Source organism: Streptomyces venezuelae (assembly GCF_008642335.1).
GTDB lineage: Bacteria > Actinomycetota > Actinomycetes > Streptomycetales > Streptomycetaceae > Streptomyces > Streptomyces venezuelae_F.
In genome coordinates, this window is sequence record NZ_CP029191.1 from 2,152,197 (window position 1) to 3,066,396 (window position 914,200).

Below are 914,200 nucleotides of genomic sequence, written 5' to 3' on the forward strand. Positions count from 1 at the left end.
CGGCGCGGGCGCGCACACCAACTTCTCCACCAAGGCGATGCGCGAGGGCTACGCCCCGATCATCACCGCCTGCGAGTCCCTCGGCGAGGGCTCCAAGCCGATGGACCACGTCAAGAACTACGGCGCGGGCATCGACGACCGCCTCACCGGTCTCCACGAGACCGCGCCCTGGGACGAGTACAAGTACGGCGTCTCCGACCGCGGCGCCTCGGTCCGCATCCCGTGGCAGGTCGAGGTGGAGCAGAAGGGCTACATCGAGGACCGCCGCCCCAACGCGAACGTCGACCCGTACGTCGTGACGCGGCTGCTCGTCGACACCTGCTGCACCGCGCTGGAGAAGGCCGGCCAGGTCTGATCCCCACCCGTCACTCAAGGGTCGCCCGTCGCTCACGGTGGGCGACCCTCTCTTCATCTGATTCAATGGAGCCATGGGCAGCCACCAGATCACCGCGACGGGTCGTCATGACCTCGAGCCTTTCTGGCCCTCCCGTCAGCACCACGACTTCGACCGGGTGTGTTGCCGCGCGACGAACGCGCGGGCCTTCTAAAGCCGTTCACCCGGCCTTCGCCTGACGCGCACGACGTACGTCTCGTTCTCGACGACTCCTTCTTCGCGCGAAAGAGCTGACTCCCCATGGCGAACTCCCGTTCCTTCTCTGCCTCCGCTCCCTCCACCCTCACCCCTCCCCCGGTGCCCGGCCGCGGCCGACTGCGAGCCGTCGCGCCCGACGAGGTGGTGCAGATCGCCGACTTCCTGCCGCCGGGCGCCACCTGGCTGCCCGCGCCGCAGCACACCCTGCCGACCCTGCCGGGCCAGCCGCCGATGGTCGGCTACCTCGTCCTCGTGCCGGCCGGCCAGGAGCCCGTCACCGCCGCCCCCGAACCCGTGCTGCCCGAGCCGCGGCAGGCACCCGCCCCCGGCCCCATCAGGATCGACGCCGTGCAGCGCGCCGCCGAGGTCGAAGGGCGCGTCCTCGACCTCACGTACCTGGAGTTCGAGCTCCTCGCCCACCTCGTCGCGCATCCCCACCGGGTGCACACCCGCGACCAGTTGGTGACGACGGTGTGGGGGTACGGCCACGTGGGCGACGGCCGCACCGTCGACGTGCACGTGGCGCGGCTGCGCCGCAAGCTGGGCGCCGAGCACCGCAGGACGATCCAGACGGTGCGCCGCGTCGGCTACAAGTACGCGCCGCCCACCGCCCGCTGAGCCGAGCTGCCCTTCGAGCTGCGGTTCCGCGCTCTGCCCCGAGCAGAACCCGGTTCACAGGACCGGGGTCGCCGGGGCAGAGTCACCGGCATGAGACTTCTGATGCTTGGCGGTACCGAGTTCGTGGGGCGTGCGGTCACCGAGGCGGCCCTGGCCAGGGGCTGGGACGTGACGGTCTTCCACCGCGGTCGCCACGCGGCGCCCGCGGGCACCCGTGCCGTGCACGGTGACCGCACCGCCGAGGGCGGCCTCGACGCGCTGGCCGACGGCGAGTGGGACGTGGTCGTCGACACCTGGTCGGCGGCGCCGCGGGCGGTGCGGGACGCGGCCCGGCTGCTCGCGGGGCGCGCGGGGCGGTACGTGTACGTCTCCAGCGGCTCCGTGTACCGCTACCCGGGCGAGGCGGGCTCCGACGAGGGCTTCCCCGTGGTGGACGGTGATCCGGACGCGGACGCGACGGCGTACGCGGAGGACAAGCGGGGCGGCGAGCTCGCCGCGGTCGCCGCGTTCGGGGAGGAGCGGACGGTGCTCGCGCGGGCCGGTCTCATCCTCGGTCCGTACGAGAACATCGGGCGGCTGCCGTGGTGGCTGAACCGGATGGCGCGCGGCGGTCCCGTCCTCGCCCCCGGGCCCCGGGACCTCGACATCCAGTACGTCGACGTGCGGGACCTCGCCGAGTGGGTCCTCGACGCGGCGGCCGACGGGCTGCACGGCGCGTACAACCTGGTCAGTCCCATGGGGCGGATCACGATGGGCGAGCTCCTCGACGCGTGCGCGGAGGTGGCGGGTCCGGAGGCGACGCTGCGGTGGACCGAGCCGCGGGTGGTGCTGGACGCCGGTATCGAGCAGTGGTCGGAGCTGCCGGTGTGGCTGGCGCCGGGCGAGCTGCACGACACGATGCACCGGACGTCGTCAGAGAAGGCGGTCGCGGCGGGGCTCAGGACCCGGCCCGTCGCCGAGACGGTCCGCGACACGTGGGAGTGGCTGCGGTCCGTCGGCGGGACGGCGCCGCAGCGGCCCGACCGGCCGGCCGTCGGGCTCGCCTCCGAGAAGGAGGCGAAGGCGCTCGGCCTGTGAGATGAACGGGGTGGTCCCCGGTGCGGACGGAGCCGCGCCGGGGACCACCTCGTACCGTACGAGCGTCAACGGGCGCTCGGGATGCGGGTGTTGTGCGAGTGGGTGCGCGGCCCCGCGGTCGGCTCCGCGTCCTCGTGGGAGATCTTCGGCAGCCACCGCAGGTAGCTCGGCGTGTGCCAGTTGCGTTCGCCCAGGAGGGTCATCAGGGACGGCAGCAGGATCATGCGGACCACCGTCGCGTCCAGCAGGACCGCCACGCCCAGGCCCACGCCCATCTGCTGCATGTCCTGCATGGACAGCGTGCCGAACACCGCGAAGACCGCCACCATGATCACGGCCGCGCCCGTGACGGCGCCCGCCGTGCGCATGATGCCCTCGCGGATCGCCGCGCGGTTGTCCATGCCCCGGTCGCGGGACTCGCGGATCCGGGAGACCACGAACACGTGGTAGTCCATGGAGAGCCCGAAGAGGACGACGAGGACGAACAGCGGCATCCAGTTCTCGATCGCGCCGACCTTCTCCGAACCTATGAGTTCCGCGCCCCAGCCGTACTGGAAGACGGCGGTCATGACGCCGTAGGCGGCGCCCACCGAAAGCAGGTTCAGCGCGATCGACGTCACCGCGATCACCACCGAGCGGAAGCTGAACAGCATCAGGAGGAACGTCACCGCGGTGATGAAGGCGAAGACCGGCACGATGCCCCTGCCGAGCTGGTCGCCGAAGTCCTCGGACGAGGCCAGGTCCCCGCCCACGTACGCGTCGACGTCCAGCCCGTCGAAGGCCGCCGGGACCGTGTCGTCCCGCAGCTCGTGCAGGGCCTTCTTCGCCTCGGCGTCCGTGCCGTCGCCCGGCAGCGGCACCGTGATCTCGGCGACGCCCGCCGCCTTGTGGACGGTGAGTTCGGCGCCGTCACCGGCCTTGCGGGTCAGCGAGTCGAGCGCGTCCCGGACGGGCTGCGCACCGATGTCGTCCGCCTTGACGACCACGCGGGCCGGGGCCGGGCCGCCCGGGAACTCGTCGGTGATCTCCTGGTACGCGACGGACAGCGGCGCGTCGGAGCCGAACTGCTTCTCCAGGCCGAGCTGTTCGGTCTTCATGCCGAGCGCGGGCGCGGCGAGGGCGAGCAGGAGGACCGCGGCGCCGACGGCGAAGAACTTCGGACGGGCCAGGACGGGGCGCAGCACCTTGCCGGCCAGGCCACCGCTCGCGTGCGCGCCCTTCTTGTACGAGCCCTTCTTGGCGCGGCGGTTCAGGAACGGGATGCGGCCGGCGTCGATCCGGTCGCCGAGCCCCGCGAGCAGTGCGGGCAGAACGGTGACCGAGCCGAGCATCGCCACGCACACCACGAGGATCGTGGCGACGGCGAAGCCCTTGAAGAGGAGCAGCCCGGACAGGAACATGCCCGCCATGGCGACCATCACGGTGAGGCCGGAGACGAGGACGGCGCGCCCGCTGGTCGCCGCGGCGATCCGCAGGGCCGTCTCCGCGTCCCGCCCCGCCGCGCGCTCGTCCCGCTCGCGGCGCAGGTAGAAGAGGCAGTAGTCGACGCCGACCGCGAGGCCCATCAGGAACATCACGGAGTACGTCGTCTCGAACAGGTGCAACTGGTGGCTGGCCAGCGAGAGCAGGCCGAACGCCGCCACGCACGCGGTGAGCGCGAGCCCGACCGGCAGCAGTGCGGCGACGACCGCGCCGAAGGCGATCAGGAGGATGCCGAGCGCGAGCGGCACCGCGGTGAACTCGGCCTTCTTCAGGTCGTCGGCGAGCAGGTCGGACAGCTCCTTCTCGGAGCTCGCGTCGCCGAACTGGTGCACGGAGATGCCGTGTCCTGCCCCGTCGTCCCGCGCCTTCGCCACGGCGTCGAGGACCGGCTCGACGTGGTCGACGGCGTCGTCCGACGCCCCCTTGATCTCAAACCGGAGCAGCGCTTCCTTGCCGTCCTCGGAGGGCAGCGGCGCCTTGAGGCCGCGTACCTCGCCGGTCGCGTCCAGGGCCTTCGACAGGTCGGCGGCCGCGTGCCGCCATCCGTCGGCGGTGTGCGCGCCGACCATGACGAGTTCGCCGGCCGGCTCGTCGACACCCGCGTCCTTCAGGATCTCGGCGGCGCGGCCCGAGTCGCCGACGCCCATCTCCTCGTCGGAGGCGGTCACCGTGCCGGTGGCCCCGCCGATGACCGTGGCCAGGACCACGAAGACCAGCCAGCCGAGGACGGCCGCCTTCCGGTGGTGTGCGCTCCACACACCGAGTCGTGCCGCGAGGTTCCGCCTCATTGGCGCTTCGCCCCCATCAAGTCTGCGTGAGTATGCGTCGGATAAGACGTGACTCACGCTAGAAATCGGGGGCCGTGCGCCCCAGCCGCCGAAGCCCCCTCTGCCCGAAGCACAGGGCGAGGCTCCGGGGTGTCGTCAGGTACACCCCGGCCCGGGTGGAGGGCCCAATGACTCGCCCTGCGGGCACCGACGAAGATGTGACCGTGCCGGACGCACGGAACGCGGCCGGACCCACGGTGTGACGAGAGGGATGGATGACCATGAAGAGGCTCAAGGACGCGGTGGTCGCGGGGGCGCGCGGCCTCTACCTCACGATCTTCGCGCTGGCGGGTTCGATCGTCCTCTTCGTGCTGTCCGTGCTGTCGATCGCGTTCATCCTGCTGGGCATCGGCGTCTTCACCACACCGGCGGTCCTCACGCTCCTGCGCGCCTACGCCAACACCTACCGGAGCCTGGCCGGATCGTGGTCGGACGTGCCCATCCCGCACGCCTACCGGCCCTTCCCGCCCGACCTGCGCTCCGGCGTCACCGGGCAGGTGGAGCGCTGCTCGCTGATGCTCAAGGACCCGGCGACCTGGCGCGACCTCCAGTGGCTCCTGGTCAACATGACCGTGGCGCCGGTCGTCGCGGTCCTCGCGCCCTCGCTCATCCTCTACATGCTGTACGGCTGGGTGCTCGCCGCCGGTGTGTGGGAGCCGATCTACGACGCGGGCGGCGGCGAGTGGTTCGCGTTCATCCACGTCACCTCGCAGGACACCGCCGACCAGGCGGCGCTGCTCGGCACCGGCTTCTTCATCCTCTCGCTCTTCGTCAACCCCGCCCTCGTACGCGGCCACTTCCTCCTCGCCCGCGCCTGCATCTCCCCCACCGCGAGGATGCGCGAGCGCGCACTGGCGCGGCGCGTGGACCGGCTGACCGAGACCCGGCACGACGCCGTCGACAACTCCGCCGCCGAGCTGCGCCGCATCGAGCGCGACCTGCACGACGGCGCGCAGGCCCGCCTGGTCGCCATGGGCATGGACCTCGGCACCATCGAGGCGATGATCGAGACCAACCCCGCCAAGGCCAAGGAGCTGATCGCCAAGGCCCGGCAGAACTCCGGCGAGGCCCTGACCGAGCTGCGCGACCTGGTCCGCGGCATCCACCCGCCGGTCCTCGCCGAACGCGGTCTCGGCGACGCGGTCAAGGCCCTCGCACTGCGCCTGCCGCTGCCCACGGAGGTCGACGTGGAGCTGCCGGGGCGTGCGGAGGCGCCGGTCGAGTCGGCCGCGTACTTCGCGGTGAGCGAGTCCCTGACCAACGCGATCAAGCACTCGGGCGCAGACCGCGTCTGGGTGGACATGCACCACGCCGACGGCATGCTGCGCATCGCCGTCACCGACAACGGCAAGGGCGGGGCGGTCACCGGTGCGGGCTCCGGGCTGAGCGGCATCGAACGCCGGCTCGGTACATTCGACGGCGTACTGGCCGTCAGCAGTCCCGCGGGCGGCCCGACCATGGTGACCATGGAGATCCCTTGCGTGTTGTCCTAGCCGAAGACCTCTTCCTGCTCCGTGACGGCCTGGTGCGGATGCTGGAGGCGTTCGACTTCGAGATCGCCGCCGCCGTGGAGAGCGGGCCCGAACTGACCAAGGCCCTGGAGGAGTTGCAGCCGGACGTCGCCGTCGTCGACGTCCGGCTTCCGCCGTCCCACACGGACGAGGGCCTGCAGTGCGCGCTCGCCGCGCGCCGGGCCCGCCCCGGACTGCCCGTCCTGGTCCTCTCGCAGCACGTGGAGCAGTTGTACGCGCGCGAGCTCCTCGCCGACGGGAACGGGGGCGTCGGCTATCTCCTCAAGGACCGGGTCTTCGACGCGGCGCAGTTCGTCGACGCCGTGCGGCGCGTCGCTGCGGGTGGCACCGCGATGGACCCGCAGGTCATCCAGCAGCTCCTGTCCCGGCGGTCCGCCGCCGACGAACCGCTCGGCGCGCTCACCCCGCGCGAGCGCGAGGTGCTCGAACTCATGGCGCAGGGACGGTCGAACGCGGCGATCGCGGCGCAGCTCGTCGTCACCGAGCGGGCCATCGCCAAGCACACGTCCAACATCTTCGGGAAGCTGGACCTGGCGGTCTCCGACGACGACAACCGCCGGGTCCTCGCCGTCCTCGCCTATCTGGACCAGGGGCGGTGAACGCGGCGGGTCGCTGATGCGTATGTAGCCCCATGGGACGTACCTCACGAAAACGATCAAGGCTGGCGCGGCGCGTGGTCGCCGCGTCCGCAGCGGTAATCATGGGCGGCGGCGGCCTGGTCGCCGTGAACGTCTACGCGAACGCCGAGGAGGGCTCGGATCAGCCCCCGCCGCAGAGTGCCGGGCAGCAACTGTCGACCATCAGCTGCCCGGACGTGGGCAATCAGCTGCCGGAGGTGCCGGATGCCGCGCGCGGCGAGGTGGACCGGCAGCTCGCGGATCTGGACAGCCAGATCACGGACGCGTACGGGCGGTTCGAGCAGACCCGGGACAAGGAGTCCCTGCTCGGGCCCCTGGAGGAGCAGCGCAGAAAGACCCTCGGCGGCATCTCCGACACCCTGGACCGCTCCGGCGCCCGCCCCGAGGGCCTCGACGGAATGGCGCCCTGCACGCTGCGCGCCGACGACCAGGAACAAGGCCAAGAACAGGAACAGGGCCAGGAACAGGAACAGAGCGCGTCCGCCAACGGTCCCGAAGCCGGGGACTTCGTCGAGATCCGGTCCGTCCGGCCCAACGTCGACCGCCCCCGCAACGGCCGCAACGCCTCGCGCGGCACCTTCACCACCCGGTGCGGCCGCAACGCGAACGGAAAGTTCAACCCGGACAACGTCATCGTCGCGCCCGGTGTGAGCAACGGCGCCCACCACATGCACGACTACGTGGGCAACCAGGCGACAGACGCCTTCTCCGATGACAACGACCTCGCGAACGGGCGGACCAGCTGCCGCGACCAGGGCGACAAGTCGACGTACTACTGGCCCGTCCTGCGGCTGCAGAACGGCCGGGACGAGGACGACGCGCAGGCCGACGGCGGCGGCAAGGACCAGAACGTCGGCGAGATCCAGACACCCGCTTCCGTCTCGCTGAAGTTCGCCGGGAACCCGGTGAGCAAGGTCGTCGCGATGCCACGCTTCCTGCGCATCATCACCGGTGACGCGAAGGCGTTCACCAACGGCGACGCCAACGCCAACGCGTCGTGGAGCTGCACCGGCTTCGAGAACCGGCAGCTGAAGGACAAGTACCCGATCTGCCCCGAGGGCAGCAAGGTCGTCCGTACGTTCAACTTCCAGAGCTGCTGGGACGGGCAGAACACCGACAGCGCCAACCACCGCACCCACGTCGCCTTCGCCGACCCGCGCACCGGCGCCTGCCCGCGCGGCTTCCGCGCCGTGCCGCAGCTGGTGCAGCGCATCGTGTACGACGTGCCGCCGGGGCCCGGCTTCGCCGTCGACTCGTTCCCCGAGCAGCTGCACAAGCCCGTCACCGACCACGGCGACTTCATCAACGTCTTCGACGAGCGGCTGATGCGCCGCGTCGCCAAGTGCATCAACTCCGGCCGGCGCTGCACCTGAGGACTCCGCCCCCGACGGTCCTCACCCCTCGTGGTGACCGTGGTGGTTCCCGCCGTGCCTCCCCGCGGCGTCCACCACGGTCCCGCCGAGGCGGTCGTGGAGCGCCGCGATGTCGTCGGCGGCGCCGACCGCCACCCAACTGCTGCCGCCGACGAGGTACGTACCGCCGTAGTCGTTCGCCTCGTCGAGCCATTCGGCCTGGCCACGGGCGTTTGTAAAGGTTACGAGCACGTAGCGCCGGGCACCGTTCTGACAGGTGGCCTGGCGCAGCTCCGCCGCGTCCGTCCGGACGTCCGGCCTGCACCCCGCCTCGGCCGCCAGCTGCTCAAGGCTGCCGCTCGCCGTGCGTGGTGTGCCGTCACCCCCCGAGCCGCATCCCATCACCATCATCAGGGCTCCCGCAGCCATGCCCGAAAGCGCGTACCGCGCCGCACCGACCGTCCTCATCGTCGTCCCACCAGCCTCTTCCGGCGAGTTCGACTCGCCTGTCTCGTATGCACCGTTGTTGGCGGTCGGCCGCCCGGATACCGTGCGCCGCAGCCTTCACCCCAGGGGGTACACATGTCCGAACCGTCCAGACGCACCGTGCTAGGCACCGCGGGGGCCCTCGGTCTCGGCGCCGCGGTCGGCGGCTTACCGCTGCCGGCCCACGCCGCCGACGGGCCCGCGGGTTCCGTCGCGGGCCCCGCCTTCGATACGGATTCCGCGCGCTCGGCGCTCAACAGACTCCTGCCGCATCACGCGGAACAGTTCCGGCTCAGACTCCTGCCCGCCCGCGGCCGCGAGGACCGCTTCGAGGTCACCGGCACGACCGGCCGGATCGAGGTGTCCGGCACGACGCCCGCCGTGCTGCTCACCGGCGTCCACTGGTACCTGAAGTACGTGTGCGGGGCCCACATCACCTGGAACGGCGACCAGCTCGACCTGCCGCGCAGGCTCCCCGCACCGGCACGGACCCTTGAGCGCAGCACCTCGCTCCCCCACCGGTTCGCCCTGAACGACACGAACGACGGGTACACCGCGCCCTACGCCGACTGGACGTACTGGGAGCGGATGATCGACGTCCTCGCGCTGCACGGGTGCAACGAAGTCCTCGTCATCGCGGGCGCCGAGGCGGTGTACCGGAAGGTGCTCACCGAGTTCGGCTACTCCGACGCCGAGGCCAGGGCGTGGCTGCCCGCGCCCTCGCACCAGCCCTGGTGGCTGCTGCAGAACCTCTCCGGGTACGGCGGGCCGCTCTCCGACCAACTCATCGCGGACCGGGTCGCGTTGGGGCGGCGCATCGTGCGGCGGCTGCGCGACCTCGGGATCGCGCCGGTCCTGCCCGGCTACTACGGCCATGTGCCCGACGGATTCGTCGAGCGCAACGGCGGGGACGCGCGCGTCGTCCCGCAGGGCGTCTGGCACGGGTTCAAGCGGCCCGACTGGCTCGACCCGCGGACCTCGGCGTTCGCGAAGGTCGCCGCCGCCTTCTACCGCCACCAGGAAGACCTCTTCGGCCCCGCCGACCTCTTCAAGATGGACCTGCTGCACGAGGGCGGCACCGCGGGCGACGTGCCCGTCCCGGCGGCGGCGCGCGGCGTGGAGGCGGCCCTGCGCAAGGCACGGCCGGACGCCACGTGGGTGATCCTCGGCTGGGAGGCCAACCCGCTGCCCGCGCTGCTCGACGCCGTCGACAAGAAGCGGATGCTGATCGTCGACGGCGTCTCCGACCGGTACGCGAAGGAGCCGGACCGGGAGAAGGACTGGGGCGGCACCCCGTACGCCTTCGGGACCATCCCCAACTTCGGCGGCCGCACGACGATCGGCGCCCGCACCCACCTGTGGAACGAGCGGTTCTTCGCCTGGCGCGACAAGGCGGGCAGCGCCCTGACCGGCACCGCGTTCATGCCCGAGGCCACGGACCGCGACCCCGCCGCCTTCGAGCTCTTCTCCGAGCTGGCGTGGACGAAGGCGCCGGTGGACCGGGCCGCCTGGTTCTCCTCGTACGCCGACTTCCGGTACGGCGGCCGTGACGCCGACGCGCGGTCCGCGTGGCGCACCCTGAACGCGACCGCCTACCAGCACACCGCCGTCGAACGCAGCGACCCGCACGACTCGCTCTTCGCCGCGCGCCCCGACCTCGCGGCGGCCCGCGCCGCCGAGTACGCGCCGCGCGCGCTCACCTACGACCCCGCACGGTTCGACGCCGCGCTCACCGGGCTCCTGGGCGTGGCCGGCTCGCTGCGGGACAGCGCCGCCTACCGCCACGACCTGGTCGACGTCGCCCGGCAGGCCCTCGCCCACCGCAGCCGCCAGCTCCTGCCGCAGCTGCGGACGGCGTACGAACGGGGGGACCAACGGACCTTCGGCACGCTCGCGGAGCTGTGGCTGCGGCTGATGCGGCTCTCGGACGAGGTGACGGGCACGCACACCGCGTTCCTCCTCGGCCCGTGGACCGCGGCCGCCCGCCGCATGGGGACGACCGAGGCGGAACGCGCCGAGTTCGAGCGGACCGCCAAGGTCCTGATCACCGTGTGGGGCGAGCGCGCCACGGCCGACCCGGGCCGGCTGCACGACTACGGCAACCGCGAATGGCACGGCCTCGTCGCCGACTTGTACCTGCCGCGCTGGCAGACGTGGCTCGACGAGCTGGCCGACGCCCTCGCGGCGGGGCGCGAACCGAAGCCGGTGGACTGGTTCGCGCTGGAGGAGAAATGGACGCGGGAGCGCAAGGACTATCCGCAGCGCCCGCAGGGAGCCTCCTCGTACCGCGTCGCCTCCCGCGTCCGCGACGTCCTGGCACGGGCGCCCTACCAGGGCAGCCTGGAGGTCACCGCCGACCCGCCCGCGATCCCGCCCGCCGGTCGCTCCCGCCTGACGGCGTCCTTCCGCAACGTCAACGGCCTCCGCGCAACGGGCCGCGTCGACTTCGCGTTGACGGGCATCGACGCGGAACCGACGGGACCCGTGTCCCTGCCACGCGTGCCTCCCGCGGGCACGGGGAAGGTCACGTGGCGGGCCGCCGCCCCGGACACCCCGCTGGACCGGCCGCTGCGCCCGCTGCCCTACGAGATCACGGTCCGGTACGGGCCCGCGGGCGAGCGCCGGGTGCGGGCCGTCCACGAGGGCGTGCTGTACGAGGCGGGCCCGGTCGACGACGCGTGGAGCTCGTACACGAACAACGCCGCGGTGTTCGGGCAGTTGGGAGAGCGGTACGCGATCGACGGGGGCGGCGCCGACCTGTGGAAGGGCACGGCGGAGTTCGGGACGCTGTACCGCAAGGAGGCGCTGCGCGACGGGGTGTCCGTGACGGTGCGGGTCGACCGGCAGGCGGACACGGGCCCGTGGGCCAGGGCGGGCCTCATCGCCCGCAACGCCCTCGCCACCCCGCTGTCCCGGGGCTTCGTCGACCTGGCCGTGACGCCGTCCAACGGAGTCGTCCTCTCCTACGACACGAACGGGGACGGCACGCTCGACACGTACAAACGCATCACGGGCCTCACGGCTCCGGTGCTGCTCCGGCTCTCCCGTGCCGGGGACTCCTTCACGGGCGCGTGCTCGACGGACGACGGCGCGACGTGGCGGACGGTGGCGACGGTCCCGGTGCCGGGCGCTGCGGCCGCGCAGGACGTGGGGCTGTTCATGAGCGCGACGAACGGGGGTGACGGGGCCCGCGGGACGGTGGAGTTCAGCGGGTGGAAGCTGGGGTAGCCCCGGAAAAGGGAGTGACGGGCGGGGCGGGCGGTGCCAGGCTGGGGACATGGACGCGGATTGGAAGAAGCGGGTCGCCGAGGCCTGGGAGACGCTGGACTCCTACGAGGAGGACAGGGCCGAGGAGTTCCGCGAGGTGATCGACGGGCTCGTCGCGGAGTTGCCGCCCGGGCATCCCGTCGGGCTCTTCGAGCGGGCCTGCGCCTTCGACTCCACCGGCCACTCGGACCGCGCCGTGCCCCTGTACCAGGAGGCCCTGGACCGCGGCCTGGACGGCTACCGCCGACGGCGCACGGCCGTCCAGCTCGCGAGTTCGCTCCGGAACGTGGGGCGGGCCGAGGAGGGCGTCGCCCTGCTCACCGCCGAACTGGAACGGCCCGGCGACGAGTTGGACGACGCCGTGCGCGCCTGTCTCGCGCTGTGCCTCGCCGGCCTCGGCAGGGAGAGAGAGGGCCTCGCCCTCGTACTGGAAGCCCTCGCCCCGCACCTCCCCCGCTACCAGCGCTCCATGGCCCATTACGCCCGCGCACTCGTGGCGGACACCCCGGCATGAGGTGACCATCCGACGATTCGCTCGTTTTGTTGAACGTGTCGTCGAATGTGCAGTCTCCGTCGAAGTCCCCGAAGTCCAGCCGCCCCACCCCGGTGGTCGACGTGGAGCAGGCCGAGGCCGCCCTCGTCGAGCACTACCCGCGGCTCGTCCGGCTCGCCTATCTGGTGCTGCCACCGAGCCTCGGCCGCAACCGCCGGGTCCTGACCGCCCACGCCCTCACCCAGCGCGCCCTGCCGCGCAGCCGCAGAACGGGCGAGGCCGCCGTCCCCGGCCAGCGGGGAGGAGGTGGCGGCCAGGCCGGTGAGGGCGGCAAGGCGCGGCCCCTCGGTGACCCCGCCTACGCGTACATGCGGCTCCAAGTGCTGTGCGGCGCCCTCGACGCCGGTCTCCCCCTGCGGTGGAACGCCTGGCCCAAGCGCGCCCAGCTGCCGCCGCTGCTGCCGCAGGTGCGCGGGCTGCGGCTCTTCCCGCGCTCGGGAGGCGCCGACGAACTCGCCCTGGACCAGCGTCTTTCCGACCTGTCGGGCGCCGCCCGCGCCGCCTACGTCCTGCGGGGCCTCGAAGCGCTGGACGACGCCGATGTGTGCGCCGTGCTCGCCGCCGCCGGCTGCGACGACCCCGAGGACGCCCTGGACGAGGCCGACGAGGTCGAGGCGCGGTACGACCTGCTCGCGTCGCCCGAGTTCGACCCCTGCTCCCTGCAGGCGCGGCCGACCGACCTGATGCGGCGCAGACAGCACATGAAGGCCGCGGGTGTCGCGGCCGCCGCCGTCCTGGTGTGCGGGGCGCTCCTCGGGCTGCCGGGCGACGGGTGGGGGCCGGACGGCGCCGCCGCGCCGCCCTACGCGCAGAACCCGGCCGGGCAAGCGGCTCTCGATCCCGGGCAGTTGACGACGGCGACCCCGCAGGCGTGGAAACGTTCCGCCCGGACCGACTTCTCCATGTGGCCCGCGCGCGGCGACCTCATCGGAGACAAGGGCCTGCTCCGGCGTGCCCTCGCCGTGTGGGCGCGCCCCGGCGAGTCCGTGCAGGTCTCCGCGACGCCGGGCACCGCGGCCGGGGCGCCGCCCGGACCCGCCCGGCTGCTCTACGCCGGAGAGGTCGACTCCGCGCGCGTGGTGCTGCTCTACGACGGACTGCGCATCGTGCGGTACGCCGAGCCGAAGGAGGGCACCGGCGGCGCGGCGCTCGACTTCGCCCGCGTGGACGGCGCGACCGGCACGGAGGCGAACGCCGTCGTCGTCGACCGCGCCGACGGCAACATCCGTTACCTCACCGCTCCGTGGATCAAGGCGGTCGGCGTGCAGGACCTGTTGAAGCCGGCCGCGAAGCCCGTCGCGCTGCGGCGCTCCGCCGACGGTGTCACCGACCCGTTCGCGGGCCCGGTGCAGACCGGCGCATGCACGTCGTGGAACGCGCTGCGGCTGCGCGACCACACCGGCGCCGTGCGGCTCACCACCGACCTCGGCGAGCTCGTCCCCGCCCACCTCACGGCGGGCCGCCCGCAGGCCCCGCGCGAGGCAGCGCCCGCGGAGTGGACGAAGTCCGCGTGCTCCCTCGCCACGGTCCGCTCGCACGGCGTCCGCTCCGTGAACGCGTGGACGTACGCCCGTCAGACCCTGCCCGAGGCCAACGGCACCGCCGACTGGGTCTGCACCCGCGCCGACACCTGGCGCGGCGAGGGCAGCCGCATCCTCGCCCAGTTCCAGACCGCCGACGGGCCCGTGGGCGCCGTCGCCGCCAAGGCCGAGGACACCCCCGCCTGCGGCAGCCGCGACCCGAAGGTCCTCGCGGGCGTCCTGTGGAAGTCACGGGCGGGCTCCTGGTACCTCCTGGGCGCGGGCAGCAAGAACGTCACGTCCATCACCGGGTCCGGCGGCGAGCGCACGGCGGGCAACGTCCTCGCCGTACGGACCGAGCGGACCGCGAAGGCGCGGCTCACCGGCGCGCTGGCCGACGGAACGAAGGTGAACACGCTCCGCTGACCGAACGCCGACCGAACTCACCCGCGCAGACCCCTGTACCCCCGAACTACCCATCAGTACATTGACGCCATGTCTAATACGCAGAGCCGGGCGCCCGAGCCCGTCGCGTCCGAGCACACAGCGCTCAAGGCACGCAACGTCTCCTTCTCCTGGGAGAGCACCCCGCTCCACTGGCTCCCGGACGACCCGTTCACCACGCACACCATCAACGTGCTGCACCTGCTGCTGCCCGCCGGCGAACGCTGGTTCGTGCACGTCTACAAGCAGGTCCTTCCGCTGATCCGCGACGAGCGGCTGCGCGAGGACGTCATCGGGTTCATCGGCCAGGAGGCCATGCACGCGCAGGCGCACGACGAGGTCCTGCCGCACCTCAAGGAGCAGGGCCTCGACCCGACGCCGTACACCGCGCAGGTCGACTGGCTCTTCGAGAAGCTGCTCGGCGACCGCACGCTGCCGCCCGGCAAGGCGCGCCGCTGGTGGCTGATGGAGCGCGTCGCGATCATCGCGGCCATCGAGCACTACACCGCGTTCCTCGGCAACTGGGTCCTCAACGCCGAGGAGCTGGACCGCAGGGGCGCCGACCCCACCATGCTCGACCTGCTGCGCTGGCACGGCGCGGAGGAGGTCGAGCACCGCTCCGTCGCCTTCGAGCTGTTCATGCACGTCGACGGCGGCTACCGGCGCCGGGCCAGGACGTGGGCGACCGCGTTCACCGCGCTCGTCTTCCTCTGGCAGCGCGGGGCGCGGTTCTTCATGGCGAACGACCCGACGCTCACCGACGGCCGGGCCACCTTCAAGGACTTCCACCGCAGCGGCAAGGCGGGGACCCTGCCGTCCACCGGCGACATGATCCGCTCCATCCCGCGCTACCTCAGCCGGGCCTACCACCCCTCGCAGGAGGGCAGCACCGAGCAGGCCGTCGCCTACCTCGCCTCCTCGCCCGCGGCCGTCGCCGCGCTCGCCGCCGAGAAGGGGACCGCCTGACATGCCCCGCATCCGCACCGTCGCCCTCGCCGCGGGCGCCGCGCTGCTCGCCCGGCGTGCCCTGCGCCGCCGCATCGCGGCCTCCCCGCTGTGGCCACTGCCCGCCCTGGAGGAGCCCGTCTCCGGGCAGCCGCGCTCCCGGGCGCTGCGGCTCCGCGTCGCCCGGCACGAGACGGTCGCCGAGGGCGTCGTCCAACTGCGCCTGGAAGGTGCCCGGTTGCCGGGCTGGGAGCCCGGCGCCCACCTCGACCTCGTGCTGCCTTCGGGGCTCGTGCGGCAGTACTCGCTCTGCGGCGATCCCGAGGACACCTCCTCGTACACCGTCGCGACCCGCCTGATCGCGGCGGAACAGGGCGGCAGGGGCGGCTCGCGCGAGGTGCACGAGCAGCTCCGCGAGGGCACCGTGGTCGAGGTGCGCGGGCCGCGCAACCGCTTCCCGCTGGCCGACGCGGCGTCGTACGTCTTCGTGGCGGGCGGCATCGGGATCACGCCGGTCCTGCCGATGCTGCGGGCCGTCGAGGCGGCGGGGGCGCCGTGGCGGCTGCTGTACGGCGGGCGGTCGCGGGCGTCGATGCCGTTCCTCGAAGAGGTGGAGAAGCTCGGCGGCGCCGGGCGCGGGCGCGTCACCGTGGTCGCCGAGGACGAGGACGGGCTGCCGGACCTCGCCGCCTTCCTCGACGGGACGCCGCCCGGCGCGGCCGTCCACGTGTGCGGCCCCGAAGCTCTGATGGACGCCGTCGCCGCCGCCCTGCCCGACGGCTGCTCCCTCCACCTGGAAAGGTTCACGCCACGCACGTCCACCGACGGCAACACCGCTTTCGAGGTGGAACTGCGGCGCAGCGGACGTACGGTGGCGGTCGCCGCGGACACCACGGTGCTCGCCGCGGTCCGCGCGGAGCTGCCCGACACTCCGTACAGCTGTCGGCAGGGCTTCTGCGGAACGTGCCAACAGCGCGTCGTGGAAGGGGAGATAGACCACCGCGACGAACTGCTCGGCGACGACGAGCGGGCCGACTCGATGCTCATCTGCGTCTCGCGGGCGCGCGGTGAACGGCTCGTCCTCGACATGTGAGGCGGGCGCCGGGAACGGACACGGACCGGCCGATAAAGGGGCCGGTTCCGCTCGGTAAGGTGTTCGCATGACAACCGGGGTGCGCCGCAGGATGGGTGTCGAGGAGCGGCGGCAGCAGTTGATCGGGGTCGCGCTCGACCTGTTCAGCAACCGCTCGCCCGACGACGTGTCCATCGACGAGATAGCAGCGGCCGCGGGCATCTCGCGTCCGCTGGTCTACCACTACTTCCCCGGCAAACTCAGCCTGTACGAGGCGGCGTTGCGCCGGGCGGCGGACGACCTGGCGGGGCGGTTCGTGGAGCCCCGCGAGGGCCCGCCGGGGGCGCGGCTGCTGCGGGTCATGGGCCGCTTCTTCGCCTTCGTCGACGACCACGGGCCCGGCTTCTCGGCGCTGATGCGGGGCGGCCCCGCGGTCGGCTCCTCGACGACGAACGCGCTGGTCGACTCGGTGCGCCAGGCCGCGTACGAGCAGGTGCTGTTCCAGCTCGACGTCACCGAGCCCTCCGCCAGGCTCGAACTCGTCGTGCGGTCCTGGATCTCCCTCGCCGAGTCGACGGCGCTGATCTGGCTGGACGGCCGGCGCATCCCGCGCGCGGAGCTCGAGCTCCAGCTGGTGCACGACTTCGCCGCCCTCGCCGCGGTGAGCGCCGCCTACGACGAGGGCATGGCGACGCTGCTGCGCGAGGTCCTCGCCTCCGAGCCACCGGACGGCCCCTTCGCCGAACTCCTGGAACGGCTTGCGACACTGACCGCATGACAGCACAACTGACCTGCCGCCGCGCGGACATGGACGACGCGACGACCTTGGCGGGCCTCTACGAAGACGTGGTCCGCCGGCTGCGGGACCATGGCATCGACCAGTGGAAGTCCGGCGCCAAGGACGAGCGGCACTTCGAGCGGGTGATCGACTCGGCGACGGCGGAGGTGTGGCTCGCGTACGACGGTTCCGGCCCCCTCGGCGCGTACGAGCTGTGGTGGTCCGACGAGCAGGCGTGGGGCGCGCAGCCGCCGGTCGCCGGGTACGTGCACCGGCTGATGGCGCGGCCCGGGGCGCCCGCGGGGACGGGCCGCGCGCTGCTGCGGGACGCCGAGCACCGGATCGCGGCGGCGGGCCGCGAGCTGAGCCGCCTGGACGTCATGGTGACGAGTCCCCGTCTGCGCACGTACTACGAAGAGGCCGGTTACGCGGTCGTCGGCGAACTCATGGACAAGCTCGCCGCGGACGGCACCCCGTACGGCGTGCTGCTGATGGAGAGGCCGCTCGGTCACGAAGGCCAGGGAGCCCAGGGAGGCCAGGGAGGCTAGGAAAGCCGGGGCAGGTTGTTGCCCGTGCGCACGCGCATGGCGAGGAGCGCGATGTCGTCCTCGCGGTTGTGGCCCAGGCAGTCGAGCAGGGTGTCGCAGAGAGCCGTGACGCCGAGGGGCGCTCCGGCCGCGACCGTGCGCAGGTGCTCCATGGATTCGGCGAGGTCGGTGCCGCGGGTCTCGATGAGTCCGTCGGTGACCATGAGGAGCCGGTCGGTGGGGCGCAGGACCGTCTCCGTGGGCGGCGGCCGGTCCAGGCCGAGGCCGAGCAGGGGGCCCTTCGCCGTGAGGTAGCCGGCGGTGCCGTCGTCGGTGACGACGAGGGGCGGGATGTGCCCGGCGTTGGCGACGCGGGTGCGGCCGGTGGCGGGGTCGACGAGGGCCAGGCAGAGGGTGGCGGTGACCTCGGGGTGGTAGCGCTGCAGCATGCTGTCGAGGCGCCCGGCGAGCGTGCGCGGGTCGGGGTCCTCGATGCAGTAGGCGCGCAGCGCGTGCCGGATCTCGACCATGACGGTGGCGGCGTCCAGGGAGTGGCCGACGACGTCGCCGATGCCGGTGAGGAGTCCCTGCGAGGTGGTGAGCGAGGCGTAGAAGTCGCCGCCGATCTCGGTGTCGCGGGAGGCGGGTTCGTAGCGGACGACGACTTCGGTGCCGGGGGTCTGCGGGACGTGCGCCGGCAGGAAGCTGCGCTGGAGGGTGAGGGCGATGTGGCGTTCCATCTCGTACATCAGCAGTCGTTCGGCGGCGACGGCGGTGGCGTGGGCGAGGCGCCCCACGAACCGTCCGGTGCCGGGGGCGGATCCTCGGTCGTACAGGGGTGTGGCGAGGCAGACGGGCGCGGACCCGTCGCGGGCGCGGGCGAGGGTGAGGCGGGCCCCGACGGGGCGTCCCGTGCCGTCGGACGCCTCGGCGGCGTGGAAGAATCCGGCGGGCCACACGGGTGCGGGCACGACGGTCTCGCGGACGCCGACCTGTCCGGCCATGCCGCGCTGGATCAGGCGGACCACGGTGTCGTGCGCGCCCTCGTCGGGCAGTGAGGCGGCGGTCCTGCGCCGGGACAGACTGCGGTGGAGTTCGCCGTCGTCGGCGATGACGAAGGCCGCCGCGGGTCCGTCGGTGAGGCGGGCCGTGCCGGCCGCGGCGGCCACGGCGAGTTCGCGGGGGCAGCGGGCGGACTGCACGTCGAGGATCGTCTCGGCGAGCCGGGTGAGGTGTCCTGCCTGCGCCTCGGCGTCGCTGCGGTGGCGCGCCCCGCGGGCCGCGGCCCGCACGACGGCCTGGATCTCCTCCGGTTCGGCGGGCACCGTCAGATAGGCCTCGCCGCCCGCGTCGAGACCCAGGCACCGGTCGGCCGGGGCTATCCGGGCGGCCGAGAAGTGCACGACGGGCAGGGCGGCGAACGGTGGTGTCTCCTTCAGCCTGCGGCACAGTTCGAAGCCGCTCATGTCGGGCAGGCCGACGTCGACGAGCGCCACGTCCGGCAGCTCGCCGGCGCGTCGGCGCACGTCGAGCTCGATGAGGGCCTCGCCCGCGCTGGCGGCGAGGACGACGCGGTGGCCGTCCCTGCGCAGGACCGCACCGAGTGCGTATCGGCTGGCGGCGACGTCGTCCACCACCAGGATCGTGCTGCCTGCCTTGGCGTTCACGCTCACACGGGGCCCCTTTGGGGCTGGTGGGGCAGACCCCCCGCGGGCCTGCCCGACCAAGTTATCGTCCCGCGGCGCGTGACGGGAGATGACGGCCCTCCTCCGACCGGGATCGGTGAAGATCCAGGAACTTTCCTCGTCGGCAAGGACCTTGGCGATAGAATCTCCGGCCCGCCCCCTGGCGCCGCCGCGCCCTCGTGACCTTCGTGTTCCGCCGGGCGTTCTCACCGGAGAAGCCGACCTCCGCACCCGTCCTGAGGGACTCCATGACCCAGAACGTCACCTCCGCGCCCGCCACCGAGTCCTCGCCCGCCGGGGAGTGGTGGCGCGACGCCGTCATCTACCAGGTCTATCCGCGCAGCTTCGCCGACGGGAACGGCGACGGCATGGGCGATCTGCCGGGCATCACGGCCCGTCTGCCCTACCTGCGCGACCTGGGCGTGGACGCCGTGTGGCTCTCCCCCTTCTACGCGTCGCCGCAGGCCGACGCCGGGTACGACGTGGCGGACTACCGCGCCGTCGACCCGATGTTCGGCACGCTCACCGACGCCGACGGGCTGATCGGCGAGGCGCACGCGCTCGGCCTGCGCGTCATCGTCGACATCGTGCCCAACCACTGCTCCGACCGGCACGAGTGGTTCGTGCGGGCCCTGCGCGAGGGCCCGGGCTCCGCGGCCCGCGCCCGCTTCCTGTTCCGCCCCGGCCGGGGCGCGGACGGCGAACTCCCGCCGAACGACTGGGAGTCCGTGTTCGGCGGCCCGGCGTGGACACGCGTCGAGGACGGGGAGTGGTACCTCCACCTGTTCGCGCCGGAGCAGCCCGACTTCGACTGGGAGCACCCGGACGTCCACGACGAGTTCCGGTCCGTCCTGCGGTTCTGGCTCGACCTGGGCGTCGACGGGTTCCGCATCGACGTCGCGCACGGTCTGGTCAAGGCGGCGGGCCTGCCGGACATCGGACACGCGGAGCAGGTCAAGCTGCTCGGCAAGCAGGCCGTGCCGTACTTCGACCAGGACGGTGTGCACGAGATCTACCGCGACTGGCGGAACATCCTCGACGAGTACGGGCGGGACGGCGGGGCGCGGCGGATCGCCGTCGCCGAGGCGTGGACGCCGACGGTCGAGCGCAGCGCCCGCTATCTGCGCCGTGACGAGCTGCACCAGGCGTTCAACTTCGAGTATCTGACGACGGGCTGGGACGCGGACGCGCTGCGCGGCGTCATCGACCGGTCGCTGGCCGCGATGAACGCCGTGGACGCGCCCGCCACATGGGTGCTCTCCAACCACGACGTCGTACGCCACGCGACGCGCTTCGCGGACGGCGACGAGGCGCGGGGGCTGCGCCGGGCGCGGGCGGCGACGCTGCTGATGCTGGCGCTGCCGGGCTCGGCCTACCTGTACCAGGGCGAGGAGCTGGGTCTTCCGGAGGTGACGGAGCTGCCGGACGAGGTGCGGCAGGACCCGGCGTTCTTCCGCGGGTCGGGGCAGGACGGCACGCGGGACGGCTGCCGGGTGCCGCTGCCGTGGTCCGGGGAGCGGGCGCCGTTCGGCTTCGGGCCGCGGGACGGCGGGCCGAGCTGGCTGCCGCAGCCGGAGGCCTGGAAGGACCTGTCGGTGGCCGCGCAGTCGGGCGATCCTGCGTCGACGCTGGAGTTCTACCGGCGGGCGCTCGCCGTGCGCCGCGCACATCCGGCGCTCGGCGCGGGCCGCGACATCACGTGGCTGCCGGCGCCGGACGGCGTGCTCGCGTTCCGCCGCACCACTTCCGCCGGTTCGTTCGTGTGCACGGTAAACCTCGCGGCGTCGCCGGTCGCGCTGCCGACGCCCGGCACGCCGCTCCTGGCCAGCGCGGAGATCGCGCCGGGCGCGGGGCGGACGGTGCTTCCGGCGGATTCGGCGGTCTGGTGGGCAGCCTGAGACGCGACCGGTACAGTCCAATCCTGTGACCGCACGGCTAGCCGACATCGCAGCCCAGGCGGGGGTCAGCGAAGCGACAGTCAGCCGCGTGCTCAACGGCAAGCCGGGCGTCGCCGCGGGCACCCGTCAGTCCGTGCTCGCCGCACTCGACGTGCTCGGCTACGAACGCCCGGTGCGGCTGCGCCGCCGCAGCGAGGGCCTGGTCGGGCTGATCACGCCGGAGCTGGAGAACCCGATATTCCCCGCGCTCGCGCAGGTCGTCGGGCAGGCCCTGACCCGGCAGGGGTATACGCCGGTGCTCGCCACGCAGACCCCCGGCGGTTCCACGGAGGACGAGCTCACCGAGATGCTGGTGGACCGCGGGGTAGCGGGGATCATCTTCGTCTCGGGGCTGCACGCGGACACCTCCGCCGACATGCACCGCTACGAACAGCTGCGGGCACAGGGCGTGCCCTTCGTCCTGGTGGACGGCCACTCGCCGCACGTGCGGGCGCCGTCCATCTCGCCGGACGACCGCGCGGCGATGCGTCTCGCGGTGACCCATCTGGTCTCCTTGGGTCATACACGCATCGGTCTGGCCCTCGGCCCGAAGCGGTTCGTGCCCGTCCAGCGGAAGATAGAGGGCTTCGTCCGTACGATGCGGGAGCAGCTGGACCTCTCCCCCGGCGCCGTCGAGTCGGAACTGATCCAGCACTCCCTGTACACCCTGGAGGGCGGTCAGGCCGCGGCCTCGGCGCTCCTGGACCGCGGCTGCACCGCCGTGGCATGTGCCAGCGACATGATGGCGCTGGGTGCGATACGGGAGGCGCGCCGACGCGGCCTGGAGGTGCCGGACGACGTCTCGGTGGTCGGTTTCGACGACTCCCCGCTGATCGCGTTCACCGATCCGCCGCTGACCACCGTGCGCAAGCCGGTGCCCGCCATGGGCCAGGCCGCGGTGCGCACGCTCCTGGAGGAGATCGGCGGCACCCCGGCGCCGCCCGGTGAATTCGTCTTCATGCCCGAACTGGTCGTTCGCGGTTCAACCGCCTCGGGTCCCGGGCGCCCCTAGGGCGACACAGGCCCTAGGGCCCCTGGGGTCACTTCAGGGTCACATCCTCCTTCCTGCGGCGTAGAGAATGCGGTCCGAACCCGACCAAGGGATGATCGGTCGAAGGGTGGGGATCTGGCAGACTCTGTCCCTATGGGTGAGACGACCGTGACGACACTCGAGGGCCGTGAAACGCCCGCCTCATCACCCATCGCGGACGAGAAGAACGGCCGCAATGGGCGGAACGCGCTGCGTCGTTTCCGTCGCCTCCGAACGCCCCGCCGGCCGCGTCTCTGGTTCGAGATCCTCCTCATCGGGCTCAGTTACTGGACGTATTCACTGATCCGCAACGCGGTGCCGGAGCAGAAGTCGCAGGCGCTGCGCAACGCGGACTGGATCTGGCGCGTCGAGCACGATCTGGGGATAGCGGTCGAGCGGAGCGTCAATCACGCCGTCGACTCGGTGACATGGCTCATCGTCGGCATGAACTACTACTACGCGACCCTGCATTTCGTCGTCACGCTCGGTGTGCTCGTCTGGCTTTTCCGCAAGCACCCGGGGCGGTACGCGGCGACGCGCCTCGTCCTCTTCGCGACGACGGCGGTCGCCCTGATCGGCTACTACTTCTACCCGCTGGCCCCGCCGCGCCTGATGAACGGCACCGACTTCATCGACACCGTGGTCGTCCACCACACGTGGGGCTCGATGGCCTCCGGCGACCTCAAGAACATGTCGAACCAGTACGCGGCGATGCCGTCGATGCACATCGGCTGGTCCCTGTGGTGCGGGCTCACGATCTTCGCCCTGGCGTCGGTGCCGTGGGCCAAGGTGCTCGGCCTGCTCTACCCCGTGGCGACGCTCGTCGTGATCGTGGCGACGGCCAACCACTTCTGGCTCGACGCGGTCGGCGGCATGATCTGCCTGGCCTTCGGCTTCGCGGTCGCGCGGCTCTGGTACGGCTCGATGCCGTACGCCCTGCCGCGCGACGTGGCCGCGCCGGACCGCCTGCCTACTTGAACGACTCGTCCCCGTCCCAGTTGACGTGGACGACCTCCGGGGCGAGGCCGTGGATGACGGCGCGGCCGACGTCCCTCTTGAAGCGCTCGATCAGGTCCTCGATGCCGCCGTGCGGGTACCTGGCGTCCAGCGCGCCGAGGAGGGTCTCGCTCGGTACGTCGACGGCGCGGGCGAGGATCTGGGTGTTCTCGGGGCGGTTGTTCCAGCCTCCGGCGTTGTTCCGGCCCACGTGGATCGACTCCTGGGCCGTGAGGCTGGACGCACCCGCCTCGTGGATCAGGTTCTGACCGGCCAGCGGGCGCGCCGTCAGGTGGAAGAGGGAGCCCCTGATCGACGCCGTGGACGCACCGGTCTTGCGGTCCCTGACCTCGCCGCCGGAGGTCAGCATCACATTGAGGTGGACGGCGAGACGGGCGGTGGTGCCGCCCGCGGTGACGGTCACCTCCACGGGCCGGGAGATGAGGTTGTTGCCGCCGTTGTTCCGGCACTCCGACCCGAACTGGAACCCGGCGAGCGTACGGTCCGAGCCGACGATGATGTCCAGGAGCTGGTTCCAGTCCACGCGGGGAGCCGCGGTCTGGGCGGCCGGGGCGCGCTGCACCGAGGCCCCGGCGTGGCCCGCGTGGTCGTGGTCGTGCGCGGCCGCCTCCGCGTGGGCCTCGGGCGCCGGGCCCGAGAGGACCCGGTGGGCGTTGGCCTCGGCCTCGCGCTCGAACCGGTCGGACGGGTCGGAGACCTTGAGGCCCGAGCCGTTGTCGGTGCCCGCGACCGGCCCCTGCCGCTGCTGGATGACGTGCGTCAGCTCGTGCGCGAGCGTGTGCCGGTCGGCGCCTCCGTCGCCGATGACGACGTGGTTGCCGGAGGTGTAGGCGCGGGCGCCGACCTCGGCGGCGGAGGCCTTCGCGGCGCTGTCGTCGTGGACGCGGACGTCGGAGAAGTCCGCGCCGAGCCGGGCCTCCATGTCCGTGCGGGTTCCCGTGTCGAGGGGGCGCCCGCCGCCGCGGAGCACGTCATGGACGGAGGACCGCTGCACCGCGCGGACGACGGCCGCGTTGCCCGCGCTGCGCTGCAGGGCCCGGATGTCCTGCGCGGTCATGCTGCCCTCCGCGCTCGACGGCGACGCGGCGCCACGGGCCGGTACGCGTCCGGCGCGCTCCCCGTCGGCGGGTCGGGCGGTTTCACGGGCACGCATGGGGCCTCCAGGCAGACGGACTCGAACTCTTCCTGAATACGCCATGGAGGGGACTTCGGGCCAGGTGCGCGGGGGCAGTGTTGGGCGGCTGATGGGGCAGCGCAGGGGGCGCCGGGTGTGCGCTCACGGGCGACCCGGGGTGCGGACACGCACGCGGTCAGTCCTATATTCATACAAACATTTCACGCGTGGCCCTGCCGCGCTGGACACGGGGTGGGACCGCAGTGAGCGAACGCGACGGCACCGGACCCGCCCGGGCCGGGTCCCGTACTGCCCGCAAGGCACGTACCAAGGCGCGGCGGCGCAAGCAGTTGGCCGTGATCGCGGCTGTGATCGGGCTGGGCGGCGTGGCCACCACGGGGGTCATCGCCCTGGGCGACTCCTCCGGGGACGGGGGCGGCTCCGGGCGCACCGCGTCCGCTTCCTCGGGCAGTGCGGCGCAGAAGGCGCGAGCGGCCAAGCGGGCGAAGAAGGGGGAGGAGAAGTGGGACGGCAAGGTGCGGGTCCTGGGGGACGGCTCCACCTCGTACGCCGGCCCGCAGCCGGGGCAGCTCAAGCCCAAGAAGCTCAAGCCCGGTGAGAAACCGCCGCAGTTCGTGGTCTTCTCCTGGGACGGCGCGCTGGAGGGCGACGACCGCCGCTTCTCCCACTTCCGCCAAGTGGCGCGGGAGAGCAAGGCTCACATGACGTTCTTCCTCACCGGGATCTACCTCCTGCCGGAGAGCAAGAAGTCGCTCTACCGTCCGCCGCAGCACAACGAGGGGGCGGCCGCCATCTCGTATCCGACCGTCCCGCACATCCAGACCACGCTGGAGCAGCTGCGCGGTGCCTGGAAGGACGGGCACGAGATCGGTTCGCACTTCAACGGGCACTTCTGCGGCCCCAAGGGCGGCGGCGACTGGAGTGTCGCGGAGTGGAAGAGCGAGATCGAGCAGACGTACGCGTTCATGAAGGAGTGGAAGACCAACACCGGGTTCACCGAGGAGAGCCCACTGCCCTTCGACCCGGACCGGGAAGTGGTCGGCGGCCGTGCGCCCTGCCTGGAGGGGCAGAAGAACCTCCTGGCCGCGGCCGAGCCGTTCGGCTGGCGCTACGACGCGAGTTCGTCGGGCGACTTCCAGATCTGGCCGTCCAAGGCCGGGGGCCTGTGGAATTTCCCGCTGCAGCTCCTGCCCCTGGAGGGCAAGGAGGTGCAGGTCCTCTCCATGGACTTCAACTTCCTCTATCACCAGTCCGGTGACAGCACCCAGGGCGACCCGGCGAAATTCCCGGCATGGGAGGCGCAAGTCTCCAGTTCGTACATGAACGGGTTCAACCGCGTCTACAACGGCAGCCGGGCGCCGATGTTCATCGGCAACCACTTCGAGGACTGGAACGGCGGCATCTACATGAACGCCGTCGAGGACGTGATGCGCAAGGTGTGTCCGCGCAAGGAGGTGCGCTGCGTGTCGTTCCGCGAGTTGGCCGACTGGCTCGATGTCCAGGACCCGAAGGTCCTGGACCGGCTGCGCCTGCTCGACCCGGCGCAGGCACCGAAGTGGAAGGCGCTCATCAGGTAGCGGGACGGGCGGGGACGCCCGGCTCAGGCCCTAGGTGAGCGCCTTGACGTAGCGGGTCCACAGGTCCACCGCCCGCCGGCTGGCGGGTGTGGTGGGGGCGTCGCCGCCAAGGCCCTTGAGCGACAGGGGCACCAGGTCCTTGAGCGACATGCGGTAGACGACCACGGCCGTGGTCTCGTCGCGGGTACCTCCCACGAACCAGCCCGCCGTGTTCGCGGTGGTCGTCCCGGTCTTGCCCACGGCGCCGAGGTGTGCCGCGCCCGCCGCCTTCGCCGACCCGTCGGTCATGGTGGCCCGCAGGGCGTCCGTGACCGCCCGGGCGGTCTTCTCCGACATCGCCCGCGCTGGTCGCGGTACGGCGAGCGGCACGGCGTCCCCGGCCCGGGTCACCGAGCTGACCGAGTAGGGGTCGGTGTGCATGCCGTGGGCGGCGAAGGTCTGGTAGGCGCCGGCCATCCGGATGGCGCTGGGCGTCGAGTTCTCCCCGAGCGCGAACACAGGGATACGTTCTCCCAGGCTGGAGGGGAGCAGCCCCGCCCGCAGGGCGTACTTCTCCACCCGGTCCAGGCCGACGTCGAGGCCGAGTTGGAGCAAGGGTGTGTTCACGGAGTCGGCGACGGCCCGGCGCAAGGTCACCTCGCCCCAGTCGCGGCCGCCTTCGTTGCGGCCCTTGACCACCTTGCCGCTGCGGTCCCAGTAGGGCCCTTCCGGCGTCTTCACGGCGATCTTGTCGTCGCCGTCGTAGACGCTGGCCGGGGAGACGGGGGTGCGGCCCCCCTCCCGGGTGCGCTTGACACCGTCCTCGAGCGCGGCGGCGTAGACGAAGGGGGTGAACGTCGAACCGGCCGGAATCGTGGTCGCGTTGGACTGGTTGAAGCCCTGTTTCAGGAAGTCGCGGCCGCCGTACACGGCGAGCAGCCGGCCGTCCGGAGCCACGCTCGCCGCGCCGATCTTGGCGTGCTGGTCGGTGTCGGGCCGCCGCTCGGCGTCGAAGTCCTTCTCGGCCCGGTGGACGGCGGCGGTCAGGGCCTTGGTGCGTTTGCGGTCGAAGGTCGTGCGGATCTGGTAGCCGCCCAAATCATAGTCTGCGGCGGTGATGTGCCCGGCTTTGATCGCGTGCCGCTTGGCCAGCTCCACCAGGTAGCCGGTCCGTGCGCCGGGAATGTCGCCGGAGCCCGACTTCGTGGGTTCGGGGAACTTCTTGTAGGTGGCCCGCTCGGCCTGGCTGAGGTGGCCGGTCGCCACCATGCGGTCCAGGATCCAGTTCCAGCGGTCGACGGCCCGCTCGCGGTTCTCCTTGCCGAGGGCCGGGTCGTAGAGTCCGGCGCCTTTGAGGAGAGAGGCCAGGAAGGCGCCTTCGCTGGGGTTGAGGCGCGAGACGTCCTTGCCGTAGTAGGCGTGCGAGGCGCGCTGGATGCCGTAGGTGCCCCGCCCGAACCAGCTCGTGTTCAGGTAGGCCTGGAAGATCTTGTCCTTGCTCGTGTGGTTGTCCAGCTTCACGGCGAGCAGGGCTTCGGTGAACTTCCGGGACAGGGTGCGGTCCTGGCTGAGGTAGACGTTCTTCACGTACTGCTGGGTGATGGTCGAGCCGCCCTGGGTCTCTCCCCCGGTGATCGCGGCGGTCGCCGCACGCAGGACACCGCTCGGTGAGACACCGGCATCGGAGTAGAAGCTCGCGTTCTCGGCCGCGAGGACGGCGCCCCGGACCTTCGGCGGCACCCTCTTCAGCGGTATCTCCTGCCTGATGACCCAGCCGGTGCGCGCCATGACGCTGCCGTCGGACCAGTAGTACACGTTGTCCTGTTGTGTGGCGAAGGAGTTGAGGTCGTCCGGTATGTCTGTGGTGGCGTACGCGATCGTGACGAAGCCGGTCAAGCCGAGCGCAAAGTACAGGAAAGCGCCCAGCCACTGGCGCCACGAAGGCAGCCACCGGCGCCAACCGCTGCGGCCCGGCCGGGGGTAGGCCGGACGCAGCCGGCGCAGTTGTCCGCGCGCCACGGCGAGGGCGCCGGGTATGCCACCCGTCGTGGTCCGCTGCCTGGACTTCCTGCGTCGGCCGGTCGCCGCGCGGCGTCCCCCCGGTGCCGCCCGCCGTCTCCCGCCGCCCTGGCCTGCGGCCATCTTGCGCCCACCCACCCCGTATGCCTCCTCTGTTGCGCTCTGGCGCTCACATTAGAGGCAGTTGGAGGCGTACGGCCGGGCCCGTGGGCCCTGGCTGCCTGGTCCGGGAGCTTCCGGGTTCCGCAAAAGAGGGGGGCAACGGCTCGGGAAGGGCCCGCACTTGTGTCAAGATTCCGTGCCCCTGTCGGGGAGATACGGCAACGGAAGAGGAAACGCAGTGATATCCATAGCGATACCCAAGAGATACAGATCCGCCGCCATCGCCGGTGTGACCGCGGCCGTGACGTCCGGCTGCCTGCTCGCGCCCACCGCGCACGCGGACGCCGGTGCCGTGCCCCGCAAGGCCGACCAGCGGACGCTCGCCACCTTCGCCCGCATCGCCGACGATGTCCTCTCCCGGCGCACCCAGGCCCTGGTGGAGGACCGCGCGGGGCGCGGCGGCCAGGACACCGGAGCGGTGACGCCGCGCATGTCCGGTCGGCTGCGGACGGACGAGGACGCCGCGCTGCGGTCGCTGCGCGCCCGCAAGTCGCGCCTCGCCCAGCTCGGCGAGGCCTACACGAAGGCGGACACCCGCGTCGTCGTGGACAGCGCCACGCTCACCGGCAGCACGGCGACCGTCCAGGTCACCGCGTCGTCGACGCTCACGTACAAGAAGGTGAGCGCGGGCGGGCCGCGCACCACCGCGTTCTCGACGCGGCAGGAGCTGAAGCTCGCGAACACGAAGGACGGGGGCTGGCAGCTGACCGCGATCACCTCGCGCAACAAGGGTCCTGTCGCGGTCGACGAACCCTCGGCGGCCCGGACGAACACCGTCGACGACGACGGCAACCAGTACCCGGACGGCACCCCGGCCTCCACCAAGTACCCCACCACGCCGATGCCCTCGGGCAAGACGACCGGTGCCTACGACTACTCCGCCATGGCGCAGTACGCGGAGAAGTACTGGCGCAGCTACAACCCGGCCTACCGCAAGTTCAACGGCGCCGGCGGCGACTGCACCAACTTCGTCAGCCAGGCGCTGAAGGCGGGCGGCTGGAAGCCCGTCCCCGGCTCCGCCTACGACTACCGGAACTGGTGGTACGAGAGCGCGGGCCAGAGCACCTCCTGGGTCGGGGTGAACGAATGGGCATGGTTCACGCTGTCCAACCGGCGGGCCCCGAACCTGGCGAGCGCCTACCAGTTGGACGTCGGCGACGTCCTGCAGGTGGACTTCGACAAGAACGGGTCCAAGGACCACACCATGCTGGTGACGTACCGCAACAGGCAGGGCATGCCGTACCTGACCTACCACTCCACCGACACCTACCGCAGGTCGCTCGCGAGCCTGATCGCGTCCTACCCCGACGCGCGCTACTTCGCGTACCGCACCTGACGGCGACAGGCTCTCAGGCCCCGTAGAACCGTTCCTCCACCACGGCCCGGGCCCTGCGCGTGATGCGCCGGTAGTCGTCCAGCATCTCGCCGACGTGGCCCGGGTCGTACCCCAGATACCGGGCGACGGCCGCCAGTTCGCGGCCGTCGGAGGGGAACGTGTCGCCGGCCCGGCCGCGCACCAGCATGACCGCGTTGCGGACGCGGGCCGCGAGGACCCACGCCTCGTCGAGGGTCGCCGCGTCCTGCGCCGGGATCAGCTCCGCGGCGCAGGCCGCGGCCAGGGCCTCACGGGTCCGGGTCGTGCGCAGTCCCGGTTCGGCCCAGCCGTGCTCCAGCTGGAGGAGCTGGACGGTCCACTCGACGTCGGAGAGGCCGCCGCGGCCCAGCTTCGCGTTGAGGGTGGGGTCGGCGCCGCGCGGCATGCGCTCCGCCTCCATGCGGGCCTTGAGGCGGCGGATCTCGCGGATCGCGTCCTCGCCGATACCCTCCGCCGGGTAGCGCAGCGGGTCGACGAGTTCGATGAAGGCGCGCCCGAGGTCCGCGTCGCCCGCGACCGGTTCGGCCCGCAGCAGCGCCTGGGACTCCCATACGAGGGACCAGCGGCGATAGTACGCCTCGTACGACCGAAGGGTGCGCACCAGCGGGCCGCTGCGGCCCTCCGGGCGCAGGTCGGCGTCGATGAGCAGCGGCGGGTCCGCGGAGGGCAGTTGCAGGAGCCTGCGCATCTCGGCGACGACCTTCGCCGCCGCCTTCGACGCTTCCTGTTCGTCGGCGCCCTCGCGCGGCTCGTGCACGAAGAGGACGTCGGCGTCCGAGCCGTAGCTCAGCTCGTGGCCGCCGAAGCGGCCCATGCCGATGACGGCGAAGCGGGTGGGGAGCGTGTCGCCCCAGCCTTCGCGGACGACGGCGCGCAGCGTGCCCGCGATGGTGGCTGCCGTCAGGTCCGACACGGCGTCGCCCACACGGTCCACGAGCGTGCCGGGGTCGGCCTCGGCGGGGCTGTCCTCCGTGCCGTACGAGCCGATGAGGTCGCCTGCGGCGGTGCGGAACATCTCGCGGCGCCGCACCCCGCGCGCCACGGTCACGGCCTGCTCGGCGCCGTCCGCGCGGCGCACCGCGGCCAGTATCTCCTGCTCCAGGTGGGCGCGGCCGCGCGGTTCCAGGCCGCCGGAGTCGCCGAGGATGGCGACGGCCTCGGGGGCGCGCAGCAGCAGGTCGGGGGCGAGGCGTCCGGCGGAAAGGACGCGGGCGAGGTTCTCCGCGGCGGCGCCCTCGTCCCGCAGCAGCCGCAGGTACCAGGGGGTCTTGCCGAGCGCGTCGGACACCTTGCGGAAGCCGAGGAGCCCCGCGTCGGGGTCGGCGGAGTCGGCGAACCAGCCGAGGAGTACCGGCAGCAGGGTGCGCTGGATGGCCGCCTTGCGGGTGACGCCGGAGGCCAGCGCCTCCAGGTGCCTGAGCGCCGCGCTGGGATCCGCGTAGCCGAGCGCCACGAGGCGTTCGCGGGCCGCCTCCAGGCTCAGCCGCGCCTCGCCGGGGGCGAGTTGCGCGACGGCGTCGAGCAGCGGGCGGTAGAAGAGCTTCTCGTGGAGCCTGCGCACCACGGAGGTGTGCCGTTTCCAGGCGCGGCCGAGCTCGGTGATCGGCTCGGTGCGCATGCCGAGGGAGCGGCCGATGCGCCGCAGGTCCGCGTCGTCCTCGGGCACGAGGTGGGTGCGGCGCAGTTTGTAGAGCTGAATGCGGTGTTCGAGGGAGCGCAGGAAGCGGTACGCGTCGTCGAGCTGAGCGGCGTCCACGCGCCCCACGTAGCCGCCCGCACCGAGCGCCTGGAGCGCGACGAGCGTCGAGCCGCTGCGCAGCGACCGGTCGCTGCGGCCGTGCACCAGCTGGAGCATCTGCACGGCGAACTCGACGTCGCGCAGTCCGCCGGGGCCGAGCTTCAGCTCCCGGTCGACCTCGCCCGCCGGGATGTTCTCGACGACCCTGCGCCGCATCTTCTGCACGTCGGGCACGAAGTTCTCGCGCTCGGCGGCCTGCCAGACGAGCGGGGCGAGCGCGTCGACGTACTCCTCGCCGAGCGCGAGGTCGCCCGCGACCGGGCGGGCCTTGAGCAGCGCCTGGAACTCCCAGGTCTTGGCCCAGCGCTGGTAGTACGCGAGGTGGCTGGAGAGCGTGCGGACCAGGGGGCCGTTCCTGCCCTCGGGGCGGAGGTTCGCGTCGACGGGCCAGATGGTGCCCTCGACGTTCGTGTCGGAGCAGATCCGCATCATGTGCGAGGCGAGGCGGGTCGCGGCCCGGATCGCCTTGTCCTCGTCGGTGCCCTCGGTGGCCTCGCCGACGAAGATGACGTCGACGTCGGACACGTAGTTCAGTTCGTGGCCGCCGCACTTGCCCATCGCGATCACCGCGAGCCTGCACTGCGCGGCATCGCCGGGCGCCGCGGCGCGGGCCTGGGCGAGCGCGGCCCGCAGCGTCGCCGTCGCGAGGTCCGCGAGCTCGGCCGCCGCCTCGGCGACGTCGGTCGTGCCGCACACGTCGCGGGCCGCGATGGAGAGCAGGCAGCGGCGGTAGGCGACGCGCAGCGACTCGGGGTCGGCGGCGTCGGCGAGGCCCCGCTCGAACTCCGCCACGCCGGGGTGCAGGTCCGCCGATTCGTAGGTGACGAGGGCGCGCCAGTCCAGGGGGTGCCTCGCGAGGTGGTCGGCGAGGGCCTCGGAGGCGCCGAGCACGCCGAGGAGCCGGTCGCGCAGGGGCTTGGCGGTGACGAGGGTGTCGAGCAGCTCGCGCCGCCCGAGGTCGTCGTCCTGCGCCTCCACGAGCCGGACCAGGCCGAGAAGGGCCAGGTCGGGGTCGGCGGTGGCGCCGAGCGCGTCCAGGAGCAGCGGGTCGTCGCGCACGGCGCTCAGCGCGGGGTCGTCGAGGAGCCGTTCCGCGGCGGACGGGTCGGTGAAGCCGTGCCGCAGCAGCCGTGTGAACGTACTGCTTCGTCGCCCTTGCGGCACCGTCATGCGAGCCTCCGTTCGATCACTCCTCGGCCCGAGCCTAAGGCCTCCCCGGCGAACCGGCGCCCGGCCACCCCGCGACACCCTGCGCGCGGCCGCTGACAGGCTCTCAACTCCCTGGTGTACTGCGGCGCATGGAATACACACTCGAAGTGATCCCGCTGCCCGTCAGTGACATCGACCGGGCGAAGGAGTTCTACAGCGACAAGCTGGGCTTCCACGTCGACATCGACACGGAGGTCATGCCGGGCATGCGCATCGTCCAGCTGACCCCGCCGGGGTCCGGCTGTTCCATCGCCCTTGCGGGCGACGCGCTCTGGGAGTCGATGGCGGGTCCGAGGCCGCCCGTCGGCTCCTACCAGGGCCTGCAGCTGTGCGTCGCCGACGCGAAGGCCGCGCACGCCGAGCTGGTCGCGCGCGGGCTCGACGTCTCCGAGCCGGTGCAGCACGCGCCGCAGGACGGCGGCACGTTCATGTACTTCTCGGACCCGGACGGCAACGGCTGGGCGATCCAGGAGTACCGGGTGCGGGCGACGACGCCGCTGCGCGAGGCGATCACCCCGCAGGACTGACGGCCAGGACCTGCGGCGCGATGTTCTTGATCATGGTGTTGGTCCAGCGCATCTGCCGCAGCGTCCGCGGATGACACTCCGATGCGAGGGCGAGCAGCGCCTCGTCGCGGGTGGCCTGCGCGGCCTGGGCGAGCATCTCCCAGTGCAGGGAGTTCTCGACGGCGGCGAGGTGGAGGGCGCTCAGGTCGCGCAGGAGGAGCAGGCCGGGGTTGTCCTCGTCGGGGGCGAGTCCCGGCGCGCGCGTGTCCTCACCGGCCTGCTCCTGCCCTGCCCCGGCCTCCGCCAGGCGCCGGGCGTGCTCCTGGGACCAGTGGGCCAGGTCCGTGGCGACGTGGCGGACCTCGTGGTCGGCGCGGTGCCGGTCGGCCGCGGCGAGCAGTTCGGCGGCCAGTCGGCACTCGCCTCCGCGGAGGGTGCGCAGGGTGAGGTCGATGCCGTTCATTCGGTGTCCTCGGTGACGTGGGCGGAAGGGCCGCCCGCCGTGTCCGGTACGGAGCCGTGGCGGGTCGGGGCGGACGCGGTGGTCGTGGGCGCGGGGGCGATCTCGCCGTGGGCGCGCTCGACGAGGTGCAGCGCGGCCGCGGCCGTCTTGAACAGGGGTTGTTTGGAGACGGGGTCCCAGTCGGTCACGGTCGTCTCGTTCGCGGCACGGCCGGGGACCTCGCCGTCCGGGCCGCTGCCCGCCTTGGTGTCCCAGTAGCCGTAGTGGAAGGGGACGAAGAGCAGCCCCGTGCGGATGCCGGTCACCCGCAGCCGCCCCCGCAGGGATCCGCGGGGTGTGCTGACCTCGACCAGGTCGCCCTCGTCGAGGCCGAGGGCGCCCGCGTCGGCGGCGGACACCTCCACCCAGACGTCGGGGGCGGCATCGTTGAGCTGGGGTGCGCGGCCCGTCTTGGTGCGGGTGTGGAAGTGGTAGAGGGTGCGGCCGGTGGTGAGCTGGAACGGGTACCGGTCGTCGGGCTCTTCGTGGGGCGGCAGGTAGGCGGCCGCCTTGATCATGGCCTTGCCTTCGGGGTTGGATGCGCGGTACTCGTCGGCGTCGGTCGCGGCCCCCGTCCGAAGGTCCTTGCCGTACGTCTCGCAGTCGTCGGGCCGCGCCCAGCTGATGCCGTCGGTGTAGAGGCGGTCCGTGCCGTCCGGGGCGCCGTCGTCGCACGGCCACTGGATGCCGCTGCCGCCGCGCAGCTTCGCGTAGGTGAGGCCGGTGTAGTCGCAGGGCCGCCCGGCGCTGCACCGCTTCCACGCCTCGAACGCGGATTCCGGGTCGTGCCAGGTGACGAGGGGTCCGCCGGCTTTGTCGCGGAAGTCCATGCGGGCGGCGTAGTCGAGGAAGATGGCGAGGTCGGGGCGGGCCTCGCCCGGGGGCTCGACGGCCTTGTCGGCCAGGTGGACGGTGCGGTCGGCGTTGGTGAAGGTACCGGTCTTCTCGCCCCAGGTCGCGGCGGGCAGGACGACATCGGCGAGCTGCGCGGTCTCGGTGAGGAACAGGTCCTGCGCGACGACGAAGAGGCGGTCCTGCCCGAGGATCGCGCGGACACGGGCGAGCTCCGGCAGGGAGACGGCGGGGTTGGTACCGCTGATCCAGAGCATGCGGATCGAGCCCTGCTCGGCGTAGCGGAACATCTGCAGGGCGTGGGTGGGCGGCGCGAAGTGCGGGATGGTCTCCGGTTCCACGTTCCAGACCCGTGCCAGGTCGGCGACGTGGTCGTCGTTCTGCCAGTTGCGGAATCCGGGCAGGTCACCGTTGGCGCCGCACTCGCGGGTGTTCTGGGCGGTGGGCTGCCCGTTCATCTGCAGGACGCCCGCGCCGGGCCGCCCGAGCATGCCGCGGATCAGGTGCAGGTTGTTGATCTGCACGGCGGCGGCGGTGGCCTGGTGGGACTGGTAGACGCCCTGGAGGACGGTGGACAGGAGCCGGTCGGCGGTGCCGAGGAGCTCGGCGGCCTCCTCGATGCGGGCGGCGGGCACGTCGCAGATCCCGGCGGCCCACGCGGGCGTGCACTCCGCCACCTCGGACGCCAGCTCGTCGAAGCCGACGGTGTGCGCCGCGAGGTAGTCGTGGTCGACGCGGTCGGTGCGGATGATCTCGTGCAGGAGCGCGTTGAGCAGGGCTACGTTGGTGCCGCCGCGCGGCGCCAGATGTACGGCGGCCTCGCGGGCGACGCGCGTGGGGCGCGGGTCGACGCAGAGCAGCCGGGGCGGATCGCCGCCCGCCAGCCGGTCCAGGATTCGCATCCACTGCACGGGCTGGGTCTCGGCGATGTTGTGCCCGAAGAGCGCGATCGTGTCGGCGTGGTCGACGTCGTCGTAGCTGCCGGGCTGTCCGTCACAGCCGAAGGACTCCTTCAGCGCCTCGGCGGCGGTGGCCGTGCACAGCCGGGTGTTGCCGTCCAGGTGGTTGGTGCCGATGCCGGCGCGGGCCAGGACGGCGAGGGTGTAGTACTCCTCCAGGTACAGCTGCCCGCTGGTGTAGAAGCCGAGCGAGCCGGGACCGCTCTCGGCGAGCAGTTCCCGCGACCGGTCCGCGATCCGCTCCATGGCGGTGTCCCAGGAGCACTCCACAAGACGTCCGTCCCGGCGGATCAACGGCCGGGTCAGCCGGTCGGACGACGCGTTCGCCTGCCACCCGAACAGGTCCTTGGGGCCGAGCCGCCCCCGGTTGACCCGGTCGACCGCCCGGCCGCGCACCCCCGCGATACGCCCGTCGACGACGGCGATGTCCATGGCGTCGCCGTCGGAGTGCAGGATCGAGGCGGCCTGTACCCAGTCCGTCACGGAGTCGGCGTCGATGCCGTCCGCGAGGAACGTGTCGACCCGGGAAGGCCAGGGCTCGTGCCGGTCGTACGGGGTACGGCTGCCCCACGGCCGTGCGATCCGGTCCACCGAAGCGTCCACGCCTGCCTCCTGCTCGGCCCACGGCACCGTGCCGTGCCACGCGATCACGCGGCACGGCACGGGTACCCGGCTTGTGCCCGGGCATATCGAGGGCGGAGGGACGCGCGGGACGACTTCACCCGGGTGCCGGGCGCGTCGCGCTGCGCTCTACAGCACCGGCAGGTTCTTGCGGAGCTCGAAGGCGGTGACCTCGGAGCGGTACTCCTCCCACTCCTGCTTCTTGTTGCGCAGGAAGAAGTCGTAGACGTGCTCGCCAAGGGTCTCGGCGACCAGTTCGGACTTCTCCATGAGCGCGATGGCCTCGCCCAGGTTCTGCGGGAGCGGCTCGATGCCCAGCGCGCGGCGCTCGGCGTCGCGGAGCGCCCACACGTCGTCGTCGGCGCCCGGCGGGAGTTCGTACCCCTCCTCGATGCCCTTGAGTCCGGCGGCGAGCAGTACCGCGTACGTCAGGTAGGGGTTGGCGCCCGAGTCGATCGAGCGGACCTCGACGCGCGCGGAGCCCGTCTTGCCGGGCTTGTACATCGGGACGCGGATCAGCGCGGAGCGGTTGTTGTGGCCCCAGCAGATGTACGAGGGTGCCTCGCCGCCCGCGCCCGCGGTGCGCTCGGAGCCGCCCCAGATGCGCTTGTACGAGTTCACCCACTGGTTGGTGACCGCGGAGATCTCCGCGGCGTGCCGCAGCAGGCCCGCGATGAAGGAGCGGCCGACCTTCGAGAGCTGGTACTCGGCGCCGGACTCGTAGAACGCGTTGCGGTCCCCCTCGAAGAGGGAGAGGTGCGTGTGCATGCCGGAGCCGGGGTGCTCGGAGAACGGTTTCGGCATGAAGGTGGCTTGCACCCCCTGTTCCAGCGCGACCTGCTTCATGACCAGGCGGAACGTCATGATGTTGTCGGCCGTGGAGAGCGCGTCGGCGTAGCGGAGGTCGATCTCCTGCTGGCCGGGGGCGCCCTCGTGGTGGCTGAACTCCACCGAGATGCCCATGGATTCGAGCATCGTGATGGCCTGGCGGCGGAAGTCCATGCCCACGTTCTGCGGGGTGTGGTCGAAGTAGCCGGAGTTGTCGGCGGGGGTGGGCCGCGAGCCGTCCAGCGGCTTGTCCTTCAGCAGGAAGAACTCGATCTCGGGGTGCGTGTAGAAGGTGAAGCCCAGGTCGGACGTCTTGGCGAGGGCGCGCTTGAGCACGTAGCGCGGGTCCGCGAAGGACGGGGAACCGTCGGGCATCAGGATGTCGCAGAACATGCGGGCCGTGCCGGGGGCCTCCGCGCGCCAGGGCAGCACCTGGAAGGTCGACGGGTCCGGCTTGGCGATCATGTCCGACTCGTACACCCGGGCGAAGCCCTCGATGGCCGAGCCGTCGAAGCCGATGCCCTCGTCGAAGGCCTGCTCCAGTTCGGCCGGGGCGACGGCCACCGACTTGAGGAAGCCGAGGACGTCCGTGAACCACAGGCGCACGAACCGGATGTCGCGCTCCTCCAACGTACGGAGCACGAATTCCTGCTGCTTGTTCATCTTCCGCTTCCACCCATCCTTGCTGGTCAGACCACCTGCATTCGCGCCCCGGGACACACCGGGCACACGAGCATCCCACTCCTTGGTTTCGTGTGCGTTGCGGGCCCCGTGCCGCGGCGTTCGAGCCGTTGTTCTTGCCGCTCTGTGCCCATAGTGCCTGCTGGACCCGCCGTCCGTAACGGCGGCGGGTCCCGACCCGTCGTCGGGCCGACCCCGCCGCTATCTCTTCACCGCCCACCCCGAGCTGCTCAGGGACCTCTTCAACCGCGGCAACCAGGCCGCGGGCACGCAGCGGCAGGCGCTTGCCGGCTCCATCGCCGCGTTCGCCACGCACCTGGTGGAGCACCCCGACGAGCGGCCCGACGTGATGCTGAACCGCATCGCCCACAAGCACGCGTCGCTCGGGGTGGCCCCCGACCAGTACGAGACGGTGCACCACCACCTCTCCGCCGCCATCGTCGAGGTGCTCGGCGACGCGGTCACCCCCGAGGTCGCCGCCGCGTGGGACGACGTCTACTGGCTCATGGCCGACGCCCTCATCGCGATCCAGGCAAACTGCTCCGTCGCGGCGGTCGGAGGACGGAGCCGGGAGGAGGCTCTGTGGTGTGGAGGCTCTCTGGTGTGGATGCTCTGTGGTGAGGATGCTCTGCGGTGAGGATGCTCTGCGGTACGGCCTGTAGTACGGCCCTTTCTCCGATTACGATCAGCGGACTCGTTCGTCGTCCCGTCCGTCCCTTTCCGCAGAAGGACACACCATGGGTTCCGCCAAGAACACGAGCAACGCTTCCCGCAAGGCCCGGATAGAGGAGATGCGCCGGGCCGAGCGCGCACGCGACCGCCGGGGCCGGGCCCTGACGATCACGGTCAGCGCGGTCGTCGTCGCGGCGCTCGGCGTGGGCGGCTACTTCCTCGTCTCCAAGGCCTCCGACGACTCCGACTCCGACTCGAAGAACAGTGCGCAGGACTGGCCGAAGTACAAGGTCTCGGCGGACGGCGAGAAGGTCTGGGGCAAGCTCGGCCGTACGCACGTCACGAAGACCGTGGACTATCCGATGACGCCGCCCGTGGGCGGGGACCACAATCAGGTCTGGATGAACTGCAACGGCGACGTCTACAAGAAGGAGATCCCGGAGATGAACGCCGTGCACTCCCTGGAGCACGGTGCCGTCTGGGTCACGTACAACGACAAGGCGAAGCCGGCGGACCTGAAGAAGCTGGAAGCGAAGGTGAAGGCCACGCCGTACTCGCTGATGAGTCCGGTGAAGGACCAGAAGGACCCCGTCATGCTGACCGCGTGGGCGCACCAGCGGACGGTGACGGGGGCGGACGACCCGAAGGTCAAGGAGTTCTTCTCCACGTACGTGCAGGGCAAGCAGACGCCGGAGCCGGGGGCGGCGTGCACGAGTGGGCTCGCGCAGTGAGTGGAGCGGGGTCGGTGGCGGGATCGGTGAGGTGGGGATCGGCGTGAGGCGGGGATCGGCGTGAGGTGGGGATCGGCGTGAGGCGGGGATCGGCATGAGGCGGCGTACCAACTGGATCGTCGGCGGGGTCGTGGCGGCGGTCGTCGCCGGGGGCGGGATCACCGCGGCGGTGGCCGCGACGGACTCCGACTCGGGTGGCTCGCCCGCGACTTCGTCCGCCGACGCGGGGTTCGCCCGCGACATGGCGGTCCACCACCAGCAGGCGGTGGAGATGTCGTACATCGTGCGGGACCGGACCAAGGACGAGGACGTACGGCGCCTCGCGTACGACATCGCCCAGACGCAGGCCAACCAGCGCGGGATGCTGCTCGGGTGGCTGGACCTGTGGGAGCTGCCGAAGGTGCCGGAGGGGGCGCCGATGGAGTGGATGGGCATGGGTGACATGCCGCCGGGCGAGGACGGTGCGCTGATGCCGGGGATGGCTACGGGGGCGGAGCTGAAGCGGTTGGGCGCGCTCGGCGGCAAGAAGGCGGAGATTTTTTACCTGCAGCTGATGATCCGGCATCACCGGGGTGGGGTGCATATGGCGCAGGGGTGCGTGGAGCGGTGCGAGGTGTCCGCGGAGCGGAGGCTGGCGCGGGGGATGGTGGAGTCGCAGGAGTCGGAGATCGAGCTGATGTCTTCCATGCTCAAGTCGCGCGGCGCGAAACCGTAGCTGGCGGGGCGCGTTGGGCGGGTTCGCCTTTGGCCCGTCTGTGGGTGCGGGGCCGCGGGGGTATGTGCGTACTCGCCATCCCTGCGCCCCGCCAGACGCTCCTGTTCGCCCCGGTCGGCTCGGTGCTCCGTGCGCACATACCCCCACGTCCCCTCCCGTCTCGCGAGCGCCTGCGGCCCGGTGGGGCCGAAGCGCCCGCCTTGACTCCACCGGCCGGCCACGTCCCACTCAAGTGGGCACAGCTCCCCCACCCACCCACCCGTCCCTACTCCCGCTGAACGTCGCGGGGTGAACGGGCGGGTGGGTGGGTGCGATCCGCCGCGGAGCGGCGGGGGTGGGGCTCCTGGCCGGGCAGGGCGGTGCGGGGCGACCACCCGCCCCGCTGGTCCGGGCCCAGGGGCCAGGTCACGCCAGGCGGCGTAGGTCCGACCGAAGAAGGCGGCCGCGCAGAGGGCGGCTCGTGACGTAGCGCTCGACCTCGCCCACCGCGTACTCCCCGAGCCTCCGCACCTCACTCCCCTGCGCCCCCGCGATGTGCGGGGTCACCAGCACGTTCGGCAGGGAAAGGAGCGCGTGCTCCGGAGGGAGCGGCTCCGGATCCGTGACGTCGAGGAACGCGTCGAGGCGTCCCGCCCCGCACTCCCGCACCAGCGCCTCCGTGTCGACCAACGAACCCCGAGCCGTGTTGATGACGACCCCGCCGTCGGGGATCAGTTTCAGCATGTCGCCGCTCAGGAGCCCCTCCGTCTCGGGGAGTTGCGGCGCGTGGACGGTGACGATGCTGCTGCGGGCGCAGAGCTCCGCCAACTCCACCAGTTCCACGCCGAGAGCCACCGCCTCCGCAGGAGCCACGTACGGGTCCGTGAGGAGAACGCGGCAGCCCGTGTCCGAGGACCGCAGCGCCGCGATCACCCGGCGCCCGATCCGCGACGCGCCGACGACGCCGATCGTGCGCGCGTCCGCGCCGGTGCGGTCGGTGAAGGACGGCCACCCGGAGGTGTAGGCGGCCGCCGCCGGCAGCGCACCCTTCGCCGCGAACGTGATCGCCGCGAGGGTGAACGCCACCACGGGGTCCGCGTTCGCGTCCGCTGCCGACGAGACCACGACGCCCCGGTCCCAGACCGCGTCGGTGACCATCGGCTTGACGGAGCCCGCCGCGTGGACGACCGCCCGCAGCCGGGGCGCGGAGGCAAGGATCTCCCCGGTCAGGGGTGGGCACTCCCAGCCGGTGACCAGGATCTCCGTGTCCGAAAGGACCGCCCGCGCCTCCGGTGTCGTCAGCGGCCCGGACAGCAGCAGCGGTGACAACGCCACGCTGCGGGCGAGCCGTTCGCGGAGGTCCGGTGCGAACACGCGGTCCGCGACCTCGACGCCCATGGCCAGGGCCGCGAACGGCGGCCCGTCCCCGCCCCGCTCCCGTCGATCCGCCCGCTCTGCCTGATCTGCCACGCGTGACCGTCCCTCGTAGTAACCGGTTACCAACCAGCGCCTGGAGGCTAGGACCAATCCGGGAGAGTGGTCAAGAGAGCACGAGGCGAGGGGGGTTGACCGGGCGAAGTAACCGCTTTAGATTCCGGGCACCTTATTCCGACGACGGAGGGGTTGCCGTGCCGACGGTGACGAAGGAACGGGCGGAAACCGAGGCGGTGAAGCCGCCCGGCAGCAGTAAGAGTGGGTCAAGTGGTGCGAAATCGGGGCGCGGTGAGCTGTGGAAACGGTTTCAGCGCACGCGTGTCCTGGTGCTGCTCATGGTGCCGGGCCTCGTGTACTTCCTGGTCTTCCACTACGGCGCCTTCGTCGCCAACGCGGTGGCCTTCAAGGAGTACGTCCCCTTCGACGGACTGTGGGCCAGCCCGTGGGTGGGCACGGAGAACTTCTCGCGGATGTTCGGCGACCCGGACTTCTGGCACGCGACGTGGAACACCCTCTTCATCGCCGTGCTGCAGCTCGTCTTCTTCTTCCCGGCGCCGCTCGGCCTCGCGCTGCTCCTGCACAGCCTGACGTCCGATCTGCTGCGTCGTTTCACGCAGTCCGTGATCTATCTGCCGCACTTCCTCTCGTGGGTCGTCGTGGTCGCGCTCTTCCAGCAAGTGCTCAGTGACACCGGGCTGTTGAACACCTTCCTGAGCGACTCGGGGCTGCACACCGTCGACATCATCGGCAACCCGGACGCGTACAAGCCGCTCGTCGTCATCGAGGTGATCTGGAAGGACGCCGGCTGGGGGACGATCATCTTCCTCGCCGCGCTGATGCAGGTCGACGAGCAGTTGTACGAGGCCTCGGCAATCGACGGGGCCGGCCCCTGGCGGCGGTTCTGGCACGTCACGCTGCCCAGCATCCGGCCCATCGTCATCCTGCTGTTGATCATGCGGCTGGGCGACATCCTCTCCGTCGGCTTCGAACAGATGCTGTTGCAGCGGCAGTCGGTGGGCCCCGAGGTCGGTGAGGTGCTCGACACCTTCGTCTTCTGGCAGGGCATCGTCGGGGGCGACACCGGCTATGCGGCGGCTGCGGGTCTGTTCAAGGGCGTCGTCGGTGCGGTGCTCGTCTTCACCGCCAACCGGATCGCCCATCGGCTCGGCGAGCAGGGGGTCTACAAGTGAGTACCGGTCACGTCACCAGGCCCGCCTGGATGGAGAAGCCGCGGGTCGCGACCAAGGTCGCCAAGGGCGTCGCGGTGGGCGTCGTTCTCGCGCTCGTGCTCATTCCGTTCCTCGTCATCGTCTCGACCTCCCTCGCCTCCAACCGCGAGGTCGTGGAGAACGGCGGCTGGGTGCTGTGGCCGAGCGATCCGAGCCTGCGCGCCTACCGGACGATCCTCGACGGCGGCATCGTCACCAAGGCGCTCGGCGTCAGCGTCGGCCTCACCGTCGTCGGCACGCTCTTCTCGCTCGCGTGCACCACCTTCCTCGCGTACGCGCTGGCCCGCCCCGGTGTCTTCGGCGGCAAGCCCGTGCTGCTGCTCATCCTGTTCACGTTTCTCTTCCCACCCGGCATGATTCCCGCGTTCCTGCTGGTCAAGGGCATGGGAATGATGGATACGTACGCCGCGCTCGTCGCGCCCGTGCTCATCAACGTCTTCAATCTGATCGTGCTGCGCGGCTTCTTCCAGGGGATTCCCGAGGAGCTGTACGAGGCGGCCAGGCTCGACGGCGCCGGGGACTGGCAGATCCTGTGGCGGATCGTGCTCCCGCTCTCCAAGGCGGCGCTCGCCGTGGTCTCCCTCTTCTACGCCGTGAGCTACTGGAACGCCTGGTTCCACGCCTCCATCTACATGGAGTCCGGCCACTGGCCGCTGTCGCAGGTGCTGCGCACATACGTCATCGGCGGCTCACAGATCGCCGACACCGGCCTGAGCGAGGCCGGCATGGTCTCCGCCCCGCAGACGACGCAGATGGCCGTCCTGGTGATCGCCACCGTGCCGATCCTGCTCGTCTACCCCTTCCTGCAGAAGTACTTCACCAAGGGCGTGCTCACCGGCGCCATCAAGAGCTGATACCTCACCTCGTCGTACAGAAGGGCTCCTTCACGTGTCCGGTTCCTCGATGTCGCGCCGTACCCTGCTCCGTTCCATGGCCGTCGGCGGCGCCGCCCTGGCCGCCCCCGCCGTCCTCACCGCCTGCTCCACCGATTCGAGCGGCGGCGGCAACGTCTCCAACGCCGGGAAGAAGGCGGCGCCCTGGCCGACGTACGCCCCGGCGAAGGGCCCCACGCCCGACCTCGCGCCGACCGCCGAGGGCGTGCAGCCCGGGTACACCAAGTACCCGGAGAAGCTGGTCCGTGCGACGGCCGAGAAGCCGGGCACCGGCAAGCAGAAGATCAAGGTCATGACGATCACGTACGGCACCCCGCCGAAGCCGGTCGGCCGCAACGAGTACTGGCAGGCCGTCAACGAGGCGCTGGGCGTCGAGGTCGAGTTCACCGTCGTGCCCGACGCGGACTTCCGCGCCAAGATGTCCACGCTCATGTCGGGCGACGACCTGCCCGACATGATCAACTTCGGTGGCGGGTACGTACTGCCGCGCGAGTCGCAGTTCGTGAAGGCGCGGTGCGCCGACCTGAGCGAGTACCTGTCCGGTGACGCCGTCAAGGACTATCCGAACCTCGCGAACATCCCCACGTACGCCTGGGAGGGCATGGGGCGCATCGCCGGGCGCATCTACGGGCTGCCGATCGAGCGGGCCAAGGTGCAGGGCGCGATGTTCATCAACCGGGAGGCGTTCGACGAGGCGGGGTACCGGCCGGGGATGTCCGCGCCCGACTTCCACGCGATGGCCGAGGAGGCCTCGCAGGGCAAGAAGTTCGCCCTCGGCGCCTCCACGGTGGGGTTCTACGGGTACCTGTACCACGCCATGTGGCACGGCGCGCCCAACCAGTGGCAGATCAAGGGCGGCAAGGCCACCGACATGTACGGGACCGACGCGTTCAAGGCGGCGCTGGAGTACATGGCGAAGCTGCGCGAGGCGGGCGCGTACAACCCGGACGCCACGTCGATCTCCCAGGTCGACCTGAAGACCCAGTTCTACAACGGGACCGTCCGCTCGATGACGGACGGCTGGGGCGCCGTCATCTCCAACGCGCAGGGCATCAAGGACGAGTTCACCCTCGATGTGGCCGAGCCCTACGCGGTCGACGGTGTGACACCCGTCTACCAGCAGAACCGCGGCTGTTTCGGCTACACCGTCGTCAAGAAGGCCTCCAAGGAGCGCGTCGAGCTGATGCTCCGCGTACTGAACTGGCTCGCCTCGCCGTTCGGCACGAAGGAGTACGAGCTGATGCACTACGGAGTGGAGGGCACCCACTTCAAGTACAACAAGGACGGCGATCCGGTCGCCACGGAGACCGGCCTCATCGACTCCAAGACCAACCTGCCCTTCCCGTACCTGATGGACGCCCCGCAGCCGCTGTACTTCCCCGGCTTCCCCGACCTCACGACTCGGCTGCACGCCTGGGAGAAGAAGGTCGTCCCGCTCCTCGTGCCCGACGACCACTGGGGGCTGATGTCGGAGACGTTCAACCGGCAGGGCGCCACGATGCAGCAGATCATCGAGGACGGCGTGACGGCCGTCGTCTCCGGCCGCAAGAAGCTCTCCGACTGGGACGGCATCCACCGGAAGTGGCAGTCGCAGGGCGGCAAGCGGGCCGCGGAGGAGTTCCTGAAGGAGTACGAGGCCGCGCACTGACCCACGAGTACGGGGACGGGATACGGTCGGCCGATGGGCAGGAGAGGGAGACACAGTGGGTGAGCGGGTCACCATCCGCGAGGTGGCCGCGCGCGCGGGCGTCTCGGTAGCGACCGTCTCGCGGGTCCTCGCGGGCAACTACCCGACGTCCACGGCGTCGCGCGCCAAGGTGCTGCGGGCGGTCAAGGATCTGGACTACGTCGCCAACGCGCACGCGCGCGCGTTGGCGGGCGCGGGACGCAAGACGATCGCGGTCCTCATGTTCGACGTGGTGGGCGCGTTCTACGCGCAGGTCGCGCAGGGCGTCGAGATGGAGGCCGCCCAGCACGGCAGGCTCACCCTGGTCGCGTCCACGGGCAGCGATCCGGCGCGTGAGCTGGCCCTGGTCCAGATGATGCGCGAGCAGGCCGCGGAAGCGGTGATGCTGGTGGGCGGTGTCGTGCAGGACGACGAGTACCGGCAGCGGATGGCGCGCTACGCCGAGGCGCTCGCGGCGGCGGGTTCCCGCCTCGTGCTGTGCGGGCGCCCCGCGCCGACGCCGGACGTGCCCGCGCTGGTCGTGGAGTACGACAACGAGGCGGGCGCCCACGCGGTGACCAGCCACCTGCTCGGCGCCGGGCACCGGCGGATCGCCCTGCTCGGCTACGAGCCGGGCAACACGACCGGCGAGGACCGTCTCGCCGGGTTCCTCCGGGCGCTGGACGACCACGGGGTGCCGCGCGGCGACGCGGTCCTGCACGGGACGGGCTTCGGGCAGAACCACGGCTACGAAGCGATGCGCGACCTCCTCCAAAAGGCTGACGGCAGGCCGGACTTCACGGCTGTCTTCGCGGGCGACGACCGGGCGGCGGCCGCGGCGATCATCGCGCTGCGGGAGTACGGGCTGCGGGTCCCCGAGGACATGTCGGTGGTCGGCTACAACGATGACCCGGTGGCGGGCGACATCACGCCCGGCCTGACGACGGTCCACATCCCCGCCGAGGAGATGGGCCGTACGGCGGTACGCCGCGCTCTGTCGGGCTCGGCGCGGGCGGGCCAGGAGCGCCATGTCCTGGGCACGCACATCGTCATCCGGGACAGTGTGCGGCGGGTCCGGGGGGACGGGGGCTAGCTCCTGCCGCAAGCACCGCGCGCGCGACCTCCCCGGGGCGGTCGCGCATCACCAGGTGGCCGGACGGGGCCGCCACGCCGAAGGCCGCGTCGAGGGCGTGGGCGAGTCGTCGCTGGCGGTCGAGCCAGCGGTGCGGGCCGCTGCCCGGGTGCGCGGCGAGTACGGTCACGGGGACGCCCCGCGGGAGAGGCAGGCGGCGTCGGAGCGCGGCGAGTTCGCGGGCCGCGTCGCCGTACGTCACGTACTCCATGAGCGCCGCCCGCCACACCCTGCTGCCTCCGTAGAGCCATGCCCACGGCGTCGGCGCCGTCAGGCGGCGCAGGGTCGGTCCCACCGCCCGCGGCAGTCCCGTCGCGCACAGCAGCGCGCCGCACGCGCGCGTGGCCGCCACCCGCACGCCGCGCGGCAGCAGTGTGCGCGGCCGTTCCTCCACGCTGGAGTCGACGAGCACGAGCCCCTCCGTGCGCTGCGGGTACAGCCGTGCGAACGCCTCCGCGTGGAATCCGGCGAGCGAGTGACCGACCACCGTCACCCGCGCCGTGCCGAGCCCCACCGCGTCCAGGACCCGCAGGATCCGCTCCGCCTCGCCCCGCACGGTGGGCGCCACGCGCGCGTGGCCGCTGAGTCCGAGGCCAGGCCGGTCGAACCGGACCACGGTCCGGTGTGGGGCGAGCAGCGCCGCCACCGGGTCCCAGTCGAACCAGCCGAGCCCGAGCCCGGCGCCGAGCACGCACACCGGTCCGGTGCCCGTCACCTCGACGTGGTGCGGCACGCCCTCGACTCGTACGAACCCGCCCTGTACGAACGTCGTCACTCCCGCCGCGCCTCCGCCGCCGCATCCCACGCGAGGACGACGAGCCACACCGCGATGAACAGCACCTGCAGCCGCTGCCCCATCCCGAGGCCCCACGTCCCGTGCCCGGCCTCGAACGCGGCGATGGACGCCAGGGTCCAGCCGGTGGCGGCCAGTTCGAGGACGACGAGGAACGGTCCCGTGCGCGCGAGCACGGGCCAGGACGCGGCACGGCGGCGGGCGGCGACGGTGAGGAGCACCATGCCGACCAGCGCCCCGGTGACGGCGAGGCTGCTGCTGACCGCGTGCGCGGAGTGCGTCCAGGGCACCTCGCCCGCCCGCACCCGCGCGGCGCAGCCGGGGTCGGCGGTCGCCGCGCAGCTCAGCGGCAGTCGTGAGTCGGCGACGGTGGCCGCGCCGAACAGCGCGAGTCCCGCCCAGCCGACCGCGGAGAGCCACGTCCGAGGCGTCGGTCGGACCGTGAGCGCCCACACCGCGCCCGCGAGGACGAGGAGCCCCGCGAAGAGGTCCACGGTGCGGAAGAACGTCCCGTACGGCTGGTCCTCGGCGGCGAGTTCGCTGACGTACGCCGTGCGGGGCGAGAGCCCGGTCGGCAGGAACACCTCGACCGACCAGGTGCTGTACGCGAGGGCGCCGGCCAGCAGGAGACCCGCGAGGACGAGGGGGGCGGCTGCCGTCGTGGGGGACGACATCGACGGGTGGTACACGCTATTTCGGCTCATGTGTTGCCCTTGTCGCCCTGTGGTCGGGGTGGATCCAGCCGGGTTTGCGGTACTTGAGGAAGGCGGCGGGTGCCAGGACGCCGAGCGCGAGCAGGCCGCCGCCGACGATCAGGAGGTAGCGCCACAGCGGGCCCTTGCCGAACTGGTCGGGCGGTACGAACCCGATGACGAGCGCGGCGAGCGAGGCGACGAATCCGACGGCCGCGACGACCTTCACGGCGGGGACCACGAAGCCGCGCGGCACCTCCGGCTGCGACGCCCGCAGCCGTACGACGGCCACGAACATCAGCAGGTACGCGATGAGGTAGATCTGCACGGTGATGACGGAGAACATCCAGTACGCGCTGGAGACGTCGTCACTGAAGGCGTACAGGACGCCGATCAGCGTGGTGACGACGCCCTGCGCGACCATGATGTTGCGCGGGACGCCCGCCTTGTTGAACTTCTGCAGGACCGGCGGCAGATAGCCCTCCTGCCGGGCGAGGGTGACCAGCCCCTTCGCGGGGCCGGCGAGCCAGGTGAGCATGCCGCCGAGCGCGGCCATGACGAGCATGATCCCGACGACCTTCGTCAGCCAGCCGACGTGGAAGTGGTCGAAGAACGCCTGGAAGGCCTGCATCAGGCCGGCGGTGAGGCTGAGCTGCTCCGACGGCATGACCCAGCTGATGGCCAGGGCCGGAAGGATGAAGATCAGCAGGACGAGGCCGGTGGCGAGGAAGATCGAGCGCGGGTACTCGGCGCGGGGGTGGCGCAGCGACGACACGTGGACGCCGTTCATCTCCATGCCCGCGTAGGAGAGGAAGTTGTTGACGATGAGGACCAGGCTGGCGAGGCCGGTCCACGGGGGCAGCCAGTGGTCGGGGCTCATGGGCGCGGCGGACGCGTTGCCCTCCCCCAGGAAGACGAGGCCGAGAACAACGAGGACGACACCGGGGACGAGGGTGCCGATGATCAGCCCCAGGGAGGAGAGCCCGGCGACCGTCTTGGTGCCCCGACAGGTCACCCAGACGCCTGTCCAGTAGATGACGACGATGACGATCGCTACGTAGGGGCCGTTTTCGGCGAGGCTCGGATGGATGACGTACGCGAACGTCGAGGCCACGTAGGCGAGCAGGCTCGGGTAGTACGCGATGGTCATGGCGAACTGGCACCACACGGCGACGAACCCCAGCGGCCTGCCCAGCGCCTCGCTCACCCACCGGTAGATGCCGCCCGACCACCCGGAGGCGAGCTCGGCGCCGACGAGGGCGGTGGGGAGCAGGAAGACGACGGCGGGCAGGAGGTAGAGGAAGACGGCGGCCAGTCCGTAGATGGCCATCGCCGGCGAGGGACGCAGACTGGCGACGGACGCGGTGGTCATCAGGGCGAGCGTCACCCAGGAGATGAACTGCCGCGGAATGGCGGGGTCCGGTTCCGGCAGGCTTCCCGCACGGGTTTGCCGCGGTTCGTCCGTGTTCGTCATGCGCTCATGATCGTCGGAGCGGCGGGGGCGCGCATGTCGCCGCATACCCGGCGGGGGTAAGGTCTGGCGCATGGCGAGGACGAGTCCGAGGGGCGGCGAGGGGCACGGGCGGCTGCTGCTGCTCGCGGCGCTGCTGCTCGGGATCGTGACGATGCATACGTTGGGGCATCCCTCGGGCGGTCACGGGGGTGGGCCCGAACCGGCCGCGATGCGGCACGCCGACGCCGGCACACCGGCCCAGCGCACGCTGGGCATGCTGCACCACGGGGCGGACGCGGCACCGCGGGAACGCGACGCGACCGCCGGCAGGCAGGCGACCACGCCGCACAACCGCGACGCGAGCACCCGCCCACAGGCCGCAGCCGTGCCGCGCGAACGCGGTACCGCCGCCAACCGGTCGGCCGCCGCACGCCGGGACGGCGTCGTGCCGCCCGAACACGATGCGGCCATCCGGCCGTCGGCCGCCATGCCGCGTGAACGCGGCACCACCGCCCGCCAGGCGTTGGCCCCAGCAGTGGACGGACGCGGGACCGCTGCCCACGAGTCGGCGGCCGCCGCGTCTCGGTCCGGCGTCGCCCGGGACCGCCGCGAGGTCGCCGCCCGTCAGGCGGGGGCGGCCGCCCCGCGCCCCGGCGCCGCCGCACACCAGCCTGTCCCCGGGCACGAGCGGGATGCCGCGCCCGCGTCCGGGCGGGTTGCCGATGCTCCGTCCGGATCGGGCAGCGGCATGGGCATGGGCACGGGCATGGATCCGCTGTCCGTGTGCCTTGCGGTGCTGGGCGCGTTCACGCTTCTCGTGCTCGTGCGGGCCGGGCTGCTGCGGCCGGGTGGGGTCGTCGACCGTTCGCGCGCGCCGGGACGGCTCCTGTACACGCTGCGGCCCAACCCGCCGCCGCCTCGCATACTCCTCTCCCGCCTGTCGGTGCTGCGCATTTAGGCCTGCGCACCGGCTGCTTCGTGCTGCCCGTCGAACGCGTGGGGTCCCGATGGGAGCCCGCGGGTGGCGAGCGGCGCGCCAGAAGCAGCAGACGCGTCCAGCCGCACGCACCACACGACGAGGTGTCACTCAGTCATGCGTAATGAATCAACTCCGCGCGTCCCCTCCCGGCGCGCCGTGCTCGGCGCCGCCGCCGCGGTCGCGGGGACGGGAATCCTGACGGCCTGTTCCGACGCGTCCCCGGAAGGCGTCGACCGTGAGAACGGGGCCTCCGGTCCCGCCGGATACGTGGACCCCGCGGGCGACGAGGTCGCGGCCGCCGAGAAGAAGCGCGGCCGGGGCGGTCGCACCCGTGAGGTCAAGCTGACGGCCACGCGGACCGGGCTCGACCTGGGCGGCCCCACGGTCCGGACGTGGGCGTACGGGGACGCGCTCCCCGGCAAGGAGGTCCGCGTCACCGCGGGCGACACCCTCGCCCTCACTCTCGCCAACCACCTCCCCCAGGCCACGTCCCTGCACTGGCACGGCATCGCCCTGCGCAACGACATGGACGGCGTCCCCGGCCTCACCCAGCAGGACATCAGGCCCGGAGCGGACTTCACCTACCGCTTCGCGGTGCCGCACCCCGGGACGTACTGGTTCCACCCCCACTCCGGAACCCAGCAGGACAGGGGCCTGTACGCACCGCTGATCGTGGAGGACCCGAAGGAGCCGTTGCAGTACGACAAGGAGTGGGTCGTCGTCCTCGACGACTGGGTCGACGGGGTGGACGGATCCACCCCGGACGGCGTGCTCGCGGAACTGGGCAAGGGCATGGCGGACCACGACATGGGCGGCGGGTCCGGGGGCGACGGCGGCGGCCACGGCGGACACGACATGTCGAACATGGGGAACATGTCCCACGCCTCCCTCCGGTCGGACGGCTCACCGGCCCCCGGCCCCTCCCGCATGATGATGGGCGCCAAGAGCGACCTGCTGGGCGGCGACGCGGGTGACGTCGCCTACCCGTACTACCTGGTCAACGGGCGTACGGCCAAGGCGCCTTCGCAGTTCCGAGCCCGTCCCGGCGACCGCATCCGCCTGCGCGTCATCAACGCCGGCGGCGACACCGCGTTCCGCGTCGCGCTCGGCGGCCACGAGATGACGGTGACGCACACCGACGGGTTCCCCGTGCGGCACGCGAAGACGGACGCGCTGCTCCTCGGCATGGGCGAGCGGTACGACGTACTGGTCACCGCCAAGGACGGCGTCTTCCCGCTGACCGCGCTGGCCGAGGGCAAGAAGGAGGCGGCGCTCGCGGTGCTGCGGACGGGCGGCGGGGCCCCGCCGACGGCGTCGACCCGCCCCGACGAGCTGAAGGGCCGCCTCCTGACGGCGGACAAGCTGCGCGCACACGGCTCCGTGGCGCTGCCCTCCCGCAGGCCGGACCGGACGATCAGGCTCCGGCTGACGGGCGGCATGGCCGAGTACGACTGGGCCTTCGACAAGAAGCCCTACACCCCCGGACAGCGTCACCCCGTCCGCGCGGGCGAGCGGGTCCGCCTGACGTTCGCCAACGCGACGTCGATGTGGCACCCCGTCCACCTCCACGGCCACACCTTCGCCCTGCCGGGCGCACCCGGCGGCGCCCGCAAGGACACGGCGATCGTCCTGCCGAACGGCACGCTGTCGGTGGACTTCGAGGCGGACAACCCGGGCCTGTGGATGATCCACTGCCACAACGTCTACCACGCGGAGGCGGGAATGATGACGGTGCTCGGTTACCGCGCCTGACGGGCAGCTCGGCCCCTCTCCTTCGGGAGAGGGGTTCTCCTCCAGGCGAGGGGTTCTCCTCCAGGGGAGGGGTTCTGCCGCCGCCACCCCCGCCCGACAGGCAATCGCGTCGTTTTGACGATTACACTGGGTTTGTGCCTCAACTACGCCTCGCTCTGAATCAGATCGACTCGACCGTCGGCGATCTCGCCGGGAACGCCGAGGCGGTCGTCCGTTGGACCCGGCACTCCGCCGAGCAGGGGGCGCATCTCGTCGCGTTTCCCGAGATGGTGCTGACCGGGTATCCCGTGGAGGACCTCGCCCTGCGTTCGTCCTTCGTCCAGGCCTCGCGGGACGCGCTGCGCGCGCTCGCCGTGCGGCTGAGGGACGAGGGGTTCGGGGAGCTGCCGGTCGTCGTCGGCTATCTCGACCGCACCGAGGAGGCCAAGCCCAAGTTCGGCCAGCCCGCGGGAGCCCCGCGCAACGCGGGCGCCGTGCTGTACCGCGGCGAGGCCGTCCTGACCTACTCCAAGCACCACCTCCCCAACTACGGCGTCTTCGACGAGTTCCGCTACTTCGTGCCGGGCGAGACGCTGCCCGTCGTACGCGTGCACGGCGTCGACGTCGCGCTCGCCATCTGCGAGGACCTCTGGCAGGACGGCGGCCGGGTGCCCGCGACCCGCAGCGCCGGGGCGGGACTGCTGCTCTCCATCAACGCCTCCCCGTACGAGCAGAACAAGGACGACCAGCGGCTGGAGCTCGTGCGCAAGCGCGCGCAGGAGGCCGGCTGCACCACCGCCTACCTCGCGATGATCGGCGGCCAGGACGAGCTGGTCTTCGACGGCGACTCGATCGTCGTCGACAAGGACGGCGAGGTCATCGCGCGGGCCCCGCAGTTCGCCGAGGGCTGCATCGTGCTCGACCTTGAGCTGCCGGCAGCCGCGCCCGTGCCGCCGTCCGGCGTCGTCGACGACGGGCTGCGCATCGAGCACGTGACGCTGTCGGAGGAGCCGGTTCCCGCGTACGACGGCGAGCTGACCGGCGGGTACGCCGAGCGGCTCGACGACGACGAGGAGGTGTACTCGGCGCTGGTCGTGGGCCTGCGCGCGTACGCCGCGAAGAACGGTTTCAGCAGCGTCCTCATCGGGCTCTCCGGCGGCATCGACTCCGCGCTCACCGCCGCCATCGCCTGCGACGCGCTCGGCGCGCAGAACGTGTACGGCGTCGCCATGCCGTCCCGCTACTCCTCGGAGCACTCCATCGGCGACGCGGAGGAGCTGGCGCGGCGCACCGGGCTCAACTTCCGGACCGTACCGATCGCGCCCATGTTCGACGCGTACATGGGCTCCCTCGGGCTCACCGGGCTCGCCGAGGAGAACCTCCAGTCGCGGCTGCGCGGCACGATGCTGATGGCGCTCTCCAACCAGGAGGGCCACATCGTGCTCGCGCCGGGCAACAAGTCCGAGTTGGCGGTCGGGTACTCGACGCTCTACGGAGACTCCGTCGGCGCGTACGGCCCCATCAAGGACGTCTACAAGACGGCGATCTTCCGGCTCGCCAAGTGGCGCAACCGCGCGGCCGAGGAGCGCGGGCAGACGCCGCCGATCCCCGAGAACTCCATCAGCAAGCCGCCGAGCGCCGAGCTGCGCCCGGACCAGGTCGACACGGACTCGCTCCCGGACTACCCGGTCCTCGACGCGATCCTCGAGCTCTACGTCGACCGGGACCAGGGCGCCGACACGATCGTGGCCGCGGGCTACGACCGTGAGCTCGTCACGAAGACGCTGCGGATGGTGGACACGGCGGAGTACAAGCGGCGGCAGTACCCGCCGGGGACGAAGATCTCGGCGAAGGGGTTCGGCAAGGACCGGCGGCTGCCGATCACCAATCGGTGGCGCGAGTCCGCCTCCGGCTGAGGGGGCGGGGTGTACTGAGCCGCCGCTGCGCGGCGGATTCCTCCCACCCGCCCACCCGTTTGCCCCGCACCTGATGGGGCTGTAGGGGCACGGGGGGGGTGGGAGGGGCGGTCAGTTGTAGGGGGATCGCCCGCGGGTGGGTGGCCCTCGGCCCTTAGTGGTGGGCCGGCTCGCGTTGGTCCGGGGACGACGAGGCCACCACACGCTCCGGCCCCGGCACCGGACCCCGTCGCAGGTCCACCGCGTACGCCAGGCCCGCGACCCCGAGGCCCAGGACCGCCAGGAGGGCGCCGGTCACCGCCGGAGACGTCGTGCCGAAGCCCGCCGCCAGCGCCAGGCCGCCGATCCACGCGCCGCCCGCGTTGGCGAGGTTGAACGCGCCCTGGTTGGCGGAGGAGGCCAGGGACGGTGCGGCCGCCGCCTTCTCCATGACCATGAGCTGCAGCGGCGAGCCCGTCGTGAACGCCGCCATGCCGAGCAGCGCGACGCCGACCGCCGCGCTCCACGCGGCGGTCATGAGCAGCGGGAAGAAGCCCAGGACCACGGCGAGCGAGATGAGCCCGCCGAAGAGCGTGCCGCGCAGGGAGACGTCCGCCAGGCGGCCGCCCAGGAGGTTGCCCGCGGTCGCGCCCACGCCGAACAGGGCGAGGAGGAGGGTGACGCTGGACTCGGCGTAGCCGGCCGTGTCGGTCAGCATCGGCGTGATGTAGCTGTACGCGGAGAACAGCGCGCCGAAGCCCGCGACGGTCGTGCCGAGCGCCAGCCAGACCGGGACGCTGCGCAGCGCCCGGAGCTCGCCGCGCAGTCCCGCCGCGTCGCCGTGGCCGTGGTCGGCGGGGACCAGGAGGGCGAGCGCGGCGATGGCCGCGAGCCCGATGGCGCTCACCGCGAGGAACGTGGCGCGCCAGCCCAGCTGCTGCCCCATGGCGGTGGCGACCGGCACGCCCACGATGTTGGCGACGGTCAGGCCGAGGAACATCAGGGAGACCGAGCGGGCCTTGCGCTCGGGGGCGACGAGTCCGGTGGCGACGACCGCGCCGACGCCGAAGAACGCGCCGTGCGGCAGTCCGCTGAGGAAGCGCGCGGCCATGAGCAGGTGGTAGTCGGGGGCGGCCGCCGACAGCGCGTTGCCGACGACGAACAGGACCATGAGGCCGATCAGGACGCGGCGGCGCGGGAGCTTCGCGGTGACGGCGGCGAGCAGCGGGGCTCCGATGACGACGCCGAGCGCGTACGCGGAGACGAGGTGTCCTGCGACGGGGATGGATATGTCCAGGTCGTCGGCGACGTTGGGCAGCAGGCCCATCATCACGAACTCGGTCGTGCCGATGCCGAAGGCACCCACGGCGAGGGCGAGCAGGGCCAGGGGCATGAAGAGGTACCTTCCACGGATGCGGGGGCAGTGGGGGGGATGGGGGGAATGGGGGGAATGGGGGGTGCGGGTTTACGGAGAACCCGTAAGTTTACTTGCGGAACAAAGCCGCGCCCGCCACGTATTCCGTCCCCACGTGCTCCGCCCCGTGCCCTACCGCGTCACGAGGAGAGGTCGACCCGCGCCGCGATCGGCAGGTGGTCGCTGCCCGTCTCCGGCAGCGTCCAGGAGGAGACCGGCTCGACGTCCTTGACCATGATCTGGTCGATGCGCGCCATCGGGAACGACGCGGGCCAGCTGAAGCCGAAGCCGTCGCCCGCCGCGCCCTGCGTGGACCGCAGCTGCGAGGTGACCGCGTTGAGCGCGCGGTCGTTCATCGTGCCGTTGAGGTCGCCGAGCAGGATGACCTTGCCGATCTTCTCGTCGGCGATGGCCTCGCCGAGGGCGTCGGCGCTGTTGTCGCGCTGGTTGGCGGTGAAGCCCGCGTCGAGCTTCACGCGCACCGACGGCAGGTGCGCGACGTGGACGGCGACCTCGCCCTTCGGCGTCGTCACGGTCGTGCGCATCGCGCGGACCCAGCCCAACTTGATGTCGACGGGCCGGGTGTCGGACAGCGGGTACTTGCTCCAGAGGCCGACGGTGCCCTTGACCGCGTGGTACTTGTACGTGTCGGCGAGCGCCTTCTCGTACACGGGCACGGCGGACGGGGTGAGCTCCTCCAGGGCGAGCACGTCCGCGCCGGAGGCGGCGACGTCCTTGGCGGTGCCCGTGGGGTCGGGGTTGTCCGCGTTCACGTTGTGCGTGGCGACGGTGAGGTCACCGCCGGTGCCCGACTTGCCCGTGATCAGGCCGCCGAACGAGTCGACCCAGATGATCACCGGGAGCAGCAGCGCGATCAGCGCGGTTGCGGACTTGCGGACCACCGCGACGACCAGCAGCACCGGGATGAAGAGGCCGAGCCAGGGCAGGAACGTCTCCGTCAGGGAGCCGAGGTTGCCCACGTTGTTGGGGATCTGCGCGTGGAACAGCATCACCAGCGCGAGGAAGACGGCGAGACCGGCCGTGACCAGGCCGCGCCGCCAGATGCCGGGGTCGCCCCGCCAGCCGTCGAGCAGGCGTCGGAAGCGGGCCCCCGGACGCTCGGGGCCCGAGCCGCCGCTGCCCGTCTCCGTCTTGTACGCCTGCGCCATGCTCTCGTCGCCTCACTGCTGCCGTGCACACCGTCTGTCCCGCCCAGGAAACCCTAGGCGATGATCCGGTGTCGTCCCTGCCGTCCACGACGGCCGTACAGGCACCAGGACGAACAGCGCGGCGCGAGGGGTTCCTGAACAGCGGCGGAGAGCTGCCGCTGTGACGAAATGCGCATAACCGTGGTGCACAGCGGGCTCTCAGCGTGGCGGGGGCCGCAGCCCCTCGAGGACCGCGTCGACGATCTGTTCGGCGAGGTGGTCGTCGAGCGGCGCGCCCGGCCGCAGGATCGTGCGCAGCAGCATGGGCCCGACGAAGAGGTCGTTGGCCATCTCCAGGTCGATGTCCGCGCGCAGTTCGCCGTCCTCGACGCCCCGCCGCAGCACGTCGAGGATGATGCGGCGGCGGGGCGCGACGACCGTCTCCTGGTATGCCTCGGCGAGCTTGGGCAGGGTCTTCATCTGGGCGAAGACGTTGTGCAGCAGGGCCGAGGAGCGCATGGTCAGGCCGCGGCGGCGCAGGCTCTCCAGGACGCAGACGAGGTCGTCGCGCATCGAGGTGCCGGGCCGTTCCAGGTCGGGCTCCTCGAAGGCGCGCAGGACGTCGACGAAGAGGGCTTCCTTGCCGTCCCAGCGCCGGTAGATGGTGGCCTTGCCGACGCCGGCGGTGCGGGCGATCCGCTCGATGGAGAGTTCGGTGAGGGAGACGCCGTCCTCCAGGAGCCGTACGACTCCTTCGATGATCGCCTGCTCGACGGCCTCGCTCCGGGGCCTCCCCCGGCCGCTCCTGGGAAGGGGCGTCACACCCAGGAGGTCACCGCCCTCCGCGACGCCGGTGCTGTCCGCGACGTCGCCGCCGTTCGTCACTCTCGCGCGCTTGTGGACCACGTCGTCCCTCCCTCTCTGCCCGCCGGGCGGCCGGGCCGGCCGCCCGGCCGATTCTCCCTCAGCGCCTGTCGGCACCCACCGGCTCGCCCGTCTCCTCGACCGGGCCCGCCTGCGGCGGCGTACGTCCCGGCAGGAAGAGGAAGACGACCAGCGCGCCGAGCACGGCGACGCCCGCTCCGCAGAGCGCGGTGACGTGCATGGCGTGCAGGAAGGAGTCGTTGGCCGCGGAGACCAGGGGCTCGCCCTTGGGGCCGAGCTTCGCGGCGACGCCGAGGGTCGCCTCGATGGACTCGCCCGCGGTGTGCCGCACCCCTTCGGGCAGCAGGGTCAGCTCGTCCTCGACTCCGTTGCGGTACGCCGTGGACAGCACGGAGCCGAGGACGGCGATGCCGAGGGCGCCGCCGACCTGCCGGAACGTGTTGCTGAGCGCGGACGCGGAGCCGGCCTTCTCGCGCGGCAGGGCCTGCATGATGACGACGCTGGTGGGCGTCATGATGTGCGCCATGCCGGTGCCCATCAGGAAGAAGACGACTTCCAGGAGCCAGATCGGCGTGTCGGCGTCGAGGAGGGTGAAGGCCGCGAGGGTCGCCGTCAGGAGGAGCAGTCCGCCCGTGCACACGGCCCGTACGCCGAAGCGGTCGACGACGAGACGGGCGCGCGGCGCGAAGATCAGCTGTGCCACGGCGAGCGGCAGCATCAGCAGACCGGTCTGCAGCGGCGAGTAGCCCCGCACGCTCTGGGTGTAGAAGACCGAGAAGAAGGTGACGCCCATCAGTGCGAAGAAGACGAGCGCGATGGCGCAGATCGCCGCGGAGAACACCCGGTTCTTGAAGTACGTGATGTCGATGGACGGGTGGTCGCTGCGCTTCTCGTACAGCACGAAGGCGACGAGCACGGCGAGGCCGGCGACGACGGTGCCGAGGACGGCCGGGTCGGTGAAGTCGGCGAGCTGGCCGCCCTTGATGATGCCGTAGACGAGGAGCACCAGACCGACGACGGAGAGAGCGACGCCGAAGAGGTCGATGCGGCCGGGCGCGGGGTCGCGGGAGTCGGGCACCAGCCAGACCATCAGCGCCAGGGCGATGATCACGATCGGTACGTTGATGAGGAAGACCGAGCCCCACCAGAAGTGGTCGAGGAGCACGCCGCCGGTGATGGGTCCGATGGCGATGGCGAGGCCGACGCCGCCCGCCCAGATGCCGATGGCCTTGGGCTGTTCGTCGCGTTCGAAGACGTTCATGAGGACGGCGAGGGTCGCCGGCATCACGAAGGCCGCGCCGAGGCCCATGACGGCCCGGAAGGCGATGAGCTGGAGCGGCGAGCCGGACATGGCGGCGAGCGCCGAGCCGATGCCGAAGACGACGAGGCCGCCGAGCAGGACCTTCTTGCGGCCGAGCCGGTCGCCGAGCAGACCCGCCGTGAAGAGGAGGCCGGCGAAGACGAGCGTGTAGGCGTTGATCGCCCACTCCAGCTCGCTCTGGGTGGCGCCGAGGCCGGTCGGTTCGGGGGTCGAGATCGTCTTGATGGCGACGTTCAGGATCGAGTTGTCGAGAACGACGATGAGCAGGCTGAGCATCAGCACCCCGAGGATCGCCCACCGGCGCCGGTGGACGGCTTCCGGTATGCGGGGCGGGGCGGGCATGGCAGGGGAGGACATGCCCACCAGCGTAGAACCATTTCGATACGAGACCGTCTCGTATTGGAAATCCTGGGGAATCCTTGCCGAACGGTAGAGCCGCGCTTTACCCGACGGCGTCACACAGCACCGCACTAGCCGCGGAGCGGTACGTGGTGTCACCATGAGGGGGATCCGGGGACGCCGTCAGGGCGCCTCGAGATGACAGAAGGAGCCGTTGCGATGACGCAGCTTTCGGCTGCCCAGATGAGCGCCGACGCCCCGCGGAACCCCGACAGCAGCAAGGCGCTGTACGGCGGCAAGGGCACCCGGCGCATCACTGTGCGCGACATCACCGCCGCCAAGGAGCGCGGCGAGAAGTGGCCCATGCTGACCGCCTACGACGCGATGACCGCGTCCGTCTTCGACGAGGCGGGCATCCCCGTCATGCTCGTCGGCGACTCGGCGGGCAACTGCCACCTCGGGTACGAGACGACCGTGCCCGTCACCCTCGACGAGATGACCATGCTGTCCGCCGCGGTCGTACGGGGCACGAACCGCGCCCTGATCGTCGGCGACCTGCCGTTCGGCTCGTACCAGGAGGGCCCCGTCCAGGCGCTCCGGTCGGCGACCCGGCTCGTCAAGGAGGCGGGCGTCGGCGCGGTCAAGCTGGAGGGCGGCGAACGCTCCCTGGCCCAGACCGAGTTGCTGGTGCAGTCCGGCATCCCCGTCATGTCCCACCTCGGCCTGACACCGCAGTCCGTGAACACCATGGGGTACCGCGTGCAGGGCCGCGGCGACGAGGCCGCCCACCGGCTCCTCAACGACGCCAAGGCCGCGCAGGACGCCGGCGCGTTCGCGGTCGTCCTGGAGCTGGTCCCCGCGGAGCTCGCGGCCGAGGTCACCCGCTCCCTGCACATCCCGACCGTCGGGATCGGGGCGGGCTCCGACTGCGACGCCCAAGTCCTCGTCTGGACGGACATGATGGGCCTGACCGGCGGAAAGATGCCGCGCTTCGTGAAGAAGTACGCGGAGCTGCGCGGCGCCATGGCCGGCGCGGCGAAGGCGTTCGCCGAGGACGTCGTCGGCGGCGCGTTCCCGGCACCCGAACACGCGGTCCACTGATGACCGCCTGAGTCCACCGCGGCACCACGGCAGCCCGCCGAACTTCCCCCGTCGGCGGGCTGCCGCTTTCCTGTCCGCGGGGCGTCGGGCGTCTGTCGGTCGGCTGTCGGCGGTTTGTCGGTGGCCTCTGACACCTTGGGGGCATGAAGCGAATCGACATGAACCCCGGCGGCGCAGGGAGCGCGGTCACCGTAAGGGGACTGGTCAAGCACTACGGCGAGACCAAAGCACTGGACGGCGTGGACCTCGACGTGCGCGAGGGCACCGTCCTCGGCGTCCTCGGGCCCAACGGCGCCGGCAAGACCACCCTCGTGCGCTGCCTCTCCACCCTCATCACCCCGGACGCGGGCTCCGCGCTGGTCGCCGGGTACGACGTGATGCGTCAGCCCCGCCAGCTCCGCCGCGTCATCGGTCTCACCGGGCAGTACGCGGCGGTGGACGAGAAGCTGTCGGGACGCGAGAACCTCTACATGATCGGGCGGCTGCTCGACCTGTCCCGCAAGGAGGCCAGGTCCCGCGCCGACGGCCTCCTTGAGCGGTTCTCGCTCACCGAGGCGGCCAAGCGCCCCGCGAGCACGTACTCCGGCGGTATGCGCCGCCGCCTCGACCTCGCCGCGTCGATGATCGGCAGCCCGTCCGTCCTCTACCTGGACGAGCCGACGACCGGCCTCGACCCCCGCACCCGCAACGAGGTGTGGGGCGAGGTCAAGCGGATGGTCGGCGACGGCGTGACCGTGCTGCTCACCACCCAGTACATGGAGGAGGCCGAGCAGCTGGCCTCCGAGCTGACGGTCATCGACCGCGGCAAGGTCATCGCCAACGGCGGCATCGACGAGCTGAAGGCGAAGGTCGGCGGCCGCACCCTGCGCGTCCGCCCGGCCGACCCGCTGGAGCTCGGCCCGCTCGCGAGCGCCCTCGACGACCTGGGCCTGACCGGCCTCGCCACCACCACGGTGGACGCCGAGTCCGGCACGGTCCTCGTCCCGATCCTCAGCGACGAGCAGCTGACCGCCGTCGTCGGCGCGGTCACCGCGCGCGGCATCACCATCGGCTCGATAGCCACCGAACTGCCCAGCCTGGACGAGGTGTTCCTGTCCATCACCGGCCAGAAGGCCAGTGCACCGCAGGACGCACGCCCCACGGAACTCGAGGAGGTCGCCGTATGAGCGCCACCACACTCACGGCCGCCCCCCTCAAGAAGGACGAGGCGGACGCCCACATCGGCCTGCGCGGCCACGTCCGGCACACCGGCGCGCTGGTCCGCCGCAATCTGCTGTGGATCCGGCAGGACCCGGAGTCGATGTTCGACGCGGTCCTGATGCCGATCGTCTTCACGCTCCTGTTCGTGTACGTCTTCGGCGGCTCCATCGGGCAGGCGCTCGGCGGCGGTCAGGACCAGTACGTGCAGTACGTGGTGCCCGGCATGATGGCGATGATGAGCATGAACATCGCCATGGCCGTCGGCACCGGCTTCAACCAGGACTTCCAGAACGGCATCATGGACCGCTTCCGGACCCTGCCGATCGGCCAGGGCTCGGTGCTCTTCGCCAAGATCGTGGTGGAGCTGATGCGGCTGCTCATCGCGACGACGATCATGATGATCGTCGGTGTCCTGGTGGGCTTCGACATCACGAACTGGGGCGGCCTGTTCGCCGCGGTCGGCCTCTCCGCCCTCTTCGGCACGTCCATCATGTGGATCTTCCTGGTCCTCGGCGTCTCCATGAAGAGCGCCCAGTCCGTGCAGGCGATGGGCTTCCTGGTCCTGATGCCGCTGCAGTTCGGCTCGTCGATCTTCGCGCCGACCCAGTCGATGCCGGGCTGGCTGCAGGGCTTCACCGACTACAACCCGCTGTCCGCCCTCGCGGACTCCGCGCGCGGCCTGATGGTCGGCGGGCCCGTGGCGCACGACCTGTGGGTGACGGTGGGCTGGTCCGTGGGGCTCACGGTGGTCATGGCGCCGATCGCGATCCACAAGTTCCGCACGAAGAACTGAGTCACCCGGTGGCCCAGGCGGTGCACAGGGCGGCGGCCTCCTCCAAGGAGAGGCCGCCGCCCCGCGCGTACGCCGCCTCGTACGGGCCGTCCCCGAGCGCGGCCCTGCACCGCTCCTCCGCGCCCTCGCGGATCTCCCGCTCCATCGTGTTCGCGAAGTGCCCCTGCGGCAGTGCGCCGTCGGCGACCGCGAGGAGCCGCGCGGCGTCGTGCGCGCGGCTCCTGTCCCCGTCCCGGCCGTCGTCGCCGCCCGCCGCCAGCGCCATGGAGACGATCGCCAGATGGACGGCCACCATGTGCGGGGCGACGATCCGCGACAGCGGGTCGAGGGCCTTCGCGAAGGCCTCGCACGCCCCCGTCAGACTCTCGGCGTGCCGCCCGTCCAGCGCGTCGAGCCACGCCCTGATGCCGAGCACGGAACTGTCGAAGACCGCGTACCCGATCCCGCTGAACTCCAGGCGAAGCAGCCGCAGTTGCTCGCGCGCCTCGTCGTGGCGGCGGCTGCGGCCGAGCGCGAGGGCGAGGAAGAGCCGGGCGGCGGGGACGGCGTCGCCCGTACGGTGCCGGCCCGGGTTGTCGAGGACCTCCCGCAGCAGCGCCTCGCCCCGCTCGAAGAGGTCCCGCCGCTCCGTCGAGTCCGTGAGGATGGAGCCGAGCCTGGCCTTGAGCAGCGCCACCTGGTTCTGCGCGTCGAGCCGCGCGGCGTACTCGACGGCGGCTTCGTAGTCCTCCGCGGCCGCCGCGAACTCGCCGCGCCGCTCCCGCGATTCACCGCGCGCTGCAAGCGCCTCGGCGATGCCCCACACGTCGCCGATCCGCCGGAACAGGTGCAGTGCCTCGTCCGCGTCGCGCAGGGCGTCGCCCGCCCAGTCGCTGCGGTTGGCGAGGATGTTGGCCCGCGTCTGGAGGGCGGCGGCGAGCTCCCACTCGTACCCGAACGCACGGCAGGCGGAGACCGTCTCGTCGAGGGTGACCCGCAGCGTCTCCATGCCGCCGCCGAGCAGCACGGCGAAGAACCAGAGGTTGCCGGGCGTCCGGCAGGTCTGCGGGAGCCCTGGCCGGTACGCGCGCCGGACGCCCTCCAGCCGCGTCGCCGCCTCCGGCGACTGCCAGTCCACCAGGTCCATCTCCATGCAGGAGACGAGGAGCAGATGCACCCCGCGACGGGCCTCCGCCAGGACCTCGGGGCGCATCGGCGGAGGCGCCTCCGTGCACGACTCGTACAGCGGCGGCGCCGGGTCGACGGGCGGGGCGAACGGGTCGGGGCCGAGGGCGGCGACGTCACGGGACCAGTTGCGGGTCTCCAGGCGCAGGCCGCGGATCTGCCAGAACCAGCACAGGGACAGGACGAGGCAGAGCGCCTCCTGCTCGTCCCGTGCGGCGACCGCGTGGCGCAGGGCGGTGCGCAGGTTCTCGTACTCGGCCTCCAGACGCTCCACGGCGGCGAGCTGCCCGCGGCCCCGGAGCTCGGGGTCGGTGGTCCGCGCGACCTCGCGGTAGTGCACGAGGTGCGCCCGCTCGGCGGCGGCCCTGTCGCCCGACTCGTCGAGCCGCTCCCCCGCGTACTCCGCGACGGTTTCGAGGAGCCGGTAGCGCATGCCGCCGTCGGAGAGCGGCGAGGGGGCGGCGACGACGAGGGACTTGTCGACGAGCGAGCCGAGCAGGTCGGCGACGTCGTGCGCGCTTCCGGGGGCCGCGCACACCTCCTCCGCCGCCGTCAGGTCGCAGCCGCCCGCGAAGACCGAGAGGCGCCGCAGGACCGTACGTTCGGCCTCGTCGAGGAGGTCCCAGGACCAGTCGACGACGGCCCGCAGCGTCTGCTGGCGGGGCAGGACCGTGCGGGCGCCGCTGGTGAGCAGCCGGAAACGGTCGTCGAGGCGGTCGGCGATCTGGCGCGGGGTGAGCATCCGCAGGCGGGCGGCGGCCAGTTCGATGGCGAGCGGCAGGCCGTCGAGGCGGCGGCAGATCTCGGCGGCGGCCGCCGGGTCCGCCTCGACGGTGAAGCCGGGCCGGGCGGCGGCGCCGCGCTCGGCGAACAGGCGCAGCGCGACGGGTTCGGGCAGCGGCTCGACGGGCCGCAGCAACTCGCCCGGTACGCCGAGGGGTTCACGGCTCGTGGCGAGGACCGTCACGCCGGGGCAGCGGGCGAGGAGTTCGTCGGCGAGGTGGGCGGCGGCCTCGACGACGTGCTCGCAGTTGTCGAGGACGATCAGCATGCGGCGCGTGTCGCAGTGCTCGACGAGCCGGGCGACGGGGTCCTTGCCGTGCCGCTCCGTCATGGCCCGTATCTCCTCGGCGCCGGCGCCGCGCAGCACGGTCTCGCGGGCGCCGAGTGCGGTGAGGACGGCGGCGGGGACGTCGGCGGGGTCCTCGACCGGGGCGAGCTCGGCCAGCCACGCGCCGTCGGGGAAGCCGCCCGCGACGGCCTCGGCGACCTCCTGCGACAGCCGTGTCTTGCCGGCGCCGCCGGGTCCGAGGAGCGTGACGAGCCGCGCGCCGCCGAGGTCGCTACGGATCGCGTCGATGTCGGCCTCGCGCCCGACGAAGGAGGTGAGACGGGCCCGGAGATTGCCGGGGGCGCGGTCGCGGGAAGGGGCGGGGCCGGGGGCGGCGGCGGGTGGCTCTCGCAGCAACTCTTCGTGCAGGGCGCGGAGTTCGGGGCCCGGGTCGGCGCCGAGCCGGTCCGCCATGGCGCGTCGTACTTCTTCGTACGCCGAGAGCGCCTGGGCCGTGCGGCCCGTGTCGCGGAGGGCGCGCAGCCGCAGGGCCTGCAGCGGTTCGTCCAGGGGGTACGTGTCGCAGAGCTCGGCGAGCTCGGGCAGGACCCGCTCGCCGTCCCCCAGGGCGAGGGCCGCGGTCATCCTGGCGCGGCGGGCGTCGAGGCGGCGGGCCTGCCAGCGGGCGGTGTCCGCGGTGCGTTCGGGGAGGTCGGCGAGGGGTTCGCCGGTCCACAGGGCGAGCGCGTCGTCCAGGGCCGCGGCCGCCTTCGCCGCGTCGCCGTCCGCGAGGGCGCGGGTGCCGTCGGCGACGAGTCGGTCGAAGCGGAAGACGTCGACGTCGTCGGGGTGGGCGCGGAGGCGGTAGCCGCCGTCCGCCGAGGCGACGGCGTCCGCGCCGAGCGCCCTGCGGAGCCGGGCCACGAGCGCCTGCAGCGCGCCGGTCGCGTCCGCGGGGGAGTCGTCGCCCGTCCATACGTCGGCGACGAGGGTGTGGGCGGGGACGAGGGTGCCGGGGCGGAGGGCGAGGGCGGTGAGGAGGGCGCGTAGGCGGGCGCCGCCGACGGGAACGGGGGTTCCGTCGGGGTGGGTGGCTCTGGTCGTCCCCAGCACGCGGTATCTCACCGGGCCATTCTCCCTGACCCCCGGTGGGGGCGTTTCGAGCCCGCCGCTTCGCGGCGGATCACTCCCACCCACCCACCCGTTCACCCCGCACCGTCCAGCGCGCGTAGGGGCCCCGCCCGCTTCGCGGCGGATCACTCCCACCCGCCCGCCCGTTTGCCCTGCGACGTCCAGTGGGAGTAGGAACGTTCCCTCACTCCACCTCCAGCTCCACCAGCACCCCCGTCTCCTCCCTTCGCAGCCTCTCCCCCGCCGCCGCCCTGCCCACGTGCTCGAACCGCTTCGGGCAGCTGTCCACCGGGCGGAGGCTGCGCTTGCCCGGGACCAGGTGCTCCTCCCGGTACGCCTGGCCGACCACCTGGATGCCGCGGACCACGCCCCTCGTGCGCGGCCACTTGCCGCCGTGCTGTTCCACCGTCAGGAGGCCCCTCAGGTGCAGGCGCGGAGGCCAGTCCCCGGAGCCCGTCCACGGCACCGTCACGCCACCCGCGCACACCACCGGGCCGCCGCCCGCCGACTCCACCGGGCCCTCGATCTCGGTGAGTTCCGCCGCCCACTCGCGTTCGGGCGCCGTCGTGTCGACGAGCAGCTGCCACGTCACCTCGTCGCCCACCGCGAACGGGTCCCCGCAGCACTCCAGCTGCCAGTCCTGGTACATCACGTTCCATACGGTCATGCGCCCAGCCTGCCCGGAACCCGGCGCGGCGTGCGAGACGTTTTCGGTACGGTCGGCACGCCCGGCCGACGCCGCCAGATCCCAGGAGCACCGCCCCATGACCACCGCCCCCATCCGCCGCACCGACCGGCGGATCAGCCCCGTCTTCCTGGGGATCGCCGCCGTCACGGCGGTCTCCGGCTGGGCCGCCTGGACCGGTTTCGCCGACAATCCCGGGCTCGCCGTCTTCCTCTTCGTGACGGCCGCCTGGATCGTCTCGCTCTGCCTGCACGAGTACGCGCACGCGCGCACCGCCCTGCACAGCGGTGACATCTCCATCGGCGCGAAGGGCTATCTGACCCTCAACCCGCTCAAGTACACGCACGCCCTGCTCAGCATCGTGCTGCCCGTACTGTTCGTGATCATGGGCGGCATCGGCCTGCCCGGCGGCGCCGTCTTCATCGAGCGTGGCCGCATCCGGGGCCGCTGGCGGCACAGCCTCATCTCGGCGGCGGGCCCGCTGACGAACGTGCTGTTCGCCGTCGTCTGCACGGCGCCGTTCTGGCTGGACGCCCTGGACGGCGTCCCGGACACGTTCTGCTACGCGCTGGGGTTCCTGGCCCTGCTCCAGGTGACCGCCGCGATCCTGAACTTCCTGCCCGTCCCCGGCCTGGACGGGTACGGCGTCATCGAACCGTGGCTGTCGCACAGGATCCGCCGCCAGGTGGAGCCGTTCGCGCCGTTCGGGCTGATCGCGGTCTTCGTCGTCCTTTGGATCCCGGAGGTCAACCGCGCCTTCTTCGACGCGATCGACGCGGTCCTGCGCTCCCTGGGCGTCACCGAGTGGGACACCTACTGGGGGCACGAGCTGTACCGCTTCTGGGAGGGGTCTCAGGAGATCCCTCCCAGGACGAGCTAGGGCGTCACGCCTGCGTCCGCCGCGCGTCCCGCTCCGCCTTGGCCCGCCGCAGGTAGAACCAGGCCATGTTCGACGAGAGCCCGGCGAGCAGCACCCACACGATGCCGAGCCAGCTGCCCTGCACGAAGGAGATCACGGCCGCGGCGACGGCGAGGGCGCAGACGACGAGGGCGTACACGGCGAGGCGGGGCATGGGGGTCGGCTCCTGTCGGGGGAAGCGTGCTGACGTACGCATCCAGTGTCCCCCATGGCCCGCCCCCGCCCCGCACCCGTCCCCGGACGCCGCAGGCCGTCGTCGCGGCTCCCTGTACGTCTATACGTCCGTGACGCGCAGGCCCGCGTGCGCCTTGTAGCGCCGGTTCACGGAGATCAGGTTGGCGACGAGCGACTCGACCTGGTGGGCATTGCGGAGGCGGCCCGCGAAGACGCCGCGCATGCCGGGGATACGGGCGGCGAGCGCCTGGATCGTGTCGGTGTCGGCGCGGCTCTCGCCGAGGACCATCACGTCCGTGTCGATCTCCTCGATCTCCGGGTCCTGGAGCAGCACGGCCGACAGGTGGTGGAAGGCGGCGGTGACGCGCGAGTCGGGGAGCAGCGCGGCGGCCTGCTCGGCGGCGCTGCCCTCCTCGGGCTTGAGGGCGTAGGCGCCCTTCTTGTCGAAGCCGAGCGGGTTCACGCAGTCGACGACGAGCTTGCCGCTCAGCTCCTCGCGGAGCCCTTCGAGGGTCTTGGCGTGGCCGTCCCACGGCACGGCGACGATCACGATGTCGCTGCGCCGCGCGCACTCCGCGTTGTCCGCGCCCTCGACGCCGTGCCCGAGCTCGTCGGCGGTGGCCCGCGCGCGTTCGGCGGCGCGGGAGCCGATGATCACCTTCTGGCCCGCGCGGGCGAGGCGGTAGGCGAGCCCCCGCCCCTGGTCGCCGGTGCCGCCGAGCACGCCGACGACGAGCCCGGACACGTCGGGCAGCTCCCAGGGGTCCTTGGCGGGGGCCTTCTGCACACTGTCGGTAGAGGTCATACAGCGACCTTACTCAGCCGTACGTCACGTCACTTCCGCGACCGGTATCCGGCGGAACGTGATCGTCTCGTACGCGCTGAAGTCACCGGTCTCGTAGAGCAGTCCGACCGTCGTGGCGTCGAGGCGGGTGAGGTCGGAGTAGGCCGCGGGGAGGCCGTCGACCGTATGGGCGACCTGCCAGGTCGTGCCGCCGTCCGTGGAGCGGCGCACGGTCATGAGCGCGCGGAAGCCCGGGTCGGCGGGGCCCGAGAAGAGGAGCACGTCGGGGTCGCGCAGCTGGAGGACACTGCCCTCGACGACGGGGCCGGTGAGGCCCGCCTGGGGGCGGAAGGGCCTGGCCAGGGTGCGGCCGCCGTCGTGGGAGTGGGCGTCGCCGCGGGTGCCGGGGGCCGGGGAGTCGTTGCGGGTGTTGAAGTAGACGCGGCCGTCGGGGAGTTCGGCGGCGGTGGTCTCGTTCACGTTGATGTAGCCGTTGGTGTTGTCGTCGATGTAGCCGATGCGCCAGGTCGCGCCGGCGTCGTCGCTGAGCAGGCAGTGCCCGCCGTTGTACTTCCCCTCGGTGCCGTCGTCCGCGCCGGAGGGCGGCAGGGAGTGGTTGGCGGGGACGAGCACCCGGCCCGTGCTGAGCTGCACGGCGTGCCCGGGTGTCGTGGCGTACCACCGCCAGTTCGCTCTCTTGACCTGCCCGGTGATCTCGCGGGGCGCGCTCCAGGTGAGGCCGTCGTCGTCGCTGTGCTGCACCCAGACGCGGCGTCCGGCCGCGGCGGAGACCTTCCCGCGCCGGATGGCGTCCTCGGTGGCCGCGGCGGCGTTCCTGACCTGGACGAGGAGGACGCGCCCGGTGTCGAGGACGACGGGGGCGGGGTTGCCCGCGAGGTCGGCGCCGTTCTTGCCGACGATCTGGAGCGGGCCCCAGGTGCGGCCGCCGTCGGCGGAGCGCTTGAGGACGATGTCGATGTTGCCGAAGTCCTCCTGGGAGCCGACGCGGCCCTCGCAGAAGGCAAGGACGGTACCGGCGGCGCTGGTGACGACGGCGGGGATGCGGAAGCTCGCGTATCCCTCGCGGCCCGCGCGGAAGGGAACAGATGTCTCAGCGGTCATCCCCCGCCCTTCCCCCGCGCGGGGGAATTCCGCGTGAACGCCCGGTGACGAGTGGCCCGTTGCCGGAGGATGCCACGCCATGGACGCCGTACGGGTCGCGCTGCTGCGCGAAGTGCTCGCCGGGACCGAGTGGCTCGGCGCCACCCGCCGCTTCGCGGGGACGCTGCGGACCTCCGTCGTGCCGCACGGCGGCGGGCTGCTGCTCGTGGGCACGGCGGCGTACGAGCCGTGGCACCTGGCCGCGCACCTCGTCGACGAGGCGGCCTGGTCGGGCACGCCGGAGCTGACCCCGACGCTCGTGCGGCACCGGGTCCTCGCCACGGACCCCGCGCACCTGTCGACGGGGCTCGGCCGCATCGAGGCGGCCCGGCGCGGCGAGACGCTGCTCGTCGTGGCGCCGGACGCGCCGGACACGGAACTGCTCACGCGGGTGCACGACGCGCGGCGGGCCGGCGCGACGGTGCTCGCGCTCGACTCCGGCGACCGGGACCTGGCCGCGCTCTCGCACGAGGTCCTCGCCGTGCCCGACACACCGGAGCTCGACCTCGACACGGTCCAGCACCTGGTGAGCGCGGCGGCCGGGGAGAACGCGCTGCCCGAGGCGCGGGGCCGCAGACGGCTGCGCGACCGGCTCTCCCGGCTCGCCGACCAGCTGACGTCGCCGCCGCCGACGCGCTGGTGAGCCCGGAGCGGGCGGAATTCAGTTGCTCACCGCACCGGTCTGCGCAGAGCATGACTCTTCGTGCCTCTCTCCGCGATACTGCCCGATCTCTCCCCCTGGCGCTCCACCCGCGACTTCCGGTTGCTGTGGGTGCAGGGGCTCGTCACCACGTTCGGCAGTTTCATGGCCCTGGTCGCCCTGCCGCTCCAGATCAAGGAGCTGACGGACTCACCGGTCGCGGTCGGCGCGATGGGCGCGGTCGAGCTGGTGCCGCTGATCGTCTTCGGGCTGTACGGCGGGGCGCTCGCCGACGCCGTGGACCGGCGCAAGGTGATCCTCCTGACCGAGGCGGGCCTCGGCCTCCTCGCCGCCGTCCTCCTGGTGAACGCGCTGCTGCCCGAGCCGCTGCTGTGGCCGCTCTACGTCGTGGCGGCCGGCGTCTCCGCGCTCGCCGGGCTGCAGCGGCCCGCCCTGGACTCCCTGATGGCGCGGATCGTGCCGCACGACCAGCTGACGGCGGCCGCCGCGCTGAACTCGCTGCGGTGGAACGTGGGCGCCATCGCCGCGCCGTCCCTCGCGGGCATCGTCGTCGCGTACGCGGGCCACGCCTCGGCGTACGGGATCACGGCCGTCTGCTTCGTGCTGTCTGTCGCGCTGTGCACCCGCCTCTCCCCCGCGCCCGCCGCGCACGACGCGGAGAAGCCGTCGCTGAAGGGGCTCGCGGAGGGCGCGCGCTACGCGTGGTCGCGTCCCGTGCTGCTCGGTACGTACGCGATCGACATGGCGGCGATGTTCTTCGCCTTCCCCAACACGATCTTCCCGTTCCTCGCGGACGACCTGGACGCGGAGTGGGCGCTCGGTCTGATGTACGCGGCCGGCGCGGTCGGCTCCCTCGTGTTCAGCCTCACCAGCGGATGGACGTCGCGGGTGCGGCGGCACGGGCTGCTCGTCGTGTTCGGCGCGGCGGGCTGGGGGCTCGCGATCACCGCGGCGGGCTGGCTCTCCAACATCTGGCTGGTGCTCGTCTGCCTCGCGTTCGCGGGCGCCGGGGACATGGCGAGCGGGCTCGGGCGCTCCACGATCTGGAACCAGACCATCCCGGACGAGCTGCGCGGGCGGCTCGCCGGGATCGAGGTCCTGTCGTACAGCGTGGGTCCGCAGCTCGGTCAGGTCCGCGCGGGCACGGCGGCGGGCTGGACCGGCACGCGGCCCGCGATCTGGTCGGGCGGCCTCGCCTGTCTGGCCTCGGTCGGCATCCTCGCGGCGGTGCTGCCGAAGCTCGTCTCGTACGACGCGACGACGGACCCGGACGCGCGGCGCCGCAGGGAACGGGGCGACACCGGGGTTACGGAGCCGGTGGCCCCGTAAGGGGCGCGGGGAACTGCGCGACCAGCCACCCCCGGCCCGCGGAGGCCCACCAGCCCCAGAAACCCCCTACGTGTCGCCGTCCCCTCCGCGCCCGGCGCCGTCATGCCACTTGGGATCGTTCTCCCACTCCAGATTCCGCTCCTGAGCGGTCTGCATCGCGTGTTCCGCCTCCTTGCGGGACGCGTAGGGCCCCATCCGGTCCTTGCCGGGACAGTCGGGACCCTCCTCGACCGTCCCGTGCTCCAGGCAGTAGAACCACTCGCCCGGCTTGCCGACTGTCCGCTTCTTGAACAGCGCCATGCCCCGCTCCTTCCGTCCCCGATCGGGTACCGCTCTCCGAGACCATGCTGCCCCACGACGGCTGGCTAGACTCGCTGGCATGTCTGGCCAGTCACTGCTCGTCCCGGGGGAGCTCTCTCCCCACCGTTCCGTCCCCGGCAACATCCGGCGCCCGGAGTACGTGGGGAAACCCGCGCCGACCCCGTACTCGGGACCCGAGGTGCAGACCCCCGAGACCATCGAGCTGATGCGTACCGCGGGGCGCATCGCCGCCCGCGCCATGGAAGAGGCCGCGAAGCACATCGCGCCGGGCGTGACCACCGATGAGCTGGACCGCGTCGCGCACGAGTACATGTGCGACCACGGGGCCTACCCCTCCACGCTCGGCTACCGCGGCTTCCCGAAGTCGCTGTGCAGCTCGGTCAACGAGGTCATCTGCCACGGCATCCCGGACTCGACCGTCCTGAACGACGGCGACATCATCAACCTCGACGTGACGGCCTACATCGGCGGCGTGCACGGCGACAACAACGCCACGTACCTCGTGGGCGACGTCGACGACGAGTCGAGGCTGCTCGTCGAGCGGACCAAGGAGTCCCTCAACCGCGCCATCAAGGCCGTCAAGCCCGGCCGCCAGATCAACATCATCGGCCGGGTCATCGAGTCGTACGCCAAGCGCTTCGGGTACGGCGTGGTGCGCGACTTCACCGGCCACGGCATCAACACGTCCTTCCACTCCGGCCTGATCGTCCCGCACTACGACAGCCCGCACGCCACGACCGTCATCCAGCCCGGCATGACGTTCACGATCGAGCCGATGCTGACGCTCGGCACGTACGAGTACGACATGTGGGAGGACGGCTGGACCGTCGTCACCAAGGACAGGAAGCGCACCGCTCAGTTCGAGCACACGCTGGTGGTGACGGACACGGGGGCGGAAATCCTCACACTGCCCTGAGCCTTGCGGGCGGGTAGCGTTTTTACCGACAGGATGTCGGGAACCAGTTGACTTAGGTAAGCCTAACTTGCATGATCTGCAGAGGGCGCACCGGTTCCCGCCATTCCGTCAGTCCTCGGCTCCCCTGGAGGCACCGCATGGTCACGCCGCACTCGCCGCTCACGCCCTTCTCGACGGTCATCCGTACCGCGTCCCACGAAGAGCACACCGAGGCGGAGACCTCGTCCTTCATGAGCGACCTCCTCGGCGGCAGGCTCGGCGTCGACGCGTACACGCGGTACACGGAGCAGCTGTGGTTCGTCTACCGCGCCCTCGAGGACGGCGCCGAGGCGCTGCGCGAGGACCCCGTCGCGGGGCCCTTCATACGGCCCGAGCTGGCCCGCGTCGTCGAACTGGAGCGCGACCTCGCGCACCTGCGGGGCGCGGACTGGCGCACGGGCCTCGCCCCGCTGCCCGCCACGGAGGCGTACGCGGCCCGCGTCGCGGAGTGCGCCCGCACTTGGCCCGGCGGTTACGTCGCCCACCACTACACGCGCTACCTGGGCGACCTCTCCGGCGGCCAGATCATCCGCGGCAGGGCCGAGCGCGCGTGGGGCTTCGACCGCAAGGGCGACGGCGTGCGGTTCTACGTCTTCGAGGGCATCTCCAACCCGGCCGCGTTCAAGCGGGGTTACCGCGAACTGCTCGACGGGATCGACGCGGTGGTCGCGGACGAGCTGGAGAGGAAGCGGATGGTCGACGAGTGCAAGTTCGCTTTCGCTTTGAATACGGCGGTGTTCCGTGAGCTGGGGGACGAGTTTCCGCTGAGCGCCTGAGCGGTGGGCGACTCGGGGGCTCTGCCCCCGGGCCCCTGCTCCTCAAACGCCGGAGGGGCTGAATTCCACGAGCCTTGCTCGTCCGCCCACCTCGATCACTTTCCCCGGGCCCGGTGCCGTCAGGAGTTGGGAGCCGCGGCCCTGCGTGATGTTGAGGGCGCGGCCCAGTTCGTGCGTGAGCAGGAGCGCCGCCGCGCCCGTCGCCTCGTCCTCGTCGATTCCGTCGTCCCGGCCGGGAAAGCCCCGTGCGCGCACCCGCCCCGCGGCCTCGTCCTGCCAGGCCCAGGCGTAGACCCACTCCCCCGGCGGCGGTACGTCGAGCGCGTCGACCTCGGCGGCCGTCCCGTACTGTCGCAGCGTCCTCGGTGGCGCCCACTCCGCGCGTGCCGTGATCCACGTGAACTCACCGTCCTGACGCGCCGTCACCACCCCTGCCGACGTGACCAGTTCGGGCAGGTCGAGGAGCCACGCCGCGCCGACGCAGGGGTGGCCCGCGAAAGGCAGCCGGAGGGTGGGCGTGTAGATGTCGATGACGCCGCGTTCCGGGTCGTCGACGAAGACCGTCTCGCTGAAGCCGAACTTCCGCGCCAGCGCCTGGCGGTCCTCGCGGGCAGGGGTGCGGGCCCCGTCGCGCACGACACCGAGTTCGTTGCCGTGCCGACCGTCGGGCCCGCAGAAGACGCGTACTACGTCGAGTGGTTCAGTCACCCGGGCATTCAAGCATCAGGGTCACACCGCTTCGGAACCCCGCCGCCGTCGCGCCGCGACCACCGCGCCCGCGCCCGCCGCCAGCGCCACGCCCGCCGCGCCGAGCAGCGCGGTGGAAGGGACGGAGGAGCCGGTGGCCGCGAGGGTGCCCGTGCCGCCGCCGACCGTGCCCCCGCCGCCGACCGAGCCGGAGCCCGTCGTGCCGGTGCCTGTCGTACCGGAACCTGTCGTGCCCGCGCCGCCCGTCTCTCCGTCGCCCGCCTTCGGGAGGGTCGCGCCCGCCTTGGCGGAGAGCGCGACCGTCACCGGGTCGAGCTTCTCGCCCGGCTGGTACGGGGAGCCCGTCGTGTCGTTGGCGAACTGCTTCGCGCCCGCCGCCGTGAGGGTCGCGGGCACCTTGGCGAGGTGCACGACGTCGTTCTTGGGCTTGTACGAGACGCCGGAGAGGTCGAGCGACGCGAACTTCACGTCGTTGTTCGTGCCCTTGGGCGTGGTGACGTCGGCGAGCAGCGTGCCCTTGGCGCCGTTCGCCCGCACCTTGAGGTCGCTGAACTTCATGTCGATGCCGTGCGCCTTGTACGTGAAGCGGACGCTGCCCTTGAAGGAGGCGTCGAGCTTCTTCCCTGCGGGATCCAGTTCCGCCGTGGCGTAAGGGAACTGGAAGCCGCTGGGAATCTTCTTCGCGCCGCCCGCGACGGCCGCCCCGCCGCCGGTGTCGATGTACTTGCGGAAGGACTCCTTCAGCCCCCAGGACAGCGAGCCGTCGACGACGCCCGCCGGGGTGGCGGGCTTGGTCGGCTTGGTGCGCTCTGGGCGCTCAGGGCGCTCGGAGGGCTTCGGGTGCTGGGGCGTCTCGGCGGGCTTCGACGGTTCGGCAGGCTTGGTGGGCTCGGTCGGCTTCTCGGGCACGGGTGCGCCCGGCGTCACCGTGAGCGTGGCCGGGTCGAGCTTCTCGCCCTTCTCGTACATGCCGTTGAACGCCTTGGCGCCCTTCTCGGTGAGCGTCGTCGGTATGTCCTTGAAGACCATCGCGCCGCCTTCGCCCCCGCCGGGGCGGACCGCGCTCAGGTCGAGCTCAGCGAAGTCGATGTCGTTCTGCACGGCGCCGTTGAGGGTCACGTCGGCCCGGATCGCGCCGGTCTTCCCCTTGGTGCGGACCTTGATGTCCGCGATGCCGATGTCGAACTTGTGCAGCGTGGACGTGAAGCGGACGCTGCCCTTGAAGGCGGTGTCGGTGGCGTGGGTGCCGGTGTCGTACGTCCCCTTGCCGCCGGAGAACGTGAACACCCCGTTGCCCGCGGCCTGCGTGGCGCCGCCCTCGGCCTCGATCTTGCCGTGGGCCATGCCCACGACGTACTTGCGGAAGGACTCCTTCAGGCCCCACTGGAGCGTGCCGTCCTTCAGCTCCAGCTTCGGCGGGGCGGGCTTCTCGGCACCGTTTGCGTCGGCGGCCAGCGCGGGCAGCGTCAGGACGCTCGCGCCGAGGGCCACGGCGGTCGCGACGGCTGCCGCGAGGGTCAGGGGACGACGGGTGGCGGCCATGATCAGGCTTCTCCTAGAGAGAGGGGGAGTGGGAGTGCCGGGAGGGGCAGCTGAGGGGTCAGGAGTCGTCCGAAGGGGACGCCGACGTGTCGGTCGACGCCCGCCTCTTGCGCACGACCCCGAAGGTGACCGCCGCGGCGAGCAGCACCGCGACGCCCGCGCCGACGCCGATGGGCACGGCGTTCGACGAGGAGCCGGCGGAGTCGGCGGTCTTCTCGGTCCTCGGCCGCGCCTGCTTCTCCGCGGCGGGTTCCGGCCGTGCGGACGAGCCGAGGTCCGGCAGCGCGGGGAGCTTCGTCTCCGTGTCGAGGGCGACGGCGAGCGACACGGGGTCCATCGCGGAGCCCGCCTTGTACATGCCGCCGAAGGCCTTGGCGCCCTCGGCGGTGAGCTTCGACGGCACCTCGGCGAGGGCGACGAGGCCGTCCTCCGGCTTCAACTCCTCCTCCGTCGCCGGGAAGGTGATGAGTGGGGCGTCCTTCAGGGTCGTGCCGCGGTGGCCCTCGCTGTCGACGTCCGCCGAGAGCGTGCCCCTGCCGTCCTTGACCTCGACGGTGATCCCGGCGAGCGTCAGGTCGAGGCCGTGGGCGCCGGTGAAGCGCACGGATCCGGCGAAGTCCGCGGCGAGGGTGTGCTTCTTCTCGTCGTACGTGCCCTCGCCCTTCGGGAAGCGGAAGAGCGCGCCGCCGTCCTGGGCGCCGGCGGACAGCTTCCACTCGCCCTTGGCGATGGGCCCGGTGACGTACTCGCGGAAGGTGCGGCGCACGCCCCAGTCGACGGCGGCGTTCTCGATGCGCCCCGCTTCCGGCTCCTTCTCGGCCTTCTCCTTCTCCTCGTCCTTCGCCTTGCCGTCCGAAGGGGCCTTTGCCGGCGCGGACTTCGCGACGAGGTCCGTCGACAGGCTCACCGGGTCGAGTGCGGTGCCCGCCGGGTAGTACCCGGCGAACGCCTTGGCGCCCTGTGACGTGAGCGTCGCCGGGAGGTTGTCGAGCGCGATCGGTCCTGTGCCGCCCTTCATGCCGATGCCCGAGACGTCGAGCGCGGCGAGCGGCACCTGCGGGGTCGAGGTGACCTTGCCGGTGCCCTTCTCCTTGCTGACCATGTCGGCGTAGAGCGTGCCGGTGCCGCGGGAGACCTTCACGGTGGGGCGGCTGATCGTGAGGTCGAGCTGGTACGAGCCGTCCTTCTTGTGGCCGGTGAAGCGCACCCCGCCCGAGAACCCGGCGCTGAACGTCCCGCTGTCCGGGTCGTACGAGCCCTTGGCCGAGTGGAAGCGGAACTGGCTGCCGCCGACCGTGGCGGCGCCCCCTCGCAGGGTCGAACCGCCTTGGGCGATGGGGCCGGTGACGTAGCTCTGGAAGGAGGACTTGATGCCCCAGTCGAGCCTGCCGCCCCGGACCGTGCGGTCGTCGGCGTGCGCGACGGCCGCCGGGAACAGGGCCGCGGCCTCCCGCGACATCACCGCCACCTTCGAGCAGGCGAAGAAGCTGCCCGTGGTGACGCGTGCGCACGACGTCTCGGCGGAGAGCGTGTTCTCGCTCGAACCGACCGTCGTCCTCGCCGACTCCACCACCGGACCCGCCGAGGCCGTCGACCAGATCCGCGACGCGGGCATCCCCCTCGTCGTGTTCGACCCGGCGAAGGGTCTCGACGACGTGAGTCCGCGCATCGAGGCGGTGGCGAAGGCCCTGGGCGTCGAGAAGGCGGGCGCCGAGCTGACCGCGCGCACCGAGCGGCGGATCGACGAGGTCCGCGAGGGCATTCCCGACGGGAACCGGGCGAAGAAGCCGCGGGTCGCCTTCCTCTATCTGCGCGGCACCGCCTCCGTGTATCTCCTCGGCGGCCGTGAGTCCGGGGCGAGTTCGCTCCTGGAGGCGGCGGGCGCGGTCGACGCGGGCAAGGAGTCCGGGCTGAGGAAGGACTTCACCGCGATCACCAGCGAGGCCCTCGCCAAGGCCGCGCCGGACGCGATCCTCGTGATGACGAAGGGCCTGGACTCGGTGGGCGGCGTCGACGGGCTCCTGAAGGTGCCGGGCGTCGCAGAGACCCCCGCGGGCCTGGACCGCCGTGTCGTCTCCGTCGAGGACGGCGTCCTCCTCAACTACGGGCCACGCACCGACCAGGTCCTGAAGTCCCTGGTGAAGCAGCTGTACGCGGACGGCACCGCGTCATGAGCCTCCTGACCCGGCCCGGACCCTGGAAGACCGCCCCGGCGGCGCCCGATGCATCCCCTCGGGCCCGCCGTCGCGCCGCCCTCCCCCTGACCGTCGGCCTCGTCGCCGCCCTCGTCGTCCTGTGCCTGCTCTCGGCCGGCATCGGCGCCTACGACATCCCGCTCGGCGACGTCCTCTCCTCCGTTCGGCACCGCATGGGGCTCGGCGGGTCCGCGCTCGACCGGGTCGGCGAGAGCGTGCTGTGGAACGTGCGGCTGCCGCGCGTCGTGCTCGCCCTCCTCGTCGGCGCCTCGCTGGGCTGCGCGGGCGCGCTGATGCAAGGTGTGTTCGGCAACCCGCTCGCCGAACCCGGCGTCATCGGGATCTCGTCGGGCGCCGCCGTCGGCGCCGTCGCCTCCATCGCGCTCGGCTTCTCCTTCTTCGGCAACTGGACCGTCACCGTCTGCGCGTTCGTCGCCGGGCTCGCGACCGTCCTGCTCGTGTACGCCATGTCGCGCGAGGGCGGCCGCACGGAAGTCGTCACACTGATCCTCACCGGCATCGCCGTGAACGCCTTCGCGGGCGCCCTCATCGGCCTGTGCGTCTTCTTCGCGGACAACGCGCAGATCAGCCAGATCACGTTCTGGCAGCTCGGCTCGCTGGCGCAGGCGACGTGGCCGAAGGTCCTCGCCGTGCTGCCGTGTGCGCTGCTCGGTCTCGCCGTCGCGCCGCTGTACTCCCGGAAGCTGGACCTCCTCGCGCTCGGCGAACGGCCCGCCAGGCACCTGGGCGTGGACGTGGAGCGGCTGCGGCTCGTCCTCGTCCTCGTGGTGGCGCTGCTGACCGCGGCGGCCGTGTCCGTCGCCGGGATCATCACCTTCGTCGGCCTCCTCGTCCCTCATCTGCTGAGGATGGCCGCGGGCCCCGGGCACCGCTTCCTCGTGCCCGGGAGCGCGCTCGGCGGTGCGCTGGTCCTCGTCGCGGCCGATCTGGCCGCGCGCACGGTGGCCGCGCCCGCCGAGCTGCCGCTCGGGGTGCTGACCGCGCTCTTCGGCAGCCCGTTCTTCTTCTGGCTGCTGCGCAGGACCCGTCGCAGGCAAGGGGGTTGGGCATGAACGGGCAGGTGGGCATGGTCGGGCAGGTGGGCATGATCGGGCAACTGGGCAGGAGGCTCTTCGCGGGCCGTGACCGGGAGCTGCCCGCGCGGGCCGCCCCGGGTGACGTCCTCGCCGAGGCCGAGGGGCTGAGGGTGCGGCTCGGCGGGCGCGAGGTGCTGGGCGGGGAGCCGGCCGGGGCTCGCGGCGGGGTGTCGCTCGCCGTCCGGGCGGGCGAGGTGCTCGCCCTCGTCGGGCCCAACGGTGCGGGAAAGTCGACCCTGTTGGCCGCGCTCGCCGCCGACCTGCCGCCCGCCGCAGGGGTCGTACGCGTCTGTGGCAGGCCCGCTGACGACTGGCCCGCCCCCGACCTCGCGCTGCGCAGGGCCGTGCTGCCGCAGTCCGCCGCGCTGTCCTTCCCCTTTCCCGTCGAGGACGTCGTCCGCATGGGCCGCGCGCCCTGGGCCGGGACCCGCGCCGCGGACGACGACGACCGGATCGTGCGCGAGGCGATGGCGGCGACCGAGGTGACGGAGTTCGCCGCGCGCCCCTTCTCCGCGCTCAGCGGCGGCGAGCGGGCGCGGGTCGCGCTGGCCCGCGTCCTCGCCCAGCGCGCCCCGCTGCTGCTACTCGACGAGCCGACCGCCGCCCTCGACCTGCGCCATCAGGAGCTGGTCCTGCGGATCTGCCGGGACCGGGCGGCGGCCGGCGACGCGGTCGTCGTGGTCCTGCACGACCTGGGGCTCGCGGCGGCGTACGCGGACCGGGTCGCGGTGCTGCGGGGCGGGACCGTCGCGGCGGAGGGCGCCCCCGGCGACGTATTCGGGGAAGCACTGCTCTCCGAGGTGTACCGGCAGCCCGTCGAGGTCTTCCCGCACCCGCGCACCGGCGCCCCCGTGGTGGCGCCGCTGCGGGGGCCGCACACCTCCGCTTGACCGTTGCTTTGCCTGGTCATGGGCCATCCATCAGGCAGCTGTGATCGAGCCGTGAGCGGTCGTGGAACGTGAGAGCTGAATCACGGAACGCGCGGGTATTACCGAGGTAAGGCTCAGTTAAGTTAGGTCCGCCTCGCCCGCCTGTGGCGGGGCCGGCGCCCGCCGTGAACCGTCTTGGAGCCACCTATGCGACCCGTGCGACCCGCCCGTGTCCCCGTCGTCACCGCCGTCGTCGCCGCGGCCGCCCTGACCGCCGTCACCGGCTGCACGGAGAAGAGCGACGCCAAGGGCGGCGGGGCGAACAGCGTCAGCGTGACCGCGTCCGACGACAAGTGCGAGGTCTCCAAGAAGGAGCTCTCCGCCGGACACGTCGAGCTGGCCATCGAGAACAAGGGCTCCAAGGTCACCGAGGTCTACCTCCTCTTCCCCGACGACCGCATCGTCAGCGAGCGCGAGAACATCGGCCCCGGCACCAAGCAGAAGCTCACCGCCGAGGTGAAGGCGGGCTCGTACGAGATCGCCTGCAAGCCGGGCATGAAGGGCGACGGCATCCGCCAGAAGGTCACCGTCACCGGCGGCGGCAAGACCGCGAAGCGCGACCCGCGCCTGGACAAGGCCGTCGCCGAGTACCGCGCCTACGCGCAGGCACAGGCCGACCAGACGCTGCCCGCGACGAAGACCTTCACGGACGCCGTGCGCAAGGGCGACCTGGACGCGGCGAAGAAGGCGTACGCCACCTCCCGCATCGGCTGGGAGCGCACCGAGCCCGTCGCCGAGTCCTTCGGCGACATCGACCCGAAGGTCGACGTGCGCGAGGACGGGCTCGAAGAGGGCCAGGACCTGGAGAAGGACTGGACGGGCTGGCACCGTCTGGAGCGCGCGCTGTGGAAGGACAAGAAGATCGGCAAGCGCGAGAAGGCGCTCGCCACGCAGCTCGACAAGGACCTCCTGGACTGGCAGAAGCGGGTCGGCAAGGCCGTCATCACGCCGACCTCGATGGCCAACGGCGCCAAGGAGCTCCTCGACGAGGTCGCCACCGGCAAGGTCACCGGCGAGGAGGAGCGCTACTCGCACACCGACCTCGTCGACTTCAAGGCCAACGTCGAGGGCGCCCAGAAGTCGTACGAGCTCCTGAAGCCGGTCGCCGCCGAGAACGACCCGGCCCTCACCAAAGAGCTCGACAAGCAGTTCGCGGCTCTGGACAAGCTCCTGGAGAAGCACCGCGAGGGCGGCGCGGGGTCCTACGCGTTCACCTCGTACGACAAGGTCGGCAAGGCGGACCGCAAGGAGCTGCACGACGGCGTCAACGCGCTGGCCGAGCCGCTGTCCAAGCTCGCCGCCGCCGTCGCCAAGTCCAAGTAGCGGCAAGGGGGAACCGATGGCTGAGTCCACCACCACGAGGCGTTCCGTGCTCGGCTGGGGCGGCGCCGGGCTGGCGCTCGGCGCGGCCGCGGCGGGCGGCGCCGTGGCGATGGCCCGCTCCGGCGACGACGTGGCGCCCGCCGCCGAGCCGGGGGCGGCCGTCGCCTTCCACGGCGCGCACCAGGCCGGCATCGCCACCGCCGTCCAGGACCGGCTGCACTTCGCGGCGTTCGACGTGAAGACGGCGGACCGGGAGGAGTTCGTGCAGCTCCTCAAGGACTGGACGCGGGCGGCGGCGCGGATGACCGCGGGCCACGCGGTCGGCGAGGGCGCGTACGGCGGGCTCGCCGAGGCGCCGCCGGACGACACCGGCGAGGCGCTCGGCCTCAGGCCGTCCCGGCTCACCCTGACGATCGGCTTCGGCCCGTCCCTGTTCGACAAGTTCGGGCTCGCCGACCGCCGCCCCGAGGCACTCGTCGACCTGCCGAAATTCCCCGGCGACAACCTCGACAAGGGCCGCAGCGGCGGCGACCTGTGCGTGCAGGCCTGCGCGGACGACCCGCAGGTCGCGGTGCACGCGATCCGCAACCTCGCCCGCATCGGCTTCGGCAAGGTGGCGGTGCGCTGGTCCCAGCTGGGCTTCGGCAAGACGTCGTCGACGACGCCGGACGCGCAGACGCCGCGCAACATGATGGGCTTCAAGGACGGCACGCGGAACATCTCCGGCACCGACGCCGCCGCGCTCGACCGGCACGTGTGGGTCGGCCCGAAGGACGGCACGGACTGGATGACGGGCGGCTCCTACCTGGTCGCCCGCCGCATCCGCATGAACATCGAGACGTGGGACCGGACCTCGCTGCAGGAGCAGGAGGACGTCTTCGGCCGCGACAAGGGCGAGGGCGCGCCGGTCGGCAGGGCCAAGGAGCGGGACGAGCCGTTCCTCAAGGCGATGAAGCCGGACGCGCACGTCCGCCTCGCCCACCCCGACACCAATGGCGGGGCGACGATCCTGCGCCGCGGCTACTCCTTCACGGACGGCACCGACGGCCTCGGCCGCCTGGACGCGGGCCTGTTCTTCCTCGCGTACCAGCGGGACGTCCGCAAGGGCTTCATCCCGGTGCAGCGCAGCCTGTCGCGCTCCGACGCGCTCAACGAGTACATCCAGCACGTGGGTTCCGCGGTCTTCGCGGTCCCGCCGGGCGTCCGCGACAAGGACGACTGGTGGGGCAGGGGCCTGTTCACCGGAAAGGCGTGAGCCGATGTTCGGCAACTATCTGATCGGCCTGCGCGAGGGCCTCGAAGCCAGTCTGGTCGTCTGCATCCTCATCGCCTACCTGGTGAAGACCGGGCGGCGGGACGCGCTCGTCCCCATCTGGGCGGGCATCGGCGTCGCGGTGGCGCTCGCGCTCGGCTTCGGCTGCGCGCTCACCTTCGGCTCGCAGGAGCTGACGTTCGAGGCGCAGGAGGCGCTCGGCGGCTCGCTGTCGATCGTCGCGGTGGGCCTGGTGACGTGGATGGTCTTCTGGATGCGGCGCACGGCACGGCACTTGAAGGCCGAGCTGCACGGCAAGCTGGACGCGGCCCTGCAGATGGGCACGGCCGCGCTGGTGGCGACGGCGTTCCTCGCGGTGGGCCGGGAGGGCCTGGAGACGGCGCTGTTCGTGTGGGCGTCGGTGCGCGCGTCGAGCGACGGTTCGCACGCCCCGCTGATCGGCGTGATCCTCGGGCTGCTCTCCGCGGTCGCGCTCGGCTGGCTGTTCTACCGGGGCGCGGTCCGCATCAACCTCGCGAAGTTCTTCACCTGGACCGGCGCGATGCTGGTCGTCGTGGCCGCGGGCGTCCTCGCGTACGGCGTGCACGATCTGCAGGAGGCCCGGTTCCTCGGCGGTCTGAGCGACAAGGCGTTCGACATCAGCGCGACGATCCCGCCGGACAGCTGGTACGGCACGCTCCTCAAGGGCGTCTTCAACTTCCAGCCCGACCCGACGGTGCTGCAGGTCGTGGTGTGGCTGCTGTACCTCGTCCCGACGCTGGCGTTCTTCTTCGCGCCGACGCGTTCCACTCCGCGGAAGGCCACGCCGGAGAGGGCAACAGTTCCGGAACAGGGTTGATCGGAACTCGTCAAGTCGCCAAGGGTTGTGCCTATGATCGGCGCGTTCATCAACCGATCAACGTACGGGGAAGCTCCATGCGTAACTCCCGGTTCGGGAAGAGCCTTGCCACGCTGACCGCGGTCACCGCGGTGGCGCTCGGCGCCTCGCTGATCACCGCTCCGACCGCCTCGGCGGTCGGCGGCAGCGCCTGCACCAAGAACGTCAAGAACCACAAGATGATGGTCATCAACGTGGGCGCCACCGCCCGCTCGGGCCCCGGCAACGGCTACAGCAAGGTCAAGCGCCTCGAGTGGTTCGACCAGGTCTACGTCCGCTGTTACACGGTGAAGCGCGGCACCCAGTGGTACTACGGCGACCTGCCCCGCACCAGCAAGCGCGGCTGGGTCGACGCGATGCTCCTCCAGGAGATCTGACCCGCACCACGCACCCCTTCCCGGGCCCGATAAGGTTCGGGCCCGGGAAGGGGCAGGTGAAGGAATTCCGATGAGCAACGTTCGCAGGGCCCGACGTCTGCGCGGGCCCGTCATGGCGTCGGCGGCGGTGACGGCACTCGCGCTCGCGGCGAGCGGATGCGTGACCGTCCACGGTGAGCGGGAGATCGTTCCCACGGCCACCAAACCGGAGGCGGAGCGCGCCCTCAAGGACTTCCTCAAGGCGTACAACGCGGCGGACAAGGCGTACGACCCGGCCCTCGACGCCCCCCGCATCACGGGGCCCCTCGGCGCCATCAACCAGGGCGGCCTGAAGTCGCGGCGCGTGCAGCACCCGGACGGCAACGCGGGGCACGTACCGCTCGAACTCTCCGACGTCACGTACTCGATCCCCAAGAAGGCCGGCTGGCCGCGCTGGTTCATGGCCGACACGAAGGCCAACCGCCGCTCGGACCTGCGCTGGCTGTGGGTGTTCACGAAGAGCGGCCCCGACCAGCTGTGGCGGGCCACCTATCTCAACCTCGTCTCGCCGCAGAAGATGCCGGAGCTGAAGAAGGACGAGGACGGCTGGGCCGTGCCGGTGGCGCCGACCGCGAAGGACCTCGCGATGGCCCCCATGGACCTCGGCGAGGAATACACGACGTACCTGAAGTCGGGCGGCGACGGCTTCGCGCCGGGCGATCACACGACGCGCTGGAAGGCGTTCCGCGAGCGCAACAGCAAGCGGGCCGGTCTCGCCGTGCAGTACGTCGACGAGCCCCGGAACGAGGGCGCGTTCGCGCCGCTGGGCCTGCGCACCGCGGACGGCGGCGCGCTGATGTTCTTCTCCACGCACCACTACGAGAAGCAGACCGCGTTCAAGGGCCTGAGCCCGAAGGTCGACGCGGACGCGAAGGCGCTGCTCAAGGGCACGGTGCGACAGAGCCTGATGCTGGAGCGGGTCTCCAACCAGGTGGTCGTCGACCCGAAGGGCGGCGGCAAGGTGGCGTTCCTGGGGCGCATCCAGGGCCTTACGGGCGCGAAGGGCGACTAGTCCCCTCGCCGGCCCTCAGCCCCTCGCCGGCCCTCAGCCCCGCAACGGCCAGGCCGCGATGTCCTCTTGGGGCTCTCCCGCGACCCTGGCGCACTCGTCGGTGAGCGTCGCGAGGAGCGTCAGTGGGTCGGGCAGCGGGTGCTCGGGGCCGCGCAGCCAGCGCACCTCCAGGTCACCGGGGAGCCGGGCGGGCGGCACCAGGACGTAGGAACCCCGGCAGTGCCAGCGCAGGCCCGGGTGCTCGTCCATCGTCTCGGGGTGGCAGTCCAGCTCGCAGGGCCACCACTCGTCCTCGTCCTCGGGGGTGCCGCGGGTCGCGGTGAAGAAGAGGAGCCTGCCGTGTCCGTTGCTGCCGCCCGACTCGGCGACGGGGCCGACGTCGATGCCGGCCGCGAGGAGCCGCTCCAGGGCTTCGAGGCCCGCGTCCAGCGGTACGTCGAGGACGTCGTGGACCATGCCGGTCGCGGTGATGAAGTTGGCCTGGGGCTGGTGGCGCGCCCACCGCTCGATCTGGCCGCGGTCGGTCGTGGACTGCGTCTGCCAGGCGAAGGAGACGGGGTGCCGGGCCGGGGTGGGGCAGCCGATGCGGTCGCAGGAACATCGGTACCCCGACGGATACGCGGCGGGCGCGAGGGGCAGCCCGGCCCCCGCGGCGGCGAGGAGCAGGTCCTCGCGGGCCCGGTCATCCGCCGACGTGTCCTTCGGACGCCGGCGGAGCCACTGGGAAATCCTGCTCCGCCCGCCGGACCGGCTGCCGAACTCCGCGCCCATCTAGCCCCTCACCTCGCCGTTGTGCCGAAAGCATGACCCCATGGTCGCACCATCCTGCGCCTACGGGGGCCGGAGCTCACATCCGGGGTCCGCGGGGGTGATGCCAGCCTGTGGGTGACATAGCGGTCTATTTCAGTGCAAGGAGTGATGTACCGGCCTACCGTGGGCGCCATGGTCATTAGGACTGTGCTGACGGGCCTCACGGCGCTCACCCTCACGGCACCGAACGGCTTCCTCGCCCCGATCGAGTGGGGCGGCGGACCCCTGACCGTGGAGGCGCTCCCCCGCGTCGTCTACACGGCGCACCGCGGCGGAGCCCTGGAGGTACCGGAGAACAGCATGTCGGGCCTCCTGGCGGCCTTCGAACGCGGCACGGCACAGGTCATCGACTTCGATACGCGGATACTGCGCGACGGCACGCTGGTGGTCATGCACGACGACACCGTGGACCGCACCACGTACACCTCGGGTTCGGTCCGCCGCATGGACCGGTGGGACTGGCTGGGCGTCCGGCTGCGGCCGGGGACGGAGCTGCCGGGCAGCTGGCGGCCCGAGCGGCCGCCGACGGTCGCGGAGGTCCTCGACCGGTTCGGCGGGAAGATCATGCTGATGCTGGAGGCCAAGGATCCCAAGAGCCTCGATCCGCTGGCCCGGCTGATCCGCTCGCGCAGGCTGACCCGCTCGGTGTTCGTGAACACCAACGACCCGGCGGTCGCCCGGCGCGCCCACCGGCTCGGGCTGCTCGCCCAGCTGTGGCGTTCCCGGCGGCAGATGCTCACCGACCGCCCGGAGGGGTGGGCGGCGTTCGTGGACGTCCTGGACGTGGACCACAAGGCGCGCGACGGCGATCTGCTGCGCGCGGTCAACTCGGGCATCCCCCGGGTGTGGGCGCACACGGTGACCAGGCCGAGGCAGCGGGACCGGGTGCTGTGGCTCGGCTGCAACGGCGTGATCACGGACGCCCCCGGTCTGCTCTCGCGCACGCCGGTCAAGAAGTACAAGCCGGTGAAGGTGGGCGGGCCCGCCAGGCGCTGAGTCAGGACGTCGCGGGGCGCGGGGCGATGCCGTAGAGGGCGTACTCCACGAGCTTGTCGGCGTAGTCGTGGGTGAGGGGGCCCGAGCGCATCAGCCAGCGCTGGGCGAGCGGGCTCGACCACAGTTCCAGGGCGATGCGCGGGTCGATGCCGGGGGCGACCTGGCCTGCCTCGCGGGCCTGCTCGACGCGGGTCACGTAGAGCTGGAGCTGCGGCTCCAGGAGCTTCTCGACGAATTCGGCGCCCAGCTCGGGGTTGAGCAGTCCCTCGGCGGCCAGCGCGCGGTAGGGGGCGTCGTACTTGGCGTCGTTGAACTCGTCGACGGTGGCCCGCAGCACGTACTTGAGGTCGGCCTCCAGGTCGCCCGTGTTCGGGATCTCCGTCTGGACGTCGGTCCGGCCCGCGCCCTCGCTCGCGGCGCGGGCGGCCTGTTCGCCGAGGTCGAGGAAGGCGTCGAGCAGGACGGCGCCCTTGGACGTCCACCAGCGGTAGATCGTCTGCTTGCCGACGCCGGCGCGGGCGGCGATGGCCTCGATCGTGAGCTTCGCGTAGCCGACCTCGGTGACGAGGGCGAGGGCGGCGTCGTAGATCGCGCGGCGCGAGCGTTCGCTGCGGCGCGTGGAGTCGGGAGCTGTCTTCTGGGCCATGCCTCGAATGTAGCAGCGGGCGAACCGAGACGTCCCGTCTTGACAAGACGTGTCGTCTCGCCGGGTGCCCGCGTCCGGCATGGCACGGATGGTGCGGTGACCATTTCGGCAACCACCCGTTCGGTGCACAGCGCGAAGGCTCCTCACACCGCACTATGGGCATCAACTGCCCCACCAAGGGCAGCACATGACCCTGCGGTACGTGAGGAGCCTTCTTTGTCCCGTAATCCTCGCTCTCCTCGGCGCGCCACACCCCGGCGCTATCTGATGTGCCCACCGGCACACTTCAAGGTCACCTACTCCATCAACCCCTGGATGGACCCCGCCAAACCGGTCGACGTCCCCCTCGCCATCGCCCAGTGGGAGGACCTGCGCGACCGCTACCGCTCGCTCGGCCACACCGTCGAGGAGCTCACCCCCCGGCCCGGCCTGCCGGACATGGTCTACGCGGCGAACGGCGCGACCGTCGTCGGGGGCCGCGTGCTCGGCGCCCGCTTCGCCTACGCCGAGCGCGAGCAGGAGGCCGCGGCCCACCTGGAGTGGTTCCGCGCCCACGGCTTCACCGAGATCCACGAACCCGTCCACATCAACGAGGGCGAGGGCGACTTCGCCGTCACCGCCTCCTACGTCCTGGCAGGACGCGGCTTCCGGGCCAGCCCGCTCTCCCACGGCGAGGCACAGGAGTGCTTCGGCCGCCCGGTCATCGGCCTCGACCTCGTCGACCCCCGCTACTACCACCTGGACACGGCGCTCGCCGTCCTGGACGACGCGGCGGACGAGGTCATGTACTACCCGCCGGCCTTCTCGCCCGGCAGCCGCGCGGTCCTGCGGCGGCTCTTCCCCGACGCGCTGATCGCCGAGGAGCCCGACGCCGTGGCGCTCGGGCTCAACGCCGTGTCCGACGGGCTCCACGTGCTGCTCCCGCAGGCCGCGGCGGGCCTCTTCCAGCCGCTGCGCGAGCGCGGCTACGAACCCGTCCCGATGGATCTGAGCGAACTGCTCAAGGGCGGCGGCAGCGTGAAGTGCTGCACGCAGGAGCTGCGGAGCTAGCCGGCCGCCCGTCAGCCCTTTCGCAGTTCGGCCGGGCAGAGCCGGCGCGGCTCGTCGTCGCCCTTCAGGCGGGCGTCGACGCAGCCGCCCGGCAGCCCGCCGTGCGCCTTTGTGCCGAAGTTGGCCGTGACGGTCAGCGTGCCCCCGCCGAACACCGTGCGCTGGACCGAATTCCCGGCGGTATCGGCGGTCAGGCGCTCGTACGAGGTGAGGGGCTCGATGCCCGCGGCCTCGTGCAGCGGCGCGAAGTACTTCTGGAGCGCGGCGAGTTCGGCGCCGTGCTTCTTCAGGGACGGGCCGTCGAGGACGTAGTTGAGGGGGGTGTTGTAGAGCATCGCGGTCAGCGCGCGGTCGGTCTTCTGGTCCGGCAGCTTCTCGTACGAGAGCTCCCAGCGCTCGGCGTTGACGAGCGAGCCGTGCAGCGCGGTCTCGTAGAGCGGCACGCGGTAGCGCGGGTCGTACATCGCCTTGGCGAGTTCGGCGGGCAATGCGACCGGCTTGAAGAAGACGCCGGGAGCGGTCTCCGGGTAGTAGCCGCCCCACTTCTCGCGGTCCTTCTGCAGCTTCCACAGGCCGTCGGCGACCGGGGTGCCCGCGCCGTGGTCGAAGGCGAGGGCCTGGTTCGCCCAGGCTCCGGCGGTCTCCGAGCCGAGGACGAGGCCGCCCTTCCCGTGCTCCGCGATGCGCTTCATCCGCGCGAGGCGGTTCGTGCGGTCCTTCGCCTTGGTCATGCGGTGACCCTCGGCGTGGTCGCGGAAGAGTTCGCCGGTGGCGTCCACGTCGAGGAAGTAGCTGTCGGCGCCGTTGGCGACCATGGAGCGGGTGCGGTCAGCGAGGTGGTGCTCGCGCGGCTCGGACTGCTCGAAGGCCTGGGAGCTGAGGTAGCAGCCGCGGCCGCCGAACCCGGTCTCGGGCTTGCCCTCGGCGTCCCGCACGCAGTAGTCGGGGTAGACGGTGCCCGGCCAGGCGGAGGTGGGGCTGTCGGCGCTCTTCGGGTCCTGGCCGTTGGCGAACGAGTCGTAGGGGCCGACGAGGTAGCCGGCCTTCTCGGCGGCGCTCACCGCGGCCTTGTCCATGGGGTCCGGTCCCGCGTCGTAGCCGAGCCACATCCGGTCGACGCCGAGCCTGCGCAACTGCCGCACGCCCTCCGCCTTGCGGGCGGTGCCCCAGGTGTAGGCGTGGAAGGCGCCGAGGAGTCTCTCCGTGGCGGGGTTCTTCGCGATCTTCCGCTTCAGGCTGCCGAGTCGGCCGCGCTCGGCGAGCCAGGAGCGGTAGTCGGCGGCGGGCGCCACGGGGTTGCCGTCGGTCAGGGCGAACGTGACGGTGTAGTCGCGGGTGCCCTCGCCGCGGTCGAAGGTGTGCCGCGCGGTGGTGCGCAGCCTTCCCTTGTCGGCGGTGAAGCCGAGGTCGGTGCCGATGTCGGTGGGGGTGAGGTAGCTGACTCCGGTGCGCTTCCCGGTGTGCTTGCCGAGGGTGTAGCCCCACAGGGGCAGGGTGAGCCCTTCGCTCATGTCGACGGTGCTGCCCGCGAGTTGCCCCTTCCCCTTCGTCCAGAAGGCGTCCTTGACGGGTATGTCCAGGCCTTCTCCGCGGGGCAGTTGGAGCGAGGTGGCGGTGGCGTCGGTGCCGGTGACGGGCCAGCTGACGTCGGTGTCGCGGTGCGCCTTCATGCTGAGGGAGAGGCGGCCGTGGTCGGTGCGCGCGGTGACGTCGATGCCGCGCCCGGGGTAGCTCCAGCGGGCCCGGCCCTCGCCGGTACGGGTCACGGGGCCCGGCTTGCCGAGGTCGGTGCCGGCGGCGTCGGAGAGGGTGAGGGCACGTCCTGAGCCGGTGCGGGCGCGGACGGCGAGCGTGGCGGTGTCGACGACCGCGGTGCCGCCGTCGAGGGAGAGTTCGACGTCGCGGCCGTGCGGCTCCTCCGCGCCCGCGGTGAAGGCGTAGGTCGTGGCGCCCGCAGCGGCGACAGCGAGGGCGATGGACAGGGCGAGGAAACGGGTCTCCGACCGCCTGCGGGCGTGGCCGGGAGAACTGCTCTTGTTGGGCATGGAGTAGTGGATAGTCGCCGCCTCTAAGAACCTCTTAAGAACGGGGACGGCTCGGCCGGGAGCAGGGGCGGTTCAGCCACCTGGCCGACTTCGTGCTAACAATACGAACGCAACATCGCACCACCACAACCAAAAAGTCGGGTCCCACCGGGGCCCAGGGGGAAGAAGAGGTATCAGCGCAGTGAACCGCATGCGCACGTCCGCCGCAGTTCTGGCCACCGCGGGGGCGCTCACCGCCGCTCAGCTGGGCCTGGCCGGGTCCGCTTCCGCGGCGTCCGGGCCGACCGTCAAATCCGCGCCGCGGGCCGTCGACGGCTGCCCGATCGACATCGTCTACCCGAAGCGCTTCTCGTACGACCGGTACGGGAACGTCACCAACGGTGGCCTGTACTTCGGCATCAAGAGCAAGACGACGAAGAGCATCAAGAAGGTCACCTTCACGGTGACCAACACGAAGAACGTCCGCTTCCGCACGGCGAAGCCGACGGGCGGCAAGATCACGCACCGCACGACGAAGACCGTCTCGGTCTACGACAAGACCTTCACGGGCAAGCAGAAGCTCGGCTTCAAGGTGCAGACGCGGCTGCTCAACACCCGTTCGTTCGGTGTGAAGTTCACCCTGCGCGGGTCCGGCTGGAACTGCGCGGTGAACCAGGGGACCTGGGGCCCCAGGTAGTTCACTCCGCGGACCGGGGCGGCCACGCGTCGCCCCAGTCCGCGTCGCGCGCCGCGCGGTAGAGGGGACCGTGGCGCTTGGTCACGGTCTTCCTGCGCAGCGCCTCGTCCGGTTCGCACAGGTCGAGGAGGACCTGACCCTTGCGGATCTGCGGGCGGCGCACGATGCGCGTGGGCGCGGGGTCCGGGTCGAAGCGGACCGCGGCGACGTAACTGAACTTCTCGTCCTCGTACGCCAGGGAGCCGCCCTTGACCTGGCGGTGCAGGGACGATCTGCTGACCCGCGCGGAGAAGTGGCACCAGTCCGTGCCGGGCTCGATGGGGCAGGCGGCGCTGTGCGGGCAGGGCGCGGCGACGCGGTAGCCCGCGGCGATGAGGCGGTCGCGTGCCTCGATGACGCGGTGGTAGCCGTCGGGGGTGCCGGGCTCGATGACGACGACGGCCTGTTCCGCCGCGTCGGCGGCGGCGTCGACGACGGATCGCCGGTCGGCTTCGGTGAGCTCGCCCAGCACATACGACACGGTGACGAGATCGGTGCTCTCCATCGCGAGCGCCGCTCCGATACGGGAGCGCTGCCACTGCACGCCGCGCAGCTGGGGCGCCGCGTCGGCCAGCTCCCGCCCGAGAGCGAGCGCGGGTTCGGCCCAGTCGAGCACGGTTACGGGCCGCTCCCCCGCCCAGGTCGCGGCGACGGCCCACGTGGCCGCGCCGGTCCCGCCGCCCACGTCCACGTGACTCCCGGGCGCCCACCCGTTCGGCGCCGCGTCCGCCAGCGCACCGAGCGCGCTCCGAACGGCTTCGAACGTCGCGGGCATCCGGTACGCCGCGTAGGCCGCGACATCCGCCCGGTCCCGCAGAATCGGCGCGTCGGTAGGGGTGCGCCCCCGGTAGTTGGCGATCAGCCGCTCGACGGCCTGGGCCGCCTGTCGCGGCGGAAGACCGTCCAGAAGCCCGGCGAGGGCGGCGCGCAGAATCTCGGCCGTGGAGGCGGCGGCCGTGGCGGGGGTGGGGACGTTCACCCGGTGATTCTACGGGCCGCGACGCGTCTGCCCGGCCCGGGCGGTCCAGCGACTGCGGCCCCGTCGTGGCCGCTCGCGCAGTTCCCCGCGCCCCTGAAATCCCCCCGGCACCGCCAAGGGGACGCGACGCGTCTGCCCGGCCCGGGCTGTTCGACAGGTGCGGACCCGTCGTGGCTGGTCGCGCAGTTCCCCGCGCCCCTAAAACGTCCCCGGCACCGCTGGCAGGGGCTGGTTGCTTGGGGGCGCGGGGGACTGCGCGAGCGGGCGGCGTCGGGCCGCAGACGCCGGCGCAGTTCAGGCGGGCAGACGAGCCCGCGTCACCGCCGCGGGCAAGCGCAGCGCTACCGCCCTCGCGCCGCGCGAGCAAGCCGCGTGGCCGCTGCCGCCCGCGGCGCGTTGTCCGGGGGCCGCCGGCGCGGGTGGACCGTGTTGGCGAGCAGAACCAAGAACGTGTCCGTCGACGGGTCGAGCACCAGCGACGTCCCCGTGAACCCCGTGTGGCCCGCCGCCCCCCGCCCCGCGAGCTCCCCCATGAACCACGGCTGGTCGATGCCGAACCCGAGGCCGGATCCCGCGAGCATCAGTTCGACGAAGTCGGGGCCGAGGATGCGGGCCCGGCCGTACGACCCGCCGCACAGCAGCGTGCGGCAGAGCACCGCCAGGTCCCGCGCCGTCGAGAAGAGCCCCGCGTGCCCGGCGACACCGCCGAGCGCCCACGCGTTCTCGTCGTGAACGGTGCCGCGCAGCATCCCGCGGTCGGCCTTCGCCCAGGGCTTGCGCTGGTCCTCCGTCGCCGCCGCGTCGGGGCGCGGCCCGAAGCCCGTGGCGGTCATGCCGAGCGGCCGGGTGATGCCCTCGCGGATGAGGTCGTCCAGGGGGCGGCGGGTGAGGCGCTCCAGGATGTGCTGGAGGAGCAGCATGTTCAGGTCGGAGTAGACGTAGTCGCCGGGGGCGGTGACAGGGGCCTCGGCGCGCAGCGCCGCGAGGCGTGCCGCGGAGTCGGGGCAGTCGTACAGCGGCAGCTCGGGCCGCAGCCCGGAGGTGTGGGTGAGCAGCTGGCGCACCGTGATGCGGTGCTGCGCCGCGGCCGTGAACTCGGGAACGTACGCCCCGACGAGCGCGTCGATGCCGAGCGTGCCGCGCTCCAGCTGCTGCACGGCGGCGACGGTCGTGAACAGTTTGGTGAGCGAGGCGAGGTCGAAGGGCGTGGTGGTGCGCATCGGGACCCGCCATTCGGGGGGCAGCTCGACGCCGCGGTCCGTCTCCGGGTCGTACGAGGCGTAGCGCACCGCCCACCCCGCCGCCTCCTCCGCCGCGATGACGGGCCCGCGGCCCACGAGGACGACGGCGCCCGCGCACCACGGTCTCGGCCCGCGCGTCAGGTCGGCCACCTCGGCGACGAGGCGGCCGATCTCGTCGGGGTCGAGGCCCGCGCGGTCCGGGGTGCCGGGGCGCAGGAGTCTGGGTGCGCTCAGTGGTCCGCCTCCGTCGCGTGCGTCGTGGGTCCGTGCTGCCAGGGGCGGCACAGTCCTACGAAGCATGCGATGGCTGCCAGCGCGCAGGCCAGCTGGACCACGGCCATCGGGACGGCCGTGTCCTCGCCCGCGATGCCGACGAGCGGCGAGGCGACGGCGCCGACGAGGAAGGAGGAGGTGCCGAGGAGTGCGGAGGCGGAGCCCGCGGCGTGCGGGGTGCGGATGAGGGCGAGGGACTGGGTGTTGGGCAGGGTGAGGCCCATCGACGACATGAGGACGAAGAGTCCGGCGGCGACGGGGAGCAGGCCGACGTCGCCGAAGACGCCGGTCGTCATGAGGAGGAGCGCGACCGCGGCGACGGTGACCATGGCGAGGCCGACGGCGAGGACCTTGTTGAGGCTGGTGCGGCCGACGAGGACCTTGCCGTTGATCTGGCCCGCGGCGATCAGTCCGACGGAGTTGACGCCGAAGAGGAGGCTGAAGGTCTGCGGGGACGCGCCGTAGATCTCCTGGATCACGAAGGGCGATGCGGAGATGTACGCGAAGAGTGCGGCGAACGCGAAGCCGCCCGCGATCATGTAGCCGGCGAAGACGCGGTCGGCGAGGAGCGACTTCATGGTGCGCAGCGCCTCGACGGTGCCGCCGCCGTGCCGCTTCTCGGGGGCGAGGGTCTCGGGGAGGCGGCGCCAGACCAGCAGGGTCAGGGCGGTACCGACGACCGTGAGGACGACGAAGATGCCGCGCCAGTCGGTGAAGCGGAGCACCTGGCCGCCGATGAGGGGCGCGGCGACGGGGGCGACGCCGGAGATCAGCATCAGGGTGGAGAAGAAGCGGGCCATGGCCACGCCGTCGTACAGGTCGCGGACGATCGCGCGGGCGATGACGATGCCGGCGGAGCCCGCGAGGCCCTGGAGCAGCCGGAAGCCGATGAGGAGCTCGGCGGTGGGTGCGAACGCGCAGGTCGCGGTGGCGATGACGTAGACGAGGAGGCCGATGAGGAGCGGGCGGCGGCGGCCCCACTTGTCGCTCATGGGGCCGACGACGAGCTGGCCGAGTGCCATGCCCATGAGGCAGGCGGTGAGAGTCAGCTGGACGGTCGCGGCCGGGGCGCTCAGGGCGTCGGTGACCTCCGGCAGCGCCGGCAGGTACATGTCCATGGAGAGCGCGGGGACGGCGGTGAGGCCGCCGAGCACGAGGGTGACCAGGGCTCCGGTACGGCGGAGGGCGGCGGGGCCGGATGGCTCCGCCGCCTTCGTTATCGCGTGGTCTTCGGTGGCCTGCCCGAGCTCAGGCATCGCGCCCCTCCCAGTCGCTGCGTTTCGCCTCTGCCGGCTTCTATCGTCGCAGCTGTGGGCGGGTGGTCCGGACCGCTTTCCGCTACGCCGGGTGCAGGCCCGGCTTCCCCGCCTCCGTCACGAAGGACGCCGCCGTGCTGATGGGGGCGCCCGGCTTGCTGATCTGGGGGACCGTCTTGAAGTCGGCGAGGGCGGAGTCGCGGTCGAGGGCGACGGTCACGTAGCCGCGGCGGCCGTTGTAGAACTTCATGTGCGGGTTGGCCTTCATGAGCGTCTCCCAGTTGGCCGGCTTGTCGGCGCCGTCCTTGCCGCTCGCGATGGAGGTGGCGACGATCTCCGTGCCGACGTTCTTCGAGGACGGGTCGTCGAAGTCGTCCTTGATGTCGAAGGCGTAGCCGACGTGGACGTCGCCGGTGAGGACCATGAGGTTGTCGATGCCCGCGGCCTCGGCGCCCGCGAGGACCCGGTTGCGGGAGGCGCGGTAGCCGTCCCAGGCGTCCATGGAGAGCTTGGCCTGCGCGTTGAGGTCCAGCCTGCGCTCGGAGAAGGCGACCTGCTGCGGGACGACGTTCCACAGGGCGTTCGAGCGCCGCCAGCCGTCGAGGAGCCAGCGCTCCTGGGTGGCGCCGGTGATGCTGCGCGCCGGGTCGTCCGACTCGGGGCCCGGGACGTGGGCCTTGTCGCCGTAGGCCTGGTCGGAGCGGTACTGGCGGGTGTCCAGGATGTCGAACTGGGCGAGGCGGCCCCAGGTGAGGCGCCGGTAGAGCTGCAGGTCGGGTCCGCTCGGCGTCTGCGCGCGGCGCAGCGGCTGGTTCTCCCAGTAGGCGCGGTAGGCGGCGGCGCGGCGGAGCAGGAACTCGGCCGGCGGGTCGTCGTTCTCGGAGATGTCGTCGGCGTAGTTGTTCTCGGTCTCGTGGTCGTCCCAGGTGACGACGAAGGGGTGCGCGGCGTGTGCGGCGCGCAGGTCGGGGTCGTGCTTGTAGAGGGCGTACCGCAGGCGGTAGTCCTCCAGGGTCTTCGTCTCCTTGTTGAAGTGTGCGGGCAGCGTGCGGTCGGTGTAGTTGCGGGCGCCGCCGGTCGCGTCGACCGCGTACTCGTAGAGGTAGTCGCCGAGGTGGAAGACGACGTCGACGTCGTCCTGGGCGAGGTGCTTGTAGGCGGTGAAGTAGCCGTCGTGGTACGCCTGGCAGGAGACGGCGGCGAGGGTGAGGCTCCCGGCGCGGCTGACTGCGGCGGGCGCGGTGCGGGTGCGGCCCGTCTCGCTGATCCAGCTGCCCGTCCTGAAGCGGAACCAGTAGGTGCGGCCCGGGAGCAGGTGTTCCGCCTCGACGTGCACGGTGTGGCTGAACTCGGGGTGCGCGGTGACCGTGCCCCGTCTGGCGACGCGGCGGAAGCGGGCGTCGTGGGCGATCTCCCACTGGACGGTGACGCGCCGGCGCGGGAGGCCGCCGCCGGGCTCGTAGGGGGCGGGGGCGAGTCGGGTCCAGAGCAGGACCGAGGTGGGCTGCGGGTCGCCCGAGGCGACACCGAGGGTGAAGGGGTTGTCCGCGATGCGGCGGGCGTCGAGCTCGGCCGCGCCCGCGACGCCCGCGGTGGGCAGGTTGGTCGCGAAGGCGAGCGCGGCGGCGGCGCCCGTGACGGTGAGGAAACGGCGGCGTCCCAGGTGCTGGGCGGCGGCCCGGATCTCGGATGCGTGCTGCTGGCCTGTGTTGGTCATGTGGCCCTCCCCTGACGATTGGTGTCAGGGGCATGGAAGTGGTGGGGGACGACGCGCGACTGTCGCGTACACAACACCCGTATGGCGGGCGGATGATGTCCGTGTGGACGCCCCTCCCGTACGCTGCGGGGCCATGAACGCTGAGCGAACTGACGCATCGAACGGGTCGGGGACCACCCCTTCCGGAGCCTCGTCCAAGGTCGCCGTGGTGACCGGCGCCGGGTCCGGAATCGGCCGTTCCGTCGCCCTCGAACTGCTCGCCGCGGGCTGGTCCGTCGCGCTCGCGGGCCGCCGCACGGAGACCCTGGAGGAGACGGCGGCCCTCGCGGCGGCCGCGTCGGGCGCACGGGACGACGCGGTTCTCCGCGTACGGACGGACGTCTCGCGCCCCGAGGACGTGACGGCCCTCTTCTCCCGCGTCGCCGCCGGATTCGGCCGTCTGGACCTCCTCTTCAACAACGCCGGCACGTTCGGCCCCGGCGGCGTCCCGGTCGAGGAACTCCCCTACGACGCCTGGCGCCACGTCGTCGACACCAACCTGAACGGCGCGTTCCTGTGCGCGCAGGCGGCGTTCCGCCAGATGAAGGAGCAGGACCCGCAGGGCGGCCGCATCATCAACAACGGCTCCATCTCGGCCCACGCCCCGCGCCCGAACTCGGTGGCGTACACGGCGACGAAGCACGCCCTGACCGGTCTGACGAAGTCACTCTCCCTGGACGGCAGGCCGTACCGCATCGCGGTCGGCCAGATCGACATCGGCAACGCCGCGACCGACATGACCGAACGCATGCAGTCCGGAATTCTCCAGGCGAACGGCCAGTTGGCGAGCGAGCCGGTGATGGACGTGACGGACGTGGCCCGCACGGTGCGGCACATGGCGGAACTGCCCCTGGAGGCGAACGTTCAGTTCGCGACGGTCCTCGCGACGAACATGCCGTACGTCGGCAGAGGCTGAGACGACGAGATCTCCACAAGTGGAATAGGAAGTACCGCATCAATCCGCGCCAGTGCTCCCCTTATGCTCAGTTCCTCTCCACGAGAACTTCACACTTGGAGCACTCCTTGCGCATACGCACCACGGCCCCCGCCGTCCTCGCCGCCGCCGCCCTTTCGGTCTCGCTGCTCGCCGCGTCCCCCGCGTCGGCGGCGACGGCGCGCCACCAGGGCGGGCTGCACCTCGGGACCATCCAGTACGACAGCCCGGGCCGGGACACCCGTTCGAACTCCTCGCTGAACGCGGAGTGGGTGAACATCCACAACAGCAGCCGCTCGGCGATTCAGCTCAAGGGCTACAAGCTGAAGGACGACACCGGCTACACGTACACCTTCGGCAGCTACAAGATCGGCGCCGGCAAGACCGTCAAGGTCCGCACCGGCAGGGGCTCCGACGCCTCCGGCGTGCGCTACTGGGGCCGCGGCAACTACGTCTGGAACAACACCGGCGACAAGGCCCGCCTGATCAAGCCGAGCGGCTCGCAGCTCGACTCCTGCAAGTGGACGCGGCAGGGTTCGGGCTCCATCAGCTGCCACTGACCCGGCTGCCACTGACCACCATCAGGGGGTGGGGGGAAGGGCGACCGCTCCGCGGCGAGGGCCCCGCGGTTGGGGCCGCGGGAACGAACCACGCCGCGGAACGGTCGCCCTGCGACAGAGACCGGGAACGGTCAGGCCTGTCCCGTCTCGAAGCGGGAGATCTTGCCGTCGTCGACGGTGAAGTACCACTTCGTCCGCATCTCGCCCCACGTGTCGTTGCGGTACGACGCCGTCAGCACGCGGCCGCCGTCCGACTCGGAATCGATGTCCATGTGGCCGTGGGACGAGAAGATCTCGCGCTCCGCCCAGTCGGCGACGTCCCGGTCGGTGCCGTCGTCCGCCATGGTCGCGCCGGGCGCGAGGAGGGCGTCGAAGGCGGCCCTGTCGTGGGAGTTCACCGCGGTCACGAAGGCGCGGACCGTGGGGTCTGCGAGCCGGTTCACCTGGATGCTCATGGGTTCACGGTCACACCGGGCGGCGTCCGTCGCCACCGCTGCCCCGCCGGACGGGCGTCACCCGTACGGCCCGTGGGGCCGGGTGCCCGCGGCCGGTCCGGTGGACGGTGGAGGCGGACGCGACCGCCACCCCGCCGAGGGGCCGAACCAGGAGTTCCCCATGACCACCTGCACGTGCCTGGACCGCCGTGACCTCGGACTGCTGCTGCTCCGCGCGGGCACCGGCGGGGTGCTCGCCGCACACGGCGCCCAGAAGCTGTTCGGCTGGTTCGGCGGCGGCGGTGTCGCGGGCACCGGCGCCTTCATGGAATCCATCGGGTACGCGCCGGGCCGCCTGAACGCCGTCGTCGCGGGCCTCTGCGAGGCGGGCGGCGGCGCGCTCCTCGCCCTCGGCCTCGCGACCCCGGCGGCGGGCTCCGCGGCGGCGGGCGCGATGGCGGGCGCGGCGGCCGTGCACGCGCCGAACGGCTTCTTCAGCCAGGGCGGCGGCTACGAGTACCCGGCGTTCCTCGGCATGGTCTCCGCGGCCCTCGCCGTCACGGGACCCGGCCGCTACTCCGCCGACCACGCGCTCGGCCACTCCCTCAACCGCGGCTGGATGGTCCCGGCCGCACTCGCGGGCACGGCGGTCGGAGTCCTCGCGACGATCGGCGCCAGGAACAAGAACGTCCGCGCGGCGGCGCGAGCCGACGAGCCCGCGGCGGACAACGACGAGACGGCGGCGCGGGGGGCGTAGCCCGCGGGTGCGTGGCGGCCGTCGCCCCCTTGTGCGAGGCACCGCAGGAGCGGTCCACGACGGGCGGCGGCCCTAAAACCGTTGCGCCGTGAGCCGGTTGCCGGGTTAGCGTCCCCGTTCATGACCACTGAGACCCCAGGCACCACCGAGACCGCCGGGCCCCCCGGCGACGGCGATCTGCCGCCGCGCCTCACCCGCCTCACCTTCCACGGCCCGCTCTCCGAAACCCGCGCACAGCGGATCGTCGAGCGCCTGGCCGCTTCCGCCCCGCGCACCGTGCTCGATCTGGGCTGCGGCTGGGGCGAGTTGCTGCTCCGCGTCCTGGCGGCCGCCCCCGACGCCACCGGCATCGGTGTCGACATCAAGGGCGAGGACCTGGACCGCGGCCGCGCCGCCGCGAAGGAGCGGGGGCTCGACAGCCGGGTCCTGTTCGTCGAGGAGACGGCCAAGGACACCGCCCGCGGTCCCGCCGACGTCGTGCTCTGCCTCGGCGCGAGCCAGGCGCTCAGTTCCGCCGCGCCCGCGCAGGCCACCGCGGAGGCGCTCCGCGCGCTGCGCGGCCTGGTCAACCCGGGCGGCCGTGTCGTACTCGGCGAGGGATTCTGGCAGCGCGAGCCCACCGCGCGGGAGCTCGCCGGGATGTGGCCGGACGCCGACGCCGGCGAGCACCTGTACCTGGGCGACCTCGTGGACGCGGCGATCGAGGCCGGATTCCGCCCGCTGTGGGTGGAGACGGCGAGCGCGGACGAGTGGGAGGAGTTCGAGTCGGGCTACCGCTCCGACGTCGAGGAGTGGCTGGCCACGCACCCCGACCACCCGGAGGCCGCCGCGACCCGCGCCCGCGTCGACGCCCAGCGCTCGTCCTGGCTCCACGGCTACCGCGGAGTGCTCGGCATCGCCTATCTGACCTTGGTGCCGGTGGGCTGACGCGCACCCGGCCCTACCGCCCGAACCACGCCTCCGCCAGCGCGTCCGGCGTCGGCTCCGGAGGCGCGGGCAGTTCCCGCAGGTACCAGGGCAGATTGCTGTACACGTGCAGCAGGGTGTACGCGAGGAGCACGCGCGGCTCGAACGTCCTGCCGTACGCCTTCATGAAGCGCGCGAGCAGGCCCGGTTCGGCGCGCGTGACGAAGAGGCCGACACCCACGAAGTCGTACGCGGGGTCGCCGATCATGGCGGGCTCGAAGTCGAGGAGCCCGGTGAGCCGCCAACCGTCGGCCGGGGCGACGGTCAGGTGCCGGCGCATGAACTCGGTGTGCAGCAGCGCCGGCCGTACGCTCCCCGCGTCGGGCAGCGGCACGGAGCCCAGGAAGGCGGGGATCTGCTCCAGCCAGGCCTCCGGCAGTCCGCACCGCCTCTGCCGGTCGACCGCTCCGGCCCGCTGCCGGTCCACGAACGCGCCCCAGTCGCCGGGTCCGAGGACGTCGGCGAGCGGCGCGGGGTCGAGGGCGTGGAGTGCGGCGAGCGCCTCGGCCGCGTCGGTGACGAGGCGTTCGCGGTCGGCGCGCGGGATGCGCGGCCAGGCAACGGCGAGGTCCTCGCCGGGCAGGCGGGACATCAGGACGTAGCGCCAGCCGTTGTCGTACGTTCCCTCGCCGTGCAGGCGGGGCGTGGGGACGGGGAGGCGGCCCTCCACATGACGCAGGACGCGGGCCTCGGTGACCGCGTCCCGCGCGTCCATACCGGGGAACAGCTTGAGGACGTGGGCGTCGCCGACCGCGTACACCGGCTGGGAGCCCGCCTGATAGCGGGTGAGACGCGCCCCGGCGAACCCGAGGCGGGCACAGAGGTCCTCGGCGCCGGGCCGCACGATCGTGTCGTCGGGGACCACGCGGTCCCACTCCTCGTCGGTGGTCACTTCGGGCAGCATGATCGGCACGGTAGGGGATACCGAAGTCGGGGCGGTACCGACTTTCGGCCGCTGTGCGGTGCCCCTCCCCCCTCCTAGCGTCCGACGTGCAGACGATCTACGGGCGGAACGCGGAACGGGGTTCACGAGATGCCGGGCACAGAGCGCGGAAACAGTCAGGTTCAGGGCAGGACCACACACCTGCGTCACCCGCGGAGCGACCTGCTCCTGCTCCTCATCGGAACACCGGTCCTCGGGCTGCTGCTCGGACTCGCGCTTCCACCATTCGCCCGCTGGGTCTCCGGGTCGCCCGTGCTGCCGTGGCGCGCCGGCATCGAGTTCCTGGGCAGGCTCGACGCGCCCTGGCAGCTCGGCCTCTTCGTGGCGGCCGGATTCGTGGTCGGCGTCCTCCTCGTCTTCACGGCGCTCGCGGAGGAGCTGAGCCTGAAGCTGACCGACGAGCGGGTCGAGGTCGGGCGGGACGGCCGGTCGCGGACCTTCGGGCGCGCCGACGTCTCGGCCGTGTTCCTCGACGGCAAACAGCTCGTCCTGCTCGGCGCGGACTCGGGCGAACTCGTCCGCGGGGCACACGCGTCGCGCGCCGCCGCGCTGGCCGACGCGTTCCGCGCGCACGGGTACCCGTGGCGGGACGCCGACCCGCACGCGTCGCTGTTCCACCGGTGGGTCCCCGGCACCCCGGACCTGCCCGCCGAGGTCCACGCGCTCCTCGCGGCGCGCAAGGCCGCGCTGCAGCGGAAGGCGCCGCGGGACGCCGGTGACCTCGGCGAGACGGTACGGGAGCTCGGTTACGTCGTACGCGACGAGGGGACGGACCAGTACTGGCGTCCCCTCGCCGGAGCGTGAGCTCAACCCTCGCCCCGCAGCGCCTCCCCCACCTCCCTCGCCAGGAGCCGCACGTACGCCGCGGTCCAGGCCTCGACCGTCGACCGGTCCCACAGGTCGGTCGAGTACTCCAGGTACCCGGACAGCACGTCGCCCGTCGGGATCAGCCCGAAGTTGAACTCGGAGCGCGCGCCCGGGACCGCGAGGTCCTCGACCGCCGTGGCCAGGCCCGGCAGCTCGATCTCCGTCTCCAGAGAGCTCTGGTACTGGAAGCCGAGCGGCAGCCGGTCCGGCACCTCCGTGCCCAGCGCCGCGCCCACGTCCGCCGCCACCGCGCGGAGCGGCGCGGCATGGTCGATGGCGCCGACCGCACTACGCGCCACCCGGTCCACGAGCGCGCCGAACGACGTGGCCGCGTCGCCCCGGACCCGGAGCGTGAAGGACGACACCGTGCAGGCGGCCAGCGCCTCGAACTCCCGCCGCTCGCGGTTGGCGTGGGAGATGCCGAGCACGACGTCCGGGCCCGCCTCCCCCACCTCCGCGACCAGCCGGCCGAACGCGGCCGCCGTCACCACGAACGGGGTCGTACGGTGCCGTCGGGCCAGCGCCTCCACGTCGGCGCGGGTCTCCTCGCCCACCGTGAACAGGACCACGTCGCCCGCGCCGCTCAGCTCGGCCGGGCGCGGCCGGTCCAACGGCAGCGGCATCCCGTAGGAGGCGCCCTGCAACTCCTGTGCCCAGTAGTCGATCAGGCGGTCCTTGTCCTGCGTACGGCTGTGCTCGCGCTGCCAGCGCGCGTACTCGCCGGGCTGCGGAAGGCTCTCGGCGGCCGGCAGGCCGTGCGGCGCCCCGGTGGCCTCGGTCCTGTACAGCGCCGCCAGTTCACGCAGCAGCAGACTGACCGACCAGCCGTCGCAGGCCGCGTGGTGCAGCACGAAGAGCAGCACCCAGCGGTCCCGGTCCACGCGCATCAGGCGCAGTACGGGGGCGAGTTCGGCCTCGATGTCGTAGGGGACGGCCGCCGTCCCGCCCGCGAGCCGTTCCGCCTCCTCGGCCGCGGCGTCCGCCGAGCCGAACCGCGCGAACAGGTCCTCCTCCGGCAGGTCCACGGGCCGCGCCGGCACCGCCTCCTGCCACCACTCCCCGTCGCCGTCCTGGACGAACCGCGTCCGCAACGCCTCGTGCCGGGCGACGAGTCGCGTGAACGCGGCACGCAGGGCCGGTACGTCGAGCGCTCCGGTCAGGGTGAGCCGCATCGCCACGTTGTAGATCTGCGGGCGGGGGTGGGTGCGGTGGCGGGTGAGGAAGGCGGACTGCTGGGCGGTGAGAGGGGCGCGGGCAGGCGTGTCGCCGCTCGCCGTGCTCCCTCCGTCCCCCGCCCCGGCGGGGGCCGTGCCCGCCAGGTGGGAGGCCATCGCCCGGAACGTGGGCTCCTCGTAGAAGCGCGCCACGGGGTACTCCGTGCCGAACTCCTCCCGCACGCCGTTGGCCAGCCGGATCGCCGTGAGGGAGTGGCCGCCGAGGTCGAAGAAGGACGCGTCCGGCGCGATCGCCGACACGTCGACGTCGAACTCCTGGGCCCAGAGCCGCCGGAGCCGCGCCTCGACGGCGCCGGACACGGGATTCACCGCCGCGACGGCGGCGTGCGGGGGCGCCCCCGGGTCCGTCACCATGCCGTTCGTCACGATGCCGTTCGTCACCAGGCCGTTCGTCACGATGCCGGGCGCGGGCAGGGCGGCGCGGTCCAGCTTGCCGTTGCCGGAGAGGGGCAGTGCGGGCAGGACGGCCCAGGCGCGGGGCACGAGGTGGTCGGGCAGCCGCGCGGCGAGGTCCGCGGTCAGCCGGTCGCAGAGCTCCTGCGCCGGTACGCCGGTGTCGCGTACGCCCTCCGCCACCACGTACGCCACGAGGCGGGCGTCGCCGTGGTGGTCGCGGCGGGCGAGGACGACGGCGTCGCGGACCCCGGCGAGACCGTTGAGCGCGCGGGACACCTCCTCGGGCTCGACGCGGTAGCCACGCACCTTCACCTGGTCGTCCGTACGGCCACGGAACTCCAGCGCGCCCTCGTCGTTCCAGCACACCAGGTCGCCGGTGCGGTACATCCGGCCGTCGGCGCCGTGGGGGTCACGGACGAAGCGTTCCGCGGTCAGCTCGGGCCGTCCCAGGTAGCCGGTGGCGACGCCGGGCCCGCCGACGTACAGCTCACCGACCTCCCCGGCGGGGACCTCACGGCCGTCCGCGCCGAGCACCCGGAGGGTGACGTTGTGGACGGGCCGGCCGATCGGGATCGGCAGGTCGGGCCCGTCCGGGGTGCGCGGTCCGACCGTCGCGGCCGTGCACAGCACGGTCACCTCGGTGGGCCCGTACACGTTGACCGTCTCGTACGGCACGCCGGGGCGCGGACGCGTCCGCAGTACGTCGCCGCCGAGCAGCAGGTGGCGCAGGGGCGGCTGTTGCGCGTCGGGCAGGGCGAGGATTCTCTCGCCGAGGGCGGTCGGCAGGATGGAGAAGGTGACGCGCCGGTCCGCGTACCAGCGGGCCAGCGCGGCGGGATCCTTGCGGACCGCCTCGTCGGCCACGACGACGGTGGCGCCCGCGGTCAGCGCGGGCCAGATCTCCAGCGCGGCGGCATCGAAGCCCTGGCTGCAGACGGCGGCACTCCGATCGTCCACGGTGAACCCGAACCGCTCGTGATGCCACTGACAGAGATCGACGACGGCCCGATGCGGAATGGCGACGCCCTTGGGGGTCCCGGTGCTGCCGGAGGTGTAGATGACGAAGCAGAGGGAGTCGGGGGTGGCGGGGGCGGGTGCCGGGGCGGGAGTGCCGGGCGTGGTCGCCCCGGAAGGCGTCGCGCCGGGCCGGTGCTCGGCGGTGCCACCGGACGCGGTCGCCGCCGTGCCGCGCCGGCCCTCGGCGCTGCCGCCAGGCCTGGGAGCGGACGGGCCGGAGGCCGTCGTCCCTCGTGACTCCCCCGGCACGCCTGCCGTGACGTCTATCAGGGCCGTTCCGGCCGGAGGCTCCGGCTGGCGGGCGTCCAGGGCCGCGTTTCGCCGCGTCACCAAAATCCGCGCCCCGCTCTCCGCGAGGATCGTCTCGGCGCGTGTCGTGCCCTGGGCCGGGTCCAGTGGGACGTAGCCGCGGCCCGCCTTGAGGGACGCGAGCATCGCGACGATCAGGTCGGTGCCGCGCGGCAGCCAGAGGGCGATCGGTGCGCAGGACTCCTCGACCGTACGGAACACCGTCGCGAGCCGTTCCGCCCGCTCCTCCAGTTCGCCGTACGTCAGCTCGTCCTCGCCGCTGATCACCGCCGTACGGCCGGGCGCCACCTGCGCCCACCGCGACGTCAGCGAGTCGACCGTGCTGCTCGTCCGCTGCCGGACCGGGCCGCGGCGCCACTCCCCGGGCACCGCCTCCGGGGCAGCGCCCACCGCCTCCGCGAGGACGTCCCTGAACGTCCCGAAGAGCGCGTCGACCGTCGCCTCGTCGAAGAGGTCCGTGTGGTACTCCAGGTGGCAGCGGATGCCGTCCGGCAGGTCGGTGAAGTAGACGCTGAGGTCGGTCAGCGCCTTGTCCGGGCCCGAGTCGAGCGGTGTCGCCCGCACCCCGGGCAGGTCGAAGAGGAACGGGTCCCCCGTCTCGAACTCGGCGAGGGTCTGGAAGACCGGCGTACGGTCGAGGGCGCGCGGCGGCGCCAGCTCCCGTACGACCGCCTCGAAGGGCACGTCCGCGTGGTCGTACGCGTCCAGGGCCACCCCGCGCACCCGGTCCAGGAGCGTGCCGAAGTCCGGGTTCCCCGAGAGGTCCAGGCGCAGCGCGAGCGTGTTGACGAAGAAGCCGACGACGTCCTCGTACTCGGGCTTGCGGTCGGACATCGGCGTGCCGATGACCAGATCGTCCTGGCCGGTGACCCGGTGCAGCGCGGCCGCGTACCCGGCGAGCAGGGTCATGAAGAGGGTGCTGCGGTGGGCGCGGCTGAACTCCCGTACACGCGCCGACAGTTCCGCGTCCAGCGTGCGGAACAGCGCTCGGCCGTTCGACGTCATCACCGCGGGCCTCGGCCGGTCGGCCGGCAGGTCCAGGACGGGCAGGTCGCCGTAGAGCGCCTTCTTCCAGTACGCCAGGTCCTCCGCCGCCTTCGGACCGCCGAGCGAGTCGAGCTGCTCGCGGACGTGGTCCGCGTACGTACGGGTGAGGGCCGGGAGGTCCGCCGGCCTGCCGCCCGGCAGGTGCGCGCGGTAGAGGGCGGACACGTCCCGGGCCAGCACGGCCGCCGACGCCGCGTCCATCACGATGTGGTGCAGCGACAGGACGAGGACGTGCCGCCGCTCGCCGAGCCGGACGAGGCGCGTGACGAACAGCGGGCCCCGCGCCAGGTCGAAGCGGCGCCCGCTCTCCTCCCGCAGCACGGCGGCGACGGCGTCCCCGCCCTCCCCCGTACCGTCGACGACCTCGAAGTCCACCTCGCCCGGCGGGAGCGTGAACTGGCGCGGCTCGCCCGCCACTTCACGGAAGACCGTGCGCAGCTGCCCGTGGCGCGCGGCGAGGTCGCCGAGCGCGGCACGCAGCGCCGGGACGTCCAGCGGGCCTTCGAGCTCGATGGCCTTCGTCTCGTTGTACGCGGTGCGGCCCGGCAGCATCCGCTCCAGGAACCAGACACGCTGCTGGCCGGGCGAGAGCGGCGCGCCGCGGTCGGCGGCCACCGGCACGGGTGCGCTCTCGTACGTGCCCCGCAACCCGTCGAAGTGCCGCAGCCCCTCCCGCAGCGCCCCGGGCTCCACGCCGAAGTCGACGAGCCCGACGATTTCGTCCGCGCCCGCCGCGCGCACCGCGTCCACGACCGGCCGCACGCTCTCGGGGCTGCCGATGAGGGCGCGCTGGTCGCAGTAGCGGTCGTAGGCGCGGCGGAAGACCACGTCCAGGTCGTCCTCGCTCATCGAGGACATGTCGATCTTCTGGCCCAGGCTGTTCGCCACGTTGCCGAACAGCGACAGGGACGAGCGCATGTACCGGGCCAGGGGGTCCCGTGCGACGGCGCGGGCCGCCGCGTGGTCGTCCGCGAGGTAGGTGTGCAGGAGCACGGCGACGTGCCCGGCGTCCGGGTCCAGGCCGCACTCGGCGCGCGTACGCCGGTAGAGCGCGACGTTGTCGCGGAGCTGCTCGACGCTCTGGGTCATGAGGTTGGTGACGATGCCGACGTCGTTGCGGGCCGCCAGCTCGTACGACGCGGGGTTGCCGACAACCGCCGTGTACATGGGCGGCGCGTCCTGCACGGGACGCGGGAAAAGCCGCAGGTCGCTCTCGCCGTTCCCGGTGGTCCGGCGCACCGGCTCGCCGCGCCACAACTTCCGTACCTCGGCGACCTGTTCGTACATCATCTCCTTGTGGGAGCCGAAGCGCTCCGGGAAGAAGACGAAGTCGTTGGCGTGCCAGCCGCTCGCGCAGCCGATGCCGATGCGGCCGTCGGAGAGGTTGTCGACCATCGACCACTCCTCGGCGACCCGGATCGGGTCGTGGAGCGGCAGCACGACGGAGCCCGCGTTGATGCGGATGCGGCCGGTCTCGCGGGCGAGCGCGGCGGCGAGGACGACGGGGTTCGGGAAGAGGCCGCCGAAGGAGTGGAAGTGCCGCTCGGGGATCCACAGGGAGTGGAAACCGTGGCGGTCGGCGAACCGGGCCGTCTCCAGGAGGTGGTCGTACTTCCCGTGCCGGGAGGCCGCCTCGTCGTCCTGCGGATAGTCGCCGAAGAAGTAGACGCCGAAGTCGAGGGGACGGGTGGACTGTTCCACCCGCTCCACCGTCACCTGCCGCTCCGCGGTCGTGGCGGCCGCACGGTTCCAGGCCATGGCCTTCGGCTTCGCGGCGGGAGCCGCCGCCACCGGCTTGGTCCCGAGCGGGAAGCCCGCCCCGCGCAGCTCCCGCAGCGAGTCCTTCACCGCGTCCACGATGAACTCGCAGTCTCCGTCGGTGTGTTCGGTGGAGAGGAAGAAGTTGCGCCACTCCCACACGTGCACGCCGCGCAGCATGAGGTGGTGGTAGAGGAGTTCCATGTCCGCGCGGTGCTCGAAGCGGAACATCGAGCCGAAGTGGCTCATGCTCAGCGCGTACCCCTCCGCCTCGAAGAAGGAGTTGAGCGTGGCGGCCAGTTCGTCCGTGCGGGCGTTCAGCCGCTCCTGGAGCCGCGGGCTGTGCTCCTTGAGGTGGGCGAGCACGGCGCGGGTGGCGACCATCGACACCGGGTGCTGGATGTACGTACCGCCGAAGAACGTGGTGTCGGCGGCCGGATAGCTGTCGTCCCCGTAGCTCCAGTGGCCGCCGTCGATGCCGTCCATGATGTCGGCGCGGCCCGCGATGGCGCCGATGGGGAAGCCGCCGCCGAGCAGTTTCCCGTACGTGGCGAGGTCGGGCGTGACCCCGTAGAGCTCCTGGGCACCGCGCGGCGCGGGGCGGAAGCCGGTCAGCATCTCGTCGAAGAGCAGCACGATGCCGTGCCGTCGGGTGAGCTCGCGCAGGCGGCGCACGAAGTCGGCGGGCCGGAGCGACGGGTGGCGGCTCTGCACGGGTTCGACGACGACCGCGGCGATGTCGGCGGCCTGCTGCTCGATGACGGCGAGGCTCTCCTCGCCGCCGTAGGGCAGGACGAGCAGGTCGGCGACGGCGTTGTGCGGGACGCCCGCGGACATCGGGACGGTCGTCAGGCCTTCGCCGCCGGTGCGCGGGGAGCGGCCGAGGACGTTGTCGTTGTGGCCGTGGTACGCGCCCTCGAACGTGATGATGCGGGAGCGTCCGGTGGCGGCGCGGGCGAGCCGGATGGCGGCGGAGTTCGCCTCCGTACCGGAGTTGGCGAAGGCGACGCGCTCCATGCCGGTCAGCTCGGCGAGCAGTTCGGCGGCCTCGCCGGTCTCGACGTTGCGCGGGCCCAGCTGGATGCCGCGTGAGAGGTGCTCGCGGACCGCCTCGGTGACGAAGGCGGGCTCGTGCCCGAAGAGCAGGACGCCGAAGCCCATGGTGATGTCGACGTACCGGTTGCCGTCGATGTCCTCCAGCCACGACCCGCGCGCCCGCCGCCCCGCGATGGGGTACAGCATCTCCTTCGTGCTGCTGCGGAAGCCGACCGCCGCCCTGCTGTCGGCCAGCACACGCCGGTAGCGCTGGGCGATGCTCTTCGACGTGGGCGTCTTCGCGGTGTAGCGGCGCACCAGGTCGTCGAGGTGGGCGCGCTGGGTGTCGGAGGCGTTGCCGCGGATCATGCCGGAGCCGCGGGCGACCTCCAGGCGCGGGCCGTGCTGGGCCGGCCGGGGCGCCGGGGACTCCGCCGTGGGCTCCGCCCCCTGCGGGGTGCCGCCCATCTGGCGGGCGATGCGCTGCGACAGTTCGGCCATCGCGGCGAGGTCCTGGTCGACGGCGGCGGATACGGTGTCCGCTCCCCCGGTCATCGGCCCGCCTGCGCGGTGAGCAGCTGGGAGAGCTGTCCCATCAGCTGGAGCTGCACCTGTGTGAGCTGCTGGAGCTGCCGCCGGAGCTCTTCGACCTCTTGACGGGTGGCGTACGCGTCGTGGGCGACCGGGCGCTTCGCAGTCTCCTCAACAGGGGCAGTCGCCTCAACAGGCGCTGGGGCTGGGGCCACCGCAGAGGCAGGGGCTGGAGCCACGGCAGGGGCCGGACCCGACTTGCCCGCGATGATGACCGCGAGCCCCCGTGCCGTCCCCGCCTCCTCGAAGAGCTCCCGCATCGACACCTTGACCCGGTGCTCCTCCTCCAACTCGCGCAGCACCCCGATCATCTGCAGCGAGTCCGCGCCGAGGTCGAAGAAGGACGCGTCCTCGGCTATCTCGCTGGTGTCGTAGCTGAGGTGCTTCGCGGTCACCTTGATGATGTGCTGGAGCACCCGCTCGACCGCTGCCTCGTCCTGTGCCACTTCCGCCCCATCCCTTGTCGGTTGTTCGCGTAGTACGGGTTGTTCGGGTTGTGCGGGCCGGGGGAGGTGGTTCTCCGGCCCCGTCCAGTAGTCCTTGTGCTGGAAGCGGTAACCGGGCAGCGGGATCCTCCGGCCGCCCGTCCCCGCCGTGAAGGTCCGCCAGTCGACCGGCGCCCCCGCCCGGTACAGTCCCGCGGCCGCGTCCCACAGCGGTGCGAGCCCCGCGCCGCGCCGCAGCGTCGGATGCGCCGTCCGGCCGGGGAGCGCATGGCGTGCGAGGCCGCTGAGCGTCGTGTGCGGCCCGATCTCCACCAGCGTGCCAACGTTGTCGTACGAGGCTTCCAGCTCCCCCAGTACGTCGGCGAACCGGACCGGCTCGCGCGCCTGACGTACGAAATAGTCGGCGTCAGGGACCCAACCAGGCGGCCGCGTACGCCCGTCGAGCCCGCTCACGAACGGCACGCGACTCTCCCGCCGTGCCAAGCGCCGCTCCGCCCCTTCGACGAGTTCGCGCAGCCCGTCGAGCGCCGGGTCCATGAGGGCCGTATGGAAGGCGTGCCGCACCGGGAGCCCGCGTGCGTGGATGCCTCGCTCGGCGAGGAGTTCCGTCAGGCGTGCCATGGCGGCCGCCGGGCCCGCGAGTACCTGGCTGTGCTCGCCGTTCGTGACGGCGAGCTCCACGCCGGGCACCTCGGCCGCCAGCTTCCGTGCCGTGTGCGTGTCGGTCGGGACGGCGACCATCGTGCCGGGCGCGCACCGCTCCCGCATGAGCCCGCCCCGCCCCGCGGTCAGCCGCAGCCCGTCCTCGACGCTCAGCACACCCGCCGCGTACAGCGCGCCGTACTCCCCCACGCTGTGCCCCGCCACGACGTCCGGCTCGATCCCGGCCTCCCGCCACAGGCGGACGAGCGCGCACTGCAGCGCGAAGAGGGCGGGCTGCGCCACCTCGGTGTCCAGGACCGGCTCCCCCGGGGCCTCGCTCCCGGTGTCCCCGAGCAGCGGGGCGAGGAGGCTGCCCCCGCCGGTGAGGTCGGCGAACTGCCGTTCGCAGGCATCCAGGACCTCACGTACGACGGCGAAGCGCCCGTACAGGGGACGGGCCGCGCCCCGGTGGAGGCTGCCCTGCCCCGTGAAGAGGAACCCGACACCACCCGCGCCGGCCGGCCGTGGCCGGAGCCCCGCGAGCCAGCCGTCCAGCGCCCCCGTCAGCGCCGCGACCGTGTCGCCGCGCACCGCGAGCCGGTGTCCGCGGTGGGAGCGGCCGAGCGCCAGCGTGGTCACGAGGTCGGCGTGGTGCGTGGCGGGGTGGGCGCGCAGGTGGTCGCGGAGAGCCGTGGCGTTGTCGGCGAGCGCCTTCTCCGTGTGGCCGGAGAGCACCAGGACGTCCGGGGAGAGCGGCTCGTCGGCCGCCGGCCGTGGCATGGGCTCGGGGGCCTCCTCCAGGACCACGTGGACGTTGGTGCCGCCGACCCCGAACGAGCTGACGCAGGCCCTGCGCGGCGCGTCGCCCGCGGGCCACGGGCATGCGGTTTCCGGGATGTAGAAGGGGCTCGCCGCGAGGTCCAGGGCGGGGTTGGGGCGGCGGAAGTTGGCCATCGGCGGGATGACGCGGTGCCGGAGCACCAGGAGCGCCTTGACCACGCTCGCGAGGCCCGAACACACGTCGAGGTGCCCGATGTTGGCCTTGACCGAGCCGAGGGCGCAGTAGCCCGTGCGGTCGGTGTCGGCGCGGAAGGCGGCCGTGGCGCCCTCGAACTCGATGGGGTCGCCCTTGAACGTGCCGGTGCCGTGCGTCTCCAGGTAGCCGACCGTGCCCGCGTCGACGCCCGCACGTTCCAGGGCGCGGCGGATCGCTCCGCGCTGTCCGTCGGCGCTCGGCGCGCTGAACGCCTTCTTGTCCGCGCCGTCGTTGTTGACGCCCCAGCCCCGGATGACGCCGTGGATGTGGTCCCCGTCCGCGAGGGCCCGGTCGAGGCGCTTGAGCACCAGCGCCACGACTCCCGTGCCGCCGACGGTCCCGTCCGCGTCGGCGTCGAAGGGGCGCAGGCGGCCGCTCTTGGAGAGGATGGACCCCTTGACGTACTGGTAGCCGATCACCTGCGGCACGTGGAGGGCGGTGGCTCCGGCGACGGCGATGTCGCACTCGCCGGTGACCACGGACTGCGCGGCGAGGTGGGCCGCGGTGAGCGAACTGGAGCACGCCGTCTGGACGTTGACGGCGGGCCCGGTCAGGCCGAGCCGGTAGGCGGCACGGTTGGCGGTGAAGTCGGTGAAGTTGCCGATGGTGACCTGGAGTCCGGCGACCCAGTCCGCGATGCCGCCCTGGAGGACGTTGTTCTGGAGGTACGTCTGGAGGGAGTAGAGGTGGTAGCCGGTGCTGGCGTACACCCCCACGTCACAGGCGCCCCCGCCCGGACCACCCGCGTACCCCGCGTCCTCCAGCGCGTGGTGCACGCACTCCAGGAACAGCCGCTGCTGCGGGTCGGTGATCCGCGCCTCGTGCGCGCTCATCCCGAAGAACGCGGCGTCGAAGCCCGCGATCCCGTCGAGGACCCCGCTCGCCCCGACGAACTCCTCGGCCCGGTACACCTCCTCGGGCACACCGGCCGCGGCGAGTTCGTCCTCGGTGAAGCGGCGGATGCGGTCGGCGCCGTCGTGGATCGTGCGCCAGAACTCCTCGGGGGTGTCGGCGCCGGGCAGCCGGAAGGACATGCCGATGACGGCGACGGTGGTCATCGGGGGGCCTCGCTCCGGCTCTCGCGCTCCGCGGGTTCACTGGGTGCACTGCCCTGCCGGTCCGGCGATTCCTGCGCCGCCCCCGGTAAGGGGCCGTCGGACGCCGCCCTGCGCCCCTGGCGCACCAGGACGACGAACATCCCGAAGCACAAGGCGATCGCCAACCCGTGCAGCAGACCCACGACGTGGAACGGCGAGAAGCGGTCCAGGAGCGCGCCGCTGACCAGCATGCCGAGGCCGAACCCGGTGTTCTCGACGGACGCGGAGAGCCCGAACAGCCTGCCGCGCTGCTCGTCGGGGGCGGCCTGCAGCCGGGTCACGTAGGCGATCTCGGTGAGCCCGTCGGCCATGCCCGCCACCAGGGCCGCCGCGACCGCCACGTACGTGGGCAGTCCGGCGAAGACCACGATGAACGCGGCGGACATCACGCACGCCCCGACCGCGAACGCCCGCTCCCCCGGTCCCTGCCGCCCGCCGCGCCCGGCCCACCGCCCGCACACCTGCTGCATGACGATGTTGCCGATGGCCCACGTCGCCCAGAACTGGCTGACGAACGTGGCCGGATGGGACGGGTCGAGGTCGCTGGAGTAGACCGGTAGGGCCACGTTGTGGGAGGACGAGCCGAGGCCGTCGGCGGCCCTGAGCGCGATCATCACGGCGAGGACGGGCGCGGCCCGCAGCAACAGCATCGCCCCGGCACCGCGCCGCCCGGAGTCCCCCTTGGAGTCGCCCGTCGAGCCGTCCTCCTCGGTCTGCGCCCGCGTACGGATCGGCAGGGAGAGCAGGACGCACGCGGAGACCGCGAAGGTGGCGGCGTCGAGGGAGATCGCGGCGACGTAACCCAGCTGCGCGACCACGACGCCCGCGGAGGCGAAACCGGCGATCATGGCGAGGGAACGCCCGGTCGCGAGCAGCGAGTTGGCGCGCAGCCGCAGGTCACCGCCGACGATCTCGGGGATGCTGCTGCGCAGCGCGACGCCCGAGAGCGTCGAGCAGAAGCCCGTCACGACGGCCAGTACGTACAGAAGCCCCGCACGTCCCCCGTCGGGCATGAGCAGCAGCGCTATCATGGCGGCGCACTGCGTGAGATCGGCGCCGACCATCAACCTCTTGCGGTCGTGTGCCGAGACCAGCCGCCCGCTCACGAAGCCGGAGACGACGCTGGTCAACAGCCGTACGGCCATGAAGAGTCCAGCGGCGAGAGCACTGTCGGTCACGTCATAGATGAAGACGTTGAGGGCGACCATGTTCAGGTAACTGCCGTACGCCGATATGCCGTTGCCCACGACGAGCAGGCGAAAGTGCCGCAAGCTTCCCCCCTGGTCCACGCGCCGGGCTGCCTTGAGAACGTGCACGGCTGCTCTCAGCCGAGGCCGCCTTCACATTCACCCGCGCCGAACCCCGCTCACAGTCCCTCGAATTGGGGACTTGACACCGCCCGTTGCGCTGAGTAACACCACGTTTCCCCTGGGTGTGCGGGGTTTCCTTTCTGTTTCTTCACAGGCGTGGTTAGATCACGTTGCGGCCACAGCCGTCGTACGTGTTGACAGTCCCTCCCGGAGGGAAGATGCCAGTAAGCAGCCGCCCGCCGAACCCGCCGGCGTTGTCCCACAGGGAGCGTCAGGTGCTGGCCCATATCGCGGCAGGCCTCTCCCACAAACAGATCGCCCGGCGCCTGGGCATCAGTGTGCACACCGTGAGCACGTACTTGCGGCGCATCCGCAGCAAGCGCACCGCGCCCACGGTGGCCCATCTGATCCACCTCAGCCACACGGAGGACTGCTGACCGCCCTCCGGTGAGGCCGGCCCCGGGGCCCGGGGTCAGCCCCCGCGCCGCACCCGCGCCGCCCTGCGGGCCTCCGCGAGCTTGCGCGCCTCGGCGGTCTTCCGCGAGGACGACTTGCCGCCCTTGCCGTCCTTCCCACCCGAGCCGCCGGAGCTCTCCTTCGTGCTGCCGAGGCCGCGGAAGGGCGCGTTGTGGTTCTTGGCGCGGCCCGCGGCGGTGCCGCCGTCGAGCGGGGTGCCGGAGGGAGCCTTCGCGCCGGTGATCCGACTCAGCTCGGCCTCGCCCGAGCGCACCTTGCTGGTCCTCGGCTCGATGCCGGCCTCGGCCAGCACCTGGACGGTCTCGCGCCGCTGGCCGGAGAGCACCAGGGTGACGACGCGGCCGGACTCGCCGGCGCGCGCGGTGCGGCCCGCGCGGTGCAGGTAGTCCTTGGGGTCGGTCGGCGGGTCCACGTTGACGACGAGGTCGAGGTCGTCGATGTGCAGGCCGCGGGCCGCGACGTTGGTCGCCACGAGGACGGTGACCTGGCCGCCCTTGAACTGCGCGAGGGTGCGGCTGCGCTGCGGCTGCGACTTGCCGCTGTGCAGGGCGGCGGCGTGCACCCCGCTGTCCCGCAGGTGCTTGGTGAGGCGGTCGACGGCGTGCTTGGTGTCGAGGAAGAGCAGGACACGGCCGTCCCGGGCGGCGATCTCGGTGACGACGGCGTACCGGTCGGGGCCGTGGACGACGAGGACGTGGTGGTCCATCGTCGTGACGGCGCCCGCGGACGGGTCGACGGAGTGGACGACGGGATCGTTCAGGTAGCCGCTGACGAGCTGGTCGACGTCGCGGTCCAGGGTGGCCGAGAACAGCATGCGCTGCCCGTCGGGGCGCACCTGGTCGAGGGCCTCGGTGACCTGCGGCAGGAAGCCCATGTCGCACATCTGGTCGGCCTCGTCGAGGACGGTGATCCGGACCTTGCCCAGTCGGCAGCCCCTGCGGTCGATGAGGTCGTGCAGGCGTCCGGGGGTGGCCACGACGACCTCGGCACCGTCGCGCAGCGCGGCGGCCTGGCGGGCGATCGAGATGCCGCCGACGACGGTGGCCATCCGCAGCCGCAGCGCCTCCGCGTACGGCGTGAGCGCCTCGGTGACCTGCTGCGCCAGCTCGCGGGTGGGCACGAGGACCAGCGCGAGGGGGTGCTTGGGCTCGGCGCGCCGTCCGGCGAGGCGGGCGAGCAGCGGCAGGCCGAAGGCGAGCGTCTTGCCGGAGCCGGTGCGGCCGCGGCCCAGGACGTCGCGCCCCGCGAGGGCGCTGGGCACCGTGGCGGCCTGGATCGGGAAGGGCTCGGTGACGCCGACTTCGTCGAGCTTCCGCAGCAGCGCGGCGGGCAGTCCGAGGTCGGCGAAGGAGGAGAGGGAGACGGCGGGCAGACCGGCGTCGGTGCCGGGGCGGTCGTCCTGGGGGGTCGGGGTCATGGCGAGCCTTCCGCATCGGGAGCGTACGCGCGTACCGAGGAAGGCCCGGCAGGCTGCGGCCCAGCGGGCGCGGGCCGGGGTGGTGCGCCGCTCCGGCGGGGCCGGGGCGGGTGGGGCAGACGAGTCGGGCTGTACGCCGGGTTCTGTACCGCGGGTCCTCGCGGACGTCGCGGTGACGGCCATCCATCTAGGGCCGGCATTGCTGCCGGCCTCGTGCGGTCTACCCGCGGACTCGGGCGGGCAGCCCTCGATCGTCCGCGCAGAAGCGCCTTTTCCTGAGAAGAGACGCTTCCTCTTGACCTTGCTCCAGGTGGGGTTTACCTAGCCGCCTGAGTCACCTCAGGCGCTGGTGGTCTCTTACACCACCGTTTCACCCTTACCGAGGGCCTTGCGGTCCCCGGCGGTCTGTTCTCTGTGGCACTGTCCCGCGGGTCACCCCGGGTGGCCGTTAGCCACCACCTTGCCCTGTGGAGCCCGGACGTTCCTCGGGAAGGGCCCCCGAAGGGGTCTTCACGCGGCCGCCCGCCCGGCTCGTCTGCCGTGCCGACCATGGTACCCGCCGGTCCTGCCGGGTCGGCGCCGCGGCCGCCCTCGCGGTCGCCGTCGCCAGGACCGATCCGGCGAGGATCAGGGCGAAGGCCGCCACGACGTCGCCCGTGAGCGGCTCGGAGAGGAACGTGACACCGGCCGCCACAGCGACGGCCGGGTTGACGTAGGTGAAGACGACCGCGCGGGTCGGTCCCGCCTCCCTGATCAGTTCGAGGAAGACGACGAAGGCCAGCGCCGTGCAGATGACGCCGAGGCCCGCGAGGGAGGCCAGGGTCGCGGTGTCGGGCACGGCGGCGGGCCGGGACGCCACGGCGGCGGGGGCGTAGACGAGCGCGGCCAGGGCGAGGCACGGGGCGATCAGCTGCAGGGTGGGGACGTCGCGGAGGTGCCGGGCCACGATCAGGGGGGCGATGGCGTACCCGAGGGCGGTGAGCATGACCTCCGTGAGGGACCAGGCGTCGCCGCCCGTCAGGTGGGGCACCGTGAGGACGGCGACGCCCGCGAGGCCGAGGCCGAGACCGGTGAGGCGGCGCGCGCCGAGGCGTTCCGTGTCGCCGAAGAAGCGGGCGAGGAGGGCGCCGATGATGGGGACAGCGGCGATGAGGAGTCCGGCCGTGGAGCTGGAGATACGGCGCTCCGCGTCGGTCAGCGTCCACCACGGGCCGAGGATCTCCACGCAGGCGAAGACGAGCATGGGGCGCCAGTGCGTCCTGAGCACGCCGGTGAGCCCGCCCTGCCGTACGGCGAACGGGAGCAGCAGTGCCGCGCCGAGCGCACAGCGCGTGAAGACGACGGTCGACGGCGACAGATCGCTGTCGACCGCCACTTTGATCATGAGATAGGGGATGCCCCACAGGACACCCATGAGGGAGAAGAGGAACCAGGCGCGTGCCGTCATGCGGGCAGTTTCGGCCGCGTCACCGTCCGGTGTCTTGAACGCTGTTGCGACGGACGCTGCCGCTGCGCACGCTGTTGCGGTACGCCGCCGGGGTCACCCCGAGGACCCGCCGGAACCAGCGCGTGAGGTGCGCCTGGTCGGCGAAGCCCACCAGCGGGGCCACCTCGGCGGGGCGCAGGCCCGCTTCCAGGTGGGCGCGGGCCAGGGTCACGCGGTGCTGGGCGAGCCAGGCGTAGGGCGGCATCCCCGTCGACGTACGGAAGGCGCGCAGGAGCTGGTAGCGGGAGAGACCCAGCGGGGCGGCGAGTTCGGTGAGGGTGGGCGGGGTCAGCAGTTCGTCGGCGAGCCGGCCGCGCACGGTGCGGGCGATGTGGTCGGCGCCGGGGACGCGGTCGTCGAGGGGGCGTGCGGTGCCGTGCCTGCGGGCGAGGGCGGCGAGCAGCCACGGGATCCGGGACTCGGCCTCCAGCGGGTCGGCGTGCGCGCTCAGTTCGGTGTGGGCGGCGCGCAGGGCGGCGGCGAGCTCCGGGTCGTCGACCACGGGGTCGCGGAAGTGGGGCGGAGCGACCGTTCCCTCGGTCAGGAGGAACGGCGCCGGATACATGGCGCGGTAGGAGTACCCGCCCGCGGAGGCCGGGCCGCCGGTGTGCACCTCACCGGGGGCGAGGACGACGATGGAGCCGGGCCCCACGTCGAGCCGCCCGCCCCGGTAGTCGATGACCTCGCAGCCGCCGACGCAGACGCCGACGGTGAACTCCTCGTGGAAGTGGGGCGCGTAGCGGTGCCGGTCGAAGCGGGCGGTGAGGAGGTCGAGGGGCGGGTTGCACGGGCCGAGCGGGGCGCGGGCCCAGACGGCCTGTTCGCGGGGTCGCCCGTTCGCCCCCGTGGTCCCATAACCCATGCGCTGCCCATCCCCCCGGTGTCGTCTCACCGGTCCAACACCCGCACACCCCTCTTCCATACCGCCCCGGGGTCGACGCCGTCCGGGAGGGCCCACCCCGCGATGCTTGACCTTGTCGCGGCGTCAACGTTTCTACTGGGCTCATGCGGATCGGAGAACTCGCCGGCCTTGTCGGGCGGGGCTGAAGATTTCAGTAGCGCAAGATTCTTTTCAGTGGGTTCTTCAGTGCCGCACTGAAGATTTCAGTGTGCTAACGCAGCGTGATGGCATCGCCCAGCGCAGCGGGATCCCACCCGTCCTCTCCTTACGTCTGGCGTGCAGCCAGTTCCACCACCGTCACGTCCGCAGGCGCCCCGACCCGAGTGGGCGGACCCCATACGCCCGCGCCGCGGGAGACGTACAGCTGGGTGTCGCCGTACCGCCCAAAGCCCGCGACCGTCGGGGTGAGGGCGTCCGCCCCTCAGCTTCACCCGACCGGTGCGCGTGCTTCATCAACCAGTAGATCCGGAGTCTTCAGCCGTCGGGCACTGCCGTCATACGCCTTTGAGGTCGTGAGGGTCACGTTTGTTGCCTTGGATCCGGATCATGATCACTGTGCGAGGCCGGTCATCCCCGGCGGGCCCGGGAACGGTACGAACGTGGACGCAGGCGGGAACGGAAGCCAGCCCCTTGGGTTTGTCAGTGAGATCAAGGACCACAAGGAAACTCAGGGGCGGGCCGTTTACCTAGTAAGAGATTGCTTGTTGAAGGAATGCTCTGGCGTAGGCGTCCCATGTGGGGGTTGCCCAATCTCGCTTGAGTTCCAGCGTGATCAGTTCATCGTGCGGACGCCAGGCGACATCAACGCGGCCGGCGCCGATGTTGCTGACCTCAAGTTCCACCCGCAGGCCCAAGCCTCGGAGATAGTCCCGCAGGTCTCTGCCTAGTTCCTTCTCATGGGGTTTGGGCTCGTCCTTCTTGAGGCGGCGGAGATACTTGCGCGCGTCGCCGCCGAACATTTGGGTCTCGTTGAGCCTCAAGTCTAAAAAGCGCAGGAGATATATGAGGATGCGGTCGATGTCAGCGGCGAACTGGTCTGCATAGCCGTATGGGCACTGCCGCCGCAGCTCATCGCGGGTAGCTCGGAAGGCAGTCGCGACTACGGGAATCTCGTCGACGGGCTCTCGCGCCTGGCGTGCCCGCCACATGTCGGCTAGGCAAGCAGTGATTTCGGGAGCTGTGATCAGAAAGGTCGACAGGCGGTCGGCATAGGCGGGAGGTAGGGGGAGCCCGGCAAGTACGCTTGCCGGGCTCTCAGATTTTGGGCCGGGGTCCTGCCTTCCGGCTGCCAAGGCTTCGCGGAGAGCTACAGCCTGTTCCCGCACAACCGGCGTCACGGGGTCTTGGTCGCTCCCCGACGAGGCCCCCAGCTCCACAAGCCACTCATCAAGTAGGGCCAGGCCGCTTTCGCGGGCGAGCAGTGTCTGCTCCACTCTTGGCGACAGCACGGCATGCAAACCGGGTGCGGAGACCGATGCCGCGGGCACGCCAATTGGTAGAGAACCGTCGCTGGGGGTGAGGAGATCGAGCGTACGGTGGGCTGTGTAGACGTCGACGAGACTGGTGACGACTGCTGCGGCATGCAGCCAGGAGCCCTCTCGATCGGCACGTTGGGCGCCGACAAGAGTGTCGAGGAGCCGTTGCCACGTAGCCAGGGTGTCCAGACGAGGAGTGCGCCACCCGGGTGGTAACCCAAAAAGGTTCAACCGGATGTCGAGGATGGCGTCTTGAAGCCGACGGACGGTGTCGTCTGGGACGGTGACGCCCGCCGCGTAGGCGAGGAGCGCGTCGAGAGCAGCGCCGAAAGCAACTGCATCCGGTCGTTCCTCCATGCAGGAAGCGTCACTCAGATACTCGCGGGCTCTGAGGAGCTGAGGCTGAGCCTGGTCCACAGTAGCGCTGGAAAAAGCTTGCCGTAGCGTGAGCATGCCGAGTTCGAAGGCTGCGTCGTCCGCAACGTCGTCGTGGTCGAGGACCTGCTCAAGTAGCGCGGTAATCTCCAAAGCTGGGAACTGCTCGGCGACCGCGCCGGCCACACGGACGGCTCGGGCAGCGAAGTCATCGTCGATTCGGGCCACTTCTCTGCGCATCCGACGCAACCGGTCCACGAGCCCATGGTGGCTGGCGATACCAGCCAACACCAGGCGGGCACATGATTCCAAGGCAATTCCGCCCAGCAGGTCCAGCCGGGTGCGGCTGATATCCAGCCAGGCATCGGCGAGATCCTCCCCGAGAACACGCACGGCTGCGGGGTGGGTGAGCAGGGCTGTGACGACATCCTCAAGAAGTAATGGGTCGTCAAGGACCGCGGCAGCGAGCAGGAAGTCCTGACCAGTGGGGCTGGCCAAGGTAGAGGCGTCATCGCAGACGATCGTCACTAGGGCCGGCAGATCGTCATGGTCGAGCAGTTCGTCACGAGCTTCCGTGAGGAGAACGGAACCGCCGAGGTCCGCCAGAGTAGGAGGAGGTGTGCCAGCGGTTCGGGCACGAGCTAGGAACCGCAGAGGATCTTCCGAGGGGCTAAGCACGATCGCTCCTCCTATCTGCTGTCGGGCCGATCCTGAGCATCGGACTCTAAGCCGCAAACCTCAAGTGGCCCTGCACGCTTGAGGGGCCGAACGCCCTCACCACAGGCGTTCCCCCGGCGGAGCAAGACGCAACTGTTTGTTAGGGATCAGGGAAGCCACGTCTTCGCCGCGGGCTGTGGCGATGATGACCTGCAGCTCAGGCGCCAGGTCGGTGAGTTTGACTAGGTCCGTCACCATCAGCCGCAGGTCCTTGCTGTCGACCTCCTCGGCTCCGGGAGAATCCACGATCAACAGTCCTGGGTGCCGACCCACTCCGCTGCGGATACCGTGCCTCAGCAAAGCTGTCGTGGTGACGATTTTGAGCCGTAGTTGCTCCCCCTCGGTCAGGGAGCCGTAGGAATGTCGCTGTCCGCCTTTCCAAACCGTGAGGGTGGCACCAGTGCCCAGTTCCACACGCTGCAGCATCTCCAGACCCAAAGCACGGCCCATGGTGACGATGTCTTGCTCAACGTCTCTCAGGACCTGCTTCAGCGCGGCGGTCCGCCGGGCGTGCGCGGCCTTCCCTGCGGCCTTGAGGATCGCGTCAGCTGCCTCCAACGGGGAGATGTCGACTGCCGCATCCAGGTGGGCGAAGCGGCCCGTCCGCTCAGCGACGGCCCCCTCCAAACGGGCCACGGCCAGTTCAGCAGCCCGACGCTCACCGATACCCGGGCTCCGCAGCGCAGCGTTGAGGGTCGCTTCTGCCTGGTCGACGGCAGCCGTCGCTGCCGACACTAGTGACTGAGCCGTGGCCAGATCGCTGGCGGCTTGTTCAACTTCCAGCTGCAGGCGCTCCAGCGCATCACGCAGAGTGTCCGGTGTCTCCTCCTCGGCCTTGCCAAGAGCGTCGTCGCCTTCAGCGGAGTCCGGTAACCGAGAGTCGCACAGCGAGCAGTGCCCTTCCTGCTCACGGGCCCACTGATCCTTCGTGACCTTGGTGTCACAGCGGGGGCAGATCGTCGGTGTCAGCGTGTGAAAGAAGGCTTGGGCCAGTGCAGCCTCCTGCGCCGTCTGCACCGCGTGGGCGAGGCTGTGCCGCTGTTCATCCAGCGTGTCGTGACGTAGGCGGGCCTCTACCAGTTGACGCTGCACCTCGCCGGCCGCCGTCGTGGTCTCAGCCAGCGTTCGGTAGGCGGCGCTCAGATCGGAGGCGGGCCTTCCCTCTTCTGGCAACACCTGCAGACGGGCGCGCTCAGCATCCAACTGTCTAGTCAGTTCGCCCAGTTGTGCACGCCGCGCCTCGGCGTCGGCCGCTGCTCTCTGTCGAGCAGCTGACAGTTGGGCAGCCACCACCTTCTGCGCCACTGATGCGGCAACCATCGTCGCCGCCCACGGCGCACCCAGGAACAACTCCAGCAAGCGGGTTGGAAGCGCATTCTTTGAGTCGTTGCCCAGCAGATGCCCCAGGCCCTTCCGATTGATGTACAGGCCGCTGGCGTAGGAAGGCCAGGACAGCTCTCCGGTTACCGGCAGGGCCTCCGCGTCTCCACGCGGCTTCTGCTGGATACGCAGGGGCTCCAGCCCAAGTCGGTCGAGCATGAAGCCATCCATCGACTCCTCGAACGCCTTCAGGCCGTCAAATTCGATTAGGACGGCACCAGTCTGCTTGGAAACTACTCGACCGATGGGAATTCCATTGGCGACGGCCATCTCGACCATGAGCAGCTCATCGTCCAACACGAACTCGGTGCGTACGCGGCGCAACCAGCTTCGCACATCGCGCTGCAATCCGGCTCGGCCGCGCAGGCACCACAGGACGATCTCGAGGATGCTGGACTTTCCAGCCTCGTTCTTTCCAGTGGAGGCCAGACACCACACCCCGGGCCCTGGTTCCCATTCGAAACGGAAGGGAATGGTGGCTGGGTCATCTTGATTACTGTCCGGAGCGGGCCGGGTGCCTTCGAATTCCACTGCCGTCACCAGAATCCGATGCGGCCGAGGAAGCGCCGTATGAGCCCTTACCCCGTGCTCGGCCAGCACTTCGCGCACGACCTCGACCGGCTGCCGCGACGCCTTCGTGATCTCCGCCAGCCACGCTTCGACCGGCCCCGTGGCGTCGCCTTCCACCGTTGCATCATTTTGATTCATGCCGCCAACCCCTCCTGTGCCAGTGCCACGTCGAGTCGCTCTCTGACTTTGGCGGTAATGCCCCCGATGATTCGGCCCTCGGGAGTGCTCGCATACTCCTCGTGTCCGTACTGAAGCGCCTTCAGCTGCCCCCCGGACATCCCCCGCGCTGCCATCAAAACGTAGCGGGCTTGCTGGTCGTACCAGGCCAGTTGAGGCTCTGTGGTTCGCAGCTCCTGTGCGCATGCGACCCCGGCGTCCAGCAGGTAGTAGTCGCGGCGCTGCACCCGCCCGTCGGACACCCGGCCTGCTCGCCGAATAGCGATTAGCTCTAGGTGTCGTAGCACGCTCAAGGCATTGTTCAACTGCTCGAACGCCCCATGCCGCCCCCGGAGCATGCGGTAGGTGTGCAGCTCCGGCTCCCGCTCCTCCAGCACCGTGCGCGCGTCGAGAAGAGAGTCGCTCGACAGGCGTCCCTCTTCCCACCCAGAGATGATCACGTTGGCGAGGTAGTCCGGGTTACGTATGAGGAAGTCGAGCTTCTGAAGCTTTCGCTCCGAATGGATCACTCTTACCGCCGTCAGCGGCACATCACTCTCGGTGCCACACGCGTCCCCTAATCGATCCAGGATAAAAAGCATGCGCACCGCTGTCTGTCCAGTAGTCGGAACAGCTATCCCGAACACCCCCCTACCTACACCACACGCCGACTCTGCTTCGCCAGCAGGTACATACGTGTAGTGACCATACCGGCGCGGTGTCGACTTGGGGAGAGATTCAACAAGGGCCAGATCCGAGGATGCAGCACCCTCTGAGACGAGTTCTTTGACTGGCCACTCCACGACGAACGAGCTCTTCCAGGGGTGCCCCTGCCTACCCGGACTGTGGACAGAGAGAACCGAACTCTCATGATCAGAACGCGGAGGTCATGCCAGCACGGCACTTCTTCCTTGAGAGAGCAATCTCGAAGCGGTCTGAGGAGGGGGCTCAGCGCTCACGGCTCACGGCTCCTATCCGTCTGCGGAACGTTGAACCGTAAGAATCGCCATCGTGTTGGCGGTCATCGGCGGGAAAGGTTCGGCCGTTCTCGTACAGTGAGCCTCTTCCATCCTGCCCAGGGCGACTGGGGGTTGGACGGGCCTGCGGCACGTCGAAGCTCCTGATAGCCGAGTTATCGACCAAGATCAACCGTCGTTCCAGGAGCTCCGTGTGCTTGTGTACCCGTCGGCCATCGATCTATCCACCGCGCATCTACGTCACCTGAGCCGGGTGCTGGCGGTACGACGCCGAGAGATTGGCAGTCGATGGCGGCGGCTAGCTCCCAGGCGTCAGGCCCTGCTTCCCCTGGACCATCTGCGGTGTGGCAACACGTATGCGCAGCTCGCGGCCGGGTTCGGCGCCGGGAATGCTACCGTGTACCGCAACGTCCGCGAGGCGATCGGCGTCCTGGCCGTGCTCGCGCCCCTCGCTCAACGAGGCGCTCGTGACAGCCCGTTCTAAGGCGTACGTGATCGTGGACGGCACCGTGCTGCCGATCGACCGGATCGCCGCCGACCAGCCCTACTGCTCCGGCAAGAAGCGGCATCACGGTATGAACGTTCAGGTGTTGACCGATCCGTTCGGCCGGCTGCTGTGGGCCTCGCCCGCACTGCCCGGCGCGACACACGACCTGACGGCGGCCCGCGAGAGCACGACATCGTCGACGCCCTCGCTGACGCCGGCCTCAAGTACTGAGCCGATACGGCGTATCAGGGCGCGGCCCGCAACGTCCGAGTCCCGTTTAAGGGGCGACGCCCCAATCGGTGGTAACGACGCCACAACACCACCCACGCCAAGATCCGTTGCGTTGGCGAGCAGGCCATGGCTAGGCTCAAGAGCTGGCGCCTGCTGGGCAAGTTGCGCTGCAGCACCAACCGCATCACCGCGATCGTCAGGGCCGTGCTCGCTCTGCATCTTGCGGCCGCTTCAGGATGAAAACACCTCACTGTACCTAACAAGACACATGTGCAACGGAGTTCGATGCGACGGGTGCCCCAGTCCAGTACCCAACTGCGAGGCAGACTTGGCTTGCCTGTGCGAGCGCAAGAAGCGTCACCACTAGAGGACCTGACCTTCGCGTAGACAGCTCGCCAACGACAGGATCATGGCAGCATGGCACACAAAGAAGCAGCACTGTAAACAGAGCAACTGGGGGGCCAGTGCGTGAGGTTGTCTACTTGTCCGAGGGAAAGCTGAATGAGTTCCTTCCGGAGCCTCGCCGCGCTCTCCCAACCGTCAAGCTGCACGCTGGAGTGTCCGTCGCCGGGATCAACGTCGAGACGCCCACGCCGGACAACGTGCGGGATCTACGGCGCCACCTGGAACGGGTGGAGAAGGAGATGAGTCTTCACACAGCCTGGTACACGGAACCGGATCTCACACCAGGTCGCTGGGTCCAGTTCGAGGCACCGCTCAACTGGTTCACACTCCGGGGCCGGTACCAAGATCTCGTGCTGTTCGTGGATCCGACCTCCGACTCAGCGTCGCCTCATGAGCCCGGTGCCGGCCGTCGACTGCTGCTGCACGGATCTGCCCGGCATCTGCTCGGTCGACCCCCTATCCAGGTCGACGGGCCAGAATTGACCGGCCTCGAGGGCAACGGCCACAGCGCTGGCAGACTCTTCGTCACTAACGCTGGCCATATCGTCAATGCGCTGACTCACGCTCACGACCCACTTGAAGAGGGTAGCGGAGCCCCCGAGGGGCCGTCCGTGCCCCCAACATCCCTGCGGCGCAGTGGCATCCGCGATCTCCTCGCGGCCGTGGACGCCGACAGCGGCGAAGTTAGCACCCACGCCTTGATGATCGGCTACGCCCGAGTTAGTGCACTACTACCTGAGACCGACACCGAGATGGGCTGCCTGGTGGCTAGCCCACTCATTGTGGAATACGCGAACTAGCCCAGTTTGACGGCGGTACCAACCTGGGCCGCGTGTCGCAAGACCACCCTGGAGGGAGGCCACCGTGGAAGATCGAAACGACACACCTCAGGACCTACCGGTGCAGGTACAGCAGGTACGTCAGGCACTGACCCACGAGTTCGCCAACCTCCTGGACCTGACCGACGTATCCAGCCGCTCTCAGGAACAGCAGGAGACGGTTTTCCTCAGTCGCGCGCTGGCCGCGAAGGCAGTGCAACTGGTCGCGGGATGCACGACAGTGGAGGCGGCAAACTCCGTCACTGATGGGGTCGATGATAACGGTATCGACGCCGTCATGGTCTCATCGGACACAGCTGAAATCTGGTTGACTCAGGCACGTTGGAGCAACAAGGGAAGAGCCAGCTTTGACAGCGCTTCCATATTGCAGCTGCTTCACGGCCTGAGGCGGCTTGTTAATCTTCGATACGACCGCTTTAATGCAAAGTTTGACCCGCTGATCGAACAACTCAATACGGCGCTCAAGGCGCCATCCTGCCGAATTCATTTGGTTCTCGCCGCCATGGGCGATACTGGACTTGCTGCTGGAAGTCGAGACCTCCTGGACGAGGAGGCATCAGACTTCAACGACGAACAAGAGTTGCTGGACTTTCGATTCCTCGGCGCCGCCGATTTTCATTCCGCGGCACGGCGGGGCGTGGTCCCTGAGTCAGTGTCGGTGACCGCCACGCTGTCCGACGGCTGGCACATGAACTCCACCCCTTACCAGACCTATCTCGGCACGGTGGGCGCAGACGAACTCGCTAATTGGTACGAGGAGCACGGTCGGCAGCTCTTCGACCAAAACGTTCGCTATCCATTGGGCTTGACCAATGTCAACCTCGCCGTCATCGAGAGTCTACTGAATAGCCCTCATGAGTTCTGGTACTTCAACAACGGCGTCACGGTGTTGTGCGACTCCGTACGAGCCCACTACTTTGCCAGACGCGCGATCGGCCAGCCCGCACGGCTAGAACTGGTCAATGCCCGAGTCGTCAACGGTGCCCAGTCAGTCGCTTCCATTCATCACGCCTACGGACGGGATCCCGAAGCGGTCATGGAAGCGCGCATCTCGCTCCGAGTCATCTGTTTGGACGGTGCCCCGGCCGACCTGGCTCAGCGGATCACGCAAGCCACCAATACGCAGAATCATGTCGAGCCACGAGATTTCGCCGCGCTCGACCCTCAGCAGCTGCTCATCCGTCAGGATTTCGCTGTGTCCCTCGGCAAGATATACGTACTCAAACGCGGTGAGCTCGAGCCTGCACCCGCCGCTGGATGCACCGTTGTCGAGGCGGCATTTGCTCTGGCCTGCGCCTACCCCGACGCTGCCGTGGTCGCCCGCCTCTGGCGGGACAGTAGCGTTTTGTGGAGCGATGGACCCCGCGGAATCTACACCCAGCTCTTCGGCAGCCCCCCGACTGCACTGCAGATCTGGCGGTCAGTCGGGCTCATGCGCGGAGTCCGCGATGCGCTAGCGACTCTTTCAGCTGGCCTTGAAGGCCGCGACCAGATGGTCGCCGATCGGGCTGATTTGCTCATCACCCACATCGCCTTCCAACTGATCGGTAACGATGGCATCGATGAACCAGGCGACGAGTGGGATGCCAGACAGCAGACAACGCTCAGGCGGACCGATGAGCTCCTGTTGGGGCTGATTGAAAAACTGGGCGCCGAGTATGGCCAGTTCGCGCTACTCGCACGCATCCTCCGCGATCAGGAGCGCTGCCGTCACCTGGCGTCGAGTGTGCTGGAGTCCCTGAAAAATGGTGGGGCCGCGCAGCTTCCACGCCCAGGAGGGCCAGCTCGCCGGCGACGCCCGAACGCCGTTCCCTTGCTGGTTCAATACGGCCGCCTCGAAGATGGGACGCAGTTGGTCTACCGACCGAACAGCGCCCCGGAACGTGAAGCACTTCACGAGTGGCTCAGTGAGGCCCCAGAGCGGTATCTGGCCTCCTGGGTCAACGACGACCGAAAGCCTCTGGTCTGGGCTGTAGACGGGCAGCGCTATTCGCCGACCGGTCTGGTGTTCCGAATTTGGGAGGAGGCCCACTGGGCCGAGCATCCCGCGGCAGTAGCCGGTACGAGAAACTGGTACGTGCCGGGCGAAGGCACACTAGCCAGCCTTGCAAGCAAGCTATTGGCCGATGAAGAAATAGCGAGTGACGGTCCTGGTGCGAAGTGACGCCCGCGTCCTCAATGAGCGCTACGAGATGCGCCAGCGAATCGGCGGCGGCGCCATGGGAGAAGTGTGGCTGGCATACGACTCCGAAGCGCGTCGCTCTGTTGCCGTCAAGTTGATTCATCGGGAGCTACTAGATTCGCACGCTCCAGAGGAGGCGATTCAGCGCTTCGAACGAGAGGCGGAGTTGCTCGCACGACTGCGGCACCCTGGCATCCCAGAATTCCTTGGCGCCCATCTGGGCCTCGGGGCAGACGACCCTTACCTCGTGATGGAGCTTGTTCTCGGGCAGGATCTGACGGAAATCGTCGGCGGCAGGGGCAGCCTGTCCGAGGACGAGGTGGTGTCCATCGCCGTTCAGATCTGCCATGTCCTCGAGTACACTCATGCAATTCCGGTTGTCCACCGGGACCTCAAGCCAGCGAACATCATGTTGACGGACTATCATCGAGTGGTGATTCTTGATTTTGGCGTAGCCAGGATGTTCAGGACGGACCACGCGCGATTGACCCAGCACGACAGGGTGCTAGGCACGGTTGCATATATGCCTCCTGAGCAGTGCGAAGGACGCGATGTCAATCCCCGTAGCGATCTGTACTCTCTTTCTTGCTTGCTGTACGAACTTCTAACAGGCGTTCCGCCATTCACTGGCAACGCCGCCAGAGTCATGTACCACCACCAGTACCATGCACCCATTTCGATCAGCGTGCTGCGCCCCGGGGTCAACCCGGCGCTGGAGTCCGTAATCATGGCTGGATTGGCGAAGCGGGCTATTGATCGGCCGGCGACAGCTCGCGAGTTTCGGGAACGAATTAGCTCACAGCCGTTGAAATCGGAGGATTCTGGCACTCCTCCCTCGAACCTTCCAATCCAAACCCCGAACGTGCACAGCCCGAGTCATGCTGTAGCCGAACCTCTTCCGCTACAGGTGCGGGTCGTGCAAGCCCAGGCGCTCTTCGACGAGGGCTTGATTGCACAGTCCATGCCGATGTTCGCCAGCCTCGTGCGAGAGTTGGAAGAACTCGGCTCGGAGCATGCCGCCGAAGCAGCGAAGTGCCGCTTCATCCATGCGCGATGTCAGGCGCACCTTGGACTTCAGCAAGATGCGCTGAAGGGCATGCAAACGCTCGCGGAACAACTGCGCCTGTGTAGTGCACCTGATGATCGACTTCTGCTTGAAGTTCGCTTCCAAATAGGGCAGTTACTGCTTGACTTGGGAGACCAACACGGTCTTAGCGAGTTCGCAGACGTCTACACGATCTTGACCGCGGCTGGTCGCGCAGGGGATGCACAGATGATCGCGGAGGTGCGTACGGCACTGGCCCGAGCCGCCTCGTTCGGCTAGTACTCCAGCCGTAGATCGTGATCTTCATGTCTGAGGCCCCTGCCGACAGCTTCCGCCAGGCCCGCTTGGTTACCTTCGCGGCCAGGGCGTCCGCGCGGAACTTCCCAGCACCGGTGGCCACTTCATGGGAGCACGCCACGGCAAGGACGTAGCCGACTCGCGCTCCTCCAGCGCCGCCTGCAGCTTCGGGTTGACGCCATAGACCTCGTCACCTACGACCCAGCCCACGCGGGGCCCGGCATCCAGGAACCGGCCGATCATGCGCGCGGCCAGCTCCGGCTCTGTCGCGAAGACGGTGTCCCATCCCATCCCATCCAGGACGTCATCACCGGCAATCTGGGGCTACGTTCTCGGCGGACTGGAAGCGTCGCGAAGCCGGTCGAGGACATCCGGGGCCAGTGCCTGAGAAATGAGCGCACCCAGCTGATCGCTTGCACGGAACAGATAGGACGGCGGGTTGCCGTCGAAATCCCGGAGGCTGGCCGGGCGTAGGACCGTAAAGGCGTGCCCCGCTGCCGCAGCTGTGTCGTCACTCGCAAGAACGGCGGCAATGACGCGGAGCACCGCAGCTGTGGTAACCGGGTCCCGCTCCATGCTGTATGTACTGGGAGAGGTCCGTCGCCAGGGGTACAGGAGTCCGGCATCGGTGGCGCGCCAGACGACGGGATGGGGATCGGCGTCATTCCACATCGACCCGCGCCCCTGCGTGGTGTAGCGCTCCCGCAGAGCGAGGTCAGGGCTGGTGAAGGCCTGCACGCGCAGCGGGTTGGGTTCGTTCAGCAGAATGCGCAAGGCCCGCAGGTCGTCATACCACTGCTGGTCCGTCGACGACGGTCCTTCGACCGCGATCCGGACCAGCCGCTGGTGGGTGTCGCGTACCAGCGGATCGGTCACGGGCGGTGTGGTGATCTCCCACAGAGGTCGACCGCAGCGCTTGCGCTTGGGGCGACGCTTGCCGGACACCCGGTCCTGCTCGTCGGCGAGCGGGATGAACCCCGGACAGCGGCCCGGCGCGTCCCCGCGCAGGACCGAGGGCGAGAAAGGGGAGCCGCAGTTGGGGCAGAAGGAGACGGTGTAGCAGTCGTGATCGGGACACATCACCGCCCACGACCGATACCACCACAGTGGCCAGCGGGTGGGCGGCTCCACGCACCGGGGGCAAAATGCCCATGTCTCTTCGGGCGCCTCGGGCATGTCGCTCAGTCGGTACGGTCTGCTTTCGCGTTCCTTGACGATACCGAGCAGTGTCATGGCACGGATGGCTTTGGGGTCCAGCCCTGTTGCGGCATGCAGCAATTTGGCTGACGCCAGGGGCAGTTCGGCGGTATGGCGGGCTAGGCGTGAGGCATGGGCGGTCTTCGGTTCCAGACCCAGCCGGTGCATGACCTCGGTGCGGTCCACTTCGTACACCGCGGCGAGGTGATCGACCCAACTGAACAGGGACTCGCCGGGCAGCGGCACGGGGACTACCGGGAGTCTGCGCAGCCGCCGGTGGCTCTCGGCCTGTGAAACAACCATCTATCAGTCGCCAGTTGGTTCTGCGGGTGTGTGCTGGAACAGCTCGTACGGCTCGACTCCCAGCGCGCGGGCCAGGGCCGGGATGCGGTCGACGGAGACGCTGTGGATCGCCGCCTCCACCTCCGCGTAGAACGAACGGTCCATCCCTGCGGCGGCCGCCACCGCGGTCTGGGTCAGTCCGGCACGCGTACGCAGAGCCCTCAACCGCCGCCCAAAGGCCAGCCGTTGAGCTGGGACGCCCGTACTGGAATCGCTGTTCGCCACGGACGGCACCGTAGTACAGTCCCCCGACTGTAGGAGATCTCCTACAAGCTCAGCTCGGGAGGGGGATGGGTGGACGGCACCTGGGACGTGCCACGCAGGCTTCCGGCGGTGTTGCTTCCGGTAGCGGGCGAGGCGTTCCCGTCCTGGCTCCACCGTGTGGCGGCTGACTGGCGGATCCCGCCGGGGCAGGCCGTGCAGTTGCTGGGCCTGGAGTGCACCCCGGGGTACCGGGTGCCACGGCCGACATGGTTCGGCGTCTCCCTCACACAGCGCAGCCTTCAGGGACTGACGGCGGCGACGGGGCTCGGCAAGCGGGCTCTGGACGCAATGCAGCTGTCGCGGTACGCGGATACCGCACTCGAGTTCTTCGGCCGTGAACTGCCCCACCAGCCACGGGAGGTGACCTCCCTCCGGCGCCCTCGCCAGGAGTGGGCGTTGACCACCTCCAGCCGTGCGTGTCCGCACTGCCTGGCCCTCACCCCGGTGTGGCCGGTGTGGTGGCGCCTGGGCATCGCGGCGGTATGCCCCGAGCACCGGGTCCTGCTGGTGGACGTGTGCAATCAGTGCAACAGGCGCCTCGGCTCCGGCTACACCGGTCGTCCGCGGGGCCTGACTGCTCGCCAGCCGACGCTCGACCTGGACCGGTGCAACAACCGGCGGCCCGCGGATCACGAAGGCAAGGCCGGGCTGTGCAGTCGACGCCTGTCCACGCTGGCGACCGTCGCCGTGTCGGCCGAACTTGCCGCACTGCAACAGCGGGTCCTGGACATCGCGGACGGCAGCCCGGCCCATCTGGCGGGCAGCACCGTGACACAGGCCGGGTTCTTCGCCGCACTGCGGTTCCTCACCGGCGTGGTCCGGCTGGTGGCGACCGCCGAGGAGACGGCGTCCTGTCCGGCGCTGCCCTCCACGGCGGCCGCGACGTTCACCGCCGATCAGCACGAGGGGCAGCGGGCCCCGGCGGGGCGCACGGGCAGCCGGCTGCAAGCCTGTCCGCCCAGCGCCGCGCACGCGGCAGCCGTCCTCGCGCTGAGCACACCGGTCCTCTTCGCCTCCGACCGGCGCACGTTCCAGGACCGGTTGACGATGTGGATGGACCGCGCCGCGGCGATCAGGCGTCTGCCGGGCGAGGGTGATCCTCTGCGGTCGCTGCCCCGCCCCGCCTGTCTGGAGCCGTTTCTGCACGCTGCGGGTGTCCTCGCCAGTCGCCCCCGGGCCGCGCCTTTGTTCACCGCGGACCACCTGCCGCATCTCGTCGACGCCGGCGACTACACGGATCTGATCGCCAAGCATCTGCCTCACACCGCCGAGATCGGCGGTCGCCGCCTGGCAGCGTTGGCGCTGGCCCGCCATGCCGGGGAGGCCAGTTGGCTGCACGCCGCCACCGCACTGGGCATGAACCCCGTCACGGCCGCACAGGTGACGAACACGCTCGAGCCGCGCATCAGTGACGTCAGTGCCTTCTGGAGTGACATCGAGCAGCTCGGCACAAGGATCGTCGAGCGCGGCCTGACCGACTACGCTGCCCGGCGCCGGGCTCTGTCCGATCTGACCATCCTGCCGCACACCATGCTCAGCTCGGTGTGCCAGCCGCTGGGATACAACGTCACGGTGCCGCGCCGCCGTCACAGTGCCGCGTGGATCTGGCGGCACTTCACCGGCGGCGATCTCCACGATGCCCCCGCCTACGCGACGGCTCTCTGGGCGCCTACCGCCATGGCGTACGTCCGGGAGAGCGGGCGGCGTTTCGCCACCTGGCTGCCCGTGCCCGTCGCCCGTACGCTGACCGCCTACGGCAACAGCCTGCTCGCCGACTCCGTCCCTCAGGGCGGTGCGGCATGAGCCCGAAACGCACCCAGACGCTGCGCCCGGCACGGCATACGGCCGAGCAGTTGTTCATCCACTTCTACGACGCCGACGGCGCCGAACGGCTCTTGCCTGCCGCGCAGGCGGCGGAGGTGCGGTTCGAGACCTGCATACCCGCCCGGGACATCCCCTCCTACGCCGGGCAGCAGCACACGCCGGGCTTCTACTGGGCGGCCAGCAGCGACACCGTCCTGGAGTACGAGAGCTTCCTGGAAGCCCGATGGATGAAGCTCCTCGACTTCGACGCCAAGGTCGCTCATTTCGCGGCCCAGCCGTTCATCTTCGAGGGCATCGACGCGGACGGGCCCTGGACCCACTACCCGGACCTGTTCGTGCGCCGTACCGACGGCTCGGTGCTGTTGCTGGACGTGAAGAACCCCGAGCAGATCGACAAGCCCAAAGTCCGGCACCAGGCCCGTCGCACCGCCACCGCCTGCCAACAGCTCGGCTGGGACTACCAGATGGTCGGTGAGCCGGACCCGCAGCTGTGGGCCACCGTCGAATGGCTCGCCGGTTACCGCCGGCCACTCAACGCCGCCGCGCCCCTCGCCCACATCCTGCTCTTTCGCGCCCAACACCCCGTCAGCGTCGGCGAACTGCTGTCGCTGTGGCCCGACCCGCAGGTCGAACGCGCCGTCACCTACCACCTCATGTGGCACCACCGCCTGCTGTTCGACCTCACCCACCCCCTACGCGATCACACCCGGGTGTGGGCCGCGCCCGCCTTGGAGCACGCCTGATGGACCAACGCCACCGCATCGCCGTCGCCGACTGGATCGAGTTCGAAGAAGAACAACACCAGGTCACCGGCATCACCGGCGCCCTGGTCCGGCTACGCTCGGCCTCCGGACACCACCAGACCATCATGCTCAGCAGGCTGCTCACCGATGCCACCTTCCATACCCGGACCGCGCAGATACCCGAGACCACGGACACCACGGTGGGACTCGACCCGGGCGGCGTCCTGGCGCTTCTGCCCAAAGACGTCCGCACAGCCGCCCTGGAACTGGAAGCCCATCTAAAAGAGGCCACTTCGGGCTACCAGTCGGGTGACCGGCTCGATGCTCAAGCAGGTGAACCCCGGCCCGAATATCAGCCCGCCCTCCCGCTCACCGCCCGCGTCGAGGCCAAGGCCGCCGAGTTGGGCCTGGCCCCCCGCCGTATCTGGCAACTCGTGGAGGAGTGGGAGGAAAACGGCCTGTGGGCACTAGTCGACCGGCGCAAGGCACGGCTGAAGAACCCGCTGCGCAACATCGACGAACGCGTCATCACCGCGATCCGCGAGCAGGCCGCCGCCGAACGCCACGACAGCTCCTCCAGTGTCTCTACGCGCTTTCGCCGCCGTACCCAGAACCGGCTGGACGAGGACCACGGGCCCGGCACGGTCCTCCTGCCCAAGGAGGACACCTTCCGCCGCGTCGTCAAACTGCTCCTCACCCGCAGCCCGTCCGACCCCGCCTACCAGCGGATCTCGGATGCCAACCAGCCCGACCGCACCTTCGGCAACGTCATCGCCCACCGGCCCGGTCAAGTCGTGATGCTCGACACCACCCCGTTGGACGTCCTGGCCTTCGACCCCGCGATGAACGACACCTACAACGTCGAACTCACCCTCGCGCTCGATGTCGCCACCCGCTCCATCCTCGCCTGGCGCCTGACTCCGCTCGGCACCAAGGCCATCGACATCGGCCTCCTGCTCGCCGACGTCATGACCCCCGAGCCCATGCGCGCCGACTGGGCCGACGCCCTGCGCTACCAGATGCTGCGCGTGCCCTTCGAGCGCCACCTCAGCGTGGACGAGCGTCTCGCCGAAGCCGCCGCGCGTCCCGTGATTTATCCCGAGACGCTCCTGTACGACCACGGCAAGCCCTACAAGTCCGACGTCGTTCAGCGCGCCTGCCGCAAGTGGAAGATCGACATGCAGGACGCGCGCAAGCTCAAGCCCACCGACAAGCCGCACGTCGAGCGGCTCTTCGGCACCATCCGCGAGCAGTTCTCCATGCACGTCGCCGGATACAAGGGCTTCAACGTCGCCCACCGCGGCAAGACCGTGGAACAGCAGGCCCGCTGGACTCTGGACGAGATCGCCGAGTTCTTCGCCGAATACGTCGTCGCCGTGTACCAGAACCAGCACCACACGGGTCTGCACCTGCAGGGCTTCCCCGACCTGAACATCTCGCCTAACGAGGCGTACGCCATGGCGCTCGGCTCGGCCGGCTTCGTCGACTGCCCGCGCGATCCGAACCTCTACTACGAGCTCCTGCCCATCGCCGACGGCGGCCGGGCCATCAACGCCTACGGCGTCGAACTCAACTATCTCGTCTACGACGCGCCGGTGCTCTACCAGTTCCGGCGGGCCAAGTCGCCCTACCCCAACGGGGCCTGGCCGATCCGCTACGACCCGCGTAACCTGCTGCACGCCTACTTCCACAACCCCCGCGACGACAAGTGGTACACGCTGCGCTGGACGAAGGCGCTCAGCGACCTGCAGGCCTTCACCGACATCACCCTGCGCGAGGCCAAGCGGCTCGTCACCCTGCGCGGCGGTGACCCGAAGGACGAGGACTATCAGCAGCAGATCGCCGACGCCCTGCGGGATCTGCAGAACCGCACGGACGCTCCCGAAACGTGGTCCAAGGCCGACCGTAAGCGCCGCACCCGTGATCGGCACCGCGCCGACGCCCAGGCCCAGGACGAAGCCCGTTCCCTGCCGGCCGTCCCCGTGCCACCGGCACCGGATTCCGCGCCACCCACCGTTGCGTCCCTGCACGCCGTCCCCGATCTTCCCGGCGAGGACGACGACTTCGACCCGCACAGCATCCAGCCGGCCGAGGTCTGGAACCCCCGCACCAGCCAGGAGAGCTGACCATGATGCCGCCGCTTCCCTCCGCCCCCGACGGCCCGCATGTCTCCGGGGACTTCAGCCACCCCGGCCTGTCGGAGCCGCGCACCAAGGAAGAATGGCGGCTCTACCTCGACTATCAACTCCCGCCCCGCCCGGTCCTGTTGCCGATCGAGGTCTACGAACAGCTCAGCTCTGCAGAACGCCACCTGCACAACCAAGCCCGCATGGCTCACCACAGCGCCCTGGTCATCGTCCGCACCAGCCAGATGAAGACCATCCACCACCAAATCCGGCGCCGGATGGTCACGAACGCCCACCAGCCCGCCGGCGCCCGCCGCGGCATCGTCCTCGACGGCCCCGCCACCCTCGGCAAGTCCACTCTGGTCAAAACCTTCGCCTACGACTTCGAGCATGCACTGCGGCACGACCATCCCGAACGCTTCACGCGGCAGTACACGGTGGAGAACCGGCTGATCGACTACACCCCCGTCGTCTACCTCAACATCCCCTCCCAGGCCACGCCGAAAGACCTGTCCGTCGCGCTCGCCCAGTACCTCGCCCAGCCCTACAGGTCCGGAGCGACCAAGAGCGACATCACCCGTCTCGTCCTGGAGAACATGCGGCTCGTCGGCGTCGAACTCGTGATCATCGACGACGCGCACTTCATGGACCTCTCCTTCAAGGAAGGAAAGGTCGTCAACGATCACCTCAAGTACATCGCCAACCACACCGCGGCGACCTTCATCTACACCGGCGTCGACCTCAAGCACTCGGGCCTGTTCCTCGAAGGCTCCGGCTCCGCCCGCGTCACCCAGACCGCCGGACGCAACACCCTCCTGCACATGACCCCCTACGCCATCAGAACCCGGGACGAAAAGGTCGATTGGACCTCTGTCATCGCCGCCATGGAAGAAGCACTCGTCCTGTACCGACACCAGCCAGGAACCCTCGCCGCAGAGTGGAAGTACTTGTACCGCCGCACCGGGGGCAACATCAGCTCGCTTGCGGAACTCATCCGTGAAGCAGCCGCCGACGCGGTCCTCACCGGCGCTGAGCGGATCGATCGCGAGGTCCTCGACAGCATCGCCATCAACGAGCACGCGCAGAGCACCTACGAAGCCAACTGGCAGGAAGACCCCGAACCCCCCGCTGGCAAAGACGGCCCCGAGGCCGCCGCCAGCTGAACCGCAAGGTCATGCCGGCACGCATCTGAGACGGCGAACTGTCGTACCGTGCCCTGTGCTCGATCTCCCCGCCGAAATGATCCGGCGCCTTCCCGTTGTCCCGCGACCGCTCCCTCGGGAATCGCTGCTCAGCTGGTTGGACCACATGGCCACGATGTACGACGTCTCACGCCAGGACATGGCGCGAGCGTGTGGCCTCCTGAGCCCCAGTGACAAGACGACGCGCATCGCGGACTCAGGTCCGATCTCGGTCACTTACGGCCTGAGTCACGCGGACGCCGCACGGGTGGAACAGGCCACGGGGCTTGCGGCGGCAGACCTGCAGTGCATGACCTGGCTGCGCTTCCTGGGCACGGCCGTGAAGTCCGAACTGGCTGATGCGGCCCCACGCGACCGCTTCGGCGTCATGAAGGCAAGCTGGATCGACCCGCGGGAGCTGAGATTCTGCCCGTCCTGCATTCAGGAGACGGACGGGCGCTGGTTCTTGGAGTGGTGCACTCCGTGGGCCTTCGCATGCCTGCGGCATGGCTGCTACCTGTTGAGCGAGTGCCCCACCTGCCACACAACCCTCCGCACCGGTGACGTCAAACTTGCGAACGGACGCTGCCGAGGAGTGGAAAGACACCGGCTGCTCGGCACCACCAGGCGGTGCGGCATCGAATACCAGACGATGCAGGCCCCTGCCCTGCAGGACGATTCACTTGCCGAACTGCAACTCGGCCTGGAACAACACCTTGCCCTGCCGCAGCCGACATCCGATCGGGGCAAGGGCGATCTCGCCGACCTCACGGCAATGGCCGAGTTCGCGTTGTACGTCGCCACCCCGGGACACCTGGACGGAGCCGATCCCGTCGTCCGACAGAGCTTTACCGAGTTCTGCGCCAGCACCTCACTCGGGAATTACCGCACCGTCCAGGGCAACCCGAGCCCGATGGTGCGGACTGCTGCCCTAAGGATCTCGTCGCAGATCGTCTTCAGCACCAACCCGTGGTCCTCGGCCCGGGAGATCGCGGACTTCGCCTCTCGCCCGCTACCCAGCCAGGTTCTCCCACTGCACCAGGCATGGCTCAAGCAGTGGCCCGGGGACACCACACGCCGTCTTGAGCGGATCGTACGATCGATGCGCATCGCAGCACCCTCAATACGCACGCCCGACAGGCGAGTTGTCCCGGGTCCTTGACCACCTTGTGACTACGTAGCGTTAGCCACCTCGGCGGGTGTAGCTCTGACCGAGTAGGAGACTGAAATCTTTTGTGCGGCAACTGTGACCTGGACCACCTCACGAAAGATTTCAGTGCCCAGGTCAAGCGACCGGCCACTGAAATCTTTCGTGCCGCCCGACAGGCCTGGTCGGCGTCACCACGCGTGCCATCAGGCACTACCACCACCAGGGCCTGCTGCCGGAGCCCGAGCGGCGGCCCAACGGCTACCGCGAGTACGGGCTGCGGCACGCCGTCGTCCTGGCCCGTGTCCGCCGCCTGACCGAGCTCGGCCTCGGCCTCGCCGAGGTGCGGGACGTACTGGCGGACGACGCGGGCCGCGAGCTCGCCGAGGTCCTCGGCGAACTGGACGCGGACCTCGCGCGGCAGGAGACCGCGATCCGCGAGCGCAGGGAACGGCTGCGGTCGCTGCTCGACGAGGCGGGGCGCGGACGCCTTTCGCCCGAGGGCCCGGTCTCCCCCGAACTGGCCGACTTCTTCAGCGAGATGGCGAGCTCGTCGCAGGGGCGGCCGGGCCCGGAGTCCGTGATGGCGGCGAAGGACCGCGAGTTCCTCGTCCTGCTCGACACCACCGCGTCACCGGAGGACCGCGACGCCTTCCTCGCCGCGATCCGCCCGGCCCTCGGGACGCCGGACGCGGTGGAGCGGGCGCACGAGGTGTACGCGCGGCTCGACGCGCTGGCCGACGCCGACCTCGCGGATCCGCATACGGACGCCGAGGTGGACGCGGCCGCACGGACCCTCGTCGACATGCTGCCGGACTCGCTCCTCGCGGAGATCGGGTCGGAGGGCGCGCTGGCGGTGGCGGAGGGCCGCGGGGTCCGTCACGACGGTTTCCTGGAGGCCTTCTTCGCCGACTTCGCGCCCGCGCAGGCGGAGGCGGTGCGCCGCGCGATGCGGATGCTCGCGGAGCGTGCCGCAGAGGAGGAGGCCAGACCATGAGTTCCCGAACGAGGCCCCACCGCTGGCCGGACCGGCTCAAGTCGGTCGCCCCGGCCCCCCTCCGGCATCTAGCCGGGCACGAACTGCGCGTACTGGTCAGCCTCGTGATGTGGGCGGCCCGGCGGCGGCACGGGGTGAACGCGGCGGCGGGGGAACGCGCCTTCGGGCACGCCCGCGGCCAGGCGGCGATCATGTACGGCCTGACGTTCGTCTGTGTCGTCGAGGCGTTCGGCATGGCGGTCCTGCTGCGCGACTACCCGACCGCCCACGCCGTGATGCTGTTCATCGACGTCTACAGCGTGATCCTGATGATCGGCATCCACGCGGCGTCCGTCACCCGCCCGCACGTGCTGTCGCCGGACGCGCTGCGGGTGCGCCAGGGCGCGCACCGGGACCTGCGGATACCACTTTCCCTGGTCGACGCCGTACGCGCCGAGCGGCTCTTCACGCACGAGCCCGCCGACGGCGTCCTTGCCCTGCCGGTCGCCTCGACGACGTCACTCACCCTGACCCTGATCGAACCCGTCACTGCGGTCGGCCTCCTGGGAAAGGGCCGCGAGGTGACGACGGTCCGACTGCAGGCGGATGAACCGGAGGCACTGTACGAGGCGCTGAGGCGACGCCTGGTCGCCCGTGCTTCTCCTTCTCAGGCGGGGGCGAACTGAACCTTCGCGGCTCCGGGGTCCGCCTGGGTGAGCCGGACCCGCAACCGCTCGCCCAGAGGCAGCCTGGACGAGCCGCCCTCGATCCGGGCCACGATCGCGGGCTCGGTCAACTGCACGGTGCCGACGGCCGGTTCGCCGTCCTTGACGTCCACCACGACCGCGTCGAACATCTCGCCGACCCGCCCCTGGAGCAGGGCGGCCTCGACGATGTCGACGCACTCCCGCTCCACGGTGTTGCCGCGCCGTGTGCCGTCCGCCATCTCCTTGGGCAGCTCGTCCAGGGCGGCGAGCGCCCACTCCGGAGGCGGTGCCTCCGCGCAGGCCGCGAGGCAGAGCTCGGCGGCGTAGCGGTCGACGAGGCGGCGCAGGGGGGCGGTGCAGTGGGCGTAGGGCGCGGCGACGGCGGCGTGCGTGGTGAGCTCGGGCAGGTGGCCGTCGCGGAACGCGGTGTAGCCCGCGCCGCGCAGCAGCGTCGTGCACTCCTGGAGGAAGGCGGCGTGGTGCGACGTGCGGGGGTCGAGGAAGCGTACGAGCTGCGCGTACGACATGTGGTGCGGCCAGTCGATGTGCAGCGCCTGCGCGGTACGGCGCAGGCGGCCCACGGCGCCGTCGGGTGCGGTGGGCAGCGTCCTCAGGATGCCGGCACCCGACGCGAGCATGAGCTCGGCGGCGGCCATGCCGGTGAGCAGGGAGATCTGGGCGTTCCAGCCGTCGGCGGGGAGCGGGGCGCGGAAGCCGAGCTCGTACGTTCCGTCGCGCTCGACGATCTCCTGCTCCGGCACGTCGAGGGAGATGCCGCCGCGCTCGACCTCCAGCTGTTCGCGCAGCCGGCCGATGTCCCGCAGCAGCGCGACGGGCTCCTCCGCGGTGCCGCCGTCGATGGCGGCCTGCACTCCTTCGTAGTCGAGCTTGGCGCGGCTGCGGACGAGGGCGCGCTGCACGTCGGTGCGTTCGGTGCGGCCGTCCCCGTCCAGGTCGAGCGTCCACAGCACGGCCGGGCAGGTCTGCCCCGGCAGGAGGCTGGCGGCGCCCTCGCTGAGGGCGGTGGGGTGCAGCGGGACCTTCTCGTCGGGGAAGTACAGGGTGGTGACGCGGCGGTGGGCCTCGGCGTCGAGGGGGCCGCCGGGGGTGACGTACGCGGCGACGTCCGCGATCGCGTACGACACGCGGTATCCGCCTCCGCCCCTGCGGGCCAGGTGCATCGCCTGGTCCAGGTCGACGGAGGTGGGCGGGTCGATGGTGAAGAGGGGGAGGTCCGTGGCGTCGTACTCCGGGAGCCTCGGGGACCCGGCGGCTCGGGCCGCCTCCGCGAGGACGTCGGCGGGGAACTCCTCGGGCACGTCGAGTCGCGTACGCAGGTCGCGCAGCGCGGCGCGCAGAGGGGCGTCTGCGGTTGCGGTCACGCGGTAGTGGCGGCGGGGCATGGGCTGAGGGTATCGGGACCGCACCCAACTTGTACGGTTTTGCCCCGGACGGGGGCGGGACACCAAGCCCGCCGCTTCGCGGCGGATAACTCCCACCCACCCGCCCGTTCACCCCGCGACGCCCTGTGCGGGTAGGAGCACCGATCCCGCCGCTTCGCGGCGGATGGTCCCCACCCGCCCGCCCGTTTGCCCCGCGACGTTCAGTGGGAGTAGGGGCCCGGCCCCCTGCTCTCCCCCCCCCCGGGCCGCAGCCGCTCGCGAGACGGGAGGGGACGTGGGGGTATGTGCGCACGGAGCACCGAGCACACCACCACGGCCGGAAATGTCGAGGCGCGGCGCAGGGATGGCGAGTACGCACATACCCCCGCGGCCCCGCACCCACAGGCAAGCAGCAGGCGCCCCCACGCCCCGTACCCTTTTTCGCAGAGGCCGCACCCCTCCCCCGTACCCCCCGAAGGAGTCCCACCGTGCTCGTCCTGCTGCCGCCGTCCGAAGGCAAGGCCCCCTCCGGCCGTGGTGCGCCGCTCAAGGCGGAAGAGCTGTCGCTGCCGGGGCTCACCCCCGCACGCCAGGCCGTCCTCGACGAGCTCGTCGAGTTGTGCGCCGCGGACGAGGAGAAGGCCCGCACCGTGCTCGGCCTCAGCGAAGGGCTGCGCGGCGAGGTCGCGAAGAACGCCGGACTGCGCACCGCAGGCGCCCGCCCCGCCGGCGAGATCTACACCGGCGTGCTCTACGACGCCCTCGACCTCGCCTCCCTCGACCCCGCCGCCAAGCGCCGCGCCACCCGCTCGCTCCTCGTCTTCTCCGGACTGTGGGGCGCCGTCGGCGTGAACGACAAGATCCCGTCGTACCGCTGCTCCATGGGCGTCAAGCTGCCCGGCCTGGGCGCGCTCGGCGCGTACTGGCGTACGCCGATGGCCTCCGTCATGCCCGAGGCCGCCGGCGACGGCCTCGTCCTGGACCTGCGGTCGTCCGCGTACGCCTCCGCCTGGAAGCCCAAGGGGGACGTCGCCGGACGGACGGCAACCGTTCGCGTGCTGCACGCGCAGGTCGACGAGGAGACCGGCGCGGAGAAGCGGTCCGTCGTGTCGCACTTCAACAAGGCGACGAAGGGCAGGATCGTCCGCTCCCTGCTGACCACGGGGGCCAGCCCCAAGGACCCGGCCGAGCTCGTCGAGGCGCTGCGCGACCTGGGGCACGTCGTAGAGGCGGAGGCGCCCGCCAGGGCGGGGAAGCCGTGGGCGCTGGATGTAGTGGTGCGCGAGATCCACTGAGGCCTGAACCACCTCCCACCCCACCAACCCCACCAACCCCACCAACCCCAACCCCACCGCCAGCCCGTTGCAACATGCGCAACGGGCTTTGCGCATGCTGCGCACCTAGGTGCAGGATGCCCCCATGACCTCCGACGCCGCTTCAACCCCCGCCCCCACCTCCGTCCTCGACCTCGCCCCCGTCCTCCCCGTGGTCGTCGTCTCGGACCTCGACGACGCCGTGCCGATGGCGCGCGCCCTCGTCGCGGGCGGGCTGCCCGCGATCGAGGTGACCCTGCGGACGCCCGTCGCGCTCGACGCGATCTCCGCCATCGCCGCGGAGGTCCCGGACGCGGTGGTGGGCGCAGGCACCGTCATCACCGCGCGGAACGTCGCCGAGTCCGTGGAGGCGGGCGCCCGGTTCCTCGTCAGCCCGGGCTGGACGGACACGCTGCTGGACGCGATGCAGGGTTCCGGCGTGCCGTTCCTGCCGGGCGTCTCGACGACCTCGGAGGTCGTGGCGCTGCTGGAACGCGGCGTGCGGGAGATGAAGTTCTTCCCGGCGGAGGCAGCCGGCGGCACCGCCTACCTGAAGTCGCTCGGCGCCCCGCTGCCGCAGGCCCGGTTCTGCCCGACGGGCGGCATCACCCCGGCCTCCGCGCCCTCGTACCTCGCGCTGAGGAACGTCGGCTGCGTGGGCGGCAGTTGGATGCTGCCCGCCGACGCGGTCGCCGCGAAGGACTGGGACCGCGTGGAGTCCCTGGCCCGCGAGGCGGCGAACCTGCGCTAGCGCGGCGGTCCCGCGCCGCCCCGGCGCGTCAGCGCAGGTGCGACGCGTCAGCGCAGGTGCGACGTGTCGTTGAGGAGGCGCAGCGACGCGTTGCCGTCGGCGTAGTACGCCACGGCCGACACCGACGCCGCCGAGAGCTCCATGCGGAACAGGGACTCCGGCGGGGCGCCGAGGGCGAGCCGTACCAGCGTCTTGATGGGCGTGACGTGCGTGACGAGCAGGACGGTGCGGCCCGCGTAGGCGCGGGTCAGACGGTCGCGTGCGGCCGACACGCGGCGGGTGACCTCGGCGAACGACTCGCCGCCCGGCGGCGCCGCGTCCGGCGATGCCAGCCAGGCGTTCAGCTCCTCCGGGTGACGCTCGCGCGCCTCCCCGAACGTCAGCCCTTCCCACGCCCCGAAGTCCGTCTCGCGCAGGCCGTCTTCGAGGTGTACGTCGAGTCCGAGGCGGGCGGCGACGGTGTGCGCGGTCTCCTGGCAGCGCTTGAGCGGCGAGGAGACGATCGCCTGGACCGTGCCGCGCGCGGCGAGCGCGGCGGCGACGCGTTCGGCCTGCTCACGCCCCACGGCCGAGAGGACGGGGTCGGAACCCCCGCTCCCGGAGAACCGCTTCTCGGGCGTCAACGCGGTCTCCCCGTGCCGCAACAGCACGAAGGTCGCGGGCGCACCGAGATCGGCGGGCGCTGCCCACCCGACCCGCGGAGCCCGCGTGGCGCTGCCCGGCCGACCGGCGGGGCTCGCATGGCCGCTTGCGGCGCTGCTGGCAGCCCGGGTGTCAGCAGGGCTGCTGGCGGCGCTGCTGGCGGCCCGGGTGTCGGCGCTCGCCGACATGGCGCCGCGTGGAGCGGCGGCGTCAGCGGCCGAGGCCGTGCCGGCCGGAGAGACGGCGTCGGCCGAAGCAGCCGCGTCCCGCGCAGCCCCCGCGGCGGGAGCAGGCTTGCGGGCGGAAGAGTCCACGCCAGTGGCTACGTCGTCGCTGCCCACGGCGCCGCCGTCACCCGCGGTCCCGTCGGCCCGTCCCGCCATCGCCGCCCGGGCCCGCGCCGCGCCCGCCGCCGCGTCGCCCGGCGGTCCGGCGGGCGGCTCGGCGGCCGCGCGGGCCGCCCGCGCGTCGAGTTCCGCTGTGGACGCCGACGGCGACCACGCCTCCCCCCGCTTGCCCGCGTCCATCGCCTCGTTGGCGAGCCGGTCCGCGTGCTTGTTCCGGTCGCGGGGGATCCACTCGTACGTCACCTGGGACGAGGGGAAGATGCGCGCGGCCTCCGCCGCCAGCGGCTTCATGTCGGGGTGCTTGATCTTCCAGCGGCCCGACATCTGCTCGACGACGAGCTTGGAGTCCATGCGCACGTGCACCGTCGCGGCGGGGTCGAGCTGGTGGGCCGCCTTGAGGCCGGCCACCAGGCCCTTGTACTCGGCGACGTTGTTCGTCGCGACGCCGATGTACTCCGCCGCCTCCATCAGGGTCTCCCCCGTGGCCGCGTCGATGACGACCGAGCCGTAGCCCGCGGGCCCCGGGTTGCCCCGGGAGCCGCCGTCGGCCTCGACGATGAACTCGCGCATGTCCAGGGGCCCTTACGTCCCTACAGGCCCGACTCGGACGTACGGACCAGGATGCGGCGGCAGTTCTCGCACCGCAGCACCGTGTCCGGGGACGCCGCCTTCACCTCGTTGACCTCGGTGATGTTGAGCTCCAGGCGGCAGCCCTCGCAGCGCCGCTGGTAGAGCTTGGCGGCGCCGACGCCGCCCTCCTTCTCGCGAAGCTTGTCGTACAGCTTGAGCAGGTCCGCCGGGACGGAACCCGCCACGACCTCGCGCTCCTTGCCGACGGTCGCGGTCTCGCCGTCGAGCTCCTCGAACGCGGCGTCGCGGCGCGCCGTCGCGTCGTCGATCTTCGCCTGGACCGACGAGACCCGGCCGGTGAGCTCGGTGACCCGCTCCTGCGCGGACTCGCGGCGCTCCATGACCTCCAGGACGACGTCCTCCAGGTCGCCCTGGCGCTTGGCGAGCGAGGCGATCTCCTTCTGGAGGTTCTCCAGGTCCTTCGGCGAGGTGACGGCGCCGGAGTCCAGGCGCTGCTGGTCGCGGACCGCGCGCTGGCGGACCTGGTCGACGTCCTGCTCCGCCTTGGTCTGCTCGCGGGCGCAGTCGCTCTCCTCGGTCGTCGCGGCGACGAGCAGGTCGCGCAGCTGCGTGAGGTCCTTGTTCAGCGACTCGATCTCGGCGTGCTCGGGCAGCGACTTCTTCTTGTGCGCGAGCTGCTGCAGGCGGGTGTCCAGGGCCTGGACGTCGAGCAGTCGGATCTGGTCGGCGGGCGCGGCGTTCAGTTGGGGGCTCCAGTTGAGTCGTGAGGTGCGGCCGCGTGGGCGGTCCAGGGGTCGGTGACCGTCTTCGAGACGTGGACGCGCAGTCCCCATCCGTGACGGTCGGAGATTTCGTCGAGCTGCGCGGCGGCCAGTTCGCACCACGGCCACTCGGTGGCCCAGTGCGCGGCGTCGAGCAGCGCGAGCGGAGTCCGCGCGCGGGCCTCGGAGACCGGGTGGTGGCGCAGGTCCGCGGTGAGGAAGGCGTCCACGCCCGCGGCGCGCACGTCGTCGAAGAGGCTGTCGCCGGAGCCGCCGCTGACCGCGACGGTCCGGATCAGCGCGTCGGGGTCGCCCGCGACGCGGATGCCCTGCGCGGTCGCGGGCAGCCGCTTCGCGGCGCGCCCGGCCAGCTCGGCGAGTGTCACGGGGTGGTCGAGCTCGCAGATCCTGCCGAGGCCCCGGCGGCCGTGCGGGTCGGCGGGGTCCGGCACGAGCGGACGTACGACACGGAGGTCGAGCGCGCCCGCGAGGGCGTCGGAGACGCCGGGGTCGGCGCGGTCGGCGTTGGTGTGCGCGACGTGCAGTGCGACGTCGTGCTTGATCAGGTCGTGGACGACCCGGCCCTTGAAGGTGGACGCCGCGACCGTCGTCGTACCCCGCAGGTAGAGGGGGTGGTGGGTGACCAGGAGCTGCGCTCCGAGCGCGACGGCCTCGTCGGCGATCTCCTGGACGGGATCGACGGCGAAGAGGACCCGGGAGACCTCCGCGTCGGGGTCTCCGCAGACCGTGCCGACCGCATCCCAGCTCTCGGCCAGATCGGCGGGCCACAGGGCGTCGAGCGCGGTGATGACTTCAGACAGACGGGGCACGGAGAAAGGCTACCTTCCCGCTGCGCTCGGCATGTCGTGCGTTACGTACCGCTACGTGGGCGCTACGGAAAGCCCCGACGTGGTCGGCGGAAGCGCTGCGCGAGCGGCCCCCAGTCTCCGTACCGCAGACGCGTCCGCTCAGCACTCAGCCGTGGCGTCTGCGGCTGCTCGCGAGCTGAGCGCGCAGTTCCCCGCGCCCCTGAGGAGGCGCCCTGACGGGCGCCACGCGTGCGTGCTCGGCCCGTGCACCGGCCGCAGACGCGTCCGCTCAGCACTCAGCGGTGGCGTCTGCGGCTGCTCGCGGGCCGAGCGCGCAGTTCCCCGCGCCCCTGGCGGGGCGCTCGCCCTGACAGGCCCCCACGGGGCACAGCACACCCGCCCCTGCCCTCTCAGGCGAATCAGGACATCGCCACCCTTCTGTGTGAAGCGGACGCCCGTCGGTGCCACGCCAGTGCGGGAAAAACTAGCTTCGGGGCCGGAGGTGACACTCACGATGACAGCGCCACCAGCACCGACGGCTCCCCCGGCGCCGCCGAAGCAGCCGCCACCACCGGTGCGAGCCCGTGTCCGGGTCAGCGCATCCGCCCGCACCGCGGGCTGCATCATCTCGGCGGACGGGGCGTACGCCGCGCGCCTCGCCCGCGCCGCCGGATCGCCGGACGCCTGGTACCCCGAACGCTGGACCCTCGGCTCCGCCGAGCCGTACGCCGTGCCGCTGCCCGGCAACCAACCCGAGGAACCGGGCACGGAAGTGCTCCCGATGGCCGACGGCCGCGTCCTCGTCCACCGTGTGGTGGGCGAGCGGCACGTCTTCACCCTGCTGTACCCGACGGGCCCCGACACGGGCGAGGTGCCGCTGGGTGCCGTCGAGTGCGGGGAGCTGAGCCTGCTGCCGCCCGCACCCGGCGGCACCCGCGCCTACGCCGTCGCGCCCGGCACACGCTCCTCGGACATCTGGCTCGTGGCGGGCGGGGCCTTCGGCCCCGAACACCTCGCCGCGGTGCCGGGCCGCTGCTCCGGCGGGGTCTGGCTGGACGGCACCGACCGCATGCTGGCCCTCGACCGCGAGTTGGACGGCCGCACGAAGACGGTCGCGGTGGATCTGGAGCGCGGCGGCGAGGTCTCCCCGCTGCTGCAGATCTCCGAGGACAGCGACGACCGGCTGCTGCTCGCCGACGCCGACAGCGGACTGCTGCTCATCCGCTCCGACGCGCCGGGCGACAGCCGCCTGGGCTGGGGCGTCCTCGGCGGTACGCGCCCGGTGCGCTTCCCGGAGAGCCTGCGCCTGCCCGACCTCGCCGTGACGCCGTTCGCGATCCAGCCGGGGCAGGTCCTGACGCCGGAGGCGTGCGGGGTCGCGCTGCGCATCGACGGTCCCGGCCCGGCGGATCCGGCGGGCGGGGGCAGTTGGCTGGGGGTTTGGCGGCCCGCCGCCCGGCAGGTCCATCAACTGGCCGCGCCCGCGGGATGGTTGACCGGCTCGGGGTGGTGGACGCGCGACGGCGAACTCTGCCTGCCGTACGCGACGGGGGCCGCGCCGTGCGGGGTGGCGCGGGTGACGGGTCCTGCGGCGCCCACGGTCGCGCCCCCGGCCGATCCTCCGGCCAACCCCTCGGCCGATCCCCCTGCCGATCCTCCGGCCAATCCCTCCGCCGATCCCCCTGCCGCCGGAGCGTCGCGGGACGGCGCCCCGCCCGCCTCTCCCCCACCTTCACCGGATCCCCCGAAACCCTCCGCGACACGCCCGGTCCCCTTGCAACAGGCACCCCTCGGCGGGCGGACGGCGGGCGGTTAGACTCGCCCGGCTGTACGAACGATCTTCTTTACGGGGTGAATGGCTTGACTACGACCGAGACCGTCACGGAGACACAGCAGAACACCGCTCCGACGATGTCGGCGACCGCGTCCACCGGCGCGCACGCCGGCGCGGGCAGGCACCGGGGACCGGTGTCCGAGCACGACGAGCAGGCGGCGCCGCGGGGGCGGCACCGCAGGCAGGACCAGCAGTCCTGACCGGGCTCGCCCGCCGCACCGCAGAAACGTCTCGCCCCTGTGCCGCCACGAGCGGCGCGGGGGCGAGACGCGTTCATGCCCGCTTGAGAGCCCGTGTCAGGCCCTCTTGAGACCCAGCACCTCCGCCGCCGCGAACGTCTCGTTCGGCGGGCGGTCCGCGTAGTACGGGGAGAGCGCCTCGTCCAGCTCGTCGAAGGTGAACGTCTCCTTCGCCGAGTCGAACCGCGCCGCCACCTTCGGCCGCTCGACGACAGCGACCATGCCGCCGTGGACCACCAGCAGCTGCCCGTTGACCCGTCCCGCCGCGGGCGAGGCCAGATACCCGACGAGCGGCGAGACGTGCTCGGGCGCCAGCGGGTCGAGCCTGCCGTCCGTCGGCTCCGCGAAGCCCGCGAAGACGTCCTCCGTCATCCGCGTACGGGCCCGGGGGCAGATCGCGTTCGCCGTCACCCCGTACTTGGCGAGCGCCAGCGCCGTCGACGTCGTCAGGCCGACGATGCCGCCCTTCGCCGCCGCGTAGTTCGGCTGACCCGCCGACCCGGCGAGGAAGGCCTCGGAGGAGGTGTTGACGATCCGGCCGTAGACCGGGCCGCCCGCCGCCTTGGAACGCTCGCGCCAGTGGGCCGCCGCGAAGTGGGTGGTGTTGAAGTGGCCCTTGAGGTGGACGTGGATGACCGAGTCCCACTCGGACTCGGTCATCGAGAAGATCATCCGGTCGCGGAGAATGCCCGCGTTGTTGACGAGGACGTCGAGTTTTCCGTAGGTGTCGATCGCCAGCTGGACGAGTTCGCGGGCCTGTTCGTGGTCCGCCACGTCGCCGGTGTGGGCGACGGCCCGGCCGCCCGCCGCGTTGATCTCGGCGGCGACCTCCTCGGCGGGCGCCGCGGACGCCTCGCCCGAGCCGTCGCGGCCCGGCTGTCCGAAGTCGTTGACGACGACGGCCGCGCCGAGCCGGGCGAGTTCGAGTGCTTCGGCGCGGCCGAGCCCGCGGCCCGCGCCGGTGACGATCGCGGACAGGCCCTCAAGTGGCAGTGACATCAAAGTCCTCTCAGATCTCGATGCAGGTGCGCAGGGATACGCCGGTCCGCATCTGGTCCAGGGCCTCGTTGACCTCGGCCAGCCGCACCCGGTGCGTGATCAGGCCCTCCAGGTCGATGCGGCCGGCCCGCCAGAGGGCGATGGCCCGCTCGTACGACGTGAGGACGTCGCCGCCGCCGTACATGGACGGCAGGATGCGCTTCTCGTCGAAGAAGAGCTCGAACATGTTGAACTGCAGCTGGTCGTCCATGGCTCCGGCGCCGACGACGCACATCGTGCCGCCGCGGCGCGTCGTCTCGTACGCCGTGCGGGCCGTGGCGGACTTGCCGACGACCTCGAAGACGTAGTCGAAGCCCTCGCCCGCGGTGATCCGCTGCTTGGCGTCGGCGAGCTCGTCGGGCGACACCGCCTCCGTCGCCCCGAACGCGAGCGCCGACTCCCTGCGCGATGCGACCGGGTCGACCGCCACGATCTGCGCCGCGCCCTTGAGGCGGGCGCCCTGGATGGCGGATATGCCGACGCCGCCGCAGCCGATGACGGCGACCGACGAACCAACCGCCACGTCCGCGGTGTTGATGGCGGCGCCGAGTCCCGTCGTGACACCGCAGCCGATGAGTGCCGCGATGTCGAAGGGCACGTCGTCGGGGATCGGCACGGCGCAGCCCGCGTCGACGACGACCTCCTCGGCGAAGGTGCCGGTGCCCGCGAAGCCGAAGACATCGCCGCCGGGGCGCTTGAAGTTGGGGGTGCCCGCGTTCATGAACCCGGCGAGACAGAGGTGGGTCTGCCCGCGTTTGCAGGCGGGGCAGGCGCCGCACGCGGGGAGCCAGCAGAGCAGGACCCGGTCGCCCTGGGAGAGTCCGGTCACGCCGTCGCCGACGTCGATGATCTCGCCGGCGCCCTCGTGGCCCGGGACGAAGGGGGCGGGCTGCGGGAGCACGCCGTTCATCGCCGAGAGGTCGGAGTGGCACAGTCCGGTGGCCCGGACGCGGATCTTGACCTTGCCGGGACCGAACCCCGCCGTCTCGATGTCGTCGAGGACCTCGAGCTTCTCCTGGCCTGTCTCGTGCAGTACGGCTGCGCGCATGGTGCGGCTCCTCTCGTACGGAGTGCGGAGATCGGAGTGAGGTGGTCGGGGCGGGGCCGGTGGGCGGGGCCGGGCCGGTCGGGGTCCGGGGTGGCTCAGACGTGTTCGACGACCGTGTCGGCGAGGACCGGCGCGTCGTCCCGTTCGGCCGCCGTGACCGTGGCCTGTACGCGGCCCTCGCCGCGCCACATGCGGATCCGCAGCGTCTCGCCGGGGAAGACGACACCGGTGAACCGGGTGCTGTAGCCGCGGACCCGCGACACGTCGCCGTCGAGCAGGGTGTCGACGACGGCCTTGAGCGTCATTCCGTAGGTGCACAGGCCGTGCAGGATCGGCCTGTCGAATCCGGCGAGCGCGGCGAACTCGGGGTCGGCGTGCAGCGGGTTCCAGTCGCCGGACAGGCGGTAGAGGAGGGCCTGGTCCTTGCGGACCGGGCGTTCGACCTCCAGGTCCGGGTCGCCCTCGGGCGCGGGAAGCCGGGTGGAGGGGCCGCGGTCGCCGCCGAACCCGCCCTCGCCGCGCACGAAGATCTGGGCATCGCTCGTCCACAACGGTCCCTCGTCGTCGGCGACTTCGGAGCGCAGGACGAGGATGGCGGCTTTCCCCTTGTCGTACACCGCGGCGACCCTGGACGTCGTCACCGCCTTGCCCGCGACCGGGATCGGGCGGTGCAGCGTGATGCTCTGGCCGCCGTGCAGGACGGCGGCGAGGTCCACCTCGATGCCGGGCGCGGAGAGCCCGCCGACGACGCCCATGCCCGCGCCCGCGACGGTGGCGAAGCTGGGCAGGACGTGCAGCCGCGACTCCAGGGTGTAGCGCAGCTCGGCCGGGTCCGTGGCGGGCAGTCCGGCGCCGAGGCCCAGGTGGTAGAGCTGGATGTCCTTGTGGTCCCAGGTGATCTCGGCGGACCGGGGCTCTGCGGCCACGGCCTTCTCGGCGTCGATGGGCATCGGGTGGCAGCTCCTTGGGCCGACGGGAGAAGACCTCGGTGCGACCGTCCGCACCGTCGGCCGCACCGAGGTCGCAACAGGGCCGGTTCTAGAACGCGTTCCAGTCCGGCGATCCCCATGTATAGCCGAGGGCACAGGACTTGTGAACCCTCCTGACGCTACGTCAGATCAGTGGCCGTATCGGACAGCACCCGGACAGCACCCGGGGAGCGGTGACATTTGTACCGGTCGGGTCCGTACGGCTGACTCTGCCGCCGGCCCGCCCCGGATTCGTAGCGTCATAGCCATGACGAAGACATCAGAGGGCGGGCCCGCGGTGGTGTTCGACGGCGCCGTGAAGACCTTCGGCGGCGTCCGTGCCGTGGCCGGCGTCGACCTGGAGATACGGCGGGGCGAGGCCGTCGCGCTGCTCGGCCGCAACGGCGCGGGCAAGTCCACCACGCTCTCCCTGCTGCTCGGCCGGCTGCCGGCGTTCGGTTCGTACGCTGTGGTCTCGTACCGGCGCGCCTCGCGGACCGCGTGAGACGAAGGAACCGGAGGGCGAGGAACGTGGATATGTCCCGGAGGAACAGGGTCAGCTGCCGGCTGCACGGGTGGCGGGACGCGCGCGCGGCCCGGAAGGGCGCCCGCGACGAGTGGCGGAGCGAGCGCCGGCGCGTCAAGGAGAACTGGCGGGAAGGCCGCAGGGCCGGGGACCGGATCGAGAACCTCGGCCCGCCGCCCAACGGGTTCTCGCTCCTGCCCTGGCTCCTCATGGGCCTGGGCGCCATCTCGCACCTCCTCCAGGGCGAGACCCCCAACCCCTGGATCGGCGCCCTCGGCGTCCTCCTCTTCAACTCCCTCTACGTCTTCATCGCCTTCCGCGCCTTCAACACGTACACACGCGAGGCTCGCGCGACCAGGATCGCGCTCGTCCTCCTCGGCCTGCTGACCGTCGCCCTCGCGACCGGGTACGGCGGCAACTGGCTCCTCTTCTTCCCGCTGCTCGGCCTGGCCGTCGGGGCCATCGTGCGCGGGCGCGGGCTCGGGCCCATCAGCCTGGTCCTGAGCGTGCTCGCGGGCGTCATCGGCGGATTCAGGGAGGGCTGGACCGGCCTGAACGTCGCGTATGGCACGTTCCTCTCCACCATGGTGACCGCCGCGATCCTCTCCCTCGCCGAGGCGGTGCGCGAACTCCGCGAGACCCGTGAGGAACTGGCCCGCACCGCGGTCGAGAAGGAACGCCTCCGCTTCTCCCGCGACCTGCACGACCTGCTCGGCCACACGCTCTCCGTGATCGTGGTGAAGGCGGAGGCCACGCGCCGCCTCGCCCCGCACGACCTGGACGCGGCGCTCGGCCAGGTCGCCGACATCGAGTCCGTCGGCCGGCAGGCGCTCACCGAGATCCGCGAGGCCGTCACGGGCTACCGCGAGGGCAGCCTCGCCACAGAGCTCGACCGCGCCCGCGACCTCCTCGAAGCCGCCGGCATCGGCACGGTCGTCCGCCAGTCGGGACCGCCCCTCGCCCCGCACACGGCGGCACTCCTCGGCTGGGTGGTCCGCGAGTCCGCCACCAACGTCGTACGCCACTCCGGCGCCATCCACTGCGAGATCGAGGTCACGGGCACGCCCGACGAGACCCGCCTCGTCATCACGGACGACGGACGCGGCGAGGGCTCGGGCCCGCCCGGCAGCGGCCTCAAGGGCCTGGCCGAACGCCTCGCCGCGGCGGGCGGCTCCCTCACCTCGGGCCCGGCCCCCCACTCCGGCTTCCGCGTCGCGGCGACCCTCCCCACCACGGAAGACACCCCGCTCCCGGAGAACCCGGCCACCTCCCCCGTCCACTGACGCCCGGTCATACTCGTCCCGTGGAAGAAATGCCGCGGGACCATCGCTCCGCCAAATCCGTGAGGCTCCTCCTCGCCGAGGACCAGGGCATGATGCGGGGCGCCCTCGCCTTACTGCTGGGCCTGGAGGCGGACATCGAGGTCGTCGCGCAGGTCGGCAGGGGGGACGAGATCGTCGACGCGGCGCTCAACGCCCGCCCGGACGTCGCGCTGCTCGACATCGAGTTGCCGGGACGCAGCGGTCTGGACGCCGCCGCCGACCTCCGCGAGGAGTGCCCCGACTGCCGGGTGCTGATCCTCACGACGTTCGGCAGGCCCGGGTATCTGCGGCGCGCCATGGAGGCGGGCGCGGTCGGGTTCCTGGTCAAGGACGGGCCCGTGGAGGAGCTCGCCGAGGCGGTCCGGCGGGCGCTGCGGGGCGAGACGGTGATCGACCCGGCGCTCGCCGCGGCCGCGCTCAGCGCCGGGCCCAGCCCGCTGACGGGCCGTGAGGCGGACGTCCTCAAGGCCTCCGTGGACGGCGCCACGGTCGCCGACATCGCGGGCACGCTGCACCTGTCGGAGTCGACCGTACGGAACTACCTGTCGGCGGCGATCGGCAAGACGGGGACGCGGAACCGGATGGAAGCGGTGCGGGAGGCCCGGCAGCAAGGGTGGCTGTGAGCCCCGGCCGCACGGGTGATTGCGCGCCGTCGGCGGGAAGGTGCGCGTGCCGAGGGCAAGGCGGTGTCAGTCCTGCACTGACACCTCCACGTGATCCCTTTTGTCGTCGTGGACACGGATCGACTCCAGCTTGCCCTTCGGGCCCGGCTCGCCCTCCTCCCTCGTGAACCAGAGGTAGGCCGAGCCCGCCGCCTTGTGGAGTTCGGGCTCGGACGTGCCGTCCTCGTACACATACGCGACGCGGGTCGCTCTCGGGCCCACGTGCCCGACAGTGACGGTCCTGCCCTTCACCTCGAACTCCACCGACGCGAAGCTCAACCCGTCGTCCCCGCCCGGCTCCTTGTCCTGGAGTCCAAAGGACGTGACCTTGTCCTTGCCGTCGGCCGTGACGACGACCGCGTACCAGGGGCGGTCGAAGTCCGGGACGGGGTCGGTCTTCCGCTCGTCCCAGACGCCCGCCGCGATCATCGCCACCTTCTGGCCGTGCGCCTCCTTGTCGTCACGCGGTGCGCCCCACACCTGCAGCTCCACGCGCGCCGACTCGTTGCCCGAGCCGTCCCGCACCTCCGTCAGCGGCGTGTACCGCGGGGTGTAGACGTGTCGGTCCTGCGCGGTGCCGTGCCGCGACGCCGCCTGTGTGCGGTCCCCGCCGTCCACCACGGCCAGCGCCAGCGATCCGGTCGAGGCGACGATCGTGGCGGCCGCCAGGGCACCGAGGGCCCAGCGGCGCGTCTTCCTGCGCCGGCCGCCGCGCAGCACCGCCTGGTACGGGGCCGTGCCGATCTCCACCCCGTCCGCCGCGTCCGCCAGGCGGTGGGCGATGTCTCCGTGCGCGTCCACGTCCGCGCCGAGGCGCGCCGGGTCCTGGTCCCTGGTCATTACTTCTCCCCTCGGCTTCCGACCTTCTCGGTCAGTGCGGGTATGGCACGCAGCTTGGCGATCCCTTTGGCGGCATTGCTCTTGACCGCGCCGACCGAGCAGCCCATGGCCTCGGCGGTCTGGGTCTCGCTCAGGTCCTCCCAGTACCGCAGGACGACCGCTTCGCGCTGGCGGGTGGGCAGTTGGGCGAGGGCGTGCAGCAGCGCCGCGCGGTCGTCCGCCTGCGCCATGCGGTCGCCGTGCTCGGGTCTGTCGAACACCGGGCCCGCGTCCTGCAGCGACAGGAACTCCTTGAGCTTGCGGCGGTGTTTGCGCGCATGGATGTTGATCATGATCCGGCGTACGTACGCATCCGGATCACCCGCCGTGCTCACCCTGCGCCACGACACGTAGGTCCGCTCCAGGGACGACTGCACCAGGTCCTCCGCGGCGTGCTGCTGCCCCGTGAGGAGAAACGCCGTCCGCATCAGATGCGGCCAGCGACTGGTGATGAATCCCTGGAAGTCGGTCTGCTCTCGCTCCCCCATGAATACCTCCTTGCACAGTGGAGTCCATGAGGGCCGCGAACCGTTGCCTCAGTCGGAGTCCTGACCCCGATTCCGGCGTCCCGGCATCCACACGAGCAGCACCACCACCCCCGCCAGCAGGATGAACGCGCTGGTCCTGAACGCCATCGCGTAGCCGTCGGTGAGCGCCTGCGGCGACGTCGAACCGTGCATCTGCGCGGCCGCCACCGTGGAGAGCACCGCGAGGCCGAGCGCGCCGCCCATCGTGCGTGAGGTGTTGACCAGGCCGGAGACGAGTCCCGCGTCGCCCGGCCGGGCGCCCGACGTGGCGAGCGAGGCCAGTGGGGTCGTCGCGAGGCCCGCGCCGAACATCATCACGAGGCCGGGCAGCAGGATCGCGGTGACGTACGCGCCGTCGACCGTCATCGTCGACTGCCATCCGAAGCCCACGGACGCCACGACGATGCCGAGCACGGAGACGTTCTTCGGCCCGAGCACCGGCATCAGGCGCGGCGCGAGCATCGAGCCGAGGACGACGGTCAGCGAGGACGGCATGAGGGCGAGGCCCGCCTTGAGCGGGGAGTACCCGAGGACGTTCTGGGTGTAGAGCGTCATGAACATCCACATGGCGAACATGCCGCCGCCGCACACGAACATCGCGGCGTTCGCGGCCGACACCGTCCGTACCTTGAACAGCTTCAGCGGCATCAGCGGCGCCTTCGTGCGCGACTCCACCACGAGGAAAGCGGCGAGCAGGGCGAGGCCCGCGGCGAGGGGAACGAGGGTCGCGGCCGCCGTCCAGCCCTTCTCCTCGGTCTGCACGATGCCGTACGCGAGGGTGGCGAGACCCGCCGTCACCAGGACCGCGCCCGGCACGTCCAGGCGCCGGGTCCTGTCGGCCTTGCTCTCGGTGAGCCAGGCGATGCCCGCGACGATCACCAGGGCGCCGACCGGCACGTTGATCAGGAGCACCCAGCGCCAGGAGAGCAGGTCGGTCAGGACGCCGCCGACCAGGCCGCCCGCCGCGCCGCCGCCCGCGCCGACCGCCGACCAGACGCCGATGGCCCGTGCCCGCGCCGGGCCCTCGGGCACGGCCGACGTGAGGATCGTCAGGGTCGAGGGGGCGAGGACCGCCGCGCCGAGACCCTGCACGGCGCGCGCCGCGAGGAGCTGCCACTCGGCCTGCGCGAGGCCGCCGCCCAGGGATGCGGCGGTGAACAGGCCGAGGCCGACGAGGAACATCCGCTTCCGCCCGAAGAGGTCTCCGGCGCGCCCGCCGAGCAGCATGAACCCGGCGAAGGCTATGGAGTACGCGTTGACGACCCACTGCAGGCCCACCGCGCTCATGCCGAGGTCGGACCGCATCGACGGCAGCGCGGTGTTCACCACGGACACGTCCAGGACGACGAGGAACTGGCCGGCGCACGCGGTGAGCAGGACGGCCCACACCGGGACGGCCCTCTTCCGCGGAGCCCGCGCGGCCCCGGAGGGGGGCGGGGCGGCGCCGGTGGGCGACGAGGGCGACGACGGCGACGAGGACGAGTAAGTGGTGGAGGGCGTCTGGACCATGACAGCCATCCTCTCAAGCGAAACTCGAGCGACGCATCGGAAATTCGCTCGACAGGACCTGGGCCCTCGGACCTAGGACCCAGGACCGCCCTCCCCACCCCGACGACCAGGCCCTACGGCCGCCGCAGCACCGTCACCACGGCCGCCCCGCCGAGCCCGATGTTGTGCGCGAGCCCCACCCGCGCCCCCTCGACCTGCCGGGCCGCCGCCTCCCCGCGCAGCTGCCACGTCAACTCCGCGACCTGCGCGATGCCCGTCGCGCCGAGCGGGTGGCCCTTGGAGATGAGGCCGCCGGAGGGGTTCACCACCCACCGTCCGCCGTACGTCGTCGCGCCGCTCTCGACCAGCTTTCCCGACTCGCCGGGCGCGCACATGCCCAGCGCCTCGTACGTCAGGAGTTCGTTGACGGAGAAGCAGTCGTGCAGCTCGACGACGTCCACGTCCTCGATGCCGAGTCCGGACGCCTCGTACACCTGGCGCGCCGCCGCCCGCGACATCGGCTGTCCGACGGCGTCGACGCAGGACCCGGAGTCGAAGGACTCGCCGGTGTCGGTGGTCATGGCCTGGGCGGCGATCTCGACCGCCTTCGACGCCAGCCCGTGCCGCTCCACGAACCGCTCCGAGACCACCACCGCCGCCGCCGAGCCGTCCGACGTCGGGGAGCACTGGAGTTTGGTGAGGGGGTGGTGGATGGTCCTGGCGGCGAGGATCTCGTCGACGGTGTACGCGTCCTGGAACTGCGCGTACGGGTTGTTCGTGGAGTGCCGGTGGTTCTTGGCGCCGACCGCGGCGAGCTGCGCCTCGGTCGTGCCGTACTTCTCCATGTGCTCGCGGGCCGCGTTGCCGAAGATCTGCGCGGTGGGCGGGGTCATCTCGAAGCCGTGGCGGGCGGCCATGATGCCGTAGTGCCGGGCCACGGGCGACGTCTTGAAGTCGCCCCCCTCGCTTCCCCCGCCCAGCGCTCCCCGCGTCATCTTCTCGAAGCCGAGCGCGAGCACGCAGTCGTTCAGGCCGCCCTCGACGAACTGGCGCGCCAGCATCAGGGCGGTCGAGCCGGTCGCGCAGTTGTTGTTGACGTTGTAGACGGGGACGCCCGTCAGGCCGAGTTCGTAGGCGGCGCGCTGGCCGGCCGTCGAGGCCTGGAAGCAGTAGCCGACGGGGACCTGCTCGACCTGGTCGTACGTGACTCCGGCGTCCTCAAGGGCCAGGGTGCCTGCCTCCTTCACCATGTCCCAGTACTGCCAGTCGCGCGTCTCGGGCTTCTCGAACTTCGTCATCCCGACGCCGACGATGTAGCTCTTCATGACGCTCGTACTCCTTCAGTGCGGAGGTCAGTCACGGGGCAGGCCGAGGATGCGCTCGGCGACGACATTGAGCTGGACCTGGGTCGTGCCGCCCGCGATCGTCAGGCAGCGCGACATCAGGAAGCCGTGCAGCGCCCGCTCCCCCGGGCCCTCGCGGACCGCGCCCGCCGTGCCGAGGAGTTCGAGGGCGAGCTCGGCGACTTTCTGCTGGTGCGGGGTCTGGACGAGCTTGCGTACGGAGGCACCCGCGCCCGGCTCCGCGCCCGCGACCTGCCGGATCGTCGTGCGCAGCCCGATGCAGGCGACGGCGTGCGCCTCCGCGGCGAGCGCTCCGATGCGCGCGCGGCAGGCGCCGTCGAGGTCACCGGCGCGCGCGATGAGGGCCTCCAGACCCGTGTCGAACGTCAACTGGTCCGCCATGTGGACGCGTTCGTTGCCGAGGGTGTGGCGGGCGACCTGCCAGCCGTCGTCGATCTCGCCGACGACCGCGTCGTCCGGCAGGAAGACGTCGTCGAAGTACACCTCGTTGAAGAGGGCGTCCCCGGTGATCTCCTTGAGGGGACGGACGTCGATGCCGCTCGCCGTCTTCATGTCGACGAGGAAGTACGTCAGGCCCTGGTGCTTGGGCGCCGACGGGTTCGTACGGGCGAGGAGGATGCCGTGGTCCGCCCACTGGGCCGCGCTCGTCCACACCTTCTGCCCGTTGACGCGCCACCCGCCGTCGACGCGCTCGGCCCGCGTGCGCAAGGACGCGAGGTCGGAGCCCGCTTCCGGTTCGCTGAAGAGCTGGCACCAGAGCAGCTCGCCGCGCAGGGTGGGGGCGAGGAAGCGGTCCCGCTGCGTCTCGGTGCCGTACGCGATGAGGGAGGGGATCACCCAGGTCGCGATGCCCAGATCGCTGAGCCTGACCCCGGCCGCCTGCAACTCCTCCTGGATGACGAGCTGGTGGACGGGGCCCGCGCCGAGGCCGTGCGGGGCGGGGAGGTGTGGGGCCGCGTAGCCGGTGGGGGCGAGGGCCTTGCGGGCCGCGGCCGGGTCGAGTCCGCGGGCGGGGGCGATCGCCTCGCGGGCCCGGATCCGGTGGTCGTACGTCTCCGCCTCCTCCCGGAGCTCCATGCGCAGCTCGCGGCGCGCACCGCCCTCCGCGAGCCGCACGGCGCGCAGCCGGTGCGCGTCCCCGGTCCCCAGCAGCTGTCGCGCGACGACGGCGCGGCGCAGATACAGGTGGGCGTCGTGCTCCCAGGTGAAGCCGATGCCGCCGAGGATCTGCACACAGTCCTTGGAGCAGGAGTACGCGGCGTCCAGGGCGGTGCCCGCGGCGAGCGCCGTGACCAGACCGCGCACGTCGGCGGAGATGTCGGACGCGGCCGACTCATCAGGCTCGTCCGCCGCGCGGGCCGCGTCCCACGCCAGGGCCCGCGCCTGCTCGACGCGGACCAGCATGTCGGCGCAGAGGTGCTTGACGCCCTGGAACCGTCCGATGGGCCGTCCGAACTGCTCGCGTACCTTGGCGTGTTCGGCGGCGGTGTGCAGGGCCCACGCGGCGGTGCCGCACGCGTCGGCGGCGAGCACGGCGGCGGCCAGATCTCGGACGGTCGCGGAGTCCACGGCGAGCACCCGGTCGGCGGGGACGTGGACGCCCCGGGCGCTCACTTCGGCGGTGGGCCGGGTGGGGTCGGCGCTCTCGTGGGTGCGTACGGTCAGCGCGGCGGCGTCGACGGCGAGCCGGAGCGGCCCCGATGCCGGTGCCCCCGCCGCCGCCAGAATCAGCAGATCCGCCTCCCCGCCGGAGAGCACGGGCGGCGCCACGCCGTCGAGGACGTACCCGCCGGGGACGGCGACGGCGGTCAGCGTGCCCGCGTCCAGGGCGACGGCACCGATCCGCTCGCCCCGTGCCAGCTCGGCGGCGAGTCCGTGCGCGCCCGCCCGGTGCAGCACCAGCGAGGCGAGGCAGCTCGCCGCGAACGGCCCGGGGAGCGCGGCCCGCGCCGCCTCTTCGAGGACCACGGCCAGGTCGAGGAGGTCGCCGCCCCCGCCCCCGTACTCCTCGGGCAGGTGGACGCCGAGCAGCCCCTGTTCCGCGAGTCCGTCCCAGTGAGCGGGGCGGCCGCCGCGGGGTGGTCCGTCCAGGAGCTTGCGCGTCTCCTCGGGCGGTGCGGCGCGCGCGATCCAGCCGCGTACCGCCGTCGCCAACTCCCCTTGTTCCCGCGTGATTCCGATCCCCATGGGCATCCTCGCCGGTAGCAGCTGCCGGGACGGCGACAGACTAGAACACGTTCCAATCTGACGGAAGGTCAGAAGCCGCGTCGCCCATCGGACCGGTCGCGGCCCGACTGATGACTCGGTTAACAAAGGGTCAAGAATTCCCCTCGTACGACATCCGTCGGAATAGTCGCCCGGGGAAACAGGTTCGGCTTACACATACGTGCCCGCTCCTGCCGTTCCGCTCCTGCCGAGCCCGACCTTCCGCCCCGGAGGCCCCAAGCAATGTCGATGTCGATGTCGACGAACCACCCACGCGGCATACGCGGGGTCGTCCCCGTGCTCGCCTTCTCCGGCATCGTCGTCGCGGTGATGCAGACCCTCCTCGTGCCGGTCATCAAGGACCTGCCCGAGCTGCTGAACACCTCGCCGTCCAACGCCACCTGGGTCATGACGGCGACCCTCCTCGCCGGCGCCGTCTCGACGCCGATCATGGGCCGCCTCGGCGACCTGTACGGCAAGCGGAAGATGCTGCTCAGCAGCCTCGCCGTGATGGTCGTCGGCTCGCTGGTCTGCGGCTTCACCGACGATCTCGTCGTGATGATCGTGGGCCGCGCGCTGCAGGGCTTCGCGATGGGCGCCATCCCGCTCGGCATCGGCCTGATGCGCGACGAGCTGCCCCGCGAGAAGCTCGGCTCGGCGATGGCCCTGATGAGCTCCTCCATCGGCGTCGGCGGCGGCCTCGCCCTGCCCGTCGCCGCGCTGATCGCCCAGCACGCCGACTGGCACGCCCTGTTCTTCGGCTCCGCGGGACTCGGCGTCGCCTCGATCCTGCTGACCCTCGTCTTCGTCCCCGAGAGCCCGGTCCGCGCCGAGGGCACCTTCGACGTGCTCGGCGCGCTCGGCCTCTCCGCCGGACTCGTCCTGTTCCTGCTGCCGATCACCAAGGGCAGCGACTGGGGCTGGGGCGACCCGACCACGCTCGGCCTCTTCGCCGCCGCGGCCGTCGTCCTCGTCCTGTGGGGCGTGATGGAGCTGCGCGTCAAGGCCCCGCTGGTCGACCTGCGCACCACCGCGCGCCGCTCGGTGCTCTTCACCAACCTCGCCTCGATCATGGTCGGCGTCGCCTTCTACGCCGTCTCGCTCGTCCTGCCCCAGCTGCTCCAGCTGCCGACGGCGACCGGGTACGGCCTCGGCCAGTCGATGGTGGTGGCGGGCCTGTGCGTGATGCCGCTCGGCCTGACGATGATGTTCACCGCGCCGGTGTACGCCCGCCTGTCGGCGAAGTACGGCCCGAAGGTCACCCTCATCCTCGGCATGCTGATCATCGCGATCGGTTACGGCGCCGGGCTCGGCCTGATGAGCGCCGCCTGGCAGACCATCGTCATCTCGGTGCTCCTCGGCGCGGGCATCGGCCTCGCCTACTCCTCGCTGCCCGCGCTCATCATCGGCTCGGTCGACCCGTCCGAGACCGGCGCGGCCAACGGCCTCAACACGCTGATGCGCTCGATCGGCACGTCGGTGTCCAGCGCCGTGATCGGCATGGTCCTCGCCAACACCGCCGACCACGTCGGGGGTGTCGCGGTGCCCACCCTGCACGGCTTCCGCCTGTCGTTCCTGATCGCGGGCGGCGCGGTCGCCATCGGTCTGCTCTTCGCGCTCATGCTGCCCTCCGCGCGCCGTCCGGCCCACACGCAGCTGCGGGCCAGCAGCGAGGAGGACGCGAACCTGGAGCGTGCCGTCCAGGTGCTCGCGGGCTTCCATGGGCAGGTGCGGGGCGCGGACGGCACGCCCGTCGCCCGCGCGAAGGTGACGCTGATCGACCGCAGCGGGCGGCAGGCGGGCGCGGCGCTGACGGACGACGGCGGGCGGTACGAGCTGGCCGTGCCCGGCGACGGTTCGTACGTCCTCGCCGTGCGGGCCACGGGTCACGGTCCGCTGGCGTCGGCGGCGGCCCACCCCGGCCAGGGCCGCCCGGTCGAGCTGGACCTGTCGCTGCCGGGCAGCAGCGACGTACCGGCCTGAGGCCCGGCACGCATCCCCGGAACACGGCACCCCCGTCACGCCCGTGGCGGGGGTGCCATGCATCATGGGCGGCCGTACCTACGCGCACACACCTGCCCCCACACGCGTACGACCTGGAGGAACCCATGGCTGCCGTCGCCGAGCCCGCGCCCGCGCCGATGCCCGAGCCGGACGTCCTCGCCGCCTTCGAGGCCGCCAAGGGCTTCATGCCGCGCGGCGAGGGGCTCGCGCTGTACGCGGCCGCGACGGAGGCCGCCGCGCTCGGCCTGCCGCTCCTGGAGGTCGGCACGTACTGCGGCCGCTCCACGATCCTGCTCGCCGACGCGGCCCGGCGGGCCGGGGTGAGCGCGATCACCGTCGACCACCACCGCGGCAGCGAGGAGCAGCAGCCCGGCTGGGAGTACCACGACCCGGAGACGGTGGACCCCGAGGTCGGCCTGATGGACACGCTGCCCACCTTCCGCCGCACCCTGCACAAGGCGGGTCTGGAGGAGCATGTGATCGCGATGGTCGGGCGCTCGCCGCAGGTGGCGAAGGCGTGGGGCGGCGCGCTCGGCCTGGTCTTCATCGACGGCGGCCACACGGACGAGCACGCCACGGCCGACTACGAGGGCTGGGCGCCGCACGTCGCCGAGGGCGGGCTGCTCGTCATCCACGACGTGTTCCCCGACCCGGTCGACATCATGACCGGACAGGCGCCGTACCGCGTCTACCTCAGGGCCCTGGAGTCCGGCGCGTTCACGGAGGTCGCGGTGGCGGACTCGCTGCGCGTGCTGCGGCGCACGGCGGCGGGGATCTGACCTCAACGGGAGCGACGGGTATCTGACCTCAACGGGAGCGGGGCGCCCGGCCTCGCGGATAGGCTCGCCCTCGTGTCGTACGTAGGTCCGGAATTCGATCCCTCCCAGCCGCCCCGGCGCAGCGTCCGCCGACCGCTGACGGTGGCCGTCGCCGCGCTGGTGCCGACCTGTCTGGCGGGCTACCTCGTCTACCAGGCGACCAGTGGGCCCGACGGGAACGAGCCCGCGAGATCGCTGCCTGCCTCGTCGAGCGCCTCCGCCGACCGGGACGCGCCGTCCGGCTCCTCCTCGCCCTCCTCTTCCGGAACCGGCCCCTCCGACAAGGCCAAGGAAAAGGACAAGAACGACAAGGACGGCAAGGGCGGGGACGCCGACGACAACGATTCGGCCACGAAGCCGTCCGGTGGCCGTCCCGCCGCCAACGGCCCCCTCAAGGGCAAGGTCGTCGTGATCGATCCCGGTCACAACCCCGGCAACTTCCGCCACCCGTCGGACATCAACCGGCAGGTGGACATCGGGACGAACCGCAAGGAGTGTGACACGACGGGCACCTCCACCAACCACGGCTACACCGAGGCGAACTTCACCCTGGACGTCTCGCGCAAGCTGCGGACGCTGCTCCAGAAGCAGGGCGCCACGGTCAAGTTCACGCAGGACGACGACCGGCCGTGGGGCCCGTGCGTCGACGAGCGCGCCCGGATCGGCAACAAGGCGCACGCCGACGCGGTGGTCTCCATCCACGCCGACGGTTCGGGCGCGGGCAACCGCGGCTATCACGTGATCATGCCGGGCAGGGTGCGGTCGGGTTCGGCCGACACCTCGGCGATCGTCGGACCCTCGAAGGAGCTCGGCGAGCGCATCGCCGGAAAGTTCGTGAGCGCGACGGGCAGCGCCCCCTCGAACTACATCGGCGGCGGCACGGGCCTCAACACCCGCACGGACCTCGGCGGCCTCAACCTCTCCACGGTCCCCAAGGTGTTCATCGAGTGCGGGAACATGCGGGACGCGAAGGACGAGGCCCTCCTCACGAGCCCCGCGTGGCGCCAGAAGGCGGCACAGGGGATTTCGGAGGGAATCGCGGGGTTCCTGCGGGAGTAGGGACGGAAGCGGAAGGTGAACGTCTTCGCCATGAAGCGTGGACGTCTTTATCCCGAGCAGACACCCCGCACGTCCGGACGATATTGTCCTCCCTACGATGAGGGGCCACCCCCGCGCTTCGCGCACCGCGACACGACCGCGACTACGGCGACAGCGACGCCTCCACTGACGAGACGACTGACGAAGGACCCTGAAGTGAATTTCCGCTCCCTCACTCGAGGCGACGGCGTGGTGATCGGAGCAGCGGTGTTGCTCTTCATCGCCTCGTTCCTCGACACCCTCGACATCGACGGCGCCCCCGATGACAAGCTGCCGAACGCCTGGGAAAACGGCAACCTGCTGCTGAGCGTGTACCTGCTCGGCATCATCGGTGCGGCCCTCATCGTCGTCGGCCGCGCTCTGCCGCAGCAGCGCAAGGTCGTGGGCCTCGACCTCGGTCAGCTCGGCGTGGCCTTCGCCATCGCCGCCGCGTGGAGCTCGCTCGGTGCGATCTTCGACACCGACCAGTCCTACAACTTCTTCTTCGACAGCTCGCTCGGCCGCGCAGAGACCCCGGACGCCGGTGTCGGCCTCATCCTCGGCCTGATCGCCGCCCTGGTGCTCGCCGCCGGCGCGGTCGCCGGGCTGATCGTTCCTGCGCTGAAGGCTCCGCTCATGGGCGGCCCGAAGCCGATGGCCCCGCAGCCCTACGGCGGTCAGCCGCAGGGTGGCTACGGCTACCCGGGCGCCGGTGCGGGTCAGCCGCAGCAGGGTGCCCCGTACGGCGGCCAGCCGGGTCAGCCGCAGGGCCAGTCCTTCGGTGGCCAGCCGCAGCCGCAGGCCGGGCAGACCCCGCCGCCCGCGCAGGGGCAGCCCGCCGGTGACTTCTCGCCGTTCTGGTTCGCCGTGCCGGTGCCGCGTCCGCTGTACGCGGAGGACGGCTCGCCGACGCCGATCGCCGAGCTGGCGCCGGGCACCTGGTACCTCGCCGTCGAGCAGCGCGGTCCCGGTCTGGTGGCCCAGACGCAGGACGGCCGTCGCGGCGTCCTTCAGGACACCACGGGGATCCAGCGCGGCTGATCCCACGCATCGCGGTACCGCGGCCCCTCGCCCTTCCGGGCGGGGGGCCGTTGTCGTACAGTCCCTGCCCTACGGACCCAACCTGACGCACCGTCAGCTCAGCAGGGAGGCAGGCCTATGCGGCTCGGGCTCGCACTCGGATACTGGGGGCGCGGCCCCGACCCCGGACACGTCGCCCTGGCACAGGAGGCCGAGCGGCTCGGCTACGACTCCGTGTGGACCGCCGAGGCCTGGGGCTCGGACGCCTTCACGCCGCTGACCTGGATCGCCGCGCGGACCTCGCGGATCAGGCTGGGCACGGCCGTGGCGCAGATGGCGGCACGCTCCCCCGTCACCACCGCCATGCACGCGCTCACCCTCGACCACCTCTCCGGCGGCCGGATGATGCTCGGCCTCGGGCTTTCGGGGCCGCAGGTGGTGGAGGGGTGGTACGGGCGGCCGTTCCCGGGGTCGCCGCTGACCGCGACACGCGAGTACGTCGACGTGATCCGGCAGGTCCTGCGCCGCGAGGGCCCCGTGGAGGTCGCGGGCCGCTTCCACTCCCACCCGTACACCGGCGAGGACGGCACCGGGCTCGGCAAGCCGCTCAAGCCGATCACCCATCCCCTCCGCGCCGACCTGCCGATCCTGCTCGGCGCCGAGGGTCCCAAGAACATCGCGCAGACGACGCGGATCGCGGACGGCTGGCTGCCGCTGTACTGGTCGCCGCTGCGGACGGACGTGTACGAGGCGTCGCTCGCCGACGTCCCCGAGGGGTTCCTCGTCGCCCCGATGGCGCGGGCCAAGGTGTGCGACGACGTCGCCGAGGGCCTGCTGCCCGTCAAGGCCATGCTCGGCTTCTACATCGGCGGGATGGGGCACGCGGCCCGCAACTTCCACGCGGACCTGATGGCGCGCATGGGGTACGAGGACGAGGCCCGGCACATCCAGGAGCTGTTCCTCGCGGGCCGCAGGGAGGAGGCGGTGCTCGCGGTGCCGGACGCCTTCGCCGACGAGATCTCGCTGGTCGGGCCGCGCGCGCGGATCGCGGAGCGCCTTGAGCTGTGGCGCAAGGGGCCGGTGACGGATCTGCTCGTGCTCGCGCCGGACCCGCACACGCTGCGGGTCCTGGCCGAGCTCAACGCGTAGGCAGTGGAGCGGACTCGGTCAGCCCTTGGCCAGCTCGCCCGCCGACGGCACCTTGTCCTTGACCTCCGCGCCCGCGCTGCTGCCCGCGCCCTTGATGTTCTTGATGATGTCGTCGAAGGAGTTCACCGCCGAGTCCGTGCCCTCGCCCTTGCGGAGCTTGGACGGCAGGTCCTTCAGGGCGTCGATGCCGGACGTCAGCGGGGCCACGGCCTTGGAGAGCGTGGGGTCACCCTTCGCGTTCTTCGTCGCGGCCTTCAGCCTGTTGTACGTGAACGCGCCCGCGAGACCCGCCTTGATCAGGGCGAACTTGCGGCCGCCCGCGCCCTTCTTGAACTTGCCCGCGCGGTACGGCTTCACGATCCACTGGTACGTCGCCCCGGCGGCCAGGCCCGCGTTGGCGACGAAGCGGGTCTTGGCGAACTTCTGCTTCTCGGCGCTGCTGCTGGTGGACGGCGCCGACGCGGCGGCGGTGTCCTCGCCGCTGTTGCCGCAGGCCGTCGCACCGGCCAGCAGGGTGCCGCAGAGCGTGAGGGAGACCGCGGCACGGCGGACGGGTACGGAGCTGGGCACGACAGGGCCTCCAGACGGGAGCTGAGCGGTCCGCGAGGGAACGCGGACCTCTCCCGCAGCCTCACCCCGGCACCCGCCCGCCGCCACCGGGATGCGCCCGTCCGGGTTTCAAGGGGGCGTTCCCAGGTATCCGGGCCTTATGTCTCCCACGCGGAACTCCCACAGCAGCACTGCGGCGCGAGTCATCGTCATCGTCGCCGACGTCATGGCCGCGATCCTCGGCCTGTGGATCCTGATGTACCTGCTGGACGCGAACCGCGCCAACGACCTCGTCCAGTTCATCCACGACGTGGCCCGCTGGCTGGCCGGCTGGTCCCACGACCTCTTCACGTTCGACGAGGACTGGGCGCGCGTCGTGGCGGGATACGGTCTCGCCGCGATCGTCTACCTCTTGGTGGGCCACGCCCTGGCCGGCCGTCTGCGCCGCTACTGAGGCGCCTCGGCTGCGCAGCAGTCCGGGTCCAGGCCCACCGGCAAACGGTCGCCCGAGAAGATCGCGCAGGTCGCCTCGTCGCCGCCGAGTGCCGCCACGGCCAGGAGGAGTGAGCCCGCCGTCCAGGTGGTGAGCTCCTCGGGCCAGACGGTCTCGTCGTCGAAGACGTAGCCCGTCCAGTACAGGCCCGACTCCGGGTCGCGCAGGTGCTGGATGGACTGGAGGATCTCCAGGGCGCGGTCGGACTCGCCTATCACCCAGAGCGCCAGGGCGAGTTCGGCGCTCTCGCCGCCGGTGACCCACGGGTTGGGCACCACGCAGCGCACCCCGAGGCCGGGCACGACGAAGCGGTCCCAGCCCTCCTCTATACGGGACTTGGCGGCCACTCCGGTCACCGCGCCGCCCAGGACGGGGTAGTACCAGTCCATCGAGTAGCGGCCCTTGTCGAGGAACCGCTCGGGGTGGCGGCGGATCGCGTGCGCGAGGGCGCCCGCCGCCAACTCCCAGTCGGGCTGCGGCTCTTCGCGCTGCTCGGCGATGGCGAGGGCACACCGCAGCGCCTGGTGGATCGAGGACGAGCCGGTGAGGAGCGCGTCGGTCACCGGCGTGCCGTCCGCCTCCCGCTTCCAGCCGATCTGCCCGCCGGGCTGCTGGAGCGCGAGCACGAACTCGACGGCGGCGACCACCGCGGGCCACATGCGGTCGAGGAACGCCTCGTCGCCGGTGGAGAGGTAGTGGTGCCAGACGCCGACGGCGAGGTACGCGCAGAAGTTGGTCTCGCGGCCGCGGTCGGTGACGTCGTCGGGGTCGCCGTCGGCGTACGCCGCGTACCAGGAGCCGTCCGGGTTCTGGTGGCGTACGAGCCAGTCGTAGGCCCGCTCGGCGGCCGCGTGCTCGCCCGCCGCGTCCAGCGCCATCGCGGCCTCGGTGTGGTCCCACGGGTCGAGGTGGTGGCCGCGGAACCACGGGATGGCGCCGTCCTCGCGCTGCACGGCGAGGATGCCGCGTACCGTCGCCATGGCCTGATCGGCCGTCAGGACGCCGGGCAGGACGAGGTGTTCGGTCCGCTCCGGGCTCGTCACTTGGCGGCCGCCGCGGCGTCGGCGTCGGCCGAGGCCTTCGGGAGGTGCGGCTTGGTCGCGTACGCCACGAAGCTCTTGCCGACGACGGGGTTGAGCAGCTGCTCGGCGACGCGCGTCGCGAGGGGCTTCTTCATGATGTCCCAGACGAGCAGCTTGTGGTACGCCCGTACGGGCAGCGCCTTGTCGTTGTCGACGCCGAACGCGCACTTCAGCCACCAGTACGGCGCGTGCAGCGCGTGCGCGTGGTGCGTGCCGTACGGCTTGAGGCCCGACTCCCGCATCTTCTCCAGGAGTTCGTCGGCCTTGTAGATGCGGATGTGGCCGCCCTCGACCTCGTGGTAGGCGTCGGAGAGGGCCCAGCAGACCTTCTCCGGGCCGTAGCGCGGGACCGTGAGCGCTATGCGGCCGCCCGGCTTGAGGACGCGCACCATCTCGGCGAGGACGCCCTTGTCGTCGGGGATGTGCTCCATGACCTCGGAGATGATGACGACGTCGAACGACGCGTCGGGGAAGGGCAGGTTGAGCGCGTCGCCCTCCATCGCGGTGGCCGTGGCGCCCGCCGGGGCCTCACCGGCCTCCTTCATCGCGGCGAACCACTTGGCGACCTCGCGGATTTCCTCGGCGTTCTGGTCGAGGGCCACGACCTGCGCGCCGCGCCGGTAGCACTCGAAGGCGTGCCGGCCCGCGCCGCAGCCGAGGTCGAGCACGCGGTCGCCTGCGGCGAGCGGGAAGCGGGTGAAGTCGACGGTCAGCACGTGGCCCTGCTTTCGTGGTGAGGTCCTGCAACTTCGGGGGCGGCCTCGGCCGCGGGAAGGGCGTGGCCGCGGGCGACCGCCCGAGCGGTGCCGCGTCGCGCGGAGCCTTCGATCGCCGCGCGGTACAGCTCCGCCGTCCCCTGCGCGGCGCGCGCCCAGGTGAACTTGGCGAGGACGCGTTCGCGGCCCGCCGCGCCGAGCCTGGCCCGCAGGTCGGCGTCGCCGAGCAGCCGGTTCAGGCCGTGCGCCAGCGCGCCCGCGTCGCCCGGCGGTACGGCGAGGCAGGTCTCCCCGTCGGGGCCCGCGACCTCCGGGATCGCGCCGCCGGTGGTGGCGAGGAGCGGCGTGCCGGTGGCCATCGCCTCGGCCGCCGGGAGCGAGAACCCCTCGTACAGCGAGGGGACGCAGGCGACCTGCGCCGAGCGGACGAGGTCGACGAGTTCGGCGTCGGTGATGCCCTTGACGAACTCGACGGCGCCTTCGAGGCCGTGCCGCTCGATGGCCTGGGCGACCGGGCCGTCCTCGGCGCGCTTGCCGACGACGACGAGGTGTGCGCCGGGGTGGTCGGCGCGGACCTTGGCGAGCGCCTCGACGAGGTGGACGAGGCCCTTGAGCGGCACGTCGGCGCTGGAGGTGGTGACGATGCGGCCGGGGACTTCGGGGACGGCGGGGTCCGGCGAGAAGAGGGTCGTGTCGGCGCCGATGTGGACGACCTCGATGCGGTCCGCGCGGACGCCGAGGTGGTCGACGATCTCCTGCCGGGACGTGCCGGAGACGGTGAGGACCGAGGGGAGGCGGCGCGCGACGCGCTTCTGCATGCGCGTGAACGCGTACCAGCGGCGGACGGAGGCGCGGCGCTTCCAGTCGGGCGCGGCGTCCAGCTCCAGCTGCCGGTCGACGGTGATGGGGTGGTGGATCGTGGTGACCAGGGGCGCGCCGAGGTCGCCGAGGAGGCCGTACCCGAGGGTCTGGTTGTCGTGCACGACGTCGAAGTCGCCGCGCCGGGCGCGCAGGTGGCGGCGGGCGCGGAGGCTGAAGGTGGCGGGCTCGGGGAAGCCGCCGGTCCACATGGTCGCCACTTCGAGGGCGTCGACCCAGTCGCGGTACTCGTCGCGCTTCGGGGTGCGGAAGGGGTCCGGCGAGCGGTAGAGGTCCAGGCTGGGGAGCTCGGTGAGCTTGAGGCCCGTCAGGTCCTCGCCCTCGTCGAGGACGGGGTAGGGCTGCGCGCCGATCACCTCGACGCTGTGGCCGAGCCGGGCGAGCTCGCGGGAGAGGTGGCGTACGTAGACGCCCTGTCCCCCGCAGAACGGGTTCCCCTTGTACGTGAGGAGCGCGATGCGCAACGGGCGCTCGCCGTCGGCGCCGGAGCCCTTTCGGGGGCGTGCCTCCATGGCCTCAGCGGTCACTCTCGGGCCCCCTTCTCCCTGCAGTTCTCCGCGAGGTTACGCCGGGACGGTAATCTAGAACAAGTTTCAGACTGGATCGCTGAATGATCGCTGGACGAGCTTTGAATCTACCGGCAGGTAGGCGAGCTGTAAGGCCCGGATCAGGTGATTCGCGCCACGACGGGCTCCCTGCCATGCTGTGCGATCTCGCGAGGCGTAGCGGAGGGGCATCGACATGACAGCGGAAGTCAAGGCGGCGAACCCTGCGGCGCCTGCCCTCACCGAGCGCCAGGAGGCGCGCCGCCGCCGCATCCTGCACGCCAGCGCGCAACTGGCCAGCCGTGGCGGCTTCGACGCGGTGCAGATGCGGGAGGTCGCCGAGGCGGCGGGCGTCGCGCTCGGCACGCTGTACCGGTACTTCCCCTCGAAGGTCCATCTGCTGGTGGCCACGATGCAGGACCAGCTGCAGCACATGCACACGACGATCCGGAAGCGTCCGCCGGCCGGCGAGACGCCCGCCGAGCGGGTCGCCGAGACGCTGATGAGGGCGTTCCGGGCGCTGCAGCGCGAACCGCATCTGGCGGACGCGATGGTGCGGGCGCTGACCTTCGCGGACCGCTCGGTGAGCCCCGAGGTCGACACGGTGTCGCGGCTGACGACGGCGATCATCCTGGACGCGATGGGGCTGGCGGAGACGCCGACCGCGCAGCAGCTGTCCGCGGTGCGGGTCATCGAGCACACCTGGCACTCGGCGCTGATCACCTGGCTGTCGGGCCGCGCCTCCATCGCCCAGGTGAAGATCGACATCGAGACGGTCTGCCGCCTCATCGACCTGACGGCGAAGCCCTCCGCATAGCTCGCCGGTCGACCCCTCTTTGTAACTCGCCGGTCGAGCCTTGGCCCTAGCTTGCCCGTCGAGCCTTGCCCATAGCCTCACAGCGGGGTTTTACACATAGCCTGTCGGCGCCCACGTGCCCATAAGCCGTCCGTCACCTGTCCGACGCACGGGGGGCGCACAACCGTATGGCAAATGCGCCCCTGCCCTTCCCCTTGGCCAGTTCTCTGCGTCACGACTGGGGTACTCACCGCTATGAATGTCAGCGTGCTTGAACGGAGCAACCGGAGCTGGGAGCTGGAGGGGCAGAGCGTGATCCGGGTTCTTCTCGTGCACGACGCCTGTCTGTTGCGAATGGCTCTGGCGGAGCAACTTGCCCGCGAGCCGGATCTGGAGGTGTTCCAAGCGCCGTGGTCCCATGCGCGCGGGCGGTACCGGAGCGTACGACCGGACTTAGGTGTGGTGGACCTCGATGACGAGGCCACCTACGCACATGCTCCGCTCGGCGATCTCACCGGGCCGTCCGCGATGGGGAGAGGGTGCCGGGTCCTCGTGCTCGCCACCGCCAACCGCCCCGGCCAGCTGCGGCGGGCCGCCGAGGCGGACGCGCTCGGCTATGTGAACAAGGCGAGCCCGCCGGAACGGCTGCTCACCGGGATCAGACAGGTGGCCGCGGGCCGGCGCTTCGTCGACGAGTCACTGGGCTTTGGGTTCCTCAAGGCGGCGCAGATGCCGCTCACCCGGCGCGAGCTGAGCGTGCTCTCACTCGCCGCCGGGGGCGCGTCGGTCGCCGAGATCGCCAACAGCCTCCATCTGTCCAACGGAACGGTGCGCAACTACATGGCCGCGATCACCCGGAAGACCGGGGCGCGCAACAGGATCGACGCCATACGGATCTCGCAGGGAGAGGGGTGGGTGTAGACCCCGATCGCCCGCTCCATTGAGGTCCCGGTAGAGAGGGGAACGTTCCATCAGCTCGTCGTGCCGGCCGCACAGGGCATGCGTCCCGTCCATCACCAGGACGCGGTCGGCACGGCGGGCCGAGCTGATGCGGTGGGCGATGACCACCAGCGTGCCGCCCGGCCGGGCGGCGAACGCGCGCTCGGCGCGCGACTCCGCGACCGGGTCGAGGTGACAGGTCGCCTCGTCGAGGATCACGAGGGGGGCGTACGACAGGTAGGCGCGGGTCAGCGCGATCAGCTGCCGCTCCCCCGCCGACAGTTCCGCCGGGACCAGTTCCGCGTCCGGGCCGCCGAGCCGCTCGACGAGCGGGGTCAGGCCGACGGCGTCGGCGGCGGCGAGCATCTCCGGCTCCGGGACGGGGTCCTCCCGCAGATAGCGCAGGTTGTCACGGAGCGTCCCGGTGAAGACGTACGCCTCCTGCGGGATGAGGACGCGCCGCCCGACGGCCGCCGTCCCGCGCACGGCATGCCCGTCGACGCGTACGTCGCCCGCGTCCGGTTCGAGCAGTCCGGCAACAATTCCGGCCAAAGTGGATTTGCCGATGCCACTGGGTCCGACGACCGCGAGGTGCTCGCCCCGCGCGACGGTGAGCTCCAGGTCCTTCAGGACGGGTTCGGCGTGGGGGCCGTAGGCGAAGGTGAGGGCGGAGAGACGGAGGGCGGGGGCGGGTGCCCGGCGTTCGGGGGCCTCGTCCTCGGGCGGCGCGGGATGCTCCGGCGCGTCCCAGATCAGCCTCCGCAGGACGATCGCCAGGCGGGAACCGCTCGCGCCCAGGCCGTGGACCAGGTTGTGGAGGGCGGGAAGCAGGGCCTGTGTGACATAGGCGAGGGCACCCACCAGCGCGCCCGGGGTCACCCCGTTGTCCAGGAGCCAGGGGCCAGTGGCGAGGAGCAGCACCAGTGGGAGCTGGCCGCCGATCGCCAGGGCCGCCGTGCGCAGGACGCCCCAGCGGGCGAGGGCGCCGGCCGCCGCGTACTCCGTGGCGACACCCCGGTCGAGGTCCTCGGCCACGTCCTGTTCCGCGCCCGCCGCGGCCACGTCCCGCAACCCCGGCGCCACGACCCCGAGTTGTCCCGCGAGCTCCTCGTCCGCGACCAGGAACTCCTCCTGCCTGCGGGCCAGCGGGCGCAGGGTCGCCACGAACAGGCCGATCCCGGCGAGCAGCGGCGGCGCGACCACCAGGAGCAGCAGCGGGTCCAGCGAGAACAGGCCGACCAGCGCGCCGACCGCCGTGAAGACGAAGGAGCGGGAGACCATCACCAGGCCCGCGAAGGTGTCCCTGGCGATCTCCACCTGCTGGGTGAGCCGCGACACGGCGCCGCCGTCCGCCTCCCGCAGCCCGCGCCCGACGACCTGCCGCACCAGGGAGTCCCGCAGCGGTTCCACCAGGTCGGCGACGGCGCGGTACACCTGCCCCGTGCCGTACGCGGCGACGAGCACGCCGAGCGCGGCCGCGCCGAGCCAGCCGAGGCCGACCGCCTCGTGCCCGTCGAGGAAGCCGTCGTCGAGCGCGTGCGCGAGGGCGTACCCGGTGAGGAACGTCTGCCCGGTCTCCAGGACCGACCAGAGCGCGAGCCGCAGCACGACCGGCCACCTGCGCCGCAGGAAGCGGACGCCCCTGCGGTACGGGCCCGGTCGCGTCGACGTGACCTCGGCGGACCGGTTCACGCTCCGAACACCTCCCGGTACTCCGCCCGTTGCCACAGCTCGGCATGCGGGCCCACTGCCCGGATCCGGCCCTCGTGCAGCCAGGCCACCGTGTCGGCGCGGGCCGCCGTCGCCGCCCGGTGGGCGATGATCAGGCGGCTGCGGTGCGGGGTATGGCGGAGCAGGGCCTCGGCGATGTGGTGCTCGGTGACCGTGTCCAGGCTCGACATCGCGTCGTCGAGGATGAGGAGCCGGCCGCCGCGTGCGAACGCCCGTGCCAGTCCGAGCCGTTGGGCCTCGCCTCCGGAGAGGGGCGCTTCGGCGCACGGGGTGGCGTAGCCGTCCGGGAGGCGGGTGATGAAGGGGTCGGCGCGGGCGGCGCGGGCCGCCTCGCGGACGCGTTCGGGTGCGGGGCGGGGGGAGCCGAAGCCGATCGTGCCCTCCAGGGTGCCGCCGAGCAGCGCGGGCCGCTCGAAGGCGTAGCCGACCTCGCGGCGCAGTTCCTCGCGGGTGAGCGAGTCCAGGGGGACGCCGTCGAGGCGTACGTCTCCTTCGTCGGGGTCGGCGAGGCGGCCCGCGAGGGCGGCGAGCAGGGACTTTCCGGCGCCGGACCGGCCGACGACGGCGACCGTGGCGCCCGCGGGGACCGTGAGGTCGACGCCGTCGAGCACGGTGCGCCCACCACGGCTCGCCCGTACCCCGCACAGCTCCAACAAGCCGCCTCCGGGCGGCAGGTGCGCCGCACCGTAAGCCGTCTCGGGTTCCGCGAGCACCTCTTCCAGGCGTCGCGCCGCGGCCCGCGCCCGCACCAGGCCGCCGAGCTGTCCGACGAGCATGCCGACGCCGGTGGCGAGCACCGCGTACCGGGACGCGGCCAGCAGGTCGCCGACGCTGATGCGCTCCTGGAGCACGAGGTGGCCCGCCACGGCGGCGACCGCGATCTGCAGCAGGGGGGCGACGGCGACGGCCTGTGCCTGGGAGCGGCCCTGGACGCGCCACATCCGGTGGCCCTGGCGGGAGAGTTCGGGCAGGGTCCGCAGGACCCGCGCCGCCTCCTTGTCCTCGGTGTGCGCGGCGGCGATGGTCCGCGCCCCGCCGATGGCCTCGCTGAGGCGGCCCGCGATGTCGCCCTGGACGTGCTGGTAGCGGGCCACGCAGTCGGAGGAGACGCGCACGAACGCGCGCAGCAGGAGGAAGAGGACGGGTGCCCCGGCGACGAACGCCACGGCGAGCCAGCCGTCGATGAGGGCGAGGGCGACCACGGCGCCGACGGGGGTGACCAGGGCGGCGAGGAGCGCGGCGGCGGTGGCGGGTGCGATGCCCGCGTGCGCCGCGTTGTCGATGAGGCGTGCGACGAGGTCGCCGGGGGCGAAGCGGGCGGTGGTGCGCGGTCCGACGCCGAGTACGTGGCGGACGACGCGGCCGCGCAGCCAGGCCGTGGTGCGGGCGTTGGTGGTGCCGGTGAGGACGCCGTCGAGGGCGTCGAGGAGTGCGCTCGTCGCGATCAGTGCGGCGCAGGCGAGGATCCAGCGGGTGGCGTCGGTGTCGCCGCGGCCGGTGAGGTGGCCGGTGAGGACGGCGTCCAGGGCGTGGCCGATGGCGAGCGGCAGGAGCAGGGCGGCGCCCGATCCCGCGACGGCGCAGAGGGCGAGGACGGTGCAGCGGGCGGCGCTGTACCGGGTCGCGGCGCCCAACAGGCGGTCGCGTGCGGCGGGCTGTTCGGGGCGGGTGGTGGTCGTCGCCATGCGGTACGCGTCTCCGTCGCAGGGGTGAGCCCGGGCGGGCCCCTGAGGGGGTGCCGCCCGGGCCTTCAAACGCCTAGCCGTTCAGCTGGGGGCAGACGTCAGAGACACAGCACGATGCTGGCGTCGCTCCAGCAGAGGAGGAGGCTGGCCACGCTGCCGCCGCCACCGCCGCCGCCACCGGTCATCTCGTCGGATTCCATGCTCTGCAGGTCGAGGAGTGCCATGAAACTAACCTCTCTCTTGGGGGAGTTGCTTTTCATGGGGTTGTGTCACGACCCCGCCGTGAGGCGGGACCGGCTCTGGGGCCGCCGCGGGGGCGGCAGGAAGGGGACGTGCGCTCCGTCGTCGCCGAGGGCGCCGGCGAGTGCGAGGAGGCAGCCCGCCGTCCCGGTGTGGAGGTCCATGGACAGCCGCAGCATCTGGTGTCCGGGGAAGGCCAGCTGGCCCGCGTACGACATGGCGAACCAGCCGAGCGCCCCGATCTGCTCCGCGACGTCCTCGGGCGTGATGCCCGGGGTGGTGGTGCGGTTGACGTGGGCGAGGAGTCCGGCGCGGCCCTGGAACAGGCCGGGCTGCACGCAGAAGCGTGAGCGCGCGGCGGCCAGGATGCCGGGGCGTGCCGCATCGAACGCCGCGTCGTCGCGGTGCGCCAGGTAGTCGTCGAGGACCATGCCGATGCCGACGCTGCCGTCGCCGAGGTAGGGCATGGTGCGCCAGCCCTCGTTGACGGCGAGGCTGCCGTCGCGTTCCTGGGCCACGCACTGGCCGAGGTCCGTGCGCAGGGCGTGGGCCGCCAGGTCGAGGAGGGCGGTGTCGCCGTTTCGCTCGTAGAGGCGCAGGAAGAGCAGTGCGGGTCCGGTGGCGCCGCGCAGCAGTCCGGCGCGGCGGCGTCCGCCCTTCCCGGCCGCTTCGGTGTCCGCGGTGAGGCGTTCACCGAGGATTTCGGCGGCGTGCAGGGCGTGCCGGGCCAGTTCGTCCTCGCCGGTGCTGTGGGCGAGGGCGTCGAGGGCGAGGCCGAGTCCGGCGAGGCCGCCGTGCAGGTCGGAGGGGAGCCGTTCCCACTTCTCCTGGAGGATCAGGTCGGTGAGGTCCAGGGCGCGGGTGCGGTGGCCCAGGCGGTCCAGTACGTGGGCGACGCCCGCGAGGCCGTCGTACAGGCCGAGGGGGGTGCCGCGCGGGGCGGGCTCCGTGTGCTTCAGGAGCCAGCGTTCGCCTTCCTCGTAGCGTTCGGCGCCGGTCTCGGCGAGGGCGTACAGCACGCCGGCCGCGCCGTGCGCGAGGCCGAGTCCGCCGCCGTCGGAGAACTGGGCGATGTCGCCGGGGAAGAGCCGGTCGTCGCGTTCGGGCGTGGCGGAGGCGAGGATGGCCTTGACCATCGAGTCGCGGCTGTACGGCCAGTCGGCGGGGTCGACCAGGGGTGCGGTCGCCCCGGCCGTGTGCCGGGTGGCGCCGGTCCGGCCGCGCGGCCCGTGTTCGATCTCGGCGACGGCCTCGGCGAGAAACTCCGCGGGCACGTCGGGGAATTCGGCGGCGATGACCTGGGCGAAGTGGGCTGCCTTGCCGCGGTCGATGGAGAGCAGTGACGTGATCGGCAGGAAGAGGGCGAGGCGCAGGCAGGCGAGTGCGTAGCGGTCGACGTCGGTGCCGGTGCGGTCGGGCGGCGCGAGGAACCCGGGGTGCGCGACGACCTGGCGGCCCCCGTCGCCCACGGCGGCCGCCGCCTCGAAGTCGAGGAGGGAGACGGACTGTTCGTCGGGCGCGACCATGATGTTGAAGAGGTGCAGGTCGTTGAAGACGACGCCCCGTTCGTGCACGGCGGTGACGGCGTCCTCGACGGCGCGGTGCATGCGCAGCGCCCAGGCCGTGTACTCGGCGATGGCTGCGGGGTCCGGCTCGCTCGTACAGAGCGGGTGCCGGTGGGCGAAGAACGAGTTGAGGGTGGCGCCTTCGAGGAAGTCCATGACGAGGAAGCGGTGGCCGTCCAGGAGGAACCAGTCGCGCACCTCGGGGGCGACGCCGAGTCCGGAGAGCTTCTCCAGGGCGGCCTTCTCGCGTTCGAGGCGGGTGACGGCGTCGGCGCCGTCGGAGGCGAGTCCGGCGTGCGGGCGGCCTTCCTTGAGGACGACCTTGCGGCCGTCGCGGGTGTCGGTACCCGCGTAGACACCGCCGCCGTTGGAGAAGTGCAGGGCCTTCTCGATGCGGTACGGCAGGTCGGTGACGGTCGTCGTGTTGCGGGCCGCGAGCGCCGGTTCGAGGAACGCGGGCAGGGTCACCCAGGCGGGAACCTTGAAGGCGGGGTCGCGCGGGTCGGGCACGAGCTGTCCGTCGGCGTTCTCGATGGCCGGCACCATCGTGCCCTTGCCGTTGTCGCACATGCGGCGGGTGAACGCGCCGTACCTGACGTACAGCGGGCCCTGGCGCCAGCGCAGGTCGGTGAGGATGTACGGGCCCTCGGTGCCCTCCAGGCGGTCGCCGAGGTCGTCGAGTATCTCCTGGAGCTGCGCCTCGTCCGCCGGGTAGACCGTGACGGCCTTGCCGCTGTGGTCGCGGCCCGCGTACTTGCTGTTGCGCAGGTGCAGGAGGTGCTTGCCCGGCACGAACTTGAACGGGATGCGGCGGGGCACGCAGTAGTCCCAGACGACCGAGGCGACGCGGTCCGCGTTCTCCAGGGTCGCGGAGACGTGGATCTTCCAGCCCTGCTGGGGCGAGGGCAGCGCGGCTCCTTCGTCGTCCACGGGGACGAGGGAGAGCCAGTCGCCGACGCGTCCGGAGCGCCATCCCTGGGGGACGGTCCTGCCTGCCACCAGGAACTCGGTGGCGCCCGCGGCGCCCTTGGACGACAGTCGGTCCGGGGTCTCGTAGAAATGCCTGTCGGCCAGACAGTAGACCTCGTACCGCTTGTCCATGGCGTCCCCTCTCCGCTCGGCGTGGCAGAGAGATTTCCAGGGTGCCGGGGGACGGAACAGTCACGACTGTCATCACATGGCCGTGCGGAACGCATGGGTAAAGTCACGTTCGCTCATGTTCGAGAGCACAGAGTATCCGCGGCCCGGACAAATGGCGACACCCGCGCCGTCATGAGGACGAACGGGGCGCGGGTGTCAACGAGTTGGAAACGTGTCCGGTCACTCGCCCAGGACGTGCCGGGTCACTCCTCCGGCGGGAACACGACCTCTCCGCCGTGGGCCAGCGTGATCGTGATCGCCTCGACCGGGCAGCCCTCCGCCGCTTCCAGGACCTTCTCGTTGGCGTCGGTCTCGGGGGCGGTGGGGTGCGACTGGCGTGCGGTGTCCAGCGCGAAGCCGCCGGGCGCGGTGAGCACGCACATCCCTGAGCCGATGCAGACGGACCGGTCGACCTCGACGTGCCAGCGGTCTCCCATCAGGCACCGCTCCCCTCATAGCCGTTGGGGAGGTGGATCATCTTGTGCTCGAAGTACTCGCCGTATCCCTCGGGGCCGAACTCGCGCCCCAGGCCGGAGTTCTTGTAGCCGCCGAAGGGGCCGAGCATGTCGAGGCTGAAGGTGTTCACGGAGTACGTACCGGTGCGCACCCGGCGCGCGATGTCGATGCCGCGCGCGGTGTCGGCGGTCCAGACGCTGCCGCTGAGCCCGTAGTCGGAGTCGTTGGCGATGCGTACCGCTTCGTCCTCGTCGCCGTAGGGCAGCAGGCAGATGACGGGGCCGAAGATCTCCTCGCGGGCGATGCGCATCGAGTTGTCGACGCCGCCGAAGAGGGTCGGCTCGACGTACCAGCCCCGGTCGAGTCCGGCGGGGCGGCCGCCGCCCGCGAGGATCTTGGCGCCTTCCTCCTGGCCGATGCGGATGTAGTCGAGGGAACGCTGCTGCTGCCGCTGGGCGACGAGGGGGCCGAGTTCGGTGGCGGGGTCGAGGGGGTCGCCGACCTTGAGGGCGCTCGCGGCGGCGGAGAAGGCCTCGGCGAACTCGTCGTAGCGGGTGCGGGGCACGAGGATGCGGGTCTGAGCCACACAGGCCTGGCCGTTGATCATCCAGGCGAACGGGGTGATGCCCGCGACCGCCGTGGCCGCGTCGGCGTCCGGCAGGACGACGGCGGCCGACTTGCCGCCGAGTTCGAGCGTCACGCGCGTGAGGTTGCGGGCGGCGACCTCCATGACGCGCTTGCCCGCGGCGACGGATCCGGTGAAGGACACCTTGTCGACGCCAGGGTGCCCGACGAGGTATTCGCTCACCTCGCGGTCGGCGCAGACGATGGACAGCACGCCCTCGGGCAGGCCCGCCTCGGCGGCGAGCTCGGCCAGTATGTAGGCGTCCAGGGGTGCTTCCGGGGACGTCTTGAGGATCACGGGGCAGCCGGCGAGCAGGGCGGGCGCCAGCTTGGCGGCCGCCGTGAACTGCGGGACGTTCCACGGTACGACGGCCGCGACGACGCCCACCGGTTCGCGCCGGACGAGCAGCTTGCCGAGGACACCGTCCCGCTGTTCCTCGTACGGGAAGTCGCGCGCGACGGTGATCGCCGCGTCCCACGCCATCATCGCGGCGAGGGCCTGCACCATCACGCTGGAGGTGTACGGGGTGCCGTTCTCGGTGCTGATGACGCGGGCGATCTCCTCGTGGCGCACCGCGAAGCCGTCCTTGATCTTCGTGATGACCTCGATGCGCTCGTCCGGGGTCATGCGCGGCCAGGGTCCGTGGTCGAAGGCCTCGCGGGCGGCGGCGACGGCGCGGTCGATGTCGGCGGGGGCCGCGTGCGGCACGCGGGCGAAGACCTCTCCGGTGTGCGGGGAGACGATGTCGATGACGTCCTTGCCGAGCGGGTCGACCAACTCCCCGCCGATGAACAGCTGTCCGTGTTCCACGAGCTCGGTCATGGCTGACTGCCTCCTGCGGAGCGGTTCCTGACACGGTTTCAGGATTGAAGAACTGATACCAGTTCTAGTTCGTGGAGTCCACGGACGGAAGGGGCAACACAGCCTCCAAGCGGTCGACTTGGGCGACTATTGGAACTAGTTCTAGTTATAGTGAGGGGCCCCGGCGAGGGTGACCGTCCCCCGTGAGGGCGACGGCCCCCGGCGAGGGGACCGGTGACGAGAGACGAGGCCCTCATGACCCCGCAGGTGACAGAGCCGCCGGTGACCGAGCACGGCGGCGGCGTCTGGAGCATCAAGGTCCCGATCCCCGACAACCCCCTCGGCTTCACCCTCGTCCACCTCCTGGACACCGACGCGGGTCCGGTCCTCGTCGACACCGGCTGGGACGACCCGGCGTCCTGGGACACCCTCGTCGCCGGACTCGCCGCGTGCGGCGTCGCGGTCGCCGACGTGCACGGCGTCGTCATCACCCACCACCACCCCGACCACCACGGCCTCTCCGGTCAGGTCCGCGACACCTCCGGGGCGTGGCTCGCCATGCACGACGCCGACGCGTCCGTGGTCCGCCGCACCCGCTCGAACCCGCCGGACCGCTGGTACGCGTACCTGGTGGACAAGCTCACGGCCGCCGGCGCGCCCGCCGACCACGTCGCCCCGCTGCTCCGGGCCCGCGACGAGGGCCGCCCCCGTACCCTCCCCGGCCTCGCCCCCGCCCTCCCCGACCGCTCCATCACCCCCGGCGAACTCCTCGCCCTGCCCGGCCGCCGCCTGCGCGCCATCTGGACCCCCGGCCACACGCCCGGCCATGTCTGCCTCCACCTGGAGGAGGAGCACCCGGCGGGCCTGCGCGGCAACGGCCGCCTCTTCTCCGGCGACCACCTGCTGCCCGGCATCAGCCCGCACATCGGCCTGTACGAGGACCCCGAGTCGGAGACGGTGACCGATCCCCTCGGCGACTACCTGGACTCCCTTGAGCGCGTCGCCCGCCTCGACCCCGCGGAGATCCTCCCCGCCCACCAGCGCGCGTTCACCGACGCGCCCGCCCGCGTCCGCGAGCTCCTGGCCCACCACGAGGAGCGCCTGACCGGCCTCCTCGCCCTGCTCGCCGAGCCCCTCACGCCCTGGCAGATCGCCGCCCGCATGGAGTGGAACCGGCCCTGGGACGAAATCCCCTACGGGTCGAGGACCATCGCCGTCTCGGAGGCCGAGGCGCATGTGCGGCGGCTGGTGAAACTGGGGCGCGCGGAGGCCGTGCCGGGGAGCGATCCGGTCACGTTCGTGGCGGTGTGACCCGAGAGGTGCGCGGACCGGCCGGTAGAGTGAGCGCGTCGTCCTCACGTCCGCCAAGGGGGAAGCCGGTGCGAATCCGGCGCTGACCCGCAGCCGTATCCGGGCCCAGACCTCAGGGGCCCGTAAGCCGGAATGCCCGGCGCGGAACGTGACCGGCTCGCTTCATCGGGCCCCCGATGAGCGGCACCGTCGAGGTATACGGAGCCGGAGCCGCCCGGTCGCCGTGCTCGCACGGTCCGTGCCGCCCCGCTCCCCGCAGGGAGAGGCAACCCGCCCCATCATGAACGTTCGTCGCAGCGCAGCGGTCCTGGCCGCCGCCGTCGCCGTCTTCGGCTCGGCCGCGGCACCGGCCGCCTTCGCGGACGACGCGAAGCCGTCGCCGTCGGCCGCCCTCCCCTCGGGCCTCTACGGCAAGACCGACCCGAAGTTCGACGGCGTCTTCCGCCAGTCGTACGCCCTGCTCGCCCAGGACACCGAGGGCGTGAAGCCCGCCGCGAAGGCCGTGGACTGGCTGACCGGCCAGCAGTGCGCGAGCGGCGGCTTCGCGGCGTACCGCGCGGACTCGTCCGAGCCGTGCAACTCCAAGACGGCGGTCGACAGCAACTCCACCGCGGCGGCCGTGCAGGCGCTCGCCGCGCTCGGCGGCCAGGACGAGACGGTCAAGAAGGGCGTCGACTGGCTGAAGTCCGTGCAGAACAAGGACGGCGGCTGGGGCTACAACCCGGGGCTGCCCTCCGACGCGAACTCCACGGGCATCGTCGTGGGCGCGCTCGTCGCCGCGGGCCGCAACCCCGCCGACGTGAAGTCCCAGGACGGCAAGTCCGCCTACGACGCGCTGCCGAAGCTCGCCATGGACTGCGGCAAGGACGGCGGCGCCTTCGGCCTCGCCGACATGAAGTCCGGCAAGCTCGCGCCGAACGCCGACGCCACCGCGGCCGGTGTGCTCGGCAGCCTCGGCAAGGGCCTCGTGGTCTCGGCCCCCAAGAAGTCCGAGGACGCCGCGCCCAAGTGCGCGAAGCCGGACACCGCCACGCAGGCCGCGAGCAACGGCGTCGGCTATCTGCTCGACACCCTCGGCAAGACCGACGACCACCTGATGTCGCTGATGCCCGGCGCCAAGGACCAGCCGGACTTCGGCAACACCGCCGACTCCGTGGTCGCCCTCGCCGCCGCCGGACAGGGCGAGCGGGCGAAGAAGTCCGCCGAGTGGCTCGCGGAGAACTCCGCGGACTGGGCGAAGCAGTCGGGCCCCGCCGCGTACTCCCAGCTGATCTTCGCGGCGCACGCGGCCGGTATGGACGCGCGCGACTTCGGCGGCGCCGACCTCGTCAAGCAGCTGAACGCCACGGGTCCGGCCCCTGAGACCTCCTCGAAGTCCCCGTCCGACGCGGACTCGGACGAGAAGAAGGACGACGACGGCGGCGTCAGCGTCTGGTGGATCATCGGCGTCGGCATGGTCGCGGGCATCGGCATCGGCTTCCTGTACAGCGGCAACCGCAAGAAGCAGCAGCCGTGACCGGGGGCCGTGCGCGGCGCGGGCGGCTCGCCGTCGGCGCGTTCCTCGCCGCGCTCCTGTGCGTCCTCGCCGCCGCGCCCGCCCAGGCCGCCGGTTACCGCTACTGGTCGTTCTGGGAGCGGGACGGCGCGCAGTGGACGTACGCCACCCAGGGCCCCGGCACCGCCCGCCCCGAGGACGGCGACGTCCAGGGGTTCCGCTTCTCGGTCTCCGACGACTCGAAGGACTCCGCGAAGCCGCGCGGTCCCGCCGACTTCGACGCGATCTGCGAGGACACCCCGGCGAAGGACGGCCGCAAGCGCGTGGGCCTCGTCGTCGACTTCGGCACGGCGGGCGACGCCCCCGGCGGGGAGACGCCGCCGAAGCGGCGGATCGCCTGCGCGCAGGTCGGCGAGGACGCCACCAGCGCGGAGGCCCTCGCCTCCGTCGCCAAGCCGCTGCGCTACGACAGCAAGGCGCTGCTGTGCGCGATCGACGGCTACCCGAAGACGGGCTGCGGCGAGCAGGTCGCCGGCGACGGAACGACCACGAAGGCACAGCCGGAGACGGAGCCGGGGACGGAGAAGGCGGACGGTGCGGGTGACGGCGCCGACGGCGGCCCCTCGGTCGGCCTGATCGCCGGGATCGCCGCCGTCGCACTGCTCGGCGGTGCCGGGATCTGGCAGGCCCGCCGCCGCCGCGGCTGACGCGCGGCTGCGTACGGACGACGAACACGACACGGACAGCACCATGACGGACCACGGCGGCGGCGCGCCCGCCCTCCTGCGGCGCCGCCTCGCCCCCGAGGCGCACCGCGGCAACGCGCTGCACCCGGGCGCGTGGTGGGTGTGGGCCATCGGCCTCGGCACGGCTGCGTCCCGCACGACCAATCCGCTGCTGCTCGGTCTGCTGATCGGCGTCGCGGGCTATGTGGTGGCGGCGCGGCGGACGTCGGCGCCGTGGGCGAAGTCGTACGGCGCGTTCGTGAAGCTGGGCCTGGTGGTCATCGCGATCCGCCTCCTCTTCGCGATCGTGCTCGGCTCGCCGATCCCCGGCACGCACGTCGTCGTGACGCTGCCGGAGGTGCCGCTGCCGGAGTGGGCGAGGGGCGTGCGGATCGGCGGGCGGGTGACGGCGGAGGGCCTGCTGTTCGCCCTCTACGACGGCATCCGCCTCGCGGGCCTGCTGATCTGCGTCGGCGCGGCGAACGCGCTGGCCAGTCCGGCGCGGCTGCTGAAGTCGCTGCCGGGTGCGCTGTACGAGGTCGGGGTGGCGGTCGTCGTGGCGATGGCGTTCGCGCCGAACCTGATCGTGGACGTCCAGCGTCTGCGCGCGGCACGGCGTCTGCGCGGCCGCCCCGACCGCGGCATCCGGGGCCTCCTCCAGGTCGGCCTTCCCGTCCTCGAAGGCGCGCTGGAGCGGTCGGTCGCGCTGGCCGCGGCGATGGACGCGCGCGGCTTCGGCCGCACGTCCCCCGTCCCGGCGGCGGTCCGCAGGGCGACGGCCATCCTGACCCTCGGCGGTCTCATGGGCGTCTGCGTGGGTACGTACGGTCTGCTGACCGCCCAGGGCACGTCCTACGGCCTGCCCGCCCTGGCCGTCGGGCTCGCCTCCGCACTGGCGGGCCTGCGCCTCGGCGGCCGCCGCTCGGTGCGCACGCGCTACCGCCCCGACCCGTGGGGCCCCCGGGCCTGGCTGGTCGCCGGGTCCGGGGTCGCGGTGGCGGCCCTGACGATCTGGGCGACGACGCACGACCCGGCGTCCCTCCACCCGGGAGTCGTCCCCCTGGTGGCTCCGACCCTGCCGCTGTGGCCCGCGGCGGCGGCGCTGATCGGCCTGCTCCCGGCGTTCGTGGCACCGGTGCCGCCGGACAACACCCGCCCCACCGCACCCGCGAACACACCGCTCCCCGAGCCTCCCCGGGCGCATCCGTCCGCCGCCGCCTGGCGTACGCGGCCGCCCACTGCCACTGCCGGGCCCCCGCCCCCGGCCCCCTCCCCCACTTCCTCCGAGGAGACCTCATGATCCGCTTCGAGGACGTCTCGGTGACCTACGACGGGGCGCCCGGGCCCACCGTCCGGGGCGTCGACCTCACCGTCCCCGAGGGTGAGCTCGTGTTGCTCGTCGGGCCGTCCGGGGTCGGGAAGTCGACGTTGCTCGGGACCGTCAGCGGGCTCGTGCCGCACTTCACCGGGGGCACCCTGCGCGGGCGCGTGACCGTGGCGGGGCGCGACACCCGTACGCACAAGCCGCGTGAGCTCGCCGACGTCGTCGGGACGGTGGGCCAGGACCCGCTCTCGCACTTCGTGACGGACACCGTCGAGGACGAGCTGGCGTACGGGATGGAGTCGCTGGGGCTCGCCCCGGACGTGATGCGGCGGCGCGTCGAGGAGACCCTCGACCTGCTCGGCCTCGCCGACCTGCGCGACCGGCCCATCGCCACCCTCTCCGGCGGCCAGCAGCAGCGCGTCGCCATCGGCTCGGTCCTCACCCCGCACCCCCGGGTCCTCGTCCTCGACGAGCCGACGTCGGCCCTCGACCCCGCCGCGGCCGAAGAGGTCCTCGCCGTGCTCCAGCGACTCGTGCACGACCTCGGTACGACCGTGCTGATGGCCGAGCACCGCCTGGAGCGGGTCGTGCAGTACGCGGACCAGGTGCTGCTGCTCGCCGCGCCGGGCGAGGCACCGGTACTCGGCGACCCGGCCGCGCTGATGGCCCGCTCCCCCGTCTACCCGCCGGTCGTCGCCCTCGGCCGCCTCGCGGGCTGGTCACCGCTGCCGCTGACGGTGCGGGACGCGCGACGCAGGGCGGACACGCTGAGGGCGCGCCTCGCGGACGCGAACCCACGAAGGGAGGCCGAGGGGCCCGATGGGCAGGACGCGGGCCGCCGGCGACCGAAGCGCCGCGAGACCCGCACGGCCCCGGCACCGCAGGAGATCGACTCGACCGCCGCCCAGCCGCGAAGCGACGTGCCGGGCGGCGGTCGGCGATGGTCACGGCCGCGCAAGGAACGTGCGGTGACTGCGCCGCGCGAGGCGGGCGCCGCCTTCGTCGAGCGGCTGGCCGTGCGACGGGGGCGCGTCGAGGCGTTGCGGCGTGTGGATCTCGTCGTCACCCCCGGCGAGACCGTCGCCCTGATGGGGCGCAACGGCGCCGGGAAGTCCACGCTCCTGTCCGCCCTCGTCGGCCTCCTCGAACCCGCGTCGGGCACCGTCCGCGTCGGCGGCGTCGTCCCCCACCGCACGCCGCCGCGGCAGCTGATCCGGCACGTCGGTCTGGTCCCGCAGGAACCGCGCGACCTGCTGTACGCGGACACCGTGGCCGCCGAGTGCGCGGCCGCCGACCACGACGCGGACGCGCCGCCCGGCACCTGCCGCGCCCTGGTGGACGAGCTGCTGCCGGGCATCGCTGACGACACGCACCCCCGCGACCTCTCCGAGGGCCAGCGGCTGACGCTCGCCCTGGCCATCGTCCTGACCACGCGCCCGCCGCTGCTGCTCCTGGACGAGCCGACCCGCGGCCTCGACTACGCGGCCAAGACCCGTCTCGTCGCCATCCTGCGCGGGCTCGCCGCCGAGGGGCACGCGATCCTGCTCGCCACGCACGACGTGGAGCTGGCCGCCGAGATCGCCCACCGCGTCGTGATCCTCGCGGACGGCGAGATCGTCGCGGACGGCCCGACCGAGCAGATCGTCGTCTCGTCGCCGTCCTTCGCGCCGCAGGTCACCAAGATCCTGGCGCCGCAGGAGTGGCTGACGGTCTCCGAGGTGCGCCGGGCCCTGGGCACGGGCGGGAGCGGGGGCGAGACCTCGTGACGGTTGTCCCCAAGGCCCGCCCACACGTCCGCCCCATCCGCCTCGGGCGCCGTTCCATCGCCGCGCTCGCCCTGGTCAGCGCCGTCGGCGTGGCCGCGTTCGGGTGGCCGCTGCTGGCCGCGGGCGACTCGGGGCTCAGCGAGCACGCGCAGGACGCGCCCTGGCTGTTCGCCGCGCTGCTTCCGCTGTTGCTCGCCGTCGTCGTGGCGACCATCGCGGACGTCGGGCTGGACGCGAAGGCCATCGCGATGCTCGGCGTGCTCGCCGCCGCGGGCGCCGCGCTGCGGCCGCTGGGCGCGGGGACGGCGGGCATCGAGCCGATGTTCTTCCTGATGGTGCTGAGCGGACGCGTGCTGGGGCCGGGCTTCGGGTTCGTGCTGGGGGCCGTGTCGATGTTCGCGTCGGCGCTCCTGACGGGCGGCGTGGGGCCGTGGATGCCGTTCCAGATGCTGTCGATGGGCTGGGTCTGCATGGGCGCGGGGCTGCTCCCCGGCCACGAGAGCCTGCGGGGGCGGGGCGAGCTGTGGCTGCTCGCGGGGTACGGGGCGGTGGCCTCCGTGCTGTACGGCACGGTGATGAACCTCCAGGGCTGGCCCTACCTCGGCGGCCTCGCCACCGGCGTCTCCTTCGTGCCGGGCGACCCCCTCGTGGAGAACCTGGGCCGGTTCGTCGCGTACTGCCTGGCGACCTCGCTGGGCTGGGACCTGCCGCGCGCGGTCGTCACCGTGCTGCTGAGCCTCGCGCTCGGCCCCGCCGTCCTGAAGGCGCTGCGCCGGGCCACACGCCGGGCCGCGTTCGAGGCGCCGGTCACATTCGAGGCGCCGGAGGCGTAGGGGGACCGACGCGTTCCGTTACATCCAGGGCGCTCCCGAGTGAGGCGGCCCACAGGACGTTGGTCCTCTACTAAGGAGGCCCGTAGATCACGTTCCTTGATGTGCATGCGTCAATCACCGCGCTGACCTGCGCATTGAGAGCCAGGTCACACGAAGGACATTCGTCTCGGATGCGACTTCCACTAGTAAATGGGGTCATTGCGGCGGCGTAACAGCCCTGCTTCTCTGGATGAGTCGCACGGCGCCGACAGCCCACCCGGGCCTCGGCGCCGCCGCATGTCCCCCGCACTTCCGTGTCGGACGGCGTGCACCGCGACAGCCCCGTTCCCCACCGGAAGGTCCTCTGTGTCCGCCTCGCTCATCCGCCGCATCGCTTCCCCGAAGAAGGCCATCACCGGCGGCCTCGTCGCCGCCGCCGCTACCGGCATGGTCTTCGCCGCGGCCCCGGCCCAGGCAGCCACCCCGACCACCGCGAAGGCCGCCGCCCCGGCCGCCGCTCCCGCCGCCGCCCCCGCGTCCGCCAAGGCGATCGCCAAGAAGAAGATCCCGGACCCGGCGCAGTTCGCCGCGTTCGACAAGATCGTCTCGCACGAGAGCGGCTGGAACCCGAGCGCCACGAACTCCTCCTCCGGCGCCTACGGTCTGGTCCAGGCCCTGCCCGCCTCGAAGATGGCGTCGGCGGGCTCGGACTGGAAGACCAACCCGGAGACCCAGATCGAGTGGGGTCTGAAGTACATGAACGACCGCTACGGCAGCCCCGTCGGCGCGTGGAACCACTGGCAGGCGAACGGCTGGTACTGAGCAGCCGGCGCGAACCGCCCCTGAGAACCGCCACGGAAAGAGGCGGCAACCCCCCGCGGGTTGCCGCCTCTTTCACGTACCGCCTACGCCTACGACCCCACCCGCGCGAACCACCGCGCGATCTTCGGTGCCGCCTTCCCCACCGACCGCATGTGCGGCACCGCGCCCTGGTCCAGGACCGGTGCCCGCACCCCGTGCGCGGCGAGGGTCGCCGCGCAGCTGCGGGCGTTCTGGATGGGTACGTCGGTGTCGCCGCGCGCGGCGTAGAGCCGTACCGGAGCCGCCGGCTTCCAGTCGCAGAAGCCGTCGTTCGCCGCCAGGGCCTCCTTCAGGCCGCCCGTCGGCCGCTGGACGCGTTCGTAGAAGGCGGGCGTGAGCAGTTCCTTCACCGTCTTGGGCAGCGCGGGCAGGACCTGCTCCTCGGTGTGCCCGCCGTCGAAGAGCCGCTCGATCCGGTCCGCGTAGGGCGCGCGGAACGCGTCCGAGGGGTCTTTGTAGATCGGGTGCAGGCGGTTCTGGGCGACCAGGAAGTACGAGAGGTAGAAGACGGCGCTGGTGTCGTTGACCCGGCCGTCGAAGAGGGCGGGCATCTCCTCGCCGGACAGGTCGTAGGGGCCGCTGACCGGCGCGACGGCCCGCAGGGTGAACCCGGCGAGTCCGCGGTCCGCCTCCCGCGCGAGGGCCATCGTCACCTGGCCGCCCTGCGAGAAGCCGGTGAGGTACAGGTCGCCCGAGAGGGTGCGCCCCTCGCGCCGGGCCGCGGTGCGCGAGGCGCGCAGCATGTCCTCGGAGGCGGTGACCGCCGAGCGCGCGTCCATGTACGGGTGGACGCCGGGGCCCTTGCCGAGCCCGAGGTAGTCCGGCGCCGCGACGGCCTTGCCCGCGGCGGCGTGGAGGTAGGGGCTGAGCCGCCCGGAGTCCTCGGCGACCGAGGGGGCGTAGTCGCGGTGGACCATCGTGCCGTGGGCGTCGGAGACGAGACCGAGGGCGCGATCCCGCGGGGTCTTGGGCAGCACGAACAGACCGGTGGCGGTGGTCGGGCGGCCCTGGGTGTCGACGGTGCGGTAGGTGAGGCGGTACGCCCGCACGCCGTACCGCACCGTCTCCGTGCCGAACTTGCCCTTCTTCAGGAAGGCGGCCACCTCGGCGCGGCTCAGGTCGGCGACCGGGGTGACGCGCAGGAGGGCGCCCCGGTCGGAGTGGTGCGCGACGGCGGGGCGGGTCCCGGCGTCCTCGGCGCCCTGTGCGGCGGGCGCGGCGGTGAGTCCGGCGAGGCCCGCGAGCATCAGCGCGGCGAGGGCGGCGCCCCCTCGGCGTACGGAACGGACGCGACGGGTCGTGGAGTCGGCGGTGTTCGTGCACTCGGCGTTCATGGGTACGACGTTACGAAGAGTCACCGCGCGGGCGACATCCGAGAACCCCCCGGCCACGAGGTGTACCTGACGCCACCCGCGTACGCCGCCTGGAGCTACGTCTACGGCTACAACTACACAGCTACAGCTACAACTACAACTACAGCTACAGCTACAGCTACAGCTACAGCTACAGCCGCTGGATGATCGTCCCCGTCGCCACCGCACCGCCCGCGCACATGGTGATGAGCGCGAACTCCTTGTCCCTGCGCTCCAGTTCGTGCAGGGCCGTGGTGATGAGCCGCGCCCCCGTCGCCCCCACCGGGTGCCCGAGGGCGATCGCGCCACCGTTCACGTTGACCTTCTCGAGGTCCTGGCCGAAGACCTGCGCCCAGCTCAACACCACCGAAGCGAAGGCTTCGTTGATCTCGACGATGTCGATGTCCTTCAGGGACATCCCCGCCTTGCCGAGCACGGCGCGCGTGGCGTCGACCGGCCCGTCGAGGTGGAAGTGCGGATCGGCGCCGACGAGGGCCTGCGCGACGATGCGCGCCCGCGGCTTCAGCTTGAGGGCGCGCGCCATCCGCTTGGACGCCCACATGAGGGCCGCCGCGCCGTCGGAGATCTGCGAGGAGTTGCCCGCGGTGTGCACGGCGGTCGGCATGACCGGCTTGAGGCGGGCGAGCCCCTCCATCGTGGTGTCGCGCAGCCCTTCGTCGCGGTCCACGAGCCGCCACATGCCCTGCCCGGCGGCCTGCTCCTCCTCCGTGGTGGGCACCTGCACGGCGAACGTCTCCCGTTTGAAGCGTTCCTCGGCCCAGGCGACGGCCGCCCGCTCCTGCGAGATGAGGCCGAGCGAGTCCACGTTCTCGCGGGTGAGGCCGCGTTTGCGGGCGATGCGCTCGGCGGCCTCGAACTGGTTGGGCAGGTCGACGTTCCACTCTTCGGGGAAGGGCTTGCCGGGTCCGTGCTTGGAACCGGAGCCGAGCGGTACGCGTGACATCGCCTCGACGCCGCAGCTGATGCCGACGTCGATGACGCCCGCCGCGACCATGTTGGCCACCATGTGGCTCGCCTGCTGGGAGGAGCCGCACTGGCAGTCGACGGTGGTCGCCGCGGTCTCGTACGGCAGCCCCATGGTGAGCCAGGCGGTGCGCGCCGGGTTCATGGACTGCTCCCCGGCGTGCGTCACCGTGCCGCCGACGATCTGCTCGACGCAGTCGGCGTGGATGCCGGTGCGGCCGAGGAGTTCGCGGTAGGTCTCACCGAGCAGATAGGCGGGGTGGAGATTGGCGAGCGCCCCTGAGCGCTTGCCGATGGGCGTGCGTACTGCTTCGACGATGACGGGTTCCGCGGCCATGGGCTCGTCCTCCCTCTCCACGTCCCGCGAGCCGTCCCGGCGGCTCGCGAGTGGAACTAGTACGCGTTCTAGTTCTGCCCTGCAGTCTGCTGAGCGCGACCGGGGTGCCGCAAGGGTCTTGCACGCATTGCGCGCAGGACCCGCACGCAACCGGACCCGCTCTGGGCCTTGCCTCTTGTAGAACCCGTTACTACCTTGCGAGCCAACCATCCTGATGGGCCGTCAGAAATACGAGTGACCCGACCGTCGGAAATCAGCCCACGCCTGGAGTTGCCGATGCCCTGTCCCGCGCTGCCCGACGGGTTCGACTTCACCGACCCCGACCTGCTCCAAGAACGCGTGCCCCTGCCGGAGTTCGCCCGGCTGCGGCAGACGGAACCGGTGCGCTGGATCGCCCAGCCGCCGCGGATATCCGGCTACGACGACGCGGGCTACTGGGCCGTCACACGGCACGAGGACGTCAAGTACGTCTCCACGCACCCGGAGTTGTACTCCTCCAACCTCAACACCGCGATCATCCGCTTCAACGAGACGATCACCCGGGACCAGATCGAGGTCCAGAAGATGATCATGCTCAACATGGACCCGCCCGAGCACACCCGGGTCCGCCAGATCGTGCAGCGCGGCTTCACCCCGCGCGCCATCCGCTCGCTGGAGGACGCGCTGCGCGCCCGCGCCGGGTCCATCGTCGAGACGGCCCTTGCGAACGCGGGCCCCGACGGGTCCTTCGACTTCGTCACGAACGTCGCATCCGAGCTGCCGCTGCAGGCCATCGCCGAGCTCATCGGCGTACCCCAGGCGGACCGCTCCAAGATCTTCGACTGGTCGAACAAGATGGCGGCGTACGACGACCCGGAGTACGCCATCACCGAGGAGGTCGGCGCCGAGGCCGCGATGGAGATCGTCTCCTACGCGATGAACCTCGCCGCCGCCCGCAAGGAGTGCCCCGCCAAGGACATCGTCAGCCAGCTGGTGGCCGCCGAGGACGAGGGCAACCTCTCCTCCGACGAGTTCGGCTTCTTCGTCATCCTGCTCGCCGTGGCCGGCAACGAGACCACCCGCAACGCCATCACCCACGGCATGCACGCCCTCCTGACCCACCCGGAGCAGTGGGAGCTCTACAAGCGCGAGCGCCCGGCGACCACGGCGGAGGAGATCGTGCGCTGGGCGACCCCCGTCGTCTCCTTCCAGCGCACCGCCACCCAGGACACGGAGCTCGGCGGCGCACGGATCAAGAAGGGCGACCGGGTCGGCGTCTTCTACTCCTCGGCCAACCACGACCCCGACGTGTTCGAATCACCGGAGAAGTTCGATGTCACCCGCGACCCCAACCCGCACCTCGGCTTCGGCGGCGGAGGCCCGCACTTCTGCCTCGGCAAGTCCCTCGCGGTCCTGGAGATCAACCTCATCTTCAACGCCATCGCCGACGCCATGCCGGACCTGCACCTCACCGGCGACCCGCGCAGACTCCGCTCGGCCTGGCTGAACGGCGTCAAGGAGCTCCGAGTCAGCACGCGGACGTGAGGCCTATCAGGTCAATTACGTTTACGAAACCAACGTTTCCGTTGCATCCGACGTCTGGGGAAGTGAACCTTGCCTTCCCCGGACTCGAACGGAAACGGTGGCCGTGGCCTCTGCCGACGTAACGCTCGCCCCGTCCGACCGCACGTCCTCGGGCCGGAACTCACCCTTCCGGCCCTTCTTCCGGCGCCACCGCGTTCCCCTCCTGGCCACGCTCCCCACCCTTCCCCTGTACGTCGTGTGGGCGGCGTTCCTCGCCACGGGCGGCGGCGATCTCGCGGCGCAGGAGGCGTGGGCGCGGTTCGCGTCGGAGCACGGCACGGCCGCGTACAACCTCTTCTGGTACGGCGGCATGCACACCGCCAACTACAGCCTCATCTCGCCGTACCTGATGGCGGCGCTCGGCGTGCGGACCGTCACGGTGCTCTCCGGTGTCGCGGGCGCCTGGCTGGTCGCCGCGCTGATCGCGCGCTCCGGGATCCGCAGGCCGCTGTGGCCCGCCGTGCTCGCGTCGCTCGCGGTGTGGTGCAACGTCGCATCGGGGCGTACGACCTTCGCGCTCGGCCTCGCCTTCGGCCTCGCGGCCTGCCTCGCGCTGGTGCGGCAGCGGCGCACGGTGGTCGCGGTGGTGTGCGCGGCGCTGGCCACGATGGGCTCCCCGGTGGCGGGGCTCTTCCTCGTCGTCGCGGGCGCGGGGTACTTCTTCGTACGCGACTGGGCGCGGTCGGCCGCGCTGATCCTGCCGCCGTTCCTGGTCGTCGGGGCGACCACGCTGCTCTTCCCGTTCACCGGCGAGCACCTGATGCCCTTCGACCGGATCTTCCCGCCCGTCCTGTTCAGCCTGGCGCTCATCGTCGCGGGCCCGCGCGAGTGGCGGGTGCTGCGGTGGGGCGCGGGCGTCTACGCGGCCGGGACCGTCCTGACGTATCTCATCCCCTCCCCCATCGGCACCAACGTCGAACGGCTCGCGGAGCTCGTGGGGCCCGCGCTGCTGCTCGCCGCGCTGCTCGTGCCGGGCCTCACCCGGGCCCGCAGGGTCGTCCTGACGGTGGCGCTCGTGCTGTCGTCGGCGTGGGTGACGCAGAAGACCCTCGACGACCTCGCGGTGTCGACGAAGGTCCCGAAGTGGGCGGTCGACACGCACGGCGTGGTGCGGGAGCTGGAGCGCCTGGAGGCCAACCGCACCCGCGTCGAGGTCGTCCCGACCCGCAACCACCGCGAGGCCACCGCGCTGGCCCCGTACGTGAACATGGCGCGCGGCTGGAACCGCCAGCTCGACATCGAGCGCGGGAGGCTCTTCTACGACGGTTCGTTCTCGGCCACCACCTACCGCGAGTGGCTCGACCGGTGGGCCGTCGGATACGTGGTGCTGCCCTCGGGCAAGCCGGACGGCTTCGCCGAGGACGAGGCGGCACTCGTGGCGAGCAGACCCACGTGGCTGAAGCCGGTGTGGAAGGACGAGCACTGGCAGATCTTCAAGGTGAAGGACCCGGTGCCGCTGGTCTCCGAGCCGGCGGCCGTCGTCCGCTCCACCGGGTCGAACGTGGTGGTGCGCGTGCCCAGGCGCGGCTCGGTGACGGTGCGGCTCGTGTACTCGCCGTGGCTCCGGGCGGAGGGGGCCTGCCTGAAGCCGCAGGGCGAGTTCACGCGCCTGTCGGTGCCCGCGCCCGGAACGTACGAGATCAGCTCGGGGTACGGCCCTTCGCGGAGCCGGTCCTCGACGTGCCGGTGACGGGGGTCGTGCCGGTGCCCGCCTTCTGTGGTTGCTGCCGCACCCGCGGCCCCGAAAGCACGTAGGTCAGGCCGAAGCCCGCGCCCACGACGGCCGCGCCGCCCACCGCGTCGAGGACCCAGTGGTTGCCGGTGCCGACGATCGCGCAGACCGTGAAGAACGGGTGCAGCAGGCCGAGCGCCTTCATCCACCGGCGCGGCGCGAGGACCACGACGACCAGACCGCACCACAGCGACCAGCCGAAGTGCAGCGAGGGCATCGCCGCGTACTGGTTGGTGAGCTCCGTCAGCGTGCCGTAGTCCGGCTGGGTGAAGTCCTGCACGCCGTGCACGGTGTCGATGAAGCCGAGCTCCGGCATCAGACGCGGCGGCGCGAGCGGATACGCCCAGAAGCCGATGAGCGCGAGGACCGTCGCGAAGCCGAGCGCGGAGCGCGCCCAGCGGTAGTCGGCGGGCCTGCGGATGTACAGGACGGCGAGGACGCTCAGCGGCACCAGGAAGTGGAACGACGTGTAGTAGAAGTCGAGGAAGTCCTCCAGCCGGCCGGTCCGCGCCGTCAGATGGTTGAACCAGTGCTCGACGTCGATGTGCAGGAACTGTTCGATCGCGTGGATCTGCGCGCCGTGCTGCTCGGCGTCGGCCCGGCCCCCGGAGATCGTGCCGCCGGTCGCCGCGAGCCTGACCTGCTGGTAGGCGGAGTAGCCGACGCGGATGAGGAGCAGTTCGAGCAGGAGGTTCGGGCGGGCGAGGACGCGCCGCCAGAACGGGACGAGCGGGATGCGGCTCCAGCGGGCGGGGACGGGTTCGGCGTACTCGGTGGGGATGGGCTCGCGGTACTGCGGGTGGGAGCGGGACAGGAACGGTACGGCGACGGCCGCGGCGAGCGCCGCGATCAGCACGATGTTGTCGCGGACCGGTTCGGTGACCGGCATGTTCGGCAGCATCATCTTGGCGGGCAGCGTCGACACGAGGATGACGGCCACCGGCCACACGTAGCGGTCGGACTGCCGCTTGCCGACCCGGCCGACCACGGCGAAGAGCACCCACAGGAGCTGGTGCTGCCAGGTGGTCGGCGACACCGCGACGGCGACGCAGCCGGTGATCGCGACGGCCAGGAGCAGCTGCCCGTCGCGCGCGTAGCGCACGGCGCGGCGCAGTCCGACGGCGATGACGGCCAGGCCGAGCACCACGAAGACGGCGATCTCCGGCGGGCCCTCGAGACCGGCACGGAGCAGCATGCCGTGCAGCGACTGGTTGGCGTTGGCGTCCGGGTCGGCGCCGAGGCCGGTGCCGGCCAGGTGGTGGATCCAGTACGTCGTCGAATCGCTCGGGATCACGGCCCAGACGAGCGCGGTGACGGCGGCGAAGGTGCCCCCGGTGGCGGCGGCCGCCTCCTTCCGGCCGGTGAACCAGAGCGGCACGGCGAAGAGCAGCATGGCGGGCTGCAGGGCGGCGGCGACACCGATGAGGACGCCGCAGCTCCGCTGCCCGCGGACCGCGAAGAGGCCGAGGAGGACGAGCAGGACCGGCAGGATGCTGGTCTGCCCGAGGTACAGGGTGTTGCGGACCGGCAGCGACAGGATGAGCAGGCTGACCGCGACCGGGGCGGCGAGCAGCGAGGTGCGGCGGGAGACGGGCTGCGGCAGGGCGCGGGCGGCGACCACGCCGAGCACGACGACGAGTCCGAGGGTGCCGAACGTCCACCCCCAGCCGAGGGCCTGTTCGCCCGCGCGGGTGAGGGGTTTGAGGACGAGCCCGGCGAACGGCGTGTCGGTGAACTTGTCCGCGTCGTAGAAGGACCCGTTCACGTGCAGGACGCCCTCGGGGCCGATCCACGTCTCCAGGTCCGTCAGGCGCTCGCCCTCGGGTGTCCGCAGGACGACGGCGATCTGCCGGATCGCGAGGACGGCGGCGAGCAGCCAGAGGAGGACTCGGGCCGCTCCCGCCCGCGGCCCGGGCCCGTCGGCCCGCCCCGCTCCCAAGACATCGCCCGGTCTCCTGCGCTCAACGTTCTGCACGCCCCGTCGGCCCTCCCGCCTGTGTCAGTCCTCGCCTCTGCCGTTCTGCCGTTCTGTCGTTCTGCCGTTCTGTCGTTCTGCCGTGAAGTTCTCGTCCCCGATATGAGGACGTCCGCCACCCCCATTTCACCTGGCGGCCACATCGCTTTCCATCACATTCGTCCGAAACACGGAGGCGCTTGTGAACTCCGTAAGCGTGCGGTTCCTGCCTCCGGCCGCGACAAAGATCACATGGCCGCATAACTGGCCCCACCTGGGGAAAAGCCGTTTGACCTGCATAGCAGCGGTTTTGCGGCACTGTGCGGCCGACCGGACACCGACCGTAATGACGCCGCTTGCCCCTATGGTCGCTTTTCGGGCCGCTCCGGGTGACCGGGTGCGGCCCCTGTCTTTGTCGTCGACCGAAAGCAGGCGAGCGAACCCTTGGCGAGCGCCACCCCCGTCGCACTACGGAAGCCCGAGCCGTCGGACGCACCCCTGCCCGAGGTCACTCCCGAGGTCACCGTCACGGACCCCGCGATGGTGAAGCGCGCGGTGAAGGCGGCCGCCCTCGGCAACGCGATGGAGTGGTTCGACTTCGGCGTCTACAGCTACATCGCCGTGACGCTCGGCAAGGTCTTCTTCCCCTCGGGCAACCCGACGGCGCAGCTGCTCTCCACGTTCGGCGCGTTCGCCGCGGCCTTCCTGATCCGGCCGCTCGGCGGCATGGTCTTCGGCCCGCTCGGCGACCGCGTCGGCCGCCAGAAGGTCCTCGCGCTCACCATGATCATGATGGCGGCGGGCACGTTCGCGATCGGCCTGATCCCGTCGTACGCGTCGATCGGCGTCTGGGCGCCGGTCCTGCTCCTGGCGGCCCGCCTCGTGCAGGGCTTCTCCACGGGCGGCGAGTACGCGGGCGCCTCGACCTTCATCGCCGAGTACGCGCCCGACAAGAAGCGGGGCTTTTTCGGCAGCTGGCTGGAGTTCGGCACGCTGGCGGGTTACATCGGCGGCGCGGGCCTGGTCACCCTGATGACGGCCCTGCTCTCCTCCGACGACCTGCTGTCCTGGGGCTGGCGCATCCCGTTCCTGATCGCGGGCCCGATGGGCCTCATCGGCCTCTACCTCCGCATGAAGCTGGAGGAGACCCCGGCGTTCGCCGCGGAACTCGAGAAAGCCCACCAGTCCGAGCAGACCCGCGCGAAGGTGCGGCTGCGCGACATGGTCACGGGCCAGTGGAAGGCCCTCCTCCTCTGCATGGGTCTGGTCCTCGTCTTCAACGTCACGGACTACATGTTGCTGTCGTACATGCCGAGCTACCTGACCAGTGAGCTCAAGTACGACGAGACGCACGGCCTCCTGGTCATCCTGGCCGTCATGGCGCTCATGATGTGCGCCCAGCCCTTCATGGGGGCGCTCACGGACCGGGTGGGCCGCCGTCCGGTCATCGCCGCGGGCTGCGCGGGCTTCTTCCTGTTCTCGGTCCCGGCACTCCTCCTGATCCGCAACGGGTCCCTGTGGGCGATCGCGCTGGGCCTCGGCGCGCTCGGCATGCTCCTGGTCTGCTTCACGGCCTCGATGCCGTCGGCCCTCCCGGCCCTCTTCCCCACGAAGGTCCGCTACGGCTCCCTCTCCATCGGCTTCAACATCTCCGTCTCCGTCTTCGGCGGCACGACACCGCTGGTCGTGACGGCGCTGATCGGCGCGACGGGCGACAAGATGATGCCCGCGTACTACATGATGGCGGCGGCGGTCATCGGCGGAATCGCCGTCTGGTACATGACGGAATCGGCCCGCAAGCCACTGCCGGGTTCGCCGCCGGCGGTGGAGACGCCCGCCGAGGCGCGAACGATGGCTCTACGCCCGACCGACTGACACCGCGCAGCCCGCGACGGCGAGCGGCCCGGACGTGGCTGAGGACCGGACTACTCAGGGGCGCGGGGAACTGCGCAATCTTTAAGGGGCGCGGGGAACTGCGCGATCAACCCCCACCGCCCCGCAGGGATCCCGCCCCCGCCGGCAAGGCGACCTGAGAAACTGACGGGACAGTCGCACAGTCCGACCACCGCTCAGCCGAAGGGACCCCCCGGCCACATGACCCAGGAACAGTGGGACTCCGTCGACGACTACTTCACCGACCTCCTCGCCCCCGCCGACGACGCCCTGACCGCCGCCCTGCGCGACAGCGACGCCGCCGGCCTGCCCCGCATCGCCGTCGCCCCGAACCAGGGCAAGCTGCTCCACCTCCTCGCCCAGATCCAGGGCGCCCGCCGCATCCTGGAGATCGGCACCCTCGGCGGCTACAGCACCATCTGGCTGGCCCGCGCCCTGCCCGCCGACGGCCGTCTCGTCACCCTCGAGTACAACCCCGCGCACGCCGACGTGGCCCGCGGCAACCTCGCCCGCGCCGGACTCGACAAGATCGTCGACGTCCGCGTCGGCGCCGCCCTGGACTCGCTCACCGTGCTCGGCGCCGAACACGCCGCGCACCCCGAGCCCTTCGACCTCGTCTTCATCGACGCCGACAAGGCCAACAACGCGCACTACCTGCGGTGGGCGGTCGAACTGACCCGCCCCGGCAGCCTGATCATCCTCGACAACGTCGTACGGGGCGGCGCGGTGGCCGACGCCGACGGCACCGACCCGGCGATCCTCGGCACCCGCTCCGCACTCGAACTCATCGCGGAGCACCCCAAGTTGACCGGCACGGCGGTACAGACGGTGGGCAGCAAGGGCTACGACGGCTTCGCCCTGGCCCGCGTACTCGCCTGACCCAGCACTGGCGGGTTACCCCCTCAACCCTCGTGGAAATACCCGACGTTCACGCTCCGCGGCCCGGACCGTTCCTGGATGACGATCTCGCCCGAGCCGCCCCGGGGCAACGGCGCGGCCCCTCCGTACGCGAGGGACCGCGCCGTACCACCGGACAGCAGCCGCACCTCGGAAGCCGGATCGGGGTTCGAACCGCGCAGCCAGCTCACGGACCACGCGCCGTCGGGCCCGCAGCGGAACTCCAGGTGCGTACGGGAGACGAACAGCCAGTCGTCGGGCGTCACCAGACGGCACACGTTCCTGTCCCGCCCGACCCGCAGCACCGCACCCGGCCGGCTCGGCGCCTCGGCCATCAGCATGCCCGCGGTGGCGCCCGCGTCCGCCTCGGACACCGAGGCCATGGTCAGTTCCAGCACGTAGGCACGCTCCTTCGACTCACCACGGCGCGCACGTGTCCGGCGGTTCTCGCGCTGCCGCATCCTATGGGCCGCCAAGCGGACTGAGGACCCCAGACCCAAGCCCGTGGACCGAGGCTACGCACAGCCCCCGTTTGGCGGCCCGATTCCGGGCAACTCGTTCCGGGGAACGGGTGTCGGGGCCCCTGCCGGGCCCCGCGCCCCAGGCCGATCCCCGAGCCGAAAAGGGCACCCACCCATGTCCACACTCATGATCATTCTGCTGATCGTGGCGGTCGTAGTCATCGCCGCCGCCGCGTTCGTCGTGCTGAACCGCAGGCAACAGGGTGCGGGCGGCAGGCGCGGACTGCAGCGCCGCTTCGGACCCGAGTACGACCGCGCGGTCGCCCGCCACGACGGCGACACCAAGGCCGCCGAGCGCGACCTCGGCGAGCGGGTGAAGCGCCACGGTTCCCTGCGTGTGCGGCCGCTGGACGCCGCCGCGCGTGAGCAGTACACGGCCCGCTGGACCGTCGCCCAGGAGCGCTTCGTCGACTCCCCGCGCGAGGCCGTGACCGAGGCGGACCGCCTCATCGCCGAGCTGGCCGGCGCCCGCGGCTTCCCCGACGCCGGGCACTACGAGGACCAGATCGACGCGCTCTCCGTCCACCACGCCCACCACGTCCACGGCTACCGCAAGGTGCACCGCGCGGCCCTCGGCACGACGGGCACCATGGGCACGGACCCCATGGGCACGGAGGCGACGGGTGTGGAGCGCACCGGCGGCGCCGGCACCGAGGAGATGCGCGCGGCGCTGCTCGAGGCGCGCGGGCTCTTCGAGGCGCTGGTGGCGGAGCACCGCTCCGACGCCGACGCGACGCCCACGACGTCCACGACGGGCCGGCACGACACCCGCAAGCACTCGACCGGCATCACCCACAAGGGGGTCCAGCATGGCTGACGTACATCCCGAAGGGACCGCTCTCTTCCCGATCGACGCGCGCGACAAGCTGACCCTGCGCCTCCAGAACGCCGTCAACGGTTTCGTCGACAGCCCCCGCGACGCGGTCGAGAACGCGGACCGCATCCTGGAGGAGGCGATAGCCGACCTCACCCACACGCTGACGGAGCGCCGAAACGCCCTGCGAACGACATGGCAGTCCCACGCGACGGAGGTCCCCCCGACCGCCCCCGACACCCCGGCGAGCCCCGCCGCCGGCACCGCCACCGGCACCACCCCCGCGGCAACACCCCCGGCAGGCGACACGGAGCAACTCCGCCTGGCCCTCCAGGACTACCGCGAGACAGCGGAACGCCTCCTGCGCCTGTGACGGCACCCCTGTCCACAGGCCCCCCGGACCGAGCCCCGGGGCCCCACCCGCCGGACCTCCGTGACATCCGGCCGCGGGGCCCCGGGGCTCACGCCGCTCCGACACCCCCGTACGGCAGGATGGCCGTATGAGCGTAGTCAAGATCAACGTCCTCACCGTCCCCGCCGACCAGCGCGAAACCCTCGAAAAGCGCTTCGCCTCCCGCGCCGGCGCCGTGGAGAACTCCGACGGCTTCGAGTGGTTCGAACTCCTCCGCCCCATCGAGGGCACCGACGACTACCTGGTCTACACGCGCTGGCGTGACGAGGAGTCGTTCCAGGCCTGGATGGAGGGCCCCATGAAGTCGGCCCACCAGGGCACCGGCGACCGCCCGAAGCCCGCCGCGAGCGGCTCCTCGGTCTGGTCCTTCGAGGTAGTCCAGCAGGCGGCGCCCAAGGGCGAGTAGCGCGCGACGCCGCGGGTGGTGGGACGGGTGCTTAATCCGTTGCGCGACCCCGTCCCCCTCCGCCCAGAATGCGCGTATGACCGATCCTGTCACCGTCGCCCCCGCCGCCGAATCCGCGATCTGGAGTGTCGCGGCCGAGGCGTATGACTCCGATGTCGCCCGTGCGCTCTGGCGTGCGTACTACACCGAGGTCAGCGATCGCTGGTATCTGCTGCACGAGGGGCGGGTCACGGATCCCGCGGAGCTGGAGCGGGAGATCGCCGCCGAGTCCGGGGGCGATCTCTCGGCGCCGGGCGGGGTGCTGTTGGTCGCGCGGTACGGCGGGGAGGCCGTCGGTACCGCCGGTGTGCGGATGCTCGATGCCTCGACCGCCGAGCTCAAGCGCGTGTTCGTACGCGAGGACATGCGCGGCAAGGGCGGCGCCGCCGTCCTCCTCGCCGCCGCCGAGGACGCGGCCCGGGCGTTGGGGGCCGGGCGTCTCATCCTCGACACCCGGACCGACCTCGTGGAGGCCCGTGCGCTGTACGCGCGGCACGGCTACGAGGAGACCGAGCCGTTGACCGAACGGCCGTACGCCGAGCACTGGTTCGCCAAGGTGCTTGGCTGACATCTGTCGGCGGCTCACGGCGTCACGCCGCGCGTACCACCGTCACGCCACGCGTACCACCGTCGCGCCGTCTCCCCGTGGCCGCTCCGACTCCGAGCCGCACAGTTCCGAGCTGAGCTCCTCGACCAGTCGGCCGAGGTCCGTGGGGCGGTCGGGGTGCCACCAGTCGCCGAGCAGCTCCGAGAGGGACTCCTCGCGCGCCTTGGCCAGCGTGGCCGCGACCTCGTGGCCCTGCGGGGTGAGCACCATCTCCAGGCCGCGTCGGCGCGCGAGGCGCCGTTCCTCGACCTGGCGGGCGGCCGCGGTGATGACGGTCAGCGGCACCGTGGTCCGCTGGGCCAGGACGCCCGGTTCGACGGAGCCGTGGCGGGCGATGCGCAGGAGCAGCCAGCTCGACGCGGGCAGCAGGTCGTGGCCGGCCCGCGCCGTGATCTTCTCGTAGATCGCGCGCCGGCCCTCGCGCGTCCCCAGCACCGAAAGGGCCCGCGCGCACTCGTCGTACGACGAACGTTCCACCGGATTGCTGGCCAGCGTCTGCGTCGGGTCGGGCGCCGTGACCGAGGCGCGCAGCTTGTCCTCGCGCAGGAACCAGGCGAGGACGAAGGCGGCGAAGGCGACCGGCGCCGCGTAGAGGAAGACGTCCGTGATCGACGAGGCGTAGGCGTGCAGGGCGCCGGGGCGCAGGTCTGCCGGGAGGCGTGCGATGCCGCGCGGGTCCGCCTTGAGGGTGCTCACGCTCAGCCCCTGCGGCAGTTGCTGCCCGGCGAGCGCGTCGGTCAGCTTGTCGCCGAGCCGGTTCGTGAAGATCGTGCCGAAGATCGCGACACCGAAGGACGCGCCGATGGAGCGGAAGAACGTCGCGCCGGACGTGGCGACGCCCAGGTCCTCGTAGCTGACGGCGTTCTGCACGATGAGGACGAGGACCTGCATGACGAGGCCGAGTCCCAGGCCGAAGACGAAGAAGAAGGCGCTCATCTCGGCGGTACCGCTGTTCTCGTCCAGCTGGTGGAGGAGGACCAGGCCGATCGTGGTGACGGCCGTGCCCGCGATCGGGAAGACCTTCCAGCGGCCCGTACGGCTGACGATCTGCCCGGACGCGGTGGTGGAAAGCAGCATGCCCGCCACCATCGGCAGCATGTGGACGCCCGACATCGTGGGCGTGACTCCCTGCACGACCTGGAGGAAGGTCGGCAGATACGTCATCGCCCCGAACATCGCGAAGCCCACGATGAAGCTGATCACCGCGGACAGCGTGAAGGTGCGGATCCGGAAGAGTTTGAGCGGCAGGACCGGTTCCGCGGCCCTGCGCTCCACCGCCACGAACACCGCGGCCAGCACCACGCCGAGCACCGCGAGCCCGATGATCTGCGCCGACCCCCATGCCCACGTGGTGCCGCCGAGCGACGCGACGAGGACGAGGCAGGTGGCCACGGAGGCGATGAGGAACGTGCCCAGGTAGTCGATGGTGTGCCGGGTGCCGCGCACCGGGATGTGCAGGGTCGTGGCGATGACGACGAGCGCGATGACGCCGATGGGCAGGTTGATGTAGAAGACCCAGCGCCAGCTGAGGTGCTCCGTGAAGAGTCCGCCGAGCAGCGGTCCCAGGACGCTGGTCGCGCCGAAGACCGCGCCGAACAGGCCCTGGTACTTGCCGCGTTCGCGCGGCGAGACGAGGTCGCCGACGATCGCCATCGACAGCACCATCAGACCGCCGCCGCCGAGTCCCTGCAGTGCGCGGAAGCCGATGAGCTGCGGCATGTTCTGCGCCATGCCGCACAGCGCCGAGCCGACCAGGAAGATCGCGATCGCGGTCTGGAACAGCTTCTTGCGGCCGTACTGGTCGCCGAGCTTGCCCCACAGCGGCGTCGCGGCCGTCGCGGCCAGCATGTACGCGGTGACGACCCACGACAAATGGTCCATGCCGCCGAGGTCACTGACGATCGTCGGCAGCGCGGTGGAGACGATCGTCTGGTCGAGCGCCGCGAGCAGCATGCCGAGGAGCAGCGCGCCGATGGAGATCAGTACGCCTCCGGGCGGATGCCCGTTGCCTGTGTGTACGGGGACAGGGCCGGGTCCCTCCCCGGTGGGGCGGGCGCTGACGTCCTGCGACATGGACACCTCCCGAGGGGTCCGCGTTCTCTTACCATCCTGGTCCGTGTCTCCCGTTATGGCCTGTTGAAGCGAGGCTCTGCATAATCCTTGGAGCTCCGGGGGCGGGCGGGACGACGGATGGCGGACGGCGGGACGGGACGGGACGTACGAGGGGAGGGGCGGGCGTGGCCGGTCAAGGAGACGGGGAGCGACCCACTGAGGCCGAAGCTGCGGCCGAAGGTGGCGGGGCGGGTGACGGCGTGGAGCGGGCGAGGGCCCGGTCCGCCGCCGGTGCGGCCGCCGCGGACTTCGATCCGCTGCGCATACGGCCGTACGTTTCGCTGCCCGACCCCGCCGGGTCGTCCTCCGAACGGCCCGAGGACGACGGCGTACGTTCCTTCGCCACGGAAGGGGACGCGCCCACCGGTGCCGGTACGGAGGCGGAGGCAGGCACGGGTACGGGCACGGTTAAGGGCACGGAAGCCCGTGCCGACCTCCACGGGAACGCCGACGCCGAACCGCACGAGAAGCGGAGCCTCCGCAAACGCCCCCTCGCCCTGCTCGCCCTCGCCGGTGCCGTCACGGCCGTGACCGCCGCCACCGTCTTCGCGGTCGGGCTGCTCTCCTCCGCCGCGGACGGGCCGACCCGGGACAGGGCGCTCCCGGACGACCTCACGTCGGCGTACGCGGACCCCACGAAGCCCGCGGTGCCCTCCGCGAACGCGCCCGCGTCGTCCTCGCGCACCCCTTCCGCCCCGCCGAGCGCCCGCTCCTCGCAGTCACCGTCGTCCACCCGCTCGTCGACGGCGCCCCCGTCCTCGTCCCCGCCCTCGTCCGGACCGCCGTCGACGGCACGGGCGTCGGGGTCGGTCGGGACGTCCGCGTCACCGCCGCGCGGGACGGCCGACGTCACGTTGCGGCAGGGAGACAAGGGAGCGCAGGTCAGGGAGTTGCAGGACAGGCTGGCGCAGCTGTACCTGTACGTGGGTGAGCGGGACGGCTCGTACACGTACGAGGTCACGGCCGCCGTACGTCGCTACCAGTGGGCCCGCGGCCTGAGGGACGACCCGCAGGGCGAGTACGGACGCGAGACGCGCCGCAGCCTGGAGTCGGAGACGACGGAACCCGGGTGACGGAACCCGGATGACGTAAGCCCGACCGACGGGGCGCCCGGAGCCTCCAAGCCTCGGCTCAGCCGAACGTGAGGCGTATCGACCCGTCGCCCGCGTCGGCGACACCCACCGTCGTCAGGTCCTCGACGTGCACCGTGGGACCGAACCGCCCCGCACGCGGGCCCACGCCCACGACGCGCATACCGGCCGCCTGCCCCGCCCGTATCCCCGCCTCGGAGTCCTCGAAGACGATGCAGTCGGCCGGGTCGAGGCCGAGCGCCGCCGCCCCCTTGAGGAACCCCTCGGGGTCGGGCTTGCTCGCGCCGACGCTCTCCGCGGTCACCCGGACGTCCGGCAGGGCGAGCCCGGCCGCGGCCATGCGGCCCGTGGAGAGCGGCACGTCGGCGGAGGTCACGAGCGCGTGCGGCAGGCGCAGGTCGGTCAGCGCCGCGAGGAACGCGGGGGCTCCCGGAACGGGGACGACGCCCTCCATGTCGGCGGTCTCGGCGGCGAGCATCTCGCGGTTCTCCGCGTAGTTCTCCTCCATGGGGCGCTCGGGCAGCAGCACCGCCATGGACGCGTAGCCCTGGCGCCCGTGGACGACCTTGATGACCTCGTCGAAGTCGAGGCCGTGCCGCGCGGACCAGCGCCGCCAGCAGCGTTCGACGACGGCGTCGGAGTTGACGAGGGTGCCGTCCATGTCGAGGAGGACGGCGCGGGCGGTCAGGACGGGTGCGACAAGGTCGGCGGTCGTGGCCGTGGCCGTCATTGAAGTGCTCCAGAGCGCAGGGGCGGCGGCGGAAGATCAAGGCGGCCCCGCCCGCCGGTCAGGGAGTACGGGCGGAGCCACTTTGTTCCTGCACGGTACAAAACGCGGGCGGCAAAAGCCAACGCCGCAGGTCACACCGGCCAAGGCGGCCCAAATGGGACGGCCTCAACTCGGCGCGCCCGCCCCACCCGGCACACCCGCGAACCCGCGTCCGACCGTCACCCGGCGATCGCCTCGTAAAGGCTCCACACCCCGAGCCCCAGCATCAGCAGCGCCGCGATCTTCGTGATGAGCGCCAGCGGCACCCGCTTCATCAGCGCCTTGCCGCCGACGATGCCGAGCCCGGCCACCGCCCACAGGGCGAGCACCGCGCCGAGCCCCACGGAGATCGGGTCGTCGTAGCGGGCGGCCAGGTTCGCGGTCATGATCTGCGTCAGATCACCGAACTCGGCGACGAGGATGAGCATGAAGCCCGCGCCGGACACCTTCCAGAAGCTCTGGTTCTCCGGCTGCTTGACCTCTTCGTCGTCGTCACCGCCCTTGAGCAGCAGCATCGCCGCACCGGCCAGGAAGAGGACGCCGGTCAGGGCGTGGACCAGTTGCTGCGGGAGCAGGGTCAGCACGCTGCCCGCCGCGACGGCGAGCACCACGTGGACGAGGAAGGCGGCGGCGACGCCGGCGAAGACGTAGGAGGCGCGGTAGCGCGTGCCGAGGACGAGACCGGCCAGTGCCGTCTTGTCCGGCAGCTCGGCCAGGAAGACGACGCCGAAGACGAGCGCCATCACGCTGAAGCTGATCAAGGGTTCCTCAATCGGTCGGGGCCGCCCCACCGAGAGTGTTCCACCGTTTCGCGTACGACACCTCGGCACGGCAGCGCACACGGACGCACACGGGTGTGGACGTCTGGACGTACACGGATGTGGACGTCACGACGTACGCGTCATGCGTACGCCTGCACTGCTTGCCGAAGGTCTCGCTGGCCTGCCCCACGGGGCCTGCCTCCGGGCGCCGGCTCAGACGAGCTGAGCAGTATGTCGACGGTCCGGCGAAGAGCTACTCCCCTTCTGCGCCATCCATCGTACGGGACGGCGCACGGGGTCGCGATCAGGGACTTCCGGCCCGCGCCGGAGTGACCTGGGTCACGCGACCGCGCTCGTTCGTACGGAAATGCAACTTCCGTCCCAGCCAATGCACTTGACGCCCCGCCAGAACCCTTGAAGTCGGCACCTCCTTGACGCGACCCTGTCACTAGACGCACATCCGTCCGTAACCCCGACCCGCGACTCTGGCCGCCCCACCGGTCAACCGCCCCCCACATCAAGGGAGTTCGCATGCCCGTTGTCTACGCGCGTCGAAGCACCGACCGCACCCGGCGCACCCGCCCCGCCTTCGCCGCCGCGGCCGTCGTCCTGGCCACCGCCGCCACCCTCCTCACCGGCACCTCCGCCCAGGCCGCTCCCCCGGCTCCGGTCAGCGCCGCCACCGCACGGACCTACCTCGGCGACCTCACCGTCAAGGCCGAGGGCTCCTCCGACGGCTACAGCCGCGACAAGTTCCCGCACTGGAAGACGCAGTCCGGCGCCTGCAACACGCGCGAGGTCGTCCTCAAGCGCGACGGCACGAACGTCCAGCAGGACTCCAGCTGCGCCGCCACCTCCGGCACCTGGAAGTCCGCCTACGACGGCGCGACCTGGACCGTCGCGTCCGACCTCGACATCGACCACGTCGTGCCGCTCTCCGAGGCGTGGAAGTCCGGCGCGAACAGCTGGACCACCGCGCAGCGCGAGGGCTTCGCCAACGACCTGACCCGGCCGCAGCTGATCGCCGTGACCGACAACGTGAACCAGGCCAAGGGCGACAAGGACCCGGCGGAGTGGCTGCCGCCCACCGCCTCGTACCACTGCTACTACGCCCGGATGTGGGTGGACGTGAAGCACCACTACAAGCTGAGCGTGAACACCGAGGAGAAGAGCAAGCTCTCCTCGATCCTCAGCGGCTGCTGAACCGTTCCCGCAACCGCCGGACGGGTTTCGCCACAACCGCCGAACCCGTTCTCGCGGAACCGGCCCGCCCCTCCCCGTCGTTCCGTACCGTACGGGGCGACGGAGGAGGGTGATCACCTGTGCCACGGCTGCGCCTGGGTCCACTGCTGAGGTACGTCGACGGTTCCACGGCGACCGTCTGGGTCGAGGCCGACCGGCCCTGCACCGCCGAGGTGCGGTGCGCGGACGGCTCGGGCGGCACGGCCCGGACCTTCCAGATCGCCGGCCATCACTACGCCCTCGTCCCGGTCACCGGACTGACACCGGGCACGGAGACGGCGTACGAGGTGCGGCTCGGCGCCGGCGCGGGGGCCGGGGCCGCCGTGTGGCCGCTGCCCGACTCGCCCTTCCCCGCGAGCACCATCCGCACGCCCGCGGAGCCCGGCGAGGGCGACCCGGAGCTTCGGGTCACGTTCGGCTCGTGCCGGTGGGCCGCCCCGCCGTCCGGCGAGCACGACCCCGTGGGGCCCGACGCGCTGGACACGCTCGCCGCCCGCATCGCCGCCGACCCGGCCGCCGAGCGCCCGGACGTCCTGCTGCTCCTGGGCGATCAGGTGTACGCGGACCAGACCTCCAAGGCCACCCAGCGCTGGCTCGCCGCCCGCCGCGATCTCACGGACCCCCCGGGCACGCAGGTCGCGGACTACGAGGAGTACACGCACCTCTATTACGAGTCCTGGCTGGACCCCGAGGTGCGCTGGCTCCTGTCGACCGTGCCCAGCAGCATGGTCTTCGACGATCACGACGTGATAGACGACTGGAACACCAGCGCGGCCTGGGTCGCGGAGATGCGGGCCACGCCCTGGTGGCGCGAGCGCATCCTGAGCGGCCTCATGTCGTACTGGGTCCACCAGCACCTCGGCAATCTGCCGCCCGACGAACTGGCGCGCGACAAGCTCTACGCCTCCGTGTGCGCGGCCCGCGACGGCACCGACGTGCTGCGCGCCTTCGCCGCGTCGGCCGACGCGGACGCGGGTGCCGCCCGCTGGAGCTACCGGCGGGACTTCGGGCGGGTCCGGCTGCTCATGGTGGACACCCGCGCGGCCCGCGTCCTCGCGGAGGACGAGCGCGCGATGCTCGACGCCGCCGAGGCGGAGTGGGTGCGCGAGCAGGCGCTCGCGGATCCGGGGACGTACGACCACCTCCTCATCGGCACCTCGCTGCCGTGGCTGCTCCCCCACCTCATCCATGACGCCGAGGGGTGGAACGCCGCGCTGTGCCGCGGTGCGCGCGGCGAGCGGTGGGCCCGGTTCGGGGAGAACCTGCGCCGGCGCTCGGACCTGGAGCACTGGGCCGCCTTCCCCGCCTCCTTCGAGGCGCTGACCGCGCTGATCGCGGAGGCCGGTTCGGGGCCGGGGGCGCCCGCGACGGTGTGCGTGCTCTCCGGCGACGTCCACCACGCCTACGTCGCCGAGCCGAGCTGGCCCGCGGGCGACGGGCCGGATGCCCGAGTGCTCCAGCTGACCTGCTCGCCGGTCCACAACTCCATCCCCAGATCGATCAGGCTCGGCTTCCGCTTCGGCTGGAGCCGAGTGGGGCGTCGCCTCGGACGGCGGTTCGCCCGGCACGCCGCGGTGTCGCAGGCGGGCATCGACTGGCACAGGACGGGCGGCCCCTGGTTCGGCAACCAGCTCATGACCCTGACGCTGCGCGGCCGTTCGGCGCGGCTGCGGCTGGATCAGGCGCGAGCGGTGCGGGGCGGGGGCGTACGACTCGAGACGGCGGAGGAGAGGCGGCTTTCGTGAATGCGTGAAGGGGCCGTGTCGCTGCGGCACGAGTCCCTTACACGTCCGGGGTTCGGCGGCGGGGGCACCGACGGCATGATGAGGCGGACCATCCGGTTCCAGCGTCCTCAATGCCCCGGGAGTCACGCTTTTGTCTACGTCTACGTCTCCGCCCGTACGTATACGTGCGCTCGCCCTCGTCGGCGCGGGCCCCCGCGGCACCAGCGTGCTCGAACGGCTCTGCGCGTCGGCGGCCGAGCTCCTCACGCCCGGCACGCACCTGACGGTCCACGTCGTCGACCCGGACCCGCCGGGCGCGGGCCGCGTCTGGCGTACAACGCAGCCCGCCGAGCTCCTGATGAACACGGTCGCCTCCCAGGTGACCCTCTTCACCGACGCGAGCGTCGACTGTTCGGGGCCGATACGCACGGGCCCGAGCCTGTACGAGTGGGCCGCCGAGGGGCGGGTGCCGGGGCTCGGGCCCGACGACTATCCGACCCGCGCCTGCTACGGCCGCTACCTGGAGTGGGTCTTCGCGGAGGCGGTGCGGCGGGCGCCCGGCACGGTGCGGGTCCGGGTGCACGCGGCGCGTGCCGTGCGCCTGGACGAGACGGCCGACGGCCTGCAGACCCTCGTACTGGACGACGGTCTCGAACTGTCCGGCCTCTCCGCGGTCGTCCTCGCGCAGGGCCATCTGCCGACGGCCGCGGGCCCGGAGCAGCGGCGCCTGACGGCCCATGTGGCCCGGCACGGCCTGCGCCACTTCCCGCCCGCCAACCCCGCCGACCTGGACCTGTCCGTGATCGCCCCCGGCGAGCGGGTCCTGCTGCGCGGCCTCGGTCTCAACTTCTTCGACCACATGGCGCTCCTGACGGAGGCCCGCGGCGGCCGGTACGCACGTACGCCCCACGGCACCCTGCGGTATGAGCCGTCGGGCCGCGAGCCGCGCCTGTACGCGGGGTCGCGGCGCGGCGTCCCGTACCAGGCACGCGGCGACAACGCGAAGGGCCCCTACGGCCGCCATGAGCCGGCCGTCCTCACCGCCGACGCGGTCGCCCGCTTCCGCAAGCGCGCGGACAGCGGCGACGCGCCCGACTTCCTCGCCGAGATATGGCCGCTGATCGCGAAGGAGGTGGAGACGGTCTATTACGTGGCGCTGCTGGAGGGTCGGGGCGGGCGTGACTTCCGGGAGCGTTTTCTCGCCGCCGAGCACGGGAGCCCCCAAGAGCGCCTCGTGCTGGACGAGTTCGGTGTGGACGGTGCCGACCGCTGGTCCTGGGGGCGGCTCTCCGCGCCGCATCCGCCCCTCCCCTTCGCCTCGCCGCGGGACCACCGCGCGTGGCTGCTCGGGCGGTTGCGCGAGGATGCCGCGCAGGCCGCGCTCGGCAACGTCGCGGGGCCGCTGAAGGCCGCGCTCGACGTGCTCCGCGACCTGCGCAACGAACTCCGCGGCGTCGTCGACCACGGGGGGCTCTCCGGGGTCTCGCGCCGCGACCACCTCGACCGCTGGTACACCCCGCTCAACGCCTTCCTCTCCATCGGCCCGCCGCGCCGCCGCATCGAGGAGATGGTGGCCCTGATCGAGGCGGGGGTCCTTGACGTGCTGGGACCGCGTCTGACGGTGCGGCCCGACGGTGGGTCCTTCCTCGCGCACTCCCCCGACGTGCCGGACTCGGCCGTCCGGGTCACCTCCCTCATCGAGGCCCGGCTGCCCGAGCCCGACCTGCGGCGCACCGGTGACGCCCTGCTGCGGCGCCTCCTCGCGGACGGCAGATGCCGGGCCCATGTGGTCGACGGGTATGAAACCGGAGGCCTGGACGTGTCGCCGCGGCCCTACCATCTGATCGACCGTCAAGGACGTCCCCATGGCCGCCTGTTCGCGTTCGGGGTGCCCACGGAAGGGGTCCACTGGGTGACCGCGGCCGGTGCGAGACCCGGCGTCGACTCGGTCACGCTGTCCGACGCCGACGCGGTGGCGCGGGCCGCCCTGCGTACGGCCGCCGGCACCGCCACGGCGCCGCCCGCCCCCGGCGCCGAGCCGAAGCGGAATCTCCGAATGACCGAATGTTGAACTTGCAAGCACTAATTAGGTTGCCCTAATCTTGGGCCTCCGCTCGGTTACCGTCCCCCAACCGAAGGAGTCCCCCACCATGACTGGACGTCTCAACAGCGCCCAGCCCTACGCCCTCGGCCTGTTCCGCATAGTGATCGGCCTGCTGTTCGCCTGCCACGGCGCCGCCTCGCTCTTCGGCGTCCTCGGCGGCGCCGCGGGCGGCGGCACGATCGACGCCGGCACGTGGCCCGGCTGGTACGCGGCCGTCATCCAGCTCGTCGGCGGCATCCTGGTCCTGCTGGGCCTCGGCACCCGCGCCGCCGCGTTCATCTCGTCCGGCTCGATGGCCTACGCCTACTTCAAGGTCCACCAGCCCGAGGCCCTGTGGCCCATGGAGAACGGCGGCGAGGCCGCCGCGATCTTCTGCTGGGCGATGCTGCTCTTCGTCTTCACCGGGTCCGGCGCGCTCGGCCTCGACCGGCTCTTCGCCGCGCGCGGCGAGAGCCGCGACAAGGAGGACGCGGACGCGAAGCGCACGCCGGTCGCGGCCTGACCGCGCGACGCGCTCCGGCACACCTGACGGCGCCCTTTTCCCCGATACGTACGGGGAGAAGGGCGCCGTCGCCGTACGTACCGCCCTGTGTCCCGGCCGCTTTCTTCAGGCCCCCCATGCCCCGCCCGACTTCTGGTCCTCGGACAGGGCCGCGAACGGCACCGTGAAGCACGCGGCCCGGTCACCGGCGCCGCCCGGCTCGTCGTGCAGCACGACGGAGGCCGCCTGGCCGGGCCTGAAGCCCCAGTCGTGCCGTGCGGTCGCCTTGCCGGAGCCGTTCGTTCCGGCGGTGAAGTCGAGCCACACCTCGTTCTTCGCGTTGACGTAGGCGGGGTCCTTCGAGGGCTGGACCGGGTCGACGCGGTGCTGGTAGTGCCCGCCCGCCGCCTCCGGTTTCGCCGCGCACGGCTTCTGGTGCACGTGCACGCCGTACGCGTGCCCCGCCTTCATCCCCTTGACCCGCAGCGTCACGGTCGTCCCGCCGCCCTCGACGCTGCGCTGCACGACCTCGATCCAGGACCCCGCGGGCACCAGAGCCGTGTCGTACGTCACCGCGGGTGACGGGATGAAGGCGGCGGGCGGCGCGAACCACGCCTCGGCCCTCGACCAGGCGGACCCGGCCGCCGCGTCGGCCGCGCCCGCGGGCACCGCCCCCGCAGGCACCGCGCCCGCGGCCAGCACCATCGCCGCCACCGCCACCGCACCCGCCGCCATCCGCGACCCTGCCACCGTTACCGTCGCCATCGCCCGCTCCGTCCCTCGCTCGTGCCGCGTCCTACTCGTTCGTACGGGACTTCGGGGCCGTACGCCGCATCGGGGGAGGCAGCCGGGTGAACGTGATGTAGGGAACATCTAAGCCCCAGTGGATCTCTGTGCCCCGCACGCCGCGTACGCTGTACAGCTGTCACCAAGGCCGCCCCTGCCGTTCTCCGCGACAACAGCGGCAACGCGCTGCCGATCGGGGAGTAACGGGGAGTTACGGTGCTTGAAGTTGTGGGGGCGTTGACCGGCAGTCCGTGGATCTACGCGGTCGTTGCCCTGTCCGTCCTGTTCGACGTCTTCGTGCCCGTCCTGCCGAGCGGGGTCATCGTCATCATGTCGGCGACCGCTGCCGCGGCGGCGGGGACGGGGGCGGCGGGGCAGGTCCCGCACGCCGTGCCCGACATCATGATGCTCATGCTCTGCGCGGCCACGGCATCCGTGCTCGGCGACATGGTCGCCTTCCGGCTCGCCTGGCGCGGCGGCGAACGGCTCGACCGCGCCATCGCCCGCTCCCGGCGCCTGACCACCGCGCAGGAACGCCTCGGCACGGCGCTCGCGCGGGGCGGCGGCGTCCTGGTCGTCATCGCCCGCTTCGCACCGGCCGGCCGTTCGATCGTCTCCCTCGGCGCGGGCGCGGCCCACCGCAAGGTCCGCGAGTTCCTGCCCTGGTCCGCCCTGGCGGGCGTGGCGTGGGCCGGCTACAGCGTCGCCCTCGGCTACTTCGGCGCGCAGTGGCTGGGCGCGACCTGGCTGGCGACGGGCGTCTCGCTGCTCGCCCTGTTCGCGGCGGGGGCGGGGGCGGCCTTCCTGGTCCGCCGCCCGAAGCCGACGACGACGCCGGGCTGACGGCACGCGCCGTACGCGTACGACACGCCTACGACGCCCGCGCCGCGCTCCCCCGTACCTCCAGCCCCGCCAGCAGCTCCGCCGTAGCCTGCGCCACCGCGTCCACCGCCTGGTCGAAGACCTCGCGGTTGTGGGCGGCGGGGGCGCGGAAGCCGGAGACCTTGCGTACGTACTGGAGCGCGGCCGCGCGGATCTCGTCCTCCGTGGCGTCCTCGGGGATCGCGGGCGGACGGAGCGTCTTGATGCTTCGGCACATGCCTCCAGCTTGCCACCGCGACTCGCCCCCGTCCCCGTACGCCCTCCACGAAGTCGGCTCGATCGTTCGCACGCTTCACTCGCACACGTAATTCGAACAGGAGTACCATTACGGCGTGCCTGCCACCCCAGCCCCCCATGACTTCCCGAGCGACCTCCTCGCCGGCCAGGAGGAACTGCACCAGGTCCGCTCCGCGCTCCTGGCGCTGCTCAAACGCCTGCCCTGGTCGGTCGAGCCCCACGACGGGTTCAGCGACTCCACCGGCTGGCGCAGAACGGAACGCCCCGCCTCCCCGGGGTGGAGCCCGGAAGAGCAGGCCGAGGTCGAGGAACTGCGCGCGAAAGAGCGGGAGTTGGCCGTTTTCGTGACGTGCCACACGTACTGGGAACAGGTCACGGGACCCGACAACGTTGCCGCGCGCGCTGCGCTGAAACACGCCCACGAGACGCCGGACGAGTCCGTCACTTCCTAGCCATTGACAGCCGCAGAAGGCGGGCGTTGACTCGCTATCAGCCACGCACGAGAGCCCCCTTCGAGCCACGGAGGTGCAGCCTTGAACGTCCTGATAGTCGTCGCGATCCTGGCCCTCGTGGGCCTGGGCTTCAGCCAGCCACTGCTCTGGCTCGCCGCGGCGGCACTCGCCTTCTACCTGGCGCGCTTCTACGAAGGCGGCTCCGCCGCCAAGAAGAGCGGTCCGGGCGGCGGCGCCGCGAGCAGCAGCGGAGGCATGGGTGGAGGCGGCGGCAGCGGAGGAGGAGGCGGCGGCTACCCCAAGACCTACCGCGACTACCGCATCCGCAAGGAGCGTCAGGAACGCTGGGACCGCAGGTACCGCAGAACGCACCCGGGATCCGGCCGCTGACCTGACCTCGCCACGAGACGACACGAAGGCCCCCCGCCTGAATCGGCGGGGGGCCTTCGGCACACCGGCACGGCATTCGCGCACTACGCGCGGTCTGCGCGGTCGGCACGTCGTCAGTGACGCGGGCCCTGCTTCCGGTCGCGCCAGCCCTCGCCCTTCGCGCCGCGCTCGCCCTTGGCGCGGTCGTACTCGATCTGCTCCTTGCGCACCGTGTCCGAGACCTCCTGCGTCTCGGTGACCCGCTCGGTCTCCAGGCGTACGCGCTCGACCGGCACGGACTCCTTGCGGACGACCGCCTTCTCGGCGTGCAGGGTCACCTCGGCCTCGGCCTCGCCGATGGTCGCGCGCGTGCCGTCGCCCTCACGGATGGGCTCGCGGACGACACGGACCTCCTCGTGCGAGAGCGGCACGGACGTCTTCACGTCCTCGGTGACGACGACCTTGCGCAGCCGCGCCTGGCCGACCACTTCCTCTTCCGTGCCGACGCGCAGCCGCTCCTCGGAGCGGATCATCTCGTCGGACTTGGTGTCGTCGCGGCCCGTCGAGCGGCTCGCGGCGCCCGCTCCGACCATGCCGGCACCCGCGCCCGCACCGGCCATGCCCTCGCGCATGCCCTCACGGCCACGCGTCCCGGCCGCCGGCGCACGGCCGGCCGCACCGCGGTTGGTCGCCTCGGGCCGGGTCAGCCCGTAGTGGGCGTAGAGCTCGTGCTCCTCGCCGGGGTCGATGTGCTGGTCGGCGTCGATGCGGGGAGCGTCCTTCACGGCTTCCTTGGTCGTCGCCACGTGCAGCTGGTCGTCCTGGCGGCGGGCCCCGGCGAGCGGGACGAAGCTCTGCTTCATGCCGAAGAGACCGGTCTTGACGGTGACCCACTCGGGGCGGCCGCTGCGGTCGTCGAGATAGACCTGCTCGACGCTGCCGATCTTCTCGCCGGTGCGGTCGTAGGCCGTCAGGCCCGTGAGCCCGTCGGGGTTGGTGAAGCCTTCGCCCTGCGTCATGGGTGATCACTCCCTCGGAGCGCGCGACGGGCGATGTCGTTACTCGCCACGGCAGACGCACGCTTCCCCTCCATCGCGCGCCGCGTCCCGGCACACCGCAACCAGGAAAGTGACGGAACGTACACGCAGCGCGCCGCGAAGGCCGCGCAGCGGCACGCCTGAGGCGATCGATGCGATCTGGCCCCTCCCCGTCCGGTTAGCCCATTCGGGGTAACGCGACGGAGCCCCCCACCACTGTGTGGTGAGGGGCTCCGTTGCTGTACTACCCGGTGGGCGCGGACGGTTTCGAACCGCCGACATCCTCCTTGTAAGGGAGGCGCTCTACCCCTGAGCTACGCGCCCGGGAACGAGTGGACAGCCTACCTTGCCGCAGGCAGTGCCCCGCAAACCCCTTTTGCGTCGCCGCCGGGAGGGCGGCGCGGGGGGCGGGCGTCCGGGGGTTAACCCCACCCCGGATTCTGCGGCCGCCCGGATTCTCCCGCCCCGGGCGGTTCCGTAGAGTCTGCCGGAGAGAGCAAGATCATTCCAGGGGGAGCCCGCCATGACCGTCGTCCGCGTCGCCCGCACCCGCCGTCCACGGGCTGCCCGCGCCCACCGCGCCCTCGCCGCCGTCGGCGGAACCGTGGCCGTCGTCCTGCTCGTCGGCGCGTGCGGGGCAGACGCCGACGACGACACGGAGCCGGAGCACCGGACGTTCGCGCTGGCGGGGAAGACGCTGACCGTCGAGTCCAGTGACTCGTCGCTCGAACTGGTCCCGGCGGGCCGGGGCGCCAAGGGGGTGAAGGTGACCCGCTGGTTCCACGGCGAGACCGTGCTCGGCGGCGACCCCAAGGTGACGTGGGAGATGGACGGCGACCGGCTCAAGCTCGGCATGTCGTGCTCCGGCATCATCGCCAACTGCTCGGCGAAGCACCGCGTGGAGGTGCCCCGCGGGGTCTCCGTGAACGTCGAGAACAAGGACGGCCGGGTCACGGCGAGCGGGTTCCGGGACGCGATGAAGGTGCGTACGAGGGACGGTTCCGTCACCGTCAAGGACGCAGGGGCCGCGCTCGACCTGCACAGTTCCGACGGGTCGATCACCGTCGACGGGGTCGAGGGGCGCCTCGACCTGCGCAGCTCCGACGGGTCCATCACCGCGCGCGGCGTGACCTCCCGGCACGTGGGCGTCGACGCCAAGGACGGGTCCGTACGGCTGGAGCTGGCCTCCGTGCCGGACCGCATCGAGACCCACAGCAAGGACGGCTCCGTCGACATCGCGGTGCCGGGGTCGGAGGACGGCGAACGCGTTCGGTACGACGTACGGACCGAGACCTCCGACAGCGCCGTCGACGTGTCGGTGCCCAAGGACGACAGCAGCCCCCACCACGTCTCCGTCCACAGCGCCGACGGCAAAGTCACGGTGCGCAGCGCGAACTAACGGGCCCGTGTATTCGTCTTCAACCGGTGGGAGAATGTGACACCGGGCAGGGCGGATGACAGCACGGGAGAGGGATAGTGACGGCGACACCTTCGCAGCCGTACACACCGGACAGAGCGGGGATCAGAGGCACGACGGGCACGGGTGAGGCAGAGGGGGCGACCGGGGTTTCCGCGGCTCGGGCTCCCCGTCCCTTCCGCGGGCGGGCGCGCCCCGGCCCGCTGCGTGACACCCTCGCCCTCGTCACCGCCGTCACCCTCTCCCTGCCGCTGCTCGCCCTGGCCGTCCCCGCCGCCTTCGCCGGCGGCGGCACCCGGCGCTGGTTCGGCGGCCGGAGCGAGAGTCTGCGGGCCGAGGCGCAGGCCGCGAAGGACGCCGCCGCGGCGGCCTTCTACGAACTGGACACCGCCCAACGCGACCTCCGCATCTCCATCGAGACGATCGTCGCCGTCGACTCCTCGCCCGCGGCCCAGCGCGCCGTCTCCGACTTCGAGGCGATCGGGCACCGCATCGACGAGGTCAGCCACCAGTACATCAGCGCGGTGGACGCCCACGACCTGGACCGGGACGACCTGGAATCCTCCGTCGCCGCCCGCGCGAGGACCGAGCTCACCGCCGCGAAGACGGAGCTGGGCAAGGCCAAGCAGGACCTGGAGCGCTTCCAGCAGGGCCTCGGGCCGCTCCTCGACAAGGCGGAGACGCAGCTCGCCCGGCTCGCCCCCGCGGTGGAGCGGGCCCGCCAGACGCTGCTCGCCGCGAGCAACGCCCTCGACTCCGTGCGCGCGGCCGGCCTGAAGGCCGACGACCTGGCCGCCCGCCTCGCGGCCCTCGGCCCCGAGCTGACCAAGCTCAACCAGGGCGCGGGCCGCCACGGCGTGCCGGAGACGCTGCAGCGCGCCGACCGCGTCCTGCGGGACGCCGAAGCCGTGCGCGCCGAGGCCGAGCGGCTGCCGGAGCGGGCCGCCGAGATCGACCGGCGCCTGGTCTCGCTGCGGACCCGCGCGCAAGCCCTCACGACCCGTACGGGCCAGGTCGACCCGGTCCTCAGCGAGCTGCGGCGCCGGTTCACCGCCGCGTGCTGGCAGGACCTGCAGCACGTCCCCGACCAGGCCGCGGAGAACGTGCGCCAGGCCGAGGCCAAGCTGAAGGAGGCCCAGCGGGCGCGCGACGAGCAGCGCTGGCCCGACGCGACCTCGCGGCTCTCCACGGTCCGGGCGCTCCTGAACACCACGGACGAGGCGGTCTCCGCGGCGGGCGACCGCCTCCAGCGGCTGAACGCGGTCTCCAAGGACCCGCAGCAGGAGATCGAGCGCACGCGCTTCGCGATCCGGGACGCGCAGCGCCTCGCGATGGCGGGCCGCCAGACGCCCGAGCAGCGGCACGCCCGCCCGCTCGACGAGTCCGTGGCCCGCCTGGACCGCGCGGTCGCGTCCCTGGAGGGCCGCCACCCCGACTACTGGCACTTCCTGACCGAGACCGAGGCGGTCCGCGCGACGGTGGCGCGTGTGGTCGCGCGGATACGGGAGGAGCGGGGGCAGGGCGCGTGACGGCGGCGGCCGGACCTCCACGCCCTGGGGGCGTCCCTCGGGTGCGGGTCCGTCGTGGTTGATCGCGCAGTTCCCCGCGCCCCTTAGCGGCGACCGAGGCCCCGCCCCCCGTTCCGCTGAGTCCCCGCGTCCCTCGGGGCGTCCCTCGGGTGCGGGTGCGTCGTGGTTGATCGCGCAGTTCCCCGCGCCCCTTGACGGCGACCAGCCCCGGCCCCCCGTTCCGCAGAGTCACCAAGCCCTTGACGGCGACTGACGCCCCGCCCCCGTTCCGCAGAGTCCCCGCGCCCCTCCGTTTCGCGTGGCACCCGGGTCACTTCGTTGCAAACGGCTGTGCGAATGTGGGGAGATGCTCGACTCTGCCCCGTCCTCCCCGTCCTTTGCCGCGGCTCTTCGGGCGCGGCGTCTCGTCGCCATCGTGCGCGGCTCCGATCCCGACGCCTCTTTCCGTACGGTCATGACGCTCGTGGAGTCCGGCATCCCGCTCGTCGAGGTCTCCCTCAGCGGCTCCGACGCGCTCGGCGTGCTGCGGCGGGCGCGGGCCGAGCTGGGCGCGGACGCGTGGCTCGGCGCCGGTACGGTCCTCACCGCCGACGACGCGCGCCGCGCGGCCGACGCGGGCGCCAACCTCATCGTCACGCCCGGTCTCGGCGCGGGTGTCGACGAGGCCGTACGCCTCGGCCTCCCGGTGCTCGGCGGCGTCCTCACGCCCACCGACGTCATCGCGGCCCGGGCCGCGGGCGTGACGGCGCTGAAGGTCTTCCCCGCGTCGGCGATGGGCGGCCCCACCTACCTCAAGGCGTTGCGCGCCCCCTTCCCGGACGTCCCGTTCGTGCCGGTCGGCGGCGTCGACGCGGTGGCCGCGGAGGCGTACCTGGAGCTGGGCGCGGTGGCGGTGGGCGTCGGCTCACCGCTGATCGGCGACGCGGCCGACGGCGGCGACCTGGACGAGTTGCGCGCGCGGGCGGCGGAGTTCGTACGAGTGGCGGAGGAGGCGACGGCCCGATGAGCACACCCCCCGACGCCTCCCGCGCCCCTCACTCCCCCTCTCCCGACGTTCTCACCCTCGGCGAGACCATGGTCGCCCTGCGCGGCAGCGGGCCCCTCAAGCTGGGCGGCTCCCTGGACGTCTCCGTCGCGGGCGCCGAGAGCAACGTCGCCATCGGCCTGTCGCGCCTCGGCCACACCGTCCGCTGGGCGGGGGCGGTCGGCGACGACGAGGCCGGCGAACTGGTGCTGCGCACGCTGCGCGCGGAGGGCGTCGACGTCGGCGCCGCGACGCGGGATCCGTCGGCGCCGACGGGGCTGCTCCTCTTCGAGCCCCGGCTGCCCGATGTGACCCGCGTGCACTACTACCGTGCGGGCTCGGCGGGTTCACGACTGACCCCCGCCGCGGTGGACGCGGCGTTCGCGGCGGGCGCGCCGCGCGTCCTGCACCTCACCGGCATCACCCCGGCCCTCGGCCCGTCGGCGGCGGAGGCGTGCCGACGTGCCCTGCGGCTCGCCCGCGACCACGGCACGCAGGTCTGCCTGGACGTGAACTTCCGCTCCCGCCTGTGGAGTGCGGAGCAGGCGTCGGCGGAGCTCCGCGGCTGGCTCCCCCATGTCGACGTACTCATCGCCTCCGACGACGAACTCCCCCTGTGCCTCCCGTCGTCCCCGTCCTCGGACACCGAGCCGGAGAAGACCCTCCTGGCCGAGGGAGTCCGCGAACTCGTGGTCAAGCTCGGCTCCCGGGGCGCCACCGTCCACACGGCGGACGACACGCTGCACTCCCCCGCACGGCAGGTCCACGCGGTGGACGCGGTGGGGGCGGGCGACGCGTTCGTGGCCGGCTACTTGTCGGCCCTGCTCGACGGCGCGGACGTGGCGACGCGCCTGGACCGCGCCATCACGACGGGCGCGTTCGCGGTGGCCTCCCGAGGCGACTGGGAGGGAGCCCCCACGAGACAGGAGCTCACGCTGCTGTCCGCGGCCCCGGGAACGGTGGTCCGCTGACGACGGAATCACGCCTACGGCACCCACTCGGACGGACCACCCAGCGACGCAGGCCAAGGCGAGCCACTCGGCGACGCAGGCCAAGGCGGACCACTCAGCGGCGCAAGCCAAGACGGACTACTCAGCAGCGCAGGCCAAGGTGGACTACTCAGGGGCGCGGGGAACTGCGCGACCAGCCACGACGGACCCGCAGCCGCACCCCCGGCTCACCGCCTCAGCCGCAGCACCCGCCCCCACAGCACCCGCCCCCGCCCCCGCCCGCCGCAGGCGAGGACGAGGAGGACGAGGAGGACGAGGAGGACGCCGACGCCGAGCCACCCACCGCCACCGTGGACAGAAGCTTCACCGTGTCCTCGTGCCCCGCAGGGCAGGACGCCGGCGCCCCCGACTCCGCCATCGGGCGCGACAGCTCGAACGTGTCACCACAGGACCGGCACCGGTATTCGTAACGAGGCATGGGCCCAGGCTACTGGGACCCCACCGCCGAGAGGAACGCCCCGGCGATCTTCTCCCCCGCCGCGATCCCCCGCTCCGTGAGCACCGTGAGGCCCGCCGCCGAGAACCCCGTGTCCGCGAGCTCCCCGTGCCCCGGCCGCCAGGAGCGGTCCGCCGCGAGGAGCAGGTCCGCGTCGAGGAGCGAGTCGCCCGCGGCGAGGATCTCCTCGGCCCCGGCCCGCCGCGCGACCTCCCGCACGGCCGCGCTCTTGGTGAGCGGCTTCGGTACGGCGTACAGCTTGCGGCCCTGGAGCGAGACCGTCCAGCCGCGCTCCTCCGCCCAGATGGCGAGCTCCTTGACCCACTCCTCGGGCAGCAGCGCCCGCTCGACGACGAGGTACGCGAAAAGGTCCTCCGCGACGCGTTCCTTGAGGAGCCACGCGGGGTCGGCGGTGCGCACGAGATGGGCGCGGACCTCGTCGAGCGTCGCGCACTCCGCGGCGAGGCGGCGCGCGACCACCGCCTGCCAGTCGGGGTCGGAGACGCCGTCGACGAGCAGGTGCCCGCCGTTGGCGCAGACCGCGAACTCCGGTGCGGGGCCGGGGAGATGGATGCGCCCGTACTGTGCGCGCGTACGCGTCGTGGTCGGCACGAAGACGGCCGTGCGGGCCAGCTCGTCGAGGAGCCCGGCGGCGGTCTCGGTGACGTACGACAGCGGCTTGCCCTCGTACACCTCGACGCAGAGGAGCCGCGGCGCCTGTGCGTCCGGCATGCTCAGGCCGAGCGCGGCCGTGGAGTAGATGAGGGTGCGGTCGAGGTCGCTGGCGACGATTCTGGTGACGGTCATCGGGACGCCACCGCCCTGCCGTCCGCGCCCGTCGCGCCGCGCGTGTACTGCGGGTGGATCAACCCGACGCAGGTGTACGGGAGTTCGTCGACCTCTTCCACCGGCACGCCCCGCTGCTCGGCGAGCAGGCGTACGTGGTCGAGGTCAGCGCCCGCGCCCTTGCGGGCCAGGATCTTCCAGGGGACGCGGCGCAGCAGCACGCGCGTCGTCTCGCCGACGCCCGGCTTGACGAGGTTCACGTCGTGGATGCCGTACTCCTCGCTGATCCGCTCGACGGCGGCCCAGCCCTCCCAGGTCGGCGCGCGGTCGGCCGAGAGCAGTTCCTTGACGCGTACGTCCACCGCGTCGGTGACCCCGTCGAAGCGCGCGGCGACCGCGTCGACGAAGTGCCCGGACACGTCGGCGTCGGCGAGCTCGCGGTAGAACTTGCCGCCGTGGAAGTCATCGGGGCCGACCAGGTCGGCGCGCAGGACGGTGCGTGAGATCAGCCCCGACACCGTGGAGTTGAGGCAGGCGGAGGGGATGAGGAAGTCCTCGCGGGTGCCGTAGGTGCGCACACACGAGCCGGGGTCGGCGAGCACGGCGATCTCGGGGTTGAAGCCGGTGGGGCCGCCCTCTTCCTCGAACTCCCTGATCGCATCCGCCAGTTCGCGGGTGATCGCGCCCTTGCCGGTCCAGCCGTCGACGAAGACGACGTCGGCCGGATCGTGGTGGGCGGCGAGCCAGCGCAGCGCGTTGGCGTCGATGCCGCGGCCGCGGACGATCGACACGGCGTAGTGCGGCAGGTCGAGACCGTGCCGGTGCGCGGCCCAGCGGCGCATCAGGACGCCGACGGGCGTGCCCGCGCGGGCCAGGGAGACCAGGACCGGGCGCGGGGACCGCTCCGCGAGCACGGTCTCGGTGACGGTTCCGACGGCCTGTGCGATGCGGGCGGCGGAGGTGTCGAGCGCGGCGCGGAACAGCTCCTGGTAGCGCTCGCTCGGCTGGTACTCGACGGGCAGCGACTCGGCGTAGTGCGCGCCACCGCTCTGTATCGCCTCCTCGCGTTCCTCCGTGGGCGCTTCGAGCGTCACGTCCGAGAGGTCCTGGAGCAGCCAGCCGACGTCTTCGGACGCGTACGAGGAGAAGGCGGGGCCACGGAGTGGCTCGGGAAGCATGCGGGACCTTTCAGGAACGTGCTCAGGGACGTACTCGGGCACGTACGACGGGATCACGGCCAGCAGGACGTGTCCGGTGTGCGCGGAGAGCTGGGCCAACAGCCCGTCCGGGGCGTGCAGTTCGGGCATGTCGGCGACCGAGTCCACGACCGCGACGATCGCGTCGAAGCCGGCACCCGCGACGTTGTAGGCGTACCGCGTGCCGGGCCCGTCGGCGGGCTCGTCGTGCGCGGGGAAGGCGAGGCGGGTGCGGATCGCGTAGCCGGGGTCGTCCACGGCGAGGACGGGCGACCGGGTCGTGGTGGAGAACCGCACCTCCGCGTCCGTACGCCGTTCCAGCTCGACGCCGAGCGCCAGCGGGGCGTACATCAGCTCTTCGAAGCCGAGGACGAGCACGCGGCGCGCGTCGGCGGGCAGCTCACGGGCGATCCGGTCCGCCATGCCGGGCAGCGCCGCGTCGAGGGCCGCGCGGTGCGCCGGCGTGAAGCCGTGCCGCCCGCCGTCGGGGACGCCCGCGGGCCAGTCGAGCTCGACGCGGTTGACGTGACCGCTCGGACCACGCTCCCCCCGGGGCTGCGGGACGGGCAGAGCGGCGGCGCCCTCCGGATCGTTCCCGGACCCGCCCTCGTACTCGGCGACCAGCGCCTGCCCCTTCTCCAGGACGCCGTCGGGCAGCCGGACCGTGCCGGACGCGGCCGCGACGAGGTCGACGTGCGCGCCGATCTCGCGGGCGAAGCCGTCGAGCCGCCCCTGGTCCTCGGGCGAGCGCATGTCGACGAGCGCCACGATGACGTACCGCTCGCGCGGGAAGCGCTCGTGGAGGGCGCGCACCGTGTTCAGGACGGTGTTGCCGGTCGAGAACTCGTCGTCGACGAGGACGAGTGGGCCGTCCCCGGCGAGCAGCCGGGGGTCCTCGGGCAGCAGCAGGTGGGATGTGGCGTGCGAGTGGGACTCCTCGAAGCCGCCCGCGCGCTGGACGCCCTCGACGGGGCGCCGGGTGGAGTGCAGGTAGGGGGCGAGGGCGACGCCGTCGGCGACGGCGTGGCCGAGGCCCGTCGCCGTCTCCGCGTAGCCGAGGACGACGGCGCGTCCGGCCTCCTCGTCGCCGAGCAGGTTCCGCACCCGGACGCCGAGGTCGTGCCCGGCCGCGTACACGACCGACGGGAGCTGCGGGACGTGCTTGCCCAGGACGTTGGAGACCAGGAGGTGGGCCCGCTTGGGGTTGCGGCGCAGGGCGAGGCCGAGCATGCCGCGCAGCGCGTCGTCGCCGTCGAGGCCGACGCCGAGCCGCTCGGCGACCCAGCTCCCCGACCACACCGGCGCTTGCGGCGCCACGTTCTCGCTGTCGTTCTCGTGCTGCGATATGTGCGTCATGTTCCTCTTGTTCATCAGCCGGGCAGCCCCGCCGCCAGCAGTTCCACGAAGCCGACGTCCTGCCTGGCGACGCCGAAGACCTCGGCGCGGCGCAGGGTCCGCTCGGCCCAGGCGCGGTGCGGCTTCACCTCGTTCATCTTGTTCGTGTACGAGGAGCGCAGGACCCCGCCGCCGTCCCGCTCGGGGCGCAGGATGTCCTCGGCGTCGCTGAACTCCTCGTGGCTGACCACGGAGAGCGCGTGCACGGGCAGTACGTGCGAGGGGTGGATGCAGGTCTTGCCGAGCAGGCCGTTGGCGCGGTCGAGCTCGATCTCGCGGAGCAGTCCGTCCATGTCGTGCTCGATGAGGGCCTGGCGGAGCGCGTCGGCGCGGCTCTCCAGGAAGGGGCTGCGGCGCAGCTGCGGCTTGAACATCCGCTCCTGCACGCGGAAGTACTCCCAGACCGGTCCGGTGACGGTGAAGCCGGTGCCGTCGGCCCTGCCGAGGACGTTGACGACGTCGGCGATGACGGAGGCGACGATCTGCACGTCGTACGCGGTCATGTCCGGCGGCCTGCGCAGTCCGTACGCGGAGCAGAAGTCGGTGACGCCGAGGCGCAGCGCGAGGATCCGGTCGCGGTACTTGTCGACGGTGCGGGCTATGCCGGAGAGGGTCTCGGCGCGGCTCTCCAGGTGCAGCAGCTCGGGCGACTCCAGGACGGGCATGGCGAAGAGCCGTCGCGCCGGTCCGTCGGAGCCGTCAGGACCGCCGGATCCCGCCGGAAGCTCCGCCTCCGCGGCCACGAGCGCCTCCAGGAACGGAACGCCACGCTCCTCGGTGAACTTGGGCAGCACGAATCCGGACAGCAGCCGGACGCTCGGGCCGAGCCTGCGGACCAGGTCGGGTATCTGCTCGGCGGCGCGGACCCTGATGAAGAGCAGGGGCGGTTCGACGCCCCGCTCCGCCAGGTCGGCGAACTGCCGGACCAGGTTCTCCTCGGCGCCGGCGACCTCGCCGTCGTCGATGGAGTCCTCCAGGCAGACCACCATGGAGACCACGCCGCGCGCGGCCTGCTTCAGGATGTCCTCGGCGAGCCGGGGGCGGGTGGCCGGGCTGTAGAGCGTGGCACCCAGGGCGGGCGCGAGCAGGTGGGGCGGGGAGTCCGCGGTGAAGGCACACGGCTCCCGGTGGAAGAGGCGGTGCCGCACCTCTGGGGCGATATGCCCGAAATGACGCATGTGATTCCCTGCTATCGCCTGTTTCGTCGACGTGGGCCGTTCTGATGTGGCCGGTAATAGTACGTAGAGACGGGTGCCGGGGGTTCCCTCCGGGCATGAACTTCAGGTAACCCGGCCATGTCACACATGCTCACCACACAACCGTCGCACGCTCGCACCACCCGCAGGTCAGGAGCATGGTGACGCGGCCGGGACCTTGGGCCCCCCGCGTTGTCCCACCTCTGCGGGGGAAGGCAGGATGACCACATGACGCACGCGATGTTGAAGGGGTCGAACGTCCCTCTCGAAGCCTCGGCCGTCCGCGCCGTGCTGCGCTGGACCCCCGGACAGGGCGTCCCCGACGTCGACGCGTCGGCGCTGCTGCTCGGCGGCGACGGCCGGGTGCGCTCGGACGAGGACTTCGTCTTCTACAACCAGCCGCGCCACCCGGCGGGCAAGGTCTGGCGGCTCGGCAAGAAGCGGACCGCCGAGGGCCTGACGGACACGATCCAGACGGACCTGGCGGGCATGGACCCGGCCGTGAGCCGCGTGCTCCTCGCCGCGTCGGCGGAGGGCATCGCCTTCGAGCACGTCCCCGCGCTGCGGATCCTGCTGTACGACGCCACCGTCCCCGACGGCGAGCCGCTCGCCCACTTCGACATCACCCCGCAGACCGGCGAGGAGACCGCGCTGATCTGCGGCGAGCTCTACCGCCGCGGTGAGGGCTGGAAGTTCCGCGCGCTCGGCGAGGGGTACTCCAACGGCCTGGAGGGCCTCGCCTCGGACTTCGGCATCTCCGTGGACGACTCGGACTCCGCGGCCCCGGAGCCACCGCCCTCCACCTCCTTCCCGCTGCCGCCCCAGCAGCCCATGCCGCAGCACCAGCCCGCCCCGCAGTCGCCGCCGCAGCCCTCGTACGGCTATCCGCCCGAGCCGCCCCGGCACCCGGCGCCCCAGCCCTCCTACGGCTATCCGCCGGCCGCGCCCACCCAGCCGACCCCGATCGTGCAGCCGGCCCCGGTCGCCCAGCCGTCGTACGGCTATCCGCAGCCGGTGACCCCGATGCCGGACCCGAACTTCCGGCTGCCTCCGCAGGGGCCGCAGTTCCTGTCCCGCTGAGCCCGGCGACGGGGCCCGCACGGGGTCAGCCGACCTTGCTCTTGTAGCCGCGGCCCCACTGGAGCCCCCAGCCGTACAGCCGGTCGAGCTCGGCCTGGAAGCCGTAGACGAACTTGACCTCGCGGCGCACGATCAGCTCGTCCTTGACGTTCTCGATGGAGACGACCGCGCACGAGCGGGCCTGCGGCTGCCGTTCGTCCAGGTCGATCTCGATCCGGGGGCCGTTGCTGGGGTAGAGCGTCACCTTCGCGTGGGTGCGGTCGAAGGCAGGCGTCTGGTCGTAGATGTAGACGAAGATCAGCAGCCGCTTGATCGACTCGCGGTGGTCGAGGTTCACGTACAGCGTCTCGCCCGAGCCCGACCCGAACCGGTCGTCGCCGCTGCCCTTCACATACGGCGGGGAGTTGAGGCTGCCGAAGAAGTTGCCCAGCGGCTGCACCACGCCCTTGTCGCCGTCGGCCAGCTCGTAGAGGCAGCCCAGGTCGAGGTCGACGTTGACCATGCTCTGCGTGTGCGCCTGGACCGGCTCGGGCCGGAACAGCTGGAAGGGGTGCCGCAGCAGCCCGCCGCCGCGCGGCTTGCCGATCAGATCGGACGTCCGCATCTGCCAGGACAGGTTGACGCGGAGGTTGCCCGTGGCCGCGCCCTGCTTGGAGAGCGAGACCGTCGGGTGCCGCTTGGTCAGTTCGATGGAGTTGGTGGCGGCGCTGCCCGATTCATAGTCCGTCGAACGCCCACGCCACAGACCGTCCCAGAAGGACATTCCGCCCCCAAGTGCCCTTGTTCCCCTACTGATACCGACACGAATACCGACACGAATACCGACGGGGCGGCCATGAGGACATCTCCTCGACGGCCGCCCCGCACAGAGCGTTCCTCACCCCGGCCGCCGTCACACTCCGGGAACCGGAATCGGACAGCTCGGTGAGGGAATCGGTCAGTCTCAGACGCCCGAGGAGACCTCCGCCTTGTCTCCGGAACTCCCTTGCCCCTCGGCCGCCGCGAGCCGCTTGTTCCTGATCACCGACGAGATGAAGGACCAGGCGATCAGGATGACGCCGACGGATCCGGTGATGACCTCGTGGATCTCGTACTGGATCGTGACCAGGAGGATCACCGCGAGGGCACCGATCGCGTAGTGCGCGCCGTGCTCCAGGTACACGTAGTCGTCGAGGGTGCCCTGGCGGACCAGGTAGACCGTGAGGGACCGGACGTACATGGCACCGATACCGAGGCCGAGGGCCATCAGCACGATGTCGTTGGTGACGGCGAAGGCGCCGATGACGCCGTCGAAGGAGAAGGACGCGTCCAGGACCTCGAGGTAGAGGAACATGAAGAACGCGGCCTTGCCGGCCAGGACGACGGCAGGAACCTTCTTGCCCGACTTCGCGGCCGCTTCCTCCTGCTCGTGCTCGCGCTCCTCCTCTTCCTCGAGCTTGTTCTCGAAGTACCCGGAGAGGCCGCCGACCACGAGATACGTGATCAGACCCGCGATGCCCGAGATGAGGACCGTCTGCGCCTTGTCCACATGCATGCCGCCGTGCTGGTGGGCGTGGGTGGCGACGGTCATGGCGGAGACCAGGAGCACGACGAGCGCGATGCAGACCGACAGCATGTCGACCTTGCCGAGCTTGGCGAGCGGACGCTCCAGCCAGCCCAGCCACTTGATGTCCCGGTCCTCGAAGATGAAGTCGAGGAAGATCATCAGCAGGAACATGCCACCGAAGGCGGCGATCGACGGGTGCGCGTCGGTGACCAGCTGCTGGTACTGGTCCTTGTCGTTGAGCGCGAGACGGACGGCCTCGATCGGGCCGATCTTGGCGCTGATGGCCACGATGACGACGGGGAAGACCAGCCGCATGCCGAAGACCGCGATCAGCACACCGACGGTGAGGAAGATCTTCTGCCAGAAGGCATTCATCTTCTTCAGGATTCCGGCGTTGACCACCGCGTTGTCGAAGGACAGCGAGATCTCGAGGACGGACAGGATCGCCACGACGCCGAAGCCTGTCCACCCCCCGTAGAACACCGCGGCGACCAGGCCGAGCGCGGTCACCGCGAACGACCAGCCGAAGGTTTTCAGAAGCACTGGCTACCCAATCGTGTATGTACGGGCTCCCGTGTAGCGGTCTCCCCCGCGCCGGTCCCCTGCTTTACGAAACGTTGACCCCGAAGTCTAGAGCGATACCACGCAGACCCGACGCGTACCCCTGCCCGACTGCACGGAACTTCCACTCGCCCCCGTACCGGTACACCTCGCCGAAGATCATCGCCGTCTCCGACGACGCGTCCTCACTGAGGTCGTAGCGGGCCAGTTCCTGGCCGTCCGCCTGGTTCACGACGCGGATGAACGCGTTGCTGACCTGGCCGAACGTCTGGCCCCTGTTGTCCGCGTCATGGATCGAGACCGGGAAGATGATCTTGTCGCAGTTCTCCGGGACCTTGGAGAGGTCGATCAGGAGCGACTCGTCGTCACCGTCACCCTCACCCGTGAGGTTGTCGCCCGTGTGTTCGACGGAGCCGTCGGGGCTCTGCAGGTTGTTGTAGAAGACGAACCACTCGTCGCCGAGGACACGGCCCGCGTTGCACAGCAGCGCGCTGGCGTCGAGGTCGAAGGGGGCGCCGGTGGTGGAGCGCGCGTCCCAGCCCAGGCCGACGAGGATCTGGGTGAGGTTCGGTGCGGCCTTGGAGAGGGAGACATTGCCTCCCTTGGCGAGCGTGACGCCCATGGTGAAGTCCTCCCCGTGGTGACGGAAATCCCCGGACAGCGGTGACGCGCACGGGGTGGTGAGCACGTCCGGCGCCGCACCTCGAAACTGTGCGGCGCCGGACGGAGAGCGCTGGGGCGTGCTCGGCTCAGACGTTGACGCCGAAGTCCTGCGCGATGCCGCGCAGACCCGAGGCGTAGCCCTGGCCGACCGCGCGGAACTTCCACTCGGCGCCGTGGCGGTACAGCTCGCCGAAGACCATGGCGGTCTCCGTCGAGGCGTCCTCGGAGAGGTCGTACCGCGCGATCTCCGCGCCGCCCGCCTGGTTCACGACGCGGATGAACGCGTTGCGCACCTGGCCGAACGACTGCTGACGGTTCTCGGCGTCGTAGATCGAGACCGGGAAGACGATCTTCTCGACGTCGGCGGGGACCGCGGCCAGGTCGACCTTGATCGCCTCGTCGTCGCCCTCGCCCTCACCGGTGGTGTTGTCACCGGTGTGCTCGACGGAGCCGTCGGGGCTCTTCAGGTTGTTGAAGAAGACGAAGTTCTGGTCACTGCTGACCTTGCCCTCCGCGTTCGTCAGGATCGCGCTTGCGTCGAGGTCGAAGTCCGTACCGGTGGTGGTGCGGACGTCCCAGCCGAGGCCGACCAGAACCGCGGTCAGGCCCGGCGCCTCCTTGCTCAGCGATACGTTGCCGCCCTTGCTGAGGCTGACTCCCACGAGTCCTCCCAATTGGTGTCCAGGGGCGGGGAGCCCCAAGCGTTGCGTTGCCATCGGATCAACGTGTGGATCCTAGTGACCGGTTCCCGGCCGCGAGCGAAAACAGGGCTCGCTCAGAGCGTTTCGAGCGCCTCGACGTACTCGTTCAGGTCACGCGCGTCGGGCAGGTCGTTGACTACGGTCCAGCGCACCACGCCCTCCTTGTCGATGATGAAGGTGCCGCGCACCGCGCAGCCCTTCTCCTCGTCGAAGACGCCGTACGCCCGCGAGACCTCACCGTGCGGCCAGAAGTCGGAGACCAGCGGGTACTCCAGGCCCTCCTGCTCGGCGAAGACGCGCAGCGTGTGGATGGAGTCGTTGGAGACCGCGAGCAGCTGGGTGTCGTCGTTGACGAACTTCGGGAGCTCGTCGCGGAGCGCGCAGAGCTCGCCGGTGCACACGCCGGTAAAGGCGAACGGGTAGAACAGCAGCACCACGTTCTTCTCGCCGCGGAAGTCGGACAGCTTCACGGTCCGGCCGTGGTTGTCCTTCAGCTCGAAATCCGGGGCCTTGGTGCCGGCCGCGATTCCATCGAGCGCCATGTGTACGCATCCCTTCGACGGGGCCCATTCGAGTGGGGCTGTTCGGGTGACCCCACCCTACGTCCGCGCGTTCCCCGCGGCCCGTACCCCACGCATGCGCGAGGCTCCCCGCCGACCAGCAGGTCGGCGAGGAGCCTCACCAGCACTCGTTCCGGCGGAGCGCTATCGCTTCTTGGCGGCGCCCTTCGGCGTGTTGAGCCGGCTGCCGCTCCAGTCCTTGCCGGCGTTGACGCTCTTGGTCGCCGACAGTCCGGCGGTGGTGGCCGCCTCGCCGATCTCGCTCGGCTCGACGTAACCGTCACGACCGGTCTTCGGAGTCAGCAGCAGGATCGAGCCGCCTTCCTCCATGTACGCGATGGCATCCACCAGCGCATCAGTCAGGTCCCCGTCGTCCTCACGGAACCAGAGCACCACGGCGTCGGCCACGTCGTCGTACTCCTCGTCGACGAGCTCTGTGCCTGTGGCCTGCTCGATGGCCTCGCGGAGCTCCTGGTCGACGTCGTCGTCGTAGCCGATCTCCTGGACCACCTGGTCGGGCTGGAAACCAAGCCTTACGGCAAGGTTCGTCTCCGCGTGGTCCGCGGTCGCGCTCACGGATTGCCTCCTGATCATGTTTTTGGGAATGCCTGTCAGCCACGCGCGTGCGCGGGGCGTTGGCCGTAGTCCACACGGGCGGGACGGATCGCGCAAGTACCCGGCCGCCGAGACCGCCGAAACGGTGACGTTCCCGACCGTGTCGCCGCAACTGTCGCCACATCCGTACGAGACCGAACGGCTCTGCGAAGCGGTTAGGCAGGATGGGCGTATCGTTGCGATTTGGGCCGAGCCTACCCCAGGGGCGGCCGACCGGGCGTCTCGGTTACCTCTCAGTAGACATGACGTTTGCGTCCGCGAGGTACACGATGGGGAGCGGTGCACGGCCAGGCATGACCCAGGCGAAAGCCCCAACAGCGAAGGAACAGCGTGGCTTCCGGATCCGATCGCAACCCGATCATCATTGGCGGCCTGCCGAGTCAGGTCCCGGACTTCGATCCCGAAGAGACCCAGGAGTGGCTCGACTCCCTCGATGCCGCGGTCGACGAACGCGGCCGTGAGCGGGCCAGGTACCTGATGCTCCGGCTGATCGAGCGCGCGCGGGAGAAGCGCGTCGCCGTGCCGGAGATGCGCAGTACGGACTACGTCAACACGATCGCCACCAAGGACGAACCGTTCTTCCCGGGCAACGAGGAAATCGAACGCAAGGTCCTGAACGCCACCCGCTGGAACGCCGCGGTGATGGTCTCCCGCGCCCAGCGCCCCGGCATCGGCGTCGGCGGCCACATCGCCACCTTCGCCTCCTCCGCCTCGCTCTACGACGTGGGCTTCAACCACTTCTTCCGCGGCAAGGACGAGGGCGACGGCGGCGACCAGATCTTCTTCCAGGGGCACGCGTCCCCCGGGATCTACGCCCGCGCCTTCCTCCTCGACCGGCTCTCCGAGGAGCAGCTCGACGCGTTCCGCCAGGAGAAGTCGAAGGCCCCGAACGGTCTGTCGTCCTACCCCCACCCGCGCCTCATGCCGGACTTCTGGGAGTTCCCGACCGTCTCGATGGGCCTCGGCCCGCTCGGCGCGATCTTCCAGGCCCGCATGAACCGCTACATGGAGGCGCGCGGCATCGCCGACACCTCCAAGTCGCACGTGTGGGCCTACCTCGGCGACGGCGAGATGGACGAGCCCGAGTCGCTCGGCCAGCTCTCCATCGCCGCCCGTGAGGGCCTGGACAACCTGACCTTCGTCGTCAACTGCAACCTGCAGCGCCTCGACGGCCCGGTGCGCGGCAACGGCAAGATCATCCAGGAGCTGGAGTCGCAGTTCCGCGGCGCCGGCTGGAACGTCATCAAGCTGGTCTGGGACCGCAGCTGGGACCCGCTGCTCGCGCAGGACCGCGACGGCGTCCTGGTCAACCGGCTCAACACCACGCCCGACGGCCAGTTCCAGACGTACGCGACCGAGACCGGTTCGTACATCCGCGAGCACTTCTTCGGCGACGACCACCGGCTGCGCGCCATGGTCGAGAACATGACCGACGAGCAGATCCTGCACCTGGGCCGCGGCGGTCACGACCACAAGAAGGTCTACGCGGCGTACGCGGCGGCGAAGGCCCACAAGGGCCAGCCGACGGTGATCCTCGCGCAGACGGTCAAGGGCTGGACCCTCGGCCCGAACTTCGAGGGCCGCAACGCCACGCACCAGATGAAGAAGCTCACGGTCGACGACCTCAAGGGCTTCCGCGACCGGCTGCACATCCCGATCACGGACAAGCAGCTGGAGGGCGGCGCCCCGCCGTACTACCACCCGGGCCGCGACTCCGAAGAGATCCAGTACATGCACGACCGCCGCAAGAGCCTGGGCGGTTACGTCCCGACCCGCGTCGTGCGCTCCAAGCCCCTCCAGCTCCCCGAGGACAAGGCGTACGCGGCCGCGAAGAAGGGCTCGGGCCAGCAGTCGATCGCCACCACCATGGCGTTCGTCCGCATCCTCAAGGACCTCATGCGGGACAAGGAGATCGGCAAGCGTTTCGTGCTGATCGCCCCTGATGAGTACCGCACCTTCGGCATGGACGCGTTCTTCCCGAGCGCGAAGATCTACAACCCGCTCGGCCAGCAGTACGAGGCGGTGGACCGCGAACTCCTCCTCGCGTACAAGGAGTCGCCGACGGGCCAGATGCTGCACGACGGCATCTCCGAGGCGGGCTGCACGGCGTCCCTGATCGCCGCAGGTTCGGCCTACGCGACGCACGGCGAGCCGCTCATCCCCGTCTACGTCTTCTACTCGATGTTCGGTTTCCAGCGCACCGGCGACCAGTTCTGGCAGATGGCCGACCAGCTCGCGCGCGGTTTCGTCCTCGGCGCGACCGCCGGACGCACGACGCTGACCGGTGAGGGCCTGCAGCACGCGGACGGCCACTCGCAGCTGCTCGCCTCCACGAACCCGGGCTGCGTCGCCTACGACCCGGCGTTCGGCTACGAGATCGCGCACATCGTCAAGGACGGCCTGCGCCGGATGTACGGCCCTGACAGTGAGGACGTCTTCTACTACCTCACCGTCTACAACGAGCCGATCCAGCACCCGGCCGAGCCCGCCGACGTGGACGTCGACGGCATCCTCAAGGGCATCTACCGCTTCAAGTCCGGTGAGCAGGGCGCCATCCCCGCGCAGATCCTCGCGTCCGGCGTCGCGGTGCCGTGGGCGGTCGAGGCGCAGCAGATCCTGGCCTCGGAGTGGAACGTCAAGGCGGACGTCTGGTCGGCGACCTCCTGGAACGAGCTGCGCCGCGAGGCGGTGGACGTGGAGCGCCACAACCTCCTGCACCCGGAGGAGGAGCAGCGCGTCCCGTACGTGACGCGGAAGCTGTCCGGCGCCGAGGGCCCGTTCGTGGCCGTCTCGGACTGGATGCGGAGCGTCCCGGACCAGATCTCCCGCTGGGTGCCCGGCACGTACCAGTCGCTCGGCGCGGACGGCTTCGGCTTCGCGGACACGCGCGGTGCGGCCCGCCGTTACTTCCACATCGACGCGCAGTCGATCGTGGTCGGCGTGCTGACCGAGCTGGCGCGCGAGGGCAAGGTGGACCGCTCGGTCCTGAAGCAGGCGGTCGACCGCTACCAGCTTCTGGACGTCGCGGCGGCCGACCCGGGCGCGGCGGGCGGCGACGCGTAGGCAGTACGGCGCGCCCGGCAGGGCGGAGAAGCGAGCCGGAGGGCGGCGGGATCGGTTCCCGTCGCCCTCCGGCTTTCCCGCTTGCGTCTGCGGGCCCGTCAGGACGTGCGGTGCGTCGCGCGATCCGGCCGGTTCCGCGACCCCGTACGGCCGCGTGAGCCGGGGAGCTTGCGCGTGGTGCGTCCGGGGCCCGCCACGGTCCGGGTACCCGCCTTCAGCTCTCCCAGACCTTGAAGGCCCGGATGCGGTACGGCGATTCGGGTGCCCAGGTGCCGCCGCCCGGGTACGTGTCGAACTCGCCGGTCTCCGCGCACTCCGCCGACTGGTACGTGGTGACGGGCCGTCCCGTGCGGTTGGCGAGGGCTTCCGCGCTGCCCCCCTCCGGCAGCGCGGTGCAGCTCTCGATGTCGATGTCCGACAGCTCGTACACCTGGCGGGCGCCCTTGAACTGCGCCTTCTGCCAGAGACAGAGCTCCCCCGGGCCGCAGGCGCGCAGCGTCGGCGGGGCGGCCGCTCCGGCGTGTGCGGGTGTGAGGATGACGGCGGCGAGTGCGGCTGCCGTGACGGTCGCGGGCATGGTCGTACGCATGTGCTGAACCCCCGTGTGAAGCGGATCTTCTGACTGCTCGGTTCTTCTGACTGCACTGTGGACCCGCTCGCCGGTGCGCCGGAAGGGGTACGGACGCCGCCCACCCTGATAGGCGAAAGCCCCCCAGGATGTCCCTGAGGGGCTTTCCCTGATCCCGGGGGGCTCAGATGTGGCCGACTCCCGCGCCCGCCTCCGCGTTGTCGCCGCGCTTGGTCAGGAACGCGACGAACACCGCGACCACGGCGACGCCGGTGGCGACCAGGCAGGCCATGCCCATGCCCGACATGAAGGTGTCGTGCGCGACGGTGGTGATCTGGTCGGCGACGGACGGCGGAGCCTTCGGCGGCACCGGCGCCACGCCGACCTGGACGGCCTCCGCCGCCTTGTCGAGCTGGGCCTCGCTCAGCGGCGGGAGCTTCGCGTCGGCCCAGTTCTCGGGCAGGTCGCTGTCGACCTTCGAGGCCATGACGGCGCCGAGGACGGCCGTGCCGAGGCTGCCGCCGATCTGCATCGCGGCCTGCTGGAGGCCGCCCGCGACACCGGAGAGCTCCATCGGCGCGTTGCCGACGATGACCTCGGTGGCGCCGACCATGACGGGGGCGAGGCCGAGGCCGAGGAGGGCGAACCAGATCGACATGAGGCCGCTGCCGGTGCCGGCCTCCAGCGTGGACATGCCGTACATCGCGATGGCCGTGCAGAGCATGCCGCCCGCCAGCGGGATGCGCGGGCCCATCTTGGTGATCATGGCGCCCGCGAGCGGCGAGCCGATGATCATCATGCCGGTGAGCGGCAGCAGGTGCAGACCGCTGTCGACAGGGCTCATCCCGTGCACGTTCTGCAGGTAGAAGGTGACGAAGAACAGTCCGCCCATGAACGCGATGGCCATGAGCACCATCAGGACCACGCCCGCGGACAGCGGCACGGAGCGGAACAGCGCCAGCGGGATGAGCGGCTCCTCGACCTTCGACTCCCAGACCGCGAAGAGCGCGAAGCTCACCACGGAGGCGCCGATGAAGGTCCAGGTCATGCCCGCACCCCAGCCCCACTCGGGGGCCTTGATGAGCGCCCAGACGAGGCAGAACATGGCCGCCGAGAGCAGCGCGATGCCGACGACGTCGAAGGACTTCGGCGCGTTCTCCGCGCGGTGGTCCTTGAGGATGACGATGCCGAGCACCAGGGCGATGATGCCGACCGGCACGTTGATGAAGAAGACGGACTGCCAGCTGACGTGCTGGACCAGGAGGCCGCCGAGGATCGGGCCGCCTGCCGTGGACGCGCCGATGACCATGCCCCAGATGCCGATGGCCATGTTGAGCTTCTCGGCCGGGAACGTGGCCCTGAGGAGGCCGAGCGCGGCGGGCATCAGCAGGGCTCCGAAGAGTCCCTGGAGCACGCGGAAGGTGACCACGAAAGCGATGCTGTCCGAGAGGCCGATGGCTCCGGAGGCGGCGGCGAAGCCGACCACGCCGATCAGGAACGTCTGCCGGTGGCCGAAGCGGTCGCCGAGCTTGCCCGCGGTGATCAGTGCGACGGCGAGCGCGAGGAAGTAGCCGTTGGTGATCCACTGGACGTCCGCGAAGGTGGCGCCGAGATCCTTCTGGATGGCCGGGTTCGCTATCGCCACGATGGTGCCGTCGAGGGCGACCATCATCACGCCGATCGCCACGGCGAACAGCGTCAGCCAGGGGTGGCCACGGAGCCCCTTGGCCGGGGCCGGAACGGGTGCGGGCTCCGGCGCCTTGTCCGCCTTGTCGACGGTGATCTGACTAGTCATACGGGGAGGCTAGTGACAGCGACTGACAGTTGACAAACCATTTCACAAGTCGGTAACTGTCACGTAGCTCACAGGTATGGTGAACTGGGAAAACGCGACGAGAACGCGACAAAGACGCGAGGGAGAGGGCCACGGTGTGAAGACGACCCGGCCGGCGCCAGGACTGCGCGAGCTCAAGAAGCAGCGCACCCGGGACACCCTCCTGCGCGTGGCACTCGAACTCTTCACGACCAAGGGGTACGAGGAGACGACCGTCGACGAGATCGTCGAAGCGGTCGACGTCTCGCAGCGCACCTTCTTCCGCTACTTCGCCAACAAGCAGGAAGCCGCCTTCGCCGTCCAGGAGATGATCGAGGCGCGCTTCGTCCAGGCCGTGCGCGACCGCCCCGCCCACGAGGCCCCGCTGGAGGCGCTGCGCGGCGCCGTCCTCGGCACCTGGGAAGCGATGGGACAGTCCATCGAGGAGGTCGTCCCCGTCGAACTCCACATGCGCACCTATCAGATGATCGAGTCGACGCCCACCCTGCTCGCCGTCCATCTGCGCCGCTCCATCGAGACCGAGGACGAGGTCGCCCGCGTGATCGCCGAGCGCGAGGGGCTCGACCTGGAGACCGACCCGCGGCCGCGCGTGGCGGTCGCCGCGTTCAGCGGGGTCATGCGGATCACGGGCCGCCAGTGGGGCGCGGGCGAGGACACGAGCCCGGAGTCCATCCGCGCGCTGACGGAGCGGTACCTCGACCACCTGGGGCCCGCACTGGCGGAGGGCTGGCGCACCCCGCACGGAGCGTGACCCGGTGGCGCGGATGCGCCCGCCATGCCTCAATTCACCCTTCAGAAACGTGATCTGCACCACGCGATGCACGGTAAACATCACGGTTCTCCTAGGGTGTTCCGTAGTGACTTCCTTCGACTCCTCCCCTCAACTCAACGCATGGCGCGCGCTGCTCGCGCTTGCCGTCGTGTTCGTCATGCTGGCGACCACCGGCTGGACCGCCGTGCGCCACAACAAGGGCGACGCGTCGCCCCTGCAAGCCGCGCTCTCCGCCTGGGAGCGGGGAAGCATCGATGGGCGCCCGCTGCCCGACGCCGATGCCCCCGCGGGCCGGCTCGCCCGCTTCTTCGCCTCCCTCGACGGACACCAGCGCGACCGGCTCGCCGGCCGCTACCCGCTCGCGGTCGGCAACATGAACGGCGCGCCCGCCACGCTCCGCTACCGTGCGAACCACATCGCGCTGGGTCAGGCCCGCAAGGTGGAGCGTGCGCGCATGCACGACAAGCGCCTCTCCCCGCTGGGCCAGCAGGAGGCCGAGCGCAGGATGAAGCGGTTCGGCGTGATGATGCGCCCGGGACGCCAGGTCCTCGCCTTCGACCCCATGGGCTCCGGACGCATGGCGGAGGTCTTCGGAGATATAGACAAGGCGCGCCGTGTCTCCGTCGTCGTGCCCGGTGTCGACACCAACGTGCTCACCTTCGAGCGGACGTTCCGCAAGTACTCGGCACCGGTGGGCATGGCGAAGTCGCTCTACCGCGAGGAGCGCGCGGTCAGCCCCCGCGCGCGTACCGCCGTGATCGCCTGGGCCGACTACACCGCGCCCGTCGGCATCGGCGTGGACGCGGCCACCGCCATGCGCGCCGAGGACGGGGCCACCCGCCTCGAAGCGATGGTGCGCGGTCTGCCCGGTCGTACGCCGGTCGCGCTGTACTGCCACAGCTACGGCTCCGTGGTGTGCGGTGTGGCCGCGCGGGACCTGCCCTCGCGGGTCACGGACATCGCGGTGGCGGGCAGCCCCGGCATGCGGGCCGACTCGGCGTCCCAGCTGGACACGGGCGCCCGGATCTGGGCGACCCGGGACGGCGACGACTGGATCCAGGACGTTCCGAACATGGAGTTCGGCGGGCTCGGCCACGGCGCCGACCCGGTGGCCGAGGGCTTCGGCGCGCGCGTGTTCTCCGCGGCGGGCGCCCGGGGGCACACCGGCTATTTCGAGCCGGGCACGGAGAGCCTGCGGAACTTCGCGGAAATCGGGACTGGTTCGTACCACGCGGTGCGGTGCGCGAGCGGGGACGGTGCCTGCCGGAAGGGTATTTCCGGCGGGGCAGCGGCCTGACGCGCGTAGAAATCGATGAAACAGCGGCCCGCCGCGGGAGGGACGGAGGAGCGCGTGCCGCCTACGATGAGCCGCATGGGTGATGTTCTGGCCGGATTTCATGCCGCCTGGGAGTTCGAGTCCGACTCTGTGCTCATCCGCTTCGAACGGGGAATCCGCACGCCGAAGCTCTTCCAGGCGCTCGGCGAACGGCGCGTCCCCCTCGATGCGATCTCGGCGGTGACGCTCTCCCCCGGCAAACGCGGGACCGTGGTCCTGCATGCCGTCCCGAGACCGGGCGCCGATCCTCTGATGGAGGCCGCGGCGGGTCAGCTCAAGGAGAGCTGCGACCCGTACCGCCTGGTGCTGCCCGCGGAGCGGGAGACGCTCGCCGAGTACTACGCGGACGAGCTGCGGGCGCAGCTCCGGCCGGACGACGGCGAGAGCGCGGACCGCTTCCTGGTGGCGCCGCCCGAGGCGCCGCTGCAGTTCAAGGCGTACGACGGGAAGGCGTCCTTCGACGGGAAGCTGGTGTCGTTCCGCTGGTTCTGGACCGGCGCGTCCTCGGCGAAGTGGAAGGCCGGTGACCAGAGCTTCCCGGTCACCGACCTGAGCGGCATCGAGTGGCGCTCCCCCGAGGTGTTCGAGGGTCATCTGCGGCTGCTGCGGCGCGAGACGCCGGTGGCGCAGCCCGCACAGGCCGACCAGGACCCGGCGGCCGTCGTCTTCGGCCTCGGGTACGGCCCGGTCCACGAATCGCTGCCGTTCGCCGCGTCGGTCCTCGCGGCGGTGCGGGCGTCGGGCCCGGCGCCGAACTCCGACGGCCCGGGCGCCGTCGCCGCCGCCGTGACGCCCGCCGTGCGGCGCGACCCCGCGGACATCGCGGAGCGCATCCGGCACCTGGGCGAGCTGCATCAGGCGGGTCTGCTCACGGACGACGAGTTCACGATGAAGAAGACCGAGCTCCTCGCCGAGCTGTGAGCCACCCGGTACGGACTACTCGCGTCCCGCCGACGTGAAGGTCATGTCGGCGTAGCGGTCGCCCGCGACGCCCGCGGCGATCGGTTCGAGGGCGGCGAGGTCGTTCTCGGTGAGGGTGATGCGGGTGGCCGCGGTGTTCTCCTCGACCCGGGTGGCCTTGCGGGTGCCGGGGATCGGGACGACGGGCAGGCCGTGGACGTCCGCCTGCTGCTGGACCCAGGCGAGCGCGACCTGGCCGGGGCTGGCTCCGTGCGCCTCGGCGACGGAGCGCACGGGGGCCAGGAGGGCGGCGTTGGCGGTGGCGTTGTCCCCGGTGAAGCGGGGCTGCTGGCGCCGGAAGTCGTCCTCGCCGAGCTCCTTGTCGGCGCTGACGAACGAGCCGGTGAGGAAGCCGCGGCCGAGCGGGGAGTACGGCACGAGGGCCACGCCGAGCTCGGCGGCGGCGGGGACCACGCCGCGCTCGATGTCGCGGCTGAACAGCGACCACTCCGACTGCACGGCGGCGACGGGGTGGACGGCGTGCGCGGCGCGCAGCTCGCCGCCGGTGACCTCGCTCAGGCCGATGTGCTTGACCTTGCCCGCGGCGACGAGCTCCGCGAGCACGCCGACGGTCTCCTCGATCGGCACGTTCGGGTCGCGGCGGTGCATGTAGTAGAGGTCGATGACGTCCGTGCCGAGGCGGCGCAGGCTCGCGTCGACGCTGGCGCGGATGTACGCGGGGCTGTTGTCGATGCGCCGCTTCGTCGGCTCCGCCGGGTCGATGCCCAGGGCGAACTTGGTGGCGATGACGATCTCGTCGCGGTGCGCCTTGACGAAGGGGGCGAGGAACTCCTCGTTCTCACCCGCGCCGTAGACGTCGGCGGTGTCGTAGAGGGTGACGCCGAGCTCCAGTGCGCGGTCCAGGGTGGCGCGGGCCTGGTCGGTGTCCGTGGGGCCGTAGGCGAAGCTCATGCCCATGCAGCCGAGACCCTGGACGCCGACCTCGGGGCCGCCCGTGCCGAGCCGCACCTTCGCTATTGCCTTGTCCGTCATCAGTCAGGGCCTTTCCGACGCCCTGCGGGCGCACGCATAGTTGTCGATCTTGTGGTCGAGGACGGCGAGGGTGTCCTGCAGCTCCGCGATGCGGGCGCGGACGTCGCGCCGGGTCTGCTCCAGGAGTTCCTGGCGCTGGGGGAAGGTGTGCTCCCCTTCGCGCACCAGCTCCGCGTACCGGACCATGTCCGCCACGGGCATCCCGGTCAGACGCAGCTTGCCGACGAAGGACAGCCAGTTCAGGTCGCGGTCGCTGTAGCGGCGCTGGCCCGTGTGGGAGCGGTCGATGTGCGGCATCAGGCCGATCCGCTCGTACCAGCGCAGGGTGTAGGCGGAGAGGCCGGTGCGGTCGACGACTTCACTGATCGTGTAGTGGTCCTGCCCGTCCGGTTTCGCCTGGGTCCTGGTCTCCGTCACCGTCATGACCCACACGCTAGAACCTTGGAGTGCACTCCAAGCAAGCGGATCCGACGGAAATCCGGGAGACGTCTCAGCCCCTGGTCAGTACGGTCCCCCGCATGAGTCTCGTACGCCGTGCCACGCCGGAAGACGCCGAGGAACTGCTCAGACTGAGGCAGGTGATGATCGACTCCGTCTTCGCCGGGCGCTCCGGCGCCGTGGGCGCCGACGCGTCCGACACGAGCTGGCACGCCGAGTCCCTGCCGACCGTACGGCGTCGGCTCGCCGAGCCCGAGGGGGACTTCGCGGCGTTCGTCGTCGATCATCCGGAGCGCCCCGGCGGGCTCGCCGCGCTGGCCGTCGGCACGCTCGACTACCGGATCGGGCGCGCGGGCAACCCGCAGGGCCTGACCGGCTCGGTCTTCAGCGTCGCCACCGACCCGGACCAGCGGCGCAGGGGGTACGCGCGAGCGGCCATGGAGGTGCTGCTCGACTGGTTCCGCGAGCGCGGGGCGCGCAGCGTGGACCTCAACGCGTCGGCGGAGGCAGAACCGCTGTACGCCTCCCTCGGCTTCGTCCGCAAGCCCGACCCCTCGATGCGGCTCAACCTGTGAGCGCCTTAGGCTCGGACGCATGCAGAGCCTCGTATTGATCGAGAACTGGCCGGTCCCCACCGCTGCCGCCGCCGTCGTCCGGGCGGACGGCACCGTCGTGGGGGCGCACGGCCCCACGGACCGGCGGTTCGCGCTCGCCTCGGTCACCAAGCCCCTCGCGGCGTACGCGGCGCTCGTCGCGTACGAGGAGGGGGCGATCGAGCTCGACGAGCCCGCCGGGCCCGAGGGGTCGACGGTGCGGCACCTGCTCGCGCACACCAGTGGCCTCGCGTTCGACGAGCACCGGGTGACGTCGGCGCCGGGGACACGGCGGCTGTACTCGAACGCGGGGTTCGAGGTGCTCGGCGATCACATCGCCAAGGCGACCGACATCCCCTTCGTGGAGTACCTGCGGCAGGCGGTCCTGGAGCCGCTGGGGATGACGTCCACCGCGCTGGAGGGCGACCTCTCGCCCGCCAAGGACGGCGTGTCGACGGTCGACGACCTGGTGCGGTTCGCGGCCGAGGTGCAGGCCCCGCAGCTCCTGGACGCGCGGACCGTGGCGGCGGCGATGACCGTGACGTACCCCGGCCTGAAGGGCGTCCTGCCCGGGTACGGGCACCAGAACCCCAACGACTGGGGGCTCGGCTTCGAGATCAGGGACTCCAAGTCGCCCCACTGGACGGGGAGTTCGTCCTCGCCTCGGACCTTCGGACACTTCGGACAGGCCGGTACGTTCCTGTGGATCGACCCCGACGCGCAGGCGGCCTGCGTCGCGCTCACCGACCGGCCCTTCGGGCCGTGGGCCGCCGAGGTGTGGCCCCCGTTCACCGACGCGGTGCTCGCCGACCTCCGCGGCTAGGCACACGAGCACCACGGTCAGGCGGCGCTCGTCATCTCCCAGATCAGTACCTCGGCCCCGCCCTGGGCCTCCCCTTCGAGGTCCGGCTCGGCGCTGATCCGCGCCGAGTCGCCCGGTTCCAGCAGGTCACCCGCGAGGGACAGCCTGCCGCGCACCACGTGGACGTACACGAACGGCGCCTCCGGTATCGCGAGGCGCTCGCCCGCCGCGGGCCGCCGCACGTGCAGGAGCGCCCCCGCGTCCGGCACCGCGTACGGCGTCGAGTCGGCGATCCCGCGCACCACCTCGTAGGACGGTTCGCCGCCCGGGGCGAGCGGGGCCAGCCACATCTGGACGAAGACCAGCGGGTCGGGGCCGTCGTTGCGCTCCACGTGGCGGACGCCGCCCGCGGCCGAGAGGTGCTGGACGTCGCCGGGGCGGACCAGGGACGCGTGGCCCGCCGAGTCGCGGTGGGTGAGCTCGCCCTCGACGACCCAGGTCACGATCTCCGTGTGGCTGTGCGGATGCTCGTCGAAGCCCGCGCCGGGCGCCAGGCGCTCTTCGTTGCAGGCCAGGACCGCGCCGAAGCGGAGGTTGTCGGGGTCGTAGTGGGAACCGAAGGAGAAGGCGTGGCAGGACTCGATGCCGGCCGCGGTCTCCCCGCCGCGGTACCGGTCGCCGGAGCGCCGTACATCAATCACGCCCCCCACGGTAGGACAGGTCCAGGCCCCTGCACCGCATGTCCCCGCCCCGATAAGGCAGTCTTGTCCCCGTGCCCGAACCTTCAGCGAACGCAGCCCCTCAGGACGCCCGACGGTCCGCCCACGCCCATGCCGCGACCCTGAAGCGCCTGGAGAAGTCGTCCGGGAGCCTCGCGGCGCAGGCCATCGCGCGCATGGACGAGACGCTGTCCTGGTACCGGGCGATGCCGCCGGAGAACCGCTCCTGGATCGGCCTGGTCGCCCAGGCCGGTATCGCCGCGTTCACCGAGTGGTTCCGGCACCCGGACGCCCCCCAGGCCATCTCCACCGACGTCTTCGGCACCGCCCCGCGCGAGCTGACCAGGGCGATCACCCTGCGCCAGACCGTGGAGATGGTGCGTACGACGATCGAGGTCATGGAGTCGGCGATCGACGAGGTCGCCGCGCCGGGCGACGAGTCGGTGCTGCGGGAGGCCCTCCTCGTCTACGCCCGCGAGATCGCCTTCGCCACCGCGCAGGTGTACGCGCAGGCCGCCGAGGCACGCGGTGCCTGGGACGCCCGGCTCGAATCGCTCGTCGTGAACGCGGTCCTCTCCGGCGAGGCCGACGAGGGCGCCGTCTCGCGCGCCGCGGCCCTCGGCTGGAACTCGCCCGAACACGTCTGCGTGGTCCTCGGCACCGCCCCCGACGGCGACAGCGAGCTCACCGTGGAGGCCATCCGCCGCGCCGCCCGGCACGCGAAACTGCAGGTCCTGACGGGTGTGCTCGGGGACCGCCTGGTCGTCATCGCGGGCGGCAACGACAATCCGCTGCACGTCGCGAAGTCCCTGATCGGCCCGTACGCCGCCGGTCCCGTGGTGGCCGGGCCCATCGTCCCCGACCTGCTCGCCGCCACCCGCTCCGCGCAGGCCGCGGCCGCCGGACTCAAGGCCTCCGCCGCCTGGCAGGACGCCCCGCGGCCCGTCCTCGCGGACGATCTGCTGCCCGAACGCGCGATCGCGGGGGATCCGGCGGCGCGCGAGCAGTTGGTGGAGGAGATCTACAGACCACTGGAGGAAGCGGGCTCGGCGCTCCTGGAGACGCTCAGCGTCTATCTGGAACAAGCCAGCAGCCTCGAAGGCGCGGCCAGAATGCTCTTCGTCCACCCCAACACCGTGCGCTACCGGCTCCGACGTGTGACTGACGTCACCGGCTGGTCACCTTCCGACGTCCGCTCGGCTTTCACGCTGCGGATCGCGCTGATCCTGGGGCGGCTGGCCGACGGCGATCCTCAGTCGTAGGGTTTGTCGGCGGGTTTGTCGGCCTCCTACAAATCCCCCAGCGGTTCTTCGTCCCTGTCCCCACGGGCGGGTCCCACCGTCCACAAGAGAGAGTGTAAGAGTGCTCGTACTCGTCGCTCCCGGCCAAGGCGCTCAGACGCCCGGCTTCCTGACCCCCTGGCTCGACCTCCCCGGTGCTGCCGACCGCATCACCGCCTGGTCGGACGCCATCGGGCTCGACCTCGCCCACTACGGCACCCAGGCCGACGCGGACGCGATCCGCGACACGGCCGTGGCCCAGCCGCTGCTCGTGGCCGCCGGTCTGCTCTCCGCCGCGGCACTCGGTGACATCACGCCGGGCGCCGTCGCCGGACACAGCGTCGGCGAGATCACGGCCGCCGCGTACGCCGGAGTGCTCGGCGAGGACGACGCGCTGCGCCTCGTGCGCAAGCGCGGGCTCGCGATGGCCGACGCCGCCGCCGTCACGGAGACCGGCATGGCCGCCCTCCTCGGCGGCGACCCCGAGGTCACCGTCCCGCACCTGGAGAAGCTCGGGCTGACCCCGGCGAACGTGAACGGCGCAGGCCAGATCGTTGCCGCAGGCACCCTGGAGCAGCTCGCGGCGCTGCAGGAGGACAAGCCCGAGGGCGTCCGCAAGGTCGTCGCCCTCAAGGTCGCGGGCGCGTTCCACACCGAGCACATGGCGCCCGCGGTCGCCGCGCTGGAGGAGGCCGCCAAGGACCTCCCCGTCGCCGACCCGCGCTTCACCTACGTCTCGAACCGCGACGGCAAGGCGGTCGCCACCGGTACCGACGTGATCTCCCGCCTGGTCGGGCAGGTCGCCAACCCGGTCCGCTGGGACCTGTGCATGGAGACCTTCCAGGAGCTCGGCGTGACCGCGCTGATCGAGGTGTGCCCCGGCGGCACGCTGACCGGTCTGGCCAAGCGCGCCCTCAAGGGCGTCCAGACCCTCGCGGTGAAGACCCCCGATGACCTCGACGCGGCCCGCGCGCTCGTCGCCGAGCATTCCTGAGCCGACGACAGACAAGGAGCCGTAGCGCATGTCGAAGATCAAGGCCGCACAAGGCCATCCGTACGCGCGGATCATGGGCGTCGGCGGCTACCGTCCCACCCGGGTCGTGCCGAACGAGGTCATCCTCGAGACGATCGACTCGTCCGACGAGTGGATCCGCTCCCGCTCCGGCATCGCGACCCGCCACTGGGCCTCCGACGAGGAGACCGTGGCCGCGATGTCCGTGGAGGCCGCGGGCAAGGCGATCGCCGACGCCGGCATCACGCCCGAGCAGGTCGGAGCCGTCATCGTCTCCACCGTCTCGCACTTCAAGCAGACCCCGGCCATCGCGACCGAGATCGCGGACAAGGTCGGCGCGGGCAAGCCCGCCGCGTTCGACATCTCCGCGGGCTGCGCCGGCTTCGGCTACGGCCTCACCCTCGCCAAGGGCATGGTCGTCGACGGTTCCGCCGAGTACGTCCTGGTGATCGGCGTGGAGCGGCTGAGCGACCTCACCGACCTGCACGACCGTGCGACGGCGTTCCTCTTCGGTGACGGCGCGGGCGCCGTGATCGTGGGCCCCTCCAAGGAGCCGCGGATCGGTCCGACGGTGTGGGGCTCGGAGGGCGACAAGGCCGAGACGATCAAGCAGACCGAGGCGTGGGACGTGTACCGCAACGGTGGCGCCCCCGCCAAGTACCCTGCCATTACCCAGGAGGGCCAGGCGGTCTTCCGCTGGGCCGTGTTCGAGATGGCGAAGGTCGCCCAGCAGGCGCTGGACGCGGCCGGAATCACCGCGGACGACCTGGATGTCTTCATTCCGCACCAGGCCAACGAGCGGATCATCGACTCGATGGTGAAGACTCTGAAACTGCCGGAACACGTCACGGTCGCCCGTGATGTGCGCACCACCGGTAACACCTCGGCCGCCTCGATCCCGCTCGCGATGGAGCGGCTCCTGGCGACCGGCGAGGCGAAGAGCGGCGACACCGCCCTCGTCATCGGCTTCGGGGCGGGTCTCGTCTACGCAGCCACGGTCGTTACCCTCCCCTAGGCATCACGTCCGGATCACCTGGTCCGGGCGCTGCAACCAACCTGCCGCTGCCGCGGCGGGCGCCACACCCTCTGGATACATAAGAAGGAGCGCCAACATGGCCGCCACTCAGGAAGAGATCGTCGCCGGTCTCGCGGAGATCGTCAACGAGATCGCCGGCATCCCGGTCGAGGACGTCCAGCTGGACAAGTCCTTCACCGACGACCTGGACGTCGACTCGCTGTCCATGGTCGAGGTCGTCGTCGCCGCCGAAGAGCGCTTCGACGTGAAGATCCCGGACGACGACGTCAAGAACCTCAAGACGGTCGGCGACGCGACCAAGTACATCCTCGAGCACCAGAGCTGACCCAGCTCGTGCTCTGTCGCCACCCGGCGGTGGCGCCGCTGATCCCCTCAACACCGTGGAGAATTTTCCTGTGAACTCGACCAATCACACCGTGGTCGTCACCGGTATCGGCGCAACCACACCGCTGGGTGGCGACGCAGCGTCGACGTGGGAGGGCCTGCTCGCGGGCCGCTCCGGCGTCAGCACGCTGGAGCAGGACTGGGCAGCCGAGCTGCCCGTCCGCATCGCCGGCCAGATCGCCGTGGAGCCGGGCGAGGTCATCCCCCGCCCGCAGGCCCGGAAGCTGGACCGGTCGGCGCAGTTCGCGCTGATCGCGGCCAAGGAGGCCTGGGCGGACGCCGGTTTCACCGCCAAGGCGGGCGAGGACTCCGCCGTGGACCCGCACCGTCTCGGTGCGGTCATCGCCTCCGGCATCGGCGGCGTGACCACGCTTCTCGACCAGTACGACGTGCTGAAGGAGAAGGGCGTACGCCGCGTCTCCCCGCACACCGTGCCGATGCTGATGCCCAACTCCCCGGCGGCCAACGTCGGCATCGAGCTGGGCGCCATGTCGGGCGTCCACACCCCGGTGTCGGCCTGCGCCTCGGGCGCGGAGGCCATCGGCTACGCGATCGAGATGATCCGCACCGGCCGCGCCGACGTCGTCGTCGCGGGCGGCACGGAGGCGGCGATCCACCCGCTGCCGATCGTCGCGTTCGGCAACATGATGGCGATGTCGAAGAACAACGACGACCCGCAGGGCGCCTCGCGTCCCTACGACGCCGACCGCAACGGCTTCGTGCTCGGCGAGGGCGCCGGCGTGATCGTCCTGGAGTCCGAGGAGCACGCCAAGGCCCGCGGCGCGAAGATCTACGCGGAGGCCGTCGGCCAGGGCATCTCGGCCGACGCGCACCACATCACGCAGCCCGAGCCGTCCGGCAACGGCATCGCCGCGGCGCTGCAGAACCTGCTCGACTCGACCGACCTCAAGCCCGCCGAGATCGTGCACGTGAACGCGCACGCGACCTCGACGCCGCAGGGTGACGTCGCGGAGATCAAGGCGCTGCGCAAGGCGTTCGGCGACGACGTGGACCACATGGCGATCGCCAGCACCAAGTCGATGACGGGTCACCTGCTCGGTGGCGCCGGCGGCGTGGAGACCGTGGCGACGGTCCTCGCGCTGAAGCACCGGATGGCCCCGCCGACGATCAACATCGAGAACCTCGACCCGGAGGTCGACGCGGACATCATCCGCAACGAGGCCCGCGCGCTGCCCGAGGGCAGGATCGCGGCGCTGAACGACTCGTTCGGCTTCGGCGGTCACAACGTCGTCCTGGCGTTCCGGACCGTCTGACCTCGCTCGTAGTACGTACGCGAAGGGCCCCCACCACCTGGTGGGGGCCCTTCGCGCGTCTCAGACCACTTGGTGGAGCCACCGCACGGGTGCGCCCTCGCCCGCGTATCTGAAGGGTTCGAGTTCGTCGTCCCAGGGCTTGCCGAGGAGCTTGGCGAGTTCCGCCTCCAGGTCGCTCTCGCCGCGCTGCGAGCGGGCCAGCGCGGCGCGGAGCCGGTCCTCGGGGATCAGGATGTCGCCGTGCATTCCGGTGACGGCGTGGTAGATGCCGAGCTCGGGCGTGGCGCTGTACCGCTCGCCCTCGGCGCCGGCGCAGGGTTCCGCCGTGACCTCGAAGCGCAGCAGATCCCAGCCGCGCAGGGCGGAGGCGAGCTTGGAGGCGGTGCCCACCGAGCCCTGCCAGGAGAATTCGGATCTCCAGGTGCCCGGCGCGGCGGGCTGCCTGATCCAGTCGAGGCTCACACGCGCGCCGAGCACGCCCGCGACGGCCCACTCGACGTGTGGGCACAGCGCGCGCGGAGCGGAGTGCACGTACAGAACTCCACGTGTCGTCACCGGGACCTCCAGTGTGGGTCGAGGTTCGCCTTCCCCAGCGGCCTCGCGCCCGTGCCGAGCAGTTTTCCCAAATACTAGATAAACCTGGGAAAAGGGGACAGATGTGACGTGATGTAATTTAGCGGAACCACTAGAGCGAGGCGCCACCGGGTGGATCACCCGCCCTGTCGCTGCCGTGACAGCAGGGGCCCGGCGGCTATGGGCCCGAGGCTACCGTGCGGCGGCGCAAGGAGTGTGACGTACCGTCGGTCCGAAGGCCAGGAAACTCCGACCTTTCACCCGGCGGGGCGCAACCCCGGGCACGCGCACCACGTCACGTTGAACGACCGAGGGGAGCAGGGGATGCGGAACCGCAGGCGCCGGTCGCGCGCCGTCGTCGCCCTCGCGACGGCGGCTCTGCTCTGCGGCGGGGCGCTGACCGCGTGCGACGCGCAGGGCGGGAACTCGGGGGCGCCGGGCGGCTCGTCCGCGCCCCGCAAGCCGTCGCCGAAACCCACCCCCGCGTGGGACACCTCGCCTCGCTCGCTGGCCGCGGTCGGCGACTCCATCACGCGCGGCTTCGACGCGTGCTCGGTGCTGTCCGACTGCCCCGAGGCGTCCTGGGCGACCGGCACGGACACCGAGGTCGACAGCCTGGCGACGCGACTGCTCGGGAAGGGGCGGGCCGCGTCGCACAGTTGGAACCACGCGAAGACCGGCGCCCGTATGGCGGATCTGACCGGGCAGGTCGAGCGGGCCGCCGCGGACCGTCCCGAGCTGGTGACGGTGATGACGGGCGCCAACGACGCGTGCCGTCCGACGGCCGCCTCGATGACGCCGGTCGGCGAGTTCCGCGCCGACTTCGAGGAGGCGCTGCGCACACTGCGCCGCGAGCTGCCGAAGGCGCAGGTGTACGTGGCGTCGGTGCCGGACCTGAAGCGGCTCTGGTCGCAGGGGCGGACGAACCCGCTGGGCAAGCAGGTGTGGAAGCTGGGCATCTGCGCCTCCATGCTGGCCGACCCCGACGACCTGGACGCCGCGGCGACGCGGCGGCGCGCGTCGGTGCAGGACCGCGTGGTCGCGTACAACAAGGTCCTCGAAGACGTGTGCGACAAGGACCGGCGCTGCCGTTACGACGGCGGGGCGGTCTTCGACTACCGCTTCGACGGCGACCAGTTGAGCCACTGGGACTGGTTCCACCCCAGCAAGAACGGCCAGGCGCGGCTCGCGGAGATCGCATACCGGCAGGTGACGTCGCGGAAGCCGGTGGCGTAGGCCTCCTCAGGCGATGAGCGTCTCGGTCAGGCGGAGGTCGGCCACGGAGCGGCCGACCTGCACTTCGTACGTACCGCTGCGGTACGCCCAGGAGTCGGCGCTCTCGTCCCACGTCTCGAAGGCGCGGCGCGGGAGTTCCACGGTCACTTCGGCGGTCTCGCCGGGTGCCGCCTCGGCGCCCGCGAAGCCGGCGAGCCGGCGGGCGGGGCGGTCGGGGTCGTCCGTGGCCGGGGCCAGGTAGACCTGGACGACCTCGCGGCCCGCGCGGTCCCCGGTGTTGCGGACGCGGACGGTGGCCGTCGTGCCCTCGACGATGAGTGACTCGTACGTCCAGTCGGTGTAGCCGAGGCCGTGCCCGAAGGCGTAGGAGGGGGTGGCGCCCGCCTTCTCCCAGGCGCGGTAGCCGATGAACACGCCCTCGGTGTAGGCCAGTTCGCCGCCGTCGGGGGTGACTCCGGTGACCGGGGCGGCGGACAGATCGCCCCAGGTGGTGGGGAGGCGGCCGCCGGGCTCCTCGGTGCCGAGCAGGACGTCGGCGAGGGCGGCGCCGCCCTCCTGGCCCGGGAACCAGCCGAGCAGGACGGCGGCGACGTCGTCGCGCCACGGAAGTTCCACCGGGGAGCCGGAGTTGACGACGACCACGGTCCTCGGGTTGGCGGCGGCCACGGCGCGGACCAGGTCGTCCTGGCGGCCCGGCAGCTTCAGGTCGCGGCGGTCGAAGCCCTCGGACTCGACGCGTTCCGTGGTGCCGACGACCACGACGGCGGTGTCGGCGGCGCGTGCGGCCTCGACGGCCTCGGCGATCAGCTCGTCGGGGTCGCGGCGCGGGCCGAGGTGGACGAGGGAGAACACGACGCCGGGCAGCGGCGCCGCGGACCTGTCGCCGAGCGGGTGGCGCAGGGAGATCTCGACGGGTTCGCCCGCGGTGAGGCGCACCCGGCCGCGTTCGACGGGCGAGCCGAAGAACGCCTCGAAGGGGTCGGAGGCGGGGCCCATCTCCTGGACGCCGTCGTACAGGGTCTCGCCGCCGACGGTGAGGGTGAAGGCGCCGAGGCCGCTCGTGCCGAAGACGTGCTCGCCGCTCTCGCGCGGGGTGAAGGTGCCGACGACGTCGACGCGCGAGAGCGTCTCGTGGGTGACGCCTTCGGGCAGGTCGTCGCCGATCCACTGGACGTGGCCGGAGGGGAGGCCGCCCTCGCCGATGACGGTGCCGTCGGCGTCGCGGCAGACGGCACGGAGTGCGAACCCCTGCTCCGCCGCGGCGAGTTCGTCGCTGGGGTCGGCGCCGACGGCGTAGGTGAGCGCGCCGTCGGGCAGGGCGGCGGTCAGGCCGTCGAGCGGGGAGACGACGCGGGCGGGGAAGACGGTGGCCGAGCCGCCGCCGAGGATGCGGGCGTCGCGGGCGGCGGCGCCGATGAGGGCGACGGTGCCCGCGCGCGCACCGCTGCCGTCGGGGCTCAGCGGGAGGGTCCGGTGCTCGTTGCGCACGAGGACGAAGGCGCGGCGGGCCATCTCGCGGGCCAGGGCCTCGCCGTCGATCTCGGCCGGAAGGTCGTCCGGGGCGACGACCGGCTCGGCGCCTTCGAGGATGCCGACGCGGGCGGCGAGGCGCAGGACGTTGCGGACGGCCGCGTCGACGGTCTCCTCGGCGACCTCGCCCGCGCGGACTGCGGCGGCGAGCGGCTCTCCGTACACGGTCTTCGGGCCCGGCATGGCGACGTCGAGGCCGCCCTCGATGCCGCCGGTCGTGGAGCGGGCGGCCATCCAATCGGAGACGTTGCAGCCGTCGAAGCCCCACTCGCCGCGCAGGACGTCCTCGACGAGGTGCCGGTGCTCGGTCATGGTCACGCCGTTGACCTGGTTGTACGCGGTCATGATGCCCCACGGCCGGGCGTTGGCGACGATCGCCTCGAAGGGCGCGAGGTACAGCTCGCGCAGGGCGCGCGGGGGCACCTTGTTGTCGACGGTGAAGCGGTCGGTCTCGGCGTCGTTGGCGACGAAGTGCTTGACGGTCGTGCCGACGCCGCCGGACTGCACGCCGCGTACGTAGCCGGTGCCGATGACGCCGGTCAGATACGGGTCCTCGCTGTACGCCTCGAAGTGCCGGCCGCCGAGCGGGGAGCGGTGGAGGTTGACGGTCGGGGCGAGGAGGACGTGCACGCCCTTGCGGCGGGCCTCCTGGGCGAGCAGGGCGCCCGCGCGGCGGGCCAGGTCCTGGTCCCAGGCGGCGGCGAGCGCGGTCGGGGAGGGCAGTGCGACGGACGGGTCGTCGGCGGTCCAGCGGGTGCCGCGCACGCCGATCGGGCCGTCGGACATCACGAGGGACCGGAGGCCGATCTCGGGCAGGGCGTGCAGAGCCCACATGGTGCGGCCACCGAGGAGGCGGGCCTTGGCGTCGAGGTCGAGCTTGCGGAGGGCGCCCTCGACGACGGCTTCGCGTGCCCGGTCCTGCTCGTCGGGCCTGGTCGTGTCCGCCATGGCGGTGCCTCCTCGTGTCGCGCCTCGGTCTCGGTCCGTCCGTCTCGTACCTCCATCGTGCATCTGATACCTGTAGAGGGGTAGGTTTCGTTATCTTGTCGTTACAACAGGTCTACGGAAGGGATGCGGGCCATGGCGGCCAGGGCCAGGAGCGAGGAGCGACGCGCGGAGATCCTGCGCGCGGCGTTCGAGGTGATCGCCGAGCGCGGCTACCGGGGCGCGAGCCTCGGGGCGGTCGCCGAGCGCGTGGGGCTCACCCAGCAGGGCCTGCTGCACTACTTCCCCACCAAGGAGGCGCTGCTGGTCGCCGTCCTGGAGGCGCGCGACCAGTGGGACGCGGTGCCGCGCGGCGAGTGGCGCCTGGACCTGCTCGGCTCGCTGGTGGAGTACAACGCGATGCGCCCGGGCATCGTGCAGACGTTCTCCGCGCTGCTCGGCGAGAGCGTCACGGACGGGCATCCGGCCCGCGCGTTCTTCACCACTCGTTACGGGGCGGTGCGCGAGAACTTCGCGGCGGTGCTGCGCGCCGAGTACGGCGACCGGCTGCCGGGCGGCCTCACTCCGGAGGCGGCGGCGCCGCTGATGGTGGCGGTGATGGACGGGTTGCAGTACCAGTGGCTGCTCGCCCCCGACGAGGTGGACATGCCGGGGGCGTTCCGGGACTTCTTGCGGCTACTGGGCGGCGGTGGCGCCGCCGAGGGCGGCGACGACCTCGACCTCGACCAGCGCGCGCGGCGGGACGAGCCGTGAGACGGCGACGGTGGTGCTGGTGGGCGGGGTCGCGGTGAGGAACTCCTTGCGTACGGCGGCGTAGTCGGCGAAGCCGTCCATGTCGGTGAGGTACGTACGGATGTTGATGATGTCGTCGAGCCCGGCGCCGTGCGCGGCGAGCAGCGCCTTCAGCGCCTCGAAGACGCCGCGGGACTGTGCGGCCATGTCGTCCCCCTCGCCGCACTGCCCGGACACGTACAACAGGACTCCCCCGTCGGCGTGTTCGACGCGGGCGACCTGCGAGTAGGGGCCGAAGGGCTGCGGGGCGTCGGCGGGATTGTCGATGGATATCCGCATGTTCTCTCTGCTCTCCTCAGCTGTCGCGACGGATGTGGGTGACGGCGCGGGAGACGTCTTCGTGGACGACGTCGGGGTCGGCGGCGGCTGCTTGGAAGTGCCGCAACACGGCTTCCATGGCGGGCAGTTCGGTCGTCCGTGTCGCGAGGGAGACATCCTTGACGGCGAGATCGCTGCCGAAGTGCACGTCGGTCGCGAAGGCGCGGGCGACGGCGCCGGAGAGCGGGCCCGCGGCGAGGGCGTCCCTGGCCGTTGCCTCGTCCAGGCCGAGCGCGTCCGCGAGCTTCATCGCCTCCGCGACGAGGGCGACGCCTCCGATGACGGCCGTGTTGACGACGAGCTTGAGCGCGGCGCCCGAGCCGAGGGGGCCGGTGCGGGTGACGGGCCCGAAGCGGGCGAGCACGTGCTCCACGCCCGCGGCGTCACCGCCCGCCAGGATGCCGAGCCGTCCGGCGGCGGCCTTGTCCGTGCTGCCCATGACGGGGGCGTCGACGAGGGTCACCCCGTCCGGCACGCGCCCCGCCAGTTCCTTGACGGTGTCCGGCCCGACGGTCGACATCTCCACCCAGTACGTGCCGGGGCGCAGCGCCGGGAGGATGGCGTCGGCGATCTCGCGTACGGCGTCGGGTCCGGCGAGCATGGTGATGACGACGTCGGCTTCGCGGACGGCGTCGGCGGGGTCGGTGGCAACGGTGGCGCCCTCGGCGGCGAGGGCCTCGGCCTTCGCGGGGGTCCGGTTCCAGACGGTCAACGCTGCTTCTGCTGGCAGCAGTTGACGCGCCATCGGCTCGCCCATGTGCCCCAGACCGAGGAATGCGATCTTTTCCATGGCTCCGACGCTAGGCCCGCCCGCGTGATGCGACAAGCGAATGTCTAGCATGCGCTCCATGCCGAACCCGCATGCCGTACGGCCCTCCCCCGATGGGGAGTCCGCGCCACCCGACCTGTCCACCGTCTGGCTCCGGACCTTTCTGGACGTGGCCCGGCACGGATCGTTCACGGTGGCGGCGCGGGAGCTGGGCTGGACACAGTCCGCCGTGTCGCGGCAGATCGCCGCGCTGGAGGCGGCGCTCGGCGGGGTGCCGCTCTTCGACCGGCTGCCGCGCGGCGTACGGCCGACGGCGCAGGGCCGGGCCCTGCTGCCGCACGCGGAGGAGGTCGTGGCCCGACTGCGCGGCATGGCACGGGAGTTGAGCGCGCTGCGGGACGCGGCGGGCGGGCTGCTGCGGGTCGGGGCGTTCGCGACGGCCGACGCGGGGCTCGTGCCGAGGGCGATCGCCGGGTTCCGCACCCGGCACCCCGGGGTGACGCTGACGCGTGAGGAGGGCCTGACGCCCGCGCTCCTGTCCCGCGTCGCGGAGGGCGGGCTCGACGTGGCGGTGGTGTCGACGACGGGCGGCGCGCTGGCCGGCCCGGGCGCGGCGTACGAGCTGCACCATCTGCTCGACGAGAGGCTGTACGTCGCGCTGCCCGCCGGACACGCACTGGCGGCCGAACCCGAGCTGCCGCTCCGTCGGCTGGCGGGGGAGGACTGGATCTCCGGCAGCCCGCGCGTCGAGGGTTCCCTGCTGGAACCGGCGTCGGGCCACGGCTTCCGCCCGCACGTCGCACACGTCGTCGCGGAGTGGACGGCGAAACAGGGGTACGTGGCGGCAGGACTCGGCGTGGCCCTCGTCCCCGCGCTGGCGGCGGAGGGCGTGCGACCGGACATCACGCTGGTGCCGGTACGGGCCGAGGACGTACCGCCGCGTGCGGTGTACGCGGCGACGGCACGCGGACGGGTGCCGGCGCCTGCGGTACGGCCGTTTCTGGGGGCGCTTCGGGGGGCGGCGCGAAGGCTTGGGCCGCGCGAGGGTTAAGGCCTGTCCACGCGGTCGGGGGCGGGTTCAGCAGAGATATTCACGGTTCCGGCCCAATGGGAGCGGTTACGGTCTGGTGGCTGGTGTCCGGTGTGTCTCGGGTCGGTCCGGGGTGCTGACGAAGGAGCGTCGTGGGTACGGGGAAGATGCACGCTGACGAGGTCGACATCGACGAGGCGTTGGTGCGACGGCTGGTCGAGGGGCAGTTTCCGGCCTGGGGCGGGCTTTCCGTGGAGCGCGTGGACTCCGCCGGGACGTCCAACGTCATGTTCCGGCTCGGCGCGGACATGGTGGTGCGGCTGCCTCGGCTGTCCGGCTCCGCCGAGGACGTCGAGCGGGAGCACCGGTGGCTGCGCGTGCTGGCGGCGGTGCTCCCCGTTCCCGTACCGGCGCCGCTCGGTATGGGTGCGCCTGGCGAGGGCTATCCGTACCCGTGGTCCGTCTTCCGGTGGCTCGACGGCGACACACCGGTCGCGGGGCGGCCGCTCGCCGAACCGGAGCTGTTCGCCAAGGACATGGCGGGATTCATCACCTCCCTCCGTGCGGTCGACACGACCGGTGCCCCCGCCTCCTACCGTGGCTACCCGTTGGCGTCACGCGACGCCTCCACCCGCGAGGTCATCGCCGGGCTGCGCGGCATCGTCGACGTCGACGCCGTCACCGGGGTGTGGGACGCCGCCATGCGTGCCGCTCCGTGGCAGGGTCCCGGTGTCTGGGTGCACGGGGACCTGCAGCCGGGGAACGTACTGGTCCACGAGGGGCGGCTCGGCGCCGTCATCGACTTCGAGTGCATGGGCACGGGCGACCCCGCCGTCGACCTGATCTCCGCGTGGTACCTGATGGATGACGCGGCCCGGCCGGTCTTCCGTGCCGCCCTCGGTCCGGCCGTCGACGACGCCCTGTGGGAGCGGGGGCGGGGCTGGGCCCTCACGATCGCCCTCAATGAACTCTCGTACTACCGGGAGACGAACCCGGTGATGGCCGATACGGCTCGGGTCGTCATCGGGCGGCTCACGGCGCCGTCAGGGGCTCAGCAGTAGGTGGGCCGCGAGACCTGTGATCAGCGCGCTCGACGTCAGCGCCGTGGCCAGGCGGCCCTTGCGGCTCGTCAGGACGCGGCCCAGCAAGGCGCCGCCGCCCGCCAGGAGCAGTTGCCAGCTCGCGGACGCCGCGAAGGCGGCGAGGGCGAACGCCGCTTGTTCCGCGTGCGTCAGCGAATCCGTGGCCGGGCTGCCGAGGACGAGGGCCGCGAAGTAGAGGACGGTGGCGGGGTTCAGGAGGGTGAGGCCGAGGAGGGCGGCGTAGGCGCGGGTGGGGCTGAGGGGGGTGCGGGTGCGGGTGTTGACGGTGGCGGTGTCGCGGGCTTTGTACTCGCGGAGTGCCGTCAGTGTGCCTCGTGCGGCCATCGCGACCAGCACGAGGACCGAGGCCCGGCGCAGAGGGGTCATGGCCGGCTCCAGCGCGTCCGTGAGTGAGGCGCCGCCCGCTGCGGCGACGAGGGCGTAGAGGCCGTCGGCCGTTGCCACGCCGAGTGCGGCGCAGGCGCCGGTTCTCCAGGTCGTGCGGGCGGTGAGGGCCACGAGGTACGTTCCTACGCCGCCCACGGGCATCGCGATGCCGTAGCCGGCCAGGAGGCCCGCGATCAGGATCGCGCTCATGTGGGGAGCCTTGCGGGGGCGGGGGGTTGGCGGCAACCGGATTTGTCCCGTAGGGGGCGGGGGCGCCTAGCCCGCCGCTTCGCGGCGGATCACTCCCACCCACCCACCCGTTCACCCCGCGACGTCCAGCGGGGGTAGGGGCGGGGTGGGACGACATGCCCGCGACGTCCTGCGGGGGTAGGGGCCCGGGGGGGGCAGATGCCGGTAGCGGGGCAGCGGGAGTTGGGGGAGCTACGTTCTCAAGGTCTCCGCGTACCCCCTCAGCAACCCCCGCGCCCCCTCCCCCGTCTGGTGACCCACCAGAACCTGTGACGTCAAGCCCTCCGTCAAGGCCAGCAGCACCCTCGCCTCCGACTGCGCGTCAAGGCCCGGGCGCAGCTCCCCCGTCGAGCCGCCGTACTCCAGGAGCCAGACCAGGAGTTCGTGGAGCTTCGCGTACGTGTCGCGCAGGACCTTCGCCAGGTCGTCGCTCACCGCCGCGTGCGCCACGAACGCGCCCCAGACCTGCGCCTCCGTCCTGTCCTCCGGCTCCAGCAGCGCCAGCGCCGACAGGGTCTGGTCCAGCAGGGTCACCGCCGACTCCGGCGTGCCCGACGCCTCGATGCGGGATCTCGCCCGCTCGCCGATGCGGTCCGAGATGCCCTCAAGGGCGAACAGGAGCATCTCGTCCTTCGTGCGGAAGCAGCGCTGCACCGCCCCCATCGACACCCCGGCCTCGGCGGCCACGTCCCGCAGGCTGACCGCCTCCATGCCGGAGCGGGCGATCAGGTGGCAGACCGCCCGGGAGATGCGGATCCGGCGGTCCTCGTAGTCGACCTGCTTGGGCATGCGGGGAGCACCTTTCCTTTTCGATGCGGTTGCATCATATCGGAGCCCCGTGCATTATCTGATGCGACCGCATCGGAAAAACGAACGGAACGGGCACCAGCACATGACTGCGCAGACCAAGAAGTCCTCCGCCGGACTCCTCGCCCTCTTCGGGGCGATCCTCGTCGTACAGGGATTCGGCTCCGCGATCACGGAGGCCGGATGGGACACCTCGTTCGGCGTCTCCGCCGTGCTGCGGGAGGCCGGCGCGCCCGCCTGGGTGGACCTCGTCGTCGGAGCCGTCGGCTGCGCGCTGCTCGCCGCCGCGGCCCGCGCCCGCAGCCTGCGCGGCGCACCGTAGCGCTCACCCCGCCCGCCCCGCGATACTTCCGCCACCTCATCCGTCACGGAAGGACTCGCGTGCTCTCACGACTTGGCGCCCTCGGCGTCGCCGCCCTGCTCGCCGGGGTCGCCGTCCCGGCCTCCGCCTCCGCCGCCCCCGCCGGACGGCCCGCAGCCCCCACCACCGAGGAAGCCCGGCTCGACCGCGCCGCCCCGCAGGAGATATTGCGGAAGAGCGGATTCGACTCCGTGGCGCCGGAGTTCTCCGAGGCCCTGAAGAACGCCCGCTCCTACGACCACGCGCGGCGCCTCGTCGTACGCGAAGGTCAGACCCTGTGGCAGCGCGCCGTCGACCGGGCCCAGGGGAAGCAGCGGACCGGCATCAGCGCGGACGACGACCGGCCGTTGTACTGGGCGCGGCTCGGGATGACGCGCGAGCTGCGGCAGTGGGAGCCGGATCGGTTCACCCTCACCACGGAACGGCGGGCGCGGCTCATGGGGGCACTGGAGCGCTCCTCCCGGGGGCAGGACTCCGTCGACCATCGCCCCGGCAAGCGCGGGCACGGGCACGTCAAGCGCATCCTCGTCACCGGGTTCGATCCCTTCACCCTCGACCGCGACGTCCGCATCAGCAATCCGTCCGGCGCCGCCGCCCTCGCCCTCGACGGGACGACCATCCGGACCGCCGACGGGCCCGCCCGCGTCGAAGCCGTCGTCTTTCCCGTCCGGTGGGACGACTTCGCCGACGGCGCCGTGGAGCGGGCGCTGCGCCCGTACCTGCCCCGCGTCGACCTCTTCACCACCATCAGTCAGGGCCGCGTCGGCCGGTTCGACGTCGAGCGGACCAACGGCGCCTGGCGCGGCGGCTTCGGCGACAACGAGAACCTGTCGCGGACCGGGATCGTGCCGGTGAGCGATCCCGGCTCCCAGCCTCAGTGGACGTCGACGACCCTCCCGTACAAGGAGATCGTGGCCGCGAAGACCGGGCGTTTCCCGGTGTACGACAACACGTCGGTGACGGAGATACCGGCGGGCGGCAGCGCGCCCGTGGTCCGGCCCGACGGGCCGACCGAGGGGTCGACGGCCCGTGCGGGCGGCGGCGGGGACTACCTCTCCAACGAGATCGCCTACCGCGCGACCCTGCTCCGCGACCGGCTCGGCCTGCACGACCGGCTGCCCGGCGGCCATGTCCACACGCCGGTGCTCCAGTTCGGCGCTGGCAACACCGACCCGGCGACGGGCGACGTCACCGACCCCGAGTTCGTACGGAACCGGCTCGACATCATCGACCAGGTGCGGGGGATCCTCCGAGTCGCGGCATCGTCCTGAGCGGCTGCCTCGTTCAAAGGCGGCGGCGCTGAGCGCCGGCCACGGTCGCCCGTGAGCCGTCGCCGCTCCCGGTGCCCTCGTCGTTCTCGCCCATCAGATCCCGCGCCATCAGCGTCGCTCCCGCGACCGCGCCCGGCATCAGGAACACCGCGACGAACGGCACCAGGAAGGCGACGGCGAGCGGCGTGCCGAAGCCCCAGGCGAGCGTCTTGCGGGCGCGGAGCATGGCGAGGCGCTCCCGGAGTTCCACGCCCCTGCGCTGCAGGGCCACCGCCGTGAGCTCCTCCACCAGGAAGAAGCCCGTCACGCAGAAACCGATCACCGGGACGACGGTCTGGCCGACGACGGGGATGAAGCCGAGGGCGAAGAGCAGCACGCCCCAGACCAGCGCGCGCACCACGATGCGCAGGCTGTCGCGTGCGGAGATCCACAGGTCGCGCCAGAGCGGCAGGCCCGACTCGGGGGCGTGGCCGCCCTCGGAGATGTCGACCTGCTCGGACAGCGACTCGTAGAAGGGTTCGCCGATGAGCAGGGTCACCGCGGTGAAGGTGAGGACGGACAGCAGCAGCGCGAGGGCGAAGAGGAGCGCCGTCAGGAAGCCGCGGAAGACGCCCTGCCAGGGCGAGGACCAGTCGTCGGCGAACGGCGTGGCCCAGCCGACGAGGTCGCCGCCCCACAGGGCGAGCGAGACGAGCGCCGCCGCGTAGAGGACGAGCGTGATGAGGCCGGGCAGCAGCCCCCATCCGTACTGCTTGCCGTGCTGGGCGACCCAGCGCTGCCCCTTCATCAAGTAGCCGAAGCCCACACCCAGATCGCGCATGCGGCACACCTTAGCCGCAGGTCAGGGCCCACCAGTAACGCCCTCTTGTTGAACGAGAGTTGAACCGGTAGACCTCGCGTACCGATCTTCCGGAGGTACGTATGGCACGTATGGGGATATCCCGCCTGTCCAGACCCGTTCCGCTCACCGTGACCGCCGCGGTCGGCGCGCTGGTCCTCACCGCGCTCGCGCCGGGCAGCGCGACCGCCGACCCGACGCCGCGTCCGGTCACCCGCGAGGGGTCGCCGCTCGGCGCCGACCGGGCCGCCAGGGCTCCGGAAGCCGCCGCGGAACGCGCCCTCGGCGATGCGTCGTCCCCCGCACCGGGGCTCGGCGGTGACAGCGGCCGCGGGTACCCGCGTGAGCGCAAGCTCGACGTTCCCCCGGTCGACCCTGCCGACAAGTCGATAAAACTGGGGCTGACGCCGTACCACGGCATAGCCCCGAAGCTGAACGCCCTGCAGCGCGTCGGCGACCGCGTGAGCGTGGAGATCGCGGGCCGTTCCGCGGGCGGTCACCAGCTCTACCTCGTGACCGTCACCGCCCCCGAGTCCGCGCGCGAGACGGCGCGGCAGACGCGGATGCGGGAGCGGATCGAGAACGACCCCGCCGGGGCCGCGAAGGACCGGGCGATCAAGTCCTCGTACAAGACGCCCGTCTTCATCAACAACAACATCCACGGCAACGAGTGGGAGGGCACCGACGCGGCCCTGAAGCTCATCGAGAAGCTGGCGAAGGCCGAGGACAAGGGCAGCCGGGAGCTGCTGTCGCGCAACCGGCTCTACTTCAACATCACCACCAACCCCGACGGCCGTATCGCGGGCACCCGCGCCAACGCCAACGGCTTCGACCTGAACCGCGACTTCATCACCGCGTCGCAGCCCGAGGCCCGCGCGGTCCGGCGGATCGCCGTCGACAAGCAGCCCGCGGTCATGATCGACCTGCACGGATACGTCAACGGCACACTGATCGAGCCGACCACTCCCCCGCACGGCGAGAACTACGAGTACGACCTCTTCCTCAAGAACTCCTACGCCAACGCCCTCGGCATGGAGGCCGCCATCAAGGGCCTCGGCTACACGGAGGAGAAGGACGGCGTGCTGCCGCCCGTCATCCCCTTCCGCGACCAGCAGGAGGGCTGGGACGACTGGCCGCCGATCTTCACGCCGCAGTACATGCCGTTCCACGGCGCCGTCGCGACGCACACCATCGAGTTCCCGATGCAGGTGAACAACAAGGAGTACGAGTCGCAGCCGGTCGCCGAGCTGCGCCGCAGAGCCGCCATCAACGTGGACATCGCGGGCGCCGCCATGCGTGCCACCCTCGACTACACCGACCGTCACCGCACCTCGGTGATCGCCGACCAGATCGAGGTCTTCCGGCGAGGCGCGACCGGCGCCGAGCAGGTGCCGGTGTCGGAGGAGACCGTGCCGGGGGTGCCGGGGATCGGCCCCGAGGACGTGTACACGACCACGTTCCCGCGCGCGTACGTCATTCCGGCGGGCGGTGACCGTCAGCGGTCGGCGGCGGCCGCGGCGCGGCTCGTGGACCATCTGGTCGCCAACGACGTGCGCGTGGAGCGGGCGAGCCACGGCTTCCGGCTCGGCGAACGGACGTACCCGAAGGGCTCGTACGTCGTCGACATGCACCAGCCGAAGCGGGGCCTCGCCAACGTGATGCTGGCCGACGGGCGGGACATCAGCGACAAGGTGTCGACGATGTACGACATCTCGGGGTGGAGCCTCGGACGGCTGTGGGGCGCGAGCGTGGACTCCGTGGAGCGCGGGGACCTGCGCGGCGTGCACGGCCGTACGGTGCGTGCCGCGTCCCGCGTCGGGTACGTGGCGCCGCACGGGAACCTGCGGCTGCGCCTCGACGACCCGCGGGAGATCGCCGCCCTGAACTCCCTTCTGGGCAAGGGTGTTTCCGTACGTCGCGACCGTGACGGGAGCGTCGTCCTGCCGTCGTCCGCGCGCCGGGCCGCGGCCGCCGCCGCGAAGACGTACGACGTCGCGTTCGACGCCACGAAGGCGAAGGGCGGTGCGGCCCTGCACCGGACGCGCGTCGCCGCGGCCGTCACGCCGGGCGAGCTGTTCGCGCTGCGGGAGATGAACTTCGACGTGGTGCCCGTGTCGACGGACGTGCTCAACTCCGGCTTCGACTGGAAGAAGGCGGACGCGCTCTTCGTGTCCGCCGGGCTCGACCGGAGCAAGCTGACCGCGGCGGCCAGGGCCGGGCTCGACCGGTTCCTCGCCGGGGGCGGCGGCCTGGTCGGACGGGGCGGGACCGGCGCCGCGCTCAACGCCGACGCCGGGCTGCTCGCCGTGAAGGCCGTCGGCGGCAACGGCGACGCGAACGGCGTGGTCCGCGTGGTGAACGCGGGCGGCACGGTCACGGGCGGGGCGCCGGACCACAGCTTCGTCTACTCCCCTTCGTGGTTCACGGATCTCGGACCCGGGGTGCGCGTCGAGCAGAAGTACGGCACCGGCAACCCGCTGGTCTCCGGGCACTGGCGGGCCATGGAGGACGGCTCGGGCGGCCCCGCGGACGCGGCGGGTCGGGCCTCGGTCGTCAGCGGGTCCGCGGGCGGCACGGACGTGGTGCTCTTCGGTACGGAGCCGCTCTTCCGCGACCATCCGAAGGGGGCGTTCCCGCAGGTCGGCAGGGCGCTGCTGAGCGTCGGCCGGTAAAGGGGGTGCGGGCCGGGGTGCGACGGCTGATCATGTCACTGTCACGCTGACCGTCAGAACGTCGCGCCCCTGGAGGTTCCGCCGCCATGACCCGTGAGATCCGAGTGCAGGGCACGGTCGCCGACGGGTACGAGGCGGTGCGCGAGGAGTTCACCGCCGTACTCGCGAACGAGCTGCCCGCGTACGAGGGTCAGCTGGTCGCCCACGTGCGGGGGCGCCGGGTCGTCGACCTGTGGGTGGGCCCGGACGTCACCGCCGGGAGTCTGTACGGCGTCTTCTCGTCGACCAAGGGCGCCGCCCACCTCGTCGTGGCCCTGCTCGTGCAGGACGGGGTCCTCGACCTGGACCGCGCGGTGGCCGCGTACTGGCCGGAGTTCGCCGCCGAGGGCAAGGGCGCGGTGACCCTGCGGGAGCTGCTCGCGCATCGGGCGGGTGTCGCGGGCGCCGACGCCGGTTTCGCGCCCGAAGAGCTCGCCGACGACCGCGCCATCGCCGCGCGCCTCGCCGCCCAACGCCCGTTGTGGCGCCCGGGGAGCGCCTTCGGCTATCACGCCTTCTCCATCGGGGCCCTCGCCGGAGAGGTCGTGTTCCGCGCCACCGGGCGGACCCTGCGGGAGGTGTACGAGGAGCGCGTGCGCGCCCCGTACGAGCTGGACTTCTTCCTCGGGCTGCCCGAGGAGCACGAGAAGCGGTTCCGTTCCGTGCAGCCGATGGCGCCCACGCCCGAGCAGACGGCCCTGCTCGCCGCGGAGCCCGCCCAGCCGCACACCTTCAACGCGCTCGCCTTCAACCGCCACGCCCCCGAGCCCACCGACCTGGAGTCGGCGCCCAACTCCCGGCCCCTGCGCGCCGGGGGGAACGCCTCGTTCGGCGGGGTGGCGTCCGCGCGGGGCCTCGCGGGGATGTACGCGGCGGCGGTCACGGGCGTCGACGGCCGGGAGCCGCTGCTCACGGCGGCCACGGTCGCCGCGTTCGGGCAGGTCCAGTCCGTCGGGCACGATCTGGTCGCGGGCGCCTTCAAGGCCTTCGCGGTCGGCTTCCAGGCGCCGTCGGTGGCCGTGTACCCGTTCCTGGGCGCGGGCACGATCGGGCACAGCGGCGCGGCCGGCTCGCAGGCGTTCGCCGACCCGCGCGGCGGCCTCGCCTACGGCTACACGCGGCGCCGGTTCGCCTACCCGGGCGGCCCGGCCGTCGAGAACGAGCGGCTGGTCAGGGCCATCCATGAGGCGGCGCTCGCGGCGGGCTGAGCCGCGCACGCGTGAGGGCAGCCCCACCGCACGCGTGAGGGCCGCCCCCCGGGTGGGGTGCGGCCCTCACGGACGTACGGCCTGCGGTCAGGCGGCCGAGACCTCGACCTTGATGTTGCCGCGCGTGGCGTTCGAGTACGGGCACACCTGGTGTGCCTTCTCGACCAGCGACTGCGCGGTGGCCGCGTCCACGTTCGGGATGGAGGCGGTGATGGCGACCTCCAGGCCGAAGCCGCCGGCCTCGTTCTGGCCGATGCCGACCTTGGCGGTCACGGTCGAGCCGGAGATGTCGGCGTTCTCCTTGCGGGCGACGACGCCGAGGGCGCCCTGGAAGCAGGCGCTGTAGCCGGCGGCGAAGAGCTGCTCCGGGTTGGTGCCGGCGCCGCTGCCGCCCATCTCCTTCGGCGGGTTCACGACGACGTCGAGCTTGCCGTCGTCGCTGGCGACACGGCCGTCGCGGCCGTTCTCCGCGGTGGCCACGGCGGTGTACTTGACGTCGATCTTCTGGATGGACATAACTGCTCTTTCCTCCTGAGATGTGACGTGGTGCGCGCCCACAACCACGATTTGCGGAATCAGGTTATCGGATGCCGGAAATCACGCGAGCGAGACGATCATCTTTCCGGTGTTCTCGCCGCGCAGCATGCCGAGGAAGGCCTCCACGCCGTTCTCCACGCCCTCGACGACCGTCTCGCGGTACTTGAGCTCGCCGGAGCGGATCCAGCCGCCGACCTCGCGCACGAACTCGGGCTGCAGCGCCGCGTGGTCCTGCACGAGCATGCCCTGCAGGCGCAGCCGCTTGCCGATGACCAGGGCGAGGTTGCGCGGGGCGGGCGTCGGCTCGGTGTCGTTGTAGCCCGCGATCATGCCGCAGATGGTGACGCGGCCGTGCACGTTGAGGCGGCTGATCGCGGCCTCCAGGTGCTCGCCGCCCACGTTGTCGAAGTAGACGTCGATGCCGTCGGGGGCCGCCTCCTTGAGCTGCTCGGCGACGGACTTGTCGTCCTTGTAGTTGAAGGCCGCGTCGAAGCCGTACTCCTCGACGAGGAGCTTCACCTTGTCGTCCGAGCCGGCCGAGCCGACCACGCGCGAGGCGCCCTTCAGCTTGGCGATCTGGCCGACCTGGCCGCCGACCGCACCGGCCGCGCCGGAGACGAAGACGGCGTCGCCCTCCTTGAAGGAGGCCACTTCGAGCAGCCCGGCGTACGCGGTCAGGCCCGTCATGCCGAGCACGCCGAGGTAGGCGGAGAGCGGCGCGGCCTCCGGGTCGACCTTGGTGGCGTGCTGGGCGGGCACGGAGGCGTACTCGCGCCAGCCCGCGAAGTGCAGGACGTGGTCGCCCACGGCGAAACCCTCGGCGTTCGACGCGACGACCTCGCCGACCGCGCCGCCCTCCATGGGGCGGTCGAGCTGGAACGGCGGCACGTACGACTTCACGTCGTTCATCCGGCCCCGCATGTACGGGTCGACGGAGAAGTACAGGTTGCGCACGAGGACGCGGCCCTCGGCCGGGGCCTCCACGGGAACCTCGCGCAGCGCGAAGTCCTCCGGGACCGGCCAGCCGGACGGGCGCCGCACGAGGTGCCACTCGCGGCTGACGGAGGGAAGCTGCTGCTCGGGGGTGACGGTCATGGGGGCGTCCTCCTACTGCGGATCAGCGTCAAGAAAAATACTTGAGGTTGTAAAACAACCATGCTCCTGAATATTTCATGATGTCAAGTAAGTGGGTAACCTGGTGAGCATGGACACCAGTGGCTCCGGCGACCGCGTACCTCGCGACCGCTCTCCCCACACCGATCCGCTGACACTCGAAGTCGTCGAGCTCATCGGCACGGTCGTGGCGCGGTACCACGGGGAGTACGAGGAAGCGGCCGCCGGGCACGCGCTGACCGGGGCCCAGGCACGCGTCCTCGGGCTGCTCTCCCTCGAACCTATGCCCATGCGCCGCATCGCGCAGAAGCTGAAGTGCGAGCCGTCGAACATCACGGGCATCGTCGACCGCCTGGCGGCGCGCGGGCTCGTCGAGCGGCGCCCCGACGCGGCCGACCGCCGCGTCAAGCTGGCGGCGCCCACGGCGGAGGGCGCGCGGGTCGCCCGGAGCCTGCGGGAGTCGCTGGACTTCGCGCGCGAGCCGCTTGCGGAGCTGTCACGCGAGGAGCGGCTCGTACTGCGGGGGCTGCTGCGGAGGATGGCGGGTCAGGAGATCTGACAGGAGATCCGACTTCGTCCGGTGGTTACGTGCACCACCACAGGAAGCGGTCGCACGTCTCCGTGGGCTCGGGCTCCGGCGGGCGCGTCGGCTTCGGGTCGTCCGCGGGCGGTGGGGACGTCGGGTCGGGTGTGTCCGGGGTGCCGCCCTGCGGCGGGGGCGCGGTGGAGGTGGGCGTGCCGGGGCCGTCGTCGCCCTCGCCGGAGTCGGGGCCCGGCGTCTGTCCGCCCTCGCCGGAGCCGTCGTCCGCGTCCCGCCCCTTTTTGCCCTTTCCGTCCTTCCCGTCCCGCCCTTCGGCGTCCTTGGACTCGTCCGCGCTCGGACGGGACGACGTGGCCGCCGCGTCCTCGGCCGTCGTGCCGCCGGGAACCCTCCCGTCCGCGCCCGGCGACGCCGAGGGGGACGGGTCCGCGGTGCCGCCGTCCGGCGCGGAGGCCGCCCGGTCGCCGGAGCCGCCCTCCGTGCCCAGCTCGGCGAGGCTCAGGCCGCCCGCCGCGAGCGCGAGGCCCGCGGTCGCGAAGAGGATCTTGCGGCGTCTGCGCCGGTGCGCCCTGCGGGTGCGCTCCTTGCGGCGCCCGCGGCCGCGGGTGCGCGGGGACGACTCCTCGTACGCGCCGTCGTCGGCGTCGGGCTCCTCGTGCGACGCGGCGACGGACTGCGCGTACTCCCGGCAGGCTTCGGCCGGGGTTCCGCACCCCGGGCAGGCGAGGGCGCCGTTGAGGTGCCTGCGGCACGGGTGGCAGTAGTCCATGAGGCATGGAGGCTAAGTGCCGTGCCGGTGACAGCGGAACCCGCCGCTGTGAAAGTTGTGTGCGGAATCGAGCAGTCCGGCCCATTCCGGGCGCCGGCCTGCTCACGCCCTTCCCAATTGTCCCCTCAACCTGCGGGCCCGCAGCACCAGTTCCAGCTCGAAGCGCCGGTCCGGGTCGTCCACCTCGTCGCCCCAGAGCTCCCTTATCTGTCGCAGGCGGTAGCGGACCGTCTGGGGGTGTACGCCGAGCCGGGCCGCCACCTCGGGGGCGCCGCCGCGGGTCTCCAGCCAGGCCAGCAGGGTCTCGGCGAGGCGGCGGCCGTGGGCGGGGCCGCAGTGCTCCAGGGGCGCCAGACAGCGGCGGGCCAGGTCCTCGATCAGCTCCTCGGGCTGGAGCAGCACCAGCGCCTCGGTGTGCTCCGTGCAGTGCAGGACCTCGCCGGAGGGCAGCAGTCCGCGCTCCATGAGGCGCACCGCCGCCTCCGCCCAGCGCAGCGACTTCGCGGCATCGGCGAGCGGCACGGGCGGGCCGATGGCGCCGGACCAGCCGGTCATGGCGCGGCGCAGGAGTTCGGGGCGGCCCGCCGCGTCGGGGTCGGGCACGACCATGCGGGGCTGCTCGGCCTCCATGTCGAGCAGGACGCCCTCGCCGACGGCGGGCGCGACGGCCTCCCGCGCCGGGCGCAGCAGGACGCCGACGGCGACGCGTTCGGGCAGCTGCCAGCCGACGCGGGCGGCGCGCTCGCCGAGGCCGTTGCCGAGGGCCGCGGCGCCGGAGCCGGAGCCGGTGCTCTGTCCTGAGCCGTACGACGTCCCCGGCGCGCTGTCGGAGCGCCGGTCGGAGAGCAGCAGTTCCATCAACTTGCGCTGCAGGCGCAGCCGTTCGCCCGCCTCGCGGGCCGCCGCCTCCGCGTAGCCGCGCACGGACTGGTCGACGAGGCCGTCCAGATACTCGAAGCCGGACTCGGCGAGTTCGTACATGGCCGGCGGCGGGATCTCGATCTGCTGGCCGATCTCGGCGAGGCGGCGCCAGGCGAGGCGTACGCCCAGGCGGTAGATGGCCTGGAGCGAGTCGAGGCTGCGGCCGTGCAGGCCCTCGCCGCGGCCGAACTCCTGGAAGACCTCCAGGTGGTAGCGGGGGCGGCCCTCCTGTGACGCCAGTTGCTGGACGAAGCCCTCCAGGGCGCGGCGGATGCCGATCAGCGCCATCGGCTCGCCCGAGTCGTCGAGGACGACGGGCAGGCCGGGGTACTCGGCGCGGATCTCGCGCAGGATGTCCTGGGCGAGCGCGGGCACCTCCTCCAGGGCGAGCGCGGCGAACTCCCGCACCTGCCGGGGCGGTACGTCGCGCCACGCGGAGCGGAAGGGGGCGCGGTCCTGCGGGGTGCGGTCGTCCGGAACGCGGTCGTCCGGGAACGCGTCGTCAGCCGTCAGGTCGTCGGACGCCTGGGCGTGGGTCGCGGCCACGGTCGCTCACTGCCCCTGAGCCGGGGCCTCGTAATGCACGAGTGGTGTGTTGGGCTGGTCCGGCGTGGCGTCGAGGAGCGCGACGATGCCGAGCCCCGCGCCCACGGCGAGGAGCGCCCCGGCGGCGACGGTGAGTGAAGCGGCGAGCAGTCGGTGCATTGCGAGGGTCAGCCTCTCTGTCGGAGGTCGTCCCCACCCAGGTCGCACAGCCCCGTGCCGGCCCCGCCCGGCAAGTCCTCAGTCTCTGCAACGCATTGACACTACGTCAAGAGTCCGCCTACGGTTCCCGGCCCATACGGCTCGGTAAGAGCCTGTGTCATGACCCCGCCCGGGTGGTCATGACACAGGCTCTGACACTCTCCCGCCCTCAGCCCAGGAGTGACCCCATGCGCCGCACCGCCTCCCCTCTCTCGCTGATCCTTCTCGGGCTCGGCGCGTTTCTTCTGGTTCTGGCTCCGATGCTGGCCTGGTACGTCGAGCCACGCGCGAAACGCACGCCCGTGGATGTCGACATCACGACCGTCTTCAAAGGCAAGGGAAGCTATTTCGACACCGAGAAGATCAAGACGGTCCACGACAAGAACCTCACCATCACCCGTCAGGTGCGCGGCGACGTGGCCGACAGCGAGGACAGCGGGCGCGCGGTCTGGGACGTGTCCACGTCGGTGGATCCGGACAAATCCCTGCCCGCGGCCGACCCGCACGACTCGCTCCAGTGGACGCTGGAGCGCTGGGTCACCGACCGGAAGACGAACGCGCCGGTGCACTGCTGCGGCGAGGAGCCGTACTTCGAGGGCGAGGCGTACCTGAAGTTCCCCTTCGACGTGGAGAAGCGGTCCTACACCTGGTGGGACAACACGCTGGGCGCGACCGTGCCGCTCACGTACCGCGGCACGAAGAAGATCCAGGGGTACGAGGGATACAAGTTCACGGCGAAGGTGAAGCCCACCAAGACGGGCACGCGCCAGGTGCCGGGACGGATGGTGGGACAGCCGAAGAAGAGCCAGGTCATCGCCGACGAGTACTACGCCAACCACGGCATCGAGCTCGTCGCGGACCAGCGCACCGGCCGGATCATCTACGCCGCGATCGGCCCCCGCAAGACGCTGCGCGCGCCGGGGTCGGAGAAGGACGCGACGGTGCTGCTCGACAGCGACCGGATCGCGTTCACGCCGGCCACGCAGAAGGCTCAGGTGAAGCTCGCGGACGACGACAGCAGTCGGCTTGAACTGGTCGGTGAGACGCTGCCGCTCGGTGCGTACGTGCTGGGCGGGGTACTCGCCGTGGCGGGCATCGTGCTCGTCGTACGCGGGCGTCAGGACGACGGGGCGAACGGTCCCGGGCGGCGCGGGAACGGAGCGGAGCCGGACAGTCCGGATCCGGACACGTCACCGACCGCCCTGCAGCCCAGCACGATGTGATGAGACGTCAGCTGTTGAAAGCGCAGAAATTGTCACTTCGGTGAGTAGCCGCGCGGTACGGGTCGGCGAAAACTATCCACCCCCACCCGCGCACAGCCCCCGCACCACCGCACCACCCCGCATGAGGCACCACCCCGCAGAACCCAGCAGGACCGTTCCGCCCGACCGGACCCCCCACAGTTCCGCACCCTGAGACGAGTTGGAGCACGCATGCCCCAGCACGTACCGTCCTCGCTGCGCGCGGCCACCCCACGCCGCGCGGAGCGCATTCCGGCGCTTCCCCCACAGCCGCGCCGGATCGTCTTCCTCGCCCACCGCGACCTCGGCAACCCAGCCGCGGGCGGCTCCGAACTCCTCGTCGACCGGCTCGCCGACGGCCTCAGCAAACAGGGCCACCAGGTCACCTTGCTGTGCGGCGGGCCCGCCGCGTACCGCGACTACCGAGTCGTGTCCGCCGGCGGCGACCTCGGCCACTACCTGCGGGCCCGCACCGCGTTCACCCGACAGGTCGGCGACTGCGACCTGCTCGTCGAGGTCTGCAACGGCATGCCGTACCTGGCGCCGCTGTGGCACCGCGGGCCCACCCTGTGCCTCGTCAACCACGTCCACACCGACCTGTGGGGGATGCGCTTCCAGGGCGCGCTCGCCCCCGCCGCCCGGATCGGCCGCAGACTCGAACACTGGGCGCTCTCGGGCGCCCAGCGCGGGAACCTCCTCGTGGCCGTCTCGCCGTCGACGGCCACGGCGCTGCGCGCGATCGGCGTCGACCGCGACCGCATCCGCATCGTGCACAACGGTGTGGAGGAGCCGGGCCCGCTGCACGCCCGCTCCGACGAACCGCTGTTCCTGGCGATGGGGCGGCTCGTCGAGTACAAGCGGATCGATCTGCTGTTACGCCTGTGGGAGCGCGTCAGACCCGTCACGGGCGGCCGGCTCGTGATCGTGGGCGACGGCCCCGAGCGGCAACGGCTCGAACAACTCGCCGGTCCCGGCGTGGAGTTCAAGGGTCATGTCTCCGAGGCGGAGAAGCACCGGCTGCTCTGTGAGGCGTGGATGCTGCTGCATCCGTCGGCCGTGGAGGGCTGGGGGCTCGTCATCACCGAGGCGGCGACCCGTTCGACGCCCTCGATCGGCTTCGACGTGCCGGGCGTACGCGACTCCGTGGAGGACGGCGTGACCGGTCTCCTCGCCCGGGGCGAGAGCTCCTTCGCCGCCGCCTGGTGCACCCTCGCGCTCAGCGCCGAGCGCCGCAGGGCCCTCGGCAAGGCCGCAGGGGAGCGGGCCGCCCAGTTCCGCTGGGGCAACACGGTGCGGCAGTTCCAGGCGGTGGCGGCCGAAGCGGTCGCCGCACACCAGGTGTCCCAAGGGCGGCCCGGCTCCCAGGACCAGGCGCCCCAAGGACCCCCGACTCCCCAGAGGTCTGCGTGAAGGACCCTTCGCTGCGCCGCTCCGCCACCCTCTTCCGGGCCTTCCTGCGCGAGCAGCAGGAGCCCGAGCGGTGCTACACGCTCCTCGCCCGCGACGCAGCCGACCAGGTCGAGGCGTACGGACCGGTGAAGGACCGCGTCGTCGTCGACATCGGCGGCGGGGGCGGATACTTCACGGAGGAGTTCCGGAGGCGCGGCGCGCAGTCCTTCCTCTTCGAGCCCGACCCCGCCGAGCTGGGGCCCAAGCCGCCGGAGGGCGCGGTCGTCGCCGACGGCTATCTGCTGCCGCTCGCGGACGGCGTCGCCGACGTCACGTTCTCCTCGAACGTCCTGGAGCACGTCGACGACCCGCAGACGTTCCTCAGCGAGATGGTCCGGGTCACCAGGCCCGGCGGGCTGATCTACGTCTCGTTCACCAACTGGCTCTCCCCCTGGGGCGGTCACGAGTGGGCGCCCTGGCACTACCTGGGCGCCGAACGGGCCCGGGCCCGCTACGAACGACGTACCGGCAAGGCCGCGAAGCACACGCTCGGCGAGAACCTCTTCGTCCACCACGTCGGGGCGACGCTGCGCCAGGTGCGCGGCCGCGACGACGTGGAGATCGTGTCGGCGCGCTCCCGCTACTGGCCCTTCCTGGCCGGGGCGATCACCAAGGTGCCGGGTGTGCGCGAGGTCGCGACCTGGAATCTCCTCCTCATCCTCAGGCGGTGTCCATGACCACGGTCCAGGCCCCACCCCCGGCGGCCGCAAGACCCACGACCGCTGCCCCTGAACCCTCGCGGGGGCCGCGCTCGCGGCGCTGGCTTCTGGGGTTCTGGGCCGTGGTGTTCGTTGCGTTCCTGGCGGTGAAGCCGGGGCGGATGACGTTCGACACCAAGCTCGGTGTCGCCGTCGACCCCTGGCAGTTCCTCTCCGACCTGGGGCAGCTCTGGCACGACAGGGGCGGCTTCGGCGGGATCCAGGACCAGTACGTCGGGTACGCCTTCCCGATGCTGCCGTTCTACGGCCTGGCCGACCTCGTGCAGCTGCCGGTCTGGCTGGCGGAGCGGCTCTGGTTCTCGCTGATCGTCGCCGTCGCGTTCTGGGGGGCACTGCGGCTCGCCGAGCGCCTGGGCATCGGCAGCCGCCACAGCCGGCTCCTCGGCGCGGTCGTGTACGCGCTGTGGCCGACGTTCACCGTGGTCATCGGCTCGACGTCGGCGGCCGCGCTGCCCGGCGCGTTCCTGCCGTGGGTGCTGCTGCCGCTGGCCGACGACCGGTTCAGCGCACGCATCGCGGCGTGCCGGTCGGCGCTGGTCATCCCGTTCATGGGCGGGGTGAACGCGGCGGCGACACTCGCCTCGCTGCTGCCCGCGGGCCTGTATCTGCTGTCCCGCCCGAACGGCCCGCGCAAGCGGAAGCTGATCACGTGGTGGGTGCCGGGCGTCGTCCTGGCCACCGCGTGGTGGGTCGTACCGCTCCTGATGCTCGGCATCTACGGCGAGAACTTCCTGCCGTTCGTCGAGGACTCGGCGACCACGACCGGCACGATGTCGGCGACCGAGGCGCTGCGCGGCGCCGGCAACTGGGTGGCGTATCTGCACTTCGGCGAGGCCTGGCTGCCCGCGGGATGGACGGTCGCGACGGCCGTCCTGACCATCGTCTGCTCGGCGCTCGCCGCGGCGCTCGGCCTCGCGGGCCTGGCGCGGCGCGACCTTCCGGAGCGGCGCTGGCTGGTCCTCACGGTCCTCTCCGTCGTCCTCGTCACCCTCGCCGGGTACGGCGGCGCGTTCGGCGCCCCCTTCCACGGCACGGTCCAGTCGTGGCTGGACGGCGGGCTCGTCCCCTTCCGCAACATCTACAAGTTCCAGACGGGGCTCGCGCTCGCGCTGGTCTTCGGTCTGATGCACCTGGTGGGCGTGGCCGCGCAGGCGCGCGGGGCCCGGCGGGTGCGCGGCAGGCGGTACGCGCCGCTGATCGCGGCGGTCCTGGTCCTGCCCGGTCTGGCCCTGCCCTACGTCAACGGCTCGATCCTCCAGCCGGGTTCGTTCAAGAAGCTGCCCACGTACTGGCAGACGACGGCCGACTGGCTGGAGAAGTACTCGCCGGACTCACGCGCCCTCGTCGTGCCCGCGACCGCGCACGGCATCTACACCTGGGGCTCCCCCATCGACCAGCCCCTCGACGTGCTCGCCGACTCGCGCTGGGCGCAGCGCGACTACGTGCCGTTCGGCGCCCCCGGCAACCGGCGCGCGATGGACGCCGTCGAGCAGGCGCTGATGACCGGCGCGGAGGTGCCCGGCCTGCGCGACTACGTGACGCGGGCCGGCCTGTACTACGTCGTCGTGCGCAACGACCTCGACCCGGACCAGGTCGGCAACGTGCCCACCGCGACGGTCAAGCGCACCCTGGAGGAGTCCGGCTTCCGGCGCGTCACCGGCTTCGGCCCGCAGACCACCGGCGGCATCATCCCGAACGACACCCCGGTCCAGGTGGAGGGCCTCTACCCGCGCCAGCGCGCGGTCGAGATCTACGCCCCCGCGGAGGGAACCGAGCGCCCCGGCCAGGCCGGCCTGAAGCCGGTGTCGAACACGGCGGTCGTCAGCGGCGGCCCGGAGTCCCTCCTGCCGCTCTCCGCCGACCCGTCGATGCGCGACCGCCCCACCGTCCTGACCGGCGACAACCACCCGGGCATCGGAGCGCCCGCCCTGCAGGCGGTCGGTGACGGCATGCGCCGCGCCGACACCCGCTTCGGCCTGGTCAACTCCAACACCTCGTACACGTACGGGCGCGACGAGCGGAACGCGGTCGACGCGCTGCAGAACCCGGACGAGAAGCCGCACCAGATCCTGCCGAGCAAGGGCATCGAGCACCAGACGACGTCGGAGCTGCGGGGCGCCAAGTCGGTGTCGGCGTCCAGCTACGGCAACTGGCTCTTCCACCTCCCGCAGTACGACCCGGCGAACGCCTTCGACGAGAACCCGGCCACGGCCTGGGCGGAGGGCAACGCCGGTTCGGCGGACGGCGAGTGGATCAAGGCCGAGTTCAACGCGAAGGTCGACGTGCCGTCATCCTTCCGCGTCACCCCGCTGCCGCAGAACGGCACACGGGCAGCCCCCACCCGGATCAGAGTGGAGACGGAGCAGGGCAGCATCACCAGCCCCCTCCAGCCCAACGGACAGCCGCAGCGCGTCAGGGCCAAGCCCGGCTCCACGGACTTCGTGAAGATCACGATCCTGGACACCCAGGTGGCGACCCCCGGCCTGACAGGCGCGGGCTTCTCGGAGATAACGATCCCCGAGGTCCGGATCACCCGTCTCCTCCAACTCCCCACGGACGCGGAGAAGTCCACGGACGCGAAGGCCACCACGTACTCGCTGCACCGCACGTCCGACCCGGGCGCCTTCTCACAGGTGGACACGGAGTCGGGGCTGCACCGCCGCTTCACGACGACGGCGGAGGGCGCGTACGACGTGAAGGCGAGCGCGGTGGCCGTGCCGGGCCGTGAACTCGACGAGCTGCTCTACAAGGTGGCGCCCGAGCAGGAGCAGCAGATCATCGCGACGGCCGACTCCACCGCGAAGCTCGGCAGCGGTCTGTCGCCGCGCAACCTCACCGACGGAGACCTGACGACGGCGTGGGTGGCGGGCAGCGACAACCGCCCCGTCATCCACCTCAAGTGGCCGGGCAAACAGCCGGTCGGCGAGATCGTGCTGCCCGCGGCGGGCGGCCTGTCCACACGGCCGGTAAAGATCGAGATCAGCTCGCCGGACGGCGCGGCGACCGCGGGTGTCGACGAGAACGGCAACGCCCGCTTCGCGCCGATCACCACCGACGAGATGGACATCACGATCACGGAGACCGCGCCGCTGACGGTCCACAACCCGGTGGCGGACGAGGACCTGCAGCTGCCGGTGGGCCTCACCGAGGTGTACGTCCCCGCGCTGGACAAGTACCGCACGAAGCAGCCCGACCCGAAGGACCGCTTCTCCCTTCCCTGCGGCCAAGGGCCGGTGCTCTCGATCGACGGCGAGCTGTACGAGACGAGCGCGAAGGGCAGGGTCCGGGACCTCACCGACCGGCGCCCCGTAGAGATCACGCTCTGCCAGGAGGGCAACGAGTCGTCCGCCGTCCGCCTCGGCGCGGGGGCGCACAGCCTGGAGACGGGTGACGCGGGCCCGCTGGCCGTCATGGACGCGTCCCTGACCATCGGCACACCGGCATCACTCGACACCACGGCCCGCGAGCTGAAGGTCAAGGACTGGCTGGGCGACCGCCGCGAGCTGACGGTGGGCTCGGGCGCGGCCTCGTACCTCACGACGTACGAGAACGTGAACGACGGCTGGAAGGCGACGCTGAACGGCAAGGAGCTGACCAGCGTCCGGCTGGACGGCTGGCAGCAGGGCTGGCTGGTGCCGAACGGCGAGGGCGGCACGGTCAAGCTGACCTACGAGCCGTCACAGATCTACGAGATCGGCCTGATCCTCGCGGGCATCGGCGTCCTGGCCCTGCTGGCGCTGGCCCTCATCCGCCGCCGCGACCCCAACACGGACGGTCCGTCCCCCGCGCCGCCCGCCCCGGGCATCGTCCTGGGCACGGTGGCGCTCACGCTGGTGGCAGCGGTGATCGCGGGACCGTTCGCACTCCTGGTCCCCGCCCTCGCCCTCCTGGCCTGGTGGCGCCACGCACTGCTGGTGCCGATCGCGTTCGTCGCCATGACGGCCGCGGGCATAACGGCGGCGACAGGCGCGGGCGAGCCGATCACTTCCGACGAGGGCGCGTTCGGCCACACGGCCCAACTCCTGGCCCTCATAGCCCTGTTCGCAGCGCTGGTGACGGCAAAGGAGACGCACCCCCGCGCCGTACGAACACCCAAGCACGCCCCGGACACGGCAGGCGACACCCCACCCCCGCTGCCCCACCGCAAACGCGCGGGGGACGACGCACCGGAGGCGGCCGCCGGCCCGACGGTCTCGGCCCGCGGCCCGGCATCGGCCCAACCGGACCCCGCCCCGCCCGGCCGGACGATGCGCATCCCCCGCCGCAGGCGCCCGTCCACGGAAGGCACTCAGCGATGACCGCACTGGAACACCCGGCACGGCGCGCGGAAGGACCCGGGCGACCGCCCGCGCGCGTGCCGTTCCCCGTCGTCGACGAGGTCTCACGGCACTGCCTCCAGGAGGAGGAGCCGGAGACCGTGCACATCGAGGTGCACCTGCCGGGCACCCCCGACCCGGACCGCCTCAGGTCCGCCTTCACCGAGGCCCTCCGCCGCCACCCGCGCATCCTGATGCGGGAGGCTAGGGGCCCCTGGTACCGCCGCCGCTACGAGTGGGAACTCACCCACACCCCGGACCTCGAGGTAGTAACCTTCCCGCCCCCGGAACCGGACGCCCTGAAACGAGCCCGGGAACGAGCCCTGGCCGAGGCCCCGCCCCTCACCTCCTCACCGCCGATCCGCCTGGAGGTAGTAGCAGCCGCGCCCCCACCGGCGGAGAGCCGCGGGACGGACCCGAGGGGACGCACCGGTATGTCCGCCCGGAGCACGGAGACGAAGACGTCCGGGGCGGAGGGGCCGACAGAGCCGCAGGGATGGCGAGGACGGACATACCGGGGCGGCCCCGCCCCGGAGAGAACAGAGCGCACCCCCGACCAGGGAAGCGTCCTCTTCCTCACGATCAACCACACGGCCCTGGACGGCCCGGCCTGCCTACGCGTCCTGGCCACCGCCGCAGAGCTGTACGGCGGCAAGGACAATTCCCCGGCGGCACCCCCCACCAGACCCCCCGCCGCACCACAGCCAACGGAGCACCCCCCGACCGAAACACCCTCGGGCTGGGCACCCCCCGCCCGGGTGGCGAAGGGAAGGCCCGAGCCCTCCCCCGGCAACGGGATGCTCGTGGCGGAGCTGCCCGTACCGAAGCGCCCCAAGGGCTCCCCGTTCACCGTCAACGACCAGCTCATGGTCGCCACAGCGCTGATGATCGCGCACTGGAACCATGAACACGGCGCCCGCCCACGCCCGTTCCGCATCACGATGCCGGTGGACGACCGCCCGCGGGACGCGACGATGCCGATAGGCAACGGCACGAGACTGGTGGAAGTCCCCTTCTCGGCCGAAGAGTTGGCCTCCCGGGACTGGACCCCTGAGGCAACCCGAGACCTCCTGCGCCGCACCTCCGAGAGAACCCGGGCCCTCAAGGCACTCTCCCGCCCGCAACTGGGCCACGGCGCCACCCTCCTGACCGCCCCCGTCCTGCCCGTGACCCTCCGCGCCGCCGTCACCCGCGGCCTGCGCAGGGCCGCCGCGCCCTGGACGTCGACGACGCTCCTGAGCAACATCGGCCGCGTGCCCTACGCCCTGGACTTCGGCGACGCGGGCCGCGCCCACGCCGTCTGGTTCTCCGCACCCGCCCGCCTCCCACGAGGCCTCACCGTGACCACGGCGTCGACGGCGGGCCGCCTGCACCTCGCGCTGCGCTGGTCGAAGACGCTGCTGAGCCACGGCGACGGCGCCCACCTGCGCGACCTGTTCGAGCACTACCTCCACGCGACGGAACACACCGAACCCCACGACCGGGGGCCCAAGTGACCACCACCACCCAGCGCCCCAGGGGCCTCCGGGACTTCTACGAGAACCCGGCCGTCCCCGTGGCATCGGGCGACGCCCGCTCCATCCGCCAGGCCCGCATCCTCGCCACCGCACTGGGCCCCGCCACCACCCGTACCGCCACGGTCCTGGACATCGGCTGCGGCGACGGAACGGCGGCGGCGACCGCGGCACCGCTGCTGGCCGGGCACCGCGTGGTCGGCGTGGACTGGTCGCAGGACGCGTTGAAGCGCGCGCACGCGAGACTGCCGTACGTCGTACGCGGCGAACTGTCCGACGGCGGGCTGCCGTTCGCCGACGGAGCGGCCGACGCCGTGCTGTTCAGCGAGGTGATCGAGCACCTCGTGGACCCGGACAGCGCGCTGGACGAACTGAGAAGAGTGCTGCGCCCCGGCGGGCACCTGATGCTGTCCACCCCGAACCTGGCCGCCTGGTACAACCGAGGCCTGCTCCTCGCCGGCGTACAGCCCGTGTTCTCGGAGGTGAGCCTGCGTGGCATCCACGGCCGCCCCGGCAAGGAGGTCGTGGGCCACCTGCGGCTGTACACGGCGCGCGCGCTGCGCGAGTTCGTCGCCGCGTCCGGCTTCGAGGTCGTACGCCTGTCGGGGGCACCGTTCCACGGCGTGCCGCGCCCGCTGCGCGCCCTGGACCGACTGGCCTGCGCCGTGCCGAGCGCCGCGTCGATCCTCCTGCTGCACGCCCGAAGGACCTGACCATGTGGTGGGGCGTGGCCGCGGCACTGATCGCGAACCTGCTCTACAGCACGGGATTCGTCCTGGAGAAGAGGGCGCTGACGGCGATGCCGTCGGTGAGCGTCCGCAGCCCCGCGCGGCTCCTGCGACAGGTGCTCGGCAGCCCACTCTGGATAGGCGGCTCGCTGGCCCTGGCGGCAGGCTTCGGCGCGCAGCTCGCCGTGTACCGCACGCTGCCGATCGCCGCGGCGCAGGGCATCTTCGTGTCGGGCCTGGTGCTCCTCCTGTTGCTCTCCTCCGTCCTGCTCGGCGAACGCACCTCGGGCCGCGAGCGGTACGCGGTCGCGGGCATCCTGATCGCACTGCTCATGGTGGTCCTCTCGCTCAGCGAGGACAACGACACGGTGGGCCACGGCGCGCCCGTGCCGCTGATCCTCACGGTGTGCCTACCGTCGCTCGCGGCGGGCGTCTGGCTGTACGGCTCCGCGGAGCGCCGTGCCAAGCACCGGCACCGGATGCCGACGGCGGGCGTCGAGTACGGCGTCGCGGTGGGGCTCCTGTACGGGGTGAGTTCGCTCGCCATCAAGGGCGTGTCCAGCTACCTGACGACGGAGGACATCGGCGGCGCGGTCGGCGACCTGCTGCGCTCGCCCTACCCCTATCTGCTGCTCTTCACCGGCGCGTTCGGCCTGATCATGTCGCAGGCGGCCCTGCAGCGCTGCCGGGCGTCCCTCATCGTCCCCGTGTGCACGACGGTGACGTCGCTGTTCACGGCGGTGCTCGGGACGCTGGCGTTCGGCGAGGCGCTGCCGCACGAGCCGGTGCGCCTCGCGCTGCGCATCGCGGGCACGGTCCTCGCCGTGTCCGTCCTCCTCGCCATGCCGAAGCACGACGCGACGGCTCCCCCGCCCTCGACCGCTCCCAAGGAGTTGACCAGCGGATGAACCCCGAAGACCCGCTGCTGAAGATCCTCGCGTGCCCGCTGGACAAGGGCCCGCTGCACCTGCTCGCCGCCGAGGAGCCCCTCGTACCGGAGGAGTCGCTGTACAACCCGCGGCTGCGGCGCCGCTATCCGGTGCTCGACGGCATACCGCAGCTGCTGCCCTCCTCCGGCGAGCAGGTCCCGGAGGAGGAGCACGAGCAGCTGCTCAAGCGCATGTCCCCGTGACGGAAACGTCCCCAGCGACGAGAACGTCCCCTGTGACGAGAGGGTCCGCATGACTTTCGCCGCCCGCGTGGCGCCCTATGTCCCCGACCGTCTGGTCGCCTCCCTGGCCCGGTTCGTCTATCCGCGCTTCGAGCCGGAGCTGGGCCGGCTGGCCGACCTCTGCCCGCCGGGCTGCGGCACCGCGGTGGACGTCGGCGGCTGGTACGGCCCGTGGTCGCACCGGCTCGCCCCGCGCGCGCACCGCGTGGTGACCGTCGAGCCGGTGCCGCACCTGGCGCGGCTCCTCGCCGCCAGTACGCCCCGCAACGTACGGGTGATCCAGGGCGCGGCGACGGACCGGCCCGGCACGGCACGGCTCTGGCTGCCGCGCGGCGACCGCGGGGAGAGAGGCGTGTCGTCCCTGGTCCGCCGGGACATCCACGACGTGGCCGTGGACGTGCCGTGCCTGACCCTGGACGGCCTGGGCCTGCGGGACGTGCACTTCGTCAAGATCGACGTGGACGGCAACGAGCTGCGGGTCCTGCACGGCGCGCGCGAGCTGATCGCCCGCGACCGTCCGGCGATCTTCCTGGAGCTGGAGGCGCGGATCCAGCCGACCGCCCCGATCGTGGAGTTCCTGACCGGCGGGCACGGCTACCGGGGCTGGGTGCTGCCGCACGACAGCTGGGTGCCGCTCGACGCGTTCGACCTGGAGGCGCACCAGTCCGGCACGTCGTACGTCGTGTCGCAGGGCCTGCTGCGCCGCGTCCTCACGCCCCGGCACCCCCGCTACGTCAACTCGGTCCTGTTCCTCCCCGACGGGCACCGCCCGGGAGCGCTCGCGGTGCGCGACGATGGGGTGCATGCCCGCTAGCGCTTCCCCCGCCCCCGGCCCGTTCACCGCGCTGGACTTCCAGCTGGTCCTGCTGCGCCGGATGGCCGACCACAACGCCGACCTGGTGGAGCGCGCACGGCACGCGCTGGGTGCCTCCGTCGCGGAGATGCGGGAGGCCAACCGCCGCTGGCAGGCGATGACCCGGTCGTCGCGGTCGCGGGGCGCGGTCTCCCGTTACCGCTCGGTCCTCGGCCCGCCCGAGGCGACGGTCCGCCGCCGGATCGGCGACCTGGAGTGCGAGGCGCTGCTGTGGCCGGTGCCGCTCTGGCCCGACCTGCGCTTCGAGGTGCTGCGCGCGCCGAACGGGGCGGTGTGGAATGAGTGGCTGGTGCGCGCGCCGGGTGAGCCCGCCCCCGAGCTGCGCACGCTCGACGACCTCACGCCCTGGTCGTGCACGGTCGACGAGGCAGCGCGCGCGTTCGCGCCGGCGCGCCCCATGGAGGGGACGGCGCCGACGCGGTGGGGCCTCGCGTTCGAGGCGGTGGACGGGGCCGGTGAACGGCGGCACTGCGTGGCCGAGTTCACCTGGGGGCTGCTGCAGCGGGTGGCGGTCAGGGAGGCCGGGTGACCCGCGGCGCTCAGAGGACGAAGACGCTCGCGGCCGTCTCCGTCCGGTACGTCTCGCCGGGATATACGAGCCACTCGACCGAGCCGGTGCAGTCGGGTCCGGAGTGGACCTCGACGATGGCGTCGGTGTTGTTGGTGATCGAGGCCGGGAACCAGTCGAAGCCGTAGCAGCCGCTCGGATCCACGTAGTCCTGGCCGTTGACGTTGAGGATTCCTTGCGCCGCGTACGCCGAGTTCGGTACGGCGAGGGCGAGTGCCGCGGCGGCTGCCAGCGCTCCGAGGGCCCTGATCGGCCCGGCCATCGCGGTCATGCGTCGTCGATTCACGTTCATGTCGCGCAGCGTAGCGGGTCGGACACTCAACGTGCCGCTTGCCATGGGGGCAAAAGCCGGACCCCGGTCTTGTTCGCCGCCTCCAACATCTGCTTATGATTCAGCGGTGTTCGATTCGCGGCACATCAAGACGTTCCACGAGGTGGTCCGGGCCGGTTCGTACTCGGCGGCCGCCCGTTCCCTCGGCTATACCCAGCCGGCGATAACCCAGCAGATGAAGGCCCTCGAACGGTCCGTGGGAACCCCGCTGTTCACCCGCGTCGGCCGCCGCATGCGCCTGACGGAGGCCGGTGAGGCGCTGTCGCGGCACGCGGGGATCATCCTGGACGACATCTCCGCCGCCCAGCAGCAGATGAACGCGATCACGCGGCTGCGCTCGGGACGGGTGCGGGTCTGCGCGTTCCCCAGCGCCAACGCGACCCTCATCCCGGAGGCCCTGGCGCGACTCTCCTCGGGCCACCCGGGCGTGCGCGTGGAGCTCCTGGAGGACGAGCCGCCCGAGTCGCTGCGGCGCGTGGTGCGCGGCGAGTGCGACATCACGCTGGCCTTCACGTATCCCGGTCTGCACGACGAGGTGCCCGAGGAGCTGGCGGAGATCCCGCTCATGGAGGACCAGCTGACCGTGCTGCTGCCGTCGGGGCACCGCATGGCACGCCAGCGCTCGGTCAAACTCGCCGAGCTGGCGGACGAGCGGTGGATCGCGGGCTGTCCGCGCTGCCGCGCGAACTTCCTGCACGAGTGCGCCGAGCTGGGCTTCGCGCCCGAGATCGCGTTCACCACCGACGACAACCTGGTGGTGCAGAGCCTGGTCGCGGAGGGGCTCGGCATCGCGATGATGCCGGGTCTCGTCCTGAACTTCCTCTGCCACCGCAAGGTGACGGGCCGCGCCCTCGACCCGGCGTCGCGGCGCCAGGTGTCGGCGTACGTCCTCAAGGACCATCTGCGCATTCCGGCCACCGCGCTGGTGCTCGACGAGCTGAAGACGGTCGCCGCCAACCGCGTCGGCTGCTGATCACCACACCTGCCTCACCCTTCACACCCATAAGCGGAAGTTGGGGGGTTGCCAAAAGACTGTCGTTGGACGTGATGGATCGGGCGGCGCGACGCTGCCGGTATGAGCACTCCGACCGCGTACCGGGCCGCCCGGACCACAGAGCGCCTCGACACCCTCGTCGCCGACGTGCGCGAGGCCGTGGGGCGCGGCCTGCCCCCCGACCTGACCGCGTACCTGGTCGGCGAACGGCTCGCCCCCCACCTCGGCTCCGCCGACCTGCTCACCGACGAACAGCGCGAGGGCGACCCCGAGCGGTACCGCCAGCACGTCCTGCACGCCGAGCACGACGGCAGCTTCTCCATCGTGGCGCTGGTCTGGCTGCCCGGGCAGCGGACCTCCGTCCACGACCACGTGTCGTGGTGCGTGACGGGCGTGCACGAGGGCGAGGAGCAGGAGCGGCGCTACCGCCTGGTGCCCGCCGCGGGCCCCGGCGGCGCGGCCCGCCTCGTCGCGACGGAGGACGTCGTCAACCCGCGGGGATCGGTGTGCGGTTTCGCGCCGCCCGGCGACATCCACCGGGTGTGGAACGCCTGCGGCACGCTCGCGATATCGATTCACGTCTACGGCGCGGACATAGCGCGCCTGGGCAGCAGCGTCCGCCGCGTGTACGAACTCCCGGCCGACCGGTAATGGCGCTGCTCGGGGAACGCACCGGAAGGTCGGGCGGCAGGCCCGGCCCACTCGCCCCCGCCGCGCCCCCGCGGCGCGCTCCGGGGAAGCTGCCGGGCCTTGCGCTCGCGACGGCCGGCGTCGCCGTCGCCTGGGCGGTGCACCACTTCGTACCCGGTGTGCCGATGCTCACGGCGGCCGTGGTCCTCGGCATCGCGGCGGCCCATGTGCCGGGCGCGGCGCACGCGTTCGTACGCGGTCCGGGCAAGGCCGGTCTGACGTTCGCGGGCAAGCGGCTGATGCGGGTCGGCGTCGCGCTGCTCGGTCTGAAGCTGAGCCTGGACGACGTGCTGGGGCTCGGCTGGGCGTCGGTGGGCATGGTGCTCTGCGTGGTCGCGGTGACCTTCCTCGGCACGTGGTGGCTGGGCCGCCGGATGGGGCTGCGCGGCAACCAGCCGCTGCTGATCGCCACCGGCTACTCGATCTGCGGCGCCTCCGCGATCGGCGCGGTCAGCGAGGTGTCCGGGAGCGACGAGCGGGACACGGCCACCTCGGTGGCGCTCGTGACCCTGTGCGGCACGCTCGCCATCGCCGTACTGCCGCTGCTGCAGCACCCGTTGGGGCTCAGCGACGCCGAGTTCGGGCGCTGGGTCGGGGCGAGCGTGCACGACGTCGGCCAGGTCGTGGCGACGGCGCAGACCGCGGGTGCGGGGGCGCTGGGCGACGCCGTCCTGGTCAAGCTGATGCGGGTCGCGCTGCTCGCGCCGCTCGTCGCGGCGGTGGCCCTCTCGGTACGGGCGCGCCGGCAGGGACGCGGCTCGGCCGAGGGGGCGGCCGGGACCCGGCGGCCGCCGCTGGTGCCGCTCTTCGTCGTCGGCTTCCTCGCCATGGTGGCGCTGCGCACGACCGGGTGGCTGCCCGGCGGTGCGATCGACGCGGCGGGAACGGCGCAGGAACTCCTGCTCGCCGCCGCCCTGTTCGGCCTGGGCAGCGCGGTCGACCTTCCGTCGCTGACGCGCACGGGCGGCCGGGTCGCGGCGCTCGGCCTGGTCTCGTGGGGCGTGATCGCGGGGATCTCGTACGTGGGTGTGGTGCTGACGTACTGAGGGGCACACCTGGCGCGACCCGAACAACCGATGCGAACGACTGGGCAGTTGTTCCCTGGAACAGGTGATCGTCGCGCCAGGAATTGCGCGGGGCGCACGTGATTGACGATGCTTACGGTGCGCGAGCGACGAACTGCAGAACGTCACCGCGACCCCCGGCCCATGTCCCATACAAGGCCGGGGAGTCGGACCCGGATCCAGGTCCCGAGCATCCCTGAAAGTCCCACAAGGAGAAGCACCACCATGAACCTCATCACGGACATCGTCGCCGGTCTCGCCCACTTCCTGGGCTGGCTCGTCTGACGTCACCCGCACCGATCCGCAGCGACGCCGTCTCCCCCGTCCCAGGGGAGGCGGCGTCGCCGTATGTCGCGTCTGCCCCCTCATCGGCGTAAGACTCTCCTGAGACCCTCCTGACACCCGGTGCAGATGACGACAACGAGGAGTACGACACGTGGATCCCCTCTTCCCGGCCCTGGACACCGCGCGCGGCGAGGCCCTCCGGTTCGGTGACCGCTCCCTGACCTACCCCGAACTGGCAGCGGTCGCCGCCTCCTTGGCCATGAGGCTGCGTGACACCGGCAGGGTCGCCGTGTGGGCGACGCCGGCCCTGGAGACGGCGGTGGGCGTGGTCGCTGCGCTGCTCGCGGGCGTACCGGCCGTACCGCTCAATCCGAAGTCGGGCGACTCCGAGCTCACGCACATCGTGCGCGACAGCGCCCCGACGCTGGTGCTCACCGAGCCGGGCACGGAACTCCCGCCCGCGCTGGCGTCCTTGGACCGCCACGACATCGACGTACAGGACGGAGGCACGACCCGGCCCGCCCCCGCCCTTCCCGAACCGCCTCCGGAGTCCCCCGCCCTGATCGTCTACACCTCCGGCACCACGGGCCCGCCCAAGGGCGCCGTCCTCCCGCGCCGCGCGATCGCCGCCACCCTGGACGCGCTGGAGGACGCCTGGCAGTGGACCGGCGACGACGTCCTCGTGCACGGCCTGCCCCTCTTCCACGTGCACGGCCTGATCCTCGGCACGCTGGGCCCGCTGCGCCGGGGCGGCTCCGTGCGGCACCTGGGCCGGTTCGGCACCGAAGGCGTCACGCGCGAGCTGGGCTCCGGGGCGACGATGCTGTTCGGGGTGCCGACGATGTACCACCGGATCGCCGAGGCCCTGCCGGACGACCCAGAGCTCGCGAAGGCCCTCGCCGGGGCGCGTCTGCTCGTGTCCGGCTCGGCGGCGCTCCCGGTCCACGACCACGAGCGCATCGCCGCCGCCACGGGCCGCCGCGTCATCGAGCGGTACGGCATGACGGAGACCCTCATGAACACCAGCGTCCGCGCCGACGGCGAGCCGCGCGCGGGCGCGGTCGGCGTGCCGCTGCCCGGCGTCGAGCTGCGCCTGGTGGACGAGGCGGGCGATGAGGTGGCGGCGGACGACCCGGAGGCGGTCGGCGAGATCCAGGTACGCGGCCCGAACCTGTTCACGGAGTACCTGAACCGCCCGGACGCGACCGCGGCGGCCTTCGCGCCGGGCGGCTGGTTCCGCACCGGCGACATGGCGGTGCGGGACCCCGACGGGTACGTGCGCATCGTCGGCCGCAAGGCCACCGACCTCATCAAGAGCGGCGGCTACAAGATCGGCGCGGGCGAGATCGAGAACGCGCTCCTCGCCCACGAGGGGGTACGGGAAGCCGCGGTCACCGGCGAACCGGACCCCGACCTGGGCGAACGCATCGTGGCCTGGGTGGTCCCCGCCCAGGCGGACGCCCCGCCGTCCCTGACGGACCTGGCGGACCACGTGGCCTCCGCCCTGGCCCCGCACAAGCGCCCACGGGTGGTGCGCTACCTGGAGTCCCTGCCGCGCAACGACATGGGAAAGATCATGAAGCGGTCACTGACACAGCAGTAGTCCCCGTCCGGGGCCCGGGGAGCGGGGCCCGGGCCCCGGAGAGGACTACCGCATGACTACCGCACCCCCACCGCCCGGACGATCTCCTGGGAAACGACCCCGCCCCGGTCGTCGCCCGCCGAGGCCCGCAGCGACACGGACCGGGCGTCGCGGGGCACCTTCACCTCGCCCTCCCAGGCGGCCTTCCTCCCCTCCCGCTCCAGCCGCACGTCCCGCCAGGTCTTCCCTTCGTCGTACGACACGGAGAGCCCGCCGCCCCCGATGGTGCCCGTGTCCGCCGCCCCCTTCACGTACTCGGCGAAGATCCCGACGTCGACGGTCCGGCCGCCCCGCACCGTGCCCGCGAGGTCCGTGTCGACGTCGAAGCCGAGGTTGAGCAGCGGCAGGAACGTCTTCCTGTCCGCGGGGGTCTCCTTCGACCTGAAGGTCCACTCGGCGTGGCCCCTGGTCGCGAGCTGCCAGCGCTCGGGGTCCAGCGTCGTGTCGGTGACGACCTTGTACGTGTGCTCGGCGGGGTCCGCGTCCCACACGTACACGCCGGAGCTCTTGCGCCGGTCGGCGCTCACGCCGTCCACGAAGACCTCGCTGACCTGCGTCATCGACTCCTCGTTCCAGACGTCGCCGAAGCCGGTGTGGTCGGGCCCCGAGTCGCCCCAGCCCGGCACGTTGAAGGCGAGGTCGTTGCCGCTGCGCGTCTGGCCCCAGCCGAGCCCGGTGCCGAGCCAGGGGTGCAGGACCGGCTTGAACCAGTCGAGGCCGGTGCGCCTGCCGCCCTTGTAGGCGACCAGGCCGCTGCGCTCCTCCAGCGCGCCGGGCCCGGTGGACACCGACTCGTGCCACAGCTGTCCCCGCCCCATGGAGACGTACTCCGTGCGCTCGGCAGGCAGGTCGATCCTCTCCTGGAAGCCGAAGCCGATGGGGAAGGTGTCGGTGACGGAGTAGCGGTACTCGCCCCCGGCCGCGGGCTTCACGGCGTGGAACTTGCTGTCCAGCGTGGCGAGTTCACGTGCGGAGGGCTCGTACGTGAGATCCCTCTTCGGGATGCCCCCTTCGTGCCCTTCCGAAAGGTCGTACACATAGGGGGTATTGCGAGTCCCGACACTCTCGACCCGCTTGTTCCCCTTCGCCGCCGCGACGAGCCGGGCCCCGTCGGCGGCGTCGACCGTGGCGACCTGCAGCGGCCGTTCGCCGTTGTCGTCCGTACCGAACCAGGCGTTGAGGCGCCCCGGCCGGTCGTCGGTCACGAAGAGCGCCCGCGCGCCCGCGTCCTGCGCGGCCTGCCCCAGCCGCGCCGGGGTGACCGCGTCCGTACGGCGCACGACGACGGCCTTGCCCCGCACGTCCTTGCCCTCGTACGCGGCCGGCGTGCCGTCACCGGCATCGACGAGCGCCCACTTCTCCCGCCCCTCGGCGATCGTCCCGCCGGGCTGGGCGACGGCCTCGCGCAGGCCCTTCACGTCCACGAGGGGCTTGCCGAGCCGCCACACGGTGCGGTACTCGAAGCTGCCGTCGGTGACCTTCGCGGTGGGCGCCGCGAAGACGCTGTCGTACTTCACGGGCACCTGGACGGCGCCCATGAGGTCGACGCCGCCAGCCTTGCGGTCGTACTCCATGAGCAGCTGCCGGGTCTCGGTGCGCCGGTCCACGTCGGCCTTGATCTCGCGCAGCTTGCGCCCGTCCAGAGTGATGGCGCGGTCCCGGTCGAGGCGGATCTGCGGATCGGCGAGGAAGCCGAGACCCAGGGAGTCCTTCCCGTGGCTGCCGCGCACGTCGAGGAAGGTCGACAGGGCGTACGTGCCGGGCTTCAGGCGCAGCTTCAGGGTGCCGGAGTCGTCGACGGCGGCGGGGAACGGCTCGGTGCCTTCCGTGAGTTGCTGCACGACGAGGTCGGCGGGGGACGCGGCACCGTCGCGGTCCTTGACGTGGACGGTGAGGGTGTACCGCTCCTCTTCCTTGACCAGCCCGAACGCGGTGCGCGCGACCTCCTTGCCGCCCGCGCTCGCGACGACGGCGCCACTGGTGTTCCCGACGGGTGCCTTCGCGCCGTGACCGGTGACGGTGGTCGACGCGGTGCCGTGGGCGGGAACGGTGAGGGTCGAGTCGGCGAGCGCGACGACGCCGTCGGCGGCACCGCGAGCGGAAAGGCTCAACTCAACAGCGTCATCACTCGCGTTGCGATAGGTGAGGACCCTCTCGACCGGCTCGTTCTCCTCATAGGGCCAGCCGTAGAAGCCGAGGTCGGCGCTGCCGGTGGCGGTGACGCGGGAGTCGACGGCGTCGGGCACGCTGACCCGACCGGAGCCCAGTTCATAGGCCGACGCTTCCACCTCTCTCGAACTGGACATCAGGGCATCCTTGAGCTGCGCGCCGGTCCAGTCGGGGTGCCGTTCGGCGAGGAGGGCGGCGACGCCCGCGACGTGCGGCGTCGCCATCGACGTACCGCTCATCTCGGTGTAGAAGCCCTCGCCCGCGGTGAGCCCGGAGCGGGCGGCGAGGATGTCGACGCCGGGCGCCGACAGGTCGGGCTTCAGCGCGTGGTCGCCGACGCGCGGACCCTGGCTCGTGAAGTACGCGGCCTCGTCGGCGGAGTCGACGGCGCCGACGGTGAGCGCGGAGTCGGCGGCGCCGGGCGAGCCGATGGAGGAGGGGGCGCCCGCGTTGCCCGCGGCGACGACGAAGAGAGCGCCGGTCTCCTTGCTGAGGGCGTTGACGGCGGCGGCCATCGGGTCGGTCCCGTCGCTCGGCTCCGACGAGCCGAGGCTCATGGAGACGACCTTGGCGTCGACGTCCCTGGCCGCCCACTCCATACCCGCGATGATCTCCGACTCACTGCCGAACCCCTCGTCGCTGAGTACCTTGCCGACGGCGAGGGAGGCGCCGGGCGCGACACCCTTCTCCCTGCCGTCGTCGGAGGCGGCGCCGCTGCCGCCGACGGTGGAAGCGACATGCGTACCGTGCCCGTTGCGGTCGGCGACCTCCTCACCCGGTATGAAACTCTTGCTCTCCCCGACACGCCCCTTCAGATCCGGGTGCTCACCGTCGACCCCGGTGTCGAGGACGGCGACCTTGACGCCCTTGCCCGTGAGCCCGGCGTCCCAGGCCTTGGGCGTGCCGATCTGCTCGTTGCTCCGCGCCATGTCGGCTTCGACGCGCCCGTCGAGCCACACCTTGTCGATGCGGGAGGACTTGGCGCGGAGGGCCTGCCAGAGGGCGCCGGGACGCTCGGCGCGGACGGCGACGCCGCCGACGCTCTCAAGCGAGCGCACCTTCTCGACCCCACGGGGCATGGGGTGGACCCCCCGCGCCCCCTTTCCGTCGTACGTGACGATGAGGGGCAGCTCGGCGCCGGCCCCGCCCCGGTCCGCGAGCCCCTGCCGGATCAGCCCGGTCACGTCGAAGAGCCGCTCGTCGAGGACGCCGGAGCGCAGGTACGGCCGCGCCTCGTCCGGCACGACGGTGACGTGCCCGTCGACCACCTGACTGCGCACGGCCCCCTCCGGTCCGTGCGTTCCGTCGGGCCGGTCGACGGTGACGGCCTGTCGGCCGCCGGGGAGCGGGGTGACGGTGACCTTGTCCCCGGTGATCAGGGTGACGGTGTGGGCGGCCGGGGGCGTGGCCGTGGCCTCGGGGGCGGCGCCGGGCGCGTCACCGGGAACGGCCACGGCACCCTGCCCACCGGGAAGCAGGGCGAACGCGAGACCGACGGCGGCCACGAGCGCGGCTCTGCGCCGCACGGGGGCTCTGGTCATGGGGCTGCCTCTCTTCGTCTCTTCGTCGGACCCGGGCGGGGCGGAGCGGGGGGTGGTGCCCGAGTGCTGCGAAGAGTGTCAGGAGGCGTGTGGCGCACGGGAGTTGGCGGGGGTGGCGGGAATCCGCCAGGGGGACAATCCGCCAGGGGGCGGCACCTGCCGCTCGCGGGCCGTGCCGTCGGCCGCTGCGTCGGTCCGCTCACGGACACATGAATGAAATCCCGTCAGATCGGCGAGTACGCACCTTTTCGGCAGCAACCCCTCCGGGTCCACTGGAACCACCGCTCCGCCCCCGTACCGCCTGCGACGCCCCCAACACCACCCGTGCGGCGGCACCCCGCCCGGCTCAGTCCAGCGCGCGGGCCGTGCCCGGCCGCCGCACGATGCGAGACAGGACCGTCGTCCGACGGTCCGTACGGTCTGCGCTCTCGGGAGGATCTGCCATGACCGTCAGTCTGGAGCAGTTGCGCCGCTGCCACATCGCCGTCGACCTGGGAGCCGCGAGGACCCGCGTGTACGTGAAGGGGGCGGGACTCGTCGTCGACCAGCCGAGCGCCGCCGCCGTCAACACGCGCACCGGCGCGCTCATCGCGGTCGGCCAGTTCGCCGAGCAGATGACGGGGCGTACGCCCGGCTACATCCGGGTGGTGCGCCCCGTCTCCGGCGGCACCGTCGTCGACATCGAGATGGCCCAGCGCATGCTGCGCAACCTGATCGGCGAGAAGCTCCGCCGTACGCTGCGCCGCAAGCCCCGGCTGCGCGCCGCCGCCTGCACGCCGCACGACGCGGACCCGCTGGCCCAGCGCGCGGCCGTCGAGACGATGGTCGGGCTCGGGGCGCGCCGCGTGGAACTGGTCGACACGCTCATCGCGGCGGCCGTCGGCTGCGGGCTGCCCGTGGAGCGCCCCGAGGCGACGATGATCCTCGTCTGCGGCGCCGCCACGACGCAGGTCGCGGTCCTCTCCCTCGGCTCGATCGTGACCGCGGAACGCATCCCCGTCGGCGGCGAGGCCATCGACAACGCGATCGTGCAGCACCTGCGCCACCACCACGAACTGATGCTGCCCTCCCAGTCCGTACGCCCCCTCCAGCTCGCGCTGCGCGGCAACGGCCTCACGCCGCAGGGCCCGGAGTCGACGGAGATCCACGGCAGGGACGTCGCGACGGGCCTGGCCCGCTCCGTCCAGGTCGACACGGCCGCCGTCCGCGACGCCATCCACACCCCGCTCACCGCCGTGCTCGACGGCATCGGCAAGGTGCTGCGCGACTGCCCGCCCGATCTGGTGGCCGACCTCGCGGACCGCGGAATCATGATGGTCGGCGGCAGCGCGCTGCTGCCCGGCCTCGACCAGATGCTGCGGGACGCGACCGGAATGCCCGTACATATCGCGGAACGGCCTGATGTATGCGCAGTACTGGGACTCGGTGCGATGCTTGAGGGCAAGATCCAACCATTGGCGCTGGCACCCCTGTCCGGCTGAACGGCCGGCGCGTGCCCTCACCCCGACCATGGAGTACGTCGTACGTGACCGAGATGCCCGATGACGATGGCGCAGACGAAGGCGGAGGCGGCGGCAGCGGCAGCGGCAGCGGCGGAGAAGCAGCGGACGCGCCGCAGCCCTCGATGCAGCCGATCCTCGAGGCGGTCCTCAGCGTCGGCACGGACCTCGAACTCCAGGCGACCCTGCAGCACATCGTGGACAGCGCGGCCCGGCTGACCGGGGCGGGGCTCGGCACGCTCGGCGTCGACGCCCCCGGCCACGGGGGCCCGGCCGAACTGTTCGTGGCGGGCGGTCCCGCGCGCCACCCCGACGGCGTGCCGTGCGTACGCCCGACCTCGGACGGCACGGTCATCGACGTACCGATCCACGTCCACGACGAGCCGTTCGGCACGCTGCTGCTCGCCGAGAAGGAGGGGGGCGGCCCCTTCACCGACGAGGACCGTCAACTCCTCCGGGTCCTGGCGAGCCAGGCGGGCATCGCCATCGGCAACGCCCGCCTGTTCGAGGCGGCCCGCCAGAGGGAGCGCTGGATCGAGGGCGCGGCGGCGGTCACCACGGCCCTGCTCACCGGCGAGGCGGCGGCGGACGCCCTGATGACGGTGGCGGACCGGGCGAGGATCCTCGCGGGCGCGGCGGCGGGCGTGATCCTGCAGCCCACGGAGGCGGGCGGCATGCGCATCGTCGCGGCGGCGACGGACGGGGAGCCGCACGGGTGGGGGGCGTCTTCACACCGACGCGCGCCGGGGGACGGGACGGCGCGTCGTGCCGGGCCCTCCGCGGACGCACCTCGCCCTGCCTCACGCACCAACCCCAGCCCCACCACCGACACCCACCCCAACGACCTGATCGGCACCACGATCGAGCCCGGCAGCGCGGTCCTCACCCAGCTCCTCGGCGGCGAACCCGTCTACATCGACGACTCGGCGACGGACCCCCGTATGACCACGCACGTACGCGCCCGCTTCGGCCCCAGCATGATGCTGCCGCTGCAGGCGGGCGGCCGCCTCATCGGCACGCTCGCGCTCCCCCGCAGGCGCGGCGCCCCCGCCTACACCTCCGCCGAACGCCTGCTCGCGACCCAGTTCGCCTCCCAGGCCGCGCTCGCCCTCGTCCTCGCCGACGCCCAGCAGAGCCGCCAGCGCCTCGCGGTCTTCGAGGACCGCGACCGCATCGCCCGCGACCTGCACGACCTCGTGGTCCAGCGCCTCTTCGCGACCGGCATGATGCTGGAGGGCACGCGCCGCAAGGCCAGGTCGACCAAGGTCGAGTCGACCCTGGACCACGCCGTGGACGAGCTGGAGTCCACGATCCAGGAGGTCCGCACCGCCATCTTCGCGCTCCAGCAGCCGCCCGCGGACGCCCCCGCGACGTTCCGGGGCAAGGTGCTGCGCGAAACGGCGGGCGCGTCCGCCGTCCTCGGCATCCAGCCGTCCGTCCACTTCGCGGGCGCCGTCGACACGCAGGTCACGGAGCCCGCAGCGGGCCACCTGCTCGCGGCACTGCGCCGGGCCCTGGCCGCGACGTCCCGCCGCACCGGCGTCACGCGCGTGGACGTCGCGATCGACGCCCGGGCCACGCTGCCGGACGGCCGCTCGGGAGTACGCCTGACGGTGTACGACGACGGGGACACGGAGGGCGGGGAGCCGGGCCGTGTGGCGGCGGGCGGCGGGCAGGCGAACGGCGCGAAGACCGACAGCGTGGAGCCGGGCGACGCGGAGGCGGAGGACGTGGCATCGGACGGCACGAGGACGGGCGGCGCGAAGACAGGCGGCGCAAAGACGGGCAGCACGAAGACAGGCGACGCGAAGACGGGCGACGCGAAGACGGGCAGCACGAAGACGGGAACCACGGCGACGTGGCAGGCCCCGCTGTAGCGCCCCGCAGCGCGCCGCAGCGCTACGCCCCCCTCAAAGCCCCACCACCGAAACCTCCGTAGCCTTCACGCTCGTCCACACCTCGGCGCCCTCCACGAGCCCCAGCTCCACCGCCGCCTGCGGAGTGATCTCGGCGACCAGGTCGGGCGCCTCACCCGAGGTGACCAGCACGCGCAGCCGGCTGCCCGCCGTGGTGATCTCACGCACCACCCCCGGCCACACATTCCGCGGGCTGCCCCCCGGCTTCTCGCAGTGCAGGGACACGGCCTCCGGCGCGATGACGGCGAGCGCCCGCGCGCCCTCCTCCAGCGGGTCGGCGACGACGAGGCGCCCCTCCCCCGCCAGCGCGAGCGTCCCGTCGGCGGCGGCCGTGCCGGGCCAGGCGTTGCGGCCGAGCATGCGGGCGACCCAGGGCGAACGCGGGTGCCGGGTGACCTCCGTGGGCGGCGCGTCCTGCAACGTACGGCCTTCGTCGAGTACGAGGACCCGGTCCGCCAGCGAGACAGCCTCGACGGGGTCGTGCGTGACGATGAGGCACACGCCGCCGAACCCGTCGAGGTGGCGGCGCAGGGTGTGCCGGACGTGGGCGCGGGTGGTCTGGTCGAGCGCGGCGAGCGGCTCGTCGAGGAGGAGCAGCCGGGGCCGGGCGGCCAGAGCCCGGGCCAGGGCGACCCGCTGGGCCTGCCCGCCGGAGAGCTGGGCGGGCCGCCGGTGCGCCAGGTGCCCCACGCCGAGCCGGTCGAGCCACGCCTGCGCCTCGCGCCGCGCCTCGGCACGCCGTACGCCCTGCGCCCGCAGCCCGTACGCGGTGTTGCCCAGCGCGTTCAGATGCGGGAAGAGCGCGCCTTCCTGAGGCACCCAGGCGACCCCGCGCCGATGCGGAGGCAGCCCCGTGACGTCGCGTTCGCCGAGCCGAAGCTCCGCGTGGGCGCGAGGCGTGAGGCCGAGGAGGGCGCGCAGCAACGTCGTCTTGCCCGCCCCGTTGGGCCCGACGACGGCGATGGTGGTGCCGGGCCGCGCGTCGAGGGTGAGCCGGTTGTACCCGGTGACGTCGGCGTGCAGCCCCCACTTCTCACCCGCCCCGACGACATCCGCGGGCGGAGCCACAGGCCCCACCTGACCACCATGCTCCTCCTTGCCCTCCTCACCCTCCTCATCGCCGCCGCCTCCGGCCCGCACAGGCCCCCGTCCCTGCCCCGAACCGCCGCCCCCCGCGGTCCACCGCCCCCTCAATCCCACCAGCACGGCCATGGCGATGGCGAGCAGCAGCAACGACAGCGAAGTCGCCGCCTCCGGCGAGTCCTGCAGCAGCAGATACACCTGGAGGGGCAGGGTCTGCGTGGTACCCGGCAGGTTGCCCGCGAAGGTGATCGTGGCCCCGAACTCACCGAGCGCCCGCGCCCAGGTCAGCGCGGCACCGGCGGCGAGTCCGGGGGCGACCATCGGCAGGGTGACGGTGAGGAACACCCGTACCGGCGACGCCCCCAGCGAGGCCGCGGTCTCCTCGAACCCGGGCCGCAGCCCACCCAGCGCGCCCTCCAGGCTGATGACGAGGAAGGGCATCGCGACGAACGTCGCCGCGACCACCGCCCCCGACGTGTGGAAGGGCAGCACGATCCCGAAGGTGTCCTCCAGCCACGGCCCGAGCAGCCCGCGCCGCCCGAACCCGAGGAGCAGCGCGACACCGCCGACGGTCGGCGGCAGCACCATCGGCAGCAGTACGAGGGACCGTACGAGCGTCTTCCCCCGGAACTCCACCCGCGCGAGCAGCCAGGCCAGCGGCACCCCGAGCAGGAGCGAGAGCCCGAGTGCCCAGAAGGACACGAGCAGCGAGAGCTTCAGGGCCTGCGTGACCCCGGGAGTCGTCAGATGACTCCCGAGGTCGCCCCACTCGGTCCGGGCGAGGATGCCGACGAGCGGCAGCAGCAGAAAGGCGACGGCGAGCACCGCGGGCACGGCGAGCGTGAGCGGCGCGCGGGGCCGCCCGCGAGAACGAGAACGGGACCGGGTCATTGGCTTGCTACGGCTTCTGGAACCCGGCGTCCCGCAGCATCTTCTGTGCCTCGGGCGTGCTGAGCCACTTCACGAACGCGGCGGCCGCCGCGCTGTTCTTGGAACCCTTCAGGGTCGCGGCAGGGTAGGAGGCGACGGCGTTCTGCGCGTCGGGGATCTCGACGGCATCGACCTTGTCAGGCGCGGTGGCGGCATCGGTCCGATACACGATCCCGGCATCGGCCTCCCCCAACTCGACCTTGCTGAGCACGGACCGCACGTTGGCCTCCTTGGAGACCGGCTTGACGTGGACGCCCTGCTTGTCGAGGACCTGCTTGCTGTAGCGCCCGACGGGCACGGTGTCGTCGGCGAGAACGACCTTCAAGTCACTGCCGCCGAGATCCTTGAGCCCCTCGACCTTCTCCGGATTGCCTTCCCGCGTGGCGATGACGAGCCGGTTCTTGGCGATGACGGTGGGCTCACCGGTCTCGCCCTTGAGCCCGTCCATGGTCTTGGTGTCGGCGGTCACCAGCACATCCGCGGGTGCCCCCTGCTTGACCTGAGCGGCGAGCTCCTGAGACCCGGCGGCGGATACGGTGATCTTCGTCCCCGGATGCTCCTTCTCGTACGCCTTCTCGGCCGTGGCGAAAACGTCGGTCAGGGAAGAGGCGGCGAGAACGGTGAGACTGACGTCCTTCCCGGCCTTGTCCTTCTTCCCGTCGCTGTCGTCGTCACTGCCGCAGGCGGCGAGCGGAACGAGCAGCGCGACGGTGGCGGCAGCGGCGACGGTACGGCGGACGGGGCGGCCGGAGAACTTCGGGGACATGGCACAGCTCCTAGCGAAAGACAGAAACGACGAAGCGACGCACTCAGGCACTACTCAGGCACTTCTCAGGCACTACTCACGCACGATCGATGTGCACGCTGGTGGACTTGACCCGGGCGGTGGCCTCGACCCCGACCTCAAGACCGAGCTCCTCCACCGCCTCGCGGGTCAGCAGCGAGACGAGCCGGTGCGGTCCGGCCTGGATCTCGACCTGCGCGGCGACGTCACCGAGCTTCACGGCGGTGACGATCCCGGGAAAGGCGTTGCGAGCGGAGGTGTACGACACGTCCTCGTCGCCCGCTCCCGCACCCGAACCCGCACCGCCCTGCCCGACCTCAACGGCAAAGGCGGCGAGATCCCGCCCGTCGATGAACCGCCGCCCGCCCTCGTCCCGATGCGTGGCGACCCGCCCGGCGTCGGCCCAACGACGAGCGGTATCGGGACTGACTCCGAGCAGACGGGCGGCCTGCCCGATTGTGTAGGACTGCATATGCGACAAGATAAGCGTGATCGCCTCGCAGATGTAAAAGTTGAGACGCTTCTCCATCGCAGATGCGCCTACGCACCCCCACGCCTGGAGAAACCTCCAAGCCGCACCCCCCGCGGCCACAGGCAGGCATAGCCCGCCCGAACCGGAGAACTCGCCATCTCATGGCACTCTTCGACGAGGACAAGCACACGCAGGACACGCGCTCCCGGGACGCGCACACGCGGGACGAGACCGAGCCCGCCCTCAGTACCGGTCCGGACCCGGAGGTCGAGCAGGCCGCCCCCGATGAGCCCACCGAGCTGCCCGCACGTTCGTGGTGGGCGGTCCTGCGGCGTACCGGCAAAGAGTTCATGGACGACGAGCTCCCCGACCGCGCCGCCGCCCTCACCTATTACGGCGTCCTCTCCCTCTTCCCCGCGCTGCTGGTCCTCGTCTCGATCCTGGGCGTGATCGGTGAGTCCGCGACCCGCACGGTCCTGGACAACCTCCAGGACCTGGCGCCGGGCCCGGTGCGGGATCTGCTCGGAGACTCCGTGCGGCAGCTGCGGGACAGCAGCGGCACGAGCGGGGTCATGGCCATCGTGGGCCTGGTGCTCGCGGTCTGGTCGGCGTCCGGCTACGTCGCGGCGTTCATCCGCACCTCCAACGCGGTCTACGACCTTCCCGAAGGCCGCCCGGTATGGAAACTGACCCCGCTCCGCATAGCCCTGACCGTGGTCCTGATGATCCTGCTCGCCATCAGCGCGCTGATCGTCGTCTTCACGGGCCCGCTGGCCGAACGCGCCGGCGACGCGATCGGCGTGGGCGACGCGGCGCTGACGGCGTGGTCCATCGCGAAGTGGCCGGTCCTGCTGGTCCTCGTCATCCTGATGATCGCGCTGCTCTTCTGGCGGGCCCCCAACGTCCGCGGCCCCGGCTTCCGCTGGCTGAGCCCCGGCAGCGCCGTCGCGGTCCTGCTCTGGCTGGTGGCCTCCGGCGGCTTCGCCCTGTACGTCGCCAACTTCGCCTCGTACAACAAGACGTACGGCACCCTCGCGGGCGTCGTCGTCTTCCTGATCTGGCTCTGGCTGTCGAACCTGGCGATCCTGCTGGGCCTGGAATTCGACGCGGAGCTGGCCCGCCAGCGGGCGATCTCCGGCGGCCTGCCCCCGGAGGAGGAGCCGTACGTGGAACCCCGCGACACCCGCAAATGGCCCCGCCGCCGCAAGCAGCGCACGGCACGGAAGGCCTAGACCGCCCGGACTTCGCCCGAACGGGCGGCCCCCTGAGGTTTGCGCGGTTGACGCAGGTGGAAACGTTCCTGCGGCCTAGCGCTGTGGTGGGGCGGGTGGGACTCGAACCCACGGCCGACGGATTATGAGTCCGCTGCTCTAACCGGCTGAGCTACCGCCCCTAACGGCGCGTCGCGCACATTTGTGCGCGCCGTCTGCCGCAGCATAGCCGCTCATACGATCTCCTGCTTCGGATGGTCGGCTTCGCTCGACCATGAGGACCTCTGGGCTGCCCGGATGGTTCCACCAGGCGCGGAACACACACGAAAAAGGACCCCCGAGAGGCATCTCGAGGGTCCTTCGTCACAGCTCTCCCGACTGGACTCGAACCAGTAACCTGCCGGTTAACAGCCGGCTGCTCTGCCAATTGAGCTACAGGAGACCGAGCTCCCCCGACTGGACTCGAACCAGTAACCTGCCGGTTAACAGCCGGCTGCTCTGCCAATTGAGCTACAGGGGATCGTCTCGTTGCATCGAACGCACCTACCTGGGAACTCTCCGGGCGGCGCGCGCTCGCTGCGACACATACATTAGCGCAAGCAGGGGGGTGCTCCGCCAATCGGTATCCCTCGGCGGATCAGCAGGCGCGCGACAGATGACTGGCAGACGACCGACAGACGCGTGACACACGTGCGAAGCCGACGCAAGGAAAGGGTGGCAGCCATGCGGTACCGGCTCACATTCGTGGCGGGACTGGCCCTCGGGTACGTGCTCGGAACCCGGGCCGGACGCGAGCGCTATGAGCAGTTGAGGAAGTCCGCCCGCGAGATCTCGCAGAACCCGGCCGTGCGCAACACCGTCGAGTCCGCGACGCAGCAGGGACGCGAGGTGGCGGGCAAGGCCTTCCACACCGTCTCCGAGCGGGTCGGCGACAAGATGCCCGACTCGGTCGCCGAGCGCGTCCGGTCCCTGCGCGAGAAGGGCCAGGGCGGCACCGGAGACGACTGGGGCACCAGCAACACGTAGCAACACCAGCAGCACGCACCACCGCGCGGATCACGGAGAGCGAACAGGGGTACGGCACACCGTGCCCCGTGCGGCAGAATTCCTTGCATGGGGATAGTCGCAGGGTTGGACAGTTCGCCCGATTTCACGCGCATCGTGGTCTGTGACACGGACACGGGTGCCGTACTGAAGCAGGGGTACGCCCCGCATCCGTTGGAGAACACCGAGGGCGGCGGGCGGCCCACGGACGTGGATCCACAGGCCTGGCTGCTCTCCCTCGGCGAAGCCGCCGGGGGCGGGCTGCTCGAAGGCGTGCAGGCCATCGGCGTGTCCGCCCAGCAGAACGCGCTCGTACCGCTCGACCAGCACGGCAACACCGTGCGGCCCGCGCTCGTCGGCAACGACCGGCGGGCGCAGGTGGCCGCCGTCGACCTCATCGACGGACTCGGCGGCCGCGAGGCCTGGGCGCAGTCCGTCGGCTGCGTGCCGCAGGCCCCGCACCCGGTGACCAAGCTGCGCTGGCTGGCGAAGAACGAGCCCGAGTCGGCTCGTCGCACGGCCGCTCTCCTGCAGGCACCGGACTGGCTCGTGTGGCAGCTCCTCGGCCGGCCCGCCCGGCGCACGACCGACCGCGGCGGGGCCTCGGGCACCGGGTACTGGTCGGCGGCGAGCGGAACGTACCGCCCCGATCTCGTCGAGATGGCCCTCGGGCACCAGGCGATGCTGCCCGAGGTGATCGGGCCCGCCGAGGCCGCGGGGACGACGCCCGAGGGGCTCCTGATATCGGCGGGCACGGGCGAGACGATGGCCGCGGCCTTCGGGCTCGGGGTCCAGCGGGGCGACGCCGTGGTGTCGCTCGGGGCGTCGGGCTCCGTGATGGCCGTGCACCACGAGGCGCTCGTCGACGCGGCCGGCAACATCACCTCCCTCGCGGACGCCACCGGCATGCACCTGCCGGTCGTCCACACCTCGAACGCCGTACGCGTCCTGCGCGGCTCCGCCGAGATGCTCGGGCTCACCGACCTGGAGGAGCTCTCCGCGCTCGCCATGAAATCGACGCCCGGCGCGCACGGGCTGGTCCTCCTCCCGTATCTGGAGGGTGAGAAGACGCCCAACCTGCCGCACGCCGCCGGGACGCTGACCGGGCTGCGGCGCGAGTCCATGAAGCCCGAACACCTCGCGCGCGCCGCCTTCGAGGGCATGCTGTGCGGGCTCGGGGACGCCCTCGACGTTTTGCGGGGGCGCGGGGTGGAGGTCCGGCGCGTGTTCCTGCTGGGCGCCGCCGCCGAGCTGCCCGCCGTACAGGCCGCGGCTCCGATGCTGTTCGGTACGCAGGTCGTGGTGCCGCAGCCCGCGGACTACGCGGCGATCGGTGCGGCGCGGCAGGCCGCGTGGGCGCTGACCGGGCAGCTGCCGCTCTGGCAGGGGGCCTCCGCGCAGGTCTTCGAGCCGGGCGAGGAGCTCGCGGTGGGGCAGGCGGTGCGGCAGCAGTACGTGACGGTGCGGGAGCAGTCCCACCCGGGGGCGTTCGCGTACTGAGGCGACCACGTGTGCGAGCCGTCCGCGGTTCCCACGTCTCTTGAGTGAACCCAGTTCTTGACCCGGGCTGAAATTTGACCGGGTCATGGGTTAATCGGTTGCGCGGCCCTGGGCCGGGTGTCGGAGGATGGGTGCGGCCTTGCCCGCCGCCCCCATCTCGCCGACACCCGACGCCCGAGACCCGACTCCTCGAGAGACCGAGCGTGCTCATACGACTCCTGCGGACATATCTGCGTCCGTACCAGAAACCCATCGTCCTGCTGGTGCTGCTGCAGTTCCTGCAGACCTGCGCCGCGCTCTACCTGCCCAGCCTGAACGCCGACATCATCGACAACGGTGTCGTCGAGGGCGACACGGGCTACATCCTCGGCTTCGGCGGCATCATGATCGCCGTCACCGTCGTGCAGATGGTCTGCAACATCGGCGCCGTCTTCTTCGGCGCGCGGACCGCCGCCGCCTTCGGCCGCGATGTGCGCGCCGCCGTCTTCGACCGTGTGCAGTCGTTCTCGGCGCGCGAGGTGGGGCAGTTCGGTGCCCCGTCGCTGATCACGCGGACGACCAACGACGTCCAGCAGGTGCAGATGCTGGTCCTGATGTCGTTCACGCTGATGGTGACCGCGCCCATCATGTGCGTCGGCGGCATCGTGATGGCGCTCGGCCAGGACGTGCCGCTCTCCACGGTCCTGGTCGCCGTCGTGCCCGTCCTCGGCATCAGCGTCAGCCTCATCGTGCGGCGGCTGCGACCCCTGTTCCGCACCATGCAGGTGCGGCTCGACACCGTGAACCGTGTGCTGCGCGAGCAGATCACCGGCAACCGCGTCATCCGCGCCTTCGTCCGCGACGACTACGAGAAGGAGCGCTTCCGCAAGGCCAACGCCGACCTGACCGAGGTCTCCCTCGGCACCGGCAAGCTGCTCGCGCTGATGTTCCCGATCGTCATGACCGTCGTGAACATCTCCTCGATCGCGGTGGTCTGGTTCGGCGCGCACCGCATCGACAGCGGCGGCATGCAGATCGGCGCGCTCACCGCGTTCCTCGCCTATCTGATGCAGATCGTGATGTCCGTGATGATGGCCACCTTCATGTTCATGATGGTGCCGCGCGCGGAGGTCTGCGCCGAGCGCATCGAGGAGGTCCTGGACACCGACAGCAGCGTGGTGCCCCCGGCGGCCCCGGTGCGCGAGCTGCGCAGCCACGGTCACCTGGAGATACGGGATGCCGGTTTCCGCTATCCCGGCGCCGAGGAGCCCGTCCTCAAGTCCGTCCACCTTCTCGCGCGGCCCGGCGAGACGACCGCCGTGATCGGGTCGACCGGCAGCGGCAAGTCGACGCTGCTGAGCCTCGTACCGCGGCTGATCGACGCGACGGAGGGCGAGGTCCTGGTCGGCGGCGTGGACGTGAGCACCATTGAACCCGCGCTGCTCGCGAAGACGGTCAGCCTCGTGCCGCAGAAGCCGTATCTGTTCGCCGGGACCGTCGCGTCCAACCTGCGGTACGGAAACCCGGACGCCACCGACGAGGAGCTCTGGCACGCGCTGGAGGTCGCCCAGGCCAAGGAGTTCGTCGAAGGTCTGGAGGAAGGGCTCGACGCGCCCGTCTCGCAGGGCGGGACCAATGTGTCCGGCGGACAGCGGCAGCGTCTGTCCATCGCGCGCACGCTCGTGCAGCGCCCGGAGATCTACCTGTTCGACGACTCGTTCTCCGCGCTCGACTACGCCACCGACGCCGCACTGCGCTCCGCGCTCGGCCGGGAGACCGCGGAGGCGACCGTCGTGATCGTCGCCCAGCGCGTGTCGACGATCCGGGACGCCGACCGCATCGTGGTCCTCGACGAGGGCCGCGTCGTGGGCACCGGACGCCACCACGAGCTGATGGAGAGCAACGAGACCTACCGGGAGATCGTGCTCTCCCAGCTGACGGAAGCGGAGGCCGCGTAATGCCCCCTGGCATCGGTGGGCCCATGCTGGGCCCCGACTCCCGTTCCATGGACTTCAAGGGCTCAGGCAAGCGGCTGCTCGGACACTTCAGACCCGAGCGCGCCACGATGTACGCGATGCTCGCGGCCGCCGTCCTGAGCGTCGCCCTGTCCGTGCTCGGCCCCAAGATCCTCGGCCGCGCGACCGACCTGCTCTTCGCGGGCATCGTCGGCCGTGACATGCCCGAAGGGGTGACGAAGGAACAGGCCCTCGACCGGCTGCGCGACCACGGCGACGGCGGCATGGCCGACATGCTCTCCGGCGTCGACTTCACGCCCGGCAAGGGCATCGACTTCGGCGCGGTGGGCGAGGTCCTGCTGCTCGCGCTCGGCACGTTCCTGGTGGCCGGTCTGCTGATGGCGGTGGCGACGCGGCTGTCGAACCGCGCCATCAACCGGACCGTCTTCCGGATGCGCGGCGACGTACAGGCGAAGCTGTCGCGGCTGCCGCTGTCGTACTTCGACAAGCGGCAGCGCGGCGAGGTGCTCAGCCGCGCCACGAACGACCTCGACAACCTCAACCAGACGCTGCAGCAGACGATGGGGCAGCTCATCAACTCGCTGCTGACCATCATCGGCGTCCTGGTGATGATGTTCTGGGTATCGCCGCTGCTCGCGCTGGTGGCGCTCGTGACGGTGCCGCTGTCGTTCTTCGTGGCGACGAAGGTCGGCAAGCGGTCGCAGCCGCAGTTCGTCCAGCAGTGGAAGACGACGGGCGCGCTCAACGCCCATGTGGAGGAGATGTACACCGGGCACACCCTGGTGAAGGTCTTCGGGCGGCAGGAGCAGTCGGCGAAGGCGTTCGCCGAGCAGAACGAGCAGCTGTACGAGGCGTCGTTCAAAGCGCAGTTCAACAGCGGTGTCATGCAGCCGCTGATGTTCTTCATCTCGAACCTGAACTACGTCCTGGTGGCCGTGGTGGGCGGTCTGCGGGTCGCGTCGGGGTCGCTGTCGATCGGTGACGTGCAGGCCTTCATCCAGTACTCGCGGCAGTTCTCGATGCCCCTGACACAGGTCGCCTCGATGGCGAACCTGGTGCAGTCGGGCGTCGCGTCCGCCGAGCGGATCTTCGAGATCCTCGACGCGGAGGAGCAGGAGGCCGACCCGGTGCCCGGCGAGCGCCCCGAGAAGCCGCGCGGGCGCGTGGAGATGTCGCACGTCTCGTTCCGCTACGACCCGGAGAAGCCGCTCATCGAGGACCTGTCGCTGGTCGTCGAACCGGGCCACACCGTCGCCATCGTCGGACCCACCGGCGCCGGCAAGACGACGCTGGTCAACCTGCTGATGCGGTTCTACGAAGTGACGGGCGGGCGGATCGCCCTGGACGGCGTCGACATCGCGGCGATGTCCCGCGACGAGCTGCGGTCCGGGATCGGCATGGTGCTCCAGGACACCTGGCTGTTCGGCGGCACCATCGCGGAGAACATCGCGTACGGCGCGCCGAAGGACGTCACGCGCGAGGAGATCGAGGAGGCGGCGCGCGCCGCCCACGCCGACCGCTTCGTGCGCACGCTCCCCGACGGGTACGACACCGTGATCGACGACGACGGCGCGGGCGTCAGCGCGGGCGAGAAGCAGCTCATCACCATCGCGCGGGCGTTCCTGTCCGACCCGGTGATCCTGGTCCTCGACGAGGCGACGAGCTCGGTCGACACCCGTACGGAGGTGCTCATCCAGAAGGCGATGGCACGTCTGGCGCACGGGCGGACGTCGTTCGTCATCGCGCACCGGCTCTCCACGATCCGGGACGCGGACACGATCCTGGTGATGGAGAACGGGTCAATCGTCGAGCAGGGCTCGCACGACACCCTGCTGGCCGCCGACGGGGCCTACGCACGGCTGTACGCGGCGCAGTTCGCGCAGGCGGTCGCCGAGGTGGACTAGCGGCCCTGCCGGCCCGGGGGCTGCCTCAGTCGAGGTAGCCCCTGAGCTGGTCCGCGAAGGCGTGGTCCCGGAGCTTGTTGAGGGTCTTGGACTCGATCTGCCGTATCCGCTCGCGCGTGACGCCGAAGATGCGGCCGATCTCCTCCAGGGTGCGGGGGCGGCCGTCCGCGAGGCCGTAGCGCAGCTGGACGACTTTGCGTTCGCGCTCGCCGAGCGTCGACAGGACGGCTTCCAGGTGCTCGCGGAGCAGCAGGAACGCCGCCGACTCGACGGGGCTCGTGGCGTCGCCGTCCTCGATGAGGTCGCCGAGCGCGACGTCGTCCTCCTCGCCGACGGGAGCGTGCAGCGAGACGGGTTCCTGGGCCAGGCGCAGGACTTCGCTGACGCGCTCGTGCGGGAGGTCCAGGTGGGCGGCGACCTCTTCGGGCGTGGGTTCGTACCCGCGCTCCTGGAGCATGCGGCGCTGGACGCGTACGACCCGGTTGATGAGCTCCACGACGTGCACGGGGACGCGGATCGTGCGGGCCTGGTCGGCGAGGGCGCGGGACATGGCCTGGCGGATCCACCAGGTCGCGTACGTCGAGAACTTGTAGCCGCGGGCGTAGTCGAACTTCTCGACCGCCCTGATCAGGCCGAGGTTGCCCTCCTGGACGAGGTCCAGCATGGTCAGGCCGCGTCCCACGTACCGCTTGGCGACGGAGACGACCAGGCGGAGGTTGGCCTCGATGAGGCGGCGCTTGGCCATCCGGCCCATGACGACCAGCTTGTCGAGGTCCAGGGCGAGTTGGGAGTCCAGGTCGGGGGTGTTGCCCAGCTTCTCCTCCGCGAAGAGGCCGGCCTCGACGGCGCGGGCCAGCTCCACCTCCTCGGCCGCGGTGAGCAGCGGGATCCGGCCGATCTCGCGCAGGTACTGGCGGAACAGGTCGGAGGACGGGCCGCCGGTGTCGGCGCGGCTGCGGGGCGCGGGGAGCTCGATGATCTCGGGGGCGAGGGCTTCGGGGCCTTCGGGAGTTCCGGGGTCCTCGGGAGCGTCGCCCTGTGGGGCGGCCGTCTCGGGGCTCTGTGCGGTTTCCCGGGCCGTTTCCTGCGCTGCCGAGGCCTCGGGGTGCCGAGTGGCTCGGCTCTGCGGCGGGACCGACTCCAGTACGTCCGTATCCGCATCCGCGCGCGGGGCGGTGTCGGTCTGGGTGAGGGTCTGGGTCTGCACGGGGGCGACCTCCAGGGTGATCGCATCTGAGGCGTGCGGCAACGGGAGAGGGACGGCGGCCTCGCCGCTGTCCGTCCCGAACACGAATTGTGGAACCGCGGGGGTCTCGGACCCGCTGTCGGCGGGTCGGCCGCGCTCCGAGGACTCAGGCACCGGAACCCAGTGTGGGGTACGACACACGGCCGCCACGAGGGGCGTGCGGTGACTTTTTGAGTCCGGTCCGTGACCGCGTGGTTACCCGACGGGTAACCCCGGTTCCCGGGCCTCAATCGCCGGGGAGCCCGGCGGGGGCTTCCGGGAGCCCGGCGGGGCGCCTCAGAGGGCGTCCGCGCCCCGCTCGCGGAGCGCCTGCCCGTACTGCTGCAGGACCCACAACTCGTTCTGCACGGCGGTCAGATGCTGCGGGTCGCCGCCCGCGCCGAGGCGGGCGAGGGTGCCCTGTACGTCGCGGATGCGGCGGTCGACGGCGCGCAGCCGGACCTGCACGAGCTGGATGCCCGCGTACATCTCGTCGACGGTCTTGCGCAGGATCGCCTCGACGGCGAGCTCGGTGACCATCGCGCGGACCGCGTCGTCGGGGGCCGCTTCGCGGACGCGTACGAGGTACTCCTGCGGGTCCTGTGCGCCGTACTCCGCGCCGCCCGCCTCCTCGATGGCGCGGCGCACCGCGGCGTAGGGCGGGGCGGTGAACTCGTCCATGCCGTACGCGTCGAAGGCCGGGGAGACCAACTGCGGGTACTGGAGGGCGAGTTTGATGAGTTCCCGCTCGGTGCGGTGGGCGGGGCTGCGCAGGTTGAGCGCGGGGCCGCTGAAGCCCTGGGGCGCGGCCTCGTACGCCGAGGAGGAGCGCTGGGCGGCGGGGGCCGGGCCCCGGCCGCCGCGGTCGCGGGCCCAGCGGGCGAGCTGGGCGACGCGCTTCACGACGAACTGCGTGTCGAGGATGCCGAGCATGCCGGCGAGCTGCACGGCGACCTCGTGCTGCGCGCCGCTGTTCTTGATGCGGGCCACCACGGGGGCGGCCTCGTCCAGGGCGGAGGCGCGGCCCGCGGGGGTCTCCAGGTCGTACCGGGCGACGATCTGGCGCAGCGCGAACTCGAAGAGCGGCGTGCGCGGTTCGACGAGGTCGGCGACCGCCGCGTCGCCCTTGGCGAGCCGCAGGTCGCAGGGGTCCATGCCGTCGGGAGCGATCGCGATGTACGTCTCGGCGGCGAACTTCTGGTCGTCCTCGAAGGCACGCAGCGCGGCCTTCTGGCCCGCCGCGTCGCCGTCGAAGGTGAAGATCACTCGGGCCGAGCCGTTGTCCATCAGGAGGCGGCGGAGGATCTTGATGTGATCGCCGCCGAAGGCCGTGCCGCAGGTCGCGATGGCGGTGGTGATGCCGGCCAGGTGGCAGGCCATCACGTCCGTGTACCCCTCGACGACGACCGCGCGGCTGGACTTGGCGATCTCCTTCTTGGCCAGGTCGATGCCGTACAGGACCTGGGATTTCTTGTAGATCGCCGTCTCGGGCGTGTTCAGGTACTTCGGGCCGTTGTCGTCGTCGCGGAGCTTGCGCGCGCCGAAGCCCACCACGTCGCCGCCGATGTCGCGGATCGGCCACATGAGGCGGCCGCGGAAGCGGTCGATGGGGCCGCGGCGGCCCTCCTGGGAGAGGCCGGAGAGGGTGAGCTCCTTGTCGGTGAAGCCCTTGCCGCGCAGGAAGCGCGTGAGGTGGTCCCAGCCGGCCGGGCTGTAGCCCACGCCGAAGTGCGCGGCCGCCGCCTGATCGAAGCCGCGCTCGGCGAGGAACTTCCGGCCGATCTCGGCCTCGGGGCTCTCCAGCTGGTCCACGTAGAACTGCGCGGCGATCTTGTGGGCCTCGACGAGGCGGATCCGCTCCCCGCGCTGGTGCGCGGGGTTGTACCCACCCTCTTCGTAGCGCAGCGTGATGCCCGCCTGGGCGGCGAGACGCTCGACCGTCTCCGAGAACGTGAGGTGGTCGATCTTCATCACGAAGGCGATCGTGTCGCCGCCTTCCTGGCAGCCGAAGCAGTGGAAGAGACCCTTGCTCGGGCTGACCTGGAAGGACGGGGACTTCTCGTCGTGGAAGGGGCACAGGCCCTTGAGGTTTCCGCCCCCCGCGTTGCGCAGCTGGAGGTAGTCGGAGACCACGGCGTCGATCGGGACCGCGTCCCGAACCGCCTTCACGTCTTCGTCATTGATCCTGCCTGCCACGTAGGAATACTACGGCTCGCCTGTGACACTCCTGCCCGGCCGGTCACCCCAGGAGCGCCGCCAGAGGGGTCGAGGGGTCCGCGAGGGCGTCCGGGTCGGGGCGCACGCCCTTCCGGATCAGCTGCTGGATCGGGTCCGTGACGTCCCACACATTCACGTTCATGCCCGCGAGGACCTGCCCGTCGCGCAGCCAGAAGGCGATGAACTCCCGCTTTCCGGTGTCGCCGCGCACCACCACTTGGTCGTACGTCCCCGGGGGCGCCCAGCCCGAGTACTCCAGGCCGACGTCGTACTGGTCGGAGAAGAAGTACGGCACGCGGTCGTACGTGACGTCCTGGCCGAGCATCGCGCGCGCGGCGGCCGGACCGCCGTTCAGGGCGTTGGCCCAGTGCTCGACGCGCAGGCTCGTCCCGAAGAGCGGGTGGCGGACGGCGGCCACGTCGCCCGCCGCGTAGATGTCGGGGTCGGAGGTGCGCAGCGACGCGTCGACGGCGATGCCGCCCCCCTCGGCGCGGTCGACCAGGGCGAGGCCCGCGGACTCGGCGAGGGCCGTGCGGGGGGCCGCTCCGATGGCCGCGAGGACGTCGTGCGCGGGGTGCTCCTCGCCGTCGTCCGTGCGGGCGGCGAGGACCATGCCGTCCTGGCCCGCAATCTCGGTGAGCCGTGCGCCGAAGTGGAAGCGGACGCCGTGCTCGGCGTGCAGGTCGGCGAACATCTGGCCGACCTCGGGGCCGAGGACGGCGTGCAGCGGGGTCGGCTCGGCCTCGACGACCGTGACCTCCGCGCCGTACTCACGGGCGGCCGCCGCGATCTCCAGGCCGATCCAGCCGGCGCCCGCGATCACCAGGTGGCCGTTGTCCCTGCCGAGGGAGGCGAGGACGTGCCGGAGGCGGTCGGCGTGCGCGAGGCGGCGCAGGTGGTGGACGCCGGCGAGGTCGGTGCCCGGGACATCGAGGCGACGGGGCTCGGCGCCGGTGACCAGCAGCAGCTTGTCGTAGTGGATGACGGCGCCGTCGCCCAGGCGGACGCTCCTCGCCGCGCGGTCGATGGCGACGACGGTCTGCCCCAGGTGCAGCTCGACGTCGGCCTGCGCGTACCACCCCGGTTCGTGGACGAAGACGCTGTCGCGCTCCTCCTTGCCGAGGAGGTACCCCTTGGACAGGGGCGGGCGCTCGTAGGGGTGGTCACGCTCGTCGCTGATGAGGATCACCCGGCCGGTGAATCCTTCGGAGCGGAGCGTTTCGGCCGCCTTGGCGCCGGCCAGCCCTCCTCCGACAATGACGAACGTCTGATCCGCGTCGACCACTTGATGCCTCCTTGCCCGGGGTACCGGGGGTGTACCCCGGAAGAACTCAGTCTTGCCACACTTGCCAACTGGGCTTGCCGCCACTGGGAGCGTCCCGCACGCGACGTGATGGCGGAAGGGGGCCCGCCCCCGACCGACCACATCACGTCACGCCTTCACCGGCCCTCAGGGCCTCGATGTCAGGCGGGTGTGCAGGGCGCGGGCCGCGGCGTCCGTCAAGGACGCGATCTGGTCGATCACGACGCGCCGCGCGGCACGGTCGTCGGGCGCCTCGTCGAACAGCGCGCGGAACTGCGGGTCGAGTCCGTCGGGGGCGCGGGCGGTGAGCGCCTCGGCGAGCTCGGCGACGACGATGCGCTGGTCCGCGCGGAGCCGCTCCTGCGCGGGCCGCTGCATCACGTAGCGATCGGCGACGGCCTTGAGGACCGCGCATTCGTACCGCGCCTCGCGGGGCACGACGAGCTCGGCGGCGTACCGCGTGAGAGGGCCGTTGCCGTACCGCACGCGCGTGGCCGTCTCCGCCGCCAGACAGAAGCGGCCGATGAGCTGGCTGGTGGCGTCCTTCAACCGGGCCTGCGCGACGGCCGATCCGTCGTACCCGTGCGGCCACCACTCCTGGTCCAGGAGGCGGTCGAGGGCCTGGGCGAGCTCTTCGGGGTCGGTGTCCTCGGGAACGTACCGCCCCAGGGCCACGGCGTAGATGTCCTGGCGCTCCGGTTCGGCGTGCAGCGCGTTCGGGTCGATGTGCCCGGCGTGCAGGCCGTCCTCGAAGTCGTGGACCGAGTACGCGACGTCGTCCGACCAGTCCATGACCTGCGCCTCGAAACAGGTGCGCTGCCCGGGTGCCTCTTTGCGGATCCAGTCGAAGACGGGACGGTCGTCTTCGTAGACACCGAATTTCACCGACGACGGATCGGTGGGGTGGGCGCCGAGCGGCCACGGATATTTGGTGGCGGCGTCGAGGGCGCCGCGCGTGAGGTTGAGTCCCACGCTGACGAGCTCGTCGGTGGCCCCGGAGCGGATGAAGCGCTTCGGCTCGATGCGGGTGAGCAGCCGCAGCGACTGGGCGTTGCCCTCGAAACCGCCGCAGTCCCGCGCCACTTCGTTCAGCGCCTGCTCGCCGTTGTGCCCGAACGGGGGATGCCCGAGGTCGTGGGAGAGGCAGGCCGTCTCGACCAGGTCGGGGTCGCAGCCGAGCGCCGCACCGAGCTCGCGGCCGACCTGGGCGCACTCCAGGGAGTGCGTCAGGCGCGTACGGGCACTGGCGTCCCAGGCCTGGCTGCGGGTGCCCGGCGTGACGACCTGGGTCTTGCCCGCGAGGCGGCGCAGGGCCGCGGAGTGCAGGACGCGCGCGCGGTCGCGCTGGAAGGCCGTGCGCCCCGGCCTCTTGTCGGGCTCGGTGGCCCACCGCTCCACGGCTGCTTCGTCATAGGCGCTGTACGCCTCGTATCGCGCGTTCGGTGCTGTGCCTTCCATGCACCGACAGTAGACGCAAGCAGTGACAAACAGGGATCTGGCCTCATGGATTCGGCCTCGCTCAGACGCTGCTGAGGATGCGTCGGGAGGCCGGTGCCGGTGCGCTGCGTGCCTGGTCGTAGCGGAGCAGGACGAGGCGGGCGAGTGCGGCGTGGGGGCCGAGGGGGGCCGCGGCGATCCAGGGGGCGGCGCCCGCGCTCCGGGTGGCGAAGCGGCCGGGCGCGGTGAAGTAGGAGGCGACGGCGGTACGCGTCCGCCCCTCCGCGGCCAGCCCTTCGAGCGCCTCCGGGACGCCGCGGGGGCAGGCCGGGGTGGGTGCGGCGTAGGCGGGGACGACGGGGACGCCCAGGCGTTCGGCGAGCAGCCCGGCGGCGGCCTCCGTGTCGGCGGCCGACTCCGGGTCACGGGAACCGGCGGCGGCGAGGACCACGGCGTGCCTGCGCCGCGCACCCGCCCTCGGCCCGACCCCGGACCCGGACCCGGCCCCGACAGGTCGCTCGGGCCAGCCGGCCTGGACGAGCCGGGCGTGCAGCGTCTCGGCGAGGAGCGGGTGGGGGCCGAGCGGGGCGGCGACGCGGGCGTCGAGGGCGGGGAAGCGGGCGGCGGCCGCGGGGATGTCGCGCTTGACGTGCTGGCCTCGGCCGAGGAGGAGCGGGACGAGGACGGCGCGGGCGCCGGGCCCGCCGTGTTCGCCCAGCTCGTGCAGCGTGTCGGTGAGCAGCGGTTCGTTCAGCTCGATGTGGCCGAGCCGGACGGCGACTCCGGGTCGCTGCTCCCGGACGCGCTCGGCGAGGGCCATGACGGTGGTGAGGGCACGCGGGTCGCGGCTGCCGTGGGCGACCAGGACGAGGGCGGGGCGGCGGCTGGAAACGCGATCCATGATCGTCATGAATCGAGGATGGCCGGGACGTGTTGCGTAGGCGTTGCGCGGCGGTGACGACTCTTTTCGCCGGGCTCACGGCGGGTGGCGGCGCGGTGTCAGGGGCGGGGCGGGATGCGTCTCGGGGTGCGGTCGGGGACGGTGTCGGGGGTGTTTCGGGGGCATGGGTCGCTGACGTGGCCGGCGGGGCGGCTTACCGTTGAGGCAGAGATCGGATCGGGGGGATCCGGCGGGGCACGGGGCACGGGGGCGGATCGCCGATGAAGAGACGTGGAGACCTGACGGCGCGGTGGACGGCGTGGCGGGCGGCGCGAGGGACGGGACGACCGCGCAGACCGGCGTGGCTGCGACTGCCGCGCACACGGAAGGAACAGCGGCGGACGATACAGGCGGTGATGGCCCTGTGCGTGCTCGCGCTGCTGCCCGCGACCTGGCTGTTCGTGTCGACGGAGGACAGGATCGGGTCGGTCGCCGATGCGCCGCGCGCCCGGGTGGCCGTGGTCTTCGGCGCCGGACTGTGGCAGGGCGAGCCGTCGCCGTATCTGGCGCACCGGCTCGACGCGGCCGCGGAGTTGTACCGCACGGGCCGCATAGAGGTCGTGCTCGTCACGGGGGACAACAGCCGCGAGGAGTACGACGAGCCGGACGCGATGCGCACCTACCTGAAGAAGCACGGCGTGCCGGACCGACGGATCGTCAGCGACTACGCCGGGTTCGACACCTGGGACAGTTGCGTGCGCGCCAAGAAGATATTCGGCGTGGACCGTGCGGTGCTGGTCAGCCAGGGCTTCCACATACGCAGGGCGGTCGCGCTGTGCGACGCGGCGGGCGTCTCGTCATACAGGGTCGCGGTGGACGCCAAACACGACGAGACCTGGTACTACGGCGGCGCGCGGGAGGTCCTAGCGGCGGGTAAGGCGGCGGTCGACGCGGCGCTGAAACCGGATCCGCACTTCCTCGGTCCGCGGGAGCCGGGCGTGTCCCGCGCGCTGGCAGCGCCACGCTGAACCCGGAACGGAGGCACGGAGGCACGGAGGCACGGAGCCACGGGTGTCTTGCGGCAGCGGGGCACGGGCGGCTCACAGTGAGCCGCGGTCCCCGCTGAGGTCGGCTTACCGCGTGCGTAACGCGGGCGGGTCGGGGCGTGTAACAAGTCCGGCGGAGGCTGGACCGCATGCACTCCACGGCGACACCGGCGGTACCTGCGACACCTGAGACGACCGCGACCCCCGCAGCACCCGCGCCCGCGGGCTCGTCCGCGACCTCGACCCACTGTCCGTACTGCGCGCTGCAGTGCGGGATGGACCTGGTCACGGGCCCCCAGGGGGTGGAGGTCGTGGAGCGGACCGGGTTCCCGGTGAACAAGGGAGCCCTGTGCGGCAAGGGGCGCACGGCACCCGCGGTGCTCTCCTCCCGGGTGCGCCTGACGGAGCCGCTCGTCCGGTCCCGCGCCACGGGTGAGCTCACGCCGGCCACTTGGGAGGAGGCGCTCGACCGGGTCGCCGACGGGCTGATCCGTACCCGGACCGAGTACGGCGCGGACGCATGCGGGGTGTTCGGCGGGGGCGGTCTGACCAACGAGAAGGCGTACGCGCTGGGCAAGTTCGCGAGGGTCGCGCTCGGCACGTCGCAGATCGACTACAACGGACGGTTCTGCATGTCGTCCGCCGCGGCCGCCGGTCAGCGGGCGTTCGGGCTCGACCGGGGGCTGCCGTTCCCGCTGGCGGACATCCCGCGCACGGGGTGCGTGATCCTCGTCGGGTCGAACCTCGCCGAGACGATGCCGCCCGCGCTGCGGTATCTGACGGAGCTGCGGGAGAACGGCGGCACGCTGATCGTCGTGGACCCCCGGCGGACCCGGACCGCCGAGCAGGCGGATCTGCACCTGGCGCCGCGGCCCGGCACGGACCTCGCCCTGGCGCTCGGCCTGCTGCACCTGATCGTGGCGGAGGGCCGCACGGACGACGCGTTCATCGAGGAGCGGACGAGCGGATGGGAGGAGGCGAGGGCGGCGGCGATGGCGCACTGGCCGGAGCACGTCGAGCGGATCACTGGTGTGGCGGTGCCGCAACTGCGGGACGCCGTGCGGCTCTTCTGCGGTGCCGACGCGGCGATGGTGCTCACCGCGCGCGGTCCCGAGCAGCAGTCCAAGGGCACGGACACGGTGGGTGCGTGGATCAATCTGTGCCTGGCCACGGGGCGCGCCGGACGGCCGTTCTCCGGGTACGGGTGCCTGACGGGGCAGGGCAACGGTCAGGGCGGGCGGGAGCACGGCCAGAAGGCGGACCAGCTGCCCGGCTACCGGAAGCTGACCGATCCGGCGGCGCGGGCCCATGTGGCGGGGGTCTGGGGAGTGGACCCGGACTCGCTGCCGGGCCCGGGCAGGTCGGCGTACGAACTGCTCGACGCGTTGGGCGGCGACATCAAGTCGCTGCTCCTGATGGGGTCCAACCCGGTCGTCTCGGCGCCGCGGGCCGCGCATGTGGAGGAGCGGTTGCGGTCGCTGGACTTCCTCGCGGTGGCGGACGTGGTGCTGTCCGAGACGGCGCGGCTTGCGGACGTGGTGCTGCCGGTGACGCAGTGGGCGGAGGAGACGGGGACGGTGACGAACCTGGAGGGGCGGGTGCTGCTGCGGCAGCGCGCGGTGAGCGCGCCGGCCGGAGTGCGCGGCGATCTCGACGTGCTGCACGGGCTCGCGGAGCGGCTCGGGCACGGGAAGGGGTTCCCGACCGAGCCGGAGGAGGTCTTCGAGGAGTTGCGCAGGGCGAGCGCGGGCGGGCCCGCGGACTACTCGGGGATCAGTTATGAGCGGCTGAGGGAGGACGACGGGAAGGGGGTGTTCTGGCCGTGTCCCGAGGCTTCGGAAGGTGGGGTGGCCGAAGGGACGCCGCGGTTGTTCCTGGAGCAGTTCGCCACCGAGGACGGGCGGGCGCGGTTCGTGCCGGTGGTGCACCGGGACGCGGCGGAGGAGCCGGACGCGGAGTATCCGGTGCTGCTGACGACGGGACGGGTGCTCGCCCAGTACCAGTCCGGGGCCCAGACGCGGCGCGTCGACGAGCTCAACGCTGCGGCTCCGGGGCCCTTCGTGGAGCTGCATCCGCGGCTCGCCGCGCGTCTGGGGGTCGGGGAGGACGATCCGGTCGCCGTCGTCTCACGCCGGGGGCGCGCGGTGGCTCCGGCGCGGGTGACGTCGGCGATCCGCTCCGACACGGTGTTCATGCCGTTCCACTGGCCGGGCGAGGGGCGGGCCAACACGCTGACGCATCCCGCACTGGATCCCGTGTCTCGGATGCCGGAGTTCAAGGTGTGCGCGGTGCGGGTGGAGCGGGCGTGAGACGAAGCGGAGCGGGCGTGAGACGGAGTGGAGCGGGCCCGGAGCCGAGGCCCCGGTCCCGCGGTCGTGCAAGGGGAGGTGGGAATCAGCAGGTGCGGCCCGTGTACCAGGCACCGTCGACGTCCGAGGCGGAGCCGATCCAGGTCACGCCGGGGCCCACACACTGCTCGCTGTTGGGGCCCCAGTCGTCGATCTCGATCACGATGCGCGAGCCGTCGCTCGTGCAGTGGTTGTAGTAGGCGTCGCTGCCCGTCTCGTAGAACCCGCAAGGGTTCTGGATGGCCGCGGGCTCGGCGGAGGCCGAGGACGCCATGGTCATACCGAGGCCGACGGCCAGGGCGCCGATGATGGCCGGCAGGGAACGGCGAACTCGCATGAGCGACTCCTTCTAAGACAAGGTGCACTGGCACCGACACGCACACCTGGAGGTGCACACGCAGAGCTTCGCGGTGCTCACTTTCCGTGGTCACGCGAACTCGCTCTCACGAGTGATTCAGATCACCGGTTCGGGTGCGTAAGCGTTTGAGCTGCGCATTTCGGTGTGAGGCCCAGTCGCCCGCGCCGATGACCGAGCCGGAGGTGCGGAGACCGGCGGCGATGCGCGGGGCCGCGACGTAGACCCAGGCGCGGACGGGGGTGCTGGTCCGGTCGAGGACGTCGCGGACGACGCGTTCGTAGAGGTTGCCGGGGTCGCCCGGGGTGTACTCCTCCAGGAGGTCCAGGGCGGTGAGGAGGGGGGCGTAGGCGGCGGGGAGTGCGGTCAGGAGTTCGCCGTGGACCGGGCCCTCGCCGGGGTGCTCGACGGCGTACGGGTAGCCGGGGCCGTCGTAGAGGAGCGCGTCCGGCAGGAGGGCGGGCTCCTCCCTCGCGGTCCTGCCGCGCAGGTGGACGGCGTGATTGGGTTCGCCGGGGCGCAGCGTGCCGTACACGAAGAACGGCAGCCGGGCCGTGCCGAGTTCGTCGTCGCTCATATGCCGATTGTCCACAGCGGCGCCCATGCGCAGGACGTCGCGGGTCGAGCGGCATGGGCTTAGGTCCCGAGCCCGGCGATGACGACCGCCTTAGGGGCAGTTGTTACACAACCTCCCGATTTCTGTGATGGAGGGTTCCTAACGTCGAGAGCGGTGGCCGGTCCCCCTGCCGAATCCCCGGTGCAGCCCTGGACCGGCCACCACCAGCACCAGCGCCCCTCACGTGACGGTCAGCCACCCATGAATCCGATGCCCCGCCGCCTGCTCCTGCCGGGCGCCGCTCTGTTCGCCGTCATGGCGGTCCTCGTGCTCGCGGGGTGTGCCAGCACGGACGGTCTCGGGCACGGTGGTTCCGCGCCGTCCGTGTCCGTGCAGCCGCGCCCGGAGGCGGTCTGGCCCGCCTGGGCCGGCAGGACGTCGCGGGCGCCCGGCGCCGAGGCGTCCACGCGCCAGCCGCCTCCGCGGCCGTTGCGGGGCGTGGAGGCCGGTCCGGGCGGGCTGGCCTCGATGGACGTGCACGCCATCCTGCGGGCCGACCCCCGTACGAAGCCGCTCGCCGACCGCGGGATGATCGACCGCCCCGGGCGGGCCGGGATTCGGCCGCCGATGTTCCTGGACCTCACCGGCGACAAGAAGCCGGACATGCTCGTGGCGGCCGACACGGAGAGCGGCCGTTCGATCCTCGCCGTCTACACCGAGCGCGGCGGGAAGATCTACCCGATCCTGTTCACCTCCGGCAGGAGCGTGAGCGTGGAGACCATCGGCCCCGATCTGCTGGTGCGCACGCCGTGTTCGGAGGGCGGCGAGCAGGCGGTCCGCTTCCACTGGGACGGCGCGCGGATGTCCACGGTCAGCGACATCAAGAACTACAAGCGGTCGTCCCGCCCGGCCGGGCCGGCCGATCAGCGCCCCAGCCCCTCCGACTCCCCCTCCCCATGGGGCCCTTGACGGTGCGCGGGGCCGTGACCCGGGTCCGTGCCGCGCTCAACGGTCTCGGGCTGCGCTGGAAGATCGCCGCGCTGCTCGCCGTGGGCTGCGCGGTGGTCGCCGTCGCCATCGGGCTGCTCGTCCACCACGCGCGGCTCGACCAGATCTCCTCGGGCGCCCGGTCCGGTGCGTTCGCCCAACTCGTACGCGTACGGCAGCTGTACGAGCTGACGGGACAGGTCGACCAGGCCGACACCGACGCCGGTGTCGACGACCCCGAGGTGCCCGCCGCGCTGCGCAGGGCCGCGCTGGCCGGGCAGCGCACCACCTACCTCGACATGACGTCGGACGACCCGTGCGTGTGGGCGGCGCGGCCGGTCGGCGACAACCCCCGGCATGTCCTGTCCATCCGTGAACCGCTGCGCGAACAGGCCGACGACATGGCGGAGTTCGACCGGCGGCTGCTGGTCTCGGGCGCCGTCGTCGTCGGACTCGCCGCGCTCGGGGGCGCCGGGCTCTCGAGCAGGCTCAGCCGCGAGCTGCGTACGGCGGCGGCCACCGCGCGCCGCATCAGCCAGGGCGACCTCGACGCCCGTATCGACCATCCGCGCCCGCCCGGGGTGCGGCACGGCAAGGACGAGGTGGCCGAACTCGCCACCGCCGTCGACACGATGGCCGCCTCCCTCCAGCAGCGTCTTGAGGCCGAGCAGCGTTTCACCGCCGACGTCGCCCACGAGCTGCGCACCCCGCTGACCGGACTGCACACGGCGGCCGAGCTGCTGCCGCCGAGCCGCCCCACCGAGCTCGTGCGCGACCGGGTCCGCGCCCTGCGCACCCTCACCGAGGACCTCCTCGAAGTGGCGCGCCTCGACGCGGAGGTGGAGAAGCCCGACCTGGAGGTGCACCGGCTGGGGCCGCTCGTCGAGTCCATCGCCGAGCGCGCGGGCGGGTCGGCGGCGGCGTTCACGGCGGAGGGTACGGAGAGCGCGTACGACACGTTCGTCCGTACCGACGCGCGCCGTCTGGAGCGCATCTTCACCAACCTCGTCTGCAACGCCCGCAAGCACGGCGGCGATCCGGTCGAGGTGCGGGTCGACGGCGTCGAGGTGACGGTCCGCGACCACGGGCCCGGCTTCCCCGACCGCCTCCTCGACGACGGCCCGCAGCGCTTCCAGACCGGTGCGCGGGAGCGCGGCCAGGGCACCGGCCTCGGCCTGACCATCGCGTGCGGGCAGGCCCAGGTGATCGGCACCCGCGTGGAGTTCTCCAACGCCGCGGACGGCGGCGCGGTCGCGGTGGTGCGGCTGCCACGGGCCTGACCCTCCCGCTGCCACGGGCCTGACCCTTCCGCTGCCACGGGCCTGACCCTTCCGCTACCGCGGGCCTGACCCGCCGCGGCGGGGGCTCATTACGCTGACCGCATGACGCACCGCCTCGCACCGAAAGCCAAGGAAGCCACCATCGGCGAGCTCGCAGCGCGCAGCGGGGTCGCCCCCTCCGCCCTGCGGTTCTACGAGGCCGAAGGGCTCATCACGTCCCGCCGCACATCGGGCAATCAGCGCCGCTACAGCCGCGACACCCTGCGCCGGGTCGCCTTCATCCGCACCTCGCAGCAGCTCGGCATGCCGCTCGCCACGATCCGCGAGGTGCTCGCCCTCCTCCCCGAGGACCGCACGCCGAACCGCGCGGACTGGGCGAGGATCTCCGAGTGCTGGCGCGAGGACCTCGACACCCGCATACGGACCCTGCAGCGGCTGCGCGACAACCTCACCGACTGCATCGGCTGCGGTTGTCTCTCCCTGTCCAGGTGCGCGCTGTCCAACACGTGGGACACGCTGGGCGCACGCGGCCCCGGCCCGCGGCGCCTCGTGGAGAAGCGGATCCCGTGCGCGACGGGCTCCTGCGAGGGCACCGCGGAGAACGACAAGGAACAGGAGGACGTGTCCGCATGACCGGCCCCACACCGGCACAACTGGCGCAGCGCGTCGAGGTCGACGGGCGGCCCGCGACCGCCGAGAGCCTCCTGTGGCCCGCCCTCGTCCAGACCGGCCACTTCACCGCGATGCAGGTCAGGGGCGGCAGGGTGCGCGGCCTCGACCTGCATCTGGCACGGCTCGACGCGGCCACGCGTGAACTGTTCGGGGACGGGGTCGACGGGGAGCACGTGCGCGGTCTCGTCCGGCACATCCTGCGCGACGACATCACGGACGCGTCCGTACGGGTCTACGTCCACGCCCCGGCCGGGAAGCCGTCCCACCTGGTCACCGTCCGGCCGCCCACGGAGCTGCCCGCCACCATGGAGGAGCGGGCGCAGTCGCTGCGTTCCGTGGCGTATCAGCGGCCCTTCGCCCACATCAAGCACCTGGGCGGATTCGGGCAGGCCCGCCACGCGGAGCTCGCGCGGGCCGACGGCTTCGACGAGGTGCTGCTCACCGGTCCCGGCGGGGAGGTCAGCGAGGGCGCGGTCACGAACGTCGCCTTCTTCGACGGCGCGGGCATCGTCTGGCCGGACGCGCCGCACCTGGCCGGCATCACGATGCGGCTCGTCGAGTCGCGCCTGCCCGCCGCGGGGCTGCCCAGCCGGCACGCCCCCGTGACCCTCGCGGACCTCCCCTCGTACCGGGCGGCCTTCGTCACGAACGCGTGGGGAGTACGTCCCGTGCGGCGGATCGACGACGTCGCGTACGGGGTCGACGAGCAGCTGATGGCGCGCGTGGCGGGGGTGTACGAGGACGTGCCGTGGGACACCGTCTGACGGCCGGGCCGCCCCGGCGCGGAGTCGTACCGCGGGACCGGGTCACCCATTCACAGGCGCGCCGCGCGCCCTTCGGGCACGGGGGCTCGGCACGCCGGTGACCTGCTGGAACGTTCCTCCCGCTGCGTCAGGAGGCGGCCGCACGCCACCTTTCTGATGCCCCATCAGGAGGCGTGGGCCGCCGAGTGCCACTTACCTCGGTAGAGCGGGGTTCGACCGACGCAGCGGCACTTGGGGGTGCCGCGGGCCGTGCCCGTACGAAGGCCCTCGGAGGAACGACCACATGCGCTACGCCCGTCTGCTGACCGGTACCGCTCTCGCCGTGGCTGCGGGCGCTCTGGCCGTCCCCGCGGCCGCCGCTCCCGGCCCGCCCGCCGGGGGCCTGGAGATCCGTCCCGCCACCGTCACCCCCGGCTCCGCCGTCACCGTGCACACCACCGCCTGCGGCCCGGGCGGCACGGCGGCCGGCGACGCGAGCGCGGTGGGCGCGGGCACGTTCACGATGGCCCCGGGCAGGCGTCCGGACGGCGGCGAGACCGCCGCGGGGCGGTTCGAGGTGCCGCCGTCCGCGCAGCCGGGCACGTACGAGATCGTCGCGAAGTGCTCCGGGTCCGGCGGATCCGGTGCGAAGGACAAGCGGATCGCGGGCGATCTCATGGTCACGATCACCTCCACCGCCGCCGCGGGTGAACGCCACCAGCGGCAGCTCCCCAAGGGGCACGTGAAGACGGGGGTCGGCGGCGCACTCGGCCCCGACCCCGTGCAGACCGCGGCGGGAGTGGCGGCCCTGGCCGTCGCCGCCGCGGGCGGTACCTGGCTCCTGCATCGCCGGGCGAGAGGCGACAGGATCTGACGGACACCCTCCGCTGTCCACCGGTACCGCCGCCCCCGCCCCCTCCCGGCCCGTGTCCCCTCGCGGGCCGGGAGGGGGACGAGGGGACCGGCCCGCCCGACCCGAGGAGGTCGTCGTATGCGCCGCACGCGAACCGGTACGCGACTCCGCACGCGCCTGCGTACGCGCCTCCGCGCACGGTCGCGTACGCGGTCCGGCGTCGGCCGCAGAGCAGGCAACGCCGTCATAGGCACGGTCAGCGCGGTGGCGCTGTGCTCCGGGGCGTGGCTGCTCAGCAGCGGATCCGCGTCGCACCCACCGCCCCAGCCGTCCGCCGCACAAGCCGCGCAGACCGACCAGAGCGACCAGAGCGACCAGAGCGCCCGGACCGCGCGAGCCACGGCCCCTTCGACGGGCGAGCACGGCACGGCTCCCCTCCCCCCGTCCCCGCCCGACCGCGTGCGGATCCCCGCCATCGGCGTCGACACGCCCCTGATGGGCCTCGGCCTGACCCGGCAGGGCAGCCTCGACGTGCCGCCGCCGGAGCGCAAGAACCTCGCGGGCTGGTACGAGGCCGGCACCACGCCCGGCGAGCGCGGCACCGCCATCGTGGCGGGCCACGTCGACAACAAGGAGGGGCCCGCCGTCTTCTACGAGCTGGGCGCGCTGCAGAAGGGCCGCACGATCGAGGTCGAGCGCAGGGACGGCAGTGTCGCCGTCTTCACGGTCCACGCGAACGAGGTGTACGACGCGGCGGACTTCCCCGACGAGAAGGTGTACGGCGCCGCGTCACGCCCGGAACTGCGGGTCATCACGTGCGGCGGCAAGTACTCGAAGCAGACGGGTTACCAGGGCAACGTCGTGGTCTTCGCGCACCTCACCGCGGTCCGCTGACGCCCCGCGGCGGCCGTCAGGCCAGCCACTGCTCGTACGCCATCTTCACCACGAGCCCGAGGACGGTCGTCAGGAGCACGACGCGGACGAACCCGCTGCCCTTCTTCAGCGCCGTGTGCGCGCCGAACATGCCGCCCGCCAGGTTGAAGACGGCCATGAGACCGGCCAGCTGCCACAGGACCGCGCCCTGCCAGGCGAACATCGCGAGGGCACCCGCGTTGGTGCAGCAGTTCACGATCTTCGCGGTCGCCGAGGCCGAGACGAGGTCGAGGTGGAGCACGGCGGTCAGGGCGAGGACGAGGAACGTGCCGGTGCCGGGCCCGATGAGCCCGTCGTAGAAGCCGATGCCGAGGCCCGCGAGGCCGATCGCGGCGAGGATCCGCTTCGGGGAGGCGGGGCCGGTGGCGGGCGCCGTGCCGAACGCCGGCTTGAGGATCACGAAGGCGGCGACGGCGAGCAGCACCACCATGATCACGGGCTTGAGCACGTCGGTGCTCATCCCGGCGGCGAAGAACGCGCCGCCCATCGAACCGGCGAGCGCGGCGAGGCCGATGCGGACCGCTGTCGGCACGTCGACGGGTGTCTTCCTGACGTACGTCACCGCGGCGCCCGTCGTTCCGACGATCGCGACGGCCTTGTTCGTGCCGAGGGCGTGCGCGGCCGGGGTGCCGCCGGGCAGGCCGAGCAGCAGGGCGGGAAGCAGCAGCAGTCCCCCGCCGCCGACCACGGCGTCGATCCAGCCGGCCGCGAGAGCGGCGAGACAGAGGACGACGACCGTGGTCAGGGATATGTCAGGCATGATCGCGACCTTATCCCGCAGTCGGGGGCCGTCTCAGGGTGCGGCCTGAGGTGCGGGGGCGTCTGCCGAGGGGCGGTCGGGGGCCGGGGGCGCCGCCGGGTCGACCGTGACGGCGAGGACCGCGGCGACGAGCGCGCTCGCCCCGGCGAGGCCCGCGGCGAGCTTCCTGCGGGCCTGCAGGGTGGGTCCCTGGGCGGGGGCGACGGGTCTGCGGTGGCGTCCCATGACCTGCTTTCTCGAACGCTCGGGGTGACTGGGGTGCTCGGAGTGACCGAGGTGAAGGGCGCTCTCAGAACGTGAAGCACTCCGCGTGGATGCGGTCCTCCGGCACGCCCGCCCGTACGAGCGCCGTGGTCGCCGCGGCCGCCATGCCGGGCGGGCCGCACAGGTACACGTCGTGGTCGGCGAGGTCGGGGATCAGGTTGCGCAGGGCCTGCGGGGCCAGTGGGTCGAAGGACGCGTCGGAGCGGCCGAGCAGATAGTGCAGCCCCGCCTGCCGCCTCCGCGCGATGGCCTCCAGCTCCTCCTTGAGGACGAGCTGTTCGGCGTCGGCCGCGCGGTAGAGCAGGGTGAGGTCGCCGGGGCCGCCGGGCAGCGTCTCGAAGAGCGCCCGCATGGGGGTGATGCCGACGCCGCCCGCGAGGAGCAGCACTTTGCGCCGGGTGCGCCGGTGCGCGGTGAGCGCGCCGAACGGGCCGGTGGCGAGGACGCGGGTGCCGGGCCTGAGGCGCCGGATGCGGCGGGTGTGGTCGCCGGCCGCCTTGACGGTGATGCGCAGGGTGTCGTCGCGGACGGGCGCGGAGAGCGAGAAGGGCAGCGCGGTGTGCCAGAGCCTGCGCCGCAGGAACCGCCAGCGGAAGAACTGGCCGGGTTCGGCGCGCAGCGCGTCGACGCCGATGCCCTGCACGACGACGGAGACGACACCGGGTCCTTCATCGTGTACGCCGATGACGCGCAGGCTGTGCCGAAGCGCCTGCCGTACGGGTACGACGACGCGGTACCAGACGAGGAGCACGGCGACCGTGGCGTGCAGCAGCGACCAGAGCCCGAGGGAGAGGACGCCGCCCGCGATGTCGGGCCCGGCGAGCTGGTGGGCGAAGGCGAGGGCGGCGCCGAGGTAGGTCAGCAGGTGCACGGCGCGCCAGGTCTCGTGCCGGACGCGGCGGCGCAGGGCGCGGGCGGAGGTGACACCGACGGCGGCGAGGAGGGCGGTGCCGATGGTGGCGGCGGCGAGCCCCGGGTAGCCGAGCAGGTCGAGGGCGGCGTGCAGGAGGTCGGTGTCGGCGTGGGCGGCGTATCCGCAGAGGGCGAGGACGGCGTGGGCGGCGCAGAGGCTCAGCACGTACCGGCCGCCGAGTGCGTGGGTCCGCGCGAGCCGGTCGGCGCCCACGCCGTGCTCGACGGCGGGGACGCGGGCCATCAGGAAGAGCATGACGAGGATGCCGTATCCGGCGAGCAGTCCCGTCAGGTGCGCCCCGGTGGCGAAGAGGACGTCGAGCCGTGCGGACGGCTCCGCCTGCACGGCCCACATCGCGGTGACGCCGAGGGCGCCGTCGACGATGCCGGTGTGCAGGGTGCGGGGTGAGATGCGGAGGGGCGGGGCGGGGGTGACGCGGGGCGCCTCCCGGGTCCTTCGGGTCCGGCGCCGCCCGGCCCCGGGCACGCGCGGCGCCTCCTCGGGCATCGGCGGAATGCCCTGGTCCAGCGGGGCGTCCAGCTGGCGCAGGTACGCGGCGAAGGCCGGGTACGCGTCGAGTCGGGGGTCGGCTGCGTCGGTGGTCACGGCGGCACACTAGGCGCGGTGAGGGCCCGGAATCCGCTGGTCAGCGGCGGTCGACGGTTCTTTAAGGCAGCCTTGAGGATCGGCTCAACGGCGGTTAAGCAACGGGCCCTCACAGGCGTTCCCCGCCCCCGCTGAGGGCAGCGTTCCGCCAGGGAAACAGGAGCGATCCTGCCGGGTAACACCGGCACCGCAGGCTTCACGGCATGACCTCCTCAGCGCGGCCGACAGCCGCCGGCACCGCCCCCGGCACCGCCCCCGGCGCCGCACCGGGCGACGGTGTGGTGGTGATCGGCGCGGGCCTCGCGGGCGCCCGCGTGGCGCAGCGCCTCGGCGCGGACACCGTCCTGATCGGCGAGGAGAGCCACGCCCCGTACAACCGCGTCCTGCTCGCCGAGGTCCTCGCGGGCCGGTACGGGCCCGACGTGATCGCCCTGCCGACCCCGCAGGGCATGGTGCTGCGCACCCGCGCGGTCCGCGTCGACCGTGTCGGGCGGCGCGTGCACTGCGCGGACGGCAGCGTCGTCCCGTACGGAACCCTCGTCCTCGCCACCGGCTCGAACCCCGTCCTGCCGCCGCTGCGCGGCCTGTTCGCGCCCGGTGCCCGTGAACTCCCCTGCGGGGTGCACGCGTTCCGGACCATGGACGACTGCCTCGCCCTGTCGGCGGCGGTCGCGCCGGGCGTCCGGGCCGTCGTCATCGGCGGCGGCCTCCTCGGCGTCTCTGCGGCCCGCGCCCTGGCGGTGCGGGGCGCCCAGGTCGTCCTGACCCAGCAGGCCGAGCGGCTCATGGAGCGGCAGCTCGACCCGGCCTCGTCGGAGCTGGTGCGGCGGCACCTCACGGACCTGGGCGTGGAGGTGCACACCGAGTGCCGGGTGCGCGGCGTCCGCGTCACCGACGGGACCGTGCGCCACGTCGAACTCGCCGACGGGTATCTGCTGGACACCGATGTGACCGTCCTCGCCTGCGGTGTGCGGCCCCGCACCGGTCTCGCCGAGGCAGCCGGGCTCGACGTGCGCCGAGGCGTCGTCGTGGACGACCTGCTGCGGACGTCGGACCCGCACATCCGGGCCGTCGGGGACTGCGCGGAGCACGCGGGCCGTGTGTACGGCCTGGCGACGCCCGCCGTCGAGCAGGCCGACACGCTCGCCGCGGCGCTGGGGCACACACCCACCGACGGAACCGCCCCGCGCCCCTACACCGGCACCCGCACCCTCACCCGCCTCACCCTGCCGGGCCCGGGCCCGCTGGACCTCGCGGCCTTCGGGGACCCGGAGCCGCGCCCCGACGACGACGTCGTGCAGCTGGCCGACGCCACGCGCGGCACGTACCGCAGGGTCGTCGTCCGCGACGGCCGCCTCGTCGGCGGCGTGCTGCTCGGCGAGCTCACCGCGGTCGGCGCGCTCGCCCGCGCCTGGGAGGCCGACGACCCGCTGCCCGACGACGACAGCCCCCTGCTCCACCTGCTCACCTCTGACGGAGGCCGCTGACATGCCAACGCCCGCACAGACCCCGCTCCCCCGCCCCACCCTCGTGCTCGTCGGCCACGGCATGGTCGGCCAGCGCTTCCTCGAAGCCGCCGCCGCGCAGGGCCTCACGTCGACCCACCGCATCGTGGTGCTGTGCGAGGAGCCGCGTCCGGCCTACGACCGCGTGCAGCTCACCTCGTACTTCTCGGGCCGCACCCCCGACGAACTCTCCCTCACCGACCGCGGGTTCCTCGACGAGCACGGCATCGAGCTGTACGTCGGCGACGCGGCGGAGAGCTTCGATCGCGAGGCGAGGACGGTCACCGCGCGCTCGGGCGCCGTGTTCGCGTACGACAAGCTCGTGCTCGCCACCGGCTCCTACCCGTTCGTGCCGCCGGTGCCCGGCAAGGACGCGACGGGCTGTTTCGTCTACCGCACCATCGAGGACCTGCTGGCCATCGAGGAGTACGCGAAGCGGCACGCGACGACCGGCGCGGTCGTCGGCGGCGGGCTGCTCGGCCTGGAGGCGGCGGGTGCGCTGCAGGGCCTCGGACTCGCCACGCACATCGTGGAGTTCGCGCCCCGGCTGATGCCCGTGCAGGTCGACGAGGGCGGTGGCGCGGCGCTCCTGCGGACCATCACGGGCATGGGCCTGACCGTGCACACCGGCACCGGCACGCAGGAGATCGTGACCGGCGACGACGGCGCCGTGACGGGCATGAGGCTGTCCGACGGGAGTGAACTCGCCACGGATCTCGTGGTGTTCTCGGCGGGCGTGCGGCCGCGTGATCAGCTGGCCCGCGACCACGGTCTGACGGTCGGCGAGCGCGGCGGCATCACGGTCGACGAGCGGTGCCGCACCAGCGATCCGGACGTGTACGCGATCGGCGAGTGCGCGCTGGCGGCGGACGGCCGCGTCTACGGCCTGGTCGCGCCGGGCTACGAGATGGCGCAGACCGCGGCCGCCGACATCGCCGACCGGGAGGCGAGCTTCACCGGCGCCGACCTCTCCACCAAGCTGAAGCTCCTCGGCGTCGACGTCGCGTCGTTCGGCGACGCGCACGGCGCGGCGGAGGGCTGCCTCGACGTCGTCTACACGGACTCGCGCTCGGGCACGTACAAGAAGCTGGTGATGTCGCCCGACGGTGAGCTCCTCGGCGGCATCCTCGTCGGCGACGCCGAGCAGTACGGGGTGCTGCGGCCGCTCACCGGGACCGTGCCGCCGGTGCCCGCCGAACAGCTGGTGCTGCCCGCAGGCGCGGGCGCCCCGGTCGCGCTCGGCCCGGAGGCGCTGCCCGGCTCGGCGGTGATCTGCAACTGTCACAACGTCACCAAGGACGCGATCTGCGCCTGCTCCAGTCTGCCCGAGGTGAAGAAGTGCACCAAGGCCGGTACGGGCTGCGGCAGTTGCCTCAAGGTGATCGGGCAGCTGCTGCCGAAGAGCGGTGACGACGGGCTGTGCGGGTGTTTCGCGCAGACCCGCCAGGAGCTGTACGAGATCGTGCGCGCCCTGCGCGTCACCTCGTTCCGCGAGCTGCTCGACGGGCACGGCCGTGAGGAGGCGCGGGGCGGTGAGGGCTGCGACGAGTGCAAGCCGGCGGTCGGCTCGATCATCGCGTCGCTCGCGCCGTCGATCGGAGCGCAGGGGTACGTCCTGGACGGCGAGCAGGCCGCGCTGCAGGACACCAACGACCATTTCCTCGCCAACCTCCAGAAGAACGGCTCCTATTCGGTGGTGCCCCGCATCCCCGGCGGCGAGATCACACCCGAGAAGCTGATCGTCATCGGTGAGGTGGCACGGGACTTCGGGCTCTACACGAAGATCACCGGCGGCCAGCGCATCGATCTGTTCGGCGCGCGCGTCGAGCAACTGCCCATGATCTGGACGCGCCTGGTGGACGCGGGCTTCGAGTCCGGGCACGCGTACGGCAAGGCGCTGCGCACCGTGAAGTCCTGCGTCGGGCAGACCTGGTGCCGCTACGGCGTGCAGGACTCCGTGCGCATGGCCATCGACCTGGAGCTGCGCTACCGGGGCCTGCGCGCCCCGCACAAGCTGAAGTCGGCGGTGTCCGGGTGCGCCCGCGAGTGCGCGGAGGCCCAGTCCAAGGACTTCGGCGTCATCGCCACGGCGAGCGGCTGGAACCTGTACGTCGGCGGGAACGGCGGCGCGACCCCGCGCCACGCGGACCTGCTCGCGCAGGACCTCGGCGACGCCGAACTGGTGCGTCTCATCGACCGGTTCCTCATGTTCTACATCCGCACCGCGGACCGCCTCGAGCGCACCGCCGCCTGGCTCGACCGGATCGACGGCGGCCTCGACCACGTCCGCGACGTCGTCGTCCACGACTCGCTGGGCATCTGCGACGAGCTGGAGTCACTGATGGCCGCGCACGTCACGCACTACCGCGACGAGTGGGCCGAGACGCTGGACGACCCGGAGCGGCTCGCGCGCTTCGTCTCCTTCGTGAACGCGCCGGGTGTGCCGGACCCCACGGTCGGCTTCGTCCCGGAGCGCGACCAGATCAAGCCCGACCTCCCCCTTCTGTCCATCGGCACCCGCCCCCTGGAAGGAGCCACGCGATGAGCGGCTCGACCTCCGTCAGCATCCAACTCCGTCACGAAGAAGACTGGTTGGAGATCTGCGACCGTACGCAGCTCGTGCCGGGCCGGGGCCTCGCGGCCCTGTTGCCCGACGGCCGGCAGGCCGCGCTCTTCCTCGACCGCGAGGGCCGCGCGTACGCGATCGACAACCGCGACCCGTTCACGGGCGCCGCGGTCCTCTCCCGTGGTCTGCTCGGGACGGAACGGGGGCGGCCGTTCGTCGCCTCGCCGCTCCTGAAGCAGCGGTTCGACCTGGAGACGGGGCGGTGCCTGGACGACGAGGAGGTGTCGGTGGCGGTGCACCCGGTACGGGTTGCTTGACCGCTCGTTCCAGAAACTCCTTGACCGGTCGTTCCAGAAAGACGTAGCGTTCCCCTCGTGGCCAGGACCAAGGAATTCGATCCGGACGCCGCGCTGCAGTCGGCCCTGGAGCTGTTCTGGCGGCGCGGCTACGAGGCGACGTCGATGGCGGACCTCGTGGAGGCGCTCGGCATCGGGCGCGCGAGCATCTACGCGACCTTCGGGAACAAGCACGAGCTGTACCTGAAGGCGCTGGAGCGGTACGCGACGCACCAGAACCCGCGCCTGCTCGACGAGCTCTCCCAGCCGGGCCCGGCCCTGCCCGCCGTCCGTGCGCTGCTGCGCCGCTTCGGAACCGAGGCGTCCACCGGCGAAGGGCGCCTGAACGGCTGCTTCATCACGAACACGGCGGCCGAGCTCGGCCCGCACGACGAGTCCGCCGCCCGCCGCGTCGAGCGCAGCTGGGAGCACCTGGAGACGCTGCTGCACTCCGCGCTGGTCCGGGCGCGGGCACAGGGCGAGCTGCCCGAGGGCCGCGATCCGCTGACGCTCGCCCGCATGCTGCTCGTCGTCATGCAGGGCCTGCGCGTGGTCGGCAAGGCGTCCAAGGACCCGGCGCGGGTGCGGGACGCGGTGGAGCAGGCGCTGGCCCTGCTCGACTGACGACCGCTTTCTTCACCTCCTGCGCAACCCTCTTTCATTTGCCCTCATACTGAACCGATCGGTCAAGAAAAGAGTCCGTCATGACTGCTCACGCCCCTCGCACCCGCTTCGCCGGCCGCACCGCCCTCGTCACCGGCGGCGGTTCGGGCCTCGGCCGTGCCATCGCGCTCGCCTTCGCCGCCGAGGGCGCGAACGTCGTCGTCGCCGGACGCACCGAAAGCACCCTGAAGGAGACCGTGGACCTCGTCGAGGCCGCGGGCGGCAAGGCGCTCGCCGTCACCGCCGACGTCTCCCGCTCCGCGGACCTCGCCTCGCTCGTCGCCGCCACCGTCGACCGCTTCGGCTCCCTCGACGTCGCCGTGAACAACGCGGGTGTCCTGCGCGCCGGACAGCCGGTCGCCGACCTGCCCGAGGAGGACTGGCGCACGATGCTCGACATCAACGTCACCGGCGTACTCCTCGCGCTCCAGGCCGAGGTGAGGCAGATGCGGACGCAGCCCGCGGGCGGCGCCGTCGTCAACATCGCCTCGAACCTCGGCGCGCACACCAGCGTGCCGGGCCTGGCCGCCTACGGGGCGACGAAGGCCGCTGTCTCCGCGCTGAGCCGCGCGGCCGCCGCCGAGCACATCCGGGACGGCGTCCGCATCAACACCGTCAGCCCCGGCTCCTCCGACACCACCATGTCGTTCCGCCCCGGCGAGACCGAGGCCGAGCGGGCGGCCCGCATGAAGGAGTCGACGCCGCTGGGCCGCGTGTCGTCGACGGCGGAGGTCGCCGCGGCGGTGCTGTACCTGGCGTCCGACGAGTCCGGCTCGGTGGTCGGCGCCGATCTGGTGATCGACGGCGGCGCCGCGGCCTGACCGGCGGCCCTCTGCCGTAGGCTCCCTCACTCGACTTACCGTTGAGTAAGCAACGGTAAGTCGAGAAGCCGACGACGAGGGAGCACTGCCATGGCGGCGTGGACCGCGCACGACATCCCGGACCAGAGCGGCCGCACCGCCGTGGTCACCGGCGCCAACAGCGGCATCGGCTACGTCACGGCGCGCGAACTCGCCCGCCGCGGCGCCCGCGTCGTCCTCGCCTGCCGCAGCGAGGAGCGCGGGGGCGCGGCGGTCGGGCGGCTGCTCAGTGAGGTCCCGGGCGCCCACGCCGAGTTCCGCGCCCTCGACCTCGGGGACCTCGCGTCCGTACGGCGGTTCGTGGAGGCGTACGACAGCGCGCGTCTCGACCTGCTCGTCAACAACGCGGGCGTGATGGCACTCCCCTACCGCCGCACCACCGACGGCTTCGAGACGCAGTTCGGCGTCAACCACCTCGGGCACTACGCCCTCACCGGGCTCCTGCTCCCCCGCCTCATGGAGACCCCCGGCGCGCGCGTCGTCACCGTCTCCTCCGGCCTGCACGCGCTCGCCAACATCGACATCGGCGACCTCAACAGCGAGCGCACATACCGCCGTTGGGTCGCCTACGGCCGCTCCAAGACGGCCAACCTCCTCTTCACCCACGAGCTGGCCCGCCGCCTGGCCGCGACCGGCGCCGACACCGTCGCGGCCGCCGCCCACCCGGGCTACGCCTCGACGAACCTGCAGAGCGCGGGCCCGAAGATGGAGGGCCGCAGGGGCGCGGAACGCTTCGCGGCGCTCGCCAACCGTCTCGTCGCGCAGCCCGCGACGGCCGGTGCGCTGCCCACGCTGTACGCGGCGACGGCGCCCGGCGTGCGGCCCGACGCGTTCATCGGCCCGGGTCCCCTCGGGTGGCGCGGGTCGCCCACGCGGTCCTGGCGGGCGACGTGGACGCGGAACGACGTGGCCGGCGAGCGGTTGTGGGCGGCGTCCGAGGGGCTGACGGGCGTGCGGTACGAAGGGCTGAAGAGCACCTGAGCCCCCGGGGGGCCTCAGGCCGCCCTGCGGAGATCCAGCGCCGCCAGCGGAATGAATCCGGGGCCTTCGCCCGCGGTCGACGCGTCCTTGCCGTGGAGGCGGCGCAGCATCGCGACCGCGATCCGCTCGCCCTGCGCCTTCGCGCGGTCCGCGTTCGGCCCCTGGTGCCGCCCGTCGATCGTGGCGTGCCACAGCTGCACCCAGCGGCCGAAGTGCTCGGCGGTCAGCGGGCGGGCGGAGTGCAGCTCGACGTGCGGCGCGAACGCGTTGCGGCGGTACTCGGCGGAGCGGAGGAGCGCGCGCTCCCAGAAGTCGGTGATGCGCGGCATGTGCACGTCGAGGTCGGTGCCGGCGATCTCCGTGAAGAAGGGGCCGATCAGCGGGTCGGCGAAGGCCGCGGTGTAGAAGCGGCGGAGGAGCACGTTGAGATCGGCGCGGGTCGTGATGTCCACACCTACGACTGTGACACGGGCTGCGCGTGTCGTGTCCACGGACGACAGGTTGTCCATGTCTCCACGGTCCGCCGCCCCACCCGGCCGCTCCCAGGGCCGAAGGTCCCGCTCAGTGCAGGTCGGACGCCTCGAAGACGCCGCGCGCCGTCGTGTCGTCGGCGCGCTCGGTGAGCCTCCGCAGCTCGGTGTGGCCGGTCCGCAGCAGGCCGGACTCCAGCGCGGAGCGGGCCCCCGTGTCGAGGCGGTGCAGGAGCAGCGGGTTGTCTACGAGGATCTGCGGGTCGAGCTCGACGCGGTTGCCCAGCGAGTCGCAGAGGACGAGCCGCGCGGCGACGCCCTCGCTGTGGCGCACGGCGGTGAGCAGACAGGTGCAGACGTGCCTGCGGCGGCCGAGGCCCCGCACGGCCAGCCAGCCGGGGCCCGCCGTCACCCGCACCGGGTGCAGCACCACGTACAGGAGTACGGAGAGCGGCGCCCAGAGGCAGGCGGCGCGGAGGAGGCCGAGCGTGCCGTTGGCCCAGTCGATGAGGAGGACGAGCCCGAAGAGCGCGAACGCGCAGAAGACGCCGGAGCGTACGTCGTGCGCCCAGCCGCGGTCCGAGACGGTCGCGTACGGCGTCCCGGATCCGTACGGCTCCCCAGGCCCGACCCGTACGACGCCCTGTCTCGTCCTGTTGTGTCCCATGTGCGGCACCATAGAACGTTTGCGCGGTCCCGGGGTCGTCCTTGACGTGGTGCATACACACGATGGGTCCTCCTTTACGGAGTACTGACAGATGTGGGAAGCCCCGGCGGGCCGACACTCGGCCGCAACACCCCTGTCGTAATCCCTCTGCATGGTTGATCGTTGGGCCCGGCACACACCTACGTCACGCAGGGGGACGACCAGCATGGCCATCAGCCGCAGGACACTTCTCGGGACGGGTGCGACGGGCGCCGCCCTCGGGCTGCTCACCGCGTGCGGGTCCAACACAGGGCGCGACGGCGGCGGCTCGGGCGGCAAGGGCCCGCGGCTCGCGCAGTGGTACCACCAGTACGGCGAGCCGGGCACCGAGCAGGCCGTGAAGCGGTACGCGGCCGCGTACAAGAAGGCGGACGTCGCCGTCCAGTGGCGCCCCGGCAACTACGACGAGCAGACCGCGGCCGCGCTCCTCACCGACTCGGGCCCCGACGTGTTCGAGGTCAACGGCCCGTCCCTGGACCAGATCCGCGAGGGCCAGGTCGTCGACCTCACCGAGCTGTTCGACGGCGTGAAGGACGACTTCAACCCGGTGGTCCTCGCCCCCAAGACGTACGACGGGAAGATCTGGGCGATCCCTCAGGTCGTCGACATGCACCTGCTCTACTACCGCAAGAGCCTCCTCGACGACGCGGGTGTCCGGCCGCCGGAGAGCCTGGACGAGCTGGTCGACGCGGCGAAGGCGCTGACCACGAAGGACGTGAAGGGCCTCTTCCTCGGCAACGACGGCGGAGCGGGCGCCCTCGGCGTCACGCCCCTGTACGCGGCGGGGCTCTCCTCCGTCACCGAGGACGGCGAGGTCGGCTTTGACGACCCGGCGGCCGCCCGCACCCTCGGCAAGCTGCGTCAACTGTACGCCGACAAGTCGCTGTTGCTCGGCGCGCCCGCCGACTGGTCGGACCCGTCGGCGTTCGTGCAGGAGCTGACCGCCATGCAGTGGTGCGGCCTGTGGGCACTGCCCGCCGTGAAGAAGGAGCTGGGCGACGACTTCGGCGTCCTTGCGCTGCCCGCCGACGGCCCCGACGGGAAGCCGTCGCTGCCCGTGGGGTCGTACGGCGCGGCGGTGAGCGCCCGCAGCGACCACAAGACGGAGGCGAAGGACTTCCTCAAGTGGCTGTGGATCGACAGGACCGCGTACCAGGAGGACTTCGCGCTCTCGTACGGCTTCCACATCCCCGCCAGGCTCTCCCTCGCCAAGAAGGCCGACAAGCTGAAGGAGGGCGCTGCGGCGGACGCGGTGCGCTACTCCACCGAGTACGGCTACTCCGAGCCGCTCCTCTGGACCCCGGCGAGCCGCACCGCCTACCAGGACGCGCTGAGCCGGATCATCAAGTCCGGCGCGAATCCTGCGAGCGAGCTCAAGTCCGTCGTGCGCAAGGTGCGGGCGGAGCTGGACCGGGTCAAGAAGAAGTCGTGACCCGCGCTCCCCTCGGCGACCGGCTCCCCGGCACCCGGCCACGCAGCAGCCGTCTCCTCGGCACCCAGAACCGCACCCTCTGGTTCTGGATCTTCGTCGGCCCGTTCGCGCTCGGCCTGATCCTCTTCACGTACGTACCGCTCGCCTGGAGCGTGTACCTCAGCTTCTTCGACGCCCACAACACCGTCTCGCCCGACGACTTCATCGGCTTCGACAACTACGCGTCGATGCTGCGGAACGACGCGTTCACCGACAGCCTCGTCACCTTCGCGGTGTTCTCGGCGTTCATCGTCCCCACGACCTTCGTACTGTCGCTCGCGCTCGCCCTCATGGTGAACCGCCTGCGCCGCGCCCAGGCGTTCTTCCGCTCGGTCTTCTTCCTCCCGGCGGCGTGCAGTTACGTCGTGGCAGCGATGATCTGGAAGCTGTCGATCTTCAACGGGGTGCGGTTCGGGCTCGCCAACACGGTCCTCGGCTGGTTCGGCGTCGACCAGACGGCGTGGCTCTCGACGACGGATCCGCCCTGGTACTGGCTGGTCATCGTCACCGTACGGCTCTGGCTCCAGGCCGGCTTCTACATGATCCTGTTCCTCGCGGGCCTGCAGCGCATCTCCCCCACCCTCTACGAGGCGGCGGCGGTGGACGGCGCCCGGCCCGGCTGGCAGGTCCTGCGCCACATCACGCTCCCCCAGCTGCGCGCGACCTCCGTCGCCGTCACGCTGCTGCTCGTCATCAACGCCTTCCAGGCCTTCGACGAGTTCTACAACCTGCTCTCGACGTCCAGCGGCTACCCGCCCCACGCCCGCCCGCCGCTCGTCTACCTCTACTACACGGCGCTCGGCCGCGAACAGAACCTCGGCCTCGGCAGCGCGGGCGCCGTGCTCCTCGCACTGATCATCGCGGTGGTGACGATCGGCCAGGCGCGCTGGTTCGGCCTGGGCGGGAAGGAGGACTGACCGACATGACCGCACCCGTGAAACGTCGACGTCCCGCGACGGCACCCCGCACCAGATCCACGGACGACGCCCTGGTCAGAGCGGGCCGTGCCCTGCGCGTCGTCCTCCTCATCGCCCTGGCGCTCCTCTTCCTGATCCCCTTCTACCTTCTGGTACGCAACGGCCTGGCGTCCGAGGACGACATCACGTCCCCCGACTGGACGTTCTTCCCGGCCACGCTGCACTGGTCGAACATCTCCGAGCTCTTCGACGACCCGACGGTCCCGATGGCGCGGGCCCTGCTCAACTCCTCGCTGATCGCGATCGCGACCACACTCGGCACCCTGCTCCTCGCCTCCCTCGCGGGCTACGGCCTGGCCCGCATCCCCTACCGCTACGCCGACCACGTCTTCTACGCCATCCTCGGCACGATGATGGTCCCGGCGGCCGTCACCTTCGTCCCGAGCTTCGTCCTGGTCTCGTCCCTCGGCTGGGTCTCGACCCTGCGCGGCCTGATCGTCCCCACCCTCTTCTCGGCCTTCGCGTGCTTCATCTTCCGCCAGTACTTCCTGGGCTTCCCGCGGGAGCTGGAGGACGCGGCGCGGGTCGACGGCCTGGGCCACTGGCGTACGTACTGGCGCGTCGTCGTCCCGAACTCCCGCCCCGTCTTCGCCGCGGTCGGCACGATCGTGTTCATCGGCGCGTGGAACTCCTTCCTGTGGCCCCTGGTCATCGGCCAGGACCGCGAGGCGTGGACGGTCCAGGTCGCCCTGGCCACGTTCACGACGTCCCAGGTCATCCGCCTGCACGTGCTGTTCATAGCGGCGGCGGTGTCGATCGTGCCGCTGCTGGTGGTCTTCCTGTTCTTCCAGCGGTGGATCGTGGCGGGGGTGGAGAGGTCGGGGATCGACGACTGAGACCGGGGTCCGGATGCTGACATCCGGCCGCCGCGAACAGCGTGATTCTCGCCACCCTTGATAGGTCTTGCGCTCAGATGAGCGACTTCCGGGCGGCTGCACTTCTCCAAGGGGTGGCACTCAGTGCCACCGCTCGATCATTCATGAGGTGTACTCACATCTGAGTTCAGCCCGCTCATCTGAGCGTTTAGTGGGTTCTGAGCGGGGTGCGCGTTCAAAGCTTGAACGGACGATCGGGATCTCGGCTACCGCTCAGTCACTTTCGATCTAGCGGCGGACGGGTGGTTACGGCCGCATGACGCACAAGTGGACGTACCCAGGTGCCTTCGATCTGGGTATGTTCCTCGCCGTCAGGGCAGCCACCGAGCTCTCGAGGAGTCGAGACCCGTGTCGGAAAACAAAGATCCCCACGTAGCTCACACGAGCGAGAGCGTGAAGTTCGTCTACGACTTCACCGAGGGCAACAAGGACCTCAAGGACCTTCTCGGCGGGAAGGGCGCGAACCTCGCCGAGATGACCAATCTCGGGCTGCCCGTCCCTCCGGGCTTCACGATCACCACCGAGGCCTGCAAGACGTACCTCGACAGCGGCGAGGAGCCCGTCGAGCTGCGGGACGAGGTGAGTGCGCACCTCGACGCCCTCGAGAAGAAGATGGGCAAGAAGCTCGGCCAGTCCGACGACCCGCTGCTCGTCTCGGTCCGCTCCGGCGCGAAGTTCTCGATGCCCGGCATGATGGACACGGTCCTGAACATCGGCCTCTCCGACAAGTCGGTGACGGGCCTCGCCAAGCAGTCCGGCGACGACCGCTTCGCGTGGGACTCCTACCGCCGGCTCATCCAGATGTTCGGCAAGACCGTCCTCGGCGTCGACGGCGAACTCTTCGAGGACGCCCTGGAGAAGGCCAAGGAGACCAAGAAGGTCGCGGTCGACACCGACCTCGAGGCCGCCGACCTGAAGAAGCTGGTCACGAAGTTCAAGAAGATCGTCAAGACGGAGGCCGGGCGGGACTTCCCGCAGGACCCGCGCGAGCAGATGGACCTCGCGATCCGTTCGGTCTTCGAGTCGTGGAACACCGACCGCGCCAAGCTCTACCGCCGCCAGGAGCGCATCCCCGGCGACCTCGGCACGGCCGTCAACATCTGCTCGATGGTCTTCGGCAACCTCGGCCCCGACTCCGGCACGGGCGTCGCGTTCACCCGCGACCCGGCCTCGGGCCACCAGGGCGTGTACGGCGACTACCTGCAGAACGCGCAGGGCGAGGACGTCGTCGCGGGCATCCGCAACACGGTCCCGCTCGCCGATCTGGAGCAGATCGACAAGAAGTCGTACGACCAGCTCATGCAGATCATGGAGACCCTCGAGACGCACTACAAGGACCTGTGCGACATCGAGTTCACCATTGAGCGCGGCCAGCTGTGGATGCTGCAGACCCGCGTCGGCAAGCGCACCGCCGGCGCCGCGTTCCGCATCGCCACGCAGCTCGTGGACCAGGGCCTGATCGACGAGGCCGAGGCGCTGCAGCGCGTCAACGGCGCCCAGCTCGCGCAGCTCATGTTCCCCCGCTTCGACGAGAGCGCGTCGGTCGAGCAGCTGGGCCGCGGCATCGCCGCGTCACCCGGTGCCGCGGTCGGCAAGGCCGTCTTCGACTCGTACACCGCGATCAAGTGGTCGCGTTCGGGCGAGAAGGTCATCCTGATCCGCCGCGAGACCAACCCCGACGACCTCGACGGCATGATCGCGGCCGAGGGCATCCTGACCTCGCGCGGCGGCAAGACCTCGCACGCCGCCGTCGTGGCGCGCGGCATGGGCAAGACCTGTGTGTGCGGCGCGGAGGACCTGGAGGTCGACACGAAGCGCCGCCGGATGACGGTGGGCGAGACCGTCGTCGAGGAGGGCGACGTCGTCTCCATCGACGGCTCGACGGGCAAGGTCTACCTGGGCGAGGTGCCCGTGGTCCCCTCCCCCGTCGTGGAGTACTTCGAGGGCCGCATGCACGCGGGCGCCGACGACGCGGACGAGCTGGTCGCGGCGGTGCACCGGATCATGGCGTACGCGGACCGGGTACGTCGCCTGCGCGTCCGCGCCAACGCGGACAACGCGGAGGACGCGCTCCGCGCCCGCCGCTTCGGCGCCCAGGGCATCGGCCTGTGCCGCACCGAGCACATGTTCCTCGGTGAGCGCCGCGAGATGGTGGAGCGGCTGATCCTCGCGGACGCGGACGGCGAGCGCGAGGACGCCCTGAAGGAACTCCTCCCGCTCCAGAAGCGGGACTTCGTGGAGCTCTTCGAGGCGATGGACGGCCTCCCGGTCACGGTCCGCCTCCTCGACCCGCCGCTGCACGAGTTCCTCCCCGACATCACGGAGCTCTCGGTCCGCGTCGCGCTCGCCGAGTCCCGCAAGGACGCCAACGAGAACGACCTGCGCCTGCTCCAGGCCGTCCACCGCCTGCACGAGCAGAACCCGATGCTGGGGCTTCGGGGTGTGCGGTTGGGGTTGGTCATCCCTGGTCTCTTCACCATGCAGGTCCGTGCGATCGCCGAGGCCGCGGCCGAGCGCAAGACCGCCAAGGGCGACCCGCGCGCGGAGATCATGATTCCGCTCGTCGGCACGGTGCAGGAGCTGGAGATCGTCCGCGAGGAGGCCGAGCAGGTCATCGCGGAGGTCGTCGAGACGACCGGCGTCGACCTGAAGCTGGCGCTCGGCACGATGATCGAACTCCCGCGCGCCGCGCTCACCGCGGACCAGATCGCGGAGGCGGCCGAGTTCTTCTCCTTCGGCACGAACGACCTCACCCAGACGGTCTGGGGCTTCTCCCGCGACGACGTGGAGGCCTCGTTCTTCACGGCGTACCTGGAGAAGGGCATCTTCGGGGTCTCCCCGTTCGAGACGATCGACAAGGACGGCGTCGGCAAGCTGGTCCGCGACGCGGTGGCGGCGGGCCGGGCCACCCGCCCCGACCTCAAGCTCGGCGTCTGCGGCGAGCACGGCGGCGACCCGGAGTCCGTCCACTTCTTCCACGAGGTGGGCCTGGACTACGTCTCCTGCTCCCCGTTCCGCATCCCGGTGGCCCGCCTGGAGGCCGGCCGCGCCGCGTCCCACTCCACGGGCAGCGACCACCGGTAACCCCACCGGTAACCAGACCCCGGGACCGCCGCCGTGTCCCCGACCCTCAGTACCGATGCGGCGGCGGTCCCGGTTCGCGATGAAGAGGCGGCGCCCTGTGCGGGGGCGCCGCTTCTTCCTTTGGGGGTGCCTCATGTGATCGACCACCGCCTGGTGGGACATCAGGTTGGGAAGCTGCGGTCACTCCGGGCGGGTGAGGCTGCTGACCTGGGCGTCCACCTGGCATCGGATCTCATGACCCTTGGTCGCCTTCACCGTGGTTCCCCGCGGTTCCCCGCTCCCTCTGGTGCGCTTGTGGTGCGTCGGTCGCGTCCCGGCCCGGTGTCGTCGACTCGTCGGCTCCGCCGTACAGATCAGCGCGGAGACGATCCTTGGCCGCTTCCAGGCGCGGGCTGTAGTCAGGCATGAAAATCTCACTCAGCGTCTTGTCCAGTGTTCCGGAGATTGCATAGATCGGAGACCAGACGGCTCGGTCGTGCACGATCCCCTCAAGGTCGTCAGACCGGAACAAGACTTGGTAGAGCCAGTCCGACAACACGAAGGCTTGATCGCGGGTGAGTCTGAGGGTGATCTCTTCATCGTCCACGGTGTCAACTTACTCGCCTCGACCGGTGGTGCCGCCGTCCCCAGCTTCAGTGGTGACCAACACGCTGTCTGCGCCTACTGCCGGTGGGGAACCGCCCAGGGCGGCCCGACAGGCTTCCTCCCAGCTCGGCTTTGAGCTAGTTCACCTGCCCGGCTGCAGCTTTGTGCCGCGTCTCCAGAACAGCCCGCATCGACGGCATCCGCCACCCCACGACATCTCGCCCCGCAACATGCGTCGTAACTCAGGCGCCAGGTGAGATGCGCCAGAGAGGCGCTTCGTACTGGTTCGGTCGGTGGCTGATGAGCAACTTCCGGAGAGTTTGCCGTTGTTTGCCGACGATACCGAGAGCTTCGGTGATTCTGCGGAAGGTTGTGTGTGTGATGCCGCGGTGGCGGGCTTCTTCCTGGAACTCGTCGAGGCAGTGGAGCGTGCGGGTGGGGTCGGGCTTCCGGTTCGGCTGGCTGTTGAGCCAGTTCGCCTTGTTGCGTTCGTAGTCGATTTCCGAGTATCCGCAGATCGCTCGGCTGCGCTGCTCCGCCTGGCCGAGGGTTTCCGTTGGGAGGAGGGCGCGAGCCAACTCGTTCCGTTGCAACGCCTGGTGTAGGTCCGCTTCATGGAGGCCGGGGCTCTGGTCGGTCAGTGGGACCGGTAGGCCCGCGTCTCTTACTTCACACAGGCCGCGGGCTCCTCGGGCTGTGGCGGCCAGCATGCCCGTGGCCTCGGAGGGGTGCCATTCCAGTACTGCGCTGATCGGTTCGATGTGGTCCGCCGTGAGCGTCAGGATCGGTGGGCCCATGCGGTCGGCCAGGTCAACGGCCGGGATCTCGCCGTCCAGTCCCGGACCGGCAATCAATAGCCTTATAGAGCGGTCGAGTTGGTAACACGACGCCAAGGTGAGGGCATCTGCGAGGGGGCTTCGGAGTGTGGGCTCGTCACCTTTGGCGAGGATGTCGCCGCCGACGTCCAGGAGGTCGATGGACTTGGGGCGCAGGTGACGGACGAGTGCGTCGAGTTGGTGCGTGATGCCCGCGGCACCGTGCCGCGGGTCGAGCAGAGCAAAGGTGTGCGGGAGTTCGCTCGCCAACCGGGGGAGCGTGGAACCTGCCGGCGCGATGGGCCTCGCAGACGCCGGGACCGTCCACACGCCTCGCGTGAGAGGGGCCAACCCCGTGAAGCTGTCCGGCCCTCGCGGCCCTGGTAGTGGGTCGACGAGCAGTCGGTCCCACGCGTACGTGAGGATCACCGCTGGTTCTCCGCTGCCCCCGTAGAGGGCCGCGTCCAGTACTGCGGCGGCGACGGCGTCGCCCCCTCCTCCGGCTGCCACGATCAGGCGCGTCATCCACGTCAGCGTAGGGGGTTCCGGTGCCGGCCACTCATCTTATAGTGGCCACTGGCCATAGCCACTTAGGGAACGGGAGACCCGATGCCGCAGATCGAAGAGGCCCAGCCCAAGTACCTGCAGATCGCGCACCACATCCGCGATCAGATCCTCCGGGGCGACTTGAAGGCCGGCGACGAGGTTCCGTCCGAACGCCAACTCGCCGTCGACTGGGCGGTGTCACGTCCGACGGCGGCGCGTTCGCTGGAGGTGTTGAGCCAGCAAGGGCTGGTCGAGAAACGGCAGGGATCGGGGACTTACGTGCGCGGCTTGGCCGTCAACCGTCGAGCCAGGGAGCTCTACGGGCGCGCGAGGCAGACCGGCAAGATCTACACGCCGGGTGAGTATGCGGTGATCACCTCAGCTGGGCGGCTGGAGGCGCCTGCCTATGTGGCCGAGGCGCTGAGACTGGCGCCCGGCGCCCATGCCGTTCATCGTCGCCGGGTGACCAAGGATGCGTCCGGTCCGATCGCGATCTCCACCTCGTGGTTCAGTGACGACGTGAGCGAGTGCGCACCCAAGCTCCTTGATCCTGAGCGGATCGAGGAAGGCACGCTCATGTACGTCGAGAGCATGACGCGCCGTCAAGGGAGCTACGCAGAGGATCGAATGTGCGCTCGGCTGGCGACGGAGGGCGAAGTCAGGGAACTCGAACTCGACTCCGGTTCAGCTGTCTTGGTTGTCCATCACGTGGTCTATGACGTGCGGGATCGCCCCTTGGAGTTCGCCGAGGCCACCTATCCGCCGGGCCGTTGGGCGTTCGAGCAGGGGTACCCGATCGGTTAGAGAGTCGCGCCATTCGACGGGAACCGCTTGTGACCGCTAGTGGCCAATGCTACTATCCACTAAGTGGCTAAGTCCACTTCATCGGATGGCGTCGCAGTGAGGCCGGTGGCAGCGGTTCGTCCGCCGCTGTCTCGGCCGCGGGGGCGCCGATAGGGAGTAGTGGTGCTGATGGCAGCGGATCCGCGTGGTGGACTGGACGAGGGCTCCCTGCTCGGGGGTGTGACTCTCCGGCCCGTGCCTGAGTCCGTGCCCCGGGCGCGGCGGGAGTTCCGGGTGTTCACCGCTTCGTACAACCTGGCGTGCTCGATCGACGACTGCGTCCTGATGCTCTCGGAGCTGGTGACGAACGCCGTCCTTCACGGGCGGGCGGAGGAGTCCTGGAGAGTGCGCGTCGAATGGTGGCGGGCGGGGGAATCCCTGCGGGTCGACGTGCACAACCCGGGGCTTCCGGCCGGCGTTCGGCGACGCGACCCTGACGCGGATGATGCGCATGGGCGGGGGCTGCTGCTGGTCGATGCGCTGTCCGACGACTGGAGCGCAGGCCCCAGCCGCTTCGGTGGCACGGTTGTTTCCTTCAGGTTCGATGCGGCCTGGAAGCCGTGACGCGATCGGCACCGACGTGCGACGTACCGCGAACGGGGCAAGGGGGCGCCTGCTGAGTGACGACGGTTCAGCCACGTCCAAGCTGGTGAGCCGGTCCGGCTTCAGTGAAGGACTAGTAGCGGAAGCTCGCTTGCGCCCCTCTCACGTGGATCAGGAAGTCAACGATCGGCTCGCCGCCCCCGGTCGGCACCAAGGACAGGTGCAGGCCGTCCACGGCTCTCATGGCCTGTTCAACCCGAGGCGGGTCGGGCTCCTCTGCCTCTATCGACTGTGTCCACTCTTCAAGGATGGGGCGAACTTCGTCCCACGCTGGCGTTCCAATGAAGTGGCAGCGGAACCACGGCTGGTCAATCTCATCGAGCGTGAGTGTTCCGAGCAGTGTGTCCGCCTGCTTGAGCTGCCAGGATCGATCGGCCATATGTCCCCCCACAGGCGCACGTGCGATGCGTCCGAGCACTAGTGTGCCAACACTTCTGGCCGCGTCACCTCCTGTTTCTGCGCAGTGACGCGAGCGTCAAGGTCGGCAGTGAGGGGCCAGTAGCGCGCCGGCAACGGTGATGAGGGAGATCAACGCGTGAGTGACAACCACAAGACCATCACCGAAGAGCATAGGCATCGGGCGAAATCGATCTGGGACCACCACCAGATGCACCACGAGGCCCGCCCCGTCGATGTCGCGATCGGAGCCTCTGGAATTCGACGACTACCTCAAGAGCATCGGCGACGACAAGCTGGTGGTGGACATGCTTGTCGGCGATCTCCAGCGCGTGATCGAGTATCCGAAGCTCGGGTTCGCCATCGAGCAGGAGGTCCCGGAGGACGTGCATGCCGCGTACGAATCCCTCATCCGTGATGGCTTCACCAGCCGACTCATCGTGTCCTGAACGGGCCACGGCAGCGATCAGCGGTGGGGCCAGCCGCGGCCCGGGAGTGGCCGGGCCGCGGCGAGCAAGTGGTCTGTGGGAGGGGCCTAGCTGCCGGTGAGGGTGATGGCCAGGTCTGTGATGTTTAGGGGGAACCTGGATTTGAGGGCGTCGGAGACGAGTGTGGCCTCGCCGGTGAAGAGGTTGACGCTGTAGAGGGAGGGCCTGGTGGCGCCGGAGGCGGTGAGCGTGGCGAAGGCGGTGTTGCTGACCGTCTTGCCGCCCGACGGACTGCTGAAGATGTCCAGGCCCGCGTTGGTCTGCGCGTCGATGCCGAGGCTGCCGGTCGGCGCCAGCGTGCCGTTGTTGGCCGGCGACTGGATGACGACCTGGTCGCCTGCCGTGTTGATGTCGAACAGCGTGGTCCCGGTGGCACCGTTGAGGTCGTTGTTCGTGTAGGCGGCGGCGGAGACGCCCTTGGTCGTGCCCTCGGTCGGCGGGGTCGTGAGGTTCAGGTCCTGGACGGTCGTGTGGTCGTTGAGGTTGTGCCGGAGGTTCTGGCCGGTGTCGCTGATCACGCGCAGCCGGTCTGCGGCGGGGTTGAAGTCGACGCCGAAGTTCGTCCCGTGCAGCGCGTACTGGAGCTGGGACACCTTGGTGATCTCGACGTCCGGGGTGGCCGGCGGGGTCTTGATCGTGTAGATGCCGCCCTTGTCGCCGACGCCGTACATCAGGCCGTTCTGCACCCGGAAGTCGATGCCGATCAGAGCGGTGTCGCCATTGAGGCCGACGATGTCCCTGACCCAGTCGAGCACGTTCGGCCGGTCGGTGGTGAACGTGGCCATCTGGGTGCCGTCACCCGTGATCCCGAACGCGCGGAGGCTGGGAACGGCGGCGGGAGCGGCCGAGCCGCTGCCGGGCGCACTCAGCATGAGTGCTGTCGACGTGACCATGACGGCTGCCGCCGCCGCGATTCTCTTTCTCGTTCCTGCTTTCATCGGTGTTTCCCTCCCGATTGAGCAATCACCATTGAGTGGCGCGCAGATGCGAGATTTACGGACCGATGCCAATTAAGGCCGGTCCGCAGCGCCCCCCACAAGGAGAACTGGCGATGGGCATGCCTCGATCAAGGGATTTTGCGCACTGTGACAAAGCGCCCCAGACGTGGTCGTCTCCGATGTGCGCAGAGTGATGAATGCCGTCTGGATTTCCCCTGTGGGCTTCTCCGACCGGAATGGCATGCTCGCGCCCATGGGCAGCCTTTTCGCCGAGTTGGCCCGGCAGGCTTCGGCCAACGCGCGCCGGGAGGTCGAGGCGTACGCGCGTGAGATCGCGGAGTTCGGGTTCCTGGACACGAACTCCCGGGCGCGGGGCGAGACGCTGGAGCACGCGCTGTGGTTGCGACGCCGTACGGTCGAACTCTCCCCTGACAACGCCGAACTGAGCGATGACGGCCTCGGCTACATCGCGGCGATCGGCGAGTCGCGGGCCGCGGCGGGGATGTCGCTGGACGCGCGGCAACGGGTCCTGCGACTGCACACCTCGCTCATGCTGCGCGAGATCAACGAAGCGACCGAGGCGCAGCGCGGCGCCGGAGTCGGAGTCGGCGAACTCATGCGGATGATGCACTGGTTCGCCCCTCAGGGAGAACGCGGTATCCGTGCCTACAGTCAGGGCTTCGCGGCGGCGCTGCGACACCGTCTGCCGTACGTCGAGCAGGCTGCCCTGCTGGCCAGGTCGCTGCTCAAAGGGGACCCCATAGCGGCGGAACTCGCCTCGGCCCTGGGCATGGAACTGCCCGAACGCTGCGCGGTGGCGGTGATCCGGGTGCCGGACCGGCCCGTCGGCGATCGTGACCTGGAGAGCGAGATCGAGGCGCTGGTGAAGACCCACCGGGCGCCGGTCACGTGGTGGCCGGGGAAGGGCAGCGGGGGCAGCAGGGGCAGCCGGAGTGGCGAGCTGATCGCCGTGATTCCCTTGCGCCCCGCCGCACCCCCGGCGCCCCCGGCGGCTCCAGCGCCCCCGGCGCCTCCGGCGGCTCCAGCGCCCCCGGGGGCCAGTGACCCGGTATCCGATCTCGTACGCGACTTCGCCCAGGCCCTGGGCCGCCCCTGCGCCGCCGGCACCGCCACCTCATCGCTGTCCGAGATCGCCGACGCCCTCGACCTGGCCCGGCGGATCAGCAGGGCGGCGCCGCTGCGACCGGCGTCCGCCCGGCTGCGGCCGTACACCATGTCGGACGTGTTCGTGGAACTCGCCGTGGCCGACACGCCGTCCGTCGACGCGTGGCTCCGCGCCGTGGGCCGGCGTCTGCAGCCCGGTCCGGACCTCGTCGTCACGCTTGACGCGTACTACCGCCACGACATGCACCGCGGCGCCACGGCGGCAGCTCTCAACGTCCACCCCCGCACCCTGGACTATCGCCTCCGCCGGGTGCGGGAACTCACCGGCATCAATCCCGGCTCGACGCGCGGCGTGCGCATTTTCAGCTCGGTCATTACGCGGCGCCTGTCGGAAGCGTGGCACTGAACCCTGTTCCAGAGTTCAAGAAGGAAGACTTTCCGCTTCGAAGTCGAATTCGCGATATTCGGTCGACCGATGAATCGGTGGAGGACGTTGAAGGGGCGGCGCCCGTGTGCGGGGATGCCGCCCCTTCCGCATACCTGTGCCGGGTCAGGTCACCGGCTCCGGCAGCGTCATGAGGTGGGGGCGGTGGCGGGCCGCCGCGGCGGTTGCCGTGGGGCCGCCCAGGGCGGCTACGCCGATGAGGCGGGGGCCCTGGTAGTAGGCGTACAGGAGGTCGCCTTCCGGGGCGGTCGGGTCGCCCTCCAGGAGTTCGCTGCGGTCCGCCAGCGCGGGCTGGCCGAACGACTGGAGGCGCAGGGTGTACTGGTCGCTCCAGAAGGAGGGAAGGGGTGCGCAGGGCGCGGGGTCGCGGGGCGTGCCGGTCAGAGTCGCCACCAGCGTGCGGGCCGCGTGGCGGGCCGTGTCGCCGGGGACCGACCAGTGTTCCACCCGGCGCGGCACGGGGCCGTAGCGCGGGTTCGGGAAGCGGGCCACGTCGCCGACCGCCACCGCGTGCGGGATGCCGCCGATGCGCAGATGGGCGTCGCAGAGGATGCCGTCGGTCAGGTCGAGGCCCGGCGTCGCCGCCAGCCACTCCGTGTTGGGGAGCGAGCCGATCGCTTCGACCAGCAGGTCCGCCCGTAATTCCGTGCCGTCGTCCAGGACGCAGCCCTCTGGGGTGAGTTCCGTCGCCAGGCGGCCCATGTGGAAACGTACTCCCCTCGCCTCGTGGCGGCGCCGCAGCGCCCGCGCCAGATGCGGACCGAGCGCCAGCACCATCGGTTCCGTCTCCGGCGCCACGACGGTCACCACGCACCCCGCCGTGCGCGCGGTGGCCGCCACCTCGCAGCCGATGAAACCCGATCCGATCACTAACACCCGGGCGCCCGCCGCCAGTCCGGCGGCCAGGGCCGCCGAGTCCTCCAGCGTGCGGACGACGTGCCGGGGCGGGCCCCCGGGCATCGGGAGTCTGCGTGGCCGCACCCCCGTCGCGGCCACCAGACCCTCGTACATGTGGACCGATCCGTCGGTCAGTGTGAGTGTGTGCGTCATGAGGTCCGCGGCTGATACCGCCGCTCCCAGTCGCCACTCGACGTCCTCGACGCTCGGACGCCTGCGCAGTTCCGTGCCCGCCGCGAGCGCGTGGCCCGCGAGAACCGCCTTGGACAGCGGCGGGCGGTTGTAAGGGAGGTGGGGCTCGTCGCCGAAGAGGGTGATCGGGCCGTGCCAGCCCGCGGCACGGAGTTGTTCCGCCGCGCGCAGGCCGCCGAGCGACGCCCCGACGACGGCGATCCCGGTCCGCCCGGTCCGCTCCATGACGCCTCAGCCCTCGACCCGGATGGCCTGCAGCGGGCATACGTCGGCCGCGTCCTCGGCGTCGGCGCGCAGCGCCGCGTCGGGCGAGTCCACGTACGCGAGGCGGCCCTCCTCGTCGAGCCGGAAGATGTCCGGCGCGGCGAAGACGCACTGCCCGTGATCCTGGCAGACGTCCAGGTCGACTATCACCCTCATGTAGCTGATCAACTCCCCTATGGTGTCGTCATTTTGATGCGGACGTGCGGACCTGCGGACCGCTCAGCGGCGGGGTGGTCTGATGCCTCGGAACTCCCAGTCGCCGCCCAGCGCCGTGGACAGGACCTCCTCGGACTCCGTGGGCTGGGCGCCGACATCGGGGCGGATCGCCGTCGGGCCGGCGACGATGTGGTTGGTGAGGCGTCCCAGGCCCTCCGCCTCGACCTCGACGATGTCGCCGGGATGGACCGGGCGGGAGCCCGCGGGTGTGCCGGAGAGCAGGACGTCGCCCGGTTCCAGAGTGATCGTGCGGGCGATGTCGGCGACGAGGTAGTGCATGTCCCACTGCATTTCGTCGGTCGAACCGTCCTGTGCGAGTTCGCCGTTGACGTACGTACGGAGGTGTTTTCCGTGGAAGTCCCAGCCCGTGACCAGGCCCGGGCCGAGCGGGCAGAGCGTGTCGGAGCCCTTGACGCGGAGCATCGAGCCGGCGTCGGTGTCGCGGAAGTCGTGCAGGCCGTAGTCGTTGGCGACGGTGAAGCCCGCGATGTACGCGCCGGCCTCGTCCGGCGCCACGTTGCGGCAGGTGCGGCCGATGACGATGCCGATCTCGCCCTCGTAGTTGAGGTACTTGCAGCCTTCGGGGCGTACGACGGCGCCGCCGTGGCTGTTGAGGGCGGAGACCGGCTTGTGGAAGTAGGTGGGGGCCGGGGGGAGCGTGGCTCCGAACTCCTCCACTCGGCTGCGGTGGTTGAGGTGGACCGCGATCACCTTGGACGGGCGTACGGGCGGAAGGTGGTGGGCCTCCGACGCCTTGACGCGGCGGCCGTCCGCGGCGATCAGTTCGTCGCCCTCCCGCACGACCTGGACGGCGGACCCGTCGAGCAGGACACGGCGGTACTCGGTCGTGGTCGTCGTCCTCGATCCGCTCCCCCTCATGCCGTCGCCTCCGCTTCAGGGGCCTCGCCGGTCCAGCCGGTGGCCGGGCGGTCGAACCACAGGTGCATCTGGCCCGTGCCGATGGAGTTCTCGTACGCGCTGTAGGCGCGGCCGGGGGCGGTGCAGCGTTCCTCGCCCAGGGCGCCGATCATCATGAGGTAGTGCCCGAACCGTGCTTCCGGCTTGTGGGTGAGGAACTCCGGCATGGTGCGCAGGACTTGCGCGTGGTCGCCGCGCTCCAGCCATGCGATCCGTGCGTGGTCGGCCGCGCGCGCCTCGGGTGTACGGATGTGGGCGGGGTCGCTCGACTCGTGGGCGCGGAGTTCGCGCAGCGGCCAGAACGTGTGCGAGAGGGCGCCGGACGCGATGAGCAGGACCCTGCGTCCGGGGAGCGCTGCGACGCCGTCGGCGAGCGCCCGGCCGAGCCGCAGGTGGTCCTCGGCGTCACCGGTCTGGCAGACCCCGATCGAGACCCACTTCTTTGCGGGGAGGCCGTGGCCCAGGTACGTCCACAGGTTGATGGTGGCGTAGTACACGGGCAGGAAGGGGTCGTCGATCGGGGTGATCCAGGTGCCGTGTTTCTCGGCGAACCGGGCGACGGAGTGGGCGAGTTCGGGGTCGCCCGGGTAGTCGTACGGCATGCGGCACATGCCGCGCGGCAGCTCTTCGGAAGTGAAGAGTCCGGCGCGGCGCGGGTGTGCGGAGATGACGAACTCGACGGTGGTCGCCCAGTGCGAGTCGAGGACGACGACGGTGTCGTAGTCGAGCGTCTCGAACACGTCGGCGCGCAGTTTGCGCAGGCCGGGGACGAGGCTGATCTCGCGGCCCTCGTTGAGCTCTTTGCGAGTGGGCTCGGGCAGCACGATGGTGGGGACGTGGGCGAGGAGGCCCGCTCCGACGATCTCGCCGCCGGCCGACGCGCGGGGAGTGTCACTCATGGTCCGACCACCCCTTCGGCGCCGTCACCGTGTTCTTCAGGTCGCAGTAGAAGTCGAAGGACCAGTCGCCGCCCTCGCGCCCGATGCCGGAGCGGCGTGAGCCGCCGAAGGGCGCGGAGAGGTCGCGTACGTAGAAGCAGTTGACCCAGACCGTGCCCGCGACGAGCCGCGCGCCGATCCGTGCGGCGCGCTCGCGGTTCCCGGCGACGAGGGTGGCGGCGAGCCCGAAACGGGTGCCGTTGGCGAGGCGGACCGCCTCGTCGTCGTCGCCGTCGGGGAAGGTCTGGAGGGTGAGGACGGGTCCGAAGACCTCTTCCTGGACGATCTCGGAGTCCTGGTCCACGTCGGTGAGGAGGGTGGGGAGGTAGTAGTTTCCGCCCGATGCGTCGGACAGCCCGGTGGCGGGGGCGCCGCCGATGAGGGCTGTGGCGCCCGCGGCCAGTGCACGGCGCACGAATCCGTCGACGCGTTCCACGTGCCGGGGGTGGATGCTGGGCCCGATGTCCGTGGCCTCGTCGCGCGGGTCCCCCTGGACCAGCTTGGCCACGCGGTCGAGGAAGCGTCCGAGGAAGGCGTCGCGCACGGACTCCTCGACGAGGATGCGGGTGGCGGCGAGGCAGATCTGGCCCGCGTTGTCGTACTGCTCCACGGCGAGGTCGGCGGCCAGGTCCAGGTCGGCGTCGGCGAGGACGAGCAGCGGCGACTTGCCGCCGAGCTCGAAGCTGCACGGGATCAGGTGTGCCGCGGCGGCCTCGGCGATGCGGTGGGCGGTGGGCACGGAGCCGGTGAAGCTGATGCGGCGCACGTCGGGGTGGGCGGTGAGGGGTGCGCCGGCCTCGTCGCCGTACCCCTGCACGACGTTGAACACCCCCGGCGGCAGCCCCGCCTCGTGCGTGATGTCCGCGAGGAGCGATGCGGTGAGCGGGGTCCATTCGGCGGGCTTCAGCACGACGGTGGAGCCCGCGGCGAGCGCCGGGGCGATCTTCCAGCTGGACAGCATCAGCGGGGCGTTCCACGGCGTGATGAGGACGGCGGGGCCCGTAGGGTCCCAGCTCACGTGGTTGGTGTGGCCGCGGGTGTCGAAGTCGGCGTGGGAGAGGGCGAGGAGGCGGTCGGCGAAGTAGCGGAAGTTGTGGGCGACGCGGGGCAGGACGCCGCGGCGGTGCGAGCGGAGGAGGGCGCCGTTGTCGGCGGTCTCGACGGCGGCGAGCTCTTCGGCGCGGGCTTCGACACCGTCGGCGACGGCGTGCAGCAGCGCGGCGCGTTCGGCCGGGGGCGTGGCGGCCCAGCCGGGGAAGGCGGCAGCGGCGGCGGCGACGGCGGCGCTGGCCTCGGTGGCGGTGCCGCGGGCGATCTCGGCGAGCGGGGCGCCGTCGATGGGTGAGTGGTCGGTGAAGGTGGCGGGGGAGGTGACTCGGGTGCCGGCTATCCAGTGACGGGTGTCCACGGGCACGGTGGCGATGGTCGCGGTGTGCGGCGGGGGCCCCGGGGGTGTGGGGGCGGGGGGAGCCATCTCTACCTCCGATCCTCCAGTTCGTTTGAACCCAAACAACATTAGGGAGGGCCCGGGGTGGGGTCAACCCCTCGTGGGCGGTGCGGTGTTGAGATATTGTTTGACCTCAAACGATAGGCCTGCTTCCGGAAGTCAGCTGCCATGCCGATGCCCCGGCCCGCGCACGTCCGCCCCCTCATCGCCCTCCCCCAGCGGTACGCCGCCACGACCTCCGCTCTGCGCTACGCCGCCGTCGTCACGGCACGCGCCCTCGCCGACGCGGTGTTCCGCGCGGGCGGCGAGCCGTTCATGATGCATCCCGGCCCGCCGGACGAGGCGGCCGAACGGCTCGCGCGCTGCGCCGGGCTGCTGCTCCCGGGCGGCGGGGACGTCGCACCGTGGCGGTACGCGGCCGAAGCTGATGCGGAGACCGGGGGCGGGGCCGGGTCCGGGGGCGGGGGCGGGGTGCACTCCTCCGTGTACGACGTCGACGACGCACAGGACGAGTTCGACCTCGCGCTCGCCCGCTGCGCACTGTCGCGCGGACTTCCGACGCTGGCGGTCTGCCGGGGCATGCAGGTGGTCAACGTCGCGCTCGGCGGCACGCTCCGGCAGGACATGGGCGGCCCGACGACGGAGCACCGACACAAGGTGCACGGGGTGCGGGTGGCGGCGGGGTCGGTGGTGGCGGGGGCGCTGGGTGCCACGCGGGCGGACGTGTCCTGCTACCACCACCAGTGCGTGGAACTCCCGGGCCGGGGACTCACCCCCTCCGCATGGGCGTCCGACGGAACGATCGAGGCCCTCGAACTGCGGGGCGCCAGGGGGTGGTTCGCGGCCGTGCAGTGGCACCCGGAGGACACGGCGGCGACGGACGCGGGGCAGCAGGGGTTGTTCGGGGGGCTGGTCGGGGCGGCGGGGGTTTGGGGGGAGCGGGGTGCGCGGGGGGCGCGGGTCGGTTGAGGGGGTGGGGGGCGCGGTCTGGGCTGCGTCGCGCGCGCGGCGGGGGCGGCGGGGGCGGCGGGGGCGGCGAGACGACAGCGCGTCGACTGACGGGTGGCGGCGGTCTGGACTGCCGCGGTTTTGTGTTTTCTTGGGGGGCGCGCGCGGGGCGGCTGACGGGTGGCGACGGTTTGCGGCCGCCACCGGGGGCGGAACGCGCGGGTCAGTTGGCCGGGGGGGGCGGCAGTCCGGGCCGGCGTAGGGGCGTGGCTGTCAGGCGGCTGGTCTGGGTTTGCGGCCGCTTCGGCGGGGGGTCGGGGGCGCGCCGTTCAGGAGGGTTTGCCTGCGGTCGTCGCCCTTTTCCTCCGTCCGTACGACGATCTTGCGGAGGAGGTCCGCGAGCGTCTCGCACTCCTCGTCCGTCAGCCCCTCCGTGACGAACGCCTCCTCCGCGTTGAAGGCGGGGAAGACCTCACCCATCAGGCGCTCGCCCTCGTCCGTGAGGCTGAGCAGGACGAGCCTGCCGTCCTCGGGGTGCCCGCGGCGTTCGAGCAGGCCCCGGCCCATGAGCGTGCGGGCCACGCCCGTCAGCGTGCCCTTGGAGATGCCGGCCTCCTCGGCGACGTACCGCGTCTCCATCTCGCCCCAGATCCAGACCACATAGAGCACGACGAACGACGTCCACGTCAGTTCCGCGCCGCGCAGCACGGAGTTCTCGAAGTGCTGCCGGACCGCCGCGGCCGCCCGGTAGATGTTCGAGACCGCGGCCATCTGCTCGTACGCGACGGGGGTGCCGCCGAGCTTGGCCCTGACCGCCTTCTCGGTCTCGTGGATGGTGCGATCGCCCGTCACGTCCGTGCCCTCCTCTTGCCGTACTTCTTGCCGTGGTGCATACGCCTCCGTACCATCGGCGCCACTCGAATTTCGTACGGGCTCAAACGATAACGCGTCCCGAGTAAACGCGCCCTCCTCCCCCCGGAGTTCGGCATGGCCGCCCTCGACTCCCCCACCACGCCCGTCTCCACCACCGTCCCCGAACGCCGCATCGGCGTCGCGGGCATCGTCTTCGTCGTGATCGCCGCGTCCGCGCCGCTCACCGTGGCCGCCGGAGGTGTCCCGCAGTCCCTCGGCATCACCGGCATCCTCGGGATACCACTTCTCTACCTCCTCGTGGCCGTCGTACTCGCGCTCTTCAGCTCCGGGTACGCGGCCATGAGCCGCCACATCACGGGCGCCGGTGCGTTCTACGCGTACACCGCGCGCGGCCTCGGCCGCATACCGGGAGTCGGCGCGGCCTTCGTCGCGCTGCTCTCGTACAACGCCATGCAGATCGGCATCGCCGGCCTCTTCGGCGCCACCACCGCCGAGTTCATCGACGCCCGGACGGGGGTGGAGATTCGCTGGTGGGTTCTCGTACTCGCGTGTACGGCGGTCGTCGGGGCGCTCGGCTACCGCCGTGTCGACGTGGGTGTGCGCGTCCTCGCCGTCCTGCTCGTCCTGGAGTTCGGCGCGGTGCTCGTCTTCGACATCGGCCAGTTCGCCCACGCCCCCGAAGGCGTCTCGACCGCGCCGCTCACCTGGGGCGCCGCCACGGACGGCGCGCTCGGTGTCGCGCTGTGCTGCGTGTTCGCGGCGTACATGGGCTTCGAGTCCGGCGCGCTGTACAGCGAGGAGTGCCGGGATCCGCGCCGGACCGTGGCGCGCGCCACGTACATCGCCGTCGGGCTCATCGGCGTCTTCTACGCCGCCACGGCCTGGGCGATGGTGACGGGCGCGGGGACGGGGCGGGCGACGCGGGTCGCGGCCGAGCAGGGGCCGGGGATGATGTTCTCGCTCAGCGACGCGAGCCTGGGTGCGGCGTTCTCGGACTTCGCCCAGTTCTTCCTGATCACCAGCCTGCTCGCGGCGCTGCTCTCCTTCCACAACGCGGTCGCGCGGTACGTGCGTTCGCTCGGGCGGGAAGGTGTGCTGCCCCGCGGGCTCGGGGTCCTGCACCGGCGGCACGCCTCGCCGCACCGGGGTTCGTTGCTGCAGACCGGGGTCACCGCCGTCGTCATCGGCGTCTTCGCCCTGGCCGGGCGTGACCCCGTCGCCGACGTCTTCACCTGGCTCACCAACCTCGGCGCGCTCGGCGTGATCCTGCTCCTGTTCGCCACGTCGGTGTCGGTCGTCGCGTACTTCGCGCGCCGGCCCGAGCTGGGCGAACCCCTCTGGCACCGGCTGATCGCGCCCGTCCTCTCGGGCGCCGCCCTCGCCGTCATCTTCTGGCTCGCCCTCACCAACTTCAGCGTCCAGCTGGGGGTTTCACCGGGCAATCCGCTGCGGTGGGTCCTGCCGGGGCTCATCCTGGTCGCGGCGGGGGCGGGGGTCGGGTGGGGGGTTTGGCTACGGGTGGGGCGGCCGGGGGTTTATGCGGGGGTGGGGGGCAGCAGTTGATCGGGTCCCGGGGGGAGGGGCAGGGGACAGGGGACAGGGGGCAAGTTACGGCAACGTTGGGGTTACAAGCCCCGCTCCAGCAGCGTGCCGCCCGTCCACGTGACGCCCACCTGGCGGTAGTACGCGCCGATCGGCTCGTCGACCGTGAGCTTCGCCAGTTCCTCCGTGGGCGCGTCGAAGAGGGTCAGGTCCGCGTCGCCCGACCACGCCTGGCCGCCCTCGAACGCGGCGGCGCCCGACGCGATCAGCTCGTCGAGGGCGAGGCCCTTGCCGTCGATGGCGGGGAGCTGGCGGTGGTGAGCCATGGGGTGCGCGTTGACGAACCCGTTGGTCTCGGAGGGTTCACGCAGGGTGACCACGGCCTCGGCGAGGCGGCGGTCGGCGGCGGCGAGCGTGGCGCCGAAGACGGCGCCGGGCTCGATGCGGGGGGCGGGGCCGTAGGGGTGGGGGCGGGTGAGGTGGATGGAGCCGAGCTTCTTCGGGTAGCCCTGGTGGTTGCCGCGGGCGATGGCGAAGTCCTTGTCGACCCAGATGTAGACGCAGCGGGAGTAGGTGCGGGCGCGGTAGGCGCAGCGGACGACCGCGAAGCACTCCTTGTACTGGGCGCGGACGGGGTCGAGCAGCTCGGCCCTCTCGGCGCCGCACGACTGCCAGTCGGCCCAGATGAGGGCGACGGCGCCGGGGTCTTCGGGGGCCATGTCCAGGGGCTCGGGGAGGAGTTCGCGGACGCGGGCGGGGTTGGTGCGGTACTCGATGGTGAGGAGGTCGCCGGAGTAGTGCCAGGGGGGTGCGGGGATGAGGGAGGAACGGCCGGTGGCGCTCTTGGGCGGATGGAACCCGCGGACTCCGACCATGCTCGGCGCACCTCTCCTCGGTCGGGTTCGTTTGAGCCCGTACGATACGCCGGGCGGTACCGCCTGTCACGACTCCTGGCGGGGGCGCCTTGGGTGCGGTTCGCCGGTTGCCCGCCCGGGCGGTGCGGGGTGAACGGGTAGGTGGGTGGGTGTGGTTCGCCGCGGGGCGGCGGGCGCGGGGCGTCGCCGCGGGGATCAGGTTCAGGCCCCCGCAGGGGACCCCACCCGTAAACCCCCCGCGTACGGGGCCTTGCGGAGGGGCGCTCGCCGTCCCTAACGTTTGAGGTCAAACAAATCGCGCGTCGCGCCCCCAGAAAGGCTGGGCCACGGGTGAGTGAAGCGAGCGCACCACCACAGGGCAGGGCGACCACCGCCCGGACCACGGCTACGGCCACGGCCACCGTGGAGAACCTCCGAGCCACCGGCACCGACGTCGTCCGCGTCGTCTACCCCGACCTCCTGGGCGCCGACCGGGGCAGAGACATCCTCCTGGGCCGGCTGCCGAGCGCCTGCACGCACGGCCTGACCTTCTGCAGGGCCGTGTACCACACCACCCCCCGCGGCGACGTCGTCCCCGTCGCGGGCGGACTCGACGCGGGGCTCCCCGACATCTGCGTACAACCGGACCTCGCCACCGTGAAGCCACTGCCGTGGGAGCCCGGCGTCGCCTGGTGTCTGGGCGACAGCCTGGACCCGCTCACGGAGGGGCCCGTACCCGAGTCCCCACGCGCCCTGCTGAAGCGCGTACTTGCGCGCGTGGACGATTACGCCGCCCCGGACCACCAGGGCGCCGACCGGCGCGGGCCCCTCGCCGCCGTCGTCGGGCCCGAACTGGAGTACTTCCTCTGCGACTCCTCCCCCACCACCCCCTCCGGCTGGACCCCCTACGGCGCCGCCACCGGCAACGTCTACAGCGCCGGGCGGCGCGGCGACCCCGATGGCCATCTCCTGCGCACGTTGCGCCAGTTGGAGGCCCTCGGCATTGGCGTCATCGCCGGGAACCATGAATTCGACGGTGGACAGTTCGAGATCAATCTCGATCACTCCGGCGCCCTGGACGCCGCCGACCGCGCCTTCTTCTTCAAGGCCGCCGTCAAGGAGACCGCCCGCCACGAAGGGCGCCTCGCGACCTTCATGGCCAAGCCCTTCAACGGGCTCGGCGGGTCCGGGTTCCATGTGCATCTGTCGCTCGTCGACGGGGAGGGGCGGAACGTCTTCGACGATCCGGGGGCGGAGTACGGGCTCTCCGCCGCCGCCCGGCACGCCGTCGGCGGCGTCCTGCGGCACGCCCCCGCCCTCGCCGCCCTCCTCAACCCCACCGTCAACTCCTACAAACGCTTCGGGCCCGACACCCTCGCCCCCTGGCTGATCGACTGGGGGCTCGACAACCGCAGTGCCATGGTCCGCATCCCGCCCGAGCGCGGCGTCGGCACCCGCCTTGAGCTGCGCCTCGGTGACGCGTCCGCCAACCCCTACCTCCTCGTCGCCGGCACCGTCGCCGCCGTCCTGCTCGGCCTCCGCGACCGGCCCGAACCGCCCGCCCCGCTGGAGGGGTACGGATACGACGAGTCCTCCGCACCCCGCCTCCCCGCCACGCTCCCCGAGGCCCTCGACGCGCTGGAGGCCGACGAGGCGCTCACCGGGCTCCTCGGCGAGGACTTCACCCGCGCGTTCCTGACGTACAAGCGCAACGAGGTCGAGCGGTACCAACAGAGCGTCACTGATTGGGAGTTCGGGGAGTACGCCTTTCTCATTTGAGCGCCGGATCAGTCCGCCCCTCCCCCGCCGAGACCGGAAAGGCCGCGTAAGGAAGGCCAAGCCCTGAAAGGGAGCACCCCTATGCGCACGGACACCCCTCCCCTCCCTCTCGCCGACGTCGACCTCGCCGACAACGACCGGTTCACCGACCGCGAGCTGCCCTGGCGGATGTTCGACGTGCTGCGCCGCGAGGATCCCGTCCACTGGCAGCCCGAGCCGCCGCCCAACTCCGGTTTCTGGGCGGTCACCCGGCACGCCGACATCGTGCGCGTCGACCGCGACCCCGAGACCTTCACCTCCGAGATGTTCACCAACCTGGAGGAGGTGGACGACGACTACATCACGTTGCGCCGGTCGCTTCTCGAGACCGACGGGCTGCGGCACCGGGCCATGCGGCTCATCCTGCAGAAGCGGTTCACGCCGCGCGCCGTCGCGACGTACGAGACGTTCCTGCGGGGCCTGACCGCGCGTACGCTCGACGCCGCTCTCCCCAAAGGCACGTTCGATTTCGTACGGGAAGTGTCCGCCGACTTTCCCATCAACGTGCTCGCCCGCATGCTCGACGTCCCGGAAGGCGACACGCAGCAGCTCATCGACTGGGGCAACCGCATCATCGGCAACACCGACCCCGACTACGCCGACGTGCTCCTGGAGAGCGCGGAGAGCGGGCAGTACCGGAATTTACCCTTCAGGTCGCCCGCTTCCCTCGAAGTCTTCGCGTACGGGCGGGAGTTGGCCGCCCGGCGGCGGGGTGGCAGCGGGGAAGATCTCGTGACGGCCCTCGTCAACAGCTCGCCCAAGGACGGCGTACCGCTCTCCGCCACCGACTTCGACAACTACTTCCTGCTGCTCGTCGTCGCGGGGAACGAGACCACCCGGCACGCCATCTCGCACTCCATGCTCGCGCTCATCGAGCATCCGGAGGAACGGGCACGGCTCGTCCGCGATCCCTCGCTCATTCCGAACGCCGTCGAGGAGTGCCTGCGTTGGGCCTCGCCCGTCTACCACTTCCGGCGTACGGCCACGTGTGACGTCGAGCTCGGCGGGAAGCTCATCAGGGCGGGCGACAAGGTCGTCATGTGGTTCGCCTCCGGCAACCGCGACGAGGACGTCTTCCCCGATCCGTACCGCTTCGACGTCACCCGCGAGAACAACGACCACGTCACCTTCGGCAAGGGCAGCCCGCACTTCTGCCTCGGCAACTCCCTGGCCCGTCTGGAGATGCGGATCATGTTCGAGGAGCTGCTGCCGCGGCTCGCGGACATCCGCGTCGCGGGCGAGGTGCGGCGCGTACGGTCAAACTTCGTCAACGGGATCAAGGAGCTGCCCGTGACGGTGACCCTGGCCTAGGGCCCCTCGTCCGGGACCCGTCGTCCGTCCAGGACCCGGCGTCAGCCGCCCGACGTGTCCAGTTCCGCTTCCTCGCTCACGCCCGCGCAGTCGTACGGGTCCTTCAGCCAGCCGTCCGGCAGGACCACGCGGTTGTTGCCGGAGGTGCGGCCGCGCGGGCCGCCCGCGCCGGCCGGCCACGGCTGATCGAGGTCCAACTCGCCGAGCCCGTCCTCCAGTTCGGCGAGCGAGGAGGTGATCGCGAGGCGCTTGCGCATCTCGGAGCCGACCGCGAAGCCCTTCAGGTACCAGGCCACGTGCTTGCGGAAGTCGATGACACCCCGCGCCTCGTCGCCGATCCACTCGCCGAGGAGCGTGGCGTGGCGGAGCATGACCTTCGAGACCTCGCGCAGGGTCGGCGCCTGGGGTGCGCCCGTGCCCTCGAAGGCGGCGACCAGGTCGCCGAAGAGCCAGGGGCGGCCGAGGCAGCCGCGGCCCACGACGACGCCGTCGCAGCCGGTCTCGTTCATCATGCGGACCGCGTCCGCAGCCGACCAGATGTCGCCGTTGCCGAGGACGGGGATCTCGGGGACGTGCTCCTTGAGGCGGGCGATGGCGTCCCAGTCGGCGGTGCCTCCGTAGTGCTGGGCGGCGGTGCGGCCGTGCAGGGCGATGGCCGTGACGCCCTCCTCGACGGCGATGCGGCCCGCGTCCAGGAAGGTGATGTGCTCGTCGTTGATGCCCTTGCGCATCTTCATCGTGACGGGCAGGTCCCCGGCGCCGCTGACGGCCTCGCGGAGGATCGCGCGCAGCAGCGGGCGCTTGTACGGGAGCGCGGAGCCGCCGCCCTTGCGGGTGACCTTGGGGACGGGGCAGCCGAAGTTCAGGTCGATGTGGTCGGCGAGGTCCTCCTCCGCGATCATGCGGACGGCCTTGCCGACGGTCGCGGGGTCGACGCCGTACAGCTGGATCGAGCGGGGCTTCTCCGTCTCGTCGAAGTGGATCAGCTGCATGGTCTTCTCGTTGCGCTCGACCAGGGCGCGCGTGGTGATCATCTCGCTGACGAAGAGGCCCTTGCCGCCGCTGAACTCCCGGCACAGCGTCCGGAACGGCGCGTTCGTGATCCCCGCCATGGGGGCGAGCACGACGGGCGGCTGCACGGTGTGCGGGCCGATCGACAGGGGCTGCGGCAGGGACGGCATCGATGATCTCCGGGACGGACGACGGGACCCTCCATTGTCCCTCACTCTCCGAGCGGCCGTCCCACCCTCCTGTGACAGGTGACAAGTGACAGATATTGAAATCTGTCAGCTGTCATGCCAGGGTGGAGGCATGCGCACTCTCACTCTCGGAAACACCGGACCCCAGACCTCCGCCCTCGGCCTCGGCTGCATGGGCATGTCCGCGCTCTACGGAGAAGCGGACCGCACGGAGTCGATCGCGACGATCCACGCCGCCCTGGAGGCGGGCGTCACGCTCCTCGACACCGGCGACTTCTACGCGATGGGCCACAACGAAATGCTGATCGGCGAAGCCCTGCGCTCCGCCCCCGCGGCCCGCCGCGAACAGGCGCTGACCAGCGTGAAGTTCGGCGCGCTCCGCGACCCGGACGGCGGCTGGTCGGGGTACGACGGCCGCCCGTCCGCGGTGAAGAACTTCGCCGCGTACTCGCTCCAGCGCCTCGGCGTCGACCACATCGACGTCTACCGCATCGCCCGCATCGACCCGGACGTACCGGTCGAGGAGACGGTGGGCGCCATCGCCGAGCTGGTCGAGAAGGGGTACGTACGGCACATCGGTCTCTCCGAGGTCGGCGCGGGCACGATCCGCCGGGCGGCGGCCACGGCGCCGATCTCCGACCTTCAGATCGAGTACTCCCTGATCTCGCGCGGCATCGAGGCGGAGATCCTGCCGACGGTCGCGGAGCTGGGCATCGGCGTGACGGCGTACGGGGTGCTGTCCCGCGGTCTGATCTCCGGCCACTTCACCCGCGACCGCGAGCTGGCCGCGAACGACTTCCGGTCGATGAGCCCCCGCTTCCAGGGCGAGAACCTCGACCGCAACCTCGACCTGGTCGAGGCGCTGCGGAAGATCGCCGACCAGAAGGGCGTGAGCGTCGCGCAGACCGCGATCGCCTGGGTGCTGGCGCAGGGCCCGCGGCACGGCGCGTCGATCGTGCCGCTGGTGGGCGCTCGTACGCGCGCCCGCCTGGACGAGGCGCTCGGCGCCCTGGACGTGACGCTCGACGCCGCGGACCTGGCCGCGATCGAGGAGGCCGTCCCCGCGGGCGCGGCGGCCGGGGCCCGCTACCCGGACTCCCAGATGGCACACCTCGACAGCGAGCGCTGAGCGCCCCCGGGTACGGTCTAGCCATGGCAGCAACCGCGGCTCCCCTGACCCCCGAGCGCATCCTCGAAGCGACCGAGGAGGTGCTGCGCAGGCACGGCGCGGCCAAGGCCACGGTGGTCGACGTGGCCCGCGCCCTCGGGGTGAGCCACGGCACGGTGTACCGCCACTTCCGCACGAAGGCGGAGCTGCGCGGCGCGGTGACGCGGCGCTGGCTGGACCGTACGTCGCAGGCCCTCTCCGCGATCGTCACGGGCGCGGAGCCCCCCGAGGCGAAGCTCCGCCTCTGGTTGGCGGGCCTCTTCGACGCCAAGCAGCACAAGGCGGGCGACGACCCGGAGCTCTTCGCCACGTACTCGGTCCTGGTCGACGAGAACAGCGACGTCGTCGACGCGCACATCGCGGACCTCACGTCACAACTGACGGCGATCATCCAAGAGGGCACGGACGCGGGCGACTTCACGTCCCTCGACCCGGCCCTGTCGGCCCGAGCGGTCTTCGACGCCACGTCCCGCTTCCACGACCCGTGCTACGCGTCCCACTGGTCCCGTCCCGGCATCGAGGACGCGTTCACGGCGGTCCTGGACCTGGCCTTGCGCGGCCTGCGGGCCTGACCGGCCGGACGCCCCCTCAGAGCGGAGACTCTCACTCCGCCGCCGCGCGCTCGCGCGCCGCGCGGATCGCCAGCACGTTGTCGACCAGCCGCTCCGTCTCGGTCGCCGGGTCCATCGGCAGGGTCAGCAGCGCCCGCACATAGGCCGGCGCCAGCACGAGTTCGAAGATGTCCATCCAGGTCAGCACGGTGGCGCCGGCGGCGTCCAGGGTGGCCTGGATCTGCTGGATGCGGGGCTCGGCGAAGACCCGCGTGTCCTGGCCCTCGCCGCCGGCCCGGAGCAGGGCCCGGAAGAAGGCCAGGTGGCCGGGGTCCGTCAGGTCGCCGAGCAGGTTGGTGATCCAGGCGTGCAGGTCGGCCCGCAGGTCGCCGGTGGCGGGCAGCGGCGAACGGCTGTCCAGCTCGTCCACCACCGCGTCGATGATCAGGCCGTCCGCGCTGCGCCAGCGGCGGTAGATCGTGGCGAGGTGGACGCCCGAGCGGGCCGACACCTTCGCGATGTCGACGGTGCCGTCGGCCGATTCGGCCAGCAGTTCGCGGGTGGCCGCACGCACGGCCTCTCGGGTGCGGGCGGTACGGCCGCCGGGGCGGGCTGTCCCTGATGCTTGCGTCACGACATCACTCTATCGCGAAACTATTGCATTAGGGCGTTCACGGGGGCTACGTTAAATGCGAAAGATTCGCATGAGGGTCGTACGAGGGTCGCTGGGACGCCCCGCGATCGACACCGCAGCAGAAGCGGAACCGGAGGATGTCGTGGCTCACGTACTCGTCGTCGGCGCTGGAATCGCGGGGGACACACTCGCGCTGCTCATGGAGAGGGACGGCTGGACGGTCACCGTCGCGGAGATCGCGCCCGCCCTGCGCGCCGGCGGCCAGACCGTCGACCTGCGCGGCGACAGCCGGGAAGTCCTGGACCGCGCCGGGCTGCTCGGGCAGGCGCTGGAGTGCCTGGTGCCGCAGCGCGGCGCGGCCTGGATCGACGCGCGGGGGCGGCGGCTCGCCGAGATGCCGGTGGAGGCGTTCGACGGGCGCGGATACGTGTCGCGTGAGGAGCTGCTGCGCACGGACCTCGCCCGGATCATCCACGAGGCGACCGGGCCGGGCGTGACGCACCGGTTCGGCGAGACCGTGGAGGCGCTGGAGGACACCGGGACCGGAGTGCTCGCCCGTTTCCGCAGCGGCGCCGAGGAGACGTTCGACCTGGTGGTCGGCGCCGACGGAGCGCACTCACGGGTCCGAGCGCTGCGGTTCGGCCCCGAGGAGGACTACCGCAGGCCCCTCGGCCTGGCCCACGCCTGGTTCACCCTCGTCGAAGGGCCCGGGACGCCGCACCTCGACGGCTGGTTCCTGACGCACAACGCACCCGGCCGCCGAGGCGTCGAGGCCCGCCCCGGCCACCCCGGGCAGCAGGAGGTGGGCCTGACCTTCGCCGCCGACACGCTGCCCCCGCGGCACGACCGCGAGGCCCAGTTCGCCCTGCTTGAGCGGACGTTCGCCGGTGTCGGCTGGCGCGCCGCCGAATTCCTGGCCGCGGCCCGGCAGGCCGACGACTTCGCCCTGGACACCTTCGACCAGGTGCACGTGGAGTGCTGGAGCACCGGCCGGGTCGTCCTGCTCGGCGACAGCGCCTGGTGCGCGAGCCCGCTCAGTGGCCTCGGCACCGCACTCGCCCTGCGCGGCGCCGCCGAGCTGGCGGCCGCGCTGCGCGCCGCGGGCGCCCCCGGCGACACCTCGCGGACGCCCGCCGCGCTGACCGCCTTCGAGCGGACGATGCGGCCCCGCACCGCGTCGGCGCAGCAGCTCCCGCCCGGCCGGGTCGCGTCCATGGCGCCCAAGTCGGCGCTGGGCATCCGGGTCAACGCGCTGGCGATGCGCGCGCTCCAGTCGAGGGCCGCGCGCCCACTCGTCCGCAAGGCCCTCGCCGGCTCCGAGCACGGCCGCACCGGCACCCCCGCGGGAGAGCCCCGGACGAGCCCGGCTCGCATCTGAGGCCGGCGCGGGCACGCCCCTCGCGCCCGCTCGCCCTCATGCCCTCATGTCAGTCCCTGCGCATCAGCAGATGCCCCCGCCGGAACCGCTCGCCCTCCCCCGGCTCCCGCAGCATGCGGCCCAGTTCCGTGAACCCTGCCCGGCGCGCGAGTGCCGCGAGTTCGTCGGTCGGCCAGCGGTACGCCGTCGTCACCTTGTGGTCGAACGGGGTGACCGGAGCACCTTCCGCCTCGAAGAAGGCCAGCAGGAGGTGGCCGCCGGGGCTCAGGGCGCGGTGGAACTCCGCGAAGTACGGCGGTAGTTCCGGGGGCGGGGTGTGGATCAGGGAGTACCAGGACACGATGCCCCGCAGCTCTTCGCCGGGCAGGTCCAGGGCCTGCGCCGAGCCGACCTCGAAGCGGATGTCCGGGTACGCCTCGCGCGCCAGGTCGATCATCGCCGGGGAGACGTCGACGCCGAACGCGTCCAGGCCCAGGTCCCGGAGGAGCGCCGTCACGGGGCCGGGGCCGCAGCCGAACTCCGCGACGGCTCCCCCGCCTTCGGCCCGCACCTTTCCGGCGAACGCGGCGATCCACGCGTGGTCCAGCGAGGGGGCCCGCAGGTCGTCGCGGGGCAGGTCCGCGTACACGGTGGCGATGGCGTCGTAGGCGTCCGCGGTCTCACTGAGATAGCTGGAAGTTTCAGTCACAGGCGGACCCTAGGGCCCGCCTGTGACAACCATGCCTACAGGCCCTCCTCCGTCGGCCTGTGCTCCACGTACTCGATCACCGTGCCGTCCCGGTGGCGCGCCGTGAAGCCCGAGCCCGTCGGGACTTTGATCAAGGGGTCAGTGATCTCCGCGCCCTCAGCCGCCAGGCGCGTCAGGTACGCCTGCGCCGAGTCCACCAGCAGCGTGCCGTGCGTCGCGCGGAACGGCGCCAGTGTCTCCTCCGTGCCCTCGATCAGGAGGAACGCGCCGACCACCGCCAGGTTCAGCCCCTTCTCCGGGTACGCGAACCACATGTCCCGTTCCGTGCCGAGCAAGCGCTCGTAGGACGACGCCAGCGAGTCCAGCGTGCCGGGCGGTGTGTAGACGCGGATGAAGGGGCGGGGTTCGGACAGGTTCGCGGAGTCGTTGCGGCGGCGCCACATCGTCGGGGTCTCAGTCGGAGTCTCAGTCATGGCTTCAGCCTCGCCGTCCCCCAGGGGCCTGCCCAGCCAGGCGTTCATGGGGGTGACTCCAGGTCATACGCTGGGGTCATGGCGTCCACTACGGCAACCTCCGCGCTGCGGTCCGGACTCGGCGGGTTCCTGCGCGCCCATCGCGAGCGCCTCTCCCCCGCCGACGTGGGGCTGCCCGGCACGACCCGGCGGCGCACGTCGGGGCTGCGCCGCGAAGAGGTCGCCGCGCTCTCGGGCGTCTCCGTGGCCTGGTACACGTGGCTGGAGCAAGGGCGCGTGGACACCTCCCGCCAGGTGCTCGACGCCGTCGCCCGCGCCCTGCGTCTCGACGACGCCTCCCATCGGCATGCCCTCGCCCTGGCCGGGTTCGCCCCCGGCGCGACGGCGGCTCCTGTTCCGGCAGCAGTCGAGCCCGGCCTCCGCTCCATGATCGACAATTGGGCCGACAGTCCGGCGGCGGTGCTCGGGCCCGCCCTCGACCTGCTCGCCTGGAACCGTGCCTACGTCGACGTATGGCCCGATCCCGCCGACGTCGCCGAAGAGCGGCGCAATCTGCTGCTCCTGCTGGTCGAGGACGACCGGCACCGGCGCGTGCTGCCCGACTGGGAGCCCGTCGCCGTCGACCTGTACCGGCACCTGCGCACCCGCGCCGACCGCCGCCCCGAGGACGGGGGCTTCCGTCGCCTCACCGGCCGACTGCGGTCCACCCGGACCGACTTGGACGCCTGGTGGGCCTGCCGTTCGATCGGGGACTTCACCTCGCGGACGGTGGAGATCGCGTCACGGAGGGACGGCACGCTCCACCCGTACGGCATGACCCTGCTGCTCACCCCGCAGCCGCAGGACACCGCGATCCTCGTGATGACCCCTCAGGACGCACGGAAGCCCCCGGTTCCGTGATCCGGCACCGGGGGCTTCCCGCACAGTCACTCGGGCCGAGGCGTCAGCAGCCCACGAGACGCGTCGCGAGGTAGCCCTCGATCTGGTCGAGGGAGACCCGCTCCTGCTTCATCGTGTCGCGCTCGCGCACCGTCACCGCGTTGTCGTCCAGGGTGTCGAAGTCGACCGTGACGCAGTACGGCGTGCCGATCTCGTCCTGGCGGCGGTAGCGGCGGCCGATGGCGCCCGCGTCGTCGAACTCGATGTTCCAGTTCTGGCGGAGCGCCGTGGCGAGGCCCTTGGCCTTCGGGGAGAGCTCCGGGTTGCGGGAGAGCGGGAGCACCGCGACCTTCACCGGGGCGATGCGGTGGTCGAAGCGCATGACCGTCCGCTTCTCCAGCTTGCCCTTGGCGTTGGGGGCCTCGTCCTCGATGTAGGAGTCGAGGAGGAAGGCGAGCATGGTGCGGCCGACGCCCGCCGCGGGCTCGATGACGTAGGGGGTCCAGCGCTCGCCGGCCTCCTGGTCGAAGTAGGACAGGTCCTGGCCCGACGCCTTGGAGTGCGCGGTCAGGTCGTAGTCCGTGCGGTTGGCGACGCCCTCGAGCTCGCCCCACTCGCTGCCGCCGAACTGGAAGCGGTACTCGATGTCAGCGGTGCGCTTGGAGTAGTGGGAGAGCTTCTCCTTCGGGTGCTCGTACCACCGCATGTTCTCCTCGCGCAGGCCCAGGCCGGTGTACCAGTTCCAGCGCTGCTCCATCCAGTACTCCTGCCACTTCTCGTCCTCGCCCGGCTTGACGAAGAACTCCATCTCCATCTGCTCGAACTCGCGGGTCCGGAAGATGAAGTTGCCGGGCGTGATCTCGTTGCGGAAGGACTTGCCCATCTGCGCGATGCCGAACGGCGGCTTGCGGCGCGAGGTCTGCTGGACCTGGGCGAAGTTGGTGAAGATGCCCTGCGCGGTCTCGGGGCGCAGGTAGGCGACGGAGCCGCTGTCCTGCGTGGGGCCGAGGTGCGTGGCGAGCATGCCGGAGAACTGCTTGGGCTCCGTGAACTGGCCCTTGGTACCGCAGTTGGGGCAGTTGACGTCCGCGAGGCCGTTGGCCGGCGGACGGTTGTGCTTGGCCTCGTAGGCCTCTTCCAGGTGGTCGGCGCGGTGGCGCTTGTGACAGGAGAGGCACTCGGTGAGCGGGTCGGAGAAGGTCTTGACGTGGCCGGAGGCCTCCCAGACCTCGCTCGCCAGGATCACCGAGGAGTCGATACCGACAACGTCCTCGCGCGAGGTGACCATGTAGCGCCACCACTGGCGCTTGAGGTTCTCCTTCAGCTCGACGCCGAGCGGTCCGTAGTCCCAGGCGGCGCGCTGACCGCCGTAGATCTCACTGCAGGGGAAAACGAAGCCACGGCGCTTGCTCAGGCTGACGATGGTGTCGATCTTGTCGGCGGCCACGGTGCTCTCTTCATTACGACGGCGGACGAAGCAAGTGCTGCGGGAGCAACGGCTTCGGGAGCGAATGCTTCAGGTTACCGGCGGCCTTACCCCCCTAATCAAATCGGTTCCCCGTACCCGTCCCCGCGCACTCCCCCGCAGGGGCCTTGTTGACAATCGTTTCCACATTTGTTGAAAATGAGTGTCATGAACGTACGACGCCTGATACCCACCGCCGCCCTTGCCTCCGCCACGGTCCTCGGCCTCACCGCCCTGACCGCCTGCTCCACCTCCGCCGCGGACGACAAGGACGGCAAGCTGGACGTCGTGGCGTCGTTCTACCCCATGCAGTACCTGGCGGAGCAGATCGGCGGCGACCACGTCTCCGTCACCACGCTCACCGAGCCGGGCCAGGAGCCGCACGACCTCGACGTCTCCGCCCGGCAGCGCGGTGAGCTGGAGGATTCCGACGTCGCCCTCTACCTCAAGGGCCTGCAGCCCGCCGTCGACGACGCCATCGACCAGTCCGGCATCAAGACCAAGGTCGACGCCGCATCGCTGACCAGCATGGAGAAGCACGGCAACGAGGTCGGCGGGCACGCCGATGAGCACGAGGAAGAGGGCCACGAGGGCCACGGCCACGGGCACTCCCACGAAGGCGCCGACCCCCACATCTGGCTCGACCCCGTGAAGTACGCCGAGGTCGCCGAGGGCGTCGGCAAGGCCCTGGAGAAGGCCGACCCGGACCACGCGAAGACGTACGAGAAGAACACCGCGGCCCTGGTGAAGAAGCTCGGTGGCCTGAACAAGTCGTTCGAGGACGGCCTGAAGAACACCGACTCCAAGGTCTTCATCACCACCCACGCCGCCTTCGGCTACCTCGCCGAGCGCTACGGCCTCACCGAGGAGGCCATCAGCGGGCTCGACCCCGAGGGCGAGCCGAGCGCGAAGCGCGTCAAGGACCTCCAGAAGATGGCGAAGGCCGACGGCGTCACCACCGTCTTCTACGAGACCCTCGTCAGCGACAGGACGGCGAAGACCCTCGCCGAGGACACGGGCCTGAAGACGGACGTGCTCGACCCCATCGAGGGCATCACCGACGACTCCAAGGGCAAGGACTACGTCCAGGTCATGGAGTCCAACCTCAAGGCCCTGCGGAAGGCCCTGGGCGCCAAGTGACCACCACCCCCGGGGCTACGGAGGCACGAGCCATGAGCAACCACGACGACACCCGCGAAGCCGTCATATCCCTGCGCAAGGTGACGGCCGAGCTCGGCTCGCGCCCCGTGCTGCGCGGCATCGACCTCACCGTCGGCCGCGGCGAGGTCGTCGCCCTCCTCGGCGCCAACGGCTCCGGCAAGTCCACGGCCGTCCGCACGGTCATAGGGCAGGTCCCCGTCACCGGCGGCGACGTCGAGATCTTCGGCACCCCGCGCCGGCGCTTCCGCGACTGGGCCCGCGTCGGGTACGTACCGCAGCGCACCACCGCCGCGGGCGGCGTCCCCGCCACGATCAACGAGGTCGTCACCTCCGGGCGGCTCTCCCGTGCCCGCCTCGGGATCCTGCGCAAGGCCGACCGCGAGGCCGTCGCCCGCGCCATCGACCTCGTGGGGCTCTCCGACCGCACCAAGGACTCCGTCAACGCCCTCTCCGGCGGCCAGCACCAGCGGGTCCTCATCGCCCGCGCGCTGGCCTCCGAGCCGGAGCTGCTGATCATGGACGAGCCGATGGCGGGCGTCGACCTGGCCAGCCAGGAGGTCCTCGCCTCCACCCTGCGCCGGCAGGTCGCGGGCGGCGCCTCCGTCCTGCTCGTCCTGCACGAGCTCGGCCCCCTGGAACCCCTCATCGACCGTGCCGTGGTCCTGCGCGACGGCTGCGTCCTGCACGACGGCCCGCCGCCGCGCGCGGTCGGCCAGCACGCGCTGCCCGGCCACGACCACGTCCACCCGCACACCGCCGACGCGGAGCCGGTCCGTACCGGCCTGCTCACCTGAGCCCGGACGCGAGAGTCAGTCATGGAACTCCTCAACTACGCCTTCATGCAGCGGGCGCTGCTCGCCGCCGTCCTGGTCGGCATCACCGCGCCCGCCGTCGGCATCTACCTCGTCCAGCGCCGCCAGGCCCTCATGGGCGACGGCATCGGCCATGTCGCGATGACCGGCGTCGGCCTCGGCTTCCTCCTCTCGACCTCCCCCGTGTGGATGGCGACGGCGGTCGCGATCGTCGGCGCCGTCGTGATGGAGCTGATCCGCTGGTACGGCAAGACGCGCGGCGACATCGCCCTCGCGATGCTGTTCTACGGCGGCATGGCGGGCGGCGTCATGTTCATCAACCTCGCCCCCGGCGGCTCGAACGCGAACCTCCAGTCGTATCTCTTCGGCTCGCTCTCGACGGTCTCCGAGGAGGACGTCTCGGCGATCTGCCTGCTCGCCGCGTTTGTGGTCCTCGTCACGGTCGGGCTGCGCCGCCAGCTGTTCGCGGTCAGCCAGGACGAGGAGTTCGCGCGCGTCACCGGCCTGCCGGTCCGCGCCCTCAACCTCCTCACCGCCGTCACGGCCGCGGTCACGGTCACCGTCGCCATGCGCGTCGTCGGCCTGCTCCTCGTCTCCGCGCTCATGGTGGTGCCGGTGGCGGCCGCCCAGCAGCTCACCCGCAGCTTCGCGGCGACGTTCGCGGTCTCGGTGGCGATCGGCATCGCCGTGACGCTGGGCGGAACGGTGACGTCCTACTACCAGGACGTGCCGCCCGGCGCGACGATCGTGCTCCTGACCATCGGCGTCTTCATCGCCCTCACGGTCCTCGCGACGCCGCTGGCCAGGCGCAGGGCGCGGGCGGCCGCCGCCGCGGCGGCGGCCGGTGATCCCGCGGAGTGCTCGGTACCGGCCCAGCCGGTGGCCAAGACCTGACCCGCGTCCGGGCCGACCTGGCACAATGGCCCGGCAGGCCCAGACCAGAGCGCAGACGCGAGGAGGCAACCGTGGGAGCCCCGGTTCGAGGCAGGTCGACCCGCCAGCGTGCGGCGGTGGCCGCGGCACTCGACGACGTGGACGAGTTCCGCAGTGCGCAGGAGCTGCACGACATGCTCAAGCACAAGGGCGACTCGGTCGGTCTGACCACGGTCTACCGCACCCTCCAGTCCCTGGCCGACGCCGGCGAGGTCGACGCCCTGCGCACGAGCGAGGGCGAGACGGTCTACCGCCGCTGCTCGACCGGCGATCACCACCACCACCTGGTCTGCCGCGTCTGCGGCAAGGCCGTCGAGGTGGAGGGCCCCGCGGTCGAGAAGTGGGCCGAGGCGATCGCGTCGGAGCACGGCTTCGTGAACGTGGCGCACACGGTGGAGATCTTCGGGACGTGCCAGGAGTGCGCGAACAAGTAGACGTACGGACGAGAAGGGCCCGCGCCATCGGTCAGACGATGGCGCGGGCCCTTCTTCGTGTCCGGTGGGTGCTAACTGTTGGCGATCTGCTCCTCGTTGGGGATCGCCCCGCCGAAGCGGCGGTCGCGCGAGGCGTATTCGAGGCAGGCGCGCCACAGGTCACGGCGGTCGAAGTCCGGCCACAGGACGTCCTGGAAGACCATCTCGGCGTAGGCGCTCTGCCAGAGGAGGTAGTTGGAGGTGCGCTGCTCGCCGCTCGGGCGGAGGAAGAGGTCGACGTCCGGCATGTCCGGGTAGTACAGGTACTTCGCGAACGTCTTCTCGTTGATCTTGGACGGGTTGAGCCGGCCCGCCTTCACGTCCTCGGCGATGGCCAGGGCCGCGTCCGCGATCTCGGCGCGGCCGCCGTAGTTCATGCAGAAGTACAGGGTCAGCTTGTCGTTGTCCTTGGTCTGCTCCTGGGAGATCTCCAGCTCCCGGGCGACCGACTTCCACAGCTTGGGCATGCGGCCCACCCAGCGCACGCGTACGCCGAGGTCGTCGAGCTGGTCGCGGGTCTTGCGGATGAAGTCGCGGTTGAAGTTCATCAGGAACTTCACCTCGTCCGGGGACCGCTTCCAGTTCTCGGTGGAGAAGGCGTACAGCGAGATCGCGCCGACGCCCATCTCGATGCTGCCCTGCAGGACGTCGAGGACGCGCTCGGCGCCGACCTTGTGCCCCTCGGTGCGCGGCAGACCGCGGTCCTTCGCCCACCGTCCGTTGCCGTCCATGACGATCGCCACGTGCTGCGGGACCAGCTCGCCGGGGATCTTCGGCGGTCGCGCGCCCGAGGGGTGGGGCTCGGGCAGCTGGTACTCGCGGCGGGACCGTCCGAGGATTCCGCGTCGTGCCATGGGGGGTCTCTCTCCTACCTAGCTGTTCACGTGCTTTTCTCTACGTAACGCAATGAGCGCAGTCCGCGCTCCAGGTGCCAGTGCAGATAGGCGGAAACGAGCCCGCTGCCCTCCCTGGCGTGCCGCGCCTCGCACGCGTCCGCCGTCTCCCAGTCGCCGGTGAGCAGCGCGCCGAGCAGCGCGAGCGTCTCCGCCGACGGGACGACGCTGCCGGGCACCCGGCAGTCGACGCAAATCGATCCGCCGGCGGCGACCGAAAAGAAGCGGTTGGGGCCCGGCATGCCGCACTTCGCGCAGTCGGTGAAGCTGGGCGCGTAGCCGTTGACGGCGAGGGAACGCAGCAGGAACGCGTCCAGCACGAGGTGGGGCTCATGCTCCCCCCGCGACAGGACGCGCAGCGCGCCCACCAGCAGCAGATACTGCTGCACGGCGGGCTCTCCCTCATGATCCGTGAACCGCTCGGCGGTCTCCAGCATGGCCGTTCCGGCGGTGTACCGCGCGTAATCGGTCACGATGCCGCCACCGTAGGGAGCGATGGTCTCACTCTGCGTGCAGAGCGGAAGCCCGCGCCCGACGAGCTCGCTCCCCCGCGCGAAGAACTGCACGTCGACGTGCGAGAACGGCTCAAGGCGCGCCCCGAACTTCGACTTGGTCCGCCGCACACCGCGCGCGACGGCGCGTACACGTCCGTGACCGCGGGTGAGCAGGGTGATGATGCGGTCCGCTTCACCGAGCTTCTGGGTGCGCAGCACGATGCCGTCGTCGCGGAACAGACTCATGGGGTCCATTCTCGCGTATGCCGACGGGTCGCCGGGCCCGGGTGCTCATCCGGGGCCGGTTCACCACGTACGCCCGCTCCCCTCACGGGGGCCCGGAGTCCTGGTACAGCTGACCGTCAGGTCACCTCGCCCCTGCTCCTCGCGTTCGCGTACGCCGTCGCCGCGCGCAGGCGTTCCGCGGTCGTCGCGGTGCGGACCGCCTCCGGGGCGCAGTCCCACTCACGGCCGCCCCCATAGGGGCGCAGCTGGACGTACGGGCCCTCGTGGCCCATCACCCGGCCCACCTGGCCGCTCCGGGTGTCCACGACGTACGCCCCTACGGGCAGCTCCAGCGGCAGGTCATTCATGGCGCACTCCTCAGCACGGCGGCGAGTCGTGCCGCCGCGTCGACCGAACAACCCCCCAATTCGATCCTCGGACACGGGGTTTCCCTCGCGATCGACGAGGGATCCATCCTCAGTGACGGCACGGTAATTCCCACTCGTGCGAGTGCGGTGCGCAATTCCCTCACGGTATCCTCCGCCTGTTCGATACATGCCACTGCGTGCTGCTTTCCGTCCGCCTTCACGTGGCTCCCCTTTGCCTTCGGATTTCACTCTTCTCGCCCCTACGGTGGCGCACGCGGCCTACACTCGGCAGGAGTCTGACCTCTACAACTGCGAGGCAGCGAAAGGCGGTTGGCCATGGCCAATGGTTCGAGGCAGGCGGCGTGGGAGTTCTTCGGCGCGGAGCTGAAACGGAGACGTGAGGACGCGGGGCTCAGCCAGTCGGCGCTGGGGATCCGCGTATTCGTTTCCGGGGGCTACATCGGCCAGTTCGAGCAGGCGATTCGAAAACCTCAGCTGGATGTGGCGCAACGTATTGATGAGGTGCTACAAACCGATGGCTTTTTCGAACGGTTGTGGCGAAAGCTGATCAAGGACCAGCCCTTTTCCGAGTACTTTGCGCATGCGGCGGAGTTGGAACGGCTGGCGACGAAGATCTGCGAGTTCGAACCGGCGCTGATCCCCGGCTTGCTGCAGACCCCGGAGTACGCCCGAGGGCTCTTCGCCGCGAGCAACCCGTTCGCGACGGACGAGTACATCGAGGACCTGCTCAGGATCCGCATGGACCGCGCGGCCATCCTCAGGGACGCCACGCGCCCGGTGTACTGGGTGATCGTGCACGAGACCGCAGTACTCATCCCCGTCGGCGGCTCCGCCACCATGGCCGACCAGCTCGCCTACCTCAGCACCATGGCACGCGAGCACAGAGTGGTGCTGCAGGTGATTCCGTTCGCGGCCGGGGCCCACCCGAGGATGGGCAAGATGATGAAGCTCATGGAGTTCGAGGACGCGCCGCCAACTGTCTATACAGAAGGCGTGCATTCATCCAGCCTGCTCGATGAACCGACAGTGGTGAAGCGAGTACAGGCGTCCTACGATCTGCTCAGGGCCGTCGCGCTGTCACCGGGGGCGTCCCTGGACCTGATCGACTCTGCGGCGGAGGACTTCCGACAATGCGCAAGTACGACCTGAGCGGCGCCCGCTGGCGCAAGAGCAGTTACAGCAGCGGCGATGAGAGTGACAACTGCGTCGAGGTCGCCGACGGAGTCCCCCACGTCGTCCCCGTACGGGACAGCAAGGTCCCCCAGGGTCCCGCCCTGATCATCGGCGCCGGCGCCTGGACCGCGTTCGTGGCGATGGTCGCCGGGTAAGGGGCGCGCGGCTCTAAGCGAACCCGTCCGCCAGCGTCTGCGTCTCCGCGTACGAAGGAATGCCCTCCGCCTGCGGCAGGCCGTCGGCCACGGAACGTACCGCCGTCACCGCCGCCCCCAGCGCCGCCCGGAACAGGAGCGAGCCGCAGCTGACCCGGGCCACTCCCGCCTTGGACAGCTCCTGCATCGACGGGCCGTCCGGGGCGTGGAGGATGTTGAGCGGGGTGTCGCCCAACGCCGAGGTCAGGTCGGCGATCGTCCGCAGGTCGCGCAGGCCCGGCACGAACACCCCGTCCGCACCCGCCCCCCGGTACGCCTCCAGCCGCTCCCCCGTCTCGCCGGACCTCCCCGCGCCCCGCAACCAGTACGTGTCCGTGCGGGCGTTGATGAACACGCGGCCCCCCACCGTCTCCCGCACCGCCGTCAGGATCTCGGCCTGATGCCCGGCATCCCGCAGCGTGCCGTCCGCGCGGCCGTCCTCGATGTTGATGCCGACGGCGCCCGCCTCCGCCAGTTCCGCCGCCAGCGCCGCCACGTCCTCCGGCTCGTCGCTGAAGCCGCCCTCGACGTCGACGCTGATCAGCGCGTCCAGGCGGGTCAGGCCCCGGGCCAGCCGCACCGTCTCCGCCCGGGTCGCCCCCGTACCGTCGGGCAGGCCCGCCGCGGCCGCCACGCCCAGGCTGGTCGTCCCGACCGCGCGGAATCCGGCGGCGGCCAGTGCCGCGGCGGACGCGTGGTCCCAGGCGTTCGGCAGGAGGAGGGGCGCACCGGCGCGGTGCAGGGCGCGGAATTCGTCGTACGCATGCTTCGTCATGGCATGACCGTACGGGTGCGGGGGCGTGTGCTGCGCTTCCCCCGTACGCAACACGTGGCTCAAGATGTGGGCATGAAGAGTGACTTGTTCTCCAGTGACCACATGGCCCAGCCGGCTCACGCGCCCGGCATGACCCTTCAGAACGCCAAGTCCATCAAGTACGCGGTCAACGGCGAGATGCACGCCCGGCAGGGCGCGATGATCGCCTACCGCGGCGAGCTCCAGTTCGAGCGGAAGAGCCAGGGCGTCGGCGGCATGCTCAAGCGGGCGGTGACCGGCGAGGGGCTGCCGCTGATGGCCGTGCGCGGACAGGGCGAGGCGTGGTTCGCGCACGAGGCGCAGAACTGCTTCATCGTCGACGTCGAGCCCGGCGACGTCCTCACCGTCAACGGCCGCAACGTCCTCTGTTTCGACGCGACCCTCTCGTACGAGATCAAGACGGTGAAGGGCGCGGGCATGACCGGCGGCGGTCTGTTCAACAGCGTCTTCACCGGCGCGGGCCGCCTCGGTCTCGTGTGTGAGGGCACGCCGTTGGTGATTCCCGTGTCGCCGCAGCAGCCCGTGTACGTCGACACGGACGCGGTGGTCGGCTGGACCGCCCACCTCTCCACCTCCCTGCACCGCTCGCAGTCCATCGGGTCGATGATCCGCGGCGGCTCCGGCGAGGCGGTGCAGCTGAAGCTGGAGGGCGAGGGGTACGTCATCGTGCGGCCGAGCGAGGCGACTCCGCAGAAGGCTCAGCAGCACTGAGGCCCCGGGGAAGGCGGCGCGGCGCTGCCGGTGCGCGGCGCTGCCGGTGCGCGGGTCGCGATCTGCGGCAAGTACCTTTCGTCTCATGGTTCTTGACCAAGGCAACCGGAAGCAGGAGCTGCGGCTGCGTCCGCCGCGCAACCCCCTGGACCGCCGCGCCGTCGCCTGGTGGCGTACGCAGCTGCTGCTCACGGTGGCCACGCCCGTGGCCGTCCTCGGTCTGCTCGGCGCGCTCATCGCGCCGGCCCGCTTCTGGCTGCTGCTGCCCGCCGCGGTCATCGCGGTGCCGGGGCTGCTCGTCGGCGTGCTGCTGCCGCTGTGGTGGTACAAGGTGCACCGCTGGGAGGTCACCGACGACGCCGTGTACGTGCGGACCGGGTTCTTCTGGATGGAGGGGCGGATCGCGCCGATGTCGCGGCTGCAGACCGTCGACACGATGCGCGGGCCCGTCCAGCGGATCTTCGGGCTGACCACGGTGACCGTGACGACGGCGTCCGCGCGGGGCGCGCTGAAGGTCAAGGGGCTCGACCACGCGACGGCCGCCGAACTCGCCGAGCGGCTGGCGCTCGTCACCCAGGCGACGCCGGGGGACGCGACGTGAGCGGGCTCGCGGCCACGAAAACGGCGGCGGGCACGGAGGCCGAGGAGGACGCGGGCTGGCGGCGGCTCGACCGGCGTTCGCTGCTCGTCACCGTCCAGATGACGGGCGGCGTCGTGACCGCCGTCGGCGTGCCGATCACCCTCAGCTTCCAGGGGTGGGTCGCCATGGGGCCCGTGATCGCCTGGGCGGTGGCGCTCAGCCTGCTCCTGGTCGGGAGCGGCGTCGGCATCGACGCGCTGCGGCTGCGCCACAGCCGGTACCGCGTCGGGCCCGAGCGGGCCGAGCTGCGCAGCGGCATCCTCTTCGTCAAGCACCGCTCCCTGAGCCGGGAGCGCATACGCTCCGTCGACCTCGTCGCCCACCCCCTGCTGCGCCTCCTCGGACTGGTGGAGGTCCGCATCGGCACCGGCGAGCAGAGCGCGGGCCAGGAGGCCACGCTCGAACTGCGGCCCGTGCGCAGGGCGGAGGGCGAGCGACTGCGGCGCGAGCTGCTCAGCCGGGCGGCGCCGGACGGAGCGTCCGACGTGGAGGGCACGATCGCCTCCCTCGACCCGCGCTGGATCCGGTATGCCCCGCTGTCCTTCGTGACCTCCGCGCTCGCCGCCGCGGCGGGCGGCGCGGTGATGCAGGTCAGCGAGTGGTTCGGGGTGCAGGAGGACGTCATCGAGTGGGTGGGTGACGTGTTCCGCGGGATGTCCGTGACGGGGATGGTGCTCGCGCTGATCGCGATCGGGCTCGCCGCCGGGTCGGTGGGCGCGCTCGGGCTGTGGATCGAGATGTGGTGGAACTACCGCCTGGAGCGGGAGCCGGGCGGGACGCTGCGGGTGCGGCGCGGGCTGTTGACGACCCGCTCGATCTCCCTGGAGGAGGCGCGGCTGCGCGGTGTCGACGTGGTGGAGCCGCTGGGCCTGCGCCTGTCGGGCGCGGCGCGGGTGGACGCGGTCGCCACGGGTCTGTCGCGCCGCGACGAGGAGGACCAGGCGGGGCCGAGCACGCTGCTGCCCGCCGCGCCCCGACGGCTCGCCGATGAGGTCGCGGCGCAGGTCCTGCGGGAGCCGGTGACGCCCACGGCGGCGCCTCTCGCGCCGCATCCGCGGGCGGCGCGGGCCCGCCGGATCCGGTGGGCGGTGTCGGCCGCGCTCGCGCCCGCGCTGGTCCTGCTGCTGCTCGGGGCGCTGCTCGACGTGCGGGTGCTCATGTATCTGGGGGTGGGCACGGCCGTGGTGCTCGTGCCGGTCGCGGTGGCGCTTGCCTGCGACGCGTACCGCAGCCTGGGGCACGCGCTCGACGCCGACTACCTCGTCGTACGGTCCGGGACCCTGCGCCGCTCCACGGTGGCGCTGCGGCGCGGCGGGGTCATCGGGTGGACCGTCAAGCAGTCCGTGCTGCAGCGCCGCGCCGGTCTGGTGACGCTGAGCGCGACGACGGCAGCGGGCGCCCAGGCGTACGCGGCGTACGACGTGGGGGAAGCGGAGGGCCTCGCCTTCGCGGAGCGAGCGGTACCGGGACTGCTCGCTCCGTTCCTGGAGAGCCGCAAGCCCTAGTTCGCGGCGGCCTGCTTCTCGTACCCGACGAGACGCACGCACACGGTGAGCCCCTTGATCGCCTGATCGAGCTCCGGGAGGCCGGGGTAGCTCGGCGCCACGCGGATGACCGCGTCGCGCGGGTCGTCGCCGTGCGGGTGCGTCGCGCCGGCCGGGGTGAGCACGATGCCCGCTTCGGCGGCGCGGCGCACGACCTCCTTGGCGCAGCCGTCCGGGACGGTGAGCGTCACGAAGTACCCGCCCTTGGGGGACGTCCAGGTCGCGAGGCCGGTCCCGCCGAGCTCGGACTCCAGGATCCGCGCGACCGTCTCGAACTTGGGCTGCAGCAGGGCGCGCTGGCGCTCCATGTGGGCGCGTACGCCGTCCGCGTCCTTCAGGAACATGACGTGCCGCAGCTGGTTGACCTTGTCGGGGCCGATCGACCGCTTCTGGTTGTTGGCGAGGAGCCACTTCACGTTGGCGGGCGACGAGCCGAAGAAGGCGACGCCCGCGCCCGCTGCGGTGATCTTCGAGGTGGAGCCGAAGACGAACGCGCGGTCCTCGTGCCCGGCGGCGGCACACGCGGCGAGCAGGTCCGCGATCTCGGCGGGCTCGTCGGTGAGGTGGTGGGCCGCGTACGCGTTGTCCCAGAAGATGCGGAAGTCGGGGGCGGCGGTGGGCATCGCGGCGAGGCGCGCCACGGTCTCGTCGCTGTAGACGACGCCGTCGGGGTTGCTGTACTTCGGCACGCACCAGATGCCCTTGACCGCCGGGTCCTCGGCGACGAGCCGCTCGACCTCGTCCATGTCGGGTCCGTCGGCCGTCATCGGCACGGGGATCATCTCGATGCCGAACCGCTCGCAGAGGCCGAAGTGCCGGTCGTAGCCGGGCACGGGGCACAGGAACGCGATGCGCTCCTGGTCCACCCAGCGCGACTCGGCGCCGGGCAGCACGCCGAGGAGGGCGTGCACGATGCAGTCGTGCATCAGCTCCAGGCTGGAGTTGCCGAGGGCGAGCAGCCGGTCCGCGGGCACCTGCAGCAGCTCGGCGAATATCTCGCGGAGCTCGGGCAGGCCCTGGAGGCCGCCGTAGTTGCGGACGTCGGTGCCGTTGGCCGCGGTGTGGTGGGCGCCGGGCAGGCTGAGCAGGGGCGCGGCGAGGTCGAGCTGCTCGGGGGCGGGCTTGCCCCGGGTCAGGTCGAGGGAGAGCCCGCGTGCGGCGAGGGCGTCGTAGTCCTTCCGGGCCTGCTCCAGCAGGCCGTCGAGGGCCGGGGCGTCGGGGCTCAGCTCGGTGGTCATGGTGGTGCCTCTCGCAAGGTGCCGCTTCGGCGGACGTCGTGGACTTCGGGCGTCGTGGATTCGATCGGTGGAGCGTGCCGAGGATACGTACCGGTGCGGGAACGCGCCGCACCCGACCGCACCGCGAGACCGCGGCTCCGCTGCGCTGCTACCCCAGCGCCGGGTCCGGACGCCGTGCGTGGAGCGTGATCAGGAGCACACAGGACAGGGCCGCGAGGGCGGCCGCCGCGCCGAGGAGGGCGGGGGGCGGCACCGCGCCGGACAGGAGCGTCATCGCGTAGGGCGCGAGCATCCCGACGTACGCGGCCGTCCAGAAGTACGCGGTGAGGCGGGCGAGCCGGTGCGGCGGGGCGAGGGCGGTGACCTCGGTGAGGCCGTACGTCAGGACGAAGCCGTAGCCCGCGCCGAGCACCGCGGCGGCGGCGAGGGCGGTCGGCGGGTCCTCCGTCGCCGCGGCGAGGGCGGCGGCGCCGAACCCGACGGTGATGACGAGCAGGCCCGCGACGGCGGTCGCGAGGCGGTGCCGCTTCGCGACGCGGCGGGCGAGGGGCTGCACGAGCAGGCCGGTGCCTGGGACGAGGGCGGTGGCGGCGCCGGTGTGGACGAGGCCGCCGTGCACGAGGCCGGGGAGCGTCACGAAGCCGACGCTGGGGGCGGCGAAGACCCAGGGGGCGACGGGGAGGACGGCGCGCCGGAAGAGGCGTCCGACGCCGGGGGGCTGCTCCGTGTGCGGTCCCCGGTGCCGGGTGCCCGTCTCGGGGGCGGTCAGCGCGGCGAGGCCCGCGCCGGCCGCGAGCAGCAGGTGCGGTACGTACGCCGTGACCATCGGTGCTCCGGCCCACCGGGCGATCAGCGCCGCCACGAGCCCCCCGGAGGCGAACCCGGCCGAGACGAAGAGCCCGGCGCGGCGCGAGGCGGTCGAAGCGGTCCTCGGATCGAGGGGGACGTACGGCTCCGAGGACAGCTCCTTGATCCACGCGCTGCCCGCCGCGAGCAGCGCACCCGCGCTCACCCCGGTGACGAACCGGCCGGGCCACAGCCACCCCGTGGCTCCCGCGCCCAGCATCAGCGCGCCGGTGGAGAGCAGGTTCAGCGCGAGTGCCGTCAGCGCGACCGGGCGCCGCCCGACGCGGTCGGCCAGCGGCCCGCACACCAGGAGGCCCGGGACGAGCCCGACGACGTACAGGGCGAAGAGGCCGGTGACGGCGGACTCGGAGAGGCCGAGCTCGGAGCGGTAGGCGCCGAGCAGCGCGGAGAACTGGTTGGCGCTCCACCCGGAGGCCATCATGATCCAGGCCGCCCGTAGCCCGTACCGGCGGCGGGGCGGGACGGAGGGGGTCCCTTCTGCGAGGGGCGTGGGCGGAGTGGTGGTGATGCTGCTCATGGCACCCAGTAGTAGGCGCGCCGTGCCCGCGCCCGCCTCCCCCGTTCACGATTCGTGAAGACGGCGCGCACGCCGCTGACCTCCGGGTCTACGCTGGTACGCATGTCCTCCGCACCGCTCGATCTGCGACTTCTGTCGTCGTTCCTCGCGGTGGTGGAGGAGGGTCACTTCGGGAGGGCGGCGGCCCGTCTCTTCCTCTCCCCGCCCGCCGTGACGCAGCATGTCCGCCGCCTGGAGACGGAGCTGGGCACCCTTCTGGTCGACCGGCGCACGAATCCGGTGTCGCCCACCCCGGCGGGCGTGCGTCTGGCGGGGCACGCGCGGGTCCTGCTCGCCGCTTCGAACGCCGCGCTGGACGACATGGCGGAGGCGGTGCGGCCCGGCGCGGGCACGGCGGGGCGGCCGCTGCGGGTCGGCATCATGGGGCACGGCTCGGCGGAGCTGACCCCGGCGGCGATCAACGCGTACCGGCGGGCCCGCCCCGAAGTCCGGGTCGAGATAAGCCAGTTGGACTTCACCGAGCACGTGACGGCGCTGACGGAGGACCGCGTGGACGTGGCGTTCGTCCGTCCGGGCCCGGACGACGAGCGGGTGGTGGCCGACGTCCTGACGACCGAGCAGCGCATCGTGGTCGTCCCGGAGCGCTCCCCGCTCGCGGCGGCCGGGCAGACCGGCGCGACGCTCGCGGACGTCGCCGCCCTCCCGTTCTTCCGCGTCCCCGGCCACACCCCGCGCCCCTTCACGGACTACCTGTACTTCGGCGAGGAGGGCCGGCGCCGCAGCACGGACTACGCGGTGACGCCGCAGGAAGTGCTGACCGGTGTGATCACGGGCCGCGCGGCGGGGTCGGGCCTGAGGTCCTTCGCGCGCTACTACGCCTGGCCGGGCGCCACGTTCGTACCGATCATCGACGCGCCGTGGGAGAGCAGCTACCTCGCGGTGCGCGCGGACGAGGACAACCCCGAGGTGCACATCTTCCGCGCGCTCGCGGTGGCGCTCGCGCGCGAGCTGGGGGCCGCCATCAGCGGCGACACGCGGCCGCTGTAGTCGACGATCCGCACACCTCACGGTCGGTCACATCATCCGACCTTTGCTCGGCGTAAGCCCCTTTCCCGGCCGCCACGACACCTCGTGCGCCCGCACCCGTCGACCGAGTCGGTCTCCTCACACCCCATCCGGCCCAGTACTGCTGGGACGCCGTGCCGGAGACCTTGACCGGCCCTCCCGCCCCTCTTATCGTCGCCTCGCCACCCATGACGTAGGACGTGGGACCTCTTAGGTAGGCAAGGGAGAAACAGTGACCGATCTGACCTCTCCGACCATGCGCCGTGCCGTCCTGCCGGGACGCCGGTCCTTCCTCAAGTACACGGGTGCGCTGGGCGCCGCCGCCGCTGTCACCGCCTCGCTGTCCGCCTGCTCGTCGGGGCCCGAGTCCACCAACGAGACCGGGGGCGGCGGGCAGGGCGGGAGCGCGACGCTCACCGCCGTCATCGGGTACGGGAACGACGGGAGCTGGGATCCGACCCAGACCGCGTCCGCCTTCGCGATGGCCGGGAACGAGCACATCTACGAGGGGCTCCTCGGGACCGATCCGATCAGCCGTGAGCCGTACGCCGCGCTCGCCACCGAGCTCCCGAACGACCCGAAGGCGACGACGTGGAAGTTCACGCTGCGCCCGGGGGCGAAGTGGCACGACGGCAAGCCCGTCACCGCCGACGACGTCGTGTTCGTCTTCGAACGGATCCTCGACCCCAAGACCCAGACCCTCGCCAAGGGGTTCTTCGCCGGGTGGCTCAAGGAGGTCAGGAAGGTCGACGCCACCTCCGTCGCGCTGATCCTGAAGTTCCCGTTCCCCGACGGCGTCGCCCGGCTCTCCCTCGCCAAGATCATGCCGAAGCACGTCTTCTCGGAGCCGGGCGCCTGGGACGACGCGACCAAGGGGAAGGCCGTCGGCTCCGGGCCGTACAAGATGGCCTCGCACCACCCGAAGTCGAACACGACCTTCGAGGCCTTCGGCGACTACAACGGACCCCGCAAGGCCGCGTTCAAGAAGATGAACTGGCTGACCATCGTGGACGCCGCGCCCCGCGTCGCGAAGATCTCCGGCTCCAGCGCCGAGGCGGAGATCTCCGACAACATCCCGTACGCCAACATCGGGCAGCTGAAGAAGGGCGGGATGACCGTCGAGGGCGGGGCCGGGATGAACAATCTGTTCCTCCTGTTCAACACCGCGCACGAACCCTTCGACGACGTCCGCGTACGGCAGGCCCTGCACTACGCCATAGACCGCGACAAGATGATCCAGGCCGCCCTCAAGGGGCACGGCAGAGCGGCGACCTCGTTCCTCAACGAGTCCAACCCCACTTACCGGCCGGCCAAAACCGTGTACGGGTACGACCTGGAGAAGGCCAAGAAGCTGCTCAAGGCGGCCGGTGTCGACAAGCTCAGCGTCAACCTCATGGCCGTCAACGTGAGCTGGATCGTCGACTGCCTGCCCACCATCCAGGACGGCTGGGAGAAGCTCGGCGTCGACGTCACCCTCGACCCGCAGGAAACCACCGCCGTCTTCACGAAACTCGACCAGAAGAAGGACTTCCAGGTCGTCGCGGCGGCCTCCAACCCCAACCAGTTCGGGCTCGACGCCGACCTGATCATGCACTACAACTACGGCCCCGAGAACATCTGGATGGGCTACGCGCGCTGGGCCGACAACGCTGTCGCGAAGAAGCTCTTCAGGGACATGGACCAGGCCACCCGCGAACCCGAGGCGTCGAAGAAGCGGGCGATGATCCAGGACTACATCGACACCGTCGCCCAGCAGGCCGTGCTCTATCCGGTCGTGCACAACGAGCTCATGACGGCGTGGGACCCGAAGAGGATCACCGGCGTCAAGGCCCAGCCCTATCCGGGGATCAACCTGCTGCAGGCCAAGTGGGTATGACGGGAGCCGAGTCCAGGAGTCGTACGCCGTGACAGCTGTCCTCAGAATCCTGGCCCGCCGCGTCGCCCTGCTCGTGCCGCTGCTGCTCGGCATCGTGCTCTTCGTCTTCCTCGTGATGCGCTTCTCCGACGTCGACCCGGCGTCCGCGTTCTTCCAGGGCGCCAACCCGACCCCCGAGCAGCTCCATCGGTTCCGGGAGGAGAACGGGCTCCTCGACCCGCTGCCCGTCCGCTACCTCGCATTCGTCGGCGACCTGGTCCAGGGCGACCTGGGCATCAGCGTCCTCAACCGCTCCCCCGTCGTCGACCAGATCGCCACCGCCCTGCCGCTCACCATGCAGCTCACGTTCCTGGGCCTCGGCATCGCCGTGGTCCTCTCCCTCTCCCTCGGCATCACGGCCGCCATCTACCGCGACCGGCTGCCGGACCAACTGATCCGCGTCGTCTCCCTGACCGGCGTCGCCGCGCCCGGCTTCTGGCTGGCGCTGCTGATGATCCAGTACCTGGCCGTCGACCTCGGCTGGTTCCCGACCGGCGGTTACATCAACCCCGCCGACTCCTTCACCGGCTGGCTCAAGACCATGACGCTGCCCGCCCTCGCGCTCTCGCTGCCCGTCGCCGCGGGCCTCACCCGCATCATCCGCACCGCCGTGGTCGAGGAGCTCGACAAGGACTACGTCCGCACAGCCATCGGCAACGGCCTGCCCCCGGTGGTCGTCGTCGGCCGCAACGTCCTGCGCAACGCCCTCATCAACCCGCTCACCGTGCTCGGCCTGCGCGTCGGCTACCTGCTCGGCGGCGCGGTCGTCATCGAGACGATCTTCTCGCTGCCCGGCATGGGGAAGCTGATGATCGACGCCGTGAAGAACGGCGACCCAGCCGTCGTGCAGGGCGTCGTCATCACCACCGCCGTCGGCTTCGTGGTCGTCAACCTCGTCATCGACGTCCTCTACCTGCTGGTCAACCCACGCCTGAGGGGGACGAGTTGACGCACACCTCACCGAGGTCCCGCAAGGCCCTCGCCGAACGGCTCTCCGTGCCCGGCATCCGGCTCCGCTCCCTGCGCAAGCTCCCCGTCCTCTCCCGCGTCGCGGTCGGCGTCGTCGCCCTCGTCGTCCTCGTGGCACTCTTCGCGCCACTCCTCGCCCCGCACGACCCGCTCGACCAGCAGCCGCAGGTCGGCGGCACCGGCGCGCCCTCCGCCGACCACTGGATGGGCCAGGACAGCCTGGGCCGCGACATCCTCAGCCGGCTGATGTACGGGGCACGCTGGTCGCTCGCCATCGGGCTCGGCGCGACCCTGCTCGCGCTCGTCGCGGGCGCCGTCATCGGCGCGGTCGCCGCGACCTCCCGCAAGGCCGTCGACGAGACGCTGATGCGCTGCCTGGACGTCGTCATGGCATTCCCGGGGATCGCGCTGGCCGCCGTGCTCGTCGCGGTGTTCGGCGGCGGCATCACCGTCCTGATCTGCGCCATCGCCTTCCTGTTCACGCCGCCTATCGCACGGGTCGTACGCGCCAACGTCCTCGACCAGTACGGGGAGGACTACGTCGTCGCCGAACGCGTCGTCGGCGCCCGCACCCCGCACATCCTCGTCCGCCACGTCGCCGTCAACTGCGCCGCGCCCATCCTGGTCTTCTGCACCGTGCAGGTCGCCGAGGCCATCGTCTTCGAGGCGTCGCTCTCCTTCATCGGCGCGGGAGTGCGGCCGCCCGACCCGTCCTGGGGCAGCGTCATCGCGGACGGCAAGAACATGGTCCTGATCGGCGGCTGGTGGGCGACGGTCTTCCCGGGCCTGCTCATGCTGATCACCGTCCTCGCCCTGAACGTCCTGTCCGAAGGCGTCTCGGACGCGTGGGCGGCGCCCTCCACCCGCGACGTCACCGGCACGGACCGCGCCCAGGACCGCCTTGAGGCCCCCGAACCCGGCAGCGGCCGCGTCCTCGAACTCCCGGGCCTGCCCCGGGCGGCCCACCGCCTCCGCTCCCGCGCCCGCCCCCTCCCCACGGGCACCCCGGTCCTCGCCGTCACCGACCTCACCATCTCCTTCCCGCAGCGCCACGGGGGCGTCGACATCGTCGACGGGATCAGTTTCGACGTACGGCCCGGCGAAGTCCTCGGCCTGGTCGGCGAGTCGGGCTGCGGCAAATCACTGACCGCGCTCACCGTGATGGGCCTGGAGCCGAAGGGCGCCCGGATCGGCGGCCGCGTCACCTTCGACGGACAGGACCTGACCGCCCTGCCGACGCGCGCCCGCCGCAAGCTGCTCGGCCACGACATGGCGATGATCTACCAGGACGCCCTGTCCTCCCTGAACCCGGCGATGACGGTCCGCTCCCAACTCAAACAGGTCGTACGCCGAGGAGGCCGCCGCACGGCCCCGGAACTCCTCGAACTCGTCGGCCTGGACCCCGACCGCACCCTGCGCAGCTACCCGCACGAACTCTCCGGCGGCCAGCGCCAGCGCGTCCTGATCGCCATGGCCCTCTCCCGCGACCCGAAACTGATCGTCGCCGACGAGCCGACGACCGCGCTCGACGTCACCGTGCAGGCGCAGATCATCCAGCTCCTGCTGCGCCTGCGCGAGGAGCTGGGCTTCGCGCTGATCCTCGTCTCGCACGACCTCGCACTCGTCGCCGACGTCACCGACCGGGTGGTGGTGATGTACGGCGGACAGATCGTCGAGACGGGCGTGACGGCGGACCTGGTGGAGCACCCCGCCCACCACTACACGCGGGGCCTGCTCGGTTCGGTGCTGTCCCTGGAGTCGGCGGCGCAACGCCTCACGCAGATCAAGGGCGTGGTCCCGTCCCCGGCGGACTTCCCCCCGGGCTGCCGATTCACGGACCGCTGCCCCTTGGCGAGCGAGCTGTGCCGCGAAACGCCTCCAAGGCTGGCAGGCCCACCCTCCCACGCCACGGCCTGCCACCACCCGGCGGACAAGGCGGCATGGACTGCCTTAGGGGCGCGGGGAACTGCGCGACAAGCCACAACGGACCGAGAGCCGAAATGACCCCCTCAAAGCCCCCCATCGTCCAGTTGGACAACGTGCACGTAGTCCACAAGGCCCGCTCGGGAGGCCTCCTCTCCCGAGACCACGTCCACGCCCTCACAGAAGCAACCATGACCCTCGCCCCCGGCGAGACCACAGGCATCGTGGGCGAGTCCGGCTGCGGCAAGTCCACCTTGGCAAAGGTCCTGGTCGGCGCCCAACGCCCCACCAGCGGCACCGTGTCGTTCCGCGGCCGCGACCTCTGGACGATGCCGCCGGCGGAACGCCGGACCTCCATCGGAACCCGCACCGGAATGATCTTCCAGGACCCGTCCACCGCCCTGAACCGCCGCCTGCCGGTGAGCCGCATCCTGCGGGACCCCCTCGACGTACACAAACGGGGAACCCCGAAGGAACGGGACGAGCGCGTACGCGAGCTGATGTCACTGGTCGGCCTGCCGAAGAGCCTCGCCGATGGGCTGCCGGGACAACTGTCCGGCGGACAACGCCAACGCGTCGCCATCGCCCGCGCCCTCGCCCTCGAACCGGACCTGGTGGTCGCAGACGAGCCGACGAGCGCCCTCGACGTCTCCGTGCGCGCCCAGATCCTCAACCTGCTCCTCGACCTGAAGGAGCGCCTGGGGCTCGCTCTCGTCTTCGTGTCCCACGACATCCAGACGGTACGCAGGATGAGCGATCGCGTCGTCACGATGTACCTGGGCCGGATCGTCGAGGAGTCGCCGGCCGGGGAGAGCCTGACCCGCGCCCGGCACCCGTACACGCGCGCCCTGTTCTCCGCCACGCCCGGGCTGCTCGACCCCATCGACCCGATCCCGCTCGTGGGCCCCGTGCCGTCGGCGACCCGGCCGCCGAGCGGCTGCCCGTTCCGCACCCGCTGCTGGAAGGCGGACGAGGAGTGCGCCACCGCCATGCCGGAGAACCGGCGGGCGGGCGAAGGACATTGGTTCCGCTGTTTCCATCCCGTGGCCGAGGGGGAATCGACCCACGACCTCGTCGCCCAGGCCGCCGCCACGGCCGGGGCGACGGACAGCACCACCGACGGCGCCACCGTCCTCGACGGGGCGTCCCCCAGGGAGCATCCATGACCATGCCCGCCCCGCTGACCGGTGTCGTCCCGCCCGTCTGCACGCCCCTGACACCGGACCGCGAGGTGGACGTGCCCTCTCTCGTCCGGCTCGTCGACCACTTGGTCGCGGCCGGCGTCGACGGCCTCTTCGTGCTCGGCTCGACCTCCGAGGTCGCGTATCTGACGGACCGGCAGCGCGCCCTCGTCGTGGAGGCCGTCGTCCGCCGCGCGGGCGGGCGGCTCCCGGTCCTGGCCGGGGCCATCGACATGACCACGCCGCGCGTCCTCGACCGCGCGCGGGCCGCCGCCGAGGCGGGCGCGGACGCGGTCGTCGTCACCGCGCCCTTCTACACACGCACCCATCCGGCCGAGATCGCCCGGCACTTCCGGCTGGTCGCGCAGGGCTGCGGGGCGCCCGTCGTCGCGTACGACATTCCGATGGCGGTGCACACGAAGCTGCCCGCGGAACTGGTCCTGGAGCTGGCCGGGGAGGGTGTGCTCGCGGGCCTGAAGGACTCCAGCGGCGACGAGGGCGCGTTCCGGCGCGTGGTCCTCGGCAAGCGGGCGGAGCCGGGCCTCGCGGGGTTCGGTGTCCTGACGGGGTCGGAGCTCACGGTCGACTCGGCGCTCGCGATGGGCGCGGACGGCGTCGTGCCGGGGCTCGGGAACGTCGACCCGGAGGGGTACGTACGGCTGTACCGCGCCTGCCGGGAGGGCGACTGGGAGCGGGCGCGCGCCGAACAGGAGCGGCTTTGCGGGCTCTTCGGGATGGTGACGGCGGGCGATCCGGCGCGGATGGGCGGCAGTTCCGCGGCGCTCGGCGCGTTCAAGGCGGCGTTGCACCTGCGCGGGGTCATCGACTGTCCGGCCACGGCGGAACCGCAGATCCCGCTGTCGGCGGCGGAGACGGAGCGGGTCGGCAAGCACCTGGCTACAGCCGGGCTGCTGTGAGCCACGGGCCCACCCACCCCCCTGAGGCCTACTTGAGCGACGTGTCGCCGAGCGCTTCCAGCACCCGGCGAAGGCCCTGCGCACCCCCGTCGACCACCTCGCGGTCCACCTCGCCGAGCACGCGCGCGTAGTTCGCGAGGTGGTCGGCGAAGGCGGCGCGGGTGACCTCGTGGCCGCGCTCGGTGAGGCGGATCTTGACGGTGCGCCGGTCCTGGCCGTCGCGCACCCGCACGACCAGGCCCTTGGCCTCCATCTTGTCGATGCGGTTGGTGATGGTGCCCGAGGACACCATGGAGGCCTTGAGGAAGGTGCCTGCGGTGAGGGCGTAGGGCGGGCCCGAGCGCTGCAGCGTGGTCAGGACGTCGAACTCGCCGACGTCAAGCCCGTGTTGGGCGGCCGTGGCCTTGACCGTCCTGTCGACCAGCAGGCCCAGGCGCTGGATGCGCCCGAAGAGTTCGACCGGCCAGAGGGCTTCCGCCAGATCGGGGCGCTCCGCGACCCACTGGTCGATGACCGCGTCCACGACGTCACTCATGACCGCCACTCCTCTCGGTACGGACTATCCCGTCGGTAACCCTATCAGCGCTGGCTCTCTCAATTTTAGATCTCTTAGTTTCGAGATACTTGTTTCTAAGAGTGCCATCTGCTTCTATCTCACTATCGAGATTGTCGAGGTTGCCAAGACCTCGCCCCGACAGGAGCGCCACCATGTCGATCACCACGTCCACTGCGACCGCCCGAACCCACCCTCACCCCGCCACCCGCCAAGTTCCCGCCCTATGGCTCGCGTTGCTCGCCGCGCCGGTCGCCGCCGGGGCCAACAGTGCCGTGCTGATCCTTCCCGACATGGCGGGGGCGCTCGGTGTGGGGACTGCCGACGCGACGTGGCTCGTCACCGTCTTCGCCTGGGCCATGGCCGTCGGTACGCCGCTGATGGCGGGCCTGCTGCGCCGCAGGGGGCTCGGCGCCGCCCTCAAGCTGAGCGCCGCGCTGATCGTGGCCGGTACTGCCGTGCTCGCCGTGGCGCCCTGGCTGCCGCTGGCCATGGCGGGGCGGGCGGCGCAGGCCGCGGGCGGTGCGGGGCTGGTCACCGCGGCGATGAGCCTGGCGGGCTCGGTCCGCAGGATGGGCGTGATCACCGCGGGGTTCGGCACGGTCGGCGCGGTCGGACCGCTGCTCGGCTCGACGGTCGCGGGCGCGCTGTCCTGGCGGGTGGCCCTGTCCGCGGGCGCGGTCGCCCTGCTCGCGCTGCCCGCGGTCATGCGCCGCGCCGACCTGTCGGCACCGCCCCGCACCACCCCGTTCGACGGCCGGGGCGCCGTCCTGCTCGTCCTGACGGCGACGTCCCTGGTGCTCGTCCCGCGCCACCCGCTGCCCGCGGTGGCCGCCGCGCTGGTGTCGGCCGTGCTCCTCGCCCTGCACGTCCGCGCACGTCCCACCGGCTTCGTGCCCGCCGCGCTCCTGCGCTCCCGCGTGTTCGTCCTGTCGGCCGCGCTGGCCTGCACCCTCGCGACCTCGTACTTCGCGCTGCTCTTCACCGTCCCGCAGCTGCTCCGCGACCGCACCGGCTGGTCGTCGTCCACGATCGGCACCTACCAGCTGGTCGCCCTCCTCGTGGGTTCGGCGCTGTCCATGGCGCTGGCCGCGGCCGCCGCCCGGATGACCCGCCCGCGGGTCCTGACGGTCCTGCTCACGTTCGGCGCGGCCGCGCCGCTCACCGCCGTGTTCACCCCGTGGGCGCCGCTGCTCCTGCTCGTCGCGACGCTGGCCGTCTTCACGACCAGCGCGGGCCAGGCGACGCTCGCGGTCTACGCGACAGCGGCCACGCCCACCGCGCAACGCCCCACCGCGATCGGCCTGTTCAGCCTCTGCTACCAGCTGGGCGGCGCCTTCGGCCCCGCCGTCGCCGCCGCGATCGCCCTGAGCTGACGACCATGGCCGCCGCCGGTTGTCAGGGCGTGGCCACCGATCCCGGCGCGACCAGGCCCGACTCGTACGCGATGATGACGAGTTGGGCCCTGTCGCGTGCGCCGAGCTTCCCCATAATGCGGCTGACGTGCGTCTTCGCGGTCAGCGGGCTGAGGCCGAGCGTGTCGGCGATCTCCTGATTGTTCAGGCCGCGCGCGACGAGCCGCAGCACCTGCCGCTCCCGCTCCGAGAGCCCGTCGGGCCCGCCCGCGGCCGGCACCCCGGCGTCCGGCGCCCGCAGCACCCGCGCGATCAGGCGGGCCGTGGGGCCCGGCGACAGGAGGGAGTCGCCCGCCGCGACCGTGCGGATGGCGTCGAGGAGCTCGGCGGGCCGGGTGTCCTTGACCAGGAAGCCGGACGCGCCCGCGCGCAGCGCGTCGACGACGTGCTCGTCCGTGTCGTACGTGGTCAGCATCAGGACCTTCACACCCGCCAGGTCCTCGTCCGCGGCGAGCAGCCGCGTCGCCTCGATGCCGTCGAGGTCGGGCATGCGGATGTCCATGACGACGAGGTCGGCGCGTGCGGAGCGGGCCAGGTCGACCGCAGCGCGCCCCGTGCCCGCCTGCCCCACCACCTCCATGTCGGGCGCCGAGTCGACGAGCATCGCGAACGCGGCCCGCACCAGCGTCTGGTCGTCGGCGAGCAGCACGCGGACGGGCACCGTCACGACAGACCTCCCAGGGACACGGGTGCGAGGGGCAGCACCGCGGACACCAGGAAGCCCCCTTCGGGCCGCGGGCCCGCGTCCAGGGTGCCACCGACCGTACGGGCCCGCTCCCGCATTCCGAGAAGCCCGAACCCCGGCGCGTGACCGCCCCCTTGGCCGTGCCCGTCGCGGCCGTTGTGCCCGCCGTGCCCGCCGTGCCCGTCGCGGCCGTTGTGCCCACCGCGCCCGTCGTCCGCGACCCGCACGCACAGCGCCGCGTCCTCGGCACGCACCGACACCCGCACGGTGCTGCCGGGTCCCGCGTGCCGTACGACGTTGGTGAGCGCCTCCTGCACGATGCGGTAGGCCGCGGCGCCGACGGCGGCCGGTGCCCGGCAGTCCGCCACCGCGAGTTCGACACGGGCGCCCGCGGTGCGGGCCGCGTCGGCGAGGTCGGGCAGGCCGTCGAGGCCGGGCAGCGGCCCGCGCGCCTCGTCCGCGCCCGCCCCCTCCTCGTCGTCGTCGGAGCCGGACCGCAACACCTGCAGCGTGGCGCGGAGTTCACCGCGGGCCGTGCGGCAGGTCTCCGCGACGTCGTCCAGCGCCTTCGCCACCGCGGCCCGGTCGAGCCGGTCCGGGTCGGCGGCGAGGACGTGCGCGGCGACGGACGTCTGGACGCCGACGAGCGTGATGCTGTGCGCGAGCAGGTCGTGCAGGTCGCGGGCGACCCGCAGGCGCTCCTCTGCGACCCTGCGGCGCGCCTCCTCCTCGCGGGTGCGTTCGGCGCGCTCGGCCCGCTCCACCACGGAGGCGACGTACTGCCGGTGAATGCGCACGTACACGCCCAGCAGCAGGAACGCGACGATCCAGCCGGAGATCCGCAGCGACTCGGCGCCCTCGGCCATGCCTTCGCTGAACTTCACGGCCAGCATGATCCCCATGACACCGACGCCGAGGACGAGGGTGTTGCGGGGGCGGGTGCGGGAGGCCACGGTGAACAGCGCGACCATCGACACGGCCATGGGCGCGGTGTGGTTGTTGTCGAGCGAGTGGTAGACCAGCAGGATTCCCATCAGGGTGACCATGACGCGGACCGGGGCGCGGCGCCGCCACACGACGACGACGTGGGCGACGAGCAGCAGCGCCCAGCCGAGCACGTCCGGCACGTGCCCGTTGTCCCGCACGGACCGCACGACCACGACGGCGCTGACGGCCATCGCGAGGGCGAACAGGACGTCCGTGCGCAGCCGTTCGCCGGGGGCGGCCGGGCCGAGTACGCGCTCGACGAGGCTGCCGGGGCCGTGCCCCGCGCGAGGGCCGGTCTCGATGGATTCCACCGCCCCATCTTCGGGCACGCGGGCGCCCCTCCGGGAGGGGAAGGGCGCCCGGAACAACCGGCTCAAGAGGTCGGGACCCGGACGGGCTCGGCCTCGTGGGCCGGCGGCGGGACGGCCGCGGCGGGCCGGGAGAGCGGCCCAGGCCACCACACCTTCCTGCCGAGCGCCACGCTCGCGCTGGTCACCAGGTACGTGCGGACCAGGAACGTGTCGAGCAGGACGCCGACGGCGATGACGAAGCCCAGCTCGACGAGTTGGACCAGCGGCATGTTGGTCAGCACGGCGAACGTGGCGGCGAGGACGAGGCCCGCGGAGGCGATGACGCCGCCGGTGGTGCGCAGCGCGGTGAGCGCGGCCGCGCCCGGTTCGGCGCCGTGCAGGCACTCCTCCCTCATCCGGTGCATCAGGAAGATGCCGTAGTCCACGCCGAGTGCGACGAGGAAGACGAAGGACAGCAGCCCGAGCCCCGGGTCGGTGCCATCGAACCCGAAGAGCGGCTCGAAGACGAGGCCCGCGACGCCGAGCGAGGCACCCCACACCGCGACGACCGCGCCGAGCAGCAGCAGCGGCGCGACCAGGCTGCGGAGCAGGGCGACGAGGACCAGCAGGACGGCGCCGAGGACGAGCGGCACGACGATGTTCCGGTCGCGGACGTTGGTGTCCTGGAGGTCCAGTTGCTGCGCGCTGGCGCCGCCCACGTACGAGCCGTCGAGCCCGTCCCGCAGCGCCTCGATGGTCGCGGTCTCGCCCGCGGACTCGGGCGCGGACGTGGCGGTGACGGTGATCTCGGTCCAGCCTTCGGCGGTACGTCCCCGCTCGGCGCGGCCGACGCCCTCGGTGTCGCGGATGCGTGCCAGGGATGCACCGGCCCGCTCGTCCGGCGTCATCACGGTGATGGGCTGGGTGCCCTGCTCGGGATAGGCGGTGGCGAGGGTCTTCATGGCGGACACGGACTCGGGCGTCTTGGTGAAGGAGTCCTCCTGCTTGAGCGCGCCGGGCAGGTTGAACGCGCCGAGGGCGAGCGCGCCGAGCAGTACGGCTCCGCTCGCGAGCACGGTGAGCGGCCTGCGCCCGGCGGAGCCGCCCATCGCGGCGAAGAGGCTGCGGCGCTGCCTGGGTGTGCTGCCGAACGCGGGGACGAGCGGCCAGAACACGCGCCGACCGAGCAGGACGAGCACGGCGGGCAGCAGCGTCAGCATGGTCACGAGGGCGCACAGCACGCCGACGGTGCCGAGCGGTCCCATGCCGCGGCTGCTGTTGAGGTCGGCGGCGAGGAGGCAGAGGAGTCCGGCGGCGACGGTGCCGGAGGACGCGAGGACGGCGGGCCCGCAGCCGCGCAGGGCGGCGAGCATGGCGTCGTAGGGACGCTCGATCCTGCGCAGCTCCTCTCGATACCGCGAGACGAGAAGCAGCGCGTAGTCCGTGCCCGCGCCGAACACCAGAATCGTCATGATGCCCGAGCTCTGTCCGGTGACCGACGTCCCGAAGCCCTGGTTCAGCCCGTACGCGACGCCCATCGCCAGGTAGTCGGCGACGCCCGCGACGGCGAGCGGCACGAGCCACAGGAAGGGACTGCGATAGATGACGACGAGCAGCAGCGCCACAACGCCCGCGGTGGTGTAGAGCAGGGGCCCGCCGAGCGAGTTGTAGACCTCACTGGCATCGGTGTCGAGGGCACCGGCCCCGCCGACGTCGACGCTCAGCCCGCCCTCGCCGTGCGCGATGTCCCGCACGTCGTCGACCATCGCGTCCCGCTTGTCCTCGTCCTGGCCGGGCTCGGTGCTCGCGACGGGGTACATGAGGGTGGTGCCGTCCTTGGAGGGCACGGCCTCGGGCTCACCGACGAGCGTATGTTCCTCCGCGACCTCGGCGACCTGGTCCGCGGCGGCCCTCCGGTCGGCGGCGGTGAGCCCGCCGTCCCGGTGGTAGACGAGCACGAGCTCGGTGGCCTCGCCACCCGGCAACTTCTCCTGGAGCTCGGCGACTTCGGTGGAGGACGCGCTCGCCGGGAGGTAGTCGACGGCCCGGTCCTTCTGGACGTCGGCGAGCTTGGACGCGAACGGCGAGGCGACCGCGAGCACGACGATCCACAGCCCCACAAACACCCAGGGCACGGCGCGTCGTCGCCGCGCGGTCGCGGCCTCGGTCTGTACGGCCCCCATGACGGGCCCCCTTCGGCAGAGGTGACAGGTTCACGCTCCACCCTTCCGCCGCACGACGGCCTTTCCGTCGGACCCGCGAGCGAGTTGGGGGCTACGTCCCGGGAAGGCACCGGGCCGCCATTACTCCTCCCGGAGTACGCGCACCACCTCCCGGAAGCGGATCAGGAAGGGGTCCGGGCCGTCGCGAGGAGGCGGGTCACGTCCTCCGAGCAGATGGTGAGGGCGCAGCCCGCCGTGCTGAGGACGTCGCGTTCGGCGGGGGTGTAGGGCCCGTCGGCGAGGGCGATGCGCGCGCCCTGGAGGAGCAGCGCGTCGCGGCCGGCGGGGGCGAGGTGCGGGGCGAGCGGGCCCAGCGCCTCGTGGAGTTCGATGGCGAGGCCGGGGGCGCAGTCGGGCTCGGTGGCGCGTCCGGCGTCCGTGGCGAGCGCGTCGACGAGGGCGACGAGTCGGTCTTCCGTACAGTCCTCGTGGCCCGCGCCCTGCAGCGCGCAGACGGCGGTCTCGAGGACCGGGCGCGAGCCCGTGCCGCCCGTGGAGAGGACGGCGAGGACGATCGTGTGGACGGCGTCGCGGAGCATCGCGGAGAGCCGGGTGGTGGTGGGGTGGTCCAGGACGTCCGGGTCGAACAGGTCCTGGCAGGCGGCGCACTGGATGACGGGGCCGCGGGTGCCGCGCGGCACGACGGGCACGCCGAGCAGGACGAAGCGGCGCCGTCCCGTGAGGCGCTGGTAGTTGCGGTCGCCGCCGCAGGCCGGGCAGAAGAACTCGCCGTCGCCGACGGCGTCCCAGGCCGTGTTCATGCCGACCACGCGCCTGCACAGGGCTCGCCCGCGGGAGACCGGCTTGGCGGGGATGCGGGAATTCCGGCCGTTTCGTCCCCGGTCTGGCAGCATCACGCACCTCCGTAACTCCCCGGCTGCATTGCCGCGTTGGCGTGATGTTAGCCACATCGATGATGCGGCGTCAGCACCTCGCACAGGAGAGCGAGCCCGACATGGCCGGGAGATGACGGGGCCCCGCCCGCCGGAAGGGCGGACGGGGCCGGGCGGAGCCGGGGTGGGGACTAGCGCGCCGCGCGGTTGACGGCGGAGACGACGGCCTTCAGGGAGGCGCGCGTCGTGTTCGCGTCGATGCCGATGCCCCACAGCACCTTGTCGCCGATCGCGCACTCGATGTACGAGGCGGCCTGCGCGGACGCGCCCTCGCTCATGGTGTGCTCCTGGTAGTCCAGCAGGCGTACGTCGATGCCGATGCCCTGCAGGGCGTCGAAGAAGGCGGAGATCGGGCCGTTGCCCGTGCCGGTCAGGACGGTGTCCTCGCCGTCCAGCGTGGCCTCGACGGTGAGGCGGTCGACGCCGTCGGTGTCGGTCGTCGTCTGGCCGTTCTTGACCTGAATCCGACCCCAGGGGTTGGCGGGGTTCGGCAGGTACTCGTCCTGGAAGACGCTCCAGATCGCGCCCGGGGTGACCTCGCCGCCCTCGGCGTCGGTCTTCGTCTGGATGATCCGGGAGAACTCGATCTGCATGCGGCGCGGCAGGTCCAGCTTGTGGTCGTTCTTCAGGACGTACGCGATGCCGCCCTTGCCGGACTGCGAGTTGACGCGGATCACGGCCTCGTACGAGCGGCCGACGTCCTTGGGGTCGATGGGCAGGTACGGGACGGCCCACTCGATGTCGTCGACCGTCTTGCCCTGGGCCGCGGCGCGGGTCTCCATCGCGTCGAAGCCCTTCTTGATGGCGTCCTGGTGGGAGCCGGAGAAGGCGGTGTAGACCAGGTCGCCCGCGTACGGGTGGCGGGGGTGGACCTCCATCTGCGTGCAGTATTCGTACACGCGGCGGACCTCGTCGATGTCGGACAGGTCGACCTGCGGGTCGACGCCCTGCGAGAAGAGGTTCATGCCCAGCGTCACCAGGTCGACGTTGCCGGTGCGCTCGCCCTGGCCGAACAGGCACCCCTCGACGCGGTCGCCGCCGGCCATGACGGCCAGCTCGGCGGCGGCGACGGCGGTGCCGCGGTCGTTGTGCGGGTGGATGGACAGGCAGACGAACTCGCGCCGCGACAGGTTGCGGGACATCCACTCGAAGCGGTCCGCGTGGGTGGAGGGCGTGGAGCGCTCGACCGTGGCGGGCAGGTTCAGGATGATCTCGCGGTCGGCGTCGGGCTGCCAGACGTCCATGACGCCCTCGCAGACCTCCAGGGCGAAGTCCAGCTCGGTGTCGGTGAAGATCTCGGGGCTGTACTGGTATCCGAAGGTCGTACGGTCGTCCAGCAGCTTGTCGGCGTACTCCATGACCAGCCGCGTGCCGTCGACGGCGATCTGCTTCACGGCGTCGCGCGAGCCGCGGAAGACCACATCGCGCCACACGGGTGCGGTCGCGTTGTACAGGTGGACGGTCGCGCGCCGGGCGCCCTTCAGGGACTCCACCGTGCGCTCGATGAGCTCTTCGCGCGCCTGCGTCAGGACGGAGATGGTCACGTCCTCGGGGATCGCGTCCTCGTCCTCGATGATCGACCGTACGAAATCGAAGTCCGTCTGGCCCGAGGAGGGGAAGCCGACCTCGATCTCCTTGTAGCCCATGCGGACCAGCAGATCGAACATGGCGCGCTTGCGGGCCGGGGACATCGGGTCGATCAGCGCCTGGTTGCCGTCGCGCAGGTCGGTGGAGAGCCAGCGGGGAGCGACCGTGATCCGGTTGTCCGGCCAGGTGCGGTCGGGGATGGCGACCTGCTCGTACTGCCCGTACTTGTGGATCGGCATGGCGGTGGGGCGCTGGAAGTTCGGCATGTGCGGGGCTCCTCGGAAGTGTCCTGAAGGACGGCCGACGGTCTTAGCGCAACGCCGAACTCCGCGGGGAGGGGGTCGGCCTCGACTACAGGCCCTCGCCGCGGCAGCTAAGGAGAAGCAGCCCGAATCGCATGATGTGCCGCAGCCTAGCCGAGCCGCGCTCGATTGCGCGGGCCCGTATCAGTATGCGGGACCGTGGCCGGATAAACCCCTAGTGGTGATCAATCCCTCTATTTCAGCAATCATGGTTGCAGGTAGTGACAGCGGCATGACCCAGTGCCACATTGCCGCCATGACCGTCAACCCACGAGCCTTCGAGCCCGTCTTCTGCACCATCGTGCCGCCCCACGTCCTGGACACGCTCGCCCAGAACCAGGACCCCGCGCTCGCCGCACCCGCCCGCCGCACCCTGGAGCGGGACTCCATCGAGCGCACGCACCGCCGCCTGACGACCGTCATCGGCGCGCCCAGCGTCGCCGCACCCAAGGAAGCCACGGCGGGCAAGCCGCACCGCACGATCTACGACGCCAAGCACCGCACGGAGCTCCCTGGCCGCAAGGTGCGCGGCGAGGGCGACAAGCCCGGCAAGGACGCCACCGTCAACCGCGCGTACGCGGGCCTCGGCGCGACCTTCGAGCTGTACCAGAAGTCGTACGACCGCGATTCCATCGACGGCAACGGCCTGCCGCTGAACGCGACGGTCCACTACGGCGAGGACTACGGGAACGCCTTCTGGAACGGCGAACAGATGGTGTTCGGCGACGGCGACAACGAGATCTTCCTGGACTTCACCATTCCCGTGGACGTCATCGGCCACGAGCTCACCCACGGCGTGGTGCAGTACACGGCGAACCTCACGTACTTCGGCCAGCCGGGCGCCCTGAACGAGTCGATGGCGGACGTCTTCGGCTCGATGATCAAGCAGTACACGCTCGGCCAGACCGCCCAGGAGGCCGACTGGCTGATCGGCGCGGGCCTGCTCGCCCCGCGCGTCACCGGCAAGGCGCTGCGCTCCATGAAGGAGCCCGGCACGGCGTACGACGACGACGTGCTCGGCAAGGACCCGCAGCCCGCCGACATGGACCACTATGTGCGCACGGGCCGCGACAACGGCGGCGTGCACATCAACTCCGGCATCCCGAACCGCGCGTTCTACCTGGTCGCCGACGCCCTCGGCGGTCACTCGTGGGAGCGGGCGGGACAGATCTGGTACGCGGTCCTGACCGGCGGCGAGCTGGCGCAGGACGCCTCCTTCAGCGACTTCGCGAAGCTGACGGTGGCCGCCGCGCGCGCGAAGTACGGCGACGGGGACGAGCACAAAGCCGTCATCGACGCGTGGTCCACGGTCAAGGTCCCCGCGACCTGATGACGTGCTACCGGCCGCCCGCCCGGTGGAGTAGACAGGACCCATGCGTATCCAGGTGAAGCGGACCGGAGGATTCGCGGGCATCGACCGGCACGCCGAGGTGGACACCTCGGAGCTGGCCGATGCCCCGGAATGGCACGCCCTGGCCGAACAGGCCGTGGCCGAGGGACGGAGCGCCCCGCCCATAGGGGTGCCGGACGGCTTCAACTACCAGCTGACGGTGGACGGGCGGACGGTGTACTGCTCGGACCCGCGGCTGACGGAGCCGCAGCGGAAGCTGATCTCACGCGTACTGAAGGAGGGTTCGTAGGACGGCTCGTAGGGCGATCCATGAGAGGGCTCGGGCGAACTTGAGGGTTGTTCACCTTTTTCGTGCACGGCCATTGACTTCCGTACTCGCCGGTACGGAAGATCCCGCCCATGGCAGCGACCGCGGCACCGGCGAGACCACCGTTCCCTGAGTTCCCCCGCGACTTCCTGTGGGGCGTCTCCACATCGGCCCACCAGATCGAGGGCGCCGCCGACGAGCGCGGCGCCTCCGTCTGGGACGCGTTCACGGCCGTGCCGGGGAACGTGAAGGACGGCTCGACGGCCGCGGTGGCCTGCGACCACTACCACCGCTACCGCGAGGACGTCGCGCTCGTCCGCGACCTCGGCGTCGACGCGTACCGCTTCTCGGTCTCGTGGCCGCGCGTGCTGCCCACCGGGGCGGGCGCGGTGAACCCGGCGGGCCTCGACTTCTACGACCGGCTCGTCGACGAGCTGTGCGCGGCGGGCGTACGGCCCGTCCCCACCCTCTTCCACTGGGACACCCCGCTCGTCGTGCAGCAGGCGGGCGGCTGGCTGAACCGGCGCACCGCCGAGAAGTTCGCCGAGTACGCGGCGGTCGTCGCGGCCCGCATCGGCGACCGCGTCACCAAGTGGATCACCCTCAACGAACCGGCCGAGCACACCCTCCTCGGCCATGCCCTCGGCCAGCACGCCCCCGGCAAGCGGCTCCTGTTCGACGCCCTGCCCGCCGCCCACCACCAGCTCCTCGCGCACGGCCTCGCCGTACGGGCGCTGCGCGCGGCCGGCGCCCACGACATCGGCATCGCCAACTCGCACGGCCCGACGTGGCCCGCCTCCGACGCCGAGGACGACACGGCCGCCGCGGACTTCTACGACCTGCTCCTCAACCGCCTCTTCGCGGACCCGCTGCTCCTCGGCGCCTACCCGGAAGGCATCGGAGAGCTGATGCCGTCGAAGGACCTCGACGCGGACCTCAAGGTCATCTCCGAACCCCTCGACTGGTACGGGATCAACTTCTACCAGCCGACGAAGGTGGGCGCGCCGCTCCCCGACGGCACGGCGGCGGAGTTCGCGGGCGTCACGCTCCCGCCCGAACTCCCCTTCGCGCCGCGGCAGATCGACGGCTTCCCCGTCACGGACTTCGGCTGGCCGGTCGTCCCCGACGCGCTACCCGAACTCCTCACCTCCTTCCGCGACCGGTACGGCGACCGTCTCCCGCCGCTCGTCATCACCGAGAACGGCTGCTCGTACGACGGACTCGACGACCAGGACCGCATCGCCTACCTCGACGGCCACCTGCGGGCGCTGCACCGCGCGCTGGAGTCAGGGGTCGATGTGCGCGGCTACTTCATCTGGTCACTGATCGACAACTTCGAGTGGGCGGAGGGATACCGGCAGCGGTTCGGTCTCGTGCACGTCGACCACGCCACGCAGGTGCGCACGCCGAAGGCGTCGTACCACTGGCTGCGCGAGGCGCTACGGGCGCGCCGCCCATGACGTCGACCGCGCCGGCCGCGCTGCGGGAGCCGGTGGAACGGGTCGGCCGGGGCTGGACGGCCTCGCTGTCGCTCGCCAACGGCGCGATCTGGGTGGGCTGGTACGGGCCGCTGCAGATCCTGCTCGCCGTCCAGGCGGAGGACCTCGCGCCCGCGGGCACGTCCAAGGAGACCGTCCTCGCCTGGGTGACGGGCGTCGGCGCGGTCGTCTCCCTCGCCGCGAACCCGCTCTTCGGCGCGGTTTCGGACCGTACGACGTCGCGCTGGGGCAGGCGCACGCCGTGGATCGTGGCGGGCGCGGCGGGCGGCACCCTGTCGCTCCTGCTCCTCGCCTCCGCGGACTCGGTGTGGTGGCTCGCGGCGGGGTGGTGCCTGGTCCAGCTCACCCTCAACGCCGCGTTCGCGGCGGTGACGGCGGCCGTGCCGGACCGGGTGCCGCGCCTGCAGCGGGGCTCGGTGGGCGGGTGGCTGGGGGCGGCGCAGCTGCTCGGCGTGGTGGTGGGGACGGGGCTCGCGACGGCGGCGGGCGGGACGGGCGCGGGGTACGCGGCGTGTGCGGTCTTCACCCTGGCGGGCGTCCTGCCCTACGTCGTACGCCACCGTGACCTGCGGCTGTCCGCCGCCGACCGGCCGCCGTGGTCCCTGCGCGGCTTCCTCGCGGGGTTCCGGCTGAGCCCGCGCCGCCATCCGGACCTGGCGTGGGCGTGGCTGACCCGGTTCCTGCTGAACGTCAGCAACTCCCTGGTCCTGCTCTACCTTCTCTACTTCCTCCGTGACGGCCTGCACCGCCCCGACCCGGACGAGGGCGTGCTGATCCTGACGGCGGTGAACGGCGCGACGATGCTTGCGACGGTCGTGGTGGGCGGCGCCTGGTCGGACCGGACGGCCCGCCGCAAACCGTTCGTGCTGTGGTCGGGCGCGCTCATGGCGGCGGCGACGGCGCTGCTCGCCCTCTGGCAGACCTGGCCGGGCGCGGTCGTCGCGGCGGCGGTGCTGGGCATCGGCTTCGGCGTCTTCACGTCGGTGGACTTCGCCCTGATGACGGACGTCCTCCCCACGGCGGCGGACCGCGGCAAGGACCTCGGCATCATCAACATCGCCAACTCCCTCCCCCAGGTGGCGGCCCCGGCCCTGGCGGCCCCGATCGTGACCCACCTGGGCGGCTACCGGGCGCTGTACCTGACGGCGGCGGTGATCGGGCTTGCGGGGTCGGGGCTCGTGACGCGGATCAAGGGGGTGAGATAGCGGGGGCCGACGCCGCAGGCGCCGGGAAGGGGCGCGGGGAACCGCGCGACCAGCCACGACGCACCCGCGGTCGCATGCGTGATCGAGCCCGTCCGGCGCTTGAGGACGAACGCGGCGCAGCCGGTGACCGGCCGAGCCCCATGCCGCCCCGCTCAGAACCCCAGCTTGCGCAGCTGGCGCGGGTCCCGCTGCCAGTCCTTGGCGACCTTCACGTGCAGGTCCAGGAAGACGGGCGTGCCGAGGAGCGCCTCGATCTGCTTGCGGGACTTGATGCCGACGTCCTTGAGCCGCTTGCCCTTCGGGCCGATGATGATGCCCTTCTGGCTGGGCCGCTCGATGTAGACGAACGCGTGGATGTCCAGCAGCGGCTTGTCGGCGGGGCGGTCCTCGCGGGGCAGCATCTCCTCGACCACGACCGCGATGGAGTGCGGCAGCTCGTCCCGCACACCCTCCAGCGCCGCCTCGCGGATCAGCTCCGCGACCATGACCTGCTCGGGCTCGTCCGTGAGGTCGCCCTCGGGGTAGAGCGCGGGGCCCTCCGGGAGCAGCGGCACGATGAGGTCGGCGAGCAGGCCGACCTGCTGGTCGCCGACCGCCGACACCGGCACGATCTCGGCCCACTCGAAGCCGAGCTCCTTGCCGAGCTGGTCGATGGCGATGAGCTGCTCGGCGAGCGTCTTGCTGTCGACCAGGTCCGTCTTCGTGACGATCGCGATCTTCGGCGTCTTCTTGATGGAGGCGAGCTCCTTGGCGATGAACCGGTCGCCGGGGCCGAGCTTCTCGTTCGCGGGCAGGCAGAAGCCGATCACGTCGACCTCGGCCCACGTCGTGCGCACGACGTCGTTGAGCCGCTCACCGAGCAGCGTGCGCGGCTTGTGCAGCCCCGGGGTGTCGACCAGGATCATCTGGGCGTCGGGCCGGTGCACGATGCCGCGCACGGTGTGGCGCGTGGTCTGCGGCTGGTTGGCGGTGATCGCCACCTTCTTGCCGACCAGAGCGTTCGTGAGGGTGGACTTGCCCGCGTTGGGGCGGCCGACGAAGCAGGCGAAGCCGGCGCGGTGGACGGCCTCGGACGGCTCGGCTGAAGACGGGGTACGAACGCTCATGGCGCCCATTGTCCCTGATCCCCGGAGCCCCGCCGCACCGCCCGGCCCGAAGGGGTGGGGAAGACGGCGGTCTCAGCCCGCCTCGACCCGCGCCCGGACCTCCCCGTCCGCCCCCGCGAGGAACACCGGCGTCCCGGCCCCGCCCAGGTCACGTACCGCGGCGAGATCCTCGTCGGTGACCGCCTCCGCCCCGGAGACGACCGCCGCCGCCTCCAGCGACTCCGCCCCGGACGCCACGGCCATGGCGACCGCCGTCCTCAGCGCGGACAGCCGGAGCGAGTCGAGAGCGACCGTCCCCGCCACGTACGTACGTCCCGTCTCGTCCCGCACCGCCGCCCCCTCGGGCACACCGTTGCGGGCCCGCGCGGAACGGGCCAGGGTGACGATCTTGCGGTCCTCGGGGTCAAGCGCGGCGCTCTCAGTCATGCCCCGAGCATACGGAGCACGGCCCGCTAGCCCGCCACCGGATAGATCGACCCGCGCCTGCCCTCGGGCGAGGCAAGCCACGCCAGCTTCCCGGCGGTGTCCACCTCGGCGTCCGGCATCGGCGTGTGCAGCACGATCGTGAGGTCGGGCCTGGCCGGCACCTTCAGCTGTGTCGATTCCAGGAACAGCGTCCCCACCACCGGGTGCTCGATCTCCTTGGCGACCTGCCCGCCGGGCAGGATGTCCCGCCGCTCCCACAGCTCCACGAACTCCGGGCTCACCGACTTCGCCTCGGCGATCACCGCGGCGAACCCGTCGTCCTCGGGCTGCTCCGAGCACGCCGCCCGGTACATCGCCACGACCTGCGGCGCGTTCCGCTGCCAGCTGCGGGCGCGGGCCCGGTAGATGGGGTCGGTGAAGAAGGTGAGCAGACAGTTCTCGGACGTCTCCGAGCGCATCCCGAGCACGGCCGCGGCCGCGTCGTTGTACATGACGCAGTTCCAGTACGCGTCCATGATGTGCGCGGGCTGCGGCATCCACGTGTCGATGAGCCGGTGCAGCCCCTCGCACATCGCCCGGTCGTCCCGCGCGACCTCGGGCCGCGGCGGATTGAGCCCGGCCAGCACGTACAGATGGCGTCGCTCGGCACCGCTCAGCTTGAGGACACGCGCCACGGCATCCAGGACCTGCGGCGACACGGAGATGTCGCGGCCCTGCTCCAGCCACTGGTACCAGGACGCCCCGACACCGGCGAGCACGGCGACCTCCTCGCGGCGCAGCCCCGGCGTGCGGCGGCGGGCCCCGCCGTCCGGAAGCCCGGCCTCCGCGGGGCTGACCCGCGCGCGCCGGCTCATCAGGAACTCCCTGAGCTCCCCGAGCCGCCGCGCCTTGGAGTCGTCCGTACCCGACGTCACCGACACTGCTGCTGCCATACGGCGCTCCCCCAAGCCCTGACTGGTGTTCCGACCACCAGCATAAGTTCCCGCTCCCCACGTCTATTCCGGCCGAAGCAAGCTCTTGACCATGGCGATCGACACCACCCCTGCCCCGTCCCCCCAGGCCGCGCCACCTGCGCCGCAGCCGCAACCGCACGGCCCGAAGCTCTCCACCCGCGACAAGCTCGTCCTCTTCGTGCTGTGCGCCGCGCAGTTCATGGTCGCGCTGGACTTCTCCGTACTGAACGTCGCGCTGCCCGTGCTCGGCCCCGACCTCGGCATGAGCCACTCCGCGCTGCAGTGGGCGGTGACCGCCTTCGCGCTGCCGTCCGGAGGCTTCCTGCTCCTCTTCGGCAGGACCGGCGACCTCTTCGGCCGCCGCAAGCTGTTCCTCGCGGGTCTCGCGCTCTTCGGCCTCGCCTCGCTGCTCGCCACGTTCGCGTGGGACCCGGCGTCGTTCCTCGCCGGGCGCGCGCTGCAGGGCGTGGGCGCGGCGGCCATCGTGCCGACCGGCATGTCCCTCCTGACGACCACGTTCCCCGAGGGTCCGGCGCGCGACCGGGCGCTCGGCATCTCCGGCACGCTGCTCTCGCTCGGCTTCACGGTCGGCATGGTGCTGGGCGGCGTACTGACCGACACCCTCGGCTGGCGCTCCACGATGGGCCTGCTCACCCTCTTCGCCCTGATCGTGCTGCCGCTCGCGCCGGGCCTGCTGCCCGAGTCGCGCACCCCGGACCGTCCGCGCCTGGACGTCCCCGGCGCCGTCACGGTCACCGGCGGCCTGCTCTCCCTGATCTACGCACTCTCCACGGCGGCCCAGCGCGGCTTCGGCGGCATCGACGTCATCGTCACGCTGGTGGCGGGCGTCCTGCTCCTGGCGCTCTTCGGCTACGTCGAGTCGCGCGCCGCGTCCCCGCTCGTCTCGCTCCCGATGCTGCGCCGCCGCACGGTGGCGTGGGGCAACCTCGGCGGTCTCGTCACGTTCTCGATGATGTCGACGGTCGTGTTCGTGCTGACCCTCTACTTCCAGGAGGTCCTGCGTCTCTCCGCCTTCGAGACCGGCCTGATCTTCGGTGTGCAGGGCATCCTGTCGGTGGTCGCCGGCGTGTACGCGCCGCGGATCATCGGCCGCTTCGGCGCCCGCCGCACGCTGGTGGGTTCGCTGGTCGGGCAGGGCGTGCTGGTCGCGGCGCTGCTCGGCATCGGCGAGGGCGGCTGGTCGGTGTGGCTCGCGACGGCCGCGGTGTCGGTGGCGAGCATGTTCCACCTGGGCGCGATCGTGTCGTACGGCGTGACGGTCACGTCGGGCGTCCCCGACGAGGAGCAGGGCCTGGCGACGGGCCTGGTCACCTCCACCCAGCAGGTGGGCCTCACCGTCGGCATCCCGGTGCTCGGTGTCCTCGCGACGACCGTCCCCGACCTGCTCACGGGCGCGCGGACGGTCCTCGCGATCGACGCGGCGGTGGTCCTGGCGACGGCGGCCGCGGTGGCGGTCGGGCTCGGCGGACGCAAGCGCGCGTGAGCCCCGCGGGGCGGTGCGGTACGGCCCGGCCCCGTCAGGGCCGGGCCGCCGTCACGTCACGCGCGGGGACGCGGGACATCGAGGAGAGGAAGACGACCCAGGCGTCCGGACTCACCACGACGATCGCGCCCCGGGGGCGCGCGGAGTCACGGATGAGAACGGTCCTGCCGGTCCAGGCGATCTCCACGCAGTCTTCGCTCGGGGCCCCGCTCGCACTGCTCTTGCGCCATCCCCATGTGCTGCCCACGCCGCTCCTCCACCCCGGGTGCGGAAGACCAGCCGGCCCGGCGCGGCTGGTGCAGAGGCACATAGCACCTCTTCCAGGATAACGGCGCGACACACGGATCTGAACGACCGGATTCTCGCCAAGGTCCCTTGTTGCGGCCGGGATTGATGAAGCGTCAGGCCGCTTCGACGGGCGCCAGGAGCTTCTCCAGATCGTCCGCCCCCTCTTCGGCCCTGACCGCCAGGGCCTTGAGGATGTCCACCGTGCGCTCCTTGACGGCCAGGTCCTCCAGCTCCCAGAACCTCTCCAGGTAACGCCCGCTCTCCTCCGGCGCGTTGGTACTGAACGAATCGCCGCGCGGGTTCTCCAGATAGAGCGAGTCCGGCATCTCGTCCGCCTCGAACTCGAAGAGTGTGAAGGGTCCCTGGATCCCGGGGTGCGCGCCGACGCTGAACGGCAGGATCTGGATGGTGAACTTCGGCAGGGCCGCCAGCTCGGCGAGCCGCTCCAACTGGGCGCGCATGACGCCGCGTCCGCCGACCTGGCGACGCACGACCGCCTCGTCGAGGATGTAGAACACCTCACGGTCGCCCGACGTCAGCATGTCCTGGCGGGAGAGCCGCACCTCGATGGCCCGCTCGATCACCTCGTCGTCGGCCCCCTTGTCGTACGCCTTCATGATGGCGCGGCCGTACTCCTCGGTCTGCAGAGGACCGGGCAGCTGCAGGGAGTTGTACGCGCGGACGATCGACGCCGACGACTCCAGGGCGAGGAACTGCAGGAACTCTTTGCTGTACAGGTCGCGGTACTCGGCGTACGGCATCTTGCGGCTGCCCCGCGCGAGATCGAGCAGTTCCTCGATCTTGCGGCGGTCCCGGATCCCGTACGCATCCAGCAGGGGGCGCAGGTCGTTGACCGAGATGCCGACCTCGCCGGCCTCGATCCGGATCAGCTTGGAGGGGCTCCACTCCATTTTCGCGGCGACCTGCCGCTGAGTGAGACGCGCGGCGGTCCGCGCCTTTCGGAGCTCGGTGCGCAGCCGCAGCCGCTGAAGTGCCGCACTTGGCGCGCTCATGATGGCTCCACCCCCAACCGGACCGTGCGAGGTGCAACATAGCAGACTAGCAGCTTACTCATCGAGACCTTCCGGGACGACAGTTCACGCCACTGTCAGGAGACCTCGAAGCGCGCGGGCGCGCAACCGCAGGGGCGGTCCGAGGCCGACAGTTGCCGAGTAGCTATATCGCACTTGGCGAGCCTTCGATGAGCAACGTGGACTTCAGTACTACCCATGTCGCAGCGTCCGGGCTACGATATGGCAGAGGGTAGCCTGCTCAACTCGCCACAGTCGCAAGGAGGTTGAGAACAGAGCCGACACGGCACGGAATCACTCCATCGAGTGCGATCGACCGCCGATGTCCCCCTTCCTGGCGCCGCCCGTTCGTGGCTCGCCGCGGTATCCACGACTTGCGTGGAACCAGGAAGGAGTACAGCCCGATGGCCGAGAAGCCTGACGGGCGCCGCACCATCAGCACGTGGACCGACCGGGTCGCGGTGTCGGCCCAGTGGGTGAGCCTCCTGATGATGGTCCAGGAGATCATCGACAGGTGGATCCTGCCCCACGTGTGAAACGCGAACTGGCCCCGGCTCGAGACCGGGACCAGTTGCGGCGGACGCCATCGCACAGACGTTTCCACTCCGAGTTCCTTGGCCGGCAGCCCGGAGTGGGAGCGTTTCGGATCCGCCTGTCACTCCATTCTGCCTGTCCCACCACCCCGATGGCGAGGGGCTGTTGGGACACTTCGCCGAGCGCTTACCGGGCCCCCGCCACCCACCGCGCGCGCCCCTCAGGGGCGGTCGAGCCGCAGGCGCTCCGCCCGGGGCAGTTTCGCCACCACCAAGTCGTACGAGTCCTCGACGAGCTCCCGGACCTGCCGGTCGGGCAGGCCGCCGTCGACGGTCACCGTGTTCCAGTGGCGTTTGTTCATGTGCCAGCCCGGGACGATCTCCGGGTGCGCCGCCCGCAGCCGGTCGGCGATGTCCGGCTCGCACTTCAGATTGACCGTGAGCGGGCGCCCGTCGAGGGCCGTGAGCGCGAACATCTTCCCGCCCACCTTGAAGACCGACGTCTCCGGAGTGAAGGGGAAGTCCTCCACCGCGCCGTTGAAGGAGAGGCAGAACGCGCGCAGGGCCTCCGGCGTCACCCCGACTCGCCCGCCTTCTCCGCGTCCGGCTCGGCGTGGGCGCCGGCGTCCTCCGTCACGGGCTCCACGAGCACCGTCATGATGCGGTTGCGGCGGCCCGCCGCGGACTCCGCGGTGAGCCTCAGCTCGCGCGCGTCCGGCAGCGGCACGGTCGCGGACGCCCCGGCGATCGGGACGCGGCCCAGCTGCTTGGCGAGGAGACCGCCGACGGTCTCCACGTCCTCGTCGTCGAACTCGTCAACCCCGAAGAGCTCCCCGAGGTCGCCGATGTCGAGGCGGGCCGTCACGCGGTAACAGCCGTCGGCCAGCTCCTCGACGGGCGGCAGCTCGCGGTCGTACTCGTCGGTGATCTCGCCGACGATCTCCTCGAGGATGTCCTCGATGGTGACGATGCCGGCCGTGCCGCCGTACTCGTCGATGACCACGGCCACGTGGTTGCGCTCCTGCTGCATCTCGCGCAGCAGGTCGCCCGCGTTCTTCGTGTCCGGGACGAAGGTGGCCGGGCGCATCGCCGTCGACACCAGGTCGGACTCGCTGTCGCGGTTGATGTGCGTCTTGCGGGCCAGGTCCTTCAGGTACACCATGCCGACGATGTCGTCCTCGCTCTCACCCGTCACCGGTATGCGCGAGAAGCCGGAGCGCAGCGCGAGGGTCAGGGCCTGGCGGATCGTCTTGAACCGTTCGATGGCGACCAGGTCCGTGCGCGGGACCATGACCTCCCGTACGAGGGTGTCGCCGAGCTCGAAGACGGAGTGGACCATGCGCCGCTCCTCGTCCTCGATCAGCGACTCCTTCTCGGCGAGGTCCACCATGGCGCGCAGCTCGGCCTCGGAGGCGAACGGGCCACGCCGGAATCCCTTACCGGGCGTGAGCGCGTTGCCGATGAGGATCAGGAGCGGCGGGATCGGACCCATGATCCTGGCGAGCGGCAGCAGGACGTAGGACGCGGCGGTCGCCGTGTTCAGCGGGTGCTGGCGGCCGATCGTGCGCGGGGAGACGCCCACCGCGACGTAGCTGACCAGGACCATCACGCCGATGGCGACCGCGAGGGCGTGCCAGGTCTCATCGAACTCCTGGAGGCAGGCGTACGTCACCAGGGCGGCGGCGGCCATCTCGCACGCCACGCGCACGAGCAGCGCCACGTTGAGGTACCGCGTCGGGTCGGCGGCGACCTGCGCGAGCTTCGCGCTGCCGCGCCGCCCGGAGCGGACCGCCTCGTCCGCGCGGAAGCTGGAGACACGGGCGATGCCCGCCTCGGCGCAGGCCGCGAGCCAGGCCACGACGACCAGGGCGACCGCGCCGGCGATCAGCTGAGGATTCATGGCGCTACGAGACCGTGGGCGCCGGGGACGGGCCGGTCAGGCCCTTCTCGGCGCGCCAGCCGTCGACGATCGCGGCCTGCAGGCCGAACATCTCGGCCTTCTCGTCGGGCTCCTCGTGGTCGTACCCGAGCAGGTGCAGGACGCCGTGGACGGTGAGGAGCTGGAGCTCCTCGTCCATGGAGTGCTCCGTGGGGGCGTCCTTGCCCTGCTTGGTGGCGACCTCGGGGCAGAGCACGATGTCGCCGAGGAGGCCCTGCGGGGGCTCGTCGTCGTCCTTCATGGGCGGGCGCAGCTCGTCCATGGGGAAGGACATGACGTCCGTGGGCCCCGGCAGGTCCATCCACTGGATGTGCAGCTGCTCCATGGCGTCGGTGTCCACGACGATCACCGAGAGCTCGGAGAGCGGGTGGATGCGCATCCGCGCGAGGGCGTAGCGGGCGATGTCGAGGATCGCCTGCTCGTCGACCTCGGTTCCGGACTCGTTGTTGACGTCGATCGACATGGTGCTGCTGGTCTACTTCCCGTTGTGGCGGCTGTCGTGCTGTTCGTACGCATCGACGATACGGCCGACCAGCTTGTGCCGGACCACGTCGTTGGACGTGAGCCGCGAGAAGTGGATGTCCTCGACGCCGTCGAGGATCCGCTGCACCTCGCGCAGGCCGCTCTTCGTGCCGCCGGGCAGGTCGACCTGGGTGATGTCACCGGTGATGACGATCTTCGAGTCGAAGCCGAGGCGGGTCAGGAACATCTTCATCTGCTCGGCGCTGGTGTTCTGCGCCTCGTCGAGGATGATGAACGCGTCGTTCAGCGTCCGGCCGCGCATGTACGCGAGGGGGGCGACCTCGATGGTGCCCGCGGCCATGAGGCGCGGGATGGAGTCGGGGTCGAGCATGTCGTGCAGCGCGTCGTACAGCGGGCGCAGGTACGGGTCGATCTTCTCGTACAGCGTGCCCGGCAGGAAGCCGAGCCGCTCGCCCGCCTCGACCGCGGGGCGCGTCAGGATGATGCGGTTGACCTGCTTGGACTGCAGGGCCTGCACGGCCTTGGCCATGGCGAGGTAGGTCTTGCCGGTGCCCGCGGGCCCGATCCCGAAGACGATGGTGTGCTTGTCGATCGCGTCGACGTACCGCTTCTGGTTGAGGGTCTTGGGGCGGATGGTGCGGCCGCGGGACGAGAGGATGTTCTGCGTGAGGACCTCGGCGGGGGTCTCCTCCGCGCCGTTGCCGTTCTCGTCCGCCCTGAGCATGGCGATCGAGCGTTCCACTGCGTCCTCCGTCATCGGCTGACCGGTGCGGAGCACCAGCATCATCTGGTCGAACAAGCGCTGGATGAGTGCGACTTCGGGGGCGCTGCCCACGGCGCTGATCTCATTGCCCCGGACGTGGATGTCGGCCGCCGGGAAGGCCTTCTCGATCACCCGCAGCAGGGCGTCGCCGGAGCCGAGAACCGTCACCATCGGGTGGTTCGCCGGGACGGTGAAGTGGGCTCGGGCCCGGTCCTGCGCGTCGGTGTGAGTCGTGGGTGTCTGAGTCATGGGCCGGCTCTGTAGGCCTGCTCATCCTCCTCGTGCGGGGCTTGGTGGCCGCTCGACAGCCTTGCTCCCCCAAGAGTACGACGCGGCACGGTACAGGCCGTAGGCCTTTTCCTCCCTTCCGCCTCAGCTCTTGCGCCCTTCCGCCTCGGCTCGTCCGCTACGCCGACCGGAATCCGATCGTCGGCACGGCCCTGCGGAGCGGCCACGGGCGGGCCGCGGCGGGCAGGAGGGACTGCAGGAAGGCGTAGCGCCGCAGGGCCAGGGGGTCCTGGTCGTCGAATTCGCGGACCCGGCGCCACCACGCGCCGACCTCCGCCCAGCCCGGCGCCGACAGGGAGCCGCCGAACTCCTGGACGGAGAGCGCCGCCGTGAGGCCCGCGAAGGCGAGCCGGTCCGCGAGGGGCCACTCGGCGAGGGTGCCGGTGACGAACCCGGCGACGAAGACGTCGCCGGCGCCGGTGGGGTCGAGCGCCTCGACCTCGATGGCGGGGACCTCCGCCGTCTCGCCGGTCCGCCCGTCCACGGCGTACGCGCCCTCGGCGCCGAGGGTCACCACGGCGAGCGGCACGTGCTCGGTGAGGGCGTGGGCGGCCGCGCGGGGGCAGGAGGTGCGGGTGTAGCGCATCGCCTCTTCCGCGTTGGGCAGGAACGCCTCGCAGTGCTCCAGGTCGGCGAGGCCCGCGAGGTCCCAGCGGCCGGTGTCGTCCCAGCCGACGTCGGCGAAGATCCGGGTGCCGCTGCGGGCGGCCTGGGCGATCCAGGGGGCGCGGGTGCCGGGGGTCAGGGAGGCGACGGCGGCACGCGCGCGGGGCGGGCAGGACGGGGCGCCTCCGTCGGGGGCGTCGGCGTCCGGGGGCGGCTCGTGGCCGTGGCTCACCATGGTGCGTTCGCCCTCGTACGCCATGGAGACGGTCACCGGGGAGTGCCAGCCGGGGACGGTCCGTGACGGGGTGAGGTCGATGCCCTCCCCCTGTTCGAGGGCGTCCCAGCAGTACTCGCCGTAATGGTCGTCCCCGAAGGCCGCGGCCAGCGAGGTATGCAGGCCGAGCCGGGCGAGGGCGGTCGCCATGTTGGCGACGCCCCCGGGGCTCGATCCCATGCCGCGGGCCCAGGACTCGGTTCCGCGCACGGGCGCCGAGTCGAGGCCGGTGAAGATGATGTCGAGGAAGACCGTGCCGGTGAGGTAGACGTCGCAGTCCGGATCCCCGGCTCTGCGGGCCGCTTTCAGCGGGTCGACGGTGGGCTGTACGGGTACGACCATGCAGGCAACGTAACGGACGATGCCTGAAGAGGCTCGCGGTTACCGGCCGTGGACCTAGGGCCTGTGTCGGAAGTCCCGCCTGCCCGGCGACGCCCGGCACGCGCCCTCGCGGCGTTGTCGGGACACCCCGATACAACCAGTATCGGGGCGACCCTCCGCCTTGCGATCGCACGCACCGGACGCCGCCGGGCCCGCCCTCCGGGCGAACGACGGGACTTCCGACACAGGCCCTACCAGCGCGGCACGGCCGGAGTCGTCCAGTCCGGGTCGGCCGCCCGCATCGCCGCCGCGTCGTCGCGCTCCCTGAACGCGCGGAAGTCGTCGTCGAGCCAGCGGGCGTGCAGGGCGGCCAGCCTGTCCCTGTCGAGTTCGACGCCGAGGCCCGGGGCGTCGGTGACGGCGACCTTGCCGCCGGTGAACCGGAGCCGGGAGGTCAGGACGTCCTCGGCCTGCCACGGGTAGTGCGAGTCGCAGGCGTGCTCAAGGCCTTGGACGGTTGCCGCCACGTGGGTCATCGCGGCGAGGCTGATGCCCAGGTGTGTATTGGAGTGCATGGACACGCTGACGCCGAACGTGCGGCAGACGGCGGCCAGTTCACGGGTCCGGCGCAGTCCGCCCCAGTAGTGGTGGTCGGAGAGCACGACCTGCACGGCGCCCTTCGCGAAGGCCTCCGGTATCTCCTCGAAGGTCGTCACGCACATGTTCGTGGCGAGCGGCACGCGCGTGCCCGCGGCGACCCGCGCCATGGCGGGCGTGCCGAGCGCCGGGTCCTCCAGGTATTCGAGTACGTCGCCGAGCTCGGCGGCGACCTTCAGGGACGTCTCCACGGACCAGGCTCCGTTGGGGTCGAGCCGCAGCGGCAGGCCGGGGAACGCCTCGGCGAGGGCGCGGATCGCGGCGATCTCCTCGTCGGGCGGGAAGACGCCACCCTTGAGCTTGAACGAGGTGAAGCCGTACCGATCGGTGAACAGGCGGGCCTGCGCGACGATCCCGGCCGGGTCGAGCGCGGCACCCCACCCCTCGTCCTGCTCGCTCACGACGCCGGCCGGGTGCTCGGCCCACTTGTAGAACAGGTACGCGCTGTACTCCACGGCGTCGCGCACCTTGCCGCCGAGCAGCGCGTGCACGGGCAGCCCGAGCGCCTTGCCGAGGGCATCGAGGCAGGCGACCTCAAACCCGGAGACGACGGAGAGCCGCAGCTTGTCGGCGGTCTGCACGCCGCGCAGACCGCCGACGTCCACGGAGTCGTCGACCCGCGCGGCGTCCACGGCCACGTCGTCCGCGAGTGTGAACAGCCCGTTGAGATCGGACACGTCGTGCCCGACGAGCCGCCCGGCCAGCGGCCGGGCGAGCTCGAGGTACTTCGAGTCCCCGTACGTCTCCCCTATGCCCGTCACCCCACCTGCGGTGACCACCTCGATGATCAGACGGGGCGTGTAGGGCTGATGGACGCCCTGCGTGTTGAGCAGCGGGGGGTCGGCGACGAGGACGGGGGTGAGACGGACATCCGCGATGACGAGACTCTGTCCATACATGAGAACGGAGACTAGGTACGCGAACGAGGGCCGTCAATGGTGGGCGCGGGGCGCTACAGCTCCGCCTCGATCAGGTCGGCGGCGCGCACCGCACCGCCCTCGGCACGGACCTGCGCCCGCAACTCCGCGCACCTGCGCGCGACCTCGGGGTCCGAGGTCAGTTCGAGCAGCGCGGCCCGCAGCACCTCCCCGGTCGCCTCCGGCGTGTCCACGCGCCGCGCGACACCGAGCTCCACGAGCCGGTCCGCGTTCATCGGCTGCTCCGCGCCCTGCGGCACGGCGATCATCGGCACACCGGCATGCAGGCCCTCGCCGCTGCTGCCCATCCCGGCGTGCGTGACGAAGGCGTCGGCCTGCGCAAGGACGGCCAACTGCGGTACCCAGGACCGGACTTCGATGTTGCCGGGAAGTTCGTCGCCCAGCTCTTCGGGATCCACGTGCCTGCCGATCTGCAGCACGACGTGCCACCCCGGCAGATCCCCGAAGGCGGCCACGCACTGCCGGTAGAACTCCGGCTGCACGGTGTACGCCGAGCCGAGCGACACCAGCAGCACCTTCTCGGCGTATGAGGGCCGCGTCCAGCTCTCCCGCGCGGCGCGGTCGCCGAGGCAGGGCCCGACGAAGTCGACCCGCGTCGGGTCGACGGTGTCGGCGTGCGGCTGCATGGCCCGCGGAATGGTGGCGAGGGCGCGCGGCGGCACCCCGGAGAACTCCGCGACGTCCGGCGTGGTGGCGCCGCACCCGGCGAGCCACTCCTTGAAGCGGGCCTCCAGGGCGTCGGCGCCCGGCAGTTGCGCGAGGTGCGCGCCGACATCCTCCTGATAGCTGCCCCACGCCACGAAGGTGGGCGACAGCTGCACGAGCGGCCGCACCTGCGCCTCGGCGAGCGCACGGGCGACGTACGCGCCGATGTCGTACAGATAGAGGTCCGCGGGGTCGTCGTCGTACGCCGCGTGGAGCTGCGGGAGCACCGCCATCGCGTCGTCGAGGAAGAGCGCACTGGCCTCGATCGGGTCGTCGGGCCAGATGTTGTCGCGGAACGGGAGCGTGGACTCGTACGCGACGAGTTCGGCGCCGGTGGGCTCGATGAGTTCGGCGGTCGCGGGGTCGTTGGCGTACGTCACGCGGTGGCCGCGCGCCACCAGTTCACGGATGACTTCGAGTCCGGGCAGCACGTGGCTGACCATCGGGACGCCGACCATGGCGATGTGGGCAGGGCGGCGGGAGAGTCGATGAGGCATGGATGTTCCTCCAGGAACGGAGAGCTACGGATCCGTGGTGTGCGGATGAGGACACGGCGGCCCACCGCCGCGGTCCTGTCCGGACGGGCGGGGGCCTGCTGGGGCCGTGTCAGCCGTAGATCTGCGCGATGGAGTCCATGCCGGGGACCCTAGTCGGGCATCCGGCGGTCAGTCGAACGAATAAGCGTCGACCTCGGCGAGGTACTTCGCCCGCAGCGCCTCGTCCGCCGCGTCCCGGTCGAGGAAGCTCGCCAGGAAGGAGTTGCGGGCGAGCGTGCGCAGCCGCTCCCGGTCGAGACCCAGGGCCTCGCGGACGGCGTGGAAGTTGTCGTCCGCGTACCCGCCGAAGTAGGCCGGGTCGTCGGAGTTGACCGTGCACATGAGGCCCGCGTCCAGCATCCGCGGCAGCGGGTGGTCCTCCAGGACGTCGATGGTGCGCAGCCGGACGTTCGAGAGCGGGCAGAGCGTGAGCGGGACGCGGTCGCGGACCAGGCGCTCCACCAGTTCCGGGTCCTCAACGCAGCGCAGCCCGTGGTCGATGCGCTCGACGCGCAGGACGTCCAGGGCCTCCGTGATGTACGCGGGCGGCCCCTCCTCGCCCGCGTGGGCGACGAGCCGCAGGCCGCGGGCGGCGGCGGCCTCGTACACCTCCTTGAACTTGGCCGGCGGGTGGCCGACCTCGGCGGAGTCCAGGCCGATGCCGATGATGCGGTGGAGGTACGGCTCGGCGGCCTCCAGCGTCTCCATCGCGGACTCGGCGGACTGATCGCGCAGGAAGCACATGATCAGGCGCGTGGAGACGCCGTGCCGCTCCTCGCTGCGGTCCAGGGCGCGGGCGAGGCCTTCGACGACGGTGCCGATGGGGACGCCGCGCGCGGTGTGGGCCTGCGGGTCGAAGAAGATCTCCGCGTGCCGGACGCCCTGTGCGGCGGCGCGGGCGAGGTAGGCGTCCGCGAGCTCCTCGAAGTCGGCCTCGGTGCGCAGCACGGCCATGAGCCGGTAGTAGAGGTTGAGGAAGGTCTGGAGGTCGTCGAAGAGGTAGGCCTTGCGGAGCTCTTCGGTGTCGGCGTACGGGAGTTCCACGCCGTTGCGTGCGGCGAGGGCGAAGGCGAGCTCGGGTTCGAGGGTGCCTTCGATGTGGAGGTGGAGTTCGGCCTTGGGGATCGGCATGGTGCGGTCTCGCTCAGGTTCGTTTGGGGAGGGGCACGCGCAACAGGTCGCGGGCGACGGTGAGTTCGCCGTCGTATCCGGCGGCGCGGGCCTGCTGTTCGTACAGGCTCGGGTCGGGGTAGCGCTGGCTGAAGTGGGTGAGGACGAGGTGGCGGACGCCCGCCTCGACGGCGACGCGTGCGGCCTGCCCGGCGGTCAAGTGCCCGTGATCGACGGCGAGTTTCTCGTCCTCGTCAAGAAAGGTCGACTCGATGACGAGCATGTCGCAGCCTTCGGCGAGGGCGTGCACGCCGTCGCAGAGCCGGGTGTCCATCACGAAGGCGAAGCGCTGTCCGCGCCGCACCTCGCTGACCTCTTCGAGGGCCACTCCGCGCAGGCTGCCCTCCTTCTGGAGGCGACCCACGTCGGGCCCGCTGATCCCGTGCCCGGCGAGGAGCTCGGGCAGCATGCGGCGCCCGTCGGGCTCGGTGAGCCGGTAGCCGTACGACTCGACCGGGTGGGAGAGCTTCATCGCGTCGAGGGTATACGCGGGCGTGACGTCCAGAGGGCCGTCCGCGGCGACCGGCGCCTCGGTGAGCGAGACGGTCTCCCGGTAGGCCGTCGCGTACCGCAGCCGGTCGAAGAACCGCTGCCCCGACGCCGGGTAGTGGGCGGTGACGGGGTGCGGGACCCGGTCGAGGTTGATGCGCTGGATCACCCCGGCCAGGCCCAGGGAGTGGTCGCCGTGGAAGTGCGTGACGCAGATCCGGTGCAGGTCGTGGGCGGCGACCCCGGCGCGCAGCATCTGGCGCTGCGTGCCCTCGCCGGGGTCGAACATGATTCCCTGGCCGTCCCAGAGCAGGACGTAGCCGTTGTGGTTGCGGTGCCGGGTGGGGACCTGGCTGGCGGTGCCGAGCACCACCAGTTCACGTGCGGACAAGGAGGACGGTCCCCGCTATCCGGGCGGCCACTGGAGGCCGCGGCCGCCCAGGACGTGCGCGTGCGCGTGCCAGACGGTCTGGCCGGCGCCGGACCCGGTGTTGAAGACGATGCGGTAGCTGTCGGCCTTCTCCTCGGCGGCGACCTCGCCCGCCTCCCGCAGCACGTCCGCGGCGATCGCGGGCTCGGCGGCGGCGAGCGACGCGGCGTCCGGGTAGTGCGCCTTGGGGATGACCAGGACGTGGGTCGGCGCCTGCGGGTTGATGTCGCGGAAGGCCACGGTCGTCTCGGTCTCCCGGACAACGGTCGCCGGCACGTCACCCGCGACGATCTTGCAAAACAGACAGTCGCTTCGCGCTTCGCCCGCCATGGGCCGCCTCCTGGATAGGGAAGATCAGTACGCTTCGCATGCTATCGGCCCGGCGACGCGGGGCCCGGGAGAGGTCACTCCCCGCCCGGCAGCTCCGGTGGCGTCTTCGCCGGGTTTTCCGCCAGCGCGGCCAGTGCTATCCGCACCGCCTCGTCCAACTGCGGGTCGCGGTTCGCCGCGTGGTCGTCCGGGGTGGTGATGACCTCCACGTCCGGGTCGACGCCGTGGTTCTCGACGCCCCAGCCCTCGCCCTCCAGCCAGAACGCGTACTTCGGCTGCGTCACCAGCGTCCCGTCGACCAGGTGGTAGCGGCTGTCGATGCCGATGACGCCACCCCACGTGCGGGTGCCGACCACGGGCCCGATGCCGAGCGCCCTGATCGCGGCGTTCACGATGTCGCCGTCGGAGCCGGAGAACTCGTTGGCGACGGCGACGACCGGGCCGCGCGGCGCGTCCGCCGGATAGCTCAGCGGGCGGGAGCCGCGAGGCAGGTCCCAGCCGACGACGCGGCGCGCCAGCTTCTCCACGACGAGCTGCGAGGTGTGCCCGCCGCGGTTCTCCCTGACGTCCACGACCAGGCCCTCGCGGGCGACCTCGACGCGCAGGTCGCGGTGGATCTGCGCCCAGCCCGGCGCCTGCATGTCCGGCACGTGAAGGTAGCCGAGGCGGCCGCCGGAGCGCTCGTGGACGTACGCCCGGCGGTCGGCGACCCAGGCGTGGTAGCGCAGCGGCTCCTCGTCGTCGGTGGGGACGACCACGGCGTGCCGGGCGTCGCCGCCGCCCGACGGCGAGATCGTCAGCTCGACGGCCTTGCCCGCGGTGCCGACGAGCAGCGGGCCCGGCCCCACGACCGGGTCGACCGGCATGCCGTTGACCTCGATGACCGCGTCACCGGGGCGGACCGCCACGCCCGGCGCGGCGAGCGGCGACTGCGCGTCCGGGTCGGACGTCTCCGAGGGCAGGATGCGGGCGATGCGCCACAGTCCGTCCTCGCCGCGCGTCAGGTCCGCGCCGAGGAGCCCCTGCCGGTGCGCCCCGCCCCCGCCGCCGCGCGGGGTGACGTAGGCGTGCGAGGTGCCGAGTTCGCCGTGCACCTCCCACAGCAGGTCGACGAGGTCGTCGTGGGTGGCGACGCGGTCGAGGACGGGCCGGTACCGCTCCAGTACGCCGTCCCAGTCGACGCCGCCCATGTCGGGCCGCCAGAAGTTGTCCCGCATGAGGCGGCCCGTCTCGGCGTACATCTGGCGCCACTCGGCGGCCGGGTCGACGGTGTGGCGGATGCGGGTGAGGTCGACGGTGATGTTCGACGGGCTGTCCTCGTCGCCGGAGGCGCGCCGGTCGCTGGGCACGACCTTCAGCTTGCCGTCGGTCCACAGCAGGATCCGCTTGCCGTCGCCGGTGACCGCGAAGTGGTCGGCGTCCGCGGACAGTTCCTCGACGCGGCGCTCCGCGAAGTCGTACCGCTCCAGTTCAGTCCTCGGCGCCGGGTCGTGCGGCGTGGCACGGGAGGCGCCGAGGACGCCGCGCACCGGGTGCCGGAGCCAGAGCAGGCCGTCCTTCGCGGCCCGCAGCGTGCTGTAGCGGGCGGCCTCGACGGGGAACGGCACGATGCGGTCGGCGAGCCCGTCGAAGTCGATGCGGGTGACGGGCGCGCCCTCGCTGTCGGGCGTCTCGGCGCCGTCCTGCGCGTCGAAGGGCCTGCCGTGGCGCTGCGGTCCGAAGGGGGACGGCGTGGTCGCGGCGAGCGTGATCAGGTACGGGCGTGAGCCGCCGACGAACGCGAGATCGAAGACGTGCGCGTCGTAGACCGGGTCGAAGGAGCGGGCGGAGAGGAACGCGAGGTGCTTGCCGTCGAGGGTGAACGCGGGCGCGTAGTCGCGGAAGCGCAGCGGCGTCGCCTCGGCCACCGACAGGTCGGCGGTGTTGGCGAGCTTGAGCTGCCGCAGGGGGCTCGGGCCGGGATGCGACCAGGCGAGCCATGCGGAGTCGGGCGAGAAGACGAGCCCGGTGGCCTCGCCGTCCTCGCTGCGGTCGACCTCGCGGACCTCGCCGCTCTCGCGCTCGACGAGCAGCACACGCCCGTCGTGCGAGGCGACGGCGGCACGGGAGCCGTCGGGGGCGACGGCGAGCCCGAGGACCCGGCCGAGCTGTCCCGCGGCGAGCCTGCGCGGGGTGGCGCCGGGCGCGGAGCCGGTGGCGGGCGCGAACTCCAGGGCCTCGTCGCCCTCGGCGTCCGTGACCCACACGACGTGCTCCTCGCCCTGCACGCGGAACGTACGCGGCAGCCGGGCGCGCACCCCGTGCTCGGCGGCGAGCGCGCGGGCGGGGCCCTCGCGGTGCGTGACCCAGTGGACGGAGCCGCGCACGGAGACGGCGCTGCCGCGTCCGGTGTGGTCGGGCGCGGCGGCACCGAACCAGCGGGCGGCGCTCACGGGGTGCGGCTGCAGGTCGGTGCGCTGGCCGCCGAGGCGCAGCTCGACGCGGCGGGGCTCGGCGTCCGACAGGTCGTCGAGGAGCCAGAGTTCACCCGCTGACATGTAGACGACGCGGGTGCCGTCGGTGGCCGCGTGGCGCGCGTAGAAGCCGTCGAGGGCGGTGTGCCGGCGCAGGTCGGAGCCGTCGGGCTGGGAGGAGTAGAGGGCGCCGACGCCTTCGTGGTCGGAGAGGAAGGCGATGCGCCCGCCGACGAGGAGCGGGTACTCGATGTTGCCGTCGAGCTCTTCGTGGACGCGTACGAAGCGGGGCTCTCCGTCCCCGGGAGCCGCGCCGCCCCCGTCACCCTCCGTGCGCCGGATCCACAGCTTGCCCGCGGTGCCGCCGCGGTACCGCTTCCACCAGGCGGCCTCGCGGCCCATCGGCGCGGAGAGCAACAGGACCTGCCCGTCGGGGCCGTGGGCGGCGTCGCCGACGGGTCCGTACGGCAGGGTGGCGGCGGGACCGCCGTCGAGCGGGACGGCCCGCGCCCAGCTGCGGCGCAGGGAGGCCTGTCCCGTCGCGCTGACGGCGAGGACCCGCCCGTCGGGTGTCCAGCCACGCACGGCGGTACGCCAACTCCCCCAGTACGTCAGCCTTTTGGAGGGGCCTCCGTCGACGGGGGCGATGTGCACCTCGGGGGCTCCGTCGCGCGTGGAGGTCCAGGCGACGGTCGTGCCGTCCGGGGATATGCGGGGATGGTTCACGGGCATGTTGTCGGCGCTGACCCGCCAGGCCCGGCCCCCGTCGAGGGGCGCGACCCAGACGTCGTCCTCTGCCGCGAACGTGAGCAACTCGCCGTGAACGTGCGGGAACCGGAGATATGCGCGGTGCGCTGCCTCTGTCACACCGACCAGCCTAGGCAGGCACCGCACGCGCCGACAGGGGGACGATCATTTCCCGGGCACGCAGTCGCAGGTCGGCTGGGGTGGCGGCGGGTCCGCGGTCACCGTCACGGTGACGGTGGGGGTGGGCGCGGGGTCGGGCTCCTGGTGGGTGGGCGGGGTGGAGGGCTGATCGCCCCCGCCGCCCCCGCCGCTCCCGCCGTCCCCGTCGCCGTCCCCGTCGCCCGCGTCGCAGTTCCCCAGCACATCGACGCGGAACCACTGCTCGCCGCCGACCTTGGCGGTGAGGTTGCCGCGTACGCAGGCCCCGTCGACGACGGAACTCACCCGGCCCTTGACCGAGATGTCCGTACCGTCGTCGGTCTCGCCCTGACAGTCCACCTCGATCACGGACTCCGTAGGGCCGGACCCGTTCTTCGGCGTGACCTTGTCCGCGAAGCCGGCCGTGCAGCTCAGCCAGGACACGTCGGCCCCCTGCCGCTCCAGCTCCTTGGTCCCCGCCTCGTCCACCGTGAGCGCGACCGCGGAGGTGTTCATCCCGCCGTTCACGGGATCGCACGCGGTGACTCCCAGCGCGGCGGCGCCCACGAGCCCGACGGCGTACAGGATCGTCGTACGCCGTGTCCCCGACACCCGGCCGCGTAACCGCCTCAATGCCCCCATGGGCGGCAGAGTGCCACCGCGCACGCCGGTGCGGTAGACCGCTTGCGGCCATGCTCAGGTGCGCAGCAGCAGCCACTCCTGCAACTCCACCAGGTTGCCCTCGGGATCCTTGAGGTGGGCGACGCGCATGCGCTCCGTCATGGGCGCGGGCCCGTGCGCGAGGACGGCTCCGCGTCCGACGATCTCCGCGCAGTACGCGTCCAGGTCGTCGACCCTGAGCACCACCAGTGAGCGGTGCCCGGTCGCCGCGTCGGCCAGCTCGCCGAGCAGCCCGGCCATCATCGCGCGGTCCTGCAGCGCGATGCCCGCCGAGCCGACGGCGAACCCGAACTTCTCGTACGGTCCGTCCTCGGCGCCCGACTGGGGCTTGAGGCCCAGCACTTCGCCGTAGAAGCGGTAGCAGGCGGGAAAGTCCGCGACGAGCAGACGCACCTGAGCGAGTTCCAACGCATCCCCCGTGGGGTTCGGTCAGGACCAGCGGCCGGTGCGCCCGAGGAGGAGCGCGGTCGCCGCGGTCCCGGCGGTCGACGTGCGCAACACGCTACGCCCGAGCCGGTACGGCTTCGCGCCCGACTCGGCGAACACCGCCAGCTCCTCCGGGGACACGCCCCCTTCGGGCCCGACCACCAGCACGATGTGCCCGGCCGCGGGGAGTTCCGCCGTGGCCAGCGGGTCGCTGCTGCCCTCCTCGTGCAGGACGGCCGCGAAGTCGGCGTCCGCGAGGAGCGCGGCGACCTGCTTGGTCGACGCGGCGTCGGCGACCTCGGGGAAGCGGACCCGGCGCGACTGCTTGCCCGCCTCGCGCGCGGTGGCCCGCCACTTGGCGAGGGCCTTCAGGCCGCGCTCACCCTTCCACTGCGTGATGCAGCGCGACGCGGTCCACGGCACGACGGCGTCGACGCCGGTCTCCGTCATGGTCTCCACGGCGAGCTCGCCGCGGTCGCCCTTGGGCAGGGCCTGTACGACGGTGATGCGGGGCGACTCCGCGGGCTCCTCGGCGACGGAGTCCATGTGGACGATCAGCCGGTCCTTGCCCTCGGTGTCCACGACCACGCACTCCGCCCAGCGCCCGGCGCCGTCGGTCAGGACGACGTCCTCACCGGCGCGCAGCCGCTTCACGGAGACGGCGTGCCGCCCCTCGGGTCCGTCGAGCACATAGCGCCCGCCGCCGCCCGCGTCGAAGTGCTCGACGACGAAAACCGGTGCGGTCATACGGCACCCTCCGCGTCCGACGCGGCCTGCGCCCTGGCCTCGGCGAGTTCGGCCGCGAGGACCTCGACGAGCTGTCCCGCGGGCAGCTCGCGGGCGAGCCGGTGACCCTGCCCGGCCCAGAGGGCCATGGCCTGCGCGTCCCCCGCCTTCGCCGCGGCCTTGCGCAGGGCGCTGGTGAGGTGGTGGACCTGCGGGTAGGCGGCGGGGGCGTACGGGCCGTGCTCCCGCATGAACCGGTTGACGAGGCCGCGCGCGGGACGCCCGGAGAACGCGCGGGTCAGCTCGGTCCGTACGAAGAGCGGATTGGTCATGGCCTGCTTGTGCAGCGGGTTGGCGCCCGACTCGGGGGTCACGAGGAAGGCGGTGCCGAGCTGCGCGGCGTCGGCGCCCGCGGCGAGCACGGCGGCGATCTGCGCGCCGCGCATGAGCCCGCCCGCGGCGACGATGGGGATCTGCGCGGTCTCACGCACCTGCGTGATGAGTGAGAGCAACCCGATCCCGGCCCCATCGGCCTCCGGGTTGTCCTTGTGCGTCCCTTGGTGCCCGCCGGCCTCGATGCCCTGCACGCACACGGCGTCGGCGCCCGCCCACTGGGCGGTCTGCGCCTCCTCCGCGGTGGTGACGGTGACGACGGTCAGGGTGTTGACGCGGGCGAAGGCGTCGAGGACGTCACGGGTGGGGCAGCCGAAGGTGAAGGAGACGAGCGGCACGGGGTCGTCGAGCAGGATCGCCAGCTTGGCGTCGTACCCGTCGTCGCGCCCGCTCTCCGGGTCGCCGAGCTCCGTCTCGTACCAGGTGGCCTCGCCGGCGAGCTGGTTGCGGTAGACCTCGACGGCCGCGGCGTCCGCGGTGTCGGGCTGCGGCATGAACAGGTTGACGCCGAAGGGGCGCGAGGTGAGCCCCCGCAGCTGTTTGATCTCCTGGTACATCCCGTCGGCGGTCTTGTACCCGGCGGCGAGAAACCCGAGCCCGCCGGCCTCGGCGACGGCCCCGGCCAGCGCGGGCCCGGAGGCGCCGCCCGCCATGGGGGCCTGCACGATCGGGAGACGACAGAGCTCGGTCAGTGCGGAGGACATGACGGCATCGTGCCACGGTCCTCTTCCCGTACCGAATCGCGCGCCCCGCACCGGCGTACGCCGCCCCGTCTGCCCCCTGCCCGCCGTCCGGCGGCTGCGGGCCGTCCCGGGTTGCTCGCGCAGTTCCCCGCGCCCCTTGAAGGCCCGTCCCGGGCCCCTTCAAGGGCGCGGGACGGGGTGTCTCGAGGGGCGCGGCGCGGGGGGTGTCTTTAGGGGCGCGGGGAACTGCGCGACCAGCCCCCACGCACCCGCAGGCAACGAACAACGCGCCCCGCTCAAGGCGCTACCGCCCGTTGAACGCGTCCTTCAAACGGGAGAACAGCCCCTGCTGACCGGGCTGGAACTGCCCCGTCGGCCGTTCCTCCCCGCGCAACTGCGCAAGCTCCCGCAGCAACCGCTCCTGCTCGGGATCGAGCTTCGTCGGCGTGAGGACCTCGACGTGCACGATGAGGTCACCGCGACCGCCGCCCCGCAGATGCGTGATGCCGCGCCCGTGCAGCGGGACGGACTGCCCCGACTGCGTGCCGGGACGGATGTCGATCTCCTCCAGGCCGTCGAGCGTCTCCAGCGGCACCTTCGTGCCGAGGGCCGCTGCGGTCATGGGGATCGTCACCGTGCAGTGCAGGTCGTCGCCGCGCCGCTGGAAGACGGCGTGCGGCAGCTCGTGGATCTCCACGTACAGGTCACCGGCGGGGCCGCCGCCGGGGCCGACCTCGCCCTCGCCCGCGAGCTGGATCCGCGTGCCGTTGTCGACACCGGCCGGAATCTTGACCGTCAGGGTCCGCCGCGAGCGGATCCGTCCGTCGCCCGCGCACTCGGGGCACGGCGTCGGCACGACCGTCCCGAAGCCCTGGCACTGCGGGCAGGGCCGGGACGTCATGACCTGGCCGAGGAAGGACCGCGTGACCTGGGACACCTCACCGCGACCGCGGCACATGTCACAGGTCTGCGCGGACGTCCCCGGCGCGGCACCCTCACCGCTACAGGTCGTACAGACGACAGCCGTGTCGACCTGGATGTCCTTGGTCGTCCCGAAGGCGGCCTCTTCGAGGTCGATCTCCAGACGGATCATGGCGTCCTGGCCGCGACGCGTGCGCGAGCGCGGCCCGCGCTGCGACGCCGTCCCGAAGAACGCGTCCATGATGTCGGAGAAGTTGCCGAAGCCGCCGGCGCCGAAGCCACCCGCGCCTCCGCCACCGCCCGCCTGGGACAGCGGGTCGCCGCCGAGGTCGTAGACCTGCTTCTTCTGCGGGTCCGACAACACCTCGTACGCGGCGTTGATCTCCTTGAAGCGCTCCTGAGTCTTCGGGTCCGGATTCACATCCGGGTGAAGCTCACGCGCCAGCCTCCGGAAGGCCTTCTTGATCTCGTCCTGGGAAGCGTCGCGGCGCACGCCGAGTACGGCGTAGTAGTCCGTGGCCACTTACGACTCCGCCAGGATCTGTCCGACGTAACGTGCCACTGCGCGTACTGCTCCCATCGTTCCCGGATAGTCCATGCGGGTCGGTCCGACCACGCCGAGTTTGGCGACTGCCTCGCTGCCCGAACCGTAGCCGACCGAGACCACGGACGTGGAGCTGAGCCCCTCATGGGCGTTCTCGTGACCGATCCGTACGGCCATGCCCGAATCCTGCACTTCCCCAAGCAACTTGAGGAGCACGACCTGCTCCTCGAGGGCTTCGAGAACGGGCCGGATGGTGAGGGGAAAGTCATGTCCGAAGCGGGTGAGATTGGCGGTGCCGCCGATCATCAGCCGCTCCTCCGTCTCCTCCACGAGCGTCTCGAGGAGGGTGGACAGGACCGTCGCGACGGTGCCGCGGTCCTCGGCCTCGAAGGCCTCGGGCAGGTCCTGCACCAACTGTGGCACATCCGCGAAGCGCCGCCCCGCGACCCTGCTGTTCAGCCGGGCCCGCAGGTCCGCGAGCGCGGTCTCGCCGAACGGCGCGGGGCAGTCGATCATGCGCTGCTCGACCCGGCCCGTGTCCGTGATCAGTACGAGCATCAGCCGGGCGGGGGCCAGCGAGAGCAGCTCCACGTGCCGCACCGTCGACCGCGTGAGCGACGGGTACTGCACGACGGCGACCTGCCGGGTGAGCTGCGCGAGCAGCCGCACCGTGCGCCCCACGACGTCGTCGAGGTCGACGGCGCCGTCGAGGAAGTTCTGGATGGCGCGGCGCTCGGGCGCCGTCATCGGCTTGACGCCCGCGAGCTTGTCGACGAAGAGGCGGTAGCCCTTGTCGGTCGGGATGCGCCCCGCGCTGGTGTGCGGCTGGGCGATGAACCCTTCCTCCTCCAGCACCGCCATGTCGTTGCGGACGGTGGCCGGGGAAACCCCCAGACGGTGTCGCTCGGTGAGCGCCTTGGAGCCGACGGGCTCCTCCGTCCCCACGTAGTCATGGACGATGGCGCGCAGCACTTCGAGCCTGCGTTCACTGAGCATCGCGCACACCTCCAGCTGTCTCCGTCGTTCACGACGGGCCCCGGCATCCCCCGAGCCCCCTCGCCTGGCACTCCCCGCGGGCGAGTGCCAGCACTTCAAAAGGTCAGTGTACGGCCGTCGGGTACGGACCCGGCAAGACGCGGGCTGCCGAACACCGCGCGTACGGATAGCGTCACCGTATGAACGTGACGCCGGCATGGGAAGCGGCGGGCTGGGAGCGGCTCGCACCGCGGGTGGGACGGTGCCGCCTGCCCGTCTGGGACTGCACGGCGGGCCTCGTCGTCGGCGACGACGCGGCCCTGATGATCGAGGCGGGCTCGAGCCTGGCGGAGGGCGCCGCGCTGCGCACGCAGGCCCGGCGGATCCTGGGCGGCGACCGCAGGGTCACCCACCTCGCGCTGACGCACCCGCACTTCGACCACGTCCTCGGGGCGGCGGCGTTCGCGGGCGTCGAGGTGTACGGCGCGGTGGGCATCGACACGGTCTTCGCCGCGGGCCGCGACGAGCTGCGCGAGGACGCGGTGCGGCACGACCTGGACCCGGACGCGGCGGCGGAGGCGGCCGACCTCCTGGTCCGCCCGCACCATCTGGTGTGCGGGGAGTGGACGCTCGACCTGGGCGGCGGCGTGCAGGTGCTGCTCGCCAACATCGGGCCCGGCCACTCCGGCCACGACCTCGTGGTCCTGGTGCCCGGCACCGGGGGCGGCCGGGAGGTCGTCTTCTGCGGCGACCTGGTGGAGGAGTCGGGCGAGCCGCAGGCGGGCCCGGACGCGGCGCCGAACCACTGGCCCGCGGCGCTGGACCGCCTCCTGGACCTGGGCGGCGAGGACGCGCTGTACGTACCCGGGCACGGCGCGACGGTAGATGCGGCTTTTGTCCGCGCCCAACGCGCCACACTGGCAACCCGCTTCGGCGTGTCGTGACGCGTGACGCCGCCGCTCTTCCTATCGTCACGAGAATGCGCCAGTACTCCGCCGACCTCACGCCCCCTTGGAAGAAGCCGAAGCCCGTGCCGGAGGTGGCGGCGGACGCCGGCCTCGTGGTCGAGGAGCTGAGCACCGGTTTCTGCGGGGCGGTGATCCGCTGCGAGAAGACGGCGCAGGGCCCCACCGTGACGCTGGAGGACCGCTTCGGCAAGCACCGCGTCTTCCCCATGGAGCCGCGCGGTTTCCTCCTGGAGGGCCGCCCGGTCACCCTGGTCCGTCCCTCCCGGGCCGCGGCTCCCGTACGTCCGTCCCGCACCGCGTCCGGCTCGGTGGCCGTCCCCGGGGCGCGGGCGAGGGTCGCCCGCGCGGGACGTATCTACGTGGAGGGCCGTCACGACGCGGAACTGGTCGAGCGCGTGTGGGGCGACGACCTGCGCATCGAGGGCGTCGTCGTGGAGTACCTGGAGGGCATCGACGACCTCCCCGCGATCGTCGCCGAGTTCGCCCCCGGGCCGGACGCGCGCCTGGGCGTCCTGGTCGACCACCTGGTCCCGGGCTCCAAGGAGTCCCGCATCGCGACGCAGGTCACCAGCGCCCACGCCCTGGTCGTCGGGCATCCCTACATCGACGTCTGGGAGGCGGTGAAGCCGTCCTCGGTCGGCATCCCCGCCTGGCCCCGCGTCCCCCGGGGCCAGGACTGGAAGACGGGCGTCTGCGAGGCCCTGGGCTGGCCGCCCAACACGGGCGCGGCCTGGCAGCGCATCCTGAACTCGGTCCACTCCTACAAGGACCTGGAGCCGCCGCTCCTGGGCCGCGTGGAAGAACTCATCGACTTCGTCACACTCCCGTAGACCGCCGCGCGCAGGGGCGCGCCGTCAGTCCACCAGGTCCCGCACCACGGCGTCGGCGAGCAGCCGCCCCCGAAGCGTCAGGACGGCACGCCCCTCCGCGTACGGACCGGCCTCCAGGAGCCCCTCGTCCCGTGCCCGTACGGACGCCGCGAGCCCGGCCTCCCGCAGCAGTGACAACGGGCAGCCCTCCCGCAGCCGGAGCTCCAGCAGGATCCGCTCCACGCGGCGGTCCTCCGCGGACAGCACCTCACGCCCGGCCCCGGGCGACCCGCCGCCCGCGAGGGCCCCCGCGTACGCACCGGGGTGCTTGACGTTCCACCACCGCACGCCGCCGACGTGGCTGTGCGCGCCGGGTCCGGCGCCCCACCAGTCGGCGCCGCGCCAGTACAGCTCGTTGTGCAGACAGCGGCCGCTGTCGGACGTGGCCCAGTTGGACACCTCGTACCAGGAGAAGCCCGCGTTCCCGAGCACCTCGTCGGCGATCAGGTACCGGTCGGCGTGCACGTCGTCGTCGGTCATCGGCACCTCGCCGCGCCGGATGCGCCGCGCCAGCTGCGTGCCCTCCTCCACGATGAGCGCGTAGGCGCTGACGTGGTCGGGGCCCGCGCCGATCGCCGCGTCGAGCGTGGCGCGCCAGTCGTCGTCGGTCTCGCCGGGCGTGCCGTAGATCAGGTCGAGGTTCACGTGCTCGAAGCCTGCGGCCCGCGCCTCGGCGACGCACGCCTCGGGCCGGCCGGGCGTGTGCGTGCGGTCGAGCACCTTCAGGACGTGCTGCTTCGCGCTCTGCATGCCGAAGGAGACACGGTTGAAGCCGCCCTCGCGGAGCTCGCTCAGGTACGCCTCGTCGACCGACTCGGGGTTGGCCTCCGTCGTGATCTCCGCGTCGTCCGCGAGCCCGAACTCGTCCCGGACGGCGGCGAGCATCGCCACGAGGTCGCGGGCGGCGAGCAGCGTCGGCGTGCCGCCCCCGACGAACACGGTCCGCACGGGCCGCGGGTCGTCGCCCAGGACCTTCCTTGCGAGCCGCACCTCGTCGGCGAGGGTCTGCGCGTAGTTGTCGCGGGAGGCGAGGACGCCGCCGGAGCCGCGCAGCTCGGTCGCGGTGTACGTGTTGAAGTCGCAGTAGCCGCAGCGCGTGGCGCAGTACGGGACGTGCAGGTAGAAGCCGAGGGGGCGGGAGGCCGCGCCGGCGAGGGCGGACGCGGGCAGCGCGCCGTCCTCGGGCATGGGCTCACCATCGGGCAGTGCGGAGGGCATGCCTTCGATTGTCCCCCACCCGCCGGGCCCTCCTCCCCTCACCGCGCCCGCAGCACCAGCAGGGCCAGGTCGTCGTCCGGCGGGCGTTCCGAGAATTCGTGGACCAGGCGTCTGATGCGCTCCGCCACCAGCGGGGCGTCGAGCCCCGCGCAGCTCGCCAGCGCCACCGCGAGGCCGTCCGCGTCGTCGAACTGGCGGCGGCCCGTCCGGCGCTCGGTGACGCCGTCCGTGACGCACAGCAGCGTCTCGCCGGACCCCAGGTCGAAGCTCTCGCTCGTGTACGTCTCGTCGTCGACGACGCCGAGCAGCATCTGCGGAGTGGCCGCCTCCCGCACCTCACCGGCGGCGGACATGACGAGCGGCAGCGGATGCCCGGCGCAGGCGAGGGTGACGCGGACTCCTCCTTCGTACGGGACGATCTCCCCGTACAGGAGCGAGAGGAAGCGCGACGTGGGGCTGTCGGGCGGCACGCCCTGCCCGCCCGCCACCGCGACGACCGCCGCCGCCGCGTCCGCCGCCTCGGTCGCGTCGTCCAGGAGCAGCTGGTTGAGGCGGTCCATGACCTCCGCGACCTGGTACCCCTCGCGGGCGAGCAGTCGCAGCCAGGGGCGGGCGAGGCCGATGACCACGGCCGCCTCAGGACCCTTGCCCTGGACGTCGCCGAGCGCGAAGCACCAGCGGCCGTCGCCCGCCTGGAACACGTCGTAGAAGTCGCCGCCGGGGCCGCCCTTGTCCCGCGGTTCGTAGACGATGCCGCTCTCGACGCCGGGGATGTCCGCGACCTTGCTGGGCAGCAGCCCGCGCTGGAGCACCTGGCTGATGTTGGCCTGGCGCTGGTAGCGCCGCGCCGTGCTGATGGCGAGGGCGACCCGGCGGCTGAAGTCCTCGACGAGTCCCGTGACTTCGTCGGGGAAGCGGACGAGCCCGGACCGGCCGATGACGAGCGTGCCGAGGACGCGCCCGCCGGCCGTCAGCCGGTACGCCAGGGCCGCGCCGGACACCCCGCCCACCAGCGCCTCGCCGGGCCAGGGCAGCGGGAACGCGCCGGAGCCCGCCGTGTCGGGGACGCGGGGCGGCTCCTTCTCCAGGACGCGGCGCAGCTCCTCTATCCGGTGCTCGCTGGTGTGCCACACCCGGGCGAGCCGCGCGCCCTGCACGCCCACGGAGTCGCGCGCCGCCCCGTCGTCGAGCCAGACCGCGCACCAGTCCGCGAGGCGCGGCACGAGCAGCTGTCCGGCGAGCGCGGCCACCAGGTCCTGGTCGAACTGTCCGGCCAGCAGGTCGGACGCCTCGGCGAGGAAGGAGAGCGCGCCCCTGTTGACCCACTCGGTGTCCTGCGAGGCCCGCTTGGGCAGCGGCGCGAGGATCTCGGCGGCCCGCAGTCCGCGCTGCAGCGCCTGCTCGCTCGCGTACGACTCGATCTCGTGGACGGCCTGCACGCCCTCGACGGGCAGCCGCGCCCAGACGGATTTCGTGCCGGTGCGGTAGGTGATGCCCCAGGACTCGGAGAGGGTCGCGACGAGGTGGAGTCCCCGGCCGTACTCGGGCGTGCCGGAGGGCTGTGGGCGGTGGTCGCCGCGGACGGCGCGTGAGGGGTGGTGGTCGGCGACCTCGATGAGGAGGGACTCCGTGGTCTCGCCGGGGAGCACCTCGTCGAGGCGGCACATCAGCTCGACGTCCGTGCCCGCGTGCACGACGGCGTTGGTCACCAGCTCGCTGACCAGCAGCACCGCGTCGTCGGCAAGCCGGTCGGTGATGCCGGCGGCGGCGGGCACGCCTAGCTCGGTCCAGTCGGCGAGCGCCGCCCGCACGAATCTCCGCGCGGCGGCGGGCGCCAGCGGGTTGCCGGGCAGTGACGTGCGCACCACCGCCGGCGGCCCGGGGCGGCCCGGGTCCATGGCGGAGGCACGGATATCGGCCTCCCGTTGCATCGGAATGGACCCCACGGTGCGGCTCCTGAGCAGTTCGGGTGAATACGCCTCAGGCGACACCGACAGAGTGACAGACTGGCCACACTCATAAGCACCGAGTTACCGAAGTGGGCCGTTATGAGTGAGAACAGTGCTATGCCTGTGCTTGGAAAAGACCGCGTTCCGGTCCCGACGCAGAGTGCCGAGGCCGGACCGGAACCGGCCAACTGCCAGCTGCGCCCGCTTCTCGCTGCCATGCGCGCCGCGCGGGACGGCGACTTCACCAAGGTGGCGCCGGTCGGCGACGGTCTGACGGCCGAGCTGTACTCGGTGTTCAACGAGATGCTGGACCGTTCGCTGCACTTCGACGGCGAGCTGGTCCGCGTGCGGCGCGAGATCATACGGCACGGCAGGCTGGACGAGCGGTTCGGCGCGAGCCCCGGTCAGGGCAGGTGGGCGGCCCGCGTCTCGGAGGTCAACACCCTGCTGGACGCGTTGGTCGCGCCGGCGGCGAACGCGACCCGGGTGCTGAACGCGGTGGCGGGCGGCGACCTCACGCAACGCGTCGACCTGCACGACGGCACCCGTGAACTGCGCGGTGATTTACGGCGCCTGGGGCGTGCCGTCAACACGATGGTGGACCAGCTGTCCCTGTTCACGGGCGAGGTCACGCGGGTCGCCCGCGAGGTCGGCACGGAGGGGCGTCTCGGCGGGCGCGCCAAGGTGCGCGGCCTTTCCGGCAGTTGGCGCGATGTGACGGAGGCCGTCAACACGATGGCGTCCCGCCTCACCGCGCAGGTGCGGGACATCGCGCTCGTGACGACGGCGGTGGCGCAGGGCGACCTGACGCGCACGGTGACCGTCGAGGCGACGGGCGAGCTCCTCGAACTGAAGCTGACCGTGAACACGATGGTGGAGCAGCTCTCCGCGTTCGCCGCCGAGGTGACGCGGGTGGCGCGCGAGGTGGGCACGGAGGGCCAGCTGGGCGGCCGCGCCCAGGCGCGCGGGGTGTCGGGCGTGTGGAAGGACCTCACCGACAACGTCAACTTCATGGCGTCCAACCTCACCTCCCAGGTCCGCAACATCGCCCAGGTCACCACCGCCGTCGCCAACGGCGACCTGAGCCAGAAGATCACGGTCGACGCCCGGGGCGAGATCCTGGAGCTGAAGTCGACGGTGAACACGATGGTCGACCAGCTGTCCGCCTTCGCAGACGAGGTCACACGTGTAGCCCGCGAGGTCGGCACCGAAGGCAACCTCGGCGGGCGCGCCCAGGTGCGGGGCGTGTCGGGCGTGTGGAAGGACCTCACCGACAACGTCAACTTCATGGCCGACAACCTGACCTCGCAGGTGCGCAACATCGCGCTCGTGTCGACGGCCGTGGCGCAGGGCGACCTCGGCAAGAAGATCACGGTCGAGGCGAAGGGCGAGATCCTGGAGCTGAAGTCGACGATCAACACGATGGTCGACCAGCTGTCCGCCTTCGCAGACGAGGTCACACGTGTCGCCCGCGAGGTCGGCACCGAAGGCAACCTCGGCGGTCAGGCGCAGGTCCGGGGCGTGTCGGGCGTCTGGAAGGACCTCACCGACAACGTCAACTTCATGGCGTCCAACCTCACCTCCCAGGTCCGCAACATCGCCCAGGTCACCACCGCCGTCGCCAACGGCGACCTGTCCAAGATGATCACCGTCACGGCGCGCGGCGAGATCCTGGAGCTCAAGGACACGGTCAACACGATGGTGGAGCAGCTGCGCGCCTTCGCCGACGAGGTGACCCGCGTCGCCCGCGAGGTCGGCACGGACGGCAGGCTCGGCGGCCGCGCGCAGGTGCTCGGCGTCTCCGGCGTGTGGAAGGACCTCACCGACAACGTCAACTACATGGCGGACAACCTGACGGGCCAGGTCCGCAACATCGCGCAGGTGGCCACCGCGGTGGCCCAGGGCGACCTCTCCAAGAAGATCGACGTCGACGCGCGCGGCGAGATCCTGGAGCTGAAGACCACCATCAACACCATGGTCGACACGCTGTCGTCGTTCTCCTCCGAGGTCACACGCGTGGCCCGCGAGGTGGGCTCCGAGGGGCAGCTGGGCGGGCAGGCCCGCGTCGAGGGCGTGTACGGCACGTGGAAGCGCCTGACGACCAACGTGAACGAGCTGGCGCTGAACCTCACCACGCAGGTCCGCGCCATCGCCGAGGTCGCCTCCGCCGTGGCCCAGGGCGACATGACCCGCGCCATCACGGTCGAGACGCGCGGCGAGGTCACCGACCTCAAGGACAACATCAACCTGATGGTGAACAACCTCCGTGAGACCACCCGCGCCAAGGACTGGCTGGAGTCCAACCTCGCCCGCCTCGCGGGTCTGATGCAGGGCCACCGCGACCTGATGGAGGTCGCCGACCTGATCCTGCGCGAGCTGACGCCGCTGGTGAACGCGCAGTACGGCGCGTTCTTCCTGGCCGACCCGGACACGGCGGAGGCGCCCGCGCCCAGCCAGGTCACCGCCAAGGGCCTCGCCTTCATCGCCGGATACGGAGCGGCGCAGGGCTCGGTCGTCGACACGGGCGGCATGCCCGCGCAGGGCCTGGTGCGCCAGGCGGCCCTCGAGAAGAAGCGGATCCTCGTCGAGGAGGTGCCGCCGGACTACATCAAGATCCACTCGGGGCTCGGCGACGCGGCACCCGCCACCGTCGTCATCATCCCGATCCTCTTCGAGGACAAGCTGCTCGGCGTCATCGAGCTGGCGACGTTCTCCCGCTTCTCCGACGTCCACCTGGCGTTCTTCGACCAGTTCGTGAACACCATCGGCGTCGCGATCAACACCATCATCGCCAACTCCCGCACGGAGTCGCTGCTCGGCGAGTCGCAGCGCCTCGCCATCCAGCTCCAGGAGCGCTCGGACGAACTCCAGCGCCAGCAGGCCGAGCTGCGCAGGTCCAACGCGGAGCTGGAGGAGAAGGCCGCGCTGCTGGCCACGAGCTCCCAGTACAAGTCGGAGTTCCTCGCGAACATGTCGCACGAGCTGCGCACCCCGCTCAACTCGCTGCTCATCCTCGCCCGGCTGCTCTCCGACAACCCCGACGACCACCTCTCCGACCAGGAGGTGCAGTTCGCGACGACCATCCACCGCTCCGGCTCCGACCTGCTCCAGCTCATCAACGACATCCTCGACCTGTCGAAGATCGAGGCGGGCCGGATGGACGTACGCCCCAAGAAGCTCCCCCTCATCAAGGTCCTCGACTACGTCCACGCGACGTTCCGCCCGCTCACCCTGGACCGCGGTCTCGCCTTCGACGTGTCGGTGGGCGAGGACGTGCCGCGCGAGATGTTCTCGGACGAGCAGCGGCTCCAGCAGATCCTGCGCAACCTCCTGTCGAACGCGGTCAAGTTCACCTCGGCGGGCAGCGTCGAGCTGCGCGTCAGCCGCGTCAAGGAGTCCTCGGGCGACCGGCTGCTCCACGACAACGAGGACCTGCTGTGCTTCGCCGTCAGCGACACAGGCATCGGCATCCCCTCCGAACAACTCCCGGTGATCTTCGAGGCGTTCCAGCAGGCCGACGGCACCACCAACCGCAAGTACGGCGGCACGGGCCTCGGCCTCTCCATCAGCCGCGAGATCGCCGGTCTGCTCGGCGGCCGCATCACCGCGGAGAGCCGCCCCGGCCAGGGCTCCACCTTCTCGCTCTACGTCCCCGTGGTGCACCCGGGCCACGGCGCGGCCGCCATCGCGTACGCCGCGGCACACACCCAGCACCTCCCGGAACCGGTCGAACAGGCCGTCCTGCGCCCGCACACCGCACTCGAACCCGACGACAGCTGGCCCACGCCCACCAAACTGGAGGAGTGGAAGGAAGGGCGCGCGGGCCGCATATTGCCGGGCCGCAGGGTGCTCATCGTCGACGACGACATCCGCAACGTCTTCGCCCTCACCCATGTCCTCAGCCGCGTCGGCATGCCCGTCCTGTACGCGGAGAACGGCCGCGAGGGCATCGAGACCCTGGAACGCAACCCCGATGTCGACATCGTGCTGATGGACATCATGATGCCGGAGATGGACGGCTACGAAACCATGGCCGCGATCCGTCGCAGCCCCCGCTGGCGGGGCCTGCCCATCGTCGCCCTCACCGCCAAGGCGATGCCCGGGGACCGCGAGAAGGCGATCTCCCAGGGCGCCACCGACTACGTCCCGAAACCCGTGGACGTGGACCAGCTGCTCGGCGTCGTCTGTGCCCTCCTGGACCCAGCCGGCTCGTCGACCGACGAGCAATCCACGACCCCCGATCCAGAGACCGTCGTTCAGGAGCGGGACAGCGTTCAAGGAGAGAGCGTTGTTCCGCCGACGACCGAGTGAGGCACCGTGACCATGAGTGCAGAGGCCGCCACCGACAATCGCGCGAGCATCCTCCTAGTCGATGACATGGAGGACAATTTGATGGCGCTGGAAGCCGTCCTCGGATCACTGAACGAGCCCCTGGTGCGGGCTCGTTCGGGCGAGGAGGCGATGAAGGCGATTCTGCGGCAACGATTCGCCGTGATCCTCCTGGACGTCCGCATGCCCGGCATGGACGGCTTCGAGACCGCGTCGAACATCAAACGGCTCGATCAGACCAAGGACGTGCCCATCATCTTCCTGACGGGCACCGACAACGACGCCGGCTACGCGTTCCGTGGCTACGCGACGGGCGCGGCGGACTACCTCACCAAGCCCTTCGACCCGTGGGTGCTGCGCGCCAAGGTCACCGTCTTCCTCGAACTGCACCGCAAGAACAGGCAGCTGGAACGGATACTGGCCCGCGAGCAGCGCCAGTTCGACGAGTTGGCCGCCCGTCTCTCGGCGATCGAGACCCACATGGCCGCGAGCAGCCTCAAGGACGTCCTCGAACTGCGCCGCCATGTGACGCACATGGAGGAACTCGTGCAGGAGATGCGCCGCGCCCGGGGCGTCTAGAACCCTGCTCGGTTCCAGGACGACACCCCGGCCGCGTACGGCGGGCCCCCCGGACCCCGGGGCCGTGCCGTGTGCTCAGGCCTCGCGGGACCCGGCGTACATCTCCTCGATCAGGTGCTTGTACTCCCGCTCGACCACCGGGCGCTTCAGCTTCAGGCTGGGCGTCAGCTCGCCGTGCTCGACGTCCAGGTCGCGCGGCAGGAGCCGGAACTTCTTGATGGTCTGCCAGCGCTGCAGGCCTTCGTTGAGCTCGCGCACATAGCCGTCGATGAGCTCGACCGTCGCGGGCGCGGCGCACACCTCCGCGTACGACTTGCCCTCCTGCCCGTTCTCCTTGGCCCAGTCCAGGATCGCCGGCTCGTCGAGGGAGATGAGGGCGGTGCAGAAGTTCCGGTCGGCGCCGTGCACGAGGATGTTGGAGACGTACGGACACACGGCCTTGAACTGGCCCTCGACCTCGGCGGGCGCGATGTACTTGCCGCCGGAGGTTTTGATCAGGTCCTTCTTGCGGTCCGTGATCCGCAGGTAGCCGTCGACGGACAGCTCACCGATGTCCCCGGTGTGGAACCACCCGTCGGACTCCAGGACCTCGGCCGTCTTCTCCGGGAGGCCGTGGTAGCCCTCCATGATGCCGGGGCCGCGCAGCAGGATCTCGCCGTCGTCGGCGATGCGCACCTCGGTGCCGGGCAGCGGCTTGCCGACGGTGCCGGTGCGGTAGGCCTCGCCGGGGTTCACGAAGGAGGCCGCGGAGGACTCGGTGAGGCCGTACCCCTCCAGGATGTGGATGCCCGCGCCCGCGAAGAAGTAGCCGATCTCGGGGGCGAGCGCGGCGGAACCGGAGACGGCGGCGCGCAGCCGCCCGCCGAAGGCCTCGCGCAGCTTGGAGTAGACGAGGGCGTCGGCCGTCTTGTGCTTGGCGCGCAGCCCGAAGGGCACGGAGGCGGTGCCGGTCCTGCGGAAGTTGTCCTGGCTGACCTTCGCGTACTCGCGGGAGACCTCCGCGGCCCACTGGAAGATCTTGTACTTGGCCGCGCCGCCGGCCCGCGCCTTGGCCGCGACGCCGTTGTAGACCTTCTCGAAGATGCGGGGGACGGCCGCCATGTACGTCGGCTGCACCACCGGCAGATTCTCGATGATCTTGTCGACGCGGCCGTCGACGGCGGTGACGTGGCCGAGCTCGATCTGTCCGGAGGTCAGCACCTTGCCGAAGACGTGGGCGAGCGGCAGCCACAGGTACTGCACGTCGTCGGGGCCGAGCAGACCGGTCGCCGCGATGGCCTTGGCCATGTACGACCAGTTGTCCTGCGGCAGGCGCACGCCCTTGGGCCTGCCGGTGGTACCGGACGTGTAGATGATCGTGGCGAGCTGGTCCTTGGTGATCGCCGCGATGCGCTCCTTGATGAGCCCCGGGTTCTTCTCCAGGTGTGCGGCGCCGCGGGCCTCCAGGTCGGCGAGGGTGAGCACCCAGCCGTCGGGGTCGCCCTCGGCGGGTGCCGCGCCGTCGGGGTCGAGCACGACGACGTGGCGCAGCTCGGGCAGGTCGGCGCGCTTCTCGCGGGCCTTGGCGAGCTGCGCGGCGTCCTCGGCGATCAGCACGCGGCTGCCGGAGTCGGCCAGGATGTACGCCGACTCCTCGGCGTTGGTCTGCGGGTACACGGTCGTGGTGGCCGCGCCGGCGCACATGATGGCGAGGTCGCAGAGGATCCACTCGACGCGCGTGGACGAGGCGAGGGCGACGCGGTCCTCGGCCCGGAGGCCGAGCTCGACGAGGCCGGCCGCGATGGCGTCGACGCGCTCTGCGGCCTGCGCCCAGCTGAGGGTCTTCCATTCGTCGGGGCCCTCGCCCGACGCCGCCGGGACGGGGTAGCGGTAGGCCTCGGCATCCGGGGTGGCCGCCACGCGCTCCAGGAAGAGATGCGCCACGGACGGCGGACGGTTCTCGATCAAGGTCTGTGTGTCGCTCACGACATCCTCCGGGCCCACGTCAGTGCGGCGAACTGGCTGGCGGCTGCTTCTTACATCCCTCAGGGCTACTTGTTTAACTTGCGAGTAACCTACGAGTGGTGATCAGAGTAGAGCGCCGACGCCCGGTGCGTAAGGGGCATCTGCCTGTCACTTCCTACAGACACCCAAACGGAACGAGCAGGCCCGCCGCAACGCGCCGCGGGCCCGGTGCGTGTGCGCACCGGGCCCGCGGGGCGGCGGCGGACCCGCCGCCGGGACGACTACTTCTTGGCCTTGCCGGGGCCGCTGTCGTCGCTGGAGAGCACGGCGATGAAGGCTTCCTGCGGCACCTCGACGGAGCCGACCATCTTCATGCGCTTCTTGCCCTCCTTCTGCTTCTCGAGCAGCTTGCGCTTACGGGAGATGTCACCGCCGTAGCACTTCGCGAGGACGTCCTTGCGGATGGCGCGGATGGTCTCGCGGGCGATGACCCGGGACCCGATCGCCGCCTGGACGGGCACCTCGAAGGCCTGGCGCGGGATGAGCTCGCGCAGCTTGGCGACGAGCCGCACGCCGTACGCGTACGCCTGGTCCTTGTGCGTGACCGCCGAGAACGCGTCGACCTTGTCGCCATGGAGCAGGATGTCGACCTTGACGAGCTGCGCGGACTGCTCGCCCGTGGGCTCGTAGTCCAGCGAGGCGTAACCGCGCGTCTTGGACTTCAGCTGGTCGAAGAAGTCGAAGACGATCTCGGCGAGCGGCAGCGTGTAGCGGATCTCGACGCGGTCCTCGGAGAGGTAGTCCATGCCGAGCATGACGCCGCGCCGGTTCTGGCACAGCTCCATGATCGAGCCGATGAACTCGCTCGGGGCGAGGATCGTGGCGCGTACGACGGGCTCGTACACCTCGTCGATCTTGCCCTCGGGGAATTCACTCGGGTTGGTGACCGTGTGCTCGGTGCCGTCCTCCATGATCACGCGGTAGACCACGTTGGGGGCGGTGGCGATCAGGTCGAGCCCGAACTCGCGCTCCAGGCGCTCACGGATCACGTCGAGGTGCAGGAGCCCGAGGAAGCCGACGCGGAAACCGAAGCCGAGCGCGGCGGAGGTCTCCGGCTCGTAGACGAGCGCGGCGTCGTTGAGCTGCAGCTTGTCGAGGGCCTCGCGCAGGTCCGGGTACTCCGAGCCGTCCAGCGGGTACAGACCCGAGAACACCATCGGCTTCGGGTCCTTGTAACCGCCGAGCGGCTCGGTGGCGCCCTTGTTCAGGGAGGTGATCGTGTCACCGACCTTGGACTGACGGACGTCCTTCACGCCGGTGATGATGTAGCCCACCTCGCCGACGCCGATGCCGTCGGCAGGCGTCATCTCGGGGGACGAGACACCGATCTCGAGGAGCTCGTGCGTGGCGCCGGTGGACATCATCCGGATCCGCTCGCGCTTGTTGAGCTGGCCGTCGACCACACGCACGTACGTCACGACGCCGCGGTACGAGTCGTAGACCGAGTCGAAGATCATCGCGCGCGCCGGGGCGTCCGCGACGCCGACCGGGGGCGGGATCTCGGCGACGACCTTGTCGAGCAGCGCCTCGACGCCCATGCCGGTCTTCGCGGAGACCTTCAGGACGTCCTCGGGCTCGCAGCCGATGAGGTTGGCGAGCTCCTCGGAGAACTTCTCGGGCTGCGCGGCCGGCAGGTCGATCTTGTTCAGTACGGGGATGATCTTGAGGTCGTTCTCCATCGCCAGGTAGAGGTTGGCGAGAGTCTGCGCCTCGATGCCCTGGGCCGCGTCGACCAGGAGGATCGTGCCCTCACAGGCCGCGAGCGAACGCGAGACTTCATACGTGAAGTCCACGTGGCCCGGGGTGTCGATCATGTTGAGGATGTGCGTACTGCCCTCGCTCGGGCCCTCTGTGGGGGCCCAGGGCAGACGCACCGCCTGGGACTTGATCGTGATGCCGCGCTCGCGCTCGATGTCCATGCGGTCGAGGTACTGAGCACGCATCTGCCGCTGCTCCACCACACCGGTGAGCTGGAGCATGCGGTCGGCGAGCGTGGACTTGCCGTGGTCGATGTGCGCGATGATGCAGAAATTGCGGATCAGCGCCGGGTCGGTACGGCTCGGCTCGGGCACATTTTTAGGGGTCGCGGGCACGCAGGGTCCTGTCTCTTGAGGCGCCTGTCGCCTCGGGTCGGATCTATACGTAGGTTCCATCGTCCCATGGGTGGGCCACTGCGCTCGGTTTGGGCCGGTGGGAGGGCGACTGGTACCGTGGACAGCTGTGTCTCGTAGCCCTCTCAAGCGTCGAGGCGCGTGTCATAACACTCAGCTGCAGTCACCTCTGCAGTACCTGAACCTGAAAAGGCTCTTTCGTGGCGAACATCAAGTCCCAGATCAAGCGGATCAAGACCAACGAGAAGGCGCGTCAGCGCAACAAGGCGGTCAAGTCTTCGCTGAAGACCGCGATCCGCAAGGCCCGCGAGGCCGTTGCCGCCGGTGACACCCAGAAGGCCGCCGAGCTCACGCGTGAGGCCACGCGTCAGCTGGACAAGGCCGTCTCCAAGGGCGTCATCCACAAGAACCAGGCCGCCAACAAGAAGTCGGCGCTTGCTTCGAAGGCCGCGTCCCTCTAAGGACTGACGTCCTTGGCCCCGGCCCGCCGGGGCGCTGATCAATCCTTTGATCAATCCTTCCCGCGAGGGTAATTCGAGCCCTCTACCTCGAATCGCGGACAGACCACGCAGTACGCCACGCTGCAACAATGCCCCCGGACCCACTCCGGGGGCATTGCTGTGTTCGGGGGGTGCTGGTTTTCGGGTGAGGGGCTGGTTTTCGGGTGGGGGCTGGTTTTCGGGGGCGAGGCTGTGTCTCGGGGGCTGTGCGCTGGGGGCGGGGGTGCTGCTGGGCGGGGGCGCTGCCGGGCTCGGGGGGCGGGGCCATGCGCTGGGGGGTGCTGCTGGGCTCGGGGGGCGTCGGCTGGGTGTGGCGGTGCTGTTGGGCGTGCGGCGAGGGGGGTGGGTCAGGGGCGCGGGGAACTGCGCGACAAGCCACGACGCACGCCGCAGACGACACCGCGCACAAGCCCCGCAGACGCCGGCCCGGGCCCACGGCCAGCAACCGCTAGCCGCGACGCGACCTAGCCGCGCGGGCGATCGCGACGACCGCCTTCTCCAAGGCGTACTCGGGATCGTCCCCGCCCCCCTTGACCCCCGCATCGGCCGCGGCCACCGCCGTGAGCGCCGCCGCCACCCCGTCCGGGGTCCACCCCCGCATCTGCTGCCGCACGCGGTCGATCTTCCAGGGCGGCATGCCCAGCTCACGGGCGAGATCGGCGGGCCGCCCCCCGCGCGCGGAGGAGAGCTTCCCGATCGCCCGGACACCCTGCGCGAGCGCACTGGTGATCATGACCGGGGCGACACCCGTCGCCAGGGACCAGCGCAACGCCTCGAGCGCCTCCGCGGCCCGGCCCTCGACGGCCCGGTCGGCCACCGTGAAGCTGGAGGCCTCGGCGCGGCCGGTGTAATACCGCCCGACCACCGCTTCGTCGATCGTGCCCTCGACGTCCGCCACCAGCTGGGACACCGCGGAGGCGAGCTCGCGCAGATCGCTGCCGATCGCGTCGACGAGCGCCTGGCAGGCCTCCGGCGTCGCCGAGCGGCCCGTCGCACGGAACTCCGCGCGCACGAACGACAGCCGGTCCGCGGGCTTGGTCATCTTGGGACAGGCGACCTCACGCGCGCCCGCCTTCCGCGCGGCGTCCAGCAGCCCCTTGCCCTTGGCGCCGCCCGCGTGCAGCAGGACGAGGGTGATCTCCTCGACCGGCGACCCCAGATACGCCTTCACGTCCTTGACCGTGTCGGCCGACAGATCCTGCGCGTTCCGCACGACGACTACCTTGCGCTCGGCGAAGAGCGACGGGCTCGTCAGCTCGGCGAGCGTGCCGGGCTGGAGCTGGTCGGGGGTGAGGTCGCGCACGTCCGTGTCCGCGTCGGCGGCACGAGCGGCGGCGACCACCTGCTGCACGGCGCGGTCGAGGAGGAGGTCCTCCTGCCCCACGGCGAGCGTGAGAGGAGCGAGCGGATCGTCGTTTGCTGTCTTCCTGGCCATCGCGGTCAAGCATCCCACGCGCCACTGACAGCCCGTCCCGTACGGCCTTTCACGGCGCCTGCGCCGGTATCGGAGAATGGCCGGGTGAGCGACGTACGACATGTCCTGGTGCTGCCCGACCGCGATGCCGCGGAGGTGGTCGCCGAAGAACTCCCCGACCGTTTCGGCGTGGCCGAGGAGCCGCAGCTGGTCCGCGACGCCCTGGCGGGCGAGGACGACGCCGAGGACGCCCAGTGGCTGGTCGTGGTCGAGGACCCCGACTCCCGCCTCGACCCGTCGGCGCTCGACGAGCTGGCCGCGGAGCACGAGGGCTGGCTGGAGGCTCCCTAGCGACCGAACGCCCGTGGACTCCGCGGCGAACGGTCAGCCGCTCTTCGGTATGACCTGAATGTCGAGGTCGATGGTGATGCTGTGCCCGACGGCGGCGATACCGCGGGCCAGCATCGTCTGCCAGGTGATCGTGAAGTCGTCCCGGTGCAGTTCGGTCGTGGCGCGGCAGGCGACGCGGGTCTCGCCCTCAAGACCCTTGCCGACCCCGAGGTACTCCGTGTCGAGCGTGACCGTCCGCGTCACACCGTGCAGCGTCAGGCCGCCGGATATCGCCCAGCGGCTGCCGCCCTTGTGGACGAAGCGGTCGCTGTAGAACTCCATCGTCGGGAACCGCCCCACGTCGAGGAAGTCACCGGAGCGCAGGTGGTCGTCGCGCATCTGGACCGCCGTGTCGATGGAGGCCGCGTCGATCACGACGTGCATCGCGGAGTCCTCCATCCGCTCCCCGATCCGGATCGCACCCGCGAAGCTGTTGAACCGGCCACGGATCCGGGCCAGGCCGATGTGCCGCGCGGTGAAGGAGACCGACGAGTGCAGCGGGTCGACTTCCCAGTCGCCGGGCTCGGGCAGTGTCGGGGGCGGGGCGACCTGGAGCGTGACGTCACCGAGCGAGGCGTGCGCGTCCTCCGCCACCGTGGCGCTCGCCCGGTACGGGGTGAACCCCTCCGCCGAGACCGCCAGACGGTAGTCCCCCGCCGGAACAGCGGTGACGAACGACCCGAAGGGGTCCGTGCCCCCGCCGACGACCTTGCGTCCCATGGCGTCGCTGACGACGAACTCCGCGTTCCGCACGGGCTCGCTCACCGGGTCGAGCACCCGGCAGCTGAGCACCCCCGCACTGGACGGAACCGTGAGCGCCGACAAGGCCCCCACCCGTCCGGTCCGATTCGTACGGTTTCCCAGCCAGCGGCCGAACACGCGCGACACACCCCCGCCTTACTTGACAACACCTGCAAACTGCAACGAAAGGGCATTCGATCACCGTTGCGGCTTTCGATGCAACACGGACCCAGATCACGGGAATGCTGCCGATGCGCCGCGACTGTCGCGACTGGCCCGAAATGGCCACGACGGGGGTGGAGCGCCGACGCTCACGGCGGCCGCGTGACCACTTCGAGCCCGGGCGCAGCCCGGGAACCACCGCCCGCCCGGGATCCGTCCCCCGCCCCCACCCCTGTCGTCGTCTCCATCACCGCGACCGCCCCATCCGTGTCCGTACGCAGCACCTGCGCTCCCCCGGCCCGCAGCGCCGCCAGGGTGAGCGACGACGGATGGCCGTACGAGTTGTCGGCGCCGCACGAAATCAGCGCAAGTCGCGGTGCCGCCCTGCGCAGGAGCTCCGGGTCCTGGTGAGCCGAGCCGTGGTGGGCGACCTTCATCACATCCACGGAACCGAGCGACGCCGCGGCCGGGCTCCGCAACAGCGCCCTCTGCGCGGGCGGCTCCAAGTCGCCGAGAAGCAGCACCGTCAGCCCGCCCGTCCGCACCAGCAGCGTGACGCTCGCGTCGTTCGGCCCCTCGGGTCTCGGCACCGGCCCCGCCGGAGGCCACAGCACCTGCCAGTCCAGAGGCCCGGCCCGGCGCCGCTCCCCCGCCACGGCCGACACCACCGGAACCCGCGCGGCCGCCGCCTGCCTCCGTACGAAGTCGGCCTGCTCCGGCGGCTCCCGGAACCCCGTCGTCTGGATCTCCCCCACCTCGCGCCCCCGCAGCACCCCGGGCAGCCCCGCCACATGGTCCGCGTGGAAGTGCGTGAGCAGGACGAGCGGCACCCGTCTGATCCCGAGCGAGCGCAGACAACGGTCCGCCGCCAGCGGATCGGGCCCCGCGTCGACCACCACTCCCGCGCCGTCCCCCGCCGCGAGCACCGTCGCGTCCCCCTGCCCCACGTCGCACATCGCCAGACGCCACCCCGGTGGCGGCCAGCCCGCGATCACCCGCGTCACGGACGGAGGCTGGACGACCACCAGGAAGAACAGGGCGGCACAGGCCACGACCACCCACGGATGCCGCACGATCCGGCGCCCCACCAGGACAAGGACCACCGTGACCACCACGAGCACGAGTCCTCCGCGCCAGCCACCCGGCCAGTCGACCCCATTGCCCGGCAGCGCCGCCCCCGTACGGGCAATACCCGCGATCCACTCCGCCGGCCAACTCGCACCCCACGCGAGCACCTTGGCAACGGGCATCGCTACCGGCGCCACCGCCAGCGCCGCAAACCCGAGCACCGTGGCAGGCGCGACGGCGAACTCCGCGAGGAGATTGCACGGCACCGCGACCAGACTCACCCGAGCCGCGAGGACGGCGACGACGGGCGCACAGACCGCCTGGGCCGCGGCCGCGGCGGCCAGCGCGTCGGCCAACCTCGCCGGCACCCCTCTGCCGCGCAACGCCTCACCCCAGCGCGGCGCGAGGGTGAGCAGGGCACCGGTGGCCAGGACGGAGAGCAGGAAGCCGGGACTCCGGGCCAGCCACGGGTCGTAGAGGACCAGCACAAGCACCGCCGTCGCCAGCGCCGGAATGAGCGACCTGCGCCGTCCCGTGACGATGGCGAGCAGCGCGATCAGCCCGCAGGCCGCGGCCCGCAACACACTCGGGTCCGGTCGGCAGACGATGACGAACCCGACGGTCAGCGCCCCACCGAGCACCGCGGTCGTGCGCAACGGAATGCCCAGCCTGGGCGCCAGGCCGCGCCGCTCGGCGCGCTGAGCGAGTCCCGGCGGCCCGATGAGCAGGACGAGGACGATCGTCAGGTTCGCCCCGCTCACGGCGAGCAGATGCGTAAGGTCGGTCGCCCGGAACGCCTGGTCCAGCTCGGCCGGCACCCGTGAGGTGTCCCCGACGACGAGTCCGGGGAGCAGGGCACGGGCATCGGCGGGCAGCCCGTCCGTGGCCTCCCGCAATCCGCCCCGCAGCCTCCCGGCAACCTGCTGCGCCCCGGAAGGCGCCCCGACGATCCGGGGCGCCCGCTCCCCGTCCACCCGCAGCACGGCGGCGACCCGGCCCCCGTCCGCCATCGGCGGCGCCAACCGCCCCTTCACCCGCACGCGCGTCGACGGCAGAAGCCCCGCCCAGGATGGGGCGGGTGTGGAGGCGCTGGGTGCGGAGACGGTGGGCGCGGAGACGGTGGGTGCGGAGACGGTGGAGTGGGCCGCGTCTTCGTCGGACGCGGGCCCGTCGACCTCCATTCGCACCACCACCAGAACCGGCGTGCGCGTCTCGGTCGTCGTGCCGTCCGACTGCGAGACACGGAGGACTTCCGCGTCCAGGAGCACGGCCGGCGGCATCGTGTGCGCGCTCGCCACGCGGGGTCGAGTGCGCCGAGGATCGGACGTGACTCTCAATTCCGCCTGCACCTGCGCGTATTCACCCGCCAGAGAAGGCACCGGGCCACGCCGCAGATCCGCCCCGTGCAGCGCCGCCGACGCCGCCGCCCCGGCGGCGCAGAGCAGAACCGCGGCGACGGTGAAGTGTCCCCACCGTCTCGGGCTCCTCGGCCCGGCCCGAGCACGTCCGCCACCTCCGGCGCTCCGAGCCGTCCACGTCACCAACAGGACTCCGGCCGCCAGCACGCCGACCGCCACCGTGGCGATCGCCCAGCGCGGTGGGGCGTCCAGCAGCAGAGCCGCTGACCCCCACGCCGCCAGCGCGGGCGGCACGAGCCGCAGGTCCGCCGGGCCTTCCTGCCGGGGGTTCGAGGCACCGAGACGGTGGCCCGAGGCGAGGTGGACCTCCGGGCGCGTCATGGCCGTACGAGACCCTGGAGATCGGCGAAGCGCCGGTCGCCGATGCCGTTGACCTCACGGAGCTCATCGACCGAGCGGAATCCGCCGTGCTGGGCGCGGTAGTCGAGGATGTGCTGCGCCAACACGGGTCCGACTCCGGGGAGTTCGTCCAGCTGCTCCGCGGTCGCCGTGTTCAGACCGATCGGGCTCGCCGCTCCTGGCCCCGCGGCCCCCGGTCCGGCAGCGCTTGAACCGGCGGTCCCCGATCCGGCGGCACTCGGTCCCGTGGCACCCGGCCCGGCCGATCCTGGGCCCGCCCCGACCCCGTTCGCACCGCCCGTGGCCTGCGCCCCGCCCACCACCACCTGTTCGCCGTCCACCAGGAACCGCGCCCGATTGAGGTCCCCCGTCTTCGCGCCCGGCCTGACCCCACCGGCGGCCCGCAGCGCGTCCGCCACCCGGGATCCGGCGGGCAGCCGATGAACGCCCGGCTTGCGGACCTTCCCGCTGACGTCCACCACGATCACGCCCGCGGCACCACCGCCGCCCGCACCACCGCCCGCACCCGCCGCCGTCCGCCCCGCCTGCGCCGCGGGCCCCGGCGACGGAGCCGGCTCCGCGCCCCGCTCGGCGACGGCACCCGCCTCTCGCACCACGTCCGGTGGTCGCACGGGCTGGGCCCGGCCCGTCCAGAAGTGCTGGGCGGCGAAGACCGCGGCGACCCCGAGGATCAGGACGAGCGCCACCACGGCTCGTCGTTCGAGACCGCACCGCGCCTGCACCCACATGGGCAGCCGCTCCCGCACGGCGAGCCCCAGCCGCTCCTTTCGCGAGGCACCCGCCTGCGCGCCCTCCCCGGCACCTGAGGCCTCTACGTCTACCTGCGCCTCATCCTTCGCGCCCCAACCCCCGCCCACCAACGCCACATCCGGGCCCGCCACCTCCAACCTCGGCGACGGAGACGGCGACCGCGACGACAGAGCCGCTGCAGGCAAAGGTGTCGCAGGCAAAGGCGCCTCAGGCAAAGGGGTCGCAGGCGGAGACACTTCAGGCCGGGGTGCCGCAGACCAAGGCGGCGGCTGCGGTTCCGCGAACAAGCTCTCCGCCCGCCGCCTGACCGCATCGCCCGACACATGTCGGCGCCGGGCCCGCCCGCGAGCATGCCGGGTACCAGCGTGGCCATCGGACCCACGCCCGCCCACGGCACGGCCACCCACCGCACGGCCGCCCACCACCACACGCCCGTCGGACCCCGGGCCACGCCCAGGCCCGCTCGTCGCAGAAACTGTCCGGGAAACTGATCGAGTCGTCATGCCGACGACGCTACGGACCGTCGGCACAACGTGTTGATCTTGCTCAATTTCCGTGGATTACCCGGCAGTTGTGGATAACTCCGTCACCCACACGTGGGAATCCACAGCGGCCCCCACCTCACCGAGGCGAGACCACGGCCCCCAGCAACCCCGGCCCCGTGTGCGCCCCGATCACCGCTCCGACCTCGCTCACGTGCAGTTCACCGAGGTCCGGCACCCGTTCCCTGAGCCGCTCGGCGAGCGTCGACGCCCGGTCCGGGGCCGCCAGGTGGTGCACGGCGATGTCGACCCGGCCGGAACCGGCGCGCTCGACCACGATCTCCTCGAGCCGGGCGATCGCCTTCGACGCCGTCCGCACCTTCTCCAGCATGTCGATGCGGCCGCCGTCCAGCTTCAGCAGCGGCTTGACCGCGAGTGCGGAGCCGAACAGCGCCTGGGCCGCGCCGATGCGGCCACCCCTGCGGAGGTAGTCGAGCGTGTCGACGTAGAAGAACGCGGAGGTGCCCGCGGCCCGCTTCTCCGCGGCGGCCACCGCCTCCTCCGCCGAATCGCCGCCCTCCGCGGCCTGCGCCGCCGCGAGGGCGCAGAAGCCGAGCGCCATCGCCACCATGCCGGTGTCCACCACCCGCACCGGCACCGGCGACTCCTTCGCGGCGAGGACCGCGGCGTCGTACGTGCCGGAGAACTCGGCGGACAGGTGGAGCGAGACGATGTGGGTCGCGCCCGCCTCGGCGATCTTGCGGTACGTGTCCGCGAAGACTTGGGGGCTGGGCCGGGACGTGGTCACCGACCTGCGTTTCTGCAGGGCCAGGGCGAGGGAGCGGGCCGAGATCTCGGTGCCCTCCTCCAGCGCCTGGTCCCCCAGGACCACGGTCAGGGGCACCGCGGTGATGCTGTGCCGCTCCATCGTCTCCTGCGGCAGGTAGGCCGTTGAATCCGTGACGATCGCGACATGGCGGGACATGAGCTGGAGGTTACCTGTCTGCGCCGTCGGGTGGCAGTCCGGGCCCTCTCCGCCCCGGTGCTCCGGCGCCGGGCGGATCAGGTCGTGCTCTCGGGCTTGGCCTTCTTCTCCCACGGATACGTCACGCGTGCGCCGGGCGGAGTGATCGCGGGCCGCGTCGGCTCCTGGGCTGTCCGACGGGCCGCCTCGGACCCCTCCGGCGCGGGCGCGGGCGCAGACTCGGGATCGGGCCAGGCCGCCGGGGGCGGGGTCTGGTCGGATGCCGGCTCCGTCGTCCAGTGCCGCAGGGCACCCGCCTCCATGTCGATCTGGGTGCTCAGCGAGTCCAGGTCGTCGTCCGCGAACCGGCGGGCCCGGTCGCGCGCCGACCACCGCAGGGAGTCGGCGGACTTCTTGATCTGTTCCGTGCGCTCGCGCAGCGCGGGCAGCCGCTCGGCCAGAGCCGCCTTGTCGGGGTCGCGCTCGAGACGACGGAGCTCGTCGTCCAGCTCGTGTCCGTGCACGCTGAGCCGGTCGAACAGCTGGAGGGTCTCCTTCAGCGAGGCGTCGTCAGCGGCGCCCGCCTGGAGTACGTCCTGCGTGGCCCGCATCGAGGTGCGCAACGACAGACGCAGCTGCGCCAGTTCACCGGCGCTGCCCGCCTGTGCGAAGCTCCTCGCCCGCAGCGTGGTGTCCTCCACGGTCCGGCGGGCCTCCGTGATGGTGCGGTCCACGCCTCGCTTGGCCGCCTTGACGGCCTTCACCGTTGCGTAGATGCCCAGCACCAAGAACAGCACGAACAGCAGCGCCACGATTGCGCCCACGGCTTCCATGGCGATCCTCTCCGTATCCGACCCGCTCCCTCGGCCTCTTCCACCGTAAACGGAGAAGGCAGGTCGGAGGTTCCAGCGGAACCCCCAACCTGCCCGTAAGGGAAGACCCCTATACCGCTACACGCGAACCATCACGCAGGAACGATGTTCACCAGCTTCGGCGCCCGCACGATCACCTTGCGGATCCCCGCGCCGTCCAGCGCCGCCACGACCCGCTCGTCGGCCAGCGCCACCTTCTCCAGCTCGGCGTCGGAGATGGCCGGGGAGACCTCCAGGCGCGCCTTGACCTTGCCCTTGATCTGCACGACGCAGGTCACGGACTCGTCCACGACGTACGCCGGGTCGGCGACCGGGAAGTCCTGGTGGACCACCGAGTCGGTGTGGCCCAGCTTGCGCCACAGCTCCTCGGCGATGTGCGGGGCCAGCGGCGCGATCAGCAGCACCAGGCGCTCCGCGACGGACCTCGGCACCGCGCCGCCCACCTTCGTCAGGTGGTTGTTCAGCTCGGTGATCTTGGCGATCGCGGTGTTGAACCGCATGCCGTCCAGGTCCTGGCGCACCCCGTCGATGGCCTTGTGCAGGGCGCGCAGCGTGGACTCGTCGATGTCCGCCTCCGCGACGTCGGCGACGGTGACCTCACCGGTCGACTCGTCGACGATCAGGCGCCACAGCCGCTGCAGCAGGCGGTACTGGCCGACGACCGCACGCGTGTCCCAGGGACGCGAGACGTCCAGGGGGCCCATCGCCATCTCGTACAGGCGCAGGGTGTCCGCGCCGTACTCGTCGCAGATCTCGTCCGGCGTCACGGCGTTCTTCAGGGACTTGCCCATCTTGCCCAGCTCGCGCTTGACCGGCTCGCCCTCGAAGAAGAACGCGCCGTCGCGCTCCTCGACCTCGGTGGCCGGCACCGGGAAGCCGCGGCTGTCCCGGTAGACGTAGGCCTGGATCATGCCCTGGTTGTACAGCTTGTGGAACGGCTCGGCGGACGAGATGTGGCCCAGGTCGAACAGGATCTTGGACCAGAAGCGCGCGTACAGCAGGTGCAGCACCGCGTGCTCGGCACCGCCCACGTACAGGTCGACGCCGCCCGTCGGCTGGCCCTCGCGCGGGCCCATCCAGTACTGCTCGACGGCCGGGTCGACCAGCTGCTGGTCGTTGCGCGGGTCCAGATAGCGCAGCTCGTACCAGCACGAACCCGCCCAGTTGGGCATGGTGTTGGTCTCGCGGCGGTAGGTGCGTGGGCCGTCGCCCAGGTCCAGGGTGACGTTGACCCAGTCCTCGTTGCGGGACAGCGGTGTCTCCGGAGAGGTGTTCGCGTCGTCCGGGTCGAAGGTGCGCGGGGAGTAGTCGTCGACCTCCGGCAGCTCCAGGGGCAGCATCGACTCGGGCAGGGCGTGGGCGACGCCGTCCTCGTCGTAGACGATCGGGAAGGGCTCGCCCCAGTAGCGCTGGCGGCTGAACAGCCAGTCGCGCAGCCGGAAGTTGACGGTGCCCTCGCCGATGCCGCGGGTGGCCAGCCAGCCGGTGATGCGGGCCTTGGCGCCCGTGACGTCCATGCCGTCGAGGGAGATCTCCTGGTTCGAGGAGTTGATCAGCTTCGCCTCGTACGAGGAGAAGGCGTCGTCCCACGCGCGCGGGTCGGTGCCGCGGCCGTCCGACGGCTCCACCACGCAGCGCATCGGCAGGTTGAAGGCGCGGGCGAAGGCGAAGTCGCGGCTGTCGTGCGCCGGGACGGCCATGATCGCGCCGGTGCCGTAGCCCATCAGTACGTAGTCGGCGATGAAGACCGGGACCTGCTCGCCGCTGACCGGGTTGGTGGCGTAGACGCCGGTGAAGACGCCGGTCTTCTCCTTGGCGTCGGCCTGGCGCTCGACGTCGGACTTGGCGGCGGCGAACGCGCGGTACTTGGCGACGGCCTCGGCCGGGGTGGCGTGCCCGCCGGTCCACGTCTCGTGGGTGCCCGCGGGCCAGGCGTCCGGGATGACCTTGTCGACCAGGTCGTGCTCGGGCGCCAGGACCATGTAGGTCGCGCCGAACAGGGTGTCCTGGCGGGTGGTGAAGACGGTGATCGCGTCGCCCTCGATGCCCACGGGGAAGCGCACGCGGGCGCCCTCGGAGCGGCCGATCCAGTTGCGCTGCTGCAGCTTGATGGCCTCGGGCCAGTCCAGCGCGTCCAGGTCGTCCAGCAGGCGGTCGGCGTAGGCCGTGATGCGCATGTTCCACTGGCGCAGCTTGGCCTTGAAGACGGGGAAGTTGCCGCGCTCGGAGCGGCCGTCGGCGGTGACTTCCTCGTTGGCCAGGACGGTGCCCAGGCCGGGGCACCAGTTGACGGGCGCGTCGGAGGCGTAGGCCAGGCGGTACTGGCTCAGCACCTCGGCGCGCTCGACGGCGTCCAGCTCGCTCCACGCGCGCGTGGAGTCCGGTACGGCGCGCTCACCGCTCTCGAACTGGGCGACCAGGTCGGCGATGGGGCGGGCCTTCGCGGCGTCGGCGTCGTACCAGGAGTTGAAGATCTGGACGAAGATCCACTGGGTCCACTTGTAGTACTCGGGGTCGATCGTCGCGAACGAGCGCCGCTTGTCGTGGCCCAGGCCCAGCGCGCGCAGCTGGGACTTCATGTTCTCGATGTTGGCCTCGGTGGAGACCCGCGGGTGGGTGCCCGTCTGGACCGCGTACTGCTCGGCGGGCAGGCCGAAGGCGTCGAAGCCCAGGGTGTGCAGGACGTTGTGGCCCGTCATGCGCTGGAAGCGCGCGAAGACGTCCGTGGCGATGTACCCCAGGGGGTGGCCGACGTGCAGGCCCGCGCCGGAGGGGTACGGGAACATGTCCATGATGAACTTCTTGGGCTTGGCCACCAGCGCGGCCTCGGCCTCGTCCCGCGCGGCCAGGTCGCCGCTCGGGTTCGGCGCCTCGTAGGTGCCGTCGGCGTCCCAGAAGTCCTGCCAGCGTGCCTCGATGTCCGCGGCCAGAGCGGCCGTATAGCGGTGCGGCGCGGCCACCTCGGAGGCGGCAGCAGAATTCGTCTCGCTCATGATCCTCAAAGCTCCATCGATCGTCTCTGCCTGCGGAATTGACCGTGCTGGTCAAACAAAAATGCCCCTCGCACAGGAGGGGACGCCGCGCCGATTCCGACCGCGATTCACCGGCGGTCGGGACTGATCAGCGCGGCCCGCTAAGCAGAAGGCGTACGGCACGCATGGCGTCAGGGTACCGCAGCCCTCCCGCGGCCCGCGACGAGCTTCCGGGCCGCGGCGGCCCGGCACCGCGGCCCGGCACCGCACTGACACCACCTTTAGGCGTTGGCCAAGGGTTACTCCGCGTACCGCCCACTATCGGGGCAACACCAAGATCGTGTCGCACTTTGATAACAACGCAATAACTCAAACCCCGTACCCACCGGTATGGAGCGACCTAGCATGCGGCGGACCGAACCATCTCGGAGCCGCCATGAACCCTCTGCACCCGCACCGCAAGAGCCGTTCCGTCCCGCGTTCCGCCGCCCGCTCGCCCGTGCCACGGGCCCTCGGCGTCGGCGCACTGCTCCTGATACCCCTGCTCGTCTTCGCCGGCGGTGACGCCCTGAGAGCCGCCGTCGACTTCACCGCGGGCGTCCTCTCCCTGGTCTCGCTGACCGCCGCCGTGGTCTGGGGCCTGGTGGCCACCGACCGCCTGTTCCTGCACTCGCGCCAGCGTCTGCTCGCCCAGGCCGTGCACCGCGCCACCGCGATCGCCTCCGTCGGCTTCCTGCTGCTGCACGGCACCGTCAAGGTCGCCCTCGACCACGTGTCACTGTTCGGCGCCCTGATGCCCTTCGGGCTCGGCGTCACGGGCAGCGCGGGGCTCATCGGGCTCGGCTCGCTCGCGGGCCTCCTGATGGTCGCCACGGCCGTCACAGGCGCCCTCCGCAGCGCCTTCGCCTCCCCCGCCCGGATCGCGTCGCGCTGGCGGGCGATGCACATGCTGGCCTACCCCGCCTGGTGCTCGGCGCTCATCCACGGCCTGTACGCGGGCCGCGAGCCCAAGCCCTGGGTCGTCACGCTGTACGCACTGTGCCTGGTCGCGGTCGCCGGAGCGGTCGCCCTCCGCGCGGCACCGCCACCGGTCAAGCGGAAGGTCGCCGCCCGCGTCCTCGCCCTGCTCGAACCGGAAGGCGCCGCCCCGCACCGGGACGAGCCTCCCGCGCGGGACACCCTCTCCACCCCGCTGCCCGGCACGACCGCCCCACCCCCCGCGACGGACCCCGTGGTCGGCATCTCGGCGGCCTACCGCGCCCTGACCGTCACCGCGCCACCGCCCCACCCCACCGTCCCGCCGCCCCGCGCCGAGCCCCCGGGCCGCTGGCCCGCGCCCTCCCCGCCACCGCCCGCCGAGTCCCCCTACGTCGCCCCCCAGCCGACGTACGACACCACGCCCCAGCCCGTGTACGACCCCTCGTACGACGCCCCCCTCGACCCCGTGTACGACAGCGGTCCCGCCACCGAACCGCTGCATCGGCCCTTTCAGGCCCCCGGCACGGGCGAGCCCTGGAACGCCGCCACCGGAGGCCACCCGTGAACGCCTCGCTCCCCGACGTCCCCGAAGTCCGCGTCGTCGGCCTGCCCCTGCTCACCTCGGGCTTCGACCTCGTCGAACGCCTCGACCTCTCCATGCACCTGAAGGTGCACGGCCCGCTGGAACCGATGGCCGGCGAACCGCTCGCCCGCCTCGCCGAGCACATCGCCCTGCGGGGCCGCGGTGGCGCGGGGTTCCCCTTCGCCCGGAAGCTGCGGTCCGTCGCCGACGCGGCGATCCGGCGCGGCATACGCCCTGTGGTCGTCGTCAACGGCAGCGAGGACGAGCCCGCCTGCCGTAAGGACACCGTCCTGATCAACCGCGCGCCGCACCTCATCCTCGACGGCGCCCTCCTGGCCGCCGAGGCCATCGGGGCACGCACCCTGGTCGTCGGCGTGACCCGCGACTCGACCGAGGCGTCGATGCGCACCGCGCTGGCCGAGCGCGGCCTGGGCAACCGCCGCGGATCGGCCCTCCGCGCGCGCGTGCAGCGCAATCCGGTGCGCATGGTCACCGGGGAGTCCTCCGCCCTCGTCCGCTCGGCGGACGGCGGGCCCCCGCTGCCGCCGGGCCGCAAGGTGCGGACGTCCGACTCCGGAGTTGGCGGCGCCCCCACCCTGCTCTCCAACGCGGAGACGTTCGCCCAGCTCGCCGTCGCCGCAAGGACAGGCGCCGACCGCTACTGCCGCACCGGCCTGCGCGACGAACCCGGCACCGTCCTGCTGACCCTCTCCGGAGCGGTCGCCCGGCCGATGGTCGTCGAGGTCCCCACCGGAGTGCCTCTCCAGTACGTCCTCCAACTGGCCGGAGCGCCGTCGCTTCCCCAGGGCGTGCTGACGGGCGGCTATCACGGCAGGTGGCTCGACGGGGCGACGGCGCACGACGCCGTCGTCTCCCGCGCCTCCCTGGACGCGTGCGGGGGCGCTCTCGGCGCGGGCGCGATCCTGCCGATCGGTGAGGGCACCTGCCCGCTGGGCGAGTCGCTGCGGGTCGCGCACTGGCTGGCCGCCGAGAGCAGCGGGCAGTGCGGCCCCTGCTACCTCGGCCTGCCCGCGGCGGCGCGCGGCCTCGCCGACGTGCTGCAGGGCGGCGGACCGACCGCCCTCGAAGCGCTGCGCGAGGTGACACGGGCCGTGAAGCGGCGCGGCGCGTGCAAGCACCCGGACGGCTCGGCGGCCTTCCTGGAGTCGTCGATCTCGGCGTTCACGGACGACCTCGCCGCGCACGTCCTGGGCGGCGGGTGCGGCCGTCCCGTCGAGGGTGTCCTCCCCCTCCAGGAGGACACGCCGCCGGCAGAGGCTCCCAGCGGGCGCACGCTGGCCGTCGACTGGACGCTCTGCCAGGGGCACGGCCTCTGCGCGGACATCGTCCCGGAGCTGATCCAGCTGGGCCCCGACGGCTTCCCGTCGGTGGCGGAAGCGTCCGTCCCTCGTTACTCCGAAGCGCGTGCCGCCCGCGCCGTGCGCCGCTGCCCCGCGCTCGCCCTGCGCATCGAGGAGGCACCGAAGGAGGCCGCGCCGTCCCGCACGGCACTGCCCGCCGCGCTCCCGCCGGGCCGGAGCCGCCGCGCGCTCGGCAGCGGAAGGCAGTGAGGAGACGACAGCTGCCGGACACGAAAAAGCGGGCCACCCGATTCGGGTGGCCCGCTCATATCCTGTGGAGCTAAGGAGAATTGAACTCCTGACCTCCTGCATGCCATGCAGGCGCTCTACCAACTGAGCTATAGCCCCTTGCTTGTCCGCCCGGTTTCCCCGGCGGCTCCGCCAACATTACACGGTCATACCCGTGCTCCACCAAATCGTTTCCGGTCTGGGCCGGTGTGGGTGGATACGGGCGGTACTGTCAGCCTTCGTGACCGTGCTCGCGCTCCCCGCCGCCCGCCGCCGCGTGCCACTGGCCGCCGGGGCCTGCCTGCTCTCCTTCACGGCCTTCTGGCTCGCCCAGCGTGCCGCCGACGTCTCGATGATCGACCTGATGGTCTACCGCGCCGAGGGCGAGACCGTGCGCGCGGGCGGCGACCTCTACGCGCTGCGCACCACCGAGGCCCATCTGCCCACCACCTACCCGCCGTTCGCCGCGCTGCTCTTCACCCCGCTGACGCTGCTGGACACGGCGGTCATGCGCACCCTCGCGACGCCGGCCAACCTGGCGCTCCTGATCGCCTTCGTGCACCTGTCCCTACGGCTGGTCGGCGAACGGCACGCGCGCGTGGAGACCGTTCTGTGGGCGTCCGCCCTCGCCGTGTGGTGCGAGCCGGTGTGGACGACGCTGCGCTACGGACAGGTCAACCTGCTGCTCGCCGTCCTCGTCCTGTGGGACCTGACGCGGCGCGCAGGACACCGCTGGACCGGCGTGGGCATCGGCGTCGCGGCGGCGATCAAGCTCACGCCCGCGCTCTTCGCGGTCCTCCTGCTGCTCACCGGGGCCGCCGAGGCCGTCCGGCACGGACCGTGGCGGCCTGCCGTGCGGCACGCGTGCGTGGCGGCCGTCTCGTTCGCCGGGGCGACGCTCCTCGCAGCCGCCGTCCTGCCGTACGACTCGTGGCGGTTCTGGACCCGGATGGTCTTCGAGGCGGGCCGGGTCGGCCTTGCCGAGGACACCGCGAACCAGTCGCTGCGCGGCGTCCTGGCGCGCCTCCTGCACACCGGGGAGCCCGGCGCCACGTGGGCTGTTGCGGCCGCCATGACCGGCGCGCTGGGCCTCGCGGTGGCGACGGCCTCCGCACTGCGCGGGGAACGGGCCCGGTCGGTGCTCTGCTGCGCCGCGACGGCGCTTCTGGTGAGCCCGGTGTCGTGGTCGCACCACTGGGTGTGGTGCGTGCCGATGGCGCTGCTCCTGTGGGCGGACGCGGAGCGACGTGGCGGCCGGGCGCGGTGGGCGGCGGTCGGAGGCATGTGCCTGGTCTTCTGCTCGTACGCCCTGTGGTGGGTGCCCCATGGCGTCGGGCGGCTCGAACTCGACCAGAACTATGGCCAGATGACGCTGTCCGCCCTCTACGTAGTGACCGCTTTTACGTTCCTGTGGACTGTCGTCACGCGGTGGCGAACGAGTAGAACCGCTTGAGGGTGCAGTGCTCGTCGAGGAGCCGGCCGTAGATCGGCTCCCCCTCCAGCTCGCGGTACGTCTCGATCGGGTCGCCTTTTATGATCAGCGCCCGCGCGCATTCCTCGCACCAGTACTGGTACTCCGGGTTGACCGGTTCCATGTCGCGGACGATCGGCGTACCACTGCCGCACCAATCGCATTTCCGCCGGTGTGCACCCATCGATCAGCTCCAGCTGTGGCCGCAGGCGGTGCACACGTACGAGACTCCGCCGTTGTCACCGAGTACTTGGGCGACGTGGGACGAGCCGCAGGAAGGGCAGTCGAGGAGCGTGCGGAGCGCGGACCGTTCTCGTACCGCCGCCGCTTCGGAGGGGTGGTCGACCTCTCCGAAGATGCTCGCAGGCATCGCGCTCTCCCTCCCGTCGGGCTGCGTCCCCTTCCGGCCGTCCGATTCTGCCACGGTCTGCGCGACCAGGGGGGAAGAGGTCGTGGCGGATCACACAGAAAAATCCCGCCCCCCTGACGGGGACGGGATCTTCCGGATTGTGGAGCTAAGGAGAATTGAACTCCTGACCTCCTGCATGCCATGCAGGCGCTCTACCAACTGAGCTATAGCCCCTTGCGTTCTTCCCGCTCGGCGGGCGAACAAGAAGAACTTTAGCCTGCGACCAGCCGGAATGTGAAATCCGGGTCCGGGCGCCCACCGGGACGCTCAGTCGTCGTCGCCGAGCACCGCTTCCGGCAGCGTGCCGGCGTTGTGCTCGAGCAGGCGCCAGCCCCGCGCGCCGCGGCCGAGGACCGACCAGCAGCAGTTGGTGAGGCCGCCGAGCCCCTCCCAGTGGTGCGGTTCGAGGCCGAGGAGACGGCCGATCGTCGTACGGATCGTGCCGCCGTGGCTGACCACCACCAGCGTGCCGTCCTCGGGCAGCTTCTCCGCATGGCGCAGGACGACGGGGGCGGCCCGGTCGGCGACCTCGGTCTCCAGCTCGCCGCCGCCGCGGCGCACGGCCTCGCCGCGCTTCCACGCGGCGTACTGGTCGCCGAAGCGGGCGATGATCTCGTCGTGCGTCAGGCCCTGCCACTCGCCCGCGTAGGTCTCGCGGAGCGCCTCCTCGTGCGTGACGGGGAGGCCGGTGATCGCGGAGAGCTCACCTGCCGTGGCGCCCGCGCGCTTCAGGTCGGAGGCGATGATCGCGTCCGGCTTCAGGGAGGCGAGCAGCCGGGCGGCGCGCTTGGCCTGGGCGACGCCCGTCTCGGTCAGCTCGATGTCCGTGGAGCCCTGGAAGCGGCGCTCCAGGTTCCACGCCGTCTGGCCGTGGCGCCACAGGATGATCCGCGGGCCGCGGTGGGTCACCGCAGCTCACCGTCCAGGTCGGCCTCCTCCGCGGCCTGCTGCTCGGCGTGCTCGGCGCCCTTGCCGCGGGTCGCCTTGGCGTCCTCGGGCAGGTCGATCTCGGGGCAGTCCTTCCAGAGGCGCTCGAGCGCGTAGAAGACACGCTCCTCGCTGTGCTGGACGTGCACCACGATGTCCACGTAGTCGAGGAGGATCCAGCGGGCGTCGCGGTCGCCCTCACGGCGGACCGGCTTGGCGCCGAGCTGCTTGTTCAGCTGCTCCTCGATCTCGTCGACGATCGACTTGACCTGGCGGTCGTTGGGTGCGGAGGCGAGCAGGAAGGCGTCGGTGATCGACAGCACGTCGCTGACGTCGTACGCGATGATGTCGTGCGCGAGCTTGTCGGCAGCCGCCTGGGCGGCGACGGTGATGAGCTCGGTGGAGCGGTCCGTGGCGGTCACTAGTGAGCTTTCCTTCGGCTGGTGGATACACCCCAAGGGTCTCACGGACCGCCGACAGCGCCCCAGACGATTACGTCACCGCTCCGGCGCGGGCCGTCCGGCATGGCCCGCGCCGACCGCTCTCACCTGGTCCTGTAGTCCTGTCCGAGCACTACGGAGACGTCGGCGTTGGCCGCCGTGCTCCCCTTGCGGACCGCGCTCTCCGGCAGGCCGAGGGTCTTGGCGACCTCGGTGGCCTGCTCCTTCTTGTCCGCGTCGGCGTAGGTGACCTGGGAGGCGGGCTGGGCGGCCGAGCCCGCGCCGCCGTCGATGAAGGTGTAGCCGCCGTTGACCAGGGAGACCCGGGCGTCCTGGGCCGCGCCCTTCTTGCCGGAGGCGTTCTTCACGCCGACCCGTACGGCCGCGTCCTTGTCCGGACTCTTCACCGCGCCGCCGAGCACGTCCTTGACCACGGCCTCTCCCGCCCCGTCGGTCAGCGTGCCGCCCTGGCCCACCGGCAGCAGCGTCGTCTTGTAGTCGCCGCCCTTCGCGCGGTCGGCGAGCTTGGCGAGGAAGGCGCCGAGGTCCTTGTCCTCCAGCGACGGGTCGAGGATCTGGGCGAGCGACTGCACCGTGGTCGTGGCCGCCTGCGGGTCCGACGACAGCTTGCGCAGGACGCCCTGCATGACCGCTCCGAAGCGCCGGAGCTGGTCGGCCTCCTGCTCGCCGGAGGCGCGGTACGTGGCGTACGCGACGGCCATCTTGCCGCTCAGGGTCTGCTGCTCGCCCTTCTTGACGAGGGGGGCCTCGCCCTTCTTGGCCTTGGGGTCGGGCACGTCGGCGTTCGTGTCGATGTCGATGTTGCCGACGAGCTCGACGAGGTTCTCCAGGTACGGGGTGTCGAGCCGCCACGTGCCCTCGACCTGCGTGCCGAGCACCGTGTCGATCGCGTCGCGGGTGCCGGTCGAGCCGTCGTCGTCGACGGACTTGCCGAGCGTCGTCGGCGTGCCGTCGTCGTCCGAGACGGCGAGCGTGTTGGGCAGCAGGACGGTGGCGCCCCGCTCCGTGGTCGCGTTGTTCACAAGCAGCGCGGTCGAGGTGCCGCCGCCCTTGGTGTTGTGCAGGTGCAGGACGATCACGTCGCGCTTCTGCGGTCCTGACGCGGCGGCCGCGCCGCCGTCGTCGCCGGACTGGCCGGGGAGCTTGCCCGCGAACCACAGATAGCCGACGCCACCGGCGATCACCAGAGCGAGGACCACGACCAGCGCGACGACCCGGGAACGCCCGCGCCGCTTGGCCTCCTCGCGCCGCTCGGTGCGGCTCTCGGTGAACTTCAGCCAGTCGATGACGTCTTCGGATTCCTCGTCCGGCTCCTCGATGAACGAGAACTGCTCGGTCTTGTACTCACCGGGCTGCTCGCGACGGGGCGGGGGCGCGGGCGCGGGTTCCGGCACCGGCACCGGCTCGGGCTCCGGTGCCGACGGCTGTTGCTGGTGCTGCGGTTGCTGTTGCTGCGGTTGCTGCTGCTGCGGGATCCATCCGGCGTTGTCGTACGAGGTTCCGGCCCCGCCGTACACGTCGTACCCCTGCTGCCCACCCGCGTACGGGTCGTACCCCTGGGACTGCTGCGGCACCTGCGGCTGCTGCGCCTGCTGGACCTGTTGGGCCTGCTGAACCTGCTGGTACACCGGCCGCCCGTACTCGTCGTACCCGACGACCTGGTACTGGTCGGCCGCGTACTCACCCGCGTACTCGCCCGCATACGGGTCAGTGCCCGCATAAGGGTCGTACTGTCGGTCGTTCACCGGTGCCCCTCTCGGCTCATTCGCCGCGGTACAGCTCACGCTTGTCGATATAACGCACCACACCGTCGGGCACCAGGTACCAGACCGGATCGCCCTTGGCGACGCGCGCGCGGCAGTCCGTGGACGAGATGGCCAGGGCGGGCACCTCAACCAGGGAGACACCACCCTTGGGCAGCCCGGGATCGGCCAGCGTGTGGCCGGGCCGGGTGACCCCGATGAAGTGCGCGAGGGAGAACAGCTCTTCCGTGTCCCGCCAGGTGAGGATCTGGCCGAGGGCGTCGGCGCCCGTGATGAAGAAGAGGTCCGTATCGGGGTTGAGGGCACGCAGATCGCGCAGCGTGTCCGTGGTGTACGTGGCCCCGCCGCGGTCGATGTCGATGCGGCTGACCGAGAACTGCGGGTTCTCCGCGGTCGCGATGACCGTCATCAGATACCGGTCCTCGGCGGGCGAGACCTGCTTGTCGCTCTTCTGCCACGGCTGGCCGGTCGGCACGAACACCACCTCGTCGAGGTGGAATTGCGCGGCGACCTCACTGGCCGCCACGAGGTGTCCGTGGTGGATCGGGTCAAACGTTCCGCCCATGACGCCCAGGCGGCGCTTGCCGTTGCTCACCGGACCGATCTCCGGACCGGTCTCCGGACCGGTAGGCATGTCCTGCTCTCCCATGCGTGCAGACCCTACCGGCCCGGCGGACGGGCCCTGTTTCAGCGGTCCCGTTCAGCGGTCCCGGTTGAAGCGGGTGGTGATCCACAGGAGCAGCAGGAGGACGACGAACGCGCCGCCTCCGGTGAGGAGAGGGCTGAGGCTTTCGTGGTTGCCGCCGTGCTCGCCGCCCTCGGAGGCGAGAGTGACCAGCTGGGCGGCGTTGCTGTGGAGGCTCATCTCAGGCAGGACCTATCCGGAGGTGGGATGGACATAAAGACTTCCGGCCCATCGTAAGCGGGAGGCCCGTTCCGCCTTACGCCGACTCAGCCGTTGCGGTGGTCGGCGTCCTCGGAGGACTTCTTGTCGGCGTCCTCGGAGGACTTCTTGTCGGTGTCCCCGGCAGCGTTCTTGCCGGCGCCCTCGGAGGCCTTGTCGGCCCCCTGCCGGTACCCCCGCAACAGGAACCAGCCGACCAGTACGCATCCGACGACCATGACGATCAGCACGATCCGCAGCAGATTGCCCGGTCCCTGCTGCTCCGCGGCCTTGGCCGCCTCCGTGAGCCAGTCGGCCCCAGGGTTGTGCTCCATGACGGAAGACTCCTTCTGTGTGCTGCCCTGTCACGGTATCTCCGCCTAGGCTTGGCCCCACCTCGGGGGCACGAGAGGACGAGACATGGGGGATGCGGCATGACCGACGACAACCACCACGGCGGGGGCGGCGAGGGCCACGAGCGGATGCCGAGCCGGCAGCGCAGGCGCTTCCCGGGCATCTCCTCGCGCGCCTACGAGCACCCGGCGGACCGTTCGGCCCTGGTGGCCCTGCGCAAGCTCAGCGGCTTCGACACGGTCTTCAAGGCCCTCAGCGGCCTGCTCCCCGAGCGGAGCCTGAGGCTCCTGTTCCTGTCGGACTCCGTACGTGTGTCCGACGCGCAGTTCGCGCACCTCAACACCATGCTGCGGGACGCCTGTTACATCCTGGACCTGGAGAAGGTCCCGCCGATGTACGTGAACCAGGACCCGAACCCGAACGCGATGTGCATCGGCCTGGACGAGCCGATCATCGTCGTGACCACGGGCCTGGTCGAACTGCTCGACGAGGAGGAGATGCGGGCGGTCGTCGGGCATGAGGTGGGCCACGCCCTCTCCGGCCACGCGGTCTACCGCACGATCCTGCTGTTCCTCACGAATCTCGCCCTGAAGGTCGCGTGGATCCCGCTCGGGAACGTCGCGATCATGGCGATCGTGACGGGGCTGCGCGAGTGGTTCCGCAAGTCGGAGCTGTCGGCGGACCGGGCGGGCCTGCTGGTCGGCCAGGACCTGAAGGCCTCGATGCGGGGCCTGATGAAGCTGGCGGGCGGCAACCACCTGCACGAGATGAACGTGGACGCGTTCCTGGAGCAGGCCGAGGAGTACGAGGCCGGGGGCGACCTGCGCGACTCCGTCCTGAAGATCCTCAACGTCCTGCCGCGCACGCACCCCTTCGCCGCGGTCCGCGCCGCCGAGCTGAAGAAGTGGGCCGAGTCGCGGGACCACCAGCGGATCATGGACGGCCACTACCCCCGCCGCGACGAGGACAAGGACACGTCGGTCTCCGACTCCTTCCGGCAGTCGGCGTCGTCGTACGCCGACAACGTCCGCAACAGCAAGGACCCGCTGATGAAGCTGGTCACCGACATCGCGGGCGGCGCGGGCGACCTCGGCGGCAAGCTCCGCGGCAGGTTCACGGGCTCGAACAACGGCGACGGCGCGCCCGAGGACAAGCAGCCTTAGCCGGACGCCGACAGCGAAGGCTGGGCCGACGCCGCGAGAGACCCGCACAGCGGCGTCGCTCCCCCGGTCGCGTACGGATCCGTGCCGGCCGGGCCGCCCGTCTTCGCCCGCTCCCCGGCGAGCAGCGGTCGCAGGTGGTCCGCCGACCCTGCGGCGCAGGCCAGCGGGCCCGCCTGGGTCGCGGAGGTCAGCACCTCGGCGCGGTGCATGCGCAGGTCGTCGCGGTCGAAGCGGAAGTGCAGCTCGCGGCGGACGGTGAACAGCGACGCCCGCGCCCGCTCGTCGTCGGCGCCCTTGGCACGCCGCGTGCCCTCGCGGTCGACGCCCCGGAGGGCATACACGAACGTGTGATCCGAGGTCACCTCAAGCGTGTTCTTGTCGGTCTCGACGATCCGCAGCGTGCCCTCGGCCCTGACCCGGTGGTCGGCGAGCGCGGCCCGCGCCGGGTCGAACCGCACGAGCCACCCCGTCGCCGCATGCCGCCCGTCGGCCGCCGGACGGTTGAAACTCCGGTCGAACTGGGCGTACTGCTGCGGATCGATCAGCAGGCGTACGTCGCGCGGGGAGCCGCCCGCGAGCACGTCCGGGTCGAGGGCGGACTCGACCAGGTAGTCCTTGGCGGTGACGAGCGCCCCCATCACCTGGCTGTCCGAGAAGTGTGAAGTGCGGCGCACCGGCGGGAGGTTGATGCCGCCCGCGCCGACGCGGAACTCGGCGGCGGGGCTGTGCGCGTACAGGTCGGAGACGCTCTTCGAGCCCGGCACGCGGCCGGTCGGGGCGAGGGGCGTCACGGTCATGCGCAGGGGTTCGGGGCGTTTGGCGGCCGGGGACTGGTACGGGCTGCGCAGGCCGATGTAGATCGCGGTGCCGAAGGCGACGGCGATCAGCACGACGAGGATCAACAGCTGCCGGGAGAGGGTCCGGTGGAGTCCCGGGCGGCGGCGGACGGCGCGCGTGTGGTCGCCCATGCGCTCCTGCGCGGAGAACTCCTGGAGGCGGGCAGCCCGCACGAACGACTCGTCGAAGACAACCGATCGGTACTCGTCCTCGCCACCGCCGGCAGCGCCCTCGGGTGTCCCCGCGGGTGGATCTCCTGGCCCGCCCATACCTTCAGGGTAGGTCTCCGGGCCGTCAGGTAAACGCCCTGGTACACGACAACTTCTGACAACACATCACGTGTGCGCCTCAGGGCGTGCGTGGCGTCGCGGGCACCGCGGACTGGCTGAACTCGGCGGAGACGGAGGGGCTGGGCGACGCTTCGTTGTCGGCGCTCTGCCCGACCTCGGTCGAGGCGGGCGCGGGCACCTGGCCCGAGCCGCCCGACGAGGCTCCTCGGTAGACGGCGGTGAAGGCGAGGGCGACCATGCCGATGCCCATCAGGAGGGCGAGCATCCACGCTATGGGGCGGTGCCAGCGGACCTGGCCGGGGTGGCGGCCCGGGCGGCCGTACCCCCCGTCCGGGGCATCGCGTTCGTAGGCGTCGTCGAGGTCGTCATCGCGGGCGAACCCGGGTCCGTCGTCCGGGCCGAAGCCGTCTTCGTAGAGCTCGTCGTCCGCCGTGTCGTGGGCCCGGCCGCGGGTGCGCGCCCTGCGGGCCTCCGCCTCGGAGGCCTCGGCGCGCGCCTCGGCAGCGGCCAACAACCGCTCCACGGCGGTCGGTTCATGGATCTCCGCGGCCCGCACGAAGTCCTCGTCGAAGACCACGGAGGCGAACTCTTCGTCCGCACCCCCGCGGTCGCGGTCGTCGTCGGGCTCCCAGCCGTCAGGGAACGACGGCGTGCCCCCCACGTCCTCCGGCACCCCTCCAGCCTAGACCTGGAACGGTCAATTTGGGCAGGGCAAAGGGGAATTCAGCGGATGTGGCCGTCGCCCGTGACGATGTACTTGGTGGAGGTCAGCTCGGGCAGTCCCATCGGGCCACGCGCGTGCAGCTTCTGGGTGGAGATGCCGATCTCGGCGCCGAAGCCGAACTGGCCGCCGTCGGTGAAGCGCGTCGAGGCGTTCACGGCGACCGTGGTGGAGTCGACGAGTTGGGTGAAGCGGCGGGCGGCCTGCTGCGAGGTGGTGACGATCGCCTCGGTGTGCCCGGAGGTCCACAGCCGGATGTGCTCGACGGCCTGCTCCAGCGTGTCGACGACGGCGGCCGCGATGTCGTACGACAGGTACTCGGTCTCCCAGTCCTCGGTGGCCGCGGGGACGACGGTGGCCTTGCTGCCCTCGGCGTACGTGATGACGCGCTCGTCGGCGTGGACGGTGACGCCGGCCTCGGCGAGGGCGTCCAGGGCGCGCGGCAGGAACGCGTCGGCGATGTCGCGGTGCACGAGCAGGGTCTCGGCGGCGTTGCAGACGCTGGGGCGCTGCGCCTTGGAGTTGATGAGGATGTCGACGGCCATGTCGATGTCGGCGGCGGCGTCCACGTAGACGTGGCAGTTGCCGGTGCCGGTCTCGATGACGGGGACGGTGGACTCCTCGACGACCGTCTTGATCAGGGAGGCGCCACCGCGCGGGATGAGGACGTCGACCAGGCCGCGGGCGCGCATGAGCTCGCGCACGGAGTCGCGGTTCTCGCCCGGGACGAGCTGGACGGCGTCGGCGGGCAGTCCTGCGCCGTGCACGGCGTCGCGCAGGACGCGCACGAGGGCCGTGTTCGACCCGTACGCCGAGGACGAGCCGCGGAGCAGGACGGCGTTGCCGGACTTGAGGCAGAGGGCCGCCGCGTCCACGGTGACGTTGGGCCTGGCCTCGTAGATGATCCCGACGACGCCGAGCGGGACACGGACCTGGCGCAGGTCGATGCCGTTGGGGAGCGTCGAGCCGCGGACGACCTCTCCGACCGGGTCGGGCAGGGCGGCCACGTCGCGCACGTCGGCGGCGATGGCGCGGACCCGCTCGGGGGTGAGGGTGAGCCGGTCGACGATGGACTCGCTGGTGCCGGCCTCGCGGGCGCGCTCCGTGTCCTTGCCGTTGGCCTCGACGATCTCGGCGGTCCGCACCTCGAGCGCGTCCGCGATCGCGAGCAGCGCGTCGTCCTTGGCGGAGCGCGGCAGCGGGGCGAGCGTGGCGGCGGCGCCGCGGGCGCGGTAGGCGGTCTGGGCGACCGGCGAGAGGTTGTCGTAGGGCGAGACGGGAGAGAGCGACGTCATGCCCGCAGGGTAATCCCCGTGTGCGGGGCGTCCACCCGCTGTTCCACTTCCCGAGACCGGTCCGTCCGGTGTCCCGCGGGACTACGGCTCAAAAGGGGTGCACGCCGACGGGGGTGGCCGGTAACGGTCCGTAACCCTCCGCGATGCGCTGGTGGTAAGTGTCGCGGCCGATCACCTCGAGCCCCACGATCTCCCACGGCGGCAGCTGGGCGCTCTGCCGGTGCTCGCCCCACAGGCGCAGGGCGACCGCGGCGGCGTCGTGCAGGTCGCGGGCCTCTTCCCAGTAGCGGATCTCGGCGTGGTCCGGCGCGTATCTGCTGGTCAGCAGAAAGGGATGGTCGTGGGCGAGCTGTTCGAGACCCCGTCTGACCTCGTCCAACGGCGCTTCCTTGCCCGAGACGCTCAGCGTGACGTGCCAGAGGCGGGGCGTCTCCGTCGGCTCGGCATCGCGGCCGTCGCCCGCGTCGGCCGCGCGTGGCTGATGCGGATCGCTCTCGTACGCCGTCCCCGCGGCGACGCTCGTCAGCGCCCGCTCAGCCGAGCCGCGGGACGCCGCCCCAGGGCGCACTCGTCTCACGACGGCCTCCTTTACGCAATGGTGTGCCGATACGCAACGGTCGTGCAGAACTGTCTTCAACAAAGTTGAGCAGGCCAAGCAGTGCCGCGGGGCGGTTTTGGGGAGTTTCACCTTCCGCGGGCCCGTCGGCGGGGGCCGTGCGCGATGGTTTTCGGCCGGGGCCCACGAGGCGTGCGGGACGGGCGGTCGGACGCGACCTGGGGCTTTCCCGAGTGCTATCCGGGCAGCAGGACGAGGTCGTCCCGGTGCACGACTTCCCGCTCGTACGCAGGTCCGAGTTCCTTGGCGAGGTCCCTCGTGGAGCGGCCGATGAGCAACGGGATCTCCTTGGCGTCGAAGTTCACCAGACCACGCGCCACCGCACGGCCCGCGGCGTCCCGCAGCTCGACGGGGTCGCCCGCGGTGAAGTCGCCCTCGACGGCGGCGATCCCGGCCGGAAGCAGCGACTTGCGCCCCTCGACGACCGCGCGCACCGCCCCGTCGTCGAGGGTGAGGGCGCCGCGCGGCTCGGAGGCGTGCTGCAGCCACAGGAGGCGGTCGGCGGAGCGGCGGCCGGTGCGGTGGAAGTACGTACCGGTGGCGCGGCCCGCGAGGGCGTCCCCGGCGTGGCTGGCGGAGGTCAGGACGACGGGGATGCCCGCGGCGGCGGCGATCCGGGCCGCCTCGACCTTGGTGACCATGCCGCCGGTGCCGACGCCGGCCTTGCCCGCGCTGCCGATCTCGACGTGCGCCATGTCGGTGGGGCCCCTGACCTCGTCGATGCGGGAGGTGCCGGGCTTCGCTGGGTCGCCGTCGTAGAGGCCGTCCACGTCGGAGAGGAGGACGAGGAGGTCGGCGTGGACGAGGTGCGCGACGAGGGCGGCGAGCCGGTCGTTGTCGCCGAAGCGGATCTCGTCGGTCGCGACGGTGTCGTTCTCGTTCACGATGGGCAGCGCGCCCATGGCGAGCAGCTGGTCGAGGGTGCGCGAGGCGTTGCGGTGGTGTGCCCTGCGGGCCATGTCGTCGGAGGTGAGGAGGACCTGTCCGACGCGGACGCCGTAGCGCGCGAAGGAGGCGGTGTAGCGGGCCACGAGCAGGCCCTGGCCGACGCTGGCCGCTGCCTGCTGGCGTGCGAGGTCCTTGGGGCGGCGCACGAGGCCGAGCGGGGAGAGTCCGGCGGCGATGGCGCCGGAGGAGACGAGCACGATCTCGCGCAGGCCGCCGTCGCGGCTCTTGGCGAGCACGTCGACGAGGGCGTCGACACGGTCCGCGTCCAGGCCCCCCGATGCGGTGGTCAGGGACGACGACCCGACCTTGACGACGACCCGCCGGGCCTCTGCCACTGACTGCCTTGCCGATGCCACGCTCTTCCCCAAATGATCCCGATGCCCCGGACCCGCGGTCCCGGACCTGCAATCTACGTGAGGGCGCGGGCCGGGCGCCTGCCCATTCCGAGGCGCGGACCGGGGCCCGGAGGCGGGCGGGCGCATTCCCGTCAGAGGCGAAAGACACCTCCGAGGTTCAGTCCGTTTGCCCCTTTATCCGGTGATTGACGTCACGGAAGATTGCTAGGGACCCACTGCGCGTCATACGGTCAGTGGTCGACTTTCGACTTTTTTCGTCTTCACTCGGTTCCCCCCCATCCCCTCTTCTCATCCCCGCCAGGAGCCAAAGCCCGTGCCCTCTGCCGGACTCGCCCCCCGACGCATCGTGCAGCTGTCAGCGCTGTTCGCGATGTTCGCGCTGTTCGCGACACAGCTCGCGACCGCGCTGATCCCCTACGTCCCGGTGTTCGTCGCCGCGGCCGCCGCGAACCTCGCGCTCGACATCTATCTGCAGTACAAGCAGCCGGGCCTCCTCTCCCTCCTTGGCAAGATCCGCTTCGACGTCACGGTGCGCCAGCTCCTGCGCGACATGCTGATCCTCGTCGGCCTGCTGCGCATCGACGGCATAGAGCCGCTTGCCGAGCAGTCGCCGCTGACGATCGGGCTGCTCACCTTCTACGCCCTGCACTTCGGCTGCCAGGCCGTCGCCGTGCTGGTGCGCCGCGCCCGCTCGCTGCCGATCGTGACGCGCAACATCGACACGTCGAAGCTCCACCTGACGGCCGCCCCGCCGCGGATCCTCTCCCGGCGCCAGGCCCACCGTCTGCTGACCTTCTCGGTCCCGACGACGGTCGGCCTGCTGGTCACCGCGGCGACCACCGACGCGTACTGGGGCGGCATCGGGCTCGCCGTCTCCCTCGTCCTGATCGGCGCGGGCGCGCTGTACCTCGCCACCTGGCTGCTCCCGAAGAAGCGGGCGAAGAACGACGAGAAGGTCATGGAGTGGCTCGACGAGTGGCTCGCGGCCTACAAGCCGACCGTCGCCATGTACTTCTCCGGCGGCACCACGTCCGCGTACCAGGCGAACATGTGGCTCTCGACGCTCTCCGAGCTCGACGGCAAGCCGCTGATCGTGCTGCGCGAGCGCTTCATGGTCCAGAAGATCGACGCGACGGACGTCCCGATCATCTGCTTCCCGAAGGTCGCCACGATGTTCTCCCTGGAGACGTCGACGCTGAAGATGATGCTGCACCCGGCGAACGCCGCGAAGACCTCGCAGGTCCTGCGCATCCCGACGATCAAGCACGCCTTCATCAACCACGGCGAGAGCGACAAGCTCTCCTCCTGCAACCCGTATGCGAAGGCGTACGACGAGGTGTGGGTGGCGGGCCCCGCGGCCCGCGACCGCTACCAGCTCGCGGACATCGGCGTCGAGGACAAGGACGTCGTCGAGGTCGGCCGCCCGCAGCTGTCACCGATCCGCCCGTACGCGGGCGCGCCCACCGGCGCGTACACGACCGTGCTGTACGCCCCCACCTGGGAGGGCTGGGACGGCAACCCCGGCAACACCTCGGTGGTCCTGGCCGGCGAGAACATCGTCCGCGAGCTCCTCGCGGACCCGAGCGTGCGCCTCCTCTACAAGCCGCACCCGATGACCGGCTCGCAGAACCCGGCGGCGGGCGCCGCCAACGAGCGCATCAAGGCGATGATCCTGGCCGCCAACGCGAAGCGGTCCGGTGCCCGTCCCGGCGCCGACGCCGCGGCCGAGCTGGTCCGCCGCACCGCGGACCTGGACCGGCTCACCGCGCGGACCTTCCGCAAGAGCGCGGACGAACAGGAGCGCATGATGCTCCAGGGCGCCCCCGAGGGCGACCAGCAGGCGGCGGTGGCGGCCGCGACGGCCGCGTGGGAGACCGCGTTCTGGGCGTCGTTCCCCGAGTGGGAGCACCAGATCATCACCACCGCGCGCCCCGCGATCTTCAGCTGCTTCAACCAGGCCGACCTGCTGATCAGCGACGTCTCGTCGGTCGTCTCCGACTGGCTGAGCAGCGAGAAGCCGTACGCGGTCGCCAACACGGCGGGCATGTCCGAGGCGGAGTTCCGCGCGAGCTTCCCGACGGCGTCCGCCGCGACGATTCTGACGCCCGAGGCGGACGGCGTGGCTGCCCTTCTGAAGGCCGTTCGCGCGCCGGAGCTCGACTCTCACGCCGAGGCCCGCGCGGAGCTCAAGGAGCACCTCCTGGGCCCCTCTGACCCGCCTTCCCTGGTCCGCTTCAACGCGGCGGCCCTCGCGCTCAGCGCCAAGGCCGACGCCCGCCGCGTCCGCATGGCCACCCGCGTCGACGCGGACATCCCGGGCCAGCGCGTCGCGGAGGAAGCGGCGGAGGAGATGGCGCAGGACCCGTCGGAGTCGAACGGCGCGGAGGACTCGGTCACCGCGTGACGGTCTGAACGCACACGAGAGGGCCCCCGGAGCTCGGAAGCTCCGGGGGCCCTCTCGTGCGTTCGTACGCGGTTCCAGCAGGCCTTGCTAGAAGGGCTTGAAGTCGTCGTACTCCTTCTGCGCCTCGTCCCGCTCCGCCTCGCGGTCCCTGCGGCGCTGTGCGGCCGGACGGGGCGCTTCCAGACGGTGGTCCTCGCCGCGGCGGCCGAGCATCTCCGCGCCCGCCATCATCGTCGGCTCCCAGTCGAAGACGACCGCGTTCTCCTCGGGGCCGATGGCGACGCCGTCGCCGTTGCGCGCGCCCGCCTTCATCAGCTCCTCCTCGACGCCGAGGCGGCTGAGGCGGTCCGCGAGGTAGCCGACGGCCTCGTCGTTGTTGAAGTCGGTCTGGCGCACCCAGCGCTCCGGCTTCTCGCCGCGCACGCGGTACAGCGGCTCGCCGCCGACCTCCTCGCGGGTGACCGTGAAGCCGCTGTCGTCCACGGCCTTGGGACGGATGACGATGCGGGTCGCCTCCTCCTTCGGCTTCGCGGCACGCGCCTCGCCCACTAGCTCGGCGAGGGCGAAGGAGAGCTCCTTGAGGCCCTTGTGCGCGACGGCGGACACCTCGAAGACGCGGTAACCGCGCGCCTCCAGGTCGGGCCTGACCATGTCGGCGAGGTCCTGTCCGTCGGGTACGTCGATCTTGTTCAGGACGACGATGCGCGGCCGGTTCTCCAGGCCCGCGCCGTACTCCCGCAGCTCCGCCTCGATGACGTCGAGGTCGGAGACGGGGTCGCGGTCGGACTCCAGGGTCGCCGTGTCGAGCACGTGGACGAGGACGCTGCAGCGCTCGACGTGCCGCAGGAACTCCAGGCCGAGGCCGCGGCCCTGGCTGGCGCCGGGGATGAGGCCGGGCACGTCGGCGACCGTGTAGACGGTCGAGCCGGCCGTGACCACGCCGAGGTTGGGGACGAGCGTCGTGAACGGGTAGTCCGCGATCTTCGGCTTCGCGGCGCTCAGCACGGAGATCAGCGAGGACTTGCCGGCGCTCGGGTAGCCCACGAGCGCCACGTCGGCGACGGTCTTGAGCTCCAGGACGACGTCCCGCTCCTCGCCGGGCACACCGAGCAGCGCGAAGCCGGGTGCCTTGCGGCGGGCGGAGGCGAGCGCCGCGTTGCCGAGGCCACCGCGGCCACCCTGGCCCGCGACGAAGGTGGTGCCCTGGCCGACCAGGTCGGCGAGGACGTTGCCCTGCTTGTCGAGGACGACCGTGCCGTCCGGCACGGGCAGGACCAGGTCCTGGCCGTCCTTGCCGGAGCGGTTGTCGCCGGCGCCGGGCTGGCCGTTGGTGGCCTTGCGGTGCGGGCTGTGGTGGTAGTCGAGGAGCGTGGTGACGTCCTGGTCCACAACCAGGATCACGTCACCGCCGCGGCCGCCGTTCCCGCCGTCGGGGCCCCCGAGCGGCTTGAACTTCTCACGGTGGACGGAGGCACAGCCGTGGCCCCCGTTACCCGCGGCGGCGTGCAGCTCGACGCGGTCCACGAAGGTGGTCATGGTTGGTGCCTCCTGAAACTTACGGAAATGTCTTAGCTGTAACACGCGAAAGGCGGACCCGCTTCCCGATCACCGGGAAGAGGTCCGCCCTCGCAGAACTCGCTCGACGAGCGCCTTGATCAGTCGGAAAGACGGATTCAGGCGGCCGGAACGATGTTCACGACCTTGCGGCCACGGTGGGTACCGAACTCCACCGCACCGGCGTCCAGCGCGAACAGGGTGTCGTCCTTGCCGCGGCCGACGCCCGAGCCCGGGTGGAAGTGGGTGCCGCGCTGGCGGACCAGGATCTCACCGGCGTTGACGAGCTGACCGCCGAAGCGCTTCACGCCGAGCCGCTGAGCATTGGAGTCGCGCCCGTTCCGAGTGGACGATGCGCCCTTCTTGTGTGCCATCTTGTCTCAGTCCCTTACTTCGCAGCCGTGGGGATGCCGGTGATCTTGATCGCCGTGTACTGCTGGCGGTGACCCTGACGACGGCGGTAACCGGTCTTGTTCTTGTAGCGAAGGATGTCGATCTTCGCGCCCTTGTGGTGGTCCACGACCTCGGCCTGGACCTTGATGCCGGCCAGCACCCACGGGTCGCTGGTCACAGCGTCGCCGTCGACAACGAGCAGGGTCGAGAGCTCGACCGTGTCGCCAACCTTGGCAGTGGAAATCTTGTCAACCTCAACGATGTCGTCGACAGCAACCTTGTGCTGGCGACCACCGCTGCGCACGATGGCGTACACGCGGATCTCTCTCTCGCTCGGAACGGGACCCCCGCAGTCCAGCCGCCCGCAGAAGCGGAAGCGGCCTCTCTCACGGCCGGGGCCACGAGAGGAAAAAGGTTTACAGGGGGCGGGCGTGCATAGGAACACGCCGACGGTCAAGGTTACGGGGCCGCCCCGGAAGGGTCAAACCGGCCCCGCACCCCCCGTCACGTGACCGGCTTCTCACCGTCCGGCGGCAGCGGCTTGACGCCCTTGCACAGGTCCGTCTTGTCCGCGCTGCCCGGCCAGGCCACGGCCCGCGTGCGGTCGAAGTGCGAGCGGTACGTGTCGTGCACCGAGTCGTCGTCGATCTTGACGATCGCCTCGTCGTTCTCGCGCAGCGCCGGCGCCGTGTAGTTCTGCGAGCCGGTGAAGGAGACCTTGTTCCGCTTGCCGTCGTACACACCGTCGACCAGCAGGTACTTCGAGTGGATGATGTACGGCGTCGTGAGGCGGGTGCCGGGGTGCAGCGGGTCCCTGTCGTCGTTGTAGCAGCGCACCGAGGGGCCGCCCGACGTGTGCAGCTGCTCCCAGGTGCCCGGGGTGCCGCCCTGGCTCTTCGCGCTGTCCGTCTCCGCGTACAGGATGCTCACCGAGCAGCCCGCCTTCTTCAGCGAGACGAGCTTGTCGGCGATCTGCTTGCGCGTGATCTTGAAGATCGCGGCACGGACCTTGGTGTGCTGCGTGACACCCGCGGCGTCCTTGTACGTGCACTTCACGTTGTTCAGGACCGAGTACATGGTGTCGGTCTCGTTGACCGTGCCGTTGCGCGGGAAGAAGTACGCCTTGTAGCGGCCGCTGCTGACCGTGCGGTAGTCCCAGTCGGCCCAGCGCTTGCCGAGCATGTCCGTGAAGTAGTCCGCGTACGCGTCGTACATCGCGGGGTTGTTCGGCAGCAGCAGCGCGTCGTTGAAGAACTTGGTGTGCGCCGACGGCGTCGAGTTCGACGTGGTCTGCACGACCACGTCCTTGGCGCCCTCGACCTCCGAGAACAGCCAGAACTTGTTGTGCATGATCGACTTGCCGTACTTCGGGTCGCCCAGGCAGGACTTCCCCGTCGGGCAGAGCGACACGAAGGACGTCTTGGTCTTGTCCGTGCCGAGCGCCGTCTTCAGCGTGTTGTACGCGGTGTTCGTGGGCCGGTCGCTCTTGCTGGTCTCGTCGAGCAGCATCTGCACGTGCACGCCGCGGTTCTTGGCGGCGACGAGCGCGTCGACGACCGGGGCCTCCCACACGTGGTAGACGGCGACCTTGATCGTCGAGCCGGGCACGGCGGAGTTCGTCAGCTCGATCAGGCGGGTCCGGATCGCGTGCTGCGCGTCGACGTCACCCTTCGGGTCGTTGAAGATCGGCCCCTCGGTCCAGGTGGACCCGGCGTCCGCCGACGCGGTCCCCACGGACCCCGCGGCCTGGATCCCGGCCGCCGAGAGGACCGTGGCGAGTGCCACCGCCTGACGGCCGCCCTTGACCGGTTTCACCGCACGGTGTCGTCCCGTGCCTCGCAGGCGCGCGTGCGCCATCAGTCATCCCTCCCCCGGACGCGGACACACCCTCTCCCCAAACGTGTGCTCACGCCCCCGTTCACTTACCAGACCTCATGAGTTTTACAGGTGCTCCCCCGCGCTCCAAGACCGGGGCGCCCCGTTCACACTTTCGGGGCGTAATGACGTGTATGCCGGACACGCCGGTGCCCCCTGCCCGGCGGGAGACCGCCGGGCAGGGGGCACCGGTGTGCGAAGGGGTCAGGCCTCGTCGGCGCCGACGGAGACGCCGGAGGGCGCCTGCTCCGCCGCTGCGGCCTTCTTCGCCGTCGCCTTCGTCGCCTTCTTGGCCGTCGTCTTCTTGGCGGCCGTCTTCTTGGCCGCGGTCTTCTTTGCGGCCGTCTTCTTCGCGGGCGCCTTCTTGGCCGCCGTCTTGCGCGCCGTCTTCTTGGCCGGAGCGGCGTCCTCGGCGGGTGCCTCGGACTCTGTCGCGGCCTTCTCGGCGGGCTGCTCGGCCGGCTTCTCGGCCGACGGGACGACCATGACGGCCGCCTCTGCGGACGCGGTCGGCGCGGCGGCCTTGCGCACCGCACGGCGGCGCGGACGCGGCGGCGCGGCGTCGGCGACGGGCGCCTCGGTCGCGGTCTCGGCGACCTGCTCCACCTTCGGGGCCTCAGCCTTCGGGGCCTCCGTCACGACGATCTCGGTGGCCTCGGGCTCGGCGGCCTTCGGCGAACCCGCGGGCGACGTGGCCTTGCGGACCGCACGGCGGCGCGTACGTCCCTTCGGCGCGGCGTCGTCCACCGGCGCCTCGGGAGCCGCCGGAGCCGCGGTGGCCTCGGCGTGCGCCTCCTGGGCCGCCTCGACGGCCGCGGGGCTGCCCACCATCGGGTCCTCGACGGCCGGGGCCTCGGTGCGGGCGACGTCGGACTCGACGACCGGCACCTCGGCGTCCTTGGCGGCGGCCTTCGCGGCCCGCTCCGCCTTCTGGGCGGCCTTGGCCTTCTTGCCCGACTTCTTCGCGGCCTTCGGAGCCTCGTCCTTGGCGGCGTCCGCCTGCAAGGCGTCGGCCTGCGGAGCCTCCTCCACCGGGGCGGCCTCCGCGCGCGGAGCGCCCGCCGGAGCCGACACCCGGCGCGTCGCACGCCGCCGCGAACGGCCGCGGGACGACGCGGCGGCCTCGGCCTCGGCCGCGCTGCTGTAGAGCTCCTCGTCCGGGACGAACTCGGGCTCGGGCAGCGCCACCGGAGCGGCGACCTCCGCCGCGACCTCCGCCGCGGTCTCGGTCTCCGGCTCGGCGGCGACGTCGGCCGACTCCACCTCGTGCGTGTGCTCGTGACCGTGGTCGTGCTGGTCGGAGCCGCCGCGGCCGCGCTTCTTGCGCTTGCCGCCGCCACCGACGGAGGTGGGCTGCTCCATGTGCACGATGACGCCGCGGCCGTTGCAGTGCACGCAAGTCTCGGAGAAGGACTCCAGGAGGCCCTGTCCGACGCGCTTGCGAGTCATCTGGACCAGGCCGAGCGAGGTGACCTCGGCGACCTGGTGCTTGGTCCTGTCCCGGCCCAGGCACTCCAGGAGGCGCCGCAGGACCAGGTCCCTGTTCGACTCCAGGACCATGTCGATGAAGTCGATGACGACGATGCCGCCCAGGTCGCGCAGGCGCAGCTGGCGCACGATCTCCTCGGCCGCTTCGAGGTTGTTCCTCGTCACGGTCTCTTCGAGGTTGCCGCCCTGTCCGGTGAACTTGCCGGTGTTGACGTCGACGACGATCATCGCCTCGGTCTTGTCGATCACCAGCGAGCCGCCGCTCGGCAGCCAGACCTTGCGGTCCAGGGCCTTGGCGAGCTGCTCGTCGATCCGGTACGTCGCGAAGACGTCGACCTCGGACGTCCACTTGGAGAGGCGGTCCGCCAGGTCGGGCGCGACGTGCGAGACGTAGCCGTGGATGGTCTGCCACGCGTCGTCGCCGCTGACGATGACCTTGGAGAAGTCCTCGTTGAAGATGTCGCGGACGACGCGGACGGTCATGTCCGGCTCGCCGTAGAGCAGGCCCGGCGCGCTCGTCGAGGCCGCCTTCGACTTCTTCTGGATGTCCTCCCACTGCTGCTGCAGACGCTCGACGTCGCGGCGCAGCTCGTCCTCGCTCGCGCCCTCGGCGGCGGTGCGCACGATGACGCCCGCGTCCTCGGGGACGATCTTCTTGAGGATGGTCTTCAGACGCGCGCGCTCGGTGTCGGGCAGCTTGCGGCTGATGCCGGTCATCGAGCCCTCGGGCACGTAGACCAGGTAGCGGCCGGGCAGCGAGACCTGGCTGGTGAGGCGGGCGCCCTTGTGGCCGATCGGGTCCTTCGTGACCTGCACGAGGACCGACTGGCCGGACTTCAGGGCGGACTCGATGCGGCGGGGGCCGTTGGCCATCCCGAGCGCCTCGAAGTTGACCTCACCGGCGTACAGGACGGCGTTGCGGCCCTTGCCGATGTCGATGAACGCGGCCTCCATGGACGGCAGCACGTTCTGGACCTTGCCCAGGTAGACGTTGCCGACGTACGAGGTGGCCTGCTCCTTGTTGACGTAGTGCTCCACGAGCACGTTGTCCTCGAGGACGCCGATCTGGGTGCGCTCGCCGTTCTGGCGGACGACCATCACGCGCTCGACGGCCTCACGGCGGGCCAGGAACTCGGCCTCCGTGATGATCGGGACGCGGCGGCGGCCCTGCTCGCGGCCCTCGCGGCGGCGCTGCTTCTTGGCCTCCAGGCGGGTCGAGCCCTTGATGGACTGGACCTCGTCGGCGCCGGTGCCGGGCTCGCGCTCCTCCTTCTTGCGGGGCTCTCGGACCTTGACGACCGTACGCTCCGGGTCGCCGTCGCCCGGCTCGCCCTCGGCGGAGTCACCGGCGCGGCGACGGCGGCGACGACGGCGACGGCTGCTGCTGGAACCGGCACCGCCGGACTCCGCGGCGTCGTCGGCGCCGTTGGTGTCGTCGTGCTCATCGGACTCGTCGGCCTCGTCGGACGCGCCCTCGTCGGAGTGCTCCTGCTGGTCGGCGGCGGCAGAGGTGTCGGCGTCGTCGGACTCGCCCGACGCGTCGTTCTGCTCGTTGTCCTGGTCGGCGGAGTCACCGCGGCGACGGCGACGGCCACCGCGACGGCGACGGCGGCCCTGGCGCTCGCCGGACTCCTCCGTGTCGTCGTCGGATTCGGCCTGCTCGGCGGCGGCCTCCTCGGGCTCCTCGGCCTGCTGCTCCTCGACAGGGGCGGCCTTGACGGGCTCGCGCTCCTCGGCGTCGGGCTGCTCGTCCGCGGCGCGACGGCGGCGGCGACGGCGCGGCGTCGTCTCCTCCTCGGCGACGGGGGCGGGCGTGGGCTCGGGCTCGGCGGGCGTGTCCTCGGCGGCCTCGGCGGCGGCTGCCGCGGCGGCGCGCTCCGGGGTCTGGAACATCGGCTCGGCGAACACCGGGGCCTGGAAGACGGCGACGGCGGGGCGGGCGGGCTTGCGGCCGCCGTCCTCGCCGGACTCCTCGGCGCGCTGGGCCTTGCGGGCCTTGTGTCCGGACGGCGCGGAGAACCCGGTGGCCGCGGCCTTGCGGGTGGCGCGGCGGCGACGGCCGCGGGGCGCCTCGTCCTCGGCCGCGTCGGCTGCGGCTTCGTCGGCCGGTGCCTTCTCGGCGGCGGCCGGCTGGTCGGCGAACTTGGCGGCGACCTCGTGCTCGGCGGTCTGCGGCGCACCGGCGGGCGCGGAGGTGCCACGGGTCGCACGGCGACGCGTGCGGCCCTTGGGCGCGTCCTCCTCGGCCACCGGCTCAGCCTGCGCGGGGGCCACGGGGGCCTCCTCGACGGCGGCCGTCTCCTCGGCGGGGGTCTGCGGCTCCGCGGCGGGCGCGGAGGCGCCACGGGTCGCACGACGGCGCGCACGGCCCTTGGGCGCGTCCTCCTCGGCCACCGGCTCAGCCTGCGCGGGGGCCACGGGGGCCTCCTCGACGGCGGCCGTCTCCTCGGCGGTGGTCCGCGGCTCCGCGGCGGGCGCGGAGGTGCCACGGGTGGCGCGACGGCGCGTGCGGCCCTTGGGCGCGTCCTCCTCGGCGACCGGCTCGGCCTGCGCGGGCGTCTCCTCCGCGGCGGCCTGCGGCGCACCGGCGGGGGCGGAGGCGCGGCGCGTGGCGCGGCGGCGCGGGCGGGCGGCGGGGGCCTCGGCGGCCTCCTCCTGCGGGGTGGCCTCGGGTGCCGCATCGGCGGCGGGCGCGGGTGCGGCGGCGGGCTCAGCGGCCTCGGTGGCCTCGACCGCCTGCGGCGCGCCCGCCGGGGCGGAGGCGCGGCGGGTGGCACGGCGGCGTGCGCGGGGCGCGGGGGCCTCGCCGGCCTCGGGCGTCTGCGCGGGCTCCTCGGCCGCTGCCGCGGCGGGGGCCTCTTCGGAGGCGGGGGTGGCCGGTATGGCCGGAGCCGCGGCGTCGGCGGCGCCGGTCGGCGGGCCCGCCGGACGCGATGCGGCGCGGCGCCTGCGGCGCGGCGGCAGGGTGTCGCTGGGGGTGTTGTTGTCCGAGCCCTCGGTGGGTTCGTTCGGCTCAAGCATGCGGGCGGTTCTCCCGTCACGCTCCCGGGCGCCGCGCCTGGTCCGGTGATGTCGCGGCTCGCGCTGTGCGCGGGGCCGCCATCCGGGGGCGTGGGCGCCGCACGGGAGCTCTATGTCTTGTCTCGCCGGTTCCGTACGCCCATGTGCGGACGGCCTGGCGAAAGTCTCGGTCAGTGCGCTGCCCGACCCAGGTGGCTCCCGAGTACGAGGGCGGCGCGGTGACGTACGTCCTTACCGGGGGCCTTCCGGCGCCGGCGCCTTCGCGGCGGCAGGTACGGCGGCCGTGGGTGGAGCGGCCGTGTCTGCCTCGCGGTCGGGCGCGAGCGGGTCGGTCACCGTGCCGGTCTCTTCATCGAAAAGCCCCTGCGCCAGCCTGGTCACCGCTGCGGGGACCGGCGGCGCCAGGTCGGCCACAGCTCGGAGACCGGACAGGACGTCGTCAGGTCGTACGGCAGGTGTCACGTGCCGAACAACCAGCCGCAGTATCGCACAGGGCTTGTCGCTCGGCCTATCGGTGTCGGCGGCGGACGGTCCGTCGTCGACGGTCAGGCTCACCACGGCCTCGCGCGCGTCGAAGGTGCGCATGCCGTTCTTCGTGCGGCGCTGGACCTCGACCTTCTCGGCCGCCGTGAACTGCTCGGCGGCGCGCTGCGCCACCGCGGGCTCCACGCCGTCCAGGCGCAGCTCCCATACGGAGGCCGTCAGCCGGTCGGCGAGTCCCGAGGTGCGGGACTCGACGGCGTCGACGATGTCGAGCCCGGCGGGCATCGACTCGTCGAGGAGTTCGCGGAGCTTGTCCGGGTCGCGCGGTGCGGTGAGCGCGATCTCCAGGTACTCGGCCTCACTGCCCGTGCCGGTGGGTGCGGCATTGGCGTACGACACCTTGGGGTGCGGGGTGAAGCCCGCCGAGTACGCCATGGGCACCTCGGCGCGGCGCAGCGCACGCTCGAAGGCGCGCTGGAAGTCACGGTGGCTGGTGAACCGGAGGCGGCCGCGCTTGGTGTAGCGCAGTCGGATGCGCTGCACCGCGGGTGCGGGCGGCGGGCCTACGGGCTGTCGCTTGCCCAGTGTCGTCAGTCCTTCATGAGTGCGGTCGTACTGCTGCCTAGAGTACGTGTGTCGGGCGTGTCGGGTTCCCGCCGGGCCACCGGAACCGCCTCGCGCGGCGCTCCGAACAGCATGCGCCGTACGTCGGCGCGCGCCTGACGGGCGGTGTCCCTGGCGGAGGCGAGGGCGCGCCGCGTGGTGCGGCCGACGCTCCGGGCGGCCGTGGCGACGGGCTTCCACAGCGCGTCGCGGATGACGTGCCCGACGGGCGTGAGCACCGTGCGGTACACCCACCTGACCGGCTCGACGAAGATCCACCGAAGGAGTGTGCCGAGGAAGCGGCCCACGGCGCGGGAGATGTGTCCGGCGATGCGCCACGCGTGTCCGAAGGCGTCGGCGATCTCCCGCGCGACGACGGCGATCGCCCGCCCGATGGGGGTGAGCACCCAGCGCCACAGGGCGACGAGGGGCACGACGAAGATCCAGCGGAGCAGCGTGGCGATGCCGCGGCCGACCGGCGAGAGCACGGCCCGGTACAGCCAGACGGCGGGCGCCACGATCAGCGTCCGCACCAGCCAGGCGATCGCGATGCCGACCGGCACGACGACGTACCGCCACAGCCCCACCCACGGCCACACGAACACGGCCTTGCCCAGCCAGACGAGGCCGACCCACAGGGCGTGTCCGACCGGCGTCAGCACGCGCGCGTAGAGCCACGTCGCGGGGATGACGAAGAGGACCCGGCCCAGCCAGGCGATGCCGTGTCCGATGGGCGTCAGCACGCGCGCGTAGAGCCACATCACCGGGATGACGAACAGGCCGCGGCCGAGCCAGGCGAGGCCCTTGCCGACCGGCACGAGCACGTACCGCCACAGGCCGACCCACGGCCACACGAAGACAACCTTGCACAGGAACGTCAGTACCGCGCCGATGGCCCGCCCGACGGGGCGCAGCGCGTTGCGGTAGAGGAAATTGCCGCACACGGCGAGCGCGTCCCACACCAGGCGCACGGGGACGACGAGCACGAGCACGACGATCCGCACCGGGATGCGGATCGCGACGGCGAGACATCCGTCGGCCTGCGCGGGCGCCAAGGGCGGTACGGGCGTCGCAGGCCGCGCGGGCAGCACGGGCTCCGCGACCTGCTGGTCAGGCCGTTTTTCCAGGTCCATGTTGTCCTAGACGCGCGCGGCGCCGGTTCGGATCCAGTACCGCAGTTTCCCGCTGCGTTCGTCCTCGAACGTGCCGCCCGCGGCCTCGATGACCTTGCGCGAGCCGATGTTGTCGGTGTCGCAGGTCACCAGGACGGATTCCAGGCCGAGTCGGGCGGCGTGCGGGAGGCAGGCGCGGAGCATGTCGGTGGCGTGGCCGCGGCGTCGGGCGGTGGGGCGGACGTCGTAGCCGATGTGGCCGCCGTACTCGCGCAGGAAGCGGGTGGCGATGGTGTGCCGGACGGTGATCCGGCCGAGGTAGGCGGCGCCGTCGACGTACCAGAGGGTCGTGACGGGGACGGAGTGCGCCGCGGTGGGGTGCTCGGCGGCGCGGACCTCGGCGACGTACGCCTCGAAGACCGCCGGGTCGCGCCAGCGCCGGCCGTACTCGCGCAGGGTGGCGCCGAGCGTCGTGTCGTCGTCGGGCCCGCCCCGGCCCTCGGCCCGGAACTCCTCCATCGCGGCGATGAAGGAGCGGTGCACCAGGCCGGAGGGCGGGGCGAGTCGAGGCACTGTCAGGTGTCTCGGCTACTTCACGACGGTGAGCGGCAGGAGCTTCTTGCCGGTGGGGCCGATCTGGATGTGCGTGTCCATCTGCGGGCAGACGCCGCAGTCGAAGCACGGGGTCCAGCGGCAGTCCTCGACCTCGGTCTCGTCGAGCGAGTCCTGCCAGTCCTCCCAGAGCCAGTCCTTGTCGAGGCCGGAGTCCAGGTGGTCCCAGGGCAGCACTTCTTCGTAGGTGCGCTCGCGCGTGGTGTACCAGTCGACGTCGACGCCCATCTCGGGCAGCGTCTTCTCGGCGCAGCGCATCCAGCGCTCGTACGAGAAGTGCTCACGCCAGCCGTCGAAGCGGCCGCCCTCTTCGTAGACGGCGCGGATGACGGCGCCGATGCGGCGGTCGCCGCGCGAGAGCAGGCCCTCGACGATGCCGGGCTTGCCGTCGTGGTAGCGGAAGCCGATCGAGCGGCCGTACTTCTTGTCGCCGCGGATCTTGTCGCGGAGCTTCTCCAGGCGGGCGTCCGTCTCCTCGGAGGAGAGCTGCGGGGCCCACTGGAAGGGCGTGTGGGGCTTCGGCACGAAGCCGCCGATCGACACCGTGCAGCGGATGTCGTTCGATCCCGAGACCTCGCGGCCCTTCTGGATGACCTTGGTCGCCATGTCGGCGATCTGCAGGACGTCGTCGTCGGTCTCGGTGGGCAGGCCGCACATGAAGTACAGCTTCACCTGGCGCCAGCCGTTGCCGTACGCGGTCGAGACGGTGCGGATGAGGTCTTCCTCGGACACCATCTTGTTGATGACCTTGCGCATGCGCTCGGAGCCGCCCTCGGGGGCGAAGGTCAGGCCCGACCTGCGGCCGTTCCTGGTCAGCTCGTTGGCGAGGTCCACGTTGAAGGCGTCGACACGGGTCGAGGGGAGGGACAGGCCGATCTTGTCCTCCTCGTACCGGTCGGCGAGGCCCTTGGCGACCTCGGCGATCTCGCTGTGGTCGGCGGAGGAGAGCGAGAGCAGGCCGACCTCCTCGAAGCCGGTCGCCTTGAGGCCCTTGTCCACCATGTCGCCGATGCCGGTGATGCTTCGCTCCCGTACGGGGCGCGTGATCATGCCGGCCTGGCAGAAACGGCAGCCGCGGGTGCAGCCGCGGAAGATCTCCACGGACATGCGCTCGTGGACGGTCTCGGCGAGCGGGACGAGGGGCTGCTTCGGGTAGGGCCACTCGTCGAGGTCCATGACGGTGTGCTTGGACACGCGCCACGGCACGCCGCTGCGGTTGGGGACGACGCGGCCGATGCGGCCGTCCGGGAGGTACTCGACGTCGTAGAACGCCGGGATGTAGACGGAGCCGGTCCTGGCGAGGCGGAAGAGGACCTCCTCGCGGCCGCCGGGGCGGCCCTCGGCCTTCCAGGCGCGGATGATCTCCGTCATGTCGAGCACGGCCTGCTCGCCGTCGCCGATGATCGCGGCGTCGATGAACTCGGCGATCGGCTCGGGGTTGAAGGCGGCGTGACCGCCCGCGAGGACGATGGGGTCCTCGACGGTGCGGTCCTTGGCCTCCAGCGGGATGCCCGCGAGGTCCAGGGCGGTCAGCATGTTCGTGTACCCGAGCTCGGTGGAGAAGCTCAGGCCGAAGACGTCGAAGGCGCCGACGGGGCGGTGCGAGTCGACGGTGAACTGGGGCACCTGGTGCTCGCGCATCAGGGCCTCCAGGTCGGGCCACACGCTGTAGGTGCGCTCGGCGAGCACGCCCTCGCGCTCGTTGAGGACCTCGTAGAGGATCATGACGCCCTGGTTGGGCAGTCCCACCTCGTACGCGTCGGGGTACATGAGCGCCCAGCGGACGTCGCAGGATTCCCACGGCTTGACGGTGGAGTTCAGCTCACCGCCGACGTACTGGATGGGCTTCTGCACATGCGGGAGCAGAGCTTCGAGCTGTGGGAAGACCGATTCGGCAGACATCGCGGACCTTCATGAGCTGGCAGGGGTGACCATCAAGCGTACCCCGGCGTTCAGCTCCCCAGCGCCGACCTCACTTTCGCGCGGGACGCCTCGGCCCACACCTCGGGCAGTTCCCGCTCGCGGTCCTTGCCCGCCGCCTCCTCCTGGCCGTACAGGAGGCCCCAGGTGAACGCGGACTCCCCCGCCAGGTGTGCCTGGATGGCGAGGGCGCGCAGGGCCTCGCGCGCGACGACGCTGTCCTGGTGGTCGCCCAGCACCTTCTGGACGGACTTCATGCGCTTGGCGAACTTCCTGGCGGGTTTGCCGAGCGCGGGGGTCGCTGCCTCGCCCGCGTACCGGGCGCGCTTGGCGGCCTTGCGGGCCTCGTGCAGGGCCACGTCGCGGTCCTGGCCCGGGGGCAGGCTCAGGGCGTGCTCGATGCGGGTGGCGAGGCGGGCGTAGTCCTTGAGGGCCGCCTTGACGAGGGCCTTCTCGGGCGGCGCATCGGCCGCGGGACGCAGCGGGGGCGCGGCGAGCAGGGCGTCGAGGCTGTCGAGGAGGGCGAGGTAGCGCTTGCTCTCCAGAACGGCGACCGTCCTGCGCCGGGAGCCCGCGCCGCGGGCGACGGTCCAGATGCGCAGACGGCCGCGGACCGGGCCGAGGAGGAGGGTCCTGGGCAGCGCGCCGATGCGTTCGGTGAGCCGCTCGGTGAGGACTTCCTGGTCGCGGTCGACGCCCAGCTCGGCTGCGAGCCACTTCAGCTCTTCGCCGACGGGGTCGGTGACCGTGCGGTCGAGGACGTTCCGGTACGACTTGAAGGCGCTGCGCAGCCGCCTCGTGGCGACCCGCATCTGGTGCACGGAGTCGGGCAGGTCGCGGCGGACGGCGGGGTCGAGGGCCAGGAGGGCGTCGCGCTGGGTGCGGAGGCGGGCGAGGACGTGGTCTCCGGAGGAGACGGGTGTGTGGTCCTCAAGACGGACGACGGCGTGTCCTGTGCCCTCGTCGTCGGTCCACTTGCCCTCTGAGTCCATCGGCGCCGTCGTGCGCAGGCCGCGGGTCAGCTTCGATGACCACATCGAGCGTTTGACGCCCGCCTTGCGGAGCTTCTTGTCGACCTTGTCGAGCAGTTGCGGGTCGCCGTCGTCGGCGAGTTCGACCTCCAGTTCGGACCAGCCGATGCGCTCCCCGCCGGGGGCGCACCGCTCGGCGTGCACCGTGTCGAGGGCGACCTCGGCGAGCATGGCGCCTTCGGCGTCGACGAGGTGCCGCACGTGCCGGGTGGTCTCCAGGCGGAGCAGCGGCACCAGTTCGGCCTCGCGCACCCGGGCGCGCACGAGACCGAGCAGGGCGCGGGGCACCGTGTCCGAGAGCGGCGCGTGGACCTCGTCGCGCACGCCCTCGGCGAGCGACACGGGGAGCTTCAGGTGCCAGCCCGCGTCGTGGCCCCCGGTGCGGCGCCGCAGCGTGATGGAGGCCGCGGCGAGCCGCTGGTCGGGGGTGTCCCAGTAGACGGCGTCCAGGTCCGCCGTGCCTTTGTCGACGACGCCCGCGACCCCGGTGACTCTGGTGAGGTCGGGCAGCTCTGTGCCCGCTGTGACGTCGTACTTCCGCTCGATCTCGCGCTTCGTCTCCGCCATGAATTGAATCTAGACGCGAAATCGAACGGCAAACATGGCTGCGGCGCCACCGGCTTCCGCTAGGCCGACATCGGCCGTTGCACCTTGATCGACTGGAGCAGTCCGACCGCCACCCAGACCGCGAACATCGACGAGCCTCCGTACGAGACGAAGGGCAGCGGAAGGCCCGCGACCGGCATGATGCCGAGGGTCATCCCGATGTTCTCGAAGGCCTGGAAGGCGAACCACGCGATGATGCCGGCGGCGACGATGGTGCCGTAGAGCTCGGTGGTCTCGCGGGCGATGCGGCAGGCGCGCCACAGGACGACACCGAGCAGGACCAGGATCGCGCCCGCGCCCACGAAGCCGAGCTCCTCACCGGCGACGGTGAAGACGAAGTCGGTCTGCTGCTCGGGGACGAACTGTCCGGTGGTCTGCGAGCCCTTGAAGAGGCCGGTGCCGGTCAGGCCGCCCGAGCCGATCGCGATGCGCGCCTGGTTGGTGTTGTAGCCGACGCCCGCCGGGTCGAGTGCGGGGTTGGCGAAGGCCGCGAAGCGCGCGATCTGGTAGTCGTCGAGGACGCCCAGCTGCCATATGGCGACACCGCCGGCGACGCCCGTGCCGAGCAGCCCGAACACCCAGCGGTTGGAGGCGCCGGAGGCGAGCAGCACGCCGAGCACGATCATCGCCATCACCATGACCGAGCCGAGGTCGGGCATGAGCAGGACGATCATTATCGGAACGGCGGCCAGGCCGAGGGCCTGGAGGACGGTGCGGTGGTCGGGGTGGTCGCGGTCGCCCGCGTCGACGCGGGCCGCGAGCAGCATCGCCATGCCCAGGATGATCGTGATCTTCACGAACTCGGAGGGCTGGAGCGAGAAGCCGCCGCCGAGCACGATCCACGCGTGGGCGCCGTTGATCGTCGCGCCGAGCGGGGTGAGGACGAGCAGGACCAGGAAGACGGAGATGCCGTAGAGGATCGGCACGGCCGTGCGCAGGGTGCGGTGGCCGAGCCAGACGGTGCCGATCATCAGGGCGAAGCCGATGCCGGTGTTCAGGACGTGTTTGAGCGCGAAGGAGTACGGGTCGTCGCCGACGAGCTCGGTGCGGTTGCGGGTCGCCGAGTAGACGAGCGCGGTGCCGATCCCGGAGAGGGCGATCGCCGCGATCAGCATGGGCCAGTCGAGTCGGCGCACTATCGAGTCGCGGGCCAGGAGCCGCGACACCCCGGAGCGCTCCGGGCCGTATCCGGAGACGGAGAAGCCGTTGCCGGTCATCAGTCGCGCCTCCAGTCGGCCGGCGGGCCGGCCAGTTGCTGCTCGGCCGGGGGCTTGGGGGCCGCGGGCTTGTACGGCTTGATCTTCGGGGAGTGGATGGAGCCGTCGGGCTTGATCTTCGGCAGGTTCTTCTGCGGCTGGGGCAGGAGCGCCTTCTTCACGTCCTGCTTGCCCTCGTCGTCCAGGCCGTAGATCGCGTTGTAGATCTGGCGGACGGCGGGGCCGGATGCGCCGGAGCCCGTACCGCCCTGGGAGATCGTCATGACGATCGTGTAGTCCTTGGTGTACGTCGCGAACCACGAGGTGGTCTGCTTGCCGTAGACCTCGGCGGTACCGGTCTTGGCGTGCATCGGGATCTTGTCCTGCGGCCATCCCTGGAACCGCCAGGCCGCCGTGCCGCGCGTGGCGACGTCGGCGAGAGCACCGTCTATGTCCTTCTGCGTCTTGGCGTCGAAGGGCAGCTTGCCGTGCGACTTGGGCGCGATCTCCTCGACCTGCCGGCCGTCGGCGCTGACGATCGCCTTGCCGACGGTCGGGTTGTACAGGGTGCCGCCGTTGGCGATGGCGGAGTAGATCGTGGCCATCTGTATGGGCGTCACGAGGGTGTCGCCCTGGCCGATGGAGTAGTTGACGGAGTCACCGGCGCGCATCTTCATGCCTTCGAGGCAGTTCTCGTAGGCGATGCGTTCGGCGTAGTCGCCGCCGCTCTTCTTGCCCTGCTTGCACCAGGCGTCCTTGTTGGCCTTCCAGTAGTCCTTCTTCCACTGGCGGTCGGGGACGCGTCCGGTGACCTCGTTGGGGAGGTCGATGCCGGTCTCCTTGCCGAGGCCGAACTGGTGGGCGGTCTTGTAGAACCAGTCCTTGGGGTCCTTGACCGGCTTGTTCCCGCCGTCCTTGCGCCACTGGTCGTGCGACAGCTTGTAGAAGACGGTGTCGCAGGAGACTTCGAGGGCCTGGCCGAGGGTGATCGAGCCGTGGCCCTTGGACTCGTAGTTCTTGAAGGTCTGGCCGCCGATGGAGTACGAGCTGGGGCACGGGTAGCGGCCGTTGAAGTCGTAGCCCGCGTTGACCGCGGCGGTCGTCGGGATGACCTTGAAGATGGAGCCCGGGGCGGCCTGGCCCTGGATGGCGCGGTTCAGCAGCGGATAGTTGGACTTCTTGCCGGTGAGCCGCGCGTAGTCCTTGCCGGAGATGCCGCCGACCCAGGCGTTCGGGTCGTACGACGGGTTGGAGGCCATGGAGACGACGCGTCCGGTCTTGTTCTCCATGACGACGACGGCGCCCGCGTCCGCCTTGTAGTTTTCGTTGGTGTTCTTGTCGAACTCCTTGCGGGCCTTCTTCATCGCGTCGTTCAGCCAGTACTCGGCGACGGCCTGCACGCGCGCGTCGATGCTGGTGACGACGTTCGCCCCGGGCCGCGCGTCGTCCGACTCGGCCTCGCCGATGACCCGGCCGAGGTTGTCCACTTCGTAGCGGGTCACGCCGGCCTTGCCGCGCAGCTGCTTGTCGTACGTGCGCTCCAGGCCCGAGCGGCCGACCATGTCCGAGCGGAGGAACGGCGAGTCGGTGTTCTCGGCCTTCTTGATCTCCTCGTCCGTGACGGGCGAGAGGTAGCCGAGGACCTGCGCGGTGTTGGACTTGCCGGGGGCGGCGTAACGCCGCACGGCCGTGGGCTCGGCGGTGATGCCGGGGAAGTCCTCGGAGCGCTCGCGGATCTGCAGGGCCTGCTTGGGCGTCGCCTCGTCGGTGATGGGGATGGGCTGGTACGGCGAGCCGTTCCAGCAGGGCTGCGGCGTCTTGGCGTCGCAGAGGCGGACCTTGCCCTCGACCTCTTCGGCCTTCATGTCGAGGACGTCGGCGAGCTTGGTGAGGACCGCCTTGCCGTCGTCCTTCATCTTCATCAGGTCGGTGCGGGACGCGGAGACGACCAGACGGGTCTCGTTGTCGGCGATGGGCACGCCCCGGGCGTCCAGGATCGAGCCGCGCACGGCGGGCTGGACGACCTGCTGGACGTGGTTGCCGGAGGCCTCCTCGGCGTACTCGTCGCCGTTGCGGACCTGGAGGTACCAGAGGCGGCCGCCGAGGGTGAGCAGGAGGGAGACGACGAGGATCTGGATGATGACGAGACGGATCTGGACGCGTGGGGTCCGGCCCGTCTCGGGAATGTTGGTCACTTCTTCCCTCCCCTGGGACGTCCCGCGGTGCGGTCAGCGAAGTGCTTCGCCTTCACAGGCGCTTGACCCCCTTGATGCGTCCGGCGCGGGCGACACGGGCCTTGGCGGCCTTCGCCCGCAGGCCGCTGCCGCGCTGGTTGCCGATGCTCAGGCCGGTGCCGGAGGAGAGCCAGCCGGAGGAGACGTCGGCCGCCTTGTTGGCGGGTCCGTTCTCCCCGAGCGGGTCGTTGTCGGCGCGCCGGGCAAGGGCGATGATCAGCGGCACGGTGAACGGGGCGAGCAGCAGGTCGTAGAGCGCGGCGGTGAACAGGAGCCCGACCAGGCCCACATGGCGGGCGGCGGTGTCGCCGACGAGGGAGCCGACGCCCGCGTACAGCAGCGTCGAGCCGATGGCGGCGCTGACGACCACGACGAGCGGTCCGGTGGCGGAGCGGAGCCGTCCGCCGTCGGGCTTGGCGAGGCCCGCGAGGTAGCCGATGACGCAGAGCACCAGCGCGTACCGGCCCGCGGCGTGGTCGGCGGGCGGCGCCAGGTCGGCGAGGAGGCCCGCGCCGAAGCCGACGAGGGCGCCGCCGACATGGCCGTAGACCAGGGCGAGGCCGAGGACGGTGAGCAGGACGAGGTCCGGGACCGCGCCCGGCAGCTGGAGCCGCGCCAGGACGCTGACCTGGATGACCAGGGCGACGACGACGAGGGTGGCGGACAGCAGGATTCGGTTGAAGCGCATGGGTCCGGTCTCCTACTGCTCGTCGTTGCCGGCGTCGGCGCCGTCCACCGGCCGTCCCGACGGGGTGGCCGTGACGGTCACGGTCGGGGTCGGCTTGGGCTTTTCGGGCTTCTTCGGCAGGACCGTGTCGCGCGGGTCCTCACGGGGCGCTTCGACGACGACGCCGACGATGTCGAGCTTGGTGAACCCGACGTACGGCTTCACGTAGACGTTGCGGGTGAGGTCGCCGCCCGACGGGTCGACGCGGACGATCTCGCCGACGGGCACGCCCGGCACGAACGGCTTGTCCTTGCGCGAGCCGAAGGTGACCAGGCGGTCGCCCTTCTTGACCTCGGCCTTGCCGTTGAGCAGCTGGACGGAGAGCGGACGGTCGCCCTGTCCGGTGGCGAAGCCGAGCTCGTCGGTCTTCTCCATGCGCGTGCCGACGGTGAAGTCGGGGTCGTTGGCGAGCAGGACGGTCGAAGTGTTCGGGCCGACCGTGGTGACGCGGCCGACCAGTCCGTCGCCGTTCAGGACGGTCATGTCGCGCTTGATGCCGTCGTTGGCGCCGGCGTCGATGGTGACGGTCCAGGAGAAGCCCTGGGCCGCTCCTATGCCGATGACCTCGGCGCCCTTGATGCCGTACTGCCCTGCGCCCGCTGTCTTCAGCATGCTGTCGAGCTGGCGTACGCGGCTGCGGTTGCGGTCGTCGCTGCCGAGCTTGGCCTTCAGCGCGGCGTTCTGGCGCTCCAGTTCGGCGATGCGGTTGTGGCGTTCACCGGAGTCGCGCACCGCGCCGATGGCGTTGCCGATCGGGTCGACGGCGGAGGACATGCCCTCCTCGACCGGACCGAAGACGGTGGCGGCGGCCCGGCGGGCACCGTCGACCGGTGAGTCCTCGCCGCCGCGGATGTCCACCGTGATCAAAGCGAACGCGATGGCTACCAGCAGCACCAGGAGCAGCCGGCTCTCTCGTGTGTCCCTCACGTGCGGCGGCGTGCCTTCCTCAATCGGATTCCGTGGAATCTGCGGGTTCCACGAGGTTCTGGGGAATTGTCGTGCCTTACGGGAATTGCGTGTCGTGCCTCTATATCAACGATCCGCCGCACGAGGCGGCAGGCACTCGTACGGCGGATCTTCGCGCGTCAGATCATCTGCGCGGCTGGGCGTCCAGCACCTGCTGCAACGCCTCGAACTCCTCGACGCACTTTCCGGAGCCGAGCGCCACGCTGTCCAGCGGGTCCTCGGCGATGTGGATCGGCATGCCGGTCTCCCGGCGCAGCCGCTCGTCGAGGCCGCGCAGCAGGGCGCCGCCGCCGGTGAGAACGATTCCTCGGTCCATGACGTCGCCCGACAGCTCGGGCGGGCACTTGTCGAGGGTGGTCTTGACCGCGTCCACGATCGCGTTGACCGGCTCCTCGATGGCCTTGCGGACCTCGGCGGCGGAGATGACGACGGTCTTGGGCAGCCCGGAGACCAGGTCCCTGCCGCGGATCTCGGTGTGCTCGTCGGCGTCCATGTCGTACGCCGAACCGATGGTGATCTTGATCTGTTCGGCGGTGCGCTCGCCGAGGAGGAGGGAGTACTCCTTCTTGATGTGCTGGATGATCGCGTTGTCCAGCTCGTCGCCGGCGACGCGGATCGACTGTGCCGTGACGATTCCGCCGAGGCTGATGACCGCGACCTCGGTGGTGCCGCCGCCGATGTCGACCACCATGTTGCCCGTGGCCTCGTGGACCGGGAGGCCGGAGCCGATGGCCGCGGCCATGGGCTCCTCGATGATGTGCACCTGGCGCGCGCCGGCCTGCGAGGAGGCCTCGATGACGGCGCGGCGCTCGACGCCGGTGATGCCGGAGGGCACGCAGACGACGACGCGCGGGCGGGCGAGGTAGCGCCGCTTGTGGATCTTCAGGATGAAGTAGCGGAGCATGCGCTCGGTGATCTCGAAGTCGGCGATCACGCCGTCCTTCAGAGGGCGCACCGCGACGATGTTGCCGGGCGTGCGCCCGATCATCTTCTTCGCTTCTGCGCCGACCGCGAGAATGCCACCGGTGTTGGTGTTGATCGCGACGACGGACGGCTCGTTGAGTACGATCCCCCGACCCCTGACGTACACCAGCGTGTTGGCGGTCCCGAGGTCGACAGCCATGTCACGGCCGATGAACGACATGTTGTTCCCCATGAGGATGCGTCTGGCCTTCCCTAGTGGAGCGTGTGATGGCTTTTTAGGTAGGCGAGGTGGGTGCTGTGTGGCAGTGGAGGCTTCCATCGTAGTCTCGGCTGCGCGAACACGGCGCTAGGGTCTTCGCCATTGTCAGCAGATGATGGGCCGCCTCGCTCTTGGAGACGTGCCATCGGAGGCACGGGTTCCCCCGATTGGGGCGCATATGCCAAAGGACGGCCGAATTCCTTCGGCCGTCCAGGGCAGGAACGGTGCACTCCTGACTCCGGGTCAGAAGACTGTGCGTCGGACTAGACGACGCCCGGGAAGAAGATCTTGAGCTCGCGCTCCGCGGACTCCTCCGAGTCCGAGGCGTGGATCAGGTTCTCCCGGACGATCGTGCCGAAGTCGCCGCGGATCGAGCCCGGCGCCGCGGCGATCGGGTCGGTCGGACCGGCGAGCCCGCGCACGCCCTCGATGACCCGCTCGCCCTCGACGACGAGCGCGACGACGGGACCGGACGACATGAAGGCGACCAGCGGCTCGTAGAAGGGCTTGCCCTTGTGCTCGCCGTAGTGCTGCTCCAGGGTCTCCTGGTCCAGCGAACGCAGCTCCAGCGCGGAGATCGTCCAGCCCGCCTTGCGCTCGATGCGGCCGATGATCTCGCCGATCAGGCCACGACGGACGGCGTCGGGCTTCAGCAGGACGAGGGTGCGCTGGCTCATGTGCGGCTCCAAGAGGTGTTCGTACGATCGATGCGATCGGGTGGGATTGGGCCGCACGATACCGGGGTCGGCTACGCCGCGTTACCTCCGGCCTCCGGCTGCCCCTCCGCCATGGCCGCGAAGCGGGCCTTCGCCTCGTCGATCTTGCGGCCGAAGTGGACCGAAGCCCACCAGATGGCCGCGAAGACGGCGCCCAGGAAGAACATCGTCGGCACCACGAAACCGCTCGCGATCAGCGCGACCTGCAGGGCCCAGCCGAGCTGCACCCCGCCGGGCCGGGTGACCATCCCGCAGAGCAGGAGGCTCACCACCATCGCGATGCCGCAGACCGTCCAGACCGTGCCCATGGACAGGTCGTCGTCCTTCATGGCGACCAGGCCCGCGAAGCCGATCACGAAGAACTCGCCGATCAGCGTCGAAGCGCAGAGCGTACGCACAGGAATTCAGCCTCTCCCCAGGAGCAGTCGGGCCTCGCCGACCGTGATGACGGAACCAGTGACGAGGACGCCGCCGCCCGCGTACTCCCCCTCTTCCTCGGCGAGGGTGATCGCCGCCTCCAGCGCGTCGTCGAGGCGCGGCTCGACCTGCACGCGGTCGTCACCGAAGACCTCCACGGCGAGTCCGGCGAGGGTGTCCGCGTCCATCGCGCGATGGCTGGAGTTCTGCGTGACGACGACCTCGGCGAAGATCGGCTCGAAGGCCTCCAGAAGCCCCTTCACGTCCTTGTCGTCGCTCGCGCCGACCACGCCGATGAGCCGGCTGAAGTCGAAGACCTCGCTGATCGCGGCGGAGGTGGCGCGGGCGCCGGCCGGGTTGTGCGCGGCGTCCAGGACGACGGTCGGCGAACGGCGCACGACTTCGAGCCTGCCCGGCGAGGACACGGACGCGAACGCCTTGCGGATCGCGTCGATGTCCAGCGGGCGCGCGTGCTGCGAGCCGATGCCGAAGAACGCCTCCACGGCGGCGAGCGCCACCGCGGCGTTGTGCGCCTGGTACTCGCCGTGCAGCGGCAGGAACACCTCTTCGTACTCCCCGCCGAGGCCACGGAGCGTCAGGAGCTGGCCGCCGACCGCCACCTGACGGGAGACGACGCCGAACTCCAGGCCCTCGCGGGCGACCGTCGCGTCGACCTCGACGGCCTTCTTCAGCAGGACCTGCGCGGCGTCCACGGGCTGCTGCGCCATGATCACCGTGGCGTCCTGCTTGATGATGCCGGACTTCTCCTTGGCGATCTCGCCCGGCGTGTTGCCCAGGCGGTCGGTGTGGTCAAGGTCGATGGGGGTGATGACGGCGACGGAGCCGTCGATCACGTTCGTCGCGTCCCAGCTGCCGCCCATGCCGACCTCGACGACGGCCACGTCCACGGGGGCGTCCGCGAACGCCGCGTACGCCATGCCGGTGAGGACCTCGAAGAACGAGAGGCGGTACTCCTGCTGGGAGTCGACCATCTCCACGTACGGCTTGATGTCCTGGTACGCCTCCACGAAGCGCTCCGCCTCGATGGGGGCGCCGTCCAGGCTGATCCGCTCGGTGATCGACTGGACGTGGGGCGAGGTGTACCGCCCCGTGCGCAGGTCGAAGGCGGAGAACAGGGCCTCGATCATGCGGGCCGTGGACGTCTTGCCGTTCGTGCCCGTGATGTGGATCGAGGGGTACGCGCGCTGCGGCTCGCCCAGGACGTCCATCAGCGCGGCGATGCGGCTGACGGACGGCTCCAGTTTCGTCTCGCCCCAGCGGCCCGCGAGCTCCGTCTCCACCTCGCGCAGCGCCCGGTCCACCTCCGGGTCGGTGGGACGCGCGGGGACACCGCTCTCGGGCGGGCCCGCCTGGGTGCGCAGGGTGCGGCTGCCCGCCTCGATCACGGCGAGGTCGGGGTCGCGGTCGGTTTCGGCCCCGACGATGTCCTCGAAGGCGTCGTCCGGGTCGGCGGGGCTGTCGGCATGGTCGTCGCGCGGGGGGAGATCACTCACGTACGCCAGTCTACGGAGCGGCACCGACAGCCGTCGTCAGGACCTGTCGGTCGGAGCCCGGGACCTTCGTCGGGACCTTCGGCCCGTCCGATTCGGGACCTTGGTCCCTCCGCTTCGGGGAGCCGCCCGGCAAACTTGGCGATCATGGACATAGGTATCGACCTCGGCACTGCGAACACCCTCCTCTATGTGCGCGGCAAGGGGATCGTGCTCAATGAGCCGTCGGTGGTCGCCGTGCGGGCGGACAAGGGCGGCAAGAGCGGGGTGCTCGCCGTGGGGACGGAGGCCAAGGAGACGATCGGGCGTACGCCCGGGTCCATCACCGCCATCCGGCCGCTGCGCGACGGCGTGATCAGCGACTACGAAGCGGCCGAGGAGCTGATCCGGCACTTCGTGCGCAAGGCCGTGCCGGGGCGTCGTCCCCGTACGCGCATGGTCGTCTGCGTGCCGAGCGGCGTCACTCCTGTGGAGCGGCGCGCCATCGTGCACGCCTCCCAGCGGGCCGGGGCGCGCGCCGTCCATCTCGTCGAGGAGCCCATGGCGGCGGCCATCGGCGCGGGGCTGCCGGTCGCCGAGCCCCGCGGGTCGATGGTCGTCGACATCGGCGGCGGCACGACCGAGGTCGCGGTGATCTCCCTGGGCGGCATCGTCACGGCCCAGTCCCTGCGGGTCGGCGGCGACCGGCTCGACACGGCCATCACCGACTACGTCCGCAAGGAGCACGCGCTGCTCATCGGCGAGCGCACCGCCGAGGACATCAAGGTCGGCATCGGGTCGGCGTGGCCGGTGCCGGGCGAGGACGCGCTGGAGATGCGGACGTTCACGGTGCGGGGGCGGGAGAAGGTGGGCGGTCTGCCGAAAACGCTCGACCTGACGGCGCGTGAGGTGCGGGCGGCGCTCGACGAGCCCGTCGAGCAGATCATCGCGGCGGTGAAGACGACGCTGGAGGAGTGCCCGCCTGAGCTCTCCGGCGACATCATGGAGCACGGCATCGTGCTCACGGGTGGCGGTGCGCTGCTTCCCGCGCTTGATCTGCGCATCGCATCGGCCACGGGGATTCCGGTGTTCGTGGCGGACGATCCGCTGGACAGCGTGGCCATGGGGTGCGGGAAGTGTGTGGAGGACTTCGACGGGCTCGAGCGGGTGATGTCGGCGGCGTAGGCGGGCGGCGTAGGCGGGCGGCGTAGGCGGGCGGCGTCGTTGTACCGGTTGGCGGCTTGAGCTCGGTCGCCTCCCGTGTGCGGGGGGGGGCGGGTACGCGCCGGGATGTCCGTCCTCGCCATCCCTGCGCCGCGTCGTCCTGCCTCTTGCCCGGTGCGTTTCGCGCCGTGCTCCGGGCGGACATCCCGGCACGTCCCCTCACACCGTCCCGCGGCTGCGGGTCGTGGCGGCGAATGGCACCATCCCTCGCGTCGTTTTGCGGCTGCGGGTCTTGGCGGCGAACGGCACGTGCCCCCGCGTCGTCTCGCGGCTGCGGGGCCTGGCGGCCGAGCGCACCATCCCTCACGCCGTCCCGCGGCTGCGGGGCCTGGCGGCCGACCGCACCATCCCGCGGCTGCGGGGCCTGGCGGCGGACGGTGCCATTCCTCGCGTTGGCTCGCGGCTTGGGGTCTTCAGGGCGGGTCGCCTGTGGACAGGGTTGCGTGGACCTCGTACGTGGATGTCTTCGGGCCCGCCTCGAACGTGCCGCCGACCGCTCTGATCCGTTCCGCCATGCCCGTCGTGCCCGTGCCCGCGGAGACCGGGGCGGCGGGCGGGGCCGCGGTGGGGAGCGGGTTGGTGACCGTGATGTGGAGGCGGCCGCCGTGCAGGGCCACGCGGACGGCGACCCGCTCGCCCGGCGCGTGTTTCGCCGCGTTCGTCAGGCACTCCTGGACCACCCGGTGCACGGCCGCCTGCCGGAGCGGTGAGAGCGCGTGGGCCTCGTCGTCGATCAGGAGGTCGACGGGGCTGCCTGCGCGGGCGCTGCGCTCGGCCAGTTCGGGCAGGGCGCTGAGGCCCGGCGTGGGGGCGCCGTCCGTGCCGCGCTGCACGATGATCTCGTTCAGCATCCGGTGCGCGCTGCGTGCCGTCTCCGAGAGCTCATCGAAGCCGTCCTCGAAGGGACCGCCCTCGGCCCGGCGCGCCAGTACCTGCGAGCGGACGCTGAGGAGCGTCAGCTCGCGGCCCACGAAGTCGTGCACGTCCCGCGCGATGCGGGCCCGCTCCCGCTGGACCGCGTGCAGCGTCTCCGTCTCCACGCGCTGCGCCTCCAGCGCGCGGACCAGGTCCTGCCGGTTCGCGGCGACCCCGACGCCCGCGGCGAGCACCCCGATCGGGACGACCAGGCTGGAGAACTCGCCGAGCGTGTCCCCCCGGTGCACCGGCCAGCCCGGCAGGTTGAACATCACGTACGCGAACGCGACGTATCCGACGACGCCGATCGCCCCGGCGAGACGGCCCCGGTAGCGCCCCAGCGAGTACAGCGCGAACTGGGCGAGCGTCAGCTCGTGCAGCCAGCCCAGGAAGCAGAGCGCCACCGCGTACGTCAGCCAGGGCGCCCTGCGGCGCACCAGGAGTGAGCACGCGCCGCCCGCGAGGGCCAGCACGGCCATCGGTCCGTTGAGGGAGTTGTCCGCCTCGGCGAGGCCGGGGACGTCCAGGCTCATCAGCGCGAACGCGCTCAGCGCGGTGAGGACGTCCAACGCGCGCGGCTCCCGCGACCAGCGCCCGCCGAGGCGGCCGGCCGTGGCCGCCGCCTGGCGAATCGCCTGGGCGGCGGGCAAGGTGCGCATGCTCTCCATCATCCAAGGTCTTTCGGCCCGTTCCACCGGACCAACGTCCCTGATTTGGTGATGTGCCGCACTCCTGCGCTTTGCGGATGAACACGTTGAACACGGTCGAACCACTTGGACGTGCACACAACGGGTGTATTTTCGGCGCGGCTGCCCGCTCCCGGCGCGCGCCGGGGGTCAAATCGGACCATGTGGTATGCCCAGAATCCCGCCAGGCGGACCCATCAGCTCGCCGGTGACGCCGGGGTCCTCCTGTGGACCGCGCTGTGGGCCACCGCGGCCGTCGTCGCCTACAGGCTGGCCTGTCTGCTCGCCCTCCCCCGCGCCCTGCAGCAGCACAACGCGCCGCTTCCGCTGGTCGGCGGCCGCGTCGACAACGCGCTGCGCCGGATCGCGGGTGTCGTCGACGCGATGGACCCGGTGACCGTACGGACCGCCGTCGCCGTGGGTGCCGTCGCCCTCTTCGTCGTCCCGGTCGGCCTCGTCCTGAACGCCTGGCTGCCGCGCCGGCTGCGGTGGATCCGGCAGGCCGGCGCCGCCCGTGACCTCGCCGCGTCCGACGACGGCCGCGAACTCCTCGCCCTGCGCACGCTGCTCCGGCCCCTGCACGAGGTGGCCCTCACCGCGTCGGAGATCCCTGACGCGACACCGGGCAGCCTCGCCTGGGGCTGGCGGCACGGTGATCCCGAGACGCTGGACGCGCTGGCCGAGGCGGAGCTCGAACGGCTCGGTCTCGACTTCACGCCGTTGGGCTCGCCGGTGCCGGTGCCGGAGGTGGTCCCGGAAGTGGTGACGGACGTGGCTTCTCACGTCGTGCCCGGGGCGCCCGTGCGGCCGGTTCCCGCGCAGGCCACGGAGGCCGTGGGGGTGGACGAGGCCGGTGGGGGCGTCGGGGTCTCCGGGACCGTCAACGGGCCCGTCGGCTAGCGCCGTGCCGCTGAACCTGCGGTTGACCGCGCAGGTCGCCGAGGCCCTGCTCGCCGCGGTGCCCGAGGGCGCGCTGCTCGTCGGCGCCGACGAGCGGATCGTGGCCGTGAACCGGCGGTTCGTGGAGCTGGCGCGGCTGCAGGACGTCGACACGTCGTCGGGCGCGGCGGTGGACGCCCTCGCCGCCGCCGTCGCGGAGCAGCTGCCCTCGGGCAGCACCTCCCTGCGGCAGCTCAACCGCCGCCAGTTTCCGCGGACCGCGGAGGTCCGCTTCCTCGACGGCCGCGTCGTGCGGACCAGCCGCCGGCCGATCGACGTGGCCGGCGAGCGGGTCGGAGTGCTCTGGCTGGCCGAGGACATCACCGAGCGGCGCCGCCGCGAGACCGACCTGCGACGCCACATCCGAACGCTCGGGGAGCTGGCCCGCGAGCGGTCCGAGTTCACCGCCCGCGCCTCGCACGAGCTGCGCACCCCGCTCGCCACGATCCTCAGCTTCTGCGACCTGCTCGCCCCGCCGTCCGGGGAGCCGCTCTCCGCGGCGCAGGCCACGTACCTCGACACGATCCGGCGCAACGCGCAGCGCATGCAGGAGATGGTCGACGGACTGCTGCACGCGGCGACGGCGACCGCGTCGGGGGGCCGCCAGGAGACGGCGTACGCACGCGTCGACATGGCCCGGCTCCTGGGGCGCCTCACCGGTGAGCTGCAGCCCCGCGCGGAGACCGCGGGCCTCTTCCTGGTCCACGACCACGAACCGGGGCCGCCCGCGTACGCCGATCGCGGCCATCTGGAGAACGCGCTGGCCGCGCTGCTCGACAACGCCGTGAAGTTCACCCCGGCGGGCGGCACGGTGACGGTGTCCGCCCATCCGTACGACGAGCCGGACGGTGCCGGGTGGGAGATCTCGGTCGCCGACACCGGCATCGGGATCCCCAAGGAGTTCCAGGAGGAGGTCTTCACCGAGTTCGTACGCGCCCCCAACGCGCGTCGCGGCGCGTATCCCGGGACCGGGCTCGGGCTCTCCGCCGTCCGGGACGCCGTGCGCCTGCACGACGGGCACGTCGCCGTGCACGGTGGGGAGGGGGAAGGGACGGTCGTGGTGGTGCGGCTGCCGATGGGGCGTCCTGCGGTGGCGGCGCCGGCTGCCGGGCGCGGATGACGGGGTTGCTCGTCGTCGAGGACGACCCCGATCTCGGGCTCGCGCTGCGCACCGTCCTCGACCGGGCCGGTTACGAGACCGTGCTCGCCGAGGACGGCCAGACCGCGCTCCGGCTGCTCTTCGCGGAACGTCCCGCCCTGATGATCCTCGACCTGGTGCTGCCGGGGCTCGACGGGTGGGAGGTGCTCGACCGTACGCGGGACATGACCGACCTGCCCGTCCTGATCCTCTCCGGCCGTACGAGTCCGGCGGAGAAGGTACGGGGGCTCCGCGCGGGCGCCGACGACTACCTGACCAAGCCCTTCGACACGCAGGAGCTGCTGGCCCGCATCGAGGCGCTGCTGCGGCGGAGCCGGCCCGACCAGTGGCGCGGCGACTATGTGGAGGCGGGGCTTCGGATGGTGCCGGAGCGGCGGTCCGCGGTGTGGCAGGGCCGGGAGGTCCGGCTCAGCGACATCGAGTACCGGCTGCTTCAGGTGCTGGTCCGCAACCGGGGGCGCGTCGTCACGAACGAGCAGCTTCTCGACCTGGTGTGGGACTCGCCCGACGGGAGCGGGCGGGAGCGGGTGAAGTTCGCGGTGCTGCGGTTGCGGCGCCGCCTTCTGTCCGTGCCGGAGGCTTCGGGGGTCGAGGATCCGGTGGAGTCGGTACGGGGGGTCGGGTACCGGTATCGCGGGGCGCCGTAGCGGTGGGTTGTTCGTCGGCCGCGGGGCGGTGGGGGCTTGGCGCGCAGTTCCCCGCGCCCCTGGCGGCGACTCCTCGGGGTCGGACATGTCGTACTGCCCCATAGGGCTAAAGACCGGGACCAAAGGCCTGTACCCGGCAATACGGCCATTTGCAACCGTCCCGCAACCGAACGCGATCCGAGGTCGCAACCGTCGCGCCGCACTCTCCAGGGGTACGTCGCCGTAATGTTCCGTTCCTCCTGGAGTGCCCCGCGTGTTCACCCCCACCATCCGCCCCGCCGCCGACGTCGCCGTCGTGCTCGGTACCCGGCCCGAGCTGGTCAAGATGGCACCCCTGGTGCGGGCCCTCGGTCCGGCGGCCCGGGTGATCCATACCGGGCAGCACTACGACGACTCCCTCTCCGGACGGTTCCTCGCCGAGCTCGGGCTGCCCGCGCCCACCCTCCTGGACGGCGTCGGCGGACAGACCCGTGCCGTGCAGATCTCCGTCGCCCTCGCCCAGCTCGACGCGGAGTTCGCCGCCCGCCCGCCGCGCGCCGTCGTCGTACAGGGCGACACCAACGCCGCCCTGTCCGGCGCGCTCGCCGCCAACGCCCGCGGCATCCCCCTCGTCCACATCGAGGCGGGCCTGCGCAGCCACGACCGCGCCATGCCCGAGGAGCACAACCGCGTCCTCATCGACCAGCTCTCCGACGTCCTGTGCGCCGCCACGGAGGACAACCGCGCCAATCTCCTCGCCGAGTCGATCCCCGCCGAGCGGATCGCCGTCACCGGCAACACGGTCGTGGAGGCCGTCCGCGACGCGCTGCCCTCCGACGCCGAGCGCGCCGCACTCCTCGCCGGGCACGGGCTCACCCCCGACTCGTACGTCCTCGCCACCGTCCACCGTCCCGAGAACACCGACGACCCCGCCGCGCTCCGCGCCGTCCTGACCGAACTCGCCGGCCTCGCCCAGCAGTTGCCCGTCCTCGTGCCGCTGCACCCGCGCACCCGCGCCCGCGCCGAGGCCGCCGGGCTCGACGGACTGCTCTCGGCACTCACCCTCCTGCCGCCCATCGGATACGGGGAGTTCCTCGCCCTCGCCCGCCACGCGGCGCTGCTCGTCTCCGACTCCGGCGGTGTGCAGGAAGAGGTCACCGTCCTCGGGCGGCCGCTGGTCGTCGTACGCCGGTCCACCGAGCGGCCCGAGGCCGTGGCCGCGGGGTTCGCCGAGCTCGTCCGGCCCGGGCCCGAGGTCGGACGTGCGGCGCGGCGGCTGCTCGCCGAGGGCCGGGCCGGGCTGTCCCGGCTCGCCGCCACGCCCAGCCCGTTCGGCGACGCACAGGCGTCCCGGCACATCGTCGCGCTCCTGGCGGACCTCACGGCCGAGCAGGCCGTGCCCGCCCCTCTTCAGGCAGCGGCCTGATCTCCCCCGGCTCACGCCCACACCACCTCAGGACCCTCATGCTCACCCCCGACCGGTTCCTCTTCCTCTTCCCCTTCCTCCTTCTTGGGTGCTTCCTCCTCTACTGGGCTGGAGCCCGGTACTCGTACCTGCGCCGTCCCGGGAACGAAAGCGGCGACCCCACCGCCTTCGCCTGGCATTTCTTCGTGCCCTGCCGTGACGAGGAGACCGTCGTGGGAGCCACCGTGAGCCGGTTGCGCGGTGACTTTCCCGCCGCGCACGTGTGGGTCGTCGACGACGCGAGTGACGACCGCACCGCCTCCGTCGTCGCCGCGCTGGCCGAGGACGACGTCCGCGTCCACCTCGTCTCGCGGCGCAGACCCGACGCCCGGGTCGGGAAGGGGGCCGCCCTCAACGCCGCCTACGCCGAGCTCGACGACTTCCTGCCCGCCGACGCCGACCGCTCCCGGGTCGTCGTGTGTGTCGTGGACGCCGACGGGCACCTCGCGCCCGGCGCGCTCGCCGCCGTCAGCGGGCCCGGCGGCTTCGGCGACCCCGAGACGGGCGGCGTGCAGGTCAGCGTGCGGATGCGGAACGTGGACGAGCCGCGGCCGCTGGCCGGGCGGGGGCGCGTCCTCAACGCGGGCGCCAGGCTCCTGGTCCGTATGCAGGACATGGAGTTCGCCGTCTCCAACGCGGGCATGCAGCTGCTGCGCACCCGCACCGGTTCCGTCGGCCTCGGCGGCAACGGGCAGTTCACCCGGCTCACCGCACTCGACCGGATCGCCGCGGCCGAACGCCGCCCCTGGCAGCGCGACGCCCTCCTGGAGGACTACGAACTGGGCCTGCACATGATCCTGGGCGGCTACCGCGTGACCCACATCGCCGACACGTACGTCTCCCAGGAAGGCCTCCCGCACGCCCGCCGCTTCCTGACCCAGCGCACCCGCTGGGCGCAGGGAAACCTGCAGTGCGTGCGGTACGCGCCCCGCATCGTCGGGTCGCGCCACTACTCGGGGCGCGGTGTCCTGGAGACCCTGTACACCTTCATGCAGCCCCTCGCGCACGTCGCGAGCCTCGTGCTGACCGTGTTCCTCGTCGCCGCCCTCGCCCTCGGGCACTCCCCGCTGGACTCCGCGCTCGGCGCGTGGCCGCTGGTGCTCGTGCTGTGTCTGCTGTCCGTCCTGCCGTTCGCCCTGTGGGGGCCGGTCTACCGGAGGGACTTCGCTCCCGAGCGCTCCTGGGTCGCGGGGCTGCTGTGGGGGTTCGCGCTGTGGCTGTACGCGTACCACGTCTTCGTCGTCTCGGCCCGCGGGCTCCTGCGCGTCCTGCGCGGGCGGAACGGCTGGGCCAAGACGCGGCGCAACGCCGAGGTCGTGGGCGCGGGGCCGGTCGCGACGGAGGCCTAGACGTACGCGAGGGCCCCGGGACCGTATCTCCGTACGGTCCCGGGGCCCTCGTCTGCGTACATGCGGAAGGCTTACGCGGCCGGCAGCGCCTCCAGCTGCGCCTGCAGCCGCGCGATGTCCGCCTCCGCCTTCGTGAGGCGTCCGCGGATCTTGTCGACCACGTTGTCCGGCGCCTTGGCGAGGAACGCCTCGTTGCCCAGCTTCGCCTCGGCCTGCGCCTTCTCCTTCTCGGCGGCGGCCAGGTCCTTGGCGAGGCGCTTGCGCTCGGCCGCCACGTCGATCGTGCCGGACAGGTCGAGCGCGACCGTGGCGCCCGAGACCGGCAGGGTCGCCGTCGCCGTGAACGCGTCGCCCTCCGGCTGGAGGCGCAGGAGCTGGCGGATGGCGGCCTCGTGCGGCGCGAGCGCCGTGCCGTCCAGGGTCAGGCGGGCCGGGACCTTCTGGCCCGGCTGCAGGCCCTGGTCGGCGCGGAACCGGCGGACCTCGGTGATGACCTGCTGGAGCGTCTCGATCTCGCGCTCGGCGGCCGCGTCGCGGAAGCCGCTGTCCGAGGGCCACTCGGCGATGACCAGCGACTCGCCGCCGGTGAGCGCCGTCCAGAGCGTCTCCGTCACGAACGGGACGATCGGGTGGAGGAGGCGCAGCGTGACGTCGAGGACCTCGCCGAGGACGCGGGCCGAGACCTTCGCGCCGTCGCCGCCCGCCATGAACGTCGTCTTGGACAGCTCGACGTACCAGTCGAAGACCTCGTCCCACGCGAAGTGGAAGAGGGCGTCCGAGAGCTTGGCGAACTGGAAGTCGTCGTAGAGCGCGTCGACTTCGGCGACCGTCGCGTTGAGGCGGGAGAGCACCCAGCGGTCGGTGGCCGACATCTCCTCGACCGGGGGCAGGTCGCCCTCGATCGTCGCGCCGTTCATCATCGCGAAACGCGTGGCGTTCCAGATCTTGTTGGCGAAGTTGCGCGAGCCCTGGACCCAGTCCTCGCCGATCGGCACGTCGGTGCCGGGGTTGGCGCCGCGGGCCAGCGTGAAGCGCAGGGCGTCCGAGCCGTACTTGTCCATCCAGTCCAGCGGGTTGACCGCATTGCCGAAGGACTTCGACATCTTCTTGCCGAACTGGTCACGGACCATGCCGTGCAGCACGATCGTGTGGAACGGCGGGGTGCCGTCCATCGCGTACAGGCCGAACATCATCATCCGGGCGACCCAGAAGAAGAGGATGTCGTAGCCGGTGACCAGGACGGAGTTCGGGTAGAACTTCGCGAGCGAGTCGGTCTGCTCGGGCCAGCCGAGCGTGGAGAACGGCCACAGGCCGGAGGAGAACCACGTGTCGAGCACGTCGTTGTCCTGGCGCCAGCCCTCGCCGGTGGGCGCCTCGTCGTCGGGTCCGACGCAGACGACCTCGCCGTTCGGGCCGTACCAGACGGGGATGCGGTGGCCCCACCAGAGCTGGCGCGAGATGCACCAGTCGTGGAGGTTGTCGACCCAGTCGAAGTACCGCTTCTCCATCTCCTGCGGGTGGATCTTGACCTTGCCGTCGCGGACCGCGTCACCGGCGGCCTTGGCGAGCGGGCCGACCTTGACCCACCACTGCATCGACAGGCGCGGCTCGATGGTGGTCTTGCAGCGCGAGCAGTGGCCGACCGAGTGCGTGTACGGGCGCTTCTCGGCGACGATGCGGCCCTCGGCGCGCAGCGCGCCGACGATCGCGGAGCGGGCCTCCAGGCGGTCCAGGCCCTGGAAGGGGCCTGCGACCGTGATGACCGCGTGCTCGTCCATGACCGCGATGTTCGGCAGGGAGTGGCGCTGGCCGATCTCGAAGTCGTTCGGGTCGTGCGCCGGGGTCACCTTGACGGCGCCGGTGCCGAACTCGGGGTCGACGTGCTCGTCGGCGACGACGGGGATGGTGCGGTCGGTCAGCGGCAGCTTGATCTGCTTGCCGACCAGGTGCTTGTACCGCTCGTCCTCGGGGTGGACCGCGACAGCGGTGTCACCGAGCATCGTCTCGGCGCGGGTGGTGGCGACGACCAGCGTCTCGTCCCCCTCGCCGTACTTGATCGAGACCAGCTCGCCGTCGTCGTCCTGGTACTCGACCTCGATGTCCGAGATCGCCGTCAGACAGCGCGGGCACCAGTTGATGATGCGCTCGGCGCGGTAGATCAGCTCGTCGTCGTAGAGCTTCTTGAAGATCGTCTGGACGGCCTGCGAGAGGCCCTCGTCCATGGTGAAGCGCTCGCGCTCCCAGTCCACGCCGTCGCCGAGGCGGCGCATCTGGCCGGAGATCTGGCCGCCGGACTCGCTCTTCCACTGCCAGACGCGGTCGATGAACGCCTCGCGCCCGAGGTCGTGGCGGGACTTGCCCTCCTTGGCGAGCTCGCGCTCGACGACGTTCTGGGTGGCGATGCCCGCGTGGTCCATGCCGGGCTGCCAGAGCGTCTCGTGGCCCTGCATGCGCTTGCGGCGGGTGAGGGCGTCGATGAGCGTGTGCTCGAAGGCGTGGCCCAGGTGGAGGGCGCCGGTGACGTTCGGCGGGGGGATGACGACGGTGTACGGGGGCTTCTCGCTCTTCTCGTCGGCCGAGAAGTACCCGCGTTCTACCCAGCGCTCGTACAGCGGCCCCTCTACCTCGGCCGGCGCGTACTGGGTCGGCAGTTCGGGAGTGGTCGCTGGAGGCTGCTGCTGAGCGTTCTCGGTCACGCGGCCAGTTTAGAGGGGTGACGGAGCGGTCCCGAAACCGGAATGTTCGACATCGCTTGCGGCCGGGGGATCCGGCCGGCCGGGATTTCGTTCAGGATGTCCGGGACACATCAGCATTCGGAGGGGGACCCCACGTAATGAGCTACAACGAACCGGGCCCGTACGGGGGCCAGCAGCCCCAGCAGCCGGGGCCGTACGGGGGTCAGCCTCCGCAGCAACCGGGCCCGTACGGGAGCCCCTACGGGCAGCCGCCGCAGCAGCCGCCTCAGCAGCCGGGTTACGGCTACCCACAGCAGCCCCAGGGTTATCCGCAGCAGCCCCCGCCCCAGCAGGGCGGCTACAGCCAGCCGCAGCAGCCGGGCCCCTACGGGCAGACCCCGTACCCGGAGCCTCCCCAGGGCGGGGGCGGCAAGAAGAAGACCGGGCTCGTGATCGGCGCGATCGCCGTGGTCGCCGCGCTCGGCGTCGGGGCGTACTTCGTCCTCGGCGGCGACAGCGGCTCGGCCTCGGTCGAGGACGACGGCGCGCACAAGCTGGTGCCGCCGGCCTCCGTGGGCAAGTACAAGAAGAGCGACAAGGGAGGCGACGGCGACGACGGCCCGCTCGGCTCCGACGACAAGAAGGCCGCCGCGGAGATCGGCATCAAGAACCCGACGAGTGTGGCGGCCGCGTACGAATTCGGTGAAGCCTTCACGGGGAAGCAGATCAGCTTCCACGGCATGTACGGCCGGATCGAGGATCCGGAGAAGGCCATCGACGGCGGCTTCGCCAAGGCCGACGAGAACGCGAAGAAGGAGGCGGCCGAGGAGAAGAACGACCCGGACGAGGCGTTCGAACTCGTCGGCAGCCCCGAGACCGTGGAGCCCGACGGACTCGACGGCGCGATCATGAAGTGCCAGAACGGGAGCATCTCGGACGACGGCAAGGAGACGAAGGTGCCGATCTGCATATGGGCTGATCACAGCACCTACGGCATCGTCTTCGGCATGGACGTGGCGGCGATGATCAAGGGCGGTGGCGGCATGGCCACGGACGAGGTCTCGTCCTTCGCCGCCGATCTGCGCAAGGCCGCACGCGTGAAGGCGTAGCGAACGGGCGGGCCGCGCGGGAGCGGCCACAGGGCACGAGGACGGGCAGGGCCCGGGGCGGACGATCCGCCCCGGGCCCTTCGTACGTCCGCCCTCTGGAACAGCCCCTCAACAACTCCGCATCGATCCGGTGCGACCGCACGATCCCGCGCGTCGATCCGCCAGGATGTTCGGACCACGTAAGTACTGGGAGGGAACCCAAGCAATGAGCTACAACCAGCCGGGCCCGTACGGCGGGCAGCAGCCCCAGCAGCCCGGGCCGTACGGCCAGCAGCCGCAGCAGCCCGGCCCCTACGGCCAGCCGCCGCAGGCGCCCCAGCCCGGCTACGGCTACCCCCAGCAGGCCCCGCAGCAGGCGCCCCAGCCGGGCGGCTACAGCCAGCCGCAGCAGCCGGGCCCCTACGGGCAGCAGCCCCAGCCCCCGTACGGCCAGCAGCCGCAGGCCCCCTACGGGCAGGTCCCGCCCCCGCCCCCGGGTGGCGGCGGCAAGAAGAAGACCGGCCTGATCATCGCGGCCGTCGCCGTGGTCGCCGCGGCAGCGGTCGGCGGCTACTTCGTCCTCGCGGGCGGTGACGACGAAAAGGGCGGCAAGAACGGCGGCTCCTCGAACGTGGCCGGCGGGGGCGACGACTCCGGCATCAAGGACGACGGGCCGCACAAGCTGACGACGCCGTCGCTCGTCATGGGCGACTACAAGAAGGACGAGGCCCGGTCCGGCGGCCTGAACAGCATCGACCTCGACAAGGCCGAGGCGGCCGGGGTGAAGGACCCCAAGGACGTGCAGGCCCAGTACCAGTCGGGCAGCAAGGAGAACCCGATGGCGCAGAAGATACTGGCCTTCGGCGGCGTCTACGGCGAGATCGAGGACCCCGAAAGCGTCGTGGACCACATGTTCGACAACGCCAAGAAGAAGAACGAGGCGGGCGGCAGCAGCGGCCAGAGCGTCGAACTGGTCGGCGAGCCCAAGGAGTACAAGCCGGACGGTCTCGACGGCGCGGTCCTGAAGTGCCAGGAGATGAAGATCGACCTGGGCGCGGGCGCGGGCACCTCCGCCGGCTCCACGGCGGGGTCCGGCGGAGCGAGCAAGATGTCCGCGGCGACCTGCATCTGGGGCGACCACAGCACCCTCGGCTACGTCGTCCACACGGACGTCGCCAGCGCGCTGTCCGGCACGTCCGTCGACCTCGACGAGTCGGCGGGCACCACGGCCAAGTTCCGCGGCGAGGTCCGCGTGAAGATCTGACATCCGGCACCTGTCGGGCTTCTCGGGGCCGGGCGATGTCCGCGCGGCAGGGTCCGGTCATACGGCCGGGCCCTGTTGCGTCAGGATGGCGGCAACACCTGAGCGTTTTCGGAGGGGAACCCCCATGAGCTACAACCAGCCGGGCCCGTACGGCGGGCAGCAGCCCCAGCAGCCCGGGCCGTACGGTCAGCCGCCGCAGCAGCCCGGCCCCTACGGCCAGCCGCCGCAGGCGCCCCAGCCCGGCTACGGCTACCCCCAGCAGGCTCCCCCGCCGCCCCAGCCCGGTTACGGCTACCCGCAGCAGGCCCCGCAGCAGGGCGGCTACAGCCAGCCCCAGCAGCCCGGCCCCTACGGGCAGTTCCCCCCGCAGGCCCCGTACGGGCAGCAGCCCCACGGCCCCTACGGGCAGGTCCCGCCCCCGCCTCCCGGTGGCGGCAACGGCAAGAAGACCGGCCTGATCATCGCCGCCGTCGCCGTGGTCGCCGCGGCAGCCGTCGGCGGCTACTTCGTCCTCGCGGGCGGCGACGACGAAAAGGGCGGCAAGAACGGCGGCTCCTCGAACGTCGCGGACGGCGGCATCAAGGACGACGGCCCGCACACGCTGACGACACCGCCCACGATCCTCAACGAGTACGACAAGAGCGACGACATGAACGGCGGCTTCAACTCCAGCGACCTGGCGGCCGTCGAGAAGGCCGGCGTCAAGGACCCGCAGGACATCGATGCCGGCTACCAGTCGGGGGACGAGAGCAACCCGCTCGCGCAGAAGGCCCTCCAGTTCATGGGCGTCTACGGCGAGATCGAGAACCCGGCCCCCGTCGTCGACGCCGTCTTCGCGAAGATCAAGAAGGACTCGCAGAAGAACAGCTCGGACACGGGCAAGCTCGTCGGCAGCCCCAAGGACTTCAGCACGCAGGACACCATCCTCAAGTGCCAGGAGTCCGTGATGGAGAACAGCAACGGCGGCGGCACGTCCTCGGGCCCCAAGGAGATCCGCATGCCGGTCTGCGTCTGGGGCGACCACAGCACCGTCGGCGTCGTCGTGCCGCTCACGGTCGCCGACGCCATGGCGGGCAAGGTCTCCCTCGACGACGCCTCGGACACCACGCTCCGCGCCCGCAAGGCCCTCCGCGTCAAGGTCTGACGCGACGTCCCGCGTCCCGCCTCCCGCACCAGCGCAACGGAAAGGGGCGCCCGGCGATCAGATCGCCGGGCGCCCCTTCGCGCGTATGTGCCGCCTACGCGGACTTCTGCTCCCCCGCACCGCCGCCCCGCGCGTCGCGCGGCACCAGGGTCGGGTTGACGTTCGAACGGACGACGTCCGCCGTGATGACGACGCGGGCCACGTCCTTGCGGGACGGCACCTCGTACATCACCGACTGGAGGACTTCCTCCATGATGGCGCGCAGGCCGCGCGCGCCGGTCTGGCGGAGGATCGCCTGGTCCGCGATGGCCTCCAGGGCCTCACGCTCGAACTCCAGCTCCACGCCATCGAGTTCGAACAGCCGCTGGTACTGCTTCACCAGCGCGTTGCGCGGCTCGACGAGGATCTGGAGCAGCGCCTCGCGGTCGAGGTTGTGGACCGAGGTGATCACGGGGAGGCGGCCGATGAACTCGGGGATCATCCCGAACTTCACCAGGTCCTCCGGCATGATGTCCTCGAACTGGTCCTTCTCCTCCATCTCGCGCTTGGAGCGAATGGTGGCGCCGAAGCCGATGCCCTTCGCGCCCGCGCGGGACTCGATGATCTTCTCCAGGCCCGCGAAGGCACCGCCCACGATGAACAGCACGTTCGTCGTGTCGATCTGGATGAACTCCTGGTGCGGGTGCTTGCGGCCGCCCTGCGGGGGCACCGACGCCGTCGTGCCCTCCAGGATCTTCAGGAGCGCCTGCTGGACGCCCTCGCCGCTGACATCGCGCGTGATCGACGGGTTCTCGCTCTTGCGGGCCACCTTGTCGATCTCGTCGATGTAGATGATCCCGGTCTCGGCCTTCTTGACGTCGTAGTCGGCCGCCTGGATCAGCTTCAGGAGGATGTTCTCGACGTCCTCGCCGACATAGCCCGCCTCCGTCAGCGCCGTCGCGTCCGCGATGGCGAACGGAACGTTCAGCATGCGCGCGAGCGTCTGCGCGAGGAGCGTCTTGCCGGAGCCGGTCGGGCCGAGCAGCAGGATGTTGGACTTCGCGAGTTCGATCGCGTCGTCACGGCCCTGCGCGCCGCCGTTCTCTCCTGCCTGGACCCGCTTGTAGTGGTTGTACACCGCTACCGAGAGGGCCTTCTTCGCGGGCTCCTGGCCCACGACGTAGCCCTCAAGGAATTCGTAGATCTCGCGAGGCTTGGGAAGTTCCTCCCAGCGCACCTCGCTCGTCTCCGCGAGCTCTTCCTCGATGATCTCGTTACAGAGGTCGATGCACTCGTCGCAGATGTACACACCGGGGCCTGCGATGAGCTTCTTGACCTGCTTCTGACTCTTTCCGCAGAACGAGCACTTGAGCAGATCGCCGCCGTCACCGATGCGTGCCACGAGGTGCTTCCCCTTCGCCTGGGAGACGCCACGTTCAGCGGCTCCTGGTGCCTCATATCCGACGGTACCTTGCCGGGCCCCCCGTTCGGGCCCCCCTTGGCACGGTTCGCTTCGACGTGCGTCGTACGCAAACCATGCCAAGGAGCGGCAGATGCTACAGCTCTGCGTCAGGCGACCGAGGAATTGTTCATCTTCCGGGTGGAGATGATCTGGTCGACCAGGCCGTACGAGAGCGCGTCCTCGGCCGTGAGGATCTTGTCGCGCTCGATGTCGTCGCGGATCTTCTCGATCGGCGTCGTGGAGTGCTTGGCCAGCATCTCCTCCAGCTGCGAACGCATCCGGAGGATTTCGTTGGCGGCGATCTCCAGGTCGGAGACCTGGCCGCGGCCGGTCTCGCTGTAGGGCTGGTGGATCAGGACGCGCGCGTTCGGCAGCGCCATGCGCTTGCCGGGCGTGCCCGCCGCGAGGAGCACGGCGGCGGCCGAGGCGGCCTGGCCCATGCAGACGGTCTGCACGTCGGGCTTCACGAACTGCATCGTGTCGTAGATGGCCGTAAGGGCGGTGAAGGAACCACCCGGGCTGTTGATGTAGATGGAGATGTCGCGGTCCGGGTCCATCGACTCCAGGCACAGGAGCTGCGCCATGACGTCGTTGGCGGACGCGTCGTCGATCTGCACGCCGAGGAAGATCACGCGCTCCTCGAAGAGCTTCGCGTACGGGTCGTACTCGCGCACGCCCTGCGAGGTGCGCTCCACGAAGCGCGGGATCACGTAACGCGACTCGGCGCCGGTGCCGGTGAACTCGGCCTGGCCGCTCTCGGCCTGTGCACTGCCGTAGAGGCGGCGACCGGGAAAGTTGTTCATCTCTGGTTCTCCTGAGAAGCGAGGGGCTTAGGTGTCGGCTGCGGGGCGCTGAGCACGGGGCTCAGGCTCCGGTGCCGCCCCCGCCCGGCATGCCTGCGGCGCTGGACATGATGTCGTCGATGAGGCCGTACTCCTTGGCCTCCTGCGGGTCGAACCAGCGGTCGCGGTCCGAGTCGCGCGTGACCTGCTCGACGGTCTGGCCGGTGTGGAACGCCGTGAGCTCGGCCATCTTCTTCTTGGTCAGCAGCAGCCGCTCGGCGTGGATCTTGATGTCCGACGCGGAGCCCGCGAGGCCCGCGGACGGCTGGTGGATCAGGATCTCGGCGTTCGGCAGCGCGAAGCGCTTGCCGGGCGTGCCCGCGCTGAGCAGGAACTGGCCCATGGAGGCGGCCATGCCCATCGCGATCGTCACCACGTCGTTCTTGATGTACTGCATGGTGTCGTAGATCGCCATGCCGGCCGTGATCGAGCCGCCGGGGCTGTTGATGTAGAGGTAGATGTCCTTGTCCGGATCGGAGGCAAGGAGCAGCAGCTGTGCGGTGATCTTGTTGGCAATGTCGTCGTCGACCGGCTGGCCGAGGAAGATGATCCGCTCGCCGAGCAGCCGGTTGTAGACCTGGTCGCCGAGGCCACCACCGATGGAGGGGTCGCCGGCGGCGGAGGGCATCAGATTCGTCACGTATCCACCTGCTCGTCTTACGACGGCGCCGGGCCGTCTCACGTCTTCAGCTGGGGCCTGGGGCACCCGCGTGCGGAACCGCTCCGGGGCGGCTCCGGGGACTCCCCTGCCCTCGTATTCATGGACCCTAACGCTCAGCCCCGTCCGGGGAATCCCGCAAAGGTGACTGTTCGCTGTGAGCGCAGGTTCTGGCGGGGCGCCTCGAGTGGTGCCGGTCGTGCCCCGTAAGGGGCGCGGGGAACTGCGCGAGCAACCCCCACAAGCCGCACCCGCCATGGGTCCCGCCGCGGCAGACGCGCCTGCAGCCCCGTGGGGGCTGATCGCGCAGTTCCCCGCGCCCCTAAAGACACCGGGCCCCCGGGACCGAGAAGTCCTGGGGGCCCGGTGTGCGAGCGTCAGAGCGAGGCTCAGGCCTCGGTCTTCTCCTCGGCGGCGTCGGAGGTCTGCTCGCCCTCGGCGGCAGCCGTCTCGTCCTCGTCGTCCTCGAGGTCCACGACCTCACCGTTCGTGTCCTTGACCGTCGCCGCCTCGACGACGACCGCGAGGGCCTTGCCGCGGGCGACCTCGCCGACGAGCATCGGGACCTGGCCGCCCTCGACGACGGCCTGGGCGAACTGGTCGGGGGACATGCCGGAGGACTGCGCGCGACGCATGAGGTGCTCGGTGAGCTCCTCCTGGTTCACGTTCAGCTTCTCCTTGTTGACGAGCTCGTCGAGGACGAACTGCGTCTTGATGCCCTTCTCGGCCTGCTCCTTGGTCTCGGCGTCGAACTCCTCGCGGGACTTGCCCTGGATCTCCAGGTACTTGTCCAGGTCGAGGCCCATCTGGCCGAGCTGGTGGTGCTCGAGGTTGTGCGTGCGGGTCTGGATCTCGTCCGCGAGGAGCTTCTCGGGGACGGGGACCTCGACCAGCTCGAGCAGCTTCTCCAGGACGCGCTCCTGGGCCTGCGTCGCCTGGTCGTACTGCTTCATGTTCTCGAGGCGCTTGCGGCTGTCGGCCTTCAGCTCGTCGAGGGTGTCGAACTCGGAGGCGAGCTGCGCGAAGTCGTCGTCCAGGGACGGCAGTTCGCGGGCGGCGACCTGGGTGACCTTGACGGTGACCTCGGCCTCCTTGCCGGCCGCCGAGCCGCCCTTGAGCTCGGAGGTGAAGGTGGCCTCGCCACCGGCCTCCAGGCCCTTCACGGCGTCGTCGATGCCCTCGAGGAGCTCGCCGGAGCCGATCGTGTAGGAGACGCCGGACGCGACGCCGTCCTCCAGGACCTCGCCCTCGACCTTGGCCTCGAGGTCGATCGTCACGACGTCGCCGTCCTCGGCGGCACGCTCGACCGGGGACGTGGAGGCGAAGCGCTCGCGCAGCTCCTCGACGGCCTTGTCGACGTCCTCGTCGCTGACCTCGATCGCGTCGACCTCGACCTCGATGCCGGAGTAGTCCGGGATCTCGATGGAGGGACGGACGTCGACCTCGGCGGTGAAGTTGAGGGTCTCGTTGTCCTTCAGCTCGGTGATGTCCACCTCGGGCTGGCCCAGGACGTTGAGCTCGGCCTCGTTGACGGCCTCGGTGTAGAACTTCGGGAGCGCGTCGTTGACGGCCTCTTCGAGGACGGCGCCACGGCCGAACCGCTGGTCGATGACGCGGGCCGGGATCTTGCCCTTGCGGAAGCCCTTCACCGTGACCTGCTGGTTGATCTTCTTGTAGGCCGCGTCGAGGCTGTCCTTGAGCTCCTCGAAGGGCACCTCAACAGTGAGCCGAACCCGAGTCGGGTTCAGGGTCTCCACGGCGCTCTTCACGGTTCGGTCTCCTTGGGGCTGACTTCTTGGGATTCTGCCCGGCTCAGAGACACACGGGCACACAGCTTGCATAGTAACGGCAAGCAGGAGCCGAGCCACAATGCGATCTTGTGGGGGTGATTTCGGTGGTCGGGGTGGCGGGATTTGAACCCACGGCCTTCCGCTCCCAAAGCGGACGCGCTACCAAGCTGCGCCACACCCCGTCGGTGCGACACGTAGGGTACATGCCCGCAGGCAGTGCGGCTCCCGGTTAAACGGGGCCGGTTCCGGGGGGGGCACGTGCGGCGAGGGGCGAGGACCCGCTACGATGCCTGTCGTGCCGCGGCATCCGCTCGTGGCGCGATCTGTGCGGGCGTAGCTCAATGGTAGAGCCCTAGTCTTCCAAACTAGCTACGCGGGTTCGATTCCCGTCGCCCGCTCTCACAGGGAAACCCCAGGCCGGAACGGTCTGGGGTTTCTGCGTTCACGGCTCTCAGAAGCTGATCGAGTTGATCGTCTCCGCCACTTCGTTCAAGAAGCGGTTTATGGAAGGTGCCATACCTGTGGAGGCGAGGAAGAAGCCGAAGAGCACCGCGACGATCGCAGGCCCCGCCTTGAGCGACCCCCCGCGGATCAGCACCACGAGGATGATCGCCAACAGCAGCACCACTGACAGCGAAATGGCCACACTGATCACACCCTAGGTCGGTCGCTCTCCCGGCCCGGGGGGTACGACCCCGCACACCCCCGCCACGGACCATCGTGCCACCAACAGGCCCCCTCTATGCGGCCGGTGACGCAACGTCGGCCAACACGTGACGGCCCTCGCGCGCAAGGGCGCCCAGGGGGCGCATGGGCAGCGCACCGTCGTACAGCAATTCGAGTATCCGAAGTCATCGGAATTCGACGCGATCGTTGCCACCGCCACACACGACGTTCGCAGGAAATTCGAATTGTCTTGGAGGGCACATCCGACAGGCGCGGAGAGAGCGCGTTATGCACCATTTAAACCGGATGAGTTGTGACGTACTGGACAGGGTCCGGTCGCGAACCAGCACGTCTCTTTGTCGACCGACGGGATTAACCGACGTGATTGCAGGAGATTGAGTCGAGAGAAGTGACGGGGGTTTTACGAATACGCCGGGGCGACGCTAGGGTGCCTCAGATGTTCCACGCTGCCACCACCCCCGTAGGCGCAGTGCGGTCCCGGGTCGTCTCACCGAGCTCTTGGTGGGAGGGCCTGTGACCAACTCGGTGCACCCGCACGGACGCCACCGGGCGCCCCTCCCACCGGCCCAGGTGCCGGCGGCCGGAGTCCCCACTCCCCGCGCCCCCCACCCGCCCCCGCAGGCCGCCCCCACCGCTCCCCCCACCCCGGCAGGCCGCAGCACCGCCCACGGCGGGCCGAAGCCCGCCAAACAGCGCGACGCGTTCTTCGACAACGCCAAGTACCTGGCGATCGTCCTCGTGGCGATGGCCCACGCATGGGAACCGCTGACCGATCACAGCCGTACGGCCGAAGCGCTGTACATGACCGTCTACACCTTCCACATGCCGGCGTTCATCGTGATCTCCGGCTACTTCTCGCGCAGTTTCGACATGCGGGCCGACCGTCTCAAGCGGCTCGTGACCGGTGTCGCCGTGCCGTACGTCCTCTTCGAGATCGCGTACACGCTCTTCAAGCGCTGGGCGGACGACGACCCCGGCCAGCCCATCAGCCTGCTCGACCCCTGGTACCTCACCTGGTTCCTGGTCGCGCTCTTCGTGTGGCGGCTCACCGTGCCGCTGTGGAAGATCGTCCGCTGGCCGGTGCCGCTCGCACTGGCCATCGCCACGCTCGCCGTGATCTCACCCGACATCGGCGACGACCTCGACCTGCAGCGCGTCCTGCAGTTCCTGCCGTTCTTCGTCCTCGGCCTCTTCATGAAGCCCGAGTACTTCCAGCTGGTGCGCCGCCGCGAGGTGCGCCTCCTGTCGATCCCGGTCTTCGCGAGCGCGCTGCTCCTGGCGTACTGGGCGGCTCCCCGGATGACCTCGGCCTGGTTCTACCGCCGGGACAGCGCCCAGGAACTGGGTGCGCCGTGGTGGGCCGGTGTCGTGATGACGCTGGCGCTCTTCGGCTGCTCCGTCGTCCTCACCGCGTGCTTCTTCGCGTGGGTGCCGCGCCGGAAGATGTGGTTCACGGTCCTCGGCGCCGGCACGCTGTACGGCTACCTGCTGCACGGCTTCCTCGCCAAGGGCTCCCGCTTCTGGGGCTGGTTCGACACCTACGACTGGCTGCACCAGCCGCTCGGCGAGATCTTCGTGTCGGTGGTCGCCGCGAGCGTGGTCACGGCGCTCTGCACGCCACCGGTGCAACGGATGTTCCGGTTCGCGATGGAGCCCAAGATGGAGTGGGCGTTCAAGCGGGACGCGGCGCAACTCGCCCGTGAGCGGGCCAAGTCGACGTAAGAGAGCTGTCGACGCAACGAGAGCTACGGAACCGGGGTCTCCCCGAGTCCCAGCAGGGCGCGCATGGTGGCGTACTTCGCCGTCAGGCGCGCCCTTGTCGTCGCGTCGAGGACCGCGAGGCGGGCCGGGTCCGCGTTGTGCGCCAGGTCCGCCTCCTTCACGAGGCGGGCGCCCGGGGTGGCGAGGATGCGTCGCGCGTACGCCTCCGGGGGCTCGCCCGCGCGTTTGGTGAGGGCGAGGACGATGTCCTTGGTCCGCCTGGTGAGCGGGGCCTCCGTGAGCCACCGCTCCGACAGGGCGTCGTCCTCGACGGCGTCGTGCAGCCAGGCGGCCGCGATCTGCTCGTCGTCGCCGCCCCGCCGCCGTACCCCCTCGGCCACGGCCTGCAGGTGTTCGGCGTAGGGGCGGCCCGCCTTGTCCTCCTGGTCGGCGTGGGCCTCGCGGGCGAGGGCCTCCACCTCCGGCAGGGACAGCGGTTCGGGGCGGTGGCCTGCGGGCGTCATGCGGCCGACCTTAGCGCCGCCCTCGCCGGGATCGTCGCCGAGGCCAGGCCCATGACCAGGACCGCGCCCACGAAGGAGCCGTACACGAGCGGCGGGACGTACGGGGACTCGCCGGTCAGGCCCTTCATCATCGGGATGAGGGTGGCGAACGCGATGGCCGAGCCGATGACGATGCCCGCGGACGCCACGAGCAGCGCCTCCCAGCGGATCATCCGGAGGACCTGGCGGCGCGTGGAGCCGATCAGGCGCAGCGTGCCGAGTTCGCGGCGGCGGTCCAGGACCGTCATGACCAGGGTGTTGATCGCGGCGACGGCCGCGAAGCCGCCGAGTACGGCCGCCATCGTGGTGTTGGCCCAGGCGTTGAGCTCGTTGTCCATGGAGCGTGCGGTGGCGTAGCCGTCGCGGTCCTTGAGGACGCCGAGTCCGGAGAGCGCCTGCGCGGAGCCGCCGCTGGTCCAGACCTCGCTCGCGAAGGCCGAGGTGACGTGCTGCTTCAGGTCGGCGGCGGACATGGTCACCTGGGAGAGGCCGAGGCCCCTGCCGTACGTGGCGACGACGGTCGGCGAGGCCTTGGTGCCGTCGGGCAGGCGGAGGGCGAGGCGGTCGCCGGTCTTCACGTGGGCGGAGTCGGCGAGGGTGGCGTCGACGGCGATCTGGCCCTTGCCGAGCTTCAGGGTGCCCGTCTCGACGTCGAGGTCCTGGACCTCGGCGAGCGCGGCGGCCGTGCCGGTGATGCCTTGCGTCGACGCGGTCTGCAGATAGCGGTCGCCGCCCGAGCCCACCGGCACGAGTACGGAGGACTTGAGCACGCCGACGGCGGAGGTGACGCCCTTCGCGTCGGCGGCCTTCGCCAGGGTTCCCGGGGCGAGCCCGCCGTCGGCGGTGATGATGTGGTCGGCGGTGATGCCCGCGCGCTGCTGGTCGGCGGCGACCCGCTCCTCGCTGGTGTGCATGAAGACGAGGACCGAGGAGAAGGCCATGGCGAGCACGATCGGGGTGATCGCGGAGGCCAGACGGCGGGCGTTGGAGCGGGAGTTGGCGGCCGCGAGCGAGGCGGACGCGCCGGCGCCGCGCAGCGGGAGGCCGAACAGGGCGGCGCAGCCGCGGGCCACCAGCGGGCCGAGCAGGGCGACGGCGAGCATGAAGAGCATGACGACGCCGAGGGCCGCGTTCGCCGCGTCGTCGCCGGTGTTACTGGCGGCGAATCCGGCGAAGACCGTGCCGCCGACGGCGGCGGCGATGCCCAGCGGCGTACGGATCCAGCCGAGCGCCACCCGTTCCACGGCGGCTTCGCTGAGCGCCTGGCCCGGCTTGATGCGGGAGGGGCGGCGGGCGGCCATGTAGCCGGCGCCGAGCGCGGTGAGGACGGCGACGCCGACGGCGCTGACGAGCGGGATGAAGGAGACGGTCAGGTCGACGGCCTCGGGGATCGCGCCCTTCTCCTTCAGCTGTCCGAACCACCAGTTGGCCAGGGCGATGCCGGGCAGCAGGCCGACGGCCGCGGCGGCGGGGGCGACGAGCAGGGTCTCGGTGGCGATGGTGCGGCGGATCTGGCGGGGGGTGGTGCCGATGGCGCGCAGCAGGGCGTACTCGCGGGCGCGCTGGCCGACGGAGAGGGCGACGGTGCCCGCGGCGGTGAAGACGGCGGTGAGGGCGGCGATGCCGCCGAAGGAGCCGCCGAGGGCGGTGAGCATTTCCTTGGCGTAGGAGAGCGCGGAGCCCTCGGCCTCGCTGCGGTCGTCGCCGGTGTGGACCTCGGCCTTGTCGCCGAGGGCGTGTGCGACCCGGGACTTGAGGGCGTCGGCCGTGACGCCCGCCTCGGGCAGGACGGCGATGGCGTCGACGCGTCCGGGGTGGCCGGAGATGCGGACGGCCTCGGAGTCGGCGAACCAGGCGGTGGGGGCGGTCCCCTTGGCGCCCACGGTGCCGGACACGCGGAAGGTGCGCGGTCCGTCGGCGGTGGTGAGGGTGGTGCGGTCGCCGACGGAGGCGCCGGGTGCGGCGAGGACGACCTCGCCGGGGTGCGGGGCGCGGCCCGCGGTGAGCTTCTCGCCGGTGAAGGCGGTGGAGCCCCAGCCGTGGGCGGTGACGTCCTTGTCGCCGGACTTGACGGGGAAGGTGACGTCGGGGACGGCGGTGCGGGCGCCGGGCACGGCACCGGCCTTGGCGACGAGGGAGTGGTCGACGCGGGCCTGGTCGGGCAGGGGCACGTCGGACTCGGACTTGCTGTCGCCGCTGCCGGCGACGAAGTGGACGGACTGGTTCGAGGCGGCGACGACGGGGGCGCCCGCGTACCGCTCGGTCGGGACGGAGGCGCGCAGCCCCGTCTCCAGGAGGATGCCGCAGGCGGCCACGATCAGCGAGGCCATCATCAGGGCGACGAACGTGCCGGCGAAGGCGGCGGGTTTGAAGCGGACCGCCGCGCGGGCGAGGCCGTTGGGGACGTATGCCATTACGCGGCCACCCCCGCGTAGGCGGGCGCGGTCAGGGTGGTCATGCGGGCCGCGATCTGTGCGGCGGAGGCGCGTTCGAGACGGTCGACGATGGAGCCGCCGGCGAGGAAGAGAACGCGGTCGGCGTGGGCGGCGGCCGCAGGGTCGTGGGTAACCATGACGACGGTGGCGCCGAGGCCGTCGACCGCGGAGCGCAGCAGGCCGAGGATCTCGCTCGCGGTGGTGGTGTCGAGGGCGCCGGTCGGCTCGTCGGCGAAGATCACGTCGGGTTCGGTGACCAGGGCGCGGGCGATGGCGACGCGCTGCTGCTGGCCGCCGGAGAGCTGGCCGGGGCGGCGGCGGCCCTTGTCGCCGAGGCCGACGCGGGTGAGCATCGCGGTGGCCTTGCGGTGGTCGGGGCGGTGGCCCGCGAGGCGCATCGGCAGGACGACGTTCTGCTCGACGGTCAGCGAAGGCAGCAGGTTGAAGGCCTGGAAGACGAAGCCGAGGCGGGTGCGGCGCAGGGCGGTGAGCTTGTTCTCGCTCATGCCGGTGATCTCGGTGCCGCCGAGGTGGACGGTGCCGCTGCTCGGCCGGTCGAGGCCCGCGGCGCACTGCAGGAACGTCGACTTGCCGGAGCCGGAGGGGCCCATGACGGCGGTGAAGCTGCCGCGGGGCAGGGCGAGGTCGATGCCGGCGAGGGCGTGCACGGCGCCGGAGCCGCGGCCGTACTGACGGCGGACGCCGCGCAGTTCGACGGCCCAGTCGCCGGGTGTCCCGCCGAGGACGGCCCGGTCGCCGATCGCCCCGCCGAGGACGCGGACGTCCTCCTCGACGACTCGGTTCTTCTTCCGCCGCAGCCCCATGTCCCTGTCCATTTCTCCGTACGAGTTCGACGTCTAAAACGTACGGAGACGGGGGTGGTGTGGACCATGAGGGCGGCTGGCGAACCGGGGGTGGGGAGAACCCCACCAAGCGCGTTCAGGTTCGGCGAACCGATCGTTTGGTAACCTAAGTATTGACGCGTTCTTGACGCTTCCTTTGCCATTCCACGTATGTCCCCTTACATGCCACCTACGGGAGGAACGGGCCCATCGGACACGCAGACACCCTGATAGCCATGGGCGGCGCCTTTCTCGCCGCCGCCGTCCTCGCCCGCCTCGGCGGCCGCATCGGACTCCCCACCATCCCGCTCTTCATCCTGGCCGGGATCCTCCTCGGCCCCCACACACCCGGCGTGGTCCTGGTCTCCGACCCCCACGACCTGGAAATGCTCTCGGCGCTCGGCCTGGTCCTGCTGCTCTTCTACCTCGGCCTCGAGTTCCACATGGACGACCTCAAGACCGGCGGCCGCAAGATGGCCGTCGCGGGAGGCACCTACCTCGCCCTGAACGTCGGCGCCGGCCTGGGCTTTGGATTCGCGCTCGGCTGGGGCACCTCCGAAGCGCTGGTCCTCGCCGGAGTCCTCGGCATCTCCTCATCGGCGATCGTCACCAAAGTCCTCGTCGACACCGGCAGGCTCGGCAACCCCGAGACGAAGCCGATCCTCGGCATCATCGTGGTCGAGGACATCTTCCTGGCCCTCTACCTCGCGGCGCTGCAGCCCACCCTGTCCGGCGCGGACAGCCTGGCCGCCGCGGTGATGGACGGCGGCAAGGCCTTCGGCTTCCTGCTGCTGCTCGCCCTCGCGGCCCGCTTCGGCACGCGTCTCGTCGGCCGCCTCATGGACACGCGTGACGACGAACTCCTCGTCATCTCGTTCCTCGGCGTCGCCGTCTTCGTGGCCGGAGTCTCCGAGTGGTTCGGCGTCGCCGACGCGATCGGCGCGTTCATGGTCGGCCTGATGCTCGGCAGCACGGCGTCCGGCGACCGCATCCGCACCCTGGTCCACCCCCTGCGGGACGCCTTCGGCGCGATCTTCTTCTTCGCCTTCGGCCTCTCCATCGACCCGGGTGACCTCCCGGTCGTCCTCTGGCCGGTCCTGGCCGCGGTGGCGGTCACCCTCCTGATGAACGTCCTCGCCGGACTCGGCGCGGCACGCGTCTACGGCTTCGGCCCGGGCCCCGCGGCGAACATCTCCACGACACTCCTCGCCCGCGGCGAGTTCGCCCTGATCCTCGCCACGATGGCGGTGGGCGCAGGCCTCGACGAACGCCTCTCCCCCTTCATCGCGGGGTACGTGCTGCTGCTGGCGGTCCTCGGGCCGCTGGCGGCGGGGCGGTCGGAGTGGCTGGCGCGGATATTGCCGGGCGGCGGGGACGGCGACGGCCACGGGGGCGGCCCGGGCGTCACGCCTCCCGGCAGATCAGCAGCAGCGCCCTGTCGTCGTTGACGTCCTTCGCCACGGCCTCGATGAGGTGCCAGGCCGCTCCGTGGAAGCCTCCTGCCACGTAGCGGTCGGCCTCGCCCGTGAGGCGGTCCATCCCCTCGGCGATGTCGCGGTCGGAGGTCTCGACGAGGCCGTCGGTGAAGAGCATCAGGACGTCGCCGGGGCGCAGGACGCCCTTGACGGGGTCGAACTGGGCACCGTCGTAGACGCCGAGGAGGGGGCCCTGGCCGGCCTTCTCCTCCCAGCGGCCGCTGCCCGCGCTGAGCTGGAGGCCCGGCGGGTGGCCCGCGGAGAAGAGTTCGTAGTCGCCGGTCTCCAGGTCGAGGACCAGGTGGATGGAGGTCGCGAAGCCCTCGTCCCAGTCCTGGCGGAGCAGGTAGCCGTTGGCGGCGGGCAGGAAGGCGTGCGGGGGCAGCGAGCCGAGCAGGCCGCCGAACGCGCCGGACAGGAGCAGCGCGCGCGAACCCGCGTCCATGCCCTTCCCGGAGACGTCGGTGAGGACGGCCTCCAGGGTGCGGCCGCCGTTCGTGCGGGCCGCGACCACGAAGTCGCCGGAGAAGGACTGGCCGCCGGCCGGGCGCAGTGCCATCTCGCGGTGCCAGCCGCGCGGCAGCTTCGGCAGCTTGCTCTGGACGCGGATGCGTTCGCGCAGGTCGAAGAGCATGGTGCCGCCGCCGCGCCAGGGCACGCCGACCCGGCTGCGGAACTGGGCGATGAGGAGTCCGAAGAAGCCGCAGGCGGCGACCACGAGGACCGTGCCCGGCGTGACGCGGGCGGCGCCTTCCGTGTACGGGCCGAGCCGGACGGACTCCACGATCAGGGCCACCGCCGAGGCGGCGTAGAGCCCGAGGAGGCTGGCCGGGCGCAGCAGCAGGCCGCCGGCGACGATCGGCAGGACCAGGGCGGACGGCGAGAACCACTCGTTGTTGATGATCGTGCAGGTCGTGATGACCGGGATGGTGAGGAGGAGTCCCGCGAGGGCGACCCAGTCGGAGCCGTCGCCGCGGAAGTAGTCGACCCCGGATTTGCGCAGCGCGATGCGGACCCGGTGCACCTTCTTCTTCATCCGGGCCGTGAACGTGTCGGCTTCCGCGCGTACCTCCATTGCTCGTGGACCTTATCCAGCGGGCCGCGTACTTCGCACGGGAGGTCCCGGTTGTCCCCCGTCAGGGGCATCCCCGAGGCGGGGAAAAACCCGTCGCTCCGCACGGCGGCGCCCTGGTAGGCATGGCATATGACGACAGACGTGCGGGTGCTCGGGAAGGCCGACTGGGACGCGTGGTACGGGACGTTGGAGCTCGCGTTCGGCGGGGTCGCCGAGTCGGACGAGGAACGTGAGCTGTGGCGCGCGCTCACCGAGCACGACCGGTCGATCGGCGTGTGGGACGGGGACGCGTGCGTGGGGACGGCGGGGGCGTTCTCCTTCCGCATGGCCGTGCCGGGTGGTGCGCTGGTGGAGACGGCGGGCGTCACGATGGTCGGTGTCGCGGCCACGCACCGGCGGCGCGGGATCCTGACGTCGATGATGCGGCGGCAGTTGGACGACGTCCGCGCGTGGGGCGAGCCGCTGGCCGTGCTCACCGCGTCCGAGCCGGTCATCTACGGCCGGTTCGGGTACGGCGCGGCGACCCGGCACATGAAGGCCGACATCGACACCACGCGGGTGTCGCTGTCCATGCCCGCCGGGACGGACGACGTACATCTTCGGTACGTTCGGCCCGCCGACGTCCACGAGGCCTGCGAGGCGCTGTACGCACGACGCGTGACGGAGCGTCCGGGCATGACGGCCCGGCAGCCCGGCTGGGAGCGGCTGGGGCTGCTCGACCCGCAGAGCGAGCGGAACGGCGCGTCGCCGCTGCAGTGCGTGGTCGCCGAGCGGGCGGGTGAACTCGTCGGGTACGTGCGGTTCGCGGTGAAGCCCGACTGGGAGTGGCAGGGCCCCAAGGGTTCGGTCCAGGTGCGCGACATCGAGGGTGTGGACCCGGCGGCGTACGCGGCGCTGTGGCGGTTCCTGTTCGACATCGACCTGACGTCATCGGTCGTCACCCGCAACCGTCCGGTCGACGACGCGCTGCTCGAGATGGTCTCCGACATCCGCCGCTGCGACGTCACGGTGCGGGATTCGTTGTACGTACGGCTCGTCGAGGTCGGCGCGGCCCTTGAGGCGCGGACGTATCAGGCGCCGCTGGACGTGGTCTTCGAGGTCGAGGACGCGTTCTGCCCCTGGAACGAGGGCCGTTGGCGCCTCACCGGCGACGCGAAGGGCGCGTCGTGCGAGCGCACGGCCGACGCGGCCGACCTCTCCTTGTCGGTACGCGAGCTCGGCGCCGCCTACCTCGGCGGTACGTCCCTCACGTCACTTGCGGCCGCGGGCCGGGTCCGTGAGCTGCGCCGCGGCGCGCTGGCCGAGGCGTCGGTGGCCTTCGGGTCCGATGTGGCGCCGTGGCTGTCCCACGGGTTCTAGGGCCTGGCCGCGGTCTTCAGGCGGGGCGCTGGCAGGTGGGGCACCAGAAGAGGTTGCGGGCCGCGAGGTCCGCGGTGCGGATGTCGCCGCCGCAGAGGTGACAGGGCTGGTTCGCCCGCCGGTAGACGTAGACCTCGCCGCCGTGGTCGTCGACGCGCGGCGGGCGTCCCATCGCCTCCGGGGTGTGCTCGGGCCTGACGGTGTCGATGCGGTTGAGGCGTACGCCCTCGTGCATCAGCTCGACGAGGTCGGCCCAGATCGCGGCCCACTGCGCCGGGGTGATGTCCTTGCCCGCCGTGTACGGGTCGATGCCGTGCCTAAAGAGGACCTCCGCGCGGTAGACGTTGCCGACGCCCGCGATGACCTTCTGGTCCATGAGGAGCGCGGCGATCGTGGTGCGGCTGCGGGAGATGCGCGCGTACGCCTTCTGTGGGTCGTCCCCGTCCCGCAGGGGGTCCGGGCCGAGCCTGTCGTGTATCGCCTGCTTCTCGTCGTCCGTGACGAGGGCGCAGGTGGTGGGGCCGCGGAGGTCGGAGTGGTACGCGTCGTTCAGGAGCCGGAGGCGGACGGTGTCCGTGGGGGGCGGCGCGGGGGTCTCTCCCAGCGTGTACTTGCCGAAGAGGCCGAGGTGGACGTGGATCCAGCCGGTGTCGGCGAAGCCGAGGAAGAGGTGTTTGCCGTGTGCCTCGGCGGTCTCCATCACCTGGCCGGTGACGAGGGCGGCGCTGTCACTGAACTTGCCCTGCGGGCTGGTCGCCCGGACGGCGCGCCCCTGGAACCGGTCCCGGTGATCCGCGGCAAGCCGGTGAATGGTGTGCCCCTCAGGCACGGGGTCCCTCCGGGAGTGCGTGCGGAGGGGCTGCGGAATCAGCCCCTCCGGCGTTTGAGGAGCGGGGTCCGGGGCGGAGCCCCGTGACTTCGCTACGGCTGGGGGTGGTGGGCCGGGACGGGGGGCAGCTCACCCGTCCGCTCATAGGCCGAGAGCATCTCGATGCGGCGAGTGTGACGCTCCTCACCCGAGTACGGCGTCGCCAGGAAGATCTCGACGAACTTCGTCGCCTCCTCCTGTGTATGCATGCGCCCACCGATCGAGATGACGTTCGCGTCGTTGTGCTCGCGGCCGAGCGCCGCGGTCTGCTCGCTCCAGGCCAGGGCCGCCCGCACGCCCTTCACCTTGTTCGCGGCGATCTGCTCGCCGTTGCCGGAGCCGCCGATGACGATGCCGAGGGCGTCCGGGTCCGCGGCGGTCTTCTCCGCGGCGCGCAGACAGAACGGCGGGTAGTCGTCCTGGGCGTCATAGATGTGGGGCCCGCAGTCGACGGGCTCATGGCCGTGGCTCTTGAGCCATTCGACCAAGTGGTTCTTGAGTTCGTAGCCGGCATGATCCGAGCCGAGGTACACGCGCATGGGTCCGAGTGTGGCACGTCGCGGGGTGGGTAGCCGCGACCGGGCAGGATGTTGATCTCCCTGGTCGGGACCTTGGTCCAGGCCTAAAGGCCGGAATACAACGATCCGGATTCAGGACTTCCGTCCCGTTCACCCCTGGGTTTGAATGCGGGGGCTCGTGACCCGAGAACTTAAGGATTCGTCCATGACCTCGCAACCCTCCCTTGCGAAGGCAGACAGCACCCCCAATCCCCCTGGGGATCCGCGGTCTGGCGGCAGTGGTGACACCGGCGACACCGGTGACGGCCTGAAAGCGGGTCTCAAGAACCGTCACCTTTCGATGATCGCCATCGGCGGTGTGATCGGTGCCGGTCTTTTCGTCGGCTCCAGCTCCGGTATCGCCGCCGCGGGGCCCGCGATCCTCATCTCGTACGCCCTCGTCGGCACGATGGTCGTCCTCGTGATGCGGATGCTCGGTGAGATGGCCGCCGCACGGCCCGCGTCCGGCTCCTTCTCCACCTACGCGGACCAGGCGCTCGGCCGCTGGGCCGGCTTCTCCATCGGCTGGCTCTACTGGTTCTTCTGGGTCGTCGTGCTCGCCGTGGAGGCCACCGCGGGCGCCGTGATCCTCAACGGCTGGATACCCGCCGTACCGCAGTGGGGCTGGGCGCTCATCGTGATGGTCGTGCTCACCGCCACGAACCTCGTCTCCGTGGGCTCGTACGGCGAGTTCGAGTTCTGGTTCGCCGGAATCAAGGTCGTCGCCATCGGCGGCTTCGTCGTGATCGGTCTGCTCGCCGTCTTCGGCGTGCTGCCGGGCTCCGACAACCCGGGCGACGGATTCGCGCACCTCACCGACGCGGGCGGCTTCATGCCCAAGGGCGCGGGCGCCATCCTCACCGGTGTGCTGATGGTCGTCTTCTCCTTCATGGGCAGCGAGATCGTCACGCTGGCCGCCGGTGAGTCCGAGGACCCGCAGCGCGCCGTCACCAAGGCGACCAACAGCGTCATCTGGCGCATCGGCGTCTTCTACCTGGGCTCGATCTTCGTCGTCATCACCCTCCTGCCGTGGAACGACAAGTCGATCACCGAGGACGGCAGTTACGTCGCCGCGCTGAACTCGATCGGCATCCCGCACGCCGGTCAGGTCATGAACGTCATCGTCCTCACCGCCGTGCTCTCCTGCCTCAACTCCGGGCTGTACACCGCGTCCCGCATGGCCTTCTCGCTGGGTCAGCGCGGTGACGCGCCCAAGGCCTTCGCGCGCACCAACGCGCGGGGCGTCCCGCAGGCCGCGATCCTCGGCTCGGTCGTCTTCGGTTTCGTCGCCGTCTGGTTCAACTACCAGTGGAAGGACACCGTCTTCGACTTCCTGCTCAACTCCTCGGGCGCGGTGGCCCTCTTCGTGTGGCTGATCATCAGCTTCACGCAGCTGCGGATGCGCGGGATCATCCTGCGCGAGGAGCCGGAGAAGCTCGTCGTGAAGATGTGGCTCTTCCCGTACCTGACGTGGGTCACGATCGCGATGATCTCGTTCGTCCTCGTCTACATGCTGACCGACGAGGCCGGCCGCAAGCAGGTGCTGCTCTCGCTCCTCGCCGCCGCCTTCGTGGTCGTCTTCTCGCTGGTGCGCGAGAAGGTCCGGCCCCGGGACGCGGACGGAATTCCGGTGGAGTCGCAGAGGAGTTGACGTCGGGGCGGTCCACCGGTGCGCGATGCTCTCCGTGTCAGACGAGACAACGGAGGCACCCGTGGACCACACCGCCCAGCGACTCGTGTTCCGGCCGGACGACGCCGGATACGAAGCGGAAATCGCCGGAATGCAGACCGGGTTCGTGACACGGCCCGACCTCGTCTTCGGCGCGAAGAGCGCCGACGACGTGGTCGCCGCCGTCGCGTACGCGGCCGGGGCGGGCCTGCCCGTCGGCGTGCAGGCGACCGGACACGGCGTGCCGGGAGCCTCCGAGGGCGGCGTCCTCATCAGTACGCGGCGCATGGACGCCGTGCGGATCGACCCCGACGCGCGCACCGCGGCCATCGGCGCGGGCGCCCGTTGGGGTCAGGTCGTCGAGGCCGCGGTGCAGCACGGGCTCGCGCCGCTGAACGGCACCGCGCCGAGCGTCGGCGCCGTCGGCTACACGCTCGGCGGCGGACTCGGCATCCTGGGCCGCGAGTTCGGCTACGCGGCCGACCACGTCCGCTCGGTCGACGTCGTCACCGGGGACGGCGTCCCGCGCCACGTGACGCGGGACAGCGACCCGGAGCTCTTCTGGGGCCTGCTGGGCGGCGGCGCGCAGCTCGGCGTGGTCACGGAGCTGGAGATCGGCCTGGTGCCGGTGGCGCGGCTGTACGGCGGCGCCCTCACGTTCGACGGCAGGGTGGTCGCCCCTGCCGCGGTGCTGCGCGGCTACGAGGAGTGGACGCGGGCCCTGCCCGACGAGGTGACGTCGTCGCTCGCGGCGCTCGTCTACCCGGATCTGCCGCAGCTCCCGCCCCACCTGCGGGGCAGCTACCTCGTCCTGATCCGCGTCGCGTTCACCGGCTCGGAGGCGGAGGGCGAGCGCCTGGTGGCGCCGCTGCGGGAGATCGGGCCCACGGTGTCGGACACGCTGCGGGAGATGCCGTACGCCGAGAGCCCCTCGATCCACGGCGACCCGGACTTCCCGCACGCCTTCTACGGCGACAACGCCGTCCTGAGCACCCTCGACGTCGACGCGGCGGGCGCCGTCCTCGCGCTGACCGGGCCGGACGCGGCCGCGATGCACATCCTGCAGCTCAACCACCTGGGCGGAGCCCTGGCGCGCCCCGCGGAGAACGCCGTCCCCCACCGCGAGGCGGGCTGGCTGCTGCGGCTCCTGTCGCCGCTGGACGGCACGGACGTCGAGTCGCACCGGAAGGTCCACGCGGAGGCGTTCGGGCTCGTGGCGCCGCAGACGCTGGGGCGGTCGCTCAACTTCCTCTTCGGCGGCAGCGACAGGCCGGAGGGCCTGTACGACGCGGAGACGCGGAAGAGGCTCGCCGGGCTGAAGGCCACGTACGACCCGGCGAACCTCTTCAGGCGGAATTACAGCGTCAGCTGACCGCTCTCAGCGGTCCAGGAACTTCCACGCCGTGGGCAGCACGCCCATCGCGAGCGCGGCCTTCAGGGCGTCGCCGATCAGGAACGGCGTGAGCCCGGCGGCGACCGCCTGGGTCATCGACATGCCGGTGGCGGCGGCCAGGTACGGGACGCCGACCGCGTAGATGATCGCGGAGCCGAGGACCATCGTGCCCGCCGTGCGCAGCACGGAGCGGTCGCCGCCGCGGCGGGCCAGGGCGCCGACCACGGTGGCGGCGAGCAGCATGCCGAGGACGTAGCCGAGGGAGGGGGCCGCGACGCCGGAGCCGGCCTGGGCGAACCACGGCATGCCCGCCATGCCCACGAGGGCGTACAGGGCGAGGGAGAGGAAGCCGCGGCGGGCGCCCAGCGACGTGCCGACGAGCAGCGCGGCGAAGGTCTGGCCGGTCACCGGCACCGGGGAGCCCGGCACGGGCACCGCGATCTGGGCGGCGATGCCGGTGAGCGCGGCGCCGCCGAGCACGAGCGCCGCGTCCTTCACGCGGGACGCGGGCAGCAGGTCGGCGAGGACCTGACCGGGGCGGGTGGTGGCAGCGGCGATGCTCATCGGGGACTCCGCGGGGGGCGTGGGCAGGTGGGAACGCGTCGACGCTATCCCAGGGGCCGCGGCGGCCACACGGTCATCGGCCGACAACCCGGGGGCGGGCCCTTGGTGGGCTCCGTACAAAGGGGTTCGTGTACACCTCGGGCGGCGTGATGCTCGTCACGGAGGTCGGCGGGTGGGTGCCCCGTTTTGCGCGAGGGGCCGCACCCCGGGGAGACTGTGGAGTCCCGCCAAAGTCTTGTGAGCCCCGAGAGCAGCCTGAGCACCATGCACGACGCACCACCGGACAGCCTGCCCGCGACGGGGTCAGGACCCGAGCCACTCGGCGGCGGCCTCAAGCAGCGGCACCTCACCATGCTCGGCCTCGGCGGGGTCATCGGCGCCGGGCTCTTCGTGGGGTCGGGGGCCGGGATCTCGGTGGCGGGCCCCGGCATCGTCGTCTCGTATCTCATCGCGGGCGCGCTCGCGATGTGTGTGATGCGGATGCTCGGCGAGATGTCGGCGGCGATGCCCGCGTCGGGTTCGTTCTCCGTGCACGCGGAGCGCGCGCTGGGCCGCTGGGCGGGGTTCAGCGTCGGCTGGCTCTACTGGTTCCTGCTGGTCGTGGTGCTCGCCGTGGAGGCGACCGGCGCCGCGCAGATCGCCCATGGCTGGGCGCCCGCGGTGCCGCAGTGGGCCTGGGTGCTGATCTTCATGGTGGTGTTCACGGCGGCCAACCTGGCGTCGGTGAAGAACTTCGGCGAGTTCGAGTTCTGGTTCGCGACGCTCAAGGTCTTCGCGATCGTCGCGTTCCTCGTCCTCGGTCTGCTCGCGGTCTTCGGGGTGCTGCCGGAGACGGACCCGGTGGGCCTGACGAATCTGACCGGGCAGGGCGGGTTCCTGCCGCACGGCTGGTCCGGGGTCGTCTCGGGCGTCCTCGCCGTCGTCTTCGCGTTCGGCGGCCTGGAGGTCGTGACGATCGCGGCCGCCGAGTCCGACGACCCGGTGCGCTCGGTCGCCCGCGCGGTGCGCAGCGCGGTCTACCGGATCCTCTTCTTCTACGTCGGATCGATGCTGGTCATCGTGACGGTGCTGCCCTGGACGGCGCAGCAGGCGGGGGTGAGTCCGTATGTGACGGTCCTCGACTCGATCGGGGTGCCGTCCGCCGGGACGATCATGAACATCGTGGTGTTCGTGGCGCTGCTCTCCGCGCTGAACGCCAACCTCTACGGGTCGTCCCGGATGGTCTTCTCGCTGGCCGAGCGGGGCGAGGCCCCGAAGGCGCTGCTCAAGGTGGCCGGGGGCGGGGTGCCGCGGCGCGCGGTCCTCGCGTCCGTCGCGTTCGGCTTCGTGTCCGTGGTGCTCAATCTGAAGTGGCCGGACTCCGTCTTCCTCTACATGCTCAACTCCGTCGGGGCGGTGCTGCTCTTCGTCTGGGCGCTGATCGCGGTGTCGCAGTTGCGGCTGCGGCGGCGCATCGAGCGCGAGGCGCCGGAGCGGCTGGTGCTGCGGATGTGGGCGTTCCCGTATCTGACGTGGGCGGCGCTGGCGGCGATGGCCGCCGTGCTGGCGCTGATGCTGACGGACGCCGACGCGCGGCCGCAGCTGCTGTGGTCGGCGGGGGCGACGGCGCTCGTCCTGGCGGTCGCGGGTCTGCGGGGGTGGCGCGACGCCCGCGTGAAGAGCCCTGTGTGAACAACAGATGAACTTGTTGTACGTGATTCTTCACAACGTGTGAGCGTCGTGTCCGTATAGCGGTCAAGTGTTCCCTGTCAGCGGTACCGGACCTCAAACTGTGGGCCGCTCGCTCCCCCGTCTCGGCTACTGAACAGGGCACGCCCATGTCTCGGACGTCCACCCACCAGGACGCAGCACCCGACGAAGCACCGAAGGCCGACTCCCCGCTGGTCCACGGCCTCAAGCAGCGGCACCTCTCCATGATCGCGCTCGGTGGCGTGATCGGCGCGGGACTCTTCGTGGGCTCCGGGGCGGGCATCGCCGCGGCCGGTCCCTCGATCGTCCTCGCCTACGCCGTCTCCGGCGCACTCGTCATGCTCGTCATGCGCATGCTCGGCGAGATGTCGGCCGCGAACCCCGCTTCGGGTTCCTTCTCGGTCCACGCCGAGCGCGCCATCGGCCCCTGGGCGGGCTTCACCGCGGGCTGGGGCTTCTGGTTCCTGCTCTGCGTCGCCGTCGGACTCGAGGGCATCGGCGCCGCCAAGATCATGGTCGGCTGGTTCCCCGACAGCCCGGAGTGGGCGTGGGTCGCCCTCTTCATGCTGGTGTTCTGCGGCGCCAACCTGACGGCCGTGAAGAACTTCGGCGAGTTCGAGTTCTGGTTCGCCGCCCTCAAGGTAGGCGCCATCACGCTCTTCCTCGGCATCGGCGTCCTCGCGATCCTCGGCATCCTGCCCGGCTCGGACAACCCGGCCCCCGGCCTGGAGAACCTGACGGGCGAGGGCGGCTTCATGCCGAACGGCACGGACGGCCTGATCATCGGCCTCCTCGCCTCCGTCTTCGCGTACGGCGGTCTGGAGACCGTCACGATCGCCGCCGCCGAGTCCGAGAACCCGGTCAAGAGCGTCGCGAAGGCCGTGCGCACCGCGATGTGGCGCATCGCCGTCTTCTACGTCGGCTCGATGCTCGTCGTCGTGACGCTGCTGCCGTGGGACAACAAGGAGGTCGCCGCCAAGGGCCCCTACGTCGCCACGCTCGACCACCTGGGCATCCCCGGCGCCGGCGAGATCATGAACGTCATCGTCCTGGTCGCCCTGCTCTCAGCGATGAACGCCAACATCTACGGCGCCTCGCGCATGTCGTACTCCCTGATCGAGCGCGGCCAGGGCCCGAAGGCGCTCGGCAAGGTCTCCGGCGGCGTGCCGCGCCTCGCGGTGCTCGCCTCCTCCGTCTTCGGCTTCGTCTGCGTGCTGCTCAGCTACTGGCGTCCGGACGACGTCTTCCCGTGGCTGCTCAACATGATCGGCGCGATGATCCTGATGGTCTGGATCTTCATCGCCGTATCGCAGCTCATCCTGCGCCGCAGGACCGAGCGCGAGGCGCCCGAGAAGCTCGTCATCCGGATGTGGGCGTTCCCGTTCCTGACCTGGGTGGCGCTGGCGGGCATGGCGTACATCTTCTACCTGATGACCGACCAGCCCGACACACGCAAGCAGCTGCTCGCCACGGGCGGCCTGACGCTGGCGCTCGCCGTCATCGGGATCGTGCGGCAGAAGATGGCCGAGAAGCGGGCGGCGGCCGTCTAGGCACGGCCCCGCACACGGAGCCCCGGACCACACGGTCCGGGGCTCCTTTTCTTTTGCGCCCGCGGACCTAGGACGAAGGGCTGATCAACTTCTCCCGGTAGCTGCTGCTAGCCTGCACTTGCGAAGAACTTGCAATAACTTGAGAACCACAGCAGAGCAGCAGTCGGAGGGCTCGGATCATGGCCATTTACACGCTTCCTGAACTTCCGTACGACTACGCGGCGCTCGAACCTGTCATCAACCCGCAGATCATCGAGCTGCACCACGACAAGCACCACGCGGCGTACGTGAAGGGCGCGAACGACACTCTTGAGCAGCTGGAGGAGGCGCGCGACAAGGAGACGTGGGGCGCCATCAACGGCCTGGAGAAGAACCTCGCGTTCCACCTCTCCGGGCACATCCTCCACAGCATCTACTGGCACAACATGAACAGCCCGAAGGACGGCGGCGGCGGCGAGCCGCTGGCCGCGGACGGCGTGGGCGACCTCGCCGACGCGATCACCGAGTCCTTCGGCTCCTTCGCCAAGTTCAAGGCCCAGCTGACCAAGGCGTCGGCGACGACGCAGGGCTCCGGCTGGGGCGTGCTCGCCTACGAGCCGCTCAGCAACCGCCTCATCGTCGAGCAGGTCTACGACCACCAGGGCAACGTCGGCCAGGGCTCGACGCCGATCCTGGTCTTCGACGCCTGGGAGCACGCCTTCTACCTGCAGTACAAGAACCAGAAGGTCGACTTCATCGAGGCCATGTGGCAGGTCGTCAACTGGCAGGACGTGGCCAAGCGTTACGCGGCCGCGAAGGAGCGGGTGAACAGCCTGCTGCTGGCTCCGTGAGCAGCTGACCCCGTGAAAGAACGTCCTGCCTCGTGATCGTCTTCTCAACCTTCGCCGAGGCGGGCGGATGAAGGAAAGGCCCCCGTGAGGACGTGACTCACGGGGGCCTTTCTGTGCTCGCCTGCGCGGCGTGCGTCAGTCGAAGATCGGGCCCTGCGTGCGGGTCCGCTTGATCTCGTAGAAGCCCGGGGTCGAGGCGACCAGCAGCGTGCCGTCCCAGAGCTTCGCCGCGGCCTCGCCCTTGGGGGCGGGCGTCACGACCGGGCCGAAGAAGGCGACCTGGGAGCCGTCGGCGCCGGGGACGGCGATGACCGGCGTGCCGACCTCCTGGCCGACCTTGTCGATGCCCTCCTTGTGGGAGGCGCGCAGCTCCGTGTCGTAGGCGTCCGAGTCCATGTAGTCGACGAGGTCGGCGGGCAGGCCCGCGTCCTCCAGGGCGCCGACGACCGCCTCGCGGGTCGGGCCCTCGCCGCGGTTGTGGAAACGGGTGCCGAGCGCGGTGTAGAGCTTGCCGAGGATCTCGTCGCCGTGCTTCTGCTGGGCGGCGATCACGACGCGGACGGGGCCCCAGGCCTTCGTCTCCAGCATCTCGCGGTATTCCTCGGGGAGATCGTCGAGCTTGTCCTCGTTCAGGACGGCCAGGCTCATCACGTGCCAGCGGACCTCGACGTCGCGGACCTTCTCGACCTCCAGCATCCAGCGGGACGTCATCCAGGCCCAGGGGCACAGCGGGTCGAACCAGAAGTCGACGGGGGTCTTGCTGCCGTTCTCGGACATGTCTCTCCCTAGGGAATCCGTTCGCATCTGGCCGGGAAAACGTCAGTGGCGCACCGGGGCATTCCCGGATGTCGGCCGCAGACGGCACATGCGAGGATCGTAGACATTCGTACGAGTCATGCGAGTCACAAGGGAGTGCCGCCCGTGCCCGGTGAGAATCTGTCCCGCGACGAGGCCCGCGAGAGGGCCGCGCTGCTCTCCGTCGACGGTTACGAGGTCTTCCTCGACCTGCGGTCGGCGGTCGGCGAGAGCGGTCAGGAGCCGCGCACGTTCCGCTCGGTCACCACGATCCGGTTCCGCAGCGCCGAGCCGGGCGCCGCGACCTTCGTGGACCTGATCGCGCCGAGCGTCACCGCGGTGTCGCTCAACGGCAAGGACCTGGACCCCTCCGAGGTCTTCGACGGCACCCGGATCGCGCTGGAGGACCTGGCCGAGGAGAACGAACTGGTGGTGGACGCCCAGTGTGCGTACAGCCGCACCGGTGAGGGCATGCACCGCTTCGTCGACCCGGAGGACGGCGAGGTCTACCTGTACACGCAGTACGAACCCGCGGACGCCCGCCGCGTCTTCGCCAACTTCGAGCAGCCCGACCTGAAGGCGCCCTACCGCTTCGCGGTCCAGGCCCCCGAGGGCTGGACGGCGTGGTCCAACGGCGCGGGCGAGCTGACCGACGGCGTGTGGAAGTTCGCCGAGACCAAGCCGATCTCGACGTACATCACGGCGGTCGTCGCGGGCCCGTATCACTACGTGACGGACTCCTACACGCGCGTGCTGGACGACGGCACCCGCCTGGAGATCCCGCTCGGCGCGATGTGCCGCAAGGGCCTCGCCCCGCACTTCGACGCCGACGACATCTTCCTCGTCACCAAGCAGGGCCTGGACTTCTTCCACGACAACTTCGACTATCCGTACCCGTTCGGGAAGTACGACCAGGCGTTCGTGCCGGAGTACAACCTCGGCGCGATGGAGAACCCGGGCATGGTGACCTTCCGCGAGGAGTTCATCTTCCGCGGCAAGGTGACCCAGGCGTCGTACGAGCGCCGGGCCAACGTCATCCTGCACGAGATGGCGCACATGTGGTTCGGCGACCTCGTCACCATGCGCTGGTGGGACGACCTGTGGCTCAAGGAGTCCTTCGCCGACTTCATGGGCTCCTTCTCGATGGTCGAGGCGACCCGCTTCACCAACGGCTGGATCACCTTCGCCAACAACCGCAAGGCGTGGGCCTACCGCGCCGACCAGCTGCCCTCCACCCACCCGGTCACGGCCGACATCCGCGACCTGGAGGACGCCAAGCTCAACTTCGACGGGATCACGTACGCGAAGGGGGCCTCGGTCCTCAAGCAGCTCGTCGCGTACGTGGGACGTGAGGCGTTCCTGGACGGCGCCCGGCGCTACTTCAAGCGGCACGCGTACGGGAACACGGTCCTCGGCGACCTGCTCTCGGTCCTGGAGGAGACCTCCGGGCGCGACATGGCGTCCTGGTCGCGTGCCTGGCTCCAGACGGCCGGCGTCAACTCGCTGACCCCGCAGGTCATCCTGAACGCGGAGGGCCGGATCACCGAGCTCTCCGTCCTCCAGGAGGCCGCCGAGTCCCACCCCGAGCTGCGCCCGCACCGCGTGGCCGTCGGCCTCTACCGCAGGTCGGCGGGTGGCGACCTGGAGCGGTACGCACGCGCGGAGGTCGACGTCGACGGGCCGCGCACGGTCGTGGCCGAGCTCGCCGGCGAGACGGCGCCCGAGCTCGTCCTGGTCAACGACGACGACCTGACGTACTGCAAGATCCGCTTCGACGAGAACTCCCTCGCCACGCTGCGGGACCACCTCGGCGACATCACCGACCCGCTGGCCCGCGCGCTGTGCTGGTCCGCGCTGTGGAGCCTCACGCGGGACGGGCTCATGCCCGCGCGGGACTTCATCGGCCTCGTGCTGCGCTTCGCCGGGCAGGAGAGCGACATCGGCGTCCTGCAGATGCTGCACGCGTGGACGAACTCCGCCCTCACGCACTACGCCGCGCCGGAGTGGCGCGAGGAGGGCGGCCGGGCGCTCGCCGAAGGCGCGCTGCGGGAGCTGCGGATCGCGGCGCCGGGCAGCCAGCACCAGCTGACGTGGGCGCGGTTCTTCGCCTCGGTCGCGTCGTCGGCGGCCGACCTCCAGCTGCTGCAGGGCTTCCTGGACGGCAACGCCAAGATCGACGGCCTCGAGGTCGACCAGGAGCTGCGCTGGGCGTTCCTGAGCCCGCTGGCCGCGCACGGCGCCGCCGACGAGGAGGCGCTCGCCGCCGAGCTGGCCAGGGACGACACCGCTTCCGGCAAGCGGCACCAGGTGCGGTGCCTGGCCGCGCGGCCCTCGGCGGCCGTCAAGGCACAGGCGTGGGCCGCCGTGGTGGAGTCCGACCAGCTGTCGAACGCGCTGGTCGAGGCGACGATCGCGGGGTTCGCGCAGCCGTCGCAGCGGGAGCTCGCCGCGCCGTACGTGTCGAAGTACTTCGCGTCGATCGAGCGGGTGTGGGCCGAGCGGTCCATCCAGATCGGCATGGACGTGGTGCGCGGCCTCTTCCCGCACCTCCAGGGCGACGCGGCGACGCTGGCGGCGGCCGACGAGTGGCTCACCGCGCACGAGTCGTCCGCGCCGGCCCTGCGCCGCCTGGTCCTGGAGGCACGCGACGACCTGGCCCGGTCCCTGCGGGCACAGGCGTGCGACGCAGGGGCGGCGATCTAGCTCGGAGTGAGGCACTGGCCTGTGCCGTCGTCGGTGGCGGCGCAGGTCAGAGAGTGTGCCGGGGGGCGTAGATCCTCGGCAGTCGAACGCCCGTGCTTTAGGGCGAGGTTGTCCTGGTTTGTCGACGGGCGTGTAACAGCGGTTAGCGGGGCGAGGGGGCGCGGGAACGACCGGGTCATGAACCACAACGCCCCGCTCTCCCCCCTCCCCCTCACGCACCTCGCCGACGTCCAGCCGCGCGTCATGAGCACGGCCCAGCTCGGCGCGCACGGTGTCTCCGCCGCGGACGCCGGCGCGCACTGCCGCCCGGGCGGACCCTGGCAGCAGCTCCTGCCCGGCGTCTGCCTGCTGCACCCCGGCCCGCCGACCAGCGAGGAGCGGCTGCACGGCGCGCTGCTGTACGCGGGCCGCCTGCCCGCACGCGAGGCCAGGGCCGTCCCCTCCCAGCCCCGCGCCGGTGAGCCGCACGCCGCGTACGCCGACGTGATGATCACGGGGCTCGCCGCCTTGGCCCTGCACCGTTTCTCGTCCGCTCCCCCACTGCTCTCCCTGGACCGCATCGACGTCCTGGTCCCCCGCACCCGGCGCCTGCGCTCGGTGGGCTTCGCACGGCTCGTGCGGGGCGCCGCACTGCCGACTCCCCAGCAGATCACGGGAGTTCCGGTCGCCCCGGTGCCCCGCGCGCTCGCCGACGCGGTGGCGCAGCTCGCCGACGCGGGCGCGGTGCGACGGCTGCTCACCGAGGCGGTGCGCGGCGGCCACTGCGAACCGTCGGCCGTCGTCAGGGAGTTGACCCAGGCCCGGCTGCTCTCCCGGCCCCATGTCGTGGACGCCGTCGACTCCCTGATCGCCGAGGGGCGGGCCATCGCCGAGGACCGGCTGTACCGCATGGTCGCCGAGCACGGTCTGCCCGACCCGATGTGGAACGTCGACCTGCGGCTGCCCGGCGGCCCGCACCTCGGCGGCGTCGACGCCTACTGGCCCGACCAGGCCGTGGCCGTGGAGCTGGACACGCGGGCGCCCCGGCACGGCCTGAAGCAGGAGGACGACGCGGTGTGGTCCGAGTACGTCCGCAAGCGCGAGCACCTGGAGCGCCTCGGCATCACCGTCGTCCACATCACCCCGCGCAAGCTCAGGGACTCACTGGAGCAGCAGGCCACCGTGGTGCGGACGGCACTGATGGCGTCGGCGGACCGCGACCCCGCGGCGTACGTCGTGGTGCTCCCGAGCTGAGAGCCTGAGGCCTCAGAGCCTGTCCTTGGACCCCTCGCCGCAGAACTCCGCGTCGAGCACCGGCCCCACCTCGCCCCCGGGCCCGTTGAAGTTGACGGCGAGCGCGTGGCGGCCGTCCGCCGTCGCCCCGGCGCCGGACGCCGAGCCGTGGATGTCGCCGCCGTGGCCCCAGACGACCGTGCCGCAGTCGGTCCTGAAGGGTTCCAGACCGAGTCCGTACCGCTGGCCCGGCCGGTCGTCGCCCTTGGGGACGGTGGTCTTCATCTCGGCGAGTTGCTTCGCGGGCAGGAGCCTGCCCCGCAGCAGCGCGGTGTAGAAGCGGTTCAGGTCGGCCGAGTCGGAGATCATCCCGCCGGCCGCGCCCGCCACGGACGGGTTCAGCTCGGTCACGTCGTGGTTCTCGGCGTCGGGCGCGTCGGAGAGCTTGCTGTACGCGCGTGAGCTGGGTGCGGGCAGGGTGGGGTCGGTGCCGGGGACCGAGGTGGCGTGCAGGCCGAGCGGCTTGATGATGCGCTGCCCGATCTCCTTCGCGTACGGCTTGCCGGTGATCCGCTCGATGAGCTTTCCGGCGATGACGTAGTTGGTGTTGGAGTACTTCCAGGCGGTGCCGGGTGCGAAGTCCGGCTTGTGGCGCATGGCGATGGCGATCTGCTGGTCCGGGGTCCAGGTGTCGTAGCGGTGGTCGAGGAACTCCTCGCTGAACACCTTGCGTTGGACCTCGTCGTCGGACGTCACGTCGTAGACGCCGCTGGTGTGGTTGAGGATCTGGCGGACGGTGATCCGGTCGCCGTCGTGGCCGTTCCCCTCGACGACGCCCGGCAGCCACGTGCCGATCGTGTCGTCCAGGTCGAGGCGGCCCTCGGCCTCCAGTTGGAGGAGCACGGTCGCGACGAACGTCTTGGTGATGCTGCCGACCCGGTAGTGGTCGTGGGCGCCGCGCGGGGTGTGCCGGGTGAGGTCGCCCGTGCCCGCGGCGGCGTTCCAGCGGCCGTGCCGGTCCCTGGCCTGGACGGTGACGCCGGGGGCGTCCTCGTTCAGGGCGGCCTTCATGGCGCGCAGGGTCGCGCGGTGCTGCCCTTCTCCGGTCGCCGGGGCCGCGTACGCCCCGGCCGTCACCGTCATCGCCGCCGTCACGGCGAGCGCGACCGTCACCCCTGCTCGTCTTCCGCGCACTGTCATGTCCTGCCCCTCCCGGCCCTGTGGTCCCGGACGTCGCCGTCCGGCTGTCGTCGGCCGGGGTGACCGGTGGGCCGGTGCGGAGGGTTGAGCGGACCGTCGGAGTTGAGCGCGATTCAGCCCTTTCGCAGCACGAGTTCCGTGTTCCGGTCGCCCGCGTCGCCGCCCAGCGCGGGCTTCGCGCCGGGCGCGTTGAAGGACAGCTCGCGGTACAGCGCGGCGAGACCGGTCTGGGAGAGGTCGGCGAAATCCGTGCGGTGCGGGGCGGCGGACTCGATGAGCGTGGTGAAGAGGGAAATCGTTCCGTCGTGGTTGTCGGTGAGCTCGACCACCCGCGCCAGCTGCGGGAAGTCGATGTGCGAGGCGGTGGAGACCTCCCAGAAGGCGCCGTCCGGGGTGCGGTGCGGCGTGATGGCGTTCTTGTGGCTGTGGCCGTTGACCCAGGCGAGGACGGAGCGGTACCTGCCGAGCAGCGAGACGATCTCGTCGCCGCCGTGCCGGGCCTCCCCGGGGCGCGCCGGGTCGTGGCGGAGGTTGCGCATGGTCCTGCTGGTGTGGTGGCTGAAGACGATGACGTACGACGGCCCGCCGTCGCGCCGCTCGTTGGCCTTCAGCTGCCGCTCCAGCCAGCGCAGTTGGGCGGTGCCCAGCGAGCCTTCGTAGTGGCCGCCGGGGTCGGTGCTGTCGAGGCTGATGCCGAGCACGTCGTCGCTGATGCGGAACGTGTAGTGCTGGGTGGCGGCGGCGAGGTTCTCCTGCGTGTAGCCGTGGCCGACGGGGCCGGGGCCGGTGTGGGCGGGGTCGAGGTGGGCCTGAAGGTACTCGGCGGGGGTGAAGGGGGCGCGGGACGCGTCGGGCGTGACGGACCGCATGCGCCGCTTCTCGCTCTGGAGGAGCTCCTTGAAGCGGGCGCCCTTGGGGTCGTGGCCCTTCTTGACGGCCTTCCAGAGGGCGGCTCCGCGCGTCTCGTCGAGGGACATCAGCTTCTTGCCGCCCGTGGCGAACTCGGTGAGGTACGGGTCGCGGGGCGCCCAGCAGCCGCCGGGCAGGGCGTCGTGGTTGCCGACGGTGGAGTACCAGGGCAGGGCGAGTCCGGGGCTGTTGACCTCGCGGATCGCGGCGTCGAGGAAGCCGTGCAGGTGCGGGAAGCCGAGGCGCTTGTCGCCGTCGCGCAGCGGGTCGTCCGGGTGCCAGTACAGCTTGAGGCCGCTGGCCTGCACGCCTTCGTAGCGCCGGGGGTCGCCGGTGTTGGGGGTGATGCGGCCGCCGCTCATCACCTTGAGGAACCAGTCGAGTTCGGCGCGGGAGTTGTTGTCGGTGTTGTCGCCGGTCGTGACGACGCAGTGCAGGGGAGCGCCGGTGGCGGGGGCGCCGCGCAGCGCGTTGACCCGTTCGACGAGGGCGACGGCGCCCGCGACGGACAGGGACTCGTGGGGGCGCCAGGCGCTCGCGGTCTGGGCGCGCAGATACTCGTAGCGCAGCGGGTTCTGCACGTCGACGAGGTGCAGGTCGGTGAATTGCACGAACGCGGCGAGCGCGGTCCTGCGCCCCTCGCGGCCCGGCTTCGCCGCCGCGAGGTCGCCGCGGACGACCCGCGGCCAGGCCGGGCCCTCGCCCAGCCGCCGGTAACCGGTGGTGCCGTGCGGGGCGGCGACGGTGTGCAGGGTGGTGCCGTTCTTGTACGGCGTGAGGGGCGCGGCGGGCGCCGGGCGGGAGCGCGGGACGGTGGCGCGGTCGGCGGGGGCGGCGTTCCCCGAACCGGCGCCGGGGCCCAGCGCGTAGCCGATCCCGGCGGAGAGGGTGACCGCTCCGGCGGCGGCGAGGAGGGCGCGGCGGTCGACGGCATCCGCGGCGGCCGTGGCGGTTGCGGTGGCGACAGAGCGTATGCGCGGCATGTACTGGATCGTTGGCAGCGGGGGTGGCGTGCGCGTGAACGAGACGGCAACGCGCAGCGCCGATCACCGTACGTGGATCATTCGGCACCCTGCGCGGTCACACACCCCTCCTCCGGCGGAGGGGAAGCGGTCACTCCGCGTTCACCTTTCGGGGAAGAGCGGGTGGCCGTCGGCCGGGCGGGTGCGCCAGAGTCGCAGGCCGATGTCGACGAGCCCGACGCGGTCGAGGTCCGGCACGGCGTCCAGCGGGTGCCAGGCGGCGAGGTCCGTGGACCCGTCGGTCTCGTGGCGCAGCGCGCCGCCGGTGACGCGTCCCTCGTACACGATCCGCAGTCCGTGGAAGTCGGCGACGGCGCCGAGCCTGCGCGGGTAGCGGCGGCGCAGGGAGTCGACGCCGAGGAGGGCGACGGGTTCGACGACGTATCCGGTCTCCTCGTCGGCCTCCCGGATCACCGTGTCGTAGGGGTCCTCGCCGTGGTCCATGCCGCCGCCTGGCAGCGTCCAGCGCTTGCTGCCGTCGCCGGCGACCCAGCGGGCGAGCAGCACCTGTCCGTCGCGTACGCATACGGCGTAGGCCGCCACCCGGAGTTCTTTGTGCACGGGTTGACGCTAGGGCCTGCCCGGCGGATCAGGGCGCAGGACGGTGGCATTCGCTTTGCGGTGCGGGTGAGCGGGGTCTGGTGCGTCCAGCTGCAAGGCGGAGGAGGGCGACAACGCGGAGCGTTGGCAACCGACGACAACGCCGCAGATGGGCGTGCCAGACCCCGCGACCGCGTCCTGATCCGCCGGGCAGGCCCTGGGGCGATTCACGCCTCCGGCGGGGCGCCCTCGGCTGCCATGTCCGCTTATACAGCTGCTTGTCCGCCATGGCGTATGGCGGAATTGCGTCACGCCCTGATCACAGCTCGGACAACTCTCCCCAAACAGCTGTCACTTGCGTAAGGCTGAGCGGTCATCCGGCCCCGGATTCCGGACCTTCCCGGAAACCGGACCGTGTCGACCCTCCTTCCCGTCTTTCACGTACAGGGATGCCGATGCCCAGATCCAGTTCCAGCGCCAGACGCGCGCCCCGTCTCGCGATAGCCGTCGGTCTCACCGCCGCGCTCTGCGCGACCGGGGCCGCCCCTCTCGCCTTCGCGGCGGACGAGACGCCCGTGCCCGCCCCCAAGTCCGCGGGCGGCAAGCTCGGGTCGGCCGACGCCGACCTGCTCGCCGACGCCAAGGCGGACGGCGAGAAGACCGTCACGATGATGGTCGCCACCGCGCCCGGCGCCACCGAACAGGTCGCCGACCAGCTCGACGGCGTCAAGGGCGGCTCGGTCGGCCGCACCTACGACAAGCTCGGCTACGTCCGCGCGACCGTGCCGACCGCCAAGGCCGACGCGGCGATCGAGTCCGCGGCGAAGCTGTCGTCCGTGCACGCCATCGACCTGCGGCACGAGATCGAGCTGGACGACCCGACGCCCGCCGCCGACCGCGCCAAGGGCGCGAAGGCCGGGGCGAAGGGCACGTACCCGGGCCCGGACAAGACGACCCCGGCGGACAACCCGTACAACCCGTCCGCCGAGACCGGTGCCGTCGACTTCGTGAAGAAGCACCGCAAGGCGGACGGCCGCGGCGTCACCATCGGCATCCTGGACTCCGGCGTCGACCTCGGTCACCCGGCCCTGAAGAAGACCACGACCGGCGAGCGCAAGATCACCGACTGGGTGACCGCGACCGACCCGATCGTGGACGCGGACGGCACCTGGCGCCGGATGACCAACCCGGTCACGGGCCCCGTCTTCACCTGGAACGGCGAGACGTGGAAGGCCCCGGCGGGCTCCTTCCAGGTCAACCGCTTCCTGGAGTCGGCCACCACCGGCGGCGACGCCAAGGGCGACATCAACCGGGACGGCGACACCACCGACAGCTGGGGCGTCCTGTACGACCCGGCCGCCGGCACGGTCCGCGTCGACCTGAACAACAACAAGGACTTCACCGACGACGAGCCGATGAAGCCGTACAAGGACGACCACCAGGTCGCCTACTTCGGCAAGGACGACCCGGCGACCGACGTCGTCGAGCGTGTCCCGTTCGTCGTCGAGATCCGCAAGGACGTGCCCACCGACCCGTACGGCGGCGACTGGGTCGGCAAGAAGGCCGACTTCGTCAACATCGGCGTCATCGAGTCCGAGCACGGCACGCACGTCGCGGGCATCACCGCGGCCAACGGCCTGTTCGGCGGCAAGATGAACGGCGCCGCCCCCGGCGCCAAGCTGGTCTCCTCGCGCGCCTGCACCTGGACCGGCGGCTGCACCAACGTCGCGCTCACCGAGGGCATGATCGACCTCGTCACCCAGCGCGGCGTCGACATCGTCAACATGTCGATCGGCGGCCTGCCGGCGCTCAACGACGGCAACAACGCGCGCGCCGAGCTCTACAAGCGCCTCATCGACACCTACGGCGTGCAGCTCGTGATCTCCGCGGGCAACAGCGGCCCCGGCGCCAACACCATCGGCGACCCCGGCCTGGCCGACAAGGTCATCTCGGTCGGCGCCGCCATCTCCAAGGAGACCTGGGCCGCCAACTACGGCTCCCAGGTGGAGCGTCCGTACGCGATGATGCCGTTCTCCTCGCGCGGCCCGCGTGAGGACGGCGGCTTCGCACCGATCCTCTCGGCGCCCGGCTCGGCCATCAACACCACGCAGACCTGGCTGCCGGGCGCCCCGGTCGCCGAGGCCGGCTATCAGCTCCCGGCCGGCTACTCGATGCTGCAGGGCACCTCGATGGCGTCCCCGCAGGCCGCGGGCGCCTCGGCGCTGCTGCTCTCCGCCGCCAAGCGCGAGAAGATCGACCTGACCCCGGCGAAGCTGCGCACCGCGCTGACCTCGACCGCGGACCGCATCCGCGGCGAGCAGGCGTACGCGCAGGGCACCGGCCTCATCGACGTCGTGGACGCCTGGGAGGCCATCGAGGACGGTGCGAAGGCCCACGAGTACACGGTGAAGGCCCCGGTCGACACCGCTCTGGAGCAGGAGCTGAAGAAGCCCGGCACCGGCATCTACGACCGTGAGGGCGGTCTGAAGACCGGCGAGAAGCGGACGTACGACGTCACGGTCACCCGCACCTCGGGCCCGGACCGCGGCGTCCGCCACGAGCTGGACCTGGTCAACAACCACGAGTCCACCTTCAAGCTGCTCGGCGACGACGAGATCACGCTGCCGCTGAACAAGCCGGTGACCGTCAAGGTCCAGGCGAAGGCCAAGTCGGCCGGTCTGCACAGCGCCGTCCTGACCGTCGACGACGAGCGCACCGAGGGCATCGACCAGCAGATCATGTCGACGGTCGTCGTCTCGGCGCCGCTCGCCAAGCCTTCGTACACCTTCTCGGCGTCCGACTCCACGCAGCGCAACACCCCGAAGTCGTACTTCGTGACGGTCCCCAAGGGCGCCAAGTCCCTTGAGGTCTCCCTCGGCGGCCTGAAGGACAAGAGCCAGACCCGCTTCATCGCGGTGCACCCGTACGGCGTCCCGGTCGACTCGACCTCGTCGATCGTCTGCTACCCGAACTACGAGAACCCGGCCAACACCTGCCGTCCGGACCTGCGCGCGTACGCGGAGCCGCAGGCCGGTGTCTGGGAGATCGAGGTCGAGTCGCGCCGTACGTCGCCGCTGCTCGACAACCCGTACAAGCTGAACGTCGCCGCGCTCGGTGTCGACTTCGACCCGGCCGTGCAGAAGCTGCCCGAGGCGAAGGTCGGCACGCCGGCGCCCGTCTCCTGGAAGGCCACGAACAACTTCGCGGCCGTCGACGGGAAGCTGAAGGGCGGCTCGCTCGGCTCGTCCAAGTCGGCCCGTCCCAGCATCAAGCAGGGTGAGAAGCAGACCACCGAGGTCGTCGTGCCCGCGGGTGCGGAGCGCCTCGACGTCGCCATCGGCTCACCCGCGGACATCGCCGCGGACCTGGACCTCGCCGTGAAGAAGGACGGCGTGGTCGTGGGCTCGTCGGCGGAGGGCGACTCGGAGGAGTCGGTCAGCCTGAAGAAGCCGGCCGCCGGTACGTACACGATCGAGGTGACGGGCTACTCGGTGCCGTCCGGCACGACCGCGTACGACTACCGCGACGTCTTCTTCTCGGGCGCGCTCGGCCAGGTCACCGTCGACGAGTCGAAGACGGTGAAGCTCGCCAACGGCGCGTCGGCGCAGGTCGACGCCAAGGTCGAGGCGAAGGCCCCGGCCGCGGAGGGCCGTGAGCTGTTCGGCGAGGTGTCCCTGCTGAACGCGGGCGGCACGGTCGCGGGCAGCGGCAGCGTGAAGGTGGAGAAGGTCACGCCGTAACGGACCGCCGCTTCCTTCGAGGCGCCGGACGGGCTCAGCGATGAGTCCGTCCGGCGCTTTTCCGTCTCCGGGTCCCGCTCCCGGTCAGCCGTCGCATTTGATCTTCTTCGAGGCGGGCAGGGCCTTGAGGATCATCGTGCGCAGTCGGTCGCGTTCCTGGCCGACGGCCCAGTTGGCGGGCTCCGCGGAACCCTCGTCGATGGTGATCAGGACGCGGTCGCCCTTCTTCAGGCGGGGGTCCACGTCATGGTCCATGGGGAAGGTGACCGTGGGTTTGCCGGAGCCGGGCTTCAGGTAGCGCGTGACGTCGACCGTGATCCGGTCCTGGAGTCCGCCCGGCACCGGGTCGACCGCCGTGACCGTGCCCTCCACGATGAGCCGTGAGCACGCCACGAACCCCTCGGCGCTCAGATCCGCGTCCGCGTTCCCCTCCGGCCTGCTCTTGGCGCCCGAGCCCGTGTCCGCCTTGTCCGCGTCGCCCGCCCCCTGCCCCGCGTCCACCGCGAGCCAGGCGAGCCCCCCGACCATGGCGGCGGCCACCGTGGCCGCGACCGCGCCGAGCGCGACCGTGAAGCGGTGGCGGGCCGCCCCGCGCGGGGGCCGGAGCGGCACCACCGGATCCGGCGCGACCCCGGCTCCGTCGGCGGCCAGCGCGTCGCCGACCTCCCCCAGCCGCTCCCGCAGCAGCGCCACGTCCGCCACGGCCGCCGCATGAGCCGCGGCGAAGGCCGGGTCGCGCAGTGCCTCGTCCGGCACAGGGTCGTCGGTGATCGCCGTCATCAGCGCGTCGAACTCCTGGTCCCGCACGTCACACCACCTCCCCTTCGTGCAGCCGCGCCCGCAGGAGCCGTACCGCCGTGTGCAGTCTGCTCTTGACCGTTCCCTCCGGAATGCCCAGTTCGTCCGCTATCGCGCGTACCGGAAGATCCGCGTAGAAGCGCAACACCACCACCTGCCGCTGCGCGTCCGGCAGCGCGCCGAGCCCCTCGGCGACCGCCAGCGAGGTGGCCCGCTTCTCCGCGCCGTCCTCGTCGGTCGCCTCGCGCCACAGCACCTGGAGCCGCTCCCCCAGCCGCTCCTGCCTGCGCCGCGCCCGGTGCCAGTCCATGGCCAGGTTGGAGGCGACGACGGCCGCCCACGCGGACACGTCACGCGGTGCCTCCCTGCCGTCCGCGGCCCGCTCCAGGAGCTTCAGCCTGACCTGCTGCACCCCGTCGGACAGGTCGGCGTGCGGCACCCCGCCCAGCGCGAGCACCGCACGGACCCGGTCCTCCTGGGCCGCGTCCAGCGGGTCCGCTCCCCCGGCGCCCGTCGGCGCGCGGCGCGCTTTCCTGCGCAGCAATGTGCCCCTCCCGTCCCCGCGTTTCCCCTACGACGCCCGGGGCGCCCGAAAGGTTCACGGCCGCGCCCGGCAAATGTGGCGTCCCGCACCTCGGACAATGGATTGGACAACGCGGCACTGGAGAGACGCATGATGGAGCCACCCCCCACAGACCGGCCGAGGTCACGAGGCCGCACGCACATATGGAGGAAGTCCCTGTGAAGGTCGGAATCGTCGGAGCCACCGGTCAGGTCGGCAAGGTCATGCGCAAGATCCTCGCCGAGCGTGAGTTCCCGGCCGACGAGCTGCGCCTCTTCGCCTCGGCCCGCAGCGCGGGCAAGGTCATCGACGGCGTGACGGTCGAGGACGCCTCCACGGCCGACTACACGGGCCTGGACATCGTCCTGTTCTCCGCGGGCGGCGCCACGTCCAAGGCCCTCGCCGAGAAGGTCGCCTCGCAGGGCGCCGTCGTGATCGACAACTCCTCCGCCTGGCGCCGGCACCCCGAGGTCCCCCTCGTGGTCTCCGAGGTCAACCCGCACGCGATCAAGGACCGCCCCAAGGGCATCATCGCGAACCCGAACTGCACGACGATGGCCGCGATGCCCGTCCTGAAGCCGCTGCACGCCGAGGCGGGCCTCGAAGCGCTCGTCGTCGCCACCTACCAGGCGGTCTCCGGCTCCGGTCTCGCCGGTGTCGAGGAGCTGTACCAGCAGGTCGCGAAGGTCGGCGAGGACGCCCCCAAGCTCACGCACGACGGTTCGGCGGTCGACTTCCCCGAGCCCGACAAGTACGTCGCGCCGATCGCGTACAACGTCCTGCCGATGGCGGGCTCCGTCGTCGACGACGGCCTGAACGAGACGGACGAGGAGCAGAAGCTCCGCCACGAGTCCCGCAAGATCCTGGAGATCCCCGGGCTGAAGGTCTCCGGCACCTGCGTGCGCGTCCCGGTCTTCACCGGCCACTCCCTCCAGGTCAACGCCCGTTTCGCGCGTCCGCTGAGCCCCGAGCGCGCCACCGAGCTCCTTGAGGCCGCCGAGGGCGTCGTCGTCACGGAGGTGCCCACGCCACTGGTCGCCGCCGGCAAGGACGACTCGTTCGTGGGCCGCATCCGCAAGGACGAGACGGTCGAGAACGGCCTGGCGTTCTTCATCTCCGACGACAACCTCCGCAAGGGCGCCGCGCTGAACGCCGTCCAGATCGCGGAGCTGGTCGCGGCGGAGCTCAAGGGCTAGTCGCTGTACGCACGCCCGACGGGGGCGGTCACCTTTCGCGGGTGGCCGCCTCCTTCGTGACCGTCCCCTTCGCGCACGCCACGGCCACCAGCGAGAGCCCCGCGAGGCCGCCGCCCAGCCAGAGCACGGCGCCGGCCCCGCGGCTGTCCGCGACCCTGCCGCCCGCGAAGGCGCCGAGCGCGATCGCCACGTTGAAGACGCCCGCGAAGAGCGCCGACGCCGCCTCGCGGGCGTGCGGCGCCGCGTCCATCACCCAGTTCTGCGCGGAGACCGAGACCCCTCCGTACGCCAGGCCCCACGCCACGAGCAGCGCCACCGACGCGGCGAGCGACGCGCCCGCGGGCACCATGAGCAGCACCACGGCGGCGAGCCCCGCGCAGATCGCGAGGAGCGCCCTGCGCGGGTCGCGGGCCGCGACGGCGCCGCCCGCGAAGTTGCCGACGATGCCGGCCGTCCCATAGGCGAGGAGGAGCCCGCTGATCAGGCCCGCGCCGATGCCGGGCACCCGCTCAAGGACCGGCCGGATGTACGTGTACGCGGCGAAGTGGCCGGTAACCAGGAGCGTGACGGCGAGGAGCCCGGCCCGCAGCCTGCCGATGCGCAGGAGCGCGGGGAACGCGCCGAGCCGGACGCCCTCATCCGCGGGGAGCCGGGGCAGCACGGTCGCGAGGAGCCCGGCGACGGCGAGGGCGAGCACGGCGAGGGCCGCGAACCCCCAGCGCCAGCCCGCCAGTTCGCCGAGGAGCGTGCCCGCGGGCACGCCGAGCACCGAGGCGACCGCGATCCCGCTGAATATGACCGCGGTGGCGCGGCCCGCGCCCTCCGCACGGACGAGCCGCACGCCGAGCCCGGCCGCGATGGCCCACACACCGCCGATGCAGACGCCGACCAGGACGCGCGCGACGAGCAGGACGGCGAAGGCGGGTGCGAGCGCGGAGACCACGTTGGCGACGGCGAGCAGCGCCATCAGCAGTGCGAGGACGGTGCGCCGGTCGGCGCGGCGCACGGCGACGGGCAGCAGCAGGGCGGCGAGCGCGGCGACGAGACCGGGGAGGGTGACGGCGAGGCCCGCGGTGCCGTGCGAGACGTGCAGGCCGGAGCCGAGGGAGGTGAGGAGTCCGACGGGCAGCATCTCCGTGGTGACGACGGAGAAGGTGGCGGCGGCGACGGCGAGGACGGCGAGACGGCCGCGCGGGGGCGGCAAGGCGACGGTGTGCGTGAGGGTTTGTGTGCTCTGTGACATGGCATCCACCCTGTGGGGGTGCCCGCCCGGGAACAACGCGGATGATCTCATCCTTGAATGAGCCGGACTCATCGATACGTGACGGTCCGGCGGACCTGGGCGATCAAGGAAGAGGGACCGCGCGCCATGAGCGGGAACGGGCTGGAGATCCGGGAGCTGGAGTGCTTCCTGGTGCTTGCCGAAGAGCTGCACTTCGGGCGGGCCGGCGAGCGGCTCTACATATCGCAGAGCCGTGTCAGCCAGTTGCTCGCCGCCCTGGAGCGGCGGATCGGCGCGCGCCTGCTGGAGCGTACGAGCCGACGGGTGTCCCTGACCACTCTCGGGGAGCGCTTCCTCGCCGAACTCCGGCCATCCTACGCCGAGTTGGCGTCGGTGGTGGCGCGGGCGAGGGACGCGGCGCGGGGCGTGGAGGGCACGCTGCGGATCGGGTTCCAGGGCACCGCGGACGACCGGCTGATGCGGGCCATCGAGGTGTTCCAGGAGCGCCATCCGGCCTGTGCGACGGAGATCGTGGAGATCCCCTTCGCCGATCCCTTCGGGGCGGTGCGGGAGGGCGACGTGGACGCGGGCATCGTGCTGCTGCCGGTCGCCGAGCCCGATCTGGTGCTCGGCCCGGTCTTCTCCAGCGAGCGGCAGACCGTCGCCGTGTCGGTGCGGCACGCGTTCGCTGGGCGTTCCTCGCTCACCGCCGCGGAGCTCTCCGACACGCCGCTGGTCGCGGCGGCAGGGCCCGCTCCGGCCTACTGGCGCGCGGCGCAGGCCCCTTCGGGTCCGCCCGCGCCCGAGGTCCGCACGCTCCAGGAGGGCCTGACGCTGGTGGCGGCGGACCGGGCGGCGATGCTGCTGTGCGGTCCCACGGCGGAGTACCACGGGCGCAAGGACGTCGTGTTCGTGCCGGTCGACGGGCTCCCGGACTCGGTGCTCGGGATGGTGTGGCGCGAGGGCGGGGAGACCGAGCGGGTACGGGAGTTCGCGCGGGCCGTCGCCGTGGCCGCGGCGGAGGGGTGACCGTCAGGTCGTGTCCCGCCGCCGCACCTCGAAGTGGAAGCAGCCGTACTCCACGGCCCTGACGTGCACGAGGGCGACCCGCGGGTCGGCGAAGGCCTCGTCGAAGGCGGCGTCGAAGCCCCGCTCCTCGTCCTCCGGGATCTCCAGGAGGCGGCCGCCGACGATGTGCCCCTCGGCGCTGTACCGGCGGACGGTGCGGAGCGCGCCCGGCCGCGAGAACGGGTAGCCGCTCCGCCCCTGAGAAGGGCCCGCGCAGGGCTCGCCGTGGATGAAGACGGGCCCCTGCTCGTCGTAGGCGCCGGGCGCCGCGCCCGTCTCGGCGGCCCAGCGGCGCAGCGGCGCGTACGACACGAGGGCGATGCTCTCGCCGGGGGCGACGGGCCGCAGGCAGCAGCGGAGCGGGGAGCCGCCCTCGTGGTCGACGAAGGGGACGCAGGGCCGCCCGGCGTCGTCGGTGTCGCGGAGCCGGGCGAGGACGGCGGGGGCGATGGGGAGGGGGGTGTGGGCGGTGCGCGTGTGGGCGGTGCCTGGGTACGTGGTGGTCATGGGTCGAGCCTCGCGCGTGGGGCGGGCCGGGGCTGGCGGATTTCGGACGTCGCGCTGGGACCCGCGGCCGGACCCGCTCACCCCACCCCCCAGGACCCCCGCCCGTTCAGCTCCGCCACGTCCGTGCCCGTCGTCCTGCGGTACGCCGCGTTCAACTCCCCCAGCTCCTCCGGCGTCAGGACGTCCTCGACGCGGTCGAAGCCGTCGGGGGCGCGCTCGGCGACGGTGTGCAGGACGCGGTCCGCCGGCATGTCCCGGTTGGCGAGGACGACCGCGTTGGCCGTCTCGCGGCGGACCCCCTCGTACGCCCGCAGCCCCGCCTCGCGGTCCGGATCGGTGTGCGCGAGGCAGCGGGCCAAGACGCGCGCGTCGAGGATCGCCTGTGAGCCGCCGTTCGACCCCACCGGGTACATCGGGTGCGCCGCGTCGCCCAGCAGCGTGACCGGGCCGTGGCCCCAGCGGGGCAGCGGGTCCCGGTCGACCATCGGGTACTCCAGGATGTGCCGCGTGGCGGCGAGCAGCGCGGGGACGTCCAGGTCGCCGATGCGCCAGCCCGCGTAGTGCGGCAGGACGTCGGAGAGCCGCCCGGAGCGGTTCCAGTCGGCGGGCCCCGCGAGGCCGTGGTGGTGCGTGAGCGGGAACCGCACCTCCGCAACCCAGTTGAGCAGCGCCCTGCCGCGCTCCTGGTAGGGCCGGGAGATGGGGTAGACGACGAGTTTCGCGGCGGTGTTGCTGCCCGCCACCGCGACGGTCCGCCCGCCGAGCACCGGATGCCACTCGACCGTGCCGCGCCACATCCGGATGCCGTTCCACAGCGGCGGGCCCTCGCCGGGGTGCAGTACGGCCCGCACCGTCGAGTGCAGCCCGTCGGCGCCGACCAGCGCCCGCACCCGTACGCCGTACTCCCTGGCCCGCGCCATGTCCCGCAGAATCACCCGCAGGCCGCCGCCCTCGCGGTCGGCGAGCCGCACGAAGGCGGTGCCGGTGCGGACGGCGTGGTCGCCGAGCCGGTCGCGGACCGCGTCGAGCAGGAGCAGTTGGAGTGCGCCGCGGTGGACGGAGTACTGGGGCCAGCGGTAGCCGAGGGCGAGGCCGCGCGGCTCGGCCCAGATGCGGTTGCCGTGCCGGTCGAAGTGGACCATCGTCTCGGGGGCGACGGCGGTCGCCGCGAGCTCCTCGCCGAGCCCCAGCTCGGTCAGTTCCCGCACCGCGTACGGCAGCAGGTTGAGGCCCACGCCGACGGGCCGCAGCTGTTCGGCGGCGTCCACCACGCGGACGCCGATGCCCGCGGCGTGCAGGCTGAGCGCGGCGGTGAGCCCGCCGATGCCCGCGCCCGCCACCAGTACGTCGGTCATGGCCGTCGCGCGGCCGGACCGGTGACGGCCGGCCTCTCGGTCCCCAGCATCTCCCGCATCCCCCTGTGGTCCCCGCCCCGCCCTCGCGGCCGTGGTCGGCGGCCTGCCGGGACGGGTGCGAACGCGCGGAGCGTAACCGCACGGCAGCGGGAGAACAATGGGCCGGGCGGCCATCCGGCGGGGCATGGAAGGATGGCCGGAAACACCACAAGTCGCACCCGAGGAGATGACCGCGTGCCCGGCACCAATCTGACCCGCGAAGAGGCGCAGCAGCGGGCGAAGCTGCTCACCGTTGACTCGTACGAGGTCGATCTCGATCTCTCCGGCGCGCAGGAGGGCGGCACCTACCGGTCCGTGACCACGGTGCGCTTCGACTCCGCGGAAGCGGGCGCCGAGACCTTCATCGACCTGGTGGCCCCCGCGGTCCACGAGGTCGTCCTGAACGGCCACGCGCTCGAGGTCGGCGCGGTGTTCCGTGACTCGCGCATCGCGCTGCGGCACCTCCAGGCCGGCCCGAACGAGCTGCGGGTCGTCGCCGACTGCGACTACACCAACACCGGCGAGGGCCTGCACCGCTTCGTCGACCCGGTCGACCAGCAGGCGTACCTGTACACGCAGTTCGAGGTGCCGGACGCGCGCCGCGTCTTCGCGTCGTTCGAGCAGCCCGACCTGAAGGCGACGTTCCAGTTCACCGTGAAGGCGCCGAGCGGCTGGACGGTGATCTCCAACTCGCCGACGCCGGAGCCGAAGGACGACATCTGGACGTTCGAGCCGACGCCCCGCATGTCGACGTACGTGACGGCGCTGATCGTCGGCCCGTACCACTCGGTGCACTCGTCGTACGAGGGTCCCGGCGGCCAGTCCGTGCCGCTCGGCATCTACTGCCGCCCCTCGCTCGCCGAGTTCCTCGACTCGGACGCGATCTTCGAGGTCACCCGGCAGGGCTTCGACTGGTTCCAGGAGAAGTTCGACTACGCGTACCCGTTCGCCAAGTACGACCAGCTGTTCGTGCCGGAGTTCAACGCGGGCGCGATGGAGAACGCGGGCGCGGTGACCATCCGCGACCAGTACGTGTTCCGTTCGAAGGTGACGGACGCGGCGTACGAGGTGCGGGCGGCGACGATCCTGCACGAGCTGGCCCACATGTGGTTCGGCGACCTGGTCACCATGGAGTGGTGGAACGACCTGTGGCTGAACGAGTCGTTCGCCACGTACGCGGAGGCCGCCTGCCAGGCGTACGCGCCGGGGTCGAAGTGGCCGCACTCGTGGACGACGTTCGCCAACTCCATGAAGACGTGGGCGTACCGCCAGGACCAGCTGCCCTCCACGCACCCGATCATGGCCGACATCCGTGACCTGGACGACGTCCTGGTCAACTTCGACGGCATCACGTACGCGAAGGGCGCGAGCGTCCTCAAGCAGCTGGTCGCCTATGTCGGCGAGGACGAGTTCTTCCAAGGCGTCCAGGCGTACTTCAAGCGGCACGCCTTCGGCAACACGCGCCTGTCCGACCTGCTCGGCGCGTTGGAGGAGACCAGCGGCCGCGACCTGAGGACCTGGTCGAAGAAATGGCTGGAGACGGCGGGCATCAACGTCCTGCGTCCGGTCGTGGACGTCGACACGCGGGGCGTCATCACGTCCTTCGCGGTCAAGCAGGAGGCCCCGGCCCTCCCCGAGGGCGCCAAGGGCGAGCCCACCCTGCGCCCCCACCGCATCGCCATCGGCTTCTACGACTTCGACGACGCGTCCGGCAAACTGGTCCGCACGGACCGCGTGGAGCTGGACGTCGACGGCGAACTGACGTCGGTCGACGCACTCGTCGGCAAGTCCCGTCCCGCGGTCATCCTCCTCAACGACGACGACCTGTCGTACGCGAAGGTCCGCCTCGACAGCGAGTCCCTCGCCTACGTCACCGACCACATCGGCGACTTCGAGGCGTCGCTGCCGCGTGCGCTGTCGTGGGCGTCGGCGTGGGACATGACGCGCGACGCGGAACTCCCCACGCGCGACTACCTCTCGCTGGTCCTTTCCGGCATCGGCAAGGAGTCCGACATCGGCGTCGTGCAGTCGCTGCACCGCCAGGTGAAGCTGGCGCTCGACCTGTACGCGGCGCCGGCGGGGCGGGACGAGGCGCTGGCTCGCTGGACTTCGGCGACGCTCTCCCACCTCCGCTCGGCGGAGCCGGGCAGCGACCACCAGCTGGCGTGGGCCCGCGCGTTCGCGGCGACGGCGCGTACGGACGCGGACCTGTCCCTCCTGGAGGCCCTGCTGGACGGCTCGGAGTCCGTGGACGGCCTCGCCGTCGACACGGAGCTCCGGTGGGCGTTCGTGGCGCGGCTCGCGGCGACGGGCCGCCTCGACGAGGCGGGTATCGCTGCGGAGCTGGAGCGGGACAAGACGGCGGCGGGCGAGCGGCACGCGGCGTACGCGCGGGCGGCGCGGCCCACGGAGGAGGCGAAGGCGGCGGCGTGGGCCTCCGTCGTCGAGTCCGACTCGCTGCCGAACGCGATCCAGGAGGCGGTGATCGGCGGCTTCGTCCAGACCGACCAGCGTGAACTCCTCGCTCCCTACGCGGAGAAGTTCTTCTCGGCGGTCAAGGGGGCGTGGGACTCGCGCTCCCACGAGATGGCGCAGCAGATCGCCGTCGGGCTCTACCCGTCGCTGCAGATCTCCCAGGGGACGCTGGACGCGACGGACGCGTGGCTGGCTTCCGCGGAGCCGTCCGCGGCGTTGCGGCGCCTCGTGACGGAGTCCCGAGCGGGAGTCGAACGCGCCCTGCGGGCACGGGCGGCGGATCTTTAACCCCTGCCCGGGCCCGGGTGCTGGGGGGATGGGTGGGTGGGTGGGGAAGCGCCGCGCGGAGCGCGGGGACCGGGGCGGGGCGGTGCCGGGTGAGTTTTCACCGGCCCCGAGAAGGAACCGCTTCGCGGAGGGCCACGAGCACACGCGACACCGCCGCCCCCGTCGCCGCCCCCCGGCGCACCGCGGCGATCACGTGGCGGGTCGGGTGGTCCTCCGAGAGCTCGCGCATGACCACGCCGTCACGGCGTACCGCCGCCATGCGGGGAACCAGCGCCACCCCCATCCCCGCCTCCACCATCGCGAGGATCGACGTCCAGCCCGACGCCGAGTGCGCCTGGGTCGGTGTGAAGCCCGCCGCCTCGCAGGCGGCCCGCGTGATCTCGGACCAAGGCCCGCTGCCGCCGAAGATCCACGGTTCGGCGGCCAGCGAGGCGAGGCGCAGATCCGGCGCGGACGCCAGGCCGTGGTCGACCGGCAGCGCCACGTCCAGCGGGTCCGCGAGCAGGGACTCGCGGGTGAACCGCGTGTCCGCGTCCACCGCGGCCGGCGCCTGGACGGCCAGGGACAGCGCGATGTCGACCTCCCCCGCCGCCAGGAGCTCGTACGCCTGGGCCGCCTCGGTCTCCCGTACCCGTACGGAGATGCCCGGCGCCGCCTCCCGCAGCGCCCGCACCGCGGGCACGACCAGCGCGGGCACCGCCGTCGAGAACGCGCCGACCCGCACCTCCCCCGCCTCCCCCTGCGCGTACGCCGTCAACTCCGCGTCGGCCTTCTCCAGTTGCGCGAAGACCGCCTCCGCGTGCCGCAGCACCAGGTGCGCCGCGTCGGTGAGCCGGACCCGCCGCCCGTGCGCCTCCAGGAGCGGTACGCCGAGCTGCTTCGCGAGGTTGGACAGCTGCTGGGAGACCGCCGACGGCGTCATCTGCAGCGTCCGCGCCGTCGCCGTCACGGTCCCCCGCTCGCTCAACGTGCGCAGGATCTGCAGCTTCTTGATGTCCCACTCGCTCATGAGCCCAACGTACCGACTGGTCAGGAGGATCACTTCGTGCGGGCCGCGCCGAGCACCACGCCGCCCAGGATCAGCCCCATGCACAGCACCTGCAGCCACCCCATCGCCTCGCCGAGCACCGCGAAGGAGAGCAGGGCGACGCAGACCGGCTGGAGGTAGTAGATGACGCCGGCGCGGGCCGCACCGATGATCGAGATCGCCTTGTTCCAGGCGAAGAAGGCGACCGCCGAGGACACCACGCCCACGTAGAGGAGCGGGGAGACCGTGTCGACGGTCGGCTCGAAGCCGCCCTGCACGGCGTAGCTGGCCACGAAGACCGGGAGCAGCATCAGCGCGCCCAGCACGAACGTCGAGAGGAGGAACGGAAGCCCCTCGATCTCCTTGGGCCTGCGCTTGAGCAGTGCGCTGTACGAGCCGAAGGAGAGCGCCGCCGCGATGACCCAGAGGTCGCCGACCGCGAAGTCCATGGCGAACGAGCCCTTGCTGACCAGGAGCAGGACTCCCGCGCAGGCCACGAGCATGCCGGTCACACGTCGCGCGCCGAGCCTGGCGCCGCCGAGGCGTTCGTATACGGCCATCAGGACCGGCGACGCGGCCATGATCATGCCCATGTTGCCCGCGGTGGTCGTCATCCCGGCCTGGTTGACCAGGGTGTTGTAGACGGTGACGCCCAGCAGGGACGCGACGAGCAGGAACTTGAGGTGCTCGCGCAGTACGTGCCGCCGGCGCCAGGTCTGCCGCGCCGCGAACGGCGCGACCGCGGCGATGGCGATGATCCAGCGCCAGAACGCGTGCTGGACGGGCGGCACGGTGTCGTGCAGGGCACGGGAGGTGACGAAGCTGCCCGACCAGACGACGGTGGCGAGCGCCGCGAGCGCGAGCCCGATGCCGACGGGTCGCGCGGCCGTCCTCGCGGCGGCCGATGCGGTGGGTGCGGGGGTCCGGTCCAGGACTGCCACGGGGTATCCCTTGCCTCTCTCCCCGCCGCGGCGGGGACTCGGTGCGTTGCGGGACTACCGTGACACCGGCACACCAATCAGGTCCATCGAATCTTTTCGCTGGTTTGATTCAGTGAAACTGAACAGTTTTCCCCTTCTCGCTGGAGGCGAGACGCGCGAGCACGCCGAAGGCACCCTCCGGCGGTATGCCGGGAGGGTGCCTTCGGCGTGAAGTGGTGCGGGAGTGCGAGCGGGCCGGGTCAGCCCTGCTTCTGCTGCTTCCGGGACTTGTCGCCGACCATCACGAGGCCCGCGATCACCAGGAACAGCACGATGGGCGCGGCGACGTACAGGCCGAGCGTGTCGATGACGCTCAGGCCGGGGCCCGGGTCGTCGCCGTCGTCGCGCGCCGCGAACGCGGGGGACGACATGAGCAGCATCATCAGCGTCGTGCCGGAGGCCAGGGCGCCGGCGCGCAGTGCGTTCTTCTTGTCCACGGTGCCAACGTAGCGAACTCCTAAACGGGGTGCGCGCCCGGGGGTGCCGTACGGGCGGTTTCACCCCGGAAGACCGCCATGAGGGCATGCAGGCGCGGAGACGCGGCGAGGTCTTCGAGGGTGACGGGGCGTCCGGCGGCGTCGGCGACGGGCAGCCGCCAGTTGGGGTACTGGTCCCAGGTGCCGGGGAGGTTCTGCGGGCGGCGGTCGCCGACGGCGTCGGGGAGCCAGATGCCGATCATGCGGGCCGGGGTGGCGAGCAGGAAGCGGTGCACGGCGCGGATCTCGTCCTCCTCGCAGCCGATGCCGCCGGGCAGCATCCCGAGCCGGGAGAGCACCCCCAGCCATTCGTGCACGTCGGCGGCGGCCTCGGCCCGCTCCTGCGCGAGGGGCCGGGTCAACAGGCCGAGGTCGTGGCGGAGTCGGACGTGCTCGCCGGTGAGGCGGGCGGCGGTCGGGGGCAGGTCGTGCGTGGTGGCGGTGGCCACGCAGTCGGCGCGCCAGGCGTCGGCGGGCAGCGGGCGGCCCGTGTCCTCCCAGTCCCGTTCGAACCAGAGCACGGAGGTGCCGAGCACGCCGTGCTCGCGCAGCGTCTCGCGGACGCCGGGCTCGACGGTGCCGAGGTCCTCACCGATGACGAGGGCGTCGGCGCGGTGCGCCTCCAGGGCGAGGACGGCGAGCATCGCCTCGGCGTCGTAGTGGACGTACGTCCCCTCGGTGGGCTCGCGGCCCTCGGGGATCCACCACAGCCGGAACAGGCCCATGACGTGGTCGATGCGGAGCGCGCCCGCGTTGCGGAGCAGGCCGCGCAGGAGGGCGCGGTACGGGGCGTAGCCGGACTCGGCGAGCCGGTCGGGGCGCCAGGGCGGCAGGCCCCAGTCCTGGCCGCGCGCGTTGAAGGCGTCCGGCGGGGCGCCGACGGACATGTGCGGGGCGAAGTGCCGCTGCTGGGCCCAGGCGTCGGCGCCGCCGGGGTGCACGCCGACGGCGAGGTCGTGGACGAGCCCGATGTCCATGCCCGCTTCCCGTGCGGTGCGCTGGGCGGTGGCGAGCTGGGTGTCGGTGAGCCAGGCGAGGCGGCAGTGGAAGTCGACGCGGTCCATCGCCTCGCGGCGGGCGCGGGCGGTGCCGGGCGAGGCCGGGTCGCGCAGGGCGGCCGGCCAGGAGTGCCAGTCGGGACCGTGGGTCTCGGCGAGGGCGTTCCAGGTGGCGTGGTCCTCCAGGGCGGTGCCCTGTTCGGCGAGGAACGCGTTGTACGCGGCGCGGCGGCCGGGCCCGAGGGGCACTTCGTGGAGCAGCACTTCGAGGGCTTCGCGCTTGAGGGCCCAGACCGCGTCGCGGTCGATGAGCGCGTCCTGCCGGAGCACGGAGTCCCGCAGCAACCCGGCCCTGCGGCTCAGTTCGTCGACCCGCTCACGGGCGTCCCCGGTCAGATACGCGTACTCGGGGACCGCCTCGACGCGCAGGTGCACGGGGTCGGGGAAGCGGCGGGAGGAGGGGCGGTACGGGGAGGGGTCGCCGCCGGGCCCGTCCGGCGCGCTCGGCACGGCGGCGTGCAACGGGTTGACCTGCACGAAGCCGGTCCCCAGGGTGCGGCAGGACCAGCCGGAGAGCTCGGCGAGGTCACCGAGGTCGCCCATGCCCCAGGAGCGCCGGGAGAGCAGAGAGTAGAGCTGTACGAGGAGGCCGTGCGTCCGCCGCCCGGGGGTCTTGACGCGGCGCGGGGCGACGATGAGGTGGGCGGTACCGGTCGCGGTACCGGGGTCCCGGCTCTGTACGTGGAGGCGGTGCACACCGAGAGGCAGGGCCTCCGGGGGCGCGTCCCTGGGGGCCTCCCACTCGACGGCCCGGCCGCCGCCCTCCGGCTCCACCCGCACTCGCGTCCCCGGCGGCAGCGCCGCGAGCGGCGGGGGCAGGGGACCGTCCGTCCACACCACCACGGTCGGTGGCAGTGGACGGGCGGCCCGCTCCGCCTCGCGCGCCGTCAGCGCCGCACGGACCGCCTGCGGGGTGCTCGCGTCCACACCCAGCGCGGCCAGCGCGGCGATCACCGCGGTGTCGGTGGCGGGGACGGTGCGCCCCGGGGACGGGGAGTAGGAGGTGGCCACGCCGTACGAGGCGGCCAGCCGGGAAAGGGGCATCAGACCCCCATGAAGTCCAGGCCCGACGCCGTGCCGGTGGAGGTCGGCTCGCTGGTCAGGGGGGCGGCGTCGGCGAGGGGCGGCTCGCTGGTCAGCGGCGCCGCGTCGGCGAGCGGGGGCTCGCTGGTGAGGGGCGGCTCGATGCAGCCGCAGGAGCAGGAGCCGTCGAGGCCCGAGTCGGGGTGGGAGACCTGTTTGGAGAGCGCGGACAGCAGAAGATTTGCGGAAGCGGCCACGTGGGAGCTCCTTCTCAGGGGGCAGGTCTCGGCAGCCCTACCCAGTGCGCGGGCGCGCAGACGTATACGTTGCCACAACGTGACCCTGGTCACATCCCTTTCCCTGTGCGGAAGTTGTTCCAGCGGGGCCGAGCCCTCCCCGGAAGATCGCGCTCCAGCCACTCGGCCGCCGGGAAGATGTCCGCGACGACGGGAGGGCTTCCCCTTAGGGCTTCCTCTACCCCCTCCACCCCCCGATTCGCGCAGGTTCCGCGAAGAATCCCCCGCGCGACACCCGCTCCCGTTGACACTCCCGCCGCACCAGTGGTGGGCTCACTGGCACATGTGACGCAAGGGGCCACAAGGGCTCCGGGGGCAGAGACAGGGGCAGGAGCCGTGCAGTTGCGGCGCAGGAAGAGCGCGGCCGCCGTCGCGGTCGCCGTGATCGCGGGCGCGCTCGGCGGCGCGCCGGGCGCCCTCGCGGACCCGGGGGCGCCCGGCGCTCCCGTGACCCTCCCGGACGGCGACACGACGACGGGCTCCCGCCTCCCCTCCGTCTGGCCCCGCCCGCAGTCGATGACCGCGTCGGGCACCGCCGTCACGATCGGCGACGACGTCGTCCTCGTCGTCCCCCGCGGCGACCGCAACGACCACGGCGACCACGGCGACCACGACCCGTACGCCCTGAAGGCCCTCCGCGACCACCTGCACGCCACCGGCGCCCGGCGCGTCACCGAGGTGCGCGACGGCGACCCGCTGCCCGCGGGCAACACCCTCGTCGTACGGGCCGGAGGCACGGGTGCCGACCGTGCGCTGCGCTCCCTGGGCGCCCGTGAGCGCGGCGACCTGCCGAAGGGCGGGTACCGGCTCGCCGTGGGACACGTCGACGGCCGTGCCACGGTCGCCCTCGCCGGCACCGGTGACGACGGCCTCTTCCACGGCGTGCAGACCCTGCGGCAGCTCACCGGCTCCCCCGCCCCGCGCACCGTCCCCGGCGTGCAGATCCGTGACTGGCCCGGCACCGCCGTGCGCGGCCTCACCGAGGGGTTCTACGGCACGCCCTGGACCCGCGAGCAGCGCCTCGCCCAGCTCGACTTCATGGGCCGCACGAAACAGAACCGGTACCTCTACGCCCCCGGCGATGACCCGTACCGCCAGGCACGCTGGCGCGAGCCCTACCCAGCGGACCAGCGCGCCGACTTCCGCGCCCTGGCGAAGCGGGCCGAGGCCCATCACGTCACGCTCGCCTGGGCCGTCTCGCCCGGCCAGGCCATGTGCCTGTCGTCCGACCGGGACGTCAGGGACCTCACCCGCAAGATCGACGCGATGTGGGCGCTGGGCGTGCGCGCCTTCCAGCTGCAGTTCCAGAACGTCAGCTACAGCGAATGGCACTGCGAGCAGGACGCCGGGACGTTCGGCTCCGGCCCGGAGGCCGCGGCGAAGGCGCAGGCCCGGGTCGCCGACGCGGTCGCCGCCCACCTGGCCGCGCGCCACCCCGGCGCCGCCCCGCTCAGCCTCATGCCGACGGAGTACTTCCAGGACGGGACCACGGAGTACCGCGCGGCGCTCTCGCGGGCGCTCGACCGCCGGGTCGAGGTGGCGTGGACGGGTGTCGGCGTGGTCCCGCGGACCATCACGGGGCGCGAGCTCGCGGGCGCCCGCAAGGCGTTCGGCCCGCACCCGCTGGTCACGATGGACAACTACCCCGTCAACGACTTCGCGCAGGACCGTATCTTCCTCGGCCCCTACACCGGCCGCGAGCCCGCCGTCGCCACCGGCTCGGCCGCCCTCCTCGGCAACGCCATGGAGCAGCCCTCCGCCTCCCGCATCCCCCTCTTCACGGCCGCCGACTACGCCTGGAACCCCCGTGCCTACCGCCCCCACGAGTCCTGGCTCGCCGCCATCGACGACCTCGCGGGCGGCGACGCGAAGGCGCGGGGCGCGCTGCGGGCCCTCGCGGGCAACGACGCGTCGTCCGTGCTCGGCGCCGACGAGTCCGCGTACCTGCGGCCGCTCATGGACGACTTCTGGGAAGCCCGTACGACGCCGGACCGGGCACGCCGCGAGCGCGCCGCGAAGGCGCTGCGCGCAGCCTTCACCGTGATGCGGGAGGCCCCGCGCCGCCTGGCCGACAGCGAGCTCGACGACGAAGTACGCCCCTGGATCGACCAGTTGGCACGCTACGGCGAGGCGGGCGAGACGGCGGTCGACCTCCTTGCCGCCCAGTCCGCCGGCGACGGCGCGGCGGCCTGGCGGGGCTCGCGCGCCCTGGCGAAGCTGCGGAAGGAGCTGAAGGGGAGCGGCGTCACCGTCGGTGAGGGCGTCCTCGACCCGTTCCTCGCGCGGACGCAGAAGGCGTACGCGGCCTGGGCGGGATTCGATGTGAAGCAGCCGTCGCACAGCACGACGACCGCCCGCTTCGGCCGCGACCGCACGCTCGCCGCGGTGACGGCGCTGACCGACCCCGGCACGGAGGGCACGGTGGAGGCGCACGTTCCGGGCGAGGGCTGGCAGCGACTCGGCGCACTCGCGGGGAGCGGCTTCACGGAGCTGCACCTCACCGAGCAGCACAAGGGCCTGCGCGCCGACGCCATCCGCGCCTCCGCCCCTGACGGCTCCGTCCGCCACCTCGTCCCCTGGTTCGCCGACACCCCCGACGCCCGCCTCTCCCTGTCCCGCACCGAGGCCGACGCGGAGATCGGCGGAGGGCCGCTGCGGATCTCGGCGAAACTGCGTTCCCTGCGCCCCGGCGACGTGAGCGGCGCGCTCCGCGCGAAGGCGCCGAAGGGCATCGCGGTGCGGGTCCCCGCCCGGTCGACGCTGCCGCGCGGTACGGACGTCGACGTGCCGGTGGACATCACGGTCCCGGCCGGCACGCGCGCGGGCACGTACGACATCCCCCTGACCTTCGGCGACGAGACCCGCACGGTCTCCGTCCGCGCCTTCCCGCGGACGGCGGGCCCCGACCTGGCGCGCGGCGCGAAGGCGTCGTCGTCGGGCGACGAGACGAAGGACTTCCCGGCGTCGGCGGCGGTCGACGGCGACCCGGAGACCCGCTGGTCGTCACCGGCCGAGGACGGCGCGTGGTGGCAGGCGGAGCTCGCGGAGCCGGTGCGGCTCGGGCAGGTCGTGCTGCGCTGGCAGGACGCGTACGCGGCGGGCTACCGCGTGCAGACGTCGGCCGACGGCAGGACCTGGCGGACGGCGGCGACCGTGCGGGACGGCAGGGGCGGCCGCGAGTCGGTCCGCATGGACGCGCGCGACACCCGCTTCATCCGCGTGCAGGGCGACCGACGGGCCACGCGCTTCGGCTACTCGCTCTGGTCCGTGGAGGCGTACGCGGTCGCTGACAAGTAGCGACCGCCACGCGTCCGCCGTACGCGTACTCCACGTACGGCACCGTACGTACACGTACCGACGTACAACAAAGGCCCGGATCGTTTGCTAGGCGGAAATGCCGTCGATCCGAGCCATCGCGTCGTCCGCGCCGAACGGCTGCAAGTACGGCAGCCAGCGCGGATCCCTATGTCCGGTCCCGATGATGCGCCACGCGAGGCCCGAGGGCGGCGCGGGCTTGTGCCTCAGGCGCCAGCCGAGCTCCATGAGGTGCCGGTCGGCCTTGACGTGGTTGCAGCGGCGGCAGGAAGCCACCACGTTGTCCCAGGCGTGCTGGCCGCCTCGGCTCTTCGGAATGACGTGGTCGACGCTGGTTGCGACGCCACCGCAGTACATGCACCGGCCGCCGTCGCGGGCGAACAGCGCCCGCCGGGTCAGCGGGACGGGCCCTCGGTAGGGGACCCGGACGAACCGCTTGAGGCGGACCACGCTGGGTGCGGGGACGGTGCGCGTTGCGCTGTGCATGAAGGCGCCGGATTCCTCGAGGCAGAGAGCCTTGTTCTCCAGGACGAGGACGAGCGCGCGGCGGAGCGGTACGACGCCGAGGGGCTCGTACGACGCGTTGAGGACCAGGACATGCGGCACGGATGCCTCCTATAACGCCGGCGGCGCGTGGCTCGCGCCGGGACGATCTGCAGTCAGTCTCCCCTCATGCCTGGTCGTAGCGCCAGCATGTGCCCGTAACGGCCTTGAAGTGTTTTCGACCACAGGGGGCGCGGCGCGCGGACGGTGAATGCTTCTCCTGGGTACTTGCCCAGGTGAGCGGCGTGGTGAGCACCGTCTCTCCCCCGAACATCACAACGATCCACACACGATGCCCCGTTAGTGTGGTGAGTCTGCCCGGTTCCCCCGGTTCCGCTTCGATGGCGGTCCTTCGTTCACCGGGCAGGCCGCGATACCTGGAGGTACCTGCCGTGTTCTTGTCCGTCCTGTCGGCAGCCGGAACGGACCCGGACGACCCGCAAAAGACCAAGCCGCCCACGCTCGAGGACGCTCAGGAGAGCGCTACGAACGCGGCGAGCTGGGTCGAGCAGAACTGGTCCACGTGGCTCGGCATCGGCCTGCGCATCGTGCTGATCGTCGCGATAGCCGTCGTCCTGCGCGTCATCGTCCGCCGCGCCATCACCAAGCTCATAGACCGCATGAACCGCACGGCGCAGGCCGTGGACGGCACCGCGCTCGGCGGGCTCCTGGTGAACGTGGAGCGCCGCCGCCAGCGTTCGCAGGCCATCGGCTCGGTCCTGCGCTCGGTGGCGTCGTTCCTGATCCTCGGCACGGCCGGGCTCATGGTCCTCGGCACCTTCGAGATCAACCTGGCGCCGCTGCTCGCGTCCGCGGGTGTGGCGGGCGTCGCGATCGGTTTCGGCGCGCGCAACCTCGTCACCGACTTCCTGTCCGGCGTCTTCATGATCCTTGAGGACCAGTACGGCGTCGGCGACTCGATCGACGCGGGCGTGGCGTCGGGTGAGGTCATCGAGGTCGGCCTGCGCGTCACGAAGCTGCGCGGCGACAACGGCGAGATCTGGTACGTCCGCAACGGCGAGGTCAAGCGCATCGGCAACCTCTCCCAGGGCTGGTCCACGGCGGGCGTCGACGTGACGGTCCGCCCGGACGAGGACCTGGACAAGGTGAAGGCGACGCTGGCGGAGGTCGGCGAGTCCATCGCGAAGGACGAGCCGTGGAACGAGCGGCTGTGGGGCCCGGTGGAGATCCTGGGCCTGGACAGCGTCCTCCTCGACTCGATGGTGGTCCGCGTCTCCGCGAAGACGATGCCGGGCCAGTCCCTGGGTGTGGAGCGGGAGCTGCGCTGGCGCATCAAGCGGGCGTTCGACGAGGCGGGCATCCGCATCGTGGGCGGTCTGCCGCTGGCGCTGCAGGAGGACGCGGCCGATCCCTCGGCAGCCGTCGCAGCCCCCTCCGCCTACGCCTCGGCGACGTCCCCCCAGTCCCTGGCGGCATCCCCGATACCGCCCCCGCCCCCGAACCTCTCGAAGTAGCCGCGGGCTGCTTTCACCCTCAGAACCAGTGGAGGCAGTGCGGGGCGCGCTCGGTGCGGAAGAGGGCGTCGGCGAGGGCGGCCGCGCGCGGGTGGTGGGCGCGGATGTGTCCGGCACGCACGAGAGTGCTCGGGGCGGTCCCGCCGAGGTAGACCGACCCGAGGTCGCGTACGTCGAGGGAGAGGTCGGGAGCCCGGTCCGTCGGAACGCACTCGCCCTTCCCGTCCCGGACGGTCAGCGCGTGGCGCCCGTGCTCTCCGAGGAACGGGTCGGTGATGTCGAGCACGAGCTCGCCGTCGGCGCCCCACCCGCGCGCGGTCAGCGCACGCGGTACGTCGAGCAGCCGCACCCAGAGCCAGTCCGTGTCCTCGCTCACCTCCCCCGCCCGGAGGTCGGCGAGCTGCCGGCGCAGCGGGTGGTCGGGGGGTACGTGCTTGAACACGACCCGCGACACCAGATCGTGCCCGAGCGCGAACCGAACGAGGGCGGTGAAGACGGCATCGTCCGTGGCGATGGTCTCGTCGACGGTCAGGAGCTGGGCCCCGCCGGACTCGCCGAGTGAGTAACTGGCATACCCGTCCGGGACACCGTCGGCGTCGCGGTGCACGGCGACGTAGCGCGGTGCGGGCGAGATCGGGGGCTGTCCGGCCCGCCGTTCCCACCAGTGGTGGGGCCGGGAGAGGGCGCCGGGCTGGGTGCGCCGGTACCGGTCGTAGACGTCTTCGAGGATGTCGCCGCAGTCGTCGCGGCGCAGGACGTCGACGGAGCCGGCGTCGTCCGTGACGGCCTTCTGTGCCCGTGGCTCGGCGAGCGGGGCGGCGTGGGGCACGGTCAGGCGTGCGGTGAAGGTGGCGGGGCCGTATCCGAACCTTCCGTAGATCGTGGCCTCGGAGGCGAGCAGCACGGACAGGATCTCGCCGCGGTCCCTCAGCTCGCCGAGCTGATGCCGCATCATCGCGCTGAGCACGCCCCGGCGCCGGTGCGTGGGCAGCACGCCGACGGCGGTCACGCCGGGGGCGGGGACGAGGGCGCCGCCGGGGAGGGTGAGCTCGAAGGAGTGCGCGGCGGCGGTCCCGACGGGCCGCCCGTCCTCGCCGACGGCCATCAGTCCCCGCTCCATCTCGAGCGCCGACCACCAGTGCCCGTCGCCGTCGACCGGAGTCTCGGGGAACCGCCCGAAGGCGGCGTGAAGGGTGTCGACGAAGAGTTCGAGGTCGTCGTCGGTGGTGGTGCGGATCTCCATGGGTGCGGCAGCCTCCTCGTACGCGGACACCAGTCGGCGCCCAACCGTAGGAGAGAATGCCCACCCACCCCATGTACAGGGCAAGCGATTTAGGGCGGAGCCGCCCGCCGCATCCAGAACTCCTCAGGAGGCAGGCTCCCGAACCGGCCTGCTGCGTGACCACAGCTCTTCGGCGTGCTCCGAGAAACGGTCGAACATGCCGCCCTCCTCGACCTGCCGAAGGTGCATGAGGGGCGAGTCGTGGCCGACCAGCCGTGCCAGGTGAGGAGTCACGAGCTCCTGCGTCACCGCGACGCTCGCCGAGCTGCTCAACGGGCCGGTCATCCACAACCGCGTGCAGCACCGGTACCACGCGCTGGTCGAGCCGTACCCGGTCTCGCGGTGGCGCTACCCTCACGAGGCCCCGATGCTCGGCCCCGGCCACTTCCTGAGCGTCCCCGCCTCCGACCTCACCGGGCCGACCGGTCTGCACTGGGCCGTGCGGCCCCGCATCGTCGGCGACCTGTGCCCCGTCCAGAGCGTCGCCGCGCTGGTCCACATCGCCTGCGATGCCGGCCCGGTGGGAACACGGTGACCTCCTCCGACAGCGGACCGGCCGTCTGGCTGTTCAGCCCCGAGGGAGCCGCGCACCTCCTGGACGGGCTGCTCCGCGCGCACACGCTCGGCTGCGTGGGGTGCCGCACTGAGGCGTGTGAAGAGGGGGCGCGGATGCGGCGGGCGCTGCGTGCGGTGCGGACCGTACTGAAGGGGCCTGAGCCTCCCGTGCCTCTGTGAATTGTTCGGCGACTTCGGTGGACCGGTGTCTTCGATGGTCACCGGGGCCGCCCGGTGTTGTCCGGAGTGTGGCGGCTCCGGGCCGCGAGTAAAGGGCGCTCCGCGTCGGCTTCGCCGATTCCGCTCCGCTCCACCCTTGACTCCCGCCCCTCCACCGCGAGCTGATGTTGACCCGGACGGCCAGGGGTGGGGCCGGCGGATCCGGGTGGGTGGGCCATCACCGTTCATCGCCGGGTGCGGACCGGTCCACCGTGGCCGACAGCCAGGGTGGCGTGGCCGCCCACCCCGCGGCCAAGCCGCTCGGGCCATCCCCTCGCGCGGCCGGGTGCGGCCCGGCCCAACGCGAGCCGCCCCCACGGTTCGGGGCGGGTCAGCCGCTCTCGTTGCCGCGTGCGGACTGGCCCATTGTGGGCGGGTGGCATGGTCGATGTGCCGTGCCCGGTCGAAGGCCGTACCCTCCGGCACCTACTTTCGGAAAGTTGCGAATGGACTCGCCGCGCGCCCCCTCGGCAGACCGGATGCGCCCCCTGGCTGTCGAGCCGGGCCGCACCTTCCGGCACCTACTTCGGGAAAGTTGCGAATGCGGCCGTCGCGCGCCCCCTCGCCGGACCGAGTGCGCCCCCTGGCATGCCCGATTCCTGCGTCCGGTGCGCTTGGCGGGTGGTGAGCGGGACGGCGCGTGGGGTGTGAGAGGGGGGCGTGCGGCGGGTTGGTTCGCAACTTTTCCGAAGTAGGTGCCGGAGGGGGCCCGGCCCTTCTGCCACACAGGCCATCACTCCCGCCCACGATGAGCCGGGCCGCACCCGGTCGGCGAGGGGATGACCCGAGCGGCGAGGCCGCGCCTCCACTGGACGGTGACGTGTGCTTCGCGTTGGGCCGGGCCGCACCCGGCAGTGAGAGGGGATGACCCATCCCAGCGGTCCCCGCCGGCCTCACCCCTGGCCGTCCGGGGCAAGGGTCACGTCGCGGTGGAGGGGCGGGAGTCAAGGGTGGAGCGGAGCGGAATCGGCGGAGCCGACGCGACGTAGGAGCGCCCTTTACTGCCGGCCCGGAGGCGCCACACTCCGGTCAACACCGGGCGGCCCCGGTCACCATCGAAGGCGCGGGCCCACCAAAGTCCCCACCCGGCCGAGCCCCACACACGCACCCCATGCAACACCCCACCCCCACAGGTAACGACTTGGTTGCCTACGCGGCGTCCGCTATTGACGCCTCATTCACGCCAGCCGTACGGTCCTCACGAATTGGAAAGTTTCCTAACAGTTAGCGGCGGCCGTTACCGTACGGGCAGCTGAGAGGCAGGTGTCGTGATGGCAACAGGCAGTACCCCGGGCGCGCCGGGTACCCCCCGCGTCCTCCGCGCCATGAACGACCGCGCCGTACTCGATCTCCTCGTCGCCCACGGCCCCCTCACTCGCACCCGCATCGGCGAGCTGACCGGGCTGTCCAAGCCGACCACCTCGCAGCTCCTGAACCGCCTCGCCGCCGCCGGGCTCGTCCACACCACCGGCAGCCTGAGCGGCCGGCCGGGGCCCAACGCCCAGTTGTACGAGATCGACCCGGGCGCGGGGCACGTCGCCGCACTCTCCGCCGATCCCACCGGAATCACCGCCCTCGTCGCCGACATCACCGGCACCGTGCTCGGCAGGGAGCGCGTGGAGGCCGACGCCGTCGCCGAGGACGTCCGGCACCGCACCGCCCAGCTCGTCGCCGAGGCCGTCGACGGCGCCCTGCGTCAGGCGGGGCTCGGTCACGACGATCTGCGCGCCGCCGTCATCGGCACCCCCGGCGCCATCGACCCGCACACAGGCCAGCTCCGGTACGCCCCCCACCTGCCCGGCTGGCACTCGCGGACGCTGCGCGACGACCTCGCCGCCGTCCTCGGCACGCCGGTGGTCATCGAGAACGACGTGAACCTCGCCGCGGTCGCCGAGCAGCACGAGGGCGCCGCCCAGGACTTCGACAACTACGTGCTGACCTGGCTCGACGAAGGCGTCGGCGCCGCCATCGTGCTCGACGGCACCCTGCTGCGCGGCGCGACCGGCGGCGCGGGCGAGATCGGGTACATGCCCCTGCCCAACGCTCCGCTGGTGCGCGGCGGCGGTGACGGAGGCTTCGAGAGTCTCGTCTCCGCGTACGTCGTACGTGAGCTCACCGGCGGCGGCGCGACCCTGGCGGAGGTGATGGCCGACGACGCCGCGCTCGACGAGGTCGCCCGCCGCATCGCCACCGGCATCGCCGCGGTCGTCGCCGTCGTCGACCCCGAACTCGTCGTGCTCTCCGGTTCCGTCGCCCAGGCGGGCGGCGACAAGCTGCGCGCCCGGGTCGAGGAGGAGCTCACCGGACTCGCGCTGCCCCGCCCGCACATCCGCATCAGCGAACTCGACGGCGACCCGATCCTCACCGGCGCCCTGCGCTCCGCCCTCACCCAGGCCCGCGACCGGGTCTTCGACACGGGCTGAGGGCCTCCCCCGCCCACGTACCGCACCACCTCAACCTCCCGCTCCCCGCCCCGTAAAGGAAGTCCGCCATGCCGCGATGGCGCATGCCCACCTGCGCGTCCGCGGCGCTCGCCGCAGCCGGCCTGTTGCTCTCCGGCTGCGCCAACCCGAGCGTCGGCAGCGCGAACGACGACCCGACGAAACCGGTCACCCTGAAGTTCTGGCACGGCTGGGCGACGCCCGGCGAGGTCAAGGCCGTGAACGACAGCATCGACCGGTTCGAGAAGCTGCACCCGAACATCCACGTGAAGGCCACCGGGAACGTCTCCGACGAGACCATCAACCAGGCCCTGCGGGCGGGCGGCGACAAGGCGCCGGACGTGGTGTCCTCGTTCACCACCAACAACGTGGGCCAGTACTGCGACTCCGGGATGTGGGCGGACCTCGACCCGTTCATGAAGAAGACCGGCCTCGACAAGCACAAGACGTTCCCCAAGACGCTGCTCGACTACACGAGCTACCGCGGCAACCAGTGCGCGCTGCCGCTGCTCGCGGACGCCTTCGGGATGTACTACAACAAGGACGCCTTCGACGAGGCGGGCATCGAGCGGCCGCCCCGCACGATGTCCGAGTTCGAGAAGGTCGCCGAAAAGCTGACCGTGCGGAGCGGGAAGAGCTCGTACAAGCGGGTCGGGTTCATGCCCAACTTCCGCTTCTACCAGAACAGTCCGGATCGGCTCTTCGCCCAGTGGGGACCGAAGTACTTCGATGCCGATGGTGATTCCCGGCTCGCCGACGAGCCGTCCACCTACAAGTTCTTCAAGACCGCCACGCGGCTCGCCGATGCCCAGGGCGGGTTCGACGACCTCGAGCGGTTCCGGATGACCTTCGGCGACGAGATGTCCAGCCAGAACGCCTTCCTGACCCAGAAGGTCGCCATGCACCTCGACGGCGAGTGGCGCGGGCTGATGCTGAACGAGGCGAAGGCCGACTTCAACTGGGACGTGGCGCCGCTGCCCGTCCCGGACGACCAGGCCGACACGTACGGGCGCGGCTTCATCACCGGCACCGTCGCCGGCATCGCGCACAGCAGCAAGCACCAGAACGCCGCCTGGGAGCTCGTGCGGTTCCTGACCGCGGACACGAAGCAGGTCGTGCACTTCGCGAACGACATCCACAACGTGCCCTCCACGTTCGCCGCGCTCAAATCGCCCGACCTGGACGCCGACCCGACCTTCCGGACCTTCTTCGACATCCTGGAGAACAAGCACAGCAAGGCCCTGCCGCCCTCCGTCAACGGCGGCGCGTACGTCGTCTCGCTGGGGGACTTCGCCTACGGCGTCGAGGCCGGGCGCACCCGCGACCTGCGCAAGGGCCTGAAGAAGCTCGACGAGCAGATCGACGCCGACACCCTCCAGTCGAAGAGCTGAGCTGAGGATCCGACCATGGCACTCTCCCTCTCCAACCCCGCGCGCCGCCGCCTGCGCACGCTCGGGTTCCTGTCCCCCTGGCTGGTCGGCTTCAGCGTCTTCTTCGCGTACCCGCTGATCGCCACCGTCTACTTCTCCTTCATGCACTACAACCAGATCAAGGAGCCCACCTTCGTGGGCCTCAGGAACTGGACGTACGTGTTCGAGCAGATGCCCCTGTTCGGGCCCGCCCTGCGGAACACCCTCTGGCTCGTCGTGATCATGGTGGCGGTGCGGGTGGTCTTCGGGCTCTCGCTCGGGCTGCTGATCACGAAGATCAAGACGGGGGCGGGGTTCTTCCGCACCGCCTTCTACATCCCGTATCTCGCGCCGCCGGTCGCCGCCACCGTCGCCTTCGTCTTCCTCCTCAACCCGGGCTCGGGGCCCGTGAACGAGATCCTCGGATCGATCGGGATCTCCGGGCCCAACTGGTTCAACGATCCGGACACCGCCAAACCCTCGCTGGTGCTGCTCTCCCTGTGGGGCATCGGCGACCTGATGGTGATCTTCATGGCCGCGCTGCTCGACGTACCGAAGGAGCAGTACGAGGCCGCCGAGCTCGACGGTGCGGGACCGTGGGCGAAGTTCCGCTACGTGACGTGGCCGTCGATCACGCCGATCGTGATGTTCGCGGTGGTCACGGGTGTCGTGCAGACCATGCAGTACTACACGCAGGCCCTGGTCGCGGGGAAGGTCGCCTCCGGCGTCAACATCGGGCCCGGGTCCGTCATCCAGCCGGGATACCCCGACCACTCGACCCTCACGGTCCCCCAGCTCGTCTACCAAATGGGCTTCCAGAACTTCAACACCGGTGCCGCGTGCGTGCTCTCGCTCGTGCTCTTCGCCATCGCCATGGCCGTGACGATGCTCCTGATGCGCAAGCGCTCCGGGCTGCTCGCGGCCGAGGACTGAGGATTGAGGACTGAGGACCTTCCGATGACTTCCACCACTCTCAGCGCGCCCGCATCGGCGTCGACGCCCGAACGGACCTCCCCGAACCGGGGACCCGCCGCCGCCCGCGCCCGCCGCAAGCGGATCCTGCACTGGATCGCCGTGCACAGCGTCGCTATAGCCGTCGCGCTGCTGTTCCTGCTCCCCTTCGTCTTCGTCTTCCTGACGTCGGTGATGAGCGACTCGCAGGCCATGAGCGGCGACCTGTGGCCCGACTCCTGGCACTGGTCGAACTACAAGGCCGTGTTCGAGACGCCCGGCTTCCTCGACTGGTGGCGCAACTCGCTCATGTACGCGGGGCTCGGCACCCTCTTCACGGTCTGCTCGGCGATCCCCGTGGCGTACGCGCTCGCCAAGTTCCGCTTCCGCGGGCGGCGCACCGCGATGCTGCTCGTCATCTCGACGATGATGCTGCCGCCGCAGGTGATCGTGATCCCCATGTACCTGGTGTGGGCCCAGCAGTTCCATCTGTCCGGGACCCTGTGGCCGCTGATCATTCCCATGGCGTTCGGTGACGCGTACTCGATCTTCCTCCTTCGGCAGTTCCTGCTGACCATCCCGAAGGAGTACATCGAGTCGGCGAAGGTCGACGGGTGCGGGGAGTTCCGCACCATGGTGAAGATCGTGGTGCCGATGGCCAAGCCCGGCATCGCCGCCATCGCGCTCTTCCAGTTCTTCTACTGCTGGAACGACTACTTCGGCCCGCAGATCTACGCCGCGCAGAACCCCGGCGCCTGGACGCTCAGCTACGGCCTCGAGTCGTTCAAGAGCGCCCATGCCGTCAACTGGAACATGACCATGGCCGCGACGCTGCTCGTCATGGCCCCCGTCATCGTCGTCTTCTTCTTCGCACAGAAGGCCTTCGTCGAAGGCGTCACCCTCACCGGAGTAAAGGGCTGAGAACCGATATGAAGCTCGCAGTGGTCGGCGGAGGGTCGACCTACACACCCGAACTCATCGACGGATTCGCGCGGTTGAGGGACACCCTGCCGATCGAGGAGCTGGTCCTCGTCGACCCGGCGGCCGACCGTCTGGAGCTGGTGGGCGGTCTCGCGCGGCGCATCTTCGCCAAGCAGGGCCACCCGGGCCGCATCGTCACCACGTCCGACGTGGACGCGGGCGTCGCGGACGCCGACGCCGTGCTGCTCCAGCTGCGCGTCGGCGGTCAGGCCGCCCGCAACCAGGACGAGACGTGGCCGCTGGAGTGCGGCTGCGTCGGCCAGGAGACCACAGGCGCCGGCGGTCTCGCGAAGGCGCTGCGCACCGTGCCGGTCGTCCTCGACATCGCCGAGCGTGTCCGCCGCACCAATCCGAACGCCTGGATCATCGACTTCACCAACCCGGTGGGCATCGTCACGCGGGCGCTGCTGCAGGCCGGGCACAAGGCAGTCGGCCTGTGCAACGTCGCGATCGGGTTCCAGCGGAAGTTCGCGAAGCTCCTCGACGTCGCGCCGAGTGAGGTGCACCTGGACCACGTGGGCCTCAACCACCTGACGTGGGAGACGGGCGTACGCCTCGGGGGTCCGCAGGGCGACGACATCCTGCCCAAGCTGCTCGTCGAACACGGGGACGCGGTCGCCGCCGACCTGCGCATGCCGCGCGAGATCGTCGACCGGCTCGGCGTCGTCCCCTCGTACTACCTGCGCTACTACTACCAGCACGACGCCGTCGTCGAGGAGCTGCGCACCAAGCCGTCGCGCGCCGCCGAGGTCGCCGAGATGGAGAAGCAGCTCCTGGAGATGTACGGCGACCCGACGCTCGACGAGAAGCCGGAGCTGCTCGCCAAGCGCGGTGGCGCCTTCTACTCGGAGGCGGCCGTCGACCTCGCGGCGTCGCTGCTCGGCAACGGCGGCAGCCCCTACCAGGTGGTGAACACCGTCAACAACGGCACGCTGCCGTTCCTGCCCGACGACGCGGTCATCGAGGTGCAGGCCGCGGTGGACGGCTCGGGCGCGAAGCCGCTGTCCGTGCCGAAGCTCGATCCGCTGTACGCGGGGCTCATCGCGAACGTCACCGGTTACGAGGACCTGGCGCTCCAGGCGGCCGTGCACGGGGGCCGCGAGCGGGTCTTCAAGGCCCTGCTCGCGCACCCGCTGATCGGGCAGTACGCGTACGCGGAGCAGCTCACCGACAGCCTGATCGCGCACAACCGGGAGCACCTGGCGTGGGCGTAGGCACGAGCGTGCTCGCGATCGACGCGGGCAACAGCAAGACCGACGTCGCGGTGGTCGCGGCCGACGGACAGGTCGTCGGCACGGCGCGCGGCGGCGGGTTCCAACCGCCGCGGGTCGGCGTCGAGACCGCGGTGGACATCCTTGAGGAGGCGGTGACGCGGGCCCTCGCGGAGGCGGGCACCGACTCCGTCGGACATGTGTCGGCCTGCCTCGCCAACGCCGATCTGCCCGTGGAGGAGCGGGAGTTGGCGGAGGCGCTGCGACGGCGCGCGTGGGGCCCATCGGTCGACGTGCGCAACGACACCTTCGCGATCCTGCGCGCCGGGCTGAACGAGGACGCCGAGCCGCGCGGGGTCGCGGTGGTCTGCGGCGCGGGCATCAACTGCGTCGGCATGCTCCCGGACGGCCGCACCGCCCGCTTCCCCGCCATCGGCCGGATCTCCGGCGACTGGGGCGGGGGCGGCGGCCTCGCCGAGGAGGCCCTGTGGTTCGCGGCGCGCGCCGAGGACGGGCGGGGCGAACCGACGGCGCTGCGCGAGGCGCTGCCCGCGCACTTCGGTCTGGAGTCCATGTACGCGCTGATCGAGGCGCTGCACCTGGGGCGGGTCCCACCGGTGCGGCGGCACGAGCTGACGCCGGTCCTGTTCGCCACCGCGGCCGCGGGAGACTTCGTGGCCCGCACGGTGGTGGACCGGATGGCCGAGGAGGTCGTCGCCATGGCGACGGTGGCCCTCGACCGGCTCGACCTGCTCGACGAGGAGGCGCCGGTCCTGCTCGGCGGCAGCGTCCTCGCCGCGCGTCATCCGCAACTGGACGACGGGGTGCGGAGGTTGCTCGCCGAGCGGGCGCCCAAGGCGGTTCCGCGGGTCGTCGTCGCACGTCCCGTGCTCGGCGCGGCACTCCTCGGCCTCGACCACGTCGCGGCACCGGCCGAGGTGTACGCGCGCGTGCGGGCCCATTACGAGGACGGCGCGCGCGTCGCCTGATGTGCTTCCCGCCCGCGCCGTGCGCGCGGGCGGGAACCGAACTCCCCCCAATCTCGTGTTCCAGAGCAGGGATACGCACAAGATCGAGTCAATGCCTGTGCGGATGTCGGTCCCTGCGGCAATACTTGCGGCCGTGCACTTCTTCCCGCTCCGCGCGCGACGGGCGGAGGCCGGCGTCCGATGACCGAGGGGGAGGTCGAGGCAAGGTGACACATCCGCCGAACGGCGGCGCGGTGCCGTCGGGTCCGCCCGGACAGGCTCCGGCCGCGCCCGTGCGGGCACCCGCCGTTCCCGCGCAGGCTCCGCGGCAGCCCGCGCCGACGATGCCCACCGTGCCGCCGCAGACGGCGGGCACCCCGGGCGCCCCGGCCGCGCCGCCGGGCGCACCGCGCCGCACCGCCTGGTCCGAGGGCGTCGACCGGCTGCGGACCGCGGCGACCACGGAGCCGGGCAAGCTGCGCATCATCGGCGCGGTCCTCGCACTGCTCGTCGTCGCGTTCGGCGCGGTCACCACCTGGCAGATGACGGAGCGCTCGGCCGCCGCGGACGACGTGCTGCACCGCAGCCAGCCGTTGAGCGCCGACGCGGCCGCCATCTACCGCTCGCTGGCCGATGCCAATACCGCGGCGTCCAGCGGATTCCTCGCGGGCGGCCAGGAGCCGGCCGCCGTCCGCGCGCGGTACGAACGGGACATCGAGCGGGCCTCCGAGAAGCTGGCGACCGCCGCGTCGAACGCGGGCGCGGACTCGTCGTCGGCGACCGCGGTGGGCAAGCTGAACAGGCTCCTGCCCGAGTACACGGGCCTGATCGAGCGCGCCCGCGCCAACAACCGCCAGGGCCTGCCGCTGGGCGGCGCCTATCTGCGGTACGCGAACGACACGATGCAGACGCAGATGCTCCCGGCCGCCGAGAAGCTGTACAAGGCGGAGAACGAACGGCTCGGCGACGACTACGGCAACGCGAAGCCGTACCCCTGGTTCGCGATCGCCCTCGGCGTCCTCGCGCTCGCCGCGCTCGGCTGGGCGCAGCACCGCAACTACCGGCGTACGAACCGGGTGTTCAACCACGGACTGCTCGCCGCGACCGCGGCCACCACGGTCGTGCTGCTGTGGCTCGTCGTCGGGCACACCTTCGCGCGCTCGGGGCTCGACGACTCGTACGACAACGGCGTGCGGTCCCTGAACGTCCTCAACGACGCCCGGATCAGCTCGCTGAAGGCGCGCGGCAACGAGAACCTGACCCTGGTCAGCCGCGGCGCGGAGACCACCGAGGTGGGCGGCAGGTCGGAGGACAAGTTCGACGTCGCCTACCGCGCGCAGATGAAGCAGCTGGGCGGCGCCGACAGCGGGCTGCTCGGCAGGGCCGCCGACCTCGCCGACGACTCGGCCGGCGGGAACCCGGTCGCCGAGGCCGCGAAGAACGTGGGCGTCTGGAAGGACCGCCATCAGGTGGCCCGCTCCAGCGACGACTCCGGTGACTACCAAGGTGCGCTCGACAAGGTCATCGGCTCCAAGGACGACGAGCCGACCGGCGAGTGCTTCGACAACGTGGACGCGGCCCTCGACCGGGCCCTGGCACACGAACAGCGCGAGTTCCAGCAGGCGGCGAAGGACGGCAGGGGCGCCATGAGCGGCCTCGCCGTCGGCGCCGCCGTCCTCGCGGTCCTGGCCGCGGCGGGCGCCGTCCTCGGCATCGGCCGCAGGCTTTCGGAGTACCGGTGATGGGGTCGGACGTGAGAGGAGGCGCGCAGACGATGCGGACGCGACGCGGCACGGCCGGGCTGCGCGGCTGGGGCGGCGTGGGCGCGATGGGTCTCGCCTGCGCCGTCGCGGGATCGCTCGTCCTCGCCCTGCCGGACAGAGGCGACAGGGGCGACGACAGCGTACGGCGGGACGGTCCGGGCTCGACGGTGGCCGCGCAGGCGCGTGCGGACGCCGACGACTGCAACGACCGCAGCCTGCGCCCCTCGCCCAAGGACGGCCCGACGATCGAGAAGATCAGGAACCGCGAGGTCAAGAAGCTGATCGTCGGCGTCGACCAGAACAGCTACCGCTGGGGCTACCGCGACCCGAACAAGAAGGGCGGCGAGCTGGAGGGTTTTGACATCGACCTCGCGCGCGAGATCGCCGAGGAGATCTTCGGCGACCGCGACGCCGTCGTCTTCCGCGCCATACCCACCAACGAACGCATCCCCGCGATCCAGAGCGGCCAGGTCGACATGGTCGTGCGCACGATGACCGTCAACTGCGAGCGCCTGAAGGACGTCGACTTCTCCACCGGGTACTTCGAGACGGGCCAGCAGGTCCTCGCGCCGAAGAAGTCCGACATCACGGGGTACGACCCGTCGCTCACCGGCAAGAAGATCTGCAGCGCGTCCGGCTCCATCGCCGAGGACGAGCTCAAGAAGAAGAACTACTCCGCCGACATCTCCACCACCGTCCCCAACCAGCTGGACTGCCTGGTGCGGCTCCAGCTCGGCGAGGTGGACGCCGTGGTGACCGACAGCGCCCTCGCCGCGGGCCAGGCCGCACAGGACCCGACGGTCGAACTCAAGGGCGAGGAGCCGTTCACCACTGAGCACTACGGCGTGGCGATGAAGAAGGGCTCCGACGACCTGGTCCGCCGGGTCAACAAGGTCCTCGACGACTACCGCGAGAACGGCGGCTGGCAGAAGTCCTACGACAAGTGGCTGAAGGAAGGTCTCGGCGAGTCCTCGGGCCCGCCGGACCCGGAGTACCGGGACTGACCCGGAGCAGACAACCGACCTGGTACGACTGGAGAGTTACGCGAGTCACGACGGGACCTCGACCACCGAGAACCCGGGGCAACGCAGAGCGGAGAGGTGATCGATGAGCGTCGCGGGACCCCCCGGTCCGGTGATGGACCGGGACGAGGTGGACCGTGCGCTGGCGCGCCTCGACGCCGAGCACGAGGCGATCGAGACCTCGCTCCTCGCCCTCCAGGACCACGCGGGCCGCCGCCTCCTCGAAGGCGCCGCGCTCACCGGCGTCACCGCGGAGCGCTGGACGGCCACGGAGGCCCGGATCACCCTGCTCTGGGCGTACTTCGACGCGTACGCGGGCGCCCTGCGCACCGCACGGGACGTGCGCGAGCGCAGACGCTGGCCCAGCAAGGACGACCTCGTCGAGCTGACGGAGCTGCTGCGCGGCGAGGCCGTGACCGTCGCGGGCGGCTCCTCGTCCGGTGCGTCGCCCTCGCTCACCGGACCCGCGAAGCTCACCGAGCGCTTCACCCTCGAAGAGCTCGTGACGCGCATGAACGATTTGTACGCGGACTCCCTCGACATGGTCGTCGCCGCCGACGCGGTGTGGTCCGCGCTGCCCGCCCGCATCGACCTGCTCGCCGCCGAACTGCACCGCACCCGCCAGCTCGCCCACTCCGTCGGCGTACGTCCGGGGGAACACCCCTCCGGTGACGACCTGGAGCGCATCACGCGCACCCTGACCGCGCTGCGCGAGCAGGTGGTGTCCGACCCGCTCGCGTTCTGGCAGCGGGCGGAGGGCAGTTCGGCCCCCGGCGGCGGCCGCCCGCACACCGAGCGCTACGACCGGGAGGCCCGCGCCCTCGAAGAGGTGCGCCGCGAGATCGAGGCGGTGCTCACCGTCCGGCAGGACGCGGAGGTCCGCCTCGGCAGGCTCCGCGACGTGCTGTCCCGCGCGGACCGCACCCTGTCCGAGGCACGCTCCGCGCGCGGCGAGGTCCTCGCGAAGATCGCCGCCTCCGAGGTGCCCGCCGTCAGCGGCCCGCCCACCGCGCTGCAGGAGCAGCTGGCGATGGCGTCGGAGTACCGCAGGCACGCCCAGTGGCACCGTCTCTCGCCGCTCCTGGAATCCCTGGAGCAGAAGGCCGAGGACGAACTGCTGCGCGCCCGCGAGTCGCTGACCGCCGTCACCGCGCCCCTCGCGGTCCGCGCGGAGCTGCGCGGCCGCCTGGACGCGTACAAGGCGAAGGTCGCCCGGCTCGGCCACGCCGAGGACCCGCTCCTCGTCGAGCGGTACGACGCGGCGCGCCGCATGCTGTGGAGCGCGCCCTGCGATCTCCGGGTGGCCGAGCAGGCGGTCCTGCGCTATCAGCAGGCCGCCGCCGAAGTGCTTGCGCCGAGGGTCCCGCAGCAGGGCGGACCCACCGACCGGACGGGGGAATCATGAGCCGGCGTGAATGCCAGCGGCCCAAGTGCACCGGCAGCTACGACGACTTCGGCGGCGGTGAGCTGTACTGCGACACGTGCGGGCTCGCCCCCGTCGTCGCACCGGACGGCAGGGTCTCGTCGCCGCCGACCGGGCTGACGGCCGGCGGCAAGGGCTCGCGGGGCTCCGGGAGTTCCAGCGGCCGCTCGTCGTCGTCGCGCTCCTCCCGTACGTCCGGTTCGTCGCGCTCGCAGTCCTCGCGCAGGTCGGTGTCCGGGCGGCTCTCCCGCTCCCTGTCGGGCAGTTCGACGTCGCGCTCGGTGTCGGTGCGCAGCTCGGGCTCGGCGACGGGCTCTTCGGCGCGCGGGCGGCTTGGCGTCGGCCTGGTCGCCGTGCCGGACGTGCCACGCCCCGATCCGCGCGGAGCCGTGCAGAAGAACCCCGAGGTGCCCGAGCGGAAGCGGTTCTGCTCGCGCTCCGACTGCGGGGCGCCGGTGGGCCGCGCGCGGGGCGACCGGCCCGGCCGCACGGAGGGGTTCTGCACCAAGTGCGGCCACCCCTACTCATTCGTGCCGAAGCTGCACCCGGGTGACATCGTGCACGGCCAGTACGAGGTCGTGGGCTGTCTGGCGCACGGCGGGCTCGGCTGGGTCTATCTGGCCATCGACCGTGCGGTGTCCGACCGGTGGGTGGTCCTGAAGGGTCTGCTCGACACGGGTGACCAGGACGCGATGGCCGCGGCCATCTCGGAGCGGCGCTTCCTCGCGGAGATCGAGCACTCCAACATCGTCCGCATCTACAACTTCGTCGAGCACCTCGACCAGCGCACCGGCTCCATGGACGGGTACATCGTCATGGAGTACGTCGGCGGCAAGTCCCTGAAGGAGATCGCCAACGGCCGCCGCACGCCGGAGGGCCGCCGCGACCCGCTGCCGGTCGAGCAGGCCTGCGCGTACGGCATCGAGGCCCTGGACGCCCTCGGCCACCTGCACAGCCGCAAGCTCCTGTACTGCGACTTCAAGGTCGACAACGCCATCCAGACGGAGGGCCAGCTCAAGCTCATCGACATGGGCGCGGTCCGCAGGATGGACGACGACGAGTCGGCGATCTACGGAACCGTCGGCTACCAGGCCCCCGAGGTCGCCGACGTCGGCCCCTCCGTCGCCTCCGACCTGTACACCGTCGCCCGCACCCTCGCGGTCCTCACCTTCGATTTCCAGGGCTACACGAACGTGTTCGTGGACTCCCTGCCCGACCCCGACAACATCGAGGTCTTCCGGACGTACGAGTCCTTCTACCGCCTCCTGGTCCGCGCCACTGACCCCGACCCGGCCCGCAGGTTCGCCTCCGCGCAGGAGATGGCCGAGCAGCTGACGGGTGTCCTGCGGGAGGTCGTGGCGCTCCAGACGGGGCTGCCGCGGCCCGCGCTTTCGACGCTGTTCGGGCCCGAGGTGAAGGTGCCGGACACGGAGCTGTTCGCCGAACTGGCCGGGGACGTCTCCCGGCTGGGGGCCCGCGCCGAGCTCACCGCCGGGGAGAACGGCAGGGCGCTGCCGGAGAGCACCGCGACCGCGGGGATCGTGCGGGGGCTCGACCCCGTGGCGACCGCCCTCGCGCTGCCCGTGCCGCTGGTCGACCCGAACGACCCGAACGCCGGGTTCCTCGCCGGTCTCATCGCGGCCGCGCCCGCCGAGCTCATCACCGCGCTCGGCACGGCGCCCGCGGACTCCCTGGAGCTGCAGCTGCGCGGGCTGCGGGCCCGGCTCGCCATGGGGGAACTCGCGCCGGCCGCGGAGGCCCTCGCCGACCTGGAGCAACAGCACCCGGACGACTGGCGGGTGGTCTGGTACCGGGGCGTCGCCGCCCTGGCCACCGGCGACTTCGAGAACTCGGCGCTGTCTTTCGACGCGGTCTACGACGCGTTCCCCGGCGAGCCCGCGCCGAAGCTGGCGCTCGGCGTCATCGCGGAGGTCCTCGGCCAGCTGGACAACGCCGCCGAGTACTACCGCCTTGTGTGGACGACCGACCCGAGCTATGTGAGCGCCGCGTTCGGCCTGGCCCGCGTGCAGCTCGCGGCGGGCGACAGGGCCGGTTCCGTACGCACCCTGGAGTCGGTGCCGGAATCCTCCATCCACTACACCGCGGCGCGCGTGGCGTCGGTGCGGGCGCGGCTGCGTCACCGTATGACGTCGGACACGGCAGCCCCTTCGGGCGTCGCCTTCCTGGCCGAGCTGACGGCCGCCGCGGGGCAGATCGAGGCACTTGCCGGGTTCGGGCTGGACGCGGTGCGCAGGGAGCGCCTGTCGACCGAGGTTCTGGGGACGGCGCTCGACTGGGTACTCTCCGGTAGGCACTCTGGTCACGTTTCCGCGCCACCGGACACTCCCGGGACGCGGGCCGTACTGCTCGGCAGCGACCTGGACGAGCGCGGCCTCCGGTTCGGCCTGGAGCGTTCGTACCGGACACTGGCCCGGCTCGCTCAGGGTGGCGAGGAGAGGATCGAACTGGTGGAGCGGGCCAACCGTTTCCGCCCCCGGACGTGGGTGTGAGTATGTCGCAGATGCCCCAGCTGTCTGCCTGCCCCAGCTGTGAGGAGCCGCTGGAGTCGGGTGACCTGTATTGCGGTGCGTGCGGGTTCGACCTGTCGGCGGTGCCACCGCGGCCGGACGTGTCCCCCAACGGATCCGCCGGGTCCGCCGGGCCCGTGCGGGCCGCCGCCGCGGGCGGGGAGGCCGACGAGTGGCCGGTCGCCCCGGAGGTCGACAGCTCCGACACTCCGGTGCCGACGCATCTGCCGACGGATCTGCCGGGCACGGACTCGGCGGGCAGCGAACTCCCGGAGCGGCCGGACGCCGCCCTGGCCTCTCCGGGCGCGTCCGGTGAGCCGGACGAGTACCCGCTGCCCGAACCGGCGGGCGCCGCCCCGGCCCCCGACCCCCGTACAGCCACGCCCCCCGCGGGCACCAAACTCTGCGTGGCGTGCCGGTCGGGCCGCGTCGACCCGGACGGGTACTGCGAGAACTGCGGGCACGCCCAGCCCCGCGAGCGCGACCACATGGAGCAGGAGCTCGACACCGTCGCCGCCGTCAGCGACCGCGGCCTGCGCCACCACCGCAACGAAGACGCCTTCGCCATCTCCACGGCAGCGCTGCCAGACGGCTCCCCCGCCGTCGTCGCGATCGTCTGCGACGGCGTCTCATCGGCGACCCGCCCCGACGAGGCGTCGCTCGCCGCGTCCCGCGCCGCCAACGAGTCGCTCCTCGTCTCGCTGCCGCGCGGCACGCACCCGCAGCAGGCGATGCACGAGGCGATCCTCGCGGCGGCCGACGCCGTCAACGCGCTCGCCGCCGAACCCGCGTCGGCCCGCGAGCACAGCCCCCACCAGAACGCGCCCGCCTGCACCCTGGTCGGCTCGGTCGTCGCGGGCGGCCTGCTCGTCGTCGGCTGGGTCGGCGACAGCCGCGCCTACTGGGTCCCCGACGACCGCGAGGGCCCCACCGTCCGCCTGACCGAGGACGACTCGTGGGCCGCGCAGATGGTCGCCGCGGGCCTGATGAACGAGGCCGAGGCGTACGCCGACGAGCGCGCGCACGCCATCACGGGCTGGCTCGGCGCGGACGCGTACGAACTGGAGCCGCACACCGCTTCCTTCAAGCCGGACCGTGCGGGTGTAGTGGTGGTGTGCACGGACGGGCTGTGGAACTACGCGGAAGCCGTCGAGGAGATGGCCGACGCGGTGCCGGCCGACGCCGCGGACCGGCCGCTGCACAGCGCCCAGGTCCTGGTCGGCCACGCACTGGACGGCGGGGGCCACGACAACGTAACAGTGGCCGTCGTGCCGTTCCCGTTCGTGCCGCAGGGGGCAGGATCGGCCTAGTGCCCGGCGGGGGGACCGTACCGGGCCGTGTGGTCTTGAGGTTCTGAGCGGTCTTGAGGTTCTGAGCGGTCTTGTGGTTCCGAGGATCTGAGGGGGAGCAGTTCCATGGCCAATTTCTCGAAATCGAACGTGCCGCAGTTCTCTGTGGACGTCTACCAGAACGAGTACCTGCCGGAGGGCGGCCGCGAGGTCAACGCCATCGCCACGGTCACCTCGACCGGCGGCGGGACGATCGGGGCCGCGGTCGGCGCACCGCACCTGTTCACGGTGGGCCAGAGCCCGGACGCCGCCGTCGCCATCATGGTGGACTGCTCCGGTTCGATGGACTACCCGCCGACGAAGATGCGCGGCGCACGGGACGCCACCGCCGCCGCGATCGACGCGCTCCGCGACGGCGTGCACTTCGCGGTGATCGGCGGCACCCACGTCGCCAAGGAGGTCTACCCGGGCGGCGGCCGGCTCGCCGTCGCGGGACCGCAGACCCGTGAGCTGGCCAAACAGGCGCTGCGCAGGCTGAACGCGGGCGGCGGCACGGCGATCGGCACCTGGCTGCGCCTCGCCGACCGCCTCCTGAACTCCGCGGACGTACCCGCCTCGGCGGTGCGGCACGGCATCCTGCTCACCGACGGCCGCAACGAACACGAGTCACCCGAGGATCTGCGGGCCGCCCTGGACTCCTGCGCGGGCCGCTTCACCTGCGACGCCCGCGGCGTCGGCACGGACTGGGAGGTGAAGGAGGTCACAGGGATCGCCTCCGCGCTGCTCGGCACCGCCGACATCGTCGCCGACCCGGCCGCCCTCTCCGCCGACTTCACGCAGATGATGGAAGCGGCGATGGGCAAGGAGGTCGCCGACGTCAGTCTGCGGCTGTGGACGCCGGTGGGCGTGGAGATCAAGTTCGTGAAGCAAGTGGCGCCCACGGTCGAGGAGTTGACCGGGCGCCGCACGGAGGCGGGGCCGCGCGCCGGGGACTATCCGACGGGGTCCTGGGGCGACGAGTCCCGCGACTACCACATCTGCGTCCAGGTGCCCGGCGCCGAACTCGGCCAGGAGATGCTCGCGGCCCGTGTCTCGCTGGTCGTGCCGCGGGAGGACGGCAGCGCGCAGACGCTGTCGCAGGGCCTGGTGCGGGCCGTGTGGACGGACGACATGGCGGCCTCCACCTCCATCAATCCGCAGGTCGCGCACTACACGGGCCAGGCGGAGCTGGCCCAGGTGATCCAGCAGGGTCTGGACGCCCGCAAATCGGGAGATGTCGACGGTGCGACGGCCAAACTGGGCCGCGCGGTGCAGCTCGCGAGCGCCTCGGGCAACGCGGATACGGCGAAACTGCTTTCGAAGGTGGTGGACGTCGTGGACGCCGTGGCAGGTACTGTTCGATTGAAGGCGAAGGTCGCCGAGGCCGACGAGATGACACTCGAGACGCGGTCCACGAAGACTGTTCGCGTGAAGAAGCAGTAGGCCTGCAGAAGCAGTAGGCCTGAAGCAGCGGTACGTACGTACGGCCCTCGGGCCGGAGAAGGAGAGGGGGAAGCGCCGACATGCCGACCTGCCCGAACGGACACCAGTCGGGTTCCGATGACTGGTGCGAGGTCTGCGGTCACCGCATGGCCGGTGCCGTGCCTCCGCCGCCCCCGCCGCCGCCCGCGGCCGGGTACGGCTATCCCCCGCCGCCGCCCGGCCAGGACCCGGGCTTCCCGCAGCCCGCGCCGGGGCGCCCGCACCTGGCCGCCGTGCCGGACCCGGCGCCCGAGGGCCAGCTCTGCCCGCAGTGCCGCACGCCCCGCGAGGCGAACGCGCCCTTCTGCGAGGAGTGCCGCTGGAACTTCCTGACGAACACGGCGACGTCGTACACCCCGGCCGCGCCGAACCCGCCGCTGCCGGGCACGCACGGCGGTCCCGGCGGCGGTCCCGGAAGGCCGCCGGGGCCGAACCCGGCGCAGCAGTTCCAGCAGCCTCCGCCGGGATACGAGTACCAGGGCTCGCGGCCCTCGCAGATGAACCGGCCCGCCGAGCCGATCCCGCCGTTCGGCAACGGCAACGGCGGCGGCCAGCAGGGTCCGGGCCAGCCGTTCCCGGGGCAGCCCGGTCCGGGTGGTCCGCAGGGTCCGGGTGGGCCCCAGGGTCCGGGTGGCCCTCAGGGTCCGGGTGGGTCACAGGGTCCGGGTGGGTCACAGCGCCCCGGTCCCGGTCAGGCCCCGCCCGGCGCGCCTCAGGCCTTCCAGCAGCAGCCGGGTCCGCCCGCGCCGCCCGCGTTCCCGCAGGAGACGGGCGCCCCGCAGGGCCCGCCGCCTCCGCCGCCCGGCCCCGGTGGTCCCGGCGGTCCTGCTGGCCCCGGAGGGCCGTCCTTCGGTGGCGGCGCCGCCGACGACTGGGTGATCTCGCCTCCGTCGGCCCCGGCCCAGCAGGAGCCGTTCCAGCCGCAGGAACCGTTCCAGCAGCAGCCGCCCCAGCAGTCACAGCAGCCGCAGGGCCCCGGCACGTGGTCCGTGACGATCGGTCCCGACCGCGAGTACTTCATGGCGATGATGCAGCGCAGCGGCCCCGAGGCGTCGGGCCTCAACCTGCCCGCGTACTCGCCGGAGCAGCAGCGCCCGCTGGCCGGCAACCAGCTGACCATCGGCCGCCGCAGGCACTCCACGGGTGACACCCCGGACATCGACCTGTCGGTGCCGCCGGAGGACCCGGGCGTCTCGCACCAGCACGCGATCCTGGTGCAGCAGCCCGACGGCAGCTGGGCGGTCGTCGACCAGAACTCCACGAACGGCACCACGGTCAACGGCGGCGAGGAGCCCATCCAGCCGTTCGTGCCCGTCCCCCTCCAGGACGGCGACCAGGTCCACGTGGGCGCCTGGACGACGCTCACCATCCGCCGCGACTGACGTAACGCTCCACCACCACGGGCGGGCCCGTTCAGAGAGGCCAGACGTACGGCCCTTCGGGGTCGTCCAGCCAGGCCCACTCGTACGGCCCGCTCGTCGTGACACCGAAGCGCTCGCGCACCGGCCGCCCCTCGCGCTGCCACAGCGCGAGCGCTTCGTGCGGATCGAGGCTGCCCGCGGTCAGCTCCAGGAGGAAGCGGAAGAGCTCGCTCTGCAGGGCCCTGCGCGGCAGCCCTCCGATGTGGTGCTCGTACGGGGTCCTGGCGTCCCCTCCCCGCAGCGGTACGAAATAGGCGGGCGTGTGCAGGAAGCGCCCCTCGGCGTGCTCCGCGTCCCGCACGGTCAGCGCGATCAGGCCGGTGGCCAGCGGCGCCAGGATGCGGGCGCCGGGCCTGCACTGGGCGAGCCACGCCCTCGGCACCGCGCCCAGGGTGCAGGTGGCGATGATCCGGTCGTAGGGCGCCCGCTCGGGGCAGCCGGCCGCGCCGTCGCCGGTCACCACGGCGGGGCGGTACCCGGCGGCCGCCAGATGCTGCCGGGCGGACTCGGTGATCTCCGGGTCGAGGTCGACGGTCGTCACGGAGTCGTCGCCGAGCCGGTGGGCGAGCAGCGCCGCGTTGTAGCCGGTGCCCGCGCCGATCTCCAGGACGCGGTCTCCCGGGCGTACGTCCAGTTCGGTGAGCATCTTCGCCATCAGGGACGGCTGGCTGCTGGAGGAGAGCAGGTCCCCGTCGCGCACGCGGGTCGCGAGGGGCGCGTCCGTGTAGGCGCCGCGCAGCCAGCGGGTGCGGCGCTCCTCGTCGGGGTCCTCGCCCCACAGCCGCTCGTACCCGCCGGTCACACCCACGTAGTAGTAGGGCACGAAGAGGTGCCGCGGGACGGCGGTGAACGCCGCCCGCCAGGCGGGGTCGTCCCGCCAGGCCCCGCTCGCCTCGATCTCCCGCACGAGGCCGGCCCGGACCTCGGCGAGCAGTACAGGATCGGGTTCCATGGGTCCACTGTGCTGCGCCGCGGCCTCCGATGCGAGGTGACCGGCGATGGTCCTAAGCCTTCCGTACTCGGCCGCCCCGTCTGAGACCATGGAACGCGTGAAAGATATCCCGCGCGGCACGCTTCAGGAGCAGACCTACTACGAGCAGGTCGGCGGCGAGGAGACCTTCCGACGCCTGGTGCACTACTTCTACCAGGGGGTCGCGGAGGACCCGCTGCTGCGGCCGATGTACCCGGAGGAGGACCTCGGGCCCGCCGAGGAGCGTCTCGCGCTCTTCCTGATGCAGTACTGGGGCGGCCCCCGTACGTACAGCGACAATCGCGGCCACCCCCGGCTGCGCATGCGGCACGCGCCGTTCACGGTGGACAGGGCCGCGCACGACGCCTGGCTGAAGCACATGCGCGATGCGGTGGACCAGCTCGACCTCTCCGAGGAGCACGAGCGGACGCTGTGGAACTACCTGACGTACGCGGCGGCTTCCATGGTCAACTCCGAGGGCTGAGTCCCGTAGCACTGGACACGTAGCAGCCGGCTCACGGTCACGCCCGCTCTCACGCGGGCGTCACCGTGAGCCCCCCGATACCCGCCCTGCGCACCGCGACGGACCCGTAGGCCGTACGCAGCCGCAGCCACGGTCCCGACGACAGCAGCGTCAGCGCGTCGCCGCGCAGGAAGCCGAGGGACTGCGCGGCGTGCGCCGCCCGTACCGGCAGTTCCGTGTCGGCGACGGTCCTGGACCAGATCTCCCGGCCCACGCGGTCGAGTTCGGCGCGCACGCGCCGCTCGGCCGGCAACTCCTCGATCCGCGCCCTGAATTCGGCGACGGCCCGCTTGACCAGGGACCGCACCGCCTCCGGAGCGGGCAGGCCCGGTTCCTGCCGCCAGCCGCCGCGCGGCGGCAGCACGCCCGCCCACGGCGGCCCGGTGACGGCCGTCGGGACGTCGGCGACGCCCGCCGTCTCCACGGACTCCGCCGATTCGCCGACGCGTTCCAGGAACTCGCCCGCGGAGACGGTGACGTCGAGCGTCGTGTCGAGCCCGTACTCGTACGGCTTGGCGAGCCGTGCCGTACGGATCACGAGCACCTCGAACGACGGCGGCCGCCCGAACACGGCGAGCGTGTCCCCGGCGGCCTGCAGCCGCACCGCGGCCGCCTTGTCGTAGTGGATCAGCCGGGCCAGGAAGGCGGCGAGGTCGGCCGCCTCCCCGGCATCGGCGAAGTGGAGCCGCGCGGTCATGCGGCGAGCGCCCCCGAGCCACCGTCGGGGCCACCGGCGCTGTCGTCCACGTACTCCTCCAGGAACGAGCGCTCCTCGGCCGTGATCCGCCGCGGTCGCTGCGCCTCCAGGTCGAAGGGCACGACTACGGTAGAGGCCCGCACATACACCTGCTGCGCGTCCTTGATCTCGTACGCGATGGTCAGCGACGCCGCACCGATCTTCGTCACCCACGACTCGATGGTGACCGGCTCGTGCCGGTGCACCAACGGCCGTAGGTAATCGATCTCGTGGCGGGCCACGACCGACCCGCCGGAGAACGACGGGGAGCCGTCACCGGGCGCGAGCCGGAACATGAAGTCGATCCGCGCCTCTTCCAGATACCGCAGGAAGACGACGTTGTTGACGTGCCCGAAGGCGTCCATGTCCGACCAGCGGAGCGGGCATTGGTATATGTGTCGGGCCACGGTCGCCTCAGCCCCGGGTGAGCTTCTTGTAGGTGGCGCGGTGCGGACGGGCCGCGTCCGGGCCGAGACGCTCGATCTTGTTCTTCTCGTACGACTCGAAGTTGCCCTCGAACCAGTACCACTTGGAGTCGCCCTCGTACGCCAGGATGTGCGTGGCGACCCGGTCCAGGAACCAGCGGTCGTGGGAGATCACGACGGCGGCACCCGGGAACTCCAGGAGCGCGTTCTCCAGGGACGACAGGGTCTCGACGTCCAGGTCGTTCGTCGGCTCGTCGAGGAGGAGCAGGTTGCCGCCCTCCTTGAGGGTCAGCGCCAGGTTGAGGCGGTTGCGCTCACCACCGGAGAGCACACCGGCCGGCTTCTGCTGGTCCGGGCCCTTGAAGCCGAACGCGGAGACGTACGCCCGCGACGGCATCTCGACCTGACCGACGTTGATGTAGTCCAGCTCGTCGGAGACGACGGCCCACAGCGTCTTCTTCGGGTCGATGTTGGCGCGGCCCTGGTCGACGTAGCTGACCTTGACCGTGTCGCCGACCTTGATGCTGCCGGAGTCCGGCTGCTCCAGGCCCTGGATCATCTTGAACAGCGTGGTCTTGCCCGCGCCGTTCGGACCGATGATGCCGACGATGCCGTTGCGCGGCAGCGAGAAGCTGAGGTCGTCGACGAGGACCTTGTCGCCGAACGCCTTCGACAGGTGCTCGACCTCGACGACGATCGAGCCCAGACGCGGGCCCGGCGGGATCTGGATCTCCTCGAAGTCCAGCTTCCGCATCTTGTCGGCCTCGGCGGCCATCTCCTCGTAGCGCGCCAGACGCGCCTTGGACTTGGCCTGACGCCCCTTGGCGTTCGACCGCACCCACTCGAGTTCTTCCTTCAGACGCTTCGCGCGCTTGGCGTCCTTCTGGCCCTCGACCTTGAGGCGCTGGGCCTTCTTCTCCAGGTACGTGGAGTAGTTGCCCTCGTACGGGTGGGCGCGACCGCGGTCGAGCTCCAGGATCCACTGGGCGACGTTGTCCAGGAAGTACCGGTCGTGGGTGACCGCGACGACAGCGCCGGAGTACTGCGAGAGGTGCTGCTCCAGCCAGTTCACCGACTCGGCGTCGAGGTGGTTGGTGGGCTCGTCGAGGAGGAGCAGGTCGGGCGCCTCGATGAGGAGCTTGCAGAGCGCGACGCGGCGCTTCTCGCCACCGGAGAGGTTCACGACGGGCCAGTCGCCGGGCGGGCAGCCCAGCGCGTCCATGGCCTGCTCCAGCTGGGCGTCCAGGTCCCACGCGTTGGCGTGGTCCAGGTCCTCCTGGAGCTTGCCCATCTCCTCCATGAGCGCGTCCGAGTAGTCCGTCGCCATGAGCTCGGCGACCTCGTTGAAGCGCTTGAGCTTGCCCATGATCTCGGCGGCGCCGTCCTGCACGTTCTCCAGGACCGTCTTCGACTCGTCGAGCTGCGGCTCCTGCATGAGGATGCCGACGCTGTACCCGGGCGAGAGGAACGCGTCACCGTTGGACGGCTGCTCGAGCCCGGCCATGATCTTCAGCACCGTGGACTTACCGGCGCCGTTGGGGCCCACGACACCGATCTTCGCGCCAGGAAGGAAGCTCAAGGTGACATCGTCGAGGATCACCTTGTCGCCGTGCGCCTTGCGCGTCTTGCGCATGGTGTAGATGTACTCAGCCAAGAGAAACCGTCCGGCAATCAGTGAGTGGGCAGATACACCCCATCTTGCCGTACGGCCAGCCCCCGGCGAAAACCGGATGGTGGGCCGCCGGTTCTTCTCCTCGCGCGCGGTAGCCGTACGACTACCGCGCGCCCTCCTCTGTCGACGGCCGCCTACTCCTCGGTGGAGGTCTCCGCCGGGACGTCCTTCTTGCGGAGGAAGAACACCACCGCGCCGCCGACCACGACGAACGCCACCGCGATGCCGACGATCAGCGGGGTGTTGCCGCTGCTGCCGGTCTCGGCCAGGTCACCGCCGCCGACGCTGCCGCCCGCCGACGCGGGGCTCGGCTGGGAGGCGGGCTGCGCCTTGCTCGTTATCGTGTCGCCCGCGGTGCGGCAGTCGAGCACGCCCTTGAACCGCTTCTCGAAGCCGCTCGGCCCATTGATCGTGAAGTCGTAGGGCTGGTCCTCCTGCAGCGGGATCGTCACGGTCTGTGACGTGCCCGCCTCGATGGTGTACTTGAAGCCCATCAGACGGAAGGTGAAGGGCTTGTCGCCCTCGTTGGCCGCGGTGATGTCCACACCGCTCTTGGCGCAGTTCTTCTCGGCCGACAGCGCGGGCAGCGCACCTTCGGCCGCCCAGTTCGCGGTCGCCGCGGCCGACACGGTCGACTCGCTGGAGCCGGCGAGGATCTGCGTCTGGCTCCTGGTCTCGGACGCGAACGCCCGCCCGACCGGGACGGTGGTCGACGTCTGCACGGACAGTGCGGCGGCGCCGTCGGGTGCGTCCTTCGGCACGTCGAAGTAGAGGCGGCTGCCGTCGCGCGCGGACTTCACCGGCTTGCCGTTCCTGCCGACGACCTTCACGCCGCTCGCCTCGGAGTCCGCGGGCGGCGTGACCGTCACCGAGTCGGCGTCGGTCTGCACGGTGACCGGTCCGAGCTTCTCCCCCGCGCGTCCCGACACGGCCGGCGGGTCCAGCGTCAGGGATGCCTTGGGCTCGGCGCTGTTCCGAGCGCTCTTGTACAGATAGTCGGCGAGCTTCTCGGCCTGCGGATCGACGGCGTCGACCTTCGCGCCGTCGGAGTACCGCCAGATCGCCACCTGGGTGCCGGCCGCGGCGCTCTGCGCGGTGAGGGAGCGCGCCCCCGCCTTGCGGGCCAGCGCGGCGAGGTCGTTCACCTGCGGATACGAGTGCTGGAGGATCCAGCGGATCTTGCCCGCGTCACGGTTCCCGTTCAGCGAGGTGCCGCTCCAGGGGGTCTCCTGGTACTTGGCGTCCTTCTGCGTGGGGTTCAGGATGTCGATGCAGTACGTCTGCAGGGTGCCGCCGCCCTCGACGGACATCTCGAAGAGTCCCGCGGGCACCTGCTGCGCAGTGCCGTTGTCACGGATGACGGCCTGATCGAACGTCTGCAGCCCACCCAGTGTCGCGACGGCTCCGCCCCCGTGCGCCGGCGCCTCCTCCGCCGCGGCCGCGCCCGCGAAGGTCACCCCGCCCGCCAGGGCCAGACCCGCCGCCGCGGTCACCGCGGCGAGCCGGGCGGCGCCCCGGCCGGGTCCGCTCCCGCCGCGCCCGCGACTTCGGCCCCGGCCTCGGCTACGTATGGACAACGCAGAAAACACTGAATTCCCCTCCGGGCGGGACCCGTTCACGACGTTGGGGGGTGGTCCCGCCAGCAGATTGAAAGGGGCAGGTTCACCGGTCACCCGCGTGACCTCACCTGCCGACTGCCCCGTGAGCTACGTCCGGCATCCTAAGGAAACGCCGCAGCACGAGTCCCACGCAGATCACCGGACGGCGGATCCGACTCGGAATCGTTATCCCCAACAACCGCTCCGAGCTGGGCTTATCGACAAATCAATGGTGCCCATTCACCGATATGCGGCACTTCGGCCGTCCCCGCGGGGCGGGTCCGCTTCCCCCGACACCGACCGCCTGACGCCGCGTCACCCCACGGGCTCCGGCTTCTTCTCCCAGAGCGCGGAGACATCCTCGCCCAGCCCCTGACTCTGGCTCTGGCTCTGCCCCTTCTCCTGTGCCTGCTCCCGCCCCTGCGCCGGGTCCGTCAGCGCCGGATTGCCCCTGCCGACCCTTCTGAACGCCGCCGTACCGCGCGACAGATCGTGCCCGATGGCCACCGCCTCGATGTCCGCCGACGTCCAGTGCTGGCCGCCCCGCTCCTCGTCGCGCACCTTCAACCTGCCCTGCACGATGACCGGTTCGCCCACCGACACCGACCCCTGCACGTTCGTGCCGAGCGCTCGCCACGCCCAGACCGTGAAGAAATTGGTGTGCCCGTCGGTCCATGTGCTCTTCGCCCCGTCGTAGTACCGCGCCGTCACCGCGAGCCGGAACCGCGCCACCGGCCCCGACGGCAGCTCCCGGTACACCGGCGTCGTCGCCACATTGCCCACGACCGTCACCAAGGTCTCGTTCATCGCCGAACCCCCCTGTCCCACGTCACGCTTCGAGTCTCTGTCTCTGCGTCTGTCTCTGTCTCGTGCAGCCCAGCGGCTGTGAACCCAGATTGCACCGGTCGGGCCGATCCCGCTGAGCCCTGTGGACCGCCCCCAGGTTGTGGAAAACTCCGTCACCCGATCGGGGAACGGGCGGCCTGCGACAGCTCCCCCGACACCCGCACGTACTGCTCCCTGACCTCCCGGTAACGCAGCAGCTCCGCCGCCACCGGATCGAGGACCCGCGCCCGGCCGCACCCGGCCGCCGCCTCCCGCAGCCGCCGTTCCGCGTCGTTCCCGTACCTGCGCGCGGGCCCCCGCGCAGCGATCCGGCTCGTCCACTCCACGCACGGGCCGCCCACGATGCCCGCCAGCATCAGCAGCACCGGCACGCCCAGGTTCGGCGTGGCGAGCCCGACGATCTGGCCCACCAGCCAGATTCCGCCCACGACTTGCAGCAGCGTCATCGCCGCCTGCGCCAGAACCGCCACCGGCCACCAGCCGGGGCGCGGCGGCCGTCCGACCGGTACCCCCACCGTCACCGCCAGCTCGTCGAGCGCCTCGGGAAGCCCCTCGGCACCGCGCACCGCGGCCTCCCGTACGGCCTGTCCCCAGGGCAGGGGCAGCCCCCTCGCCGCCTCGTCGGCCACCGTGCGCACGGCATGCTCCACCCGCTGGCGCGCCGTCGCCTCCTCGTCCACGGGCGGCAGGGCGACCGGCGTCAGCACACCCTGCGAGAAGCGCCGTGCCTCGTACCAGCGCCACAGCCTGAACCACGGATCCCCGCACGCCTTGCCCGCGTGCCTGCGCCAGGCCCGCTCCGCGGCGTCTCCGGCGGCCGCCGCGCCCACGGCGTCCGCGAGCCGGTCCGCGAACTCCTCGCGGGCCTCCTCGCTGAGCCCGATCCGCCCGCGATTGCGGCCGGAGTGCGCCCCGGCGACGTACACCGGACGCAGGCGTTCCGCGGCGGCGTCCACGTCCGCGGAGATACGGCGGGCGGCGGCGCCCCTCTCCTGCGTGAACTGCCCCAACACCTCCCGCAGTTCACCGACGCCCTCGCCCGTCAGCGCGGAGATCGCGAGCACCGTGGCGCCCGGCTCCCCGTGCTCGCCGAGTGCGACACCGTCGTCGTCGAGGAGGCGCCGCAGATCGTCGAGGACCTGGTCGGCGGCGTCGCCGGGCAGCCGGTCGATCTGGTTGAGCACCACGAAGGTGACTTCGGCGTGGCCTGCCATGGGGCGCAGATAGCGTTCATGGAGCATCGCGTCGGCGTACTTCTCCGGGTCGACGACCCAGATGACGGCGTCGACGAGGGCCAGGATGCGGTCGACGTGCTCGCGGTGCTCGCCGACCGCCGAGTCGTGGTCGGGCAGATCGATGAGGACGAGCCCTTGGAGTTCGTCGGCGCCGGGCCCTTGGAGCGGGCGGCGGCGCAGGCGGCCGGGGATCCCGAGCCGGTCGAGCAGGCCCGCCGCGCCGTCCGTCCAGCTGCATCCGATGGGCGCGGCGGTGGTCGGCCTGCGCACGCCGGTCTCCGAGATCATCACTCCGGCGAGTGAGTTGAAGAGCGTCGACTTGCCGCTGCCGGTGGCCCCGGCGATGGCGACGACGGTGTGCCGTTCGGAGAGCCTGCGCCGGGCCGCGGCCTCGTCCAGGACACGTCCGGCCTCGGCGAGCGTGCCGCTGTCGAGGCGGGTGCGGGAGAGCCCGACGAGCTCGCGCAGGGCGTCGAGGCGGATGCGGAGGGGGTTTTCGTAGGAGGGGGTGGGCCCGGTGAAGGGGGCGGGGGCCGGGGCGTACGCGCGGGCTCCTGTGCTGATGCCCGTGTCACGGCCGCCGGGGGGACGTTGCGCGTCTTCGACGCGGCGGGCGATGAGGCCGTCGTCCCAGGGGCGGCCGGGGCGGGTGTCGGTACGTTCGTCGCGTCGCTCTGGGCGCTCTGGGCGCTCGGGGGTGGCGTCGGCGTCGGAAGCGCTACGGCTCCGGTCCCGGCCATGGCCCCCATCGCGCGCCCCGTCGGCGGGGTCGACGGGGTCTGCGGGATCTGCGGGATCGGTGGGGTCGGCGTGATCAGTGACGGCGGTCACCGCGGTCACCTCTCCTTCTGCAGTACGGACAGGGCGGCGATCAGCTCGGCCTGGGGTTCGGGATGCACTTCGAGGGCGTCCAAGGGGGCGAGTCTGCGCTCCCGCTCGGCGTTGAGGACCTTCTCCAGGTAGTCGGTCAGCAGGCGTCCGCCCCGGTCACGGAGGCGGACGGCGGCCTGGGCGCCGATCCGCTCGGCGAGGACCTCCCCGGCCGCACGGGCCCGGCGCCCGCCGAGCAGCGTCGTGGCGAGCAGCGCGGCGACGACCTCGGGGTCGGGGAGGGCGTTCTTGTCGACCCGTTCGAGGCAGCGCACCTCGTCCTCCGCGTACTCCTCCAGTTCGCGCCGCCACCTGCGTACGGCCATCCCGATGCGGTGCTCGGCGGTCTCGATGTCCGGGTCGCGGCCTGCCAGCGTCGGGGCGCCGGCGGCGGGTTCGCGCCGCCAGGCCTCGTCGATGCGCTCGTCGGCGGCGGTGACGGCGCACAGCAGGAGGGCTTCCAGGCTCTCGGCGATGGCGTCGAGCAGTTCACCGGCGCCGCAGTCGAGGGGGTAGCTGCGCCAGCGCTTCAGGGCGCCGCCGGCCAGCACCCCGCCGGCCCGCAAACGCCTCCCCACGCGCGCGTGCTCGTTCTCGTACGCCTCGTCGACGGCGGAGGTGAGCCGTAGCGCGGCGGCGTACTGGGCGGCGACGGCGCTCGCGAGCTCCGGCATGCGCGAGTCGAGGGAGCGGAGGACTCCCAGGGCGGTGCGGGCGACGGCCTGGGAGCGGACGGCGGGTTCCTGTGCGTGGTGGGTGAGCCAGGCGCGCAGGGGCGCGACGGCGGTGGCGGGGAGCAGTCCGCCGCCGCCCGCGGACTCGGGCAGTTCGGGCACGGTGAAGCGCGGTACGTCGCCGAGGCCGGCCTTGGCGAGCAGTGCGCCGTACTGGCGTGAGACCTCGGTCACCACCTGGTGCGGCACGCGGTCGAGGACCGTGACGAGGGTGGCGTCGTGTTCCTTGGCGGTGCGCAGGAGGTGCCAGGGGACGGCGTCGGCGTACCGCGACGCGGTGGTGACCATCACCCATACGTCGGCGGCGGAGATGAGTTCGGCGGCCAGGACGCGGTTGTCGGCGACGAGGGAGTCGATGTCGGGTGCGTCCAGGAGGGCGAGTCCGCGCGGGAGGCTGTGCGCGGTCTCGATACGCAGCGCGCGCTCCGCCTCACCGACGCCACCCGCCACGTCCCCGCCGCCGTCGTCGTCCTGCTCCCCGTCGCCGCCCTCCTCCCCCGGGTCCTGCCGGGGCACCCATACGCGCGTGAGGTCGGGCAGGATCCGCATCCCGGAGAACCAGTGGTGGTCGTCCGGATGGCAGACGAGCACCGGCGTGCGGGTGGTGGGCCGCAGCACGCCTGCCTCGCTGACCTGTCGTCCCACGAGGGAGTTCACGAGGGTGGACTTGCCGGTGCCGGTGGATCCGCCGACGACGGCGAGAAGAGGCGCTTCGGGGGCCTTGAGCCGGGGCACGAGATAGTCATCGAGCTGTGCCAGCAGCTCGTCCCGGTTGGCACGCGCGCGTGGCGCCCCTGGCAGGGGGAGCGGAAAGCGTGCGGCGGCGACACGCTCGCGCAGGGCGGAGAGTGCGTCAAGCAACTGAGGCCGTACGTCCAAGGTCACCACATGCGAAGAATGCCCAATTTTGGCGTCTTTCTGAAGCATATGGGCGCCTCTGCGCGCCGATCGGACGCAGGTGAGGGAAGGGGCGACCGGGGCGCAGGCATAACGAGTGCACAACACCCGGGGCGTGAGACGCCAAAAGCGATGCGAGATTCGTACCTGCCTGCGATTATCAGGATCGCTTCACCGAACCTCCACATCACGGCGCGGAGGCGAAGCACCAGGGACAGGGACCCGGGAGCCCTATCCTTGTCCCCGGCAAGGTCACGGATCACCCCCAACATCCGGCCCCGTGCCACCCGGCCACACCCGGCCCCCGTAGCTCAGTGGATAGAGCAGGCGCCTTCTAAGCGCTTGGCCGCAGGTTCGAGTCCTGCCGGGGGCGCCTCTCCAAGGCCCCGTTTCGGCGGGGCCTTTTTGTCGGGCGCGCAGGCTCGGGCGCGCTCGACACGCGCCGCGGGCCTGTCGACCGTTTCGGTGCGGCGCTTCAGATACGTCTACTCGACCGTCCCCCTGCGGTCGTGACGACACGGCCGGGCCGCACTAGGCTCCGCCCCCTAACGGGGTGGTGACCATGGCGCAACCAGATCCTTTGGACCGTCGCATCAGGGACAGTCTGACTCTGGCCGGGGAGCGGGTCGACGCGCGGCTCGTGGAGTTCATTCGCTGGTATCAGCTTCGGCCCAGGCGGGCACCGGGCGAAGAACCCGGGGATCAGGATGCAGGTGCTGACGCGAAGAAGTGGGGCGCGGTGGGGCGCGCCACCATTGTTCTGGGGCTCGCCCAAGCCGGCCTGCCCGCCGTGGCGATCATGGGCCTGTACACCGCACTGGCCAACGTCGAAGAGGCCCAGGCCACGATGCTCAAATCGCTCGACAAGAAGGCCTCGATCCTTCTCGACGGTCCCTTGCGCACGGCCCAGCTGCTCGTACGCGAGGCGGCACGCATCGGCCTGTCCGATCCTCGCTATGCCGCGACGCTGCAGCAGGCGTGGGATCGGTTCTTCGACGCATACGGCTTGGCGGGCTCGCCGCAGAGTCAAGCGGTCGTCCAGATGCACCTGGGCCAGGTGAGCTTGCTGCTCGGTCGGCACGAGGACGCCGCCCACTGGATGATGGAGAGCTACCGCTGCGCCCGCCAGGCCATCGAAGTGCTTGCCGCGGGCTCCAACGACGGACGGGTTCTGCGCAGCAAGTGGGGCACGGCAGCGAGCGTCTACGCCTACCCGGTGGGCCTCGCGGTGTTCGCCCGGAAGCTGGGGAAGATCCGCAGAGCGCAGCATTCCCTGGAGGCGACACGCTCCTACGTAGAGTTCGTCAACGCGGTCGCGGCCAGTGCCAATGCCATCTCCACGCATGCGGTTGCGGCCGGGCTCAGGGTGGAGAAAGTCTCTCTCAACGAGTTCGTCATCCGGGAAGTACGGTTGCCCTAGCGGGGCTCCGGCCCGTGCGGTCAGCGCCCGGTGTGTTGCCGGGTCGGCTGCTACTTGCCGTACAACTCCTCGATCTCCCCCGCATACGCCTCCGTCACCGCGTTCCGTTTGATCTTCAGGGAGGGGGTGAGCAGGCCGTTGTCCTCTGTGAACTCGCCGTCGACAATGGCGAATTTGCGGATCGACTCCGCCTTCGAGACCGCCTCGTTCGCGTAGTCCACCGCCTTCTGGACCTCCGCGATCATTTGGGGGTCGTGGGCCAGTTCGGCGAGGGGCGTGTTCGTCGGGCGCTTGCGTACGGTGAGCCAGTGGGTGACCGCCTCGGGGTCGAGGGTCACCAGCGCCGCCACGTACGAGCGGTTGTCGCCCACGACGATGCACTGGCCTACCGGCGAACGGCTGCGGAGTCTGTCCTCCAGGATCGCCGGTGAGACGTTCTTGCCGCCCGACGTGACGAGGATGTCCTTCTTGCGGCCGGTGATCGTGAGGTAGCCCTCGCCGTCCAGCGCGCCCAAGTCGCCCGTCGCGAACCAATCGTTGGCCAGGACCGCGTCCGTCGCCTTCGGGTGGTGCCAGTACGAGCCGAAGACGATGCCGCCCTTGATCAGTACCTCCCCGTCGTCCGCGATGCGTATGGACGTGCCCGGCACTGGTAGGCCTACCGTCCCGGGGCGGGGCCTGAGCGGCGGGGTGATGGTGGCGGCGGCCGTGGTCTCGGTCAGGCCGTACCCCTCGTAGATGACGATCCCGGCTGCGTAGAAGAAGAGGTTCAGGTTGCGGTCGAGGGGGGAGCCGCCGCTGATCGCGTAACGCAGGCGGCCGCCGACCTCGTTGCGGATGCGGCGGTAGACGAGGAGTTCGTACAGCGCCCAGGCCGCGCGGAGGGCGAGGGACGGGGTCGGAGCGTTGCCGTCCAGGAACTTGTTCAGGTGCGTCTCGCCGAAGCGCACCGCTATGCGTTCGGCGCGGTCGAATGACGCGGCTCGGCCCATCTTCTCCGCCGTCGCTCGGCCCGTCTCGTGGATCTTCTCGAAGAGGTAGGGGACTCCGACGATGAAGGTGGGCCTGAACGCGCGCAGCTCCGGGCGCAGTTCTTCCGGCTTGATGCTCGGGCAGTGGCCGAGCTCGATGCGCGCCATCATGCAGGCGATCTGGATGCTGCGGCCCAGGATGTGGGCGAGCGGCAGGAAGAGGAGCGTGGAGGCGACCTGTCCCGTGATCTCCTTGAAGACGGGGTGCAGCAGGTCGACCGTGTTCGCCGCCTCCGCATGCAGGTTGCCGTGCGTGAGGACGCAGCCCTTGGGGCGGCCCGTGGTGCCCGAGGTGTAGCAGAGGGTCGCGATGGAGTCCGGGGTCAGCGCTGACCTGCGTTTCGTGACCTCCTCGTCCGACAACTCCCGGCCCAGGAGCGCGAGTTGCGCCAGCGCGTCGCCGTCTATGGTGCGGATGCGTGGGGGTTCTGTGGGGGTGGCCGAAGAAGTCAGGGCTCCCTTCGCCGTCTCCGCGTTCTCCGGCGTCTCCGCGATCAGGAAGCGTGCGCCCGAGTCCCGGACTATCCACTCGATCTGTTCCGCCGACGACGTCGCGTAGATCGGGACGGTCTGGCCGCCCGCCGCCCAGATCGCGAAGTCCAGGACGGCCCACTCGTAGCGCGTACGGGACATGAGTGCGACGCGGCCGCCCGGTTCCAGGCCGTCCGCGATCAGGCCCTTGGCCGTCTCCGTCACCTCGCGCGCGAAGGCCGCGGCCGTGACGGGGCGCCACCTGCCGCCCTGCTTGCGGCGCAGGACCACGGTGTCGGGGGCCTCGACCGCATTGGTGAAGGGGATGTCCGCCGTGCTGCCCGCGGTGGGACGGGGCACGAGGGGCGCGGTACGCGCCTCGCGCACCGTGCCGTGCTCGTCCTTGATGAGTGCGACCTCGGCACGTGCCGCCAGGTCGCTGTGGCGCTGTGCCCTCTTCAGATCCTTGCGTACGCCCATGACGGCTCCCCGGCTTCCGGTTCCCGGCTGATGTGCTGATGTGCGCAGGTGCTGATATGCGCATGCGCTGATGTGCGCAGGTGCAGGCGTTCGGCGCGCGCTTACTCGGGGGTCAACTTACTGGCACGTAACGAATTTTCAAGGGGAAGCGCGCACTCAGTCCGCCGCCGGCTTCCAGGCCTCCCCCTCCAGGACCCGGCCCATCCCGACCCACACCATGTTCATCAGCCGCAGCGTCACGCCCTCCGGTGACTGGTCGGGGTGCCGGGCCATCCAGTCCGTCAGCGAGTCCGCCGCGCCCACCAGCGCGTGCGCCACGAAGTCCGCGTCCTCGTCGGTGAGTTGTGCCGTCGGGCCCGCCTCCGCGATGCCCGCGCGCACCAGTCCCGCCACTTCCGCCATCACCGCGACGCGCGCCTCGGCGACCGCCGCCGCGATGGCCTCGCTCAGCTCCGACGCCTGGCGGTGCAGCACCACCCAGCTGTCGCGGTGGTCGGCGACGAAGGCGAAGAACGCGAGCAGGCCCGCGTGCAGCCGGAGTTCGGGGGTCGCGCCGCTCGCCGTCGCCGCGCCCTGGAAGGCGCCGACCAGGCGCTCCGCCTCGCGCCGCAGGCAGGTGAGGAAGAGGCCCTCCTTGGAGTCCAGGTACAGATACACCATCGGCTTCGAGATGCCCGCCAATTCGGCGATCTCGTCCACCGACGCGCCGTGATAGCCACGCTTGGCGAAGACCTGGACCGCCACGTCGACGATCTGCCGTTCCCGCTCACGGCGCGGCACCCGCCGCCTGCGCGGGGCCCGGCTTCCGCTCGACGCCGGTGCACCCTTCGGGTCCGATGCGCCCTTCGGGTCCTGTGCGTCCTCGGATGTGTCGCTCACCCTTGCGCTCACCCTTGTCAGCCTCCCTGGCGACGATTACCTTACCGCATAGTAAGTTTACTGCAGAGTAAGGAGATTGACGTGGCCGACGACATCAGCAGGATCGCCGAACTCGACTTCGCCGGCGTCACGCCCGAGGAGTTCGCGCGGATCGTGAAGGGGCTCTCCAGCAAGCAGTTCACCGAGCTCGCCGAGGACGGCACGCTGCGCGGCCGCATCCTCCAGGAAGTCTTCGGGCGAATGGAACGACAGTTCAAGCCGGAGGCCGCGGCCTCGGTGACCGCGCTCATCCGCTGGCAGATCACCGGCAGCGGCGGCAACGAGGACGTGGTGTACGAGACGGACATCGCCGACGGCACGTGTGTCGTGCGCGAGGGGCAGTCGGAGTCGAAGCCGCGGGTCACGCTGATCCTCGCCGACGCCGAGTTCCTCAAGCTGGTCTCCGGAAACGTGGGGCCCGTCGCGCTGTTCATGATGCGCAAGGTACGGGTCGTGGGTGATGTGGCGCTGGCTGCGGGGCTCACGCGGTACTTCGACATTCCCAAGGTCTGACGCCCCCCATCACCGGGGTCCTGTGCCTGCGGCCCTCTCAAGCCGTCGTCGGCCCGCGCCGATGTAGTGATCATGACGACGTCCGCGTACACCTCCGTCCGTGACCCCGAAGCCGTCGCCGGAGCCTCCCCGGGAACGGATGCGGGAGCGCCCGGCCGATGGCGGGCCCTCGTCCGGCTCGGCGCCTGCCTGCTGCCCGCGCTCGTCATCGGCTTCGCCGGCTTCCGGCGGCGGTGGATGTCCGACGACGGGCACATCTACGTCCGCACGGTCCGGCAGGTCCTCGCCGGCAACGGGCCCGTCTTCAACGCGGGCGAGCGCGCCGAGTCGTCCACCGGCACCTTGTGGCAGTGGCTGCTGGTGGCGGGCGGGGCGACGGGGGCCGATGTGGCGACCGTGGCGATGTACGGGGGGCTGCTGTTCACCGTTGCCGGGTTCGCGCTGGCGGGGGCAGGGGCGATGCGGCTTCGGCTGGGGACGATGTGGCCGCGGGGAGTGGGCCGGGGCGGGCGCGGGCTTTTCGTGCCCTGCGGCGCGCTCGTCCTGCTCGCCCTCCCGCCCGTCTGGGACTTCGCCACCTCCGGCCTGGAGACCGGGCTCGCCACCTGCTGGATCGCGGGCGCCTGGCTCGCGCTCGTCGCGCGCCCCCGCTCGCTCGTGACCTCCGCCGTGCTCGGCCTCGGGCCTCTCGTACGGCCCGACCTGGCGCTGGTGTCGGTCGTCTTCCTCGCCGCGCAATGGGTGGCGGTACGGCCGACGTGGCGCGGGACGCTCGCCGGAGCCGGGGTCGCCGGGGCGCTTCCCGTCGCGTACGAGATCTTCCGCATGGGGTACTACGGGCATCTGATGCCGCTGCCCGGCGTCACGAAGGAGGCCTCCCGGAGTCTGTGGGGGCGAGGGTTCGACTACCTCTGGGACTTCACGGGGCCGTACGCGCTGTGGGTGCCGGTGGCCACGATCGGAGTGGCGATGCTGTACGCGGGAAGGTCCGTCGTACGACAGGTACGCGGCCCCGGCGGCCCCGCCACCCTGCGGGACGCCGCCCCTCTCGTAGCTCCCGTCCTCGCCCCCGTCGTCGCCCCCGTCCTCGCCGGTGCCCTCTGCTGGCTCTACGTCATCAAGGTCGGCGGCGACTTCATGCACGGCCGGATGTTCCTGCCGGGGCTGCTCCTGATGCTGCTGCCCGTCTTCCTGGTGCCCCTCACGCGCGCATGGGGCGTCGCCGCGGTGGTGGTCGGCGTCTGGGCCGTCGCGTGCGCGGGCGCGCTGCGGGTGCCGTACGAAGGGCGGATCGACGCGAGCGGGATCGCGGACGAGCGGGGCGTGTACGTACGTCAGAACGCCGCTCCTCACCCCCTCCACCACGACTTCGCGGGACAGCCCGGAAACCGGGCGTATGCCACGCTCGTACGGGAGGCGGCGCGGAGCGGCGATCCGAGCCTGCTCCTCGCCCAGACGCCCGTGGCGGGTGGTGCGCCTGGGGTGACGGGGGTCTACAACACGCTCGGCTTCAGCGGGTCCGTCGTTCCGCTCTCCGGCGCGGCCCTCGACCCCATCGGGCTCGCCTACCCTCTCGCCGCCCACTCCGAAGGCCTCGTCAACGGCCGCGTGGGACACGACAAGCGGCTGCCTGACGAGTGGATCGTCGCCGAGCGTGGCGCGGCCGACGTGCCCGAAGGTCTCGACCCGAACCGGGTCGACGCCGCCCGCCGGGCTCTGCGCTGCGGGCCCCTCGCGGAGCTGCGGGCCGCCACCCGCGCGCCGCTGACGGTCGGCCGTTTCTGGCGGAACCTGACGGGGGCGGTGCAGCGGACGGCCTTCCGTTTCCCGAATGACCCGGTGCGGGCGGAACAACAGGTGTGCGGACGTTAGCCACCGGTGAGCCGCGCCGCCTCGTCGATCGACGACGTCAGTTCACGGACCTGCTGCGTGCGGGTCGGCAGCGCGTGCGCCCACTCGGAGAGCTCCGCGAGGGACGGCGTGGCGGGGACCGACTCGGGGAGGTCGCGGTCCAGGTGGCCGCCGGGCGGGGCGGCCGCGCGCAGGCCGTCCGCGAAGTACGCCGCGACCGCCGCGACCTGGAGGCCCGCGTCCGCCTCCCCGAGCGACCCGTCGAGGCCGGACGTCTCGATACGGTCCGACTCCTCGTGCGGCGCGCGGCTTTCCGGGTCGAGCCAGCGCACGCTCGCCGTGGCCAGATGGCCGCCCGCGCCCGGCCTGGCCCGCACCGCGTACAGCGCGGTCACCGTGTGGCCGGGGCCGATCTCCCCGCCGTCCACGGAGTCGTCGCGGAAGTCGTCGTCGGCGACCTTCCTGTTGTCGTACCCGATGAGCCGGAACTGTTCGACCGTCTTCGGGTCGAAGGACACCTGCGCCTTCGCGTCGCGGGCCCGCAGCTCGATGTGGGCGGGCAGTTGCTCGCAGAACACGTCGCGCGCGTCCTCCTCGTTCGACACGTACGTCGTGTGGCCGTCGCCCTTGTCGGCGAGCCGCTCCATCAGGGCGTCGCCGTAGTCGCTGCCGACGCCGACGCCGAAGAGGGTGATGCCGTGCTCGCGGCGGGCGTCCGAGATGCGGTCCAGGATGCCGTCCGCGCTGGTCTCCCCCGTGTTGGCGAGGGCGTCGGAGAGCAGGACGACACGGTTGGTGGCGCCGTCCCTCTGGCCGCGCACGGCCGTGTCGTAGCCGGTGGTGATGCCCGCTTCGAGGTTGGTGGACTGGGTGGGCTCCAGACGGTGGATGGCCCGGTGCACACGCGCGCGCCCGTCTCCGGCGTCCCTGGCGTCTCCACTGCCTCCGGCGTCCCCGGCTTCCCCGGCGTTCCCGGCGTCCCCGGCGTCCCCGGCGTTCCCGGCGTTCCCGGCGTTCCCGAGGCGTGTCATCGGCAGGACCGTCTTCGCCGTGTCGCTGAAGGTGACGAGGGCGATGGAGTCGTCGGGGCGCAGCCGGTCGGTCATGAGGCCGAGCGACTGTTTCACGAGGTCGAGGCGGCCGGGTTCCGCCATGGAGCCCGACACGTCGATGACGAACGTGAGGGCGGCGGGCGGACGTTCGGCCTCCGCGGGTGCGCCGCGCGTGGCGAGGCCGACCCGGACGAGCGACCATCCCTCGTCGTCGGTGCGCGCGCCGTCCACGCTGACGGAGAACCCGTCGCCGTCGGGCCTCGGGTAGTCCTGCCGGAAGCTGTTGACGAACTCCTCGGGGCGCACCGTCGACGGATCGGGCAGCCGCCCTTCGGCGAGGGTGCGGCGCGCGAAGCCGTACGAGGCGGTGTCGACGTCCAGGGCGAAGGTCGACAGGTGGTCCGGTGCGAACTCCCGCCGCTCGTCGTCGCCTTGCTCACCGGGGGCGGCGCTCGCCCCGCCGTTCGCCCCACCGTTCGGCAGGGCGGGCGCGGGCGCGGGCAGCGGCGCGCCGTCACGCTTCTCGCCGCTGTCGCCGGTGGCCCGGTGGACGTCGCTCCCGCCACCGCCCGAACACCCGGCGAGCGCGAGGCCGCCCGCCACGGCCACGGCGAGCACCCCCTGCCGCATCCTGCCCGTCCGTCCGCTCCGCCGCGTCCCCATCCGGTCCCCCTCGCGTCGTCCGCTCACATGACTGTGACGCGGGAGGGCCTTCGTACGATCGCTCGGAACCGTTGCGGAAAAGTCTCGATGCGGCCACGGGGCCCGGAGGACTGCCCCGGCCGTCGTCGGCCCGGCCGGGCTGTCGTCAGCCCGGCCGCACCAGGAACCGCTGATCCGCCGCGCCGGAACAGCGCTCCTCGATCGCCTCCGCGCCGACGGTGGTGTCGTCACCGGCTATGCCGATGCACCGGCCGCTGGTGGCCGGACGCAGTCGGAACGCCCCGTCAGCGGGTTCCAGGCGGAAAACGGTCGCGTGCTCGCAATCCTGGCGGGGTTCGAGCATGCCCTTGAGCTGCTTCTCGCCCATGACCGTCAGGCAGCCTCTGCCCATCTCGGGGTGGTGCCACTGGATGCGGTAGAGCTCCTCCCCGATCGGCTCCAGGTACGTGCGCGGGACGGGCGCCTTCGCGCAGCGCAGCTGCACGGCGACGGCGCTGTCATAGGCTCCGGCACGGTCACGGCCGTCGGTCAGGCAGAGGTCGGCGGTGCGGGCGGGGCGGATGGTGACCCAGCCGTCGGGGGCGGAGGCCGATGCCGTCGGCTTGCCGGAGTCGTCGGCGTCGGAGTCGTCGGAGTCGTCGGCGAGCAGCCCCCAGACGACGAGGGCCAGCATCGGGGCCGCGAGCGCGGTCGCCGCCCCGGCGGTGACCGCCTTGACGCGGCGCGGCCGCACGTCCGCAGCACGGGATCGCATGTCCGCAGCGCGGGACCGTGCGTCCGCCGCGCGGGACCGTACGTCCATCGCGTGGGACCGCACCTCCACCGGCGTCGCCGTCACCCACGACGCGTCGACGACGGCATCCCGCACCGGGGCGGGCTCAGCCGTCGGGTTCCCGGCCGCGATCCGGTCTCTCGCGGCCAGCCACGCGTCGACGCGGTCCCCGTCCCCGCAGGCGTGCACGAACGCGGCCACGACCTCCGGGCGCGGAAGGCTCGTGCGGCGCAGTGCGTCGGCGAGCGTGCTGCGGGCCAGGACGTCGCCCCTGCGGGCCGCCCGCTCCTCCAACTCGCGATACGTCAGCCCCGAACGCTTCTTCAGCTGCCGCATGGCCGCGACGAAACCGGCGACGTCCCGCGCCCCGTGCGGCGCCACGTCCTCGTACGGCGGTAAGTCCCCCGAGTTACCCATGCTCACCATCTTGGTGCGTACCTGCCCATGGGACAACGGCGTGTCGCCACATTCGCCCGCCGCCTGTCCGGGACGGACGGCGTACAAGCCGCTGACCTGGCAGGGGCCCCGCGTCACCCGCTAAGACACCACGTCCTTCCGCGCGAACCCCCGGAACGCCAGCGCGAACAGCACCAGTGCGTAGGACACCGAGATCGCCGAGCCCTGGATCATGCCGCCCCACTCCGCCTGTGGCTGGATCGCGTCGGCCCAGGCGAACTGCCAGTGCGCGGGGAGGAAGTCGCGCCAGTCGCCGAGTGCGGTCACCGCGTCCAGGACGTTGCCGACGATGGTCAGGCCGACCGCGCCGCCGACCGCGCCGAGCGGCGCGTCCGTCTTCGTGGAGAGCCAGAACGCGAGGCCCGCGGTGACCAGTTGGGAGACGAAGATGTACGCGACGACGACGAGCAGGCGGCGGGTCGCCGTGCCCGCGGGGAGCGTGCCGCCGGTCGGGATCTCCAGCGGGCCCCAGCCGTACGCCACCGCGCCGACCGCGAGGGCGACGAGGGGAAGCAGGATCATCGCGGCGGCGCTCATGGCGAGCGCGACTGCCATCTTCGACCAGAGCAGCCTGGCCCTCGGCACGGGCGCCGCCAGCAGGTAGCGCAGCGAGGACCAGCTCGCCTCGGAGGCCACGGTGTCGCCGCAGAACAGCGCGACGGGGATGACGAGCAGGAAGCCCGCCGAGACGAACAGGCACGTCGCGGCGAAGTTCGCCGCCGATCCCGTGGCCGTGTCCATCAGGGTCACGTCGCCGTTGCGGGAGCCCGGTGAGCCGCCCGCGACGGCGAACGCGATGACGAGCACGATCGGCAGGAGCGCCATGATGCCGCCCATGACGAGCGTGCGGCGGCGCTTCAGCTGGCGGACCGCCTCGACCCGCAGGGGCAGGGTCCGCCGCGCGCGGTAGCCGGGCGCGGTCGGGCGCTCCAGCGTGGGGGCGCCGCTCGGGGTGCCGGAAGCACTGGGGGCGGTCATGCGGTGGTGCCTCCGATCAGGGTGAGGAACGCGTCCTCGAGGCGGCGGTGCGGGCCCATGGACTCCACCGGCACGTCGAGACGGACCAGTTCGGGCAGCAGGCGTACGGCGCTCGCGTGCTCCGTGCCGTCGAGGCGCACCAGGAGGCCGTCGTCCGCGCGGACCGCCGACGCGACGCCGGGCAGGGCCGCGACCTTCTCCACCAGCGGGTCGGGGATGTCCTCCGCGAGTCCCACGAGGAGCGTGTCTCCGGAGCCCACGATGTCGGCGACCGGGCCCGCCTGGACGAGCCGGCCGCGGTCCATGACGACGAGGTGCGTGCAGGACTGCTCGACCTCGGCGAGGAGGTGGCTGGAGACGATGACCGTACGGCCGCCGCGTGCGTACCGGATCATGACCTCGCGCATCTCGCGGATCTGGGGCGGGTCGAGGCCGTTGGTCGGTTCGTCGAGGATCAGCAGGTCCGGGAGGCCGAGCATGGCCTGGGCGATGGCGAGGCGCTGCCGCATGCCCTGGGAGTACGTCCGCACGGCGCGGGCCAGCGCGTCACCGAGGCCCGCGATCTGAAGGGCCTCGTCCAGGTGGGCGTCCTCGGCAGGGCGGCCGGTCGCCTTCCAGTACAGCTCCAGGTTCTCGCGGCCGGAGAGGTGCGGCAGGAAGCCCGCTCCCTCGACGAACGCGCCGACGCGGGAGAGGACGGGCGCGCCGGGCCTGATGGCCTGCCCGAAGACGCGGATCTCGCCCGCGTCGGGGCGGATGAGGCCCATGAGCATGCGGAGTGTGGTGGTCTTGCCCGCGCCGTTGGGGCCCAGGAGGCCGAGGACCTGGCCCTTCTCGACGGTGAAGGAGACGTCCCGTACGGCGTACCGGTCGCTGGACTTGGCGTAGCGCTTGCTCAAGTCGGTTATCTGGAGGGGGACTTCGGCGAGGGCCGGGTCGGGGGCGGGTGCGGTGGTGCGCCTGCGTGCGGTGACGAGCAGGCCGAGGGCGAGCACGGCGCCCGCGGCGGGCAGCCACCACACCCAGGCGGGCAGCGGCGCGGCCGCGGTGTCCACGCCGGGCGCGGTCGGCACCTTCAGGTCGCCCTTGAGGGAGACGGTGTACGTGGCGGGTTCGTACGGCGACGCGTATCCGAAGTCGGTCGAGGAGAGGGCGAGGCGCAGGTGGTGGCCCTTCTGCACCTTGTGGTCGACGGCGGGCAGCCGCAGTTCGACGTCCTTGCCCTGCCGCGCGTCCGTGACGCGGACGGGTGAGACGAGCTGTGAGGGCAGGACCTGCTGCTTGCCGTCGGGGCTGACGTCGTACACCTTCGCGAACAGCACCGCGTCGTCGCCGGAGGACTTCACGTGGGCGCGGACGGTGGGTGTTCCGGTGATCCGGAAGTCGTCGCGGACCGGCGCCGAGTCGAACTTGGCGAACTGTCCGGGGAAGTCCACGGAGATGCCGACGCCGAGCGAGGCGAACTGGGAGAGGCGGCTGCCGCCGACGCCGGGGAGCCCGGAGATGGCGGGCGGGCTGGCGCCCGCCGGGTTGTCGAAGGTCTGCTCGCGGCCGCGCAGCGGCACCGCGCGCGTGCCGCTCTCCAGGCCCGGGTACGCGTCGGCGCTCGCGCCGCGCTTGCGGGCGGCGCCGTCGGTGGAGTCGACGCCTCCGGTGCGGGTGACGCGGAACGCGGGGCCGGTGTCGGCGCTCTTGTCGTCCTTCAGGTAGCGGTCGAACCAGTCGTTGACGCGTCCCTCGACGCGGCCCTGTTCGCGGTCGCCGCCGTCGTGCCCTCCCGCGATCCAGTCGACGGAGACGGGCGCCCCGTTCGCGCGGACCGCCTTGGCGATGGCGTCGCCCTGGCCGAGCGGGAAGAGGGAGTCGGTCTGTCCCTGGGCGAGGTACGTCGGGACCTTGATGCGGTCGCCGACGGCGACGGGGCTCCGCTCGGCGAGCAGCTTGCGCGCCTGCGCGTCGGGCTTGCCGGCCTCGGCGACCCGCTCGTACATGGCGCACAGCCGCTTCTCGAACTTCTCGCAGCCGCCTCCGGTGTTGATGAAGCGGCCGGCCCACAGCTTCTTGAAGACGCCGTCGGGGAACAGGGCGTCGGCGAGGTTCCAGTACGTGATCTGGGGGGCGATCGCGTCGACCCGCCGGTCGTACCCGGCGGTGAGCAGGGAGACCGCGCCCGCGTACGAGGCGCCGGTCATGCCCACGCGCGGGTCGCCGTCCTTGTCGAGCTGCACCTCGGGGCGTGTGGCCAGCCAGTCGATGAGCTTGCGGGCGTCGGCGACCTCGCCCTTGGGGTCGTTGAGCCCGATCTTGCCGGTGGACTTCCCGAAGCTGCGCGCGGACCAGGTCAGGACCGCGTACCCGTCCTGGGCCAGGTCTTCCGCCTGCTCGCGCACGTCCGCCTTGCTGCCGCCGAAGCCGTGCCCGATGAGGATCGCGGGCCGTTTCGTGTCCGGGTCGCCCGCCGTGAAGTACGAGGTGTCGATCCGCGCGCCGCCGGTGTCCACCATGCGGTCGGTGCGCCGCACGGCGGGGCCTTCGTCCTCCGAGGCGACCGCCGACCACGTGCCCACCCCGGCGAGCACCGCGACGGCGGCCGCGGCGGCGATCAGCCTGCGCGGCCCGCGCGGCACGGACATCCTTGGCCTGGGCAGTCGTAGATCCATACCGTCAAAGGTACGGGCGCCCACCGACAACCGGGGCAGCCGCCGGTCTGAACCCTCGGGCCTCCCCCGGGAGTAGACTCCGCGCCCGCGTACCGCGGTTGCCGTAGGCGAGCACACGTGTCGGGCGTCGGGGCGCAGGCGGGGGTTCAAAGACAGGCTCTCAGGACTCCTCCGGCACGCTCACCAGCCACCGGGTCTCGCGGCGCGGCCGCAGGTACAGCGCCCAGTACAGGGTCGCCGCGACCACGATGCCGCCGGTCCAGCCGAGGTAGGGCAGTTCCTGCTGGCTGAGTACGTAGCCGAGGACGGCGATCAGGACCACGGGCACCGCGGGCCACAGCGGCATCCGCCAGGCGTGACCGGTGCCGTGGGAGCCGCGGCGGGCCAGCAGGGCGGCGACGGCCACCAGCAGGTACATGCCGGTCACGGAGACGCCGGTGACGCCGTACAGGGTGTCCAGGTTCACGAAGCAGAGGAGCGCGCCGGGAACGCCGACGAGGAGCGTCGCCACCCAGGGGGCGCCGGACGCGCCGAGCTTGGACAGGGCCTTGTTGACCGGTGCGGGCCAGGCCTTGTCGCGGGCGGAGGCGAACAGGACGCGGGAGTTCTGGATGACCATGACGATGCCCGCGTTGATGATCGCGAGGGCGACGCAGAGGCTGACGAACGTACCGACCGCGGAGTTCGACCAGGCCGTCACCATCGCGCTGATGTCGCCCTCCGTGAGGGCGGTCAGGCTCTCGGCGCCCATGGTGATCGCGACGACCGGCACCAGGATGATCACGGTGGAGATGGCGAGGGTGGCGAGGACGGTGCGGGCGACGTTGCGGCGCGGGTTCTCCATCTCCTCGGAGAGGTAGACGGCCGTGGAGAAGCCCTGCGTGACGAAGAGGGCGATGGCGAGGCCGGAGACGATCAGCATCGCGGTGACCGTGTCGACGCCGCCGGACCCGGCGCCCGAGCCGGACGCCACCGTGAGGTCCGTCAGGCTGCCGGGGCCCCGCTCGGCGTGCGCGAAGCCGAGGACGGCCACGACACCGGCGGCCACGACCTCCAGGACCAGGAAGATGCCGGTGATCCACGCGTTGGCCCGCAGGTCGAGCAGGCCCGCGAGGGTGGCGCAGATCATCACGCCGGCGCCCGCGTAGGACGGGTCGAGGTGCATGACCGGCGCCAGATAGTCGGCCGTGCCCATGGCGATCACGGGCGGCACGATCATCACGACCAGCAGGGACAGCACGAAGACGAGCCAGCCGGCCAGGCGCCCCGCCATCGTCGAGACCATCGCGTACTCGCCGCCCGCGCTGGGGATGAGCGTGCCGAGCTCCGAGTAGCAGAACGCGACGCCCACGCAGAGCAGCGAGCCGATCGCGATGGTGAGCGCGGTGGCGGTGCCGAGGGAGGAGAAGAGGTCGGGGACGACGACGAAGAGCGTGGAGGCGGGGGTCACGCACGACAGCGTGAGCAGGGTGCCGCCGACGACGCCGATGGAGCGCTTGAGCTTCTGGGGATCGCCAGGGACGGCCACCGGCGCCGGGGGTTCACCGGTGGTGGCTGACTGGAGCGGGCGAAGCGTATCGGTCATGGAGCGCGGTTCCGATCGACTCGTGCGGCAGGAGTACGGCGGGAGCGCTATCGCCTCCGAAGGCTGTTGAGCTGGTGTTTCGGTGGCTCCCGGCGCGTCATCGAACCCCGGCGGCAACCGGAACGTCAACGGTCATTTACCTACGGAATCCGCAGACCCACTGCTCCCCAAGTCACCTCGCTTTCCCAAGAGTTTGCCCGTGCGGGTCGCAATGAACATGCCTTCGACGAATATGACCTTCGTATTGCAGGCATATGAACGCGACAGGCTTCACTGCCCGAATTGCACCCTGTGCACGGGAACCGCAAGGGCGGCGCCAAAAAAGAATCAGGGCCGTCCGAATTCCGGACGGCCCTGCTCCACGCTGGGTTACGACGGCACAGCGCTCAGTGCGTCGGGTACAGCCGGTACGAAGCGTCGAGGTCCCGGACCTCCACCGAGTACGTCGCGCCCTCGACCCCGGACAGATGCTTGCCGAGCAGCGCGAGCACGTCCTCGGCGAGCGCCGCCTTCACGCCCTGCGTACGACCCGCCAGGATCCCCACGGTGACGTGCACGAACGCCGCGCCCGGCCCGCCGTCCACGAACGCGGGCGCGGACCGGCAGAACGTCTTGCCGACGCCGACCGAGTCCACCCGCTCCACGACCAGGGGATGCAGCTCCGCCACGAGGGCGGGCAGATCCAGGGCGCCGGACAGGGTGTCGGCGTAGTCGATGTCGATGTGCGGCATGGCTCACGGCCTTTCATGTAGTGCACACACATCGTAGAACGGTGAACAAACGGCGAAGCCCCCGGCCGGGGCCGGGGGCTCGTGAGCCGGGGGGGGGCGGCTCAGTGGTTGCGCGGGAACCCGAGGTCCACGCCCGCCGGCGCGTCCGACGGGTCGGGCCAGCGCGTGGTCACGACCTTGCCGCGGGTGTAGAAGTGCGTGCCGTCGTTGCCGTAGATGTGGTGGTCGCCGAAGAGCGAGTCCTTCCAGCCGCCGAAGGAGTGGTAGCCCACCGGCACCGGGATCGGCACGTTCACGCCGACCATGCCCGCCTCGATCTCCAGCTGGAAGCGGCGGGCCGCGCCGCCGTCCCGGGTGAAGATCGCCGTGCCGTTGCCGAACGGCGAGGCGTTCATGAGGGCCACGCCCTCCTCGTACGTGTCGACGCGCAGCACGCACAGGACCGGGCCGAAGATCTCGTCCTGGTAGGCCTTGGCGGTGGTCGGCACGCGGTCGAGCAGCGAGAGCCCGATCCAGTGGCCGTCCTCGTGGCCCTCGACCGTGTAGCCGGTGCCGTCGAGGACGACCTCGCAGCCCTCGGCCGCCGCGCCCGTCACGTACGAGGCGACCTTGTCGCGGTGGGCGGCCGTGATGAGCGGGCCCATCTCGGAGGTCGGGTCGTTGCCGGGGCCGATCTTGATCTTCTCGGCGCGCTCCTTGATCTTCCCGACCAGCTCGTCGGCGACCGAACCGACCGCGACGACCGCCGAGATGGCCATGCAGCGCTCGCCCGCCGAGCCGTAGGCCGCGGAGACGGCGGCGTCGGCGGCCGCGTCGAGGTCGGCGTCCGGCAGGACCAGCATGTGGTTCTTGGCGCCGCCGAGGGCCTGCACGCGCTTGCCGTTGGCGGAGGCGGTGGTGTGGATGTAGCGCGCGATGGGCGTGGAGCCGACGAAGGAGACGGCGGCCACGTCCGGGTGCTCCAGGAGACGGTCCACGGCCACCTTGTCGCCGTGCACGACGTTGAAGACGCCGTCCGGCAGCCCCGCCTCGCTCAGCAGCTCCGCGATCTTCATCGACGCGGACGGGTCCTTCTCGCTCGGCTTGAGGACGAAGGTGTTGCCGCAGGCGATGGCCAGCGGGAACATCCACATCGGCACCATGGCGGGGAAGTTGAACGGCGTGATGCCGGCGACGACGCCCAGCGGCTGGCGGATGGACGAGACGTCCACGCGGGACGCCACCTCCGTCGACAGCTCGCCCTTCAGCTGCACCGTGATGCCGCACGCCAGGTCGACGATCTCCAGGCCGCGGGCGACCTCGCCGAGGGCGTCCGAGTGCACCTTGCCGTGCTCGGCGACGATCGCCTCGGCGATCGCGTCGCGGTTGGCGTCGAGCAGCGCGCGGAACTTGAAGAGGATCGCGGTGCGCTTGGCGAGCGAGGACGTGCCCCAGGTCGCGAAGGCCTCGCGGGCGGAGGCGACGGCCGCGTCCACCTCGTCGACGGACGCGAAGGCGACCTGCGTCGTGACGGCGCCGGTCGCCGGGTCGGTGACCGGGCCGTACGTACCGGACGCGCCCTCGACGGCCTTCCCACCGATCCAGTGGTTCACGGTCTTCGTCATGACAAGCATCCCTCTTCTCACAGGTGGCGGCGTCGGGCAGTGACGTGCCGGTCGTACTCTTCCCTGGCCTTGACCGCGGACTCGCGGGTCGCCGTCTCGGCCACGGGCACATCCCACCACGCCTGTGCCGGGGGCGGGCCCGACACTGTGTCTGCCGTTTCCGTCTCCACATAGACACATGTGGGACGGTCTGCGCCGCGCGCCTCGCGCAGCGCCCCGCGCAGGTCGCGGACGGTCCCGGCGCGCAGCACCCGCATGCCGAGCGAGGCCGCGTTCGCGGCGAGATCGACGGGCAGCGGACCTTCGGTGTACGACCCGTCGGCCGCCCGGTAGCGGTACGCGGTGCCGAACCGCTCGCCGCCCACGGACTCGGAGAGGCCGCCGATGGAGGCGTAACCGTGGTTCTGCAGGATGACGACCTTGATGGGCAGGTTCTCCTGGACGGCGGTGACGATCTCCGTCGGGTTCATCAGGTACGTGCCGTCGCCGACCAGCGCCCACACGGGCCGCTCCGGCGCGGCGAGCGCGACGCCGATGGAGGCGGGGATCTCGTATCCCATGCAGGAGTAGCCGTACTCGACGTGGTACTGCCGCGGGGAGCGCGTCCGCCATAGTTTGTGCAGGTCGCCGGGGAGCGAACCGGCGGCGTTGATGATCACGTCGTCGTCCGTCACGACCTCGTCGAGGACGCCGAGGACCTGCGCCTGAGTGGGGCGCACGTCCACGTCGTCCGCCCGGTACGCGGCCTCGACGCGCCGCTCCCACCGCTCCTTCCCGTCCCCGTACTCGGCGACGTACGCGGCCTCGACACCGTGCCCCCGCAGCGCCTCCGTGAGCGCTTCGAGCCCGGCGCGCGCATCCGCGATCAGGGTGGCGCCCGCCATCTTGTGGCCGTCGAAGGGCGCGATGTTGAGGTTGAGGAAGCGGACGTCCGGCGCCTCGAAGAGGGTGCCGGACGCGGTGGTGAAGTCGCTGTAGCGGGTGCCGACGCCGATCACGAGGTCGGCGGTGCGGGCCAGGTCGTCGGCGGTCGCCGTGCCGGTGTGGCCGATGCCGCCGACGTCAGCCGGGTGGTCGTGGCGCAGCGAGCCCTTGCCCGCCTGGGTGGAGGCGACGGGGATGCGGGTGGCGTCCACGAACTCCCGCAGCGCGTCCTCGGCGGCGCTGTGGTGGACGCCGCCGCCCGCGACGATCAGGGGGCGCCGGGCCGCCCGCACGGCGGCCGCGGCGGCGGCCAGTTCGCGCGGGTCGGGGGCGGGCCTGCGCACGGTCCAGGTCCGCTCGGCGAAGAACTCCTCCGGCCAGTCGTACGCCTCCGCCTGCACGTCCTGCGGCAGGGCGAGCGTGACGGCGCCGGTCTCCACCGGGTCGGTGAGGACGCGCATGGCGGCGAGCGCGGCGGGGATCAGGGCCTCGGGGCGGGTCACGCGGTCGAAGTACTTCGACACCGGGCGCAGGCAGTCGTTGACCGACACGTCTCCGGCGTACGGGACTTCGAGCTGCTGGAGGACGGGGTCGGCGGGCCGGGCGGCGAAGATGTCGCCGGGCAGCAGGAGGACGGGCAGCCGGTTGACGGTGGCGAGCGCGGCGCCGGTGACGAGGTTGGTGGCGCCGGGGCCGATGGAGGTGGTGACGGCGTGGGTGGCGAGGCGGCCGTGCTGCCGGGCGTACCCGACGGCGGCGTGCACCATGGCCTGTTCGTTGCGCCCCTGGTGGAAGGGCATCTCGTCGGCGTACTCCACGAGGGCCTGCCCGATCCCCGCCACGTTGCCGTGTCCGAAGATGCCCCAGGTCGCGCCGATGAGCCGCTGCCGCGCGCCGTCCCGCTCGGTGTACTGCCGCGCCAGGAAACGGACCAGGGCCTGGGCCGTGGTGAGCCGGGTCATCGATATCCCTCCGTGTGGTCCGGGTGGAAGCAGATCCGCCACTCCCTCTCCTGCCCCGGTCCCGCCATCACGTTCAGGTAGTACATCGCGTGGCCGGGCTGGGCGATGGACGGGCCGTGCCAGCCGTCGGGCACAAGGACGGCGTCCCCCGTACGGACCTCGGCGAGGACGTCGGTGCCGCCCTCCCTGGACGGGAAGACCCGCTGATAGCCGAAGCCCTCCCGGTCGCCGTGCGCCTCGATCTCGAAGTAGTAGATCTCCTCCAGCTCCGCCTCCACGCCGGGCCGGTGCTCGTCGTGCTTGTGCGGCGGATACGAGGACCAGTTGCCGCCGGGCGTGATCACCTCGACGGCGATCAGCCGGTCGCAGTCGAAGGCGTCCGCGGACGCGAAGTTACGCACCTCGCGTGCGCAGCCGCCGCTGCCGCGGTTCTCGACTGGTACCTCCGGCGCGGAGCCGTAGCGGGCGGGGAGTCGACGCTCGCACTTCGCTCCTGCCAGGGCGAAGCGGCCTCCCGCGCCGGAGGCGATCTGGATCCGGGCGTCGCGCGGCACGTAAGCGAAGTCGGAGACTCCGCTGAACACGCTCTCGCGGCCCAGCAGTTCGATGATCCCGTCTGCTGTCTGCACCGTACAGCCGCCGGTCAGCGGGAGCACGATCCATTCACTCTCTCCGGTGGTGAAGGAGTGGGTACCGCCCGGTTCGAGCTCGACGACGCGCAGCTGCGAGTAGCTCCAACCGGCCCGTTTCGGATCGATGGCGAGGGCATACGGCCCGTCGGCCGCACTCCCTTTCGGTACGTACGTCATGTGGGTCCTCCCGGGCCTGATCCGCCTCGCCTGCAACAGTCCTGCGCTCGCCTACAACAGCCCTACGGCGGTGTCGACCGCCCCCGCCACGTCCCCGTCGGGCGGATAGAGCAGCGCCCTGCCCACGACGAGCCCCTGCACGGTGGGCAGTTGCAGGGCGCCACGCCACTTCTCGTACGCCGCCTCCTGATCGCCCCCGGTATCGCCGCCCAGAAGAACGGCGGGGAGCGTCGAGGTCTCCATGACGCGGGCCATGTCGTCGGGGTTCTCGGTGACGGGGACCTTCAGCCAGGTGTACGCGGAGGTGCCGGCGAGCCCGGAGGCGATGGCGATGGAACGGGTGACGGCCTCGGCGCTCAGATCATTGCGGGGCGGTCCGCCCGCCCCGTCGCGCGCGGTCAGGAACGGCTCGACGAAGACGGGCAGCGCGCGCTCGGCCATGGCGTCGACGACGCGGGCGGCGGAGTGCAGGGTCCGCAGCGAGCCGGGGTCCTCGTAGTCGACGCGCAGCAGCAGCTTGCCCGCGTCGAAGCCGAGCCGCTCGATGTCCTCGGGCCGGTACCCGGTGAACCGGTCGTCCAGCTCGAAGGCGGCGCCCGCGAGCCCGCCGCGGTTCATCGACCCCATGACGACCTTGCCGTCGAGTGCGCCGAGCAGCAGCAGATCATCCAGCACATCGGCACTGGCGAGCACGCCGTCGACCCCGGGCCGCGACAGCGCGAGACAGAGCCGTCCGAGGAGGTCGGCCCGGTTGGCCATGGCAAGCGGATCCCGCCCCACACCGAGGGAACCCCGAGCGGGGTGATCAGCGGCGACGATCATGAGCCGCCCACGCCCCGAGAGCAACTCCCGCCGCACACGCCGAGAGGCAGCTTCGGCAACGGCTTCGGGATGCCGGGCCCGGGTCCGACTGAGTGAGCCGACGTCCACAAGATCCAGCCCCTCCGGCGTTTGAGGAGAAGGGCCCGGGGCGGAGGCAGATTTCAGCCCCCCCGGCGTTTGAGGAGCGGGGTCCGGGGCGGAGCCCCGTGTGCGGCCACCCCGGGCGGCGCCCAGACTCACGTGACACCCCCCACTTCCACCACCAAGGCGACCTCGCCGGCAAACGGCATGGCGGACGAACACTCCAGCCGAGAGGCGACAATCGCCCCCGCCGCGTTGGCGTACCGCATGATGCGCTCCAGATCCCAGCCCGCGAGCAGCCCGTGGCAGAGCGCCCCGCCGAACGCGTCGCCCGCGCCGAGCCCGTTGAGGACCTTGACCGGCAGGGGCGGGACCTGCGCGATCTCGCCCGCGCGGTTCATCGCGAGCACGCCGTCGGGGCCCTGCTTGACGACGGCCAGTTCCACCCCGCCGTCGAGCAACGCGTGGGCCGCGGCGAAGGGTTCACGCCTGCCCGTGGCGATCTCGACCTCGTCGAGGTTGCCGACGGCGACGGTGGCGTGCGCGAGGGCCGCGGCGTAATGGGGCCGCGCCTCGCCGGGGTCACCCCAGAACATCGGCCGCCAGTCCAGATCGAAGACCGTGATCCCGCTCCGCGCCCGGTGCGCGAGCGCCGCCAGCGTCGCGGACCGGCTCGGCTCCGCGCACAGCCCCGTGCCCGTCATCCAGAAGATCCGCGCCGCGGCGACCGCGTCGAGGTCGAGCTCGTGCTCGTGGATCTCCAGGTCGGGCGCCTTCGGCAGCCGGTAGAAGTACAGCGGGAAGTCGTCCGGCGGAAAGATCTCGCAGAACGTCACCGGCGTCGGCAGGCCCGCGACCGGCGTCACCCAGCGGTCGTCGACGCCGAAGTCGCGCAGCGCGCCGTGCAGATACTCCCCGAACGGGTCCTCACCGGTACGGGTGATGACGGCGACGCGGCGGCCGAGGCGGGCCGCGGCGACCGCGACGTTGCTGGCCGAGCCGCCGAGGAACTTCCCGAACGCGGTCACGTCGGCGAGGGGCACGCCGCTCTGCAGGGGATACAGGTCCACCCCGATCCGCCCCATCGTGATGACGTCGTACGGACCACTCACCCTGTGCGTCCCTTCGCCGGACCCGACGATCGTGTGCCCCCAGGTCTAATCCCGGTCCCGGAACCCTGTCAACATTTTGTCCTTACATTCGGACCACTGCTTGACACTCTTCCGAGGCGGCCAGGACGCTGGCTGGCATGACGACGCTGTCTCGCATCCGGATCGGTTCGGCGCCCGACTCGTGGGGCGTGTGGTTTCCCGAGGACCCGCGGCAGGTTCCGTGGCGCCGCTTCCTCGACGAGGTCGCGGAGTCCGGGTACGAGTGGATCGAGCTCGGACCGTACGGCTACCTGCCCACCGACCCGGCCGTCCTGACCGACGAGACGGCCCGCCGCGGCCTCAGGGTGTCCGCGGGCACGGTCTTCACGGGGCTGCACCACGGACCCGCCGTCTGGGACAGGACGTGGGCGCACGTGGCGGACAACGCGGCGCTCGCGCAGGCCATGGGCGCCGAGCACCTCGTCGTCATCCCGTCGTTCTGGCGCGACGACAAGACCGGCGAGGTCCTGGAGGACCGCGTCCTCACGCCCGCACAATGGCGCGAACTGACCACCCAGACCGAGCGCCTGGCCCACGAGGTCCGCGAGCGCTACGGCCTGCGCGTCGTGGTCCACCCGCACGCGGACACGCACATCGACAGCGAGGAGAACGTCACCCGTTTCCTCGACGCCACCGACCCGGACCTCGTCTCGCTCTGCCTGGACACCGGGCACTACGCGTACTGCGGCGGCGACAGCGTCAAGCTCATCGAGACGTACGGCGAACGCATCGGCTATCTGCACCTCAAGCAGGTCGACCCGGCCGTCCTCGCCGAGGTGCGGGCCGACGAGGTGCCGTTCGGGCCCGCGGTGGCGCGCGGAGTGATGTGCGAGCCGCCCGCCGGGGTGCCGGCCCTGGAGCCGGTCCTCGCCGCGGCGCAGAAGCTGGGCGTGGAGCTCTTCGCCATCGTGGAGCAGGACATGTACCCGTGCGACCTCGGCAAGCCGCTCCCGATCGCCCGCCGTACCCGCGCCTTCCTGCGGTCCTGCGGCGCATAAATCCACCCCAGGGGCTCGCTGCGGCAACCCACCGCATTCGTCTCTTCTGTCACAAACAATCCCGTCGTGTCACACATGTCTCACGTACGCGGGTCTTGCGTCACAGAGGGACGACAGTCGCCCCCCAGTGGTCACTCTGCGTCGTTCACCGGGCACAGGCTGAGTGATCGCCACGCGTCGCGCCCAGCTCCCCCGTCGGCCTCTCCGGCCGCCCTGGGCGCACGCAGGGAGGTGCCACTGATGACCGACCGCAGGCTCTGGTCGTACAAGGAGATCGCCGCGCACATCCGTGTGCAGCCCGACACGGTCCGCTCGTACCGCAAGCACGGGCTGCTGCCCGACCCCGACCACGTGGAGGGCGGCAAGCCCTACTGGTACGCGGACACCGTCCGCGCCTGGGTGGCGGCCAGGCCGGGGAACCGGGGACGCAGGGACTGATCCGTTGAGAAAATACCCCCTAGGGGTATAGTCTCGAGTGCGTCAGGAGGTCGCCGGGGTTCCCGGGCCCCCTCAAGCACGCTACGCCGCATACGTACACACCCCCGAGGAGAACGACATGAGCGCCCAGACCGAGCTCCCGCAGGCCGCGTCCGAGACGACCGGGTCCTGCTGCTCCCCCAGCGGTTCCTGCCACTCCGACGACGCCGCCGCTCCGCAGGGCGCCGTCACCACCGTGTACGAGGTGACGGGCATGACCTGCGGGCACTGCGAGGGCGCGGTGTCCGAGGAGATCTCGCAGCTCGCGGGCGTCACCTCCGTCAAGGCCGTCGCCGCCACGGGCCTGGTCACCGTGGTCTCGGAGGCCCCGCTCGACGAGGCCGCGGTGCGCGAGGCCGTCGACGAGGCGGGCTACGACCTGGCCGGCGTCAAGGCCTGAACCCGCCGGGCCGCCCCGCACGACCGGCGGCCTGCCGGGTACCCGGGCCCTGGGGTGTCGACACCGACACCCCGGGGCCCGCAGCCGTCCCACGACCCCGGAAGCAGTACGAAAGAGTCATGACCGAAGTCGAACTCGCCGTCGGCGGGATGACCTGTGCCTCCTGCTCGTCGCGCATCGAGAAGAAGCTGAACCGCATGGACGGCGTGACCGCCACGGTCAACCTGGCCACGGAGAAGGCGAAGGTCTCGTTCGACGAGACCCAGGACGGCGCGGCGGTCGAGGTCGCCCAGCTGATCGCGCTGGTCGAGAAGCTGGGCTACACGGCCGAGGAGATCGTGCCGCCCCCGCCCGAGCCCGTCGAGGACCCTGACGGCGGCGGGCCGGCCCCCACCACGGCCGACATCACCGAACCCGACACCCTGCGGCAGCGCCTGATCGTCTCGGCGGTCCTGTCGCTGCCCGTCGTGCTGCTCGCGATGGTCCCGGCCCTGCAGTTCGACTTCTGGCAGTGGCTCTCGCTGACGCTGGCCGCGCCGGTGGTCGTGTGGGGCGGACTCCCGTTCCACCGGGCCGCGTTCACCAACCTGCGGCACGGGGCCGCGACGATGGACACGCTCGTCTCCGTCGGCACGCTCGCCGCGTTCGGCTGGTCGCTGTGGGCGCTGTTCGTCGGGGACGCGGGGATGCCGGGGATGCGGCACGGCTTCGACTTCACGGCCTCGCCGGGCGACGGCGCCTCGACCATCTACCTCGAAGTCGCCGCGGGCGTCGTCACGTTCATCCTGCTCGGCCGCTGGCTGGAGGCCCGCTCCAAGCGGAAGGCGGGCTCGGCGCTGCGTGCCCTGCTCGAACTGGGCGCCAAGGATGTCGCGGTGCTGCGGGACGGCACGGAGCGGCGCGTGCCCGTGGGTCAACTGGCGGTCGGCGACCGGTTCGTCGTACGTCCCGGGGAGACCGTCGCGACCGACGGCACCGTCGACGAGGGCGCGTCCGCCGTCGACGCCTCGATGCTGACCGGCGAGTCCGTGCCGGTCGACGTGGGCGTCGGCGCCGCCGTGACCGGCGGCACCGTGAACGTCTCCGGGCGTCTCGTGGTGCGGGCGACCCGTGTCGGCTCGGACACCCGACTCGCCCGGATGGCGCGGCTCGTCGAGGACGCGCAGACCGGCAAGGCCCAGGTGCAGCGCCTCGCCGACCGGATCGCCGGCGTCTTCGTGCCGACGGTGCTCCTCATCGCCGTCGGCACGCTCGGCGGCTGGCTCGGTGCCACGGGCGACGCGACGGCCGCGTTCACCGCCGCCGTCGCCGTTCTGATCATCGCCTGCCCGTGCGCGCTCGGCCTCGCCACGCCGACCGCGCTCATGGTCGGCACCGGCCGCGGCGCCCAACTCGGCATCCTCATCAAGGGACCCGAGGTCCTGGAGTCCACGCGCCGCGTCGACACCGTCGTCCTGGACAAGACGGGGACGGTGACGACGGGCCACATGGAATTGACGGACGTGCACGTCGCCGGGGACACCCAGGAGCAGCTGCTGCTCCGCCTCGCGGGCGCCCTGGAACACGCCTCCGAGCACCCGGTGGCCCGCGCCGTCACGGCGGGCGCCGCCGAGCGGCTCGGCATCGACAGCGGGGAGCTGCCGGTGCCGGAGCGGTTCGAGAACGTCGCCGGGGCCGGGGTGCGCGGCACGGTGGAGGGGCACCAGGTGCTCGCGGGCCGCGAGCGGCTCCTCGCGGCGGCCGGGGTGACGGATCTGGAGGCCGTGGCCAAGCTGCGGGACGACGCGGAGGCCGCCGGACGCACGGCCGTCCTGGTCGCCTGGGACGGCGCCGCACGTGGCGTCCTGGCCGTCGCGGACGCCGTGAAGGAGACCAGCGCGGAGGCGGTGCGCGAGCTGCGTTCGCTCGGTCTGACGCCGGTGCTGCTCACGGGCGACAACGGGGCCGTCGCGCGGACGGTCGCCGACGCGGTGGGCATCGCGCCGGACGCGGTGTTCGCGGAGGTCCTGCCGCAGGACAAGGTCGATGTCGTACGGCGGCTGCAGGACGAGGGCAGGGTCGTGGCGATGGTCGGGGACGGCGTGAACGACGCGGCCGCGCTCGCCACCGCCGATCTGGGGCTCGCGATGGGCACCGGCACGGACGCGGCGATCGAGGCGAGCGACCTGACGTTGGTGCGCGGGGACTTGCGGGTCGCGGCCGACGCCATCAGGCTCTCCCGTAAGACCCTCGCCACCATCAAGGGCAATCTCTTCTGGGCCTTCGGATACAACGTCGCCGCACTGCCGCTCGCCGCCGCCGGTCTCCTCAATCCGATGATCGCGGGGGCCGCGATGGCCTTCTCCTCGGTCTTCGTGGTCACCAACAGTCTTCGTCTGAGGACGTTCAGATAACGATCGCGGACGTTCACATACCGTCTTCACACGGTCGTTTCAGCACCTTCACCCCGTTCGCGAGATCCACATATCGGCGATCTTGCGCATCTACTGGACATATGCAAGAGACGCAGATCACAGTGTTTGGAACGTAACCATTGAGGGGGGTCGCGAGTCTAATGGGGCGATGCAGGAAGATGTCTTGGGGGACGTCTTCCTGACATCGAGGGACATCTTGGGGGATGTTCCTTGATATTGCGTTGCCGGGGCACGTGCACCGGGGAGCTTTGAGCGGCCCTCCCGTGAGTACGCGTCCCGGCAGACCGCAGGGCCGCCACAGACGCCCGGCCGGATCCCGTGGGGGGAATCCGCACCGGGAAAAAGGGAAGCGCCCCGACCGTCGACCCGTGGGGGGATCGATGGCGGGGCGCTTTCCGCTCTATGCCTCGCTGAGGGCAGGGTCAGCGGCCCTCGACCGGGACGAAGTCCCGGAGAACCTCACCCGTGTAGATCTGGCGCGGGCGGCCGATGCGCGAACCCGGCTCCTTGATCATCTCGTGCCACTGGGCGATCCAGCCCGGCAGGCGGCCGAGGGCGAACAGGACCGTGAACATCTCGGTCGGGAAGCCCATCGCGCGGTAGATGAGGCCCGTGTAGAAGTCGACGTTCGGGTAGAGCTTGCGCTCGACGAAGTAGTCGTCGGCCAGCGCGTGCTCCTCCAGCTTCAGCGCGATGTCGAGCAGCTCGTCGGACTTGCCGAGCGCCGAGAGGACGTCGTGCGCCGCCGCCTTGATGATCTTCGCCCGGGGGTCGAAGTTCTTGTAGACGCGGTGCCCGAAGCCCATGAGCTTCACGCCGTCTTCCTTGTTCTTCACCTTGCGGATGAAGGTGTCGACGTCGCCGCCGGAGGCCTGGATGCCCTCGAGCATCTCCAGGACCGACTGGTTGGCGCCGCCGTGCAGCGGGCCCCAGAGGGCCGAGATGCCGGCGGAGATCGAGGCGAACATGTTCGCCTGCGAGGAGCCGACCAGACGCACGGTGGACGTCGAACAGTTCTGCTCGTGGTCCGCGTGCAGGATCAGGAGCTTGTCGAGCGCGTTGACCACGACCGGGTCCAGCTCGTACTCGGCGGCGGGCACCGAGAACGTCATGCGCAGGAAGTTCTCGACGTAGCCGAGGTCGTTGCGCGGGTAGACGACCGGGTGGCCCTGCGACTTCTTGTACGCGTACGCCGCGATCGTCGGAAGCTTGGCGAGAAGGCGGATCGTCGAGAGGTGACGCTGCTTCTCGTCGAACGGGTTGTGGCTGTCCTGGTAGAACGTCGACAGCGCGCTGACCACGGACGACAGCATCGCCATCGGGTGGGCGTCACGCGGGAAGCCGTCGTAGAACCGCTTGACGTCCTCGTGCAGCAGGGTGTGCTGCGTGATCTCGTTCTTGAACGTGGCCAGCTCGTCGACCTTCGGCAGCTCGCCGTTGATCAGGAGGTACGCCACCTCGGTGAAGGTGGAGCGTTCGGCCAGCTGCTCGATCGGGTAGCCGCGGTACCGGAGGATGCCCTGTTCGCCGTCGAGATAGGTGATGGCGGATTTATAGGCGGCGGTGTTGCCATAGCCGCTGTCCAGGGTCACCAGACCGGTCTGGGCGCGGAGCTTCCCGATGTCGAAGCCCATGTCGCCGACGGTCGACTCGATCACCGGGTAGGTGTACTCGTCGTCGCCGTACCGCAGTACTACACCGTTGTTAGCGTTCTCGCTCACGTCATCCCTCACCGACGTTGTGCCTCTTCTTCGAGGTGCCCTGACTGTCTCTACCATCCCCCATTTGGCCCTGGAGAGTGCACTCGGGGTCGACCATTGGGCCTATTGGCGGCACTCAGTGCCGCCAACCTGCTCATCCTGCCCCCTTCGCCCCGGTTCCGGAAGTGCTGTGTGAGGTTTCCTACTCGTTTGATCGATCAAAACGTCCAGGGCCTGCTCCGCGGCGCCCGGGAAGCCCGGAAAGCCGGAAGTCCAGGGCCGTGCAGCGCCGGCCCGCGGAGACCGTGCGCACAGCCTGTCCCAGAGCCTTGCGCGAACCGACCAGAACGACCAGCCTCTTGGCGCGTGTCACGGCGGTGTAGAGCAGATTGCGCTGCAGCATCATCCACGCGCCCGTGGTGACCGGGATCACCACCGCCGGATACTCGCTGCCCTGGGAGCGGTGGATCGTCACCGCGTAGGCGTGCGCCAGCTCGTCCAGTTCGTCGAAGTCGTACGGAACTTCCTCGTCCTCGTCCGTGCGGACGGTGAGCCGCTGCTCGTCCGTGTCGAGGGCGGTGACGACGCCCACCGTGCCGTTGAAGACGCCGTTCTGCCCTTTTTCGTAGTTGTTGCGAATTTGGGTGACCTTGTCCCCCACGCGGAACACGCGGCCGCCGAACCGCTTCTCGGGCAGGTCCGGGCGGGCGGGCGTGATGGCCTGCTGGAGGAGGCCGTTGAGGTTGCCCGCACCGGCGGGGCCTCGGTGCATGGGGGCGAGGACCTGCACGTCGCGCCGCGGGTCCAGGCCGAACTTCTTGGGGATGCGGTGCGCGGCGACGTCCACCGTCACGCGGCCCGCGTCCTCGGTCTCCTCCTCGACGAAGAGGAAGAAGTCCTTCATACCCTGGGTGATGGGCGGGACGCCGGAGTTGATGCGGTGGGCGTTGGTGACGACGCCCGACTCCTGGGCCTGCCGGAAGATACGGGTGAGGCGGACGGCGGGGATCGGGCTCTCGTCGCTGAGCATGTCGCGCAGCACTTCTCCCGCTCCGACGCTGGGCAGCTGGTCGACGTCGCCCACGAAGAGCAGGTGGGCGCCGGGCGGGACGGCCTTCACCAGCTTGTTGGCGAGCAGCAGGTCGAGCATCGACGCCTCGTCGACGACGACCAGATCGGCGTCGAGGGGCCGCTCCTTGTCGTACGCCGCGTCTCCCCCCGGCTTCAGTTCGAGCAGGCGGTGCACGGTGGAGGCCTCGGCTCCGGTGAGCTCGGCGAGGCGCTTGGCGGCGCGACCCGTGGGGGCGGCGAGGACGACCTTGGCCTTCTTCGCGCGGGCCAGCTCGACGACCGAGCGGACCGTGAAGGACTTGCCGCAGCCGGGGCCGCCGGTCAGGACGGCGACCTTCTGCGTCAGGGCGAGTTTGACCGCGTCCTTCTGTTCGGGGGCGAGCTCGGCGCCGGTACGGGCGGCGAGCCAGGCGAGCGCCTTGTCCCAGGCGACGTCCTGGAAGGCGGGCATGCGGTCGTCGCCGGCCTTGAGGAGCCGCAACAGCTGCCCGGCCAGGGACAGTTCGGCGCGGTGGAAGGGGACGAGGTAGACGGCGGAGATGTCGTCGCCCCCGTCCGGGTCGGGCAGCGTCTCGCGGACGACGCCCTCCTCCTCCCCCGCGAGCTCGGCGAGGCAGTCGATGACCAGGCCCGTGTCGACCTGGAGCAGCTTCACCGCGTCCGCGATGAGGCGCTCCTCGGGGAGGTAGCAGTTCCCCTGGTCGGTGGATTGCGAAAGGGCGTACTGAAGACCGGCCTTGACGCGCTCGGGGCTGTCGTGCGGGATGCCCACGGACTGGGCGATGCGGTCGGCGGTGAGGAATCCGATGCCCCAGACGTCGGCGGCCAGGCGGTAGGGCTCGTTCTTCACCACGGAGATCGACGCGTCCGCGTACTTCTTGTAGATGCGCACGGCGATCGAGGTGGAGACACCGACGCCCTGGAGGAAGACCATGACTTCCTTGATGGCCTTCTGCTCCTCCCAGGCGGCGGCGATCATCTTCGTCCGCTTGGGGCCGAGGCCCGGCACCTCGACGAGGCGCTTCGGCGCGGTCTCGATGATGTCGAGGGTGTCGACACCGAAGTGGGTGGTGATGCGGTCGGCCATGACGGGCCCGATGCCCTTGATGAGGCCGGAGCCGAGATAGCGGCGGATGCCCTGGATGGTGGCGGGCAGCACCGTCGTGTAGTTCTCGACCGTGAACTGCTTGCCGTACTGCGGGTGGGAGCCCCAGCGGCCGTGCATCCGCAGCGATTCGCCCGCCTGCGCGCCGAGCAGCGCGCCGACGACGGTGAGCAGGTCACCGGAGCCGCGGCCCGTGTCGACGCGCGCGACCGTGTAACCCGTCTCTTCGTTGGCGTACGTGATGCGTTCGAGGACCCCCTCGAGCACCGCCGACGCAGCAGCTGGACTCGACATGATCCGACGCTACCGCCCGGCACCGACAGCGCGGTGAGCCTGTGGACAACTGCGCACCGCGGACGCGGCGGCCCGGGGAACTTCGAAGGGGCCCGGCCTCCCAGCCGGACCCCTTCGGGTTTTCCCCTCCCCTGTCAGAACTCGCGATCCCCCCGGATCCCCCGGATCCCCCCAGATCCTGGTTCCCCCCTCATAAGCCCTGACGCCCTATACGACACGCGTCGTGCCCGGAGGGTTGCACCGTGTCGCCAACTTTTTTCTGCCGCCTTCAGGTGACGCTTCGGGTGCCGTTCCAGATGCTGGCAAAGCGGGTCGGACGTAGCGTTTGTCGCATGAGCGATGATTCCCAGACCTCTGAGTCCCGGTCCTTCGAGCAGGACGTCCTCGACGAGCTCGGCGACGACCGGCTCCAGGAGATCGCGGGCCTGCTCGGCACGGACGCGTCCGGCGCGCAGGACGTCGTCGGCACGACCGCGTCCGCGCTCTCCGCGGACATCAAGGGCCGCGCCGCCGACCCCGTCGAGGCCGACGAGGTGCGGCAGGCCTTCACGGAGGTCGGGCCCGCCGATCCGACCCCGCAGGGGGTCGCCACTCTCGGCGGCGGCCTCGGTGGTCTCGTCGGCGGCGGGATGATGGCCGGCATGCTCGCGAAGATGAGCAAGCCGGTGGCGAACGCGGTCTCCAAGAAGACCGGCATCCCGGCGGCGAAGGTCACGCGCGTGATCGAGATGCTGATCCCCGTGGTGCTCGCCGTGGTCTCCAAGAGGGCGGCCCGGGCCAAGGGGCCCGGCGCGCCGAGCGGCTCCGCGCCCTCCTCCGGCGGCGGTCTCGGCGATCTGCTGGGCCAGATCCTGGGCGGCAAGAAGTAGGACGTACGGCTCGGAGGTCCCGCCTCACGCGTGTGCGCGGAACCGTTCGGCCGTCTCCCTCACCACTTCGCCGCCGTCCCGCGCCCACAGCTCCTCGTTGAAGATCTCCACCTCGATGGGTCCGCGGTACCCGGCCGCGTCCACGGCCGCGCGGAAGGCCCTGAAGTCGACGCAGCCGTCCCCCAGTTGCCCGCGCCCCAGGAGCACGCCCGCGGGCAGCGGAGTGATCCAGTCGGCGAGCTGGAAGGCGTGCAGACGGCCGCCCCTGCCCGCCCTGGCGATCTGCGCGGGCGCCAGGTCGTCCCACCACACGTGGTACGTGTCCACGACCACGCCAACCTGGTGCGCGGGGAAGCGTTCCGCGAGGTCGAGCGCCTGGCCGAGGGTGGAGACCACACAGCGGTCCGAGGCGAACATGGGGTGCAGCGGCTCGATGGCGAGGCGCACGCCCCGCTCCTCGGCGTAGGGCCCGAGGACGGCGAGCGCGTCCGCGATGCGCTCGCGCGCGCCCGCCAGGTCCTTGCTGCCGGCCGGGAGGCCGCCCGAGACCAGGACCAGGGTGTCCGTGCCGAGCGCCGCCGCCTCGTCGACCGCCGCGCGGTTGTCGTCGAGGGCACGCGCGCGTGGCGCCTCCTCGATGTCCGTGAGGAAGCCGCCCCTGCACAGGCTCGTCACCGTCAGCCCGGTGTCCCGCATGAGGCGGGCGGCGCGCTCGACGCCGTACTCCTGGACGGGCGCCCGCCACAGGCCGACGGCGCCGATGCCCTCCTTGGCGCAGCCTTCGGCGAGTTCGGGCAGCGACCACTGCTTGACGGTCTCCTGGTTGATGCTCAGCCGCGACGGCTGCACCGGCTCGCTCATTGGGGCACTCCGTGGACGGTGAGCAGGGATCGCATGCGGTCGGCCGCGAGGTCCGGGTCGGGGAACAGGCCGAGCGCGTCGGCGAGTTCGTAGGCGCGGGCCAGGTGGGGCAGGGAGCGGGCCGACTGCAGGCCGCCGACCATCGTGAAGTGCGTCTGGTGTCCGGCCAGCCAGGCGAGCAGGACGACGCCGGTCTTGTAGTAGCGGGTGGGGGTCTCGAAGAGGTGCCGGGAGAGCTCGACGGTGGGGTCGAGGAGGGCGCGGAACCGCTTCGCGTCCCCGGTGTCCAGGGCCCGTACGGCGGCCGCGGCGAGGGGGCCCAGCGGGTCGAAGACGCCGAGCAGGGCGTGGCTGAAGCCGTGGTCGTCCCCGGCGATCAGTTCGGGGTAGTGGAAGTCGTCGCCGGTGTAGCAGCGCACGCCGTCGGGGAGGCGGCGGCGCAGGCCGATCTCGCGGTCGGCGTCCAGGAGGGAGACCTTGATGCCGTCGACCTTGTCGGGGTGGGCTCTGATCACCTCAAGGAAGGTCTCGGTGGCCGCGTCCAGGTCGGCGGCGCCCCAGTAGCCCTCCAGGGCGGGGTCGAACATGGGGCCGAGCCAGTGCAGGATGACCGGCTCGGAGGCCTGGCGCAGGAGGTGGCCGTACGTCTCCACGTAGTCGTCGGGTGACGTGGCCGCGGCGGCGAGGGCGCGGGACGCCATGAGGATCGGCTGGGCACCGGCCGCGTCGACGAGGGCGAGCTGTTCCTCGTAGGCGGCCCTGACCTCGGGGAGGGTGGCCGGGCCCGTGAGCTGGTCGGTGCCGACGCCGCAGGCGATGCGTCCCCCCGCGGCCTTCGCCTCGGCGGCTGAGCGCCGGATCAGCTCGGCGGCCCCTGCCCAGTCCAGGCCCATGCCGCGCTGGGCGGTGTCCATGGCCTCGGCGACGCCGAGGCCGTGCGACCAGAGGTGGCGGCGGAAGGCGAGGGTGGCGTCCCAGTCGACGGCGGCGGGGCCGTCCGGGGACACGTCGGCGAACGGGTCGGCGACGACGTGCGCGGCGGAGAAGACGGTCCGGGAGGTGAGCGGGGGGCCGTCCTCGGTCGTGGGCGGCGGTTCGGCGTGGGGCGGCGGTTCGGCGCGCGGGGTGTACGCGCGCGTGCCGCCGCCCGCGGCGGGGAGCAGGAGGGTGGTCACAGCGCGATCTCCGGTACGTCGATGCGGCGGCCCTCGGCGGACGACTTGAGCCCCAGTTCGGCGAGCTGCACGCCGCGTGCGCCCGCGAGGAGGTCCCAGTGGTAGGGGCCGTCGGCGTAGACGTGCTTGAGGAAGAGCTCCCACTGTGCCTTGAAGCCGTTGTCGAAGTCGCCGTTGTCGGGCACTTCCTGCCACTGGTCGCGGAAGGAGTGGGTGGCGGGCAGGTCCGGGTTCCACACCGGCTTAGGTGTCGTACTGCGGTGCTGCACGCGGCAGTTGCGCAGGCCCGCGACGGCGGATCCCTCGACCCCGTCGACCTGGAACTCCACGAGCTCGTCGCGGTTGACGCGCACCGTCCACGAGGAGTTGATCTGCGCGACGGCGCCGCCGTCCAGCTCGAAGATGCCGTACGCGGCGTCGTCGGCGGTCGCGTCGTAGGGCTTGTCGCGCTCGTCCCAGCGCTGCGGGATGTGCGTGGCGGTGAGCGCCTGGACGCTGCGGACGCGGCCGAACAGCTCGTGCAGGACGTACTCCCAGTGCGGGAACATGTCGACGACGATGCCGCCGCCGTCCTCGCTGCGGTAGTTCCAGGAGGGGCGCTGGGCGGGCTGCCAGTCGCCCTCGAAGACCCAGTAGCCGAACTCGCCGCGCACGGACAGGATGCGGCCGAAGAAGCCGCCGTCGATCAGCCGCTTCAGTTTGCGCAGGCCCGGCAGAAAGAGCTTGTCCTGTACGACGCCGTGCTTGATGCCCGCCGCCTCCGCGCGCCGGGCGAGGTCGAGCGCCGCGTCGAGTCCGGTGGCGGTCGGCTTCTCGGTGTAGATGTGCTTGCCCGCGGCGACGGCCCGCTTGAGGGCGTCCTCGCGCGCGGAGGTGACCTGCGCGTCGAAGTAGATGTCGACGGCCGGGTCGGCGAGGACGGCGTCGAGGTCGGTGGAGTACCGCTCCAGGCCGTACCGCTCGGCGAGGGCGCGCAGTGCGTGCTCCCTGCGGCCGACGAGGACGGGCTCGGGCCACAGCACGGTGCCGTCGCCCAGATCGAGGCCTCCATGCTCCCGGAGGGCGAGGATCGAGCGGACCAGGTGCTGGTGGTGCCCCATGCGTCCGGTGACGCCGTTCATGGCGATGCGCACCGTCTTGCGTGTCACGAAGGTCCCTCCGTAGATACGTAGCAAGCGCTTCCCGTCGCGTAGCAAGCGCTTTCTATCTGGAGGCAAGCTAGCCTGCCGCACAAGGTTCGGACAAGGGCCTCGGTCGAGAGCGGTGACCGGGCGGGACAAACGGGTGACCGGAGGACGATGAGATGACCGTGACCCTTGCGGACGTGGCGGCCCGCGCGAGGACGACGACATGAGCGTGACCCTCGCGGACGTGGCGGCCCGCGCGCAGGTCTCCCCCGCCACCGTCTCCCGCGTGCTGAACGGCAATTACCCGGTGGCGGCCGCCACGCGCGAACGCGTCCTGCGCGCCGTCGACGAGCTCGACTACGTCCTCAACGGCCCCGCGAGCGCACTCGCCGCCGCCACCTCCGACCTGGTCGGCATCCTCGTCAACGACATCGCCGACCCCTTCTTCGGGATCATGGCGGGCGCCGTGCAGTCCGAGATCGGCGGCCCGGGCGGGCGTGCGGGCGGCGAGCGGATGGCCGTCGTCTGCAACACGGGCGGCTCCCCGGAGCGCGAACTCACGTACCTCACGCTCCTCCAGCGCCAGCGCGCCGCCGCGGTGATCCTCACCGGCGGCGCCATCGAGGACGCCGAGCACGCCGACGCGATCGCCGGGAAGCTGCGTCGCCTCACGGAGGCGGGCACGCGCGTGGTGCTGTGCGGCAGACCGCCGTCGCCCGACACCGGCGCGGTGGCGCTCACCTTCGACAACCGCGGCGGCGGGCAGCGGCTGACGGACCATCTCGTGGGCCTCGGCCACCGTCGCATCGGCTACATCGCGGGCCCCGAGGAGCGCACGACCACCCGCCACCGCCTGGAGGGGCACCGCGCCGCGCTCGCCGCCCGCGGCGTCCCTGACGACCCGGCGCTGACGGTCCACGGCCCCTACGACCGCCGCTCCGGCTACGACGCCACGGACGAACTCCTGCGCCGCGCCCCCGACCTGACGGCCGTCGTCGCCGCCAACGACACGGTGGCGCTCGGCGCGTGCGCGGCCCTGCGCGACAAGGGCCTGCGCATCCCGGACGACGTGTCGGTGGCGGGCTTCGACGACCTGCCGTTCAGCATCGACGCGGTGCCCGCGCTGACGACGGTGCGTCTCCCCCTCCAGGAGGCGGGCGCCCGCGCGGGCCGCATCGCGATGAGCAAGGAGAAGCCCCCACCGGGGGGCGTGGCGACGGTGCACGGGGAGCTGATGGTACGAAGGTCAACGGCGGCCCCTCGGTAGCGGCGACCCTCGGGGGCGGGCGGCCCCCGGCAGCGGGCCACCCTCGGGAGGGGCGGCCCCCAGGAGCGGGCGACCCTCGGTGGCAGGCGGCCCTCGGCGGCGGGCGACCCCCGGCAGCAGGCCACCCTCGGAAGCGGCGGCCCCGGCAGCGGGCGGCCCCCGGTGGCAGGCGGCCCTCGGCGGCGGGCGACCCCCGGCAGCAGGCCACCCTCGGGAGCGGCGGCCCCCAGGAGCGGGCGACCCTTGGTGGCAGGCGACCCTCGGCAGCAGGCGACCCTCGGAAGCGGCGGCCCCGGCAGCGGGCGGCCCCCGGTGGCAGGCGGCCCTCGGCGGCGGGCGACCCCCGGCAGCAGGCCACCCTCGGGAGCGGCGGCCCCCAGGAGCGGGCGACCCTTGGTGGCAGGCGACCCTCGACAGCAGGCGACCCTCGGAAGCGGCGGCCCCGGCAGCGGGCGGCCCCCGGTGGCAGGCGGCCCTCGGCGGCGGGCGACCCCCGGCAGCAGGCCACCCTCGGGAGCGGCGGCCCCCAGGAGCGGGCGACCCTTGGTGGCAGGCGACCCTCGACAGCAGGCGACCCTCGGAAGCGGCGGCCCCGGCAGCGGGCGGCCCCCGGTGGCAGGCGGCCCTCGGCGGCGGGCGGCCCCCGGCAGCGGGCGGCCCCAGCAGCAGGCGCCCCTCGGAAGCGGCGGCCCCAGCAGCAGGCGACCCTCGGAAGCAGGCGACCCTCGGTGGCAGGCGACCCTCGGGAGCGGGCGACCCCCAGCAGCAGGCGACCCTCGGGAGCGGGCGACCCCCGGCAGCAGGCGCCCCTCGGGAGCGGCGGCCCCCGGGAGCGGGCGACCCTCGGTGGCAGGCGACCCTCGGTGGCAGGCGACCCTCGGGAGCTGGCGGCCCCCGGCAGCAGGCATCCCCTCAATCGTGGCGTCCCCTCACTTCACCTCACCAGCCGCCCCAGCACCCCGACCCCCTCGGCGATCTCCGCGGTGCCGCTGGCGGCGTAACCGAGTACGAGGCCGGGCGGGTGCGGGAGTTGGGTGTGCCAGGAGAGGGGGTGCACCTTGACGCCGTCGGCGAGCGCGGCGGCGGCGAGGGCGGTGTCGGAGCCTTCGTACGCGCCCTTCCGGGAGGTCTCCCGGAAGGTGATCGTCAGGTGCAGGCCCGCCGCCGCGCCGTGCACGACCGCCCCCGGCAGCTGCGTCCGGATCGCCGCGATCATGGCGTCCCTGCGCCTGCGGTGGTGCCTGCGGATCAGGCGCAAGTGGCGTTCCAGGTCGCCGGATTCCATGAGGTGGGCCAGGACCAGCTGGGGCAGGCCCGCCGTGCCGAGGTCGGTGAGGCGCTTGGCGTCGAGGAGCGCGTCCCGGTACGCGGGCGGGGCGAGCAGCCAGCCGAGGCGCAGGGCGGGCGCGAGGAGCTTGGAGACGCTGCCCGCGTAGCAGACGTGTTCGGGGAGCAGGGCGCGCAGGGCGGGGACCGCGGGCCGGTCGTAGCGGTGTTCGGCGTCGTAGTCGTCCTCGATGACGAGGCCGCCGTCGCGGGCCCACTCCATGAGCTCGCGGCGCCGTTCGCCGCCGAGGACGACGCCGGTGGGGAACTGGTGGGCCGGGGTGAGCAGCACGGCGCGTGCCCCGGTGGCGCGCAGGGCGTCGACACGGACGCCGTGGGCGTCGACCGGTACGGGCGGTGTGCGGAGCGGCCGCAGATGCTGGCGCACGCCGAGCGAGCCGGGCTCCTCCACCGCCACCTCGCGGACCCCGTCGGCGTGCAGTACGTCGACGAGGAGCCGCAGCGCCTGGGCCGTACCGTTCACGATCATCACGTCGTCCGGGTCGGCGCGGATCCCGCGGTTCCGGGAGAGCCAGTGCGCGACGGCCGTGCGCAGGGCCGGGGTGCCGCGCGGATCTCCGTACCCGAAGTCCGACGGGGTGAGCCCGGCGAGCACGGAGCGTTCGGCGCGCAGCCAGGCCGCGCGCGGGAAGGCGGCGAGGTCGGGCAGGCCCGGCGACAGGTCGATGCGGGCGGGCGCGGCGCGGAGGGCGTCGAAGACGCCGAGGTCGTCGGCCGGGGCCGTGAAGAGACCCGCACCAGCCGCCACGGGCGGCTGATCCGGCGGCTCCGGTGACGGCGTCGGTACATGCGGCACCGCCACGACCACCGTCCCGCCCCTCCCACGCCCCGCGACGTGCCCGTCCTCGGTGAGCCGCCGGTACGCCTCGGTGACGACACCGCGGGAGACGCGCAGGTCGGCGGCGAGGGTGCGGGTGGCGGGGAGTCTGCCGCCGGCCGGGAGGCGGCCGTCGGCGATGGCGTCCCTGATCTCCCGCGCGAGCCAGTCGGCGAGGCCGCCCTTGGGGGCGTCGCCGCTGTCGAGCTGGAGGAAGTCGGAGACTCCGCCTCCCCGCGCAGCCGAGGCGGACGTTATGGACCTTTGTGTAGGTGATCCAATGGACCTGTTCATGGAGCCATTGTGGGCGCCAGGGTCGGGGGCATGGAATTCCTCCTCACCTCCCTCGTCGTCTGCGTGACCCCGGGCACCGGCGTCCTGTTCACGATCGCGGCCGGCCTCTCGCGCGGCACCCGCGCCGCGGTGACCGCCGCCGTCGGCTGCACGCTGGGCGTCGTCCCGCACATGGTGGCCGCGATCACGGGCCTCGCGGTGCTTCTGAACGCGAGCGCCGTCGCCTTCCAGACGCTCAAGTACCTGGGCGTGGCCTACCTGCTGTACATGGCGTGGAGCACCTGGCGGGACAAGAGCGAGCTGACCGCGGAGCGGGAGAGCGAGCCGCGTTCGGCGGGCCGCACGATCCTGACGGGCGTACTGATCAACATTCTCAATCCGAAGCTGACGCTGTTCTTCTTCGCGTTCCTGCCGCAGTTCGTGAGTGCCGACGAGCCCTACGCCTTCCTGCGCATGACGGAACTGAGCGCCTACTTCATGCTCATCACGTTCGTGGTCTTCGTGGCGTACGGCCGGTTCGCCGCGGCCATGCGCCACCACGTCATCTCGCGCCCGCGCGTGGTGGCCTGGATGCGCCGCACCTTCGCGGCGGCGTTCGCGGCACTTGGAGCGAGGCTGGCTTTCCTCTGAGAGCGGGCGTACCTTTGACTCAGTCAAAGGTAACCCGGAGTGATGCGCCATGGCGACGACACCCATCCACGAGATGCGCGCCTTCAACCGCTTCTACACGAACCTCATCGGCGCGCTCGACTACAGCCGCCATTTGTACGTCCCGTACACCCTCACCGAGTCGCGCGTCCTGTACGAGCTGGCCCGCTCGCCCCGTACCGACGCGGCCGACCTCCGCGCGGAACTCTCCCTGGACGCCGGCTATTTGAGCCGCCTCCTCGCGAAGTTCGAGCGGGACGGGCTCGTCGAGCGCGCCCCCTCGGCCGACGACTCGCGACGGCAGCGCATCACGCTCACCGCGCGCGGGCGCGACGCCGCCGAACTGCTCGACGAGCGGTCGCGGGAAGCGGTCGGCTCCCTGCTGGCCGACGTGCCGCCCGCCGACCGGTCCCGGCTCGCGGCGGCGATGCGCACGGTGCGGGAGATCCTGGAGGACGGCCGCGGGCGAGGAAGGCACAACGGCCGCCGCCGGGTCCGCCGCGCGGACGTGACGCTGCGGGATCCTGGCCCCGGCGACCTCGGGTGGAACGTGCAGCGCAACGCCGCGCTGTACGCCGCGGAGTTCGGCTGGAACACGGACTACGAAGGCCTGGTCGCCCGGATCGTCGCCGACTTCGCCCAGGACCACGACCCGCACCTGGAGCGGGTGTGGATCGCCGAGGTCGACGGGCGTCCCGCGGGGTGCGTGATGTGCGTACGGGACGACGCGCCCGGCACGGCACGGCTGCGCCTCCTGCTGGTCGAACCCGACGCGCGGGGCCTCGGCATCGGCGACCAACTGGTGTCCGCCTGCGTGGAGTTCGCGCGGGGAGTGGGCTACAGCCAGCTGACGCTGTGGACCAACGACGTACTGGAGTCGGCCCGCCGCATCTACCAGCGCCACGGATTCGTCCTCGTCGCGGAGAAGCCGCACCGCTCCTTCGGCGTCGACCTCGTCGGGCAGGACTGGACGCTTCCGCTGCACGAGCGGCCCTCATGAGCCCCACCGACGCGGCGGGGTTGACCCCGGTCGCACGCCGCCTACTGTCGGGACCATGAAATTCGCCTTCTCCACGCTCGGCGTGCCCGGCCTGCCCGTCCCCGACGTGCTGCGCCTCGCCACGGCCCACGGCTACCACGGCGTCGAGCTCCGCGCCCATCCCGAGGAGCCGGTCCACCCCGGCATCGGCCTCGTCGAACGGGCGGACGTCGCGGCCGAGTTCAAGGCGGCAGGCGTCGAGATCCTCGGCATCGCCGGGTACGCGCGCGTGGCGGCGCCCGGCGAGGACGAGCCCGTGCTCGACGAGATACGTTCCCTCGTCTCGCTCGCCCGCGACCTGGGCGCCCCCTTCGTCCGCGTCTTCCCCGGCGGCGGCACCGAGCAGGGCGCGGCCGAGGCCGACGCGACGGCCGCGCGACGGCTCGGCACCGCCGTCCGGTACGCCGCCGACGCCGGCGTACGCATCCTCCTGGAGACCCACGACTCGCACCGCACCGGCGCCGACGCCACCCGCGTCCTCGGCACCGTCGGGCACCGTCAGGTCGGCGCCCTCTGGGACCTCATGCACACCTGGCTCGGCGGCGAGTCCGTCACGGAGACCTTCGCCGCGCTCTCCCCGTACCTCGGCTACGTACAGGTGAAGGACATCGCCTCGGCGGACGACACGACACCCCTGGCCCTCGGCTCCGGAGTCCTGCCGCTGGAGGAGTGCGTGGCGCGGCTCAGCGCGGAGAGCTGGGAGGGATGGCTGTGCTGGGAGTACGAGAAGCGGTGGTACGAGGATGCGGCGCCGTTGCCTGAGCTGCTGGGCCCGGGACGGGAACTGCTCTCGCGACTGGTGAGCCGCTCGGCCTGAGCGGACCCGAGGCGGAAGCCCGGGAGGCCTTCCCGAAGGAGGCCAGCGCGACCCCTCCCACCAGCAGCGCCGCCGCGCACCACCGCAGGCCGCTCACCGACTCGTCGAGGACCAGGGCGGCCGACGACATCCCGAAGACGGGGACGAGCAGCGAGAACGGGGCGACCGTCGACGCGGGATGGCGGCGCAGCAGGTACCCCCAGGCGCCGAAGCCGAAGACCGTGGTGACCCAGGCGACGTAGACGATGATGCCCGCGCCCTGCCAGTCGAGGGAGCGCAGGGCGTCGAGGTCCCGGGAAGGCCCCTCGAAGAGCAGGGAGAGCGCGAGCAGCGGCAGCACCGGGACCGTGCTCACCCACACCATGAAGTTCAGGGAGTCCGGCGGGGACGCCTTGCGGGTGAGGACGTTGGAGACGCCCCAGCAGGCCGCGGCGCCCATCAGCAGCGCGAACGCGGTCAGCGGTCCCGTCTCCCCCTCGTCGACGGCGGCCACGGCGATCCCGCCGAGGGCGACCACCATGCCCGTCACCCGTACGCGGCCGGGCCGCTCCCCCAGCGCCAGAAAGGCGAAGAACCCGGTGAAGACGGCCTGGACCTGCAGCACCAGCGACGAGAGCCCCGCCGGCATACCGGCGTCCATCCCGATGAAAAGCAGCCCGAACTTGGCCACGCCGAGCACGAGCCCCACCCCGACGATCCACTTCCACGCGACCTTCGGCCGCCCCACGAAGAAGACGGCGGGCAGGGCGGCGACGAGGAAGCGGAGGGCGGAGAAGAGCAGCGGCGGGAAGTGGTCGAGCCCCACTTCGATGACGACGAAGTTGACGCCCCATACGGCGGCGACGAGGACGGCCAGGCAGATGTGTGCGGGTCGCATGCGTCGAGGATCACCCGCGGCGAACGTGTAGCACCAGCGCGGATCCATGCATGGTGGAATGAAGCAACGCTTCATATTCGCACCCTCGGGGGTCCCCTCATGCTCGATCTCGCACGGCTCCGCGCGCTGCACGCCGTCTCCGTCCACGGCACGGTCGGCGCGGCCGCCACCGCGCTCGGTTACACCCCCTCCGCCGTCTCCCAGCAGATCGCCAAGCTGGAGCGCGAGACGCGGACGACACTGCTCGAACGGCGGGGCCGCGGGGTCGCCCTCACCGAGGAGGCGCTCCATCTCGCCGACACGGCCCAGCAGTTGCTGGCCATCGTCGAGCGCGCCGAGACGGAGCTAGAGGAGCGGCGCGGGGTGCCGGCGGGGCGGCTCACGATCGCGGCGTTCGCGTCGGCGGCGCGAGGCCTGATGCCGTCGGTCCTGGCGGACCTGGCCCGACGCCACCCCGCCCTCGACCCCCGCATGACGGAGATCGACCCGCACCTGTCCATCGACCTCGTGGCCAAGGGGGCGGTCGACATGGCCGTCGTCCACGACTGGGACATCGCGCCGATCCCGACGCCGCCGGGGGTCGAACAGGCCGTCATCGGCGACGACTTCTGCGATCTGGTCGTCCCGCACGACCACCGGCTCGCGGGGCGGACCGCCGTGCGCCGCGAGGAGCTCAAGTCCGAGCGGTGGATCACCCAGCCTCCCGGGCTCGTCTGCCACGAGTGGCTCGTGCGGACGCTTCGGGAGGCGGGGTGCGAGCCGGACATCGCCCATCAGGCGGAGGAGAACCCGACGTTGGTCGCGCTCGTCGCGGCGGGTCTCGGGGTCGCGCTCATCCCGCGCCTCGGGCGCGGGCCGATCCCGTCCGGGGCGGTCACGGTCCCCCTCGCGCCCGTGCCCGTCCGCCGCCTGTACGCCCTCTGGCGCACGGGGGCGTCGCGGCGGCCCGCGATCGCCGAAACGGTCCGCACGTTGCAGTTGCACTGGGCTCCGTAGGGTGGGGGTGCCCTGCGCCACCCCCGTGCGGGTAGGAGCACCAACCCCGCCGCTTCGCGGCGGATCGCACCCACCCACCCGCCCGTTTACCCCGCAACGTTCAGTGGGAGTAGGGGCGGGCGGGTGGGACGAGTGGCGCTGTACCCGCCGGGGTGGGCGGGGGCGCCGTACCCAATGGGTGGGCGGGTGGGGGAAAGTCCCCGTAGCCCCACCGGACGGGGGTGGTCGCGTGCCTGTCGCCACCGGACACGACCACCGGGCCGCAGGCGCGCGCGAGACGGGAGGGGACGTGGGGGTATGTGCGCACGGAGCACCGAGCGCACCCTGACAGCCAGAAGAGTCCGACGCGGCGCAGGGATGGCGAGTACGCACATACCCCCGCGGCCCCGCACCCACAGACCGAGCACAGGCGCACCCACAGACCAGCAATAGGCGCACCCCGAAGGGAACCCCCCGCCGCCCCCGCCCGTCCAAGCCGCACGCTGTCGGTGAGTCTCCGCACGGCGGTGTCGGCATCGCTGCTGGCTGCGAACGCTGACCACCCTCTCCGCCGCCTGCGGCCGACAGCTCGCCGTCACCGGTGCGCCCCCCTCCAACAGCGCCGGTGACGGCCCCCCACAGGTAACCTTCAGCCCAGCCCAGCCCAGCCCCAGCCCCAGCCAGCCGCAGGAGCACCCGTGTCCGCATCCGTCGACCCCGACCACCCGCTCCGCGCCCTCATCCGCACCATGTCCCTGGAGGACAAGGTCGGCCAGCTCTTCGTGATGCACGTGTACGGGCACACCGCCACCGACCCCGACCAGGCGGACGTCGACACCAACCTCCGCGAGCTCGGCGTACGCGACGCCGCCGAACTCATCGCCCGGTACAAACTCGGCGGCATCATCTACTTCGGCTGGGCCCACAACACCCGCTCCCCCCACCAGATCGCCGAACTCTCCGAGGGCATCCAGAAGGCCTCCCCCGCCATCCCCGTCCTGATCTCCGTCGACCAGGAACACGGCGCCGTCGCCCGCATCGGCGCCCCCGCGACCCTCCTCCCCGGCGCCATGGCCCTCGGCGCCTCCGGCTCGCACGAGCACGCCCGTGAGGCCGCCCGGATCGCCGGCGCCGAACTCCGCGCCCTCGGCATCCGCCAGAACCACGCCCCGGACGCCGACGTGAACGTCGACCCCGCCAACCCCGTCATCGGCGTACGCTCCTTCGGCGCCGACCCCGACGCCGTCGCCGGATTCGTGGCCGCCCAGATCGAGGGGTATCAGAGCGCGGGCATCGCCACCGCCGCCAAGCACTTCCCCGGCCACGGCGACACCACCGACGACAGCCACACCGAGCTGCCCCACATCCACCACACCCGCGAGGAGTGGGACCGCTACGACGCGCCCCCCTTCCGCGCCGCGATCGCCGCCGGCGTCGACTCCGTCATGACCGCCCACATCGTCGTGCCCGCCCTCGACCCCTCCGGCGACCCGGCGACCCTCTCCCGCCCGATCCTCACCGGCATCCTCCGCGAGGAGCTCGGCTACGACGGCGTCATCGCCACCGACTCCCTCGCCATGCGCGGCGTCCGTACGAAGTACGGCGACGACCGCGTGGCCGTACTCGCGCTCAAGGCCGGCGCCGACCAGCTCCTCAACCCGCCCCGCCCCGACGCCGCCTGGAACGCGGTCATCGACGCCGTCCGGAACGGCGAACTGACGGAGGAGCGCATCGAGGAGTCCGTCCTCCGCGTGCTCCGCATGAAGGCGCGGGTCGGCCTCCTGGACCAGGTGTTGCAGGAGAACGGCACCCCGTCGACACCCCCCGCCCCCACCCCCTCCGTGGACGCCACCGTCGGCACCCCCGCCCATCTCGTCGCCGCCGACCACATCGCCGACGCCACGACGACCCTCCTGGTCAACACCGACGCGCTCCTCCCCCTCTCCCCCGCCGCCCACCCGCGCGTCCTGGTCGTCGGCGCGGACCCCCGTTCGCCGTCCGGCACCACGGGACCACCGACCACCGTCCTCGCGGGCGCCCTCAACAGCCACGGTTTCCGGGCCGTCGCCCTGCCCACCGGCACCGCGCCCGACGAGGCGACGATCGAGAAGGCGGTGGCTGAGGCGCAGGGCCAGGACGCCGTCCTCGTGGCGACGTACAACGTCACCACGCACGCCACCACCAGGGACAACACCCAAGCCGCCAACACCGCCCTGGACCGAACCCCCCACTACCGAACCCCCCACCCGCACGCCCGTGCCCACCAAGCGACGGACCCGAGCGACGGGAGCGGCCAGGTCGCCCTCGTCACCGCCCTCAAAGCCACCGGCGTCCCCGTCATCACCCTCGCGATCCGCAACCCCTACGACGTGGCCCACCTCCCGCCCGTCGACGCCGCCCTCGCCTCGTACTGCTGGACGGACGTCTCCCTGCGCGCCGCCGCACGGGTCATCGCGGGCCGGACCGCCCCGCAGGGGCGACTCCCCGTGCCGGTACGGCGGGCGGACGATCCCGCTCAGGTGCTGTATCCGGTCGGGCACGGACTGACGTACTGAGAGCCCCAAAGCCCCCGCACGCCTGGCGTGCGCCCGCCGCGCCGGGTCACGCTGGGTGCACGCATCGGGGGGATGGCCATGACTGCCTGCGACTCGGGATGGCCGCGTACGGTCGGCGGGGCCGTCTGTGCCCTCCTGCTCACCGCGACCGTGACGGCCTGTCAGAAGCCGCCCGCGGCGGAAGAGTCGCCCGCGCCCTCCCGGCCCTCCGACACCGGCACCGCCTTCCTCGCCGTGGACGAGTGCAGTTCGCGGGGGCGCGAGTCGTTCACGGAGGTGCCGTGCGGCAGCGAACGGGCCGCGGCGCGGGTCATCGCGCGCTACGACGGCGAGGTCAGACAGGGCCCCGCCTGTCCCGCCCGTACGGACTTCGTGCTGCACGTCAGCGAGAGCAGGCCCGCCGTCGACGAGGACGGTGACGGCGAGGTGCCTCAGGGGTACGCCTGCATGCGGAACCTGGAGGCACCGCACCCCGGCGACCCCGGTCGCGGCGGCGGCCCGCGGACGGTCGTCGGCGACTGTGTGTACGGCGCGGGGCGCGGCGAGGTGCGGGAGACGGCCTGCGACGGCTCCGGCGAGCGGGCCCCGGAGTACCTGGTGTCGTCGGCGGTGCGGAAGCGCACCGAGTGCCCGGCGGCCACACAGCTCTACGTCAGCCTGGGTGGCACCCGCCCGGTGGGGTGCGCGGTGCGCGAGTGACCCACAGGGCGGGCGACACGTCACCGCCTCACGGCCGCAGCGTCTGCTCCTTGCGCACGTCGCGCCGGTCCAGCTTCTTGTCGTACGCGGCCAGCGGCTTGCCCGAGGGAGAGGACACCCCGGCCCACGCCTGGATCCGCTGCGTCGCCTTCGCCTTGTCGGCGGCGACGAGCTGCGCCACGTTCGCGCCGTGGTTGGCGCCGGGGGCCGTGAAGACGTACGAGTCGTGCTTGGCGCCGCGCGCGGGGCGGAACGGTTCGGCACCCCACGGGTCGTACTCGCCGTACACGTACATCATCCGGTGCGCGTTGTGCCGCACCCAGCGGTCGACGTCCCGCATCGCGTACGGCTTGAACTTCATCGGGATGTCGCGCGGCACGAAGTTCCGCGGCGGCTGGTAGCCGTAGCGGCTGAGGTCGCCGAGCCAGGGCTGGCCGATGGTGGGCGCGCCGAGTTCCGTGCCGGCCTGGTAGTAGTACGGCGTGTAGGGCTCGAGGCCCTGGTCGGTGTAGGAGGACCAGCCGCCGACCGTGTCGACGTAGTCGAAGATCTCCTGGTCGGTCGCGGTGGCCGCGTCCGGGATCGTGCCGCAGGCGGTGGCGGCGGGCTGGTACTGCCAGAAGCCCCACACGAGGTCCATGACGACCGCTTCGAAGGCCTTGTCGAGCGTGCCGACCGTCTTGAAGGTGTAGCCCTCGGCCCCGGCGTAGGCGGCGAGTTTCGCGGACAGCGGCTCCCTGCGCACCAGCGCCTCGCGCTGCACGTCCTGGATCCGGGTGCGGCACTCGCGCGGGCCGACGCCGGCGAGGAACTTGTCGTACGCCGAGTCCTCCTTGTCGACGACGTCGTTGGGGGCGACGTAGGCGACGACGCCGTCCATGTCACGCGGGTAGAAGCGCTCGTAGTACGTGGCGGTCATGCCGCCCTTCGAGCCGCCGGTGGCCAGCCACTTCTTGCCGTAGATCGACTTCAGCGCCTGGTGGATGCGGTGCTGGTCGCTCGCGGCCTGCCAGATGTCGAGCTTGGACCAGTCGGCGGGCTGGGGGCGCGAGGGCGTGAAGTAGCGGTACTCCATGGAGACCTGGTTGCCGTCGACGATCTGCGTCGGCTCGCGGCGGCTGGGGTTCGTGGAGACGCTGTAGCCGCTGGTGTAGAAGACCGTCGGGCGGTCGGTGTCCTTGTGCAGCACGGTCAGGCGCTGCTTGAAGGTGCCCTTGGACGGGTGCCGGTGGTCCACCGGCTGGGTGTAGTTGAGGACGAAGAAACGGTAGCCGGGGTACGGCTTTTCTTCGATCAGGCTCATGCCGGGTATGGCGAGCAGCCTGTCCTTGATATCGGCGTTGTCGGTACTGTCCGCACGCTTCGTGATCGTCGCGCGGTCCGTGGCCGTCGCGGTCCCGGCCACGCCCACGGTGCCTATCAGCACCACGAGCGACAGCACCCATCTGAGCGCCTTGCGCATGCACCCTCCCCTGTCGACACAGCAATGCCCCGGAACCTAACGGAGCAACTGGGCCCGCACCAGGGGGGAGTTATGGACGTCAGCAGAGAATCCAGCCCGAACTGACCCCGCGGCCGCTGATCTTCCCCTTCACCCACACACAGCGGTGGCCCGCGTGGACCGTGACCGGGCCCGCGTGGTGGCTGTAGTGGCCCTTGTCGCGGGCGGGGCGGCCGCCGCGTGCCTTGATGCTGACGGACATCGACTTGCGGGCGCCGGTGCGCTTGGCGACGGCCACGGCGCAGACGTAGCCGCGGGATTTGAAGACGTCGACGCGGCCGGTGCTGAAGGGCAGGGTGCGCACCTTGCGGCCCGCGCAGAGGCCGTCGACGGCCTGCGCCGAGGAGGTGCCGGGGCCCGCGAGGGCGAGGAGTACGGCGGCTGCGAGCACGGCGGTGCCGAGCGTCAGCCGCCGTCGTATCCGACCGGTGCCGCGCCCACTGCTCACGGTTGCCCCTCCCGCCACTCCTGCCTCAACGTTCTGAGGTACGGACGCAGCCCGCGCCCCGCGCGGTTGCGGGATTCCCGCCCCTTTTTTCCGGCATCCGTCAGACCGACACCCGTTCAGGCCGCCTCGACCGGCTCCCCCACGAACGTCCGCCACAACCGCGCGTACCGCCCGTCCAGCGCGAGGAGCTCCTCGTGCGTGCCGTCCTCGGCGACGCGGCCGTGGTCCATCACGACGACGCGGTCGGCGCGGGCGGCCGTGGTGAGGCGGTGGGCGACGACCAGGGTGGTGCGCTTGCCCGCGATGCGGTCGGTGGCCTGGTTGACCTGCGCCTCCGTGGCGAGGTCGAGAGCTGCCGTCGCCTCGTCGAGGAGCAGGATGTCGGGGTCGACGAGTTCGGCGCGGGCCAGCGCGATCAGCTGGCGCTGCCCCGCGGAGAGGTTGCGGCCGCGCTCGCTGACCTCGTGGAGGTAGCCGCCGTCGAGGGTGGCGATCATGTCGTGCGCGCCGACCGCGCGGGCGGCGGCCTCGACCTGGGCGTCGGTGGCGTCGGGGCGGCCGTAGGCGATGGCGTCGCGGACGGTGCCCGCGAAGAGGTACGCCTCCTGCGGGACGACTCCGAGGCGGTGTCGGTACGAGGTGAGGTCGAGGGAGCGCAGGTCCGTGCCGTCGACGGTGACGCGGCCCGCCGTCGGGTCGTAGAAGCGGGCGACGAGCTTCACGAGCGTCGACTTGCCCGCGCCGGTCTCGCCGACGAACGCGACGGTCTGTCCCGCGGGGATCCGCAGGCTTACGTCGCTGAGGGCCTCCTCGGGGTCGCCCTCGCCCGTGGCCGCGTACGCGAAGTCGACGTCCTCGAAGGCGATCTCGCCGCGCAGCGAGAGCACCTCCAGGGGCTCGTCCGCGGCCTTGGTCGACGTCGGCTCCTGAAGGAGTTCCTGGATGCGGCCGAGCGAGACGGACGCCTGCTGGTAGCCGTCGAAGACCTGCGAGAGCTGCTGCACGGGGGCGAAGAACAGGTCGATGTAGAGGAGGTACGCGACGAGCGCGCCGGTCGTCAGGGTGCCGGCCTCGACCCGGCCCGCGCCGACGACCAGCACGGCGACGACGGCGACGGAGGACAGGAGCTGCACGAACGGGAAGTACACGGAGATCAGCCACTGGCCGCGGATGCGGGCCTGCCGGTAGCTGTCGCTGTTCTCGGCGAACCGCTCGGCGCCCGCCCGCTCGCGCCGGAAGGCCTGCACGATGCGCAGCCCGGCGACCGACTCCTGGAGGTCGGCGTTGACGACGGACACGCGCTCACGCGCCAGCTCGTACGCCTTCACGCTCGACTTGCGGAAGAAGTACGTGCCGACGATCAGCAGCGGCAGCGTCGCGAAGACGACGAGGGCGAGCTCCACGTCGATGACGAGCAGGGCGACCATGATGCCGAAGAAGGTGACGACGGAGACGAACGCGGTGACGAGCCCGGTCTGCAGGAACGTGGAGAGCGCGTCGACGTCGGTCGTCATCCGGGTCATGATGCGGCCGGTCAGCTCACGTTCGTAGTAGTCGAGCCCGAGTCGCTGGAGCTGCGAGAAGATCTTGAGCCGGAGCGAGTACAGGACCCGCTCGCCGGTGCGTCCGGTCATGCGCGTCTCGCCCGTCTGCGCCGCCCACTGCACGACGACGGCGGCGAGCGCGAGCCCGGACGCGGTCCATACGGCGCCGAGCGCGAGATCGGAGACGCCCTCGTCGATGCCGTGCCGGATCAGGACGGGAAGCAGCAGCCCCATGCCCGCGTCGACGGCGACGAGGAGCAGGCTGAACAGCAGCGGGAGACCGAACCCGGCGAGCAGCCTGCGCAGCCCGTACGACTCCTCGGGCGTGACGGCCCGCGCCTCGTCGATGCCGGGGGTGTCGGTGGCCGGGGGCAGCGCGTCGACCTGGGCCAGCAGCTCGGGCGTGGACGGCATCCCGGCGAGGGCCGGGTCCTTGGCGCTGCCGGCCTCCCGGTCGCCGGTCCACAGGGCGGGCGTGATGCCGCGCTCCGCGTCGAACTCGGCGTCGAGCTCTTCGCGTACGGAGGTGTCCTCGGGCAGGTCGGCCGGGGGGGCGTGGCCGGGCGACACGCCGCCGAGCTCGTCGGGGTCGGTGAGCAGCCGCCGGTAGAGGGCGGAGCGCTCTTCCAGCTCCTCGTGCGTGCCGAGGTCGGCGAGGCGTCCTTCGTCGAGGACGGCGATGCGGTCGGCGAGGCCGAGGGTGGAGCGGCGGTGGGCGATGAGCAGGGTGGTCCGCCCCGCCATCACGCCGCGCAGGGCCTCGTGGATCTCGTGCTCCACGCGCGCGTCGACGGCCGATGTGGCGTCGTCGAGGACGAGGAGGCGGGGGTCGGTGAGGATGGCGCGGGCGAGGGCGATGCGCTGGCGCTGGCCGCCGGAGAGGGTGAGGCCCTGCTCGCCGACCTTGGTGTCGTACCCCTCGGGCAGTTCGGAGATGAAGCCGTGGGCCTGGGCGGCGCGCGCGGCGGTCTCGATCTCCTCGCGGGTGGCCTCCGGGTGGCCGTAGGCGATGTTGGCGCCGACGGTGTCGGAGAAGAGGAAGGAGTCCTCGGGGACGAGCCCGATGGCGGAGCGCAGCGAGTCGAGGGTCAGCTCGCGCACGTCGTGGCCGCCGATGAGGACGGCGCCGTGCGTCACGTCGTAGAAGCGCGGCAGGAGCAGCGAGACGGTCGACTTGCCGCTGCCGGAGGAGCCGACGACGGCGAGGGTCTCGCCGGGGCGGATCTCGAAGGAGAGCCCGTCGAGAACCGGGCGGTCGTCCTCGTACGCGAAGCTCACGTCGTCGAACTCGACGGTGGCCGGGGCGTCGGCGGGCAGCTCCTTGCGGCCGTCCCGCATGCTCGGCTCGGTGTCGATCAGTTCGAGGACGCGCTCCACGCCGGCGCGGGCCTGCTGCCCGACGGTGAGGACCATGGCGAGCATGCGCACGGGTCCGACGAGCTGGGCGAGATACGTGGAGAAGGCGACGAAGGTGCCGAGGGTGATGTCGCCCTTGACGGCGAGCCAGCCGCCGACGGCCAGCATGGCGACCTGGCCGAGCATGGGGACGGCCTGGAGGGCCGGGGTGTAGCGGGAGTTGAGGCGGATGGTCCGCAGCCGTCCCGCGAACAGCTTGCGGCCGACCTCGCGGAGCTTCCCGGTCTCCTGCTCCTCCTGCCCGAAGCCCTTCACCACGCGTACGCCGCTGACGGCGCCGTCGACCACTCCGGCGACGGCGGCGGCCTGGGCCTGCGCGTACCAGGTGGCGGGGTGCAGCCGGGAGCGGGAGCGGCGGGCGATGACCCAGAGGGCGGGGGCGACGGCGAGGGCGACGAGGGTGAGCGGCAGGGAGAGCCACGCCATGATCACGAGCGAGATCACGAAGAGCAGGATGTTGCCGATGGTCATCGGCAACATGAAGAGCAGACCCTGGATGAGCTGCAGGTCGCTGGTGGCGCGGCCGACGACCTGTCCGGTGGACAGCTCGTCCTGGCGCCGCCCGTCGAGCTTCGTGATCGTCCCGTACATCTCGGTCCGCAGGTCGTGCTGGACGTCGAGGGCGAGGCGGCCGCCGTAGTAGCGGCGGATGTAGGTGAGGACGTAGACGACGAGGGCGGCGCCGATCAGGGCGCCCGCCCAGGGGCCCATGGAGCGGCCGCCGCCCTGGCCGTCCTGGCCTATGACGTCATCGATGATCACCTTGGTGATCAGCGGCACGAGGGCCATGACGGCCATGCCGCCGAGCGAGGAGCCGAGCGCGAGCACGACATCCTTCGGATACCGCCACGCGTACCCGGTGAGTCGTCGTGCCCATCCCCGTTGCTCTGCCACTCGGTGCCTCCCGGTCGTCTGTCCTGCCGGAAGGCACCAACACCGTGACGAGCACTTTTCATCCCACCGCAACAAACCGCGCCCCCTAAGGGGCGCGGGGAACTGCGCGACAAGCCACGACGGAGCCGCAGCCGCACGGGCAGCTCAGGCGCCGGGCACCGCGACAAACGCCTCGCGAGGCGTGTCGGTCGGGGTGTACCGGTTCACCGACGCGGCGCGGGGCGTCAGATCCTTGTGGATGGCCTTGGCCACCCCCTGAATCGTGGCGACGCCATAGTTCATCGTGCTGTTCCCGTGCGTGAGCACGGAGATCGTGTAGTCGTGGCCGCCACCCTTGAACGCGCCGATGCTGTGCACACGCCACCCGTGCGTCGACCGCTGCAGCCAGCCGTTCTTGACGTGGATGGAGACGCCGGAAGGCGTACCCGCGGGCGTGCCCCAGCGCTGGGAGGAGACGACCTTGCCCATCAGCTTGAGGATGTAGGCGCGCGCGTTGTCGCTCAGGACGGAGTTCTTGGCGGTGATCAGTGCGAGGAGCTTCTGCTCGTCGGTGACGTTGATGCGGGTCAGGCCCCAGTAGCCGCCGGACCCGGGCACGGTCTTCGTCATCTTCGCGGCCTTGAGGAACGCGTTGATCTTCCCCGTGCCGAGCTGCCGCCAGAGCTTGCTGGTCGCGTCGTTGTCCGACTTGGTGATCATGGCGTACGCGAGGTCCGACTCGCGCTCGGACAGCTTCCGATCGGTCTTCTTCGCGTCCCACAGGAGCGCCGCGAGGACGGTCGCCTTGACGACGCTCGCGGAGTCGAACGAGGTGGACCCGCGCAGGGTGCAGGTCGTCTTCGTGGTGCGGTCGTAGAGGCCGACCGCGACCGTGCCCTTGCGGTTCTTGAGCGCCGCCGTGATGTCCTTCTTGAGCTTGGCGGCGAGGCCGGCCTGTGCGGAGGTGCAGGTGACCTGCGGCGCGGGCGCGGCGACGGCGGGCGCGGCGGTCGCGACCGCGCCGAGCGGCACGAGCACCCCGGCGGCGAGTCCCGCCGAGAGCACGCGGGCACGCCTGGATATACCGGATGTCCGGTGAGTCATGGAGCTTCCCATCCCCTGTGTGCGAAACGAGTGCGCCCCCGGCGCACTCACCCCGCATGACTCACCGGTACCGGTGAATGGTTGCACTGTTTTATATGAAAATCTGCGCTGGTGCTTCCGTCAGCCCAGATGCGTGGGCGCGAACATCCGCAGCAGCGCCGGAAGCACCACGACCGAAGGGCCCGGCTCGGCCAGCGCCTTCGCGAGGTCGTCCCGGAGCGTCTCCGGCGACGACAGCACGCCCGGCACCCCGAAGGACTCCGCCAGCCTCACGAAGTCCGGCCGCGCCAGCTCCGTGGCCGTCGCCTCGCCGAACGCGTCGGACATGTACTCGCGCAGGATGCCGTAGCCGCCGTCGTCGACGATCAGCCAGGTCACGTTCAACCCGTACTGCCGGGCCGTCGCCAGCTCCGCGATCGAGTACATCGCGCCGCCGTCGCCCGAGACGGCGAGCACCGGCCGGGAGGGGTCCGCGACGGCCGCGCCGAGGGCGGCGGGGAAGCCGTAGCCGAGGCCGCCCGCGCCCTGCGCCGAGTGCATCGTGTTGGGGCGCCGCGCGTCGAACGCGGACCACGCCCAGTACGCGAGGATCGTCATGTCCCAGAAGGACGGTGACGCGTCCGGCAGCGCCTCGCGGACGGCGGCGAGAACCTGCTGCTCCAGGGTGAGGTCCTGGGCGGCGATGCGCTCGCGGACCTTCGCGAGGACGGCCGACACGCGCTCCGGGGCCGACGGGTCCTCCCGCGGCTCCTCGATGGTCTCCAGGAGCGCCGAGAGCGCGGTCCGCGCGTCCGCGTGGATGCCGAGTGCCGGGTGGTTGGACTCCAGCTTCCCGGCGTCCGCCTCGATCTGGATCACCCGGCCGCGGGGCGCGAACGTGTGGTAGTTCGAGGAGAGTTCGCCGAGGCCGGAGCCGACGACGAGCAGGACGTCCGCGTCCTCGAGGAAGTCCGTGGTGTGGCGGTCCTCCAGCCAGGACTGGAGCGAGAGCGGGTGCTCCCACGGGAAGGCGCCCTTGCCGCCGAAGGTCGTGACGACGGGGGCGTTCAGAAGTTCGGCGAGCGTGCGCAGCTTGCCGGAGGCGTCCGAGCGCACGACACCGCCGCCCGCGATGATCGCGGGACGCTCGGCGCGGGAAAGGAGGTCGGCGGCGACCGCGGTCAGCTCGGGGCGCGGCACGACCTCCTCGGGCGTCGCGTCCATCGCGGTGACGACGGGCAGCGTCGTCTCGGCGAGCAGCACGTCCTGCGGGATCTCCACCCAGACCGGGCCGTGCGGCGCGGTGAGCGCGGACTCCCAGGCCGCGGCGACGGCGGACGGGATCTGCGAGGCCGTGCGGACCGTGTGCACGGACTTCACGACGTCCCTGAACGAGGCCTGCTGGTCGCGGAGTTCGTGCAGATAGCCGTGGCGGCCGCCGCCGAGCCCGGCCACCGGGACCTGGCTGCCGATGGCGAGGACCGGAGAGGAGCCCGCGGCCGCCTCCTGGAGCGCGGCGAGCGAGGTGAGCGCGCCGGGCCCGGTGGAGAGGAGCAGCGGGGCGACCTCGCCGGTGATGCGGCCGTACGCGTCCGCCGCGAAGCCGGTGTTGTTCTCGACGCGGAACCCGACGTACGAGAGCGGGGAGCGCCGCAGCGCGTCGAACATGCCGAGCGCGTGCTGGCCGGGCAGGCCGAAGACGGTGGTCGCGCCGAGTCCGGCGAGGGTCTCCATGACGAGGTCGCCGCCGTTGCGCCCGGCGGGCGGGTTCAGGGCGGCCTCGGTCTGCGCGGCGGTGGGGCGCAGGACGATGTCGTGGTCGTGGCTCACCGCTCGCTCACCGTCCCGCGCGCCTCCGCGATCTGCCTGCTCATGATCGTCGTCAGTTCGTACGCCGTGTGCGACGCGGCGACGGCCGTGATCTCCGCGTGGTCGTAGGCCGGGGCGACCTCGACGACGTCGGCGGAGACGAGGTTGCAGGAGGCGAGGCCGCGCAGGATCTCCAGGAGCTCGCGGGAGGTCATGCCGCCGGCCTCGGGGGTGCCGGTGCCGGGCGCGTGGGCCGGGTCGAGGCAGTCGATGTCGATGGAGATGTAGAGGGGGCGGTCGCCGATGCGCTGGCGGAGCTGGTCGGCGACCTCGTCGGCGCCGCGGCGGTAGATGTCCGCGGAGGTGACGATGCCGAAGCCCATCTTCTCGTCGTCGGTGAGGTCCTTCTTGCCGTACAGCGGGCCGCGCGTGCCGACGTGGGAGAGCGCCTCGGTGTCGAGGATGCCCTCCTCGACGGCGCGGCGGAACGGCGTGCCGTGGGTGTACTCGGCGCCGAAGTACGTGTCCCAGGTGTCCAGGTGCGCGTCGAAGTGGAGCAGCGCGACCGGGCCGTGCTTCTTGGCGACCGAGCGGAGCAGCGGCAGCGCGATGGTGTGGTCGCCGCCGAGGGTCATCATGCGGGCGCCGGAGCCGAGGAGGTCGTCGGCGGCGGCCTCGATGGTCTCCACGGCCTCGTTGATGTTGAACGGGTTCGCCGCTATGTCACCGGCGTCCGCGACCTGGGCGAGCGCGAACGGCGAGGCGTCCTGCGCCGGGTTGTAGGGGCGCAGGAGGCGGGAGGCCTCGCGGATCGCGTTGCCGCCGAAGCGGGCGCCGGGGCGGTACGAGACGCCGGTGTCGAACGGCACGCCGACGACCGCGATGTCCGTCTTGCCGCCGACCTCGTCGAGGCGGGGCAGCCGGGCGTACGTCGCCGGGCCCGCGTAGCGCGGGATGCGGGAGGAGTCGACGGGGCCGCGGGGCGTCTCGTTGCTGCTCATGGAGTGCCTTTCTTTGTGCGCGTCTGCACGCTTCGATGCGCTTTGTGAGCGCTTTCCGACTTTACTGAGGTGTGGGGGCCGGTTCGGCCACGGGCTGTTCCGCGTCGGGCCCGGCGCCGCGCCCGGCGAGCCGCTCGCGCCAGGCCGCGAGGACCCGCGCGTCGGTCGGCTTCGTGGCGAGGGAGACGACGGCGTACACGGCGAGCGAGGTCAGCAGACCGTAGTAGACGGGCTCGTTGGCGAGGATCCCGTACCACCACATCAGGCCGATCACGGAGAGGCCGCCCGCGACGACCGCCGCGAGCGCGCCCGCCGCCGTCCCGCGCCGCCAGAGCAGTCCGCCGAGGATCGGCACCAGCAGGCCGCCGACGAGCAGGTTGTACGCGACGGTCAGGGCCTCGACGACGTCGTTGAGCGCGATGGCGATGACGATCACGGCGACGCCCATGACGAGGATGAAGGCCCGGTTGCCCTTGACCTCGTCGTGCTCCTGACCAGCGTCCGACCTCCCCACCGCGCCGCGCAGCCGCGACCAGATGTCGTTGTTGGCGACGGTGGCGCAGGCGATGAGGGCGCCGGAGGACGTCGACATCACGGCGGCGAGCGCCGCGGCGAGGACGAGGCCGCGCACGCCCATGGGCAGCTCGTCCTTGACGATGGTCGCGAAGGCCGCGTCGGCGCTCGGCAGCTTCGGGTACATGACCTTGGCGGCGGTGCCGATGACGGCGCCCGCGATCGCGTACACCAGGCAGTACGTACCGGCGACGGTGCCTCCGTAGCGGGCGACCTTGTCGCTGCGGGCCGTGAAGACGCGCTGCCAGATGTCCTGCCCGATGAGCATGCCGAACGTATAGATCAGCACATACGTGAAGATCGTCTCGCCGCCGACACCGAGCGGGTCGAAGTACTCGGTCGGCAGCTTGGCCTTCATCTCACTGAAACCACCGGCCTTGACGACCGCGATGGGCAGCAGGAGCAGCAGCACACCGATGGTCTTCACCACGAACTGCACCATGTCGGTGAGCGTGATGGACCACATGCCGCCGAGCGTCGAGTACGCGACGACGATCGAGCCGCCGATGATGATCGCCACGGTGCGGTTCAGGTCGAAGAGGACGTCGAAGATCGTGGCGTACGCGATGGTCGAGGTGACCGCGAGCATCAGCGTGTACGCCCACATGACGACTCCGGAGATGACGCCCGCGCGCCCGCCGTAGCGCAGGTCGAGCATCTCGGAGACGGTGTAGACCTTCAGGCGCGCGATGCGGGCCGAGAAGAACACGCTCAGCGCGAGGAGCCCCAGGCCGATGGTGAAGACCATCCAGGCGCCGGAGAGCCCGTACTGATAGCCGAGCCCGACACCGCCGATGGTCGAGGCGCCGCCGAGGACGATGGCGGCCATGGTCCCGGAGTACATCCAGGGCCCGAGGCGACGCCCCGCGACGAGGAACTCGCTCTTGGACTTGGCGCGGCGCATGCCCCACCAGCCCATCGCCAGCATCCCGGCGAGATAGACGACGATCACTGTGTAGTCGACGGCCATGGGGGGCCTCCTTCGCGCACCTCGGTGGCGTGTCGTGCAGATGGGGTGAGGACCGGCCGCGGGGACATCCGCCCGTACCCGCGGCCTCCGGTCGGCACGACCTTAGGTGGCCGGAAAGCAACGCTGAAGTGTACGTTTCCTCTACTTTCCGCGCTCTGTACGGATGGAATGCCCATATGGCCGACCCCACGGCGCCCCCCACCCCGCCCGTGCCGCTCGCCGCGCTCCTCGCCCGCGAGGATCTGGGCCTGCGGCAGCTCGCCGGGCCCGACGCGCGGGCGGCGGGCACGGCCGTGCAGTGGGTGCACACCTCGGAGATGGCGGACCCGTACCCGTACCTCCTGGGCGGCGAGCTGCTCCTCACGGCGGGCGTGCACATCACGGACCCGACGGGCGCGGGAGGCTCGCTCGACGCCTATGTGGCCCGCATCGTCGCGGCGGGCGGCGCGGCCCTCGGCTTCGGCGTGGCGCCCGTGCACGACACGGTGCCGCGCGCCCTGGTGGCGGCCTGCGACCGCTACGGCCTGCCCCTCGTCGAGGTCCCCCGGCGGACCACGTTCAGCGGCGTCGCCCGCGCCGTCTGGCAGCTGATGGCCGAGGCGCGCCACGCGGAGCTGCGCCGGGTCACGGAGGCGCAGCAGGGCCTCGCCACGGCGGCGGCGCGGACGGACCCGGTCCCGGCGGTCCTGCGCCAGCTGGCGTCGCGGCTCGGCGGCCTGGCCGTCCTCTACGGCCCGGACGGCACGGAGCTGCAGTCGGCGGGCGGCACACGGGAGACGGCACGTGACGCGCTCCGCGACCTGACGGGTGTGGTGCGCCGCGCCGCGCCCGCCACCCCGGCCTCCGCGGCCGACACGGCGGGCGCCACGCACCTGGCCGCGTACGCGCTGGGCGGCGGGCGTGGCTTCGCGCTCGGGGTCGCCACGGACCGCCGCGAGCCGGGCGACCACACGATCGCGGGGGCGGCGGTGGTACTGCTCTCGCTCCTGACGGGCGAACACCAGAGCACGTCGGAGGCGGCGCGCTCGGCGGCCCTGGTCCGCCTGCTCCTGGGGGCCCCGGCCGACACGGTGGGCGCGCTCCTCGGCACCGACACGTGGAGGGTGGTGCACGCGCACGAAGACCGCACCACGACCCCCCTGTCGGCATCCGCGCTGGCCACGGCGCTGGGCACGGCGCTGTTCGACCCCACCGAGGACCCGGTACGCCTCCTCCTCCCCGCCGACCGCGACATCACCCCCCTGGAGGGCTGGACCCTGGGCGCGTCCGCGCCGGCCACGGTGGCGGGCCTGGCGGCAGCGGACGCACAGGCGGCCCGCGCGTTGCGCCGCGCGGAGGCCACCCGCACGCCCCTGGTCCGCCAGCACGCCAACAAAGTCGCCGACCTGATCGCCCCTGAGGAGGCGGACGCCCACGCGTGCGTGCTCCTGTCCCCGCTGTCGGACAACGAGACCCTGCTGTCCACCCTCCGCACCTGGCTCTCCCTGCACGGCAGTTGGGACCGCACGGCGGTGGCCCTGGGAATCCACCGCAACACGGTCCGCCAACGCATCACCCGCTGCGCGTCCCTCCTGGGCACGGACCTGAACGACCCGGACGTCCGCATGGAACTCTGGTTCGCCCTGGGCCGGACGATCACCTAGGAGAAGGCGCAGCTGAAGGGGCGCGGGGAACTGCGCGATCAGCCACAACGCACCCGCACGGGCCCCCGCGCAGAGCACTCGTCCCGCAGAATGGGAGGCATGCCGATACCCAGCCGCGCCGCGCTCGTCGATCACCTCGTCCGCACCCGCATCGCGGGCGACGTCGCCACGCCCCGCGACAACAACCTCAGCCACTACAGGAAGCTCGCGAACGGCGACCGCCACTACTGGCTGGGGCTCGAGCTCGGCGACCGCTGGACGGACGAGCAGGACGTCCTCGCGGTGATGGCCGAGCGCTGCGGCGTCATCGACGACCCGGAGCACCGGTACGGCCAGGACACGATCGACCCGGAGCTGACCGTCGACGCCCTGGAACGGATGGCCGCACGCCTGCGGAAGGCGGCCGCCGGCAAGGAGAGGGTGCTTTTCGCCACCGGCCACCCCGGCGGCCTGCTCGACGTGCACCGCGCGACGGCCTCCGCCCTGCGCGCCGCGGGCTGCGAGATCGTCGTGATCCCCGAGGGCCTGACCGCCGACGAGGGCATGGTCTTCCAGTTCGCGGACGTCGCGATGCTGGAGCGTGGCGCGACGCTGTGGCACACGCACTCGCCGGAGCCGATGAACGCGATCCTGGACGGCCTGGAGCGCGAGGGACGGCCGCAGCCGGACCTCGTCGTCGCCGACCACGGCTGGGCGGGCCGCGCGGGCCAGCGCGGCCTGGACTCCGTCGGCTACGCGGACTGCAACGATCCCGCGCTGTTCATCGGCGAGGCCGAGGGCACCGTACAGGTGACGGTCCCGCTGGACGACCACGTGACGAGCCCGCGCCACTACGACCCGATGACGGCCTACCTGCTCGACGCGGCGGGGCTGACACCCGGCGCCTGAGCGGGGCCCGGGGTCGGGTCCAGGTAGACCCTGCGGACCGCGGGGAAGCGCGCCTGGATGCGGAGTGCCATCCGGTCGCAGGCCCGCTCGATGTCCGCCGCGCTGGACACGTCCCGGAAGTCGACCTTCGCGGCGACCAGGGCCTCCTTGGGGCCCTGGAGGAGCGTGGTCAGCTCCAGTACGTCCACCACGTGCGGGTCGGCGAGGAGTTCGGCGCGGACCGCCGCCCGCATCTCCGGCGGCAGCGGGCGCCCGATGAGGAGCTCGGAGTTGGCGTGCCCGAGGACCCAGGCGACGTACACGAGGAGCACGCCGATGCAGAGCGAGGCGATGCCGTCCCACACGCCGGACCCGGTGAGCTGCCCGCCGAGGAGGCCCGCCGCGGCGAGCACGAGGCCGACCAGGGCGGCGGAGTCCTCCATCACGACGGCCTTGACCGCGGTGTCGGGGGTGTGGCGCAGATAGCGCTTGATGTGGACTCCGAAGCGGTCGGCCTCGCCGCGCGCCTGCTTGAGGCCGGTGCGCAGCGAGTAGCCCTCCAGGAGGAAGGCGATGCCGAGCACGATGTACGAGATGAGGGGGTCGCCGGGGTCCTCGCCGTGGGTGAGGGTGTGGATGCCGTCGTAGACGGCGAAGACGCCGCCGCCGACGAACGTGGCGACGGAGGCGAGGAGCGCCCAGATGTAGCGAGCGCCTCCGTAGCCGAGGGGGTGCTCCTCGTCGGCGGGCTTGTCGCTCGCCTTCAGGGAGACGAGCAGCATCAGCTCGGTGACGGTGTCGGCGACGGAGTGCGCCGCTTCGGAGAGCATGGCGCTGGAGCCGCTGATGACGCCCGCGACGGCCTTGGCCAGCGCGATCCCGAGGTTGGCGACGGCGGCGACGATGACGGTGAACGTGCTCTCGCCGCCGTGCTCGCCGCCCGCCTCCGAAGGTTGCTCACTCATGTATCGGACGGTATGTCCGATCAGCGGGAGACGCGAACGCCGGGCCTCACCGCGGGACCCGGACCACACCCTCCTGGATGACCGTCACCGCGAGCCGCCCGTCCTGCGTCCAGATCCGCGCCTGGCCGAGCCCGCGCCCGCCGGAGGACGACGGCGACTCCTGGTCGTAGAGGAGCCACTCGTCCGCGCGGAAGGGCCGGTGGAACCACATGGCGTGGTCGAGGGAGGCGCCGACCACGTCGCCGACGGCCCAGCCGCCCCTGCCGTGCGCGAGCAGCACGGAGTCGAGGAGCGTCATGTCGGAGACGTACGTGGCGAGGCAGACGTGGAGCAGGGAGTCGTCGGCCAGCTTGCCGTTGGCGCGGAACCACACCTGGGAGCGCGGTTCGCGGGGCTGCCCGACGGTGCCCCAGGGCGGTACGTCCGCGTAGCGCAGGTCGACGGCGGCGCGGGCCTCCACCAGCCGTTCGGCGACGCGCGCGGGCAGGTGGCGCGGCAGCATCTCGGCGGCGGTGGGCAGCGTCTCCGGGTCGGGTGCTTCCGGCATGCCGGTCTGGTGCTCCAGGCCCTCCTCGTACGTCTGGAAGGACGCGGAGAGGTGGAAGATCGGGTGCCCGTGCTGGACGGCGACGACGCGGCGCGTGGTGAAGGAGCGGCCGTCCCTGATGCGGTCGACCGTGTACACGATGGGCGCGCCCGGGTCCCCGGCGCGCAGGAAGTACGCGTGCAGGGAGTGGGCGGGGCGATCGTCGGGGACGGTGCGTCCGGCGGCGACGAGTGCCTGCGCGGCGACCTGCCCGCCGAAGACGCGGGGCACGATGGACGGGCGGCTCACGCCCCGGAAGATGTCCTCCTCGATCTGCTCCAGGTCGAGCAGATCGAGGAGGCCCTCAAGTGCCTGGTTCATGAAGGCAGTTCTACAGGCCCATGTTCTTCGCGATGATCATCTTCATGACCTCGCTGGTGCCGCCGTAGATGCGGTTGACGCGGTTGTCCGCGTACAGGCGGGCGATGGGGTACTCGTTCATGAAGCCGTAGCCGCCGTGCAGCTGGAGGCACCGGTCGATGACACGGTGCGCGACCTCGGTGTTGAAGAGCTTCGCGGAGGCGGCCTCGGCGGCGGTCAGCTCGCCCGCGTCCAGGGCTTCGAGGGCGCGGTCGGCGACGGCCTCGGCGGCGTCCACCTCGGCCTGGCAGGCGGCCAGTTCGAACTTGGTGTTCTGGAAGGAGGCGACCGTCTTGCCGAAGACCGTGCGGTCCTGGACGTACTCCTTGGCGAACCGGACGGCGGCCTTGGCCTGTGCGTACGCTCCGTAGGCGATGCCCCAGCGCTCGGAGGGCAGGTTGCTCCCGAGGTAGTAGAAGCCCTTGTTCTCCTCGCCGAGAAGGTCCTCGACGGGCACCTTGACGTCGACGAACGCGAGCTCGGCGGTGTCGGAGGTCTTCAGGCCGAGCTTGTCGAGCTTGCGGCCGATGGAGTAGCCCTCGGACTTGGTGTCGACGGCGAAGAGGGAGATGCCGTAACGGCGGTCCTCGGCGGTGGGGGCGGAGGTCCGGGCACAGACGATCACGCGGTCGGCGTGGACGCCGCCGGTGATGAAGGTCTTGGAGCCGTTGAGGACGTAGTGGGTGCCGTCCTCGGAGAGCTTGGCCGTGCTCTTCATGCCCGCGAGGTCGGAGCCGGTGCCCGGCTCGGTCATCGCGAGGGCCCACATCTCCTCGGCGGAGACGAACTTCTCCAGGTAGCGCTTCTTCTGCTCGTCGGTGGCGAGCGCCTTGATGTAGGGCAGGGCGAGCAGCACGTGCACGCCGGAGCCGCCGAAGGTGACGCCCGCGCGGGCGGTCTCCTCGTACTGGATGGCCTCGAACTTGTGGGTGTCCAGGCCGGCGCCGCCGAACTCCTCGGGGACGTTGATGCCGAAGAGGCCGAGCTCGGCGAGCTTGTAGTAGAACTCGCGCGGCACCTGACCCGCGGCGAACCACTCGTCGTGGACGGGGACGACCTCGGCCTCGATGAAGGCGCGCAGGGTCTCCCGGAACGCCTCGTGGTCCTCATTGAAAACGGTACGGCGCACGGAGAACTCCCTCTGCCTGCATCTGCCTACATCGACTAAGCGCTTGCTCAGAGGAAGGTTACCCGGCAGTCACCAGAGCGTCCAGAGATACGGGTCACTCGGCGGCGGCCGCGAAGGCCCCCCGGGCCAGGCGGTGCAGGAGTTCCGCCATGGCCGCCCGGCTGGGCAGCATGTCGCGGCGGCTCAGGTGCGGCGTCGAGTTCAGCAGCCCGAAGACCGCGTGCACGGCCACGCGCGCCGTGTTCTCGGCGAGGTCCGGGTAGACCTTGCGGACGACGTCGACCCAGATCTCCACGTACTGCCGCTGGAGCTGGCGGACCAGCTTGCGGTCGCTGTCCCGCAGGCGGTCCAGCTCGCGGTCGTGCAGCGTGATCAGGGAGCGGTCGTCGAGCGCGAAGTCGATGTGCCCCTGGATGAGCGCGTCGAGAACCCGTTCGGGTGATCCGCCCACGTCGGCCACGCAGTGCTTGCCGCCCGTCAGGAGCTGCCCGCTGATGCCGACGAGCAGCTCGGCGAGCATCGCGTCCTTGCCCGCGAAGTGCCGGTAGAGACCGGGCCCGCTGATGCCGACGGCGGCTCCTATCTCGTCGACTCCGACTCCGTGGAAGCCACGCTCGGCGAAGAGCCGGGCGGCCTCCTTGAGGATCTGCTCGCGCCGGGTGGGGGCGTCGGTTCTCGTGGCCATGGAATTGATTCTAGACAGGGCGGTTAGCGCTCGTTAACCTGAAGGAAACGGGTTAACGGTCATTAACCGAGCAAGGGGGCTCGACTGATGCGGCAGGCACCAGTGCTGACGAGCGCGGCTGATCCCGCGTCCGAGGCATGGCGGGCGAACGAGGCGGCGCACACCGCCCTCGTCGACGAGCTGCGGTCCAAGCTCGCGGCGGCCGCGCTCGGCGGTGGGGAGCGGGCGCGGGCCCGCCATGTGGCGCGCGGCAAGCTGCTGCCCCGCGACCGGGTGGACACGCTCCTCGACCCCGGCTCGCCTTTCCTGGAGCTGGCCCCGCTCGCGGCGGACGGGCTGTACGGCGGGGGTGCCCCCGCGGCCGGTGTCATCGCCGGCATCGGCCGTGTCTCGGGCCGCGAGTGCGTGATCGTCGCCAATGACGCCACGGTCAAGGGCGGCACGTACTACCCCATGACGGTGAAGAAGCACCTGCGCGCCCAGGAGGTGGCCCTGGAGAACCGCCTCCCGTGTCTCTACCTGGTCGACTCGGGCGGCGCCTTCCTGCCGATGCAGGACGAGGTCTTCCCCGACCGCGAGCACTTCGGGCGGATCTTCTACAACCAGGCGCGGATGTCGGCCGCCGCCATCCCGCAGATCGCCGCCGTCCTCGGCTCCTGCACGGCCGGCGGGGCGTATGTGCCGGCGATGAGCGACGAGGCGGTGATCGTGCGCGAGCAGGGCACGATCTTCCTCGGCGGCCCGCCCCTGGTGAAGGCCGCCACCGGCGAGGTCGTCACGGCCGAGGAGCTGGGCGGCGGCGAGGTCCACTCGCGCACCTCCGGCGTCACCGACCACCTCGCCGAGGACGACGCGCACGCCCTGCGCATCGTCCGCACGATCGTCTCGACCCTCCCCGAGCGCGCCCCGCTGCCCTGGCCGGTGCGGGCCGCCGAAGAGCCGAAGGTCGACCCGATGGGGTTGTACGGCGCGGTGCCCACGGACTCCCGCACCCCGTACGACGTGCGGGAGGTCATCGCGCGCGTGGTCGACGGCTCGCGCTTCGCCGAGTTCAAGTCGGAGTACGGCACGACGCTGGTCACCGGCTTCGCCCACATCCACGGTCACCCCGTCGGCATCATCGCGAACAACGGCATCCTGTTCTCCGAGTCCGCCCAGAAGGGCGCCCACTTCATCGAGCTCTGCGACCAGCGCGGCATCCCCCTGGTCTTCCTGCAGAACATCTCCGGCTTCATGGTCGGGCGGGACTATGAGGCGGGCGGCATCGCCAAGCACGGCGCGAAGATGGTGACGGCCGTGGCCTCCACGCGCGTGCCGAAGCTGACGGTCGTCGTCGGCGGTTCGTACGGCGCGGGCAACTACTCGATGTGCGGCCGGGCCTACAGCCCCCGCTTCCTGTGGATGTGGCCCAACGCCAAGATCTCCGTGATGGGCGGCGAGCAGGCCGCCTCCGTCCTCGCCACGGTCAAGCGCGACCAGCTGGAGGCCCGCGGCGAGCAGTGGAGCGCCGAGGACGAGGAGACCTTCAAGGACCCGATCCGCGCGCAGTACGAGGAGCAGGGGAACGCGTACTACGCCACGGCCCGCCTCTGGGACGACGGCGTGATCGATCCCATGGAGACCCGGCAGGTGCTGGGTCTTGCCCTGACCGCGTGCGCGGGCGCACCGCTCCCCCAGAGGGACGACTCGGCGCCCGGCTTCGGCGTCTTCCGGATGTGAGGAACGAATGACGATGTTCGACACGGTTCTGGTCGCCAACCGGGGCGAGATCGCGGTCCGCGTCATCCGTACGCTGCGGGAGATGGGCGTCCGCTCGGTCGCCGTCTTCAGCGACGCGGACGCGGACGCCCGGCACGTGCGCGAGGCCGACACGGCGGTGCGGATCGGCCCCGCGGCCGCCACCGAGAGCTATCTGCGCGTGGACCGCATCCTGGAGGCGGCGGCGAAGTCCGGCGCCCAGGCGGTCCATCCGGGGTACGGATTCCTGGCGGAGAACGCGGAGTTCGCGCAGGCCTGCGCGGATGCGGGCCTCACCTTCATCGGCCCGCCCGCCGCCGCCATCTCCCTCATGGGCGACAAGATCCGCGCCAAGGCGACCGTGCAGGCGGCCGGCGTGCCGGTCGTCCCCGGCTCGTCCGGCAGCGGCCTGACGGACGCCCAACTGGCCGACGCGGCACGCGAGATCGGCACCCCGGTGCTGCTCAAGCCGAGCGCGGGCGGCGGCGGCAAGGGCATGCGCCTGGTCCGCGACGAGGCGCTCATCGCCGACGAGATCGCGGCGGCCCGGCGTGAGGCCCGCGCCTCCTTCGGCGACGACACGCTGCTCGTGGAGCGGTGGGTCGACCGCCCCCGGCACATCGAGATCCAGGTCCTCGCGGACGGCCACGGCAACGTGGTGCACCTCGGCGAGCGCGAGTGCTCCCTCCAGCGCCGCCACCAGAAGATCATCGAGGAGGCGCCGAGCGTCCTGCTCGACGAGGCCACGCGCGCGGCGATGGGAGAAGCCGCGGTCCAGGCGGCCCGCTCCTGCGGGTACGCGGGCGCGGGCACGGTCGAGTTCATCGTCCCCGGCGGCGACCCGTCGTCGTACTACTTCATGGAGATGAACACCCGCCTCCAGGTGGAGCACCCCGTCACGGAGCTCATCACCGGCCTCGACCTCGTCGAGTGGCAGCTGCGCGTGGCGGCGGGCGAGCCGCTGCCGTTCGCCCAGGACGACATCGCCCTCACCGGGCACGCGGTGGAGGCCCGCATCTGCGCCGAGGACCCGTCCCGCGGCTTCCTGCCCTCCGGCGGCACGGTCCTGGCGCTGCACGAGCCGCAGGGCGACGGCGTGCGCACCGACTCCGGCCTGAGCGAGGGCACGGAGGTCGGCAGCCTCTACGACCCGATGCTGTCGAAGGTCATCGCGTACGGCCCGGACCGCGCGACGGCCCTGCGCAAGCTGCGCGCCGCCCTCGCGGACACGGTCACCCTCGGCGTGCCGACGAACGCGGGCTTCCTGCGCCGCCTCCTCGCGCACCCGGCGGTCGTCGCGGGCGACCTGGACACGGGTCTGGTGGAGCGCGACGCGGACGGGCTCGTCCCGGAGGGCGTGCCCGACGAGGTGTACGAGGCGGCGGCCGCGGTCCGCGAGGACGCCCTCAAGCCCGCGGGCGGCGGCGACGGCTGGACCGACCCGTTCTCCGTGCCGAGCGGCTGGCGGCTCGGCGGCACCCCGGCGCCGGTCACGCACTGGCTGAAGGCCTCGGGACTCGAACCGGTCTCCCACCGCCTGCGCGGCACCGGCCACACCGTCACCGCCGACCGCGTGCGCGTCACCGTCGACGGCACCCTGCACACCTTCCGCCGCGCGGGCGACTGGCTGGGCCGGGACGGCGACGCGTGGCACGTCCAGGACCACGACCCGGTCGCCGCCTCCCTCACCGGCGCCGCGCACGCCGGGGCGGACGCGCTCACCGCCCCCATGCCCGGCACCGTCACCGTCGTGAAGGTCTCCCCCGGCGACACGGTGGCCGCGGGCCAGAGCCTGCTCGTCGTCGAGGCGATGAAGATGGAGCACGTCATCTCCGCCCCGCACGCCGGCACCGTCACCGAGCTCGACGTCACCCCGGGCACGACCGTCGCCATGGACCAGGTCCTCGCCGTCGTCACCCCCGAGGAGGAGCAGGCATGACCAGCACCGAGCCGAACGCCGCGCCCGGCACCGCGGGGGACGAGCCGCTGGAGCTCGCGTCCGCACCGCTCCCCATGGTCGTGCCGACCCGCGGCCTGCCCACCCGCGTCCGCATCCACGAAGTGGGCGCCCGCGACGGCCTGCAGAACGAGAAGACGGTCGTCCCCACGGAGCTCAAGGCGGAGTTCATCCACCGCCTCGCCGACGCGGGCCTCACCACCGTCGAGGCGACCAGCTTCGTGCACCCCAAGTGGGTGCCCCAACTGGCCGACGCCGAGGACCTCTTCCCGCTCCTCGGCGACCTCCAGGGCGTCCACCTGCCGGTCCTCGTGCCGAACGAACGCGGCCTCGACCGCGCCCTCGCCCTCGGCGCGCACCGCGTCGGCGTCTTCGCCAGCGCCACCGAGTCGTTCGCCCGCGCCAACCTCAACCGCACGGTGGACGAGGCGCTCGCGATGTTCGCGCCGGTGGTCGCCCGCGCGCGGGAGCAGGGCGTGCACGTGCGCGGCTATCTGTCGATGTGCTTCGGCGACCCCTGGGAGGGCGCCGTGCCGATCTCCAAGGTCGTCCGCGTCTGCCGCGCCCTGCTCGACATGGGCTGCGACGAGCTGAGCCTCGGCGACACGATCGGCGTGGCCACGCCCGGCCACGTCTCGGCGATGCTCGCCGCGCTCAACGCGGTGCAGGTGCCGACCGAGCGCATCGGCGTCCACTTCCACGACACGTACGGCCAGGCGCTCACCAACACCCTCGCCGCGCTGCAGCACGGCGTGACGACGGTGGACGCCTCCGCGGGCGGCCTCGGCGGATGTCCGTACGCGAAGAGCGCCACCGGCAACCTCGCCACCGAAGATCTCGTCTGGATGCTCCACGGCCTCGGCATCGACACCGGGGTCGACCTCGTCCGTCTCAGCGCCACCAGCGCCTGGATGGCCGACCAGTTGGGCCGACCCAGCCCGTCCCGCACCGTCCGCGCCCTCACGGCCCGCTCCCACGAAGAGCCGACCGCAGCCCCCCAGGAGCAGTGAACAACGATGGACCACCGTCTGAGCCCCGAGCACGAGGAACTGCGCCGCACGGTCGAGGCCTTCGCGCACGACGTCGTCGCTCCCAAGATCGGCGACTTCTACGAGCGCCACGAGTTCCCGTACGAGATCGTCCGCGAGATGGGCCGCATGGGCCTGTTCGGCCTGCCCTTCCCGGAGGAGTACGGCGGGATGGGCGGTGACTACTTCGCGCTGGGCATCGCCCTGGAGGAGCTCGCGCGCGTCGACTCGTCCGTGGCGATCACCCTGGAGGCGGGCGTCTCCCTCGGCGCGATGCCGCTGCACCTCTTCGGCACGGAGGAGCAGAAGCGGGAGTGGCTGCCGCGGCTGTGCGCGGGCGAGGTCCTCGGCGCGTTCGGGCTGACCGAGCCGGACGGCGGCTCGGACGCGGGCGGGACGCGCACGACGGCGGTGCGCGACGGCGACGAGTGGGTGATCAATGGCTCGAAGTGCTTCATCACCAACTCCGGCACGGACATCACCGGCCTGGTCACCGTCACCGCCGTCACCGGCCGCAAGGACGACGGGCGCCCGCTGATCTCCTCGATCATCGTGCCGTCCGGCACGCCCGGGTTCACGGTCGCCGCGCCCTACTCGAAGGTGGGGTGGAACGCCTCGGACACCCGCGAGCTGTCCTTCTCGGACGTCCGCGTCCCGGCGGCGAACCTCCTCGGCGAGGAGGGCCGGGGGTACGCCCAGTTCCTGCGCATCCTCGACGAGGGCCGGATCGCGATCTCCGCGCTGGCCACCGGTCTCGCCCAAGGGTGTGTGGACGAGTCGGTGAAGTACGCGCGCGAGCGGCACGCCTTCGGCCGGCCGATCGGCGCGAACCAGGCCATCCAGTTCAAGATCGCCGACATGGAGACGCGGGCGCACATGGCGCGCGTGGGCTGGTACGACGCGGCGTCGCGGCTGGTCGCGGGAGAGCCCTTCAAGAAGCAGGCGGCGATCGCCAAGCTCTACTCGTCGACGGTCGCGGTGGACAACGCCCGCGAGGCCACGCAGATCCACGGCGGGTACGGCTTCATGAACGAGTACCCCGTGGCCCGCATGTGGCGGGACTCGAAGATCCTGGAGATCGGCGAGGGGACGAGCGAGGTGCAGCGCATGCTGATCGCCCGGGAGCTGGGCTTCGCGAGCTGACCGCGAGCTGCTCGCGCGTCGTACCGCGAGGGGCCGCAGGACCGGGAGTTAGCTTAGGTTAACCTAAGCTCTAATTCCGGCCAGCGGCCCCGCCGCGTACGTCACGAAAGCAGAGACCCACATGCGCCAGGTCCGCCTCCCCCAGCCGTCCCGCCGAGGCATCCTCGCCGCCGGCGGCGCCCTCGGCCTCACCGCCACCCTCGCGGCCTGCGGCACCGAGAAGAAGGACGGGTCGGGCAAGACCGGGGGCGGCGGCAAGACCGGCCCCTGGAGCTTCAAGGACGACCGCGGCCAGACCGTGAAGCGCGACGCGACGCCGAAGAACATCGTGGCGTTCACGGGTGTCGCCGCGGCCCTGTTCGACTACGGCATCGAGGTCAAGGGCGTCTTCGGCCCGACGACGACCAAGGACGGCAAGGCCGACGTCCAGGCCGGCGACATGGACGTCAGCAAGCTGACGGTCATCGGCAACGCGTGGGGCCAGTTCAACATCGAGAAGTACGCGGGCCTCGCCCCGGACGTGCTCATCTCCACGATGTTCGACGACAAGGGCACGCTCTGGTACGTCCCCGAGGAGAGCAAGGACAAGATCCTCAAGCTCGCCCCGAGCGTCGGCGTCAGTGTCTACGACCGCCAGCTCACGCACCCGCTGCAGCGCATCCAGGCGCTCGCCGAGTCGCTCGGCGCGGACGTGAAGTCCGACAAGGTCCTCAAGGCGAAGAAGCGCTTCGAGGACGCGTCCGAGCGGCTGCGCAAGGTCGCCAAGGCGCACAAGGACATCAAGGTCCTCGTCGGCTCCGCGAGCCAGGACCTGTTCTACGTCTCCGGCTCCAACCTCTCCGTCGACCTGGAGTACTTCAAGGCCCTCGGCGTGAACCTCGTCGAGCCGTCCGAGGCGGCCAAGAAGGAGTCCGGCGGCTGGTTCGAGAACCTGAGCTGGGAGAACGTCGACAAGTACCAGGCGGACGTCATCATGATGGACAACCGCACCTCGGCGATCCAGCCGGCCGACATCTCCAAGCCGACCTGGAAGAAGCTGCCCGCGGTCAAGGCCGGGCAGGTCATCCCGCGCATCGCGGAGCCGATCTTCTCGTACGACAAGTGCGCGCCGATCCTGGAGGACCTGGCGGACGCGATCGAGAAAGCGAAGAAGCTCAAGTAACGACCATCGCCCGCCGAGGTCGGGTCAGGTGCCCGCGGGCCAGGGCACCTGCGGCGACGCGTAGTAGCCGATGCCCAGCGCGTCCCAGCGCGGCGCCTGCGCGGCGAGCCGCACCTTGTACGTGTCCCAGTCGTGCGTGGCCGCGGGCGACCAGCCGAGCTCGGCGATGCCGGGCAGCCGCGGGAACGCCATGTAGTCCAGGTGCGCGGACGTCGACAGGGTCTCCGTCCACAGCGGCGCCTCGACGCCGATGACCGCGTCCTCGGGCGCGCCCTGGAGGTAGGTGGCCGGGTCCCAGTCGTAGGAGCGCTGCACCTCGACATAGCCCGCCCACGAGAGGCCGAGCGGGGTGTCCTTCGTGTACTTGTGGTCGATGTAGGCGCGGTCGGCCGGCGAGAGAAGCAGCTTGGTGCCGTTCTTCGCGGCGTTCACGACCTGCTCGCGCTCGGCGGCGCCGGTCCTGTCGTAGCCCCAGTACTGTGCGACGGCGCCCTCGGCCGGGTGGGCGCCGGCCAGCTGGTGCCAGCCCATCACCGTCTTGCCGTACTTGGCGACGATCGGCTGCACCTTGTCCATGAAGGCGACGAAGTCCTCATGGCTGGTGGAGTGCGCCTCGTCGCCGCCGATGTGGAGGTACTTGCCGGGCGTCATCGCGGCGAGCTCACGGATCACGTCGTCCACAAAGTCGTAGGTGACGTCCTTCTTGACGCACAGCGAGCTGAAGCCGACCTCGGTGCCGGTGTAGAGCGGCGGGGCGACGCCGTTGCAGTTGAGTTCGGCGTACGAGGCGAGGGCCGCGTTGGTGTGGCCCGGCATGTCTATCTCGGGGACGACTTCCAGGTACCGCGACGCGGCGTAGTCGATGATCTCCTTGTACTGCGCCTTCGTGTAGTAGCCGCCCTTGCCGCCGCCGACCTGCGTGGAGCCGCCGTACGCCGCGAGGCGCGGCCAGGAGTCGATGGCGATGCGCCAGCCCTGGTCGTCGCTGAGGTGCAGGTGCAGCTTGTTCATCTTGTAGAGGGCGGCCTGGTCGATGTAGCGCTTGACCTGGTCGACGGTGAAGAAGTGCCGTGAGACGTCGAGCATCGTGGAGCGGTAGCCGTAGCGCGGCGTGTCCTTGACGGTGCCGCCCGCGATCCGCCAAGGACCGCGCTGTTTCGTCCTCTTCTCCACGGCGGCGGGCAGGTGCTGCCGCACGGTCTGTACGCCGTGGAAGAGGCCTGCGCCGCTCCAGGAGGTGATGGTGAGGGAGCCGCGGGCGGAGATGACGCGGTACCCCTCGTCGCCGAGCACCTTGTTCGCCGGGTCGGCGCTGATGCGCAGCCGGATGCCGTCGGATCCCTTGTCGCTGGTGACGGGGAGCCGGTAGCCGGTGGAGGGGCGAAGGACCGCGGCGAGGTACTCGGCGACGCGGCGCTCCTCGGCGTTGCCCTTGCCGACGCGGATGCGGGTCTTGGCGGTGATCTCGTAGCCGGGACCGCCCGGTTCGGCGGCCAGGGGCGCGGGCACGACCTGGCCGAGCGGTGTGGTGGCGGGGGCTCTCGCCGCTCCCGGGGCGGGTGCCGCGGCGAAGGAGGAGATTCCGGCTGCCGCCACGAGCAGGAGTGAACCGAGGATGCGTGTCGTTCTTCCGTGCGATCTCACAAGCGGGTCCCTTCGACGGGCCGGTGTGGTCTGTGGTGCATCGCAATCGAACGGTTCCCATTGGCACCCAGGCCCCACAAGGGGTCAAGGGGTGTAGACCATCTGTCCAAGGGCTCGGTGCGAGAATCCTCGTATGGCGGAAATCATCCAGCGCGACGGGACCTGGACCTTCGACGGAGAAACGCTGCGCCTCGTGCCGGGCCACGACAAGAACGTGTCTTTGCTGCGCAAGGCACTGGGCGAACTCACGGTCCCGCTTGCCGCGTTGGCGGGCATCGCCTTCGAACACGGCAAGAAGTCGGGGCGGCTGCGGCTGCGGCTGCGCGACGGCTCGGACCCGCTGCTCCAGGCGACGGGCGGCAAGCTGCCGGACGCCTCGGACCCGTACCAACTGACGGTCGAGCCCGACCGGTACGGGGTGGCGGAGTATCTGGTCGACGAGGTGCGCAACGCCCATCTGCTCGAACAGGTGCCGACGACGCCCTGCGACGCGTACCTCCTGACGGGCCCTTCCGTGCCGCTGTCCGTCTCCGCGGGGGACGGCACGGCGAGCTTCGACGGGGAGACGGTCCGCCTGGAGTGGAACTGGAAGACGGAGGACGCGAAGACGGCGGCGGGCACGCGGTCGCTGGCGCTCGCCGACGTCGAGGCCGTGGAGTGGCACCCCGCGGTCGGTCTGGAGAACGGCCACCTGCGGTTCACCGTGCGGAACGCGCCGACCAAGGCCCCGCCGAAGTACGACCCGAACGCCGTCGAGCTGTGGGGCTTCAAGAAGGACCCGCTGATGGCGCTGGTGGCGGCCGCCGTCCAGGCACGCCTGCCGCACCCCGCCGCCCCCGCCGAGCCCGCCCCGAAGACGCTCGCGGGCCCGCCCGCCGAAGGCTCGCCGGCCGGAGCGCCGCAAGCCACCGCCGACGACCACGACGCGCTCCTGCGCCGCCTGCGGGAGCTGGGCGAGCTGCACCAGGCCGGGATCCTCACGGACGAGGAGTTCACGACGGCCAAGCAGGCGGTCCTGCGCCGCATGTGAGCGCCGATCGCGCCACGGAATGGCCCGTTCGACACGCCCCTGCCCGATTCCGGGCAGGATTCTTGCGAAGAGATGTCCGATACCCCAGGATCAACGAATGCACGACGACCTGGTGGATCACCTCACCCGCAGCACCCCGCTCCAGCGGGGCGAAGCGCTGCGGGTCGTCCAGGACGTGCTCGCCTACTTCGACGAGACGACCGAACAGTTCGTCCGTCGCCGCCACCGCGAGCTGCAGGGTCAGGGCCTGCTGAACGCGGCGATCTTCCAACAGATCTCGGCGGAACTCGAATACCGCGCGGTCGCGCCACCCGAGCTCACCCTCAGGCAGCTGCGCCGCATCGTCTACGGCTAGGACACCCTTTATGTGCGGAATCGTCGGATACATCGGCAAGCGTGACGTCGCCCCGCTCCTCCTCGAAGGCCTCCAGCGCCTGGAGTACCGCGGCTACGACTCCGCGGGCGTCGTCATCACCAGTCCCAAGGCATCGGGCCTGAAGATGGTCAAGGCGAAGGGCCGCGTGCGCGACCTGGAGGCCAAGGTGCCCGCCCGTTTCAAGGGCACCACCGGCATCGCCCACACCCGCTGGGCCACCCACGGCGCCCCCTCCGACGAGAACGCCCACCCGCACATGTCGGGCGACAACAAGGTCGCCGTCGTCCACAACGGCATCATCGACAACGCCTCCGAGCTGCGCGCCAAGCTCACCGCCGACGGCGTCGAGTTCCTCTCCGAGACCGACACCGAGGTCCTGACCCACCTCATCGCCCGCTCGCAGGCCGACAAGCTCGAGGAGAAGGTCCGCGAGGCCCTGCGGCACGTCGAGGGCACGTACGGCATCGCCGTGCTGCACGCCGACTTCAACGACCGCATCGTCGTCGCCCGCAACGGCTCGCCCGTCGTCCTCGGCATCGGCGAGAAGGAGATGTTCGTCGCCTCGGACGTCGCCGCGCTGGTCTCGCACACCCGCCAGGTCGTCACCCTCGACGACGGCGAGATGGCCACCATCAAGGCCGACGACTACCGCACCTACACGACCGAGGGCTCGCGCACGACCGCGTCGCCGACCACCGTGGAGTGGGAGGCCGAGTCGTACGACATGGGCGGCCACGACACGTACATGCACAAGGAGATCTTCGAGCAGCCCGACGCGGTCGACCGCGTCCTGCGCGGCCGCATCGACGACCGCTTCTCCACCGTGCACCTCGGCGGCCTCAACCTCGACGCGCACGACGCCCGCAAGGTGCGCCGCGTCAAGATCCTCGGCTGCGGCACCTCGTACCACGCGGGCATGATCGGCGCCCAGATGATCGAGGAGCTGGCCCGTATCCCCGCCGACGCGGAGCCCGCGTCCGAGTTCCGCTACCGCAACCCGGTCGTGGACCCCGACACCCTCTACATCGCGGTCTCCCAGTCCGGCGAGACGTACGACGTCCTCGCCGCCGTCCAGGAGCTCAAGCGCAAGGGCGCCCGCGTCCTCGGCGTCGTGAACGTCGTCGGCTCGGCGATCGCCCGCGAGGCGGACGCGGGGGTGTACGTCCACGCGGGCCCGGAGGTCTGCGTCGTCTCGACCAAGTGCTTCACCAACACCACGGTCGCCTTCGGCCTGCTCGCCCTGCACCTGGGCCGCATCCGTGATCTGTCGGTCTCCGACGGCAAGCGGATCATCGAGGGCCTGCGCAAGCTGCCGGGACAGATCTCGGAGATCCTCAAGCAGGAGGACGAGATCAAGAAGATCGCCAAGCAGTACGCGGAGGCCCGCTCCATGCTCTTCATCGGGCGCGTGCGCGGCTACCCCGTCGCCCGCGAGGCCTCGCTGAAGCTCAAGGAGGTCTCGTACATCCACGCCGAGGCCTACCCCGCGTCCGAGCTGAAGCACGGCCCGCTCGCCCTCATCGAGCCCGCCCTGCCGACGGTCGCGATCGTCCCGGACGACGACCTGCTGGAGAAGAACCGCGCCGCCCTGGAGGAGATCAAGGCCCGCAGCGGCAAGATCCTCGCGGTCGCGCACCAGGAGCAGGAGAAGGCCGACCAGACCATCCTCGTCCCGAAGAACGAGAACGAGCTGGACCCGATCCTGATGGGCATCCCGCTCCAGCTGCTCGCCTACCACACGGCGCTGGCGCTCGGCCGGGACATCGACAAGCCGCGCAACCTCGCGAAGTCCGTGACGGTGGAGTAGCCGGCGCGCACATCCGATACGCACACACCCTCCACATGTGAACGACCCCCTGTGCGTGCCACCAGCACACAGGGGGTCGTTCCCGAAGGGCCGGGGTCGCCCATTACCCCGACCCGCGCTCGCCTCGTCCGGTGGCCGTCACCCGCCGGTCCGAGACGCCGTTGTGACCCTTATGTACCCTTCCCGGGGCCGCGAACCACCTCTACGCGCGAGTAGATTTATCTGTCCACAAAAGCACTACACAAGGCGAGTTGAGCCTCACGCGCCCCAACTTCCTGGGCGTGGAAGGGCGTTACGGAATGACGACGACGGGGCGCTGCGCACGGCGCGCGAGACGGCCCGCGACCGAGCCGAAAATGCGCCCCACGATGCCGTGCGTGGAGCCGACGACGATCGCGTCCGCGCTGTATTCGCGGCCGACCTCCTCCAGCTCGTGGCAGATGTCGCCGCCGCGCTCGACGAGGATCCACGGCACCTCGGACAGGTACTCCGCGCAGGCCAGCTCGAGTCCGAGCACTTCCGTACGGTGATCGGGTACGTCGACGAAGACCGGGGGCTCGCAGCCCGCCCACACCGTGGTGGGCAGCCGGTTGGCGACGTGAACGATGATCAGGCCCGAGCCGGAGCGGTGGGCCATTCCGATCGCATAGGCGAGGGCCCGCTCACTGGAGGTCGAGCCGTCGAAGCCGACGACGACACCGTGCAGGAAGGCGGGATCGCAGGAGTGACGCGGTTCTTCCGCCGCTCGGGGGGTCGCCGTGGGATCGGCGACCTGCCGTTTGCGGTCCGCGGGTTCGGAGAATTCGTGACCGGCCATGGGTGTCTCGGCGAAGGAGTCCTCTGTGGGAGGGTCGGCTTTATCAGGTGATACAACGTTCAGGACCTGGAAGGTCGTCCGGGAATCATCTTCCCAACCCCATACCCCCAAGGGTACGGCGACACTCCTCCTCTGCCCAGAGCCTGCGAAGAGCCCCGCTCGGAGCCCGTCCCTGGCCCCACAGGGCCTCCCGGCGTTCACCGGAGCATGCATGAGCCGCGCCCGTATGGCAATGGTTGCTGCCTCCTACAGGCGTTTTGCCCACCCGTCCGGCGCCACCCGGAGCCTCCCGCAGTGACTCGCCGACGTGCCCCGCGTTGGACAGCGCTGGACCGTCCTACGCCATATGCCACAGGGAGCACGCCGTGCCTGGACCTTCGACCGCGTCCCCACCCTCCACCCGCTTCCCTTCTTCACCCGAGTCTTCACCCGAGCAAGGCACACCGGACCGCCGGCCCTCCGCGGTGCCCGCCCCTCGCACCCACGAGCCGTCGGCCGCGCCTCCGCAGGACTCGGTGAGCGACGTGGTCCGCTGGGCCGCGTTCAGCTGCGTCCTGGTCCCCGTCGTCCTTGTCGGGTACGGGGGCTCGCTGGCCGGCGCGACCGGCGCCGCTCTCGGGCTCGTGGCCGTCACCGGGGTGTGCCGGGTACTCCTGCGGCAGTCGGAGCGGGGCGCCGCGCGACTGCTTGCAGAACAGAACAGAGGGCACCGCGGGAGGCACCACAGGACGGGCGTGGGGGCGCACAGGGGCACCCGTCAGAGTGCCGATGGTGCACCGTTGGACTGACCAATTCACACACACGATCCCGTAGGTTTTCAGCCAACTTCCGGGGACCGTCGATTTCTTGGCCGAACGCCCCCTCAACCCCCTTCCGACCAGGGCTGAAAGCCGCGCTCAGGCCGCCTGCACCCTACGGGGACCGGCCATGGAGCGGAGGCGCACTTCCCAGCAAGCCGCGCGAGTGCAACGCTTCGTGATCGAATGCTTCACGCCAAGTTGCCATGTCGACAATCTGCCGAGTGATGAACTGGTCACCCCGGCAGCACGGGACGCAGTAGATTCGATCTTGACTGTATTACGGCGGGGGACTGGTGGAGGACCGAGGGGAAACGTGCAGGAGCGACAAGCGAGGCAAGCGCGTCAAGCACGTCAAAAACGTCAAGCACGCCAGGAACAAGGAGCCGCGAAGCCCGAGGGGGGTTTAGCACCATGAGCCACGACTCCACAGCCGCGCCGGAGGCCGCGGCTCGGAAACTCTCGGGGCGGCGCCGCCGGGAGATCGTAGCGGTGCTGCTGTTCAGCGGCGGACCAATTTTCGAGAGTTCCATACCGCTCTCCGTCTTCGGCATCGACCGGCAGGACGCGGGTGTCCCCCGCTACCGGCTGCTGGTCTGCGCCGGCGAGGAGGGTCCGCTGCGGACCACCGGCGGCCTTGAACTCACCGCACCACAGGGCCTGGAGGCGATCGGCCGCGCCGGCACGGTCGTCGTGCCCGCCTGGCGGTCGATCACATCGCCACCGCCACCCGAGGCGCTCGACGCGCTGCGTCGCGCGCACGAGGAGGGCGCCCGCATCGTCGGGCTCTGCACGGGGGCGTTCGTGCTCGCCGCGGCCGGACTGCTCGACGGGCGCCCGGCGACCACCCACTGGATGTACGCGCCGACGCTCGCGAAGCGCTATCCGTCCGTCCACGTGGATCCGCGCGAGCTCTTCGTCGACGACGGGGACGTCCTGACGAGTGCGGGCACCGCGGCCGGAATCGATCTCTGTCTGCACATCGTGCGCACGGACCACGGCAACGAGGCGGCGGGCGCGCTCGCCCGCAGGCTCGTGGTGCCACCGCGCAGGGCCGGCGGCCAGGAGCGCTACCTCGACAGGTCTTTACCCGAGGAGATCGGCGCCGACCCGCTCGCCGAGGTCGTCGCCTGGGCGCTGGAGCATCTCCACGAACAGTTCGACGTGGAGACGCTGGCCGCGCGTGCGTACATGAGCAGGCGGACCTTCGACCGCAGGTTCCGCTCACTCACGGGCAGCGCGCCGCTGCAGTGGCTGATCACCCAGCGGGTGCTCCAGGCGCAACGGCTCCTCGAGACCTCCGACTACTCGGTCGACGAGGTCGCGGGCCGCTGCGGCTTCCGCTCGCCGGTGGCGCTGCGCGGACACTTCCGACGCCAGCTGGGCTCGTCCCCCGCCGCCTACCGGGCCGCCTACCGCGCCCGCAGGCCACAGGGCGAGCGGGCGCTGGAGTCCGTGCCGGCGACGGCGCAGGCCATGCCCGCGCTGGTGGAGGCGGGACCGGTGCCGTCCCAGTCACGGCGTACGGCAGCCGCGAGCGCGCTCGGCCCCTCGACCTCGGTGCCGACCGATCCCGGCAAGCCGCACTCGGACGTGTACGCACCAGGACGTGCTCCTCTGCCCGGCCAGAGGAGCGCGCCGTAGGGTAAGACGCATGAACGATCGCATGGTGTGGATCGACTGCGAGATGACCGGGCTCTCGTTGACGGACGACGCACTTATCGAGGTGGCCGCACTGGTCACCGACTCGGAACTGAACGTGCTCGGCGAAGGTGTGGACATCGTGATCCGCCCGCCGGACGCGGCGCTGGAGACCATGCCCGAGGTGGTGCGCACCATGCACACCGCCTCGGGGCTCCTCGACGAGCTGGCCGGCGGCACCACGCTGGCCGACGCCGAGGAGCAGGTCCTGGCGTACGTACGTGAGCACGTCAAGGAGCCGCGGAAGGCCCCGCTGTGCGGAAACTCCGTCGGCACCGACCGCGGCTTCCTGGCGCGGGACATGCGGACGCTGGAGGAGTACCTCCACTACCGCATCGTCGACGTCTCCTCCGTCAAGGAGCTGGCCCGGCGCTGGTACCCCCGGGCGTACTTCAACAGCCCGGACAAGAACGGCAACCACCGCGCGCTCGCCGACATCCGTGAGTCCATCGCGGAGCTCCGGTACTACCGCGAGGCGATCTTCGTCCCGCAGCCCGGCCCGGACTCGGAGACGGCGCGGACGATCGCCGCCAAGCACGTCCTGCCTGCGGAATAGCCCGCGAGGCAGCCCTGTGTACGGGGTCGGGAAAACGTGTGCGCGAGCACCCCTCCAGACCCTGTACACTTTTTCTCGGCCGGTCGGAAGAACGACAAAAGACCGGGCATGGTGGGTGTAGCTCAGTTGGTAGAGCACCTGGTTGTGGTCCAGGTGGCCGCGGGTTCAAGTCCCGTCACTCACCCTGATCGATCAAGGTCCGGTCTGCGAAAGCAGACCGGACCTTCTTCGTTCCCCGGGCACGGCCCCGAGCGCGGTCCCGATCGTGACATCACGAAACAGCCACACCCCCCTCACATCCCCCACACATGGGCGGATGATGCGCTGAGAACGCACAACCGCAGGGGGACCCATGAGCAACACCATGCCGCCACCGCCGCCCATGTATCCGCCGCAGCCCCCTCCGCCGAGGCGCGGGCCGAGCAACGCGGTCGTCATCGGGTCGGCCGCCGCGGTCATCGCGGCCGTCGTCGCGACGGGCATCGTCGTCGTCAACAGCGGCGACGACGACAAGAAGCCGGAGAAGACCGCCAGTGCCGCCGCGTCCGACAAGGCCGACGACGTCGTCGCGGACCAGGAGGAGCCGGCCGAGGAGACCGAGGCGGAGTCGGAGCCGGAGGGCACCGACGGGGAGGCGGCCGGACTCAACGACACCGTGGACTTCAGGGAAGACGTCCAGCTGAGCCTGTCGAAGTTCGCCCGGGGCACGTCCGGCCCCTACGGCTCGCCGGAGAACACCCCGTACGTCAAGTTCGTGGTGCGGGTGAAGAACAACGGCAAGTCGACCGTCGACACGTCGATGTTCACGGCCAGCTGCTCGTACGGCACGGCGGGTAAGTCGAGCGAATCGATCTTCGACTCGGACCAGGGCCTGAACGGCGGGCCCGACACGAAGCTGCTCGCGGGGCGGTCCCTCTCGGTGACGTGGGCGTGCGCGCTGCCGAAGGCCGAGAAGACGATCCAGATCGAGGTCTCGCCGGACATGGATCTGGAGGCGGAGGCCGCGATCTTCACGGGCGACGTGAAGTAGCGGGGAAAGGCGGCGGGCCGTCAGTCGGCGTCGGGCGCGCGGCACCAGGCGCCGACGCGGCTGTCGACCCAGCGGGCGCGGGGGTGCGTGCAGTCCGGGCCGACGGGATGCCTGTCCAGGTAGACGTGGTGCGCCCGCACCGTGTCCATGTGGCGCTCGCACACGAAGGACGTCCTGATCCCGTCCGGGCCCTCGTGCTCCCACGCGATGTGCCACGCCCCCGCGGCCGCGCAGCGGACGGTGGTGCCGTCCGGGTGGTGGTCGACGACGCCGCAGCCGTCGCCGTCGCCCGGACCGCCGTACTCGGGAAAGTTCATGTGCAAGGTTCCTCGGCCGGGGGGTGCGGGGGCCGGATCACGCGCTCCGGTGCGGCAGACGGAGCATACTGCCGACATGGGATCCGATCCGCAGAACAGCCCTTCCGGCCCGGAGGACCGTCGGCGCGAGGAGGCGGCCGACGCCCGGGACCGGCTGGCCGACGCGCGCGAACGTAGGGCGGACGAGCGGGAGCGAGAAGCGGACGACCGGGAGGAGGCCGCCGACCGGCGGGAGGACGCCGCGGACGAGCGGGAGCGCCGCGTCGCCGACTGGGAGACGAGGGTCGACGACCGGGAGCGTGCCGCGGGCGCCGCTCCCCCCAGCAGGCGCCAGCGGTCGTACGAGCAGATCGACCGGATCCAGAAGCTGCTGACGGCGAGCCAGGCGCGGCTCGACCGCAGCGAGTCGACGCTGCGCCGCGCGGACGCCGCGGACGCGCGGGAACAGGGCTCCGTCGACATGGAGTCGGCCGCCTCCACCTCGTGGCAGGCCGCCGAAGGACCCGATGCGCGGGATGTCCTGGAAGTCCGGGTGCGGCGTCTGCGGGAGCAGGCGTCGAAGGTCCTCGACGCGCTGTCCGGCGCGCAGGACAGGCTCGCCCGTGACCACGAGGAGAACGGCAGGCCGCAACTGGCGGCCGAGCACCGGCGAGACGCCGGGCTGGCCCGCGAGATGTCGAAAGCCCTGCGCGCGGACCTCTAGGACCTGTGCCGAAGCCTCAGGACGAGGCCCGCTCCACGAGCCGGGTCGGGAGCACCAGCTGGCGCCGCTCCAGGCGCCGGGCAGCGGCGGGGCGGCTGTCCGCGATCTCGGCGAGGAGGAGGTCGATCATCGCGCGCCCCATCTCCTCGATGGGCTGGCGCACGCTCGTCAGCGGCGGGTCCATGTGGCGGGCGATCGCCGAGTCGTCGAAGCCGACGAGCGCCACGTCGTCGGGTATGCGGCGCCCCGCCTCGCGCAGCGCCTGGCGGGCGCCGGCCGCCATCACGTCGGAGCCCGCGAACACGGCGTCGATGCCGGGGCGGGCGGCGAGCAGCTCCCGCATCGCGCGGTGGCCGCCCTCCTCGGTGAAGTCGCCCGGCGCGATCAGCCGCTCGTCGACCTCGTGGCCCGCGTCCCGCAATGCGGCGCGGTAGCCGTCGAGGCGGCGCTGTGCTCCGTACACGTCGAGGCGTCCCGTGATGGTGGCTATGGCGGTGCGGCCGCGGGCCAGGAGGTGCTCGACGGCCGAGCAGGCGCCCGCGTAGTTGTCGGAGTCGACGGAGGGCAGGGCTTCCTCGGCGGAGCGGCGGCCGCTGATGACGGCGGGGATCTCCAGCTGGGAGAGCAGGTCGGGCAGCGGGTCGTCGGCGTGGACGGAGACCAGGAGGACGCCGTCGACGCGGTGGGCCGCGAGGTACTGGGCGAGGCGCTGGCGCCTGCGGTCGTTGCCCGCGAAGATCAGCAGGAGCTGCATCTCGGTCTCGCTGAGCTCGGCGCCGACGCCGCGCAGGACGTCGGAGAAGTACGGCTCGGCGAAGAAGCGGGTCTCGGGCTCGGGGACGACCAGGGCGATGGCGTCCGTGCGGTTGGCGGCGAGCGCGCGTGCCGCGGTGTTCGGTACGTATCCGAGCTCGGCCACGGCGGCCTCGACGGCGGTCCTTGTCGCCTCGCTCACCCGCGGCGACCCGTTGATCACGCGGGAGACCGTGCCCCGGCCGACCCCCGCCCGCGCCGCCACCTCTTCCAGAGTGGGCCGTCCGCCGCTGCGGCCGCGCGCCGCGTGAGCTGCCATAGTCCGCCTCCCGTCACACTTCCCCCGGCGAGGAATGTAACAGCCCGATCTTCACCGGGCCCCCGGGCCGATTCCAGCGGCGTCCCGTAACGGCCCGATAACCGAAGACATAACTCCCTGTCCGGTCCCTTGACACCCCCGGCGCGAGCCACGAGTCTTCAACTCATCACTTGTGGGAGCGCTCCCACACTACCTGACACGTACACATCCCGCACGTTCCCCGCCCGAGCCGCAGAGTGAACCAACGGGCCCAGCAGTGCAGTTGGCCGGGGGGTCGGCACGTCAGGCAACAGGAGGACGTCATGCGCAGCAGCACTTTCCGCCGGTCCCGCAGGCCCCGTCGGCTCGTCGCGTACGCGGCCACGGCCGCGCTGGCCACGAGCCTGCTCGCCGCTTGTTCGAGCGACGACGAAGGCGGCTCGGCGGGCGACGGCAAGATCACGCTCAACGTCGGCACGTTCGGTGTGCTGGGCCTGAAGCAGGCCGGTCTCTACGACGAGTACGAGAAGTCGCACCCGAACATCACGATCAAAGAGAACGTGATCGAGCGGAACGACGCCTATTACCCGAAGCTGCTCACCCAGCTGCAGTCCGGCGCGGGCGTCAACGACGTCGCGGCCATAGAGGTCAGCAACATCACCGAGGTCGTGCAGACGCAGGGCGCCAAGTTCGAGGACCTCGGCAAGGCGAAGGGCGTGGACAAGTCCACGTACCTCGACTGGAAGTGGAAGCAGGCGACGACCGAGGACGGCAAGACGATCGGCCTCGGCGTCGACATCGGCCCGACCGCGCTCTGCTACCGCAAGGACCTCTTCGAGAAGGCCGGTCTCCCCACCGACCGCGAGAAGCTCGCGAAGGAGTGGGCGGGCGACTGGGACAAGTACGTCGCGCTCGGCAAGAAGTACATGGAGAAGGCGCCGAAGGGCACCAAGTTCGTCGACTCCGCCTCCAGCGTCTACAACGCCGTCTTCGCCGGTGCCACCGAGCGGTACTACGACAAGAGCGGCAAGGAGATCTACGAGGACAGCCAGGGCCGCAAGGACGCCTGGGACGCGGCGATGAAGGTCGCGCAGGGCGACATGTCCGCCAAGCTGAAGCAGTTCGACCCGACGTGGGACCAGGGCTTCGCCAACGCCAGGTTCGCCACGGTGGCCTGCCCCGCCTGGATGGCCGGGTACATCCAGGAGAAGGGCGGCGCGGAGGGCAAGGGTCAGTGGGACATGGCCAAGGCCCCGACCGACGGCAACTGGGGCGGCACGTTCCTCGGTGTGCCGAGCGCGGGCAAGCACAAGAAGGAGGCGACCGAGCTCGCCGTCTGGCTGACGCAGCCCGAGCAGCTCGCCAAGGTCTTCGCCAAGCAGGCGAGTTTCCCGTCGACCCCGTCGGCGTACGACACGCTGAAGCCGTCGGCGGCCACCAAGGCGTACTTCAACGACGCGCCCATCACGGAGATCTTCGCCGACATCGCGAAGAACACCCCTTCGGCGGTCTACGGCATCAAGGATGCCCAGATCGGCCAGTCCATCACGGACATCGGTGTGCTCCAGGTGGAGCAGCAGGGCAAGTCTCCCGATGAGGGCTGGGAGGCGGCCCAGAAGGAGATCAAGGATGTTCTGGGACAGTGACGCACGTGTCCGAGACCGCTGAGTACGCCGAGACCGCGCCCCCCGGCAAGGGGGACGCGGCCCCGGCCGCGACCGGGAGCAAGACCTCCCGTACGCCGTCGCCGTGGCGCAGCCGCCTGTACCGCTGGGACATCAAGGCGTCGCCGTACGTCTTCGTCGCGCCGTTCTTCCTCTTCTTCGGCGCCTTCGGCCTCTTCCCGCTCCTCTACACCGGCTGGGCCTCGCTGCACCGCCTAGAGCTCACCAACCTCGACGACAGCACCTGGCTCGGCCTGGACAACTACACGAACCTGCTCCAGAGCGAGTACTTCTGGAACGCGCTCGGCAACACCTTCACCATCGGCGTCATCTCCACCGTCCCCCAGCTGGCCATCGCGCTCGGCATCGCGCACCTGCTCAACTACAAGCTGCGCGGCTCCACCCTGTGGCGGGTCGCGATGCTCGCCCCGTACGCGACGTCCGTGGCGAGCGCCTCCCTGGTCTTCACACTGCTGTTCGCGTGGGACGGCGGCATGGTCAACTGGCTGATCGGGTCGGTCGGCTTCGACCCCGTCAACTGGCGTGAATCGTCGTGGGGTTCGCAGTTCGCGGTGTCGTCGATCGTCATCTGGCGCTGGACCGGGTACAACGCGCTGATCTACCTGGCGGCGATGCAGGCCGTGCCGCACGACCTGTACGAGTCGGCCGCGCTGGACGGCGCCTCGCGCTGGCAGCAGTTCCGGCACGTGACGATCCCGATGCTGCGGCCGACGATCCTGTTCACGGTCGTCGTGTCCACGATCGGCGCGACCCAGCTCTTCGGCGAGCCATTGCTGTTCGGCGGCACGGCCGGGTCGAAGGGCGGCGCCGACCACCAGTTCCAGACCTTGGGGCTCTATCTGTACGACCAGGGCTGGATCAACGGCCACTTGGGGCGCGCGTCGGCCGTCGCCTGGCTGATGCTCGTGATCCTGCTGCTCATCGCCGCGGTCAACATGCTGATCGCCCGACGCCTGAGGAAGGACCGATGAAGACGCGCACGGTGGTGCCGAAGGGCAAGGCGCGTCCCCTCGGCCGGAAGGCCGGCCGGACGATGCACGCGGGCCCCTTCACCTACGTGGTCCTCGCGCTGTTCACGGCGGTCTCGCTGGCGCCCCTGATCTGGACGGCCGTCGCCGCCTCGCGCACGAGCGGGCGGCTCGCCCAGACGCCGCCGCCCCTGTGGTTCGGCGGCAACCTGTTCAAGAACCTCGAACGGGCGTGGACGGAGGCGAGCCTCGGCGACGCGATGCTGAACACCACCATCGTGGCGGGCAGCATCACCATCGGCACGGTCCTGTTCTCCACCGTCGCCGGATTCGCCTTCGCCAAACTGAAGTTCAGGTTCAGCGGGGCGCTGCTCCTGCTGACCATCGGCACGATGATGGTGCCGCCGCAGCTCAGCGTCGTACCGCTGTACCTGTGGGTCGCGGACCTCCAGTGGACCAACCAGCTCCAGGCCGTCATCCTGCCGACGTTCGTGAGCGCGTTCGGGGTCTTCTTCATGCGGCAGTACCTGCTGCAGGCCCTGCCCGGCGAGCTGATCGAGGCGGCGCGGATGGACGGGGCGAGCAGCCTGCGGATCATCTGGCACGTGGTGTTCCCCGCGGCGCGGCCCGCGATGGCGGTCCTCGGGCTGCTGACGTTCGTCATGGCGTGGAACGACTTCCTGTGGCCGATCATCGCGCTGAACCAGTCGAACCCGACGGTGCAGGTGGCACTCAACTCCCTCGGCACGGGGTACATCCCCGACCGGGCCGTCATCATGGCGGGCGCGCTGCTCGGCACGCTGCCGCTGCTGCTCGCGTTCATCCTGTTCGGCAAGCAGATCGTGAGCGGCATCATGCAGGGCGCGGTCAAGGGCTGACCCCTTCGGAACGTTTCCGGGAGCCCGCAGGCTCCCGGACTTCTCCCCGGCCCCCTTCTCCTCCGTATACGTACGCCTCTTCCCCTATCCATGGGAGCGCTTCCATGCCTGAACCCATTACGTTTCCGGCCGACTTCCTCTGGGGCGCGGCCACCTCCGCGTACCAGATCGAGGGCGCCGTGCGCGAGGACGGCCGCACGCCCTCCATCTGGGACACCTTCAGTCACACGCCGGGCCGCACCGCGGGCGGCGACACCGGCGACGTCGCCGTCGAGCACTACCACCGCTACCGCGACGACGTGGCGCTCATGGCGGAGCTCGGCCTGAACGCCTACCGGTTCTCCGTCTCCTGGTCGCGCGTGCAGCCCACCGGGCGCGGCCCCGCCGTCCAGCGCGGCCTGGACTTCTACCGGCGCCTGGTCGACGAGCTGCTCACCCGGGGCATCCGGCCCGCCCTGACCCTCTACCACTGGGACCTGCCGCAGGAGCTGGAGGACGCGGGCGGCTGGCCGGTGCGCGAGACCGCGTACCGGTTCGCCGAGTACGCGGGCATCGTCGCCGAGGCGCTCGGCGACCGCGTCTCCTCCTGGATCACGCTCAACGAGCCCTGGTGCAGCGCCTTCCTGGGGTACGGCTCCGGCGTGCACGCCCCCGGCCGCACCGACCCGGCGGCCGCCCTGCACGCCGCCCACCATCTGAACCTCGCGCACGGCCTGGGCACGCAGGCGCTGCGCGCCGCCCTGCCGGCCCGCGCCCAGGTCGCGGTGAGCCTCAACTCCGCGGTGGTCAGGGCGGTCTCGGACGACCCGCGGGACCAGGACGCACGGCGGCGCATCGACAACCTGGCCAACGGCATCTTCCACGGCCCGATGCTGCACGGCGCCTACCCCGCCGACCTGTTCGCGGACACCGCACGGGTCACCGACTGGTCCTGCGTGCGCGACGGCGACCTGTCCGCCGCGCACCAGCCGCTGGACGCGCTGGGCCTCAACTACTACACGCCGTCGCTGGTGTCGGCGGCCCCGGAAGGCCCCGGGAGCCGGCACGCCGACGGCCACGGGGCGAGCGACCACTCCCCCTGGCCAGGCTCCGACGACGTCGCCTTCCACCAGACGCCGGGCGAGCGCACCGAGATGGGCTGGACCATCGACCCGGCCGGACTGCACGAGCTGATCATGCGGTACGCGCACGAGGCACCGGGGCTCCCGCTGTACATCACGGAGAACGGCGCGGCGTATGACGACAAGCCCGACCCGGAGGGCCGCGTCCACGACCCGGAGCGCATCGCCTACCTGCACAAACACCTGGCGGCGGTCCGGCGGGCCATCGCCGACGGCGCGGACGTCCGCGGCTACTACCTCTGGTCGCTCATGGACAACTTCGAGTGGTCCTACGGCTACGGCAAGCGCTTCGGCGCGGTGTACGTCGACTACGCGACGCAGGTCCGCACGCCGAAGTCGAGCGCCCACTGGTACGCGTCGGTCGCGGGCGCCGGGGAGCTGCCGCGCGAGTACGCCGCGGACTGATCTGCGGGGACCGGCGGCCCCGGGAGTCGAGTGGCAGCTCGCCACCCGGCTCCTTAGGTTGCCCATATGGAATATAGGGTTCACATACCAACAGACCGGGCACGGTGAGCGCTGGTGGGTGTACTCCGTGATCACCCCGAGTTCGCGCTGTTCATCTGCCTCGCCCTGGGCTACCTCGTGGGCAAGGTGCGCGTCGGCCCCATCACCCTGGGCGGCATCTGCGGCACGCTGATCGTCTCGCTGCTGCTCGGCGCCTGGGCCAAGGTGGTCGTCTCCGACGACGTCAAGACGATCTTCTTCGCGCTCTTCATCTTCTCCCTCGGCTATCTCGCGGGCCCGCAGTTCTTCTCCCACCTCAACCGCGAGAGCCTCCGCTTCTTCGCGCTCTGCGGCATCGAGCTGGTCTGCGTCCTCGGCATCGCGTTCGGCCTCGCCAAGGCCTTCGACCTGGACGTCGGCACGGCGTCGGGCATCCTGGCCGGCGCGGCCACCGAGTCGGCCGTCGTCGGTACGGCGACCGAGGCCATCGGCAAGCTCGACGGCCTCACCCCGGACCAGATCACCCAGTACCAGGGGCACGTGGCCACCGCGTACACGGTCTGCTACCTCTTCGGCCTGATCACCATCGTGCTCTACACCAGCCAGATCATGCCGATGATGCTGCGCATCAACCTGCGGGACGCCTCGCGCGAGCTGTGGGAGAAGATGCGCGGCTCGGGCGGCGGCCTGGAGCCCGACGAGCGCCAGGCACTGCCGGGCATGGTCGGCCGCACCTATCTGGTGACCACGGCCGACGGCGGGACCGTCGGCGACCTGGAGTCGGATCTCGACGGCCGGGTCACCGTCGAGGCCGTCAAGCGGGGCAGCAAGAACCTGACGCCCGCGCCCGGCCTGGCGCTCACCCTCTCCGACCTGGTCCTGGTGGTCGGCCGCCGCGCCAACGTCATCGAGTCCGGTCAGCTCATCGGCCCCGAGACCCCCGGCATCCCCGGCGTCGACACCCCGCTGGCCACCGCCCAGGTCGCCGTCACCGACAAGTCGTCGGACGGCATGAGCGTGGACGACCTCCAGCGCGAGCATCCCGAGTTCATCAAGGACGGCGTGTACGTCACCGACGTACTGCGCGGCGACCAGCATCTGCCCGCGGCCGGCGGCACCACCGTGCACCGCGGCGACGTGCTCACCCTGGTGGGCGCCCGCTCCGGCCTGAACAAGCTGGTCGCGAGGATCGGCTCGGTCGTCAGGAACGACGCCACCGACTTCATCTACCTGGGTCTGGGCATCGCCGCCGGTTCCCTGCTCGGGCAGGTCGTCGTGCACTTCGGCGACGTACCCATGTCGCTGGGCACGGGCGGGGGCTGTCTGATCTCCGGGCTGCTCTTCGGCTGGTTCCGCTCCCGCAAGCAGACCTTCGGGGCGTTCCCGCCGCAGGCCGCGAACACCCTCAAGGACATGGGCCTGGCGATCTTCATCGCCTGTACGGGGCTCGTGTCAGGGCCGCAGGCCTGGCCGCTGCTCAAGGAGTACGGGGCGCTGCTTCCGTTCGCCGGGATCGCGATGGTCCTGGTGCCCGCGACGATCTCGCTCCTCGTCGGCCGCAAGCTCCTGAAGATCGAGAAACCGCTCCTGATCGGTGCCATCGCCGGCCAGCAGTGCTCGACCCCGGCGATCACCTCCGTCACCCAGGTGGCCCAGAGCTCGGTCCCGCTGCTGGGCTACACGATCACGTACGCCCTCTCGAACTTCCTGCTCCCCCTGACCGGGCCGATTCTCGTCGGCGTACTCGGCGCCTGACGAGGCGCGTCCGGAGCGTAGAAAATGATCGATTTCCTCAATCGGAACATCTTCCAGCCCCATCCCGAGCTGCTCGTCTTCATCACCGTGGCGATCGGCTTCCTCTTCGGGAAGCTGCGCTACAAGGCCATCGGGCTCGGCGCGGTCACCGGCTGCCTCATCGCGGGGCTGCTGCTCGGCGCGCAGTTCAAGGTCGAGATCGACGGGACGGTGAAGAACCTCTTCTTCACGATGTTCCTCTTCGCCCTCGGCTACAAGGTCGGCCCGCAGTTCTTCCGCGGCCTGAAGAAGGACGGCCTCCCGCAAGTCCTCAACGCGGTCGTCGTCTGTGTGACCGGCCTGCTCATCTGCTGGGCCTTCGCCGCGATGCTCGGCTACGGACCCGGACTCTCGGCGGGGCTCCTCGGCGGCGCGCTCACCCAGTCCGCCGTCATCGGCGTCGCGGGCGACGCGATCTCCCATCTGCCGGGGCTCAGCTCCGCGCAGGCCAAGAGCGAGTCGAACCTCGTCGCCATCGGATACGCGGTGACGTATCCCCTCGGCACGATCCTCTGCGCGATGCTGCTCGCCAACGTCCTGCCCAAGCTCTACCGCAAGGACCTCGCGGCCGAATCCGCGGCGCTGGCCAAGGAGCTGGACGCCCCCGGCGACAACCCCGACCTCGCCGAGGGCTACTACGAGGTCGTCCTGCGCGCCTACACCATCCAGCGCCCCGACCTCGCGGGCCGCACCATCGAGGACTTCGAGAACCAGCAGCGCGAGCTGGGCCGCCGGGTCTACATCACCCGCGTCCGCAGGGAGGGGAACATCCTCGACCACGATCAGCGGCTCGCCCTGCGCGAGGGCGACGTCGTGGCGCTGAGCGCGCTGCGCGGCTCGCTCGTCGAGTTCGACGCCCGCACGCACATCGGCGCCGAGACCGACGACGTCGAACTCCTCGGCTACCAGACCGAGTCACTGCACGTCGTGGTCTCCGAGAAGGAACACCTGGGCAGGACCATCGGGGACCTGCGGCGCGAGCCGTTCATGGTCGGTGTCTACGTCGACAAGCTGTACCGCTCCGGCGCCGACTTCCCGTACCACCTCTCGACGAAGCTGGAGCGCGGCGACACCCTGATCCTCTCCGGCCCCAGACGGCTGGTGGACCCGGCGGGCAAGGCACTCGGCAAGCCCGTCCCGACGTCCTTCGCCACCGACATGATCTGGGTGGGCCTCGGCATCTTCCTCGGCGGCTGCATCGGCATCCCCGCGCTGACCGCGGGCGGCGTGCCGATCTCGCTCTCCACGTCCGGCGGCGCGCTGATCATGGGTCTGGTCTTCGGCTGGATCCGCGGCAGGTATCCGACGTACGGGAACGTCCCGCCCGGTGCCCAGTGGTTCATGGACACGCTCGGGCTCTGCCTGTTCGTGGCGGTCGTCGGCATCAACGCGGGGCCGAGCTTCACCTCCGGCCTGTCGACGGCGGGCTGGGGCCTGCTCCTGTTCGGCGCGATCGCCACGGTGGTCCCGCTGATCGTCGGCTTCGTCTTCGGGCACTACGTCCAAAAAATCCGCTTCCCGATCCTGATGGGCGTCCTCGCGGGCGGCCAGACGACCACCGCGGCGATCGGCGCGATCAACGAATCGTCCCGGTCCCAGATCCCGACGCTCGGCTACACGATCCCGTACGCCGTCGGAAACGTGCTCCTGACCATCTGGGGCGCCGTCATCGTCCTGCTCCACCACTGATCCCCGGAGGAACGAGTCGTGCCCAAGACCACCTTCACCCGCGCGGAAATCCAGTCCTTCGCCCAGCTCAGCCCCTTCGAGCTGAAGGACAAGTTCATCCAGATCGCCCAGGCGGTGCAGGCCGACAAGCCGGGCCAGAAGGAGACGTCCAGCGTCCAGATGCTCAACGCGGGCCGCGGCAACCCCAACTGGATCGCCACCGGCCCCCGCGAGGCGTTCTACGCGCTCGGCTACTTCGCCCTCGCGGAGTCGAGGAGGGTGTGGACCGCCGACGACCTCGGCGGCATGCCGGAGAAGAGGGGATCGGGCGCCCGCTTCGACACCTTCGTGCGGCAGCACCCGGACCTGCCCGGCATCGAGCTGCTCCAGAAGTGCGTCGAGTACGCCGTCAAGCGGTTCGGCTTCGACCGGGACGACTTCGTCCACGAGCTGACGGACAGCTCGGTCGGCGACAACTACCCCGTCCCCGACCGGATGCTGACCCACGCCGAGCGGATCGTGCGCGGCTACATCGCCGACGAGATGTTCGACCACAAGCCCCCGCCGGGCAACCTCAGCCTGTTCGCCACCGAGGGCGGCACGGCCGCGATGTGCTACATCTTCGACTCGCTCATGAAGAACGGGGTCCTGCACAAGGGCGACAAGATCGCCCTGATGGTGCCGGTGTTCACGCCGTACGTCGAGATCCCCGAGCTCGACACGTACGAGTTCGACGTGGCGTACGTCGAGGCCAGCATGTTCGCCGAGGCGGGCGTGCGCGAGTGGCGCTACCCGGAGGAGGAGGTCGCCAAGCTCGCCGACCCCGACATCAAGATGGTCTGCCTGGTCAACCCCTCCAACCCGCCCTCGCTGGCGCTGAGTCGGCGGGTCGCGGACCAGCTCCAGCAGATCGTCGCCACGTCGAACCCGAACCTGCTCATCGTGACGGACGACGTGTACGGAACGTTCGTCGAGGGCTTCCGGTCCGTCGCCGCCGACCTGCCGCGCAACACGCTGCTCGTCTACTCGTACTCCAAGCACTACGGCGCCACCGGCTGGCGGCTCGGCGTGATCGGGCTGAACGACGACAACGTCATCGACGAGCTGATCGCGGCGCTGCCGCAGCCGGAGAAGGACCGGCTCGCCAAGCGGTACGGCACGCTGACGCTGGAGCCGGAGAAGATCAGGTTCATCGACCGTCTGGTCGCGGACTCCCGGCAGGTGGCGCTGAACCACACCTCGGGGCTGTCCCTCCCCCAGCAGACGATGATGGTGCTCTTCTCCCTCTTCGACATGCTCGACGAGGGGCAGGCGTACAAGCTGCGCATCCGCGCGATCGTGCGGCAGCGGCTCGAACTGCTCCTGGAGGGCGCCGGGATGAAGATCTCGGACGATCCGCACCGGGCGGCCTACTACATCGAGCTCGATCTGCTCGCCGAGGCCGAACGCACCCACGGCAAGGACTTCGCCGACTTCCTGGAGAAGAACTACGAGCCGGTCGACCCGCTGTTCCGCCTCGCCGAGCAGACGCACGTGGTGCTCCTGAACGGCGGCGGCTTCGAAGGACCCGAATGGTCGGTGCGGGTGTCGCTCGCGAACCTCGACGACCTCGACTACCTGAAGATCGGGCATCACCTGCGGTCGATCTTCAACGACTACGCGTCGGAGTGGGAGGCGTCGAAGGCGTAGTCCGGGACTTGTACGCGGCGAACGCCTTCGTGAACTCCAGCGGCTGCTGCTCGACCGACGAGCACGTCGGCTGCGCGGAGCCGGAGGCGCCGCCCTCGCAGGCCTTGTCGCGGGTCGAGGACCACATCGACAGCCAGGCGAGGTCCTTCTCCTGGGCGAACTGCACGAGTTCGGCGGCGTCGTCGGTCGTGAAGACCTCCGTCGCCACGTCGTTGACGCCGATCATCGGGGTGACGGCGACGGCCTGCCAGGCGGCCTTGTCGGAGAGGCCGAGGGCCGTCTTCACCTGCTTCTGCGTGGCGGTCGCCGCCTGGACGGCGTATGCGCCCATGTCGCCGCTGTAGGACGGCCCGTAGTCCATGGCCATGATGTTCACCGCGTCGACCCGCACGCCGTTCTTCTTCGCGTCGGCGAGCAGGTCGACACCGGGCCGGGTCAGCCCTTCGGGCATCACGGGCAGCGTGAACGACACGTTCAGGCCCGGGTGCTCCTTCTGCAGCCGCGCGATCGCCTGGGCGCGGCGGGTGTTGGCCGCGGTGTCGGGGAGTGCGGCGCCCTCGATGTCGAAGTCGACCTTGGTCAGTTCGTACGCGTCGACGACCTTGCCGTAGGCCTTGGCGAGGGCGTCGGCGCTGTCGCACTTGAGGCCGAGCTCGGAGCCCGCGGCCCCGCCGAAGGAGACGCGGACGTCGCCGCCCTCGGCGCGCAGGCCGTCGATCTGCGCGGCGACCTTGTCGTCACCGAGGCCGGTGGCGCCGCCCCAGAGCGGCTCGCAGCCGCCGCCGGAGGTGACGAAGGCGAGGTTGAACTCCTTCACGCCGGTCTTCTGGGCGGTGCCGAGGAGGTCGTATGCGGGGGCGAGGGAGGTGTCGACGAAGGGGGCGAACGTGGCGGGGGCGGGGGCTTCAGTGCTGCCCGCGGCCTCGGTGGGCTTCTTCGCCGGGCTCTTCGTCGCCAGCGCCGTGCCGGAGAAGAGGAAGGCGCCGCCTCCGACGAGGGACGCGGCGACGAGTCCGCCGATGACCTTGGACCGGGTGCTCACCGTGCGCCGGTGCGTGCTGCTCATCGCGTTCCTGCCTTAGCTGTGCGGGGGTGGGGGTGCGATCAAGCTAGCTGCGCGGGAAACGACAAAAGGGTTATCCGGGCGCCGAGTTGAGGATCTTAGGGTGCGCTTAAGGGAGGGATGGGGGCTGATTAAGGGCTAGGGCCTGTGTCGAAAGTCCCGTCGTCCGCCCGGAGGGCGGGCCCGGCGGCGTCCGGTGCGTGCGATCGCAAGGCGGAGGGTCGCCCCGATACTGGTTGTATCGGGGTGTCCCGACAACGCGGCGAGGGCGCGTGCCGGGCGTCGCCGGGCAGGCGGGACTTTCGACACAGGCCCTAGGGAACGCCGACGACGCCGTCGGCGCACGACAGGCGGCCCGGGACCATCCCGGAGAACCTGGAGACATGACTCGTACGCACCGTAGAGCGCTGATCACAGGAATCGTTCTTCTCGCGACGACGCTGCCCGCCTGTCCGTCGCCCTCGTGGGCCGCGCCCGCTCAGTGGCGCCCCCGCCCGGCCGACCTGATCCAAGAGGTCAACCGGCGGCGGGCCGGAGCCGGCTGCCGGCCCGTGCGGCTGCGGGTCTCCCTGAGCCGGGCCGCTCAGCGGCACAGCACCGACATGTCGCGCCACAAGCGCCTCAGCCACACCGGCTCCGACGGCAGCCGCCCGCCGGGACGCATGCGGGCCGCCGGATTCCGGGCCGGTCCGACCGGCGAGGTCATCGGGTCGGGACCGGACACGGCACGCGCCGCCGTACGGATGTGGCTGCGCAGCCCGTCCCACCGGACCGTCGTCCTCACCTGCCGCTACACCGACGCGGGCGTCGGCGTGGCGCGTGGTCCCGGCGGCCCGTGGTGGACGCTGGACCTGGCCGCACGCCGCTGAGGGGCGCGGGCGGGCACCGCCTCAGGCCGTGCCGGCCGGGCGCTTGCGGCGGCGTACCGCGGGGCCCCGGTGCCCTCGGCGGCCCTCGCCGGGGCGGCGGGCGTCCAGCTGTATCCAGAGGCGGACCTCCGTGCCGCCGAGGACCGAGCTGCCGATGCGCAGGTCGCCGCCCGTGGACTCGGCGAGTCGGCGCACGATGTCGAGGCCGAGGCCCGTGGAGCCGTCCTCGCCGGAGCCCGAGCCCCGGGCGAGCGCGGCCTCGGGGTCGGCGATGCCGGGGCCCGCGTCGGAGACGAGCACGATCACGGCGTCCTCGCCGTTGTGGACGTCCACCGAGAACGCCGTGCCCTCCGGGGTGTGCCGGAAGACGTTGCCGAGCAGCGCGTCGAGGGCGGCGACCAGGTCGGGGCGGGCCACGGGGATGCGGACGGGACGGTCGACGCCCGCGACCCGGGCCTCGCGGCCCTCGTCCTCGGCGAGCGCCGACCAGAACGCCATGCGCTCCCGGATGACCTCGGCGGCGTCGCAGCCCGTGCCCGGGCCCGCCGTCGCCGTCTGCGGTTTCGCGTCGCGGGCGGTGCGGATGATCGTGTCGACCTCGCGCTCCAGCGTCTCGACGGCGGTACGGGTCTGCTCCGCCGCCGGGCCCTCGCCGAGCGAGGCCGCGTTGAGCCTGAGCACGGTGAGCGGGGTCCGCAGGCGGTGGGAGAGGTCGGCGGCGAGCTCCCGTTCGTTGGCGAGGAGTTGGACGACCTGGTCGGCCATCGAGTTGAACGCGACGGCGGCGAGGCGCAGTTCGGTGGGCCCCTCCTCCGGCACGCGCGCCCCCAGCTTGCCCTCACCGAGGTCGTGCGCGGCGCCCACCAGACGTTTGGCGGGCTGCACCATGCGTACGCCGAGCCGGTCCGCGACGGCCACCGAGCCGATGATCAGGGCGATGCCGACGCCCGCGAGGACCACCCACGCCGTGGTCACGCCGTTGCTGACCTCGGCCTCGGGGACGTAGATCTCCACGACGGCCGTGCCGGAGCTGAGCGCGGTCGGCTGGAGCACGACGAAGCCGCCGGGAACCCCGGTGGTCCTGGCCCGGCCCTCCTTGCGGGTGGCCTCGACCGCGCGCGCCCCGGCCCGCGGGTCGCCGACCTCGAACGCCTCGGCGTCCCCGACGGCCGGCACGTACACGGCCATCCGTCCGTCGCCGCCCGCCTCCGACGAGGCGACGGCCCGGGTGAGCTCCTCGCGGTCGGTGGTGATGGAGAGCGTGGGGCCCATGCCCGCGCCGTGGCGTTCCGCGTTCGAGATGGCCCGGTCCCTCGCCATCTCCTTGACGACGAGCCCGAGCGGCACCGCGAAGGCCACCACGACCATCGTGGTGACGGCCAGGCAGACCTTGACCAGGGCCCATCTCACGGCTGTGGCTCCGGCACCGGCGGCTCCAGCTTCACGCCGACGCCGCGCAGCGTGTGCAGATAGCGCGGGCGGGCGGCCGTTTCGCCCAGTTTCCTGCGCAGCCACGACAGATGTACGTCGATGGTCTGGTCGTCGCCGTAGCTCTGCTGCCAGACCTCGGCGAGCAGTTCCTTGCGGGGTACGACGACGCCGGGCCGCCCGGCGAGGAAGGCGAGCAGGTCGAACTCGCGCCGGGTCAGGTCGAGCCGCACGCCGTCCAGCTCGGCCTGGCGCCGCAGCGGGTCGATGGAGAGCCCGCCGACCTGGAGGACGTTCCTCGGCGGCACCTCACCCGCCGTGGTGCGCGCGCGGCGCAGCACGGCGGCCATGCGGGCGGACAGGTGCTCCACGGAGAACGGCTTGGTGAGGTAGTCGTCGGCGCCGTCGTTGAGGAGCCGGACGATCTCCGCCTCGTCGTCCCGCGCGGTCGCGATGATCACGGGGACGTCCGTGATGCCGCGGAGCATCTTCAGCGCCTCCGACCCGTCGAGGTCGGGCAGCCCGAGATCCAGGATCACCACGTCGAAACCGAAATGGGCGACCTCCCGCAGCGCCTCCAGGGCGGTGCCGACGCTGCGCACGGTGTGCGCCGCCTCGGTCAGATGCCGGATGAGAGCGGAGCGTACGAACTGGTCATCCTCGACGACGAGCACACTTGCCATGGGCGGCACCGTACGCCATACGGCGGAACGCGCTCGGGCCGGTGCCCCGCGGGACAGGACCGTACCGGGTCGTGCAGTATGGCCCGCGATGCACAGAGGACTCGTACACGGAATCGCCTGGTCGCTCGCCACGGGCGCGGCGGTCACGCTCTCCTGGTGGGGCGTCCACACGGTGATGGCGGGCACGGCGTACGACCCGCCGCGCGCCCTGCCGCTGGCCGCGGACGACGGCGGCGACCGGGACGAGGCGGAGCCGCTCGCCTCCTCGACGCACCGCAGCGCGGAGTCCTCGCCGTCGACCGGGCCCAAGAAGTCGAACCCCCCGCCGAAACCGTCGAAGGCCCCTACGGCATCCGGCACGCACTCCGAGCGGCCGACCCGGCCGGACCCCACGAAGCCGGGTACCGCCACCGGCACGGTGAAGGGCTACAGCACCCCGGGCGGCCGGGTCGTGTTCGACCTCGGCAAGGACGCGGCGACGCTGGTCTCGGCGACCCCGGCGACGGGCTGGTCGGTGCAGACATGGAAGCAGGACAAGTGGATCCGCGTGGAGTTCACGGGCGGCGCGGCGAGGGTGTCGGTGTTCTGCACGTGGCACGACACGGCGCCGCGGGTGGAGATCGACAAGTACTGAGGCCTCTCGGTCACCGGAAGACCGACGGGGGCGGGGCGGGTGAGGCGACGGCGGCGGCGTCGGTGACGGCCGCGGCTCCCCCGCTGAAGTCGAGGAGTCCCCGGCCGTGTTCGACGCGGCCGGGGTGGGGGTCGCCGGCGCAGCGCCGGGTCAGTTCGGCGACGGGCAGCGGACGGTCGGAGGCGAGCAGCACGGCGTTGCCGAAGCGCTTGCCGCGGAGCACGGCGGGGTCGGCGGCGAGGGCGAGTTCGGGGAAGAGCGCGGCGGCGGTGGCGAGCTGGCCGCGCAGGTGCGCGAGCGGGGGCCCGTCGGCGAGGTTGGCGACGTAGTACCCGCCGGGTTTCAGGGCCCTGCGGACGTCGGCGAGGAATTCGGTGCTGGTGAGGTGGGCGGGGGTACGGGCCCCGCTGAAGACGTCGGCGATGACGAGGTCCGCCCATCCGTCCGCGACTTTGGCGAGGCCTTCGCGGGCGTCGGTGCCGCGCACGCGGACGCGCGCCTGGGGGTCCAGGGGCAACTCGCGACGGACGAGCTGGACCAGGGCGGTGTCGCGCTCGACGACCTGCTGGGTGGAGCGGGGGCGGGTCGCGGCGACGTAGCGGGCGAGGGTGAGGGCGCCGCCGCCGAGGTGCAGGGCGTGGACGGGCTTGCCGGGCGGGGCGACGAGGTCGGCGATGTGCCCGATCCTGCGCTGGTACTCGAAGTCGAGGTACGCGGGTTCGTCGAGGTCGACGTGCGACTGCGGCGCACCGTCGACGAGCAGCGTCCAGGCGCGGGGCCTGTCCCGATCCGGTATGAGCTCGGCGAGCCCCCCGTCGACTTCCTCGACAACGGCTTCCCGCGCCTCCCGGCCCCGCTTGTTCCTCGCCATCAGCCCATTATCGGCGCAGGGGGGCGGCGGGGCCCGCCGTGGGGCGGGAGGGGGGACGGGCCGGTGCTGAGCGGGGCGGCGGGGGTCAGCGGCAGTTGTCCGCGGCTTCGATCGTGCGGGCCGCCCGGCCGAGCGCTTCCCGCAGGGCGTCCGGGTCGGTCACCGGGTCGGTCTCGCCGTCCGGGGGGAGCAGCCAGCCCGTGCCCGCGACCGGCGGGTCGGGGACGACGGGGCCCGCGGGTCCCGGCTCCGGGTCCGCGTACACACTCATGCCGCGCCCGAACGTCTGCGTACACGCGCTGCCCGGCAGGTCCCAGCCGTCGGCGGTGCCGGGCGGCACGAGGAAGCCGAGGGTGTCGCAGCCCCCGTCGTGCAGGACGGGCCCGATCGTGTCGGCCGCGCCACGGCGCAGGATGTCGACCGCTTCGAGGCCCTGTCTGGCCGGGACGGTGACCAGGTCGCAGCACTCGTCGTCGCAGGGCTCCGCGCCGGGCGGCGGGGCGCTGCCCTCCGGCGTGGGCCAGTGCCGCGCCGTGGTGTGGGAGTCGTTGTTCTCCGTGCCGATCTCCAACAAGGAAACCCCTCCTCGCCCGTGCGGCAGCCGCCCTGCTCCCGCTCGTCATGGTTCAACGCGGCGAGACGTCAACAGGCACTGCGGCGCGCCGCCGCAAAGGATGGCAGTTCATGGCGGATCGCGGGTGAGATATCCGTTTTGTAGCCAAACCCTGCGTGGCGTACCCGTCACAGCGGGTACGTTCGTGCTCCGCCGGAACAGGGGCAGGCCCGCGAGATCCCGTGCGCGGGCGCGGCGTGCCAGTGCGCGAGCGCGTACGGTCCGGCACGATCCGCACGAGAGGGTCCGGCCATGCCGTCGTCACCGATGACATCGTCAACTCGGTCCAAACGACCGAACCTTGCCTTCCGGCAGCTCCGCGGACAGCGCTCGCCCGGCGAGTTCGCCGCGGCGGTCCGGCGGGCCGCCCGCGAGATCGGCGAGCGGGTCAGCTGCGACGCGCGCTACGTGGGGCGTGTGGAGGCGGGCGAGATCCGCTGCCCCAACTACGCCTACGAACGCGTGTTCCTGCACATGTTCCCCGGCCGGACCCTCGCGGACCTCGGGTTCGCCCCCCGCGCGCTGGTGCGCGGCAGGGGGGCGCGCGAGCGAACCGAGCCGGAGGCCCAGCAGACCCCGTACGCGGTCCAGACACACGAGGAGAGCGACGTGCGGCGTCGCGCGTTCATGACCGGCTCGACGGCCACCGTGGCCGCGGCCCTGGGGCCCATCGGCCTCGCACTCGGCGACCCCGCGGAAGCGGCCGCCCCGCACGGCAGACGGATCGGCGACACGGAGGTCCACGCGATCGAGGAGGCCGTGCGCAGGATCAGGCTGCTCGACGACCGGCACGGCGCCGACGGGCTCTACCGCCGCGCCGCCGCCCCCCTGCGCGCCGCCTACGCCCTGCTCGACGCGGGGACCACGGTCCGCCGGTCCACTTCGGACCGGCTGCACGCGGGCGCCGGTGAGCTGGCGATCTCCGTCGGCTGGCTGGCGCACGACTCGGGCCGCTTCGACGACGCCCGCTCGCACTACGCCGAGGCCCTGGCGACCGCCCGCGTCTACGGCGACGCCGCCCTGGAGGCGCACGCCTTCTGCAACACGGCGTTCCTGGCGCGCGACGCCGGGCGCCCGAGGGAGGCGGTGCGGGCGGCGCAGGCGGCCACCCGCGCCGCCCGGCACCTCGGCTCGCACCGGCTCAGCTCCCTCATCGCGCTGCGCGAGGCGGGCGGCTGGGCGGGGCTCGGCGACCGCGCGGGCTGCGAGCAGGCGCTGTCCCGCGCCCACGCCCTCTTCGACCGGGGCGCCGGGGACGACGATCCGGAGTGGATGAGCTTCTTCGGCCCGGCCGAGCTGGCCGGCCTGGAGGCGCAGTGCTGGTCGGCGCTCGGCGACTGGGGGCGGGCCACGGGACACGCCCGGCTCGCCGCGTCCGTGGCGGCCGCGCAGACCCCGCAGTTCGCCCGGAACATCGCGCTCTACACCGCGGAGCTCGCCGACGACCTGGCCCGCTCGGGCCGCCCCGACGAGGCGGCCGACGCGGGGCTGCGGGTCCTCGCGCTCCTCGGCGAGGTGCAGTCCTCACGCATCCACTCGATGCTCGCCACGACGGCACGGCTGCTCCTGCCGCACCGCAGCGCCACCGGGGTGGGCGAGTTCCTGGAGAAGCACGCGGCCCTGCCGCGCACGGGATGACCCCGCTACGCGAGGTGGCCCGTCTCGTTCCACGCCTCGATGGCGGGCTCTCCGTAAGCCCAGCCCAGGACCGAGAGGGACGTCGGGTTGAGGCGGATACGGGCGGCGAACTCGATGCCCAGGCCGAGCCAGCGCGCGCCGATGACCCGCAGGATGTGCCCGTGCGCGAAGACCAGCACGTCGCGGTCGGCGCTCCTGGCCCACTCCACGACCTCGTCCGCGCGCGCGGCGACCTCCGCCAGCGTCTCGCCCTCGGGCACGCCGTCGCGCCAGATGAACCAGCCGGGGCGGACCGCCTGGATGTCGGCTGGGGTCATCCCGTCGTACGCGCCGTAGTCGAACTCCATGAGCGCGTCCCAGGTGGTGGCACGGTCGCCGAAGCCCGCGATCTCGCAGGTCTCCCGCGCGCGGGACAGCGGACTCGTGCGCACCTCGACATCCGGGAGGCCGTCGTAGGGCGCGCGGTGCAGCCGCTCACCGAGGAGCTTCGCGCCGCGCCGGCCCTCTTCGAGGAGGGGGATGTCGGTCCTGCCGGTGTGCTTCCCGGACAGCGACCACTCCGTCTGTCCGTGCCGGGCCAGCAGGATGCGGGGTGCCATGGGGATCTCTCCAAGTCGTACACATGCCGTTCCGGACACGAACGCCGGTGACACTTTTGATGCTTTTTCGGGACAGGGGGCGACTGGCCCCCTCCATCATCACCCACCCGTGACAGCGCACCGGCCCCGCCTGGCAACCCGGTCACCGATCTCTGCGTCTAAGACGACCGGGGGATGCCTCGACCACCCTGGCGTGCGCCGTAAAGTGAGGCCGCGGTATACGCCGCATGAACAGAGACGATGGGGGACCCACCGGATGCCGAAGACCGACGTGCCGGGCACCACGGGCATAACCGGGCACCGGCTCCGCTGGTGGACCGAGCTGCCGCTGATCGTGCTGGTGTACGCCGCGTACTCCGCCGGCCGGCTGATCGTGCGGGGCGACGTCGCCGGCGCGATCGACCACGGCGTGGGGATCCTCAAGGCCGAGCAGTTCCTGCGTCTCAACGCCGAGAGCCCGCTGAACCGCCTGTTCACCGCCAACGCCTGGATCGGTGTCCCCGCGGACTTCTGGTACGCCTCGCTGCACTACCTCGTCACGCCCGCCGTGCTCGTCTGGCTGTTCCGCAGCCACGCGGTCCGCTACCGGGCCGCACGCGCGTGGCTGATGATCTCCACCATGATCGGCCTGATCGGCTTCACGCTCCTGCCGACCTGTCCGCCCCGGCTCCTGAGCAAGGGGTACGGCTTCGTCGACACCATGGCGCAGTACAGCGACTTCGGCTGGTGGGGCGGCGAGGCGAGCGCGCCGCGCGGGCTCGGCGGGATGACCAACCAGTACGCGGCGATGCCGAGCCTGCACGTCGGGTGGGCGCTGTGGTGCGGTGTGATGCTGTGGCGGTGCGGGCGTGCCCCGCTCACCAAGGTGGCCGCCGTCGGCTACCCGCTGATCACCACGATCGTGGTCATGGGCACCGCGAACCACTACTTCTTCGACGCGCTCGCGGGCGCCGCCGTGATGGGTGTCGGCCTGCTCCTCGTGCGGCCCGTGCAGCGGCTCACCGAGCCCGTGATGGACCGCCTGCGGGCGCGTTTCCTGCGCAGTCCCGAGACCTCATCCGCCACAGAGTCCTCGATTGTCGGTGCCGGATGCCAGACTTCGACAGGTGAGCGAATTCCCCGACAGCGCAAGCAGAGTGCCCCCCAGGGCGCCGAGTCGAGTGCCCGCCCAGCCGAGGCAGGACGACCGGCCGACGTCTCGGGGGACGGCGCTCCGGCACCAGCTCACTGAGTTGCGCGGCGCCGACCTGCCCCCGCGTCCCCTGGACGCCCGGGCGCTGGCCGCCCTCGCGGCCAACCCTGGGTGCAGACGCCGCGCGCTGCTCGACGGCGCGGGCGTGGACAAGACGGCGCTCGCGGAGTCCCTTGGCTCCCCCTCCGGCTTCGGGCAGTCCCAGTTCGCGTTCATGCGAGGCAACGCCTTCGAGGCGAAGGTCAAGGCCGACGGCGGCGCCGAGCTGCTGCGCCTGACGCACGGCACGCTGGGCGGCGGTCCCGAACCCGTGCCGGGCGAGGCCGCCGTGCCCGACCTGTCGGCGGCGGGCCCCGAGGGGCGTGCCGCGCGGACCGCGCTCGCGCTCCGGGAAGCCACCGGGTCGGGCGGCTGGACGCTCCTGGACCACCCGATGCTGGCGCTGGACGTCGCGGGCACGCCCGCGTTCCTGGAGCCGGACGCGGTGGTGGTCCATCCGGACGGCGGCTGGACCGTCGTCGAGATCAAGTCCTTCCCGATGATCGACGGCTCGGCGGACGCGGCGAAGGTCGGCGGGGCGGCACGCCAGTCCGCGGTGTACGCACTGGCCCTTGAGCAGGTCGCCGCGCGCATGGACCCGACGCCCCCGGTCCGCAACCACGTGCTCCTCGTCTGCCCGAAGGACTTCTCCAACCTGCCGACCGCGTCCGCGGTCGACGTCCGCAAGCAGCTGTCGGTGACCCGCCGCCAGCTGGCCCGCCTCACCCGCGTCGAGGACATCGCGGCGGAGCTCCCGGAGGGCACCACGTTCGACGTGCGGCGCCCCGCGGCGGAGCTGTCGGCGGCGGTCGAGTCGGTTCCCGCGACGTACGCCCCCGAATGCCTGGCCGCCTGCGAGCTGGCCTTCCACTGCCGGGCGCGGGCCCGCCAGGAGGGCGAGGTGACGTCCCTGGGCCGCGCGATCCGCGGCGAGCTCGGCGGGCTGACGTCCATCGGCGACGTCCTGGCGGCCGCCCGCGGCGAGACGGGCGACCCGGACGACCCGGCGGTGGCCACGCTGCGCAGAGCGGCGGGGCTGCGGCGTGAGGCGCTCGCGGGCGTCGGCTCCCCGGGCAGTGGGGCGACCCTGCACGACGCACTGGCGGAAGAGGGGCAACCGTGTCGCTGATCGACAACCTCGCCCGGCTGGAGGCGGTCACCACCGGCCGCGCCCAACCGCGCGCGACCGTGCGGCACCGGCACATCTCGCAGCGCCCCCTGGTGCTCGTCCCCCTCACCACCGCCGGTGAGGCGGGCGCGCCGCTCGGCGCGCTCGTCGGGACGGAGCGGACCTCCCCGCGGCTCCTCGTCGTGCCCCAGCCCCGCGACCGCGACCTGCGCTTCGCGTTCCTCGCGCAGCTCGCCGAGATCGTCCTGCCGTACGTGGAGGCGTACGGCGAGGACGTCGAGGCCGCCGAGCGCAACGAGACCGACCCGGAGACGGGCAAGCGCGTCAAGGTCGAGGTCGAGCTGTGCGCGGACGCCCCGCAACTGATCGTGCCGAGCCGCGCGGGCATCGACTTCGTCCGGCTCCTCGGCCGCTCCACGCGTTTCCGCCGCACCGCGGAGCAGGACCCCGAGGCGCCGTATCCCGCGCCGCCCCGCGTCCCCCTCCTCGGCCGCTGGCTGACGCACTTCGGCGAGCGCGCCCGCGTTCCCGGGTCTTGCCTGCTCACCGCCATGACCGAGCTGCTGTCCCGGCACTGGGCGACGGGCCAGTCCAGTCTGGAGGACCAGCACCTGGGCGCCCTGCTCGCCTGGATCGAGGCGCCCGAGGGCACGTCCGGCGCCGAGGCCGCGCTCCGCGCCGAGCTGGCCCGCGACGCGGCCGGGCAGCTCCTGTGCCCGCCCGCGGGCCCGGCCACGGACCCGGCGTTCGACAACGACCTGCTGGCCCCCGCCATGGAGCGGTACGACCGCGCGCGCAGCGCCCTCGCGGCCGCCGAGGACGGCGTCGAGGCCGACGAGCGGCTGGCGCGCCTGACCGCCGCCGAGCGGGAGATCCACGCCCTGATCGAGAGCAGGACCCGCCCCACCTGGGACGCGGTGTGGCGCGGCCTCGACGCCCTGTGCACGCTCCCCGAGGCGCCGCACGCCGCGGACCGGTGGACCCGCGACCGCTGGTCGTTCACCGCCCACCGCGACCGCATCACGGCCGGCGAGCCCCCGCAGCCGCGCGTCGACGACGCGGTCACCGCGGCCAACAAGCTGGCCACGCGCGAGCGCGAGCAGGCCCGTCTCGACGCCCAGGAGGCCCTGGACGACCCCCTGGTGATGGCGGGCCGCCGCCTCGCGGGAGAGGCCTTCGTCGGCGAGGTGACGGAGGTCGTCATGGCGTACAGCGAGGCGAAGAGCCCGCGGCCGCGCCCGCTCGTCACCGTCCGCACGGACGACCGCCCGCACCTCGGCGAGCGCACGAAGGTGTACCGCGCGCTGGGCGGGAAGCCGCAGACAGCGGAGTTCGTGGCGTACGACGGCGAGAGCGAGGACAGCGGCAGCGGCAGCGGCAAGGACACCGTCGTGCTGCGGATCACCGACAAGATGGGCCGCGGCAAGGAGCCCGAGCCGGGGTCCGTGCCCGGCAAGGGCGACCGGATCTGCTGGACGCTCTTCGAGCACGAGCAGCGCGGCGGCCCGAAGCTGCCCGATCCGGAGGAGACGCCGTGGACGCACGGCGGGCCGCCGTCGGCCGCCGCGGAGAGCCCCGACCCCGTGACCGCGGAGGACACCCTGTGATGCCGCTCGCCCCGCCCGCGGGCGCCTCCTTCGACCCCGGCGCCGAGGCCGCGCGCGCCACGGAGGCGATCCTCCACGACACGCTGCACGGCACGCACCGCGGCGTCGTGGTCGACTCGCCGCCCGGCGCGGGCAAGTCGACGCTCGTCGTCCGCGCGGCCCGTGAGCTGGCCGCGGCGGGCCACCCGCTGATGGTCATCGCGCAGACGAACGCGCAGGTCGACGACCTCGTCCTGCGGCTCGCCGAGAAGGACCCCGAGCTGCCGGTGGGCCGCCTGCACAGCAGCGACCCCGACCCCTACGACAAGGCGCTCGACGCCCTCGCGAACGTCCGCACGTCGACGAAGGCGGGTGACCTCGCCGGTCTGGACGTCGTCATCTCCACGGCCGCGAAGTGGGCGCACGTCAAGGTCGACCAGCTCGACGGGCCGTGGGGGCACGCGATCGTCGACGAGGCGTACCAGATGCGGTCGGACGCGCTGCTCGCCGTGGCAGGGCTGTTCGAACGGGCGCTGTTCGTGGGCGACCCGGGGCAGTTGGACCCGTTCTCGATCGTCGGCGCGGAGCAATGGGCGGGGCTCTCGTACGATCCGTCGGCCTCGGCGGTGGCGACGCTCCTCGCCCACAACCCCGACCTGCCGCAGCACCGCCTGCCGGTGTCCTGGCGGCTGCCTGCGTCGGCGGCGCCGCTGGTCTCCGACGCGTTCTACCCGTACACGCCGTTCCGCAGCGGCACGGGTCCGGGGGACCGCTCGCTGGGCTTCGCGGTCGCGTCGGACGGTTCGGGCCCCGACCGGGTGATCGACGAGGCGGCGGAGTCCGGCTGGGGCCTGCTCGAACTCCCGGCGCGCAACACGCCGCGCACGGATCCGGAGGCGGTACGGGCGCTGGCCCAGGTCGTCCGCCGCCTCCTGGACCGCGGCGGGGCGGCGACGTCGGAGCGCGACCCCGACCCCACCCCTCTCACCGCGGACCGGATCGCGGTCGGCACGGCCCACCGGGACCAGGCGGCGGCGGTCCGCGCGGCGTTGGCGGACCTGGGGGTCCTGGACGTCACCGTGGACACGGCGAACCGTTTGCAGGGCCGCGAGTACGACGTCACAGTCGTCCTCCACCCGCTCTCGGGCCGCCCCGACGCGACGGCGTTCCACCTGGAGACGGGCCGCCTCTGCGTCCTGACGTCCCGGCACCGGCACGCGTGCATCGTGGTCTGCCGCGCGGGCGTCACGACCCTCCTGGACGACCACCCGTCGACGGAACCGGTCCAACTGGGCGTCACGGTGAAATTCCCCGACGGCTGGGAAGCGAACCACGCGGTCCTGTCCCGCCTGGCGGAACACCGGGTGGCCTGGCGGCCTGCGTAGGACTCCGTCTGCGGCTGGTAGGCGGCTGAGCGCGCAGTTCCCCGCGCCCCTGAAGGGGCGCCCCCGGCACCCCCATAGCGGCGCGGGCCCACAAGAGTCTTTAGGGGCGCGGGGAACTGCGCGACCAGCCACGTACCAGCCGCGGACGCATCTGCCGAGACCCCCGCAGACGCGGCCGCGGCTCTTCGCGGGCTGAGCGCGCAGTTCCCCGCGCCCCTGACGGGGCGCCGCCACGTACCAGCCGCGGACGCATCCACGGAGAGCCCCCGTCGCCCCCTTGTGCGGCAAGGGACAATGGGAGACGGCCGACGTACGAGGAGGAACAGATATGGCGGAGCCCGAGCGGCCCCGGACCGAACAGCGCATGCGCCCCGCGCCCCTGCTCTTCGAACCCGCGGAGGCCGGCGCCGACCCGGAGCACTTCTTCGACCTGGAGTCGATAGAGGACCCGCGAGAGCTGCTCGACCGCGCCACCGAGCTGACACACGCGTTCCGCGCCGCCACGGACCGGTCCGTCGAGTTCCAGGCCATCGCGGCCGCCCAGCTCGCCGACCCACGCCGCTTCGACCGGCTCACCCCCGCACTGATCGCGGAGCGCGCGGAGTGGACCGAGGACTACGCGAAGAAGATGGTCGAGTTCGGCCGGGGTCTGCTGCGGGGCGGCGCCGAGCACCCGTAGCGCCTCGTGGGCCGCTTCAGGACTCCATAAGCGGAGGGGGCATCTGGCATATGCCGAGGGGCAAGGTACCCCACCTTGACCCCCGACGTCCCCGTTTCCGGTAACCCCCGGAAATGGAACCCTCACTACCGGTAAACGTACCTGCCATGAGCAGTACATGCAGTACGTCCCTCCACACCGTCCCGTCCCGCGCCAACGGCGCCCCGTCCCCCACCGGGCCCGCCCACGACTCCTGCGACGACGTCACCGTCGAGGGCGCCGCCTGGCTCGCCTCCGCGGAAACGTATCCGCGCAGCGCACTCACCCACTGGCGCAGCCGACCCGACGCCCCGGCCGTCCTCCCCTGCGGCACCGTCTTCGACGTGGTCAGCGTCCCCGCCGTCTTCGGGCGGCGGATGCTCGACCGGTTATGGGAGGAGGGGCCGGGATCGGGCCCCGTCGCCGCGCACCGAGGCCGCGTCCTGCTCTTCGCCGCCCCCGGCACCGCACAGCGCCTGCCCGCCCTGCTGGAGTGGGAGGAGTGGGGCGGGGGCGCGGAGGCTCCTCCGGTGCTCTGTCACGGCACGGGCGACGCGGTGACCGTGCCGCCGCTCGCCGCCCCCGGACCCGGCGGCAGGCTGGAATCCCGGTGGCTCGTCGCCCCCGGCACCCGGCACCCCTGGCTCCCGGGGCCCGAGGTCGTCCTCTGGGCCTGCGTCCGCGCGGCCCGCTCCGCGGCATCGTCCGCCGTGCGCATATCGATTTTTCCTGGCGGCGATCAGAGTGCTAAGGTCTACGACGTCAGCAGGCGCCGCTAGCTCAGTTGGTTAGAGCAGCTGACTCTTAATCAGCGGGTCCGGGGTTCGAGTCCCTGGCGGCGCACAGACGGTGAGAAGCCCCTCGCGGAAGCGAGGGGCTTCTTGCGTATACGGGGACCACCCTCAGCCCGTCGTCACCTGCACCGTCCACGCCCCCGATGCCGTCCGCCCCGCCACCTCCACCCGCACGTCGTGGTCCGGCACCGTGAAGCTCTCCCCCGCCCGCACCGGCGCGTCCGCCAGCTGCGGGTAGACCGAGTCGCCCCAGCAGGCCTCGGTCTCCGGGTGGGCGTCGACGACCTCGACGGGGCCGCCGCCCGACGCCGTCCCGTTCCGCACCTCGTAGACGAGGACGCCCTCCGTGCACGTCGCACGGTCGTTGCCCACGGAGCCACGGGCCTCCAGGGCGAGCACGGTGTCCCGGCCCGTGCGGACCACGGCGAGCCGGGTGCCGCCGAGGGCCCCCGGCGCGAGGGGGGCGGCCAGCGGCTCCAGGGTGAGCCGCTCCGTCCCCGCGCCCACGCACCGCACCTGCCGCGGCTCCAGCCAGCCCAGCTTCCACTTGTGCCAGCCGAAGAGATCGGGGGCGAGCCCGAACTGGCTGCCCATGACGTCCCAGTCGCCGACGTGGGTGTCCCAGTCGCCCTTGCCGTCGGTGGGACGGTGGTAGAGGTCGGGCAGGTCGAAGACGTGGCCCGTCTCGTGGGCCAGGACGTTGCGGTCCGGCGGATGCCGCTCGAAGACGGTGACGATGCGCCGGATGTCCGTGCCGTCGGCCCGCATCGGCCGGTCGAAGTTGACCACCTTCGTGGCGTCCGAGTCGACGCCGGGCGCGTCCGGGTCGGCGACGAAGTACACGACGTCGTAGCGCGAGAAGTCCACGTGCGGATCGGCCGCGGCGACCGCTTCGCGCAGGTAGGCGGCGCGGCGCTTGGGGTTCCAGTCGCGCCGTATGGCGTACGAGAGGGAGTCGTGCGGCATCTCGACCCACTGGCGGTGCGGGTGGGGGCGCAGCGCGAACCTGCCGTACGAGGCGCGCTCGAAGAAGTCGCTGGTGGCGGGGAAGTGGTCGGCGGTCAGTTCGTCGGGGGTCGTCCGCGGCGGGGAGTCGGGGAAGGAGAGGAACACCAGCACCGCGTTCAGGGTCCTGGCCGGGCGCGGGTAGGCGGTGTTCCAGGTGTCGAGGCCCTCGGAGTGGTGTGCGGTGGTGCGGCGCAGGGCGCACGGTCCCGCCGTGGGCTCGGCGATCGCGGGTCCCGCGACCAGGGACGTGGCGGCCAGGGCGGTCAGCGAGGTGAGGAGGGCGGCGGTGCTGCGCAGGCGGGAGTTCTCCCCTCCACGGGTGAGTCCCCAAGGGGGGAGCTGACGCGGCACGTCGACCTCCGGGTGCGGAATGCGGGACACCCCACCCACCTTGTGATGGTCTGTTGAAGTTCGCCCTGTTTGTCTGGCCCTTCCGAGTGAGGACGGGACAAGGGCGCGACACCCCGACCGCTCACGGAACGTCACAAGCGGTCGGGTCGCAACGGAACCAGTTCAGGGCCGAGCAGAAACGATCTGCCGCGGGCGGTGCGCTCCGCCCGGACCGGTGATACGGCTGGAACGGGCCTCTGGCCAGCCTCTATGATCGGCACACTTTCCTGCGCGGGCCCGGTCCCCCCACTGCCGCCCGCCACCTGCCCGCCGCCCGACGAGACCTGTTCGGCCACAACTGCACTGCGGGAGCAAGCGGTGAACGGAACGTCCGAAGGGCCCGCCTCCACGGTCACAGCGCCCGACCGAACCCGTACCGACGTCACGGAGCGTCGCCGGACCGACGCGCCCGACCCCCGCGACGCGTCCGACTACCGCGGCGCCTTCGCGGCCGCGCCCCTGGCCCTCGCGGTCGTCGACGCCGAGGGCCTCGTCATCAGCGCCAACGACGCACTGGCCGCCCTGTTCGGCGCGGCCCCCGGCGCGCTCACCGGGAGCGTCGCCGCCGACCTGATCGACCTGGCGTCCGACGCCCGCACCTGGCACGCGTACCGCGAGGTGCTGCGCGGCCGGCAGGCCAAACTGCGCTGCACGCGGCGCCTGAAGCACCCCGACGGGCACTCCCTGTGGGTGCAGATCACGGTCTCGCCGATGCCGGAGCCCGCCGACCGGGGCACGGGCGGAGCCGTCCTGCTCGCGGCGTCCGACATCAGCGCGCGCCGCGAACTGCAGGCGCGACTGCGCCACGTGCAGATGCACGACCCGGTGACGCGGCTGCCCAACCGGAACCTGTTCTTCGAGCGCCTCGCGACGGCGCTGGAGGCGGGGACGTACGACGACACGAGCACCGGCCGTATCGGACTCTGCTACCTCGACCTCGACGGGTTCAAGGCGGTCAACGACACCCTCGGCCACCGGGTCGGCGACCGGCTGCTCGCCGCCGTCGCCGAGCGGCTCACGCGCTGCGCGGACCGGGCCGGGTACGGCAGGGCGTCGGCGCCGCTGGTCGCGCGGCTCGGCGGCGACGAGTTCGCGCTGCTCGTCGAGGACTCGACCGGCACGGACCAGCTGGCCGAGCTCGCCGAGACGACGCTGAAGGCGGTGCAGGAACCGTTCGACCTGTCCGGGCAGCGGCTCTCCGTCTCCGCGTCCATCGGTGTCGTGGAGCGGCGCGCCGCGGGCACCACGACGACGGGCCTGATGCAGGCCGCCGACACGACGCTGTACTGGGCGAAGACCGACGGCAAGGCCCGCTGGACGCTGTTCGACCCCGAGCGCAACGCCCACCGGATGACCCGGCAGGCCCTGTCCAGCTCACTGCGGCCCGCGGTCGAACGCGGCGAGTTCGTCCTGGAGTACCAGCCGCTGGTGGGGCTCGACGACGAGGGACTGCACGGCGTCGAGGCGCTCGTCCGGTGGCAGCACCCGCAGTTCGGTCTCCTGACGCCGAATCGGTTCATCGGACTGGCCGAGGAGGACGGTTCGATCGTGCAGCTGGGCCGCTGGGTGCTGCGGAGCTCCTGCCTCCAGGCCCGCCGCTGGCAGTTGGAGCACCCCGAGCGGGAACCGGTGTTCGTCAGCGTCAATGTGGCGGTGCGCCAGGTCTGGGACTCGGACCTGGTCGCGGACGTCGCGGAGATCCTCGCCGAGACCGGCCTCCCGGCCAGCCTCCTGCAGCTGGAGCTCACCGAGTCGGCCGTGATGGGCTCGGCGGGCCGCCCGCTCCAGGCGCTGCAGGCACTCAGCGACATGGGCGTGCGGATCGCCATCGACGACTTCGGCACCGGCTACTCGAACCTCGCCTACCTCAGCCGCCTCCCCGTCTCCGTCCTCAAGCTGGACGGTTCCTTCGTACGGGGGTTCCAGTACGAGGAGGGCGAGGAGCGCACCAACCACGCCGACGAGGTCATCGTCGAGGCGATGGTCCAGCTCGCCCACCGGCTCGGCCTCACGGTGACGGCCGAGTGCGTCGAGACGGCCGCCCAGGCGACCCGGCTGCGCCGCATCGGCTGCGACACGGGCCAGGGCTGGCTCTACTCCCGCCCGGTCGCGCCGGATCGTATCTCCCTCCTCCTGGAGGGGGCGGCCTGACCGCGGAGGAGGCGCCTGAGCTGCGCCGCTACGCCTCCGGCAGTCCGTAGGCGCTCGCGATCAGGTCGTAGCTGCGCAGGCGCGCCTCGCCGCTGTGGGCGTTGGCCGTGAGCATGAGTTCGTCGGCGCCCGTGCGCTTGGCGAGGTCGTCCAGGCCCGTGCGGACCTGGTCGGGGGTGCCGTGGATGACATTGGAGTTCCAGGACGTGATGAAGTCCCGCTCCATCTCCGTGAACCGGTGCGCCTCCGCCTCCTCGGGGGTGGGCACCAGGCCGGGGCGGCCGGTGCGCAGGCGGACCATGTTCAGGGCGGCGGCCATGACCTGGCGGCGGGCCTCGTTCTCGTCGTCGGTGGCGAGGGCCGAGACGCCGATGACCGCGTACGGGGCGTCGAGGAGCGCGGAGGGCTTGAACGACTCGCGGTAGAGGTCGAGCGCCGGGATCGTGTTCTGCGCGGAGAAGTGGTGCGCGAAGGCGAACGGCAGGCCGAGGGCGCCGGCGAGGCGGGCGCTGAAGCCGGAGGAGCCGAGCAGCCAGACCGGCGGTCGGTGCGGGGACTGGACGCCGCCGGGCGAGGTCGCCTGGACGGGGCCGGGGACGGCGTGGATGCGGCGGTAGGGGTGGCCGTCGGGGAAGTCGTCGTCCAGGAAGCGGACGAGCTCGGCGAGTTGCTGCGGGAAGTCGTCGGCGCCCTCGTTGAGCCGGTCGGTGCGGCGCAGGGCGGCGGCGGTCGCGCCGTCCGTGCCGGGGGCACGGCCGAGGCCGAGGTCGACGCGGCCCGGGGCCATCGCCTCCAGGGTGCCGAACTGTTCGGCGATGACGAGCGGCGCGTGGTTGGGCAGCATGACGCCGCCGGAGCCGAGCCGGATGCGGCCGGTGTGGGCGGCGAGGTGGGCGAGGATCACGGCCGGGGACGACGAGGCGACGCCCGGCATGGAGTGGTGCTCGGCGACCCAGTAGCGGTGGTACCCGCGGGCCTCGGCCAGCTTGGCGATGTCGACGCTGGTGCGCAGCGCGTCGGTGGCGGTGCGCCCCGCGCCGACGGTGACGAGGTCGAGCACGGACAGGGGCACGGGCGCGGTGCCGTGCCGCTCGCCGCGGATGCCGTCGTCGGTCGGGTCCACTGTCACTGGGGTCCTCCTGCACTGCGTACGTTTCGGCTGCTCGCGTAGCGCGCGTAGCTACGGCAGACCAGAACAGGAGGGTCACTCCGTTTTATTCCCCCCGCCGTTTTCCCGCCCGGCCACGCCCCTCCCCGGCTACCGTGCTGGCCATGGCTGATCCCCTGAAGACCCTCGTCGACGGAGTCGAGGTCGAGGTGCCGAACACCCTCCCCGACATCCGCGCCGCCCTGCCCGCGCACCGGCGCACGGAGTTCGACCGGGCCATCAACGCGGCGGGCGTCGACGAGATCCACGCGGTGATGCGGCACTGGATGCTGGAGGCCGTGCCCGACCCCGACGCCGAGGCCCGCCTCGCCCGACTCGCCTCGGACGAGGCCGAACGGCGGTCCACGTCGTGAGCCCCCGCCACCGCAAGGTCCACCGCGTCACCTACGCGCCGCCCGCCGACGACACCCTCGCCAAGATGGGTGACGCCGACGCGTTCCGCGCCGCCCTGTCCCGCACCATCGGCCGCGATCCGTACGGCCACGGCTCCACACCCGTACGGGACGACCCCGACCGCAGGGAGGCCACGGTCGACGGCGCCATCGTCCTCTACTACGTCTCCGGATCGGTCCAGACGTTAACGGTGGTGCGCCTGATCCTCAGCCCGTGACTCCCAGCCCGTGACTCCTCAGCCCGTGACCGGCGCCTGGACCAGCGGCTCCTTCGTGAACAGGGCACCGAGCGCCGGCGCGTTCACCCTGCGCTCGGCCAGCCGCAGCGCCTCCCATACGGTGACCTGGTTCGCCGTCAGGACCGGCTTGCCGACCGCCGCCTCCAGGTCGCGGACGTACGCCGCCGTGTGCAGCGCCGTGTCCGGCAGGAGCAGCGCATCGGCGTCCGGGTGGTCGCCCGCGCGGGCCAGCGCGAACACCTCGTCGCGCCCCCACGTGCCGACCTCCGCCGCCGTGATGATGCCGCTTCCCCTGGCCGCCACGACCTCCACGCCGCCGTCCTTCAGGAAGGCGGAGAAGTGCCCGGCCACGTCCTCCGGATACGTCGCCGCGACCGCGACCCGCGTGGCGCTCACCTCGCGGGCGGCGTGGGCGAAGGCGAACGACGTCGACGAAGCGGGCAGCCCGGCCGCCATGGCCAGCTTGCGGACCTGGTCGTGCGCGCCCTCCCAGCCGAAGACGAAGCTGCCGCTGGTGCACGCCCACACCACCGCCTCCGCGCCGGCGAGCCGCAGCTCCTCGACGCCCGCGGCGAGCCGTTCGGCCGAGCCCATCTCGAGCAGCGCGTCGACGCGGTGCGCGTCCTCGCCGATGTCCGTGTGGACGACCTGCAGCCGGATGTCGCTGCCGAGCATCTGCTCCATGCGGGGGTAGTCGTCCTCGGCCGAGTTCCCCGGGTAGAGAAATCCGAGTGCCGTCACGTCCAGCCTCCTCCTTCTGCGGGTGGTACTTCGGGCAGGCCCTGGGGCGGAGCCGGCGGGTTCAGCGGACTCGCGCCCGGCCTCGCCGTCGGATCGATCAGTGCCTGATAGGGCCCTACCGCACGGGTACCCAGCCGACGCAGTGCGGACCACATCGTCACCTGGTTCGCCGAGATCACCGGCATCCGCAGTTCCGCTTCCAGTTGCGGGATGACGTCGTACGTGGGGAGGTTGGTGCAGCTGATGAAGAGGCAGTCCACGCCCCCGTCGCTGCCGAGGACCGCACGGCGCGCCATGTCGGCGACGTCCCGGTAGGGAACCTTCCAGATGTGCCGGGTGAGACCGAGGTAGGCGCGGCCCGTGACGGACGCGCCCGCCTCCGCCAGATACTCCTCCAGGGACTGCGTGACCGACCACGTGTACGGCGTGACGAGCGCGATGCGCCGGGCGCCCAGTTCGTCGAGGGCTTCCAGGAGTGCGCCGGACGTGGTCACCGAGGCGACCGCGCCCTCGCGGGTCATGGCCTCGCACATCGCGCGTTCACCCGGCGTGCCGCCGACGAAGCTGCCCGACGTACAGGCGTACGCGAGGACTTCGGGCTCGGCGGCGGTCAGTGCGCGGACCGCCTCGGCGAGGGTCTCGTGCTCGCTGACCAGGCGGGCGAGGTCGAGGCTGACCTCCACGGGCACGTACGGCGTCCGGGTCAGATGGAGGGAGACCTCGTCCGGGATCCAGCGCCACAGTTCGCGGTCGAGGACGAAGTCGAAAGGGGCGACCACACCTACACCGCGTTGTGGGTGTGGTCCGCCGAGGAAAGAGACGTCCATGAGCAGTCCCCAAGGTCGTGCGTGTGTTCAGGGACCGGCCGGGGGCCGGGGACGAGCGATGCCGGCGACGCGCCGGGACGGCGGGACGGGGATGGCTGCGCGGGCGTACCACACAGCGTGTGCGATCGGCTGCACGGAGAGTACTGGTTCCTGGACAGCCGGTACAGCAGTGCCTCTGTTGACGAAGGTAGGTTCGGGTGCGAGCGTGGTCAATCCGCACATCTCAGACGGTTGAGCCGTCTTGTCGACGCGGCGCGACCGTACCTCTGAACAGGGAAGCGGAATCTCATTGCGAAACGGTGTCCCGTCGGTTTCCGAAACGACCGTCCTCGTCCTTGACGCCGCGCCACCGACCCCGCCGCCGCGCCTCGGCAGCCTGGCCGGGCAGGCCCGGATCCTGCACGCCGACGAGTCCACGCTGGCCGACCAACTCCCCCTTGCGGACGCCCTGTTGGTGTGGGACTTCACCTCGGACGCGGTACGCCGCGCCTGGCCCGGTGAGGGTCCGCGGCCCCGCTGGGTGCACACCGCGAGCGCGGGCGTCGACCATCTGATGTGCCCCGAACTCGCCGCGTCCGACACCGTCGTGACGAACGCCCGCGGCGTCTTCGACCAGCCGATCGCCGAGTACGTGGCCGCGCTGGTCCTCGCCATGGCCAAGGACCTGCCGCGCACCCTGGAGCTGCAGCGCGAGCGCTCCTGGCGCCACCGCGAGACCCAGCGGATCGCGGGCACGCGCGCGTGCGTGATCGGTTCGGGACCCATCGGTCGGGCCATCGCGCGCACGCTGAAGGGGCTCGGCATCCTCACGGCCCTCGTGGGCCGCACCGCGCGGCCCGGGGTGCACGGCACGGGCGAGCTCGACCGGCTGATGGCCAGGGCCGACTGGGTGGTGTGCGCGGCGCCGCTCACGGACGACACGCGGGGCATGTTCGACGCGCGGCGGTTCGGCTTCATGCAGCCGTCGGCGCGGTTCATCAACATCGGGCGCGGGCCGCTCGTCGTCGAGGACGACCTGGTCGAGGCGTTGTCCAAGCGGTGGATCGCGGGCGCCGCCCTCGATGTGTTCGAGGACGAGCCGCTGCCCGCGGACAGCCCCCTGTGGACGGTGCCTGGCCTGCTCGTCTCCCCGCACATGAGCGGCGACACGGTCGGCTGGCGGGACGCGCTGGGCGCGCAGTTCGTCGAGCTGTTCCGGGCGTGGGCGGCGGACCGGCCGCTGACGAACGTCGTCGACAAGGAACGTGGGTATGTCCCAGGTCATTGATCGTCTCCCGGTCGATGACACCCAACCGATCACGCCCCGTCTGCTGAGGAGCCTGCATGACCGAGCTCGCGGATCTCACGGCTGTACAACTCGTCGACGGCTATCGCAAGGGCGAATTCAGTCCGGTCGACGCGACGCGGGCGGCCCTGCGCAGGGCGGAGGAGGGCCAGCCGCGGGTGAACGCCTTCGTGCGCATCATGGCGGACTCGGCGTTGGCGCAGGCCGAGGCCAGCGCGGAGCGGTGGCGGCGGGGCGCGCCGCAGGGGCTCGTGGACGGCGTCCCGGTCTCCGTGAAGGACCTGCTCCTGCTGCGCGGCGAGCCGACGCTGCGCGGGTCGCTGACCGTGCGGCCGGAGGGCAAGTGGAACGAGGACGCGCCCTCGGTGGCCCGGCTGCGCGAGCACGGCGCGGTGTTCATCGGCCGGACGACGACGCCGGAGTTCGGGTGGAAGGGCGTCACGGACGGTCCGCAGAGCGGGATCACCCGCAATCCGTACGATCCGTCCCGCGCATCGGGCGGCTCCAGCGGGGGCAGCGCGGCCGCCGTGGCGCTCGGCGCGGGGCCGCTGTCGCTCGGCACGGACGGCGGCGGCTCGGTGCGGATCCCCGCGGCGTTCTGCGGGATCTTCGCGCTGAAGCCGACGTACGGCAGGGTGCCGCTGTATCCGGCTAGCCCGTTCGGGACGCTCGCCCACGTCGGGCCGATGACCCACGACGCGGCGGACGCGGCACTGCTGATGGACGTGATCACGGGCCCCGACGACCGCGACTGGTCCCAGCTGGGGCCGGTCGAGGGCAGTTTCGGGGCGGGCCTCGGCGGAGGCGTGCGCGGCCTTCGCGTCGCCTACTCCGCGTCCCTCGGCGGGCAGGTCGCGGTGCGTCCCGCCGTCGCGGCGGCGGTGCGGCGCGCGGTGGAGTCGCTCGCGGCGCAGGGCGCGTACGTCGAGGAGGCCGACCCCGACTTCTCCGACCCGGTGGAGGCCTTCCACACCCTGTGGTTCAGCGGGGCGGCGCGCGTCGTGCAGCATCTGTCGCCCGCGCAGCGGGAGTTGCTCGACCCGGGGCTGCGGGAGGTCTGCGGGCAGGGCGCGCGGTACAGCGCGCTGGACTACCTCGCGGCCGTCGACGTCCGGATGGCACTCGGGCGCCGCATGGGCCGCTTCCACTCGACGTACGACCTGCTGGTCACGCCGACGCTGCCGATCACGGCGTTCGAGGCGGGCGTCGAGGTGCCGAAGGGGTCGGGGCACCGGCGCTGGACGGGGTGGACCCCGTTCACGTACCCGTTCAACCTCACGCAGCAGCCCGCGGCGACGGTGCCGTGCGGGGCGGATGAGGACGGGCTGCCCATCGGCGTGCAGATCGTCGCGGCGCGGCACGCGGATCGGGTGGTGCTCCGTGCTGCGCACGCGCTGTACGAGTCGGGCAGCGCCTCCCTGACACCACCCGCACTCGGTTGAACGCGCCTCAGGCGCGCTTGAAACTCAGCGTCTCGCCCTGTGCGCCCGCGCGCCACAGGTCGTTGCAGGCCTCGGCCATGCGGTCGAGGCCCTCGACGATCTGGCCCCAGACGATGCCGGGCACCCACCCCACGTCACCGTTGAGGAGCAGGTTGTTCCGTTCGTAGAAGAGGGCGAGGTCGACGACGGTGGTGCCCGCCTTCACATCGGCCTCCGCCTCGTAGCCGTACGCCTGGGTGCCCAGTTCCGTACCGGAGAAGGAGAAATAACAGAGATCTCCCGGAATGGGCGTGACGGTCGGGTTCTCCAGGGGCGGCTCGCGGTCCGCGAAAGCCGGGAAGAGGGCGTAGATCTCGTTGCGCGCGTACTTCGCGTGGTAGACGTCCGAGCCGAGCGGCAGTGCCTCCCACACCGCCGCGCAGGTCACCGGAGCCCGGTCGTCGAGCAGTTTCGCCGTGCACTGAACCCCTCGCTTGGCGAGGGAGACTTCGATGAATCGCTCTGCCATGTGTCCCATGCTCCTCCCTGGGTCAAGGGCACCACGATGGCATCGGAGGGCCGGAATTCGTCGGCATAACTCGCTTGGGTTCGGGTAGCCGCGCGCCCATGGCTCCACCACTTGGGAACAACGAGGGATTCATCGGCAGAGCGGTGCGCCGCCGCGCACTGCTCACCGGAGCGGGCGGGGCGGCTCTGGGGGTATTCGGGGCGTCGGCGTGCAGCCGCGTACCCGACGAGGGGAAGGTTGAGGGGGGCGATCTGCTGGACCGCCTGCGCGACAGCGGCACGGTCAGGATCGGTGTCGCGGGCGAGGTCCCGTTCGGATACATCGACGAGAACGGCGAGGTCACGGGCGAGGCGCCGGCGATCGCCAAGGTCATCTTCCCCCGCCTCGGCGTACCCAAGGTCAAGGCGGTGCCCACGAAGTTCGGCGCGCTGATACCCGGCCTCACGCAGGCCCGGCAGTTCGACGTCGTCTCGGCGGGCATGTACATCAACCCGACGCGGTGCGAGCAGGTCCTCTTCTCCGACCCCGACTACCTCATGCTCGACTCCTTCATCGTGAAGAAGGGCAATCCGCACGGCATCCAGAAGTACGAGGACATCGCCGAGAAGGGCCTGAAGCTGGCGAGCGGCACGGCCTACGCGGAGATCGACTACGCGAAGGCGGCGGGCGTGAAGTCCGTGCTCGTCCTGCCCGACCAGGTCGCCGGGATGGACGCCGTGGCGCAGGGCCGCGTCGACGCGTTCGCCGGCACCAACGTCACCGTGCGCACGGTGATCAAGAACAATCAGCGGGTCGAGGCGACGAAGCCGTTCCAGCCCGTGGTCGACGGCGAGCCTGCCTACGGAGCCGGCGGCTTCGCCTTCCGCCCGTCCGAGAAGAACCTGCGGGACGCCTTCAACAAGGAGCTGCACAAGCTCAAGGAGAGCGGTGAACTGCTGCGCATCGTCAAGCCGTTCGGTTTCACCGCGGCCGAGATGACGGACCTGACGGTCGAGAAGCTGTGTCCCCCGGCGAAGGGCGCCTCGTCATGATGTCGTCGGAGTTCTTCGGGAACTGGTTCCTGCCCGGCATCTGGATCACCGTCCAGGTCACGTTCCTCAGCGCGGCCCTCGCCTTCGTGATCGCGTTCCCGATCGGTGTGCTGCGCACGTCGCGGCTGTGGATCGTCCGCTTCCTCGCCGGGGCCTACTTCGAAATCTTCCGCAGCACGTCGTCGCTGGTCTTCATGTTCTGGATCGCGTTCACCGTGCCGCCGCTGTTCAACATCAGCTTCCAGCCCATGTTCGCGGGCGTCCTCGCGCTCGGCATCACGTACGGCGCGTACGCCTCGGAGATCGTGCGCGGTGCGCTCGCCGCGGTGCCGCCCGCGCAGCGCGAGGCGGGCATCGCTTTGAACTTCACCCCGATGCAGCGGCTGCGCCGCATCGAACTGCCGCAGGCCTGGCCGGAGATGATCCCGCCGTTCAACAACCTGCTCATCGAGCTCCTGAAGGGCACCTCGCTGGTGTCCCTCATCGCGGTGGCCGACATGACGTTCGCCGGTGACCTGCTGCGGCTCGTCAAGAACGAGAGCGCGCCGATCTACACGCTGCTGCTCGCCCTGTACTTCGTCTTCGCGTTCATCCTCACGCGCGGCATGCGGCTCCTGGAGCGGCACGCCAAGAAGCGGGTGGGGCAGACGCCGGAGAAGACGAGCCTGTTCGGCGGCCTGCGCGCCAAGTCGTCGATCGACGTCGTCTCGGGCACGGGGGGTGCCAAGTGAACTGGAACTGGGATCACGTCGACGAGTTCATGCCGCTCTTCTGGGACGGTGTGGAGCTCACGCTCAAGGCACTGTTCTTCGGCACCCTGATCGCCTTCTCCCTCGGTCTCGTCTGGGCGGTCGCCCAGCGCTCGGAGAAGAAGTGGATCCGCTGGCCGGTCACGGTGGTCACGGAGTTCATCCGGAACACCCCGCTGCTGGTGCAGCTGTTCTTCCTGTTCTATGTGGTGCCGGAGTGGGGGCCCTCGATGTCCCCGCTCACCACGGGCATCGTCGGGCTCGGCCTGCACTACTCGACGTACACCTCGGAGGTCTACCGGGCGGGCATCGAGGGCGTACCGGCCGGCCAGTGGGAGGCGGCGACCGCGCTCAGCCTCTCCAAGCGGCGCACCTGGACGTCCGTGATCCTGCCGCAGGCGGTGCGCAGGGTGATCCCCGCGCTCGGCAACTACGTGATCGTCATGCTGAAGGAGTCGCCGCAGATGGCGGCCATCGGCGCGCTCGACATGCTGGGCCAGGCCCAGAACTACAGCCAGACGACCTTCACCTTCGAGGCGATCAGCGTGGTCGGTGTCGCCTTCATCGTCATCGCCTACCCGGCCTCTCTTCTTCTGCGAGTTTTGGAGCGTCGCCTTGTCCGCTGACAGCAGCACTTCCCAGGAAATCCCCAACCCGGCCGTCGACGGCAGCGAGCTGATCCGCTTCGACAAGGTCGTCAAGCGGTACGGCTCGAACGTCGTCCTCGACGAGCTGGACTTCTCCGTCGCCTCCGGCAAGCACGTGACGCTGATCGGGCCCTCGGGCTCCGGCAAGACCACGATCCTGCGGCTCCTGATGACGCTGGTGAAGCCGGAGCAGGGCACGATCAAGGTGGGCGGCAAGTACCTCACCCACGAGGAGAAGAACGGCAAGCTGGTCCCCGCGGGCGAGAAGCACGTCCGCGAGGTCCGCAAGAACATCGGGATGGTGTTCCAGCAGTTCAACCTCTTCCCGAACATGAAGGTGCTGCGCAACATCACGGAAGCGCCGGTCTCCGTACTCGGGCTCTCCAAGGACGAGGCGGAGCAGCGGGCCCGCGAACTGCTCGACCTGGTCGGGCTCGGGGACCGCTGCGACGCGTATCCGACGCAGCTCTCCGGCGGCCAGCAGCAGCGCGTGGCCATCGCGCGGGCCCTGGCGATGCGCCCCCAGGTGCTGCTGCTCGACGAGGTGACGTCCGCGCTCGACCCGGAGCTGGTGGCGGGCGTCCTGGACGTGCTCCGCGACATCGCGCACACCACGGACATCACGATGCTCTGCGTGACGCACGAGATGAACTTCGCGCGGGACATCTCGGACCAGGTCCTGATGTTCGACTCGGGCCGCGTCATCGAGTCCGGGACCCCGGAGAAGATCTTCACGGAGCCGGAGCACGAGCGCACGCGCGAGTTCCTGAGCGCGGTGCTGTGACGGACCCGAGCGCGGTGCCGTGACGGCTGGGGCGGGCTCACCGCCCCGGTCATGACCTGGGCATATGCCAGAGTGGCGCGTTCCTGATGAGAGATCCGGAACGCGCCACCAATGTCCCCAACAGGCGCTCCATATCCGCCACTTGACAGCTATCGTGGAACCGAGCCCGACTGTCCGGAACCGTTCCACGCAGGGGGATGCCGTGGCGTTGCAGCACGAGGCGATCACGCCGCACCGCTCCGTCCAGAGCGCCCTGCGGGTGCTCGAGACCGTCGCCCGGCACGGCACCGGAGTGACCGCCGCCCGGATCGCCCGCGACACCGGGCTGCCCCTGGACAGGCTGCTCCCCCTGCTGCGCATGCTGACCAGCGAGGGATACGTCGAAGAGCTCACGGACGACGGCACCCCGGGGGCGTACGTCACGGGTGAGACCCTCAGCAGGCTCGGCTCCACCCGCGACCACGCGGAGGCCCTGCGCGAGAAGCTGCAGCGCACCCTGGACGGGCTGCGCGACTCCATCGGCGCCGCGGTCTACATCAGCCGGTACGTGGACGGCGAGGTCCGCGTCACCGACTTCGCGGCGGGCCCCCGCACCCCCGCGGTCAACGAATGGGTCGACTTCCGCTCCTCCGCCCACGCCAGCGCGGTCGGCAAGAGCCTGCTCACCCAGCTCGACGTGAACGGCCGCAGGGACCACCTCTCCCGCCACAAGATGGCCCGCCTCACGTCCCGGACGATCACGAACGAGCGGGTCCTGCTCAACCGGCTCGCGTCGCAGCCCGCCACGGTCCCGGTCCTCGACCTCCAGGAGTACGCGGTCGGCACGGTCTGCGCGGCCGTCCCGATCACCGCGGGCTCCGCCGTCGGCTGCCTCGCCCTGTCCCTGCCGGTCGAGCACGCCCACCGGCTGCGCGAGGCGGCGGACACGCTCAACCGCGGGGCGGCGCCGGTGCTGCTCTCGCTGGCGATCTAGCGGTGCCTCCGGGGTGTCCTGAGCACCCCCCGGGACCAGGTACTATTAATGAGTCAGCAGGCGCCGCTAGCTCAGTTGGTTAGAGCAGCTGACTCTTAATCAGCGGGTCCGGGGTTCGAGTCCCTGGCGGCGCACTTGCGAATGCCGAAAGGGCGTTCCCGGTTTCCGGGAACGCCCTTTCGCGTACGCGGGGTCCATGGGTGCGGAAAACCGCACCCCGACCCGACGGCAACCCCCATACCGCCGGTGACCTGCGATTTCTAGCGTTGCTGCCATGGACCTCATGACTCTCGCCCTCCCCCAGGAACCGGCCGGCGGCATCGCGGGCTGGGCCGCGGACCTCGTGGACACCCTGGGCGGTCCCGGCGCGGGGCTCGCCATCGCCCTGGAGAACCTCTTCCCGCCGCTGCCCAGCGAGGTGATCCTGCCGCTGACCGGCTTCGCCGCGGGACAGGGCGTGATCAGCCTCGCCTCCGCCCTGTTCTGGACGACGCTCGGCTCCGTCGTCGGCGCCGCCGCCCTGTACTGGATCGGCGTGCTCTTCGGACGGGAGCGCATGCACGCCCTGTGGGCGAAGCTGCCGCTCGTGAAGGCGTCCGACCTGGAGCGGACCGAGGCGTGGTTCGCCAAGCACGGCACCAAGGCGGTCCTGCTCGGCCGGATGGTGCCGATCTTCCGCAGCCTGATCTCCGTGCCGGCCGGTGTGGAGCGGATGCGGCTGCCCGTCTTCCTCTCCCTGACCGCGCTGGGCAGCCTGGTCTGGAACTCCGTGCTCGTCCTCGCGGGCTACTGGCTCGGCGACCAGTGGGACGTCGTCGAGACGTACGTGGGGCTGCTGTCCAAGGCCGTCCTGGTGCTCGCCGTCGGCGCCGTCGCCGTGTACGTGGCGGTGCGCGTGCGGTCGCGGAAGGGTCCGGGGTCCACCGCCGAGGCCCGCCACCGCCGCTCCCGCTAGGGCTCGGCTAGTGTCGGGCGATGTGAGGGAACCCGTAGCCGCGCCGTTGCTCATGCGGGTCGCCGGGGTGCTCGTGGGGTGCCTGACCGCCCTGCTCGGACTGCTGTACTTCGTCGTCGCCGGGGCGGCACTCGGCGCCTTCCTGCTCTGGCCGCGCACCCGCGTCCGCGCCCACGCCCTGCTCGCGGCGGGCGCCCGCAGGCTCACCGCGCTGGAGCGCGGGCGCCGGTCCCTCTTCTTCCACGACGTGTTCCCCGAGCACCGCGCCGACGACCGGCAGACCCTGCGCTACCTCGCGGCCCGCACGTACTCCGGGCTGCTCTGCGCCGTCGTCGTCGGCCTCGTCGACTTCGGCGCCGTCCTCGCCGGAATCTTCGCGGTCGGCCTCACCCGGTCCTCGATGACCTGGGTGGACGTGCTGAGCCAGGTCGTGCTCGGCGGCACGCTGCTCTTCCTCGCCGTGCAGGGGCTGCGCGCGCTGACCGAGCAGGACGCCCGGCTGGCCCGCGAGTGCTTCGGCCCCTCCGAGCGGGAACTCCTGCAGCGCCGCATCGACGAGCTGGCCACCAGCCGCGCCGCGGTCGTGCGCGCGGTCGACGTGGAGCGGCGCCGGGTCGAGCGCGATCTGCACGACGGCGTCCAGCAGCGGCTCGTCGCCCTCGCCATGCTGCTCGGCCGGGCCCGCCGCGGCCGCACCCCCGAGCGGGCCGACGCCCTGCTCGAACAGGCCCACAAGGAAGCGCAGGAAGTGCTCACGGAGCTGCGCGAGGTCGCCTGGCGGGTCTACCCCACCGCGCTCGACAGCCTGGGTCTCCGCGAGGCGCTGGGCGGGGTGTCGGAGCGGTGCGCGGTCCCGGTGCGCATGGAGTACGACGTACCGGATCCGCTGCCCTCCGCCGTCGAGACCGCCGCGTACTTCGTCGTGTCCGAGGCGGTGAACAACGCCGCCAAGCACGCGGCGGCCGACGAGATCTCCGTGCGCGTACGGCAGCGGGGCGCGACGCTCCTCGTCCTCGTCCGCGACACCGGCGTCGGCGGCGCGGACCCGGCGGGCAGCGGGCTCACCGGTCTGGGCAGCCGGGTCGCCGCGCTCGACGGCACCCTGCACGTAGACAGCCCCCTCGGGGGTCCCACCACGATCACCGCGGAGCTGCCGTGCGCGTAATCCTCGCCGAGGACTCGACCCTGCTGCGGGAGGGCCTGGTCCGGCTGCTCGCCGAGGAGGGCCACGAGGTCCTCGCCGCCGTGGGCGACGCCGACGCGCTGCTGCGCGAGGTCGAGGCGCACGCCCCCGACGTCGTCGTCACCGACATCCGGATGCCGCCCGACCACACCGACGAGGGCCTGCGCGCGGCGGTGCGGATCCGTGAACTGCGCCCGGAGATCGGCGTGGTCGTCCTCTCCCAGTACGTGGAGCGCAACTACGCCGCCCAGCTGCTGACTTCGAGCGCGGAACGGGTCGGCTACCTCCTCAAGGACCGGGTCGCCCAGGTCGAGGAATTCCTGGACGCGCTGGAGCGGGTGCACGCCGGGGGCGCCGCCATCGACCCGGAGGTCGTACGGCAGTTGCTCATCCGCACCACCCACGTCGACCCGCTGACGCGCCTCACCCCGAGGGAGCGCACGGTCCTTGAGGCGCTCGCCGAGGGCCACACCAACGCGGCCATCGGCGAGAAACTGCACATCTCCCTGAGCGCGGTCGAGAAGAACCTCAACGCGATCTTCGACAAGCTGGGTCTGCACCGGACCACGGGGTACAGCCGCCGGGTGCTCGCGGTGCTGCGGTATCTGGAGTCCTGAGGACGTGGCTCCGGGTTACGAGAGGACGAACCCGTCCATGACCAGCGCCGCCGCGAGCCCCGCGGCGAGCAGATACGTGCCGAGCCGGGTGCGGCCGCGGCGGCTGAGTTCGATGACTCCGCCGCAGAGGATGAGCAGCAGGCCGTAGACGCCGACGACGAGGACGGACGAGCGGCTGGCCAGGCGCAGGGCGAGGACCACCGCGGCGGCGGCCATGAGCAGCGACGCCGCGGCGATGCGGGCGCGCCGGGCGCGGGCGGCGGGGGTGGGGCCCTCCTGGGGCGCGTCCTCGCCCGTGCCCTCGTCGTGGAGGTGGTCCTGCGGCTCGGTCTGTTCTGACGCGCTCATGGACGTGGATCGTAATCGGTCAGGAGAGCGGTCACGTCAGAAGGGCGTCGCGGCCCTGGGCGCGGTAGTGGTCCAGCAGGGCCCGCACGTCCACGGGCTCAAGTGGTTCGTACACGGATGCGCCGGGCGGGCGCCACCAGACCGGGTCGGAGCAGCGGAAGCCCTCGCGGCGCAGGGCACCGCGTGCGACCTTGTTCGTCGCCGTCACCGGCATGTGCGGGACCACGCGCACGTAGCGGGGCGTCATCTTCGTGCCCAAGTCGGGCTGGGTGACGAGGAATTCGGCGAAGGCGAGGGGGTCGAAGGGGATGTCGGGGGGTGGGGCGATCGCCGCCATCACCTGGTCGCCCGCGACCGGGTCCGGTACCGCGTAGACCGCGACGGCCGCCGCTCCCTCGTACCGCGCGAGGATGTTCTCGATCATCGCCGCCGCCAGGTTCTCGCTGTCCACGCGCAGCCGGTCGTCCGTGCGGCCCGCGAAGTAGAGGTAGCCGTCGCCGTCGCGGTAGAACAGGTCGCCCGTCCAGTACCAGCCGTCGCGCAGGCGTTCCGCCTGGGCCTCGTCGTTGCGCCAGTACCCCTCGAAGGGGTTGGGCCCGCGGTTCACCAACTCCCCTATCGCCGCCTCGCCGTTCAGGAGCCTGCCGGACTCGCTGAAGCGGGCCGTCTCGCACTCGCGGCGCGTGTCCGGGTCAACGACCGCGAGGTCGTCGCCGGGGGCCGCGCGGCCGATCGCCCCGACCGGCGTGCCCGGGGTGCGCTGGATGGCGGCGCCGCCCTCGGAGGATCCGTACCCCTCGACGAGCCGCACCCCGAACCGCTTCTCGAAGCGTGCCGCGTCCACCGCTCCCGCCTCGGTGCCGAAGCCGACCCGCAGGGGGTTCTCGCGGTCGTCGGGCCGCTCGGGCGTGGCCAGGAGGTACTGGACCGCGCGGCCCACGTAGGTGAAGTACGTGGCGCCGAACTCTCGTACGTCGGTGAGGAACCGGGAGGCGGAGAACCGGGCCCGGAGTGCCACGCCCGCGCCCGCGGCCAGCGCGGGGGCCCAGTCGGCGATGACCGCGTTGCCGTGGAACATGGGCATGCAGATGTAGTGGGTGTCGTCGGCACGCACGCCGAAGTGGGCGACCAGGGAGCGTCCGGCCGCGGCGAGCCTGCCCTGGCTGCAGATCGCCGCCTTGGGGGCGCCGGTCGAGCCGGACGTGAAGTACAGCAGCATGCGGCTGCCGGGGTGCACGGTGGGGGCGATGTCGGGGGTGGCGTCGGCGTAGGGGGCGAGGAGGTCCGCGTAGGCGTCGGTGTCCGTCACCAGGAGGCGGACGCCGGGGAGGTCGAGGCCGTCGAGCAGGTGCAGGTGGGCGCGTTCCGTGACGAGGACGGCGCAGTCGGTGTGGAGGATGTCCCGGGCCAGCTCCGGACCGCGCCGGGTGGGGTTGATGCCGGCGACGGCCGCGCCGGCGAGGGCGGCCGCGCTCAGCCAGAGCGGGTACTCGGGGGTGTTGTCGAGCAGGACGCCGATGTGCGGTGCGGCGTGGCGCGGCAGCAGGTCGGCGAGGAGCGCGGCTCTGGCCGCCGCGCCCGCCGCCACCTGGTGGTGGGTCAGTTCACCGCCCGCGTGGCGCAGGCCGGTGCGGTGGTCGCCCCACCGCGCCTGTACGAGTTCCGCGACCGTTGCTCCGGTGGGCTCCATGGCCGCGCACCATAATTGACGCCGCGTCAGATGTGGAGCGTCACGGCATGTCGGTGAACATGTCGTCGGCCGCGAACATGGAGTGCGCGGTCATCATGAAGAAGACGCAGAACGCCACGATCAGGCCGAGGAAGCAGAGCATCCCCACCGTGCCCGCCGCCATCGCGAAGGGGCGCGGCGCGTGGGCGGTCGCGGCTTCGGGGCGTGCGGCCGTGTAGTGCACGGTGACGATGTCGCCCTCGACGGTCGTCGCCGGGCCGTTCTCCTCCTCGAAGCGGACGGAACGGCCCTCGCGGGTGAGGAATTCGTAGACGTGGTGCAGCGTCGTGGAAATGCTGTCGTCGCTGCCGCTGGTCGTCGTGTACGTGCGCAGACAGCGCGCCTCCGCGGTGAGTCCGCTGTTCCAGGCGCGGCTCAACTCGGTCGAGCGCCTGACCACCTTCGCCCCCGCGAAGAGCGCCCCTAGGACGATGATTCCGGGCAGGGCGTAGAACATGAACTCCATGAGGGTCCCCCGCGGTCGTTTCCGGCCGCCCGCGATGCGTGCGTGCGGCTCTGCGCACGCCGTGAAATCGACACGGCGTGCGCAGAACCTACCTGTGGGGTGAGGGGAAGTTCCTCAAGCGTTGCTCAGAATCTGACGGCAGTGCTCAGTATCAGAACTGGACGTCCGAGCAGGCGTAGAACGCGTTCGCCGTGTCCGCGACCGTCCAGACGGCGACGATCACGTGGTGGCCGCTGCGGCCGCCGGGGATCGTGCCGCTGTGCGAGAGGGTCGCGGGCGGCTGCTGGCTGTTGTACGGGACGTTGAGGAACGGCGTGGTCTCCAGGGCGGACCTGGTCACCGCCTTGCTGTCGTCCCAGCCCTGCTTGGTGATGTAGTACTTGAAGTCCGAGGTGCGGTGGCGCGCGGTGAACTGCCAGCGGAAGGTGTAGTTCTGGCCGCCGCTCACCTTCGTCGTCGGCCATGCGCCGCCGTTCGGCGCCTTGGGCGAGTTGAGCTGGTCGAAGCCGGCGACGCCCGCCGAACAGATCTTGCCGTCGGCAGGACCTGCCGCCGGGAAGCCCTTGGGCCCCTCGACGCTCTGTGGCTCCCACTGGATGGAACCGCAGTTGGCCACCACGCCCTTCGCACAGTTGATCTGCCGGCTCGCCGGCAGGTCCGTGTAACCGTGGCTGCTCGCGCCACCGGCGGAAAGCGCGAACGCGCCGACCGTGCCGAGGCCGACCATGGCCGCGTACATCTTCTTGTTTCGCATGTGCCGCTCCTGCCGAACGAGGGGGGATCCGTGGGACGTGCGCGCACTGCGGTCTAGACCAAGTCCGAGGTTATTGCCGTTAGTTGAACATGTCCATACCAATCGTGGAGACGATCCGTCCGCATCGTCGGCGTGAGGTCTCCACGAGTTCACCGTTGGGTCCGTCGTTCGTGGCGATCCACTCCGCGGCGCCCTCCGGCGTCCGTCCGCCCGCCAACTGCCGCTCCATCAGGCGCTTTTGACGTACCTCTCCAGGTGAGTCCACGTACCAGCACTCCCCCATCAGCGCCCGCGCCTCCCGCCAGCCGGGCAGGTCGCAGGCGAGGTAGTTCCCCTCGGTGATCACGAGTCGGGCGCCCGGAGGGACGACGTGCCGGGCCGCGATCGGCTCGTTCAGCGTGCGGTCGTAATCGGGTACGTAGATGTCGTGGCCCGGGTCGGCGAGCACGCGGCGCAGCAGCGCGACGTATCCCGCCACGTCGAAACTGGGCTCCGAGCCCTTGCGGGCGGTGAGGCCGAGCCGCGCCAGCTGCGCGTTGGAGAGGTGGAACCCGTCCAGCGGCAGATACGCGGCGTCCGCGCCGATCCGCTCGACGAGGGCCCGCGCGAGCGTCGACTTGCCGGTGCCCGGCGGGCCCGCGAGGCCGAGGACGGCGCGCGGGACACCGCCGTCCGTCAGCCGCCGGGCATCGGCGGCGAGATCCGCGAGCCCACTCCCCTTGTCCACTTCACCGGTGTTCTCCATGCCCCGTATAGAACGCCACCGTCAGGTCCTTCACCAAAGCCTTGCGCTCGTAGTCGTCCAGCTCCACGAGCCCCCGCGTGGTCAGCCGCGTCACCGTGTCCTCGACCGAGTCGACCACCGACGTCAGGACGGTGTCGCGGTGCCGCGCGTCGAGGGCGGCCACCCTGCGGCGCTGCATCACGGCGGCGACCTCCGGGGCGTACTCGATACGGGTCGGCTGCGCCGAGAAGACCTCGACGCCCACCGCCTCCGCGTCCGCGGCCAGCGCCCGGGTCAGTGCGGCACCGACGGCGTCCGCGTCGCGCAGGGTCGGGCCGTCCTCGTGGAAGGCGTCGGCGGGGAGCCGCGACAGGACCCGTGCCGTGGTCGCCTCCACGCACTCCCGCAGGTACTCCTGGTGGTCCTCGACCGCCAGCGTCGCCCGCGCCGGGTCCTTGACCCGCCACACCACGAGGAGCACGACGCGCAGGGCGACGCCGCTGCGGTCCACCGCCGGCATCGGCTCGCTCCGCCAGTGCCGCAGCCGTACGTCGACACGGCGGCGCAGCAGCAGCGGGTTGACCCACATGAGGCCGGTGCGGCGGACCGTGCCCCGGTAGCGGCCGAAGAGGGTGAGCACCCAGGCCCGCCCGACCCGCCCGCGCGCGAGACCGCCGAACCCGAAGAGGCCGAGCGTCCCCGACCCGGCGAGCGACGCCCACTGCGCGGCGCCGAGCCCGGCACCCTCGTACCAGGGCAGCCCCGTCACCCGCAGCGCGGGCTCCGGCAGCACGCCCGCCCACCACAGCGAAAGCGCGCACCCGGCGACACCCGCGCACCCGCCGAGCACCCCGGCGAGGCCCGGCAGGACACGGGCCCGCCGCGCCACGAGGGCCGGGTCGACGTCGGGCACGGGCCGGGCGACCGGCGCGGTCACGTACGGCGTGCTGCGCCGCGTCACCCGCGGCTGCTCCCCGGACCCCTGCCTGCGCCGCACGACGGCGGGCGCGAGCGGAACGCCCGTCGCGTCGTCCGGATCGTCCCGGAAGAGAAGGTGCACGGGGATCTCGGTGGTCGCCTCGCTCTGAATGACCCGCGGGGGGCGCGTGCCGGCCTCGCGCACCCCGTCGGACTGCGGGGACTGGGGCTGTGGAGCTGCCGTCGCACTCATCCGTGCCTCCGACTCGTTCGGACGTCGATCTCGTACGTACGCACACCGCTCACCGGAACAACCGCCGCCACGCCTCGGGCCCCGGACGGCGGCGGCGGAGCGACCTCCATGCGATTCCCCTCACACCCCGGAAAAGAATGCTCGCGCATCTGCACGTGCGTCAGTTTCGCAACTGTCCGGGCATGCCGCACTTTGATGGTCCGAACGATGGATCGGCCCCCCTCCCTCGTTCCCGCCACCGCTCCCGGCCCCGGCGGCCGGCCGCCGGATGGTCCGGAGCACCCCCGGACATCCGGTAAAGTTCTCCAGGTCAGCAGGCGCCGCTAGCTCAGTTGGTTAGAGCAGCTGACTCTTAATCAGCGGGTCCGGGGTTCGAGTCCCTGGCGGCGCACAGACAGCGAAGGCCCTCCGTTCACGCGGAGGGCCTTCGTCGTTCCCGCATACCGCTACCGTGTCGCCATGGCGCGAGACATCCAGGAGCGGATCAAGAAGCTGATCATCGATTCGAGGCTGCCCTCCGGTGCCTCGCTGCCGACCGAGCCCGAGCTGATGGAGCGCCTGGGGGTCAGCAGGAACTCCGTGCGGGAGGCCCTGAAGGCGCTCCAGGCCATGGGGATCGTGGAGATCCGGCACGGCTTCGGGACGTATGTCGGCCCGATGTCGGTCGCCCCGATGATCGAGGGGCTCGCCTTCCGCACGGTCGCGGGCCACTACCGCGGCGAGGACAGCCTGCTCCAGCTCCTGGAGCTGCGCGAGGCCGTGGAGACCGGGCTCATCGCGCGCCTCGCGGGCCGCGTACCCGCCGCCGACCTGGCCGAACTCGACGCACTCGTGGCACGGATGGAGGCCGAGGCGGCCTCTCCGGAGGGCGAGGTGCGGGCCGAGACCGACCGTGCGTTTCACGCCACGCTGTACCGCGGGCTCGGAAACCTGCTCCTGGGCGAGGTTCTGGAGGCGTTTTGGGACGCTTTCCACCGAGTCAGGACGGATCTCGTCGACGTACCACCGGATCCCGAGGTCACCTGCCGTCAGCACCGCGAGATTCTGGAGGCGGTGCGCTCCGGCGACGCCCTCCGGGCTGAGCAGGCCATACGCGAGCACTTCGGTAACATTCGAACCCGTTTGGGCTCACCAGTCCCTACAGACGCCTCAAATCGCTCGTATGACCGGTAAACCCCTTGTATCGCTCTTGCGATCATGCCGTAAGGCGTAGAACCCTGTCCTGGAGCCATTGGCTCTCATGAGGCGGGCGATACGGGGCGGTTGGGGGCCCGAGACGACCGCGGCGGGACAGGGACGGGGGTCCCGTTCATGAGGCGATGTCGAGGGGGGCATCATGCAACCGGAAGGTCGCCTTCTCATGTCTTAGGAGAAGGCGGCCTGCCGCTTATGCGTTCGTGAAGGTCCAGGGGCACCGGAGCGGACGGAACGACCTACGAACACGCGGGGGACCGCGTGCGGGGGGATGACTCATGACGTCGACGCCGACGGGCGCGCGGCAGAACGACCCGTCAGAGACGACCCAGCTCAGGGCGGTTTCGCACAGGACGGGCGGATTCCGAAAGATCAAGAAGACCCTGCCGCGGTACGACTACGAGCACTACAGCCGGCTCGCGGGCCCGCTGACGCAGCCCGACCCGAGCAAGCCCTACAAGGTGAAGTACCGCTCGCTGCTCTCACAGGAGCCGCACAAGGTACGGGCCGCGCTGATGCTGGGCGCGGCCCCGCTGCTCTCCCTGGTACTGCTCGGCTGGCTGCTCCAGCCCGAGCACTGGACGAAGCGGGACTACGTCGCCAACGACTGGCTGCCTGTCCTCGACGTCGTCATGCTCATATCGATCGGTCTGATCGAGTTCTTCCGCTGCATGAACGTGCTGTCCAACGCGCACGCCACGCTCGTCGCCCGCGACCCGATACCCGTGGTGCCCGAGACGGGCACCAGAGTCGCCTTCCTCACCTCGTTCGTGCCCGGCAAGGAGCCGATCGAGATGGTGACGAAGACACTGGAGGCCGCGGTCAGGATCCGGCACCGCGGTCCGATGCACGTATGGCTCCTCGACGAGGGTGACGACCCTGAGGTCAAGGAAGTCTGCCGACGGCTCGGCGTCCACCACTTCTCCCGCAAGGGCGTCGCGAAGTGGAACATGGCGAAGGGCCCGCACCGCGCCAAGACCAAGCACGGCAACTACAACGCCTGGCTCGACGCCCACGGCGACGACTACGACTACTTCGCCTCGGTCGACACCGACCACGTCCCGATGCCGAACTACCTGGAGCGGATGCTCGGGTTCTTCCGGGACGAGAACGTCGGCTTCGTCATCGGCCCGCAGGTCTACGGCAACTACGACAACTTCGTCACCAAGGCCGCCGAGTCGCAGCAGTTCCTCTTCCACGCGCTGATCCAGCGCGCGGGCAACGCGTACGGCGCCCCGATGTTCGTCGGCACCTCCAACGCGGTGCGCATCAAGGCCCTGAAGCAGATCGGCGGCCTGTACGACTCGATCACCGAGGACATGGCGACCGGGTTCGAGATCCACCGGGCGACCAACCCGGCGACCGGCAAGAAGTGGAAGTCGGTCTACACCCCGGACGTGCTCGCCGTCGGCGAGGGCCCGAACGCCTGGACGGACTTCTTCACGCAGCAGCTGCGCTGGTCCCGCGGAACGTACGAGACGATCCTCAAGCAGTTCTGGAAGGCACCGTTCTCGCTGCCCCCGGGCCGTCTCTTCAACTACACGATGATGGTCATCTTCTACCCGATGTCCGCCATGAACTGGATCCTCGCGGCGCTGAGCTGTGCGCTGTTCCTGGGCCTCGGCGCGTCCGGCGTGAACATCGACCCGACCATCTGGCTGATGCTGTACGGCAACGCGTCCGCGCTGCAGATCGGCCTGTACATCTGGAACCGCAGGCACAACGTCTCCCCGCACGAGCCCGAGGGCTCCGGCGGCGTGGCGGGCATGGTGATGTCGGCGCTCTCCGCGCCCGTCTACGCGCGCTCGCTGATGGACGCGGCCCTGCGCCGCAAGAGCAAGTTCGTGGTGACCCCCAAGGGCGACTCGGCGAGCCCCGACACCCTGTTCGGTACCTTCCGGATCCACCTGTTCTTCATCCTGGTCTTCGGCGGATCGATGGCCGCCTCCTTCCTGTACGGCCACTCCCACCCGGCGATGATCACCTGGGCCACCTTCGCCCTGCTGATCACGGCCGCGCCGATCTTCGCGTGGCGCTGGGGCATGCGGCAGGACAAGAAGAAGCCGCCGCCCGCGCCGGACGCGGGCCCGCCCGCGCCGCAGGCCGCGCCGCACCCCGCGCAGCAGAAGCCCAGCTGGGCCGCGCCCGACCAGACCATGCAGATTTCCCTTGAGGGACGTAAGAAATGAAAGACCGTGCCGGCCGCCGTCGCGCCCGCCGCATCGCGATAGGCGCGGCGGTCGTCCTCGCGCTGGCGGGGATGAACGGCCCGTGGCTGTGGCGCGTGGGCTCGGAGAAGTACCACGACTACAAGATCAACAAGCCGGAGTACAAGGCGGACAACGGCCACTGGGAGGTCATCGACTTCCCGGAGGAGTACCGCCAGAACACCATTCACGCGGCGCTCCTGCACACGGGCAAGGTCCTGCTGGTCGCCGGGTCCGGCAACAACCAGAAGAACTTCGACAAGAAGAAGTTCGACACCCGGCTGTGGGACCCGGTCAAGAACACCATCAAGAAGATCCCGACGCCCACCGACCTGTTCTGCACGGGCCACACCCAGCTGGGCAACGGCAACCTGCTGATCGCGGGCGGCACGCAGCGCTACGAGAAGCTGAAGGGCGACATCACCAAGGCCGGCGGCCTGATGATCGTCCACAACGAGGACCCGGACGAGCCGAAGACGATCCCCGCGGGGACGAAGTTCACCGGCAAGAAGAACGGCAAGACGTTCGTCTCCCAGGACAACATCCTGGTCGAGAAGGCGAAGAAGGTCTTCGACAAGCAGACCGGCGCGTTCCTGCGCACGGAGCCGGGCCTCGGCCGGGTCTACGTGGAGGCGCAGAAGAGCGGGGCGAAGTACGAGACGGGCACCCAGGACAACTACCGCATCCAGGGCCTGAAGGGCGCCGACACCCGCAACGTCTACGGCATGGCGCAGAAGCTCGCCCTGGACAAGAAGGACTTCCAGGGGATCAAGGACGCCTTCGAGTTCGACCCGGTCGCCGAGCGGTACATCAAGGTCGACCCGATGAACGAGGCGCGCTGGTACCCCACGCTGACCACGCTCACCGACGGCAAGATCCTCTCCACCTCGGGCCTCGACGAGATCGGACAGCTCGTCCCGGGCAAGAACGAGGTGTACGACCCGAAGACCAAGAAGTGGACGTACACCAAGGGCATCCGCCAGTTCCCGACCTACCCGGCGATCTTCCAGATGGCCGACGGCAAGCTGTTCTACTCCGGTTCCAACGCGGGGTACGGCCCCGACGACGTCGGCCGCAAGCCCGGCGTCTGGGACCTGAAGACCAACAAGTGGCAGGGCATCCCGGGCCTGAGCGACCCGAAGCTCATGGAGACGTCCGGCACGGTCGAGCTGCCGCCCGCCCAGGACCAGAAGTACATGGTGGTCGGCGGCGGCGGTGTCGGCGAGTCCAAGGAGTCCAGCGAGAAGACGCGGATCGTCGACCTCACAGCGGACGAGCCGCGCTTCGTCGACGGCCCCTCCCTGGAGAAGGGCACGCGCTACCCGCAGATCTCGACGCTGCCCGACGACACGGTGCTGATCTCCGGGGGCTCCGAGGACTACCGCGGGCGCAGCGACTCCAACATCCACCAGGCGCGGATCTACGACGCGAAGACCGGTGAGATGAGGCGGGTCGCCGACCCCGAGGTGGGGCGCAACTACCACTCCGGGTCGATCCTGCTGCCCGACGGGCGCGTGATGTTCTTCGGCTCCGACTCGCTCTACGCCGACAAGGCCAACACGAAGCCGGGCGTCTTCGAGCAGCGCATCGAGATCTACACGCCGCCGTACCTGTACCACGGGGCGCAGCCGTCGCTGGGCGCGGGGCCGAAGACGATCGCACGTGGCGGGTCCGGAACGTTCCCGACCAAGCACGCCTCGTCCATCAAGACGGCCCGCCTCATCAAGCCGAGCGCGTCGACGCACGTCACGGACATCGACCAGACGTCGATCGCGCTCGACCTGAAGAAGTCCGCGGACGGCGTCACCGTGACGGTCCCCAAGAACCGCAGCCTGGTCGAGTCCGGCTGGTACATGCTGTTCGTGACGGACGACCAGGGCACGCCGAGCAAGGCGCGGTGGGTCCGGGTGCCGTAGGGGGCGCCCGGAGGGCGCGCTTCAGGGGCGCGGGGAACTGCGCGCTCAGCCCACGAAAAGCCGCAGTCGCGTCTGCTGGGTGACTCGGCAGATGCGACTGCGGCTTTGTCTTGGTTGCTCGCGCAGTTCCCCGCGCCCCTGAAGCGCCCTCCGGGCGCCCCTAATCGGACGCCTTCGCGAGGTCCAGCGCGTACTCCGGCCACCACTCGCCCGCCTTCGGGCCGCCCCGGCACGTGCCGTCGGACTCACCGGGCCGCTTGACCCAGAGGTACGCGTCGACGAGCGGGTCGGACGTCTTCGTCGTCGGGGGTTCGCCGAGCGCGCGGCCGGGCGGGTTGCACCAGGGGTCCTTGCCCTTGGTGTACGGCCCGTTCCCGTTGCGCGCCGTGTCGATGACGAACGGCTTCCCGCCGATCTTCGCCGACAGCTTCTTGCCGAACTCCGTGCTGACCTCGGTGGTCTGGAAGTTGGAGACGTTCACCGAGAAGCCGTCGGCCTGCTCGACACCCGACCGCTTCAGCGGCTCCCACAGCGAGTCGGGGTTCTTCCAGCCCGCGTTGCCCGCGTCCAGGTACACCTTCGTGTTCTTCAGGGACTTGAGCTTGCCGATGGCGCCCTTGAGGAGGTCGTACCGCTCCTCGTGGAACTGCTCCGGCGTGCAGTTGTCGACCATGTGGAGCACCGCGTCGGGCTCCAGGATCACCGTGGCGTGGCGGTCCCCGATGCCCTTGGCGACCTGGTCGACGAACGCGCGGTACGCGTTGCCGTCGGCCGCGCCGCCGCCCGAGTACTGCCCGCAGTCGCGGTGCGGGATGTTGTAGAGGACGAGCAGCGCGTCCCGGTCGGCCTTCTCCGCCGCCTCGGTGAACCCGCGCGCCTGGTCCTCCGCGTTCTCCGGGACGATCCACTCGGCGACCGGCTGCTCGGCGATCTTCCGGATCTGCGCGGCCTCGTCCTTCTTGCCGTCCTCGGCGTACGAGGCGACCTGCTTGGCCGCGTTCCCGTCCGGGTTGACCCAGTACGGGTCCTTGCCCTTGGGCTGCTGCTTGACCGGCGGACTCGACGTGTCGTCCTCCGAGTCACCACCGGAGGAGCACCCGGCGAGGACCAGCGCGGCCCCCGCGAGCACCGCTCCCGTCCGCATCCCCCTGGCCGCGAAACCATGCCCGCGGCCGGTGCCTTTGCGGTACATCCACTCCCCCTCGGGTGCACTGTCCGATTCTCAATCCTGACACACGTCTTCCCTGCCCACGAGGTCCGTCCGGGCCCGCGCAGAGAGCTGTAGGAGAGCTGTTACAGCCTGCCCCACATGGGTAGTCGCAGTCTGCGGGGAGGGGAGGTACATGGGGCATGCGGGACCGCGAAAGTGAACTGCGGCTTGCGGACGTCCTCGTGCGGACCGCGGACACACTGACCGAGGACTTCGATCTCGAGCGCTATCTGGAGTGGCTCGCGGACCGTTGCACGGAGCTGGTCGGCGCCCGGGGCGTCGGCGTGATGTACACCGGCGGGGAGGACACGGTCCGCATCGTCCCCTGCGGCCGCCGGCGGGAGGCGGTGCGGGGGCTCCTGGAGATCCAGTACCGCGGGGGTCCGTGCGTGGAGAGCTTCGGCTCGGGGCAGCCGGTGGCACCGACGCGGATCTGTCCCGACGGGGGTGGGGCCCGCTGGCCGCACTTCGCCGAGCGGGCGGGCGAGCAGGGCGTCGGGGAGACGTACGCGGTGCCGATCCGGCGGGGCGGCACGGTGCTCGGGGTGCTCAACGTCTTCGTGGCGGCGAACGGCAAAGAGGAAGAGCCGGAGGGCGGGGTGCCCTCGGAACTCGGGCTGCGGATCGCGCAGACCCTGGCCGATGCCGCGGCCACGGGCCTCCACAACCATCGCACCCACTCCGCATACAGAGTGCTCTCGGAACAGCTCCAGACGGCGCTGGACAGCCGCATTCACGTGGAACAAGCCAAAGGTGTGCTCGCGGAGCGCTGGCACACGGGCATGGACGAGGCATTCGAGGTGCTGCGGGGGTACGCACGCAGAGAACAACAGGTCATCGACTTTGTGGCCACCCAGGTGATCAGAGGGAAGATCGACGAGGACGAGCTGCGCCGGGGTAGGTCCGCACCTTCCTGATGCAGGGCATCTCACCTGCGGTGATCACGGACCGAGAGCAATGCGCGACTTGGCGTCATTCTGTCGCCATCGCCTCTAGGCCCCCGAGCTCATTCGTTCTAAAGTCGGTTGCACGGCCCAAGCCCCCGGCCAACTCGACCGTTCCCCAATTCGGGAATGGTCCCCGTACCTCCCGCGCCGGCGCCGGGTTTCTCCCGCAGCTCGTGCGCGCGCGGTCGAGGACCAGCCCGGTCGGCGGCTCCGGGGGGAGCGGGCCGCCGACCGGGCCGGGTACGGAGTGCGTGCGCGGGCCAGCGGGCTACGAGCCACTCACATCCGTCAGGTACGCGGAGACGATCACGTTCGCCGTGTAGGTGCGCGCGTTCTTGTCGAACGTGCCGCCGCAGGTGATGAGGCGCAGCTCCGCGCGGCCGTCCTCGTGCGGGCCGTACGCCTGCTGCGCGTCGAAGCGCTCCCGGTCGACGACCTGGACGTCCTCCACCGTGAACTCGGCGGTCCTGCCGTCCGCGCGGGCGACCTCGACCTTCTCGCCGGGGCGCAGGGTGCTGAGGTCGTAGAAGACGGCGCGCTCGGTCTCCGTGTCGACGTGGCCGACGAAGAGAGCGGCGCCGGGGGCGCCGGGGCGGGTGCCGCCGCCGTACCAGCCGACGGTGCCCGCATCGGCGAAGGACGGCGGGTCTATCGCACCGTCGGCGTCCAGACCGCGGGCCGTCACGGGGGCCCGCACCTGCAGCGCGGGCACGTCGACGCGTTCGGGCCGCGCGGGCGTCAAGGGTTCGTGGGCGGGCGGCAGTTCGATGCCGAGGGGGCGGCCGACGGCGGCCACGTCGCCCGTGGCGGGTGCGGCGAGCCCGCCGCGCAGGCCCGTGATGTCGCTGCCCCAGAGGCAGAGGCCGGCCAGGAGGATCGCCCAGGCGACCCCGGTCAGGAGCCGCCCCGAGCCGGAGACGCGTCGTATGCCGGACATGGTGCCGTCCCTCCCGTCACTCGGAGCGGCGCCGGCGGACGCTGCGCAACGCCACCGCGACGGCGGCGACCCCCGCGAGGATCAGGCCGATCACGGCGTGCCGGGTACCGGGCCCGGCCTCGTTCGCCTCCGCGCTCGCGGTGGTGGTGGTCAGGTGTGCGGTGCCGCCGCCCCCGGCCCGTACCGGGGAGACCGGCTTCTCGGGCTCGTGCCGCTCGATGCGGACGGTGCCGACGCCCTGGTGCGGGTGGCCGTCGCAGGTGACGGTGACGTCGTGCGTGCCGGAGACGCCGTGCTTGATCCTGGCGCTGCCGTTGAGCGCGTACTTGTCGCCGTCCCGTCCGGTGAGCTGGGCGTCCCCCTCGAAGGCCCCGGACCCGGCGGTGCCCGTGGTGCCGCTGCAGCCCGTCACGCTCACCTCCACGGTGGCGCCGGGCGCGGTGCTCGCGGGGGTGACGGTGGCCCGTACGGCCCCGTTGTCGTGGGCCTGAGCGGCACCCGTGGGCAGGACGGCCGCCAGGACGACGGCCACTCCCGCCCCACGGACAGCAAGGGAACGTATACGCATCGTGATGAACCTCCACCTACGAGGTTCACCCGCCCGGGCCGCATCCGCATCTCGGTGCGCGGCCGAACGGGCGGATCAGACCCGCGTCAGATCCGTTCGACCAGGTCGGCGATGGAGTCCACGACGTTCGACGGCCGGAACGGATGCCGGTCGATGTCGGCGCGGGACGTCAGGCCGGTGAGCACGAGGAACGTCTCCATGCCCGCTTCGAGGCCCGCGAGGACGTCCGTGTCCATGCGGTCGCCGATCATCGCACTGGTCTCCGAGTGCGCCCCGATCGCGTTGAGCCCGGTCCGCATCATCAGCGGGTTCGGCTTGCCCGCGAAGTACGGGTTCTTGCCGGTCGCCTTGGTGATCAGCGCGGCGACGGCGCCGGTGGCGGGCAGCGGGCCCTCGGTGGAGGGACCGGTCTCGTCGGGGTTGGTGCAGATGAACCGCGCCCCGCCGTTGATGAGCCGGACGGCCTTGGTCATGGCCTCGAAGGAGTACGTGCGGGTCTCACCGAGGACCACGTAGTCGGGGTCGTGGTCGGTGAGGACGTACCCGATGTCGTGCAGGGCGGTGGTCAGGCCCGCCTCCCCGATGACGTACGCGGTGCCGCCGGGCCGCTGGTCGTCGAGGAACTTGGCGGTCGCGAGCGCCGACGTCCAGATGTTCTCGACCGGCACGTCGAGACCCATGCGGTTCAGCCGGGCCTGGAGGTCGCGCGCGGTGTAGATGGAGTTGTTCGTCAGGACGAGGAACGGCTTGCCCGACTCGCGCAGCTTCTTGATGAAGGCGTCGGCCCCGGGGATCGGCACTCCCTCGTGGATGAGGACACCGTCCATGTCGGTGAGCCACGATTCGATGGGCTTGCGCTCTGCCATGCGGTGCACTCCTGCGGTGTACGAGGTGGCTGGGGCGCCGGGACAGCGCTGTGCCGACGCCCACAGCCTAATCAAGCCTCGCTGATCTTGACCCCGCCGATCGTCCGGTACCGGTTTCCGCTGTCAGCTGCCGGTCGCCGACTTCCAGTCCTCCACGTACGACCGGAGGTTCTTCGAGACGTCCGCCCAGTCCGGCTCGAAGATCTCCACGCCGTCGATGAGCTTGTCGAGGGCGATGGCGTTCGCGTCGGTGGCCTTGATGTCCTTGCGGGCGGTGAAACCGCCGCCGACCTCGCTGACCTGCCGCTGCGCCTCCCGGCCGAGCAGGAAGTCGAGGAACTTCTTGGCGTTGGCGCTGTGCGGGGCCTTGGTGACGAGCCCGGCCGCGTAGGGCAGCGCGAAGGTGGTGGGCTTGTCCGGGTTCTTGTCGGTCGCCGGGAACCAGATGCCGAGGTTCGGCATGTCCTTGGACTGCGCGTAGTTCATCTGGACGTCGCCGTTGGCGGCGAGCAGCTCGCCCTTGTCGACCTTGGGCGCGAGCTTGCCGGTGGAGGCGGACGGGCCGACGTTGTTGGTCTGCAGCTTCTTCAGGTACTCCATCGCCGGCTTCTTGCCGCCGAAGTCGTGCATCGCCTTGATGAGCACGGCGGTGCCGTCGCCCGCGACGCCGGGCGTGGAGTACTGCACCTTGTTCTTGTACGAGCTGTCGGTGAGGTCCTCCCAGGTCCTGGGCGCCTTGCCCCCGCCCAGCTCCTTCTTGTTGTAGATGAACCCGAAGTAGTTGTTGACGACGGTGGTCCACTTGCCGTCGGCGTCCTTGCCGGACCCGTCGACCTGCTCCGACCCCTTCGGCTCGTACGCCTGCAACAACCCCCGCTCGTCGGCCTGCTGGATGAACGGCGGCAGGGTGACGAGGACGTCGGCCTGCGTGTTGGACTTCTCGCGGACGGCGCGCTGCACCATCTCGCCGGAGCCGCCCTCCACGTAGTTGACCTTGATGCCGGTCTTCTTCTCGAAGTCCTTGAAGACCCGGTCGTACCAGCCGTCGCCGTTCTCGCCCTTGAGGCCGTCGGCGCTGTAGACGGTGACGACCTTGTCGTCGGACGCGGCGGAGCTGCCGCCGCACGCGGTGAGGGAACCTGCGAGGACGAGGGCGCCGGTGACGGCGGCGAGCGTTCTGAGCTGCGTAACGCGGGACATGACGTGGGGTGCTCCTTGAGGAAGGGGTGTCAGCGGTAGGAGGCGCGGGTGCGGACGCGCGAGACGGCGAGCAGCACGAGGAGCGTCGTCGCCATCAGGACCACGGCGACGGCGGCGCCGGTGAACGTGGAGCCGCGGTCGGTGGCCGCGTAGATCCGCACGGGAAGCGGCATCCAGTCCGGCGGGTAGAGCATCATCGTGGCGCTCAACTCGCCCATGGACAGGGCGAAGCAGAGGCCGGCCGCCGCGTTCAGGGACGGCAGCAGGAGGGGCAGTCTCACCTTCCACAGGACGTACGAGGGCCGGGCGCCGAGCGACGCGGCGGCCTGCTCGTACGCCGGGTCGAGGCGCGCGATCGCGGCCGAGACCGACTGGTGGGCGAAGGCCGTGACGAGGAGGGTGTGGGCGAGGATCACGATCCACCGCGTGCCGTTGAGGATCATCGGCGGCTTGGAGAACGCGACGAGGACGGCGAGCCCGACGACCACGGACGGCACGGCGACGGGCAGCACGAACAGGGCGTCCATGAGTCTCTTGCCGCCCCGTTTCAGGGAGGCGGCGGCGAGCGCGGCCCAGGTTCCCACGGCGAGCGCGAGCAGACTGGCGGCGACGGCGGTGACCAGGCTGGTGGTCAGTGCCTGCAACGACTCGCCATGCGTCGCCGACGCGTAGTGCTCGCCGGTGAACCCGGACGGGAAGGCGCCGGACCAGTGCTCGGAGAACGACGCCATGAGGATCACGAGCAGCGGCAGCGCGAACAGCGGCAGGAAGAGCACGAAGAACAGGGCCCAGGTGGCCCACTTCCCCTTGCGGCTATGCACCAACACGACGGCTCACCACCCGGTAGAGGCCGTAGAGGCCCACGGAGATCGCGATGTTGACGACGGCGACGACACAGGCCGCCGGATAGTCGGACTCGAGAATGGCCTTGCTGTAGACGAGCATCGGCAGGGTCGTGACCCCCTTGGCCCCCGTGAAGAGGACGATCCCGAACTCGTTCAGGCACATGACGAGGACGAGGCTGCCGCCGGCGGCTAGCGCGGGCAGCGCCTCGGGCAGGATGACGCGGCGCACGATGCGGGCGGGCCGGGCGCCGAGGCTCGACGCGACCTCGATCTGCGCGGTGTCGATCTGCGAGAACGCGGCGAGCAGGGGCCGCATCACGAAGGGCGTGAAGTACGTGATCTCCGCGAGCAGCACGCCCCACGGCGTCGTCAGGAACTGGAACGGCCCCTCGGCGGCGCCGGTCGCGTCCGTCCACACACCGTTGGCCATGCCCTTCGTCCCGTAGAGGAAGAGGAGGGCGAGCGTGATCAGAAAGGACGGAAAGGCCAGAAAGACGTCGATGAACTTGGCGACGGCCCTACCGCCCGGGAACGGCACGAAGGCGATGACCAGCGCGAGCACGAACCCGAGCACGAGACACCCGACGGTGGCCCCCACGGCCAGCCACACGGTGTTCCCGAGCGCCTCCCGGAACGCCTCGGACCCGAAGACATCGGAGTAGGGCTCCAGCGAGGTCCCCCCGGCGTCGGGCCGCACGGACTGCTGCACGACGAGGAAGAGCGGGTAGAGGAAGAAGACCCCGAGGAGGGCGACGGGAGGAAGGGCCCACACGAACGCGGGCAGCCGCAGGCGTTCAGGTGGACTGGCCATCGGTCACCCCTCCGGCCAGGAGCACCGCGTCTTCGGGGGCGAAGTGCAACGTGACCACGTCACCGACGGCGGGCGGATCGCGGAGTTCCCGTAGGTCCGCCTTGATCCGCTCCCCGGCCGCGACCTCGACGTACACCCGATGCGTAGCCCCCCGCCACTGCACCTCGGCGACCCGCCCGGTAAGGGCATTGGGACCCTCCCCCAGGCCGACCAGATGAGGCCGTACGCACAGCGTGGCCGTCACCCCGGCGGCCACGCCCCCCGTGTCGACCTTCAGCTCGGCGTCGCCGAGGAACACCCCGTCCGCCCCCACCGTCACCGCGAGGAGATTCGCGTTGCCGACGAACGACGCCGTGAACTCCGTACGCGGCGCCCGGTACAGCTCCTGCGGCGTCCCGCAGTCCTGGAGCCGCGCCCGGTCCATGACGGCGATGCGGTCGGCGAGGGTGAGCGCCTCGACCTGGTCGTGCGTGACGTACAGGATCGAGACGTCCGGCAATTCACGATGCAGGCGCGCGAGCTCGCCCAGCATCCCCGACCGCAGCTGCGCGTCGAGCGCGGACAGCGGCTCGTCGAGCAGGAGCACGTCGGGCCGGATGGCGAGCGCCCGCGCGATGGCGACGCGCTGCTGCTGCCCGCCGGAGAGCTCGCGCGGGTACCGCCGGGCGTACGAGCCCATGCCGACCATGTCGAGCGCTTCGGCGACCCGTACTCCGATGTCCCCCTTGGCCACCTTCCGCGCCTTCAGCCCGAAGGCCACGTTGTCCGAGACCCGCATGTGCGGGAAGAGCGCGTACTGCTGCACGACCATCCCGATGCCCCGCTGGTGCGGCGGCAGGTCCGTGACGTCGCGCTCCCCGAGGAACACCCGCCCGGACACGGGCCGCACGAACCCCGCGACGGCCCGCAGCGCCGTGGTCTTGCCGGAGCCCGAGGGCCCCAGCAGCGCCATGACCTCGCCGGGCGCCACGGTCAGGTCGAGGGAGTCGAGGACGGTGTTCCCGTCGTACGCGACGGAGACCCGGTCGAAGCGGATGCCGCTGCCCATCAGCCGACGCCCCGGAGCAGGGCGGGCAGTTCGGCGACGGAGCCGAGCACGTGGGTGGCGCCGGCCTCGCGCAGCGCGGCGTCGCCGTGCGCGCCCGTCAGCACCCCGGCGACGACCGACGCGCCCGCGCGTACGCCGCTGAGCATGTCGTAGGCCGTGTCGCCCGCGACGGCGACGTCCCGCACGCCGTCCACGGCGCCGGTCCGCAGGAAGGCGGCGAGCACCATGTCCGGGTAGGGGCGGCCGCGGCCGCCCGCGTCGGCGGGGCACAGGGTGAGGCCGACCAGGCCCCGCCACCCGAGCGCGTCGAGGATGGCGTCCTGGGTGACGCGGGCGAACCCCGTGGTGAGGACGACGGTGCGGCCGTCGTCCGCGAGCTCCTCGATGGCCTCGCGCGCCCCGGGGACGGGTGCGATGCGACCGCCGTCGACAAGCGTCCCGTACGCCTTCTCGAAGGCGGTGTTCGCCTGCTGGGCGAGCTTCTCCTCGCCGAACAGGTGCCGGAAGACGGAGATCTTGGACTCGCCCATGGTGGCGCGGACGTACTCCAGTTTCGCGGCGTGGTCGGCCGAGTCGGGCTCGACGCCGAGTTCGCGCGCGGCGGCGGCGAAGGCCTGCTCGACGAGGCCGCCGTCGGCGACGGTGGTGCCGGCCATGTCGAGCACGACGAGCCCGATACGGCTCTCGTCCACGGCGGTTCCCCGCATGTCTGTCGTCAACTCCCTCACCATCCCAGCTCGTCGGCGGTCTTCTCGGCGATGGCGGGCGAGCAGGTCATGCCGCGCCCGCCCGGCCCGGTGACCAGCCACACGCCGTCGCGCACCTGCTGCCGGTGCACGACACGGCTCGTGTCGACGCACTGCGCGTACACCCCGGCCCAGCGCCGCCTGATCTTCGGCAGCGGGCGGCCGAGGAAGCCCTCGACGACCTCGGTGAGGTGGTCGTAAGGGTCCTCGACGGTGTCGAAGGCGAAGGGGTGCTCGTACTCGTGGGTGTCGCCGATGGTCAGGCCGCCGTCCTCGCGCTGCACCATGAGCAGCTGCATCTTGTGCGCGGCGGCGGTCGGCGTCTGCGCCTGCCCGGCGTTGAGCGCGTCGAGAGCGTCGGACTTGTACGCCGGGTAGTAGCGGAAGCTGTCCGCGTCGGCGACGGAGGTGGTGAGCGGTTCACCGAGGGGTTCGGTCTGCATCATCTGCAGCCGTACGCGGCGCACGGGCAGGTCGGGACCCGCGAGCTCGCGGACGAGTCCGCCGAGCCAGGCGCCGGTGGCGAGGACGACGACGTCGCCGGTGTGCACGTCGCCGTGGTCGTCGCGCACGGCGTGCTCGCCGACGACGTCGCGGACCTCGCGGCCGGGCAGGAAGGTGTAGCGGGGCGAGGCCGACAGCGCCTCGCGCAGCCGCAGTTGGGCGGTGCGAGGTTCGACGGCGGCGTCCCGCTCGCACCGGAGCGCGCCGCTGAACTCGCCGCGCAGGGCCGGGTTGAGGGCCCGTGCCTCGTCGGCGGTGAGCAGCTTGTATCCGCGGGCGGCGGCGTCCGGGCGGGCGAGGGCGGCCTCGGCGACGGCGTGCTCGCGGTCGTTGCGGACGAGGGTGAGGGAGCCGTTGGCCCGGAAGCCGAGGCCCGGGACGCGGGCACCGATCTCCTCCCACAGCTCGCGGGCGCGCAGGGCGGTGTCGAGCTCTTCGCCGCCCGCCCGGCCGCTCACCCATATCTGCCCGAAATTGCGCAGCGACGCGCCTCGGGCTTCGCTCTCGCGCTCGATCTGTACGACCTCGTGGCCGCGGTCCAGTGCGTGCCAGGCGTGCATGGTTCCCACCACGCCGGCTCCTACGACGATGACTCTCACGTCGGCAACGCTGCTGGGGAACGGTGACCCGGGCGGGGCGGACGGGCAACGGGATGGTGAACGGCCACCCAAACTTGGACTAGACCCGTTATGTTCTCGTGATCTGACTGAGCCGCCCAGGGGTGGCCGAGGGGTGGCCGTTTCAGCCGAGACGGGTGGTGAACGAGAACCGATCCCCGCGATAGAGGGTGCGTACGCGCTCGAGCGGTCGGCCCCCCGTGTCCCGCGACAGCCGGTGGATCAGCAGCATGGGCAGCGCGGGCGGAGTCCCGATGAGAAGGGCCTCGCGTGGGGTGGCGAGGACGGTCTCGATCCGCTCGTCGGCGTCGCCGAACGAGATGCCGAGGCGGTCGCGCAGGTACGCGTAGAAGGAGGAGTCGGGTTCGAAGTCGACGTCGAGGCGGGGCACGCGGGCGACGGAGACGTAGGTGCTCTCCAGGCCGACCCGCTCGTCGTCGGCGAGCAGGACGCGCTCCATGTGCCAGACGGGTTCGCCGGTTTCGGCGCCGATCTCGACGGCGAGGGGGCCGGGGCAGGGGAAGCGATCAAGGCTGATGAGATTACGCCCGGGCGTACGCCCCTGCCTGCGCACGCCTTCCGTGTAACTCGCGAGCGACAGCGGCTGCTCCAGCTTGGGACCCGCGACGACGGTGCCGCGCCCCTGCCTGCGGAGGCGCCCCTCCAGGAGCAGTTCGCGCAACGCCTGCCGCACGGTTTCCCGCGCCACCTCGTACCGCTCGGCGAGATCGCGCTCGGTGGGCAGCGGCTGCCCGTCCCCCAACTCGTCGATGAGCCCCGCGATCCTGGCCTTCACGGCGTAGTACTTCGGGATGCGCCCGTGCTCGGGGATCCCGGAGCGGACGGGCGCGCCAGGCGCCTGCGTGAGCAGGTGGGCGGGGGGTTCGGAGCTGAGGTTGTCCACCTGCGGATGTTCGCAGACGTACGTGAACGGGTGGGTGAACGCGGGGTGGCGGGGGGAGTTGGGGGGTCCCGTCCTGGGGGTCCCGAGGTCCCGTCCTGGGGGCGCCGAGGTCCCGCCCTGGGGGTGCCGAGGTCCCGCCCTGGGGGTCTGCCCCGGGGGTCTGCCCCGGGGGTGCCGCCTCAGCGCCTCCCGGCGCGCAGGCGGCGCGCTCCCACGGCGAGGGCGCCGAGGCCGAGGAGGGCGGCGCCGACGGTGATGCCGACGCCGAGCGGGGTACCGGCCCCCGTCTCGGCGAGCTCTTGGAGCCGCCCGGCGGAGGGCGCCGTCGCCGAGGGGACGACGGTGCCTTCGGGGACGATGTCGAAGGGGTAGTCGTTGGAGGCGCCGACCCAGTCGCCGTCGTCGTCCCTGCGCTGGACGACCGCGGCGGACGCCACGACGTGGTTGGGCTGGGCGCCGGGGGCGAAGGAGAGGCGGACCTTGACGGTGACGGTACGGCCGGGCCCGACGGTGAACCCGGGGGACCCGTCGTCGTCACCGAATACGCCGACGTTCTCCCCTTCCCCGGTCCTCTGAAACCGCACGTCCCGCTGCCGCGCCCCGTCACCGAACTCCACCTGGACGTGCCGCGCCTTCAACGCCCGCTCCTCGTCGACGAGGACGAGGACGGGGTGAATGTTCCCGCAGGTCCCGTCGGTCGAATTGGTGAGATCAAGCGTCCAGTCCTGCGGCTCCCCGCCGGCCTCATAGGCGCCGGGCCCCGGATGGATCCGGGTCACGAGAGGGAACTCGGCGGCGTCCGCGGAGGTGCAGGTGGGGTGGTCGGGGGCATGGGAGACGGCTGCCTGGCCGACCCCCTTGGCCCCGCCCTCACCGGCCGCGGCAGTGGGTGCGAGGGCGGCGGTCGCCGTGGCGGTGACGAGGAGGACGAGGGAACTGCGGAAGCGCATGCGGGACCTTTGAGGTGCGGGTGCCGACGAGCGGGGCGGGAGCAGGGGACCGGACCGGCACCGGGGCGGAGGCGGCATCGGGGCCATGGAGTGGCCCAGTTGTCGTGGGCTGAGACCCTGTCACGCGCCCCCGCCCGCACCGCCCCGCCACCGCCCGTTAGGCCCGATCGGCCCGCCGGAGTCCCCTCGATCAGGCGAGATTCCCCGGTCGGCCGGTTGCGCTCAGCTCCTGCCCCCGCGGCGTCCCGGAAAGGCCACGTCCGCGCGGCCGAAGACGGGCGCGAGAACGAGTTGCGCCGCGCCTTCCGCGACGGCCCGCTGCCCTCCGGGCGCCAGACTCACGGGCACGGACAGGGGAGCCGTGACCGGATCCGGATCCGGGACCGAGGGCGAGCCCGAGCCCGGAGCCGAACCCCAGGGCGAACCCGGAGCCGAGCCCGAAGTAGAACCCGGTGCCGAACCCGAACCCGAGCTCGAACCCAACGCCGAGCCCGAGGCCGAACCCGAGGTCGAACCCGGAGCCGAGTCCCAGGCCGAACCCGAGGGCGAGCCCAAGGCCGAACCCGTAGCCGAACCCGGGGTCGAATCCAACGCCGAGCCCGAGCCCGAGCCCCGGGACGAACCCGGAGCCAAACCCCAGGGCGAACCCGGAGCCGAGCCCGGGGTCGAACCCAACGCCGGGCCCGGAGCCGACCGCCCTCCGCCCCCGCGCCGAACCCGCTCAGCAACGACCTCCCCCACTCCCCGTACAAACAGATCCCCCGCCGCGAACACCGTCCGCCCCCCGAGCAGCACGCGGTCGATGTCCAGGAGGCCCACCAGGTTTCCCGCGGCTGTGCCGAGCACCCGTGCCGCCTCCTCGAATTCGCCCCGCGCGACCGCCGCGAGGCAGAGCGCCTCCACGCACCCCCGGTCCCCGCACTCGCACCGCGGCCCGTCCAGCTGGAGCACCTGGTGGCCGAACTCCCCCGCCCCCGTGCGCGCCCCTCGGTGGACGGCGCCGTCGAGTACGAGGCCGGCGCCGAGCCCCGTACCCAGGTGGACGTACGCGAAGGAGTCGGCCGCGCCCGCCAGCGCGAGGCCGAGCGCCGCGGCGTTCGTGTCCTTGTCGACGGTGACCGGCAGCCCGAGCCGTTCCTCGAACGCGTCCCGCAAGGGGAACCCGTCCCACTCCGGGAACCCGGTGACCCGGTGCAGGACCCCCGCCGCGTGGTCGAGCGGCCCGGGCAGCGCGACCCCGACCCCGGAGACCACCGCCCCCACACCTCCCCGACCTCCCCCGTCACCATGTCCCGCCGCGTCGAGCAGGTCCCGTACCTCTCCCGCCGCCGCCTCCACCACCGCCCGCGCCCCCGCGCCGAAGGCGAGCGGGGCGCGGCGTTCGGCGACGACCGTGCCGGTCAGGTCGACGAGGACGGCCGTCAGCTCGTCCCGGTCCAGGTGGAGGCCGACGGCGTGCCCCGCGCCGGGCACGAGGCGCAGGACGGTGCGCGGCTTGCCGCCCGTCGAGGCGCGGCGGCCCGCCTCCGCCGCAAGGCCCTCCGCCCGCAGCCGCGCCGTGATCTTGCTGACCGCCTGCGGCGTGAGCCCCGTGCGCTCGGCGAGCTCAAGGCGGCTGATGCCCGTCTCGCCCGCGGCACGCAGCAGATCGAGCACGAGCGCCGCGTTGTGCCCGCGCAGCGCCGGCAGGTTCACGCCTGAGTTTTCCCTGTGCACGTACGACTTCACGCCCCCATTGTCCCGCCCGCTTGCACTTTGGCAACACCGTTGCTTAAGTGGATGGCATGACTGGTACAGGCTCCACGCGCCCCACGCAGGGGTCCACGCGCCCCACGCCGGGCTCCCCGCATCCTTCCCCGGGCTCCCCGCTCCGCGTCGGCCTCATCGGATACGGCCTCGCGGGCTCCGTCTTCCACGCCCCGCTGATCGCCGCCACCGAGGGCCTCGTCCTCGACACGGTCGTGACGTCGAACCCCGAGCGACAGGCACAGGCCCGCGCCGAGTTCGGCGACGACCTGCGCTGCGCGGCCTCCGCCGACGAGCTGTGGGACCGTGCGGACGAGCTCGACCTGATCGTCATCGCCGCCCCGAACAAGACCCACGTCTCGCTCGCGACCGCCGCCCTCAAGGCGGGCCTGCCGGCCGTCGTGGACAAGCCGATCGCCGGCACGGCCGCCGAGGCACGCGAGCTCGCGGCCCTCGCCGACGAGCGCGGACTGCTCCTGTCCGTCTTCCAGAACCGCCGCTGGGACAACGACTTCCGTACGCTGCGCAAGCTCCTCGACGACGGCGAGCTCGGCGACGTATGGCGCTTCGAGTCCCGCTTCGAACGGTGGCGCCCGCGCCCGAAGGGCGGCTGGCGCGAGTCCGGCGACCCGCAGGAGATCGGCGGCCTCCTCTACGACCTGGGCAGCCACGTCGTCGACCAGGCCCTCGTCCTGTTCGGCCCCGCGGTGAGCGTGTACGCGGAGTCGGACGTCCGCCGTCCGGGCGCGGAGGCCGACGACGACACGTTCATCGCGGTCACGCACGCGAACGGCGTCCGCTCGCACCTGTACGTCAGCGCGACGACCGCCCAGCTCGGCCCGCGCTTCCGCGTCCTCGGCTCCGAGGCGGGCTACGTGAAGTACGGCCTCGACCCGCAGGAGGCCGCCCTCCGCGACGGCAAGCGCCCGGCGACCGACACCCCCTGGGGCGTGGAGCCCGAGTCGATGTGGGGCCGGGTCGGCTCCGGCGAGTCCCCGCTGACCGGCGGCGGCCGCCCCGCCCCGACCCTGCCGGGCGACTACCCCGCGTACTACGCGGCGGTGGCCGCGGCCCTGCGCGGCGAGGGCGAGAACCCCGTCTCCGCGCACGAGGCGGCGGCGGCCCTGGACGTCCTGGAGGCGGCCCGCCGCTCGGCCCGCGACGGTGTGGCGGTGACGCTGTGACCCCCGCTCCCCCCGGCGCCCCCTCCATCGACGAGCTGGAGGCCCAGGAACGCCGCCTGGTCCTGCCCCACTTCACGTACGACGACGCGTGGGCCCTCGGCACGCTCCTCGTGGACCTCGCCCGCGAGCGCGACGCCCCCGTCGCCATCGACATCCACCGCGGCGGCCAGCAGCTCTTCCACGCGGCGCTCCCCGGCTCGACCCCGGACAACGACGCCTGGATCACCCGCAAACGCCGTGTCGTCGAACGCTACGGCTGCTCCTCCCTCCTGGTCGGCTCCCGCTTCCGCGCCAAGGGCACGACCTTCGAGGACGCCTCCCGCCTCGACCTCGACGCGTACGCGGCCCACGGCGGCGCGTTCCCGATCGCGGTCGAGGGCGCGGGGGTGATCGGCACGGTGGTGGTGTCGGGCCTGCCGCAGGTGAAGGACCATGCGCTGGTGGTGGAGGCGCTGGAACGGCACCTCAAGGCGTAGGCCGTACCCGATTCGAGCACCTGCACCCCCCGTCCGCGCAGCCGAACGACGGCTGTTCAGCCGAACGTGTGGCGCGGCCCCCCGCCTGTCCGTGGGGCCGCGTGCGGCCCCTTAGTCTCCCTCCCATGCAGCTGCCCGCATTCGTGGACCTACGCCCCATCGGCCGCTGCAATCTCAGCTGCCCCTTCTGTTTCGGACCGCGTCACGAGGTCCCTTCCATGTCATGGGACACAGCTCGGAACGTGGTCGACGTCCTGCGGGACGGCGGGGTGCAGGGTGTCGTCATCTCCGGTGGTGAACCGACTCTGCTCGCCTACCTCCCCGACCTCGTGGGGGCGCTGCGCAAGCCCTTCGACGACGGGCGGCCCGCCCCCCGCGTCGTCCTCAGCACCAACGGCCTCGCACCCCAGAAGGCCATGAACCGCGTCCTGCCGCACCTCTCCTGGATCGCCCTGCCCCTGGAGTCCGCGGACCGGAAGGAGCACGGGGTGCTGCGCACCGGCAGCCCCGCGCCGCACCGCGACCGGGTGCTGCGCCTGCTCGGTGAGGTGCGCAAGAACCACGAGCACGTCCGGGTGAAGCTGGGCACCGTGGTGACCCGCCTCAACGTCTCGGGCGCCCCGCGGGTCCTGGACCTGATCGAGGACGCGTCCCTGCCGGACGTCTGGAAGGTCTACCAGATGTCCGAGACCAACTACGGCGCGGACAACCGGGACTGGCTCGCCCTGGGTGACGACGAGTTCGAGGACGTCGTGGGCGAGTGCGAGGAAGCCGCACGGCGGCGCGGCGTGCCGCTGCGGGTGTACAGGAACTCCACCCGTACCGGCAGCTACTTCTTCATCGACCCGGACTGCGGGATCGTCGTCGTCGACGAGGGTGAGGAACGCAGAATCGGGAACCTCTTCGAAAAGCTGGCGGACGACACGCTCCGGCCCGCCCAACTGCTCACTCCCGCCAGGAACGTCGAGAACTTCGCCGGCACCTATCCGGACCAGTGAGGAGTTCCCGATGACGGCGCATGTACGTGTAGGGGTGCAGGCCATCGTCCGGCGCGACGGTGAGGGCCGGGCAAGCGCTGCCGGTGACATCCTGCTCGGTCTGCGGACCAACTGCTTCGGCGCGGGCTCCTGGGGCCTACCCGGCGGCCACCTCGAACTGGGCGAGACGCTGCAGGAGGCCGCCCGCAGGGAGCTGGCCGAGGAGACCGGTATCCACGCCCTGGACCTGCGCGTCGCCTGTGTCACCGACCCCGACCCCGCGGCCAACCACCACATGCAGGTCGGCGTCGAGGTCCTCGACTACGCGGGCGCCGTCAGCGTGCGCGAACCGGACCGCTGCCTGCGCTGGCAGTTCTGGCCCCTGGACCGGCTGCCTGAGCCCCTCTTCGTCGGCTCGCGGAGCGTCCTCTCCGTCCTCACTCCGTGCTCTTGCACCACCGGTCGTCGGACTGCGTCGTCATCAGCGCGCGCAGCCGTTCCATGTGCTTCTCCTCGTGCATGCCGAACTGCTCCCAGGTGCTGGTCAGTTCCCACTGTGTGCGGAACGCCGCCAGACTGTCCTCGTAATACTTGCTGTCCTTGAGGAACTGGTGCTCGAACACGCTCAGGCCCCTGCGGGTGCGCTGAAGCGGATTCATGGTGATGTACGGCTCGAAGAAACCGGCTTCCGAGGTGAGCAGCGTGGAACCCGAGATGTCGGTGGGGGTCAGCTTCAGTTCGATGTGGTCGGGGAATCGGCTGCGCAGATCCTTGTACGACTCGATCACCGGCAGGAACGTTTCCTGGTAATACGTACTCGCCCGCACCCGGTCCACGATGTTCTGGTGGCTCACCGGTTCCGAGTCCGCGCCGTGCTGCATGAAGATCGCGAGATTGTTCCAAGGGCTGCTCAGAATCACGTGGAAGTAAGTGCCGCGCTCCAGGGCGCGGTGGATCTGCCAGTAGAAAATGTCCAGGTCGGCCAGGAAATAAGAGGCGCCCGCGTGCGCCGTCAGGCGGATCACGTTCCGCTCCGCGTCGATCGCTTTCTTCTTGGCGGTGTTGCGGAGGTCGTTCTCCTGCGGCGTGTAGGTCCGGTCGATGCGGTACGGGAGGTCGTCCGCCTGCACCGTCGCGGCCCGCAGATGCGCAAGCGCCTCACGTATCGCGAGGGTCTGCGCATGCTCCCTGCCGAGGGACTCCACGGCCATCTCCTCGGCCGATTCGAGCAGCGACACCGCCCGCTGCCTGCGCGACAGGCTCCCCGAACCGCCGCCCGCCGCCTCGAACTCCGCGACCGCAAGCGCCGCCTGGGCCACGATCGTCTCGCGGTGGGTCGCCCCGAGGAACGCCGACGCGTTCAGCCGTACGATCTCCAGCTCGCCCAGCTGCCGCTCGCTGAGCTCCACGTCGTGAGCGGCCGCGGCCGCCTCGAACTTCGCCGTGGCAAGGGCGCGCCGCGCGGCGATGGCCGCCGGATGGTCGCCGCCCTTGAGCGCGATGGAGTACTCCGCGGACCGGTCGAACCTCCGCAGGGTGTCGCCGATGCGGTCCAGATCGCGGTGGTCCGCGCCTCGGGCGAGCTCGAGTTGCACCCATTCCGCCGTGAGACGTGCGTCGGGGTCGTCGCCCGGCCGCGTGTCCATCTCCTCCAGAGCCTTGCCGGCCCAGAACCCGGCGTCTCCGAGGTCGCCCCTGCGCAGGCTGACGGCCCCCAGGTTGGCGAGGATCCGGCCCCGCTCGGGGACGTGGCTGCCGCGTTCGGCCCTGCTCAGCGCGCGGCACAGGACGAGCCGCGACCGTTCGAGATCGCCGTGCTCGGCGAGCAGGGCCCCCAACTCGTTCCAGACGGACGCCGCGTACACCTCGCGGTCCGCCTCCACGACCTCCATGTGCCGCAGTGTCATGTCGGCCACGGAAAGGGACAGGGTCTTCATGCCGAGGGCGCTGAGGAGTTTGGCGAGGTGGATGAGCTGTCCCGCGCGTAACTGCTGGTACTTGTCGGTGGGGTCGGGCCTGCGGACGTGCTTCACGTAGGCCGCGAGGCGGCTCCTGTCCCGGGGGCGTGGCCCCGGGGGCGTCGCGTGCATCTCCTCGAGAAGCATCTCTTCGGCGACGGCTATGGCGTCGTCCAGGTACTGCGTCGTCGTCATGATCCCTCCCGGGAGGTCGCCGGCCCACTGCCGGTGTGCTGGGTCAGCGGCGTATCCAGTGCACTGCCACCACGGAGTCGTGCCCCGCCTTCTTCAGGGCCTCGGCCACGGCGGCGTTGATCCGCAGTTTCTGTTCCGTCTCGGTCGCCTCCACCGCGTACGGCCGGACGGAGAGCGGCCACTGGTCCCGCGCCAGATCCTCGATCCGGAACCGGAAGCGGTCGAACTGCCTGACCGCCTCGCGGATCGTGGCGGCGAAGACCGTGTCCCCCGCCGTGCCCGCGTGCCGCTTGACGATGAGGCCCAGGACCGCCGTCGGGCGGTACGGGTCGCCGCGCTCCACCGGGCTGCCCGCGAACTTCGCGTAGTCGTCCATGCTCACGCGGCAGTTGAGTCGCAAGGCGCAGACGGTGACGCCCTTCCCCGGGTCTCCGTACGCGTACGACACGTCGGCCACGCTGCCGGTCAGCACGTCGTCCGTGTCGGGCGGCTGGTGCGTCGCCTTCCACTCCTCGTCCTGGCGCGCGTCGTCGAAGCAGACCCTGGGGAGCCGGACGTCCTCGCCCTCGGCGAAGGTGAGGTTCAGGAGCGCGAGGTCCGAGCGCCGGTCGTGGTCGTGCACCTTCCCCATGGCCTGCTTCCCGTCGGAGAGGCGGAGCATGACCAGGTCGAGGCCCTTGAGCTCGCGGTCCTTGAGGCAGTGCGCGGCGGTGAGGGCGAACTCCCGGGTGAGGCGGACTCCCGAGCCGCGTCGGCAGCTGTCGCCCTGTCCGAGACCTTCGTCCTGCCCGCAGTCGGCCCCTCGGCGGCATTCGGCACCCTGTCGGCAGCCGCTCCGGAAGATCTCGATGAAGTGTTCGTCGTACACCACGGGCCAGCCCCCCGTCCCGGACCCTGAGCGAACCCCCGATTTCGCCCGGAAGACGCCATGGTAACCAGAATTGGTTGCCGCGGAATGGGCCTGTGGCACATCTCAGGGAATATTCAGTCCGGGACGACCGGCCGCGCTCTGCGGATTCGAGAAAACCTCGAACGCTTCAACCACGTCAGCCACTTCCGCCTCATCGAGATCCTTTCGGGGTGAATCTCGGAACGCAGCAGATCGAGGAGACGGTGATCCGCTTTTCTTGATTTTTTCACGGCCTTTTTGAACTCGACCCAGTACGCGTCGTTGTCGCTGATCCGCGGGTTGTTGTCCTGCTGGGTGCACCACGACCCCCAGGCCAGTTTCCACCGCCGCCGGGCCGCGAAGGCGCGCTTGCAGGCGGTGAGGAGCGCGTCGCTGCCGTAGATCTCCAGGCGGGCGAGGAGCGGGGACATGTCGTCGGCGGGGACCGGCGCGCCGGGCGGGCGTTCGGGGAAGGCGCCGGTCCTGCGGACCGTCTCCCTGAGGTCCGCCATCCGCCTGACGGCGATCATGACTTCGTCGTAGACGGCCATACGCCGGTCCCACACGCGGTTCTCGTGCTCGCGTCTGGTCGTGGCCCGCTGGATGAGCCACGCGCTGGAGAACGTGGCCAGGGCGCCGAACGCCGTGCCGGTGAGCGCCGCTTCGGCCGGTGTCAGTCCCATGGCGTCATCATGACGCGACGGCGCGCCCGGCGCCCCCGGCTGAACGGGGAACACCGGGCGCTCGTTCGTTCAGGGAGGGCTACGCGTCCTTCAACTCCTGCCGCTGCCGCCCAAGCCCCTCGATCTCCAGCTCCACCACATCACCGGCCCGCAGATACGGCTTCGGCTCCGGCTGCCCCATCGCCACGCCCGCCGGCGTCCCCGTGTTGATCACGTCACCGGGGTACAGCGTCATGAACTGGCTCACGTAGCGCACCACTTCGGCGACCGGGAAGATCTGGTCGGCGGTCGTGCCGTTCTGCTTCAGCTCGCCGTTGACCCAGAGCTTGAGGGACAGGGCCTGCGGGTCGGCGATCTCGTCCGCCGTGACGAGCCAGGGGCCCAGCGGGTTGAACGTCTCGCAGTTCTTGCCCTTGTCCCAGGTGCCGCCCCGCTCGATCTGGAACTCCCGCTCGGACACGTCGTGCGCCACCGCGTACCCCGCGACGTGCGCGAGCGCCTCCTCGTCCGACTCCAGGTAGCGCGCCGTACGTCCGATGACCACGGCGAGCTCGACCTCCCAGTCCGTCTTCACGGAGCGGCGCGGCACCAGGACGGTGTCGTCGGGGCCGACGACCGTGTCCGCCGCCTTGAAGAAGACGACGGGCTCGGCGGGCGGCTCGGCGCCGGTCTCGCGGGCGTGGTCGTGGTAGTTCAGGCCGATGCAGACGACCTTGCCTATCCGCCCCACCGGCGGGCCTACGCGCAGCCCGTCCGCGTCGAGTACGGGCAGGTCACCGGCGTCGGCGGCGGCCCTGATCCGGTCCAGCGCGGCCGCGTCGGCGAGCACGCTGCCGTCGATGTCGGCGACCACCCCCGACAGGTCCCTGAGGGTTCCCTGGGCGTCGAGGAGCGCGGGGCGCTCCGCGCCTGACGTACCGACTCGCAGCAGCTTCATGGTCAGACTCCATTCCTTCGGTAGCCCGGCCGATGGGATGCGGCCATCGGAGGTTTGGTCGATCGTCCAAGGTCGCCGTCCGCTCCGCAATACCCCGTTCACGTACTGGACCGTTACCCAGCGGTAGCCAGGGCTCCCGCCGTGCCCGGCATGTCCCGGTACAGCACGGCTCGTTCGACCGCGCTCCACGTCGTACTGGTCACCACGTACAGCGCGGCGGCCAGCGGCACGACAGCGACCGTGAACAGAGTCATGAACGACATCAGCGGCATCACCTTCGTGATCGCGCCCATACCGGGCACCTGCTGGTCACCGCCCTGGGGCAGCGGGTTGGCCGCCATCTGCGACTTCGTGCGCCGGTAGTTGAACGTGGCGACGGCCGCGACCAGCAGGAACAGTCCTACGTAGACCAGCCCCTGCGCCCCGAACACTCCACCGTCGGCCAGCGCGTCCGTCCACCGGCCGCCGAGCGGGGCCGCGAAGAGCGTGTGGTCGAGGAGCGTGTTGGCCTCGCCGCCGATGCTGGAGCTGGAGAACAGGTGGTAGAGCAGGAAGAACGCCGGCAGCTGGAAGAGGCTGGGCAGGCACCCGGAGAGCGGCGACACCTGCTCCTTGCGGTGCAGTTCGAGGACGGCCTTCTGCAGCTTCTCGGGGTTCTTGGCGTGCTTCTTGCGCAACTCCGCGATCTGCGGGTTGAGCTTGGCGCGCGCCTTCTGGCCGCGGGCCGCGGCGCGCGAGAGCGGGTGGACGAGGAGCCGTACGCAGGCGGTGAACAGCACGATCGCGGCGGCGGTCGCCGAGGCATGGAAGAGCGGGTCGAGCAGGTCGGCGATGTGCGCGACCAACTCGGCGAACAGGGACATGAAAGCGGACATGGAGGAGCCCTCCGGGGGTCTCGTCGTGCCGGGAGAAGAGAGGGCGACGGTCAGCGAGGGCCGGCGTCGCGTCGGCATGACGGCCCGCGAGGGGGCGATCGAAGAGCTGGGAGTGTGCCCCTACGCGGCCGTCAGGACGGGACGGCCGGGTGCTCGGGGGCGCCTGCGGCCCCTGGCGTCGGGGTCGCGTTGAGGCAGGAAGGCGGTGCGCATCTCGCGGTCGCGGATGGCCGTGCGCACTCTGGTGCGGGGCACGGCGGGTGCGCAGCGCGCGGCGATCACGGAGCAAGCGGCGAGCGCGGAGCCCGCGGCGGCGGTCGCGGCGAGCGCGACGGCGGAGGCGAGGCTTCCGGTGTCGACGAGGACGACTTCGACGAGGAGGAGCAGGAGAAGCAGGGCCGGGCGTGCGGCCGCCTTCCCGCTACGGATCACGTCGCGCATGTCTGCCCCCCTCTCGCTCGCGGTGCTTCCGACTACTGTCGTGCCGCCTTCTGACTACTGTCGTACTGCCGTTATACAGGATCCACTTCGACCGGCTGAAGGAGCCTGCGGGGCCGGGCCAGCGCGCGGCTGACCGGATCCTTCGGGTCCGGATCGAGTCCTGGCCCTGGCACCATCTCGACGTCCCTGACGGGGACGAGGCCGCCGCAGGCCGGGCAGTCGCCCCCGGCGCCCAGCTCGGTGCCGCACGCCGCATGGCGGAAGTAGCGCGGCGGCTTCGTGCCGGTGATGTGGTCGCGCCCCCACACCCCGAGCGCGCGGAGCACCGGCCACAGGGCCTCGCCGCGCTCCGTCACCACGTACTCGTGCCGCCTCGGCGCCTCGGGGCACGTCCGTTTGTCGAGGACGCCCGCGGCGACGAGCGCCTGCAGGCGGGCGGCGAGGACGGCGCGCGGAATGCCGAGGTGGACGAGGAAGTCGTTGTACCGCCGCACTCCGTAGAGGGCGTCGCGGACGATGAGCAGCGTCCAGCGCTCGCCGACCACCTCCAGGGCGCGGGCCATCGAGCACTCCTGCGCGGCGTAGTCCTTGCCGAGAGCCATGACCCCACTCTAACCAGTTTCCTCGTACGAGGTTCAGTCATTGAACTCCGAATGCTACGGTCGTCGCACTCGCCGAGTTCAATGACTGAACCTCGAAGGGCTCCGCCATGTCCTCCCGCCTCGCCCGCGCCTCCACCGCCTCGGTACCGACCGCTCCGGCACCGGGCGCCCCCACTTCCCCGCCCGGTACCCCGCACGCCGGCACCCCGCACGCCCGCGCCACCCTCGCCGTCACCAGCGCCGCCACGGCCGTGACCCTCATGACGTACACGGCGCCGATGATCACGCTCCCCGACACGGCCGCCGCCCTGCACACCCCGCTCTCCGCCCAGGCCTGGCTGCTCAACGGCACACCGCTCGGTCTCGCCGCGGTGCTCCTCGTCGCGGGGAGCCTCGCCGACGACTACGGCCGGCGGCGCATCTTCCTCTCCGGCACGGTCGCACTCGGCATCACCGCCGTGCTCTCCGCACTCGCCGGCTCGACCTGGCTGTTCACGCTGGCCCGCCTGGCCCAGGGCGCGGCGAGCGCGGCCATCCTCGCGAGCAGCCTCGGCCTGCTCGTGCACGCGTTCCCCGCGGGCGCCGGGCGGATCAGGGCCACCGGCATCTGGGGCGCGTTCGTGAGCGGCGGCATCGCGGCGGGCCCGCCGGTCGCGGGGGCCCTGACGGGAGCGGGCCCGAACGGCTGGCGCTGGGCGTACGCCGCCCTGGGCGCCGCCGCCCTCGCGGTCGCCGCCCTCGCCCCGCGCGCGCTGACCGAGTCCCGCGCCGCACACCGCGGCCGCCCCGACCTGGCGGGCGCGGCCACCCTCGGCCTGGCCCTGACGGCGCTGGTGGCCGCGCTCACCCTCGGGCGGGACGGCTGGCTGCGCGCGCCCGTGGCGGCGCTCCTGGTCGCGGCCGCCGTGCTGCTCACCGCATTCGTGGCGGTGGAACACCGCGTCCGGGCCCCGATGCTCGACCTGACGCTGCTGCGCCGCCCGCTGTTCCTGGCCTCGACGACGGGCGCCCTGTTCACGGGGTTCTCCGTGATCGGCCTGTTCAGCTACCTGCCGACGCTGCTCCAGCACACACTGGGCCTCTCCGTCATGAGCACGGCCTGGCTGCTCGTGATCTGGTCGGGCACGTCCTTCGTGGCGGCGCTGCAGGCCAGGCGGCTCGCGGGCCGGGTCTCGGCCCGCCACCAACTGGCCGTCGGCTTCGCCCTGCACGCCGTCGCCACCGTGACGATGCTGGGCGCGGCGTCCTCGGGCTCCTGGACCCGGCTGCTGCCCGGCCTCCTGGTCTCCGGCGCGGGCAGCGGCCTCCTGAACGCGGCGCTCCCGCTGCTCTCGGTCGAGTCCGTGCCGGCCGAACGTGCCGCGATGGGCTCGGGCGCCAACAACACGGCGCGCTACGTTGGTTCGGCCGCGGGCGTCGCCCTGATGATCGCGGTGTCGACCTCGACGGACGACCTCGCGCACGGCGCGAACCTCGCGACGACGGTCTCGGCCGGCCTCGCCGTGCTCGCGGCGGTCACCGTGCTCCTGCTGCGGGAGCGGCACCGGGACTGACCTCGTCCTCCGAGTCCCCCGCCGGATCACTCGCGAGGACGTCCTCGTCCGGCCGCCCGTCCTCCCGGTCGGCGGGCCCGGCGTACGACACCACGAGCGCGACCACGAGATTCACGGCGAGCGCGACGATTCCCGCGTTGACCCCGAAGACGGGATCGTTGTCGCTGAAGACGAGCGAGCACACGATCCCGACACCCACCACGAGCCCGCTCAACGCACCCACCAGGCTCAACTTCCGCCACACAAGCCCCAGAAGCAGCATGGGTACGAGCTGCGCCATCCCTTCGTACGAGATGAGCGAGAGCCGTACGAGCGTGTTGGGCGCCCCGTACGTCATGGCGAGCGCGAGGGCTCCCGCGACGACGACCACTGCCTGCGAGGCGAGCTTCTGCCGCTGCGGGCTGCGCCACCGGGGCAGCAGCGACAGCACGCTGCTGCCCCACATCGTCCCGATGACCAGCATGAACACGGCCATGGGCACGATGGAGGAGAGCGCGGCGGCGACCCCGATGACGCCGACGGCCCACGCGGGCAGCGAGTCGACGACGAGCTTGAAGAGCGCGAGGTTGGACTCGGCGCCGACGAGCCCCGGCACGACGAAGAGCGCGGCCATGCCGAGCAGCATGGGCACGAAGAGCAGCACGTTGTAGGCGGGCAGCCAGATGGCGTTGCGCCGCAGCCCGTCCGCGCTGCGCGCGCCCAGGTACCCGGCCACAGTGGTCGGGAAAATAACGACAGTGAGCGCGTTGAGCAGCGAGGTCGTCGCGAACCAGGCCTCCCCGTAAGGGCTCCCACCGCTCCCCGGCAACGTCAGCCAGGCACTCTTCTCCTCGACGATCCGGTCGAGGAAGGGCCCGTACCCGTCGAAGTAGTGCTGAGGCACATAGACGGCGAGGAAGGCGAGCGTGCCCACGACGAGCACATCCTTGAGGACGGACACCCACGCGCTGCCCCGCAGCCCACTCACGACGACGAACCCGGTGGTGACCGCGAACCCGATGAAGTAGGCCCAGTTGAGACTGATGGCGCCGTACGAGATCGTCGACACGACGACGCCCATGCCGGTGATCTGCAACTGGATGTACGGCAGCAGGAACACGGTGACGAGCAGCGCGACACCGGCACCGAGCCACGGCCGCCCGTACCGGTGGGCGACCATGTCGGAGATGCTGACGAGCCCGTGCCGGCGGGCGTAGGCCCAGAGCATGGGCCCGACGACGTATCCGACGGCGTACCCGCAGGACATGTAGGCGACGACGTACAACACGGGAGCCCCGTAGTTGTACCCCCACCCGGCGGCCCCCAGATAGCTGAAGCTGGTGTATCCCTCCCCCGCCATCAGCACCCAGATGAAGACGGCCCCGAGGCTGCGCCCGCCCACGGACCACTCGGCGATCCCGCCCTGCTTGCCGCGCCCGCGGACGGCGGCGAGACCGAGGGCGACGGTGCCGGCCATGAAGACGGCGAAGACGGTGGTGGCGATGGCTCCGTCACTCATGACGCACGCTCCTGCCGCTTCTTCCGGCGGTCCCCTCTGTAAGCCATCCACACGCAGAGCGGTGTGAGCACGGTCGCGCACAGCAACCAGAAGAAGAGAAAGGGCAGCCCGAGGACGACGGGCCGTACGCGGTCGGCGAACGGCAGCACGCCGAGGTACAGCACGAAGGGGCCGAGCAGCCAGAGGAGATGGGGACGTCGAGCGATCACGGCCCGACCCTAGTCTCTGCCTCCGGCCTTCCCGGCCAGGCCCGCACTACCTGGGCCGCATGGCCCGGAGCTTCCCCCAGACAACGAGCCGGTACTTGGAGGTGTACTCGGGGGTACAGGTGGTGAGCGTGATGTAGTACCCGGCCCGGCTGTACCCGTACGCCTTCCGCACGTCGCTGCGCGGCACGTCACGTATGACGCCCCCGTCATGGGCGGAGGTCCGCGCCAACGCCTTGTCGACGACGTACGTGTACACGGCCTCCCTGGTCTCCACGCGCACCTCGTCCCCGTTCCGCAGCCGGTTGATGTGCCGGAAGGGCTCGCCGTGGGTGTTGCGGTGCCCGGCGAGCGCGAAGTTGCCGCCCTGGCCGGGCTGGGCGGTACGCGGGTAATGCCCGACGTACCCCTTGTCGAGCACGCCCCCTTTGCTGACCCCTTCGGCGACGGGAACGCGTACGCCGATACGCGGGATGCGGAGGACGGCGTAGGCCTGGTCCCAGCGGGGTGGGGTGGGGCGGGCGGCATGCGGCGCACCCCCGGCGGCGACGCCCGCATCACGCGCGGGCCCCCGCCCGCCGGAGGAATCCCCCTCCCCCGGAAGACCCTCCGACGGGCCCCCTACCCGGGCCCGGTCACCCCCGGAACCCTCCCCGTCCGACCGCCCCCACTCCTCCTCAAGGGCCTCGACCTTGCGCTCGGCGGCGGCGCGGGCCTGCCGGTTGGTCCACCACAGCTGGTGAGCGACGAGAAGAAGCAGGACGACCCCGAGGGTGACGGCGACCTCGGCGACGTTCCACACCAGGCACGCGGCGAGGGACCGGCGGCCCGGCGCTCGCCCCTGCTGAACGACAGGTACCCGTACGCGCACGACGCCTCCTCGCCCCGACGAGGCCGGAATCCCGCCCCGGCCGCCGGGAGGATAGGCGCCGCACCCACAACAATCCATGCCCAGGAATCCAAGGCCGCCACGGCCGACCAGGGCGGGAACCGTACCGACCCTCCTGCACAGGCCCCACTCGGCAGTACCGTGTCCCGTATGCGCCCCGAGAAGCCTGCTGCTGCCGCTGACGTCGACGTCGACCACATCGCCGAAGCCGCGCGCCTGGAACGCACGGCCGACCTGTACCCGGAGGACGCCGAACAGCTCCTCCTCCAGGCCGCGGCCCACCTCGAACTGGCCGGCGCCCGAGACCGCGCGACGAGTCTCTACGACAGCCTCCTCGCCCCCTCGGCCCCACACCCGCCCTCCTCCCCGCTCCTGATCCGCGCCCTGAAGGCGTCGAACCTGTGGGAGTACGGGCACGAGGCGGAGGCGAGGGCGATCATCGACGGAATCCGCGCGGCCGCGCCGCGGGACCCCGCGCCGTGGGTGATCGTGGCGGAGTCCCTCGAATCCCACGACGAGCTGGAACAGGCGCACGCGACCTTCACGGAGGCGGCGACGCTTCTGATCCCCGCCGCGGCGGAGCCCCCCTACTCGACGCACCCGATCCTCTTCGGCCGCCACCGGGTACGGCGCCTCCTGGGCGCGGACCACGACGACTGGGACGCGCTGGCAGACCAGGTCTCCTCGTCCCCGGTCCCGCTGGACGAACTGCACGACCCGAAGCGGGTGTGGTCGCTGGGCTCGGAGAACCCCGCGGAACTGCGGGCCGAAATCGCCCGCATCCAGGCGGAGTTGGGCTCGTACAGGCAGGCCCTGTCCCGCCCCTTCCCGGTGGCGGTCCTCCACTGGCCCGCCCCGGAGCTGACGGAACTCCTGACGGCGTACCCGTCCCTGGCCTCGGAGTACCCGTCCCACGAGGCACACCTGTCGACCATAGAGTCCTCACTGAGGGAACTCGCGGCCTCCGGCACGCCAAACTTGGGCATCGTCACGGGCACGGTCCCGTCCTACGAGGCGTTCGCGGCGTCGGAGGCGTCCTCCCCGGAGGACCCGTCACTCCTCCCCCAGTACGCGACGACGCTGGCAGCGCGGGGGCGGGCGGCGGCTTGGCCGCCGGAGGAGGGGGCCGGGTGTTGGTGTGGGTCGGGACAGACCTACTCATCGTGCCACGGGGACTAGAACATCTCACGAATGAACTGACCATCTTCCCGATAGGCCAGCGAGATCCGCACTGAGGCGAGGAGATCCCTGAGGTCGCTACTAGGGGCCTCAGGGAGCAGGACAGCCAGCTTCGCGTCGCTCTCCTCTATGTGTCGGCGATAGTCGAGCAACTGACCAATTGCTTCTCTTATTGCCTTGCGCGTCGACGAACCCTTTGCCTCGTACAGGACGTTTTCAGTACTGTCGTAGAGATCTGTCCAGAAGGTCGCGGAGTACCCCTCAATGCGTATTCGGTGCCGGAAAACGCTGTGGTCCTGAGCGATGAGGAAGGACTCGTACGCCGTACGCAGGGCAGATTCTCGACGCACAGCCACTCCGGCCGGGGAGGCTGCGCGCCCACCCTCCGCACTCTCATGCCTCTCCGTCGCCGCGAGGGAGCTCTCCGTCTGTGAGGCGACGAAGCGGCGCACGTCCGTCTCTGGTGCAGGGCCTATGCGGTCCTCTTCCCGCCGCTCGTGCTCTCCGATCGGGCGCAGCCTGAAGACAACTACTTCCCTCATTTCGCCCTTCGCGTCCTTCGCCCTGCGAAAGGTGAAGGGCTCGACCTCATCGAGGGCGAACTCCCCTACGTACCGCTGCCACACAGCGCCGCTACCCGCCCTCCTTCCGGCGGCAACAAAGAGATGCAACCTCTTACCTCTGCCAACGTGATTGGCCACGGTGCCGTTGTTCCCGGCCAGCGTCTGGTTCCCCAGTCGCCCTTGACCCGTGTACTCGAAGATCGCTCCCCACTCGTCTTCTTCCGCCAGCCAGCCATCCCGGTAGCCGTTCTCTGCCGCCTTGCTGTCGTCGGAGAACAGGCGGACGTGCTCGTTGCCCCGGGAGGAGATGATTCCTCCCTGAATACCCCCGCCGTACCTCGCCTTGAGGTCAGCACGACTCACAACATCGCCAGGATTGATCGTCCATTCGGTCATGTTCGGACGGTACAAGTCACCACTGACACAGGCGGGTGCACACCGCCCTCAGGCAACTCGGTCGCTCCTGTTATGACTTGTGCTGAGGGCACCGTTTGCCGTCTGAGACCAGAGGAGTCGTCGTGGCGGAGCCGCACCGTAGCGAGCAACCAGCAGGGGTGTACGAGAAGGTCGTGACTCTAGGCCTCCGGAGCGACCTCGATCGTCTAGAAGCCGCAGGTTGGAAGGCCATCGACGCCGAGGTCAGCGAGGAGTCCTCGCCCCATGTGCTTGCTCGCCATCTCAGTACAGCCATCGAGCACCGACTCAGCCAACTCCCGCACGACAAGCGTGTTGCCGCGGCCAACCGGCTCATGGAGACCTTGGAGACGGTCGCACCAGATGTCGACACCACCTCAGCGATGGGACTCATCACTGATGGCCCCCGCCAGCTCCTTGCGCTCGCCGAGCAGGAAGCCGCAGGTGTCTACAGCATTCGCCCACTGACTCCGCTCTCCGAGACGGCGCTCATCACCAACTCGCCTGAAGACCCCAGTCTCGGAGCAGAGCTTCGGGCTGAGCTGGCAACCGCTGATCGCATTGACCTGCTCTGCGCCTTCGTGAAGTGGTACGGCATCCGCGTCCTTGAAGACTCTCTGCGGGCCGCAGCCGAGCGTGGCGTTCCGATCCGCGTGATCACCACGACGTACATCGGTGCCACCGACCGCGCTGCGCTCGACCGTCTCGTCCGGGACTTCGGGGCCGAAGTGAAGGTCAACTATGAGATCCGCTCGACACGTCTACACGCCAAGGCCTGGCTCTTCCGACGCAACACTGGCTTCGACACGGCGTACGTAGGCAGCTCAAACCTCTCCAAGGCCGCCCTACTAGACGGGCTGGAGTGGAATGTGCGCCTATCAGCGATCGCCACGCCGGCCGTCCTGAATAAGTTCGAGGCGACCTTCGATGCGTACTGGAACGACATCGCCTTCGAAACCTACGTCCCCGACCGCGACGGCGCGCGACTCGACATCGCCCTTCGCCAGGCTGGTGGAACCGGACGCGGCGAGGACATACAGATCAACCTGTCTGGCCTTGAAGTGCGCCCATACCCTCACCAGCAGGACATGCTGGAACGCCTGGAGATCGAGCGGGAGTTGAGAGGAAGACACGAGAACCTTCTGGTCGCTGCCACTGGCACTGGCAAGACCGTCATGGCCGCCATCGACTACCGAAATCTACGGAAGAAGTCGGGCGGCAAGCTCCCTCGCCTCCTGTTCCTCGCACACCGCCAGGAGATCCTGCGACAGTCACTGCGCACATATCGCGAGGTACTGGATGATGCTTCCTTCGGCGAACTGCTCTTCAGCGGCGAGCAGCCCAGCGACTGGAATCATGTCTTCGCTAGCGTTCAGTCACTGAAGGCCGACCGTTTGGAGCAGCTCGATCCTGAGCAATTCGACGTAATCGTCATTGACGAGTTCCACCATGCAGCAGCAGACACATACGAACGAATCATCAAACACTTCAAGCCAGGCCAGCTACTCGGCCTTACCGCGACGCCCGAGAGGGCTGACGGTCGCAATGTGCAAGATCTCTACTTCGATGGGCACATTGCCGCTGAGATGCGCCTTTGGGAGGCACTAGAGAATGATCTCCTGTGCCCCTTCCACTACTTCGGAGTCCCCGATGGCACCGACCTAACCCAGCTCAACTGGTCGTCAGGCACCTATGACGTGAATGAACTCGGGAACCTCTACACCGCCGATAACGCCCGGGCCCGCATCGTTATCAAGCAGGTGCAAGACAAGGTATCTGACCCATCCTCGATGCGCGCTCTCGGCTTCTGCGTCAACAGAAAGCACGCACATTTCATGGCACGGGTCTTCCGCGAAGCGGGGTTCCAGGCTGTTGCCCTCGATAGCGAGTCGCGGACCGAGGAACGCAAGACTGCGCTTGACCAGCTACGCAGGGGCGATATCCAAATTATCTTCTCAGTGGATTTGTTCAACGAGGGGTTGGACATTCCTGATGTCGATACGCTGCTCCTGTTGCGCCCCACCAATAGCGCGACGGTGTTCCTCCAACAACTGGGGCGCGGACTCCGCCGCACCGAAACGAAGCCAGTTCTCACTGTTCTCGACTTCATTGGCCAGCACCGCAAGGAGTTCCGGTTCGAGGAGCAGTTCCGTGCCCTCACTAATCTCTCCCGGAATCGCCTTTTGGAGCATGCGGAACACGACTTCCCCCAACTACCTTCCGGATGTCAGATCATTTTGGAGGGGAAGTCAAAGGACCTTGTGATCGAGAATATTCGCACGCAAATCAAGGCGAACATTCAGGTCCTCGCGAGAGAAGCCAGGGACTATGCAGCACCAGAGTTGAAGAAGTACCTGAAGGAGAGTCGCCGCGAGATCAAGGAGCTGTATAAGAACAGCAACTCGTGGTCGACAGTCCTCCGCCGTGCTGGCCTCCTCGACGAAGCCATGCAGCCCGGCGAGGAAGAGCTACTCAAGCGTGTCCACGCCTTCTTGCACGTAGACGACCCGGAGCGTGCACAGACGTACCTTCAGTTGCTCGCTGACGATGCACCTGACTACGCCGAGTTGAGCCCGCGCGAACAGGGCTACGCACGGATGTTGTTCTTCAACCTGTGGGACAAGGCCGGTGGCTTCTCCAGCTACAGCGACGGGCTCAATTCCTTGCGCAGCCAGAGCGCTTTCCGCAGTGAGCTCAGCCAGGTCATTGAGTACGTCATCGGCACGGCCGACCACTTTCCGATCAGCCCAGAGGGCCCCCACGCAGATCTGCCGTTGAAGATCCATAGTGCCTACAATCGGTCCGAGGTTCTTGCAGCCCTCGGTATCGCGAAGTTCGGTGGTCAGATGCCCGGCGCCTTTGCTCAGGGAGTGGTCTGGGCCCCTGAGTACGAGTCGGACACGCTGCTCATCACGTTGGAGAAGAACGAGAAGGACTTCTCCCCAACGGTCCGCTACAAGGACTACGCGCTCAGCCCGAAGATCTTCCACTGGGAGTCGCAGAGCACCACGTCTGAGCACTCACCCACGGGGCTTCGCTATCAGCAACATGTAGAGCGTGGCAGCCACGTCCTTCTGTTCATGCGCCGCTACAAGGACACCGACATCGGCAAGCCTCAGCCTTGGATGTTCTTGGGCCCTGCTAAGTACCGCACGCACAAGGGAAGTAGGCCGATGGCTATCGAGTGGGAGCTCCAGTACGAGCTCCCAGCCGATGTCTTCACCTACTCCAAGGTTGCGCCCTCGTAAGGCTGACTGAAGCCAGTGCCGCCTCTGCTCTCACCACCGGTCAGGCGACCTTGATCTCGGTCTCAAAGCGGGTCTGCGCGCAGTTGAGGGCATCGTCCGGGTCATGCCCGTGGGCGTACAGCCAATGGAGGATGTCGGCGATCATCTCGATCGCCGGCATCCGGCCTGCAATGGCGACAGCAGCTCCGTACGGCGAGCTCAGGTTCGCCCTCAGTTCACACCAGGTCACTTTTCCGTCTGCCCGCGGTTGGACGCCCCATCGGTCAGCCACCGCATCCACCAAGGCCAACCCGCGCCCTGACTCCGCCTCGCCGAGCTGCGGCATCCACTGCGTGCCCGAGAGAAGAGTTGGCAGCGCCTTAGCGTCCGGGTCCTGGACCTCGATGCGCAGGTAGGTATCCCTCATGGCTACTGCCAGGCGGGTCGGTGTACCGACGCCTACGTGGGTGACGACGTTGGTCACCAATTCGGTCACGCACAGCTGAGCTGCATCCACGAGCTCGTGGAGCCCCCAAACTCCCAGATGCAGACGGAGCAGCCGACGCAACGCCGCCACCTCCTCCGGCGCTGCGAGGAAGGCGAGCTCCCACGGCTTGCGCTGCATGCAATCTTCCTGAATCACGTACGTCTCCTCTCCATCGAGGATCGCGCGCTCACGGCGTCGCAACTGCCCTGGTCACCAGGCCGGTTGCGCGCCCAGTAGCGCCTCTGCGTGCCTCACAGAGTGGCTTGCACACATCCCGAGATGCAATGTGCACGGCGAGAATCACGCGATGGAGTGATTGGCAAGCGCGCCTCTCGCCATGAAGACTGTGGCGAGCTAACGAGGAGGTGCCGGAATGGCAGGGTCCCCTACAGCGCGGCGTCGTCGTCTCTCCATCGAGCTGAAGAAGCTGCGCGAGGCAAATGAGTTCACATGCGCGCAGGTTGGGGCCGCCCTCGACTGGAGCGGCTCCAAGGTGAACCGCATGGAGACCGGTCACGGCCGCGTTCAGACATCCGATGTCGACGCTCTGTGCCGGTTCTACGAAACCAGCGACGAGATGCGGGAGTTTCTAAAATCCCTCGCCAAACAGGCGCGAACGAAGGGGTGGTGGCAGCAGCACGCCGGGGGCATTCCCGAGTGGTTCAACATCTACATCGGCCTCGAACAGGAAGCCTCCTCCTTCCGCCAGTATCAGGTTGAAATGATCCCGGGCCTTCTACAGATCCCTGAATACGTCCGCGAGCTGTACACCTGCAGTCACGGGATCTCGGAAGAAAACGTCGAACGGGCGATCCGGGTACGCCTGGAGCGGCAGAGCCTCCTGAGAAGCGCAGACGCACCCGACGCCTGGTTCGTCATCCATGAGGCAGCGCTTCGGAACATCATCGGCGAACGACCGCTGATGCGCATGCAGTTGGACCAGCTAGTGGAGGACATGAGGCTGCCCTCGGTCACCGTGCAGATCTTGCCCTTCGGCTCCGGCGTCTACCCAATGACCGGCCCCTTCACCATGCTGGGCTTCCCAGATCCGGAGGATCCAGACATCGTCTACCGCGATGGCATCACGGATGCGGTTTACCTGGAGGGGGAGCATCATGTGCGCCAGTACACCCGTGCCTTCGACGATCTGCGCGCGGTCGCATTGAGCCCCTTGCAGTCGTCCCAGCTGATTCAGTCGATCCTGAAGGAATACACGCGATGAGCACCGGCGACACCACCCCGCACCTCCCAGCCGACCTCGCCTGGTTCACGTCCTCATACAGCAATAACGCGGGCGGTGAATGCGTCGAGTGCGCCCAGACTTCTGCGGCCGTCTACGTCCGGGACTCCAAGCGAGGGCCCGATGGCCCTGCCCTTGCCGTGCGCCGCGATGCCTGGTCCCGCTTCGTGGCGTCCGGCATCGGCGGTAGGTGAGGCTCCCCTCCCTAACCCCGGCCATGAAGTGCCGTAAGGCCACTCGCTTCTCGACCAGTGTCGCGCCTCCACGCCTTGAGTAAAGGGCGCTCCGCTACGCTGCGCGTCGGCTGCGCCGATTCCGCTTCGCTCCACCCTTGACTCAAGGCGTTCCAGCGCGCGTAAGAAGCGAGCGAGCGGCCGGATGGGCGGGGGCCTCGCCCTCGCAGGTCGGGGGTGTCGCGTTGAGTCGGCGACTGCCGCTCATGATTGGGCGCGTTCCGCTGCGCCGGGCACGCCGGGTCTCGTCAAGCGACTACCGACCGGTGCAAGCCGTGGGCAGACGTGACTCCTGCCCCATTACGCCCATCTGGTACCACTGTGACCGCTGCCAACTCAGGAGGCGGCACGCCGCGATGCCGTAAGACGCCGCACGAGAAGGAGAACCCTTGCCCTACGCCCCCGAGCAAGAACACGACCGCGCGTTCCTGGAGCAAGCCGTCGCCCAGTCCCGGCGCTCCCTCGGTCCCGATACCACCAAGAAGCCCTTCGGGGCCGTCGTCGTCGTGGGTGGGGAAGTCGTCGGGGTCGGGAGTAATTGCGTCGTCGAGGACTGTGACCCGACCGCTCATGCCGAGGTCGTGGCGTTGCGGGACGCGGGGCGGCGGCTTGGGACGTATCTCCTGGAAGGGGCCACTCTTTACTCCAGTTGTGAGCCCTGTCCCATGTGTCTCACCGCCTGTTACTGGGCGGGGATCAGTCGGCTCGTCTACGCCGCCGACCGGCACGACGCCGCCCGCAACGGGCATCCCGACCTGCAGTTCTATCGGGAGCTCGCGTTGCCCAACGGGGAGCGCGGGTTGTTGGACGAGGTGCCCGTCGACGGGAGCGTCCGGTCCGCCGCCGTCGGCGTGCTCGCCGAGTGGGCCGCCGCGCAGCCCGAGCCCGTGGAGCCGAAGCTCTGAGGGTGCCGGTCGGTGGCCCGGCGGCCCGCGTTAGCCTCGCCCATAGGCAAGACAACATGGACTTATTACCGGAGAGGCGGATCAATCATGGCGAGGATTCCCGCGGCTGTCGTGGCTGTGAGTGGGCTGGTCGGGGGGTACGCCACCGCGCGGGCCACCAAGAAGCGGCCCCTTGGTGGGGTCGTGCTCGGTGCCGCCGGCGTCGTTGCCGCTCGGCAGTGGCACGAAGTCGCCGGCGCCAAGACCGCCGCCGCGCTCACCGTCGCTTACCTCGCCGGCTTCGGCGGGTCCCATCCCCTCGCCAAGAAAGTGGGCGCCTGGCCCGCGGTACTCGGGGTCGCCGGTGGCGTCGGGCTCGCCTCCTGGGTGCTCGCCGACCGCCAGAGGTAGGGAAGAGGGAAGGGAGAGGCCGGGGGGCTAGCGCGGGGCTTCTTCGGCCTCCGGGCGGCCCCGCAGTCGCCTCGCCACCATCGCCGTCACCAGCGTCCCCGCCCCGAACAGGAGCGTGAAGGCCGCCCACGCCAGCGGCCATACCTGCGCGTCCTGCGTGGGGTGCGAGTCGAACGAGACGTACATCAGCGTCGTGGGCGGGGCCGCCACCACGAGCAGCGTCCACACCGGGCGGTCCCGTACGCCGAAGTAGGCCGCCAGGGAGACGAGCAGGACGGTCAGAAGCGTGATGCCCGTGGCCGTCACCGGTGTCGTCTCGTGGAGTGACCCCGGCGTCTCCGGGCGGTTGCGCAGGTCCCACGGGAGGCACACCAGGTACGCCCCGGCCGCCAGTGCCGCGCCGAGTACGCGGGTCGCGTACCTGGGCAGCGGGGCCGTCTGCCGGAGCGGGCTCAGGCGACGGATAGGGCTCAGGCGACGGATAGGGCGCAGGCTGGGGCTCGGTATCGCGGTCATGTGTACGACCGTGCCGGTCGGCGGCAGGGTGCGACAGAGTACGCATACTCATACGTCCGTCCGCTACCGGCCTCGGGCGCCCCTGAACGTCGACCTGTACACCCCCGGCGCCACCCCCACCCCCGCCACAAAGTGCTGCCTCAGCGACGCCGCCGTCCCGAAACCAGCCTCCGTCGCCACGCGGTCCACCGTGTGGTCCGTGGATTCGAGGAGTTCCCGCGCGCGGTCGACCCTCCGCTGCGTCAGCCACCGCATCGGCGTCAGGCCCGTCTCCTCGCGGAAGCGGCGGTTGAACGTGCGTACGCTCATCGAGGCGTACGCCGCCAGCTCCGCCAGCGTCAACGGAGTGGCCAAGCGCTCCTCCGCCCACGCCCGCGCCGCGCTCGTCGTCGACGCCGACTCCCGGACCGGGACCGGGCGTTGGATGTACTGCGCCTGGCCGCCCTCCCTGTGCGGCGGCACCACCGTGCGGCGTGCCACGTCCGCCGCCACCGCCGCGCCGTGGTCCTCGCGGATCATGTGCAGGCACAGGTCCACGCCCGCCGCCTCCCCCGCCGACGTGAGGATGCGGCCCTCGTCCACATAGAGGACATCCGGGTCCACCGTCACGGACGGGAACGTGCGGGCGAACAAGTCCGTCGAGAGCCAGTGTGTCGTCGCTCTGCGGCCGTCCAGCAGGCCCGCCGCCGCCAGCACGAACGCCCCCGTACAGATCGAGGCGAGGCGAGTGCGGGACTCCGGCGCCGCCGCCGCGTCCAGCGCCCGCGCCAGCGGAGCCGCCAGGCCACCCGGCGTCAGCGACTCGTCCTCCTCGTGCGACGCCGGGATCAGCACCGTGTCCGCCCACTCCAGCGCCTCCGGGCCGTGCTGCGCGCCGACCGGGAAGTCCGCGGCCGTGCGGACGAGGCCGGGGCCGGACAGCGCGCACGTCCGTACCTCGTACAGCCGCTCCCCCGCGGAGGTCGAGCTCCTCGCCGCGCCGAACAGCTGGTGCACCAGGCCCAGTTCCATCGGCAGCACGCCGTCCCGGACGAGGACCGCCACACGGTGCGCATCATCCGATACAGGCACTCCAGGTCACTCCGCCGCCGACAACGGCTTCGCGATGTCCTCCAGCGACCTCCGCTCCGCGTTCACCGCCAGCGCCGCCGCCACCAGACCCGCCGCGCACATCAGGCCCGCCCCGATCTGGAACGCGAGGACCGTGTCGCCGACCACGCCCGACTCCGTCAGCTCGGCGAACAGGAGCGGGCCGCTGATGCCGCCCGCCGCCGTGCCGATCGCGTAGAAGAAGGCGATGGCCATCGCGCGGGTCTCCATCGGGAAGATCTCCGAGACCGTCAGATACGCGCTGCTCGCTCCCGCCGATGCGAAGAACAGGACCACGCACCAGCACGCCGTGAGCGTCGTCGCGGTCAGCGAGCCGCGGTCGAAGAGCCAGGCCGTGGCGAAGAGGAGGAGGCCGGAGAGGATGTACGTCGACGAGATCATTATCCGGCGGCCGACCGTGTCGAAGAGCTTGCCGAGGAAGAGCGGGCCGAGGAAGTTGCCGGCGGCGATGACGGCGAAGTAGTAGCCCGTGTTGCCGGACGGGACGTCGAAGAACGTGGTCAGGATCGCGCCGAAGCCGAAGGTGATCGCGTTGTAGAGGAACGCCTGGCCGATGAAGAGCGACAGGCCCAGGATCGAACGCTTCGGGTATTCGCGGAAGACCGTCTTCGCGATCAGGCCGAAGCCGATGCTCTTGCGCTGGTGGATGGTGATCTCGTGGTCGGGGGGCGGGAGGCGTTCGCCCTTCTCCGACTCGATTTCGCGTTCCACCGATGTGACCAGGCGCTCCGCCTCCTCCCCGTGACCGTGGATGAACTGCCAGCGCGGGCTCTCCGGCACGTGTCGGCGTACGAGCAGGATCACCAGGCCGAGTACGACGCCGAGGGCGAAGGTGAGCCGCCAGCCGAGGTCCTTGGGGAAGATGCTCGTGTTGAGCATGACGACGGAGAGCAGTGAGCCGCCGATCGCGCCCAGCCAGTAGCTGCCGTTGATGATCAGGTCGACGCGGCCGCGGTACTTGGACGGGATCAGCTCGTCGATCGCCGAGTTGATGGCCGCGTACTCGCCGCCGATACCGAAGCCCGTCAGGAAGCGGAAGAGGAAGAACCACCAGGCGTCGAAGGAGAGTGCCGTGAGGGCGGTGGCGGCGAGGTACACGGCCAGGGTGACCATGAAGAGCTTCTTGCGGCCGAACTTGTCCGTCATGCGGCCGAAGAAGAGCGCGCCCGCGCAGGCCCCCGCCACGTAGAGGGCCGCCGCCGTGCCGGTGACCTGGGCGGAGCTGATCGCCAGGCCGCTGCCCTCCTCGGAGAGGCGGCTCGCGATGTTGCCGACGGTGGTGACTTCCAGGCCGTCCAGGATCCAGACCGTGCCGAGGCCGATCACGATCATCCAGTGCCAGCGGGACCAGGGCAGCCGGTCCAGGCGGGCGGGGACCGCTGTGGTGACGGTGTTCTCCGCGCTCTGCGCGGGCGGCGGCTTGGGAGGCGTGGACGACGCGGTCATGGCGGGTGACTCCTTCCGCTGCAGCCACGTCGCCGGGGGCAGAGCACGGACGACGGCCGCCTCGACGTCGAGGGGCTCCTCCAGAGTGCCCAGCGAACCTCCGTTCACGCACGCTGAACTGCGCCTACGCGTCTACGCGCCTACGCCCCCAGCAGCCGCGACACCGTATAGATCGCAAGGCCCGCCAGCGAGCCGACCACCGTGCCGTTGATGCGGATGAACTGCAGGTCGCGGCCGATGTGCGCCTCGATCTTCTTCGAGGTGTGCTCGGCGTCCCAGCCCGCCACCGTGTCGCTGATGAGCGAGGTGATCTCGTCGCGGTACGTCGTCACCACGTACACCGCCGCGCCCTCCACCCAGCCGTCCACCTTCTGCTGGAGCCGCGCGTCGTTCGCCATCCGCGCACCGAGCGACAGCAGCGAGGCCCGCACGCGCAGGCGCAGCTCGCTGCGCTCGTCCTCCGCCGCGGCGACGATCATCGCGCGCACGGCCGACCAGGCGGAGGCGATGAGGTCCTGGACCTCATCGCGTCCGAGGACCTCCCGCTTCAGCCGCTCCACGCGCTCCCGCGTGTCCGAGTCGGACTGCAGGTCGGCGGCGAAGTCGGCGAGGAATCGGTCCACGGCGCCGCGCGCCGGGTGGCCCGGCATGTCCCGCATCTCGGTGACGAAGCGGAGCAGTTCCTTGTAGACCCGCTCGCCGACCCGCTTGTCGACGAACTTCGGGGTCCAGCCGGGCGCCCCGCCCTGCACCGCGTCCATCACCGAGTCGCCGTGCTCCACCAGCCAGTCGTGCGCCCGTACGCAGACCAGGTCCACGACCCGCTTGTGGCCGCCGTCCGCGACCACCTTCTCCAGCATCTTCCCCATGCCGGGGGCGATCTCCTGGGCGTCCGCGCGGCGCGTGATCGCCTCGCCGACGACGGCCTGCACGTCGGAGTCGCGCAGGACGGTCAGGGCGCCGCGCAGGGCCGTCGCGAGCTCGGCCGTCACCCGGTCCGCGTGCGCCGGCTCGGCGAGCCAGGCACCCAGGCGGCCCGCGATGCCGACGGCGTGCAGACGGTCGCGTACGACGTCGGCGGAGAGGAAGTTCTCCCCCACGAAGTCGCCCAGCGAGGCGCCCAGCTGGTCCTTCTTGTTCGGGATGATCGCCGTGTGCGGGATGGGCAGGCCCAGCGGGTGGCGGAACAGCGCGGTCACCGCGAACCAGTCGGCCAGCGCGCCGACCATGCCCGCCTCGGCGGCCGCGGCCACGTAACCCGCCCAGGGGCCCGCGCCGGAGTGCTGCGCCCACTTCGCCAGTACGTAGACGACGGCGACGAAGACGAGCAGGCCCGTCGCCGTGATCTTCATACGGCGGACGCCGCGCCGCTTCTCCTCGTCGGCGGGGCTGTAGGTGAGGCCGCCTGGGGCCCGGGGCGCGCGCGGCTCCCGCACCGCTGCCTTTAGGCCATCCGTGGAACCGACCCCCGTGCTTCCTGCCGGGGCGTCCGGTGCGGCCCGGAGCGCCCGGCTTGCGGCGCCACCCCCGCGGGCATGCTCATCGCCGTGCACCTCAGCCGGTTCCTCCGCATTTGCGCGTTCCACTCGCTCCACCTGGTCCGTTCACCTAGTAGCCGTCCGTACCGTTCCCCTGTCCTGCGTCCCGTCCTCTGTCCCGATTGTCCCCATCGACTGTGTCCTACGCCCCTTCCTGACCTACTCCTGGAACGCCCGACAAGTTCCCGGCGTCTCACTGGACGGAGGGGGGCAGTGTCGGCCGCCTCACGGCCCATGCCGCATCATGGGGTGATCACACCGGAGCCTCGGGGCTCCCCCTGCCCGAGGAGAAAGAGCCCGCATGACCAAGCGACACGGTTATGCCCTTCTCGCCGCGGTTCTCGCGGTCATAGTGGTGATTTCCGCAGCCATATACGTCGGTGTCGCAGGCACCGACGACGGCTCGAAGGACACGATCAGCGCGGGTCCCAGCGGTCCCCGCAACTCCGCCGCACCCGCCTCCTCCGGCATCTGGGTGGGCTCCTGGTCCGCCTCCCCCGCGGGGTCCGAACCGGGCACGGAGCAGAAGGGGTTCGCGGGCCGCTCCATCCGCAACGTCGTGCACACGAGCGTCGGCGGCAGCAGCGCCCGCATCACCCTCTCCAACCTGTACGGCAGGACGCCGCTCAGCATCACGCACGCGTCGATCGCGCTGGCCTCCGCGTCGAACAACCCCGCCGCCGCGGCCGGCACGCTGCGCAGGCTCACCTTCAACGGCAACACGTCGGTGGTGATCCCGCCGGGCGCGCAGGTCATGAGCGACGCGGCGCGGCTGCGGGTGCCGCACGACGCGGACCTGCTCGTCACGACGTACTCACCGACCCCGTCGGGCCCCGTCACCTACCACCCGCACGCCCGCCAGATCAGCTACGTGGCGGAGGGCGACCGCACGGAGGACCAGCTCGGCGACGCGTACACGGAGCAGAGCCCGTACTGGCGCTACCTCTCCGCGGTGGACGTCCTCAGCAACGAGACCGACGGGACCGTCGTCGTCTTCGGTGACTCCATCACCGACGGCATCTCCTCCACGATGGGCGCCAACCGGCGCTGGACCGACGTCCTCGCCGACCGGCTGCGCGAGGAGTCGGGTGCGCCGCGCTACGGCGTCGTGAACCAGGGCATCAGCGGCAACCGCATCCTCTCCGACGGGCTCGGCAACCCCGCCGTCAACCCCAGCGGGCTCTCACGGTTCGACCGGGACGTGCTGAACCGGACCGGCGTCAAGGCGGTCGTCATCGCGCTCGGCGTCAACGACATCCTGCGCAACCCGCACCAGAACGATCCGGACCGGATCGTCGAGGGGCTGCGCGAGCTGACCCGGCAGGCGCATACGCGCGGGCTGCGGGTCGTCGGCGCGACGCTGATGCCGTTCGGGGGGCACCGGGGGTACGAGCCCGCGCTCGAGGACGTGCGGCAGGCCGTGAACGCGGAGATCCGGTCCGGGCGGGTCTTCGACGAGTTCGTGGACTTCGACCGGGCGTTGCGGGATCCGTACGATCCGCGGAAGTTGCGGGGGCGGTACGACTCGGGGGATCACCTGCATCCTTCCGATGCGGGGTTCCGGCGGATGGCTGAGACGTTCAACCTCTCGCACCTGAAGGGCTCGGCCGCGGCCGAGCTCTGACCTCCGCTCCGCGGGGGTGGGCCGTTCACCGGGTGCGGCCCGGCGGGGGCCGTTCGCGCAGTTCCCCGCGCCCCTGACCGGCACCACCTCGACCCCCGACGTTCAGCCGGTCGCGCAGCGGGGTCAGTCGTCCGGGTTGGCGCGGCGTTCCAGCCGCGCCCTGCGGCGTTCCTCCCGCTGGCGGAGCTTCTCCGCTCTGCGGATCTTTCTGTCCACGCCTACGCCACCCATCAGGGCGAAGCCCTTGACGACCACGCGCGGGGAGCCCGGCGTGCCCTCGCCCGTGGCTCTGTCGTCGAAGCCGCCCATGATGCCGAAGCCGCGTACCACGACCGTCATGTCGGGGGGTACGACGACCTGGAGGCCGCCCATGATCGTGAAGCAGCGGATCTCGACGTCGCGGTCCGTGAAGCGCGCCTCGCGCAGGTCGATCTCGCCGCCGCCCCACATCGCGAACGCGGTGAACTGCCGGCCCACCACCCAGCTGCCCTTGCGGCCGAAGCCGCTCCAGAAGGCGAAGCCGAGGGAGGAGGACGGCTCGGCGCCTTCCACCATGCGCTCGGACCAGTTGATGGCGATCGGGTCGGCGCTCGCGGCGTGTTTGACCAGGTCCGCCTTTGCCGTGACCGCCTCGTGCGACGGGAGGTCGCGGGTGAGCGGCTCCAACTCGCCGTACGTCCGCGCCTTGTACGTCGCGTCCAGGCGCTCCTCGAACTCCGTCATGTCGAGGCGGCCCTCGGCCACCGCGTCCCTGAGCTGCTCGGCGACCCGTTCCCTGTCGGCGTCGGAGGCGCGCAGGTCCGGGAGGCGGGGAGGCGTGCGGTGGTCGTCGTCACTCATAGCTCCGCAGCCTACGAGGTCGGCTTCTCCGCGTACATCTTCGCGATGACCGCCTCGATGTCCGGTTCCCTGACGGAGAGGTCCAGCAAGGGGTAGCGGTCGGCGATGTGCGCCAGCAGTGGTGCCGCCGACTGCGACGCCGGGAACGACAACCACTGGCGCGGGCCCTCCACCTTCACCACCCGCGCCGCCGACCCCGCCTCGATCGGGGGGAGTTCGCGTTCCAGGTCGACGACCAGCGTGCGCTCGCTCTCGCCCACCTCGTGCAGGCCCGACAGCGCGCCGTCGTACATCAGACGCCCGTGGTCGATCACCATCACGCGCTTGCAGAGCTGCTCGATGTCCGTCAGGTCGTGGGTCGTGAGGAGGACGGTGGTGCCCGATTCCGCGTTCAGGTCGCGGAGGAAGCCTCTGACCTTCGCCTTGCTGATCACGTCCAGGCCGATCGTCGGCTCGTCCAGGTACAGCACCTCGGGATCGTGCAGCAGCGCCGCCGCGATGTCCCCGCGCATCCGCTGGCCCAGGGAGAGTTGGCGTACGGGAACGTCCAACAGGTCGCCCAGTTCGAGGAGTTCCACGCAGCGGGCGAGGTTCTCCGCGTAGCGGGCGTCCGGGATGCGGTACATCCGGTGCATCAGACGGTACGAGTCGATCAGCGGCAGGTCCCACCAGAGCGTCGTGCGCTGGCCGAAGACCACGCCGATGCGGCGGGCCAGGCGCGTGCGTTCACGGGAGGGGTCGATGCCCGCGACGCGCAGGCGGCCGCCGCTCGGGGTGAGGATGCCCGTCAGCATCTTGATCGTCGTGGATTTGCCCGCGCCGTTCGGGCCGATGTAGCCCACCATCTCACCGCGCGGGACGGTGAACGAGATGCCGTCGACCGCGCGCACCTCGTGGCGTTCGCGCCGCAGGAAGCCGGTCTTCCTGCGGACGTCGAAGACCTTCTCGACCTCCTCCAGCCGGATGAGGGGGTCATCAGTCATCTCTGTCAGCTCCCTGTGCTGCGGTACGAACGAAGGCCCGCGCGCCACACGACGCCCGCCAGGGCGAGCAGCGCCGCGGCCACCAGCGGCGGTGTGAACGCCACCCACGACGGCAGGTCCAGCGGATAGGGGCGCCCGAGCACGTACAGCGCGGGCAGCCAGTTCACGAACGCGAGCGGCAGGACGAACGTGACGCCGCGCACCAGGTCCTTCGCGAAGACGGTCGGCGGATACTGGAGCAGCGTGGTGCCGCCGTACGTGAACGCGTTCTGCACCTCCGCCGCGTCCTGCGCCACGAACTGGAACGCGGCGCCGCCCACGAACACCGCCGCGAAGATCCCCGCGCCGCACAGCAGCATCAGCGGCACCATCAGGACCTTCAGCGGGGTCCAGTCGATGTCCAGGACGACGAGGGCGTACGCAAGGACGAGCGTGCCCTGCGCGAGCCGGCCGACCCTGTGCAGCCCGAACCGGTCGGCGGCGACCTGCGCGAGCACGGGGGCGGGGCGCACCAGGAGCGTGTCCAGCGTGCCGTCCCGCACCCGTCTGCCGAGGCGGTCCATGGAGCCCAGGGCGACGTCGGCGAGGCCGAACGCGGTGCACGAGGCGCCGTACAGGAACGCGATCTCGGCGAGCGAGTAGCCGCCGAGGCGGTCCACCTGGGAGAACATCAGCAGGATGGCCACGAAGTCGAACGCGGTCACCGCGAAGTTGCCGAGCGCGGTCATCGCGAAGGAGAGACGGTAGGCCATGAGGGAGCGGATCCACATGGCGGAGATCAGGCGGTAGGCGCGCAGCCCTTCACGGAGCGGCGACATGTCGTCGTCAGCCACCCTGCACCACCACCCGCCGCGTCGCGACGGCCTGCAGCAGCCGCCCGACCGTGAGCAGCGCCGCCGCCCAGCCGATCTGGAAGGCGTACGTCCGCAGCAGCGCCGTCCCGGAGCGTTCGCCGAGGAACACGTCGGCGGGCATCTGGAGCAGCGCCGACCACGGCAGGGCCCGCGCGAACTCGCCGAGGGCGCCGGGGAAGACGTTCAGGGGCAGCAGCATCCCGGAGAAGAACGTGCCCGCGAGCATCGCCACCTGGGTGACGCCCGCGCCGTCCATCAGCCAGAAGGCGGAGAGCGCCACCAGGTACCGGATCGCGTAACTGACCACGACGCCGAGCACGGCGGCCACCAGGAACGCCAGCCAGCCCAGCGCGTCCGGGGGCAGCGTCAGGTCGAAGACGAGCGCCCCGAAGACCATGGGGACGATGCCGCGGCCGATCAGCTGGAACGCCGCCCTGCCCACGTCGGCCGCCAGCCACCACAGCTGCAGGTCGGCGGGTCTGTAGAGGTCGACGGCGATGTCGCCGGTGCGGATCCGTTCGATCAGCTCGCCCTCGAAGCCGCCGCCCATCAGCGCCATCACGGTCAACAGCGCCTGGCCGAGCCACACATAGGTGAGGGCCTGCGACTGGTCGTAGCCGCCGAGGCCGGGCCGTTCGTCCCAGAGCGCCAGGTAGGTGTAGGCGAGGATCAGGCCGAAGACGGTGTTCGTGAAGATCCCGGCCGCGGTCGCCATCCGATACGTGGCGTACCTGCGGAAGCTGCCCTCCGTGACGGCCGCGTACAAACGGAACCGTCCTGCGCGCACGAGCATCCCTTTCACCGTGGGCTTCGTCCCGAATGGGGCCAAAGCGCTGGAGCGTAGTGCGATAGGGGTCGCCCGTGCCAGGCATTTTCGGGGCGTGGCGCGTCCCTGGTCACGAACGCCTGTGGCAACGGTGTCCAATGGGGTTGCAACGGGGTTGCAAGAGGTTTACGAGGCGTACGGGATGTACGACGCTAACCGGGAGTTCCGCAAGAGATGAGCGACGAGCCGCAGCAGCAGGGCAAGCAGGGTCCTGTCCGGCGCCCGCGCTGGGCGTCCAGGGAGCCGCAGGACACGCCCGCTGAGACTGCTGAGACCGCGGAGGCGGCGGAAGCGGCGGAAGCGGCGGAGACGGGGGCGACGGCGGAGACCCCGCAAGTGGCCGCCAGGACCGCCGGGACCGCCTCCGGGGCGGTCACCGAGGGGACCGCCGACGGGAAGAAGGGCAAGAAGCCCAAGCGGCCCAAGCGCAAGGGCTGGCGGCGGATCTTCCCCACCTGGCGCATGGTCCTCGGCGGCTTCATCCTGATCATCCTGCTGTGCGTCGGCGGCTTCATGGCCGGCTACATGCTGGTCGACATCCCGGCCGCGAACTCCGCGGCCACCAAGCAGAGCAACGTCTACCTCTACGCCGACGGCACCCAGATCGCCCGCGACGGCGAGGTCAACCGCGAGAAGGTGCCCCTCAAGGACGTGCCGCTGCACGTCCAGCGCGCCGTGCTGGCCGCCGAGGACCGCGACTTCTACGGCGAGTCGGCCGTCGACCCGAAGGCGATGATCCGCGCGGCCTGGAACACCGTCACCGGCAAGGGCAAGCAGTCCGGCTCCACCATCACCCAGCAGTACGTGAAGAACTACTACCTGGGGCAGGAGCAGACGGTCACCCGCAAGGTGAAGGAGTTCTTCATCTCGATCAAGCTGGACCGCGAGGTGAGCAAGGACGACATCCTCGAGGGGTACCTGAACACCAGCTACTTCGGCCGCAACGCGTACGGCGTGCAGGCGGCCGCCCAGGCGTACTACGGCAAGAACGTCAAGGACCTCTCCGTCGCCCAGGGCGCCTACCTCGCCACGCTCCTCAACTCCCCCAACGCGTACGACGTCGCCACGCACCCCGAGAACAAGCCGCGCGCGGCGGGCCGCTGGAACTACGTCCTGGACGGCATGGTCACCGAGGGCTGGCTCGGCAAGTCGGACCGGGCGAAGGCGAAGTTCCCGACGCCCGACGAGGCCAAGGGCGCGGCGGGCCTGTCCGGGCAGCGCGGCTACGTCGTGAAGGCCGTGGAGGACTATCTGACGGCCAACAAGATCATCGATGAGGAAACCCTCGCCAAGGGCGGCTACCGCATCACCACGACCCTCCAGAAGGACCGCATGGACGCCTTCAAGGAGGCCGTCGACAAGCAGGTGATGTCGAAGGTCGACAAGGGCGCCCGCAAGGTCGACCGCAACGTCCGCGCGGGCGGCGCCTCCATCGACCCGGCCACCGGCAAGGTCGTCGCGATGTACGGAGGCATCGACTACACCAAGCAGTACGTGAACAACGCGACCCGGCGCGACTACCAGGTCGGCTCCACGTTCAAGCCCTTCGTCTTCACCTCCGCCGTGGAGAACGGCTCCGTCACCCAGGACGGCCGCCCCATCACCCCGAACACGGTGTACGACGGCACCAACAAGCGGCCGGTGCAGGGCTGGAGCGGCGGCACGTACGCCCCGGAGAACGAGGACCACATCGACTACGGCGACATCACCGTCCGCACCGCCACCGACAAGTCCGTGAACTCGGTGTACGCGCAGATGGCCGTCGACGTCGGCTCCGACAAGGTCAAGGACACCGCCGTCGCCCTCGGCGTCCCCGGGAACACCCCCGACCTGACCGCGTCCCCATCGATCGCGCTCGGCCCCTCCACCGCGAGCGTCCTGGACATGACCGAGGCGTACGCGACGCTGGCCAACCACGGCAAGCACGGCACGTACACCCTCGTCGAGAAGATCAGCAAGGACGGCAGCGAGATCGAGCTGCCGGAGCCGAAGACCTCGCAGGCCGTGACCCGCGAGGCCGCCGACACCACCACGTCGGTCCTGCAGAGCGTCGTCCAGGGCGGCACCGGCACAGCGGCGCAGGGCGCGGGCCGCCCGGCCGCGGGCAAGACCGGCACGGCCGAGAACGACACGGCCGCCTGGTTCGCCGGCTACACCCCCGAGCTCGCCACGGTCGTCGCCGTCATGGGTCAGGACCCGGAGACCGGCGCCCACACCCCGCTGTACGGCGCGCTCGGCGAGACCCGTATCAACGGCGGCGCCTACCCCGCGCGCGTCTGGGCCCAGTTCACCAAGGCAGCCCTGAAGGGCAAGCCCGTCAAGGACTTCGACCTGGAGCTGGAGCAGGGCGCGGACATTCCCGAGGTCCCGGACCCGACGACGGGCGGCACCGACGAGCCCGGCACCGACGGCGGCACGGACGGCGGGCCCGACACCGGCGGCACGACCGACGGCGGCACGGACGGCGGCCCCGACACCGGCGGCACCACCGACGGCGGCACGGACACCGGAGGTCAGACCGGCGGCCAGACGGGTGGCCAGAACGGCGGCCAGACAGGTGGCCAGACCGGCGGGCAGGAGACCGGCGGCCAGAACACGGGCGGACCGACCGACGGCGGGGGCATCGGCGGACCCACCGACGGCGGCGCCCAAGGCGGGCCGACGGGCGGCACGGACCCGGCGGGAGGAGCCGTCGACGGCGGGACGGACGACGGGGGAATCGGGGGGCTCACGGACGGTTGACGCGGTTCCTCAGTCGTACGTCAGTTGTACGTCCCCCACCGGCGCCCGATCGTGTCGTAGCCGTACCGGGGCAGGCCCTTGATGGCGCTGGTACGGAACGGGCGGCCGTCGTCGTCGACGCGGACGGTGCCCTTGCGGCCCTGTGACGACCAGTCCAGCTCCAGGTACCAGCGGCAGTCGCACGACCTGGTCCCGGCGTTGACCAGCAGCACCTCGGGGTCCTTCGCCGAGACGCGGTAGGGCATGCGCACGGCCGGGATCGGCGTACCGGTGTCGTTCCCGGGGACCGCGCGGGCGATGGGGCGGTCCTTGTCCAGGTCCACGGCGAAGGTCCGGGGCGTGACCGCGCCGCCGCAGCCCAGGTCCATGCGGTACGCGTTGCCCTTCACCGGTGCCGTACGGCCCACCACGCGCACGCGCAGCTCCTCCAGTACGACGGCCGTCTCGCTGCGCCCCTGCACCGAAAGACGCACGAGCGTCTCGCCGCCGTGCACCGCCTTCTGCGTCGCCGCCCAGGGCACGGCGTCCTGCGGGGCGGGGGGCGGGGGGACCTGGCTGGGCGGCCTGGCGACCACGTAGTCGTGGCCGCAGCCGAGCTTCCAGGCGTGGGAGTCGGCGGTCCAGGTGAGCGGCGGGGTGGTGGGGTTCTCGCCGGGGGGCGGGGTGGAGGTGGCGCCGGGCGGGCGAGCGGTATCCGGCTTCTTCGCCGGTGACTTCTTCTTCGGGGGTTTCTTCCTCTTCGGGGTGTCGGCGTCGGAAGGGCGCCCGGAGGTGGGGGCGCCGCTCGGACCGGGTGCGGCGCCCCGCCTCTCCGGCGCCCCGGCGACCCGGTCAGGACCGTCGGCGGACACCCGCCGCCCGTCCGGCAGCAAGGAGAACGCGCCGAGCGACGCGAGCACGGCGCAGGCGGCGGCCAGCCCGGCGATGAGGCGTCTTCGGCGGTGCCAGGGGCGGGGCGGGGGTACGTCGTGCACGGCCTCCGGCGCCGAGGTGTCCGGGTCGTCCACGGCTTCCGCCGCCGTGGCGGCGGGCGTGCTCTCAGGCCCGCGGCCCGGTGGGGGCTTGTCGCGCAGTTCCCCGCGCCCCTGGATAGTCCCGCCTGCCGCCACCGCATGCGCCTCCGCCGCGGCCGCCTCCTGGGGAGTCCTGCCTGCCGCCGCCTCACCCGCCCCCGCCGCGGTGTCCCCCTGGGTGGTCCCGCCCGACGCCTTGGGTCTGTGGCGGGCCGCCACCGCCAGGAGCCAGCGGCGGTGGAGTTCCAGGCGCTCCGCCGGGGTCGCCCCGCACAGCGCCGCGAACCGTTCCGCGGGGGCGAAGTCGAGTGGTACCGCGTCGCCCGCGCAGTAGCGGTGCAGCGTCGAGGTGTTCATGCCCAGACGGCGGGCCAGCGAGCCGTAGCTGCGGTCCGTGCGCTCCTTCAGCTCCGTCAGCAACGCCGCGAACGCGGCCACCTCGTCGATGCCGTCGCCATCGCCGCAGCCGTCGCCGTCGTCCTGTGCCGACACGGGTCCCCCGTCCTCGTACGCCCGTACGCCCCCACGCGGCCCGGGACGGTATCCCAGGCACCCGTATACCTGCACGTCAGACGGGCTGGGATGGTTCCACCCCGCTCGATCGTGCGTCGGTCGTTGCGCCCGGCGGCCGTGACCGCTGATGCTCTTGGTGCCGCACCGAGCAGACCCCGGCCGACCAGCCGGTCCCGCCGCGGCACTCCACGTCCACGCACTCCTTCACGGGGGAACACCCATGCCCAGCACCATGTCCCTGCGCATCCGTACGAGCGCCTGCACCACGTTCGCCGTCGCCGCCCTCGCGGCGGGCACCGTCCTCACCGCCCCGGCCGCCGGCGCCGCACCGCAGGCCGCCGTACCGCAGGCCGCCGCACCGAAGTTCCTCTCGGCGTCCCAGCTGCCGCCGCACCCGACCTCGTCCTGGACCGCCGGGCCGGTCACCGAAGGGTTCCCGGACGAGATCGGCTACTGCGTCAGCACGGAGGGCGTGCCCTCCTACGACTACAAGAACCGCCTGTTCCGGACCGACGTGGACACCAACGCCGCGCAGCTGACCGTCGTGGCGGACACGGCCGCCCACGCCAAGGCCCTGGCCAAGCACTACGACGACCTCGTCCGCACCTGCGCCGAGCGCATCGAGAAGGCCGACCCCGACGTCCGGGCCGAGGGCCGGGACTACGGCACCCTGCCGGTCGAGGAGGGCGCCCGCGTCCGCGGCCTGCACACCGAGACGTCCGGGGGCGCCACCGACATCGCCCTGATGTCGGTCGGGCGGGACGGCAGGACCGTCACCGTCGTGAAGTGGGGGCAGATGGGCGACTTCGGGGACGCGCCCGTGGCCGCCTTCAAGAAGACGACGACCACGGCGGTCAACAAGCTGTACTGAGGTCCCCTGACCGGCTAGTGACCGGACGTCGCCTTCAGACCGACCACGGCCACCAGCAGCAGACAGACGAAGAAGATCCGCGCGGCGGTGACCGGCTCACCCAGGATCACCATGCCGAGCACCGCCGCGCCGGCCGCGCCGATACCGACCCACACTCCGTAGGCCGTACCGATCGGCAGCGTCTTGGCGGCCTGCGACAGGAGCATCATGCTGGCGACGATGCCCACGCCCGTGAACACGCTGGGCCACAGGCGCGTGAAACCGTCCGTGTACTTCATCCCGATCGACCAGCCCACTTCGAGCAGTCCGGCGACGATCAGCAGAACCCAGGCCATGACGGCACCTCCGACGAGTAGAAACGCGAACGCGTTACCTGATGGGGGTGCGTCGTCTTTGCGGAAACCCGGTACGGCGCGTCTCGTCGGGGTCCTTCCAAGGTAGCAAAGAGCATGCGTAAGGGGCTGGTGACCATGGTCACCAGCCCCTTACGCATAAGTCCCTACAGGTACCGGTCCCTACAGGTACAGACCCGTCGAGTCCTCCGAGCCCTCGAACCGGTCCGCCGCCACGGCGTGCAGATCGCGCTCCCGCATCAGTACGTAGGCCACGCCCCGCACTTCGACTTCCGCGCGGTCCTCCGGGTCGTACAGAACCCGGTCGCCCGGCTCGACCGTCCGGACGTTCTGCCCGACCGCGACCACCTCGGCCCAGGCGAGCCGCTTGCCCACGGCAGCGGTCGCGGGGATCAGGATGCCGCCGCCGGAGCGCCGCTCACCCTCGCTGGTGTCCTGCCGCACGAGCACGCGGTCGTGCAGCATGCGGATGGGCAGCTTGTCGTCGTGGGGGGTCCTGGGGGTCTTCTCGCTCACGCCCCAGAACCTACCCGCACCGACGCGGCCAGTGGGTCCCGGGGCGGCACACTCAGGCGCCGCGGCGCCGAGAGCTCACCACGAGGAGCCCCACGAGGCCCACGGCCACCAGGGCCACCGGCACGATGCGCTCGATGCGCGGCGAACCGTCCTCCGAGACGAGTTGTCCGCGCACGTCGGAGACGAAGCGATTCGCCCCTACGTACGCCCGGCCCAGCGAGTTGTCCACACCCGCGACGACCTTCGCCTTGGCGTCGCCGACGATCGTCTTCGGGTGAACGCGCACCCCGATCTCGTCGAGGGTCTCGGCGAGCTGGTCGCGCCGGCGCTTGATGTCCGCCTCGATCTGCGCAGGGGTCCTGGCATCCGACACCGCGCTGCCTCCGTGGTCGTAGCTGTGTGATGTGTACGAGCTGGTACGAGCTGTACCCCACAGTCTGTCAGCTTCACGCGCGCCGCACCCGGCGGCACCCCTATTACGCTCGTCCCCGTCACCACACTCTTTGCGAAGCACCCCTACGAGGAGACGCCCATGAGCGAGCGACTGCAGCCCGGCGACACCGCCCCCGCGTTCACCCTGCCCGACGCCGACGGCAAGGACGTCTCGCTGGCCGACCACAAGGGCCGCAAGGTCATCGTCTACTTCTACCCCGCCGCCCTCACCCCCGGCTGCACCAAGCAGGCCTGCGACTTCACGGACAACCTCGACGTGCTGGCCGCCGCCGGATACGACGTCATCGGCGTCTCCCCCGACAAGCCGGAGAAGCTGGCGAAGTTCCGCGAGCAGGAGAACCTCAAGGTCACGCTGGTCGGCGACCCCTCCAAGGAGACCCTGGCGGCGTACGGCGCCTTCGGCGAGAAGAAGCTGTACGGCAAGACGGTGACCGGCGTGATCCGCTCGACCGTGGTGGTCGACGAGGAGGGCAAGGTCGAGCACGCGTTCTACAACGTGAAGGCGACGGGTCACGTGGCGAAGATCATCAGGGACCTCGGCGTCTGAGACACCTGAGGCGCCCTACAGCTTCGGCACATCCGAACGGAGCACTCCGCCGGGCGCACCGAGTTCCCCTTCCGATGTGATGTAAGCCCCCCTCACGGGGGGCTTTCGTTTGCATCGGCCATCTTCGAGCAAGTGATCCCCCGGGGAACTTGTACGAAGAACGAAAGGAACCACTCCATGGCGGCCCAAGAAGAGCTCGAGGCCGAGGCCGACCCGGAGGCGATGAAGCGCCACCGCACCCTGTTCCGCGCGGTGAAACGGCGCAAGAACCCGCCCCTGCGCCGTACCGACATCACGGTCACGGACGAGGCCGCGGTCAAGCGGGCCGTCAAAGCGGCCTCGCTCGGCAACGCCATGGAATGGTTCGACTTCGGCATCTACAGCTACCTGGCCGTCACCATCGGCCACGTGTTCTTCCCGTCCGGGAACGACACGGCCCAGCTGATCTCGTCCTTCGCCACCTTCGCGGTCTCCTTCCTGGTGCGCCCCATCGGCGGCATGGTGTTCGGCCCGATGGGCGACAAGGTGGGCCGCAAGAAGGTCCTGGCGCTCACCATGATCCTCATGGCGATCGGCACGCTCGCGATCGGCCTGATCCCGTCCTACGCGACGATCGGCTTCTGGGCACCGGTCCTGCTGATCTTCTTCCGCCTCGTCCAGGGCTTCTCGACGGGCGGTGAGTACGGCGGTGCGTCGACGTTCATCGCCGAGTACGCGCCCGACAAGCGCCGCGGCTTCTTCGGCAGCTTCCTGGAGATGGGCACGCTGGCCGGGTACACGGGTGCGGCGGGCCTGGTCCTCATCCTCAACGCGTCCCTCGGCTCGGACACGATGGAGTCCTGGGGCTGGCGCATCCCGTTCCTCGTCGCGGGTCCGCTGGGCCTGGTCGGCCTCTACCTGCGGCTCAAGCTGGACGAGACCCCCGCGTTCCAGAAGATGGAGGACGCGTCCTACCACTCGGCGTCCGAGGGCGCGTCCACGGTCGAGACGACCGCCAAGGGCGACCTGGCGAAGATCTTCCGCGACCACTGGCCGACGCTGATCCTCTGCATCGCCCTGGTCGGCGCGTACAACATCACCGACTACATGCTCCTGTCGTACATGCCGACGTACCTCTCGGACGAGCTCGGCTACGACGACTCGCACGGCCTCCTGATCCTCATCGGCACGATGGTGATCCTGATGCTGATCATCACCCGGATCGGCAAGCTCTCCGACCGCTTCGGCCGCAAGCCGCTCCTGATGACGGGCATGATCGGGTTCCTGGTCCTCTCGATCCCGGCGTTCCTGCTCATCCAGCAGGGCAGCCTGGTCGCGGTCTCGGCCGGCATGCTCCTCCTGGGCCTCTCCCTGGTCTGCCTCCTCGGCACGATGTCGGCCACGCTGCCGGCCCTGTTCCCCACGTCGGTCCGCTACGGCTCCCTCTCCGTCGGCTACAACCTCTCCGCCTCCCTCTTCGGCGGCACGGCTCCCCTGGTCATCACGTCCCTGATCAGCGTCACGGGCACGGACATGATCCCGGCGTACTACTCGATGGCGGCGGCGCTGGTCGGTGTGATCGCGGTGGCCTGCATGAAGGAAACGGCCCAGAAGCCGCTGTCGGGTTCGCCCCCGTCGGTGGAAACAAAGGAAGAGGCAGCAGAAATGGTCGAGGCCCAAGCCACACCCCCCAAGTTCTGACGCCCTCCCCTCCCTTCCCATGCGGCCCGCCCCACTCAATGTGAGGCGGGCCGTTCCGCATACCGGTCGTAGCGACCCGATTTTCGTTTCGTTAGCCCGTACGAGGCGGCGAACGCGCGGCCGGATGGGAGGGGGCGACATGACGGTCCGGTACACCCGCGAGCTTCTGGAAGAGGCGGCTCGAGAGACCAGGACGTGGGACGAGGCGGTGAGGTGGTGCGGAGGGCGGCCCACCCCCGGTAGTCGGCGCTATCTGCGCCGGAAGATGGCTGCGGAGGGCATCGACACCTCCCACTTCCCGCAACAGTGGTACCGCCACACCGAGCAGCGGCTCCGTGAAGCCGTGGCGCAGTCCACCCACCACCATGAGAGAAGTGGTGCTCCACCTGGGGATCAGCAACGTGGGCGGCAACCACGCACACATCGGCCGCCGGATCGCCCGCCTCGGCATCGACACCTCACACTTCAGCACCCCCCGTGGCAGACCCAAAGGGTCATTGGGCCCTGTTCTGGCACTGCGTTCGCCGGAGGACGGCCGTATCCCCGGTACGCGGCTCCGCCGGGCGCTGCTGCTGACAGGCGTATCCGAGCAGTGCGCGGAGTGCGGCGGCAGCACTGAGTGGAACGGCCGCCCACTGAGCCTGGAAGTCGACCACCTCAATGGCGACTGGTGGGACAACCGTGCCGACAACCTCCGTCTCCTCTGCCCCAACTGCCATGCGGTGACCGACACTTACCGCGGCCGCAAGCGGAGGTCCGGGTGAGCGCCCCCAAGTACCCACGCGCGACGCTCGCCCGCATGGCCCCCGCATGTACGAGCCTTGTGGACCTGATGCGTCGACTGGGAGCACCGATAGGCGCAGGCCCCCGCCGGTACCTGCTCCGGCGCCTCGATCACTACGGGATCGACATCGCACACTTTCGTGATGAACCCCTTCCCGCACGCCCCTCTCGCTCCTACTCGAAGGAGGTCCTGGCGGATGCCGCCGCCCGCTCCTCCAGCATCCGGGACATGTTCGTGCTTATGGGCATCCCGCCGGAGGACGGCCCATACGGGCATGTCAGGAAGAAGCTGGACAAGTTCGGGATCGACACGAGCCACTTCGTCCGACGGCCCGGCATGGCTGCCGGCCCGCTCTTTTCCCGAGAGGAATTCACGCGGGCTGTCGCCGACTCCGACGGGCTGGCAGGCGTGCTGCGGGCGATGGGCTGCTCCCCGACCGGATCCGGACGCGCCAAGGCCCGGCGCAGCATTGAGGCTTACGGGCTGTCGACCGCCCACTTCGTCGGTCAGGCCCACGCCTCCGGCAGACCATCGGCCAACCGTAGGTGCGCCGACGAAATCCTGGTCAGGCGCGGGCCGAACGGCTCCCGCACGCGATCTGCCCTGCTGCGGCGAGCCCTCGACGAGATTGCCGCCCCTCGTGTGTGCGGGGAGTGCGGGCTGGGCGAGGTCTGGCGCGGCAAGCGCCTCGTCCTGGAGATCGACCACGTCAACGGCGACCGCCTCGACGACCGCCGCGAGAACCTCCGGTACCTGTGCCCCTCTTGTCACAGCCAGACCAGGACCTTCTCGAACCGTCGACGCCCGGCACAGTAGAGTGGCCGGGCGGGTCCGTACCCCAGCTGGCCGAGAGGGCGCCGGTTTAGGTCCGGTGTGTCGTGGGTTCGAGTCCCACCGGGCCCACAGCGGAAGAGGGGCACGACGCGCGCCGTCGTGCCCTTCCGTGTTCGGCCTCAGCCCAACAACTCCCGAACCACCGGCACCAACGCCCGAAAAGCCACCCCCCGGTGGCTGATCGCGTTCTTTTCCGCGGGTGTCAGTTCCGCGCACGTGCGTGTCTCGCCCTCCGGCTGGAGGATCGGGTCGTAGCCGAAGCCGCCCGTGCCGGACGGGGCCGTGCGGAGGGTGCCCTGGAGGCGGCCCTCGACGACGCGTTCCGTGCCGTCGGGGAGGGCCAGGGCCGCCGCGCAGGCGAAGTGGGCCGCGCGGTGTTCCGGGGCGATGTCGGCGAGCTGGGCCAGGAGCAGGTTCAGGTTCGCTTCGTCGTCGCCGTGGCGGCCCGCCCAGCGGGCGGAGAAGATGCCGGGCGCGCCGTTCAGGACGTCGACGCACAGGCCCGAGTCGTCCGCGACGGCGGGCAGGCCCGTGGCCCGGGCGAGGGCGTGGGCCTTGAGGAGGGCGTTCTCCGCGAACGTGACGCCCGTTTCCTTGACGTCGGGGATCTCGGGGTACGCGTCCGCGCCGACGAGGTCGTGCGTGAGGCCTGCGTCGGCGAGGATCGCCCTGAGTTCGGTGATCTTGCCGTTGTTGCGGGTGGCGAGGATGAGGCGGGTCATGGGGCAAGTATCGCCGCCCCCGCCACAGGTCTCCTTACGGCGTGCAGACCTTCGTCAGTTCGCCCGCCGCGTCCGTGACCGGGCTGACGTCCGGCGTCGCGTCGCCCTTGTCGACGGCGTCGCGGACGTTGTCGACCGCCTTCTCCAGGTCGTCGACCGCCTTGTTGACGTCCGCGTCGTCGGTCTTGTCGCCGATCTCGTCGAGGTTCTTGCCGATGTCGTCGAGCGCCCGGTCCGCCGCCGCGGGGTCGTCGCCCGCCTTCTCGACGGCCTGCTGCAGGTCGGTGACGCTGTCGGCGATCGTGTCGGCGGTCTGGACGCAGTCGAGTGCCTTCGAGACGGCGTCGCAGCCGACGAGGCCGACGCCGGCCGGGATGACGATCAGTGCCGTGACGACGGCGGTGGCGATGCGACGGTGGCGCGCGGCCATGGTTCGGTCCCCTCCCCAGGGTGCGTACGGACGCGCGGCTTCGTCCGCGCGCCCGTACTGGTAACAACGCCGCGTGAGGGGTTGTTGGTTGCCTGTTCGACCGGGCGAACTAGCGCGTGGCCTCCAGTGCCGCGTGCTGGTACGCCGCGAGTTCCTCGCAGCCGCCGACCGCGAGGTCGAGGAGCGCGTTGAGTTCCTTGCGGTCGAAGGGCTCGGCCTCGGCGGTGCCCTGGACCTCGACGAAGCGGCCGTCGCCGGTGCAGACGACGTTCATGTCGGTGTCGGCCTTGACGTCCTCCTCGTAGCGGAGGTCGAGGAGGGGGACGCCGCCGACGATGCCGACGGAGACGGCGGACACCGTGTCGGTGAGGGGCTTGCGGCCGGCCTTGATGAGCTTCTTGCCCTGGGCCCAGGCGACGGCGTCGGCGAGCGCGACGTACGCCCCGGTGATGGCGGCGGTGCGGGTGCCGCCGTCGGCCTGGAGGACGTCGCAGTCGAGGACGATCGTGTTCTCGCCGAGGGCTTTGTAGTCGATGACGGCGCGCAGCGAGCGGCCGATGAGGCGGCTGATCTCGTGGGTGCGGCCGCCGATCTTGCCGCGGACGGATTCGCGGTCGCCGCGGGTGTTGGTGGAGCGGGGCAGCATGGAGTATTCGGCGGTGACCCAGCCTTCGCCGCTGCCCTTGCGCCAGCGGGGGACGCCTTCGGTGACGGAGGCGGTGCAGAAGACCTTGGTGTCGCCGAAGGAGATGAGGACGGAGCCTTCGGCGTGCTTGCTCCAGCCGCGTTCGATGGTGATGGGGCGGAGTTGTTCGGGGGTGCGGCCGTCGATTCGAGACATGTGAGGAGCCTAGCCGGAGGGTGACGTGCGCGAGGGCCCCGTCCGGTTGTCCGGACGGGGCCCTCGGCGGTGGGTCGGGGACCCGTGAGTTCAGGACCTCACATCATGTCTTCGATGTCCGCGGCGATCGGGTCCGCGTCGGTGCCGATGACGACCTGGATCGCGGTGCCCATCTTGACGACGCCGTGGGCGCCGGCGGCCTTCAGGGCGGCGTCGTCCACGAGGTCGGGGTCCTTGACCTCGGTGCGCAGACGCGTGATGCAGCCCTCGACCTCTTCGATGTTGTCGATGCCGCCGAGCCCGGCAACGATCTTCTCAGCCTTGCTGGCCATGTGTTTCTCCCTGTGTTTCTCGCGGCCGGGGGACCGCTTTGCCACGGTAACGCACGGTTGGACCATCTTCGCGGGCGGTTACGTCAGTCGTGCCCAATGATGACGATCAAGGTGCCGGTCCCTGCCGGGCGGCGCTCCCACACGTACCGCAACTGGTCTACACCAGTTTCCGACGACCGCCAAACCTGGCTTGTTCCGGGAGGGACGCCGATGAGTTCCACTGCCGCAGCGGCGCCACAGAAGAAGTGGTGGAACGGCCTGTTCCAGGGCCTGCAGAAGATGGGCCGCAGCCTTCAGCTGCCCATCGCGGTCCTGCCCGCCGCCGGCATCCTGAACCGGCTCGGGCAGCCCGACGTCTTCGGCGACGACGGTCTGGGCTGGACGAACGTCGCCAAGGTCTTCGCGGCGGCGGGCGGTTCGCTGCTCGACTCCTCGCTCGGTCTGCCGCTGCTGTTCTGCATCGGTGTCGCGATCGGCATGGCGAAGAAGTCGGACGGTTCCACGGCGCTCGCGGCCGTCACCGGCTTCCTCGTCTACTACGCGGTGCTGCGCGCGTTCCCCGACGACTGCCCCAAGGACACGACGTTCGGCGGCGCGGGCATGTGGAGCGGGGTGTGCGTGGCGGAGGACGGGACCGTGGCGCAGGCCGCGTACCAGAATCCGGGGGTGTTCGGCGGCATCGTGATGGGTCTGCTCGCCGCGTGGTTCTGGCAGCGGTACCACCGCGTGAAGCTGGTCGACTGGCTCGGCTTCTTCAACGGCCGCCGTCTGGTGCCGATCATCATGGCGTTCGTGGGGCTGGTCTTCGCGGGGATCTGCGTGTGGATCTGGCCGCCCATCGGTGACGCGCTGACGAGCTTCTCGAAGTGGCTGGTGGATCTGGACTGGCTGGGGTCGGGCATCTTCGGTGTCGCCAACCGGGCGCTGCTCACGGTGGGCCTGCATCAGTTCCTGAACACGTTCGTGTGGTTCCAGTTCGGGGACTACACGAAGCCGGACGGCACGGTCGTGCACGGTGACATCAACCGGTTCCTCGCGGGCGACCCGACGGCGGGCCAGTTCACCTCGGGTTTCTTCCCGATCATGATGTTCGCGCTGCCCGCCGCGGCCCTGGCGATCACGCACTGCGCGCGGCCCGAGCGCCGCAAGGTGGTCGGCGGTCTGATGCTGTCGGTGGGTCTGACGTCGTTCGTCACGGGCATCACCGAGCCGATCGAGTACTCGTTCCTCTTCATCGCGCCGCTGCTGTACGCGATCCACGCGGTGCTCACGGGTGTGTCGATGGCGGTGACGTGGGCGCTGGGGGTGAAGGACGGCTTCAGCTTCTCCGCGGGGCTGATCGACTACGTCATCAACTGGGGTCTCGCGACCAAGCCCTGGTTGATCATTCCGATCGGTCTGTGCTTCGCCGTCGTGTACTACGCGCTGTTCCGCTTCGTGATCGTCAAGTTCGATCTGCACACTCCGGGACGTGAACCGGAGGAGGAGGCGGAGGCGCAGGACCGGGAGCAGACGAAGGCGTAATTCGTCGCGCGGGGCGCTCTCCTCGTACCCTCTTACAGGCCCTCGGACCCTTGGTCCGGGGGTCTTTCGGCTGTCATGTCGGGATATGGCCGACCCCACAGGAATCACGGGTTCCTTATGTCTCCTTCACCGTGCTACAACAGGTCTACACCACTAATTGGTGTAGACCACGCGGCTTTCTCGCCGCGTCCCCCGGAGACGCCGCCGTCCCCCACTTCCATGTCCCCAGGCGGCGCCTTGCCCACTGGAGGAAGTTGTGTCCACGACCGGCGCCGCCCCCGCGGCCGACAAGAAGAAGAAGGGCGCGGGCGTGATGGCCGTCATGCAGCGCATCGGCCGCAGCCTCATGCTGCCGGTCGCCGTGCTGCCCGCCGCCGCCCTCCTCGTCCGCTTCGGTCAGAACGACATGCTCGGCAAAGAGTCGTTCCCGACCTTCATCAACAAGCTCGCGGAGTACATGGCCGCCGGCGGTGGCGCGCTGCTCGACAACATGGCGCTCCTGTTCTGCGTCGGCATCGCGATCGGCTTCGCCAAGAAGTCGGACGGCTCGACGGCCCTCGCCGCCGTGACCGGCTACCTGGTCTTCCAGAAGGTGCTCGCCACCTTCACGGACAAGAACCTGCCGAAGGTCGCGTCCGTCGTGGACGGCAAGATCGTCATGAACGAGGCGCCGGTCAACGCCGGTGTGCTCGGCGGCGTCGTCATGGGCATCATCGTCGCCCTGCTCTACCAGAAGTTCTACCGGACCAAGCTCCCCGACTGGGCGGGCTTCTTCGGCGGCCGCCGCCTCGTCCCGATCCTTTCGGCCTTCGCGGGCCTGGTCGCGGGCATCGTCTTCGGTCTGATCTGGCCGGTCCTCGGCACCGGCATCCACAACTTCAGTGAGTGGCTCGTCGGTTCGGGCGCCGTCGGCGCCGGTGTCTTCGGTGTCGCCAACCGCGCGCTGATCCCCGTGGGCATGCACCACCTCCTGAACTCCTTCCCCTGGTTCCAGGCGGGCACGTACAACGACGGCGGCGTGGACTACCACGGCGACATCGCGCGCTTCCTGCACCACGACCCGACCGCGGGCCAGTTCATGACGGGCTTCTTCCCGATCATGATGTTCGCCCTGCCGGCCGCCTGCCTCGCGATCGTGCACTGCGCCCGTCCCGAGCGCCGCAAGGTCGTCGGCGGCATGATGTTCTCCCTCGCGGCCACCGCGTTCGTGACCGGTGTGACCGAGCCGATCGAGTTCACCTTCATGTTCATCGCGCCGGTCCTGTACGCGATCCACGCGGTGCTCACCGGTGTCTCCATGGCGCTGACCTGGGCGCTCGGCATGAAGGACGGCTTCGGCTTCTCGGCCGGCGCGGTGGACTTCCTGCTGAACCTCGGCATCGCGAAGAACCCGTGGGGCCTGGCACTGGTCGGCCTCTGCTTCGCCGCGGTCTACTACGTGGTCTTCCGCTTCGCGATCACCAAGTTCAACCTGCCGACGCCGGGCCGCGAGTCCGACGAGGAGCTCGCCGAGCTCCTGAAGGCGGAGGGCAAGTAGCCTGCGGCTCAGCTGAGCAGGGACAAGGGCCCGGGCGTTGGTGACCAACGCCCGGGCCCTTCGCTGTGCGGCGTCACGTAGCGTCGACATGGCACGCGCCATTGCGGGGGCTCCGCCCCCGGACCCCCGCTCCTCGATCGCCGGAGGGGCTAGATTTCCATGACCACCCGCATCCTCGACCTCGACCGCGAGCGCCTCGCCGCCCTGCGCGGCCGCGACCTGACCGCCTCCGTCGCCGCCGCGGAGGGCCGCACGATGGTCGCCGAGGTGTTCGCCGACCGCGCCGCCCTGATCCCGATGCCGGGCATGCCGGGCGTGCACAACGCCGAGCTGGTCGCGGCCTTCGGCGCCGACATCGTCGTACTGAACCTCATCGAGCGCGCCTGGGACGGCGAGCGCCTCACCCTGCCGGGCCTCGGCACCTTCTCCTCCCTCACCGACCTCGCGGCGTACATCGGCCGCCCGGTCGGCATCAATCTGGAGCCGGGTGACGTCCCGGAGATCCGGCGCGCGAAGCCGGAGTACGCCAAGCGGCTGATCGACATGGGTGCGGCGATGCTCTGTCTGACGGCGAACCCGGGCACGGGCGGGTCGTACGACGGGCTCGCGCGGGTCACCGAGGAGCTGCGGGCCGGGCTCGGGGACGACGTGGCGCTGTGGAGCGGCAAGATGCACCACGCGGGGCACCCGGAGCGGGTCACGGTGGAGCGGCTGACGTCGCTGGTGGAGGCGGGCGCCGACGGGGTCGTCCTGCCGCTGCCCGGCACGCTGCCGGGCGTCACCAAGGAGCTGGCCGCGGAGGCGGTGGCGGCGGTGCAGGACGCGGGCGCGGTGGTGATGGGCGCGATCGGCACGAGCCAGGAGGGCTCGCACGCGAACGTGGTGCCGCAACTCGCCCTGACGGCGAAGGAGGTGGGCATCGACGCCCACCACTTCGGCGACTCGTTCCTGCCGGGGATGTGCGACCCGGAGGTCATGTACGACTACTCGGTGGCGATCCGCGGCCGCCGCCACACGTGGAACCGGATGGCGCTGGGCGGCCGCGGGTACCGGCGGGCCTGAGCGGTCAGATCTCGTACGTCGCGCCGGGCGCGGCGAGGGCCGTCGGACCCGCGTAGACCGCGCGGGCGTCGGTGAGGTTGGCCTGGGGGTCCGTCCACGGCGGGATGTGGGTGAGCAGCAACCTTCCTGCACCGGCCCGGTGGGCGGACTCCCCCGCCTCCCTGCCGTTGAGGTGCAGGTCGGGGATGTTCTCCTTGCCGTGCGTGAAGGCGGCCTCGCACAGGAAGAAGTCGGTTTCCTCGGCGAGTTCGTCCAGGGCGGAGCAGGGTCCGGTGTCCCCGGAGTACGTGAGGGACTTCCCGGCGTGCTCGACGCGGATGGCGTACGCCTCGACGGGGTGGCACATCTTCTCGGTGCGGACGGAGAACGGGCCGATGTCGAACGTGGCGGGCTTGACCGTGTGGAAGTCGAAGACCTCGCTCATCGAGGACGCGGAGGGCGTGTCCGCGTACGCCGTGGTGAGGCGCTGCTCGGTGCCTTCCGGGCCGTACACCGGGATGGGGGCGCAGCGGCCACCCTCGTGGCGGTAGTAACGGGCCACGAAGTACGCGCACATGTCGATGCAGTGATCGGCGTGCAGGTGGCTGAGGAAGATCGCGTCGAGGTCGTACAGACCGATGTGGCGCTGCAGCTCGCCGAGGGCGCCGTTGCCCATGTCGAGCAGCAACCGGAAGCCGTCGGCCTCGACGAGGTAGCTCGAGCAGGCCGAGTCCGCGGAGGGAAACGACCCCGAGCAGCCGACGACGGTGAGCTTCATGAAGCTGGAACCTCCGCGCTGGCAGGAGAGCTGGGGAGTGTGCGGTCCGTCGAGCGTAAGGCGCAAAAGGGTTGGTCGCTCCTCCGTCGTGGGCCGTTGTGGGCGAACTCACCTGCACTGTCACCGGTTCGGGGGGCTTCTGGGGCCGGGCGGGGCGGTGGGCGGTCCGGGATGCGCGCCGGTACGGTCGTGGGTATGGACACGTCGTGGTGGCTCGCGCTGGCCGCAGTGGTGGTGCTCGCGCTCGTCGTCACCTTGGTGGACGGCTGGGGGCGCGGGCCGCGGAAGCGGAGTTCCCGTCCGGCGGGCAGGACGCGGCCGCCGCGGGGTCCGCGGCGGCGCCTTCCGGCGCCGCGGGCGGGGGAGATCTGGTGGGCGCGGGTGCCGTACGAGGACGGGCCCGGCGGGAAGGACCGGCCGTGTCTGGTCCTGTCGGTGCACGGGCGGAGCGCCCGGGTCGCGAAGATCACCAGCAAGTACCACGACGAGCGTGCGGGGGTGATCCCGCTGCCGCCGGGTTCGGTGGGCGACGCGGAGGGCCGCGCGAGCTTCCTGGAGACGGACGAGCTGCGGGACGTACCGCTGGCCGAGTTCCGGCGCAGGGCGGGGACGGCGGATCCGGTGCTGTGGGATCAGGTGAAGCATTTGGCGGGCTGAGCCGCCGTCTTCCGGGGCTCCGCCCCGGACCCCGCTCCTTAAACGCCGGAGGGGCTGACCTTGCCCCTGTCAGCCCCTCCGGCGTGCAATCAGCTCAGTGCTACGCCCACAACTGCCCCTGCAGCGTCTCGATGGCCGCCTCGGTCGTCGTCGCCGTGTAGACGCCCGTCGACAGGTACTTCCAGCCGCCGTCGGCGACGACGAAGACGATGTCGGCGGGCTCGCCCGCCTTGACCGCCTTGTTGCCGACGCCGATCGCGGCGTGCAGCGCGGCGCCCGTGGAGACGCCCGCGAAGATGCCCTCCTGCTGGAGGAGTTCACGCGTGCGCGTCACCGCGTCGGCGGAGCCGACGGAGAAGCGGGTGGTGAGGACGGACGCGTCGTACAGCTCGGGGACGAAGCCCTCGTCGAGGTTGCGGAGGCCGTAGACGAGGTCGTCGTAGCGCGGCTCGGCGGCGACGATCTTGATGTCGGGCTTCTGCTCGCGCAGGTAGCGGCCGACGCCCATGAGGGTGCCGGTCGTGCCGAGGCCCGCCACGAAGTGGGTGATCGAGGGGAGGTCGGTGAGGATCTCCGGGCCCGTCGTGGCGTAGTGCGCGCCCGCGTTGTCCGGGTTGCCGTACTGGTAGAGCATCACCCAGTCGGGGTGCTCGGCAGCGAGCTCCTTGGCGACCCGGACTGCCGTGTTGGAGCCGCCCGCGGCCGGCGAGGAGATGATCTCGGCGCCCCACATGGCGAGCAGGTCGCGCCGCTCCTGCGAGGTGTTCTCCGGCATGACGCACACGATGCGGTAGCCCTTGAGCTTGGCCGCCATGGCGAGCGAGATGCCGGTGTTGCCGGAGGTCGGCTCCAGGATCGTGCAGCCGGGCGTCAACCGGCCGTCCTTCTCGGCCTGTTCGACCATGTGGAGGGCCGGCCGGTCCTTGATGGAACCGGTCGGGTTGCGGTCCTCCAGCTTGGCCCAGATACGGACGTCGTCCGAGGGGCTGAGCCGCGGCAGGCGGACGAGCGGCGTGTTGCCGACCGCGGCGAGCGGGGAGTCGTAGCGAGGCATCCGGGATCGGGCCTAGACCATGCCGCCGGCGACGGCCGGCAGGATCGTGACGCTGTCGCCGTCGGCGACCTTCGTGGAGATGCCGTCGAGGAAGCGGACGTCCTCGTCGTTGAGGTACACGTTCACGAAGCGGCGGAGCTTGCCGTCGTCGACGATGCGCTCGGCGATGCCCGCGTGCCGCGAGTCGAGGTCGGTGAAGAGCTCGGCGAGGGTGTCACCGCTGCCCTCGACGGCCTTGGCGCCGTCGGTGTAGGTGCGGAGGATGGTCGGGATGCGGACCTCGATGGCCATGCTGAGGGCTCCTGTCGGGAGTCGAGAAGTGCGTGTGGTGGGCGCGCGGCGGCGCGGGGCTTGCGGTGTGCTGCGCCGGGCGTACGGAAGTGCGGCCGCCGCGGCCCGCGGCCGTGCGTGGGACCGCGGTGGACCGGTTCAGCGGGTACAGATGGCGCTGGCGAGGCGGCACAGGTCGACGTGCAGCCGCGCCACGAGCAGCAGGGGTGCGCTCGGCGTCTCTTCGCTCACGTCATGGGGAACCATGCGGTCATCGTATCGATTCCCGGTCCGGATCCCGGAATGTGATCTCAGATGGTGGACGGAATCCGTTCAGGATGCGGGCGGCGGCAGATAGACGACGGTCGGGGCGCCGGTCAGCGGATGCGTGCTGACCTCGGCGGTCACGCCGTACACGGTGGCCAGCAGCTCGGCGGTGAGGACTTCCTTGGGCGCTCCGGAGGCGACGAGCCGGCCGCCGTCGAGGACGTAGAGGCGGTCGCAGAAGTACGCGGCCAGGTTGAGGTCGTGCAGGGCCAGGAGGTTGGTCGTGCCGAGGTCCCGTACGAAGGAGAGGATCTCCAGCTGGTAGCGGATGTCCAGGTGGTTGGTGGGTTCGTCGAGGACGACGAGGGTGGGCTGCTGCACGAGGGCGCGGGCGACGAGGGCGCGCTGGCGTTCGCCGCCGGAGAGGGAGGGGAAGGCGCGGTCGGCGAGGTCCTCGACGCCGACGCGGGCTAGCGCCTCGGTGACGAGTTCGTCGTCGGCGGCGGTGTCCGCCTCCCAGAACCGTTTGTGCGGGGAGCGGCCCATGGCGACGACCTGCCGGACGGTGAGCTCGAACGCGGCCTGCCCGTCCTGCGGCACGGTGGCCAGGCGGCGGGCGCGGGCCTTGGGGGTCATGGTGTGCAGGTCGTCACCGTCGAGGAGGGCGCGGCCCGCGGTGGGGCGCAGGGTGCCGTACACGCAGCGCAGGAGGGTCGTCTTGCCGCTGCCGTTGGGACCGACGACGCCGACGGTCTCGCCGGGGTCGGCGGTGAGGTCGACGGCGTCGACGAGGAGCCGTCCTGCCACCTCGTACGAGAGCCCTTCGGTGCGCAGTCCGCCGACGGGCGGTGCCACGGTCATGCCGGTACTCCTTCGTTGCGTCGCCTCAGCAGCCACAGGAAGAACGGGCCGCCGGTGAGGGCGGTGAGCACGCCGACGGGGATGTCCTGCGGCGCGGCGACCGTGCGCGCGGCGAGGTCGGCGGCGACCAGGAACACGGCGCCCATCAGCGCGACGACCGGGAGCAGCGCGCGGTGCGCGGCGCCGACCAGCATGCGGGCGGCGTGCGGCACCATCAGGCCGACGAAGCCGATGGCGCCGCTGTAGGCGACGAGGACGCCGGTGAGGAGCGAGGCGAGGACGAAGACGCCGACGCGGAAGCGGGCGGCGTCCAGGCCGAGGACGGTGGCGCCCTCCTCGCCCGCGAGGAGCAGGTCGAGGGGGCGGGCCATGGACATGAGGAGGGCCGTGCCGACGACGAGGGCGGCGCAGGGCAGGGCGAGCATGTCCCAGCGGGCGCTGCCGAGCCCGCCGAGCGTCCAGTACAGGACCTCCTTGAGGTGGTCGGCGCTGTCGGCGGTGACCAGGATGAGGCTGGTCAGGGCGGTCAGGATGTACGAGACGGCGACGCCCGCGAGGATCAGCCTGCCGGTGGCGAAGCCGCCGCTGCCGCCGCGTGCGAGGGCGTAGACGAGGATCAGGGAGATCAGGGCGCCCGCGAAGGAGGCGGCCGGGATGGTGACGGTGGTCGACAGGGCGGCGCCGAGGCCGAAGACGGAGCCGAGCACGATCGCGCAGACCGCGCCGACGGAGGCGCCCGAGGAGACGCCGAGCAGGAACGGGTCGGCGAGGGGGTTGCGGACGAGGGCCTGGAGGACGGTCCCGATGACGGCGAGCCCGGCTCCGACGGTGGCCCCGAGGATGACCCGCGGCAGTCGCACGTCGAGGACGATGGTGCGGAACGGGGATGGCTCCGCCCTCCCCGTCAGGATCTCGACGACCTGGGCCGTCGGGATACGGACGGAACCTAGGGCCAGTCCGGCGAGCGTCGCGGCGGCGAGGGCGGCGACGAGTACCGCCAGTACAGCCAGGCGCCGCCCCCCTGCGCCCCGTAGACCGCCCTTCGGGCTCGTCCTCAAACGTCGGACGGGCTGGATCTCCCGCACTCTCTGCGTGCTCACAGCTGTGCCGCCAGCTTCCTCACCGCCTCGGGTGCTCGTACCCCTGTGACCATGTCCGACAGGGGCAGCACGGCGAACCGCTTGTTCTTGATGGCGGGGACGTCCTGGAGGACGGGGTCGTCGAGGAGGCGCTTCTTCTTCTGGGCGACGGTCGTGGCGCCGTAGTCGAGGATGAGGATGGCCTCGGGCTTGTTCTTCACGACGGACTCCCAGGACGCGTCGCTGAAGGACTTGTCCACGTGCGCGAAGACGTTGTGGCCGCCCGCGCGCTCGATGATGTCGTTGCCGATGCCGCGGCCGCCCGCCGTGAACGCGGTCTTGTCGCCGCTGTCGTAGACGAAGACGGAGAGGGCTTTCCTGCCCTTGGACTTCTCGGCGGTGGCGGCGAGTTCGCGCTGTGCGCCGCTGACCCACTTGTCGGCGCGGTCCCGCACCCCGAAGGTGGAGCCGACCTCGCGGACCTCGCGGTAGACGTCCTCCATGGAGACGGGCTTCTTCGCGCAGCCCTCGACGTTGAGGCGGCTCTTGATGCCGGACTTGGCGAGCGCCTCGCGGCTGCGGCCGTCGCCCGCGAGGAAGGCGCTCGCGTAGCCGCCGTACACGAAGTCGGGGTTGGCGGCGAGCAGCTTCTCGTAGGAGGGGTACTCCTTGGCGACGACGGGCACGGAGTCGTACGCCTTCTCATACTTGGGCAGGACCTTGTCGTCGAGGTAGGCCGTGCCGGCGAGGTGGTCCTTGAGGCCGAGTTCCAGCATCACTTCAGTGGTGTGCTGGTTCATGGTGACGGCCCTCTTGGGCGGCGCGTCGTACGTCGTCTTCACACCGCAGTTGGTGACGGTGTACGGGAATCCGGCGGCCTTGGCCGCGGGCTTCGCGTCACCTTCGGAGCCGGACGAGGAGCACGCGGCGAGCGGGACGAGCAGGGCCGCGGCGGCGAGCGCGCGTATGCCGGTGTGACGGCGGGACATGGCTGAACTGCCTCCTCCGGGGGATTTCCGCGTCCCCCGCGTTGCGTGGAGAAGGGCGGCAGGTCAGTTCCTGACTCCCCCGGCCCCGGCTCGGGGTGGGGTCACAGTGGCGGGACCGTGCCGGGTTCGCACCGGCTTCCTGGGTCCTGCCGCCCTCATGAGTAAAGCTCAGTATGCCTCGACGACCTTTACCTCTTCTTCGGTGACCTCGCCGTCCACGATCCGGTACGAACGGAACTGGAAGGGGCCCGCGCCGTCGGTGTCCGCCGTGGAGACCAGGACGTAGTGCGCGCCGGGCTCGTTGGCGTACGTGATGTCGGTGCGCGAGGGGTACGCCTCGGTGGCGGTGTGCGAGTGGTAGACGATCACCGGCTCCTCGTCGCGGTCGTCCATCTCGCGGTAGAGCTTGAGCAGGTCACCCGAGTCGAACTCGTAGAACGTGGGCGACCGGGCGGCGTTCAGCATCGGGATGAACCGCTCGGGGCGCCCGGTGCCCTCCGGGCCCGCGACGACGCCGCACGCCTCGTCGGGGTGGTCCTGGCGCGCGTGCGCGACGATCTGGTCGTGGAGGGCCTGGGTGATGGTCAGCATGGCAGCCAGGATAAGCAGAGGGGCCCGCGCGTACCGAGGTGTGGTACGCGCGGGCCCGAATGCTGGACAGGGGCCTTGGGGAGCCTCAGTCCTTGTCGATCAGTCCTTCTCGACGGCGGCGGAGACGCCGACCTTCTGCTTGGTGAACGCCGCGGCCTGCGGGTTGCGGCTCTTGAGCACCAGGTACGACACGGTCAGGATCGCGGCCCAGACCGGAGCGGCGTACAGCGAGATCCGCGCGTCCTTGTCAACGCCCATCATCACGATGACCATGCCGATGAACAGGAGCGCGAACCAGCTGGTGTACGGGGCGCCCGGGGCGCGGAAGGTGGACTGCGGCAGCTCGCCGCGGTCGGCCTTGCGGCGGTAGCGGATCTGGCACGCCAGGATCATGATCCAGGCCCACATGCCGGAGATGGTCGCGAAGGAGACGACGTAGTTGAACGCCTCACCCGGCCACTGGTAGTTGATCCAGACGCCGACCAGCATGAACGCGGCGGAGGCCGTGGTGCCGATCAGCGGCAGGCCGTTCTTCGTGAGCTTGGTGAAGAACTTGGGGCCCTGGCCGTTCATCGCGAGGTCGCGCAGCATGCGGCCGGTGGAGTACATGCCGGAGTTGCAGGAGGAGAGCGCCGCCGTGAGGACCACGAAGTTCACGATCGCGGCGCCGACGCCGAGGCCCATCTCCTCGAAGGCGGCGACGAACGGAGAGACGCCGGGCTTGAAGGAGGTCCACGGGACGACCGAGAGGATCATGATGAGCGCGCCGACGTAGAAGACGGCGATGCGCCACGGCACGGTGTTGATGGCCTTGGGCAGGACGGTCTTCGGGTCCTTGGACTCGCCCGCGGTGACGCCGACCAGCTCGACGGCGAGGAAGGCGAACATCACGATCTGCAGGGTCATCAGCGTGGAGCCGATGCCGTTGGGGAAGAAACCGCCCTGGTTCCACAGGTGGGCCACGGAGGCGGTGTCACCGGCGTCGGAGAAGCCGATGGTGAGGATGCCGACGCAGATCAGGATCATGCCGATGATGGCGGTGACCTTGACCATCGAGAACCAGAACTCCAGCTCGCCGAAGAGCTTCACGGAGATGAGGTTCGCGCCGTACAGGATGACGGTGAAGACGAGCGCGTAGGCCCATTGCGGGAACGAGTCGTGGGTCCAGTACTGCATGTACTGGGCGGCCGCGGTGACTTCGGTGATGCCGGTGACGACCCAGAAGAGCCAGTACGTCCAGCCGGTCACGAATCCGAAGAACGGGCCCATGAACTCGCGTGCGTACTCCGAGAAGGAGCCGGACACGGGCCGGTACATGAGGAGCTCGCCGAGCGCCCGCATGATGAAGAAGATGACGAGTCCCGCGATGGCGTACGCCAGGATGAGGCTCGGTCCGGCCTTGTGGATGGCCTTGCCCGCGCCGAGGAACAGGCCGGTGCCGATGGCACCGCCGATCGCGATCATCTGGATCTGCCGGGCTCCGAGCCCGCGCTGGTATCCCTCGCCCTCGCCGGACGAGCCGTGCACGACCCCATTGCCGTCGTGCCCGTCGTGGTGCTTGTCGACCTGCACTGAGGTCATGGTGACGCCTTTCTCCATGCTGATCCGCGCCCGCACATCTGCGTTGTGGCTGCGGATCAGGTCCTGATCCCCCCGGATATGGATGGAGTGCTACCGGCGGTCCGCCGGCTGAAGCGCCCCCGGTGACATGGGTGGCGTCACCGAGCGGTCGTGAAGATTTATCACGGGGGCAACAGTGAGGGAATGAGCCACCTGTGGCGCACACCACAGGAAGAAGCGGACAAAGCACCCTTGACAGAGCAAAGCAGGGCAATGAAGTGACGGGATCGTTATCCGGATTTGAGGCTCCGCTGAGCGAACAGCACCCCGAATCCCCGAAACCTGTCCACTACAACAAATTTTGCTGCATTCTGCATGAACTTCTGCCCGGAATCAGTCCAGCAACGTCCCGACCAGCGTCTCCTGCAGTCCGCCGAGCCAGAGATAGGCCATCACCATCGGCTTGCGGGGGTCGGAATCCGGCAGGTGGTAGAGCAGATCGGCGTCGTCCTCGTCGCTGACCTCGAGGCGCGTGCCGATCGCGAGCCGGAGGTCGTTGAGGGCGCCGAGCCACTGCTGGGACTCCTCGACCGACAGTTTCAGGACAGCTCCGCCCTCGCCCGACGCCGTCATCGAGTCGAGCGAACGGATGACGACGAGGGCGTCGTCGCGCTTCTTGGCCCGCAGGTCGTTCTCCGTGAAGCGCCGGAATTCCGCCGAATACGCCCGGAGTTCGTCGGCGTCGCCCGCGCTGTCCTCACCCCCCGGACCGCCGTACGCGTCGGGCAGCAGGCGCCGCATCACCGGATCGGCGGGCGGCTCGCTCGGCCCATCGGCGAAGAGCTCGGCGAGCGGGTCGTCGGAGACCTCGCCGCCGGGACCCGGCCCGATCAGCTCCAGGAGCTGCACGGCGAGGGAGCGGATGATCGAGATCTCGACCTCGTCGAGCGCGACGGCGGCGCCACCGCCGGGGATCGCTTCGAATTGTCCTGGCATCAGATGCGTCGCTACTTCCGGTCCGCTGCTTCCGGTCCGCTACTTGCGGTCCTGCTGAAGGGTGGCCCACAGCCCGTATCCGTGCATGGCCTGCACGTCGCGCTCCATCTCCTCGCGGCTGCCGGTGGAGACGACCGCGCGGCCCTTCTCGTGGACGTCCATCATCAGCTTCGTGGCCTTCTCCTTCGAGTACCCGAAGTAGGACTGGAACACATACGTCACGTAACTCATCAAATTGACCGGGTCGTTGTGCACGAGGGTGATCCAGGGGACGTCCGGCTCGGGAACGACGAGCGTCTCTTCGGCCGATTCCGGGCGGGTGATCTCTGCGGGAGCCGTACTCACACGCCCCATGCTGCCACTCCGAGAGGGGCCTCGCACAAATGGCCTCCCGCGCGTCCACAGAAATCGTCAGAGTGACGAGATTGGGGGTAGCATCCTTCACATGAACACAGCGGACCTTGGCCTGCCGGTGGATGTTCCCTCGACAGCGCTCTTCACGGACCAGTACGAGCTGACGATGCTGCAGGCCGCGCTGCGGGCCGGCACCGGCGACCGGCGCTCCGTCTTCGAGGTCTTCACCCGCAGACTCCCCGAGGGGCGGCGCTACGGAGTGGTGGCCGGAACCGGCCGCGTCCTGGACGCCGTGGAGAACTTCCGCTTCGACGCCGGCGTCCTCGGCTTCCTGCGCGAGCGGAACATCGTCGACGAGGCGACCCTCGAATGGCTCTCCGGCTACCGCTTCAGCGGCGACATCTGGGGCTACCCCGAGGGCGAGGTCTACTTCCCCGGCTCGCCCATCCTGCGGGTCGAGGGGTCCTTCGCGGAGTGCGTGCTCCTGGAGACGGTGATCCTCTCCATCCTCAACCACGACTCGGCCATCGCGGCCGCCGCCTCCCGCATGTCCTCGGCCGCCGGTGACCGTCCGCTGATCGAGATGGGCGCCCGCCGCACCCACGAGCTGGCGGCCGTCGCGGCCTCCCGCGCCGCGTACGTGGGCGGCTTCGCGACCACCTCCGACCTGGCGGCCGGCTTCCGCTACGGCATCCCCACCGTCGGCACCAGCGCCCACGCCTTCACCCTGCTGCACGACAACGAGCGCGACGCGTTCCGGGCCCAGGTCGACTCGCTCGGCCGCGGCACGACGCTGCTCGTCGACACGTACGACGTCACCGAGGCCGTCCGCATGGCCGTCGAGGTCGCGGGGCCCGAGCTCGGCGCGGTGCGCATCGACTCCGGCGACCTGCTGCTCGTCGCCCACCGGGTGCGCCAGCAGCTCGACGACCTCGGGGCGACCGAGACGAAGATCGTCGTCACGTCCGACCTCGACGAGTACGCCATCGCCTCGCTCGCGGCGGCGCCCGTGGACGCGTACGGCGTGGGCACGCAGCTCGTCACGGGCTCCGGGCACCCCACCGCGTCCATGGTCTACAAGCTCGTGGCCCGCGCGCACTCGGCGGACCCGCAGGCACCCCTGGAGCCGGTGGCGAAGAAGTCGCTCGGCGCGAAGTCGTCCATGGGCGGCCGCAAGTGGGCCGCGCGCAGGACCGATCAGTACGGGGTGGCCGAGGCGGAGGTCGTCGGCACGGGCGCCGTGCCCACGGAGCTCACCGACCGGCAGCTCCAGGTCGAGCTGGTCAAGGGCGGCGAGGTGCTCTCCCGCGAGCCCCTCGACGCGGTCCGCGACCGGCACGCGGCGGCGCGCGCGGGGCTGCCGCTCTCGGCGACGCAGCTGTCGCGGGGCGAAGCGGTCATTCCGACGGAATACGTCTGACATCGCGGGGAGGGCCGGCCCGGCCCCGGCGGGGCCCCCTCCCGCAATGTGGTTGAAGTCTCTACGCTCGGTTCATCCGGCCGAGTCCCTGCCGCGTCCCCTCCCCACCCGAAGGAACCCGCCATGCGCCGCGCACTGATCGTCGTAGACGTGCAGAACGACTTCTGCGAAGGCGGCAGCCTCGCGGTCGCCGGCGGCGCGGACGTGGCCGCCGCGATCACCGAGCTGATCGGCCAGGCCCCCGCGGGGTACCGCCACGTGGTGGCGACCCGCGACCACCACATCGATCCGGGCGCGCACTTCTCGGACCACCCGGACTACGTCGACTCCTGGCCGCCGCACTGCGTGGCCGGTACGGAGGGTGTCGGCTTCCACCCGAACTTCGCGCCCGCGGTCGCCTCCGGGGCGATCGACGCGGTGTTCGACAAGGGGGCGTACTCGGCGGCGTACAGCGGCTTCGAGGGCGTCGACGAGAACGGCCTCTCCCTGGCGGAGTGGCTCCGCGAGCGGGAGATCACGGAGGTCGACGTGGTGGGCATCGCGACGGATCACTGCGTGCGGGCGACGGCGGTCGACGCGGCGCGGGAGGGCTTCCGGACGACGGTCCTCCTCGACCTGACGGCGGGGGTCTCGGCGGCCCGCACGGAGACGGCTCTCGCCGAGCTCCGCGCAGCGGGAGTCACCCTGACGGGCAAGCCCGTCGTATAGCCGTCCCCCGGTGGGGGCTGGTCGCGCAGTTCCCCGCGCCCCTCGGCGGCACCTCCGGTCGGGCGGCGACGTGGACTACCCAGGGGCGCGGGGAACTGCGCGACCAGCCACAGCGGACCCGCGGGTCTGGCGGCGCAGGGCCCGGATCGGGTGCCAGAGTTCCCGGGCGTCGTCCGGCGCCGTGCGCCATATGAGGCCGTCCGGGTGGTGCAGGACCGCCGTCACCTCGTCCGGTGTCGGCGGCTCCGCGTTGCCCCGGAGGTAGACCGCCCGCAGGCCCAGGTTGCGCAGCCGCGTCAGCGCCCTCGCGCGGTTCACGGCGTGCACGATCATCCTGACCGTACCCCCGGCCGGCGACGGGTTCGGCAGGGTCAGCGCCACCACCACGCTGCCGTTCGGCAGCTTGCAGAAACCTCCTGCGGACATGCTGGGTCACACCCCCGTGAGACATCGAATGGGGCCCCGACCGGTCACAGTCGGGCCCCGCGTCAATAAGAGAACCACAGACGCACCTAAACACGATCGGCCGCCGCCCGCTAGAGGGGCGACGGCCGATCATGGTTTGACCTGCGTAAACGCTAATTACTTCGTGGAGGGACCAACCTGGACCGTGATCGTCGAGCCGTCCTTGGGCTGCTTGATGATCTTGATCTGGGTGTTGGTGTCAGTGACCTTCACGCTGCCCGTGGGGTTCGAGGCGTACCAGTAGGTGCCCTTGTGGTCGTCGAAGACCGAGACACCCTTCTGGGACTTGATCTTCAGCGCGACGTCACCGTTGTGGAGCGTGACCTTGTCCGTCGCGTACTTGCTGAAGGGCGCGTCGAACGGCTGGATCTTGTTGCGCAGCACCGTGCCGTCCTTCCACTTCAGCGGCTTCGCGTGCGCGTCGACCGGAAGGATCAGACCCTCGCCCGGGTGGGCGCTGGTGTTGTTGTCCTTCTGCGAGGTGTCCCACTGCCAGACCATCAGGCCGGTCTGGTACGGGTAGTGCTCGACCCAGTCGGGGCGGACCTTGGAACCGAAGTTGTACGGGCCGACCTCAAGGGTCTTGTCGTACGAGACGTACTGCCGGTTCTCGGCGAGGTAGTACTGGTCGTACTTCTTCGTGAAGGACTCACCGATGCGCGAGAAGCCCTTCGACGCCCAGCCGTTGTCGTCGCCCTCGGCGCCGTCCTCGAACAGCTTCGCGCCGTCCGCGGTGATCGCGAGCGCGTCGGCCGCGAAGCCCTTGCCGCCCGCGCCGCCGTCCGTGGAGTAGCGGAAGCGGACGTCGATCTTCTGGCCCGCGTAGGCGTCGAGCGGGAAGACCAGCTTCTTGTACGCGCCCGAGACACCGGTCAGCGCGGGCTTGTCGCCGGCGTCACGGGTGATCGGCTTGCCGTCCGCCGTGCCGTCGACCGGCTTCCAGTTGGCGCCGCCGTCCGTCGACACCTCGGTGTAGAGGTAGTCGTAGTTGGCCTCGATGTCCCACCAGCCCTGCAGCGACAGGTCGGCCTTGGACTTGCCGGTGAGGTCGACGGACCGCGTCAGGGTGTTCTTGAGGTCGTCGCCCTGGTCGCTCCACCACTGCTTCGCGCCCTCGGCGGGCTTCACGACCTTGGTGGTGACGGCCTTCTTCGGCAGGTCGACGACGAGCGCCTGACGGTGCCGGGTGTTGTACTCGGAGACGCCCAGCTTGTGCTCGGACGTCGTCGCGGCCTTCGCCTTGGCGTAGTCGAGCCAGCCCAGCTGGAACTTGTCCCAGGCGGTCATGTCGCCCGGCATGTCGCCGATGGCGTCCTTGCCGGTGCCGAGCCAGGAACCGGCCGACATCAGCGACCAGAAGCCGACCGAGTTGTCGCCCTTGCCCGAGGTGTCGTACAGGTCGGGCAGGCCCAGGTCGTGGCCGTACTCGTGGGCGAAGACGCCGAGGCCGCCGTTCTCCGGCTGCATGGTGTAGTCGCCGACCCAGATGCCCGTGTCACCGATCTGGGTGCCGCCGGCCTTGTTGTTCGAGGGGCCGGTGTTGCCCGCGTCGTTGCCGTAGGCGTACCAGCGGTGCGCCCACAGGGCGTTCTTGCCCTCGGCGCCGCCGCCGGCCGACTCGTCCTCGCCCGCGTGGACGATCTGGAAGTGGTCGATGTAGCCGTCGGGCTCGTTGAAGTCGCCGTCGTTGTCGAAGTCGTAGCGGTCCCACTGGTCGTACTTGGCCAGGTCCGCCTTGATCTGCGCGTCCGTGCGGCCCTTCGCCTTCTGGTCCTTGGCCCAGGCGGTCACGCCGTCCTTGACCGCGTCCCAGACGTTCGGGCAGTTGGTGTCGCCGCAGTAGTTCGAGCCGTAGCGGGCCTCGTTGTTCTCGACCTTGACCCAGTCGGAGACCTCACCGTCGACCGAGTACCGGCCGGACGAGGTCTTCTCGTAGTAGGTCTTCAGCGAGTGCTTCGCCTTGCCCTTGGCGTCCTTGCCCTTACCGAAGTACAGGTCCTGGAAGTGCGCCTGGTTGTAGTCCTTCTGCCAGGCCGTGCTGTTGTCCTTGGCACGGTCCGGCTTGGCTATCTTGTTGTGCAGCGGTCCCGGCTTGCCGCCGTACTTCTTGACCGGCTGCTCCGGGCCCTCGGGGCCGTCCGGGTCGTACATGGTCGTGTCGTCGACCTTGTCCCCGAACTCCACCAGGATCGTGAAGATCTTGTCGGTCTTCTCCCGGCCCAGCTCGACGTACTTCTTGTCGTCGAGCTTGACGACCTTGGAGGCACCCTTCTTCTGGACCTTGGCGTCACCCGCGACGACCTGCTGCAGGGCGGCCTTGCGCTGCTGCGCCTGCTGCTTGCTGAACGGACCGTCCAGATCGTGGTCGACGTGCGCCTTCGGGCGCGACGGGTCCTGCCGGTCGATGGCCGGCGCCCCGCCCGAGGTGCCGTCCCCGGGCGAAGCCGTTGCCGTGGCCGCCGAGTACGTCGCGGCGGCCGCGGCCATTGCCACGGCCACCGCGGTGGCTCTGAAGGTCCGTGTTCTGACTGTCACTTGATGCTGTCCTCCCCCGCGCCCCGCGCGAAATAGGCGGACCGAAATTCCCGGTCGGAGGAGGTCCGCGCGCGATGTACGCGTCACAAGTGACGACATTCGACCGGAAGTGCAGGAGAAAAGACAGTCCTTGACTTGAACAGGCCAAGTGCACTATGCAGACGCGCATAACCGCTATCCGGACACGGAGCGCCGTCCCGCACCGAAGGTCAACAGGCGCGCCGCACCGTCCACTTGGTGGACGCCATGAACCGGTGCGCCCCCTGTGCTCCGGCACCGTGGGTTAGGTCACGCTTACCAACCGTTCCTGTCGGGCATGCAGCGGAATAGAGTCAATCGACGGTGCGCCACCGCGCGAGACGGCACATCCCAAGTCGTCGCCGTCGGGCCCCCTTTGATTCGTAAACAGCCCGTTCATACATCCGCATCCGCCCCCATGACCACAAGCCGTGGGGGGATCACTGCCGAGGACGGATCACGTCATGCCGCGTCCCATGCCACGTCCGACCACCGCACAGATCACCTACGGTTCGGTGACCGTCGTCTTCTCGACCCTCGCGATGCTCCTGCTCTCCCAGACCGCCTCGGGAGTCGGCATCGCGGTGATAGTCCTGGCCGCCCTCGGCCTCGGCTTACTCGTCGCCATGACGGTTCCGCTGCCCAAACAGCCCGCCGCGCCCGCCGCGCGTGCCGTGCCGGTGGCCGCCTCCACCGGCGAGCGCGTCCCCGAGCAGCGCGACCCCGTGCGTTCCGACCCCGTGCTCGCCGACCCCGTGCTCGCCGACTCCGTGCGGGAACCTACGCGCTGACCACCACGGTCTTGGCCGCCTTGTCGTGCAGGCCCTGCTTGTAGGGCTTGTCGAAGAAGCTCCAGCCGCCACAGATCGCCGTCCAGATACAGGCGCAGCAGAACGCGAACGGCAGCCAGAGAACGGCCGCGCGGGCCAGCGCCGTCGACACGGTCGGCGTGGCCCCGTCGTTGAGGTTGGCGACCCGCATGCCCAGCCACTTCTTGCCGAGCGTCTGCCCCGTCCTGGAGATCATGAAGGTGTCGTAGGCGATGTAGAGCACGGCGGCCAGCAGTGACTGGCCGAACGACTTGCCCGTGTTCACCTTGTCCGGGTCGATGTCGTACTCCGACGTGCCGAACAGCCACGACAACAGATATACGACGATGCCCACCAGAATCATGTCGATGATGCGGGCGAGCACCCGCTTGCCGCTGTCGGCCAGCGGAGGCATTCCGGCGAGCGGGTCCGGCCCGCCGTGGCCACCGGGTCCACCGCCGTACGGGTCGCCGCCGTAGGGCGGGGGCGGCGTGCCGTAGGGCGAGCCGCCGCCCGGGGGCGGGGTGTCGTACGGGGATCCGCCGCCCTGCGGGGGCTGGTGCGGCGGCTGCGGGGGCTGCTGCGGGGGCTGCTTCTTGAACGGGTCGTCGTCCGGCGGCGGGTACTGCGGCGGTTCGGTGCTCATGGCCCGAGTCGACCGCGACGGCCCGGGCTCCGCATCCGGCGAGCGGCCGACCGGGTTACCCGGCCACGAACGTATTGGCCGCCTTGTCGTGCCAGCACTGGCGCCACGGGCGGTCGAAGACGCACCACACCACGCCGACGACGCCGATCGCCAGGACGCCAGGGATGCTGTACACCAGCCAGCGCTTGAGCGCCGCCCCGAACGTCGGCGCCTCGTGCTCCTCGATGTCCCGCACCTCGATGCCGCACACCTTCTTGCCGAGGGTGCGGCCCCATTTGGCGGTCGGCAGCGCTTCGTAGACGACGCCGAAGAGCAGCAGCACGGCGAGGATCAGGCCGAAGTAGCCCGCGGTGGTGCCGTCCAGGAGCCACACCGTCGTCTTCTCGCCGGAGAGCTTCGCCGCGTCGATCTTGCTGTCGATGTGGTCGGCGGCCTTGGTGCCGAGCGGCAGCGCGGCGGCGCCGGTGACGGCGACGAGCACGACGGTGTCGATGAGCCGCGCGGCAAGGCGCCTGCCGAGCCCGGCGGGACGGGCCGCGGCCTGTGCCTGGGCGACGGCGAGGAACGGGTCCTCGGCGACCGGCTTCCACGGCACGACGGGCTGCCCCTCGCCCTGCTGGGCGGGGGCGGCGGGGCTCTGCGCCAGCTGGTGCACCTGCTGCGCCCAGGACTGCGAGCCGCCGCCGGGCCCGGAGGTGACGGGATGGGGAACGCCGCCTTGCTGGGGGACGGAGGGCGGGGCCTGCTGAGCCTGCGACGAGGCGGGCGCCTGCGGGGCTCGGGGTGACGGGTGGGTCTGGGGGGTCTGGGGGGTCTGGGGGGTCTGGGAGCGTTGAGGTGCCTGGGAAGCCTGCGCGCCCTGCGGTGCCTGCGTGCCATGCGGCGCCTGCGCGCCTTGCGATGCCTGCGCGCCACGCGGCGCCTGCCCCCTCTGCGATGCCTGCGCACCCTGGGAAGCCTGCGCACCACGCGGCGCCTGCACGCCCTGCGATGCCTGCGCGCCCCGCAGCGCCTGCGCACCCTGCCGCGCCTGCGCGCCCTGCGCACCCCGGGAAGCCTGCGCGCCTTGCGCACCCTGCGCGCCCTGGGAAGCCTGCGCACCCCGCGGCGCCTGCGTGCCTTGCGGTGTCTGCACGCCCCGCGGCGCCTGCGCACCCTTCGATGCCTGCGCGCCCTGCGCACCCTGCGCACCCCGCTGTGCCTGCGCGCCCTGCGGTGTCGCTCCCCCTTGTTGCGGTACGGCGGGCTGCGCGGCCGCCGTGGTTCGGTCGCCGCCCTGCTGCGCCGACTTGGGGCGGATCGCCCGGATCGACATCGTCCCCTCGGTGCCGGGCGACGGCGCGGGCCGCACCGGCCCCGTCGGCCGGCGGAACGTCACCGTGCCCTCTCCCGCCGTCGGCTTCGCGGCGCCCGGCTCGACCGGGCGGATCGTGGCGGCGCCGGGGTCGCTGTCGTCGTGGGACGGCCCGGAGGCGCCGGGGGCGTGGGGAGCGGACTCCTCCCCGCCGGCCGGACCGGGCCCCGCGTCGCTCGGCACCCTCGGGTCGGGCCGTCCCGGCGTACCGCCCCAGGAGACCTTGTGGTCCGGCTCCCCGCCGAGGCCGGTCTGGCGCCCCGCGTCGGCGTGCCAGGCGGAGGCGGGCTCGGGCCGCGCCGCCTCGAACCGGCCCGTCTCCGGGTCCCCTTGCTCGGACTGCCCCACGTGCGGCGCCTCGTCGAAGAAGACGGGCCCCGTCTCCTCGGCGGCGGCAGGAGCCGCGGCGGCGGGAGCGGAGGTGACACCCGGCGGAGGCGGCAGCGGCTCGCCGTCGGACGGCGCGGGACGGCTCGTACCGGGCACCCAGGCGGCACCGTTCCAGTACCGGACATATCCGGGAATGGACGGGTCGGGGTAGTAGCCTTCGCGCGGCCGGTCGTCGCCTGGGGCCGGAGTTGGGGCGCTCATGTCCGTCGTCCCGTATCTGCTCGGGGGTCTTTTGGGGGCTCCACATCTATCAGACCTCCGTGTCCCGTAGAGCGGGTCCTGCCGTACGGACCACTTTCCGGGCACGCTCCCCACACATCCCCCGCGTCCCCCCACGCCCCCTCCCGGCCCCCTCCGCGAAGTCGTCCGGAGAAATTCTCCGGAACCCGCGTAATGCTCCGGCGATCCCGCGCTCTCCACTCGTACGGGTCCGCTCCCAGGGCCCCTACGTGAGCTACGAGGAGAAGGAAGGGCATCGACATGCACTCCGTGGTGGAACGCGAGCTGGAGCTCAAACTGGTCCTGTCGCCGGAACGGGCCGTCCCCGTCCCGGCCCGCCTCACCTACCGCACCGCCGACCCCTACGCCGTCCACATCGCCTTCCACATCGGCTCCGAGCACCCGGTGAACTGGACGTTCGCGCGGGAGCTCCTGGTGGAGGGGGTGTTCAGGCCGTGCGGCCACGGTGACGTGCGGGTCTGGCCGACGAAGGTGGAGGGGCGCAGCGTCGTCCTGATGGCGCTGAGCTCGCCGGACGGCGACGCGCTCCTGGAGGCGCCGGCCGCGGCGGTGTCGGCGTGGCTGGAGCGGACGCTTCGGGTGGTCCCTCCGGGCTCTGAGGGCGAGCGGCTCGGCATCGACGACGGCCTCGCCGAGCTGCTCGCACCCGCATCCGGCCGTGGCCGCGTGGACGAGCTGTGGCTGCGCGACCCGTGGCCCTCGGACGAGTCCAAGGACGGTGAGTGAACTCCACCGCCACGGGGGCGGGTCAGAACAGTTTGCCCGGGTTGAGGAGTGAGTGCGGGTCGAAGGCCGCCTTGACGGCCTGCTGCATCTCCACTCCCACCGGGCCGATCTCGCGCGCCAGCCACTCCTTCTTGAGGACACCGACACCGTGTTCGCCGGTGATGGTGCCGCCGAGTTCGAGGCCGAGGGCCATGATCTCGTCGAAGGACTCGCGGGCGCGCCGGCCCTCGTCGGGGTCCGTCGCGTCGAAGCAGACGGTGGGGTGCGTGTTGCCGTCGCCCGCGTGCGCGCAGACCCCGACGGTGAGGCCGTACTTCTCGCCGATGCGTTCGACGCCGACGAGCATCTCGGCGAGCCTGGAGCGCGGCACGCACACGTCGTCGATCATCGTGCTGCCCTTGACGGCTTCGAGCGCGGTGAGGGACAACCGGCGGGCCTGGAGCAGGAGTTCCGACTCTGCGGCGTCCTCGGCCGGGACGACCTGGGTGGCGCCCGCGGCCTCGCAGAGCGCGCCGACGGCGGCGAGGTCGGCGGCGGGGTCCGGGGTGTCGAAGGCGGCGAGGAGGAGCGCCTCGGTGGTCTCGGGCAGGCCCATCTGCGCGAGCGCGTTGACGGCTTTCACCGTCGTACGGTCCATCAGTTCGAGGAGCGACGGGACGTGGCCGCCCTCCATGATCTTGCAGACGGCGTCGCAGGCGGCCTCGGCGGAGGGGAACTCGGCGGCGAGGACGAGCTGTTGGGGCGGCTGGGGCTTGAGAGCGAGGACGGCGCGGACGACGATGCCGAGGCTGCCCTCGGAGCCGACGAAGAGCCGCGTCAGGTCGTATCCGGCGACGCCCTTGGCGGTGCGGCGTCCGGTGCTCATGAGCCGCCCGTCGGCGAGGACGACGTCGAGCCCGAGGACGTACTCGGCGGTGACGCCGTACTTCACGCAGCACAGGCCCCCGGAGGCGGTGCCGATGTTCCCGCCGATGGTGCAGGTCTCCCAGCTGGAGGGGTCCGGCGGGTAGTACAGGCCATGCTCGCCGACCGCGCGGGACAGCGTGGCGTTGACGACGCCCGGCTCGACGACGGCGATGCGGTCGACGGGGCTGATCTCCAGGATGCGGTCCATCTTGACGAGGGACAGGACGATGCAGCCGTCGCTGGCGTTCGCGGCGCCGGACAGGCCGGTGCGGGCGCCCTGGGGGACGACGGGGACGCGCAGCTCGGTGGCGGTGCGCATGACGTGCTGGACCTGCTCGACGGTGCGGGGCAGGACCACGACGGCCGGGTCGCCCGCGGCGCAGAAGCTCGCCATGTCGTGGGCGTACGAGGAGGTGACGTCCGGGTCGGTGAGGATCGCCTCGGCCGGCAGGCCGTCCTGGAGGAGTTCGACGAGAGTGCGGCTCATGATCACAGCGTCGCACCCGGGGCCATCGGTGTGAACCCGTGTGCGACGCCGTTCCGCACGCCGGGATGTGCTCTTCGTATGGACGGCAGTGGCGCACAGTGACGGCATGAGGCCTTCGGTGAAGCGTGTGCTGATCGGCTCCGTGGCGGGGAGCGTCGTGCTCGGCGGTGTGCTGGTGCTGCTGCCTCCGGACGGCGGCGGGAAGGCGAAACCGCCCGCGCTCGGACCGGCCGGACGGGCGATGGCGGCCGTGGGGGCAGGGGCGCCGGCCGCGCTGCCTGATCTGGCTGTGCTCATCGGGGAGCGCGAGGCGCAGGTGCGGGCGCATCCGCGGGACGAGCAGTCGTGGGCGGTGCTCGGGTCGGCGTATGTGGCGCGGGGCGTGCGGACGGCGGACTTCAGGGACTTCCCGAAGGCGGACCGCGCGCTGCACACGTCCCTGCGGGCGAGGCCGGAGGGCAACCCGGAGGCCCTGACGGGCCTGGCCGCGCTCGCCAACGCCCGCCGCGACTTCCGGTCGGCCCGCAAGTGGGGCGAGCTCGCGGTGAAGCAGGCGCCGAAGCGGTGGACGGCGTATCCGGCGCTGATCGACGCGTACAGCGGGCTCGGGGACGCGAAGGGCGTGGGGCGGGCCCTTGAGTCCTTGCAGGAGCTGGGTTCGGGGACGGCGGTCCTCGCCCGGTCCGGGCAGGTCTACCGCGACCGCGGCTGGCGCGAGGACGCGAACGCGGCGCTCACGGACGCGGCGGCCCTCGCCGTGGCCCCGGCGGCGAAGGCGGCGGCGCTGCACCGGGTGGCTGAGCTGGCGTGGGAGCGGGGCGAGCCGACGGTGGCGCTGCGCCACTACGACGCGGCGCTCGCCGCCGACGCCGAGCACCACCCGTCACTCGCGGGCCGGGGCCGCGCGCTCGCCGCGCTGGGCCGCTCCTCGGAGGCGCTGCTCGCGTACCGCTCAGCGCTGGCGAAACACCCGCTGCCCGAGTACGCCCTGGAACTGGGCGAGTTGTACGAGTCGCTGCGGCTGGCCCCGGCGGCGCGTGCCCAGTACGACGCACTGCGCACCCTGGTGCGGCAGGCGAGGACCCGGGGCATCAACAACGAACGCGTCCTGGGTCTCCTGGAGGCGGACCACGGTGACGCCGACGCGGCCGTGAAGCGGCTGACCGCGGAGTACAAGCGGCACGGCAGTCCGGAGACGGCGGACGCGCTGGGCTGGGCGCTGCACCGGTCCGGGGAGAGCGAGGCGGGCCTGAAACTCGTGACGAAGGCGATGGACAAGGGCCCGCGCAGCGCCCTGTTCGCCTTTCACCGCGGCTCGATCGAGCGGGAGTTGCAGTACTACGGCGCGTCCCGCCGTCACCTGAACGAGGCGTTGCGCATCAATCCCTACTTCTCGCCGCTCGGTGTGCCTGCGGCGAAGCGGGCGCTCGCGGCGCTCGGCGAGCCGCCGGAGGGTGGGCCCGAGGAGATGTACGCCCCGGAACCCGCACCGCACGTCACCCGGCCCACTCGCGCAGTTCCCCGCGCCCCTGACGGGGCGCGGGACGGCGACTAAAGGTTGCCGCGCTTTTCCTGCTCGCGCTCGATCGCCTCGAAGAGGGCCTTGAAGTTGCCCTTGCCGAAGCCCATCGAGCCGTGGCGCTCGATCATCTCGAAGAAGACGGTCGGGCGGTCCTGGACCGGCTTGGTGAAGATCTGGAGCAGGTAGCCGTCCTCGTCGCGGTCGACGAGGATCTTCAGCTCGCGGAGGGTCTCGACGGGGACGCGCGTCTCGCCGGCCCACTCGCCGAGAGTGTCGTAGTACGAGTCGGGGGTGTCGAGGAACTGGACACCGGCCGCGCGCATCGTGCGGACGGTCTCCACGATGTCGTTCGTGGCGAGCGCGATGTGCTGGACGCCGGCGCCGCCGTAGAACTCCAGGTACTCGTCGATCTGCGACTTCTTCTTGGCGATGGCGGGCTCGTTGATCGGGAACTTGACCTTGAGCGTCCCGTCGGCGACCACCTTCGACATCAGCGCGCTGTACTCGGTCGCGATGTCGTCGCCCACGAACTCCTTCATGTTCGTGAAGCCCATGACCTTGTTGTAGAAGCCGACCCACTCGTTCATCTTGCCGAGCTCGACATTGCCGACGCAGTGGTCGATCGCCTGGAAGGTCCGCTTGGCCGGGGGCTCGACGATCGGGTTCGCGGCCACGAAACCGGGCAGATACGGGCCGTCGTAGTCGGTGCGCTCCACCAGGGTGTGGCGGGTCTTGCCGTACGTGGCGATGGCGGCGAGGACGACCTTGCCGTTCTCGTCCTTGACCTCGTAGGGCTCCGTGATGCCCCGTGCGCCCTGCTCAACGGCGTAGGCGTACGCGGCACGCGCATCCGGCACCTCGATGGCGAGGTCGACGACGCCGTCGCCGTGCTCGGCCACGTGGGAGGTGAGGAAGTGGCCCCAGTCCGTGGAGGCCTTGATGACGGAGGTGAAGACGAAGCGCGCACCGCCGTTGGTGAGGACGTAACTCGCGGTCTCGCGGCTGCCGTTCTCCGGTCCGGAGTAGGCGACCAGCTTCATGCCGAAGGCCGTGGAGTAGTAGTGCGCCGCCTGCTTGGCGTTGCCCACGGCGAAGACGACCGCGTCCATTCCCTTGACCGGGAAGGGGTCGGCCTCGCGCGCGGTGTCGGGTGTGGTGTGGGTGGTGGTCTCAGTCATGGTGTGAGGCTCCCGCCGAACCACAAGGTGCGCAATAGTTCGCGTTTTCAGTGGTCAATCTGCCCAGTGGTTGGCCAGGATGAGCGGGCTATCTGTACATCATGACCACCTTGGAGGCGGCATGGCGATCGATCATCTGGACGGCAGACTCATCGTGCTCCTGGCGCGGGAGCCGCGTATCGGGGTTCTTGAGGCGTCCCGCAGGCTCGGCGTGGCGCGCGGCACGGTGCAAGCGCGGATGGACCGGCTTCAGTCCAATGGAGTCATCCGCGGCTTCGGCCCGGAGGTGGATCCGGCGGCACTGGGCTACCCGGTGACGGCCTTCGCGACGCTGGAGATCAAACAGGGCCAGGGCGCCGACGTGCGGGCCCATTTGGCGTCCGTCGCCGAGGTGCTCGAACTGCACACCATCACCGGCCACGGCGATATGCTCTGCCGCCTCGTGGCCCGGTCGAACGCCGATCTCCAACGTGTGATCGACCGGGTCGTGGGCTTTGATGGCATCGTCCGGGCCTCAACGGCGATCGTCATGGAGAACCCCGTTCCGCTGCGGATCATCCCGCTGGTGGAACAGGCGTCCGAAGACCCCTGAGTCACCCCGCACCCCCGCGTCACTGACCTGTGAGCAGCTTCGGAAAGGCGAGGTGAGCACTTCAGTGAACTTCTGGGACTACCTCGGCAACCGCCACCAGCAACTGCTGGCGGACGCGTTCCAGCATGCGAGCGCCGTCTTCCAGTGCATGGTCGTCGCCACCCTCATCGGCGTACTGATCGGTGTCCTCACGTACCGCAGCGAATGGGCGGGGAATCTCGCCACGACCACCACGTCCACGATTCTCACCGTCCCGTCGCTGGCCATGATCGGTCTGCTGATCCCGATCGTCGGGCTCGGGGTCGCGCCGACCGTCATCGCGCTGACCCTGTACGGACTCCTTCCGATCGTGCGCAACTCCATCGTCGGTCTGCGCGGCGTCGACCCGTCACTGATCGACGCCGCCAAGGGCATCGGCATGTCGCGTCTCGCCCGTCTCTTCCGGGTGGAGCTGCCGATCGCCTGGCCGCCGATCCTGACCGGCATCCGCGTCTCCACGCAGATGCTGATGGGCATCGCGGCGATCGCCGCGTACGCGTCGGGGCCGGGGCTCGGCAACGAGATCTTCCGCGGCATCGGCTCGCTCGGCAGCAAGAACGCGCTCAACCAGGTGCTCGCGGGCACGCTCGGGATCATCGTCCTGGCGCTGCTCTTCGACGCCGCGTACGTCGTGATCGGCAGGCTGACCATTTCGAGGGGGATCCGTGTCTGAGACCACCACCGCCTCCGGGCCGGGGACGACCGCTGCCACCTCCGGGGCGACGATCGAGCTCGAGAACCTCACCAAGCGCTACCCGGGCAGCAGCGAGCCCGCCGTGGACAGCGTGAACATGGAGATCAAGGCGGGCGAGATCGTCATCTTCGTGGGCCCCTCCGGCTGCGGGAAGTCGACGACCCTGAAGATGATCAACCGGCTGATCGAGCCGACGGGCGGCCGCATCCGCATCGACGGCGAGGACGTCACCGACATCGACCCGGTGAAGCTGCGCCGCAAGGTCGGGTACGCGATCCAGTCCTCCGGGCTCTTCCCGCACATGACCGTCGCCCAGAACATCGCGCTCGTCCCGAAGATGGTCGGCTGGGGCAAGTCGAGGATCAAGTCGCGGGTCGAGGAGATGCTGGACCTGGTGGGCCTCGACCCTGGCGAGTTCCACCACCGCTACCCGCGCCAGCTCTCCGGCGGCCAGCAGCAACGCGTCGGCGTGGCACGCGCCCTGGCCGCCGACCCGCCCGTCCTCCTCATGGACGAGCCGTTCGGCGCCGTCGACCCGATCACCCGCGACCACCTCCAGGACGAGCTGATCCGGCTCCAGCACGAGCTGCACAAGACGATCGTCTTCGTCACGCACGACTTCGACGAGGCCATCAAGCTCGGCGACCGCATCGCCGTCCTCAGGGAGCGCTCGCACATCGCGCAGTTCGACACCCCGGAAGCCATCCTCACCAACCCCGCCGACGACTTCGTGTCGGGCTTCGTGGGCGCGGGCGCGGCGCTGAAGCGCCTGAACCTCACGCGCGTACGGGACGTGGAGATCGCCGACATTCCGACGGTGACCGTCGACGACCCGCTGCAGGACATCTTCGACAAGCTGCGCGGCGGCACCACCAACGAACTCCTCCTGCTCGACAAGCGCGGCCGCCCCTACAAGTGGCTGCGGCGCGGCGACCTGATGCGCGCCAAGGGCTCCCTGGCCCGCGCCGGCACCCTCGTCCACGACACGGTGACCCGCGACGCGACCCTCCGCGACGCGCTGGAGGCCGTCCTCACGGACAACGCGGGCCGGGTCGCGGTGACCGGGCGGCGCGGCGAGTACACGGGCGTCGTCGACATGGAGACGCTGATGAACTCCGTCCACGAGATGCTGGAGGCCGACCGCCTCGAAGCGGTGGAGCACCAGCACGAACTGGAGGAGCAGCGGGCCCACCTGACCCAGCACGAGCAGGAGGGTTACGGCGGGGAGGCGAAGGCGTGAGCGGCACCGCCGGGGGCACGCCCCGGATCCCCGACCCCAAGCCGAAGCCGAGGGAGGCGTCCCGCCCCCAGGGCGAGCACGAGGTCAAGGGCCTCGCCTTCCGCGACGAGGGCGAGGCCGAACTCGAAGCGCCCCCCGCGGTACTCGCCGCGAGGCAGCCGCGCCGGATCAGCTGGCAGAAGCTGACGTTCCTGCCCGCCGTGCTGGCGGTGGTCCTGCTGGCGACGTGGTGGTGGTTCGAGCAGGCCGACCTCGACGCGATCTCCAAGAACGCGCTGGCGAACGGAAACGTCTGGCTCCGCCTGCGCCAGCACATCGAGCTGACGGCCATCTCCACCTTCTTCGTCCTGATCATCGCCATCCCCCTGGGCATCCTCCTGACCCGCAAGAGGCTGCGCAAAGGCGCACCGGTGGCGATGGCGGTGGCCAACATCGGCCAGGCGACCCCGGCGATCGGCCTCCTCGCGCTCCTCGTCATCTGGCTGGGCATCGGCGAGAAGGCGGCGCTCATCGGCATCATCATCTACGCCGTCCTGCCGGTCCTCTCCAACACGATCGCGGGCCTGAAGGCGAACGACCCGACCCTGATCGAGGCGGCACGCGGCATCGGCATGTCCCCGCTCGGCGTCCTCTCCAAGGTCGAACTCCCCCTGGCCGTACCGCTGATCCTCGCGGGCGTGCGCACGGCGCTCGTCCTCAACGTGGGCACGGCGACGCTCGCCACGTTCGGCGGGGGCGGCGGTCTCGGCGACCTGATCACGACGGGCATGACCAACCAGCGCATGCCGGTCCTCATGCTCGGCTCCATCCTGACGATCGCGCTGGCGCTGCTCGTCGACTGGCTGGCGTCGCTGGCGGAGCTGCTGCTGCGCCCGAGGGGCCTGGAGGTGGACGCATGAGGAACCTCAACGTCACCGCACGCACGACCGTGATCGCCGCCCTGGGCGGGGCGCTGCTGGCCGCGTGCGGTCTGACGAGCGGCAGCCCGATGGTCGACGACGTCAAACCCGGCACCATCGGCAAGGGCCTCCCCCTGAAGGGCGCCGACCTCACCGTCACCTCCAAGGAGTTCACCGAACAGCTCATCCTCGGCGCGATCATGGGCATCGCGTTCGAGGCGGCGGGCGCGGATGTGCTCGACCGCACGGGCATCCAGGGCTCCATCGGCGCGCGCGAGGCCGTGAAGGGCGGCGACGCGGACGCGATGTACGAGTACACGGGCACGGCGTGGATCACGTACCAGGGCAATACGGACCCGATCACGGACCCCCGGAAGCAGTGGCAGGCGGTGCGTGACGCGGACCTGAAGAACGGGGTGACGTGGCTGGACCCGGCCACGCTCAACAACACGTACGCCCTGGCGATGAACCAGAGCAACGCCTCCAAGTACAAGACGAAGACGCTCTCCGACGTGGCGGCGCTGTCCAAGTCGGACCCGAAGGCGGTGTCGCTCTGCGTGGAGAGCGAGTTCGCTTCGCGGGAGGACGGGCTGCCCGGCATGCAGAAGGCGTACGGGATGAAGGTCCCGTCCTCCAACATCACCAAGATGGACACGGGGATCATCTACACGCAGGCGTCGAAGGGGTCGTGCGTGTACGGGGAGGTCTTCACGACGGACGGCCGCATCAAGGCGATGGACCTGACGACGATGGAGGACGACAAACACTTCTTCCCCAACTACAACGCGGCCCCCGAGATCAACAGCAAGTCCCTGAAGGAACACCCGGAGATCGCGGAGGTCCTGGCCCCGATCACGAGGAAGCTCAACAACAAGGTGGCGCGGGACCTGAACTCCAAGGTGGACGTGGAGGGGGAGGATCCGCACGAGGTGGCGAAGGACTGGTTGGTCGAGGAGGGGTTCGTCAGGGAGTAGCGGCGACTCCGGTGGACCGGTGTCTTCGACGGTCACCGGGGCCGCCCGGTGTTTTGCGGAGTGTGGCGGTTCCGGGCCGGGAGTAAAGGGCGCTCCGCTGCGCTACGCGTCGGCTCCGCCGATTCCGCTCCGCTCCACCCTTGACTCCCGCCCCTCCACCGCGAGCTGACCTTTGACCCGGACGGCCAGGGGTGGGGGCTGCGGGGACCCCTGGGCTAGTCATCACCCTTCGCTGCCGGGTGCGGTCCGGTCCATCGTGGCCGACGGCCAGGGTGGCGTGGCCGCCCAGCGCGCGGCGTCGCCGCTCGGACCATCCCCTCGCGCGGCCGGGTGCGGCCCGTCCCAACGCGAGCGACCGTCACGGTTCGGGGCGGGTCCCCCGCTCTCGTTTCCGGGTGCGGACCGGCCCATCGTGCGCGGGCGGGATGGTCGAGGTGCTGTGCCCGGTCGGGGGCCTCCCCCTCCGGCACCTACTTTCGGAAAGTTGCGAACCGGGTGACCGCGCGCCCCCCTCGGCAGACCGGATGCGCCCCCTGGCTGTCGAGCCGGGCCGCTCCTTCCGGCACCTACTTCGGGAAAGTTGCGAATGCCTTCACCGCACGCCCCCTCAACGGGCCGAGTGCGCCCCCGGCAATTGAGTAGCGGCGGCCCATCCCGGCGCCTACTTCGGGAAAGTTGCGAATGCGGCCGCCGCGCGCCCCCTCTGTGGATCGAGTGCGCCCCCTTGGTGTGTCCGTTTGCTGTGTCGAGTGTGCTTGACGGGTGGTGGGCGGGGCGGCGCGCGGGGTGTGGGAGGGGGGCGTGCGGCGGGTCGGTTCGCAACTTTCCCGAAGTAGGTGCCGGAAGGGGGCCCGGGGGCGGCCGCCCCTCCGGTCGGCCCGGTGATCACCTCGCGTACGGCATGCCGACCCGCCCGCCGCACACCCCGCGCCCCGCCGCCCCCTCACCCCGGGCCCCGTCCCGCCCCCCACCCCCCGGCCCATCTCGCGCATCCGATACGGCGAATCGGCAAGCCGGGGGGGGCGCATCGGACATGGGTGGGTGCGCGCGGCGAGTCCATTCGCAACTTTCCGAAAGTAGGTGCCGGAGGGCGCGGCCCTTCGACCGGGCACGGCACCTCGACTGTGCCACCCGCCCACGATGGGCCGGGCCGCACCCGGCAACGAGAGCAGCTCACCCGCCCCAGACCGTGACGGCCGCTCGCGTTGGACCGGGCCGCACCCGGCCGCGCGAGGGGATGGCCCGAGCGGCGACGCCGCGCGGTGGGCGGCCACGCAACTATGGCCGTCGGCCACGATGGACCGGGCCGCACCCGGCGATGAACGGTCATAGCCCACCCACCCGGATCCGCCGGCCCCACCCCTGGCCGTCCGGGTCAACATCAGCTCGCGGTGGAGGGACGGGAGTCAAGGGTGGAGCGCAGCGGAATCGGCGCAGCCGACGCGCAGCGCAGCGGAGCGCCCTTTACTCCCGGCCCGGAACCGCCACACTCCGGACAACACCGGGCGGCCCCGGTCACCATACGGCGCGGGCCCACCGAAGACGCCGCTACCGCGCGTCCAGTTCCGCCCAGATCGTTTTGCAGGGACGGAGTGGGAGCGGGCCCCGCTCCGTGCCCCAGCGGTCCGCGAGCGCCTCGATCAGGAGTAGGCCCCTCCCCGACTCCGCCTCCGAGGAGGGTCGGCGGGGGTGCAGCGGCGGGCTGCGGTCCGCCCTCGCGTCCGTCACCTCGATACGCAGCGTGTTCGACGCGCTGAGCAGCAGACCCAGCCGGAAGCTCCGGCCCGGCACGTGCCCGTGCAGCACGGCGTTGTTCGCCAGCTCCGCGACGATCTGCTCCGCGTCCTCGGACGGCCGCCGCCAGCTGCGTAGTTGCTCCCCCGTCAGGAGCCGGGCCAGTCGCGCGCCTCGTCTCGTCGCCGAGAGCAGGATCGTGAACTGGTGTGTGGGTGTGGGGGCTTGGGCCCGGGTGGAGATTTCTTGGTTCACGTCACTCAGCGTCGCGGCGTGTGCGTAGCGTGGCCAGGGCGGCGCGCTGTGCGTGCGGGGTCTGTCCGGACGTTGTCCCGGCTTGTCCCGGCTGTCCATGTAGGCGGCCGGGTACGTGTGCGCGTTGGTTCGGGCAGTACGTCGGAGGTGGGCGCGGTGGAAGAACGTAACGACGGTGTGGACGAGCCGGGTTGGGCCGTCGACCCGGAGGACGAGATCAGCTCCGTGGTCGAGATGGTCGGCCATCAGCTGAAGCTGCGGAGGGAGGTGGCGGGAATGTCGGTCGCCCAGTTCGCGGCGGCCATCGGGTACGGGGAGGACCTGGTCCGGAAAGTCGAGAGCGGGACGCGCATCCCCCGCCCCGAGTACCTGGACAAGGTCGATGAGGTGGTGGGGGCGGGCGGTTTCGTCTCCGCGATGAAGAAGGAGATGAGGGAGGCCAGGTATCCGAGGAAGGTTCGGGAGCTGGCGAAGCTGGAGGAGCGGGCGGTCGAAGTCGGCTTGTACAGCAACCACAACGTTCACGGCCTTCTGCAAACGGAAGAGTTCGCGCGAGCACTGCTGGAGACGCGGAAACCCACGTACGCGATCGAAGATCTGGAGCGTCTGGTCGCTGCGCGAATGGCCCGCCGGTCGATTTTCGACCGCTCACCTGCGCCTGAGCTCAGCTTCGTACAGGAAGAGGTGACCCTGCGGCGGCCGATCGGGGGGACAATGGTGCTGCGTCGGCAGCTCGAACGTCTGCTGGAGTTGGGCGAGTTGCGGAACGTCGAGGTTCAAGTGATGCCCACTGATCGTGCTGACCACCCCGGGACTGGCGGCCTGATCGAGTTGCTCAAGTTCGGTGACGGGACCGCTGTGGGCCGCTCCGATGGCGAGTTCGGCGGCCGTCCAGTCTCTGACCCGAGGCAGCTCCGTATTCTTGAACTCCGGTATGGCATCATCCGGGCCCGTGCTCTCACGCCGGGAGAGACGCGGACCTTCATCGAGGAAGTGCTGGGAGAAACATGATCCGCAAGGGCACTGCTGGTGACCGCGTCGAGCTGGAGTGGTTCAAGAGCAGCTACAGCAGCAGTAGTAACGGCGAGGACTGCGTCGAGATCGCTCTGGAGTGGCGCAAGAGCAGCTACAGCGACAGCAACGAGTCCGGCGACTGCGTCGAGATAGCCACCACCCCCGCCCACATCCACATCCGCGACTCAAAGACCCCCCACACCCCCCACCTCACCCTCACCCCCTCCACCTGGTCCGCCTTCATCACGTACGCCACATACGCCACATCCGCCTCACAGGACTCAGAGGCGTAAGACCAAGGGACCAGCAAGCCCCCACCCCGGGACAGGGGTAAAGACAACCCACGCCTCTTACCCTGGCGTGCATGACTGACGACACCGGCGGCGTACTGAGCAAGCCCTACAGAGCCCTGAGCATCGGCATCGTCTCCGTCGTGCTGCTCATCGCCTTCGAGGCGACGGCCGTGGGGACGGCGATGCCCGTCGCCGCTCGGGAGCTCGACGGCGTGTCGTTGTACGCCTTCGCCTTCTCCGGGTACTTCACCACGAGCCTCTTCGGCATGGTGCTGAGCGGCCAGTGGGCGGACCGCAGGGGGCCGCTCGGCCCGCTCGCCACCGGCATCGCGCTGTTCGCGGCGGGGCTGCTGCTGAGCGGGACGGCCGAGGCGATGTGGCTGTTCATCGCGGGACGGGCCGTGCAGGGCCTGGGCGGCGGCCTGGTGATCGTCGGGCTGTACGTGATCGTCAGCCGCGCCTACCCCGAGCACCTGCGCGCGTCGATCATGGCCGCGTTCGCGGCGAGCTGGGTCGTACCGTCCGTCGTGGGCCCGTTGATCTCGGGGACGGTCACCGAGCACCTCGGCTGGCGCTGGGTGTTCATCGGCATTCCCGTCCTCGTACTCGCGCCCCTCGCCCTCGCGCTGCCCGCGATACGGCGGACGGCGTCGGGGCCGGTCGACCCGGACGCGCCGGTCGCGGCGTTCGACCGGCGGCGGATCCGGCTGGCGCTCGGGATCTCGCTGGGCGCGGGCCTGCTCCAGTACGCGGGGCAGGACCTGCGGTGGCTGTCGCTGCTGCCCGCCGCGGTCGGCGGGGCGGTCCTCGTGCCGGCGGTGCTCGGGCTGCTGCCGAAGGGGACGTACAGGGCCGCCCGCGGACTGCCCTCCGTCGTACTGCTGCGCGGCGTCGCGGCGGGGTCGTTCATCGCGGCGGAGTCCTTCGTACCGTTGATGCTGGTCACGCAGCGCGGGCTGAGTCCCACCATGGCCGGGCTGTCGCTGGCCGTGGGCGGCGCGACGTGGGCGCTCGGGTCGTACGTGCAGTCACGGCCGCGCATGGAGCCCTACCGGTCGCGGCTCGTCTCGTCCGGGATGGTGCTCGTCGCGGCGTCCATCCTGGCCGCGCCGTCCGTCCTCATCGAGGGCGTGCCCGGGTGGGTCGTGGGCGTCGCCTGGGGCTTCGGATGCTTCGGCATGGGCATGGTGATCGCCTCGACCAGCGTGCTGCTGCTGCGGCTCTCCGCGCCCGAGGACGCGGGATCGAACTCGGCGGCGCTGCAGATCTCGGACGGCCTGTCGAACGTGCTGCTGCTGGCCGCCGGAGGTGCGGCGTTCGCGGCGCTCGGCGGCGGGACCGTGGGGGCGGGCCACGGGGCGGACGACGCCGCGGGGTCGCACCCCGCCGCCTTCGTCGCCGTCTTCCTGCCGATGGCCGCGGTCGCCCTGGCCGGGGCATGGGTCGGGACGAGGCTGCGGGGGCCGCAGGCGCCGGACGAGACGGCGGTCGCGTCGGTCCCGGCGGCGGACGGGACGGGACTCGTGGTGACCGACGTCGTGACGGACGTACGCATGGACGTCCTGTCGGACACGGCACCGGACACGGCACCGAACGTGACCTCGGACGTGACCTCGGACGTACGGACGCGAGAGTGAACGTACGTCCCGACACCTCCGTGTGAGACCCGTCGCACCCGCCCCGGTCACCGCCCCGACCTCAGTGGAACGTCAACGCATCACCGGTAAGGTGGCCCGGTTGTCATACGTGCCGCCGACCCGCGAACCCGGAGACCGTGACTACCACCAGCGCCGCCGCCAACTCCTCCCACCACCTCTCTCCCGCCTTCCCCGGCCGTGCCCCCTGGGGCACCGCCAACAAGCTGCGCGCCTGGCAGCAGGCGGCGATGGACCGGTACATCCAGGAGCAGCCGCGAGACTTCCTCGCCGTCGCCACCCCCGGCGCCGGCAAGACGACGTTCGCGCTCACGCTCGCGTCCTGGCTGTTGCACCACCACGTCGTCCAGCAGGTCACCGTCGTCGCGCCCACCGAGCACCTGAAGAAGCAGTGGGCCGAGGCCGCCGCCCGTGTGGGCATCAAGCTGGACCCCGAGTACAGCGCGGGACCGCTGAGCAAGGAGTACCACGGCGTCGCCGTGACGTACGCGGGCGTCGGCGTGCGACCGATGCTGCACCGCAACCGCTCCGAGCAGCGCAAGACGCTCGTGATCCTCGACGAGATCCACCACGCGGGAGACAGCAAGTCGTGGGGCGAGGCGTGCCTGGAGGCGTTCGAGCCGGCCACCCGCCGCCTCGCGCTCACCGGTACGCCGTTCCGGTCCGACACGAACCCGATCCCCTTCGTGCAGTACGCCGAGGGAACGGACGGAATCCGGCGGTCCGCCGCCGACTACACGTACGGCTACGGCAGCGCGCTCGGCGACGGCGTCGTCCGGCCCGTCATCTTCCTCTCGTACTCGGGCAACATGCGCTGGCGCACCAAGGCCGGTGACGAGATCGCCGCGCGGCTCGGCGAGCCGATGACGAAGGACGCCGTCAGCCAGGCCTGGCGCACCGCGCTCGACCCGCGCGGCGAGTGGATGCCGAACGTCCTCAAGGCCGCCGACAAGCGGCTGACCGAGGTCAGGAAGGCCATCCCGGACGCGGGCGGCCTCGTCATCGCGTCCGACCAGGACTCCGCGCGTGCGTACGCCAAGCTGATCCGCGAGATCACCGGGACCAAGGCCACCGTCGTCCTCTCCGACGACACCGGCGCGTCCAAGCGCATCGACGACTTCAGCGCCAGTACGGACCGGTGGATGGTCGCGGTCCGCATGGTGTCCGAGGGCGTCGACGTGCCGCGCCTCGCGGTCGGCGTGTACGCGACCACCATCTCGACGCCGCTCTTCTTCGCGCAGGCCGTCGGCCGTTTCGTACGGTCCCGGCGGCGCGGCGAGACCGCGTCCGTCTTCCTGCCCACCGTCCCCGACCTGCTCACCTTCGCCAACGAGATGGAGGTGGAGCGGGACCACGCCCTCGACAAGCCGAAGAAGGAGGGCGAGGAGGACCCCTACGCCGAGTCCGAGAAGGAGATGGACGAGGCGAACAAGGAGCAGGACGAGGACACCGGGGAGCAGGAGCAGTTCTCCTTCGAGGCGCTGGAGTCCGAGGCCGTCTTCGACCGCGTGCTGTTCGACGGCGCCGAGTTCGGCATGCAGGCGCACCCGGGGAGTGAAGAGGAGCAGGACTACCTCGGTATTCCGGGGCTCCTCGAACCCGATCAGGTGCAGATGCTGCTCCAGAAGCGGCAGGCCCGGCAGATCGCCCACAGCAGGAAGAAGCCGGACGAAGAGGCCGACCTCCTTGAACTGCCCGCCGAGCGGCGGCCCGTCGTCTCCCACAAGGAGCTCCTCGGGCTGCGCAAGCAGCTCAACACGATGGTCGGCGCGTACGTCCATCAGAGCGGAAAGCCGCACGGCGTGATCCACACCGAGCTGCGCCGCACGTGCGGCGGGCCGCCGAGCGCGGAGGCCACGGCGGGGCAGCTGCGGCAGCGCATCGAGAAGGTCCAGGAGTGGGCCACCCGCATGAAGTGACGTTCGAGTAAGGAGCCGGGGGTTCCGAGTGGGGAGGTCCTGTGCGGACGGGGTGCGCGCGGCCTCCGGGGCGGCCACCGCGTATTGGGGCAATGGGGGGCGCTAGGGGCGTCCCCGTGCCCGGATTCTGGACGAAGTCTTCCGCTCAGCGGGACGGCCTCGCTAATGTCCCCGCAAAGCACACGCCCCGTGGCAGCGCCGCCGCGGAGCGCAGCCGGTGTTCCGACCGGCGGCCTCTGACGCGCGTCGCCCACGGGACCGGCGACGCAACCGCCGCGTAGGGGGGCCGCCGACCCTCACCTAAGGAGTGGGCGTCGTGACCGCGGAGACTTCCCAGACGCTCGACCGAGGACTGCGCGTCCTCAAGCTGCTGGCCGACACCGACCACGGCCTTACGGTCACCGAGCTCTCCAACAAGCTCGGGGTGAACCGCACGGTGGTCTACCGCCTGCTCGCCACGCTCGAACAGCACGCGCTCGTGCGCCGCGACCTGGGCGGCCGGGCCCGCGTCGGCCTCGGCGTGCTGCGGCTCGGACGGCAGGTGCACCCGCTGGTGCGCGAGGCCGCGCTGCCGGCGCTGCGCTCGCTCGCGGAGGACATAGGCGCGACGGCCCACCTCACCCTCGTCGACGGCTCGGAGGCCCTCGCGGTCGCGGTGGTCGAGCCGACGTGGACGGACTACCACGTCGCGTACCGGACGGGTTTCCGTCATCCGCTCGACCGGGGAGCGGCGGGCCGCGCGATCCTCGCGGCCCGGCAGGGCCTGGTCACCGACCCCGGCTACGCGCTCACACACGGCGAGCTGGAGGCCGGCGCGAGTGGGGCCGCGGCGCCGCTGGTGGGCGTGACGGGGCTTGAGGGCAGCGTGGGCGTCGTCATGCTGGCGGATTCCGTGCCGGAGAGGGTGGGGCCGCGGGTGGTGGACGCGGCGCGTGAAGTCGCCGATGCGTTGCGCTGAGGGTGCTGCGATATCAAGCCCGTCCGGCGATTGAGGACGAGCCCGGCGCAGCCGGCGATGACCGGCGCCCGGGGCCGGAGACGCCGCACGTTAGATTGATCCCGTGTTCTCTCGTCTCACGCGCCCCCAGGCCCTCACCCTCTGCGCCCTGCCCGTCGTGGCGCTGCTCGCCGTCGCGGGGCTCGCGCCGTTGCCGTTCGCCGTGGCGCAGCCCGGGGGGACGGCCGACGTGCTCGGGAAGCACGACGGGAAGCCCGTCCTGACGATCAGCGGCCTGCCCACCCGGGAGACCCGCGGCGAGCTGCGGATGACCACCATCGTGGCCACGGGGCCGCAGATGGATGTGTATCTCGGCGACGTCATCGACGGATGGTTCCGTAGCGACCGGGCCGTGATGCCCAAGGACTCCGTCTACCCCGTCGGCGACGACGTCAAGGAAGTCGAGAAGCACAATCTCGGCGACATGAAGAAGTCGCAGGACGCGGCGACGGACGCGGCGCTGAACTACCTCAAGGCGAACGGCGTCGACGACACCGACAAGGTGAAGGTCAAGGCCGACCTCGGGAAGATCGGCGGGCCGAGCGCGGGCCTGTTCCTCTCGCTCGGCATCATCGACAAGATCGACGGCGACGGCAGCGGCGGCGACCTCACGGGCGGCCGCAAGATCGCGGGCACCGGCACGATCACGGCCGACGGCAAGGTCGGCCCGGTCGGCGGCGTCGCCCTCAAGACGCAGGCTGCGGGCCGCGACGGCGCCACGGTCTTCCTCGTACCGAAGGACGAGTGCTCGGACGCTCAGGCCGAGCTGCCGAAGGGTCTGCGGCTCGTACCGATCACGACGCTGAAGGGAACGGTCGACGCGCTGCGGGCGCTGGAAAAGGGCGGGAAGGTCCCGAGCTGCTGACCAGCCGCAGCCCCAACTCGACGAGACTCCAGCCCACTTGAGCGCGGAGGTGGCGGCGCCTCACTCGGCGGCGCGGAGCCGCGTGCCGTAACCGTGCGGCGCGCTCCTCGTGCAGCTTCAGATGTACGTACGGGTCCATGACCCGCTCCTCTCAGTTGCCGTCGGCCGGGTGCGGCCGGGTCGGGAAGATGTGGGAGTGGACGCGCACTTGGGCCACGTCCGGGGTGCCCTCGGGCGGGGCCGCGTCCCGGTAGCTCTCCACGAGCGCGTTGACCCTGTGGCTCAGTTCGGTCGCCTGGGCGGGGCTCAGGGTCAGGGTGTAGTCACTCGTGTCCGCCGCCTCGTCCCACGCCTTCGACCACTCGTGCCGTGTCGCGATCCACGTGGTCACTTCCTGGGAGCGCTGCGTCGCGTACTCGTACAGGAGCGTGCTGAGCGCGGCCTGCACCTCCGGGTTCGGGTCCCGGATCAGTTCCTCGTCGGTGCGCGTGCCCTGGTGGGCGGAGCGCCACCACCGCTCGCGGCCCTTGTTGCGGTCCGGGTCGTCCTCGACGAACCCGTACTCCGCGAGCTGCCGCAGGTGGTAGCTGGTCGCGCCGCTCGACTCGCCGAGTCGGGCGGCGAGTTGGGACGCCGTGGCCGGGCCGTCGTGGCGCAGAGAGGTGAGCAGCCGCATCCGGAGGGGGTGCGCGAGGCCCCGCAGTGAGCGGGGGTTCAGGTGATGGACGTTCCGGGGGCGGGGCCCGGACGGGGCGTCTTCCGTCATGCTCAGCAGCGTAGGGATGCAAAGACTCCGTTGCAACAGTTTTTGCAACGGAGTCTTTGCAAGTTCAGCGGGAGGACCGGGAGAGGACCGGGAGAACCGGGAGAAGACCGGGAGAACCAGGAGAACTGCTACTCGATGGCCGCGCGGACTTCCGCCGGAGCAGCCTCGGCCATCTCGGCGAGGATCTTCTCTCTGGCCGCGGCGGGGGCCCACGACGAGGCGTACACAAGCGTCTCGACCCACTCCGCGTTCGCGGCGGCCAGCGCACCGCTATGGGCCCAGAGCCAGTCCGGGTCGTAGTCGCGGAACGTCAGCGGCGTGTCGCCGGGACCGATGCCGGCGAGCGCGAGCTCCTTGGTCAGGGTGAGAGCCGGACCGTCGACGGGGGCGCCCGCGTCGTCCACCACGAGGAGCCTCTCGTGCAGCAGCAGCGCCGCACCACTGAGCAGCGTGGCCGGGGCACGGCGCGGGTCAGGAGTCTTGGCGAGCCACTCCCGGCGCCGGGCCACCGCGCCCGCCACGAGTTCAGCCCCGGCGGCCTGCCGCTCGTTGGTGAAGAAGTCGTAGGCCGCCCGCACCAGATGAGGGTCCTCGGCGTTCAGGAGACCGGCCATGGCACCGCTCAGGGCCGTCCGCTCGGCGCCGAGAAGGCGGTAGAGCCGGGTGATCCACCGCGCGTGCAGCTCGACGCCGGGCGGATCGAACGGGGGACGCAGGGCCGTCTCGGCGACCAGAGCGTCCCAGCCGACGGCTTCGTTCAGCTCCACCCCGTCGAGGACGGCGGGGAGTTCGAAGTCGGGGTGCCCGCCGCACACCCAGTCCGTGAACGCCGGGGCCAGGTCGTCCGATTCGGAGCCGATCCGGTAGCTCCAGACCGTGTCCCGCCGGTGGCATCCGCAGGCGTAGCGGCGTCGCTCTCCATCGGGCAGCACTTCCGACCGCACCGGTTCACCGCAGGCCGTGCAGCGCAGCGCGTTGCAGCCCACGGGGGACGCCCAGCCGAACTCGAACGGCTCCGTCGGCAGCCAGAGACGCGCGCCCACCAGCTCGGGGTAGGGGTTGCAGAAGTTCGTCATGCCCTAGCTCCCGTTCCTTCCGGCACTGGCACCGGCACCGGCACCGGCACCGGCAGGCGTCGATTCCCCCGGGAACCTGCCGTCCTTGCCGCAGGCCCGCAGTTCGTCCTCGGTGAGCGGTTTGATGTTCCGGTATATCCCCTGCGTCGGATCGTACTCACAGCCGAACGGCTCGGCCGCGGCCATGATCTCGACGAGCGTGTGGTGGCTGGCCCCGACGAGGAACGCGATGGACGCGAGCCGGGCGCCGTACTTGTCCGCCCGGAGCGCCTTCGCGGCGCTCATCATCGTGTTGGTCGTGCCGGAAGGGCCGCCGCCGAGCGGCAGGCTGAGTTTGCGCTGCGCCTCCACCCAGGTGTTCTTTTCGTTGATCATCCAGACCTTCGCGCCCGCGAGCCACTTGAGGGCGTCATGCTGCACGTCCCAGCTCGGGTCGTCCTTCGTGTGCACCGCCTTCTGCCGGTCACTGAAGTCGAGGCCGGTCTGCGCGACCGTGTGCTCGGTGCGGCCGGTCTCGCCGGGATCCGTTTCGGGGTTCAGGGCCTTCAGCACGTCGTCGCGCCGTACTCGCGCGTCCCCCTGGTGTTCCACCGCCGAGCCCGGGGGTACGGGCGCGATGTCACGGGTGACGACGCTCTCCGGAGTGCCGCCGGCCCGCAGCATCGCGCGACGGCGGTCCAGCAGGAAGGGCATGTTCAGCTCGGCCTCCTTCATGCGCCGGTCGATCTCCTCCCGCTTGGCGGAACTGGCGAGGTCGCGGGCCAGCACCTCGGTGAAGAAGCGCACGATGTGGGTGTACTGCTCGCTCAGCGTGCCCTGGTCGAAGACGGCCATCACGTCGGCCACCGCGGTACCCACGAAGCCCGACTTCTCGACGCCCTCCTGACCGACGGTGTCGAAGATCTCGGCCAGCCGCTGATCGGCGTGGTCCCAGGCGCCGCCCACCCCGCTGCGGATGTACGCCTTGGCCTTCGTCGCCATGTCGGCCATGGCGCCTTTCGCGGAGGCGTGCGCGGAGGCCTTGGCCGCGAGCTTGCGTTCAAAGGCCATCGCCTCCACTTCGAACGCGGGGTCGGCGGCCCGCGACTGCCCGCTGGTGTTGGCGCCGAGCGTCAGGCCGTCGTCCGTGTCCGTGCCCGTACGCTGCACGGATACGGGGCCGCTGCCTAAGTGTCCGGATCCCTGGAGCATTCCCACCACGGCCCGGTTGCCCATGTGGCGCTGCAGAGCCATGAGCCCCGGGGCGGACCGGTCAGCACGTTGCGCCTGCGCTCGTTCGTGGATCGATGGACGCCTGTCCTCGGCGCGGTCCGGTCTTCCGCTGTCTCGCTTGTAGCCCATGGCAGAAACCTATGGGCGGGCCGTGGTTCGGGATACGGATCAAAGGGCACACTCAGGTGCCTTCATCGGGCGGGTGTGGGGCGGGCGTCGGGAGGGCGTCGGGCGGGCGTGGGTTTCAGTCCGCGACCGTGAGCACGATCTTGCCCTGGATGTGTCCTCGGGCGGCCCGCTCGTGCGCGGCGCGCGCCTCCGCGAGCGGGAACGTGCTGTCGAGTGCGACCCGTACCGCGCCCGCGTCGACCAGACGGGCCAGTTCCGCGAGTTGGGCGCCGCTGGACCGGACCTGGGTGAGCGTGACCGTGATGCCGAGTTCCGCGTTCTCGGCGTCGTCGAAGTCGCCGAAGTAGACGGGGAAGAGGGAGCCGCCGCGCTTCAGGGTGGGCAGGAAGCGCCTGCTGCGGGGGCCTCCGACCGCGTCCAGGACGAGGTCGACGTCACGGACGACGTCCTCGGCGCGCTCCTTGGTGTAGTCGATGAACTCGTCCGCGCCGAGGTCGCGCAGGAACGCCTCGTGGGTGCCGGAGGCCACGGCGATGACGCGGGCGCCCTGCCACTTCGCCAGTTGGAGGGCGAGGTGCCCTACGCCGCCCGCGGCGCCGTTGACGAGGACGGTGGTGTCGGTGCCGAGCGGGATCGGGCGGTGCCGGGCCTCCTGGAACGGCGAGGGGTGGTCGTGTCCGAGCTCGATGAGGTACTGCCACGCCGTGAGGCCGGACATGGGCAGACCGGCGGCGTGTACGTGGTCGAGGGTGGCCGGCTTGCGGGCCAGGTCGGCCACCGGGGCGGTGACGTACTCGGCGTACGCGCCGGCCTGCAGAGCGGTGGGGAAGCGCAGCAGGCCGATCACCTCGTCCCCGACCGAGAAAGGGCCGGCTCCGGTGCCGCCGGCGTCGGGGCCGAGCGCTGCCACCACGCCCGAGACGTCCGTCCCCGGGGTCAGCGGGAGGTGGAAGGGGGGCTTCAGCTCGGGCGGTACGTCGGGCATGCCCTCACGGGCGTACCAGTCGGGAGGGTTGAGCCCGACCGCGTGCACGCGGACGAGCACCTCTCCCGGTGCCGGTTCGGGGACGGGCACGTCCTCGTGGCGCAGGACTGCGGGGCCACCGAACTCATACAGCCGGATCGCCTTCATCGTGGCGCTGTTCGGCATTGTTTCTCCCCTGCTCGCGTCGCGGGATACGCTCATCCGGACCAGCGATCCACATAAGTGGACCAGCGGTCCGAATATATGGACCACTGATCCGGATAGTCAAGAGCGCGCCGAGAGGAACAAGGGACAGATGCGGGCCGACGCCAGGAAGAACCGCGACCACCTGCTCGCCGTAGCGGGCGCCGCCATCGCCGAGCAGGGCGTCGACGTGGCCCTGCGCGACATCGCCCGCAGGGCCGACGTCGGGCTCGCGACGCTGCTGCGCCACTTCCCGACGCGCGAGGCGCTGCTCGACGCGCTGCTCCGCACGGGCTTCGACGAACTGACGGAGAAGGCGTGCGCGTTGGAGACGGCGGACGCGCCCGGGGACGCTCTCGTCTCCTGGCTGCGGGACGCCGTCGCGTGGACGACCGAGTACCGGGGCGCGACGGTACTGATGGCCGCCGCGATCGAGGAGCCCGAGTCCGCGCTCCACGCGTCGTGCGTGGCCCTGCGCGCGGCCGGGGCGCGGCTGCTCGAGCGCGCCCAGAGTGCGGGGGTGGCGCGGGGCGACCTCGACGGCGCCGACCTGTTCGCGCTGGTGGCCATGCTCGCCTGGCTCGGCGACCAGCCCTCGCTCGCCCCTCGCGCCGACCACCTCTTCGACGTCGTCGCCGGGGCGGTCCTGACGGGCACGAGCACCGTCAACCCATACTGAGGGCGCCGTCCAGGGACTCACGGATGATGTCCGCGTGGCCCGCGTGCTGCGCGGTCTCGCCGATGACGTGCAGCAGCGTCCGGCGGGCCGACCATCGCCCGCCCTGTTCCCACCAGGGGGCCTCGGGCAGGGGGTGGGACACGTCGAGGTCGGGGAGTCCGCGCACCACCTCGTCGGTACGGGCGGCGACCCGCTCGTACGCGTCCAGCACCCCCGCGAGCGTCTCGCCGGGCAGCATCCGGAACTCGTCGGCCCGCTGGGCCCAGTCCTCGTCGGTCATGTCGGTGACGTCGCCCAGGGCGGAGAGGCCGTCCTCGATGAAGGCCGTCCACACCCTCTCCACCGAGGTGACGTGCTTGATGATGCCGCCGACGCAGAGCTCGCTGGCGGTGGTGCGCAGGCCCGCCTGCTCGTCGGTGAGGTCACGGGCGGTGACGCGCAGCATCGTGCGGTGGTGGGCCAGCGCCTCCAACAGGTCGGCGCGCTCGCCGGTGAGCGTCGGGGTGTCGGTGCGGGACATAGTGGTGCCGCCTTCCGTTGGGACGGGTCTGTCGGGCGAGCGCCACGTTAGGCGGCAACTAGGCCAGGTCTTGACCTACTGGGCGCCGTGACCACGACTCCGGTGGGCCCGCGCCGTATGGTGACCGGGGCCGCCCGGTGTTGACCGGAGTGTGGCGCCTCCGGGCCGGGAGTAAAGGGCGCTCCGCTGCGCTCCGCGTCGGCTGCGCCGATTCCGCTGCGCTCCACCCTTGACTCCCGCCCCTCCACCGCGACTTGACCTTGACCCGGACGGCCAGGGGTGGGGCCGGCGGATCCGGGTGGGTGGGCCATGACCGTTCATCGCCGGGTGCGGCCCGGTCCATCGTGGCCGACGGCCATAGTTGCGTGGCCGCCACCCGCGCGCGGCGTCGCCGCTCGGGCCATCCCCTCGCGTGGCCGGGTGCGGCCCGGCCCATCGTGAGCGGCCGTCACGGTCTGGGGCGGGTGAGCTGCTTTCGTTGCCGGGTGCGGGCCGGCCCATCGTGGGCGGGTGGCACGGCCGAGGTGCCGTGCCCGGTCGAAGGGCCGCCCCCTCCGGCACCTACTTCCGGAAAGTTGCGAATGGACTCGCCGCGCGCCCCCACCCATGTCCGATGCGCCCCCCGGCTTGCCAATTCGCCGTACCGGATGCGCGAGATGGGCGGGGGGCGGGACGGGGCCCGGGGTGAGGGGGCGGCGGGGTGCGGGGTGTGCGGCGGGCGGGTCGGCATGCCGTACGCGAGGTGATCACCGGGCCGACCGGAGGGGCGGCCGCCCCCGGCCCCCTTCCGGCACCTACTTCGGGAAAGTTGCGAACCGACCCGCCGTGCGCCCCCCTCCCACACCCCGCGCGCCGTCCCGCCCACCACCCGTCGAGCTCGCCGGGCACAGCAATCGGACAACTCCAAGGGGGCGCACTGGATCCGCAGAGGGGGCGTGCGGCGGACGCGTTCGCAACTTTCCCGAAGTAGGTGCCGGGAGGGGCCGCCGCTACTCAATTGCCGGGGGCGCACTCGGCCTGCTGAGGGGGGCGCGCGGCCGATCGATTCGCAACTTTCGCAAAGTAGGTGCCGGAGGGGGCGGCCCGACTCGCTCGCCGGGGGCGCATTGGGTCTGCCGAAGGGGGCGCGCGGCCGATCGATTCGCAACTTTCCGAAAGTAGGTGCCGGACGGCGCGGCCCCCCGGCCAGGAACAGCACCACGACCATCCCGCCCACGCACGATGGGCCGGTCCGCAGCCGGAGACGAGAGCGGGGGACCCACCCCGAACCGTGACGGTCGCTCGCGTTGGGCCGGGCCGCACCCGGCCGCGCGAGGGGATGGTCCGAGCGGCGACGCCGCGCAGCTGGCGGCCCCGCAACGCTGGCCGTCGGCCACGATGGACCGGACCGCACCCGGCAGTGAAAGCGGATGACTAGCCCAGCGGTCCCCGCAGCCCCCACCCCTGGCCGTCCGGGTCAACATCAGCTCGCGGTGGAGGGACGGGAGTCAAGGGTGGAGCGCAGCGGAATCGGCGAAGCCGACGCGCAGCGCAGCGGAGCGCCCTTTACTGCCGGCCCGGAACCGCCACACTCCGGACAACACCGGGCGGCCCCGGTGACCGTCGAAGACACCGAGCGGCCCCGGTGGCCTCACGGCCGGCAACGGTGACGACCGTCGGCTCCGGAGACGAGGATCGCGGGCAGCGTCGTCGCTCAGCCCATCATGCGTGCCCCCGCGGCCAGTAGTGCTCCGTGAAGAGGCGGGACACCAGCTCGCCACGGCTGGAGACGTCGACCTTCGCGAAGAGGGTCTTGATGCGGTCGCGCACCGTGTGCGGGGTGATGAACAGCGTCGCTGCGATCTCCGCCGTCGTCATCCCGCGCGCGACGAGCTGCGTGATCTCCAGCTCGCGCGGCGTCAGCCCGTACGACTCGGCGATCAGGACCGCCAGGTCCGCGGGGGCCGGGGGTTCGATGACGAGCGCCACCGGGCCTGGGTGCCCGCCGGGCCCCGTGAGGCACGAGGCGTGGCAGACCAGCCAGCGGCCCTCCGTCGTGCGGATGCGCACGCGTGCGTCGCCGTGGTCGCGGCCGTCGGCGACCGCGCGGGCCTGGAGCGCCGTGCCGATCACCCAGATCGGAAGCCGGACGCCCAGGGGGGAAGGGAAGGACGGACCCTTGGGGAGGGACGCCAGGTGTTGCCGTGCCTCCTCGTTGATCGACATCGCCTCGCCCATGCCGTCGAAGAGGATGAGGCCCGGCGCGGGCACGTCCGTGCGGGGGGCCGGCGCGGGTGGGCGCGCGAAGCCTCGTAGGAGCGTGGCCAGGGGGCGGGACCGGTCGGCGACCAGGGCGATCTCGTCCGGGCGGAACGGTTCCGCGTCGCGGAAGAGGCTGACCAGGCCCCACGGGCGGTCGCCGATCCGGAGAACCGCCCGCAGTTCGTCGTGCATGCCCCAGCCGCGCAACAGGCGCCGGTAGCGGGCGCTGCGGGCGGGCAGGTCGCCCGTGGAGTCGCGCAGCCCCGCCGCCGGGACCGCCGCGCGGGCCAGCTCGCGGTACGGCACGACGGTCTCCTCCAGGAGCTCGTTCTCCCAGTACGCCGCGCAACCCTCCCCCGCGCCGAGGTTCTGCACCAGCATCGGCGCCGTGATCAGGCCCGTCTCCGGATCCGTGGCCCGCCATACCGCCGAGTCGAACGGCACCAGACGGCGCAGGCCGGCCGACGCCCGTTCGAACAACTCGACCGCGTCCGTCGCCCGTTCGATGCCGGGCAGCGCCGGCGCTACGCGTGATCGGTTCATGAGGCCCCCTCTTCCCGCGTCAGCTTGCATGGTTCCGCGCACGCCACCAACCACCAACCCCTCATTTGAGGGGGCGGTCGCCAGGGATCGCCCTCAGTTGTGGGGTGGGGGTGCGCGGCGGGTCGTACGAGAGTCGGCGGCGGCCCCAGAACACGTACTCCGGAGGAAACATGGACCTCGCCGTCGTCGGAGGAGGCGCCGCAGCCGTCGCCCTGCTGGACGCGCTGGCCGACCCGACCGCCGCCCCTCGATCCGCCCCCGGCACCATCCGCGTCTTCGAACCCTCCCCCCACCTGTGGCGAGGGCGGCCCTACGGACCCGACCTGGACGTCGTCCGCGTCAACGTGCCGCCCGGCATCTCGTCCATCCGCCACGGCGACACCGGCCACTACGCGGACTGGCTCGGCGAGCGGGCCGCCGACCACATCGACCCGCTCCTCGGCCTCCCCGTCGTCCCGCGCGCCCTCTACGGCGAGTACTTGACGCACACCGCCGAGAAAGCGGTGGCCGCCCTGGCCGAGCAGGGGTGGGACGTCGAGGTCGTGGCCGAACGAGTCACCGGCGCTGACCGCCGAGGCTCCCGCCTCGCACTGCGCACGGCGGACGGGCAGGAGTACGTCGCCACGCACGTCGTCCTGTGCGTGGGCACGGGCAGCCCCCCGGACCCGTACGGCCTCACCGGCACGCCGGGCCACATCGCCGACCCGTACCCCCTGGCCGCCACCCTCGACCGCGTCCCGGCGCGGAGCGACGTCGCCGTCATCGGGAGCGGCCTCACCGCCGTCGACGTCGTCGTGGCGCTCGCCTCGCGCGGCCACGAGGGTCGCATCTCCCTGCTCTCCCGCACGGGCGTCCTGCCGTACGTCTGGCAGCGCCCGGTCGCCCGACGCCCCCGGCACCTCACCGCCGAAGGCGTCGCGGAACTGCACGCGGAGCGCGGGACGGTCACCCTTGACGCGCTCACCGATCTCCTCCGCGCGGAACTCGCGGACGGGCACGGCGACTTCGAGGCCCTCGGCGAAGAGCTGCGCACCACGACGACCACGGACCCGGTCCGTCGGCTCCGGCAGCAGCTCGACGCCGTCGCCGACCCCCGCGTCGGTCGCCGCGTACTCCAGTCGGCAGCGCACGCCGTAGGCCCGTACGCGTGGCGTCTGCTGCCCGAGGCCGACCGGGCGCGCCTGCGCCGCCACCTCCGCACGGCCGCCGCCGTCGCCTCCCCCATGGTCCCGGTGAACGCGTCCGTCCTGATGCGGCTGCTGGACGCCGGCCGGCTCACGATCGCGCCCGGTGACGTACGCCGGACGCTGCGGGCCGAGGCTCCCGGCACCGTCATCAACGCCGTGAACCCGCCCCCGCAGTCGATACCCGCCGGCGCCCGCGACCTGGTCGCCTCCCTGGCCGACACCGGCCTCGGCACGCTGCACCCGGCGGGCGGCCTGCTCCCCGCCGATCCGCGCGTCCACGTCGTCGGCGACCTCGCCGCCGGCGGCTCGTTCATCGCGGCGAGCATCCCCGGCGTCGCGGCCCAGGCGTCCCGCACGGCGCAGGCGCTCCACGCGGCCCAGGCCCTCCGCACGCCCCTTTCGTGAACGGCATATGGCAGTCCCGTTGCGGCGCGCCGTGATCCCTTGAGGCGGCGGCGGGACCACGGCTACGTTCGACGAGTCAGGTCGACGAGATCGGTCGATGACTTGGCCGTGTGCCCGAGAGGCTCAGGGGCTGGACTGCAAATCCAGTAACGCGGGTTCGATTCCCGCCACGGCCTCTGCCCGCTGACGGCATGGCGGGGCCCGGGTGGGGTGGCGTTACCTCACCCGGGCTTCGTCAAGGCCCGCCAGGATCGCGTCCACGGTCTCATCCACCGTCAACTCGCTGCTGTCCAGCCAGAGTCCGAGCCGGGGCGTCTGCTGCCGCAGGATCGCGTCCAGGTCTTCGACCGTCCACGCGCCGTACCCCGTCTTGCCGCGGGCGTCCTCGCGGGCCGCGACCGCTTCGGGGCGCGGGGCGAGCACGACGACGTACGTGGGGCGGGTGCGGACGAGTTCCACGTACGCCTTCAACTCCTCGCCCAGGATGACGTCCTGGACGACGGCGGTGAACCCGGCGTCGGCGTACGCGTCAGCGGCGGACGCGGACAGCCGGTAACGGAGCCGGAGTTGGGCCTCGCCCTCCCCGCCCGGCACCCCCTCGTACGGCACCCCACCCGACACGACCATGCGCCGGAACGCGTCACCCCGCACGTGCGCGGCCCTGGACAACCGCCCGGCGAGCGCCTGAGCAACCGTCGACTTGCCGGCCGCCATGACGCCGGTGACGACGACCACTGCTCCCCCGGGGAGCGTCACGTCGCGACCGCCGCCTGGGGGCGGATCGGGAGGCGGTTGACCGGGCGGCCCGTTGCCGCGCGGACCGCCGATGCGATCGCCGCGGGAGACGTGACGACCGGGACCGCGCTGGCCGCCTTCGCGCCGAAGGGGGCCACGACGTCCCGCTCCTCCACCAGCTTCACGATGCGGATGTCGGGGGTGTCCAGGGCGGTCGGGAGCGCGTACCCCGTCAGGTCGGGGTGGCGGACCAGGCCGCGGGGGGTGCGGAGGTTCTCCGTGAGGGCCGCGCCCACGCCCTGGGTGACGCCCGCTTCGATGCGGGCCTTGAGCTGGGCGGGGTTCAGGATGCGGCCCACGTCCTGCGCCACCGCCAGCTCCACCACCCGTACCGCGCCGATCTCGATGTCGACGTCCACGACCGCGCGGATCGCGCAGAACGCCATGCCGACGAACGCGTCGCCCTGCCCCGACTCGTCCAGCGGCTCGGTCGGGTGGGGACGGCACTGCGCCGTGGCCCAGAGCTCCTTGCCCTCAAGGGCCTCCGTGACGGTCGTGGAGAGCACGCCGTCATACGAGGTGATCTTGCCGTCGGTGATCTGGAGCAGCTCGGTGGACATGCCGAACTTGTGCGCGAGGGGCTGGAGGAGCTGTGTGCGGACCATCTTCGCCGCGCGCTCCACCGCCCCGCCCGACACCCACGTGTGGCGGCCGCGGCAGCTCGGCCCGGCGGGCGGCTGGTCCGTGTCGACGGGGGCGACACGCACGTCCTCGATGCCCAGGGTCTCCTGGACGATCTGGCGGGCCAGCGTCGAGAAGCCCTGGCCGGTCTCGACGGCCGCGCAGATCACCGTCGCCCCGCCGTCGTGGACCTTCACCGTGGCCGTGGAGACCTCGTCCGTGCCCTCGGCGCCGAGGAGCTGGACCATGCCGAGGCCGTAGCCGACGCCGCGCCGGACGGCGGACGGGTCGCCCGCGCCCTCCGGGCCGCCGGGCAGCAGCCACTCGTCCTCGGGGGTGTCCTTGGGCAGCTCGGGCAGCGGCGCGTCCCGCACCGCCGCGAGGAGTTCCGCCACCGGCGCGGGGCACGTCACCGTCTGGCCGGTGGGCAGGATGTCGCCGGTCGCCATGGCGTTGCGCAGCCGCAGCTCCGCCGGGTCGACGCCCAGCTTCTTGGCGATCTTGTCCATCTGCGCTTCGTACGCGGCGCACACCTGCAGGGCGCCCTCGCCCCGTACGTGCCCGGAGGGCGGGTTGTTCGTGCGGACCGCCCAGCCCTCGATGAAGGCGTTCGGCACGACGTACGGACCGCAGGCGAACGAGACGGCCGCGGCGAGCGCCTCCGACGACGTGTCCGCGTACGCGCCCGCGTCGAGCAGGATCTGCGCCTCCACCTTCACGAGGCGGCCCTCGGCGTCCGCGTGGTGGCGGTAGCGCAGGAGCGTCGGGTGGCGGTGGGCGTGGCTGAGGAAGGACTCCTCGCGGGTCGCGGTGAGCTTGACGGGACAGCCGGTGCGCAGCGCCAGGAGTCCGAGCGGCAGCTGGAAGCCCGCGTCCTCGCGGTCGGCGGTCGCGCCCGGCACGCCCGTGACGACGACCTTCACGCGGTCGGGGGCGATGCCGAAGCAGGCGGCGGCCCGGTCGCGGTCGGCGTGCGGGTCGGTCGAGGCGATGTACAGCTCGACGCCCCCGTCGGGCCGCGGCACCGCGAGCCCCGCCTCCGCGCCGATCGGCGCCGGGTCCTGCCTGCCGATGCGGTACAGGCCCTCGACGACGAGCTCGCCCGCCGCCTCCGGGTCGCCGTGCCGCAGCGGGATGTGGCGGATGAGGTTACCGTCGGGGTGCAGCGGTTCGGCCTCGAAGGCCTTCTCCGGGTCGGTGACCGGTTCGAGCACCTCGTACTCGACGATGACGGCCGCGGCGGCCATTCGCGCGGTGTCGGGGTGGTCGGCGGCCACGGCGGCGATGGGCTCGCCGTGGTGGCGTACGACGTCGGAGGCGAACACCGGGCGGTCCGGGGTGCGTCGGCCGTGCAGCGGCTCGCCCGGCACGTCCTCGTGCGTGACGACCGCGCGGACGCCCGGCATCTCCAGGGCGTGGCTCGTGTCGATGGAGACGATGCGGGCGTGCGCGTGCGGGGAGCGCAGGACCGCCGCCCACAGCAGGCCCTCGGCCCACAGGTCGGCGGCGTAGGGGAACGTGCCCTCGGTCTTCACCCGGGACTCCGCGGACGGCAGCGACGCGCCGATGCCGCGCGGCGGCTGCCCGTCCGCCCGATGGTCGGCGGGGGCGGGCGTGGTCGCGGTGGTGGCTTCGGTGGTCACGCGTGGCCTCCGTCCTGGCCGTAGGGGCCGTCCTGGCCGTAGGGGCCCGCCTGGTGCGGGATGTGGGCCTCGGCGTGCCCGTGGTCGTGACCGGGCTGCTCCCGCTGACCCTGCTCGTGCTCGTTCTGCGCGCTCGCCTCGCGTTCGGCGACGACCTCGCGCACGGCGTCGAGGACACCGCGGTAGCCGGAGCAGCGGCAGAGGTTGCCGCACAGGGCGCGGCGGGCCTCCAGGTCGGTGGGGGCGGGGTTGCCCTCCAGGAGGTCGTGCACGGTCATCGCCATGCCGGGAACGCAGAAGCCGCACTGCACGGCCCCGCACGCGGCGAGCGCGCGCTGCACGTCGGACGGCTGCCCGTCGGCGGCGAGGCCCTCGACGGTACGGACCTCGCTGCCCGCGGTGGTCGCGGCGGGCACGAGGCAGGAGGCGACGAGTCTGCCGTCCACCTGGACGTTGCAGGCCCCGCACTCGCCCTGCGAGCACCCGTCCTTGGCCCCGGCGAGCCCGAGGCGCTCACGCAGGACGTAGAGCAGCGACTCGCCGATCCACGCGCCCGTGACGGGACGGTCGGTGCCGTTCACACGAAGGACGTAGGAGACGAGGGGGTGGTCGTCGTGGAGGGGGGTGACGTCGGGGGCGGGGGGCTCATCCGTGGCGACCGCTTCGTCCGTGACGACGGTTTCGTCCGTGGCGACGGCTCCGTCCGTGACGACGGCTTCGTCCGTGGCGACGGCTTCGTCCGCGTCCGGGGTGTCCGTGGACTCGGCTTCTTCGGGCGCCGCTTCGGGGGCGGGGGCCGGCTCCGGTACGGGGGCCGGTTCCGCCACGGGTTGCGGCGCGACTTCGATGGGCGCGGCGGCGGCCTCGACGACCTCGGCCACCTCGTCGGCCGGTTCCTCGACCGGCTCGGGAGCGGGCTCCTGCTCGGGCGCGGGCGCGAGCTCCTGCTCGGGTTCCGGGCGGGGCTCCGGCTCCGGCTCCGCGGCGGGGGGCTCCGCGGCCTGCGGCTCCGCGGACGGCAGCTTGATCGCCCGCAGCAGCTGCGTCTTCTCGAACCGGCTCTCCGGTTCGGCAGCGGCCTCGGTCATACCCTCGGGCCCGGGCCCGGGCTGCGCCTGCGGCTCGGGCTCCACGACCGGCTCCACGACCGGCTCCGCGACCCGCTCCGGAGCAGGCTCGTGCAGCACTTCCTGCGCCTGCGCGCCCCACGGCGCACCCGCCCCCGCCCCGGTCGCCCAGGGCGCGGGCGCGCCGCCCGGCAGCGTCGCGGGAGGCGTGCCGCCGCCCCACTGCGCGGCGAGGGAGGACGCCGTGAACTCGCCCGATTCGTCCGGCAGATCACCATTGGCGACGGGGATCGACCACTGGCCGGTGACGTCGGCGGGGGGCGCGGCGGGCTCCTGCCCGTACCGGTGGGCGTACTCCTGCTCGTAGGCGGGCCGGTACTCCTGCTCGTGCGCCGGCTGCTGCCCCGCGGGCGACTCCGCCTCGGGGAAGCTCCACTGGCCCGTGGCGCGCGGGTCGTACCCGTGCGCGTGCGGATCCGCGTGCGCGTGCGGGTCCGCGTGTACGGACGGGTCCGCGTGTACGGACGGGTCCGCGTGTACGGACGGGTCCGCGTGTACGGGCGGCTGTTCCTGCACCGTGCCCGCGTCGGGCCACCGCACCGCGCCCGTCACCTCGGGCGGCATGACCCAGGCGCCGGTGGCGGCCGGGTCGGTGGCGTCGGCGGCGGTGGGGTTGACCGTTATCTGCGGCGGTACGTAGCCGTGGCCGGGGGCGGCGAGCGGGACGTCCAGCATGCCTTCGGGGAGCTGTACGAACGCCGTGGCGTCGGAGTCGTACTCCCCCTGCGGATGCGGCTGCCAGCCGCCGCCGGCGGTGTTCTCTCCGTGCCCTTCGTGCCGGTCGTCGCTCACGACAGCGCCCTCCCCAGTGCTCGTCGGGCCAGCGCGGCGACGGTGCGCCGCAGGTGCAGTACCGCGGGGGCCAGCGGCTGTTCCGTGCCGTCGGCCGCCGGGGGCAGGTCGGGGATGCAGGCGGTGGCGACGTACTCGCCGAAGGCGGTGACCGCCTCCGGGACGAGGCTGCCCCGCTCGCCGTCCCAGTCGATGAGGGAGGCCACCCACTCCTCGGCCTCCAGCGGCCGCAGCGGCATCGGCGCGATGGCGCCGACCGCGCACCGCACCCCGCGCCGCGCGGGGTCGAGGACGAGCGCGACGGAGGCCGTGGCCCGGCCGGGTCCGGTGCGCCCGGTGGCCTTGAGGAAGACCTGGGGGGCGTGCAGGAGCGGTACGCGCACGAAGCCGATGAGTTCGCCGGGGCGGAGCATGTCCATGCCTGCGAGCAGGTGCGACACGGGGATCTCGCGGCGCACGCCGCCGGGACCCGCGATGATCAGCACCGCTTCGAGCGCGGCGAGGACGGGCAGCGCGTCACCGGTCGGCGCGGCCGACGCGATGTTGCCGCCGAGGGTGCCCGCGTTGCGGATCTGCGGCGGCCCGGCGGCGCGCGCGGCGGCCGCCAGGGCGGGGATCAGCGCGGCGAAGTCGGGGCGGCCCATGCGGGCGTGGGTGAGACCGGCGCCGAGCAGGGCGTGGCCGTCCTGGTACTGCCAGCCGCGGATCTCGCTGATGCGGCCGAGGCCGACGAGTGCGGCGGGCCGCAGTTGTCCCGAATTGACCGAAGACATCAGGTCCGTGCCGCCGGCGACGGGCACGGCGGCGGGCATGGCGGCGAGCGCCGCCACTGCCTCGTCCAGCGTGGCGGGCAGCTTCACCGATTGCGGTGTCTGCGCCGCCTGCGGTGCGTGCGTGGTCAAACCGGCTGCCCCTTCCCGATGTCCGGCCGCGTGCTCCACGTACATCGCGTATGTGAAGTGCTCGCCGTTTCGCGACGTGTCACCGTTACGCCTGTTCCGCCGTACGGTACGTGCTCACAACCTGGACGTGGCAACTCTGGCACATCTTCCCCGGGCCCCGACGCGGGGGTCCGCTAGGAGGCATTCGTCCGCGAACCAGGCGGATGTGGCGATTTCACACGCCTTCGGGCAGCCGCCGTTTCCGGCGACCGCCCTTCCGGGGCGCTGCTCACACGTTCGGGGGCGCCCCCTCGATCGGGCGTCCGAGCACACCGGGGCGCAGGTGCCGCGGGAGAGGACCGCTCGGCGGGCGGTAGTCGACGCCCAGGGCGTCAAGTCGCGCGTAGTGGCCGACCATTCGCCGCTCGAAGTCGGCGAAGTCACGTTCGGCCGGGGCGGGCAGCTCCCGCCACGCCACCTCGCTGAAGGCGGCGAGGCGCGGGAACACCTGGTAGTCGACGCGTCCCTGGTGCTCCATCACCTCGGTCCAGACGTTGGCCTGGGTGCCGATGACGTGGGCCGCCTCCTCCTCGGTGAGTTCGGCGGGGACGGGCTCGAAGCGGTAGACGTCCTCCAGGGTGCGGACGTACGCGATGGGCATCGGCTCGTCCGGGCCGCCGTCCTCGCGGAAGTTCAAGTACACCTGCTGCTCGGGACACATGACGACGTCGTGGCCCGCCTTGGCCGCGTCGATGCCGCCTCGGTAGCCGCGCCACGAGGAGACGGTGGCGCCCTCGGCGAGGCCGCCCTCCAGGATCTCGTCCCAGCCGATGAGCCGGCGTCCGCGGTCGGCGAGCCAGCGGTCGAAGTGCCGGATGAACCAGCTCTGCAGCCCGTCCTCGTCACCGACCCCGAGCTCCTTGATGCGGGCCTGCGCGGTGGGCGACGCCTTCCACTGGTCCTTGGGGCACTCGTCGCCGCCGACGTGGACGAAGGTGGACGGGAAGAGGTCGAGGATCTCCTCGAAGACCCCTTCGTAGAACCGGAGGACCTCTTCGGTGGGGGCGAGGACGTTCGGGCTGACGCCCCAGGAGTCCCAGACGGTCATGGCCTCGGTGTCGACGACATCGCTGTTGCCGAGGTGCGGGTACGCAGCGATCGCGGCCTGCGAGTGCCCCGGGATGTCGATCTCCGGGACGACGGTGATGTGCAGGGAGTCCGCGTACGCGACGATCTCGCGGATGTCGTCCTGCGTGTAGTAGCCGCCGTGCGGGTGCTCCGTCCAGAGCGGCGAGGCGCGGTGGCCCCAGCGGGTGCGGGAGCGCCAGGCGCCGACCTCGGTGAGCTTCGGGTGGCGCTTGATCTCCACGCGCCAGCCCTGGTCGTCCGTGATGTGGAAGTGGAAGACGTTGAGCTTGTGGGCGGCGAGCAGGTCGAGGTAGCGCAGGACGCCGTCCTTCGGCATGAAGTACCGGGACACGTCGAGCATCATGCCGCGCCAGCCGAAGCGGGGGGCGTCCTCGACGGCGACCATCGGCACCGTCCACTCCCGTGCGGGATCGAGCGGTGCGCGCCGGAACGCGTCCGGGCCGAGGAGTTGACGGAACGTCTGCGCGCCCCAGAAGACACCGGCCGCGCTGCCGCCCTCGATACGGATGGCGTGGCCGTCGACGACGAGACGGTAGGCCTCGGCCGCGAGGCCCTCGTCGATCCGCAGCACGATGCCGTTGTCGTTCTCACCGTCGGGGAACCGCAGGCCGGTTGCGGCTCCGACGGTGCTGCGCAGCCAGCGCGCGGTGCCTTCGGTGCCGGGTCCGGCGTGCAGCGCGGTCTCGTCGTCGAGGGGGAAGGAACCTTGGGTGGGCGGGACCCAGTGGGCACTGGTCGGCGCCGGAACGAGTTGCTCAAAGGTCATGAAGCCGCAGACTGTCACGCGATTGCACGACGCAAAAGGGGCGTTGCGGCAGGCGCAACGCCCCTCGGGCGAAGGGTGCTTCTCGGTGGCCGAAAGTGGCCGCGAAGGCGGGTGGTCCTACTTCTTGCCGCCGTCCTTGCCGCCCTTGTCGTTGTCTCCGCCGGCGCCCATGGACTCGTAGATCTCCTTGCACATGGGACAGACGGGGTACTTCTTCGGGTCGCGGCCGGGGACCCACACCTTGCCGCAGAGCGCCACGACGGGCGTGCCGTCCAGCGCGCTCGCCATGATCTTGTCCTTCTGGACGTAATGCGCATAGCGCTCGTGGTCGCCGTCACCGTGCGACACCTGAGGTGTCGGCTCAACGAGGGTCCCCGTACCTGCCCCGCGCTCGGGCTCGGGCTCAAGAGTGCTCATAACGGCCAAGGGTACTCACGCGCGCGCCGTCCCGGCAGCGCGCGTGCCTCCCGTGGCTGCCGCGCCCCTGGGGTAGTCCGTGGTACGGCCACGTTCGGCCTGGGCGCAGGGGGTCTTGCTCAGGGGCGCGGGGAACTGCGCGATCAGCCCCCACCGGCCCGCAGCCGGACGGAGCCCCCACGGCCCCCGCCCCGCGCAGCGGACAGATGGAGGACAAGGCCCGCCAGGGCCACCGCAGCCGCCGCCCACGGCAACGCCCTCGGCGCGAGCCCCGCCGCGAGGGCAAGCCCGGCGACGCCGGAGCCCACCGCGCTGCCCAGATAGAGGGCGGAATTGTTGAGGGCAAGAGCAACCGCACCCCGCTCGGCACGCAACGCGAGCAGCCGGTGCTGCTGCGGGACCTGGAACGCCCAGCCCGCGGCGCCCCAGACGACGAGCGCGGGGTAGGCGGCGGCGCCGAGCAGCGGCAGGACGCCGATCGCGACGACCAGAGCAAGGACAATCCCGGTCACAAGGGCGAACACCCGTCCCGTACGGTCCACCAGCGGTCCGGCGACGACGCTGCCGAGCACCCCGCCGATCCCCCACGCCCACAGGTACGGGGCCACCGCGCCGTCGCCCACGCCGCCCGAGGAGGCGAGCACCGGAGCGAGATACGTATAGAGACCGAGGCTCGCGACCGCACCCAGGAACGAGACGCCGACGATCGGCAGCACCTTCCGGTCGGCGAGCGCCGCGAGCCGGGCCCGCACCGGAACGGCGGGCGCGGCGGGAATGTCGGGGAGCCCCACCGCGAGGCCGGTCAGGGCGACCGCACCGAGGCCCGTCACCAGCCACATCGTGGCCCGCCACGAGGTGTGGTCGGCGAGCAGCACGCCCAGCGGCACACCGAGGACGGTGCCCGAACTCATCCCGCCCATCACCAGTGCGAGCACCCGCCCGCGCCGCTCCTCCCCCGCGAGCGCGGCGGCGGCCGCGGTGGACAGCGCCGAGTAGACGCCGGCGCCGACGCCCGCCACGGCGCGCGCGACGAGCAGCACGGCGAGGCCGGGGGCGAGGGCGGTGAGCCCGTTGCCGAGCGTGAAGACGGCCAGCGCGGCGAGGATCAGCACGCGCGGCCGCACCCCGGAGAGGAGTCCGGCGACGAGCGGGGCGCTCACCGCGTAGGCGAGGGTGAAGACGGTGACCATCTGCCCGGCGAGGGAGACGGTCGTCCCCAGGTCGTCGGCGACCACCGGCAGGAGCCCCGCCATCACGTAGGCGTCGAGCCCGAGCGTGAAGGACCCCACCATCAACAGCCACACCTTGCGCACGGCGTTCTCTCCCTTGTCTCGCGAAGGCTGGAAACGTAGGCAGCCTCCGCATCCGAGGAGAAATGCGCGCGACGCGCATTTATGCTGGACCGGCATGGATCACGAACCACCGCCACCCGGCGTCGAACTGCGCCACCTGCGCGGTTTCCTGGCCGTCGCCGACGAGCTGAGCTTCACGCACGCCGCCGCGGTGCTGCGTGTCGGCCAGCCCGCGCTCACGCGGACCGTGCGGGCGCTGGAGGACGCGCTGGGCGTCCGCCTCCTGGAGCGCACCACGCGCCGCGTCACCCTCACGGAGGCGGGGGCCCGGCTGCGCGACGAGCTGGCGCCCCTGCTCTCCCGGCTCGACGGAACGCTGCGCACGGCGGCCGGCGAGCCCCCTCTCCTGCGCCTCGGCTTCACCTCACTCCTGCCGCGGGCCTGCGCCGAGCTGGTGCCCGCCTTCAAGGCGGCGACGGGTGCGGGCGTGCGGCTCGTGCGCCGGAACGAGCCCCTCGCCGGGCTCCTCTCGGGCGCGTGCGATGTCGCGGTCGTACGGGGTGACGTGCCGTCGGGCGCCGCGGTCCGCACGCGGGTGCTGCTGCGGGAGCCGCGTGTCGCCGTCGTCGCACGCGGGGCCGCGGAGCTGGCGGGGCGGCGCGTGGTCGACTGGGCGGAGCTCGCGGACGTACCGCTGGTGGTGAACACGGTGACCGGCACGACGAGCCCGGACCTGTGGCCCCCGGAGCGCCGACCGCGGCTCGCCTGCACGGCCGACAACCTCGACGAGTGGCTGGAGGCGGTGGCGGCGGGGCACGGTGTGGGCGTCGCGCCGGAGCCGGTGGCTCTCAGACACGCGCACCCGGGCCTGCGCCACGTACGCCTGAAGAACGCCCCGCCGGTCACCGTCCACCTGGCGATCCCGGCGAGAGACCCCCACCCCCTGGCCGAGCGCTACGTGAACCAGGCCCCTCAGTTCAGCGACGCGTCATCCGGATACGTCGCCACCATCGCCAGCTCACTCCGCTGCCTCCGCAGCACCGCCCGCCACAGCCGCTCGGGATCCGGCGAAGAGACGTCACCCGGCTCGGACTCGACCACGTACCAGGCCCCGTCCTCCAGCTCGCTCTCCAGCTGTCCGGGCCCCCACCCCGAATAGCCCGCGAAGATGCGGAGGGAACCGAGAGCGGAGGCAAGAAGCTCCGGCGGGGCCTCCAGGTCGACGAGGCCGATCGCGCCGTGGACACGGCGGAAGCCGACGGGGTCACGGAGAGCGGGCGCCCGCTTGCGGGGGCCGGCCGAAGCCGCGCCCTCCTCGCCGGGGATCACCGCGACCCCGAGCGCCGAGTCCAGCGAGACGGGCCCGCCCTGGAAGACCACCCCGGGCGCACCGGCGAGCTGCCCCCAGCCCTCCAGGATGTCGGCGACGTCCACGGGCGTAGGGCGGTTCAGGACCACGCCGAGGGAGCCCTTCTCGTCGTGGTCGAGGAGCAGCACCACCGCGCGGTCGAAGTTCGGGTCCGCCAGGGCCGGTGTGGCCACGAGCAGCCGGCCTGTGAGCGAGGACACCTCGGTCATGGTGCACATGATCCCGCATCTTCGCCGCGCGCGGGGAGCCAATGCGCATACCGGAGTGAACCCAGCTCAGAGCCGGAAGGGACGGAGGGAACCACCGAAACGGGCGGTGACCCGGTGTGTCCGGTTCCGTACGGTTCGTGTTGTCACGAACTCATGACGTGCTTTGGGCGTCCTCGCCCTTACGGAAGGGGGGTACGCGGCCATTACGCTTGGCCCTTTGGTCCCCCTGTCCATTCAATCGGAACGCGAGATTCATGACCGTCACCGATGATGTCCTGCTTGTCCACGGCGGCACTCCGCTCGAGGGCGAGATCCGTGTCCGCGGCGCGAAGAACCTCGTGCCGAAGGCCATGGTGGCCGCGCTGCTCGGCAGCGCCCCGAGCCGGCTGCGCAATGTCCCAGACATCCGCGACGTTCGCGTCGTGCGCGGTCTGCTGCAGCTGCACGGCGTGACGGTGCGCCCCGGTGAGGAGCCGGGTGAGCTCATCATGGACCCCTCTCACGTGGAGAGCGCGAACGTCGCCGACATCGACGCCCACGCGGGTTCGTCGCGCATTCCGATCCTCTTCTGCGGCCCCCTGCTGCACCGCCTGGGCCACGCCTTCATCCCGGGTCTCGGCGGCTGCGACATCGGCGGCCGGCCGATCGACTTCCACTTCGAGGTGCTGCGCCAGTTCGGCGCGACCATCGAGAAGCGTGAGGGCGGCCAGTACCTGGAGGCCCCGCAGCGGCTGCGCGGCACCAAGATCCGGCTGCCGTACCCGTCCGTGGGCGCCACCGAGCAGGTCCTGCTCACCGCCGTCCTCGCGGAGGGCGTGACGGAGCTCTCGAACGCCGCGGTGGAGCCGGAGATCGAGGACCTGATCTGCGTCCTGCAGAAAATGGGCGCGATCATCGCCATGGACACCGACCGGACCATCCGGATCACCGGTGTCGACAGCCTCGGCGGCTACAACCACCACGCCCTCTCGGACCGCCTGGAGGCCGCCTCCTGGGCGTCCGCCGCCCTGGCGACCGAGGGCAACATCTACGTACGCGGCGCCCAGCAGCGTTCGATGATGACGTTCCTGAACACCTACCGGAAGGTGGGCGGTGCCTTCGAGATCGACGACGAGGGCATCCGCTTCTGGCACCCGGGCGGCTCGCTCAACGCGATCGCCCTGGAGACGGACGTACACCCCGGCTTCCAGACGGACTGGCAGCAGCCGCTCGTCGTGGCGCTGACGCAGGCCGCGGGCCTGTCGATCGTCCACGAGACGGTGTACGAGTCGCGGCTCGGCTTCACCTCCGCGCTCAACCAGATGGGTGCGCACATCCAGCTGTACCGGGAGTGCCTCGGCGGCTCCGACTGCCGCTTCGGCCAGCGGAACTTCCTCCACTCGGCGGTCGTCAGCGGCCCGACGAAGCTCCAGGGCGCCGACCTGGTCATCCCGGACCTGCGCGGCGGCTTCTCGTACCTCATCGCGGCCCTGGCGGCGCAGGGCACGTCCCGCGTCCACGGCATCGACCTGATCAACCGCGGCTACGAGAACTTCATGGAGAAGCTCGTGGAGCTCGGCGCGAAGGTCGAGCTGCCCGGAAAGGCGCCGCTGGCCTAGCAGGCCCGCAGGGGGCCGTACGGGCCCCCTGAAGGAGTACGGCAGCGGTACGGCACGCGAAAGGGGCGGCCACCCGGATGGGTGGCCGCCCCTCATCGCTGCTCGGGGCTACTTGCCCTTCGCCGCTTCCTTCAGCTTGGAACCAGCCGAAACCTTGACGCTGTAACCGGCCGGGATGTTGATCGGCTCGCCGGTCTGCGGGTTGCGGGCGGTGCGAGCGGCACGGTGGGTGCGCTCGAAGGTCAGGAAGCCGGGGATGGTGACCTTCTCGTCGCCCTTGGCAACGATCTCGCCGACGGTCTCGGCGAACGCGGCCAGCACGGCGTCGGCGTCCTTGCGGGTCACCTCTGCGCGGTCGGCCAGCGCGGCCACCAGCTCACTGCGGTTCATGTTTGTACTCCCGTGTTCTTTTGCCGTTGAGGCGTGCCACGCGGCAGGGCCGCATGATGGGCACAGCGAAGACGATGCTGCCAGGGTCCTCGGACAGTCCCCGGACCCGGGTCTGACGTCAGACCCTCGCGCCCGATTACGCATCCTGCCCCCACCTGCGGCGGGAAAGCCAATCCGGTGCCCGTGGGGGTCACACGAAAAGCGTCCGCCGCCCCAGAAAAGCCGGAGGCCGGAGGGCTTGCTGCCAAGCCACTCCGAGCCACCCTAGAGCGGGCCCACGGGGCCCGGGTTCTGCGACGCGCCGTGTCCCTAGGCCGTGGCGCCTGTCACAGCGGCCCCCGCGGCCTTCGCGGCGCTCCGCACGGCGTCGGCCACGGCGGGCGCGACCTTGTCGTTGAAGACGCTGGGGATGATGTAGTTCCGGTTGAGCTCGTCCTCGGCGACGACGTCCGCGAGGGCACCCGCGGCGGCCAGCATCATCTCCGTGTTGACGGTGCGCGACTGGGCGTCGAGGAGACCGCGGAAGACGCCGGGGAAGACCAGGACGTTGTTGATCTGGTTCGGGAAGTCCGAGCGGCCGGTGGCGACAACTGCTGCCGTCTGGCGGGCGATTGCCGGGTCGACCTCGGGGTCCGGGTTCGCGAGCGCGAACACGATGGCGTCCTCGGCCATGGCCGCGACGTCGTCGCCGTTCAGCACGTTCGGGGCCGACACGCCGATGAAGACGTCGGCGCCGACGACGGCCTCCTTGAGGGTGCCGGTGAGGCCCTCGGGGTTGGTGTTCTCGGCGATCCAGCGCAGCGGCGAGTCGGCGTCGTGGGAGACCAGGTCCTCGCGGTCGGCGTGCACGACGCCGTGGATGTCGGCCACGACGGCGTTCTTGACGCCGGCGGCGAGCAGCAGCTTGAGGATGGCCGTGCCGGCCGCGCCGGCGCCGGACATGACCACGCGCACGTCGCCGATGCCCTTGCCCACCACGCGCAGGGCGTTGGTGAGGGCGGCGAGGACGACGATGGCGGTGCCGTGCTGGTCGTCGTGGAAGACGGGGATGTCGAGGGCCTCACGCAGGCGTGCCTCGATCTCGAAGCAGCGGGGCGCGGAGATGTCCTCCAGGTTGATGCCCGCGAAGCCGGGGGCGATGGCCTTGACGATCTCGACGATGGCGTCGGTGTCCTGGGTGTCCAGGCAGATCGGCCAGGCGTCGATGCCGGCGAAGCGCTTGAAGAGGGCCGCCTTGCCCTCCATGACCGGCAGCGCGGCCTTCGGGCCGATGTTGCCGAGGCCGAGGACGGCGGAACCGTCCGTTACGACCGCAACGGAGTTGCGCTTGATGGTGAGGCGGCGCGCGTCCTCGGGGTTCTCGGCGATCGCCATGCAGACGCGGGCGACACCGGGCGTGTAGACCATGGACAGGTCGTCACGGTTGCGGATGGGGTGCTTCGACGCCATCTCGATCTTGCCGCCGAGGTGCATCAGGAACGTACGGTCGGAGACCTTGCCGAGGGTGACGCCCTCGATCGTGCGCAGCTGCTCGACGATCTCGTCGGCGTGCGTGGTGGAGGACGCCGCGATCGTCACGTCGATCCGCAGCATCTCGTGGCCGGAGGCCGTGACGTCGAGGCCGGTGACCGAGCCCCCGGAAGACTCGACGGCCGTGGTGAGCTGGGAGACCGCCGTTCCGCTGGCGGGCACCTCCAGCCGGACCGTCATCGAGTAGGAGACGCTGGGCGCCGTTGCCATGGCCGACTTCCTCTGCTTTCACCTTGTAGCTCTTGCCGTCCGATGGTCGCACCTACCGCCGAGTACGTGGTAGCCGCCCCGGATTGAGAACGTTTTGTTCACCGGCCAGTGCGCTGCGTTTTTGGAAACTGGTTTCCACCATACGAGAAGTTGGCCCGTCGCGGAAGAGGGGCCAGGAACACGGAAAGAGGCCCACGTCACGTGGTGACGTGGGCCTCTCCCGTACGTTCATGACACCGACCCGCCATGCTCGCCTCGCGGCAAGTGGTCGCTCGTAGCGACGATGGTTGGGCCCGGGGGCTTGGATCGAGCCGGTGCCACATCCAAGGTAACAAACGAACCCCGTAAGGCAATTCCCGTCCCGGAAACCCGCTCGGATCCGTCCCGGAAACCCGCTCGGTCAGTCCCTGAGCAGGTCCGGCACGCCGTCCGCGTCCGGCTCGTCCCGCTCCCCCGACAGGACCGTGAGCTGCTGCGTCGCACGGGTCAGCGCCACGTACAGAACGCGCAGGCCCGCCGGGGACTCGTCCGCGATCTCCGCGGGCGACACGACGATCGTCGCGTCGTACTCCAGACCCTTGGCCTCCAGGCTGCCGAGCGCCACGACCCGGTCGCCGAGGTCCGCGAGCCAGCGCGCCGCCTGCTCGCGCCGGTTCATCGCCACGACGACACCGACCGTCCCGTCGACCCGCTCCAGGAGCCGCGCCGCCTCCTCGCGCACGGAGGCGGCGAGGTCCTTGTCCCGTACGACGGCGAAGCGGGGCTCCACGCCGGTCGAGCGGACCGCCGACGGGGACTCGGCGCCCGGCATCGCCAGGGCCAGGACCTTCGCGGCGAGCTCGGCGATCTCGGCGGGGTTGCGGTAGTTGACGGTCAGCTCGAAACGGCGGCGCGGGCGGGTCCCCAGGGCCTCGTCACGGGCCTCGCCCGCCTCGTCCGGGTCCGACCACGAGGACTGGGCCGGGTCGCCGACGACGGTCCATGTGGCGTGCCGGCCGCGGCGGCCGACCATGCGCCACTGCATGGGGGTGAGGTCCTGTGCCTCGTCGACGATGACGTGCGCGTACTCGGTGCGCTCCGCGGCGAGCCGCTCGGCGCGCTCGCGCTGGGACTCCTCGCGCTGCGGCATCAGCTCCTCGAGCCCGGTCAGCAGGTCGAGCGGGTCGAGTTCGCGCTTCTTCTTGGGCCGGTGCGGGGTGCCGAGGATCGCCTGCAGCTCGTCGAGGAGCGCCACGTCGTGCACGGACAGCGCGTCGCGCCGCAGCGAACGTGCGACCTTGCGGACCTCGCCCGGGTTGAGGATCCGCCGCGCCCACCGCCCGAGCCGCTTCTCGTCGCTCATCGCGGTGAGCACCCCGCGCGGGGTGAGCTCCGGCCACCACGCGTCCAGGAACCGGATGAAGTCGTCCTCGGACGTGATGTCGTCGTCGAAGGAGGAGCGGAGCTCGGCGGCGAGCTCGGGGTCGTTGTGCCGTCCCGCCGCGCCGGACTGCGACCACAGGGCGTCCAGGAGGAGCTTGCGGGCGCGGGGCCGGAGGAGGTTGACGGGGGCGGTGCCGCTCAAAGCGTTGCGGCGGATGCGGTCCAGCTGCTCGGCGTCGAGTTCGAGCCTGCGGCCGAAGGCGACCACGCGGAGACGGTCGGGGGTGGCGGCGGGCCGGGTCCCGGCGGCCTCGTCGTCGCCGAAGGACAGCTGGCCGTCCTGCGGGGCGGCGGAAGCCGGTGCGGCCACCCCTTCCAGCGCTCCCCGGGCCGCCTTCCGCAGCACCTTCAGCATCCGCGACGAGCCCTTGGCCCGTGCCACCGCGGGGCTGTCGTACTCGGTGGCCTCCACGCCCTCGACCAGCGAGCCGACGGCGCGGATCGCGACCTGGCCCTCCTCGCCGAGGGAGGGCAGCACGCCCTCCGTGTAGGCGACCAGGAGCGGGGTCGGGGAGACGATGAGGATGCCGCCCGCGTACCGGCGGCGGTCCTGGTAGAGGAGGTACGCGGCCCGGTGCAGGGCCACCGCCGTCTTGCCGGTGCCCGGGCCGCCCTCCACGTACGTCACCGACGCGGCGGGCGCGCGGATCACCAAATCCTGTTCGGCCTGGATCGACGCCACGATGTCCCGCATGGAGTGGCTGCGGGCCTGGCCGAGGGCCGCCATCAGGGCGCCGTCGCCGATGACGGGGAGCACCTCGCCGTCGAGGCGTGCGGTGAGCTCCGGGCGCATCAGGTCGTCCTCGACGCCCAGGACCTTGCGGCCCTTGGAGCGGATGACGCGGCGGCGCACGACGCGGCCCGGGTCGACCGGGGTCGAGCGGTAGAACGGCGCGGCGGCGGGCGCGCGCCAGTCGATGACCAGCGGGGAGTAGTCCGCGTCGAGGACGCCGATGCGGCCGATGTGCAGCGTCTCCGCGATCTCCGCGTACTTGCCGCTCTCGTCCTCGCGGACCGCGCCCTCGGCGGGCTCGACCGCGGTGTACGCGCCGTCGGGTCCCTTCTTGCCGTCCTTGCCCTGGAGCAGGTCGATGCGTCCGAAGAGGAAGTCCTCGAACTCGTTGTTGAGGCGGTTCAGATGGACGCCGGCGCGGAAGACCTGCGCGTCGCGTTCGGCGAGCGCGCCGGGCGTACCGACCTGGGAGCGCTTGGCCGCGTCGTTCATCAGGAACTCCGCCTCGTGGATCTTCTCCTCGAGACGTCGGTAGACCTGGTCGAGATGTTCCTGTTCGACGCTGATCTCGCGGTCGCGTACGTCGGCCACCGGGGCCCCTTTCACACCGTGCTGCTGCCCGTACCGAGCAGCCGTCCACCTTAGGCGAAAGGGGCCCATCCTGTGCACTTGTCGTGCACGAGCGGTGTCCTATGCGTCGACCTTGACCAGCCGGTCGCCGTCGAACGTGGTGACTTCGAAGTGGTCGATGTCGTTGCGGTCCATGGCGGCGCCCCCGTGGACGTAGAGCGGACTGCGCGCCCATTTGTTCGGACTGTCCTTGATGCCGTACCCCCACTCGGGCACCGACCAGCTGCTGACCGTCTCCTTCTCGCCGTCCTTGCCGACCGCGATCAGCGAGCACTTCAGGGGGCCCTTGACGTTCTTCAGCTCCAGGACGGCGTGCGTGCCCCAGGCCTTCGCCTCGGTGCCGACGGTGGCGCTGACCTTGGTCTTCGGGTCCGTGGCCCGTACCTTCTCGTCCATGTGGTGGAAGAAGGCGTCCTCGGCGGGGCTGGTGGGATGCGGTTCGACCGCCACGTCCTTCGTACCGCCGTCGTCACCGGTCACCGCGAGGACGGCGAGCGGGCCGCCGACGATCAGCGCGACCGCCGCCGCGACGAGGAACAGGCCGCGCCTGCGCCCGTGCTCCCGCGCGGCGGACACCTCCGCGACGAGCCGTTCGGCGAGGCGGGGGCTCGGCCGGGCGGCGAGCTGCTCGCCGATGGCGGGCACGCCGCGCGGTCCCGGGAAGTCCGCGAGGGCGGCCAGCATCGGCTCCATGCCGGACAGCTCGTCCAGCTGCTGCCTGCAGAACCCGCACCCGGCGAGGTGCGCCTCGAACCGCGTCGCCTCCGCGTCGTCCAGGATCCCCAGGGCGTAGGCACCGACGGTCTCGTGGAGGTCGTCGTCCTGCTGCGCGCCGTGGTGGCTGTGGAACTCGGTCATGCCGTCACCCCCCGCTCCTCGAGCGCCAGCTTCATCGAGCGAAGCGCGTAGAAGACCCGTGAACGGACCGTCCCGCTGGGTATGCCCAGCGTCTCGGCCGCCTCGTTGACCGTACGCCCTTTGAAGTAGGTCTCCACAAGTACCTCCCGATGTGCGGGAGTCAGGTCCTCCAGTGCGTCCGAAAGCGTCATCAGCCACAGTGCCCTGTCGATCTCGTCCTCCGCGGGGATGACCTCCAGCGGCGACGGATCGACCTCCTGCGGCCGGGCCTGCCGGCTGCGGTGGCCGTCGATGACGATGCGCCGGGCGACCGTCACCAGCCAGGGGCGGACCGAACCGGTGGCACTGTTGAGCCGACCGGCGTTCTTCCAGGCACGGATGAGCGTCTCCTGCACGACGTCCTCTGCACGCTGCCGGTCCCCCGCCACCAGCCGGAGCACGTAGGCGAGCAGTGGCCCCGCGTGCTCCTGGTAGAGGGCGCGCATCAACTCCTCGTCCGGACCAGGGGGCCGGCCGAGACGATGGCGGTGCGGCTGCGGGCGCTCATCGGCCACGGCGGAATCCTTGCGCACGCGTACCTCCGGTGTCCGCGCTTTCGGCGGGTCGGGCGGGTCTCACGACGGAGGTACGTAGGCGGGGAGCCGGGTGTTCAACGGTGTTTGTCGCGGATCCCGTTCACGGCCGGGCGAGCGCCGCCCTCCGGCGGTGTCTGGCCACCCGCTCCCGGTTGCCGCACACCTCGCTGGAGCACCAGCGGCGCCGGCGCCCGCGGGACGTGTCGAGGTAGACGATGGGGCAGTTGTCGCCCTCGCACTGACGGAGCAGCGCGCGGGCCACCGGGTCGGTGAGGAGGTCGACGGCGTCCCTGGCGACGGCGGCGACGAGCGCCGCGCAGCCGGGTTCGCCGCGCAGGACGCGTACGAGCGTGCCGTCGGCGGCGCGTACCGCGCAGGGGGCGGGGGGTGCCGCGGCGGCCAGCGCGTTGACGCGGTCGAGCGCGGCCGCGGCGGCGAGGGGCCGCCCCTCGATCTCGCCGAGCACCAACTGCCCGACGTGGGCGCGCAGTTCGCGGAAGGCGGCGAGCCACTGCGGCCCGGCGCCGTGCAGTAACGCTTCCGCCGGTACGAGGCCCGCACCGGCGAGCCAGGCGCGCAGCCGTGCCACGGAGTCGAGCCGTTCCACGGGGTGGTTCGTCGCCACGAGGTCCAGACAGCTCCGCCCGGAGTCGAATCGCAGCTCGTACGGAGCCGGGGCCGTGCCCAACGCCATGCGCGTGTCACCGCCTTGGGGGTATGACACAGGTTCTCACCGGTGAGTGAATGCCGTTGCGTACCCCTACAGTGCACTCCCCCGGGCGGGTCCGGAACCCGGCGTACCAGGTTCCCCGAGAACGCCTGCCCCGTCGCGGCGGCCGCGGAGGCCGCAATCGCCGTATGCGGTGGTCGCAATCGCCGTATGCGGCGGCCTCACCCCGCGTACTTGGACCCCGAGGACGGGTCGACGGCGAGCCGGTAGCCGCGCTTCACGACGGTCTGGATGAGCTTCGGCGTGCCGAGGGCCGTCCGCAGCCGGGCCATCGCCGACTCCACCGCGTGCTCGTCGCGTCCCGCGCCCGGCAGCGCGCGCAGCAGTTCCGCGCGGGCGACGACCCAGCCGGGCCGGCGGGCGAGGGCGGCGAGCAGGGCCATCCCGGCGGGCGGCACGGCGCGCAGCTCGTCGTCGACGAGGACGGCATGCCCACGGATCTCGACCCGGTGCCCGGCGACGTCGAACACCCGCGCCCGCCCCGGCAGTTCACGGCACAGCACCTGGACGAGCGGTCCGAGCCGGAACCGCTCGGGCTGCACCGTGTCGATGCCGAGGGACTGCAGCGGCAGGGCGGTGACGGGCCCCACGCAGGCGGACAGCACGTCGTGGCGCAGGGCGGCGAGCAGCTCGTCGGTCATGCCCCGCTCCTCCGCACGGGCGAGCAGGGACGCGGCGGCGGGCGCGCTGGTGAACGTCAGCGCGTCGACTCCGCGCCCGACGGCCGCGTCGAGCAGCCGGTCCACGGGTGTGATGTCCTCCGGGGGCAGCCACCGGTAGACGGGCACCATGACGACCTCGGCGCCGGCGGCCCGGAGGGCCTCGACGAAGCCGGGCAGCGGCTCCCCGTGCAGCTGAAGGGCGACGCGCCGCCCTTCGACCCCCTCCCCCAGAAGCCGGTCGAGGACCTCCGCCATGGATTCGGAGGACGGCGACCACTCCTCGGTGAGCCCGGCGGCCCGTACGGCCCCCTTGACCTTCGGACCGCGGGCGAGCAGCTCGACCCCGCGCAGACAGCGCAGCAGCGCGTCCCCGTACCCCCACCCGTCGGCGGCCTCGATCCACCCGCGGAACCCGATGGCGGTGGTGGCCACGACGACATCGGGCACCCGCTCGATCAACTGCTTGGTGGCACGGAGCAGTTCACTGTCGTCGGCGAGCGGCACGATGCGCAGTGCGGGCGCGTGCAGGACGGTGGCGCCGCGCCGCTCGAGGAGCGTGCCGAGCTCGTCGGCGCGGCGGGCGGCGGTGACGCCGACGGTGAACCCGGCGAGAGGGCCGGGCGCGGTGGGATCATTCCTGGTTGCCGAGGGATCGTTCCTGGGTGCGGAGGGGTCATTCCCGGGTGTGGCGTGCATAGGCTGCTCTCGTCCTCATGGGCGGACGACCGAGCCTGTCAACGGCGCGTGACACCCTCGGTTCCCCCCGATGTCCGTCGTGTTACGTGTGACGCGCCCGTGCCGGTTCAAGACCGCCGTCACACACCGGCGTAGCTGGGCTGCGACTTCTCCCCAGTGTCGGCTGTCGCGGCCGTACGGGCGACCGGTCGCCGCCGAAGGTATACGACGTAGGTGACCCCGGCGCAGACGCCGTAGAAGGCGAGAAAGGCGACATAGGCGCCGGTGCCGGAGCCCACCGTCTGGAAGGACTGCCGCAGCGCGAGATTGATGCCGAGCCCGCCGAGTCCGCCGACGGCGCCGATCAGCCCCATGGCCGCACCGGAGAGCCGCCTTCCCTCGGCGGCGGCGTCCTCCCCGGTGAGCCCCCGGGCCTCGGCCTTGGCCTGAAAGATCCCGGGGATCATCTTGTACGTGGATCCGTTGCCGAGCCCCGTCAGCACGAAGAGCGCGACGAAGGCGCCGACGAAGAGGGGCAGCGACTCGCGCACGGAGGCGGTGACGACGACGCCGGTCGCGGCGCCCATGCCGAGGAAGTTCCACAGGGTGATGCGGGCCCCGCCGAACCGGTCGGCGAGCCGCCCGCCGACGGGCCGCACGAGCGAGCCGAGCAGCGGCCCGACGAAGGTGAGCTGCGCGGCCTCCAGCGGCGTACGCCCGAACTGCGTCTGCAGAACGAGCCCGAAGGCGAACCCGTACCCGATGAACGACCCGAAGGTCCCCACGTACAGGAACGACATGATCCACGTATGCGGTGCACGAACGGCGGCTGCGACGGCCCCCGTGTCATTACGGACGGAGGAAATGCTGTCCATGAAGAAGTAGGCGCAGACCGCCGAGAGAACAATGAACGGCACATAGACCCCGAGCACGACACGGGGTCCGCCACCGGCCCCGATGACGGCGAGCCCCACGAGCTGCACGACGGGCACGCCGATGTTGCCGCCTCCGGCGTTGAGCCCGAGCGCCCACCCTTTCTCGCGGAGCGGGAAGAAGGAATTGATGTTGGTCATGCTGGAGGCGAAGTTGCCGCCGCCGACGCCGGTGAGCAGCGCACACACCATGAAGGTGCTGTACGAGGTCCCCGGCTCCATCACCACGAACGCGGCGATGGTGGGCAGGAGCAGCAGGGACGCGGCGATGACGGTCCAGTTCCGCCCCCCGAACCGGGCGACGGCGAAGGTGTAGGGCACGCGGACGACGGCGCCGACGAGGGTCGCCATCGACACGAGGAAGAACTTCCCGGCCGCGTCGATCCCGTACTCCGGCCCCATGAACAGGACCATCACCGACCAGAGGCTCCAGACGGAGAACCCGACGTGCTCGGACAGCACGGAGAACGCGAGATTCCGCCGGGCCACCTTCTCCCCGCCCTCCTCCTTCCAGAACCTCTCGTCCTCCGGCTCCCACCGCTCGATCCACATCTCACGCCTCCAAGGGGTAGTCCGCGACCAGCGGCCGACACCCTCGAAGCTAGGGACCCCGCGTTTCCCCCCTGTACCGCCCGATGACCACGCGGGAACGTTGGGCTCACGGGGGTGGGGTGGGGGGTGGTGAGGCGGTGGGATCCCAGGCGCTCACGGCTCAGCGGTTGATGGACTGCACTTCCTCGACCTCGACCTGCTGGTCGGCACCGAACTGCCCCGCGGGGAGGTCACCACCCTCGCCGGTGGTGCTGGTCCAGCTGATCTTCCAGGTGACGGTGGCCCGGAGGTCGTACGAGCCGCCGTCCGAGGAGCGCAGGTACTTCACGCCGCACGGCGGATCCGTGTCGGCGGGCGTGCCCTTGGCGCGCGGTACGCCGATCTTGCCGCCCTCGATGGGGCATTCACCGGATGCGGGATAGGTCTCGGCGTCCTCCGTCCCGGGGTCGATCGACAGGGAGACGGGTTCGGCCGTCGTGGTCGCGGAGAGCCCGGAACCGGGGATGCTCGCGGTGACGGAGACCTTCTTGAACTTCGCCTTGTCCAACCAGGCCCAGGTCGGAAGGTTCACCTTCGTCGTGCCTTCGGGCGCCAGCTCTATGTCGGTGCTGGGCACGGGGAGTTCGTCGTAGGCGTACTCGGCGAGGATCTTCGGGGAGACGGCGAGGGGTTCCTTCGGCGTCTCCCCGTCCTTGACCCAGAAGGGGAGCTTGTTGCAGGAGTTGGCCTCGGGGTCGTTCTTGCGTTTGTCATTGATGGTCGCCGCCCAGAACTGCCCCTTGCCTTGCTTGTCGAGGTTGTAGTTCTTGTAGGGGTGGCCTTCCTTGAAGTACGAGTCGAACACCCCGCCCACGAGTTCGCCGATTCCGAGCATCCCCACCTGCCGGATCGCCTTGATGGTCGCCTGGATCTGCTTGGGCGAGTAGGCGGGCTCGTACCAGCAGGCCGGTGGGTCCCAATTGCTGTTGGCGGGGGTGAGCGTGCCGGTCTTGGCGCTTTCGCGAGCGCCGTTGACGGTCGTCTGGATCTTGGTCTGGACGGTGAGGTTACGGTCCTGGCGTCCCCCCGCCGCCGACGAGTTCTCCGTCGTGCCCGTCGCCTCGTGCCCGCCGCGGGCGTAAGCGGCGGTACCGGGGAGTGCGGCCAGGGCCAGCACCATTACAGGAACCGTCCAGCGGCCGGCCGTGCCCTTGTCCGCTACGCGCATTCCTTTGCCGCCTTCTCGCTGGCCACGCGCGTCGTCTGCCACACGCCGGAGTCGTTCTTCTCCAGGCGGGTGTTGTAGAAGACGTAGTCCTTCGCGGTGGCCGGAGCGTTCCCGGACGACCTGTCGACCTTGCCCGTCTTCCGGTCCTTGGGATAGGTCTGGGTGTCGTCCATGCAGTACGTCACCGCAGCGGCGCCACCCTTGAGGAACGTGACCTGTCGGTTGAAGTACCGGGTCGTCCCCTCGAAGCTCTTGCCGTCCTTGTGGTACCCCTCCACGTACTTGGCCGCCGACAGAAGTGCGTCCCCCGCCGAATAGAACTTCAGCGCGGGGTGGTCCTTCGCCTCCCCTGTGATGGCCTCGTCGACCGACTCGATCCGCCGCTCGTTGTCGGCCAGTACCGCGTCCTTCTTCGCGTCGCCGGTCTTGCGGCCCTCGAAGATGTTCTTCACGTCCTTCGGAAGCTTGATCTCGGGCCGGTCGATTCCGTCGTCCGATGCCTTCGGCGACGGCGCGGCCGACGTGGACGCGCCGCTGTCGGCGCCCGCGATCTTGTCGCTGTCCTTGGAGTCGTCGCCACCGCCTCCGCAGGAGGAGAGCGAGAGGACGGCCGCAGCAGCCAAGGCGGCCGCTGAGAGCAGGGCAGGACGACGGTTCACTACGAGCTCCTGGTGAGGGGAGGGTTCTCTGCAGTGAACCAAGCTATCCACGGAGGAAGGGGCAGGTCACGTCGAGCCCTCACCCCGCACCAGGCATACGCGGACATACCCTCCGCGCACCCGCACCGCCGGCGCAAAACACTCACCGGATACGCCCAGTTGGTCACGGACCGCCCCGGCAAGGGGCGAGAGCACCCGTTCGCAGCCCGTAACAGCAACCGGCCGCCTTGGCGCACCCTCACCCCAGGTGCGTGTCCCCCAGCGACACCAGCAGTCGCCGCAACGCCCCGTCGAGGGCCGCCCGCTCATCCGCCGACAGAGCCGCCAGCATCCGCTCCTCGTTCGCGATGTGGTCGACCACCGCGCGGTCCACCAGGTCGCGGCCCGCGTCCGTGAGGCGGACGCGGATGGCGCGGCGGTCGTTCGGGTCCGGGTGGCGTTCGATGAGGCCCTTGCGTTCGAGCTTGTCGAGGCGGTTCGTGATGGCGCCGGACGTCACCATCGCGGTCTTCAACAGCCCACCCGCGGTGAGCTCGTGCGGAGCGCCGACCCGGCGCAGCGTGGCGAGGACGTCGAACTCCGCGAACTCGAGGCCGTACTCGACGAAGACCCGCTTCATCCCCTTGCTCAGCAGGTGGTCCGCCCGCTTGATCCGGCCGACCAGCGCCATCGCGTCCAGCTGCGCGAGGTCCAGGTCGGGGCGCTCGCGGCGCCACTGACCCCGCAGTTCGTCGATGGCGTCGTCGTGATCGGTCATCGCGTGTCTCCGCTCTCGGTTCCGGCGCCCCCGCACGGCAATCTCTCAACGTTCAGATACTTGACGTTCGCAGACCCGGGGTCCATATTTATCTCAACGTTAAGAATAACAGCGTTCAGGGAAAACCGAGGGGACCGTGGGGGACCGTCATGTCCGATACCAGGATCAAGAGCACCAGCATCAACACACCGCGCCGGACGCAGACTTCCACCGTGGAACAGAACGTCGAACAGCCCGCAACCACCCCCCGGCCCGCCCCGCGGCCCCCCGCACCGCCCGCCCCTCCACCAAAACCGCCGCAGGCTTCGCCGCGCTCGCCGCCATCGGCCCCGCCACCTGGGGCACGACCTACGTCACCACCACCGAACTCCTCCCCCCGGACCGCCCGTTGCTCGCCGCCGCCCTCCGCGCGCTGCCCGCCGGGCTCATCCTGCTCGCCCTGACCCGGCGGCTGCCGAGCGGCGACTGGTGGTGGAAGGCCGCCGTCCTCGGCATCCTCAACTTCGGCGCCTTCTTCCCGCTCCTCTTCTTCGGCGCCTACCACCTGCCCGGCGGCGTCGCCTCGACGATCAGCGCCGTCATGCCACTGCTCGTCGCGGGCTTCGGCATCGGCGTACTGAAGGTGCGGCCCACCCGACGCACACTGCTCGCGGGCCTCGTCGGCGTCGCGGGCGTCGCCCTCCTCGTCCTGCGCGGCAGCGCCACGGTCGACCTCGCGGGCATCGCCGCGATGCTGACGGCGACCACGCTGATGGCCCTCGCCGTGGTGCTCAGCAAGCGGTGGGGCCGCCCCGAAGGCACGTCGCTGCTCGCCCTCACCGGCTGGCAGCTCACCGCGGGCGGACTGGTCCTCGCGCCCATCGCCCTCACCGCCGAGGGCCTCCCGGACCACTTCACCGGGGCCAACGTCGCCGGATACACCTACCTCGGCATCATCGGCACGGCCCTCGCGTACGCCCTCTGGTTCCGCGGCATCGAACGCCTCCCCGCCTCCTCCGTCTCCTTCCTCGGCCTCACCAACCCGGTCGTCGCGACACTCGCCGGCCTGGTGATCCTCGGGCAGACGCTCACCGTGTGGCAGGTGGCCGGACTGGTCCTCGTCCTGGGAAGCGTGGTGCTCGGCCAGGCCCGCCGCCAGACACCCCGCGCATGACTCCCGACGCCCGCCCCTCCCCCCTCCCAAGGAGCCACCCCATGCGCATCACCGTCTTCGGAGCAGCCGGAAACGCCGGAAGCCGCGTCGTCAACGAGGCGCTCGCCCGCGGCCACGAGGTCACCGCCGTGGTCCGCACCCCGTCCCGCTACCCCGCACTGCACCCGGACGCGAAGCACCGGACCGGCGACGCACAGAACCCGGCGCACGTGGCGGACCTGAGTACCGGCCAGGACGTCGTCGTCAACGCCACGAGACCCGCCCCCGGCCACGAGCGCGACCACCCGGCGATCACGCGCTCACTCCTGTCCGGCCTCGCCGCCACCCCCGGCGACGTACGCCTCATCGTCATCGGCGGCGCCGGCAGCCTGACGGTCCCCGGCACGGCGGGCCGCCTCGCCATCGACGATCCGCGGTACGTCCCCGCGGCCTGGCGCCACATCGCCGAGGCGTCCAACGCCCAGTACGAGGCGCTGCGCACGGCCGACACGCGAGTGCCCTGGACGTACATCAGCCCCTCGGCCCTCTTCGAACCGGGCACGCGCACGGGCAAGTACCGCCTCGGCAAGGACGAACTCCTCGTGGCCGCGGACGGCAACTCGTCCATCTCCATGGAGGACCTGGCGGCGGCACTCCTGGACGAAGCGGAAACCCCCACCCACCACCGCACCCGCTTCACGATCGGCTACTGACCCCCACCCCCGTCCGCACGTCGACCGCACGTCGACCCCGCAAGGAAACAACACGTCCGGGCATCGCGACCCACCGCGATGCCCGGACGACGACCCGTCGACGTAGCCGCCGCCCACGGCAGCTACGTGCGCGCAGCCGCTACTTCCCCGGTACCTTCCACGTCACCTGCTTGCCGTCCTCCTTGGCCGACCAGCGGACCTCGAGGTTCTTCGAGCCCTCGGGGATCAGGTACGTCTCGCACAGTTCGTGCGTCTCGCCCTTCTTCCAGCCCTCCAGGTCCAGCTCGTCCTCGCAGCCCGGCGCGTCCTCGGCGGCACCGATGAGGAGGCCGCCGCGGGTGCCGTCCGCGTAGATCTCCGTCGTCTCGGCCACGTCCGGCGTGTCCGTGAGCGGGGCGCCGGCCTTGTGCGTGATCTTCATGTGGGCGGTCGCGACGACCAGGCCCTTCGCCTGCTTCGGGTCGGAGACCAGCTTCTTGGTCTCGGCCGCCGTACCGACGTCGATCTTCTCCGCCGCGACGTCGTACGTGACAGTGGCCTTGTCCTCCTTGACCTGACCCGTGGTGGTCTCGCCGGCCTTGAGAGCGGTCGGCTCCGCGGGCTTGTTCTGCGACTTGGGGGCGTCCGCCTTCTTGTCGTCCGCCTTCTTGTCGTCACCGCCGCCGCAGGCGGTGAGGGCGAGGGCGAGCACGGCGACGGGCGCGGCGATGCGCAGCGCGGTCTTCCTGTACAGCAAAGGAACTCCTGGCAGAGGGTGGGCCCGCCACGCGGCATGCGGTCGTCCGGCGCGTCCGGCGCGTACGGCGGGGAAGAGCCGCCAGCTTAGGAGTCCGCTACACGCAGCGTCGAGATCGTTACCGTCCACGAGGCGTGGGTGGTTCGCTATTGCGATGCGGGGGACGGTGGGTGCAGCGGCGCGGGTAACGGAGGGCGTGAGTCCAGTCCGGAACCTCGCCCCCCTCCCCCCGCAACCGACCCAGCCCCTCCTCGTTCACCTCAGCGAATTTCGCCACCCCTCAAGGGGTACATGAACCACACCCCACCCGCACCGAACGCCCCCTTTTACCGCGGCATTTCAAGCCATTGCGGACGCACACTCCCCGCGTAACGTTCGCACAACGTCATTGCGTGGTCACTGTGAAGACCGGCCCGAGCGTGCCCGTCGACGGCTGCCCGCCTTGCGCGGACCTTGCGTCCCAGTCGCACCGCTCGGCCCGGTCGGCCACAGCCTCGGCCGCCGTTTCGCCGCCAAGTCCTCGACCCAGCCCACCGCGACCACCATCAGGCCGATCAGCGGCCAGATCAGCAGCGTCATCCACAGCATGTACGTCGTGTCGAGCGCCGAGCTCCACTGCTCGTTCTCCATGAACGGCAGGTCGTACGCCTGGTCGATGATCGGCACCGTCGCCATGATGAGGAAGTTGTGCCAGAGATAGATGGTCACCGCGCGGTTGTTGGAGAGCGTGACCAGCTTGTCCCACTTCGCCAGTCTGCCCGGCAACTCCTGCCAGGACGGCGAGTACTGGAGCAGGATGACCACGAAGCCGAACGACCACGTCGCCTGCGCCAGCGGGATGTCGTTCAGGTCCCAGCCGTCCGGGCCCAGGTGGCCCGACGCCCACCACAGCCCGAAGGCCATGATGAGGGCCGAGGCCGACACCGCCAAGTAGCGGGGGACCCTGGCGGGCAGGCCGTCGTGGTGCGCGAAGCCGAGGACCCAGCAGCTGCCGTACACCGCGAAGTCCGAGACCGCGTTGCCCGTCTCGCCGTGGATCGTGACGACGCCCGTGCCCACCACCGCGGTCAGCGCGAGCGGTGCGAGCAGCGTCGCCCACGGCATCTTGCGGAACGCCCGGAGCAGCAGCGGGGAGGCGATGACGAACCACAGGTACGCGCGGATGTACCAGAGCGGGCCCGCCGCCTGCGCGGGCCACGTGTCCTCCAGGAGGCCCGCCTTCTCGCCCAGGTTCCACGGGAACGGCGGGGCACCCACCGGGAACACGTAGTTGAGCAGGGACACCACGCCCCACGTGCCCCCTTGATCGGGGTCCTCCGAGACGTTCCAGCCGCCCGCGAGGAGCAGGGCGAGCGCCACCGCGCTGAACACCCACATGGGCGGCAGCAGACGACGGATGCGGCCCCTGATCACACCCCACGCGGGACGCTTCAGCGAGCGCGCCGTCAGCGAGCCCGCCAGCGCGAACATCACGCCCATGGAGGGGAACGCGATCGTCAGCCACGCCCAGCCGAAGAGGTGGTAGACGACGACGCGGACGAGCGCGAGGGAGCGGAGCAGATCCAGGTAGCGGTCCCGGCCGCCGGCCTTCTCGGCCCGGTCAACTGGTGTCTCCGCCAACACCGTCGGCGCGTGCTCCGGTACGTATCCAGAACTGTGACTCATGCGACGGGACTCCGATCATGGCTGCCCGTCCGCTGCCGCGGAATGGTCCCGGGCGCCTCCAGCACTCCCGTGCGCCGCAGCTTCTGCCAGCGCAGGCGGCCTCCGGTGAGGGCGGTTATCCAGGACTGCAGCAGCACCACGTACATCAGCTGCCGGTAGAGGATCTGCTGCAGGGGCAACGAGATCAGGTGGGTCATGCGCTCGCGGTCGAGGCGGAACGCGTACGCCGCGCAGACCGCCTGCACCGCCAGCACGCCGAGCCACGCCACGACGGTCTTCCGGGTGGGGCCGAAGACCAGGCCGTACAGGAGGAATACGTCGATGAGCGGTGCCAGGAGCGGGGCCAGCACCATGAAGAGGGAGACGAGCGGCAGGCCGATCCGGCCGAAGCGGCCCGAGGGTCCTGCCTCGACGACCGCGCGGCGGTGCTTCCAGATCGCCTGCATCGTGCCGTACGACCAACGGTAGCGCTGCGACCAGAGCTGCTGGACCGACTCCGGGGCCTCGGTCCAGGCGCGCGCTTTCTCCGCGTACACGACGCGCCAGCCGTCGCGGTGCAGCGCCATGGTGATGTCGGTGTCCTCGGCGAGCGTGTCGTCGCTCATGCCGCCGACCCGCTCCAGGGCGGAGCGCCGGAACGCGCCGACCGCGCCCGGGATGGTCGGCATGCAGCGCAGCATGTCGTACATGCGGCGGTCGAGGTTGAAGCCCATCACGTACTCGATGTGCTGCCATGCGCCGATCAGCGAGTCCCTGTTGCCGACCTTCGCGTTGCCCGCGACGGCGCCCACGCGCGGGTCGCCGAAGGGCTGCACGAGTTCGCGGACGGTGGACGCCTCGAAGACGGTGTCGCCGTCCATCATCACGATGATGTCGAAGCGCGCGTTGGCTATGCCCCGGTTGAGGGCGGCGGGCTTGCCCGCGTTCTGCTGCCGCACCACGCGTACGTTCGGCAGGCGCAGGCCCTCCACGATGCGGGCCGTGCCGTCCGACGAGCCGTCGTCGATGACGATGATCTCGATGGGGTGGTCGCTCGCCGTCAACGAACGGACCGTCGCCTCGATGCACTGCGCCTCGTTGTACGCCGGGACGAGGACGGAGACCGGTTCGGTGATCTGCGGGCCCCAGCGGAAGTCGCGTCGCCGCACCCCGCGCGCGTGCACCGCGGAGAGCAGCAGCATCAGGCCGAAGCGGGTGAAGACGAGGACGCCGATGACGGCGAGGGCGACGACGAGACCGTCGGTGACCTGCTCGGAGGCACCGACCAGAAAGACCCAGGCCTTGCCCTTCCACAGCTCGACGCCGGTGACCTCGGTGTGTGCGCTGGGTGCGTTCAGCGCCTCGGTGAGGTTGCCGAACTCATACCCCTGCTTCTGCAGGTCGGGCAGGAAGCGGTCGAGCGCGGCGACGGTCTGGGAGCGGTCGCCGCCGGAGTCGTGCATGAGGACGATGGCGCCCTTGCCGCCCTGGGGCGTCGCCCGGCGGATGATCTCGTCGACGCCGGGGCGCTTCCAGTCCTCGCTGTCGGTGTTGTTGACGACGGTGAGGTAGCCGCGGCTGCCTATCGCCTTCGTCACGGGGTACGACTTGTCGTCCATCGCGTCGGCGAACGACGAGTACGGCGGGCGGAAGAGCGAGGTCCGGATGCCCGCCGCCCCGGCGAGGGCGAGCTGGTTCTGCGTGAGCTCCCAGTCGATGCGGCGCTCGGACTGGTAGGAGAGGTCAGGGTGGTTGAACGTGTGCAGGCCGACCTCATGGCCCTCGTCGACCATGCGCCGCACCAGGTCCGGATGGCGCGAGGCCATGGTGCCGGTGACGAAGAAGACGCCGTGCGCGTCGTGTTCCTTCAGTACGTCGAGGACCTTGGGGGTCCACTCCGGGTCGGGGCCGTCGTCGAAGGTGAGCACGAGCCGGTGGTCGGGGACGCTCAGCGTGGTCTCGCGCCCGTGCCGGGTGTCGATGACCGGGCCGCCCTCAAGGATCTTCCGCGGCACGTGGTCGGTGGGGGCGGTGGGTCTGACGCGGTGGTCGGCGAGTATCTCGCTGTGCACGTACCCGCGCAGCATCAGCATCGCGAGCAGCGCGACGAGCAGCAGTGAGGGCAGCAGGTAACGCATGGGCAGGCGGCGGCGCCAGGCACTGGCGGGCGGCTTGGCCCGGCGCTTGCCGCGCGAGCGGCCCCGGGTGGTGCGGGCGTTCATGGCAGTGCGTCCTCCGAGGACGTGCAAGGGGATCGGGGAGGCGCAGAGGTGCGGGGAGCGCCTGCAGGCGAAGGGACGTGCGGGACATGCGGATGTGGGTGTGTGTGCGGCATCCGTCCCGACGGCTGGGCGATCGTCACGACGCGGTGAAGCGGCCGTCAGGACCGCACGGCCTCCGCGGAGGGCTCCCCCGCCGATGGCGTGTACCCGACGGGAACCTCCGCGCTGCCGCCGCCTCCCCCGCCACCACCATTGCCGCCCCCATCGCCACCGCTCCCGCCGTTCCCGGCGGGCTGCGACGGCTGCGTGGGCGGGTCGACGGGCGTATCGACGGGCGGGTCGACCGGGTCGGGCGGCGCGGGGTCGGCGTTGCCGGAGCCCGCGGTCGGGTCGACCGCGGTGCCGTCGCCGCCGGTCCGGTCCGTGCCGGGGTCGGGGTCGCCGCCCTTCGTCGTACCGGAGCCGGGGTTCGTGCCGGGGCGGTCGCCGGACGCGTCCGTGCGGGACGGGTCGGACCCGCCGTCGACACCGTCGCCGTCACCGGGGCCGCCCGGCTTGTCCGTGCCGTCGTCCGACGCGCCGGGCGACGGCGACGAGTCGGTCGAGGCGGACGGGTCGAGGGCTGCCGCCGGGCCGCCCGGCGTGTCCACCTTGCTCGCGGGCTTCTCCGCCTTGGGCTCCGGCATGGGCAGCCAGGGAGCACTGGAGCTGCCGGAGAACAACGTGCCGACTATGACCGCCGCGTAGACCGCGCAGACGACGCCGACGACCATCCCGAACCGGCGGAACCTGCGGCTCCGGCGCCCCGTCTCGTCGACGAAGACCGGCCCTTCGGCCGCGGCTCCGCGGCCGGGGTCGGCGGACAGGTCCGCCAGCTTCCGGCCCAGGCCGTCGATCTGAACGGTGACCTCGTTCGGATCATGGGTGTGTCCGGGTAGGGCATCTTCACGCCAAGTTTCCATGCGTACGCACAACCCCCACATCACTGACTCGGGTGCGCGTACGACCCCACGGATGCCCGCCGTCCGGACCGGCCCCCCACCCGATCCGAGCGCCCCCACTATCACACTGCACTCGGGCCATGAATGTAGCGCGGAGTGACGGGCCTGTTTTTCAGTCAGTTCAGGCTCATCATGATGAGTGAATCTGTGGCGGGAAGCCATCCATCGGCCGGTCTCTCCAGCCACCCTTCCTCGGCGGCGAGGGACGCCGCAGCCTCCCGCAAGGCGGAGATACCCGGGTGAACCAGACCTTTTCTCCACACCAGTGACACGGGGGACAGCGGCACGGGGTCGACGAGCGGTCGCAGCTCGGCCCCGGGCATAGCCGGAAAGTCCACTACGGCCAGGACCGGATTTCGATTCTTCGCCATGACTCGTTCGAATTCCTCGGGCCCGACGGCGAGAGGCGCGGGTGGCGCGATTTCAATGCCACATCCCTCGTCGCCCCGCCCCTCGAACAGCAGCCGCGCGAGGTCGGTCCACTCCGTCGTCCTCGGATTGCCCGCGCCCGCGTACACGGTCTCCCCCGCGAGCGCGTCGAGCGGCACCTCGTCGAGCTCCGCCAACGGGTGACCGGCGGGCAGCAGCACCGCCATCGGCTCGTACCGCACGGGCTGGTGGTCGAGCCCGGCCCGCAGCGCCGGGTCGAGCCCCGCGTACCGCCCGAAGGACGCGTCGAGCCGCCCGGCGACGATCTCGGCGGCGGAACCGGCGAGACCGCTCTCGAAGCGGGCCATCAGCTCGCACTCGGGGACCAGCGCGCGGGCCCGCTCCAGGATCCGGCCGAAGGCAAGGCCGGGGCTGTTCAGATCGACGAGGAGCGGACGTGCCGCGCCCGTGGCGGCGGCGACCAGGTCGTCCTGGGCCTCCAGGGCGCGCCGCGCGTACGGCAGCAGCCGCTCGCCGTCGGCGGTCAGCGTGACCTGCCGCGTGGTGCGCGAGAAGAGCTCGGCCCCCAACTCCCGTTCCAGGCGCCGCACATCGCGGCTCAGGGCCTGTTGCGCGACGTACAGCCTCGCGGCCGCCCGGGTGAAGTGCAGCTCCTCCGCCACGGCGACGAAGCCGCGCAGCAGCCTGGGGTCCACGTCACGGCGTGCATCACGGCGTTGTGGGGCGACGACTCGCGGTTCCGGGGTCATCGCAGGAACCTATACAGCCGTCACGAGCACTGACAACGAGAGTGCGTGAATGGGCGCTCGGAAGGTGTTGGACCCCGCCCGGCGCCCCCGGTGAGGGTGGGCGCATGCCCCACAACCCGTACTCCCGCCTCTTCGCGATACCCGGCGCCACCGCCTTCACCCTCGGCAACCTCGTCGCACGGCTCCCCATGGGCATGTTCAGCGTGAGCGCCGTCATCATGATCTCCGGCGCCCGCGGTTCGTACGCCCTGGCCGGCGCCGTCACCGCGACCGGCCTCGCCGCGACCGCCGTCGTGGCGCCCTGGACGGCGCGGCTCGTCGACCGCCACGGCCAGGCACGCGTCGCGGTCCCCGCCACCCTGATCGCCGCGCTCGGCTCGCTCTCCCTGGTGCTGTGCGTGCGCTACGGAGCGCCCGACTGGACGCTGTTCGCGTCGTACGCCGCCACCGCCACGACGCCCAACACCGGCGGCATGTCACGGGCCCGCTGGGCACACCTCCTCAAGGGGGACGCGCAGGCCGTGCACACCGCGAACTCCTTCGAGCAGGCCGCCGACGAGCTCTGCTTCATGCTCGGTCCCGTCCTCGCCGCGTTCCTGTGCGGCGCGCTCTTTCCGCAGGCGGGCACCGTGATCGGGGTGATCCTGCTGGTGACCGGCGTCCTCGTCTTCGCCGCGCAGCGGGCGACGGAGCCCCCGCCACAGGGCCGTCGGGACCGTACGGACACGTCCGCCGCGGCGAAATCGCTGCTCCGCGCGCGCGGGATACCCGCCCTGCTGATCGGCTTCCTCGCCACGGGTGCCGTCTTCGGGTCGCTCGAAGTCGTCACGATCGCCTACGCCGACGGGCAGGGGCACAAGTCGGCCGCGGGTCCGGTCCTCGCCCTCCAGGCCGCGGGTTCCTGTGCGGCCGGGCTCGTCTACGGAGCCGTGGAACCGCGCGGGTCACTCGGCCGCCGTCACGTCCTGTGCGCCGCCGCGATGGCGGGCCTCATGCCGCTGCCGCTGCTCGCGGCGGTGTCGACCGGGTCGCTGATCGTCCTCGCCGGGGCGCTGCTGTGCGCGGGGATGGCTACGGCCCCCGCGATGGTCACCGCCATGACGCTGGTGCAACACCGCACCCCCGAGGGCCGGTTGAACGAGGGCATGACCCTCGCCGTGACCGGCATCCTCGGGGGCATCGCCTGCGGCGCGGCGGGCGGCGGCTGGGCGGTGGAGCACCTGGGCACCGCCGCGAGCTACGGCGTGCCGGTCGCCGCCGCCTGCTGCGCCCTGCTGCTCAGCAGCGCGCAGGCTTGCGCCACGAGCACTCGAGCTCGGCCCCGTCGCCGCCGTCCCGCTCCACCGCACGTGTCGAACGCGGCGTGACCGGGACGGCCTTGTCCGCGGTCGAGGAGGCGAGGGTCACCACGATCGCGTCCTCGAGCGCCTTCACGGAGGAGGCCAGGTAGTTGTTCAGGATGATGCTGAAGACCAGTTCGCGTCCGTCCTTGTCCTTCACGTAGCCGGACAGCGCGGACGCGCCCGTCAACGACCCGGTCTTCGCGTGGACGTTGAGGGCGGCGGGGGTCCCGCACATCCGGGTGCGCAGCGTGCCGCCGTCGAACTTGTCCGGGTCGCAGGCCACCGGCAGGGACTTGTACCAGTCGGCGAACCACGGCTCGCCCTTCGCCGAACGCAGCAGCTTGATGTACTGCTCGGCCGCGACGTTGTCCTTGCGCGAGAGCCCGGAGCCGTCGACCTGGCGGATCTTGCCCGGGTCGACGCCCGCGGTCTTCAGGTAGCCGCCGATGGCGGCGATGCCGTCGTCCCAACTCCCGGCCCTGCCGGTCGCCTTGTGGCCCATGGCCTTGGTGAGGCTCTCGGCGTGCATGTTGTTGGACAGCTTCATGAACGGGATCATGAGGTCCTTGAGCGGCATCGAGTCGTGCGTGGCGAGCCTGCGGGCGTCCCTCGGGGTGGCGATCCCGGCCCGGGTCGGGCCGCTCACCTTCACGCCGTGGGCGGCGAGGGCGTCGCGGAAGACGGCGGCCGCGTACTTGGTGGGTTCCCAGACGGTGACCCACTCCTTGGTGGTGTCCCCGCCGACCGGGACGGTGCCGCTGACGGTGATGACGTTCTTGCCGTGCTGCCGTTCCACGGCGATGGTGTCGGCGCCGCCCTGCGCGACGGTGGTCGCCCGCAGATCGATGTCCACGTAGTCGGTCTTCGGCGTCACGCGCACGCGTGGCTCGGCCCCGGCCCGCGCGCCGGGCGAGACCTCGACGATGACGGTCCCGGTGTCGTAGTCGGTGTCGGGTGCGACGCTGAGCGCGCTGATCTGCGCGGCGTAGTACGAGGACTCGTCGTCGCCGCCCCAGGTGTCGCCGATGCGCTTGCTGTCGAAGCGCGTGTCGTCGGCGACGAGCCGCCCGGCGACCCGTTTGATCCCCGAGTCGGCGATCTTCGCGGCCAGTTGGTCGTAGTCCTTGGCGAGGGTCGTGGGGTCGCCGGTGCCCCGAAGGTAGAGGTCGCCGCGCAGCTCGGAGCCGCGCCGCTGCGCGGTGGTGCGTACGTCGGTGGTGAACCGGTGGCCGGGGCCGAGGAGTTCCATGGCGGCGGCGGAGGTGAGCAGCTTGGTGTTGGAGGCGGGCATCAGGCGGCCGCTGGGGAGGTGCTGGTACAGGATGTCGCCGGACGCGGAGTCGGCGACCACGACACTGGCCACGCCGCCCTCCATGCGCGGGTCGCCGAGGATGGTGTCGATGGCTTCGGGCAGCCCCGACCGGTCGGAGTCCGCGCCGGCCGGAGTTCCGGCGGAGAGCCCGGCCGCCGCGACGGCGAGCACGGCGGGCCAGATCCAGTGGCGCATGCGGGTGTTGACGCGTCTCACGGGTCTACTCATGACCCTGGAGCATCCCGGACTCGGCCGCCCCGCAACAGACCCCACTCCGGCCGCGTGTCGCGGGACGTACGAAAGGTCCGGTCGTGCGGCTCAGTGGTCCTGCAGGCGGCGTCGTTGGGGCGGCAACGCGGCCAGGAGGGTCAGGGCGGGGGCTGGTCCTGTCGGGCCGTTGTTCGCGCGGCGGCAGACCAGGGCGTCGGGGTCGTCGGCGGGCGCCTGGAGGCTGTACCCGTCCGGGCAGGCGGACCCCGGCTCGCCCTTCTCGCCCCGATCGCCCTTCTCACCCCGCTCGCCACGGGGGCCCGCCGGCCCGGCGGCGCCGTCCGTACCGGGCGGCCCGGCCGGTCCCATCGGTCCCGTCTGCCCCTGGTCACCGGTGCGGCCGTCCTGCCCCGCCGCGCCCGGCTCACCGGGTTTTCCCGGCTCTCCGGAGGCACCGGGTGCACCCGGTTCGCCCGGTTCCCCCTGGGGGCCCCGGTCGCCGCGCTCCCCCGCGTCGCCCTGTTCTCCGGCCTCGCCCTGCTGTCCGCCGTTGCCCTGCGCGCCCTTCTCGCCGGGCTTCCCGTCCTCGCCGGGGGTGCCGGCGGGGACCTTGACCCGGCCCAGCAGGTCGTCGATGGCGTCGGAGGGGTCCGGTGCGGCGGGGGTGTCGCCGTGCGCACGGACCTGGGCGCGCAGGGTGCGTACATCGCGGGCGAGGGTGGAGACGGCCTCTCCGCGCCGGTCGGCCTCCGTCGCGAATTGATCGGCGCGGCGGTCCCCGGCGTCGATCCGCGCCCAGAGGATGGCCGCGACGCCGGAGAGGGCGAGCAGCACGCAGACGAGGAAGACGGTGCGCCAGCGGTGGGCCAGGAGTCGCTCGAGCTGGGTCACGGCGTGCCTCCGAGCCGTTGGTTGTCCATGAGCAGCCGTGCGATCTCGCTCTGGTCGTGCGCGTGCAGTGCGTTCAACTCGGCTAACTTCGCGTCGCGCTCCGCGACCTGGCGTTCCAGCCGGTCCCGCTCGATCTGGAGTTTCTCCGTCAGGTTCGAGAACCCCATGACCGCGTTCTCACCGCGTTTGCCGAGATACGCCACCACTGCCGCGCCCAGAACCCCCAGGGTGGCGAGTACGGAGCCGAAGAGAGTGACGGTGGCATCCAAGCGCCTGCCTCCTGCTCCTGCCTGTTCGGCCGGGCGCGAGCCGCCCGGCCGCCGCGAACCTGGACTAGTTGCACTAACGAGTCACATGACCGGAGGATGTGCTTTCGGCGTCCGGGCATGGAAAAAGCCCCCTGGCCTGGGGCCAGAGGGCTTTCGCCGCACATGGGAATTGTGGAGATGGCGGGAATCGAACCCGCGTCCAACGGTGCAAAAGGAGGGCTTCTCCGAGCGCAGTTCGCTTCGATTTTCTCGGCCCCGGAGATCTCGCGAACAAGTCTCCGACGGGCCCAGTCACTGTTTGATTTCCCATCGAACCCCGTGACCGGGCTCGATGGTTTAGTTCCCTAGATTATGCCAGGATCCGGGTCGGGAACACTCCCGGGCTGACACCCATTTAGGGTCCTTCAGTCACTGCTTATTAGGCAGCGAGAGCGAAGGACTGGGAATCGCGCTTAGAATTGGCGATTATTGGTTGCGACATATGGTTTACGAGATCATTGCCGCTTCCTCGGCTCGCTTCCCCTGCTTCGACATCCGCTGTCGAAACCGATCATCCCCATGTTGATTTTTCAATACATCCCGCACCTTCGGTGAGGTGCGGTACCCATCGTACGTGACCAACGCCCGACGATGCCAGCCAATTCCCGCGGGGTCCGTGAGGTCCGTGGCCCGTCGGGGTCCGTGGCCCGTCGGGGTCCGCGGGCTAGGCGCCGCGCTGGCGCCGCTTGGCCGCCTCGATCGCGCGGTTCGTCTCGCGCAGGTCCTGCTTCTCCTTGAGCGCCTGCCGCTTGTCGTACTCCTTCTTGCCCTTGGCCAGCGCGATCTCGACCTTGACCCGGCTGTCCTTGAAGTACAGGGCCAGGGGCACGATGGTGTGACCCGTCTCCTGGGACTTCGACTCCAGCTTGTCGATCTCCGCGCGGTGCAGCAGGAGCTTGCGCTTCCGCGTGGCGGAGTGGTTGGTCCACGTGCCCTGCACGTACTCCGGGACGTGGATGTTGTGCAGCCACGCCTCGCCGCGGTCGATGTGCACGAACCCGTCCACCAGGGAGGCACGGCCGAGACGCAGTGACTTGACCTCGGTGCCCATGAGGACGAGGCCGCACTCGTACGTGTCCAGGATGTGGTAGTCGTGCCGCGCCTTCTTGTTCTGCGCGACCATCTTCCGGGCGGGTGCCTTCTCAGCGGCCTTCGCGGCCTTGCGCTTTACCTTTTCCTTCGCCATAGTGCGGCCATTTTCGCACTACGAGGGGGGTCCGAGGCCAGTCAATACCGTCTCGGCCCGCTTCTCGGCCCCGTCCTCGGCCTCCAGGTCCGGGGTGATGCCCCGCCCGTCGACGGCCCGCCCCGAAGGGGTGCGGTAGTGGCCGACGGTCAGCTCGGCGACGGAGCCGTCGGGCAGCCGGCTCGGCATCTGGACCGACCCCTTGCCGAAGGTCCTCGTGCCCACCACCACGGCGCGGCCGCGGTCCTGGAGGGCGCCGGTGAGCAGCTCGGCCGCGCTCATCGTGCCGCCGTCGACGAGGGCGACCACGGGCCGGTCCGTGTCGCCGCCGCGCTCGGCGTGCAGGGCCTTCTCCTCGCCGCGCACGTCGTACGTCGCGACGAGGCCGCCGTCGACCAGGGCGGAGGTGGCGGTGACCGCCTCCGAGACCAGGCCTCCGGAGTTGCCGCGCAGGTCGAGCAGGATCCCGGCGCCCTCCGGGGCGTCGCGCACCGCGCTCCGCACGGCCTCTCCGGAGCCCTTGGTGAACGCGTCGACCTTGATCGTGACGGCGTCGTCGGACGCCTCGGTGACCGTGACGGAGTCCGTGGTGAGCCTCGCCCTGTGCAGTTTCGCGCTCCACGCGCGCGTGCCCCGCTCCAGGCCGAGGACCACCGGTGTGCCCGCGCGTTCACCGCGCAGCATGGAGAGGACGTCGGTCACGGGGCGGCCCTTGACGCGCTCGCCGTCGACGGAGCGCAGCCGGTCGCCCTCGCGGATGCCGGCCCGCGCCGCGGGGCCGTCCTTCTGGACCTTGGAGATCTCGATGTGTCCGTCGGCCGCGCGCCGCGCCCAGAGCCCCACGCCGGTGTACGCGCCGTCGAGCGCCTTCTCGAACTCCTGGAACTCCCCCGGCGAGTACACCGACCCCCAGCGGTCCCCGCTGCGGCTGACGGCCTCCTCGGCGGCGTCCTTGCCGGACTTGCCGTCGGCCATCGCCTCCGCGGCGGCGTCGGCGGCCTTGTCGGCGGTGTCGCCGGTGTGGGCCTCGCCCTGCGGCGCCGCGAGGGCGTCGGAACGCAGGGCGGGGGGCGGCTCATTCCGGCCGTCGTCCGCCGCGTCGCTCCAGGAGCCGGTGGCCGCGCCGGTGACGAGGACGCTCGCGAAGACCAATGTCAGGGTCGCCCCGCGGCGGATGCGGCGGGGCCCGGAGAACCGTTCGGCGAACCGGTCGAGGCCTGACATGACGGTGAGTCTAGGACAACGAAGGGCGCCGCACGGTGGGTTGAACCGCACGACGCCCTGCCACGCTGAGGGCTCTTGTCACACCTTCAGGTACTTGCGCAACGCGAAGAACGCGGCAAGCGCGGGCATCAGAAGGCCGATCGCGAGCACCAGCGGCAGCTTGGCCAGGACCGCGTCCCAGCCGAGGAAGTTGATCAGGTTGATCTTCTCGGAGAGTTCGAGACCGTGGTCGATCATGAAGTACCTGCCGACGAGCAGCATGCCGCAGGCGAGCCCGCCGCCGATGAGACCGGCGACCGCGGCCTCCATGATGAACGGCATCTGGATGTAGAAGCTCGACGCGCCGACGAGCCGCATGATGCCGGTCTCGCGTCTGCGGCTGAACGCCGAGACACGCACGGTGTTGACGATCAGCATCAGCGCGACGACGAGCATGAGCGCCATCACCGCCACGGCCGCCCAGTTCATGCCGTTCAACAGCCCGAAGAGGTTGTCCAGATAGCCCTTCTGGTCCTGCACGGCCTGCACGCCGTCACGCCCGGAGAAGGCGGTCGCGACCACCTGGTACTTCTCCGGGTCCTTCAGCTTGATGCGGAACGACTCCTGCATCTGGTCCGGCGTCAGCGAGCTGGACAGCGGGGAGTCCCCGAACTGCTCCTTGTAGTGCTTGTACGCCTCGTCCGCCGACTCGTGGACGACCTTGTCCACGACGGGCATCTTCTTCAGATCGCCGAGGATCTGGTCCTTCTGCTCATTCGTGACGGCGCCCTTGGCGCACTTGGGGTCCTGCTCGGCGTCGGCCTTGTTGCACAGGAAGATCGAGACGTTGACCTTGTCGTACCAGTAGCCCTTCATCGTGCTCACCTGGTCACGCATGAGCAGCGAGCCGCCGAACAGGGCGAGCGAGAGCGCTACGGAGACGATGACCGCGAAGGTCATCGTGAGATTTCGGCGGAGACCGACGCCGATCTCCGACAGGACGAACTGGGCGCGCATGGCGGCCTTTCAGTGGATCAGATTGATCAGGTGGATCAGACGGAACGGGCGAGCTGACCTGCCGACTCGGGCGAACCGAGCCGTCAGTGCTGGTAGCCGTACACGCCGCGAGACTGGTCGCGGACGAGGCGGCCCTTCTCCAGCTCGATGACCCGCTTGCGCATCTGGTCCACGATCTGCTGGTCGTGGGTGGCCATCACGACGGTGGTGCCGGTGCGGTTGATCCGGTCGAGCAGCTTCATGATGCCGACGGACGTCTGGGGGTCGAGGTTGCCCGTCGGCTCGTCGGCGATGAGGAGCTTGGGCCGGTTGACGAACGCGCGCGCGATGGCGACGCGTTGCTGCTCACCGCCGGAGAGCTCGCCCGGCATCCGGTCCTCCTTGCCGCCGAGGCCCACGAGATCGAGGACCTGGGGCACGGACTTGCGGATCTCGCCGCGGGACTTGCCGATGACTTCCTGCGCGAAGGCGACGTTCTCGCCGACGGTCTTGTTGGGCAGGAGCCGGAAGTCCTGGAAGACGGTGCCCAGCTGGCGGCGCATGTGCGGCACCTTCCAGTTGGACAGGCGCGCGAGGTCCTTGCCCAGGACGTGCACCTGGCCGTGGCTGGTGCGCTCCTCACGCAGGACGAGACGCAGGAAAGTGGACTTTCCGGAGCCGGAGGATCCCACCAGGAAGACGAACTCGCCCTTCTCGATCTCCAGGGAGACATCCCTGAGCGCGGGGCGGGACTGCTTCGGGTAGGCCTTGGAGACGTTGTCGAATCGGATCACGGATGCACCACGGGTTGCCGGGGGTAGGTGAGCGTGACCATACGCGAACCCGGTACGCGAGCGCAGTCGGCGTCCTGAGTTGCGCGAATTGTCACGCCTGGCGGTGTCGGAAACCGTCACGAAGGGGCGGGCCGCGCCGAAATCCGTGGAAGCTGGCACAGTGGTAGGGGGAACGATTGGGTTACCCCTAGCGTTGGGCAGGCTGAGACTGTGCGGGAGGAGAAGCGCATGACCCTGGATCGGTTGGTATGCGCGAACTGCGCAGCGCCCGTGAGTGAAGGCCGCTGCCCCGTGTGCCGGGCCAATCGCGAGCGCATGCAGCAGGAGGGCCCCTTCGCGGGGCTCAACCCCGCGGCTCTGATAGCGCTGCTCGTGGTGCTGATCGCGGCGGTCGCGCTGTTGGCGCACCAGTCCGCGTAGAACGGCTGGAATCGGTAGGACCTGGCACACAGAGAGTCACAGCGTCGTTGTGGACGCCACACGGAAGGGCCCGGAGCTTCGAGAAGCTCCGGGCCCTTCTTCATACGTACGTGGCGTACGTGCCGTGCGTGGCGTACGTGGCGTACGTCACCGCCGCACTGACCGCGAGGGTCAGGCAGCGGCGCCGCGGTTGCCGACGAGGCGCGGCAGGATGCGGAAGCCGATGCCGCCGGCGATCATCGTCGCGGCGCCGATCAGCAGGAACGTCGTCTCGGTGGCGCCGGTCTCGGCGAGCTCACCCTTGTCGGCCGCGGGCTGGGCGTGGTTGCCGCCCTGCTCGACCGGCTTGGAGCCCGTGTCGGTCAGGCTGTCCTTGCCCTTGCCCTGCTCGACGGGGTTGGAGCCGCCGTCGGGGTTGTTGTCGTTGCCGCCCCCACCGCCGCTGCCGCCGCCGGTGCCGTTGTCGTGACCCGGGTCGGTCGGGTCCGAGGTGGGCGGGTCGGAGGGGTCGGTCGGGTCCTCGGTGGGCTCCGGGTCCTCGGTCGGCTCCGTGGGCTCCTCGGTGGGCTCGGTGGGCTCCTCGGTGGGCTCACCCGGGTCCTCCGGGTCCTCGGGGCCGGGGATCTCCGGGTCGCCCGGAGGGGTCTCGTCGCCCGGACCGGGGACGTTCACGTCCACGCCGACGCCGCTCTCGTCCGCGTGAGCGCCCGCGCTCACACCGCCGAGGTCGACGCCCACGTCGAGGGCCGATGCGGCACCCGCGGCGGTCAGCGAGGCGCCCGCGGCGATCACGGCGCCCGCGGCTATCCGCGCGACACGGATCCGCGTCTTCTTTGTCATCTGGCTGCTACCCCCAGTAGCTGAATCGTCAGTGAGGCAGCGTCCGGGGCTGCGTTCGCCGGGGGCGACTCGGTCGATTCGACCGGCCCCCACAGATCCCACGCGCCCCAGAAATACGCATGCCGCGCGCTAGCCTTTCCACTTTTCACAGCAGCGTCAAGGTCGTTGCGCGCGCGATGTCCGAAATTGGGGGAGTTGACCGGCATACGGAGATGGGACTGTGACGCAAGAGGCAACTGCCGCCCAATGGGCAGCAGTTGCCTTGTCGATAAAGCCGCTCAGGGCGGTATTTACTTCTCCTGCTGCTTGCGCCAGCGAATTCCGGCTTCCAGGAAACCGTCGATCTCGCCGTTGAAAACGGACTCGGGGTTGCCGACCTCGAACTCCGTCCGCAGGTCCTTCACCATCTGGTAGGGGTGCAGGACGTACGAACGCATCTGGTTGCCCCAGGAGTTGCCGCCGTCGCCCTTCAGGGCGTTCATCTTCGCCTGCTCCTCCTGGCGGCGACGCTCGAGGAGCTTCGCCTGGAGGACGTTCATCGCGGTCGCCTTGTTCTGGATCTGCGAGCGCTCGTTCTGACAGGAGACGACGATGCCGGTCGGCAGGTGGGTCAGGCGGACCGCGGAGTCCGTCGTGTTGACGCCCTGGCCGCCGGGGCCCGACGAGCGGTACACGTCGATGCGCAGCTCGCTCTCGTCGATCTCGATGTGGTCGGTCTGCTCGACCACGGGGAGGATCTCGACGCCGGCGAAGGAGGTCTGGCGGCGGCCCTGGTTGTCGAAGGGCGAGATGCGCACGAGGCGGTGGGTGCCCTGCTCCACGGAGAGCGTTCCGTAGGCGTACGGGACGTTCACGGCGAAGGTGGTCGACTTGATGCCGGCCTCTTCCGCGTACGACGTCTCGTAGAGCTCCGTCTTGTAGCCGTGGCGCTCGGCCCAGCGCAGGTACATGCGCTGCAGCTTCTCCGCGAAGTCGGAGGCGTCGACGCCGCCGGCCTCGGCGCGGATGGTGACGACGGCCTCGCGCGCGTCGTACTCCCCGGAGAGGAGGGTCCTGACCTCCATCTCGTCCAGCGCCTTCTTGACGGACTCGAGCTCGGACTCCGCCTCGGCGCGGGTGTCCGGGTCGTCCTCCTCCTCGGCCATCTCGAACAGCACGCCGAGGTCGTCGATGCGCCCACGGAGCGCCTCGGCCTTCCTGACCTCCGCCTGGAGGTGGCTCAGCTTGCTGGTGATCTTCTGCGCCGCCTCGGGGTCGTCCCAGAGGGACGGGGCGGCCGCCTGCTCCTCGAGCACGGCGACATCGGCCCTCATCTTGTCGAGGTCCAGGACGGCCTCGATCGACTCCATGGTCGAGGAGAGGGACTTGAGCTCTTCGGATACATCGACGACTGCCACGACTCCAGCGTAACGGTTCCGGCAAGGGTGACTCGGCGCCCCCTCCGGGGCGGCCCCCTCACCCCCGAGCCCCACGGCGGCCCGCCCACGCGGTTCCCCGCGCCCTGCCCGGTCGTCTGCGGGCCGTCCCGGGTTGCCCGCGCAGTTCCCCGCGCCCCTGAGCCACGCTCCAGCCACCCGGCACGTCCCGGCGCCGCGCACCGCGCCCTGCCCGGTCAGCTGCGGGCCGTCCCGGGTTGCTCGCGCAGTTCCCCGCGCCCCTGAGCCGGCCTTCGGCCGGGCGGGGCGTTCTGGTGCCGAGTGGCCAGGACCACCTAGGGGCGCGGGGAACTGCGCGAACAGCCACCGGCTGCCCGCAGGCGGGGTCAAGGGGTCTGGGGGGCTGAGTTGCCCGGCTCCGAGGGTGGGGTGTCGTCGTCGCTCGTGGCGACCCACGTGCCTACGCCCGCCGCGGCCACCAGGACCGCCCCCGCCACGCCGAGCGTGATCCTGCGGCGCCGCGCGGACGTGCGGTGCTTGGCGGAGCCGGGGCGGGCCGTGCCCGCGGCGCGGGGTGCGCGGGCCGTGCCGCGGGCGCCGCCGGCCAGCTCGTCGGGCCCGGGGACACGCATGGACGTGTGCGTGTCGCGGTTGGAGTCCGCGGAGGCGGAGCCGGGGACGAGGGGGACGGCGCCGCGCCGGGGCGCGGTCTCGCGGGGCTCGGGCGGCGCCGAGTCCTCGTACGCCTCCTCGGCCGGCGAAGGCTCCGTGTCGGGCTCGTCGACGTCCAGCGGCGGCATCCCCGCGACCAGCGGCAGCAGCTCCCGCAGCCGCGAGGCCAGCTCGGAGGCGCGCAGCCGGGACGCGGGGGCCTTGGCCAGGCACTGGACGAGGAGCTGCCAGAGCTCCTCGGGGATGCCGGGGAGGGGGACGACGGTTTCCGTGACGTGGCGGCGCAGGACCGCCCCCGGGTGGCCGCCGCCGAAGGGGGTGAAGCCCGCGAGGAGTTCGTACAGGACCGTGGCGAGCGCGTAGATGTCGACGGCCGCGCGCGGCGGGAGGCCCTCGATGATCTCGGGGGCGAGGTAGTCGGGCGTACCGATGATCTTCGTCGCGCGGGTGCGGCGCGGGGAGTCGATCAGCTTGGCGACGCCGAAGTCGGTGAGGAGGGCGGGGTGGGAGCCGCCGGGTCCGAGGGGGCCCTGCATGTCCAGGAGGACGTTCTCGGGCTTGACGTCGCGGTGCACGATGCCCGCGGCGTGCGCCGCGGCGAGCCCGTCGGCGACGTCCGCGACGATGGCGACGGCGGCCTCCGGCGCCATGCGCCGCTCGCGGTCGAGCCGCGTGCGCAGGTCCGTGCCGCGGACGAGGTCCATGACGAGGGCGAGGTCGTTGCCGTCGACCACCAGGTCGTGGACGCCCACCACGCGCGCGTGGTCGAGGCTGAGCAGCGCCGTGCGCTCCTGGACGAAGCGGCCGACGAGTTCCTGGTCGGAGGCCAGGTCCTCGCGCAGCAGCTTGATGGCGACGGGGCCTTCTGGCCCCTCGCCGAGCCACACCGTGCCGGCGCTGCCACGGCCCAGGATCTGGTGGGCGGTGTACCGGCTGCCGATCTTGCGCGTCAAGACTGCTCCTACGGATGCGTGTTGGCGACAAAACTACGCGGCCTTGCCGCCAACCTTCACTCCGGGAGCAGAAATCACTCTGCAGATGTCGACAAATCCCCAACGTCGCACGGGGATCGCGGCACGTCGGCTAGTTGCCGTTGAGCTTGCCGAGCCACTCACTGATCTTGTCGTACCCGTCCGAGAGCTGGCCCCAGAAGCTCTTCGTCGTACCGATCCAGTCCTGGAGCGGGCTGAACTCCCAGACCAGCCAGCTCGCCACGAAGAGGATGACGATCGTGAAGAGGCAGCCCTTGAGGCAGCCGAGGCCCGGGATCTTCATCGGGTTGGCGCTGCGCTGCCTCGGCTGACGCGGCTCGCGGGGCTCCCGCGTGGGGCGCGGTGCGGGCTGCTGCGGCGGCGGGGCCTGCGGCGGCGCCGCGTACTGCTGCGGCTGGTGCTGGGGCTGGTACTGCTGCTGGGGCGCCGGCGCGTACTGCTGGCGCTGCTGCCGCTGGCCGCGCGGCTGCTGCGGCGCGTACTGCTGCGGGTGCGGCTGTTGCTGCTGGGGGCGGGCGACCTGCCGCTGGGGGCGGCGGCGCAGCGGGTCCTGCTCGGGGTCCAGGTGCGCCTGGTACTGCGTCTGTTCGTTGCGGTCGCGGGCCGCGGCCATCTGGCTCTGCCAGGGATGCGGGTCGTTGGGGTCCCCGCCGGGGCCGTTCTGCGGGACCGGCGGCATGACGGCGGTCGGGTCGGCGTTGCCGCCGCGGTTGTTCGGCAGGACGGAGGTCGGGTCGGCGTCGCCCGTGCCGGATCCGTGGCCGCCGGTGCTCTGCATGACGCTGGTCGCGGCGTTCGGGTCGTACGAGCCCGCGTTGCTCGGCAGCACCTGCGTCGGGTCGGCCGCGCCCGGGGTCTCCGGGACGTGGGCCGGCGACGGGTCGGGCATGAGCAGCGCGCCGACGCCCTCCGCGGCGGCGATCTGCGCCGGGGTGGAGTGCACGCCGACGCCCTCGGCGACGGCGCGCAGGCCGCGGGCGAGGTTCTCGGCGCTGGGGCGGCGGTCCGGGTCCTTGTCGAGGCAGCGCTCGATGACCGTCCACAGCGGGTCGGGAACGGTCGAGGGGCGGCGCGGCTCGGCGCTGAGGTGCTGGTGCAGGACTTCGAGGGCGGAGCCGCCGGAGAACGGCGGGCGCCCGGTGACGAGCTCGTACAGAAGGATGCCCGCGCCGTAGATGTCGACGGCGCTGGTCTGGGGGCGGCCCTCGGCGGACTCCGGCGCGACGTACGCGGGCGTGCCGACGAACTCGTGCGTACGGGTCAGGCCCGGGGAGTCCGCGAGGCGCGCGATGCCGAAGTCGGTGAGCATCGGGTGCATGCCCTGGCTGTCCTGCTTGAGGAGGACGTTGGCGGGCTTCAGGTCGCGGTGCACGACGCCGTCGGCGTGGCTGGCCGCGAGCGCGTCGGCGATCTGGGCGGTGAGCAGGGCCGCGGCGACCGGCGTGAACGGGCCGTTCTCGCGGAGGTAGCGGTGCAGGTCCGGGCCGTCGACGAGGTCCATGACCAGGGCGAGCAGATCGCCCTCGACGACCAGGTCGCGGGTGCGGACGATGTTCTCGTGCGTCAGCCTGAGCAGGACGGACCGCTCTCTGAGGAAGCGCATCACGACGTCCGCGTCGTTGGCGAGCTCTTCCTTGAGGACCTTGATCGCGACGGTCTCGCCGGGCTGGCCCGGGACGGCCGCTTCGGCGCCCGCGGTCTCCCGCTGGCGGGCTCGCCAGACGGTGCCCGTGGCGCCGCGCCCGAGCGGCTCCTCGAGCAGGTACTTGCTGCCTACCGGCCGCACGTCATGCGCTCCCTGCTGGTCTGGCTGGTCCCGACCCGGACGCTGGTCATGTCCGGGGGGCTGTCCGATGGTGTTCCGACCCACTGTAATGCCGTCGAACATGGCACCGGCCGGTCCGATTCCGCCCGGCCTTTTTCTTTCCGGGGCATTCCGGATCGTTGTTCGGTGGAAAGACGCTCGGCCGTGGCCATTGGTTGCCGAGTGGTTCCGAATCGGTCTCGCCGGGTGGTTCCGATTCGACCTTCGCTCAACAACGCCCGGAGATATCCGCAACGGTCCAAGCAGGCACTTTTCCGAGCAGAGCCGACCAATCAAGATCACTTACAGGTGGCCGCCGGGCGTGTTGTCAGTGGCAGGTGCGAGGATGCCTTCAGTACTGGCCGACGTGCCCGTGTGCGGTGGGGGGAATCACAGCGCGTGTCCCCGTGCCGGGCGCCCAGCGCAGAAGGGACCGCTGACGGCGATGCAGATCCGGCTGACCGTCCTCGGGCCGCGCAGCGGCCAGACCGAGCGGCAAGACCGCCCCGCGGCGGCGACCGGGCCCCAGGGTGCCTGTGACGTCCTGGTCACCGCGCCCGCCGGGACCGCGCTGGCCGCGGTGGCCTCCGGTCTGGCCACGACCGTGGCGGGCAGCGACGCCCCCCTCGTGCTGTACGCGGGCCCGGACCGCCTCGACGCCCAGCGCTGCACGCTCGGCGAGCCCCCCTTGATCGACGGAGCGGTGCTCTCGCTCGGCGCCCCCGCCGAGCCGGGGCCGGAACTCGCGGGCGCCGCCGCCCAGTTGCACGTGGTGGCGGGGCCGGACGCGGGCGGTGTCCATCTCCTGCACGGCGGCCGGATCCAGGTCGGCCGCTCCGCGGACGCGGACGTCCCGCTGGACGACCCGGACGTCTCCCGCATGCACTGCGCGGTCACGCTCACCCCGGACGGCCGGGTGACGGTCACGGACCTGGGCTCGACGAACGGCACGGCGGTGGACGGCCTGGAGGTCACCGACCGTCCGGTGCGCCTCTCCCCCGGCTCCCTGCTCCGCATCGGCGAGTCCGCGCTCCGGCTGACGGACGGCGTCGGCGGCCCCGCGTCCGGCGCGGGCACGGCGCTCGCGACGGCGCCCGACGGCGAGGGCCACGTGCGCGTGCGGCCCGCGGGGACGGCCCCGCCCACCCTCGTGGAGGCGGCACCGAACGGCTCCGCCGCCCACCATGCGTACGGCCCGGCGGGCTGGGGCGCCGCGGGCGGCACCGGCACCGGAAGCGGCGGCGCGGGTACGTACGACACCGGCGCCCAGAACGCGCAGGGGGCGTACGGCGCCGGGCCTGCCCACGGCGCGCAGAGCCCCTACGGGGCGTACGGAACGCAGCCCGCGCCGGTCGACCACGGCATGCCCGGCGGCGTCGACCCCACCGCCGCCGCGAACCCCGTCGTGCCGCACCAGGGCAGCGCCCCCGATACCGAGCGGACCCGCACCGGCACCCCCGCGCGCGGGACGACCGTCCCGCGCAACCTCCGCAAGCGCGGCGGACTCTCGGCCTGGGCCCGACGGCTCAAGGGCGGCCGGGAGGGCGACCAGGGCCACGATCCGTACGATGGCCCGGACGGCCCCGACGAGTTCGAGGAGTACGGGGGATATGGGGAGTACGGAGAGTACGTAGCGCGCGACGGACACGGCGGGTCCCACGGGACGTACGCGGACGGCGGGCACGCCGGCGACCGCGGCGCCGGACCGCTCGGCCCCTCCCCCGAGGACCTCGCCATAACCGCGGCCGCCCGTACGCCCGAGGCGTGGCCCGATCCGGCCGCCCTGCTCCTCACCGCGCTCGGCCCCGGCCCCCGCCTCTGGGAGCGCGGCCCCGGCCACCCCGAGGCCCTCGCGGTGCGCCTCGGCACGGTCGACCGCGCCCTGCCCGCCGCCGACGGACGCGAAGGGCTGCTGCCCGCCGTCCCCGTCACGGTCGGGCTGCGCGAGGCCGGCTCGCTGGGCCTCGCCGGGCCCCGGGACCGGCTCACCGGCCTGGCCAGGGCGGTCGTCGCACAGCTCGCCGCGCTGCACTCCCCCGACTCCCTGGAGATCGTGCTCATCAGCACGGACCGGGCACGCCCCACGGCCGAGCGCACCGCCGAGTGGGCGTGGCTCGGCTGGCTCCCCCACCTGCGTCCCGCGCACGGCCAGGACTGCCGACTCCTCCTCGCCTACGACCGCGACCAGGCGGCGGCCCGCACGGACGAGTTGATCCGCCGCCTGGACGACCACATCGCCGACAGCGGCACGGGGCACGCGGGCACGGCCCCGACCGGCGCGCGCACGGTCGTCGTCGTCGACGGCGACCCCGGCTCCGCGGCCCTGCGCGAGTCCACCGTCCGGCTGGCCGGTGAGGGCGCGCGGGCCGGAATCCACGTGGTGTGCCTCGCGGAGACAGTCGCCGCGTCGCCCGCATCGCCGGTCCTCGACACGTACGAGGCGGCCTGCGCGGTGGCGCCCGCCTTCCGCGCGTGCGGGGCGGTCGCGCTGCTCAGCGGGGACGTGGCCACCGCGCTGCGGCTGATGCGGACGGCGGGCGGGCGGCCCGCGGGCCACGGCACCGTCGCCGCGGTGGACGCGGTGTCGGCGGCCTGGGCCGAGCGGTTCGCGCGAGCCCTCGCGCCGCTGCGTACGGACGGTACGACCGGCGAGGGCCACGCGCGCGTGTCCGCGCCGCTGCCCCAGTCGGCCCGGCTCCTCGACGAGCTGGGACTCGCCAGGGCCACGCCCGCCTCGCTCATGGCGCGGTGGGCGGCGGCCGCCGACGACCCCGAGGCCCTCGGCGGACGCGCCACGGCCGTGCTCGGCGCGGGCCCGCGCGGCCCGGTCGTCGCGGACCTCGGCGCGGAAGGCCCGCATCTGCTCGCGGAGGGCCCGGCGGGCAGTGGGCGTACGGAACTGCTGCGCTCCGTCGCCGCGTCCCTGGCGGCCGCCGAGCGCCCCGACCGGCTCGGCATCGTGCTCGTCGACGGGCGGGACGGTGTCGGTGCGGGCGGGGCGGTCGGGCGGCAGGGGACGGGGCTCGGTGTCTGTACGGACCTGCCGCACGTCACGACACATCTCGTCGCCAACGACCCGGTGCGGATGCGGGCGTTCGCGCAGTCGCTCGCCGCGGAGCTGAAGCGGCGGGCCGAGCTGCTCGGCAGGCTCGGGTTCGCCGAGTGGCACACGCGGCGGGAGGTGTCGGGACGGATGGTGACGCAACGGTCACAGTCGTCCGCGCCGGCCACGACGACGGCGTCCACCGCGCCGGCGTCCCCCCGCTCCGACGCCACGACCTCGGCTCGCTCAGAAGCGGCGACCCCGGCCTCCGCACGCCCCGAAACCACCCGCTCCGGGAACTCCCCCTCCGCGACCTCCCACCCCACGAACTCCCCCTCGGTGCCCTCCGCACGCTCCGGAGCCACGCCCTCGGCCACCCACCCCACGAACCCCACCTCCCCGGCCTCCGCACGCCCCGAAGCCACCCGTCCCACGAACTACCCGCCCGCGAACTCCCCCTCCGGAAACTCCCGCCCCACGAACTCCACCTCCCCGGCCTCCGCACGCCCCGAAGCCACCCACCCCACGAACCCCACCTCCGCGGCCACCCGCCCCGCGAACTCCCCCTCCCCGGCCTCCACCTCCCCAGCCCCGCCCGCGCCCTCCGTGCCCGCGCCCTCCGTGCCCGCGCAAGGGCTGGACGGAGACCTGGACCCGCCGCCCAGCGCCACCATGCGGCTGCGGCCCGCGTCGGCGCGGCAGCGGGTGGATCCTGGGCCGCCGCTGCCCCGGCTCGTCGTCCTCGTCGACGACTTCGACGCGCTGCTCTCGCCCGCGCTCGGGTCCCCGGGGCGGCCCGCGGCCGGTTCCGTCGTGCGCGCTCTTGAGGCGGTCGCGCGGGACGGGGAGCGTCTCGGCGTGCATCTCGTGGCGACCACCGGGCGCAGCGAGCGGGTCCTGGAGACCGAGCTCGGGCAGCGCGCGTCGCTGCACGTGGTCCTCGACGCGGTGGCGTCCGGGCCCGAGGAGCCCGCGCCCGGGCGGGGCGAGCTGCGCTCCCCGGACGGCCGGGCCACGGCTTTCCAGGCGGGCCGGGTCACGGGCCGCATTCCGCGTACGGCGACGCTGCGGCCGACGGTCGTGCCTCTGGAGTGGGAGCGGATGGGCGATCCGCCGGCCCGCCGCCCGGTGCGGGAGCTGGGCAACGGGCCGACCGACCTGGCCCTGCTGGCCAGCGCACTGGAGCGGGCGGCCCGCTCGGTCTCGGCGGACCAGGTGCCCTCGCTGCTCTGATATCAGGCACCCCGCCCCGACCGCCCCGGACCCCACAGCCCGTGCCGGAGCCAGGCAACAGGCCGACCGACCTCGCCCTCCTCACCAGCGCACTGGAGCGGGCGGCCCGCTCGGTCTCGGCGGACCAGGTGCCCTCGCTGCTCTGACATCAGGCACCCCGCCCCGACCGCCCCGGACCCCACAGCCCGTGCCGGAGTCAGGCAACAGGCCGACCGACCTCGCCCTCCTCGCCAGCGCACTGGAGCGAGCCGCCCGCTCCGTCTCCGCGGACCAGGTCCCCCCCCCTGCTCTGACACACCCCGCCCCGACCGCCCCGAACCTGACAGTCCGTGCAGCTCACCCCAAACCCCATGACGCCACGTCACAACGCCATCACGATCAGCGAGTTGACAGCGCAGGCCATCTTGCCGCCCCTCCCCGGGCGGGCGTAGACCAGACCGCACGGGACTCGCCAGGAAGAGAACGGGGCAGTGATGCGCAGCACTCTTCGTACACGCAGGGCACCGCTACATCGGCGTACCACCGCCAGAATCACCTCGGCCGTCGTCGCGGGCGCGCTCGCGTTCACCGTCACCGCGTGCGGCGGCGACGACAGCGGTGACGAGGACAAGGGGGACAAGGGGACGGACGGCGGCACCGCATCGTCGCTGCAGCTGCCCAAGCTCGACGGGGAGAGCGTGTCCGTGGCCGCCGTCTGGGGCGGTGCGGAGCGCAAGGTGTTCCTGAAGGTTCTCGACGAGTTCGAGAAGCGGACGGGCGCCAGTGTCTCCTTCGTACCCGCGCAGGACCCCATCATCAGCTTCCTGGAGTCGAAGGTCGCCGGCGGCCAGCCGCCGGACGTCGCGATGCTGCCGCAGGTCGGCGCGATCGAGCAGGCCGTGGCGAACAAGTGGGCGAAGCCGGTCGGCGCCGAGGCGCAGAAGCAGCTCGACAAGAACTACTCGAAGGGGTGGCAGGAGCTCGGCGCGGTCGACGGCAAGCAGTACGGCGTCTACTTCAAGGCCGCCAACAAGTCGCTGGTCTGGTACAACACCGAGGTCTTCGACAACGCGGGCGTCGAGGAGCCGAAGACCTGGGACGCGTTCATGAAGACCGCCCAGACCGTCTACGACTCCGGTGTGCCGCCGGTATCGGTCGCGGGCGCCGACGCGTGGACCCTCACCGACTGGTTCGAGAACATCTACCTCTCGCAGGCGGGCCCGGAGAAGTACGACCAGCTCGCCGAGCACAAGATCAAGTGGACGGATCCGTCCGTCAAGAAGGCGCTGAGCACCTTGGGCGAGGTGTTCGGCACCAAGGGGTTCGTCGCGGGTGGCGCGAAGGGCGCGCTGCAGACCGAGTTCCCGGTGTCGGTGAAGCAGACGTTCACCGGCGGCGACCAGCCCAAGGCGGGCATGGTCTTCGAGGGCGACATGGTCTCGCTCGCCATCTCGGAGACGAAGGCGAAGGTGGGGACGGACGCCAAGGTGTTCGCCTTCCCGGCGGTCGGCGACGAGTCCCCGGCCGTGGTCGGCGGTGACGCCGCCGTCGCTCTGAAGGGCAGCAAGGGTGCGCAGGCGCTGCTCACGTTCCTGGGCTCGCCCGACGCGGCGAAGATCTGGGCCGAGGCGGGCGGCTTCATCTCGCCGAACAAGAACCTGGACATGTCGGCGTACCCGAACGACGTGCAGCGCAACATCGCGAAGAACCTGATCGCGGCGGGCGACGACATCCGCTTCGACATGTCCGACCAGGCCCCCCAGTCCTTCGGCGGCACGCCGGGCAAGGGCGAGTGGAAGGCGCTGCAGGACTTCCTGGCGAACCCCAAGGACGTCGCGGGCACGCAGAAGGTGCTGGAGACCGCCGCGGCCAAGGCGTACAAGGACTGACGCGGTGGCGTCCGAGAACGCCGGGGGTGCGCCGGAGATGGCGCCGCCCCCGGCCCCGACCCCGCGCAGGAGCGTGACCGGGACGCGCAAGGCCATGGCGGTGCTCTTTCTGCTGCCTGCCATGGTGCTGCTCGGCGCGCTCGTCCTGTACCCGATCGGGTACTCGTTCTTCCGCAGTTTCTTCGACGACTCGGGCGACTTCACCGCGTTCGGCAACTACAAGACCCTCTTCACGGATGACGGCATCCGCACGGCCATCAAGAACAACGCGATCTGGGTGATCGTGGCGCCCACGGTCGCCACGATCCTCGGTCTGATCTTCGCGGTCCTGACCGAACGGGTGCGCTGGGGAACGGCGTTCAAGCTCGTCATCTTCATGCCGATGGCGATCTCGATGCTGGCCGCGGGCATCATCTTCCGGCTCGTGTACGAGTCGGACCCGGACCGCGGTGTCGCCAACGCCGTGATGGTGAGCGTGCACGACACGTTCTCCGAGGCGTCGGCGTTCCCGCAGGCGCATCCGAGCACCGCGTCGCCGCTGAAGAACGCGGGCGGCGGCGCCTTCATCACCAAGGAGCCGGTGAAGGCGGGCACGCCCGTGGTGCTGCCGCTGACGGGTGTGCCGCCGGACCAGATGCCGGACGACGCGAAAGCGGCGCGGCCCGCCGAGGCCGACCCGCAGCAGGTCACGGGCACGGCCTGGCAGGACTTCACGCGCGGCAAGGGGCGCGGGAAGGCGAACGCACCCGACAGCGCGGAGTTCGGTTATCCCGGCATCAAGATCGAGGCGGTCAAGAACGGTGAGGTGGTGGCGTCCACCGAGGCGGCGGACGACGGCACGTTCGCGCTGCCGAAGGAGGCGGACGGCGCCCAGCTGCGGTATCCGGCGTCCAATTTCCGCGAGGCGTACAACGGCATCGACTGGCTGGGTCCCACGCTGATCACGCCCTCGATCATCGGCTCGTACCTGTGGATGTGGGCGGGGTTCGCGATGGTGCTGATCGCGGCGGGCCTGGCGAGCGTGCCGCGTGAGCTGCTCGAGGCGGCGCGGGTGGACGGCGCCAACGAGTGGCAGGTGTTCCGGCGGGTGACGGTGCCGCTGCTCGCCCCGGTCCTCGCGGTGGTCCTGGTCACGCTCATGATCAACGTACTGAAGATCTTCGACCTGGTCTTCGTGATCCCGCCGGGCTCGTCGAAGGACGAGGCGAACGTGCTCGCGGTCCAGCTGTACAACTCGGCGTTCCTGGACAAGGAAAACGGTGTGGCCAGCGCCATCGCGATGCTGCTCTTCCTGCTCGTGATCCCCGTGATGCTGTTCAACATTCGGCGGATGAGGCGGGAGGCGCGACGGTGACCGCTGAGACCGAGATCGTGAAGGCCAGGCAGTCGGTCGGGGGGCGTGTCGCGTCCCTGCTCGGCAGCACCGCGCTGCGGGTGTTCCTGGTGCTTGTGGGGCTGTTCTGGCTGGTGCCGACGATCGGCCTGCTCATCGGCTCGTTCCGCACGCCGGAGGACATGAGCGAGAGCGGCTGGTGGAAGGCGTTGAGCGCGCCCTCGCAGCTGACCTTCGACAACTACACGACGCTCCTCAAGGACGAGACGATCACCGACTCGATCCTGTCGAGCATCATGATCACCGTCCCTGCCACCCTGCTCGTGGTCGTCATCGGCTCGCTCGCCGGCTACGCCTTCGCGTGGATGGAGTTCCCGGGCCGCGACTGGTGGTTCATCGGCGTGGTCGCGCTGCTCGTCGTCCCGGTGCAGGTGGCGCTCGTGCCGATCGCCGATCTCTTCGGCAAGATCGGCATCTTCGAGACCACGATCGGCGTGATCACCTTCCATGTGGCGTTCGGCCTGCCGTTCGCGATCTTCCTTCTGCGGAACTTCTTCGCGGAGATCCCGCGTGAACTCCTGGAGGCGGCGCGGCTCGACGGGGCGGGCGAGCTGCGGCTCTTCGTGCGCGTCGTGATGCCGCTCGGGGCGCCCGCGATCGCCTCGCTCGGCATCTTCCAGTTCCTGTGGGTCTGGAACGACATGCTGATCGCGCTGATCTTCGCCGACTCCAAGAACCCGCCGATCACGGTCGCGCTCCAGCAGCAGGTGCGGTTCTTCGGCGACAACGTGCAGATCCTGGCGCCCGGCGCGTTCATCTCGATGGTGATCCCGCTGGCCGTGTTCTTCGCGTTCCAGCGGCAGTTCGTGTCCGGGGTGATGGCGGGCGCGGTGAAGTAGCGGTACGACGAGCGGTACCGGCGCGACGCGCGGTATCAGAAGGGGCGGCTCGGGCGGGTTGACCGGGCCGCCTCTCCGCGTTCATCCCCCGGATGCCACAGTCGGCGTAACGCGATCACCTCCGTGGGCGTTTTAGGGCAGTATGACCGCGCCGACCCATGGATGTGCCTTGCCCCGGTTCAGTGTCATCGTCCCCGCATACCGGGTGCAGGCGTATGTGCACGAGTGCCTGGGCTCCGTCCTCGCACAGTCCTTCACCGACTTCGAGCTGATCGCGGTCGACGACTGCTCGCCGGACGCGAGCGGCGCGATCATCGACGAGTTCGCCGCACGGGACGCGCGCGTGAAGGCCGTTCACCTCAAGGAGAACGTCGGTCTCGGCCGGGCCCGCAACGCCGGCATGGAGCACGCCACCGGCGACTATCTGATCTTCCTGGACAGCGACGACACCCTGACCCCCGGCTCCCTGCACGCCATCTCCGACCGCATCAAGGAGACCGGCGAGCCCGACGTCCTGATCTACGACTACGCGCGCACCTTCTGGTCCGGCGACGCCGTCCGCAACCAGTTCGCCGCTTATCTCACCGAGGAGGGCGCCGCCCCCTTCCGCCTCGCCGACCGGCCGGGGCTCCTCAAGGTCCTCATGGTCGCCTGGAACAAGGCGCACCGCCGTGACTTCATCGAGCGCGAGGGCTTCACCTTCCCGCCCGGCTACTACGAGGACACGCCCTGGACGTATCCGCTCCTGATGACGGCGGACACCATGGCCACCCTCGACCGGGTCTGCGTGCACTACCGCCAGCGCCGCCAGGGCAACATCCTGGGCACCACGAGCCTCAAGCACTTCGACATCTTCGACCAGTACGACCGGGTCTTCGCGTTCCTCGACGAGCACCCCGAGCTGTCCGCGGCGTGGCGGCCCGTGATGTTCCGGCGCATGGTCGACCACCTGTCGACGATCTTCACGAAGCGGGGCAGGCTGCCGCGCGGCTCCCGCGCCACGTTCCTGCGCCGGGCCCGCTCCCACTACCGGCGCCACCGCGCCCCGGGCGCCCCCGTGCCCGCCCGCACCCGGCTGCGGCACGGCCTGGTGCGGCTCGGTTCGCACCGCACGTACACGAGCCTGTGGACGGCTCTGCGGCTGCGTGCCCGCGCCCGGCAATTCGTTTCGTACGCGGTCCGCCGCACCAAGGGCGCCCTGCTCCAGCTGCACTACCGCGTCCAGCTGCGGCTGCCCGTGCGCGACCGGCACGCCGTCTTCTCCTCGTACTGGGGACGTGGCTACGGCTGCAATCCGGGCGCTCTGGAGGCCGCGATGCGCGAGCTGGTGCCGGGGGTGAGCACCGCGTGGATCGCGCATCCGCGGCACCACCACACGATCCCGGCGGCGACGCGCAGGCTGCGGCCCGGTTCGGCCGCGTACTGGACGGCGCTCGCCCGCTCGAAGTACCTCGTCAACAACGTCAACTTCGACCGCAGGCTGGTCAAGCGGCGCGGGCAGGTCCTCGTCCAGACCCAGCACGGCACGCCCCTCAAGCACATGGGCCTCGACCTCCAGGAGCGCCCGGCGGCCGCGCGCGGCATGGACTTCGCCGCGCTGCTGCGCAACGTCGACAAATGGGACTACGTGCTGTCGTCGAACCGGCACTCGACACTCGTGTGGGAACGGGTGTTCCCCGCCGGGTACACGACGCTCGAGTACGGCTACCCCCGCAACGACCGCTTTCAGAAAGCGACTTCCGCCGACGTCGCCCGCCTGCGCCAGAGCCTCGGCATCCCGCACGGCGCGGTCGCCGTCCTGTACGCGCCGACCCACCGCGACTACCGCCGCAGCCAGCTCCGCGCCCTCGACCTGGAGCGGATGCTGCGCGCGCTCGGCCCGCGGTTCGTGGTCCTGACCCGCGCGCACCACTTCTACGAGGCACCTCTGGCCGCCGGCGGTGAGCAGCCGTCCGGGCGGCTCATCGACGTGTCGGACCACCCGAGCGTCGAGTCGCTCTGCCTCGCCTCCGACGCGCTGGTCACCGACTACTCGTCCCTGATGTTCGACTACGCCAACCTCGACCGGCCCATCGTGCTGCACGCCGACGACTGGGAGGCCTACGAGGCGGCCCGCGGCACCTACTTCGACGTGCGCGCGTTCCCGCCGGGCGCCGTCGCGCGCAGCGAGGACGAGCTCACCGACATCTTCGCCACCGGACACTGGGCGGGCTCGCGCTCGGCGCAGCTGCGGCGGGCGTTCCGCGAGCGGTTCTGCGCGTACGACGACGGGCGCGCCGCGGAGCGCGTGGTGCGGCACGTGGTGCTCGGCGAGCAGGGCGGGCTGCCGTCCGTGGTGCCCCTGGAGGAGCGGCATCCGGTGCCGGGGGGTGCGCCGCGGCCCGATCGGGTGCCGTACTCGGGGCTGCAGCGGTCCCCGCGCCTGTGATCCGCGCCTGTGATCCGCGCCGAGCGAACCACCACTGAGAGAGGCCGTCTTGCCGCGCTTCAGCATCATCGTCCCCACCCACGACGTGGCGGGGCGGCTCACCGGCTGCCTCGCCTCCGTGCTCGGCCAGTCCTGCGCCGACTTCGAGGTGATCGCGGTCGTCGACTCCCTCGACGAGGAGGCAGGGCCGGGTCCGGCGATCGCCGCCGAGCACGCGGCGCGCGATCCGCGGGTGCGCCGCACCCAGTCCCCGCCCGACGCGGGTCTGCCGGGGGCGCGGAACGCCGGGACGGACGCGGCGGCCGGTGACTACCTGCTCTTCCTCGACGGCGACGACACGCTCACCCCGGGCACTCTCGCGGCGCTCGACGCCCGCCTCTCCGCGTGCGACGACCCGGACCTGCTGTTCTTCGACCACGAGCGCGTGCACTGGTTCGAGGGCGGTGAGGGCCCGGTCCTCGAACGGCTGTGGGCGGGCGCTCCCCCGGGCACGTTCACCGTGGCCGAGCACACGGCGCTGCCCGACCCGCTGGTCCCCGCGTTCTCCGTCGCGCACCGGCGCGCCTTCGTGGCCGAGCACGGCCTCGTCTTCACACCCGGCATGTTCACGGACATGGTGTGGGGCCTGCAGTGCGTGCTGCGGGCGGGGCGGATCGCCGTGCTCGACCGGGTGTGCGTACGCCATCTGCTGCGCCGCCAGGGCGCACGGCACCGCGCCCCCGGCCTCCACCACATGGACCTGCTCGACCGGTTCGGGCGCGCGATGACCGACGCCGTCGCGCTCGACGTGCCCGCGCCCGTCGTCGCGCGGGTCTTCCGCAGGTGCACGCACGAGCTGCTCAAGGCGGCGTCCACGCCCGCGCGGCTGCCCTCGGCGCGGCTGCGGCGGCACTTCTTCCGGCGGGCCGCACGGCTGTACCGGCTGCACAGGCCGGCCGGGTTCCGGCCGCCCGCGGGGAGCCTCGGGGTGCAGCACCGGCTGCTGGGGGCGGGTGCGTACGGCGCGTTCTGCGTGCTGCGCGGGATCAAGTCCCGTCTCGCGGGCGGGCTTTCGGTGCTGCGGGAGGTGTGGGGGAAGGTCGGGCGCAGGCTGCCGGGCCGCAACGCGTACGCCGCCTTCCTGCGGCAGCCCGTGGACGAACGGCTCGCCGTGTTCTCCGCGTACTGGGGGCGCGGCTACTCCTGCAACCCGGCGGCGATCCACGCCAAGGCGCGGGAGCTGGCCCCGCACATCAGGACGGTGTTCCTGGTCTCCGGCGCGACGGCGGCCGCGGGCCTCCCCGAAGGGGTCGAGGGCGTGGAGATCGGCAGCCGCCGCTACTGGGAGGTCATGGCGAGGGCCAAGTACACCTTCAACAACGTCAACTTCGAGATGGCCGTCAAGAAGCGCCCCGGCACCGTCCACGTGCAGACCCAGCACGGCACCCCGCTGAAGCGGATGGGCGTGGACCAGGCGGACTTCCCCGCCACCGCGGCGGCCGCCGGACCCCTCGGCAAGCTCCTGCAGCGCGTCGACCGCTGGGACTTCAACGTGTCCTCCAACCGGCACTCGACGGAGGTGTGGGAGCGCGCGTACCCGGGCGCGTACGAGAGTCTCGACGTCGGCTATCCCCGCAACGACGCCTTCTACCGCGCCTCCGCCGACGACGTGAGCGCCCTGCGGACGCGGCTCGGAGTCCCCGAGGGCCGCATCGCCGTGCTGTACGCGCCGACCCACCGCGACTACCGCACCGACTTCGCCGCCCAGCTCGACCTGCCCGCGTTCTGCGACGCGCTCGGCGAGGAGTTCGTGGTGCTGCTCCGCGCCCATCACCTGTACGAGGGGTCGGCGGGGCTCGACGAGGTGGTGCGCTCCGGGAAGCTGATCGACGTGACGGCGCACCGCTCCCCCGAGGAGGTGTGCCTGGCCTCGGACGCGCTGGTCACGGACTACTCGTCGATCATGTTCGACTACGCCAATCTGGACCGCCCGATCGTGGTCTACGCCGACGACTGGGACGTCTACCGCGAGACGCGCGGCGTGTACTTCGACCTCCTCGCCGAGCCGCCGGGCGTCGTGGCCCGCACCCCGGACGAGCTGGCGGAAGCGTTCCGGTCCGGCGCGTGGGACGGCCCGCGGGCGGGGGCGCTGCGGGCCGCGTTCCGCGAGCGGTTCTGCGACCTGGACGACGGGCTCGCCGCCGAGCGGGTGGTGCGGCGGGTCCTGCTCGGGGAGCCCGTGGAGCGGCTGCCGCCGGTCGTCCCGCTGCGCGACCGCGTCCCGGCACCGGCGGCGCCCCGCGTGCCGCAGCGCAGGCCGTAGCGCCCATCCGTCCCGCGGCGCAGGCCGACCGCCCGTCCGTCCCGACCGGAGGAAGAACCCGTGCCTCGTTTCAGCATCATCGTCCCCGTCTTCAAGGTGCAGGGCTTCCTGCGCGCGTGCCTCGACTCGGTCCTGACGCAGTCGTTCACCGACATCGAGGTCATCGCGGTCGACGACTGCTCACCCGATCACTGCGGCGCCATCGTCGACGAGTACGCGGCGGCCGACTCCCGGGTCCGCGCGGTCCACCTCGCGGAGAACGCCGGGCTCGGCGGGGCGCGCAACGCCGGAGTCACCTACGCCACCGGCGACTACCTCCTGTTCCTCGACAGCGACGACAGCTACACGCCCGGCGCGCTCGCGGCGATCGACGAGCGGCTCCGCGTCACCGCGGACCCCGACGTGCTGGTCTTCGACCACGTCCGCACGCACTGGTGGGGCCCCGGCGGCCCGAGCATGACGGCGGACCTGCTCGCCTCCGCGGGCACGGGCACGTTCGACATCCTGGGCAGCCCGCAGTACCTGCACCTGTTCCTGGTCGCCTGGAACAAGGCGTACCGGCGCGACTTCTTCACCGGCCACGGATTCACGTACCGCAAGGGGCTCTACGAGGACGCCCCCGTCACCTATCAGGCGCTGGTCTCCGCGCGCCGCATCGGCTGTCTGGACCGGGTGTGCGTGGAGTACCGCCAGCGCAGGCAGGGCGCGATCACCCGCACGCCGGGGCGCAGGCACTTCGACATCTTTCCGCAGTACGAGGCGCTGTTCGCGTACCTCGACGCGCACCCGGAGCACGATGCCGCACGGCCGCTGCTGTTCGAGCGGACGATCAACCACTTCCTGACGACGCTGCCGAACACCGAGCGCGTCCCCGCCGAGGACCGCGGCGACTTCTACCGCATGATCGTCGACTTCCACCGGCGCCACCGGCCGCCCGGGTTCACCCCGCCCGACGACGCCCACCGGCTCCAGTGGCGGCTCGCGGCGAGCAGCCCGTACGCCGTGTTCCGGGCCGCGGCGGTGGCGCAGTCGGTCATCGCGGCCGCGCGGGAGAAGAAGCAGCGGCTGCGCGGGGAGGCCGCGAGGAGGGTGAAGAGGACCTTCACGCGCGTGCAGCGCGCCCATCCGCTGGACCCGGACCTCGCCGTGTACTCGGCGTTCTCGCACCGCGGTCTGCTCGGCGACCCGGCCGCCGTCCACCAGGCGGCCGGGCTCGTCGCACCGCACGTCAGGGCCGTGTGGGTGGTGCGCCCCGACACGCTCGACCGGATGCCGAGGGGCGTCGACTGCGTGCTGCCCGACACCCCGGCCTACCACCGGGTGATGAGCCGGGCGACGTACTTCGTCAGCAACGTCAACTGGGCGCCCGGCCTGGTGAAGCGCGAGGGTCAGATCCACGTGCAGACCCACCGGGGCACCCCGCTCAAGCACATGGGCATCGACCTCCTGGGCCGCCCCGCCGCGACCCACCGCCTGAACCTGCGCGGCCAGTTGTGGCGCGCGGACCGCTGGGACTACAGCCTCGTGTCGGGCCGCCACGCGGAACGCGCCTGGGCGAGCGCCTACCCCTGCCGCTTCACCTCGCTGCCGACCGGCGCGCCCCGCAACGACGTCCTCGTCCAGGGCGACCCGCTGCGCGGCGTGGCGGTGCGCAGGCGGCTCGGCATCCCCGACGGCGGCACGGTGGTCCTGTACGCGCCGACGCCCCGCGACCACCGCAAGGGGTACGAGCCGCGCGTCGACTTCGAGCGGCTGGTCCGCGAGGCGGGCCCCGGGGTCACGCTCCTGGTGCGGCTGCACCCGCAGTACGCCCACGCCGCCGTGCGCGGCCTCGAACTGCGCGACCTGGAGCGGCGCGGCGTGCTGCGCGACGTCACGGACGAGCCGTCCGTCGAGGACCTGATGCTCGCCTCCGACGCGCTGGTCACGGACTACTCGTCCCTGATGTTCGACTACGCGTGCCTGGACCGCCCGATCGTCGTCCACGCCGACGACTGGGAGACCTTCCAGGTCACCCGCGGCACGTACGTCGACCTCCTCGCGACCCCGCCTGGCCACGTCACCACGAGCACGTCACGGCTGGCGGACCTGTTCGCCTCCGGCACGTGGCGCGACGCACGCTCCGCCGCGCTGCGCGCCGCGTTCCGCGCCCGTTTCTGCGAGTACGAGGACGGCAACGCGGCCGCGCGTGTGGTGTCCCTGGTCATGCTCGGCCGCGAGTACCCGCCGCCGGCGTTCCCGCAGCAGGACCCTGGCCGCCTCCGGGAGGCCGCCTCCACCATCCTGTCGAACAGCACGCGATGAGCGGTACGAGGACTGCTCCTGCCGTGGACATCCCGGGGCAGCCGGCACGTGCCGCCCGTGCGGGCACCCCGAAGGGCGCCGCCTCCCCCTGGTGGGCCGACGCGGCGGCGGTCGTCGGGGGCGGCGTCTTGGTCGCCCTGCACGGGTCGCGGCTCGGCCGGTGGGTGGTCGACGACGCGGCGATCACCTTCGCGTACGCGCGCAGCATCGACGAAGGGCTCGGCCCGGTCCAGCAAGCGGGCGCCGCGCCCGTCGAGGGCTACTCCAACCCCGCCTGGCTCGCGCTCCTCGTCGCGGGCCGCCGCCTCGGCCTCTTCGACCACAGGGCCGTCTCCGGCATCCCGGATCTGGTCCTCTACCCCAAAGCGCTCGGCCTGCTCTGCGTCCTCGGAACCCTGACCGCCGTCGCCTGCGCCGCCCGACGCCTGGTGACCCGCTCCTGGCCGGTCACGGCCCTGGCCGGGCTGCTGCTCGGTGCCAACGTCTCCTTCGTGGCCTGGACGTTCTCGGGCCTGGAGAATCCGCTGTACGCGTGTGCCGCCACGGTTCTGGCGGCCGTGCTCGTACGGGCCGTCACCGCGGGGAACCTGCTCGGCGCGGGACCCGCCGTGGCCTCCGGCCTGCTCGCCCTGGTGGCCGCGCTGACCCGCCCGGACGGCGCGGTGCTGGCGGGCGCGTACCCGCTGCTGGTCGCGCTGGCCACGGGCCGCACGGTGCTGCGGCTGCGAGTGCGGGCCCTCGCACTCGGCGTCGGCGCCTTTGTCGTGCCCTACGCGCTCTTCCTCGCCTGGCGTCTCGCCGTCTTCGGGCGGCTCGTGCCCAACACCGCCGTCGCCAAGGCCCAGGAGCCGCCCGACGCCGAGCTGTTCAGCCGGACCACCGGTGAGCTCCTCACCTTCGCGGGGTGGCCCGCCGTGCTCGTGACGGCCGCGCTCCTCGGTGTCGCGCTCTCCCGGCGCGACATGCCACGCGCCGCGCTCGCGGCGGTCGTCCTGCCGCTGGCCCTCACCCTGTGCGCGTACGGCGTCCTTGAGCCGGACTGGATGGGCATGCACCGGTTCGCGACGCCCGTGTGGCCGCTGGGCGCGCTGGCGCTCGCCGCGGCCGCCGTGGGCCTCGCCGAGCGCGGCGGACCGCGCCCGCGGGCCGCCGTCGCGGTGGCCCTCGGCACGACGCTGCTCCTGTCGTGGTCGGCGCAGCGCGAGAGCGCGGCCGCGTTCCGCGCCGAGCCCACACTGCCGATGTGCCTCGTCGTCAACCGCGACGGCGTCGTCTTCAACACGTACGCGGACCGGCTCGGTATCGAGGACGGCTCCGTCCTGCTGCCGAGTCTCGGCGGCACGCTGCTCACCAGCGACCTGACGGTGTACGACCTCGCGGGCCTCACCGAGCCGCGCATCGCGGACGCGCTGGCCGCGGGTGACACGGAGGGGCTGCGGACGTACGCGTTCCGGGAGTTGCGGCCCACCTTCGTGCACGCCGTCGGCGTCTGGGCGCGCAAGACCGGCATGACGGCGCCCCGGCTGACGGCGGAGGGCTACCTGCCGCTGTACCGCACGGCCGACGGCGGGGGCGACTGGGTGCGGGCCGACGCGGTGCGGCACCCGGAGCGTCTCGGGCCGCTCCGCGCATGGGCGGGCCGTGCCGTTCCCGCGGCGTACGAGACCGGGCGGGACCGCTGCGGTGGCGTCCTGCGGCCCGGACAGACAGCCACCCGACCCAGCCACTGACCGATCCGACCGACCGCACATCCCCGATGGAGGCCCCCTCATGACGACGACCAGCAGCGAGGCCGAACTGCCGCGCCCCACCACCCTGGAGGACGTGCCGGGCTGGTTCTGGCCCCTGGACCAGCGGCTGTTCGCCTGGTTCCTCGGCCAGGGCGCGGCCGGCAGCCCGCCGGGCGACCTCCTGGAGATGGGCTGCTACCTCGGCAAGAGCACGGTCGTCATGGGCCAGTTCCTGCGGCCCGGCGAGAAGATGACCGTCTGCGACCTCTTCGGGGCCGACGACGGCTACACCAAGGAGGCGACCAAGGCCTTCTACCAGAAGTCCCTGACCCGGCGCGCCTTCGAGGCCAACTACACGGCCTTCCACGACACGCTGCCCGCCCTGGTCGAGGGCCGCACCGACGTGCTGCCGGAGACCGTCGAGGACGCCTCGTGCCGGTTCGTCCACATCGACGCCTCGCACATGTACGACGACGTGCGCGACGACATCCGCACGGCGAAGAACGCGCTGCGGGAGGACGGCGTCCTCGTCCTCGACGACTACCGCACCGAACACACGCCCGGCGTCGCCGCCGCCACCTGGGAAGCCGTCTTCCGCCACGGGCTGCGGCCCGTCATGCTCTCCTCCAACAAGCTGTACGGCACCTGGGGCGATCCGGCGCCGCTGCGGGACGCGCTCCTCGAAGAGCTGCACGCCATGCCGAACTGCGCCCCGGAGATCCAGCACATCGCGGGACTCGACGTGCTGCGCGCCTCGCGGGCGAAGATCCCGGCACCCCACCTGGTCACGTCCCGCCATCCCGCACGTCCCGCCAGGCCCGCCCCCACCGCCGTCCCCGCACCCGCCGTCCCCGCGCCCGCCCTGCCCGCTCCCCGGCACCGGGGCGTCCGCAGGCTCGCCGTCGACCTGCTGCCGCCGGTGGTGACCCGGGCGGTACGCAAGGCCCGCCGCTGAACGTCACGACGGCGCCGGACCCCGGTGAGCCGCACCGGGCAGCTCCGGGCAGCGCCGGATGGTGCATGTTGGTGCGGTGGCCGGGGCGTCCGCCACGACAAGCGGGCAAACTCGTACACAGTGGAGAAATGGACCACTCCGCCCCACGGTTCGCCCCGCCCCCCTTCGCCCGGCGGCTGCTCACCACCGCGCGAAGCACCCGCTTCCGCCTGGAACGGACCGCCGCGGGCCGGGTGCGCGGCCCCGCCGGGCGGGCCGGGACGCTCCTGGCGCCCGTGCACCTCTCGCTCCGCGACAGCCGCACCCTCAACGTCGCGCTGGCCGCCCCCCACGGCCCCGGCCGCGCCCGGCTCCTCATCACCCGTGGGCCGCGCCGGATCGCCGTCCCCCTCACGTACGAACCGCACACCGGCGCCACGCCCCTGCTGACCGCCACGGTGACCCTGCGCGGGATGCGGGACGGCGTGTGGCGTCTGACCGTCGAGACGCGGGACGCGGACGGCCGCGTACGCCGGTACGGGCTCGCCCCCGCCGACAGCGGCACCCCGCCCGCGACGCCGACCGCCCCGCACGCCCCCGACCCGCGCACCGGGACCCTCGTCCGGGTCGTACGGGCCCGCAGCGGGCGGGCGGTGCTGCAGGCGACGCGGTCGCGGCCGCGCGCGGAGTTGGTGCGGTTCGTGCCGTCGGGGGACGGGATCACGGTGTACGGAAGGCTCGTCGCGGGGGGTCCGCCAGGGGCGGCCGAGGCGGTGCGGCGGCGGGACGGGGTGGTCGTGCCGGCCGAAGTGGAGTGGGAGGGCGCGGCGTTCGCGCTGCGGGTGCCACTGGCGGCGATGGCCGGGGCGGGGCCGGGGCAGTGGGTGTGGGACTTCCGCGTGGGGCGGCTGCCGGTCGGGCGGTGGCTGACCGACGTACGGGACCCCTCCGCCGCCTACCCCACGCCGTTCCGCGTCCACGCGCTGCCCGGCGGGGCGCTCGTCCGGGCGCACGCCCACTTCACCAGGACCGGCGCGTTTGCGGTGACGTGCTGGGACATCACCGACGCCGTGCGGGAGTCCGACGCACCGCGGGACCTCGCGGAGGAGACCTCATGAAGATCACGTATCTGCTGGGCTGGGGCGACGAGATGGGCGGCACCGAGCTCGCCACGTACACGCAGGCCCGGCACCTCGCGGAGCGACCCGGCGTCGAGGTCGAGATCGTCTCCGTCTTCCGCACCCGCGCCGAGCCGTTCTTCGCCGAGGCGCGCGAACTGCCGGTGCGTCACCTCGTCGACCGCACCGTCACGCCCGAACGCCCGGTGCGGGAGTCCGACGTGGACGACGCGGCGTGCCGGACCCTCGCCGCGCTGCCCAGCGAGCTGATCAGGCCCGCCTGGGAGGACGCGTTCGACCGGCTGTCGGACATCGAGATGACGGCCGCGCTCGGCTCGCTCGACACCGACGTGCTGGTCACCACGACGCCCGCGCTGCTCGCCGCCGCCGTGGCGCTGGTGCCCGCCCGGGTCGTCACCGTCCACCAGGAGCACCGGCCCACCCAGCGGCGCGGCCCGTCCGGCGAGCCGCTGCTGCTTCACGCGCCGCGCCTGGACGCGCTCGTCTCGCTCACCGGCCGCACCCGTGACTGGCTCGCGGAGTCCCTCGGCGCGACCGCCCCCGAGCTCGCCGTCGTCCCGAACGCCGTACCGGACGGCTTCAGGCCGCGCGCGGACGGCGAGAGCAAGGTCATCGTCATGGCGGCCCGGCTGACCGGCGAGAAGCGCGTCGACCACGCCATCAGGGCGTTCGCGCAGGTCGCGGAGGCACACCCGGAGTGGACGCTGCGGATCTTCGGCAGCGGCCACCGCGAACGGCACCTGCGCAGGCTCGTCGACGGGTTCGGTCTCCACGACCGGGTGGAACTCCTCGGCCCCTGCCAGGACATGGCGGCCGAGTGGGCCAAGGCGGGGCTGAGCCTGATGACCGCCGGGCACAACGAGGCGTTCCCGCTGGTCCTCCTGGAGGCGCTCGCCGCGGGGGTGCCCGTCGTGGCGTACGACGTGCTGACCGGGCCCGCCGAGATCGTCAGGCACCGCGTCGACGGGCTGCTCGTGCCGCCGGGACAGGTCGACGAACTGGCACGCGCCATGGGCGAGTTGATGGGCGACGACGAGATGCGGCGCGGATACGCCGAAGCGGCGCGCGAAGGCGTGTACGCACGGTTCTCCTCCGCCGACGTCACCGCGCGCTGGGAGGAGCTGTACACGCGGCTCGTCGCGGGCCGCGACCGTCCGGAGCGGCTGCGCGGGCGCGCGGACCGGGTGGCGCTCGGCGTCGCGTCCGGCGGCAGCGGCTTCCGGCCCACCGCCCCGCACACCTTCGACGCGGCGGCCGCCGCCGACGAGCACGCCCGCGAGGACGAGATCCTCGCCGCGGACGGGACGGGCCGCCTCATCCGCTCGGTGGGCCGCCTCGCCGAGCGCCGGGACGACGTACTCGCCCCGCGGATGGCGGAGTGGAACCTGGAGCTCGTCGCGGACGCCCTGGAGTCGCAGGACGTCCCCTACGTCGTGGTGCGCACCCCGGGCGAGACCGCCCACACCCTGGCCGTCGCCGACGACGACCGCCCCCGCGCGCTGAAGGCCCTGGCCGGTGCGCTGCGCGGGCTGCCGGTCTACGCGGAGCTGGTCAACCCGCGCGACGCGGCGCCCGGCACGGTCCTCGCCGAACGCCTCGACACCATCGGCGACCTCGCGGGCGTGAAGGTCTTCAAGCCGGTCACCACGACCACGCTGTCGCTGCGGCACGGCGCGGGTCTCGCCTGCACGGTGGGGTTCTGGCGCCGGACGCCCGAGGGTGCCTTCCACACGCCGTTCGGGTCGACGCTCGCGGGCGCCGAGCTGCCCTCGCTGACGGCCACGGCGACGCTGGACGTGGCGGAGCGCGCGTACCCGACGCTCGACGTGTTCACCGAACTCCTCATCAAGGACGTCGACTTCCCCATCGACGCCGTCTACACCTGGGTCGACGACTCCGACCCCGCGTGGCGGGCCCGCCGCGAGGAGACGCTGGGCGGCGGCGACACGTCGGCCGACGGCGGCGCGGTCCGGTTCCGCAACCGGGACGAGCTGCGCTTCAGCCTGCGGTCGATCGCGATGTACGCGCCGTGGATCCGGCACGTGTACCTGGTCACGGCGGGCCAGACCCCGCCCTGGCTCGACAGCGACCACCCGGGCCTGACCGTCGTCGACCACCGCGACCTGTTCGCCGAGCCCGAGGAGTGCCTGCCGACCTTCAACTCGCACTCCATCGAGTCGCAGCTGCACCGCATCGAGGGCCTGTCGGAGCACTTCCTCTACTTCAACGACGACATGTTCCTGGGCCGCCCCACCACCCCGGACACGTTCTTCCTCAGCAACGGCCTGGCCCGCTTCTTCTGGTCGTCGGCGTCCGTGCCCGCGCTGCCCGTCGCACCGGACGACGAGGGCTATCTGGCGGCGGCGAAGAACAACCGCGCGCTGCTGCGCGAGGCGTTCGGCAGGACGACGACCCACTCCTTCTTCCACGTGCCGTACGCGTTGCGCCGCAGCATCCTCCAGGAGATCACCGAGCGCTTCCCCGAGCAGACGGCGGCCACGGCCCGCAGCCGCGTCCGCTCACGGGGCGACCTCGCGCTGGTCTCCTCGCTGCACCAGCACTACGCGTACCTGACCGGGCGTGCGGTGCCCGCCGGCATCTCGTACGACTTCGTGGACATCGGGGACCGCGCCGACCACGCGCGGCTCGGGCGGCTCCTGCAGAACCGCGACCGGACCGCGTTCTGCATCGGCGAGTCCCCCGACGGCGGGGTGACGGACGAGGAGATGGCGCTCGCCATCCGCTCGTTCCTGACCGCGTACTTCCCGGTGCGCTCGCCCTATGAGGTGCGGGACGGCTCCTGAGCGCCGGACGCTCCGGACAGGAACAGCCGCCGGACCACGCGTTCGGCGGCGCGTCCGTCGTCGTAGGGGCAGAAGCGCTCCCGGAACGCCGCCCGCAGCGCCGTCGCCTCCGGGGTGTCCCACCCGCCGTCCTTGAACAGCGCGGCGAGCTCGTCCTCGGTGGTGGCCACGGCGCCCGGGGTCTCGCCGGGGCGGCCGGAGAGCAGGTCGAAGTAGGTGCCGCGGGCGAGGCGGTAGGCCTGCCAGTCGGGGGCGTACGTCACGATCGGGCGGTCGAGGCAGGCGTAGTCGAACATCAGCGAGGAGTAGTCCGTGACGAGGGCGTCGGCGGCCAGGCAGAGCTCCTCCACGCGCGCGTGCCCGGTGACGTCGACGAGTTGCGGGTGGGCTTCGAGGCCCGCGTCGGCGCCGTAGAAGTAGTGGGCGCGCACGAGGACGACGTACGAGGGGCCGAGCGCGTCGGCGAAGCGGCGCAGGTCGAGGCGGGGCAGGAAGCCCTTCTGGTAGTCGCGGTGGGTGGGCGCGTACAGCAGCACGGTCCGCCCGTCCTCGACGCCCAACTGCGCCCGTACGCGCGCCACCTCGTCCTCGCCCGCGGTGAAGTACACGTCGTTGCGCGGATAGCCGGCCTCCAGGGCCTGGTAGGCCACGGAGGGGTAGACGCGCTCCCAGATCTCGGTGGAGTGCGGGTTGGAGGAGAGGCTGAAGTCCCACTGGTCGGTGTGGTCGAGGACCTTCTGGAAGCTGATGCCGTGCGTGCCCGCCGGGTAGCGGCGCTGGTCCAGGCCCATCGTCTTGAGGGGGGTGCCGTGGTGGGTCTGGAGGTAGACCTGGCCGGGGCGCTTGGTGAAGCCGCCGGGGAAGCTGGAGTTGTTGACGAGGTACGTGGCCGTGGCCATGGTCTGCCAGTAGCGGCGTGAGCCCTCGATGACGTACTCGACGCCGGGCGGCACCCGGTGCTTGTTGCGGCTGGAGACGACCCACACGCCCCGGACGTGCGGGGCGAGTTCGCGGGCCTTGGCGTGGATGGCGGCCGGGTTGCAGGAGACGCCGCGGTTCCAGTAGGCGCCGTAGACCGCGAGGTGCGGGTCGAGGGGGCGGCGCAGGTCGGCGCGGTAGGCGGCGCGCATGGCGCGGGCCCGCAGCTTCTTCTTCTGCCGCGTCAGCTGCCGGGTGAGGCGCAGCCGTCGCGTCTCGGCCTTGCGGAGGCTTTCGTGGGCGGCGAACGAGGCGGTGGCGAGGGCCTTCTCCTCGGGGGTGCGGGGTGTGGTGCCGACCGGCGCGTACTGCTGGTGGAGGCGGGCGGCCGCGCGGAAGAAGTCGCGCCGGTCGCCGTCCTTGATCCGTCCGGGGTCGTCGAGGACGGCGAGCAGGTGGACGGCGGCGTGCGGCAGGAGCCGGGCGCGGTCCTCGGGTCCCGCGGCGGCGAGCAGCTGCTCGTACCGTCCGACCAGGGCGAAGTGGGCGCGGCCAGGGGTCTTGGAGAAGCTGCCCGCGCGCCGCTCACGCCAGCGCACGCAGGGCCGTTCGACGACGGCGGTGCGCTCGCCCGCGCGGAGGGTCGCGGTGACGACGGGCACCACGTCCTCGTACGCGCCGGAGGAGAAGGCGAGGCGCTGCTCCTGCCAGAAACCGCGCCGGAAGACGCGGTTCCAGGCGGCGGGGGTGGCGGCGAGGGGGTCGCCGGTGAGGTCGTCGCCGCCGGGGCGGACGTTCTCCCACCAGTCGACGCGGTCGTGGGCGCAGAGGACGACATCCGGGCCGGCTTGGTCGTCCGCCGCCGTGAGCGCGGCGTCGACGGCTTCCAGGGCGCCGGGCAGGAGCAGGTCGTCGCCGTCGAGGAAGAGGAGGTACGCGCCGGTGGCACGGTCGGCGCCGATGTTGCGGGCGGGGCCCGCGCCCGCGCGGGCGGGGAGGCGGACGAGTTGCACGCGCGGGTCGCGCTCCGCATACTCCCCGGCGATCGCGGCGCAGGCGTCGGGCGACGCGTCGTCGACGACGATCAGTTCGAGGTCGGCGAAGGACTGGGTGAGCACGGAGTCCAGGCATGCGCGCAGGTAGCCCTGGACGCGGTGGACGGGGACGACTACCGAGAAGCGCGTCATGAACACCGACCGTAGCCAGCGGGACACCGCCTGTCGAAGACCGAACGTCACTCGTTGGGGTGGTCACGGGCGGGGAAATTGACGCCGGGGAGCCGAGAACGGGCAAAGGGGATGAATATGCCGATATCAGCCCTATCTCGTATCCCGATGAAAGGCCGGTTCGCGTGCAGCCCCGTCTCAGCGTCGTCGTACCCATCTACAACGTCGAGGAGTTTCTGGAGGAGTGCCTGGAGTCGATCGCCGGGCAGACCATGGACGGCCCAGGACTGCACGGCGGCCCCGAGGCACGCGGCGGCCTGGAGTGCATCCTCGTCGACGACGGCTCGACCGACGGCAGCCCGCGCATCGCCCGCGAGTTCGCCGCGAAGGACCCCCGCTTCGTCTACGTCCGCCAGCGCAACGCCGGACTGAGCGCCGCCCGCAACACCGGGGTGCGCAAGGCGTCCCCCACCGCCGAGTTCCTGACCTTCGTCGACAGCGACGACGTCGTGCCGCACGACGCGTACGGCCGGATGATCGCCAGCCTGGACGCCACGGGCTCCGACTTCGCGAGCGGCAACGTGTGGCGGCTCAACGAACGCGGCCGCTCCCAGGCCTGGCAGTACAAGTGGCTGACCGAGGCGCGCACGAGCACCCACATCTCCGAGGACCTGGACCTGCTCTCCGACCGCGTCGCCTGGAACAAGGTGTTCCGGCGCGCGTTCTGGGACCGGCACCGCTTCACCTTCCCCGAGGGCAAGCTCTACGAGGACACCCCCGTGATGATCCCGGCGCACTTCCTCGCCGGATCCGTGGACGTGCTCAGCGACCACGTCTACTACTGGCGGGTCCGCGAGGGCTCGATCACCCGGCGCCGCACCGACGTCAAGGGCGTGCGCGACCGGATCGCGGCCTGCGCGCACGTCAGCGGGTTCCTCGCCCGGCACGCGCCGGAGATGAAGAAGACGTACGACGCGTCGTGCCTGCGCGACGACTTCGTGTACTTCCTGGAGGGGCTGCCGATGGGCGGCCCCGAGTACCGCACGGCGTTCCTCACCGACACCGCCGCGTTCCTGCGCCGCGCCGACCCGGCCGTCCTCGCGGAGCTCCCCGTCGACCTGCGCGTCAAGTGGCAGCTCGTCCGCGAGGCACGTACCGCCGAACTCATCGAACTCCTCGCCTTCGAGCGCGCCAACGGCACCGCCTTCCACGTGCGCGGGAAGGTGCGCCGCCGCGCCGCCTACCCCGGCGTAGGCGCGCTGCCCGAGAAGGTCGCGCGCATCGGCCGGGGCGAACTGCCCACCGTGGCCCGGGTGAGTGAGGCGCGGTGGGACGCCGGCGGCAAGCTGCGGATCACCGGATACGCGTACGTGCGCAACATGGAGGCGACCCGGCCCGGACACTCCGTGAAGGCCGGTCTCCTCAAGGCGGCGCACAGCAAGGGGAAGTTCCGCCGCGTCCCGACGCGGACGATCGCCGCGCCGCAGGCCACCGAGAAGTCCCGGCAGCGCCTGCACTGCTACGACCTGTCCGGCTTCGAGATGACGGTCGACCCCGAGCAGCTGAGGTCCGGCGGCCGCTGGCAGCCCGGCAACTGGCTGTTCGGCCTGGTCCTCGCGGGCCACGGCATGGTGCGCAGGACCGCGCTGCGGGCGACGGAGGGCGCGTCGGCGCAGTCCGTGGTGCGCGAGCTCGACGACGGGCTGCGGCTCGTCCTCGGCTACAGCAAGGGGCGGCTCGTGCTGCGGATCCAGGAGTACGCGGCGCGCGTGGACGCCCACCGGCGCGACGGGGGCGACGTGGTGCTGTCCGGCACGCTGCCGGGGCGCCTGCGTCCGAAGGCCCTGCGCCTCACCCACGCGACCACGAAGACGGACTTCGACTACCCCGTCCGGCACACCGGCGACCGCTTCGAGGTCCGCGTCCGCCTCGCCGACCTGGAGGACGTGGCGCCCACCCCGCACCTCGCGCCCAAGGAGGTCGAGCCCCCGCACGGCGACCGCTGGCAGGCCAACCTCGTCCTGCCCGACGGCACGCTGAAGTCCCTGGCCGCCACGCTCGACCTGCCCCCGGGGCGGTACGCGTCCCGCGCGGGCCGCGAACTCTGCGCCACCGCCAACGACCAGGGCCGCCTGGTCGTCGAGCTGACCCGGCGGCCCGTCGCGGACCGCGTCACGTGGGACACGGACGGCACGCTCACCGTGGAGGGCACGCTGACCCCGGCCAGCTGGCACGACCCCGAGCTGATCCTGCGGCACAGCGGCCGCGACGAGGAACTGACGGTCCCCACGGAGCAGACCGGCGACCGGTTCCGGGCGGTGATCGCGCCGGGGGGCGGGGTGCTGCGGGAGGGACGGTGGTACGCGTTCTTGCGGGACGGGGCGGGACGTTCCGGGGAAGGGAGCGGACCCGGGCGCGCCGAGGACGGTGTTCCCGTACGGCTGCTCGCCTCCGCCTCCGTCACGCTTCCCCTGCACCACACCGCCCAGGGGCGGGAGTTCACCGTCGACCGGCGGTTCGGTGACCGGCTGTTCGTGGAGGCCGGGTCCGTGCTTTCGCGGTCCGAGCGCGGCGCGTACCGGCGGCACAGGCTCCGTACCGTCCACTACCCGAGCCGCCGCCGACTCCCCCTGCGCGACGCCGTCCTGTACTTCGACGGGGACTCACCCCGCGCCGTCCACGAGGAACTCGTGCGGCGCGGCGCCGACGTCGAGCACCTGTGGGTCACGCACGACCAGCAGACGCACGTCCCGCCCGGCGCGAAGGGCGTCGAGGAGCACAGCGCCGACTGGTACGACGCGCTGGCCCGCTGCCGCCGCATCGTCACCGCCGGGCACCTCCCCGACTTCTTCGAGCGCCGCGAGGGCCAGACCGTCGTCCAGACCTGGAACGGTGCCCCGCTCAAGCGCATCGGCACCGACCTCACCGACACCCTCTACGCCGACCACGGCCACCTCGACGCCCTGCCGAAACTGTCCCGCCAGTGGGACGTCCTGATCTCGCCGAATCGCTTCTCCACCCCCCACCTGGGCCGCGCCCTCGCCTACGAGGGCGAGGTCCTGGAAGCCGGCTCACCCCGCAACGACGTACTGTTCACCGAGGACCGCGACAAGGTCGCCGAACGGGTCCGCGGCGAGCTCGGCATCGCGCCGGACAAGCGGATCGTGCTGTACGCGCCGACGTACCGTGACCATCTCGCCTACTCCCCCGGCCGGTTCCGCTACGAGCCCGCGCTCGACTTCCGCGCCGCCGAGTCCGTCCTCGGCGACGACCACGTGCTGCTCGTCCGCAAACACCCGCTGACGTCCGGACGGCTGACGGGCGCCCGCGCCCCCTTCGTACGCGACGTGTCGGCGCACCCGCGGGCCGCCGAACTCCTGCTGCTCGCCGACGTCCTGGTGACGGACTACTCCTCCCTGATGTTCGACTTCGCGCACACCGGCAGACCGATGCTGTTCCACGCGTACGACCTGGAGCACTACCGCGACA

The 914,200-nt window shown here is 71.5% G+C and carries 767 protein-coding genes, 15 tRNA genes, 2 other RNA genes, 15 pseudogenes and 3 riboswitches (2 of these 802 only partly in view); of the genes and pseudogenes, 382 read left to right on the forward strand and 417 right to left on the reverse strand.

What is annotated here, in order from left to right:
- The 3 genes from glnII to DEJ49_RS09690 form a co-directional block, all read left to right on the forward strand.
- Positions 1-355 carry the 3' end of a glutamine synthetase gene (gene glnII / locus DEJ49_RS09680; RefSeq protein WP_150167039.1) on the forward strand. 674 nt of this gene lie to the left of the window's left edge, so 355 of the gene's 1,029 nt are visible here — the last part of the coding sequence; its start codon lies beyond the left edge, outside the window; it ends in the stop codon at positions 353-355.
- Between the two features lie 279 nt (positions 356-634).
- Positions 635-1,210 (forward strand): winged helix-turn-helix domain-containing protein, encoded by a 576-nt coding sequence (locus DEJ49_RS09685; protein WP_150183756.1) that lies wholly within the window; start codon positions 635-637, stop codon positions 1,208-1,210.
- Positions 1,211-1,300: 90 nt separating this feature from the next.
- The gene (locus DEJ49_RS09690) at positions 1,301-2,287 is read left to right on the forward strand and encodes an NAD-dependent epimerase/dehydratase family protein (protein WP_223832778.1); all 987 of its coding nucleotides are present in this window, start codon (positions 1,301-1,303) and stop codon (positions 2,285-2,287) included.
- 65 nt (positions 2,288-2,352) lie between these two features.
- Here DEJ49_RS09690 and DEJ49_RS09695 read toward each other — a convergent pair whose 3' ends face one another.
- The gene (locus DEJ49_RS09695) at positions 2,353-4,557 is read right to left on the reverse strand and encodes an MMPL family transporter (RefSeq protein ID WP_190329302.1); all 2,205 of its coding nucleotides are present in this window, start codon (positions 4,555-4,557) and stop codon (positions 2,353-2,355) included.
- Positions 4,558-4,811: 254 nt separating this feature from the next.
- Between DEJ49_RS09695 and DEJ49_RS09700 the strand changes: the two genes are divergently transcribed.
- The 3 genes from DEJ49_RS09700 to DEJ49_RS09710 are packed head-to-tail and all read left to right on the forward strand — an operon-like array spanning position 4,812 to position 8,139.
- Positions 4,812-6,089, forward strand: a complete 1,278-nt coding sequence (locus DEJ49_RS09700) for a sensor histidine kinase (RefSeq protein ID WP_150183757.1) — start codon at positions 4,812-4,814, stop codon at positions 6,087-6,089.
- The gene (locus tag DEJ49_RS09705; RefSeq protein ID WP_150183758.1) at positions 6,074-6,727 is read left to right on the forward strand and encodes a LuxR C-terminal-related transcriptional regulator; all 654 of its coding nucleotides are present in this window, start codon (positions 6,074-6,076) and stop codon (positions 6,725-6,727) included. Before DEJ49_RS09700 ends, DEJ49_RS09705 begins: the two co-directional genes overlap by 16 nt.
- A 32-nt stretch (positions 6,728-6,759) precedes the next feature.
- The gene (locus tag DEJ49_RS09710) at positions 6,760-8,139 is read left to right on the forward strand and encodes a DUF1996 domain-containing protein (RefSeq protein WP_150183759.1); all 1,380 of its coding nucleotides are present in this window, start codon (positions 6,760-6,762) and stop codon (positions 8,137-8,139) included.
- Positions 8,140-8,160: 21 nt separating this feature from the next.
- Here the strand turns inward: DEJ49_RS09710 and DEJ49_RS09715 are convergent, their stop codons facing one another.
- Positions 8,161-8,586 (reverse strand): hypothetical protein, encoded by a 426-nt coding sequence (locus tag DEJ49_RS09715; RefSeq protein ID WP_150183760.1) that lies wholly within the window; start codon positions 8,584-8,586, stop codon positions 8,161-8,163.
- Between the two features lie 114 nt (positions 8,587-8,700).
- Between DEJ49_RS09715 and DEJ49_RS09720 the strand changes: the two genes are divergently transcribed.
- The 7 genes from DEJ49_RS09720 to DEJ49_RS09750 all read left to right on the forward strand — a co-directional run bounded on the left by DEJ49_RS09720 (position 8,701) and on the right by DEJ49_RS09750 (position 17,731).
- Complete coding sequence (locus DEJ49_RS09720) at positions 8,701-11,832, forward strand: alpha-N-acetylglucosaminidase (RefSeq protein ID WP_150183761.1); 3,132 nt, start codon at positions 8,701-8,703, stop codon at positions 11,830-11,832.
- A 49-nt stretch (positions 11,833-11,881) separates the two neighbouring features.
- Positions 11,882-12,385 (forward strand): tetratricopeptide repeat protein, encoded by a 504-nt coding sequence (locus tag DEJ49_RS09725; RefSeq protein ID WP_150183762.1) that lies wholly within the window; start codon positions 11,882-11,884, stop codon positions 12,383-12,385.
- Positions 12,386-12,420: 35 nt separating this feature from the next.
- Positions 12,421-14,370 carry a hypothetical protein gene (locus tag DEJ49_RS09730; RefSeq protein ID WP_223832779.1) on the forward strand — a complete coding sequence of 650 codons (1,950 nt, stop codon included), beginning with the start codon at positions 12,421-12,423 and terminating at the stop codon, positions 14,368-14,370.
- A 69-nt stretch (positions 14,371-14,439) separates the two neighbouring features.
- A complete protein-coding gene (locus DEJ49_RS09735; RefSeq protein WP_150183764.1) occupies positions 14,440-15,354 on the forward strand; it encodes a metal-dependent hydrolase in 915 nt (304 codons plus the stop codon).
- Between the two features lies 1 nt (position 15,355).
- Positions 15,356-16,426 (forward strand): PDR/VanB family oxidoreductase, encoded by a 1,071-nt coding sequence (locus DEJ49_RS09740; RefSeq protein WP_150183765.1) that lies wholly within the window; start codon positions 15,356-15,358, stop codon positions 16,424-16,426.
- 67 nt (positions 16,427-16,493) lie between these two features.
- The gene (locus DEJ49_RS09745; RefSeq protein ID WP_150183766.1) at positions 16,494-17,183 is read left to right on the forward strand and encodes a TetR/AcrR family transcriptional regulator; all 690 of its coding nucleotides are present in this window, start codon (positions 16,494-16,496) and stop codon (positions 17,181-17,183) included.
- Positions 17,180-17,731: a GNAT family N-acetyltransferase gene (locus DEJ49_RS09750; protein ID WP_150183767.1), complete on the forward strand. Its 552-nt coding sequence runs from the start codon at positions 17,180-17,182 to the stop codon at positions 17,729-17,731. Before DEJ49_RS09745 ends, DEJ49_RS09750 begins: the two co-directional genes overlap by 4 nt.
- Here DEJ49_RS09750 and DEJ49_RS09755 read toward each other — a convergent pair.
- Entirely contained in the window at positions 17,728-19,377 is a 1,650-nt protein-coding gene (locus tag DEJ49_RS09755; protein ID WP_150188130.1) for a fused response regulator/phosphatase, read from the reverse strand. The genes DEJ49_RS09750 and DEJ49_RS09755 overlap by 4 nt on opposite strands.
- Before the next feature lie 266 nt (positions 19,378-19,643).
- Here DEJ49_RS09755 and DEJ49_RS09760 point away from each other — a divergent pair, with 266 nt between their 5' ends.
- From DEJ49_RS09760 to DEJ49_RS09770, 3 genes are all read left to right on the forward strand, one after another.
- Positions 19,644-21,293 carry a glycoside hydrolase family 13 protein gene (locus DEJ49_RS09760; RefSeq protein WP_150183768.1) on the forward strand — a complete coding sequence of 550 codons (1,650 nt, stop codon included), beginning with the start codon at positions 19,644-19,646 and terminating at the stop codon, positions 21,291-21,293.
- 25 nt (positions 21,294-21,318) lie between these two features.
- Positions 21,319-22,344, forward strand: coding sequence for a LacI family DNA-binding transcriptional regulator (locus tag DEJ49_RS09765; RefSeq protein WP_263398782.1), 1,026 nt, complete (start codon positions 21,319-21,321; stop codon positions 22,342-22,344).
- A gap of 132 nt (positions 22,345-22,476) precedes the next feature.
- Complete coding sequence (locus tag DEJ49_RS09770) at positions 22,477-23,340, forward strand: phosphatase PAP2 family protein (RefSeq protein WP_150183770.1); 864 nt, start codon at positions 22,477-22,479, stop codon at positions 23,338-23,340.
- Here DEJ49_RS09770 and DEJ49_RS36335 read toward each other — a convergent pair.
- Positions 23,333-24,532: a DUF4157 domain-containing protein gene (locus DEJ49_RS36335; RefSeq protein ID WP_223832780.1), complete on the reverse strand. Its 1,200-nt coding sequence runs from the start codon at positions 24,530-24,532 to the stop codon at positions 23,333-23,335. The two genes, DEJ49_RS09770 and DEJ49_RS36335, sit on opposite strands and share 8 nt — an antisense overlap.
- A 224-nt stretch (positions 24,533-24,756) precedes the next feature.
- Between DEJ49_RS36335 and DEJ49_RS09780 the strand changes: the two genes are divergently transcribed.
- Entirely contained in the window at positions 24,757-26,091 is a 1,335-nt protein-coding gene (locus tag DEJ49_RS09780; RefSeq protein ID WP_190329303.1) for a hypothetical protein, read from the forward strand.
- 30 nt (positions 26,092-26,121) lie between these two features.
- Here the strand turns inward: DEJ49_RS09780 and DEJ49_RS09785 are convergent, their stop codons facing one another.
- Positions 26,122-27,966, reverse strand: coding sequence for a transglycosylase domain-containing protein (locus DEJ49_RS09785; protein ID WP_411757148.1), 1,845 nt, complete (start codon positions 27,964-27,966; stop codon positions 26,122-26,124).
- Between the two features lie 514 nt (positions 27,967-28,480).
- Between DEJ49_RS09785 and DEJ49_RS09790 the strand changes: the two genes are divergently transcribed.
- Positions 28,481-29,587: an amidase domain-containing protein gene (locus DEJ49_RS09790; protein WP_223832781.1), complete on the forward strand. Its 1,107-nt coding sequence runs from the start codon at positions 28,481-28,483 to the stop codon at positions 29,585-29,587.
- 13 nt (positions 29,588-29,600) lie between these two features.
- On the opposite strand, the gene DEJ49_RS09795 is transcribed toward DEJ49_RS09790, so the two are convergent.
- Positions 29,601-32,594 (reverse strand): bifunctional [glutamine synthetase] adenylyltransferase/[glutamine synthetase]-adenylyl-L-tyrosine phosphorylase, encoded by a 2,994-nt coding sequence (locus tag DEJ49_RS09795; protein WP_150183772.1) that lies wholly within the window; start codon positions 32,592-32,594, stop codon positions 29,601-29,603.
- A 128-nt stretch (positions 32,595-32,722) separates the two neighbouring features.
- On the opposite strand from DEJ49_RS09795, the gene DEJ49_RS09800 reads away from it, so the two are divergent.
- Positions 32,723-33,160 (forward strand): VOC family protein, encoded by a 438-nt coding sequence (locus DEJ49_RS09800; protein ID WP_150183773.1) that lies wholly within the window; start codon positions 32,723-32,725, stop codon positions 33,158-33,160.
- On the opposite strand, the gene DEJ49_RS09805 is transcribed toward DEJ49_RS09800, so the two are convergent.
- The 3 genes from DEJ49_RS09805 to DEJ49_RS09815 form a co-directional block, all read right to left on the reverse strand.
- The gene (locus DEJ49_RS09805; RefSeq protein WP_150183774.1) at positions 33,144-33,602 is read right to left on the reverse strand and encodes a hypothetical protein; all 459 of its coding nucleotides are present in this window, start codon (positions 33,600-33,602) and stop codon (positions 33,144-33,146) included. The two genes, DEJ49_RS09800 and DEJ49_RS09805, sit on opposite strands and share 17 nt — an antisense overlap.
- Positions 33,599-36,055 carry a molybdopterin oxidoreductase family protein gene (locus DEJ49_RS09810; protein WP_150183775.1) on the reverse strand — a complete coding sequence of 819 codons (2,457 nt, stop codon included), beginning with the start codon at positions 36,053-36,055 and terminating at the stop codon, positions 33,599-33,601. The genes DEJ49_RS09805 and DEJ49_RS09810 overlap by 4 nt, the downstream gene beginning before the upstream one ends.
- 147 nt (positions 36,056-36,202) lie before the next feature.
- A complete protein-coding gene (locus tag DEJ49_RS09815) occupies positions 36,203-37,564 on the reverse strand; it encodes a glutamine synthetase family protein (RefSeq protein ID WP_055564891.1) in 1,362 nt (453 codons plus the stop codon).
- A 223-nt stretch (positions 37,565-37,787) separates the two neighbouring features.
- Between DEJ49_RS09815 and DEJ49_RS09820 the strand changes: the two are divergent.
- From DEJ49_RS09820 to DEJ49_RS09830, 3 genes and pseudogenes are all read left to right on the forward strand, one after another.
- Positions 37,788-38,114: pseudogene (locus tag DEJ49_RS09820) on the forward strand (globin domain-containing protein); the annotation flags it as partial.
- A 205-nt stretch (positions 38,115-38,319) separates the two neighbouring features.
- Entirely contained in the window at positions 38,320-38,985 is a 666-nt protein-coding gene (locus DEJ49_RS09825; RefSeq protein ID WP_150183776.1) for a DUF3105 domain-containing protein, read from the forward strand.
- A 94-nt stretch (positions 38,986-39,079) separates the two neighbouring features.
- Positions 39,080-39,700 (forward strand): DUF305 domain-containing protein, encoded by a 621-nt coding sequence (locus DEJ49_RS09830; protein ID WP_150183777.1) that lies wholly within the window; start codon positions 39,080-39,082, stop codon positions 39,698-39,700.
- A 405-nt stretch (positions 39,701-40,105) separates the two neighbouring features.
- Here DEJ49_RS09830 and DEJ49_RS09835 read toward each other — a convergent pair whose 3' ends face one another.
- On the reverse strand, positions 40,106-41,077 hold the full coding sequence (locus DEJ49_RS09835; RefSeq protein WP_150188133.1) for a hydroxyacid dehydrogenase: 972 nt from the start codon (positions 41,075-41,077) through the stop codon (positions 40,106-40,108).
- Positions 41,078-41,448: 371 nt separating this feature from the next.
- Between DEJ49_RS09835 and DEJ49_RS09840 the strand changes: the two genes are divergently transcribed.
- Genes DEJ49_RS09840 through DEJ49_RS09855 form a run of 4 tightly spaced genes read left to right on the forward strand, consistent with a single transcriptional unit; the run spans position 41,449 to position 45,994 of the window.
- A complete protein-coding gene (locus DEJ49_RS09840; RefSeq protein WP_150188134.1) occupies positions 41,449-42,303 on the forward strand; it encodes an ABC transporter permease in 855 nt (284 codons plus the stop codon).
- 29 nt (positions 42,304-42,332) lie between these two features.
- Entirely contained in the window at positions 42,333-43,196 is an 864-nt protein-coding gene (locus DEJ49_RS09845; RefSeq protein WP_150188135.1) for a carbohydrate ABC transporter permease, read from the forward strand.
- A gap of 49 nt (positions 43,197-43,245) precedes the next feature.
- The gene (locus tag DEJ49_RS09850) at positions 43,246-44,883 is read left to right on the forward strand and encodes an extracellular solute-binding protein (RefSeq protein WP_150183778.1); all 1,638 of its coding nucleotides are present in this window, start codon (positions 43,246-43,248) and stop codon (positions 44,881-44,883) included.
- A gap of 55 nt (positions 44,884-44,938) precedes the next feature.
- Positions 44,939-45,994 carry a LacI family DNA-binding transcriptional regulator gene (locus tag DEJ49_RS09855; protein WP_150183779.1) on the forward strand — a complete coding sequence of 352 codons (1,056 nt, stop codon included), beginning with the start codon at positions 44,939-44,941 and terminating at the stop codon, positions 45,992-45,994.
- Here DEJ49_RS09855 and DEJ49_RS09860 read toward each other — a convergent pair.
- The 3 genes from DEJ49_RS09860 to DEJ49_RS09870 are packed head-to-tail and all read right to left on the reverse strand — an operon-like array spanning position 45,951 to position 48,992.
- Positions 45,951-46,808 (reverse strand): alpha/beta fold hydrolase, encoded by an 858-nt coding sequence (locus DEJ49_RS09860; protein ID WP_150183780.1) that lies wholly within the window; start codon positions 46,806-46,808, stop codon positions 45,951-45,953. The two genes, DEJ49_RS09855 and DEJ49_RS09860, sit on opposite strands and share 44 nt — an antisense overlap.
- Positions 46,805-47,500, reverse strand: a complete 696-nt coding sequence (locus tag DEJ49_RS09865) for a DUF998 domain-containing protein (protein WP_150183781.1) — start codon at positions 47,498-47,500, stop codon at positions 46,805-46,807. The genes DEJ49_RS09860 and DEJ49_RS09865 overlap by 4 nt, the downstream gene beginning before the upstream one ends.
- Before the next feature lie 16 nt (positions 47,501-47,516).
- Entirely contained in the window at positions 47,517-48,992 is a 1,476-nt protein-coding gene (locus DEJ49_RS09870) for an APC family permease (RefSeq protein ID WP_150183782.1), read from the reverse strand.
- Positions 48,993-49,062: 70 nt separating this feature from the next.
- On the opposite strand from DEJ49_RS09870, the gene DEJ49_RS09875 reads away from it, so the two are divergent.
- From DEJ49_RS09875 to DEJ49_RS09885, 3 genes are all read left to right on the forward strand, one after another.
- Entirely contained in the window at positions 49,063-49,929 is an 867-nt protein-coding gene (locus DEJ49_RS09875; RefSeq protein WP_150183783.1) for a hypothetical protein, read from the forward strand.
- 135 nt (positions 49,930-50,064) lie between these two features.
- Positions 50,065-51,702 carry a multicopper oxidase family protein gene (locus tag DEJ49_RS09880; RefSeq protein ID WP_150183784.1) on the forward strand — a complete coding sequence of 546 codons (1,638 nt, stop codon included), beginning with the start codon at positions 50,065-50,067 and terminating at the stop codon, positions 51,700-51,702.
- Between the two features lie 134 nt (positions 51,703-51,836).
- A complete protein-coding gene (locus DEJ49_RS09885; protein WP_150183785.1) occupies positions 51,837-53,597 on the forward strand; it encodes an NAD+ synthase in 1,761 nt (586 codons plus the stop codon).
- Between the two features lie 154 nt (positions 53,598-53,751).
- Here the strand turns inward: DEJ49_RS09885 and DEJ49_RS09890 are convergent, their stop codons facing one another.
- The 4 genes from DEJ49_RS09890 to DEJ49_RS09905 form a co-directional block, all read right to left on the reverse strand.
- Complete coding sequence (locus tag DEJ49_RS09890) at positions 53,752-54,969, reverse strand: MFS transporter (protein WP_150183786.1); 1,218 nt, start codon at positions 54,967-54,969, stop codon at positions 53,752-53,754.
- Between the two features lie 161 nt (positions 54,970-55,130).
- Complete coding sequence (locus DEJ49_RS09895; protein ID WP_150183787.1) at positions 55,131-56,159, reverse strand: endonuclease/exonuclease/phosphatase family protein; 1,029 nt, start codon at positions 56,157-56,159, stop codon at positions 55,131-55,133.
- A gap of 198 nt (positions 56,160-56,357) precedes the next feature.
- Positions 56,358-56,966 (reverse strand): TetR/AcrR family transcriptional regulator, encoded by a 609-nt coding sequence (locus DEJ49_RS09900; RefSeq protein ID WP_150188136.1) that lies wholly within the window; start codon positions 56,964-56,966, stop codon positions 56,358-56,360.
- 136 nt (positions 56,967-57,102) lie between these two features.
- Positions 57,103-58,701, reverse strand: a complete 1,599-nt coding sequence (locus DEJ49_RS09905; protein ID WP_150183788.1) for an MFS transporter — start codon at positions 58,699-58,701, stop codon at positions 57,103-57,105.
- Positions 58,702-58,902: 201 nt separating this feature from the next.
- Between DEJ49_RS09905 and panB the strand changes: the two genes are divergently transcribed.
- The 3 genes from panB (at position 58,903) to DEJ49_RS09920 (ending at position 61,777) form a co-directional block, all read left to right on the forward strand.
- Positions 58,903-59,784 carry a 3-methyl-2-oxobutanoate hydroxymethyltransferase gene (gene panB, locus DEJ49_RS09910; RefSeq protein ID WP_150183789.1) on the forward strand — a complete coding sequence of 294 codons (882 nt, stop codon included), beginning with the start codon at positions 58,903-58,905 and terminating at the stop codon, positions 59,782-59,784.
- A gap of 143 nt (positions 59,785-59,927) precedes the next feature.
- Positions 59,928-60,950 (forward strand): ATP-binding cassette domain-containing protein, encoded by a 1,023-nt coding sequence (locus tag DEJ49_RS09915; protein ID WP_150183790.1) that lies wholly within the window; start codon positions 59,928-59,930, stop codon positions 60,948-60,950.
- Complete coding sequence (locus tag DEJ49_RS09920) at positions 60,947-61,777, forward strand: ABC transporter permease (protein ID WP_150183791.1); 831 nt, start codon at positions 60,947-60,949, stop codon at positions 61,775-61,777. Before DEJ49_RS09915 ends, DEJ49_RS09920 begins: the two co-directional genes overlap by 4 nt.
- Position 61,778: 1 nt before the next feature.
- On the opposite strand, the gene DEJ49_RS09925 is transcribed toward DEJ49_RS09920, so the two are convergent.
- On the reverse strand, positions 61,779-65,117 hold the full coding sequence (locus DEJ49_RS09925; RefSeq protein ID WP_150183792.1) for an ATP-binding protein: 3,339 nt from the start codon (positions 65,115-65,117) through the stop codon (positions 61,779-61,781).
- A gap of 190 nt (positions 65,118-65,307) precedes the next feature.
- Positions 65,308-65,790 (reverse strand): DUF6578 domain-containing protein, encoded by a 483-nt coding sequence (locus DEJ49_RS09930; protein WP_150183793.1) that lies wholly within the window; start codon positions 65,788-65,790, stop codon positions 65,308-65,310.
- A gap of 97 nt (positions 65,791-65,887) precedes the next feature.
- On the opposite strand from DEJ49_RS09930, the gene DEJ49_RS09935 reads away from it, so the two are divergent.
- Positions 65,888-66,688, forward strand: coding sequence for a site-2 protease family protein (locus tag DEJ49_RS09935; RefSeq protein ID WP_150183794.1), 801 nt, complete (start codon positions 65,888-65,890; stop codon positions 66,686-66,688).
- Positions 66,689-66,692: 4 nt separating this feature from the next.
- Here DEJ49_RS09935 and DEJ49_RS09940 read toward each other — a convergent pair whose 3' ends face one another.
- The 3 genes from DEJ49_RS09940 to DEJ49_RS09950 all read right to left on the reverse strand — a co-directional run bounded on the left by DEJ49_RS09940 (position 66,693) and on the right by DEJ49_RS09950 (position 68,807).
- Entirely contained in the window at positions 66,693-66,881 is a 189-nt protein-coding gene (locus tag DEJ49_RS09940; protein WP_150183795.1) for a hypothetical protein, read from the reverse strand.
- Between the two features lie 120 nt (positions 66,882-67,001).
- Positions 67,002-67,706, reverse strand: a complete 705-nt coding sequence (gene npdG / locus DEJ49_RS09945; RefSeq protein ID WP_150183796.1) for an NADPH-dependent F420 reductase — start codon at positions 67,704-67,706, stop codon at positions 67,002-67,004.
- 24 nt (positions 67,707-67,730) lie between these two features.
- Positions 67,731-68,807 (reverse strand): sialidase family protein, encoded by a 1,077-nt coding sequence (locus DEJ49_RS09950; RefSeq protein ID WP_150183797.1) that lies wholly within the window; start codon positions 68,805-68,807, stop codon positions 67,731-67,733.
- Between the two features lie 79 nt (positions 68,808-68,886).
- On the opposite strand from DEJ49_RS09950, the gene DEJ49_RS09955 reads away from it, so the two are divergent.
- Positions 68,887-69,489 carry a hypothetical protein gene (locus DEJ49_RS09955; protein ID WP_150183798.1) on the forward strand — a complete coding sequence of 201 codons (603 nt, stop codon included), beginning with the start codon at positions 68,887-68,889 and terminating at the stop codon, positions 69,487-69,489.
- Between the two features lie 60 nt (positions 69,490-69,549).
- The gene (locus DEJ49_RS09960; protein ID WP_150183799.1) at positions 69,550-70,836 is read left to right on the forward strand and encodes an MFS transporter; all 1,287 of its coding nucleotides are present in this window, start codon (positions 69,550-69,552) and stop codon (positions 70,834-70,836) included.
- 66 nt (positions 70,837-70,902) lie between these two features.
- Here DEJ49_RS09960 and DEJ49_RS09965 read toward each other — a convergent pair whose 3' ends face one another.
- Positions 70,903-71,136 (reverse strand): hypothetical protein, encoded by a 234-nt coding sequence (locus DEJ49_RS09965; RefSeq protein ID WP_150183800.1) that lies wholly within the window; start codon positions 71,134-71,136, stop codon positions 70,903-70,905.
- A gap of 79 nt (positions 71,137-71,215) precedes the next feature.
- Here DEJ49_RS09965 and map point away from each other — a divergent pair, with 79 nt between their 5' ends.
- Together map and DEJ49_RS09975 are read left to right on the forward strand one after the other, a co-directional pair.
- Positions 71,216-72,073, forward strand: coding sequence for a type I methionyl aminopeptidase (map, locus tag DEJ49_RS09970; RefSeq protein ID WP_150183801.1), 858 nt, complete (start codon positions 71,216-71,218; stop codon positions 72,071-72,073).
- A gap of 137 nt (positions 72,074-72,210) precedes the next feature.
- Positions 72,211-72,888 carry a heme oxygenase (biliverdin-producing) gene (locus tag DEJ49_RS09975; RefSeq protein ID WP_150183802.1) on the forward strand — a complete coding sequence of 226 codons (678 nt, stop codon included), beginning with the start codon at positions 72,211-72,213 and terminating at the stop codon, positions 72,886-72,888.
- 42 nt (positions 72,889-72,930) lie between these two features.
- Here DEJ49_RS09975 and DEJ49_RS09980 read toward each other — a convergent pair whose 3' ends face one another.
- Genes DEJ49_RS09980 through DEJ49_RS09990 form a run of 3 tightly spaced genes read right to left on the reverse strand, consistent with a single transcriptional unit; the run spans position 72,931 to position 76,597 of the window.
- Positions 72,931-73,596 carry a PhzF family phenazine biosynthesis protein gene (locus DEJ49_RS09980; RefSeq protein ID WP_150183803.1) on the reverse strand — a complete coding sequence of 222 codons (666 nt, stop codon included), beginning with the start codon at positions 73,594-73,596 and terminating at the stop codon, positions 72,931-72,933.
- Between the two features lie 21 nt (positions 73,597-73,617).
- Entirely contained in the window at positions 73,618-75,138 is a 1,521-nt protein-coding gene (locus tag DEJ49_RS09985; protein ID WP_150183804.1) for an HtaA domain-containing protein, read from the reverse strand.
- Between the two features lie 58 nt (positions 75,139-75,196).
- Positions 75,197-76,597, reverse strand: coding sequence for an HtaA domain-containing protein (locus tag DEJ49_RS09990; RefSeq protein ID WP_150183805.1), 1,401 nt, complete (start codon positions 76,595-76,597; stop codon positions 75,197-75,199).
- On the opposite strand from DEJ49_RS09990, the gene DEJ49_RS09995 reads away from it, so the two are divergent.
- The 8 genes from DEJ49_RS09995 (at position 76,509) to DEJ49_RS10030 (ending at position 84,260) form a co-directional block, all read left to right on the forward strand.
- Complete coding sequence (locus DEJ49_RS09995; RefSeq protein ID WP_317850446.1) at positions 76,509-77,312, forward strand: hemin ABC transporter substrate-binding protein; 804 nt, start codon at positions 76,509-76,511, stop codon at positions 77,310-77,312. The two genes, DEJ49_RS09990 and DEJ49_RS09995, sit on opposite strands and share 89 nt — an antisense overlap.
- Positions 77,309-78,406, forward strand: a complete 1,098-nt coding sequence (locus DEJ49_RS10000) for a FecCD family ABC transporter permease (RefSeq protein ID WP_150183806.1) — start codon at positions 77,309-77,311, stop codon at positions 78,404-78,406. Before DEJ49_RS09995 ends, DEJ49_RS10000 begins: the two co-directional genes overlap by 4 nt.
- A gap of 32 nt (positions 78,407-78,438) precedes the next feature.
- On the forward strand, positions 78,439-79,320 hold the full coding sequence (locus DEJ49_RS10005) for a heme ABC transporter ATP-binding protein (RefSeq protein WP_150188137.1): 882 nt from the start codon (positions 78,439-78,441) through the stop codon (positions 79,318-79,320).
- 195 nt (positions 79,321-79,515) lie between these two features.
- Positions 79,516-80,682 carry an iron uptake system protein EfeO gene (gene efeO / locus DEJ49_RS10010; RefSeq protein ID WP_150188138.1) on the forward strand — a complete coding sequence of 389 codons (1,167 nt, stop codon included), beginning with the start codon at positions 79,516-79,518 and terminating at the stop codon, positions 80,680-80,682.
- 16 nt (positions 80,683-80,698) lie between these two features.
- Positions 80,699-81,937 (forward strand): iron uptake transporter deferrochelatase/peroxidase subunit, encoded by a 1,239-nt coding sequence (efeB, locus tag DEJ49_RS10015; RefSeq protein WP_150183807.1) that lies wholly within the window; start codon positions 80,699-80,701, stop codon positions 81,935-81,937.
- Between the two features lie 4 nt (positions 81,938-81,941).
- On the forward strand, positions 81,942-82,793 hold the full coding sequence (gene efeU, locus DEJ49_RS10020) for an iron uptake transporter permease EfeU (RefSeq protein WP_150183808.1): 852 nt from the start codon (positions 81,942-81,944) through the stop codon (positions 82,791-82,793).
- Positions 82,794-82,870: 77 nt separating this feature from the next.
- A complete protein-coding gene (locus tag DEJ49_RS10025; protein ID WP_150183809.1) occupies positions 82,871-83,209 on the forward strand; it encodes an SH3 domain-containing protein in 339 nt (112 codons plus the stop codon).
- Positions 83,210-83,279: 70 nt separating this feature from the next.
- Positions 83,280-84,260, forward strand: a complete 981-nt coding sequence (locus tag DEJ49_RS10030; RefSeq protein WP_150183810.1) for a hypothetical protein — start codon at positions 83,280-83,282, stop codon at positions 84,258-84,260.
- A 33-nt stretch (positions 84,261-84,293) separates the two neighbouring features.
- Here the strand turns inward: DEJ49_RS10030 and DEJ49_RS10035 are convergent, their stop codons facing one another.
- Positions 84,294-85,031 carry a bifunctional DNA primase/polymerase gene (locus DEJ49_RS10035; RefSeq protein ID WP_150183811.1) on the reverse strand — a complete coding sequence of 246 codons (738 nt, stop codon included), beginning with the start codon at positions 85,029-85,031 and terminating at the stop codon, positions 84,294-84,296.
- Positions 85,032-85,202: 171 nt separating this feature from the next.
- Between DEJ49_RS10035 and DEJ49_RS10040 the strand changes: the two genes are divergently transcribed.
- Positions 85,203-86,066, forward strand: coding sequence for a glycerophosphodiester phosphodiesterase (locus DEJ49_RS10040; RefSeq protein WP_150183812.1), 864 nt, complete (start codon positions 85,203-85,205; stop codon positions 86,064-86,066).
- A 1-nt stretch (position 86,067) separates the two neighbouring features.
- On the opposite strand, the gene DEJ49_RS10045 is transcribed toward DEJ49_RS10040, so the two are convergent.
- Complete coding sequence (locus DEJ49_RS10045) at positions 86,068-86,712, reverse strand: TetR/AcrR family transcriptional regulator (protein ID WP_150183813.1); 645 nt, start codon at positions 86,710-86,712, stop codon at positions 86,068-86,070.
- Positions 86,713-86,928: 216 nt separating this feature from the next.
- On the opposite strand from DEJ49_RS10045, the gene ddaH reads away from it, so the two are divergent.
- Positions 86,929-87,762, forward strand: a complete 834-nt coding sequence (ddaH, locus tag DEJ49_RS10050; RefSeq protein WP_409236023.1) for a dimethylargininase — start codon at positions 86,929-86,931, stop codon at positions 87,760-87,762.
- An 11-nt stretch (positions 87,763-87,773) separates the two neighbouring features.
- Here ddaH and DEJ49_RS10055 read toward each other — a convergent pair whose 3' ends face one another.
- A complete protein-coding gene (locus DEJ49_RS10055; RefSeq protein WP_150183814.1) occupies positions 87,774-89,807 on the reverse strand; it encodes a glycoside hydrolase in 2,034 nt (677 codons plus the stop codon).
- 190 nt (positions 89,808-89,997) lie between these two features.
- Here DEJ49_RS10055 and DEJ49_RS10060 point away from each other — a divergent pair, with 190 nt between their 5' ends.
- A complete protein-coding gene (locus DEJ49_RS10060; protein WP_223832783.1) occupies positions 89,998-90,483 on the forward strand; it encodes a hypothetical protein in 486 nt (161 codons plus the stop codon).
- Between the two features lies 1 nt (position 90,484).
- On the opposite strand, the gene DEJ49_RS10065 is transcribed toward DEJ49_RS10060, so the two are convergent.
- The 4 genes from DEJ49_RS10065 to DEJ49_RS10080 form a co-directional block, all read right to left on the reverse strand.
- Entirely contained in the window at positions 90,485-91,501 is a 1,017-nt protein-coding gene (locus tag DEJ49_RS10065; protein WP_150183816.1) for a small ribosomal subunit Rsm22 family protein, read from the reverse strand.
- A 341-nt stretch (positions 91,502-91,842) separates the two neighbouring features.
- Positions 91,843-93,042, reverse strand: a complete 1,200-nt coding sequence (locus DEJ49_RS10070) for a serine hydrolase domain-containing protein (RefSeq protein ID WP_150183817.1) — start codon at positions 93,040-93,042, stop codon at positions 91,843-91,845.
- Positions 92,973-94,271: a multidrug effflux MFS transporter gene (locus DEJ49_RS10075; RefSeq protein ID WP_150183818.1), complete on the reverse strand. Its 1,299-nt coding sequence runs from the start codon at positions 94,269-94,271 to the stop codon at positions 92,973-92,975. Before DEJ49_RS10075 ends, DEJ49_RS10070 begins: the two co-directional genes overlap by 70 nt.
- Before the next feature lie 82 nt (positions 94,272-94,353).
- Positions 94,354-95,988 (reverse strand): alkaline phosphatase D family protein, encoded by a 1,635-nt coding sequence (locus DEJ49_RS10080; protein WP_150183819.1) that lies wholly within the window; start codon positions 95,986-95,988, stop codon positions 94,354-94,356.
- A gap of 133 nt (positions 95,989-96,121) precedes the next feature.
- Between DEJ49_RS10080 and DEJ49_RS10085 the strand changes: the two genes are divergently transcribed.
- Positions 96,122-96,943 (forward strand): SDR family oxidoreductase, encoded by an 822-nt coding sequence (locus DEJ49_RS10085; RefSeq protein WP_150183820.1) that lies wholly within the window; start codon positions 96,122-96,124, stop codon positions 96,941-96,943.
- Between the two features lie 107 nt (positions 96,944-97,050).
- On the forward strand, positions 97,051-97,521 hold the full coding sequence (locus DEJ49_RS10090) for a lamin tail domain-containing protein (RefSeq protein ID WP_150183821.1): 471 nt from the start codon (positions 97,051-97,053) through the stop codon (positions 97,519-97,521).
- Positions 97,522-97,652: 131 nt separating this feature from the next.
- On the opposite strand, the gene DEJ49_RS10095 is transcribed toward DEJ49_RS10090, so the two are convergent.
- On the reverse strand, positions 97,653-97,976 hold the full coding sequence (locus tag DEJ49_RS10095) for a nuclear transport factor 2 family protein (protein WP_150183822.1): 324 nt from the start codon (positions 97,974-97,976) through the stop codon (positions 97,653-97,655).
- A gap of 160 nt (positions 97,977-98,136) precedes the next feature.
- Between DEJ49_RS10095 and DEJ49_RS10100 the strand changes: the two genes are divergently transcribed.
- Complete coding sequence (locus DEJ49_RS10100; protein WP_150183823.1) at positions 98,137-98,712, forward strand: DoxX family protein; 576 nt, start codon at positions 98,137-98,139, stop codon at positions 98,710-98,712.
- Between the two features lie 120 nt (positions 98,713-98,832).
- Positions 98,833-99,639: an SAM-dependent methyltransferase gene (locus DEJ49_RS10105; protein ID WP_150183824.1), complete on the forward strand. Its 807-nt coding sequence runs from the start codon at positions 98,833-98,835 to the stop codon at positions 99,637-99,639.
- A gap of 13 nt (positions 99,640-99,652) precedes the next feature.
- Here DEJ49_RS10105 and DEJ49_RS10110 read toward each other — a convergent pair whose 3' ends face one another.
- Complete coding sequence (locus DEJ49_RS10110; protein ID WP_150183825.1) at positions 99,653-100,582, reverse strand: aminoglycoside phosphotransferase family protein; 930 nt, start codon at positions 100,580-100,582, stop codon at positions 99,653-99,655.
- Positions 100,583-100,711: 129 nt separating this feature from the next.
- Between DEJ49_RS10110 and DEJ49_RS10115 the strand changes: the two genes are divergently transcribed.
- Positions 100,712-101,425 carry a hypothetical protein gene (locus DEJ49_RS10115; protein ID WP_150183826.1) on the forward strand — a complete coding sequence of 238 codons (714 nt, stop codon included), beginning with the start codon at positions 100,712-100,714 and terminating at the stop codon, positions 101,423-101,425.
- A 2-nt stretch (positions 101,426-101,427) separates the two neighbouring features.
- On the opposite strand, the gene DEJ49_RS10120 is transcribed toward DEJ49_RS10115, so the two are convergent.
- From DEJ49_RS10120 to DEJ49_RS10130, 3 genes are read right to left on the reverse strand one after another with little or no spacing between them, the layout of a single operon-like run.
- Complete coding sequence (locus DEJ49_RS10120) at positions 101,428-108,840, reverse strand: non-ribosomal peptide synthetase (protein ID WP_150183827.1); 7,413 nt, start codon at positions 108,838-108,840, stop codon at positions 101,428-101,430.
- Positions 108,837-112,058 (reverse strand): type I polyketide synthase, encoded by a 3,222-nt coding sequence (locus DEJ49_RS10125; protein WP_150183828.1) that lies wholly within the window; start codon positions 112,056-112,058, stop codon positions 108,837-108,839. The genes DEJ49_RS10120 and DEJ49_RS10125 overlap by 4 nt, the downstream gene beginning before the upstream one ends.
- Positions 112,055-113,368, reverse strand: a complete 1,314-nt coding sequence (locus DEJ49_RS10130; protein WP_150183829.1) for an MFS transporter — start codon at positions 113,366-113,368, stop codon at positions 112,055-112,057. The genes DEJ49_RS10125 and DEJ49_RS10130 overlap by 4 nt, the downstream gene beginning before the upstream one ends.
- A 257-nt stretch (positions 113,369-113,625) precedes the next feature.
- On the opposite strand from DEJ49_RS10130, the gene DEJ49_RS10135 reads away from it, so the two are divergent.
- Complete coding sequence (locus DEJ49_RS10135) at positions 113,626-113,844, forward strand: response regulator transcription factor (protein ID WP_150183830.1); 219 nt, start codon at positions 113,626-113,628, stop codon at positions 113,842-113,844.
- Positions 113,845-113,879: 35 nt separating this feature from the next.
- Here DEJ49_RS10135 and DEJ49_RS10140 read toward each other — a convergent pair whose 3' ends face one another.
- From DEJ49_RS10140 to DEJ49_RS10175, 8 genes and pseudogenes are all read right to left on the reverse strand, one after another.
- Entirely contained in the window at positions 113,880-115,301 is a 1,422-nt protein-coding gene (locus DEJ49_RS10140; RefSeq protein WP_150183831.1) for a DEAD/DEAH box helicase, read from the reverse strand.
- A 116-nt stretch (positions 115,302-115,417) separates the two neighbouring features.
- Positions 115,418-115,835, reverse strand: an RNA gene (rnpB, locus tag DEJ49_RS10145) — RNase P RNA component class A.
- A gap of 130 nt (positions 115,836-115,965) precedes the next feature.
- Positions 115,966-116,748, reverse strand: a pseudogene (locus tag DEJ49_RS36960) (DMT family transporter); the annotation flags it as partial.
- A 19-nt stretch (positions 116,749-116,767) separates the two neighbouring features.
- A complete protein-coding gene (locus DEJ49_RS10155; protein ID WP_150183832.1) occupies positions 116,768-117,649 on the reverse strand; it encodes an AraC family transcriptional regulator in 882 nt (293 codons plus the stop codon).
- A 304-nt stretch (positions 117,650-117,953) separates the two neighbouring features.
- Positions 117,954-118,106: pseudogene (locus DEJ49_RS36340) on the reverse strand (metallophosphoesterase); the annotation flags it as partial.
- A gap of 268 nt (positions 118,107-118,374) precedes the next feature.
- Positions 118,375-120,216: a DUF4208 domain-containing protein gene (locus DEJ49_RS10165; RefSeq protein ID WP_150183833.1), complete on the reverse strand. Its 1,842-nt coding sequence runs from the start codon at positions 120,214-120,216 to the stop codon at positions 118,375-118,377.
- A 96-nt stretch (positions 120,217-120,312) separates the two neighbouring features.
- Positions 120,313-122,343 (reverse strand): hypothetical protein, encoded by a 2,031-nt coding sequence (locus tag DEJ49_RS10170; RefSeq protein ID WP_150183834.1) that lies wholly within the window; start codon positions 122,341-122,343, stop codon positions 120,313-120,315.
- Positions 122,340-123,164, reverse strand: coding sequence for a hypothetical protein (locus DEJ49_RS10175; protein WP_150183835.1), 825 nt, complete (start codon positions 123,162-123,164; stop codon positions 122,340-122,342). The genes DEJ49_RS10170 and DEJ49_RS10175 overlap by 4 nt, the downstream gene beginning before the upstream one ends.
- Positions 123,165-123,531: 367 nt before the next feature.
- Here DEJ49_RS10175 and DEJ49_RS10180 point away from each other — a divergent pair.
- The 4 genes and pseudogenes from DEJ49_RS10180 to DEJ49_RS10195 all read left to right on the forward strand — a co-directional run bounded on the left by DEJ49_RS10180 (position 123,532) and on the right by DEJ49_RS10195 (position 128,806).
- Positions 123,532-124,296 (forward strand): annotated as a pseudogene (locus DEJ49_RS10180) (transposase family protein).
- A gap of 224 nt (positions 124,297-124,520) precedes the next feature.
- Positions 124,521-125,261 (forward strand): SAVMC3_10250 family protein, encoded by a 741-nt coding sequence (locus tag DEJ49_RS10185; protein ID WP_150183836.1) that lies wholly within the window; start codon positions 124,521-124,523, stop codon positions 125,259-125,261.
- A gap of 64 nt (positions 125,262-125,325) precedes the next feature.
- Positions 125,326-127,464: an AIPR family protein gene (locus DEJ49_RS10190; RefSeq protein WP_150183837.1), complete on the forward strand. Its 2,139-nt coding sequence runs from the start codon at positions 125,326-125,328 to the stop codon at positions 127,462-127,464.
- Entirely contained in the window at positions 127,442-128,806 is a 1,365-nt protein-coding gene (locus tag DEJ49_RS10195) for a serine/threonine-protein kinase (RefSeq protein WP_150183838.1), read from the forward strand. Before DEJ49_RS10190 ends, DEJ49_RS10195 begins: the two co-directional genes overlap by 23 nt.
- Before the next feature lies 1 nt (position 128,807).
- On the opposite strand, the pseudogene DEJ49_RS10200 reads toward DEJ49_RS10195, so the two are convergent.
- From DEJ49_RS10200 to DEJ49_RS35915, 3 genes and pseudogenes are all read right to left on the reverse strand, one after another.
- Positions 128,808-129,118 (reverse strand): annotated as a pseudogene (locus tag DEJ49_RS10200) (transposase); the annotation flags it as partial.
- A 30-nt stretch (positions 129,119-129,148) separates the two neighbouring features.
- Positions 129,149-130,267, reverse strand: coding sequence for a TniQ family protein (locus DEJ49_RS10205; RefSeq protein WP_190329305.1), 1,119 nt, complete (start codon positions 130,265-130,267; stop codon positions 129,149-129,151).
- Between the two features lie 60 nt (positions 130,268-130,327).
- On the reverse strand, positions 130,328-130,588 hold the full coding sequence (locus tag DEJ49_RS35915; RefSeq protein ID WP_190329306.1) for a helix-turn-helix domain-containing protein: 261 nt from the start codon (positions 130,586-130,588) through the stop codon (positions 130,328-130,330).
- A gap of 108 nt (positions 130,589-130,696) precedes the next feature.
- On the opposite strand from DEJ49_RS35915, the gene DEJ49_RS10215 reads away from it, so the two are divergent.
- The 7 genes from DEJ49_RS10215 to DEJ49_RS10245 all read left to right on the forward strand — a co-directional run bounded on the left by DEJ49_RS10215 (position 130,697) and on the right by DEJ49_RS10245 (position 139,310).
- Positions 130,697-132,430, forward strand: coding sequence for a TniQ family protein (locus DEJ49_RS10215; RefSeq protein ID WP_190329307.1), 1,734 nt, complete (start codon positions 130,697-130,699; stop codon positions 132,428-132,430).
- On the forward strand, positions 132,427-133,194 hold the full coding sequence (locus DEJ49_RS10220) for a TnsA-like heteromeric transposase endonuclease subunit (RefSeq protein WP_150183842.1): 768 nt from the start codon (positions 132,427-132,429) through the stop codon (positions 133,192-133,194). The genes DEJ49_RS10215 and DEJ49_RS10220 overlap by 4 nt, the downstream gene beginning before the upstream one ends.
- Positions 133,194-135,320 carry a DDE-type integrase/transposase/recombinase gene (locus tag DEJ49_RS10225; protein ID WP_150183843.1) on the forward strand — a complete coding sequence of 709 codons (2,127 nt, stop codon included), beginning with the start codon at positions 133,194-133,196 and terminating at the stop codon, positions 135,318-135,320. Before DEJ49_RS10220 ends, DEJ49_RS10225 begins: the two co-directional genes overlap by 1 nt.
- Before the next feature lie 2 nt (positions 135,321-135,322).
- Entirely contained in the window at positions 135,323-136,483 is a 1,161-nt protein-coding gene (locus DEJ49_RS10230) for a TniB family NTP-binding protein (RefSeq protein WP_150183844.1), read from the forward strand.
- Positions 136,484-136,559: 76 nt separating this feature from the next.
- A complete protein-coding gene (locus tag DEJ49_RS10235; protein WP_223833175.1) occupies positions 136,560-137,663 on the forward strand; it encodes a TniQ family protein in 1,104 nt (367 codons plus the stop codon).
- Positions 137,664-137,829: 166 nt separating this feature from the next.
- Positions 137,830-138,645, forward strand: coding sequence for a MerR family transcriptional regulator (locus DEJ49_RS10240; protein WP_150183846.1), 816 nt, complete (start codon positions 137,830-137,832; stop codon positions 138,643-138,645).
- Positions 138,642-139,310, forward strand: coding sequence for a hypothetical protein (locus DEJ49_RS10245; protein ID WP_223832784.1), 669 nt, complete (start codon positions 138,642-138,644; stop codon positions 139,308-139,310). The genes DEJ49_RS10240 and DEJ49_RS10245 overlap by 4 nt, the downstream gene beginning before the upstream one ends.
- Here DEJ49_RS10245 and DEJ49_RS10250 read toward each other — a convergent pair.
- Positions 139,292-140,734, reverse strand: coding sequence for an RNB domain-containing ribonuclease (locus tag DEJ49_RS10250; RefSeq protein WP_150183847.1), 1,443 nt, complete (start codon positions 140,732-140,734; stop codon positions 139,292-139,294). The genes DEJ49_RS10245 and DEJ49_RS10250 overlap by 19 nt on opposite strands.
- 467 nt (positions 140,735-141,201) lie before the next feature.
- Here DEJ49_RS10250 and yaaA point away from each other — a divergent pair, with 467 nt between their 5' ends.
- Entirely contained in the window at positions 141,202-142,008 is an 807-nt protein-coding gene (gene yaaA / locus DEJ49_RS10255) for a peroxide stress protein YaaA (RefSeq protein ID WP_150183848.1), read from the forward strand.
- A gap of 124 nt (positions 142,009-142,132) precedes the next feature.
- Complete coding sequence (eda, locus tag DEJ49_RS10260; protein WP_150183849.1) at positions 142,133-142,777, forward strand: bifunctional 4-hydroxy-2-oxoglutarate aldolase/2-dehydro-3-deoxy-phosphogluconate aldolase; 645 nt, start codon at positions 142,133-142,135, stop codon at positions 142,775-142,777.
- A gap of 47 nt (positions 142,778-142,824) precedes the next feature.
- Here the strand turns inward: eda and DEJ49_RS10265 are convergent, their stop codons facing one another.
- Genes DEJ49_RS10265 through DEJ49_RS10275 form a run of 3 tightly spaced genes read right to left on the reverse strand, consistent with a single transcriptional unit; the run spans position 142,825 to position 145,948 of the window.
- Positions 142,825-144,336, reverse strand: coding sequence for a bifunctional RNase H/acid phosphatase (locus DEJ49_RS10265; RefSeq protein ID WP_150183850.1), 1,512 nt, complete (start codon positions 144,334-144,336; stop codon positions 142,825-142,827).
- 20 nt (positions 144,337-144,356) lie between these two features.
- Positions 144,357-145,100 (reverse strand): zinc ribbon domain-containing protein, encoded by a 744-nt coding sequence (locus DEJ49_RS10270; protein ID WP_190329586.1) that lies wholly within the window; start codon positions 145,098-145,100, stop codon positions 144,357-144,359.
- Positions 145,097-145,948, reverse strand: a complete 852-nt coding sequence (locus DEJ49_RS10275; RefSeq protein WP_150183852.1) for a Nif3-like dinuclear metal center hexameric protein — start codon at positions 145,946-145,948, stop codon at positions 145,097-145,099. The genes DEJ49_RS10270 and DEJ49_RS10275 overlap by 4 nt, the downstream gene beginning before the upstream one ends.
- Positions 145,949-146,441: 493 nt before the next feature.
- Here DEJ49_RS10275 and DEJ49_RS10280 point away from each other — a divergent pair, with 493 nt between their 5' ends.
- Together DEJ49_RS10280 and DEJ49_RS35920 are read left to right on the forward strand one after the other, a co-directional pair.
- On the forward strand, positions 146,442-147,743 hold the full coding sequence (locus tag DEJ49_RS10280) for a hypothetical protein (protein ID WP_223832785.1): 1,302 nt from the start codon (positions 146,442-146,444) through the stop codon (positions 147,741-147,743).
- Between the two features lie 44 nt (positions 147,744-147,787).
- Complete coding sequence (locus tag DEJ49_RS35920; protein WP_190329308.1) at positions 147,788-147,961, forward strand: hypothetical protein; 174 nt, start codon at positions 147,788-147,790, stop codon at positions 147,959-147,961.
- A gap of 96 nt (positions 147,962-148,057) precedes the next feature.
- On the opposite strand, the gene DEJ49_RS10285 is transcribed toward DEJ49_RS35920, so the two are convergent.
- The 3 genes from DEJ49_RS10285 to DEJ49_RS10295 all read right to left on the reverse strand — a co-directional run bounded on the left by DEJ49_RS10285 (position 148,058) and on the right by DEJ49_RS10295 (position 151,036).
- Entirely contained in the window at positions 148,058-148,999 is a 942-nt protein-coding gene (locus tag DEJ49_RS10285; RefSeq protein ID WP_150183853.1) for a 3-oxoacyl-ACP reductase, read from the reverse strand.
- 10 nt (positions 149,000-149,009) lie between these two features.
- Positions 149,010-150,086: a Zn-dependent alcohol dehydrogenase gene (locus DEJ49_RS10290; RefSeq protein ID WP_150183854.1), complete on the reverse strand. Its 1,077-nt coding sequence runs from the start codon at positions 150,084-150,086 to the stop codon at positions 149,010-149,012.
- 95 nt (positions 150,087-150,181) lie between these two features.
- A complete protein-coding gene (locus tag DEJ49_RS10295; RefSeq protein ID WP_150183855.1) occupies positions 150,182-151,036 on the reverse strand; it encodes a MaoC/PaaZ C-terminal domain-containing protein in 855 nt (284 codons plus the stop codon).
- A gap of 286 nt (positions 151,037-151,322) precedes the next feature.
- On the opposite strand from DEJ49_RS10295, the pseudogene DEJ49_RS10300 reads away from it, so the two are divergent.
- The 3 genes and pseudogenes from DEJ49_RS10300 to DEJ49_RS10310 form a co-directional block, all read left to right on the forward strand.
- Positions 151,323-151,496, forward strand: a pseudogene (locus DEJ49_RS10300) (ATP-binding cassette domain-containing protein); the annotation flags it as partial.
- Between the two features lie 95 nt (positions 151,497-151,591).
- Positions 151,592-152,863 (forward strand): sensor histidine kinase, encoded by a 1,272-nt coding sequence (locus DEJ49_RS10305; RefSeq protein ID WP_150183856.1) that lies wholly within the window; start codon positions 151,592-151,594, stop codon positions 152,861-152,863.
- Positions 152,864-152,892: 29 nt separating this feature from the next.
- Positions 152,893-153,525 carry a response regulator transcription factor gene (locus DEJ49_RS10310; RefSeq protein ID WP_150188142.1) on the forward strand — a complete coding sequence of 211 codons (633 nt, stop codon included), beginning with the start codon at positions 152,893-152,895 and terminating at the stop codon, positions 153,523-153,525.
- Positions 153,526-153,591: 66 nt separating this feature from the next.
- Here DEJ49_RS10310 and DEJ49_RS10315 read toward each other — a convergent pair whose 3' ends face one another.
- From DEJ49_RS10315 to DEJ49_RS10335, 5 genes are all read right to left on the reverse strand, one after another.
- Positions 153,592-154,404: a hypothetical protein gene (locus DEJ49_RS10315; RefSeq protein ID WP_150183857.1), complete on the reverse strand. Its 813-nt coding sequence runs from the start codon at positions 154,402-154,404 to the stop codon at positions 153,592-153,594.
- A complete protein-coding gene (locus DEJ49_RS10320) occupies positions 154,404-154,931 on the reverse strand; it encodes a SigE family RNA polymerase sigma factor (RefSeq protein WP_150183858.1) in 528 nt (175 codons plus the stop codon). Before DEJ49_RS10320 ends, DEJ49_RS10315 begins: the two co-directional genes overlap by 1 nt.
- A gap of 48 nt (positions 154,932-154,979) precedes the next feature.
- Positions 154,980-156,479 (reverse strand): MFS transporter, encoded by a 1,500-nt coding sequence (locus tag DEJ49_RS10325; RefSeq protein ID WP_150183859.1) that lies wholly within the window; start codon positions 156,477-156,479, stop codon positions 154,980-154,982.
- Positions 156,480-156,592: 113 nt separating this feature from the next.
- Positions 156,593-157,783, reverse strand: a complete 1,191-nt coding sequence (locus tag DEJ49_RS10330) for a lipid-transfer protein (protein WP_150183860.1) — start codon at positions 157,781-157,783, stop codon at positions 156,593-156,595.
- A gap of 27 nt (positions 157,784-157,810) precedes the next feature.
- Complete coding sequence (locus tag DEJ49_RS10335; protein WP_150183861.1) at positions 157,811-160,009, reverse strand: acyl-CoA dehydrogenase; 2,199 nt, start codon at positions 160,007-160,009, stop codon at positions 157,811-157,813.
- A gap of 267 nt (positions 160,010-160,276) precedes the next feature.
- Here DEJ49_RS10335 and DEJ49_RS10340 point away from each other — a divergent pair, with 267 nt between their 5' ends.
- The 5 genes from DEJ49_RS10340 (at position 160,277) to DEJ49_RS10360 (ending at position 166,095) form a co-directional block, all read left to right on the forward strand.
- Entirely contained in the window at positions 160,277-162,010 is a 1,734-nt protein-coding gene (locus DEJ49_RS10340) for an MFS transporter (RefSeq protein WP_223832786.1), read from the forward strand.
- A 125-nt stretch (positions 162,011-162,135) separates the two neighbouring features.
- Complete coding sequence (locus tag DEJ49_RS10345) at positions 162,136-162,810, forward strand: class I SAM-dependent methyltransferase (protein WP_150183863.1); 675 nt, start codon at positions 162,136-162,138, stop codon at positions 162,808-162,810.
- 72 nt (positions 162,811-162,882) lie between these two features.
- The gene (locus DEJ49_RS10350; RefSeq protein ID WP_150183864.1) at positions 162,883-163,908 is read left to right on the forward strand and encodes an N-acetylmuramoyl-L-alanine amidase; all 1,026 of its coding nucleotides are present in this window, start codon (positions 162,883-162,885) and stop codon (positions 163,906-163,908) included.
- Between the two features lie 195 nt (positions 163,909-164,103).
- Positions 164,104-164,967, forward strand: coding sequence for a hypothetical protein (locus DEJ49_RS10355; protein WP_150183865.1), 864 nt, complete (start codon positions 164,104-164,106; stop codon positions 164,965-164,967).
- A gap of 117 nt (positions 164,968-165,084) precedes the next feature.
- On the forward strand, positions 165,085-166,095 hold the full coding sequence (locus tag DEJ49_RS10360; RefSeq protein WP_150183866.1) for an LLM class F420-dependent oxidoreductase: 1,011 nt from the start codon (positions 165,085-165,087) through the stop codon (positions 166,093-166,095).
- Between the two features lie 18 nt (positions 166,096-166,113).
- Here DEJ49_RS10360 and DEJ49_RS10365 read toward each other — a convergent pair whose 3' ends face one another.
- Entirely contained in the window at positions 166,114-166,665 is a 552-nt protein-coding gene (locus DEJ49_RS10365; RefSeq protein ID WP_150183867.1) for a hypothetical protein, read from the reverse strand.
- A 139-nt stretch (positions 166,666-166,804) separates the two neighbouring features.
- On the opposite strand from DEJ49_RS10365, the gene DEJ49_RS10370 reads away from it, so the two are divergent.
- A complete protein-coding gene (locus tag DEJ49_RS10370; RefSeq protein WP_150167242.1) occupies positions 166,805-167,098 on the forward strand; it encodes a hypothetical protein in 294 nt (97 codons plus the stop codon).
- On the opposite strand, the gene DEJ49_RS10375 is transcribed toward DEJ49_RS10370, so the two are convergent.
- Genes DEJ49_RS10375 through DEJ49_RS10385 form a run of 3 tightly spaced genes read right to left on the reverse strand, consistent with a single transcriptional unit; the run spans position 167,092 to position 170,341 of the window.
- Positions 167,092-168,180: a prenyltransferase/squalene oxidase repeat-containing protein gene (locus DEJ49_RS10375; protein WP_150183868.1), complete on the reverse strand. Its 1,089-nt coding sequence runs from the start codon at positions 168,178-168,180 to the stop codon at positions 167,092-167,094. The genes DEJ49_RS10370 and DEJ49_RS10375 overlap by 7 nt on opposite strands.
- Positions 168,177-168,935, reverse strand: a complete 759-nt coding sequence (locus tag DEJ49_RS10380) for a class I SAM-dependent methyltransferase (RefSeq protein WP_150183869.1) — start codon at positions 168,933-168,935, stop codon at positions 168,177-168,179. The genes DEJ49_RS10375 and DEJ49_RS10380 overlap by 4 nt, the downstream gene beginning before the upstream one ends.
- Positions 168,929-170,341, reverse strand: coding sequence for a glycosyltransferase family 4 protein (locus tag DEJ49_RS10385; RefSeq protein WP_190329309.1), 1,413 nt, complete (start codon positions 170,339-170,341; stop codon positions 168,929-168,931). Before DEJ49_RS10385 ends, DEJ49_RS10380 begins: the two co-directional genes overlap by 7 nt.
- Before the next feature lie 214 nt (positions 170,342-170,555).
- Here DEJ49_RS10385 and DEJ49_RS10390 point away from each other — a divergent pair, with 214 nt between their 5' ends.
- The gene (locus DEJ49_RS10390; RefSeq protein ID WP_150183870.1) at positions 170,556-171,176 is read left to right on the forward strand and encodes a TetR family transcriptional regulator; all 621 of its coding nucleotides are present in this window, start codon (positions 170,556-170,558) and stop codon (positions 171,174-171,176) included.
- A 507-nt stretch (positions 171,177-171,683) separates the two neighbouring features.
- Positions 171,684-171,992: pseudogene (locus DEJ49_RS36850) on the forward strand (LuxR C-terminal-related transcriptional regulator); the annotation flags it as partial.
- Here the strand turns inward: DEJ49_RS36850 and DEJ49_RS36855 are convergent.
- The 6 genes from DEJ49_RS36855 to DEJ49_RS10420 form a co-directional block, all read right to left on the reverse strand.
- A complete protein-coding gene (locus tag DEJ49_RS36855; protein WP_317850447.1) occupies positions 171,918-173,786 on the reverse strand; it encodes an ABC transporter ATP-binding protein in 1,869 nt (622 codons plus the stop codon). The pseudogene DEJ49_RS36850 and the gene DEJ49_RS36855 sit on opposite strands and share 75 nt — an antisense overlap.
- Positions 173,783-175,510, reverse strand: coding sequence for an ABC transporter ATP-binding protein (locus DEJ49_RS10400; RefSeq protein ID WP_150183871.1), 1,728 nt, complete (start codon positions 175,508-175,510; stop codon positions 173,783-173,785). The genes DEJ49_RS36855 and DEJ49_RS10400 overlap by 4 nt, the downstream gene beginning before the upstream one ends.
- Positions 175,511-175,608: 98 nt before the next feature.
- Positions 175,609-175,734, reverse strand: coding sequence for a SapB/AmfS family lanthipeptide (locus tag DEJ49_RS10405; protein WP_150183872.1), 126 nt, complete (start codon positions 175,732-175,734; stop codon positions 175,609-175,611).
- A 45-nt stretch (positions 175,735-175,779) separates the two neighbouring features.
- Entirely contained in the window at positions 175,780-178,416 is a 2,637-nt protein-coding gene (lanKC, locus tag DEJ49_RS10410) for a class III lanthionine synthetase LanKC (protein ID WP_150183873.1), read from the reverse strand.
- A gap of 242 nt (positions 178,417-178,658) precedes the next feature.
- Positions 178,659-178,892, reverse strand: a complete 234-nt coding sequence (locus tag DEJ49_RS10415; protein WP_150167258.1) for a ferredoxin — start codon at positions 178,890-178,892, stop codon at positions 178,659-178,661.
- A complete protein-coding gene (locus DEJ49_RS10420) occupies positions 178,892-180,358 on the reverse strand; it encodes an aldehyde dehydrogenase (protein WP_150183874.1) in 1,467 nt (488 codons plus the stop codon). Before DEJ49_RS10420 ends, DEJ49_RS10415 begins: the two co-directional genes overlap by 1 nt.
- 234 nt (positions 180,359-180,592) lie before the next feature.
- Between DEJ49_RS10420 and DEJ49_RS10425 the strand changes: the two genes are divergently transcribed.
- The 7 genes from DEJ49_RS10425 to DEJ49_RS10455 all read left to right on the forward strand — a co-directional run bounded on the left by DEJ49_RS10425 (position 180,593) and on the right by DEJ49_RS10455 (position 188,592).
- Positions 180,593-181,648, forward strand: coding sequence for an MBL fold metallo-hydrolase (locus DEJ49_RS10425; RefSeq protein ID WP_150188145.1), 1,056 nt, complete (start codon positions 180,593-180,595; stop codon positions 181,646-181,648).
- A gap of 24 nt (positions 181,649-181,672) precedes the next feature.
- A riboswitch (cobalamin riboswitch) is annotated at positions 181,673-181,807 on the forward strand.
- A gap of 121 nt (positions 181,808-181,928) precedes the next feature.
- Entirely contained in the window at positions 181,929-183,164 is a 1,236-nt protein-coding gene (locus tag DEJ49_RS10430) for a prenyltransferase/squalene oxidase repeat-containing protein (protein ID WP_150183875.1), read from the forward strand.
- Positions 183,161-183,850, forward strand: a complete 690-nt coding sequence (locus tag DEJ49_RS10435; RefSeq protein WP_150183876.1) for an SCO2322 family protein — start codon at positions 183,161-183,163, stop codon at positions 183,848-183,850. The genes DEJ49_RS10430 and DEJ49_RS10435 overlap by 4 nt, the downstream gene beginning before the upstream one ends.
- 43 nt (positions 183,851-183,893) lie before the next feature.
- A complete protein-coding gene (locus DEJ49_RS10440) occupies positions 183,894-185,168 on the forward strand; it encodes a CbiQ family ECF transporter T component (RefSeq protein ID WP_190329588.1) in 1,275 nt (424 codons plus the stop codon).
- A complete protein-coding gene (locus DEJ49_RS10445; RefSeq protein ID WP_150183877.1) occupies positions 185,165-186,958 on the forward strand; it encodes an ABC transporter ATP-binding protein in 1,794 nt (597 codons plus the stop codon). Before DEJ49_RS10440 ends, DEJ49_RS10445 begins: the two co-directional genes overlap by 4 nt.
- Entirely contained in the window at positions 186,955-187,791 is an 837-nt protein-coding gene (locus DEJ49_RS10450) for an ECF transporter S component (RefSeq protein ID WP_150183878.1), read from the forward strand. The genes DEJ49_RS10445 and DEJ49_RS10450 overlap by 4 nt, the downstream gene beginning before the upstream one ends.
- Positions 187,792-188,136: 345 nt before the next feature.
- Positions 188,137-188,592: a transglycosylase SLT domain-containing protein gene (locus tag DEJ49_RS10455; RefSeq protein ID WP_223832787.1), complete on the forward strand. Its 456-nt coding sequence runs from the start codon at positions 188,137-188,139 to the stop codon at positions 188,590-188,592.
- A gap of 89 nt (positions 188,593-188,681) precedes the next feature.
- Here the strand turns inward: DEJ49_RS10455 and DEJ49_RS10460 are convergent, their stop codons facing one another.
- Complete coding sequence (locus DEJ49_RS10460; protein WP_150183880.1) at positions 188,682-189,965, reverse strand: alpha/beta hydrolase; 1,284 nt, start codon at positions 189,963-189,965, stop codon at positions 188,682-188,684.
- A gap of 169 nt (positions 189,966-190,134) precedes the next feature.
- Complete coding sequence (locus tag DEJ49_RS10465; protein WP_150183881.1) at positions 190,135-191,304, reverse strand: steroid 3-ketoacyl-CoA thiolase; 1,170 nt, start codon at positions 191,302-191,304, stop codon at positions 190,135-190,137.
- A gap of 276 nt (positions 191,305-191,580) precedes the next feature.
- Here DEJ49_RS10465 and DEJ49_RS10470 point away from each other — a divergent pair, with 276 nt between their 5' ends.
- Positions 191,581-192,828, forward strand: coding sequence for a cytochrome P450 (locus tag DEJ49_RS10470; RefSeq protein WP_150183882.1), 1,248 nt, complete (start codon positions 191,581-191,583; stop codon positions 192,826-192,828).
- Between the two features lie 103 nt (positions 192,829-192,931).
- Positions 192,932-194,557: a hypothetical protein gene (locus DEJ49_RS10475; RefSeq protein ID WP_411757149.1), complete on the forward strand. Its 1,626-nt coding sequence runs from the start codon at positions 192,932-192,934 to the stop codon at positions 194,555-194,557.
- Here DEJ49_RS10475 and DEJ49_RS10480 read toward each other — a convergent pair.
- Positions 194,508-196,538: a bifunctional glycosyltransferase 87/phosphatase PAP2 family protein gene (locus tag DEJ49_RS10480; RefSeq protein WP_223832788.1), complete on the reverse strand. Its 2,031-nt coding sequence runs from the start codon at positions 196,536-196,538 to the stop codon at positions 194,508-194,510. The two genes, DEJ49_RS10475 and DEJ49_RS10480, sit on opposite strands and share 50 nt — an antisense overlap.
- A gap of 459 nt (positions 196,539-196,997) precedes the next feature.
- On the opposite strand from DEJ49_RS10480, the gene proP (DEJ49_RS10485) reads away from it, so the two are divergent.
- Together proP (DEJ49_RS10485) and DEJ49_RS10490 are read left to right on the forward strand one after the other, a co-directional pair.
- Positions 196,998-198,428: a glycine betaine/L-proline transporter ProP gene (proP, locus tag DEJ49_RS10485; RefSeq protein WP_411757150.1), complete on the forward strand. Its 1,431-nt coding sequence runs from the start codon at positions 196,998-197,000 to the stop codon at positions 198,426-198,428.
- A 219-nt stretch (positions 198,429-198,647) separates the two neighbouring features.
- A complete protein-coding gene (locus DEJ49_RS10490) occupies positions 198,648-199,325 on the forward strand; it encodes an O-methyltransferase (protein WP_150183885.1) in 678 nt (225 codons plus the stop codon).
- A 23-nt stretch (positions 199,326-199,348) separates the two neighbouring features.
- Here the strand turns inward: DEJ49_RS10490 and DEJ49_RS10495 are convergent, their stop codons facing one another.
- Positions 199,349-199,741 (reverse strand): FHA domain-containing protein, encoded by a 393-nt coding sequence (locus DEJ49_RS10495; protein ID WP_150183886.1) that lies wholly within the window; start codon positions 199,739-199,741, stop codon positions 199,349-199,351.
- A gap of 238 nt (positions 199,742-199,979) precedes the next feature.
- Between DEJ49_RS10495 and DEJ49_RS10500 the strand changes: the two genes are divergently transcribed.
- The 4 genes from DEJ49_RS10500 to DEJ49_RS10515 all read left to right on the forward strand — a co-directional run bounded on the left by DEJ49_RS10500 (position 199,980) and on the right by DEJ49_RS10515 (position 202,103).
- On the forward strand, positions 199,980-200,681 hold the full coding sequence (locus DEJ49_RS10500; protein ID WP_190329311.1) for a hypothetical protein: 702 nt from the start codon (positions 199,980-199,982) through the stop codon (positions 200,679-200,681).
- Complete coding sequence (locus DEJ49_RS10505; RefSeq protein WP_150183887.1) at positions 200,674-201,051, forward strand: hypothetical protein; 378 nt, start codon at positions 200,674-200,676, stop codon at positions 201,049-201,051. Before DEJ49_RS10500 ends, DEJ49_RS10505 begins: the two co-directional genes overlap by 8 nt.
- Before the next feature lie 127 nt (positions 201,052-201,178).
- Positions 201,179-201,496: an antibiotic biosynthesis monooxygenase family protein gene (locus DEJ49_RS10510; RefSeq protein WP_150183888.1), complete on the forward strand. Its 318-nt coding sequence runs from the start codon at positions 201,179-201,181 to the stop codon at positions 201,494-201,496.
- 76 nt (positions 201,497-201,572) lie between these two features.
- Positions 201,573-202,103 (forward strand): GNAT family N-acetyltransferase, encoded by a 531-nt coding sequence (locus DEJ49_RS10515; protein ID WP_150183889.1) that lies wholly within the window; start codon positions 201,573-201,575, stop codon positions 202,101-202,103.
- A gap of 42 nt (positions 202,104-202,145) precedes the next feature.
- Here the strand turns inward: DEJ49_RS10515 and DEJ49_RS10520 are convergent, their stop codons facing one another.
- Positions 202,146-204,215, reverse strand: a complete 2,070-nt coding sequence (locus DEJ49_RS10520) for an MFS transporter (RefSeq protein WP_150183890.1) — start codon at positions 204,213-204,215, stop codon at positions 202,146-202,148.
- Between the two features lie 164 nt (positions 204,216-204,379).
- Between DEJ49_RS10520 and DEJ49_RS10525 the strand changes: the two genes are divergently transcribed.
- On the forward strand, positions 204,380-205,327 hold the full coding sequence (locus DEJ49_RS10525) for a peptidoglycan-binding domain-containing protein (protein WP_150183891.1): 948 nt from the start codon (positions 204,380-204,382) through the stop codon (positions 205,325-205,327).
- Positions 205,328-205,385: 58 nt separating this feature from the next.
- On the opposite strand, the gene DEJ49_RS10530 is transcribed toward DEJ49_RS10525, so the two are convergent.
- Together DEJ49_RS10530 and DEJ49_RS10535 are read right to left on the reverse strand one after the other, a co-directional pair.
- Entirely contained in the window at positions 205,386-206,075 is a 690-nt protein-coding gene (locus DEJ49_RS10530; protein WP_150183892.1) for an HAD-IA family hydrolase, read from the reverse strand.
- A gap of 218 nt (positions 206,076-206,293) precedes the next feature.
- Entirely contained in the window at positions 206,294-206,875 is a 582-nt protein-coding gene (locus tag DEJ49_RS10535) for a TMEM165/GDT1 family protein (RefSeq protein WP_150183893.1), read from the reverse strand.
- Between the two features lie 531 nt (positions 206,876-207,406).
- On the opposite strand from DEJ49_RS10535, the gene DEJ49_RS10540 reads away from it, so the two are divergent.
- The 4 genes from DEJ49_RS10540 to DEJ49_RS10555 all read left to right on the forward strand — a co-directional run bounded on the left by DEJ49_RS10540 (position 207,407) and on the right by DEJ49_RS10555 (position 212,447).
- The gene (locus DEJ49_RS10540) at positions 207,407-208,078 is read left to right on the forward strand and encodes an HNH endonuclease family protein (protein ID WP_150183894.1); all 672 of its coding nucleotides are present in this window, start codon (positions 207,407-207,409) and stop codon (positions 208,076-208,078) included.
- A 119-nt stretch (positions 208,079-208,197) separates the two neighbouring features.
- A complete protein-coding gene (locus tag DEJ49_RS10545) occupies positions 208,198-209,862 on the forward strand; it encodes an alkaline phosphatase D family protein (protein WP_150183895.1) in 1,665 nt (554 codons plus the stop codon).
- 130 nt (positions 209,863-209,992) lie between these two features.
- Entirely contained in the window at positions 209,993-211,912 is a 1,920-nt protein-coding gene (locus DEJ49_RS10550) for an FAD/NAD(P)-binding protein (RefSeq protein ID WP_150183896.1), read from the forward strand.
- 79 nt (positions 211,913-211,991) lie between these two features.
- Positions 211,992-212,447, forward strand: a complete 456-nt coding sequence (locus DEJ49_RS10555; protein ID WP_150183897.1) for a DoxX family protein — start codon at positions 211,992-211,994, stop codon at positions 212,445-212,447.
- A gap of 105 nt (positions 212,448-212,552) precedes the next feature.
- Here DEJ49_RS10555 and DEJ49_RS10560 read toward each other — a convergent pair whose 3' ends face one another.
- Positions 212,553-213,191 carry a superoxide dismutase family protein gene (locus DEJ49_RS10560; RefSeq protein WP_223832789.1) on the reverse strand — a complete coding sequence of 213 codons (639 nt, stop codon included), beginning with the start codon at positions 213,189-213,191 and terminating at the stop codon, positions 212,553-212,555.
- Between the two features lie 237 nt (positions 213,192-213,428).
- On the opposite strand from DEJ49_RS10560, the gene DEJ49_RS10565 reads away from it, so the two are divergent.
- Positions 213,429-214,055 (forward strand): DedA family protein, encoded by a 627-nt coding sequence (locus DEJ49_RS10565; RefSeq protein ID WP_150183898.1) that lies wholly within the window; start codon positions 213,429-213,431, stop codon positions 214,053-214,055.
- Positions 214,056-214,083: 28 nt separating this feature from the next.
- Here DEJ49_RS10565 and DEJ49_RS10570 read toward each other — a convergent pair whose 3' ends face one another.
- Complete coding sequence (locus DEJ49_RS10570; protein ID WP_150183899.1) at positions 214,084-214,311, reverse strand: DUF2277 domain-containing protein; 228 nt, start codon at positions 214,309-214,311, stop codon at positions 214,084-214,086.
- Between the two features lie 115 nt (positions 214,312-214,426).
- On the opposite strand from DEJ49_RS10570, the gene DEJ49_RS10575 reads away from it, so the two are divergent.
- Complete coding sequence (locus DEJ49_RS10575; protein ID WP_150183900.1) at positions 214,427-214,783, forward strand: hypothetical protein; 357 nt, start codon at positions 214,427-214,429, stop codon at positions 214,781-214,783.
- Between the two features lie 81 nt (positions 214,784-214,864).
- Positions 214,865-215,173, forward strand: a complete 309-nt coding sequence (locus tag DEJ49_RS10580) for a hypothetical protein (protein WP_150183901.1) — start codon at positions 214,865-214,867, stop codon at positions 215,171-215,173.
- A gap of 113 nt (positions 215,174-215,286) precedes the next feature.
- Here the strand turns inward: DEJ49_RS10580 and DEJ49_RS10585 are convergent, their stop codons facing one another.
- Complete coding sequence (locus DEJ49_RS10585) at positions 215,287-216,171, reverse strand: PRC and DUF2382 domain-containing protein (RefSeq protein ID WP_150183902.1); 885 nt, start codon at positions 216,169-216,171, stop codon at positions 215,287-215,289.
- 33 nt (positions 216,172-216,204) lie between these two features.
- Between DEJ49_RS10585 and DEJ49_RS36730 the strand changes: the two genes are divergently transcribed.
- Positions 216,205-216,333: a hypothetical protein gene (locus DEJ49_RS36730; RefSeq protein ID WP_263398786.1), complete on the forward strand. Its 129-nt coding sequence runs from the start codon at positions 216,205-216,207 to the stop codon at positions 216,331-216,333.
- 108 nt (positions 216,334-216,441) lie between these two features.
- Here DEJ49_RS36730 and DEJ49_RS10590 read toward each other — a convergent pair.
- Positions 216,442-216,513 (reverse strand) — tRNA-Val (locus DEJ49_RS10590).
- Positions 216,514-216,712: 199 nt separating this feature from the next.
- On the opposite strand from DEJ49_RS10590, the gene DEJ49_RS10595 reads away from it, so the two are divergent.
- From DEJ49_RS10595 to DEJ49_RS10610, 4 genes are all read left to right on the forward strand, one after another.
- Positions 216,713-217,588, forward strand: coding sequence for a DUF4097 family beta strand repeat-containing protein (locus DEJ49_RS10595; RefSeq protein WP_150183903.1), 876 nt, complete (start codon positions 216,713-216,715; stop codon positions 217,586-217,588).
- 77 nt (positions 217,589-217,665) lie between these two features.
- Positions 217,666-219,135 (forward strand): hypothetical protein, encoded by a 1,470-nt coding sequence (locus DEJ49_RS10600; RefSeq protein ID WP_411757151.1) that lies wholly within the window; start codon positions 217,666-217,668, stop codon positions 219,133-219,135.
- Positions 219,136-219,481: 346 nt separating this feature from the next.
- Positions 219,482-220,141, forward strand: a complete 660-nt coding sequence (locus DEJ49_RS10605) for a bifunctional 4-hydroxy-2-oxoglutarate aldolase/2-dehydro-3-deoxy-phosphogluconate aldolase (RefSeq protein ID WP_150183904.1) — start codon at positions 219,482-219,484, stop codon at positions 220,139-220,141.
- Complete coding sequence (locus DEJ49_RS10610; RefSeq protein ID WP_150183905.1) at positions 220,138-221,130, forward strand: sugar kinase; 993 nt, start codon at positions 220,138-220,140, stop codon at positions 221,128-221,130. The genes DEJ49_RS10605 and DEJ49_RS10610 overlap by 4 nt, the downstream gene beginning before the upstream one ends.
- 214 nt (positions 221,131-221,344) lie before the next feature.
- Here the strand turns inward: DEJ49_RS10610 and DEJ49_RS10615 are convergent, their stop codons facing one another.
- From DEJ49_RS10615 to DEJ49_RS10630, 4 genes are read right to left on the reverse strand one after another with little or no spacing between them, the layout of a single operon-like run.
- Positions 221,345-221,587 (reverse strand): FmdB family zinc ribbon protein, encoded by a 243-nt coding sequence (locus DEJ49_RS10615; protein WP_150183906.1) that lies wholly within the window; start codon positions 221,585-221,587, stop codon positions 221,345-221,347.
- Between the two features lie 9 nt (positions 221,588-221,596).
- Entirely contained in the window at positions 221,597-222,412 is an 816-nt protein-coding gene (locus tag DEJ49_RS10620; protein WP_150183907.1) for an HAD family hydrolase, read from the reverse strand.
- On the reverse strand, positions 222,409-224,943 hold the full coding sequence (locus DEJ49_RS10625) for a phosphoribosyltransferase (protein ID WP_190329312.1): 2,535 nt from the start codon (positions 224,941-224,943) through the stop codon (positions 222,409-222,411). Before DEJ49_RS10625 ends, DEJ49_RS10620 begins: the two co-directional genes overlap by 4 nt.
- A 14-nt stretch (positions 224,944-224,957) precedes the next feature.
- Positions 224,958-226,160: an HpcH/HpaI aldolase/citrate lyase family protein gene (locus tag DEJ49_RS10630; protein ID WP_150183909.1), complete on the reverse strand. Its 1,203-nt coding sequence runs from the start codon at positions 226,158-226,160 to the stop codon at positions 224,958-224,960.
- A 246-nt stretch (positions 226,161-226,406) separates the two neighbouring features.
- On the opposite strand from DEJ49_RS10630, the gene DEJ49_RS10635 reads away from it, so the two are divergent.
- On the forward strand, positions 226,407-227,258 hold the full coding sequence (locus DEJ49_RS10635; protein ID WP_150183910.1) for a TerD family protein: 852 nt from the start codon (positions 226,407-226,409) through the stop codon (positions 227,256-227,258).
- A gap of 25 nt (positions 227,259-227,283) precedes the next feature.
- On the opposite strand, the gene DEJ49_RS10640 is transcribed toward DEJ49_RS10635, so the two are convergent.
- The 6 genes from DEJ49_RS10640 to DEJ49_RS10665 all read right to left on the reverse strand — a co-directional run bounded on the left by DEJ49_RS10640 (position 227,284) and on the right by DEJ49_RS10665 (position 231,865).
- Positions 227,284-228,021: a Tellurium resistance gene (locus DEJ49_RS10640; protein WP_150183911.1), complete on the reverse strand. Its 738-nt coding sequence runs from the start codon at positions 228,019-228,021 to the stop codon at positions 227,284-227,286.
- 180 nt (positions 228,022-228,201) lie between these two features.
- Complete coding sequence (locus DEJ49_RS10645; RefSeq protein ID WP_150183912.1) at positions 228,202-229,347, reverse strand: DUF475 domain-containing protein; 1,146 nt, start codon at positions 229,345-229,347, stop codon at positions 228,202-228,204.
- Positions 229,348-229,411: 64 nt separating this feature from the next.
- Positions 229,412-229,987 (reverse strand): TerD family protein, encoded by a 576-nt coding sequence (locus tag DEJ49_RS10650; protein ID WP_150188149.1) that lies wholly within the window; start codon positions 229,985-229,987, stop codon positions 229,412-229,414.
- A gap of 127 nt (positions 229,988-230,114) precedes the next feature.
- The gene (locus DEJ49_RS10655) at positions 230,115-230,690 is read right to left on the reverse strand and encodes a TerD family protein (RefSeq protein WP_055545611.1); all 576 of its coding nucleotides are present in this window, start codon (positions 230,688-230,690) and stop codon (positions 230,115-230,117) included.
- Positions 230,691-230,803: 113 nt separating this feature from the next.
- Positions 230,804-231,271 (reverse strand): peroxiredoxin, encoded by a 468-nt coding sequence (locus tag DEJ49_RS10660; RefSeq protein WP_150183913.1) that lies wholly within the window; start codon positions 231,269-231,271, stop codon positions 230,804-230,806.
- Between the two features lie 162 nt (positions 231,272-231,433).
- Positions 231,434-231,865, reverse strand: coding sequence for a DUF3052 domain-containing protein (locus DEJ49_RS10665; RefSeq protein ID WP_150183914.1), 432 nt, complete (start codon positions 231,863-231,865; stop codon positions 231,434-231,436).
- A 369-nt stretch (positions 231,866-232,234) separates the two neighbouring features.
- On the opposite strand from DEJ49_RS10665, the gene aceE reads away from it, so the two are divergent.
- Complete coding sequence (gene aceE / locus DEJ49_RS10670) at positions 232,235-234,967, forward strand: pyruvate dehydrogenase (acetyl-transferring), homodimeric type (RefSeq protein WP_150183915.1); 2,733 nt, start codon at positions 232,235-232,237, stop codon at positions 234,965-234,967.
- 214 nt (positions 234,968-235,181) lie between these two features.
- Here the strand turns inward: aceE and DEJ49_RS10675 are convergent, their stop codons facing one another.
- A complete protein-coding gene (locus DEJ49_RS10675) occupies positions 235,182-235,556 on the reverse strand; it encodes a peptidase inhibitor family I36 protein (RefSeq protein WP_150183916.1) in 375 nt (124 codons plus the stop codon).
- A 163-nt stretch (positions 235,557-235,719) separates the two neighbouring features.
- Positions 235,720-237,330: an MFS transporter gene (locus DEJ49_RS10680; RefSeq protein ID WP_150183917.1), complete on the reverse strand. Its 1,611-nt coding sequence runs from the start codon at positions 237,328-237,330 to the stop codon at positions 235,720-235,722.
- A 136-nt stretch (positions 237,331-237,466) separates the two neighbouring features.
- Here DEJ49_RS10680 and DEJ49_RS10685 point away from each other — a divergent pair, with 136 nt between their 5' ends.
- The 3 genes from DEJ49_RS10685 (at position 237,467) to DEJ49_RS10695 (ending at position 240,398) form a co-directional block, all read left to right on the forward strand.
- Positions 237,467-238,120 carry a TetR/AcrR family transcriptional regulator gene (locus DEJ49_RS10685; protein WP_223832790.1) on the forward strand — a complete coding sequence of 218 codons (654 nt, stop codon included), beginning with the start codon at positions 237,467-237,469 and terminating at the stop codon, positions 238,118-238,120.
- Between the two features lie 106 nt (positions 238,121-238,226).
- Positions 238,227-239,438, forward strand: coding sequence for an alpha/beta hydrolase (locus DEJ49_RS10690; protein WP_150183919.1), 1,212 nt, complete (start codon positions 238,227-238,229; stop codon positions 239,436-239,438).
- A 75-nt stretch (positions 239,439-239,513) separates the two neighbouring features.
- On the forward strand, positions 239,514-240,398 hold the full coding sequence (locus DEJ49_RS10695) for a DUF4429 domain-containing protein (protein ID WP_190329313.1): 885 nt from the start codon (positions 239,514-239,516) through the stop codon (positions 240,396-240,398).
- 15 nt (positions 240,399-240,413) lie between these two features.
- On the opposite strand, the gene DEJ49_RS10700 is transcribed toward DEJ49_RS10695, so the two are convergent.
- Entirely contained in the window at positions 240,414-241,430 is a 1,017-nt protein-coding gene (locus DEJ49_RS10700; protein ID WP_150183920.1) for an aldo/keto reductase, read from the reverse strand.
- Positions 241,431-241,433: 3 nt separating this feature from the next.
- On the reverse strand, positions 241,434-241,853 hold the full coding sequence (locus tag DEJ49_RS10705; RefSeq protein WP_150183921.1) for a MerR family transcriptional regulator: 420 nt from the start codon (positions 241,851-241,853) through the stop codon (positions 241,434-241,436).
- 95 nt (positions 241,854-241,948) lie between these two features.
- Between DEJ49_RS10705 and DEJ49_RS10710 the strand changes: the two genes are divergently transcribed.
- Both DEJ49_RS10710 and DEJ49_RS10715 read left to right on the forward strand, forming a co-directional pair.
- Complete coding sequence (locus tag DEJ49_RS10710; RefSeq protein WP_150183922.1) at positions 241,949-242,443, forward strand: GNAT family N-acetyltransferase; 495 nt, start codon at positions 241,949-241,951, stop codon at positions 242,441-242,443.
- Between the two features lie 19 nt (positions 242,444-242,462).
- Complete coding sequence (locus DEJ49_RS10715) at positions 242,463-243,284, forward strand: serine hydrolase domain-containing protein (protein ID WP_150183923.1); 822 nt, start codon at positions 242,463-242,465, stop codon at positions 243,282-243,284.
- A gap of 17 nt (positions 243,285-243,301) precedes the next feature.
- On the opposite strand, the gene DEJ49_RS10720 is transcribed toward DEJ49_RS10715, so the two are convergent.
- Complete coding sequence (locus tag DEJ49_RS10720; RefSeq protein WP_150183924.1) at positions 243,302-243,964, reverse strand: pirin family protein; 663 nt, start codon at positions 243,962-243,964, stop codon at positions 243,302-243,304.
- Between the two features lie 71 nt (positions 243,965-244,035).
- Here DEJ49_RS10720 and DEJ49_RS10725 point away from each other — a divergent pair, with 71 nt between their 5' ends.
- The 5 genes from DEJ49_RS10725 to fabF all read left to right on the forward strand — a co-directional run bounded on the left by DEJ49_RS10725 (position 244,036) and on the right by fabF (position 248,968).
- Positions 244,036-245,244, forward strand: a complete 1,209-nt coding sequence (locus DEJ49_RS10725) for a PucR family transcriptional regulator (protein WP_150183925.1) — start codon at positions 244,036-244,038, stop codon at positions 245,242-245,244.
- Between the two features lie 100 nt (positions 245,245-245,344).
- Entirely contained in the window at positions 245,345-246,256 is a 912-nt protein-coding gene (locus DEJ49_RS10730; RefSeq protein WP_150183926.1) for an ACP S-malonyltransferase, read from the forward strand.
- Between the two features lie 28 nt (positions 246,257-246,284).
- Positions 246,285-247,289, forward strand: a complete 1,005-nt coding sequence (locus DEJ49_RS10735; RefSeq protein ID WP_150167363.1) for a ketoacyl-ACP synthase III — start codon at positions 246,285-246,287, stop codon at positions 247,287-247,289.
- A gap of 97 nt (positions 247,290-247,386) precedes the next feature.
- Complete coding sequence (locus tag DEJ49_RS10740) at positions 247,387-247,635, forward strand: acyl carrier protein (RefSeq protein ID WP_150167365.1); 249 nt, start codon at positions 247,387-247,389, stop codon at positions 247,633-247,635.
- A gap of 70 nt (positions 247,636-247,705) precedes the next feature.
- Positions 247,706-248,968: a beta-ketoacyl-ACP synthase II gene (fabF, locus tag DEJ49_RS10745; RefSeq protein WP_150183927.1), complete on the forward strand. Its 1,263-nt coding sequence runs from the start codon at positions 247,706-247,708 to the stop codon at positions 248,966-248,968.
- A gap of 60 nt (positions 248,969-249,028) precedes the next feature.
- Here the strand turns inward: fabF and DEJ49_RS10750 are convergent, their stop codons facing one another.
- Positions 249,029-249,523 carry a DUF3145 domain-containing protein gene (locus DEJ49_RS10750; RefSeq protein WP_150167370.1) on the reverse strand — a complete coding sequence of 165 codons (495 nt, stop codon included), beginning with the start codon at positions 249,521-249,523 and terminating at the stop codon, positions 249,029-249,031.
- A 342-nt stretch (positions 249,524-249,865) separates the two neighbouring features.
- Between DEJ49_RS10750 and DEJ49_RS10755 the strand changes: the two genes are divergently transcribed.
- Positions 249,866-250,777, forward strand: a complete 912-nt coding sequence (locus DEJ49_RS10755) for an SGNH/GDSL hydrolase family protein (RefSeq protein ID WP_150183928.1) — start codon at positions 249,866-249,868, stop codon at positions 250,775-250,777.
- 6 nt (positions 250,778-250,783) lie between these two features.
- Here DEJ49_RS10755 and DEJ49_RS10760 read toward each other — a convergent pair whose 3' ends face one another.
- Positions 250,784-253,255, reverse strand: a complete 2,472-nt coding sequence (locus DEJ49_RS10760; protein ID WP_150183929.1) for a glycoside hydrolase family 3 protein — start codon at positions 253,253-253,255, stop codon at positions 250,784-250,786.
- A 132-nt stretch (positions 253,256-253,387) separates the two neighbouring features.
- Here DEJ49_RS10760 and DEJ49_RS10765 point away from each other — a divergent pair, with 132 nt between their 5' ends.
- Complete coding sequence (locus tag DEJ49_RS10765) at positions 253,388-254,005, forward strand: TetR/AcrR family transcriptional regulator (protein ID WP_190329314.1); 618 nt, start codon at positions 253,388-253,390, stop codon at positions 254,003-254,005.
- On the opposite strand, the gene DEJ49_RS10770 is transcribed toward DEJ49_RS10765, so the two are convergent.
- Together DEJ49_RS10770 and DEJ49_RS10775 are read right to left on the reverse strand one after the other, a co-directional pair.
- Positions 253,928-254,323: a RidA family protein gene (locus DEJ49_RS10770; RefSeq protein WP_150183931.1), complete on the reverse strand. Its 396-nt coding sequence runs from the start codon at positions 254,321-254,323 to the stop codon at positions 253,928-253,930. The genes DEJ49_RS10765 and DEJ49_RS10770 overlap by 78 nt on opposite strands.
- Before the next feature lie 16 nt (positions 254,324-254,339).
- Positions 254,340-255,152, reverse strand: a complete 813-nt coding sequence (locus tag DEJ49_RS10775; protein WP_150183932.1) for an NAD(P)-dependent oxidoreductase — start codon at positions 255,150-255,152, stop codon at positions 254,340-254,342.
- A gap of 58 nt (positions 255,153-255,210) precedes the next feature.
- Here DEJ49_RS10775 and DEJ49_RS10780 point away from each other — a divergent pair, with 58 nt between their 5' ends.
- On the forward strand, positions 255,211-256,182 hold the full coding sequence (locus DEJ49_RS10780; RefSeq protein ID WP_223832791.1) for a LysR family transcriptional regulator: 972 nt from the start codon (positions 255,211-255,213) through the stop codon (positions 256,180-256,182).
- Between the two features lie 146 nt (positions 256,183-256,328).
- Positions 256,329-257,222, forward strand: a complete 894-nt coding sequence (locus tag DEJ49_RS10785; RefSeq protein WP_150183934.1) for an aminoglycoside phosphotransferase family protein — start codon at positions 256,329-256,331, stop codon at positions 257,220-257,222.
- Here DEJ49_RS10785 and DEJ49_RS10790 read toward each other — a convergent pair.
- Together DEJ49_RS10790 and DEJ49_RS10795 are read right to left on the reverse strand one after the other, a co-directional pair.
- Entirely contained in the window at positions 257,205-257,840 is a 636-nt protein-coding gene (locus DEJ49_RS10790; RefSeq protein ID WP_150183935.1) for a LysE family transporter, read from the reverse strand. The genes DEJ49_RS10785 and DEJ49_RS10790 overlap by 18 nt on opposite strands.
- Before the next feature lie 231 nt (positions 257,841-258,071).
- Positions 258,072-258,668, reverse strand: coding sequence for a TetR/AcrR family transcriptional regulator (locus DEJ49_RS10795; protein WP_150183936.1), 597 nt, complete (start codon positions 258,666-258,668; stop codon positions 258,072-258,074).
- A 103-nt stretch (positions 258,669-258,771) separates the two neighbouring features.
- On the opposite strand from DEJ49_RS10795, the gene DEJ49_RS10800 reads away from it, so the two are divergent.
- Together DEJ49_RS10800 and DEJ49_RS10805 are read left to right on the forward strand one after the other, a co-directional pair.
- Positions 258,772-259,008, forward strand: a complete 237-nt coding sequence (locus tag DEJ49_RS10800; RefSeq protein ID WP_150183937.1) for a hypothetical protein — start codon at positions 258,772-258,774, stop codon at positions 259,006-259,008.
- A 59-nt stretch (positions 259,009-259,067) separates the two neighbouring features.
- Complete coding sequence (locus tag DEJ49_RS10805; RefSeq protein WP_190329315.1) at positions 259,068-260,318, forward strand: pyroglutamyl peptidase; 1,251 nt, start codon at positions 259,068-259,070, stop codon at positions 260,316-260,318.
- A gap of 13 nt (positions 260,319-260,331) precedes the next feature.
- Here DEJ49_RS10805 and DEJ49_RS10810 read toward each other — a convergent pair whose 3' ends face one another.
- On the reverse strand, positions 260,332-261,138 hold the full coding sequence (locus tag DEJ49_RS10810; RefSeq protein WP_150183938.1) for an EI24 domain-containing protein: 807 nt from the start codon (positions 261,136-261,138) through the stop codon (positions 260,332-260,334).
- A gap of 110 nt (positions 261,139-261,248) precedes the next feature.
- Between DEJ49_RS10810 and DEJ49_RS10815 the strand changes: the two genes are divergently transcribed.
- Positions 261,249-263,828, forward strand: coding sequence for a M14 family zinc carboxypeptidase (locus DEJ49_RS10815; RefSeq protein ID WP_150188152.1), 2,580 nt, complete (start codon positions 261,249-261,251; stop codon positions 263,826-263,828).
- A gap of 86 nt (positions 263,829-263,914) precedes the next feature.
- Complete coding sequence (locus DEJ49_RS10820; protein WP_150183939.1) at positions 263,915-265,075, forward strand: serine hydrolase domain-containing protein; 1,161 nt, start codon at positions 263,915-263,917, stop codon at positions 265,073-265,075.
- An 87-nt stretch (positions 265,076-265,162) separates the two neighbouring features.
- Here the strand turns inward: DEJ49_RS10820 and DEJ49_RS10825 are convergent, their stop codons facing one another.
- Positions 265,163-265,591 (reverse strand): organic hydroperoxide resistance protein, encoded by a 429-nt coding sequence (locus tag DEJ49_RS10825; RefSeq protein WP_098242314.1) that lies wholly within the window; start codon positions 265,589-265,591, stop codon positions 265,163-265,165.
- Between the two features lie 81 nt (positions 265,592-265,672).
- Positions 265,673-266,707: an NADP-dependent oxidoreductase gene (locus DEJ49_RS10830; RefSeq protein WP_150183940.1), complete on the reverse strand. Its 1,035-nt coding sequence runs from the start codon at positions 266,705-266,707 to the stop codon at positions 265,673-265,675.
- 109 nt (positions 266,708-266,816) lie between these two features.
- Here DEJ49_RS10830 and DEJ49_RS10835 point away from each other — a divergent pair, with 109 nt between their 5' ends.
- Positions 266,817-267,284: a MarR family winged helix-turn-helix transcriptional regulator gene (locus DEJ49_RS10835; RefSeq protein ID WP_150183941.1), complete on the forward strand. Its 468-nt coding sequence runs from the start codon at positions 266,817-266,819 to the stop codon at positions 267,282-267,284.
- 25 nt (positions 267,285-267,309) lie between these two features.
- Here the strand turns inward: DEJ49_RS10835 and DEJ49_RS10840 are convergent, their stop codons facing one another.
- The 3 genes from DEJ49_RS10840 to DEJ49_RS35930 form a co-directional block, all read right to left on the reverse strand.
- Entirely contained in the window at positions 267,310-268,035 is a 726-nt protein-coding gene (locus DEJ49_RS10840) for a hypothetical protein (RefSeq protein WP_150183942.1), read from the reverse strand.
- A 102-nt stretch (positions 268,036-268,137) separates the two neighbouring features.
- A complete protein-coding gene (locus DEJ49_RS10845) occupies positions 268,138-269,364 on the reverse strand; it encodes a helix-turn-helix domain-containing protein (RefSeq protein ID WP_150188153.1) in 1,227 nt (408 codons plus the stop codon).
- 144 nt (positions 269,365-269,508) lie between these two features.
- On the reverse strand, positions 269,509-269,661 hold the full coding sequence (locus DEJ49_RS35930; RefSeq protein ID WP_190329316.1) for a hypothetical protein: 153 nt from the start codon (positions 269,659-269,661) through the stop codon (positions 269,509-269,511).
- Between the two features lie 227 nt (positions 269,662-269,888).
- Here DEJ49_RS35930 and DEJ49_RS10850 point away from each other — a divergent pair, with 227 nt between their 5' ends.
- The 10 genes from DEJ49_RS10850 to DEJ49_RS10895 all read left to right on the forward strand — a co-directional run bounded on the left by DEJ49_RS10850 (position 269,889) and on the right by DEJ49_RS10895 (position 282,241).
- Positions 269,889-270,923 (forward strand): DUF3068 domain-containing protein, encoded by a 1,035-nt coding sequence (locus DEJ49_RS10850; protein WP_150183943.1) that lies wholly within the window; start codon positions 269,889-269,891, stop codon positions 270,921-270,923.
- A gap of 210 nt (positions 270,924-271,133) precedes the next feature.
- Positions 271,134-272,351: a glycosyltransferase family 4 protein gene (locus DEJ49_RS10855; protein WP_150183944.1), complete on the forward strand. Its 1,218-nt coding sequence runs from the start codon at positions 271,134-271,136 to the stop codon at positions 272,349-272,351.
- A complete protein-coding gene (locus tag DEJ49_RS10860; protein ID WP_150183945.1) occupies positions 272,348-273,067 on the forward strand; it encodes a class I SAM-dependent methyltransferase in 720 nt (239 codons plus the stop codon). The genes DEJ49_RS10855 and DEJ49_RS10860 overlap by 4 nt, the downstream gene beginning before the upstream one ends.
- Positions 273,064-277,407, forward strand: a complete 4,344-nt coding sequence (locus DEJ49_RS10865; RefSeq protein ID WP_150188154.1) for an alpha-(1->3)-arabinofuranosyltransferase — start codon at positions 273,064-273,066, stop codon at positions 277,405-277,407. The genes DEJ49_RS10860 and DEJ49_RS10865 overlap by 4 nt, the downstream gene beginning before the upstream one ends.
- Positions 277,404-278,921, forward strand: a complete 1,518-nt coding sequence (locus DEJ49_RS10870; RefSeq protein WP_150183946.1) for a condensation protein — start codon at positions 277,404-277,406, stop codon at positions 278,919-278,921. Before DEJ49_RS10865 ends, DEJ49_RS10870 begins: the two co-directional genes overlap by 4 nt.
- Positions 278,918-279,652, forward strand: a complete 735-nt coding sequence (locus tag DEJ49_RS10875) for a class I SAM-dependent methyltransferase (RefSeq protein WP_150183947.1) — start codon at positions 278,918-278,920, stop codon at positions 279,650-279,652. Before DEJ49_RS10870 ends, DEJ49_RS10875 begins: the two co-directional genes overlap by 4 nt.
- Before the next feature lie 14 nt (positions 279,653-279,666).
- On the forward strand, positions 279,667-280,575 hold the full coding sequence (locus DEJ49_RS10880; RefSeq protein ID WP_150188155.1) for a hypothetical protein: 909 nt from the start codon (positions 279,667-279,669) through the stop codon (positions 280,573-280,575).
- Positions 280,572-280,799 (forward strand): Trm112 family protein, encoded by a 228-nt coding sequence (locus tag DEJ49_RS10885; RefSeq protein ID WP_150183948.1) that lies wholly within the window; start codon positions 280,572-280,574, stop codon positions 280,797-280,799. Before DEJ49_RS10880 ends, DEJ49_RS10885 begins: the two co-directional genes overlap by 4 nt.
- 49 nt (positions 280,800-280,848) lie before the next feature.
- Complete coding sequence (locus DEJ49_RS10890; protein ID WP_150183949.1) at positions 280,849-281,652, forward strand: FkbM family methyltransferase; 804 nt, start codon at positions 280,849-280,851, stop codon at positions 281,650-281,652.
- Positions 281,633-282,241, forward strand: a complete 609-nt coding sequence (locus tag DEJ49_RS10895; protein WP_150183950.1) for a hypothetical protein — start codon at positions 281,633-281,635, stop codon at positions 282,239-282,241. Before DEJ49_RS10890 ends, DEJ49_RS10895 begins: the two co-directional genes overlap by 20 nt.
- A gap of 10 nt (positions 282,242-282,251) precedes the next feature.
- Here the strand turns inward: DEJ49_RS10895 and DEJ49_RS10900 are convergent, their stop codons facing one another.
- Positions 282,252-282,572 carry a hypothetical protein gene (locus DEJ49_RS10900; protein ID WP_150183951.1) on the reverse strand — a complete coding sequence of 107 codons (321 nt, stop codon included), beginning with the start codon at positions 282,570-282,572 and terminating at the stop codon, positions 282,252-282,254.
- A gap of 106 nt (positions 282,573-282,678) precedes the next feature.
- On the opposite strand from DEJ49_RS10900, the gene DEJ49_RS10905 reads away from it, so the two are divergent.
- The 4 genes from DEJ49_RS10905 (at position 282,679) to DEJ49_RS10920 (ending at position 287,247) form a co-directional block, all read left to right on the forward strand.
- Positions 282,679-283,584: a LysR family transcriptional regulator gene (locus DEJ49_RS10905; protein WP_150183952.1), complete on the forward strand. Its 906-nt coding sequence runs from the start codon at positions 282,679-282,681 to the stop codon at positions 283,582-283,584.
- A gap of 102 nt (positions 283,585-283,686) precedes the next feature.
- Positions 283,687-284,256, forward strand: coding sequence for a cysteine dioxygenase family protein (locus DEJ49_RS10910; protein ID WP_150183953.1), 570 nt, complete (start codon positions 283,687-283,689; stop codon positions 284,254-284,256).
- Positions 284,256-285,341 (forward strand): YeiH family protein, encoded by a 1,086-nt coding sequence (locus DEJ49_RS10915; protein ID WP_150183954.1) that lies wholly within the window; start codon positions 284,256-284,258, stop codon positions 285,339-285,341. The genes DEJ49_RS10910 and DEJ49_RS10915 overlap by 1 nt, the downstream gene beginning before the upstream one ends.
- Before the next feature lie 454 nt (positions 285,342-285,795).
- The gene (locus DEJ49_RS10920; protein ID WP_150183955.1) at positions 285,796-287,247 is read left to right on the forward strand and encodes an acyl-CoA synthetase; all 1,452 of its coding nucleotides are present in this window, start codon (positions 285,796-285,798) and stop codon (positions 287,245-287,247) included.
- A gap of 56 nt (positions 287,248-287,303) precedes the next feature.
- Here the strand turns inward: DEJ49_RS10920 and DEJ49_RS10925 are convergent, their stop codons facing one another.
- Positions 287,304-290,996, reverse strand: a complete 3,693-nt coding sequence (locus DEJ49_RS10925) for a S8 family serine peptidase (RefSeq protein WP_150183956.1) — start codon at positions 290,994-290,996, stop codon at positions 287,304-287,306.
- 443 nt (positions 290,997-291,439) lie between these two features.
- Between DEJ49_RS10925 and DEJ49_RS10930 the strand changes: the two genes are divergently transcribed.
- On the forward strand, positions 291,440-292,477 hold the full coding sequence (locus tag DEJ49_RS10930) for a rod shape-determining protein (protein WP_150167431.1): 1,038 nt from the start codon (positions 291,440-291,442) through the stop codon (positions 292,475-292,477).
- A 143-nt stretch (positions 292,478-292,620) separates the two neighbouring features.
- Complete coding sequence (locus DEJ49_RS10935) at positions 292,621-294,372, forward strand: GAF domain-containing protein (protein WP_150188156.1); 1,752 nt, start codon at positions 292,621-292,623, stop codon at positions 294,370-294,372.
- Between the two features lie 33 nt (positions 294,373-294,405).
- Here the strand turns inward: DEJ49_RS10935 and DEJ49_RS10940 are convergent, their stop codons facing one another.
- The 3 genes from DEJ49_RS10940 to DEJ49_RS10950 form a co-directional block, all read right to left on the reverse strand.
- Entirely contained in the window at positions 294,406-296,385 is a 1,980-nt protein-coding gene (locus DEJ49_RS10940; RefSeq protein ID WP_150183957.1) for an ABC transporter permease, read from the reverse strand.
- 7 nt (positions 296,386-296,392) lie between these two features.
- On the reverse strand, positions 296,393-297,190 hold the full coding sequence (gene modA, locus DEJ49_RS10945; protein ID WP_150183958.1) for a molybdate ABC transporter substrate-binding protein: 798 nt from the start codon (positions 297,188-297,190) through the stop codon (positions 296,393-296,395).
- A gap of 76 nt (positions 297,191-297,266) precedes the next feature.
- A complete protein-coding gene (locus DEJ49_RS10950) occupies positions 297,267-297,680 on the reverse strand; it encodes a molybdopterin-binding protein (protein WP_150183959.1) in 414 nt (137 codons plus the stop codon).
- Positions 297,681-297,841: 161 nt separating this feature from the next.
- Here DEJ49_RS10950 and DEJ49_RS10955 point away from each other — a divergent pair, with 161 nt between their 5' ends.
- Positions 297,842-298,912 (forward strand): YihY/virulence factor BrkB family protein, encoded by a 1,071-nt coding sequence (locus tag DEJ49_RS10955; RefSeq protein ID WP_150183960.1) that lies wholly within the window; start codon positions 297,842-297,844, stop codon positions 298,910-298,912.
- Between the two features lie 84 nt (positions 298,913-298,996).
- On the opposite strand, the gene DEJ49_RS10960 is transcribed toward DEJ49_RS10955, so the two are convergent.
- From DEJ49_RS10960 to DEJ49_RS10975, 3 genes are all read right to left on the reverse strand, one after another.
- Positions 298,997-299,073 (reverse strand) — tRNA-Ile (locus DEJ49_RS10960).
- A gap of 187 nt (positions 299,074-299,260) precedes the next feature.
- Positions 299,261-299,333: transfer RNA gene (locus DEJ49_RS10970), tRNA-Asn, on the reverse strand.
- A gap of 5 nt (positions 299,334-299,338) precedes the next feature.
- Positions 299,339-299,411: transfer RNA gene (locus DEJ49_RS10975), tRNA-Asn, on the reverse strand.
- Between the two features lie 203 nt (positions 299,412-299,614).
- Here DEJ49_RS10975 and DEJ49_RS10980 point away from each other — a divergent pair.
- From DEJ49_RS10980 to DEJ49_RS10995, 4 genes are all read left to right on the forward strand, one after another.
- The gene (locus DEJ49_RS10980) at positions 299,615-299,917 is read left to right on the forward strand and encodes a YtxH domain-containing protein (protein WP_150183962.1); all 303 of its coding nucleotides are present in this window, start codon (positions 299,615-299,617) and stop codon (positions 299,915-299,917) included.
- Between the two features lie 87 nt (positions 299,918-300,004).
- A complete protein-coding gene (locus DEJ49_RS10985) occupies positions 300,005-301,435 on the forward strand; it encodes a xylulokinase (protein ID WP_150183963.1) in 1,431 nt (476 codons plus the stop codon).
- 203 nt (positions 301,436-301,638) lie between these two features.
- Entirely contained in the window at positions 301,639-303,372 is a 1,734-nt protein-coding gene (locus DEJ49_RS10990; RefSeq protein WP_150183964.1) for an ABC transporter ATP-binding protein, read from the forward strand.
- Positions 303,372-305,294: an ABC transporter ATP-binding protein gene (locus DEJ49_RS10995; protein ID WP_150183965.1), complete on the forward strand. Its 1,923-nt coding sequence runs from the start codon at positions 303,372-303,374 to the stop codon at positions 305,292-305,294. The genes DEJ49_RS10990 and DEJ49_RS10995 overlap by 1 nt, the downstream gene beginning before the upstream one ends.
- Positions 305,295-305,319: 25 nt before the next feature.
- Here the strand turns inward: DEJ49_RS10995 and DEJ49_RS11000 are convergent, their stop codons facing one another.
- The 5 genes from DEJ49_RS11000 to DEJ49_RS11020 all read right to left on the reverse strand — a co-directional run bounded on the left by DEJ49_RS11000 (position 305,320) and on the right by DEJ49_RS11020 (position 312,386).
- On the reverse strand, positions 305,320-306,654 hold the full coding sequence (locus DEJ49_RS11000) for an RNA polymerase sigma factor (protein WP_150183966.1): 1,335 nt from the start codon (positions 306,652-306,654) through the stop codon (positions 305,320-305,322).
- A gap of 162 nt (positions 306,655-306,816) precedes the next feature.
- The gene (dnaG, locus tag DEJ49_RS11005) at positions 306,817-308,715 is read right to left on the reverse strand and encodes a DNA primase (protein WP_150183967.1); all 1,899 of its coding nucleotides are present in this window, start codon (positions 308,713-308,715) and stop codon (positions 306,817-306,819) included.
- A 43-nt stretch (positions 308,716-308,758) separates the two neighbouring features.
- Entirely contained in the window at positions 308,759-310,021 is a 1,263-nt protein-coding gene (locus DEJ49_RS11010) for an NAD(P)/FAD-dependent oxidoreductase (protein ID WP_150183968.1), read from the reverse strand.
- Positions 310,022-310,186: 165 nt separating this feature from the next.
- Positions 310,187-311,497: a deoxyguanosinetriphosphate triphosphohydrolase gene (locus DEJ49_RS11015; RefSeq protein ID WP_150183969.1), complete on the reverse strand. Its 1,311-nt coding sequence runs from the start codon at positions 311,495-311,497 to the stop codon at positions 310,187-310,189.
- 61 nt (positions 311,498-311,558) lie between these two features.
- Positions 311,559-312,386 carry a sirohydrochlorin chelatase gene (locus tag DEJ49_RS11020; protein WP_150183970.1) on the reverse strand — a complete coding sequence of 276 codons (828 nt, stop codon included), beginning with the start codon at positions 312,384-312,386 and terminating at the stop codon, positions 311,559-311,561.
- A 251-nt stretch (positions 312,387-312,637) separates the two neighbouring features.
- On the opposite strand from DEJ49_RS11020, the gene DEJ49_RS11025 reads away from it, so the two are divergent.
- Positions 312,638-313,384 carry a vancomycin high temperature exclusion protein gene (locus DEJ49_RS11025; protein WP_150183971.1) on the forward strand — a complete coding sequence of 249 codons (747 nt, stop codon included), beginning with the start codon at positions 312,638-312,640 and terminating at the stop codon, positions 313,382-313,384.
- 167 nt (positions 313,385-313,551) lie between these two features.
- The gene (locus tag DEJ49_RS11030; RefSeq protein WP_150183972.1) at positions 313,552-315,711 is read left to right on the forward strand and encodes a molybdopterin oxidoreductase family protein; all 2,160 of its coding nucleotides are present in this window, start codon (positions 313,552-313,554) and stop codon (positions 315,709-315,711) included.
- An 85-nt stretch (positions 315,712-315,796) separates the two neighbouring features.
- On the opposite strand, the gene DEJ49_RS35935 is transcribed toward DEJ49_RS11030, so the two are convergent.
- Together DEJ49_RS35935 and DEJ49_RS11040 are read right to left on the reverse strand one after the other, a co-directional pair.
- The gene (locus tag DEJ49_RS35935) at positions 315,797-316,087 is read right to left on the reverse strand and encodes a DUF6355 family natural product biosynthesis protein (protein ID WP_190329317.1); all 291 of its coding nucleotides are present in this window, start codon (positions 316,085-316,087) and stop codon (positions 315,797-315,799) included.
- Positions 316,088-316,193: 106 nt separating this feature from the next.
- Positions 316,194-316,682 carry a gamma-glutamylcyclotransferase family protein gene (locus DEJ49_RS11040; RefSeq protein WP_150183974.1) on the reverse strand — a complete coding sequence of 163 codons (489 nt, stop codon included), beginning with the start codon at positions 316,680-316,682 and terminating at the stop codon, positions 316,194-316,196.
- A gap of 240 nt (positions 316,683-316,922) precedes the next feature.
- On the opposite strand from DEJ49_RS11040, the gene DEJ49_RS11045 reads away from it, so the two are divergent.
- From DEJ49_RS11045 to DEJ49_RS11070, 6 genes are all read left to right on the forward strand, one after another.
- Positions 316,923-317,630, forward strand: a complete 708-nt coding sequence (locus tag DEJ49_RS11045; RefSeq protein WP_150183975.1) for a hypothetical protein — start codon at positions 316,923-316,925, stop codon at positions 317,628-317,630.
- Between the two features lie 14 nt (positions 317,631-317,644).
- Entirely contained in the window at positions 317,645-318,928 is a 1,284-nt protein-coding gene (locus tag DEJ49_RS11050; RefSeq protein ID WP_223832792.1) for a sensor histidine kinase, read from the forward strand.
- Positions 318,929-319,030: 102 nt separating this feature from the next.
- On the forward strand, positions 319,031-319,561 hold the full coding sequence (gene soxR / locus DEJ49_RS11055) for a redox-sensitive transcriptional activator SoxR (RefSeq protein ID WP_150183977.1): 531 nt from the start codon (positions 319,031-319,033) through the stop codon (positions 319,559-319,561).
- A complete protein-coding gene (locus tag DEJ49_RS11060) occupies positions 319,558-320,364 on the forward strand; it encodes an aminotransferase class IV (RefSeq protein ID WP_150183978.1) in 807 nt (268 codons plus the stop codon). Before soxR ends, DEJ49_RS11060 begins: the two co-directional genes overlap by 4 nt.
- Before the next feature lie 283 nt (positions 320,365-320,647).
- Entirely contained in the window at positions 320,648-321,217 is a 570-nt protein-coding gene (locus DEJ49_RS11065; protein ID WP_150183979.1) for a hypothetical protein, read from the forward strand.
- A 117-nt stretch (positions 321,218-321,334) separates the two neighbouring features.
- Positions 321,335-322,090 (forward strand): class F sortase, encoded by a 756-nt coding sequence (locus DEJ49_RS11070; RefSeq protein WP_150183980.1) that lies wholly within the window; start codon positions 321,335-321,337, stop codon positions 322,088-322,090.
- Between the two features lie 16 nt (positions 322,091-322,106).
- On the opposite strand, the gene DEJ49_RS11075 is transcribed toward DEJ49_RS11070, so the two are convergent.
- From DEJ49_RS11075 to DEJ49_RS11085, 3 genes are all read right to left on the reverse strand, one after another.
- On the reverse strand, positions 322,107-322,889 hold the full coding sequence (locus DEJ49_RS11075; protein ID WP_150183981.1) for a sulfite exporter TauE/SafE family protein: 783 nt from the start codon (positions 322,887-322,889) through the stop codon (positions 322,107-322,109).
- 33 nt (positions 322,890-322,922) lie between these two features.
- Positions 322,923-323,114, reverse strand: a complete 192-nt coding sequence (locus tag DEJ49_RS11080; protein ID WP_150183982.1) for a hypothetical protein — start codon at positions 323,112-323,114, stop codon at positions 322,923-322,925.
- Positions 323,115-323,178: 64 nt separating this feature from the next.
- On the reverse strand, positions 323,179-324,573 hold the full coding sequence (locus tag DEJ49_RS11085; protein ID WP_150188157.1) for a ferric reductase-like transmembrane domain-containing protein: 1,395 nt from the start codon (positions 324,571-324,573) through the stop codon (positions 323,179-323,181).
- A gap of 377 nt (positions 324,574-324,950) precedes the next feature.
- Between DEJ49_RS11085 and DEJ49_RS11090 the strand changes: the two genes are divergently transcribed.
- The 6 genes from DEJ49_RS11090 to DEJ49_RS11115 all read left to right on the forward strand — a co-directional run bounded on the left by DEJ49_RS11090 (position 324,951) and on the right by DEJ49_RS11115 (position 331,582).
- Positions 324,951-326,159 (forward strand): NAD(P)/FAD-dependent oxidoreductase, encoded by a 1,209-nt coding sequence (locus DEJ49_RS11090; protein ID WP_150188158.1) that lies wholly within the window; start codon positions 324,951-324,953, stop codon positions 326,157-326,159.
- 1 nt (position 326,160) lies between these two features.
- Entirely contained in the window at positions 326,161-328,722 is a 2,562-nt protein-coding gene (nirB, locus tag DEJ49_RS11095; protein WP_150183983.1) for a nitrite reductase large subunit NirB, read from the forward strand.
- Complete coding sequence (nirD, locus tag DEJ49_RS11100; protein ID WP_150183984.1) at positions 328,719-329,060, forward strand: nitrite reductase small subunit NirD; 342 nt, start codon at positions 328,719-328,721, stop codon at positions 329,058-329,060. The genes nirB and nirD overlap by 4 nt, the downstream gene beginning before the upstream one ends.
- Before the next feature lie 57 nt (positions 329,061-329,117).
- Complete coding sequence (locus DEJ49_RS11105; RefSeq protein WP_150183985.1) at positions 329,118-329,702, forward strand: TetR/AcrR family transcriptional regulator; 585 nt, start codon at positions 329,118-329,120, stop codon at positions 329,700-329,702.
- 80 nt (positions 329,703-329,782) lie between these two features.
- The gene (locus DEJ49_RS11110) at positions 329,783-330,562 is read left to right on the forward strand and encodes an SDR family NAD(P)-dependent oxidoreductase (protein WP_150183986.1); all 780 of its coding nucleotides are present in this window, start codon (positions 329,783-329,785) and stop codon (positions 330,560-330,562) included.
- A gap of 90 nt (positions 330,563-330,652) precedes the next feature.
- Positions 330,653-331,582, forward strand: a complete 930-nt coding sequence (locus tag DEJ49_RS11115; RefSeq protein ID WP_150183987.1) for an oxidoreductase — start codon at positions 330,653-330,655, stop codon at positions 331,580-331,582.
- Between the two features lie 14 nt (positions 331,583-331,596).
- On the opposite strand, the gene DEJ49_RS11120 is transcribed toward DEJ49_RS11115, so the two are convergent.
- A complete protein-coding gene (locus DEJ49_RS11120; RefSeq protein ID WP_223832794.1) occupies positions 331,597-332,034 on the reverse strand; it encodes a group III truncated hemoglobin in 438 nt (145 codons plus the stop codon).
- A gap of 109 nt (positions 332,035-332,143) precedes the next feature.
- Positions 332,144-332,719 (reverse strand): hypothetical protein, encoded by a 576-nt coding sequence (locus DEJ49_RS11125; protein ID WP_150183989.1) that lies wholly within the window; start codon positions 332,717-332,719, stop codon positions 332,144-332,146.
- 205 nt (positions 332,720-332,924) lie between these two features.
- On the opposite strand from DEJ49_RS11125, the gene DEJ49_RS11130 reads away from it, so the two are divergent.
- The 4 genes from DEJ49_RS11130 (at position 332,925) to ppdK (ending at position 339,165) form a co-directional block, all read left to right on the forward strand.
- Positions 332,925-334,190: an ABC transporter substrate-binding protein gene (locus DEJ49_RS11130; protein WP_190329319.1), complete on the forward strand. Its 1,266-nt coding sequence runs from the start codon at positions 332,925-332,927 to the stop codon at positions 334,188-334,190.
- Positions 334,187-335,146 carry a carbohydrate ABC transporter permease gene (locus tag DEJ49_RS11135; RefSeq protein ID WP_150183990.1) on the forward strand — a complete coding sequence of 320 codons (960 nt, stop codon included), beginning with the start codon at positions 334,187-334,189 and terminating at the stop codon, positions 335,144-335,146. The genes DEJ49_RS11130 and DEJ49_RS11135 overlap by 4 nt, the downstream gene beginning before the upstream one ends.
- Positions 335,147-335,151: 5 nt before the next feature.
- The gene (locus DEJ49_RS11140; protein ID WP_150183991.1) at positions 335,152-336,042 is read left to right on the forward strand and encodes a carbohydrate ABC transporter permease; all 891 of its coding nucleotides are present in this window, start codon (positions 335,152-335,154) and stop codon (positions 336,040-336,042) included.
- A gap of 387 nt (positions 336,043-336,429) precedes the next feature.
- The gene (gene ppdK / locus DEJ49_RS11145; RefSeq protein WP_150183992.1) at positions 336,430-339,165 is read left to right on the forward strand and encodes a pyruvate, phosphate dikinase; all 2,736 of its coding nucleotides are present in this window, start codon (positions 336,430-336,432) and stop codon (positions 339,163-339,165) included.
- Between the two features lie 232 nt (positions 339,166-339,397).
- Here ppdK and DEJ49_RS11150 read toward each other — a convergent pair whose 3' ends face one another.
- Positions 339,398-339,751 (reverse strand): hypothetical protein, encoded by a 354-nt coding sequence (locus DEJ49_RS11150; protein ID WP_150183993.1) that lies wholly within the window; start codon positions 339,749-339,751, stop codon positions 339,398-339,400.
- A gap of 241 nt (positions 339,752-339,992) precedes the next feature.
- Positions 339,993-341,090 (reverse strand): DUF1152 domain-containing protein, encoded by a 1,098-nt coding sequence (locus DEJ49_RS11155; protein WP_150183994.1) that lies wholly within the window; start codon positions 341,088-341,090, stop codon positions 339,993-339,995.
- A gap of 84 nt (positions 341,091-341,174) precedes the next feature.
- Between DEJ49_RS11155 and DEJ49_RS11160 the strand changes: the two genes are divergently transcribed.
- The gene (locus DEJ49_RS11160; protein ID WP_150183995.1) at positions 341,175-341,915 is read left to right on the forward strand and encodes a GntR family transcriptional regulator; all 741 of its coding nucleotides are present in this window, start codon (positions 341,175-341,177) and stop codon (positions 341,913-341,915) included.
- Positions 341,916-342,083: 168 nt separating this feature from the next.
- Positions 342,084-342,518 carry an ATP-binding protein gene (locus tag DEJ49_RS11165; protein WP_150183996.1) on the forward strand — a complete coding sequence of 145 codons (435 nt, stop codon included), beginning with the start codon at positions 342,084-342,086 and terminating at the stop codon, positions 342,516-342,518.
- 112 nt (positions 342,519-342,630) lie between these two features.
- Here the strand turns inward: DEJ49_RS11165 and DEJ49_RS11170 are convergent, their stop codons facing one another.
- Positions 342,631-342,936, reverse strand: coding sequence for a hypothetical protein (locus DEJ49_RS11170; protein WP_150183997.1), 306 nt, complete (start codon positions 342,934-342,936; stop codon positions 342,631-342,633).
- Positions 342,937-343,198: 262 nt separating this feature from the next.
- Here DEJ49_RS11170 and DEJ49_RS11175 point away from each other — a divergent pair.
- Positions 343,199-343,402: pseudogene (locus DEJ49_RS11175) on the forward strand (YdcF family protein); the annotation flags it as partial.
- Between the two features lie 86 nt (positions 343,403-343,488).
- Here the strand turns inward: DEJ49_RS11175 and DEJ49_RS11180 are convergent.
- Complete coding sequence (locus DEJ49_RS11180; RefSeq protein WP_190329591.1) at positions 343,489-344,334, reverse strand: DUF4394 domain-containing protein; 846 nt, start codon at positions 344,332-344,334, stop codon at positions 343,489-343,491.
- Between the two features lie 298 nt (positions 344,335-344,632).
- Between DEJ49_RS11180 and DEJ49_RS11185 the strand changes: the two genes are divergently transcribed.
- Complete coding sequence (locus DEJ49_RS11185) at positions 344,633-345,910, forward strand: PucR family transcriptional regulator (protein WP_190329320.1); 1,278 nt, start codon at positions 344,633-344,635, stop codon at positions 345,908-345,910.
- A 144-nt stretch (positions 345,911-346,054) separates the two neighbouring features.
- Here the strand turns inward: DEJ49_RS11185 and DEJ49_RS11190 are convergent, their stop codons facing one another.
- The 5 genes from DEJ49_RS11190 to DEJ49_RS11210 all read right to left on the reverse strand — a co-directional run bounded on the left by DEJ49_RS11190 (position 346,055) and on the right by DEJ49_RS11210 (position 350,848).
- Complete coding sequence (locus DEJ49_RS11190) at positions 346,055-347,263, reverse strand: NAD(P)/FAD-dependent oxidoreductase (RefSeq protein WP_150184001.1); 1,209 nt, start codon at positions 347,261-347,263, stop codon at positions 346,055-346,057.
- Positions 347,264-347,269: 6 nt separating this feature from the next.
- Positions 347,270-347,458, reverse strand: coding sequence for a ferredoxin (locus DEJ49_RS11195; protein WP_150184002.1), 189 nt, complete (start codon positions 347,456-347,458; stop codon positions 347,270-347,272).
- Positions 347,459-347,521: 63 nt separating this feature from the next.
- Complete coding sequence (locus DEJ49_RS11200) at positions 347,522-348,397, reverse strand: fumarylacetoacetate hydrolase family protein (protein WP_150184003.1); 876 nt, start codon at positions 348,395-348,397, stop codon at positions 347,522-347,524.
- The gene (locus DEJ49_RS11205; protein WP_150184004.1) at positions 348,394-349,335 is read right to left on the reverse strand and encodes a 3,4-dihydroxyphenylacetate 2,3-dioxygenase; all 942 of its coding nucleotides are present in this window, start codon (positions 349,333-349,335) and stop codon (positions 348,394-348,396) included. Before DEJ49_RS11205 ends, DEJ49_RS11200 begins: the two co-directional genes overlap by 4 nt.
- Entirely contained in the window at positions 349,328-350,848 is a 1,521-nt protein-coding gene (locus DEJ49_RS11210; RefSeq protein ID WP_150184005.1) for an aldehyde dehydrogenase, read from the reverse strand. Before DEJ49_RS11210 ends, DEJ49_RS11205 begins: the two co-directional genes overlap by 8 nt.
- Before the next feature lie 141 nt (positions 350,849-350,989).
- On the opposite strand from DEJ49_RS11210, the gene DEJ49_RS11215 reads away from it, so the two are divergent.
- Positions 350,990-351,790, forward strand: coding sequence for a gamma-glutamyl-gamma-aminobutyrate hydrolase family protein (locus DEJ49_RS11215; RefSeq protein WP_223832795.1), 801 nt, complete (start codon positions 350,990-350,992; stop codon positions 351,788-351,790).
- 252 nt (positions 351,791-352,042) lie between these two features.
- Here the strand turns inward: DEJ49_RS11215 and DEJ49_RS11220 are convergent, their stop codons facing one another.
- The gene (locus DEJ49_RS11220) at positions 352,043-352,621 is read right to left on the reverse strand and encodes a MarR family winged helix-turn-helix transcriptional regulator (RefSeq protein WP_150184006.1); all 579 of its coding nucleotides are present in this window, start codon (positions 352,619-352,621) and stop codon (positions 352,043-352,045) included.
- Between the two features lie 135 nt (positions 352,622-352,756).
- Here DEJ49_RS11220 and DEJ49_RS11225 point away from each other — a divergent pair, with 135 nt between their 5' ends.
- Entirely contained in the window at positions 352,757-354,205 is a 1,449-nt protein-coding gene (locus DEJ49_RS11225) for an APC family permease (protein WP_150184007.1), read from the forward strand.
- Between the two features lie 62 nt (positions 354,206-354,267).
- On the opposite strand, the gene DEJ49_RS11230 is transcribed toward DEJ49_RS11225, so the two are convergent.
- A complete protein-coding gene (locus DEJ49_RS11230) occupies positions 354,268-355,059 on the reverse strand; it encodes an acetoacetate decarboxylase family protein (protein WP_150184008.1) in 792 nt (263 codons plus the stop codon).
- A gap of 402 nt (positions 355,060-355,461) precedes the next feature.
- On the opposite strand from DEJ49_RS11230, the gene DEJ49_RS11235 reads away from it, so the two are divergent.
- Positions 355,462-356,817, forward strand: coding sequence for a glutamine synthetase family protein (locus DEJ49_RS11235; RefSeq protein WP_150188161.1), 1,356 nt, complete (start codon positions 355,462-355,464; stop codon positions 356,815-356,817).
- A gap of 81 nt (positions 356,818-356,898) precedes the next feature.
- Positions 356,899-358,167 (forward strand): cytochrome P450, encoded by a 1,269-nt coding sequence (locus DEJ49_RS11240; RefSeq protein ID WP_150184009.1) that lies wholly within the window; start codon positions 356,899-356,901, stop codon positions 358,165-358,167.
- Between the two features lie 41 nt (positions 358,168-358,208).
- Here DEJ49_RS11240 and dusB read toward each other — a convergent pair whose 3' ends face one another.
- Positions 358,209-359,348, reverse strand: coding sequence for a tRNA dihydrouridine synthase DusB (gene dusB, locus DEJ49_RS11245; RefSeq protein ID WP_150184010.1), 1,140 nt, complete (start codon positions 359,346-359,348; stop codon positions 358,209-358,211).
- A gap of 130 nt (positions 359,349-359,478) precedes the next feature.
- On the opposite strand from dusB, the gene DEJ49_RS11250 reads away from it, so the two are divergent.
- Together DEJ49_RS11250 and DEJ49_RS11255 are read left to right on the forward strand one after the other, a co-directional pair.
- Positions 359,479-360,495 (forward strand): aldo/keto reductase, encoded by a 1,017-nt coding sequence (locus tag DEJ49_RS11250; RefSeq protein ID WP_150184011.1) that lies wholly within the window; start codon positions 359,479-359,481, stop codon positions 360,493-360,495.
- 23 nt (positions 360,496-360,518) lie between these two features.
- Positions 360,519-361,106: a TetR family transcriptional regulator gene (locus DEJ49_RS11255; protein ID WP_150184012.1), complete on the forward strand. Its 588-nt coding sequence runs from the start codon at positions 360,519-360,521 to the stop codon at positions 361,104-361,106.
- A gap of 31 nt (positions 361,107-361,137) precedes the next feature.
- Here DEJ49_RS11255 and DEJ49_RS11260 read toward each other — a convergent pair whose 3' ends face one another.
- Entirely contained in the window at positions 361,138-361,719 is a 582-nt protein-coding gene (locus DEJ49_RS11260; protein WP_150184013.1) for a TetR/AcrR family transcriptional regulator, read from the reverse strand.
- A 142-nt stretch (positions 361,720-361,861) separates the two neighbouring features.
- On the opposite strand from DEJ49_RS11260, the gene DEJ49_RS11265 reads away from it, so the two are divergent.
- Positions 361,862-363,097: an FAD-dependent monooxygenase gene (locus tag DEJ49_RS11265; RefSeq protein ID WP_190329321.1), complete on the forward strand. Its 1,236-nt coding sequence runs from the start codon at positions 361,862-361,864 to the stop codon at positions 363,095-363,097.
- A 49-nt stretch (positions 363,098-363,146) separates the two neighbouring features.
- Here the strand turns inward: DEJ49_RS11265 and DEJ49_RS11270 are convergent, their stop codons facing one another.
- Both DEJ49_RS11270 and DEJ49_RS11275 read right to left on the reverse strand, forming a co-directional pair.
- Positions 363,147-363,785, reverse strand: coding sequence for a class I SAM-dependent DNA methyltransferase (locus DEJ49_RS11270; RefSeq protein WP_150184015.1), 639 nt, complete (start codon positions 363,783-363,785; stop codon positions 363,147-363,149).
- A 35-nt stretch (positions 363,786-363,820) separates the two neighbouring features.
- The gene (locus DEJ49_RS11275; protein WP_150184016.1) at positions 363,821-364,258 is read right to left on the reverse strand and encodes a VOC family protein; all 438 of its coding nucleotides are present in this window, start codon (positions 364,256-364,258) and stop codon (positions 363,821-363,823) included.
- Between the two features lie 78 nt (positions 364,259-364,336).
- Here DEJ49_RS11275 and DEJ49_RS11280 point away from each other — a divergent pair, with 78 nt between their 5' ends.
- Positions 364,337-365,158 (forward strand): helix-turn-helix transcriptional regulator, encoded by an 822-nt coding sequence (locus DEJ49_RS11280; RefSeq protein ID WP_150184017.1) that lies wholly within the window; start codon positions 364,337-364,339, stop codon positions 365,156-365,158.
- Positions 365,159-365,201: 43 nt separating this feature from the next.
- On the opposite strand, the gene DEJ49_RS11285 is transcribed toward DEJ49_RS11280, so the two are convergent.
- A complete protein-coding gene (locus DEJ49_RS11285; RefSeq protein ID WP_150167534.1) occupies positions 365,202-366,584 on the reverse strand; it encodes a glycine--tRNA ligase in 1,383 nt (460 codons plus the stop codon).
- A gap of 186 nt (positions 366,585-366,770) precedes the next feature.
- On the opposite strand from DEJ49_RS11285, the gene DEJ49_RS11290 reads away from it, so the two are divergent.
- The 4 genes from DEJ49_RS11290 to DEJ49_RS11305 all read left to right on the forward strand — a co-directional run bounded on the left by DEJ49_RS11290 (position 366,771) and on the right by DEJ49_RS11305 (position 369,942).
- Complete coding sequence (locus tag DEJ49_RS11290; RefSeq protein WP_150184018.1) at positions 366,771-367,742, forward strand: metal ABC transporter substrate-binding protein; 972 nt, start codon at positions 366,771-366,773, stop codon at positions 367,740-367,742.
- Positions 367,743-367,774: 32 nt separating this feature from the next.
- Positions 367,775-368,557: a metal ABC transporter ATP-binding protein gene (locus DEJ49_RS11295; RefSeq protein ID WP_150184019.1), complete on the forward strand. Its 783-nt coding sequence runs from the start codon at positions 367,775-367,777 to the stop codon at positions 368,555-368,557.
- A 21-nt stretch (positions 368,558-368,578) separates the two neighbouring features.
- On the forward strand, positions 368,579-369,469 hold the full coding sequence (locus DEJ49_RS11300) for a metal ABC transporter permease (RefSeq protein WP_150167540.1): 891 nt from the start codon (positions 368,579-368,581) through the stop codon (positions 369,467-369,469).
- A gap of 71 nt (positions 369,470-369,540) precedes the next feature.
- Positions 369,541-369,942 carry a Fur family transcriptional regulator gene (locus DEJ49_RS11305; protein ID WP_055563158.1) on the forward strand — a complete coding sequence of 134 codons (402 nt, stop codon included), beginning with the start codon at positions 369,541-369,543 and terminating at the stop codon, positions 369,940-369,942.
- Between the two features lie 71 nt (positions 369,943-370,013).
- On the opposite strand, the gene DEJ49_RS11310 is transcribed toward DEJ49_RS11305, so the two are convergent.
- The 3 genes from DEJ49_RS11310 to DEJ49_RS11320 all read right to left on the reverse strand — a co-directional run bounded on the left by DEJ49_RS11310 (position 370,014) and on the right by DEJ49_RS11320 (position 371,961).
- A complete protein-coding gene (locus DEJ49_RS11310) occupies positions 370,014-370,835 on the reverse strand; it encodes an isoprenyl transferase (RefSeq protein ID WP_150184020.1) in 822 nt (273 codons plus the stop codon).
- 26 nt (positions 370,836-370,861) lie between these two features.
- On the reverse strand, positions 370,862-371,614 hold the full coding sequence (gene recO / locus DEJ49_RS11315; RefSeq protein ID WP_150184021.1) for a DNA repair protein RecO: 753 nt from the start codon (positions 371,612-371,614) through the stop codon (positions 370,862-370,864).
- A gap of 116 nt (positions 371,615-371,730) precedes the next feature.
- A complete protein-coding gene (locus DEJ49_RS11320; RefSeq protein ID WP_399533580.1) occupies positions 371,731-371,961 on the reverse strand; it encodes a hypothetical protein in 231 nt (76 codons plus the stop codon).
- A gap of 336 nt (positions 371,962-372,297) precedes the next feature.
- Here DEJ49_RS11320 and DEJ49_RS11330 point away from each other — a divergent pair, with 336 nt between their 5' ends.
- Entirely contained in the window at positions 372,298-373,131 is an 834-nt protein-coding gene (locus DEJ49_RS11330) for a helix-turn-helix domain-containing protein (RefSeq protein ID WP_150184023.1), read from the forward strand.
- Complete coding sequence (locus tag DEJ49_RS11335; RefSeq protein ID WP_150184024.1) at positions 373,113-373,310, forward strand: DUF397 domain-containing protein; 198 nt, start codon at positions 373,113-373,115, stop codon at positions 373,308-373,310. The genes DEJ49_RS11330 and DEJ49_RS11335 overlap by 19 nt, the downstream gene beginning before the upstream one ends.
- A 13-nt stretch (positions 373,311-373,323) precedes the next feature.
- On the opposite strand, the gene DEJ49_RS11340 is transcribed toward DEJ49_RS11335, so the two are convergent.
- The gene (locus tag DEJ49_RS11340; protein WP_150184025.1) at positions 373,324-374,124 is read right to left on the reverse strand and encodes an isocitrate lyase/phosphoenolpyruvate mutase family protein; all 801 of its coding nucleotides are present in this window, start codon (positions 374,122-374,124) and stop codon (positions 373,324-373,326) included.
- Positions 374,125-374,196: 72 nt separating this feature from the next.
- Here DEJ49_RS11340 and DEJ49_RS11345 point away from each other — a divergent pair, with 72 nt between their 5' ends.
- The 3 genes from DEJ49_RS11345 (at position 374,197) to DEJ49_RS11355 (ending at position 377,019) form a co-directional block, all read left to right on the forward strand.
- Positions 374,197-374,874 (forward strand): AIM24 family protein, encoded by a 678-nt coding sequence (locus DEJ49_RS11345; RefSeq protein ID WP_150184026.1) that lies wholly within the window; start codon positions 374,197-374,199, stop codon positions 374,872-374,874.
- Between the two features lie 85 nt (positions 374,875-374,959).
- Positions 374,960-375,475 (forward strand): PH domain-containing protein, encoded by a 516-nt coding sequence (locus tag DEJ49_RS11350; protein WP_150184027.1) that lies wholly within the window; start codon positions 374,960-374,962, stop codon positions 375,473-375,475.
- Positions 375,472-377,019 (forward strand): PH domain-containing protein, encoded by a 1,548-nt coding sequence (locus DEJ49_RS11355; RefSeq protein ID WP_223832796.1) that lies wholly within the window; start codon positions 375,472-375,474, stop codon positions 377,017-377,019. The genes DEJ49_RS11350 and DEJ49_RS11355 overlap by 4 nt, the downstream gene beginning before the upstream one ends.
- Here DEJ49_RS11355 and DEJ49_RS11360 read toward each other — a convergent pair.
- Both DEJ49_RS11360 and DEJ49_RS11365 read right to left on the reverse strand, forming a co-directional pair.
- Positions 377,016-378,296 (reverse strand): aminotransferase class I/II-fold pyridoxal phosphate-dependent enzyme, encoded by a 1,281-nt coding sequence (locus DEJ49_RS11360; RefSeq protein ID WP_150184028.1) that lies wholly within the window; start codon positions 378,294-378,296, stop codon positions 377,016-377,018. The genes DEJ49_RS11355 and DEJ49_RS11360 overlap by 4 nt on opposite strands.
- A 148-nt stretch (positions 378,297-378,444) precedes the next feature.
- A complete protein-coding gene (locus DEJ49_RS11365; protein ID WP_223832797.1) occupies positions 378,445-379,680 on the reverse strand; it encodes an MFS transporter in 1,236 nt (411 codons plus the stop codon).
- Positions 379,681-379,782: 102 nt separating this feature from the next.
- Here DEJ49_RS11365 and DEJ49_RS11370 point away from each other — a divergent pair, with 102 nt between their 5' ends.
- The 6 genes from DEJ49_RS11370 to DEJ49_RS11395 all read left to right on the forward strand — a co-directional run bounded on the left by DEJ49_RS11370 (position 379,783) and on the right by DEJ49_RS11395 (position 387,650).
- Positions 379,783-380,727 carry a LysR family transcriptional regulator gene (locus DEJ49_RS11370; RefSeq protein ID WP_150184029.1) on the forward strand — a complete coding sequence of 315 codons (945 nt, stop codon included), beginning with the start codon at positions 379,783-379,785 and terminating at the stop codon, positions 380,725-380,727.
- Positions 380,728-381,001: 274 nt separating this feature from the next.
- Positions 381,002-382,621: an ABC transporter substrate-binding protein gene (locus tag DEJ49_RS11375; protein WP_150188165.1), complete on the forward strand. Its 1,620-nt coding sequence runs from the start codon at positions 381,002-381,004 to the stop codon at positions 382,619-382,621.
- Between the two features lie 28 nt (positions 382,622-382,649).
- Positions 382,650-383,609 (forward strand): ABC transporter permease, encoded by a 960-nt coding sequence (locus DEJ49_RS11380; RefSeq protein WP_150184030.1) that lies wholly within the window; start codon positions 382,650-382,652, stop codon positions 383,607-383,609.
- Entirely contained in the window at positions 383,606-385,633 is a 2,028-nt protein-coding gene (locus tag DEJ49_RS11385; RefSeq protein ID WP_150184031.1) for a dipeptide/oligopeptide/nickel ABC transporter permease/ATP-binding protein, read from the forward strand. Before DEJ49_RS11380 ends, DEJ49_RS11385 begins: the two co-directional genes overlap by 4 nt.
- Positions 385,630-386,718, forward strand: a complete 1,089-nt coding sequence (locus tag DEJ49_RS11390) for an ABC transporter ATP-binding protein (protein WP_150184032.1) — start codon at positions 385,630-385,632, stop codon at positions 386,716-386,718. The genes DEJ49_RS11385 and DEJ49_RS11390 overlap by 4 nt, the downstream gene beginning before the upstream one ends.
- Positions 386,715-387,650, forward strand: coding sequence for a dihydrodipicolinate synthase family protein (locus tag DEJ49_RS11395; RefSeq protein WP_150184033.1), 936 nt, complete (start codon positions 386,715-386,717; stop codon positions 387,648-387,650). The genes DEJ49_RS11390 and DEJ49_RS11395 overlap by 4 nt, the downstream gene beginning before the upstream one ends.
- 28 nt (positions 387,651-387,678) lie before the next feature.
- Here DEJ49_RS11395 and DEJ49_RS11400 read toward each other — a convergent pair whose 3' ends face one another.
- A complete protein-coding gene (locus tag DEJ49_RS11400; protein WP_150184034.1) occupies positions 387,679-388,185 on the reverse strand; it encodes a MarR family winged helix-turn-helix transcriptional regulator in 507 nt (168 codons plus the stop codon).
- 173 nt (positions 388,186-388,358) lie between these two features.
- Here DEJ49_RS11400 and DEJ49_RS11405 point away from each other — a divergent pair, with 173 nt between their 5' ends.
- On the forward strand, positions 388,359-389,579 hold the full coding sequence (locus tag DEJ49_RS11405; RefSeq protein WP_150184035.1) for an MFS transporter: 1,221 nt from the start codon (positions 388,359-388,361) through the stop codon (positions 389,577-389,579).
- A gap of 22 nt (positions 389,580-389,601) precedes the next feature.
- Here the strand turns inward: DEJ49_RS11405 and DEJ49_RS11410 are convergent, their stop codons facing one another.
- From DEJ49_RS11410 to leuA, 5 genes are all read right to left on the reverse strand, one after another.
- Complete coding sequence (locus tag DEJ49_RS11410; RefSeq protein WP_190329592.1) at positions 389,602-390,279, reverse strand: response regulator; 678 nt, start codon at positions 390,277-390,279, stop codon at positions 389,602-389,604.
- 2 nt (positions 390,280-390,281) lie between these two features.
- The gene (locus DEJ49_RS11415) at positions 390,282-391,592 is read right to left on the reverse strand and encodes a sensor histidine kinase (RefSeq protein WP_411757234.1); all 1,311 of its coding nucleotides are present in this window, start codon (positions 391,590-391,592) and stop codon (positions 390,282-390,284) included.
- A gap of 71 nt (positions 391,593-391,663) precedes the next feature.
- Entirely contained in the window at positions 391,664-393,763 is a 2,100-nt protein-coding gene (locus DEJ49_RS11420; RefSeq protein WP_150184037.1) for an MMPL family transporter, read from the reverse strand.
- Positions 393,764-393,924: 161 nt separating this feature from the next.
- Positions 393,925-394,656 carry a TerB family tellurite resistance protein gene (locus DEJ49_RS11425; protein WP_150184038.1) on the reverse strand — a complete coding sequence of 244 codons (732 nt, stop codon included), beginning with the start codon at positions 394,654-394,656 and terminating at the stop codon, positions 393,925-393,927.
- 170 nt (positions 394,657-394,826) lie between these two features.
- Complete coding sequence (gene leuA / locus DEJ49_RS11430; RefSeq protein WP_150184039.1) at positions 394,827-396,548, reverse strand: 2-isopropylmalate synthase; 1,722 nt, start codon at positions 396,546-396,548, stop codon at positions 394,827-394,829.
- Between the two features lie 292 nt (positions 396,549-396,840).
- Here leuA and DEJ49_RS11435 point away from each other — a divergent pair, with 292 nt between their 5' ends.
- The 4 genes from DEJ49_RS11435 (at position 396,841) to DEJ49_RS11450 (ending at position 400,946) form a co-directional block, all read left to right on the forward strand.
- Entirely contained in the window at positions 396,841-397,914 is a 1,074-nt protein-coding gene (locus DEJ49_RS11435) for a M4 family metallopeptidase (RefSeq protein ID WP_150184040.1), read from the forward strand.
- A gap of 43 nt (positions 397,915-397,957) precedes the next feature.
- Positions 397,958-398,224, forward strand: coding sequence for a protealysin inhibitor emfourin (locus DEJ49_RS11440; RefSeq protein WP_150167582.1), 267 nt, complete (start codon positions 397,958-397,960; stop codon positions 398,222-398,224).
- Positions 398,225-398,334: 110 nt separating this feature from the next.
- The gene (locus DEJ49_RS11445) at positions 398,335-399,702 is read left to right on the forward strand and encodes a GH1 family beta-glucosidase (RefSeq protein ID WP_150184041.1); all 1,368 of its coding nucleotides are present in this window, start codon (positions 398,335-398,337) and stop codon (positions 399,700-399,702) included.
- The gene (locus DEJ49_RS11450; protein WP_150184042.1) at positions 399,699-400,946 is read left to right on the forward strand and encodes an MFS transporter; all 1,248 of its coding nucleotides are present in this window, start codon (positions 399,699-399,701) and stop codon (positions 400,944-400,946) included. The genes DEJ49_RS11445 and DEJ49_RS11450 overlap by 4 nt, the downstream gene beginning before the upstream one ends.
- Before the next feature lie 152 nt (positions 400,947-401,098).
- Here DEJ49_RS11450 and era read toward each other — a convergent pair whose 3' ends face one another.
- The 3 genes from era to DEJ49_RS11465 form a co-directional block, all read right to left on the reverse strand.
- Positions 401,099-402,061: a GTPase Era gene (gene era, locus DEJ49_RS11455; protein WP_190329322.1), complete on the reverse strand. Its 963-nt coding sequence runs from the start codon at positions 402,059-402,061 to the stop codon at positions 401,099-401,101.
- 63 nt (positions 402,062-402,124) lie between these two features.
- The gene (locus DEJ49_RS11460; protein WP_150184043.1) at positions 402,125-402,478 is read right to left on the reverse strand and encodes a cytidine deaminase; all 354 of its coding nucleotides are present in this window, start codon (positions 402,476-402,478) and stop codon (positions 402,125-402,127) included.
- A 26-nt stretch (positions 402,479-402,504) separates the two neighbouring features.
- Entirely contained in the window at positions 402,505-403,410 is a 906-nt protein-coding gene (locus DEJ49_RS11465) for a helix-turn-helix transcriptional regulator (protein ID WP_150184044.1), read from the reverse strand.
- A gap of 91 nt (positions 403,411-403,501) precedes the next feature.
- Here DEJ49_RS11465 and DEJ49_RS11470 point away from each other — a divergent pair, with 91 nt between their 5' ends.
- Positions 403,502-404,935, forward strand: a complete 1,434-nt coding sequence (locus tag DEJ49_RS11470) for an MFS transporter (RefSeq protein WP_150184045.1) — start codon at positions 403,502-403,504, stop codon at positions 404,933-404,935.
- Positions 404,936-404,969: 34 nt separating this feature from the next.
- Here DEJ49_RS11470 and DEJ49_RS11475 read toward each other — a convergent pair whose 3' ends face one another.
- Together DEJ49_RS11475 and DEJ49_RS11480 are read right to left on the reverse strand one after the other, a co-directional pair.
- Complete coding sequence (locus DEJ49_RS11475) at positions 404,970-405,182, reverse strand: DUF397 domain-containing protein (RefSeq protein WP_150184046.1); 213 nt, start codon at positions 405,180-405,182, stop codon at positions 404,970-404,972.
- Positions 405,183-405,336: 154 nt separating this feature from the next.
- A complete protein-coding gene (locus DEJ49_RS11480) occupies positions 405,337-406,236 on the reverse strand; it encodes a helix-turn-helix domain-containing protein (protein ID WP_150184047.1) in 900 nt (299 codons plus the stop codon).
- A gap of 422 nt (positions 406,237-406,658) precedes the next feature.
- Between DEJ49_RS11480 and DEJ49_RS36735 the strand changes: the two genes are divergently transcribed.
- Positions 406,659-406,790, forward strand: a complete 132-nt coding sequence (locus DEJ49_RS36735; RefSeq protein ID WP_263398789.1) for a hypothetical protein — start codon at positions 406,659-406,661, stop codon at positions 406,788-406,790.
- A gap of 218 nt (positions 406,791-407,008) precedes the next feature.
- On the opposite strand, the gene DEJ49_RS11485 is transcribed toward DEJ49_RS36735, so the two are convergent.
- From DEJ49_RS11485 to hrcA, 17 genes are all read right to left on the reverse strand, one after another.
- The gene (locus DEJ49_RS11485; RefSeq protein ID WP_150184048.1) at positions 407,009-407,365 is read right to left on the reverse strand and encodes an MmcQ/YjbR family DNA-binding protein; all 357 of its coding nucleotides are present in this window, start codon (positions 407,363-407,365) and stop codon (positions 407,009-407,011) included.
- Entirely contained in the window at positions 407,362-408,687 is a 1,326-nt protein-coding gene (locus tag DEJ49_RS11490) for a hemolysin family protein (RefSeq protein WP_150184049.1), read from the reverse strand. Before DEJ49_RS11490 ends, DEJ49_RS11485 begins: the two co-directional genes overlap by 4 nt.
- A gap of 4 nt (positions 408,688-408,691) precedes the next feature.
- The gene (gene ybeY / locus DEJ49_RS11495) at positions 408,692-409,189 is read right to left on the reverse strand and encodes an rRNA maturation RNase YbeY (protein ID WP_150184050.1); all 498 of its coding nucleotides are present in this window, start codon (positions 409,187-409,189) and stop codon (positions 408,692-408,694) included.
- A gap of 12 nt (positions 409,190-409,201) precedes the next feature.
- Positions 409,202-410,221, reverse strand: coding sequence for a PhoH family protein (locus DEJ49_RS11500; protein WP_150184051.1), 1,020 nt, complete (start codon positions 410,219-410,221; stop codon positions 409,202-409,204).
- Between the two features lie 157 nt (positions 410,222-410,378).
- On the reverse strand, positions 410,379-411,482 hold the full coding sequence (locus tag DEJ49_RS11505) for a carbohydrate kinase family protein (protein ID WP_150184052.1): 1,104 nt from the start codon (positions 411,480-411,482) through the stop codon (positions 410,379-410,381).
- A 230-nt stretch (positions 411,483-411,712) separates the two neighbouring features.
- On the reverse strand, positions 411,713-413,017 hold the full coding sequence (locus DEJ49_RS11510; RefSeq protein WP_150184053.1) for a glucarate dehydratase family protein: 1,305 nt from the start codon (positions 413,015-413,017) through the stop codon (positions 411,713-411,715).
- Positions 413,018-413,070: 53 nt separating this feature from the next.
- Entirely contained in the window at positions 413,071-414,258 is a 1,188-nt protein-coding gene (locus tag DEJ49_RS11515; protein WP_223832799.1) for a macrolide family glycosyltransferase, read from the reverse strand.
- Between the two features lie 168 nt (positions 414,259-414,426).
- Positions 414,427-415,428: an adenosine deaminase gene (locus DEJ49_RS11520; protein ID WP_150184054.1), complete on the reverse strand. Its 1,002-nt coding sequence runs from the start codon at positions 415,426-415,428 to the stop codon at positions 414,427-414,429.
- Positions 415,429-415,441: 13 nt separating this feature from the next.
- Positions 415,442-416,347 carry a ribonuclease Z gene (locus tag DEJ49_RS11525; protein ID WP_150184055.1) on the reverse strand — a complete coding sequence of 302 codons (906 nt, stop codon included), beginning with the start codon at positions 416,345-416,347 and terminating at the stop codon, positions 415,442-415,444.
- Positions 416,348-416,362: 15 nt separating this feature from the next.
- Positions 416,363-416,716: a histidine triad nucleotide-binding protein gene (locus tag DEJ49_RS11530; protein WP_150184056.1), complete on the reverse strand. Its 354-nt coding sequence runs from the start codon at positions 416,714-416,716 to the stop codon at positions 416,363-416,365.
- 74 nt (positions 416,717-416,790) lie between these two features.
- Complete coding sequence (locus DEJ49_RS11535; RefSeq protein WP_190329323.1) at positions 416,791-420,036, reverse strand: S41 family peptidase; 3,246 nt, start codon at positions 420,034-420,036, stop codon at positions 416,791-416,793.
- 45 nt (positions 420,037-420,081) lie between these two features.
- Entirely contained in the window at positions 420,082-420,696 is a 615-nt protein-coding gene (locus DEJ49_RS11540; protein ID WP_223832800.1) for a hypothetical protein, read from the reverse strand.
- A 54-nt stretch (positions 420,697-420,750) separates the two neighbouring features.
- Positions 420,751-421,143, reverse strand: a complete 393-nt coding sequence (locus DEJ49_RS11545) for a VOC family protein (protein WP_150184057.1) — start codon at positions 421,141-421,143, stop codon at positions 420,751-420,753.
- A gap of 21 nt (positions 421,144-421,164) precedes the next feature.
- Entirely contained in the window at positions 421,165-421,908 is a 744-nt protein-coding gene (locus DEJ49_RS11550; RefSeq protein ID WP_150184058.1) for a 16S rRNA (uracil(1498)-N(3))-methyltransferase, read from the reverse strand.
- Positions 421,905-422,984: a nitronate monooxygenase gene (locus tag DEJ49_RS11555; RefSeq protein ID WP_150184059.1), complete on the reverse strand. Its 1,080-nt coding sequence runs from the start codon at positions 422,982-422,984 to the stop codon at positions 421,905-421,907. The genes DEJ49_RS11550 and DEJ49_RS11555 overlap by 4 nt, the downstream gene beginning before the upstream one ends.
- A gap of 283 nt (positions 422,985-423,267) precedes the next feature.
- A complete protein-coding gene (gene dnaJ / locus DEJ49_RS11560) occupies positions 423,268-424,407 on the reverse strand; it encodes a molecular chaperone DnaJ (RefSeq protein WP_150184060.1) in 1,140 nt (379 codons plus the stop codon).
- Positions 424,408-425,424, reverse strand: coding sequence for a heat-inducible transcriptional repressor HrcA (gene hrcA / locus DEJ49_RS11565; RefSeq protein WP_150184061.1), 1,017 nt, complete (start codon positions 425,422-425,424; stop codon positions 424,408-424,410).
- 185 nt (positions 425,425-425,609) lie between these two features.
- Between hrcA and DEJ49_RS11570 the strand changes: the two genes are divergently transcribed.
- Positions 425,610-426,347: an MBL fold metallo-hydrolase gene (locus tag DEJ49_RS11570; RefSeq protein ID WP_150188170.1), complete on the forward strand. Its 738-nt coding sequence runs from the start codon at positions 425,610-425,612 to the stop codon at positions 426,345-426,347.
- A 35-nt stretch (positions 426,348-426,382) separates the two neighbouring features.
- The gene (locus tag DEJ49_RS11575; RefSeq protein WP_150184062.1) at positions 426,383-427,201 is read left to right on the forward strand and encodes a DUF3097 domain-containing protein; all 819 of its coding nucleotides are present in this window, start codon (positions 426,383-426,385) and stop codon (positions 427,199-427,201) included.
- Between the two features lie 24 nt (positions 427,202-427,225).
- On the opposite strand, the gene hemW is transcribed toward DEJ49_RS11575, so the two are convergent.
- Positions 427,226-428,458: a radical SAM family heme chaperone HemW gene (hemW, locus tag DEJ49_RS11580; protein ID WP_150184063.1), complete on the reverse strand. Its 1,233-nt coding sequence runs from the start codon at positions 428,456-428,458 to the stop codon at positions 427,226-427,228.
- Between the two features lie 38 nt (positions 428,459-428,496).
- Positions 428,497-430,356, reverse strand: coding sequence for a SpoIIE family protein phosphatase (locus DEJ49_RS11585; RefSeq protein ID WP_223833176.1), 1,860 nt, complete (start codon positions 430,354-430,356; stop codon positions 428,497-428,499).
- Between the two features lie 267 nt (positions 430,357-430,623).
- Here DEJ49_RS11585 and DEJ49_RS11590 point away from each other — a divergent pair, with 267 nt between their 5' ends.
- Positions 430,624-434,718, forward strand: coding sequence for a HAMP domain-containing protein (locus DEJ49_RS11590; RefSeq protein ID WP_150184064.1), 4,095 nt, complete (start codon positions 430,624-430,626; stop codon positions 434,716-434,718).
- Between the two features lie 12 nt (positions 434,719-434,730).
- The gene (locus DEJ49_RS11595) at positions 434,731-435,315 is read left to right on the forward strand and encodes a two-component system response regulator (RefSeq protein WP_150184065.1); all 585 of its coding nucleotides are present in this window, start codon (positions 434,731-434,733) and stop codon (positions 435,313-435,315) included.
- Between the two features lie 75 nt (positions 435,316-435,390).
- On the opposite strand, the gene DEJ49_RS11600 is transcribed toward DEJ49_RS11595, so the two are convergent.
- Together DEJ49_RS11600 and lepA are read right to left on the reverse strand one after the other, a co-directional pair.
- Positions 435,391-437,280: an AMP-dependent synthetase/ligase gene (locus tag DEJ49_RS11600; RefSeq protein WP_150184066.1), complete on the reverse strand. Its 1,890-nt coding sequence runs from the start codon at positions 437,278-437,280 to the stop codon at positions 435,391-435,393.
- A gap of 260 nt (positions 437,281-437,540) precedes the next feature.
- Complete coding sequence (lepA, locus tag DEJ49_RS11605) at positions 437,541-439,412, reverse strand: translation elongation factor 4 (protein WP_150184067.1); 1,872 nt, start codon at positions 439,410-439,412, stop codon at positions 437,541-437,543.
- Positions 439,413-439,630: 218 nt separating this feature from the next.
- Here lepA and rpsT point away from each other — a divergent pair, with 218 nt between their 5' ends.
- On the forward strand, positions 439,631-439,891 hold the full coding sequence (rpsT, locus tag DEJ49_RS11610; protein WP_098242480.1) for a 30S ribosomal protein S20: 261 nt from the start codon (positions 439,631-439,633) through the stop codon (positions 439,889-439,891).
- Between the two features lie 487 nt (positions 439,892-440,378).
- Here rpsT and holA read toward each other — a convergent pair whose 3' ends face one another.
- The gene (gene holA, locus DEJ49_RS11615) at positions 440,379-441,365 is read right to left on the reverse strand and encodes a DNA polymerase III subunit delta (protein ID WP_150184068.1); all 987 of its coding nucleotides are present in this window, start codon (positions 441,363-441,365) and stop codon (positions 440,379-440,381) included.
- Between the two features lie 84 nt (positions 441,366-441,449).
- On the opposite strand from holA, the gene DEJ49_RS11620 reads away from it, so the two are divergent.
- Positions 441,450-441,695: a hypothetical protein gene (locus tag DEJ49_RS11620; RefSeq protein WP_150184069.1), complete on the forward strand. Its 246-nt coding sequence runs from the start codon at positions 441,450-441,452 to the stop codon at positions 441,693-441,695.
- Between the two features lie 33 nt (positions 441,696-441,728).
- Here DEJ49_RS11620 and DEJ49_RS11625 read toward each other — a convergent pair whose 3' ends face one another.
- The 6 genes from DEJ49_RS11625 to leuS form a co-directional block, all read right to left on the reverse strand.
- Positions 441,729-442,613 (reverse strand): YceI family protein, encoded by an 885-nt coding sequence (locus DEJ49_RS11625; protein ID WP_150188172.1) that lies wholly within the window; start codon positions 442,611-442,613, stop codon positions 441,729-441,731.
- A 173-nt stretch (positions 442,614-442,786) separates the two neighbouring features.
- Complete coding sequence (locus DEJ49_RS11630; protein ID WP_150184070.1) at positions 442,787-445,444, reverse strand: ComEC/Rec2 family competence protein; 2,658 nt, start codon at positions 445,442-445,444, stop codon at positions 442,787-442,789.
- Complete coding sequence (locus DEJ49_RS36965; RefSeq protein WP_411757152.1) at positions 445,441-446,229, reverse strand: helix-hairpin-helix domain-containing protein; 789 nt, start codon at positions 446,227-446,229, stop codon at positions 445,441-445,443. Before DEJ49_RS36965 ends, DEJ49_RS11630 begins: the two co-directional genes overlap by 4 nt.
- 625 nt (positions 446,230-446,854) lie before the next feature.
- Complete coding sequence (locus DEJ49_RS11640; protein WP_150184072.1) at positions 446,855-447,700, reverse strand: DegV family protein; 846 nt, start codon at positions 447,698-447,700, stop codon at positions 446,855-446,857.
- A 77-nt stretch (positions 447,701-447,777) separates the two neighbouring features.
- Positions 447,778-448,512: a hypothetical protein gene (locus DEJ49_RS11645; protein ID WP_150184073.1), complete on the reverse strand. Its 735-nt coding sequence runs from the start codon at positions 448,510-448,512 to the stop codon at positions 447,778-447,780.
- Between the two features lie 131 nt (positions 448,513-448,643).
- Positions 448,644-451,544, reverse strand: a complete 2,901-nt coding sequence (gene leuS, locus DEJ49_RS11650) for a leucine--tRNA ligase (RefSeq protein WP_150184074.1) — start codon at positions 451,542-451,544, stop codon at positions 448,644-448,646.
- 415 nt (positions 451,545-451,959) lie between these two features.
- On the opposite strand from leuS, the gene DEJ49_RS11655 reads away from it, so the two are divergent.
- Together DEJ49_RS11655 and DEJ49_RS11660 are read left to right on the forward strand one after the other, a co-directional pair.
- Positions 451,960-453,066, forward strand: coding sequence for a hypothetical protein (locus tag DEJ49_RS11655; RefSeq protein ID WP_223832801.1), 1,107 nt, complete (start codon positions 451,960-451,962; stop codon positions 453,064-453,066).
- A complete protein-coding gene (locus DEJ49_RS11660; RefSeq protein WP_150184075.1) occupies positions 453,063-454,655 on the forward strand; it encodes an NADH-quinone oxidoreductase subunit NuoF family protein in 1,593 nt (530 codons plus the stop codon). The genes DEJ49_RS11655 and DEJ49_RS11660 overlap by 4 nt, the downstream gene beginning before the upstream one ends.
- Before the next feature lie 65 nt (positions 454,656-454,720).
- Here the strand turns inward: DEJ49_RS11660 and DEJ49_RS11665 are convergent.
- Positions 454,721-454,793, reverse strand: a tRNA-Ala gene (locus tag DEJ49_RS11665).
- A 121-nt stretch (positions 454,794-454,914) separates the two neighbouring features.
- Between DEJ49_RS11665 and DEJ49_RS11670 the strand changes: the two genes are divergently transcribed.
- Entirely contained in the window at positions 454,915-456,126 is a 1,212-nt protein-coding gene (locus DEJ49_RS11670) for a glycosyltransferase 87 family protein (protein WP_190329324.1), read from the forward strand.
- Here the strand turns inward: DEJ49_RS11670 and DEJ49_RS11675 are convergent.
- From DEJ49_RS11675 to DEJ49_RS11715, 9 genes are all read right to left on the reverse strand, one after another.
- Positions 456,095-456,328 (reverse strand): hypothetical protein, encoded by a 234-nt coding sequence (locus tag DEJ49_RS11675; RefSeq protein ID WP_023588762.1) that lies wholly within the window; start codon positions 456,326-456,328, stop codon positions 456,095-456,097. The genes DEJ49_RS11670 and DEJ49_RS11675 overlap by 32 nt on opposite strands.
- Before the next feature lie 3 nt (positions 456,329-456,331).
- Complete coding sequence (locus DEJ49_RS11680; protein ID WP_150184076.1) at positions 456,332-456,514, reverse strand: IS1 family transposase; 183 nt, start codon at positions 456,512-456,514, stop codon at positions 456,332-456,334.
- Between the two features lie 140 nt (positions 456,515-456,654).
- Positions 456,655-456,727: transfer RNA gene (locus DEJ49_RS11685), tRNA-Ala, on the reverse strand.
- A gap of 93 nt (positions 456,728-456,820) precedes the next feature.
- Positions 456,821-457,462 (reverse strand): histidine phosphatase family protein, encoded by a 642-nt coding sequence (locus DEJ49_RS11690; RefSeq protein ID WP_150184077.1) that lies wholly within the window; start codon positions 457,460-457,462, stop codon positions 456,821-456,823.
- On the reverse strand, positions 457,459-457,902 hold the full coding sequence (gene rsfS / locus DEJ49_RS11695; RefSeq protein ID WP_150167662.1) for a ribosome silencing factor: 444 nt from the start codon (positions 457,900-457,902) through the stop codon (positions 457,459-457,461). Before rsfS ends, DEJ49_RS11690 begins: the two co-directional genes overlap by 4 nt.
- A gap of 122 nt (positions 457,903-458,024) precedes the next feature.
- Positions 458,025-459,686, reverse strand: a complete 1,662-nt coding sequence (locus DEJ49_RS11700; protein WP_150184078.1) for an LCP family protein — start codon at positions 459,684-459,686, stop codon at positions 458,025-458,027.
- A gap of 16 nt (positions 459,687-459,702) precedes the next feature.
- Positions 459,703-460,353 carry a nicotinate-nucleotide adenylyltransferase gene (nadD, locus tag DEJ49_RS11705; protein WP_150184079.1) on the reverse strand — a complete coding sequence of 217 codons (651 nt, stop codon included), beginning with the start codon at positions 460,351-460,353 and terminating at the stop codon, positions 459,703-459,705.
- A 51-nt stretch (positions 460,354-460,404) separates the two neighbouring features.
- The gene (locus DEJ49_RS11710; RefSeq protein ID WP_150184080.1) at positions 460,405-460,569 is read right to left on the reverse strand and encodes a hypothetical protein; all 165 of its coding nucleotides are present in this window, start codon (positions 460,567-460,569) and stop codon (positions 460,405-460,407) included.
- Between the two features lie 86 nt (positions 460,570-460,655).
- Complete coding sequence (locus tag DEJ49_RS11715) at positions 460,656-460,922, reverse strand: hypothetical protein (protein ID WP_150184081.1); 267 nt, start codon at positions 460,920-460,922, stop codon at positions 460,656-460,658.
- Positions 460,923-461,021: 99 nt separating this feature from the next.
- Here DEJ49_RS11715 and DEJ49_RS11720 point away from each other — a divergent pair, with 99 nt between their 5' ends.
- Positions 461,022-462,104: a M48 family metallopeptidase gene (locus DEJ49_RS11720; RefSeq protein ID WP_150184082.1), complete on the forward strand. Its 1,083-nt coding sequence runs from the start codon at positions 461,022-461,024 to the stop codon at positions 462,102-462,104.
- On the opposite strand, the gene DEJ49_RS11725 is transcribed toward DEJ49_RS11720, so the two are convergent.
- The 5 genes from DEJ49_RS11725 to proB all read right to left on the reverse strand — a co-directional run bounded on the left by DEJ49_RS11725 (position 462,101) and on the right by proB (position 467,167).
- On the reverse strand, positions 462,101-463,210 hold the full coding sequence (locus tag DEJ49_RS11725) for a hypothetical protein (RefSeq protein ID WP_150184083.1): 1,110 nt from the start codon (positions 463,208-463,210) through the stop codon (positions 462,101-462,103). The genes DEJ49_RS11720 and DEJ49_RS11725 overlap by 4 nt on opposite strands.
- 79 nt (positions 463,211-463,289) lie before the next feature.
- Positions 463,290-463,904, reverse strand: coding sequence for a hypothetical protein (locus DEJ49_RS11730; protein WP_150184084.1), 615 nt, complete (start codon positions 463,902-463,904; stop codon positions 463,290-463,292).
- Between the two features lie 50 nt (positions 463,905-463,954).
- Positions 463,955-465,247 carry a glutamate-5-semialdehyde dehydrogenase gene (locus DEJ49_RS11735; RefSeq protein ID WP_150184085.1) on the reverse strand — a complete coding sequence of 431 codons (1,293 nt, stop codon included), beginning with the start codon at positions 465,245-465,247 and terminating at the stop codon, positions 463,955-463,957.
- 88 nt (positions 465,248-465,335) lie between these two features.
- Positions 465,336-465,824, reverse strand: a complete 489-nt coding sequence (locus DEJ49_RS11740) for a hypothetical protein (RefSeq protein ID WP_150184086.1) — start codon at positions 465,822-465,824, stop codon at positions 465,336-465,338.
- Positions 465,825-466,039: 215 nt separating this feature from the next.
- Positions 466,040-467,167 carry a glutamate 5-kinase gene (gene proB, locus DEJ49_RS11745; protein WP_150184087.1) on the reverse strand — a complete coding sequence of 376 codons (1,128 nt, stop codon included), beginning with the start codon at positions 467,165-467,167 and terminating at the stop codon, positions 466,040-466,042.
- A 313-nt stretch (positions 467,168-467,480) separates the two neighbouring features.
- Here proB and DEJ49_RS11750 point away from each other — a divergent pair, with 313 nt between their 5' ends.
- On the forward strand, positions 467,481-469,571 hold the full coding sequence (locus DEJ49_RS11750; RefSeq protein ID WP_150184088.1) for a hypothetical protein: 2,091 nt from the start codon (positions 467,481-467,483) through the stop codon (positions 469,569-469,571).
- An 87-nt stretch (positions 469,572-469,658) separates the two neighbouring features.
- Here the strand turns inward: DEJ49_RS11750 and obgE are convergent, their stop codons facing one another.
- The 18 genes from obgE to folC form a co-directional block, all read right to left on the reverse strand.
- A complete protein-coding gene (gene obgE, locus DEJ49_RS11755) occupies positions 469,659-471,107 on the reverse strand; it encodes a GTPase ObgE (protein WP_150184089.1) in 1,449 nt (482 codons plus the stop codon).
- 137 nt (positions 471,108-471,244) lie between these two features.
- Positions 471,245-471,499 carry a 50S ribosomal protein L27 gene (gene rpmA / locus DEJ49_RS11760; RefSeq protein WP_150167684.1) on the reverse strand — a complete coding sequence of 85 codons (255 nt, stop codon included), beginning with the start codon at positions 471,497-471,499 and terminating at the stop codon, positions 471,245-471,247.
- 14 nt (positions 471,500-471,513) lie between these two features.
- Positions 471,514-471,834: a 50S ribosomal protein L21 gene (gene rplU, locus DEJ49_RS11765; protein WP_055566950.1), complete on the reverse strand. Its 321-nt coding sequence runs from the start codon at positions 471,832-471,834 to the stop codon at positions 471,514-471,516.
- Between the two features lie 188 nt (positions 471,835-472,022).
- A complete protein-coding gene (locus DEJ49_RS11770) occupies positions 472,023-473,375 on the reverse strand; it encodes a phospholipase D-like domain-containing protein (protein ID WP_150184090.1) in 1,353 nt (450 codons plus the stop codon).
- Between the two features lie 222 nt (positions 473,376-473,597).
- A complete protein-coding gene (locus tag DEJ49_RS11775) occupies positions 473,598-477,902 on the reverse strand; it encodes a ribonuclease E/G (RefSeq protein ID WP_150184091.1) in 4,305 nt (1,434 codons plus the stop codon).
- 231 nt (positions 477,903-478,133) lie between these two features.
- Complete coding sequence (locus DEJ49_RS11780; RefSeq protein WP_150184092.1) at positions 478,134-478,928, reverse strand: TIGR03936 family radical SAM-associated protein; 795 nt, start codon at positions 478,926-478,928, stop codon at positions 478,134-478,136.
- Between the two features lie 47 nt (positions 478,929-478,975).
- A complete protein-coding gene (locus DEJ49_RS11785) occupies positions 478,976-480,121 on the reverse strand; it encodes a hypothetical protein (protein WP_223832803.1) in 1,146 nt (381 codons plus the stop codon).
- Positions 480,122-480,127: 6 nt separating this feature from the next.
- The gene (locus DEJ49_RS11790) at positions 480,128-480,673 is read right to left on the reverse strand and encodes a GNAT family N-acetyltransferase (RefSeq protein WP_190329325.1); all 546 of its coding nucleotides are present in this window, start codon (positions 480,671-480,673) and stop codon (positions 480,128-480,130) included.
- Between the two features lie 15 nt (positions 480,674-480,688).
- Entirely contained in the window at positions 480,689-482,614 is a 1,926-nt protein-coding gene (locus tag DEJ49_RS11795; protein ID WP_150184093.1) for a TIGR03960 family B12-binding radical SAM protein, read from the reverse strand.
- 50 nt (positions 482,615-482,664) lie between these two features.
- The gene (locus DEJ49_RS11800; RefSeq protein WP_150184094.1) at positions 482,665-484,230 is read right to left on the reverse strand and encodes a CYTH and CHAD domain-containing protein; all 1,566 of its coding nucleotides are present in this window, start codon (positions 484,228-484,230) and stop codon (positions 482,665-482,667) included.
- Positions 484,231-484,289: 59 nt separating this feature from the next.
- The gene (rodA, locus tag DEJ49_RS11805; RefSeq protein WP_150184095.1) at positions 484,290-485,486 is read right to left on the reverse strand and encodes a rod shape-determining protein RodA; all 1,197 of its coding nucleotides are present in this window, start codon (positions 485,484-485,486) and stop codon (positions 484,290-484,292) included.
- The gene (mrdA, locus tag DEJ49_RS11810) at positions 485,486-487,660 is read right to left on the reverse strand and encodes a penicillin-binding protein 2 (protein ID WP_150184096.1); all 2,175 of its coding nucleotides are present in this window, start codon (positions 487,658-487,660) and stop codon (positions 485,486-485,488) included. Before mrdA ends, rodA begins: the two co-directional genes overlap by 1 nt.
- A gap of 52 nt (positions 487,661-487,712) precedes the next feature.
- The gene (gene mreD / locus DEJ49_RS11815) at positions 487,713-488,387 is read right to left on the reverse strand and encodes a rod shape-determining protein MreD (RefSeq protein ID WP_150184097.1); all 675 of its coding nucleotides are present in this window, start codon (positions 488,385-488,387) and stop codon (positions 487,713-487,715) included.
- A gap of 12 nt (positions 488,388-488,399) precedes the next feature.
- A complete protein-coding gene (gene mreC / locus DEJ49_RS11820) occupies positions 488,400-489,353 on the reverse strand; it encodes a rod shape-determining protein MreC (protein ID WP_150184098.1) in 954 nt (317 codons plus the stop codon).
- Positions 489,354-489,516: 163 nt separating this feature from the next.
- Positions 489,517-490,536: a rod shape-determining protein gene (locus DEJ49_RS11825; protein ID WP_030362602.1), complete on the reverse strand. Its 1,020-nt coding sequence runs from the start codon at positions 490,534-490,536 to the stop codon at positions 489,517-489,519.
- 302 nt (positions 490,537-490,838) lie between these two features.
- A complete protein-coding gene (ndk, locus tag DEJ49_RS11830) occupies positions 490,839-491,252 on the reverse strand; it encodes a nucleoside-diphosphate kinase (protein WP_150184099.1) in 414 nt (137 codons plus the stop codon).
- Positions 491,253-491,323: 71 nt separating this feature from the next.
- Positions 491,324-491,689 carry a DUF4233 domain-containing protein gene (locus DEJ49_RS11835; protein ID WP_150184100.1) on the reverse strand — a complete coding sequence of 122 codons (366 nt, stop codon included), beginning with the start codon at positions 491,687-491,689 and terminating at the stop codon, positions 491,324-491,326.
- A gap of 6 nt (positions 491,690-491,695) precedes the next feature.
- Positions 491,696-493,222 carry a bifunctional tetrahydrofolate synthase/dihydrofolate synthase gene (gene folC / locus DEJ49_RS11840; RefSeq protein ID WP_150184101.1) on the reverse strand — a complete coding sequence of 509 codons (1,527 nt, stop codon included), beginning with the start codon at positions 493,220-493,222 and terminating at the stop codon, positions 491,696-491,698.
- Positions 493,223-493,366: 144 nt separating this feature from the next.
- Between folC and DEJ49_RS11845 the strand changes: the two genes are divergently transcribed.
- Positions 493,367-494,383: a rod shape-determining protein gene (locus tag DEJ49_RS11845; protein ID WP_190329326.1), complete on the forward strand. Its 1,017-nt coding sequence runs from the start codon at positions 493,367-493,369 to the stop codon at positions 494,381-494,383.
- Between the two features lie 452 nt (positions 494,384-494,835).
- Here the strand turns inward: DEJ49_RS11845 and DEJ49_RS11850 are convergent, their stop codons facing one another.
- Complete coding sequence (locus DEJ49_RS11850) at positions 494,836-495,996, reverse strand: sensor histidine kinase (RefSeq protein ID WP_150184103.1); 1,161 nt, start codon at positions 495,994-495,996, stop codon at positions 494,836-494,838.
- Between the two features lie 189 nt (positions 495,997-496,185).
- Between DEJ49_RS11850 and DEJ49_RS11855 the strand changes: the two genes are divergently transcribed.
- From DEJ49_RS11855 to DEJ49_RS11875, 5 genes are all read left to right on the forward strand, one after another.
- The gene (locus DEJ49_RS11855; protein WP_190329327.1) at positions 496,186-496,923 is read left to right on the forward strand and encodes a hypothetical protein; all 738 of its coding nucleotides are present in this window, start codon (positions 496,186-496,188) and stop codon (positions 496,921-496,923) included.
- Positions 496,924-496,927: 4 nt separating this feature from the next.
- Positions 496,928-498,082 carry a sensor histidine kinase gene (locus DEJ49_RS11860; RefSeq protein WP_190329328.1) on the forward strand — a complete coding sequence of 385 codons (1,155 nt, stop codon included), beginning with the start codon at positions 496,928-496,930 and terminating at the stop codon, positions 498,080-498,082.
- Positions 498,079-498,768, forward strand: coding sequence for a response regulator transcription factor (locus DEJ49_RS11865; RefSeq protein WP_150184105.1), 690 nt, complete (start codon positions 498,079-498,081; stop codon positions 498,766-498,768). Before DEJ49_RS11860 ends, DEJ49_RS11865 begins: the two co-directional genes overlap by 4 nt.
- Positions 498,769-499,021: 253 nt before the next feature.
- Positions 499,022-500,173, forward strand: coding sequence for a non-hydrolyzing UDP-N-acetylglucosamine 2-epimerase (gene wecB, locus DEJ49_RS11870; protein WP_223832804.1), 1,152 nt, complete (start codon positions 499,022-499,024; stop codon positions 500,171-500,173).
- A 38-nt stretch (positions 500,174-500,211) separates the two neighbouring features.
- Positions 500,212-501,561, forward strand: a complete 1,350-nt coding sequence (locus DEJ49_RS11875; RefSeq protein WP_150184106.1) for a glycosyltransferase — start codon at positions 500,212-500,214, stop codon at positions 501,559-501,561.
- A gap of 71 nt (positions 501,562-501,632) precedes the next feature.
- Here the strand turns inward: DEJ49_RS11875 and DEJ49_RS11880 are convergent, their stop codons facing one another.
- Positions 501,633-504,257, reverse strand: coding sequence for a valine--tRNA ligase (locus tag DEJ49_RS11880; protein ID WP_150184107.1), 2,625 nt, complete (start codon positions 504,255-504,257; stop codon positions 501,633-501,635).
- A gap of 137 nt (positions 504,258-504,394) precedes the next feature.
- Between DEJ49_RS11880 and DEJ49_RS11885 the strand changes: the two genes are divergently transcribed.
- The 3 genes from DEJ49_RS11885 (at position 504,395) to DEJ49_RS11895 (ending at position 507,732) form a co-directional block, all read left to right on the forward strand.
- Positions 504,395-505,345 (forward strand): hypothetical protein, encoded by a 951-nt coding sequence (locus DEJ49_RS11885; protein WP_150184108.1) that lies wholly within the window; start codon positions 504,395-504,397, stop codon positions 505,343-505,345.
- Between the two features lie 205 nt (positions 505,346-505,550).
- A complete protein-coding gene (locus DEJ49_RS11890; RefSeq protein WP_150184109.1) occupies positions 505,551-506,588 on the forward strand; it encodes a hypothetical protein in 1,038 nt (345 codons plus the stop codon).
- A 124-nt stretch (positions 506,589-506,712) separates the two neighbouring features.
- Entirely contained in the window at positions 506,713-507,732 is a 1,020-nt protein-coding gene (locus DEJ49_RS11895; RefSeq protein WP_150184110.1) for a hypothetical protein, read from the forward strand.
- 94 nt (positions 507,733-507,826) lie between these two features.
- On the opposite strand, the gene clpX is transcribed toward DEJ49_RS11895, so the two are convergent.
- The 5 genes from clpX to DEJ49_RS11920 form a co-directional block, all read right to left on the reverse strand.
- On the reverse strand, positions 507,827-509,113 hold the full coding sequence (clpX, locus tag DEJ49_RS11900; RefSeq protein ID WP_150184111.1) for an ATP-dependent Clp protease ATP-binding subunit ClpX: 1,287 nt from the start codon (positions 509,111-509,113) through the stop codon (positions 507,827-507,829).
- A gap of 167 nt (positions 509,114-509,280) precedes the next feature.
- Positions 509,281-509,976, reverse strand: coding sequence for an ATP-dependent Clp protease proteolytic subunit (locus DEJ49_RS11905; RefSeq protein ID WP_150184112.1), 696 nt, complete (start codon positions 509,974-509,976; stop codon positions 509,281-509,283).
- Positions 509,977-510,037: 61 nt separating this feature from the next.
- Entirely contained in the window at positions 510,038-510,643 is a 606-nt protein-coding gene (locus tag DEJ49_RS11910) for an ATP-dependent Clp protease proteolytic subunit (protein ID WP_190329594.1), read from the reverse strand.
- Between the two features lie 419 nt (positions 510,644-511,062).
- Complete coding sequence (gene tig / locus DEJ49_RS11915; RefSeq protein ID WP_150184113.1) at positions 511,063-512,442, reverse strand: trigger factor; 1,380 nt, start codon at positions 512,440-512,442, stop codon at positions 511,063-511,065.
- A gap of 126 nt (positions 512,443-512,568) precedes the next feature.
- Positions 512,569-512,645 (reverse strand) — tRNA-Pro (locus tag DEJ49_RS11920).
- A gap of 145 nt (positions 512,646-512,790) precedes the next feature.
- On the opposite strand from DEJ49_RS11920, the gene DEJ49_RS11925 reads away from it, so the two are divergent.
- A tRNA-Gly gene (locus DEJ49_RS11925) sits at positions 512,791-512,861 on the forward strand.
- A 53-nt stretch (positions 512,862-512,914) separates the two neighbouring features.
- Here DEJ49_RS11925 and DEJ49_RS11930 read toward each other — a convergent pair.
- Positions 512,915-513,109 carry a hypothetical protein gene (locus tag DEJ49_RS11930; RefSeq protein WP_055570088.1) on the reverse strand — a complete coding sequence of 65 codons (195 nt, stop codon included), beginning with the start codon at positions 513,107-513,109 and terminating at the stop codon, positions 512,915-512,917.
- Positions 513,110-513,663: 554 nt separating this feature from the next.
- Between DEJ49_RS11930 and DEJ49_RS11935 the strand changes: the two genes are divergently transcribed.
- Positions 513,664-514,872 carry an acyltransferase family protein gene (locus DEJ49_RS11935; protein ID WP_150184114.1) on the forward strand — a complete coding sequence of 403 codons (1,209 nt, stop codon included), beginning with the start codon at positions 513,664-513,666 and terminating at the stop codon, positions 514,870-514,872.
- A 23-nt stretch (positions 514,873-514,895) separates the two neighbouring features.
- Here DEJ49_RS11935 and DEJ49_RS11940 read toward each other — a convergent pair whose 3' ends face one another.
- From DEJ49_RS11940 to DEJ49_RS11950, 3 genes are read right to left on the reverse strand one after another with little or no spacing between them, the layout of a single operon-like run.
- On the reverse strand, positions 514,896-515,375 hold the full coding sequence (locus DEJ49_RS11940; RefSeq protein WP_150184115.1) for an HD domain-containing protein: 480 nt from the start codon (positions 515,373-515,375) through the stop codon (positions 514,896-514,898).
- Positions 515,372-517,828: an FtsX-like permease family protein gene (locus tag DEJ49_RS11945; protein ID WP_150184116.1), complete on the reverse strand. Its 2,457-nt coding sequence runs from the start codon at positions 517,826-517,828 to the stop codon at positions 515,372-515,374. The genes DEJ49_RS11940 and DEJ49_RS11945 overlap by 4 nt, the downstream gene beginning before the upstream one ends.
- Positions 517,828-518,673 carry an ABC transporter ATP-binding protein gene (locus DEJ49_RS11950; protein WP_150188178.1) on the reverse strand — a complete coding sequence of 282 codons (846 nt, stop codon included), beginning with the start codon at positions 518,671-518,673 and terminating at the stop codon, positions 517,828-517,830. The genes DEJ49_RS11945 and DEJ49_RS11950 overlap by 1 nt, the downstream gene beginning before the upstream one ends.
- A 254-nt stretch (positions 518,674-518,927) precedes the next feature.
- Between DEJ49_RS11950 and DEJ49_RS11955 the strand changes: the two genes are divergently transcribed.
- Positions 518,928-520,139, forward strand: coding sequence for a cation:proton antiporter (locus DEJ49_RS11955; protein ID WP_150184117.1), 1,212 nt, complete (start codon positions 518,928-518,930; stop codon positions 520,137-520,139).
- Here DEJ49_RS11955 and DEJ49_RS11960 read toward each other — a convergent pair.
- Entirely contained in the window at positions 520,096-521,241 is a 1,146-nt protein-coding gene (locus DEJ49_RS11960; protein WP_150184118.1) for a PP2C family protein-serine/threonine phosphatase, read from the reverse strand. The two genes, DEJ49_RS11955 and DEJ49_RS11960, sit on opposite strands and share 44 nt — an antisense overlap.
- Before the next feature lie 129 nt (positions 521,242-521,370).
- Between DEJ49_RS11960 and DEJ49_RS11965 the strand changes: the two genes are divergently transcribed.
- Positions 521,371-522,600 carry a GNAT family N-acetyltransferase gene (locus DEJ49_RS11965; protein ID WP_150184119.1) on the forward strand — a complete coding sequence of 410 codons (1,230 nt, stop codon included), beginning with the start codon at positions 521,371-521,373 and terminating at the stop codon, positions 522,598-522,600.
- Positions 522,601-522,616: 16 nt separating this feature from the next.
- Here DEJ49_RS11965 and DEJ49_RS11970 read toward each other — a convergent pair whose 3' ends face one another.
- Positions 522,617-523,429, reverse strand: a complete 813-nt coding sequence (locus DEJ49_RS11970) for an Fpg/Nei family DNA glycosylase (protein WP_150184120.1) — start codon at positions 523,427-523,429, stop codon at positions 522,617-522,619.
- Positions 523,430-523,521: 92 nt separating this feature from the next.
- Entirely contained in the window at positions 523,522-524,007 is a 486-nt protein-coding gene (locus DEJ49_RS11975; protein ID WP_150184121.1) for a ribose-5-phosphate isomerase, read from the reverse strand.
- 184 nt (positions 524,008-524,191) lie between these two features.
- On the opposite strand from DEJ49_RS11975, the gene DEJ49_RS11980 reads away from it, so the two are divergent.
- Positions 524,192-525,676, forward strand: coding sequence for an amino acid permease (locus DEJ49_RS11980; RefSeq protein WP_150184122.1), 1,485 nt, complete (start codon positions 524,192-524,194; stop codon positions 525,674-525,676).
- A 25-nt stretch (positions 525,677-525,701) separates the two neighbouring features.
- Entirely contained in the window at positions 525,702-527,066 is a 1,365-nt protein-coding gene (locus DEJ49_RS11985; protein WP_150184123.1) for an FAD-binding oxidoreductase, read from the forward strand.
- Between the two features lie 6 nt (positions 527,067-527,072).
- Here DEJ49_RS11985 and DEJ49_RS11990 read toward each other — a convergent pair whose 3' ends face one another.
- On the reverse strand, positions 527,073-527,651 hold the full coding sequence (locus DEJ49_RS11990) for a biotin transporter BioY (RefSeq protein ID WP_150184124.1): 579 nt from the start codon (positions 527,649-527,651) through the stop codon (positions 527,073-527,075).
- A 264-nt stretch (positions 527,652-527,915) separates the two neighbouring features.
- On the opposite strand from DEJ49_RS11990, the gene DEJ49_RS11995 reads away from it, so the two are divergent.
- From DEJ49_RS11995 to DEJ49_RS12005, 3 genes are all read left to right on the forward strand, one after another.
- On the forward strand, positions 527,916-529,322 hold the full coding sequence (locus DEJ49_RS11995; RefSeq protein ID WP_150184125.1) for an amino acid permease: 1,407 nt from the start codon (positions 527,916-527,918) through the stop codon (positions 529,320-529,322).
- A 146-nt stretch (positions 529,323-529,468) separates the two neighbouring features.
- Positions 529,469-530,890 (forward strand): amino acid permease, encoded by a 1,422-nt coding sequence (locus tag DEJ49_RS12000; protein ID WP_150184126.1) that lies wholly within the window; start codon positions 529,469-529,471, stop codon positions 530,888-530,890.
- Positions 530,891-531,069: 179 nt separating this feature from the next.
- On the forward strand, positions 531,070-531,720 hold the full coding sequence (locus tag DEJ49_RS12005; protein WP_055701917.1) for a superoxide dismutase: 651 nt from the start codon (positions 531,070-531,072) through the stop codon (positions 531,718-531,720).
- Between the two features lie 135 nt (positions 531,721-531,855).
- Here the strand turns inward: DEJ49_RS12005 and DEJ49_RS12010 are convergent, their stop codons facing one another.
- On the reverse strand, positions 531,856-532,497 hold the full coding sequence (locus DEJ49_RS12010; protein ID WP_150184127.1) for a DsbA family protein: 642 nt from the start codon (positions 532,495-532,497) through the stop codon (positions 531,856-531,858).
- A 144-nt stretch (positions 532,498-532,641) separates the two neighbouring features.
- Between DEJ49_RS12010 and pepN (DEJ49_RS12015) the strand changes: the two genes are divergently transcribed.
- Together pepN (DEJ49_RS12015) and DEJ49_RS12020 are read left to right on the forward strand one after the other, a co-directional pair.
- Positions 532,642-535,218, forward strand: a complete 2,577-nt coding sequence (gene pepN / locus DEJ49_RS12015) for an aminopeptidase N (protein ID WP_150184128.1) — start codon at positions 532,642-532,644, stop codon at positions 535,216-535,218.
- 177 nt (positions 535,219-535,395) lie between these two features.
- A complete protein-coding gene (locus DEJ49_RS12020; protein ID WP_150184129.1) occupies positions 535,396-536,451 on the forward strand; it encodes a hypothetical protein in 1,056 nt (351 codons plus the stop codon).
- A gap of 12 nt (positions 536,452-536,463) precedes the next feature.
- On the opposite strand, the gene DEJ49_RS12025 is transcribed toward DEJ49_RS12020, so the two are convergent.
- From DEJ49_RS12025 to DEJ49_RS12035, 3 genes are all read right to left on the reverse strand, one after another.
- Entirely contained in the window at positions 536,464-537,630 is a 1,167-nt protein-coding gene (locus tag DEJ49_RS12025; RefSeq protein ID WP_150184130.1) for a serine hydrolase domain-containing protein, read from the reverse strand.
- A 113-nt stretch (positions 537,631-537,743) separates the two neighbouring features.
- Positions 537,744-539,522 (reverse strand): TIGR03767 family metallophosphoesterase, encoded by a 1,779-nt coding sequence (locus DEJ49_RS12030; protein WP_150184131.1) that lies wholly within the window; start codon positions 539,520-539,522, stop codon positions 537,744-537,746.
- 141 nt (positions 539,523-539,663) lie between these two features.
- Complete coding sequence (locus tag DEJ49_RS12035) at positions 539,664-540,122, reverse strand: NUDIX hydrolase (protein WP_150184132.1); 459 nt, start codon at positions 540,120-540,122, stop codon at positions 539,664-539,666.
- Positions 540,123-540,556: 434 nt separating this feature from the next.
- Here DEJ49_RS12035 and DEJ49_RS12040 point away from each other — a divergent pair, with 434 nt between their 5' ends.
- Entirely contained in the window at positions 540,557-543,841 is a 3,285-nt protein-coding gene (locus DEJ49_RS12040; protein WP_223832806.1) for a S8 family serine peptidase, read from the forward strand.
- Between the two features lie 84 nt (positions 543,842-543,925).
- On the opposite strand, the gene DEJ49_RS12045 is transcribed toward DEJ49_RS12040, so the two are convergent.
- Both DEJ49_RS12045 and DEJ49_RS12050 read right to left on the reverse strand, forming a co-directional pair.
- On the reverse strand, positions 543,926-544,648 hold the full coding sequence (locus tag DEJ49_RS12045; protein WP_150184134.1) for a hypothetical protein: 723 nt from the start codon (positions 544,646-544,648) through the stop codon (positions 543,926-543,928).
- Between the two features lies 1 nt (position 544,649).
- Positions 544,650-545,183: an RNA polymerase sigma factor gene (locus tag DEJ49_RS12050; RefSeq protein ID WP_150184135.1), complete on the reverse strand. Its 534-nt coding sequence runs from the start codon at positions 545,181-545,183 to the stop codon at positions 544,650-544,652.
- Positions 545,184-545,380: 197 nt separating this feature from the next.
- Here DEJ49_RS12050 and DEJ49_RS12055 point away from each other — a divergent pair, with 197 nt between their 5' ends.
- The gene (locus DEJ49_RS12055) at positions 545,381-546,397 is read left to right on the forward strand and encodes an aspartate-semialdehyde dehydrogenase (protein WP_150184136.1); all 1,017 of its coding nucleotides are present in this window, start codon (positions 545,381-545,383) and stop codon (positions 546,395-546,397) included.
- Positions 546,398-546,425: 28 nt separating this feature from the next.
- Here the strand turns inward: DEJ49_RS12055 and DEJ49_RS12060 are convergent, their stop codons facing one another.
- Positions 546,426-547,640 carry an MFS transporter gene (locus tag DEJ49_RS12060; protein WP_150184137.1) on the reverse strand — a complete coding sequence of 405 codons (1,215 nt, stop codon included), beginning with the start codon at positions 547,638-547,640 and terminating at the stop codon, positions 546,426-546,428.
- Between the two features lie 126 nt (positions 547,641-547,766).
- Between DEJ49_RS12060 and DEJ49_RS12065 the strand changes: the two genes are divergently transcribed.
- Positions 547,767-548,648, forward strand: a complete 882-nt coding sequence (locus tag DEJ49_RS12065; RefSeq protein WP_150184138.1) for a LysR family transcriptional regulator — start codon at positions 547,767-547,769, stop codon at positions 548,646-548,648.
- Between the two features lie 3 nt (positions 548,649-548,651).
- On the opposite strand, the gene DEJ49_RS12070 is transcribed toward DEJ49_RS12065, so the two are convergent.
- Both DEJ49_RS12070 and DEJ49_RS12075 read right to left on the reverse strand, forming a co-directional pair.
- Positions 548,652-549,194 carry a DUF1203 domain-containing protein gene (locus DEJ49_RS12070; RefSeq protein WP_150184139.1) on the reverse strand — a complete coding sequence of 181 codons (543 nt, stop codon included), beginning with the start codon at positions 549,192-549,194 and terminating at the stop codon, positions 548,652-548,654.
- 77 nt (positions 549,195-549,271) lie between these two features.
- Positions 549,272-550,549 carry a flavin-dependent oxidoreductase gene (locus tag DEJ49_RS12075; RefSeq protein ID WP_150184140.1) on the reverse strand — a complete coding sequence of 426 codons (1,278 nt, stop codon included), beginning with the start codon at positions 550,547-550,549 and terminating at the stop codon, positions 549,272-549,274.
- A gap of 234 nt (positions 550,550-550,783) precedes the next feature.
- Between DEJ49_RS12075 and pepN (DEJ49_RS12080) the strand changes: the two genes are divergently transcribed.
- Positions 550,784-553,351 carry an aminopeptidase N gene (pepN, locus tag DEJ49_RS12080; RefSeq protein ID WP_150184141.1) on the forward strand — a complete coding sequence of 856 codons (2,568 nt, stop codon included), beginning with the start codon at positions 550,784-550,786 and terminating at the stop codon, positions 553,349-553,351.
- A gap of 97 nt (positions 553,352-553,448) precedes the next feature.
- On the opposite strand, the gene DEJ49_RS12085 is transcribed toward pepN (DEJ49_RS12080), so the two are convergent.
- The 5 genes from DEJ49_RS12085 to DEJ49_RS12105 all read right to left on the reverse strand — a co-directional run bounded on the left by DEJ49_RS12085 (position 553,449) and on the right by DEJ49_RS12105 (position 558,172).
- Positions 553,449-554,360, reverse strand: coding sequence for a LysR family transcriptional regulator (locus tag DEJ49_RS12085; RefSeq protein ID WP_150184142.1), 912 nt, complete (start codon positions 554,358-554,360; stop codon positions 553,449-553,451).
- A gap of 29 nt (positions 554,361-554,389) precedes the next feature.
- Positions 554,390-555,319, reverse strand: coding sequence for a DMT family transporter (locus DEJ49_RS12090; protein WP_411757153.1), 930 nt, complete (start codon positions 555,317-555,319; stop codon positions 554,390-554,392).
- A 239-nt stretch (positions 555,320-555,558) separates the two neighbouring features.
- Positions 555,559-555,795 (reverse strand): hypothetical protein, encoded by a 237-nt coding sequence (locus DEJ49_RS12095; RefSeq protein WP_055569298.1) that lies wholly within the window; start codon positions 555,793-555,795, stop codon positions 555,559-555,561.
- 20 nt (positions 555,796-555,815) lie between these two features.
- The gene (gene malQ / locus DEJ49_RS12100) at positions 555,816-557,936 is read right to left on the reverse strand and encodes a 4-alpha-glucanotransferase (RefSeq protein ID WP_150184143.1); all 2,121 of its coding nucleotides are present in this window, start codon (positions 557,934-557,936) and stop codon (positions 555,816-555,818) included.
- A complete protein-coding gene (locus DEJ49_RS12105; protein WP_150167796.1) occupies positions 557,936-558,172 on the reverse strand; it encodes a hypothetical protein in 237 nt (78 codons plus the stop codon). The genes malQ and DEJ49_RS12105 overlap by 1 nt, the downstream gene beginning before the upstream one ends.
- Positions 558,173-558,547: 375 nt before the next feature.
- On the opposite strand from DEJ49_RS12105, the gene DEJ49_RS12110 reads away from it, so the two are divergent.
- Positions 558,548-561,508, forward strand: coding sequence for a beta-N-acetylglucosaminidase domain-containing protein (locus tag DEJ49_RS12110; protein ID WP_150184144.1), 2,961 nt, complete (start codon positions 558,548-558,550; stop codon positions 561,506-561,508).
- An 87-nt stretch (positions 561,509-561,595) separates the two neighbouring features.
- Here the strand turns inward: DEJ49_RS12110 and DEJ49_RS12115 are convergent, their stop codons facing one another.
- The gene (locus DEJ49_RS12115; protein ID WP_150184145.1) at positions 561,596-562,132 is read right to left on the reverse strand and encodes an HNH endonuclease; all 537 of its coding nucleotides are present in this window, start codon (positions 562,130-562,132) and stop codon (positions 561,596-561,598) included.
- A gap of 278 nt (positions 562,133-562,410) precedes the next feature.
- Here DEJ49_RS12115 and DEJ49_RS12120 point away from each other — a divergent pair, with 278 nt between their 5' ends.
- Complete coding sequence (locus DEJ49_RS12120; protein ID WP_150184146.1) at positions 562,411-563,544, forward strand: mechanosensitive ion channel family protein; 1,134 nt, start codon at positions 562,411-562,413, stop codon at positions 563,542-563,544.
- A 19-nt stretch (positions 563,545-563,563) separates the two neighbouring features.
- On the opposite strand, the gene DEJ49_RS12125 is transcribed toward DEJ49_RS12120, so the two are convergent.
- On the reverse strand, positions 563,564-564,787 hold the full coding sequence (locus tag DEJ49_RS12125; RefSeq protein ID WP_150184147.1) for a GNAT family N-acetyltransferase: 1,224 nt from the start codon (positions 564,785-564,787) through the stop codon (positions 563,564-563,566).
- A 123-nt stretch (positions 564,788-564,910) separates the two neighbouring features.
- Positions 564,911-565,063: pseudogene (locus DEJ49_RS12130) on the reverse strand (XRE family transcriptional regulator); the annotation flags it as partial.
- A 58-nt stretch (positions 565,064-565,121) separates the two neighbouring features.
- On the opposite strand from DEJ49_RS12130, the gene DEJ49_RS12135 reads away from it, so the two are divergent.
- The 14 genes from DEJ49_RS12135 (at position 565,122) to DEJ49_RS12210 (ending at position 584,489) form a co-directional block, all read left to right on the forward strand.
- Positions 565,122-565,361, forward strand: coding sequence for a hypothetical protein (locus tag DEJ49_RS12135; RefSeq protein WP_150184148.1), 240 nt, complete (start codon positions 565,122-565,124; stop codon positions 565,359-565,361).
- A gap of 1,510 nt (positions 565,362-566,871) precedes the next feature.
- Positions 566,872-568,023 carry an ROK family transcriptional regulator gene (locus DEJ49_RS12140; protein ID WP_150184149.1) on the forward strand — a complete coding sequence of 384 codons (1,152 nt, stop codon included), beginning with the start codon at positions 566,872-566,874 and terminating at the stop codon, positions 568,021-568,023.
- A gap of 68 nt (positions 568,024-568,091) precedes the next feature.
- Complete coding sequence (locus DEJ49_RS12145) at positions 568,092-569,432, forward strand: ABC transporter substrate-binding protein (protein ID WP_150184150.1); 1,341 nt, start codon at positions 568,092-568,094, stop codon at positions 569,430-569,432.
- Positions 569,433-569,447: 15 nt separating this feature from the next.
- Positions 569,448-570,383: a carbohydrate ABC transporter permease gene (locus DEJ49_RS12150; RefSeq protein WP_150184151.1), complete on the forward strand. Its 936-nt coding sequence runs from the start codon at positions 569,448-569,450 to the stop codon at positions 570,381-570,383.
- Between the two features lie 24 nt (positions 570,384-570,407).
- Positions 570,408-571,322, forward strand: coding sequence for a carbohydrate ABC transporter permease (locus DEJ49_RS12155; RefSeq protein ID WP_150184152.1), 915 nt, complete (start codon positions 570,408-570,410; stop codon positions 571,320-571,322).
- A gap of 8 nt (positions 571,323-571,330) precedes the next feature.
- The gene (locus DEJ49_RS12160) at positions 571,331-572,596 is read left to right on the forward strand and encodes a 6-phospho-beta-glucosidase (protein WP_150184153.1); all 1,266 of its coding nucleotides are present in this window, start codon (positions 571,331-571,333) and stop codon (positions 572,594-572,596) included.
- Positions 572,587-573,582 (forward strand): N-acetylglucosamine kinase, encoded by a 996-nt coding sequence (locus DEJ49_RS12165; protein WP_150184154.1) that lies wholly within the window; start codon positions 572,587-572,589, stop codon positions 573,580-573,582. Before DEJ49_RS12160 ends, DEJ49_RS12165 begins: the two co-directional genes overlap by 10 nt.
- Before the next feature lie 206 nt (positions 573,583-573,788).
- Positions 573,789-575,303, forward strand: coding sequence for a hypothetical protein (locus tag DEJ49_RS12180; RefSeq protein ID WP_411757154.1), 1,515 nt, complete (start codon positions 573,789-573,791; stop codon positions 575,301-575,303).
- Positions 575,304-575,335: 32 nt separating this feature from the next.
- A complete protein-coding gene (locus tag DEJ49_RS12185; protein WP_150184156.1) occupies positions 575,336-576,328 on the forward strand; it encodes a glutamate ABC transporter substrate-binding protein in 993 nt (330 codons plus the stop codon).
- Positions 576,329-576,431: 103 nt separating this feature from the next.
- Positions 576,432-577,751 carry a hypothetical protein gene (locus DEJ49_RS12190; RefSeq protein ID WP_150184157.1) on the forward strand — a complete coding sequence of 440 codons (1,320 nt, stop codon included), beginning with the start codon at positions 576,432-576,434 and terminating at the stop codon, positions 577,749-577,751.
- Positions 577,748-580,279: a serine/threonine-protein kinase gene (locus tag DEJ49_RS12195; RefSeq protein WP_150184158.1), complete on the forward strand. Its 2,532-nt coding sequence runs from the start codon at positions 577,748-577,750 to the stop codon at positions 580,277-580,279. The genes DEJ49_RS12190 and DEJ49_RS12195 overlap by 4 nt, the downstream gene beginning before the upstream one ends.
- A gap of 2 nt (positions 580,280-580,281) precedes the next feature.
- Positions 580,282-581,607: a PP2C family protein-serine/threonine phosphatase gene (locus DEJ49_RS12200; RefSeq protein WP_150184159.1), complete on the forward strand. Its 1,326-nt coding sequence runs from the start codon at positions 580,282-580,284 to the stop codon at positions 581,605-581,607.
- Positions 581,608-581,712: 105 nt separating this feature from the next.
- The gene (locus DEJ49_RS12205) at positions 581,713-583,068 is read left to right on the forward strand and encodes a VWA domain-containing protein (protein ID WP_150184160.1); all 1,356 of its coding nucleotides are present in this window, start codon (positions 581,713-581,715) and stop codon (positions 583,066-583,068) included.
- A gap of 80 nt (positions 583,069-583,148) precedes the next feature.
- Positions 583,149-584,489 carry an FHA domain-containing protein gene (locus DEJ49_RS12210; protein WP_150184161.1) on the forward strand — a complete coding sequence of 447 codons (1,341 nt, stop codon included), beginning with the start codon at positions 583,149-583,151 and terminating at the stop codon, positions 584,487-584,489.
- 31 nt (positions 584,490-584,520) lie between these two features.
- Here the strand turns inward: DEJ49_RS12210 and DEJ49_RS12215 are convergent, their stop codons facing one another.
- Positions 584,521-585,480 carry a methyltransferase domain-containing protein gene (locus tag DEJ49_RS12215; protein ID WP_150184162.1) on the reverse strand — a complete coding sequence of 320 codons (960 nt, stop codon included), beginning with the start codon at positions 585,478-585,480 and terminating at the stop codon, positions 584,521-584,523.
- Positions 585,481-585,577: 97 nt separating this feature from the next.
- On the opposite strand from DEJ49_RS12215, the gene DEJ49_RS12220 reads away from it, so the two are divergent.
- A complete protein-coding gene (locus DEJ49_RS12220) occupies positions 585,578-585,982 on the forward strand; it encodes a globin (RefSeq protein ID WP_150184163.1) in 405 nt (134 codons plus the stop codon).
- A 49-nt stretch (positions 585,983-586,031) separates the two neighbouring features.
- Here the strand turns inward: DEJ49_RS12220 and DEJ49_RS12225 are convergent, their stop codons facing one another.
- The 7 genes from DEJ49_RS12225 to DEJ49_RS12255 all read right to left on the reverse strand — a co-directional run bounded on the left by DEJ49_RS12225 (position 586,032) and on the right by DEJ49_RS12255 (position 595,025).
- Positions 586,032-586,718 (reverse strand): hypothetical protein, encoded by a 687-nt coding sequence (locus DEJ49_RS12225; RefSeq protein ID WP_150184164.1) that lies wholly within the window; start codon positions 586,716-586,718, stop codon positions 586,032-586,034.
- On the reverse strand, positions 586,715-587,164 hold the full coding sequence (locus tag DEJ49_RS12230; protein WP_150184165.1) for an acyl-CoA thioesterase: 450 nt from the start codon (positions 587,162-587,164) through the stop codon (positions 586,715-586,717). The genes DEJ49_RS12225 and DEJ49_RS12230 overlap by 4 nt, the downstream gene beginning before the upstream one ends.
- A gap of 7 nt (positions 587,165-587,171) precedes the next feature.
- Entirely contained in the window at positions 587,172-588,836 is a 1,665-nt protein-coding gene (gene ettA / locus DEJ49_RS12235; RefSeq protein WP_150184166.1) for an energy-dependent translational throttle protein EttA, read from the reverse strand.
- 152 nt (positions 588,837-588,988) lie between these two features.
- Complete coding sequence (locus tag DEJ49_RS12240) at positions 588,989-590,347, reverse strand: Cys-Gln thioester bond-forming surface protein (RefSeq protein ID WP_150184167.1); 1,359 nt, start codon at positions 590,345-590,347, stop codon at positions 588,989-588,991.
- A gap of 420 nt (positions 590,348-590,767) precedes the next feature.
- Complete coding sequence (locus tag DEJ49_RS12245; RefSeq protein ID WP_150184168.1) at positions 590,768-591,259, reverse strand: single-stranded DNA-binding protein; 492 nt, start codon at positions 591,257-591,259, stop codon at positions 590,768-590,770.
- Between the two features lie 152 nt (positions 591,260-591,411).
- Positions 591,412-593,373, reverse strand: coding sequence for a GTPase (locus DEJ49_RS12250; RefSeq protein ID WP_411757155.1), 1,962 nt, complete (start codon positions 593,371-593,373; stop codon positions 591,412-591,414).
- A complete protein-coding gene (locus tag DEJ49_RS12255) occupies positions 593,370-595,025 on the reverse strand; it encodes a GTPase domain-containing protein (RefSeq protein ID WP_150184170.1) in 1,656 nt (551 codons plus the stop codon). Before DEJ49_RS12255 ends, DEJ49_RS12250 begins: the two co-directional genes overlap by 4 nt.
- Positions 595,026-595,334: 309 nt before the next feature.
- Here DEJ49_RS12255 and DEJ49_RS12260 point away from each other — a divergent pair.
- Together DEJ49_RS12260 and DEJ49_RS12265 are read left to right on the forward strand one after the other, a co-directional pair.
- Positions 595,335-595,407: transfer RNA gene (locus DEJ49_RS12260), tRNA-Arg, on the forward strand.
- A gap of 189 nt (positions 595,408-595,596) precedes the next feature.
- Positions 595,597-596,454, forward strand: a complete 858-nt coding sequence (locus DEJ49_RS12265; RefSeq protein WP_150184171.1) for a hypothetical protein — start codon at positions 595,597-595,599, stop codon at positions 596,452-596,454.
- Positions 596,455-596,504: 50 nt separating this feature from the next.
- Here DEJ49_RS12265 and DEJ49_RS12270 read toward each other — a convergent pair whose 3' ends face one another.
- Both DEJ49_RS12270 and DEJ49_RS12275 read right to left on the reverse strand, forming a co-directional pair.
- Positions 596,505-598,436 (reverse strand): AMP-dependent synthetase/ligase, encoded by a 1,932-nt coding sequence (locus DEJ49_RS12270; RefSeq protein WP_150184172.1) that lies wholly within the window; start codon positions 598,434-598,436, stop codon positions 596,505-596,507.
- A gap of 156 nt (positions 598,437-598,592) precedes the next feature.
- Entirely contained in the window at positions 598,593-599,315 is a 723-nt protein-coding gene (locus DEJ49_RS12275) for a TetR/AcrR family transcriptional regulator (RefSeq protein ID WP_411757156.1), read from the reverse strand.
- A gap of 81 nt (positions 599,316-599,396) precedes the next feature.
- Here DEJ49_RS12275 and DEJ49_RS12280 point away from each other — a divergent pair, with 81 nt between their 5' ends.
- Both DEJ49_RS12280 and DEJ49_RS12285 read left to right on the forward strand, forming a co-directional pair.
- Entirely contained in the window at positions 599,397-599,867 is a 471-nt protein-coding gene (locus tag DEJ49_RS12280; protein WP_150184173.1) for an SCP2 sterol-binding domain-containing protein, read from the forward strand.
- Positions 599,868-599,939: 72 nt separating this feature from the next.
- Complete coding sequence (locus tag DEJ49_RS12285) at positions 599,940-601,739, forward strand: hypothetical protein (protein WP_150184174.1); 1,800 nt, start codon at positions 599,940-599,942, stop codon at positions 601,737-601,739.
- Here DEJ49_RS12285 and DEJ49_RS12290 read toward each other — a convergent pair.
- The 11 genes from DEJ49_RS12290 to iolC all read right to left on the reverse strand — a co-directional run bounded on the left by DEJ49_RS12290 (position 601,736) and on the right by iolC (position 616,902).
- Positions 601,736-603,400 carry a vWA domain-containing protein gene (locus DEJ49_RS12290; RefSeq protein WP_223832807.1) on the reverse strand — a complete coding sequence of 555 codons (1,665 nt, stop codon included), beginning with the start codon at positions 603,398-603,400 and terminating at the stop codon, positions 601,736-601,738. The genes DEJ49_RS12285 and DEJ49_RS12290 overlap by 4 nt on opposite strands.
- Positions 603,401-603,578: 178 nt before the next feature.
- Positions 603,579-604,622, reverse strand: a complete 1,044-nt coding sequence (locus DEJ49_RS12295; protein ID WP_223832808.1) for an RICIN domain-containing protein — start codon at positions 604,620-604,622, stop codon at positions 603,579-603,581.
- Positions 604,623-604,742: 120 nt separating this feature from the next.
- Complete coding sequence (locus tag DEJ49_RS12300; RefSeq protein WP_150184176.1) at positions 604,743-605,639, reverse strand: ABC transporter permease; 897 nt, start codon at positions 605,637-605,639, stop codon at positions 604,743-604,745.
- Positions 605,636-608,299, reverse strand: coding sequence for an alpha/beta fold hydrolase (locus DEJ49_RS12305; protein ID WP_190329331.1), 2,664 nt, complete (start codon positions 608,297-608,299; stop codon positions 605,636-605,638). Before DEJ49_RS12305 ends, DEJ49_RS12300 begins: the two co-directional genes overlap by 4 nt.
- A gap of 160 nt (positions 608,300-608,459) precedes the next feature.
- Positions 608,460-609,884 (reverse strand): APC family permease, encoded by a 1,425-nt coding sequence (locus DEJ49_RS12310; protein WP_150184177.1) that lies wholly within the window; start codon positions 609,882-609,884, stop codon positions 608,460-608,462.
- A 386-nt stretch (positions 609,885-610,270) separates the two neighbouring features.
- Positions 610,271-610,615, reverse strand: coding sequence for a 5-carboxymethyl-2-hydroxymuconate Delta-isomerase (locus DEJ49_RS12315; protein WP_150184178.1), 345 nt, complete (start codon positions 610,613-610,615; stop codon positions 610,271-610,273).
- Between the two features lie 101 nt (positions 610,616-610,716).
- On the reverse strand, positions 610,717-612,219 hold the full coding sequence (gene mmsA / locus DEJ49_RS12320) for a CoA-acylating methylmalonate-semialdehyde dehydrogenase (protein ID WP_150184179.1): 1,503 nt from the start codon (positions 612,217-612,219) through the stop codon (positions 610,717-610,719).
- A gap of 17 nt (positions 612,220-612,236) precedes the next feature.
- Positions 612,237-614,105, reverse strand: a complete 1,869-nt coding sequence (iolD, locus tag DEJ49_RS12325; protein WP_150184180.1) for a 3D-(3,5/4)-trihydroxycyclohexane-1,2-dione acylhydrolase (decyclizing) — start codon at positions 614,103-614,105, stop codon at positions 612,237-612,239.
- Positions 614,102-614,914 carry a 5-deoxy-glucuronate isomerase gene (gene iolB / locus DEJ49_RS12330; protein WP_150184181.1) on the reverse strand — a complete coding sequence of 271 codons (813 nt, stop codon included), beginning with the start codon at positions 614,912-614,914 and terminating at the stop codon, positions 614,102-614,104. The genes iolD and iolB overlap by 4 nt, the downstream gene beginning before the upstream one ends.
- A 51-nt stretch (positions 614,915-614,965) precedes the next feature.
- Positions 614,966-615,844 carry a deoxyribose-phosphate aldolase gene (locus tag DEJ49_RS12335; protein ID WP_150184182.1) on the reverse strand — a complete coding sequence of 293 codons (879 nt, stop codon included), beginning with the start codon at positions 615,842-615,844 and terminating at the stop codon, positions 614,966-614,968.
- A gap of 128 nt (positions 615,845-615,972) precedes the next feature.
- Positions 615,973-616,902 (reverse strand): 5-dehydro-2-deoxygluconokinase, encoded by a 930-nt coding sequence (gene iolC, locus DEJ49_RS12340; RefSeq protein WP_150188183.1) that lies wholly within the window; start codon positions 616,900-616,902, stop codon positions 615,973-615,975.
- A gap of 164 nt (positions 616,903-617,066) precedes the next feature.
- Here iolC and DEJ49_RS12345 point away from each other — a divergent pair, with 164 nt between their 5' ends.
- From DEJ49_RS12345 to DEJ49_RS12360, 4 genes are all read left to right on the forward strand, one after another.
- Positions 617,067-617,966 carry a sugar phosphate isomerase/epimerase family protein gene (locus DEJ49_RS12345; protein ID WP_150184183.1) on the forward strand — a complete coding sequence of 300 codons (900 nt, stop codon included), beginning with the start codon at positions 617,067-617,069 and terminating at the stop codon, positions 617,964-617,966.
- Between the two features lie 240 nt (positions 617,967-618,206).
- Positions 618,207-618,404: a MerR family transcriptional regulator gene (locus DEJ49_RS12350; protein ID WP_055564500.1), complete on the forward strand. Its 198-nt coding sequence runs from the start codon at positions 618,207-618,209 to the stop codon at positions 618,402-618,404.
- Positions 618,405-618,522: 118 nt separating this feature from the next.
- Positions 618,523-618,843, forward strand: a complete 321-nt coding sequence (locus DEJ49_RS12355) for a heavy-metal-associated domain-containing protein (RefSeq protein ID WP_150184184.1) — start codon at positions 618,523-618,525, stop codon at positions 618,841-618,843.
- A gap of 119 nt (positions 618,844-618,962) precedes the next feature.
- A complete protein-coding gene (locus tag DEJ49_RS12360) occupies positions 618,963-621,236 on the forward strand; it encodes a heavy metal translocating P-type ATPase (RefSeq protein WP_150184185.1) in 2,274 nt (757 codons plus the stop codon).
- Positions 621,237-621,679: 443 nt separating this feature from the next.
- On the opposite strand, the gene DEJ49_RS12365 is transcribed toward DEJ49_RS12360, so the two are convergent.
- Positions 621,680-622,978 (reverse strand): citrate synthase, encoded by a 1,299-nt coding sequence (locus DEJ49_RS12365; RefSeq protein WP_190329332.1) that lies wholly within the window; start codon positions 622,976-622,978, stop codon positions 621,680-621,682.
- Between the two features lie 181 nt (positions 622,979-623,159).
- Positions 623,160-625,427, reverse strand: coding sequence for an ATP-dependent RecD-like DNA helicase (locus DEJ49_RS12370; protein WP_150184187.1), 2,268 nt, complete (start codon positions 625,425-625,427; stop codon positions 623,160-623,162).
- Between the two features lie 332 nt (positions 625,428-625,759).
- Here DEJ49_RS12370 and DEJ49_RS12375 point away from each other — a divergent pair, with 332 nt between their 5' ends.
- Positions 625,760-626,296: a DUF937 domain-containing protein gene (locus DEJ49_RS12375; RefSeq protein ID WP_150184188.1), complete on the forward strand. Its 537-nt coding sequence runs from the start codon at positions 625,760-625,762 to the stop codon at positions 626,294-626,296.
- 24 nt (positions 626,297-626,320) lie between these two features.
- Here the strand turns inward: DEJ49_RS12375 and DEJ49_RS12380 are convergent, their stop codons facing one another.
- From DEJ49_RS12380 to DEJ49_RS12390, 3 genes are read right to left on the reverse strand one after another with little or no spacing between them, the layout of a single operon-like run.
- A complete protein-coding gene (locus tag DEJ49_RS12380) occupies positions 626,321-627,157 on the reverse strand; it encodes a sugar phosphate isomerase/epimerase family protein (protein WP_150184189.1) in 837 nt (278 codons plus the stop codon).
- Complete coding sequence (locus DEJ49_RS12385) at positions 627,154-628,332, reverse strand: dihydrodipicolinate synthase family protein (RefSeq protein ID WP_150184190.1); 1,179 nt, start codon at positions 628,330-628,332, stop codon at positions 627,154-627,156. Before DEJ49_RS12385 ends, DEJ49_RS12380 begins: the two co-directional genes overlap by 4 nt.
- Entirely contained in the window at positions 628,329-629,480 is a 1,152-nt protein-coding gene (locus DEJ49_RS12390) for a Gfo/Idh/MocA family protein (RefSeq protein WP_150184191.1), read from the reverse strand. The genes DEJ49_RS12385 and DEJ49_RS12390 overlap by 4 nt, the downstream gene beginning before the upstream one ends.
- A gap of 202 nt (positions 629,481-629,682) precedes the next feature.
- On the opposite strand from DEJ49_RS12390, the gene DEJ49_RS12395 reads away from it, so the two are divergent.
- Positions 629,683-630,726: a LacI family DNA-binding transcriptional regulator gene (locus DEJ49_RS12395; protein ID WP_150184192.1), complete on the forward strand. Its 1,044-nt coding sequence runs from the start codon at positions 629,683-629,685 to the stop codon at positions 630,724-630,726.
- A gap of 934 nt (positions 630,727-631,660) precedes the next feature.
- Here DEJ49_RS12395 and DEJ49_RS12400 read toward each other — a convergent pair.
- Entirely contained in the window at positions 631,661-633,184 is a 1,524-nt protein-coding gene (locus DEJ49_RS12400; protein ID WP_150184193.1) for a PLP-dependent aminotransferase family protein, read from the reverse strand.
- 30 nt (positions 633,185-633,214) lie between these two features.
- Here DEJ49_RS12400 and DEJ49_RS12405 point away from each other — a divergent pair, with 30 nt between their 5' ends.
- The 3 genes and pseudogenes from DEJ49_RS12405 to DEJ49_RS36355 all read left to right on the forward strand — a co-directional run.
- Positions 633,215-633,814: a LysE family translocator gene (locus DEJ49_RS12405; RefSeq protein WP_150184194.1), complete on the forward strand. Its 600-nt coding sequence runs from the start codon at positions 633,215-633,217 to the stop codon at positions 633,812-633,814.
- Positions 633,815-633,863: 49 nt separating this feature from the next.
- On the forward strand, positions 633,864-634,832 hold the full coding sequence (locus DEJ49_RS12410) for a bifunctional helix-turn-helix transcriptional regulator/GNAT family N-acetyltransferase (RefSeq protein ID WP_150184195.1): 969 nt from the start codon (positions 633,864-633,866) through the stop codon (positions 634,830-634,832).
- Between the two features lie 55 nt (positions 634,833-634,887).
- Positions 634,888-635,571: pseudogene (locus tag DEJ49_RS36355) on the forward strand (sugar phosphate isomerase/epimerase family protein); the annotation flags it as partial.
- On the opposite strand, the gene DEJ49_RS12420 reads toward DEJ49_RS36355, so the two are convergent.
- Entirely contained in the window at positions 635,555-636,565 is a 1,011-nt protein-coding gene (locus DEJ49_RS12420) for an EamA family transporter (protein WP_190329333.1), read from the reverse strand. The pseudogene DEJ49_RS36355 and the gene DEJ49_RS12420 overlap by 17 nt on opposite strands.
- A 99-nt stretch (positions 636,566-636,664) precedes the next feature.
- On the opposite strand from DEJ49_RS12420, the gene DEJ49_RS12425 reads away from it, so the two are divergent.
- The 3 genes from DEJ49_RS12425 (at position 636,665) to DEJ49_RS12435 (ending at position 640,794) form a co-directional block, all read left to right on the forward strand.
- Entirely contained in the window at positions 636,665-637,561 is an 897-nt protein-coding gene (locus DEJ49_RS12425; protein WP_150184197.1) for a LysR family transcriptional regulator, read from the forward strand.
- Positions 637,562-638,289: 728 nt separating this feature from the next.
- Complete coding sequence (locus tag DEJ49_RS12430) at positions 638,290-640,095, forward strand: glycoside hydrolase family 3 protein (protein WP_150188184.1); 1,806 nt, start codon at positions 638,290-638,292, stop codon at positions 640,093-640,095.
- Between the two features lie 78 nt (positions 640,096-640,173).
- Positions 640,174-640,794 (forward strand): hypothetical protein, encoded by a 621-nt coding sequence (locus DEJ49_RS12435; protein WP_190329334.1) that lies wholly within the window; start codon positions 640,174-640,176, stop codon positions 640,792-640,794.
- A 28-nt stretch (positions 640,795-640,822) separates the two neighbouring features.
- On the opposite strand, the gene DEJ49_RS12440 is transcribed toward DEJ49_RS12435, so the two are convergent.
- The 7 genes from DEJ49_RS12440 to DEJ49_RS12470 form a co-directional block, all read right to left on the reverse strand.
- Entirely contained in the window at positions 640,823-642,256 is a 1,434-nt protein-coding gene (locus DEJ49_RS12440) for a S28 family serine protease (RefSeq protein WP_150184198.1), read from the reverse strand.
- Positions 642,257-642,335: 79 nt separating this feature from the next.
- The gene (locus DEJ49_RS12445) at positions 642,336-642,743 is read right to left on the reverse strand and encodes a hypothetical protein (RefSeq protein WP_150184199.1); all 408 of its coding nucleotides are present in this window, start codon (positions 642,741-642,743) and stop codon (positions 642,336-642,338) included.
- Between the two features lie 116 nt (positions 642,744-642,859).
- Positions 642,860-646,597 carry an ABC transporter ATP-binding protein gene (locus DEJ49_RS12450; protein ID WP_150184200.1) on the reverse strand — a complete coding sequence of 1,246 codons (3,738 nt, stop codon included), beginning with the start codon at positions 646,595-646,597 and terminating at the stop codon, positions 642,860-642,862.
- Between the two features lie 144 nt (positions 646,598-646,741).
- A complete protein-coding gene (locus DEJ49_RS12455) occupies positions 646,742-647,680 on the reverse strand; it encodes a serine hydrolase (protein ID WP_150184201.1) in 939 nt (312 codons plus the stop codon).
- A gap of 120 nt (positions 647,681-647,800) precedes the next feature.
- A complete protein-coding gene (locus tag DEJ49_RS12460) occupies positions 647,801-649,489 on the reverse strand; it encodes a thiamine pyrophosphate-binding protein (protein WP_150184202.1) in 1,689 nt (562 codons plus the stop codon).
- Positions 649,486-650,469 carry an agmatinase gene (gene speB, locus DEJ49_RS12465; protein WP_150184203.1) on the reverse strand — a complete coding sequence of 328 codons (984 nt, stop codon included), beginning with the start codon at positions 650,467-650,469 and terminating at the stop codon, positions 649,486-649,488. The genes DEJ49_RS12460 and speB overlap by 4 nt, the downstream gene beginning before the upstream one ends.
- 61 nt (positions 650,470-650,530) lie before the next feature.
- Positions 650,531-652,012: a sodium:solute symporter gene (locus DEJ49_RS12470; protein WP_150184204.1), complete on the reverse strand. Its 1,482-nt coding sequence runs from the start codon at positions 652,010-652,012 to the stop codon at positions 650,531-650,533.
- 176 nt (positions 652,013-652,188) lie between these two features.
- Between DEJ49_RS12470 and DEJ49_RS12475 the strand changes: the two genes are divergently transcribed.
- Both DEJ49_RS12475 and DEJ49_RS12480 read left to right on the forward strand, forming a co-directional pair.
- A complete protein-coding gene (locus DEJ49_RS12475) occupies positions 652,189-653,655 on the forward strand; it encodes a PucR family transcriptional regulator (protein ID WP_150184205.1) in 1,467 nt (488 codons plus the stop codon).
- Between the two features lie 99 nt (positions 653,656-653,754).
- A complete protein-coding gene (locus DEJ49_RS12480; protein WP_150184206.1) occupies positions 653,755-654,543 on the forward strand; it encodes a phosphatase in 789 nt (262 codons plus the stop codon).
- On the opposite strand, the gene DEJ49_RS12485 is transcribed toward DEJ49_RS12480, so the two are convergent.
- The 4 genes from DEJ49_RS12485 to DEJ49_RS12500 all read right to left on the reverse strand — a co-directional run bounded on the left by DEJ49_RS12485 (position 654,504) and on the right by DEJ49_RS12500 (position 658,247).
- On the reverse strand, positions 654,504-655,487 hold the full coding sequence (locus tag DEJ49_RS12485; RefSeq protein ID WP_150184207.1) for a cation diffusion facilitator family transporter: 984 nt from the start codon (positions 655,485-655,487) through the stop codon (positions 654,504-654,506). The two genes, DEJ49_RS12480 and DEJ49_RS12485, sit on opposite strands and share 40 nt — an antisense overlap.
- 46 nt (positions 655,488-655,533) lie before the next feature.
- Positions 655,534-656,394, reverse strand: a complete 861-nt coding sequence (locus tag DEJ49_RS12490) for an acyl-CoA thioesterase (protein WP_150184208.1) — start codon at positions 656,392-656,394, stop codon at positions 655,534-655,536.
- Between the two features lie 10 nt (positions 656,395-656,404).
- Positions 656,405-657,562 (reverse strand): acyl-CoA dehydrogenase family protein, encoded by a 1,158-nt coding sequence (locus tag DEJ49_RS12495; protein WP_150168169.1) that lies wholly within the window; start codon positions 657,560-657,562, stop codon positions 656,405-656,407.
- 94 nt (positions 657,563-657,656) lie between these two features.
- Complete coding sequence (locus DEJ49_RS12500) at positions 657,657-658,247, reverse strand: TetR/AcrR family transcriptional regulator (protein WP_150184209.1); 591 nt, start codon at positions 658,245-658,247, stop codon at positions 657,657-657,659.
- Positions 658,248-658,334: 87 nt separating this feature from the next.
- On the opposite strand from DEJ49_RS12500, the gene DEJ49_RS12505 reads away from it, so the two are divergent.
- From DEJ49_RS12505 to DEJ49_RS12525, 5 genes are all read left to right on the forward strand, one after another.
- The gene (locus tag DEJ49_RS12505) at positions 658,335-659,966 is read left to right on the forward strand and encodes a carboxyl transferase domain-containing protein (protein WP_150184210.1); all 1,632 of its coding nucleotides are present in this window, start codon (positions 658,335-658,337) and stop codon (positions 659,964-659,966) included.
- A gap of 13 nt (positions 659,967-659,979) precedes the next feature.
- The gene (locus DEJ49_RS12510) at positions 659,980-661,923 is read left to right on the forward strand and encodes an acetyl/propionyl/methylcrotonyl-CoA carboxylase subunit alpha (protein ID WP_150184211.1); all 1,944 of its coding nucleotides are present in this window, start codon (positions 659,980-659,982) and stop codon (positions 661,921-661,923) included.
- 74 nt (positions 661,924-661,997) lie between these two features.
- Positions 661,998-662,951, forward strand: a complete 954-nt coding sequence (locus DEJ49_RS12515) for a hydroxymethylglutaryl-CoA lyase (RefSeq protein ID WP_150188186.1) — start codon at positions 661,998-662,000, stop codon at positions 662,949-662,951.
- Between the two features lie 6 nt (positions 662,952-662,957).
- Positions 662,958-664,112 carry an acyl-CoA dehydrogenase family protein gene (locus DEJ49_RS12520; protein ID WP_150168176.1) on the forward strand — a complete coding sequence of 385 codons (1,155 nt, stop codon included), beginning with the start codon at positions 662,958-662,960 and terminating at the stop codon, positions 664,110-664,112.
- Between the two features lie 121 nt (positions 664,113-664,233).
- Positions 664,234-665,274, forward strand: coding sequence for an ABC transporter substrate-binding protein (locus DEJ49_RS12525; protein ID WP_150184212.1), 1,041 nt, complete (start codon positions 664,234-664,236; stop codon positions 665,272-665,274).
- A 24-nt stretch (positions 665,275-665,298) separates the two neighbouring features.
- Here the strand turns inward: DEJ49_RS12525 and DEJ49_RS12530 are convergent, their stop codons facing one another.
- Positions 665,299-666,918 (reverse strand): beta-N-acetylhexosaminidase, encoded by a 1,620-nt coding sequence (locus DEJ49_RS12530; protein WP_150184213.1) that lies wholly within the window; start codon positions 666,916-666,918, stop codon positions 665,299-665,301.
- 133 nt (positions 666,919-667,051) lie between these two features.
- Between DEJ49_RS12530 and DEJ49_RS12535 the strand changes: the two genes are divergently transcribed.
- From DEJ49_RS12535 to glmS, 3 genes are all read left to right on the forward strand, one after another.
- Positions 667,052-667,948, forward strand: coding sequence for a DUF4429 domain-containing protein (locus tag DEJ49_RS12535; protein WP_150184214.1), 897 nt, complete (start codon positions 667,052-667,054; stop codon positions 667,946-667,948).
- A 97-nt stretch (positions 667,949-668,045) separates the two neighbouring features.
- The gene (locus tag DEJ49_RS12540; protein WP_150184215.1) at positions 668,046-668,303 is read left to right on the forward strand and encodes a hypothetical protein; all 258 of its coding nucleotides are present in this window, start codon (positions 668,046-668,048) and stop codon (positions 668,301-668,303) included.
- A gap of 10 nt (positions 668,304-668,313) precedes the next feature.
- The gene (glmS, locus tag DEJ49_RS12545) at positions 668,314-670,131 is read left to right on the forward strand and encodes a glutamine--fructose-6-phosphate transaminase (isomerizing) (RefSeq protein WP_150184216.1); all 1,818 of its coding nucleotides are present in this window, start codon (positions 668,314-668,316) and stop codon (positions 670,129-670,131) included.
- A 292-nt stretch (positions 670,132-670,423) separates the two neighbouring features.
- Here glmS and DEJ49_RS12550 read toward each other — a convergent pair whose 3' ends face one another.
- Positions 670,424-670,948, reverse strand: coding sequence for a universal stress protein (locus DEJ49_RS12550; protein ID WP_150168192.1), 525 nt, complete (start codon positions 670,946-670,948; stop codon positions 670,424-670,426).
- 464 nt (positions 670,949-671,412) lie between these two features.
- On the opposite strand from DEJ49_RS12550, the gene DEJ49_RS36360 reads away from it, so the two are divergent.
- The 5 genes from DEJ49_RS36360 (at position 671,413) to DEJ49_RS12575 (ending at position 675,032) form a co-directional block, all read left to right on the forward strand.
- Positions 671,413-671,736, forward strand: a complete 324-nt coding sequence (locus DEJ49_RS36360; protein ID WP_150184217.1) for a hypothetical protein — start codon at positions 671,413-671,415, stop codon at positions 671,734-671,736.
- A gap of 423 nt (positions 671,737-672,159) precedes the next feature.
- Complete coding sequence (locus tag DEJ49_RS12560) at positions 672,160-673,389, forward strand: helix-turn-helix domain-containing protein (RefSeq protein ID WP_150184218.1); 1,230 nt, start codon at positions 672,160-672,162, stop codon at positions 673,387-673,389.
- 10 nt (positions 673,390-673,399) lie between these two features.
- Positions 673,400-674,002, forward strand: coding sequence for an oligoribonuclease (gene orn / locus DEJ49_RS12565; protein ID WP_150168196.1), 603 nt, complete (start codon positions 673,400-673,402; stop codon positions 674,000-674,002).
- A 111-nt stretch (positions 674,003-674,113) separates the two neighbouring features.
- A tRNA-His gene (locus DEJ49_RS12570) sits at positions 674,114-674,186 on the forward strand.
- 168 nt (positions 674,187-674,354) lie between these two features.
- Positions 674,355-675,032: a DUF4352 domain-containing protein gene (locus DEJ49_RS12575; protein WP_150184219.1), complete on the forward strand. Its 678-nt coding sequence runs from the start codon at positions 674,355-674,357 to the stop codon at positions 675,030-675,032.
- A gap of 20 nt (positions 675,033-675,052) precedes the next feature.
- On the opposite strand, the gene DEJ49_RS12580 is transcribed toward DEJ49_RS12575, so the two are convergent.
- Positions 675,053-675,349 (reverse strand): hypothetical protein, encoded by a 297-nt coding sequence (locus DEJ49_RS12580; RefSeq protein ID WP_150184220.1) that lies wholly within the window; start codon positions 675,347-675,349, stop codon positions 675,053-675,055.
- 76 nt (positions 675,350-675,425) lie between these two features.
- Between DEJ49_RS12580 and DEJ49_RS12585 the strand changes: the two genes are divergently transcribed.
- Positions 675,426-676,052, forward strand: coding sequence for a hypothetical protein (locus DEJ49_RS12585; protein ID WP_150184221.1), 627 nt, complete (start codon positions 675,426-675,428; stop codon positions 676,050-676,052).
- Positions 676,053-676,068: 16 nt separating this feature from the next.
- Here the strand turns inward: DEJ49_RS12585 and DEJ49_RS12590 are convergent, their stop codons facing one another.
- Positions 676,069-677,124, reverse strand: a complete 1,056-nt coding sequence (locus tag DEJ49_RS12590; protein WP_150184222.1) for a LacI family DNA-binding transcriptional regulator — start codon at positions 677,122-677,124, stop codon at positions 676,069-676,071.
- 302 nt (positions 677,125-677,426) lie between these two features.
- On the opposite strand from DEJ49_RS12590, the gene DEJ49_RS12595 reads away from it, so the two are divergent.
- From DEJ49_RS12595 to DEJ49_RS12625, 7 genes are all read left to right on the forward strand, one after another.
- On the forward strand, positions 677,427-678,749 hold the full coding sequence (locus tag DEJ49_RS12595; RefSeq protein WP_150184223.1) for an ABC transporter substrate-binding protein: 1,323 nt from the start codon (positions 677,427-677,429) through the stop codon (positions 678,747-678,749).
- A gap of 5 nt (positions 678,750-678,754) precedes the next feature.
- Positions 678,755-679,759 carry a carbohydrate ABC transporter permease gene (locus DEJ49_RS12600; protein ID WP_150184224.1) on the forward strand — a complete coding sequence of 335 codons (1,005 nt, stop codon included), beginning with the start codon at positions 678,755-678,757 and terminating at the stop codon, positions 679,757-679,759.
- Entirely contained in the window at positions 679,756-680,634 is an 879-nt protein-coding gene (locus tag DEJ49_RS12605) for a carbohydrate ABC transporter permease (RefSeq protein WP_150184225.1), read from the forward strand. Before DEJ49_RS12600 ends, DEJ49_RS12605 begins: the two co-directional genes overlap by 4 nt.
- A gap of 104 nt (positions 680,635-680,738) precedes the next feature.
- The gene (locus DEJ49_RS12610) at positions 680,739-682,160 is read left to right on the forward strand and encodes a GH1 family beta-glucosidase (protein ID WP_150184226.1); all 1,422 of its coding nucleotides are present in this window, start codon (positions 680,739-680,741) and stop codon (positions 682,158-682,160) included.
- 114 nt (positions 682,161-682,274) lie between these two features.
- Positions 682,275-683,954 (forward strand): aspartate-alanine antiporter, encoded by a 1,680-nt coding sequence (aspT, locus tag DEJ49_RS12615; protein ID WP_150184227.1) that lies wholly within the window; start codon positions 682,275-682,277, stop codon positions 683,952-683,954.
- Positions 683,955-683,978: 24 nt separating this feature from the next.
- Positions 683,979-685,682, forward strand: a complete 1,704-nt coding sequence (gene aspT, locus DEJ49_RS12620; protein WP_150184228.1) for an aspartate-alanine antiporter — start codon at positions 683,979-683,981, stop codon at positions 685,680-685,682.
- An 18-nt stretch (positions 685,683-685,700) separates the two neighbouring features.
- The gene (locus DEJ49_RS12625) at positions 685,701-687,350 is read left to right on the forward strand and encodes a bifunctional aspartate transaminase/aspartate 4-decarboxylase (protein WP_150184229.1); all 1,650 of its coding nucleotides are present in this window, start codon (positions 685,701-685,703) and stop codon (positions 687,348-687,350) included.
- Here the strand turns inward: DEJ49_RS12625 and DEJ49_RS12630 are convergent.
- Positions 687,310-688,293, reverse strand: a pseudogene (locus DEJ49_RS12630) (chitinase); the annotation flags it as partial. The gene DEJ49_RS12625 and the pseudogene DEJ49_RS12630 overlap by 41 nt on opposite strands.
- A gap of 503 nt (positions 688,294-688,796) precedes the next feature.
- Here DEJ49_RS12630 and DEJ49_RS12640 point away from each other — a divergent pair.
- On the forward strand, positions 688,797-689,282 hold the full coding sequence (locus DEJ49_RS12640; protein WP_150184232.1) for a CAP domain-containing protein: 486 nt from the start codon (positions 688,797-688,799) through the stop codon (positions 689,280-689,282).
- A gap of 21 nt (positions 689,283-689,303) precedes the next feature.
- Here the strand turns inward: DEJ49_RS12640 and DEJ49_RS12645 are convergent, their stop codons facing one another.
- Positions 689,304-690,692 (reverse strand): sensor histidine kinase, encoded by a 1,389-nt coding sequence (locus DEJ49_RS12645; RefSeq protein WP_150184233.1) that lies wholly within the window; start codon positions 690,690-690,692, stop codon positions 689,304-689,306.
- Complete coding sequence (locus tag DEJ49_RS12650) at positions 690,689-691,393, reverse strand: response regulator transcription factor (RefSeq protein ID WP_150184234.1); 705 nt, start codon at positions 691,391-691,393, stop codon at positions 690,689-690,691. The genes DEJ49_RS12645 and DEJ49_RS12650 overlap by 4 nt, the downstream gene beginning before the upstream one ends.
- 88 nt (positions 691,394-691,481) lie before the next feature.
- Here DEJ49_RS12650 and DEJ49_RS12655 point away from each other — a divergent pair, with 88 nt between their 5' ends.
- Positions 691,482-692,027 carry a hypothetical protein gene (locus tag DEJ49_RS12655; protein ID WP_150184235.1) on the forward strand — a complete coding sequence of 182 codons (546 nt, stop codon included), beginning with the start codon at positions 691,482-691,484 and terminating at the stop codon, positions 692,025-692,027.
- A 10-nt stretch (positions 692,028-692,037) separates the two neighbouring features.
- Here the strand turns inward: DEJ49_RS12655 and DEJ49_RS12660 are convergent, their stop codons facing one another.
- Entirely contained in the window at positions 692,038-692,898 is an 861-nt protein-coding gene (locus DEJ49_RS12660) for a spermidine synthase (protein ID WP_150184236.1), read from the reverse strand.
- 85 nt (positions 692,899-692,983) lie between these two features.
- Complete coding sequence (locus DEJ49_RS12665; protein ID WP_150188187.1) at positions 692,984-693,469, reverse strand: hypothetical protein; 486 nt, start codon at positions 693,467-693,469, stop codon at positions 692,984-692,986.
- 294 nt (positions 693,470-693,763) lie between these two features.
- Here DEJ49_RS12665 and DEJ49_RS12670 point away from each other — a divergent pair, with 294 nt between their 5' ends.
- Entirely contained in the window at positions 693,764-695,149 is a 1,386-nt protein-coding gene (locus DEJ49_RS12670) for a tetratricopeptide repeat protein (RefSeq protein WP_150184237.1), read from the forward strand.
- A gap of 5 nt (positions 695,150-695,154) precedes the next feature.
- Here the strand turns inward: DEJ49_RS12670 and DEJ49_RS12675 are convergent, their stop codons facing one another.
- Positions 695,155-695,748, reverse strand: coding sequence for a histidine phosphatase family protein (locus DEJ49_RS12675; RefSeq protein WP_150184238.1), 594 nt, complete (start codon positions 695,746-695,748; stop codon positions 695,155-695,157).
- 256 nt (positions 695,749-696,004) lie between these two features.
- On the opposite strand from DEJ49_RS12675, the gene DEJ49_RS12680 reads away from it, so the two are divergent.
- From DEJ49_RS12680 to DEJ49_RS12710, 7 genes are all read left to right on the forward strand, one after another.
- Positions 696,005-696,979: a phosphatase PAP2 family protein gene (locus DEJ49_RS12680; RefSeq protein WP_150184239.1), complete on the forward strand. Its 975-nt coding sequence runs from the start codon at positions 696,005-696,007 to the stop codon at positions 696,977-696,979.
- Positions 696,909-698,108 carry a hypothetical protein gene (locus DEJ49_RS12685; RefSeq protein ID WP_150184240.1) on the forward strand — a complete coding sequence of 400 codons (1,200 nt, stop codon included), beginning with the start codon at positions 696,909-696,911 and terminating at the stop codon, positions 698,106-698,108. The genes DEJ49_RS12680 and DEJ49_RS12685 overlap by 71 nt, the downstream gene beginning before the upstream one ends.
- Positions 698,099-699,715, forward strand: coding sequence for a hypothetical protein (locus DEJ49_RS12690; protein WP_150184241.1), 1,617 nt, complete (start codon positions 698,099-698,101; stop codon positions 699,713-699,715). Before DEJ49_RS12685 ends, DEJ49_RS12690 begins: the two co-directional genes overlap by 10 nt.
- Positions 699,715-701,079, forward strand: coding sequence for an AAA domain-containing protein (locus DEJ49_RS12695; RefSeq protein ID WP_150184242.1), 1,365 nt, complete (start codon positions 699,715-699,717; stop codon positions 701,077-701,079). Before DEJ49_RS12690 ends, DEJ49_RS12695 begins: the two co-directional genes overlap by 1 nt.
- Before the next feature lie 328 nt (positions 701,080-701,407).
- On the forward strand, positions 701,408-701,758 hold the full coding sequence (locus DEJ49_RS12700; protein ID WP_150184243.1) for a hypothetical protein: 351 nt from the start codon (positions 701,408-701,410) through the stop codon (positions 701,756-701,758).
- 146 nt (positions 701,759-701,904) lie between these two features.
- A complete protein-coding gene (locus DEJ49_RS12705; protein WP_150184244.1) occupies positions 701,905-702,555 on the forward strand; it encodes a bifunctional DNA primase/polymerase in 651 nt (216 codons plus the stop codon).
- A tRNA-Lys gene (locus tag DEJ49_RS12710) sits at positions 702,546-702,619 on the forward strand. Before DEJ49_RS12705 ends, DEJ49_RS12710 begins: the two co-directional genes overlap by 10 nt.
- A 59-nt stretch (positions 702,620-702,678) precedes the next feature.
- Here the strand turns inward: DEJ49_RS12710 and DEJ49_RS12715 are convergent.
- Positions 702,679-703,959 carry a M6 family metalloprotease domain-containing protein gene (locus DEJ49_RS12715; RefSeq protein WP_150184245.1) on the reverse strand — a complete coding sequence of 427 codons (1,281 nt, stop codon included), beginning with the start codon at positions 703,957-703,959 and terminating at the stop codon, positions 702,679-702,681.
- Between the two features lie 327 nt (positions 703,960-704,286).
- Between DEJ49_RS12715 and DEJ49_RS12720 the strand changes: the two genes are divergently transcribed.
- Positions 704,287-706,119 (forward strand): putative bifunctional diguanylate cyclase/phosphodiesterase, encoded by a 1,833-nt coding sequence (locus DEJ49_RS12720; RefSeq protein ID WP_150184246.1) that lies wholly within the window; start codon positions 704,287-704,289, stop codon positions 706,117-706,119.
- A 28-nt stretch (positions 706,120-706,147) separates the two neighbouring features.
- Here DEJ49_RS12720 and DEJ49_RS12725 read toward each other — a convergent pair whose 3' ends face one another.
- Positions 706,148-707,242 (reverse strand): LLM class flavin-dependent oxidoreductase, encoded by a 1,095-nt coding sequence (locus DEJ49_RS12725; protein WP_150188188.1) that lies wholly within the window; start codon positions 707,240-707,242, stop codon positions 706,148-706,150.
- Positions 707,243-707,391: 149 nt separating this feature from the next.
- Between DEJ49_RS12725 and DEJ49_RS12730 the strand changes: the two genes are divergently transcribed.
- Both DEJ49_RS12730 and DEJ49_RS12735 read left to right on the forward strand, forming a co-directional pair.
- The gene (locus tag DEJ49_RS12730; protein WP_150168248.1) at positions 707,392-707,640 is read left to right on the forward strand and encodes a hypothetical protein; all 249 of its coding nucleotides are present in this window, start codon (positions 707,392-707,394) and stop codon (positions 707,638-707,640) included.
- A gap of 65 nt (positions 707,641-707,705) precedes the next feature.
- Positions 707,706-707,897, forward strand: a complete 192-nt coding sequence (locus tag DEJ49_RS12735; RefSeq protein ID WP_150175616.1) for a hypothetical protein — start codon at positions 707,706-707,708, stop codon at positions 707,895-707,897.
- A gap of 18 nt (positions 707,898-707,915) precedes the next feature.
- Here DEJ49_RS12735 and DEJ49_RS12740 read toward each other — a convergent pair whose 3' ends face one another.
- Both DEJ49_RS12740 and DEJ49_RS12745 read right to left on the reverse strand, forming a co-directional pair.
- Positions 707,916-708,659, reverse strand: a complete 744-nt coding sequence (locus tag DEJ49_RS12740) for a decarboxylase (RefSeq protein WP_150184247.1) — start codon at positions 708,657-708,659, stop codon at positions 707,916-707,918.
- Positions 708,656-709,486 carry a decarboxylase gene (locus DEJ49_RS12745; protein WP_150184248.1) on the reverse strand — a complete coding sequence of 277 codons (831 nt, stop codon included), beginning with the start codon at positions 709,484-709,486 and terminating at the stop codon, positions 708,656-708,658. The genes DEJ49_RS12740 and DEJ49_RS12745 overlap by 4 nt, the downstream gene beginning before the upstream one ends.
- A 289-nt stretch (positions 709,487-709,775) precedes the next feature.
- Here DEJ49_RS12745 and DEJ49_RS12750 point away from each other — a divergent pair, with 289 nt between their 5' ends.
- Both DEJ49_RS12750 and DEJ49_RS12755 read left to right on the forward strand, forming a co-directional pair.
- The gene (locus DEJ49_RS12750; RefSeq protein ID WP_150184249.1) at positions 709,776-710,753 is read left to right on the forward strand and encodes a D-2-hydroxyacid dehydrogenase; all 978 of its coding nucleotides are present in this window, start codon (positions 709,776-709,778) and stop codon (positions 710,751-710,753) included.
- 56 nt (positions 710,754-710,809) lie between these two features.
- A complete protein-coding gene (locus DEJ49_RS12755) occupies positions 710,810-712,213 on the forward strand; it encodes an amidase (protein WP_150184250.1) in 1,404 nt (467 codons plus the stop codon).
- Between the two features lie 7 nt (positions 712,214-712,220).
- Here the strand turns inward: DEJ49_RS12755 and DEJ49_RS12760 are convergent, their stop codons facing one another.
- Positions 712,221-712,721, reverse strand: a complete 501-nt coding sequence (locus DEJ49_RS12760; protein ID WP_190329335.1) for a DUF3830 family protein — start codon at positions 712,719-712,721, stop codon at positions 712,221-712,223.
- Positions 712,722-712,819: 98 nt separating this feature from the next.
- On the opposite strand from DEJ49_RS12760, the gene ehuB reads away from it, so the two are divergent.
- The 9 genes from ehuB to DEJ49_RS12805 all read left to right on the forward strand — a co-directional run bounded on the left by ehuB (position 712,820) and on the right by DEJ49_RS12805 (position 719,660).
- Positions 712,820-713,752: an ectoine/hydroxyectoine ABC transporter substrate-binding protein EhuB gene (ehuB, locus tag DEJ49_RS12765; protein ID WP_150184252.1), complete on the forward strand. Its 933-nt coding sequence runs from the start codon at positions 712,820-712,822 to the stop codon at positions 713,750-713,752.
- Entirely contained in the window at positions 713,752-714,483 is a 732-nt protein-coding gene (gene ehuC / locus DEJ49_RS12770) for an ectoine/hydroxyectoine ABC transporter permease subunit EhuC (protein WP_190329598.1), read from the forward strand. Before ehuB ends, ehuC begins: the two co-directional genes overlap by 1 nt.
- Positions 714,480-715,127 carry an ectoine/hydroxyectoine ABC transporter permease subunit EhuD gene (gene ehuD / locus DEJ49_RS12775; RefSeq protein WP_150184254.1) on the forward strand — a complete coding sequence of 216 codons (648 nt, stop codon included), beginning with the start codon at positions 714,480-714,482 and terminating at the stop codon, positions 715,125-715,127. Before ehuC ends, ehuD begins: the two co-directional genes overlap by 4 nt.
- On the forward strand, positions 715,117-715,932 hold the full coding sequence (gene ehuA / locus DEJ49_RS12780) for an ectoine/hydroxyectoine ABC transporter ATP-binding protein EhuA (protein ID WP_150184255.1): 816 nt from the start codon (positions 715,117-715,119) through the stop codon (positions 715,930-715,932). The genes ehuD and ehuA overlap by 11 nt, the downstream gene beginning before the upstream one ends.
- 202 nt (positions 715,933-716,134) lie before the next feature.
- Complete coding sequence (locus DEJ49_RS12785) at positions 716,135-716,905, forward strand: IclR family transcriptional regulator C-terminal domain-containing protein (protein ID WP_190329336.1); 771 nt, start codon at positions 716,135-716,137, stop codon at positions 716,903-716,905.
- Positions 716,906-716,965: 60 nt separating this feature from the next.
- Positions 716,966-717,039 (forward strand) — tRNA-Lys (locus DEJ49_RS12790).
- Positions 717,040-717,179: 140 nt separating this feature from the next.
- Positions 717,180-717,860, forward strand: coding sequence for a DedA family protein (locus DEJ49_RS12795; RefSeq protein ID WP_150184257.1), 681 nt, complete (start codon positions 717,180-717,182; stop codon positions 717,858-717,860).
- Positions 717,861-717,912: 52 nt separating this feature from the next.
- The gene (locus DEJ49_RS12800; RefSeq protein ID WP_150188189.1) at positions 717,913-719,025 is read left to right on the forward strand and encodes a sensor histidine kinase; all 1,113 of its coding nucleotides are present in this window, start codon (positions 717,913-717,915) and stop codon (positions 719,023-719,025) included.
- On the forward strand, positions 719,016-719,660 hold the full coding sequence (locus tag DEJ49_RS12805) for a response regulator transcription factor (RefSeq protein WP_055554422.1): 645 nt from the start codon (positions 719,016-719,018) through the stop codon (positions 719,658-719,660). The genes DEJ49_RS12800 and DEJ49_RS12805 overlap by 10 nt, the downstream gene beginning before the upstream one ends.
- Before the next feature lie 15 nt (positions 719,661-719,675).
- Here DEJ49_RS12805 and DEJ49_RS12810 read toward each other — a convergent pair whose 3' ends face one another.
- The 6 genes from DEJ49_RS12810 to DEJ49_RS12835 all read right to left on the reverse strand — a co-directional run bounded on the left by DEJ49_RS12810 (position 719,676) and on the right by DEJ49_RS12835 (position 724,852).
- A complete protein-coding gene (locus DEJ49_RS12810; RefSeq protein ID WP_223832809.1) occupies positions 719,676-720,008 on the reverse strand; it encodes a hypothetical protein in 333 nt (110 codons plus the stop codon).
- Between the two features lie 31 nt (positions 720,009-720,039).
- Positions 720,040-721,698, reverse strand: coding sequence for an AMP-binding protein (locus DEJ49_RS12815; RefSeq protein ID WP_150184258.1), 1,659 nt, complete (start codon positions 721,696-721,698; stop codon positions 720,040-720,042).
- A gap of 40 nt (positions 721,699-721,738) precedes the next feature.
- Entirely contained in the window at positions 721,739-722,203 is a 465-nt protein-coding gene (locus DEJ49_RS12820; protein WP_150184259.1) for a DUF3592 domain-containing protein, read from the reverse strand.
- Positions 722,204-722,354: 151 nt separating this feature from the next.
- Complete coding sequence (locus tag DEJ49_RS12825) at positions 722,355-722,957, reverse strand: lytic polysaccharide monooxygenase (protein ID WP_150184260.1); 603 nt, start codon at positions 722,955-722,957, stop codon at positions 722,355-722,357.
- Positions 722,958-723,036: 79 nt separating this feature from the next.
- A complete protein-coding gene (locus tag DEJ49_RS12830) occupies positions 723,037-723,702 on the reverse strand; it encodes a nucleoside/nucleotide kinase family protein (RefSeq protein ID WP_150184261.1) in 666 nt (221 codons plus the stop codon).
- The gene (locus DEJ49_RS12835; RefSeq protein ID WP_150184262.1) at positions 723,686-724,852 is read right to left on the reverse strand and encodes an SPFH domain-containing protein; all 1,167 of its coding nucleotides are present in this window, start codon (positions 724,850-724,852) and stop codon (positions 723,686-723,688) included. Before DEJ49_RS12835 ends, DEJ49_RS12830 begins: the two co-directional genes overlap by 17 nt.
- A gap of 317 nt (positions 724,853-725,169) precedes the next feature.
- On the opposite strand from DEJ49_RS12835, the gene DEJ49_RS12840 reads away from it, so the two are divergent.
- The 4 genes from DEJ49_RS12840 (at position 725,170) to DEJ49_RS12855 (ending at position 730,169) form a co-directional block, all read left to right on the forward strand.
- Positions 725,170-725,243, forward strand: a tRNA-Lys gene (locus DEJ49_RS12840).
- A gap of 68 nt (positions 725,244-725,311) precedes the next feature.
- Positions 725,312-726,025, forward strand: a complete 714-nt coding sequence (locus DEJ49_RS12845) for a FadR/GntR family transcriptional regulator (RefSeq protein ID WP_150184263.1) — start codon at positions 725,312-725,314, stop codon at positions 726,023-726,025.
- A gap of 299 nt (positions 726,026-726,324) precedes the next feature.
- Positions 726,325-728,235, forward strand: coding sequence for a glycosyltransferase family 2 protein (locus tag DEJ49_RS12850; protein ID WP_150184264.1), 1,911 nt, complete (start codon positions 726,325-726,327; stop codon positions 728,233-728,235).
- The gene (locus tag DEJ49_RS12855) at positions 728,232-730,169 is read left to right on the forward strand and encodes a kelch motif-containing protein (protein ID WP_150184265.1); all 1,938 of its coding nucleotides are present in this window, start codon (positions 728,232-728,234) and stop codon (positions 730,167-730,169) included. The genes DEJ49_RS12850 and DEJ49_RS12855 overlap by 4 nt, the downstream gene beginning before the upstream one ends.
- 160 nt (positions 730,170-730,329) lie before the next feature.
- Here the strand turns inward: DEJ49_RS12855 and DEJ49_RS12860 are convergent, their stop codons facing one another.
- A complete protein-coding gene (locus tag DEJ49_RS12860) occupies positions 730,330-731,361 on the reverse strand; it encodes a glycoside hydrolase family 6 protein (protein ID WP_190329337.1) in 1,032 nt (343 codons plus the stop codon).
- A 158-nt stretch (positions 731,362-731,519) separates the two neighbouring features.
- On the opposite strand from DEJ49_RS12860, the gene DEJ49_RS12865 reads away from it, so the two are divergent.
- On the forward strand, positions 731,520-732,296 hold the full coding sequence (locus DEJ49_RS12865) for a GAF and ANTAR domain-containing protein (protein WP_150184266.1): 777 nt from the start codon (positions 731,520-731,522) through the stop codon (positions 732,294-732,296).
- Between the two features lie 298 nt (positions 732,297-732,594).
- Here the strand turns inward: DEJ49_RS12865 and DEJ49_RS12870 are convergent, their stop codons facing one another.
- The 12 genes and pseudogenes from DEJ49_RS12870 to DEJ49_RS12930 all read right to left on the reverse strand — a co-directional run.
- On the reverse strand, positions 732,595-733,263 hold the full coding sequence (locus DEJ49_RS12870) for a class F sortase (protein ID WP_150184267.1): 669 nt from the start codon (positions 733,261-733,263) through the stop codon (positions 732,595-732,597).
- A gap of 16 nt (positions 733,264-733,279) precedes the next feature.
- Positions 733,280-733,831, reverse strand: a complete 552-nt coding sequence (locus DEJ49_RS12875; protein ID WP_150184268.1) for a hypothetical protein — start codon at positions 733,829-733,831, stop codon at positions 733,280-733,282.
- Between the two features lie 86 nt (positions 733,832-733,917).
- Positions 733,918-734,697, reverse strand: coding sequence for an HAD-IIA family hydrolase (locus DEJ49_RS12880; protein WP_150184269.1), 780 nt, complete (start codon positions 734,695-734,697; stop codon positions 733,918-733,920).
- Positions 734,698-734,820: 123 nt separating this feature from the next.
- Positions 734,821-735,897, reverse strand: coding sequence for a 2-aminoethylphosphonate ABC transporter substrate-binding protein (locus DEJ49_RS12885; protein ID WP_150184270.1), 1,077 nt, complete (start codon positions 735,895-735,897; stop codon positions 734,821-734,823).
- Between the two features lie 29 nt (positions 735,898-735,926).
- Positions 735,927-736,724: an ABC transporter permease gene (locus tag DEJ49_RS12890; RefSeq protein ID WP_150184271.1), complete on the reverse strand. Its 798-nt coding sequence runs from the start codon at positions 736,722-736,724 to the stop codon at positions 735,927-735,929.
- Positions 736,711-737,553 carry a 2-aminoethylphosphonate ABC transporter permease subunit gene (locus tag DEJ49_RS12895; protein ID WP_150184272.1) on the reverse strand — a complete coding sequence of 281 codons (843 nt, stop codon included), beginning with the start codon at positions 737,551-737,553 and terminating at the stop codon, positions 736,711-736,713. Before DEJ49_RS12895 ends, DEJ49_RS12890 begins: the two co-directional genes overlap by 14 nt.
- Positions 737,537-738,601, reverse strand: coding sequence for an ABC transporter ATP-binding protein (locus DEJ49_RS12900; protein WP_150184273.1), 1,065 nt, complete (start codon positions 738,599-738,601; stop codon positions 737,537-737,539). The genes DEJ49_RS12895 and DEJ49_RS12900 overlap by 17 nt, the downstream gene beginning before the upstream one ends.
- Positions 738,601-739,308 (reverse strand): phosphonatase-like hydrolase, encoded by a 708-nt coding sequence (locus DEJ49_RS12905; RefSeq protein ID WP_150184274.1) that lies wholly within the window; start codon positions 739,306-739,308, stop codon positions 738,601-738,603. Before DEJ49_RS12905 ends, DEJ49_RS12900 begins: the two co-directional genes overlap by 1 nt.
- Positions 739,309-739,325: 17 nt before the next feature.
- Positions 739,326-740,450 carry a TIGR03364 family FAD-dependent oxidoreductase gene (locus DEJ49_RS12910; protein WP_150184275.1) on the reverse strand — a complete coding sequence of 375 codons (1,125 nt, stop codon included), beginning with the start codon at positions 740,448-740,450 and terminating at the stop codon, positions 739,326-739,328.
- Between the two features lie 142 nt (positions 740,451-740,592).
- Positions 740,593-741,372: a GntR family transcriptional regulator gene (locus DEJ49_RS12915; RefSeq protein ID WP_150184276.1), complete on the reverse strand. Its 780-nt coding sequence runs from the start codon at positions 741,370-741,372 to the stop codon at positions 740,593-740,595.
- 179 nt (positions 741,373-741,551) lie between these two features.
- Positions 741,552-742,322: a hypothetical protein gene (locus tag DEJ49_RS12920; protein WP_150184277.1), complete on the reverse strand. Its 771-nt coding sequence runs from the start codon at positions 742,320-742,322 to the stop codon at positions 741,552-741,554.
- A gap of 612 nt (positions 742,323-742,934) precedes the next feature.
- Positions 742,935-744,038 (reverse strand): annotated as a pseudogene (locus DEJ49_RS12930) (ROK family protein); the annotation flags it as partial.
- 68 nt (positions 744,039-744,106) lie between these two features.
- On the opposite strand from DEJ49_RS12930, the gene DEJ49_RS12935 reads away from it, so the two are divergent.
- The 4 genes and pseudogenes from DEJ49_RS12935 to DEJ49_RS36970 form a co-directional block, all read left to right on the forward strand.
- Positions 744,107-745,252, forward strand: coding sequence for a Gfo/Idh/MocA family oxidoreductase (locus tag DEJ49_RS12935; protein WP_223832810.1), 1,146 nt, complete (start codon positions 744,107-744,109; stop codon positions 745,250-745,252).
- Positions 745,249-745,728 carry a heme-degrading domain-containing protein gene (locus DEJ49_RS12940; protein ID WP_150184278.1) on the forward strand — a complete coding sequence of 160 codons (480 nt, stop codon included), beginning with the start codon at positions 745,249-745,251 and terminating at the stop codon, positions 745,726-745,728. The genes DEJ49_RS12935 and DEJ49_RS12940 overlap by 4 nt, the downstream gene beginning before the upstream one ends.
- A gap of 125 nt (positions 745,729-745,853) precedes the next feature.
- Complete coding sequence (locus DEJ49_RS12945) at positions 745,854-746,726, forward strand: radical SAM protein (RefSeq protein WP_150184279.1); 873 nt, start codon at positions 745,854-745,856, stop codon at positions 746,724-746,726.
- Positions 746,727-746,736: 10 nt separating this feature from the next.
- Positions 746,737-747,117: pseudogene (locus DEJ49_RS36970) on the forward strand (nucleotide triphosphate diphosphatase NUDT15); the annotation flags it as partial.
- Positions 747,118-747,142: 25 nt separating this feature from the next.
- Here DEJ49_RS36970 and DEJ49_RS36365 read toward each other — a convergent pair.
- The 7 genes from DEJ49_RS36365 to DEJ49_RS12980 form a co-directional block, all read right to left on the reverse strand.
- Positions 747,143-748,858 (reverse strand): hypothetical protein, encoded by a 1,716-nt coding sequence (locus DEJ49_RS36365; RefSeq protein ID WP_223832811.1) that lies wholly within the window; start codon positions 748,856-748,858, stop codon positions 747,143-747,145.
- A 43-nt stretch (positions 748,859-748,901) separates the two neighbouring features.
- Entirely contained in the window at positions 748,902-749,729 is an 828-nt protein-coding gene (locus DEJ49_RS12955) for a hypothetical protein (protein WP_150184281.1), read from the reverse strand.
- Positions 749,730-749,842: 113 nt separating this feature from the next.
- Positions 749,843-750,430 carry a hypothetical protein gene (locus tag DEJ49_RS12960; protein WP_150184282.1) on the reverse strand — a complete coding sequence of 196 codons (588 nt, stop codon included), beginning with the start codon at positions 750,428-750,430 and terminating at the stop codon, positions 749,843-749,845.
- A 79-nt stretch (positions 750,431-750,509) separates the two neighbouring features.
- A complete protein-coding gene (locus DEJ49_RS12965; protein WP_150184283.1) occupies positions 750,510-751,367 on the reverse strand; it encodes a fumarylacetoacetate hydrolase family protein in 858 nt (285 codons plus the stop codon).
- A gap of 113 nt (positions 751,368-751,480) precedes the next feature.
- Positions 751,481-752,242, reverse strand: coding sequence for a YidC/Oxa1 family membrane protein insertase (locus tag DEJ49_RS12970; protein WP_150184284.1), 762 nt, complete (start codon positions 752,240-752,242; stop codon positions 751,481-751,483).
- Between the two features lie 120 nt (positions 752,243-752,362).
- The gene (locus DEJ49_RS12975) at positions 752,363-752,683 is read right to left on the reverse strand and encodes a DUF6412 domain-containing protein (protein WP_150184285.1); all 321 of its coding nucleotides are present in this window, start codon (positions 752,681-752,683) and stop codon (positions 752,363-752,365) included.
- Between the two features lie 71 nt (positions 752,684-752,754).
- Positions 752,755-753,285: a winged helix-turn-helix transcriptional regulator gene (locus tag DEJ49_RS12980; protein WP_150184286.1), complete on the reverse strand. Its 531-nt coding sequence runs from the start codon at positions 753,283-753,285 to the stop codon at positions 752,755-752,757.
- 107 nt (positions 753,286-753,392) lie between these two features.
- On the opposite strand from DEJ49_RS12980, the gene DEJ49_RS12985 reads away from it, so the two are divergent.
- Positions 753,393-754,838, forward strand: a complete 1,446-nt coding sequence (locus DEJ49_RS12985) for an MFS transporter (RefSeq protein WP_150184287.1) — start codon at positions 753,393-753,395, stop codon at positions 754,836-754,838.
- Here the strand turns inward: DEJ49_RS12985 and DEJ49_RS12990 are convergent.
- The 3 genes from DEJ49_RS12990 to DEJ49_RS13000 are packed head-to-tail and all read right to left on the reverse strand — an operon-like array spanning position 754,801 to position 757,413.
- Positions 754,801-756,336 (reverse strand): sodium:solute symporter, encoded by a 1,536-nt coding sequence (locus tag DEJ49_RS12990; protein WP_150184288.1) that lies wholly within the window; start codon positions 756,334-756,336, stop codon positions 754,801-754,803. The genes DEJ49_RS12985 and DEJ49_RS12990 overlap by 38 nt on opposite strands.
- Positions 756,333-756,545 carry a DUF3311 domain-containing protein gene (locus DEJ49_RS12995; RefSeq protein ID WP_150184289.1) on the reverse strand — a complete coding sequence of 71 codons (213 nt, stop codon included), beginning with the start codon at positions 756,543-756,545 and terminating at the stop codon, positions 756,333-756,335. Before DEJ49_RS12995 ends, DEJ49_RS12990 begins: the two co-directional genes overlap by 4 nt.
- A gap of 46 nt (positions 756,546-756,591) precedes the next feature.
- Positions 756,592-757,413, reverse strand: coding sequence for a class E sortase (locus DEJ49_RS13000; protein WP_223832812.1), 822 nt, complete (start codon positions 757,411-757,413; stop codon positions 756,592-756,594).
- 168 nt (positions 757,414-757,581) lie between these two features.
- Here DEJ49_RS13000 and DEJ49_RS13005 point away from each other — a divergent pair, with 168 nt between their 5' ends.
- Positions 757,582-758,610, forward strand: a complete 1,029-nt coding sequence (locus DEJ49_RS13005) for an SEC-C domain-containing protein (protein ID WP_150184291.1) — start codon at positions 757,582-757,584, stop codon at positions 758,608-758,610.
- On the opposite strand, the gene DEJ49_RS13010 is transcribed toward DEJ49_RS13005, so the two are convergent.
- Complete coding sequence (locus DEJ49_RS13010) at positions 758,607-759,569, reverse strand: hypothetical protein (RefSeq protein ID WP_150184292.1); 963 nt, start codon at positions 759,567-759,569, stop codon at positions 758,607-758,609. The two genes, DEJ49_RS13005 and DEJ49_RS13010, sit on opposite strands and share 4 nt — an antisense overlap.
- A 122-nt stretch (positions 759,570-759,691) precedes the next feature.
- Between DEJ49_RS13010 and DEJ49_RS13015 the strand changes: the two genes are divergently transcribed.
- The gene (locus DEJ49_RS13015) at positions 759,692-762,835 is read left to right on the forward strand and encodes a DUF3427 domain-containing protein (protein WP_150184293.1); all 3,144 of its coding nucleotides are present in this window, start codon (positions 759,692-759,694) and stop codon (positions 762,833-762,835) included.
- A gap of 40 nt (positions 762,836-762,875) precedes the next feature.
- Here DEJ49_RS13015 and DEJ49_RS13020 read toward each other — a convergent pair whose 3' ends face one another.
- Positions 762,876-763,439, reverse strand: coding sequence for an ATP-binding protein (locus tag DEJ49_RS13020; protein WP_150188192.1), 564 nt, complete (start codon positions 763,437-763,439; stop codon positions 762,876-762,878).
- Between the two features lie 235 nt (positions 763,440-763,674).
- Here DEJ49_RS13020 and DEJ49_RS13025 point away from each other — a divergent pair, with 235 nt between their 5' ends.
- The 4 genes from DEJ49_RS13025 to DEJ49_RS13040 all read left to right on the forward strand — a co-directional run bounded on the left by DEJ49_RS13025 (position 763,675) and on the right by DEJ49_RS13040 (position 766,069).
- Positions 763,675-764,523 (forward strand): helix-turn-helix domain-containing protein, encoded by an 849-nt coding sequence (locus DEJ49_RS13025; protein ID WP_150184294.1) that lies wholly within the window; start codon positions 763,675-763,677, stop codon positions 764,521-764,523.
- Positions 764,520-764,735: a DUF397 domain-containing protein gene (locus tag DEJ49_RS13030; protein ID WP_150184295.1), complete on the forward strand. Its 216-nt coding sequence runs from the start codon at positions 764,520-764,522 to the stop codon at positions 764,733-764,735. The genes DEJ49_RS13025 and DEJ49_RS13030 overlap by 4 nt, the downstream gene beginning before the upstream one ends.
- Positions 764,736-765,163: 428 nt before the next feature.
- Complete coding sequence (locus DEJ49_RS13035) at positions 765,164-765,679, forward strand: nucleoside deaminase (protein ID WP_150184296.1); 516 nt, start codon at positions 765,164-765,166, stop codon at positions 765,677-765,679.
- Positions 765,680-765,766: 87 nt separating this feature from the next.
- Entirely contained in the window at positions 765,767-766,069 is a 303-nt protein-coding gene (locus tag DEJ49_RS13040) for a hypothetical protein (protein ID WP_150184297.1), read from the forward strand.
- A 27-nt stretch (positions 766,070-766,096) separates the two neighbouring features.
- Here the strand turns inward: DEJ49_RS13040 and DEJ49_RS13045 are convergent, their stop codons facing one another.
- The 4 genes from DEJ49_RS13045 to DEJ49_RS13060 all read right to left on the reverse strand — a co-directional run bounded on the left by DEJ49_RS13045 (position 766,097) and on the right by DEJ49_RS13060 (position 770,577).
- Positions 766,097-766,585: a hypothetical protein gene (locus DEJ49_RS13045; protein WP_190329338.1), complete on the reverse strand. Its 489-nt coding sequence runs from the start codon at positions 766,583-766,585 to the stop codon at positions 766,097-766,099.
- A 63-nt stretch (positions 766,586-766,648) separates the two neighbouring features.
- A complete protein-coding gene (locus tag DEJ49_RS13050; protein WP_150188195.1) occupies positions 766,649-767,596 on the reverse strand; it encodes a GlxA family transcriptional regulator in 948 nt (315 codons plus the stop codon).
- Between the two features lie 66 nt (positions 767,597-767,662).
- Positions 767,663-769,141, reverse strand: coding sequence for an MFS transporter (locus DEJ49_RS13055; RefSeq protein WP_150188194.1), 1,479 nt, complete (start codon positions 769,139-769,141; stop codon positions 767,663-767,665).
- A gap of 140 nt (positions 769,142-769,281) precedes the next feature.
- Positions 769,282-770,577 (reverse strand): DUF445 domain-containing protein, encoded by a 1,296-nt coding sequence (locus DEJ49_RS13060; RefSeq protein ID WP_223832814.1) that lies wholly within the window; start codon positions 770,575-770,577, stop codon positions 769,282-769,284.
- 403 nt (positions 770,578-770,980) lie between these two features.
- On the opposite strand from DEJ49_RS13060, the gene DEJ49_RS13065 reads away from it, so the two are divergent.
- The gene (locus tag DEJ49_RS13065) at positions 770,981-772,303 is read left to right on the forward strand and encodes an SGNH/GDSL hydrolase family protein (protein WP_150184298.1); all 1,323 of its coding nucleotides are present in this window, start codon (positions 770,981-770,983) and stop codon (positions 772,301-772,303) included.
- 123 nt (positions 772,304-772,426) lie between these two features.
- Here DEJ49_RS13065 and DEJ49_RS13070 read toward each other — a convergent pair whose 3' ends face one another.
- From DEJ49_RS13070 to DEJ49_RS13085, 4 genes are read right to left on the reverse strand one after another with little or no spacing between them, the layout of a single operon-like run.
- Positions 772,427-773,143, reverse strand: a complete 717-nt coding sequence (locus DEJ49_RS13070) for a DUF1707 domain-containing protein (protein WP_150184299.1) — start codon at positions 773,141-773,143, stop codon at positions 772,427-772,429.
- 11 nt (positions 773,144-773,154) lie between these two features.
- Positions 773,155-774,126: an ATP-binding cassette domain-containing protein gene (locus DEJ49_RS13075; protein ID WP_150184300.1), complete on the reverse strand. Its 972-nt coding sequence runs from the start codon at positions 774,124-774,126 to the stop codon at positions 773,155-773,157.
- 5 nt (positions 774,127-774,131) lie between these two features.
- Positions 774,132-774,944 carry an ABC transporter permease gene (locus DEJ49_RS13080; RefSeq protein ID WP_150188197.1) on the reverse strand — a complete coding sequence of 271 codons (813 nt, stop codon included), beginning with the start codon at positions 774,942-774,944 and terminating at the stop codon, positions 774,132-774,134.
- Between the two features lie 7 nt (positions 774,945-774,951).
- Positions 774,952-775,773, reverse strand: a complete 822-nt coding sequence (locus DEJ49_RS13085) for an ABC transporter permease (protein WP_150184301.1) — start codon at positions 775,771-775,773, stop codon at positions 774,952-774,954.
- Between the two features lie 207 nt (positions 775,774-775,980).
- Here DEJ49_RS13085 and DEJ49_RS13090 point away from each other — a divergent pair, with 207 nt between their 5' ends.
- The gene (locus tag DEJ49_RS13090) at positions 775,981-778,548 is read left to right on the forward strand and encodes a transglycosylase domain-containing protein (RefSeq protein ID WP_411757157.1); all 2,568 of its coding nucleotides are present in this window, start codon (positions 775,981-775,983) and stop codon (positions 778,546-778,548) included.
- A gap of 20 nt (positions 778,549-778,568) precedes the next feature.
- Here DEJ49_RS13090 and DEJ49_RS13095 read toward each other — a convergent pair whose 3' ends face one another.
- Positions 778,569-780,053 (reverse strand): helix-turn-helix domain-containing protein, encoded by a 1,485-nt coding sequence (locus tag DEJ49_RS13095; RefSeq protein WP_190329339.1) that lies wholly within the window; start codon positions 780,051-780,053, stop codon positions 778,569-778,571.
- A 253-nt stretch (positions 780,054-780,306) separates the two neighbouring features.
- Between DEJ49_RS13095 and DEJ49_RS13100 the strand changes: the two genes are divergently transcribed.
- Positions 780,307-780,945: a hypothetical protein gene (locus tag DEJ49_RS13100; protein WP_150188200.1), complete on the forward strand. Its 639-nt coding sequence runs from the start codon at positions 780,307-780,309 to the stop codon at positions 780,943-780,945.
- A 14-nt stretch (positions 780,946-780,959) separates the two neighbouring features.
- Here the strand turns inward: DEJ49_RS13100 and DEJ49_RS13105 are convergent, their stop codons facing one another.
- The 3 genes from DEJ49_RS13105 to DEJ49_RS13115 all read right to left on the reverse strand — a co-directional run bounded on the left by DEJ49_RS13105 (position 780,960) and on the right by DEJ49_RS13115 (position 782,187).
- Complete coding sequence (locus DEJ49_RS13105) at positions 780,960-781,280, reverse strand: DMT family transporter (protein WP_150168366.1); 321 nt, start codon at positions 781,278-781,280, stop codon at positions 780,960-780,962.
- Positions 781,281-781,326: 46 nt separating this feature from the next.
- Positions 781,327-781,397, reverse strand: a riboswitch (guanidine-III (ykkC-III) riboswitch).
- Between the two features lie 63 nt (positions 781,398-781,460).
- Complete coding sequence (locus DEJ49_RS13110) at positions 781,461-781,763, reverse strand: GroES family chaperonin (RefSeq protein ID WP_055568690.1); 303 nt, start codon at positions 781,761-781,763, stop codon at positions 781,461-781,463.
- A 103-nt stretch (positions 781,764-781,866) separates the two neighbouring features.
- Positions 781,867-782,187, reverse strand: a complete 321-nt coding sequence (locus tag DEJ49_RS13115; RefSeq protein ID WP_190329340.1) for a DUF3618 domain-containing protein — start codon at positions 782,185-782,187, stop codon at positions 781,867-781,869.
- A gap of 159 nt (positions 782,188-782,346) precedes the next feature.
- On the opposite strand from DEJ49_RS13115, the gene bcp reads away from it, so the two are divergent.
- The 5 genes and pseudogenes from bcp to DEJ49_RS13140 all read left to right on the forward strand — a co-directional run bounded on the left by bcp (position 782,347) and on the right by DEJ49_RS13140 (position 786,181).
- Positions 782,347-782,814: a thioredoxin-dependent thiol peroxidase gene (gene bcp, locus DEJ49_RS13120; RefSeq protein WP_150184302.1), complete on the forward strand. Its 468-nt coding sequence runs from the start codon at positions 782,347-782,349 to the stop codon at positions 782,812-782,814.
- 177 nt (positions 782,815-782,991) lie between these two features.
- The gene (gene proP / locus DEJ49_RS13125) at positions 782,992-784,494 is read left to right on the forward strand and encodes a glycine betaine/L-proline transporter ProP (RefSeq protein ID WP_150184303.1); all 1,503 of its coding nucleotides are present in this window, start codon (positions 782,992-782,994) and stop codon (positions 784,492-784,494) included.
- Between the two features lie 139 nt (positions 784,495-784,633).
- Positions 784,634-785,258, forward strand: a pseudogene (locus DEJ49_RS13130) (HNH endonuclease signature motif containing protein).
- Positions 785,255-786,094: an HNH endonuclease signature motif containing protein gene (locus tag DEJ49_RS13135; RefSeq protein WP_317850448.1), complete on the forward strand. Its 840-nt coding sequence runs from the start codon at positions 785,255-785,257 to the stop codon at positions 786,092-786,094. The pseudogene DEJ49_RS13130 and the gene DEJ49_RS13135 overlap by 4 nt, the downstream one beginning before the upstream one ends.
- 11 nt (positions 786,095-786,105) lie before the next feature.
- A tRNA-Leu gene (locus DEJ49_RS13140) sits at positions 786,106-786,181 on the forward strand.
- A gap of 50 nt (positions 786,182-786,231) precedes the next feature.
- Here the strand turns inward: DEJ49_RS13140 and rdgB are convergent.
- From rdgB to DEJ49_RS13160, 4 genes are all read right to left on the reverse strand, one after another.
- Positions 786,232-786,834 carry an RdgB/HAM1 family non-canonical purine NTP pyrophosphatase gene (gene rdgB / locus DEJ49_RS13145; protein WP_150184304.1) on the reverse strand — a complete coding sequence of 201 codons (603 nt, stop codon included), beginning with the start codon at positions 786,832-786,834 and terminating at the stop codon, positions 786,232-786,234.
- 34 nt (positions 786,835-786,868) lie between these two features.
- Positions 786,869-787,264: a hypothetical protein gene (locus DEJ49_RS13150; protein WP_150168380.1), complete on the reverse strand. Its 396-nt coding sequence runs from the start codon at positions 787,262-787,264 to the stop codon at positions 786,869-786,871.
- A gap of 109 nt (positions 787,265-787,373) precedes the next feature.
- Positions 787,374-788,105: a ribonuclease PH gene (gene rph, locus DEJ49_RS13155; RefSeq protein WP_150184305.1), complete on the reverse strand. Its 732-nt coding sequence runs from the start codon at positions 788,103-788,105 to the stop codon at positions 787,374-787,376.
- 98 nt (positions 788,106-788,203) lie between these two features.
- Positions 788,204-788,503, reverse strand: coding sequence for a glucose PTS transporter subunit EIIB (locus DEJ49_RS13160; protein WP_150168384.1), 300 nt, complete (start codon positions 788,501-788,503; stop codon positions 788,204-788,206).
- A 144-nt stretch (positions 788,504-788,647) separates the two neighbouring features.
- Between DEJ49_RS13160 and DEJ49_RS13165 the strand changes: the two genes are divergently transcribed.
- The 3 genes from DEJ49_RS13165 to DEJ49_RS13175 all read left to right on the forward strand — a co-directional run bounded on the left by DEJ49_RS13165 (position 788,648) and on the right by DEJ49_RS13175 (position 792,560).
- A complete protein-coding gene (locus tag DEJ49_RS13165; protein WP_150184306.1) occupies positions 788,648-789,961 on the forward strand; it encodes a PTS transporter subunit EIIC in 1,314 nt (437 codons plus the stop codon).
- A 313-nt stretch (positions 789,962-790,274) separates the two neighbouring features.
- Positions 790,275-791,498, forward strand: a complete 1,224-nt coding sequence (locus DEJ49_RS13170) for a PTS transporter subunit EIIC (protein WP_411757235.1) — start codon at positions 790,275-790,277, stop codon at positions 791,496-791,498.
- 159 nt (positions 791,499-791,657) lie between these two features.
- On the forward strand, positions 791,658-792,560 hold the full coding sequence (locus DEJ49_RS13175) for a haloacid dehalogenase-like hydrolase (RefSeq protein WP_150184308.1): 903 nt from the start codon (positions 791,658-791,660) through the stop codon (positions 792,558-792,560).
- A gap of 4 nt (positions 792,561-792,564) precedes the next feature.
- On the opposite strand, the gene DEJ49_RS13180 is transcribed toward DEJ49_RS13175, so the two are convergent.
- Positions 792,565-793,317 carry an MBL fold metallo-hydrolase gene (locus DEJ49_RS13180; protein WP_150184309.1) on the reverse strand — a complete coding sequence of 251 codons (753 nt, stop codon included), beginning with the start codon at positions 793,315-793,317 and terminating at the stop codon, positions 792,565-792,567.
- Between the two features lie 195 nt (positions 793,318-793,512).
- On the opposite strand from DEJ49_RS13180, the gene DEJ49_RS13185 reads away from it, so the two are divergent.
- On the forward strand, positions 793,513-793,974 hold the full coding sequence (locus DEJ49_RS13185; protein ID WP_150184310.1) for a type II toxin-antitoxin system PemK/MazF family toxin: 462 nt from the start codon (positions 793,513-793,515) through the stop codon (positions 793,972-793,974).
- 100 nt (positions 793,975-794,074) lie between these two features.
- On the opposite strand, the gene DEJ49_RS13190 is transcribed toward DEJ49_RS13185, so the two are convergent.
- The 10 genes from DEJ49_RS13190 to clpS form a co-directional block, all read right to left on the reverse strand.
- Positions 794,075-795,028, reverse strand: coding sequence for a PLP-dependent cysteine synthase family protein (locus tag DEJ49_RS13190; protein WP_150184311.1), 954 nt, complete (start codon positions 795,026-795,028; stop codon positions 794,075-794,077).
- Positions 795,029-795,040: 12 nt separating this feature from the next.
- Positions 795,041-795,319 (reverse strand): MoaD/ThiS family protein, encoded by a 279-nt coding sequence (locus DEJ49_RS13195; RefSeq protein WP_150168397.1) that lies wholly within the window; start codon positions 795,317-795,319, stop codon positions 795,041-795,043.
- Between the two features lie 138 nt (positions 795,320-795,457).
- On the reverse strand, positions 795,458-795,565 hold the full coding sequence (locus DEJ49_RS36860) for a putative leader peptide (protein ID WP_317850449.1): 108 nt from the start codon (positions 795,563-795,565) through the stop codon (positions 795,458-795,460).
- Between the two features lie 66 nt (positions 795,566-795,631).
- Positions 795,632-796,426, reverse strand: a complete 795-nt coding sequence (locus DEJ49_RS13205) for an ABC transporter ATP-binding protein (RefSeq protein ID WP_150184313.1) — start codon at positions 796,424-796,426, stop codon at positions 795,632-795,634.
- Entirely contained in the window at positions 796,423-797,436 is a 1,014-nt protein-coding gene (locus DEJ49_RS13210; protein WP_150188203.1) for a FecCD family ABC transporter permease, read from the reverse strand. Before DEJ49_RS13210 ends, DEJ49_RS13205 begins: the two co-directional genes overlap by 4 nt.
- An 86-nt stretch (positions 797,437-797,522) precedes the next feature.
- Positions 797,523-798,494, reverse strand: coding sequence for an ABC transporter substrate-binding protein (locus tag DEJ49_RS13215; protein WP_150184314.1), 972 nt, complete (start codon positions 798,492-798,494; stop codon positions 797,523-797,525).
- 43 nt (positions 798,495-798,537) lie between these two features.
- A riboswitch (cobalamin riboswitch) is annotated at positions 798,538-798,699 on the reverse strand.
- The gene (locus tag DEJ49_RS13220; RefSeq protein ID WP_150168407.1) at positions 798,663-799,085 is read right to left on the reverse strand and encodes a Mov34/MPN/PAD-1 family protein; all 423 of its coding nucleotides are present in this window, start codon (positions 799,083-799,085) and stop codon (positions 798,663-798,665) included. (Overlaps the previous riboswitch by 37 nt.)
- Positions 799,086-799,184: 99 nt before the next feature.
- Positions 799,185-800,666, reverse strand: coding sequence for an amino acid permease (locus tag DEJ49_RS13225; protein ID WP_150184315.1), 1,482 nt, complete (start codon positions 800,664-800,666; stop codon positions 799,185-799,187).
- Between the two features lie 372 nt (positions 800,667-801,038).
- Positions 801,039-801,641, reverse strand: a complete 603-nt coding sequence (locus tag DEJ49_RS13230) for a DUF2017 domain-containing protein (RefSeq protein ID WP_150184316.1) — start codon at positions 801,639-801,641, stop codon at positions 801,039-801,041.
- 39 nt (positions 801,642-801,680) lie between these two features.
- A complete protein-coding gene (clpS, locus tag DEJ49_RS13235) occupies positions 801,681-801,995 on the reverse strand; it encodes an ATP-dependent Clp protease adapter ClpS (RefSeq protein WP_150184317.1) in 315 nt (104 codons plus the stop codon).
- Between the two features lie 91 nt (positions 801,996-802,086).
- On the opposite strand from clpS, the gene DEJ49_RS13240 reads away from it, so the two are divergent.
- Both DEJ49_RS13240 and DEJ49_RS13245 read left to right on the forward strand, forming a co-directional pair.
- On the forward strand, positions 802,087-803,415 hold the full coding sequence (locus DEJ49_RS13240; RefSeq protein WP_150184318.1) for a nicotinate phosphoribosyltransferase: 1,329 nt from the start codon (positions 802,087-802,089) through the stop codon (positions 803,413-803,415).
- Between the two features lie 123 nt (positions 803,416-803,538).
- Positions 803,539-804,123, forward strand: a complete 585-nt coding sequence (locus tag DEJ49_RS13245) for an isochorismatase family protein (RefSeq protein WP_150184319.1) — start codon at positions 803,539-803,541, stop codon at positions 804,121-804,123.
- Between the two features lie 75 nt (positions 804,124-804,198).
- On the opposite strand, the gene DEJ49_RS13250 is transcribed toward DEJ49_RS13245, so the two are convergent.
- A complete protein-coding gene (locus DEJ49_RS13250) occupies positions 804,199-804,549 on the reverse strand; it encodes a hypothetical protein (RefSeq protein ID WP_150184320.1) in 351 nt (116 codons plus the stop codon).
- 156 nt (positions 804,550-804,705) lie between these two features.
- Complete coding sequence (locus DEJ49_RS13255) at positions 804,706-807,075, reverse strand: immune inhibitor A domain-containing protein (RefSeq protein ID WP_411757236.1); 2,370 nt, start codon at positions 807,073-807,075, stop codon at positions 804,706-804,708.
- 542 nt (positions 807,076-807,617) lie between these two features.
- On the opposite strand from DEJ49_RS13255, the gene DEJ49_RS13260 reads away from it, so the two are divergent.
- Complete coding sequence (locus tag DEJ49_RS13260; protein ID WP_150184322.1) at positions 807,618-807,932, forward strand: hypothetical protein; 315 nt, start codon at positions 807,618-807,620, stop codon at positions 807,930-807,932.
- Here DEJ49_RS13260 and DEJ49_RS13265 read toward each other — a convergent pair.
- Together DEJ49_RS13265 and DEJ49_RS13270 are read right to left on the reverse strand one after the other, a co-directional pair.
- Positions 807,922-808,596: an RDD family protein gene (locus DEJ49_RS13265; RefSeq protein ID WP_150184323.1), complete on the reverse strand. Its 675-nt coding sequence runs from the start codon at positions 808,594-808,596 to the stop codon at positions 807,922-807,924. The genes DEJ49_RS13260 and DEJ49_RS13265 overlap by 11 nt on opposite strands.
- Before the next feature lie 55 nt (positions 808,597-808,651).
- On the reverse strand, positions 808,652-810,541 hold the full coding sequence (locus tag DEJ49_RS13270; protein ID WP_150184324.1) for an RDD family protein: 1,890 nt from the start codon (positions 810,539-810,541) through the stop codon (positions 808,652-808,654).
- Between the two features lie 279 nt (positions 810,542-810,820).
- Here DEJ49_RS13270 and DEJ49_RS13275 point away from each other — a divergent pair, with 279 nt between their 5' ends.
- Positions 810,821-811,306 (forward strand): SsgA family sporulation/cell division regulator, encoded by a 486-nt coding sequence (locus DEJ49_RS13275; RefSeq protein WP_150184325.1) that lies wholly within the window; start codon positions 810,821-810,823, stop codon positions 811,304-811,306.
- Positions 811,307-811,328: 22 nt separating this feature from the next.
- Here DEJ49_RS13275 and DEJ49_RS13280 read toward each other — a convergent pair whose 3' ends face one another.
- Positions 811,329-812,699 (reverse strand): FAD-binding oxidoreductase, encoded by a 1,371-nt coding sequence (locus tag DEJ49_RS13280; RefSeq protein WP_150184326.1) that lies wholly within the window; start codon positions 812,697-812,699, stop codon positions 811,329-811,331.
- Between the two features lie 106 nt (positions 812,700-812,805).
- On the opposite strand from DEJ49_RS13280, the gene DEJ49_RS13285 reads away from it, so the two are divergent.
- Entirely contained in the window at positions 812,806-814,254 is a 1,449-nt protein-coding gene (locus DEJ49_RS13285; RefSeq protein WP_150184327.1) for a tetratricopeptide repeat protein, read from the forward strand.
- Here the strand turns inward: DEJ49_RS13285 and hppD are convergent.
- Positions 814,251-815,399, reverse strand: a complete 1,149-nt coding sequence (gene hppD, locus DEJ49_RS13290; protein WP_150184328.1) for a 4-hydroxyphenylpyruvate dioxygenase — start codon at positions 815,397-815,399, stop codon at positions 814,251-814,253. The genes DEJ49_RS13285 and hppD overlap by 4 nt on opposite strands.
- Positions 815,400-815,520: 121 nt before the next feature.
- Here hppD and DEJ49_RS13295 point away from each other — a divergent pair, with 121 nt between their 5' ends.
- The 5 genes from DEJ49_RS13295 to DEJ49_RS13315 all read left to right on the forward strand — a co-directional run bounded on the left by DEJ49_RS13295 (position 815,521) and on the right by DEJ49_RS13315 (position 819,837).
- Complete coding sequence (locus tag DEJ49_RS13295) at positions 815,521-815,991, forward strand: Lrp/AsnC family transcriptional regulator (protein WP_055702366.1); 471 nt, start codon at positions 815,521-815,523, stop codon at positions 815,989-815,991.
- Between the two features lie 64 nt (positions 815,992-816,055).
- The gene (locus DEJ49_RS13300; RefSeq protein ID WP_150188204.1) at positions 816,056-816,703 is read left to right on the forward strand and encodes an ABC transporter permease; all 648 of its coding nucleotides are present in this window, start codon (positions 816,056-816,058) and stop codon (positions 816,701-816,703) included.
- Complete coding sequence (locus DEJ49_RS13305; RefSeq protein WP_150184329.1) at positions 816,696-817,964, forward strand: betaine/proline/choline family ABC transporter ATP-binding protein; 1,269 nt, start codon at positions 816,696-816,698, stop codon at positions 817,962-817,964. Before DEJ49_RS13300 ends, DEJ49_RS13305 begins: the two co-directional genes overlap by 8 nt.
- 26 nt (positions 817,965-817,990) lie before the next feature.
- Positions 817,991-818,863 (forward strand): ABC transporter permease, encoded by an 873-nt coding sequence (locus DEJ49_RS13310; protein WP_150188205.1) that lies wholly within the window; start codon positions 817,991-817,993, stop codon positions 818,861-818,863.
- Complete coding sequence (locus DEJ49_RS13315; RefSeq protein WP_150184330.1) at positions 818,860-819,837, forward strand: glycine betaine ABC transporter substrate-binding protein; 978 nt, start codon at positions 818,860-818,862, stop codon at positions 819,835-819,837. Before DEJ49_RS13310 ends, DEJ49_RS13315 begins: the two co-directional genes overlap by 4 nt.
- Positions 819,838-821,385: 1,548 nt before the next feature.
- On the opposite strand, the gene DEJ49_RS13320 is transcribed toward DEJ49_RS13315, so the two are convergent.
- Positions 821,386-821,826, reverse strand: coding sequence for an ATP-binding protein (locus DEJ49_RS13320; RefSeq protein WP_150184331.1), 441 nt, complete (start codon positions 821,824-821,826; stop codon positions 821,386-821,388).
- Between the two features lie 156 nt (positions 821,827-821,982).
- Between DEJ49_RS13320 and DEJ49_RS13325 the strand changes: the two genes are divergently transcribed.
- The 6 genes from DEJ49_RS13325 to DEJ49_RS13350 all read left to right on the forward strand — a co-directional run bounded on the left by DEJ49_RS13325 (position 821,983) and on the right by DEJ49_RS13350 (position 828,569).
- Positions 821,983-822,837, forward strand: a complete 855-nt coding sequence (locus DEJ49_RS13325) for a helix-turn-helix domain-containing protein (RefSeq protein ID WP_223832815.1) — start codon at positions 821,983-821,985, stop codon at positions 822,835-822,837.
- Positions 822,834-823,133 carry a DUF397 domain-containing protein gene (locus tag DEJ49_RS13330; RefSeq protein WP_150184332.1) on the forward strand — a complete coding sequence of 100 codons (300 nt, stop codon included), beginning with the start codon at positions 822,834-822,836 and terminating at the stop codon, positions 823,131-823,133. Before DEJ49_RS13325 ends, DEJ49_RS13330 begins: the two co-directional genes overlap by 4 nt.
- Positions 823,134-823,204: 71 nt before the next feature.
- Positions 823,205-824,770, forward strand: a complete 1,566-nt coding sequence (locus DEJ49_RS13335) for an MFS transporter (RefSeq protein ID WP_150184333.1) — start codon at positions 823,205-823,207, stop codon at positions 824,768-824,770.
- Positions 824,771-824,907: 137 nt separating this feature from the next.
- Complete coding sequence (locus DEJ49_RS13340) at positions 824,908-826,707, forward strand: DEAD/DEAH box helicase (RefSeq protein WP_150184334.1); 1,800 nt, start codon at positions 824,908-824,910, stop codon at positions 826,705-826,707.
- Between the two features lie 316 nt (positions 826,708-827,023).
- Complete coding sequence (locus DEJ49_RS13345; RefSeq protein WP_055568198.1) at positions 827,024-827,665, forward strand: IclR family transcriptional regulator; 642 nt, start codon at positions 827,024-827,026, stop codon at positions 827,663-827,665.
- A gap of 103 nt (positions 827,666-827,768) precedes the next feature.
- Positions 827,769-828,569 (forward strand): S16 family serine protease, encoded by an 801-nt coding sequence (locus tag DEJ49_RS13350; protein ID WP_150184335.1) that lies wholly within the window; start codon positions 827,769-827,771, stop codon positions 828,567-828,569.
- 151 nt (positions 828,570-828,720) lie between these two features.
- Here the strand turns inward: DEJ49_RS13350 and DEJ49_RS13360 are convergent, their stop codons facing one another.
- From DEJ49_RS13360 to DEJ49_RS13375, 4 genes are all read right to left on the reverse strand, one after another.
- Positions 828,721-829,335, reverse strand: coding sequence for an ArsR/SmtB family transcription factor (locus tag DEJ49_RS13360; RefSeq protein ID WP_150184337.1), 615 nt, complete (start codon positions 829,333-829,335; stop codon positions 828,721-828,723).
- A gap of 128 nt (positions 829,336-829,463) precedes the next feature.
- On the reverse strand, positions 829,464-830,411 hold the full coding sequence (locus DEJ49_RS13365) for a zinc ribbon domain-containing protein (protein ID WP_150184338.1): 948 nt from the start codon (positions 830,409-830,411) through the stop codon (positions 829,464-829,466).
- A gap of 3 nt (positions 830,412-830,414) precedes the next feature.
- Positions 830,415-831,644 carry a hypothetical protein gene (locus DEJ49_RS13370; protein ID WP_150184339.1) on the reverse strand — a complete coding sequence of 410 codons (1,230 nt, stop codon included), beginning with the start codon at positions 831,642-831,644 and terminating at the stop codon, positions 830,415-830,417.
- Between the two features lie 223 nt (positions 831,645-831,867).
- The gene (locus DEJ49_RS13375) at positions 831,868-832,884 is read right to left on the reverse strand and encodes an NADP-dependent oxidoreductase (RefSeq protein WP_150188207.1); all 1,017 of its coding nucleotides are present in this window, start codon (positions 832,882-832,884) and stop codon (positions 831,868-831,870) included.
- A gap of 148 nt (positions 832,885-833,032) precedes the next feature.
- Here DEJ49_RS13375 and DEJ49_RS13380 point away from each other — a divergent pair, with 148 nt between their 5' ends.
- A complete protein-coding gene (locus DEJ49_RS13380) occupies positions 833,033-833,599 on the forward strand; it encodes a TetR/AcrR family transcriptional regulator (protein ID WP_150184340.1) in 567 nt (188 codons plus the stop codon).
- On the opposite strand, the gene DEJ49_RS13385 is transcribed toward DEJ49_RS13380, so the two are convergent.
- Together DEJ49_RS13385 and DEJ49_RS13390 are read right to left on the reverse strand one after the other, a co-directional pair.
- Positions 833,586-834,119 carry a DinB family protein gene (locus DEJ49_RS13385; protein WP_150184341.1) on the reverse strand — a complete coding sequence of 178 codons (534 nt, stop codon included), beginning with the start codon at positions 834,117-834,119 and terminating at the stop codon, positions 833,586-833,588. The two genes, DEJ49_RS13380 and DEJ49_RS13385, sit on opposite strands and share 14 nt — an antisense overlap.
- A gap of 1,701 nt (positions 834,120-835,820) precedes the next feature.
- A complete protein-coding gene (locus DEJ49_RS13390; protein WP_150184342.1) occupies positions 835,821-836,903 on the reverse strand; it encodes a helix-turn-helix domain-containing protein in 1,083 nt (360 codons plus the stop codon).
- A 170-nt stretch (positions 836,904-837,073) separates the two neighbouring features.
- Between DEJ49_RS13390 and DEJ49_RS13395 the strand changes: the two genes are divergently transcribed.
- Positions 837,074-838,495, forward strand: a complete 1,422-nt coding sequence (locus DEJ49_RS13395; protein WP_150184343.1) for an FAD/NAD(P)-binding protein — start codon at positions 837,074-837,076, stop codon at positions 838,493-838,495.
- A gap of 104 nt (positions 838,496-838,599) precedes the next feature.
- Positions 838,600-838,671, forward strand: a tRNA-Cys gene (locus tag DEJ49_RS13400).
- A 40-nt stretch (positions 838,672-838,711) separates the two neighbouring features.
- Here the strand turns inward: DEJ49_RS13400 and DEJ49_RS13405 are convergent.
- From DEJ49_RS13405 to DEJ49_RS13435, 7 genes are all read right to left on the reverse strand, one after another.
- Positions 838,712-839,209 (reverse strand): AAA family ATPase, encoded by a 498-nt coding sequence (locus DEJ49_RS13405; RefSeq protein ID WP_150188208.1) that lies wholly within the window; start codon positions 839,207-839,209, stop codon positions 838,712-838,714.
- A 38-nt stretch (positions 839,210-839,247) separates the two neighbouring features.
- Positions 839,248-841,554 (reverse strand): xanthine dehydrogenase family protein molybdopterin-binding subunit, encoded by a 2,307-nt coding sequence (locus DEJ49_RS13410; RefSeq protein WP_150184344.1) that lies wholly within the window; start codon positions 841,552-841,554, stop codon positions 839,248-839,250.
- On the reverse strand, positions 841,551-843,473 hold the full coding sequence (locus DEJ49_RS13415; RefSeq protein ID WP_150184345.1) for a 2Fe-2S iron-sulfur cluster-binding protein: 1,923 nt from the start codon (positions 843,471-843,473) through the stop codon (positions 841,551-841,553). Before DEJ49_RS13415 ends, DEJ49_RS13410 begins: the two co-directional genes overlap by 4 nt.
- Entirely contained in the window at positions 843,470-844,375 is a 906-nt protein-coding gene (locus DEJ49_RS13420) for an FAD binding domain-containing protein (RefSeq protein ID WP_190329343.1), read from the reverse strand. Before DEJ49_RS13420 ends, DEJ49_RS13415 begins: the two co-directional genes overlap by 4 nt.
- Before the next feature lie 268 nt (positions 844,376-844,643).
- Positions 844,644-846,269 carry a beta-N-acetylhexosaminidase gene (locus DEJ49_RS13425; RefSeq protein WP_150184347.1) on the reverse strand — a complete coding sequence of 542 codons (1,626 nt, stop codon included), beginning with the start codon at positions 846,267-846,269 and terminating at the stop codon, positions 844,644-844,646.
- A 117-nt stretch (positions 846,270-846,386) separates the two neighbouring features.
- On the reverse strand, positions 846,387-846,686 hold the full coding sequence (locus DEJ49_RS13430; protein ID WP_150168469.1) for a DUF3039 domain-containing protein: 300 nt from the start codon (positions 846,684-846,686) through the stop codon (positions 846,387-846,389).
- A 143-nt stretch (positions 846,687-846,829) separates the two neighbouring features.
- Entirely contained in the window at positions 846,830-847,999 is a 1,170-nt protein-coding gene (locus DEJ49_RS13435; protein ID WP_150184348.1) for an MFS transporter, read from the reverse strand.
- Positions 848,000-848,093: 94 nt separating this feature from the next.
- On the opposite strand from DEJ49_RS13435, the pseudogene DEJ49_RS13440 reads away from it, so the two are divergent.
- A pseudogene (locus DEJ49_RS13440) lies at positions 848,094-848,924 on the forward strand (LysR family transcriptional regulator); the annotation flags it as partial.
- 26 nt (positions 848,925-848,950) lie between these two features.
- On the opposite strand, the gene DEJ49_RS13445 reads toward DEJ49_RS13440, so the two are convergent.
- A complete protein-coding gene (locus DEJ49_RS13445; RefSeq protein WP_150184349.1) occupies positions 848,951-849,565 on the reverse strand; it encodes a YqgE/AlgH family protein in 615 nt (204 codons plus the stop codon).
- Positions 849,566-849,810: 245 nt separating this feature from the next.
- Here DEJ49_RS13445 and murA point away from each other — a divergent pair, with 245 nt between their 5' ends.
- Positions 849,811-851,154, forward strand: a complete 1,344-nt coding sequence (gene murA / locus DEJ49_RS13450) for a UDP-N-acetylglucosamine 1-carboxyvinyltransferase (protein ID WP_055566701.1) — start codon at positions 849,811-849,813, stop codon at positions 851,152-851,154.
- Between the two features lie 108 nt (positions 851,155-851,262).
- On the opposite strand, the gene DEJ49_RS13455 is transcribed toward murA, so the two are convergent.
- From DEJ49_RS13455 to DEJ49_RS13510, 11 genes are all read right to left on the reverse strand, one after another.
- On the reverse strand, positions 851,263-851,544 hold the full coding sequence (locus DEJ49_RS13455; protein WP_016645140.1) for an HU family DNA-binding protein: 282 nt from the start codon (positions 851,542-851,544) through the stop codon (positions 851,263-851,265).
- Between the two features lie 309 nt (positions 851,545-851,853).
- Positions 851,854-853,284: an NAD-dependent malic enzyme gene (locus DEJ49_RS13465; protein ID WP_150184350.1), complete on the reverse strand. Its 1,431-nt coding sequence runs from the start codon at positions 853,282-853,284 to the stop codon at positions 851,854-851,856.
- A 400-nt stretch (positions 853,285-853,684) separates the two neighbouring features.
- The gene (locus DEJ49_RS13470; RefSeq protein WP_190329344.1) at positions 853,685-856,030 is read right to left on the reverse strand and encodes a HelD family protein; all 2,346 of its coding nucleotides are present in this window, start codon (positions 856,028-856,030) and stop codon (positions 853,685-853,687) included.
- Positions 856,031-856,129: 99 nt separating this feature from the next.
- Positions 856,130-856,927, reverse strand: a complete 798-nt coding sequence (locus DEJ49_RS13475) for a zf-HC2 domain-containing protein (RefSeq protein WP_150184352.1) — start codon at positions 856,925-856,927, stop codon at positions 856,130-856,132.
- A complete protein-coding gene (locus DEJ49_RS13480) occupies positions 856,924-857,499 on the reverse strand; it encodes a sigma-70 family RNA polymerase sigma factor (protein WP_150168481.1) in 576 nt (191 codons plus the stop codon). The genes DEJ49_RS13475 and DEJ49_RS13480 overlap by 4 nt, the downstream gene beginning before the upstream one ends.
- 103 nt (positions 857,500-857,602) lie before the next feature.
- Positions 857,603-858,196, reverse strand: a complete 594-nt coding sequence (locus DEJ49_RS13485; RefSeq protein ID WP_150184353.1) for a CGNR zinc finger domain-containing protein — start codon at positions 858,194-858,196, stop codon at positions 857,603-857,605.
- 197 nt (positions 858,197-858,393) lie between these two features.
- Positions 858,394-859,590 (reverse strand): uroporphyrinogen-III synthase, encoded by a 1,197-nt coding sequence (locus tag DEJ49_RS13490; protein WP_150184354.1) that lies wholly within the window; start codon positions 859,588-859,590, stop codon positions 858,394-858,396.
- A 119-nt stretch (positions 859,591-859,709) separates the two neighbouring features.
- On the reverse strand, positions 859,710-861,053 hold the full coding sequence (locus DEJ49_RS13495; protein WP_150184355.1) for an MFS transporter: 1,344 nt from the start codon (positions 861,051-861,053) through the stop codon (positions 859,710-859,712).
- A 160-nt stretch (positions 861,054-861,213) separates the two neighbouring features.
- Positions 861,214-862,260 (reverse strand): hypothetical protein, encoded by a 1,047-nt coding sequence (locus tag DEJ49_RS13500; protein ID WP_223832818.1) that lies wholly within the window; start codon positions 862,258-862,260, stop codon positions 861,214-861,216.
- Entirely contained in the window at positions 862,251-862,919 is a 669-nt protein-coding gene (locus DEJ49_RS13505) for a hypothetical protein (protein ID WP_150184356.1), read from the reverse strand. Before DEJ49_RS13505 ends, DEJ49_RS13500 begins: the two co-directional genes overlap by 10 nt.
- 238 nt (positions 862,920-863,157) lie before the next feature.
- Positions 863,158-863,676 (reverse strand): MarR family winged helix-turn-helix transcriptional regulator, encoded by a 519-nt coding sequence (locus DEJ49_RS13510; RefSeq protein WP_150184357.1) that lies wholly within the window; start codon positions 863,674-863,676, stop codon positions 863,158-863,160.
- A gap of 136 nt (positions 863,677-863,812) precedes the next feature.
- Here DEJ49_RS13510 and DEJ49_RS13515 point away from each other — a divergent pair, with 136 nt between their 5' ends.
- Both DEJ49_RS13515 and DEJ49_RS13520 read left to right on the forward strand, forming a co-directional pair.
- Positions 863,813-864,829, forward strand: coding sequence for an EamA family transporter (locus tag DEJ49_RS13515; protein WP_223832819.1), 1,017 nt, complete (start codon positions 863,813-863,815; stop codon positions 864,827-864,829).
- Positions 864,830-864,870: 41 nt separating this feature from the next.
- Positions 864,871-865,521, forward strand: a complete 651-nt coding sequence (locus tag DEJ49_RS13520) for an NAD(P)-dependent oxidoreductase (RefSeq protein ID WP_150184358.1) — start codon at positions 864,871-864,873, stop codon at positions 865,519-865,521.
- A 139-nt stretch (positions 865,522-865,660) separates the two neighbouring features.
- Here DEJ49_RS13520 and DEJ49_RS13525 read toward each other — a convergent pair whose 3' ends face one another.
- The 5 genes from DEJ49_RS13525 to DEJ49_RS13545 form a co-directional block, all read right to left on the reverse strand.
- Positions 865,661-866,257, reverse strand: a complete 597-nt coding sequence (locus DEJ49_RS13525) for a hypothetical protein (RefSeq protein WP_150184359.1) — start codon at positions 866,255-866,257, stop codon at positions 865,661-865,663.
- Positions 866,258-866,653: 396 nt separating this feature from the next.
- Complete coding sequence (locus tag DEJ49_RS13530) at positions 866,654-867,922, reverse strand: acyltransferase family protein (protein ID WP_150184360.1); 1,269 nt, start codon at positions 867,920-867,922, stop codon at positions 866,654-866,656.
- A complete protein-coding gene (locus DEJ49_RS13535; protein WP_150184361.1) occupies positions 867,919-870,123 on the reverse strand; it encodes a glycosyltransferase in 2,205 nt (734 codons plus the stop codon). Before DEJ49_RS13535 ends, DEJ49_RS13530 begins: the two co-directional genes overlap by 4 nt.
- Positions 870,124-870,281: 158 nt before the next feature.
- Positions 870,282-871,085: a hypothetical protein gene (locus tag DEJ49_RS13540; protein ID WP_150184362.1), complete on the reverse strand. Its 804-nt coding sequence runs from the start codon at positions 871,083-871,085 to the stop codon at positions 870,282-870,284.
- A 155-nt stretch (positions 871,086-871,240) separates the two neighbouring features.
- Positions 871,241-872,263, reverse strand: a complete 1,023-nt coding sequence (locus DEJ49_RS13545) for a LysR family transcriptional regulator (RefSeq protein WP_150184363.1) — start codon at positions 872,261-872,263, stop codon at positions 871,241-871,243.
- Positions 872,264-872,367: 104 nt separating this feature from the next.
- Between DEJ49_RS13545 and DEJ49_RS13550 the strand changes: the two genes are divergently transcribed.
- Positions 872,368-873,630, forward strand: coding sequence for an MFS transporter (locus DEJ49_RS13550; RefSeq protein WP_150184364.1), 1,263 nt, complete (start codon positions 872,368-872,370; stop codon positions 873,628-873,630).
- Here DEJ49_RS13550 and dacB read toward each other — a convergent pair.
- From dacB to ftsE, 8 genes are all read right to left on the reverse strand, one after another.
- Positions 873,542-875,146, reverse strand: a complete 1,605-nt coding sequence (gene dacB, locus DEJ49_RS13555; protein WP_190329345.1) for a D-alanyl-D-alanine carboxypeptidase/D-alanyl-D-alanine-endopeptidase — start codon at positions 875,144-875,146, stop codon at positions 873,542-873,544. The genes DEJ49_RS13550 and dacB overlap by 89 nt on opposite strands.
- Before the next feature lie 90 nt (positions 875,147-875,236).
- The gene (locus DEJ49_RS13560) at positions 875,237-876,019 is read right to left on the reverse strand and encodes a collagen-like protein (RefSeq protein WP_150184365.1); all 783 of its coding nucleotides are present in this window, start codon (positions 876,017-876,019) and stop codon (positions 875,237-875,239) included.
- Positions 876,016-876,288 carry a hypothetical protein gene (locus DEJ49_RS13565; RefSeq protein ID WP_150184366.1) on the reverse strand — a complete coding sequence of 91 codons (273 nt, stop codon included), beginning with the start codon at positions 876,286-876,288 and terminating at the stop codon, positions 876,016-876,018. The genes DEJ49_RS13560 and DEJ49_RS13565 overlap by 4 nt, the downstream gene beginning before the upstream one ends.
- 169 nt (positions 876,289-876,457) lie before the next feature.
- Positions 876,458-876,846: a transfer-messenger RNA gene (gene ssrA / locus DEJ49_RS13570) on the reverse strand.
- Positions 876,847-876,991: 145 nt separating this feature from the next.
- Positions 876,992-877,513: an SsrA-binding protein SmpB gene (smpB, locus tag DEJ49_RS13575; protein WP_150168503.1), complete on the reverse strand. Its 522-nt coding sequence runs from the start codon at positions 877,511-877,513 to the stop codon at positions 876,992-876,994.
- A gap of 18 nt (positions 877,514-877,531) precedes the next feature.
- Positions 877,532-878,737, reverse strand: coding sequence for a S41 family peptidase (locus DEJ49_RS13580; RefSeq protein WP_150184367.1), 1,206 nt, complete (start codon positions 878,735-878,737; stop codon positions 877,532-877,534).
- Between the two features lie 78 nt (positions 878,738-878,815).
- Positions 878,816-879,733 (reverse strand): permease-like cell division protein FtsX, encoded by a 918-nt coding sequence (gene ftsX / locus DEJ49_RS13585; protein WP_150168507.1) that lies wholly within the window; start codon positions 879,731-879,733, stop codon positions 878,816-878,818.
- An 83-nt stretch (positions 879,734-879,816) separates the two neighbouring features.
- On the reverse strand, positions 879,817-880,506 hold the full coding sequence (gene ftsE / locus DEJ49_RS13590) for a cell division ATP-binding protein FtsE (RefSeq protein WP_150168509.1): 690 nt from the start codon (positions 880,504-880,506) through the stop codon (positions 879,817-879,819).
- A gap of 228 nt (positions 880,507-880,734) precedes the next feature.
- Between ftsE and DEJ49_RS13595 the strand changes: the two genes are divergently transcribed.
- The gene (locus DEJ49_RS13595) at positions 880,735-880,926 is read left to right on the forward strand and encodes a hypothetical protein (RefSeq protein ID WP_150168511.1); all 192 of its coding nucleotides are present in this window, start codon (positions 880,735-880,737) and stop codon (positions 880,924-880,926) included.
- A 171-nt stretch (positions 880,927-881,097) separates the two neighbouring features.
- On the opposite strand, the gene DEJ49_RS13600 is transcribed toward DEJ49_RS13595, so the two are convergent.
- The 4 genes from DEJ49_RS13600 to DEJ49_RS13615 form a co-directional block, all read right to left on the reverse strand.
- A complete protein-coding gene (locus DEJ49_RS13600) occupies positions 881,098-881,766 on the reverse strand; it encodes an LPXTG cell wall anchor domain-containing protein (protein ID WP_150184368.1) in 669 nt (222 codons plus the stop codon).
- A 290-nt stretch (positions 881,767-882,056) separates the two neighbouring features.
- The gene (gene prfB / locus DEJ49_RS13605; protein WP_150184369.1) at positions 882,057-883,163 is read right to left on the reverse strand and encodes a peptide chain release factor 2; all 1,107 of its coding nucleotides are present in this window, start codon (positions 883,161-883,163) and stop codon (positions 882,057-882,059) included.
- 365 nt (positions 883,164-883,528) lie between these two features.
- Complete coding sequence (locus DEJ49_RS13610; protein ID WP_150184370.1) at positions 883,529-884,767, reverse strand: serine/threonine-protein kinase; 1,239 nt, start codon at positions 884,765-884,767, stop codon at positions 883,529-883,531.
- A 130-nt stretch (positions 884,768-884,897) separates the two neighbouring features.
- Positions 884,898-886,592, reverse strand: coding sequence for a serine/threonine-protein kinase (locus DEJ49_RS13615; RefSeq protein WP_150184371.1), 1,695 nt, complete (start codon positions 886,590-886,592; stop codon positions 884,898-884,900).
- 463 nt (positions 886,593-887,055) lie between these two features.
- Between DEJ49_RS13615 and DEJ49_RS13620 the strand changes: the two genes are divergently transcribed.
- From DEJ49_RS13620 to DEJ49_RS13670, 11 genes are all read left to right on the forward strand, one after another.
- Complete coding sequence (locus DEJ49_RS13620; RefSeq protein ID WP_150184372.1) at positions 887,056-890,886, forward strand: FHA domain-containing protein; 3,831 nt, start codon at positions 887,056-887,058, stop codon at positions 890,884-890,886.
- A 473-nt stretch (positions 890,887-891,359) separates the two neighbouring features.
- Positions 891,360-892,754, forward strand: a complete 1,395-nt coding sequence (locus tag DEJ49_RS13625) for an ABC transporter substrate-binding protein (RefSeq protein ID WP_150184373.1) — start codon at positions 891,360-891,362, stop codon at positions 892,752-892,754.
- 73 nt (positions 892,755-892,827) lie between these two features.
- Positions 892,828-894,108: a carbohydrate ABC transporter permease gene (locus tag DEJ49_RS13630; RefSeq protein ID WP_150188212.1), complete on the forward strand. Its 1,281-nt coding sequence runs from the start codon at positions 892,828-892,830 to the stop codon at positions 894,106-894,108.
- On the forward strand, positions 894,105-894,986 hold the full coding sequence (locus DEJ49_RS13635; RefSeq protein WP_150184374.1) for a carbohydrate ABC transporter permease: 882 nt from the start codon (positions 894,105-894,107) through the stop codon (positions 894,984-894,986). The genes DEJ49_RS13630 and DEJ49_RS13635 overlap by 4 nt, the downstream gene beginning before the upstream one ends.
- 169 nt (positions 894,987-895,155) lie before the next feature.
- Positions 895,156-897,414 carry a CDP-glycerol:glycerophosphate glycerophosphotransferase gene (locus DEJ49_RS13640; RefSeq protein WP_150184375.1) on the forward strand — a complete coding sequence of 753 codons (2,259 nt, stop codon included), beginning with the start codon at positions 895,156-895,158 and terminating at the stop codon, positions 897,412-897,414.
- A gap of 49 nt (positions 897,415-897,463) precedes the next feature.
- Complete coding sequence (locus DEJ49_RS13645; RefSeq protein WP_150184376.1) at positions 897,464-899,716, forward strand: CDP-glycerol glycerophosphotransferase family protein; 2,253 nt, start codon at positions 897,464-897,466, stop codon at positions 899,714-899,716.
- Between the two features lie 60 nt (positions 899,717-899,776).
- Positions 899,777-902,020, forward strand: a complete 2,244-nt coding sequence (locus DEJ49_RS13650) for a bifunctional glycosyltransferase family 2 protein/CDP-glycerol:glycerophosphate glycerophosphotransferase (RefSeq protein ID WP_150184377.1) — start codon at positions 899,777-899,779, stop codon at positions 902,018-902,020.
- 23 nt (positions 902,021-902,043) lie between these two features.
- On the forward strand, positions 902,044-903,750 hold the full coding sequence (locus DEJ49_RS13655; protein ID WP_223832821.1) for a hypothetical protein: 1,707 nt from the start codon (positions 902,044-902,046) through the stop codon (positions 903,748-903,750).
- A 40-nt stretch (positions 903,751-903,790) separates the two neighbouring features.
- On the forward strand, positions 903,791-904,705 hold the full coding sequence (locus tag DEJ49_RS13660; protein ID WP_150184378.1) for a class I SAM-dependent methyltransferase: 915 nt from the start codon (positions 903,791-903,793) through the stop codon (positions 904,703-904,705).
- 128 nt (positions 904,706-904,833) lie between these two features.
- Positions 904,834-905,802 carry a hypothetical protein gene (locus DEJ49_RS13665; RefSeq protein ID WP_150184379.1) on the forward strand — a complete coding sequence of 323 codons (969 nt, stop codon included), beginning with the start codon at positions 904,834-904,836 and terminating at the stop codon, positions 905,800-905,802.
- A complete protein-coding gene (locus DEJ49_RS13670; RefSeq protein ID WP_150184380.1) occupies positions 905,799-908,627 on the forward strand; it encodes a stealth conserved region 3 domain-containing protein in 2,829 nt (942 codons plus the stop codon). The genes DEJ49_RS13665 and DEJ49_RS13670 overlap by 4 nt, the downstream gene beginning before the upstream one ends.
- Here the strand turns inward: DEJ49_RS13670 and DEJ49_RS13675 are convergent.
- Positions 908,603-910,732 carry a CDP-glycerol glycerophosphotransferase family protein gene (locus DEJ49_RS13675; RefSeq protein WP_150184381.1) on the reverse strand — a complete coding sequence of 710 codons (2,130 nt, stop codon included), beginning with the start codon at positions 910,730-910,732 and terminating at the stop codon, positions 908,603-908,605. The two genes, DEJ49_RS13670 and DEJ49_RS13675, sit on opposite strands and share 25 nt — an antisense overlap.
- Positions 910,733-910,896: 164 nt before the next feature.
- On the opposite strand from DEJ49_RS13675, the gene DEJ49_RS13680 reads away from it, so the two are divergent.
- Positions 910,897-914,200: the 5' portion of a bifunctional glycosyltransferase/CDP-glycerol:glycerophosphate glycerophosphotransferase gene (locus DEJ49_RS13680; protein ID WP_150184382.1), read on the forward strand. The gene runs 203 nt beyond the window's last position; the window shows 3,304 of its 3,507 coding nt (coding positions 1-3,304); it begins with the start codon at positions 910,897-910,899; its stop codon lies off the right edge, out of view.

Excerpts from the sequence above, each read along its gene's own strand:
- DEJ49_RS09685 (WP_150183756.1), top strand. The coding sequence starts at position 635 with ATGGCGAACTCCCGTTCCTTCTCTGCCTCCGCTCCCTCCACCCTCACC.
- DEJ49_RS09690 (WP_223832778.1), top strand. The coding sequence starts at position 1,301 with ATGAGACTTCTGATGCTTGGCGGTACCGAGTTCGTGGGGCGTGCGGTC.
- DEJ49_RS09695 (WP_190329302.1), bottom strand. The coding sequence starts at position 4,557 with ATGAGGCGGAACCTCGCGGCACGACTCGGTGTGTGGAGCGCACACCAC.
- DEJ49_RS09700 (WP_150183757.1), top strand. The coding sequence starts at position 4,812 with ATGACCATGAAGAGGCTCAAGGACGCGGTGGTCGCGGGGGCGCGCGGC.
- DEJ49_RS09710 (WP_150183759.1), top strand. The coding sequence starts at position 6,760 with ATGGGACGTACCTCACGAAAACGATCAAGGCTGGCGCGGCGCGTGGTC.
- DEJ49_RS09715 (WP_150183760.1), bottom strand. The coding sequence starts at position 8,586 with ATGAGGACGGTCGGTGCGGCGCGGTACGCGCTTTCGGGCATGGCTGCG.
- DEJ49_RS09720 (WP_150183761.1), top strand. The coding sequence starts at position 8,701 with ATGTCCGAACCGTCCAGACGCACCGTGCTAGGCACCGCGGGGGCCCTC.
- DEJ49_RS09725 (WP_150183762.1), top strand. The coding sequence starts at position 11,882 with ATGGACGCGGATTGGAAGAAGCGGGTCGCCGAGGCCTGGGAGACGCTG.
- DEJ49_RS09735 (WP_150183764.1), top strand. The coding sequence starts at position 14,440 with ATGTCTAATACGCAGAGCCGGGCGCCCGAGCCCGTCGCGTCCGAGCAC.
- DEJ49_RS09740 (WP_150183765.1), top strand. The coding sequence starts at position 15,356 with ATGCCCCGCATCCGCACCGTCGCCCTCGCCGCGGGCGCCGCGCTGCTC.
- DEJ49_RS09745 (WP_150183766.1), top strand. The coding sequence starts at position 16,494 with ATGACAACCGGGGTGCGCCGCAGGATGGGTGTCGAGGAGCGGCGGCAG.
- DEJ49_RS09750 (WP_150183767.1), top strand. The coding sequence starts at position 17,180 with ATGACAGCACAACTGACCTGCCGCCGCGCGGACATGGACGACGCGACG.
- DEJ49_RS09760 (WP_150183768.1), top strand. The coding sequence starts at position 19,644 with ATGACCCAGAACGTCACCTCCGCGCCCGCCACCGAGTCCTCGCCCGCC.
- DEJ49_RS09770 (WP_150183770.1), top strand. The coding sequence starts at position 22,477 with ATGGGTGAGACGACCGTGACGACACTCGAGGGCCGTGAAACGCCCGCC.
- DEJ49_RS36335 (WP_223832780.1), bottom strand. The coding sequence starts at position 24,532 with ATGCGTGCCCGTGAAACCGCCCGACCCGCCGACGGGGAGCGCGCCGGA.
- DEJ49_RS09795 (WP_150183772.1), bottom strand. The coding sequence starts at position 32,594 with ATGACGGTGCCGCAAGGGCGACGAAGCAGTACGTTCACACGGCTGCTG.
- DEJ49_RS09800 (WP_150183773.1), top strand. The coding sequence starts at position 32,723 with ATGGAATACACACTCGAAGTGATCCCGCTGCCCGTCAGTGACATCGAC.
- DEJ49_RS09805 (WP_150183774.1), bottom strand. The coding sequence starts at position 33,602 with ATGAACGGCATCGACCTCACCCTGCGCACCCTCCGCGGAGGCGAGTGC.
- DEJ49_RS09815 (WP_055564891.1), bottom strand. The coding sequence starts at position 37,564 with ATGAACAAGCAGCAGGAATTCGTGCTCCGTACGTTGGAGGAGCGCGAC.
- DEJ49_RS09825 (WP_150183776.1), top strand. The coding sequence starts at position 38,320 with ATGGGTTCCGCCAAGAACACGAGCAACGCTTCCCGCAAGGCCCGGATA.
- DEJ49_RS09830 (WP_150183777.1), top strand. The coding sequence starts at position 39,080 with ATGAGGCGGCGTACCAACTGGATCGTCGGCGGGGTCGTGGCGGCGGTC.
- DEJ49_RS09835 (WP_150188133.1), bottom strand. The coding sequence starts at position 41,077 with ATGGGCGTCGAGGTCGCGGACCGCGTGTTCGCACCGGACCTCCGCGAA.
- DEJ49_RS09840 (WP_150188134.1), top strand. The coding sequence starts at position 41,449 with ATGGTGCCGGGCCTCGTGTACTTCCTGGTCTTCCACTACGGCGCCTTC.
- DEJ49_RS09845 (WP_150188135.1), top strand. The coding sequence starts at position 42,333 with ATGGAGAAGCCGCGGGTCGCGACCAAGGTCGCCAAGGGCGTCGCGGTG.
- DEJ49_RS09850 (WP_150183778.1), top strand. The coding sequence starts at position 43,246 with ATGTCGCGCCGTACCCTGCTCCGTTCCATGGCCGTCGGCGGCGCCGCC.
- DEJ49_RS09865 (WP_150183781.1), bottom strand. The coding sequence starts at position 47,500 with ATGTCGTCCCCCACGACGGCAGCCGCCCCCCTCGTCCTCGCGGGTCTC.
- DEJ49_RS09870 (WP_150183782.1), bottom strand. The coding sequence starts at position 48,992 with ATGACGAACACGGACGAACCGCGGCAAACCCGTGCGGGAAGCCTGCCG.
- DEJ49_RS09875 (WP_150183783.1), top strand. The coding sequence starts at position 49,063 with ATGGCGAGGACGAGTCCGAGGGGCGGCGAGGGGCACGGGCGGCTGCTG.
- DEJ49_RS09880 (WP_150183784.1), top strand. The coding sequence starts at position 50,065 with ATGCGTAATGAATCAACTCCGCGCGTCCCCTCCCGGCGCGCCGTGCTC.
- DEJ49_RS09890 (WP_150183786.1), bottom strand. The coding sequence starts at position 54,969 with ATGCCCCTGGCCCTGCTCGCCCTCGCCGTGGGTGCCTTCGGCATCGGC.
- DEJ49_RS09895 (WP_150183787.1), bottom strand. The coding sequence starts at position 56,159 with ATGGCGCAGGCGTACAAGACGGAGACGGGCAGCGGCGGCTCGGGCCCC.
- DEJ49_RS09905 (WP_150183788.1), bottom strand. The coding sequence starts at position 58,701 with ATGTCCTCCCCTGCCATGCCCGCCCCGCCCCGCATACCGGAAGCCGTC.
- panB (WP_150183789.1), top strand. The coding sequence starts at position 58,903 with ATGACGCAGCTTTCGGCTGCCCAGATGAGCGCCGACGCCCCGCGGAAC.
- DEJ49_RS09915 (WP_150183790.1), top strand. The coding sequence starts at position 59,928 with ATGAAGCGAATCGACATGAACCCCGGCGGCGCAGGGAGCGCGGTCACC.
- DEJ49_RS09920 (WP_150183791.1), top strand. The coding sequence starts at position 60,947 with ATGAGCGCCACCACACTCACGGCCGCCCCCCTCAAGAAGGACGAGGCG.
- DEJ49_RS09930 (WP_150183793.1), bottom strand. The coding sequence starts at position 65,790 with ATGACCGTATGGAACGTGATGTACCAGGACTGGCAGCTGGAGTGCTGC.
- DEJ49_RS09935 (WP_150183794.1), top strand. The coding sequence starts at position 65,888 with ATGACCACCGCCCCCATCCGCCGCACCGACCGGCGGATCAGCCCCGTC.
- DEJ49_RS09940 (WP_150183795.1), bottom strand. The coding sequence starts at position 66,881 with ATGCCCCGCCTCGCCGTGTACGCCCTCGTCGTCTGCGCCCTCGCCGTC.
- npdG (WP_150183796.1), bottom strand. The coding sequence starts at position 67,706 with ATGACCTCTACCGACAGTGTGCAGAAGGCCCCCGCCAAGGACCCCTGG.
- DEJ49_RS09950 (WP_150183797.1), bottom strand. The coding sequence starts at position 68,807 with ATGACCGCTGAGACATCTGTTCCCTTCCGCGCGGGCCGCGAGGGATAC.
- DEJ49_RS09955 (WP_150183798.1), top strand. The coding sequence starts at position 68,887 with ATGGACGCCGTACGGGTCGCGCTGCTGCGCGAAGTGCTCGCCGGGACC.
- DEJ49_RS09965 (WP_150183800.1), bottom strand. The coding sequence starts at position 71,136 with ATGGCGCTGTTCAAGAAGCGGACAGTCGGCAAGCCGGGCGAGTGGTTC.
- map (WP_150183801.1), top strand. The coding sequence starts at position 71,216 with ATGTCTGGCCAGTCACTGCTCGTCCCGGGGGAGCTCTCTCCCCACCGT.
- DEJ49_RS09975 (WP_150183802.1), top strand. The coding sequence starts at position 72,211 with ATGGTCACGCCGCACTCGCCGCTCACGCCCTTCTCGACGGTCATCCGT.
- DEJ49_RS09985 (WP_150183804.1), bottom strand. The coding sequence starts at position 75,138 with ATGGCCGCCACCCGTCGTCCCCTGACCCTCGCGGCAGCCGTCGCGACC.
- DEJ49_RS09995 (WP_317850446.1), top strand. The coding sequence starts at position 76,509 with ATGCCCCAGTCGAGCCTGCCGCCCCGGACCGTGCGGTCGTCGGCGTGC.
- DEJ49_RS09990 (WP_150183805.1), bottom strand. The coding sequence starts at position 76,597 with ATGTCGCGGGAGGCCGCGGCCCTGTTCCCGGCGGCCGTCGCGCACGCC.
- DEJ49_RS10000 (WP_150183806.1), top strand. The coding sequence starts at position 77,309 with ATGAGCCTCCTGACCCGGCCCGGACCCTGGAAGACCGCCCCGGCGGCG.
- DEJ49_RS10005 (WP_150188137.1), top strand. The coding sequence starts at position 78,439 with ATGATCGGGCAACTGGGCAGGAGGCTCTTCGCGGGCCGTGACCGGGAG.
- efeB (WP_150183807.1), top strand. The coding sequence starts at position 80,699 with ATGGCTGAGTCCACCACCACGAGGCGTTCCGTGCTCGGCTGGGGCGGC.
- efeU (WP_150183808.1), top strand. The coding sequence starts at position 81,942 with ATGTTCGGCAACTATCTGATCGGCCTGCGCGAGGGCCTCGAAGCCAGT.
- DEJ49_RS10025 (WP_150183809.1), top strand. The coding sequence starts at position 82,871 with ATGCGTAACTCCCGGTTCGGGAAGAGCCTTGCCACGCTGACCGCGGTC.
- DEJ49_RS10030 (WP_150183810.1), top strand. The coding sequence starts at position 83,280 with ATGAGCAACGTTCGCAGGGCCCGACGTCTGCGCGGGCCCGTCATGGCG.
- DEJ49_RS10035 (WP_150183811.1), bottom strand. The coding sequence starts at position 85,031 with ATGGGCGCGGAGTTCGGCAGCCGGTCCGGCGGGCGGAGCAGGATTTCC.
- DEJ49_RS10040 (WP_150183812.1), top strand. The coding sequence starts at position 85,203 with ATGGTCATTAGGACTGTGCTGACGGGCCTCACGGCGCTCACCCTCACG.
- DEJ49_RS10045 (WP_150183813.1), bottom strand. The coding sequence starts at position 86,712 with ATGGCCCAGAAGACAGCTCCCGACTCCACGCGCCGCAGCGAACGCTCG.
- DEJ49_RS10055 (WP_150183814.1), bottom strand. The coding sequence starts at position 89,807 with ATGCCCAACAAGAGCAGTTCTCCCGGCCACGCCCGCAGGCGGTCGGAG.
- DEJ49_RS10060 (WP_223832783.1), top strand. The coding sequence starts at position 89,998 with ATGCGCACGTCCGCCGCAGTTCTGGCCACCGCGGGGGCGCTCACCGCC.
- DEJ49_RS10070 (WP_150183817.1), bottom strand. The coding sequence starts at position 93,042 with ATGCTTCGTAGGACTGTGCCGCCCCTGGCAGCACGGACCCACGACGCA.
- DEJ49_RS10075 (WP_150183818.1), bottom strand. The coding sequence starts at position 94,271 with ATGCCTGAGCTCGGGCAGGCCACCGAAGACCACGCGATAACGAAGGCG.
- DEJ49_RS10080 (WP_150183819.1), bottom strand. The coding sequence starts at position 95,988 with ATGACCAACACAGGCCAGCAGCACGCATCCGAGATCCGGGCCGCCGCC.
- DEJ49_RS10085 (WP_150183820.1), top strand. The coding sequence starts at position 96,122 with ATGAACGCTGAGCGAACTGACGCATCGAACGGGTCGGGGACCACCCCT.
- DEJ49_RS10095 (WP_150183822.1), bottom strand. The coding sequence starts at position 97,976 with ATGAGCATCCAGGTGAACCGGCTCGCAGACCCCACGGTCCGCGCCTTC.
- DEJ49_RS10100 (WP_150183823.1), top strand. The coding sequence starts at position 98,137 with ATGACCACCTGCACGTGCCTGGACCGCCGTGACCTCGGACTGCTGCTG.
- DEJ49_RS10105 (WP_150183824.1), top strand. The coding sequence starts at position 98,833 with ATGACCACTGAGACCCCAGGCACCACCGAGACCGCCGGGCCCCCCGGC.
- DEJ49_RS10110 (WP_150183825.1), bottom strand. The coding sequence starts at position 100,582 with ATGCTGCCCGAAGTGACCACCGACGAGGAGTGGGACCGCGTGGTCCCC.
- DEJ49_RS10115 (WP_150183826.1), top strand. The coding sequence starts at position 100,712 with ATGCCGGGCACAGAGCGCGGAAACAGTCAGGTTCAGGGCAGGACCACA.
- DEJ49_RS10120 (WP_150183827.1), bottom strand. The coding sequence starts at position 108,840 with ATGACCGGGGGAGCGGACACCGTATCCGCCGCCGTCGACCAGGACCTC.
- DEJ49_RS10125 (WP_150183828.1), bottom strand. The coding sequence starts at position 112,058 with ATGACCACCGTCGCCGTCATCGGCATGTCCTTCCGGCTGCCCGGCGCC.
- DEJ49_RS10135 (WP_150183830.1), top strand. The coding sequence starts at position 113,626 with ATGCCAGTAAGCAGCCGCCCGCCGAACCCGCCGGCGTTGTCCCACAGG.
- DEJ49_RS10140 (WP_150183831.1), bottom strand. The coding sequence starts at position 115,301 with ATGACCCCGACCCCCCAGGACGACCGCCCCGGCACCGACGCCGGTCTG.
- DEJ49_RS10155 (WP_150183832.1), bottom strand. The coding sequence starts at position 117,649 with ATGGGTTATGGGACCACGGGGGCGAACGGGCGACCCCGCGAACAGGCC.
- DEJ49_RS10170 (WP_150183834.1), bottom strand. The coding sequence starts at position 122,343 with ATGAATCAAAATGATGCAACGGTGGAAGGCGACGCCACGGGGCCGGTC.
- DEJ49_RS10220 (WP_150183842.1), top strand. The coding sequence starts at position 132,427 with ATGAGCCCGAAACGCACCCAGACGCTGCGCCCGGCACGGCATACGGCC.
- DEJ49_RS10225 (WP_150183843.1), top strand. The coding sequence starts at position 133,194 with ATGGACCAACGCCACCGCATCGCCGTCGCCGACTGGATCGAGTTCGAA.
- DEJ49_RS10230 (WP_150183844.1), top strand. The coding sequence starts at position 135,323 with ATGATGCCGCCGCTTCCCTCCGCCCCCGACGGCCCGCATGTCTCCGGG.
- DEJ49_RS10235 (WP_223833175.1), top strand. The coding sequence starts at position 136,560 with ATGATCCGGCGCCTTCCCGTTGTCCCGCGACCGCTCCCTCGGGAATCG.
- DEJ49_RS10245 (WP_223832784.1), top strand. The coding sequence starts at position 138,642 with ATGAGTTCCCGAACGAGGCCCCACCGCTGGCCGGACCGGCTCAAGTCG.
- DEJ49_RS10250 (WP_150183847.1), bottom strand. The coding sequence starts at position 140,734 with ATGCCCCGCCGCCACTACCGCGTGACCGCAACCGCAGACGCCCCTCTG.
- eda (WP_150183849.1), top strand. The coding sequence starts at position 142,133 with ATGACCTCCGACGCCGCTTCAACCCCCGCCCCCACCTCCGTCCTCGAC.
- DEJ49_RS10265 (WP_150183850.1), bottom strand. The coding sequence starts at position 144,336 with ATGCGCGAGTTCATCGTCGAGGCCGACGGCGGCTCCCGGGGCAACCCG.
- DEJ49_RS10280 (WP_223832785.1), top strand. The coding sequence starts at position 146,442 with ATGACAGCGCCACCAGCACCGACGGCTCCCCCGGCGCCGCCGAAGCAG.
- DEJ49_RS10285 (WP_150183853.1), bottom strand. The coding sequence starts at position 148,999 with ATGTCACTGCCACTTGAGGGCCTGTCCGCGATCGTCACCGGCGCGGGC.
- DEJ49_RS10290 (WP_150183854.1), bottom strand. The coding sequence starts at position 150,086 with ATGCGCGCAGCCGTACTGCACGAGACAGGCCAGGAGAAGCTCGAGGTC.
- DEJ49_RS10295 (WP_150183855.1), bottom strand. The coding sequence starts at position 151,036 with ATGCCCATCGACGCCGAGAAGGCCGTGGCCGCAGAGCCCCGGTCCGCC.
- DEJ49_RS10305 (WP_150183856.1), top strand. The coding sequence starts at position 151,592 with ATGTCCCGGAGGAACAGGGTCAGCTGCCGGCTGCACGGGTGGCGGGAC.
- DEJ49_RS10310 (WP_150188142.1), top strand. The coding sequence starts at position 152,893 with ATGCCGCGGGACCATCGCTCCGCCAAATCCGTGAGGCTCCTCCTCGCC.
- DEJ49_RS10315 (WP_150183857.1), bottom strand. The coding sequence starts at position 154,404 with ATGACCAGGGACCAGGACCCGGCGCGCCTCGGCGCGGACGTGGACGCG.
- DEJ49_RS10320 (WP_150183858.1), bottom strand. The coding sequence starts at position 154,931 with ATGGGGGAGCGAGAGCAGACCGACTTCCAGGGATTCATCACCAGTCGC.
- DEJ49_RS10325 (WP_150183859.1), bottom strand. The coding sequence starts at position 156,479 with ATGGTCCAGACGCCCTCCACCACTTACTCGTCCTCGTCGCCGTCGTCG.
- DEJ49_RS10330 (WP_150183860.1), bottom strand. The coding sequence starts at position 157,783 with ATGAAGAGCTACATCGTCGGCGTCGGGATGACGAAGTTCGAGAAGCCC.
- DEJ49_RS10335 (WP_150183861.1), bottom strand. The coding sequence starts at position 160,009 with ATGGGGATCGGAATCACGCGGGAACAAGGGGAGTTGGCGACGGCGGTA.
- DEJ49_RS10340 (WP_223832786.1), top strand. The coding sequence starts at position 160,277 with ATGTCGATGTCGACGAACCACCCACGCGGCATACGCGGGGTCGTCCCC.
- DEJ49_RS10345 (WP_150183863.1), top strand. The coding sequence starts at position 162,136 with ATGGCTGCCGTCGCCGAGCCCGCGCCCGCGCCGATGCCCGAGCCGGAC.
- DEJ49_RS10360 (WP_150183866.1), top strand. The coding sequence starts at position 165,085 with ATGCGGCTCGGGCTCGCACTCGGATACTGGGGGCGCGGCCCCGACCCC.
- DEJ49_RS10370 (WP_150167242.1), top strand. The coding sequence starts at position 166,805 with ATGTCTCCCACGCGGAACTCCCACAGCAGCACTGCGGCGCGAGTCATC.
- DEJ49_RS10390 (WP_150183870.1), top strand. The coding sequence starts at position 170,556 with ATGACAGCGGAAGTCAAGGCGGCGAACCCTGCGGCGCCTGCCCTCACC.
- DEJ49_RS10400 (WP_150183871.1), bottom strand. The coding sequence starts at position 175,510 with ATGGCGACGACCACCACCCGCCCCGAACAGCCCGCCGCACGCGACCGC.
- DEJ49_RS10405 (WP_150183872.1), bottom strand. The coding sequence starts at position 175,734 with ATGGCACTCCTCGACCTGCAGAGCATGGAATCCGACGAGATGACCGGT.
- lanKC (WP_150183873.1), bottom strand. The coding sequence starts at position 178,416 with ATGGACAAGCGGTACGAGGTCTACTGTCTGGCCGACAGGCATTTCTAC.
- DEJ49_RS10415 (WP_150167258.1), bottom strand. The coding sequence starts at position 178,892 with ATGGGAGACCGCTGGCACGTCGAGGTCGACCGGTCCGTCTGCATCGGC.
- DEJ49_RS10420 (WP_150183874.1), bottom strand. The coding sequence starts at position 180,358 with ATGACCGAGCTCGTGGAACACGGACAGCTGTTCATCGGCGGGGAGTTG.
- DEJ49_RS10425 (WP_150188145.1), top strand. The coding sequence starts at position 180,593 with ATGACCCCGCAGGTGACAGAGCCGCCGGTGACCGAGCACGGCGGCGGC.
- DEJ49_RS10430 (WP_150183875.1), top strand. The coding sequence starts at position 181,929 with ATGAACGTTCGTCGCAGCGCAGCGGTCCTGGCCGCCGCCGTCGCCGTC.
- DEJ49_RS10440 (WP_190329588.1), top strand. The coding sequence starts at position 183,894 with ATGACGGACCACGGCGGCGGCGCGCCCGCCCTCCTGCGGCGCCGCCTC.
- DEJ49_RS10445 (WP_150183877.1), top strand. The coding sequence starts at position 185,165 with ATGATCCGCTTCGAGGACGTCTCGGTGACCTACGACGGGGCGCCCGGG.
- DEJ49_RS10460 (WP_150183880.1), bottom strand. The coding sequence starts at position 189,965 with ATGAACGCCGAGTGCACGAACACCGCCGACTCCACGACCCGTCGCGTC.
- DEJ49_RS10465 (WP_150183881.1), bottom strand. The coding sequence starts at position 191,304 with ATGGCCGCGGAACCCGTCATCGTCGAAGCAGTACGCACGCCCATCGGC.
- DEJ49_RS10470 (WP_150183882.1), top strand. The coding sequence starts at position 191,581 with ATGCCCTGTCCCGCGCTGCCCGACGGGTTCGACTTCACCGACCCCGAC.
- DEJ49_RS10490 (WP_150183885.1), top strand. The coding sequence starts at position 198,648 with ATGACCCAGGAACAGTGGGACTCCGTCGACGACTACTTCACCGACCTC.
- DEJ49_RS10500 (WP_190329311.1), top strand. The coding sequence starts at position 199,980 with ATGTCCACACTCATGATCATTCTGCTGATCGTGGCGGTCGTAGTCATC.
- DEJ49_RS10505 (WP_150183887.1), top strand. The coding sequence starts at position 200,674 with ATGGCTGACGTACATCCCGAAGGGACCGCTCTCTTCCCGATCGACGCG.
- DEJ49_RS10510 (WP_150183888.1), top strand. The coding sequence starts at position 201,179 with ATGAGCGTAGTCAAGATCAACGTCCTCACCGTCCCCGCCGACCAGCGC.
- DEJ49_RS10515 (WP_150183889.1), top strand. The coding sequence starts at position 201,573 with ATGACCGATCCTGTCACCGTCGCCCCCGCCGCCGAATCCGCGATCTGG.
- DEJ49_RS10520 (WP_150183890.1), bottom strand. The coding sequence starts at position 204,215 with ATGTCGCAGGACGTCAGCGCCCGCCCCACCGGGGAGGGACCCGGCCCT.
- DEJ49_RS10530 (WP_150183892.1), bottom strand. The coding sequence starts at position 206,075 with ATGACGGCCACGGCCACGACCGCCGACCTTGTCGCACCCGTCCTGACC.
- DEJ49_RS10540 (WP_150183894.1), top strand. The coding sequence starts at position 207,407 with ATGCCCGTTGTCTACGCGCGTCGAAGCACCGACCGCACCCGGCGCACC.
- DEJ49_RS10555 (WP_150183897.1), top strand. The coding sequence starts at position 211,992 with ATGACTGGACGTCTCAACAGCGCCCAGCCCTACGCCCTCGGCCTGTTC.
- DEJ49_RS10560 (WP_223832789.1), bottom strand. The coding sequence starts at position 213,191 with ATGGCGACGGTAACGGTGGCAGGGTCGCGGATGGCGGCGGGTGCGGTG.
- DEJ49_RS10570 (WP_150183899.1), bottom strand. The coding sequence starts at position 214,311 with ATGTGCCGAAGCATCAAGACGCTCCGTCCGCCCGCGATCCCCGAGGAC.
- DEJ49_RS10585 (WP_150183902.1), bottom strand. The coding sequence starts at position 216,171 with ATGACGCAGGGCGAAGGCTTCACCAACCCCGACGGGCTCACGGGCCTG.
- DEJ49_RS36730 (WP_263398786.1), top strand. The coding sequence starts at position 216,205 with ATGTCGTTACTCGCCACGGCAGACGCACGCTTCCCCTCCATCGCGCGC.
- DEJ49_RS10595 (WP_150183903.1), top strand. The coding sequence starts at position 216,713 with ATGACCGTCGTCCGCGTCGCCCGCACCCGCCGTCCACGGGCTGCCCGC.
- DEJ49_RS10605 (WP_150183904.1), top strand. The coding sequence starts at position 219,482 with ATGCTCGACTCTGCCCCGTCCTCCCCGTCCTTTGCCGCGGCTCTTCGG.
- DEJ49_RS10610 (WP_150183905.1), top strand. The coding sequence starts at position 220,138 with ATGAGCACACCCCCCGACGCCTCCCGCGCCCCTCACTCCCCCTCTCCC.
- DEJ49_RS10615 (WP_150183906.1), bottom strand. The coding sequence starts at position 221,587 with ATGCCTCGTTACGAATACCGGTGCCGGTCCTGTGGTGACACGTTCGAG.
- DEJ49_RS10620 (WP_150183907.1), bottom strand. The coding sequence starts at position 222,412 with ATGACCGTCACCAGAATCGTCGCCAGCGACCTCGACCGCACCCTCATC.
- DEJ49_RS10625 (WP_190329312.1), bottom strand. The coding sequence starts at position 224,943 with ATGACGCACATATCGCAGCACGAGAACGACAGCGAGAACGTGGCGCCG.
- DEJ49_RS10630 (WP_150183909.1), bottom strand. The coding sequence starts at position 226,160 with ATGCGTCATTTCGGGCATATCGCCCCAGAGGTGCGGCACCGCCTCTTC.
- DEJ49_RS10635 (WP_150183910.1), top strand. The coding sequence starts at position 226,407 with ATGACGCACGCGATGTTGAAGGGGTCGAACGTCCCTCTCGAAGCCTCG.
- DEJ49_RS10640 (WP_150183911.1), bottom strand. The coding sequence starts at position 228,021 with ATGTCCTTCTGGGACGGTCTGTGGCGTGGGCGTTCGACGGACTATGAA.
- DEJ49_RS10650 (WP_150188149.1), bottom strand. The coding sequence starts at position 229,987 with ATGGGCGTCACGCTCGCCAAGGGAGGCAATGTCTCCCTCTCCAAGGCC.
- DEJ49_RS10660 (WP_150183913.1), bottom strand. The coding sequence starts at position 231,271 with ATGGCGCTCGATGGAATCGCGGCCGGCACCAAGGCCCCGGATTTCGAG.
- DEJ49_RS10675 (WP_150183916.1), bottom strand. The coding sequence starts at position 235,556 with ATGCGTACGACCATGCCCGCGACCGTCACGGCAGCCGCACTCGCCGCC.
- DEJ49_RS10680 (WP_150183917.1), bottom strand. The coding sequence starts at position 237,330 with ATGACTAGTCAGATCACCGTCGACAAGGCGGACAAGGCGCCGGAGCCC.
- DEJ49_RS10695 (WP_190329313.1), top strand. The coding sequence starts at position 239,514 with ATGGGTGATGTTCTGGCCGGATTTCATGCCGCCTGGGAGTTCGAGTCC.
- DEJ49_RS10700 (WP_150183920.1), bottom strand. The coding sequence starts at position 241,430 with ATGACGGACAAGGCAATAGCGAAGGTGCGGCTCGGCACGGGCGGCCCC.
- DEJ49_RS10705 (WP_150183921.1), bottom strand. The coding sequence starts at position 241,853 with ATGACGGTGACGGAGACCAGGACCCAGGCGAAACCGGACGGGCAGGAC.
- DEJ49_RS10710 (WP_150183922.1), top strand. The coding sequence starts at position 241,949 with ATGAGTCTCGTACGCCGTGCCACGCCGGAAGACGCCGAGGAACTGCTC.
- DEJ49_RS10715 (WP_150183923.1), top strand. The coding sequence starts at position 242,463 with ATGCAGAGCCTCGTATTGATCGAGAACTGGCCGGTCCCCACCGCTGCC.
- DEJ49_RS10735 (WP_150167363.1), top strand. The coding sequence starts at position 246,285 with ATGTCGAAGATCAAGGCCGCACAAGGCCATCCGTACGCGCGGATCATG.
- DEJ49_RS10740 (WP_150167365.1), top strand. The coding sequence starts at position 247,387 with ATGGCCGCCACTCAGGAAGAGATCGTCGCCGGTCTCGCGGAGATCGTC.
- DEJ49_RS10755 (WP_150183928.1), top strand. The coding sequence starts at position 249,866 with ATGCGGAACCGCAGGCGCCGGTCGCGCGCCGTCGTCGCCCTCGCGACG.
- DEJ49_RS10760 (WP_150183929.1), bottom strand. The coding sequence starts at position 253,255 with ATGGCGGACACGACCAGGCCCGACGAGCAGGACCGGGCACGCGAAGCC.
- DEJ49_RS10765 (WP_190329314.1), top strand. The coding sequence starts at position 253,388 with ATGGCGGCCAGGGCCAGGAGCGAGGAGCGACGCGCGGAGATCCTGCGC.
- DEJ49_RS10770 (WP_150183931.1), bottom strand. The coding sequence starts at position 254,323 with ATGCGGATATCCATCGACAATCCCGCCGACGCCCCGCAGCCCTTCGGC.
- DEJ49_RS10775 (WP_150183932.1), bottom strand. The coding sequence starts at position 255,152 with ATGGAAAAGATCGCATTCCTCGGTCTGGGGCACATGGGCGAGCCGATG.
- DEJ49_RS10780 (WP_223832791.1), top strand. The coding sequence starts at position 255,211 with ATGCCGAACCCGCATGCCGTACGGCCCTCCCCCGATGGGGAGTCCGCG.
- DEJ49_RS10785 (WP_150183934.1), top strand. The coding sequence starts at position 256,329 with ATGCACGCTGACGAGGTCGACATCGACGAGGCGTTGGTGCGACGGCTG.
- DEJ49_RS10790 (WP_150183935.1), bottom strand. The coding sequence starts at position 257,840 with ATGAGCGCGATCCTGATCGCGGGCCTCCTGGCCGGCTACGGCATCGCG.
- DEJ49_RS10795 (WP_150183936.1), bottom strand. The coding sequence starts at position 258,668 with ATGCCCAAGCAGGTCGACTACGAGGACCGCCGGATCCGCATCTCCCGG.
- DEJ49_RS10800 (WP_150183937.1), top strand. The coding sequence starts at position 258,772 with ATGACTGCGCAGACCAAGAAGTCCTCCGCCGGACTCCTCGCCCTCTTC.
- DEJ49_RS10810 (WP_150183938.1), bottom strand. The coding sequence starts at position 261,138 with ATGCGCGATCTGGGTGTGGGCTTCGGCTACTTGATGAAGGGGCAGCGC.
- DEJ49_RS10815 (WP_150188152.1), top strand. The coding sequence starts at position 261,249 with ATGGGGATATCCCGCCTGTCCAGACCCGTTCCGCTCACCGTGACCGCC.
- DEJ49_RS10820 (WP_150183939.1), top strand. The coding sequence starts at position 263,915 with ATGACCCGTGAGATCCGAGTGCAGGGCACGGTCGCCGACGGGTACGAG.
- DEJ49_RS10825 (WP_098242314.1), bottom strand. The coding sequence starts at position 265,591 with ATGTCCATCCAGAAGATCGACGTCAAGTACACCGCCGTGGCCACCGCG.
- DEJ49_RS10830 (WP_150183940.1), bottom strand. The coding sequence starts at position 266,707 with ATGACCGTCACCCCCGAGCAGCAGCTTCCCTCCGTCAGCCGCGAGTGG.
- DEJ49_RS10835 (WP_150183941.1), top strand. The coding sequence starts at position 266,817 with ATGGACACCAGTGGCTCCGGCGACCGCGTACCTCGCGACCGCTCTCCC.
- DEJ49_RS10840 (WP_150183942.1), bottom strand. The coding sequence starts at position 268,035 with ATGGACTACTGCCACCCGTGCCGCAGGCACCTCAACGGCGCCCTCGCC.
- DEJ49_RS35930 (WP_190329316.1), bottom strand. The coding sequence starts at position 269,661 with ATGCACCGACTGCTCGCCGCTTCACTCACCGTCGCCGCCGGGGCGCTC.
- DEJ49_RS10850 (WP_150183943.1), top strand. The coding sequence starts at position 269,889 with ATGCGCCGCACCGCCTCCCCTCTCTCGCTGATCCTTCTCGGGCTCGGC.
- DEJ49_RS10855 (WP_150183944.1), top strand. The coding sequence starts at position 271,134 with ATGCCCCAGCACGTACCGTCCTCGCTGCGCGCGGCCACCCCACGCCGC.
- DEJ49_RS10865 (WP_150188154.1), top strand. The coding sequence starts at position 273,064 with ATGACCACGGTCCAGGCCCCACCCCCGGCGGCCGCAAGACCCACGACC.
- DEJ49_RS10870 (WP_150183946.1), top strand. The coding sequence starts at position 277,404 with ATGACCGCACTGGAACACCCGGCACGGCGCGCGGAAGGACCCGGGCGA.
- DEJ49_RS10885 (WP_150183948.1), top strand. The coding sequence starts at position 280,572 with ATGAACCCCGAAGACCCGCTGCTGAAGATCCTCGCGTGCCCGCTGGAC.
- DEJ49_RS10890 (WP_150183949.1), top strand. The coding sequence starts at position 280,849 with ATGACTTTCGCCGCCCGCGTGGCGCCCTATGTCCCCGACCGTCTGGTC.
- DEJ49_RS10895 (WP_150183950.1), top strand. The coding sequence starts at position 281,633 with ATGGGGTGCATGCCCGCTAGCGCTTCCCCCGCCCCCGGCCCGTTCACC.
- DEJ49_RS10900 (WP_150183951.1), bottom strand. The coding sequence starts at position 282,572 with ATGAACGTGAATCGACGACGCATGACCGCGATGGCCGGGCCGATCAGG.
- DEJ49_RS10910 (WP_150183953.1), top strand. The coding sequence starts at position 283,687 with ATGAGCACTCCGACCGCGTACCGGGCCGCCCGGACCACAGAGCGCCTC.
- DEJ49_RS10915 (WP_150183954.1), top strand. The coding sequence starts at position 284,256 with ATGGCGCTGCTCGGGGAACGCACCGGAAGGTCGGGCGGCAGGCCCGGC.
- DEJ49_RS10925 (WP_150183956.1), bottom strand. The coding sequence starts at position 290,996 with ATGACCAGAGCCCCCGTGCGGCGCAGAGCCGCGCTCGTGGCCGCCGTC.
- DEJ49_RS10930 (WP_150167431.1), top strand. The coding sequence starts at position 291,440 with ATGACCGTCAGTCTGGAGCAGTTGCGCCGCTGCCACATCGCCGTCGAC.
- DEJ49_RS10935 (WP_150188156.1), top strand. The coding sequence starts at position 292,621 with ATGCAGCCGATCCTCGAGGCGGTCCTCAGCGTCGGCACGGACCTCGAA.
- DEJ49_RS10940 (WP_150183957.1), bottom strand. The coding sequence starts at position 296,385 with ATGACCCGGTCCCGTTCTCGTTCTCGCGGGCGGCCCCGCGCGCCGCTC.
- modA (WP_150183958.1), bottom strand. The coding sequence starts at position 297,190 with ATGTCCCCGAAGTTCTCCGGCCGCCCCGTCCGCCGTACCGTCGCCGCT.
- DEJ49_RS10950 (WP_150183959.1), bottom strand. The coding sequence starts at position 297,680 with ATGCAGTCCTACACAATCGGGCAGGCCGCCCGTCTGCTCGGAGTCAGT.
- DEJ49_RS10955 (WP_150183960.1), top strand. The coding sequence starts at position 297,842 with ATGGCACTCTTCGACGAGGACAAGCACACGCAGGACACGCGCTCCCGG.
- DEJ49_RS10980 (WP_150183962.1), top strand. The coding sequence starts at position 299,615 with ATGCGGTACCGGCTCACATTCGTGGCGGGACTGGCCCTCGGGTACGTG.
- DEJ49_RS10985 (WP_150183963.1), top strand. The coding sequence starts at position 300,005 with ATGGGGATAGTCGCAGGGTTGGACAGTTCGCCCGATTTCACGCGCATC.
- DEJ49_RS10995 (WP_150183965.1), top strand. The coding sequence starts at position 303,372 with ATGCCCCCTGGCATCGGTGGGCCCATGCTGGGCCCCGACTCCCGTTCC.
- DEJ49_RS11015 (WP_150183969.1), bottom strand. The coding sequence starts at position 311,497 with ATGGAAGGCACAGCACCGAACGCGCGATACGAGGCGTACAGCGCCTAT.
- DEJ49_RS11020 (WP_150183970.1), bottom strand. The coding sequence starts at position 312,386 with ATGACGATCATGGATCGCGTTTCCAGCCGCCGCCCCGCCCTCGTCCTG.
- DEJ49_RS11025 (WP_150183971.1), top strand. The coding sequence starts at position 312,638 with ATGAAGAGACGTGGAGACCTGACGGCGCGGTGGACGGCGTGGCGGGCG.
- DEJ49_RS11030 (WP_150183972.1), top strand. The coding sequence starts at position 313,552 with ATGCACTCCACGGCGACACCGGCGGTACCTGCGACACCTGAGACGACC.
- DEJ49_RS35935 (WP_190329317.1), bottom strand. The coding sequence starts at position 316,087 with ATGCGAGTTCGCCGTTCCCTGCCGGCCATCATCGGCGCCCTGGCCGTC.
- DEJ49_RS11040 (WP_150183974.1), bottom strand. The coding sequence starts at position 316,682 with ATGAGCGACGACGAACTCGGCACGGCCCGGCTGCCGTTCTTCGTGTAC.
- DEJ49_RS11045 (WP_150183975.1), top strand. The coding sequence starts at position 316,923 with ATGAATCCGATGCCCCGCCGCCTGCTCCTGCCGGGCGCCGCTCTGTTC.
- soxR (WP_150183977.1), top strand. The coding sequence starts at position 319,031 with ATGACGCACCGCCTCGCACCGAAAGCCAAGGAAGCCACCATCGGCGAG.
- DEJ49_RS11060 (WP_150183978.1), top strand. The coding sequence starts at position 319,558 with ATGACCGGCCCCACACCGGCACAACTGGCGCAGCGCGTCGAGGTCGAC.
- DEJ49_RS11065 (WP_150183979.1), top strand. The coding sequence starts at position 320,648 with ATGCGCTACGCCCGTCTGCTGACCGGTACCGCTCTCGCCGTGGCTGCG.
- DEJ49_RS11070 (WP_150183980.1), top strand. The coding sequence starts at position 321,335 with ATGCGCCGCACGCGAACCGGTACGCGACTCCGCACGCGCCTGCGTACG.
- DEJ49_RS11075 (WP_150183981.1), bottom strand. The coding sequence starts at position 322,889 with ATGCCTGACATATCCCTGACCACGGTCGTCGTCCTCTGTCTCGCCGCT.
- DEJ49_RS11080 (WP_150183982.1), bottom strand. The coding sequence starts at position 323,114 with ATGGGACGCCACCGCAGACCCGTCGCCCCCGCCCAGGGACCCACCCTG.
- DEJ49_RS11085 (WP_150188157.1), bottom strand. The coding sequence starts at position 324,573 with ATGCCCGAGGAGGCGCCGCGCGTGCCCGGGGCCGGGCGGCGCCGGACC.
- nirB (WP_150183983.1), top strand. The coding sequence starts at position 326,161 with ATGCCAACGCCCGCACAGACCCCGCTCCCCCGCCCCACCCTCGTGCTC.
- nirD (WP_150183984.1), top strand. The coding sequence starts at position 328,719 with ATGAGCGGCTCGACCTCCGTCAGCATCCAACTCCGTCACGAAGAAGAC.
- DEJ49_RS11110 (WP_150183986.1), top strand. The coding sequence starts at position 329,783 with ATGACTGCTCACGCCCCTCGCACCCGCTTCGCCGGCCGCACCGCCCTC.
- DEJ49_RS11115 (WP_150183987.1), top strand. The coding sequence starts at position 330,653 with ATGGCGGCGTGGACCGCGCACGACATCCCGGACCAGAGCGGCCGCACC.
- DEJ49_RS11125 (WP_150183989.1), bottom strand. The coding sequence starts at position 332,719 with ATGGGACACAACAGGACGAGACAGGGCGTCGTACGGGTCGGGCCTGGG.
- DEJ49_RS11130 (WP_190329319.1), top strand. The coding sequence starts at position 332,925 with ATGGCCATCAGCCGCAGGACACTTCTCGGGACGGGTGCGACGGGCGCC.
- DEJ49_RS11140 (WP_150183991.1), top strand. The coding sequence starts at position 335,152 with ATGACCGCACCCGTGAAACGTCGACGTCCCGCGACGGCACCCCGCACC.
- DEJ49_RS11155 (WP_150183994.1), bottom strand. The coding sequence starts at position 341,090 with ATGACGCGCCTGATCGTGGCAGCCGGAGGAGGGGGCGACGCCGTCGCC.
- DEJ49_RS11160 (WP_150183995.1), top strand. The coding sequence starts at position 341,175 with ATGCCGCAGATCGAAGAGGCCCAGCCCAAGTACCTGCAGATCGCGCAC.
- DEJ49_RS11165 (WP_150183996.1), top strand. The coding sequence starts at position 342,084 with ATGGCAGCGGATCCGCGTGGTGGACTGGACGAGGGCTCCCTGCTCGGG.
- DEJ49_RS11170 (WP_150183997.1), bottom strand. The coding sequence starts at position 342,936 with ATGGCCGATCGATCCTGGCAGCTCAAGCAGGCGGACACACTGCTCGGA.
- DEJ49_RS11180 (WP_190329591.1), bottom strand. The coding sequence starts at position 344,334 with ATGGTCACGTCGACAGCACTCATGCTGAGTGCGCCCGGCAGCGGCTCG.
- DEJ49_RS11185 (WP_190329320.1), top strand. The coding sequence starts at position 344,633 with ATGGGCAGCCTTTTCGCCGAGTTGGCCCGGCAGGCTTCGGCCAACGCG.
- DEJ49_RS11190 (WP_150184001.1), bottom strand. The coding sequence starts at position 347,263 with ATGGAGCGGACCGGGCGGACCGGGATCGCCGTCGTCGGGGCGTCGCTC.
- DEJ49_RS11195 (WP_150184002.1), bottom strand. The coding sequence starts at position 347,458 with ATGAGGGTGATAGTCGACCTGGACGTCTGCCAGGATCACGGGCAGTGC.
- DEJ49_RS11200 (WP_150184003.1), bottom strand. The coding sequence starts at position 348,397 with ATGAGGGGGAGCGGATCGAGGACGACGACCACGACCGAGTACCGCCGT.
- DEJ49_RS11205 (WP_150184004.1), bottom strand. The coding sequence starts at position 349,335 with ATGAGTGACACTCCCCGCGCGTCGGCCGGCGGCGAGATCGTCGGAGCG.
- DEJ49_RS11210 (WP_150184005.1), bottom strand. The coding sequence starts at position 350,848 with ATGGCTCCCCCCGCCCCCACACCCCCGGGGCCCCCGCCGCACACCGCG.
- DEJ49_RS11215 (WP_223832795.1), top strand. The coding sequence starts at position 350,990 with ATGCCGATGCCCCGGCCCGCGCACGTCCGCCCCCTCATCGCCCTCCCC.
- DEJ49_RS11225 (WP_150184007.1), top strand. The coding sequence starts at position 352,757 with ATGGCCGCCCTCGACTCCCCCACCACGCCCGTCTCCACCACCGTCCCC.
- DEJ49_RS11230 (WP_150184008.1), bottom strand. The coding sequence starts at position 355,059 with ATGGTCGGAGTCCGCGGGTTCCATCCGCCCAAGAGCGCCACCGGCCGT.
- DEJ49_RS11240 (WP_150184009.1), top strand. The coding sequence starts at position 356,899 with ATGCGCACGGACACCCCTCCCCTCCCTCTCGCCGACGTCGACCTCGCC.
- dusB (WP_150184010.1), bottom strand. The coding sequence starts at position 359,348 with ATGCCGTCCCTGCCGCAGCCCCTGTCGATCGGCCCGCACACCGTGCAG.
- DEJ49_RS11250 (WP_150184011.1), top strand. The coding sequence starts at position 359,479 with ATGCGCACTCTCACTCTCGGAAACACCGGACCCCAGACCTCCGCCCTC.
- DEJ49_RS11255 (WP_150184012.1), top strand. The coding sequence starts at position 360,519 with ATGGCAGCAACCGCGGCTCCCCTGACCCCCGAGCGCATCCTCGAAGCG.
- DEJ49_RS11275 (WP_150184016.1), bottom strand. The coding sequence starts at position 364,258 with ATGACTGAGACTCCGACTGAGACCCCGACGATGTGGCGCCGCCGCAAC.
- DEJ49_RS11280 (WP_150184017.1), top strand. The coding sequence starts at position 364,337 with ATGGCGTCCACTACGGCAACCTCCGCGCTGCGGTCCGGACTCGGCGGG.
- DEJ49_RS11290 (WP_150184018.1), top strand. The coding sequence starts at position 366,771 with ATGAACGTACGACGCCTGATACCCACCGCCGCCCTTGCCTCCGCCACG.
- DEJ49_RS11295 (WP_150184019.1), top strand. The coding sequence starts at position 367,775 with ATGAGCAACCACGACGACACCCGCGAAGCCGTCATATCCCTGCGCAAG.
- DEJ49_RS11300 (WP_150167540.1), top strand. The coding sequence starts at position 368,579 with ATGGAACTCCTCAACTACGCCTTCATGCAGCGGGCGCTGCTCGCCGCC.
- DEJ49_RS11310 (WP_150184020.1), bottom strand. The coding sequence starts at position 370,835 with ATGGCACGACGCGGAATCCTCGGACGGTCCCGCCGCGAGTACCAGCTG.
- recO (WP_150184021.1), bottom strand. The coding sequence starts at position 371,614 with ATGAGTCTGTTCCGCGACGACGGCATCGTGCTGCGCACCCAGAAGCTC.
- DEJ49_RS11320 (WP_399533580.1), bottom strand. The coding sequence starts at position 371,961 with ATGAATGACCTGCCGCTGGAGCTGCCCGTAGGGGCGTACGTCGTGGAC.
- DEJ49_RS11330 (WP_150184023.1), top strand. The coding sequence starts at position 372,298 with ATGGCCAATGGTTCGAGGCAGGCGGCGTGGGAGTTCTTCGGCGCGGAG.
- DEJ49_RS11335 (WP_150184024.1), top strand. The coding sequence starts at position 373,113 with ATGCGCAAGTACGACCTGAGCGGCGCCCGCTGGCGCAAGAGCAGTTAC.
- DEJ49_RS11340 (WP_150184025.1), bottom strand. The coding sequence starts at position 374,124 with ATGACGAAGCATGCGTACGACGAATTCCGCGCCCTGCACCGCGCCGGT.
- DEJ49_RS11345 (WP_150184026.1), top strand. The coding sequence starts at position 374,197 with ATGAAGAGTGACTTGTTCTCCAGTGACCACATGGCCCAGCCGGCTCAC.
- DEJ49_RS11350 (WP_150184027.1), top strand. The coding sequence starts at position 374,960 with ATGGTTCTTGACCAAGGCAACCGGAAGCAGGAGCTGCGGCTGCGTCCG.
- DEJ49_RS11360 (WP_150184028.1), bottom strand. The coding sequence starts at position 378,296 with ATGACCACCGAGCTGAGCCCCGACGCCCCGGCCCTCGACGGCCTGCTG.
- DEJ49_RS11365 (WP_223832797.1), bottom strand. The coding sequence starts at position 379,680 with ATGAGCAGCATCACCACCACTCCGCCCACGCCCCTCGCAGAAGGGACC.
- DEJ49_RS11370 (WP_150184029.1), top strand. The coding sequence starts at position 379,783 with ATGTCCTCCGCACCGCTCGATCTGCGACTTCTGTCGTCGTTCCTCGCG.
- DEJ49_RS11375 (WP_150188165.1), top strand. The coding sequence starts at position 381,002 with ATGCGCCGTGCCGTCCTGCCGGGACGCCGGTCCTTCCTCAAGTACACG.
- DEJ49_RS11390 (WP_150184032.1), top strand. The coding sequence starts at position 385,630 with ATGACCCCCTCAAAGCCCCCCATCGTCCAGTTGGACAACGTGCACGTA.
- DEJ49_RS11395 (WP_150184033.1), top strand. The coding sequence starts at position 386,715 with ATGACCATGCCCGCCCCGCTGACCGGTGTCGTCCCGCCCGTCTGCACG.
- DEJ49_RS11400 (WP_150184034.1), bottom strand. The coding sequence starts at position 388,185 with ATGAGTGACGTCGTGGACGCGGTCATCGACCAGTGGGTCGCGGAGCGC.
- DEJ49_RS11405 (WP_150184035.1), top strand. The coding sequence starts at position 388,359 with ATGTCGATCACCACGTCCACTGCGACCGCCCGAACCCACCCTCACCCC.
- DEJ49_RS11420 (WP_150184037.1), bottom strand. The coding sequence starts at position 393,763 with ATGGGGGCCGTACAGACCGAGGCCGCGACCGCGCGGCGACGACGCGCC.
- DEJ49_RS11425 (WP_150184038.1), bottom strand. The coding sequence starts at position 394,656 with ATGCTGCCAGACCGGGGACGAAACGGCCGGAATTCCCGCATCCCCGCC.
- leuA (WP_150184039.1), bottom strand. The coding sequence starts at position 396,548 with ATGCCGAACTTCCAGCGCCCCACCGCCATGCCGATCCACAAGTACGGG.
- DEJ49_RS11435 (WP_150184040.1), top strand. The coding sequence starts at position 396,841 with ATGACCGTCAACCCACGAGCCTTCGAGCCCGTCTTCTGCACCATCGTG.
- DEJ49_RS11440 (WP_150167582.1), top strand. The coding sequence starts at position 397,958 with ATGCGTATCCAGGTGAAGCGGACCGGAGGATTCGCGGGCATCGACCGG.
- DEJ49_RS11445 (WP_150184041.1), top strand. The coding sequence starts at position 398,335 with ATGGCAGCGACCGCGGCACCGGCGAGACCACCGTTCCCTGAGTTCCCC.
- DEJ49_RS11450 (WP_150184042.1), top strand. The coding sequence starts at position 399,699 with ATGACGTCGACCGCGCCGGCCGCGCTGCGGGAGCCGGTGGAACGGGTC.
- era (WP_190329322.1), bottom strand. The coding sequence starts at position 402,061 with ATGGGCGCCATGAGCGTTCGTACCCCGTCTTCAGCCGAGCCGTCCGAG.
- DEJ49_RS11460 (WP_150184043.1), bottom strand. The coding sequence starts at position 402,478 with ATGACTGAGAGCGCCGCGCTTGACCCCGAGGACCGCAAGATCGTCACC.
- DEJ49_RS11465 (WP_150184044.1), bottom strand. The coding sequence starts at position 403,410 with ATGGCAGCAGCAGTGTCGGTGACGTCGGGTACGGACGACTCCAAGGCG.
- DEJ49_RS11470 (WP_150184045.1), top strand. The coding sequence starts at position 403,502 with ATGGCGATCGACACCACCCCTGCCCCGTCCCCCCAGGCCGCGCCACCT.
- DEJ49_RS11480 (WP_150184047.1), bottom strand. The coding sequence starts at position 406,236 with ATGAGCGCGCCAAGTGCGGCACTTCAGCGGCTGCGGCTGCGCACCGAG.
- DEJ49_RS36735 (WP_263398789.1), top strand. The coding sequence starts at position 406,659 with ATGGCCGAGAAGCCTGACGGGCGCCGCACCATCAGCACGTGGACCGAC.
- DEJ49_RS11490 (WP_150184049.1), bottom strand. The coding sequence starts at position 408,687 with ATGAATCCTCAGCTGATCGCCGGCGCGGTCGCCCTGGTCGTCGTGGCC.
- ybeY (WP_150184050.1), bottom strand. The coding sequence starts at position 409,189 with ATGTCGATCGACGTCAACAACGAGTCCGGAACCGAGGTCGACGAGCAG.
- DEJ49_RS11500 (WP_150184051.1), bottom strand. The coding sequence starts at position 410,221 with ATGACTCAGACACCCACGACTCACACCGACGCGCAGGACCGGGCCCGA.
- DEJ49_RS11505 (WP_150184052.1), bottom strand. The coding sequence starts at position 411,482 with ATGGTCGTACCCGTACAGCCCACCGTCGACCCGCTGAAAGCGGCCCGC.
- DEJ49_RS11510 (WP_150184053.1), bottom strand. The coding sequence starts at position 413,017 with ATGTATGGACAGAGTCTCGTCATCGCGGATGTCCGTCTCACCCCCGTC.
- DEJ49_RS11515 (WP_223832799.1), bottom strand. The coding sequence starts at position 414,258 with ATGCCTCATCGACTCTCCCGCCGCCCTGCCCACATCGCCATGGTCGGC.
- DEJ49_RS11520 (WP_150184054.1), bottom strand. The coding sequence starts at position 415,428 with ATGCCGATCCCCAAGGCCGAACTCCACCTCCACATCGAAGGCACCCTC.
- DEJ49_RS11530 (WP_150184056.1), bottom strand. The coding sequence starts at position 416,716 with ATGGCGGGCGAAGCGCGAAGCGACTGTCTGTTTTGCAAGATCGTCGCG.
- DEJ49_RS11540 (WP_223832800.1), bottom strand. The coding sequence starts at position 420,696 with ATGGGGGCATTGAGGCGGTTACGCGGCCGGGTGTCGGGGACACGGCGT.
- DEJ49_RS11550 (WP_150184058.1), bottom strand. The coding sequence starts at position 421,908 with ATGACCGCACCGGTTTTCGTCGTCGAGCACTTCGACGCGGGCGGCGGC.
- DEJ49_RS11555 (WP_150184059.1), bottom strand. The coding sequence starts at position 422,984 with ATGTCCTCCGCACTGACCGAGCTCTGTCGTCTCCCGATCGTGCAGGCC.
- hrcA (WP_150184061.1), bottom strand. The coding sequence starts at position 425,424 with ATGCTCAGTGAACGCAGGCTCGAAGTGCTGCGCGCCATCGTCCATGAC.
- DEJ49_RS11575 (WP_150184062.1), top strand. The coding sequence starts at position 426,383 with ATGCGCCAGTACTCCGCCGACCTCACGCCCCCTTGGAAGAAGCCGAAG.
- hemW (WP_150184063.1), bottom strand. The coding sequence starts at position 428,458 with ATGCCCTCCGCACTGCCCGATGGTGAGCCCATGCCCGAGGACGGCGCG.
- DEJ49_RS11585 (WP_223833176.1), bottom strand. The coding sequence starts at position 430,356 with ATGGACCCGGGCCGCCCCGGGCCGCCGGCGGTGGTGCGCACGTCACTG.
- DEJ49_RS11590 (WP_150184064.1), top strand. The coding sequence starts at position 430,624 with ATGCGCGCCGCGCGGGACGGCGACTTCACCAAGGTGGCGCCGGTCGGC.
- DEJ49_RS11595 (WP_150184065.1), top strand. The coding sequence starts at position 434,731 with ATGAGTGCAGAGGCCGCCACCGACAATCGCGCGAGCATCCTCCTAGTC.
- holA (WP_150184068.1), bottom strand. The coding sequence starts at position 441,365 with ATGGCCAGGAAGACAGCAAACGACGATCCGCTCGCTCCTCTCACGCTC.
- DEJ49_RS11630 (WP_150184070.1), bottom strand. The coding sequence starts at position 445,444 with ATGACGCGCCCGGAGGTCCACCTCGCCTCGGGCCACCGTCTCGGTGCC.
- DEJ49_RS11640 (WP_150184072.1), bottom strand. The coding sequence starts at position 447,700 with ATGTCCCGCCATGTCGCGATCGTCACGGATTCAACGGCCTACCTGCCG.
- DEJ49_RS11645 (WP_150184073.1), bottom strand. The coding sequence starts at position 448,512 with ATGGAAGCCGTGGGCGCAATCGTGGCGCTGCTGTTCGTGCTGTTCTTG.
- leuS (WP_150184074.1), bottom strand. The coding sequence starts at position 451,544 with ATGAGCGAGACGAATTCTGCTGCCGCCTCCGAGGTGGCCGCGCCGCAC.
- DEJ49_RS11655 (WP_223832801.1), top strand. The coding sequence starts at position 451,960 with ATGAACCCTCTGCACCCGCACCGCAAGAGCCGTTCCGTCCCGCGTTCC.
- DEJ49_RS11675 (WP_023588762.1), bottom strand. The coding sequence starts at position 456,328 with ATGGGTGCACACCGGCGGAAATGCGATTGGTGCGGCAGTGGTACGCCG.
- DEJ49_RS11680 (WP_150184076.1), bottom strand. The coding sequence starts at position 456,514 with ATGCCTGCGAGCATCTTCGGAGAGGTCGACCACCCCTCCGAAGCGGCG.
- nadD (WP_150184079.1), bottom strand. The coding sequence starts at position 460,353 with ATGGGAGAGCAGGACATGCCTACCGGTCCGGAGACCGGTCCGGAGATC.
- DEJ49_RS11710 (WP_150184080.1), bottom strand. The coding sequence starts at position 460,569 with ATGAGCCTCCACAGCAACGCCGCCCAGCTGGTCACTCTCGCCTCCGAG.
- DEJ49_RS11715 (WP_150184081.1), bottom strand. The coding sequence starts at position 460,922 with ATGGAGCACAACCCTGGGGCCGACTGGCTCACGGAGGCGGCCAAGGCC.
- DEJ49_RS11720 (WP_150184082.1), top strand. The coding sequence starts at position 461,022 with ATGACCGACGACAACCACCACGGCGGGGGCGGCGAGGGCCACGAGCGG.
- DEJ49_RS11725 (WP_150184083.1), bottom strand. The coding sequence starts at position 463,210 with ATGGGCGGGCCAGGAGATCCACCCGCGGGGACACCCGAGGGCGCTGCC.
- DEJ49_RS11735 (WP_150184085.1), bottom strand. The coding sequence starts at position 465,247 with ATGACGTCGCTCTCTCCCGTCTCGCCCTACGACAACCTCTCGCCGGTC.
- obgE (WP_150184089.1), bottom strand. The coding sequence starts at position 471,107 with ATGACCACCTTCGTGGACCGCGTCGAGCTGCACGCCGCCGCGGGTAAC.
- rpmA (WP_150167684.1), bottom strand. The coding sequence starts at position 471,499 with ATGGCACACAAGAAGGGCGCATCGTCCACTCGGAACGGGCGCGACTCC.
- DEJ49_RS11770 (WP_150184090.1), bottom strand. The coding sequence starts at position 473,375 with ATGGCGCACGCGCGCCTGCGAGGCACGGGACGACACCGTGCGGTGAAA.
- DEJ49_RS11775 (WP_150184091.1), bottom strand. The coding sequence starts at position 477,902 with ATGCTTGAGCCGAACGAACCCACCGAGGGCTCGGACAACAACACCCCC.
- DEJ49_RS11785 (WP_223832803.1), bottom strand. The coding sequence starts at position 480,121 with ATGGACCTGGAAAAACGGCCTGACCAGCAGGTCGCGGAGCCCGTGCTG.
- DEJ49_RS11795 (WP_150184093.1), bottom strand. The coding sequence starts at position 482,614 with ATGTCTGCCGAATCGGTCTTCCCACAGCTCGAAGCTCTGCTCCCGCAT.
- DEJ49_RS11800 (WP_150184094.1), bottom strand. The coding sequence starts at position 484,230 with ATGGCGGAGACGAAGCGCGAGATCGAGCGGAAGTACGACGTCACAGCG.
- rodA (WP_150184095.1), bottom strand. The coding sequence starts at position 485,486 with ATGACCGGCAACGGCTTCTCCGTCTCCGGATACGGCCCGGAGCGCTCC.
- mreD (WP_150184097.1), bottom strand. The coding sequence starts at position 488,387 with ATGCGCTTCAACCGAATCCTGCTGTCCGCCACCCTCGTCGTCGTCGCC.
- DEJ49_RS11825 (WP_030362602.1), bottom strand. The coding sequence starts at position 490,536 with ATGTCGTTCATCGGCCGTGACATGGCTGTCGACCTCGGGACCGCCAAC.
- ndk (WP_150184099.1), bottom strand. The coding sequence starts at position 491,252 with ATGAGCCAGCGCACCCTCGTCCTGCTGAAGCCCGACGCCGTCCGTCGT.
- DEJ49_RS11845 (WP_190329326.1), top strand. The coding sequence starts at position 493,367 with ATGGACATAGGTATCGACCTCGGCACTGCGAACACCCTCCTCTATGTG.
- DEJ49_RS11850 (WP_150184103.1), bottom strand. The coding sequence starts at position 495,996 with ATGCGCACCTTGCCCGCCGCCCAGGCGATTCGCCAGGCGGCGGCCACG.
- DEJ49_RS11855 (WP_190329327.1), top strand. The coding sequence starts at position 496,186 with ATGTGGTATGCCCAGAATCCCGCCAGGCGGACCCATCAGCTCGCCGGT.
- DEJ49_RS11865 (WP_150184105.1), top strand. The coding sequence starts at position 498,079 with ATGACGGGGTTGCTCGTCGTCGAGGACGACCCCGATCTCGGGCTCGCG.
- DEJ49_RS11875 (WP_150184106.1), top strand. The coding sequence starts at position 500,212 with ATGCTCACCCCCGACCGGTTCCTCTTCCTCTTCCCCTTCCTCCTTCTT.
- DEJ49_RS11885 (WP_150184108.1), top strand. The coding sequence starts at position 504,395 with ATGAGCTACAACGAACCGGGCCCGTACGGGGGCCAGCAGCCCCAGCAG.
- DEJ49_RS11890 (WP_150184109.1), top strand. The coding sequence starts at position 505,551 with ATGAGCTACAACCAGCCGGGCCCGTACGGCGGGCAGCAGCCCCAGCAG.
- DEJ49_RS11895 (WP_150184110.1), top strand. The coding sequence starts at position 506,713 with ATGAGCTACAACCAGCCGGGCCCGTACGGCGGGCAGCAGCCCCAGCAG.
- DEJ49_RS11905 (WP_150184112.1), bottom strand. The coding sequence starts at position 509,976 with ATGAACAACTTTCCCGGTCGCCGCCTCTACGGCAGTGCACAGGCCGAG.
- DEJ49_RS11910 (WP_190329594.1), bottom strand. The coding sequence starts at position 510,643 with ATGCCCTCCGCCGCCGGCGACCCCTCCATCGGTGGTGGCCTCGGCGAC.
- DEJ49_RS11940 (WP_150184115.1), bottom strand. The coding sequence starts at position 515,375 with ATGACGCCCGCAGGCCACCGCCCCGAACCGCTGTCCCTGCCGGAGGTG.
- DEJ49_RS11945 (WP_150184116.1), bottom strand. The coding sequence starts at position 517,828 with ATGGCATACGTCCCCAACGGCCTCGCCCGCGCGGCGGTCCGCTTCAAA.
- DEJ49_RS11950 (WP_150188178.1), bottom strand. The coding sequence starts at position 518,673 with ATGGGGCTGCGGCGGAAGAAGAACCGAGTCGTCGAGGAGGACGTCCGC.
- DEJ49_RS11955 (WP_150184117.1), top strand. The coding sequence starts at position 518,928 with ATGGGCGGCGCCTTTCTCGCCGCCGCCGTCCTCGCCCGCCTCGGCGGC.
- DEJ49_RS11960 (WP_150184118.1), bottom strand. The coding sequence starts at position 521,241 with ATGGAGGTACGCGCGGAAGCCGACACGTTCACGGCCCGGATGAAGAAG.
- DEJ49_RS11965 (WP_150184119.1), top strand. The coding sequence starts at position 521,371 with ATGACGACAGACGTGCGGGTGCTCGGGAAGGCCGACTGGGACGCGTGG.
- DEJ49_RS11975 (WP_150184121.1), bottom strand. The coding sequence starts at position 524,007 with ATGCGCGTGTACCTCGGCTCGGATCATGCCGGCTACGAACTCAAGAAC.
- DEJ49_RS11980 (WP_150184122.1), top strand. The coding sequence starts at position 524,192 with ATGACCTCGCAACCCTCCCTTGCGAAGGCAGACAGCACCCCCAATCCC.
- DEJ49_RS11985 (WP_150184123.1), top strand. The coding sequence starts at position 525,702 with ATGCTCTCCGTGTCAGACGAGACAACGGAGGCACCCGTGGACCACACC.
- DEJ49_RS11990 (WP_150184124.1), bottom strand. The coding sequence starts at position 527,651 with ATGAGCATCGCCGCTGCCACCACCCGCCCCGGTCAGGTCCTCGCCGAC.
- DEJ49_RS11995 (WP_150184125.1), top strand. The coding sequence starts at position 527,916 with ATGCACGACGCACCACCGGACAGCCTGCCCGCGACGGGGTCAGGACCC.
- DEJ49_RS12000 (WP_150184126.1), top strand. The coding sequence starts at position 529,469 with ATGTCTCGGACGTCCACCCACCAGGACGCAGCACCCGACGAAGCACCG.
- DEJ49_RS12005 (WP_055701917.1), top strand. The coding sequence starts at position 531,070 with ATGGCCATTTACACGCTTCCTGAACTTCCGTACGACTACGCGGCGCTC.
- DEJ49_RS12010 (WP_150184127.1), bottom strand. The coding sequence starts at position 532,497 with ATGTCCGAGAACGGCAGCAAGACCCCCGTCGACTTCTGGTTCGACCCG.
- DEJ49_RS12020 (WP_150184129.1), top strand. The coding sequence starts at position 535,396 with ATGAACCACAACGCCCCGCTCTCCCCCCTCCCCCTCACGCACCTCGCC.
- DEJ49_RS12025 (WP_150184130.1), bottom strand. The coding sequence starts at position 537,630 with ATGACAGTGCGCGGAAGACGAGCAGGGGTGACGGTCGCGCTCGCCGTG.
- DEJ49_RS12030 (WP_150184131.1), bottom strand. The coding sequence starts at position 539,522 with ATGCCGCGCATACGCTCTGTCGCCACCGCAACCGCCACGGCCGCCGCG.
- DEJ49_RS12040 (WP_223832806.1), top strand. The coding sequence starts at position 540,557 with ATGCCCAGATCCAGTTCCAGCGCCAGACGCGCGCCCCGTCTCGCGATA.
- DEJ49_RS12060 (WP_150184137.1), bottom strand. The coding sequence starts at position 547,640 with ATGTCACAGAGCACACAAACCCTCACGCACACCGTCGCCTTGCCGCCC.
- DEJ49_RS12065 (WP_150184138.1), top strand. The coding sequence starts at position 547,767 with ATGAGCGGGAACGGGCTGGAGATCCGGGAGCTGGAGTGCTTCCTGGTG.
- DEJ49_RS12070 (WP_150184139.1), bottom strand. The coding sequence starts at position 549,194 with ATGACCACCACGTACCCAGGCACCGCCCACACGCGCACCGCCCACACC.
- DEJ49_RS12075 (WP_150184140.1), bottom strand. The coding sequence starts at position 550,549 with ATGACCGACGTACTGGTGGCGGGCGCGGGCATCGGCGGGCTCACCGCC.
- DEJ49_RS12085 (WP_150184142.1), bottom strand. The coding sequence starts at position 554,360 with ATGAGCGAGTGGGACATCAAGAAGCTGCAGATCCTGCGCACGTTGAGC.
- malQ (WP_150184143.1), bottom strand. The coding sequence starts at position 557,936 with ATGCCCCTTTCCCGGCTGGCCGCCTCGTACGGCGTGGCCACCTCCTAC.
- DEJ49_RS12120 (WP_150184146.1), top strand. The coding sequence starts at position 562,411 with ATGGCGGTCCTTCGTTCACCGGGCAGGCCGCGATACCTGGAGGTACCT.
- DEJ49_RS12125 (WP_150184147.1), bottom strand. The coding sequence starts at position 564,787 with ATGGAGATCCGCACCACCACCGACGACGACCTCGAACTCTTCGTCGAC.
- DEJ49_RS12140 (WP_150184149.1), top strand. The coding sequence starts at position 566,872 with ATGGCAACAGGCAGTACCCCGGGCGCGCCGGGTACCCCCCGCGTCCTC.
- DEJ49_RS12145 (WP_150184150.1), top strand. The coding sequence starts at position 568,092 with ATGCCGCGATGGCGCATGCCCACCTGCGCGTCCGCGGCGCTCGCCGCA.
- DEJ49_RS12150 (WP_150184151.1), top strand. The coding sequence starts at position 569,448 with ATGGCACTCTCCCTCTCCAACCCCGCGCGCCGCCGCCTGCGCACGCTC.
- DEJ49_RS12155 (WP_150184152.1), top strand. The coding sequence starts at position 570,408 with ATGACTTCCACCACTCTCAGCGCGCCCGCATCGGCGTCGACGCCCGAA.
- DEJ49_RS12160 (WP_150184153.1), top strand. The coding sequence starts at position 571,331 with ATGAAGCTCGCAGTGGTCGGCGGAGGGTCGACCTACACACCCGAACTC.
- DEJ49_RS12185 (WP_150184156.1), top strand. The coding sequence starts at position 575,336 with ATGCGGACGCGACGCGGCACGGCCGGGCTGCGCGGCTGGGGCGGCGTG.
- DEJ49_RS12190 (WP_150184157.1), top strand. The coding sequence starts at position 576,432 with ATGAGCGTCGCGGGACCCCCCGGTCCGGTGATGGACCGGGACGAGGTG.
- DEJ49_RS12195 (WP_150184158.1), top strand. The coding sequence starts at position 577,748 with ATGAGCCGGCGTGAATGCCAGCGGCCCAAGTGCACCGGCAGCTACGAC.
- DEJ49_RS12200 (WP_150184159.1), top strand. The coding sequence starts at position 580,282 with ATGTCGCAGATGCCCCAGCTGTCTGCCTGCCCCAGCTGTGAGGAGCCG.
- DEJ49_RS12205 (WP_150184160.1), top strand. The coding sequence starts at position 581,713 with ATGGCCAATTTCTCGAAATCGAACGTGCCGCAGTTCTCTGTGGACGTC.
- DEJ49_RS12210 (WP_150184161.1), top strand. The coding sequence starts at position 583,149 with ATGCCGACCTGCCCGAACGGACACCAGTCGGGTTCCGATGACTGGTGC.
- DEJ49_RS12215 (WP_150184162.1), bottom strand. The coding sequence starts at position 585,480 with ATGGAACCCGATCCTGTACTGCTCGCCGAGGTCCGGGCCGGCCTCGTG.
- DEJ49_RS12225 (WP_150184164.1), bottom strand. The coding sequence starts at position 586,718 with ATGACCGCGCGGCTCCACTTCGCCGATGCCGGGGAGGCGGCCGACCTC.
- DEJ49_RS12245 (WP_150184168.1), bottom strand. The coding sequence starts at position 591,259 with ATGAACGAGACCTTGGTGACGGTCGTGGGCAATGTGGCGACGACGCCG.
- DEJ49_RS12265 (WP_150184171.1), top strand. The coding sequence starts at position 595,597 with ATGGCGCAACCAGATCCTTTGGACCGTCGCATCAGGGACAGTCTGACT.
- DEJ49_RS12270 (WP_150184172.1), bottom strand. The coding sequence starts at position 598,436 with ATGGGCGTACGCAAGGATCTGAAGAGGGCACAGCGCCACAGCGACCTG.
- DEJ49_RS12285 (WP_150184174.1), top strand. The coding sequence starts at position 599,940 with ATGACGACGTCCGCGTACACCTCCGTCCGTGACCCCGAAGCCGTCGCC.
- DEJ49_RS12290 (WP_223832807.1), bottom strand. The coding sequence starts at position 603,400 with ATGCGGCAGGGGGTGCTCGCCGTGGCCGTGGCGGGCGGCCTCGCGCTC.
- DEJ49_RS12295 (WP_223832808.1), bottom strand. The coding sequence starts at position 604,622 with ATGGGTAACTCGGGGGACTTACCGCCGTACGAGGACGTGGCGCCGCAC.
- DEJ49_RS12300 (WP_150184176.1), bottom strand. The coding sequence starts at position 605,639 with ATGACCGCCCCCAGTGCTTCCGGCACCCCGAGCGGCGCCCCCACGCTG.
- DEJ49_RS12305 (WP_190329331.1), bottom strand. The coding sequence starts at position 608,299 with ATGGATCTACGACTGCCCAGGCCAAGGATGTCCGTGCCGCGCGGGCCG.
- DEJ49_RS12310 (WP_150184177.1), bottom strand. The coding sequence starts at position 609,884 with ATGACCGATACGCTTCGCCCGCTCCAGTCAGCCACCACCGGTGAACCC.
- DEJ49_RS12315 (WP_150184178.1), bottom strand. The coding sequence starts at position 610,615 with ATGCCGCACATCGACATCGACTACGCCGACACCCTGTCCGGCGCCCTG.
- mmsA (WP_150184179.1), bottom strand. The coding sequence starts at position 612,219 with ATGACGAAGACCGTGAACCACTGGATCGGTGGGAAGGCCGTCGAGGGC.
- iolD (WP_150184180.1), bottom strand. The coding sequence starts at position 614,105 with ATGACCCGGCTCACCACGGCCCAGGCCCTGGTCCGTTTCCTGGCGCGG.
- iolB (WP_150184181.1), bottom strand. The coding sequence starts at position 614,914 with ATGACGTACGTACCGAAAGGGAGTGCGGCCGACGGGCCGTATGCCCTC.
- iolC (WP_150188183.1), bottom strand. The coding sequence starts at position 616,902 with ATGGGGCGGATCGGGGTGGACCTGTATCCCCTGCAGAGCGGCGTGCCC.
- DEJ49_RS12345 (WP_150184183.1), top strand. The coding sequence starts at position 617,067 with ATGACGACGCTGTCTCGCATCCGGATCGGTTCGGCGCCCGACTCGTGG.
- DEJ49_RS12350 (WP_055564500.1), top strand. The coding sequence starts at position 618,207 with ATGACCGACCGCAGGCTCTGGTCGTACAAGGAGATCGCCGCGCACATC.
- DEJ49_RS12355 (WP_150184184.1), top strand. The coding sequence starts at position 618,523 with ATGAGCGCCCAGACCGAGCTCCCGCAGGCCGCGTCCGAGACGACCGGG.
- DEJ49_RS12360 (WP_150184185.1), top strand. The coding sequence starts at position 618,963 with ATGACCGAAGTCGAACTCGCCGTCGGCGGGATGACCTGTGCCTCCTGC.
- DEJ49_RS12370 (WP_150184187.1), bottom strand. The coding sequence starts at position 625,427 with ATGTCGAGTCCAGCTGCTGCGTCGGCGGTGCTCGAGGGGGTCCTCGAA.
- DEJ49_RS12375 (WP_150184188.1), top strand. The coding sequence starts at position 625,760 with ATGAGCGATGATTCCCAGACCTCTGAGTCCCGGTCCTTCGAGCAGGAC.
- DEJ49_RS12380 (WP_150184189.1), bottom strand. The coding sequence starts at position 627,157 with ATGAGCGAGCCGGTGCAGCCGTCGCGGCTGAGCATCAACCAGGAGACC.
- DEJ49_RS12395 (WP_150184192.1), top strand. The coding sequence starts at position 629,683 with ATGAGCGTGACCCTCGCGGACGTGGCGGCCCGCGCGCAGGTCTCCCCC.
- DEJ49_RS12400 (WP_150184193.1), bottom strand. The coding sequence starts at position 633,184 with ATGAACAGGTCCATTGGATCACCTACACAAAGGTCCATAACGTCCGCC.
- DEJ49_RS12405 (WP_150184194.1), top strand. The coding sequence starts at position 633,215 with ATGGAATTCCTCCTCACCTCCCTCGTCGTCTGCGTGACCCCGGGCACC.
- DEJ49_RS12410 (WP_150184195.1), top strand. The coding sequence starts at position 633,864 with ATGGCGACGACACCCATCCACGAGATGCGCGCCTTCAACCGCTTCTAC.
- DEJ49_RS12420 (WP_190329333.1), bottom strand. The coding sequence starts at position 636,565 with ATGCGACCCGCACACATCTGCCTGGCCGTCCTCGTCGCCGCCGTATGG.
- DEJ49_RS12425 (WP_150184197.1), top strand. The coding sequence starts at position 636,665 with ATGCTCGATCTCGCACGGCTCCGCGCGCTGCACGCCGTCTCCGTCCAC.
- DEJ49_RS12430 (WP_150188184.1), top strand. The coding sequence starts at position 638,290 with ATGTCCCTGGAGGACAAGGTCGGCCAGCTCTTCGTGATGCACGTGTAC.
- DEJ49_RS12435 (WP_190329334.1), top strand. The coding sequence starts at position 640,174 with ATGACTGCCTGCGACTCGGGATGGCCGCGTACGGTCGGCGGGGCCGTC.
- DEJ49_RS12440 (WP_150184198.1), bottom strand. The coding sequence starts at position 642,256 with ATGCGCAAGGCGCTCAGATGGGTGCTGTCGCTCGTGGTGCTGATAGGC.
- DEJ49_RS12455 (WP_150184201.1), bottom strand. The coding sequence starts at position 647,680 with ATGACTCACCGGACATCCGGTATATCCAGGCGTGCCCGCGTGCTCTCG.
- speB (WP_150184203.1), bottom strand. The coding sequence starts at position 650,469 with ATGAGCAGCAACGAGACGCCCCGCGGCCCCGTCGACTCCTCCCGCATC.
- DEJ49_RS12470 (WP_150184204.1), bottom strand. The coding sequence starts at position 652,012 with ATGGCCGTCGACTACACAGTGATCGTCGTCTATCTCGCCGGGATGCTG.
- DEJ49_RS12475 (WP_150184205.1), top strand. The coding sequence starts at position 652,189 with ATGGCCGACCCCACGGCGCCCCCCACCCCGCCCGTGCCGCTCGCCGCG.
- DEJ49_RS12480 (WP_150184206.1), top strand. The coding sequence starts at position 653,755 with ATGCCGATACCCAGCCGCGCCGCGCTCGTCGATCACCTCGTCCGCACC.
- DEJ49_RS12485 (WP_150184207.1), bottom strand. The coding sequence starts at position 655,487 with ATGAGTGAGCAACCTTCGGAGGCGGGCGGCGAGCACGGCGGCGAGAGC.
- DEJ49_RS12490 (WP_150184208.1), bottom strand. The coding sequence starts at position 656,394 with ATGAACCAGGCACTTGAGGGCCTCCTCGATCTGCTCGACCTGGAGCAG.
- DEJ49_RS12500 (WP_150184209.1), bottom strand. The coding sequence starts at position 658,247 with ATGGCCACGAGAACCGACGCCCCCACCCGGCGCGAGCAGATCCTCAAG.
- DEJ49_RS12505 (WP_150184210.1), top strand. The coding sequence starts at position 658,335 with ATGCGGCAGGCACCAGTGCTGACGAGCGCGGCTGATCCCGCGTCCGAG.
- DEJ49_RS12510 (WP_150184211.1), top strand. The coding sequence starts at position 659,980 with ATGTTCGACACGGTTCTGGTCGCCAACCGGGGCGAGATCGCGGTCCGC.
- DEJ49_RS12515 (WP_150188186.1), top strand. The coding sequence starts at position 661,998 with ATGGTCGTGCCGACCCGCGGCCTGCCCACCCGCGTCCGCATCCACGAA.
- DEJ49_RS12520 (WP_150168176.1), top strand. The coding sequence starts at position 662,958 with ATGGACCACCGTCTGAGCCCCGAGCACGAGGAACTGCGCCGCACGGTC.
- DEJ49_RS12525 (WP_150184212.1), top strand. The coding sequence starts at position 664,234 with ATGCGCCAGGTCCGCCTCCCCCAGCCGTCCCGCCGAGGCATCCTCGCC.
- DEJ49_RS12535 (WP_150184214.1), top strand. The coding sequence starts at position 667,052 with ATGGCGGAAATCATCCAGCGCGACGGGACCTGGACCTTCGACGGAGAA.
- DEJ49_RS12540 (WP_150184215.1), top strand. The coding sequence starts at position 668,046 with ATGCACGACGACCTGGTGGATCACCTCACCCGCAGCACCCCGCTCCAG.
- glmS (WP_150184216.1), top strand. The coding sequence starts at position 668,314 with ATGTGCGGAATCGTCGGATACATCGGCAAGCGTGACGTCGCCCCGCTC.
- DEJ49_RS12550 (WP_150168192.1), bottom strand. The coding sequence starts at position 670,948 with ATGGCCGGTCACGAATTCTCCGAACCCGCGGACCGCAAACGGCAGGTC.
- DEJ49_RS12560 (WP_150184218.1), top strand. The coding sequence starts at position 672,160 with ATGAGCCACGACTCCACAGCCGCGCCGGAGGCCGCGGCTCGGAAACTC.
- orn (WP_150168196.1), top strand. The coding sequence starts at position 673,400 with ATGAACGATCGCATGGTGTGGATCGACTGCGAGATGACCGGGCTCTCG.
- DEJ49_RS12575 (WP_150184219.1), top strand. The coding sequence starts at position 674,355 with ATGAGCAACACCATGCCGCCACCGCCGCCCATGTATCCGCCGCAGCCC.
- DEJ49_RS12580 (WP_150184220.1), bottom strand. The coding sequence starts at position 675,349 with ATGAACTTTCCCGAGTACGGCGGTCCGGGCGACGGCGACGGCTGCGGC.
- DEJ49_RS12585 (WP_150184221.1), top strand. The coding sequence starts at position 675,426 with ATGGGATCCGATCCGCAGAACAGCCCTTCCGGCCCGGAGGACCGTCGG.
- DEJ49_RS12590 (WP_150184222.1), bottom strand. The coding sequence starts at position 677,124 with ATGGCAGCTCACGCGGCGCGCGGCCGCAGCGGCGGACGGCCCACTCTG.
- DEJ49_RS12595 (WP_150184223.1), top strand. The coding sequence starts at position 677,427 with ATGCGCAGCAGCACTTTCCGCCGGTCCCGCAGGCCCCGTCGGCTCGTC.
- DEJ49_RS12605 (WP_150184225.1), top strand. The coding sequence starts at position 679,756 with ATGAAGACGCGCACGGTGGTGCCGAAGGGCAAGGCGCGTCCCCTCGGC.
- DEJ49_RS12610 (WP_150184226.1), top strand. The coding sequence starts at position 680,739 with ATGCCTGAACCCATTACGTTTCCGGCCGACTTCCTCTGGGGCGCGGCC.
- aspT (WP_150184228.1), top strand. The coding sequence starts at position 683,979 with ATGATCGATTTCCTCAATCGGAACATCTTCCAGCCCCATCCCGAGCTG.
- DEJ49_RS12640 (WP_150184232.1), top strand. The coding sequence starts at position 688,797 with ATGACTCGTACGCACCGTAGAGCGCTGATCACAGGAATCGTTCTTCTC.
- DEJ49_RS12650 (WP_150184234.1), bottom strand. The coding sequence starts at position 691,393 with ATGGCAAGTGTGCTCGTCGTCGAGGATGACCAGTTCGTACGCTCCGCT.
- DEJ49_RS12655 (WP_150184235.1), top strand. The coding sequence starts at position 691,482 with ATGCACAGAGGACTCGTACACGGAATCGCCTGGTCGCTCGCCACGGGC.
- DEJ49_RS12660 (WP_150184236.1), bottom strand. The coding sequence starts at position 692,898 with ATGGCGAGGAACAAGCGGGGCCGGGAGGCGCGGGAAGCCGTTGTCGAG.
- DEJ49_RS12670 (WP_150184237.1), top strand. The coding sequence starts at position 693,764 with ATGCCGTCGTCACCGATGACATCGTCAACTCGGTCCAAACGACCGAAC.
- DEJ49_RS12675 (WP_150184238.1), bottom strand. The coding sequence starts at position 695,748 with ATGGCACCCCGCATCCTGCTGGCCCGGCACGGACAGACGGAGTGGTCG.
- DEJ49_RS12680 (WP_150184239.1), top strand. The coding sequence starts at position 696,005 with ATGCCGAAGACCGACGTGCCGGGCACCACGGGCATAACCGGGCACCGG.
- DEJ49_RS12695 (WP_150184242.1), top strand. The coding sequence starts at position 699,715 with ATGCCGCTCGCCCCGCCCGCGGGCGCCTCCTTCGACCCCGGCGCCGAG.
- DEJ49_RS12700 (WP_150184243.1), top strand. The coding sequence starts at position 701,408 with ATGGCGGAGCCCGAGCGGCCCCGGACCGAACAGCGCATGCGCCCCGCG.
- DEJ49_RS12705 (WP_150184244.1), top strand. The coding sequence starts at position 701,905 with ATGAGCAGTACATGCAGTACGTCCCTCCACACCGTCCCGTCCCGCGCC.
- DEJ49_RS12730 (WP_150168248.1), top strand. The coding sequence starts at position 707,392 with ATGGCTGATCCCCTGAAGACCCTCGTCGACGGAGTCGAGGTCGAGGTG.
- DEJ49_RS12735 (WP_150175616.1), top strand. The coding sequence starts at position 707,706 with ATGGGTGACGCCGACGCGTTCCGCGCCGCCCTGTCCCGCACCATCGGC.
- DEJ49_RS12745 (WP_150184248.1), bottom strand. The coding sequence starts at position 709,486 with ATGGACGTCTCTTTCCTCGGCGGACCACACCCACAACGCGGTGTAGGT.
- DEJ49_RS12755 (WP_150184250.1), top strand. The coding sequence starts at position 710,810 with ATGACCGAGCTCGCGGATCTCACGGCTGTACAACTCGTCGACGGCTAT.
- DEJ49_RS12760 (WP_190329335.1), bottom strand. The coding sequence starts at position 712,721 with ATGGCAGAGCGATTCATCGAAGTCTCCCTCGCCAAGCGAGGGGTTCAG.
- ehuB (WP_150184252.1), top strand. The coding sequence starts at position 712,820 with ATGGCTCCACCACTTGGGAACAACGAGGGATTCATCGGCAGAGCGGTG.
- ehuC (WP_190329598.1), top strand. The coding sequence starts at position 713,752 with ATGTCGTCGGAGTTCTTCGGGAACTGGTTCCTGCCCGGCATCTGGATC.
- DEJ49_RS12795 (WP_150184257.1), top strand. The coding sequence starts at position 717,180 with ATGGACCTCATGACTCTCGCCCTCCCCCAGGAACCGGCCGGCGGCATC.
- DEJ49_RS12800 (WP_150188189.1), top strand. The coding sequence starts at position 717,913 with ATGCGGGTCGCCGGGGTGCTCGTGGGGTGCCTGACCGCCCTGCTCGGA.
- DEJ49_RS12810 (WP_223832809.1), bottom strand. The coding sequence starts at position 720,008 with ATGAGCGCGTCAGAACAGACCGAGCCGCAGGACCACCTCCACGACGAG.
- DEJ49_RS12815 (WP_150184258.1), bottom strand. The coding sequence starts at position 721,698 with ATGGAGCCCACCGGAGCAACGGTCGCGGAACTCGTACAGGCGCGGTGG.
- DEJ49_RS12820 (WP_150184259.1), bottom strand. The coding sequence starts at position 722,203 with ATGGAGTTCATGTTCTACGCCCTGCCCGGAATCATCGTCCTAGGGGCG.
- DEJ49_RS12825 (WP_150184260.1), bottom strand. The coding sequence starts at position 722,957 with ATGCGAAACAAGAAGATGTACGCGGCCATGGTCGGCCTCGGCACGGTC.
- DEJ49_RS12830 (WP_150184261.1), bottom strand. The coding sequence starts at position 723,702 with ATGGAGAACACCGGTGAAGTGGACAAGGGGAGTGGGCTCGCGGATCTC.
- DEJ49_RS12835 (WP_150184262.1), bottom strand. The coding sequence starts at position 724,852 with ATGAGTGCGACGGCAGCTCCACAGCCCCAGTCCCCGCAGTCCGACGGG.
- DEJ49_RS12845 (WP_150184263.1), top strand. The coding sequence starts at position 725,312 with ATGGCGCGAGACATCCAGGAGCGGATCAAGAAGCTGATCATCGATTCG.
- DEJ49_RS12850 (WP_150184264.1), top strand. The coding sequence starts at position 726,325 with ATGACGTCGACGCCGACGGGCGCGCGGCAGAACGACCCGTCAGAGACG.
- DEJ49_RS12855 (WP_150184265.1), top strand. The coding sequence starts at position 728,232 with ATGAAAGACCGTGCCGGCCGCCGTCGCGCCCGCCGCATCGCGATAGGC.
- DEJ49_RS12860 (WP_190329337.1), bottom strand. The coding sequence starts at position 731,361 with ATGTACCGCAAAGGCACCGGCCGCGGGCATGGTTTCGCGGCCAGGGGG.
- DEJ49_RS12865 (WP_150184266.1), top strand. The coding sequence starts at position 731,520 with ATGCGGGACCGCGAAAGTGAACTGCGGCTTGCGGACGTCCTCGTGCGG.
- DEJ49_RS12870 (WP_150184267.1), bottom strand. The coding sequence starts at position 733,263 with ATGTCCGGCATACGACGCGTCTCCGGCTCGGGGCGGCTCCTGACCGGG.
- DEJ49_RS12875 (WP_150184268.1), bottom strand. The coding sequence starts at position 733,831 with ATGCGTATACGTTCCCTTGCTGTCCGTGGGGCGGGAGTGGCCGTCGTC.
- DEJ49_RS12880 (WP_150184269.1), bottom strand. The coding sequence starts at position 734,697 with ATGGCAGAGCGCAAGCCCATCGAATCGTGGCTCACCGACATGGACGGT.
- DEJ49_RS12885 (WP_150184270.1), bottom strand. The coding sequence starts at position 735,897 with ATGTCCCGCGTTACGCAGCTCAGAACGCTCGCCGCCGTCACCGGCGCC.
- DEJ49_RS12895 (WP_150184272.1), bottom strand. The coding sequence starts at position 737,553 with ATGGCCAGTCCACCTGAACGCCTGCGGCTGCCCGCGTTCGTGTGGGCC.
- DEJ49_RS12900 (WP_150184273.1), bottom strand. The coding sequence starts at position 738,601 with ATGGGCAGCGGCATCCGCTTCGACCGGGTCTCCGTCGCGTACGACGGG.
- DEJ49_RS12905 (WP_150184274.1), bottom strand. The coding sequence starts at position 739,308 with ATGCGGGGAACCGCCGTGGACGAGAGCCGTATCGGGCTCGTCGTGCTC.
- DEJ49_RS12920 (WP_150184277.1), bottom strand. The coding sequence starts at position 742,322 with ATGCGCTTCCGCAGTTCCCTCGTCCTCCTCGTCACCGCCACGGCGACC.
- DEJ49_RS12935 (WP_223832810.1), top strand. The coding sequence starts at position 744,107 with ATGACTGGTACAGGCTCCACGCGCCCCACGCAGGGGTCCACGCGCCCC.
- DEJ49_RS12945 (WP_150184279.1), top strand. The coding sequence starts at position 745,854 with ATGCAGCTGCCCGCATTCGTGGACCTACGCCCCATCGGCCGCTGCAAT.
- DEJ49_RS36365 (WP_223832811.1), bottom strand. The coding sequence starts at position 748,858 with ATGACGACGACGCAGTACCTGGACGACGCCATAGCCGTCGCCGAAGAG.
- DEJ49_RS12960 (WP_150184282.1), bottom strand. The coding sequence starts at position 750,430 with ATGGGACTGACACCGGCCGAAGCGGCGCTCACCGGCACGGCGTTCGGC.
- DEJ49_RS12965 (WP_150184283.1), bottom strand. The coding sequence starts at position 751,367 with ATGAAGCTGCTGCGAGTCGGTACGTCAGGCGCGGAGCGCCCCGCGCTC.
- DEJ49_RS12970 (WP_150184284.1), bottom strand. The coding sequence starts at position 752,242 with ATGTCCGCTTTCATGTCCCTGTTCGCCGAGTTGGTCGCGCACATCGCC.
- DEJ49_RS12975 (WP_150184285.1), bottom strand. The coding sequence starts at position 752,683 with ATGCGCGACGTGATCCGTAGCGGGAAGGCGGCCGCACGCCCGGCCCTG.
- DEJ49_RS12980 (WP_150184286.1), bottom strand. The coding sequence starts at position 753,285 with ATGGCTCTCGGCAAGGACTACGCCGCGCAGGAGTGCTCGATGGCCCGC.
- DEJ49_RS12985 (WP_150184287.1), top strand. The coding sequence starts at position 753,393 with ATGTCCTCCCGCCTCGCCCGCGCCTCCACCGCCTCGGTACCGACCGCT.
- DEJ49_RS12990 (WP_150184288.1), bottom strand. The coding sequence starts at position 756,336 with ATGAGTGACGGAGCCATCGCCACCACCGTCTTCGCCGTCTTCATGGCC.
- DEJ49_RS13005 (WP_150184291.1), top strand. The coding sequence starts at position 757,582 with ATGCGCCCCGAGAAGCCTGCTGCTGCCGCTGACGTCGACGTCGACCAC.
- DEJ49_RS13010 (WP_150184292.1), bottom strand. The coding sequence starts at position 759,569 with ATGACCGAATGGACGATCAATCCTGGCGATGTTGTGAGTCGTGCTGAC.
- DEJ49_RS13020 (WP_150188192.1), bottom strand. The coding sequence starts at position 763,439 with ATGCAGCGCAAGCCGTGGGAGCTCGCCTTCCTCGCAGCGCCGGAGGAG.
- DEJ49_RS13025 (WP_150184294.1), top strand. The coding sequence starts at position 763,675 with ATGGCAGGGTCCCCTACAGCGCGGCGTCGTCGTCTCTCCATCGAGCTG.
- DEJ49_RS13030 (WP_150184295.1), top strand. The coding sequence starts at position 764,520 with ATGAGCACCGGCGACACCACCCCGCACCTCCCAGCCGACCTCGCCTGG.
- DEJ49_RS13040 (WP_150184297.1), top strand. The coding sequence starts at position 765,767 with ATGGCGAGGATTCCCGCGGCTGTCGTGGCTGTGAGTGGGCTGGTCGGG.
- DEJ49_RS13045 (WP_190329338.1), bottom strand. The coding sequence starts at position 766,585 with ATGACCGCGATACCGAGCCCCAGCCTGCGCCCTATCCGTCGCCTGAGC.
- DEJ49_RS13050 (WP_150188195.1), bottom strand. The coding sequence starts at position 767,596 with ATGGAACTGGGCCTGGTGCACCAGCTGTTCGGCGCGGCGAGGAGCTCG.
- DEJ49_RS13055 (WP_150188194.1), bottom strand. The coding sequence starts at position 769,141 with ATGACCGCGTCGTCCACGCCTCCCAAGCCGCCGCCCGCGCAGAGCGCG.
- DEJ49_RS13065 (WP_150184298.1), top strand. The coding sequence starts at position 770,981 with ATGACCAAGCGACACGGTTATGCCCTTCTCGCCGCGGTTCTCGCGGTC.
- DEJ49_RS13070 (WP_150184299.1), bottom strand. The coding sequence starts at position 773,143 with ATGAGTGACGACGACCACCGCACGCCTCCCCGCCTCCCGGACCTGCGC.
- DEJ49_RS13075 (WP_150184300.1), bottom strand. The coding sequence starts at position 774,126 with ATGACTGATGACCCCCTCATCCGGCTGGAGGAGGTCGAGAAGGTCTTC.
- DEJ49_RS13080 (WP_150188197.1), bottom strand. The coding sequence starts at position 774,944 with ATGTCGCCGCTCCGTGAAGGGCTGCGCGCCTACCGCCTGATCTCCGCC.
- DEJ49_RS13085 (WP_150184301.1), bottom strand. The coding sequence starts at position 775,773 with ATGCTCGTGCGCGCAGGACGGTTCCGTTTGTACGCGGCCGTCACGGAG.
- DEJ49_RS13090 (WP_411757157.1), top strand. The coding sequence starts at position 775,981 with ATGAGCGACGAGCCGCAGCAGCAGGGCAAGCAGGGTCCTGTCCGGCGC.
- DEJ49_RS13100 (WP_150188200.1), top strand. The coding sequence starts at position 780,307 with ATGTCCCTGCGCATCCGTACGAGCGCCTGCACCACGTTCGCCGTCGCC.
- DEJ49_RS13105 (WP_150168366.1), bottom strand. The coding sequence starts at position 781,280 with ATGGCCTGGGTTCTGCTGATCGTCGCCGGACTGCTCGAAGTGGGCTGG.
- DEJ49_RS13110 (WP_055568690.1), bottom strand. The coding sequence starts at position 781,763 with ATGCTGCACGACCGCGTGCTCGTGCGGCAGGACACCAGCGAGGGTGAG.
- bcp (WP_150184302.1), top strand. The coding sequence starts at position 782,347 with ATGAGCGAGCGACTGCAGCCCGGCGACACCGCCCCCGCGTTCACCCTG.
- proP (WP_150184303.1), top strand. The coding sequence starts at position 782,992 with ATGGCGGCCCAAGAAGAGCTCGAGGCCGAGGCCGACCCGGAGGCGATG.
- rdgB (WP_150184304.1), bottom strand. The coding sequence starts at position 786,834 with ATGACCCGCCTCATCCTCGCCACCCGCAACAACGGCAAGATCACCGAA.
- DEJ49_RS13150 (WP_150168380.1), bottom strand. The coding sequence starts at position 787,264 with ATGGCCGCGCGCCACCGTCGCATCGCCACCGCCGTCGTCACGGCACTG.
- rph (WP_150184305.1), bottom strand. The coding sequence starts at position 788,105 with ATGTCTCGAATCGACGGCCGCACCCCCGAACAACTCCGCCCCATCACC.
- DEJ49_RS13160 (WP_150168384.1), bottom strand. The coding sequence starts at position 788,503 with ATGGTCCAACCGTGCGTTACCGTGGCAAAGCGGTCCCCCGGCCGCGAG.
- DEJ49_RS13165 (WP_150184306.1), top strand. The coding sequence starts at position 788,648 with ATGAGTTCCACTGCCGCAGCGGCGCCACAGAAGAAGTGGTGGAACGGC.
- DEJ49_RS13170 (WP_411757235.1), top strand. The coding sequence starts at position 790,275 with ATGGCCGTCATGCAGCGCATCGGCCGCAGCCTCATGCTGCCGGTCGCC.
- DEJ49_RS13175 (WP_150184308.1), top strand. The coding sequence starts at position 791,658 with ATGACCACCCGCATCCTCGACCTCGACCGCGAGCGCCTCGCCGCCCTG.
- DEJ49_RS13180 (WP_150184309.1), bottom strand. The coding sequence starts at position 793,317 with ATGAAGCTCACCGTCGTCGGCTGCTCGGGGTCGTTTCCCTCCGCGGAC.
- DEJ49_RS13185 (WP_150184310.1), top strand. The coding sequence starts at position 793,513 with ATGGACACGTCGTGGTGGCTCGCGCTGGCCGCAGTGGTGGTGCTCGCG.
- DEJ49_RS13190 (WP_150184311.1), bottom strand. The coding sequence starts at position 795,028 with ATGCCTCGCTACGACTCCCCGCTCGCCGCGGTCGGCAACACGCCGCTC.
- DEJ49_RS13195 (WP_150168397.1), bottom strand. The coding sequence starts at position 795,319 with ATGGCCATCGAGGTCCGCATCCCGACCATCCTCCGCACCTACACCGAC.
- DEJ49_RS36860 (WP_317850449.1), bottom strand. The coding sequence starts at position 795,565 with ATGGTTCCCCATGACGTGAGCGAAGAGACGCCGAGCGCACCCCTGCTG.
- DEJ49_RS13205 (WP_150184313.1), bottom strand. The coding sequence starts at position 796,426 with ATGACCGTGGCACCGCCCGTCGGCGGACTGCGCACCGAAGGGCTCTCG.
- DEJ49_RS13215 (WP_150184314.1), bottom strand. The coding sequence starts at position 798,494 with ATGTCCCGCCGTCACACCGGCATACGCGCGCTCGCCGCCGCGGCCCTG.
- DEJ49_RS13220 (WP_150168407.1), bottom strand. The coding sequence starts at position 799,085 with ATGCTGACCATCACCCAGGCCCTCCACGACCAGATCGTCGCGCACGCG.
- DEJ49_RS13225 (WP_150184315.1), bottom strand. The coding sequence starts at position 800,666 with ATGACCTCAGTGCAGGTCGACAAGCACCACGACGGGCACGACGGCAAT.
- DEJ49_RS13230 (WP_150184316.1), bottom strand. The coding sequence starts at position 801,641 with ATGCCAGGACAATTCGAAGCGATCCCCGGCGGTGGCGCCGCCGTCGCG.
- clpS (WP_150184317.1), bottom strand. The coding sequence starts at position 801,995 with ATGGGGCGTGTGAGTACGGCTCCCGCAGAGATCACCCGCCCGGAATCG.
- DEJ49_RS13240 (WP_150184318.1), top strand. The coding sequence starts at position 802,087 with ATGAACACAGCGGACCTTGGCCTGCCGGTGGATGTTCCCTCGACAGCG.
- DEJ49_RS13245 (WP_150184319.1), top strand. The coding sequence starts at position 803,539 with ATGCGCCGCGCACTGATCGTCGTAGACGTGCAGAACGACTTCTGCGAA.
- DEJ49_RS13250 (WP_150184320.1), bottom strand. The coding sequence starts at position 804,549 with ATGTCCGCAGGAGGTTTCTGCAAGCTGCCGAACGGCAGCGTGGTGGTG.
- DEJ49_RS13255 (WP_411757236.1), bottom strand. The coding sequence starts at position 807,075 with ATGGCCGCGGCCGCCGCGACGTACTCGGCGGCCACGGCAACGGCTTCG.
- DEJ49_RS13260 (WP_150184322.1), top strand. The coding sequence starts at position 807,618 with ATGCCACGTCCGACCACCGCACAGATCACCTACGGTTCGGTGACCGTC.
- DEJ49_RS13265 (WP_150184323.1), bottom strand. The coding sequence starts at position 808,596 with ATGAGCACCGAACCGCCGCAGTACCCGCCGCCGGACGACGACCCGTTC.
- DEJ49_RS13270 (WP_150184324.1), bottom strand. The coding sequence starts at position 810,541 with ATGAGCGCCCCAACTCCGGCCCCAGGCGACGACCGGCCGCGCGAAGGC.
- DEJ49_RS13275 (WP_150184325.1), top strand. The coding sequence starts at position 810,821 with ATGCACTCCGTGGTGGAACGCGAGCTGGAGCTCAAACTGGTCCTGTCG.
- DEJ49_RS13280 (WP_150184326.1), bottom strand. The coding sequence starts at position 812,699 with ATGAGCCGCACTCTCGTCGAACTCCTCCAGGACGGCCTGCCGGCCGAG.
- DEJ49_RS13285 (WP_150184327.1), top strand. The coding sequence starts at position 812,806 with ATGAGGCCTTCGGTGAAGCGTGTGCTGATCGGCTCCGTGGCGGGGAGC.
- hppD (WP_150184328.1), bottom strand. The coding sequence starts at position 815,399 with ATGACTGAGACCACCACCCACACCACACCCGACACCGCGCGCGAGGCC.
- DEJ49_RS13295 (WP_055702366.1), top strand. The coding sequence starts at position 815,521 with ATGGCGATCGATCATCTGGACGGCAGACTCATCGTGCTCCTGGCGCGG.
- DEJ49_RS13315 (WP_150184330.1), top strand. The coding sequence starts at position 818,860 with ATGAGGAACCTCAACGTCACCGCACGCACGACCGTGATCGCCGCCCTG.
- DEJ49_RS13330 (WP_150184332.1), top strand. The coding sequence starts at position 822,834 with ATGATCCGCAAGGGCACTGCTGGTGACCGCGTCGAGCTGGAGTGGTTC.
- DEJ49_RS13335 (WP_150184333.1), top strand. The coding sequence starts at position 823,205 with ATGACTGACGACACCGGCGGCGTACTGAGCAAGCCCTACAGAGCCCTG.
- DEJ49_RS13360 (WP_150184337.1), bottom strand. The coding sequence starts at position 829,335 with ATGACGGAAGACGCCCCGTCCGGGCCCCGCCCCCGGAACGTCCATCAC.
- DEJ49_RS13365 (WP_150184338.1), bottom strand. The coding sequence starts at position 830,411 with ATGACGAACTTCTGCAACCCCTACCCCGAGCTGGTGGGCGCGCGTCTC.
- DEJ49_RS13370 (WP_150184339.1), bottom strand. The coding sequence starts at position 831,644 with ATGGCTCTGCAGCGCCACATGGGCAACCGGGCCGTGGTGGGAATGCTC.
- DEJ49_RS13375 (WP_150188207.1), bottom strand. The coding sequence starts at position 832,884 with ATGAAGGCGATCCGGCTGTATGAGTTCGGTGGCCCCGCAGTCCTGCGC.
- DEJ49_RS13380 (WP_150184340.1), top strand. The coding sequence starts at position 833,033 with ATGCGGGCCGACGCCAGGAAGAACCGCGACCACCTGCTCGCCGTAGCG.
- DEJ49_RS13385 (WP_150184341.1), bottom strand. The coding sequence starts at position 834,119 with ATGTCCCGCACCGACACCCCGACGCTCACCGGCGAGCGCGCCGACCTG.
- DEJ49_RS13390 (WP_150184342.1), bottom strand. The coding sequence starts at position 836,903 with ATGAACCGATCACGCGTAGCGCCGGCGCTGCCCGGCATCGAACGGGCG.
- DEJ49_RS13395 (WP_150184343.1), top strand. The coding sequence starts at position 837,074 with ATGGACCTCGCCGTCGTCGGAGGAGGCGCCGCAGCCGTCGCCCTGCTG.
- DEJ49_RS13405 (WP_150188208.1), bottom strand. The coding sequence starts at position 839,209 with ATGGCGGCCGGCAAGTCGACGGTTGCTCAGGCGCTCGCCGGGCGGTTG.
- DEJ49_RS13425 (WP_150184347.1), bottom strand. The coding sequence starts at position 846,269 with ATGACCTTTGAGCAACTCGTTCCGGCGCCGACCAGTGCCCACTGGGTC.
- DEJ49_RS13430 (WP_150168469.1), bottom strand. The coding sequence starts at position 846,686 with ATGAGCACTCTTGAGCCCGAGCCCGAGCGCGGGGCAGGTACGGGGACC.
- DEJ49_RS13445 (WP_150184349.1), bottom strand. The coding sequence starts at position 849,565 with ATGTGCACCATGACCGAGGTGTCCTCGCTCACAGGCCGGCTGCTCGTG.
- murA (WP_055566701.1), top strand. The coding sequence starts at position 849,811 with ATGACCGTCACCGATGATGTCCTGCTTGTCCACGGCGGCACTCCGCTC.
- DEJ49_RS13455 (WP_016645140.1), bottom strand. The coding sequence starts at position 851,544 with ATGAACCGCAGTGAGCTGGTGGCCGCGCTGGCCGACCGCGCAGAGGTG.
- DEJ49_RS13465 (WP_150184350.1), bottom strand. The coding sequence starts at position 853,284 with ATGGCAACGGCGCCCAGCGTCTCCTACTCGATGACGGTCCGGCTGGAG.
- DEJ49_RS13475 (WP_150184352.1), bottom strand. The coding sequence starts at position 856,927 with ATGACCGAGTTCCACAGCCACCACGGCGCGCAGCAGGACGACGACCTC.
- DEJ49_RS13485 (WP_150184353.1), bottom strand. The coding sequence starts at position 858,196 with ATGGCGTTGGGCACGGCCCCGGCTCCGTACGAGCTGCGATTCGACTCC.
- DEJ49_RS13490 (WP_150184354.1), bottom strand. The coding sequence starts at position 859,590 with ATGCACGCCACACCCGGGAATGACCCCTCCGCACCCAGGAACGATCCC.
- DEJ49_RS13495 (WP_150184355.1), bottom strand. The coding sequence starts at position 861,053 with ATGTGGATCGAGCGGTGGGAGCCGGAGGACGAGAGGTTCTGGAAGGAG.
- DEJ49_RS13500 (WP_223832818.1), bottom strand. The coding sequence starts at position 862,260 with ATGCGCGTAGCGGACAAGGGCACGGCCGGCCGCTGGACGGTTCCTGTA.
- DEJ49_RS13510 (WP_150184357.1), bottom strand. The coding sequence starts at position 863,676 with ATGACCGATCACGACGACGCCATCGACGAACTGCGGGGTCAGTGGCGC.
- DEJ49_RS13520 (WP_150184358.1), top strand. The coding sequence starts at position 864,871 with ATGCGCATCACCGTCTTCGGAGCAGCCGGAAACGCCGGAAGCCGCGTC.
- DEJ49_RS13530 (WP_150184360.1), bottom strand. The coding sequence starts at position 867,922 with ATGAGTCACAGTTCTGGATACGTACCGGAGCACGCGCCGACGGTGTTG.
- DEJ49_RS13535 (WP_150184361.1), bottom strand. The coding sequence starts at position 870,123 with ATGAACGCCCGCACCACCCGGGGCCGCTCGCGCGGCAAGCGCCGGGCC.
- DEJ49_RS13540 (WP_150184362.1), bottom strand. The coding sequence starts at position 871,085 with ATGGAAACTTGGCGTGAAGATGCCCTACCCGGACACACCCATGATCCG.
- DEJ49_RS13545 (WP_150184363.1), bottom strand. The coding sequence starts at position 872,263 with ATGACCCCGGAACCGCGAGTCGTCGCCCCACAACGCCGTGATGCACGC.
- DEJ49_RS13550 (WP_150184364.1), top strand. The coding sequence starts at position 872,368 with ATGCCCCACAACCCGTACTCCCGCCTCTTCGCGATACCCGGCGCCACC.
- dacB (WP_190329345.1), bottom strand. The coding sequence starts at position 875,146 with ATGAGTAGACCCGTGAGACGCGTCAACACCCGCATGCGCCACTGGATC.
- smpB (WP_150168503.1), bottom strand. The coding sequence starts at position 877,513 with ATGGCGAAGGAAAAGGTAAAGCGCAAGGCCGCGAAGGCCGCTGAGAAG.
- DEJ49_RS13580 (WP_150184367.1), bottom strand. The coding sequence starts at position 878,737 with ATGTCAGGCCTCGACCGGTTCGCCGAACGGTTCTCCGGGCCCCGCCGC.
- ftsX (WP_150168507.1), bottom strand. The coding sequence starts at position 879,733 with ATGCGCGCCCAGTTCGTCCTGTCGGAGATCGGCGTCGGTCTCCGCCGA.
- DEJ49_RS13595 (WP_150168511.1), top strand. The coding sequence starts at position 880,735 with ATGACCCTGGATCGGTTGGTATGCGCGAACTGCGCAGCGCCCGTGAGT.
- DEJ49_RS13600 (WP_150184368.1), bottom strand. The coding sequence starts at position 881,766 with ATGACAAAGAAGACGCGGATCCGTGTCGCGCGGATAGCCGCGGGCGCC.
- DEJ49_RS13620 (WP_150184372.1), top strand. The coding sequence starts at position 887,056 with ATGCAGATCCGGCTGACCGTCCTCGGGCCGCGCAGCGGCCAGACCGAG.
- DEJ49_RS13625 (WP_150184373.1), top strand. The coding sequence starts at position 891,360 with ATGCGCAGCACTCTTCGTACACGCAGGGCACCGCTACATCGGCGTACC.
- DEJ49_RS13660 (WP_150184378.1), top strand. The coding sequence starts at position 903,791 with ATGACGACGACCAGCAGCGAGGCCGAACTGCCGCGCCCCACCACCCTG.
- DEJ49_RS13665 (WP_150184379.1), top strand. The coding sequence starts at position 904,834 with ATGGACCACTCCGCCCCACGGTTCGCCCCGCCCCCCTTCGCCCGGCGG.
- DEJ49_RS13670 (WP_150184380.1), top strand. The coding sequence starts at position 905,799 with ATGAAGATCACGTATCTGCTGGGCTGGGGCGACGAGATGGGCGGCACC.
- DEJ49_RS13675 (WP_150184381.1), bottom strand. The coding sequence starts at position 910,732 with ATGACGCGCTTCTCGGTAGTCGTCCCCGTCCACCGCGTCCAGGGCTAC.